Source organism: Enterocloster lavalensis, from assembly GCF_046603895.1.
Lineage (GTDB): Bacteria > Bacillota > Clostridia > Lachnospirales > Lachnospiraceae > Enterocloster > Enterocloster lavalensis.
In genome coordinates, this window is the sequence record NZ_CP176637.1 from 1,381,895 (window position 1) to 2,304,640 (window position 922,746).

A 922,746-nucleotide genomic window follows, 5' to 3' on the forward strand; every position below is an offset into this window, starting at 1 on the left:
AAATCGATGTTCCGTTTCATCCAATCACGTCCTGCTTTTCAGATTTATCTCACATTTAAATAGCGCCCTTGAAAAAGGCCGCTATGTATAGTGTATCATAGAAAATGGGAAATGGGAACCCCGCGGGACGGGATTATCTTAAGGCGTTTCGGGAAATAAGGCAGGTGCCTGACCGTAAAAATATACTTTTCTATTTTATCAAAAATCCTCCAGAAGGAATGACACCCAAACTGGTCAAGAACATGACCGACTCTGATTTATTGGAGATACATTACTTTTTAATTGAAGACGATGACCGCGACAATGATGAATTGGAAGAAGGGCCCTATATCAACCGGTTCTAATCACCTCCTATTTTCTATGCCCCGCTTAGGCAGGTCTATTAGTTTACATAACTTTATTTTGGTAAGGACTTTCCTAATTTTACTTTTTTATTTCATCATTCGCGAGAGGCCTTCCTAACATCTTTACCGTTTCTGACATTTTGCGGATATCATACATAATTCTTTTGCCGCTTTTTTCAACCATTCTTCCATCTTTTAATTGATTTTCACACATTAGAATGATTGACTGTCTGCCTTTTGTGAAAACACCGCCTGCCCCAATCACAGACCCTTGCTGGAACACGCGCCAGGTTGGGAAGCTCACATACAGGGCTGGGAGCGGCAAAGCGGCCCGCGCCGGAATCTCTCCCCGCGCAGGCCGCCGCCCTAAACCGCTATTTTTCTCTCAACTTCCGCTTCCTGTCAAACCGCGCGGCATTCCCCGCTCTCTACCGCTTTAACTCTCCCCGGTTCACACAGTTGAACGGCTCGTTCCCCTTCAGCACGTTCACCACTTCCTCCGCCACCTTCCTCTGCAGGGTCGTGATAGCGGTCTCGCTGTACCACGCGCAGTGAGGGGTGGCGATCACATTGTCCATGTGAAGCAGCGGGTTGTCCGTGCTTACCGGCTCCTCCTCGTAGACGTCCACTCCCGCGCCAGCGATCTCACCGGCCTTTAACGCCTCCACCAGAGCCTTCTCGTCGATCACGCCGCCCCGGGCCGTGTTCACCACAAAAGCGGTTTTCTTCATCTTCTCAAAACTCTCCCGGCCGATCAGATGTCTGGTTCCCTCGTTTAACGGCACGTGTACGGAGATAAAATCGCTCTCCCGCAAAATCGTTTCCAGATCCGCAGGCCTCACGCCCATGGCTCTGGCCTTCTCCTCGTCCACAAAGGGATCATAGGCGAGAATCCGCAGCCCGAAGCCGGCCATTTTCTTTGCCACCAGCTGGGGAATCCGGCCGAAACCAACCAGTCCCAGGGTGCAGTCCCGCAGCCTATACAAGGGCATGGTGCTGGCGTAGCCCCAGTCCCCCTCCCGGAACGCTTTTTCCAGAATCTGCATCTTCTTTCCCAGGGCCAGCATCATGGTCACCGCGTGGTCCGACACCTCCTCCACGCCATAGTCCGGCACGTTGCAGACGTAGATCCCCTTCTCCGTCGCCGCCTTGGTGTCGATATTGTTCACACCGATGCCATACTTGATGATCATTTTGCAGTGTTCAAGCTGCCCGATCACCTCCCGGGACACATCCGAATACTGGGTTATAATGGCGTCCGCGTCCTTCACCAGGGGAATCAGCTCTTTCGCATCCTTTACCTGATAATCTCTCAGCTCAAAACCGGCCTCCCCGATGATCCGGCGCTCCGCATCGATGTTGTCGTACTGGTAATCCGTTATTACAACCAACATGTCACTCGTTCCTTCCTATAAAATACCGTTCTTCTCAGCTACCAGATAAGCCCCCAGGGCGGAGAGCGGAATCCCCTCTTCCGGCACATAGGTCTCAATCCGTGCGAAATACCCCTCGTGCTCCAAAATGTCCACAATCGCCTGGCGCAGCGGATTTTTGCCGCCCACCACCACCGTAGTGTCCGGGCTCACCTTCAGGGCGTCCGAGTGCAGCACCGCGGTGACATCTCCCTGGAGCGCGGCCCCCAGCACAAAGTTGGCGATCTTTGGCGGCGCGTCCTCATAGAACAGCTGCAGGATTCTGGCCGTAAAGCAGGTGCGTCCAAGACCGGTACGCTTTGCGTTGTCGTAGCCCTTTAACAGCCACTCCCGGTCATAGGTCTCCTCCTCCACGAACTGTTTCCCCACCGACTTGGCGATAATCGTATCGTTGGTGATGGAGGCCAGAAGCTCGCCGGAGATGGAGGTCAGGCACCCGGTCATTTTCCCCTCCGCGTCCACGGACACGAACTTGTTGTGGGAGCCGGGGAGCACCAGCAGAAGGGGCCGCCCGTTCTTAAAATGCTCCATCACGGCGATGCTCTCCACTTCCTCCCCTCGCATAATGTCCATGGCCTCAATGTTCTCAAATGAAAACGGGCCGTCCGAATTCTTGATTCCAGGGATAAAGTAAATGGGAACCGGGCAGATTTCCGGCAGTTCGATGGCCACGGTGGCCGCGGCCAGCTCCTCAAGCCCAGCCGGGGCCGTCAGATGGGGAACCACCACGATTCCCACATCCGACGTGATCATGCCGCTGGCGATGATCCGGTGGATGTCCCCGTAGCCCAGGCCGTTTTTCTCCACCAGGGCGTCCAGACACTCCTTCACCGCCTGCTTTAGCTTCCGGTTGTGCCCGTCAATGGCCGTGTTGCGCACGCCCACCGGGCGGTTTTCCTGGGCGATGCGCCTCCGGTTTTCGTCCCACAAAATGCAGCGGGTGTTGGTGGTGCCTCCGTCCACTGTGATAATATATTGTTTCATTGCCCTCCGACCTTTCGTCTCAAAATTTCATCAATCCTTGGTGTACAGATAGGTGTCCACCACATAGTTGGGCTCCAGGGTCTCGCCGTTGAGCAGCATCACAGCCTTCATCACACCCTCGTAGCCCTGGCCGTTGCCGTTTTTGTCGCAGGTGATTGCCAGTGTTCCGGCGTCCACCGCCGCCTTGGCGTCCTCGTTGGCGTCCAGGCCGGTGATCAGGATCTGACCGGATTTGCCCGCCTGGGACACCGCTTCCAGCGCGCCCATGGCCATCTCGTCGTTGGCCGCGAAAATCGCCGCAACGCCGGGGTTGGCTTCCAGAAGGTTCAGGGTAACGTTATATGCTTCAGTGCGGTTCCAGCTTGCGGTCTGGGAAGCCACCACGTTTACGTCCGGGTACTTGGCAAAGGTGTCGTTGGCTCCGGCCACGATGTCCACGGAGCTCTGAGCCCCGGCCTTGCCTTCCAGAATGATCACATCGCCCTTCTGATCCAGCATCTCCACCAGCTTCTCCGCCACGGACACGGCGGCGGTATAGTTCTCAACCGCGATAAAAGTCTCGATCTTGCAGCCGCCTGAGGTGTCGATCTTGGTGTTTACGTCGATCAGCGGGATACCGGCGCTGTTGGCTGCCTCCACCGCCGGGACGATGCCCACGGAGTCCGCCGGAATCACCACCAGGGCGTCGGTGCCCTTGGCGATGGACTGCTCGATCAGGGAAATCTGCTCCTCGTTGCTGTCCGCGGTGGCCGGAGCCAGCACGGTCAGGTCAACCCCGGCTTCCGCCGCCGCCTTCTCGGCCCCCTCCTGAACAGCGATCCACATGGGGTTGGTCAGGTTCTTGACCACCAGGGTGATCTTGTACTTCTCGTTGGCCTTCACCGCTGCGCCCGTCTCCCCGGCCTGGCCGCTCTCCGCCGCCGGAGTTTCCGGCGCCTGGGACGCTGCTGTCTCTTTGGACTCCGCCGCAGCCGCTGTCTGGGACGCCGCCGGAGTCTCCGCCGTCTTGGCCTCCCCGCCCGCTCCTGAGGAACATCCGCCCAGTACCAGTGCCGCTGCCACCCATAACGCCGCCCATTTTCTCATTTTCCTCATAATTCCTCTTCTCCTTTTCTTGATTTGCTGTAACGATTGTAGTGTTTAACCGTTACTGTTTATGTGCTTTACAGATCCTGGCTTCCCGTCATCTTCTCGCCCAGCTTGTTGATCAGCAGGGACAGCACGATGACCGCGCCAAAAACTGCATCCTGCCATAACGACGACACCCTGTTTAAGTTCATGCCGTTCGTTAAGAACATCATAATCAAAACGCCCACGATGGTTTTCTCGATTCCGCCCTTGCCCCCGGAGAACGGAGTGCCTCCGATCAGGGTGGCGGCAATCATTTTCAGGGTAAAATCATTTCCGATGGTGGACTCCGCCGCGTTTAAGCGGGAAATGTAGAGAAGGCCCGTGACCGCGGCCAGCAGACCGTTGACCGTGTAAATGCTGATCAGCACCCGGTCCGTGTTGATGCCCGACAGAGTGGTGGCATTTCGGTTAAAACCCATTGCGTACACATTCCGGCCGAACACCGTCCGTTTTAACACAAACAGCAGCGCGAAAAAGATGACCATGGAAATGATCAGCAGATTGGAAATCCCCGCGATGCTTCCGGTTGCCAGGCTTCGGAACCTGTCGCTGAAGCCGTAATACAAGAGACCGCCCATGAACAGGTAGGCCAGGCCCCGCACCACCAGGTTCATGCTGTAGGTGGCGATAAAAGGAATCAGGTGAACCTTGGTGATCAAAAGCCCGTTCATCATTCCCAGAACCAGACCGATGAGAAGGGCCGCCAGAACCCCGGTCAAATCCTGCCCCTTCTGGAGAAAATACGCCCCGACACAGGAGGAAAGGGCCAGGATGGAGCCAATGGACAGGTCGATGCCCTTGGTGATGATGGCCATGGTCATACCCATGGAAATGATTAACAGAAACGGAAGCTGCTGCATGACAACCGTAGTGAAATTGTCCAGCGTGCAGAAATTCTCCGTTGTCAGGGAAAATCCGATGATAATCACAAGCAGCATCAGCACGTGGGAGTATTTAAAAATCGTAGTCAGCACTTTTTGTCTCATGATTTATAAACCCTCCTTGCTGCCTGTGTTTTTTTCCGGTACTCGTTGATTCCGTCGGCCACGATGACTAACATCACAACCGCCCCGATGATAAAGGTCTGCCAGTAGGGGGACAGCCCGATCATGGTCAGGCCGTTGCGCAGGGTGCGCATGAGAACCGCGCCGATGATACAGCCGCTGACCTTACCCTTGCCTCCGTCAAAGGGCGTTCCCCCGATCAGAACAGCCGCGATGGCGTCCCACTCATAGCCCTGGCCGCCGATGGGGCTGGCGGAGTTGGATTTGGCAGCCAGCAGGATTCCGCTGACCGCGGCCAGCAGGTCCGTGATAATGAAAATCCACAGCAGATTCCGTTTTACGTTGATGCCCGCCAGCCTGGCGCTCTGCTGGGAGCCGCCGATGGAGTACACGTCGTACCCGAATTTTGTCCTGGTGGACAGCCAGACCAAAAGCAGGCACAGCAGGGCTGCAATGATAATCATGGTGTAAATTCCGAAGATTTTCCCCGTTGCGATAAACCGGAAGGTGTTCGAAAATCCCGGGATGGTGTTTCCGTCCGAGGCCACCAGGGCCAGGCCCTGGGCGATGCCCATGAATGCGTATGTAACCACCCAGTCGCTGAAATTCTGGTAGGCGATCATGTAACCGCAGACCAGACCCAGAGCCAGACCGGCCAGAAGGCCGATCAGAATGGCAATCCCTATGTTCATCCCCCGCTGGAGCTGGATTCCCGTGATCACGCCGCACAAAGACATGACCGCGCCCACGGAAATATTGATTTTTCCCGACATGATGGCCAGGTTCATACCCAGGGACACGATGATCAGCAGGCTGCAGTCCTTCAGCAGGTTCTGCATGTTGTACATGCTGGCGAAGCCCTCCGCGAACACGGCGAAGAAGGCAAACACAGCGGCCAGTCCGAACAAAATCCCCGGGACTTTGTTCCAGATTCCTTTAGACTTCATAGCTTATGTTTCCTCCTTTCCCACCGCGTAGGACACGATATTCTCAGCCGTTATCTCTTCCCGGCCAAGCTCTCCCACAACCTCGCCGTCCTTCATCACATACACTCGGTCCGAGATGCCGATCAGCTCCATCTGATCCGAGGAGACCACCAGAATTGCGTAGCCCTCCCCGGCCAGCCGCCCGATCAGGGCGTAAATCTCCGCCTTGGCCCCCACGTCGATCCCCCTGGTAGGCTCGTCGAAAATCAGGATCCGGTTCTCCGTGCAGAGCCATTTGGCGATTACCACCTTCTGCTGGTTTCCGCCGCTGAGGGCGGACACCCGCCTGGTCACGTCCGGGGTGGCGATCTTGAGTTCCCCGCGGTAGCGCTCCGCCAGCTCTTTCTCGGCCTTTTTGTCCACCAGACCCCGCTTGAAATACCGCTTCATACTGGCCTGGAGAATGTTGTTTTTGATGGGCTGCTGTTGGATCAGACCCTCGCTCTTGCGGTCCTCCGGCAGAAATCCGATCCCCGCCTCCACCGAATTTCTGGGTGAATGACGTTTCATCTCCCGGCCGTGTACGAACACTTTTCCGCTCTCAATGCGGTCGTAGCCAAAAATAGCCTTCACCAGTTCGGTCCGCCCGGCCCCCACCAGGCCGCCGATGCCCACGATCTCACCGCAGCGCACCCGGATGTTCACATTGCGGAAACGCAGACCCGTCAAATCCTTTGTCTCCAGCGCAACCTCGCCCGCCTGACGCTCCGGCCGCTCGTACATCTGGCTGATCTGCCGTCCGACCATCATGGTTACCAGCTGGTCCATGTTGGTCTCCTTCACGTTTACGGTGCCCACATATTTTCCATCCCGCATGACCGTCACCCGATCGCCGATCCGGAAAATTTCCTCCATGCGGTGTGAGATGTAGATCACGCTGATCCCCTGGGCGCATAAGCTCTCCACAATGGCGAACAGCGCGTCGATCTCCCGCTTTGTCAGGCTGGAGGTGGGCTCATCCATGATCAGGACTTTCGTCTCAACGGACAGTGCCTTCACCACCTCCACCATCTGCTGCTGGGCGATGCTCAAATCTTTCACCATGGTGTCCGGCGACAATTCCACGCCCAGGCGGGCCAGCAGCGCTTTGCTGTCCTCCCGCATCTTCTTCTCGTCAATCTGCCGGGTGTAGGGATTTCTGAGCGGCTCCCGGCCCAGATAAATGTTCTGGGCAATGTTGCGCTCCGCCAGCATGTTCAGTTCCTGGTGGATGATGCTGATTCCCAGCTTCCGGGCATCCTGGATATTGCGGATCTCCACCGGCTTTCCCTCGTAGATGATCTCGCCCTCGTCCTTTAAATAGACGCCGGAGAGAACCTTCATCAGCGTGGATTTCCCCGCCCCGTTCTCACCTAAAAGCACGTGGACCTCACCCCTTCGCACCTCCAGCCGGGCGTCGTCCAATGCCTTGACTCCGGGAAAGGATTTGGATATTCCCCTCATCTGCAATACGATCTCTTGATCCAAACTGTTCCACCTCCCAGTCTAAGGTCTGATCACAACCTTGATGGCGTTGCCGATTCGCTCCTTGTAGGTTCTGACCCCCTCGTTGATGTCGTCCAGTGAAAACGCGTGGGTCAGCAGCGGACCGGTCTTGATCTGCCCGGACTCCATCAGTGGCACCAGACGGTCCAAAACGTCCTCGCCCTCCGCCTTGCCACCCGCGATCTGCATGTTCCACTGCACCACCTTGTTCAGGTTCACTGTCACCGGCTCCGAGTAAATGCCCACCAGGGCCACCCTTCCGCTCTTCTTGCACAGCTCCAATGCCTGGGCTCCGCCCGCGGCGCTGCCGGAGGTCTCCACCACCATGTCCGCCATCACGCCGTCCGTCAGGCGCTTCACCGCTTCCACGGCGTCCTCATTGCGGCTGTTGACCAGCACGTCCGCGCCCACCTCCCGGCCGATTGCAAGCCTGGAATCCCGGGTTCCCACCAAAATCACCTTTCCCGCGCCCAGCACCCGGGCCAGCTGCACCGCCATCAGGCCGATGGGACCGGGACCGATCACCGCAACCGTCTCGCCCGGTCCGATGCCGCCGGCGCGCTGGATTCCGTACAGGGCGGTTCCCGCCGTGGTCAGCATGGTGGCGTCCTCATAAGAAAGTTTTTCCGAGAAGCGGTGGCAGCAGTTGATGTGGCAGACCGCGTACTCCGCGTAACCCCCGTTGACTGTAAAGCCGTAGTGCCGGTGTCCCTCCTCCAGCTTGCCGTAGTTTAAACAGGTGGTGTAATACCCCCTCAGGCAGTTCACACAGTGCCCGCAGCCCTTGTGGGGCTCAATGGCCACCCGGTCGCCAACCTTGAATTTCGTAACCCCTTCGCCCAGCTCTGCGATCTCGCCGGCGTACTCATGCCCCAGAATGTACTCCCCCATGGGCGGACAGTTCTCCCAACCGTGGGCGATGATCTTGGGGTCCGTGCCGCAGATGGCGCAGGCCTTCACCCGGATGAGCACTTCATCCTTTCCCGGCTTTGGCACCGGTTTTTCCACCACCCGCAGGTCATTGTAGTCGAACAGGACCGCCGCCTTCATTTTCTCCGGTATGTTCATTTGCCTCCTCCTTTCAAATCCCTGTCACAGCGCGATGCTGATCTTCATTGCCTTCGAAGCCTCGGTGGCCATGACGAACGCCTGATCCGTCTCTGCGGCAGGGAACACGTGGCTGATCAGCTTTCTCACCGCTTCCCGGTTCTCCTGGATAAACGCGATCACGTCCTCGAACTCCTCCGTGCCTCCGATGCTGCCGGTGACGGTCAGGGATTTGGTGACGATCAGCTTCTGTGGGATTTCCGCCGTCCCGATCATACCCACGCAGCCTAAGTATCCCCCCGGCTTTAACAGGTTCAGTCCGTTTGCAAATACCGGGGCCACGCCTGTGGTCTCGATGACCACGTCGTACCTTGTCTTGTTGTACATGTTGGGATAGTCATTTTCCAGCTCCCATTTAAGGGCTTCTGCCGGGGGGATATTCGCTCCCAGTTCCCTGGCCAGCCCGATGCGGTATTCGATCAGATCGGACAAATCCACCTGCTCACAGCCGTAGTACAGGCGCAGCAGGAGCAGCGCGGCCTGACCGATTGCTCCTCCGCCGTAGATCAGAACCCGTTTTCCCTGATAGGAACCACCCAGCTTTAATATCTTTTCCAACAGATGCTTTGCCACCGCGATGGGCTCCGTCAGGGCCAGCAGCGCCAGATCCGCCTCCGGGTCTGCACGGTAGATATACGATTCGTCCCGCACGATGTACTCGGCGGAAGCTCCGTCTATGGTAATGCCGAACTTTTCAATGGTACGGCACAGATTTCGATCTTCGCTGCAGTTGTCGCAATGCCCGCAGTACCGGGAACAGTCCCCGGTCACCTTGTCACCGGGCTTCACCTTTGCCACCTTTTCCCCGGTTTTCTCCACAATCCCGGACCACTCGTGTCCGAACAGAATGGGGTAATTCTGCGGCCCGTTGTAGGTGCCCTTGTAGAGATGAATATCCGAACCGCAGATTCCCACATTGGTCACCCGGATGAGCACCTCTGTTGGCCCCGGCTGTGGAATCTCCCGCTCCTCCGCCGCTAATACCCCCGGCCCTTTCAGTACATATGCCTTCAAGTTCCAATACCTCCTTTGAGATTCATTCCCAATCCCCGCCCCTTTGCCCGCCGCCACAAACAGGCGGCGGGTTAATGCTGAGTGTAATGAGCTGCCGGCGCAGCCTGCAGGTCATTGCTGAGTGTAACGAGCTGCCGGCGCAGCCCTCCTTTAATAAGCCGCAATGGTATAAATATGCTTTCCTCCGTTTAACGGCCCCTTCTTTAAGTCTTCCAGGGTCTCCTCGGTGAACCGCTGGGTCACCTTATCGCACTCCGGCAGAACCCCTGCCGGCCATTTCTCGTGGATATCGTTGACCAGCTTCTCCAGGTAATCCAACAGCGCCTCAGTGGCCGGGATGGCCTTCTCGGCAGTGGCCAGTTTCGCCTTGCCCACAACGCCCTCGGGGTTGCCCACCACCTCAATGGTGCCGGCGCCTGCGTGGCAGTACCATTTCACAGCCCGTCCGTAAATATTTCCGGCGTTGTCGATATGGCCCGGAGGCAGGAAGGTGTGCAGATCCGTATCCGGCGCGTCCTCCATGTGGATCATCTCCGGGAACAGGGCCAGTGAGAAGGAGGTCTCCTGCTCGTCCGCGTGGTTAAAGGGCGTCTCGAACCTGCACTTGGGATCACCCACCTTCAGATACTCGGGGATTGCGTAGTACCAGTTCACATTCATCATCACGGCCGGAACCTGGTACTTTCTGGCGAACTGATGGATGGCGGTAGGAATCACGTACTCCTGGCCGTGTCCGTTTAACAGGATGATCTTGCGGTAACCGGCGTTCCAGAATCCGGCCAGCACCTGAGCGATGTAATCGCAGAAGGTGTTCTCGTTGATCGGAATGGTTCCGGGCATTCCCATGTGGTGATAGGGATGGGAGCCGAACCAGATGGGCTGGGAAACGGTACAGCCGGTCTTTTTAGCCACCTGCTCCGCCATGCGGGTCACCAGGAAGGTGTCCTCGCCGTAACAGGCGTGGGCGCCGTGGCACTCGGTGGAGCCGATGGGAAGAATCAGAATATCGTTCTCCTTTAAGCGCTCCTCGCTCTGCTTCATTGTCATGTTCTGGAAATAAATGGGTTCGTCGGAATCCATATACCCCGCTACCTTTACCTCCTGTGGATAAGGAATCTGCCACTTGCTCATAAAACTACCTCCTAAATTTTATTTTATCTTGATTATCTTAATGGATAAGACCAATCTACAAACCTGCCGCGCCCGCTGCAAACCGCCGCGCCGCCGCCGTTAGATCCCCAAACCGCTTTTCGCGGACCGCCGTGAGATCCACCAGATTCCCGCCGATTCCCAGGGAAACGCACCCGGCCCGGATGAAATCCCCCGCGTTCTCCGGGGTGATCCCTCCCACCGCGCAGAACGGAATATGGGGAAGGGGCCCCTTAAGCGCTTTTATGTAACCCACCCCCAGAAGCCCAGCCGGAAACAGCTTGACGATGTCCGCGCCCCACCGGTAAGCCTGTACGGCCTCCGAGGGGGTGAGGGTTCCGGGGATCGACACCTTTCCAAGGTCCCTGGTCAGGCGGATCACCCCCTGGTCCAGGCTGGGGGAAATGATGTAATCCGCCCCGGCTGCCACGGCCCGCCGCGTCTCTTCTTCATCGAGAACCGTACCGGCCCCCAGGCAGACCGCTTCCCCCATCCGCTCCCGCAGCCAGGCGATCGAGCGGTAGGTTTCCTCCGGCCCGTCTTTCGTCCGGTGGTCCACTGTGATCTCCATGCAGGTGATTCCCCCCGCAGCCAGGGCGAGCGCCACCTCGCCGATGGACGCTGTCTCAACGCCGCGGACAATGGCGATGATCTTCTCCCGCCTCATCCGCTCTAAAACCAATTCTCTGTCCATCCCTACCTCCCCAGATACCCGCCGTCAATGGGGATCACAGCGCCCGACACATAGTCGGAAGCCCGGGAAGCCAGGTAAATCACGGTCCCCATTAAATCCTCCGGCTGTCCCCAGCGGTGAGCCGGTATCCGAAGCGTGATCTCCCGGTAGCGCTCCTGGTCCGCCATCAGCGTGGTGTTTAACGCCGTATCCATATAGCCCGGGGCGATGGCGTTCACATTGATCCCATGCCCGGCCCACTCGTTGGAAAACGCCTTGGTCAGCTGGGCTACCGCTCCTTTTGAGGCAGCGTAGGGGGAACAGTTGAGGCCGCCGAAAAAGCTGAGCATGGAGGCCACGTTGATGATCTTTCCATAGCCCTTTTTCATCATCTCCCGGGCCGCCAGCCGGCTCATCTCAAAGAGAGCCGTGACGTTTAATTCCATCAGCCGGTCCCAGTCGCCCAGGTCAATCTCCTCCGCCCTGCCCCGCACCTGCATCCCGGCGTTGTTAATCAGAATATCCACTCCGCCCAGAAGCCGGAGACACTGCCCGAACCCTCTTTTCAAATCTTCCCGGTCCGTGAGGTTGGCCTGAACTCCCACAAGTTCCCTGCCGTCCCCGCACATGCGCTTTGCAATCTCCCCGATATCCGGCCGGATATCGATAAGCGCCACCCTGGCTCCCGCCTCCGCAAGCCCCGCGGCCATGCTGTTCCCCAGACCTGCGCCCGCTCCGGTGACAATAGCCGTCTTCCCTGTCAGCCTAAAGGCCTCCATAATGCTCCTCCTCTCCTGCCGCTTACAAATCGTTTCTGTATTCCGTTTGTATTCCATTGGTATACCAACTGTTTGTAATATAGCACATGTGCATATAATTATCAAGTATTTTTTTCATTTTTTTATATTTACAACATCTTACAGTTTTTTGGTTGACTTTTTTTTGACGAATACTATATACTGTACCTATGAATCGCCCACATTTGTATTCTGTTTGACCAACATTTTTATCAGCTATACTTTTCTGAATTTTCCATCTATAATAGAAACATAAACGTGGCGGTTCAGCATGCCTGCCTTTGGTACCGCTGTAAGCAAAATTCCCTGGCCGGCGGCGTTTCGGCCGGAATGTTTGCCTGCGGCCGCGCAGGCGCTGGACTGCTGCCAGAAACCATATGAGGTAAGAAAGTGAGTTGTTTATGAGTGCACCGACGACTGCGCATGCAGAAAAATCCAAGAAGCAGATCGCTTATGAGATGCTGAAAGAAAAAATTATCACCAATCAATTAGCGCCCGGCACCATGCTGGTGGAGCGGCAGCTGTGCGAGATGTTAAATTCCAGCCGGACCCCCATCCGCGAGGCCATCCAGCAGCTGTCCGCGGACGGGCTTGTGACCTCTATCCCCACGGTGGGAAGCTACGTGTCCGAGATCCGCTACGAATATGTGATCCAGCTCTACGACGTCCGGGAATATCTGGAGGGACTGGCGGCGAAGCTCTGCGCCATCAACATCACGGACAGCCAGATCCAGGCCCTGAACCGCTGCTGGCTGAATATGAACGACGACATCCGCACCAAGGACTACGACAAGCTGTTCCAGGAGGATTCCAATTTTCACCAGAACATCGTCGACTACTCCAGAAACGAGATTCTCCAAACCCTTTACGCCCCCTTGTCCAGCCAGATTTTCCGCATCACCTTCCTGACCGAGGACCGGGCCGACGGAATCGTCCGATCCCACGATTGCCATTTAAAGATTCTCCAGGCCATCACCCATCACCAGGCCGAGGAAGCGGAGAATCAGATGCGTGAACACCTGCGGACCAGCAAGATGCACCATCTGAAGAAGATGGCGCCCCATTTGTTCGGCACCACGCAGAATGGGATCGGACAATAGCGTGACAGTGGCCGCGCTAAAACATATGCTCACAGCACATAAGAAAACAGGGCAAGCCCCACATTACCGGGCCGGCCCTGTTTCTTTATTCCCCACGGCGCACCCTGCGCCGCCTTCATTTCAATCGATCTGTTATTTCCCACTCAAAAACTCATCAATTCCTCGCGCTCCCGCTCTTCCAGCCTCCATGGCCAAAATCACGGTAGCAGCTCCGGTCACGGCGTCTCCGCCCGCGTACACGCCTTCCTTGGTGGTCTTGCCGTTGGCCTCGTCGGCCACGATGCATTTCCACTTATTCGTCTCCAATCCCTCCGTGGTGGAAGAGATCAGCGGATTGGGAGAAGTTCCCAGGGACATGATCACGGTGTCCACCTCGATGGTGTAGTCGGAACCGGCGACCTCCACGGGTCTGCGGCGTCCGGAAGCATCCGGCTCGCCCAGCTCCATCTTGCGCACCACCATGCCCTTCACCCAGTCGTTCTCGTCGGTGAGAATCTCCACCGGGTTAGTCAGAAGGTCGAAAATGATCCCCTCCTCCTTGGCGTGGTGAACCTCCTCCACACGGGCCGGAAGCTCGGCTTCACTTCTTCTGTATACGATATGTACCTCAGCGCCCAGGCGCAGCGCGGTTCTGGCCGCATCCATTGCCACGTTTCCGCCGCCCACCACGGCTACCTTCTTGCCGATGAAAATGGGGGTGTCATAGTCGTCGCGGAAAGCCTTCATCAGGTTGCTTCTGGTCAGGTACTCGTTGGCGGAGAACACGCCGTTGGCATTTTCCCCGGGGATACCCATGAACTTGGGAAGGCCCGCGCCGGAACCGATGAATACGGCCTGGTAGCCCTCCTCGTCGATCAGCTCATCGATGGTCACGGACTTGCCGATAATCACGTTGGTCTCGATCTCAACGCCCAGCTTCTTCACGTTCTCGATCTCCGGGCGAACCACGCCGAGCTTGGGCAGACGGAACTCCGGGATGCCGTAGGTCAGAACGCCGCCCGGCTCGTGAAGGGCCTCGAAAATGGTCACCTCGTAGCCCATTTTCGCCAGATCGCCGGCGCAGGTCAGGCCTGCGGGGCCGGAACCGATCACAGCCACCTTCTTGCCGTTGGTTTTCTCAGGTTTAGCGGGTACAAAGCCGTTCTCCCGGGACCAGTCGGCCACAAAGCGCTCCAGCTTGCCGATGGAGATCGGCTCGCCCTTGATTCCGCGGATGCACTTGCCCTCGCACTGGCTCTCCTGGGGGCACACGCGGCCGCAGACAGCCGGAAGGGCGCTGGACTTGGCGATGGTGGCGGCCGCCTCGGCGAACTGTCCCTCCTTCACCTCGTGGATGAACTTGGGAATGTCGATGGCAACGGGACAACCCTTGATACACTGGGCATTCTTACAGTTGATGCAGCGGGCGGCCTCAGCCTGGGCCTCCTCCTGATTGTAGCCAAGGCAGACCTCCTCAAAATTGGTGGCTCTCACCTTGGGATCCTGTTCTCTAACCGGTACTTTCTTTAAAACGTCCATTATTCCTCACCTCCGCAATGTCCGCAGCCGCCGTGATGGGTGTCGCCCTCGCGTAATCTCAGAAGGGCGCGCCCTTCTTCCGTCTTGTACATCTGCTGGCGCTTCATGGCCTGATCGAAGTCCACCAGATGTCCGTCGAACTCAGGACCGTCCACGCAGGCGAACTTCACCTTGCCGCCCACGCTGACGCGGCAGGCGCCGCACATTCCGGTGCCGTCCACCATGATGGGGTTTAAGCTGACAATGGTGGGAAGGCCCAGCTCCTTGGTCAGCTTGCAGACGAACTTCATCATGATCATGGGGCCGATGGCGACGCAGACGTCGTATTTCTTGCCCTGGTTCACCACCAGATCCTTGATCACCTCGGTCACCATACCCTTGCGCTCGTAGGAACCGTCGTCGGTGGTCACGTACAGATTGCCGGCAACCGCGCGCAGCTCGTCCTCCAGGATCAGCAGGCTCTTGGTCTTGGAGCCCTCGATCACATCCACGTCAACGCCGTGCTGCTTCAGCCATTTCACCTGGGGATACACGGGTGCGGAGCCCACGCCGCCCGCCACAAACAGATAGCGGCGCTTCTTCACTTCCTCCAGATCGTCCTTCACGAACTCGGAAGGCTGACCTAAGGGGCCTACGAAATCCTGGAAATAATCTCCCGCCTTCATTCCGGCCATGCGCTCGGTGGAAGCGCCCACCGTCTGGAATACGATGGTTACCAGGCCCTTCTCGCGGTCATAGTCACAGATGGTCAGAGGGATTCTCTCTCCGATCTCATCCATCTTAACGATTACAAATTCTCCCGGCTGACATGCCTTCGCCACGCGGGGCGCTTCCACGTCCATCAGGTAGATCTTGTCTGCCAGGCATTCCGCCTTAACAATCTTGTACATGGTTTTCCTCCTAATTTATCATCAGGCATTTTCGCCTGTTACTCACCGATTGTGATGGAATAGCTCTTCTCCCAGCTCTCCCATGCCGGAAGCGTCACCACTCCCTCCCGGTCCTTAAGCTCCCCGGTATATCCCTCTGCGTCGCACCGGCCGTACCACGGCTCCAGGCACACGAAGGGGTGCGTGGCCTCCACCGACCAGACTCCCAGGTAGGGGAAATCGTCGCAGCGCACGGTCACATAGGGCTTTCCGTCCAGCAGAAGGCTCACGCTTCCCACGGCCGCCTGGTCAAATATGTAGGTCAGCGCACGGTCGAAGAAACCCTTTGTCAGCGGCACTCGTCCGTCGGTCAGGGCCAGGGTTCCGCCCAGCTCTTCCTGCTCGAACCCGTCGGCGTTCGGAGCCTGGTAATGCAGCCCGTCCTGGCAGGTTCCGGCTCTCGTCCCGGTCTTGTTGAATTCAAAGGTGTAGTCGTAAATGGTCCGCCCCTCAGGCACCTGGAACGCGGGATGTCCCCCCGCCATGAACAGCAGGTCCTCGGAGCCGGTATTGTTCACCCTCCACATCACCTGAATGGTGCGGCCCTCCAGACGGTGGCCCACCTCCAGCTCAAAGTGGAAGGGATATTTGTAAAATGTCTCCGGCGTGTCCTTAAGCCGGTACCAGCACTCGTCCATGTCGCAGAGCAGCGGCTCGAACTCCATGTCTCTGGCAAAGCCGTGGGCGCCCATGGGGTAGTCCTTCTCCTGGTGGCGGTATTTGCCGTCGTAGCATTTCCCCACAAAGGGAAACAGAATCGGCGCGTGCCGGTTCCAGACCGCCGGGTCCGCGTTCCAGAGAAGCTCCCGCCCCGCCTTCTTGTCGTAGATCCGGGCCAGCTCCGCTCCGTGGCGGTTCACCGCTACCAGCAGGTCCTCATTTTCCAGGGTAAAAATCTGTCCGTCGTGTTTCATTCACAAATCCCCCATTCTGCTTTCGCATTGATTTTATATTACCATTTTCATTTCAGACTTACAATAGTTTTTCCAAAGAAATCTAAAAGTTTTTTAGATATTTATTGCTTTTTACAATTTTTTTGTTCATCTGATCCGCTCATATCGGCGAAAATAATAGCAGAGGTCAAAATACGTCTGCTCGTCGCTCTCCTCCGCCAGCCGCCAGTCCGGGTTCTCATCCAGGTTGGGGAACAGGGTGTCCGCGTCGTAGACATATTCCACAAAGGTCACATGGGCGGTATCGCAGTAGGGTAAAAACTGCTCGTAAATGCTCTGGCCGCCGATGATGAAAATGTCCTCCGGGTCCTTTCCCTCCAAAAGACTGAGGGCCTCCTCCACGCTGTGGCAGACCGCAGCGCCCTTTACCCGGTAGTTCTTGTCCCGGGTCAGCACGATGTTTTCCCGCTTTCCAAGGGGCTGGCCGCCCGGAAGGCTCTCCAGGGTCTTGCGGCCCATGACCACGGTTTTGCCGGTGGTCTCCTTCATAAACAGCTGCCGGTCCGCGGGGATGTTCACCAGCAGGCGGCCGTCCTTTCCGATGGCCCAGTTTTGATCAACCGCAACGATCAGGTTCATGCCGTATCCTCCTTCACTGCATTATGCTTCATTCCGCTTCCTACTGCGCCGTTTTGTGCTTCCTGCCGCTTCCCTGCGCAGCGATGTGCTTCACGCCTCTTCCTCCTCCGCCGCGATCAGCTCCTTACCGTAAGGCAGGGTCAGAATCCAGTCGCAGAAGGTGTGCCACTCCAGAAGCTTATGGTTCCTTCTGGCGAAATATATGTTGATCAGCGTCTCATAGTTGAAGGTGCAGGTGCGCATCTGGTTGTAGCTGGAGGGGAGCAGCTGGATTAAATCGTACCAGTCCTCCTTGTTCTTTCCCTCGTTCACGTAGCGCAGCCGGATCTCCTCCAGCTTTGCGATCACGGTCTCAAAATATGCCAGGGTTCCCTCCGTCATGTGGTCGCAGCTGAAATCGCTGAGCTCGAAGGGTTTGCTGTGTATTTTATGCATGGTGCTGGTGGAGTTGGCCACGGTGGCCACCTTGTAGGTGTCGTACTCCTTCCACCAGTACAGCGGGGCGGTGACGTCCACGGAAACAAACACCTGGCGCAGGAACTTGCGGTGGTCGCTTCCGGCCTTGCGCAGCCTCCGGGCCAGATCCAGGTCGTTGGGCCCCAGCACGAACTGACCGTCCTCGTCGTAGCCGCTGTCCATCCTCCCCCAGCTGTTCATGGGATTGCGCGCGCCCCTGATTGCGTTCTCCAGGTTCATCACGCTGGTTCTCTCTAATTGAATCATGTGTACTCCTTTACTCTGGTAAACTGTCAGGTACCGGTTTTCATTATACATTCGGGGGTGTAAAAATGCAATGTGTTCGTGTGGAAATTCTGCGGGGGCTGGGTGGGGGGATACAAGGAGGTGAGCGGAAGGAGCGGATGGGGGCGGCCTTATGCGTCAGCTTGCGTTCAGCTATTTTCAAATTTTGTATCTATTCCTAATCCCGAAAAAGCCGTTGTTACAGTGATCCGCATTCTATATGGCGGCCGTGACGTCGAGGCTCAGCTCAGAAAATGCACCAAAATGGAATGAAAATCTTTTCTAAAATTTGTTTTAAAAAGGAGCCCACATCCCCTTCCCGGCGATATGGACTCCCATTTTTTACCAGTCTTTTCATTCCCTTCACGGACAAACGGCGCTCATCTTCCATCCGTCACCGGTACAGTCGCGAGAGCATCTGCTGGGCCTGCCCGGCCACGCCCAGGGTATTCCCCTCCCTGGCGATCTCCTCCAAAAGTCTGGCCGCGCGGTCGTACTCTTCCTCCTTGAACTCGATCTGAGCCAGGCGGAACATCATCTGCAGCCGCTGGGCCTTGTTGTGGCTCATGCGGATCTTTTCCTCCAGCAGGGCGGTCAGCTCCTCCCGGTATTTCTGCTTTTTCTCCGGTTCCCGGGTGTAGTCGTAGAAATCTTCCAGCTCGGTCATCCGCTGCATATCGTGCATCCACTTGAAATTCTGTCTGGCGTCGCGGTAGCCTGCGGCGGCGAATTTTCCAAGGGCTCCGTACTCCTTGTCGATCTCCATGCTGTCCTTTTTCATAAAATGATAGTCGCACAGCAGCACGGTTCTGCGGTAATCCCAGGCACGGGAGTGAAGCTCCAGCTCCTTCATGGCCTGGCGGGCCTCGTCCTCACGGCCTTCCAGCATCATGCAGTTGAGCACCGCGGCCACGGTCTCCACGTTGCGGTTGACAAACAGCCCTAAAAGGGGGCCGCGGTCCGCCTCTCGCATCACCCCCAGCGCCAGGCTGGGATCGCACTGATCGCAGACCAGGCTGACGATCAACCGGTTGTAGCCGCGGACCAGCAGGTACATGCCAAAGGCAAATACCGCCGCGATACCCGCCATAGCCAGAAAACGCCACGGCCTCCAAAGATAATAGATCGACAGCAAACAGGCCAGGATACACAGAATCAACAGCGTCCACGCCTTGGCCTGCCATCTCCTGACAATCTGCCTGCCCTGGTTTCTGCTGTGCTGTGAAGCCGCCTGATACAAAAGCCCTCTCAGTCTCTTTTCCATAGCCCTCGCCCTTTCTGCTTTAAAATGATATTACATACTATAATAAGACACTTTCCTGTAATGTCAATGAGTAAATTATGTTCTCCTTGACTTTTTTTCCCGTCAGCTGCTCCAAAGCCCTCTGATAATAGGCCACCTGCTGCCGGTAGCGCTCCGCCAAACGTTCCCGTCCGGCGCGCCCTCCGGGCACCCGGTCCGTCTTGTAATCGATCAACACCAGGCCGTCCTCTTCCTCCATATAGGCGTCGATCACGCCCTGAACCAGCACCAGCTCCTGGGAATCGCCGCGGCCCATCTCCCGGGCCGGGATTCCGATGATGAACTGCTGCTCCCGGTGAAGCCTTCCGTCCCGCTGCGCCTCGGCCATGCGCTGCCCCAGCGGACTGTTCAACATGGTAAAAATAACCATTTCATCCAGCGCGTCATAGGCTTCCTGCTCCAAGTATCCGGTTTCCAGAAGGGATTTCAAGGCCGCGCGGACATCCTCCCGGCTGTGCAGCTTCCCCAAATCCAGGCATTCCAGCGCCCGGTGATAGGCCGTTCCGCGGGCCGCGCCGGCGGTTCCGGCTCGTTCCAGACCATCCTCTCTCCCACCGACGGTTCCGGCCCGTTCCAGACCAACCGCTCTCCCGCCGGCGGTTCCAGCATGTTCCAGACCATCCTCTCTCCCACCGGCGGCTCCGGTCCGTTCCGGGCCAACCTCACCCACGCCGTCAGTCCAAACATCTCCTAAAATGCGCGCTTCCCCTCCGCTTCCCAGAAGCCTTCCTCTGCCGATCTCCTCCTCGTCCTGCCCCACCTGTCCCTGCTTTTTCAGCTCCGACACGGACAGCATGGCGTAGAGGCCGGTGTCTCCCCCATAGGGATACCGGTAGTTCAGCGCATCCGCCAACTGCCTCGCCGCCTCCGGGTCATAGACCGTATCCGTGTCCAGGTTCAGCAACTCCTCCCGGGAGACCTGGCGCGAAGCCTGGCGGCGGATTTCCATGCCCACCAGCCCGGTCAGGGGAATCTGGCGCTTCTGGATCGTGCCGTCGCAGGCGCTCATCAGCAGCCAGTCCAGGAACGAACCGGCGGCCGACAAAATGGTGTATGGGATCGCCCCGTCCGCCAGCGGCACCTGGGCCCATTTTTCCAGCTTTGACCCCAGGGAGCGGTCCGTGGCCGTCATGATCAGCTTTTCCTTGGCCCGGGTCATGGCCACATAGAGTACCCGCAGCTCCTCGCCCATGGATTCCAGCTCCATGCGCCGCTTCAGAGCCTGCTTTTTCAGCGTGGGCATTTTCAGGCGCTGTTTTAAATCCAAATAATCCGCAGCCAGCCCAAGGTCCGCGTCCAGCAGAACGGCCCCGTAGGCGTCCTGTTTATTAAAACGCTTGCCCATTCCGGCCAGAAACACCACCGGGAACTCCAGGCCCTTGCTCTTGTGGATGCTCATGATGCGCACCGTGTCCGCCTGCTCGCCGGCGACATTTGCCTCTCCGAAATCCGTGTCGTATTTCTTCAGCTTCTCGATGTAGCGGATAAAATGGAACAGGCCCTTGTAGCTGGTGGCCTCGTAGGCGATGGCCTTCTCCACCAGCATGTCCAGATTGGCCCTTCTGGTCTCCCCGGCCGGCATGGCGGACACGTAATCGTAGTAACCGCTGGCCTCAAAGGCCCGGTACAAAAGCTGGTGGACCGGCAGATAGCGGGCGTCCCGGCGCAGGCCCTCCAGAAGCGTTTCCAGACATGCCAGCTTCTCCCCGATAGACCGCACGGCCTCCTCAGGCGCGTCCACGCTTTCCCCGCCATTTTCCTTCCAATGCATAAAGGCACCGTACACGCCCCGGTCCTGGCCCTTTTCGGGCGCGCGCTTGTAGGCCGCCACGAGCCATGCCATCTCCTCGTCCGTCATGGAAACCATGGGGGACCTCATCACCGCGGCCAGAGGAATGTCCTGCATCGGGTTGTCCACCACGGCCAGAAGGCTTAGGACCGTCTCCACCTCCACGGTATTGAAATACCCGGTTTTCGTCTGCGCGTAGGCGGGAATCCCCTCGTTCATCAGCACGTTGACAAAGACCTCGGACCAGCCGCTCAGGCTCCTCAACAGGATCACCATATCCCCAAGGCGGACCGGCCGGTATTCCTCCGCGCCCTTATCCCAGACCATCAGGCCGTTTTCCGGGTCCATCAGCTCCCGGATGCGGATGGCGGCCATGCGGGCCTCCAGCTCCTTGGCCGTGTAGTCCATCGCCTCCTCGTCCAGCTGCTTCAGAGCGTCCGCCCCGGTATCCACCAAAAGCAGTTCCGTGGGCGTGCCGGTCCGCTCGCCCGGCGCGAACTGTGCCCCTGGGTGCAGGGCCGTCTCCTCCGTATAGCGGATTCCCCCCAGCGCCCTGGTCATAATCTTGTAAAATACATCGTTCACGCTGTCCAACACCGTGGCCCGGCTGCGGAAGTTCTGGTGCAGTTCGATTTTCTGGTGCAGGCTCTCGGAGACGGAATACCGCTCGTACTTGTCCATAAACAGCTCCGGGCGCGCCAGACGGAACCGGTAAATGCTCTGCTTCACATCCCCCACCATAAACACGTTGGGTTTTCCCCAGCGCTCCCGGGAAATGCTGGTGATCAGCGTTTCCTGCACATTGTTGCTGTCCTGGTACTCGTCCACCAGAATCTCCTCGAACTGGCGCGCCAGCTCGTCCGCCACCGCGGTTGGGCGGCGCTTAACCGGCCGGAAAGGCACGCGCCGGGAGGGCGCGGCGGCCGGTTCTTTAGTGTGCGCCGCTTCCGCCTCCGGTTCTCCGGCCTCTGACACTTCCGCCCCCGGTTCTCCAGCCTCTGACACTTCCGTCCCCGGTTCTCCGCCCTCCGCCGTTTCTGCCCCCGGTTCTTCGGCCTCCGCCGTTTCTGCCCCCGGTTCTTCGGCCTCCGCCGTTTCTGCCCCCGGTTCTCCGGCATCTGACACTTCTGCCCCTGTCTCATCCGCGTCTGTCTCATCCGACCCGGTCTCATCCTCCCCCGGCACCGGCTCCATCAGCACTTCCAGCGCCAAATGTTCCAGATCATTGAAATCCAGCACGTTCCGGTCCCGCTTCTTCTCCCGGTAGCAGCGGTCGAAGTCCTCAGTCAGGTCCAGCAGTGTGGAAATGACCCCGGCGGTTCCCCTTACCGCCTCCACCATCTCTTCCGGGCTCTGGACGCCGTAGTTCTCCTGGCATTTGGCAACCGCCTTCTTGGCCCGGTCCCGGCAGGCGGACACATAGGCCTTTTTCTCCTGGTCCACCTCCTTGCTGCGGATCGCAGCCAGACGGCCAAAGGAAATATTTCCCAATTCTTCGTACAGTCCCCGGTAGGTCCCCTTCCCGGCGGCCTCCCGCACCGCCCGAATCTGCCGCCTGTCGTTCACCAGCATGGGCTCGTAAGCCAGAGGGCCGTTCTCCTCCCGGCACGTGTCGATGGCCTCACCCAGCTGGATTTCCAGCTCCTCCATCTGCAGATGCACATCCCGAAGGATAAACTGCATCCAAGGGCTCTGCTCGATCTGCTCCAACGTCTCCTCCCGCAGCTCCTCCCTGCATGCGGCCACCCACTCCATGGGCCATGGGTGGCTCTGGGAGAACTGCCAGGCCTGCAGAATCACATCCTCGATCCCGGCGTCGGACTTGCCGCGGCCGAACTGCTCCACAAAGGCCGCAAAATCCTCGCCGCCCTCCTGGTAATGCCGCTCCAGCATTTCCTTCATCACGTCCGCCCGCATCAGGGCCAGCTCCCCCTCGTCGCCGATACGGAAAGCCGGATCGATCTCCAGACTACTGTAATGGTTGCGGATCAGATTCAGACAAAAGCTGTCGATGGTGGTAATCTGCGCCTGGGGAATGAGCGCCCCCTGCAGCCACAGATGCTCGTCGTCCGGGCAGACGGTCAACAGCTTGTCCACCGCCGCGCCGACCCGCTCCCGCATCTCCGCAGCCGCCGCGTTGGTAAAGGTCATCACCAGCAGCTGGTCGATGTTGAGAGGATGCTCGCCCTCGCTGATCATGCGGATGATCCGTTCCACCAGCACCGCCGTCTTGCCGGAGCCCGCCGCCGCGGATACCAGCAGATTCCGGTTGCGGCTGTCGATCACCTGCTGCTGTTTCTCAGTCCATTTCACTGCCATTTATCTAGGTTCCTTTCTGTCTGAATCTGCGGGATACCGCTCTGCTTTTCTCTACTCCCCATCTGTCTCCGCCCGATCTTCGGTTCCCAATTCCTCCCAGATTTCCTCCGGCTTCAACGCCTTCAGTTTCCGGTAGCCGTATCCCGCGGTCTTGGTGTCAAAACCGCAGACCGCGTGGTAGGGACAGTAGTCGCAGGCGGTGCGGGCGCTATTCTTATAGGGCTTTAAGGAGGTGTCGCCCTCCAGAATATCCCGGCCTGCCGTGCGCAACTTCTGATTTACATAAGACTTCAACTGTTCAAAACGTTTTCCGCTGGCAACGGAGGATCGGCTCTCCTGGATCAGCCCGGCTTTCAGGGCCACCGGGATCACATCGGACTGGGTCTCAATTTCCCTGTCCAGGTGGCGGATCACCTCCAGCTCCCGGTTTACCAGGCCGTTCATGCGCAGCTGGCGCAGAATCTGCTGCTCAATCTCCTCCGGCGTCATGGCTGCCTTCTTCTCCACCAGGGGGTCCTGAATGTTGTAGTAGAAGATTCCCGCGGGCACCACCTCCTTGCCCGGATTCTTCCGCTCCTCCATCTCCAGAGCCGCATCCAGGTACACCACCAGCTGAAGCTGCAGCCCGTAGTACAGAGCCGCCAGATCAAAGCTGGTGCCGCCTGACTTGTAATCGATGATCTTCACATAGAGCGTTCCGCCGTCCTCGCAAATATCCATCCGGTCGATGCGGCCTCTGAGCTGCAACTCCTCATCCGGCGACAGGGCGATGCGCATTGCCTTTAAATTATCCACCGCTGAGAAGGACACCTCAAATCCCGCAGGCTCAAAATCTCCCCGCTTCACCTGCTCGGCCAGGGCCCAGATGGTGCGGTCCGTCATCCGCTCCACCCGCCCGGCCAGGTAAGCGTATCGGGCGGTGCTCATCATGATGGTATTGCCGTAATCCGCCACCACCTGGGACACGCTCTCTTTCACCAACCCCTGGCGTCCCTCCTCGGTCAGGTTGCGCCAGTCCCGCCCCTGGGCTTTCATCACCTGGAAACACCGGTCAATGGACTGGTGGAACAGGTTTCCCATGTCCACCGCCTCCAGCTCGTACTCCCGGCGCTCCATCAGCTCCAGCCCGTACCGCAGGAAATGGGCGTAAGCGCAGGAAGCGTACTGTTCCAGCCGGGTAACACTGCCCTGTAAAATTTTTCCATACAGCGCCCGCGCCGCCGCCCGGCCGATTCCACGCTCCTCATAGGAGTAAAATGCCGCCTGTACCAGCATTTTCACCTCTTCCCGGTAATCCTCCTGCCCAAAGAACCACCGGTACAGCTCAAGAAATTTCCGCTCCCACTGCGAATCCTGCTCCGCGCCGTCCGCAGCGTCCGGCTCCTTTAAATCCCGGTAGGTCTTTAATCCCTGAATCAGCGTCTCCTTGCCGTCCCTGGGCGTCTGCACCGGCCATTTCACGGTGGAACCGTCCTCCGCCGTCAGGCCGGGAAACAGCTTGTAAACCTCGCCCAAAAGCACGGAGGGCCTCAGGCTCTTACCGTCCGAGCTGCGCCCCGCGTAGGTGATCACCAGACGCCGGGAGGGCTTGGAGAGCATGAGATACAGGTAAAATTTCTGCATACAGCCGTCCTCCCGGGCCGTGGGAGCCAGCTCCAGGCGGTGCGCCTTGAAAAATTCCCGGTCCCGGTCGCCCAACAGGCTGCCGCCGTTCTTGCGCTGGGGCACCACGCCGTCGTTGACGCCCACAAAGAACAGCACCTGCACGCCGTCCAGACGGGTGCGGGTGATATCGCCCACCATCACCTGGTCGATGGTGGCCGGGATCACGCCCACCTGAATCTCCCCAAAGCCGGCATCCAGAATCTGGGCATAGCTCTTGCGCTCCGCCTTCTCATCGCCCAATAGACCGGTGAGTCGCTCAAAGAGTTCCTCCACCCTGTCATACACCTGGCCGTACTCCCTGGCCAGATTCTCATCCCCCCGGAGGCCCCGGGCGGCAAAATACGCCTGGTACTCCTCCAGCTTTTCCTTAAGCTCCATGGATTCCAGATAGGTCCGCAGGGCCTGGGTCACGGAAGCCACCGTGGCGTCCTTTGACATGGCCTCCCGCAGGGGGCGCAGGGGCGCAAGAATCCATTGGCGGAAATCGTTCAGCTCCTGCAGATTCAAATTTTCCGCGCCCTTAAACTGCGCCTCCCACTGGCTGTCCCAGCGCTTCCAGCCGTTGATCCCCAGCGCCCGGACATAGTTTTCCAGCCGGTCCGTCATAACCGCGGCTTCCTCCCGGCTGTAGCGCCGGCCGGCGCCTCCCCCGGTTCCCTCCAATAAAACGTCCGCCAGCTCGCCGTCGCTGGCTTCCTCCCAGTCGATGGCCTCATCGCCGGTATCCGTACACGCCGCCCCGGCGGCCTCCCCGCCGGAATTCGTACGCGCCGCGCCAGTGGCCTCTCCGCCGGAATTCAGACGCGCCACCCCGACGGCCTCTTCGCCGATATCCGTACGCGCCGCGCCGGTGGCCTCCCCGCCGATATCCGCACGCGCCGTTCCGACAACTTCTCCGCCGTAATCCGCACGCGCCGCTCCGACAGCTTCCCCGCCGGGATCCGCTCCCGCCGCCCCGACGGTCTCCCCGCCAGATTCCGCACCTACCGCCTCGACGGCCCCCCTGTCATACACCAACCCCGTCTTCAGATACCGGAACACATTCTCATACGAGAAGTCCCGAACCGCCTCCAGCACCGCGCGGATCAGCTCCACCATAGGGTTTTCCAGGATGCTCTTCTTGTCGTCCATGAAAAACGGAATTCCCGCCTGGTCAAACTGGCGGGTGATCTCCCGCCCGTAGGCCGCCAGGTCGCCGGTCACCACCGCCATATCCCGGTAGCGCAGCCCCTGTTCCCGCACCAGGCTTTCGATGCGGCTCTTCACATAGCGCACTTCCTCCTCCGGCGTCTGGCCGCAGAAGAGCTTCACCTGATCCTGTTCTCCCTTCCAGGCCCTCCCGTTGTACCGGTACAGGTTCTGCTCCAGGAAGTCCAGGGCCGGGCTCTGGGCAAAACGCCAGGCAGGCCGCCGGTCCAGAATCACATCCTCCTTAAGCTCCACCCCTCCGGCCTTTGCCATGGCCGCCAGGCGGCAGACCGTGTGCTTACTCATATAAAACAGGTTCTGAATCCCGCTCTCCCGGTAGGGGTCCGCCCGGTAATCCACCGTCACCGCGCAGACCACGTCCAGGGCGTGGGTGATAAACAGCTCCACAATCCGGTACTGCACCGGCGTAAAGCCCGTGTACCCGTCCAGGAAAATCACGCTGTTTTTCAGCATCTCCGAGCGCGGCAGTTCCCGGCATAAAATATCCAGAATCTCCTCCGCCGTGATATAGTGATCCGCAATATAATCCTTGAATTCCTGAAAGATCAGCCCCAAATCCCCCAGCTTCTGCTTCAACAGCGGATTCTCCGTCTCCCCCTGCAGCTGCTCCAGATCCTGAGGCGTAATTCCGTACTGGCAGAGCTCGGAAATCTGGGATTTCAGCTGGTTGATGAAACCCGCCTGCCCCAGATGGCTGCCGTAGAGGCCAAGACCGCTCTTTTTCCGGCCGGAAACCCGGCGCAGGACCATGGATTTTCCCATATCGTCCAGCACCACCGGCATTTTCACCGCCAGTTCGTCGAACACCCGGTAGGCCAGGCGCTTGAAGCTCAGGACGTCGATGTTCATGATGCCGTGCCTTGGGTGCAGGCGGATGATCTCCTTCTGGGCCTGCATGGTAAACTGCTCCGGCACCACCACCAGAAAACGCCGGTCCGGCTGTTCCAGGGACAGCCGGATGGCCTGCTCATACAGATAGCGGGTTTTTCCGGAACCGGAACCGCCGAAAACAAATTGTAACGCCACGTTTTTTCCTCCTGTCGCTTCCAATCGAATGTATTGCTGCGATGCCGCTCATATTTCTTCCCCTCCGCTCATAAGCTATAACAAATTGTACCGGAGGTTTTATCTATGAGCTCCAAAACCAAAATCGTCGTGCTGCGCATGAAAGAGATTATCTACACCGGGATCTTCGTGGGCCTGGCTATTCTGCTCGTCACCCTGTGCCTCATTATGTTCCGTCCCAAAAAAGATACAGCCGGCAGTGAAGCGGCCAGCTATATCCCCGGCGTCTACAGCGCCTCCCTGAATCTGGGAAACCAGGACGTAAACGTGCAGGTGGCCGTGGATGCCAACCGGATCAGCTCCGTTTCCCTGGTGCCCTTAAGCGAAGCAGTCACCACCATGTACCCGCTGATGCAGCCCACGCTCGACGAGCTGGCGGACCAGATCGTGAGCACCCAGTCCCTGGAAAACCTTACATACTCCAGCCAGTCCCGCTACACCTCGGCCGCGCTGTTAAAAGCCATCCAGACCGCTCTGGATAAGGCGAAGATCCAGTAACTGCGGTTTTTTAAACCGCGGCGTTTTGTGACACTGCGTTTCTCATATTCATGCAAAGGCTGCTGCCAATGCCCTTTTCCGGTCAAACGCCGTCCGATTACCGGCGCTCCTCCCGCAGCGTGCACTGCCCAGCAGCCCTCTCCTGATCATTTCTTCTTTTTCCCGCTCCCCGGCTCCTTCCGGAAACGCTTGCTCTTAAACACATACACATGGGCCACCAGCGTCAAACCGAACACCGCCATACAGACCCATTCCAACGGCTCGGACAAGATGTGGGAAGCCATGGCAAAACTCAGCAGCGCGTCGGCCAGGAACAGCCATTTCTCAACCGCGTACACTTTATCCACATCATAGTCGCTTTTATCAACGTTTGTCCCCACAAAAATCATAAAATCCTTGCCCATGAACAAATCGATGCCCTCCGCAATACACAGGCCCCCCATAAACCAAAAAATCAGATCCATAAATCCTCCTTCGCATGTCCGTTTCCGCCGTTAAATGCTTTATATTATATCATATCCCACTTCAAATCACAAGCCGCGAATCCCGCTCCATCCCTTGCCCCCGGCGGACAAAAAGCCGGCGCAGAGCTGTCTCCAGCTGCGCCGGCCGTTCATTTCCCAATATTAAACGGATCGTTTATCAAACGGAAACCCGAAGAATCTCCTTGTTCTGCTCCACAAATTTCCTGATATTGGAAGCTCCGGCAAACTTCTGGACGATGCCGTCGTTCTCAAAATCCACCACCAGCGTGGGGGCCTGGAAAATGTTGAACTTCTCCGCCAGCTCCGGATGCTCCTCGGCGTCGATCACGCGGTAGTTCATGCCCTTTAAGAACTCCCTGGCAGCCTTGCAGTTGGGGCAAGTCTTGGTGGTGAACAGGAACAGGCCGGTATCCGCCTTCACCTCTCCCTTGGACGCCGCCTTCTGCTCCTCCGCATTGCAGCGGCTCTCCGGCTTGATGTGGGAGACGCCGTGTTTCAGCCTGGAACCGTGGATGTCGTAGTTGGTGCGGTTCTTGTACTCCTGGGTCTTTCCCTCGTTCCAGTTCTGCACCGGACGGTAGTATCCCGTAATCCGGCTGTAAACCTCCGCCTTGGCTCCGCAGACCGGGCAGGTGAAATGCTCGCCGGCCAGGTATCCGTGGGACTTACAGATGGAGTAAGTGGGCGACATGGTGTAGTAGGGCAGCTTGTAGTTCTCCGCAATGGTGCGTACCAGATTGGCGGCCGCCTTCCAGTCGGGCAGCTTCTCACCCAGGAACGCGTGGAACACCGTGCCGGAGGTGTACAGGGTCTGCAGTTCATCCTGGATGTCCAGGGCGTCGAACACATCCGCGGTGTAGTCCACCGGCAGATGGGAACTGTTGGTATAGTAGGGCGTATCCCCCTCGGACCCGGCGGTGATGATGTCGGGATAATGCTTCTTGTCGTGCTTGGCCAGGCGGTAGGTGGTGGACTCAGCCGGGGTCGCCTCCAGGTTGTACAGGTCGCCGTACATCTCCTGGTAATCGGACAGGCGCTCACGCATATGGTTTAAAACATCCCTGGTGAACTTCTGGCACTCCGGATCGGTCATATCCTTGCGCACCCACCTGGCGTTCAGTCCGGCCTCGTTCATGCCGATCAGGCCGATGGTGGAGAAGTGATTGGAAAATGTCCCCAGATACCGCTTGGTGTAGGGGTACAGGCCCTGATCCAGCAGCTTGGTGATCACTTCACGCTTGGTCTTTAAGGAGCGGGCGGACACGTCCATCATGTGGTCCAGGCGCTCGTAGAAATCCTTCTCATCCTTGGACAGGTAAGCGATGCGGGGCATATTGATGGTCACAACGCCCACGGAACCGGTGCTCTCGCCGGAGCCGAAGAAGCCGCCGGTTTTCTTGCGCAGCTCACGCAGGTCCAGGCGCAGGCGGCAGCACATGCTGCGCACGTCGCTGGGCTGCATATCGCTGTTGATATAGTTGGAGAAATACGGGGTGCCGTACTTGGCCGTCATCTCGAACAGCAGGCGGTTGTTCTCCGTATCGGACCAGTCGAAATCATTGGTAATGGAGTAGGTGGGGATGGGGTACTGGAAGCCGCGCCCGTTGGCGTCGCCCTCGATCATGGTCTCGATGAAGGCCTTGTTGATCAGATCCATCTCCGCCTTGCAGTCCTTGTACTTGAAGTCCATCTCCTTGCCGCCCACGATTGCGTTCAGCTCCGCCAGATCATTGGGAACCGTCCAGTCCAGGGTGATGTTGGAGAAGGGAGCCTGGGTGCCCCAGCGGCTGGGGGTGTTCACGCCGTAGATAAAGGACTCGATGCACTTCTTAACCTCGGAGTAGCTTAAGTTGTCCACCTTCACAAAGGGGGCAAGGTATGTATCAAAGGAGGAGAACGCCTGGGCTCCGGCCCACTCGTTCTGCATAATGCCGAGGAAATTGACCATCTGGTTGCACAGCACGGACAGGTGCTTGGCCGGGGAGGAGGTGATCTTTCCGGTGATCCCGCCCAGTCCCTCCTGCAGGAGCTGCTTTAAGGACCAGCCCGCGCAGTAGCCGGTGAGCATGGACAGATCGTGAATATGGATGTCCGCGTTCCGGTGGGCCTCCGCCACCTCGTGGTCGTAGATCTCGCTGAGCCAGTAGTTGGCCGTCACAGCGCCGGAATTGCTCAGGATCAGTCCGCCAACGGAGTAGGTCACGGTGGAATTCTCCTTCACGCGCCAGTCCTCAACCTTCACATAGCTGTTCACCACGTCCTTGTAGTCCAGGATGGTGCTGTTCATGTTGCGGATTTTCTCGCGCTGTTTTCTATATAAAATGTATGCCTTCGCCACATCCGTGTAACCGGTCTGCTCCAGCACGTGCTCCACACTGTCCTGAATCTCCTCCACGGAAATACGGCCCTCCGTCATCTTGCCCTGGAAATCCGCGGTTACGCGCAGCGAAAGCAACTCCAGAATCTCGTTGTTATAATCCTTCTTCGTGGCCTTAAACGCCTTCTTGATCGCCTCGGTGATCTTGTTCAGGCTGAATTCGGCTATCTCCCCATCACGTTTCACAACTTCAATCATTACAAACATAACTCCTTTCGACCCTTGTCCGATGATAATGGCCCCCGGCTTTTATCCCATAAGACATAATGGCCCGCCGGCTACGCCGGCAGCCCATTCCATTTGCTCCGAAAATCCCCGGATCCACGATCCGTTGACGACAATCGGTGTTTTCGTCTCTCTGTCAGTCCGCCACTTCACCCATTATAGCAGACCCAAAACAAAAACACAATATCTATGATCAACTTTTTATGCCAATCAAGATATTGTGTTTTATTACCTCTGCTTATAATTCGCGGAAAGCCTTGTAGCTGCGTGGTTTGCGGGTGGTTAGACGTCTCTATCCCCTAATCCGCATACAATTTTCCAAACAGCTCGGCCGGCACATACGCCTCCACCGCGATCCCGTCCTCCGTGTACTCCTCCTTCAGGAGCTGGCCGTACTTGCGGATGGTCTGAATCCGGCCGGCCTGGGAGTAGGGGTAAACCTTCTCCAGGTGAACCCGGCGGCTGCGGATGATCTGCTCCAGAATGCCGCACAGCTCGTCCAAGCCCTCCCCGGTCTTGGCCGAGATGCGCACCTGGTAGTCCGCGGAGAAATCTCTGGGCAGCTGGGCTAAAGGCCCGGCCTCGCCGGACTCCACCAGGGCTCTTAAGCGGTCCGTCTTGTTGAACACCGTGACCACCGTCTTGTCCACGATCTCCAAGTCCTTCAACGTCTCCCGCACCACATGCATCTGCATGTCCATCTGCGGGTTGGAGCAGTCCACCACATGGAGGATGATATCGCTGTACTTGGCCTCCTCCAGGGTGCTCTTAAACGCCTCGATCAGGTGGTGGGGCAGCTTGCGGATAAAACCCACGGTGTCCGTCAGCAGAATCTGCTGGTCCCCCGGCAAGGTAAAGCTTCTGGTGGTGGGATCCAGGGTGGCGAACAGCTTGTCCTCCGCCAGGATATCCGCGTCGGTCAGATGGTTTAACAGGGTGGATTTGCCCGCGTTGGTGTAGCCCACGATGGCCGCGCTGACGGCGCAGCCCTGCTCCCGCTGCTGCCGGGTCACCTCACGGTGGCGTTTCACATCCTCCAACTCCGCTTTCAGCTGCCCGATGCGCTCGTGGATCAGGCGCCGGTCCACCTCCAGCTTCTTCTCGCCCGGTCCCCTGGTGCCGATGCCGCCGCCCAGGCGGGACAGGGAGGCGCGCATGCCCACCAGGCGCGCGGCCCGGTATTTGAGCTGGGCCAGCTCCACCTGGATCTTCCCCTCCCGGGTGTGGGCCCTGGAAGCGAAAATGTCCAGGATCACCATGGTGCGGTCCATCACCTTGGTGTCCAGGGCCGCCTCCAGGTTCTTAAGCTGGGCGGGGCTCAGCTCGTCGTCGCAGACCACGCCGGTGGCGTCAAGCTCCCAGACCAGATCCTTGACCTCCTCGATCTTCCCCTTGCCCAGATACGTGCCCGGGTGCACCTTCTCGCGGTTCTGGATCACCTTGTCCACGGTCACGGCTCCGGCCGTTTTCACCAGCTCCGCCAGCTCCTTTAAGGAGGCCTCCGCGTCGTCCCCGTCCCCGGTGCTCACCGCGATCAGGACCACCCGCTCCTCAGTCTCTTTCAAATCAAATAATTCTGCCATACTACCTCTTATTCCGAATTTACCGCTCCGGCTGCCAAACGCCTTACCGGCTCTTTAAAAATGCGATCTCATGCTCCGCCCGCTCATCCGGTCCGAAGCTCTTGTTGTACTCCTCGAACAGCTTCAGGGCTTCGTCGTACTTGTATAAGTATTCGCTGCACACCGCCCGGTTATACGAAAGTTCCCGAAGCAGCTCCCGATCCTCTGACGCCTTCACTTTCCCCTGGTCAAACGAATCAGCAGCGTCCTTGTAATTCTCTTCAGCCATCTGGCATAAACCCATCTGCAAATAGATTTTCCCATCGTCCAGCCCATCCCTCAGCGCATTTTCGTACAGACTCATGGCCTGATCGTAGGCGCCCGTTTTCACGCAGGCCGCCCCGACGGACAGAAGCGCGTTCAAACGCCCCTCCACCGGCTTCTTTGCATCCCCGCCGGTCCGCTGCACATAGTCGTACAGCTCCACCGCCTGGTCTGCATCGCCCATGGCCGCGCAGCACATGCTGGCCATGTACCAATACTGCAGATTTTTGGCGTCCCGCTCCATCAGAAGCTTGTAGCTGTAGTACGCCGCCTCGTAGTCCTCCAGGCGGTACTCCGCCTCAGCCCGGTAGCGCAGCACGTCCACCGCCATCTCGCCGGTGTCCTTGTCCATCACAGCCAGCGCCTGGTCAAAATCCGCAATCGCCCCGGCAAAGTCCCCGGCATCCAGCTTTTCAATTCCCGCGGCCCGCAGCTCCCGCTGCTTGGACGTGGACATATTGCCAAGTACGCGCACAGTGGCGAAGGCCACCAGCACCACCAGCAAAATGCAGACCGCCCACGCGATGAGTCCCTTGACCAGCCGGTTCCTTCTCCTGCGCTTGCGCGCGGCCCGCCGTTCCCGGTCCAGGCGCGGATTCCGCCCTGAATCGTAGGGACGCCGCTCGCTGTAGCGGATATTTCCACTGTTTCTGCTCATTTCCTACCTCGCATCCGTGCTGCCGAAGCCGCCGTTGCGCGTGCTTGTGCAATCGTCGTCCACCGTGATACCATAGGGGAGGAAAATACCCTGGGCAAAGGCCATTCCTGCGGCCAGCTCCACCGTTTTTCCCTCTCTGGAATCATTGGTCATCTTGATAAACATATGCCCTTCATTATCCGAATAAAAATAGTCGCTGTCGATGATGCCCACGGTGTTGTTCAGCTGGAGGCGGTATTTAAAGCCCAGGCTGCTGCGCGGGAAAATGGACAGCACCCAGCCCTCCTCCATCTCAACCCGGACTCCGGTGGGGATTTTCACGGACTCGCCCGGCGCGACGGTCACGGCAACCGGGGTAAAAAAGTCGTATCCCGCCGAACCGGCGGTGGCCCTGGCCGGAAGGCGGATCCCGTCATAGACCGCCCGTGCCTCATCGGCAGACACTCCGCCGAAGGCGTCCGTCCAGTCCCCCAAAAATTGTTCAAAGCTTACCTTGTGAAATTTTGCAATTCTCTGCATGTCTGTAACCTAACCTTTTCTGTATGATTCGAATCGTCCGCTCCATGGCGGCTGTCTCAGCTCCGGTCAAGGGTCACCGCCGCGCCGGTCAGAAGGGACCTCTGCACATCGATAACCCGCTGGTTGGAACTGCCCTTCCACTGGAGGCTGTTGTCCTTGAGCCCTGCCACGAACTCGCCGTCCACCACCACGTCCACCTTGCGGATACACGGCAGACCGCAGATCTCCTCCCAGTCGTAGCCGGTGTAAAGCCAGATGGTCTTTCCCGGAAAGCGGTCGCAGATCTCATCGATCAGCCGGCCGGTCTCCTCCCGGTTGTCCGGGTGCAGCGGGTCCCCGCCGCTTAAGGTGACCCCGGATACATAGTCTTTTTGAAGCTCCTCAAACAGCTCGTCCTTAGCCGCCTGGTCAAAGGGGATTCCGCCCCGGATATCCCAGGTCACCGGATTGTGGCATTCCGGACAGTTGTGGCTGCAGCCGGCAACCCAGAGTACCACCCGCAGCCCTTCCCCGTTGAGCATATCGTCCTTCGTGATATTGTGATAACGCATGACTTACTCTCTCTCCGTTTCCTCAGATGTTTCCAGCAGAGAGGTACAATGAGGGCAGCGCACCGCATTGATCGGAATCATGCTGCGGCAGTACGGGCATTCCTTCTGCGTGGGAGCGGCCGGCGCCTCCGGCTTCTTCCCCATGCTGCGCAGCTTATTGACCTGTTTCACCGTGATGAACACAACCAAAGCCATCAGCAGGAAGTTGATCGTCTGTGTGATAAAGGACCCGTAATTAATGGTAGCCACAGAAAGTTCCTTGGCCTCCGTCAGCGTAGCATATGTATTCCCATCCAACGCGATAAACATGTTGGTGAAATCCACCTTGCCGGTGATCAGGCTCAGAAGGGGCATAAAAATGTCGTTGACAAGCGAATTTACAATGGAAGTAAACGCGCTGCCGATAATCATGCCGACCGCCAGATCGATCATATTGCCCTTGAGGGCGAACGCCTTAAACTCATCCAGAAACTTTTTCATTGTATATCCCTCCGTATTCATTGGTAGGGCCCGAAGGCCGCTTTTCTTAGTTTACCATACGGAAGATGATTTTTCCACAAAATTCAGTTATATTCATGTAGAAAGCGCTTCAGATCCTTGTGAAATTCCGAGAATCTGGCCAGCAGCGCATAGTATCCCCGAGACATCAAATCCCGGCTGATCCCGTCGTAGACCGGATCTGTCATAGAGCGGATATGGAAAAATTCATAAAAATACTGATCCGGAATCTCATCCAGGTACTGTTTCAGTTCTTTTTTGTAATCCATAATCTCCTCTTGCTCCAGTTGTTCCAAAATCTTGTTCATCTCTTCTCCCTTTCATCATGCATATTTTATTTTGATGTGTTTCACTATTAGAAGTGTTTGGCAATTAATATTTCCTTACAATCTAATAAACGCTTCAGTATTAGAAAATTCCATATCACGTGAGGTAAATAATGAAAATATCTTATAATTCGGAAACAAAGAAAAATTTGATAGGCGATACGATCCGCTCATTGCGGAAGCGGCGCGGCCTTTCCCAGCGGGCGCTGGCCGCCAAGCTGCAATTAAACGGCTATGATTTCAATGATCTGACCATACTCAGAATCGAAAAGGGCACTCGCCTGGTCACAGACATCGAGCTACGGGCCCTCTGCCATTTTTTCAATGTGACTCCCAACGAAATGCTCAGTTTCGATGATACATCCACTCATTAATCTCCCCTCCTACTATTTGATTACCCTAGATTATACACTATAAAGTGTCTATTTGTACACGCTTTTTCAGTCTGATAATTAAACGGTTCCTGGGGTACAATAACCACGGGGTATCGTGAATTTTGTCTTGGTGGTGGAAGAATGAGTTATGAACTGGATCGGATTGAAGAACTGTGCAGAGAGCGCGGGTGGAGCCACTACAAGCTGGCAAAGGAAATGAATGATTCCGCAAATAACATAAGCAACCTCTTTCGCCGAACGACTACGCCCAGTATTGTCACTCTTCGACGTGTCTGTTCGGCCATGGGAATTACCATGGCCAAATTTTATAAGAGGGATGGAATCTCCACCGTGCTGACGGAAAACCAGAAGGCGCTTCTGGATCATTACAATGTCCTGGACTCGCGCAGCAAAGACAAGGCCATGGCCTACATCAAGGGACTGGCGGACGGCAGGCACGACGCCTGAAAATCGGGATAAAGGGCCGGGCACAGCCCCCCGGGAATGTGGGCGCAGCGTTTTGTCTCCATACTAAAAAGAGCGGCCGACGGTATATCTGATTCCGTCGCCGCTCTTCTTTTATGCAATCCTGCCCCTACAGTCCCAGCAGCGCGCAGGCCAGCTGGAAATAGATCACCAGGCTTAAGGCGTCCACAATGGTGGTGATGAGCGGAGCCGCCATGATGGCCGGGTCCATGTGCAGAACCTTGGCCGCCATCGGCAGCATACAGCCGATGGTTTTCGCCAGAATCACAGTGGCCATCAGGCTGACCACCACGGTGGCGCAGACCAGGGGCTGTCCGGGGAAGCGGATCAAAAGCTGCACAAAATTCACCGCCGCCAGCACAACTCCCACCAGGGTGCCCACGCGCAGCTCCTTCCACACCACCTTGAACACGTCCGCGGGTTCGATCTCGCCCACCGCCATGCCGCGGATGATCAGGGTGCTGCTCTGGCTGCCCGCGTTTCCGCCGGTGTCCGTCAGCATGGGGATAAAGGTCACAAGCAAAGGCAGCACCGCGAAGGCGTTCTCGTACTTGGCCAGAATCCCGCCCGTGATCAGGCTGCTGATCATCAGCACCAGAAGCCAGAAAATACGGTTCTTGGCCAGTTGAAACACGCCGGTCTTTAAGTACGGCCGCTCGCTGGGCGCCATGGCGGCCATCTTCTCGAAGTCCTCCGTGGCCTCCTGCTCGATTACGTCCACGATGTCGTCCACGGTCACGATGCCCACCAGGCGGTTCTCATGGTCCACCACTGGAAGGTTTAAAAGGCCGTACTTCTGGAAGCAGTCCGCCACCTCCTCCTGGTCGTCCGTGGTCACCGCCTTGATCACGTGGGTGTCCATAATGTCGCCGATCACGGTCTCATACGTGTTCATCAGCAGGTCGCGCACCGTGACCACGCCCTCCAGCTGCCTGGCCTCGTTCATCACATAGGAGGTGTAAATGGTCTCCTTGTCCACGCCGTGGCGGCGGATATAGTCGAAGGCCTCCTTCACGGTCATGGTCTTTTTCAGGCCCACATACTCCGCGGTCATGATGCTGCCCGCGCTGTTGTCCGGGTAGTTTAAAAACTGGTTGATCAGGGCTCTGGTGTCCGGATTGGCGTTCTGCAGAACCTTTTTCACCACAGTAGCGGGCAGCTCCTCCAACATATCCACCGCGTCATCCACAAACAGGTCCTCGATAATGGTGGCCACCTCGCGGTCCGTGATGCTGGTGATAATATGCTGCTGTTTCTCCACGGACAGGCAGGCAAATACATCCGCCGCCAGCTCCTTCGGCAGAATCCGGAACACCACAACGGCTTTCTCCGAATCCAGCTCGTCGATGAAGGCGGCGATATCCACCTCGTTCATCTCAGCCAGCAGCTCCTTTAACCGGCGGTACTGTTTCTCCTCCGCCAGCTTTAACATCATTTCAATCATTTTCTCCATGTCGTTCTCCTCTCGGCACAATTTCTGTCTTGGCCGATGAAAGCAAACCATGGATTTGCGCACACGCAAAAGGAGAGACTGCCGCACCCCTGACCGGGGAAACAGCCGCCTCTCCATAAACGCCGGATCTTTCTCCTCTATCAAACGCCGCTCTGCCGCTGCGGGCAGTTTCACGGCATCACCAATCAGCAGCCGCCGAACCTGCTCCAGCAGACTACCGCCTGATCCATACGCCTATGCACATATCCAGATTCGTCCGCTTTCATCTTGCAACTTCGACCTTCCACTGAGTGTTCACTTCCTTTTTTATGAATTTTATTCCTCTTTTATCCTAACAGACTTTCCGTGGAAAAGCAACCCCAAAAGCCCGGGCAGAGAAATATTCCCATCGCCCTACATACTCTTCCGCTCTGCGATCTCCGCCATTTTGGCCTCGTTTAACCGTGTGTCGCCCTTCACCCGGGAATAGCTCAGGTACCCGTTCATGCGGTCGATTTTCGTCAGGTTTTTGCTGCCGCATTTGGGGCACACGTCCATATTCAGCTCCTGGTGGCCGCAGTCGTCGCAGTAGGACAGGGCGAGGTTTACGCCCTCGTAAAAGCCCATGGCCATAGCCCGGCGCACCAGGGTGCGGATGGCCTCCTTGTTGTAGCCCACCGGGTATTTCACGTACTGGATCTTGCCGCCGTTGCACAGCTCCCAGAACCGGTACTCCAGGTCCTGCTTCTGAATGGGCGTGATCTCCTCGGTCACATGGCAGTGGAAACCGTTGCTCACATACTCCCGGTCCGAAACATTTTCAATGATCCCGTACTTGTTGCGGAACTGCTTCACCTGCAGGCCGCAGAGGTTCTCCGCCGGGGTGGCGTAGATGGCGTAGAGATTGCCGTCCTCCTCCTTGAACTGGTTCACCTTCCGGTTGATGTGCTCCAGGGTTTCCAGGGCAAAGGCTCCGTCCTCCACCAGGGACTTGCCGTTGTAGAGCTGCTGCAGCTCGTTGAACGCGGTGATCCCGAAGGAGGCGGTGGCGGTCTTTAACAGAGGTTTGATCTTGTCGTGAAGCCCCAGATGGCCCCCGTAAAATCCTCCCTCGCAGTAAGCCAGCGGGTTGGTGCTGGCCTTCATCTCGCCCAGGTAGGCGTAGGTGCGGATATGGATCCTGCGGATCAGCTCCAGGTAATAGTCCAGCACCTCAAAGAAATCCCGGCTCTCCTGGCGGGCCTTCGCCAGGATCATGGGCAGGTGCAGGCTCACCACGCCGATGTTGAAACGGCCCACAAACACCGGCGCATCCTTGCTGTCTACCGGGTACATACCGCCCCGCTCATACCAGGGTGAGAGGAAGGCGCGGCAGCCCATGGGGGAAATGATCTTGCCATACTGTTTGTACATGCTGGAAATGTACCCCTTGCCGGTCAGGGACAGCCAGTCCGGGTACATGGTCTTGCTGGAACAGTCGATTCCCGCCTCGAACACGTCCTCCAGCTCGCCGCCCGGGCCGTGGAGCTTCTCGTCGTAGAGGAACACAATCTTGGGGAACAGCACCGGCTTCTTGTGGCCCTTTTTGCCCTCGCCGCCCTTGCGCACGTTCAGCATGGTGATGGTAGCCATCCTGGCGAAACGGCTGGTGCCCGTTCCCGCCGTCATGGTGATAAAGGGGTAATCTCCGCGGCTGGAGGAGACGGAGTTGAACTTGTACTCCCAGCCCTGGAAGCCCTGCTCCATATCGCGCTGCACGTCGCTCCACGCCACCTCCATGGCCTTACCGTCGGTCAGGCCCAGGTCCAGATATTTCTCAATGTACTGCTCGTAGGACTTTTCTGCGTAGGGCGCCAGAATCTCCTCCACACTGGGCACGGTGAATCCGCCGTACTGCTGGCTGGCCGCGCTGAGCACGATATCCCCGATCACGTCAAAGGCCACGTCCAATGTCTTGGGCTCATTGTACCAGAGGTTGCCCATCTCGAAACCGCCGGTGAGCACGGACTTCACGTCGAAGAGGCAGCAGTTCATGGTGTCGCGCCTGGCGGACATGTCGTGGATGTAAATGTAGCCCTCGCGGCAGGCCTGCAGCTCCTCCACGGTCATAAAGAACTTCTGGTACAGGGACTTGTTCAGCTCGTTGAAGATCAGGCTGCGCTTGGTGGATACCAGAGCGCTGTCCGTGTTGCTGTTCTCCTTGTCGCCGATGTACATGATGGACTGGCTCTTCTTGTAAACGTCGTCCAGCATCTGAACGAAATCCTGCTTGTAGTTGCGGTAATCCCGGTAGCTCTTGGCCACCTGGGGATTCACCTTCTCCAGCGCGCCCTCCACCACGTTGTGCATCTGGGCGATGGGGATCTCCGTGACCTCCATATCCTCCGCCTTCTCCTCCACAAACTGGCAGATAAACGTGATCTCCGCCTTGGAAAAACGGATCATGGCGCGCTCCGCCGACTTGCGGACCGCCGCCACCACCTTCTGGACGTTGAAATCCTCCCTGGTTCCGTCTTTTTTAATCACCTTGATCTCACTGCACTCCACTGCTTTTGCCTCCTGTCCTGCCCGGTTTTCGGTCACCCCGGGCCTCTATCACTATATATTGTGTTTTGTTGTCAAATGAGTACACTATATGTATAACGCATATGATATCCTATCACGGCGAGCCGGTTTCGTCAAGAGTCAATTTCCAGAAAAAGAGACATCTTCCAGCAATGGAAAATGTCTCTCTCAGCCTGTATTTCGGGGCGGACCAGGGGCTTTCACGCCCCAAATCCGCCGCAGTTTTCGCTCTCAGCGCCGTTCCCGCTCCTCCTCTTCCTCCCTGGCGGCTGCAGCGGCTTCCAGCTCCGCCGCGTAGGCTGCTTCCTGCTCCAGAAGCGCCAGCTCGTCCTCGGTAAGGTCGGGGTCCTCGAGGGCGGGGGCCCAGGGGGCGGTTTCGGCCTGGGCTGTGCTTTCGGCCTGAGCTGTGCTTTCGGCCCGGGCTGCAGTTTCGGCCCGGACCGCAGTTTCAGCCTGGGCACCAGTTTCAGCCCGGTCTGCGCTTTCGCCCCCGGCAGCAGATAGTTCCACCCCGGCCGCGGCCTCCGCCGCGGCCAAATCTCCCGCCGTCTCTTCCGCCGCTTCTTCCCCGCCGTCACTCTTAACTGCCAGGTCCTCCAGCTTCAGCTGCAGCTCCTCCTCCACCTCGGCCTTGATCTCCTCTGCCTGCTCGGGATTCATGCTGGGAAGATCGTCGGTGGAGCCGACGCCGAAGCGGCGCAAAAACTCCTCGGTGGTGGCGAACAGCGCCGGACGGCCCGGCGCGTCCATGCGGCCCACCTCGTACACCAGGTTGAACTCGATCAGCCGGTTCACCGCGTGGTCGGACTTGACGCCGCGGATCTTCTCAATCTCCAGCTTGGTCACCGGCTGCTTGTAGGCGATGATGGACAGCGTTTCCAACATTACCTCGGTGAGCACCTGCTTCTTGGGCGTGGACGCCACCCGGATCAGGTTGTCATAATATTTCGCCTTGGTGCACATCTGGTAGCTGTCCTCCAGCGCGATAATCTGCATCCCGCAGCTTCTGCTCTTGTCATACCGGGCCTTCAGGCGTTCCACCGCCCGCCTGGCCGTCTCCCGGTCCTGCCCAATGGCCGCGGCCAGCTGCCGCAGCTCCACGGAGCGCCCCATGGTAAACAGGACGGCCTCAACGACCGCCTCCTGCTCCTTCTCATTCTCGGTGGGCGGAAACTCCAGCGCCAACTGGCCGTTTTGTACGCCGGCCTGCTCCGGCTGCCCCGCTCCGGCGCCTCTTGTCAGTTTTCCCTCTTCCATCTCTATCCGTCCTTATCCCTTCAATCGTCACTCCGCGAAATCCGCCAGCCCGTCTAAGTCCAGCTCCGCTTCCTCCCCCTCCGGCTCCAGGGCTTCGATCTCCATGTCTCCGAAGGTCTCCTCCTGCACCAGATGGATTTTGCCGATCTTCATCAACTCCAGAACCGCCAGAAAGGTGACCACCACCTCCAGCTTGTCCGCCTGCTCCTCCAGTAGATGGCGGAAGCTGAAATGCCGGTTTTTCCTGGCATAGCCAAGCACCGATCCGATCTTCTGCTCCAGGCTCACCGGCTCCCGCCGGATGGTGCCGAAATTGCTGCGGATCGGGTCTACCTTGTCCTCCTTGCGCTTCATCACCTGCTCGAACACCCGCTTCAGCTTCGCCAGGGTGAGGCCGTCCAACAGGCTGTCCAAATCCACCGGCGGCTCATATTTAGCCACCTCCGGCGGAATGGTGGGCGACTTGTACAGAAGGCGGTCCGCGCCATCCTCCCGCCTGGCCAGCTCATCGGCCATCAGCCGGTAGGTCTTGTATTCCAGCAAACGCTGTACTAGCTCCGCCCGCGGGTCAATCTCCTCGCCCTCCTCGTCCACTTCCTTGGGAAGCAGCATACGGGCCTTGATATCCAGCAGCGTGGCGGCCATCACCAGAAACTCGCTGACGACATTTAAGTCCTCCCGCTCCATGTTCCGCACATATTCCAGATATTGGTTAGTGATCTCCGCGATGGGAATATCGTAAATATTTACCTTATTTTTCTCAATCAGATGCAGGAGCAGGTCCAAAGGTCCCTCAAAATGCTCCAGCTTGTAAGATATCTGTACCATAAATCCTCTTTTTCCGGCCCTGACAGCGTCAAACGCCGTTTCACCGCCCGTGGTCAGCCGGTTCTGCGGGGTCCATCCGCTTCCGGCCATCAGCATTTATCTTACCACAGAACCCAAAAGCCCGCTACTGCTTTTTCAGCCGCACCACCACCAGCTGAGGCCGGTTGTTCAGGCGGATGTTGATGGAGTGGGTGCCCAGTCCCCGGCTGACGATCATGCGCTTCCCGTCCGTCTCAAAATCCCCCGCGCACCAGGGAATGAAAAACTGGTACTGGGGCGTCATCACGCCGCCCAGGCCCGGGATGCGGATGGTTCCCCCGTGGAAATGCCCGGACAGGGTCAAATCCGCCCCCCAGGCCGCGTAATCCTTAAAATACATGGGAGAGTGCGCCAGCAGAATCTGGAATTTCTCTTCCCGCCCGGCTCCCCGCACCCGGCCCAGCCTGCGGACCAGATAATCCGGCGGCATCGGGTCCAGCTTCTCAAACAGAGCCTTGCGATAATACCGCTGTCCCAGATCCAGCCCGGAAATCTCTGTATCCGCCCCCCAGGGAGCCGTCCCGTTTTCCAGATAGATCACGCCCATCCGCTTCAGCCGGTCCCGGTACTCCTCGTACAGGCCGCCGTAAGTCTCCCGCTCCCAGACCATGCGGTTCTCGTGGTTCCCGTTGCCGCAGTACACCGGGAAATCCCTTGCCAGCCGCTTCACCAGCTCCAAAGGCACCGCCACATCCCGCCTGCCCTTGCACACCATCATATCGCCGCCGATCAGCACCGCGTCCGGGTTTACCCGCCGGATTGCCTCCAAAAGCCGCCGGTTCCCCGGGCCGAACTCATTGTTGTGCAGGTCCGACAAAAAGACAAGGGTCTTATCCTTCAAAATCTTGTCCGACCGGATGCAGGTCTCCTCCACAGAGAACCGCTTTTTCTCATATTCCGACCGCGCCAGGCAGACAGCCGCCCCAAACGTGGCCGCTGTGGTTATCCCTTTTATCATCCCGTCACCTCCGCAGTTTGCATTTTCCCGCCTATACTGTAAAAAAACCTTCTTCAAACAGCCGGATCACATCCAGAAGGCTGTCGCACTTGGCGGTCAGTTTTGCGGTCAGCTCCGGTCCCGGGATGCTCAGGTCCGGCACCATCACCGCAAGGAAGCCGCCGTTTAACGCGGCGCTTATGCCGTTGAAGCTGTCCTCCAGCACCATGCACTCCTCCGGCTTTTCGCCCAGCATATCCGCGGCCAGGTAAAAGATCTCCGGGTCCGGCTTGGCGTGGGTCACCATCTCCCCGAAGGCATATGCGTCAAAAAAGCCGTCGATGCCGGCGCCCCCCACATTCTGCTCCGTCCACTGGCGTCCGCTGGAGGTGGCAACCGCTGTTTTGATTCCCTTCTCTTTTAAATATGTAAGAAGTTCCTTCAAACCCTTTTTCACCGGAACGCCGTACTTGCGAATCTGATCATAGGAAAACGCCCTCTTCTCCTCCAGGAACCGGTCCGTGTCGAATTCCGGCCCAAACATCTCGTTCAGCAGCCGCTTCACCGTGTCCGGCTTGCTGCCCCGGATTCCGTCAAAGAACTCGTCCCCCACGGAAATGCCGAACCGTTTTCCCACAATATTCCAGGCCTCCACCGACAGCCGTTCCGTATCAAACATCAGTCCATCCTGATCAAAAATCACCGCTTTTACCTTGTGCGCCATCTCTTGTCTTTCCTCCGAATCTTTCTTTTTCAGTCTCAGATAGTATCATAGCATAACTGCGGAAATTTTCAAAGTAAAAAGGACGCCGCGGCGCTTTAAGCCTGCGGCGTCCGAATCCGAACCGGCGCTATCTGCCCAAATACCAGGGTGCCAGCTCCACGCTGACAAAATAGCCCTGTTCATGCTGGCAGACCGGGCACATCTGGGGCGCTTCCGTGCCGAAATGGATATGGCCGCAGTTTAAACACACCCAGCCGGTCTTTACATCGGAAATAAACAGCTTCCCGCTTCCCAGCCGGTCCGCCAAATGCTGAAACCGTTCCCCATGGGTCTTCTCGATCTCCGCGATCATGTGGAACACATTTCCGATCCTGGAAAAGCCCTCCTCCTTGGCGATATCGCCGAAGGATTTGTACACCACGTCGTGCTCCTCAAACTCATTGTGCGCCGCCGCGTTCAACTGCGCCAGTGTGTTCTGCTCCATATCCACCGGATAACCTCCATCTATGAATATGGTTTCCTTATCCAGAGGTTCCAGGAACTTGTAGAAAATCTCCGCGTGCTCCTTTTCCTGGTTGGCCGTGTAGGTAAAAATCTGCTCCACCACCGGCATTTTCTGGAACCGGGCAAGGGCGGCCGCGAAGGTATAGCGGTTCCGCGCCTGGCTCTCGCCTGCAAACGCGCGCATCAGGTTTTTAGCTGTCTCGCTGTCTCTCAAATCTGGCATATTTCATTTCCTCCTAATCATCATCGTTTCATATTCATACTATCCCCTGGAAGCATATGGATTATACCCATATAGAATCCAATTTTATTTCCTTGTGTTTCGCCTTTTTCCATGTTACAATCCAAATATGGATAATATCGCAAGGAGGAGAGCCTATGATTCGTTATGACCGTCTGTGGAAAACCATGGAAGACAAAGAGCTTACCCAATACCGCCTGATCAAGCAGCACGGCTTCAGCGCCGGCCAGATCGGCCGCCTGAAGAAGAACATGCATGTGTCCACCCACACCATTGATACGCTCTGTACCATTCTGCAGTGCGGCATAGGCGACATCATGGAGTTCTGCCCCGACGAGACCTCCGGCTGGACCGGCCCCCTTCCCGCGCAGACGGAGGAACCGGCCGCCGACAAACCCAAAGCGAAAAAAGCCCCCAAGGGCAAGACCGCCGCGGAAAAACCGGAAAAAGCCGCAAAAAAGGCCGACAAGTCCGGAAAGGAAAAACCCGACAAGGACGGCGCAAAGCCGTTAAAGGCGGAGAAAGAAAAAGCCCCCAAGGAAAAGAAATCCGGCAAGGGCGATAAGGCCAAGAAAGAGAAAGGCGACAAGAAGGGAAAGGGCGGCAAGAAGAAGTAGGCCGCTGCCCGCCTCCCACCTCCCCGGCAGCAGCCCGCGCAGGCAGTTCCGGAGAACGCGCGTCTTCCATAGAAATGCCGGAGGCGGTTTGAACTTCCGCCTCCGGCATGCCTGTCTCTAATCCATATACCCGGTCGTTTTGTAGGTATTGTACTGCCTTCTCAACCTGACCACCAGGGAGCCGTCCGGCTCTTTTTTCTTGTCCTCAATCACATATTGGGTCCTGTTCCGGTCCATCTTCTGACAGAACATCTCAAACTCCTGGTCCGGGTTCGCGTCGTTTGCGGTATCAAACCGCATGGTCTGTAACAGGCAGGCACTCATGATTCTTCTCATCAGGACATTCCTCCGTATCGTTCTTTTTCTTTATTTTACCATTTCCATCGAAAAAATGTCAGCGTTTTTTCGCACTTATCACCAATTTTGTTTAATTTTCCTGCATATACGCCCACATTTTTTGTGTATAATGCACATTTTTTATTCATTTGCGCCGATGATCCGCACCGCTATCTTCCAAATATAGGTTGACAAGAACCACCAATTTGCTATGATTAAGGCAATTAACGATATAGAAATTTATCCTTCGGGGAGAGCCATTATGCAAAAGAAAATCATTCCCATTACCCTGGCGGCTGCATTGCTGATTTCCAGTTTTCTTTCTCTCGTCTCCATTTCCCATCTCCAGGGCAATGCCCGCATCATCAACTATACCGGCGTTGTGCGCGGCGCTACCCAGCGCCTGGTGAAGCAGGAGCTCAACAACACCCCCAACGACGGGCTGATGGAACAAATCGACGCCATTATTGAGGAGCTTTTGACCGGGGAAGGGGAAAACGGCCTCGCCCGCCTGAACGATCCCGGATACCTGGAATTGGCGGCGCAAATGAAAGAGGACTGGCAGCAGATCCGGCAGCAGATTTACCAGGTTCGCGGCGGAAATGCGCCGGACGAGCTGTTCGCGGCCAGCGAACGATTCTTCGAGCTGGCGGATCAGGTCGTGAGCGCCGCCGAGGAGTTTACGGAGGGCCGCGTGCTTATGGCGCAGAGAAGCCTGTCCCTGCTGACTGGCGCGTTTATTCTTTTGGCCGTCGCGCTTTCCGTCTACACCTCCAGGCAGTCCGCGCGCCAAAAAGCCCTGGCTCAGGCCGAGGAAGCCAATAAACGCCGGAGCGAATACCTCTCCCGCATGTCCGAGGCTCTGCGCGCGCCCATGAACGATATTTCCGAACTCATGTATGTGGCAGATCCGGAAACTTATGAGCTGCTATTCATCAACGACGCCGGGCGGGAAACCTTTGGCGTGGACGTGCTGGCGGGCCAGAAATGCTACCGCGTGCTTCAGAATGCGGACGCGCCCTGCAGCTTCTGCACCAACCATTTTTTAAAGGACGGGGAGACCTACACCTGGGAATACACCAATCCCGTCACCGGCCGCCACTACCTGCTTAAGGACCGCCTGATCGAGTGGGACGGGCGCCCTGCCCGGATGGAAATCGCCTTCGACAACACCAAGTCCGAGTGCGAAAAATTACAGCTCAAATTCACGCTGGACGCGGAAAAAATGATCACGGAGTGCGTGCGCACGCTCTACCAGGAAAGCGAGCTTAAAAGCGCAGTCTCCCAGATGCTTGAGCGGCTGGGCAGCTTCCTGTCGGCCGGCCGCGCTTACATCATCTCCATCCAGGAGGACTCTCTCTGCGAAGCCATTCAATGGGTCTCCAGCGGAACCCAGGCCGATGCAGCGCGCAGACACAATGTTCCGCTCTCCACCATCCGCCGCTGGCTCCCCTCCTTCGACCAGCGCGGATGTATCGTGATTGAGGACGTGGAAACATTAAAGGAATCCGATCCTGTGGAATATGAATTCCTGCACAGCCAGTCCATCCACAGCCTGGTGGCCGCTCCCATGGAAATGGACGGGACTCTGACCGGCTACCTGGGCGTTGACAACCCGTCTCCGGACCACATGTCCAACATCGCTCCCCTGCTCCAGACCCTGTGCTATTTTCTTATGCTGGCCTGGCGGCACGCGCAGAGCCAAAAGCAGCTGTCCCAATTAAGCTACTATGACAAGCTGACCTCATTTTACAACCGGAACCGGTACATCGAGGATACGAAAGACCTTTCCACCGCCGAAGTCTCCGTGGGAATCGTCTATCTGGACGTCAACGGCTTAAAAGACATCAACGACCAGCACGGCCACGCCTACGGCGACGAGGTTCTGGCGGAATGCGCCCGCAGAATGAAACACGCGTTCCCCGGCGCCAACTTCTACCGGATCGGCGGGGATGAATTCGTGATCATCTGCCCCGGATTGGAAAAGGAGCTTTTTGAGAGCAGAACCCGGGATCTGAAGGCCCAGTTCCGCGCAGATCCCATGTGCCGCGCGGCCATCGGTTCCCGCTGGTCGGAAAAAATCGACGATCTGAACCAGATTATCGCCGAAGCGGACGCCCGGATGTATGAGGACAAGAAAACATTTTACCGCACCCACCCGGCCTCCAACCGCTACCGCCACCACAGCGACGAGTTGTTGTACCTGGCGGACCCCGCCGTCTTACAGGAGGAGATCCGGCAAAACCGTTTTGTCGTGTATCTGCAGCCCAAGATTTCCTGCCCGGATCGCAGGGCCGTGGGAACGGAGGCCCTGATCCGCTACCAGCCCCGTCCGGACGCCCTGGTTCTGCCCGGAAATTTCCTCCCGCTGATAGAGGAGACGGGGGCTGTCAGTCAGATCGATTTCTTCGTGTTCCAGTTCGTCTGCTCCAGGCTCAAACGCTGGATGGAACAGGGCAAAGCGGTATTTCCGGTCTCCGTAAACTTCTCCCGCTGCTCCCTGGCGCAGCCGCTGTTTGTGGAGCAGCTCACCGAAATCTGTGATTCCTCCGGCATTTCCCCGGAGCTCCTGGAGATCGAGATCACGGAAAGCCTGCGGGAGGTGGAGGAACTGGATATCCGGGCGCTGATCATCAAAATCCGCGGGGCGGGCTTTTCCGTCGCCATCGACGACTTTGGGACCGAGTACGCCAACCTGGCCCTGTTGTCCTCCGTGGAATTCGACGTGCTCAAGCTAGACAAGAGCATGGTCGGCGACGTGGCTCACAATCCCAGAACCAGGGCAATCGTGGAATCCATCGCGGAAATCTGCGGCAAGTTAGGCATCCGTATGGTGGCCGAGGGCATCGAGACGGAGGAACAGATGGCGGCCTTAAACGCCTGCGGCGTGCGGCTGGCCCAGGGCTTCCTATTTGGCAAACCGGTCTGCGCAGGCCAGTTCGAAAAAACATACTTGCAGCAATAACTGCCTCCAGTTAAGAAAAAGCATGGGCCCCAACGCTCCATGCTTTTTTCGTCACTTCCGGCAGATCACCGCCATATTCCATTTTCATCTACCCGGTATCCGTCGGGCGTCACGGTGTCGGTCAGCATCACGCCGTCGCTTCCCAGGTAGAAATACTGTTCATTGGTCTTGACCCAGCAGTTCTTCGCCATGGCGCCGCTGGAATGGAAATAGTACCACGCGCCGTTGTTGAACTTGCGCCAGCCCACGGCCATGTAGGCGTTGGGGTCAAACCAATAGTCCTCCCCCGCAATCTTCAGCCATTGGTTGGACGCCCTGGAGCCGTCCTCCTTGATATAGAACCATCCGGTGGAGTCCTGGTTCCATCCCGATGTGGGATTGCCAGTTCCCGGGCCGCCGCTGCCGCCGTCCACGCCTTCGGCGCTCTGCTGCTTTGCCAGCTCGAAACCGTAATCCAGAAGGGCCTTGGTGTCCGTGTAGTGGGTGGATTTGCTCTTCATCACCACCGCGATCAGGCGCACGCCGTCCCGTTCCACCGCCGTCACCAGCGTGTTGCCCGCCTTGGAGGTGTATCCGGTCTTGCCGCCGATGATTCCAGCGTAATAACGAGAATCATTGGGATACAGCATCTTGTGTCCGATGGAAATGGTTCTGGCCGCATTTTTCTTGGTCGCCGGCAGGTCATAGGACAGGGTGGAGGCAACTGTGCGCACCGTACCGTTCTCAAAAGCAGCCTTGGCGATCAGCGCCATGTCATTGGGCGTGGTATAGTGGTCATTGTCGTTGAGCCCGTGGGGATTGGTAAAATGCGTGTTGGTGCAGCCCAGGGCCGCGGCCCTGGCGTTCATCATATCCGCAAACTTGGCGTTGCTGCCCGCCACGTGCTCCGCCAGAGCGTTGCCCACCTCGTTGGCGGATTTTAACAGCAGAGCGTAAAGACACTGGCGCACTGTCAGCTTGTCCCCCTCCACCAGGTTGAGGGACACCGCTCCCGCCTCCAGATTGGTGGTGGCGGTGGAAGAAAAGGTCACGGTATCATCCAGATTGCAGTTCTCAGCAACCAGAAGAGCTGTCATCAGCTTTGTGATACTGGCCGGGTAAAGCTTTGTGTCTCCATTTTTCGAGAACAGAAGCTGGCCCGTGGAAGCGTTCAAAAGAGCAGCTCCCTCCGCGGCGATCACCGGCTCCGCTACGGCCGTGTTGGACGTCTGACCTGAATTCTGGCCGGCAGACTGGCTCTGGGAGGCGGACGTGTCTGAGGGACCGGTGGTTCCAGGGGTAGGGCCTTGGCCGGGAGTGGTTCCCTGGCCGGGGGCGCTGCCCTGACTGCCGGTGGCTTCCTGGCCGGGAGCGCTGCCCTGGCTTCCGGTAGTTCCCTGGCCGGGGGCGCTGCCCTGGCTGCCGGTGGTTCCTTGGCCGGGAGCGCTGCCCTGACTGCCGGTGGTTCCCTGGCCGGGGGTGCTGTCCTGGCTGCCGGTGGTTCCCTGGCCGGGGGCGCTGCCCTGGGCGGCCTGTCCGCTGCCGGAGGACGGTCCTCCTCCGTTCTGTCCGGAAGAGCCGGAGTTTCCCCCTGAGCCCATGCTGGCCACGGAGCTCTCCTCTAACGGTGTGATCACCGGAGAGGAAGCGTAGGCATACGCGGCCGGTCCCAGGACCAGCGCCGCGCTCAGGCACGCGCTCAACAGTATCTTATATGGAAATCGTCTTTTCATTCTGTGTTCTCCTGATCCATCATATTACCGCAGAATTCCCTTACGGCTGCTCCCAGCTTGCGGTCCGTTCCCAGACTCCGCCGGAACTTGCATTGTGAGCTGCGCGGTTGGTAATCATGGGCAGCTTGCATTGTTTCACTATTATACTTTTTCACCAGCCGTCAGGCTGATGATAAAAAATGCGTTTCCTTATTATACTCTGTCACCAGCCGCCAGGCTGATGATAAGAAATGCGTTTCCTTATTATACTCTGTCATCAGCAGCCAGGCTGATGATAAGAAATGCGTTTCCTTATTATATTTTGTCACCAGCAGCCAGGCTGATGATAACAAATATGTTTCCTTATTATATCACAACAATGCGAGACTGAAAATCCGATTTTCTGACAATAACCTTACAACTTTTTGAACGGTTGCGGCGAATTGCGGCGGAACCGTCCATGCCTGGTTCATTTCCCTTGGCTCAGTCTGCGGGAGAGCATCTCCAATTCCTCGGGATACATACAGTTGTCCAGACTCCCCTCCCCCACCGCGCGGCGGCAGTCCACAAGATCCATCCACATCACGGATTCCAGCTCCTCCTTCTGAAGTCTGAGCGCAGAGGTCTCAACCGGTTTCCGGTAAATGTAGACGGCGCTGATCTCATGATCTTTAAAGAGCCTTCCACAAAAAAACGCTTCCCGGTACGCCCGGCGAAACCCTACGAACTCCAGGTCCTCAGCCTGGGCGCGGAGGCCCAGCTCCTCCTCCAGTTCCCTGAGCGCGGCGGGAAGAAAATCGTCTCCCGCCTGGAGGTGCCCCGCCGACGAGACATCGTAACAGTCCGGGTAGGAATCCTTGTCCCGGCTCCGCTTCTGCAGCAGGACGTCCCATCCGCCGGAAGCATTTTCCCGCACCACCCAGATGTGGGAAGTGCCGTGGGGATCGCCGTTTAAGTGCACCAGTTCACGTTCCCGGGCCACGCCGGTGACATTTCCCTCGCTGTCCCGCACATCAAACAGCTCCAGTTCCCGGCCATCCAGAGCCGCGTACACCAGCCGGTTTTCGCGGTAAGAAAGCTTCAGTGAGAAGAATGGGCGCTTCTCATTGAGAAGACGGAAAAAAATTTTATCCCCCTCCCAGAGATTTAGCTTCAACACCGCTTCCTGATCCACCCATTCCAGAACACCCTCATTGCAGGCCGTCAGCTCCCCGGAAAATCTGTCCGCTGTAAACAGACAAATGTACTCATCTTCCCAGCCCTCGGATGAGAAGGTGATCACGCCGCGAAACTGCCAGGAAAGCAGCGTCAGCCCGGTCTCCTCCTTTACTTCCCGCAGCACGCATTCCTCCGGGCTCTCACCGGCCTCAAAATGCCCGCCCACGCCGATCCATTTATCCTTGTTAACGTCGTGCTCCTTGCTTACCCGGTGAAGCATCAGGTAGGCATTTTCCCGCTCAATATAGCAGAGTGTGGTAAGTTTCATGTCGCACATCCTTTCTCCCCCTCCCAGGGCATTCTGAGGCCCTCAGAGGCCATTTTACTGCGCCTTATGGCGAATGGGTCCAACCCCTGCAGCAAACGTCTGGCGGGCTGTGGCTGCAGGCGTTTGCTGCCAGGCAATCCCATGATAGTTGCGGCTTCGGTCCATTGCCGCCTGGCAATCTCCCACCGGCTGTGTGTGCAGTCCAGGGCAGCCTGGCCTTCTCTCATCGGCTGTGTGCGGGTCCAGGGCAGCCTAGCATTCTCCTACCGGCTGTATGCGCGGTCCAGGGCAGCCTGGCCTTCTCTCGCCGGCTGTGTACGCGGTCCAGGGCAGCCTGGCCTTCTCCCACTGGCTGCTCCTGTGTGCCATTGCCAAGCAAAAGAAAGTCCGCCGGAATGCAGCGGACTTTCGGAAGTTTTTGATTATTCCTCGATGGAGTAGTTGGGAGCCTCTTTGGTGATGTGAATATCGTGGGGATGGCTCTCCTTCAGGGAGGCGGCGGAAATCTTCATGAACTTTCCGGTCTCCTGCAGGGTAGGAATATTCTGCGCTCCGCAGTAACCCATACCGGAGCGGAGCCCGCCCAGCAGCTGGAATACGGTGTCCTCCACCATGCCCTTGTAGGCCACGCGGCCTTCCACGCCCTCGGGAACCAGCTTCTTGGCGTCTGTCTGGAAGTAGCGGTCCTTGCTTCCGTTCTCCATGGCGGAGATGGAACCCATGCCGCGGTACACCTTATACTTACGGCCCTGATACAGCTCGAAAGTACCCGGGCTCTCGTCGCAGCCCGCGAAGATGCTGCCCATCATACACACGCTGCCGCCTGCTGCGATGGCCTTGGTGACATCGCCGGAATACTTGATGCCGCCGTCCGCAATGATCGGAATCCCATACTGCTTCGCCACGGAGTAGCAATCCATAACCGCGCTGATCTGGGGAACACCGATACCGGCAACCACACGGGTGGTACAAATGGAGCCAGGTCCGATTCCGACCTTCACAGCGTCGGCTCCGGCCTCGATCAGAGCTTTGGTGGCCTCGCCGGTCGCCACATTGCCCGCAACGACCTGAACCTCCGGAAATGCCTCCTTGATCATCTTCACGCAGCGGATCACGTTGGCGGAATGGCCATGGGCAGAGTCCAGAACCACCACGTCGACCTTGGACTTAACCAGAGCCTCAACACGCTCCAACACGTTGGCCGTGATGCCCACCGCCGCGCCGCAGAGCAGCCGTCCCTGCTCGTCCTTGGCGGACAACGGGTACTTGATCTGCTTTTCAATATCTTTGATGGTAATCAGGCCCTTTAAGTTGAAATCATCGTCCACGATAGGCAGCTTCTCAACTTTAGCCTTGGACAGAATGGCCTTGGCTTCCTTCAGGGTAACGCCTTCCCTGGCGGTAACCAGGTTCTTGGAAGTCATGCACTCTTTGATGGGGCGGCTGAAATCCTCCTCGAACTTCAAGTCGCGGTTAGTGATAATACCGACCAGCTTCTTGCCCTCGGTGATCGGGACGCCGGAGATACGGAATTTAGACATCAGATCGTTGGCATCTTTTAATGTGTGTTCAGGGGACAGATAAAACGGATCCGAGATTACGCCGTTCTCAGATCTCTTTACGCGATCCACTTCCTCAGCCTGCTCTTCGATGCTCATGTTCTTGTGGATAATACCGATTCCACCCTGACGCGCCATGGCGATCGCCATACGGTGTTCCGTCACCGTGTCCATGCCCGCGCTCATCAGCGGAATGTTCAGCTTAATCTTCTTGGTCAGATACGTGGTCAGGTCAACCTGGTTCGGAATCACTTCCGAATAAGCCGGCACCAGAAGCACATCATCAAAGGTAATGCCTTCACCGATAATTGTACCCATGGAAAAATCCTCTCTTTCTGCGTGTTTGAATAAGTTAAAAGTGTGAAACGGGAGATTTCACACTTTCAGTTAACTGCTTGTTGTTAGTATCTAATACTAACAAATTTTACAGAGCTTGTCAAACAGAATCGTCCCCTGCTATTCATTGAATTTACTTATAGGACCTCATGAGCCGCTCTTATACCGTATAGAGGGCGGAGGCCCCGGCCAAGTGGCCGGAACCTCCGTCTTTACTGCTTACATTTTAATGCTTTGTTCGCTCCGATCAGGAGTTATCCTCTTCCTTCCGCTTCTTGTTGATTGCAGCGATCGCAAGGAGGATTCCCGACATCATCATGGTCAGCGTTCCCTTTACAGCTCCCTGGCCGGTCTTGGGCAGCGCCGCGAAGGGCACTTCGCCGTCGTCGATTACGGTCAGGTCTGCCGGTGTGGTATCAGGCATGATGGCCATGGGGACGTCATCGGGGTTGATGGTGACAGTTGCGCCGGGGCCGCCGGTCTCGTTTCCACCGCCGGACGGGCCACTGGGATTGCTGCCTCCACCGTTGCCGCCACCTCCGCCTACATACCGGAAGTTCGCCGCGAAGGTCACATCTTCAATGAACGCTTCCTTCGTCAGATCATCGGTGGTGTTGTACTTCTTATCAGCGTTTCCTCTGATGCTCCAGTAGTCGAATGTGTAACGGCTGTTGGCCGATGTAGTAACATTCGCGTTCGGGGTAGCCGGTTTAACCGGGCCAACCGTAATGATCTCGCCGGTCACTGCATCCCGCTCAAAGTCTTGAATGGTATGCACTTCAACCGTTGTTCCACCCACGCTTCCGTTGGCATTAGCCTCGTATCTGATGATGATCTGGAACTTATCCGGTACTCCATCCGGTGTGCCAGGCTTCTCAGTTCCGGTGGAATCCAGCGTGTAATATACCTTAAGCAAGTTCTGCTCGCTGTCCGCTCCAACGGTCTTCGGTCCCTCAGTCTTCTCAAATACATAGTTCTGGTTGTTGTATGTCTTATTTGTCGTAGTATACGCAATGTCTGTACCGAACTTCACATTGTCCTGCGTTACCGTCTCGCCAAGCTTGCCGTCGAAGTAATACTCAACTTTATAGCTCAGGTCGCCGCGCTCAGTGAAGTGTGCGGTATAGGTGTCTGCCTCGAATACTTCAGTTGCAGCATTCTTCACAGGCGTATAATGCTTATTGTCCTCGCCGGTTGCCACGGTATCGCCATTGGAATTGGTCCAGTGGGTGAATACATAGCCGTCGGTGGGTTTCGCCTCGGAACCCTTGGGGGCGCCGGTGGCGGGTGCGATGGACTCGGTGTCGAGGGTTACGGTGCCTTTGGTGAGGGATTCGGACTGGTAAGATATTTCTATATTCTCGTTCTCCTCATAAATATAGGTAACCGTTAAATTCTCCCCAGGCATCTTAGCATTGAATTTGTTGTCTACAAAGTTTCCGTAGTTTTCAGGATTTGTACCAAACCCAACCAATGTGTATCCCGGTATATTCCTTGGGCTCGCGGTCACATCAGCTTCTACATTGAACGTTTCCGTAATAGAGGGCTCAAGGTCTTCTTTATTACCATTAACCATCTTTACAAATTCCACTTTGTAGTCAAACTTCTGAGTCTCATCTACTTCATAGTAAACATTCTTCACATTCGGCCCTGCCGCCGTGATAATCATGCTGGTCGGCTGTACCGGACTCGTTACCAGCTTATAGCCGGTTGCTGTCTTCACTTCGTTCGTCCAGCTGAACTCTCCGACTGGCGCTTCTCCTTCCAGAGCGGCCAATCCGGGAACCGGCGTCGTGCTACCTTTGATGTAGAAGTTCACCTTGTAGTCAAACTTCTGCGTCTCATCGATCTCATAGAAGACGTTCTTTACATTCGGCCCTGCCGCCGTGATAATCATGCTGGTCGGCTGTTCCGGACTTGTTACCAGCTTGTAGCCGGTTGCCGTCTTCGCTTCGTTCGTCCAGCTGAACTCTCCGACCGGCGCTTCTCCTTCCAGAGCGGCTAATCCAGGTACCGGTGTCGTGGTTCCATTAATGTAGAAGTTCACCTTATACTCAAACTTCTGCGTCTCATCGATCTCATAGAAGACGTTCTTCACGTTCGGCCCTGCCGATGTAATGATCATACTGGTCGGCTGTACCGGACTTGTTACCAGCTTGTAGCCGGTTGCTGTCTTCACTTCGTTCGTCCAGCTGAACTCTCCGACTGGCGCTTCTCCTTCCAGAGCTGCCAATCCGGGAACCGGCGTCGTGCTACCTTTGATGTAGAAGTTCACCTTGTAGTCAAACTTCTGCGTCTCATCGATCTCATAGAAGACGTTCTTTACATTCGGCCCTGCCGCCGTGATAATCATGCTGGTCGGCTGTTCCGGACTTGTTACCAGCTTGTAGCCGGTTGCCGTCTTCACTTCGTTCGTCCAGCTGAACTCTCCGACTGGCGCTTCTCCTTCCAGAGCTGCCAATCCGGGAACCGGCGTCGTGCTACCTTTGATGTAGAAGTTCACCTTGTAGTCAAACTTCTGCGTCTCATCGATCTCATAGAAGACGTTCTTCACGTTCGGCCCTGCCGCTGTGATAATCATACTGGTCGGCTGTACCGGACTTGTTACCAGCTTGTAGCCGGTTGCTGTCTTCGCTTCGTTCGTCCACTTGAACTCTCCGACCGGCGCTTCTCCTTCCAGAGCGGCTAATCCAGGTACCGGTGTCGTGCTACCTTTGATGTAGAAGTTCACCTTGTAGTCAAACTTCTGCGTCTCATCGATCTCATAGAAGACGTTCTTCACGTTCGGCCCTGCCGCTGTGATAATCATACTGGTCGGCTGTTCCGGACTTGTTACCAGCTTGTAGCCGGTTGCTGTCTTCGCTTCGTTCGTCCAGCTGAACTCTCCGACCGGCGCTTCTCCTTCCAGAGCGGCCAATCCGGGAACCGGTGTCGTAGTTCCGTTAATATAGAAGTTCACCTTATACTCAAACTTCTGCGTCTCATCGATCTCATAGAAGACGTTCTTCACGTTCGGCCCTGCCGCTGTGATAATCATACTGGTCGGCTGTTCCGGACTTGTTACCAGCTTGTAGCCGGTTGCTGTCTTCGCTTCGTTCGTCCACTTGAACTCTCCGACCGGCGCTTCTCCTTCCAGAGCGGCTAATCCGGGAACCGGTGTCGTAGTTCCGTTAATATAGAAGTTCACCTTATACTCAAACTTCTGCGTCTCATCGATCTCATAGAAGACGTTCTTCACGTTCGGCCCTGCCGCTGTGATAATCATACTGGTCGGCTGTTCCGGACTTGTTACCAGCTTGTAGCCGGTTGCTGTCTTCACTTCGTTCGTCCACTTGAACTCTCCGACTGGCGCTTCTCCTTCCAGAGCTGCTAATCCAGGCACCGGTGTCGTGGTTCCATTAATGTAGAAGTTCACCTTATACTCAAACTTCTGTGTCTCATCGATCTCATAGAAGACGTTCTTCACGTTCGGCCCTGCCGATGTAATGATCATACTGGTCGGCTGTACCGGACTTGTTACCAGCTTGTAGCCGGTTGCTGTCTTCACTTCGTTCGTCCAGCTGAACTCTCCGACTGGCGCTTCTCCTTCCAGAGCTGCCAATCCGGGAACCGGCGTCGTGCTACCTTTGATGTAGAAGTTCACCTTATACTCAAACTTCTGCGTATCATCGATCTCATAGAAGACGTTCTTCACGTTCGGCCCTGCCGCTGTGATAATCATATTGGTCGGCTGTTCCGGACTTGTTACCAGCTTGTAGCCGGTTGCTGTCTTCACTTCGTTCGTCCAGCTGAACTCTCCGACTGGCGCTTCTCCTTCCAGAGCTGCCAATCCGGGAACCGGCGTCGTGCTACCTTTGATGTAGAAGTTCACCTTGTAGTCAAACTTCTGATCTGTGTCAATTTCAAACTTTGCATAAAATACAGTCCTATCGACCCAACCGCTATCTGGCCGATCCGGCTTAAATTCCGGAGATTTATCCAGCAAATTCAAACAGTCTTTATCACTATACCAACCAACGAATTTATAGCCGATATTAGCAACTGCAGTTGCTCCCTCTGCCTCTCCAATTTCCGGATTCAAACGCTCCTGATCATTTGTTACCGTTCCCTCTCCAACTGGCTTATAGTAAATAACAATACTATTTTTCTCTCCCCACTGAGCATAGAGGGTAACATTATCATTCATTACAATTTGATCGCCAGGATAATACCAAACACCACGTCCATCTTTCTGTGTATTCCATCCCAGGAAATCGTGGCCAGGCCATTTTAATGTGTGCTGATCAGATACGATTGCAGTTGCACCTTTATTATACTGCACTCCATCCGGAGCCAAACCATATGCAGCGCCTACCGGGGCATTATTTCTGTCATAATCCAAATAAACATTTTTATACTGACGAATTACGCCATCAATATGCCAGGTATTATCATTCCTCTGATCCTTAACTACATACCACTCCACATATTGTGTGGTAGTGTTCCAATAACGGTTTAGGCTATTCCAGTTATCCACAAAATCATAGAACTTTGGTTGTAATACTTCTTTTACCTTTTCAGGACCAGCTACCGTATGAGCCGGATTAATATAATCTAATAAATTGACAGACATACCCTCTACTAAATATTTATAGTCGGCATTCTGAATTGAGGGTTCATCTGGAACAGTGCCATCCTTTCTGATAGCGATTGTAATCTTGCCCGACTTATTTCCCGAGGTCTGAGCCCAAGCCGCATACAGCGTGGATCCACCAGACGGTATCTGATAGCTAGATCCCAATGGATAATAACCAACATAACCTCCATTTGCTGCAGTCCTAACCGCACTCGAATCAGCTTCATCGGACCAGCCCAATAGTACATAACCTGGACGCTCAATTCCTTCTCCATCGGGTAGTGTTATTATGGCATCCTCATATCCCTGTATCGGCTTTATTTCTGCGCCTGAAAAACCATTTAGATCAAACTTTACTTGAACCTTTCCATCTGTATAAATAAAGTTAATACCTACATTTTGTGGAACAGCTTCCCAGGTCCAGGAATATTTTTGATCATATGCATTATACTGTAATGATCCATAATTTCCAGTTGTATACCTCAGCCATTTAATCTCTGTTCCTTTAGAATCGTCTAAAGTCACCTTTGCTAACCGGTATTCTGCCGGTATCCCGGTTATGACTTCGGAAGCAATCTTATCTACAGAAATCGCATCACTATTCGAGAAATTGTAATTCCTGCGCTCTGTTTCCAGCCTAGTTCCGTCTTCGAGGATCGCATAAATCTCAACACTTCTAGTCTTATTTTTATTATTGGTAAAAATAACTGTGTATGTCGAGAAATGTTCCGCATCAAACATTACGGATGCCACACTCTCTTCCCCAGCAACCTCTATTGGTTCCGAAACCGCTTCGAGGGCAATCACATCTTCTGCGGTCACCTTAGCCTGGGCTTCGTCTTCTTTGGTAGTTTCGACGTACATAACCTCTATGACATCCGCTTCCTTACTGTGCTTTTCAACCGGAACACCAGTAAAGGTCACCTGCACCGAACCGCTCCAAATCTGATCATCCAGCTTATGGCCGTCTTTATCCAGAAGGTCGATATTATAAGATAAGGAAGCAACTACTTCTTTCTGCTCTCCAGCCGCCTCAGCCTCAGCCTCAGCCTCCACATTCGCCTTAACAACATCTTCAATTCCAGTCACAACACTGGCTTCAGCCTTCACACCTGCCGGAAGAACGCCTTCCTCCGCATACAGATGAATAATCGTTCCATCGCTCATGGGAAGAGTTGCGGAAAATTCGGGATGCTCGCCGCTCTCCGTCATCGTCACCACAACTTCCTGCTCTTCGTACACTTCCTCAACCGTGTACCACGCAGTCTGCGACCCATCATCATTGTCCGTCACAGAATCCGCTTCCAGCACTTCGCCGTTAACAGCCACCGCCTCGATGGCATAACCGATCTGGTTTTTGACACCGAAGACTAAGGTTCCGCCTTCTTCCACGCCTCTGGGACCGTCCACGATGCGGGCGCTGGCCTTGGGGGCGATATCATATGTAACTTTGTATCCTTCAAAATCATCCAGCGCTTTCAGCTGGTTTAATGTCACGGAGTATGCCTTGGCTGTGCTGCAGTATCCCATTCCAACCAGATCAGAGGTGGTGGCAGCCGATACATTGTCTTCCGGCTTCTGCTCTTCCGGTTTCTGCTCGGTTCCCTCAGACGGGGTCGCAGGCGGGATAATCGTTACCACGGATTCCTTGGGCAGCTCTTCTTCCGGTGCCTGAGGCTGATCCACGTCGGGTGTCCCGGCCGGCTGACCGTTGTTCTGATCTTCTCCTGCTGCCGGGGTATCCGGTGTGGGAGCAGGAGTCTCGTCTGTGGGCTCCTGAGGAGCGGTCACGTCGCCGGTTCCATTCTCGTTCGGAGTGGTCGCGTTATCGCCGGTCCCATTCTCGTCCGGGATGGCCGCCGCGTCGCCGGTTCCGTTTTCATCCGGAATGGTCACTGCGCTGTCCGCTGTATTTCCATCCGGAGTTGTTACCGTGTCGCCAGCTGCCGGTGCGTCCGCCGCAGGCTCATCCACCTTGGGCTCTTCCGCTTTCGGCTCTTCCACGGCTGCATCCTCATTGGGAGCTTCCGTCTGGTCTGCGCTGTCCGGAATGTCTGCAACCTGCTCCTTCTGGCTGTCGTCCGCGGGAGCAGCTTCACCGTTCTCGTTGTCCGCTACAACCGGTGCATAGTGGCGGATCACGGAAGCGATGGGCTCGGCGTTGTCCTCGGGCTCGGCTGCTTCTTCCGGTTCTGCGGTATCGCCTTCCGGTTCTGCCGCTTCCTCAGGTTCGTCCGCTGCGTCCGGTTCTGCGGTATCGCCTTCCGGCTCAGCCGCCTGATCCGGTGCGTCCGCTTCCGGAGCGTTCTCCTCCTGATTGCCGGCGTCCGGTGTCTGGACCTCGCCATCAGGTGCTGCGACGTCTTCCTGCGGCGTCTGGGCGTCGTTCCCGCCATCGGTTACATTCTGATCCGGTGCGGCAGCGTTTTCTTTATCAATCTCATCCTGTGCCGCGTCGCCGGCTCCCTGGTTCTCCACGGGAGTCGTATTTTCATTGGTCTGATTGGAGTTATTGGAATTTGTGTTTTCTTTATCTGCGGTGGAAGAAGTCGCTTCGTTTACATCCTGCTTCGGCTGATCCGGGATGATGTTTACTTCCTCATCGCCGAATGCGGACTCGTAGCTGCGGATCGTAACGCTCTTGGTCTTCTTCACTTTCTCTTCGCCGTCAACGGTACGGGTAATGTTGGTGGAGCAGCGGATCGTTCCGTCCCCGTTGTTGATATACAGGAACAGGATTTCCTCATCGCCGGTCACCATGTACATATCGTCGGCGTCTTCCGGAAGGCGAACAAAGATTCTCAGCTCGGAATCAATACCCCCCCCCCCGTCAAATTCAGGGTACGCTTCGTATAGCTTTCCCTCTCCAAAAAAGAGTTTCTCAAACTGTTCCACCTTACCGTTGGTAAAGTCGAGATCCTCCCTTGTCACCTCATTGCCGCTGGCGATGGCCTCTTCGACCGCGCGCACCAACTCAGAACCGGTCAGCTCAAATACCACCGATTCACTGGTGCCGGCAAATGCCACGCTGAGATCTGAGCCAACATTGGTCAGAATCATCGCTGCTGCCAGCAGGAAGGCCAACAATCTCTTTTGAGCGCTATAGACATTTCTGGCAAACGCTCTGCGCCTTGTTCGTCTTTCCATACTTTTGTTCTCCTCTCTTACTTTTACCGCACAAAAAATCCAATCATCCAATGTACTGACTCTACTATACCAAATACTGGTTACAAACCGGTTACATTTATAAAAAAAGCAAAAATAAAACTTACGATATCTTTATTTTTTCTAACCTTTTCTGAGAATCCTGATACTTCTTTCATACGCCACCACAAGTCAAACAAAAAAATCCGTCCCCCCACGCGTGTTACCTCAAAATCACACCGCGGTTGAACGGACTTTCTTCCTATTATAATATTGTCTCAGACGAAACGTCACCTCACCAGTTTCCCGGGGACGCTGTGGCGCAGTGCGCGCAGGATCTTTTCGTTGGGTTCAAACAGGATCTTCACGCAATCGGCGCCCTGCTGATAAATCAGCGCATAGGTCTTGGACTCGTTGCGGCCGGAGGTGCAATCCTTGACCTTCATTCCGGTCTTCTCGTAGTCCTTCAGCATATAGGAATCCGAGGGGGCCACGATCTGAATTTCCTCTTTTTTACAATCCAGGACTTTTTTCCGGCGGGAGCGGGCCAGAATCCGGTCAATGGAGACATCCCCCTCCACCACCAAATACTCGAATTCCACGCTCAGGTTGATAAACACAAAGTAGGCGGCTATTCCAACCGCGATCAACAGGATCGCACCAAAAGCGGTCTGCATGGCGATCAGCAGGGAAACCAGGCACAGCACCGCCATGAGAATCTTCACAGGGATCGCGTAGATCGGATCTTTGCGCTTTACCAGCCATTCTGCGTATGCGTCGTCGTTCATTTGCATTTCTCCTTCTTATGTTGTGACTTGGGCACGGACCAGAAAAATCGAGTAGGAGGGAGTGATTAACTCCCGTCCTCTCACACCACCGTGCGTACCGTTCGGTACACGGCGGTTTCAATAGTTGACGTGCACGGACTGATAGGCAGTAGCTAAATCATAAAAGCCTCTGTTTATCAGTCTTTCTTGTGTTAATGCTCTGTTGACCGCTCCCATTCCCGTTACATACCAGTATTTCCTGCGGCTGTTTGCCGCCTGATGTGCAAAATATTCAGGTATCCCGAGTTTTATTAGGTTTCTTTTCCTTGTTTTGGGTAACTTCCATTGTTTCCATATGCACATTCGAATACGGTGATATAGCCATGAGTTTAGTTCGTCTATCCTGTTCTTCATATCCGCAATCCCATAATAATTCAGCCATCCACGCATGAATACTTTTATCTTTTCCAATGAAGGACGTATACTCTGACAAGACCTTCGGGAACTGAGCTCTTTCAGTTTTGTCTTCATCTTCTTCCATGACTTCCCATGAACCCGGACATATATGCCCTTCCCGTTCTTTCCCAATGTGAAGCCAAGAAACTTAAAATTTCGAATTGCAAACACACTTACTACACGACTTTTCTTTTGATTCACTTTCAGTTTCAGTGTTTTCTCCAGATATTTCGTGCTGGATTCCAGTAATCTCTTTGCGGCTCTCTCACTTTTAGCTAACAGCACAATATCGTCTGCGTAGCGTACAAATGCCACTCCCCGCTTCTCAAACTCCTGGTCGAACTCGTTCAGATAGATATTTGCCAGCAGTGGTGAGATGTTTCCGCCCTGTGGCGATCCTTCTTCGGTTTCCATGACTACACCGTTTTCCATGACACCACTCTTTAGGTATCTCTTAATCCACTGGATTACTCTTTCGTCCTTTACATTCCTTCGCAGGATATTCAGGAGCATTTCGTGGTTAAGTGTATCAAAGTATTTCGACAGGTCTAATGTCACTGCATGGGTATATCCCTGTTCTGCATACCCCTTCACTTTCAGAATGGCGTCTTTTGCGCTTCTTCCCGGTCGATAACCATAGCTGTTTTCCGAGAATAGCGGCTCATAGACCGGCATAAGCTGTTGTGTTATGGATTGCTGGAAAATACGGTCTTTGACGGTTGGAATACCAAGCTTTCGTATTCCACCGTCTGGCTTTGGGATTTCCACTCGTCTTACCGGGTCGGGAGTATATTTCCCCCTTTTGATTCTCCCGATAAGCTCTTTCTGGTTCTCCCGAAGGTATGCTCCGGCTTCCTCCACGGTCATTCCGTCGATTCCCGGTGCTCCCTTGTTTGCCTTTACTCTCTTGAAAGCTCTGTTCAGGTTGTCCTTATCCAGTATCTTCTCTAAGAGCTCCGGTTGTGCACTGTCCCGTTCCTTCCATGTCCGACGGAAAGAACGGTGCGCTCTCACATACCCTTCACGTTCCGCGCTATCTCTTTGCGAGCAGCTTTCTCTGTTTTCTGCACCCAATGTTCTTTCCTCCTTTCCCGGTTGTACTAAGGACTCCTATTGATTCGGTCCTTCGCCTCTCGGCTACTATGACCTCGGCTGACTTCTGTACGTTCAGCATTATCTCACGATAATGGTTATCCCTTTCAGGACATATCGTACAGACCTCCCCGGGTACCACACGTTTCTTTCTCTCCATCTATCTGCCACATTTACCATACATGATTCCGTGTAGTTATTGGGCTTCAACTTGTGGGGCAGTCTTACCCTCATGCATAGCCTGATGTGATTTCTGTTCGTCAGACCAGAGATTTGCCCATGGGTTAGTATGTTCCCCATATCCGGCTTCCTTCAGATTCCACCTCACGATGGACACCCTTGCCTTCGGCTATATCCTTCCCACTACCGGGCGGATTCCGGACTTGCACCGGTTAGAAACGTGCGCCGCCGGGCGCACCCACAAAAGGGCGGCCCGGTTGAGCCTTACTGCTCCCGGGCCGCCCTGATATCATGGTTTTTATCTGATTAGTACATTCCGCCCATGTCCGGTGCGCCTGCGGGTGCAGGTGCTGCTTCTTTAATATTAGCAACTACGGACTCAGTTGTCAACAGGGTGGAAGCTACGCTGGTCGCGTTCTGCAGAGCGCTTCTGGTAACCTTGGCGGGATCCAGAATGCCAGCTTCGATCATATCCACATATTCTTCCTTGTATGCGTCGAATCCTGTGCCGATGGGGGATTCCTTTACTTTGTTCACAATCACGGAGCCTTCCAGACCTGCGTTGGCTGCGATGTGGAACAACGGAGACTCCAGAGCCTTGAGGATCAGTCTTGCGCCGGTCTTCTCATCGCCTTCCAGGCTATCCACAACTTCGCTCACCTTGCCTGCGGCATGGATGTAAGCGGAGCCGCCGCCTGCGATAATTCCCTCTTCCACAGCCGCTCTGGTCGCATTAAGAGCGTCCTCCATACGCAGCTTGGCTTCCTTCATCTCGGTCTCGGTAGCAGCGCCAACACGGATTACCGCAACGCCGCCAGCCAGCTTCGCCAGTCTCTCCTGCAGCTTCTCACGGTCGAAATCAGAGGTGGTCTCCTCGATCTGCTTGCGGATCTGGGCAACTCTGGCGTCGATGTTGCTCTTCTCGCCAAAGCCGTCAACGATGATGGTGTTCTCCTTCTGAACCTTAACGGATTTTGCGCGTCCCAGCTGATCCATGGTGGCTTCCTTCAGATCCAGACCAACCTCGTCGGAGATCACGGTGCCGCCGGTCAGGATCGCGATATCCTGCAGCATCTCTTTTCTTCTGTCGCCGTAGCCCGGAGCCTTAACCGCAACTACGTTGAAGGTGCCTCTCAGCTTGTTGACGATCAGGGTGGTCAGAGCCTCGCCCTCTACGTCCTCGGCGATAATCATCAGTCTTGCGCCGGTCTTAACGATCTGCTCCAGCAGGGGCAGGATCTCCTGGATATTGGAAATCTTCTTGTCGGTGATCAGGATATAGGGATCGTCCAGATTGGCTTCCATCTTATCCATGTCGGTGCACATATAAGCGGAAACGTAACCTCTGTCAAACTGCATGCCTTCCACCATATCCAGCTCGGTCTTCATGGTCTTGGATTCCTCAATGGTGATTACGCCGTCCTTGGAAACCTTCTCCATCGCGTCCGCTACCATGGTTCCAACTTCGTCGTCGGAAGCGGAAATTGCGGCTACTCTGGCAATCTGCTCTTTGCCGGTAATGGGCTTGCTCATCTCTTTGATGGCCTCAACCGCAGCGTCGGTGGCTTTTCTCATGCCCTTTCTCAGGCCGATGGGATTCGCGCCTGCAGCCAGGTTCTTCATACCCTCGCACACCATGGACTGGGCCAGCACCGTAGCGGTGGTGGTTCCGTCTCCGGCAACGTCGTTGGTCTTGGAAGCAACTTCCTTGATCAGCTGAGCGCCCATGTTCTCAAAGGGATCTTCCAGCTCGATCTCCTTGGCAATGGTAACGCCGTCGTTGGTGATCAGCGGAGCGCCGAAGGACTTGTCGAGTACAACGTTGCGGCCTTTCGGTCCCAGGGTAACGCGTACGGTATCTGCTAACTGGTTAACACCGGACTCCAGCGCCTTGCGGGCGTCCACACCATATTTAATCTTCTTTGCCATGACTCATCTACCTCCAAATATTGTTTTCTATGTCGCGTATTTTAAATTTATTAGAATGATTGACGGTAACTGTTCAGCAGGTCTGCGCACTTGCTGCGCTGACCCTATGAAAACCTAAGCTTGCAGGCAAAAATCCAACGATGAAGTCGATTTTAAATGGATTTTTGCTCGTATCGTATCTGTGAAGGTACTGAACAGATACGATTGACGGATTATTCAACAACAGCCAGGATGTCGTTCTGCTTTACGATCACGTACTTGTCGTCCTCGATCTCCACTTCGGTGCCGGAATACTTGGAATAGATAACCTTGTCGCCGACCTTCACCTGCATGGTCACTTCCTTGCCTTCGATCACGCCGCCGGGTCCAACTGCGATTACCTCCGCCTGCTGGGGTTTCTCCTTTGCCGCTCCGGGAAGCACGATACCGGATTTAGTGGTCTCTTCCGCTACTAACTGTTTTAACACTACCTTGTCAAACAACGGTACTAACTTCATGATGAATTCCTCCTTGCAATCAGTTCTGTTTTTTCTTTTTCAGGTTTGTGCAACCCCTTTATTTACTCACATCATATGTTATAACACCAGTTATTAGCACTGTCAAGAGTTGAGTGCTAATTTTCTTAGATTTTTATTTTTTTTTTACATTTTCCTGCAATTCCCTTCCTTTTTTTCTGCTTTCGTATTACAATAATACTAATGTAAATATAATAAAGACTGAATCACAGTGAAAGGGGTTTTCAATATGGCTAAGAAGGGATTCGGAAAATTAGTCGCATTCGCGGCAGTCACAGGCGCTGTAGCGGCCAGCGTCTCCTACGCGCTTCGATACAAAACATTCCACAGTGAACTGGAGAAGGACTTCCGTGAGTTTGAGGACGGAGAGGATGAAGCCTGCGAGGACAGCGAGGAGCGCACCGTGGACCCGCGCCGCACCGACCGCAATTATATTTCCCTTCACGCCAGCAAGGATGAATTCAAGCTGGCTGCCAAGGACATGGCGGAAGCCACCAAAAACGTGCTGAAGGACGCAGGGGCCGTCATTTCCGACACCGCCCACGAGGCCGTCTCCGCAGCCGTGGACACCGCCCACATCGCACTCACCGCAGTGAAGAACAAGCGCTCCGAGTTTGAGGACGCGATGGATGAGGACGAGGAGGAAGACTCCGAGCTGTTTGAGGACGAAGGCTTCCTGGACGACGATTATGTGGACGACGACGATCTGTTCGACTACTCCCGCACAGAGAGCGATGGGATTCCCGCCTGGAAGAAACCGCTTCCCGAGGAGACGCCCGCTCCCGCGGCCCCGGCAGCAGAACCCGCTCCCGCAGAAGAGCCCGCAGAGCCGGACCAGACCGCCGGCGCCGAGAAGGTGACCATCGAGGAAGATACGATCTGATTTTCCCCAAAATATGGTATTCTATGCAAAAGAAATGCCGGTTCCTCACGATACCTATGCTTTACCCGCGAAGAGACCGGCAGATTTCGGTTACCACCCGCAAAGTGCGGAGCGAACCGCTGAATCAGCTCATAAAATCATGATCCCCGTCTTTTTTATAAAGACGGGGGTTTTTGGTTGGAGACAGCGGGCTGCTGGCGCGGACTGTGATCGATCGCCGGATGGAATGAGCCCTTTCCGCTCATTCCTCAACATCCCACACCAGCAGGTTCACCCACCGGGGCTGCTTCATCTCCTCCTCCGTCAGGGCGTAGGCGTAGGCCGGATTGTCGTCGGCTTCCAGGTGGTAAATCCCCTCCTCCGGGCCCGGGATCCAGCGGTCGTCCGGCTGAGTCACGCCCTCCTTCACCTCCATGGTGTAGGTGGCCGTCACGCCGTCGGAACCGGTGTTCCGGTAGGTGATGGTTCCCTCCATCTTGCCGCGCACAAACCGTCCCTCTTTGCGGACCTCCTCGGCTTCGCCCTGGGGCGGACCCTGATAGTAGCGGTAGCCGGAGACTCCTGCTCCGTCCATGCGCCCGTCCTTCCAGGTTCCCTCCGAGTAATCATATCGGGGTTTTTCCAGCTCCACCGCCTGCAAGGCCGTGCAGCGGCCTTCCGGCCCGTTTTCCCCGAAGCTTCCGTAGAAAACGCTGGCCGCGCCGGTCAGCACCAGCCCTTCTCCGGCCAGATCCGCCCTGAATTCCGTCCCGTCATAGCGGTACCTCTCCTCCCCAAACGTCTCATAATAAAGCCAGCTGAGCGTGTCGCCGTCCGCCAGCAGCTCTGCAGCAATCCGCTCCTTACTCCCGCTTTTCACCGCCGCAGCCAGCCGCCGCACTGCCGCCAGCTCCTGCTCGTTTAATTCCGGCACCTCGGATAGGGCGGAAAAATCCGTGCCGCTGCTCCCGTCTGCGCTCCGGCCTGTCCCCGCTAATCCGCTTCCGTCCGCGCTCCGGCCCGCTCCAGCCCCCCCGCTTCCATCCGCGCTTCGGCCCGTCCCCGCTAATCCGCTTCCGTCTGCGCCAACGCCGCTTCCGTCCGCGCCCAGCCCGCCAGACCCGGCCGCCGTGTTTCCGGCTGCCCCGGCTCCGCCTCCGGCGTCCGCCATCCTTCCATATCCCGCGTTCCCGGCCCCGCCGTCCGCTGTTCCTCCGAAGTTCTGGGCGGCTGCCCATATGCCGTATCCCAGCAGCACGCCCGCGGCCGCGGCTATAATCTGTCTCTTCTGAATCATCTGTCCGTCCTCTCTGTCATTGCTGCAATCCACCGCTTCCCGCTTCCCCCGGTCACGCTCCCCAGGCCTCCCGCAGAAGGCCGGTGCCCAGGCGGATGTCGTCCTCGGTCAGGCTGGCGTAACCCAGCAGCACCGTGGAGGGACAGCACCTGTGCTCCGGGTGAATAAAATACCCGGACATCCCGTATACCTTGACCCCCAAATCCGCAGCCCTGCGCACCAGCTCCTCCTCGTCCAGGCCGCCCCTGTGGGTCAGGAGCACATGCAGTCCCGCGTACTCGCCGCGTATCTCAAACCGGTCCTCCAATTCCCGCAGACCGGCTAACAGCGCGTCATGCTTTCCCTTGTAGACCGCCCGCATCCGGTTCAGATGGCGCTCATAATGGCCTTCTGTGATGAACTGGTACAGAATATTCTGATCGATCCGCGACACCGTGGAGGCGTAAAATCCCGCCCGCTGCCGGTAAACCGCCACCATAGCGGGCGGCAGCACCAGAAAACCAACACGGATGGCCGGAGCGATGGATTTGGAGAAGGTGCCGATGTAGATCACCCGCCCGGCCGTGTCCATGCCCTGAAGCGCCGGTATGGGCTTTCCCTTGTAGCGGAACTCGCTGTCGTAATCGTCCTCAATCAGATACCTGCCCTCCCCGCCGCAGGCCCAGGCCAAAAGCTCCTGGCGGCGGCGCACCGGCATCACGATGCCCGTGGGATACTGGTGGGCGGGCATGACATAGGCCACGTCCGCGCCGCTTTTTTCCAGCTGTGCCACATCCATCCCATAGCGGTCCATCTCCACCGGAGCCACGGGGTAACCCATGCCGTTAAACACCCGGTAAGCCTGCTTGTAGGTGGGATTTTCCATTGCGATCTTGTGATTCATTCCCAGAATCTGGGATAACAGCAGCCACAGGTACTCGCTGCCCGCGCCGATAATAATCTGCTCCGGCCTCACGTTGACTCCCCGTGCCGAGTGCAGGTAACTGCCGATGGCCGCCCGCAGGGACCGCTCTCCCTGGGGATCTCCGCCCGCAAACATCTCCTTATTGTCGTCCACCAGGGTATTTTTGCTGATCTTCCGCCAGGTATTGAAGGGAAAGCTGTCCAGATCGATGCCCCGGGGTGAGAAATCCACCCGGTACTGCTCGCGGCTCCCTGCAGGCTCCGGCACAAAACTCCCCGTCTCCTGGCCCTTCACCTCCACCAGCTCCTCGATGCCTGCCACAAAATAACCTCTGCAGGGCACCGCCTCAATATACCCCTCGGACAAAAGCTGTTCATAAGCCATCTGGGTGGTGCTGCGGCTGACCTTCAAATTGTCCGCCAGCACCCGTGTGGAGGGCAGGCGGCTCCCGGCCGTCAGGCGGCCGCCCCGTATCTCATCCTTGATATACTGATAAATCTGCTCGTACAGCGGGCGCTTGTCCTGGGCGTAGAGCGGCACCATCAATTCCATTTTTTCCCTCCTCCCAACGCAAAAACCGGCGGCAGCTCTGCGCGTTGCGAGCGAAGCTTCCGCCGGGTTCTCTTTCAATGTGACGCCCCGCCGGCGCAGCCTGCGGGTTATTGCTGGTTTTTCTGGTTATTTGGGCAGCTTGAAGGAACTCTTAAGGGATACGATCCGGTTGAACACGGGCTTCTCTGGCGTGCTGTCCTTGCAGTCCGCACAGAAATAGCCGTTGCGCACAAACTGGAAGCTGTCGTAGGCTTGAGCCTTTGCCAGCTCCGGCTCCACATAGCACTCCTTTAGCACGACCAGGGAGTTGGGATTTAAGTTGAGGGAACCGTCCTCATTCAGCTTGCCCTTCTCCTCGTCCACGATGTTCTCATACAGACGGCACTCCACCTGCTTAGCGGTGGGCACCGCAACCCAGTGGATCGTACCCTTTACCTTGCGGCCCTCGAAACCGGAACCGCTCTTGGTCTCGGGATCATAGGTGCCGTGCACCACGGTCACGTTGCCGTTCTCGTCCTTCTCGCAGCCCGTGCATTTCACGAAGTAAGCGCCCATGAGACGCACCTCGTTGCCCGGGAACATGCGGAAATATTTCCTGGGCGGCTCCTCCATGAAGTCCTCCCGCTCGATGTACACCTCGCGGCTAAAGGGCACCAAACGGCTGCCGAGCTCCGGGTTCTCCAGGTTATTGGGGATCTCAAGCTCCTCCACCTGGCCCTCGGGATAGTTGTCGATCACCAGCTTCACCGGGTCCAGAACCGCCATCATCCTGGCCTTTTTCAGCTTCAAATCCTCGCGGATGCAGTATTCCAGCATAGCGTAGTCCACAGAGCTGTTGGCCTTGGAAACGCCCACCAGGTCCACGAACATGCGGATGGACTCCGGCGTGTAGCCCCTTCTGCGCAGGGCTGCGATGGAAACCAGACGCGGATCGTCCCAGCCGTCCACGATCTTGTCCTCCACCAGCTTCTTGATGTAGCGCTTTCCCGTGACCACATTGGTCAGGTACAGCTTGGCAAACTCGATCTGACGGGGCGGATTCTCAAATTCGCACTCTTTCACCACCCAGTCGTACAGCGGTCTGTGATCCTCGAACTCCAGGGTGCAGATGGAGTGGGTAATATTCTCGATGGCATCCTCGATGGGATGGGCGAAATCGTACATGGGGTAGATGCACCACTTGTCCCCAGTGTTGTGGTGGGACATGCGGGCCACGCGGTAGATCACCGGGTCGCGCATGTTGATGTTGGGGGAGGCCATGTCGATCTTGGCCCGCAGCACCTTTGCGCCGTCCTGGTATTTCCCCTCCTTCATCTCCTCGAAGAGCTGTAAATTCTCCTCGATGCTGCGGTTCCGGTAGGGGCTTTCCTTGCCGGGCGTGTTGTAGTCGCCGCGGTACTGCTTGATCTCGTCGGCGCTGAGGTCGCAGACAAATGCCTTGCCCTTTTTGATCAGCATCACCGCGCACTCGTACATCTGCTCAAAGTAGTTGGAGGCGAAGAACAGCCGGTCGTCAAAGTCGGCGCCCAGCCACTTCACATCCTCTATAATAGACTCCACGAACTCGGTTTTCTCCTTCGTGGGATTGGTATCGTCAAAACGCAGATTGAATTTCCCGCCGTACTTCTGGGCCAGGCCGTAGTTGAGCAAAATGGACTTGGCGTGTCCAATGTGCAAATAGCCGTTGGGCTCCGGTGGGAAACGGGTTTGGACGTGGTTGTATACTCCGCTCGCCAGGTCTTTGTCGATCTCCTGCTCAATGAAGTTTTTGGAAACCACTTCTTTCTCCTCAGTTTCCATTACGGTATCTTTCTCTGCCATAAACTGTTCCTCCGTTATCTGATTCCCTGCTCCGCTGTATTCCCGGCGCGGACAGGCGTATACTCTGCTATCATAGCACATTTCTCCATTCCGGGAAAGGGGGCGGCCGGGAAATTTTTAAAATACTTCCCGGCCGCCGGTATTTTCATACACCAGTTTCTCATATTCGCCGCATGGCATCGGCTTGGCGCAGTAGTAGCCCTGGATGTAATCGACGTTCATGCGCTTGAGCAGATCGTACTGGTCTTTGGTCTCCACCCCCTCGGCCGTCACCTGGATGTTCAGGGACTGGGCCAGGCCGATCACGCTGGCGAGGATCTTCTGCAGCTTGGGCCGCTCGGTGGAGTCGTCCACCAGCCCCTTGTCGATCTTCAGATTGTCGATGGGCATGCTGCGCAGAAGCTGAATGGAGGAGTATCCCGAGCCGAAATCGTCCATCAGGATCGGCACGCCCTCCCGCCGGAAGCCCTGCAGCGTTTCCCCCAGCAGCTCCTCGTTGTCAAACATCACCGTCTCCGTCAGCTCCAGCTCCACCAGCCCCGGCGGCACGTGCCACCTGCGGATCAGGTCCAGATAGCGCTCCACAAACCCCTTCTGGTACAGGTGGAGGCGGGAAATGTTCACGGAAACCGGCTGCACCGCAAAACCGCGGTCCAGCCACTGCCGGATCTGGCGGCACACCTGCTCGAAAATGTACTCATCCAGCCGGATGATCATGCTGTTGCTCTCAAACACCGGTACAAACACCCCCGGCGGAATCATACCCTCTACAGGAGAATTCCAGCGCACCAGCGCCTCCGCGCCGTAAAAGCGGCCGCCCTTCACGTCGTATTTTGGCTGGTAATAGACCTCGAACTGTCTCTGGCTCACCGCCTCCTCAAAATGATTCTCCAGCTCCTTCTGGCGGACCATCCGCTCCCGGATTCCGGTGTCGTAAAAGCCGCAGTTCTCGATGGCCCCCATATTTTCCCTGGAAAGCGCCGCCTTGGCCCAGTCCAGCATCTTGTCGAGCACCTCCGTCTTATCCTCGATCTGATAGATTCCGGCGGTCATCCGGACGTCGTAGGCCATCTCCTCCATCTGGCTCCGGTTCAGCCGTTCCATGCCGTGGATCATGTTCTTTACGCGCTCCCGCAGCTGTTCCTTGTCCCGGTAGGACAACAGGGCGGCGAACCGGTCCGCGTTTAAGCGGGCGCAGGCCTCCTGCTTGCCGATGTGGGCGCTTAAATAGTCCGCAATCACCCTCAAAATCCGGTCGCCCTCGGCAAAACCGTGCAGGTCGTTGATGTACTGAAACATGCGCACGTTAAAGCAGACCAGCGCATAGGGCGTTTCCCGGGAACCGGACAGGATTTCCTGCACGTCGAGGCGGAATTTGGCAAATGAGGCATGGCCGGTGACCGCGTCCGTCAGTGCCGTATCTTCCACTTTTTTCCAATAGCGTTTCTTGATCATCCAGATCTGGTACGCCATCAGGGCCAGTATACCCAGACAGGCGGCCATCATGGTGTAGGCCAGGCTCAACATGCCGTTGACATTTTCCTCAACCACCCAGGAGGGGACGACGCTGAGCAGATACCACTGGTTCACCCCCAGGGGCTGGTAGTAGACGTAGCGCCGTCCGTCCTCCCGCTCGTACCGGAGGGACCCGCTTTTGTGGGCCGCGATCTCCTCCCGCAGCAGGTCCATCTGCTGCGCGTTGGTGTCGGAGATGGCGCTTACCTCCTTATAAAAATTGTCCAGATTCCCCAGGCTGGCCGGATTGCGGGAGCCGCTGACGCATTCCCCGTCCTCCTTGATAATGTAGCTGTACCCGCTGCCGCCGAAGGTGGAGACTGAGAGACTGTCCTCGTAAAAATCCGTGGAATACGTGCCGAACAGCGCGTACGTGCCGCCATTCCTCGCGGTGAAGGGCACGCCGTACACGGTCACCGGCTCCCCGTCGATCAGGTCGGGCACCCGGTCGGACACAAACGCGCTGCCGGCAAACGCCGTTTTGAAGCGCTCCCCCACCTGCGTGGACCTGGCGTCCACATCCGAGCCGTCGGTGGCGTAGCCGGTGCCGTCCTCCCGGACAATCCCCATGCGCTTGAAGTTGTTGGCCTGATCCACCGCCGTCAGCTCCCCCACCAGTTCCCGGATATCGCCGGAAGGGTTCTGGGCCAGCAGGATCGCCAGACTTTCCAGCATCATCTGGTTCTTCTCGACCTCCTGGCGGACCACCTTGGCGCTCTGATCGGAAATCTCAGCCAGCGTGTTGACCATCTTCGCCTGGGACGTGCGGTAAAATAAAACCGCATACACGAGAACCAGCGCGACCATTACAAAGGCCGCGATGCCGATTCCCGAAAACATTTTCTTTGTCGACTGCTTCATAGATCGATTCCTCACTGTCCGGATCTGCTCATGACCGCTATTATATATCAAATGCCGCCGGGCTGTAAACCCCCGATCCGGCCGCCCCATGTCCCCCCAGAACAAAAATCCGGTGGAAATTCATGGCAAATTTTGCTATACTGTTTCTAATTACGGCCTATATTCCGGGTATACCGGCGGCCACACTGGATATTCCAGTCAAAAGCTGAAACAGAAAGCGGGAGTTATTATGAAAAAAGCAGCAAAATTTGCATTTGTCAAGAGCATCCCCATCATGCTGGGGTATGTGTTTCTGGGCATCGCCTTCGGGCTGGTGCTTCAGAAGGCGGGCCTGGGACCTCTGTGGGCCCTTCTCATCAGCGCCTGCGTCTACGCCGGTTCCATGCAGTTCGCCCTGGTGGGCATTCTCACCGGCGGACTCAGCTTCGTCACCACCGCTGTGATGACCCTGTTCATCAACAGCCGCCACGCATTTTACGGCCTGACCTTTATCGAGCGCTTTAAAAAAATGAAAAAAGCCTATCCTTATATGGTATTCTCCCTGACCGACGAGACCTACTCCCTGCTGTGTTCCATGGCCAGGCCTCGGGACTTCACGGACCGGGAATGGGACATGGCCACGCTGTTCGTCTCCCTGTTCGACCAGTGCTACTGGGTGGCGGGCTCCGTCCTGGGCGCCCTGGCCGGGCAGCTCATCACCTTCGACTCCACGGGCATCGACTTCGCCATGACCGCGCTGTTCGTGGTCATCTGCGTGGATCAGTGGAAGCACGCGAAAACCCATATCCCGGCCCTGGCGGGATTTGCCTGCGGCATTTTCCTTCTGGCCCTGATCCGCTCGGCCAACTTCATTCTGCCGGCCCTGGCGGCCGTGGCGGGCGTGCTGCTCATCTCCCGCCGGATCATTGAACGGAAAATGGAGGATTCATCATTATGACGGAAAAATATGTACTCATCACTGTGATCATCTGCGCCCTCTGCACCCAGGCCACCCGCTGGCTCCCCTTCCTGCTCTTCGGCGGTAAAAAGGAGGTGCCGCGGATCGTGCGCTATCTGGGCGCGGTGCTGCCCGCCGCCATCATGGCCGTGCTGGTGGTCTACTGCCTGAAGGGCGTCACGCCGCTCGCTTACCCTTACGGGCTGCCGGAGTTAATCAGCGTGGCTCTTGTGGTGGTGCTGCACCTGTGGAAGGGGAACACCCTGGCAAGTATTGCGCTGGGCACGGTGTGTTATATGGTGTTGGTGCAGGGGGTGTTTTGAGGTTCCCTGCCTGGGACTTGCGGTACACAGTATTTAGAATGTTTCCGGGGTCATGTTCAGTTCACGCCTGGCTTCCAGCCAGTCCTGGTCCAGTTTGATGTCCAGGCTGCGCCGGAGGCCTTTTATTATGATCTGGGTGTGCAGTACCTTCATATGGCGCTCCTTTTCATCCAGAACATTTCCTCCGAACAGCGCCGCCTCGCTCAGGGAGTCCGGCGGAGTAAAATAAAACCGCCGCTCCCGCTCGTCCCCGGAAAATACCAGATAAAACCGGGTCTCCTGTCCCGTCAGAACATAGCGGACCCGGCAGCGCGCCTCGTCGCGTTGGCCGAACAGTTCTTCCGGGAAGGGTTCCTTCCCCAGGAAATGCAGCAGCACCCCGGTGTCCGTGGAGGCCAGAAAATTGGTGTGGATCTCCCGCAGGAAATCCCCCAGCTCCTCCAGCGCCTGACCCGCGCTGGGCTGCAGGTCAAAATCCCAGGCGAACTCCTCGCCCGTTTTCTCCCCTCTGAGCACCATCTCGAATTTTTCCATAAAATCCTTCCGGCCGCCTCTGCCGCTCTCGGAGAGCTTGGCGGAGGATATGTATTGTTCCTCCAGCAGAAGAATCCGGTCCTTGATATCCGCGATGGCCAGATTGTTCCGGTAGGAAATGGTCCGGATTCCGTGGGCGTAGGCCAACTTTTCCGCCTCCGGGTTAAACCCGTTGGCTGCGAAAAACGCTCCCAGCTCCATCCTGCGCCCCCGCACCATGGAGTCCGTCAGGGAATCGTCCACAAAATAATTTTCCTGTATATCTTTCAGCACGCCGATGAAGCTGCGGATCGAGTTCTTCTGCACCTCTTTCTGCAGAAACTTCGCCTCTCCCAGAAGCCGCACCGGATATAAAAAAGGGATAAAGCCGTCGTAATCAAAGGGGCAGTCGATCTGGTGCCACCCGCCCCGGCCCTTCAGCTCCACAAAATTCGCCCGGTTCATGCGCACCTTCCCCGCATGTTCCGCCCCCGGCCGGACCAGTGAAAACCCGCTCTGCTCCAGAAGAATCCGCAGCACCGTCTCAAACAGGCTGCCGCGGACCATACCCCGCTTTGTATTGTTCTCTCCACGCATCGGTTTACCTCCCCGTCTTGTCTGTCATTGTATAAACAAATTTTAACATTTTTGTTGGGAAATAACAAGGAATCCCGGAAGTTTCGCCGTGCCAGCTTATGTCCGGCAGCCGAAAAAGCGCCTTTTGCAGCGTTAGCCGCTCAAAGGCGCTTTCCTTGAATGCAATGGGCCGCTGGCGCAGCCTGCGGGCGATTGTTTTTATCCTCTTTATTCTTTTACGGCATAACCGGCTTCTTCCCCGGCTCCACCGGACAGACGTAGACGCCGCCCGTCCGCTGCTTCAGCTCTTCCCTTGCCTGCTCCACCACATCCGGCCGTAAAAAGGACATCACGGTGGCCAGTGCCATCGTCTTGGCGGCGCACACAACCGCCTTGTGGGTGATGGAGGAGGCCACCTGGGAGGTCACCTGCCAGGAATGTCCCGGGGTCCCGTTGGCGTAGCAGGTCACCCAGAGCTGGCCGGTGGGCGTCACGTAGCTCACATCCCCCACGTCGGTGGAGCCCGGCATATATTTGTCGATTCGGAAATAGGGGCCGATTTCCTTTACCAGGGGCGTGTCCCGGAACTTCTCCCCGTCCGGGTACGACAGGTTGATCCGCATCATTCCGGCAGCCTTCTCATTTTCAGAATACTGATCCCAGAAGGCCCTTGCCAGCGCCTCGTCCTGCGCGTCAAACTGCGGCGGCCCGGCCAGATTGAAGGCCTCCACAAACAAGCGGCTGATCGCGTCGTTGGCGATGAAATCGCTCATTCCCGCGGTCACATTGATATCGCACTCCGTGCCGGTCATCAGCGCCGCGCCTCTGGCCACATCCTTCACCCGCTCCAATACCTGGACGGCCAGAGCCATTTTGGGCGCGCGGATGTAATATTTCAGGCAGGCGTTGGCGTGGACTACGTTAGGGGCCTTCTCGCCTGCATTCTGGTAGGCATAGTGCATGCGCACCTCTGTGGGCACATGCTCCCGCAGATAGTTCACGCCCACATTCATCAGCTCGCAGGCGTCCAGGGCGCTGCGCCCCAGATGGGGAGCCGCCGCCGCGTGGGCGCTCCGCCCGCGGAAGGTAAAATATACGCAGATATTGGCGTTGGAGCTGTAGCCCTGGACGGAATTGCAGTTTCCCGGATGCCAGGTAAAGCAGGCATCCACATCCTTGAAATAGCCGTCCCGGGCCAGAAACATTTTCGACCATCCGGCTTCCTCCCCGGGGCAGCCAAACACCTTCACCGTGCCTGCGCCGGGATATTCCTTTAAATAGTCCTTTACCGCCACGGCGGCGGCAACCACGCCGGCTCCCAGCGCATTGTGCCCGCAGCCGTGCCCGGGCTCTCCCTCCGCCAATGGTTTGTGGGACGTGCAGGCGGCTTCCTGGCTCAGGCCCGGCAGTGCGTCGTACTCCGCCAACAGCCCGATCACCGGCCGGCCGCTGCCGTATGTCCCGACAAATGCCGTCTCAATGCCGTCGATCCCGCGCTCCACCTGAAATCCTTCCCGCTCCAGGGCCTGGATCAGCAGCCCTGCGGACCGGTGCTCCGCCAGCCCCAGCTCCGGCACGGCCCAGATCGCATCGCTGAGCGTTATAAACTGTTCTTTCTTTTCCTCCACCAGTTCCAATATCCGACTGGTATTCATTGTCTCACTCATCCTCTATCTCCTATCTTCTTTCAGCCAGCCCATTTTGTACATGATTCTGGCCAGACCAATGGTTCCAAACACGCAGATCAGCATCGGCGCATATCCGCCGCCAAAGGGCAGAATTCCAAATATTCCCCGAATCTGGGCCAGGCGCACCGCGGCCGCAAGCGCGACGGCAGCCGCCCCCAGCCTGGGATGGTTCATCAGCTGCTGGGCTAAAAGCGCTCCGAACAGAGCCGGAAGCAGCATGGGCAGCGCGGCCACCACCGGGTCCGGCAGCGCGCTCAGAATCCATTTTCCCATAAAAATCATGACCGTCATCACCAGAATGCTGATGAACATGGAGGTCGCCACGCCGATGCTGGACATGATTCCTCCCTCCGGCGTTCCCTGTTCCACCCCCGCCCCATCCTGGGCCATCAGGGCCGCCGGCACCCGAATCTGCTTGGAATTGCCCGAGATGCAGATCAGGTATAATCCGGGAGTTCCCAGAATCGGGAAAACGGAAAGTGGCTCCGACAGATACACCGCAAAACTGGCGGAGAGAATGGCAATGATCCCGTTGACCGTGGCGTCAAGGGGCATTTTCGCCCCATAAACCACCAGCAGGGCGATGGTGGGAAGATAAATCAGCGGCAGCAGGACCCAGCACACGATCTTGCCCCATTTTACGATATACGGCATATAGCTGTGATTGTAGACGTCGGATCGATCCATAACCAAACACCTCCCTCTCTAGTGAACCGCCATGCTGGCGATCATTCCCGCAATTATGGCAATGGACAAGGCCCAATCCTTCAGCCAGCGCTTCTTCCACCGCCTGGCCGCCAGCTGGATGAGAATCATCAGCGCGCCTGCGCTCACAGCGGCCACCGTACCCGGCCCAAAGGGCGTGGCCCGCTCCAGCACCAGGTTGCTGTAGCAGCCCAGCACGCAGCAGGCTCCCACAATGGGGATCATGGCCTTGCTTCCCCCGGCCATGACCTGGTTCACCTTGTCCATCTTGTCGCTGAACAGCGCGCCGAAAAGAATCCAGCCCAGACAGCCCGTGGTCATCACCACGGTGGCCACGCAGAGGTAGTCCACGCTCATCTGGGAGGTGCCGATTTTGATGTGCATGGCGTCCGCCGCAAAGCTGGCCCCCATGATCTCATAACCCACCCCGCCGATCACATTGACCCTTAGCCAGGCAATGGGGCTGCCCGTGATCACCATCAGGGATAGCATGGAGGAGAGCATCACCAGGCAGGGGCCGACGGAGGCGATGGAAGCTCCCCGGATTCCCTTGCGTATCTGTTCCCTGGTCAGCCCCATCCTGGCCCCGTCCTTTAAACTCCTCCTCAGGAATATTCCCGCCGCCGCGCAGACCCACAGCACCCCCGGCGCGCAGGCCAGCCACAGGACGATCCCGTTGGCAATCTTACCGTACTCTTGCGTCACTTCCCATTTCCCCCTTTTTACAACGTTTCCATTTTATATTTCCTCAAAATCAAGTTCCGATTCCCGGATCACGGCCTCCGCCTTCTCCCTGCCGAACAGGGCGCAGTATTCTTCCAGGGCCTGGCACACGATCCGGTCCGATCCCTCCTGCCCCAGCTCCAGCGCATACCCCCGCCCCATGGCGGAAACCGTGTGTCCGCAGTGGTACAGGAAATCCTTCACCGCGACCTGGCGCTTGGATTGTTTTAAGGCCCCGTCCGCTCTCAGCGCCTCCTCGTTTTCATAACACAGCCCCGGCCACTCAAAATCGCAGCCCGGCCCTCCCAGGGACTGGGCGCTGTGAATGATCAGCTCGTTCCCGGGATTGAACGCTTTCACCATGGTCTTGTCCACGTAGGTGCAATAGATTTCTCCATATTTTTCCAAATGATATTGTTTCCAGGTCTCATTCCACACGCAGTAGGTGCCGTTCATCCGGTAATTCGGCGACAGCTGAAGCGTTTCCACCTTCATCCGCTTCTGCTCGTCCGCCCACTCCGTGTAAATCCGGTATACGGCAGGCGTCAGAGGGTACCCGTCCCTGGACGCCCGCTTTGCCATTCTCCGGCCTCGCTCGGATGCGTAAAGAACCGTGGCCCTGGCGCTGGCTTTCATCCCACGCTCCCCGTACAGCTGGTCCGCGGCCCTGGCCAGCAAACCGTAGATCACCGCGTGATCGTCAATGTAAAACTGTTTCGCTATGGCTTCCCGTTCGATCATGTGCTGCTCCTCCTTTTCCTTTTACCGGCGCATGATGCCCAGCAGAATATTCATCAGCGGTATCGACAGCACCGCCACGCCGATGGTGCTGGCGATCAAAAGCGAATGCCTGCGCTTGTCCGTGCCGCTGACCACCACCACTCTCACGTACTGGCTGACCAGCCCGCCCATAAGCACCAGGGCCGGGAACATAACCGTCACCTGGACGTCCGTCAGCACCCCCTGGGTGTACAGGGCCACCGCGGTGGCCACGCCGCCAGGTTTGCTCATCAGCGCCGCCACCAGCGCGGTGATCGCCACCCCCGGCAGGGAGAACAGTCCCATCACCGGCGAGAACACCCGCTCCAACAGAATCATAGCCCCGGACGCCTTCAACATATACATCAGGGCATAGGCCAGAACCAGGGCGGTCAGCATGGAGCGGATTCCCATATTCCACCCTTTAAAGGCCCCTTCCATAAAGATTTCCACAAACGATTTTTTTGCCGTATTTTCTGCTTCCACGATTCATTCCTCCTTGTTTTGCCTTCTCATCGGTTACGCAGCGCGCTGGTCCCGGTTCTCCCCGTCCGACGAGGGCCTGCGCTTCACCGCCAGACGGACCAGATTGCCGTTGACAAATTTCATGAGCAGCAGAATCCCCATGATGAACATGGGAGAGACCACCAGCATGGGCGCCATGGCCAGCAGCGTCACCGTCGCCACGATCATGCCGGAGGCGGCAAACTGGAATCCCACAAAAATAGTCCGTTCGTCCTGGGTCAGATATCCCCGGTCGTAGAGGTCCGCCGTCATCACCGCACCGCCGTCGGAGCTGTTCAGGGACGATACCAGCGTCAGGCCCGCAGTCCCCGGTATGCCCAAAAGCGGTTTCAGAATGGGTGTAAACAATACCTTGGCAGCCAGAAGCGCCCGGTACTTGGTGGCCAGCTCCACAATCCCCATGGCCAGCATCAGAAGGGGCAGCTGGGCGAAAGCGACCATGAAGCCGTCCTTGGCTCCCACGCCTCCCACTCCCTGAAAGTTTCCTTCCGCTCCCTTTACCACGCCGAAGGCCCCCATCATATTGTTGAAATCCAGGGCTTTCAGCACAGGCACATCCTTCAGTGCCCCCGAAAATACCATGATAAACAGAATCAGGGCCACAAAGCCGCTGATTCCTGGCCGCTGTGTGTCCGTTCCCCCGGGCCGGACCGTTTGTTCTCTCGTCTTCACGATTCTTGATTCCTCCTTTGATTTTGCCGTCTCACCGGCGTTTCTGGAAGAATCATACTGCATGTTCCGGGCAAAAGCTGTAAAGTTTTTCGCATTTCCGCCGGATTTCAAAAATCCCCGCCGGACATTTTTGCCCGGAGGGGATTCAAACATATATAAACGCCGTCAGAGCTGTTCCAGCCGCCGCCTCAGCGCAGAGGGGTAAAAATAGATATCCCTGCCGTCGATCTCAAGGAGCTTCTCATTCTGCAGCTCGTTGAGCACCTGTCCCACCCGCTCCCGGGTGGAGCCCACAATACTGGCAATCTCCTGGCGGGAAAATACGATGTTCACCGGAATTTCGTACTCCTTCGCCTCGTCCTCGCTGGCCGCCTCCAGAAGCAGGCGCAGAATGCGCCCCTCAATGGTCTGGGCCACCTGGTGGATCATCTGGGCAAATGCCGTTTTCATTTTCCGCGTCTGCATCTGGATCAGAGCCATCAGCATATCGCTGTCCCACTGGTAGACCGTCTCCTTGGGCGCCACCGCCACAATCGCAGAGGTGCGGCAGCGCATCGTGTGATGTTCCATGTAGCCGTTTAAACCGGTCAGGCCAACCAGAACTCCCCGCTGGCAGATGGAGGTGATCTTCTGCCTTCCGCTCTCATTCTCGAAGTAGGATTCCACCGATCCCTTCAGAACCAGGTACAAATAATCCACCGGCTCTCCCTGCCGGATCAGAATGTCGCCCTTTTTCAGGAAACGGATCTCCGCCGTCTGCAGAAATTTCTCAATAAATTTCTCGTGGCCCAGAAGCCAGTCCGCCGTCATATAAGTAAACTGCCCGTCATCCATCGGTTCTCACCTCCTGTCCGCCCAGCCGGAGCATTTCCAGCTGAGTCCGGGAAAGTAAAGACCGGGACGCCAGACGGCCGATCAGGTTGGACACCTGCACTCTGGAGAGTCCCGCCATATCGGCCAGGAGCTGATGGCTCACCCGTTTGAGCCCATACTCCCCGGAGAGGGCTCCCGACGCTTCCAAATCCTCCAGTATTTTCAATAGGTGTTCCTCCGTAGACAGAAACACCTGTTCCCGCAGCTGCCGGTACACGCCCTGCATCTTGTAGGTCTGGCACATTGCCACCGGCAGCAGCATCTCCGGCGGCCAGGCCCGGACTGCCTGCCGGTGGACTCTGGCGGTTCTCACCCTGGTGAGGCAGCGCAGGTTCACCATGCAGACCTCCTCGTCCAGGCACGACACTCCCAGCAGGCTCATTCCAGTGTACAGCATATTGATCTTCTTCCTGCCGTCCTCCAGTATCACGCTGTTTTCCACCACGCCGTCCAGAAGCAGATACAGGCAGGCCGCAGGATCTCCCTGGCGGCACAGATAGGTCCCCGCCGGCTGCTCCCTTACCGCCGCTTCGTCAAGGAAGCGCTGCGCAAATTTTTCCTGTCCTTCAAGTGTGCCATTGCAGACATAACTCCACCGTTCTTCCATTCTTTATCCCCCGCCTGTCAGTCCGTTTTCCGGTCATTCATCTCTGTATTTACAGGATTTTCGTCATCTTTCATCATACCCGGGGACCGGACTTTTTTCAACTATTTCTTAATCCCCCCTGGCTGAACCGGACACCGTTCCGGTGGATTTAAAAAATATTTTAAAATGCTGTTGACAAATCTGATTCTCCATGATAATATATACAAGGTTCGCGAGAGCGACCAAATGAAACAAGCTGCTGTGGCTCAGTCGGTAGAGCGTCGCATTGGTAGTGCGGAGGTCACGGGTCCGATTCCCGTCAGCAGCTTTTAAAAAACCCTTGATTGCTCAAGGGTTTTTTTGTGTCTATCACCGTCTATGTTCTCTTTTTCCACTCCCAGCAGCGAAACCACAGATCCATCTGAATCTGATTTCCAACCCGTTTGACACAAAGCAGATTAGCCATGGCCATCAGCTTCAACAGCGCGTCGGACTCGTCGCACGCGATCAGCCCGTCCTTTGCCAGGATTCGGATGGAGGCGGAACCCCCTGTTTCCCTGACGCCGGTTTTGGCTTCGCCCGCAAGCTCGCGCCGCAGCCGCCGGTACAGGCTTATAACCGCCCGCCTGCGCTCCGGGACGGAAATCCGGTCGTTTGCCCGGGCAAATTCCTCCATTTTTCTCATCAGACTTTGAAAACCTTCTTTTGACATAAAACCCTCACCTCTCTATTTAATAACTTACTATATTGTAACTTACTATACAGTGAATTACTAGATATTTTTTTCTTGGCTATAATTTTATCAGAGAGGCGGTGCGCAAATGGGATACTTACACTTGAATATAGAGAAACAGCTGGCGGAAAAGGATATCAGCAAAAATGCTCTGTGCAGCTTCCTGGATATCCCAAGGGCCAACTTCAACCGCTATTGCCGGGATGAATTTCAGAGAATCGACGCCAATCTGATCTGCAAATTGTGCGCGTTTTTCGGATGCACGGCCGGCGATTTGATCGAATTCGTGGAGGAAGAGTCCGACAAGGCGCTCTACTATAAGAATCTTAAAAAGTTCAAAACGTGATTGCTTCGGGGATTGGCGGCGGCCAATCCCTTTTTGAATGTGATGGGCCGGCGCAGCCTAAGGGCCATTGTTCATGCAGTGCGCCGCCTGGGGGCAAAACTTGTTTTCTCCCCCGCGACTTTCCCGCCGCCCCCTGTCATATACTGTACAAACGCTCATTTAAAAGGAATTCAAATGTCCGATCTGTTAAACGATTATGAGAACAACGGCTTTTTCCATGAGACGCCGGCGGCCTATCTGGATGATACCGGCGCCATGCCGGGGATGGCCGTTCCCTATTCCGGAACCGGCCTGACGCGCCTGTTAAACGCCGCATCCACCCCATTTCCCGTCAATCTTGCCCTGGACCGCGTCCCGCGGGTCGCAGGTTCCATTTTCTCCAGCCTGACCGACTATGATGCGGTGCCTGCGGGTTCCCACCGCGTCAGGCTGACGCAGGAGTCCCCCTCCAACGCCCTTCTGTTGGAGAAGGAGCTCACTTTCCCACCGGACGCCCACTCCACCGCAGTGCTGGTGGACTCCGCCGGTCAGGGCGTGGATCTTCTGCAGTTTATCGACCAGTCCTGTGCGCCGGATACCAGGGATCAGGCCTGCCTGCGCACCGTGAACGTCAGTATGGAGGACTCCTCCTTTGCGCTCCACACCGCCGACGGAATCCCACTGCACCAGCAGATCCCCTTCGGCGCGGCCACCCCCTACCGCACGCTGCCGCCCGGCCCCTACAGCTTCTATGTGACCGAGGACTCCGGCTATGAGTGGCTCTCCGGCCCCATCGCCACCGCCTCCCTCACGGTACAGCCGGGCCAGAGCTACACCCTGTATCTGCTGGGCAACACCTGGTCACCCTACGGGTTCCGCATCATACCGGTAAAGGATGCATAAGCCTCCGCAGCGTTCCCCCGCCACGCTTCTCCCCATAGAAAAAGAGCTCCTGTCCGGAGCTCTTCTCTGCTAAAAAATCCCCTCGAAGCTTTCCCGCAGCGTGTCGCAGGACTTGTTCATTTTCTCCATTTCCTCGTCGGTCAGGGACAGGGGTAATACCTTCTGGATGCCGTTCTGATTGATGATGCAGGGCGCGCCCACAAACACATCTCGCTGGCCGAAATCGCCGCGCAGCATGGCCGAAACGGTGAGCACGCTGTGCTCGTCTCCCAGAATCGCCTTGGTGATCCGGGTTAAGGCCATACCGATGCCGTAGTAGGTGGCGTTCTTGGCCTCTATGATCTTGTAGGCCGCGGTGCGCACCTCCTCCTCGATCTGATCCAGGCGTTCCCGGCAGACCGCGTCGTTCTCGCCGCACAGCTCCAGTATGGGCTTGGTAGCCAACAGCGCCTGGCTCCAGGGCGCAAACTCTGAATCGCCATGCTCGCCCATGACGTAGGCGTGCACGTTTCTGGGATCCACCTTCAGGTATTCGCCCAGGAGATAACGCAGGCGCGCCGTGTCCAGGGCCGTACCGCTGCCCAGCACCCGCCTGGGGTTAAACCCGGACAGCACGCAGGTGATCCTGGTCATGATATCCACCGGGTTGGTTGCCACCAGGAATATCCCGTTAAAGCCTGATGAGGTTACCGGATCGATGATGGAGCGGAACACCTGCGCGTTGCGCTTCAACAGGTCCAGACGGGTCTCCCCCGGCTTCTGGGCCACTCCGGCGCAGATCACCACGATGTCCGCATCCGCGCAGTCGCTGTACTCCCCCGCGTAGATCGTCATGCTGGCGTTGGCGAAGGCCAGGCCGTGGTTCAAGTCCATGGCTTCCCCGATTGCCCGCGTCTTGTTCACGTCGATCAGCACCAGCTCGTCGCAAACCGACTGGTTCAACAGACTGTAGGCGTAGCTCATACCTACCATACCGGTGCCCACGATTACCACTTTCCGCTTGTCTACTCTCATTCTTCCACTCACTTTCCCAGGAAGCGGCTCAGATCCCGGGCCGTTTGCCCGCATTTACGCTCCCCGATGCTTACAGTGTTCAGGTTGCTCCATTTCTCCTCATTATATGCAGCCCCGGCGCGCCGGGCCATAAGTTTTAGCGTCTAACGGTCCAGCTTTTTCGCCATCAGCTCGCTGTTGCTGCTGTAGGCGATGGCGTTTTCGCGGGAAATAGCGCCCTTACGGTACAGGCTGATGATGCTGTTGTCCATGGAAATCATACCCTCGCCCTGGGAGGTGGCGATCACGCCGTCGATCTGGTGAATCTTGGATTCCCGGATCATGTTGCGGATGGCGTTGTTCAAAAACATCACCTCAAACGCAGGCTGCACGCCGCCGTCCAGGGTGGGGATCAGCTGCTGGGAGATCACCGCGTCCAGCACCATGGAGAGCTGGGTGCGGATCTGCTGCTGCTGGCTGGGCGGAAATGCGTCGATCACGCGGTCGATGGTGTTGGCCGCGCCGATGGTGTGCAGGGTGGACAGGATCAGATGGCCCGTCTCCGCCGCCGTCATAGCCGTGCTGATGGTCTCATGGTCCCGCATCTCCCCCAGAAGGATCACGTCCGGCGCCTGGCGCAGGGAAGCGCGCAGGCCGGTCAGATAGCTGTCCGTGTCCGTGACGATCTCGCGCTGGGTCACAACGCTCATTTTATGCCGGTGAAGATACTCGATGGGGTCCTCCAGGGTAATCACATGGGCGTTTCTCGTCCGGTTGATCTCGTCGATGATGCAGGCCAGGGTAGTGCTCTTTCCGCTTCCCGCGGGACCGGTCACCAGCACCATTCCCTTGGTCATCCTGGCCACGTCGATGATCATTTTCGGCAGGTGCAGGGCTTCCGGATCGGGCAGCTCAAAACGCACCACTCGGATGATCCCGGCCAGAGACCCCCTCTGCCGGAAAATATTGGCGCGGAACCGCGAAACGCCGGGAATGGCAAAGGAGAAATCGTCGTCCCCATGTTCCCGCACCTTGGCCATATCGCGGTTCTTCGCCAGCTCGTAAATCTGCGTGATCATGCGGTCCATCTCCTCCGGCATGATCTTTTCCTGGCCCTGGTAAATGATCCGGCCGCCGATTTTGTAGGAAAACGGCATGCCGGGTACCAGGAAAATGTCCGCCGCATCCTGCTCCACCGCCGTTGTCAGCAATTCCTTTACATTCATGGTTCTAGTCTGCTCCTTTTACATCAAATTTTGCATATCCCCGCGCCAATACCGGTACCGCAACCAGCGCCGGGTGGATGATCAAACGCCTGTTAAGCCCCGGAACTCCCGTCCCACACCGGCATCGAATTGTCGATCTCATACTGGCCGCTGTCGTACACGTACCAGGAATGGATCTGATAGCGCATACCCTCGCCGCAGACCAGCGTCAGCTCAATGCGCAGGGACTGCCCCCGCTCCATGGGAATGTCCGCGACCACCATTCCCTCGTCCTGATGGTAAATGTCTCCCAGACGCGCCTTGACGGAATCGCTGGCTGAGGACGAGTCGTCGGAATGTCCCATCTCCTCCTGCAGCACCGCGTCCACCTGGCGCACCCACTCCTGCCCCTTGCTGTCCGCCTCATAGTAGGCGCTCACCGCCTCCGCCTGTCGCTCCGCCAGACTCAAGTCGCCTTTAGCGCTGCTCAGGGAGAGCAGCCCGAAGGTGGCCAGGCAGAGCACGATAAAGATCAGCACCAGGGAAGCCGCTCCGATATTCACTTTTCCTCCGCCCGATTCCCTCGCCATCTGTCAAATCCCACCTTTTCTCTGTTATGGTTTGATATACTGATCCGCGTTCAACGCGTACAGCACCGTTCCCTTGTCCCGCGCTCCATAGCGCATGATCACGATCTGCGTCATCTGCATGTGGTCCACCGTGCCGCAGAGCACCTGTGCGGCGTAGGCGGTCTCTTTTCCGGCCGCCGCCAGCGCCCCGGCGTCCGGGTAGCGGTTCCAGTCCTCGTCCCACACCGGCGCATAGCTGTAAAAATCCTCAGCCTGGGAAATCAGCTCCCGGCGCGCTCTCTGCCCGTCGTTTTCCCATTGGGCCAGAAATCCGCTGAAATCCCGGTCCGGCATGGGCAGGCCGTCTCCCAGTGTTTCCACCTGGCCCGCCTTAATCTCCTCGGCCAGAGTCTCCGCCGCCAGCACCGCCTGGTTGATATCCCTGGCCCTGCGGCTGGTAGAATCAGCCTTGACAAACACGGTCACGCACAGGGCCGCGCATATGATAAAAAATCCGCTCACCAGAATCATTTCCATCAGAAACGGCCCGGAGCCGGATCCACGCCTACCACTCATTTTCCCAGACACCTCCGCTTCTACTACAATATATTTATGGTTAATATCCCTTACAGCCAGTAAGGAATTATCCATCTTGTTGCTTAAGCTGTTACAATGTTGGAGCAATCGGTATATCGGCTTCCTTTCTTGGACTTCGCGTCCGTATTTGAGACTGATAACCAGCTCCTCATTTGCAGCGTTCGTTTTATGCAGGTTGAACTGCCTTTGGTACGTTCGTGTCACACCACAGTAGATTGAATAGGCAATGAGTAAAACTGGTACTTATCTATTGCAATATTCTTTAGGAGTGACAAATTTATGAACATGAACGCTGTTGGTATTGATGTTTCCAAAGGGAAAAGTATGGTCGCCATTCTACGACCTTATGGAGAAATCGTTTCTTCTCCCTTTGAAATCAAGCACACTTCCAGTAACATCCAATCCTTAATTGCGCAGATCCGATCAATCGATGGTGAATCACGCATCGTTATGGAACATACTGGCCGTTACTACGAACCACTGGCTCGTGAGCTTTCTCTGGCAGGTCTTTTTGTAACTGCCGTAAATCCTAAGCTCATTAAAGATTTTGGAGCTCATTCCCTCCGCAAAGTAAAATCTGATAAAGCTGACTCTGTAAAAATAGCTCGTTACACCCTTGACAGTTGGACGGAATTGAAACAGTATAGTCTTATGGACGAACTACGCAATCAATTAAAGACCATGAACCGTCAGTTTGGCTTCTACATGAAACACAAAACAGCTATGAAGAATAACCTCATCGGTATCCTCGATCAGACTTACCCTGGTGTTAATACTTACTTTGATAGCCCTGCCCGTGAGGACGGCAGCCAGAAGTGGGTTGATTTTGCTACTACATACTGGCATGTGGACTGTGTTCGTAAACTTTCATTAAATGCATTTGTCGACCATTATCAGAAGTGGTGCAAACGCAGGAAGTACAACTTCAGCAAAGACAAGGCTGAAGAAATCTATGGGGCCGCAAAGGAGCTTGTTCCTATACTTCCAAAAGATGATCTAACCAAGCTGATCGTGAAACAGTCCATAGAACAATTAAACACTGCTTCCAGAACCGTGGAAGAACTCCGTACCCTGATGAATGACACAGCCGCCAAGCTGCCTGAATATCCCGTTGTTATGGGGATGAAGGGTGTTGGCCCGTCTCTTGGTCCTCAGCTTATGGCTGAAATCGGAGATGTCACACGCTTTACCCACAAGGGCGCTATCACTGCATTTGCTGGTGTAGACCCAGGTGTCAATGAATCCGGAACCTATGAACAAAAAAGCGTTCCAACCTCCAAACGCGGCTCATCTTCCCTCCGAAAAACCTTATTTCAGGTCATGGACTGTCTCATCAAAACAAAACCGCAGGACGACCCTGTATATGCGTTTATTGATAAGAAACGTGCTCAGGGAAAGCCTTACTATGTCTACATGACTGCAGGCGCTAATAAGTTTCTGCGTATCTATTACGGAAGGGTAAAAGAATATCTAATGTCTCTTCCAGAATAGAGAATACCGCATCCTTTCAGACCAGCGGATAACGGTGGTCTATTTGTTGTACCTGAAATTTAATCAACAATAAATCTTGAAAATTTCTCATTTTCCTATTGACTTTTTATATGCAGGCTCAAATACAGCCTCAGGCTGCCTCCGCCCTCTCCCAGAGTGCGGATGGTCAGAAGACGGTCCGAGAGGGACACTTGAAGTCCCGAGCACTCCAGAATATCCAGGCCGTCCTTCAACCCCAGGCCGCTCTCCGGGTTGGAGAACAGTTCCCTCACCCAGCCGTCCTGATAGTAAATCCAGGTCTCATAGCGGGTATCGTTCAGATCCTGGCCCAGGACCAGCACCGGCACGCCGTCTATTTCCCGCACCTCCACCATGCCCTCCCGGTCGCCCTGGCGCACCTTGTTGGCGATGTAGCTGAGGGCCGTGGTTCCGGTGAAATTCCGGTTGCTGCGCGCCGTGATGTTCTCGTACACCCGGCTGCCGATGAGCACGGTAAAAAGGGCGCACAGGACGAACACCAGGAACAGCAGGCCGGTGAAAAGCACGTTCATTTTGTTGCTTCTTCTCGCCGCCGTCCGGTTCATCTGCGCGCCTCCTCTTCCTCAATGGGATTGATGACAATCTCCGGCATCACATTGGATGCGAAGCCGTTGTAAAATACATTGTAGCGGTCCCGGTCAATGCGGACCCCGTAATTCTCCTCCAGATACTCCACGCTGGGCGGATAGCGCCCCTCGATGGCGTAACACTGGACCGAAGCCCTGGTCACCGCCCGGCGCAGGGATTCCTCCCCCTTTTGCCCGGCCTTCCCCGCAAAGGAGAGCGCGCCTACCGCAAATACGCCCACAAGGAGCAGAAGGGCCGCTGCGGATAGCAGGTAGCCCTTCGTCTGGCTTTTTCTTCGTCTGCTTCTTCTGTCAACTCTCATCTATAACGTCCTCATCCGATCGCGGCCAGCACGCCCACAAGGGGCAGCATCACCGACAGGAGCACCAGGCCCACGGAGACGGCCAGCACCGCCACAATGGTGGGCTCAAACCGGGCCAGCATGTTGTCCATGGACTGGTCCGCCGCCTGCTCGAAGTCCTCGGATATCTCCTCCATCACCGCGTCCAGACGGCCACTGCGGCTTCCCACCTTGATCATCTGCACGTAGAAGCCGGAAAACAGCCCGGTATCCTTCATCGCCTGGTAATAGCTGGCTCCGGTCTCCAGAGTCCGGCCGCACTTCTCAATCTGCGCGGCCACCTTGCCGTTGTCCACCAGCTCGCCCGCCAGCTCCAGCCCCTTCTCAAACTCCATGCCGCTCTTCAACGTGAGCGCCAGCACGGAGGTGAACCGGCGGTTTGCAATGGCAAGGGCGATGCGGCTGTGACATTTTACATAATTTACCATCTTGTCCACCAGGGAAATCCGGTGTCCGAACCGGGACGCAGCCCAGATTCCGAACACGGCCAGAGCGATCACCGCGGCCGCGATCAGAGCGACGCCGCTGAACAGGCCGCCCAGCCGGATGGCCGACCTGGCCGCCGGGGACATTTTCGCGCCCAGCTGCTCGTATACCTGGTCAAAGACTGGCATCACCTTCGAGAACAGCACGAACAGCACCACCAGCAGCATAACTACCATCATGATGGGGTAGGTCAGCGCGTTCTTCACATTGACCAGCAGCCGGTACTCCTTCTCATAGTAGTCTGAAAGGGACTTCATCATCTGGTCCAGGGTGCCGGACTGCTGGCCCAATTTGGCCATGCGCACCACATAGAGGGGAAATGTACCCGCGTCCTCCAGCACTTTGAAGAACGGGTCTCCCAGCTCCGCGCCCTCGGCCATGTAGAGTAAAAGCTGTTTCTCGTCCTCGCAGCCCGCGTCCTCGGCCATAATGGCCAGGCCCTCGTCCAGAGGCACGGCTGCCTCCAGCAGAAGGCCAATCTGCAGGCAGAAGGCCGACAGCTCCTGATAGGAATATTGGTAAGGTTTTTCTGGCTTTTTCATACTCGCCCCGATGTCCTCCTGATCGTCAATAACTGTACTTGCCCTGATAGTTGGAGCCATTGCCGATGTACTTCATGATCTCCTCGCTCTGGTTCCCGTTTGATGCAAAGGTGGGGTCCATGAGCTTCCAGTCGTGGCCGTCGAAATAGATCACATTGTCCACCCAGCCCTGTCCGTCCAGATACACGTTGATCCAGGCGTGGTACAGGTTCCCGGTGTAGCCCACCACCAGCTTGGTGGGAATATCCTGGGAGCGCAGCATGGCTGTCATCAGGGCCGCGTAGTCGAAGCAGATTCCCTTTTTCTGGGCCAGCACCACGTCCACGTTGGGCAGGTAGCCGGACTGGACGGAGGCCGCCTTGGCCGTGTCGTAGGTGATGTTGGTGATCACATAGTTGTAGATGTCCGCAACCACGGCCACCTGATCAGCGGACCCGGCGCAGACCGCTGCTCCGGTTTGAACCGCGGCGCTGGCCGCGTTGAAGTTCACGTACTGGTTGGGGTACAGGAACGGACCGAACTCGTTGGTGATGTTGGCGTTTACATCCTGGCTGAAGGCCTGGGAATACTGGTTGCCCGAGACATTTTCAAAGACCTTCACCTGGTAGGAGCCGCTGCCCTCGGACAATGGAAACACCTCGTACACGCCGCTGTTGTTCAGATCGTATGTATAGGTGGTGGACCCGCTCTTGGTGATCTGCACCTTGATCTTGGGGTTGCTGCCCAGGTATTTGAGCATAATGTAGCCCTCGCCCATGTTGGAGGCGTCTAACAGCGCCAGGTTGTTCTCGTAGGTCACGGTACCGGAGGCGATGGGCGTGCGCACATAGCTGCCCGCCGGCTTGCTGTAGAGCGGAACCGCCTGGTCCTCGATGACGATGGGCTGGACGGCATCCGCGAGAGGCTGGGGATCGGCGAGGGGTGACCCCGCGGGGGATGGGGCAGCGGATGACTCCACGGCGGCGCCGGCGCCCGGGACGGTACCCGCGCTGCAGCCGGTGGAACCGGCGGCAAGCGCGAGGGCGGTTATGGGTATTAAAATGGCTTTTTTCTTCATAAAACCATTGCTCCTTTACTGAGGGTTGGAGAGGTAGTTGGGGGGAAAATGGGGGTGAGGTTACCTATTGCTGGGGTTCGCTGGCCGTACTAAGGAATCCAGCGGGCTTTGCCTGGTACCCCTGATGTTGAGATTGCTGGAATTCGCTGGCCGTCCTAAGGAATCCACCAGGCTTTGCCTGGTACCCCTTAGGACAAAGGGTACCCCCTAGGACAAACGTTGTCTCACGATCTCATAAGCCAGAACGCCCGCCGCGACCGATGCATTCAACGAATCAATATCCCCCTTCATCGGAATGGAGGCGACCATGTCGCAGTGCTCTTTCACCAGCTTGCCGACGCCTTCGCCTTCATTTCCTACCACCAGGCCGATGGGGCCTTTTAAGTTCAGGCGGTACATGAGTTCGCCGCCCATGTCCGCGCACACAAACCACATTCCCTTTTTCTTCAAGTCCTCCATGGTGGCGGTCAGGTTGGTGACCTTGGCCACCGGGGTGTAGTTCAGGGCACCGGCCGAGGTCTTGGCCACCGTGGCGGTCAGGCCCACGGCCCTGCGCTTGGGGATGATCACCCCGTGCGCTCCGGCCAGGTTGGCGGTGCGGATAATCGCGCCCAGGTTGTGGGGATCCTCGATGCCGTCCAGCAGAATCAGAAACGGCGGTTCGCCCTTCTCCTCGGCCAGCTTTAACAGATCCTCCACCTCGGCGTACTCGTAGGCCGCCGCGTAGGCGATCACGCCCTGGTGCTTGCCGGTCTCCGATATCTGGTCCAGGCGCTCTTTTGCCACAAAATTCACGATGGTGTCGTGCTTTTTCGCCTCCCGCACAATGGTGCGCACCGGGCCGTCCTGGCAGCCGTCCAGCACGAACAGCTTGTCAATGGTCTTTCCGGCGCGGTAGGCCTCCAGCACCGCGTTGCGGCCCTCTATGGTCAATTCTTCGTATCTCATCCTTCTGTTTCTCCTTTTTCATCCCACGGCTCCAAAAGCCCGGCCTTAACCAGACCGCGGCTCACAAGCTCCACCAGCCTGGCGTACTGCTCCGTGAGGAACAGCCAGCCCACAAGAGCCTCCAGGCCCGTGGCCATGCGGTAATCGATCATGGTGGCGTGTTTCGCCATAGTGGCGGATTTGGCGTTGCGGCCCCGTTTGTAAGCCGCCAGTTCCTCCTCCGTCAGCTCCTCCTGCAGGGCCTTTATCAACTGGGCCTGGGCCGAGGCTTTCACCAGGGCGGCGCTGTGCTTGTGCATCTTGTTCACCTGCATGCTGCCGTGGTTGATCACCTTGGAGCGGATCATCAGCTCGTACACCGCGTCCCCGATGTAGGCCAGAACCAGCGGCGAGTAAGTCCGCACGTCCACCGGCTCCAGCCCCATGCTTTTCTTATAATACTCCAGAAAATCCGAAAATGTTACACTCTCTTCCACTTTACGCCCTCTCTGGTGTCCTCCAGCACGATTCCCATATCCAGCAGTTTCCCGCGGATCTCGTCGGCCAGGGCGAAGTTCTTCTCCTTGCGCGCCTGCTGTCTGGCGGCGATCAGCTCCTCCACCTGGGAGTCCAGGGTCTCGGCCTTGCGCTCAGTGATGATGCCCAACACGTCGCACAGCTCCTGGATCATATCCTTTAAATAGGAGACATAGCGTGCGGTGCTGTCCGCATCCGCCGTGGAGTTGGCCAGCTTCACCAGCTCAAATACAGCGGAAATGGCGTCGGCGGTGTTGAAATCGTCGTCCATGGCGGCCTCGTATTTCCCGCGCAGGGCGTCGGCCTGAGCCATGCTGTTCTGCTCATCGCAGGTTTCCGCGTTGCCGCTTGCTTTGCTTTCCAGATCCCGCAGCTTCTCCATGCAGGTGATGATGCGCTCCAGGCCGTTCTTGGAGGCCTCCATCAGATCCGCGCTGAAATTCAAGGGGCTGCGGTAGTGGGCGCTGAGCATAAAGAAACGCAGCACCTGGAGATCGTACTTCTCCCCGATCTCCCGCACGGTAAAGAAATTGCCCAGGGATTTGGACATTTTCCGGTTGTCGATATTCAAAAATGCATTGTGCATCCAGTAGGTGGCAAAGGGCTTATCGTTGGCGGATTCGCTCTGGGCGATCTCGTTCTCGTGGTGTGGGAAAATCAGGTCCTCGCCGCCTGCGTGGATGTCGATCTGTTCTCCCAGATATTTCTTGGACATCACCGAGCACTCGATGTGCCAGCCCGGACGGCCCTGGCACCAGGGAGACTCCCAGAAGGGTTCCCCGTCCTTTTTCGGCTTCCACAGCACGAAATCCGCCGGGTCCTCCTTGCCCTCCTCGCCGGTGACCTTGATCTCGCGGAAACCGGACTGAAGGTCCTCCAGGTTCTTGTGGGACAGCTTGCCGTATTCCTTAAAGGAACCGGTGCGGAAATACACGGTGCCGTCGGCCGCCGCGTAGGCGTGGCCCTTCTCAATCAGGGTCCCGATCATGTCCAGCATGCCGCAGATCTCCTCCGTGGCCAGGGGATGGACGGTGGCGGGCTTTACATTCATGGAAGCCATGTCCTTCTTGCACTCCTCGATATAGCGCTTGGAAATGGTATCCGCGTCCACGCCCTCCTCGATGGCCTTCTTAATGATCTTGTCGTCCACGTCCGTGAAATTGGACACGTACTGAACCTCGTAACCCTTGTACTCAAAATAGCGGCGCACGGTGTCAAACACGATCATGGGCCTGGCGTTTCCAATGTGGATGAAATTGTACACCGTGGGTCCGCACACGTACATCTTCACAACCCCCGGAGTCAACGGAACAAACTCTTCTTTCCTTCTGCTCAGCGTGTTAAATATTTTCATACTCTTACTCTCCTCGGTTTTTACATTTCCGCCCCGTCGTTCTTCTGGCAGCCGCCACAGCCGCCGCAGCCGGTTTGAATCATTCTATTATCATAGCAGTAATCAGCCACTTCCGTCAATAAGGTAATTGCCTGTGACGCAATGCCCTCGCCGCTGCCCGTAAAGCCCAGTCCCTCCTCGGTGGTAGCCTTCACGCTGACCCGTCCCGTGTCCAAATGCAGGGCCTCTGCGATATTCTTCGCCATCTGCGGGCGGTAGGCCGCCAGCTTGGGCCGCTGGGCGATAATGGTGGCGTCGATGTTCTCCACCACATATCCTTTTTCCTCCAGCAGCGCTCCCACGTGCTTTAACAGTTCTATGCTGGAAATCCCTTTATATGCCGGGTCCGTGTCGGGAAAATGCTGCCCGATGTCCCCAAGGGCCGCGGCCCCCAAAAGCGCGTCCATCACCGCGTGGACCAGCACGTCCGCGTCCGAGTGGCCCAAAAGCCCCTTCTCATAGGGAATCTCCACGCCTCCCAGGATCAGCCTGCGCTCCCCCACCATGCGGTGTACGTCGTATCCTTGTCCAATTCTCATAATCTGTCCGATTCCTTTCCATTCTGATCAATCATATTCTGCCGTGTTCGTTTCACCGGCCAGGGCCGGTTCTGTATCCGCCGTATGGATTGTACCGGCCCGCCGGCCGCGCAAACGTCCCATTCCGTTCCGTAAGCGCCCGCAGACCATTGCATACAATCAGACAACGGGCGCCCCGCCGGAACATCTCCCTGTCCCGGCGCCGGCCCCCGCGCTGTAAACTTATCCCGGCGCTGCGGTGCGCAGCGCCAAACATTATCCCACAATCCGAATCTTTCTTGCAATGCACCCCAACTGCAAATCCGACTGGATCCCGCAGCTCTCCCCGTCCGCATGGACCGGAAGTCCCCGCTCCGTGTGGATGAAAAGCTCCCCGCACTCGTAAGTTCTCACTCCCTTGCGCCTGCCGTGATTGCCGGTCAGGGACTCCAGAAGAATGGGCACCAGCTTGCGCCTGGCCGCGTGGCTGACCACGCACACGGAAAGCTTTCCGTCGCTGCAGTTCGCCCTGGGCGCCAGCTTGAATCCGCCTCCCTCAAAGGGCTGTATATGACAGGAAATGAACGCGATGTGGTTGAACTCCACCTTTTTCACCCCGTCCAGTATGATATAGCCCTTACAGGGCTTGCATTTAAATAACTGGCGGATGCCGGATATCAAATAGGAAAGCCGTCCCAGGCCCACGCGCCGAAGCCGCTGCCTGAGCTTGGACTCCAACAGATCGTGACAGACCGCAGCGTCGAAGCCAATGCCCGCGCTGACCAGAAACCGCCTGTGGCTGACCTCCTGGGTGCCGTAGGTGAGAATGCCGTAATCCAGCATCCGGTAATGCCGCGGTGTCAGCAGGCGCTTCAGAGCCTTCACCGGATTCCCCGGGAGCTTTAAGCTCCTGGCCAGGTCATTGCCGGAACCGGCGGGAATATATCCCAGGGTCAGAGGGCCGCAAAAAACCAGGCCGTCCAGGACCTCGTTCATCGTCCCATCCCCGCCCACCGCCACGATCACCTGCGGTTCCCGGTTGCCATCCGTCAGTTCCCTGGCAATATTCCGGGCGTCGCCCCTGCCAGCTGTAAGATAGGCTTCATATTCCACTTGATGCTTTTCCAGATAAATGGCGACGGCCCGCCAGAGCCTGCCGCCTTTTCCGCATCCGGCATTGGGATTCACAATAAAATAGTACATGAAACCCTCCCATATTTATTCTTTCCTTAGTATATCATATAATAGTTGAAAACACTAAGAAAATTTCTATAAAAAAATGGAATAAAAAGTATTGACAATTAAAACAATATGGGATATACTGTTCAAGCAGTCGCGAGTGAGACAAGCGCGGCAGCGGATGAGGGGTCTTAGCTCAGCTGGGAGAGCATCTGCCTTACAAGCAGAGGGTCATAGGTTCGAGCCCTATAGGCCCCATCCAAAAACCTAATATGGCGGAATAGCTCAGTTGGCTAGAGCACACGGTTCATACCCGTGGTGTCGAGAGTTCAAATCTCCCTTCCGCTACTTAAAAACCCCTGGAAGCTTGATCGATCGAGTGTTTCAGGGTTTTTTTTAATAATTTTTATATTTACACATCTCCAGCCTGTTCCCCATAAATGATTTAAATAAAAAAGAACACCCATAATCTGAATGTTCTTATTTTCCCATTATTTTCCACTCACTAATCTTTTCACCTCTGCAAAGTCAATCTCAAGATCATCATAGATGCTTGCCTTTACCTTGTCCGTAAAATGATAAATAACAGGAGCTGCATCATGCTCCATATCATAGACAGTTATACTTTCCCGCATCGGATCCACGATCCAATATTCACGCACTCCCGCCGCCCTATAGATTGAAATTTTGGTGTAATAATCCATGCGTTTGCTGGTTGGCGAAACAATCTCTATGATCCAGTCAGGCCCCCCATGACATCCTTTCTCATCCAATTTACCTTTATCACAAATCACCGAAATATCCGGTTCAAGATATATTTTGATATCTTCCCCTTCCAGTTCCGGATATACAGAAAATGGCGCTGGAAACACTTCACATTTTCCATCTTTATTCCGGATATACAAATTAATTTCTGTGTTTAGATAATTCAGCACTCTCTGGTGTGTCGTGCTTGGTGGTGCCATATAATAGATCTGTCCATCAATCAATTCCGCCCGTTCTCCATCTGGCAGAGCATAGATATCTTCTATTGTATAGGTTTTCTGGTTTGGTAATGGCATAATTCTACCTCCCTATCTGCTTATTCCCCTGTTTATAATCTTCCTCTCTCATCTATTAACAATAGTATAACCCATTTATCGCTGGTTTTCCAGTATCAAGCGACAAGCGTTTGTCGATTCTCTTTATTTGAGAACGGGTCAGAGCACCCAAATCTCCTATCCCTCACCCCGTCTCATTCTTCAGCGAAATCACAATCGACGTCCCCCCGAACCGGCTGCTGCGGACCACCATTTTCCCTTCATTTGCACGGACAATCTCCCCGCAGAGCACCAGTCCGCCCCTGGGGTTGTCCATGTCCTCTCCGCTCAGCGCCCGGGGCGCGATGCCGCAGCCCCGGTCTGCAATTTCCAGGCGGCAGTAGCCTTCATCCCCGGTCAGATTGACCGAAACCTGAGATTCAGGCGGCGTGTGGACCAGGGCATTGTTCAGCACATTGGCCACAGCCAGCTTCATAAGCTCTGCATCGGCCCGCACAAACATGGGCGCTGCGGGGCTCATCCACACAATCCGCTCCCCGCAGCACAGCTTGTAGGGGCCGATTGCCGCGGCTGCCAGTTCCACGAAGTCGGTTTTCTCCCGTCTGACCTTCAGGCCGTCCGTTTCCAGCAGACCCGCCTGAAGGTGGTTAGCCGCGCGGTTATGCAGCGTCTCCAGCTTCAGCGCCAGCCCGGAGAGGGCCCTGCGCCTGCCGTCTCTGTCCGCCTCCCCGGATTGTAAAAGCCGCTCTGCAGACTCCGCCGCCTGCCGGAGCGGCTCGCCGAAATCGCGGAGAAAGGACCGGGCGGCGGCATCCGGACCGGCCGCATCCGGTTTCTCCGCCGTCCGTCCCGAACACCTGGGAACCATCCGCTCCTTCTCCACCGCCATGGCCATCTCCGACAGCACGGTATTGATAAATACCATGTGCCCACCGTCGATTTCCCGTCCCTCCGTGTAAACGCCGATCACGCCCAGACATGCGTCCCGGTTGCGGATCGGCAGATACACCCAGCCCGAATCTCCGAAAAAGCTGGTATTGGCCCCGCAGACCGTATTGTTGATAAAACACCAGTCGGCCGGCGTGTCGTTGTCCATCACGCTCTCGTCCGGGAACTGGGCCTTGATATAATAGGGCGCGCCCAACTTTCCCGGGCCCTGGGCGATATAGACCCGGCAGCGCTCGCCCGCTGCCTGATACAGGCTTTTCAGGCAGTAGTACACAATATTGTCCATGCCGGTCAGCGTCAGGTAACCGCTGCTGATTTCCAGCAACGCCTTCATGCGCTTTTCATTCTGCCGTGACAGTTCCACCTGTTCCTGAAGCCACGACAGCAGCAGCCCCGTTATGGCGGAGACCGCGAGAAAAATCGCCATCATGATCACATAGTTTGGATCCGCCACACGCAGCGTAAACCGGGGTTCGGTGAAGAGAAAGTTAAAGGTGATAATACACACGATGGTATAGAGTCCGCCCCACACAAAGGCCCGCAGCTCAATCATCATCACGATCACGCTGATCAGATAGACCAGAATAATGTTTTCCACCCTCAGGCCCACCGCAAACAGCCCCACCGCAAACAGCGTGGCCAGGCAGTAAATAGCCAGAGCGGTCCCTGTTTTCCGAGCCGGTGTTCCGGCAAATCTCTCATTATCCCACATAAGACCCAAATCCCCTTTTTCTGTTCTTATATCCGCCTTTCACCTCCCGCCCGAACTGGACGGCGGCCACAAACACCACATAAAGTTCAAGGCGTCCCACAAACATACCGATGATTTCCGCCCACAGCACCACCGGCGGGGCATCGGCTGCGGTAATGCCCACGGACAGCCCCACCGTTCCCAACGCCGACGAGAATTCGAACATGGAGTCGCCGATGCCGTAACCGCAGGCGCACAGCACCAGGGTTCCCGCCGTAAACACCGCCATATAAAGCAGAATAAACTCCAGATTTTCCAGACGGCTCTCCGGTGTCAGATACTCATACCCGTCCAGTTTGCGCAGGGCGTCCGCGTGTATCGTGCGTTTCTGGGTGATTCGCGCCCTCAGACTCCAGCAAAGACTTTTTAACGCAATGCAGACCCTGATCTGTTTGATTCCGCCCGCAGTGGATCCGGTGCCGCCGCCGATCAGCATGAGAAGCGTCATCAGCAGAATCAGCGGGCTGCTCCAGACGGCAAAACTGGGAACTGTCTGAAATCCCGTGGTGGTCAACGCCGTGGCAGCCTGGAAAATGCCGTCCCGAAGCCCCTGCCCCACCCCGCCCGCAAATCCGCCGAGAACCAGAAACACCGCCAACACCGGCGTAAACAGGGCGCAGACAAAGAGCTGGAACTTCACCTCGCAGTATTGAAAAAAATTCCCGAACTTTCCCCGGATCAGGTAGAGGTGCGCCAAAAAATTCGTGCAGCCCAGCAGCATCAGCACGATGGTTACCGCCTCGATTGCAGCGCTGTTGTAGTAGCCGATGCTCTCCGCCCTGGTGGAAAATCCCCCGGTGGACAGTGCCGCGATGGAATGATTCAGCGCGTCAAACCAATCCATGCCGAACACCATATACAGGAACGTGCCGGAAAGTATGTAACCGGTATAGATTGCAATGATCATGCGGGCTGACTTCACCAGGTTCGGCAGAAGCCGGTCCGAATGGCCTTCCGCGCTGTAGAGCCGCATCCCGTGCCGGTCGGACAGCACCGAAACCATTACCAGCACCAGTCCCACGCCTCCGAAAAACAGCATGATGCTCCTGAATATCAGAAAAATCCGCGGACATTGCTCCACATCCACAACGCTGAGCCCGGTGGTGCTCCACCCACTGGTGCATTCAAATACCGCCTGGGTCAGGTTGTACTGTCCGGTCATCTGAAAGGGAATTGCGCAGAACAGGATTGCCAGAATCCAGGAACACACCACGATCAGCGCATCCTGGCGTCCGCAGAGGCGCAGCTTTTCCCTTCCCCGTATCAGCAGGTAGAACAGATACCCGGCCAATACCGCTCCCACCCCCGGGACCAGAAAGCAGCTGGCCCAAACTGCTTCCCCGGGATATGCGGCCAGCACCAGCAGGGGCAGCAGAATGATTCCTCCGATCAGCATCAGCACCACGCCCAGATAACCGGCGATCAGACGCCACCCGCTGACCTCGCTCCTGAAGCTCCCCCTCATTCATCCCGCTCCCTTCCCATAATGGCTGCAATCACCTGGCTCTGCCTCTGAGGCGTGGACAGCACCAAAAGCTTGTCGTTGGCCTGGATGGAGGTCTGTCCCCTGGGCACGATGATCCTTGCCCCGCGGATGATGCAGCAGATGATCGTCTCCTCGCCCAGCTCGATCTCGCAGAGCCGCTTGCCCGTCACCGGACTCGCCTGGCCGATCATCAGCTCGTTCATCACCACATTTCCCTGGTCGAGAGGCAGGCTGTTCACCAGGTTTTCCACCGTGGACATCTGCTCGATATAGGCCGCGATCATGTAGGCCGCGCTGATCGCGGTGTTGACGCCAAGGCGCTTGAATATTTCCACGCTCTTGGGATTGCTGACAACCGCCACGGTTTTGCGGACCCGGTAGACCCGCTTGGCAGTCTGGCAGATTGCCAGATTGTCGGCATCCTCCGGTTTCAGCGCAATTATGATATCGCTGTCCCCGATATCCGCCTCGTCCAATACATACAGCTTGCAGGGATCCCCGCAGATCACCGGTATCTTGTGCTGCTGGCTCAGATACGCGCAGTAATCCGCATCGTCGTTGATCACCACCAGCTTGTGCTTCTTTCCCAGAAGCAGGCGGATCAGGTAATCCGCTTTCGATTTGCCTCCCGCAATTACAATCTTCACTGCGCCTCCCCCCTTCCGTCAGAATACAATGGAGCTCAGCTCCTTGAACGCCTCAACGCTCAGGCGCGCCGGATAAATGGCCTTGATATTCAAGCCGCTGATCAGATGCTCCTTGTCCGTGTCGTTCAGCCTGGCAAATACCTCGTCCACGTCGTAGATACGCCTGGCCATCTGCGCCACCATGCAGTTCACGTTGTCGTCGTCCGTGGCCGCGGCCAGAATGACGGCCCGCCGGATCCCCGCCTCCTCCAGCACGTCCGGATCCGTTACATTTCCCACAATCTGGAAACCGCTGAAGTTAGCCGGAAGCTTGCGGAACGCGTCTACATGTTTGTCGATCACAATCACGTCGTCGCCCAGCTCCGAAATTTCTCCCGCCAGCCCGGCTCCGAAACGGCTGCAGCCGGCGATCATAATCGTTCTGCGTTTTGTCCACATAAGCTCCGCCTCCCATTCTGTGACAGACAATGATAAAGTAAGACTCATTATATCGGCGCAGAATTGATAATGCAATTATCTTTACAGCATTTTTATGGCCCCGGGCAGAATCCCTCCATTTCCTTTATAGAGCTGTCCGGGAAACGCAAAATCAGCCCATGGACACGCGAATCCGCATATCCATGGACTGATCCGATTTTCTGCCGTTCCGAGGCTTACCCCCGCTTCTCCTCCTCCGTCCGCAGCAGCCCCAGCTGTATGGTCGCGCAGGTGGAGATCAAAATCCCAAATATATAGAACGAATACTTGATCACGCTGAGGGGCGACACCCCCGCCAGCTCCGTCACGATCAGCATACCGCCGTCGTGGGGCATCACCGCCAGGAATGCGCAGGCGAAAATGTCCACCAGGCTGGCCAGGCGTTTGGGCGCGATCCTGTATTTGCCGCCGATCTCCTTGGCCATGGGGCAGGTGACGATGATGCCGATGGTATTGTTCACCATAGCCGCGGAGAGCAGGCCGGACATCAGGCCGATGCCGTACTCCGCCTGCCTGCGGTTTTTGATCCGGGCGGTGATTGCGCCCACCAGCCACTCCGCTCCGCCGTAATACCGCACCAGGCCGATGATGCCGGAGATCATGGCCGCCACCATGCTGATGCTGAACATGTCGCTCATTCCGTCGCCCACCGCCTGAATCCAGGTGAAAAATCCCACCGTTCCCTGGGCCAGTCCGATGACTCCGGTCAGCAGGATTCCCAGAAACAGCACCACGGCTACGTTTAAGCCCATCACAGCGGTGACCAGCACGGCCACATAGGGCAGCACCTGAATCACGTCAAAGGGACCTGCCTGGATCGCGCCCTGGCCGCCTCCGCCCACAATCCCGTAGAGAACCAGGGCCACCAGGGCCGCCGGAAGCGCGATAAAGAAATTCATGCGGAATTTGTCCCGCATCTCAGACCCGCAGCCCTGGGCCGCGGAGATGGTAGTGTCGGAAATCATGGACAGGTTGTCCCCGAAATAGGCTCCGCCGATCACCGCGGCGCTGACCGCAGCCAGATTGAGCCCGGCTCCCTGGGCCACGCCGATGGCCACCGGAGCCATGGCGGCGATGGTGCCCATGGAGGTGCCGATGGCGGTGGAGATCAGGCAGCACATCAGGAACACGCCTGGGATCAGCACCGAAACCGGAAGAACGCTCAGGCTCAGATTGATCACCGATTCCTTTCCCCCCATGGCGGCGGCCGCTCCCTGGAAGCCTCCCGCCATCAAATAGATCAGGATCGTCATCATTACGCCGGAATTGCCCATGCCCTGGCAGAATACGTCCAGCTTTTCGCTGATTTTGATCTCCGGAGCCAAAAGCAGCGCCACGCCGATTCCCACCAGAATCGCCACATGGCGCGGAAACATCCCGAAGGGGCTCTCCGCTCCCATCAGGGTAAAGGTGATACCGCAGCCCACATAAATGACCAGAAACACAACCAGGGGCAAAAATGCCATGGCACCATATTTTCTTCGACTGTCATCCATACTCATTTTCCTCTCAGGCGGCCCCCTCTGTCAAAGGAGACCGCCGTCTTGTTCCGTTTACAACATGCAACACCCGTTTATACGAACCGCCCCGTCCATTTTATTCTGCGCCCGTAACTCCGGTTAATACCGGTTTTATCCCGCTTTCAGCCTGTTTTCGCGTTTTGTCCGACCGCTTCATCCAGTCCTTGCCGTCCACCACTCTGGCGATGATCATCGCCAGGCCGGTGTCGCCGGTCACATTGACCACGGTCGCAGGGGCGTCGGTGATGGTGCCGATCAGCACCATGATCGGGATGGAGACCGTGGGGAAGCCGAATGCGGAGATGATGAAAATTTCCGCCACATATCCGCCCGCCGGGATACCGCCCATGACCACAGAGGCCACCACCGCGATGACGATGGACAGGAGAATGTTCTTCGGCGTCGCGTAGTTCATGTTAAACACGGAACACAGGAAGGAAATTTTCAGGATCTGGATAATGCAGGCTCCGTCCTTGTGCAGGTTCGCCCCCAGCGGAATGGAGACATCCGCGATATCCGAGGGAATCCCCAACTCCTTGGCCTGGATCAGGTTCAGGGGCAGCGTGGCCGCAGAGGAGCAGGTGCCCAGAGCCGTCAGAGTGGGAGCCGCGGCGGTTTTCCACCACCTTTTCACGCCCTCCGGCCCGGCGCCGATGTAGGCCATGACCGTCTGGGAAATCACATAGTACAGGACGATTACCGCGCAGTAAATGATGATGGCCCGCGAGAGAGGCCCGATCACTTCCTGGCCGTACTGGCCGATCAGGATGGCAAAATAGCAGCCAAGGCCCAGGGGAGCCAGCTTCATCACGATGCCGATGAGCTTGACGATCACCTCCGTCATGCAGTCCATGAGGTGCAGCACGGGCTTGCCCTTCTCTCCCGCCAGAATGATGGCGATGGCAAAGATGATGGTAAACACGATGAGCGCCATCAGGTTGCTCTTGGAGAACAGCAGCGGGAAATCTCCCACCGTGAACATGCCCAGAAAGTTCATGCTGCTGGTCATGTTCTCCACCTCCTCGGTCATGTTGAGCACAGCGCCCTTGGCCGGGTCAAACAGCAGGGCCGCCACCACCATAAACAGACAGGAGATCACTCCGGTGATAATAGTTCCCCCCAGGAAGGTCACCAGAATTTTTCGCAGCTTGGCCAGGTTTTCCATCTTGGCGATGGCCGCTGTCAGCGAACAGAAAATCAGCGGCACCACACAGCAGTACAGTAAATTCAGAAACAGATCCGCGACCGGCTGGAGCACCGCAGCCCCCTCTCCCCAGAAGAAGCCCACAACGCCTCCCACAACCATCGCGCCAAGTAACATAATCGAAGACTTATATGTATTCCACAGCGTTTTCATTTTTCCACCTTTTTCTAATATACCACATTTCTTACTCTGTTGACAGTTTCACAGCCCGGGCTTACGCGTTTCTTTTTCTCAGATTTTCCTTGATGTTCTCCACCGCTTTCTTCACAATGTCGGGATGGGTGCCCATGTTCAGGCGGATGAAGCCCTTCCAGTTCTCGCCGAACCACTCGCCGTAGTCCACGGCCAGGCGGCATTTTTCCTGGGTAAAGTCGCGCACATCGTCGGCGGGAACGTAGTTTCTCAAATCCATGAACACCAAATAGGTTCCCTCCAGGGGCGCGATATGGACGCCGGGGAATTCCTTCATCTCCTCCACCACGGTCTCGTAGTTGGAGCAGATCACCTTCTTTACGCCCTGGTACCACTCTTCGCCGCCCCGCAGCGCGGCTTCCACGGCCGTGATTCCGAACACGTTGACTTCCACCGAATTGTAAACCTTGACAAAATCATCCCAGGTTTTTCTCAGCTCCTCGTTCTCGATCACGATGGTGGAGGTCAGACAGGTGGCCAGGTTAAAGGTCTTGGAGGAGGCGAAGGCGGTGATCATACGGTCCGCGTACCTGCCCCCGGCAATGGTGGCCGCCGGAATATGCTTGTGTCCGCCGAACACCAGGTCCTGATGAATCTCATCGGAGATCACTAACACGTTGTGCCGCGCGCAGATCTCCAGCATCCGCTCCAGCTCTTCTTCCTTCCATACGCGTCCCGCCGGATTGTGGGGGGAACAGAGAATGTACATCTTCACGCCGTTTTCCACAATCGCTTTCTCAAAGCCCTCATAATCAATGGTGTAAACGCCCTGGTCGTAGATCAAATCGCAGGTCACCAGGTTGCGGCCGCTGTCCTTGACGCAGTTGTGGAATGGATAGTAGACCGGCGTCATGATGATCACAGAATCTCCCGGCTGGGTGTACATGTTCACGGACCAGTACAGCGCCGCGACCACGCCCGGGGATACGCGCATCCACTCCTTCTTCAACTGGTACCCGTGGTGGTCTTTCTCCCAGTCCATCACCGCCTCATAGTAGGAGTCCGGCACAAAAGAATAACCGAAAATGCCGTGGGCGACTCTCTTTGCCAGCGCGTCGGTCACGCACTCCGGCGTTCTGAACTCCATATCCGCCACCCACATGGAGATCAGGTCCGGATCTCCGAAGCGCGTCTGAAGCGCATCCCACTTCAAGCTGGCCGTGCCGTTGCGGTCCACATAGTACCTGTCGCAAAATTCTTTTACTTCCATTGTTAAACCCTCCACATTTTTTCAAATTATTGTTTAATGATTAAACCATCTATGGTTGGATTATATAATACAATCGATGTTTTGTCAATATTTTTTGTTTAATTATTAAACTATTTTTGTTTTTTAGTTTTCCCGCTAAACCATTTGCTTTTTTTATTAATCTGTGCTAAACTGAATTATAATTGGGAAATATTACGCATTTGCAAAGGAGGAGCGCAGAGATGGATGCAACGGATTCCGCAAAGCTTTTGCCGCAGGACGACAGCTTCATAGACCAGACCTTCCACACGTTAAACGAACGCCACAACAGCATTTACCAGTTCGTAATGCGTTATAACGACTATATCCTTTCGGTCCACGACTACGGCGAGGGCATCCCCATGACCATGATCGAGGTCCACACGCTTACTTATATAGAAGAGCATCCCGGCGTCACGGTGACCGAGCTGGCCAAATACTGGGGAAAAACAAAGGGCGCGCTGTCCCAGACCGCCAGCCGCCTGGCGGAATGGGGACTGATCACAAAGGAAAAGAAGGAGGACAACGCCAAGAACGTCTGCCTCTACCCCACCGAGCAGGGCGTCCGGCTGAGCAGGTCCCACAAGCTCTACGATACCCTGGACATCACTAAAACCATGGGCGAGCTGCGCAAGGAGTGCACGCCGGATGAGATCGACGCCTTCTACAAGGTACTCTCCGTGTACAACCGGGTAATTCAGAAGGATTTTGAGATCAACAAGGGCGCCCGGCCGGTGGGCCGCAAACCTAAGCGGAGGGAATAGAACGGAATCAGGACGGGGACGGCGGATCCCAGAAGTATGGAAAATTATGAAAAATAAATATTTTGAATTAGCCCTTGACACTTCGCCGTCTCCGTGCTATAGTTAAGAAGTATTTTTTATAAGATTTTGATTTCACATGTTTTTGTAAGTCATTATTCCTATGATGATTTACAAAAACGTGTGATTTTTTTTAGTTTTATCAAAAAATATAATATTATATTTCAGGAGGTATCTTTCATGAATAAAGGTACAGTAAAATGGTTTAACTCTCAGAAGGGCTTCGGCTTCATCACCAACAGCGAGAACGGCGAGGACATCTTCGTTCACTACTCCGGCATCGCTTCCAACGGCTTCAAGTCCCTGGAAGACGGCCAGTCCGTTACTTTTGATATCACCAACGGCAACCGCGGCTTACAGGCTGTGAACGTGTGCGTGGCATAATCAAACCAGCGAATTGACAAACAGGGTGCCCCAAATGTCTGAAAACGGCATTGGGGGCACCCTGTTTTTTAGTTGTTCCAGTATCCCTTGTGTACCTCTGCGATCTCCTCCACCAGCTCCGGGAAGGGGCCCACGACCTCGATTGCCTTCTGGCCTCTGGCAAAAACCTCCCGGCAGGGCAGGTCAAAGGTGGGATTCTGGGGATCCGCGCCGGTTTGCGCCAGCAGCTCCTTCTCCGTCATGCCGTACACCACCCGGCCGATGCCGGCCCAGTAGATGGCGCCCGCACACATCGCGCAGGGCTCCGCTGTGGTGTAGAGGGTGCAGTCCTTCAGAAATTCACGGGAGTAGAGCTGGGAAGCCCGCTCCGCCGCCTGCGTCTCCGCGTGGCCCGTGCACTTTTTCTCCGTGATCTCCACGTTGGGCTGCTCCAAAAGAATCGTTCCCTCTTTGTCCGCCAGCAGCGCGCCGAAGGGGGTGTTGCCGCTTGCCCGCGACTGCCGGGAAATCTCCACGCAGCGCTTTAAGTTCCTGATATCGGTTGTATAATCCATTTCATCCTCCTACCGGTGCGAGGTCAGTCCTCACATACCGCTGTCCTTAAATTTATCACAATCCCTTCCGGATGTAAATTGCATTTTAACCCGGCCCCGCGAAAATGGGGCGGACAAAAATAAGGACAGGCCCGGATCACCGCGGCCTGTCCTTATGAAACTCGCTAACCATTTTTTTCCAAAGCCGTTCAAACCCTTCCGGGTCCGGCCTGGGGCCTCCCTCGGCCTCCACCTCTGCCTCCGCCGCCTTAAACTCCCGCAGCAGGTCCTCGTCCGAGTTCCGGTACAGACGCTGCAGTAATTCATCCATCTCATTCATAAAAATATGCGCCTCCTTGCTCTCCAAGTATAGCGCATTTTCAAGCTCTGTGGCTGATTTCGCTCGGAAATCCGAGCACTTTTTGTCCTCTAAAGGTAATCGCTTTCAATCAGGTCTGAAATTTTGATTTTCAGACCTTTCGCCAGTTGCTCAAGTGTGTCGACCCGCGGCATGGACCCCTTCCGAATCTCATGCACCGATGAGCGGGATAGTCCTGTGAGAATACTTACCTGACGCTCTGTTAAGTTCCGTTGTTCCATAATCTCGTCAAGCAATAGCTTCATGTATTCTATTATACAGTATATTATAGAAAAAGCATCTGGGTTTTTCTGGTTTTCCGGGGTCCGGGAAACAGAAACGGACCGCCTTCCCCCGCCAAAGCGGAGGGAAAACGGTCCTCTTTTATCTGCCGAATACTCCCCTTATTTTGTATCAGGCATTTGCGGTTATTCTACGTTTTTCTTCAGCGCTCCCAGCACCAGGCAGCCGGCCACGGCTCCGGCCACAACGGCGGCCAGGTACAGGAGCGGGTTGCCGATGGTGGGCAGCACGAAGATTCCGCCGTGAGGCGCGCGCAGCGTGCAGCCAAAGGCCATGGACAGGCCGCCTGCCAGGGCGGAGCCCACGATACAGGAGGGAATCACACGCAGCGGGTCCTGAGCTGCAAAGGGAATAGCTCCCTCTGTGATAAAGGACAGGCCCATTACATAGTTCACAATACCGGACTGACGCTCCTTGGCCGTGAATTTCTTCTTGAAGAAGGTGGTGCACAGAGCGATGGCGATAGGCGGAACCATTCCGCCCGCCATCACGGCGGCCATCACCTCAAAGTTGCCCTCAGCCAGCTGGGCGGTACCGAACACGTATGCCGCCTTGTTGAAGGGGCCGCCCATATCGATGGACATCATGCCGCCTAATACCATGCCCAGCACGATCCGGCTGGTTCCGCCCATTCCGTTGAGGAAATGGGTCAGGCCGTCGTTGATCATTCCCATGTAGGGATTCACAAAGGTGGTCACCACCGCTGCCAGGAAAATGCCGATCACCGGGTAGAGCAGCACCGGCTTGATCCCCTCCAGAGACTTGGGAAGCTTTTCAAAGAGCTTGCGCAGGCCCAGCACGATGTAGCCGCCTACAAAACCGGCAAACAGCGCGCCCAGGAAACCGGCGTTCACGTCGCCGCCCGCAGGATTGGCGAAGGTGGACCCCATCTTGGCGATCAGACCGGCCACCAGGCCCACCGCCAGGCCGGGACGGTCCGCGATGCTCATGGCGATGAAACCGGCCAGGATCGGCAGCATCATGCCGAAGGCCTGTTCGCCGATGGTCTTTAGATAGGCTGCCAGGGGCGTATTCTTGCCGAAATTGGACGGGTCGATGGAGTAATCGTCAAAGAGGAAGGCCAGGGCGATCAGGATTCCGCCGCCGATCACGAAGGGCAGCATGTGGGAAACGCCGTTCATCAGATGCTTGTAAATGCTTCTGCCCAGACTGTCCTTGTTCTCCTCAACTCCGGTATCGGCGTTTTTCTGTCCGTCGTGGCGGTACACCGGAACCGTGCCGCTCACCGCCCGGTTGATCAGCTCCTCCGCCTTGTGGATGCCGTCCGCAACCGGGACCATAATCACCGGCTTGCCGTCAAAGCGGGCCACCTCCACGTTCTTGTCGGCCGCAATGATAATGGCGTCCGCCCCGGCGATCTCGGACCTGGTCAGCACGTTCTGCGCGCCGCCGGAGCCGTCGGTCTCCGCCTTCAGGGCGATTCCCATTTTTTTGGCAGTATTTTCCAGATTCTCCGCAGCCATGTAGGTGTGGGCGATGCCGGTGGGGCATGCCGTCACGGCCAGGACCCGGTAACCGGTGGGGGCACTTTCCGCGGTTGGTTTTTTACTGGTGCGGGACTCAGCTGCGGGCGCGCCGGTCTGCAGTCTGTTTCCCGTCTGCGCTGCGCCGGTCTGCGGCCCATTTTCCGTCTGCTCCGCGCCGGTCTGCGATCCGTTTCCCTTCTGCGCTGCGCCGGCCTGTGGTCCGTTTCCCGTCTGCGCTGCGCCGTCCCACGGTCCATTTCCTTCCTCCGCCGCGCCGCCCTGCGGCCCGTTCTCCTCCTCCGCTGTGCCGAACCGGGCGGTCTCCGCCTCGTCGATCACCCGGAGAAACTCTTCCTTGGACTTAGCCGCGGTCAGAGCCTCCTTGAAGCCCGGGTTCATCAGCAGGGTGGACAGGCGCGCCAGGGCCTCCAAGTGCACATCCGCGCCCTCCGCCGGAGCCGCGATCATAAAGATCAAGTTGGCCAGGGAGCCGTCAAAGGCCTCGTAGTTCACCCCTTCCGGCAGGACCATTGCCGCCAGGCCCGGCTGCGCCACGGCCTCCACCTTGGCGTGGGGGATGGCGATGCCCTCGCCGATGGCCGTGCTGCCCAACCCTTCGCGGGCCAGGATTCCCGCCTTGTACCCGGCTTTATCCTTCAACCGGCCTCCGGCCTCCATAAGCGCCACCAGCTTGTCAATGGCCTGTTCCTTGTTCTCAGCCTTCTCATTTAAACCGATGCTTTCCTGTTTCAGTAATTCGGTAATCCGCATGAAAATTGCCCCTCCTTATAAAATAATCTGCCCATCTGTTTCCATCTTCGTCTCTCACAGCGTTGCCAGCAGCCGCATGATCTCGTCTTTGGTTCCGATTCCGTCGGAAAACGCCGTGGCGCCTCCGCAGGCTGTGCCCAGCTTCAGCGCATAGCCGTAATCTCCCGTCTCCAGGTACCCGGCCAAAAAGCCCGCCACCATGGAATCCCCGGCTCCGACGGAGTTTTTCACCACGCCCTTTGCCACTCCCTGGCGCAGCACCTGCCCGTCCTCGGTCACCAGCAGCGCGCCGTCCCCGGCCATGGACACCAGCACGTTGCGGGCGCCCCGTTCCTGAAGCCTGCGCGCATATGCCGCGATCTCCTCCTCACCCTCCAACTCCACGCCGAACATCTGTCCCAGCTCGTGGTTGTTGGGTTTGATCAGAAACGGGTGATAGCAGAGCACATTGAGCAGCAGGTCTTTCTCCGCGTCCACCGCGATGCGCACCCCGCGGCCGTCCAGACGCGCCATGATCCGCTCGTAAATGTCGGGTTCAATGGAGGCCGGTATACTTCCGGAGAGCACCAGCACATCCCCCTCCTTTAAGCCCTCCAGCTTCCCAAAGAGCTCCCCCACATCTCCGTCCGTGATCTCCGGCCCCATGCCGTTGATCTCGCTCTCCTGGTCGGATTTGAGCTTCACATTGATCCGGGACATGCCGCGCTTCACATGGATGAAATCGGAGCAGAAGCCCAGGCGTTTCACCCCCCGTTCAATCTCGTCGCCGGTGAATCCGGCCACAAATCCCAGGGCCACGCTCTCATACCCCAAATTGGCAAGAAGAGCCGATACATTGATGCCCTTACCCCCGTAGAAAATGTGTTCCCCCACCGTGCGGTTGACCTGCCCCAGCGTGAAATGATTTACGTTCACAACATAGTCCAAAGCCGGGTTGAACGTTACTGTGTAAATCATATATCGCATACCTCTCTTTTTATGAAATTTCATTTCTTATCTCTGTCTCTATCATAGTATGATGTTCTATTTTCGTCAATAGTATTTTATACGAAAATTCGTTTCTTGCACACTTTCATCACTGCGCACAAAAACAGGCGCACTTTCCGCCTGAAAGCCGCCTGTTTTTGTGCATTTTGCCCGCTATTGTTTGTCCGGTGAAATCACCTTCTCATGCCTGCGAATATGCTCCACAGCGTCTTTCTTGCTGTTCAGCAAAAGAAGGTAAAGGATTTCCATCACCGCCGTGGCTGTGACCCGCGAGAACCAGAACTCCTCGGTCAGAAGCTTCTCCCGGGTCGCCGTGACAATCCGGTAATCGCTGATCCGCGCCAGAGGGGAATCCGGATTGTTGGTGATGACGATGACTGTGGACCGGTTCTCCCTGGCTCCCTGGGCCAGGGACTGAAGCCGCCTGGACGAGCCGGAGTTGGAAATGATCAACACCACGTCCTCGGGGCCCAGATTGAAGGTGTAGGCCGCCTGGGTTTCCCAGATTTCGCCGGCCACCGCCGGGATGCCCAGCTGGTTGAACTTGAACGCCCCGTCCATGGCCACCGGGATGGTATTGCCCACTGCAGCCAGCTGCACCATGCGGGCGTTCTCCAGCCTGCTCAGAATCTGTTCCAGGTTATCCGCGTCCATCATATTGACGGTTTCCGTCAGCTCCGCCACCTTGTTGGCCAGAATATTCTGAAGAGACTGGCGGATATCTCCCCGGTCAATGTCGTTGGACACGCTCTGATCCTTCTGCTCGTCCTCCAGCACCTCCCTGGCCAGCGTCAGCTTCAGGTTGTGGAACCCCTTGAAGCCGCAACGCCGGCAGAACCGGGAAACCGTGGCATCGCTGGTGCCGCTGGCCCTTGCCAGCTCCCCCACAGTCATATCCACCACCGCCGCCTTGTTCTCCATCATATAGTCCGCGATTTTCTTCTCCGCCTCAAAAAACGTATCGTAGGAAGAACAGATTGCCCCCAAAACACTGCGCGTTTCTTGCATTTCATCCTCCATCATTTCTGTGTAAATTCATTTCATGGAACTACTATAGCACACAATGCTCTAAAAAAAAAGAATTTCCGATTCGAATCCATAAGACTTTCTCAAAAATTATTAACTTTTCCTTAGCCCCCTTGTATTTCCATTTTTAATGTGCTATAATCCGAAAATGCTAAAGAATTAACGGTTTTTTCACATTGCCTGGCCCATTTATTCCGGCCCTGGCTGCGGTTTCTTTAGAAGAAAGAGAGATGGGTTTTATGAAAACAATCGCGGCGTTTCTCCGCAAGTACAGTCATGTATGGATTCTGTCCTACGGATTGATTTATCTGACCTGGTTCTGTTATCTGGAGCGCACGGTTACCCGCAATTACCATGTGATGCACGTGGCGATGGACGACTATATCCCGTTCAACGAATATTTCATCGTGCCATATCTGATGTGGTTTTTGTATGTGGCTGTCACAATCCTTTACTTCCTCTTTACTAATAAGGAAGATTATTACCGTCTATGCCTGTTTTTATTCTCCGGCATGACCATCAGCCTGATTATCTGTACCTTCTTCCACAACGGTACGGATTTCCGCCCGGCCCTGGATCCGGACAAAAATATCTTCACCGCGGCGGTGGCCGCCCTGTACCAGACGGATACGCCCACCAACGTATTCCCCAGCGTTCACGTGTACAACTCCATCGGCGCGCACATCGCCATCGTGAAAAGCGAAGCGCTGAAAAAGCACCGGCTGGTGCGTTTCGGATCCGGCATCCTGATGACCGCCATCTGCCTGTCCACGGTATTTTTAAAACAGCACTCCGTGATCGACGGCGTGGGGTCCGTGGTGATGGCTTACGTGATTTACTGGGTGGTCTACGGCTACGGCTGGTCCACGGAAAACAAAAAGGTTACGCAGAAGGTTCTGGGATAACATGTCCCGGCAGATAGAAAAACCGCGCTCCGGCTGGGAGGGCGGTTTTTGAATATAGCGGGCCATTGGCAACCAAAAGCCGCTTGCCTTTTCCTCCCGATATGATATAATAAGTAAACGGTGTCAGTACCGATTCTTCCCGGGAATTTGCTCCCGGTCCTGGAAATCCGGCGTTTCTGCCGAATATCCCGCAGCCATTTACCTGTCAACTGCTTCTGCTGTTAAAGAGGAGGGATGCAATGGCAGAACAAAATCTTTATGTAAACTGTTTAATCTCAAAACCGGTCTATTTTGCGGACCTGTGCAACGCCGTCATTTTCGACGGAAAGCAGATCATCCGGCCGGAGGACCTCACGCCCCTTCCCGGACACTCCGGGGTTATGATCGCGGACCCGGAAAAAGGCCGGCGCGTCCTGCAGCGATACCGGGATGTCTGCATGAAAACCACGGGCGGGCTGTGCGTGGCCGTCATCGCCTGCGAAAATCAGACGGAGATCCACTACGCCATGCCCATCCGCTCCATGCTGTACGACGCTTTGGACTACACGGAACAGGTTCACCGGATCCAGGCCCGAAACCGCAGCGAGAAATCAGCGAGGAGCCACGGTGAATTTCTCTCCGGCCTGAAAAAGGAGGACCGCCTCTGCCCGGTTGTCACCTTGGTCTTATACTACGGCCGGGAACCCTGGGACGGGGCCCTTGATCTCCACCAGCTGACCGGCCTCGACCGTGGAGACTCGCTCTATGCAGCCATAGCCCCATTTGTTCCCAATTATCACGTCAATCTGATCCATGCCGGCAACCTGGACTGTGTGGAACATCTGCGCACCCATTTACAACTGATTTTCAGCATGCTAAAATATAATACAGACAAGCAGGCGCTGTACAATTTCGTGCGGGAGCGGCAGGAGGAGCTTCGCTCACTGGATCAGACGGATCTGATGGCCCTCTTCTCCCTGATCGGCGAGCAGAAGCGGCTGCAAAAAATCATGGAACAGACAGAATGCGGGGAGGGGTTTAATTTGTGCAAGGCAATCGACGACCTGATCGCGGACGGGGTCCGGCAGGGAAATGAGGAAGGCGAAAAGAGACTGTCCAGCCTGATCTCCCTTCTGATCAAAATGCAGCGCATCGACCTGGTGGAGCAGGTGGCCTGCAACCGGGAGCTGCGCAGGAAACTCTACGAGAAATACAATCTATGACCGGGACGCTCCGCATTCCGGTCGCAACCGGCGTAAACAGGCCGCGGAATCCGGGGAATCCCCGTTTCCGCGGCCTGCGCGTTTTATTACCGTTTCGATCGTTCATTTCACCTGGGAGAGCCGGCGGCATACCGTCCGCAGCTCCTGCACCTGCAGAGTCCCCGCCACGTGCCCCGGCTGGCTCCGCCTTCTCTTTAAACGTCAGTTAAACCCATAGAATTTCTGGGTGATCTTGTACCCGGCGATCAGCAGCTTGCGCCCGCCTTTTCCCGGCAGGTTGCAGCCCTGGCCCAAAAATCCGGTGCGAAGCCGGAGATACAGCGGCAGATTCTGCTTTTTCAGATACTGCCAGAGTTCCTTTTTCTTCTCCAGATTCTCATCCGTTCCCGACTTGATGGCCAGAACCGACGAGATAGTCATCATGATTTCCAGGTACTGGACCATATAGTGGCGCAGCTTGCGGTTGGCGATCTTGGTCACATCGTAATACCCCAGCATCAGCTTTGTCACCAGCAGCTGCTGGTCGATTCTCCCGATCATCACCTTCTCGTTCACCGACTGGTCCTCGCGGCCGATGTAATACCGGTAAAAGTTCACATCCAGATAATACATGTGCTTCACATGGGGCAGGGGCTGGTACACGAAAATGTTATCCACGTAAAATGTGTGCTTGGGCAGCTGCAGGCCGCACTGGAGCAGCAGGGCCGTCCGGTAGATCACGGAGTGCATGAGGATATACTGCCCTTTCATGAAAAACTTCACGTCGCTCCAGCCGAATACCTTATCCTTGGGAAACGCAGTATGATAGCTCATCACCTTCTTGCGTTTTGCCCCCTCCTTCTCGTAGACAAAGTTGGACACCAGCATGTCCAGGGTCTCTCCGCCGTACACAAAGCGGCGCAGGGTCTCCAGCACCTTGGCGTAGGCCTCCTCGTTGACCCAGTCGTCGCTGTCCACCACTTTAAAAAAGATGCCGGTGGCATTCTTTAGGCCTGTATTCACCGCCTCGCCGTGGCCGCCGTTCTCCTGGTGGACCGCCTTGCAGATGGTGGGGTATTTCCGGGCATACTCGTCCGCGATCTCGGGGGTGCGGTCCCTGGTGGAACCGTCGTCCACGATAATGATCTCCACCTCCTCGCCGCCGGTCAGGAGCGTCTGGATACAGTGTTCCATATACGGCTCCGAGTTGTAGCATGGAATTGCAACGGATAATAGCTTCACAATTTTTCCTCCTACTGATAGGCTTCTTTCAACACTATGGAAATCATAACACATTATTTTTTGTTTTACTATAGGGATTTCGATAATTGAATTGCATTTTTCTCCAATTTAACCTATAATCAAGGAAGCGCATCTCTTATCGACAGCCTGCGGCTGCCGACAAGGTACAATAAACTTAATTTCAGAAAACAAACGGCATTTCAGGCCACAACAATCAACAGACAAGCGAGGTATGGATTATGGCAAAAAAACGCATCGTCATAGCAGTCGGTCACAAGGACCTGGGCACCAATCTCCCGGAGCAGAAGGCCGCGGTGGCGAAAACCGCCAAAGTGATCGCTGATTTTATTCAGGATGGATGGCAGGTGGCTATCGTCCACAGCAACGCCCCCCAGGTGGGCATGATTCACACTGCAATGAACGAGTTCGGCAAGCAGCACGACGGCTACAGCAAGGCCCCCATGTCCGTCTGCTCCGCCATGAGCCAGGGCTATATCGGCTACGACATGCAGAACGGCATCCGCGCCGAGCTGATCAAGCGCGGAATCTATAAACCGGTATCCACCGTGTTGACCCAGGTGACCGTTGACCCCTACGACGAGGCCTTCTACACGCCGCTCAAGACCATCGGCCGGGTGATGACCGAGGCTGAGGCCCGCGAGGAGGAGCAGAAGGGCAATCACGTGGTCGAGGTGGAAGGCGGCTTCCGCCGCATCGTTGCCTCCCCCCATCCCGTGGCCATCGTGGAGATCGACGCCATCAAGGCGCTGCTGGACGCGGACCAGATCGTCGTGGCCTGCGGAGGCGGCGGCATCCCGGTGATGGAACAGGGTTACAACCTTCACGGCGCCAGCGCCATCATTGAGAAGGACCTGGCCAGCGGACTTTTAGCCAAGGAGGTGGACGCGGACGTGCTGATGATCCTCACCAGCGTGGACAACGTGACGCTGAACTACGGCACCCCGGAGGAAAAGCCGATCCTGCGCATGAATATACAGGAAGCCAGGGATTACATGGAACAGGGCCAGTTCGAGTTCGCCTCCATGCTGCCCAAGGTATCCGCCTCCGTGGATTTCATCGAGAATGGAAAGGACCGCTGCGCCATTATCACCTCCCTGGACAAGGCTAAGGCAAGTCTGAAGGGGGAGGCTGGGACCACCATCGCGTAGGAACCGGTTTTAAAGAATTTTTCAGAAAATGTGTTTCAGGGGATAACCGCAGCCGGTTATCCCCTTTTTGAATGTTGCGGAGCTCTGGCGCAGGATGCCCAAAACAGCCCGCCCCAAAACAAATTGTCCCGGGGCGGGCTGTCTTTATGGTTTTAGGTTACGCCGCAGGCATTGCCTGACGGGCGGCCGTCTAATGGTTCTATGCGTTTTTCACTGTAGCGATGTCGATCAGCGTCAGCTCCTTGGCCCGGTTCTCCAGGCTGGTGGCCAATGCCGCGGCCGTATCCAGGCTGGTCAGCACGTGCACGCCGGTCTCGATGGCGTTGCGGCGGATGATAAAGCCGTCGTGACTGCGCTCCGCGCCCTGGGGCGGGATGTCGATGATCAGGTCGATCTGATGGCCCAGCACCAGGTCCAGGACGTTGGGGCTCTCCTGCTCGATCTTGCGAATCTCGTAGGCCTTCACGCCGTTTGCCTTTAACGTTCTGGCCGTGCCCCTGGTGGCGAAGATCTGGTAGCCCACCGCCGCGAACCTGCGGGCGATGTCCACCGCCTCCTGCTGCTCGGAGTGGCGCACGCTCATAATCATTTTCCGATACTTGGGCAGGCGGATTCCAGCTCCCTCAAAGGCCTTGTAGAGTGCCTCATTGAAGGTCTTTGCGATCCCCAAGCACTCGCCCGTGGACTTCATCTCCGGCCCAAGGCTGATGTCCGCGCCGCGGATTTTCTCAAAGGAGAACACCGGCATCTTGATGGCGATGTAGTCGGCCGCAGGCTGTAATCCCGGGGTATAACCCAGCTCCCGTATGGTGTGTCCGCAGATGATCTGCGTGGCCAGCGGTACGATGGGGATGCCCGTCACCTTGCTGATATAGGGCACCGTGCGGGAGCTTCTGGGGTTCACCTCGATGATGTACACATCGTCCCCGTCCACGATAAACTGAATGTTGATCATGCCCTTGACATGGAGCGCCCGGGCCAGCTTCTCCGTGTACTCCACCAGGGTGTCCACATTTTTCTGAGTAATATCCTGGGCCGGGTACACGGAAATGCTGTCCCCGGAGTGGATTCCCGTCCGCTCGATATGCTGCATAATTCCCGGAATCAGGATGTCGGTGCCGTCGCAGATGGCGTCCACCTCGATCTCCTTGCCCATGATGTATTTATCCACCAGAATCGGATGCTCCTGGGCGATCTGGTTGATGATACCGATAAATTCGTCGATGTCCTCGTCGCAGATGGCAATCTGCATACCCTGGCCGCCCAGCACGTAGGAGGGGCGAACCAGCACCGGATAACCCAGGTCGTTTGCCGCCTTCTTGGCCTCCTCGGCCGTGAACACCGTGTGTCCGGCCGGCCGCGGGATATTGCACTGCTCCAGGATCGCGTCAAAGCGCTCCCGGTCCTCAGCCGCGTCCACGTCCTCGGCCGCGGTTCCCAGGATCGGCACGCCCATCTTCATCAGGGCCTCGGTCAGTTTGATGGCCGTCTGGCCGCCGAACTGCACCACCGCCCCGTCGGGCTTCTCGATATCCACGATGCTCTCCACATCCTCAGGGGTCAGCGGCTCGAAATACAGCTTGTCCGCGATGTCGAAGTCCGTGCTCACCGTCTCCGGATTGTTGTTGATGATAATGGTCTCGTAGCCTTCCTTGCTGAAGGCCCAGGTGCTGTGCACGGAGCAGAAGTCGAACTCGATTCCCTGGCCGATGCGGATGGGGCCGGAGCCCAGCACCAGCACCTTCTTGCGGCCATTTGTCTGCTTCGCCTCGTTGTAGCTGCCGAAGCAGGAGTAATAGTAGGGCGTCTCAGCCGCGAACTCGGCCGCGCAGGTGTCCACCATCTTATAAGCAGCGCGGATATCATTGTCGTAGCGCTGCTTCTTCACCTGATCCTGGGAAATGCCGGTCAGGCGCGCGATCACGTTGTCCGGGAACTCGATCCGCTTGGCCTCTGCCAAAAGCTCCGTGGTCAGCTCCTTCTCGCCTCTGCCCACCGCCTTTAACTCATTTTCCATCTCCACCAGGATCGCCAGCTTGTCGATAAACCACACGTCGATTCTGGTGATCTCATGGATCTCCTCGTAGGTGAAGCCGCGGCGCAGGGCCTCGGCGATCCGCCAGATCCGCATGTCGTCCACGCGGCTTAACTCCTCCCGCAGGCTGCTGTCGTCAAGGTCCGTGAAATCGTAGGACAGGAGGCAGTCCACGTGCTGCTCCAGGGAGCGGATGGCCTTCATCAGACCGCCCTCAAAGTTGGTGCAGATGCTCATCACCTCGCCGGTGGCCTTCATCTGGGTGCCCAGGGCGCGCTTGGCGCTGATAAACTTATCAAAGGGCAGCCGGGGCATTTTCACCACGCAGTAGTCCAGCATGGGCTCAAAGCTGGCGTAGGTCTTTTTCGTCACCGCGTTTTTGATCTCGTCCAGGGTGTATCCCAGGGCGATCTTAGCCGCCACCTTGGCGATGGGATATCCCGTGGCCTTGGAGGCCAGGGCCGAGGAACGGCTCACACGGGGATTCACCTCGATGACGCAGTATTCAAAGCTGTCCGGGTTTAATGCGTACTGCACGTTGCAGCCGCCGGTAATCCCCAGCTCGCTGATAATGTTCAGGGCGGAGGTGCGCAGCATTTGGTATTCCTTGTCGCCCAGGGTCTGGGAGGGGGCCACCACGATACTGTCGCCGGTGTGCACGCCCACCGGGTCGATATTTTCCATGTTGCAGACCGTGATCACGTTGCCCGCGCCGTCGCGCATGACCTCGTACTCGATCTCCTTCCAGCCCGCGATGCAGCGCTCCACCAGCACCTGTCCCACACGGGAGAGGCGCAGGCCATTCTCCAGAATCTCGGCGCACTGCTCGGGATTCTGGGCGATGCCGCCGCCGGAGCCGCCCAGGGTGTAGGCCGGGCGCAGGACCACCGGATAACCGATCTGCTCCGCAATCTCAAGGCCGTGTCTCACGTCCTCCACAATATCCGAGGGGGCTACCGGCTCGCCGATCTTCTCCATGGTCTCCTTGAACATTTCCCGGTCCTCGGCCTTCTTGATGGTCAGGGCCGTGGTTCCGATCAGGCGCACGCCGTGCTCCTTCAAAAAGCCCGCGTCCTCCAGCTCCATGGCCAGGTTCAGCCCGGCCTGTCCGCCCAGGGTGGGCAGCACGCTGTCCGGCTTCTCCTTCAGGATCAGCTGCTCCACCACCTCCACGGTCAGCGGCTCAATGTACACGCGGTCCGCGATATCCTTGTCCGTCATAATGGTCGCGGGGTTGGAGTTTAACAGTACCACCTCAACGCCCTCCTCCTTCAAGGAGCGGCAGGCCTGGGTGCCGGCGTAGTCGAACTCCGCCGCCTGGCCGATGATGATGGGGCCGGAGCCCAGTACCAGAACTTTTTTGATATCAGGATTCTTAGGCATCAGTTCTTCACCTCCATCATTTTAAGGAAACGGTCAAACAAGTATCCGGAATCCAGGGGGCCAGGGCAGGCCTCCGGGTGATACTGCACCGTAAAAATATTCTTGCCCGTGTACTTTAATCCCTCGTTGGTCCCGTCGTTCACATTTACAAACGCAGGCTCGGCCAGCTTCGGGTCCAGATTGTCCGTGTCCACCACATAACCGTGGTTCTGTGAGGAAATATACACCCGCCCGGTTTCCAGGTCCTTCACCGGATGATTGCCGCCCCGGTGGCCGTACTTCAGCTTGTAGGTGTCCATCCCGTTAGCCAGGGCCATCAGCTGATGTCCCAGGCAGATGGCAAAAATCGGCACGTCGGACTGGTACATTTTTTTGATCTCCTGAATCATCTCCACATTTTCCTTGGGGTCCCCGGGGCCGTTGCTCAGCATAATCCCGTCCGGGTTCTCCGCCAGCACCACCTCCGCGGGCGTGTCCGCCGGATAAACCGTCACCTGGCAGCCCCTCTGGTTTAGGGAACGGGCGATATTATCCTTCGCGCCGTAATCCATCAGCGCCACCCGCTTGCCCTCGCCAGGAAGCACATACGTTTCCTTTGTGGTGGTTTTCATCACCACGCCGGCCACTGAGTACCCCTTCATCCGGCTGATAGGCTCCGCAAAATCGGCATACGCCTTGGTGGTGATCATGCCGTTCATGGTTCCTTTTTCTCTTAATATTTTCGTCAGGGCTCTTGTATCGATACCACAGATACCGGGAATATCATATTTTTCTAAGAAATGCTGAATGGTATCCTCACAGCGGAAATTGCTGGGGATTCTGGATAATTCTCTTACAATATAACCGTCGGGCCAGGGCTTCCTGGACTCCATGTCCTCGTGGCAGATGCCGTAATTTCCAATCAGCGGATACGTCATCACCACCGCCTGTCCCGCGTAGGATGGGTCTGTCAGGACTTCCAGATAACCGGTCATAGAGGTATTAAACACGATCTCACTGATCACTTCCCTCTGCGAGCCGATGCTGGTTCCGGTAAAAACAGTTCCGTCTTCCAGTATGAGGTATGCTTTCATATGGGGTACCTGTCCTTTCTTTTGCGTCAAATAGCGTGTCTGCATTGGGCTGTCTGAAGTCTCATCGCTATTTCAGCCCAAATTGTAAAGATTATACTGTATTTCGTATTAATTTGCAATGGCTTTAAAGGCTAAATTTTTTTGTCTGTAACTAAATATTTTTTATATTTATGTAAACCCGATGACAGGGCTTCTACTTATAAGTATTCTCAATAACATTTATTAAAATACCTTTATGATTGACTGGAACTCCACATCGTCAAATCATATCATGGCCAGGACGCCGTACAGAATATACAGGCCCTGCGCTGAAATGCTATGCTCACTCAGGATATGAACGTTCCATTTGGAACAGCGAAAAGCCACGAGTCGGAACCTCGTGGCTTTTCTATTCCCTTTTTGTATGGCGGCTTAGACCATGGCTAGTTACCGGCTATTTGTCTCCCCCTCTCCCGCTATCCTCTACACCAACTCCGCAATCCTGGTAATCCCCACATAAATATGCGAAATTTTATACCATGTCGCAAAGTTCACCACTCCGGTCTGCGGCAGCCCAAATATCGACTGGAACTCCCTCACCGCGTCCGCCGTCCGCTCCCCGTAAATCCCATCCGGGTTCACGCGTGGAATCGCCGAGTACACCGTGGCGATGGTATCCAGCTGCTCCTGCATCTGCTGCACCTTGGGCCCCGAACTCCCCACCGTCAAATCATATCCGGGCCAGGACGCCGGGATCCCGGAAATCTGCTCCGCGGTGTTCACATAGATCGAATCCCCGTAAAAATAACGCAGTATCTCGATGGGGCTGTAGCCCCGCTGGCCGAGGTCGCAGCTGCCCCACTGTGTCATCCAATTTGGACACTGCACCTGCCTTCCGTCGCAATACTGCGTCAAAATCGGCTGCCTCACCCCAGGCCGCGACAAATAATTATCAAAAATCTCATCCACCACCAGGGAAATACTCTCGAAAATATTCCGCCCATAGATCCACTTATGATCAAAGGCCGTAGACGAGGTGATGGTAAAATCATATCCCTGGTTCCGGTACCACTCCGTATACACCCGGTTCAGCGTGAAGGACATGATCGCCAGCACATTGGCCGTGATTGTGGCCCTGGGCCAGGTGGAATAGATCTCGCTGGAGGCCACATTCTTAATATAATCCCGGTAAGGCACATAGTAGTCCTTAGCCGTGCGGTCCGTGGGAGCCCCGTCGTGGACCACCACGGTCTGGGGTACCACCACCCGGCTGAGCACGATTTCTCCGCTCTCCGCCACGGGCTTGATCTCCGGCTCCGCGATCTTTGGCGGGTAATTTCCATATAATGTGTGATCCGGGATCACCACCGGGTCCTCCGGCGGCGGCACCTCCCCCACCGGCGTCATGCTCACCGGCTGGATCGCGGTGGAATCCGCCAGTATTTCCGTCCCGGACACCACCAGCGGATCAAATCCCTCCGCCTCCACCCGCAGATTGTACTCCGAGTAGGGCTGGACGTCCCCCGGTTCCAGGCTCAGTTCCAACGGCGGCGCCGAGAGGGCCACCTGCTCCGTCTGGCCGGAGCTGTTGGTCACAACCTGCTCCACCGGCGACTGTGGATCCCCCTTGTAGCTGATGGTAATCCGCGCGTTTTGAATGGGAAAATTATTCTGAATATTGACGACATTTACCTGAAGCAGGCCCCTGTAGCCTGTTTCCGCATTGTTTGGCATGTAACACCTCGTATTTTATGATTACTACAATATAATACGCACACCGCCGTTTCATGCCAGTCCCGCGCGATTTTCCGCCTCCGATCCCATGGGGATGCGCATGAAATGCCGTCCCTGGCATAAATTCTAACATAACCCTTTCACGCTACAGCCAATAGGCCGTAAAAAGGAGGTCTTTCAACTTGACTGATATTATCATTGTGGGCGCCGGCTGGGCCGGCTGCGCCGCAGCGGTGGCCGCCGCCAAACAGGGCGCCCGGGTAAAACTTTTGGAGCGGACCGACATGATCCTGGGCACCGGGCTGGCCGGAGGTATCCTGCGAAACAACGGCCGGCTGACCGCCGCTCTGGAACTGGAAGCCATGGGCGGCGCGGACCTGTTCGCTGCCCTGGAACCCACCCTGCGCCACCGGAATATTTCCTTCCCCGGCCATGACCACGCCGATCTCTACGACATCGCCCTAGCCCCCGGCGCGGTCCAGGACTGCCTGAAGCGCTGGGGCGTGACGCTGCGCACCCAGACCCGGATCACCGGAATCTCCATGTCGGCGGACAAAACCTCCATTGAGTCCGTCACCGACAACCATGGAAATACCTATGCCGCCGATGCGTTCCTCGACGCAACGGGCACAGCCGGTCCCAGCGCCAACTGCGCCCGTTACGGAAACGGCTGCTCCATGTGCATTCTGCGCTGTCCCAGCTTCGGCGGCCGTGTGAGCCTGGCCGCTCTGGCAGGCGTCCGTGAGCTGGAGGCCCGGCGGCCGGACGGTACTCATGGGGCGATGAGCGGTTCCTGCAAGCTGATGAAAGAATCCCTTGCACCGGACCTCGTCCGCCGGCTGAATGAAACCGGAGTTGCCGTAATCCCTGTTCCTCCCGGTCTGCGGGAGGACCATCTGTCCTTAAAAGCCTGCCAGCAGTACGCTTTGCCGGAGTTTGCAGAAAACCTGGTGCTGTTAGACAGCGGCCACGCCAAAATGATGGCGCCCTTCTTCCCCCTCGACAAGCTGCGCCGCATTCCCGGCCTGGAAAACGCCCGCTATGAGGACCCCTACGCCGGCGGCAAAGGCAATTCCGTGCGTTTTCTTGCCATGTGCCCGCGGGGAGGCGACCTGAAAGTAAACGGTCCAGACAACCTCTACTGCGCGGGTGAAAAAGCCGGTCCCCTGGTGGGCCACACGGAGGCGATGGTCACCGGCACCCTGGCCGGTTACAACTGCGCCGCAGCCATTTCCGGAAAACCGCCTCTCATCCTTCCACGCTCTCTGGCCTCAGGGGAGGCCATTGCCTGGACCGGAGAGGAGATGCGCACCCCGGACGGCCTCTCCCGGAAATACACCTTTTCCGGCGGCTGTCTCTTCGAACGGATGAAATCGCTGGGTCTTTACCGCACATCGGCCGGTGAAATCCGGGATGAGGTGCGCGCTCTGGGGCTGGAGGACGTTTTTTCCGAACCGGCCGGGTAACATTACACCGACCGTATTCGATCCGCAAAAAAACGGCTCCGCGTTTGCTTCCTTCCCGCCGCGCAGAGCCGTTCTCCCTCAACCTCTATTCCTCCGCCAGCCCCTTAATCTTAAGGTACTCCCGGATCGCCCTCACCGCTCCCTCTGTTCCCAGCCGGGCCGTGTTGAGCATCAAATCATAATTTTCCACATTTTCCCAGTCGCGTCCGGTGTAATACCGGTGATAGTCCCGGCGTTCCCGGTCAATGCGCTTGATGTTCTTCTTAACGTCCTTATCTTCGTAGTACCCCAGCTCCGTAATCCGTTTGACCCGGTAATCCATGTCCGCGTACAGGAACACCCGCACCAGGCCGTCCCGTCCCTCCAGAACATAGTCCGCGCAGCGCCCGATGATCACGCAGTCCTCCCCGTCCGCCAGCTGACGGATCACCTCGGACTGGAAGCGGAACAGATTGTCCGCGGACACCAGGTCCGAGCCGAAGGAAGGGGCTCCCAACTCCGGCGTCAGGCCCTTGATAATCTTGTACAGCAGCCTGCTCCCCGGCCGCTCGTCGGCCAGATGGTAGTAGCTCTCCTTGATTCCGCTCTCATTGGAATTCATCCGAAGAATGTTCTTGTCGTAAAAGCCGACTCCCAGTTCCTCTGCCAGCCGGGAGCCGATCTCCCGTCCGCCGCTGCCAAACTGCCTTCCGATGGTGATAACGAGCCTTCTTCCGTCCTTCATAGCGTCGCCCTCCTTCCGCGGTTTTCCGCGCCTTCACCTGCTGACAATAAGCTCCTTACTGCTGCTTTCATTATACCATAAGCGCTAAGCACGTGAAAGACCTCGCCAAGAGTTTCGGCATGGATTCTCACCAGACCGGAAAATTTTACGTCCCCGCCAATATCACCGGCTGTTTTCCGGCATATGAAACTGTATGGCGTACATCAGCGCCAACATGGAAGCGCCGCAAAAAATCTCGTTTTTCCGAAGCATTTCCAGAACCGTTTCCCGCTTGATCCACTGCTTGCCGTGCACTTCATTTTCATCAAAGTTCTCCGTCTCGCGCCGCACCATTCCTAAAAAATTATGTACCACCAAATCGGACATTCCGTTGCTGGGGTTCTGGGTACACAGGAAGGTAAGTTCCCCGACCACGCAGCCCGTCTCCTCAAAACACTCCCGGCTGGCTGCCTCTGCGGGGCTTTCGCCTTCCTCAACCCGACCGGCCGGAATCTCCCACTCGATCCGCCCCGTGGTGTACCGCTTTGACCGGATCAGCAGAATTTCATCGCGATCATTACATATGACCACGCAAACCGACTCATGAGGATAATGCAGTCGATGATAAGACTCGATTATCTCCCCGCCCGGCATCCGCACCCTGTCCGCATACAACGAAATCCAAGCACTCTCATAGATCACCTTACGATCCAGCTTTTCCGGAAAATCCCTGTTCATGTGCGCCCCCTTGACCCTGCAATTTTTCATTCTGCAAACGATTGATTCTAAACGCTCAGCTCCAGCGCCTTGCACGCGCCGGCCAGCTTTCCTCAATTCTAATATTCCTGTTCACAAATGTCAAATGCTGTCGTCAGGATAACGTCGCCTCCACAGCCTCCACGTCCCCATTTGCCGCAATCAGCTTCTGATAATAATAAAAGCTGTCCTTTCGGACTCTCTCAAACGTTCCATTCCCGTAATCGTCCATATCCACATAGATAAACCCATACCGCTTGGACATCTGCCTTGTGGACTCGCTGACCAGGTCGATACAGCCCCACCAGGTGTATCCCCACAACTCCACGCCGTCCTCGTTGATGGCGTCGCTCATGGCTTTCACATGATCCCGCAGATACTCGATCCGGTACGGATCGTGGATTGTCCCGTCCGCCTCCACCGTATCCCTGGCGCCAAGTCCGTTTTCCACAATAAACAACGGCTTGCGGTAGCGGTCATACAGCTCCACCAGGGAAATCCTCAGACCAATGGGGTCGGTCTGCCAGCCCCACTCCGAGGAGGTGAGATAGGGGTTCTTCACGCCGTTCACCGTGTTGCCCGGCGCCATGTCCAGGCCCTCGGTGCTGGCTGCCATGCAGCTGGTCATATAGTAGGAGAAGGACACAAAATCCACCGTCCCCTCCCGCAGGATCTTCCCGTCCTCCGGCTCCATCTCAATGTGAAACCCTTTTTTCTCAATCTCCCGCTTCAGATACCCGGGATACTCTCCGAATACCTGGATATCCACGTAGCGGTACACGCTGCGCATCCGCTGCTGGGTCGCCAGATTGTCCTCCGGCTTGCAGGTGTACGGATAAAAGCACAGCTTCGTCATCATACAGCCGATCTGCGCGCCGGGCATCATCTCATGTCCCAGCTTCACCGCCAGGGCGCTGGCGATCATCTGGTGGTGCATGGCCTGATAAATCGCCTGCTCAAAGGGCACGTCCGGGAATCGGTCCTCGATCAGCCCCCCGCTGGTCACCGGGTGGCGCAGCATGGCGTCCACTTCGTTGAAGGTGAGCCAAAATTTCACATATTTGCCGAAGCGCTCAAAGCACACCCTGGCGTACTTCATGAACAGCTCCACCACCTCCCTGGAATACCACCCACGGTACTCTGTTGCCAGCACCAGCGGCGGATCGTAGTGGGACAGCGTCACCAGCGGATCGATGCCGTACCTCCTGCACTCCTTAAACATTTCCTCGTAAAATGCGATTCCCGCCTCATTGGGCTTCTCGTCCCTGGGATCTGTAAAAATCCTGGCCCAGGAAATGGACATGCGGAACACCTTGAATCCCATCTCCGCGAATAGCCGGATATCTTCCTTATAATGGTGGTAGAAATCGATCCCCCTCCGCTTAGGGTAATTGGCCTCCGGCCCTGCCGCCAGCGCCTCCTCAAGATCCTTGCTGGAAAATGCGAACTGCCTGGTGAAATCCGCGATTCCCACCTCCCGGTAGGGAAGGCAGTCCTCGATGGTCATGCCCTTCCCGTCCTCATTCCACGCGCCCTCCACCTGATTGGCAGCCGTGGCGCCTCCCCACATAAAGTTATCCGGAAAATGATAACGTCCCTTACTCATCTCTTTACCTCCCTTATCGAATTGCGGTTACGACAGTGGTCCCTCTGGACACCCGTCCTGTTTCCTGGTTTGCGAACACGTCCAGATAGGCGGATGTGTTGGCGACGATCACCGGCGTGGTCAGGCTGTAGCCCTCTTTGCGGATGGAATCGATATCCACCTGAGCCAGCAGGTCTCCCCGTTTCACCTTCTGCCCGTCCTTCACCTTTATATCAAAATATTTCCCCTTGAGATTTACTGTATCCAGACCGATATGGATAATGCACTCCATACCCTGGTCCGAAGTCAGCCCGATGGCATGCTTGGACGCGTACACCGTGGTGACAGTCCCGTCAAAGGGCGCCGACACGGTTCCGTTTTCCGGCACAATGGCCACGCCCTTTCCCAGGGTCTCGGAGGAAAACACCTTGTCCTCCACCTGCCTCATGGGAATCAGCTCTCCGTCCATGGGGCTGGCAACGGTCTGCGCAAGCCCGGCCGCCTCAGCGCTCCCGGCCGCTTCCCGGACCGCAGCCACTTTCCCAGCCGACTCAGCCGCCGGATTTCCCGCTGTTACAGCCGCCGTCCCGGCAGTCCCAGCCGCCGCTTTCCCGGCTGTCATCATTTTCCCGCTCTCCCCTTCATTTACGCCCAGCACGCACACCAGCACCGCGCCCAGCACAAACGCGATCACCATACCGATACACACATACACAAACCCAGGCCCCACAAACACCGGGAGCGAGAGAATACAGGAGTTCACATAAGCGCTGGACCTGCCTCCGAAAAATGCCACAAATGCGCCCGCCACCGCGCCGGCGATGATATCCGCAATCAGCGCGTTTTTAAATTTCAGCAGCACGCCGTAGATGCCCGGCTCCGTGATCCCGATAAAGGAGGAGACAAAGGCCGACATGGCGATGGATTTGTTCTCCTGCTTTTTCGCCTTGATCCATACGCCGAAGCACACGCCCACGATCGCCAGGGTTCCCATGGTGTTGACCGGCAGAATCACGTCGTACCCGTACTGGGCCAGATTCTGCATGCATACCGCACCCAGGGACAGGTGCATTCCGGTAAACACCAGCAGGGACCGGGTGGCCCCGATCACAAGACCGGCCAGAATCGGTGAAAATGCGAACAGTCCCACGAAAAACGCCGCGATTCCCTTACTCAGATAATTTGCAATGGGACCCGTCACGCCCAGGGTGATGGGACACATGATCAAAATAACAATCATCGGCGTAAACACCAGACGCAGCATCTGGGGAACATGTTTGTCCACAAAGTCATACACATATTTGAGCACCCACACGCTGAAAATAATGGGAATGCTGCTGGCCGCGTACTTCACAAAGGGAATGGGCAGGCCGAACAAATGCATGGGGGAAAGCCCACCAGCCAGCCCGGCCGTCATGGTGGGGTACAGCAGGCAGCCCGCCAGGGCCAGGGCCAGCGCCGTGTCCGTTTTAAACCGCTTCGCCGCCGACCAGGCGATAAAGAAGGGCATAAAGTAGAACACCACGTCCGCCGCGATGGTCAGCATCTGAATCAGATCCGACGCCGTCTCAAACCCCAGATAGCTGGTCATAATGGTGATCACGCCCTTCAGGATACCGGTGCCCGCCATCACCGGGATCACCGGCAGAATGATGGCGGAAATGGTCTCAAACAGGCCGCCGATGCGCATCTTCTGTTTCTTCTCCGCCGTCACGTCGTCCATCACAAACCCGACCTTGTTGATCATGGCGTTGTAAACATTCTCCACGTCGTTCCCGATGATGATCTGAAGCTGCTCCGTCTGGAACTGCACGCCCAGCACGCCGTCCAGTTTCTTGATCCGCTCTGCGTCGATGACGCTGCGGTCCTTCAGATAAAAACGCAGCCGCGTCACGCAGTGAAACAGTTCCTTGATATTTCCTTTCCCGCCGACTTCCTTTAAAATCGCTTCGGCAAGCTGATTGACATTCATAAGTCCCCTCCTAATTCTGATGAATCCGTTCGATATGTATGGTAAGATACAGCTTTTCATTGTCGGAAACCGTGTAATGGTACTGCTTTTGCAGGTATTCCACGATCCGCTCCACACAGCGGTAGGACTGGCCGTACCGCTCCTTTACCATTTGAAACAGCTGCAAATCTGCGTTTTGATCGCTTTTACCTTCGTGAAGCGCCATCCGCTGCGCGAAAAATTTCAGATGGGTCATCATCCGGTAATAGCTCAGGGAATCCTCCTGAAACTCGATCCGGAAAAAGTTTCGGATAATCGTGCGGATCTCCTGGACGATTTTTGTGATCTCCAGCGTCTTGTTCATCTCCGTGCCCATGGTGGCGTTGACAAAATGGAGGGCCAGAAACGCGGCCTCGTCCTCCGGCAGATTGATATCGAACTGCTGGTTCATCATCTCCACCGCGTCCATTCCCACCTGGAACTCCTCCTTGTAGATCATTTTTGTCTCGAACAGGAGCCGGTTGTGGATCAGCATCCCCTCCCGGCACCGCTTAACCGTGAAGAAAATGTGGTCCGTCAGGGAGAGATAAAGGTTGTCGGCCAGCTCCTTTCCCAGCAGCAGCTTTCCGTGGGCGATGATCCGGTCCGCGCACTCCAGGTACTCGTCCGGGATCTCCTTCAAAAGCGCCTCGAATTTGCCGGACAGGTCCCGCACATTTTGGGTGAAAATGCGCTCGATTCTTGCCACGTCCACCGGATCGCCGTATTTCTTCCCGAAGGCCACGCCGCAGCCCATGACAATCCGATCCTCGCCCGCCTCATCGGCCACAATGGCAATGTTGTTGTTCAGAATTTTGACAAATTTCACCCTCACACGCTCCTTTTTAGGCACAAAAAAATACAGGTATCCCAAAGTTTTCACACTACTCCGAAACTTTTGGTCTTGCCTGCATCCCAGTAACAAACCGCATCAAGTTGATTCATAATTCAATTTATAGACGTCTATGTGGTATTTATAGCATGGCAAATCATAAAAGTCAAGCTTTGACTTTAAATTCAGGTAATATTACAGTTTTTTTTCCGTTTTTTTATGTATATTCCACAATAAAAAAATATCCCCAGAATCAACCACCTGCCGGTGCCGCTCCCAAGGATTTCTTATCGCGATAAACCGGACTTACAGGGTGGCCGGTCCCGGATTATCTACCAAATAATTGCAGCCAGATTTTCACTCTTCTACGTCAGCCGGGCCGACATGCCCACGAGTCCGCCGTCGAGGCAGACACCGGCGGCAATCAGCCAGCGTAAGCCCACACACATCCCGACTCGCATAAAGCCAATGGTGGATCCTCCAAATACTGCGTAAGATCGCCAGTTTGTAGCCCTTCATTTATAATCGGCCTTGAGGAATTGATGACCCGTATGATATCCCCAGCCTTATCCTTGACCGGCGTCTCCAGAACCAGCAATGTTTTCCCGGTGACCGTGGTCTTTAGCGCAGCTATTTTCCATTTTTTTCCTCCTCCTTAATTTCCCAGTGAATCAGGAACGTGAGGGCAGCCCGCAGAGCAATAATGCCGGCGACAATTCCGATTTCTTTCCATTCGCGCACTACAACTGTGCGCAAAATCTCACTTCCCATCTTGAATTCCAGACCCATTGCAAGTCCTTTGGCCAAATAAATCTTAGTTTCGGGCGATTTGCGCAAAAATCTGGCGAAACCGGTAAATCCGGAATAAATGATAATTCCAACCCCCATGAACTCGAAAATCAGAATTGCCGCGTTGGCAACCAGCGATAAAACCCCTTCTAAATACTCCATCTTGCAATCCTTCCTACAGAAATAAAACCAACTACTGCGCTGTCATAACCGCTGAAACCAGCGCAATGAGGTATGTAGCTTCTGAAGGCTGAACTTCTTGACTCTTCTTGCGATTATTAATCCCACAGGCATGGACGGAAGCGTCATAATAACGCCATACAGCCTCAGGCCCGGTTTACAGCCCGCCCATGCATTTTACATTTTAGTATACGGATCCAGATTGATTTCTGAAATTTCCGGCGCGGAGCCCAAAATATTCTGGAAAGCCACCAGAGAATCCATCAGATGTTCCGGCTCCAGATCCTTCATGATGAAAACAATCTGGGAGTTCTTCTCCTCTCCGTTCCAATCAGCGAGATGGCGGGGTGGGTGGATGACGTGCTGCACGCCGTTTATGACAATGGGCCCGCTATCCCCAACATCCACCATGCCCTTGATACGCATCATTTTTTCACCGTGAGCGTAAAGCAACATACTCATCCACAGGCCAAAGGCCGTCCAGTCCAACGGCTCATAAAACCTGATCGACATGGAGCGCACCCCGTTGTCGTGAGGCGTGGGTCTGTCCGGATACTCTGTTTTCAACTGTTCCAGCCTTGTCCTGCGGATCTCCATCTGACTCTGACTGTTGGCAAATACGATTTCCGGATCAATCACCCCATTGGCGGCCTCCATCACAATGGCTGCCGGATTAAGCTGACGCAGGCGCTCGCGCATCTCCTGCACCGTCTCTTTTTCCACAATATCCGTCTTTGTAATAATAATTGTATCCGCGGTAACAATCTGCTTAACGGATTCCGGATTATTTCTCAAATGCAGTTCACCATTGGCGGCATCCAGGCAACACACCACACCGTCCACATAATAGCGGTTCGTAAGAACGGGATCCATCAAAATGGAAAAGAGGATAGGCGCCGGATCAGCAAGCCCGGTCGTCTCAATTACCACCCGGTCCAGCTGAATCCGTCCGCGCTCAGCTTCATTCAGAATCTCCTTCAGCTCATTGATCAGGTCCTCGCGCATATTACAGCAGATACACCCGCCGCTTAAGAGCCGTGTTCTCTCCTCGATGCGCCGGATCAGACGGTGGTCCAGCCCGGCCTGGCCATACTCGTTGATAATCACTGCCGTATTGGCAAATTTCCCATATTTCAGTACATTGGACAGAAGCGTGGTTTTCCCGCTGCCCAAAAAGCCGGTTACCACGATAATCGGCTTCCTGTTATCTCCATTTGTCACCTGGCACACGTCCCTTCCTGAAGCGCCTTAAGAAAATCCGGATCAAGGGGATCCAAATCCCTGTGCGCCATCTCGGAAGCAGCCTTCCACATACCGCCAAGATCATAAATGACTCTGCTGGCGCCCTTTTTGTCAAACAGCATATATCTGCTTCCGTTCCACTCCTTCAGAGTGAGTCCGTAATAGCTGAGAATCTTGTTGGCAACGGCCACCCGCCTCAGGCGAAGGCGCATCCGCTCCCGCTGGTTTTCTCCCGCCACAATCTTTGTTTTACTCCTGTAGTTTGCGTCATGGACAGGCTGATCCGTCCAATGGACGGTCATGATCATTTCACCGCACAGTATACACATTTCATACACTTCCCTTCCAAACCATGCCCCCGGCAGGCTGCAAGCGCACCCGGGTTCCCCGTTCTGAGTCCGGGTCTGCCCGGGAACGAGACGCCGCATACCGAAACTGCTGCGGCGGAAAACAATCCGCCGCAGTGTAGAACCGCTGAGTTTAATTAAGCTTTCTTCGGAAATCTTTTAATGTACTCGTCAGCCATCTCGTCAAGTGTGCACCAGCGCACGCCTTCGTACTGGTTAATGTGATCAATCAAATGCTGGTGGCAGTTAAGGCATTTCATACGGCCGGACACATCCGGGTGAATCGTCATGGGAAACACAGCAAAGTCGTAATTCTCATAGACATAGTCAAAGGAATCCTCCCACATGCCGAAAATATCCTTAGGATTGTGGAAGCCAAAGCTGTTTGCGGACTTTTTAATAAACATCAGCGGCGGAAGGTCATCCAAATCCCAGTTTGCAGGAATTTCCACCAGGTCAGTCTCCTCACCACGGATCAGAGGCTTCATCCAGGTATCAGCCGGAGCAGAATAATCAATTTTGCTCCAGCTGTCGCCTATACGCACATAATAAGGCATGCAGTCATGATGCATAAGGGAATGGTCATATTTAATACCGTACTTTTTGAGGAGTTTGTCTGTGACATTGGAAAATTCCCACCAGGGAGCCACGTAACCAGTGGGGCCTTTACCGGTGAGCTCGGTAATCAGTTCCACACTCTTTACCAAAATATCTTCTTCCTGCTGCGGCGTCATCGCAATGGGATTCTCGTGGGAGTACCCATGGGCGCCAACCTCATGTCCCGCCTCAACAATCATCTTCATCTGCTCGGGGAAGGTCTCAATCGAGTGTCCGGGCGCAAACCAGGTCGCCTTGATGTTGTTCTTAGCGAACAGCTTGAGCAGGCGGGGAATGCCGACTTCACCGGCAAAAAGACCGCGGGAGATATCATCCGGGGAGTCCTCACCGCCATATGAGCCCAGCCAACCGGCTACCGCGTCGATATCTACACCATAACCAACCAGAATCTCTTTTTTTGCCATCTTATTTACCTCCATCTTTTATTTTTGACTTCTGCCTCTTATTAATACTCCTCGGTGGAATAGTAATACAAATTAAAATTTATCATTATAGAGTTTCCTGTTCATATCCCTCAGATAGGGAAGGGTCCGGCGCATGCGCTCCACCTCGTCCAGATCCAGCTCCGCCAAGACCACCGCGTCGCCATCCGCGCCGGAATCGGCCAAAATCGTGGTATCCGGCGCCACAATCCGGCTCAGCCCGCCGAACTCACTGTCTTTGTCCCTGCCGCAGCGGTTGCAGGCCACAATAAAAGCGCCATTTTCCAGAGCCCGGCTGCGGGAAGCGATATCCCAGACATAGTAGCGCGCCCTGCCGAAGGCAGATGTATAGACGAGTATATCCGCGCCCTTTCTGACCTGAATTCTTGCCATCTCTGGAAAGCCTATCTCATAGCAGATCTGCAGCCCTATTTTGCCAAAGGGCAATTCGACTACATCGATACTTTCTCCCGTTTTAAAGCGTTTACACTCGTCTCCCCAGAGATGCATCTTCCGGTGGCTGGCTATATAGCCCTCTGGTCCAACCACAACAGCTGTATCATACAGAGCGCCGTTCTCCCCGGCCTCGATAATGGCCCCGATAAGATATGTCCCATATCTGGCCGCAAGCTGCTGCATCCATTCAGTGGTGGCTCCGGGAATAGGTTCTGCCAGTGCTTCGTCCTGCTCCTCCACGCGGTATCCTGTACTGAAAAGCTCCGGCAATACAATCAGCTTCGCGCCCTTCTCTGCGGCACAGATAACCATCTCTTCCGCTTTGCTGAGATTTGCCTTTTTATCGTTCAGAATACAGTCCATCTGAATGGATGCCACAATCAATTTCACGATTATCTACCTCCTTCTCACTTCTTCTACTTATTTTCAAAGCAAACCACATGCCAATTATCTGATAAATTTATTCATATCTCCACAAGACGCGGTGGTATTTTTGCTTTTTATGAATAATATCTGATTTTTTTACCGCTTTTTTGTGAATATTTTTTCTGCAAATTGCTGGTCGAACCGCCGTTCAAGCTGGCCTGCGGGCTTCCCGATGTCAGAAATAGCAAAAAACTATGCGTCCGTGCATAGCTTTTTTGCACAAACGCATAGTTCTTCCTGATCAATCTCTCTTTTTTAACTTCCGGCTGATCGTACTCTGATCCACGCCCAGCACTTCCGCCATCTGAACGGTAGTGCCATACCGCTCCCTGGCCATCTGAAGCAGCATATCCTCCACCATCTGGTGAGCCTCCCGCAAGGGTATGATCTCATCCACGGATATTGCCGCGGTTCGGCGGCTGCTCGTGATAGCCTCCGGCAGACTTTCTGTGCCTATCACGTTCTGAGGCGATAAAACGACCATCCTCTCGATGGTATTCTGAAGCTCACGGATATTGCCATCCCATTTGTAAGCCATAAAGACATCCATAATTTCCGGTGAAAATACCCGATTCATATGATATTTATGATTGTACTTATCTAAAAAAAACAGGGACAGCGGCAAAATATCATCCTTCCGCTCTCTGAGCGGCGGGATCTTGATATCCACAACATTCAGCCGGTAATACAGATCCTTGCGGAATCTGCCTTTAGCGATCTCCTCCAGCAAATTCTTATTGGTGGCCGCGATAATGCGCACGTCTACCGAAATCGACTTCGTGCCGCCCACGCGCATTAACTCATTCTCCTGCAAAACCCGCAAAAGCTTCGACTGCAGCATAATGGGAATCTCGCCGATCTCATCCAGAAAAAGCGTGCCCTGGTTGGCCAGTTCAAAAATCCCCGGCTTTCCGCTCCGCTCCGCCCCTGTAAACGCCCCCCTCTCATACCCGAATATTTCCGATTCCATCAGCGTAGGCGGTATGGCTCCGCAGTTGATTTTGATGTAAGGACCGTCCTTGCGGCTGCTCATGGAATGGATATAATTTGCAAGAACTTCTTTGCCCACGCCGGATTCACCGGTAATGATCACGGCAATATCCGTGCCGCTGACCTTCATAGCCAGATCGGCCACGCTCCGCATCTGAACGCTATTTGCAATAAACGGCGCATCCCGCTGTTCCTGATTGCGCATATAGGCGATCTCACGCTTATAGCCCTCCACCAGCAGATTTGTTTCCTCCAGCTCCTTAAAGAGTTCATTTTCATTGATAATAAGCCGGGAAGTATTGATAACACGGATGATATTACCATTCTCATCCTTTATGGGTGTTCCCAAAACCATCAGCCTTTTCCCGGTAGCCGTGGTCTGTATGGCCTGCACGCGGCGCTTGGACTCCAGCACCATCCGCGTTATGGAAGGATAATAAATACGCTTTTTCTCAAGCTCGTAGACGCTTTTCCCGATCAGGCATTCCGCCTCCACTCCCCATATTGTCTTTGAGGCGGAGCTGACCTCCAGGGTAATACCGTTGCTGTCAGATGCATAGATTACGTCCCAGTTTGTTTCGAACAGCTTATTGATATCCTCGCTGATATGGCTGTAGCTCAGCTCGTCGCCCACATTACCCATATCCACATTGCGAAAGCAAAGCTGCATTGCCCCGACCGTGCGCCCCTGCTCCATTATGTTGCTTTGCAGAACCAGCCCGTCCTCCTCCCGGAACATGAGTCTGGTTTCCGTGGTATTGCCCAGCATCGTAACAAGACTGGCTCCGTTTTTCTCAATCTCATTGATATCAGAACCGATCAGCCATTGCCTGGGGCGGTCATGGCGGACGCAGTATTTACTGTTGACCTCAACAATCCTCCCTACCAGGTCTATGATAACCGCCTCGCAGGGCAATGCTTCCCAAATGATTCCTTTCGAAAAAGAATCATTCGGCTCCGTATTCATATTAGAAATGCTGAGATCTCCGTTCAACATTCTGTTGTCGTCCGCCATGTTTTCCACCACCATATCATCTGCCTGTTCTCACACTACAGCGGATCTGTCCCCGCTTATTTTTTCTCCGACATTTTCTTTGCCAGGACGTCGGACAGCAGGCCCAGGCCAATACCGCAGGTCAAGGCCACCGCGGTACCTTGCCAGTTATTACCTGAGGCATAAAAAGCCGCGTTTCCTATAAAAGTACCGGGAATAAATCCCAGGAATCCCAGTTTTGCCTGCCAGCACATAATCGCGGCAAACAGAATTGTGAAGGCTATGCCTGGCACGCCGGGAAGAGCGCTGCTTAAGGCTATGGTGATAACCCCCCACAAAATCCCGCTCATATTTGTGCAAAAAGCAGACCTTGCTCCCTTTGTTCCCCCTCCCGCGGCAAAGTAACTGGCCCAGCCCAAAAAGCCAACGAAGCCTATGAGGCTGAGTTCCCCGCTGAGGTAAACCCATGCACCTGCTAAAAATCCGACCGTAATCCCCACTGCTGCAAGATAACTCATACTGTACACTCCTTTTCATATAATATTGGCCTGCGTTCATGCTGCCTGATTATATATACAGCAATTTTCATGCCGATTTTATCTCGGATATTTTACAGTATGAGTCCCTGCAACTAATTCAAGTATAATAAAACTCTTTTACAAAATCAATACACCGCCTGCTCCCGCACCATCAGCGTGGGGTATCCCATGTTTCGCAGGATGCGCTCCATGTTGGCCGCGTTGTCCATGTTGAGGAACGCGCCCACCCGGACCTTATAGTAGCCGTCGTCGTTGACGATGAAGGCGGGAAGGCCCCTGGACTCCAGCTCCTTTAGCAGCCGGTCCGCCGGAACCCGGTCCCGGTACGCCCCCACCTGCACCTGATAATACTCCGGACGCGCCATCTGCTGCTGGCGGATTGTCTCCAGCACGCCGTTTGCTATGGCCTTTGCTATGTTCTCAAAATTGTCGTCAAAGAACCGGTTATCCTCGGGATTGTCGATAAAACCGGCCTCCACCAGCACCGCCGGCATCTGCGTCCTGCGCAGCACGATCAGGCCGGGGCGCTCCTTGACCCCCAGGTCCGCGAACCCGGCCTCGGTCAGATTCCGGCTGATGTTCTCAGCCAGCAGCGCAGGAACGCCCTCGTCCTCGTATACCAGCACCTCCGCCCCGGACGCGCTGCCGGGAATGGGCATGGCGTTGCGGTGGATGGAGATAAAGTAATCCGCGCCGGACTGATTGCCCATCTGCGCCTTCTCTAAGGGCGTGTCAAACACATCGTTCACCCTGGTGTAGAGCACGTTCACGCCGCTCTGCTCCAGCAGATTTCCCACTGCCAGCGCCAGGCGCAGCGCGTCGTCCTTCTCCTGCCGTCCCATGTAAACGGCCCCGGGGTTCGCCCCTCCGTGGCCTGCATCTATAATAACCGTCTTTCTTTCTGCCATTTCGGTCACTCCTTCACATTTACCTTGGAGAATTAAATATTCTCTCCCTATACCATATGAGAAGAATCGCCGAAAGTTGCGGTTTAAATGGACTGGAGTGCCCTAAATTTCATCCACATCCACGCCCCGGGGCCCCACTTGGGTGGAAAATACGATCTGCGTGCTGGTTTTGCCGAATTTTTGCAGCTGGCCGATAAAGATATCCAAATCCATGGTGCTCTGGAAGGCCACCTTCATCAGCATGGAGTACTCGCCGGTGACGCAGTTGCACTCCAATACATTGGGCACGTCGTTGGCGTAGGCGTAAAATTTCGGTTTGTCCTCCGGCACCACGTCCAGGTTGATAAAGGCCAAAATGTGGTAGCCCAGCTTCATGGGGTCCACAAACGCGTGGTAGCCCGCGATAATCCCGTCCTTCTCCAGCCGCTCAATTCTGGCGGACACGGCCGGAGAGGACAGAAACGTCTTCTCCGCAATGGTCTTTAAGGACATGCGGGCGTTCGCCTGCAGCAGCTTCAGTATCTTGCGGTCAATGTCATCCATCACTCAAATCCTCCCAAACTCCGTTTTCCGTGGCAGCCTGCCGGGCAGCGGCCCGCAGACAGCGCCTGCGGCTCACGGCGCCCAATAAGCAGAGAAGCGCCCGAACCTCTGGTCCGAACGCTTTTGCCCGAAAAAATCTTATAAAATTTTCTTACTTGGTATCATAAACTGATTTTATTCGCTTGTCAACCTAATTTTCTAAGAAAATGATTTGGGTCTCCCCAAAACCTTCCGCATGCGCTCCACCGCCCGCGCGGTGTTCTCAGCCGTGCCGAAGGCGGTAAGGCGGAAATATCCCTCGCCGCTGGGTCCGAAGCCGCTGCCCGGAGTTCCCACCACGTTGGCGTTCTCCAGCAGGAAATCAAAAAACTGCCAGCTGGTCATACCCTCCGGCGTTTTCAGCCAGATATAGGGGGAGTTTACGCCGCCGAACACGGTGCAGTCCGCTTCCTTAAGCCCCTGCAGGATCACCCGCGCGTTCTCCATATAGCAGGCCACCTGCGCCTCCACCTGGCGTTTTCCCTCCGCCGAGTACACGGCCTCCCCCGCCCGCTGGACGATGTAGGGCGCGCCGTTGAATTTGGTGCCGTGGCGTCTGGCCCAAAGCCCGTGCAGCGCCGTACCGCCGCATGTTAAATCCTTCGGCACCACCGTAAAGCCCAGACGCAGGCCCGTGAAGCCGGCCTTCTTGGAAAAGGACCGGAACTCCACGGCGCAGGTCCTGGCCCCGCTGATCTCATAGATGCTGTGGGGCACGTCCTGCTCGGTGATGTAGGCCTCGTAGGCCGCGTCGTAGAGGATCACCGCGCCGCTTTCATTGGCGTAATTCACCCACACCGCCAGCTGGTCCCTGGTGAGGGCAGTGCCGGTTGGATTGTTGGGCACGCAGAGGTAAATCAGGTCCGGGCGCTCCTTAGGCAGCTCCGGCACAAAGCCGTTTTCCGCGGTGCAGGGCATGTAGATCACCCGGCTCCATTTCCCGGTGGCCGGATCGTAGGTCCCGGCCCTGCCCGCCATCACGTTGGAGTCCACATAGACCGGGTACACCGGGTCGCACACCGCGATGCGGCAGTCCGGCCCGAAAATCTCCTGGATATTGCCGCAGTCGCTCTTGGCCCCGTCGGAGACGAAGATCTCGTCCGCCTCCACCGCGCAGCCCCAGGCCCTGTAGTCGTTCTCCACAATGGCTTCCCGGAGAAAATCATACCCCAGATCCGGGGCATATCCGCGAAAGGTACCGGCATCCCCCATCTCGTCCACCGCCCGGTGCAGCGCTTCCACAATGGCCGGGGCAATGGGCTGGGTCACATCCCCGATCCCCAGACGGATGATCTCGCGCTCCGGGTGGGCCTTCTGGTAAGCCGCCACCTTTTTGGCGATATCGGAAAACAGGTAACTGCCCGGCAGCTTTAAGTAGTTCTCATTGATCGTTAACATTATTTTCTTACCTCCTTGGATATCTTGTAACGCGGCCCGCTGCACCGGACATGCTGTCCGGACGGTACGCCGCCCCGGCAATGGCCCGCAGACAACGCCAGGTCCCCTTGCCTCCAATTAAATACTCCCAGGAACCTGCCGCACCCCGTCGTGCCGCTGATCCCTGAGAGTTTGTTTAGACTAATTTCACATGTGGTATCATATTATAAATTTTCCGGAATGTCAATATCCCCGCGGAAAACTTCCACCGCAGGCCCGGTCATAAACAGGTGGCCGCTCTCCCGGTCCAGGCGGATGCGCAGCGTCCCGCCCCGCAGCTCCACTTCCACCTCGTCCTCCGTGTAGCCCATGAGAATGGCAGCCGCAGCGCTGGCCGTGGCCCCGGTGCCGCAGGCCCAGGTCTCCCCGCTGCCCCGCTCCCATACCCGCATACGGATATGGTTGCGATCCACCAGCTGGATGAACTCGGTGTTCACCCGGTCCGGCTGGAAACGCGGATGCATTTCAAAGGAAGGACCGATCCGGTCCAGACTCAGATCGTCGATGGAATCCATGAAATACACCGCATGGGGATTACCCACGCTGATCCCCACAAAGGAGTAATCCCTCCCGTCCACGTTGATCGGCTCGGGAAGCTCTGAGGTCAGCCTGGCCTCCCCCATGTCCACGGTCAGAAGTCTTGCGGTAAACCGGCCGTTTTCCTCCTCCACCGTAAACTCGATGATCTTGACTCCGGCCAGAGTCTCCACGGTCAGGCTTCTCCTGTCCCCGGGCACCAGACCGTGGTCATAGGCGTACTTACCCACGCAGCGCACGCCGTTGCCGCACATCACGCCCCGGGAGCCGTCCATATTGTACATATCCATGCGGCAGTCCGCGGTCCCGGACGGGCCGATCAGAATCAGACCGTCGGAGCCGATGCCGAAATGCCGGTCGCTGACAAACCGCGCCACAGCGGCCGGGTCTGCCACCGTCTCCTCAAAACAGTTCACATAAACGTAATCGTTGCCGATTCCCTGCATTTTTGTAAATCTCATATCCCTCTCCTCACACATGTATCAGACTGATCACCATCTGCGCCGTCTCCACCAGGTTGGTGCCGCTGTCCATACTGCACTTCTGGATGTAGCGGTGGGCCTCGGACTCCGACATATTGTTGCGCTCCATCAAAAGCTCCTTGGCTCTCATGATCAGGTTCTGTTCCTCCATATTGCGCTCCTTGGGGCGCAGCCGCTGTTTCCTTCGGATGCGGGCCTGGGACTGCACCATCATCTCCAGAGTGTCCACCAGGTCGTGCACCTTAAGAGGCATCGGCAGACAGATCATGCCCTTCATGTTCTGCCCGCTCCACCGGCTGGGGGAGGCGATCAGAAGCATATCGACAGCGGCGGGAAGACACTGGCGCAGTTCATCGTACATCATATCCTCAAACCGGTATCCGCTGACCACAATCCCGCTGTTCACGCTCTCGGCGGCCGTGATGGCCTGCGCCCCTGAGGCACAGACCGCAACCACCTGAAATCCGCTGCGCATCAGGATGCCCTTTATATTTTTCCCATCCTCCGGCTTGGAGAACGCCACGATTATATTTGTCACATGCCTCACCTCCCGGTCAGCCGGCCCTTTTGCTCCGGGGTCTCTCCCCCGGAGCCCGCGTCAGAACACAGGCGTCAATATTTGTATAAATATTCGCTCACTTCCCAGTCCGTCACCTGCGCCCGGAACTCACGCCATTCCTTCTTTTTGGCTTCCAGATATTTGATGAAGATGTGTTCGCCCAGCACATCCCGCATAAAGCCGTCGTGCTCAAAGGCCTCGATGGCGTCGCCCAGCGTCTCGGGAATCCGCTCCACACCGCGCTTTTCCAGGCATTCCGGGGCCATGATGAACATGTTGCCCTGCACGCACTCCGGCAGCTTCATCTGCTTCTCGATGCCGTCCAGACCGGCCCGCAGACAGGCGGCCAGCGCCAGGTATGGGTTCATGGCGGAGTCCGGGCAGCGCAGCTCGATCCGGGTTCCGGCCCCCTTGGAGGAGGGGATGCGGATCAGGGAGCTGCGGTTGGAAGTCGCGGACCATGCGATGTAGATGGGCGCGTCATAGCCCGGGATCAACCGCTTGTAGGAGTTTACCAGCGGGTTGGTCAGAATCGTCATGGCTTTCATGTGATGCAGGATTCCGGCCATAAAATAGTAGGCGGTGGAGCTGAGGCCCAGGGAATCGCTCTCATCCACAAAGGCGTTGCGCCCGGTGGCGTCCTCCAGGGACATGTTGATGTGCATACCGGAGCCGTTGACGCCCTCCTTGGGCTTGGGCATAAAGGTGGCGTGAAGGCCGTGGCGCTTGGCAATGGTCTTGGCCGCCATCTTGAAGGTCATGATATTGTCCGCCGAGCGCAGCACGTTCTCGTATTGGAAATCGATCTCGTGCTGGGCCGGGGCGATCTCATGGTGGGAGGCTTCCACCTCGAATCCCATGTCCTCCAGATTCAGCACAATGTCCCGGCGCACATTCTCCGCCAGGTCGATGGGCGCCACGTCGAAATACCCGGCCGTCTCGTGGGTCTGGGTGGTGGGACGGCCCTCCTCATCGGTGTGGAACAGGAAAAACTCACACTCCGGTCCAACGTTGAACACGTACCCCATCTCCTTCGCCCGCTCCATGGCGCGCTTCAGCACATAGCGCGGGTCCCCGATAAAGGGCTTCTGATCCACGCCGTACACGTCGCAGATCAAGCGCGCCACCTTGCCCTGCTGCGGCCGCCAGGGGAATATCTCAAAGGTGTCCAGGTCGGGATACAGGTACATGTCGGACTCGTCGATCCGCACAAAGCCCTCGATGGCGGAGCCGTCGAACATGCAGCGGTTGTCCAGCGCTTTCTGAAGCTGGCTGGACGTGATAGCCACATTTTTCAGCATTCCGAAGATATCCGTAAACTGCAGACGGATGAATTCCACATCCTCCTCCTCCGCAAGGCGGATTATATCTTCCTTACTGTATTTGCTCATTGTTTTCTCCCTTTCTCGTCTGAAACAAGTGAAACGAGACCACCATGCAGCCGTCAACACGGGCCGGTTATTCCGGCAGTTCGCTCCTTTGCAATGATGATCTCGTTTTATTCTTTTTCTAAAGAATACCAGCAGTTATTTTATTTGTCAATGCGTTTTCCTGCGTTATTCCTGCACTTTTTTACGTGAATGAGCGAAGCTGTTCCACAAACGTACTTCCCAGCTTCATGGTCCCTACAAATCCCACGTCCCCGGTGAGCAGCACCGTGCCGTCCTCTTCGATCTCCAGCTCCATGGTTCCGCCGGGCATCTGCACCAGCATCTTGGGATCCGTCAGGCCCAGCCGGTAAGCTGCGGCCGCGGCCGCACAGCAGCCGCTACCGGACGCCAGGGTGTAGCCCGCGCCCCGCTCATAGACCTCGGTCTGGATGTGGGTGCGGTCCAGCACCTTCATGATCTGGGTATTGATCTTTTCCGGAAACTGCCTGGCGCTCTCGGAATAACGTCCGATGCGGCAGACCAGATCCTTTGAGATCTCGTCCATCAGGATCACGCAGTGGGGATTGCCGATGGACAGGCAGGTGACCGGATAGGGGATGCGCCCGAACACCATGGTCTCGTTGATGATCTCCCGCCTGGGCCCCTCCACCGGCACGTCGTCGCTCCAGAAGGACACCTTCCCCATTGACGCCTTCAGCCGCGTGCCCTCCTCGTTCAGGTAGTGGATGGAAACCTGGCCGCCCGCGGTGTGGATGTGGAAATCCTTTTTCTGCACATACCCCGCGTCCTTTAAATACTTAGCGAAAATGCGGACCCCGTTTCCGCTCTTCTCAGCGATGCTTCCGTCCGGATTCCAGACCACCATGGAGATCCGGTCGTTCTCCAGGACCGGTCCCTCCAGCACCCCGTCCGCGCCCACGCCGAAATTCCGGTTGCACAAAAGCGCAACATTGTGCGGATTCAGCTCCAGCTTATTTTTATTGGGATCAAACACAAGATAATCATTTCCTAAACCGTGATATTTTTCTACAACCGCTTTCATGTACGTTACCTCCGACCGCTGATGAACTGTGACCTATTTCTTCCATTATAACCGGCAGCATTTTAAAAATATATAAGGATTATGCGGAAAAATATTGCAAATCCTGCTCTATACCTCGTATAATGTAAGAAAAAGCCGTGCGATCAGCCCCAGGACAGGCCGCACCACGGCGGACATTCACACAGTGAGGAGGTGGCGGGATATGGAATATGGAACATACATTAAGAACGACTCTGCCGCCCCGCGCCAGGGCTATTTATCCGGGGACTACCGGCTGTTCCATTTGACGGACAACGGTCCCAGGGATTTCGATCCCCACTACCACGACTTCTGCAAGATTCTGATCCTCATCTCCGGCTCGGTGGACTACATCGTGGAGGGCCGGACCTATGAGCCGGAGCCGGGGGACCTGGTGCTGGTGAACCGCGGTGAGATCCATTGCCCCCACGTGAAGGACGGGCAGCCCTACGAACGGGTGATCCTCTACCTCTCCCCCGCGTTTCTCCAGGAGTATTCCCTGTCCGATCCCCTGGACCAATGCTTTCGCACTGCCCAGTACCGGCATTCCAGCGTGATCCGGCCCGGCGGGGAGGACCGGACCGCCCTTCTGTCCCTGCTGCAAACCCTGGAGCGCGCCCTGGACCGGCCGGGAGAGTTCGCAGGCCCTCTCTACGCCCGCGTCCTCCTGCTGGAATTTCTTATTTTCCTGAACCGGACCGCCCTGGACACCCAGACCGCTTACGTGCACACCGGCGCCATGGATTACCGGGTTTCCGGCCTGATCTCCTACATCAACGGCCATCTGGGCGAGGAATTGTCCATCGGCCTGCTGGCGGAGGAGTGCTGCTTAAGCCCCTACCACATGATGCGCCTGTTCCGCCAGGAAACCGGCTGCACCATCGGCAATTATATCAACCAGAAGCGCCTGGCCTTTGCCAGGGAGCTGATCCTCTCCGGGCGGGAAAATGCCACCTCCGCCTGCTTTGCGGCCGGTTTTTCCAATTACTCCACCTTTCTGCGGGCGTACAAGCGGCAATTCGGCTCAACGCCCCGCAAGTCCCGCCCCGGCGGAAGCCCGCCTTGAGAACCGGACGAACCGCGGGCGGGCCGCAGCCAGGCGCATCTTGTACTTGAGATGTCCGTTATTTCTGCTATAATCAAGGAAACGTATCCCTTATCATCAGCCTGGCGGCTGGTGACATAGTATAATCAAGGAAACGTATCCCTTATCATCAGCCTGGCGGCTGGTGACATAGTATAATTCAATATGGAAGTACAGGAAGCAAATGATCGCACAGGTACCTTGCGCACCTGCGCACGAGATAAAAGGAGAATCCAAAATGATGAACAGGAGAAACATTGCCGCAGCCGCACTGGCGGCCTGCCTGACAGCAAGCGCACTGGCCGGGTGCGGAGGAAGAAAAGCCGATGAACCGGTCATCCGCATAGGTGTGATTGAACCGCTCACCGGCGCAAACGGCGCAGCCGGTTTCCAGGAAATGCTGGGGATCCGCTACGCCAATCAGGTTTATCCCACCGTGACCATCGGCGGTGAAACCTACACCGTAAAGCTGGTCGAGGCCGACAACAAATCCGACTGCGCCGAGGCTGTAAACGCCGCCGGCGCACTGGCCGGGGAACAAGTCAGCGTGGCGCTGGGAAGTTACGGCTCAGACCTTTCCATGGCCGCCGGAGCGGTGTTCGCTGAGAACGGAATCCCGGCCATCGGCTGCTCCTGCACCAACCCCCAGGTTACGGAAGGAAATGACTCCTACTTCCGCGTCTGCTTCAGCGATCCCCTCCAGGGGACGGCCATGGCAAACTACGCCTACCAGAACAACGCCAAAAGCGCGGCCGTGATCACGCAGCTGGGAGACGACTATTCCTCCGGCCTGGGCGGATATTTTAAGGAGGCCTTTTCCAGCCTGGGAGGACAGATCGTATACGACCAGCAGTTTCAGGCGGGCCAGACGGATTTCCGGTCTATTTTGACCAATCTGCAAGCGCAAAACCCGGACATCATTTTCGCGCCCAGCTCCCTGACCGCCGCCCCGCTTATCATCCGGCAGGCCCGGGAACTGGGCATCACCGCGGTGATCGCAGGAGGGGACGCCTGGGAGAATTCCGCCGTAATCAGTGAGGCGGGCGCGGCTGCCGAGGGTGTGGTGTTAACCGCCGCATTCGATGAGTCCGAGCCCGCCAACGACGAGGCCGCCGCGTTCATCAAAGGCTTCCGGGAATATTTAAGGGCTAAGAAACAGGACGAGTCCATCCCCGCTGTCTCAGCCCTGGGCTACGACGCCTACCTGGCCGCCATAAAAGCCATCGAGGCCGCGGATTCCACCGATCCGGCCGCCATCCGCCAAGCCCTGTCCTCGGCGGTGGTCGAGGGCGCCACCGGAACCATCACCTTCAATGAGACAGGCGATGCCAACAAGAACCTGGCCTTTATCAAGGTGATCCGGGACGGAAGGTTCCAGTTTCTGACCACCTCCACCATCAGCAGGTAAACCGGGACGGAATTTCCCCGTATATCCTCACCGCGTTCCCATAAAACACCTTCTCCCACGCCTTCTCCGGAATCAGGCGCTTGATGAACCCAATGTAATCCTCCAGGTTCACCAGCGGCCAGTCGGTGCCGAACATGAATTTGTCGTAATTGTTCACATACTCGATCCAGGTCTGCAGGGCCTCCACGTACCCTCGCTTCTCCCGGCAGAAGGTCTCCACGTCCATCCGCTGCTCCCAGAGCCCGGACAGGTCCGCCGCCATATTTCCATTTTTCTCCAGAACCGCCGCCGCATCCATGAGAAAGGGATTGCCGATGTGGCACATCACAAACTGTACGTCCGGGTGGGCCACCGCGGCCTCGTCCAGGGTCAGCGGATGACTGTATTTGAGCAGGGCGTTGCTGCCTGCGGTGGCTCCGGTGTGGATGGCCACCGGTTTTTTGTAGGACGCGGCCAGCTCGTACACCGGGTCATAGATGGGATCCGACACGTAAACGCTCGTGTAGCCGGGGTACAGCTTGATCCCCGCGCAGGTATCCAGGCGCAGGTTCTCCTCAATCCGGTCCAACTCCTCCCGGTTCAGATAACCTTTCTCAAGCTCTTCCGTATCGATCCCCACACAATAGCGCAGCTCCTTCGGATACCGGTGTTCCCGGCAGTCCAATCCCCTGTTTCCCATCACGATGCCGTGGACGATTCCAAGCCTGCGGTACTCTTCCCGCAGATGCTCCTCCGTGTTCTCGTGGCCCGCAGCCACGGCGATCCCGTCGAAATACTCCCGCCCCGGGCAAAAATGCAGATGCGCGTCAATGATTTTCATTCCCATTCCCTCCTGTTTTTGAGGCGGCATCCGGCCGCCCGTTTCTTTCTATGCAGAAAGCGGGCCTTCACCCCGGGCCGTCTCCGGCCTGGGGCAAAAGCCCACATTTAAGCTCTGTCATTACAAATTATGCTGCAAATCTCCAGTTGGTTTGCGGTTTGTTTACGACTGTCTACGGCTGGCTTCCCCCGTTGGGGTCCGTTCCCGCTTCTGTCTGGGACCCGCCGCTTGAATCCGGCTCGCCCTGGGGACGGCTCCAGTCATTGGCCCCCGGCTGGGACCACTGGTTCTGCTGCTCCCTGCCGCTTTCGGGCTGGTTCCATCCGTTCTGCTCCGGCTGCTGCCACTGGCCCTGGGGCTGGCCCCAACCGTTTTCACCCGGCTGCTGCCACTGGCCCTGCTGGCCGTAGCCCTGGGGGGCGTATCCCTGACCTGCCTGGGGATCATACCCCTGGCCGGCCTGAGGCTGGCCCCAGCCATTTTCACCCGGCTGCTGCCACTGGCCCTGCTGACCGTAGCCCTGAGGGGCGTATCCCTGACCGCCCGGAAGCTGACCGCCATCCTGGAGCTGCCCTGCTCCGCCCGGAAGCTGCGCGCCGTCCTGGAGCTGCCCTGCTCCGCCCGGAACCGTTCCCTCCGGCAGAGCGCCCGCGGCCGCACCGCCGGCTCCATTTCCACCGTTTCCACCGTTGGATTCGTCCTCTTCCTCCTCCGGCGGCTCCGGGATTCCCTTCACCTGGCGGAAAATCTTCATAAATTCCTTGCCGGTAATGGTCTCCTTCTCGATCAGGAATTCCGCGATCTTATCCATAGCGTCCCGGTTCTCAGCCAGCAGGCGCTTGGCCTCCTCGTAGGACTCCTTGAGGATCCGCATCACTTCCTGGTCGATCTCGCCCGCCGTCGCCTCGCTGCAGTTGAGCACGTTGCGGCCGGACAGGTACTGGTTCTCCCGGGTCTCCAGGCCCATCAGGCCGAACTTCTCGGACATGCCGTACTGGGTGATCATAGCCCGGGCCAGGTTGGTGGCCTTCTCAATATCGTTGGACGCGCCCGTGGTCACGCTGTCGAATACCAGCTCCTCGGCGGCACGCCCCGCAAGAGCCTCCACCAGCATGGCTTCCAGCTCTTTCTTGGTGTTCAGATACTTTTCTTCCTCGGGCACGTTCATCACGTAACCCAGAGCGCCCATGGTCCGGGGCACGATGGTGATCTTCTGCACCGGCTCAGAGTGCTTCTGCAAAGCGCTGACCAGCGCGTGGCCCACCTCGTGGTAGGAGACGATGCGCCGCTCCTCCTGGTTCATAATCCGGTCCTTCTTCTCCTTACCCACTAACACCACTTCCACCGCCTCGAACAGGTCCTTCTGGGACACTGCCTGGCGACCGTGCTTGACGGCGTTGATGGCCGCCTCGTTCATCATGTTGGCAAGGTCCGCGCCCACGGCCCCTGAGGTAGCCAGGGCGATCTCCTTAAAGTCCACGGAGTCGTCCAGCAGCACGTCCTTGGAGTGCACCTTTAAAATGTTGATACGTCCGTTTAAATCCGGCCGTTCCACCACCACCCGGCGGTCGAAACGTCCCGGGCGCAGCAGCGCGGGATCCAGAATCTCCGGCCGGTTGGTTGCGGCCAGCACCAGAAGTCCCTTGGAGGACTCAAAACCGTCCATCTCGGAGAGCAGCTGGTTTAAGGTCTGCTCCCGCTCGTCGTTGCCGCCCATACGGCTGTCGCGGCTGCGGCCGATGGCGTCGATCTCATCGATGAAAATAATACAGGGGGCGTTCTCCGCCGCGTTCTTGAACAGATCGCGGACACGGGACGCGCCCACGCCCACAAACATCTCCACAAAATCGGAACCGGACAGGGAATAGAACGGCACGTGGGCCTCTCCGGCCACCGCCTTGGCAAGCAGCGTCTTACCCGTTCCGGGCGGGCCTACCAGCAGCGCGCCCTTGGGCAGCTTAGCGCCGATCTTGGTGTACTTTCCGGGGTTGTGCAGGAAGTCCACGATCTCGGTCAGGGACTCCTTGGCCTCGTCCTCTCCTGCCACGTCCTTGAACGTGACGCCGGTCTCCTTCTGCACATACATCTTGGCGTTGCTCTTGCCCACGCCCATGATTCCGCCTCCGCCCATACGGCGCATGGTGAAATTCATCAGGAATACCAGAAACAGGAAGGGGATGGCGTAGTTCAGCACCGTGGCCAGAATCACGCTGTTGTCCCGGGACTCCACCAGGATATCCACGTTGTGTTCCAACAGACGGGGGGCAAAATCAAAATCGTTGTTCAGCCGCACCACATAGTAGTTTAAATCCCGGGGATAATCGGCGTACCCGGGCTTTGGCACCAGCGTGATCTTGGTGTTGCCGATGCTCACGGACTCCACCTTACCCTCGTCGATCATCGATACAAACTCATTATACGTCAGCTCTTTGGTCTTTTTGTCCATAATCATGTTCTGCATAAACGTGACCAGAGTAAACGTGATAAGCGCAGCCACAACGAGCATGGATATGGTCTGCCAGTTCGTCTTCGGCGCGTTCGGGTCTGTCTTCTTGTTATTATCCATATGTGTAAATCTCCCTCTGAATGGGTCATACTAAGCGAAATATCCACGAAAACCCATTCTCTACCATTATAGTGTCAGTCTCCCCATAAATCAAGAAAAGAACAATGAAATTTCTTAAAAATTTTGAAAAAACTCCTAGCATTATAAAAAGACTGGTTGTATAATATATGGGTTATTTTTTTACCCCACACGACACACTATATAGTATCTGAAGAAGGAGGTTTATGTTATGCCAGTTAAATACGTGTTTGTCACCGGCGGAGTGGTTTCCGGCCTTGGCAAAGGCATCACGGCCGCGTCCCTGGGCCGTCTCTTGAAGGCCCGCGGCTACAGGGTAACCATGCAGAAGTTCGATCCCTATATCAACATCGATCCCGGCACCATGAATCCCGTCCAGCACGGCGAGGTTTTCGTGACCGACGACGGCGCTGAGACCGACCTGGACCTGGGGCACTACGAGCGCTTCATCGACGAAAGCCTGACGAAGAACTCCAACGTGACCACCGGCAAGGTCTACTGGACGGTTTTACAGAAGGAGCGCCGCGGCGGCTTCGGAGGCGGCACGGTCCAGGTGATCCCCCATATCACCAACGAGATCAAGAGCCGTTTTCACCGCAACCCCTCCACCCAGGAGACGGAAATCGCCATCATCGAGGTGGGCGGTACGGTGGGCGACATCGAAAGCCAGCCCTTTCTGGAAGCCATCCGCCAGTTCCAGCGCGAAGCAGGTCCGGGAAATACCTGCATGATCCACGTCACCCTCATCCCCTATCTGAAAGCCTCCGGCGAGCTGAAAACCAAGCCCACCCAGGCCAGCGTCAAAGATCTTCAAGGCATGGGCATTCAGCCCGACATCCTGGTCTGCCGCTCCGAACTCCCCTTAGACGACAATATCCGCAGCAAAATCGCCCTGTTCTGCAACGTTCCCTCCTCTCACGTAATCCAAAATCTGGATGTGGACGTCCTCTACGAGGCTCCTCTTGCCATGGAAAAAGAACATCTGGCCCAGGTCGCCTGTGAATGCCTCCATCTGGAATGCCCCGAGCCGGACTTAGAGGACTGGAAATCCATGATCGACGCCTGGAAACACCCCAGGTCCCAGGTGACCGTAGCCCTGGTAGGCAAATACATCCAGCTCCACGACGCCTACATTTCCGTGGTCGAAGCCTTAAAGCACGGCGGTGTGGCCAATCATGCCGCGGTGAACATCAAGTGGGTGGATTCCGAGACCGTCACCCGGGAAAATGCCGCCAGGCTCCTTGGGGACGTGAGCGGAATCCTGGTGCCCGGCGGCTTCGGCGACCGGGGCATCGACGGCAAAATCTGCGCCATCCAGTACGCCAGGGAACAGCGGATCCCCTTCCTCGGGCTGTGCCTTGGCATGCAGCTGGCCATCGTGGAGTTCGCCCGTCATGTGGCAGGCCTTGAGGACGCCCACAGCGTGGAGTTAAATCCCTCCACCACTCATCCCGTGATCCATCTGATGCCGGATCAGAACGGCGTGGAGGACATCGGCGGAACCCTGCGCCTGGGCTCCTATCCCTGCGTGCTGGACAAGGACTCCAAAGCCTTCTCCCTGTACGGGGCCGAAACCATCCATGAACGCCACCGCCACCGCTACGAGGTGAACAACGACTACCGGAAAATCCTGACGGACAACGGCTTAAAACTCTCTGGCCGGTCCCCGGACGGCCGCATCGTGGAGATGATCGAGATCCCGTCCCATCCCTGGTTTATGGCCACTCAGGCCCACCCGGAGTTAAAAAGCAGGCCCAACCGGCCTCACCCGCTGTTTCAGGGCTTTATCGAGGCCGCCCTCAAAACCCGCTAATTCCCTGAACCACCGGTAATTTCCTGCTCAGAAAGAGCTGCCGGGGCGCACACTAAGAGTGCGGATTGAAGCGGCCCATTGTAAAAAGTTCAGGAGGTGATCCGGTATGAACCACAAAGAAGACTGTGACATTGACGTACAGGCCTGTTCCACCATGGACTGTACCGGCCTGATCCCGTCCCTGCCCCAATCCGAGGCCGAGCGGGAGGCGTATGAGGATTTATATCCTTATATTACCAAGGCGGTTAAACCAAAGGACCAGGCCAGATAACCCAGGCCAAGGGTTCCGAGAGTCCGGCCCGGCAAACGGCCGGGCTCTTTTCTTTCGATATGCATCTCTGCGCCATAGGGCCGCAAGCGGCCCATTGCATTCAACAAAAAAACCTCCCCCGGCAGCGTTCACACCGCCCGGGAGAGGTTCCTTCATTTCGTCTATTCCATTTTATCCCCGCATAAACCTCCCCAAAAACTCCTTGGTCTGCGGATTCTGGGGGTTTTCAAAAATATCCTTCGGCGTTCCGTCCTCACAGATCACACCGTCGGCCATGAACACCACGCGGGTGGACACGTCCCTGGCAAAGGCCATCTCGTGGGTCACGATGATCATAGTCAGGCCCTCGCCCGCCAGCTTTCTCATAACCTCCAGCACCTCGCCCACCATCTGGGGATCCAGGGCCGAGGTCGGCTCGTCAAAGAGCAGTAATTCCGGCTCCATGGCTAACGCCCTGGCGATGGCGATCCGCTGCTTCTGGCCGCCCGAAAGCTGCTTGGGTTTGGCGTTGATATAGGGGGCCATTCCCACCTTTTCCAGGTAGTACATGGCGTTTTTCCTGGCCTCCTCCTTGCTCTTTTTGAGCACCTTGGTCTGGCCGATCATGCAGTTGTCCAGCACGTTCATATTGTTGAACAGGTTAAAGCTCTGGAACACCATGCCCACCCGGGAGCGGTACTGGGCCGCGTTGACCTTGCCGTCCGCGATGTCCTCCCCGTGGTAGAGAATCTCGCCCGTGGTGGGCGTCTCCAAAATATTGAGGCAGCGCAGCAAGGTGGACTTGCCGGAGCCGGAGGCCCCGATGATACAGGTCACATCTCCGCTGCTGACGGAAAAATCGATGTCCCGAAGCACGGGATTCTTGCCGAACATCTTGCTCAGATGCCGGATCTCTAAAATTTTCTCGCCCTTCATCATGACTCCTCCTTCTTCTCATCCGGGAACCGCATCATACCGCTGGTGTAGGCCAGGGTGTCCGTGGTCGCCAGATCGTAGTTGTCCGGCCCGTCCATTTTATTCTCCAGACGGCGCAGGATGCGGGAGCAGGTAAAGGTCATGATAAAGTACATGATCATGGTGATGGTGTAAGTCTCAAAGTTCATGTACAGAGCGCCCGCGGCCGCCTTGGTCTTGTACAGCAGCTCGGCCAGGCCGATCACGGAGAGCACGCAGCTGTCCTTGATGTTGATGATCAGGTTGTTGCCGATCTGAGGCATGATGTTGCGCAGGGCCTGGGGCAGAATCACGTAAATCATGGTCTGAACATGGGTCATGCCGATGGACTTGGCCCCCTCCGTCTGACCGGGGTCAATGGAAAGGATACCGCCGCGCACGGTCTCGGCCATATAGGCGCCCGTGTTGATGGACAGGATAAAAATCGCGGCCTTCAGCATGGTCATATTGATATTCAGCAACGGAAATAAACCGTAGTAGATAAACATAGCCTGGGCCATCATGGGCGTGCCGCGGAAAAACTCCACGTAGGCGTTGAGCACCAGCTTCACGGCCCAGACAACCCCCTTCTTAATGGGGTTGTCCCCCTTCTCCGTGTGGATGGTCTGGACAATACCCACCGCAAACCCGATCAGGCAGCCGATGACGGTGCCCGCCAGAGCGCTCTCCATACTGATCAACGCGCCCTGGAGCATGGACATTCCGTATTTGCTGAATACGAGCATTACCCGGCCGAAAAAATCTGTTGGCATAACATTCTCTCCTTAACTGATCGATCCGGCACGCTTTACTGGTTGGCCAGCGGCTGAACTGCGATCGCTTCATCCATTATTTTAGAATAGTCGTCCTTTGTCATCTTGGACAGAACGCCGTCGATGGCGGACTTAAGCTCGGTGTTCCCCTTCTTCATGGAGATTCCGATGTTGATCTCCTCGTCGGTCACCTGGAAATCCCCCTCAGCGCCGCCGAAATCCAGCATCACGAAATCCGGGTAAGCGATCAGCGCGCCCTTTCCGGTGGGCTGGTCGGTCACGACGATGTCGCACTTGCCCGCGTTTAAGGACATCAGCATGTCCGGCGCGTTGGCGGTGGCGGACAGCACGTTTGCATCCTCGATCTGGGGCAGGCAGGTGTCATACCAGATGGTGCTCTGCTGGGAAGTGCAGGTGGCTCCCTTTAAATCCGCCACGCTCTTGGCGGCCGCAAAGGGGCTGTCCTTCTTGGTCAGGGTCACGATGGTGGCGTAATAGTACGGCTCGCTGAAATCCACGGCCTGAAGGCGTGCGGAGGTGATGCTCTGGCCCGCGATCACGCAGTCCACCTGGCCTGTGGTCACGGCCGGAATCAGGGAATCCCAGTCAAGACGCACGATCTCCAGATCGTAACCCAGCTCCTCGCTGATCTTTTTGGCCATCATCACGTCGTATCCGTTGGCGAACTCGTTGCTGTCGGCGATGGGTACCGCGCCGTTGGCGTCGTCGGGCTGGGTCCAGTTGTAGGGCGCATAGGCGCACTCCATCGCCACGCGCAGCACTTTCTTCTCGCCGTTTTCAGCTGCGGCGGCGGTATCGCTCTCAGCCGCTTTGCTCTCCCCGGCAGCCGCGCTCTCTCCCGCCGTGGTCTCTTCCTTCGCCGCAGCGGCCGTGGTATCGCCGGAGGACGATCCGCCGCAGGCGGTTAAGGATGCCGCGGCCAGAAGCCCGGCTAACATAAGGCTCATTACTTTCTTCATTTTCATAACACTCTCTCCTCTTTGTCTGTGCCCGTATGGAAAAAAATGGAATTGCAACTAAAAAGCCATGCCTCACAATCGGCATGACTCCATTGTCAACCATGGGACGGTACCAAGTTTCTCTCCTGCCGGGCCTGCATATGATCGAAAAATGAAACCGGCGCCCAGAGCGTGTCCGGAATCTGTTCCCGCCAGGGCACGCTTTAACGCGCCTAGTATAGCATAATTTCGGTTATTTTCCAATACCCCAATTCGTGTTTTTGCATATTTGTGCACGTTAAAATTCCATTAATTCCTGGAAAGAATGGTTCTTTCTGCCGAAAACTATACAAGTTGCGCTAAAATAAGCCCAAAATATACCGTTATAATTTTAACATTTTTCGATTAAACATGCATAATCCAATCGGCTTCCGGACAAAACGAAAGCGGGATATTCCAATCGAATATCCCGCCTCTTAATTCCAGCAGCCGTGCCGGGTGCAAGGGGTTTATAAAATTTGGGCATAGCTGCCCGAATTAAGAGCTGTGTAAAAAACATTTGGCTGCGGCTTCGCCGCGCCATTCTAAAACAGGACAAAAACAGGATGGAATCATATATAATTCCACCCTGATTTCATCGTCATATTACCACAATTATCGACAAATGTCAACTAATATTCATCGCTCGTTGACGTCACTTTTCACAACTACGGGTTGCTCTCCGCCGTAGACTCCTGTTTGGCCCGCTCCTCAGCGTACTGCCGGACCAAATCCAGCTGGCGCTCCTGAAACGCTTCGTCCGGCGGAATCTCGTTCCCGTCCTCATCCACCTCCACCGCGAACAGAAAGGTGCGGGCGTCGTTGATCTCGTAGCTGCAGGTCACCAGCGTGTACAGCGTCCTGGCCGGATACCGAACCGGTTCTGCGTAGGCGCAGGGCGACAGCATTTCCTTCACAAAGGCGTCGAAGGACTCCTGGCTCTTAAACCGCGTCTTGCGCACAATGGGTTTGGCCTCGCCGTAGTAGGCCGCCACCGATTTCAGGCGGATCTCCCGCTCCGGCGTATAGATGGTAAAAAACTGGTGCTCCTTAAAATACGCCTCGTCCTTGTACCGCACCACGTCCTTGAACATGGAGCCGTTTTTCATGTTATGGCCGTAAATGATATTGTTGCGGCCGTCGAAATCGCCCTGGCTCTCAAAATCCAGATAAATCGAACCCGCGATATTCTCCTCGCCGTTAAAATCATGGTTCAGGTAAAAGTCGTTGTCCGTTCCCTTGACGATGGGATAATTGATGTTGGTCCCCTCGATGGTAATCCAGCCCACGGTGTCCGGATTCTCCGCCCAAAGTGCTTCAAAATCGATGGGCGACTTGTAAGGCTCCGTCTCCGGTTCCGTCTGGGCTTCCGTCTGCGCCTCAGTTGTCTCCGGTTCTTCGGACGTCTGGCTTGCCAGCTGCGCCAGACGGTTGTACTCGTCCTGTGCCCGCTTGTTCTCCAGCCACTGGCTGAACACCATCCCCCCGCTGACCACTAAAACCAGGACCAGCACGATGATCACCAGGCGATGCAGTTTGTCTCTCATTCCGTCAAATTCCTTTCCTTACGCCGTCACTTCCCCGGCCGCCCCGGACTCCCGCTGAAAGCCCGCCCTGCGTACCGCTGAATCCACCATGATCAGCAGCTCCAAAAAGCTGCGGAAGCTGGCCTGCTCGCCCTTTTCCTTCCAGCAGACCGTACCCTGCCAGGTATCGTTCCTGCGAAAGAGCACGCGCACCAGGAACGTCATGGGGCCGATGCTCCCCCGGCAGACGCTTCCCTGCCGCGGCGTGATCACCGGATCATCCTGTACATCCGCCGGGCGCTCGCCCAGCATCAGCTCCAAATGGTCCAGGAGCTGGAACTCATTTTCAAAGAAAAACCGGTCCTTTACCGCCGGGTGGGATACCTCTCCGGCAAAGGTGCTGTCCTGATAATTGCAGACCGCCACCTCGCACATCTTCTTCCCTAGCGGGTCGGGCGCTCCGGTAGGCTGTCCGAGCACGCGGTCGAAAATGCGCATGAGCCCCATAAAGCTCTCAAACGGATACACCGTGCCGCTCTCCAGGTGGGTGATATTCCCCTGCCACGTGGCGTGATAGCGGTACTTCACATGCAGCCGGAAGGTGGCTAACTCCCCACAGTGCGTCCCGGGAGCTTCCGCGGTTGCAAACCCTGTCTCCTCACCGTCTGCCTCCGACTGCTTTCTCCGGAAACAGCGCTGGTCCACGCTCTTCATGGGATAATGGTTCACGTCGAACATACGGTTCAACACGCACGCCATCTGGGTCAGACTTTTGAAAACAACCGCGTCCTCCCGGCTCTCATGAAACACCAGTCCCTCCAGCCGCCGGTTCTCAAAACGATTTACCGCGATTGTGTAAAATTTGTATGAATTCGGCAATGCTCCTGTTCTCGCTACAGACATCGGTTCACCTACTTTTCTGTAAAATTAAGCCTATTCGCTCGATTATAGATCCTACTTTAGGTTCAGTATAGCAAACGCCGGTTACAAACCGGTTACAATTCGCCGGCTTTTCATAAAATTATATGGACATTTTTCGATTCCATAGGTATACTGGTTATATTGACAGAATGATAAAAGGAGATCCGATTAAAATGGAAACGTCCGCTCATGAATCACCGCAAACTATATATGTAAGAACGCTGGGAGGTTTTTCCATCACAGTGGACGGTAAAGAGATCAACGACAACAGCAACCAGTCCAAAAAGCCGTGGAGCCTTCTGGAATATCTGGTTGTTTTTCAGAAGAAAGATATCAGCGTCAACGAACTGATCGAGACGATCTGGCCGGACGACCCGGGCGCCAACCCCGGCGGGGCCTTAAAGACCCTGATGTTCCGCTCCCGCAAGCTCCTTGATCCCCTGGGAATCCCGCCTCAGAGGCTGTTGGTCCAGCAGCGCGGTTCCTACGCCTGGACCCAGGACATTAACACGGTCATGGACATCGACCAGTTCGAGTCCGTGTGCAATCAGGTTTTAAGCTCCGGCGGGGCGGTCAAGGACCCGGACCAGCTTTTGGCCATGTGTATGAAGGGTTTGGATCTCTACAAGGGCGATTTTCTTCCCAAGTCGGAGTATGAGTCCTGGGTGATCCCCATCAGCACCTACTACCACTCCCTGTACCAGAAATTGGTTTACAAAACCATCGAGCTGTTGATGGAGCGCGAGGACTACGGGGCCATCACCTCGGTGTGCCAGACCGCCATCGGCATCGAACCCTTTGACGAGCAGTTCCACTATTACCTGGTTTATTCTTTATATAAAGACAACCACATCAGCCAGGCGGTCGATCACTACAACCACACCCTGGACCTGTTTTACAACGAGTTTTCCATCTCCCCCTCCGAACATTTCAAGGAGCTCTACAAGACGATCCGCAACAAGGAGCAGGGGATCAACACCAATCTGGACTCCATCCAGGAGGCCCTGCGGGAGGAAGCCAGCAGCGGCGCGTTCTACTGCGAATACCCGGTTTTCCGGGATTTGTACCAGCTGGAGCGGCGGGCCATCGAGCGGACCGGCGATTCCATCTACCTGTGCCTGCTGACGCTCTGCGATCTGGACGGCCAGGTTCCGAAGATGAACGTGCTGAACAGGGCCATGGAACACTTAAACGGCGCAATCCGCAATTCCCTGCGCTGCAGCGACGTCTACACCCGCTACAGCGTCAGCCAGTACATCATCCTTCTGCCCACCGTGACCGCGGAGAAGGGGGAGATGGTGTTAAAACGGATCATCGGCAACTTCCACCGGCAGTACAACCGCCGTGACCTCTCCGTCGAGCACCGGTTGCAGCCCGTGCTTCCCTGGGAGCGCAAAAACGACATGGAGGCTGCCCTATAAAACGCCATAACAACGCAAAAAAGTCCGGCGAGACCAGAATCTGGTTTCACCGGACTTTTTTTATGCCAAATCTGCGTTCCGCCCGGCGAACATTCGCCGGAGTTGTTTCATCACATATCCGTAGGCCGGAATCAGGAATAGATCCGCCGCCACCCAGGCCACCGGGCTGGCAAAGCAGACCGCGATGTAACCGAACCTGGGCACCAGCACAAATCCCACAAAGGAGCGGGCAATCATCTCGCAGACGCCGGCCAGGATCGCGAACTTGGAAAAACCCATGCCCTGGATCAGGAAACGCATCACGTTGACGAACACCAGCGGGATGAACAGCAGGCCGTTCCCCAGCAGGAACATCCGCGTATTGCGCAGCAGCTCTGTCTCCCCCCGGTCCACAAACAGGAGGGCGATCTGATCGCCGAACAGGTAGAGCACCCCCAGGGCGGCGACCGCGTAGATTATGCCCAGATACAGGCAGGCCTTCATGCCCGGGGCGATGCGGTCCAGCTTGCCCGCGCCCACGTTCTGGCCTCCGTAGGTGGCAATGGTGGAGCCCAGGGCGTCAAAGGGACAGCAGAGGAAAATGACGATCTTGCTGCCCGCGGTGACGGCCGCCACGGCCATGGAACCCAGGGAATTCACGGCGGTCTGTAAAATCACGCTTCCGATGGCCGTGATGGAATACTGCAGGCCCATGGGAATGCCCATGCCGCACAGGATCTTCATGTAATCCTTGCGGGGCTTCCACTCGTCCCCCTGCATTTTCAGGATCGTGAACTTTTTGCGCATGTAGAGCAGGCACAGCAGACCGGACACCGCCTGGGCGGTGAGGGTGGCCCACCCGGCCCCGGCCACTCCCATGTTCAGCACCAGGATGGTAAAGAAGTCCAGGGCCACGTTGAGCACGGAGGAGAACAGCAGAAAGATAAGCGGGGTGGTGCTGTCGCCCAGGGAGCGGATGGTACAGGACAGCAGGTTGTAGAGGTAGGTCGCCGGGATGCCCAAAAAGATCACAAAAATATAGCGGTAGGCACCGTCGATAATATCCGCCGGAGTGTCCATCCACAGCAGAATATCCCGGCAGAGCACGCAGACCGCCGACGTCATCACCACGGAAAAAATTGCCGCAAGCCAGCCGCTGTTGGCCACAAACCGCCGCAGGGCGCTGTCATTTTTCTCGCCGAACTTCTGAGCTACCGGGATGGCGAAACCGCTGCACACGCCCAGGCAGAAGCCGATGATCATAAAGTTGATGGAGCCGGTGGCGCCCACGGCCGCCAGCGCCTGCACCCCCAGGCATTTGCCCACAATAATCGTATCCGCCATGTTGTAGAGCTGCTGAAACAGCAGACCGAACACCATGGGGACAAAAAAGCCCCAGATCAGCTTCATGGGGCTGCCCTCGGTCATATCCCGGGCGCCTGCGCCTTTGGCCATTGTTTTTTCCTCGCTTCCGTATTGTTTCCGTTACCGGTCGTTGACCGATACTAAATTTACTCTGAACCCGCGGATTTGGCAAGTAGAAAAAAATGCCGGAGGATTCATTTCCTCCGGCATTATCCACAATCATTTCAAAAAATTACGGTTTAATCCACAACTTCGATGCGTTCAATCACCGGCTGGTCCTCCTTGGCAACCGAGCCGTTGTTGTCCTGCACCGGCGTGTCCTCGCAGAGCTTGTCCACCACGTCCATGCCGTCGGTTACATAACCGAAGGCCGCGTACTGGCCGTCGAGATGCGGGCTGTCCTGGTGTACGATAAAGAACTGGGAGCTGGCGCTGTCCGGGTACTGGGAGCGGGCCATGGAGATGGCTCCCCGGGTGTGCTGCAGGGGATTTTCCACGCCGTTGGCGGCGAACTCGCCCTTGATCATCTGGTCCGATCCGCCCATTCCGGTGCCCAGGGGATCTCCGCCCTGGATCATAAATCCGGTGATGATGCGGTGGAAGGTCAGCCCGTCGTAGAAGCCCTCGCCGGCCAGCTTTAAAAAGTTGGTGACGCTGATGGGCGCCTCGTCCGCATACAGCTCCACGGAGATGGTGCCGTAGTCCTTGACCTCGATCTTCACGTGGTGACGGCCGGTTGCCAGCTCCGTGGGCTCGGTTTCAGCCTCGGCCCCGGACTCCGCCTTGGTTTCGGCACCTGCCGTATCCTCCGCCTTGGTCTCCTTCTCTTTGTCGGCCTTAACAGGCTTCTCCTGCGCGGCGGATGTGGCCCACTGTGTGGAACCCTCTGCCTCCGCTTTACGGCTGCAGCCCGCCAGAACCGTCACGGCCAGCGCGGCCGCCAACAATGCATACGTCAATTTTCTCATGTCCGATCATTCCTTTTCCTTTAAATTCTGAGTGAATACTTCTCCTGCGGCACATGCCGCAGCCACTATTGTACCACTGCCCCTTGCAATGCGTAAAGCACTTTATGATTTTTCCATAAACCGGCAAATTTTTATTAATATTCTCCTAATTTTTCTTACGGTTGCGCCCTCCTTCTTTACATTTGGGGACTGCGCGGATAGTATACTGTGTATAAAAGGGAGGAATGATTTATGTTGCTGTTGAATACCGTATTGGGTTTTCTTAAGGACAACGGGCGCAATCTGTTCCGGCTTCTGGCGGCCAGCTGGCTCATGACCAACACCATGTGCCTGCTCATGAACAGCTCCGCCATTTTCACGCTGGATTTTGTGCGGCAGATATCGCTGCGTTGTTATTTCGGGCTCTGGGCCGGAATCTACGCCTGCCTGGCCCTTCTGATGGTTCTGTCCGGAAGAGCCGGACGGCTGCGCTTTCCCCTGGCTCCCAGTGTGGCGATGTACGCGGCGGCCCTGGTGATCAAGGAGGCTCTAGTGCTATGAGGGCCCGCCTGGAGAAGCTGACCGCCGGGCGGAGGCTGTGGGTCCTGCTGGGCGCAGCGGCGTTTCTCTGGTTTTCTTTCACCGCCGGCATGACGGTGCTGCGCTACCGGCTGAACTATTCCCCAGCCTATGATTTTGGAATATTTTGCCAAATGTATTATTACCTGGACAAATGCCTACAGCCCCTGACCACCGTGGAACGGGACGGACTTTTGTCCCATTTTGCTGTGCATTTGTCCCCCATTTTCTATGCCCTGCTGCCCTTTTACAAGCTGGTTCCCAGGCCGGAAACCCTGCTGGTGCTGCAGGCCCTTCTGGTGATTGCCGGGCTGATCCCCCTGTGCCTTTTGGCCGGGGCTTTGAAATGCACCCGCCCGCAGATTCTGTGCTTCGGCCTGGTCTACTGCGCCTATCCCGCGTTTATGGGCGGCTGTTTTTACGATTTTCACGAGAACAAATTTCTGACCCTGATCATTCTCTGGGTCCTGTATTTTATGGAAACGCGGCGTTTCAAATCCATGCTGGCCTGCCTGGCGCTCCTGCTGATGGTGAAGGAGGACGCGCCCGTGTACGCGGCCTGCATCGGACTCTACCTGTTTTTAGGGAAACGGGAGTACCGGCTGGGCGGGCTGGTGTTTATCGCCTCCTGCCTGTATTTTGTCATGGCCGTGTGGTATATCAACCGTTTCGGGGACGGGGCCATGATCAACCGCTTCGACAACTACATCTCCGACAAGCGCCTGGGGCTTGCCAGCATGTTCAAAACCATCCTGGTAAACCCGGCCTACGTGCTCTCCCAGATCGCAGTGGAGGACAAGATTCTTTTCTTTCTGGAAATGCTGCTGCCCCTGGGATTTCTGCCCCTGATGACGAGACAGTGGCAGCGCCTGACGCTGCTCATCCCCTTTGTGCTGATCAACCTGATGTCCAATTATAAGTATCAGCATTCCATTTTTTTCCAGTACACCTACGGCACCGGGGCGCTGCTCTTCTACCTGGCAATGATCAATCTGCGCAGTTTAAACCGGGCCGGGCTTTGGCGGAGGGAGCTGATCCCCCGGCTTCTGGCCTCCGGCCTGCTCTGCGCCCTGGTCATCACCGCCACGGTGGTATGCTCCAAAACCAAATACATCCGGCTTTACGGGCGCTATCATGAGAAAGCGGCCCAGGCCCGGGAGCTTCTGGCCCAGATACCAAAGGATGCGGCGGTCCGCTCCTCCACCTTTTTCGTGCCTCAGCTCTCCATGCGGGACGAGATTTACCTCCTCGACAGCGGCCATGAGGCTGGGTACGCGGTGGTGGATCTGCGGGCAAACTACGAGAAAAATCTGGAACAAACCCTGGAACAGCTGGAAAAGGACGGCTATGAGGAGGCCGGACGGGTGGACCGGTATGTGGCTGTGTTTGAGAAAACGGCCCGCTAGCGTGCGGGCCGTCTCAGTCTTTGGGCTGCTTCAGCTCATGGGCTGCCTCTGTCCATGGGCCGCCTCAGTCCCTGGGCTGCTTCAGTCCATGGACCGCCTCAACTCTCAGCCCCCGCCGCGGCCAACCGCGGCTTCAAAAGCCAGTGGTACGCCAGGCACATCCCAATGGTAACCGCCATATCCGGCAGCGTATTGCCCACCGGGGTGTCCACATGCATGAGCAGACGGTAGGCTGCAAAACCCAAGAACCAGATCACCAGGTTGGGCACATGGTAACCGAGACCGCTGCGGTCCGCCTTCAGGAAGAAAAAATCCGCGATCTGAATGGCGATCATGGGCGCGAACACGGACCCGATCAGATAGAGGAAATCCGTGATATTGTCCATGGGGTAGATGATGGCCGCGGCCGTTCCAATCACGGTCACCGCCACCGCGGCCCATTTTTCTCGGATGGTTTCGGAAATGGACACGCTGGACACGCCTGCGGAGTAGGCGTCCAAAAAGGTGGTGGTCACGGTGGACAGGATGATGATCAGCAGTCCCGCCATGCCCAGCCCGGCCTTTACCATAATCTGGGAAATATCCGTTACGCCGGTAAAAATCGCCGCGCCCATGCCGATCACGTACATCCAGACGCTCACCAAGCCGTAGACCACCGCGCTGGCCGCCGTGGCCGCCAGGGGTTTCTCAGCCTCCCTGGTATAGTCGCTGATCAGGGGCAGCCAGGACAAGGGCATGGCAACGGACAGCTCCACGGCAGCCCCGAAGCTCATGGCCTCCCCTTCTCCGGCCATACTTCCCCCGCCGCGTCCAAAGAAGATCACCTTGCACAGGATCAGGGTTAAAATAAACAGCGCGGCCATGGCCACCATGTTTATTTTCCCAAGATTCCGTATTCCGATCAGAATCCAGACCAGAATCAGTCCGCCGATGACCAGGCACCACACCGTCTGCCCGGCTCCCAGCGCGCCCCCGGCCGCCAGGGCTCCGTCGTAGATCATGATGGCAGTCCAACCCAGCAGCTGAAGCACGTTTAATGTGGAAAACAGCAGGCTGCCTTTATGGCCGAAGCTCATTTTCACCGTCTCCATGGCGCTGCGCCGGGCAAAACCGCCGATAAGTCCGGCCAGAAACAGCAGGCTGCAGCCGATCACGTGGCCCAGCAAAATGGCCGCCAGGCCCTTCGCCATCCCCAAAGGAGCCAGGTAGGTGCCCGTGAGGATTTCCGCGATGGACACTCCGGCTCCAAACCAGATCAGGCCGTTGTTTAATATGGAAGTTCCCTTTCTCGTTCCGCTCATAGTCCCCTCCCCCTCAATACTCGCCGTGGATGGCAAACGCGTGGTTCATGGGACCGCTGCCCCTGCCTAAGTCCAGCATATCGGAGAGCGCCAGGGACAGATAGCGTTTGGCCATCTCCACCGAGGCATCCAGATCCCGGCCCTTGGCCAGGTTGGAGGCGATGGCGCTGGACAGGGTGCAGCCGGTTCCGTGGGTGTTGGGGTTGTGGATGCGTTTTCCCCGGAACCATTTGAGACGGCCGTCGCGGTACAGCAGGTCGTTGGCATCGTTGAGCTGATGGCCGCCTTTGACCAGAACGGCGCAGCCGTATGTATTCCCGATCAAAGCCGCCGCCCGCTCCATGTCCTCCGCCGTGCGCACGTCCATGCCGGAAAGCACCTCCGCCTCCGGGATATTGGGCGTCAGCACTGTTGCCATGGGCAGCAGCCTTTCCTTCAGCGTCTCCACGGCCTCCTCCCCGATGAGGCGGGCGCCGCTGGTGGCCACCATCACCGGGTCCACCACAATATTTGCGGCCCCGTAGTGGGCCAGCCGCTCTGTGATCACCTCGATCAGACGGCTGGAGGAAACCATACCGATTTTAACTGCATCCGGGTAGATATCCGTGAAAATATCGTCGATCTGTTCCCTTAAAAATTCCGGAGTTACCTCCATAATCCCTGTTACGCCGGTGGTATTCTGGGCCGTCAGGGCCGTGACCGCGCTCATGGCGTATACCCCGTGAGCGGTCATGGTCTTGATATCTGCCTGGATGCCGGCGCCTCCGCTGGAATCGCTTCCAGCGATTGTTAATGCTGTGTTCATTTTGTTCTCCCTTCGCATTAATTTTGTCAGAGCGCGCCGATGTCCGCCGCGCTCCTGGCGACAGAAGGTGGTGCCCCCAATCTGCCGCCGGTCTGTTGTTCTATTTCAAGGCCTGTTGGTAAAAGCCGTTGAAATCCGTAAAATCCTCCATGGCGTAATCCGCCAGCTGTTCCAGCTGTTCCCGGTCCCCATCCGCGGACGGGTCGCGGACCACGGCTACCCGGTACCCCGCGCGCCCGGCGGTGGAGGCGGCAAAAAACGCATCCTCAAAGACCCAGACGGACTGCGGTTTGGGTCCGCCCAGGCTGCGGTTCGCCAGGTGGTACACGTCGGGCCTGGATTTACCCGCCCCCGCCTGGGCGCAGGTGAAAATGCCCTTAAACCGCGACAGCAGCCCCAGCCGTTTTAAGGCTGCCTCCACCAGCCGCCGGTCGCTGGAGGTGGCGACCGCCATGGGAATCCCGCGCTCCTGCAGCTGCCGCAAAAACGCCTCCAGCCCGGCTTTGGGCTGGACCCGGTGGAAATAAAAGTCCTCAATCGCAGCGCTGACGCCGCAAATGATCTCCTCCCGGCTCTGGGACAGGCCGTAGCGGGCGATCAGGTAATCCGCGCCTTCGGCCATGGACATAGGATAGAGAATTCTCCCCAGCCCCGGCTCCGGGACATACCCCAATCCCTCCAGATACAGGGCCGCGGCGTTGTCCCAGATGGGCATGGAGTCAAGCAGCGTGCCGTCCGCGTCGAAAATGGCCCCGGCAATCATGTGTTCACCATCTGCTCCACCGCCGCTTTTAAGTCCGCGGTGGCGGCTTCGATCTGCTTCTGGGCGAAAATAGCGCTGACCACGGCCACGCCGCAGATTCCGCTGCCCGCCAACATCCCCACGTTTCCGCGGTTGATCCCGCCGATGGCGATCACCGGGATGTCCACCGCGCGGCAGATGTCCCGCAGCGTCTCATAGGGGACGTCCGTGGCGTCCTGCTTGGTTCCGGTGGGAAACACAGCTCCCACCCCCAGGTAGTCCGCGCCCCGCTGTTGCGCCAGCAGCGCCTGTTCCACCGTTTGGGCGGAAACGCCGATGATCTTGTCTGCGCCAAGCCTGGCGCGCACATCCCCGGCCTCCATGTCGCTCTGGCCCACATGGACGCCGTCCGCGTCCACCGCGGCTGCGATCTCGACGTTGTCGTTGATCAGAAACGGTACCCCAAAGCGCCTGCAGAGCGTCTTTAGCTCCCTGGCCTCGGCCAGAAAATGCTCCTGGTCCAGCGCCTTCTCCCGCAGCTGGATAAAGGTGGCTCCTCCCCGGAGGGCCGCCTCCACCTGCTCATACAGCGTGGCCCCGTTTAACCAGCTGCGGTCCGTCACCGCGTACAACAGCAAATCCTTTTTATCGCACCTCATATTTTGCCCCCCTTTCCAGCTCCCGGCCGTCCATATTACAGATCGCGTCGATGATGCGGCTGCGGTAAGCGGCGTTGCCGTCCCCAGGCGCCATACGCGAAAAACCGATCTCCCCGGCCAGCCCCATCAGGCAGACCGCGGCAGCCGCGGCCTCCAGACAGTTGCCGGGATTTGCCGCCACGTAGGCAGCCGTAAGGGCGGACAGCTGGCAGCCGGTCCCGGTGACCTTTCCCATCTCCGGGCGGCCGTTGCGGATCACATAGCAGCGCTCAGCGTCCGCCACCAGATCGATGGCCCCCGTCACGGCCACAATGGCCCCGTCTCTGGCGGAGAGATCCTTCACAAAGGCGATTGCGGATTCCAGATTGTCCTCCGTCACCACGTCCTCCACGCTGGCGTCCACCCCCCGGGTGTTGCCGCTGCCCGCTGCCAGCGTCTTGATCTCAGACATATTGCCGCGGACAACGGTGAACCGGATCTCCCTTATCAACCTTCTGGCCGTCTCGGTGCGCAGGGTGCTGGCCCCCGCTCCCACCGGGTCCAGAACCACCGGGTGGTTCAGGGCCTGCGCCGCCTTCCCCGCCTTCAGCATGGACGGAATGGTGCGGCTGTTCAGGGTGCCGATGTTGATGTTGAGGCCGCTGCAGATGGCGGTGATCTCCTCCACTTCCCCCTCGTCGTCGGCCATAATGGGACTTGCGCCGCATGCTAACAGCACATTAGCCACGTCGTTGACCGTGACATAGTTGGTGATATTGTGAATCAGGGGTACCGTGTTCCTCACATTTTCCAGACAGGTTTTAAACATTGTGTTTCCTCCTCTTTCTCTCCGGCCGCGCTGGCGGACCATCGGTCCATTGCATCCAATAAAAAAGCTGCGATGCAACCAATGAAAGGCAGCATCACAGCGATATGATACAAGTGGCTATGGTTCCCTACGTTGGCATTATCCAAATCAGGTTAAGGGTCGAAGCAGTCTCAGCTTCCTCTCAGCCCACTACTGTGAGCTCCCCGCTTTTTGATTTTACGAACTCTATTATACACTGGTTTGCAGATTATTCAAGCATTTTTTGACAAATGCCGCCGGAATACCGCCGGAGAAATAACGCCGAAGGCCACCGGATGGACGCCGCGCAACCACGGCGCCGCGCTCCCGGGTACAGGCCCCCGTCACCACTCCGCGATGGAGCCGTCCCGGTGGCGCCACACGGGATTTTTCCAGCTGTGGGGCGTGCGGTTTTCCTCCAGCACCAGCTCCCGGTTGACCTCCACGCCGATACCGGGCTTTACCGGCAGCCGGACATAGCCGTCCACGAACGCGAAGTCCTCCTTGTTCTTCACATAGTCCAGAACAGACTTGCCCACATTGTAGTGGATGCCCATGCTCTGCTCCTGGATCACCGCGTTGTAGCTGGTGGCGTCCACCTGCAAACAGGAGGCAAGGGCGATGGGGCCTAAGGGGCAGTGGGGAGCCAGCGCCACGTCGTGGGCCTCGGCCATGGCCGCGATCTTCTTCACCTCGGTGATTCCGCCCGCGTGGGAAAGGTCTGGCTGGATAATATCCACTCCGCCGCTGGCAAACAGGCGCTTGAAATCATATTTTGTGAACAGACGCTCGCCGGTGGCGATGGGGATGTTGCAGCAGTCCGCGATCTCCTTAAACAGCTCCATATACTCGCAGAGCACCGGCTCCTCCAGGAACATGGGATCGAACTCCTCCAGCTTCTTCGCCAGTATCTTGGCCATGGGCTTGTGCACCCGGCCGTGGAAATCCACCGCGATGCCGAAATACTTGCCGCAGGACTCCCGGATGGCGGCTACCCGCTCCAGCACCTGGTCCACCTTCTCGTAGCTGTCGATATACTGCAATTCCTCGGTGGCGTTCATCTTCACCGCCGTGAACCCGGCGTCCTTTCGCTCCTTTGCGGTCGCGCCCACGTCCGTGGGACGGTCGCCGCCCACCCAGCTGTAAACCCGCATGCGGTCCCGGCAGGCTCCGCCCATGAGCTCGTACACCGGCGCGTTAAAATATTTGCCCTTGATATCCCACAGCGCCTGGTCGATACCCGCGATGGCGCTCATCAGCACGCCGCCGCCCCTGTAAAATCCAGCCCGGTACAGGGTGGTCCAGATATCCTCAATCCGTCTGGGATCGGCCCCGATCAGGTACTCGCTCATCTCCTCCACGCAGGCCTGTACCGTGGCCGCATGGCCCTCCAGCACGGCCTCCCCCCAGCCGCACAGACCGTCGTCCGTACAAATTTCCACAAATCCCCAGCGGGGACGCACCAGATATGTGTTCACTGACTTGATCTTCATCGATTTTTCCTTCTCCTTTTGACAATTTCAGAACAGCCAACACTCAGCCCTTGTAAGCCGCCCTGCCCGCGTTGGCCCGTTTCACCAGCTCCGCCACATAGGCGGCGCAGGCCTTCCAGTCCTTAGCCTTAACCGCTTCCTTTGGCATAATATTGCTGCCCAGGCCCGCGCCCAGATAGCCCCGGCGGAAGAACTCTTCAATGTTGTCCGCGCTCACGCCGCCGATGGCCACGTACTCCGTGTCGTCAAAGGGGCCTTTCAGGCTCTTGATATAGGACATGGGCATATCCCCGGCCGGGAACAGCTTCATGGTGTGGTAGCCGTGGTTCACGCACATGGCCACGTCGGAGGGCGTCAGCGCCCCCGGCAGAAACGGCACCTTTTGCTCCCGGCACCACTCCAGCATCTCCGCCTGGGTGGACGGGGTCAGCAAAAATCCGGCTCCAGCCTCCAGCGCCTTTTCAGCCCGCTCCGGTGTGATGGCCGTGCCCGCGCCGATCATCACGTCCTCCCCGAATTCCTTCCGAAGCATGGCGATCTGCTCATATCCATGTACCGAGTTAAGCGCCACCTCAAAAATCTTCACCCCACCGGCCACCACGGCCCCGGCATAGTCCAGAGTGTCCTCAAGGGCCACGTTCCGCATGATCGCCAGCACCGGGCGCTCCGCAAATACTTCCCGCATATCCATAAATTTCTCTTCTCCTTTCTGCCACAACAAACGGCTTACGCCGTAAACTCCATTTTCAGGTTTTAACGGTAAATCTGCGCGCGGTTCTCCAGAATCCGCTGCAGCTTTCTCCGGTCCGGGTACCCTTCCGTGTCCCCGTCCGTCTCCGTGGCCATGGCTCCGGCCACTGCGCCCATGCGTCCGCAGGTCTGAAGGTCGCAGCCCTCCAAAACCCCGGCCAGAAACGCGGCGTTAAAGGCGTCTCCCGCCCCGATGGGGTCCACCGGCCGGCAGGGCCAGGGCTCCAGATACAGAATCTGTTTTCCGTCGGAGGCCCACGCGCCGTTTCCGCCGTCCTTTAAAACCGCCAGCTGGACCGCTCCGTCCCCGTACACGGCCGCAAAGATTTCCTCCGGACTCTCCCCGCCGTACAGAACCTTCGCCTCGTCCAGTCCCATGAGCAGGATCTGGCTCTCCCGGCAAAAATCCCTCAGCATAGGCGCGTAATCCCGGTCTCCCCAGAGCTTGCGGCGGATGTTTGGGTCAAAGCTGATCCGCACCCCGTGGCGTTTTGCCAGCTCCACCGCGCGCTCCACGGTCCGGCGGCAGCTCTCCGACAGGACCGGCGTGATCCCCGTGATGTGCAGAATCTCGGCCTCCTCAAACAGGCTTTCATCCAGGTCCTCCGGCTCCATGGCGCTGGCCGCGGAGTGTTTCCGGTAATAGTAAACCGCCGTCTCTCCCCGGCTGGTCTCCTTGAACATGATCCCCGTGGGGTTGGCCTCGTCAAAGCGCACCGCCCGGGTGTCCACGCCCTCGGAGCGGATCATATTCTGAACATAGTGGCCAAACTCGTCCTCCCCCAGCCGGCTGATCCACAGCACCTCGTGCCCCAGCTTGGCCAGTCCCACCGCCAGGTTGCTCTCCGCCCCGGCGATCCGCGGGTGAAAGCTGCTCACATAGCGCAGCGGCGCGGCCGAATCCGGCGAAAAGCACACCATCGTCTCCCCAAGTGTTATCACCTTTGCCATTCCCTTATCCCTCTTTCTTTAATGATATATTTGTAACAGGTCAGGACGGCTGGAAAACCGGATACCCTGAATTATCCTGTTTTAAATACTGTTATTTCATCAGGCTCTGGCCGCCTCTTTCTCCGCGGCCCGGCGGCCCGCCTGCCCGGACTCCACCCGGGAGTACAAAAGCACGCCGCCCACCGTCACCAGACCGCCCGCCACCTGAAGCGCGGCCGGGATTTCCCCAAACAGCATCATAGCGAACAGGGAGGCCGCCACCGGCTCGCACAGCTTGGAGGCTGAGACAAAGGAGGGCGAAAAATACTTCAGGCACCAGCTGAAAATGCTGTGCCCCAGTAAGGTGGAAAACACCGCCAACAGCAGTCCCACCACCACGGAGCTCATCCCATGCCCGGTCAGGCTCTGTCCGGAAAAAAACGTGGCCCCGCACAGGGAAAGCGCGCAGAACACATAGACGATGAAGGTGTAAACCGTGGTGCTCATCCCCCGCCGGACCTGCCGCCCGATCAGGGTGTACACCGCGGAGAACATGGCAGCCGCCAGGGCCAGGGCGTCGCCCCACAGATGGTTCCCTCCGGCGGAGTAATCCGACAAGGCGATCATCAGACTGCCCGCCACGGTGACCGCGATGCTGGCAGCCGCCATTTTCGGAATCCGGCCTCCCAGCACCGCCAGAAATCCCAGGGCCACCCAGATCACCTCCGTGCACACAATCGCCGTGGAGCTGGCCACCGACGTCTGGTTCAGGGACTCAAACCACGCCGTGAAATGCAGGGCCAGGAAAATCCCGCTGACCGCGCACAGAACCACGGTCCGCCGGTCCGCCGCCGCCAGTTCCTTGCGGAAGTTCCGGCTCCCAAATACCATGGGCAGCATCAGCGCCACGGTCCACAACAGCCGGTAGGCGGCCGTCACCACCGAAGGGGCCTGGGAATATTTTACAAATATTGCCGAGAGTGAGACTCCCAGAATCCCCACCACAATCATACTCATCGGATGCTTCTCAAACCATTTCATCTCATTGCCTCTAATCCAAATTATTTTTAACCGCAAACACCGCCAGCTGGGTCCGGTCCTTAAGCTCCAGCTTTTCCAGAACCCGCGACAGATTGTTGCGCACCGTACCCTCCGCCAGGTACAGGGTCCGGGCGATCTCCCGGTTGTCCATTCCCTGGGCCACCAGGCGCACGATATCCCGTTCCCGGTCCGTCAGGTTGAACGCCCCAGGCCCCGGTTCCGGCTTAGCCGATGGGGTTTCCCGCAGGGAGCGGAACACGCTGTCCCCGAACACCCGCACGCCGGTGCACACCGCTTTCACCGACCGGATCACCGCGTCGTCCCCCATTTCCTTTAAAATGTACCCGTCCGCGCCGTTTTCCAGGGCCGCGTCCACGGTCTCCCGGTCGTCAAAGGTCGTCAGCACCAGGATCCTCACCCCGGGCAGTTCCTCCTTGATGCGCCGGATCGCGTAGGCCCCGTCGTACTCCGGCATACGCATGTCCATGAGCGCCACGTCCGGTTTTTTCTCCTTACACAGCAAAAAGGCCTGAAGGCCGTCTCCGGCCAGGCCCGTTACCTCTATATCCCCATCCTGCTCCAGGATGGCTTTTAACCCCTGGCGCAGGATTTGTATATCGTCCGCAATTACCACCTTTATCATAGCGTTTTCCCCTCCGGTTCCACGGGCAGCCGGATCGTGATTCCAAATCCCGCTCCCTCCTCCGACGCCACCCGCACCTGTCCGCCCGCAGCCTCCACCCGGCGGTAAATCCCCGCAAGGCCGTTGCCCCGGTGAATCTGCCCGCAGCCCCGGCCGTTGTCAAAGATGTAAAATGCCAGGCCGTCGCCGGAAAATTTCAGGATCGCGTCCACATGGGTGGCGGCCGCGTATTTCATACAGTTGGTCAGCGCCTCCTTAAAGCTTGGGAGAATGACCGGGCACAGATGGCTGTAGCGGGGGCTGTCCGTCCCCTGAACCGTCACCTCCACCTCGAACTCCCGGATGCTCTCCGCCAGGCGGCGCACCCCCTGGGACACCAGGCCGTCGGCGCCCATAGCCCGCAGATTGTTGATGGAACAGCGCAGCTCCCGGATTCCCCCGGCCGCCAGCTCCTCGGCCTGGATCAGGTAAGTCTCCAGCTCCGCCTGGTCCCCTGCCTCTTCCTTACGGCCGATGCGGACCAGCTTGAGCAGGGAATTGATCATGGTCAGGGTGTGGCCCGTGGTGTCATGGACCTCCTGGGCGATCCGGTTGCGCTCCTGCTCCACGGCCAGGCGCTCCCCCTGGACCGCCAGCTCCCGCTCCCGCTCCAACAGCTCATAATACCGGCTCACATCCATGGCCAGCACCGTTCCCGCCTGAAAATGCCCGCTCCGGTCCCGCCTGCTCCTGCGGCGGATTTCCAGCCTGCGCTCCCCGGACCGGACCAGGAAACGCTGCTTCTGCTCCCGGGAAACGGAATCGGCATCCGGTACCGGCAGATTCTGCGCGCAGTCCTCCGGCGACTCCTCCAGCCGCTCCATCCCGCGCACCGCCTCCTCGAACACGGCCATTTCATCCCCGTTTTCCACCCCGAACCAGTCCTTTGCCACCGCGTTGGCGCAGGTGATGCGGCCACGCTCATTGTAGACCAGCACCGCCTCCGGCAGCTCCGCCAGAATCTGCCCGAAGGCCAGGGAGTTCACGTCCAGGAAATCGTACCGGTACACCGCCAGAAGCATGATCAGGCTGGACACGGAGAAAGCCGGGGGCGTCAGGTCAAAGCCGGTCTGAACCGCCCCGGAAATGTGCAGCAGGTTAAACAACAGCGGCACGGCCGCGGAGACCAGAATCATGGCGATGTGCAGGGCGCGCACCCGGTATCTGCGGAAATTCCCCGCCACCGCGGCCATTCCCGCCACCACGCAGGCGTAGGTAAATACCACGTGCAGCATAAACGCCGGGCCGTAGACCACATTTCCCACCTCGAACTCAGCGTAGAACAGGTGATGAACTTCATTGGTCAGCAAAACGGCGTAGTTGACCGCCGGCAAGCCCCACAGCAGAACCATCGCCCACAGAGGCATGGGCTTTCCCCCATACCGGAGGGCAAACACCAGCCACGCCGGACCGATGAAGCAGATGCCCACGTAGGAAACCGCGTAAGCCGTGTAAAGCCCTTCCCGGGACTGCACAAACCCCAGAAACAGCTGGGGTACGCACCAGACCACAATGAGCAGCTGGCAGGCGATAAACGCGCAGACCGTCCGGTTCCGGTCCGCTTTCAACAGCAGCCAGACCGCCGAGTAAAGGGACATGGCGATGGCCGCCAGATAGGTAATATTGAGCAGGACATCAAACATATTGGTTCTCCCACGGTATATCGCTTTCAAAGAGTCAGGCAGAGCGCAGCCGCCCTGCCCGTACCCTGATTATACGATATGTCTACAGTTTCTGTCAAAGCAAATGCTATCGCTTTTTCATTTCATTTCGGGCTGCAAACAGGATCAGACCTATGCCTGCGGCCAGCAGGTAAACCCACCAGGATATACTGAGCCAGAAGCTTCTCGTCGCATACAGCGCCACGCCCAGGGCCGTTCCCCCGGAAATGAACGCCCACCGGCGGCATTTCCCCGCGCAGGACGGCACCAGCACCGACAGGCAGACCCCTTCCAGAATCAGCGCGTCCGCCAGCCGGTTGGTGGCAAAGGCGTCAAGGGTCAGCGCCAGCAGGCAGAGACCGTACAGGCCCGTCTGCAGATTGTACATCCACCGGCTCTTTCCCCAGATGTTCTCCAGACACCGGATATAGACCGCGGCGGGGATCAGGGAAATTTCCAGGCGGATAAGCTCCGGCCATGTGATAAAGGGCTGCGCCCAAAAAGCCAGCACCGCCAGCGCTCCGGCGGCGGTAAACGCGGCCCGGCGCAGGGGTTTTAACGCCGCATACTGCAAGGTGCAAGCGATCCCTGCCAGAATACAGGCAAAACGCCATTCCCGCCCGGGAGCCGCGATTCCCATCACCAGCAGGGCCGGGGCGGCCAGTACGCAGAACCAATCCAGACGCACGCCTGTCTTTTGCCGCTCATCCGCCTCCAGTATCCGCCATTTCACCCGCAGCAGCCCGCCGAAAATCAGCAGAAATGCCAGTGTTCCCCCATAAACGCGTTCTTCCCCGATCTGATAGCGGCTGATCAGAGCCGCCGGCAGCCAGAGCACAGCAGCCGCGGGCAGAAGGTGCAGGTTCAAATTGCCCCTGCGGTAGGTCAGAACATAAACCGCAGCGAAGGCTGCCAGGCAGACGGGCAGGCAGGCCAGCTCCGGCCCCGCGCCCCGGTAGAAGCCCATCATCACTGCGATGTAGATCACCGCAAAGCCGATTTGGAAAAAGCCTTCCATTTCCTGGGCCGGTTTTCTCACGCGCCACAGCAGATATTCTGCGGCGAACACCGCCAGGACCACAAGCCGTCTCTGCACGGCAAGCTCCAGATACGGATAACAAGCCGTATGAACCCCGGCCAGCGCCAGAACGCATGCTCCGTAAACGGATATGGCGCGCGCCCTCTGTTCCTGCCCCCGGCTGCGGACAACCAGGTAAGCGGCCGTTATCAGGTAGAACGGCTGCGCGGCCGACGGGCCCCGGAAATAATGGATCAAAAAGTACGCCGCTCCCAGACACGCTCCCAGAACCCCAAGTCCGATCTGCATGCGGTCGCACTTCAGGATATCCCAGACCATAAAAATTACCAGGTAGGCCAGAAACAGTTCCTCGCAACCAATTCCAAATATCCCCAAATTGACCTCCAATATGGAAGCCGCCAGGACCGGAAGCCCCAGCGCCGCCAGCGGAAGCGCCTGGCGCAACGGTTTCATCCGCCGGGTCCAGGATTCCGCGGCCGCCGCGAAAGCCAGAACGGCAGCAGCCGCCATGAGATAACGGCTGCCGCTTCCGGCCCCCATCACGGCCCTGGCAAAGAGCAGCGCGGCGTCCCCAAAAGCCAGAACGGTAAACAAAAGCTCCCCGGCCGGGCTTGCCAGCGGATGTTTGAACCGCCGCCCAAGCAGATACAGCCCGGAAAATACCAGGGCCGCGATGAGCAGATGCCGGTTTAAGCTCAATGGCAGGTAAAAGATACCGTAGTTCAGAAACGCAGCCGTCATCAGGCTGTGCAGGCCGTTTAATGCCTCATTGCGGGACTTCAGGGCTTCCAGCGTGATGTCCAGGGTCAGCAGGCCCATGCAGATGAAACCGTGGGCCGTCAGACCGCCGTCCGCGATTCCGGCCAGCAGTATTCCGCAAAACAGCAGCAGGCCCGCCACTCCGCCCATGAGCCGCAGCGCTTCCCGGGCGGCGCTGTTCACCGGTCCGCGCTCCAGCAGGGCCAGGATCACCAAACCGGCCGCCACGGTGTAAAGCCCGGCCGCCGCGGTATCCGGCGCAACAAGCCGCCACAGGCCCGCCAGGAGCTGCACGGAAAACATTGCAAGATATGCCTGACACATTTCCCCGGAATCTCCGCCGTTTCGGCCGGGGTCCAGACCCAGAAAGAGGTGAACGCCTGCCATCAGGAAGGCCGCCGCCGCGGTGGTAACCCCTGTGCCCAACACGATCAGCACCAGGGCGCTGATTCCCCACAGATTGATGGTTGCGAACATGGGGAATATGCGCAGGATGCCGGGCAAAGCCGATTCTTTTTTCCTTCGCACGAGGAATTGCGCAGCCCCCGTCACAAGCAGGCCGTAGCAGGCCATGCCCAGGGCGAACCCCAGACGGCCGGGGTGGAAGGAAGCGGTCAAAAGCGCGGCCGCCACGGTGAGACCGGACAAGCAGCAGCCCGCGTAGACGGTTTCCGTAAATTTTCTAAGCCCCGCAAACAGCGCCAGCTCCGTAAACACCGTGCCAGCCAGAAGCAGAAGATACCGGTGACGGCCGGCGAGCGAAAACTCCGGGCCAAGAAGCCGGAAGTACCCCACCGCCAGAACCGCCACAAACAGGAAGATGCTGCCCAGGATGTAGAACGCCTTCGAGGTTCCACGGATGTTCAGACGGTGATCCGCGATGGCGCTGGCCCCGAAAAAGATTCCCGAAAATGCCAGGACCAGAACCACCTTGAACAGGTCCGGCAAAATCCGCCACGCCGTGGTTGCAAAAATCAGGCCCGCCAGAATCACAAACACCACGCCCACAACAAGAGCCACCGTTCCCTGCCGGATGGCGGGGGGAGCGTCTGGCCGGATAGGCGCCGGGGCGGGAGGCGTGTCTTGCCGCATAGGCGCCGGGGCAGGAGGCGTATCTTGCCGCATTGACGCCGGGGCGGGAGGCGTATCTTGTCGCATAGGCGCCGGGGCGCCCCGGTCCGGTTCCACACACCCCGCCGGTACATATGTTGCAGCTCCGCCGGAACCAGGGGCAGCCAGCGTCTCCTCCGCGGCCGGCAGAGGATATCCCTGCGCAAAATCCGGCGCGGACGGCGAATTCAGCCCAAACCCAACCCCCTGTGGAACCGCAAAACTGTTTTCCGCTTCGCACGATACAGGTGCGCTCTCCGACGTGCGCTCCCAAACACTGTCCGGCACACGCTCCGGCGCATTTTCCGGCGCATTTTCCCGCACACGCTCCGGTGCGCTCTCCCATACATTCTCCGGCCTCCACGCCGCCCCCGCCCGCGCTGCGGCCAGCTCCCGGTTCAGCTCGTCAATCTTTCTCTTTTTCTGCCCGTTCAGCACGGCCAGCACGATGATCGCGGCCAGCTCTGCAAACGGCAGCACCAAATATAATAAAAACAGAATCACAATCGTCATACCCATCCTCCTGTTTTGCCACTTGTCCTTTGTCTCTTTCTGTCCTTATTATACGGCATTTTCGTCCCCAAGGGCAGAGGTCATGCGTAACAAGCGCCCGTGACATTTGTCACGATTTCCCGAATCATACTGCAAAAAAGCGCCGGGAAACAGAGAGTTCTGTCTCCCGGCGCGGCCGTCTACTGCTCCTTGTGGTATTTATCCTCATACATGGCCTTATCCGCACGGTCCAGCACATCGCTCAGGCTCCGGTCCGTCTCCGCGTCGTAAAACGCATATCCCACTGAAATCCCCGGCCGGAACCCCGAATAATGGCCAAAATGCTTCATCTCCCGTTTCAGCGCCGTCACTTCACCCCGCACCTCATCCGGCAGGCGGTTAACCAGCAGCACCACAAACTCGTCGCCGCCGATCCGGTATACCTCCCCCCACGCAAATGTCTTGCGGATGGCCGCTGCCGCGTAGCGGATGTACTCGTCGCCCATATTGTGGCCGAACCGGTCGTTGGCCTGCTTTAAGCCGTTTAAATCGCACATCACCATACACAGAGATTTCCCGGCCTCCAGCTCCTCATTGAAAGCCGCGGTCTCCCGCTCAAAGGCCATACGGTTCTTGACTCCGGTCATACCGTCGCAGTCCCGCTCCACCTCCAGCATCTTCTTCTGGCGCATCTCCTCCGTCACGTCCTCGATCACTCCGACTGCAACCCCGTTTCGCTCCTTCCGGCTGATCCGAATCCAGGACTCCTGGCCACAGCTATCAAGCAGCAGCGTTCCGTCCTCATTTTCCGACTGTTCGTACAGCCCGCGCAGGTAAGCGCTAAACGCGTCCCGGTCCCGGGCGAATCTGCGCTCCTGCTCCCGGCTCAGCCGCAAAAGCCGCGGGACCTGCATGGTCATCAGCACCCGGTTGTTGTGCCGGCTCATCTCAAAGACGCCCACCGGAACCTCCGAAAGCTCCATAAGACGGGAATATTTGGTAAACCAGCGGCTGATCACCAGGGCCAGCACAGTCCCCAGAAACAGGGAGACCAAAAAGGAAATCGCCAGAATCGTACTGATCTGCTGCGGAGACTTAAGCAGCTCGGAGCCGTCGATCAGGCCGATGAGATACCATTTCTCCCCTGAAAACGGCGTATTGTTGTAGTACATTCCCATTTCATTGACACCGGCGTACAGTTCCTTCTGTTCCCCGGTACCCTTCAGGCGGCAAATGCCGTTCGCCTCATCCACCAGGTCCATCTCCAGCGGTTCTCCCTCCGAAAACACGCTCTTCTGAAGCGCCCCGTTCAACACGGACACCCGCAGCGGACTGTCCTCCCCGTCCCTGGTGCCGATGATATAGCCGTAGGACTCGGGGCCCGGTCCCTGGGACGCCGGGAGATTTTTATAGAGATGGTGAACGGATATCTCCACCCCGAACACGCCGATGGGATTGCCTTTTTTGTCGTCCAGCGGCACGGAATAGGTGATCACTTCCTCTGCGCCGGGCGCGGGCCTGAAGGGCTTGCTCCAATACCCTAACAGCTTGGTATCCTCCGTCAACCCCACATTGCCGAAGGGCTTCCCATAAAAATCGCTGTCGATTGCGTCTAAGTCCAGCCGGTAACCCCAGTTGGCGTCCGTCACCAGATGGAGCCTCTGCGCCACATTCCAGGGACCGTACAGCATGTAGGTGCTGGCGTTCCTCACGTCCGTGCGGTTGGGGTTGGCATTCCTGAAATACAGGGCCGCGTGATTGTTGGTCCCCGGCTCCACCTCGTTTAAAATCAAAAATGCCCCTGTGGTCTTGGTGTAGTACATGGAGTCGAGAACCACCGGAGCGATGCCCTCCAAAAGCTCATCCACGCTCCCGGCGGTCTCCCCGCCTTTAATGGCTTCATCGGTAAAATACTGGCGAATCTGCGCGGTATAATGCTCAAAATTCGTCCAGACCGAGATCATTTGGTTTTCCAGATTATCCGCCTGCCCGCTGACCTTTTCCGCGAAAATGGCATAGGAATTCTCTTTTGAATGCCGGATCACGCCTCCCGCCACCAGCACAGCCCACATAACGATGCTCTGCAGGACAGCGGAAACAATAAACGCCAGAGCCAGCTTTTGCGCAATGGATTTACTCTTCATGTTCCTCCCCGGCCAGGACCTCGGACATTTTGGCCGTCAGCCCGGCATACCAGCTGCGGAAATTCTCCTCGCTCAGGAAATCCGCCAAAACAGCTTCTTCCTTCTCGCCGCTCTCCACCCGGAGGCGCAGCTCCTCCAGGTCCAGGTTCACCTTTTGGGAGAGCGAATCGCCAAACAGCTGATTAGCGCTGTACGAATTCTCAAAACTCCGCTTGACATAAAATTCCTTGGTCTCCATGGCCTCAAATGCCGCGGCCACGCTTTTCTCCACCGCCAGGTTGTTATCCTCCGGGCGGACATACTTTAACAGCTCCGGAAGGGAGGAAAATGCCTCCCGTTCCACCGGAATATACCCCGTGGACACCGCAAACGCAGCGTTCTGCTCCGGGTCGGTAAACCATTTCATAAATTCCGCGGCCGCAAACTCATGGGCCTCATCCGAGGCGAACCCGCAGAGATTGGCGCCCCGCTGGGTCATCAACTCCGCCCTGCCCTCAAAGGTCGGGTACGGACGCACGATGCACTCGATGGGATAACTCTCCGCTCCGCTCACAATCACGTCCTCGGGAAAATACCCCGCGCCCGCAGACGAGCCGATGTAGGCCGTCAGATTTCCGCTTTTGATGCCGTCCTGGTTAAAGGTCTCGCTCCGGTACCAGCCCATCAGATGGGGGACATAGTAAACATCCCACACCCGTTTCGCCGCCTCCTGGGGGTAATCGAACACTACGCTGCCATTTTCCGGCCGGTAGGGCTCCCGCCCCAGCTGCACCGCGGACAACAGGGCAAAATCGTTGTACGAGTTCATACCCAGAAACGGCTTTCCGCCCGACCACTGGTAGTAGGCCTCCGCCGTTTTTGCCAGTCCCTCCCAGGTGGAAAGTTCCGCCGGGTCCGCCCCTGTGGCCCGGGCAAACCGGGAATACTCCGTCTCGTTTACAAATAAAAGCTCCGTGGACTTGGCGATGGGCAGCATTTTCCGGGCTCCGTCCTCCTCCCAGATACCGTCCTGCAAAAATTCCGGCCGGTACTTCGCCAGGTCCTCCTCGCTGAAATAGTTTCTCAAATCCATCAGCGGCGCGATCTGATCCAGACGGTAGGCGCTGTCGGGATAGGCGGTAAACAAATCCGGCAGCGGGTCCGAGCCGATCACCTGGTTCGCCGACCCGTACAGGGCTTCATCCAGCTCGTCGCTGGCCCCGTAACCGTAAGCGTCCACAATGATGCCCTTCTCTTTTCCCACCGTATCGTTGAAGGTTTCGATGCATTTATCAAACTCCACCTTGGCGTAGGCGTTGTAGGCGTGCCAGAGCGTGACAACCGTGGGGGCGGACGGATCCAGCGGCTGTTTTTGGCTGGAACATCCCGAAACCGCCCCCAGCAGCGCCACAGCCGCCAGCACTGCCAATCGATTGAAAAATTTTTTCATAATCCTCCTGTTCAGTCCTCCCGCGGACAACTCCGCGGACTTCTCTCCTGATCCGTTAATTTCATTATACCGAAGTGCTCATCGATTTACAATCGTTCTTTTCTCAACCTGCGTCAAAAAGGGCCATTCAGCAATCGCCCGCAGGCTTACGCCAGCGGCCCATTACATCCAACAGTCGCCCGCAGGCTTACGCCAGCGGCCCATTGCATCCAACAATCGCCCGCAAGCTGCGCCAGCGGCCCATTGCATTCAAACAAAATGCAGGCAGACGCCCTTTCCGCCCACCTGCATTTTATGTTAATCATTGGCCATCCGCCGCGCTCAGACCGTCTGTTGTTTCGCTTCCGCCAGCCGGGCGTAAAACTGGGGATAAAAATCCTCCTGCGCGCGGTACGGCGTCACAAAAAAGCAATTTAACAAATACAAATTGAACTGCCGGGCCAGGTTCTCGTCCCCGGAGGCCTTGAGTATTTCCTGAGAATCCTTCAAAAAATAGTGCCAATCCGCAATATACGCCTCATGGGTTCCCACATCCGGCGTGTCGATCCACTTGCGCACCTTCACCTTGGAGCGGTTCTCCTTCCTGCACTCGTGGACCTGGAGAAAATAGGAAAATGAACGGTTCTCATACAGCCGTCCCAGCGGGAAAATCCGGCAGAAGCCCGGTCGGAAGGGATGGATCGAACAGCGCCCCTCCTGATTCAAAAAGGCGCAGCGCTCCCCCGGCCCGCTCATTTTCAGATTGGGCAGAATGATCCCGTCCACCACGTTGAGCTCCAGAGGACCTGCAGGCAGCTCCTGAAAGCCGCAATGGAGATTGGCCGTCAGGTGGAAAATATCCAGGGGGTCCAGCACAATGGAGCTGCCCATGCCCGTGCAGCAGGCAAAGCACCCCCTACAGTCCCCGCAGTCCGCCCGGACCATGTCGTTCAGGCCGTATAATCTGCCGTCGGAGATTTCGTTGAGATTGATGTGGCGTTCCATAGGTCAGACTCCTTTTCTGAGGCATAATCGTTGTCTGTTGTATTGTAACCAGACGGGGATGAAAAGTCAACCGGAAAGCCTGAAAAGGCCGCTGTGAGCTTGCACCGGACGGAATCTTTGGCAAGCCTGCCCTCCGTCCGGCCTCTCACAACGGCCTTTTCTCACGGTCCTATTCCCACGACTTATTCTTACGGCCTTATTCTCACGGTCCTAATCCCCCGCCCCCTGCTCCATAGGAATCTCAATCCGATCCCGCAGCACATAGGGCCGGTCATAAATCACAATCTCCTTTTCCGTCCCCCGCAGCAGCGTCACCGCGCAGGTTTCCCGGCTAATCCTCACCTCGATCACGCTGTCCTCATAGAGGAAACGGAAATGATAGCCCTCCCACTGTTTGGGCAGGCAGGGACGAAGGGACAGGCCCTGCTCCCTGATCCTAAGACCTCCGAAGCCGTACACAATCCCCATATAGCTGCCGCCCATATTGGCGGTGTGGATGCCGTCCTTGGTGTTTTTGTGGGCGTTGTACAGGTCCATTTTCGCCGAATCCCCGAAATACCCGTAGGCCTTCTCCACCATACCCAGCCGCGCCGCCATGATGCTGAAGATACAGGAGGACAGGGAGGAATCGTGGGTGGTCACCTTCTCGTAGTAGGCGTAGGATTTGCGGATGGTCTCCAGGTCCTCTTCCTCCTCCAGAATGAAGTGGGCCAGCACCGTGTCCGCCTGCTTGCACACCTGATACCGGTACAGTTCCAGGGGATGGTGATGCAGCAGGAGCGGTTTGTCCTCCTCCGGGATGGCGGACACGTCCCAGAGCTTTTTCTGGAGGAAGGAATCGTCCTGTGGATTGATCCCAAGCTCCTCGTCATAGGGCAGGAACACCGCCTCCGCGGTCTTTACAAAGGCCTCCGCCTCCCCGTCCGTGAGCCCGGTCCGCTCTGCCAGCCCGTCCGCCTTCCCCGCCTCCTTTAACCTGCCGTACAGCTTGGCCGCCCAGATCAGGTTGTATTTAGCCAACGCGTTGGTGTAATAATTGTTGTTCACCATACAGGTGTATTCGTCCGGCCCGGTGACCTCGTTGATGTGGAATTTTCCCTGGTACCAGCAGCCCAGGTCCATCCAAAGCCTGGCCGTCTCCACCACGATCTCCGCCCCGCACTGCTCCATGAACTCCAGATCGCCGGAGGCCAGGTAGTAAGCGACCACCGAGTAGGCCACGTCCCCGCTGATGTGGTAGGCCGCCGTGCCGGAAGGAAAATACCCCGAGCACTCGCTGCCCATGATGGTGCGCCAGGGGTACAGCGCCCCTTGCTTATGACCCATCTGTCTGGCGTTCTCCCTGGCATTTTCCAGAATCTGGTAACGATAACCGATCAGGTTCCTGGCGATCTCCCGGTTGGTCAGGGTGAAAAAGGGCAGAATGTACATTTCCGTGTCCCAGAAATAATGGCCTTCGTACCCCTCGCCGCTGAGGCCCTTGGCCGCGATGTTGCCGTAGCGGTCCTTGGTAACGGACTGGAGCAGCTGGTAAACGTTGTAGGTCAGCGCCCGGTTCAGCTCCCCGTCCCCGTACACGTCGATCTCGCAGGTGTCCCAGAACGCGTCCAGGTAACGCTCCTGGCCTTCGTACAGCGCCTTGGCGGGCTGTGCGGTCAGGGCTTCCAGCTTCTCCTTCGCCTGCCCCGCCGGGTCCGCAAAGTGGCAGGAATCGCACAGCACCGTGTATTTCAGCAGCCGGAAGCATTTCCCGCGGACCAGCTTCACCCGGAAGGTCTCCCGGGCCAGTCCCTTTTCCAGGCTGAGGCTGTGCGCCTCCACCTGCTCCGGCTCCTCCGCCGCGTTTTTCACCGCGCTGCACACGGTTTTGCCGGATTTGGAGGTGTTGGACAGGATATAGGAAGCCCCCCCATCCTCCCAGGTCTCCCCGATCAGGATGTGCTGGATCTCCTCCCCCGCCACCCTGGGGTCGTTGGGATCGAAAAAGTTCTTCACATCCCCCTTGTGGACCGACGAAAGATCTGCGGTTCCGTCGAAATTCAGCGGTTCCAGCTCATACCGGACCAGGAACAGGGAGGTGTCCACAAAGGAGGCCATTCGGGTGATTTTGATGCGCACCTGCCTGCCATCGGGGCTCTCCCACCAGATTTCCCGCAGGGTGATGCCCTTTCGCATGTCCAGAACCCGGCGGCTTTTCATCACCGTGCCCTCAAACATGCTGAAGGTTTCCCCCTCCAGCTTCAGGGTGATGGTCTGGGTGTCCGCCACGTTCAGGATCGTCTGCTTCTCCTCCACCAGGCCGTGGAGCTTCTCAGCCTGACCCATGTACGCGAAATCGTAAAACCCGTTGATGTAGGTGCCCCGGACCTGGGAAAAGCCCTGGGGATACCCCTCCTCAAAGCATCCCCTGACGCCCAGGTAGCCGTTTGCATTGTGAAACAGAGTCTCTCCCAGAAGCAGCTCCTGGTTGTCCAGGGAAAAATCCTCTGCGCACAGTGTATATTTGTCCATTTCTATCTCCTTACGCTTACCCAATATTTAAGAGCTCCTCAAAGGTCCCCAGGCTCACATCCGCCAGCGGGCAGCCCGCCGCGCTGTGGACCGCCACGGCAAACATTCCTCCGGCCTTCGCCGCCCGGATGCCCGCCTCTGCGTCCTCGATCACGGCGCAGTCCGCGGGTTCCAGGCCCAGAAACGCGGCGGCCTTCAAAAATACCTCCGGGTCCGGCTTGGAGCGCTGAATGTTGTTGCCGTCCGACACCGCGTCGAACAGCCCTGTGATCCCGGTCCGCTCCAGTATCAGCCCCGCGTTTTTGCTGGAGGAGCCGATGGCCAGCCTGAATCCCCGCTGCCGCAGCTTTACCAGCGTGTCCTTCACCTTCTCCTCCACCGCGTCCGGGGTCAGTTCCTCCAGCAGCTCCCGGTAGTAGGTGTTTTTCTCCTCCGCCAGACGCCGCTTTTCCTCAGCGTCCAGCGCTGGGCCGTGAGCATTTTCCAGGATAATGTCCAGGGACTCCTCCCGGCTCACCCCTCTCAGGCGGTTGTTGACCGTCTCGTCAAACGCAATCCCAAGGCGGTCCGCCATCCGCTTCCACGCCTGGTAATGCAGCTTGTCCGTGAACACGATCACGCCGTCCAGGTCGAATATAAAACCTTTGATGGTTCCAGTTGTTTTCGTCGTCATCCCTTTACTGATCCTCCCAAATAGTCCGGTTTCAAGTACCGCTGAAGCACAAATGTGACAAGAATCACCGGGATCGCCAGAATGGTGGAGTACGCCGCCCGCTCAAACACATTTCCCCTGGACACATAGTAGTAAATCTGCAGCGGCAGGGTCTTGGAGTTGTTGGACAAATACATGGCGTATGTAAATTCATTCCAGGCGTTCAGCCACACGTACATGGCGCTCACCGCGATGCCCTGCATGGACACCGGCAGAATCACCTTGACAATGGCCTGCAGCCTGGAAGCGCCGTCGATCCAGGCCGCTTCGTCCAGGGCCACCGGCACCTCGGCGAAGGTGGACACCAGAATCCAGGCCATGAAGGGAATCTGGGTGATCATGTTGGCCAGCACCAGGCCAAGGGACGTGTCGATCAGGTCCATTTTCAAAAATGTCACGGAAATGGGCAGGGCGATGGCCACGCTGGGGATCATCCTGGTGAAAAACAGGCCCAGCACAAAGGCGTAGCGCTTCTTCTTCGACATCCGGGACACCACATAGGAGGCCGGAACCACGATGACCAGGGAGCCCAGGGTGGTCAGGCAGGACACGATCAGGCTCTTTTTTAAGGGCGCCCAGAGATTCCCCGAGCGGAACACGTTCAGCCAGTGCTCCCAGGTAAACTGATGGATCAGCAGCGTGGGATGCTGGGTCAAAATCTCGCTCTTCACGCTGAAGGACACCTTGGCCAAAAGATACACCGGCGTCACCATGATCAGGCAGATCACAATGATCGCAACATAAAAGGCCGCTTTGCCGCACGTTTTTTTCATCTTCTCCTTCCCCCTTTCTTCTCCCGTTCAAAGGCAAACATGTAGGCCATGACAATGACCAGAATCAAAGCTAACAGCACCGTCGAGGCCACAGCCGAGTATGCGTTGTTTCCATAAGAATACTCCTCGTAGGACATGGTGGCGAGAAACGGGGTGGTTCCTCCCAAAAGGACCTTGGGCAGCTCGAAGATTCGCAGCAGGTCCACCAGCCTGGTCAGCACGGTCATGGTCACCGTGGCCTTGAGCTGGGGAATGGTGATGTAGCGGAAGCAGTCGAATTTTCCCGCGCCGTCCACATCCGCCGCCTCGTACAGCTCCAGTGGAATGGATTCTAAGCCGGATAAAAACAGCATCACCACCATGGGCATGACCTTCCAGGAGTCCGCCACCGCCACCACAAACAGGCTGCGCAGGCGGTTGGCCGTCCAGTCGATGGGGATGGGCGTCACGTTCAGCCGGTATAAAATCTCGTTCAGATAGCCGGACATCCCGAATAAGTACAGCATAGCCACGCCGGACACCATGGTGGGAATGCCCATGGGCAGCATAACCAGGGTTCTCGCCAGTCCTTTTCCCACAAAATTCTTCCTCAGCATTGAGGCCAAAAGATAACCGATCACCATTTGAATCAAAAGCCCGATGGCCGACACAAACAGGGTGTTGATTACCGCCTCCGAGAAGAAGCTGCGCCCAAAAACGTAGGCGTAATTGCGCAGCGTCCACTCGGAGGTAATCTGGTCCTTGAAGCTGAGGAGGATCGTCTGGAAAATGGGCACAATGGTAAAGCTAAACACAAAGATCATTAACGGAGCCACCAGTACGGTATTCAACCCGTGCTTTTTAAGCCACTGGGACGTCCCGCTCTTTCCAACTGTCTTTTCCATGGTATCCTCCTCTTAGAGTTATTCGCCCTTGGCCTGCTTCGCTTCCTCGATGGTGTTGTGGTACTTGTCCAGAATGCCCTGGACGTCGCTCTCGCCGTTGATCACGATCTCGGTAAACGCGTCGTTGATGGCCTTGTCCACGTCGGACCAGTAGGGCACGATGGGTCTGGACTGGGCGAAATCCAGAGCGGTCATCACGTCCTCAATGTAGGGCTTCTGCCACTCCTCCACCTCGCCTAAGGCGTCGTTTCTGGCCGGTGCCCAGCCGATCTTGGTGAACAGCACGTTCTGAACCTTCTCAGACATCAGATATTCCACAAACTTGAGAGCTTCCTCCTTGTGCTCGGTTCCCTTCGCAATACCTACAACCGTGGTGGTGGTCACCTTGGAAATGCCCTTGGGTCCCTCAAAGCCCACGTAGGACTTGACCTCCGTCTTGCCGCCGTCCTTCACCACCGTGGTGGCGCAGAAGGGCCAGTTGGAGCCGTAGTAGATGGATTCGGTTGCCAGAAGCTCGTTCACGCCGTTAAAGTCAGCCCGCTTGGACTCCGGAGAGAGGTAGGGCCACAGCTGCTGCAGGAAGGTAAACGCCTCCACGGAACCTGCGTCGTTGAGCACCAAGGGATCGCCGCCCGCGGAGCGGATGAACTCCAGGCAGGTGATGGTCAGCGCGGAGCCGGAAGCGGCCTGGATGGCAACCCGGCCAACGCCCTCCTTCTCGTGCAGGGTCTTGGCAAATGCCAGCAGCTCGTCCCAGTTCTGGGGCGGGGTCAGGCCGTACTCGTTCAGCTTCGCCTCGTTGTAGTAGTTGGTCTGCACATTGGGGCGGATGGGAACCACAGTCACCTTGCCGTCGAACATCAGCTCCTCGTAGAGGTTGCCCGGAATGGCCTCGGGGATGGTCACCAGGCCGGTCAGGTCCTCAGCCAGGTCCTTGCCCAGGATTCCCGGCAGGTACACGGTGCTGGGCGCGAACACGTCGATCTCGTGCTTGCCCGCCTGGGCCAGGGCCTCCAGCTTGCTCTCCATATCCTTGTTCTCCATCTGGATGCCGTTGACCTTGATCCCGGTCTCCGCCTCAAAGGGGGCCAGAATATCCTCGCGGAACACCTGCCACTCCTCCTCTGCCAGGGGAATCGCAAAGTTCAGGGTCACGCTCTGGGCCGCTTTCCCGCTGTCGCCGCTTCCGCCCGCCTGCGTACCGGCGCTCTGTCCGCCGCCGGAGCTCCCGGAGCCTCCGCAGCCGGCCAGCATTCCCGCCGCCAGAGCCGCCGCCATTGCAATCGCCGCAACCTTTGTCATTCTCTTTTTCATGATACGTTCTCCTTTATATGATAAAATTTAAACAAATAAAAACAACCGATTCAGGTTTTGCCCGTCTTTGTCAGGGCTGGGATGTGAGAAATGTTTTGCTGCCGTATGCTATATTTATTTCTGCTGTATTTACTTCTGCATTCTGGGCCGCCCGGCCAGATAGCGCTCAAAGGTCTCCAGATCCCGGTTCAGGATCAGCTCTTTGGGATATCCCACGGATTCCAGCATCTCAAAGGCCCAGTCCGCCTGCCCGATCTTCGCCGCAAAGTGGGCGTCCGTTGAGATTACCACCGGCACCTCATACTGTGCGCACAGCCTGGCGATCACGGGGCAGCGCTCCCCGGAGCCGGGGCGGCCGATGGGCGAGTGGTTGTTGATCTCCATCACCTTGCCCAGGCGCTTCACCTCCCGGACCACGGTCTCGTAGTCGTACACGTAGTCGTCGTTTCCGCTGTGCCCCAGAGCGTCCACGTAAGGGTTCTCCAGGACCTTTAAATATCCCCGGGTGTGGTCCTCCACCGAGGAGGGCGGGCAGCAGCCTACATGGTAGGAGGCGATCACCCAGTCCAGCTTTTTCAAAAACTCCTCCGTGATGTCCAGCCCGCCGTCATAGTCCATGATGTTGGCCTCCGCTCCCCGGAAGATGCGGATTCCGTCCACTTCCTCCCCGATTGCCGATTGGTTGCCGAAATGCCAGATGTGGGGAGCCCCCGGCATCGCAGGCCCATGATCCGTGACCGCCAGTCCCTTCATCCCATACCGTTTCGCATACATCACGCCCTCCAAGACCGTGCTGTAGGCGTGGCCCGACGCGATTGTGTGATAGTGTGTTTCTACAGCTGTGACCATACGTTCCTCCTTTTTGTTGTGTATTTTATCCTTTACTCCAAACTTGAAACGTTTCATTTTTTAACTAAAAAATTTCCCGTTTCCGGGTTCTACGGCAGAGTTTCCCCTGCCAGCCCCAGAACGGATTCGCGCTCCTGCAGCGCAAAAGGCAGCACCAGATTCCCGCCCCGTTTTCCATCCTTCATCCGGCTGACCAGCAGCCTGGACGCCTCCTCCCCGATCTTCTCAAAGGGCTGGGACACGGTGGTCAGCCCCGGGAAGGTGTACTCCGCCATCTCGATGCCGTCAAATCCCACGATGGACAGATCCTCCGGCACCCGCAGCCCCGCCTCCTGGACGGCCCGCATGGCCCCGATAGCCACATCGTCCGACACTGCGAACACGGCGGTGAAATCCCGGCGCTCTCCCAGCAGCCGCTTCATATCCTCATACCCCCGCTCCAGCCGGTATCCGCCGCAGACGATCAGGGTCGGGTCCACCGGAATCCCCTGTTTCCCCAGGGCCCGGCAGTACCCTTCCGTTCTGGGAATACCGGAGTTGGGGTCGTCCGCCTCTCCGGCCAGCAGGCAGATGCGCCTGTGGCCCCTGCCGCACAGGTAGGTGACTGCGTGGTAGGCCGCCGCCTCGTTGTCGATGGTGACGCTGGAAAAATACTTGTCCGGGTACTGGGTCATGGCAAATACCACCGGCACGTGGGTGCGCTTTAACCCCTCGGCGATCTCGTCCCCTACCGTGTTCCCCAGATAAATGATCCCGTCCACCTGGCTTCGCATGAACGCCTGGATGGCGTCCTCCTCCAGACGGGTGTTTCTGGTGGTGTTGTACAGCAGAATGCTGTAGCCGGAGTCCCGGCTGATCTTCTCGATGCCGCGCAGCACCTTGCCCACCACGGGGCTGGAAATGTCGGGAATCATAATTCCAATGGTCTTGGTGGAATTGGCCTTTAAACTCCTGGCAATGGCATTGGGCGTGTAGTCCAGCTCCTGCATGGCTTCCTCCACCTTCAGGCGCGCCTCAGGGCGCACATACTGGTTGTTGATCACCTTGGAAGCCGTCCCCAGGCTGACGCCCGCTAATTTTGCCACATCCTTGAGATTATACCGCTGCTTTTCCATATGAATTCCGCCTTGTTTCGTTATTTATCGCAACTTGAAACGTTACATTTATGATAAACGATTTGAGGTTGTTAGTCTATTGTTAATTTCAATAATATTAGGAATATTTTTTATGCAGATTCACGAATGCAGGAATTGAAAGACTTGGTTATTACTGGATGAGTGTGCCGGAGCTGATAAGTGATACAATCACTTCGCTTTGAAAAAGAAAGAGGAAAATTAGAACAAATCACTGTGCGTACCGGTTCTGGTAAGATATAGAAGCAGCTCCGCATCGGATAATTCGTACACGAGCAGCCAGTCCGGAGTGATATGGCACTCCCTGCATCCGGCAAAATTACCGCTTAAAGCATGATCACGATATTTTTCCGAAAGGGGCTCTCCATTTGCAAGAAGCTCAACTACAGCATCGAGCAGGGAGATATTATACCCCCTTTTTATAATCAGTTTCAAATCCTTCTTGAACTTTGTTGAAGGCACAATCCTATATTACATTTTTAACTTCCTCCAATAATTCTGAAAAGCTGGAATATGTTTTTTTATTGGGATCCTTTTTAAGCATTTGGATCTCTTCTATGGCTTTTATCGTTTCCTGATTCGGAACTTCTCTTGAAATGATAAAAGGAATCCTCTGCTCTCTCACAGCCTGCTTTACAAAGGTTGTAAAGGCCGTTGTCATATTTAACCCTAAATCCGCAAATAATTCCTCGGCTTGTTTTTTTAATTCTTCATCCATGCGGATCGTTACATTGGTGGTTGCCATTATCATAACCTCCCTGTCCTGTCTTTTTATAACCTTAGGCTACAACTCAATATTTATGAGTAAATTATACAGTTTTACGTGTGCGCTGTCAATACCACGCACTTCCAAATCGCAAATGCAGCATCGTGCAGCATCGAACGCAGCAAAATCGCAAAAAATCCCCTGCAAAACACCCTCCGTCCAAGCGCCCACTTCCGCGCTCACACCTCATTGTCCTGCAGGGGTAATTTATCTATTTTTTACTTACCTATTATATCTATCCCATAAACATCCGCCCCACGCCCCCATCTCCCCGGGGCGCATCGCGGGGCGTCCGCCGCCTAAACTCAGAACCACCAGTTCGTCACATTCAGCGTCATGGTATGGCAACAGGAGATCATCGCGAACATAATCGTATTGATCAGCGCCCCCAGGTAAATCTTACCGGTTTTCAAATACAGCCTTCTGGCGATAATGGTACACACGGTCTGAACGATAAACAGGCTCCAGGTCTGCATCACGCGGGCGCTGTTTAACGGAACCTTGCCCACCTGGGAGAAGGTGTAATACTGGTAAATCCACAGGCAGAACAGGCCGATGCTGTTGGCCACGCACATCAAAAGGACGTTGAGCCATTCCTTTCTCCCCTTCACCATACGCCCGATATTCTGGGTAAAGGCGTTGCTGAAGAAGAACAGTCCGTAAAGGATCATGAACCGGAAGGAAATCAGGAAGGGTTCCTTGGCGGGCCAGCGGATCACGTAGTTTCCAAGCCGGAATTCAAGGCCGAAGAAGAAGTGGCCGAAGCCCACAATGGCGTAACCCACTCCCACGGAGCAAACCGCCAGGAGTATGGTTTTCCAGATATTCTTCTTGTCGATCTTCATGTTCCACTGGGACGGCGGCATGAGCTTTGGCCCGTTGGACAGGAAGTAACGCAGGAAGAAAATGCCGACCGTCAAAAGTCCCGCGCTTGCGGACCACAGCGCCTGCTCCAGCAGCAGACCCTGGGGCCAGATTCTGGTTCCGAACAAACTTCTGGCTGCAAAAGTCTCGCCCTTGTGCCCGCCGATCCACATAGCCAGCTTCATCATGTATGTAATTGGAATAAACGCGCCGGCCGCCATGAAGCCCCAATACAGGAACTTGGTAAACGCGGTCTGCGGAGCCTGGGGCATATACACATCCTCCGGCGACTTCACCAACAGGCTGCTGAAGTAATTGGAGGTCAGCATCAGACAGCAGGAGGAGAACACCGCGCAGAAGAAGCCAATCATACCCAGCACCGAAAGGATCATGGAATACTGCCCTGTCATACTGCCCGCCGCAATGGGATTCGGAGCCGTAAATGCGTTCTGGAAGAAATCCAGGGAATTTCTGGTGGAAGCCGGTGAATAAGGGTTCACCATGTGAATTTCCTTGGGCTGGTAGAGCGCGCGGATGTACTCCTGCTCAGAGCCGTTCACCGTTCCCTTGTAAATTTTCCCCACCTCCACGGATTCCGTCTCGGCCAGATTATAGTTGTCCAGCTCGTTGATAAATACCCGTGCATTGTTGGAATTGGGGAAGGTCCAGGGGCCGCCCGCCTCCGTGGTGTAGTTGTTCTCGTCAAATGCGCCCGCGCTGACGCCGTAGTGCACGTCATAGGGCAGATGGATCTCGTCTCCGCTCTCCAGAACGTCGTCCGGATCGTAGTTCAGGTACGGAAGCCAGTTTCCCTTCACCGCCAGCTGCTGGTTGCCCATCAGGAAAACGGCCGCGATCTTGTTGGGTTTCCCCAGATACTCCTGAATCTTGTAATAAGCGTAGCAGGCGTCCGCCGTCTTGCCGCCCAGTGAATGGCCCTGGATGCCGATCTGGCTCTTGTCCACGATGGCCAGATTGTTGTACACGAACTCCACCACATCGGCCATGCCGGAGGTGGGGGCCGTGGTGATATCCTCAAAGCTGCTGCCCGGATTGGCCGTCACCAGGAAAAATGCATCCATGGGATTTTCCTTCCAGTTGGAGGCGTCCCCGTGGCCGTCACAGTCCATGGTAATGGCCACGAACCCTCTCTTGGCCAGCTCCAGGGAAATGAAATTCTGGCTCTCGCGCCCGTTGTAGCTTCCGTGCAGGGTAATCACACAGGGAGCCGGATTCTCAGGCGTTGCTGTCTTTGGCTGGTAAATGGTGAGGCCGATGTCGTGCCCCAGGCTGTCCACGATCTTGATGTCCTTGGTGATCACGCTGCCAAAATTCGTATCGATCAGCGCTGTTCCAAAAATGGAGATCAGGCAGACAATAATCGAGATCAGGAGAAATTTCGCATAAAATTTCCGATTCAGTTTCATCTGAAGTACCTACCTTTTCTTTGTGTGAGATTTTATAATTCCGTTTTCCCTTCCTCCGGCGCGGTCACCATCACGGACACGCCGTCCGGTATCACAGTGACGCTTCCGTCCGGCTTTCCAAGCAGCCGGTCCGCAATCTCAAGGGCCTCCTCCATGGAGCCGGCCGGTATCATGTGCAAGTCCCGCACCATTTCCTGCGGGGCGGAGGACACGTAAATGACCCTGGCCCGCTTCAACACCCTGGCAAAAATCTGGGACTGCCACTGGTCCGGTATGGTCTCCTCCGCCGGGGTTGCGAGAAAACGCTCCATCATGCGGTCCACGTCCGGCTCGTCCCGGAAAGTCTCGTAAAACACCTGCCCCCCGTGCCCGTCCTCCGACTTGGCCGCCATGATGATGACGCCCCCATCGTTGACCGTGGCCTCCGCGGTTGTCATACCCTTCACCGCCTGGTAAATGTTCTGGTCCAGCGGGTAGCCGCCGTTGGTGGAAACCACGATATCCGCGGGCACTGCCGGCGTGCGGCACCAGTCGTTCAGAAATCCCACGCCCTTTTGGTGAGCCAGATCACAGTCCCCGGCCACCGCGTGAATAATTTCCTTTTTCTGGTTAATCACCACGTTCACAATAAAGGCCAGCCCCGCCTTTTTGGCCGCGTAGATCATATCCCGGTGAATGGGGTTCCCCTCAATAATACCGGTCCGCGCGTATGGGCTGTCGATAAATGCGGAGCAATGGTTCGCCAGCACCGTTTTCCTGGCCGCCACCCCCGGAAGCACGCTCTTGCGCCCGCCCGAGAATCCTGCGAAAAAGTGCGGCTCAATAAAGCCCTCCGCGCACAGCAGGTCCGCCTCCACTGCCATGCGGTTTAAGATCAGCTCCCCGCCCGACGGCAGGGTTCCCAGAGAAACGAAATCCGCCGAATCCTCGCAGCTGTGAATCACGATCTTCTCCCGCTCTGCAATCTCCTCGCCGAACTTCTGGATCAGCTCCTCCCTGGTGGGCGCCCGGTGGCAGCCGGTGGCGATCAGGATCGTGATATCCGCCTCAGGATTACCCTCCCGTATCTCCCGGAGCATGGCCGGGATAATGTATCTGCTCGGAACCGGCCGGGTATGATCGCTGGCGATAATCACCACGTTGTGTTTCCCCTCCGCCAACCGGCTCAGCCTCGGAGACCCTTCCGGGTGTTCCAGCGCTCTCCTCACCAGCTCCTCCTCCCCCTGATCGGGGTGGTAGGTGTGAAGATGGGACTCCAGGACCGCCTTCACCCGGCTCTCAGGAAGCGAGAGGGAAATCGTTCCTCTCCCATAAGGTAAATCAAATCTCTTCATACTCCCTCCTTAACATTTGTAACTTTTCACAGAAATTTTATCGAATTTTTATAATTCCTTCAACTTCTGATTCGTTAAATTTTGAAACATTTTATAAAAAATATAGATATTTTCGTTTCAATATGTTACACTTGTTCCAAATATTGATAGTTGCGGTAAATGGAAAATGTTCCTGGCGCAGACGTTTCCCGGCAACGGTGCTTTTCAGCGCAGGCTCTTCCCGGCGGCGGCGCCATCCACGGCTGCCGCCCGGTATCCGTACCGCCGCAGCTGTCCGGCGTGCCGTTTTCCGGCATTTAAGCACATTTTATGGGGGAATACAGTATGGAGAAAACCATTCGGATCTTGGGAATTGCACCTTACGAGGCGCTTCGGGCGGCGATGGTCAAAATCGCCAAAAACAGACCGGATTTGTCTGTGGACATTTATCTGGGAAATATGAAAGAGGGCGTTGACATCGCCAAATTCCATCAGAACGAAAACTACGACGTGATCATTTCCAGAGGCGCCACCGCGCGTCTGATCAAAGAGGAAGTGCACATCCCGGTGATCTCCGTGGACTTCTCAGCCTACGACATTCTGCGGACCATCAAGCTGGCCGAAAACTATCCCTACCGCTACGCGGTGCTGGGATTTCCGGGAATCACCAAGGGAGCGCGGATTCTCTGCGACCTGCTGCAGAAGGATATGGAAATAATCACCATTTACCACGAGGAGGATGCGAAAGAGGCCATAAAAGATTTAAAGCAGAGAGGTATTTCCATGGTCATCTGCGGCACAGTAGGGGAAAATTACGCAAAAAAGATGGGGCTTGCCAGCATCCTCGTGCTTTCCGGTGACGAGAGCGTGGAAGCGGCCTTTGACCAGGCCGTGGAGATGAGCTACGGTTACGCCTATATGAGGCAGCGCAAGACATTGTATGAAACGATCCTGACCGGGGAACCGGAATCCCTGCTCCTCTATGACAGCAAGGGATCCCTCTTTTTTTCCAGCTGGGACGCCGGACACGGCGACGAGGCCCCCGCCCACCTGCCGGAATTAGCCACAATGCCGCCGGAAGGGATTGAGCGGGTGCAGGCCGTCAAAAACATCCTCTTCGAAATCAGCGGAAAATGGGTGGAGCTGGACGAACACCGCTACGCGCTGTTTCGGATCCGGGAAGCCAAAATGCCGGTGGGAGCCGGCCGGCAGGGCATTTTCTTCTTCAACCGGAATCAGGCGGAGAGCGACTATTACAACAGCTTTTACGCGGCCTCCGGCGCCCTGGGAATGATGGAGGGGCAGATCAATGCGCTGGCAAAAACCTCCCAGCCGGTGGTCATAACCGGCGAGGAGGGCTGCGGAAAAGATCAGATCGCCCGCTATCTCTATATCCACAGCCCGCTCCGGAACAATTCCTTCATCATGATCGACTGTGAGCTGATCAACGACAAGAGCTGGGCCTTCCTGATCAACAGCTCAGGTTCGCCCTTTGGCGAGAACAACCAGACCTATTACTTCAAAAATCTGGACCGCCTTCCAGACAACAAATACCGCCAGTTGGAATTTGTCCTTTTAGAGCAGAGTCTTCCCCAGCGCAACCGCGTGATCCCCACCTGCGTTTTGGAGAAAAATGGAAAGCTGCCGGAGCGGATTCTGCGGTTCATCAACCAATTCTCCTGTTCCAAAATCCGCCTGCCCTCCCTTCGGGAGCGCATGACCGAGTTCTCCATGCTCGCAAGCCTCTACATGGCCAAAAAGAACACGGAGCTCGGAAAACAGATTCTGGGATTTGAACCCGCGGCCCTGGAACTGCTCCAAAATTACGACTGGCCCTGCAATTACACCCAGCTGAAACGGGTGCTGGACGAGCTGGTTGGTATGACGGACACCTCCTATATCAGCCAGTTACATACCAGCTGGCTTCTGTCCGAGGAAAAAAGCATCTACGGCTCCGATTCGTCCCAGGACGCCATCGATCTCAACCGCACCCTGTACGAGATCAACCGCGATATCATCAACCGCGAGCTGGTCCGAATGAAGGGGAACCAGACCGCGGTGGCTAAGAAGCTGGGGATCAGCAGGACGACGTTGTGGAGGTATGCGAAGGAATAACATACGGTCGGATTCCTGGATAGGCGGAGAACGTACCCGGAAACAGGGGGCATCGGCTGACAAACCGGTCCCCCCTGCTTTTTACCCCCTATCCGTCCCTTCTCCCCCCAGCGCCTCGGCAAACGCCGGATTGGTCCAGGCCGTATTTCCGAAGGCGTCCACGCACTCGACCCGCACATACGCCTCCGCCCCCTTCAACTCATACCGGTCCCCGGTCATCATGTTTTCACCCGCATAGCGGGCCGCCCCGCGGGGCGGATACGTCACGAAATGAATCTCTTTTACCGGCGAGCAGCACACATAGATCGCCCCGTCCTCAATCCCCCAGTCATAAATCTCCGGCCCCATGGTCGAATAGAAATTCCCGTCCCCCACGGCTTCCATGATGGCCGGACCGCTTTTTTCCCGGGCATTGACCGAAATCCATCCGCCAAAGCGGTCGCTCTTCTGCGTTTTCCCGTGGGTATCGTCGCAGGCGATGCCGAGCACCCGCCGCCCCTCCCTCAGGAGCATGTCCCAGTACACGTCCGCCCGCCCGGCATGACAGATGCGCTCACAGCCCATGTTGAATACCTCAATGGCCTGATATCCCGTCAGACCGCTGATCTCCTCAGCTTCCATCCTGGAAAATACCGGGTGCGCCAAAACCACGAACTGGCCGTCGGCCCGCATGCTGTCCGTCAGCTGCTGGACCGTCACCTCCGAGGGGTCGGGCCGCTCCATGGAAAAAGCTTTCTGCTCCCCCGCCGGGCGGCCGGAAAGCCCTACCAGGTGAACGCATTTGGTTTTCGAGTAGGTGATGTCCCGTTCCCACCCCGGTATCAGGCAAATCCCTTCCAATTCCTGCTGAAAGGAATCCATAATGTTGTGGTCCGTAACCGCCAGAAAATCATAGCCCCGGTCCCGATAATCCCGGATCTGCCTGGCCGGTTCACACACGCCGTCGGAAACCGTGGTATGGCTATGGACATTTCCCTTCAGCCACATCCCCCTGTTTGCAAAAAAAGAATGTTTCATCTGATCACCCGCTCTATTGTTTTATCGTTACACCTTCTCCTCTATCTCTCTGGACCGCAAAAAACGACACGCCTCCGGCAGCCAGCCCCACCAGGCTGATCCATACATCCGGTATCAGAAGCAAAATACCGCAGGCCAGGAGCAGCAGGCGCATGGGCAGCCCGATGGGCCTCTTCCAATACCCGGTCACGCACATATCGATCAGGCATACGCCCGCCAGAGCCGTCGCAATCCCGAAAGCCACCTGGAAAACGCTTCCGTCCAGCATCAGCGCCGGATTGTAAATAAATGTAAACGGCACCACAAACGCCGGAAGCGACACCATACATGAGATCAACGCCACCCTCACCCAGGCCGCCTTCGCCAGCCCCGAGGCCATAAACACCGCCACGCACACCGGCGGCGTGATAGCGGAAAGGCAGGCGTAATACATCACAAACAGATGGGCCGGAAGAGGATTGATGCCCAGCGCGATCAGCGCCGGAGCCAGCACGGAGGCCCCCAGAACATAAGCCGCCGTGCTGGGAAGTCCCATCCCCAGCACGATGCAGACCAGCATGGAACAGATCAGGCAGAGGAACAGATTCCCCTCCCCCAGGGAGACGATCAAATCCGAGAGTTTGACCCCGAATCCGGTCAGGGACACCAGGGAAATGGTGATCTGGGAACCCGCCAGGATTCCGCACATCTCCACAATACTGTTCGTCCCCTTAATCGCCGTGGTAAAGCAGACCTTCCCCATAGCGCCCGCGCATTTCCCCACGCTCTTTTCCGAGACAAGGAACCACACCGCATAGGTAACCACTGCGCCGATGGTCGCCCAGAACGCCCCCATCATCACCGTATAGCCGCGCAGCAGATAGAACATGAATATCCCTAACGGAATCAGAATCACCAGATACTCTCCCACCCGGATCGTGGGTTTATCCGGCTCGCCGCAAATCTGGTCCCGCTTTGACACCAGATGGATCGACAAAAAGCAGCTCAGATAATATAATACCGCAGGCACCAGCGCCGCCTTGGCAATCGTCAGATAGTTGACCCCGATCAGCTGCGCCATGATAAAAGCCGCAGCCCCCATAATCGGCGGCAGTATCTGTCCGCCCGTGGAGGAAATGGCCTCGATGGCGGCGGACCACTCTTTCGAGTACCCGGCCCGCTGCATGGAAGGAATTGTAAATACGCCGGTAGCGACCACATTTCCGATGGCGCTGCCGGAAATCATACCGAACAAACTGCTGGCGATCACCGAAATCTTGCCGGAGCCGCCGGTGGCCCGCCCGGCCACGCGCTGACCGATCTTGATAAACGTCTCCGCCCCACCGGTGCCGGACAAAATCGCCCCGAAAATGCCGAACATTGCCAACATCGTGGCGGACAGCCCCAGCATGGTCCCCCAGATTCCCGTTGTGCCGTGATAAAAGGACTGGAACACCTTATTGAAGGAGAAGTTCTGGTGCGCCCACATTCCCGGAAACGCCTCTCCCCAGAACGCATAGATCAGAAAGGCGATTCCCAGCACCGGAAAGGTCCATCCCACCGACCTGCGGCTGGCCTCCAGCACCAGGATCACCAACAGCACCGCAAACACCTTATCCACTGTCGATAACCATTGCAGCGGATTATACACCACCGTCTTGTAGATGCTCACCACATAGAGACAGCTGGCGCAGGACACGGCTGCAAATATCACGTCGTACCAGGGGACATGATCCAGGTCATGTCCCTTTCTGGCGGGCTTTAATATAAACACCAGGGTCAGCACAAAGGCCAGATGGATACTTCTTTGGATCATATCCGAAAACAGCCGGACCCCCGTGGTGTACAGCTGGAACAAAATCAGGCACACGGAAAGCGCCTTCACCACATAATCCCAAAACCCCGTTAGCTTTCGCATAACCTCTCCTCACATCTTACGGATTTACCGGCACATACTCCTCCGGAATCAGTTCCTGCGGCACCTCGTACCCAAGCTCTGTCAGATACTGCACGGTCCCGGCGTGAAGCGGGGTGGAGGCAGCCTTCAGAGTCAGCTCCGGAATGTTGTTGTCTGCGCCGATCTGATAAGCGTTTTTCCAGGTATCCGCTTCCTCCTCCCACATGGCTTTCCACATGCGGTAGACCAAATCCTGGGAGAACGACATATCCACCTGCAGGCCCTGATAAGTGGATAAGGTCTGTACCTCATAGTCCACGCCATCGTAAACGCCCGCCGGGATCACCGCGCTTTTCACGCTGGGAATGGCTTCCAAAATGGTATTCAGCTGCTCGTCCGGGATGTTAATCATCTGGATGGGACGGTTGGTGTTCAGCTGCATCACATAGCTGTCCGGGAACGGTCCGGTTTTCACCGCGCCCACGATCTGGCGGTTGGAGTATGCGTCCGCCGCATCCGCCTGGGCGGCCTCAAAATATTCCGGTTTTATCCCCAGCACGTCAAGGGCCTCATGGGTCACCACGCTGGCCGCGGTCCCGGTTCCGCCGGGATTGAAGGTCTGGCCCTCCAGGTCCTCCAGAGACGCAATCCCCGTATCCTTTGCCACGCAGATCTGAATGGGCGAGCTCTCATAATACCAGAGAATCCTGAAATCCTTAAACGGTTCCTTAAACGTGCTGCCGGTCCCCGTATAACTCTCGTAGTCCGTGTTGGAAATACTGTTGGCTATGGAAATCTCCCCTGCCCGCAGCTGCTGGGTATTATCCACATTTCCCCCCGACTCCGAAACCGTAATATCCAGTTCTGGTAAAGTGGAGAGAACCTTTCCGATGGACACACAGTAGGGGAACAATCCCGAGCTGGAGGCCACCGCCGCCAGTGTCAGGTGCCGCACCTCGGTTTTTTCCTCCGCCTGTGTCTGCGCCTTCGTCTCCGCCGCCTGTCCGCCCGTTTCCCCCGAATTGCCGGACTTTGCGCCACAGGCTGTCAGTGCCATCATTGCTGCCAAACAGAACGCCGCGCCTCTCTTTAACGTTTTTCGCATGATACCTTCCTCCTTATGTATAAATACATGATTGATAGATAATATAATTTTAACTTAATGATTGACCGCAGTCAAATCAGATTATACAATATTAATATAATCAAAAATTATATTTTAAGGAGAGATGTCCATGCAGCTTAACTCCATCAACTATTTCGTCACCATTGCCCAGGAAAAAAGCATCAGCAAAGCAGCCGACAAGCTGTTCGTCAGCCAGCCGGCCTTAAGCCAGTATATGAAAAAAATCGAATCCGAGCTCAATACCCCTCTGTTCGTCCACGGGAACCGGAACTTTGAGCTGACCCAGGCGGGCGAAATCTTTTTCCAGGAGGGCCAGGTCATCCTCCAGCTCTATGAGCAGATGATGCGCCGGATCACATCCCTGGCCAACTCCAACCAGGAGATTGTCCACTTCGGCATTTCCCCATTTTACAGCAAATACTACCTGCCGAAGATCATCCCCCATGTGCTGGAACGTTATCCCTGGCTCCAGTTCAACATCATCGAGGAGCATTCCGTGTACCTGGAGGAGAAGCTGGCGGCCGGAGAGCTGGACTTCTGCGCCCTTCCCCTCTACCCCAAGAACCCGCTGCTGGACTACGAGGTGATCCACCAGGAAGAAATCTTTTTGGCTGTGCCCAGAAATCACCCGGTCAACGCCCTGATCACGCCGTCCTCCGGAATCTCCTACATCGACCTGCGCCTTGTGCGCAACGAGCCCTTCGTCTCCCTGAAATCCATCCAGAAATTCTCGGAGATGAGCCATCAACTCTGCGAGGAAGCCGGCTTCACCCCGCGCACCATCTGCGAAACCCTGAACTGGGACACCGTGGACACCCTGGTTGGCACGGGGCTGGGGGTGGGCTTTGTGCCCGAGGTCCTGGTAAAAGCGCCCACCACTGAAAACAGCCCCAACTACTACCGGATCTCCGCCAAGGCCTTCCGCCCCTACGCCATCGTCACCCAGAAAAACAGCACCATTTCCCACCCGGCCATGCTGATCATTGACTATTTCCGCAAGGCGTTTCAGGGTGGTTGATTCGGATGGCGTTCACGCCTTCGCCCACAGCACATTGCATTCAAAAACCCCCAGAGCCGCAACTCTGGGGGCGTCTAAATATCTGTCAATACGCTATTTTCTCAACTTACTTATTATTCAACGCCGCCTGCGTTAATATTTCAAAAGGCGTGTAAGCGGCTATCCTTATTCTATATCTTTGCAGCCTCAAAACCGGTTTTCTTAAGGAGTGTTCATATAATAGTATTACCGCATTTTCAAATAATCAAGTGGTATTCCCTTGCAATTTCGTCATTCATGACGATTATTTTACTATTCCAAATAGAATTATGATACTTTAATTCTTGCCTTAATTCTTCCTGCAAGGGCAACAACCACTCCATTTTATGTCCACGTATCACTAAAACAAATACAAAATCTGCCATCTTACCGGTTATAGCTTTTAAATCTGTACCGATCTCATCATAGTCGCTAAGCCGTCCCAAATACCAGGCGCAAAGCATATTAAAAGAGTGTATAAATTTTTCAGTTATTTCTCCTATAAATTCTTGATACCGATCCCAGCTTGTCTCTGACTTAGGACTGCTTGATTTCGCTTCTATAAACCAGAGACCGTTTTTTCCTTTAAGGAGTATAAACTCTACGCTCCTCACCCGGGACCCTGCTTCTTTATGCATTTGCGAATTTTCAATTTTAAATACTCTTCCTTGGTTATAATCGCCAAATATCATTCCAGACTCCGATATTTGCAATCCTATCTCACCACCAATCCAATTTCTTCATGGTACAATTTCATAAATGTCTCCATAATTGTATTGTGATCCAAATCAGCGAAGATTTTTTTGTTCTCATAACAAATAGCTTTATCTGCTTCTCTGTAGAAAGAGTGGAATTCTATTTTATCCTCGTTGTTTTTTCTGACATCAAAATATTTCGCTACAAAGTAATCATGAGTGGCAATAAAAATCTGAACGCCTTCCCTTTGCAACAACAATAACAATTCTACTATGACAGGAATGTGAATGGGATTAATGTTGGCTTCTGGCTCATCCCAGAAAAGAACTGCCCCCTTTTCTAACGTTCCATTTTTTATTAATTGCCATAATAATGCAATTTTCCGCAGTCCTTCCGCAACTAAATGGAATTCGATCTTAGCTTGTGACCCTGGCTTTAAATAAAATCTTTCGTTATCTATGGCAACTTTTCCATCACTGATTTTCTGCAATACATCTAAATATTTTTTTCTCTCTGAGCTATCTTTGCCTGGAGATACATTTACTTTTGCAGAAGCAATAATGTCCAAATACGTGTCATCGAAGTCCACATTTCCCTTCAAGACAGCTTCCGTTAGATTGTATGCATTCGATAAAATCTCTTTTGCAGGAATAAAAATGCTACTCAAATCAGAAAGTTGCTGCTCCCATCTTTCTTCATTTTTCACCTCTGCATCCCACTTTTTTGTACGTGTGGTAAATTTCATACTAATATAAGAAGTATCCGAAAAAACTTTTACAATTGCTGTTCCACCTTTATTTTTTCTGGCCACCAAGCGCTGTATACTGGAACCATCCGGTCTGAAAACCCTTATCGTTTTCTGTGAAAAAGAAGTATCATGCTTCACCGCCTGACACGCACTGTACAGCAATTTCATCACATGTGTCTTACCTACTCCATTTTCACCAATCAGGACATTTATTCCTTCAGTAAACTGAATATCCATTTTATCGAACACGGTAAAATTTTCAAGTTCAATTTTCTTTATGGCCATTTCGCACCTCACTTATGCCTGCCATTACAAGTTGGTTATTCTAAATGCTACACTACTAAACTATAACATAATTCTGTTTTTTAATAAACCCCATTCTAACAAATTGATTCCTGCCCTAATTTGCTTGTTGCGAACAAACGCCAACAGTATACTAAATTCATCAAAAGAAAGTCCCGGAGATATGACTCCAGGACTTTCGCTTTATGCATACATAAACAGCTCTTATCAACCAAATGGCCTATTACTTATTGTTGAGAGCCGCCTGCGCCGCAGCCAGTCTTGCGATCGGCACACGGAACGGTGAGCAGCTCACGTAGTTCAGTCCAACCTTGTGGCAGAACTCTACGGAAGACGGATCTCCGCCGTGCTCGCCGCAGATACCGCACTTCAGGTCTGCTCTGGCCGCGCGGCCCTTCTCGACAGCCATCTTCACCAGCTGGCCTACGCTCTCCTGATCCAGTCTTGCGAAGGGATCGGACTCGTAGATCTTAGCCTTGTAGTAGGAATCTAAGAACTTGCCGGCGTCGTCACGGGAGAAGCCGAAGGTCATCTGGGTCAGGTCGTTGGTTCCGAAGGAGAAGAACTCTGCCTCTTCCGCGATCTTGTCGGCGGTCAGAGCAGCTCTCGGAATCTCGATCATGGTACCGATGTGGTACTGGATGTCGGAATTCTTCTCAGCTTTCACCTTCTCAGCGGTCTCAACCACGATATCCTTCACGAATTTCAGCTCTTTCTTCTCGCCAACAAGCGGAATCATGATCTCGGGAATGATGTCGTAACCGCACTCTTCCTTCACTTCAATAGCAGCTTCCATAACCGCTCTGGTCTGCATTCTGGCGATCTCCGGATAGGTAACAGCCAGACGGCAGCCGCGGTGGCCCATCATGGGGTTGAACTCGTGCAGATCGTCGCATTTCGCCTTAACCGCCTCAACGGTCATGCCCATATCCTCAGCCAGAGCCTTGATGTCCTCCGGATCGGTGGGAACGAACTCATGCAGCGGCGGATCCAGGTAGCGGACGGTCATGGGTCTGCCCTCCAGAGCCTTGTACATAGCCTTGAAGTCGCCCTTCTGGAACGGAATCAGCTCGTTTAATGCTTCCTCTCTCTGCTCAACGGTATCGGAAAGGATCATCTTGCGGATCTTCGGGATTCTCTCCGCGTCAAAGAACATATGCTCGGTACGGCAAAGGCCAATGCCCTCTGCGCCCAGCTTAACAGCGTTTGCGGTATCGGCCGGTGTGTCGGCGTTGGTGCGAACACGCAGGGTTCTGAACTGGTCGGCCCACTCCATGATTCTCTCAAAGTTTCCGCTCACGATCGCTTCCTGAGTGGCGATATCGCCCTTGTAAATCTTACCGGTGGAGCCGTCTAAGGAAATGTAGTCGCCCTCGTGGAAGGTGTATCCGCCCAGCTCGAAGACTTTCGCTTCCTCGTCAATCTTGATCTCGCCGCAGCCGGATACGCAGCAGGTGCCCATGCCGCGCGCAACTACCGCTGCGTGGCTGGTCATGCCGCCGCGAACGGTCAGGATACCCTGAGCAGCGTGCATACCCTCGATATCTTCCGGAGAGGTCTCCAGACGAACCAGGATCACTCTCTCGCCTCTTCCGCCCTTGCCGGCGTCCTTGGCCTCGTCCGCGGTGAAGTAAACCTTACCGGCGGCAGCGCCCGGGGATGCGGGAAGTGCGGAACCGATTACTTCTCCGGCCTTCAGAGCTTCGGGAACGAAGGTGGGATGCAGCAGCTGATCCAAGGACTTAGCCTCGATTCTGCAAACAGCCTCCTCGGGAGTAATCATACCTTCATCTACTAAATCGCAGGCAATCTGGATCGCCGCGGGAGCGGTTCTCTTGCCGTTACGTGTCTGTAAGAAATACAGCTTGCCTTCCTCGATGGTGAACTCCATGTCCTGCATGTCGCGGAAATGGTTCTCCAGCTTCATAGCCAGGTTCATGAACTCCTCGTAGCACTCCGGAAGGTCTTCCGCCAGCTTGGAGATCGGCTGAGGTGTACGCACACCGGCAACCACGTCCTCGCCCTGTGCGTTGATCAGGTACTCGCCGTAAATGCCCTTCTCACCGGTGGAGGGGTTACGTGTGAACGCAACGCCGGTACCGGAGGTCTCGCCCTTGTTGCCGAATACCATGGTCTGTACGTTAACGGCAGTGCCCCAGTCGCCGGGGATGTCGTTCATGCGGCGGTATACGATGGCGCGGGGGTTGTCCCAGGAACGGAACACGGCCTTCACAGCGCCCATCAGCTGATCCTTGGGATCCTGCGGGAACTCCTCGCCGTTCATCGCGTCTTTGTAAACAGCTTTGAAACGATCGGCCAGATCCTTCAGATCATCAGCGGTCAGCTCGGTATCAAAATGTACGCCCTTGGCTTCCTTCATCTCGTCGATGATCTTCTCGAAGTAGGACTTCGGAACCTCCATTACAACGTCGGAGTACATCTGGATGAATCTGCGGTAGGAGTCGTATGCGAATCTGGGGTTGCCGGTCTTCTTGGCAAAGCCTTCAACCGCAACGTCGTTTAAGCCCAGGTTCAGGATCGTGTCCATCATGCCGGGCATGGAAGCGCGGGCGCCGGAACGAACGGATACCAGAAGCGGATCCTCGGTATCGCCGAACTTCTTGCCGTTGATTCCCTCTAACCAGGTAATCGCCTCAAAAATCTGATCCTGGATTTCCTGGGAAATCTGCTTGCCGCAGTTGTAATACTCGGTACAAGCCTCAGTTGTAACGGTAAATCCCTGGGGGATGGGCATTCCCAGGTTGGTCATCTCAGCCAGGTTGCAGCCCTTGCCGCCAAGCAGGTTTCTCATTGCCGCACTGCCTTCATGGAACTTATAAACCCATTTTGCCATAAGTTAATTCCTCCTCATGTTTCTTGTAGATTGGCTTTCTACGTCTGTTTTTGCCTATCTTAAAATCGGACGGAGCTAATGTATCTGCCTGTCCGTCCACCTCGTCCATTATATCACAAAAGCAGGATGAGTAAAGGGTTTTTCTGCGAAATACTAGAAAAATTGCATTAATTTTGCAGTAAAAATGCTTGTAAGCACTTTCATTTTCTGTCTTTTTCACATATCCGTTATCCGTTCGCATATACGATTTTGCTTTGTTCAACTCTCTGACTCTTTGGACTCTCGCATAAAAAAGAGGCTCCTCGATCCCGGGCTGTCCGGCTAATCTCTTTGTAAATACTTACATTTTTTTAACACTCATCCGAAAAAGAGGCCTGCGGCGCATGTGATGCCGCAGGCCTCCCCGGCCGGGCCAAACGTCATGACTCGTCATACCGCTTGGGAACCGGACGGTTCATCAATTTTAACAGGTCGTCCGCCGTACCCTCAAAGGGCTCAAACGGAATACAGGGGCAGCGCTCCAGATAGCTCAGGGCGTAAGCCGCGTGGGAGGCGATCCCATATTTCAGCGCCTCCTCGTCCAGATCAAAATGAGGGTTGTGGAGATCCGCCACAGCTCCCAGCGCTTCGTTTCTCACCCCCAGCCTGGCCATCACGCTGGGATAATAGGCCGCCAGGGTGGAAAAACTCTCCGATCCCAGACCCAGCTTTCCCTCCGTGAGACATTCGGGTCCGAACAGCTCCGCCACCGCCTCCGCCGCGATAGCCGCCGCCTCCCCGTTGTTGATAAGTGGAAGGCTTGGACCGGAAAATACCTTGTACTCCGGCTGGCAGCCGTATAAGACGGCGTTGGACTTGACAATGGCATCCAGCTTCTCCTTAAAAATCCCTCCAGCCTCCTGGCTGTAGAACCGCGCCGTGCCCTTGAATTCCAGGTACTCCGGCACAATGTTCCGCTTCTGTCCGCACTGCACGGAGCCGATATTCACAGTCAGCAGGTCCGCGGGAGAAATGTACTTCATCCGCACATCCTTCAGCTGATTCATAATGGACACGAAACAGTCGATTGGGCTGTTGGACAGATCCGGCCTGGAGCCGTGCCCGCCTTTTCCCGTAAGCCCGATCTCAAAGTTGACGTTGCCCGCATGGCTGGCCCCCTCCCGGATCCAGAACGTTCCGGACGGCAGGTCCGGATCTACATGAATGGCGTAGCAGCTGTCGATGCGGATCTTCCGGGCCTGAATGTATTTCATCACGTAATAGATACAGTTTCCGCCCTCCTCCCCGCGCTCGAACAGCAGGTATACGGTGCCGTTCATGTTTCCGGGCACCATCTCCGCGAGCAGCTTCGCAGCCCCCAAGAGCATGGCCATATGTCCGTCGTGGCCGCACATGTGAGCCACTCCGCTGTTGGCGCTGAGGCAACAGCGCGGTCCACGTCCATTTTCCGGGCTCTCCTCCATGGTCAGAGCGTCACAGTCCGCCCGCAGAAGCACGTGGGGCGCCGTTTCACTGTCCTCCGGTCTTTTTCCTGGAATCTCGGCCAGGATTCCGCCATCCGGAATATTGACATAGGAAATTCCCATCCGGTCCAGCTGTCCGCAGAGAAAACGGACGGTCTCAAATTCCCTGGACGTAGGTTCCGGGTGACGGTGGAAATGGCGGCGCATCTCCACTGCATAATCCAGTATTTCCCCGCTTCGTCTTACGATCTCTTCTATATTCATACGCCTTTTCCTCCTACATTCCGGTCCAGCCGGCGGCGGTCAGATAATACAGAAATACCGACGTCAGGACGGACAGGATGATCAAAAACGGAAACACAAATTTAACCCAGTTCTTTAACGGAACACCTGCGATGGCCAGAGCGCCCAGAAGCGAGGCGCTGGTCGGGAACAGCATATTGGTGTAGGCGTCGCCGTAGACAAAGGCGGAAACCGCCACCTGCCGATGGATATTCAAAGCATCGGCGATGGGATTGAGCACCGGCATCACCACCGCTGCCTGTCCGGAACCTGAAATAATAAAGAAGTTGAACAGCCAGTTAAACCAGAACATGGCAATGGTGCCGAAGCCTTTGTTCACATGCATGAGCGGTGCAGCCACTGCATTGACCATGGTGTGGAGAATATTTCCCTGGGTCATGGTCAGCGCAATGGCCCCGCCCAGACCGATAATAAACGCCACAAAGCCCATGGACTGGCAGCCCTTGGCAAAGGACTCCGCGATCTCGGTGGGCGATTTCCGGTACAGGAGCCCACATACCGTGGAGGCGATCAGCAGCACCGCCACCTGCTCCGGGTAGGTCCAGCCCTTCAGCACGCCCATAACCGCGTTGAGGATAAAGGAGCCCGCGGTGATCACAATCACCAGCAACGACATGGGGTTGAACAGCTCCTTTTTAATGTCGCCCTGAGGTCCGCCCACGATCCAGTCCGTGTTATCCATAAAACTCCTGGCCGGATTTTTCTTAACCCGGAAACAGTACCACAGCGCGTAGGCAACCGCCAGGCCGGTGATCACAAACAGCCACACGGTCCTCCAGCCCGCCCCGGAGTAGAGCGGCACCTCTGCGATCCCCTGGGCCACCAGCGTCCTGCCTTTAAGCGCTCCCGCAAAACCTACGCTGGTGGCAAAATAAGTCATAGCCATTCCCGCAATGGGATCCAGGCCCATTTTTGCCGCCACCGCCACTCCGATCACGGTGAAGGCGAAAAATGAATCATTTCCCCCGTAGGCGGAGAGGACGGAGAACAGAATCACCATCAGCGGCACAATCACCGCAATCCCCTTCTTCTGCAGCTTGTAAATGGCCCAGTTGAGAAATTCCTCCACCGCCCCGGTACTGATGATCACCTTCAAAGCGCCTCCCATGAAGATCACGATGCTCATCACCTTGGCCGAGTTGGTCATTCCGGTAAATATGTTGCGCAGCGCGTTCCACAGATTGACCGGCGTCTGCTCCACCGCGTGGTATGTACCTGGGATCAATGCCTTTGTCTCGGGATTCACATCAAACTGCCCTGCCGGAATGATATACGTCAGCAGGCTGGCGCAAATCAAAATCCCCAGAATAAACACCAGCATGTTGATGGAAATCCCCCGTTTTCCGCCTTCCTTTACCTTTTGTCTCATCATTACCCCTCCAATCTCTGTTTGTCCGTTTCGCTGTTCTGAAATGTTCCCCTCTTAAAGTCCATCTCACCTGCCTTTCCGTTAAATTTTTGTATAAAGTGCTATTTCTTGTTTCGTATTCGCAACTTTTGTGGTATATTATAGTCAAAATGTTTCTTTTTCTTCATTATAGTTGCGTATACGCAATTTGTCAATCGATTTGCCGTGTTTTTATTGCGTATACGCAACTTTTATGAAGCAGTTTTTGATAATATCCCCTGGGGACCGGGATTTGATTGGAGATCATATGATAGAATTAGGGAAAAAAATAAAAATGGTACGGGAATATAATGATTTAAGCCAGGAGGAACTGGGCGCCGTGGTCCAAAAGACCAAGAGCACCATCGGCAGATATGAGAAGGGGCTGATGGAAATTCCGGCCAAGGTGATTATCGACCTGTGCAACTACTACCAGCTGTCCTTAGATGCATTTGTGGAGAGCGATTATTACGCCAGCCACCAGCATAATCTGGAAAAAAATGTCTCCCTCAGGAAGGGGGCGCTGGCAGCTTTAGACCCCCAGCAGCTGGTCAATTACTTCAACCTGCTGCCGGACAGCGCAAAAGCCACCATTTTCGCCTACATGGAGATCGAGGTAGCCACCCGATCCTCCCAGGATATGATGCTGCCCTCCTCCGAATTTTACAAAAAACCGCCTATGTTTGGGTATATCGCGGTCTACTACTATAATTTTCTCTCCGAGCACGCCCGGAACAAGGTTCTCTCCTATATGGAGATCGAAATTCTCGCCAGCGAATCCGCCGCGCATCAGGAATGACTCCGCTCAAAGAATTCCTCCACCGCGAACTGTATTTCCGTGGCGTTAAAGCCCTCCTCCAGCGGAAACAGGAAATAGGTATTATCCGGTACCGACAAGGTAACGCACTGGCCTTTCCCCCGGTAGTCGTACTCCGTGTGGATGGAGCTCATGGAGGCTGCGGAAAAATGCAGCGTCTTTTCCCGCCCGTCCTCATAGTCCACAAAGGTCAGGTCAAATCCTCCCGGCCCGTGCGCCAGCCGCCCCGCGCCGCAGTCGATAAAGTTCACCGCGTTGGGCAGCGCTTCCACCCGCACCCGGATCTCCAGGCAATACCGCCTGGCCGCGATCCGTCTGCGCACATTCTCCCGCTGCCACTCGTACCAGTCGGGAATGTAGATTTCCGGCAGGGTGGAGGAACCTTCCCCATCCCCCGCATTTATCTGCCTCAGCGTCCCATACTCGTCCATCCGCCATCCGGCGCCGCAGGCCGTGCAGAACAGCTGGCTGCCCTTTGACGCCATCCGATGAACCGCGCCGCAGGTCCGGCACTGGTACAGCGGCAAATGAAGGCCCTCCGCCCGGAAGGAATCCGTGATCCGCAGCCCTGTCTCACGCTGCCATGCGTATTCGTCGTAGGCCAGAAGCCGGGATAATTTCCGGTAAATATCCCCCACCTCCGCGCGTTTTGCCTCCTCCGCCGTATACGCCAGTTCCGCCTCCGCCTCCAGCCTCGCTTCCCGCCGAATCCGCAGATTCCAGATGGGGGACTGTAAATAATTTCCTTTCATATTCAGCGTTACCACCGGCACCTTGCACAGCTTCACCAGTTTTGCCACCGCAAGCGGCAGCTTAGAGTTGGTCCCCACGTTGGCGTACCTGGCTTCCGGGTACAGCACCAGAATTCCCCCACGCCCAAGAACCCGGCAGATATTTTTTACCAGCGCCAGGTCGTCCACAAACTTCCGGGTGCCCAGACAGCCGGACTGCCGGTACAGCCACTCTCCAAAGTTCTCAAATCCTTCCAGCTCCGACACATAATTGGCCCGATGGGGAAACAACACCCGCGGCGTCACATAAAAATCCGTAAACGAGTGGTGAGTCGCCAGCACCAGAAACGGCGGCTTCAACCCCTTCATACCCTTTTTTCGTATTTTAAGCCCTGCTCTGGCAGTCACCAGGTAACACCAAAGCCAGATAAAGGGCATGGCCGCCGGATTCTGCCGCGGCGGTTCCCGAAAGCGGTCAAAGGGCTTTGGATCCGGAAGCTCTGTCAAATCCCGGCGCACGTAACGCCGGATCCCCGGCAGATTACAGAGTAGCCAGTAAATACAGCCTGACGCCAGGAACGAACACCCGGTGGGCGTCAGAGTAAACAAGAACCGATTGTGGATAACACCCGTTACCGGATTATAAATCATCAGGGAAAACGCCATTCCTGCGGCCAGAGCGGCTAGACCCACAACATTAAATCCCCGGGTATACACATACGCCTCATGGCCCTTCAGCCCGTAAGCACTGCGAAAAGCCAGCCTCTGCCGCCGCACAAAAAAGAAATCCACAAACAGCAGCGCGGCCAACGGCGCGTACACACAGGCGCTGATGGTCAAAAACGCGCCGAAATACTCCACGATTTTTCCCCATACGCACAGCGCGCCCACGTAAAACGCCAGGATTCCAATCAGCCTGCGGTAGTCCGTCTCCGGGAAGGACGATTTGAGCATCACTCCATAGATGTACGAGCCCACCGCCTGAGTGCCGATATTGGCGAACGCCACCAACAGCAGGGAGCAAAGGGCCAGGGAAGGCCCCGCCAGGACCGCCAGCATCTGGGTCGGATCCTCGGACATGGTTCCGGTCACATGCCGCATCGCGATGGCCATCACCGCGCCCACAACAACAAAAAATGAGCCGGACAGGCCCTGTCCCAGAACGCCGGCCAGGTATCCGCCCCGCTCCGTTTTCGCAAGCCTGGGCACCTCCGCCATACCGCCCACCAGCGTAATGACAAACGCAAAATTCGCCTCGATGGACATAATATAAGGCACGGCACGGTCCGCGTATTCCCCCGGCTCTGGCGTATAATTCCAGATCACCTCTGGCGGAACAGACCTAAATCCAACCGCCATCACAATGGCGCCCACTGCCAGAAGGGCAGGCACCAGAATCCGCGTGGTCCAGGTGATCGTCCCGATTCCGCGGCAGGCGATCAAGGTTCCGGCCAAAACGCAGGCCAATTCCAGCAGCAGATGGCTGCCCGGCGGCAGCGACAGGCCGTACAGACCCGCCAGATTCTCCATGGAGGAGGCGAACAGGTCGCAGCAGACCGCGTACCATGGGAAGTTGATGGCGATGATCAACAGGGATATCCACTTTACGCCCCGCAGTCCGAACACGCTCCGCAGCCAAATCCAGATGTCGATGCCATAGCGCACCGACAGGATTACCGGCAGCTGATACACCGCCAGCATCAGAATCGCTCCGAAAAACGCCCCGATGAGCAGCTGTTTAAATCCAACCAGGCTGGTCAGATAGGCCCCCTGGGTGTAACTCCAGGTGGCGATGCAGTACCCGGACAGCACCAAAAAGGCGTCCAGGAAGCCGTATCTTCGTTCCCCGGGCAGCACCGGCAGAATTCCGAACACCGCCTCCCTGGCAATCTGCTCTTCCACTCGTTTCATCCCTCTCAATGCCCTCCCGCTATGTCAGAAAATACCCGGCCGCCACAGCCGCCAGGCATCCGAGGACCACCGCTCCCGCCAGAACATAATCCCTTCCGGCCATCCGTCCAATGGCGGACTCATTTCCCCGCTCCATCTGTGAGATGCGTGAAAGAAGCTCCTTTTCAAACTCTTTTTTCTCTTCCGTGTCCATATTTCCCGCCCTTCTTTTCGTTCCGGCCTTTTCTCTGCGCTCCGACGTCGTAGTTTATCCGGCTTTTGCGCATCCGGGGGCCAGTCTAAACGACGATAACCTCCACGCCCTTCTCCCGGAACGCGGCTATGGCTTCCGGGTCACATCCACTGTCTGTAATGATCAGGTCAATTTTATCCAGAGAGGAGGACACATAGTTGGACACCTTGCCGATCTTTGAGTGGTCGGCCAGAAGGATCACCATCCCCCTGGTGTGGCCGATCATGGCAGCATTCACCCCGCACTCCTGGTAATTCCAGGTGGTCATTCCCCGCTCCGGGTCCAGGGCCTTTACGCCCAGGATCGTGCAGTTGCTGTAGATCCCGCCGATGGTATTTACCGTGATCTCGCCCACATAGGATTTCGACCGCTCCATATAATTGCCGCCCAGGCTGAGAATCTCCACTCCCGGATGCTTGCTGCAGAAGGGGGCCCTGGCATTATTGGTCACCACCGTGACATGCTTGTCCCGGATCGCCTCCTGAAAAAACAACACCGTGCTTCCGCTGTTCATAAAAATGATATCGTCATTTTTGAGAAACTCGCAGGCCTTTTCCCCGATCCGTTTCTTTTCCTCCACACGGGGCACGCTCGTGAGATCAAACTCATAATTGCCGTTGTCGTTCGCCGTATCCGACTGTACCAAAGCCTTGGCCCCGCCGTGGTACCGCAGGAGGAGCTTCTGTTCCTCCAATGCAGTCAAATCTCTGCGAACCGTCAGGGGAGATACTGCAAAATATTCGCTCAATTCCTGGACTGAGGCTTCTCCTTTCTGTTTAACATAGTTGGCAATCTGAAGCCGTCTGCTATTATTTACAGTTCTCATGATTATTTTCCTTTTGCGTATTATTTACAACAGAACTATATTATCAGATTTTGGGCTAAAAAAGCAATACTTTATCCCCCTCTGCTCCCAATGTTTGCAGCCGGTCCGTCTTCCGGCGCAAATGCAGCCCGGAAAACCGCGCCAAAAGAAAACCCGCGTACACATCCTATACACGGGTTTTGTACTCTGTATTCAATTTGAGGTCATGAAACGGTATGGAGCTCTTAACTACTTTCATCCTTTCTGTCATGGCAAGTGTAGCTGGCTACTACATATGCAAATGGTTAGACAGAAAACATAAAGACAGCTAACCTAAAATGAAGGAGCTGTCGCTTTAGCGATTGAAAATCGTGAGCGGCAGCTTCCTTTTTTTCCCTTTCTGTCAATTCCTAAATGACATATCATTGTTTTGAACAATATTCCTCTCAAATAGCATACTTTAACAGACCTGTGTCACCAGGCCGTGTTTCTCCGATTCGATTTTTTCATTCAAGCTGCTTTTAATGCAAATAAATGTGTGCCGGTTTTTCCTTTTTGAATCTTATTATGCAGTTTGTTCAGATTCTTCGCCATTGCAAGTAGAACACTTTCGGCAAGGACATTTTGTGCGCCACGGCTTAAATATCTTCGGAACTGCATATCCTGTTTCAACTCCCCGAACGAACCTTCTGCCTGTATACTCCTGTTTATCCGCATCAGGATTCCTTCTTCTGATCGGATTCGTTCCAGATCTTCCTGTCTGTATTTCAGAAAGGTTCTTGCAACAGAAAGAACTTTATTTCTCTTTTCCATTGGGGTCTTGCAGTTGTTTCCTTTGATACACTCGCTTTTATAGGGGCAATTTTCACAGGAGGTACACTGATAAATATTTTTCTTACTGACATATCCTGTTTTCGATTTGGAATGCCGGATATATACAAGCGGCAGTTCCCTGCCGTTTTTACAAATATACAAATCTTTTTCTGCATCATAATCCATGTTTTCCATCCGGCCGATATCATTTTTATAGTTCCTTCTTTTAGAGATTTCATAATTCGATGGTTTTATGAATGCAGTCTGTCCGTTCTCTTCCAGAAACAGATAATTCTCTTCACTTTCATATCCCGCATCTGCAACGATCTTTATATACTTAAATTTCAGGTATTCTTTAGCTTCTTTGAGGAACGGGATCAACGTCGCAGTATCGGTCGGCTGCGGCCCGACCGTCAGCCAGGTAATGTATTCGGAGTCAACACCGTGCTGAAGGTTAAATGCCGGTTTTAGCTGCCCATTGCCCATAGCATCTTCCTTCATCCGCATAAAAGTCGCATCCGGATCTGTTTTGGAAAAACTGTTCCGTTCCCCGCAGGTGTGGAGTTTTTGCGTATAACCTTTTAATCGGTCCAGATAGTCCTCCAGTGTTTCAATACGTTTCTGAAGGGGCGTTTTTCTTTTACCGATTCCATGAACAAACTCGATATTTTCTTCCTGTTTCAGAACATACAGCTTTTTTCGCAGCCGTTTCACATGTTTTATTTTGACAGTATCTCCATGGACAATCCTTAAATCGTAAAGTTGTTCACATTCAGCAATCAAATCTGCGATTTTCACCAACAGTTTTGCCTGATTTTTGGTAACTGCTTTTTTCCAGACAAAGGTATATTTATTGGCGCAGGCTTCTATTTTAGTTCCGTCAATGAAGATTGCCTCCCCTGAAATTTCCCCCAAATCAAACAGCTTATTTGACATTTCAGCCAAAATCCTTTTGGCACATGGAGCAAAATGAAGGCTGCGGAATCTGGCGAAGGTGGCATGATCTGGGACAGAGGCCCCTTCCAGAAGGTACATAAAGTTGATATCCCTCTTACAGTTTTGTTCCATGCAACGGGAAGAATAATCACCGTTCATGTAAGAGTATAGAACAATTTTCAGAAGGGTTCTTGGCGATACCGTATTTATTCTCTCGTAGGTAGAATACAGGTCAGTTAAATCCATTCCCTCCACAAACTGACTCAGCAGCCGCACAGAATCGTCTTCCGGGATAATTGTTTCAAGATTCAGAGGAAGTTTTAGTTGATATCCGTCCTCATTCAAAGTATAATTCTTGTGTAAAGTAATAGGTAGTCGCATACTTATATTTTACACCAACAGCCGGGCTTTTCGAAGCCCGGCTGTAACTTTTTGCGCGGAAAAGGAGCTGCGCACTAATTTCTTAGTGCGACAGCCCCTTCGCTTTGTGACCACATGGTCTTAACTACTTTCTTAGCTATCCTTATTGTCAATATCACACCTTAAACCGATACCCCACGCCCCAGATTGTCTCAATATACTGCGGCTTCGCCGTGTTAAACTCGATCTTCTCACGGATCTTTTTAATATGCACGGTCACCGTGGCGATGTCGCCGATGGATTCCATATCCCAGATTTTGGAAAATAGTTCTTCCTTTGTAAATACATGGTTGGGGTTCTGGGCCAGGAAGGATAAGAGGTCGAATTCCTTGGTGGTAAACGTCTTTTCCTCACCGTTTACCCACACACGGCGGGCCGTCTTGTCGATCTTCAACCCGCGGATCTCCACGATCTCATTGGACGGCTGCCCGCTGCCGATCAGCCGCTCGTACCGTGCCATGTGAGCCTTCACCCTGGCCACCATCTCGCTGGGGCTGAAAGGCTTGGTGATGTAGTCGTCCGCGCCCAGGCCCAGGCCGCGAATCTTGTCAATGTCCTCCTTCTTGGCGGACACCATGATAATAGGGGTATTTTTGACTTCCCGTATCTTTTTACAGATTTCAAAACCGTCGGTGCCGGGGAGCATGAGGTCCAGAATAAACAAATCAAATTCCTCATTCAGCGCCCGCTCCAGGCCTGAACTGCCGTTATTCTCAATCTCCACCTCAAAGCCGGAAAGTTCCAGATAATCCTTTTCCAGCTCTGCGATGCTCTCCTCGTCCTCCACGATCAGTATTTTGCTCATCCTGCTATGACCTCCTGATATTTTCTTAGCACAAAATGGATCTCTGTGCCGATGCCTTCCTTGCTGGTCGCCCAGATCCGGCCTCCATGGTCCTCAATAATCTTGCGCACGATAGACAGGCCAATGCCGCTGCCGCCCTGTGAAGAATTGCGCGAGGAGTCCGTGCGGTAGAACCGGTCAAATATATTGGGCAGGTCCTTGGCCGCAATTCCTTTTCCATTGTCCTCGATCTCCACCTGAATGAAGTCGCCCACATCCTTTATCCGAATATTGATAATACCCTTTTTCTTGTCAAGATATTTGATGGAATTGCTGATAATATTGTTGATTACCCGCTTCATCTGCTCCGCGTCGGCAATCACCACCACATCCTCGTCCACATAGTTGAAATATCCCAGCTCAATGCCCCGGGCCTCCATATCCAGGCCCACCTCCTCGATGCAGTCCTTGAAATACTGGGCCACGTTGATCTTTGTGAAGGTATAAGGAATCTTGTTGGTATCAATCTTCGAATAAAACGTCAGCTCGTCGATCAGACGATCCATGTCATTAGCTTTATTGTATATGGTGCGGATGTATTTGTCCAGCTTTTCCGGCGAAGATGCCACTCCGTCATGGATCCCTTCCACGTAGCCTTTGATGGCTGTGATGGGGGTTTTTAAGTCGTGGGAAATATTGCTGATCAGTTCCTTGCTCTCCTTGTCATACTGGACCTTCTCCTCGGCGTTCTCCCTCAGACGCATGCGCATCTCCTCAAAATCGTTGCACAGTTCGCCGATCTCGTCGTCCGCATCCACATCCAGCGTGAAATCCAGATTCCCCGCCTTGATCTGCTTGGTCGCCTCCTGCAGCTTATTGAGGGGACTTAAAATGGACCTGTAGACCCAGACGGTCAGGGTAATCCCCGCCACCACCAGAATCACGATTCCAAGGAAGAGCATCTCCCGGATCATGGACTTCACCTCCGGTACCAGATCGCCCACGTTTGACACAATAAAAACGCTTCCCGGCGTACCGTCGGGGAACGTGAAATCCATCTGTTTGATCAGGTGTTGGTTTTCTCCGTCCAAATAGATGCCGCCCTCTAAATCTCCCTTCATAGCGTCGAAATCGGGCAGCTTGTCATACAAAGCGGGATCCATCTGCATGTCATTGCTCCCGCAGAAGGAAATCTCCCCGCCTTTAAGAACAATCAAATACGCATAATGGCCTTTCAGCTCCTCGTTCAAATTGTTTAAATACGTGTCGTCCTCGTAGAGTCCGGGATCGTCCTTCAGCGTCTGCCGGATCTCCTCCTGGTAACGCTTGGTCAGGCGGTTAAAGATCTGAAGGGAGTTGCCGGAGAACAGGTCCACCTGCTCCGTCAGCCCATATTCTTTGCGAAAGGACTGGGTCTGATAGCTGCTCAGCCCTACTACCGCTACATAAAACAGCAGGATCGGCACGATGGTGATGGTCAAAAATGCAACCGCCAGACGGGTCTTCAATTTCATAGGTCCTGCCTCCTTTTTTGTATTATCTCAGCCCGCCGGACAAAATTTGCAGCCCGGGACAGACTTTCACCCGTACTTGTAAGTATACCACATTTGTATATGGGCGTTTATAAAACTATTCTAAATTTTATAAAGAAACCGCCTTTCTTCCTTGTTTCTTCCTACATATTTGCTATAATAAGGAAACGTAACACTTATCATCAGCCTGACGGCTGGTGATCATGTATAATAAGGAAACGTAACACCCATCAGCAACCCGGCGGCTGGTGACCTTCTATAATAAATAATACGGAAACACACCCCTAATCACAAACCGCCCGCTTAACAGCATAATATAATGACATAATATAATTGAGGAAACGTACCATTTATCATAAAGCTATGATATAATGTATTTATTTTGGAGGTGGCTATATGCCGGATTGGATAGAACAAAAACGAAAGAGGCTGCTGCCGGGTTATGCGGTACTTCCGCTGATCTTTGCCGTGGCGGTCAATTTCACAGTGTACGGTGGAGCGCAGCTTCTGGCTCTCGATCTGCCGCGGTACGACATCGCCAGCCCCCTGGATAACCGGCTTCCCTTTATCCCTCAGTTTCTGGTTGTATACCTTGGCTGCTATCTGTTCTGGATTGTCAACTACATCCTCATCGCCCGCCAGGACAAAACGAGATGTTACCAGTTCTTCACTGCGGACTTTCTCTCCCGGATCGTATGCCTGATCTTTTTCCTGGCGTTTCCGACTACCAACATCCGGCCGGACGTCTCCGGTCCCGGCTTCTGGAATCATGCCATGCGGATTTTATACACCCTGGACCTGCCGCTAAACCTGTTTCCGTCAGTTCACTGCCTGGTCAGCTGGTTCTGCTACATCGGAATCCGCCGGAATACGACCATTCCCCTGTGGTACCGCCGCTGTTCCTGCGTCATGGCCATCCTGGTATTCATCTCCACCCTTGCGGTCAAACAGCACGTGGTGATCGATATTGTGGGAGCGGTGGTTCTGGCGGAAGTTTGTCTGCGGCTGGGAAGGATACCTGTTCTGTACCGGACCTATGGGCGTATTTTCGACGGCATGTACCACCTTTTCACTCCGCGCACCCATCATCAACATCAAAGGAGCCAATGCCATGAAACATAACGCTACCACAAATGCCGGCCCCCGTGACGGCTTCCAGGACAAACTGCTGCAGCTCATCTACAATCACGCTCTGGGCCGCGCCCTGATCCTCCCGTTCACCCATCCGGTGATATCCAAAATCGGTGGTTATTTTATGGATTCCTCTCTATCCCGAATCCTGATACCATCCTTTATCCGTACCGCCCACATTGACTTATCCCAGTGCGAACCGCCTGCGGGCGGGCGATACCGCTCCTTTAACGACCTGTTCACCCGCCGGCTGCTGCCCCAGGCCCGCCCCTTTGATCCGGATCCCCTGACGTTAGCCAGCCCCTGTGACGCCCGGCTCACCGCTTACCCCATCAGCCCCCGGCGGGTATTCCATATCAAGCAGACCGCCTACCGGCTGGAGGATTTGCTGCGCGACCCCAATCTGGCCCGCCGGTTCGCCGGGGGCACAGCTCTGGTGTTCAGGCTCTGCGTGGACGATTATCACCGATACGCCTGGCCGGACGGCGGCCTGCGGGCTCATTACCGGAAGATCCCTGGCCGCCTGCACACCGTCAATCCCGTGGCAAACGACCATTTCCCCATCTACAAGGAAAACTGCCGTGAGTACACGGTGGTCCGCTCCCAAAAGTTCGGCACCTACCTGATGATGGAAGTGGGCGCCCTGATGGTCGGGAAAATTGTCAATCATCACACCGGTTACACGCGCCTGGACGTGATCCGCGGCCAGGAAAAGGGCTATTTCGCCTTCGGCGGCTCCACCATCGTGCTGCTGTTCATGCCGGGAGCCGTTGAATTGGACGAGCCCCTTCTCCAGGCTTCCGCCCGCGGCGAGGAAACCCGGGTGCGCATGGGCCAGCGGATCGGAAGGGCGGCGCACAGGCAATAATAGCGCTCCAACAGGCATGGGAGGGAACCGGGCCTGCCCAACTGTGTTCCGAAGAGCGTCTACCTGCCACTGCCGCGGACAAGTTCCGCCATTACAAGCATTTCTTATGATCCGGCTGCATTTATGGGCCGGATTTTTTGTGCAGTCAGCCTCCGCGGCCCGAAACCATGTCAAAACGCCACTCCTCCGTCAACGCCTCATTGCATCAAAAAAAGAAACGGCACAGCGTTCGCCATACCGTCTCCCATTTCACATATTAAAACATAAACTTATCCGCAAAATACGCTCTAAGCTCCGCAATCGGCACACGCACCTGGTCCATGGTATCGCGGTCGCGGACAGTTACCGCGTGATCTTCCTCGGAATCAAAGTCATAGGTGATACAGAACGGAGTGCCGATCTCGTCCTGTCTTCTGTAGCGCTTGCCGATGTTTCCGCGGTCGTCAAACTCGCAGTTGTAATACTTGGACAGCTCGGCGAACACCTTCTCCGCGCCCTCGTTCAGCTTCTTGGACAGGGGCAGGATGCCGATCTTCACAGGCGCGATGGCCGGATGGAAGCGCAGCACGGTGCGGACGTCGCCCTCGGCCAGCTCCTCCTCGTCGTATGCGGCGCACAGGAAGGCCAGGGTCACGCGGTCCGCGCCCAGGGAGGGCTCGATCACGTAGGGGATGTATTTCTCCTTGCTCTCGTCGTCAAAATAGGTCATATCCTGGCCGGACACGTTCTGGTGCTGGGTCAGGTCGTAGTCGGTGCGGTCTGCGATGCCCCAGAGCTCGCCCCAGCCGAAGGGGAACAGGAACTCCAGGTCCGTGGTAGCTTTGCTGTAGAAGCACAGCTCCTCGGGAGAATGGTCTCTGGCGCGCATCTCGTCCTCCTTGATGCCAAGGGTGCGCAGCCAGTCGATACAGAACTGCTTCCAGTAGGCAAACCACTCCAGATCCGTGCCGGGCTTGCAGAAGAACTCCAGCTCCATCTGCTCAAACTCTCTGGTGCGGAAGGTGAAGTTGCCGGGCGTGATCTCATTGCGGAAGGATTTACCGATCTGGCCGATGCCGAAGGGCACCTTCTTGCGGGAGGTTCTCTGCACGTTCTTGAAGTTTACGAAAATACCCTGAGCGGTCTCGGGGCGCAGGTAAACGGTGTTCTTGGCGTCCTCGGTCACGCCCTGGAACGTCTTGAACATCAGGTTAAACTGACGGATATCGGTAAAATCATGAGCGCCGCAGCTGGGACAGCAAATGTGATTGTCCTCGATGTACTGTTTCATCTGCTCCTGGGACCAGCCGTCGATGGAGCCCTCCATCTCGATGCCGTGCTCGGCGTTGTAGTCCTCGATCAGCTTGTCAGCGCGGAAACGCTCCTTACACTGCTTGCAGTCCATCAGCGGATCGGAGAATCCGCCCAGATGGCCGCTGGCGACCCAGGTCTGGGAGTTCATCAGAATGGCGCAGTCCACGCCCACGTTGTAGGGGCTCTCCATCACGAACTTCTGCCACCACGCCTTTTTCACGTTGTTCTTCAGCTCCACGCCCAGGTTGCCGTAATCCCAGGTGTTGGCAAGGCCGCCGTAAATCTCGGAACCCGGGTATACAAAACCTCTGTTTTTGGCAAGGGCCACAATCTTTTCCATCGTCTTTTCCATTGCTTCGTCCTCTCTCTTTCCTCGCGCCCGTCGGATCAACTCCGCCGGCGGAACCGATTCTTCCCGCCCTGGGGAAAGTTCCGCACGCCCCGGCGCTCTCTATCCATTCATATTATTTAAAAATAATGAAACTGCTGCCTTCCTCCGGCGTCTGCACCGTGTACTCGTCCACCAGCGTACAACCCTCGGACCTGTAAAGGACCTTTCCCTCGGTCTGGATCAGGGCCGGTCCCTGGGATGAAACCACCCGCAGCTTGCTCTGGCTGGTGATCTTGCCGGACTCAACGGAGTTTCCCTTGGCGTCCAGGAACGTGCTTCCCACCAGATCGCCTGCGGCCAGCCGGTTCTCCACGCTGTCTGTTGCAAGGGCTGCCAGCTTGACCTCCCCGTCCCGGATCTCACCGGCCAGGGCCAGAAGCATCTCCGGAGAGCTGTATTCCACGATGGATTTTACGGTCTTGGCTCCGTCCGCTCCCTCCACCTTGCAGGAAACGATGGCCGCGGGAAGTTTTTCTGCGCCTTCTTTATTATATGCGGCGCTCTCTTTTCCCTGGGCTGCGTTGAATTCAGACAGCCTGCCTTCCATAAAGCTCTTCAGCTCTTCCTCGGAATAGTAGTTCTGATCGCTATGTTCTACGGAAGCGCTGAGCACGCTGCCGTCCTTCTTGACGAAAATACTGCTCTGGTCCGGATCAAATACCGCGCCCTTGTCGCTTCTGGCGCAGCCCGACGCGGCAAACACGGCCATGACTACCGCTGCCAGCAACAGATACCTGCTTATCTTTTTCATACTCGGTTCCTTCCTTTTGGCACATATGGGAATATTATAGCGTCTGACTCTGAATATTTCAAGCCTTATCCGGTAAAACTTCGGTCCTTTTGGTCCTGGAGCGTATCTAGTCCGAAGTCAGAACCTCCAGAATCTCCAGGGAACGGCATTCATGGCGCAGAAAACGCCTTCTCCCGCTCTCCACCACGCGCTCAAATTCCCTCAGCACCTCGTCCGTCAGTGCGAAACGGTACAGCCCCTCCACCGGCGACAGCACCACGTACTCCCAGGCATAAGCGCAGGAATCGGAGACCGGACTTAAGGGCTGCTCCGTGTACTCCCCGTTGATCACCATCATTTTCAGCTCGAAAATGCGGCGCACCAGCCGGTTGGGGATCGCAGGCTTTAACAGCGCCCGCAGGGACTGGTACAGAAGCTTCAGCTGTTCCGTGGCGTCCATGTTTTCCTGGGAGTAAAAATCCGCCAGCTCCAGAAAGTAGGAACCGTAGCAGGCGCCCTCCATGTCCGAGGACAGCTCATCAAAATAGTTGGCCACCTGGGCGGACTGGAGATTGTAGGCGGTGCGGCCCTCATAGAGCGTAAATTTACCGAACACAAAGGTCCGGGTGCAGGCCATCAGGGGATTCCCCGGTCTCCTGGCCCCGTGGGCAAAGGCAGTGATCTTTCCCCTGCCCGTTGTCAGCAGCACCAGACGCCGGTCAAATTCTCCCGAGGGCGCGGACAGCAGCACCATGCCGTTCAATGTAACCGCTTCACGCATCGCTTCCACCCCCTTTCCATGTTCCGGCCTTCCCAGCCATTATATGTTGTATTTTTGCATTATTTGTTGTAAAAACAACAAAATTGACGTTTTTAGACGCATTTTCCGTCAAATCATTTTCCAATTTTTTCTAAATTTCTTTTCCGTTGTAACCGTAGTTCTTCATGTACAGCTCACTGTCCCGCCACTCCTTGCGGACCTTCACCCACAGCTGCAGGTTCACCTGAGTCTCCATCATGTTCTCGATCTCTTTCCGGGCCTCGATTCCGATGCGCTTGAGCATGCTGCCGCCCTTGCCAATGATGATGCCCTTGTGGGATTCCCGCTCGCAGACGATGCTGGCTTCAATGTCCATCATACCGTTTTTGCGCTCCTTCATCTGATCGATCACCACCGCGATTCCGTGGGGAATCTCGTCGTCCAGCAGGCGCAGGGCCTTCTCCCGGATCAGCTCAGCCGCGATCTGGCGCATGGGCTGGTCCGTCACCGTGTCCTCGTCGTAAAACTGTGGCCCGTAAGGCAGGTATTTAAAGATCAGCTCAGTTAACAGGTCCGTGTTCCGGTCTTTTAAGGCGGAAAGGGGCACGATCTCCGCAAACTGGCAGACGTCCTTGTAGGCGTCGATAAAGGTCAGGATTTCCTCCTGTTTTTTCACGGTGTCGATCTTGTTGATCACCAGGATCACCGGGGTTTTCACCTTGTTTAACTGCTCCGCGATGTGTCGCTCCCCGGCTCCGATAAAGGTGCTGGGCTCCACCAGCCACAGGATCACGTCCACCTCGGTCAGCGTGCGCTCGGCCACGGTGACCATGTACTCGCCCAACTTATTCTTCGCCTTGTGGATTCCCGGCGTGTCCAGGAAAATGATCTGTCCGCGCTCGTCCGTATAGACGGTCTGAATCCGGTTGCGCGTGGTCTGCGGCTTGTCCGAGGTGATGGCGATCTTCTGCCCGATCAGATGGTTCATCAGGGTGGATTTGCCCACGTTGGGACGGCCGATCAGGGTCACAAAGCCGGATTTCTTCTGTGCATTCTCTTCCATAGTGCTCTCCTTTTTTACGGGCGGCCCGCCAGCAGTGGCGGCCGCCCGTTCTATCTCAACTCTAAGGTTGTGGGGCCCTTCGTTCGGAGGCCCATTACAATCAATGATACAGATTTTGGATGTTTTTGAACAGCGCTTCGTCCTCCCGTATCTTCTGCCCGTTTCCGACCACGCAGAGGGCTCCGGTGTCCAGGACGGCCTGGATGATTCCGGCGAGGCCGCGGATGTCCTCCTGGGTCACGTCCAGAACCTCTTCCCGCTCCTTCTGGATCATCTCATCCGTCACATGGGAGAGATAGGCGGAAACGCTGCGGCTTCCGCGGACAGCGGGTGACATGGGCGCGTCGATATCGCTGATGGTTCCGATCACATATTTGGTCATATCCCGCTCCTCGATGGAGAAATTGCGCAGATATTCGGGAATCCCTTCGTAAACCGCGTTGGTATTGGCCAGGTTGGGGTCGCGGTAGGAGACGAAATATCCCTCCATGGAAGCGCCCACGCTGCTCATGCAGCCGTAAGCACCGCCCTTCACCCGCAGGTTGGACCAGAGATATTCATAGTTCATGATCACCTTCAGGACCTTTAAGGCTCCGGTATAGGCGTAGCCGGAACCGGCAAAGCTGCCGCACCGGGCCACATAGTTGACCTGGGAGGCGGTCATAAAGCCCTCGTTGCGGTTGCCCGGCTCAAAGGCGAAGGGATAGCGCGCCTGATCCCCCGCGGGCAGGCTGGCCTTAAAGTCCCCCAGCTCCCGCCGCAGCACGGCGTAGCCTTCCTGGTCCGCCGTGTAGCCCACCAGTAGATTGTCCGCGGTAAACAGACGGCCGATAGTCTCCTTCAGCTTGGCGATCAATTCTTTGCGGTACCCGGGTTCGCTGCCGTAGCGTTTCGCAACATCCTCCAGAAAATGATAATATCCAATTCCGCCAACCATCTCATTAAACGCGGAGGTGGGTGAAAAATAGGAGCTGGCCCGGGAGACGGCCGCCGCGTGAGCGCTGTCGTCCAGCCTCATTCTGGACCTGGACCTGACCTCGTCCAGAATCTCGCCCAGCCGTTTTTCATTGTCCAGCTTAGAGCGGGTCAGAATCTCCGTCACGGTATGAAACACAAAATCCAGCTTTTCATAAAGCACCTTGGCGTTCACCACAAAAGCGCCTGTAAATTGCCCCCTGTTCTCCAAATCTACAAAGGAGGTCACGGAAAAATCCAGTCCGCCGCTGTTTAAAAAGATTTCGCTGGACAGATCCCCGTAGGTGTGCTGCTCCGTGTCAACATAACCCAGCAACGCCTTCAAAAGACCCACATAGGGCAGATCCTCCACCGGCACCCGGTCCGTGTTGAAAAGGATCTTCAGATATCCGATACCGGAGGTGAACAGATCGGTGTGGAGCACCGTCACTCCGGCTTCCTCCTTCACCGTGTACTGGAGCTGCGCCCCCTGCCGGCTGATATCCTCGCGGCCCAGCATGGGAATCTTTTCCAAATCCTCCTGGGAGGACGGCTCCTCCTGGTACTCCCGCAGTTCCCTGGTTCCCCGCACCACGGCCTCGATGGCCTCAGGCGTCATGGAAGCCTTCCGCTCCGCCAGCATGTTGGCCAGCTGTTCGTCCTCCCGCTCCGTCTTGCCCGGCTCCGGCGTCACCAGAATCACGGCCTCGTGGGGATTGTCCAGCAGATACTGCCGGATCAGGCCCTCAAAATAGCCCTGGTCCACCGCCTGCTTCAGGAAGTCAAAGGTCTCCTGGTACTCCAGATGCATGAGCGGATCCCCGTCGTACAGCCAGCTGTCCATAGACCACAGGCCGTACATCAGCCCCTTGGGCGCGGAACCGTAGTCCGCCTCCCGGTAACGGAACTCGTAGTAATTGAGACCGGCCAACAGGCTCTTCCGGTCGATGCCCTGGTCCGCCAGACGCCGCAGCGTACCCTTGACCGCGATCAGAAACTCCGCCTTCTGCTCCTTGTCGGCGTTCTTGGCAATCACGGAAAAATAGGGCTGTAAAATGCCGCTCTCGTAACCGCCCATAATATCCTCGCCCAGCCCCGCGTCGATCAGCGCCTGCTTGAGAGGCGCGGCCGGGGCTGAGATCAAAGCGTATTCCAGAATCTGGAAAGCCACATAGAGCTTGGGATCCAGGTCCGTGCCCACCACCGTGTTGACGGACAGGTAGGTCTTTTTCTCCGTTCCCTCCTCCGGCGTGACGGAGTAGGTGATCTCCCGCTGCACCGGTTCCGTGAAGGGCTTTTGCAGCGGAATGGAGGAGTCCACCGGGCAGTCCTTCCGGTCGTAGCGGCTCAGGTACTGCTCGTCCAGCCACCGCAGATTTTCCTCCATGTCCATGTCGCCGTAGAGGTAGATATAACTGTTGGCCGGATGGTAATACGTCTGGTGGAACCGGATAAACTGCTCATAGGTCAGTTCCGGTATAAAGGCGGGATCGCCGCCGGACTCGTTGGCATAGCTGTTGTCCGGGAACAGAACCGCGCGGGTATAGCGGTCCAGCACGCTCTCCGGCGAGGAGAAGGCGCCCTTCATCTCATTGTAAACCACACCGTTGATGGTCAGGTCGTCCTCCGGGGACTCCATCTCATAGTGCCAGCCCTCCTGCAGAAAGATCTTGGGCTCCCGGTAAATCCGCGGGTGCAGCACGCCGTCCATATACACGTCCATCAGGTTCCGGAAATCCTTGTCATTGCAGCTGGCTACCGGATAAACGGTCTTGTCCGGGTAGGTCATTGCGTTTAAAAAGGTGTTTAAAGAACCCTTCACCAGCTCCACAAAGGGATCCTTTACCGGGAATTTCTCCGATCCCTCAAGCACGCTGTGCTCCAGGATGTGAGGAAGCCCGCTGCTGTCCTCCGGCGGGGTGCGGAATCCAATGCAAAACACCTTATTGTCGTCGTCGTTGGACATCAGGAAAATCCTAGCGCCGCTTTTTACGTGCTCCAGAATCACTCCCTGGGAATTCATTTCCTCGATGTATGTTTCCTTTAATACCCGATACTGGGTAATATCCTTTAATTTTTCCAGATTGCTGCGATCCGACATATCCACAATTCTCTCCATTCTCTTATACTCTGTCCACAATGCGCGTATTCTGTATCCACCGGGCTGCGCAGTCCCGCATCCTTATTAATCCAAACTTTTCGAAAAAATATACGCCGGTTTACATATTTCCCACAAGCCGGTCCTTAAAGATGGATGCGCACTCCCGGACGCACAGGTGCACGAACAGCACCGGGTCCGATTTGGCCGCGATGCCGGAGACATTCTCAATGCCCCATTTCCTGGCGGTCAGGCGGGCGCGGAACACGTGGAAATTGCTGGTGAGCACTCCGACCTCCAGTGGCTTATCCGGAGCCAAAAGCTCCACGCCCGGTCCCACCGGCTGATAAAGGGCCTCCCGTTTCCGTTTTCTGGCCAAACGGTCCTGCTCGATGACAAGACGGCTGAAGGCCACGTTTTCCACCGTGCTGGCGGAGTGTTTTTCCATCAGCATCTGGTCCGGCCGGACGCCGTTGTAGCGCAGATAATCGTACATGAGCTCCGCCTCGCTTTTCTCCTCCCCCTGCATGGGTCCGCCCGAGAGCACCAATATGGTATCCGGGTTCTCCTCCACGTACTCGATGGCCTTGTCCAGGCGGAGCTTAAGGGAGCCGTTCACCGTGTGCTCCTTGCCCTGGGCTCCCAGCACGATCACATAGTCCAGTCCCACCGGGTCGGAACCCGCCACACCGGAAAACACCATGATGCAGACCGCCGCAAACACCGTCAGACCGGCCACACAGGTGGTCACCACCGAAACCGGCACCCAGCGCGGAATCCGGTCCGTGTTTCGCCGGTAATACCACTTTCCGTATACCAGAAACAGGCACAGGGCCGCAAAAAACAGCCATATGAAGGCAAACGAGGTTCCGATCCCCGCGTAGAGCACGATCACGGCAAAATATGCGGCGCAGAGCGCCGCTAATCCAATTAAGACGGCATCGATCATAGGGTCAATCCTCCTGTACCTGTTACTTTACACTATTCGGGCGGACTTGGCAATACTTTCCATGGCGGAAACGCCGCCTGAGTTACTGTTCACTCCGTGCCCAGTAACGCGCTACGCGATGCACAGAAACGGCCAAAAACGCCGTTTCGCGCTGCAGCCCTCGGGTTTTCTGTGACTTCCGCTGCGCTCCACTCACAAAAAACACCTCGCGGGATATTACCGGTGAACAGCAACCCGCCTGAAAACAGTCCTGAAACAGACAGGGCAGCGCCGGTTTCCACCGGGCGCTGCCGCTGCCACAACAAATCGGTTCCGACTATGAGAATCCTGCCGGGCCGCGCTTATTCCCCCGCCTGCTCTTCCCGCCTGCGCAGGATATCGTAGGGCTCTACGCCCGCCTCCGCCTCAAAGCTAACCCAGAGAACCTGCTTGGAGTGGGGAGCGCTCTCCTGAGGCTCTCCGTCCTCGGTGCGGATCTCCCGGACCACAGCCTCAAGGTTGCGCCCATCCGGCTTCATGATCTCGATGGTCTCGCCCACGGAGAACTTGTTTTTCTGGGTCAGGCGGCCCCGTCCCGCGCCGTCCGTCTCCTCCACCGTGCCCAGGTAGGTGTAATTTTTGATATACGTGCTATTGTCGTAAATCTGGGACTCCGCTCCCGGCTTGCCGAAATAAAAACCCGTGGTGTAGGAGCGGAAGGTGCATTTTCCGATCTCCTCGCGGTACCACTCCATGTTTCTGCGATAGAGCTCCCGGTCGCGCAGACAGTCGTCGATGGCCTTGCGGTAGGTGCGGGTAACCGTCGCCACGTAGAGCGCGGTTTTCATCCGTCCCTCGATCTTGAAGCTGTCGATTCCCGCTTCCAGCATCTCCGGGATGTGTTCGATCATGCATAAATCCCCGGAGTTGAAGATGAAGGTGCCCCGTTCATTTTCGTAAATTGGCATATACTCGCCCGGCCGCGTCTCCTCCACCACCGCGTATTTCCAGCGGCAGGGGTGGGTGCAGGCCCCCTGGTTGGCGTCCCGGCCCGTGAAATAGTTGCTGAGCAGGCAGCGCCCTGAGTAGGAAATGCACATGGCGCCGTGGATAAAGCTCTCGATCTCCATGTCCTCCGGAATGTGGTCCCGGATCTCCCGGATCTCCTTCAGGGACAACTCTCTGGCGGAAACCACACGCCTGGCTCCCAGTCCATACCAGAACTGGTATGTACCGTAATTGGTGTTGTTGGCCTGAGTGCTGATGTGAAGTTCCATCTGCGGCAATATCCGCTTCGCAATGGCAAATACTCCGGGATCGGATATGATCAGCGCGTCGGGGCCGATGTCCCGCAGCTCCTCAAAGTATTGCTCCACCCCGGGCAGATCGTCGTTGTGTGCCAGGATGTTGGCGGTGACATAGACCTTCACGCCCCGCTCGTGGGCGAACTCGATTCCCTCCTTCATCTCCTGGTTCGAAAAATTGTGCGCCTTGGCCCGAAGGCCGAAGGCCTCTCCTCCGATATAGACAGCGTCCGCGCCGTAGACCACAGCGGTCTTTAACACGTCCAGACTGCCCGCCGGAATCAGCAGTTCCGTCTTTCTCATCCTGAAATCTCCATTCCGCCGCGTCGCCTGCGGCTTTTCATAACTCCACCGGCAGATTCGCGTCCCGCGTTCATCGCCTGCGCACGCTCAGCGCCACCCCGTCCCCCACGGGAAGGATGGACGTCTCCAGCGCGCTGTTGTGCTTTAATTCGTAGAGGTACTCCCGCATCCGGGCGTGGATGGTCCGGTTGCGGCGCTCCACCGCAAAGCGGGACTGGACGATATCTCCGTCCTGGAGCACGTTGTCGGAAACCAGAAGCGCCCCCGGGGGCATAAGCTCCATCAGTTTGGGAAGCCAGGCCAGGTACTGGCCCTTGGCCGCATCCATAAACAAAAAGTCAAAATAACTTCCCTTTAACCGTTCCAGAATCTCATCCGCGTCCCCCTCAAGCAGGGTGATGCGCTCCTCCTCCCCGGCCAGGCGGAAATTCTCTCTGGCAACAGGGATCCGCTTTTCATATTTCTCAATGGTGGTGATCCGGCAGTCCGCCGGCATCACCCGGGCCATCAGCAGGGCCGAGTACCCCACCGCCGTGCCGATCTCCAGGATCGCCCGCGGGGCTTTGGCGGCCACCAGGGTTTTGAGCAGCGCCGCGGTTTCCCTGCGGATGATGGGAACCCGAGCGGCCAGGGCTTCCTGTTCGATGCGGTCGCACAGTTGGCCCTGGCCGGTTTCCAGTGATAGTATATAGTCTGTGATTCTGCTGTCTGCGATCATTGGCCCGCTCCTTCAACATCCTGAATCCAACCGCCGACCTCGCCTTCCTCGTCGTCAAAGGTGTCTTCCCCGGCTCCGGTCCCGGAATTCTCCGCGCCCTGAGCCGCCTGGCCGTCCGCCGCGGGCTGGCCGTCCTGCCCTGCGGCTGCGGCAGCCGGCACATCTGCGCCGGATCCATTTTCCGCAGCGCCACCGGCCGTCCCGGACCCGCCTGAGCCTGACGCTCCAGACCCGCCCGCGTCTGCCGTCCTGGCAGCGGGCGCTGCCTGTCCATCCGCTTCTGCACTCGCCGGAGCCGCCTGATCCTGAGTGGTTTTCAAACGGGCTCCCGCCTTCTGAGCGGCTTCCGTCTCCTCGGTCTCAGGCTTTACGTTGAGCGCCTGAAGGATTTCCTTGGAGGTCATGGAGGTATTTAAATTGTACACGCCCGGATAAACCGTGTCATAGTCGTAAAACTTGCTCTGGAAAATGAACGCAAACTCGCTGGCGATCAGTCCGTCGTCCGCCAGAAGCTGCGCGGCCTCGCTCACGGAGGTGTCGGGTTCAATGGTCACGGTCATGTCGTGCCCCGGCGCCTCCTCCACGGCCTCCGCGTAAAAAATCTGGTGCCCAAAGGCGTATCCTTTGATGACAGCCTCGTAGAGAAGCAGGATGATCAGAGCATAGACGATAAGCTTCATCGATATGCGGATGATTGCGGTCGTTATTCGGTTAATCTCTCTGGTCGCGTTGCTCATGTCCTGTTTCCTCCTGTTGTGATTTCGTTACATCCTGCCTCCGGCAAAGGAATTTGCGCCCGCCGAAGCGGACGCGCGGTCCTGATCGATCCTTACACTTCCATAATAATGGGTAAAATCATGGGGCTGCGCTTCATGCGCTTCCACAGGAAATCGCTGAGGCTGTCTTTGATCACGTTCTTAATCTTCCCCCAATCGCTGACATGGCGGTTCAGGCAGTCGTCCACCGCATCCACCACCACGGCGTGGGCCTCCTCCAGCAGGTCCTCGGATTCCCGCACGTACACGAAACCGCGGGATACGATGTCCGGACCGGCAAGAAGCTGGTTGCTGCGCTTCTCCAGGGTCAGCACTACCACAATGATTCCGTTCTGTGCCAGGTTCTGGCGGTCGCGCAGCACAATGTTGCCCACGTCGCCCACGCCCAGGCCGTCCACAAAGATACCGCCAGAGGTCACATGGTCGATCACCTCGCAGGTGTCCTCGGAGAGGGCCAGCACGTCGCCGGAATTGATGATCACAGCGTTGTCCTTCTCCACGCCCATGAACTGGGCCAGCTCCTTCTGAGCCATGCGGTGGCGATGCTCGCCGTGGATCGGAATCGCGTACTTGGGATGTACCAGGGAGTAGATCAGCTTCAAATCCTCCTGGCAGGCATGTCCGGATACGTGAGTGTCCTGATTGATCACCGTAGCGCCCTTCATGGACAGCTCGTTGACCACATTGGCCACGGCCTTTTCATTTCCGGGGATCGGGGTGGAGCTAAGCACCACCACATCGGATGGCGTGATGGTGACCTTCTTGTGAAGCGATGCCGCCATGCGGGACAGAGCCGCCATGGACTCGCCCTGGCTTCCGGTGGAAATGATCACCGTGGACTCCGGCGGGTAATTTCTCAGCTGTTCGATGTCGATCAGCGTTCCCTCCGGCACATTGATGTAGTCCAGCTCCCTGGCAATCTCCATCACCGTGACCATACTGCGGCCCTCCACGACCACCTTGCGGCCGTATTTATGCGCCGTGTTCACGATCTGCTGAACGCGGTCCACGTTGGAGGCGAAGGTCGCCACAATGATCCGGTTATTCTTGTGTTCCGCGAAAATGGCATCAAAGGTCTTGCCCACCGTACGCTCGGACATGGTAAATCCGGGACGGATGGCATTGGTACTGTCCGCCATCAGCGCCAGCACGCCCTTCTTACCCAGCTCCGCAAAGCGCTGCAGGTCGATGGGATCTCCGAACACCGGGGTGTAATCGATCTTGAAATCGCCCGTGTGGAGCACCGTGCCCACCGGGGTGTAGATGGCTAATGCCGCCGCATCCTGGATGCTGTGGTTGGTCTTGATGTACTCCACCCGGAAACATCCCAGGTTCACGGACTGTCCGTGCTTTACCACCTTGCGCTTGGTGTTGCGCATCATGCCCCGCTCTTTCAGCTTGTGCTCGATCAGGGCCATGGTCAGCTTGGTGCCGTAAACCGGCACGTTGATCTGCTCCAATATATAGGGAAGGGCGCCGATATGATCCTCATGACCATGAGTGATCACAAAGCCCTTAACTTTGTCGATGTTATTTTTCAGATAGGTGACGTCCGGGATCACCAGATCGATTCCCAGCATGTCGTCGCCCGGGAACGCCAGTCCGCAGTCCACCACAATGATCGTGTCCTCGTACTCAAAGGCGGTGATGTTCATTCCGATCTGCTCCAGACCGCCGAGGGGGATGATTTTTAACTTACCCTTGCCGTCGCCTTTGGGAGCGGATTTCACCCTGGCGGGACGGTTCTGATTCTGGTTCTGAGGCTTCGCGGCCGGTCTCGTCTCGCGGCCCGGTTCGCGCTTGGAAGCGTTCTCCCGCTTGCCCGCGTCCTTCTTGGCTGCGTCCTTCTTGGCCGGTTCTTTTTTCGCAGCGTCCTTCTTGGCCGGCTCTTTTCTGGCCGCCTGGGTTTTCTTACCCTCAGCCTGTCCGTCCCCTGCCTGGGCCTTCTTGCCCTCGGCCTGTCCGTCCCCTGCCTGAGCCGTCTTGGCCTGTCCGTCACGGCTCTTGCCGGAACGCGAGGACGACGGTTTGCGCCTGCGCCTGGTGGAAGTTCCCTCTGCGGGACGCGCTTCCGCTCCCTGCTCGGCCGCCTGATTCGCCGGCTGCGTGTTCTCTTTCGCCTCTGTTGTGTTCTGATTCTCTAATTCCAAATTGATTCCTCCATTCATTGATATCCGTGTTGGCATATGGCCTATTTCTCAAGCGTCACGTCCGCATCCGCCAGCAGCTGTTCGAATACGCGAAATACACCGTCCAGCTCATCTTCGTTCTCCACGAACTCGTAGATGGCCTCGGCGTCCTGTTGTCCGGATACATCTTTTAAAATGTAGCACTCTCCGTCCTCGCCCTCCGGGGCGTCCGTCACCAGCAGATAGCCTGTCGCATTGATCCTGGTCTCTTCCAGCACATAAAAATCCACAGATTCGCCTGAATCTGTAATCATTACAATCTTGTCTTTATTCTCGTTCTCCTGTTTCATCCCGTTCTCCCTGAAAACTTAAATTGTCCAGGTATCCCTGCAGAATCATGGCCGCTGCAATCTGGTCCACGCTCTCTTTCCGGTGTTCGCGGCGCACGCCGCTCTCCATCAGCACGCGGTCAGCCGCCACCGTTGTCAGCCGCTCATCCCAGAGAATCACAGGCAGTCCGGTGCGCCGTTCCAGCGCCGCTTTCAGCTCTTCCGTCTTCTGCGCGCGCTCTCCCACGGTGTTGTTCATATTCTTAGGATAACCAAGTACAATCCGTTCAATCTCGTATGCGCCGATTAATTCTTCAATTCTTGCCAATGTCTTTCTCAGTTTGTTCTCATCTTTGCGCACAATGGTTTCCACTGTCTGGGCAGTGATACCTAAAGGATCGCACACTGCAACCCCCACTGTCTTCGAGCCGTAATCCAGCCCCATTATTCTCATGTAAAATGCCTCCGAACAGTATTTTGCCGCGTTTCCCTTGCCGTCACCGCCGCCGCGCCTGCGCGCAGAACGGCCTGTTTCGCCCGCCGTATATGCTCAGGCATAACAAAACCAGCCTCTGTCTGCATTTCATTCCGTATCCACGCAGTCAGACGCCAGCAGGTTGATCGGTCATTATCACAGGGAGCCGCCCCGCGGGCCGCTCCGGTTCACGAAACGCAAATACGCCCTCCTACTTCAGGCGGGCGTCAATGTACACAGCCATCAGTTCCTCCAGAATCTCATCCCGCTCGACTTTCATGATGAGACTTCTAGCGCCCTTATGGCTGGTAATATAGGTCGGGTCCCCAGACATGATATAACCCACGATCTGGTTGATCGGGTTATATCCTTTCTCGGTCAAGGCAACATAAACCTGTTCCAGCACATCACTGACCTCGATCTTGTTGTCCTGAACAGCTTGAAAATATTGTGTATCCATCATATTGCCCATGTCATCACGTCCTTTAAGTATTCTTTTCTATTCTAACCGATAATTGTCCATTCGGCAATAGATTATTTTCTTAATTTTGACTATTATTATTGGACTTTTTGTAAAATATAGCACAATCCCCTGCCATTTCCCGGGAAATGTTCAAAATTTTCCCACTTAGGGGGCAGAAAATATCGAAGTTTGGCCGGGGGCGGGCCAGCGGACCAGTCAGAGGGCGGGCCAGCGGACCGGTCAGAGGGCGGGCCAGCGGGCCGGTCAGCGGACAGCCTGCTCAGCCGTCAGCCCGCCCAGCCGTTCTCAGCCCGGTTCCCCGGTAAGCTCCGCCAGCAGCGTCTCCTCGTCCAAAAAGCCTGTGATTCTCGCCTTCACGATCCGGCCTCTGGCAGGGGCGGCGGGATGCTGCTCGTGCGGGGCGGCGGGATTCGCTGCGGTTCCGGCATCCAATACCGGAGCGCCGCAATTCGCTGTGTTCCTGGCGTCAAATTCCGTGGCGGCGGATTTCACTGCGGTTCCGGCATCCAATGCCGGAGCGCCGCAATTCGCTGTGTTCCCGGCGTCCGCGGACAAAACCGCGGCTCTCACATACTGGCGCGTGTGACCTACCACGCAGGGGAAGCCTCCGATTTCGGCCGGTTCCTCCAGCAGAATTTCCTGGACGGTCCCCACAAAGCCCTGGCGGTATTCCCTGGACATGCGTTTCTCCAGCTCCAGCAGCTGGTCGCTGCGCTCCGCCTTCACTGGCTCCGGCACCTGATCCGGCATCACGGCCGCCCGGGTGCCCTCGCGCCTGGAGTATTTAAACACGTGCATCTCATAAAAATGCACCTGTTCCAGGTATTGCCGGGTCGCCGCAAATTCCTCCTCCGTCTCGCCCGGAAAGCCCACGATCACATCGGTGGTGATGGCGGGGTTATCAAAGGCTTCCCGCAAAATCCCGCAGCGCTCCCGGTATTCCTCCGTGTTATAGTGACGGTTCATCCGCTTTAAGGTGGCGTCGCAGCCGCTCTGGAGGGACAGGTGGAAATGGGGACAAAGCTTGGGAAGTCTGGCCAGCTCCGCCGCGAATTCCCCGGTGATGATCCGCGGCTCCAGGGAGCCCAGGCGGATGCGCTCGATGCCCTCCACCCCGCTCACCTCCCGGATCAGCCGCAGCAGCCACGGGCGGTACAGGGCGTTCTCCTCGGCCTTGTAATCCCCGGCGGTGAGAGCGCTCTCCGGGTTCTCAAAGTCCAGCCCATAGGAGCTTAAATGGATGCCCGTGAGCACCATTTCCTTATAGCCCTGAGCGGCCAGGGTGCGGACCTCTTCCAGCACCTCCTCCGGCCTGCGGGAACGCACCCGGCCTCTGGCGTAGGGGATAATACAGTAGCTGCAAAACTGATTACAGCCGTCCTGCACCTTGATAAACGCCCTGGTCCGGTCCGCGATCCGGTCCACGTGCAGGGCTTCGTATTCATTGGTGTGGGAGATGTCCACCACATAGGACACGTCCTCCCTGCCCCCGCTGAAAAATTCATCCAGAATGTCCGCCAGGCGTGCCTTCTGGTTATTTCCCACTATGATATCCACCGCCGCATCCTCTTTCAGCGCGTTGGCGGCCACCTGCACATAGCAGCCCGCTGCCACCACAACGGAATCCGGGTTCATTTTCTTGGCCCGGTGCAGCATCTGGCGGGACTTGCGGTCCGCGATATTGGTCACGGAGCAGGTGTTGATAATATATACGTCCGCCTTTTGGTCAAAAGGGACGATCTCATAACCGCGGGCTTCCAGCTGTTGCTGCATGGCCTCGGTTTCGTATGCATTTACCTTGCATCCAAGGTTGTGAAGAGCCGCCTTGGGCATGTCAAAACCTCCTGTTTTTGCTAATCATAAATTACCAGTTTCTTACGTTTTTTTTCATGCAATCTAACTATTGACTTTTAAGGCCCGCATCTGTACTATTAAAAGCAGGATAGGGATCGGTTATGTTTCCTGTCAACCAACACTTAAAGTATATACCACAAGGAGGGTTCCCCGTATGAAAACAGTTCGTATTTCGTTAAATTCCATCGACAAGGTTAAGTCTTTTGTAAATGATTTATCCAAGTTTGATGTAGATTTTGATCTGGTATCCGGCAGATATGTTATCGATGCAAAGTCCATCATGGGCATCTTCAGCCTGGATCTGTCCAAGCCCATCGACTTGAACATCCACGCAGAAGCCAACATCGACGAGATTTTAAACATTCTGGCTCCCTACATCATCGCATAATCCACATACCGTTTTAACGCTGTACATGACGGCTGCCCACCGCTTCGCGGGGGCAGCTTTTTTGTTGTTTGCCGGATGTAAGGGCCACCGGCGCAGCCTATGGGCGATTGTCCCAATGCATTGGGCCGCCGGACCGGTTTAGCCCTGGCAGGTGATCCGCTCCGCCGTGTCGATGGCCGTCTGAACCATTTCCCCGATCTTCTCCTGCAAATGGGTCTCGGAACCGCGGATCACGTTGAGATTCGGTTTGGTCACCGGGTGCTTGGCCACGAAAATGGTGCAGCAGTCCTCGAAGGGCTGGATGGAGGTCTCGAAGGTGCCGATCTTCTCGGACAGGTCCACGATCTCCTGCTTGTCAAAGCCGATCACCGGCCGGAATACGGGCATGGTGCAGACTTCGTTGGTGGCGGCTAAGGACTGTACGGTCTGGGAAGCCACCTGGCCGATGCTCTCCCCCGTGATCAGGCTGATGGCCCCGGTCTGGTTGGCGATGGCCTCGGCGATGCGCATCATGTAGCGGCGCATGATGATGGTCAGCTCCTCGTGGGGGCATTTGTCGTAGATATAGAGCTGGATGTCCGTGAAATTCACCACGTAAAGGTTGATCGGGCCTGCGTAGCGGGCAACCAGGTTGGCCAGGTCCACCACCTTCTGCTTGGCCCGGTCGCTGGTGTAGGGCGGCGCGTGGAAATAGACGGCGTCGATCTTCACGCCCCGCTTGGCGATCATGTAACCCGCCACCGGGCTGTCGATGCCGCCGGACAGGAGCAGCATAGCCCTGCCGTTGGTGCCCACAGGCATGCCGCCGGGGCCGGGGATCACCAGTGAGAACAGATTCACCTTCTGGCGCACCTCCACCCGCAGGATCACGTCGGGATTGTGCACGTCCACTTTCATTTCCGGGAAAGCTTCCAGAATTACCTCGCCCAGGTCGCGGTTGATCTGATCGGAGCTGACGGGGTAATTCTTGTCGCCCCGGCGGGCATTTACCTTAAAGGTCAGGCGCTTGTCCGGGTACACCTGGTCCATGTACTCCACCACACGTTTTTTCAGATTCTCGTAATCCTTGTCCTCGATCTGGACCATGGGGCAGATGTCGGCAATTCCGAACACCCGCTTTAACGCCTCGATCACGTCGTCGTACTCATAATCGCCCTCGGCCATGACGTAGATGCGGCCGGACTCCTTGGTCACCTCGAAACGGCCCTCCACGGACTTTAAGGCGTAGCGGATCTGCTTGATCAGGGCGTCCTCGAACATGAAGCGGTTCTTGCCTTTGGTGCCGATCTCCGCGTATTTGATCAAAAATGACTGGTATTTCATAAATAACCTCTTTCTATATGCTGAGCAATTCCGGCCGCAGGGGCCGGATGCAGGTTGTGCGCTGATATAGTGGGACACGTTGGGGCGCGCTGGGGCTGCGTGGCGGGCGCACCGGCGCTGCGCGGCGGGCACGCCAGAGCGGCGTTTCTCCGCCTACCGCCGCGAATAACGGCGCAGCACCGGCAGCAGTTCCTTTAACGTGTCGATACAGTAATCCACTTCCTCCAGTGTGTTGAACACGCCGAAGCTGAAGCGCAGGGTGGAGTCCAGCAGGTCCTTCTTCACGCCCACCGCCTTCAGGGTTCCGCTGATGGCCGGGTGGTTGGAGGAGCAGGCGGAGCCGGAGGAAACGTAGATTCCCTTGTCCTCCAGGGCGTGCAGCAGCACCTCGCTGCGCACTCCCGCAAAGCTGACACTGACCACCTGGGGGGCGCTTAAATTTCCCTTAAGGCTGTTGACGGTCACACCTTCAAGCCCGGCCATGCGGTCGATCATGTGGTCCTTCAGGGACGTGATGTGCTCCATCTTCTCCCGGTGGCCGGTGTACATCTCTTCCGCCGCAACGCCCAGACCGGCGATGCCGGGTACATTTTCCGTGCCGGAGCGCAGGTCGCGCTGCTGGCCGCCGCCGTAGACCAGGGGGCGGATCTTCACCCGCTCGTCGATGTAGAGAAAACCCACGCCCTTGGGGCCGTGAATCTTGTGGGCGCTGACGGAGAGCAGGTCGATCATGGCCTTTTTGGGGCGGATCACGAACTTTCCGTAGGCCTGGATGGCGTCCACGTGAAACAGGGTGGAGGGGTTCTTCCTGCGGATCAGGGCGCCGATATCCTCCACCGGCTCCACTGCGCCGATCTCATTGTTCACGTACATGATGGAGACCAGGATGGTGTCCGGCCGGATGGCCTCCTCCAGCTCCTTAAGGGAAATGTGGCCGTCGCCGTCCACGGACAGGTAGGTCACCTCAAATCCCTGTTCCTCCAGAAATGCCAGGGGATTGTACACGCTGGCGTGCTCGATCCGGGTGCTGATGATGTGCTTTCCGGCCCGGTGGTTGGCCATGGCCGTGCCGATCAGGGCCATGTTGTTGCTCTCCGTGCCGCCGGAGGTGAACAGAATCTCCTTCTCCTTCACCTTCAGGGTCTTTGCCACCCGGGCCGCGGCCTGGCGCACGTACTGCTCCGCCTCCATGCCCTTGCGGTGCTTGGCGGAGGGGTTTCCGTAATCCTCTGTCATCGCCTTCACCACAATGTCCTTCACGCTGTCAAAGACCCGTGTGGTGGCGGAATTGTCAAAATATGCTTCCATTTTTTACTTGCTCCTCTTATATGAAACATGCACAGGGCGGGCCCCCGCCCTCAGATTCCGCCTTCCAGCCGCAGCATCAGCGCCGCCAGCACAGCCAGGCCCGCGGTCTCAGTTCTGAGAATCCGCTGTCCCAGGCTCACCGGCAGGATACCGGCCGACCTGGCAAGGTCCACCTCAGACTCGTCGAACCCGCCTTCCGGGCCGATGAACACGGCGATCCGTTTCGCCTCCCCGGACCGCGCAAAGGCTTCCCGGGTGGCCTCCATGCCACGTTCATTTTCATAGGGAATCAGGCGAAGGTCAAAACCGTCCCGGTCCATGCGGGCCACTGCCTCCTTGAAGGACAGCACCCGGCCAATCTCCGGCACCAGGCTGCGCTTGCTCTGCTTGGCCGCGCTCTCGGCGATGGCCTGCCAGCGACGGAGGCGGCTCTCCTCTTTTTTCGCGTCCAGCTTGACCACGGCGTTTTTCGTGGCTACGGGTATAATCCCAGCGGCCCCCAGTTCCACGGCTTTCTGGATAATCAGTTCCATCTTGTCGCTCTTGGGCAGTCCCTGGAAGAGCCAGATTCCGGCGGGCAGCTCTCTGGACGGCTGTTCCCCGAGAATCCGCGCGCCGACGGACTCGGCGTCCAGGCTCTCCACCGCGCACAGCAGGTCGTTTCCGCCGCCGCTGACCAGAAACTCTTCCCCCGGGCGCATGCGCAGCACATTTTTCATATGGTTCACGTCCGGCCCGGTGATGCGCACCTGCCCATCCCGGATCTGCCCCGGCTCCACAAAGAAATGATGCATGGCAAACCCTCTCTACCGCTTGCGCGCGGTCACGGACACCCACTCGCCCTGGCGGGTTACCTCCAGTACCTCAAAGGCGGGATTCTTCGCAAATGCATCCAGCACTGCCTGTTCCTTCATATTGATAATGCCGGAGGTGATAAAGAGTCCGCCCTGCTTCAAATGCACCGGAATCTCATCCACCAGCAGAATGATCACATCCGCCAGAATATTGGCCACCACCACGTCGTAGCAGCCGAATCCGGCCCACTCCTGAACGCTGGGGTCATTCAGGATATTTCCCTGCAACACGTGAAAGCGCTCGCCGGAAATGCCGTTGGCTTCCAGGTTCTCGCCCACTGCCGTGATGGCGTTCTCGTCCAGATCCGTCCCCCAGACCTCCTTCGCGCCCAGCTTCAGGGCGGTGATGCCCAGGATACCGCTGCCCGTGCCCACGTCCAGAAGCTTTGTCCCGCTGTCCACGGCTTTTTTCAGCTGGCGAATGCACAACTGGGTGGTCTCGTGCATCCCGGTTCCAAAGGCGGTGCCGGGATCGATCTGCACCAGCAGCTTGTCCTTGTGCTCCTCGGGAATGGTCTCCCAGGTGGGCTTGATCAGAATGTCGTCCACGGTGAAGGGCTTGAAATACTGCTTCCAGTTGTTGATCCAGTCCTTGTCCTCGGTCTCGGAGGCGGCGATGGCGCGCTGTCCCAGATCCGTGAACACGGCCAGCTCGTCCAGACCTTCCTCCACCTGTTTCATCAGCTCCTCAATGTCGCGGTCGTCGTCCACGTAGAAGCTCACCTTTGCCACGCCCTCGTCCGGCGGCAGCTCCGGCAGAATATCGATGAACATTCCCTTGGTCTCCCGCTCCGTGAGCGGCACGTTGTCCTCAATCTCCACGCCCTCGATGCCGATGTCGTCCAGCATGCTGCTGACCAGATCGACCGCCTGGGTGGTGGTAGTAAGTGTAAATTTTTTCCATTTCATAATCTATCTTCTCCTGTCTGTTGATTCTCTTAGTTGCAAAATGGGCCGGGGCGCCTACCGTCCGCTGAGCACCTTCACGAACAACGCGATCAGCACCACCAGCACCACCGGGCGCACGATCTTGTGTCCGTCGTGGACCACCAGGCCGGAGCCGATGTAGTGGCCGCCGATGCAGCAGATTCCGGCCGCCAGGCCCAGGGGGTACAGCACGTTTCCGCTGAAAATGAAGGTGACGAGCGCCGCGGTGTTGGAGGACAGGTTGATCACCTTGGTCTGGGCCGAGGCGCTGCGCACGTCCATCCGCGCCACCCCGGTGAGCACCAGCAGCAAAAACGTGCCAGTACCCGGCCCGTAGAAGCCGTCGTAACCGCCCACCAGCAGAGCCGCCAGCACGCTGAGCACAAACATGCGCTGCCGGGAAATATCCCCGGTTTTCTCGCTGTCCCCCATTCGCTTATCGAACAGAACGTATGCCGCAACAATGGGCAGAACCACCAGCATCATGTTCCGGATCACTTGGTCCGGAACCATCAGCGCCAGGCGGGCGCCGATGGAGGAGCCGATGATGGCCGCCACCGCCGAGCAAGCCGCCATGGCCGCCTTGCCCTTCAGGTAGCCGTTTTTCGCATAGCGGACGGTGGAGACCACCGTACCCATGGAAGAGCCGAGCTTGTTGGTGCCCAGGGCGGTGTGGGCGGGCACTCCTGCCAAAAGATACGCGGGCAGAGAGATAATCCCACCGCCGCCGGCAATGGAATCCACCAGCCCGGCCAAGAAAGTCAGCGGGCATACGATCAGATATTGTATCATAGTCTTAGGTATCCTTTCTGAAAAAGCAACCTATATATTATCACAGAATCCGGGCACTGGCAATAAGCGCGGGAAGCAAAAGGCGAAAAAAGCTGAAAATATGGAGTTTCCTGCGGGAAAAGATGGTAATCGCCTTCCATGGCCGCCCGTTATGGGGAAGGTTTGCCGTGCAGCGTGCGCCGCCGGGCGCGCGATCAAACAGAGGGCGGACACACCGTTTGGTGTGCCTGCCCTCTGCCGCGCTTAATATCTGACCGATTTATTGATATTTCCTAAAATTTACAAGTAAAAATCTGGTTATAACCAACCCACTGAACTCCCGTCACATGCCTGCTCAGCACATCCGTCTCATTCAGCTTCACCACGTCCACGGCCAGGTCTCCGTTTCCGTCCTTCAGCCTCACAGGGACTTTCTCCCCTCCGCCATTGTAAAATCTGGCGATCAGCTTATCCTCGTCCTCCGCTTTTTTCAGCGCCCCCAGGACCGCCCGGCCTTCCGTCTCTCTCAAAAGGCTGTACGCGTAGGGAACCTTCGCCTCAGCCGGATTCAGCTTCATAGCGTTGTAGGGCATCTTGTTGTAGGAAATGAACGGGGTGACGTACTCCTTCGCGGTCCTCGCCAGATGATCCCGGCAGGCGGTAAGGGCGATCTCATAGGTATGGCTGCCCCGAAGCTGGGAATCCGGGGTTTCCATCTTGATCCCGGAAGGTCTGCCCGGCCTTCTGAGAAGCCCTTCTTTGCCCAGCACGCCCACGCTTCGGAATAAGGTGACGGCCAGCACGCCGTAATCCGGGCCGGTCATCTCGTACTCTCTCACCGAGTTAGTCAGAACCGCCAGCCCCCGCTCCCCGCAGCCGGACACCCAGGACAGGAAGGGATAAATGGAATCCGGCCGCTCAGACCAGCCCTCCTTCTCCCACACGTCCATGGCCTCGTCCCTCACCGGGCGGCGGATCATGCCAAACTGGTTGTCGCTGACGGAAAATCCTTCATGTTCCTGTCCCGGCACCAGCAGCCGCAGCCGGTGGCTGTCCGCCTGGTTGTCCACCGTCACCCGGACCTCCAGAACCGGGGATCCGGCTTTTAATTCCAGCTCAAATTCCACGTCCACCCAGCCGTCCCTCCGCCGCTCGCTCCGGCTCTCAAGTCCGGCCGGAACCGCCATGGATACCCGAACCCGTGCCTTGTGGCTGTACGTCCCGTGTTGGCAGTGGACATCCGCAGTCTCCTCCTTTGAGGTCAACACCCAGTCGTCTGCCGCCGGGGAGTAGTCGTAGCCGTCTCCGTCGTCGCTCCCGTCCTCCAAAAGCAGCACGTCCCGGTAGTATTGGCCCTTCTGTTTGTCCAGAACGGTCAGGCTGCCGTTGGGTTCGATGGTCACAGACAGGTACTCATTTTCCAGGGTATTGGCGGCCGGGGAGGCAGGACGGCAGTTTCCGCCAAGGTCCACCGGTTCCACGGCAGGGTTTTCCCCCATACCGGCCGCCGGTCCCACGGCAAGGTTTTCCCCCGTACCGGCCGCCACGGACGCGGCAAAGCTTTCCCCCGTACCGTCCGCCACGGACGCGGCAGGGCTTTCCCCCGTACCGGCCGTCATGGACACGGCAAAGCTTTCCCCTGCAAGCGCCTCCGCCTCCCTGACCAGATAAGTAGTAAATCCCATGGCGGGAATCCGGTCGCAAAATTCCAGCGTATATTCCACAAAGGGCTCGTAATCCCCATAGTGAACGATCTGCCGGTCAATCAGCCCCGCGTCCACAATCCTGCGGTCCGCGATCTCGTATTCCAACCGGGAGCCGTCGGGGCGCTCCAGCACAAACCGTTTCATCTTGGTGACAATTTTCCCCCGGATCATCCCCTCCCGCTCATAGGGAAGCAGGTTGAACACCGTCAGCTTGTCCAGAGCCCGGCTGCAGTCCATGGCGTCCACAATCTTTCTCATGTAAAACTCAATCAGCCGGTCCGCGCGCTCCTCCGCCAGGAAATAGCGGTCCGCAATGGCGCGGTGCACCTTATCGCTGCAGCAGCATCCGATGGAATCGTGGGCGTGATTCTTCATCAGCTCCTTCCAGATGGCTTCCACCAGGCCGTGGTGATACGGGAAGCCCAGCTTGTAGGCGATGGAGGCCAGCGGTTCCAGCAGGTTGGTGATCTTGTTCTCAATCCGCGTGTTCGCCGCCTTCAAATCGGCCCGTGAGGAGAAAATGCTCCGGTGCACCCGCATATACCGGCCGTCCAGAAATTCTCCCCGCAGGGTATCTAAGTTCCCCTGGCGGCCGATGGCCGCAAACACGTCCTCATACCGGCTCAGGAAAAATTCCTTGTCCGGGTACAGCTCCCGCATCGTTTCCATTACCTGGAAAATATCGCGTTGCAGCGGCATCTGGTCATGGCCGTTGGGTACTAAAAGATGGCCTGTGGCGGTTCCCCGCTCAAGAACGGGCATGTATTTTTCCATCCGCTTTCTCAGGGCTTCCTTCTCCACCGGAAGATATTTGCCGATGGCGTAACCCAGGGGCAGCAGCTGCACCGCCACCCGGGAGCCGTCGTCGTCCTCCCAGAAGAATTCTGTCCGGTCCGTGCCCATGCGCTCGGAGGTCCCCCTCCAGAACATACTGTTTTCTATATTAAATCCCCTTAAAATCTGCGGCATCCTGGCGCTCTGGCCAAAGGAATCCGGAAGATAACCGATCATCATGGGACTGCCGAACTCCCGGCAGTCCTTCATCCCGTACAGAAGGTTGCGGACGATGGACTCTCCCCCTACCACCATCTCGTCTGTCTGGGTATACCAGGGCCCGATGATCAGTTTTCCCCTCTGCACCAGCGCCCGGACCCGCTCCCGGTTTTCCGGGGACACGGAGAAATAGTCCTCCAGCACCGAGGTCTGTCCGTCCAGGACAAAGCAGGGATAATCCTCCCGTGTCTCCAGCATGGTGAGCACCTCTTCCATATCGTTCACCAAAAGGATTTTTGATTCCTCTGCGGTAAAATACCACTCCCTGTCCCAGTGAAAATGCGGGACAATATGTACTTTATCTGCCATAATCCACTCCATACGCCTGCGGCGTTCTTATTTTCTCATTGACTTGTCATATTTCATCTTTTTAAGGGCAACCAGGATCACGGTTGAGATCACCGCGCCCAGCACCGCCGCAAAAAACCAGATTAACGCATTTCCCATGCCTCCCAAACCGTCCTTTAACAGGAACATGGAGAAGATTCCCGCTCCCGGGACATCCAGGCCGATGTTGCACATGGCCACGATGGCGCCGGTCACGGCGGAGCCCGCGCAGAGGGAGAAAATCACGCGCACCGGGTCCGCCATCATCACAGGGATGGCTCCCTCGGTGATTCCGGCCAGTCCCAGAATCCAGGTGGACATGCCAGCCTCCTGCTCCTCTTTTGTAAAATACTTCTTAAAGCCCAGAGTGGACATGGTCACCGCAAATGCCGACACCATCTTGATGGAGGCAAAGGCTGCGTAGGGCATGAGAATTCCCTCCGCCATGGCGCCCACGCAGAAGGTGTAGGCCGCTTTGTTGACCGGACCGCCCAGGTCAAAGGAAACCATGATTCCGATGATCGCGCCCAAAAGCGCCGCGTTGGAACCGCTCATGGCGCTGAGCAGGCCGATCAGACTCTGATTCAGCCACGCTACCGGTTTTCCGAGCAGAAAAAACATCACAATACCCACGATCAGGGTGCTGAACACGGGGTAAACCCAAAAGGACACAAAACCGGCAAACACACCCTTGGCGGGCACTGCCTTCCTCAAAAAACGGACTGCATATCCGGCTACAAGGCCGCCTAACATACCGCACAGGAATCCGCCGTTAATCAGGTTGGCCGCGATACCCGCCGCAAAGCCGGGAGCCAGGGCCGTCTTATCCCCCAGGGAGTAGGCCATGTAGGCCGCCAGCATGGGGATCATCAGGGTTCCCAGGGTATTTCCGCCCATCTTACGGAAGAGCCACAGCCAGCTGTTGTCCATGTTGTAAAGCTCCTGAAGCCCGAAGCCCTGGGCGATCAGCACCGCGAAGGCGTTGATCATTCCGCCCGCCACAATGATGGGGATAATATAGGAAACGCCCGTGAGCACCGCCTGCTTGATCTCACTGCCAACGCTGGCCTTCTCTCCGGCTGCGGCGGCATTTCCCGCGTCCGTTCCCGCATAATCGCTCTTGCCTTCCCGCCCGGCTTTCTCCAGCGCCCCGCGGATCACGCCCTTGGCGTCCTTGATGGGGGCGGCCACCTTGGTCTTGTACACCGGCAGATGGTCAAAGCGCTCGCTATCCTTCACCGCCACGTCCGCCGCAAATACCGCCGCGTCGGCGTCCCGCAGCATTTGAGCCGTGTGCCGGTCCTCCACGCCGTTTGCGCCCTGCTTTTCCACATAGACCTTGACACCCAGCTCCTCGCCGCCCTTCACAAGGGCTTCCGCCGCCATGTAGGTGTGGGCGATTCCAGCCGGACACGCGGTGACTGCGACGATGGTTTTGGCGTATGTGCGGTTCTTCTCCGCCTCAGCCGTTCCCCCTTCCAGGTTCCGGTAAAGCTCCTCCGCCGTCTTAGAGGCTTTCAGCCGCTCCAGATAATCCGGGTTGGAAACGCGGGTCATCAGCTCCGACAGCAGCTCCAGATGGGTGCTTTTCGCCTCCGACTCCGGGATGGCCAACAGGAAAATGATGGTCACTTCATTTCCCGGCACGATGCTCTCCCAGTTTTTGATGGGAGTCCTGACCGTCGCCACCGCGAAGGCCGCTTCCCGCACCGCTTTGCTCTTTCCGTGAGGGACCGCCATTCCCATATCGATCCCCGTCTCGGAGAGGGATTCGCGCTCCAATACCGCCCTGTAATACTCATCCCTTGAGGACAGCTTTCCCGCGGCGTCCAGCTTGTCCACCAGATAGTTGATTGCCTCCAGCTTGGTGGAGAATTCACACCCCAGACTGATTAATTCCCTGCTTGTGGCTTTTTGCAGATTCATAGTCTACCCCTTTCACATTTTCGTCGCAACAGTTCATGCGTCAATTTTTACATCGGATGGAAATCCGACCGTTCGTCCTTCGGTTAACCTGGATAAGAGTATAGCACAAAATCAGCCCGGAGCCGTTTTTTCGTAATTTATCCACACAAAATGCCTTCGCTGTGTAAATTTACACAGCAAAAAAGGAAGCAGGCCGTTTCCCGCTTCCCTGTTCTGCCCTTTGATCCGCCGCTGCGGCCGCTCCCGCTCCCCGCGCCGCAGGCTCACGGCTCCACATATCCCTGCCAGAACTCCTCGCTGAGCAGCCGGACCAGGACCATTAACCCGCTCCGGTCCGTGACGTTGTAGCCCTGCACCTCCCGGTCCTCGCCCCAGAAATACAGGTTCACGTCGCAGGCCTTAGCCAGACGATTTTCATAAAAATGGGTGATGCTCACCACCGGCATTCCCATGGCTTTGGCCTCCCCGGCCATCTCGATGAGCCGGTCGTTCTCCCCCCTGGCGCTGATAATGATCAGCAGGTCGTCCCTGCTTCCATGCCTGACCGCGTAAAACATGTCGTGTATCTGCTGGTAAAACTGCACGCTGCAGTCCAGGCACCTGAGATTCTTGCCCAGCATCTCGCAGAAATAGGTGGAGTCCCCCACCCCCGCAAAGATACAGCAGCGGGCTTTCTTCATCATCGCAGCCGCCTTTTTCAGGGTGAGCACGTCGATGGTGTCCAACGTTTTCACAATATTGGACGGCAGCTGTCCCAGAATACGGCCGCTTATGGTCTTACCCGTGCCCTCCGGCTCGCCCTCGTTCTGGACCGAAAACTTCAGCTCCGAAAAGCCGCTGTACTCCAGCTTCTTCGACAGCCGCATCACCGCGTTGGGCGCGATAAATAAATCCGCCGCGATCTTCTGAATGGACAGCTTCATGATCTCCTGCCTGTGGCTGCGGATATAAGACACAATGTCGTCGTCCGTCTCGTTCAGCTGATCCTCATGGCGCAAAACCCGCTCCTCAAATTTCATCCCGATTCCCTCCCGCCCATTCTGCCGGTCAAATGCCGCGTCCGTATAGTTCCCTGTCGCAAAACCGGCCCGGCTGCCGGCGCAGACCGCTATAACCAAAATAGCATAAATGCACGGGAGCGTCAACGTGCATTCCGGCCGGAATTCCGCTCGGATCACGCCCTCACGCCCTGCCAAAAACTCCCGCTGCTAAAAATTGCCATGAAAATCCCGGATTATTTTTAAATTTACCGCAATAAAATCCCCGCCCCGCGCATTATCCTAGTGAACGGATAAAACAACACCGGCCGGCGACGGCGGATGGGGCAACGATAAAAACATAATCAAGTACACGAAATTCCTTGATTGCATTACACTCCATCACACACCGCCCCGGATGCCGGAACCGGCCGGATGTTTTGAAGGTGCGAAGGATAAAACGTCTCTGATCGGACGGCGCAGCCGCGCCAACATAAAATACTCCCGAGAAAAGGGGCTGCCCTCCGGCGGCGTCCGGGCGGGATGCGCACCGCGCGTCCCAAACGGCGTCCGCCGGGCGGAGAGCGGCAAATTGCAAATGCAGACATGGCGTGTGGGCCTTGTCTGCATTTTTTGTGTGTGAAAATCCGCCGGCAGCGCCGGACCATCCGTCACTGTATCATCGCGCCGTCCGCCCCCACCCGGTAGCCGTCCGGCGTGACGGTGTCCACGTAAAGGCGTCCCATGGTGCCGTCGGACTGGGTGTTGAAGTAATAGGATTTACCGTCGATCACCTGCCAGCCGGTGCGCATCATACCCAGCGTGCCGTCGTCCACCGGGTTTAAGTAGTAACGGTTGCCGTCCCCGTCCGTGAACCACCCCGTCACCATGTACCCGCTGCCGTCAAACCGGTACCAACGGTTGCGGATCATCTTCCAGCCGTCGGACAGCCAGCTGCCGCCGTAGAGCTGGAACCACCATCCGCCGGGACTATAGCGCCAGCCCTGGCCGTAAACTCCCCCCGGCCCGTTGTTGTAGTACCACCAGTCGTCGTCATCCCAGTCGTCATCGTCGTCATTCCACCAGTCCCAGGGATCGTAGGTGTACTGGGTGGTGTCCGGCACGTTAGTGTTCCAGCCCGGATAGGCGTAGATCGTGTCGCCCGATGTCTCCCTGGCGTTCCCCTCTCCCACGCCCGGGCCTCCGCTGTAATAGGCGTTCTCATTATAATACGGGTCCACGCCGGGACCTCCCCGGTAGTAATAGTCACCCGGTCCGTAGGCCAGGGCCGGACAGACCTGCCCGGCCGTCAACACAGCCGCCGCGGCAGCCGTCAGAATCCGCTTCACGTATGTTCTCATATCCTCGTCTCCACTCTCCTCGCGGCCAAATGCGGCCGTTTCTCCCCGGGCCAGTCCCCGGCTTTTGTATCATTTTCCTGTCTCAAAGTATACCACAAACACTCAGCTCGTGGAAGACCTCCCTAAGTGTTTCGGCATGTATTCTCACTAGTCGTGGGCCTGAAAATGTTCACGCTTCCGGCACATGCAGCAGGCGGGACGCAAAGAGAAAATTCAGATTGACAATCTCAATCCATGCGCATACAATAGTTGTATGTGCAATAATTGTCAGAGCAATTCACACGCCGCACCACAGGCGCAAGCGACTGCTCAGAAAGGAAAATCATTCATGAAAACGTTTCTCTCCTACTTAAAGCCTTACCGCAGGCAGGCGGTGCTCGCCGTCCTCTGCATCGAGGCGGAAGCCGCCTTTGAGTTGGTCATCCCCCTGGTGATGGCCCAGATTATCGACGTGGGCGTGGCAAACGGCGACCGGCGCTACATTTTGATGAAGGGGCTTCAAATGGTTCTGTTCGCCCTGATCAGCCTGGCGCTGGGCCAGGGGTACGCCCACTTCGCCTCCACCACCGGCCAGGGGCTGGGGGCTGAAATCCGCAAGGCGGAATTTCAGAAGCTGCAGCAATTCTCCTTTGCCAACACCGACAAATTCCGCACCTCCTCCCTGGTCACGCGGCTGACCAGCGACGTCACCACCATCCAGAACTCGGTGTCCACGGGCATGCGCCCCGCGTTCCGCTCGCCGGTGATGATGCTCATCGCCCTGACCGTGTCCTTTACCATCAACGCCAAACTGGCGCTGGTGTTTTTTGTGGCCGCCCCGCTGTTGGGCGCCATACTCTTTTACATTGTCACCCATGTGCGCCCCCTGTACGGCCTTATGCAGGGGTCTGTGGACCTGGTGAACCGGGTAATTCAGGAAAATCTCACCGCCATCCGGGTGGTGAAATCCTACGTCCGCGGGGACTATGAAATCCAGAAATTCGACGAGGTGAACACCAACCTGCGGAACACCTCCGAGCGGGCCTTCCGCCTGGCCGCCCTCAACATGCCGGTGATGCAGTTCATCCTCTACGGCACGATCTTAAGCATCCTCTGGTTCGGCGGAAACTTAGCCTCGGTGGGCGGCCTCAAGGTGGGCGAGCTGACCGGCTTCCTCAGCTACGTGATGCAGGTGCTCAACTCCCTGATGATGCTCTCCAACGTGTTTCTGATGATGACCCGGTCCCTGGCTTCCTGGAAGCGGATTTCCGAGGTCATGGACGAGGAGATCGATATCCGTGACGACCAGGCCCGGGATATCCGGGTGGAGCGCGGGGACATCCGCTTCGACCACGTCTATTTCAAATATAAGGCTCAGGCGGAGGAGTACGTGCTCTCCGACATCTCCTTCCACATCGAACCTGGGCAGACCGTGGGGATCATCGGCCAGACCGGATCGGCCAAGAGCACGCTCATCCAGCTGACCCCCCGGCTCTACGAGGCCACCTCCGGCCAAATCTATATCGACGGGATTCCGGTGCAGCAATACCCCCTGCGTGAGCTGCGGGATTCCATCGCCGTGGTATTGCAGAAAAACACCCTGTTCTCCGGCACGGTGAAAGCCAACCTGCGCTGGGGGCGGGAAAACGCCACCGACCAGGAGATCGGGGAAGCCTGCCGCATCGCCTGCGTGGACGAATTCATCGACCGCCTGGAACACGGTTACGACACGGAGTTGGGCCAGGGCGGCGTCAATGTGTCGGGCGGACAGAAGCAGCGCCTGTGCATCGCCCGGGCCATTTTAAAAGCGCCCAAGGTCCTGATTCTGGACGATTCCACCAGCGCCGTGGACACGGCCACTGAGGCGAAAATCCGCGAGGGCCTGGCCGAGAGCCTGCCCGGCGCAACCAAAATCATCATCGCCCAGCGGATCACCTCGGTGCTCCACGCGGACCAGATCATCATTCTGGAGGACGGCCGCATTAACGCCGTCGGCAGCCATGAGACCTTGCTGGCCTCCAACCAGATCTACCAGGACATCTATTATTCTCAGCAGGAGGGGGCGAATCTGTAATGCCAAGAACAACAAATTTCAGCAGGCCCAAGGACACCAAAAAAACCGTGGCGCAGATGCTGCGCTACCTGGGACGCCACCGGTGGACCATGGCCGTGATCGCGGCTCTGGTAGCTCTCAGCGCGGGGGCCAATATCACCGGCACCTACCTTTTAAAGCCGGTGATCAACACCTATATCATTCCCGGCGATCTGCCGGGTCTGGCCCGGATGGTCATTTTCATGGCCGGGCTGTACCTGACCGGGGCCGCGTCCTGCTACGGTTACAACCAACTGATGGTCCGCGTGACCCAGAAGGTGGCCAGCGAAATCCGTTTCGACCTGTTCACCCATGCCCAGCGCCTGCCCTTAAACTACTTTGACACCCACACCCACGGGGAACTCATGAGCCGTTTCACCAACGACGTGGACACCATCACAGAGGCGTTAAACGGCAGCTTTACCATGCTGATCCAGAGCTTCATCACCATCACCGGAACCCTGATCATGCTGGTAGTGCTGGACTGGCGGCTGTCCATGATCGTTTTCGTCTTTCTGGCCTTTATGATGGCCTTTATCCGCTTTAACGGGCGGCGCAGCCGGAAATATTTCACCCAGCAGCAGAAATACCTGGGCAGTATCAACGGTTTTGTGGAGGAGATGGTGGCCGGTCAGAAGGTGGAGAAGGTATTCAACCACGAGCCCCAGGACTTCGAGGAATTCTGCCGCCGCAACGAGGCGTACCGCAAGGCTTCCACCAAGGCCCTGACCTACTCCGGCATGACCATCCCCACCATCGTGTCCCTCTCCTATGTAAACTACGCGGTTTCCGCCTGCGTGGGCGGCCTCTTCGCCATGGCCGGGCTGACGGACCTGGGAACCGTGGCCTCCTACCTGGTGTACGTGCGGCAGAGCGCGATGCCCATGAACCAGTTCACCCAGCAGATCAACTTCCTGCTGGCGGCTCTCTCCGGCGCCGAGCGCATTTTCGAGATGATGAACGAGAAGCCGGAGGTGGACGAAGGCAAAGTGACCCTGTGTAATGTGCGGGAAAATGCGGACGGCGTCCTGTCGGAGTGCGACGGCTACAGCCCCAAGCACGCCTGGAAAGTCCCCTCTGCGGACGGAAGTTCCTTCACCCTGGTCCCCTTAAAGGGTGATGTCCGCTTTGAACATGTGGTGTTCGGCTACACGCCGGAGGCGAAGGTGTTAAACGACATCAGCCTTTACGCCAAGCCGGGACAGAAAATCGCCTTTGTGGGCTCCACGGGCGCCGGTAAGACCATGATCATCAACCTGATCAACCGCTTCTACGAGATCGGCGGCGGCCGCATCACCTACGACGGCATCGACATCCGGGACATCCGCAAGGACGACCTGCGCCGCTCCCTCTCCGTGGTCATCCAGGACACCCACCTGTTTACGGGCACCATTGCGGACAATATCCGCTACGGGCGTCTGGACGCCACGGACGAGGACGTGAAGGCCGCGGCCAAGGTGGCCAACGCCCACTCCTTCATCCGCCGCCTTCCCGACGGCTACAACACGGTGCTGCACAGCGACGGCGGCAACCTGTCCCAGGGCCAGCGCCAGCTTTTGGCCATCGCCAGAGCAGCCATCTCCCGGCCCCCGGTGCTGATCCTGGATGAGGCCACCAGCTCCATCGACACCCGGACGGAAAAGCTGATCGAGAAGGGTATGGACGCGCTGATGGACGGGCGCACGGTGTTCGTCATCGCCCACCGCCTGTCCACGGTGCGAAATTCCAAAGCCATCATGGTGCTGGAGAAGGGCTCCATCATCGAGCGCGGCAGCCACGAGGAGCTGTTGGAGCAGCAGGGGCGGTATTACAAGCTGTACACGGGACAGTTTGAGTTGGAATAAGGGGACGGATCGTGATATACTTTAAGAAAACATTGCGGGAGATCCGGTCGAAGAATTCGGCAGGGCCCAGGCCCGGCGGTTCTGCAAATGGAAAGGAAGTATGGGAATGATTGATAAAAAAGAGATACGGAAAATGCTGGTCCGGACGGAGCGGGCGCGCAAGTCGGTTCTGCAGCCCTATTTCGCGGAGATCGGTCTGCCCCTGGGCCAGGGCCATGTGCGCATCCTGGAATCCCTGCTGGCCGCGGATCATATCACCCAGAAGGAACTGGCCGACCGGTGCCATGTGGACGTGACCACCATGTCCCGCTCCCTGGACCGGCTGGAGGAGGCGGGCTTTCTGGAGCGCCGCCGGGACCCGGGCAACCGGCGCTCCTTCCTGGTCTGCCTGACGCAGTCCGGGGTGGAGGAGGCGCACAAGGTCCTGGAAATCCTGGCGGAGCTGGATGAGCGCATCTGCCGCGACTTTGACGCAGCGGAGATGGAACAGCTGTACCGGAGCCTGGAGAAAATCTGCCGGAATCTGGAGAACTGACACACCCTAGAACAGCGAGAGCTGCTCGTAGTCCCGGTCCTGATCCAGCTCCGGCGGCCGCCCCGCCAGGAACGCTTCAGTTCGGTCCCCGTCCAGAATCCAGTCCCGGACCTGCTCCCGCCCGATCACCAGGGGCATGCGGTCGTGGACGCCGCGCATGGAGCTGTTGGCTTCCGTGGTGAGGATACAGAAATTCCATCCGTCCTCCCCCGGGCTGTAAAAACCGGCCATATACAGGGCCGGCAGGCCCTTCCGGTAAAAGGACACCTTCTGCTTCTCCCGGTCCCACTCATAGAACCTGGCGGCCGGGACCGCCAGCCGCCGGGAAGCCACGCTGTCCCGGAACATCCGCTTTTCCAGGGCGGTCTCGGCCCGGGCGTTGATAACGGTGGTCTTGTGATAGGAATCCGGCAGGCCCCAGCGCTGCAGCGCGGGCGCCAGACGGTTGTCCGCCCCTGCCGTGATCACCAGGGACTGGTTGGTGGGCCGGATGTCCTGTCCGCTCCGGTTCCATTTCCAGCCGGAAAACATCCGGTCCAGGTCCCCGAACAGTTCTTTCAGCTCCCTCCACATTTCCTGATCAATACAGAATCTGCTGCACATGTGTTTTTCCTCCTTCACTGTTACGGTAGCATTCCCGCTTCCGGTCAATCCTATCCCGCCGGCGATTTCCCGCCTCACCCCCGGCCGGTCTCATTTTCCCAACCACTCCGGCGCATAATCCGGTCCAACGCCCAATATACTTAAACTAAAACCACTCCGGTGATCATCCATATGAAACGCAAACATTTAAAACATCTGGCGGGCACCCTGCTCATCTTTACCATGGCCTTTTTTGTGGGCGCAGGCGCAGGCAAATTCGTGCAGTCCCGCAAAGAAAAAGCCGTGTCCGCCTCCGCGGAAGGCAACTGGGGCCTAAGCTTTCCCCAGGAGGGCCAGACCCCCGTCGGCAACGCCACCCCGGACTATCTAAAGCAGTTCGGCGCCTACTATGTCCAGAACACCGACGACAAGGTGCTGTATCTGACCTTTGACGCGGGTTATGAAAACGGCAACACCGCTCCCATTCTGGACGCTTTAAAGAAGCACAACGCGCCCGCCACATTTTTTGTGGTCGGCAACTACATTTCCACCAGCCCGGACCTGGTGAAGCGCATGGTGGCCGAGGGCCACACCGTCGCCAACCACACCAACCACCACCCGGACATGTCCAAAATCTCCACCAAGGACGCCTTCGCCAAGGAGCTGAACGACCTGGAAGCACTGTACCAGCAGACCACAGGCCAGCCCATGAAGAAATACTACCGGCCGCCCCAGGGTAAATACAGCGAGAGCAATCTGAAAATGGCCAACGAGATGGGCTACAAGACCTTCTTCTGGAGCCTGGCCTATGTGGACTGGATTCAGGATAAGCAGCCCACCAAGGAGGAAGCCTTCAAGAAGCTGCTGGGCCGCGTCCACCCCGGCGCCATTATCCTGCTCCACAGCACCTCCTCCACCAACGCCGCCATCCTGGATGAGCTGCTGACCAAGTATGAGGAGATGGGGTACACCTTCAAATCCCTGGACGATCTGGTCAGCACGCCGGTGATGTAGGGGGGACGGGAAATGATCGGGAAACACTCAGCGGGGGCTTCCACAGGCCTGGCGTTTATGGTATAATCAAGGAAACGTATCTCTTGTCATCAACCGGCCGGTCGGTGACACGATACTATTAAACTGACAACCAATCCATGTCACCATCGTACCAGACGCCAGGAGGTGTTGCAATGAAAAAGTTCCTTGATTACGCCGACCAATACATACAGGAATCCGACTGGAAGGTGATCGCAGCCCTGAAACTCTGTCTGCTCTCCCTGGGAATCTGCCTTGGGCTGTCCCTGCCGGGGGAGAAGAAAAAACCGGTGTTCGCCATTGCGGCGGCCGTGTTCATCGTCACCTACATCCCGCTGATGGCCAAATTCGTAACGCTCCTCTGCCGCGACGCCAGGGAGTCTTAAGGTCCACTGTTTCCAATCAGCATCCAATTCCAAAAGGCTTGCGTTTCCGCCCACTAAGGGCGGTCCGCAAGCCTTTTTCTGTAAAATCCCGCAAACACCAGGGAGGTGCAAAGCGCCGCCAGCACGTCGGAGACGGACTCCGCCAAAAAGATGGTGGCCACCGGCCCGGGCTGTCTGACCAGATCCGCCACCGGAGCCGCCAGACGGGCCGCGCTCTCCAGCCCGCCGAACGCCGCGGGCATGATGTAGATCAGAGGCACCAGCAGGATGATTTTGCGCAGGCAGGCCAGAATCAGCGATATTTTCGCCTGCCCCAGCGCCATAAAGGACTGTTGGCAGCAAATCTGCGCCCCGAAGGTGGTTCCGCCGATCACATACAGCGGCAGCGCCCATGCGCAGAGCCGCAAAAGCTGCTCGTCCTCGGTAAATATCTGTGAAAATCCCCTGGGCACCGCCATAAAAATCACGGACATCACAACGGTGTAGCTCAGACAGAGCACCACGGACAGCTTGAAGCTATTCCGCACCCGCCTGAAATTCCCGGCCCCGTAGTTGTAGCTTAAAATAGGCTGGGCCCCCTGGCAGATGCCCTGCACGGGCAGAGTCACGAACTGCCACAGGCTGAACAGCACCGCGATGGTGCTCACCGCCATGGTGCCGCCGTATTTTAACAGCTGGTTGTTGAAGGAAATCTGCACCAGGCCCTCGGTGGCGCTCATAGTAAAGGGGGAAACGCCCAGCGCCATGATGGGCAGCAGCACCTTTAACCGGATTTTCAGGTACTTTCTCCGAATCTTCAAAATGCTCTTGTCGCTGAACAAAAACTGCAGAGCCCAGACCGCGGACACGCCCTGTCCGATCACCGTGGCGATGGCCGCGCCCTTCACGCCCATGTGGAACACGTTGATAAACAGCGCGTCCAGAAAAATGTTTAAAACCGCCCCGATCAGGACCGTGCACATGCCGATTCCGGCGAATCCCTGGGTGGTGATATAGGAATTCATACCCAGGGCGATCATCACGAACACCGTGCCCAGCGCGTACAGCGTGATATACTCCGCGGCCATCCCCAGGGTGCTCTCATCCGCTCCGAAGAGCAGCAGAAGCGGCTCGTGAAACAAAAGAATCGCGGCGGTCATGATGACCCCCGCCGCGATCAGGGCTGAGAAGCTGGTTCCCAGAATCTCCTCCGCCCCTTTCTGGTTTTTCTGTCCCATTTTGATGGCGCAAAGCGGCGCTCCTCCGATGCCCAGAAGCCGCGTCACCGCCGTGATCAGGGTGATGACAGGCAGGGAAACGCTGAGTGCCGCCATGGCGCTGGTGCCGTTTTCGATGCGCCCGATAAAAATACGGTCCACCATGTTGTAGATGATGCTCACCAGCTGCGCGATAATCGCCGGGATTGACAGCTCCAGCATCAGAAGGCCCAGGGGCTTTACTGCCAGTTTATTCTCTTCCATCTCTCACAGTTCCCCGCTTTACAGCTCGTAAAACGGCTCCAGGCCCTCGATCGCCTTCTGGCCCAGATCGGAAACCGGCGTGGCCATATACAGGTACATGCCCTGCATGTAGGGCTGTGCGATGCGGGCGATTCCTCCGAAAATGGCCTCGTCCTTTCCCTGATGCTCCAGAACGAACATGCAGCCCTTGCGGTCTCCCTGGATCACGCCCTGCATGTACGCCTTTTTCACCGGCTGCTGCTTGAGGAACTCGGTGATCTCCTCCAGCATCTTCTCGGGATAGCTGGAAAGCTCGTGGAATTCCATGGGCGCATTGGATGCCGCCTGCTCGGGGTGGTTGCGCTCGTAGGTCAGCTGCTGGCGCTTCAGGTAAGCGGCCTGCTGCTGCTTCAGGGCGGTGATCACCTGGCGCTCGATGCGGATGTTCTCCCCGAAGGGATTGATCACGAAACCGGCCGCGTCCTTGTCCTGGAGAACCATACCCGCATAGTCGTCAAAGGTCATGCCGACCACGTGCTGGCCTTCCCTCAGCTCCCACTTCTGCATGGACTTCCAGTCCGAGAAAGCGGGGAAAAATTTCTCCCCCTTGTCGTTGTGGATGTCCGGGAAGGAGATGGTTGCGTCCTCGCTGAACTTTAAGTTGCCCTCCTCGTCCACATCCGGCTCGGGGTTAAAGGAGGCCGCCGTCAGATAGCGCGCCTTCACAACCTCCTGCATAAATTCTCCCTGGCGCTCCGGGGTGGGATCATACTGCACCAGGTGAAACGCCTGAATCAGGTCCGGGTTTTTCAGTGATTTAAAATCTGCCATGTTCTGTTCCTTTCTTCTCTCTGTGTTGTATAAGCGCTGCGGCTCACAAGGTGAACCGCGGCGCAGAAATCTCTCTGCTCTCCGCAAATGCGCTCCGGATAATCCGTTACCGCCCTCCGGCCGCCGCAGCGGTTATCCCGCGGCCAAACCAAATGTTTTGCCCGGCGTTAATGCTGCACGGGCCTTGGACGGTATTTCCTCATGCGGTAAAAATAGTAGGGTACGATGGGAACGAGCGCCGCCAGCCAGGCCGCCGGGTCCGCGAAGCACACGCCCACATACCCGAAGGGCCGGACCACGGCCGCCACCACGGCGAACCGGGCCGCCAGCTCAAAGACGCCGCCCAGCATGGGCACCAGGCCGTAGCCCAGTCCCTGCAGCGCATTCCTGTATAAGAAAATACTACCCAAAAACGGATAACACCATGCCACTGTTTTAAAATAAACCATGGAGGCGTTCAGCACGTCGGTCTGAGAGCCGTCCACAAAAATCCTCACCAGATACGGCCCGGTGAAATGGATCACTATAATCATCACCGCGCTCCAGACAAGCACCAGAATCTGTGTGACCTTCACGCCCTGGTGCACCCGCTCGATATTGCCGGCGCCCCGGTTCTGCCCCACATAGGTGGCGATGGTTGCGCCGAAGGACACGAAGATGGTGGATACCATGCTCTGAATCTTACCCGCCGCGGAGAATCCGGCGATGTACACGGCGCCGAAGGCATTGACCGCGCCCTGCACGATGATGGTGCCGACGGCCGTGATGGAAAACTGCAGGCCCATGGGAATCCCCATGCCAAGCAGCTGTCCCACCGCCCGCAAATCCGGCGAAAAATCCTGTCTGCTGAGCCGTAAAATGTCAAACTTCCGGATAATATAAATCAGGCACAAAAGCGCCGACACCGCCTGGGCGATCACCGTGGCGTAACCGCAGCCCACCACTCCCATGTGGAAATACACGATGAACACCACGTCCAGGACCACGTTGAGCACCCCGGAAATGATCAGGAAATACAGCGGCGATTTGCCGTCCCCCAGGGCCCGCAGCACCGCGGCCAGGGCGTTGTAGGCGGCCGTCACGGCCAATCCGGCGTAGATCACCGCCATGTAAGCTCCCACGTCCCCGATGATCTCCTCCGGCGCGTTCATCAGGCGCAGAATGGGATAATTAAAATATTCCAGGGCCGCCGTCATCACCACCACAAACAGGATACACAGGAAAATGGACATGGCGATGTAATGGCGCATGCGGTCGTATTTCTTCGCCCCGAAATGCTGGGCCACCAGAATGGAAAACCCGCTGGTCAGCCCGTTGAGCCATCCGATCACCAGGAAAATCAGGGAACTGGTGCTCCCGATGGCCGCCAGGGCGTTGACTCCGATAAACCTTCCGGCGACGATGGAGTCCGCCAGGTTATAAAACTGCTGGAAAATATTTCCAAGGCAGGTAGGGATCATAAAATAGATAATCAACTTCACCGGATTCCCGGTGGTCATATCGTTTGTCATAGTGCGAATGCCTTACCTTCTGTCTGTTTCGTTTGATCAAAATGGGGATGAATCCGCGCCCGCCCGGTGGGGCCGCTGCCGGCGCCATTCCATATAGTATAGTCTAAAACGTGTTTTTTTACAATCCCTTATTGTGTTCCCAAAAACGTGCGGACATTATCCAGCACCTTTTTGCTCAGCAATTCGAATGCCTGGGCGGTCCGTCCGGCGGATACGCCGGGACAGATCACGGCCGGATTCTCGGCCAGCGCCGGATCGCCCAGCGCGCCAATCGTGTCGCACACAAAGGTATTCCCCCCAGCATTCAGCCAGCGCTCCAGGGCCTTCACATCGTGCCCCGGGCCGATGGAGGTGTTGAATAAAATCTTTCCGTTTCCCAACTGTGCGAACGCCTCGCCGTCCAGCAGGATCACGTTCTTATTGAGACAGGTGAACACCACGTCGCATTCCCGCAGGAGCTGGTCCAAAGGCTGATAGCGCAGGCCCGCCGCCTCCCGGTCCTCCTTTCGGGTACGGCTGTAATAGCGCGCGTCCGCGCCCATAAACATTAAGGCCTCGGCGATCATGGCCCCGGACACGCCCAGGCCGATGATGCCCGTCTTTAACCCGGTGATCTCCAGGGGCAGCTCCCGCCACATGGGGCGGTCATAACCGTGCAGAAGGCGCACCAGCTCGCAGAGCACAAACTCCACCACACCCCGGTCCCCGTAATCCCGGATGCCCAGCACTGTGATGCCGTGCTCCCTGGCATAGGCGATATCCACATTGGCGCTGGCCTCCGAGTACAGGCTGCAGCACATTCCCACATAGCGGACCTGCGGGCAGCGCTCCAGTACCTCCCGGCCGATTCTGGAGGTATAACTCACCAGCACCCCGTCCGCATCCCCGATGCGGCGCACGATCTCATCGTCATCCGCCGGGATATCCCCGTAAAACGCCACTTCCTCCGCGTACGTTCTCAGTTCCTCTTCCGCCTCTTTCACCAGGCTCACCGGCTCAATGGCCACGATCTTCCGAAACATATCATTTCCTCCTCTTTCAGACGCTCTTAAAACACAATCGGAGACACGAGATTGCGCAGCACCGCCACCAGGCTCCAGCCTGCGATGGCGCTGGTGCTGGAATAGATGTCCACCACGGCCTTCACCCCGTCGATCTCCGAGGTAATCCTGTGATCGTCCCCAACAAAACCCGGAACGCTGTAAATATCCATGCGCATGCGCTCCGGGTCCGCCGCGGCCAGGGAAGCGGCCACCGCCACATTCACCTTGGTGGGCAGAAGGCCGATGGCTTCCTTAGCATTTCCCTCAAACACATGTCTCTCCTCTTCACCGGCCAGCAGAGACTCCTCAAACAGCGGCGTGTTCATCAGCGACTTCGGCCCCTTATGGGTCTCGATCCCCGCCTTCGCCTGTCCCATCAGCGCGATGGTGCGCAGCACATCGAAACCGCCTACCGCGCCGGAGGCGATATGTACCCTCCCCCCGTTGGCCGCAGCCGCTTTCCCCACCTGCTCATAAAAGTTCCGGTCCGCAAAGGCCCCGATGGACAGCACCACCAGCCCGCACTTCGCCTCCAAAATCCGCACCGCATAATCCCGCACCGCGGCCACGGAAGCAGCCTCCGCAATATAATCCGGTTTCCGGTCCAAAAGCTCGCCGATGGAACCGCAGGGCGCGCACCCCGCCCGCTCTGCCAGCGCCCCGGTTTTCTCCGGCGTGCGCCCCATTATCCCCACCAGCTCATATTCCGGCAGCAGCCCCTTCTCAAAGGCCTCCACCACAATCCCCGCCAGATAACCATTTCCAAGAATTCCCAGTCTCAATTTTCCCATCACAACCTCCACGCCGCCAAAACCACCCGCGGCCCATTTCATATTCTCCGGCTCCACCGTCCGGACGCCATTCCATTATAATATAAATCCCCCAAAACAGCCACCCGTCAATCACAATATTTTTCCATCCCCTCAATCCCCGGCACCAGCTCCGAACGGCGGAAAAATCAACACGGGAAGCTGCGTCAATCCCACTTGTAAGCGGGTTTCGTATCAATTTTTACATCGGCCGGACTCTCTCCGGGGTCTTTTTATATCTGACAAGAATACATGCCAAAACGCTTAGCGGGGTCTTTCACGAGCCTGGTGTTTATGGTATAATTAAGGAAACATATCACTTATCGTCACCCGTGCCGGATGACGACAATGTACAATAGAAGTATCGAAAGGGGGACACGATTATGCGTAACATTCTGATTCTCTCAAGCAACGCGCAAATTTGCACTCAGGCAACCGACCTCCTGAAGCAGGCCGGATACTCGCACATTTACACCGCCGCGGACAGCCGCCAGGCATTTCCCATGATCTACCGGTTAAATCCCAAGCTGATCATCGTAGACCTGGAGCTTCCGACCGATGAAATCATGAATCTGCAAAAGACCCTCTCCGGACCTCTCATGCAAATCACCCTGTTCATCGCGCCGCACCAGCACATAGACGAGGCGGTCCTGAGGCTTGGCCAGCACGGCTACACCCATTTCGTCATCCACCCCATCGACCGCCGTCTGTTCCTAAGCGCCGTGCGCGAAATCGTCGCCGCCCACCCCTAACCCACCCAACGTCGCCCCCACAGCCCGGTGACGCCACCATCCAACCACATTCCAAAGAAGGGACCCAACACCCATGATACGTCTCAGACCCTACAACAAAACCGACGCCGAAAAAATCGTCACATGGAGCCAAGACGAGCGCGCATTGCGTCTCTGGTCCGCCGACGCCCTCTGCGAATTCGGATATCCGCTCCGCCCGGAGCATCTCAACGAATACTATGACCGGCAGGCCGGCAACCCCAACCTCTGGCAGATGACCGCCACAGACGAGGGCAACCAGCCCGTCGGCCATTTTACCATGCGCTACCTTGGTCCGGAGACCAACACCGTCCACCTGGGCTTCATCATCCTGGACCCATCCCAACGCGGCCAAGGACAAGGCCGAGCCATGGTCCTTCAGGCCCTGCGCTACAGCTACGACATTCTCCTCGCGGACCAAGTCACCCTCTACGTCTTCCTGGACAACCCCGCCGCCTACCGCTGCTACGAGTCCGCCGGATTCCACCGCGACCCCACCGGCGACAAATCCTTCCCCATCCAAGGCCACCCCCACCCCTGCGCCAAACTGTACCACCACCGCCCCTAACCCCTCATCCCCATCTCCTCATCCCAAAAAAGCGCAAAAAAAATAAGCCCCAGCCCCCTCCCCTTCCGCCCTGAAAAACCAGCGAAGGAGTGGGCGGCGGACCCATGGTTTCCGGGGACATTGCTTACCGGACCGCAGGCGCTTAAGGCCGGGAAGGGCCGGAAGCGGGGAGAAATCGTGTTCTCCAAAACACGATTTCAGGCGACCTGAGCGGAGAAAGCTCTTCAGAGTTTCTCCGCGAATAGAGCCGGTGCCCCGCTTCCGGTCCTTTCCGGGCTTTAGCGCCTGCGCTTCGGTAAGCAGTCCCCGGAAACCATGGGTCCGCCGCCCGCTCCTTCGCGTACCCCTTTTCAATCCCCACCCCCCACAATCCTCCTCTGATTCACCCTCATATCCCTCATCCCCAACCTCACATTCTCATACCTCTCCCCAAAATAATCCCTCAACAAACTGGCAAACGTCACCGACCGATGCTGCCCCCCCGTACACCCCAGCCCGATCACCAACTGCGCCTTCCCCTCCTTCTCATACAGCGGAATCGCATACTCCAAATACCCCACCATCCGCTTAAACAGTTCCCTTGCCTCCTCATACCCCATCACAAAGTCCCTGACTTCCTTATCCTCCCCCGTCTTTTCCCTCAACCCCTTCACATAATACGGGTTCGCCACGCACCGCACATCAAACACCAGATCCGCGTCCGCCAAAATCCCGTACTTATACCCAAAGGCCACAAACTCAATCCGCATCCCCGCCACATCCGGCCCGGAAAACAGATCCGTCAGCTTCTCCCGCAGCGCCGACGTGGACAGCTCCGAGGTGTCCACCACATAATCCGCCTCCACCTTCAGGCTCTCCATCCGGCAAATCTCCTGCCGGATCGCGTCCGTCAGATTCACATTGCGGTTCCCGCTCATCAGCGGATGCAGCCGTCTGGACTCCTTGTAGCGCTTTAACAGCACCTCCTCCGCGCAGTCCAGAAACAGAACCCGCACGCTGACGCTGCATTTCTTCATCTCATCCACGATCTGGTCGAATCCGTCCGGCACGCCGTAGCTGCGGATATCCATGGTCACGGCCAGACGCTTGGAAAAGCCTTCCTCCTGCATCTCCCCGTGGATCAGCTGCAAAAGAATCTTTGGGGAAATATTATCCATACAATAATATCCCATATCCTCAAGAATCTGCAGCGCTCTGGTCTTGCCCGCACCGCTAAGGCCTGTCACAATCAATACGTTCACTTTATCCTCCTAAAGTTCCGCCGTTTAATGGCAGCTCGATTTTAAATTCGGATCCCTCCCCCGGGCGGCTCTCCACCTGGATTCTGCCCCGCATCTGCTCCACCACGCTGCTGACGATGGAGAGGCCGATGCCGTTGCCGCCGTGGCGGGAATTCCGGTCCTCGTCGATCCGGTAGAAGCGGTCGAAAATCCGCTCCTGGTGTTTCTCTTCGATGCCCATTCCGCTGTCAGACACCGTGATCCGCAGGACGTTTCCATCGCTGCGGGCCCACACCTTCACCAGTCCCTGCTCCCGGTTGTATTTGATGCCGTTCTCGATCAGATTCAACAGCATCTGGTAGAAAAACTGTTCGTTTGCCCGCAGGATCGGGTAATCCACCTCCACGTCGGAGACTAACTCCACCCTGCGCTTGTTCGCCATGTCCTCCAGGCTCCATAGAATCTGCTCAATCACCGCCTCCACATCCACAAAGGGCAAATTGCGCTCCTGCCCCTCCTGGCGGTCCAGCCTGGACAGGGTCAACAGCTCGCTGACCAGCTTCTTTAACCGCTTGGTCTCCTGCTCGATCACATCCAGAGCCTTGGTGCGCTCCTCCTTCGTCACCTCGTCCCACATCCGAAGCATTTCCGCGTAGCCGGAAATCAGGGTCATGGGCGTGCGGAACTCGTGGGACACATTGCTGACAAATTCCTTGCGCCGGGCTTCCAGCCGTCTGGCCTCGGTCACGTCGATGACCACCGCCATCACGCCCAGACAAATCCCCTTCTGGTAACGGTCCGGAATCAAAAGCGCGGACACCTCGAAAATCCGGTCCCCCTCCTGAAACTCTACCCGCCGCTCCGTCGCGCTCTCAAACGCCTCCCGGCAGACGTCGGACACCAGCCCGTAAAAAGCCCCGTAGGAGCTCTTGTCGCTCTTAAAGAAAATGTGCTTGTCGATGTGCAGAAAGGCCCGGGCCGCCCGGTTCGCCAGCACCAGTGCCCCGTCGTCCTTAAACACCACGATGCCGTCCTTCATGGCGGCAAACACCGCGTTAAAATAATTGAAACGGTCGTCGTCCGATGCCCGCATGTCCCGCAGGCGCTTTTCCCGGGCCTCAAGCTCTGTCTCCAGCTTCTGATTGCGCTTCTCCAGCTCCGAAATATAATTCTTAAAATACAGATATTCCCGGATCAGGACACAAAACAGAATCAGGACCAGGACCACCAGCCAGAAGATCACCAGGCCGATGGTCATGATCCGATCAATTTTACTCATTTACGCGGAACCCGATCCTTCGTATAGTTTCGATATAGCGGCATTCCTGGATGTCGTCGCCCAGCTTTTTGCGAAGATTTCTCATGTGGACGTCCAGGGAACGGATCTCCCCGCCGTTGTTGGTGATTCCCAGGGCTTCGTTCAGCTCGTTTCGGGTGACGATATTTCCCCGGTGCTCCGCCAGCACCCTGAGGATGCCGAATTCCGTGGGCGTCAAATCCACCCGCCTGCCGTCCTGCTCCACCACGTATTTATCCGGATAGATGGCCAGGTCCTTGACGCGCAGCGCGTTGTCCTCCTGGCTCTGGGGTGCGGAGGGCTGGCTCCGGCGCAGCGCTACCTCAATGCGCGCGAACAGCTCCCGCCAGCCGAAGGGCTTGGTGATGTAGTCGTCCGCCCCGGCGTCAAAGCCGGTGACCTTGTCGTCCTCCTCGCCCTTAGCCGTCAGCATGATCACCGGAATGTGCCCGGTGGCCTGATCCGCCTTCAGCAGATGGCACACCTCGATCCCGCTGATCTTGGGCAGCATCACGTCCAGCAAAATGCAGTCCGGCCGCTCCCGCCTGGCCGCCAGCACCGCCTCCGTGCCGTCGCAGGCGTAGGCGGTGGCGTAGCCCTTCTTGCGCAGGTTCATATCCAGGCACTCAACAATATCCCGTTCATCATCCACAATCAGTATCTTCTTCATGCAATCCTCTCCCCTGGGCGGGAATTACCCGGCGATAACCTCCAACCGGCCAAGCGCCAGGTAGTCTTCCGTTTCAGCGTCAAACAGAACGCAACGTTCACCCGTAAATTCAACGCCCACCGTTTCACCTACGTTGAAATCCTTACCCTGGAACACCACGCTGGTGAGAATCAGATCCCCCAGCTGGATTTTCACAATGGTTTCCATGCCGGACGGCAATGTGGAGTAAATCGATGCCTGGAGGGCGCTGTCTGCTTCTATATTAACATATTCCGGGCGGATTCCAAGCACAATTTTATGATTGCCGCTGAGGGATACGCTGTTGGACTCTGGACAGAACAGCATATTTAATTCCCCCACCTGTATCTTGATTTCATCCAGGTTGATGTTGGAGCCCACGCCCTCGATCAGGTTGATGGAGGGATTTCCCACAAAGTCCGCGGTGAACATATTGGCCGGGGAATGATAAACCGTAAGCGGCGGCGCGTACTGCTGCAACAGGCCCTTCTTCATCAGACAGATCTTGGTAGACAAGGTCATGGCCTCCAGCTGATCGTGGGTCACGTACACAAAGGTGGACCTGGTCTCCAGGTGCAGACGCTTGAGCTCCGTGCGCATGTCCATGCGCAGCTTGGCGTCCAGGTTACTTAAAGGCTCATCCATGAACAGCACCTTGGGCTCCGTCGCCAGGGTTCTGGCGATGGCCACGCGCTGCTGCTGGCCGCCGGAGAGCTCGCTGGGATAACGTTTCTCAAACTCCTCGATCTTCAGCATTTTCAACAATTCATCCACCTTTTTGCGGATGCGGTCCTTGGGCCACTTCATATTTTCCAGGCCAAAGCTGATGTTCTGGTACACGGTCATGTGGGGCCACAGGGCGTAGTTCTGGAACAGGAAGCCCACGTCCCGCTTGCTGGGCGGCACGTTGATGCCCTTCTCGGCGGAAAACACGCATTTCCCATCGATCCAGATTTCGCCCTCGGTGGGCGTCTCCAGCCCTGCGATCATACGCAGGGTGGTGGTTTTGCCGCAGCCGCTGGGGCCTAACAGTGTGATAAAATCCCCGTCTGCGATGGTCAGGTTCAGATTATCCACGGCTACGCTCTTGCCGAACCGCTTGGTTATATTTTTCAGTACAATATCTGACATATTATGATCCTCCTATTCCCTTGTCAATAGACGCTCCGGTCAGCTTGTTGATCACCAGGTTGAAGAACAGCACCACCACGATGATCAGAAGGTTGATCGCGTTGGCGTATTGGTTCCAGCCCTTTTCATTGTACTGGAACAGCTGCGTCGTCAACACGCGGTTGGCCGGGGTGACAAGCAGGATGAACAGGGACAGCTCTCTCATACAGGAGATAAATGGCAGCAGGTAGCCGCTCAAAAAGCTGGTCTTCTGGATGGGGAAAATGATCTTGACCATGCGCTTCCACCAGCTCACGCCCTGAATCACGGCCGCCTCCTCGATCTCGTTGCTCAGCTGCAGCATGGCGTTGACGCCCGCTCTGGAGGCGAAGGGCAGGTATTTGACCGAACCGATCAGCACCAGCAGGGTGAATGTGCCGTACAGCGGCGGGATGAAGCCGTTTTTCTGGGTAAACATGGACAGGTAAATAGCGCCGAAGGCCATAGCGGGCATCAGGTAGGGGAAGAACGCCAGGCTGTTGACCACGCCCGACAGGCGGCTTCCTCTGCGCTTGACCACCGCGTAACCGCAGAGCACGCCCGCGGTGCCTGCCACAAAGGCGCAGCACACGGACAGCTTGATGCTGTTCCACAGGCCCAGATAAATGTACTTGTTGCGCAGGATTCCCGGCTCGCCGTTGGCGATATCCGTGCTGCCCTTACCCAGCCAGAAGATGGAGGTAAAGTTGGACGGATTGTAATTGCCGGTCACCATGGTAAAGGACTCCACTGCGAAGGAGACGAGCGGCAGAATCGCGATCAGCAACAGCATAAACAGCACGCCTGCGGAAATGGGCGTCCTTGCGCCGCGCAGCTTCACCAGGGAGACCTGGGAGCTCTTTCCGGTGACGGTTGTGAAGGATTTGCGCTTGCCCACGAACCACTGGTTGAAGGCCAGAACGAACAGCCCGACCGCCAGCATGACCACGGCCAAAACATAACCGTATCCCTGGTTCACGCCGTTTAACGTACGGTAGAGCTGGGTCGTCAGCACGTAGTAGCGCACCGGGGTGCCCAGGAATGCGGGGACCGCGAAGGCACTCATGGAGCTGGCGAAGGTCAGCAGGAACGCGGAGAATATGGCGGGCATCACGATGGGCAGCGTCACCTTGCGGATGATTTTCATGCGGCTGGCCTTGAGCAGCATAGCCGCCTCCTCCAGGTTCGCATCCATATTCTGTAAAATACCGCCGATCAGGATGTAGGCGAAGGGCGCGTAGTGCAGGCCGGTCACCACAATGATGGGGAACTGCCCGTAGGCGAACCAGTTGGCCGTCTCGATCCCCGTGAGGGCGGTGAACAGGCCGGGCTTGCCGCCGATGTACGCGTTGCGGAAAAAGTTCAGCCAGGCCATGGCCAGCGTCCATGACGGCATTATGTACGGAAATACAAAAATCGTGCTGATGATGGATTTAAACCTGATATCGGAGCGGGCCACCAGCCAGGCTACCGTGCCGCCCAGTCCGATGGCGATCACGCAGCTGCCGATGGAAACCTTGACCGTGTTCCAGAACGGGCTGTAGAACAGATTCTTGCTGTTCTTTCCGTCAAAGAATACCTTGTACCAGTGGAACAGTGTGAAATCCCCGGCCTTAGCTCCCTTGATGCTCATCAGTTCGGACGGATGAGCGATCAGCGTATCGCGGATCAGGGACACCAGCGGCAGCAGGGTCAGAAAGGACATCAGAATAAACAGCACGATAAGGATGATGTTCTGCGGCTCTTTGATAAACGACTTAAACCGGTTCTGCCATGACATAATCGATCCCCCTTATCTGAGTGCCGGCCGTCTTTTCAGGCGGCCGGCGTGAATTGTTGACTGTTTCAATTAGTTGATCAGGTTGTTGACGAACTCCTCAACCTGAGCGCGGTTCTCATACACGTACTGCGGATCCTCGCGGACCAGTCTGGGCGCCCAGTAGGTCATATCCTTGTCGGCCGGGTTGCAGGGAACCTGCAGGTTGCCGGAGTAGGAACCCACGTCGGAGGACCAGGGCTCAAAGCCCTCGGCAGTCATCAGGTACTCGATAAACAGCTTCGCCGCGTTGACGTTCTGTGCGTTGGAGGTGAGCTGTGCGTAAATCGGATAGTAGAAGCCGCTGAACGGGGCCATATCCGGCGCGGTCGCCAGGGCCAGGTCTTTGGTCTCAACGTAGCGGGTTTTGGAGAGTACGAACAGGCCGATCAGCTGATCCTTCTGTCCCTTGGTTCCCACGTTCTCCGCGATGGTGGAATCGCTGGTGCCTAAAACGGTATTGTTAAAGAATGCCTGCATCCACTCGTAACCTGCGTTCTCGGTGGTCAGCTCAATGTCTTTTCCATAATATTCCTTATAAGCGTCCGCAATCTTACCGGACCACTCGTCGCTGGTCAGCATGGTCAGGAAGTTGGAGTTCACGCCCTCCTGATTGGGGTTCTTGAACTGCACGCGGTCCTTCCACTCCGGCTCGGTGAGCTGCCAGATATTGGTCACAGGAGCGTCCGTGGAATTCTCACTGTTGAAAATGAACACCTTATCCACAAACTGGAATACCAGCGGATTCTGGTTCTCCTCGGGAATCTGATCCTTCAGGGACTCGGGAACGTAGTTCACCAGGTATCCGGGAGTGATTAACTCGCCGTAGACTCTGGCGCCGTCCTGGCAGAGCACCATGTCGGCTCCGTTGACGCCGCCGCCAACCTCCAGGGAAGTCTTCTCAACCAGCTCGCCGTCCTTTAAGTTTGCGGTCTCAACCTTGATTCCGTAAAGTTTTTCAAAATTCTCAGCCGCGGTGGAAACGCGGGACGTGGTGGAGTAAACCACCAGCTTGCCTTCCTTCTTGGCCGCTTCCACTAACTCGTCGTGGGACATCTCCCCGCCCTGAGCCTCTGCGCTCGTCTCCTCAGCCTTCGACTCCTCCGCTTTTGACTCCGGAGCCGCCGTGGTCTCGGCCGCCTTGGGCGCCTCTGTGGATGCCGCCTGGCCTCCGCCCGAACAAGCGCCAAGAATCATGCTGGATCCCAGAACCAATGCTACCAACGCTCTTGAATGTTTTCTCATACTTTCCTCTCCTTTTCTTTACCTTAATGCAATCTTAAGCTTACCTTAATGTTTCCTTCATATTAACATTGCACAACAGGAATGTCAATAGTGGAATTTAAATTATTCATATTTTATATGAAGCGAAGGGGAATGTTAGAATCGGAAGGAGGATTTAAGTTAATTTTCGAGGAAATATAGGGGGTGTATGTTATATTTTAGACAATTTCGAGTGGAGGAGGTATAGGCGGGGAGGACTTACGGCTTTTTTGCAGGTCCTGGGATGGCTTATCGTTTTTTACTTGACTAAGTCATGTATTTGCAATATACTTGACTAAGTCAAATATTTATGGAGGTATTCTGATGATTCGTTCATTTGCTTATTTTATCACGCTGCTGCGCAAAGATTTTGCGGAATACTGCGGGCGGAAGCTGGAGGAAATCGGACTGTCCCAGGGGCTGCTGTTTTTTATCCTCTACATCGGCAAACATCCCGGCTGCTCTCCCAGGGAACTGGCCGTGGCGCTGAAAATGGATTCCGGCCACGTGGCGCGCTCTCTGACCAGACTGGAACAGGCCGGATTCATTTTCCAGAATCTGAATCCCCGGGACCGCAGGGCCCACATTCTGGAGCTGACCGCAAAAGGGCGTGAGGCTTTCGATCTCAGCCACTCGTTGTTTTTCCAGTGGGACCGGGAAATTTTGAGCGGGCTGGAACCGGAGGAGCGTCAGATCCTGCTTTCGCTTTTGGAGCGGCTGACGGAGGACCGCCGCGGGACTTGTGGGGAAGGAGCATCCGGGCATGGGCTATGAAACGATTGCAAGCCCGGTGAATCTGGGCGGGCTTGTGTTGAAAAACAGGATTATCTTCGCGCCCACCTCATTTGGCCTGCCCGAAGAACGTCTTTTGGAGAGACTGCGGCGCATCGCGGCGGGCGGCTGCGCTATGATCATCGTCGGGGATGTGCCCGCCGGGCGCTCGCCCTTCGGCTCGCTCTACAGCGCCAGAGGGTTTGCCCGATACCGCCGTCTGTGCGAGGCCGTCCACCGGGAGGGCTGTTTGATTTGCGCCCAGCTGCACCAGTCGGACAGCGATTTGGCGGGAATGGTTCGTTACCTGCCGGGCGTTTTGACGAAGCGGTATTCCATGGATCAGCTCCGGGAGCTTTTAAACCAGCGGGTCGGCCCCTATATCTCGTCTCTGCCCGCCGAGAAGGTTGCGGGGATCACCGCTTCCTTCGGCTCAGCGGCCGTGTTGGCGGCAAAGGCAGGCTTTGACATGGTACAGGTCCACGGCGACCGGATGTGTGGCAGCTTTGCCTCTCCGCTCTTCAACCGCCGCCAGGACCGGTACGGCGCAAGCGTAGTCAACCGGGCGCGTTTTGCGGTGGAAGCCGTGACGTCAATCCGCCGCAGCATGCCGGACATGCCCATTGATTTCAAGCTGGCCGTGCGCCAGGAGGAGCCTCATTACGGCAACGCCGGTATGCTTGTGGAGGAACTGCCGGTTCTGATTCCACTGCTGGAGCAGGCCGGGGTGACCAGCTTTCATGTAGCCCTTGCCGATCACTCCCGGCTGTCCGATACGATCCCGCCGGCAAATCATCCTTATTTTTCCAGCCAGGGCTGTTTCCTGCGCTATGCAGATGAGGTCCGGAGCCTTACCCGCCTGCCGGTGTGCGGGGTGGGCGGATTGACGGACCCGGACTTTGTGGAGGAACAGTTAAAAAGCGGGCGCATCGACTGCGCAGCCATGAGCCGCCAGCTCCTGGCCGATCCGGACTGGCCCAGGAAAGTGACGGAAGGAAATGCCGATGCCGTGCGGCAGTGCGTTCGCTGCAACCGCGACTGCCTGGGCGGGATCCAGAGGCACGAGGGCGTGCACTGTGTGTTTGACCGGGAACAGGTATGATTTCATTGATTTGGAGGTGTTCTGTATGACATATGCGATTATTTACAGCAGCCGCACCGGGAACACGAAGCTGCTGGCGGATGGAATCCGCAGCGTTTTACCGGCGGAAACCTGTGTGTACTTCGGACCGGTTTCCGGGGCGGGGAGAGAGGCCGCGCGGGCCGATGTGGTGTTCGCCGGATTCTGGACGAATAAGGGGTCCTGCGATGAGGAGATGGCGGAATTTCTGCGCGGGATTGTGGGAAAGGATGTATTTTTGTTTGGAACGGCGGGATTCGGAGGGAGCGGGGAATATTTTTCGAGAAATATGGGGAATGTTGGAAAATATTTGGATGAGTCATGCCACCTGGCAGGAACGTTCATGTGCCAGGGACAAATGCAACCGGCGGTGCGGGAACGATATGAGGGGATAGTTGGTACGGACGGGGATGGAGATCGGGTACGGGAAATGATTGAGAATTATGACAGGGCTCTGGGGCATCCGAATGAGGGGGATGTGGAGAGGGTGAAACGGGAAGTGAGGCGGGTTGCGGATGGATGGGGGGAGGAATGATTTTTTTGGGAGGGGGTAATTGGCTGGTGGATTGGCTGGTTTGGATTGATTTTGATTGATTATTGATCGATTTTGGGGTATTCTGTGTGCAGGAGATTGGGGACGGGCGGGAAAATAGGTATGGGAGGATGGGCTGTTATGGTTTGGAGTATGATCTGGGGTATTGTGTTTATCGCAATCGGCGTTTTTGCATTTTTGAAACCGGAAGTGATATGGAAGCTGACGGAACAATGGAAATCCAGCTATGCAGATGAACCGTCCGAGTTGTATCGGTTTAGTACAAAATTGGGCGGTGTTATATTTGTGGGGATTGGAGTTGCAGCGGTGGTTTTGTCGCTTTGGTGGGAATGAATAGAATTGATTGAAATGATGAGGGGAAATAAAAGAACTGCTAACTGCGGGATACGGGAGTTAGCAGTTCTTTTTTGGTGTGAGGGGATTGTGAGAGGATGACGGAGGAGGGGGAGTATAAAAATTTTAATTTCAATTTGTGGGTTTGCGCAGTCGGTCGGAAAATACGAGAGTTGACTCGAAAGTGTGACAAGAGTGTGTGAAAAAAAGCCAAAAACCTTGCAATCCACGCACTCCCTCGCAAGAATGCGACCAAAAGTTGCGAAAGCCGCAAAACAGGGAATAGATTTCAATCCACGCACTCCCTCGCAAGAATGCGACTCGGTTTTCCACAAACAGGATACAGGCTTACTCTTATTTCAATCCACGCACTCCCTCGCAAAAATGCGACGGGCTTGACCGAGGCGGTAACGAAAGAACATAAGAATTTCAATCCACGCACTCCCTCACAAGAATGCGACTTTCAGCTACCCGCTTATGCACCGTTTCCGGCTAGATTTCAATCCACGCACTCCCTCACAAGAATGCGACAGCAATCATTACCAAAAATCCCTTCTAATCCCCTCAATTTCTTATCCCTATTGTACCCCTCCTCTCTACTACAATATATTTATTAGGCGTTTGCGAAACGCCACAGCCCTCATAAATTCGGGCTTTTTTCTTTGTCAAAATAAAACAACTCCTCACAGGTTTATGGTAAAATTGAGATGTCCAGTAACAATCAACCATATCCACCTGAAAGGAGTTGTACCTATATGATACCATACAATCAGCTTTCTTTGGCAGATATTTTTTCATGTTGCCAGGATATTTATGAATCTGACAAACCTGCTTTCCTGTCACTGCTCCAATCCCATATTGACCTTATTGAAATTGTCCCTGCTTCCTTCCGGAAGCGTTTCTATGCATCAACGGGCAGAACCCGCAAATACCCTTTGTTCGCCCTTTTATGGGCCTTAATCATTCAACGTATTTTTTCTATTCCTACTGACTCGTTACTGCTTATTTTCCTTCATTATTCCAGACATCTCAGAGAATTCTGTGGCTTTGACAAAGTCCCCGATGCTTCTAAGATAACCCGCTTCAAACAGGATTTTCTTCCTGAACTCGAAGATGTTTTCTCACGCCTTGTTGACCTCACTGAACCTATCTGTCAGGCGATTGACTCTTCCAAAGCCAGTATGACTATCTTCGATTCTTCTGGTATAGAAGCTTGGGTTACTGAAAACAATCCTAAATACGCAAACCGCATCATTAAACAGCTAAAAGCGTATGCAAAATCCAAAGGCTTTGACGATTCTTATGATCCATATAAAGCTGCCTATGCTTCCATGCCCTCACATTCAGCTGCCAATCCGGAGATCAAACAGCTCTATATCGATGGGCATTTCTGTTACGCCTATAAGATAGGAATTGTTACTAATGGCCTCGGCATTATCCGGCACATTGATTTCTACAACAAAGCTTTCTTTGAGAAGCATCCTGAAATTACCATTTCTAAGAAATCCGATTCGCCTGATGAGGACAAATCTGTCCATGACGCAAGGCTCTTGATTCCTACTCTTCAGGACTTTTTCGCTACACATCCTCTGATCCGGCCTGACACCTTCCTTGGTGACTCCGCCTTTGATTCGGTCCGCCTGTACAAGGAACTTCTTTCCGGGGATACCTTTGGTAATGGCAGGCACTTCAAGAAAGCCTATATTCCTTTGAACTCCAGGGCACATCTTGAAAACCTTGACTATACCATTGATGAAAACGGGATTCCCTGTTGTCCAAAGGATCCCTCTCTTCCAATGAAATACGAAGGAACCTGTAAGCTTAAAAGCGGCGTCACACGATACAAATTCGTCTGTCCCAAAGTTGTTTGGATAAAAGATCCTTCTTCTGGAAACTATCACCGGCTCTGTAAATGTGACAACCCATGTACCACGTCTTCCTGTGGCAGAATGATTTACATTTATCCAGAGAAAAATCTTCGTGCCTATCCAGGTATTCTGCGAGGGACTGACGAATGGAATAAGGTCTACAAAACCAGAACCTATGTGGAGCGGTCTATCAATCACTTAAAAGACTGCTTCTGTCTGGCCGGACGTAAAACCCAAAATGAGAAAACACTTCATGCCGACCTAATCCTCGCAGGCATTACACAATTAATCGGTGTGGTTCTCGCAGATAAGATTCATAAGCATGAATGCATACGGACGTTAAAATCTTTAATTGCATAGGACTTACCAACTCCATAAAACGTATGGCTTATGAATGTGCGCCATTATCCGAATACATCCCACTTATTCAGGTCCTCCTGCTTCGCAAAGTGGCTTCCTTATTTGGAATCAGGATTGAATACCTGTTTCGCAATCAACTAACAATATATTTATGGTTAATATCCCTTACAGCCAGTAAGGAATTATCCATCTTGTTGCTTAAGCTGTTACAATGTTGGAGCAATCGGTATATCGGCTTCCTTTCTTGGACTTCGCGTCCGTATTTGAGACTGATAACCAGCTCCTCATTTGCAGCGTTCGTTTTATGCAGGTTGAACTGCCTTTGGTACGTTCGTGTCACACCACAGTAGATTGAATAGGCAATGAGTAAAACTGGTACTTATCTATTGCAATATTCTTTAGGAGTGACAAATTTATGAACATGAACGCTGTTGGTATTGATGTTTCCAAAGGGAAAAGTATGGTCGCCATTCTACGACCTTATGGAGAAATCGTTTCTTCTCCCTTTGAAATCAAGCACACTTCCAGTAACATCCAATCCTTAATTGCGCAGATCCGATCAATCGATGGTGAATCACGCATCGTTATGGAACATACTGGCCGTTACTACGAACCACTGGCTCGTGAGCTTTCTCTGGCAGGTCTTTTTGTAACTGCCGTAAATCCTAAGCTCATTAAAGATTTTGGAGCTCATTCCCTCCGCAAAGTAAAATCTGATAAAGCTGACTCTGTAAAAATAGCTCGTTACACCCTTGACAGTTGGACGGAATTGAAACAGTATAGTCTTATGGACGAACTACGCAATCAATTAAAGACCATGAACCGTCAGTTTGGCTTCTACATGAAACACAAAACAGCTATGAAGAATAACCTCATCGGTATCCTCGATCAGACTTACCCTGGTGTTAATACTTACTTTGATAGCCCTGCCCGTGAGGACGGCAGCCAGAAGTGGGTTGATTTTGCTACTACATACTGGCATGTGGACTGTGTTCGTAAACTTTCATTAAATGCATTTGTCGACCATTATCAGAAGTGGTGCAAACGCAGGAAGTACAACTTCAGCAAAGACAAGGCTGAAGAAATCTATGGGGCCGCAAAGGAGCTTGTTCCTATACTTCCAAAAGATGATCTAACCAAGCTGATCGTGAAACAGTCCATAGAACAATTAAACACTGCTTCCAGAACCGTGGAAGAACTCCGTACCCTGATGAATGACACAGCCGCCAAGCTGCCTGAATATCCCGTTGTTATGGGGATGAAGGGTGTTGGCCCGTCTCTTGGTCCTCAGCTTATGGCTGAAATCGGAGATGTCACACGCTTTACCCACAAGGGCGCTATCACTGCATTTGCTGGTGTAGACCCAGGTGTCAATGAATCCGGAACCTATGAACAAAAAAGCGTTCCAACCTCCAAACGCGGCTCATCTTCCCTCCGAAAAACCTTATTTCAGGTCATGGACTGTCTCATCAAAACAAAACCGCAGGACGACCCTGTATATGCGTTTATTGATAAGAAACGTGCTCAGGGAAAGCCTTACTATGTCTACATGACTGCAGGCGCTAATAAGTTTCTGCGTATCTATTACGGAAGGGTAAAAGAATATCTAATGTCTCTTCCAGAATAGAGAATACCGCATCCTTTCAGACCAGCGGATAACGGTGGTCTATTTGTTGTACCTGAAATTTAATCAACAATAAATCTTGAAAATTTCTCATTTTCCTATTGACTTTTTATTTGCAGGCTCAAAAACTCAACCTTTATATTTCCACCGCGCCATATTCTCCCATAAATCCCCAATTTCCTAGTGCGAATCCTCCTACATTTTCATGTTCACTTAGGATTCGCACTATGTATCCTCTACATTTTTCTCCGCCCACTACATTCTATCTCCTATCGCCCCATTTTTAAATCTCACACTCCCCCGCTACATATCGCCTCAAATCAAGGTTTCCGTTCAATATCAGTTCCTTCACCATCCGCAACATAGTCTCCCGCTCTTTTACAGTGATTTTCATGACTTCGCCTTCGGAACAAACTTCCACCGGTATCTTCATACCCACTCCCTCAAACCCACAATCCACCTCCCGGATCGCCGGATCCTTTTCCAAATACAACCGCAATGCCGCAGAACCAGACCCGTTTGCGTCGGCCAACTCGCCCGCTGCTTCCTGTTCGCCGCATATCCTCCATATATTGAAGAATGTTTCCGCAGCAAACTGAACCGTCACTTTATAATGGCTCACATCCCTCATTTCCAAAATCCAGGACGGTCCCTTCAGCCAGGGATACTGCTCTGTCATTAAAACCGGTGATATTTTATCCGCCTCTTCCATGGCTTGCCGTATCCCAGTCAAAAGCATTTCCGGCAGGTTTTCCCCGCCAAAAAGGCAGGTATACTGCTCAAACGTGCGCTCCGACCGGGACAGCCGAATCATTTCCGGCTGGACCATATTGATGCCGCGTCGTTGCAGGGCTGTGATCATCGGCTCCTGCACGAGCGCCTGACACAGTGGTATATAGTTTCGTTCGATTGTCACGGACTTTTCCACCTGTTCACCTCTCTCAGATTCCTTTCGTCGGACTTTAACCGGCGTGTCGCTTCGCCGATGGCTCACCGGGCCGTTTTTCCCGGTTTCTCCTCGATTCGTTTCGCGCACCACTTCTCCAACGGACATATTTCACAGTGCGCCTTTCTGGCTGTGCACACCGCTCTCCCATGATAAATCAACTGAAAATTAATACGGTTCCAGTAATCAACCGGCAATACCTTCTGCAACTCCAGCTCAACCTGCACGGGATTCTTCCCCAAAGCCCACCCTAAACGGCGGGAAATTCTGAATACATGGGTGTCCACCGTCACGCCTGGAATCCCGTGGGCATCCGCCAGGTACAGTGTCGCGGTCTTGCGGCCTACTCCTGCAAGCCTGAGCAGTTCCCCGATTGTTTCCGGAACCTGGCCCGCATATTCTGATACGATCTGACCGCAGCACTTTTTGATGTTTTTGGCCTTACTTTTGTAAAGACCAATGGATCGGATATTCCGTTCGATTTCCTCCACCGGGGCGTTTGCCATATGCTCCACTTTCGGATAATTCCGGTACAACTCCGGCAAGACTTCCTCCACCTGCTTATCCGTACTCTGGGCGCTGAGCATAATCGCTACCAGGAGCTGCCACGGTTCTTGATGAAAAAATCCCGTCTTGGTTGTCCCGTATAAACGATCCAGCTGTTTCAAAACCGGCATGACCTGCTTTTCCGTATCGATTTTCTTCTGTCTTTCCTCTGACATCTGTACTCTCCTGCGAAGCATTTACATAAAATCGAAAAGGCTCAGCTGCCTGGCCGCTTCTGTCTCTCGCGGCGGATTCGCGCGTTGGGCCAGGAATGTTTCATTTGGCATATGATCCAAAAATGGTGATGGTTCTTGGGAAGTAGTTATAATCAGTTCTTCTTTTGCCCGGGTCATACCCACAAAAAACAATCTCCGCTCTTCCTCAACATCGATCCGGCCGTTTCCATTTTCCAGAGGAATCAGGCCCCTTCGCGCTCCATAGAGCAGCACCACGGGGAATTCCAGACCCTTGGAGCCGTGGAGGGTCATCAAGGTCACCGCATCCGCCGTGTAACTCTTTTTGCCGCAGCGTTTCAGATCGCTCTCCCGGCCGAAGGTCAGGTTTTCCAGAAACTCCGGCATATTTTTGTAGAAAACGGACGTGGAGACAAGCTTCTGCATGGCTGCGTCCTCGGTCAGGTCCAGGTCCGTGATCCATGAATCAAGCATTTTCTGCGGGCGGGCCTTTTTAATCTGCTTCCTATATTTGTCAACCATTGACTGAAATACGCAGTCGGAAATGCAGTCCTCACCCAGTCCCCACAGCAATTTCAGGCACAACCGCCGTGACAGCCCATCGTCGGGATCCGCCAGGCTGCGGAAAAAGCAAATGGTTCCACGCACGCTGTCCGCCTCAAGGTACTCGTCGCGCCCTGCCACAACATACGGGATTCCCTCGCGCCTCAGGCATTTTTCCAGCAGATCCGCCTGGCGGTGGGTGCGGTACAGCACCGCTATTTCGGCAAAGCTTCTGGGCCGGCGGTCGTCAGGGCAGGAAAATCCCTCCTGCGCGTCCAGCATGTCGATTCCACCGATCAGGCGGTTGATTTCCTTTGCCACAAATATGGCTTCCGCCATCTCACCTGTGGCGGTCACCACCCGCACCGGGTAACCCTCCCCGCGGTTGGCCTTCAGACAAGGCCGGGCGCCGGGATTGATGGAAATCACGGCTTGCGCCGCAGTCAGCACCTGAGGGGTGGACCGGTAGTTCTGCTCCAGCCGGATCACCTCCAGCCCCTTCTCATCCGCCTCCAGGCGCTCGAAGCATTTCGCATCCGTCCCGCGGAAGCTGTAAATCGCCTGATCCGGGTCGCCGATCACAAACAGTTCTCTCCCGCCTCGGTTCCATGCGCGGATCAAACGGTACTGAACCGGGTTGATGTCCTGAAACTCGTCCACCAGCAGATAGGAAAATGCTTCCGGCTCCATTTGGGACTGCTCTGCAAGCTCCAGCGCTTTCAGCAGCAAGTCATCGAAATCCAGAGCGCCGATCTGAGCCAGGCCCTGCTGATAATTTTCCGCGGCCGCTTCCAACTGGGCGCGGGTTGGCTGGGAGGGTGCGGACGCATGATCCGCCTGCATTTCTTCCTGCTCCGCTTCCTGAATTTCCGCCTCTACCTCATCCGGGGCGCTGCCCGCTTTTTTAAGGGATATGTAGCGCAGAAGCCGGGACGGTTTTATGGACAGGCCCTCCGCCCGAATGGCTTCGCGGGCAATTTCCAGCATTTCCGACTCGTCTGCCATCAAAAATTCCAATCCCTGCTTTCTTAAGAGATCGAAGCAGATCGAATGAAATGTGCCGATCCGGAGTTTTTTTACGGCCTGCTTCCCGCCCATTTTCTCTTCCAGACGGATGCGCATCTCCTCCGCGGCCTTGTTGGTGAAGGTGACGGCGGTGATCTGCGTCGGCTTCACCCTCCGGGTTTCAAGTAGATAGGAAATACGCTCCACCAGCGTTCTGGTCTTGCCGGTTCCCGGCCCTGCGATCACCGCTACCGCCCGTCCCGCAGAGCGGACCGCCAGCGTCTGTTCGGGATTTAAGACCAGCGGAAAATGAACGGTTGAGGCGGCATTTTCAGCCATTTGTAAAATTTCAGGATCGGAATCCGGCCCGGAAAAAGGCGTATTTTCCGCTGGCGAGGAGGCCGGTGAAGAGGCGGAAACGTTGTCATTTTCTACGTCTTGAATCGCTCCGGCCGGCGCTGCCACGGCGGCGGTTTCATCCGCGGTCCATCCGGCAAACAGGCTGAGCTGCCCGTCCAGATTATCGATCTCGGAGGGGGTGAACAGTTTGATTTTCCCGTATTCACCGTCAAATCCGGGCAGGCGCTCCACCTTTCCCTCCCGCAGACGGCGAATGCCCTCGGACACCAGATAGCCGGCGTTTTCGCGTATGTCCTCAATGGGGATCTCCCGCAGGATGGAAAACTCAGTTCCCAAGCCGGCCAGCATTTCCTCGTACTGAACCTGAACCTTTGCGCTGGCGGCGGAACGGCCGGTGGAGGCCGCAATCACCTCCGGAAGGGGCACCAGACTTTCAAATGGACGCGCCCCCTCCAGCTGGAATCCCTCTTTCCGGTCCGCCAGCTGCTCCACGCGGTGGGACACGCCAATCGTCAGCTTTTTGCCGCAAACCGGGCATTTCCCGTCATAACGCTCCGCTTCCACGGGACTGAGGCAGAGGTGGCATTTCCGGTGACCGTCAAAATGGTATTTGCCCTCCTCGGGGAAAAACTCAATGGTACCCTCAAGACCGTCGCCCCGCTGGATGGCTCCGTATAGGCCCTCGTAACTCATTTCAATGTTCAAAAGATTGGCCTCGCGGCCCAGCTTTGACGGGGAGTGGGCGTCGGAATTTGACACCAGCTGATAGGAGTCCAGCGCGGAAAGCCGCCAGTTCATGGGCGGGTCCGAGGACAGGCCGGTCTCCATGGCATGAATGTGGGGCGTCAAATCTTCATAGCACTCCTCCACCGTGTCAAACCCGGAAAATGCTCCGAATAATGAAAAATGGGGCGTCCAGATGTGCGCCGGAATGTAGATGGCTTCCGGACAGATTTCCAGGGTAATCTCCAAAAGGTCCCGACAGTCCAGGCCCAAAATCGGCCGGCCGTCGGAGTGGATGTTCCCAATGGTTTCCAATTTTCGCGAGAGCAGTTCGGCGGACTCAAGGCTGGGCAATAAAATCACGCTGTGCACCTTGCGCACTTTTCCATTCTTTTTATAGATGGAACTGATCTCGCCCGAGATGACAAAACGGGTCCTCCCGCTGCCTGCCAGGGTGCGGTCGCTCAGCCGCAGATCGTCCTTCAGCGCGTACAGTCCATCCTCTGCCGGAACCAGCTTTTCCTGCAATTCCTCCCGCCACGCCGGATGGGTAAAATCCCCGGTGCCCAGAATCTGAATTCCCTTACGCCCTGCCCAGTAATCCAGCTGTTCCGGCGTCAGGTCCTTGCTGGTCGCCCGGGAATACCGGGAATGAATATGTAAATCCGCTATGTACATAATGGTCACCCGCTTTTGTTTAAGATAAGAAATATTATAATCGGCTTTGAGGCAGGTTGCAAGGCGAAACAGAGGGGACATACGGTTGGAATGTCATTTTCCGTTTACATAAATAGAATTTTCTGGTATTCTTTCCTTATCGTTGCTTTTTTGCAGAGGAGGATTACATACTTATGAAGCGTAAACCGATCAAGGCAAAAATACCAGAAATTGTAAATTATTGGTTCTCCCGCATTGATGAATCGGACTTTAGCGTGGACGCAGCAGAGGCCCACGAGCGCTGCTGGCGCTGCGGCTGCAAACGCAATCTGGAGCGCTGTCACATTGTACCGGACTCCCTGGGAGGCAAGGATGAGCCCGCAAATCTGGTGCTCCTCTGTGCCCGCTGCCACGCGGAAAACCCAAATGTGACGGACCCGGAGATCATGTGGGACTGGCTGAAAGCCTACAAAGTGCCTTTTTACGATACGCTCTGGTCCATTTTGGGATTGAAGGAGTATCGGTTCATTTACAAACGGAGCTTCTTTGAGGATCTTGCGGCCCTTGGAATCAGTGATCCTGAGGAACGAAACAGGGAGATGAGGGATATTAAGAGGATCGTGTACCGGCAGGCAACCGTCCCCTTTGGGCAGCCCTATTTCAACACTGCGACGGTGGCTGGGTTATACCGGATGCAGTTGAAGGAGCTGGCACAGAAATTGGGGAAAACGTTAACGCAGGATGACAGCTCTGAGGGAATATCGGGTAAAATGCCGTGGTGGCTGGAGACTTGAGGATTGGGGATGGATTTAAGATTTTAGATCAAGCAGTGAGTTTAATGGATATTATCCAAAATTGGTCTGTGTTTTGACGGTGGTACGTGTCGGTGCGGCGTTGAGACAGCGGTGTGATGGGCTTTGGCAGCAGATATCTGCCCGCTTTGTTCGCAGTATGGAACGGTCAATTATGTGGAAGCGCGGAATGCGCTTCCACATTGCTTCCCGATTTTACTTTGTACTATTTTGTGCAGACAAACGCTCCCATCCGGAATTCCTGCTCCGAAAGGCGGGCACGGATGGTAAAGCCAGCCTTCTCCAATGCATTTTTGTATTCTTCTTCCGAAAAAAGCGTTATGTGCTGGACGTGGTGGAACTGCTGCACGGCTAATCCTTTTCCGATCAGGTGGAACATTTCCACTTCAACTTTGTCCCCGGAAGCGCGTTTTACGGTTTCCATCCGGCAGAACTGCAGGCCATCCCGCTCCCGGCAGTCGGCAACGATCTCTTCTGCAAATGTTTCCTTTGTTCCCCAGGGCGTCAGGATCAGCACGCCTCCTTCCTCCAGACACTCCCAAACGCAGCGGATTCCATTTTCCATGCGCTGTAAATTTTCCGCAAATCCGATGCTGCCGTAGAGATTGACCGCCGCTTTATATCGATGATTCAGTTTAAAATCCAGCATGTCTTCCTCTAAAAATTCTGCGGCCGGCACTTTTTCTCTGGCCTTTTCCAACATTTCCTTGCTCAGATCAATTCCCGTAACCTGATAATGTTTTGCCAGATATAGGCTTTGTTCTCCTGTGCCGCAGGCAATGTCCAATATACGGGTATTATCCGATTGGCTATATTGTTCAATCAGTTGTATTACTTTTTCGGTCTCTTCCTCATACTCTTTTGGCTCTACATACATTGCGTCATAATAATCCGCTATGTTTTGAAAATTAGCTGGCATCTTGGTTGCTCCTCTCAAATTGGTTTACGGCGCCGTTAATTTTATTTTACCAGGAAAGTTGAAAATGAATAGACTTATAATATGTGTTGTGTTATAGTAGTAAATATCTCGTGCCTGAAAATGGTACGTTTTTTATTGGGGCAAAATCGGGTAATTGAGTGATAGGCGGATCGCAAGGGCCCGCAGGCTGCGCCAGCGGTCCAATGTTTTCAAAAGAAAAGTCCTGTGGACGGAAAATGCTTCCTGTCCGCAGGACTTTTTTGTTTTTCGAAAAGCAGATGAATGGGGTTTTACAGAGATTGAATTATCTGCCCCGGTGCTTTTCCTTACGTTTTTGCTGCTTCAGCTCAAACAGGCGCTGTTTCTCTTCCTCTCTTTTTTGCCGGCTCAACACCTTGCGCTCTGTTTTCATCTGCTCATGCTGCAAGCTCAGTGCCTGTTGGGATTTTGTTCCAATCCCAACATTCTGAACCTCGCACCTGGCTTCCCGCTGCATTCGCTTGGGGCTTGCCGGACGGCTTTTCACAGTTGCTTCCACAGCCGGACTAAACCGCAGCCCGAAGTAACCTTTCCGGATGAAATCCAAAACCTCGTAGTCCTTGGGTTCCGGGCCGAACGTCACTTTACATGCCTCTAACTTCCCGGCACTCACCCGCTCAAAAATTCCTACCCAAAAAGGATCTTCGAAAAATACTTGTAGGGTTACCGCTGCCTTGTCCATTTCTTGTCCTCCTTAAAAGTTTGAATGGGCAAAGAACGGACGACCTAAGGAGGAAGGCTACTGACGGCTTGAGAGGAGAGATTGGAAGATGAGAAGCCGCAACTGGACTACCAACCAGTTTGCGTTTTTATCTTTGTCATTTTTGTTTTACGCTGTTTTATTATAGTATGTAAAAGTTGAGGATGCAAGGAGATTTACTGGCTAGAGCCCATTGATATATTTTACATAATAGAGCCAATCTGAGAGGTCTTTTCAGACTTCGACACTATGAGCAGGTCTTTGGCGTATCTGCGGACGAAAATTCAATCCACGAGGTCTTCGCAGACCTCGACAGGCAATTCCGCCGGAACTGAGCCGGACTGAGATCCAGATTTCAATCCACTAGATCTTCACAGACCTCGACATCTTACTGGTCAATCAATCCTACTGGTGTGACGATTTCAATCCACGAGGTCTTCGCAGACCTCGACAAACCGTCCTTGGTAAGCTCTATGCGGCTTTCCTATTTCAATCTACGAGGTCTTCGCAGACCTCGACATGATGGGTTGCAGTGGTTGGATACGCTGAAAAATATTTCAATCCACGAGGTCTTCGCAGACCTCGACTGGACGTTCTCCATGCTTAAGTCAAGATCCCCCAATTTCAATCCACGAGGTCTTCGCAGACCTCGACAGTACGAATACATTCACCGCAAGGTCAGCAACATGGATTTCAATCCACGAGGTCTTCGCAGACCTCGACAATCTCATATTCATCAGTATAAAAAACACCATCAATTTCAATCCACGAGGTCTTCGCAGACCTCGACACGATTTCCAAGTGATAATGTGGGACGTTACATAATTTCAATCCACGAGGTCTTCGCAGACCTCGACCCAGTACTGGGAGTGACATCACCGTATACGCAATATTTCAATCCACGAGGTCTTCGCAGACCTCGACGGGGGATTACCTGATCCGCGGGGCCGATGTGGCATTTCAATCCACGAGGTCTTCGCAGACCTCGACCGGATTGCTGACCTTATACCGTAGGGGGACATATATTTCAATCCACGAGGTCTTCGCAGACCTCGACTGACAACGGAGTTACGTTCTGGCGCAACGGAGATATTTCAATCCACGAGGTCTTCGCAGACCTCGACCAGCCCCGATAATCCACGGCGTACCAGCCAACAGAATTTCAATCCACGAGGTCTTCGCAGACCTCGACATGGTGTGGGCGGTTATAAACTCCTCCTTTGCTATTTCAATCCACGAGGTCTTCGCAGACCTCGACCCGCAGCAGATCAGGATTGTCAAAAACACTGCTCGATTTCAATCCACGAGGTCTTCGCAGACCTCGACTTCCTACGTGGCAAGCCATTATGGAAAACTATGATTTCAATCCACGAGGTCTTCGCAGACCTCGACCAACGCCGGATTCAACAAAACCGCAGTGATTCAGGAATTTCAATCCACGAGGTCTTCGCAGACCTCGACGATTCAGTATGACTCCAAAACCGGATCGCTCAACGATTTCAATCCACGAGGTCTTCGCAGACCTCGACTTTATGCTACAGAAGTCTTTTTAGAGCGAAATAATTTCAATCCACGAGGTCTTCGCAGACCTCGACATGCATACATTTCAATGTCAAGCAGCGAGTTAATGTATTTCAATCCACGAGGTCTTCGCAGACCTCGACGCTGATGGACGTTACTGGTGGCAGCGTGTAGACGATTTCAATCCACGAGGTCTTCGCAGACCTCGACCGGCCTGCTTCCGGGCGATCCGGTTCTTTTGGCGATTTCAATCCACGAGGTCTTCGCAGACCTCGACTGTATCCCGCTTTGATCGCCGCCTTGGTAGCGTTATTTCAATCCACGAGGTCTTCGCAGACCTCGACTGCCCTCTTCAATAATTGGCATTGCGGCCTTCAAATTTCAATCCACGAGGTCTTCGCAGACCTCGACCCGGATATGTCAGATCATCCCGCCTCAGATCAGATTTCAATCCACGAGGTCTTCGCAGACCTCGACTTTTTGTCCATGATAGTCGGGTAGTTCCGGTATATTTCAATCCACGAGGTCTTCGCAGACCTCGACCCGTTCCTTTTCTGTGATCTCACACCCAGCATATCGATTTCAATCCACGAGGTCTTCGCAGACCTCGACTAACACTAAGGTTAATAACACTGAGGATTACATTATTTCAATCCACGAGGTCTTCGCAGACCTCGACTCTGGCACTCGATTCCATTTATATCCATTCCTGAATTTCAATCCACGAGGTCTTCGCAGACCTCGACCGGCTGACCCGGGAGCCACAGAAGCAGCTAGAGCAATTTCAATCCACGAGGTCTTCGCAGACCTCGACTCGATACGGAGATTGTTAGCCCGGTTCCGGCCATATTTCAATCCACGAGGTCTTCGCAGACCTCGACACATGTACAACGATATTCAGGCATCATGAAATCATTTCAATCCACGAGGTCTTCGCAGACCTCGACCCTCACAAGCGCGGATATAGTCCTTGTGCTTTTCAATTTCAATCCACGAGGTCTTCGCAGACCTCGACTTCATGGCATACACCAGGTCCTCCAGGGCGTCTTATTTCAATCCACGAGGTCTTCGCAGACCTCGACATCATCAGCTCCACCCTTTCCTATCACGCGTGCGATTTCAATCCACGAGGTCTTCGCAGACCTCGACGATTCCATCCTGTCGCATTTTCACCAACTTTTCATTTCAATCCACGAGGTCTTCGCAGACCTCGACCTGTTCCACGATATTCTCTATCCATTCACGTTTCGATTTCAATCCACGAGGTCTTCGCAGACCTCGACACCGGGTGAGTTGAGAATTGATGGCTCCCCATTATTTCAATCCACGAGGTCTTCGCAGACCTCGACCTTTTTCATTTCTCGTAACTCATACTCCAAAAGCGATTTCAATCCACGAGGTCTTCGCAGACCTCGACTGGGTCATATGTTCCCCATCCGGTGAAACATATATTTCAATCCACGAGGTCTTCGCAGACCTCGACGCCGGGCTGGAAATATTGTTTTCAATCGTACCTCGATTTCAATCCACGAGGTCTTCGCAGACCTCGACGCAAGCGTTCCAGCCAATAGGCCAATTCCAATAGATTTCAATCCACGAGGTCTTCGCAGACCTCGACACCTCTCCCGTTGCTGCCGCAGTCCCATTTCCCTTATTTCAATCCACGAGGTCTTCGCAGACCTCGACTGGCGCTTCACAATCTGCCGGTATCCCATCATCAGATTTCAATCCACGAGGTCTTCGCAGACCTCGACTCAACCCTTAAAGCCCCCTTCAATAAAAGTTTCCATTTCAATCCACGAGGTCTTCGCAGACCTCGACGTTGTTGTCACTCTGCCGCTGGTGCTGAATGTTTTCTTATTTCAATCCACGAGGTCTTCGCAGACCTCGACCCATGAACCAAAATAAAACGATAGCCGCCACCGAATTTCAATCCACGAGGTCTTCGCAGACCTCGACTACAAGGACCGCCGAAACCGTATCAAGTGCAACAATTTCAATCCACGAGGTCTTCGCAGACCTCGACCGGCCATGTCTGGCACCTCCTTCCTTCTTATTTAATTTCAATCCACGAGGTCTTCGCAGACCTCGACAGACTCGCCTCGAGCTTTATTATAAGCGCGAGGAGATTTCAATCCACGAGGTCTTCGCAGACCTCGACCCGGAATAACCACAAAGGACAACGTGCTCGTACCATTTCAATCCACGAGGTCTTCGCAGACCTCGACCTTACAAGCTCGGGTGCAGACTGCCGGATCTTATATTTCAATCCACGAGGTCTTCGCAGACCTCGACCCGGTAAATCTGATCCCGTACCGCACATTTTTGATTTCAATCCACGAGGTCTTCGCAGACCTCGACACAGAGACCGCTCACCATTGACGACCTCAACAAATTTCAATCCACGAGGTCTTCGCAGACCTCGACAATTTACCGGTGCAAAAAAGATGCAATTTACTTTATTTCAATCCACGAGGTCTTCGCAGACCTCGACTTTGGTGCAATGACCGCCACTGGTGGTACATGGCAATTTCAATCCACGAGGTCTTCGCAGACCTCGACACAGTTAAATTCTATTAATTTCAGTTGGTTATTATTTCAATCCACGAGGTCTTCGCAGACCTCGACTCAGCTACCCGCTTATGCACCGTTTCCGGCTAGATTTCAATCCACGAGGTCTTCGCAGACCTCGACGGCAAGTCCGCCAAGATCATCAAGACGGTGGAGATTTCAATCCACGAGGTCTTCGCAGACCTCGACCCGGCTGACCCGGATCGGCGTGCTTGGCCATGAATTTCAATCCACGAGGTCTTCGCAGACCTCGACGAGCTGAAAGCCTATCATGTGATTTACCAGAGCAGAATTTCAATCCACGAGGTCTTCGCAGACCTCGACCAGGACAGGGGGTAAAGATTTTCCTCAGAAATATGGATTTCAATCCACGAGGTCTTCGCAGACCTCGACCCCAGCAGGGATATCGAACGGCTCTGTTCAGCGGAATTTCAATCCACGAGGTCTTCGCAGACCTCGACCAGTACCCTGCTGATATATGATGGTTACACAGTTCTATTTCAATCCACGAGGTCTTCGCAGACCTCGACTTCTTCGGCCTCCTGGTGACATTATGGTATGTTTTATTTCAATCCACGAGGTCTTCGCAGACCTCGACTGAATACCAGCGGCAGATGTTTCGCTATAAAGCAATTTCAATCCACGAGGTCTTCGCAGACCTCGACCCCGGCAGATACGCCTGCATTGTATTTCCAACGATTTCAATCCACGAGGTCTTCGCAGACCTCGACGCCACCTCTATGAGTGGGAGAGTGCCGTCGTCCGGATTTCAATCCACGAGGTCTTCGCAGACCTCGACCTGCTGCCAGAACTCAAAACGCTGGTCGCTTTCCATATTTCAATCCACGAGGTCTTCGCAGACCTCGACGGAGTTGATACTCAGGACAACCGCCTCGAGTATATTTCAATCCACGAGGTCTTCGCAGACCTCGACGCGCTTGACCGGCAGCTTGCGGATTGTTTCCTCATTTCAATCCACGAGGTCTTCGCAGACCTCGACCCAAAAAAGAATAATGAGGGCAGCAGCTATATCATTTCAATCCACGAGGTCTTCGCAGACCTCGACTCTGTTTTCTCCCCGCCAGGACCAGGAGTCTGTATTTCAATCCACGAGGTCTTCGCAGACCTCGACCCATGCTGCGCTCAAAATACTCAGATAGCGGCGTATTTCAATCCACGAGGTCTTCGCAGACCTCGACAACGATGTGGATGAGATCATCCGCAAGCAGAGAATTTCAATCCACGAGGTCTTCGCAGACCTCGACGTTGTTTTACCATTTTTTCTACCTTCAATGATCAATTTCAATCCACGAGGTCTTCGCAGACCTCGACAGGGAATTGTTTCCCGCCGGTCGCCGGTGATGGTATTTCAATCCACGAGGTCTTCGCAGACCTCGACATAGCTTGATCAGATATCGTATTGGCAATTTCCGTATTTCAATCCACGAGGTCTTCGCAGACCTCGACGGTGATTGACCGGCTCTTCTGGAGCCAGTACGCATTTCAATCCACGAGGTCTTCGCAGACCTCGACAGCAAACATGCCCAATAAAAAGCATATCATTACAGCACATTTACACAAATATCATTCCACTTCACTACATTCCCCCAAGTTCTTTTATTAAATAGCCTCCCCATTTATCAACACTCGTCTATTATTTCGGTGCGAATCTGCTGGGGAATTTATGTTCACTTGAGTTTCGCACTTGAACGTGTTGATCGACCAATTCCTATAGCCGCCCTAAAGGAATCTCCACTCAATCTGGTACAACTTTAAAATACATACTCACCTCCTCAAACGCTTCGGACTAATCACGCCCTATAAACCCATGAGATACTCACCGTTTATTTACATTTCTCTTGAAATTCTCTCTTCGTCCCATTCATTTGAGCCGACTTTCCGGAAAAACACCGATCAAACGCTCTCAAAAAAGCAATGGTTCTTCCACATTAATCCCTTTGCAAAGTCCCACGTGCTCCACTTTTGCTTTGTGGCTGTTTCCCAAATGATAAAAGCGCAGGCTGTCAACCTCTTCATCAATCATACTACACAGTTTCGACTTCAGCAACAGAAACTGAGCATTGTCAAGAACACATTCAAATACGGAGTTTTGCACCCGGGTCCCATAGTTCACGCATTCTTTGGCAACCTTACGCAGCCGGCTTTTTCCAGCGGGTGTTTCTGTATTGACATCATATGTTACCAGCACCAGCATAGCCTCACCTACTTCCAGAAAAATGGCGGATATTCATCGATATCACCACGTAAATATCTTGACAACAGCATCGCCTGCACAAATGGTATCATTCCCCACTCCACTTTCTCTTGTAAAAACGGATGGGTTATAATCTCCTTTTTCTTGTTTTGCCATTCGGTCAAAAGCAGCTTTATGGATTGATCACCCATCAGAACCGCTCCGTCCTCTTTTTTTGTAAAGTCCTTTTTTGTAACCATCTTCCGGTTAATCAGCGTCAGGACAAAACGGTCCGCCAGTACAGGCCTTAATTCTTCCAGCAGGTCCTGGGCCAGAGATTGCCTTCCCGGACGGTCCGTATGCATAAACCCCACATATGGATCCAACCCTACTGTCTCAAGGGCGGCTGCAACCATATTTCCCAAAAGTGTATAAACAAATGAGAGCATGGCGTTTACGTTGTTTAAGGGAGGACGCCTTGTCCTAGTTTCAAATACAAAATCCTTTTTCTGCTGTAAAATCAACTGATCAAACACCCCAAAGTAAACGCTGGCAGCCTCGCCCTCGTATCCTCTGAGCTGATCCATGTCTTTGCACTGCTCTATATTTTGCAGGGAACATTTCAGAAATTCCGATGCCCGCCCTATTTTATCTATATCCACTTGCAAAGAATGGTCACGAACGGCCCGTTCCAGAACCCTCCTGCTATTATACACCTTTCCCAATATAAAATTTTTCGATATTTCCAGACAGGCTTCCGGTTTTTCGGAAATTTGATACTGCTTTTTTCTGAGCAGCACGTTACCTCTCGCCCCACCGGTGACACGGGCCAGATATTTGCCTTGTGGCGTCAAAAAGCATAATGAGATATTCCGTTTGGCACAACCACCCATGAGGGCTGGGCTGACGCCTCTGTAACCAAATGAGACGATTGCCTCCAGATTGTGAAGCGGGATCCGCCCCATCTCCTGCCCCTCATTAAAAATCACCACATTTTCTCCGTCCAGTGAAAGATAGCTCTCCGGTGTTGTAACATACAACGTATTTAACAATTTTTTCATTCTTCATCCCCCGAAATAGCATTTTGGATATAGGACTTGACAGACACAGCTTTTCCCAGTTTGGGGACACAGATATCCTTCAATGAACAGGCGTTGCAACTTTTTGACCACTTTACCTTGGGCGTATATCTTCTATCATACATCTGATGCATTTCCTGGAACGCTTTTTGCACTTGATCCCGGAGTTGCGCTGTAAATTCCACTGTCTCTCTGCGCCGTATTTCAGCATAGTAAAGAGCGCCTTCCTCAATTTTTATGGACAACATCTCCTCCAGACACATCGCCTGAGCGGTTAATTGTAAAATATCCATCTCCGTAGCTTTAGGCTTTCCTTTTTTGTATTCGACTGGATATGGGACAAATAATCCCCTGTGCCCGTGGAGTGAAATACCGTTCTGATCCTCCCGGAACTCAACGATATCACAGACACCGCTCACTCCCATTTTCCGGGAATGCACCGGGAGTCCCCGGCTGATTACCACATCATTGCGCTTCTCCATGAAAAAAGAATCGTGGGCCCGATTATGAAGCAGTTCCCCTGCAACCGTCCGCTCATTTTCCTGCCACTGCTGCTCGATGTGAATCAGGGCCCACTGCCTTCTGCAAAATGCAAAATGTTGTATACCGGAAAGCATTAAATAATCATCTTCCCTGTATTCCATTATATTTTTCTCGACACCTCCACCGTATCAGGGATCTTCTCTTCGTGGACTTCGACACAGTAGTCGCTGTATTTTCTGGGATATAGGACGTCGTCGTGCTTTTTCACTTTAACTGCCTCGAACAGCTTGTACGCCGGGCAATCCCCCAGTTCTTTGCTGTGCTTAAATACAATCAATTCGCGCACCGCCATTTTCCCGCGGGCCGCCGAATGGTCGATCTCGAACATATTGATAATGGCTTCCCATAACAGTTCCAGATCTTCCTCCGAAAATCCCGTCACCTTTCGAGCGAGATTGGCTGATATGTAGCCCTCTGCGCGGTATAGTGCATAAGGCACGATATTCTTTCTGCCCATCTCCGTTTTCTTATTTTCAGCATCTTTTTCCGTTGTAATTGCAACACGGGTAATGGTGACCTCCTGGCTTATAATGGGATCAATACTCCTGGCAAACCCCAACTGAACAGGTCCCCTGACTTGTCCGCAGTTCAATGCCGCCTTTACAAATGTGGTCATCACAGCGCCAAATGTACGGATATCATAAAAATTCCGGCACATAAAGTCACGGATTTTCCGATCCACATCCGGGTCTTTCTTTTTCAACTCCTTGACGTCCTTGTCGTTGGTTTCCAGATATTCGTACGCCATGTTATCGCTGCGGTTCAGCGGCACGTCTTCTTTGATATAAATTTTAAAGCCGGGTTCGTCCTCTTTTACGGTCTCAACATAATTGCGGATTTTCCGTTTCAGACATACGTCTGTGACCAGTCCATAGCCGCTTTCGGGATCAATCCTCGGAAGATTCCCGGCGTCCGGGTCACCATTGGGATTTCCGTTCTCTACGTCAAATAGCACCACAAACTCATACCGGTTTTTAATCACTTCAGCCATCTCACTTATCCTCCTTTTTTTCATATCGTTTCTGGGTTTGATGATAGTAACCGAGAATAAACATCCCCTGTTCTTCCAGTGTCAAGCGCCTCGGACAGGCAGTTTTTTGATCGTCCTTCAATAGCAGCTTTCCCTGTAAATCTTCAAGCAATGTTTCGTAGTAAATCACTTTATTACGACTATTTATTTTTCGGATATGACTATTTTTCAGCTTAAACAGCACCGGAAAGATGATGGCCGGAGTAGCGCATGCCGCATTGAAATACCGGTCCTTTATCGTGGCGTTGATACCCGGATTTGCCTCTTCCTGAATCGCCTCCAATACGGCAAATTCCCGGCCAAGAACATACGCCGGATTGCTGCAGTTCTCATTTAATCCCACCGTTATCTCCTCCTTTTTGATTGTTCCGTTTCGCATAAGATAGGCTTTAATAATTGCCGCCCTCCCCCTGGTTATCTTGTATATACGGTTATCAGGATTATCCTGATCCGCCCGTATTCTTCCGATCACCTCCTGATACAGCGAATTCGGATACCGGCTGCCGGAAATAATCGCCCGGTATACGGCTCCCGCCATATTTGAAACAGGATTCTTATCCCTGGACTTTTTATTCACTGTCTCCTGCAGCATCCGCCACAAGCCCAGATACTCGATCGAATCATTTGACGGGCGGACAATTTCCATCTCGTCATAATGGCGTTTCAAATTTTTGAGAATGCCGCCGAAGGTATCCCGATAAAAGAACCGGACTGCGATTCGTGCCGCGTTTGGCGTCAACCCCAAAATGTAAAAGGGCTGGTCCAGAGAAATTTTCGTCTCTACATCTCCTACCGCAACCGCCTTCCCGGACTCCAGATTCTTAAAGACCCCATCCAGAATTTCCTGGTTGTCAATCGTGGGGTCCGCCGCCATACTGAATATATTTTGATAAACCTCTTCCGCCTCTTCCGACCAGTATACGATTGTGGTATCCCCAATCATTGAAGTGTGCTGTTTATCGGCCAACAGGTAGTTTAAAGCCGTCGTATAGGCATATGCCGCGTATATTCCAACCGGCGCGTTGAAACTCTGGGATTTTCCATGGGATTCAAAGGCAGGCGCATTGAAAGATACAAGGGCTGCACCGCTTGATTGCGCTCCGGGCAGCCCCTTTATCATGCCGTGGATACGCGCAATCTCCGCTTGCTGTCCTGTGACCAGACAAACCCCATCGGCTTTCCCGCCATCCCCGGCGCTGAAGCTCTCCCATGCCTCCTGTATATCCGGGTCTTCCTGCGCGAAATCCCTGTCATAGAAAAACACCAGGTTGGCGCCCGCCATAATTTCCTCCAGATATGGGATCAGAACCGGGCTGTCTGCGGCCTGATCAGGAGACCACTGCTGAAAAAAGCGTTTTACGGCTACGGCAGCCGGACTGTTTACGTTTTCTAAAATTTTCAAATGCTTCTCTTTCGCAGCCAGAAAGCATTCTCTGGAACGCTCCGGTTTTCCTTTGCTGTCAATGCCCAACAGATAGCTTGAATTATCACACAAAAAGTTGGCGGATACCCCTGACGATCGCGATAAGAACTGCGGCACCTTCATGTCGACGGGCAGCATGACCGTCTTTTTTCCCCGCTGCACCGGCTGTTTCAATGGAATAATTGCCAGCAATTCTCCATTCTCTGACAATTCCAGCCCAAATGACACCTTGGCGCTGCACCATCCCGGACGTGTTATTCGATCTGCACGTTCCAGCGCTTCATAATAATGCACCAACGACTGTAGAATCATCTCACCACCTCGCAGTCCCTCACATCCAATATGCCATTTCTCAGCACCGCACGGAAAAACATCGGCTTGATGTCCTCTGGATCGGAATAATCGAAATCGTATAGCATATATCCCAAATCCTGTTCCCTGCCGTCTCCATCCTCCAGATCATCCGCCTCGTAAAGTTCAAAGTTGGCAGGAAATTCCCGGCAGCCGAAATATGGCATATGGAAGCATTCTCCCCGGCGAAGGCGCCTCATAACAATATCTTTGAATTTTCCCGGATTATCGCCGGCGCTGGCCCGTTCGGTCATTTCAAAATGTGCCTCGATCAAGTAATCCACATCTTTTAATAGAATTGCTGCCCGCTGCACAATCTCTTCCTTGCTGGCAATATACAGTGGCTTTGAACTTCCGTTTACCGCCCTCAACACATTTCCAGCCAAAACCTTACTTTTGACCTCATTTCTTCGGATGCTCGTAAACCGAATCGGTTTTCTCACCTGAATTCTGTCGATCACCCACCGCATTCCCGGATGCCAGTAAATTGCCTCCAGAATGCCACGCGCAGCGGATGGCGGCATCACATCGTAGCTGCAGCGTTCCACCTTCATCTCCGGGCGGGCAAACAGTGCGTAATCGCCCCAAACGTGAACTCTCACTCCCCAGCCCATCTGTCTCCTCCTTTCTTATCTGCCTCAGGCAAACACGGCTTCTCCACGGCTTACATTGACAAGAAGCCCCATTTCGTCTGAATATAATTTTCTGTCCCGCAAAACATAAATCTGTTCGTCCAATGCTTCCAGCAAACCAGCCCCGTTCAGACTTTCAAAATCATTCTGATATACATTTACACAATATTGACCGGCTTCCCGCAGTAACTGCAGTGAATGCGCTCCATTTCGCAGACTTTCCACAATCTCCTGCGCTCTTATATCCCTGTCAATCAAAATTGCCTTTGTCTCATTTTCAATCAAGTGAAATTGCTCCGCCACTGTGGCAAACGGAAACAGCAGCGAGCGTGAGGCCTGCTCAAACTGATCGACAATATTTTTGGCGTCCAGCCCGTTTCCCCGGAAATGGTACAGGCGCTCGAAATATTCGTGAATCGCTTCCAAAGAGGATATATCTTCATACTTTCTGGCAATCTGCCCAGCCACCGTAATCGGAAGCTTTAGCTGACCAGGTATGTGGATATCCTCCGATTCCTCCAGCGTAAACACAACGGTTCGGCTTTCTTCCGGCTTTTCTTTACCTTCTCTGTTACACCGCCCTCCTGCCTGAATCACAGAGTCGATGCCAGCTAATTCCCGATACACCATTTTGAAGTCAAGATCTACTCCTGCCTCCACCAGACTGGTTGCGATCACACGGCAGTTCTGACCATTTTCCAGACAAGTTTTTATTTTCTTTAACAGATTTTTTCGGTGAATAGGATACATAAACGTTGAAAGATGGTATGTTCCGTCCCCTTTTAAGGCCTTATAAACGCTTTGTACGCGTTTGCGGCTGTTGAGAATACACAGAATCTGCCCATGTGTGTTCAACCGTTCTACCAGCGCTTCTTCTGTCAATTCTCCGATCATCTGAAACGCAGTCCGTTTGAAAAATACATACTGTCCCTGTATATCCGGGCATATTTCAACCGGACGCAGCTGCTGAGGAAAAAATGCTTCAAGTGATGGCTGTGTAGCGGTGCAGAGGACTGCCGTGCAATGGTAATTGGTAACCAGTTCGGTAATCACACGCGTACATGGTTTCAGATAGCTGGACGGCAGCATCTGAGCCTCGTCGAAAATGATAACACTTTTTGCAATATTGTGCAGCTTCCTGCATTTTGACGTCCGATTGGAAAACAGCGACTCAAAAAACTGGACATTTGTGGTGACAACCACCGGGCAATCCCAATTTTCAGCAGCAAGCTGTTTTCTCTTTAATTCTTCTGGGCTGTCATAGGAGACATTGCAATGGTCCTCCAATACGTTTATGTCTCCTAAAATATGTCTGAAAATTTGTGAAGTCTGCTCGATGATATTCGTGTAGGGAATCACATAAATGATGTGCTGCAAATGATGTCTGATCGCATGTTGAAGTGCAAATGCAAGGGAAGATATGGTTTTTCCGCCGCCGGTGGGTACTGTCAGCTGATACAAGCCCTGAGCTGCCTGCCCCTTGTCAAAACACGCTTGCAGTATCCGGGAACGCCTGCCATTGATTGTTGTCAAATCGGTATTTTCCAACCAGGCGGCTACATATTGCTTCAGGCGCTGCAGCAGAATGTCCATAGGCTCGGCGGGTTCTCTTCCGGTTTTGCCTTCCTTCATAAATTCTTCCGTATCCAGATAGTCGGCATCCACAAGGCTGGAAAACAGCATGCGCACGAAAAATGCGGCGCTAAATCCTCCCTTTCCCAGAGGTTTTAAAAGCGGAGCGGGGAACGCTGGAATCTCCACTTCGTGTTGAAATGCGCTGTAATCGTCCAAACGCTTTTTCATTCTTCCCATGAGAGTCGCCTCCCCGGCGGAATCTCCGAGGGTACCCCCGTCCAACAAACCGGAGTGATGACCTGAAATACAATATGCGCCAAAGACATTTCCCCGATTATATAGTTCCTTTGCTCCGGCTGTGGCATGGTCCGTGATCGGTCCCCCTTCATCGATTCTCCGTTTAAAGCTGGCGCTGTATTTGCCAATGTCATGAAGGAGCCCGCAGCCGTCCCCCCATTCCCTGCAATCAAATGCCGCGGCGAATTCACCTGCCAGCTTTTGCGTGCCCTGGAGATGTTCGGCGACTGACTGGGAACGGGTTTTGTCTTCGCTGTAGTGGGCTTTATACATTCGCTCTCCCCTCCCCTCTATACAACACATTGTAACATATTCAAGGGTAATTTCAATGTTTTTATGGAAATTATAACCAAGTTATCAACTCAGGAAATGATATTTCCTTCATGTTCCTATACCCCCAATCCCATCCACCATCCCCCGATACCCCTCGCACCGCGTCCGCTCCTCAAACTCCCCGCACACATTAGTCTCCTGCTCGATTTCACAATCCAGTCCTTCCAACCGATCAAAATACCCTGCCTTATCGTTCACAGTCAGGTAAACCTCCTTGTGTTCTCTATAACACAGCATACTCCCGAAATCGTCGCACCCGTAAGGCGAATAGTCGGAATACTGGCAGGTAAAGCAGCAACGGAGCAGATATTCCCGGCCGCATTTCCTGCAAATCTGCGACAGCGCCTGCTCAAAATACGTGGTGGGGTGGTCCGCTTTATAAGTATGTCCGTCCACCGTCAAACTGAACTCCGTACATACCGTGTCGTCCAGGTAAATTTCCCTGTCGTCACAGTAGCACCTGCTGCGCGCCCTGGAGGAACCGCAGGCCTCCATCCGGTAGGCGAAACGGATCATGCCTGCAATCCGCTCCCCATTTTCCCGACGCTCTGCCTCCACCGGAATCTCCACCTCCATGCTGTATCTCTGCAAGGCGTAGGCGTACGGCATAATCCGGTCTCCATATGCGACATAGCCGCCCCATTTCATCAGACAGAACTCCCGGGCCGCAGCCTCCGCCTGGGAAGGGTCCTCCAACTCAAAATCGCAGAGGTTGGAGCCTACGAAGGTGTAACCGCCCAGCGTCAGACGCAGGTCGTAACCATACCCCTGAGATTTTATAACGGAAATCTCCGCCTGGCAGTCGTGCCCCGCGTCCCTATATCGCACACGATAGCAGTATGGTTCCCGTAATCTTCCTCCGGCCAGCTTTTCACCCATCGCTTTTTCTTCCCTCTGTGCTTCCTTCAATACCTCTGCCCCCATATCTCCATCTCCTCCTGCCTTCTTGCTCTTATATCGGTCATGTAAAATGCCTCAGGCCCTACTTTCAAATTCTCTCACAACATTTTTCCGTTTCCCTCATTTTATCACACAGCCCCACTACCGGCTAGTACACGAGGCAGCCAAGATTAATTCCCAATTCCCAAACAGCCCTGATCCTCTTCCCGCCGCCTCCCTCATTTCCACTCCCGCCCCTCACAAAAACAACCGGCCCGGAACACAAAACGTTCCAGGCCGGCAGCATTTCCTCTCACATTTACCGATACAACACAAAATCCCCCATCTCCTGCATGAATCCCGCCCTCCGCAGCGTCTCCCCCGCCTCGCGGGGATACTCCTTCACCGTGATCCGCCTCTGTTCCGCGAACAGCGCGTTCTGCCGGTAATCCCGCACAAATTCAGTCAGTACTTCTTCCAGGCAGTCCGGCTCGTATACCCGCAGGATTTTCCCCTGGCGCTCCATCACCGCGGCCAGGCGGCCTGTGTTCAGCGCCACAGCGGTTCCGGGAACCGCCAGGAATCCCTGCTCCGCGGGCATTTCCAGGGCCTTGCCCCACTGAACTGCCGGGTCGGTGCCGTTCAGCCACAGGATTTGTTTTGCAGGGTCCTTCAGGGCGGCGGTTATGCCGTCGTACTCTTCCCGGCGGATGAACTGGGCGCCCGACAGACCGGCCACAAAATATCCCCGGCGGATTCGCCCGGTGTACTCCCAGATTCGCAGCAGCTCCAGAGCGCGTTTCCAGCTGAAGGGCTCCGCGGTTTGATACAGCATGTGATCCGGCATTTGAGCCGGCCGCTCCCCTTTCTCCTGACATTCTCCACTCCCCCCGCGCTCAGCGCCACCCGCCAGATACGGCGAACCGTTCACCTCCGCCAAAGACTTTCGGAACGTCTCCCGGCACAGCAGTCCATTTTCCGTGAAAAATGCTTCGAGCCACGCTTCCTCGCTCCACTGCTTCACCGGCCGTACCACGTCCCAGCGGCCGGCGGACAGGGCCATGACCCGGGCGTTTACCCGCTGCCTGGCCGTGGCTTTTTTCACTTTTTCACGGTTCTGCCACTGGCGCACCGGCACGAAGCTGTCTGCGCAGACCAGCCCTTTTTCCGCCAGGCGCAGCAGAACTTCCTGGGCGCTGTCCTCCTTTGGCACCCCGGTGAGGAATTTTAAGAAGCTGGCTCCCCGGCGCGCCAATTCCCGGTACATAAGAAGCTCGTCGCCCTCCAGGCTCTCCGCGCCCTTTGGCAGCGGCGCGTCCCAGTCAATGTCCTCATACCGGCAAAAACAGAGATTCCCCTCCGGCGTCATCCGCCAGAAATAATCCCCTTCCGCCAACAGCTTGTCCAGCATGGCTCCGCTGTAGCGCCTGATCCGCTTGGGAAACAGGACACTTTCCCAGTATTTTACAGGGAACATCCGGCCACAGTACCGGGCCACGGTCTGCTTCAGCTGCTCCTCGGGCAGCCCGGCCGCAACTGCCCTGAGGGCAGCCAGGGCGGCGAAATGCTCCGGCGGCTGGGTGGCGGTCTGGGTACGCAGGCTGCGGATGTATCCCTCCCGGGCCCGCTCATAAAGTTTTCCGTGGTAGTAAACGCCCCCGTCCTCCACCACGTCCCCGGAGGCGCAGAGCGCGTTCAATATCCGCTCGGAAACTCCGTCGGCCAGGAAATACCGCTCCTGAACCGCCCCGGCGGTCTGCCCGCCCCGGTAGTAAAGCAGCCGACGCACGATGTGGCGCACAGCCTGCTCCTCCGGGGAAGTCTGCGTATGCCCGCATTCCTTCGCCGCATCTCCCCTGTTTATCCCAGACGAGTCCAACACTGTCCCGCACGTTTTCCCCTCATCGCCTCCGTTCATCCCAGCCGAACCCAGTGCTGTCTCACGCGCTTTCCCCTCATCGCCTCCGCTCATCCCAGCCAAACCCAGTGCTGTCCCGCGCGCTTCCGCCACGTCTTCCCTCTTCATCCCAGCCAAGTCCGGCGCCTCTATCTCCCCTTCATTCCTCCCCGCCCCCAAAGCCATCTCATACTCTTCCCTCTGCTCCGCCGCCACCCAGATTCCCGGTTCCAGGTAACAGGCCAGACCGCGCCTGGCCAAATTATCCAGCCACTCGGCGGGCACCTCCAGCTCACCGGCAGCCAAATCTCCCTCCATCATCAGCAGGGCGTGGAGCTGCTCCTCATTTTCCGGCAGCTTCCGGCGCTCCCATTTTTTGGATAACTCCTCGGCGGGCGGCTTCACCAGCTCCGCCCGTTTCAGCTCCTCGCTGACGGCGCGGCGTATTTTGGAGGTGGTGGGGGAATACTCGTACATTTCCGCCGTCTCCACCTGCCACTGGAAGGGCAGGGACATGGGCGAGGGGATATCCACGTGGATTTCGCGCACCGTGATCAAGCCGGCGCGGATATCGTTTAATATCTGAATCACGCTGTCGATGTCCCACTGGTCCTCCAGGCATTCCCGCTTCGTCTCCCGGATCAGGGGGTGGTCCGGCGTTTCGATCAGGGAGCTGAGCATCTCCGCGCTCCGCAGCCGCTGCATCCACAGGGGCTGACGGCCCGCATGGCGCATTCCCATCATCAGGGCCCTGGCCGCGTTGTAGCGGAAGCTCATGGCAAACAGAGGCGTTTCCGGCAGAAGCGCCTCCAATACCGGGCGCACGCGCTCCGGGTCGATCTGATACAGCAAACCCTCGGGCAGCTGTTCCTTTCCATAAGGGTACAGAAGAAAGCCTTCCTCCTCGTCCACACAGCCCGCTTCCATCCCCGTCATGGTTACGGCGGCCCGCTGGACCAGAAGCGACAGGGGCGCGTTGACCCGCCGCCCAAACAGGGCGTGGACCATCACCTGGTGGCTGCCCGTGCTGTCCCTAAAATGCTCCACGATAATGGTCCTGTCGTCCGGCAGGCCGCCCGTAGCCTGAATCTGCCGCCTGATAAACCCGGCGGCGTGCTCCGTGGCGGCCTCGTCCAATCCCAGGGCCCCAAGCTGTTCCGGCAGCTTCCCCTCCGACTCCGCGCGTTCCAGCTCCCGCAAAATCTTTCCAAATGCCAGGCTGGTTCGCAGGGAACGCCCCTTGGTCTCCCCCTTCCAGAAGGGCAGTCTGGCCCCCTCCGCGGGGGCCTGGGTGACGATCACAGAGTCCTTGTCCTGGCGCACAATCCGCCATCCGAAGGAGCCCAGCATGAACTTGTCCCCGATCTGGGACTCGTAGACGAATTCCTCGTCCAGCTCTCCCAGGGTGACCCCATCCTCAGTTTTTGCCACGTAAAGTCCCTTGTCCGGTATGGTTCCGCCCGCCGCCGTGGCCAGCATGCGGCTGTAGTTGTCCCCGGCCACCAGACCGTGAATCCGGTCGTACAGTACCCGGGGGCGCACGGGGATTTCCCGGTCGTGCTCATAATCCCCGGCCAGCATTTCCAGAGTCTGCCGCACGTCCTCCGCGGTCACGTCCCGGAAGGAGTAGGCCCGCTTAAGGATTTCCAGCACGTCCCCCACGCTGTATCCCTCCCCCGAGGCCATGGACACCAGGTGCTGGGCCAGCACGTCCAGGCACATCCTGGGCGGCCGGGCCTGTTCCACGCCCCCCAGCCTGGCCACCTGGGCGGTCATGCCGCAGTATACGGCCTCCGAGGCGGTGCGCGGATACATGAGCATTTCGCTGACCCGCCCCGGATTGTGCCCGGCCCGGCCCAGCCGCTGCATGGTGCTGGAAATGGTTCTGGGGCAGCCCACCTGCAGCACCCGCTCCACATCGCCCACGTCGATGCCCAGCTCCATGGAGGAGGTGGCGCACAGCAGCCGGAGCCGTCCTTCCCGCAGGTCCTGCTCCGCCACCGCCCGCTGTTCCTTGGAAAGGCTGCCGTGGTGGACCCGGGCGAAGCCGTCTCCGCCCAGCAGATTTACATAATATGCCAGCTTTTCCGCATAGCGGCGTCCCTCGGAAAATGCGATCACGCTCCGGCATTCCAGACATTGCCGGTACACCGCCATTCCCAGTTCTTCCCAGACCGGGTCCTTTCTCCGCCCCACCGCGGGCGCGGTGCCGATGACCTGAATCCTGACCTGTTTTTTCATGGCCGGGGCACAAATCTGTACCGGCTCCGGGGACAGGTACGCGGCTGCCAGCTCCAGGGGCTCAATGGTGGCGGACAGGCCGATGCGCTGTAGGTTTCTGCCACAGAGCCGGTCTAGCCTGGCCACGGAGAGCATCAGGTGCGCTCCCCGCTTGGTGTCGATGAGGGCGTGGAGCTCGTCGATGATCAGCGCCCGGGCCGTTTTCAGAACGGACCGTCCATTTTTGGAGGTCAGCATGAGAAACAGGGACTCCGGGGTGGTGATCAGGATGTGGGGCGGATGCTTGATCATCCTCTGACGGTCCTTCTGGGGCGTGTCCCCGGTGCGGATTCCCACCTGAATCTCCTCCTGCCCCTCCTCCCGCGGGATGCCGAGGAGCGGCCGCCGCAGGTTCTCCCGGATATCCCCGGCCAGGGATTTGAGGGGGGAAATGTAGATCAGATACAGCTCCTCTTTAAGCTCCCCCGCCCGGGCCAGGGCATTCAACCGGTCGATAAAAATCAGGAATGCGGACAGGGTCTTTCCGGTTCCCGTTGGCGCGCTGACCAGAGCCGGTTTCCCGGCCGCGATGGCGGGCCAGGCCGCCTTCTGCACATCCGTTGGCTCTCCGAATGTATTTGTAAACCACTCCGCCGTTGCGGGTGAAAAAAGTTCCAGTATGTCCTGCTGCATAACCGCCTCCATCTTAATTACACGACAGCGGAATTTTTACGGGTAAATTCCGCCTTTACATTCCATTTTATCCTAAATATTGGGGAGAACACAAACACTGGCCGGGATTCCGGGAAATTACAGCGGAACATTTCCCCGGATTTGTCATTTACAATATGCCATCACCGCCTGCACGTAAAATTCGCTCCAGCCCTGCCCATACTTCTCATCCATCCTCTGCACCGCCTCGCCGCCTGCAAGCAGGCCGTCCGCCTCCTCCAGCAGAAGCGGCTTCACCTGTTCCATCCCGGAGGTGTCTAACAGCACCGCCTCCAGCTCTTTCATGGCCTGCTGGGCCGGCCCTCCGCCGGGGGGACAATTTTGCAGGCGCAGACAGTTGAGTTTTTCGTACATATTCAGAATCCGCCGGGCGTTCTCCATCAAAACGTTCGGGTCCGGCGCCTTGTACATCCGCGCCAGCGCCCGCTCCTTGCTTCCGTACCACTCCACCAGCTTCTGCAAAAAGCGGCGGCTCTCCGGCTTCTCAAAGTTCCTGATCCCCATTTCCCGGAACGCCTCCAGGCTTCCGTACCGATTTGTCAGCCTGTCGCGCTGCTGATCGTCCAGCTCCGAAATCATATTCTGTAAAATGCCCTCGATCTCCGACTGATCGAATACCGTGAAATCCAGCTTGTCGTCCCCGGCGAGAATCGCGTCGATACTGGTTATCAGGCGTTCCAGACGCATTTTCTTGAGCTCCAAAAGGCGCTTCTGCTGCCGCAGCGCCGCCTTCCGGTCATATTCCGGGCTTTCCAGAACTGCCCGTATCTCGCCAAGGGGCATGCCGAACTCCCGGAAATACAGAATCTGCCGCAGCTTTTCCAGCGCCTCGTCATCGTAGAGCCGGTAGCCCGCCTCGCTGTGCGCCGTTGGCTTTAATAGCCCGATCCGGTCATACCAGTGGAGCGCGCGTGGGCTGACGCCGGTCAGCTCTGAGACTTCTTTTACCGTTTTCATTAAAATCGCCTCCCGTTTTTTGATGACTCCACTATAAGCTATGACGTTGCGTAAGGGTCAAGGCTTTTTACGGGGGGATGGACTGGACTGCTGCTTGCAACGGATCGCGGCCTGGCCCGGAACACCTCCTGCAACAAAACGCGGCCTGGCCCGGAACACCTCCCGCAACAAAACGCGGCCTGGCCCGGAACACCTCCCGCAACAAAACGCGGCCTGGCCCGGATCAGTTCCTGCACCAAATCACCGCCTGACCCAGGCCGCCTCCCGCGCCGGACCATTTCCTGCACCGAATCGCCTCCCGCCCCGGACCGCCTCCTTCAACAGATCACTATATTCCCCTGGCTGCTACCTGCCCTAGCCCCTATCTGCACCGGACCTCCACCTAATCTACCCCGCTGCCTCCCCCGCCCGCTACCGCTCCTCATTCCTGCGAAGCCACGCCTCATAAGCCGCCGACTGATCCGGTGCAGCCTCCGCCTCGTTATACCGCTCCAAATCCATACTGTCCGGAAACGCCGCCGCAAATTCGCACACCGCCTTCTGATCCCGGCTGATCAGAATGGTGCTGGCATTGTCCCAGGCCACGATCTCCATCTGCGCCAGGGGGTGCTGGACCGAGACGGGATTTTTCCAGAATCCCGGGTTGCCGTCCGCCCAGGGCAGGTCATATTCCAACGCCTGTTTCAACGTCACCGACCGGTCAAAACCGGAAAAAACGCCCCAGCTCCACTGCGCATTCCCCTGCCCGGCCAGGCGCGTAAGGGTCCCGCCGTCGATCCAGGCGTACCGCTCCCGCAGGTTCCGGCGGTTCAGCCGGACACGCTCTTCCAGAGGAAATCCGCCCTCAAAATCCGTGATCAACCAGTTGTACTGCTCCTGCCGCTGTCCAATCGCCGCAAACAGCGGCCCCAGATAGGTATAGAAACGTCCCCCTCCGGTCAATATTCTGCCGTACATTTTTATTTCCATTTTCTTCCACCTGCCGCCGCTCTGCGGGCCTTCCCCAGTCACTATGCGATGCGGATAATGCGTGATTTATGGCAAAGCGGATATTCCTCCACAAATTTTTCAATACGCCCCCTCATCTCCTCAAAGGACGTCCCATAAAAGTACAGGGCCGTGTCCTCCGGGCCCTCCCAGTAACTGTAGAATCTTCCCACTCCCTCCATGAGAGATTCCATCTCCCGGATCACCACGTTGATATCGCAGTTTTGGTATACTTCCAGGGGAAGCTCCGTGCCGTTGGCGTAAAAGCCCATCCCTTCCAGCCGCCCCACCGGCTGTTTATGACCTTCCCATTGGAGCACAGACCCCTTTGGAACCCCAATCTCATCCAGTATTTGCAGCAGCGCCTCCATCGTCTGCTCCGAGCCGTCCTCCAGGGACAGATCCACCTCGCAATATTTCACCTCTCCGGTGTTTTCCAGCATGGTCCCGCCCCCGGTCACCTCGCCCAGCCCCCGGCTCTCCAGGGCCTCCCCGATGGGATCCTCATATTCATCTCCCCGGTCAATGGGCTGCAAACGGGCGTTGATTTTTAATGTGATATCGTACACAGCAGTCCCTCCTTCGCGGTTCTCCGGCATAAAATCCGGTTTTGTCTGTATTCTACCACGAACCGCCCTCCTTCTCCACAAAAATCGGGCCGGATCATGAAGGAATCACAATCCGGCCCTGTCCATTTTCGCTCACTCCACTACAACATCTCGATAAACGCCGCCACCCGCGTCTCAATCTGCCCGCAGTCCGCGGTGGAATAATCGGTCTCCAGTTTCATATAAGGAACCCCAAGCGCCTCGACCATGCGCCCCATCTGAAAAGCTTCCACATTAAACGTATGGCACGCCTGGAGCACCACCTCAATGACGCCGTCCACCTTGTATTTACAAATCATCTCCCTGGTATTGTCAAGCCGACCCGCATTTGCCGTCATAACCGAGCAGTTGATCGCCAGATACCGGTCCGAGATGGCCCGCAGAATATCCCCGGCTTCCTCGTCCACCAGAATCATGTTTGTCCGCTCGCCGCTGCAATCGTCCAGACAGACGATGACGCCCCCGCTGTTCTCCACCACCGCGCCCACCTTCTGGATCACGCCCCCGGTGGGGCAGCCGGTGAGCAGAATCCGCCTGGCCGACGCCGGAACCGGACGAGTACCCGCCGCGTAAGCCTCCTTTGCCGCAGCCACCCGAGCCCGTACATTTTCCAACTGCTCATTTACGTCAAATGTGAAGGTTCCCTGCTGGAGCGCGATCATCATTTCCGTGCCTTTCATGGCCGGAGGGGTGTTCTCCTGCAGCCGGTACATCTCCAGATGGGCCCGCCGCAGTTGGTTTCTGGTATGGGCCGCCCTGCGCAGGTTCTCCTCCGTGATCTCAACGCCGAACTTCTGCTCCAGCTTTTCCTTGAACAGCTTTATCTCCTCATACCAGATATCCTTCGCATACTCCCGTTCCTGGCTCTGGGGCAGGTGGAGGACATAGGTCTCCTTGATCTCATTTAACAGCTCGTACATCTTTTTCTTGCCGTCGCAGGTGGTCTCGCCGATGATGATGTCGGAGAAATAGGTATAGGGACACTTGTCCGAACAGGCGAAGCCGTATGTACTCTTGATCAGCGGGCACAGATTCTTGGGCAGTACCCTCTCCGCGTCCGGTATCGTCTCGTTGCTGGTGCCGCACAGCCCCACGGTGGCCACCCCCGCGGCGTCCAACAGCTCCTGGGGCGTGTAGGAACAGAGACATCCGGCCAGCTTCCCGCCCCTGTCCTTGAACTCCTTGGCCTTCATAAACCCCTGTTTTCTCGTCTCTACAAATTCGTCAAATGTCTTTGGCAGCTCATTACATCCCATTTTAGTTTCCTCTCTCTTCTCCCGCCAGCACCGCAGCCCCCACCGCCCCCGCGTATCGGGCCATGGGCGCGCTGATCACCGGCTTTTTTAATGCAATACGCAAACGCCCGATCAGATATTCGTCCTCGCACAGACCGCCTGTGAGAAAATAGGTCTCCCCCGGAATCTGCGCGATCAGCTGTGTGACCTTTGTCACCACGGACTCGATGACCCCAAAGGCGATATCTTCCCTGGGTGTTCCCCTGCCGATCAGGCTGATCACCTCCGACTCCGCAAATACCGTGCACATGGAGCTGATGGAAATGTGCCTGCCCCTGGACGCCAGGTCTGAGAGCTCCTGCTGCGTCAGTCCCAGCCGGTTCGTCATCACCTCCAGAAATTTCCCTGTGCCCGCGGAACACTTGTCGTTCATAATAAACTTCATCACGCGGCCATTTTTCAGCGCGATGCCCTTAGTGTCCTGTCCACCGATATCGATCACTGTCCCGTCGCCCCCAAACAGGACCTGCGCGCCCTTTGCGTGGCAGGTGATCTCCGTCACGGTCTGATCCGCATAGGGGACGGACACGCGGCCGTAGCCGGTGGCCACGTACCGGGCATTTTCCTTTGTAAAGCCCGCCTCCGCCAGCAGATCATAAATCTGATCCGCTGTCTGCCTGCTGGAAAATCCCGTGCTCAGCAACACCTTTTTCAGAATAGTTTTCCCCTCCATAACCACGGCCTTGGCCGCGCTGGACCCAACGTCGATTCCTACCTGATACATGCCTTCACCTGTCCCCTGCACCTCATTTGGCGTTACGGCCGTCTCTGCGCCGATCTCCGCAACGGTTATTCGTATAATGTTTCCTTATTTTACCATGGGAATCGCGGGTTTTGCCAATCATTTATTGATAATTTTATCACTCATTTATAGATTAAATCTATAAATTTTGGTATACTGTACCCATCAAATGGGAAATGGACGGGGTACAAAAATGGAATTCAAGCAGCTGGAGGCATTTGTTGCCGTGGTGGATTACAACAGTTTTACCGAGGCAGCCCGCCGTCTCTACCTGACCCAGCCCACGGTCAGCGCCCACGTGAGTGCGCTGGAAAAAGAGCTGCATTCCCGCCTGATTATCCGAACCACGCGGAATTTCACGGTCACCCAGCGGGGGCTTGAACTCTACGAGTGCGCCGTGCACATGCTGAATATGCGCAGGCAGCTGGTGGAGGAATTCACCGGGGCCCAGCGGAAGCTGATCGACTTGAGCGCCTCCACCATTCCCTCCTCCTACATGCTCCCGGAGCTGCTCAGCGAATTTGCCAGGTCGGAGCCGGACATCCATTTCCATGTCTGGCAGTCCGACAGCGCCCAGGCGGTTCAAAAGGTGGAGCAGGGTCTGGTGGACTTCGGCCTGGTGGGCCAGAAAATGGACGGCGATTCCTGTGAGTTCATCCCCTTCTGCCGGGACAGCCTGGTGATCGCCACCCCGGTCAGCGAACATTACCTGAACCTGAAGGACCGGTCCGCCTCCTTTGAGGATTTCCGGGGGGAACCCTTTATCATGCGCGAGAGCGGTTCCGGCACCAAAAAGGAAATGGACCTGTTTCTGGAGAAGCACCGCACAAGCGTGGCGGACCTGAATGTGGTGGCGTACATGAACGACCTGGAATCCATCAAGAAATCCATCGTCTCCGGTCTGGGGATCTCCATTGTCTCCGCCTGCTCGGTGAAGGACCTGGAAAAGACAAGGCAGATTCTCCTGTTTCCACTGGAAGAATCTGCCCACAAGCGCATCTTTTATATTGTCTACAGCAAGCACCGGATATTAAAGCCCTACGTCCGGCAATTCATGAAGTTTGTGCAGCGGTATTACGGCGCGGGGCGGACAGCCCTTTAGGGAGCCGGGCCACCGAGTCAACCGGGATCATCGGGATGGATATGCCGCTTTAAAAGCCGTTCGATCTCCTGCCGGGTGGTGGAAACCTCAGAGTCAAACAGAGGGAATTCCAGATTGACCTTTTTATCTTCCGACAGGATGTGGATTCTTGGAACGCCCTCGCGGTTTTTCCTCACAAACCAATAATAAACCGCGCCATTGTATTCCATTCTGCGCTTTCCCTTTTTGGATATCATGTCTCTCACACCTCCAACAGCCACTCCACAATCCCCCGCTGGGCCTTTTCCGTATAATAAAACACGTCGTACTCGTTTCCCTTTTCGCTCAGCCGCTTCTCCGCCACGATGCCGAAGGTCTCCCCGGCCCCGGTCAGCTTTTTGCGCTTCATTCCGCCAAGGAACTGCTCTTCAAAATAACCGTCCGCGTTCAGCTTCTCCTCCACGGATTTGATGGTCAGCCGCTTCATGGCGTCCTCGTCGCGCAGGTCGTTGATCTGGCCCACAAAGTCGCTTAAGGTGGCCCGCTCTGAGAAATGGATCTGCTCCGCCAGCTCCCGGGTCATGGCGAACTCTACCTTGGCGGATTTGCTCTTTTTCTTCTTGGCCGGGGAGGCGGCGGGCGTCGCCTCGCGCCGTGAAGCGTGTGTCTCACCACCAACTTCTCCGCGCCCAACAGTTCCTGACTCATTGGCAGCTTCTCCGCGCCGCGCAGCGCCTGTCTCACCACCAGCTTCTCCGCGCCGCGCAGCACCCGCTTGCCCGGGGCTGGCCGGCTCCGCGGCCGCGCTCTCCCACGCCGCCATGGCGTCGTCTATAGTCCAGTCGCCGTATTCGTCGCTGTCGCTGGAAAAGTAAAGGTCGTCCGGCTCATAATAGGATTCGTCGGGCAGACCGCCGTCCTCATATCCCCGGCCGTCAGCTGAATCGGAGCTCCGGCTGGCCCCAGCCCGCCGGACGCTTTCCTCCCGTCCTCTTTCCTTACGCTCCTCCCCATGCCGTACCTCGGTCGTCCGCCTCTCAGTTCCGCCGCTCAACTCCGCCGCAAAACCTCTGTCCGCGGCCGCTCCCGCTCCCGTCTCCTTCTGCTCCCCCATCCTTTCTATCTCCGCCTTCACACACTCCAAAAACCGTTCCCCATATTTGTCATACTTAAATGCCCCCACGCCGGACACCTCCAGCATCTCCGCCTTCGTCCCGGGCTTTAAAATACACATATGGGTCAGCGTCTTGTCCGAGAATACGATATAGGGCGGCACCTTCTCCTCCCGGGCGATCTCAGCCCGCAGGGCCCGCAGCTTCTCGAACAAGGTCTCCTCGGCCTGGGTGAACTCCGCTCCGGCCACCGGGCCTCTACGGCCCTTCTTCTCCTTTTTCACCTTAGCCGGGTGTTCCTGCTCTCTGGCCATCTTCATGAGGACCTGCTCCTCCCCCCGCAGCACCTCCCCGGATTTCTCCGTCAATTTCACAATGGCGTACTCGTCGTTGGTGGAGGAGAGATAGCCGTTTAACAACAAATAGTTAAACACCTGCCGCAGCTTGTAAGTCGGCGCCTTGGCCAGCTCCCCGTAGTACGGATTCCCGTCCATGCGGTAGTTGCGGATCTTGGCCGTGTTGGCTCCGTGCACCGTGTCCATGATCACGTTCACACCGTAGCGCTGGCGGCTGCTCTCCACGCAGCCGATCAGCCCCCTGGCGATCTCCGTCACGTCCACCTCCTCAAACTGACTCAGACAGTTGGAGCAGTTGCCGCAGTAATTCCCGCCGTACTCCCCGAAATACCGCAGAATGTAGTCCCGCAGGCATTCGTTTGTGAAGCAGTAAAAGGTCATTTTCTTCAAACGCTCCCGGTCCCGCTCCATGACGATCTGCTTGGTCACCGGGTCCAGCTCCTGGTTGTCCTGGTTGTACTCGATAAACGTCTGGTTGGTCACCACGTCCTGGCCGCCGTAGAGCAGAATACACTCCGCGGGCTCCCCGTCCCGCCCGGCGCGGCCCGCCTCCTGGTAATAACTCTCCATGTTCTTTGGCATGTTGTAATGCACCACGAACCGCACGTTTGACTTGTCGATACCCATTCCGAAGGCGTTGGTGGCCACCATCACCGGGCTGCGGTCGTAAATAAAATCGTCCTGGTTGGTCCGGCGCTCGGCGTCACTGAGGCCCGCGTGGTAGCGGGTGGCCGGAAAACCGTCCTTAATCAGACGCATGCACACCTCCTCCACGTTCTTGCGGGTCAGGCAGTAAATGATGCCGCTCTCCCCCCGGTGACGCTCCAGGTAGTTTAACAGCGTGGCGTACTTGTCCTTGGGCGACATCACCCCGAAATACAGATTGGGCCGGTCAAAGCCCGTGGACGCCACCGCCGGGTCCCGCAGCATCAGGATATCGATGATATCGTCCCGCACCTCTTTGGTGGCCGTAGCCGTAAAGGCGCTGACCACCGGCCGCACCGGCAGCCGGTCGATGAATTCCACAATCTTTAAGTAGCTTGGCCGGAAATCCTGACCCCACTGGGACACACAGTGGGCCTCGTCCACCGCCACCATGGCGATCTTGGCGTGGAGGGCGAAATCCAGGAAGGCGTCCGTGGAAAGGCGCTCCGGAGCCACGTAGATAATGGGATAACGACCCGCCCGGGCGAATTCCAGCGCTTTAAAATACTGGGCAGAGCTCAGGGAGCTGTTTAAGTAGGCGGCGTGGATGCCCGCCTGGTTCAGCGCGCCCACCTGGTCTTTCATCAGGGAGATCAGCGGCGAGATCACCAGGGTAATTCCGTCCATCATCAGGGCTGGCACCTGGTAGCAGATCGACTTTCCCGCGCCCGTGGGCATGACCCCCAGCGTGTCCCTCCCCGCCAGAATGCTGTCGATGAGCATCTCCTGGCCCTGACGGAACGCGTCATAGCCAAAATAGTGTTTTAATACCTCATACTTATCCATCCGTAACTTCAAACTCCTTCCCTGCTCTGGTCCTATTTTATCACACTGTCTAAGGGGGTTAAAAGATTCTCGAACATGACCACCGAACTGAAACAAACCGCCCGCCAGAACGGCGGACCAGAAATAAATATGTTTCAGTATACCAAACCCCGGCCCAAATGGCAAGCCTCACTTTTCCCCATTTTCAAGTCCGCCGCGCGCTAAAAACGGCCCGGGCGAAGGCTCCCCCGCCCGGGCCGGTATTCACTTATCTTCCGCAAATCGTTCCGCCAACGTCTGATAGAGCCGCTCGGGATCGATGGGTTTGGCCAGATGTCCGTCCATCCCGGCCTCCGTGGCCCGCACCACGTCCTCGTGAAAAGCGTCCGCAGTCATGGCGATAATGGGAATGGACCCGGCTCTGGGATGGCCGGATCTCCGGATGGCCTGTGTGGCCCGGTATCCGTCCATCACGGGCATCTGCACATCCATCAGAATTAAATCATAGTTATCCCCAAACGCCAGAAATTTGTCCACCGCCTCCTGGCCGTCCCCGGCGTAATCCACCGTGATCTCCACCATTTTCAGAAGCTCCATTGCGATCTCCCGGTTGATCTCATTGTCCTCCACCAAGAGGACATGACGGCCCGCCAGCTGCGGACGCCGGAGACTGCCTCCAGGGTTGGGGCACAGCACCGCTTTCTCGATGCCGGTCACCGCCAGCAGGGCGTTGTAGAGCGTGGAGGCGAAAATGGGCTTGGAGAGGAACGCGTTGGCCCCGGCGGCCCGGGCGCTCTGCTCAATCGCGCCCCAGTCGTAGGCCGTGATAATGATAATCAGCGTATCCGGCCCCACCGCCTCCCGCATACGGCGCGTTGCCTCGATGCCGTCCATGTCCGGCATCCGCCAGTCCACCAGGCAGACGTCGTAATCCGTCCCGGACCGGTGGGCCGCGCGCACCTTCTCCACGCATTCCCGGCCGGTCTGCACCCAATCGGAGTCGATTCCCAGGTTTTGCAGCAGCAGGGAGGCGTGAATACAGCTGTCCCGGTCGTCGTCCGCCACCAGCACCTTTAAGGACTGTATGGCGTGAAGCTTCTGCTCCGGCGCCGCATTCCCCCGATCCGGCAGGTCAAAGTCCAGCTCAACCGTGAATGTGGAACCTTGGTCCGGCCTGCTCTTTACAGAAATCGTTCCCCCCATCAGCGTCACCAGATTCCGGGTAATCGGCATCCCAAGACCGGTTCCGCCGCCGGCCCGCCTGCCGTCCTCCTGTTCAAAGGGATCGAATATATGGCCCAGAAACGCCTCGCTCATGCCCACGCCGGTGTCGCTGACGGTAAAGCGCAGCCTCACCCGTCCGGGCCTGCGCCACAGTTGGCGGATCTCCAGCCGGATGGTACCGCCCTCCGGCGTAAATTTGACGGCGTTGGACAGCAGATTGATCAGTATCTGATTCAGCCTCAGCTCATCGCCGGTGAGAACGGTATCGCTTAAGTCCACCGGGGGAACGGTGAAGGTCAGCCCCTTGTCCGCCGCCTGTGGATAGACCATGGAGGTAATGGACTCCAGGGTCCGCTCCAGGCTGAAGGTTTCATGGGAAATCTGCATTTTTCCGGCGTCGATTTTGGACATGTCCAGCACATCGTTGATCAGCGTCATCAGATGCTTGGACGAGTAACCGATCTTCTCCAGACAGTCCTCCACCCGTTTCCGGTCCTCTATGTACGCTGCGGCGATGGTGGTCATGCCGATAATGGCGTTCATGGGCGTGCGGATCTCATGGGACATCCGGGAAAGGAAATCCGATTTCGCCCGGTTTGCCTGCTCCGCCACGGACAGGGCGTCCTTTAACGCTTCCGTCTGGGCGATCAGCTTGCGCTGCATCTCCCGGAGCTCCGTCACATCGGTGATATCGATGAAAATCACCAGATAGACCGGGCAGCCCTCCTGCCAGTCCACACAGGTGGCGTTGACCTGGAGCCACAGCGCCTGGCCGTCCCTGCTTTTCACGTGCATGGTAAAATGCAGCGGTTCCCCGGCCCGTATCCGGGACTTCTGGCGCTCGATCATTTCCATATTTTCCTGAACATTCCGGTTGTAAAGAGAATCGGCCGCCCGGTTGTTATTTCCGCCAAAATATTCCATAAAACGGCGGTTGGCCGACAGCAGGGTCAGTTCCATCCCGCTGTCCAGCTTTTCAATCCGGTATTTGGCCACAAACCCCGGCAGGCTCTCGTAGGTAACCGACTGCTCCCTCTGCATCTTCACAAGATCGTCCACGTTGGTGAGCGCGGAGTAGGCCACCTGGCAGCCGTCAATGTACTCATCCGCAAACCGGGCGGAAAACTGCACCCAGACATAGTCGCCGTTTTTCCGCCGGATCCGCGAGAGAAGCCGGTATCCCTCCTGCCCGGCGGCCAGCGCCTGCAGCACGGTATCCGAGAGTTTTTGCCACTCCTCGGGTTCTTCCCGGTAGTAAAGGTCCGGGCGGTTGTGAAATACCGCCTCATACTCGTCCTTGGGCCAGCCGATCAGCTCGTAATAGAACTCATTGGCCCAGATCAGCGTGAAATGCTCATCCAGCAGATGTTTGCTCACGCTGACCCCCAGCAGGTGCATCAGCGTGTTGTACTCATACTCAGCGGGCGTGAATTGGAGAACACCGTTTTCCGATCCGCTCCCATGGTTGTGTTCCGTCATTCTCTCATTTCCTCCCACTCGTTCTGTGCCAAGGCATGCTTTCCTTCATAACCCGCAGGTATCCCGGCCGCGCACAGAGCGAACTTTGCGTTGGTACCGCTGAACCGCGGATGCTCCGGCCGGAACCGTGCCGGTTTTCATCCTTGTTCATATTAGTTTGTTTAAGCCATTATAATGCATTTCCGGAAAAAACACAATCGCTTATGGAAAAACCTCCGCCAAAATGTTAGAATAGAAATCGGATTACCGTTTACAAAGGAGAGACACGATTGCAGAGTGAACAGCAGTATTCGAATCTTATTTACGAATACTTTTTTATGCGGATTCAATTCGGTTATTACCACTGCGGAGATTATCTCCCCTCCATCGACAATCTCTGCCGGGAATTCTGCGTGTCCGCCCAGACCGTAAAAATAGCCCTGCAGCGCCTGCGCGCGGAGGGCTATATCGATATGCACAACGGCAGATCCACAAAAGTTATTTTTGAGCAGGACCCGGAGCGGGCCGGACAGGCCATGACTCGCTATTTCTCCCGGCGTATCCAGGGCTTTGAGGACCTCTATCAGTCCACCAGGCTGATCATCATGCCGCTTATGCTGGAGGGATTTCACCAGGCCGGTCCCGAGGCTCTGGTCGGTCTGTCCCGGCTGGCGGCCGGAAACAGCGCCGATGATGTGCTCCAGTTCTTCTGCTTTCTGCTGCAGCAGATCGACAACCCTCTGGCCATGAATCTGTACTGGGAGACTTCCATCTATTGGGGATTGCTTTTCCTGAAACAGGGCGGGGAGAAGGATTTAAGCGGCATCCCTCTCATGCACGAGGGCATGAGGCGCTGCATTGAGCTGGCCCGCGCAAAGGACTGGTGCCGTCTCTACGGACAGCTCCGGGACTTCCGGCAGATTTCCGTGGGAAACGCGCTGGAAAAGCTGGCGCGGAGCATTTCGCCGTCGGCGGACGAGGAACAGATTCCCTTTGTCTGGCGGATCTACCGGGACCGTCCCCAGGTCTGCTACAGCCTGGCCTCCCGCCTGTTGCATGAGATCTATGTGGGAGGCTTTAGGGAGGACTCCTATCTCCCGTCCTACGAAAAACTATCCGAACAATTCGGCGTCTCGGTCAGCACCGTGCGCCGCACCGTCAAAACCCTCAATCAGCTGGGGGCCGCCCAGTCCATCAACGGCAAGGGCACCCGAATCTTCGGGATCGGAGAACCCTGCCGGGTCCCGGACCTTAAAAGTCCGTCCGTCCGCCGCAATCTGGCCTATTTTTTCCAGGCCTTTGAGCTGTTGGCTTACTCCTGCGAGGCGGTGATGCGGGACACGCTGGACACCGCCGCTCCCGGTGAGAAACGGAAACTTCTGAGCCAGCTGGAGGAGGCCATTGAGACGGGGAACACCGATCTGACGCTTTGGCAGTGCCTGCTGTTTATGGCCAACCACAGCCGGCTGCACGGGGTGCGCACGGTCTACAAAAATATTTACGGCCTGTTTCTCTGGGGTTATCCCCTGAAAGCCTCACTGGTAAACGGCCCTGAACCCATCCCGTCCATCCTGCGTTTCACGAAGTCCACCGTCAAACATCTTCGTGAAAACGACACAGAGGGCTGCGTGAACGCCCTGAAAACCGTGGTTGCACAGCGTTTTTCCACCGCTGAGGGGTACCTGCTGCGCTGCGGGCTGCTGCCTGAGGAGCTGCGCCTGACCCCCTCGATCCGCCTGCTGATCACGGATGAAAATACTTGAATACCTGACAAGCAACGAAACCGACAGCTCTGTAATACTCTGCGGCCGGTCCTGAATCCGGTGAATTTCTTACGAAAGACAGCTCCGGCTGTGAGAGGCAAATTCTGATGAAGCGTTTTTTTAAGAGCGGGCTGATCACCCTGTTCCTGCTGCTGTTTCTATTCAGCGGCCTCACGATCCACACATTACTCCAATCCCAGACCAACGGGCGGCTTATCAACTATGTGGGCATTGTCCGCGGCGCGACCCAGCGTCTGGTGAAGCTGGAGCTGGCCGGCGAACCCAACGACACCCTGATCGGTTATCTGGACAGCATCCTGGCGGAGCTTCAGGGCGGCACAGCCAGATACGGACTGCCGGTCCCCGATGATCCCGCCTACTTAAGCGACCTGTCCAAACTGGAAGCGACCTGGAGAGAGATCAAGACGGAGATCGCCAACTACCGCCAGGGGACCGGCGACAGCGACCGGCTTCTGGCCCTCAGCGAGGCGTATTTCGACCAGGCCAACAACACGGTTTTCTCCGCCGATGCCTACGCGGCGCGGCAGATGCATTTTCTGCTGGCCATCTGCCTGGTGATGGTGGGAATCATGTCCCTCACCTGGATTTTTATCTTCTGGGCAAATTCCAAAAACCTGCTGAAGCTGGAGCTTCAAAATGAGAAGCTCAGCGATCTGACCCGCCGTGATACGCTCACCGGAGTCTATCGGATCGACTATTTTAAAGAGGAAGCCCAACGGCTGCTGGATACCGTGCCCGACAAATTTGCCATCGTCTACACGGATTTTTCCGATTTCAAATACGTCAATGACGTCTTCGGCTATCACTACGGGGACGAGCTCCTTTCCCGGTATGGAGCGATCATCCTCCGGGACCTGCGGGAGCATGAAATCTGCGGCCGCGTATCCGCGGACAACTTTGTGCTGCTGCTGCGCTATGAGGACCGCAAAGAGCTGGCGGCCCGTCAGATGGCCGCGGACCGGGAGATTCTCAAGTTTATGAACAGCGCCCACCACGGCCAGCTGCTCCCCACCTGCTGCGGCATCTGCTGCGTGGAGGACGTGGGCGAACCCCTGAACATCGACGGTTTTCTGGACCGGGCCAACTTTGCGCGCAAAACCGTCAAGACCGGAGAGAATACCAATTACGCGTATTACGACGAGAGCATCCGCCGCCATCTCTGGGCTGAGAAGGACATCGAGAGCCGGATGTCCGCCGCCCTGGAAAACCGGGAATTTACCGTCTACTACCAGCCCAAGGTGGACCTTCGCACCGGCCGCATCGGCTGCGCGGAAGCCCTGGTCCGCTGGCGCTCCCAGGGCGGCACCGTCATCCCGCCGGACCGCTTCATCCCCGTGTTTGAGCGGAAATTCATGATCGACCGGCTGGACCAGTACGTGTTCGAGGACGTGTGCCGGTGGCTCAAAAGCCGGCTGGACGCAGGAAAGCGGGTGCTGCCGGTATCCGTCAACGTCTCCCGGCTTCAGTTCAACGACCTGAATTTTGTGGAAAACTACGTGGCCATCCGGGACCGTTACCATATACCTGCGGAGCTGATCGAGGTGGAGTTCACGGAATCCATCGCCTTTGACAACTCTTCGCTGCTGCTGCGCACGGTCCATCAGCTCAAGGAGGCGGGCTCCACCTGCTCCATCGACGATTTCGGCAAGGGCTACTCCTCCCTGAGCCTGTTAAAGGACCTGCCCGTGGACATTTTGAAGATCGACAGCTTCTTCTTCGCCGACGGTGCGGACCACAACCGGGATATGGCGCTGGTGGAGAGCATCGTGGAGCTGGTGAAGAAATTCAACATGCGCACCGTGGCCGAGGGCATCGAGTCCATGGATCAGGTGGAGTACCTGAAACAGATCGGCTGCGACTATGTCCAGGGGTATGTGTTCTACCGGCCAATGCCGGAGGACGAGTATGATGGGGTGTTGGATGAGGAGAAATAAAAACAGCGGACCGCCAGGGCTTTCATCACCCTGTCAGTCCGCTGATATTTTCCTCTCCAATCCATTCCCGCACTCTGCCCATGGCCTCCCGCGCTTCCCTGTAGCGGCGCTCATGGGCTTTCAGGGCCTCCTCCGGCTGCCCGGCTCCCTGGCAGCGGCTCCGGCTGCGCTGGAAGCGCTCCTCTAGGTTCACCACCCGCTCCCCCTGGACCAGCTTATCCGCCAGATAGACGATGGTGGTCTCGTAGGGATGGGAACTGGGATTCCCCAGATCGTGGTGGCGTAAAATGATGTCCGCCACCTGCGGATACCCCTCCCGCAAAATCCACTGTGCCCCCTGAACCGCGTGATCCGCCTTTGCACGCGCCACATCATGAAGCAGGGCGGCGCTTTGTACCAGAGCCATATCCACCTGATAGCCGGCGTTCTTCAATCTCCCGCCCAACAGCAGCGCCTGGCGGCATACCTGCCTGCAGTGGGCTCTCACCTGCTCCGGCGTGCGGTAATGTTCCAAAATCCGCTCACATTCCGCCCGGTCCGGCGCCGCCACCGCCATCCGCCCCAGCTCCGCCACGGTCAGCTTTCCGCTCTCATCTACCTCAATCCGGCTGAAACAGCCGTAGGGCTGCGCCAGGGCTCTGGACGTGTTCAGCGGGCTTCCCAGCAGATCCGCCAGATAACAGCAGTTGACGCCCGCATGGGCCACGCAGACGATATCCCCTTCTGTGCTTTCCAGAATTCCATCGATGGTTTCCCGAAACCGTTTCAGGCCGCTTTCCCTGCCTTCTCCATTTGCCGGTTCCGACTCCAAGTCCTTCTTCAGCTCAGACATGGGACAATTCTCCCACTCTCCCATATCCAGCTCAGCCAGGCCGTCCACGACCTGTACCGGCAAGCGCCCCCGGGACAGAATGAGAGCGGTTTCTCTGGCCCTCGCCAACGGGCTGCAGAACACCTGCAAATCCTGTCTGCCCAGAAAATACCGGCCTAAAGCCTCCGCCTGCCTGCGCCCTGTATCGTCCAGGAATAGATCCGTCCTGCCGATACACCGCTTGACTCCCCCCGGAAACGCAACCATTCCGTGGCGCACCAAATACAAATTCCGCATACATATCACCCTGCCTTCGAATCCTGCCTCAGTAATTCCACCAACAGCTTCTGATATTCCTCCCCGGTATCCACGTCCCGGAACACGCCCACATCGTCCACTTCCACCTCTGTCACCGGCACTCCCGAATGCTCGATCGCCCCTCTCAGCCCGCCTTCCCCCTCATAACGGCACAGCTGTGCGGCCAGCGCGGCATCCACCATAAGCGGATGGCCGGGTTCCCCTGCGCAGGATGTGCGCACCGCCCGCCCTTCGGTATTTAGTACCTGTTCAAAAGTTTCCGGCTGGATGGCCGGAAGGTCCATCGGCATGATCAGAACCCGCTCACACTCCCCCAGAACCGATTGGATTCCAAGCTTCACGGACTCAAACATCTCCGTCTCCCGAAACCGCTCATTCCGCACAAAGCGGACTCCCTCGGCGGACAGATGGTTTTCCAGCTCCTCCCCTCTGTATCCGGTCACAACCACCACCGGATTTACGCCCAGGGATTTGATCAGAGCTGCCAGATGGCGGGATATGGTCGTGCCTCCAAAGGGCAGCATGGGTTTAAACGCCTTCATGCGGGATGACAGTCCGGCCGCAGCCAGCACCGCACCTGTTTTCTTCAAGCTCATCCCCTCCTCTCAGAGAATCGGACCTGCCGCTTTTTTACACCGCGCCGCCCAAATGTCCGAAACGCTCCTCCACCAGCTTTGCAACTCCGTAAAGTTCATCCGCATCCGTGACGGCAAACAGCATGGGCTGTCCGGCGCCCTCCCCCACCCGCACCACGGTGATATCATTCGCCTCACCGGGATCGTTTCCGCTGCCTGTATCCGTCTTTTCATCACAGGAGGCCAGCGCCAGATACTGCTGTTCGTTGTAGCAAAACTCATCCAGAATCAGGAAATCATACTCCGCATCCTGACTGTCCACCAGCGTAATCCGCTGTTCCTCCACCTTTTGTTCCAGTTTCTGCTCCCACCCGCTCATGATCGTTCCTCCTGTACTCATTTTCAAAAACGGACCGTCTCCGGCCCGGACGTCTGGGGGTGCTTCACCCGGCAGGTTTCCGTCTGGTTTAAACCGTTACCCGGACGCAGCGTAATGTAATGGGCCGAAGCCTTCGCCGCTGTCTGCCCGTCCTCCAACAGCAGAAATCCGTCCACATGGATATGCCTTCCTTCCGCCCGCGCCGGCTCCGCCACAATCCGCAGCTCCTGCCCGATGTCCACCGGCCTTAAATATGTCACCTTAATCTCCACCGTCATCGCGATTGTCTCCGAATCCCCGATCCGGGTGGCATGCCACAGGACTTCGTCAAAATAGGTGGCGATTATGCCGCCGTGAACCGTGTCCGGGAATCCCTGATGCGCTGTTTTGGCCCTGCAAAGGCCCACCACATAGCCGTCGCCGGTCACATAGGCCCGCATTCCCACCCCTTCGCTGGCGCCGTCATTGCAGCCAAAACATGTCTCCCGCCAGGGAATCTGCTCCACCACCTTATGTTCTCTTACCTCGTGCTCCATCTCACACCCTCGCTTCATCCTCATCCAGTTTCCGAATTGACAAGTTCCGGTATTTCATCTATAATAGACATAACGCATAGGTCATTTGACCTAATCCAAATAAAGGAGACCTGTCTCAATGGCCATAACATTGACAACACTTGAAACTTACGCTTCCTCCCGGGACTGGCGGCAGATTCCCGGCTCCCTTCAGGCTCTGGGGGAGATCACCGGCCCGGACGGCAGACGTCTGTTATCCATCGCCTTTGCAGCCGAGCGGGATATCATCACCTCCATCGGATACGCGGCGGATGAGACCTGTCCGCCGGCATTTGCCGCCTGCGCTGCCATTCTCTGCAGCCTGGCCCACCAAAAAGCCGTCATGGCCGCCCAGCTTCTGGGACCAGCGGATATCGCCTCCGCCATATCCGACGGACAGTCCTTTGAAGACGACGCCTACTATGCCGCCGTCATCGCTACCCTTGCCCTGAAAAATGCGCTGTCCAGCTACGCCTCCCACCGCGCAGGCGAACTGAAAGCCTGGAAGGCGGGTCAGCCGGATTAGCGTCCGGCTTTCCGCTCTCCCATCATGCCATGGACAATAAACGGCGGCAGATCCGTCCGTTTCACAATCTCGCAGTCCGCCATTCCCATGTCCCGCAGCTTAAGCGCCAGCCGCATTTTGCTGATCGCCGCTTCATATCCGTCCTGCCAGGCTTCTTTTAATTCTTTCGCCTCCACAGTCCCTGTCCGCTCCATACCCACACTCCCGTCCCCTAAAATGGCTTATTGATGGCCGTGTTTGCCACAACCGCGCGGAGGAAATAGTTGTTCAGGTAATCCTCTATCACCGCGTAGTTGGGTTTTTCCCTGGTTTCCCCCACAAACAGATTCCGGCAGTATATGGGCTGCTGCACGAAAATGTTGACGGCGCCGCAGATGGAACATGCCATCATGGCGGACATCTGGGCGTTCTTCACCTCGCTGACCGCCGTGATCAGCTCCCCAAGGACCGAGCCGAACTGCCGATGCAGGACATCCGGCAAAATCCGCTGCAGATGCTGTGGAAGCTGGCTCTCCCCCGCCGCCACCAGAACGTAGCTCCTGTTTTTAGGGTGGAAACACAGATAGATATGGCGGTAAATCAGGCGCTCCAGCTGTTTTAAGCCCTCGTCGCGGCTGCTTCCGTCTGCGCTCAGGTAAGCCCTCGCCCCCTCCGTGGCGGACTCATAGGCCAATGTGACCCGCTCCGCCGCATCCGTCAGGGCGCGCTCGCAAAGCGCCTCCCAGGATTCATACCGGCCCACCGCCTCCGGGTCCGCTCCCCGGCTCAGAATTCCCTCTAACGTCATATTCTGATACCCGTCGTAGGCCAGCGCGTCCAATACAAGGGAAAACAGCCGTTCCTCCCCGGTCTGCATTCCACCGCCGTGGATATTGGTGGGATTTTCATAGTTAAAATTCGGCATACGGTTCCTCCCGTCATCGATAAAGTTGTTCAATCCGTTTGTGGTCGTCCAGCTCCGCCGGAGGGACAAAGGCCCGCCGGTTCACCTTTCCCGACAGCGTGCGCGGAAATTCCCCACAGCGGATCAGGGCTGACGGGATCATGTAATAGGGAAGGTAATCTTTCAGATACACCCGCAGCTTCTCATGGTCGATCTCCCGGTCCGCGATATAATATCCGAACAGCAGGTTGGTCCCGCCGCTGTCTCTGTGCGCCACACAGCACACCTCCCTCATCCCCGGGAACTGGATCATGCACCGCTCGACGCCAGCCAGCTCCACCCTAAAGCCGCGGATCTTCACCATATTGTCCCGCCGTCCCAGATAAACCAGATCCCCGTCCTTCCCGGCCGCCACCATGTCGCCGGTCTTAAACACCCGGTCGTAGGGCGATTCCCCACAAAATGGATTGGGACAGAAACGCTCCCGGTTCAGTTCCGGCATATTCCGGTAGCCCCGGGTCACCTGAGGGCCGGAGATCCACAGCTCCCCGGGTTCATTTTCAGCCACCTGCTCCCCCTCCTCGTCCACAATATAATACCGCAGCGCGGAAACCACCCGGCCGATGGGATACGACTTGCGTTTGTCCCGGACCCGGTAATAGCTGATCAGAGCGCAGGCCTCACTGCTGGCATAGACATTGATCAGGTCATAGGGCCTTCTGTCCAGATTGCGCACGGGTTCGCTGCCGGAGAGCAGGATTCTCAGCGGGCTCTCCTGATCAATGGAGATGTATTTCATCGCCATATGAGGGGGCAGAAAGGTCACTGTGATGCCCTCCTCACGGTAGTAAGCGGCAATCTCCCGGATATTGCGGCGGATTCTGCCGGGGATCAGATACAAAGCCGCGCCGATGGACAACGCCATCGCCATGTCATAGACCGCGGCCACAAACATCAGGTTGGCGAAGCAGCAGTACCGGTCGTCGCTGGTGAAGCCGATCTCCGGGAAATTGGAGATGGAGGCCGCAATATTGGCATGGGAGAGCTGCACTCCCTTGGGTTTTCCGCAGGACCCGCTGGTGTACACAATCACGGCCAGGCGGTCCCTGTCACCCGTTTCCTCCACCACCGCGTCGGACTGCGTTTCCACCGCGCGGCGGATGAAATCTCTGTCCACCTGAATGCTCACCTGACAGTCCAGGAGGCACTCCTGATTGCGGTACGCCGGGCACTCGTCGTCCAGAAACAGGTAGGCGCACCCGATTTTCCAGATGCCGAGAAACGCCACCACCGCCTCCACGCTGCGTCCGGTTCTGACCGCGACGATCTCCCCGGGCCGCGCTCCGGCTTCCTGCAGCGCCCGGGCGGCCTGATTGCTCCTGTGCTCCAGCTCACGGTATGTAAGGCGGCTCTGTTCATCCGCCGCGGCGGTGCATCCCGGCTTCTGTTCCGCCGCCAGCCGGAACAGGCCAATGATTGAATTTGTTTGAAACAGATCAGGACGTCCGGCCAGGACATCCGACCATCGCTCGCTCATGACACTCTCCTTTTTGGTCACAGATCGCCGTTTTTGTGCAGCCCCGCCCACCTGAAAGCAGCGCGGGCAGGGCTGTAAGGCCCTATTCGGCCTTCGATTCAACGGTTTCGCGCAGTCCGATCAACCCCTCCTGGAAAATTCTAGGGTCCATTTCCCGCACGTCGTCCCCGATGATGGGCTTAAACTCCATGTAGGGCAGTATCTGGGTCTCAATGTCGATGCCCGGCGCCACTTCCGTCAGCTTCAATCCCTCCGCCGTCAGACGGAATACGCAGCGGTCCGTGACATAGAGCACATTCTGGTTGATTTCCACCGCATGGGGGCCTGAGAATGTGATCTGGTTGATCTGATTGAGGAATTTCTTCTCCGCGCCCTCCTGGAGGATGACCAGCTTTCCATCCCGAATCTCCGCCTTGTAACCTCCGGCCGTCATGGTTCCGCAGAAGATTACATTCTTCGCGCCCTGGGTCAGATTGATGAATCCGCCCGCCCCGGGCCTTCTCTCCCGCCCCGATTTGTCCGTAAACCGCGACACATTCACCGAGCCGTGGGCATCGCATTCTGCCAGACCCACAAAGGTGGCGTACAAAAAGCCGCTGTCGTACAGGTCAAATATCGTAGGACTGTCCACAAAGGCCAGAGCGTTGGTGGTAGCGCCGAATGAGGTCCTGGCCGCAGGCACGCCGCCGAAGGCGCCGGTCTCCACGGTCAGCACCAGGTCCCCGGCAATCCCCTCCTCGTTGGCCACGGCTGAGATGCCCTCAGGATAACCTAACCCCGTGTTCACCGGGACATGCAGCTTCAGCTCCTGAGCCGCCCGGCGGGCGATGGTTTTCTTCACTCCCAGTGGCAGCGCGGCAGCAGCGGATACCGGATACTTAAACTTGCCTGTGTAGGCGGGATTGTAATACTCGCCCATGGTCATCCGGTGATTTTTCTCAAGGTCCGTACAGACGATGAGCTTGTCGATGAACACACCGGGAACCACTACCTCCTTGGCCGGAAGAGCGCCCTTTTTTACCACATTTTTCACCTGGCACAGCACAATGCCGCCGGATGCCTTTGCCGCCATGGCGATGGCCTGAATGTTGGTCAGTACGGCCTCGTCCTCGCAGGTCAGATTGCCGTCCTCGTCCGCCGTGGTTCCCCGGATCAGAGCCACGTCGATTTTCGGTGTCTTATAGGCCAGGTATTCCTCGCCCATAATGTTCACCACCTCCACCAGTTCCTCGGTGGTGACGGAGTTGGCTTTGCCTCCCTCCAGGCGCGGATCGGCAAATGTGCCGATCCCCACCTTGGAAAGCTCCACGTCCAGGCCCCTGGCCCGGGCTTTGAACATGTGCTCGATCACGCCCTGTGGGAAATTGTAAGACTCCACCTTCAAATTGGCCTGCATCTCCATAATGGAGTGGTTGGAGCCGTTGTGCCCCACGATCACCCGCTTAATCATCCCGTCGTGAGCAAAGTGTTCAAATCCCCGGAACACGCCGCCCACCGGTCCCATATCTCCTACCCCGGAGGCCGACATAATGGTCATTCCCGCCGGGTGTCCGCTCTCCACAAAGCGGCTCTCGATGGCGGCGCATATCTCCTCCGCCAGACAGTTGTGCATATTGCCCGCGCAGGTCAAAAACGCGCCGTCCTTTATCAATGCGGCCGCCTCGGCGGCGGTACAGATTTTCGTAAACATCAATAAACCTCCTTCTTTTCAGTCCAGGTTCAGATCATGGACTCCACCAGGCGGCGCACAAACGTCCTGATCTCATCGATCTTGTAATCGTTGTGTCCGATGGACCGGGCGCCCTTAACGGCCAGCTCCCCGGCCTCCTCCGCCACCCGGGCGGACGGTTCTTTTCCGATCAGGTACTGCTCAACCTCCGGGAGACGAAGCGGTACCGGCGCGACCGCGCCCAGCACCAGGCGGATGTCTCCGATTCTGTTCCCGTCCATTTTATAAGCCCAGGAGAGAGCGGCCATGGCGAAATCAAGGGTGGGACGCATGCGGAATTTCTCATACCCGGTCCTGTAGCCCTCTTTTACAGGAATATCGATCTCCTCGATCATCTCCCCGGGCTCCAGATTGGCATAGGCTTTTAAGTTGGTGCAGAAAAAGTCCGAAGCGGGAATCAGTCTGCCCATGCTGGTTTTGATGTTGGCGTCCAGCGCTACCATCACAGGGGATAAATCGCTGGCATTGACGCTGTAGCAGCCGCAGTTCATGCAGCGCTTCGCCTCCTCAAGACCCTCCCCTGCGGTCAGGGAGGTGCTGTCCTCCCGGTCCAGACAGCGCTCAGCCGCGGATAAGTCGTGGCCGTTGTTAGCTTTCTTTAACTGAGCCGTGGCCGGGTCAAAATGGATCAGGCCCGTCTGGGTGGTCTTGACGGGATTGCCAACCCCCATCTCGTTGTTGATGGCCTCGGCAGCCCGCCGCCCGGAGGCGATGGCCTTGATCACCGTGGTGGGGCCGGTTACGGCGTCGCCGCCCGCGTACACCTTGGGATCACTGGACCTCTGGGTTTCGGATTCCACCGAGATCAGCCCACGGTTGACAGCCAGTTCCAGTTCATTTTCCAGGAAACTCAAATCCACCCGCTGTCCGGTGGCCAACAGGATGCTGTCCGCGTCCACCGTGATCCGCACGTTCTCATCGTAGCTGGGATTAAAACGTCCCGTCTCGTCCCGAAGCGCTGTGCAGGCCTTGAGTTCCATTCCGTTCAGGCTGGAACCGTCGTACAGAGCCTTCACCGGGCCCCATCCGTTGCGGATCTCAATTCCTTCCTCCTCCGCACGGGCGATCTCCTCTGCGGATGCCGGCATCTCTTCGCGCTGTTCCAGGCAGCACAGGGTCACGCGCTTCGCGCCCAGGCGCTTCGCCGTGATGGCTACGTCCATGGAAACGTTTCCGCCGCCCACTACCAGCACATTGTTTCGTTCCTTGGAGTTCACCCATTTATTGACATCGACCAGGAATTGCAGACCAAACTCCGTGAATTCCTCTCCGTCGAATCCCAGCACTGGCCGCTTCCAGGCGCCGGTGGCGATGAATACCTTGTCGTATTCCGCCGTCAACTCGCTGATTTTAACGTTCTCTCCCAGCTTCGCATTGCAGGCAAACTGTACGCCCATCTGTTCCAGAGCCCTGATCACAGTGCGTACATACGTCTTAGGAAGGCGGAAATTGGGAATCGCATACATCAGGCATCCCCCGGCCTCCTCCTGAGCCTCATAAACCTTAACGCTGTGCCCGGCCTGGCGCAGATAGTAGGCCGCGGTCAGTCCCGCCGGTCCGGCTCCCACCAGGGCGATCTTTTTACCGGTCTCCTGCTTCGGAGCGCTGTAAAACTGTTCCAGATGTTCCATAACGTAATCGCCCACCACGCGCTCCACGCTGTGGATGGCGACCGCCTCATCCGTGGAACACCGGTTGCACTTCACCTGGCAGGTGTGGGCGCATACCCGGCTGGTCATCATGGGCAGCGGGTTAGCCTGCATCAGAATGCGGGCCGCTCCCTCCATGTCCCCAGCGCGGTACCGGGCCATATAGGCCGGTATGTCCGTGTTGGCCGGACACTCCGCCGAGCAGGGCGTGATCCCGGCTTTCATTCCCCCGAATATCGAGTGGTAGCGGTTGTCGCCACGGATCGCGTAACACTCGCTCCCGCCCTTTCGCATACAGTCCAGAGTGCCGCCTGCCTGATCCGGGAATCGGTAAAACCAGCAGCGCACATCCTGGCAGAGATTTCCTCCGATGGTGGCCCGGTTGCGGATCAACGGGCTGGCCACGCTGTGGGCTGCCTGGGACACCGCCCGCAGCTTCCCGTCAAAGACTCCGCTCTTCTCGATCGCCGCCAGACGGGTCATGGAGCCGATCTTCACCAGATTGTCTTCCAGTTTGATATAATCCGTATCCGGGATATCCCGCAGCGCCACTATGGTCTCCGGGTATTCCGGGAGCAGTTCTCCCTTCAATACGCCAAGGAGGTCCGTACCTCCGGCCATCACCGCAGCTGTGCCCGGCCTGGCCTCCCGTACTATGTTCCCCGCCTCCTCATATGAGCCGGGAGCCTGATATTTAAAATGCTTCATAGTTTATTTTCCCTCCTTGCTCCTCAGAGCCTTCAGAATCACATCCGGGGTGGCCGGATACTCGTTCACCTCCACGCCGATGGCATTGGAAATGGCCATCAGAACCGCGGATGCGCCGGCGGCTCCTGATATCTCGCCGATGCCCACAGCCTTGAACATGAAGGTATCCAGCTGGCTCTCCTCGATCACGCAGTTGTGTTTCGGCATATCGTTGAAGGTGCGGCACTTGTATTCCAGCATGCTGTTGGTCAGCAGCTTACCCGTACCGTTCACGTCGTAAATGCACTCTTCCATGGTGGCGGTGTCCAGAGACGCGGAACCCACGCCTCCCTGCAGCTGCATGCGGATCATCCGGTTGTCGATGATCTGACCGATATCGGTTCCCTGGGTAAAACGCAGCACCTTTACTTCACCGGTATCCAGGTCCACCTCCACCTCGGTCAAAAACAGGCAGCAGCTGGGAATATCGAACTGCTCCACATGCTCGCCGTATCCAATGACATTTAAATCCTTGGGTCCCAGTTTCTTGATGGGAATGCTCTTCTGGGGATTGTCGCGGACAAACACCTGGAAGTCCTTTGTCTCCAGCTGTTCCGGTGAACAGTGGAAATGCAGAGCGCCCATCTCCAGCACCTTGCGTTTGGCATCCGCGGCCGCCTTGGTAACCGCCTTGCCCACCGTAACCGTACCTCTGGAGCCGCACAGTCCGAAGTTCACCACATTGTTCAGGGAATCCGGCTCCGTAACGTAAACCTTTTCAATGGGCACGTTCATAACCTCGGCGGCGAACTTCGCGGCCGCGGCCCGCTGGCCCATGCCCGACTCCGTGATATCGGTCTGGACAATCAGGGTTGCGCCCCGGCCCTTCACGTCGTGCTGGATGCGGACAAGGCACTGTGTGTTGTCCTCGCACACGTCGGCGTTGCCGATGATTCCGGCGCCCACGCCGTAAGCCTTGCGCCCCTCCACCCTGGTGGGTTTCAGCCATCCGTTCCAGGCTTCGTCCCAGCCGAATTTATCCGCCGCCATCTGCATGGTGGCCGGATAATGGTCGGAGCCGCGGCTCTGCCACACCAGGCCGTCGCGCCAGACGTATTTATCGCCCGGGGACACATAATTCTTTTTGAATATCTCAATGGGGTCTTGGTCCGCCAGCATCATGCAGTGGGACATCACCCGCGCCAGGCAGCTGTTTAACTCCTGTCCGCCGTATCCGCGGACGATGCCTGCAGGGCATTTGTTGGTGACCACCACCTTGCTGTCCAAATCCCAGTTTTTGCATTTTGCCATTACCAGCTGGGCCTCGCCCAGGCCCACGCCGACCTGGCCCTGAACCGCGTCGCACAGCGCGCCCGTGTCCACATACCAGCAGCCCTGGACCGCGTTGAAAATACCGTCCTCGGTCATACCGATCCTGGCCCGGATCTTAGAACCCAGGCGCTGCTCATGAGCCACCAGCTGTTCGTGCTTGCTCATGACCAGCTTCACCGGACGCCCGGTCTTGATCGCCGCGATGGCGCAGCAGAGAATGGTGGAGGACAGCGTCTGTTTATTGCCGTAGGAGCCGCCCACATTGAAGGTTTTCACCCGTAGGTTGGACTTGGGGATGCGTGGACCGTTGAACAGCTTGCAGATAAAGGGCGACTGCGAGGAGGCCCAGATCGTGTAATCCGAAGCTCCTTCCCAGCGCACAATACATCCGGGGGCTTCCGGCGCGTTGGGGGAACACATCTTGTTGAACTCCACCAGGCTGTCCCCGATATAGGCGGATTCCTCAAATCCCTTCTCAACGTCTCCGCCCTCCACCTTCCACCACGGTCCTTCGGGCTGGAAATGGGGCACGCCGGGGTCCACCTCGTTGGTGCCACTCTTAAACTTTCCCGGGAACAGAACCGGGGCGTCCTCCTTCAGCGCATCCATGGCGTCAAATACTGCGGGAAGCACCTCGTACTCCACCTCGATCAGATGGAGGGCTTCCCGGGCGATATCCACGGTATCCGCCGCGCACACCGCCACAGGATCGCCGGCAAAGTAGACCTCCTGATCCATCAGATCCTTGTGGGGCGGCCATCCCAGGGTCCAGCCCTTGGGCATATCCTTGTATGTAATCACCGTGTGGACTCCGGTCAGGGCCAGAGCCTTCTCCGTGTCGATGCGTTTGATTCTGGCGTGGGCATAGGGGCTCCTAAGCACCTGGGCGTAAATCATGCGGGGAACTGAGAAATCGTCCAGAAACAGGCATTTTCCGGTGACAATATCCCGGGCGTCCGCGCGCACACGGTACTTGCCAACATGACGGTAGGGCGCGGGACGGCCATTGACCACCGGCGCTTCAAAGTTGAATTTTCCTCTTTTATAGTCAGTCATTTTCTTCCTCGGCCTCCTTTACGATCTCATACTGGTCGGACTCCACGCCCGCCAGCTTATCCAGGGCTTCCAACACGGTGTAATGGCTGATACAGCGGCAGTAATTGCCCGCCAGAGCCTCCCGGATCTCCTCCCCGGTGGGATGAGGATTTTCCATAAACAGCGCCTTGGCGCTCATGATAATTCCCGGTGTGCAGTAGCCGCACTGGAAGGAATAGCAGCTGATGAATTTCTGCTGGATCGGGTCCAGCTCATGGGTCACTGTGTTTTCAAGACCTTCGATGGTAAGAATATCGCTGCCGTCACACTCCACGGTCAGGATCATGCAACTGGCCACGGCCTTGCCGTCCTTGATCACCGTACAGCAGCCGCAGGCTCCCTCGTCGCAGGATTCCTTGGTCCCCGTCAGCTCAAGCCGCCTGCGCAGGGTTTGAACCAGGGTCTCCGACGGCGGGATCATGCCGAATTTCTCACCGATCAGAAATTCGTAGGGCTGCCCGTTGACCGTCAGGCTGATGGTTTGTTTCTCCATATTCAGTTCCTCCAAACATATTTTTTGGTAACAGACTGTTACATTTTTTGTTTCCTATGTGTCTGCGTGCAATAGACTGGGTCAGTCGTTTGACCTATTTTGTTGAAAAGTAAATGCCTTCCTGAAAACAGAGTGTTATGCGGGAAAGGCATCGATGGGCAAAAGAATTAGGTCGGTCGTTTGATTTAATTGTAGCATACTATATTGAGAATTTTTTGTCAATAGAACGTTTCACTTTTTATATAAATACTATTTTTCCGAACATTTTATTGGCATTTTTTCACAACTCTCACGGTCTTATACGATCTTTTTGTGTGGGTCCACCACCACCGCGGCGGCGATGCTCGTCATAAAATAATCGTGGAGGCACTCCTCCACCCGCCGGGGATCGCTCAAATCCACGCCGAGGGACTCCTCCAGATATTGGTTGAGCAGCGGCTTCTCCGAATAGCTCATAATAGCCGCGTTGACCGCGCGTGAAATGAGCGCAGCCTGGAAGGCGTTTTTCTTGTCGCTGACCGCCAGGATCAGCTCCGCCAGAATCCGTTCGCTCCCCTCAACCGCAGTGCGGGCCATGATTCCTCTGGAGCTCTCCGGGAGTCCGTTCTCATGTTCCGCAATGCCGATGTTGATCCAGCTGGCCCGGCGGTCAAAGGCCCGGCGAATCCGGTCCGTGAGAATCCGGTCCAGGTAGGACCAGGCCTTTTCCCGGTCAACCGGCTCCTCCTCCAGAAACCGGCGGATCTCCCCAGCCAGCTTGGAATAATGCAGCTCCAGCTCCTGGGCTGCCCTGGACATGGCCTCCCGGACCAGATTCTCCTTGTTGCCGAAATGGAAATTGATGGCGGAGAGCGTCACCTTGGCCAGGTTGGCGATCATGCGCGTGGTGGTGGCGTCATAGCCGTACACCGCGATCAATGCCTGGGTGGCTTTGATCAGGCGGTCCGGCGTTGTATCGGTATCTTTAAACTCAATTTCGATAATGTCCATATTTTTCATTTAGGCCGGCCCAAAGCTATGGGCCGGGTTTCCTCCTACTGGTGGATTTTCCCGCTTTTTACGGCTTCTGATCCCCATTATAACATTTTCACCCCACCGATACAAGCCGCCGTTTCCCGCCCTTTTTCCGCCGGAGTCAGTGCAGGAAGCCTAACGCGTACCACAGCGGGATACTGGCGGTACAGCCTACCAGATTGATCGCCATGTAGAGGATGGAAGCCCTGCGCATCTCCGGGAAGGTCACGTATTTTCCGCCCGCCACCCCCAGAGTCGCCATGGCGAAGGGATTCATATACGGCACGGTCCAGCACATGGAGCTCATGAACTCCGTGAAAATAATCACATAGAGGTTCATGCCCGCCGCGTGCATGAGCCCGCCAAAAATCGCCATCACCACCACCAAAGCTGTGTTCTGCTCGATGATGAGGAAACGCAGCAGGTAGGTGAAAATGCAGATGAAGGGCACAAAGATCCAGGGGCTGGCCACCAGGGGCGCCAAAATCGGTCCTAAAACGCCTGCGATGGCATCGCTCCAGCCAAGAGTAGACATGTAATTGGCCATGCCCAGCAGGCTTCCAATGAACACCACCAGGGACCAGGGAATCTTTGTATTGAAATCCGAGGGCGCCAGCAGCCCGGTGGCACACATCACGCAGATTGCCGCCCAGCCGATCATGGCCGTGTCCATGCCGTGAAAGCTGGAGGTAGACCACAACAGCAGCGCGATGACCAGGACCGCCGCGGCAATCTTCTCATCGCGTCTCATGGCTCCCATCTCCTTTAAACGGTCTTTAAAGAATGTCTTGGAAAACTCCACCTTCTCAGCCGGACGGCAGAGAACCGCGCAGAACAGGAAGGTGCCGGCGAGGAGTACCACAAACCAGACACTTGCGGCCACCAGCCAGCTGACAAAATTAAAGGACGCTCCTTCTACCCCAAGGGCCGCCGCGTAGGAGGTGATAAAGCCGCAGATCACGGAGACATAGACCGAGCCGGTGAGAAATGCGTTGCCGCCCAGATAAGCCGGCAGGTAACAGGCTGTGAACAGCCCCAGCGCGCCCTTGCTGCGGGGTTTTATGCCCATCTCTTCCGTGGTGGACGTGGCAAACGGAATGAGAATATTGACCTTTGCGTTGACCGACGGGATCAGAGGGCTGAGCACGGTGCCGGTACACATCATCGCCACCACCGCCCCGGTATAGGTGGGCGGGAATACAGACAGAATGGCGATGGCAATCCGGTTCAACAGACCGCTCTTGCCGATTCCCGCGGAGAGCGCAAACACCATAATCACCAGCCAGACCGTGGAACCGCTGAACGCGCCAAAAAGACCGGGCATGGTAAATACCGGCTCTGTCATAATTCCCACCTTACGGAACACCGCGTCAGTCAGGATCATCAGGGACGAAGCCCCCAGAACCACCACCCAGTCGGCCAAAGCCCCTGTGAGGAGCAGGACGATCACCGCCAGAAACACACCTGCATACACAAAGGACGCCGCTGAGAGGACAGAGTCCTCCCCAAGCTTCATTGAACAGGCCAGAACGTAGAACACAACTACCAAAACAGATGCAAAAATAAGACCATTTCGTTTTTTCAAAATAGCTACACCCCTTTATTTAGTTTTAGTTCAAACGACCGACCTATTCTATTTAGAGATTAACACAGTTTGATTCATCCGTCAATCAGAAATCAATCTGATGAAGAAAACGCCGGAGGCTGTTCCAGTGCAAGCCCCACCCCCACTTCCTCCACGTCCATCCGTTTCATCATCTCCGCCTTGGCTTTCAGGGAAACGCAGTGGCAGGGATACATGTGGGATGCGGCGAGGCCGCTCAGATAGTCGATGGTCCGCTCCAGCCGCCCGTCGGTTTTAAACAGGTGGAAGCCGCCGATGATTCCGGCGATTTTTTCGGTGTGAAACACCTTTTTCGCCTGCTCCACGATGTTGCAGATTCCGCTGTGGGAGCAGCCAGTGATGATGAAAATCCCTTCCCCGGTGCGGACCGCCATGGCCGTGTCGTCCAGCAGAAAGTCGTCCACTCTCCGGCCGTCCACGTCCATTTCCCCCAGCTTCCGCCGGGTCTCAAAGTCGTTGGACTCCGGGATCTCCCCGAGAAAACAGCAGTTTTCCGTGATCCAGTACGGTTCGCGGGTCAGGGTGCAGGAGAATTTTCCCATAACCTGCGCAGTGTCAAAGGGCGCGCCGATGTAGCCCTCATGGGCCCATTTGGGCGCGAAGCAGAGCGAGTGGGCGATGAGACGGGTTTGGGAAAGGTCGAAACGCTCCGCCAGGGCTTTCAGCCCGCCGGTGTGGTCGTTGTGCCCGTGGGACAGGACGATGTGGGTGATCGCTCCCAGGTCTATCCCCATGTCCTGTGCGTTTTTGATGAAAATGTCTGAGTAGCCTGTGTCGAAGAGAATCTTCGCCGGGCCGTCCTCTATGTAGTAGCTGGCTCCCGGCTCGCCCAGATAGTAGCAGTCTATAAACGTGTTGTTGTCCACAAGAACTTGTAATTTCATATGCGTTATCCCCCCTGTTGATCGGTTAATGCACCGCGCCCTGAAGGGACGCGGGTGGCTGTGATCGGTCTATTATAGCATCTGGAAGGGGAGGACGCAACGGAAACAGGCTGTCCGCATATCGCCCGGCACCAGCTTCACCGCTGCAAGGCGCCATATGGCAAACGCCCATGCGGTTATCTGCCGCACAGGCGCTTTATCCGTAACAAAGATGCCTTCCACCATATCATTTATTTGAACTGTGCCACCCGGTCTGCTAACGCTTCCTGTAATACCTTGGACACATTTAGGTTTAACCGGTCCGCTTCCATATTCAACCAGTTTGGCAGCGTCACATTCCTGCGAACCATCTTATGATTCATCCGCTTACGATACTCGGCAAAATCAACGTCAACCATTGTCAGCATTCCCTGGGTATAGTCGAAATCATCCGCCTCCTCTTTCGCTTTTGCAGCAGCAGCCTCATAGCTGGATGCTTTCGGAATCTCCTTTCCATCATCCTCCAAGTCGATTCCTTTTAAACCGATGGCATCACGTGCCATTTCAATCGCGTCCGTGATATCATGTCCCTCAGTATATAAATCCAGGTCTGGAACATATACAAGATAATCCGCTCCGCTCGTTGCTATAAACGTTGGATACGCTCGTTTCATTGTTCTCCTCCTATCCGTGGAAAGATACTGGGGATTTATTTCAATCCCCACTTTTTCAGTATCCTCTTTGCTGTGATCTCATTTATTTCAGTGTGTCGTGGAACCTGCTCGGTATCATGCCCCCTCTTGTAGGTGTCGTGGTTTCCTCCATGTTCCTTGAAACAAAACCCTGCAACCTCCAGCTTTTTTATTAGGTCTTTTCGTTTCATGCTGTTTCCTCCTTATAGTATACACATTAAGTGTGGGTTTTTCAATAGAAATGCGCATTTTATACACATTTTCAAAAAAATCCTACCATTTTTGATTTCTCCTGACATCATAAATACAAGTGGATGTAAAAAAAGCTACGATGGTTCCCTTACACTACAGTAAACAACAACCACAGAATTGCAGACGAACTAAATACGATTCGATTTTTATCAGTGTGGGGTTACTTTTGGAAAAAGATTGATTCAACAGATAACGGTTTATAATTTTTCACCGTATGCATATCGATTACAGAACTTTATATCTGGTGTACCAGCAACTAGATGTGCTTTTATGAACAAAATATCACGAATTGACAGCACTGTCAAGAGTTGAGTGCTGATTGTAGAAAATACCGCCTATGGTAAGCAGTCGGCCCCCTATTGCAAAATATCCTGTCATAAACGCCCATGAATCGTTCCATAGCTCCGCATCCTCACACACCACCGTGCGTACCGTTCGGTACACGGCGGTTTCAACAGTTTTCATACACTGACTGATAGGCTGTGGCCAAACCATAAAAGCCACTTCTTATCAGTCTTTCGTTTGTCGTTGCCATGTTTACCGCTACCGTTTGTGTCGTGAACCAGTATCCTCTCCGGCTAATCCCCGCCTGATATGCCAGCTCTTCCGGTACTCCCATTTTCAGCAGGTTCTTCACCTTGGTCCTCGGTTTCTTCCATTGCTTCCATATGCACATGCGGATTCTGTGATATAACCTGATGTGATTTCTGTTCATTAGACCGGAGATTTGCCCATGGATTAGTATGTTCTCCATATCCAGCTTCCTTCAGATTCCACCTCACGATGGACACACTTGCCTTCGGCTATATCCTTCCCACTACTACCGGGCGGATTCTGGACTTGCACCAGTTAGAAACTTGCGCCGCTGGGCGTACTACAAAAAGGAAACCACTGGATGGGCAATCCAATGGTTTCCTTTTATCATTCGAATTTTTAATTCGGAGCCGGGTATCCAGCTCTCGGATATCTGATCTTGTATTCTGGCTCCTAACACCTGATTCCCGAGACATAACTTAGGGGTATGAATCCTGGGCCGCAGCTCCCAACTTCCAGTTTCCAATTCCCTGTTCCTCGCGCTCTCTCATATCCCAGCCTTGGCACCTCTGCCCGCACTTCTCTGCCACCGCGAGCCCGCTACCCGGCCAGCCCGCGGACGTTTCCTCCCTCGCCCCGGCATTCGCAGATCTTCACGCTTTCCACCCGCCGCCCGGCCGCAGCCAGGTATCCCGCAGCGGCCAGCGGCGCCAGGCAGATCCAGGCGCTCTTCACTCCCGCCAGATTACAGCAGGGCCAGGAGGCCGCAACCCCCAGGTGAAACGCCGTCAGCGTTGCGCCGTAGAATTTGATCTTTTCCCGCATCTTCTCCTCGCGGCCGAAGTAAAACGCCGTGACTGCGGTGGCGAACTGGCGCAGGTTGTTGGTGGAAAAGACGGTTGCGCTGGCGTAACCCCCGCAGCCCTGGAAGGTACACCACTGCACCGACATGGCGAAGAACAGCGGGTAGAGCGCCAGCATGTTGTCCATCCCCTGGGGCAGAAAACCCAGAACCAGCACGGCCGCCACGTCCAGCGCCAGGCTCACATTTTTTAAATTCCATCTGGTGCAGCGCGGAATCAGCACCGTGGTCACAATCCCCGACACGTACAGGACCAGCGCTCCCAGGCGAATGGCCAGGCCACTAAAGCTTCCTCCCGCCAGATTTAATATCGTGTTGATCATATTGGACGTCTGGGCCGCCCCCAAAAGGCCGCTGCGGTTTAATATCGCGTATCCGCCCAGAAATCCCCCGGTCAGCGACATGACATAGTGCAGCCACCGCTCTGCCTGATCCTCTCTCACCTCAATGATCCTCCCATCAACCTCTTATACATCCGATTCTTTTGAGCGGCCGCCGCCAACCCTTTCGCGGGCGGCGGGCGCATTGCTTTTCTGATTATACCATGGAAAATTATCATTTCCAAATACATATAGTATATGGACTACAATACTTTAAAAGTATGATATAATCGATATGAGAGCACCTGGGTTAATTGAAATTCTTACTGCAACATTGAAGTTGTAACTGCACATTGAGAGCACCTGTAGGCGGGCAGAGAGGGCGGGGCAGCGGCCACAATGGAGAATCAGGATTTGCCCCATCCCTCCCCCGCCGTATTTGACATTTCCCCACACGGCCATTAGAATAAAGGAAAACGTTGGCTATGCGGAGGAAACTATGGACAGAGTCAGACTGGAACAGCTGAAGGAGAAAAACAGAGCATTTGTCCGCCGGAAAACATGGGAGGGGCATGAACTTTTTCAGGATTGTGTCCGCTCCCTCTGGAATGCCCGGCTGATCGAAGCCATTGAGGAGACCCGCGGGCTGATCCACTCCATGTGCGGGCGTTTTTCCTTCGATGAGTACGGGCACATTAAAGGGTCCCGCCCGGCGGCGGTGGATGAACTGGACTTTGGCACGGATCAGACCTGGTATATTGTCTGGGACGACGCTGCGCTTCCCGCCGTGGCGTGGGGCGGAGGGCCGCTTCCAAACGGAGGGGACGATCTGTTTGCCGTGGCCTTTGACACCTATATTTTCAACGGCAGCTTTACGGAAATCATCCACAGAGACAGCTCGGGCCGCCTGTGGAGGTACCCTTAGCCGGGCGGCCTTCTGTCCCCCGCCCACCGGCTGCTACATGCGGCGGCGGCCCTGCACCGTTTAACGTCCCCTCACCTTTCGACGTCCCCTCACCTTTCGACGGCCCCGCACATTTTAACCGCCCCGCACATTTCTACCGCCCCGCACCTTTCAACCGCCTCTCATCTTTCAACGCCCCCTTACATGCCGGCTCCACCGGCTTATCCTATCAAAAAGGTTGGTATCCGCTATGGACGTAAAAACACTGAAATATTTTCTAACCGTGGCCCGGGAGGGCACCATCACCAGGGCGGCGGAAAAGCTCTGTATTGCCCAGCCTCCGCTCAGCCGCAGCATGCAGCTTTTGGAGGAAGAACTGGGCGTCACCCTTTTCATCCGGGGCAAGCGCCGCATCCGGCTGACCGAGGAGGGTCTGTTCTTAAAGCAGCAGGCCGAGGAGATCATCACCCTGGTGGAGAAAACCCAGAACCAGCTGGGGAAAATCAAGAATTCCACCCATGGGACGATCGCCCTGGGCGTGACAGAGACCTGCGGGGCCAGCATCCTCTCCGGCCTGATCGGCGATTTCCACCGCCAGTACCCCAACATCCGCTACAGCGTGTGGTGCGGAAATGGGGACGAGATCAGGGAAAAACTGGAAAAGGGCCTGGCAGACATCGGCATCGTCCGCGAGCCCTTTAATACAGAAAAATATGATCACATTTTTATTAAACAGGAGTCCTGGATCGCCCTCATGAGCGTGAACCACCCCCTGGCCCAGGGCACGGAGGACACGGTGGAGCTGGGGCAGCTCTCCGGGGAGTCCCTGATCATCCCGGCCCGCAGCGAGATGCAGGACGAGATCAACAACTGGTTCAATCACATTTCCGAGGAGCGCAATATTTTCTGCCTGTACAATACGGTTTCCTGCATCATTCCTCTGGTGGAGGGCAACATCGGCGTGGCCATCTGTCCGGAATCCGTGCGCTACACCATGAATCCGCAGAAGCTGTGCTGCCGCCGCATCGTAAACCCGGAACATCTGTCCAATCTGCTGATGGTCCGCCGCTGCCACCAGGTGCTCCCGGCGGCCACGGACTGTTTCTGGGAGTTCGCCCGGACAGCGGCGGAACATGGGTTTTGATCCGGGATACTGCGCGGGTATTTTGCGCGGGCGGTTTATCCCCCTACCGTCCGCATTTTATGACCGCATCTGAAATTCCTTTGGCCCCACGCCTGCCAGCTTCTTGAAGGTGGAGCTGAAATGCCGGTAGTCCCGGTAGCCCACCCGCTCGGCCACCTCGTAGATCGGCATGTTCTTGTCCCGCATGAGCTCCATGGCCCGGCGCATACGCACCCGGGTCAGGTACTCCAGGAAGGTGATTTTCAGCTCCACCTTGAAGAGCTTTGCCAGGTAGCTCTCGCTGATGGCCAGATAGGAGGCCACGTCCCGTATGGACAGCTCCCTGCCGTAGTTTGCCTGCACATATTCCAGAGCGCGGCGCAGGTAGGCGTTTATATTTTTCTCATCATATTCCAGCAGCAGGGACCTGCTCTCCCCGTCCTGTTCCCGGTGGTCCGCCATCATGGCCCTGGACTCTCCGATGCGCTGTACGGCCTTTTCCACCGCACCGTGCAGCTCTTCGTCGTCGATGGGTTTTAAGATATAATCCAGCACTTCCATTCTCAGCGCCGCCTTGGCGTACTCAAATTCATTGTAGCCGGAAATGATAATGAACTGGGAGCGGATTCCCTGAGCCCGGCAGCGCCCGATCAGCTCCAGGCCGCCCACATGCACCATGCGGATATCCGTGATCACAATGTCCGGCTCCATCTCCCGGATGTCCTCAAACGCCTTTTCCCCATCGTCGGCAGACCCCACCACCACGCAGCCCCACTGGTCCCAGGGCATGGTCATGACCAGCGCCTTGCGGGTTAATACCGCGTCGTCCACTATATAAACCTGATACATTTCTTAACCTCTTTCCGGATTCATTTTCACTCGCCAAGGGCTGTGTCCAACTGGCTCTGAAGCCCTTTTAGCAGCTCGCCGCAGTCCTCGTCCCCGTGGAGAAATTCCGCGATCACGCGGTCCACGATCAGATACGCCTTGGTGTTTTTTCTGGACAGGGTGCGCTTGTAGTCCATGTCGCGCTCCTCCCCTGTCCGGGCGTCGAATTCCCCGTCCCTCACCAGATATTCCACCAGCTCCCAGGCCGGGCCGTAGTCGTGTGGAATCCCCCGGTTGGCCAGATAGAGGTTGCAGCCCTGTAATAGCCAGGGCGTCTGTTCGGTCCGCCACAGCCCGACGCCGGACAGCGTTTCCCCTGCGCGGCGCTCCAGCTCCTCCCCGTAAAGTTCTTCCAGCACCACCGCGTCCAGACGGCCTCCGGCAAATTCCTCCATCAGAGTCTGATTGTCCCCGTCCACCAGCGTTCCCTGCTCCAACCCGGCTTTCATGGCGCGCAGCAGCTCGGCCCGTTCCGGGCGGTCCACCTGGTAGCGCTCGGTCTCCCCCAAAAGCGCGTCCCAGCCGGAGCTGTCCGTGGACAGCAGCAGGTCCCGAAGCAGCACGCTGACCGGAAGGCCGAGGCGTTTCCCGCCGAACGTTTGAAGCAGCGCCTCCAGGCTGACCGGGGCGGGGATTTCCCTGGCCCCGCCAGCTCCCGGCGCGCCGTTTTCCCCGATTCCGCCGCTCTTCCCGGCTCCATACGCTCCAGCCCCGCCGCTCTCCCCAGCTCCACCTCCCTCATCCCGGTAATACACCTTCAGACGGCTCTTAATAAACGGCAGCCCGTAAATCTTCCCTCCGCTCATCGTGTTCTCCAGACAGGCCCCCGGCACGGCGTCCAGCCAGGCCAGGCCCAGATCCCTCATCACGAACTCGTCCATGGGGTAGATCAACTTCTGCTCGGCCGCGGAGAGCATGGAGTCGTCCCCCATGCAGACCACGTCGTAGTGGTACCCCTTTCCCGCGTAGAGCAGCTTCAAAAACACCAGAGTGTCCGACTCCACAAAGGTTGCAGAAACCCTTACATCCGGGTTCAGCTCGCCGTAAGCGTCCAGGCGCTGCCGCATGTATTCCTCCCGCATGCCGTCCCCGCCCAGGGACATGAGCAGATTCAGCTCCACCGTCTCCCGCCCTGCATTTTCCTGGGCCGGCGTATACCGCCTTGCGGCGGCAAAGATTGCCCCTCCGGCCGCAACCGCCGCCAGTGCAATCAGCAAACGACTCATTCCCATTTTCATGTCTTGTCCACCTGCTCTCTCCGGTACGGCAGGAGAATCACCACCTTGGTGTAGCGGCCCTTCTCGCTCTCCATCTTGATTCCATAGCGCATCCCGTAGATCAGGAGCAGCCGCTTCTGCACGTTCTCCACGCCCAGGCCCCCGTAGAGGCCCACACCCTTTTCCACGTTGTTGATATATTTCAAATATTCCTTATCCACGCCGATGCCGTTGTCGTAAATCTCAATGCACACGTCCTCTTCCCGGCGGTATCCCCGCAGACTCAGCATGTAGCCCTCCTTGCCCGCAGTGAAACCGTGGATAATGGCGTTTTCCACCAGGGGCTGGATGATCAGGTTGGGGATCAGGCAGTCCCGGATCTCCTCCTCCACCCGGATGTCCACGTCGAAGAGCTGGTCGTAACGGATCTGCTGGAGCCGTATGTAGTCCTCCACAAAAACCAGATCGTCGCTCAGCTTCACAAAATCGTCCTTGAAGGTGATACTCCGGCGCAGCAGCTTTCCCAGATGGATCACAAAGCCGGAGACCTCCCCCGTGCGGCCCATCCGGGCCAGGGCGTTGATCTCGTTTAACATGTTGTAGAGAAAATGGGGGCTGATCTGAGCCTGGAGAGCCTTTAGCTCCGCGTTTTTCTTGCGCTCGCTCTCCTCCCTGGCGTTCTCGATCAGGGTCTGGATGCGGGCAATCATCCAGTTGAACACCGAGCTGACCAGGCGCATCTCGTCGCTGTCGTGGGCCCGTATCTCAATCTTGGTGTCCAGATTTCCCCGGGTCACCAGGTTCATGGAGCTTACCAGGGTGTCGATGGGTCGGTACATGCGGTTGGCGAACACGGCGGCCAGCAGGAATGCCAGAGGCGCCATGCAGACCAGCACCAGCAGGCTGATAAAGATCATCAGGCGGCTGTTCTCGTTGAACTCCTCGATGTTGTAGTAGGCGTAAATGCGCAGGCCGTAGGCATTTTCCCGGGAAGCCGCAACAGAATTCTTCTCCGCCCTGCCCGGCGCGCCGGTGGCCCCTTCCGTAAACCGCCCGGTGGTGTCCAGGATAATGCAGTCGTTGCGGTCGGCCAGGGTGACGGAGGACTTCTCGTCCTCCAGCTGCTTGACCGCGTTCAGAAGCGTGTTCCGGTACACGTCCAGAACCACATACCCGGCGATCGTTCCGTCCCGCCCACGCACCGCCCTGCCTATGTTCATGCAGATCTTCCGGCCGTTCTCCGCCCGGGTGACGCTGGGTGTGACGGCGATCCGGTCCGGATTCGCAGTCATTTCGTGTAAAATTCCCCAACCGCCGAACACAGCCGGGTCGTAGAGCTTCGCGTCCCTGCTGTCCGGGTAAATATACCGGTCGTCCGGGTCGATTACCCGGATGCGCAGGCGGTTGTCGCGGCCCGTCTGGAGAGGGCGCACCAGCTCCCCCAGCCCCTCCCGGTCATTCCCCGCAAGATACGCCGCCAGGGCAGGCTCCTCAGAAAGGCTGTTTAAAATTTTCTCATACTCCTCCAAAAGCTCCCGCATATTTCCGGAGCTGGCCGCAGCCATGGCGCCCACTTTGTCCTGGTAGCGCTCCCGGGACATATGGAAGCTGCCGTAGGAGATGGCCGCCACACAGAGACAGATAGGCAGAATGGTCGCAAATAAAAATGCAAAAAATAGCCGTTTAAAGTAGATTCGTTTCATCTGGCGCACTCCCGGGGGCAAAATCATCAAAGTATTTGATTGATCGGCACCCTCACTCTGCATGCAGAAAAAAATCAGGAGAAAATCATTTGTGATCGACTTCCCCCTGATTTTTGCATACTTTAATAAGCATACGGTTTTACTAGATAACTGTCTTTATTTTATTATAACGTATACGGTTTGTCAATGATGATTGTGTACTCCGGTACATTAATTCTATCTCATATATACCGTTCCGCACTACCGCTCCTGGCCTGTTTCCCGTTCGTATATGATATGTAACGCTTATGCTTGATTTGCTTCTACAATAAACAGTTTATCATAAGTTTCTTCCGTTCTCTTTGATAACCTCCCTGTACCAGTTAAAGGAATCCTTTTTATACCGGTTCAGATCTCCGCCCTTCTCATCGCGGTTTACATACACAAGGCCATATCGCTTTTTAAAACCTTCGCTGGTGCTGATGACGTCCATAAATGTCCAAACATGGTATCCGATGACTGGAATTCCATCTTTCACAGCTTCTTTCATCGCAATAATATGACTTTTCAGATAATCAATCCGGTAGTCATCATGAATTTTAAAGTCGTTTGTTAAAATATCCGGAACCCCCAGCCCGTTCTCACACAGCATCAATGGCAAATGACATCGTTCATATATATTACGAAATGCCACACGAAGTCCGATCGGATCCAACCGCCACTGATTCATCGGAAACGGCTCAATATTCGGATTATCAATATGCCGGCAGATGCCGGGAAGCATTCTCCGCTTAGCGTCCACCCGATACCGTTCTACTAACTCAGGAGATACATCTTCGGGGCAATATTCCGCACATGACGAGCGATAATAGTTAAATGCATAAAAATCAGGTTTACCGGCTTTTAAAATCTCATGCTCCTCATCGCTAATTGGAAAGTCCCATCCATTATCTCTCAGCCAACGCAAATAATATGCTGGATATTCTCCTCGACAATGAACGTCAATCATGTAATTGCGATACAAATCCTCCGACTTCTTTGCTGCAAGAATATTTTCCGGTTTACTATCTTTTGGATATGTGGGGCTGTATGCCATAACTGGGGCAATCTTCGCCTCTGGATCAATTTGATGGCAGGAAGCTATTGCCTTTGCACAAGCTACATACATGTTGTGATTGCACAAATGTCTTAAACGCTCCCGCTTTAAGATATCTTTTTCCTCAATGCCCAAATAAGAATCGCGCCGGATCATTGCATTCTGCTCATTATTCACGAGCCAGTATCTGACACGCCCTTTAAAGTGTTCAAATAAGGTGCATGCATAGCGATTAAAATCCTCTATTGACTGTTTGTTACGCCAACCTCCGTATTTTTTCTGAATGCCACAGGGAAAATCAAAGTGATAAATCGTAACGACAGGCTCAATACCATACTTATTTAAGCGGTCAATTAATTTATCATAAAACGCAAGCCCTTTTTCATTAATCTGTTCATCATCACCATTGGGATAAATCCTTGTCCATGCGATGGAAAAACGGTAGGATTTTAATCCCAGCTCTTTCATTAATTCAACATCTTCTTCCCAACGATGATAATGATCGCTTGCAATCTTACTGTCGGCAATCTCATCGCCTACATTTGCCAGAGCTTTCGTTGGTTCTTCAGTCGGATCAACAGACATACTGCGTACATCTGCAAGGGAAAGCCCTTTTCCATCTTCATTATAGGCTCCTTCTACCTGGAAGGCAGAAGTTGCACATCCCCATAGAAAATTTTCAGGAAATTCTTGATTCATAATGATTGCTCCTTGCTGTTTCACCTATTATTTATACTCATTAATAATGTATTTTTATTTACATTTCCCTTCACTTTTACATCAATTTCATAATGATCGGAATTGGTAATGACGCAACACGTGGTTAAATCCAGATTATTACGTTTAATCTCGTCAATGTTAAATTCCATAATTAAATCGCCTGCTTTTACGATATCCCCGTCTTTTACTTTCGGACTAAAGCATTTTCCGTTCAGCGTTACGGTTTCCAGCCCCACATGTAAAAGCACTTCTGCACCGTTATCTGCTATCATAGAAATTGCATGTTTCGTGGGAAAGACAGAAAAAATTTTTCCATCACATGGTGCATACAGTTTCCCTTCTTCGGGAATAATTCCAATTCCTTTACCTAAAATACCCGCACTGAATACTTCATCGTTTACCTCACTCATAGGAATTGCCCGCCCTTTCAACGGACTATAAAAATTCATACTTGCATCCACATCCTCTGTTTTTGTTTCGATTCGATTGTCTGCGGATTCTGTAGCAGAAGTCATTTCATCAGAATCTTTATAAATAATCAATGTAACGATAAAAGAAATTCCAAGCGCGAGCAAATAGCCTATAATAGCCCATACAAAGTTCATCGGATTATTTGCATCAAGATGTCGAGGAAGTCCCACAATGCTTGTACTCATTGATGCATAGGATTTTACTCCGGCAATTCCCATTACCATTGCCGATATAAAACTACTAATCACGACACCTGTCATTGCTCGTTTATTAAGCATTGTCACTCCGTATAGAGCAGGTTCGCTGATTCCAAAAAGCGCCGATAAAGATGCGGAAAACGCAACCGTTTTCTGCGTTGTTTTTTTAGTTTTTATGGCAACCGCAAAACAAGCTCCGCATTCTGACAGATTGTGTGCCACCTTTGCCGGTGTATTTAACATATCATATCCGGGATTCGTGTACACGGATGCGACATATGGAATTAATGCCTTGTGCATACCTGTTATCGTCATAAATGGCAATGCCGCAGCAAGTATTGCAACAACTACCCATCCGACTGAATCATTTAAAGTTAATAATATGTTCGTAAAACCAGTTCCCAAATTATAGCCCAACGGCCCAAGAATCAGGAGTTCCAGCGGTATTGTAATTAAAAAACACGCTGCCGGCACTAAGATAACACGCAGTACTTTTGGACATATTTTTGTAAAATATTTTTCTATGAACGCCATCACAAATACAGATAAAATTGCAGGGAAAATCTGTGAACTGTAGCCCACATTGGGAATCGTCGCCCCAAATAACGTCATTCCGTTATCAATCAGCTTAGTCATTGACGGAAGCAGTGGAACAGCCGCAACAATGACCGCCAGCATCTGATTACATTTAAGTTTTGCCGCACATGTAAATGCAACCATAATGGGAAGGAAATAGAAGCAGGCGTCCCCAATTTGGTACAGGACTAAATAAGTGCTGGAATCTTTACTCATCCCAAAACAATAGGTAGCAACAGTAAGGATTGCTTTTACAATACCTCCACCCGTAATCACTGCAATCAACGGCTGAAATATACCAACCATAAAATCAATAAAGACATCCACTGGTTTCTGTTTAGCCTTTACATTAACCGTTTTTTCTTTACCGGAAAATGTACCGAGTTTCATTATCTCTTCATAAACTTCAATCACATTGTTTCCAATGATAACCTGACACTGTCCTTTCATGACGACTCCCATAACCCCATTGATCTTTTTCAGGGCCTCCAGGTTCGCCTTTGCCGGATCTGCTAATGAAAATCTAAGACGTGTGGAACAATGTTCAAAATGAGAGACATTTTTTTCGCCGCCAACATTCTTCAAAATTTCGGCTGCCATACTTTTGTAATCCATAAGAAATTTCCTCCTACTTTTTTTTGCACCGCTCTCCCCATTGCAGTGCATTTTTCATGTAATAAACTATACCCGAAAAATCGGCAAAAACACAAGAAACCTCTGTTTCTTCAGATCGTTATATTGTTTCAGATTCTATTTTTTTGTTTCACCGCAAGAAACTAAAAGTATATTGTGTAACATAATAAATACCACTAAATTTCAGATAAAATAAAAACAAAACGGAATTACAACTGTATGGATCATACCGTTGTAATTCCGCTATACACGCTACTCAATTTTCTATTTTACATTTTTATCATACAACTGTCTAAAATACAGTGTAGTAATCAAGTTAGCAGTAATTTCTTGGCTGATAGTTGTATCCTCCCCCTCATGTCCGGTTTTCGTATTAATAAGCCCATCAAGTTCCGCTGTCTTTTGTGCTGTAGGTTCTGATGTAATCATCCATATCTTGCTTCCCTTAGCTTTTTCCAGTTTCTCATCCTCTCTGAAATAAATCTTTAAATAGTCTCCTGAAACAGAAAAAATCACATACAATACATCTGGCTTAAGATTGTGCAGCAATTCTTTTTGGCGGGAATACCCGTTTAGTGCAATAATATCCGGTTTTACAGAACACAACTGATATTCCATCTCCATAGCAGTATTCCCAGACTGCATATTTCCCATAAAATAGATTGTAGCATACGTTCGCATATCTGCAACCAGTTCCTGCACAGACTGCCTGAAGTCAGCATCATTCAAAAAAGATAGATTTTTATAGATGTAGTCCGTATAATTATCAAATAGATTATCAGAGGCCCCCTCAATCATAGCGGTAAACCTGCGACCGCGATTCGGAACATATCGCTTTAAATCCACACGAAAATCAAAAAAATTTTCATAGCCCAGAATCCGACTGAACCTGCTAATACTTGGTTTCGAAACATTACATAATTTTGCCAGATATGTTGAGGACGTATGTTCCATGTTTCTGCGATTTTTTATTAATATTTTAGCAATCTGTGCATTCACTGAGTTTGGATCCTCAGATTCCAACACCCCCCAAAGTTTTACTATAAGCGGATTCCTAGCCATGCTCTCCTCTTACCCCCATTTTCATTTGCTGCCACCATTTCTTTATCTCTACATGATTCATTTTTACCCTTTATTCTACCCCAAATGAACGCATTTTTCAAGCATTGTCATAGCATCCACACCGGATCCAGTCAGAACCCTTATGTGGTTCCGTCTAATTATATACCATGCCCTCAACCTCCGCAAAACCGCAGACAGCGGCCGGCAGATTACCTGCCCGCCGCTGTGACGCTGTTTCCGGCCTTCCGGCCCTTATACTACTCCTGATCCATCAAGGAAACGTATCTCTGATCGTCAGCCTGCGGCTGCGACAATGTATAATTCCCGCACCACCCGGATATCCTCCGCCAACCGCTCCTCGGACACCCAGGCGTGGGGCTCGTACTCCAGCACGATTCTGGCGTCCGGCGTATACTTCCGGTAAAGCCCAGCCAGCGCCCGGTAGTCGATCACGCCGTCGTCCAGGCGGTTGTGGCAGTCCCGGACTCCGTCGTTGTTGTGGAAATGGTAGGCGTGAATCCGGCTTCCCCAGTCCGCCAGCATAGCCTCCAGGTCCAGGCCGGTGAGGCGGGCGTGTCCCACGTCGATGATGCCCGTCAGATCGGGCATTTCCCGGTACAGACCGGCGTACTCCTCATTGTCAAACAGCGGCTGGTCCGAGGCCGGAAGGGGCAGATTTTCCACCACGATCTCCACGCCAAATTCCCGGCCGATGTCCAGCACGGTCCGTATATTTTCCCGGCTCACGGCCTGGGCCCGGAAACGCTCCTCCTCGGTGACCCCCTTCTGGGTGTAGTGAAACACGATGTGCTTTACCTTGTATTTCGCGGCCAGACCGCAGACCCGCCGGTAGCTGTCCACCATGTGCTCATAGTCCGCCGTGCCTCTTGGGCTCGCCGCCTCCACGCCGATGTAGGGGCCGTGGAAGGTCAGGGGGCAGGTCAGGGTGGGCAGCAGCCGGTTCAGCCGATCCCAATAATCCTCGTCGTGGGTGAAGGCGATCAGCTCCACCCCCAGCCAGTCCCGGCCCTGTCCGTCCACCCACCGGGCGATCTCCTCCATCTGGCCAAACCCTTTGATCAGGGAACTTACAAATATTGCCATTTTATTTCTCCTCTCAGGATAATTCCGCCGGATACCCGATGGACATGGTGGTCTCCCCGTCGAAGAAGTGCAGCTTCTCCGGCAGAATGTTCCAGTACACGTCCTCGCCCTTGGCGAACTCGTCCTCCGGCATGATGGAGATCAACTCCTCGCCGTCGATTTCCGTGTAAAAGCCCACGCGGTTTCCATAATTTTCCACATAGTGAATGTTCACCTTGACGCTGTAGGGGCCTTTCTCCCGGCTGAACACCACGTTCTCCGGCCGGATGCCCATTTTCAGGCTGCGGCCCTCCTTCTCGTGGATCTTTTTCTGCCACATCTCCGGCAGTTCCACCCGCTGATCGCCCAGCACCAGGTCCCGGCCGTCCATTTTTACGGTCAGAATGTTCATGGACGGGGAGCCGATGAATCTGGCCACGAAAATGTTGGCCGGGCGGTGGTATACATTGTGGGGGGTGTCCAGCATCTGCAGGTCGCCGCCGTTTAACAGGGCGATGCGCTGGCCCACGGTCATGGCCTCGATCTGGTCGTGGGTCACATAGATGAAGGTCTGGCCGTACATCTCATGGATGCGCACCAGCTCCTTTCTGGCCTGGCCCCGCAGCTGGGCGTCCAGGTTGGAAAGGGGCTCGTCCAACAGGAAAAAGTCCGAGCGCTTCACAATGGCTCTGGCCAATGCCACCCGCTGGCGCTGGCCGCCGGAGAGCTCCTTGGGGTAGCGGCCCTCCAGGCCGGTCAGATTTAAAATATCGATGGCCTCCTTCACCCGCTGCCGGATCACGTCCTTTTTCTCCTTGTGAATCCGCAGGCCGTATCCCACATTTTCCTCGATGGTCATGTGGGGGTACAGGGCGTAGTTCTGGAACACCATGGCGATATCCCGGTCCCCGCTGTCCACGTCGTTGGCCAGCTTCCCGTTCAAATACAGATTGCCGGTGGTGATGGTCTCCAGGCCGCTGATCATCCGCAGAATGGTGGATTTGCCGCAGCCCGAGGGCCCCAACAGGATCAGGCGCTCCCCCTTCTCGATGCTTAAATTCAGGTTGTTGATGATTTTCGTCTTACCGAACGATTTGCTCACATTTTCAAAACGAATGCTGTCCATAGCGCTTCACTCCTTCTATCCTTTGATTCCCGATTGTGCGAATGTGTTGATGATGTATTTCTGGCATACGGAATAGATGCCGAGGGGCAGCAGCATGGTCAGAACGGAAATAGCCATGGCCACCGGTATATCCGTGCCGCCCTCCGCGCTGACGAACATCTGCAGCGCCAGGGACAGGGTGTAGTTCTCCGTGGACTTTAAGATCAGGGAGGGCCACACGTACTCGTTCCAGGAGTTGATGAAGAAAATGATCCCAATGGACAGGATGGCCGGCTTCACCATGGGTACCACGATGGTCCGCAGGATATTGGTGTGGCTGGCTTTCTCCAGCTTCGCCACTTCCACCAGGGACTTGGGGATTCCCCTCATGTGCTGGCGCAGCAGGAAAATGCCGGTGGCGTCCGCCAGCTGTGGCAGGGCCACGCCCAGGATATTGTCTCTGAGGCCGATTTTGGAGATGGTGATGAAGTTGGGGATCATGGTCACGGTGAAGGGGATGAAAATGGTGCTCACCAGGATGAAATACATGAAATTCTTCCCCTTGTATTCAAAAAACACAAAGCTGTAGGCGGCCAACACGCCGGTAATCAGCTTGAAGGCCGTCACGATGCTGGCGATGATAAAGGTGTTGGCTGTGATCTTCACAAAGGGGATTTTCTGCAGCACGTTGGCGTAGGCCGCGGTGGTGAATTCCTTCGGAATCAGGGACGAGCTGTTGAACGCCTCGTTCAGTGTCTTAAAGGACGTGGACAGGGCGAAAAATATGGGGTAAAGGGACAAAAATACGATCAGGATCAGCACTCCGTGCCAGATCATTTCCGTTCTCCGCTCAGTTTTCATAGTAGACTCCCTTCTCCACATATTTGAATTCCAGGTACAGCAGGATCAGGAAAATCACCATGGTCATAATGGACAGGGCCGAAGCCTTTCCCGTATTGTAGAAGGTGAACGCCTCCTGATACACCCCGTAAATGATGTTGGAGCTGGCGTTATTTGGCCCGCCCTGGGTCAGCACCTTGATGGGCGTGAACACGTACTGCATGCCCTGGACAATGCTGATGATCAGCACGTAGATGGCCGTGGACGAGGTCAGCGGCATCACGATGCCGGTGAAGATTTTGGTGTGGCTGGTCTTTTCCAGCTTGGCCGCCTCGATCAGCTCGTCGGAGACGCTGCTCATGCCCGAGAGCAGCACCAGGAAATTGTAGCCGAAGCTCTTGAGCACCGCCACCAGGGCGATGACGAAGATCACCAGGCCTTTGGTCTTGGACCAGGTTGGCATTGTAATTCCAAATTTTCCCATAATCCCGCTGACCGGCCCGGAGATGGGATTGAAAATCCACTGGAGCACGATTGCGCCCACTACCAGGGAGATCAGGCTGGGGATAAACAGCAGGGTCTTGTAGATGCTCTTGCCCTTTTTCATCACAAAGGTGTTTACATAGGACAGGATATAGGGGATTGCGAAAATCAGAATCACCAGAATGGCGATGTAAAACAGGGTGTTGGCAACGATCTGGATGGTCACCTCGTCCTGCACGATGCTGGCGTAATTTTTAAAGCCCACGAACTTCTTGGTGGGAGCCACCATGTTCCACTTTAAAAAGCTCAAGTATACGGTGTAGGCCAGGGGCCAGAACATGAACACCACGAACGCAAAGGTCGCCGGAAACAGGAACAGCCAGGCGATGATGTGGTCCCGCTTCCTGCGGTTCATCCGTTTTCCCTCCATAGGGTCTTTCTCCTCTCTTGGCCGGAAGAGGGAAGACCCGCTGTCTTCCCTCCTCCCGATTGATGGTATGTCTTACTGCTCTTCCAGCATTTTGTTCAGAGCGTCCTGAGCGGATTTGAGCGCGACCTCCGGGGTCTCGGTGCCGTCCAGAATCTTGTCTCTGGTGTCGGCGAACATCTGCTCCGCCTGGGTTCCCATGTCGCCGGGGTAAGCGGCCCAGGGCTGTAAATACTGCATTTCCTCAAAGGCCACGCCTAAAAGCACGTCGTCCTTGATGTGGGCCTGAAGGCCGTTGGGGTCCTCCGCCACGTCCTGTCTGGGCGGCAGATAACCGGTGTTCAAGGTCCACTTGGAGAGCCACTCCGGCTGCATGATGAACATTAAGAACTCCATTGCCGCTTTCTGCTCCTCGGGCGTCTGGGCGGTGATCGGAATAAAGTTTCCGCCGGTGGGAAGGCGTTTTTCCTTGCCCTCAAAGCCGGGGAACTCGGCGCCCTTGACATCGAACTGGGCGGCCTGGGTGATGGTGCCGATCTTGGCGCTGGAAACGCAGGCGATGCCCACCTTGCCGTTACAGAAGGCCTGGATGCCCTCGTCGGCGGTGATATGTAATCCGCTCTTGTCCGTCAGCACCATGTCGGCCAGAATCTGGTAAGCCTCGATGCCCTCGGGGGTGGCGAATGCCGCCTTGCCGTCCTGAAGCATGTTGGCGCCGTTGCTCTCCAAAAGTCCCTGCACCGCCCAGTTGTCGGCGTACTCCTGCATGTAGAAGCCGTACTCGCCGGTCTTGTCCGTGATCTGCTTGGCGTACTCGCGGATGTCGTCCCAGGTCTCCGGTCCCTTGGCCGGGTCCAGACCCGCCTTCTCAAACAGCTCCGGGTTGTAGCAGATGATGGGGGCGCTGATGCAGAAGGGCATTCCGATCTGCTTTCCGTCCACCTGGGCCAGGCTCATCACGTTGTCCAGGAAGGTGTTCTTCAAATAGTCCTTGTCCTCGGGCAGATACTGATCCAGCACATCCTGGGGGCTGACGTAGTTGAAATTGGCCGCGAAATATTTGATGTAGTTGTAGCCGATCATACACAGGGACGGGGGATTTCCGGCCGCCACCTCAGCCTGTAAGTTCTGCATCAGGCCCGGGTACATGTCGGGGTTGTAGACCTCTTTCACCACGATGTCCGGGTGGGTCTTGTTGAACTCCTCCACCATCTCCTTGATCACCGGCGCTCCGAAGTTCTCAGAGTACACGTGCCAGAAGGTGATCTCCACCGGCTCGCTCGACGCCTCGGTCTGGGCCTCGCTGCCCGCGGGGGCGCTCTCCTTGCCGCCGCAGCCGGTCAGTGCCGTTGCTGTCATCGCCGCCGCAAGTCCCGCAGCCGCCAGCTTTTTCCATATCTTTCTCATAAACATCCTCCTTTGGTTTTGTTGGTTCTGTTTGTGTCATAAACCTATGATACAACAGGACCGCGGCCTTGACCATGCGGTAATCCGGCACTTTTGTGTGGAATTTAGCACATTTTTTGCATATAATCGCTAATTTTACATGGGGTTTGGTTGGATTTTACATGAATTTTACTAATTTTTTAACGAAGTTGAGAAGGAGCGTGTTATTTCGATTGACTTGTCTACCCGGGAGAAATTTTTCGCAAATAATTGACATAGTTTCCGTTTGTGAATATAATAATAGTACAAGACAGGCAACGGCGTGTGTCTGTCGAAGCGCTGAAGTAAGGGAGTGTGCCGGTAAGCATTGCCTTATGGAGCTTTCAGGAGGGGTTGTGTAGCGATACCTCAAACCGGCTCAGGCTGAAAAGCCGAAAGAAAATACTCCGAAATGTCCTGCCGCAAGGCGGGACATTTTCGTTGGATGCAATAGACCGCTGGCGCAGCCTGCAGGCGATTGTGATACGAAAGAGGATTATCAATGGATTTACTACAAGAGTGCGCGGCTTCCTTCAAACGGCTGCTACCCTATCAATATCATTTTACCATCGGGCGTAAAGGGAAAATGCTGGCTTTTACGCTGGATTTTGATGAGGCCGACTTTCATCATTTGGCCGGGCTGCATAAGCTTAGGGACAACGTCCATTTCCTAACTGGAAAGAGGGCGGATATTTTCAATGGTATTCTTGCCGGAAAACTTACTTATGCTCAGGTGGAACAGAGCGCATATTTTCCAGAAATGGTTTCCCGGCTTGCGCCACTGATCGGGCTGGAAACCTTTTTAGACAGTAACGAAATTGTGTTCCGCTTCAATGAAAAAATGCAGAAGTTCTCTCTGATTAAAGCAGATTATCTGTTGGAAAATCAATATCAGGGCAATGATGTCTATTTATTTCTTGCGCAAAGGGCCAGCGCCCAAACCCAAGTATGCCGCAGCTTTTTCCCAAAACAAAAACTTGACTATACTTCCGGTCAGCCACGCTACACATTACTGAAAAAAGAGAAAGTCAACACCCTGACTGGCACGGTCACGATCCAGTATGACCGCCTGACGATCGAGTAGGAGGGAGTGATTAACTCCCGTCCTCTCACACCACCGTGCGTACCGTTCGGTACACGGCGGTTTCAATAGTTGACGTGCACGGACTGATAGGCAGTAGCTAAATCATAAAAGCCACTGTTTATCAGTCTTTCTTGTGTTAATGCTCTGTTGACCGATCCCATTCCCGTTACATACCAGTATTTCCTGCGGCTGTTTGCCGCCTGATGTGCAAAATATTCAGGTATCCCGAGTTTTATAAGGTTTCTTTTCCTTGTTTTGGGTAACTTCCATTGTTTCCATATGCACATTCGAATACGGTGATACAGCCATGAGTTTAGTTCGTCTATCCTGTTCTTCATATCCGCAATCCCATAATAATTCAGCCATCCACGCATGAATACTTTTATCTTTTCCAATGAAGGACGTATACTCTGACAAGACCTTCGGGAACTGAGCTCTTTCAGTTTTGTCTTCATCTTCTTCCATGACTTCCCATGAACCCGGACATATATGCCCTTCCCGTTCTTTCCCAATGTGAAGCCAAGAAACTTAAAATTTCGGATTGCAAACACACTTACCACACGACTTTTCTTTTGATTCACTTTCAGTTTCAGTGTTTTCTCCAGATATTTCGTGCTGGATTCCAGTAATCTCTTTGCGGCTCTCTCACTTTTAGCTAACAGCACAATATCGTCTGCATAGCGTACAAATGCCACTCCCCGCTTCTCAAACTCCTGGTCGAACTCGTTCAGATAGATATTTGCCAACAGTGGCGAGATGTTTCCGCCCTGCGGCGATCCTTCTTCGGTTTCCATGACTATACCGTTTTCCATGACACCACTCTTTAAGTATCTCTTAATCCACTGGATTACCCTTTCGTCCTTTATATTCCTTCGCAAGATATTCAGGAGCATTTCGTGGTTAAGTGTATCAAAGTATTTCGACAGGTCTAATGTCACTGCATGGGTATATCCCTGTTCTGCATACTCCTTCACTTTCAGAATGGCGTCTTTTGCGCTTCTCCCCGGTCGATAACCATAGCTGTTTTCCGAGAATGACGGCTCATAGACCGGCATGAGCTGTTGTGTTATGGCTTGCTGGAAAATACGGTCTTTGACGGTTGGAATACCAAGCTTTCGTATTCCACCGTCTGGCTTTGGGATTTCCACTCGTCTTACCGGGTCGGGAGTATATTTCCCCCTTTTGATTCTCCCGATAAGCTCTTTCTGGTTCTCCCGAAGGTATGCTCCGGCTTCCTCCACGGTCATTCCGTCGATTCCCGGCGCACCCTTGTTTGCCTTTACTCTTTTGAACGCTCTGTTCAGGTTGTCCTTATCCAGTATCTTCTCTAAGAGCTCCGGTTGTGCACTGTCCCGTTCTTTCCATATCCGACGGAAAGAACGGTGCGCTCTCACATACCCTTCACGTTCCGCGCTATCTCTTTGCAAGCAGCTTTCTCTGTTTTCTGCACCCAATGTTCTTTCCTCCTTTCCCGGTTGTACTAAGGACTCCTATTGATTCGGTCCTTCGCCTCTCGGCTACTATGACCTCGGCTGACTTCTGTACGTTCAGCATTATCTCACGATGATGGTTATCCCTTTCAGGACATATCGTACAGACCTCCCCGGGTACCACACGTTTCTTTCTCTCCATCTATCTGCCACATTTACCATACATGATTCCGTGTAGTTATTGGGCTTCAACTTGTGGGGCAGTCTTACCCTCATGCATAGCCTGATGTGATTTCTGTTCGTCAGACCAGAGATTTGCCCATGGGTTACCCCTCGGTTCTGTCCGGCCAGGCGGTTGTTGGTCTCCGCCAGGATGCGGGACGGGCTGTAGCCCAGCTTGGCATAATTCTTGATGTGGGTCATGCCCCCCCCCCCTACTCCAGCGCCTGTTCGGGCTCTCCGAAGCTGCAAATCCTTTGACCCGAGGAGATCGTTTCCTCCTCATCCGCTCATCCCAAGATGGGTCCATTAAGATACTCTTGTCATCCCCTCGTGTGCAATCTCCAGTGTCTCGATCGCCACCTCCGAGGAGGTCGCATTAAAATCAGACGCCGTGTATTTGGTTGGCCACGCGTTGATCACCTGCCAGGATGCCGCAGGGTTTTCCTCCTCATCCAGCAGCGTAATGGTGATGGTCTTTCGCTGAACCGCCCCGCTGACGCCCTCCGCAATCCACTCGTAAAACACCATGGAATCCGCCAGGCCCTGTTTCAGGGTAATATTGCCGTATTTTTTCAGACCCGGAATCTTCATCGGCGTCTGAACCATGTCGCCCTCCCGATACTCCATCACATCGACCAGGGCGTCAAACCCGGTCACCTCGGAAAAACCTCCCGCTTTCAGGCCGTCTATCTCAACCTTATATCTAAAACGTCCATGTGGATACGCCATTTATCGTTCACTCCTTCCTTCTACTCTACCGCTTCGCTGGTCTTCTGGGTGATTCGGAAGATCACAAATTCAGCAGGCTTCACAGGAGCAACGCCAATCACACAGATCAGATGGCCGTTGTCAATGTCGTCCTGACTCATGGTCTCCCTGCCCACGCTCACATAGAAGGCCTCCTCAGAAGTGGCCCCCGCCAGCGAACCGCCTCGCCACAGGCCGGTCAGGAACACGCTGATTGTCCTTTGCACGCGCACCCACAGCGTCTCGTCATTTGGCTCAAATACGACCCAGCTCGTGTTGGTCTTGATGGACTCTTCAATGAAAATGAACAGGCGGCGGACATTGATATATTTCCACAGAGGATTGCTGCTTGCGGTTCTCGCCCCCCAAACCCGGATTCCCTGTCCCGGTAACGCCCGGATCAGGTTTACGCCCTTGGGGTTTAAGATATCCTGTTCGCCCTTGTTGAACTGACAGTCCAGACCCACGCAGGCTCTCACCACCTCATTGGCCGGAGCCTTGTGAACCCCTCTTGTGTTATCAGTTCTTGCATATATTCCCATTATTGCCCCAGAAGGAGGAATCATGATATTTTTCTTGTCCAGCGGGTCGAATACCATCAGCCAGGGATGGTACAGAGCCGCGTAGGTGGAATCGAATATATCCCTGTGGGCGATGATATCGCTTACCTTTTTGGCCTCCCTCGGCATATCCAGCACCGCAAACCGGCTGGCAAGATTTTCGCAGTGCGCCACCAGGGTCAACTGCACATTGGGGTCCGTCACTCCCGGAACCGCCATAATGGACACCACGTCGTTGTCGATAAAGGACTGGATGCCGGTGCGGGCGCCCGCGCCGTTGTCCACCCCGATGAAATCGGCCGCCGAGAGGGAGGAAACCGAACCGTTGCTTCCTCCCTCAAAGGTCACAGAACGTCCCATAATCTCGGTGATTGGAACCTCTGCCTCCCCGCCGTCCCAGGAAACCGCCACCAGATCGGATTTGGCCGTCTTCTTACCAATATAGTTCGCCTCGTTGATGTTGAGGGACACGTTCTCGTATGTTTCCGTGATGTCCTTGTACTTCACCTCAATCAAAGCCTCGCAGGTGGTGATGACCTGCAGCGGCACCAGATTCGTGTCCACAACGGAGGCGGGAATCTCGTGCTCAAAAGAAAGCACGTTGTCCCGGCTCTTTACAACTCTGGTGTAGGCCGTTCCCTCCGCATCGGGATAGGCCACCACGTCGCCCGGATGAAAGCCCACGCTGCTTTTCACTCTGTAGGTTCCGTTCTCCACCTTCAGTACCTGAGTCTTGGCCTTGCTGGAAGGACGGATGGAGATGGTAATATCATTTCCCCAGAGCCCGGGGTTACGGGCGGTAAAGGAAACACCCCCGGCCGCGCCCTGCGCATGTTTGGCATCCCTTGGCGCCACCCGCATCACAAAACAGCGCGACCCGCCGTTCACAAAAAACGACTCCACCGCATTGGCGAGGAACCGGTACCCGCCGAACTCATGATCGGATAAATATCCCCCATAGATTCTCTTAAAATCGGAAAAATTGGTTACCAGCTGCGGAAGCCCCACAACCGGTCCCCGCTCCGCCAGTCCTACAAATCCGGCCGTGCTGGTCCCAACGCCCTCCATCGGTTTTGCCCCGGATTCAAATTCTTCCACATATACGCCTGGTGATAAATATTCTGCCATATATTCCCAGCTTCATTTTCTGCCATGCCCAATGAAACCAGATCCCTCCTCTCTTTTGTGAAGCCTAGAATATCATTATACAGCATATCTCTATACATTGTAATAAACACGGCAAAGAATATCCGGCTTTATTGTTTTTTTCCCGCCTTCCTGCTGCATTTCTGATAAAATGTCTCCAATACAGAGCCGGGAGGTCCGTCCAAGTCCTTGGTACATATCTTCTCAAAGGCTTCATACTGCCGTTTCATCCGGCGGTATTCCCCCAGGGGATTTTTAATTCATTTTTGCCATTCACTGCCTGGCCTCCGACACCCCCATCACCTCCCACCGGTAATTCTCATAAGCCTGCCGCAGCGCCATGGACGCGCTCTCCCAGGCCGCCTGTTTTTCCAGGTAGGAAGCCTCCCCCTCCAGATATTCGGTGTTTGTCAGCATTCCGGCGCTCTGCTTGTTTTGCAGGGAGTTGTAGATCATCTGCGCGCTCTCCCAGGAGGCTGCGGCCCCCTCGTAGGCTGTGCGCTTCTCCACCACCGTCTGGTACAGGGAATTTAAGTCCGCTTCCGCCTCGCCCTCGGCCTGGTTCACCTGCTTTTCCCGGCGGTTCTGGGCCGCGGTTCCCACCGCCTTTGCGTGGCGGGCGCTGAGCACGGAACTGTTGTTGCCCAGAGCCTTGTTCCGGTCCGCCTCCACATCGATGGCAGCCACGGCGGCCAAATCCGGCGCGGGAACGGCCCCGATCTCCACCTGGGCCCCCGGCTCCATACCCAGCAGAAGCAGCAGGTCGGCCTTCAGCTGGGCGGCCTGTTCCTCCATGGATGCCGCCGCATTGCGCGCATTTGTCAAACGCTGCTCGGCCGCCTGCACGGCCGCCAGGGTCGCCGAACCGATGGAATACCGGGCTTTGACGGCCTCGCAGGAGGCCAGGGCCGCCTCCGCGGATTTGGCCTTTGCCCGGGCGTTTACCGCCATCTGGTTGTAGGAGTTCATCAGCGCCTGGGCGGCCATGGTCAGGGAGTCGGCCTCCTTCTCCAGGGAGCGGGTGTTTTTCTCCCCGGTCATCTTGTCAATCTGTTTATACATGTTTCGGGCGGAGCTCTTCAGCATAGCCGCGTTGGAGGCGTAAAGAGACGAGGCGGCGGCGTCCGAATCCTTCATATCCTCCGCTTTGCTCTCCATGTCCCACTGCTCCCATTTAAAGGCATCCCGCATGTCCTGGTAGGTCTGCACGTTGTTGTTGTAGTCGTCTATCTTTTCCTTTAACCCCGGATTTCCGGCCTTCAGCAGCTCCCGCAAGTCCTGGTACTGGATCACCCGCGTCCCTGTTTTTGCCCCTGTTTCTGCCCCTGTTTCCGCCCCTGTTTCCACCTCTATTTCCGCCCCTGTCTCCGCCCCCAAAGCGGTATTCGCCCCGCCAATAGACAGCGCAAAACAGAGCAGAACCATCAGGGCCGCGGTCACCGTCGCTGCCGCTGCCCCACTGCACGGTTTCCAACCGCCGCGTACCGGGCCTTCCGTTCCCCCATGCCGCAGGCATTTCCGCCCGCTCACATTCCATTTCATCCGTCCACCTCCCCGTCAGGACCCGGCCAGGCCGTTCACGGCCCAGTCGTAATCCACCTGGGCATTCAGCAGGTCCAGCTGTTTGGTCTTAACCGAAGTCTCCGCCACGGCGTAGGACGTCTGCTGCTTCTGGTACGCGTTGGGGGTAATGGTCCCGGCCGCCATTTTCGTCTCCGCCGCCCGCATATTGTCCTGTTCCAGGGCAAAGGCCTGCAGCGCCTGGTCGTAATTGTCCTTCGCCAGCAGCAGATTCCGGTAGGAGTTCTTGATGCCGTTGGCCGCGGACTCCCGCTGGCTCTTTAAGGACTGCTCCAGTTTGTCTCTGGTGGAGCCGTAGGCTGCGTTGGCCAGCTGCTTTTGCAGGATTTTCAGGCTGTAGCTGTTCGCAAGCCCCCGCTCCACATCCGCCTCCGGGTCGATGGCCAAGATCCGGTCCAGCTCCGGTTCCGGGAGCGGCCCGATCTCCACCGCGGCCCCGTAGGTCCAGCCCAGCATCAGGCACAGGCTCTCCTTCGTCTTGTCAACTCCGCTCTGGGCGGAAATGATGGAGGCCTGAGCCGAATCCACCGCGTCCTGGGCGGTCAAAAGCTCAGACTGGACGGACATACCCGCGGCCAGTTTGGTATTCACGGATTGCAGTGACAGCTCCGCCTGCTGTTTGGACGCGTTTAAACTGTCCAGACTGTAGACCTGCTTCCAGTAGCTGATCATCTGCTCCTGGGCGCTCTTCACCAGACCCGCCTCTGTCTTGTCGTAGCCCAGCTTCTTGATCTCCCCGTCGTCCACGTTGTCATCGCCCTTTTCCATCAGGTTGTCGGCCTGGACCTTGCTGCTCAAATAGGAGCTCAAACGGCTGGCGAACCCGGCCTCGTCCGGGTCCGGGTAATCCAGATTATTTAAAATGTCCTGGGCCGCCTCGTAATAGTCGTCGGAGATATCGTCCTTATCCTGATCCCGGTAATCCTTGTATTCAATCTGATTCTGGATCACCGTGTTGTTGTACTCGTGAACCAGGTCGGCGATCTCCCCGAACTCCAGCTTGTCGTCCCGCAGGGAAGCCCATTTTTCCGCCGTGTAGGCGAACTCCGGGCTGCCGGCCAGGGCGGTTAAGGGCAGGGCCATTCCGGTTCCCGCGCCCAATCCCGTTCCCATTGCCAGGGCCAGGCAGACCGCGCTTATTCTTTTTTGCCTCATAGGGGGTACCTCCTTACAGATCCAGCACGACGCGTTTCCGGTCGCCGTTCATCAGCGCATAGTAGACCGGCAGCAAAAACAGCGCGACCAGTATGCCAGCGCTGAGTCCGCCGATATTTACCACCGCCAGTCCCTGGGTGGTGGAGCCGCTGCTTCCCATCGCCAGAGCCATGGGGATCATGGACAGAATGGTGGTCAGGCTGGTCATCAGGATGGGCCGCAGCCTGGTGGCCCCCGCCTCGATCAGGGACGTTTTTAAGTCCATGGTCATGCGGTACTGGTTCACCGTGTCCACGTAGAGGATGCCGTTGTTTACCACCGTCCCGATCAGAATCAGGAATCCCAGCAGGGACGTCATGCTGATGGTAACGCCCGTCAGCTTCAGCAGCCCGAAGGAGCCCACCAGGCTGAAGGGAATGGTGGTCATGACCATGAAGGAGAATTTCGGCGACTCGAACTGCGCCGACATCACCACAAATACCATGAATACCGCAATGGCGATGGCCCGGTACAGGGCGGAAAATTCCTCCTGCATCATCCGGTCCATTGAGTTCACGCCCGTGGTGATGGTGCCCGTCAGGTTGGGACTGATCACCTCGCTGTCGATGGCCGCCTTGACATTTCCCTGGGTATAATCGGCGGTGATGGTGATCTCGTAGGACTTATCCGTCTTGGAAATGGAGGACGGGCTGTCCTTGAAATAAATCTCCGCCACATCCTCCAGCGCCACATAACCGCCGGAGGGTTTGGTGAGGATAATGCCCTTTAACTGATCGATGGTCCGGTACTCATCCTCGGGATACTCCACCATCACGCTGACCTCCTGGCCGTCCACCTTCAGGGTGGTGGCCTCCACGCCGCTTAACATCTGCTTTACCATGGAGCCGATGCGGGACGCGCTCAGGCCCTCGGCCGCCGCCATGACCGGGTCCACCTTCACGGTGACGATGGGCGCAGTGTTCTCGATGCTGGAGTGCACGTTGATCACGTCGTCCCGGTCCGTCATTTCCTTCACAATCTTGTCGCTGACCTCTTTGAGCTCATCGTACTGGGTGCCGTGAAGGATCACCTGGTAGTCGGTTCTGCGCCGCATGAAACTCATGGAGCTGGACGCCTCCACCGTGATGGTGCAGTTATCGATGTCCGCCATCTCCTTTTTCCACTTATCCGCCACATCGTCCGTAGACATATCCCGGTCGTCCCTCAGATAACCGGTAATGGTGCCGCTGTTGTTATTGTAGCGCAGCATGTAGGACTCCACGTTGGGATCCGCCTTCACCACCGCCTCGGCCCGGTTTAACATATCCTCAGCCTGCTCGGAAAGGATACCCGGTCTGGTCTCGATGGTGACGCTGACCGTACCCGTGTCGTCCGCGGTCATCAGCTCGGATTCCATACCGCTTGCCAGAATCACCGTGACCACCACGATCACCACCGATACCCCCATGACGATCAGGCGGTGTCCCAGCAATTTTCCCATAATTTTCCGGTACAGGTTCTGCATGTGCACCACCGGCCGGTTCATGGGCGCCCGCTCCGTCTCCTTCGGCTTATACATCAGGTAACACAGGGGCACCACCGTCATGGCCGAAAGCAGGGACGACATCATACAGAACACGATGGTATAGCCCATGGGTTTGAACATCTGACCGGTCATACCCTGCAAAAATGCCAGCGGAATGAACACCACGCAGGTGGTCACCGTGGAACCCAGAATGGACTGCACCACGATGCCGGTTCCGCCGAGCGCCGCCTTGGCGTAGCCCAAAAGCCCCTGGTCCTCAGAGTCCGCCGTAGCCCGGAAACAGCTTTCCAGCACCACGATGGAGTTATCCACCATCATGCCCACGCCCAGCACCAGGGCGCTCATGGTGATAACGTTCAGGGAAAAGCCCGCCGACGTCATCAGAATCATGGACAGCAGAATGGAGGTGGGAATAGAGCTGCCCACGATCAGGGATGCCTTGTAATCCCCGAAGAAAATGAAAATGATCGCCATGGAGATCACCACGGCCAGCACCATAGTGACCGCCACGTCCTGGAGGGAGCTTAAAATCGTGTCCGCCGTATCCCGGGCCACGGTGATGGTCAGCCCATCGTCCGCCGCTTCCAGGGAGGCCACCGCCTTCTGAACCGCCTTGGACACCTCCATGGCCGTGCTGCTCTGCTGCTTTTTAATGGAAATGGAAATAGTTTCCTGGCCGTTGTAGCGGGAAATGCTGCCGCGGCTCTTCTCTGCCTCATAGATGCTGGCAATGTCCTCCAAATAGACGATTTTGCCCGATCCCGTGGTGATGGGAACCCGCTTCAGATCGTCCAGGGTGTCGTTCTCCATGGAGGTGGACACGGACAATTCCAGATTTCCGGCCACCGTGTCGCCTGAAGGGTAGGCCAGGCTGGCCGCGGACAGCGCCGATGTGATCTGGTCCACCGTCACCTTGTACTGGGCCATTTTCTCCGATTGCAGCTCGATCCGTATGTACTCCGAGGAACCGCCCATGGCCTCCACATCCGCCACGGAGGAGATTTTCTTGAGCTCGGGCACCACCTTCTGATCCACGTAATCGTAGAGGCTCGGCTCGCTGTCGTGAGCCACGGTGAGCGACATGGTGGCGGAGGAATTGTTGTTCATCTCCATCACCGAGGTCTCCACATCGTCCGGCAGCCTGCGCTCCAGACTGTCCATCTTCTTTTTCAGGTTCTCATAGGCCTCATCCATGTCCGTGCCGTAATCGTATTCCAGCATCACCATGGCCCTGCCCTCCGAGGAGGAGGAGCTCATGCTCTTCACGCCCTCCAGGGTGCTGACCTCGTCCTCAATGGGCTCCGTCACCAGCTCGCACACGTCCTCCGGGCCCGCCCCGGAATAGGGGGCCATGATGATCAGCATGGGCTGGTCCGTCTCCGGCATCCGCTCCAGAGTGGCGGAAAAGACTGAGGAAATACCGAACACCAGCAGGCACAGCAGCGCCATGACCGTAGCCACGGGCCGCTTCAGCACAAATTTTGTGATTCCCATATGTCAGTCCCCCCCTACCGCGCCTGGGCGCTTTGGCCGCCTACGCCGCCCGCACTCTGGCCGCCTGCGCCTCCTGCCGGCCCCGTTTCCGGTCCGGTTGCCTCGCCTGCGGGCTGACCGGCCGCATCGCCTGCGCCGCCTGCCCCCTTCAGCTCCACCTTCGCCCCCTCATACAAATCGGAACTCCAGGTGCTGATCACCAGATCGTCCATATTTAAACCGCCCAAAATCTCGGCGTTCTGGGAGTCGTAGATTCCCACCTCCACGGCGGTACGCTCCACCTCGCCGTCCCGGTAGAGGTACACATAACCGTCGCCGTTGCTGTAGTAGATGGCGTCCACGGGCACCAGCATGGCGTTTTCCGTGCGGTCCGTCACCAGGCTCAGCTTGACCGTGCTGCCCGTGGGAATTGCGTCCGCGCCCTCCAGCTGGGCCTTCACCTTAAACAGTCCGGTATCCGCGTCCACCATGGCGCTGATCTCGCTGACATACGCCTTGTAGGCCGTTCCGTTTTTCGTGATGTCCAGCTGGTCCCCCACAGTGATGTTGGCCATCATCCGCTCCGTCACATAGAAGGACACCCGCTTGTCACCCTCGCCTGCGATCACGCAGAGCTGGGTGGACTGGCCCACGCTGTCGTGCACCTCGATGTCGCAGCTCTCCACCCGGCCGCCGATGGGCGCAGTCACGGTGCTGTACTCTACCTGCCGGTCGTAGGCCAATTTGGCGGACTCGTACTGTAACTGGGCAGACTTGGCCTTGTTGCTGTACTGCTCATAGTCCTGGGCCGACAGATCGCCGCTGGCGTAAAGAATCTGCATGCGGTTTAAATTGCTCCTGGCCTCGGACAGGGACACCTCCGCCGCGTCCAGGGAATTTCTGGCAGTCTCCACCTGTTTGGTATCGATCTCGCAGAGTACCTGCCCGGCCGTCACCGTATCCCCGGCCTTCACCATCACCGCGGTCACATCCCCCGAGGCCTTGGCGTACACGTAAACCACATCCGCCGGTTCCACCGTGCCGGTGAGACCCGAGGTCAGACGGATATCTCCTCTGGTGGGATTCACCGCTTTCACCACCGGCACGTTGGCCGACATAGCTCCCCCCCGGGGCCCTCCCGCGGGACCGCCTGCAGCCTTATCCTTTCCTCCTCCCAGCAACAGAACAGCGGCAGCCACAGCTACCAGCGCTGCGCCGCCGATTATCATCGCCTTTTTCCTTCTCATACTCCTGATCTCCTTACTCCGGCCCGCCAGAACCGCGCACCGGCTTCATTTTAACTCTCCCATGAATTTTAAGACTGCAACATGAATTCAACATAAACAAACCGTTAAGTTTGAAAAATTAATTGTGAAGATTCTGTGTTTTATTCACCTTCATTTAATATTTTGGTGTTATATTACTATTGCATCTGTTCTGGAGAAAATGCCGGGGTACTGTTCCGTTTCCGGCGCTCCCGCGGTTTACGACAGGAGGCTTTATAATGTTTCAGATATTAATTGTGGAAGACGATAAGAATACAAGAAAATTGATGGAAGCGGTGCTGAAGGAAAACGGATATTATCCGATTCCGGCTAAGGACGGCATGGAAGCGCTGAGGTTGTTGGACACCTGCCACATAGACCTGGTGATCATGGATATCATGCTGCCCGGCCTGGACGGCTACGAGCTGACCAGACAGCTGCGGGAGACGCATTTCAGCCTTCCCATTCTCATGGTCACCGCCAAACAGCTGCCCGAGGACAAGAAAAAGGGCTTCATTGTGGGCACCGACGACTACATGATCAAGCCGGTGGACGAGGAGGAAATGATTCTGCGCATCAAAGCGCTGCTGCGCCGGGCGCAGATCGTAAACGAACACCGGATCACCTTAGGGCCGGTGGTGCTGGACTACGACGCCCTGACCGTTTCCCGGGGCGGCGAGGTACAGACCCTTCCCAGGAAAGAATTTTACCTGCTGTACAAGCTTCTCTCCTACCCGGGCAAGATTTTCACCCGGGTCCAGCTGATGGACGAGATCTGGGGCATGGAGTCCGAGTCCGATGACAACACCATCAACGTGCACGTCAACCGGCTGTGCAGGCGCTTCGAAGGTTACCCCGAGTTCTCCATTGAGACCATCCGCGGCCTGGGCTACAAGGCGGTGAAAAACATATGAAAAAGCGTCGCAGCTTAAAACCGCTCCACAACATTACCTTAGGGATCACCCTGTTCATTTTCCTGATCCTGCTGACCGTGATGACCCTCCAGGGCCTGCTAATGTACCTGTATCTGAGGATTCTGTACCGGGCCGACGTGCCCATTCCCCAGTTCTGGCGCCCCATCCCCCTGCTGCTGCTCACCAGCCTGCTGGCGGGCGTTGTGCTCACCGTGATCGCCAGCCGCGTTCCCTTAAAGCCCGTGCGCCAGCTGATCGCGGCCATCAACGAGCTGGCCGACGGCAATTTCCACGTGCGCATCCACCTGGATCTGACCCAGGAGTTCGTCAAACTGTCCGAGAGCTTCAACCGCATGGCCCAGGAACTGGAAAATACCGAGCTTTTGCGCTCGGATTTCATCAACAACTTTTCCCACGAGTTCAAGACGCCCATTGTGTCCCTGCGCGGCTTCGCCAAGATTTTAAAAAGCGACACCCTGACCCGGGAGGAACGGGACGAATATCTGGATATCATTATCAGCGAGTCCAACCGCCTGGCCCAGCTGGCCACCAACGTGCTGAACCTGTCCAAGGTGGAGAACACCAGCATTCTCACCGATGTCAGCGCCTTTGAACTGAGCGAGGAAATCCGCCAGGCCATCCTGCTGCTGGAGACCAAGTGGCAGAAAAAGGAGTTGGAATGGATACTTGAGCTGGACGAACTCATTTATTCCGGGAATAAAGACCTGCTAAACCAGATGTGGATCAACCTGATCGACAACGCGGTCAAGTTCTCGCCTCAGGGCGGAAAAGTCAAGATCAAGCTCCACTCCGACGGCCCCCAGGTAATATTTCAGATTTGGGACAACGGCTGCGGCATGGACCAGGAGATGATCGACCACATTTTCGACCGCTTCTACCAGGGCGATCTGTCCCACACCGCTGAGGGCAACGGCATCGGACTCACGGTAGTCAAACGCATCGCCGAGCTCCACGGCGGCTCTGTTTTTGTCTATAGCGAGCCGGGTATCGGGACCAATTTCAAGGTGATTCTTCCGGTACAGCCATGAAGCATAATTATGCCACGGATGGCGGACTCTTCGGAGTCCGTTTTTCTGTTTTGGGGACACAGAAAAGGAGCTGCAGCTCCAGTAGATTATTGATCTGCTTTTGCAACAACCCCATATATGGTTACGTTCCATTATGATAAATCAAGAGTAATACCGACACTACTTATTATCTATAAACATATCATTTTTTGTCAGGAGGTATACACAGTATTGATTCATACTGACCCCCTCCCGTCTGGAATGCTCTGTCAGCTGACGGTGCAATGATTTTGGAAGGCGCAATTTAAACTGACCAGAATATTTTTCCAAATCATCCGGTTCTGGAATCTCACAGCCTGTCTCCACCGCTGCCTCCAGCCATGCCAGTTTTGCATCCTTCGCATTTGCTATCGCCGCTTCGATTGTATCTGCGCAGGTAATACACCCATTTAAATCGGGGTACGACACCACATAACCTCCCTCTGATATATCCTCCACGATTTCCATTCTGTAAGGAAGTTTCATATACTCATCTATCGTCCTCATGATTGATCGCCTCACTTTCCACAACCTCTTTTACCATCTGGATATATACTTTCTTTATCGGCTCATGCTTTGGTATCGTGATTGGCATACAGCCAGGTTTACGAAATGTATAATGGCTACTGCCACCCTTCGGCGCCCTCATCTCATATCCGTAGGATTCCAGAATACGGCGCAGTTCCTCGAATCGTAAATCTTTAGACAAAGAACATACCTTGCCTAATAATTTATCCCATTGTGACATACTCTACTCCTTTTAATCTATTATATTATGGTGTCATATATGGTGTCAATATTCATTTTATCTCATTCTTTCAATTATTTTTGAGCCCATGTGAGAATTTCTGAACACCCATAGCATAATTTCAGAAATGTAACATCATTCACCGTCCATATCTGCGTCAAGCTCTGCAAACAATTCACAGACAGAGGAATCACTTTTTGTAGAACTATTACCATTCATAATCTCTCTGCCTTCCATCCGCCTCCCCCCGCTCCCTGCGGATCGAAATCACCACATAAATCAACGTATAAACCGCCATAAACCCGGAAACCGCCGGGGCGATGGAGCCGATCCGCAGCAGATTGTCCGGCCAGTATGTATACACCAGCCAAATGAGGGGCATGCGCAGGGCCAGCGCGCCGAAGCAGCAGCTGATCATGGTGAAAATGGTCTTGGAACGCCCGTTCAGATAGCCGTTTAAGCAGAACACAAAGCTGACCGCCAGATAATCGTAGCTGCAGGACCTGAAAAACGGGATTCCCTCGTTTATGATCGCCCCATCCCGCGTGAACATGCCGATCATTGTCTCAGGCGAGAACTGGGCCCACAGCCAGAATAAGGACGAGGCCGCCACCGCGAAGCCCAGCCCGGCAAACAGAGAGGCCCTGGCCCGCTCCGGCTTTCCTGCGCCGTAATTCTGGGCCGTCACCGCGGCCAGCGCGTTGGCCGTGGAGGTGGCGGGCAGCATGGCGAACACGTCGTATTTGCTGGCGATGCCCACCGCCGCCGCCGCGTACACGCCCAGCCGGTTGGTGACGCTGGTCAGGTACAGAAAGGACAGCCGCACCATGCACTCCTGAAGGGAGATGGGGATGCCCACCGCGGCCAGCTCCCGCACCTTCTGGGAATCGATGCGCAGGTTGGACAGGGTGAAGGTGAAAATGAACCTGCTGCGGTTTAAGTACACGATGGCGCAGATCATGCTGATGGCCTGGGAGCCGATGGTGGCTAAGGCGACCCCGGCCACCCCCAGCCCGGCGTATTTCACCAGAATCACGTCCCCGGCCACGTTGAGGGCGCAGGAGAGGGCGATAAACATCATGGGACGCCTGGAATCGCCGTACCCCCGCAGGATGGCGCTGATGGCATTGTACCCGCAGATAAAGAAAATGCCGCAGCTGCAGATCACCACATACTGCCTGGCCAGGGCGAAGGACTGCTGCGGGGTCTTTAAAAGCTCCAGAATCGGCGTCACAAACAACAGCATGGCAGCGGTGAGCGCCAGAGCCGCCAACGCGAACACGCTGAGGGTGGTGCCGATGGTCTTTTTCACCTCCTCCTTTGCGTTCATTCCGGTGTATTTTCCAACCAGAATGGTGCTGCCCAAAGTCAGGCCGGTGATCATGCTGGTAATGATCTGCGTCACCTGGGTGCCGGTGGACACGGCGGCCACGCTCTCCGGCGTGCAATAGCGTCCGATCACAAACAGATCCACCGCCCCGTAAAGGGCCTGAATCACATTGGCGATAATAAAGGGGACGGTAAACGCCAGCAGCGTTTTCAGCACAGGGCCTTCCGTCAGATTCTGTTCCTGCTTCATCTCAATTCCTCCCACAGCGCGCCTGAAACTGGGCGCAGCCGTTCTTTTTACCGGTATTTTTAAGGAAACATCGCGTGGAGGGCCACTTCCCGTGATCCCCTGTCCGGCGCATTTCCCGCTATTAAAAAAATAAACCCTCCAGCAACTGGAGGGTCAAGCATTTTTTGTCTATTTTCGGAATATGTCCACCGCGTGGCTGGTGATCCCAAGCATATCCGCGCGCTCACAGGTGGCAAAATGGTAGTTCATAAACAGCTCAAATGTCTCGCCGTCCATACCGTCCACCGCTTCCCGCAGGAGCAAGGCGCAGCCGTCCGAAGCCACGTAATGCAGCCGGGTCACAGGAAATACGGACATCAGCTCATCCACATCCTCCTTGCGGACCAGTTCAAACAAATCCTTTGGCTGGGACCTGGCGGCAAATGTCACGGGGTCGATCAGCCCCGTCTCAATATACCCGGCCACGCTGATATTCCCCCGCCTGAACCCCTCGTCGAGAAGGCAGCCGTCGGAAATGACATAGGCCGCAAACACCAGTCCCCCCGGCTTCGTCACACGGATGGCCTCCCCCAGGGCCCGCCGCTTATCCTCCGCGTTATAAAGGTGGTACAGCGGCCCCAACAGCAGCACGATGTCGTACGCATCGTCCGGGAACGCGGACAAATCCATGGCATTTCCCTGGGCAATTGTGACTGGCTCGCCGGGCCGCGTATTCTGCCGGAAAATCTCTATATTGTGCTCTACCAGCTCCACGGCGTCCACGGCATACCCCCGGCCCGCCAGGGCGTGAGAATACCGGCCGGTTCCGGCCCCCACCTCCAGCACGCGGTGTCCGGGCCTTATATACTTCTCAATGTAACGCATGGTGGTGAGAAACTCAACCGAACCGTGCCTGGGCGCCAGGCGGCTGTCCTCGTCGTACTGGTTGTAAAAATCAATTAAATACTGATCTGTTTTCATATCGCGGCCCTCCACACCGGTCAATGGACACACAAAATTTCTGCGTTCCAGTCCGGCCTTTCCTGTCTGATAAACGCTGTCACAACATTCGCCAACAGCTTTTTTGCATCGCTTTGTTCCAGCGCCATCTTGTTGGTCGCAGTTAAGACCGCCATCCCGTGAGCGTAGAGAAACAGGTCCAAAAATATAACCTTGGCCCGCTCCGTCTCCACCCCAATGAGTCCGGCAAACTCCTCCGCCCTCTTTTCATTGTCGGTTTCCTCGTAGAAATCCCTGGCATTTGCCATGTTCAGATCCATGTCGCTGATAAACAGCAGCTTGAACAGCTGCGTCTCCTCCCGGGCAAACCCGATGTACGAGAGGGGAAGGACGAAACAGGGGCTGACTTTAACGGATTTACGGAAATCCTCGACATACTGTTGATAAAACTCATATGCGTAGGCCAGAAATTCGCGCTTCAGCTCCTCCATGTTTTCATAGCAGGTAAAAATCGGCCGGGTGGAACACTGCAGCCGTCCGGCCACGCTCCTGGCATTTACCGTCTCAAACCCGGTTTGCCTGGTAATATCCAGGGCGGTGTTTAGAATCATTTCTCTCGTTATTCTGGCTTTTGGCGGCATGGCTTCGACCTCTCCTATCAAAAACGGCTTTTAGCAACATATGTTATGTAACTATTGTTGTATAACGTGTAAAAAAAGTCAAGGGGAACTTTTTCGTCTTTCCCCTTGCCGTATCCTCCCCATCTCATCCTTCCCGCACCGGCAGCTGCAGCTCCGTCACATACTGGCTTATGTCCTGAGTGAAGCCGGAGTCGATCCAGGTGATCTCCACCGCATCGCCCGCCGGAACCAGCCCCCGCTCCTCCATGTCCGCGAACAGCCGTCTGTAATACGGCGCGGACTCCTGGCGGGTGCCGGAATACAGGACGGTCAGGTAATCCCCCTCCGAAAGCTGCTGCGCGCCGCCCTGGTAATTGTCCTCCTCCTCCAAAAAGACGAAAATGCCGGAGAACCGTGTGGGGCGTTCCCGGCGCAGCTCCTCAAGATCCACCGTGACGCCCACTTTTCCCAGAAACATCACTGGTTTCAAATCATTCATCCGCTCCAACTCCCGGATGGGATATTCCAGGTTCTCGCCCTGGGCAATCTGGCGGCGCAAAAACGCCACCGGCCGTTTGGGCAGCCGGACCAGCCGGACCTCCTCCATCGGCGCGTTCAGAGCGTAGCGCAGCTGCTCCAGCCTGCGGGTCAGTTTCCGCTCCATATTTTGCAGCTGCGCAAGCTGGTCCCTGGTAGCAAGCAGCTGGTCCTCCAAAATCTGCTCCATCACCCTGGCGTCCCGGTTCTGGAAAAACTGCTTCATCTTTTCCAGAGGCATGTTCAGGGTGCGCAGGTATTTGATCGTATTCAGCCGCTCGAACTGCTTGGTGGAATAATAGCGGTACCCGGTTTCCGGGTTCACGGTCTCCGGGCACAGCAGTCCGATATCGTCGTAATAGCGCAGCGTCCGGAGGTTGATCTGAAACAGCTCCGCCATCTCACCGATGGTAAATAATTCCTTCATAAAATAAACCTCTCCTTCGTCCGCCCCTCACATATTCCCGTTTCCGCCCACATATGCTGTAGGTATAATCTCAATACAAGGAGTGTTCCATGGACGAACCAAAAATCATTGCCACCGCCTCGGATCTCCCTTATCCGCCGGTTGCCGTGGACGGCAAGAACCCGGCCTACGCCAAGGCCATGCTGGACAACGTGGGCGGAGCCAACTCGGAAATGTCCGCTATTTCCCTCTATGTATACAATAACCTGCGCTCCGGCCACACCCCGGACATCGCCCAAACCTTCCACAAAGTCAGCATCGTGGAGATGCATCACCTGGAAATCTTCGGGAAACTGGCCTATATGCTGGGGGAGGACCCCAGAATGTGGACCCAGCACGGCTGCAAGAAGGCCTACTGGACTCCGGGCTACAACCAGTACCCCGTCCATTTCCCGGAAATGATGCGTGGCGTGATCGCCGGTGAGAACGCCGCCATCAAAAAATACCAGTACCAGGCCTCCTACATAAAAGATCCCAACATCACGGCGCTGCTGGAGCGGATCATTCTGGACGAACAGCTCCACGTGCAGATTTTTGAAAAAATGGCCCGTGAATACTGCCAATAAATACCCGCCCAGGCCTATTTCAGCCGCTTCCAAAAACGCGCTCCAAACGCGCGCTACCGCTTTTTCTTCCGGCAGGCCGCCGGTATCCCGGGCTTCTGATCCCGGTGAAAGGCCAGGCACTCCTCACAGTTCCCCCGCCGCGGGCATTTCCTGCGGCAGGGGCATTTTTCTGCGCCGGGCGACGGCTTTTGGGCGCAAAGGTCCGGTTTGATTCCATTTTTTCCCATATCTTCGTTTAAAAACCCTTCCGGCCTGCCCGGCAAATCAAACCCGGCTGTTTTCAGAAGATTTCCATTCACAAAACGGCAGAGCGCGGACTGGAACTGCCGGTCCTCCTCCAGCTTCATGGGCGCCTGGCGCAGGAAATCCGTCATGCGGTTCAGGGCCGCCACCGGCCGCCGCCCGTGGGTTTTGGTAAACGAGGCGCTCCCGGCTGCCCGGAAATACGCCTCCGCCGTCTCCTCGCCGTACCCCGCGGCCAAAAGCCCCTTGCGGATGGCTTCAAGGGTCCGCTGTTCCAGATTTTCCCAGTCCGCCCACTCCATTTTCTGAGAATCACCGTAAATGCGTTGGAGGCGTTGACCGCCATCAGCGTGTTCTCCCCGTGAAACCGGATCACATGGAGGTCCCAGCAGAAAAACAGATTTTCCGGCTCCCCGTAAACCGGCGGCTTCCACTTTAAAAATTTCTGTAGCGGGATTGTGATTCCAAGCTGCATGGCAAAACTGCTCCTTCCTTTCTATTGGTCCGGGCCGTTTTCGTCGAACAGGCTCATCTGCGGAACCTTAAACGACTGCGTCGCCCTGGGACGCACGGTGTCCTCCGGTCCGGGCGGCGCTCCCAATATGGTGGAATGCGGGTCGAAAACGGCCCGGTGCTCCAGAATCCGCTCCCGGTCAAAGGTGGCGTAGCAGTACGCGCAGCCGTTTAAGCAGGTGTTGTAAGAGCCCGCGTCCACGCTCTCCACACAGCCGCATTCGGGCCGCTGGTTTACGTCCTTACGGCAGCGGATCCGGCAGCCGGTGATCCGCTCGATGCGCTTCCGGTCGATGCAGCTGCCGTGGGCCACCCCGGCCCCGGATAGGTCCACGGCCTCGGCGCAGGACTCGATGGCCATGCCGCAGTTATAAGCGATCTTCGCCATAGCTCCGGCCAGTTCCAGCATCGCTTCCGTCCCCATGGGTTCCATCTGCAAACGCTCCATGTTTCTCCGTATCTTTTGGTACAGGTCCAGGAAACTGATCACTACCAGGTCCGCAGAGCCGCAGAGCGACCGTGCGATCTCCCCGAACGCTTTCAAATGGTATTCCGGCGTATAGCGCTCGCTGATGAAAATGGGATCGTACCGCCAGACCACCCGTTCCCTGCCCAGCTCCTGCGCCAGGCGTTTGAACGTTGGGATCAGCACCTGCCGCTTGTCCGGCAGACCGGCCTCCACCTCCGCCCCATACCCTGTGAGGGTGAACTGGAAATAAAAGTCATAGCCCTCCAGCTCCCTTAACCGCCCCAACATGGGGGCTGGGTTCTTGGTCCAGAACACGATGCAGTCCACCACCTCCGGGGACAGCGAAATGCGGCTGATCTGCCGGGCGTTAAAGGGATTCCTCACATCCAGGAATCCCTCCCGCACCCGGTTCAAAAACCAGTCGCTGTAATAATTTGGCAAATCTGTTCTGCGGCTTGCGCTCAGTATCATTTGTTCTCCTCGTCTATCTGTTTCTTCCGTCCTCCCGGCTCTGTGTGCCCGTCTACCGGTTCAGCCACCACACCCCCAGATTCAGGTATGCCGCAAAGCACAGCCAGAAAAAGTAGGGGAGCTGCAGCCAGGCCGCGGTCCGGCTCACCCGGTCAAACAGCCGGATCATAAGCGCCACCAGCCCCAGCAAGAGCAGCAGCCAGAAAAATGCCAGGAGCCGCATTCCCTCCCGGAAAAACAGGATGCTCCAGAAAAAATTCACAGCCAGCTGGATCCCGTAGACCGCCAGCGCGCGCACCCGCTCAGTCCTGCGCGTCAGCCAGACCATGGCCGCCCCGATCCCCATCAGGATAAAGAGAATGGTCCACACCACGGGAAATACCGCGCCGGGCGGGGACAGGGGAGGACGCTTTAAGGACGCGTACTCCTTCATCCCGTTCCGGCTCAAAAACCCGGACAGTCCGCCGACGCCCACCGCCAGCAGTACCGACAGCCCGTATAACTTCTTATGCCTCTGCATATCGCATCACCTCGGTTTAGTATATTGCGTTCCGGCAATGCCTATTCAGAGACTTGCGCCCGCGCCTAAATCTCCGGCCAAAGCCGCCCGTCCGGGGCAAATGGACAGCGCGCGGGATTTCCCTCCGCCCTCAGAATCACACCGTTTTTCAGATCATAAAGGGAGGACCACACCGTGTCCATGCCCAGGCTGCGGTCGTACTGGCACATGAAGCCCATTTCCCCGGCAAGCAGACTTTGAATCTGCCCGGCCGTCCACGTTTTCCGCTGCGCAAACGCCCTCTCCATGGTCTCGTACCGCTCATGGGAGTGAACCGTGTCCTCCATCTGCGCCTGGTAAGGCGTCAGGGCCCGGCTGACAAAATGGTTGGCCGAAAACACCGCTCCCCCGTCTCCCGGCCGGATCACCTCCAGAGACTCGCAGTTGCACTCCACCACCGCGGCCGCTCCGCTCCGGTCCGCCAGCGTGATGGCCTGAGCCGAACCCACGGGCAGCTCCCGGATCGCTTCAATGGCCTCCTCCACGGTCCGGCACCGCTCCAGGACATACCGGACCAGCATCCCGGCGTTAAGCCCAGGCGCAATTTTTGTGGGATACATGAAGGTCAGACCGGCGGCCAGGCCGTGTTCATTGACCCCGTCCTCCATCTCTGACCAGGCCGTGGTGGCCCCCACAAATCTGTACGCCCCTTCCAGCCGGTACAGCGGGCTGTCGCAAAACGGCTCCACCGCGGTGAGAAAATCGCTGTTGCGGCCGAACAGCACCGTCTCCCCATCCGAATACGCCAGGCAGGAACAGTGATTCCCCACCGCAAAGCTGTACATGGACAAAAGAAATCCTTCCATCTGAGCCTGCTCCGTCCTCTGCCCCTCGGCAATTCCCCGGATCTCGTCCAGTATTTCCGGAAAATGCCGCCGGTACATCGGGATTGCGGCCTGGGCATAGTCCAGGCGCGCCTGGTCCACCGTCAGGTGCTCCATCAGAAAGATACGCCGCTCGTAAAGCGTCGCTCCGTAACGCAGTCCGCTCTCGTAGTGGCTGCCCTTCCATGTTGAATGATTCATAAAATGTTCTCTCCTTATATTGTATTGAGAGATGGCGCCAGCTCTTGATACAAGACTACTTGAATAAAAATTTTCTGTCAATACTTATATTATTTTCTTTTTAAGAATCAATTCACTTCCGAATATCATCCGCCGGATGGCGGCCTGCGCGGACCGGCACTTGCGCGGCGGGTGACTTTGCGCTATACTTGCCATTATCAGACATGTTCGGGAGGAAACACCATGTTAAAGGACTATGAACACAACGCGAAATACTACGAGACGGACCAGATGGGCTGCGTGCACCATTCCAATTACATCCGCTGGATGGAGGAGGCCCGGGTGGACCTGATGGATCAGATGGGCTGCGGTTACCGGGCCATGGAGGAAGCCGGCGTGTGCAGCCCCGTTCTGGAAGTGAACTGCAGGTACAAAAGCATGGTCCGCTTCGGCGACACCGTGCGCATCCACGCCTGGATCAAGGAGTACAACGGCATCCGCATGACCATCGGCTACGAGATGCGCGACGTCTCCTCCGGGGAACTGCGCACCCAGGCGGAGAGCGCCCACTGCTTCCTCACACTGGACGGCCGCCCCGTATCCTTAAAGCGGTCTTATCCGGAATGGGATAAGCTTTTCCGCAACATGCTGGAGATGGAGGCAGGGAAAGGGGAGTAAAACCCGCATTTCCCGCCTCCCTCCGTCACTGGTCCAGCTTGATCCCGGCCAGCATCCGGGCGAGCGCATCGTTGAGCGGCTCCTCCGTCTCCTTGCTCTGCTGGTTCAGATACTTGGCAACGTCCCGCTTGGTGACGCCCGCCCCCTCCTTTTTTCTGCGCTCCTGGAAGGCCTTCAGCTTTTCTTTATACCCGCATTTGCAGACAAATACCTGTCCGTCCCCTTTGCCCTTCAGCTCCATTTTCTTATGACACACCGGGCAGCGGGCGTTGCTGGTCCGGGAAATGGTCTCCCGATGGCCGCACTCCCGGTCCTGACAGACCAGCATCTCGCTGTTTTTTCCCTTGACCAGAAGCATTTTCTTTCCGCATACCGGGCATTTGGTGTTGGTCAGGTTATCGTGACGGAACTGGCCCCCGCCGGACTTGATCTGGCCGATCAGCTCCCGGGAATAACTGCGGATATCGCTCATAAAGACCGCCCGTTTCAGAGCGCCTTTGAAAATTTTTGACAGTTTCATCTCCCAGTCCGCGGTCAGCTCCGGCTTCTTTAAATCCTCCGGCACCAGCTCCAAAAGCTGTTTCGCCTTGGAGGTCAGAAGAATGTCCTTGCCCCGCTTCTCCAGCAGAAAACTGGAAAACAGCTTTTCAATGATGTCCGCCCGGGTGGCCACCGTTCCCAGACCGCCGGTCTCACCTAGGGTGCGCGCCATCTCCTTATCCCCGGATTCCATGTAGGCCGCCGGATTCTCCATTGCGGACAGCAGAGTGGCCTCGTTAAAATGCGCGGGCGGCTTGGTCTTTCCCTCGGTCAAAACAAAGGTGAGCCGGTTCAACACGTCTCCGGTCTTTAAATCCGGAAGCCGCTGGCCCTTCACCTCCTGGTCCTCCTCCTCGTCCCCATCATATCCGTCCTCGTAAGCCGCCTTCCAGCCCTGGCTGCGCACAATGTTCCCGTGGGCCACGAAGCGTTCCCCGCCTGCCTTCACCGTCAGATTCGTCTGCTCGTACTCGTAGGGCGGGTACAGCACGGCCAGGAACCGGCGCACCACCAGGTCGTAAATCCGCCGTTCGTCCACGGTCATGTGATCCAGCTGCACAAACTGCTCCGTGGGAATGATGGCGTGGTGGTCCGACACCTTGCTGTTATCCACAAAAAACAGCTTCTCCGGCAGCGGGCGGGCCACAAGACGTCCTGCCGCCAGCTTGTAGGGGCCCACGCCGCAGGCTTTCAGCCGCTCTTTTAAGGTGGGCACAATGTCCGCGCTCAGATAACGTGAATCCGTCCGCGGATAGGTCAGCACCTTGTGGTTCTCGTACAGGCGCTGCATGATGTTGAGCGTCTCCTTGGCGGAATAGTTGAACCGCTTGTTGGCGTCCCGCTGCAGCTCCGTCAGGTCGTAGAGAAGCGGAGCCTGGGTTTTCTTCGGCGTGCGCTTGATCTCCGCCACCACGCCGGTTCTCCCCGCCGCACCGGCTCCTCCTGCCGCACCGTTACCGGCCGCCGTCCCCTGGAGCGCTTTCAGCATCTGTTCCATGCGGGCCCGGTCAAAGGAGCGGAAGCTCTTTGTCTCCCCGTCCTGCCAGGTGAGCGTCAGGGCGGGGGAGGCGCATTTTGCCTGGATTCCATAGTAGGGCTGGGGAACGAACCTGCGGATTTCCTCCTCCCGCTTGGCGATCATGGCCAGGGTCGGCGTCTGCACCCGGCCGCAGGAGAGCTGGGCGTTGTACTTGCAGGTCAGCGCCCGGGTGGCGTTGATGCCCACCAGCCAGTCCGCCTCCGCCCTGCACATCGCCGCGTCGTAGAGATTTTCGTAGTCCCTGCCGTCCTTTAGATTGGCGAACCCCTCCCGGATGGCCTTGTCGGTGACCGACGAAATCCACAGCCGTTTCAGCGGTTTCTGGCTGCCAGCCTTCTTTAAGATCAGCCGGGCCACCAGCTCGCCCTCCCGACCCGCGTCCGTGGCGATAATGATCTCCCCCACGTCCTTCCGGTGAATCTGCGCCTTTACGGCCTGATACTGTTTGGTGGTCTGTCGGATCACCTCCAGCTTGAAGGGCTCCGGCATCATGGGCAGGTCCTCCATCTTCCACTCTTTATATTTGGGATCGTATGCCTCCGGGTCCGCCAGCTCCACCAGATGTCCCAGTCCCCAGGTGACGATGTAGGCGCCGCCCTCGATGGCACCGTTTATCTGCCTGCCGCACTTTAACACCCGGGCGATATCCCGGGCCACGGAGGGTTTTTCCGCTATAACCAATGATTTCATAAATCCGACACTCCTTACATTTTCTGTAAATGCTCTGATGTTCCATTTATTGTACCATTATAGTGTAATTCGTCCTGGGATTCAACCGGAATCCCGGGAGAGTGGGGCCGCGCCTCCCCGTCCGCACCACTTTCCCGCGCCACATTCCCGCAACGCCGCTCTATAAAAACAGGGCGACTCTGCACATCTGCAAGCCGCCCCACTGTTATGTTCCCCCGGTCAAAGCGCCTGTACCCCACCGGCCGGTTCATGATTTTCATTTGATTTCTCTTTCTCAATCTGTCTCCAAAACCCTGGAATATTCCTCCAGGGCATTGACCTCGTCCTCGCCGTCAAACAATAGTTCAAACCGGTCCCCGGCCTTAATGTCGCCGATGTGCATCATACTTTTGGCGTTGAACCTGCGTCCCGCCAGATCCACGGTCACCCGGCAGCTGTACTTGCAGCCGGTCTGGATCAAAAGTTTCATCTGGTTCCGGTATAATGTCTGATTGTCCGAGGCGGAAAATGCGCTCTTGATCATTTAACACCTGCCATATCCGTCGCGCCGGAAATTCTGGGCGGGCCGGAGCTTCCCCCGTCCGCCGACCCATCACCGGCGCAAAAATTTCTATTTTGTATTCTTAGCGGCGGTCCCTGCTGCGGTTTTCGCCGTCCGGGCAGCGCTCCTGCGGTGTTTTTGCAGTTCCGTCTGCGCCGCCCTGCGCTCCTCCTCCAGCTTGAAGAGTTCTTCCCTGCGTCCCTCTTCCCTGCGCCTGCGCTCGCTCATCGCCATCTCGTTGTACTTCTCCTGCAGCTCGCCCTTTTCAAACGCCAGATAACCGGCAAACGCCTCCGGGAACCGAAAGGTTTTGACAACGCCTCCGCTCTGAAACCGTACTTTAATATGCTCCGCCGGCTCCTCCACTATACTGCCTCTGCCGAATTTCAAATGTTTCACTTCTTCATTCACCAACGACTCCATCCGCTTAACCTCCATCACCCGATCCACCCATGCAGCAGGCCCGACACCAAACGGCTCGGGCCATACTTTCTGAGACTTATTGCTTCTGTTTCTATTTTATCAGAAATTTCTGCTGATTTCTAATGATTTTTTGAGTTTTTTGGAATCTTCGTTTATTTTTACCCAAATCTCCGGCAGTTCTTTTATGCAATATTACAATATTCCACCGGACAGCAGTCTGCCAAACGCCCCAACAGCCCCTAAGTTTCCCTCTCCCGCGCCCCGGACAGCTGCAAAAACGCTTCCATGGCGGGCGTCATCCACTTCACCGGATGGCAGAACAGCGCGCTCTCCACCGCAGGCGCGAACCCCTCGATCCTCACCCGCTCCAGAGTCCCTTCCTCCACCATGGGACGGACGGCGAAATCCGGCAGAATCCCCACCCCCAGTCCCGACCTGGCAAAGGTGCGGATCCCCTCGATGCTGTCCGCCTCCATCAACACATGGGGCACGATCCCGGCTCTGCGGCAGAACAGCTCAAACTGAAGGCGGTACGGGCAGCCCGGTTCGGTCAACAGAAAGGTGACGTCCCCAAGTCCGCTTACCGGAAGCATTTCCCCGGCACCGTACCGGCCGGGCGCGGCCACGGCCCAGATGGGATGGGACATCCCGCAAAAGGCGCGCCACGAGCTTCTCTCCTTCCGGTCCGCAATCACCCATGCGAAATCCAGCCGGCCGGAGCCAAGCATATCCTGAAGTGCCTCGATGCCGCCGCTGCGGACCACCAGATCCACCTTGGGGTACAGTTGGTGGTACTGCTTCAGGAGATCGGGCAAAAACGCGGTACAGAGCGAAGAAAACGCTCCGATCCGCAGCTTCCCCGACGGCTCCCGCTGGTTTTTCACAGCCAGCCGGGCATTTTCCGCTTCCAGAAGCAGATTCCGGGCGTGCTCCAAAAGCGCTTCCCCCGGCCGGGTGAGCGCAATGCCTTTGGGCAGCCGGTCAAACAGCTGTACCCCCAGTTCCTCCTCCAGCCCCTGAATCTGCGCCGTCACCGTGGACTGGGTGTAGCCAAGCTCAGAAGCCGCCCTGGAAAAACTGCCCGCATCCGCAGCCCTGACAAATGTATTCAGATTGCGCAGTTCCATTTCCCGATCTCCCTCTGTGGTATCGAAATTTTCGAATCTCCTTATAATATATTTCAATTTTACAGAATTGTAAAGGCCTGCTATACTGAGTGCAGAAACCAGACAAAACCTACAAGGAGGAATCCCCATGAATATCACTGTAATCGGAAGCCATCTCTGCCCTGACACCCTGCTGGCGCTCTGCAAGCTGCGCGAAGCCGGAATCGACGTGGACTTCAAGAATCTTTCCGCTTCCCTGCCGGACTTAAAGGCCTACTTATCCGTGCGCGAATCCGATCCGCTGTACGAGGCGGTCCGGAAAAACGGCGGAATCGGCATCCCCTGCTTCGTCTTTGAGGACGGCCGCCGCACCCTGGACCTGGAAGAAGTCCTGTCCGCAAAATAGTCCCCATAGACCCGCCCCGGCTGTTCATTCCCTCCGCAGCCGGGGCGTTTTTTGGAAGTCTCCTGCCGGTCAGTCCTCAAACACCGGCTTCTCCACTTCCCCGTCAAAATACAGGGCCTGCCGGTTCTCCAGGGCATAGGCCGCCATCCGCCGCTCAATGTCATCCGCCTTTTCCATGGCGTAAAGCCTTTTATTCAAATCTCCGAACTCCGGCTCCAGCTCGCTCATCTGATCCCAGCGGTCCTCCCGCTCCTTGGCGGGTTTGCCGCCCATGCGGTCCGCAGACTCCCGGATGATCCCGTACAGCTCCTCCATCCCCATCTCCCTGGCTCCGTTCATGGCGTCCTCCCAGACGATGCCCGTGGAATTGGAGTAAAACTGGTCGTGCCCGCCGTTGTTGACCTCGGCCAAATACCATTGCAGGGCAAACAGATACCGCTGCGGAGCGGTAAAACCCTCCAGGTCCCGCTGGTACTGCTCCTCTCCGTCGTAAATGCTCACGCTCCACCAAAGCGGATCAATGATCTCCTGAATCTCCCCGGACTCAATCACCGCGTCGTCCACAATCACCCGCTGTTTCGCCATCTCCATACTGCTGTTCTCCTCTCCCGCCGGTCATGGCAGCGCCGGCGCATACATGTTCTGTCTTAATCCGCCTCCTCCGGAGGCCACCCGTTTTCCCGGCGTTCCCGGTATTCCTCAAACTTCTCCTCGATCTCCTTCAGCACCGCCGCGTAGGTTAGAAATTCCTGCTCCAGCCGTTCCCGGTTCTCCGGGTTCTTTTTATAACAGATCCGGTGCTCCATGCTGGCCCAGAAATCCATGGACATGGTCCGGAACTGGACCTCCACCGGAAAATATTCCATGGCGTCCAGGCAGTACACCGGCGCTCCCATCACGATGTGGTAGCTGCGGTAGCCGTTGGGCTTGGGGGTGGCGATATAATCCCGCTCCTTCACCAGCACCAGGTCCGACTGCCGTTTTAATCCCGCCGCAACATTATAAATATCGTCCACAAAATAGCAGATCACCCGGATGCCCGCAATGTCCTGAAGGTAATCCCTGGCATTGGACACGCTGTCCCTCTGTCCCAGGCGCCTGAGCTTGTCCTCAATGCTCTTCTTGGCCTTAATCCGGTTCTGCATATTGTGGATGGGACCGCACACCGCCCTGCTGCCGTAAAGGCTGTGGTTCAGGATTTCCAAACGCGTCTCCAAAAGCCTTCTGGCATCCTCATATGGCCGGATCAGGTCGTAATACTGTTCGTTGGTCATATCCATTTCCCCGCACTCTTCATTTCGCGGATCAAACACATTCCCGTTTTCCGCACTGGTTTTCAGCATAGCGGAAAGATGTGTCTATTCTATGGATGCTTTCTGGTTTATTTATGAAAATACCATAAATTTACCGTTACAGCGCCGTCCCCCTGGCCGGAACGGTCAGGCCGTCCATTTTCACGCCTTCGTGCTTCAGCAGCCAAATCTTCTTGTCAAGCCCCCCGGCATAGCCGGTCAGGCTGCCGCCGGTCCCCACCACCCGGTGGCAGGGAATTATAATCGAGATGGGATTGTGGCCCACCGCCCCGCCCACCGCCTGGGCGGACATACTCTCCCGTTGGAGCCGCTTTGCCGCTTCCCGGGCGATCTGCCCGTAGGTGGTGAGCTCTCCGTAAGGGATTTCACAGAGCAGTTCCCACACCGTCTGCCGGAATTCTCCGCCCACAGGCGCCAGCGGCAGCTCCGACGGCTCCGGCTTTTTCCCGTTAAAATACCGGTCGAGCCAGTCCTTTGCCCTGGAAAATACCTCCAGCTCCTCGTTGGGCCGCAGCTCCCCAGGCACGGTGCCTCCGAAGTATTTTTGCCCCTCCATCCAGAGGCCCGCCAGGTTCAAACCGTCGCTGGCCAGGGTGAGCCGCCCCACCGGAGAGTCGTATTTCATCTCATAGTACATACCGTTCCTCCTGAATCCTGTTTTACAGGGAATTCCACAAATTCATCATAGCATAGCTGCGCCAGGGCCGCCAGCGCTCGGCCAGCTCCCGGATTTCCCCGGCCTTCCGGGGCGCCAGCGCCTTTTTGATGCCGTGATCCGTCTCCAGAAATGCATCGGTCCAGCCGTACGCCCGCATTGCCATGTACCCGGCGGTCCAGGCGCCGATGCCCGGAAGTTCCATCAGCTGCGAGGCCGTTTGCTCCGGGTCCGCTCCCGCGGACAGCCGGATAGAACCGTCCATCATCTTTCCCGCAAGTGCGGAAATGGTATTGGCCCGGGCGGCGATAATGCCCAGGGCCCCCAGCCTGCCGGAAACCGGCTCCTCCAGCCCGCAGATGTCCCGGGCGGTGGGAAATACGTGGGTCAGGCCCTCCACCTCCGTCCGGATCGGCGTTCCCAGCTCCCGCGCCAGCCGCCCGGCCAGCGTCGTAGCCCCCTTGACGGTGATCTGCTGTCCCAGAATTGTGCGGACCGCCATTTCAAACGGGTCAAAGCAGCCGGGAACCCGGACGCCGGGCACACATAACCCTGGCTTTAGCGTCTCCATTGCCTGCAAGGTCTCATTGATCCGGTTGGGATCGCAGTTTAAGTCAAACAATTCCCTGACCCGCGCCAGCACCTGGGGCAGCACCGCCAGAAGGGGCGTGGACACGGTGACGCGAAGCGCATTTTGGGCGGGCACGTTTTCTGCCCTGATCCAGCCGCACACGTTTGTCCCATCCCGCCTTACAAGCCGCACGGTCCTGTAGTAGGCGCTGTCCCGGACAATCTCCACGCCGGGAATTGCCCGGGGAGCCAGAAATGCGAGCAGGCGCTCCCAGTCATAGGGCGGGCGGTATCCCAGCATCAGGGAGATGTTCTGCCCCTCCGGTCGGTCGGCCTGGCCGGTCTGCCTGCGCAGCGACGTTGGGGAGAGGTGGTAGCGCGCCCGGAACAAGTCGTTAAACCGGCGCAGACTGCCGAAGCCGGAGGCCATGGCCACCTCCAGAACGGAAAGCCCGGTATCCGTCAACAGGCTTTTGGCCAGCAGCAGGCGGCAGGTCTGCAGGTACTGCACCGGCGAAACCCGGTACTCCTCCCGGAACACCCGCCGCAGGTGCCGTGCCGTACAGCCCAGGGACGCGGCCAGCTCCTCCAGGCTCTCAATGCTCCCGCAATGTTCCTCCAAACGCTTCGCCGCCAGAACTGCCAGCCTGCGGGAGGCGTCCACCGGCGCGCAGCCGGGCGCAGTCTCCGGGGCAGCGCTGCGTGTCTGGAGCCGGGCCGCCGGGACCATCGGAGCGCGGCTGGTCCCTGTCTGCGGGACAGCGCTGCGTGTCTGGAGCCGGGCCGCCGGGACCATCGGCGCGCAGCCGGGCGCCAGTTCCGGGCGGCATAGCAGACAGGGCCGAAAGCCCGCCCTCTCCGCCTCGGCGGCGGTTTTAAAAAAGGTGCAGTTTTCGGGCCTGGGCAGACGCGCCCGGCACACAGGGCGGCAGTAAATCCCCGTGGAGGTCACGCCCACGAAAAAATGCCCGTCAAAGCGGGAATCCTTAGATTGAAATGCCGCGTAACAGGCGGCGTGGTTGTCCATTGTCATGGCGGTTCTCCTGTCTGTTTTGGCGCCTTGTGGGCACATGCGGGCGTTTAAAAAGAGCGGGGTTTCCTTCATTAATTATACTTTGTCGTCAACTATAGGTTGTCGATAAGGGATACATTTCCTTAATTATAACAGATCGGACAGAAAAGTCCCGCCATTTTCGGACATAGATATTTTTCTGTAATTATATAGCAAAAAGGCCCTGAAAACAATCGTTCTCAGAACCTTTTTTATCGCTGGGCCAGCGGGATTCGAACCCTCGAATGCAGGAGTCAAAGTCCTGTGCCTTACCGCTTGGCGATGGCCCATCAGCCGAAATTCCACCGGCATACCCAAACATAATACCATAGAATCCGCCGCTTGGCAAGCCCCGTTTCAGCCTGGATTTTTAAGGATTTTTAAGCCGCATGTCCATTTCAACAGCGAAAATCCATCCGCTTCCCGAGCCTTCTCTCCTCCGCCGCCCATCCATTGCACGCGCATTTTCCTGCCGGCGGCCGATAACCTGTGCTCCGCACTTTAAGGCCCGCCGCCGGCAGACGCATTACACCTCGCCAGACATGTTGCGCCTGGCATACAAATTACGCCCCATAAACATTCGCCGCCTCCCGGATCAGCGTCTCCACAAGCCGCTGCATACCGGCGACCGCCGGATGATTTTCCAGCCCATACTCCGCTGCCGTACGTTTCATCCTGGGCGCTGCCAGCCAGGTGCTGCCCGACTCGTCCTCCCACACGGATATTCGCAGCGGCAGCTCCAGGGAAATGCTCTGATCCGCCTGCATTAGCCCTGTGCCGACCTTGGGGGAACCAAACACCAGCACGGTGGTGGGGCGAAGCTCAAGGCCGGCCTCCAGGGCGTTTTTGCCGTGGTCAAACTTTGCAAACACGGGGATATTCCGTTTCTCGAGCCCTATTTCCAGCCGCCGCAGGGTCTCTTCGACCGGATACTGCCCTTCCAGCAGGAACAGGCGGTTGTCGTCGTAGTTGGTGGACAGCAGGTCCCCGAACGCCCCGGCGATCCTTCTGCCCAGATTCGTGAAATCCACCCCCTCCCGGTTCGCCATCAGAGTCACGCAGACCAGCTCGTCCGGATGGGTAAAACGACTCAAAAATGAGGAAAATCCCGGAACCGAGCCTTTGATATCCATTAAACCGCGGTGATGGTAAAACTGCCAGCCTGCGTTGGCGGGCACGCTATTTCCGTCCGGAAGCTTCCACGGCCCGTAGAGCTGCGCCCGGTTTTCCGCTTTTTCGATGAGCACTCCCCCTGCCAGCCCGATATCCCAAAAGGAAATATCCTGCGCCGAGGCCCAGACGTCCCCGAAGCCTCTGAGGGCCGTGGAGGGAATCACGCTGTAAGGGCTGCCATCCTGCCTGTAACTGGCGGCCTGCTCCACCGGGTCGATAAAGCGCCCGTCCATTTTGAAAAGCTGGTGGATATTGCCGGTCTGAGATACATCCTCGCTGTAATATTGATCCAGATCGCCGGTAAATCCGGTGTGACGCAATCCCAAACGCTCAAACTGATGTTTCTTCACAAAGCTCTCGTAGTCCATTCCCGAGACCCTGCCGACCACCTCTGTCAGCAACAGGAAATTGGTTGCGCTCTGTTCAACCCCTGTGCCCGGCTCAAAACTCAGCTCCTTCTCCCCCACCAGGGCCGCCAGACCGGCAAAGCTCCACTCTCTCTGCGAATCGTAGCCCTCCGCCTGCCGGTAATCCGCCAGACCGGCTGCATGGTGCAGGAGCTGGCGGGACGTGATCCCCTTCCACCGCGGGGGCAGATTTTCCACATACTGCGAGACAGGCGCGTCCAAATCCAGCTTTCCCGCCTCGTACAGCTGCATGGCCGCCACCGCCGCGTATGCCTGGGAAATGGGACCGGCCGGCCACATGGTATTGACGGAAGCCAGCCGCCGCTGCTTCTCGTCGGACAGCCCGTATCCCACTACCCGTGGGATATAAGGGGCCTGTACAATGGCCAGTGTCAGGCCCGGAATACCATTTTCCTCCATAAACTCCCAGATCATTTCATCCACAGTTCTCCCCAGGTAAGATACGTCCGCGCTTCCCCTGATCTTCATCTCTGCGTGCTCTTTTGTATTCATATAGTCCTTCCCCTTTCTTTACCGTCAATCTGTTACTATTTCAAATACAGTTCATACTGTAATTATAGTAGTTACAGATTGGTTTGTCAAGGAAAAACCAAAAAAATACCTTACCGTCTACCGGTAAGGTATCTCAAAGGGTGAGTACAGGGATTCGAACCCTGGGCCTCCAGAGCCACAATCTGGCGCGATAACCAACTTCGCCATACCCACCATATTAAATTGTACGGACTCTCGTCCGAACGAGCCTGAAGGGATTCGAACCCCCGACCCACGGCTTAGAAGGCCGTTGCTCTATCCAACTGAGCTACAGACTCAATCCCGGCAGCCTCCCGAGGGACTCAACCGTCGCCTGGCACTTGTCCGAAGTTCTTACCCACAGCGGTACACACTTCTGTCGTGTCAACGTGTTATAGTCTATCATACTTTTTTGACGATTGCAAGCTATTTTTTATATTTTTTTTAAGCTGCAATTTTCATGCCCGGTGACCTTATTTTTCAGACAATGGGACTTCCGGCCCCCTTACTGTTGCACGAGTGTGGACCGGCACCGCCCTGGACCCTGTATAAATTGACTTTACCGGTCGGGTATGATACAACAAAGAAATACAGCCGCAGTCAAACAGAGCTGACGGTACGGGAGGTGAACGCAATGTCTTATATCGATATGGGCAGATATCTCTGTACAAAATCCATTGCACGGGCATAATTTGTACAGAGTAAACGGCGGTTTTGCCCGCATTGGGTTTTGTACTTATGGAACCGAAAAAAATGATTCTGTAAGGAGAGAAACTTCAATGGAAAAAAGTTTTAAGAAATATCTGTTATTCTGGTTCGGCGGCTCCGTCTCCCAGCTGGGGAGCGCCATGACCAGCTTTGCATTGATCCTGTGGACCTACACCCAGACGAAATCCGCCATGGCCGTGTCCTTGATGTCCTTCTGCAATTACCTGCCTTATATTCTGGTCAGCTTATTTGCCGGCGGCTTTGTGGACCGGCACCGCAAGAAAACCATTATGCTCGCAGCGGACTCCATCGCGGCCATTTGTTCCTTTTTTGTCCTGCTGTGCTGGCGGTCCGGGGAGCTGAAAATCCAGTACATCTACGCGGTCAACTGCGTGATCGGATTTATGAATTCCTTTCAGATACCGGCTCAGTCGGTGGCGGTGGGAATTCTGGTGCCCAAGGATAAAATCGCCCGGATGAGCGGCATGGACTCGTTCTCGACCAACCTGGTTTCCGTGGTTTCACCGGTGCTGGCCTCCTCCATCTTTGCCTTCGGCGGTCTGGGCGCGGTGATCGCGGCGGATCTTTTGTCCTTTTTGTTTAATTTTGCGCTGCTTCTGATCTTTATTAAAATACCGGAGGAGCTGTCCAAAGCGCCCAGGGGAGCTTCCGTCCTGTCCGGCTGTTTTGACGGCTTCCGGTTCCTGTTCCGCCACAAGGGGCTGTGGTACATCATCGTCACCATGGCGGTGCTGAATTTTTTCTCCCGCCTGACCTACGAAAATATCCTGTCCCCCATGATTCTGGCCAGGAGCGGCGGCAACAGCCTGGTTCTCGGGGCTGTCAACATGGTCCTGGGCGCCGGCGGCATTCTGGGCGGACTCATCATCTCGCTCAGGCCGTTTAAAGTCAGCAGCGTAAAACTGATCTACTTCTCAGCCGGAGCGTCCTTTCTGCTGGGCGATCTGATGATGGGGCTGGGAAAAAACGCCGTCTGGTGGAGCCTTGCCGCGGTGTGGGCCAGCCTGCCCATTCCGTTTCTGGCGGCCGGACAGAGGATGATCCTGTATCAGATGGTTCCACGGGAACTCCAGGGAAGCGTGCGGAATGCGATCCAATACTGCACAATCCCGGCCGGGCTTCTGTTGGGCGGCTACCTGGCCGACTTCGTGTTTGAGCCGTTCATGCAGTCCGGCTCCGGCGCGTCCGCGGCCCTTGGACAGCTGGTGGGATTGGGAAATGGAAGCGGTATGGCGGTCATGTTCCTGTGCACCGGCGTTCTTGGGGCGGCGTTCAGCCTGATGGCCTACCAAAAGAAGGAAATACAGGATCTGGAAAAATCCGGGCTGTAGTCTCTTTTGAAGCTCTATCCCGTTTTTCCTCCGATCTACATAAAAACAGCAAAAAAAACGGGAAACCTCGCTATCACAAGGTTTCCCAGTTTTTTATAAGAGCAGGTGATGGGAATCGAACCCACGTATCTAGCTTGGAAGGCTAGTGTTCTACCATTGAACTACACCTGCATATCTTCAAGTCGGGGTGACAGGATTCGAACCTGCGACTTCCTGGTCCCAAACCAGGCGCTCTAGCCAAGCTGAGCCACACCCCGGTGTCAGGCAAGGTATACCTGTATTTCCCCGTCTCGCGACGCAAAAATTATTATATACCATGCCTTTGCTCTTGTCAACTGGATTTCAAATATTTTTTCCACAGCCACCTCCGCATTCAAGCAAAATCATCAACAAGTTTTTCTTAAAATTGCTTGAATTTCAGAAATGGATTGATTATAATATAAATGTAATAAAAAAGGAACAACCACCTCACACAAGAGGTTGGCCGAATACTCAACTGACAGAATTGCCACCCTTTCAACCGCCAAGTTTACAAGGGTGGTTTTTCTGCGCCTGTCTCCAGGACTTAGAAAACGCTACTGACTAATCTTTAAGATAAAGGTCAGCAATGCGAGAATGAACATACCAAAGGCCATTAGGTCTTTGAAATCAAATTTCATTCGCACCACCTCCCATCTTATGTAAAATGGAAGGCCAACACCTTGTAATAACATGATTGTTCCCTATGAATATTTTAACTTATAAACATATGTTTGCCAAGCATGTTTCATCAATTAAAAACCTTCTTTTTCCGCAGCCACCTCCGGCCAAGGAACCTTCACCTCTCCAGATAATTCAGTGAGAAATGGGCCTCCCCGCCCCGGTCGATGTCCATCAGCATATAGGACGGGCGGTGTCCGTCCTGGCGCGGGTAGGAAAGGCTGCCGGGATTCAGAACGATCAGGTCCTTGTCCCCGTCCTTTTTGTCCACCTCGTAAAACGGACGGTGTGTGTGGCCGTACATGACGATATCAAATCCCCCGGCCCGCGCCTCCTTGATCAGGCGCTCCGGTCCCAGGGACACGCTGTAATAGTGGCCGTGGGTCAAGAGAACCCGGTAACGGCCGATCATGATATCCTTTTCCCGGTCCAGATTGGAGAAAAAGTCATTGTTTCCCAGCACAAATTCCAGATCGCAGCCCTCGTTGACCCAGGAGGCGATCTCCTGCTCGCTCCCCTCCGCATCTCCTAAGTGGATCAGCATATCCAACCGGCCGCTGCGCTCCAGTATTTCCTTCAGATTCACGTCCTTGCGATGGGTATCGCTCACTATCAGTATCTTCATCCCTTATCCTTTCCCAGCCAGTTGACCAACGCTTCTCTCATGGCCCGCAGCGCCTTGCCGCGGTGACTGATCCGGTTTTTCTCATCCATGGTAATCTCCGCCGATGTCTTTCCAAATTCCGGAAGCCACAAAATGGGATCGTAGCCGAATCCGCCGCTTCCCGCGGCCTCCCCGGCGATTCTTCCCTCCATGGTCTCCTCGGTGTGCAGCACGCTTCCGTCCGGCAGCACCGCCGCGATGTTGCAGACAAAACGGGCGCTGCGCTCCTCTTCCCGGGCCTCCTTCAGGCGGTCGATAATGGTTCGGTTCTTCACCTCGTAGGAGGTGTCCTCGCCCAGATAGCGGGCGGAGTAAATGCCGGGCTCGCCGCCCAGATAGTCCACCACCAGACCGGAATCGTCGGCCAGCACGATGCCGCCGGTCTGTTCCCAGACGGCCCTGGCCTTGATCTCGGCGTTCTCGCCGAAGGTAGTCCCGTTCTCCTCGATCTCCAGGGAAACACCGGCCTCCTTCATGGAGAGCACCGGCAGTCCCAGATCGGATAAAATGCTGCGGATCTCCCGCATTTTCCCTTCATTTCCGGTGGCAAAAACAATTTTATCTTCCATTGGTATAATCCTGCTTTCTATCGGTTGGAGGTGTAGGCCTTCAGGCAGACATTGCACTTCTGAGTTTCCTCCACGTGCTCCCATTTGTCGCCGTCAAAGCTCAGATACCCCTCCCCGTCGCTCAAATCAATCTCGGCCATCCCGTCCCCGGCGTCGTACTCAATCGCCACGGGGTGGACGGTTCCCGGAGTTGTTATTTTCACTATTATAGCAAATTTTTCGCCGTCATCCAATACTATTTTTTGATCCAGCGGTATGGTGTAAAAACCGGCGTAGCGCAGCCGTCCCTCCGCCATCTTCACCCGCTGTCCGAAGGTTTGGTCTGCCTTCTCTCCCAGATGTCTGGCCACGTATATTTCGTAGTCCGTGTTCTGGTCCGTGGCGTAAAATCCCGCCGCCTCCAGGTTCTCCCCTTTTCCGGCGGTGTATGCGTTGGCAAACCAGGCGCTGTCCCGGCCATAGCCGATCTGCCCCACCCAGCCGCACAGATCGCTCTGGTAATTGTGATCGTAGTTGTCCACCGGCTCCACGCCTGTATACACGATGTTGTGCACGCCGATGTTGGTGTCGTAGTAGGAGACATAGAAATATCCCTGGTCTCCAAAATCCTCGCCCCAGCTGTTGGTGCAGATGAACGCCCCGTCTCCCTCCAGGCCCATGTTAAAATTGTCCTTGGAGTAATTGTCGTCCCAGCCGATGATCACGGAATCGTGATTGGGCTTCTCGTCGCCGATGTAACAGTAGGAGTTTGTGGTGCGGTTGTAATACACCGACTCGCTCTGGTAGTTGCGCATGGAGGTGTAGAGGGAGCTCTGAACGCCCCCGTAACGGTACACGGCCTGCTTGATGGCCTCATAATCCTTGGCCGGCAGAATCTGGATGTCCTGCACGTGAAGGCAGGGCTTTAAGCCGTCCGGGGAGTAGCCGTCCCCGTAAGGGTCCTCCGACTCCAGCACCGGGCCCTGCCAGGCCAACAGGTAGGCCATGGACATGGTGTACTCCCCGCCAGCGTCCTGGGACATGGAAAAGCTGTTGTGCATGGTCATGTGATCCACGGACAGCTCCAGGGGCTTGCCCGGGAGCAGGGAGGACTCCAGCGCCTTTAAGGATGCGAACGCCCAGCAGGTTCCCAGGGAACCCTGGTTGCCGATCTGGGGGGCGCGGCCCATTTTCCGGTAGTCGAAGGAGGACGGCAGCTTCACGTCTCCCCCACCGCTCTGCGCCTCCTGGTCCCGGTGGATGATTTCCGCACAGGGGGGCTGGCCGTCTGGGGAAGCGTCTGACTTGCCGCCGGTTTTGCCGCCGGTGCCGTTTCCGCCGCCCGCCGCTCCGGTCCCGCCGCTATTTGCGCCGCTTCCCGTACCGCCGCCCACGCCGTTTCCGCCGCCCGCCGCTCCGGTCCCGCCGTTCGCGCCGTTTGCCGCACCGTTTCCGCTGTTCGACGCTCCGCCGCCTGCTCCGTTTCCGCCGTTCGCAGCACCGTTTCCTCCGCCGTTCGCTCCGCTTCCCGCACCGCCGCCCACGCCGTTTCCGCCGCCTGCCGCGCCGGTCCCTCCGTTCGCCGCGCCATTTGCTGCACCGTTTCCGATGTTCGACGCTCCGCCGCCTGCTCCGTTTCCGCCGCCTGCCGCTCCGCTTCCCGTGCCGCCATCCACGCCGCCCGGATTCCACCCGTTTCCGCCGCCGTCTGCATTTCCGCTTTCCGCGCCGCCGTTCTGCTGTGCCTGCGCGCCGCTGCCGCCGTCCGGCTGCCAGCGGCTGCACCCTGCGGTCAGTCCCAGGCTGAGGGCCAGGGCCAGACAGAGGCTGCGGCTCCTGGATTTCCTTCTATTCTGTTTCTGTCTCAATAGTTCAGTTCTCCTGATTCCGTCTGGGAGGCCTGGGGCCCATAAACTGGTAAAAATAGGTCTTAAGCATCCCGTTATAAATCTTGCGGTTTTTGTCCGCCTTCCGCCCGATGTATTTCTCCGCATCCTCGTAGGACGTGATCAGATACATGGACCAAGCGTCCAGCGCGCGGTAACGCTCCCCGATCTCCCGGTACAGCGCCGGAAGGCTGGCTTTGTCCTCAAGGCGCTCGCCGTAAGGGGGATTGGAAATCACGAACCCGTACTTTTTGGGGTGGCTCAGCGCGCTCACCGGCCGCTCCTGGAAATGAATCATGTGATCCACCCCAGCCTGGGCCGCGTTGGCCCTGGCCGCCTTCACGATATCGCCGTCGATGTCATAGCCCTGGATATCCACCTTCACGTCCCGCTCCACTAATTCATTCGCCTCGTCCATGACCTCGTACCAGAATTTGCGCGGCACCAGGCTCTTCCAGTCCTCCGCCAAAAAGGAGCGGTTCATGCCGGGGGCCATGTTGGCCGCCATCATAGCCGCCTCGATGGGGAAGGTTCCGCTGCCGCAGAAGGGATCCACCAGAATCCGGTCCCGGTTCCAGGGGGTCAGAAGGATCAGCGCCGCGGCCAGGGTCTCCGTGATGGGGGCCTTGGCCGTCAGGGTGCGGTAGCCCCGCTTGTGCAGGGAGTCGCCGCTGGTGTCGATTCCGACGGTCACCACGTCCTTGTACAGAAAAACACGCAGCGGAAAGCTGGCCCCGTCCTCCGGGAACCAGGTCACGTTGTAATGGCCCTTCATCCGCTCCACCATGGCCTTTTTCATAATGGACTGGATGTCCGACGGGCTGAACAGCTTGCTCTTGATGGAGGACGCCTTGGCCACCCAGAATTTTCCATCCTGGGGTATATACTCCTCCCACGGAATCTCCCGGGTCCCCTGGAACAGCTCCTCAAAGGTTCTGGCCTCAAAGGAGCCCACCTTTAAGAGCACCCGCTCCGCGGTGCGCAAAAACACGTTGGCCCGGCAGACGGCCTCCTCGTCGCCGATAAAGGTCACTCTTCCGTCCTCCACCAGGGAAATCTCATAGCCCAGGTCCAGTATCTCTTTCTTCAACACAGCCTCCAGGCCGAAATGGCAGGGGGCGATCAGTTCAAATGTACGTTTCAATCTTCGTTCCTCACTCTTTCTCTACAGGCTGATCTGCCTGACAATTTCCCCGTCCAGGGTCAGAATCGTAAACACTCCGTCCTCCAGCAGCGCGTAGGTGGCCGGATTCCCGCCCTTGGGAATGGACACGGAGCCGGGGTTGAGTATCTTTATACGCCTCCCGTCCTCTGCGGTGATCTCCTTGGCCTCCAGCAGGTGGGTGTGGCCGTGAATCAGCGCGTCCCCGTCCGTTAAGGGCGGCAGATGGTTCTCGTTGTATACATGGCCGTGGGTGGCGTACATGCGCGTTTGTCCCACCATCAGGAGGCAGTAGTCCGCCAGAATCGGGAACTCCAGCACCATCTGGTCCACCTCGGTGTCGCAGTTTCCGCGCACTGCCAGAAGTTCATCTTTAAGGGGATTTAACATGGCGATGACCTCCTTGGGCGCATACTCCCTGGGGAGGTCGTTCCTCGGGCCGTGGTACAGAATGTCGCCCAGCAGCACCAGGCGCTCCGCCCCCGAATTTTTATAGAGTTCCAGCATCCGCCTGCAGTAGAAGGCGGAGCCGTGTATATCGGATGCAAACATGAGTTTCATGCGGTTTCTCCTCTTTTCCCGTATTTTTCACCTCTCTATTCTATAGCCCCTGGGGCCCTTCTGTCAATGAATTTTCCCCGGTAATAGAGCATTCCTCCGGCCAGATCCACACAGCGGTAACCCATTCTCCCCAGATCCCGGCAGGCCAGCATGCTCTTGGCTCCCCGGTCGCAGTAAAATACCAGGGTGTAATCCTTCGGCAGCTCGTCAAGGCGCTGTTCCAGCTCCTCGTAGGGTATGTTTATGCTGCCCCAGATCCGTTCCCGGTTGTACTGATGCGGCTCTCTCAAATCCACCAGCAAAAAAGCGCCTCCCTGTTCCAGCCACTGATCCAGTTCTCTGTATGATATCATTGGAAATTCCATAATATTCCATCCTTTCCGGCCCGGACATCCGAGACAGGCCATGTACTACTATCATTATATGAGACCTGTCTCTGAAGCGTGAGAGCCCGGCCGGACCCGGAAAGAGGCCGTGGGCGCAGCTGAAAAAACCCGGCCTGTGACGTTCATCACAAACCGGGTTCTGCTCATCGTGTTCTCGATTGAAAACCGCCGGAATAATCCGCTATAATTAGCGCTCGTTGTTCTGAGAGCTGTTGCGGCTGCTGTTCTGAGAGCTGTTCTGAGAACTGTTGCGGCTGCTGTTCTGAGAGGAGTTCTGAGAACTGTTCTGGCTGTTGTTCTGAGAGCTGTTCTGAGAATTGTTACGGCTGCTGTTCTGGGAGCTGTTCTGGCTGCTGTAATTCTCAGCGTCATTGTTGAAGTTATTTCTGTTGTTCATTTTTTTACCTCCTAAAAAGCTTTTTTGGTTACACGGTTAGTATGTCTAACTTTCAGCTCTCTATTCGGCATTTTTTAAAATTTTTTTAACAGTATGTTTTCCCTTCCATCAGAAGGTGCGCGGTTCTGAAACCGGAGGTTTTGACGATGCGTACCGAGCCGTTTTCAGGTTCAAATTCCACTCCCGCTTCCAGAATTCCGCCGGGATGGCCGATGCGCAGACGTTCCGGGTCCGCATCCATTCTCAGGGCGCGGTTGACCACGGTTCCCGGGATCACAGCCGCAGCCGCGGTACACATGGCTCCGGTCATGGCGTAGGTGGGATGGGTTTTCTGCATGGACATCATCCGGGCCGTCAGGTCGATCTGATCCTGGCTGATGGCCGTGCCGGAGGTCGCTTCATAATCCTTGGATTCCGCCACAATGGTCATTTTGGGCACCGCCGGGCTTTCCCAGGCGGAGCGCTCGATACTGGAAACAAATCCCAGTTTTAAAGCCGCAGCCCCTCTGACAGTCTCCAGAAGCCGGAGCATTTCCGGGTCGCCGTCGATCTGCGCCGGAAGCTCGGTCCCCGACAGTCCCACGGCTTTTGCGGGCACAAATACCAGCGGGTTAGCGGCGTCCACGATGGAGACCTCAACCTGGCCGAAGCCGGGGATATCCAACATGTCCGAGGCATTTCCCGTGGGCAGCAGCTTTCCGGTCACGGAGCCCATGGGATCGAGAAAGCTCAGCTTGATGGGAGCCGCTGTGCCCGGCACGCCTGCAATGGCAAAGTCGCCGTCGTATTGTACTCTGCCGTTCTCCACCTGTACCTGGACCTCGATCACCTTATCGGTGTTGGTATTGTAGATCCGAACGGTGGTCACCGGCTCTTTGGGATTGACCAATCCCTTCTCCAGGGCGAATGGGCCGACGCCGGAGGAAATGTTGCCGCAGTTGCCCTTGTAGCTGACCAGGGGCTTATCCACGGCGACCTGGGCAAAGGTGTAGTCCACGTCCACCCCGGGCCGCTCGGACCTGGAAACGATTGCCACCTTGCTGGTCACCGAGGCGGCCCCTCCCAGGCCGTCGATCTGCTTGGGGTCCGGACTTCCCATGATCCGCATGAGCAGTGCGTCCCGCTGCTGTCCATCCTCCGGCAGATCCTTCTTTAAAAAATACAGTCCTTTACTGGTTCCTCCCCGCATCACGGTGCAGGGAATCGGGTTTGTTCTGTCCATTTTTGTTTTCTCCTTTATTTAATAATTCCGTATACGCCCACGGCCGACAGAATAATGTTGGCGATTACGCAGGCAATGGCAATCATAAACAGCCGTCCGAACAGCTTCTGCTGCTCCTGCTCCTTATTCTCCGAATTGGAGGCCGCCATGTAAGCAGCCAGGATCAGGCCGCCTCCGGTGGATGCGGGGCTGAACGCGGAGGACAGGGATGAGGAAATCATTACGCTGGTCAGGCTGATAAATCCGGCGCTTCCCGTTCCCAGGGAATCCACGATGGTTCCGATGGTGGGGACCATGGTGGGGATTACCACGCCGGTGGTGCTGCTGAAGAACGACAGGATCGAGGAAATGAACGCGATGATCGGAGCAGCCGTCGCAGGGGTCATGATCGCCAACAGCGCTTCGGAGATCAGGTCGATGCCGCCCATTTCAATTACCACATTCATCAGAACGCCCACGCCGCAGATCAGAAGCAGGGTTCCCCAGGGGATCTTGGCCAGGGCCTGTTTCTCTTTGGCAACGCCCAGAAGAATCAGCACGGCCGCTACAAAGAAGGAGGTGAGGCCCACGTCCAGGCGGCGGAACATGACGAGGTATACCATAACGCACATGCCGATAATGGTAATCCACTGATCCCGGGTGACCGGCTTTTTCTCGCTGATCGCGCCGCCCACAGCTACGGCGCCGGGTTTGATGCGGTAAATCTTATAATGAATGGAAAATCCGATCATCATGATCACGGCCCACAACATGACGTTGAGCATAACCGGCATAATGATATCGGTATATCCGGCCGTCTCCGACAGGGACATGGTCAGGACGCCCGCAGGCGCAAGGGGCGTGATGGTGAAGCCATTGGCCGCAACCTTGGCCGCCAGGGCGAACAGCAGGGGATTCTCCCCCATTTCCACTGCGATGGTGACCGCCACAACCGTCATCAGCGCTCCTACCGGAATATTTCCGGGGCCGATGGCCGACAGAAGGCCGGTCACCAGGAAGAGAATCACCGGCACCAGATAGGTGCGGTTTCCAGCCAGTCCCACCGCCCGCTTGGCGATCAGCTCCAGCGTGCCGTTGCTCTGGGCGATGCCGAACAGGAACGTAACGCCGACCAGCGTGATAAAGAGTTTCGCGTCAAAACCTCCTAGAATCTGGGAATTGGACATCCCGCCGATCTTTCCAATAATCAGGGAAAAACCCACCGCCAGGATACCGATATTGCACTTGCGCCAGAACCCCAGCGCCACGACCGCAAACAAAAATACTACCGACAACACTTCATAATTCATACCTTACCTCCTCAAATATTTCTTTCTTCTCACACTGGCTGCTGCCGGGTTCATTTTACTGAGCTCGATTTACCGGATTTATGTCGCCAGTTCCAGAGGCTGTCTCGATGTATTTTATTTAATTTATCATTGTAAGGAATCGATCCGTTTTGTATGGGCTCATTATATCCCCTTCGACTTTATAAGTCTAATTCATATTTTTCATAAAAATTATGGTATTTTACCATAGTTTGTGATATGATAATTTTGTCGACCCGGCCTGATATTGAGGGCTGCCAATACTGTACCGTAAGAATAAGACATCTCTGTGAGGGGGAATTGGAAATGGATTTTAAAGACCTTACCTATATTATCGCTGTTGCAAAATACCAAAATATCACCAAGGCGGCGGACTCTCTCTACATCACCCAGCCGACCCTGACCAAGTTCATCCAGCATCTGGAGGCGGACATGGGCCAGAAGCTGTTTAAGAAGCTGGGCAACAAGTTCACCCTGACCTACGCCGGACAGCGCTACGTTGCCAAGGCCACGGAGATTCTCAATATCAAGAAGGAACTGGACCAGGAGATGAACGACATCGTGCGCTCCAACGTGGGCGTGCTGAAGGTGGCCTTCCCGGTCATGCGGGGCACCTACATGCTGCCCTGCACCCTTCCCATCTTCAACAGCTTATACCCCAACGTGCATTTGGATATTATGGAAGAGAACTCCGGCGTCCTGGAATCCATGATCCTCAGCGGGGAAACGGACCTGGTGTTTTTCAATCTGCCGGTGAAAAGCCCTGACATCGAATGGCAGATTATCAGCCACGAGGAAATCGTCCTGATCATGCCCGAGGACCATCCCCTGGCCGAACTGGGCGAGGAGCGGGAGAACTGCCGCTATCCCTGGTTCGACCTGCGCCTGGCGGCCGACGAGCCATTTATCGTGCAGCTGCCCGAGCAGCGCACCCGCCAGATCGTGAACCGTCTCTTTAAAGAGTACAAGATCCAGCCCCACATCAAATTGCAGACCCGCAACATCAGCGCGGGCGCGGAGCTGGTCAGCAAGCGCTACGGCCTGTCCTTTGTCTGCGAGACCCATTTGAAACATATCCGGCTGACCCAGCCGGTCCGCTGCTTCTCCGTGGGAAGCCCCAACACCACAGTGGACTTTGTGGCCGCCTACCGAAAAGGCAGCTATCTGCCGTATCACGCCCAGGAGTATATTAAGATCGTGAAGGATTTTACATAAATTACAGATATCCCCCTCTGAAGCACCAAATGACAGAGGGGGATGTTTTTTGTCAGATCACGCCGCAAAACTATGGCTAAAATTCATATTTTTTATAGTAAATATGAATTTGCTTTCCAAACATGCGCGTGCTATATTGAAATAGTAAACGAAGTGTCGCGGCTCTTTACAATGAACATAATATGATAACAGTTTGGAGGGGAATGATTTGGCCACGAAAGACAATTTTTTTCAGACATCTGACGGTTTATGGCTTTACTATGAAATGCACGGCAGCGGAAAGCCGATTCTGCTTCTGCCCGGTTTTGGGGAATCCTTAAAAATGTGGCGCCACAGCGTCCCGGTTCTCTCCGAAGGACACCAGGTCATCTGCCTGGACCTGCGGGGCCACGGGCGCTCCATGAAGGTTCCCGGCGGGAACCGCCAGGTCCGCATGGCCCAGGACGTGCGGGAACTGATCGATCATCTGGGACTTCAGGACGTACTCTTAGTGGGCCACTCCCTGGGCGGGGCCGTGGCGGCCACCTACGCCAACACCCAGGAGGAACACGCGCTCCGGGGCCTGATCCTTGTGGACGCTTCCCTGTTCGCCTTCAGCGACGCGGACTGGAACAGCCATAAGGCCAGCCACTACAATATCGACGGCTGGTACGAGCGCATGATGCCCTATATCAACGATCCCGTTTCCTATGCAGCCAAAGCCCGGGCCTCCTCCCCGCTGGAGCCGGAGGACGCGGACAACATGCAGGAGAGCATGCTCCAGATTCCGCCGTGGGTGGGTGTGGAATACCACATGGACACCTATTTCACGGACAATATGACGCCCCTGGAAAACCGGACCATCCCGGTGGCGGCGTTTGTCTCCCACTCAGCCTACCACGACGCCTGGGAGTCCGGCCACGAGGCGGTGCGCCGCATGACCCGCTCCCCGCTGGCCCTCTGCTATGAATTCACGGAGTGCAACCACCACCTGTTCCCGCTTCTGGAAGCGGACAAATTCAACCGCTGCATTCTGGATTTTGACGCGAAAATCGATTCCCTGTCCCATAAGGACGATATTTAAATAGTCAGCTGCCGGCCTGTTACATTCAGCTAAAGAAAGAGCCGCGCTTTGGCGCGGTCTCTTTACAATCGGGAGGTATATATCATTATGAATAGTTTAGCTTTGCTGTCACTGCTGTTTCTCGTCGCCGTGCTGGTTCTGGGCTTCTGGAAAAAGGTCAACATGGGCTTTCTGGCCATGGGTATGGCGCTCATCATCGCCAGAATTGGCGGAATACCGGATAAGACCGTAATCTCCAACTTCAGCACCAGCCTGTTTATCTCGCTGGTGGGCCCCGCATTTTTGTTCAGTATGGCGGTGAACAACGGAACCATGGACCTTTTGGCCAAAAAAATGCTCCGCATGGTAGGCAAAAATACCTGGTGTATCCCGCTGCTCCTCTCCGCCATGACGTTTCTCCTGGCGGCCGCGGGCTGTGGAAATATCCCCACCTTCTCCATTATCCTTCCCCTTGGCATCGCCCTGGCCGTGGAGCTGGGCATCGACGTGATCGCCATGGGTCTGATCATCACCATGGCCTGCAACTTAGGCTGTATGTCCCCCATCGCCAACGGGGGCATCATCGCGGCAGGCCTGATCGCGGAAACGCCCTACGCGGGGCAGTTCTCCTGGTCCTTATTCGCAGAGTGCGCGCTGGTATGGCTGGTCCTCACCCTGGGCTTTTTCTTCCTGTACAAGCTTTACAAGCCGGGAACGGAACAGCTGGCCATGCTGGACGACGTCCGCCCCTTTGACCGGAACCAGAAAATGACCCTTCTGGCCTGCCTGGCCGTGGTGGTCGTGGTATTCGCCTTCGGCGTCAACATCGGCCTTGCGGCTCCCCTGGCCGCCATCATCCTGTGCATCTTCGGCGTGGCAAGCGACAAGGCCGCCATCAAGATCATGCCCTGGGGCACCTTTATCCTGGTCTGCGGCGTGAACATGCTGATGGCGGTGGTCAAGGCCCTGGGCGGCATCGACCTCCTGGTGGAGGGCCTCACCTCCATCATGAGCGGTTCCACCGTCAAGCCCATCATCGCCCTGGCGTCCGGCGTTATGAGCTGGTTCAGCTCCACCACGGGCGTGGTGATGCCCGCGCTGATCCCCACCATCACCGGCATCCTGGAGCAGTTCCCCGGCGCTGGGTACGCACCGTTAATCACCAGCATCACCATCACCTCCTTCCTGGCCGCGTTCAGCCCCGCCTCCACCGGCGGCGCAGGCATCATGGCCCAGTACGCCATCTTCACCAAGGACAAGGGCGACCAGGATACCAACAAGCTGTTCGTTCGGTTATTTTTGACCTCCATCGTCAGCGTGCTGGTGAGCGTAGTGTTTGCCTTTGTTGGGGTTTACAGTATTTTCCAGTTTTAACATTCGTGGTTCACGCAGGCAAAATTATCGTATACAAAATTGTCGCATACAAAATTCCCGCGTTGTGGTGCATTCGCGCCGCAGTGCGGGAATTTCTTTTGTCTTTGCGGACATTCTACGGTATAATCAAAATCAGACGTCCATTTTCGGACGATGGGAATCTGACAACCATGGCGGGGGCCTCCGCCGCATTGTTCCACGCGGGGACTCCCGGCCAAATGCATTTTAAAAGGGGAACTATATGCCTGAATTGCTGAAAAACAAATATAATGAGGAATCCATCCGTGAGCTGGCCTCGCGGATTCAGGCCGTCTATCATCCCTTTCAGGCGGATGATTTTGTGCGCAGCGTGATGGACGGGACCTGGGAATCGCTGGAATTGAAGGCCCGTATGCGGCAGATCGCCGTGAATCTTGGGAACTATCTGCCCGCCGATTACGGACAGGCCCTGGGCGTGCTGGATCAGGTGGCCGCGGGATACCCGGAGGGCTTTAACGACTTTACACTCATGTGCTTCCCGGATTTTGTGGAAGTCTACGGGCAGGACGAGCGCCATTGGGATTTATCCATGGCGGCGCTGGAGCGCTATACCGTTTTCTCCTCCTCGGAATTTGCCGTGAGGCCCTTTATCATCAGCCACGAGGCGCGCATGATGGAGCAGATGTCCGCCTGGGTCAGACACGCCAACGAACATGTCCGGCGGCTGGCCAGCGAGGGCTGCCGCCCCCGGCTTCCCTGGGGACAGGCGCTGTCCCGCTTCCAAAAAGATCCCTCCCCGGTGCTGGCGATCCTGGAACAGCTGAAAGCCGATCCGTCGCTCTACGTCCGCAAAAGCGTGGCCAACAACTTAAACGACATCTCCAAAAACCATCCCGAACTGGTCGCCCGGATCGCCAGGGACTGGTACGGCAGGGATGAGCGCACGGACTGGATTGTAAAACACGGCTGCCGCACCCTGCTCAAAAAAGGCAATCGGGAGGTGATGGACCTCTTCGGTTTTTCGGACCCCGGCAGCGTGAAGGTTTACGGCTTTGCGCTGGGCGCTGCTTCTGTTGCCATCGGGCAGGAGCTGGCCTTCTCCTTCACGGTTGAGACGGAGGCGGCCGCGAAGGTACGGCTGGAATACGGGGTCGATTATCAGAAGGCGAACGGCAGGCGGAACCGGAAGATTTTCCAGATTTCCGAGCTTTCTTTAAAGGAACGTACCAAAAAAGCTTACACGAAAATCCATTCCTTTGCGGACGTCAGTACGAGAAAGCATTATCCGGGCGTGCACTCGGTTACGCTGATTGTGAACGGGACGGAGCGGGGGACGCTGGATTTTGAGGTATTGGCTCCGTTATAATATCAAAAAAAGGGCCTCCAGACGCCGAAGCGAATCGAGGTCCTTTGGTTATCCGTCTGTTTTTGATCCAAAGCCTACACGATCATGCGCTTCGCCCGCTCCTCATCGGCTCCCTCCTCCTGGGCGGGATACCACATGGGGCTGGGGAAACGCAGGAAGCACTCCTCGCCCTCGGAAAAGAGGTTGCGGTGGGGCGTCTGAACCCGCAGGACGTCGTCGCCCACCTGGACCAGGTACTCCACAAAATCGGTGCGGAACACCCGCTTAATGATTTTGGTGCAAAATCCCTCACTGCGGTTGATGTCGATGGTGTTGGGGCGCGTGGCCATGAGCATTTCCCCGTCCTTTGTGCCCGAGGGGGCGTCCCACACCACCCGGGAGCTGTCGCCCTGGCAGTAGGCTTTTCCGCCCTTTATCTTCACGTGGGTGAAATTGGACTGGCCCAGGAAGCTGTGCACAAACCGGTTCTTTGGGTTGTTGTAGAGCTCCAGGGGCGTGCCGATCTGCTGGATATTTCCCATGTCCATCACCAGCATCCGGTCTGAGAGCGCCATCGCCTCGGACTGGTCGTGGGTCACGAAAATGATGGTGAAGCCGAATTCCTTTTGCAGCTTTTTGATCTCAAAGCGCATGGTCTCCCGCAGCTGCGGGTCTAAGTTGGACAATGGCTCGTCCAACAGCATGACCTTGGGGTTCACCACGATGGCCCGGGCCAGGGCGATGCGCTGCTGCTGGCCGCCGGAGAGGTCGGAGGGGAACACCTTTTCCATGCCGTCCAGGCTGCAGTGCTTCAGGGCCAGGGCGACCCGCTCCCTTATCTCGGCCTCAGGCCGCTTCTGCACCTTCAGCGGAAAGGCCACGTTGTCGAAAATGTTCATGTGTGGCCAGACCGCGAAAGCCTGGAACACCATACCCAGCCCCCGGTCCTCCGGCGGGACGTAGATATTTTTGTCCTTGACGGACACCGCCTTTCCGCCCAGATAGATGGAGCCGAAGGAGAGGTCCTCGAAGCCGGCGATCATGCGCAGCGTGGTGGTCTTGCCGCAGCCGGAGGGGCCCAGGAAGGAAAAGCACTCGCCCTCCTTTACCTTCAGATTAAAGCGGTCCACGGCCGTGACGGTGCCCAGCGCCTTGGTGGTAAACGTCTTGGTGACATTTTCCAGTACGATTTGATCCATGGCTTCAGCTCCCCTTTCTGTCCTTTGTGAAATGTTTGACGACGTTGTTACAGATAATAATCAGCAAAATGGTGATCACGGACAGGGCCGCCGCAGGGGCGATCTGGCCGTTGATCCGCAGCTGATAGATGGCCACGCCCAGGGTCCGGCTGTTGGGTCCGTAGAGCAGCACGGAGGTGGTCAGCTCGCGCATTGCGGGCAGGAATACCAAGAAGAAACCGGATACCATGGCGGGCTTGATAAGCGGCAGGGTGATGTCGCGCAGGGACTCCAGATGGGTCGCGCCGCAGGCCCGGGAAGCCTCCTCCAAAGAGATATGTACCTGTTGAAGGGCGGCGGAGCTGGATTTTAACGTGTAGGTCAGATACCGCGCCACGTAGGCCACCAGGATGATCCAGATGGTGTTGTACAGGGTGATTCCCATAAATACGCCGCTCCAGGCCAGGATACAGCCGATGGCCAGCACCGTTCCGGGCAGGGAGTAGGGCAGCACGGCCAAAAGCTCCAGGATGCCCTTGCCCTTCGGGCGCACCTTGTAAATGACGTAGGCCAGCATGGTACCCAGAAACAGGCAGATAATACCCGCGGAGAATCCCAAAAACAGGCTGTTGCCCACGGAATCCGTGACCATCTTGTTGCCCACCAGGATGCGGTGATAGTTGGCCAGGGTAAAGTTTTCAAAGGCAAAGTTCAGGCCGTAGGCCTTGATGAAGCTCACCAGCACGATCATGGCCAGGGGAGCCAGCACCACCAGGGTTAAAAACAGCAGGGAAAATACCAACAGCGGGTATTTTGCGGTGCGCAGCTTGATGAGGGCCGGGCGCATGCTCTTGCCCTTGATGATATCGTACCGCCCCACGGAGAGCAGCTTGCGCTGTACCAGAAGGGCAATGGACACCACAGCAACCAGGACGATGGACAGGGCCGTGGCCTGCCGGATGCCCTCGAAGCTACCGCCCGCCCGGTTCATTTTCTCCACAATCATGGTGGGCAGCGTGAAAATGTTCTGGGAGAAGCCCAGCATGGCGGGGATGCCGTAGTTGGACAGGGAGGTGATGAGAACCAGCAGTACGCCCGAGGAAATGGCCGGTATGGTCAGGGGCAGGGTGATCTTGCGGATCACGTAGAGCTGCTTTGCGCCCGCGATGCGCGCGCTCTCCTCCAGGGTGGGGTCCATGCGCTCCAGGGCGCTGACCACCTGCATGTAGACGAAGGGGAAGTAGTAAACCACCTCGATCACGATGATTCCCAGCACGCTGTTGATGTTAAAGGGCGCTTTGCTCAGGTTGAACACAGACATCAGCCAGCGGTTCACATAACCGCCGCGGCCGGAGAACATCATGTCCCAGGCCATGGCCGCCAGAAACGGCGGGATCATGAAGGGGATGGAGAAGAGAAACTTCATCACGCCCTTAAGCGGAATGTCGCTGCGGCCCAAAAGCCAGGCGAAAAACACGCCCACCGCCGTGGCCAGCAGGGTGGATAATACCGCGATCACCAGGGTATTGCGCATTGCGGCCAAATTTTCCTTCTGCATGAGGACGTTGAAAAACATCTGGAAATCGATCTTGGTCCCGTCCCAGAAGGCGTAATAGATAATCATAAATACCGGCAGAATCACCACCGTCACCAGAATCAGGTAGCACAGCAGGGTCATGAACCGGTCCAGGCTCATCAGCTTGCCGCCTTCCAGCCGCTCCAAATCGCTGTTTGTCTTGCGCTTGAACATGCTCATACACGCTCCTCCTCTGCGTCGTAATACTTCTCATTCAGGAAACGCAGGCCCACTTCCTGGCCTTCCGCGTACTCCCTGCCGTCCAGGCTGTCCAGGGTGCTTCTCTGCACCCGCAGCTCCTGATCTCCCACCCGCACAAAGTAGTTGAACAGGCTGCCCAGGAACACGGACTGCTCGATGGTGCCGCGCACGGGGCTTTCGTCGTCGAAAATGATGTCCATGGGGCGGATACCCATGACATTTTTCACCCCCGGCAGAATGCCCTTGGGACGGACGCCGCTGTAGGGGATTCCCTCCCCGATGTCCAGACACCAGGAGCCGGATTTCTCAACCACCGGGATGAAGTTGGACACGCCGATGAAGCTGAACACGAAGCGGTTGGCCGGATTCTTGATCATATCCTCGTCGGTGCCGATCTGGCAAATACTGCCGTCCTTCTGCATGATCACGATGCGGTCGCAGAGCTGCATAGCCGCTTCCTGGTCGTGGGTGATGTAGATAATGGTGGTGTTGAGCCGGGACTGCATGAGGCGGATTTCCACCAGCATCTCCTCTCTCAGCTTGGCGTCCAGGTTGGTGATGGGCTCGTCCATGACGATGATGTCGTCCGAGGAGGTCAGGGCCCGGGCGATGGCCACGCGCTGCTGCTGGCCGCCGGAGAGCTGGGAGGGCATGTAGTTCTCATACCCGGTCATGTGGGACTGCTCCAGGGCGTAGCTGACCCGTTTTGCGATCTCTGCCTTGGGCACTTTCCGTTTTTTTAACGGATAAGCCACGTTGTCGTAAACGCTCATGTGGGGCCAAACTGCGTAGTCCTGGAAAACGATGCCGATCTTGCGGTTTTCCGGCGGGACGTTCACGCGCTCCTTCTTGCTGAACACCGTTCTGCCGTTGACCGTAATCTCCCCCATCTCAGGGTTTAAAAATCCGCAGAGCGCCCGGATGGCGGTGGTTTTCCCGCAGCCCGACGGGCCCACGATTCCCACGATCTCCCCCGGCTCCACAGTCAGGGAAAAATCCTTCAAAACCGTGTGGCTGCCGTAGGAAACGCGGATATGTTCCATACTCACTTTAGACAATGTACGATTCCCCTTTCAGTCAATTTAGGAAAGACGCTCGGCCGGCAGGAAACAATCTCCAGAATGCCACCCGGTCCGGCGTCCTCCTTTTTGAATGCGATGACCCACGGGTTCTGCCTGCGGGTCATCGTCTGTGATGGCTTAGTTCTTGAAGATGGCGTCAAAACGATCCAGAAGCTCGTTGCTCACCGCGGCCAGGTCCACCCAGTCGATGGGCAGGGCCAGGCTTGCGATCTCGGATGCCTTCATCATACCCTCGGGAAGGGCGACGCCGTCCACGATGGGGGTGATGTTGTACTGGGTCAGGATGGCCTGCCCGCCCTCGGGGTCCAGGATAAAGTCATAGAGCAGCTGGGCCAGTTCCTCGTGAGGAGCGCCCTTGGGGATTCCGATGGGGCAGGGAACGGCCACAATGTCCTTGGTGTCGTGCCAACCCAGGGGAGAGCCCTCGGCCATCAGGTTTTTGGTGTTGTAGTCTACGCCGAAGCCCAGCTTGTAAGCGCCGGAGGCGATGCCGTTGTTGGTGGAACCGGAGCTGGACTGAAGCTCCACGCCCTGTTCCTTTAACTTTTCAAAATATTCCCAACCATAATTGGAATTATTTGTCAGCGCGTAAACCAGGGCCTTGGTGGAGCCGGAGCCGGTGGGATCGGTCATCACGATCTGATCCTTAAAGCTCTCGCCCAGAAAGCCGTCGTAGTTTGTAGGAGCCTCCTCGTCGGAGCAGGTTGTGGTGCTGAAGGTCACGCCCATGAGCAGCAGGCGGGCGCCGCTGTAGTAGCCGTCCGCATCCTTGAACTTGCCGTCGATGCCTTCCGCGTAGGGGGATTTGTAGGCCAGCAGGTTTCCGTCGTCCTTCAGGGTGATCATGGCGGAGGGGTCCGCCAGCCAGGCCAGATCGCAGGCCACTGTGCCGGACTGGAACTCGGTGGCCAGCTTTGTCACGCACTTGCCGGAGGTGGCGGCGTAATAATCCAGCGTTACATTGGGATACTTCGTTTCAAACGCTTCCTTTAACGCGATGATCACGCCCTCGTCGGTGGAGGAGTAGAGCATTACGGTTCCTTTATAATCTTCTGCCCCTTCTGCGGCGGCCTCAGAGCCCGCTTCGGAGCCGGCCCCGGAACCGGCCGCCGTTGTCTCAGGAGCAGCGGGAGCGGCGGTGCCTGCCGCGCCGCCGGAATTTCCGGAACCGCAGGCGGTCAGGGATAACAGCATTGTTGTGGCCAACGTGATTGATACAAGTCTCTTTTTCATACGATCATATCCTTTCTTCTTCCCTTTTCGTTTGTGTCTCTTGGTTTACAGTATTTAAAACGCGTTTAAAACACATTGGAGTGTCAGCTCCTGTATGATCCCATCTTAATTTGTCTCTCATATGGTGTAAAGTACAAAAATAGGACTTTTTTTCCGATGTTCGAATTTCAAATCTTTTTGCTCTTTTCAAACATATTGCATATATGTTATAGTGCTTATGTGGAAAGGAGTGTGCAAAATCATGAAAAAGGGAGAAAAAACCAGTCCAGGGAGGGACATAATCTCCATACGGTTTGTATCGGTGGTATTGATGAGTTTTGTGTTGATTCTGGCGCTCCTCGGACTGTTATACCATCAATTTCAAAAGGCATTCCTGTCCTCCATCAACCGGGCCAACGAGGAATTCGTGTTTCAGGTCAGCGCCACATCCTCCTCCACCGAAGAATTTCTCCAAAATATGGTAAATCAAATTTTCTACAGCAACACCGTGGTCAAGCTGCGCTCCTACGAGGAGCTTACCAACTGGCAGATGGTGGACGGCGTGCGGGAGCTGAACACCTACTCGGCCTCCAGCACCATCATCGACTCTATCTATATTTTTAATGGAAAGCAGCAGCGGGTGTACAGCACTTCCTCCTACGGCGCGGTGGGCGACTCCTTTTCGGCCTTCGCGGACCGGGACGCGGTGGAGCTCTACGAAAACCGCTCTGCGTCCGGGCGGCTGGTTCCCATTCTCCGCCACTCCGATGTTTCTAATATTTACAGCAACCGGGAGCTTTACTCCTTCCTGTTTTTTGAGCTGGACCGGGACGGCCTGCCCAAAGATAACGCGATCATGTTCAACATCAACAAAAACTGGCTGAACCGCCTTTACTTCGGCGGGGAGGACGCGTTCATTATAAAGGAGGACGGGGCGCTGGTTGCCTCCGCTGCCCGGGAGGGCGAGGAGCTGTATCCGCTTTTGACCGAAAAAATACTGTCCCGGGCCGGCGAGGGCGTGGACAGCGGCTATTTTATCTACCAGGCGGAGGACAGGCAGATCTGCTTTTTCTCGCGCATGCCGGACCGCCCCTGGTATTATGTGAAATCCCTTCCCTACGACCAGTGCCTGGAGGACTTAAGGCACACGGAGGAACAGACCTTTTTGTTCGTGATCGCGGGTTTTGGTATCCTGCTGCTTGCGGGCACCATGATCTCTGTGGATATCTACGTGCCGCTGCGCAAAATCACGCGGCGCATCTCCGATATCGCACCGGACGCGCCCCAGAACACGGACGCCATGCTGGAAAGCCTCAACCACCTGATCGAGAGCAATTCCAACGCCCGGCAGATTCAGGCCTCCCTCAGGACCATGGTCCGGGGGGAAGTCCTTCAGGGCCTGCTGTTCGGCAGCCAGGAATACGAGAGCCCCGAGGCATTGATCCGGGAGTACGACCTGCAGCTTCTGGCAGACCGGCCCATTCAGCTCTGTCTGATCGACGGGCTGCGGCTTCCTCTGTACCTGGAATGCGTCCGGGACGGGCAGGTCCGCTGCGAAGGGGTGATCGTGCACAACGAATACACCATCCTCTTCCTGCAAGTGGAGCAGGAGCCGCAGGCGGTTTTGGACAGGCTTTCCGCGCAGTTCCCCGCCCGCTGGTTCGTGGTGGGAACGGAGGCCGAAGGGTTTGCCGCCCTGCCCCAGGTCTACGGGAGACTCGTGGAGTTTTATGAGCTTCGGTTCCTGTACCAGAGCGGGCCGATGTTGTTCGTGCGGGACTACCCGCAGCTGGACGACTCCCCTGCGGAGCCGGAGGCGCGGGTCTCGGATGTGATGGACGCGCTGAAAAAGGGATATGGGGGAAAGGCAGGCAAGGCGTATCTGGAGTTTCTGACCTCATTAAACGGAAAGAGCGGCCGCTGCGTGCAGTACACCTGGGCCGCCCTGACTGGCGCAGTGTTGAAGCTGTATTTTGAGTGTTTCCCCGGGGAGGCGGACCCGGACGGCGGTTACCAGGCGGTGTCGGAGTCCCTGCGCTTTTCCCCGGAAGCCCTGAACGGGGGCTGCGAGGCGGTCTTTACCCGGATCGCCGAGCACATCCAGCAGAAAAAAGCCAGCCGCAAGGGCAGCTCCCTGGACCAGGTGATCGCGGCCATCGAGGACTCCTACTGCGACTCCAATCTGTCCTCCCAGGTCCTGGCGGACCGGTTTAACCTGTCCACCGCATACCTGTGCCGCATTTTCCGCCAGGCCAAGGGCTGCTCCCTCACCGATTACATTAACCAGCTGCGCATCGCCCGGGCTCAGGAGATTCTCCGGGACCCCAGCGTGAAGGTCAAAGACGTAGCCGAACAGGTGGGGATCGAGAATAAGCAGTATTTCTTCATGCTGTTCAAGCAGACCACCGGGGTGACGCCGAAGCAGTATCAGATTCAGCAGAAAGGGGTTTAGGAGGCGGCGTTACAGTTCCAGCGCCCGGGGTTCCAGACCGCACCGGGCGTCCACGCCCAGGTTGCGCAGCTTACCGGTCAGTTCACGGGTGTTTTCCAGCGGCGCGTGGAACAGCAGGATCTTTTTCGCCCGCACGGACCGGTTGAGAGCGATCACGTCCTGGTCGTCCAGATGGACCTTGATGGTCAGGCGCTCGGCCCGGGCGGCAAGACCCGCCTGGGCGCGGAATGCCGGTTCAAATATCCGGGAACCCAGGGCGCTCCGGGCGGTGTGGCCGGTGATCAGGATGCAGTTTCGCGCGTCGCCTTTCAGCGCCTCGAAGTAGGCCGCGGCGACCGGGCCTGACATCATGCCGTCGCCGGTGAGATAGACGGCAGGGCCGGGCGCAGAGAGGGCCCGGGAGCGGGATTGGACGTCCGGGAGGCTGATGGCGTTTGTAAACGTATTGGCACGGTTCATAGCGTCTATCCGGCCGCATGGCAGGGCCACAGCGTCTATACGGCCGCACGGCAGGCCCGCGCCATTTGACTCCTCCCCCGCCCCGCTTATCCGACCGCACACATCCGCCCGCAGCCATTTCCGCTCTTTCAAAAGCTCGCCGCACAGCGCGGCCACATTGGCTTCCGCGTAGACCGGCACCCCGCGCAGATTTTCGCACAGATGGAGCAGAATGTCGCTCCCCCGGCCGTTCGGCGGCACGGGGAGTAGCAGCTTTCCACCTCCGGCGGCCACCTCCTCCGCCAGGTCCACCAGCGCGCCGTACTGCCCGGTCTGGGACAGGGTGCACCCGGCGTAGGCGCAGTCCACCACCGCACCGTCGGATTCCGGCGGCAGATCGGTGGCCAGGAGCCGCCCGGCGAGGGTCATATCCCCCGTGTACAGCAGGCTTTTCCCGCCGTGCTCAAACCGCAGCCAGCAGCTCCCCAGCATATGCCCGCTGCGCCCTGCGGTCACGGAAAGGCCCTCTACCACCTGTTTGCCCAGGGAGATCGTGGAAAATGCCACCCGCTTCATCGCTTCCGCCGAAAAGGGAAGGTTCCCGCCCGCGGAAGCCACAAAATCCGCCCACTTTTTCATAAATCCCCCAGCCAGCCGGATGGTTTCCTCCGTGCCGTAAACATTTCCCCTGTACCCCAGTTCATAGAGGTAGGGAAGAGCGGCAACATGGTCCTCGTGGGCGTGGGACAGGAACACCGCGGTGAGCCGCCCGGCGATTTCGCGGGTGAGCGCCGGATAAACCCGGTCAAACTCCCCCAGCGCTTCCCGGCGCACGCCGCAGTCCAGCAGCACCGTGTGGTTTCCGGCCTCCAGCAGGAAGCAATTCCGTGCCTCCTCGCCGCTGCCTCCCAGCGAAGTGACGGCGATCCGATTATTTTGCATGATCAAGAACCCTCCGAATTTTATAGTTTGAAAGGAGTAACACCATGGATATGGATAAACTGCTGGCCCTGCGGACCCTGGCCGAGGAAGGCACGCAGATGCGGGCCGCGGAAAAGCTGTTCTGCACACAGTCCGCCCTCTCCAAACAGATCAACACCCTGGAACGCGAGCTGGACTGCCGCCTGTTCGACCGCAAGGGCAGCCGCCTGGTGCTCAACGACAGCGGACAGAAAGCCTACGCCTACGCCGTCTCCTGCCTGGACGGCTACGCCCGGCTCCAGGAGGAGCTGGCCGCGGCAGGTCAGACCAGCAGGAAAATCCTGTATCTGGGCGCCACCAACAGCATCGGGGTCTACCAGCTCCCCGCCGTGCTCCAGAAGGCCCGCCAGTCCCTGCCGGAACTGGAAATCCGCTTCACAGTGGGCTTCTGGACCAAAATCGTCTCCCTGCTGGCGGACGGAAAGGTTTCCCTGGCAATCCTGCCCCGGGCGGAGGGCGTAAAACCGCCCGCCGGTTACCTGGAAGCCCCGCTCTTTCGCGAGGAAATGGCCCTGGTACTGCCCCCGGACCACCCTCTTGCGGGCAAATCCGTCCCCTGGGCGGACATATGCCGCCTCACCATGCTGGCGCCGGAGCAGGACTCCGCCACCCGGCAGTTTATCGCAGGGCTGATGAAAATCCACGGCGGGGAAGCCCCCCAGCTTCTGGACTTCGGCAACATCGAGGCCATCAAGCAGGGGGTGATGCGGGGCATGGGCGTGTCCATTCTGCCCCTCGCCACCGTCCGGCGGGAGCTCTCCGGCGGGGAGCTGGCCCGGTGCCGGATCGTGGACATCAGTCTGGAGCGCACCGTGGACTGCGTCTGCCGGAAAAATGTGCCGCTGACCTGGTGGGAGCGGAAATTTCTGGATCTTTTTTCCAGTCAGCCTTCCCCGTACTGACAAGCTTCCATGCCGTCTGTCAGAGCGTCGTAGACCCGCTTCACATTCCCCCAGTTCTGATCCCGGTCCAGCGCCAGGCCGCGGCCCACGCCGTCCACCACACGGAAATTGCCGCCAATCTGCGCCAGCCTCTCATCCAAAGCCTGAAGCATTTCCGGGGCGGAGCCGGGCTCGGTGGAGCGGCCGTCAAAGATGATGTGCAGGTACACCTCCGGCAGGTCCTTCGCCATTTCGCAGATGGAAAGGGGATAGTCGATGGAGCCGTGGGAGGACTTGTAGGTCAGGTAAGACAAGAGGTGCAGCGCCCGGCCGGTTCTGCGGCAGCGGTCGATGGCCTCCAGGAACACGGGATTTTTCCGGAAGCTTCCGTCCCTCACCGCCGCGTCCAGGCGGACATCGTCCTGGAGCACCAGACGGCCCGCTCCCAGGTTGATGTGCCCGGCCTCCGAGTTGCCCGGCTTGCCCGCTCCCAGCCCCACGTATTGGCCGGAAGCGTGAAGCCTGGACCAGGACTTCCCGCTGACGAGCGCGTCCCAGAAAGGAGTGTCCCCGGCAAAAATGGCGTCGTTTCCCGTCTGGTCCCCCAGCCCCCAGCCGTCCAGAATGATGAGCAGCATCCGTCGGTCCCGGCCGAACTCGTGGCCCGAAACAAGGGATTCCCCGGTCATTTCCCGGGGCTTTTTTATGCCCATCACGTCCAGCACCGTGGGCGCCACGTCGGACAGCGCGCCGTCCCTCATTCCGATGGGACCGCCCGTTCTGGGATCCATGAGCACAAAAGCCACCTGGTTATCGGTGTGGGCTCCGTCGGGCTTACCTGCGGGCGTGTAAAGCTTCTCGATATTCCCGTGGTCGGCGGTAATCGCAACCACATAGTCCTCCCGGAGGGCGGCGCTCACCACCTGCTGCAGGCGGCTGCTGACCTCCCGGCAAGCGGCCAGCTTGGCGTCGGAATTGAGCGTGTGGCCCACCACGTCGCCGTTGGCGAAATTCGTGACAATGAAATCATACCGGCCCAGCGCCTCCGTCACCGCGTCCGCCACCTCCGGCAGGGACAGCTCCGGCTTCTGGTCAAAGGGCACGCCCTTGGGGGAAGGAATGCATTTGTCCGTCTCTCCGGGAAACGGGGCGTTCTCCCCGCCGTTCAGGAAAAAGGTCACATGGGCGAACTTCTCCGACTCGGCGCAGTGGAACTGGCTTTTTCCGGCCTGGGAAATCACCTGGGCCAAAGGCATTTCCACGTGGGAGGGCGCAAAAGCGATGGGCAGATCCTTGAATTTCTCGTGGTAGAGGGTCATGATGGCAAAATAAAGGTCCTTAAGAGGACGGCGGGGAACCTGCGCGAAACCGGGGTCCGTAAACATATCGGTCAGCTCGATCTCCCGCTCACCCCGGCGGCAGCAGAAAATCACACTGTCCCCGTCGGTGATCCTGCCCACGGGCCTGCCGCCCTCCGTCAAAACCATAGGTTCCAAATGATAGTCGTCCATTCCTTCGGCGTAGGCGGCTCTGACGGCCTCCGCCAGGAAAGCGCCGCCGTATTGCGGTTGTGACATTGTGATACCTCCTCAAATATGATTCTTTTCTTAATCATATAACCGGTTGGTTCACAAGTCTAATTCGGATAAGTTGTAGGGATTATTCCAGAACGGAATAGGCTGTATGCAGGCAGCCAGGGTGGGGAGGAAAAAAACAGAAACCGCCGTTTTTAAGGGGATTTCCGCCCGCTCATGCCCGCTCACATCCGTAAAAAGGTGTTGCTTTTTCCCGAAAAATATATTATAACTAATATGAGGAAAAATGGTTTCCCTTAAACCATTTCCTCATCCTTATTAATTATTTATACTCCCCTTGAGAAAACGCCGGATAGCTCCCCTATCACGGCGTTTTTTCTGCGCGGTATACAGTTTTACAAAAAAATCCAATATCACGCGAAAAGCCGGAAGCGTATCCGCTCCCGGCTTTCCTCGTTCCTTTTTGAATATCCTTTTATCTGAACATTACTGACAATCCATCTAACCCAACACGCTTGTGATCTTCACAGGAGTCCGGTAGTTCCAGGGGGAGATGGTGATTCCCGTCTGCTCGGTGGACGCGTGAACGATCTGTCCGTTGCCTATGTACATCGCCACATGGTTGATCCGTCTGCCGTTGCCGTAAAACAAAAGATCTCCGGGCTGCATCTGATCCGCGCTGATGGCTGATCCCTGGGCTGCCTGAGAACCGGAGGAACGGCTCATCCCAACGCCTGCCGCGTTCTGCAGCACATAACGGGTAAATCCGGAGCAGTCCACACCGCTGTGGGGATCGGATCCGCCGTAACGGTAGCGTCCGCCCACGAACTGCAGCGCATAATCCACGACCTGCTGGCGGCGGTAGCTGTTGGAGGAGGTGAGAGCCTCCTGCTGAATCTCAGCCATCTCCTCGTCGGCGACTTCCTCCACCGTGGCGTTGCCGGACACCGGCATATAGCCCTCCGTGTCCAGAACCCGAACCTTCATCCAGCCGTTTCCCATATCTTCCAACACTTCATATGTATCGCCTGACTTTGCGGTGAGAAGAACATCCTCTCCGTCCCGGCTCTTGTTGATGTTTACACTGTCCGCCGTGACGGTAGCCACGTAAGTCCCCGGCTCAAATCCCGGTCCAATCGCCGCCAGAGCTGTCTGGGGCGCCGCCATCGTAAGTACAGAGCACATGGCACCAATCCGCAAAAAATATCTAAAGGTCCTGGTATTCAACAAAATCTCCTGCCTTTCATGTTCCGTTTACTTGTCCATAATTGTTACGCAAATATTACATTCGTTACAAACTTATTATAGCAGGTTCTTGAGATTCGTCAACTATTTTAGAATTATTTAACATTTTTTAGTCGTTTTTTACAATATTCTTACGGGCAGATTACGAAACCACGCGTTTTCCGCCGCACAGGGGGCATTTCCAGAGGGCTTCAGCCGTTTTATCGCTGATTTTTCTGGCAAATGCTACCAATTTATTAAATTTCTGTTTCATTCCAGGAAAGTGCTGCGCTGAATTTTTCCGGCTTAGGCCCAATACGGCAAAAAAATACAGCCTGCATCAGAGCAGGCTGACAATCTTCACCGGTTTGCGGTAATTGTAGGGGGAGGTCTTGATCCCCGTGCGTTCTGTGGAGGCGTGGACGATCTGGCCGTCTCCGATGTACATGGCCACATGGTTGATCCGGCTGCCGCTGCTGTAGAACAGCAGGTCGCCGGGGCGCATCTGGTCCACCGTCACTTCCCTGCCATAGGACGACTGTCCGCCGGAGGAGTGGGGAAGGCTGATGGAAGCGGCTTTTGCCATGACGTAGCGGGTAAATCCCGAGCAATCCACGCCGCTGTGGGGGTCCGTTCCGCCGTACACGTACTTGCCGCCCACGAACTGGAGGGCGTATTCCACGGTTTCACGGCGCTTTTTCACGGACTCATCCACCTTCTGGCTGGTTTTCTCCACCAGGGAGGCGTTTCCGGGAACGCGGATGTATCCTGCGGCATCCTCTGCCTGGATCTTCACCCAGCCCGCCTCCGCCTGAGACAACACTTGATAGGTCTGCCCCCGCTTTACGGTTCCCGCCTTGGCGGAGCTTGTGTTTGCCGCTGTATGTACTTCAACCTCCGGAGCCTCGATCTTCACCACGTAGCTGGATGTGTTGGTCACCTCTGGTCCGAACTGTGCCGCTCTTGCCTCCGACGGTTCCGCCACCAGGAGCAGCCCCATTACACAGGCGGCGCCTGCCATCTTCCATATCGTTTTCACGCTTCTTGCACCTCGCAAATCAATCTATTCCCAATTTTCGATTACAGTTTTATCAAATTTGTTACATAAATGTTACATTTCTTATACAGTATATTTTATTTCTGTAATTTTGTCAAGGTGCAATCACCGCGAACCCTGTCGTCCGCGTTGCTTTTTTCCCGGAGATCGCTTATCATAGGATCATACGAATCATTCTAATTCCCCGCGGACAGGCGCGTCCGGGCGCGGCCCGCCGCCCTCCCGGGAATCCAACACAGGAGGTATTTCCCATGCACACAGAACGCTACCCCTATCCCCTCTGCATCCAGCTGGCAGCCCCGGAGTCCCTGGACGCCCCGGAATTTCTGGATACGCTTAACGTGTTGAAAGATTCCGGTTTCTACGGCATTGAGATGAATCTGTTGGACTTTTCCCAGGCCTACGCCGGCCGGCTGAAAGAGACGCTGGAACACTTCGGACTTCGTCTGACCATGATCGCTTCCGGCGCTTTTGCCAACCGGAACGGCCTGTCCCTCAGCAGCCCGGACCAGGATGTCCGCGCCAAAAGCGTCCAGGCCCTCGGCGGAATGCTGGACTGCGCGGCGGGGTTCGGAGCGGGCGTCATCTGCGGCTTCATCAAGGGCGGGCCCTCCGGCGACAAAACCGTGGCCTCCAGACAGCTGCGCGCCTCCCTGGAAGAGCTGGACCGTTTGGGTAAGACCGCGGCGGCTCCTCTCTATCTGGAAGCCACCAACCACTATGAGGCCCTTCTGGTCAACACCCTGGAGGAAGGCGCGGCCCTCACCGCAGGGCTCTCCCACCCGGTGTACATTCTCCCCGATACCTACCACATGAACATCGAGGAGACGAGCACCACGGCGGCGCTGACTCAGTATGCCGGCCATTACCACAACCTGCATATGTCCGACAACAACCGCTATTTCCCCGGCATCGGCGCCATCGATTTCGCCGGAATCATGCGTCAGCTGAAGGGACTGGGCTACGACGGCACCATCACCATTGAGGGAAGGGTGTTAAAGAGCCTGGCCGAGGACACGGTTTTCTCCGCGGGTTACCTGGCGGGGATTGGGGCGCAGTTGGGATTTTGGGAATAATTGGTTAGAAAAAATATCCACAGAAGGCTGCCAATTTATCACAGTCAAAAAACAGGGAGGGTCTCCGGCCTCGCGCCCGGATCCCCTCCCTGAACATTTTCCATCTCTACCTTCTCGGCCCTTTCATAAACCAGATCACCAGCAGCACCAGCAGCACCGGCCATACCACGGACAGAATCCATCCGGCCAGGCCCAGAATGCCCATAACCAGCGTGATCAGCAGAAAAATCACCACAAAACCGGCCAAACCGGCCAAAAGCCGCACGTACCATTTGCTGAAATCCACATAGTGCACCGAGCGCTTTTCGCCGTCCCCGTACTCCGTATACTGTTTCTGGGTGGTGCGCTTTGCGGCTCCGTCGTACTCTTCCCTTCCCCCGTAGGACTGGAAGCCGTCCGGGCGGTCCTCGGTGTCCAGAGTGGCGTCCACGATGGTGCGGGCGATGATCCTGGGGCCGCCTAACTCCTCGATCACCTGAAGCTCAGGCCGTCCCTTGGCCGTCTCCCCGTCAATATAGCTGTTGTAATAGTTCAGGTTCTCCTGGATCACGGAGTAGGGCACCCGCCCGTCCAGCTCCTCCCGGAGAATCTGCAAAAATTCCGTCTTGGTCATTTATTCTACCCTTTCTTTCAGCGTGCCTTCCCGGTAGGCCGCCACCAGTTCTTTTAAATCCGCGATCTGCCCCGCCAGCTCTCTGCCCTTGTCGGTATCCGCCACCATCACCCGGCTCTGCATTTTCTCCACCACGGACACACGGGGCGAGCTCTCCTTGTTGGGGTCAAAGGGCATGTGCTCCGCCAACGCCAGATGGTTGGAATTGTAGATCAGGGTGTACCCGGCGATGCCCGTGGTGGCCTGATAGGCCTTGGAGAGGCCGCCATCGATGATAAACAGCTTGCCGCCAGCCTTGACCGGGGTCTCCCCATCCTTCATCTTCACCGGCACATGGCCGTTGATGATGTGGGAGCCCTTTGCCGGAAGGTCGAACTCCTCCAGAATCCGGTCGCAGAATTCCTCCTGCACGCTGAGCTTGTAATAGGGGTTAAGCGTCTCCTTGTGGGTCTTTTTGTCCGCAATAAAATAATGCTCAAAGGTGGTCATTTTATCCTTGCCGAACACCGGGGACTTGGAGCCGCACCACAGGTACCACATCAAATCCATGGCCCACTGCTTCTCCACCGAGCCCTCCGGCATAAAATATGCGTTCTGCACCTGATAGTTGAAGTAATCCATCAGGCTTCTGCCGGAATAGATGGCGTTACCCGCCATAACGCTGTCAAAATTGCCGTCCGCCTTCATGGGAATACAGCCGTGGTACAGCAGATTGGAATTGTAGCACTTGTAAATAGCCCCGTGGGAGTAGAGGAATTTCACATGCTTGTGCAGCCGTCCGCTGTGCTTGAAGGAGGCCTTCAAGGTTTTTAACAGCTCCTTCTCCCCGTCGGTGAGCTCCAGCGGGTTTGCCGGGTCCACAGTGGGGAAATTCCGGTCCAGCATGGGGTACTCCTTCCCCTCCACCGTCACCGTGCCCTTCTCAAAGTCCACAGCCTCCAAAAGAATCCGGTCCACCATGCCGTACTCGGGGTGGCGCTTGATAATGGCGCCCTCCACCTTGAACTGGATCACGGCGATGGCCTTGTGCATTTTCGCCGCCAGGCCCGGATCCACGGCGTCGTAGACATTTTCATCCAATATATGAGGTACAAACCGCTCGCAGGGGTCGTCCCGGTACACCTTGGCCGCGAACATGGACAGGGGCCGCAGGTTGATGCCGTAACCGTCCTCCAACACGTCGAAGCTGTTGTAGCTGATGGCGATGCGCAGCACGTTGCAGATGCAGGCCAGGTTGCCCGTGGCCGCTCCCATCCAGGAAATGTCGTGGTTCCCCCACTGGATGTCCACGTCGTGGAAATGCATGAGCTCGTCCATAATGATGTCCGCCCGGGGGCCGCGGTCGAAAATATCGCCGATAATGTGCAGATTGTCGATGGTCAGATTCTGGATCAGCTCGCACAGGGCGACGATGAACTTGTCCGCCACCGAGTTGTCGATGATGGAGTGGATGATCTCGCTGTAGTAAATCCGCTTGTTGTCGTCGTTGTAATCCACATGGAGCAGCTCGTCGATCACATAGGCGAACTCCCTAGGCATCTTCTTTCGCACCTTGGAGCGGGTGTACTTGGAGGACACCACCTTGCAAATCTGCACCAGTCGGTAGATGGTAATCTTCTGAAAGTCCTCGGTAAACAGTCCCGTCTTGCGGATCTTTCCCAGATTCCGGTCCGGGTAATAGATCAGGTTCGCCAGCTGGACTTCCTCCTCCTCGGGAATCAGGTGCCCAAAGGTCTCCCGGATCTTCTCCCGGATAATGCCGGAAGAGCTGCGCAGCAGGTGGACAAACGCCTCATATTCCCCGTGCAGGTCGCTGAAGAAATACTCCGTCCCCTTCGGCAGTCCGCAGATCGCCATCAGGTTAATGATCTCGCTGGTGGCCGCCCTCACCGTGGGGTACTCCCTGGACAGCAGCTTTAAATAAGCCAAATCCCTCATTTCTTCCGCCTCCCTTGTTCCATCGTTTTCAAACAGTTAAAAATATAGTAACACAAAATATCCCAGTTTTCAAACCCTCCCCAAAAAAGAAATATACAATTAACAAATTAGTAAAGACTTCCGCCCCCGACAGTGCTACACTATTCAATATCACCCCAAAGGAGATGTAACTACAATGAAAGAAAACAATGAATCCACCGTCAACTGGAAAAAAGAACTTCTGGAATGGCTGAAAATACTTCTGGCTGCCGCCGCCATCGCCCTGTTTGTCAACACCTGCGTCATCGCCAACACCCGGGTGCCCTCCGATTCCATGGAAACCACCATCATGGCCGGGGACCGCCTCCTGGGCTCCCGCCTGTCCTACCGCTTCGGCTCCCACCCGGAGCGGGGCGACATTGTGATCTTCAAACACAAGGCCGAGCCTGGCCGGGATCAGACCCGGCTGGTCAAGCGGGTCATCGGCCTGCCTGGTGAAACCGTGGACATCCGGAACAACCGGATCTATATAAACGGTTCCGAAACGCCCCTTGAGGAGCCCTACCTGCCCGAGCCCATGGAGACGGACGACCAGCATTTTGAAGTCCCTGAGGGCTGTTATCTCATGCTGGGGGACAACCGGAACGACTCCGCGGACGCCCGCATGTGGGCGGACCCCTATGTGCCGGAAACGGATATTGCGGCAAAGGTATTTTTCCGATATTATCCAGGATTCGGGCGGGTATCCTGATTGCCGGACGGCGGAGAGATTGGATGGAAGGAGGGTTCTGTTGTGAAAACAGTGCGCTATTCGGATCGTGAAAAAATGATCGTGGAGGAGGGTTTGGCGGCGGTGGAGAGAGTCCTCACCGGGGACGATACCGACGCCATCGAGCGCCTGCTGTTGTGTCTGGATTATTATATGGACCCCTATTACGGCAATCGCCTGCCCTATGAACGGGAATTGATCGTCCTGCTGCAAAATCTGATCCTCTCTTCCAATCCCCTGGACCTGAAGCAGGACGCGCTGCAGCTTCTGACCAGCTACGCCTGGCCGCCTTTTTCTGTTCTGGAACGGGGAATGGCGGAAGCGGAGAAAGGCCGTTTGCAGCTGGACCCTGCACTGAAGCAGGATATGATCTACGCCCTGAATATGGCAAAGGAGGAGGCCGCTCTGACCGCCCTGCTGGAAAAATGCGTTTCCATCATCCGCTCCATGCGGGAGGAATTCAAAGAGCTGGACCAGGGCCGCTTCGGCGCGCTGCCCCAGTGCTCCATCGTCAAATACTGCGCGGGAGCGGACTCGGAGCCCATCGGTTATTTTAAGAACGCGACGCTGCACACCTGGAAGCTGGAACAGGACAAGTATACGCTGGCGGACAACGCCCTCTGCCACCAGCAGAAGCCGGTATCCGGGATGTTCTTCCCCCAGGGTGGCTTCTGGATCAGCTTTGACCTGGAGCGCGGGGCCGGATACCTGATCTATCAGCTGGGCCCACGGTTCGGCAGGGGCTTCACCTTTGACCTGGTGTTCCCGGAGGAAGGCGGCGCGCGGCTGGAGAATGAGCGGGTGGATTGGGTGTCTTGATTTTTGAAGGTGTGTTTGGATAAACTGGATTGAAGCTGGTATATTGCATTTCAAACATGCATATGCTATAATGCCAATAGGCTAAGAGATGTAACAAGTCCACACAGGACAGCAACGAGAACCCCCAGATGGCAGTCTGGGGGTTTTCTATTCTGTTTAAATGGCGTAAAATCTTTGCGTTACAGATCGCGGATAAAACTACGAAAACTCCACCAAACAAAGTCTTGCGGTATCCCCGAAATTATAGTAACATTATCTTAAAATCCCAGCGCCGCGGAATATGCACGGCTATTCTCCCCATCAACCTGCGGGGAGCAGTCTCAGTCATTTCCCGGTGCGCCAGAAAATATTTACATTTCCTGGGAATCTCAGATGATTTTCAGAATGGAGGAGACATAATGGAACAGCTCTATGTATTCGGTACAGGAAACGCCCAGGCCATCCACTGCTACAATACCTGCTTCGCGCTGCGGGACGGGGACGAATATTTCATGGTGGACGCCGGAGGCGGCAACGGAATCCTGAAAATTCTCGACGAGATGAAGGTGGATTTGAACCATATCCATCACATTTTCGTCACCCACGAGCACACGGACCACATTCTGGGCATCGTCTGGATGATCCGCATGATCGCAACCGGCATGAAAAAGGGCACATTTGAGGGCGACCTGCAGATCTACTGCCACCCGGATCTGGTGGAGACCATCAAGACAATCTGCCGCCTGACCGTGCAGGGGAAATTTTACAAAATGATCGGCGACCGCATTTTCCTGGTGCCGGTGGAGGACGGCGAGACCGTACATATCCTGGACTACGACGTGACCTTCTTCGACATCCTGTCCACCAAGGCCAAGCAGTTCGGCTTCACCACCCAGTTGAAGAACGGGAAGCGTCTGACCTGCGCGGGCGACGAACCCTACAATCCGGGCTGCCGGACCTACGTGGAGGGAAGCGACTGGCTGCTACACGAGGCGTTCTGCCTGTATGGGGACCGGGAGCGCTTCCAGCCCTATGAGAAGCACCACAGCACGGTGAAGGAGGCCTGCGAGCTGGCAACCGAGCTGAATATTCCGAATCTGGTCCTGTGGCACACCGAAGACAAACAGATCGCCCGCCGCAAGGAGCTGTATACCGCCGAGGGACGGGAGTATTATCAGGGAAATCTGCTGGTGCCGAATGACAGGGAGATGATTGAGCTGTAGAACAGCCGGGAACAGGGTTTGGACAGGACGCTCCGGTGATCCGCTGCGGCCAACAGCCGACTGAAGGATGTACGCGGATCACTGCTTCGAACAATCGCCCATTGCTATCACCAAAAAACGCCGCCACGCCGCGGGACTGCCGATTATGCCGTTTATGGCACAGCAGCCCCTCAGCGTGGCGGCATTTTTCATTTGAATGGATTCGGCCGCCGGTGCGGCCTGCGGGCGATTGTCTCCCTTATTCTTATGCCTCCATAGCCATCCGGTAAATCTCCATCATCTCTGTTTTCCCAAGCTCCTTAATCCCCGGCAGCGTGCGCGTCCCGAAATTAGTGCATTTTTCTGCCATCTCATCGATCTTCTCCGGCTCCACACCCAGGTCGCGGATATTTGTGGGCATATCCAGGCTCTTGAAATAGTCCTCCGTAACCTTGATTCCGGCCAGGGCCGTTTCCATGGGATTCTCAAAATTCATTTCCAGATTCCACACCCGCACCGCGTACTGGGCGAAGCGCTCCGGCCAGGCCGCGCACACGTAACGGGCCCAGGAGGGCCACAGGGCGGAAAGCCCGGCTCCGTGGGCGATCTGCGGATACATACCAGAAAGCTCGTGCTCCATCTGATGCACCTGCATCATAAACGCTCTCCCGGCGCTGGTCAGGTCATTGTGGGAAAGGCTTCCGGCCCACATCAGAGTGGCTCTGGCTTCATAGTTCTCCGGATCCTGGTCCGCCACCGCTCCGGCTTCCACCACGGACTTCAGCAGCCCCTCCGCGATCCGGTCCGTCAGCGGCGTCTCCTTCGTCGTTCCGCCCATATACCGCTCCAGGGTGTGCATCATGATGTCCACGGTGCCGCAGCCGGTCTGGAAACGATTCACCGTGTAGGTCAGCTCCGGGTTGCAGATGGAGAACAGCGGCCGGTGGGTGGTGCTGTTGAAACCGCGCTTTAAACCGTTCTCCTCATTGGTAATCACGCAGGAGGCGCTCATCTCGCTGCCCGAGGCGGACAGGGTGAGAATGGTGCCCACGGGCAGGGCGCCGCTTGGTGCCGCTTCCTTGGTGAAGAACTTCCACACGTCAGCGCCGGCACTTCCCGCGCCGTCCGCGATGCACTTGGCCGAATCGATCACGCTGCCGCCGCCCACGGCCAGTACAAAGTCCACTTTCTCCGCCAGGCAAAGTTCGATGCCCTTTTTCGCCATGGACAGGGTGGGGTTGGCCTGTACGCCGCCCAGCTGCACATAACCGATTTCCTCCGCCTCCAGCGCGCTGCACACAGCGTCCAGAAGCCCGGTTTTCCTCGCGCTGGCCCCGCCGAAATGAACCAGCACCTTTTTAAATCCATATTCCTTGACGATCTTCCCCACCTGAAGATGGGTCCCCCTTCCGAAAATCATCCGCGTCGGGGTATAAAACTCAAAATTGTTCATAGCGCCGCCTCCTCGTTTTCCGATGTGTCTATTGTCGTTCCTATCATATCATGATATGGGAGTTGCTACAAGTGGATGCGGACGGCGGGCATGGGGCTGGCGGGCCGGGCTTTGTGTGTTGCGCTTGCGCGGCGCTGGCCTTGCCTGGCCCACGCCACGCCGTTCTCGCCTGGTCCACACCCGCCATGCTCGCCTTGCCTGCTCCCATTATTCTCGCCCGGCCCGCACCTGCCATTCTCGCCTGTCCCGCTCCCGTTATTCTCGCCCGGCCCGCACCTGCCATTCTCGCCTGCCCCGCTCCCGTTATTCTTGCCCAGCCCACACCCGCCATTCTCGCCTGCCCCACTCCCCTCGCCCAAGCCACGCGCTGCCGTCCCTAAATTTTCACCGCTCCCATCTTCCCAGGTCTAAACAACCATTTCCACGCATAAGATAACCATAAACGGGTGTCCCACGTCGCGGCATCGCGCGTCTACGAAAATGCGCCTGGCTCCGCCCCGGAACTGAAGGAGGTAATCAATCTATGTGGTGGAAAGACCGAGGAAAACGTCTGCGGACACGCCGTCCGATCAGCGAAAAGACCATCATATTTACGGAATCGGTGGTGTTGAGCCTGCTGTGCCTCTCATTTTTTCTCTTTCGCACAGAGCCTGGGCAGGCCGCCATGGCCCACGCGGGCAAGGCGGCCGCCGCTCTGGGACTGGAGAAAATGCTTCCCCAGAAGCAGGAAAATGCCACCCCGCCCGAGGCAAAATCTTACATAAAATGGGTGGACTTCACTGTGACCTGCGAGGCCATGAACCAGGCCTTCCGCTACGACGTGGACACCTGCCAGGCGGACGTCCACTTGAACTGGGTGGACCTTCTGGCCTATCTGGGCGCGCGCTACGGAGGCGACTTCTCCCGCTACAAGGCCGCGGATATGACCCAGGTTGCGGAGAAATTAAAGAGCGGCGAGACCACCATGGAAGCGCTGACCAAGGACATGAAATACTACAAGTATTACCGTGAAGCCTACGGCGCGGTGCTGGACGGAATGGTGGGCCAGTTTGAGGCGCAGATTCCCGCCAGCGAAGCCCCGGGTGCTTATCTGCCCTCCGGCGTCACCGGCGGGGCCCCCGGCGACCCGGAAACCATCTGGGTCACAAAATACGGGCTGAAGGCATTTTCCCCCATCGCCAAGGGCTTTCCTTACAGCGATTTCGACGACTTCGGCGTAGCCAGGAGCTACGGTTTCCGCCGCCAGCATCTGGGCCACGACCTCATGGGGCAGGTGGGAACCCCTGTGATCGCCGTGGAATCCGGCTACGTGGAGGCCATGGGCTGGAACCAGTACGGCGGCTGGCGGCTGGGAATCCGCAGCTTTGACAAGAAGCGGTACTACTATTACGCCCATCTGCGCAAGGATTATCCCTATCAGTCCAACTTAAAGGAGGGCAGCTACGTCCAGGCCGGGGACGTGATCGGCTACCTGGGCCGCACCGGCTACAGCCGGACCGAGAACACCAACAATATCGACGAACCCCATCTTCATTTCGGCCTTCAGCTGATCTTCGACGAGTCCCAGAAAGAGGGCAACAACGAGATCTGGGTGAGCTGCTACGAACTGGTCAAATTCCTGTCCATGAACCGCAGCCAGGCCGTAAAGGTGGAGGGCACCAAGGAATGGACCCGGGTCTACGGCACAAAGGATCCGCAGGTGCCGGATACGCCGCCCGCAGAGCCGCCGAAAGCGCCGGAAAGCAATCCCTAAAGGCGTCTCCCAGGCAGGGAGGTCGCGCCAGACTTTCCGAAGATATTTTTAAACAGCCGCATTTGCGATTGCCTCGCAGATGCGGCTGTTTTTTTGACTTCTCCCACCCCATTTGTTATAATCAAGGAAACGTATTTCTTATCGTCAACCTACGGTTGGCAACAAGGTGTACCCCCACCCCCCAACCATTCCCCCCACAGAAAGGAGACAAACCATGCCCCAGCCGCTGCGCTTAATCATCGTAGACGACGAGTCCTTCATGCGGGACAACCTGGCGCATCTCTTCCCGTGGGAGGAGCTGGGCTATGAGGTGGCCTCCGTCTTTGCCAACGGCCGGGAGGCCCTGGCCTACCTGGAGCACAATCCCGCGGATGTGGTGCTCACCGACATCCAGATGCCGGTCATGGACGGACTGGAGCTGGCCCGCTGCATCCGCGAGCAGAACATCCCGGTGCGCCTGGTCTTTCTGTCCGCGTACTCGGATTTCGAGTACGCCAGAAAAGGCATCCTCTACGGGGCCGACGACTACCTGGTCAAGCCGGTCCGCTACCAGGAGCTGGTCAATCTGTTCACCCGGCTGAAGGACTCCATCAGGGCCGCCGCCCGGGAGACGGTACCGGAGCCGGACCAGGAGGAGGAGCCCGCGCTGGCCGCCCTCTCCGCCTGCATCCGCGAGCACCCGGGCGAGATCAGCCTGGATTTCGCCTCCCGCGCCACCGGCCTGGACAGTGAGTTCATTTCCGGACTTTTAAAAGAGCGCCTGTCCATGACCTTCCCGGAGTTCGTGTGCCGGGAGAAAATGATCTGGGCCGCCGGGCTGCTGCGCGATATCCACCTCAGCATAGGCGAGATCGCCGCCCGGACCGGCTACACCAATTCCAAGAATTTTTCCCGGGCGTTCCACAACTACTACCACATGACTCCCATGCAGTACCGGAAAAAGGGAGAAACCTGACACTGAGGTGATACAGAACGATGAACTCATATATGAAACTGGTGATCGCAGACGACGAACCCAATATCCGCGACAGCTTAAGCCAGCTCTTCCCCTGGGAAGAACTGGGAATTCAGGTGGTCTTTCTGGCCGCCAACGGCCGGGAAGTGCTGGACTACATGGAAATGAACCCGGTGGACCTGCTCCTGGCGGATATCCGCATGCCGGTAATGGACGGGCTGGAGTTGACCCAGGCCGTCCGGCAGGCGTACCCGGAGGTCCCCGTCATCCTGCTGTCCGCCTTCGCGGACTTCGAGTACGCCCGCACCGCCCTGCGCTTCGGGGTCAGCGCCTACCTGACAAAGCCGGTGAATTACGGGGAACTGATGAAAACCTTCCGGGCGGTGACCCATTCCGCCATTGCCCCGGAAAGCGCTCCCGCCCCAGCGCCGGAAACTGCAGGCGACGGCCAGCCCGTGTCCTACAAGGGCTATTACAACGAGATCGTCACCCGCATCCAGGTTTACGTCCGGGATAACGTGGACACCGCCTCCCTGATCGGGGCCGCCGAGCTGACCGGCCTATCCGCCAGCTACGTCTCCACCATTTTCCACCGCTGCCTGAACCAGACCTTCTCCGACTTCCTGAACCAGACGCGGATGGAGAAGGCCATGCAGCTTCTGAAGGAGGGACGTTCCGTATCGGATACGGCCTGGATGGTGGGATACAACAACCCCCGGAATTTTTCCCGCGTGTTCAAACAGTACCACGGCGTTGACCCCTGACCGGCCAAACGCTGACTACTCCCCAAGGAGGACTTATCCCTATGCGCCGCCGCTTTTTCGCCGAAAATATGGTCCGCATGCTGACGCTGTCGCTGCTGCCCATGCTCTTTCTCACCGTCATCTTTTTCGCCGTCCTGGTGCCCACGGAAAAAAAATCCCTGGAGAGCGAGGCGGAAATCAACCTCTCCCTGCTCCAGGAAAATGTGGACCTTCTGCTGAATGATTCCAACAAGGTCATGAATATGCTGGCCGTCCCGGCCTACTCCAATTCCAACTCCATTTACCAGATTCTCCAGTCGGAAAAGCTGGGGTACGTGGATTTTGTGATCTTAAAACAGGTGGCAGCGCAGCTAAACGCCATCGTCAACTCCCGGGACTACATCGACAGCATTTACGTCTATATCCCCAACGCCCGGGGCCGCTACCTGACCAACCAGGCCAATGTCTACGAGATGGCTACCGGGCCGGACAAGGACTGGCTTTCCGCCTGTTCCGGCGACAGCGCCTACCGTGTCATCCGCCGCAGCACCAGCCTCTACGCCTCCGCCCCGCGGGACTATCTGACCGTGGTCCAGGAGAACTCGAAGGGTTACACCGTGGCGGTCAACATCGTGGTTTCCTATTTCAAGCGCCTGTTCACCAACTCCTATTTAGAGAGCGGCCGGGCCATTGTCCTGGCCGAGGGCGGCAAGGCCCTGTTCTCCAGCAGCCAGGATCTGGACGCCCAGGACTTGGTAGGACGCCTGGAAGGTATGACGGACACCGGCGGGCTGCTGCGCCTGGACAACAACCTGATCATGCGCTCTTACTCCCCCAACACAGGGCTGGATTTCATCTCCGTCACGCCGGTCTCCCTGGCCTACGCCAATATTTACCGGCTGATCGGGATCACCTGCGCCACCGTGTTTCTCTGCATCCTGGTCGCCGTTATGACCTCCTACCGTTACGCCGTCAACATGTCCCGCCAACTCTACGCCATCCTGGACCTGATGGACGCCGCCATCTCCCACAAGGAGCTGCCGGAAATACGGCCCCACAGCAACGACCTGTACAGCCACATTGTGACCAACATGATCCAGACCTTTACCCGCAATGACTTTTTGGAGGTATCCCTAAACGAGCAGAAATTCCAGGCCCTGTCCCTGGAGCTGTCCGCGCTGCAATACCAGATCAACCCTCATTTCCTCTCTAACACCCTGCAGATGATCGATTTTGAGATATTAAAGCATACCAAGCTGCCCACCACGGCCAACGAGATGATCCAGGACTTGTCCATTTTCCTGCAATACAGCCTGAGAGCGCCGGACGAGGACGTGACCATCGAGCAGGAGATCGAGGCCACCACCCACTACACAGCCCTGATGGCGCACCGCTACGCGGGACAGGTGCAGGTGCACTGGGACGTGGACCCGGAGGCCCAGAGCTACCGAATCCCCAAGCTGATCCTCCAGCCTATGATCGAGAACTCCGTCACCCACGGCAACAACAGCCAGGCGAATCCCCTGGACATCTTTATCTATATCGCCGTCAGGGACGAGCTTCTCACCATCCAGGTGCGGGATAATGGCAACGGCGTCAGCCCCGAGCGCCTTGAGGATCTGCGGAATTCCCTCTCCAGCTTCGAGGGCTTCCACGAAAAACACATTGGCCTGCAGAATCTCTTCCGCAGATTGCAGTTGAGATTTACCGCAGACCAATGCCGCATTACCCTGGACAGCCAGCTGGAAAAAGGCTTTTCCGTCACAATTTGTATCAATACCTCCGCAGAATCACAGGAGGGATAAAATATCGCTCCACACGCCCTCATACACCGGAATGCCGTTCTTCAGGTTATCCGCCCGGCATTCCAGGGTCAGCTGGCCGGTGTAGATAATCCGGTCCGTGCCCTGGGCCTTTTCGGAGGCCAGCAGGTCCTTGACCGCGCCCTCCAGGATGCGCTCCGCCGCCTCCTGCGTCACCAGGTTCCGATAATCCACGGCGATAAACACCTGGGACACCCCGTGTTCGTCCCCGGCCAGTCTGCCCACCTCCGAGACCGTGTTGCCGTCCGACAGCACGCCCGCGAAAATGTCCAGCATAAAGGACAGGGCCGCCCCCTTCCAGTATCCGGTGGGCAGAATCCGCTGGGATTTGATCACGCTGTCCGGGTCCCGGGTCAGATTGCCCGCGGTGTCAAAACCGGCGTCTATGGCCATCTGCCGCCCCTGAAGACGGGCCAGTTCCAAGGCCCCGTAGGAGAACTGGGACATGGCCATGTCCGTGATCAGGTGCCCCTCCCTGCGGGGAAATGCAAACACCAGCGGATTGTTGCCGATGCGGGAGTCCACGGCCCCCCAGGTGGGCATGTTGGGCATGGTGTTGGTAAAACAGACGGCCGCCATACCCTCGTCGCAGGCCTGATATCCGTAGGTGGCCGCCCGCATCCAGTGGTTGGTGTTCCGCAGGGCCACCAGGCCGATGCCATAGGATTTGGCCAGCTTGACGGCCTCCTCCATGGCGAACCAAGCGTTGGTGATGCCAAGGCCCAGATGGCCGTCCACCTGCTCCATGGCCCCCATGCGCACCGTCACCTCCGGTTCCGCCCCGGGCCTTACAATCCCCTCGTCAATATTGCGGATCAGCCGGGCGAACCGGTTGATGCCGTGGGTGTATACGCCCTCCAGCGAGTTTCTCGCCATCTCGTGGGCTACTTTTTCCGCCTTTTTCTCCGGGCAGCCCCGCCCCGCCAGCACCTGGCAGAGGCAGGCCTTTACTTCCTCAAAGGGTAATCTGACTGTTCCCATCCTGTTCCACTCCCCTCATAAATGATACAAAGCTCACAAGCTGTTCCTCAAATCCCACGCCCTGGCCTTCCAGAGCCGACTTCTCCCATTCCAGGGAGTAAAATCCCTGATAGCCCTTGCCTTCCAGCCAGCGCACCGTGGACTCCACCGGCAGCAGCCCCTGCCCGATGGGGCAGTAAATGCGGCCGTTTTCCAGGGTGCGGCTGATGTCCTTGATGTGGACATGGTAGATGCGCTCCCCGATCATTTCCCAGGTTTTTCCAATCTCTTCTCCCATATCCCAGGGATGGATAATGTCAAGGAGCACGCCGATGTTTGACGGCACGTCCTTTAAAATCCGCGCCAGGGTTCTTCCGTCCTTGGCCGAATCGTGGGTCTCGATAACCAGCCGGACAGGGGAATTTCCCAGGCGTTTTGAGGCGTATTGCAGGCCTTCTATGGCTATTTGGTCGGCTTGTGACAGGCTCACAGCCTCCGGTACCGGCCCCATAAACACCCTCAGACAGGGCGCTTCCAGAAATTCCGCCAGCCGCACCATATCCATCATGCGGTCCACTTCCTCCCGGACCGCGGCCGCCGTGGGCTGGTGGAACCGGGTGTAGGCGGTCAGGCAGGGCACCGCCAGTTTATGTTCCCGCACCAGCTCTCTCACGTGGGCAGCGTAGGAAAATGTGCTCTCCGGCGACACGTGGGCGTCGCCCCGGCCCCTAAGCTCGATTCCCTCCAGGCCGTGGGCCGACGCGATCTCCACCGCCTCCCTGATGGTCCTGTCCTGAACGGACAGCGTGGTATAACTCAGCTTCATAGAGCACCTCCCTGGAATACGATCCGGTTGTTGGTCTTTGTGATCTCCTTCATCCGGTTTTCGGGGTCCAGCTCCACCGAGCAGCCCGCCAGTTCGATTCCCCGAGTCCAGAGAGGAATCTCCATCACTTTGGGGTACAGGTCGTTTGGCGCAGGGATAGGCGGAACCTGGCTGCGGCGCAGGATTTCGCCGGAGGGACTTCTAAGCACCAGCTCCGTCTCCGCGCTCTCTGTGGCCCCGATGTTGTGCACCCGCACGCGGATGCAGTCGTCCCGGATGATCACGTCCTCCCGGTCGATGGCCAGGTCCGGGCGCTCCCAGTATGCTTTATCCCGTTCCCTGAGGTCCAGCTCCAGAACGGTGTGGCGGCCGGGTTTGAATACCACCGGCAGACCACCCATCCACTCCAGGTCCATTTCCCGCTCCTCCGCCTGTTCCATCACGCCGATCTTTGGCCCTGTTCCAGCCCTCACCGTCCATTTTCCGGGAATGATATCTTCCATAATCATGTGGGCGGTGATATCGTCGTCGGTCATGTTGAAGGCGCTGAGGCGGATTTTGTCCGGGGCCGCGTGCGTTACCATGACGGCCACGTCCATTTCCTGGGAAGGTTTAAACTGCCAGCGGAAGTAGTGCCGCGGGTACAGGGAAAAACGCTCGTGGCCCACGCCGCCTATACGGTCCTGCTGCATCACCGCGATGTCGATGACGCCCCGGTCCACCCACAGCTGGCCGTCCGTGTTGATATATTCCCGCAGCGCGGCCTTGCGCAGAATATCCTCGTAGCGCCTCGCCGCGGCCTCCCCGATATCCAGTCCCGCGAAACGGTCCTGCTGCTGCTCGTAGAGGGCGGGATCGATGGGTTTTAAGTATTTTTCATCCCCGGTGAATTTCCACGCCGCGTAGAACAGGGGCCATTCCCTGGTCCGCTCGTGGACCTGGTCCTCGTCCGTGGTCACGTTGACCAGCACGTGGAGCCGCCCGTCATAGTAGTGCTCCAGCATGGAGTCGGCCGTCTCCAGCACCAGCCTGCGGGCCTCCGGTGAACCGTTGTAGCGCACCAGCATGTAGGTGGGATGGAACACGTGGAAGGAGTCCGACGCGGAGTAATCCCAGGGCGCTTCCCGGGCGATGCGTGTACCGGAATAGTAGCCTGAAAGCACGTGGCGGTGGCCCTTCTCATTGTAGCCGGTCACATAGTGCAGGCCCCTGGCATTTTCCATGGCCCGCTCCATATATTTGGGCGAACCCGGGAACAGGGTCAGGCACTGGCCCAGGCACTGGATTCCCTCCTCCAGGGTGTGAAGCTGGTCCGTCTGGATGGCGCAAAGTCCGTTGGCGAACATGCCCTGTTCGTAAAATGCCTCCATCTCGCGGGCCAGGGACTCGCCGATCTTCTCCGGCATGCAGCCCGCCATGGCCGGCCCCGGCCACCAGGCCGTCAGATCGCCGTCGTCGGAAAGGCCGCCGCCAAACTCGCCGTTTTCGATCTGGCGCTTATCGATCCACCAGCGGATATAGCGCTTCACGTACCCCATGTACTCCGTCTGCCGCCAGGCCCAGAGCGGGATTCCCTCGGGGCAGCGGGAGAATGCAAATTCCGGCGGGTTGGTTTTGAATTTATCGTACCAGTATTCCCGGGCCAGGCGGTGCTCCGGGCACACCCGCAGCAGATCGGTCAGGTCGGCCTTGAACCGGTTGAACATGTTGAAATGTTCGTTGGAGGGATTTTCCTCTACCAGGTTGGCGTAATTGTCCTTTACCTGAATCCAGCGGTCCTCTATGTGCTCTTTTTTCGCTTCCTCGTAGGGTTTGTAGATCACTTCCATAGAAATATTTTCCATATATTCCGCGGGAACCTGGGTTGACCAGGCGATCTGCACGTACAGGGCTTTCCCCTCGGGCAGGATGCGGTCTCTGGTGTCCAGCCAGATTTCCTTGGCGGAGCCGGGGAGAACGGCGAAAGTGAAGTTCATCAGGTTCCTGTATATCCACAACGGATCTTTCACCTGGACGTTCATCAGCACGTACCGGCCGTGGTCCGGCGCGCAGTTGAGGGGCGGGAGGTGAAGTAAAAGTCCGTCCATGCCGGTGCCGGTCGGCTGATGGTAGGGGAGCATGTAGTGGGATATGGGGAGGGCTTGGGACGGCGGGAGGAGCGGGGAGGCGGGGAGGACATAGCCTGCAGGGCTGTTCGCCTGAGCCACCACAGGCTCACTCGCCGGAGCTACCGCAGGGCCGCTCACTGGAGTCACCTCCGGGTCACTTAACCGAATCACCTCGGGCCGGCTCACCGGAGTCATCGTGGGCTGACTCGCCGGAGACACCGCAGGCTCACTCGCCGGAGACACCGCAGGCTCACTCGCCTGAACCACCACAGGCTCACTCGCCGGAGCTACCCCCTGCCCGCTCGCCAAATCCCCCGCAAAACACCGCCTCTCATCCGCCGCAAATCTCCCGGCCACAAACGCCCTGACCCCGTCAAAGCATTCCTGCCCCATTTTCCCGTCGTCCGGCGAGAACCGGAACATTTCCCTGGCCGCGCCCTCCGGGGCCACGCCGGGTTCCACCTGGAGCAGGGTGATATCCCCGATTGGCTCCTCGATCACGTCGTTTGTGAAGGTGATGTCCACATTCCGCACCGGTTCCGCCAGCCGGAGCACGCTGCGCTCGCAGGACTCCCGGCGCACCTTCAGCTGCTCCTCCAAACGCCCGTGAATCCGCAGCTGGCCCGCGGCGGAGCCGGAAATCTCAATGTGGTTGAAATATGTATCCTTTACCGGCTGGAACGTGATCTCCTTGCCGGAGACGGAATAGCAGTCCCAGTCCGGCAGCACAAAATAATCGGTTCTGCCCGGCAGCCCGGACCGGTTGTAGACGCCCGGCCAGGTGGTCTCCCGGATTCCGTCGCAGCCCTTCCACCACCAGCGCTTGTGATCCCAGGCGTCGTGAATCTCCACCTTATGGACCGCCGTGGCCGGATGGGTCAGCGCCGCGGGCATTTCCCCGGCGTCGAAGCCGAAGCGCCTCTGCCATTCCCGGTTCCAGCGCTCCCCGCCCAGATTCCGCGCCGGAAGCTTCGCAAGCGCGGGCGTCTCCAGACGGCTCACCGCGCGCACCTCCTCGTCCGTCAGCATGCGGTCGAACACCGTGATCTCGTCGAAGTCCCCGGTGCGCATGTAATTGTAGCTGGACTGCACCTGGGCGTTGCTTATCACCCGGGAGTGGGTGCCGAACTGATCCAGCCCTGCGTACAAAATGGCCTCCTGATCCAGCTTAGCCGCCAGCTCCCCGTCGATATAGAGCCGCACGCCCACGGTCTCGTCCCAGGAAAAGGCCACATGGAACCACTGATCCGGCTCCGGCAGCGCCTCAAACCGGTGGGACACCCGCAGGCGGCTCAGGTTGATGTCCGTCACAAATGCGTCGATGCCGTGCCCGTTGTAATCGATGCGCATAAACAGCGCGTCCCAGCTGGAGTGATCCGCAAAGGACACCCGGAACAGCGGAAATTCCGTTGGCCCCAGGGGCGTCCTGCTCCGCCAGAAGAAAGACACGGTCCCCCTCTGAGAATACATGTTGCCCGGCGCCCAGTAGGCCAGAAGCTGGGTGGGCAGGCAGCGCAGCGCTTTCCCCTTCCGCCCGTTCTCAATCACTTCCACATCCTTAAAAAAGTTGGGGGTTGGGTTGCCCGCCGCGATCTCCGGCACGCTCCCCTGCTTTCCCGACAGATAAAACAATATTCCCTCATTTTTCATAATAATCTCCCCCTAACCCTTGATCCCGGATGTGGCGATCCCGTCCACGAAATACTTCTGCGCGCAGAAGAACAGGATAAACAGCGGAATAATGGAGCAGACCGACATTGCCATGACCTCGTTCCACTTCACCGCCTCCGTAGACGCGTCGATGGACAGCCGCAGCCCCAGCGACAAGGTGAATTTTTTCGGCGAATTGATGAAAATAAACTGGTTGTAAAAATCATTCCACGTCCACAAAAACTGGAACAGTCCGGCCGAGAACAGCGCGGGCTTTAGCAGCGGCACCAGGATGTGGATCAGAATCTGGAAGGAGCTGCAGCCGTCGATCTTGGCCGACTCGTCCAGCATGGACGGCACATTCCGCAGAAACTGAATGATCATAAAAATGAAAAACGGGTAGACGGCAAACAGCGCCGGCACCAGAAACGGCAGGTAGCTGTCCAGCCAGCCCAGGTTCTTAAACAGCATAAACCGTGGAATAATGATCACCGTGTTGGGCAGCATCAGCGTGGAGATCAGCACCGGAAACAGGATTTTCTTGCCCGGGAAATCGAACCGGGCGAACCCGTAGGCCGTCAGCGTGCAGGAAACCACCGTGAAGGCCACCACCGGAATTACCAGCTTGAAGGTGTTCAGGAAAAAATTGGTAAATGTCACCACACCGGTGGCCCCGCTCTTCCAGCCGTTGGTATAGTTCTCCCCGTGCCACAGCTTAGGCAGCAGCTTGGTGGAGGTGAAAATTTCATTGGTGTCCTTAAACGAGGCGAACACCATAAATACTACCGGGTAAATCAGGACAACGCCCACCACAATCAGGATCAGATGGCGGATCAGAGCCGCCTTGGAAGCCTTATCCATCATTTTTTGCTCCCCCCTTCATCCGCATAATAAACCCAGGCGTCCGACGATTTGAACACCAGAAGCGTCAGCGCCAGAATCACCAGGAACAAAATCCAGGACTCCGCGCAGGCGTAGCCCACCTTGTAGAACCGGAACGCGTCGTCGTACAGCTTCATACCGATTATGTAAGTCCGCTTCATGGGTCCGCCGCCCGTGATCACAAACGCCGAGGTGAAGTTCTGCAGCGCCTGGATGGACTGCATGATCAGATTGAAAAATACCACGGAGCTGATCTGCGGCAGCGTGATATGCAGAAACTGGTTCCATTTCCCGCTCCCGTCAATGGAAGCCGCTTCATAGAGCTCCGCCGGAATCCCTTTAAGCGCAGCCAGGAAAATGACCATGGCCGAACCGAACTGCCACACCTGTAAGAGGCTCAAGGTGATCAGCGCCAGCTTGGCGTCCGTCAGCCAGTTCACCGGCCCCAGACCCAGGAGCCCGATAAAATGGTTGATCATCCCGTCCTTCATGAAGATCACCCGCCAGAGCACGGACACGGCCACGCTTCCGCCCAGAATGGACGGCAGGTAATACAGGCTGCGGTAAATGCCGATTCCCTTGATTTTCGCGTTCAGCAGGATCGCGATGAACAGCGCGAAGGCCAGCTTCAGCGGCACGGAGAGAAGGGCGTAGAAACCGGTGATCTTCATGGTGGACAGGAATTGTTTGTCCGTGGTAAACAGCGTCAGATAATTTTTCAGCCCCACAAACTGCGGCTGGTTTAACAGCGTATAATCCGTAAACGAATAGCAGAAGGATGCGATAAACGGATACAGCTGGAAGATCAGAAAACCCAGCAGCCACGGAGCAATGTAGAGAAGCCCTACATACCGTTTGGATTTCATCTTGTTTGAAATCATAGTTCCTCCATTCCCCGGACTTAAACTGGGAGCAATCCCTGAGGCAATCCGGCGTTAATCCCATTACATTCAAGCAATCGCCCGCAGGCTGTGCCAGCGGCCCATTACATTCAAATAAAAACCGATGTTTTTGTCAGGAACATCGGAAACCTGTTAATGCTTATGTCTGATCACGGAAACCGCGTCCGGCAGTTCTGTCAGGACTGTGCCGAGGAAGCGACGATCTGGTCGATGCGGCTGATCACCTCGTCCGCGGCCTCCTCCATGGAGTCATACTGTTTGTATGCGATTTTCTGCATAATCTCCGTCATCATGGCCTCCACCTCGGAGTTGTTGGACCACGCGTTCACCACGTTGCCGGAATTTTCCAGGGAGTATACCACGTTCTCCATGGCGGACTCGTCCAGAAGCGCTTTCTCCTCGCAGAAGGTGCGCAGGCTTTCTCTGGCGGGTACGGAATAGGTGTCCTTTAAGAGCTCGGCGCCCTCCTCGGAGTTGAACATAAAGCTCAGGAACTTAGCGGCCGCCTCCGGGTTCGCGCATTTTCCGTTCACTGCGAATAAGGTGGTGGGACGTACCTCGATACCGGATTCCTTGCTGTTCTCCATCTGAGGCAGCACATAGCCGGAGGTGGTGTAATTGCCGCTCTCATCGGCCCGTCTTGCGGAAGCGTCCGTCATAACGGAGGTTCTGCCCAGGATCATGAACATCTGGCGGTTCAGCCAGGTGGGGTTCTGGGTCATGGAGTTCTCATAGATTCCCGCCTCCTCGATGGGCTGGAAGATTCCCTTCTCAAACAGGGTGTTCACCAGTCCCAAGGCCTCGGCCAGCTCTTCCCTGGTCACGCCCACAGTGCCGTCGTCGTTGATGAACTGCTTGCCGGTCAGCTGGCGCAGGTAAACTCTGGCATAGTACAAGGCGGCCTGTTTGCTGTCCACGCAGCACAGGTACTGGCTGGAATCCGCAGCGTGAACCTTCTCGCCCAGAGCGATCAGGTCGTCCCAGGTAAAGGTCTTGTCGGCGGGGTCAAAGCCGTATTCCGCCAGCTTCTCCGTATCCACCAGAGAACCCATTCCATTCACGCCCGCCGGGACGAAGAACGTTCCGTTGTCAAACTTACAGAAATTGTCAATAATGTAGGCGTCCATATCGTCCAGTCCCAGATCGGCGTAACCGCTTAAATCCGCAAAGAAATCTCCCTGCGCCATAATGCTGGACACCCAGGGCTGGTCCACGGCCATGATATCCGCGGCCGCGCCGGACGTAAGCTGCATGGTGAACTTGTCGCGGTAGTCCGCAAATGCCGAATACTCCGGTTCAATGACGATGTCTGGGTTGGCCTTCTGGAACGCGTCGATCACGGCCAGAATCCGCTCATGTCTGGAATCTCCGCCCCACCAGGACATTCTCAGGGTAACCGTCTCCCCGGACGCCTCACTGGGCTTCTCCCCCTCTGTCTGGGCCGCCGCTGTAGTATTCTCAGCCCCCGCTGCCGTGGTGGGCTCCGCCGTCTTGCCGGAGCCGGAGCACCCGGCCAGGCTCCCCGCCAGCATACCTGCCGCCATAAACGCTGCGATCAATCGTTTGTGTTTTCTCATGATAACCTCCCTCTCTGATTTGGTCGTGACTTTTTTTGTAACTCTATTGTATCATTGGCAAAATCTTCACACAACAACCTCCAAATTCAAAAAAGTATCACCTTCTTGCGCATACTTTTAAAAAAGTATCATTTCTTTCTATTATATTGACATTTATTGTGGGGAATTTTATGATCGGTTTTATGGTATATGGAGGGAATCACATGAAACGATCAGAGACAAATGGAATTGACATTTACGAGTATGACAAGAACGCCGGGAAAAATTTCCAGCCACTGATCCAGTTCGGGGACTGGCGGGTGGCGGCAGCCTCCGAAAATGGAAGCGGCGGCGGACCAATCACCGCCATGTCCCGGCACATGGAGACGGACGAGGTTTTCGTGCTGTTAAAAGGCTCCTGCACCATTTTCGCAGGCGGAAACGGGGATCACTCCGCAGACATCACCCCAGTAGAAATGGAGCCGCTCAGGCTCTACAACATCCGCCGCGGAACCTGGCACGCACGGATCATCGCGCCGGGTTCCCTGGTTCTGGTGGTGGAGAACAGGGTGACCGGGGATTTTAATTCGGAGACGGAGGTGTTGGAGAGGCCGGTTGGGATTCATTTATCAGCCATAGTCTGATATAATGAAGTAAATTTAGAATCTATGGAGGGGCAGAATGTGTGATTGTATGGTTTGTGAGCGAATTAACCGGATCAAGAATGGTAAAAACCCATATTTTGTAAGAGAGCTGAATACCGGCTATGTCGTAATGGGAGACTGCCAACGTTTCACCGGGTATACACTGTTTTTATGCAAACAGCACGTTACCGAGCTGCATTTTCTTGCCCCGGAATTCAGAGATGAATTCTTACATGAAATGTCAGTCGTAGCTGAAGCAGTATACAATGCCTTTCAACCGGATAAGCTGAATTATGAACTTCTGGGGGCCGGGAGAGGAGTTCACATGCATTGGCATATCTTTCCCAGGCGAAGCGGAGACACGCCAAAAAACGGACCGGTCTGGCAGTTGGGAGACCTACTGTACGCCCAGGAATCCATACCCAGCCAAGAGGAATTGGAGAATTTGAAAATACGTTTAAATACAGAATTAGATAAACTTGTATAACACATGCAGCCGTTCCACCGATCAACAATCGCCAGCAGCCCATTGCATTCAATAGAAGTGAAGGGCATAATCCGTTTCGACTATGCCCTTCACTGTGTTCATTCCTTATCATTATCTAATCTGCTTTATAACCGGTTAGCGCTTTTTCAGCGCTATCAAGCATAGCTAAAAAATCTTTATCTGCTCTGGAAAGGGTTGTTTCAATTATATACCTTCTTTATGGTTGCCGCATTTAAAAAAGCCCCTCCGGCCCCCCCAGGGCCCTCGGGGCATTTCACTCGCCGTCTCAACCGTTCCTTCTCTTCTCCCGTTCCATATGATACACCCGCTTACGCTCATACATAGACGCATCCGCCCGCTCATACAGCGCCGCCAGTCCGTCATCCCTTGTCTTGTCATAAACCGCAACGCCGCCGGACAGCGACAGCAAAACATCCGCGTCGACCTCGGGGGCCCGCTGGGCAAAATACCGGCAGATTCCGTCCAGAATCTCTTCCAGCTCCCCCTCCGGGACGCCGTTAAACAGAATCACGTACTCGTCCCCGCCCGTCCGGTAGGCCGCGCCCCGTTTGCCCACCACGGCCCGGATCGCCTGGGCGGCGCTCTCGATATACCGGTCGCCCATATAATGGCCGAACCGGTCGTTGACCAGTTTCAGGTCGTTCAGATCGATGGAGATCATACCCACCCCGGCGCGGATTCCCTCCGCCTCCATGTTGTTCAAATCCGTCTGGAACACGTTCCGGTTTTTCAGCTGCGTCAGCTGGTCCGTATTATATAAATCCTGGTAGGTGGGGTTGGAAATCCTGCGGAAGGCCACCATGGCCACCGCCGTGGACAGCAGGCTGACCAGCAGCACGATGCCCGGAAGCATTCGCAAAATGCTCTGGTAGGTATTGTACTGGTGCTCCGCCCCGATCTCGATGCCCAGCACGCCCACCACCTTCTCCCCGTCGTGCACCGGGAAATAGGTGATGAAAATCTTCCCCCATTCCGTGTCCTTGATGTTCTTCGGCAGAACCCGCTCGCCGTCCAGGGCCCGCTGCATGTCCGGCACAATCTCCGGCTCAATTAAGTCCCCCGGATACCGGAAGTCCTCCGCCCGGGCCTCCAGACCGTCGATCACGTAGATGAACTGCCCCGCCTCATTCTTTTTGGCCGTGTACAGATACATCATATTGGTGGCGCTCTTCACCTGCCTGAGCAGCCGCTTCATCTCCCGGTAAGACTCCTTCTCCATGTCCTCCCGGGTGTTGATCTCCTCGAACATGGACTTGTCCAGGGAGTCCTCCAGAAAATCGTATATGGCAAACACCCGCTCCTCCAGGCTGTGAATCATGTCCCGATGGGTCATCCGGTAACAGACAAGATAAATGCAGCTGGAGCAGAATATGGTGACTATAATCATCAAAATCGATACCTGTACGTCGACCCGGCGGATTTGCTTCCCCAATCTCATGATATTCTCCTCTATGGCCTCCCTGAACGGCAGTGGTTTACCCGACACCAGTTCCCTTATATCCTACCATAGATTCGAAAATTTGCCTAGCGGTTTAAACCCTGTCCGCAAGTTCGCGCCTGACCGCTGTGACTCTCAAACCGCCCTGCTCTGTGTCGGCAAATACCTGTAAACGGCCAGACATGCCGCCCAAACCGGCGCCAGAACAGCCGCCCGCAGGCTGCGCCGGCGGCCCACTGCCTTCAATCAAATACCGGACAACCAAAACCCACCGCTTATGATCCAGCGTCCGGCCTCTGCAAAAACACCACCCCCACCGCATCCGGTCCAATATGGGCCCCGATTGTGGGGTTGATCTCCGACACAATGATCTCCTCCACCCCTTCCGGCATTTCCTCTAAAAGCCGCTCACGCAACTGGCCCGCCAGGACCTGGCAGCCCGAGTGGACAATCCCCAACTCCGGATATCCGCCCTGTTTTTCCCGCAGAAGGTCGGTCATAAACGCAACCGCCTTCTTTAGGGTGCGCACCTTATTCCTCGCCACGATCTGCCCGGCCTCATTGACGGTCAGTACCGGCTTGATGTCAAGGACCGTCCCGATGCAGGCGCTCACGCCTCCAAGCCTGCCGCCCCAGGCCAGATATTTTAAGTCGTTGACCGCGAACCAGAGATTTACCAGCGGAATCTCCCGCTCAACAGCCTGGACAATCTCATCAAAGGAGCGGCCTTCCAGGCGGCGTTTGGCCGCGCGGTACGTCAAAAGCCCCTGGGCAAAGGAGGCGTTTAAGGTGTCGATCACCTCGATCCGTCTCTCCGGGTACTCCCCGCAGAGCTGCCGCGCCACCATGGACACCGTGTTATAGCTGCCGCTCAAAGCGGAAGAAAACATGAGGCAGATGATATCCTCCCCTGCCGCCAGCCGCGGTTCCAGCAGTTCCCTGACCCGCTGCGGGTTACAGCCCATGGAATAGGCCCTCTCCCCTCCTGACATCCGCGCGAAAAACTCTGCGGAGCTTAGATTCTGTTCGTCCCCATACACAGTGTCATCCCGGTCAAACCGGTAATACTGGGGCAGAATGACGATCCCGTATTCATCCGCCAGCCCTCCCGGAATATCCCCGTTCACATCCGCCGCTATGGTGATTTTCGTCTCCATCCTTTAACCTGCTGCCTTTCCCGGCCTTAAAGACCATACGATACAAAAGTGTCAGAAGAATCCTGGCGTTTAACACGGATTTCCGCCAGAATCCGATCCTTCTCTCCCTGTGTTTTTTGTCCGCGCTGTCCGCCGGCATCATCCCGTCAAAATATTCATACCGGTCCAGAAGCCTCATAAATTCCTCCGGCAGGTACTTATAATAAGGCTTTGAAAATGGGACAGCGCCGGTCATCTCTATGATTCTTCCCACAAAAGACATACAATTTTCCGTTTTATAGATCGAAAATCCATGAAATACCGTCATGGTCACCATGCTGAAAATATTAAACATATATTCCGGGTCCCGCTCATAGTCCCGGATCAGCCCTTTGATCCGCTCCAGATCCTTCCGGTCGACCGGTATCCGGTAAACCTTCGTCCGGTAAGCAGTCTGCCCCGGCTGCACATAATCTCCCCGCCGTTCCCACACGATCCCGGCGTCCAACGGCGTGTTGGCGCTTCTTCTGGAAAAACTCACAAAGTCCTCCAGCTTCCCGTCAAAGGCAATGGAAATATGGGTATAGTCACAGCCGGAAATACGGCGGCTGATCTTCGCAATCGTGGTCATTGTGGCCATAAAACAGATGTATATGCAGGGATTCTGCCCCTTGTCCGCCATTCCACATCTCCCCCTTCGCCGTCATCGGGCGCCTTTCCCCCTGACCATATTTTTGAGAAACGACAGGATGTAGGACCGGTAGTCTATACCATCATACACCCCCTGCCTCCTGGCCAGCAGGAACAACCGGATCAGCAGCACATAATAGTAAAAATAATACTTCCGGACGGACAATTTCTCCGGCCTGCACACCAGATGCATATAGTCCCAGTGCCCCGGGTCCTCTGTGATCAGCTTGTCCGCATAATCATGATAGATTTCCGTTCCCGGCACCGGTGTAAAAATGGAGACGGCCACATTTTTCACGCCCCGCGTGGCAATCCAGGTATACAGGCGGTCGAAATCCTTTTTTTGGAAATCCAAATCCACGATGAACATGCCGAATATCTTGATCCCCAGCTCGTTTGTAAAACGCACGCACTCCGCGTTCCAGGAAATCTTTGTCCGCTTGTTGTACTGTTTTAAGTAGGTGTCCTCCACCGCCTCCAGGCCCACGATCAGGTACAGCAGGCCGATTTCGGCAAAGTCGCGGATCAACTGGCGGTTCTTCAGAATAAAATCCACCCGTCCCATGCAGACATACGTTTTATGGATTCCCTTTTCTTTGATCAGGTCTATAAACCGGCGGATCCGCTTCGCGTCCAGCAGAAAATCGTCGTCAATGATATAGATTCCCTCGCTGTCGATGGAAGCGATCTCCTCCACCACATCCTCAATATCCCGCGCCGTGTACGTCCCGCAGTTGAGCACGTTCCGGTAACAGAACCGGCATCGGAACGCACAGGAGTAAGCGGTCCTCACCTGGGCGCAGTGGGGAATCTCAAAATAATTGTAATGCCCCGGATGGGAATAAAAGTTACTGCGGTCCGGCCAGGGCAGGCGGCGGATGTCAAAGGGCTGCGCCGCCTGGCACTTCCACTGCCCGCCCTCCTTGTAACAGAGCCCCGGAATCTCCTCCGGCGCCTCCCCCTCAATGATTCTGGAAACCTGAAAGACGTCGAACGTGGTCAGGATATAATCGGTCTCCGGCATATAAAACCGCTCCTGGTTCTTCTGCACGTGCAGCCCGCCCACGATTGTGACAACCTGCGGATCCAGCCTCTTTGCCAGGCGGATATACTCTTTCATAAAGGCTTCCTGCTTGATCCGGCCGCAGATATAGAACACGTCCGGCCGGCACTGCCGCAGCTTCTCCTCCAGAGAAACCGTCTCTCTGGGCACGTCAAAGATTTCCGGGGTATATCCCTCCTGCGTTAAGACCGCGCTTAGGTACTCAAGCTCCAGCGGCTCATTTTCCAAAATACCGTTAAAATTATACTTGTTTCTGGACACTTCCGGATGGACCAGCAATATTTTCTTATCCATGTATCTTCCCCCTATTCCGGTCCGTTATCAACCGGATCAGACTTATTTCTCTTTGTTGTCCACATTATAACAGAGACACAATGTGGGGGACAGATACCATACGTCATAACTGTGAGTGACGTTTGTCACTGATTTGGGGAAATGCAGTCCGCCGGCGGACCGATTCACATCTACCAGCCAAGAGCCGCAGCCCGGTTCCTGTGCGCGTGCCGCACCGCGGCCCTGCACTTTAGCAGAATGCCGTCCAGCTGGTCCCATCCAGCCGCCCTGGCGTTCTGCAGCAGCTTTGCTTCCAGCAGATGGGCCTGGATCACCAGGCTGTAGTAGAGCTGGGTGTCCACCTGGCGTTCGCGGCAGACCCTTGTCAGCAGCTCCGTGGTGGCCGCGTACTTTTTAAGCAGCTGCCGGGTGGCCGTCCCACGCTTATAGGGGAACAGCAGGCAGTTGGCCGCCACGGCCAGCGCCGCGCCAACGCAGACATAACCGAGCCGCACCGCGGCCATGGTTCCCACATCAGACCAACCGAAGGCGGTCATGAAAACAGCCCCGCCCAGGGCGCCGATGGTGGAACAGGTAAAGGTCCCCGTGTATTCGGCGCAGTAAAAGGACAGGTAGCCCGAGAGCATCATGACCGCCGTCCGCCCCGCCATGGACGGGATCAGCGAGTACAGCGCCACGGAAAACAACCCTCCCGCCACGGTGGCCATCAGCCGCTTCCCGGTTTTCTGCTTCACGTCGTCGGCGTAGGGCACGGACAGGGAAGCCAGGGTGAACAGCAGCCATTTCCCGTGAGGCAGGGCCAGAACCTGCACCACAAGGGTGAATACAGACAAAAGAAAGGCCACCCGCAGCGCGTACAAAACCCGCACGGGGCTGACATCCAGAGCCGCTTTCAGCCGCACGGTCACAGAGAGCACGGTCTTGCGGTAATGGGTGCGCTTCTGGGGATCGGACAGATGGAGCAGGTGATTGTGCAGGTACAGCAGCGCGTTGTAAAAATCCGTCTCCGCCCGCTCATCCCCGCCGCAGGCAAAATCTTCCCGCGCAGGCGGCGCAAGCTGCCCGCCCTCCTGGGAGATATAGGCCCTGTACTCCCCGATCTTCTCCCCGATTTTTTCCAGTATTTTCCTCATCTCAGGGGTAAGCGGCTCCTTCAGGTCCACCAGCAAAAGCACAATATGCTCCAGTCCCCGCCCGGCATCGATCATGGAGAACCCGGCGTCCGAGACGCAGAGAGCCTTTTTTCTCCGGTCATACACCGTCTGGCTCAGCCCGAACAGCCTGCGGTGCACCTTCTCCGGGTCAGCCGCCTCCCCCTCGCCGGTCAGAAGATATGTAATCGCGGCCACAGCATCGTCCGCCATGGAACAGAGCACGTCCCGGGCCGTCTCAGCCGCCCGCCTGCGCCCCATAAACAGCTGATAGAGGATCACGCACACCGCGCCTGCAAGCAGCCCCAGCAGCCGTTTGGGAAGCCCCCCGGCCGTCACCGGAGAGATAAAGATCAAAAATAAATAGGATAAAATGTAAGGAAAATACATATGGCTGGAATATTCATAGGTGAATGCATAGAGAATGAAAAACACCGTCAAAAGATTAACCGGAAACGCGGCCAGAGGCGGCAGCGTATTGACCAAAAATGCGGACATCCCCATCCACAGGAGCACCGCGGCCTGGATCAGCAGATGCTTGACGGGCGTGGCCGTCATATCCCGCACCATGGAGGCCGACATCATGATCGTGAAGATCACCCCCACGATGGAGTTCTCCGCCCCAAAGATCCATTGAAACACGTTGACAAAGGCGATGATGAACATAAAGTTCAGGGTCGCGTGGGCGAAATTCGCCCGGACGTTCTTAAATAGCGCTTCGTTATTCAGTTTTACCAATCAGACTACTTCCTTTCTCATTTAACACGGGACGCCGGCGCAGACTGCCAGGCAATCCCATTTTCGCGTATATTGGTTGATTATAGCAAAAATAAAACCGAATCGCAATACGTCTATTTTTCACCATTTCTTATTTCCATTCGCCAACAACACAGGAGCCGAAAAAGCGCCCCTGTCACATGTTGGACAGGGACGTTTTTCTTGCAATGATTCGTCATGAACCCTCAATCACCGCGTCATTTTCCAAATCAGCTCCGTTGGAAGCGATCAGCTTTTTGTAATAATAGAAGGATTTCTTCCGGCTGCGCTTTTTGCTCCCTCTCCCATAGTCATCCTGATCGACATAAATCATTCCATAACGTTTTGTCATCTCCGATGTACCGGAAGAGATCAGATCAATGGGCCCCCACCAGGCATAACCGAATACGTCGACTCCGTCGGCAATGGCTTCGCGCAGCTGTTCCACATGAGCGCGCATATAATCGATGCGGTAATCGTCCTGAATATGGCCGTTTTCGTCAAAATGGTCAACCGCTCCCAGACCATTTTCCGAAATGAAGATCGGCTTGTGGTAACGGTCATAAATGCGGTTCAGCGTGACGCGGAATCCAATGGGATCGATGGTCCATCCCCACTCGGATTTTGGCAGATACGGATTCTTGATATCCGAGACAAGGCGGCCTGTTGGCTGCGGAACCGGAGAGCCTTTATATCGCATAATATAGGTCATATAATAACTGATTGTGATAAAATCAACCGCTCCGTCCTTCAGAATCTTTAAATCATCCGGCTCCATTTCAATGTGAATATTGTTCTCGTCAAAGAACCGTTTCATATAATACGGGTATTCGCCGTTGGCCTGAACGTCGGTAAAGAACCAGTTAAAATGATCCTCGAACATCACCTGAAGCTGATCCTCCGGTTTACAGCTCTCCGCATAATTTTCCAGACGGCAGAGCATATTTCCCATCTTTGCCTCCGGGTCTATCTCATGCAGCTTTTTTACAGCCAGAGCGCTTGCAACAAACTGATTATGAACGGTCTGGAACTTTAACTGCCAGTTGCCCAGGTACGGATTGCAGGAGAGCGGCTCCGGCGCACCGCCCAGAATGACGCCGACGCTTGTAAACGGATTGGAAAGTACATTGTTGATCTCATTAAAGGTCAACCAATATTTTACTTTTCCCTTATAGCGCTTCATCACAGTCTCCGCATAGCGCACAAATGCCTGGACGGTATGACGGCTGGCAAAACCATTGTAGGCTTCAGCCAGATGGAGCGGCGTATCAAAATGTGAAAGCGTCACCATCGGCTCAATCCCATACTTGTGAAGCTCGTCAAACACAGCGTCGTAGAACAACAGCCCTTCTTCATTTGGCTGCGGATCGTCGCCCTTGGGAAAAATCCTGGACCAGGAAATACTCATTCGAAAAACCTTAAATCCCATCTCAGCGAACAGGCGGATGTCTTCCTGATAGGTGTGATAAAAATCGATCCCCCTGCGTTTCGGCAGCTCCCAGTTCTCCGGGTGCGCCTTCATATCAGCCACCATCTCCCTGGATGCTGCGTTGTGCGGCACATGGGTATCGAATGCCCCCTCGGTATCGCGGATTTCCTTGGTAATCAATCTTGCGAAATCAGAGGTTGCCGGGCCGCGGCCGCCCTCGTCCCATGCGCCCTCGATCTGATTCGCGGCGGTAGCGCCTCCCCAGAGGAAATTTTCAGGAAATGTATTTGTCATATTCACTCCGCCTCCTTTTTGGCCAGCAGCATTTTCACAATGGGAAGCAACTTTTTTGCCATACGCAGTTCTGTGTTAATGGTCATAAGCGTATCCTGCGCATGGATGAACAGCAGCGAGTATTCCATGCTTTCACCGCTCACCTGGCTCTGGATTACCTCAGTCTGTGCGTTATGGGCCTGAACCACCAGGTCATTGGCCTCCTTAAGCAGCGTTTCCGCCTTTGTAAGATCGCCGAAAGCAAGGGCATCCAGCGCTTCGTCAATCTTAACGCGTCCGTCGCCGGACTTCATGACAACCTCGATGGCAATGCTGTTAATATCCTTCATTTTTTTACCTGTGTGGCGTTCCCGGACGGGAAACGCCACAATCCTTTCTTGTTATATAATGTTTGATCATAATCGTTATGCCTGAGCCGCGGCGAGTTTGGCCGCTTTGGCCGCCGCGCGCTCCTGCTCCTTGCGGACCTCAGCCTTGTCTGCCGCCTTAAAGAATGGATACCAGATCAGAGCGGCAATCACAAAGTTGATGCAGACCAGAATCACGTTGCGGAAATCTCCGCCGGACATAAAGAAGGCTGAAACCGCGTTGGGGGCAAAGTTCATATCAAAATTGACATAGTTGATGGTGCCCCAGCCCATGAAAAACCACAGATACGAAAATGCGGGTAAGATAATCGCAATCATGACCGTGGGAATCAGCATAAAGGGATTGCCGACAACCGCGCCGTACTGCAGCGGTTCATTGATATTAAAAATGGAGGGAACCAGCGTCGCTTTGCCCAGCACCCGGTATTTTTTGGATTTGGCGCGGAGCATAAAAAGCGCGAGGGGCATCGTGGCGCCCTGTCCGCCAATGTGGTGATAACGGCTAAAACCATAGGCATAGATATTCTTGGGAGCCATACCGGCCGCCATCATTGCCGCGTTTTCTGCAATAGCCGCCTGGGTGATGCTGCGGGTCACCGGAGTAAACACCCAGCCGGAAATACCGAAGAAATAAAAGACATTCTGCAATAACACAATCAGCACAACCCCGGGCCCGCTCTGCGCAAAGCTGGTAATGGGCTTCATGATCAGCTGGACCATTGTGAAAACGTCAATCTTCATCACATAGGTGAGCAGGTATCCCGCGGTCAGACTGATCAAAATCGCTATGATATTGTCAAACCAGTTTTTTACAAAATCAGGGATCACGCTGTCCTCTCCAAAGAAGGAGAATTTGAACATCGCCTTATAGACAACCGCCACCAACAGACCCACGAACATCGCGGTGAACATACCGCCTGCGCCAAATTTTGACATAGCCACCAGTGAGCCTTCATCGGTCGTCACAAAATTCATGCACATCATAAACGTGCCGATGCCTGTGAATCCGGCGATCATAGAGCGGTCCTTTTTGCCGATTTTATTCAGGCAGTTATAGGGAATGACAAAGGACACGAACAGGCCGATGAGGCCGAATGAGAAGGTGCTCAGCGGCGAGATATCCGGCAGAACCGGAACAAACCGCCGCAGGATTGACCACAGCGATGGAATCGCGCTGACCATGGAAAACGGGACGATGTAAAGGATCGCGTCCGCCACAATGCCAAACCAGAAATTCTGGGTAATCCTGTTCATAACCGGAACGAGGTGCTTCTCGATCCACTCCTGAATTTTTTTCATCTTAATCCCCCCGTTTAACTCTCATGATAAAAGTCGATGGCATCCTGAAGGATACTCTCACCGTCCAGCGCGCCGTATGAATCCGGATCGATGGAGGTGACCTTAACGTTGTGCTCCTTCAGCATTTCTCTGTACTCCGGCACCTCAGCCGAGAAGTGCGGCCCCAGCAGCAGGACATCGATTTTGTCGGCATAGTCCGATACCTGAGATTTGCTGACCGCATGGATCGAAACGTCCAGTTTCTGCGCCTTAGCGGCCTTCCTCATGTTGGCAGCCATAAAACCGGTAGAAGCTCCGATTCCGCATGCAAGTAAAATTCGAATCATAGTGTTAATTCCCCTTTCTCCTTTTTGCAGATTGCTTTGTTCTTTCTGTCTTTATCTTAGATCATTCAGACCTGAAAATAAAACAGACTTCTTACCGGCATTGCGGCAATACAGGAAGATTGCCGGGATACCGGCAAATCCGCTGTTCTCTCCAAAGCCTCACAACGCCCGGGCGGCCTGAGGCCATCCGGGCGTTGTGAATACTGTAGGCATCGTCTCGCGGGCAGGTCAGTTCATTCGTCCGCAAAATTCTTCAAATGTGTTCGTCTTGAGCAGCTCGATGGTTCGGCTGGTAGAGTTAAACAGTTCGATGATGAGGTCGAATGACGATTTGAAATACTTCATTTCCTCCTGCGTAATCCCAACTAAAAGAATAAAATGGATTGCTTTATGATTCCAGCGAATGGGCATATTGTTGTGGACGACGCAGATAAACGACTGTTCCGCAAATTGGCTGATTGCATGGGGTACCGCCAGGGTGTCGGTGAAAGCGGTGCTGGAAACCGACTCCCGCAATAACACATCCTGAATGAAAGCTTCTTTCACATAACCATGTTCCAGACAATGTCCGCCCATGAATTTTATATATGCTTCCGCGCTGTCCAGCGCCACGTTCCTGAAGTACAGTTCTTTATGGAACAGGCTCCGCAGAAACGTGCGCGCGTGCAGCAGCTCCCGCTCTGCTCCGATTTCATCCAATTTCTTTTGTATGCTGTCCTGGTTCTGCCTGGTCAAAATCGGATTGACCCGCACGGTATGCCTGCCGCCGGTCTCAACCGGCAGCGTGGAGATGATCAGGTCACTGCCCGGAGGGTACTGCAAAAAACGGCTGACCGGAAGCACATCCGTGACCAGAAGCTGTTCGTGGAATGCCGCGCTGATATCATTCACAAGCTTCCGCGAAAAAGAGTGATAGGATTCCACCACAATCGCACAGGTAATGCGCTCCTTATTCTGCTTATTATTTTCAAGAAATGCGCCAAAATGGAATGCGATAAAGGCAATCTCATCCTCATTAAAGGTGACCTGGTAAATTTTAGAAAATTTATGGGCGAAGAAAACGGCCATATCATAAACAGGCGCATAATCTTTTTTTAGCTGCGGACCGATGGGATTGGGATACCCGATCTGGTAGGTACAGCGCTGGTACGCATAGTACACATGCAGGGCAAACTGAAGAATAAAATCATTTTCAAATTCCGGCGTGCAGTAGCGTTCCGACACCAACGATAAAATGGAGGTTACATTACAAATAAACTCATGGCTGATGACGCTCTGGATATCCACCACTTCATGCTCAACCGACAGTGCGATCAAAATCAAAATCTGCTGGTAATCTTCTTTCGGAATCTGAATTCCATAGTTTTCCCTGTAATTGGAAGAAATCATATCCGCCAACGCGATGATTTCCTCCTTGTCATACAGCGCCTCCAACAGCTCGTCGGCCGTAATATAAGTTTCCCTCTCCCCCAGACAATTATCTGAGTTCAACCGAATCAGTATAATCAAAATGTGAATCAGCAAATTGTTCAGCGAGTAGTCGTTCAGATAAATTTTGGATTCCTGGCAGATATCGTAAAGCTCCTGCATAATCCCGTGAACATCCTGCTGGGGGAAAAGCTGCTCTAACGCCTCCTTTGTGTTAAAAAAGCCATAAGTATCCCCGGTTGCAATATGTCCGATCAACCGTCTCTTGTTCTGCTCGCTTCCTCTTAAATAAAACTGGTAGTTCTTCGATTCAATGGAAAGATCATACTCCCTGACCACATTCTTGATTTGCGGCATGATCGTATTGATCACCGTACTGGCGCTGATAAAAAGCCGTTCCGCTTCGTCAAAGGCATTGACCCCGTCCTTGCAGGTCAGCAAATCGGACAGTATATGCCAGACCCGCCCTTCATTCTCCGATTGGGCCGCTTCCCGGCTGCAAAGAACACTCTGCAGCCTGTACCCCTCCCGTGATGCCAGAATCGAGGCTTCCCCGCTGTCGTTCAAATCCCTGACATAATTGCGGATCGTCCTCTCGCTAACCCCTAACATTCTGGCAAGCGCAGCCGAGGGAATACTCTGTGTTGCATCCGAAAGAATCCGGAGCAGCTCATTTTGTTTATTCGTTTTCATTCACTACTCCTTATCATCTGCCGCCTCAGAGATTTTCTCTCAAAAACCGGCTGAGAGCGATCATCGCTTCTTCCTCCCGATCTCCCTCAGTTTCCAGGACAATTTCCTGACCGCATTTCACTCCAAGCCCTAACACTGAAAAAATCTTCTTGCCATCAGCCGCTTTTCCCTCTCTCACAATTCTTACGCTGCATGGAAAGGCCTCCGCTTCCCTTACAAAAAATCCCGCCGGACGCGCATGAAATCCCCTCTTATCCCGGATCGTATATTTGAATTCTCTCATGTCCCCCAAGTCCATTTCTTACAATCATATTTGCTTATATTATAGACGCAGCCCCCTGTTTATTCAAGCCAATTTTGGAGAGCCTCCTGATCGCTTCCCTGCTGACGCCATCTCAACCCAATTTCTGTATAAACACCTGAAAAAACCTCTTGCCGGGGTCTATCCCCTGACAAGAGGTTTTTTACTTATAAACTCATCCCAGCCGGTGAATAAACAACCCGCTCCTAAGCTTCGGCTCAAACCACGTAGATTTCGGCGGCATAAGCAGCCCCGCGTCCGCCACGTTCAAAAGCTCCTTAATGGATGTGGGGTACATGGAAAACGCCACGGTCATGTCCTCCTTCACCCTGCGCTCCAGCTCGCCAAGGCCACGGATTCCGCCGATAAAATCGATCCGCTTATCCGTCCTTGGATCGCCGATGCCAAGCACCGGTCCCAGCAGCCGGTCCTGAAGAATGGACACGTCCAGCCCCTTCACCGGATCGTAGCTGCGGCACTCCGCCCCGGCGGCCAGCTTATACCAGTTCCCGCCCAGGTACATTCCGAACAGACCCTTCTCATCCGGCGCATAGGGGCCGTCCATTTTCTCCACTGTAAAATGCTCCCCCACCGCGGCCAGAAATCCGGCCTCATCCATTCCGTTCAAATCCTTCACCACCCGGTTGTAGGGCAGAATCATCAGCTGCTCGTCCGGAAACAGCACGGACAGGAAATAGTTGAAGGGCTCCTCCCCGGTATACCCCGGGTTCTCCTCCCGGCGCTTCAGTCCCACCTTCACCGCAGACGCGGCCCGATGGTGCCCGTCCGCAATATAGGTGGCCGGAATCGCCGCAAAGGCCGCCTCGATGCGCCCGTTCTGCTGCGGGTCCTCCACCTTCCACACCGTATGCCCGATGCCGTCCTCCGATACAAAGTCGTAGAGCGGTTCCCCGGCTGTCACCTCGTCCACCACCCGGTTCACCGCTCGGTCGGCCCTATAAGCCAGGAAAATGGGACCGGTGTGCGCGTTTGTCGTGTCCACATGGCGGATCCGGTCGATCTCCTTGTCCTCACGGGTGTTCTCATGCTTCTTGATCACCCCGTCCACATAGTCGTCGATGGAGCAGCAGGCCACGATGCCCGTCTGAGCCCTGCCGTCCATGGTCAGGCGGTAGATATAGTAGCACTCCTGCCCATCCTCCACAAAGGTTCCGTCCGCGATGCGGCGGTCCAACAGCTCCCTGGCCTTGTCGTAGACCCGGCCGTCGTAGGTGTCCACATCGTCGGGAAACTGCGTCTCCGGCCGGTCGATATTCAAAAAGGAAAGGGGGTTGCCCGCCACCGCAGCGCACGCCTCCTTCCGGTTGTACACGTCGTAGGGAAGGGCGGCCACCTTGTCCGCCGCCTCCCGGTTGGGTCTGATACATAAAAATGGTTTCACTGCCGCCATCTGTTTTCCTCCTGTTATGACGCAGACAGCGCCTCCAACCGCCTGGTTCCGCAGTTGTCCGCATTGGTACCGCCCGGTATGAAAGCGCCGTCAAACGTTATCCTATCTCACCACGCGCACCCGCAGCACGCCCTTGATGGAGTTGAGCTTCTGCAGCGTGATAGGCTCCAGCACATTTTCCAGATCCAGCAGGGTGTAAGCGTACTTATCCCGGCTCTTGTTGGTCATGTCGGAGATGTTAACTCCCTGCTCCGCCAGAATTCCCGTGATCTGTCCGATCATGTTGGGGATGTTCATGTGCAGCACCGCCACGCGGCTGGCCGCCTGGCACACGCCCATGTCGCAGTTCGGGTAATTGACGGAGTTTTTGATATTGCCGTTCTCCAGGTAATCCACCAGCTCCTTCACCGCCATCTTGGCGCAGTTGTCCTCGGACTCCTCCGTGGAAGCGCCCAGGTGGGGGATCACGATGGTATTTTTCATGTGGGCGGACTTGGGATTGGGGAAGTCCGTCACGTAGCGGTGAACCTTGCCGCTCTCCAGAGCCTCTGCCATGGCGTCCTCGTCCACCAGAACGTCCCGGGCGAAGTTTAACACCACCACGCCCTCCTTCATCTCATCCAGCTTCTCCTTGTTGATCATGCCTCTGGTGGTCTCTAAAAGCGGCACATGGATGGTGATATAGTCGCACTCCTGGTAAATTTTGTCCACGCTGGTGATGTGCTTCACATCCCGGTTCAGCATCCAGGCGGCGTTCACCGATATGTAGGGGTCGTAGCCGTAGACTTCCATACCCAGGGCAGCGGCCGCGTTGGCCACCTCGGCTCCGATGGCGCCCAGGCCGATAACGCCCAGCTTCTTACCCTTGATCTCACAGCCCGCGAAGGCTTTCTTGCTCTTCTCAGTGGCCTTGGCAATGTTCTCGTCGTCCGCGTTGCTCCGGCACCACTCGATGCCCCCGATCAGATCCCGGGAGGCGATCAGCATGCCGGCCAGCACCATTTCCTTCACGCCGTTGGCATTTGCCCCGGGGGTGTTGAACACCACGATGCCCTCCTGGGCGCAGGCGTCCAGGGGAATGTTGTTGACTCCGGCTCCGGCTCTGGCCACGGCCAGCAGACTCTCCGGCAGCTCCATCTCATGCATGTTGGCGCTGCGCACCAGAACGCCCTCCGCCTCCCCAACGCTGTCGGTCATCACGTAGTCCTGGGGCAGGCGGTCTGTGCCGCACTTGGAAATATTGTTCAGGCAATGGATCTTTTTCATAATCTTCTCTCCTCTTTCAACACCGGAACCGCCCCGCAGGCCGCGGGGCGTAATTCCCATCATTTTCCAATTTAACGTTTATTTGCCATACCTGGTCTCAAAATCGTCCATGAATTCCACCAGTTTTTTCACGCCTTCCATGGGCATCGCGTTGTAGATGCTGGCGCGCATGCCGCCCACGGTCCGGTGGCCCTTTAAATTCTCCAGGCCCGCAGCCTTAGACTCCTTCACAAACAGGGCGTCCATCTCCTCGTCGCCGGTGACAAAGGGCACGTTCATCAGAGAGCGGTCCTGCTTCACCACCGTGCCCCTAAAGAGCTTGCTCTGATCCAGGAAATCGTAAAGAATCTTCGCCTTCTCCTCGTTGTACTGCTTCATAGCCTCCAGGCCGCCTTTGGCTTTCAGCCACTTGAACACCTTGCCGCAGATATAAATGCCGTAGGTGGGCGGGGTATTGTACAGGGAGCCCGCGTCCACATGGGTCTTGTAGCGCAGCATGGTGGGCGTTCCCGGAAGCACATCCTCGGTCACCAGGTCCTCCCTGACGATCACGATCACGGTCCCGGCCGGTCCCACGTTCTTCTGGGCTCCGGCGAAGATCAGGCCGTATTTGGACACGTCCACCGGCTCCGACAGGAAGCAGGAGGACTGGTCCGCCACCAGGAGCTTGCCCTTGGTGTTGGGTAATGTCTTGTACTTTGTGCCGTAAATGGTATTATTTTCACAGATGTACACGTAGTCCGCATCCTCCGAGATCGGCAGATCGGAGCAGTCCGGGATGTAGCTGAAGGTCTTATCCGCGCTGGAAGCCACCGCGTTGGCCGTGCCGTACAGCTTCCCCTCGGAACATGCCTTCTTGGCCCACTGTCCGGTCACAATGTAGTCCGCCACCTTGTTTTTCATCAGGTTCATGGGAACCATGGCAAACTGCTGGGACGCGCCGCCCTGTAAGAACAGCACCTTGTAATTGTCCGGAATATGTAAAAGCCCGCGCAGATCTGATTCAGCTTCGTCGATAATGGTCTGATAAGCCTTAGATCGATGGCTCATCTCCATCACTGACATCCCGGTCCCTCTGTAATCCAGCATCTCCGCCGATGCCTCCGCCAGGACTTCCTCCGGCAGCACGGCCGGACCTGCTGAAAAGTTGTAAACTCTGCTCATGTTCGCGCTCCTCCTTCAATGGTTTGTTTTGCCGCGGCTTCGCGCTCAGTGGCGCGCCGCAGCCTTGCTGTACATCTGTCTCTTATAAATATATACAGATGACTTCCCCGTATGCGGGCCGGTTTCAAGGACCGCAGGCAGGAAAGTCATCCGAATATGCCTCTGCATGGTCGCCCTTAACGCCGGGAGAACGCTTTAACATGATAATGTGTTAACGTCCCCGAAGTGTTACTGACTATCATACACTGTTTTTAATTGATTTTCAAGTCCGTATCGTCAAAAGCATCCGCAATGGGCGCTCCGGGCGATACCATGGGGAATACCTTGTCGTCGCAGCTGACCTGGCAGTCGATGAGAACCGGGATATTCAGGGAGATCGCCTCCTTCAGCACCGGGATGAAATCGTCCTTCTGCGTCACCCGGTAGGCTTTCGCCCCCATGGCCTCCGCCAGCTTCACAAAATCCACCGCGTCATTCAAAACGGTCTGGGAATAGCGCTTGCCGTAGAATAAGGTCTGCCACTGGCGCACCATACCCAGCACATGGTTGTTCACAATGACCTCCACCACCGGGATGTTGTAGCGCACCGCCGTGGCGATCTCGTTCATATTCATGCGGAAGCAGCCGTCGCCCGCGATGTTGATCACCGTGCGGTCCTTGCAGCCCATCTTCGCGCCGATGGCCGCGCCCAGGCCATAGCCCATGGTGCCCAGGCCGCCGGAGGTCAGAAGGGTTCTGGGCTTGCGGTAATTGTAGTACTGGGCCGCCCACATCTGGTGCTGGCCCACCTCGGTGACGATGATGGTGTCCTCGTCCGTCACCTCGTCGATGGCCTGAACAATGTAGGGGCCGGTCAGAAGCCGCTTGTCATAGCGCAGGGGATACATATCCTTCATGCGCTCGATGTGGGCGATCCACTCATCGTGGTTCACCGGGTCTAAGCGGGCGTTGAGCTTGCGCAGAATCACCTTCACGTCCCCGATGATGCTGGCGTCCACCCGGATATTCTTGTTGATCTCAGCCGGGTCCACATCCAACTGTAAAATTTTGGCATTTTTCGCGAACTTGGAGGCGTTGCCCGTCACCCGGTCCGAGAAGCGGGCGCCCACCACGATCAGCAGGTCCGCCTCGGTGATGCCGAAGTTGCTGGTCTTGGTGCCGTGCATGCCCACCATGCCGGTGTAGAGCTCGTCGGTGCCGTCAAACGCGCCCTTGCCCATCAGGCTGTCGGCCACCGGGGCCTGGATCTTGTGGGCGAAGGCCCGCAGCTCGTCGGAAGCGTTGGCGATCACAGCGCCGCCGCCCACGAAGATGAAGGGCTTCTGGGCCTTGCGGATCATCTCAACGGCCCGGTCCATGGCCTCCTCGGTGATGGTGTCGCTCTGGCGCACGATCTCTTCGGGCGCCTGGTACTCATAGTCGCAGGTCGCGCCGGTCACGTCCTTGGTGATATCCACAAGCACCGGGCCGGGACGGCCGGTCTGGGCGATGGTGAAGGCGCGGCGGATGACCTTGGCCAGCTTATTCACGTCCTTGACGATAAAGTTGTATTTGGTAATGGGCATGGTGACGCCCGTAATGTCGACCTCCTGAAAGCTGTCCTTGCCCAGCAGGTTGTTGGTCACGTTGCAGGTGATGGCTACCACCGGCACGGAATCCATATAAGCTGTGGCGATTCCGGTCACCAGGTTGGTGGCGCCGGGGCCGGAGGTGGCCAGGCACACGCCCACTTTTCCCGTAGCCCTGGCGTATCCGTCCGCAGCGTGGGACGCTCCCTGCTCGTGGGAGGTCAGGATATGGGTAATCTCATCCTGATGCTGATACAGCGCGTCGTAGATATTCAAAATGGCCCCGCCCGGATAACCGAACACGGTGTCCACTCCCTGCTCCCTCAGGCACTGTATTACAATCTCTGCTCCTGTCAATTTGCTCATATATCCCGCACTCCTTTTCCGAAGCGCGCCTGAAATGTGGAATCAGGCGCGCGCTCTTTCTATTGCATGTCAATTTGCGGCGTGTGACCCGCGGCCGGCCGGTCCGGCTGGCCCATGGCGCGGTCCGCGGCCCTGGCGGAATCACACTTTCCGCTGCCGCCCGCGGCCACGCCGGGATCGCACTTCCCGCTGCTGTCCGCGGCCCTGACGGAATCACACCGCCCCGCGCCGGCTCTATTTCACTTCCAGCACCGCACCGCGGTCCGCGCTGGTCACCAGGGAGGCGTACCTTGCCAGATATCCGCTGGTCACCTGGGGCGTGGGGGCGCTCCATTTGGCCTTTCTGGCCGCCAGCTCCTCGTCGGAGACCTTCACGTCCAGTCTGTGGTTGTCGATGTCGATGGAAATGATGTCGCCCTCTTCCACCAGTGCGATGGGGCCGCCCACCTGGGCTTCCGGGCACACATGGCCGATGGAAGCGCCTCTGGAAGCGCCGGAGAACCGGCCGTCGGTGATCAGGGCCACCGTGGAGCCCAGGCCCATTCCCGCGATGGCGGAGGTGGGATTGAGCATCTCGCGCATGCCGGGGCCGCCCTTGGGTCCCTCGTAGCGGATCACCACCACGTCGCCCGCCACGATCTTGCCGCCCTTGATGGCCGCGATGGCGTCCTCCTCGCAGTTGAACACCCTGGCCGGGCCCTCGTGCTGTAACATCTCAGGCGCAACGGCGGAGCGCTTCACCACCGCGCTGCCGGGCGCTAAGTTGCCCCGCAGGATGGCGATGCCGCCGGTCTGGCTGTAGGGGTTCTCCACGGGACGGATCACGTCCGGGTTCTTGTTGGCGCAGCCCTTGATGTTCTCGCCCACGGTTTTGCCGGTGACGGTCATGCAGTCCAGGTTCAGCAGGCCTTTCTTGCTGATCTCGTTCATCACGGCGTAGATGCCGCCCGCCTCGTTTAAGTCTTCTATATAGGTGGGGCCCGCCGGAGCCAGATGGCACAGGTTGGGGGTTCTGGCGCTGATCTCATTGGCGATATCCGGATTCAGCTCCACGCCCGCCTCGTGGGCGATAGCCGGAAGATGAAGCATGCTGTTGGTGGAGCAGCCCAGGGCCATATCCATGGTCAGGGCGTTGATAAACGCCTCTTTTGTCATAATGTCGCGGGGACGGATGTTCTGGCGGTACATCTCCATCACCTGCATGCCGGCGTGCTTCGCCAGCTTGATGCGCTCAGAGTAAACCGCCGGGATGGTGCCGTTGCCCCGAAGGCCCATGCCCAGCACCTCGGTCAGACAGTTCATGCTATTGGCCGTGTACATGCCGGAGCAGGAACCGCAGGTGGGACAAGCTTTCTCCTCGAACTCCCGCACGTCCTCCTCGCTCATGGTACCAGCCGCGTAGGAGCCCACTGCCTCAAACATGCTGGAAAGGCTGGTCTTGTGGCCCTTCACATGGCCCGCCAGCATGGGACCGCCGCTGACGAACACGGTGGGCACGTTGATCCTGGCCGCAGCCATCAGAAGGCCGGGCACGTTCTTGTCGCAGTTGGGCACCATCACCAGGGCGTCGAACTGGTGAGCCAGTGCCATACACTCGGTGGAATCCGCGATCAGGTCCCGGGTCACCAGGGAATACTTCATGCCCACGTGGCCCATGGCGATGCCGTCGCAGACCGCGATGGCCGGGAACACCACCGGGGTGCCGCCCGCCATGGCCACGCCCAGCTTCACCGCTTCCACGATCTTATCCAGGTTCATGTGTCCGGGTACAATTTCATTATAAGAACTCACAATGCCCACCATGGGCTTTTTCATCTCTTCCGCCGTCATGCCGAGGGCGTTGAACAGGGATCTGTGGGGCGCCTGCTGCATACCTGTTTTCACTGCATCACTTTTCATCTGTTTCTCCTCCTCTATCGTATCCGCTCTGCAACGAGATCACCCATGCGGGTGGTCCCTACCTTCTCGCAACCGTCGGACATAATGTCCCCGGTGCGGTAACCGTCTTTTAATACCTGCCGGACCGCCTGCTCCACCGCGTCCGCCTCTTTGTCCAAGTCAAAGGAATAGCGCAGCATCATGGCCGCGGACAAAATCGTCGCGATGGGGTTCGCCAGGTCAAGGCCCGCGATATCCGGGGCGGAGCCGTGGCTGGGCTCGTACAGGCCGAACTTACTCTCGTTTAAGCTGGCCGAGGACAGCATCCCGATGGAGCCGGTGATCATGCTGGCCTCGTCGGACAGAATGTCGCCGAACATGTTCTCGGTCAGGATCACGTCGAACTGGCCCGGATTCATCACCAGCTGCATGGCGCAGTTGTCCACCAGCATGTGGGTCAGCTCCACCTCCGGGTAGTCCTTCGCCACTTCCTCCACCACCTTTCTCCACAGGCGGGAGGAATCCAGCACATTGGCCTTGTCCACGCTGATCACCTTTTTCCGGCGCTTCATGGCGATCTCAAAGCCCTTGATTGCGATCCGGCGGATCTCATTTTCATTGTATGTAAGGATATCCGTGGCCTGCATCACGCCGTCCACTTCCTTGGTCCAGCGGTCGCCGAAGTAAATGCCGCCGGTGAGCTCCCGCATGATCACCATGTCGAAGCCGTCCCCGATGATCTCATCCTTTAAGGGGCAGGCGGAGGCCAGCTCGGCGTAGAGGTAGGCGGGACGGATGTTGGCGAAGAGTCCCAGGCCCTTTCTCATGGCCAGAAGTCCTGCCTCGGGGCGCAGATTCGGGGCCACATCGTACCACTTGGAGTTGCCCACATTGCCGCCCACCGCTCCAAGAAGCACCGCGTCGCTGTTTCGCGCCGTCTCCAGAGCCTCGTCGGTCAGGGGAACGCCGTGGGCGTCGATGGAGCAGCCGCCCATAAGCACCTCGGTATAATGGAAGCTATGGCCGTAGACCCTGCCCACCTGGTCCAGCACTTTTCTGGCCTCGCGCACGATCTCCGGGCCGATCCCATCTCCCGGTATGGCTGTCACATTATAATTCATTTTCATATCTCTCCCATTCTATCATTCATTTTAGTTATGTCTAAACAAACAAATATGATTTCTTTCCATCATAGCTCATTTAATGGGGGATTTCAACTGTTGCAGGGGAATTTTCCGATTATGGAATATACAAGTTTGGAATTATTATCATGAACAGAAGTTATAGCGAACCGGCCCGGACAGAGAGAAAACCGGCGGAGAAAGTCGCGCAAGCCCTGCCGGAAAGCGCCTTTCTCCGCCGGAACAACTGCCGCCAGCGCAGCGCAATCTCACTGCACCTCGCGCACCAGGCAGTATTGTTTGAGATCGAAATGTTTTTCCACCACGCCGAATACCTTGAATCCGAAATGTTCATACAGCGGGACATTTTTCGGATTGTGGGTTTCCAGGGAAATCATCAGGCGGCGGCTCTCGGCGTAAGCGATCACCTCGTTTAGCAGCAGGGCCGAGAGGCCGTGGTGCTGCATGCCCTGCCGCACGGCCAGATAGATGATGTGCAGGCGCTCTTCCTGGTGAAGCTGGGCCGTCCAGCGGGAGTTTAAATAGTCCTTGCCCCTCACAAAATTCCAGAAGGTTTTAAGACTGGGGTCCTCCCGGATCAGGTACTCGTCCGTCTTTAAGGCGGCCAGGGCCTCGGTCAGGTAGTAGCGGAACGGATCGTAGGGCTCCGACTCGTCGGACACCACGATGATGGAGTTTAACTCCGGACTGTCGGAGTAGATCTGGCACAGCTCGAAAAACTCCGACAGGTCGCATTTGAACAGCTCCGGCAGCAGGCGCTTTCTGGTCTCCTCATCCGGGATCAGCTTGCAGTACAGCGGGTCCCGGGCAAAGCACTGGGTCAGAAGCTCTTCCATTTTCGGCAGATCCTCTTTTTGCACGCGGTATAAAGTTCGGCTTTCCATCGCTTGTATTTCCTCCCGTCACATGGTCAGGCATTCCTGCATCCATGCGGTCAGTTTTTTGATTGATTCCGTCATATAGCGGATATCGTCCCGGTAGCACGCGGTCTGATTTTCCGTCACCCGCTTTAACTCCAGGTATTCCGGCGTGAGATCCACGTCCTTCTCCCGCCCCTCCTCCAGCTTTTCCTTCAGGCTGCGGACCAGCTGAAACAGGTTCTCATGGTGCACGATACGGCCCGCGCCCCATTTTAAGCGGTTGCCGGGCTGGTTTAACACGTACTGGGTGAAATAGTTGAACACCTGCTCGTCAAACAGGAAGGCATAGCGGTTGTTGTCGATGCCATAGATATCCTCCAGGGCCGCCCGCGCATTTCCCTCCCAGGCGTGCCGCAGAGCCTTGTAGAGCGCGCGCAGATTGTCCTGCACCGCCTCCTGTGGGAAAAGCACCTCGTCGTGCCAGTTCAGCCGCACAAAATAATCCTGCTCCTTGCGGAATATGTACAGCAGCCGTTCCTGCATTTCCCCGCAGCGCGCAAACAAACGGTCCGCCGCCTCCATATCCCCCTGATCCAGAAACGCTGCGTAATCCCGGTTCAGCTCCGTGATCCTGCGGTACAACGCCCTGGAGACCTCCTTGGCCTTCTTCAGGGCGCGCTTCATCTCCCAGGTGTCCACCTCCGCCTTGCGCCGGATTCCCACGTCGTCGCTGTCCGTCACCGCCCGGATCAGGCGCTCGAAGTTCATGGGCGGCAGCAGCAGGCGGTCGAAGGCCATCACCATGCGGCCGTAGAGCACGTGGTGAAAGCGGTAAACCGGCTCCTGGTACACATTGTCGTTGTCAAACTGGGAGTGGTAGTGGGTTTCCATAAACTCCCCGCCGGAGAATTCGTTGACCATGGACGGGATTCCGGCCACGGCCATGGAGAAATCGTCGGACCAGGTCTGGATGGGGCAGAGCACCTCCACCCCGTCGGGGTAGGCCGCCTCGTCCACCTCAACGCCTTCCAGAAAACGGCTCAGGAAATCCTCGTACTCGTAGGTACAGCGCACCGCGTCCATCTGTCCATGGGCATGGGCCGGAAGCTCGAAATTTAAGTTGGCGAAGGTCTTTCCCCTCCACTCGGGATGGGCGGTGAACACCTCCTCGTAAGCGCCTGTGGACCAGTCGTACTTGGAGTTTGCCACCCCCCACTCCTCCGCGGCCATGGCGCAGAAAACCAGATTGAACTTTGGCCTGTAGCCGCTCTTTAACAGTGCCCTGGCGATCCCAAACATCATAGCCACCGCCGCGTTGTCGTCCTGAAATCCGCTGAAATAGGAGTCGTAATGGGCGGTGATCAGAATCATCCGGTCCGTGCCCCGCCCCGGTATGGTCCCCACGATGTTGTAGGTCTCCCGGTCCGGCGCCACGGTGGTCCTGGCCTCGAACTCCACCGCAACCGCGCCCATGTTGCCCGGCTCCATCCCGCTCTCGTCCGGGCAGCTTCCGGCCTCCATCATGGCCTTTTTCAGCACCCAGGCGTCCGCCTGGGAAATGGAGAACGCCGGCGCGTCCGCCGGTCCCGCGATGTCCTGGGCGTTTAAGGCCGTGTTGTGGACCTCCCCGTAGCCCTGCTCCTGAACCGCCACCAGGGCGGCCGCCCCCCTCAGATGGGCCTGGTAAACCGGGAAATTGATCCACCACTCGTCCCGCTGGTTGATGTCCACCAGCACCAGCTTTCCCTTCACATCCACTCGGTCATAGCAGTCCGCCGTGCCCTTGCCCAGGTAGACAATCTCAAACTCCCTGGTTCCCTCCGTGTCGAAATTGGTCTGATAGGCTCCCAGCTGAAAGCAGTGCCTTACCCCCTCCGAATCCGTAAAACGCATCTCGGCCTTCTCAAACTCCCAGGCGTCCACCGTCACCTTATCCTTGTGCACGTCCTTAAGGCCGATGGCCTCCATCTCCCGGCAAAGCATCTCGCCCGTCTCAAATTCCGCTTTGGAGCCCGCCGTGCGGTAGCCCAGCGCTGGGTTTGTCTTAAACTGCTCCATCCGTTTCGCCAGCTGGTAGGAATATCCGATCTCCAGGGCATCTGTAAATTGTTGTTCCCAATCGTCCACTTCTCTTGTCTCCACCTTTAAAAAGCTGCCGCTGGACAAACAAGTCCGCGACAGCCGTATTATGTTCATTCTCTCATGGCCCTGACGGCCGCCCGCAGGGCCGGTCCCCGCGGCTCAAACCACGCTTACAGCCCAGACCTCCCGGACTTTACGGGCCCGGCACCGGATCCTGGCTGATCACCGCCCCGTCCTCGCCCAGGCGGTAGTTGTCCTCGGTGATGCAGTCCTTCAGCATCTCGCCGCTCTCATTGCAGAAATAGCGCTTGCCCTCCCAGTCGATCCAGCCGGTCACCATATAACCCTCTGCGTCGAAGAAATACCACTTGCCGCCGATCTCCTGCCAGTTTGAGCTGGGATAGGTTCCGTCCCCGTTGTCGTACCACCATCTTCCGTCCTCCGTCTGCTTCCAGGAGCTGTAGGGGTACACGCCCTCCGGGTTCTCCACGGGATTGTCCTTGAAGTAGGACGCCATGTTGGCATCCACGTACATGGTGTTGGACTCGGCCCACTCCCCTTCGATGGAGGAATCGACCTTGTTGTAGGCTTTCACCTTCACATAGTAATTGGCGCTCTTGGTCAGCTTCTCCGAACAGTTGTAGCTGTTGTAGGTGGTGGTGATGGCGCTCCCCACCGACTTTCCGTCCCGGTACACACGAAACTCATAACTTCCGGCCGTGCTCACCGGATCCCAGGTCACCACCCCGTCGGGGTTCAGGCGCACATTCTCAATAGGCCTTAAGGACTTGGTCAAAGAGTCCAGCTCGATGGTCAGCACCAGCTGCTGCCCCGCCTCCTTGCGGGCAGCGCCTTTACAGACAGCGCCGACGCCCTTTAAACGTATCTTGTCCTTTCGGATCGAGGTGGAAAAACGGTAATCGTCGTTGGCCTCCAGCGTCACCTCCAGCTTGGGAACCGTATCCTCCTCCCACGCCTGGCCGTCGTTCTTGACCTCGTAATCCCCCACGTAAAACTTGTCTCCGCTGGCGTCAAAATCAATGGATTCCTCGCCGAAATCCGTCCCAGGCTCGATATCCGCCTCGATCTGCAGGGTGACGGACGTGATCTTCTTGGTGGTGCTGGCCGCCCATGACGGAAACGCGGTTAAAAGCGCCAGGGCTACCGCCGCCGCTGCCGCCGTCAGATGTTTCATACTGTGCTTTTTCAAAGTGTATCCTCCTCACTCGATACGCGCTCATCCAGATTAACTCCTACCCCCTACTTTACTCATTTTGTCCCTGAGTGTCAATAACGTTTTCCTTACAATCCCACCCTCTGTAAAAATGACCGTAAGTCCCCCCGCGGTTCCGCACAGAATCCCCGCAATCGTCCGTTCCCGCAGCAGCGTCATCCACAAAACGCGGCCGTTTTCCCCCGCAAAGCGCAGCGCCGGAGTGATCTCCCTCCACCGCTGGCCCCAGAAGCTGAAATCCGACCATCTGGAGGGGATGAGGTCCGGCGGAAACCGGGTTCCCTCCGCCCCCAGCATCCGGATGCAGGCCGCCGCTGCCAACGCTGCCGCCGACACTGCCATAAACCGGCGCAGGAGGCGTTTTTCCCGGCCAAAATACGCAGACAGGCTCCGTCCCAGGGCCGCCCACACCGGCAGAAAAGCAAAAAAGCCCGCAGCCGCCAGGCAGATTTCCCCGTCCACCCGGTAGCGCGCGCTTCCGGCATCGTAGCGGTACAGGAGCTGGTCCGCCCCGGATTTGGCCCCGCGGTCCGCCCCATAATCCAACAGCACATAGGGAAACCGGTCCGAGGAACCGGAGGCGGGCACGATCACCATACGCCGGTCGTCCTGGGTGACCCCGCGCACCAGATAGTCCGTGCCCTGGCAGCGCACCTCCAATCCCACCACCGCAGAGGAGCCGAACAGCTCCATCGCCAGGCCGCGGCTGATCACGCAGGCCCTGGGGTCGGATGGGTAGCCGTAATTGCCCGCCGCCAGGCCGCGCCTCACCGCCAGCTCCCGGTCGCCCCAGACCACCATGCGGTCGGCCTTCTTCACCCGGCCCAGGCTCCGGTTCTCCACCTCCACGTTCTCCTCCACCGTCCATGCCGCCATGTCCGGCAGGGGATTTCCCTCCGACCGCTCTGCCTCCGCCAACCGGTCAAGCACTTCGCAACCGGGCGCATCCGTTTCCCCGTACTCGTAAAATATCTGGTTTCCGAAGTCCTTAAGTTCCCGCCACAAAAGTATCGCGGTGATACAAAAACCCGCCGCCAATAGGATCGTCATCCACCGTTTCATTCCGTCACCTCCCGTACCCGGTCGCCCGGGGACACCGATTTGTTGGAAGAGAGAACCAGAGGGGTGACGCTGGTGACCGGGCCCGAAACAGCCGCCGACGTGCTGCTCTTTTCCAGCACCTCCACGTTGACCCGCACAGCCGTCAGCTCCTCGCCCAGAATGGTCTTTTCCGGCTGCACGGCCAGGCAGAAATAACCGATTGTATCCTCCCTCAGCGCTTCAATGGGGATCACCATCGGGTAGACGCCGGATTGCAGCACCACCGTGAAGCTGCAGGTTTCCCCCAGCCATCCCTCGCCCTCCGCAAGGGAAGCGCTCACCGTGCATTTCCCGTCTTCGGACAGGCGGTCCACCGACTCCACCACCGCGTTTAACTCTTTGGCCTCCCCGGTCCGTTTTAAGGACATCCGCTGTCCCTGCGCCAGAAGGGCCGCCTCCTCCTTGTCCACCTGCGCCCGAAACAGCATCCGCCCCTCGGCCAGCCGGATCTGATCCGCAGCTCCGATCAGTCCGCCCTCCTGCAGGTCAAGGCCCGCCACCACCGCCCGGGAAACCGCCGTCACCGCGCCCTCCCGGCTGATGAGCTCCTCCACCTTTGCCAGGCTGCGCCGTTTTTGTTCCAGATCCAGCTCCATGGATTCCTGCCGCAGACGGGAAATCTCCCGGGTCTTTTCCTCCTCCGAGCGGGTCCCCGCGTCTGTGATTCTGGCATTTTCCAGGTTCTGGCCGGACTGGCGCAGCGCCTCCTCCAGCTCCAGCACCTTCCGCTGAGCAAGGGAGAGTTTTTCATCCTCCGCCTTCACGCCGTCCTCGTACGCCTTTTTGCAGTCCTCCTGGACCTTGAGGGTATCGTAGCTGCGGTCGTCGTAATCCTCCTCGGCAGACCGCAGGGAAGCTTTGGCTTCCTCCACCAGAATGTCCTGTTCCTCCTTCACCAGCTCCAGATCCTCCTCAGCCGCGGCCAACGCCTCCTCAGCGTCCGCCACCGCCTCCTCCGAAGGGTCCTCCTGGGCGTTCAGCCGGTCCAGCTTTTTCTGCTTTTCCCGGACCTCCCGCTCCGCACGCTTCACCGCAGAATCCCGGTCCAATTTGGCGGCATCGTAGACGCGCCTGGCGCTCTTTAACGCATTCCGTGCATCCTGGCGGATTTCATCCTCCGAGCGGTCTGCCAGGCGGTCGTACTCCAGCCGGAGGGCATCCACATTCTGATCGTATTCTTCCTGGGCGTCCGCCAGGTCCTGCCTGCCAAGCTCCAGCGCCCGTTGGTCCACCTCCATCTGCTGGAGGGCCAGCATCTCCTGGGTCACCCTGGGAATCTCCCGGCCGGACAGGCGTTCCTGTTCCAGGGCCAGCTCCGCCTGCCGAAGCGCGACAGCCAGCTCCTCCCGCTTCTCCTGCAGCGGTTCCATCTGCAATGTGAGGATCGTATCCCCCGCCTGCACCACGTCCCCGGGACGGGCCAGAATCGTGTCCACCCGCATCCCCTCCGGCAGCGGGCGGTAGGACAGCCGGTCCGCCTCAAAGGTCCCCTCCCCCGTGATCCGGTAGGACACGGACCCCTGCTTCCCGTACCCGGTCTGAACCCTGGCAATGGTCACGGAGTCCAGGGCCCTGGATAAAAATGTAAATATTACCATCACAATCAGAAATCCCACTGTAAACCGTTTCATCGCCGCTCACCACTCATTCCTTGATTCCCGAGGCCGCAATCCCCTGCTCCAGGGCCCCCTGTCCCATCACAAACAAGCTGACCGGCAGGATCATGGCCGTCACCGAAGCGGCCCAGGCCACCGCCGCCTTGTCCGCCGTGATCTCCGGCAGGTACAGGGAGAGGGGCCAAAGCCTCTGCTCCTTTAAAAACGTCATGGGCTGTTCGATGGCGTTCCAGGTTTCCAGAACCCCCAGCACCATGGCCGAGACGATGCCCGGCTTTCCGATGGGCACCCCGATTTTCCAGAAAATCATCCAGCTCCCGGCCCCGTCCAATCCCGCAGCCTCCATAAGCGGCCGGGGGATCGTCTCAAAAAATTTCGCCATGATAAACACCGGAAATGCCGACCAGGCCGCGGGCAGAATCACCGCCAGATGGCTGTTCAGCAGACTCAGCCGTTTGAGCACCAGATAGTTTGGCACCATGGTCACCTGGAAGGGTTGAAGCATCAGGATGATATAGATCAGAAACAGCCCTCTCCTGCCCTTAAACGATAAGGCTCCGAAGGCCCAGGCCGCCGGAAGCGCCACTAGAAGCTGACCGGCCACCGCAAGTCCCGTCTGCAGGCAGGAATTCCAGAACATCACATAAAAGCCCGGCGAGTCCAGCAGCAGCTCCACATAGGGCTTCAGCGTGGGATAGGAGGGCAGAAGCGCTGCCTTCACCGGCCGGTTCGCCGCGCCAAACACCGACCCAAACCGGTCCAGCATCTCCCACTCTCCCATCAGGGAATTTCCCGCCATCAAAAACAGCGGGAGCCAGACAAACAGACACATAACCGTCAAGACAACCCGCACCATCACCCGTTTAATCATGTCCGCCCCTCCTCTGCCTCCACAGAAGAACTCCGAAGAGCACAGCCGTCTCCAGCAGCACCGACGCCGCGCTCATTTTCTGGATATCCAGGGAGACGAACCAGTTGTTGAACAGGTGCTGGAGCATGTAGATGCTGTCGTGGGGGTAATCCCCAGCGATCAGGTACGCCTCCCGGAACACCTTAAAGGAGTTGATCACCGACAGCAGGGCCACCAGGGAAGCCGTGCCCCTTAACCCCGGCGCCGTAATGTAGCGGAATTTCTGCCAGGACCCGGCTCCGTCCACCTGGGCCGCCTCGTAAAGTTCCCCTGAGATTCCGTCCAGACCGGCCAGCCACAACACCATGTCGTAGCCGTTATTTTTCCAGATATAGGTAAATACCAGCACCAGGAACGCGCTTTTCCGCCGCATGAAATCGATGCCCGCGCCGCCTGTGTTCCCCAGAAGCTGGTTTAACAGCCCCTGGGGATGAAACATCACCTTCCAGAGGCAGACCACCGAAGCCACCGGCACCGCCATGGGCAGAAGCATCGTGGTCTTGAACACCCCGGAGCGGTCCGCCGCGGCCTTCACCAGCACCGCGGTCCACAGGGACACGGCCATCAGAAGGGGAATGCAGACCGCCATAAAACGCAGGGTATTCTTCGCCGCCAGCCGGAAGGCGGCGTTGTGGACCACCAGGATAAAATTTTCCAATCCCGCAAAGGTTCCGTCCGCCATCCCGGTAAACGCCTCCGCGATCACGGCCCCGAAGGGGATCAGCGTAAACACCACGGTCCCGGCCGCGCTGGGGGCCAGAAACAGGAAGGCCGCCCTATTCTGCGAAGTAAAGGTTCGCTTTGCTCTCAGCGTTCTGCGCCGCCTGCTCCAAAGACAAGGTTCCATCAAAATATCCCTTCGTTTCCGCCATAATGATGTCCAGCAGCACCTGGTCCGCCAGAATGGGCTGGTCGGCAGCCTCCGCCAGCGCGAAGATACGGCTCCGCTGCTCCACCGTCGGGAACGTTCCCGCCAGGCTGTAGCCGTCCCCGCCGCTGACCGCAATCGAAAGCTCCGGGTTTCCCCAGTCCTCGCTGGCCCAGTGGGCCGCAGCCTTCTTGTTCACCGGCAGACCGTCCATCAGGTCGCTGTCCTGCACCTGCTCTCCCAGCACAAACCGGACGAACTCCTCCGCCAGCCCGATCTGTCCACCGGAGCGGTTGATTCCCAGCATCTGCGACGGCATGTAGCAGGCGTTATACCCTTCCATCTGGTAGCCCAGCTGCCCGGCCACCGCCAGGGGCAGCATCAGGCTGTACATTCCATCCACCGACTCTATGGCCGCGCAGATATCGCCCCGCTGCAATTCTATGGATTCGTCCCCCGGCAGACTCTGGGACTTCAGGGACGTGTTATAGTAAAACCGGATCTCACCCTCTTCAGACTCGTCAAAGGACGCTCTGGAATCGTTGGCCTCACCCAACACCTTCACCGTCTCCAGCAGCTCCGCGATCTTTCCGGGTTTCAGCATCCCGCTCTCGCTGTCCACGATCTCCCGGCTGTACAACATGAATATGTGGCGCAGCAGATTCTCATAGGTCGTCCTGGGCCGCAGGGGCAAATGGGAGGGATCGCTCTGGTATCTTCTGGCATCCTCCATAGTTTTAAGGCTCGCCAGGGCCTCCGGGTCGCCGTATACGGTCATCAGGGTCATCCTGGACGGAATCCGGTAAATGCCTCCGTCCGCCGCCGTAAAGGGGCCTGTGATATTTTCCCCAAACTCTTCTGCTTCCAGCATGGGCTTTAACGCTTCCCGCAGGTCCAGGAGCACGCCTTTCTCTATATAGGCGTCCGCCGGCAGTCCGTCCAGCACCAGCACGTCGGCCCCGTTTCCGCTCAGCAGCTCCGTGTTCAGCGCCCGGATGGTATCTGAAACCGTGGTGCTCCCCGCTTCTGTCTGGCCGTCGATCAGCTCCACCCGCACGTCGGGGTGGGCCAGCTGGAACATGGACGCAGCCTGGCGCACCGTCTCCGCCGAGCCCAGGTCCAGGCCGTACACGGTCAGGGTTTTTCCCGGCACGGACGGAATCTCCGGGTCATAGGTGTAATGCTTGATCATGTCGGTTCCCGCACTGTTGATCCACACGTAGAAATCGTCCTCCGCTCCCACGAACAGCTTGATGATATAGGCGCTGGGCTGGCTCAACGAGTTTAACTCCCCGTCCACAACCGTCTCCCAGATACTTCCGCCCTGGCCGATGTGGTGAATGCCTTTCGGGTTGGCCATAAAAAAGCCGCCTTCCTTGTCCGGCGTCACGGCCGCATACTGATCGGAATTCCCCTGCTGGTAGGCGATCTCCTCCATCATCTGCCCCTTGGTCTCGGACACGTCGTATCGGATGTAGCCGTTTTCCCCGATGGTCAGATACTCGTTCCCTTTTAAGTAGGAAGCGGTTTTCCAGTCCGAGGAGCAGCTGGTCTGAGGCACCTCCATCACAAGCTCTCCCTCAGGGGTGTAGACTCTCGTCATGTCGCGCAGGGACAGAAGGATATTCCCCTCGGGAGTTATCCCCGCGAAGTCCGGGTAATGCTTGTAGGAGCCATTATCTCGCTTTTCAGAGAGGAGCTCCTCCAAAATCTCCTGGTGCTCCCCGTCCTCCGCCAGTTTCATCAGACGGAACCGGTAACCATTGGACAGCGGGTACAGGGCGTAGCGGCTGCCGTCCCCGCCCAGAATCACATGAACGTTATAGGGTATCTCCAGGCCCTCCATCAGGCTCTTCTCCTCCCGCCTCCACTCCTGGCCGTCAAAGGTGTAGCGGTGGATCTCGTCGTCTTTTTCCGTGTACAGCTCCAATGCGCCGTTCTCATTCTGAATGATATCGGAAATATCCTCCCGGCTCTCCCCGGGAAGCTCGATCTCCCCCTCCACATAGCGGCCCATCGGCACCGAATCCCCCTCCTGGGCCTGGGGTTTCGTTCCGGCATCGGCGGTTCCTTTCGTCTCCGTAAAGGACGACTGCCCGCAGCCGGACAGGACACTGGCCAGCATACCGGCAGCCAGCAGCGCGCACATCCATCGTTTTTTCATCATTTTTGTCATTCCTTTCGCTTCGCTCAAGGCACAAACAAGTTATGAAAAAATGTTGTACCTCTCCACTATTTGATTTATAATCCCTGTAGGGAATAGCAATACACTACAGAGCACGGAAGGAGGAGTGGCGAATTTATTCCGACCCCGTATCATTATATGTGCCGTCATCCTTTCAAGCACAAACAAGTGGGACTTTGAGCCCGGACTCTTATCATTGGTAATAAACCATGTTTATTCAGTCACAGGATGACAGTCACTGTTGCTATTCCTTTTTATAAGGTGGTGATACTTATGATGAAGTTAAAATACCCCATCTGCTGTGGGCTTGACGTCCACAAAAATGTTATCGTTGCAACCATCGTAATCACTAACAGGGACGGAGTATCCGAATACAGGCAAAAATCCTTTTCAACCATCAACTCGGATATTCAAAAGTTTCACAACTGGCTTATCGAGAATAATTGTTATCACGTTTGTATGGAATCCACAGGAAAGTATTGGATTCCTATTTTTAATTATCTCGAAAAGGACATAGAGGTCTGCCTTACACATCCCAAATATGTCAAAGCTATCAAAGGCAAGAAAACGGACAAAAAGGATTCAAAATGGATTGCCGACCTCTACAAATTTGACCTTGTCAGATGTTCCTTTATCCCTCCCAAGGATTTCCGCCAGCTCCGGGAACTTGCCAGATACCGCTTTAAGCTGGTCTGCATGAAATCCTCTGAGAAGAACCGCATCCAGAACTGTATGACCGTTTCCAATGTCGGCATTGCCAGCGTGCTTTCTGACCCTTTCGGCAAAACAGCAACCGAAATCATGTCTTATCTGCTGGAGCATACCGCTGATTCCATTGACGAAAAGGCTGTCCGAAAACTGATAAAAAAAGGGGCCAAAGCCAAGTCTGATGAAATCATCGAAGCAATCAGAGGCTGCAACATTGAAACAGACCAGGCAAAAAAACTGGAACTGGCCCTTGGCCATCTGGAATATCTTGACGGTATGATTACCCAGACCGAAGTGGAACTCTATGTCCGTATCAAACCTTATTATGAGTTTGTGGAATTTGTCAGCACCATGCCCGGCATGACAGAGTTAAGTTCCACCATTGTTCTCGCAGAAACAGGCGTTGACATGAACATTTTTGATGATGCCAAACACCTCTGTTCCTGGTGTGGACTTTCTCCTTCCAACAATGAATCCGCAGGTAAGAAAAAATCTGTCCGAATTGCCAAAGCAGGCGCTTACTTGAAACCGATGATGGTACAGTGTGCCCTTGCCGCAATCAAAAACAAAAAGCAGCCTTATTTTGCAATCAAATATGGGCGAATCAAAAAGCGTCGTGGCCATAAGAAAGCAATCATTGCCATCGCAAGAATGATGATGGTCTGTATTTACCATATGGTCTCGGAAAAGAAACCTTTTACCCCTGCTGACTATGAGGAATTGATGAAGCCTCAAAACCATGTAGAGCGTGTTGTTCTGAATGAAAACAATGTTTTTGCCTATCTTGAAAGTCTTGGTTACGATAGTTCTAAGTTAGTGAAGCGCAACGATAACTAATCTTTATTCTATTGTCAAACAATCGCAAAATCAGGGGTTTTATGAACCCTTATATAAGTGCGCCCAAAAATCCACTTTATTTTTCACTCTTGTCCACTCCCTTTTCTGTCATTTCGTATACCTCCATCATAACAGGGCAATCTCTAAAAAAACTGGAAATATGGAAATATTTCTTTTAGGTTTTTTAGAGATTTGTCTGGTATACTTAAGGAAACGCATCTCTTATCGACAGCCCTCCGGCTGCCGACAAGGTATAATTAAGGAAACATGACTGATTCAGAAAAGGAAAAACCTATGAAAATACTGCTGGTGGAGGACGACCGCGACCTCTGTAATACGGTCAAATTACAGTTGGAGCGCGCGGGTTATGAGACCGACGTGTGCTATCAGGGGCAGGACGCCCTTTTTTACGCCAATCAATACCCCTACGACGTGATTGTTCTGGACCGGATGCTGCCCCAGGTGGACGGCCTGACCATTTTACAGGGCCTGCGCAGAAAACAGATCGCTACGCCGGTGATCATCACCACCGCCCTGGACGGAGTCAACGACCGCATCGACGGGCTGGACGCCGGGGCGGACGACTATCTGGTGAAGCCGTACGCCGTGGGCGAGCTGCTGGCCCGCATCCGGGCGGTCACCCGGCGGCCGGGGAATTTCCACGCCGGAGCGGAAAAATGCTTTGCCGACATCCGCCTGGACGCGGACAGGCGGGAGCTGTCCGGCCCCGGAGGCACCGTGCGGCTCAGCAAGCGGGAAACCGCCCTCATGGAATATCTGATCCGGGGTGCGGGCCAGATTCTTCCCCGTGAAATAATTCTCACCTACATATGGGGCGTGGACGCCGAGGTGGAGGACGGAAACCTGGACAACTATATCTATTTTCTGAGGCGCAGGCTGCGGTCCGTGGGCGCTTCGGCGCAGATTGTCACCATTCACGGAACCGGATACCAGTTGAAAGAACGGCAGCCGTGAGCCGCGCAATCGACTGCAGGCTGTCTCAGCGGCCCACTACATCCGGATAAGCGCCCACAGCCAACAGAAACGGCCCGTTGCAGCCAACAAAAACAACCGCGGCAAACGCACTTGCCGCGGCCCTGGAGGGATTACCATGAATGAAATCAAACAGCTTCATAGACGGCTGACCGCCCTCTACACCGTGACCACCGGCCTGATTCTCACCGCCGTGATCCTGGGGGTGCTGGCGGTGGGTACCCGGGAATTCAAAAAAAAGAACCTGGAAAATTTCCAGAACACCCTGCTCACCATCACCTCCAGGCTCCAGTCCGGCGGCACCATCGACTGCACCTGGCTGGCCCGGATGGAAAGCGCAGGCAAGCTGATCATTCACATCGAGGACAACGGGCGGCCTCTGCTCTACAGGGGCGCCTGGACGCCGCCCACCGCCCGCGAGGAGCTGATCGCCCAGGCCATAAAAACAGCGGAGGAGGAGAAGGTGCGCATCGATATGCGGCCCGTCTCCTCCTCCCTGTCGCGCACCTCCATCTTCACCTTAAACGGCCCAAACCAGGACGCCTACTTCGGCTCTGTGCTGGTGATTCCCACAACCAAGGGGTATCAGAGCCTGACCCTGCTGGCCTGGCAGAACCCGGCGGACGCGGGGATTTACCGCCAGCGTTTCCTGTTCCTGTTCTTGGACGTGGTGGGAATCGCCGCTCTCTATCTGGTGTGCCGGGTGCTGGTGGGGCGCTCTCTAAAGCCTATCGAGGAGAGCCGGAAAAAACAGAACGAATTTATCGCCGCGGCCTCCCACGAGCTGCGCTCCCCCCTGTCCGTCATCCGCTCCAGCCTGTCCGCGGTGACCGCCGCCCCGGAAAAGCAGGACCAGTTTCTGGCCAACATCGACCGGGAATGCCTGCGTTTGTCCGGCCTGGTCAGCGACCTGCTGCTTCTGGCCTCCGCGGACGCCAAAACCTGGACCATCCGCAGAGAGGACTTAGACGCGGACACCCTGCTGATCGGTGTGTACGAGCGGTTTGAACCGCTGGCCCGTGAGCGGAACATCCGCCTGTGCCTGGAGCTGCCGGAGGAACCCCTGCCCCACATCACCGGCGACGGCCAGCGCCTGGAACAGGTGCTCTCCATCCTGCTGGACAACGCCCTGACCTACACCCCCGCCGGGAAGCAGGTGACGCTGTCCGCCTGCCGCCGCGAAACCCGGGGGCACAAAAAGGCAGGGGTGGCCTTTGCCGTGTCCGACCAGGGCTGCGGCATACCGGACGCAGACAAAAAGCATGTGTTCGACCGCTTCTACCGGGCCGACGGCTCCCGCACCGACCGCCAGCACTACGGCCTGGGCCTGTCCGTGGCTAAAGAGCTGGTGCAGTTACACGGGGGGACCATCGGGCTGGAGGACGCCGAGGGGGGCGGGGAGCGGTTTTGGGTGTATTTGCCGGGCAGGGGGTGAAGAGAGGCAGCCCGCAACATATTTCATAAGACGGAACAATCACGGGCCGCCGGTAATCATTCCGGCGGCCCGTGATTGCATTTGCGTTCATTTTCAGGCTGCTCTCCGGCGCAGGGCCAGAGTTCCGCACGCTTTCACATCCTTATATCAAGTCTGCGTCCCATCTCTCAACATCCCGACCAGATCCCCTCTCAGAATCCGCCTGCCTCCGATCCAGTACGCGGTTCCCACCGCCAGGAAAATGGACAACACAAATATGCCAATGGGCAGAACCGGCAGATTCGCCAGGTATTCCCCGGGCATGAGCAGGCTTGCCCGGAGGCAGTAGGCCACAAAGGGAATATTGAGCAGAAGGCTGACGGCCACCGGCTTGGCGCACACGTAAAATGCCTCCAGCGCCAGCACTTTCCGTACGCTTCCCGGCGTCATACCCACGGACAGGTAGCGGGCAAATTCCCGTTTGCGCTGGGTTATACTGCCCAGGGCGTTGGCAAATACGTTGGACAGGCCCACAAGCGCCAGGGTTCCGCACAAAATTCCCATCACCAGCTTGTAACCGGTTCGGACTGCCTCGTTGAACGCCTCCTCGTTCAGCCGGTTTTCCATCTCCCATCCGGGTGCGCTCCCCATCATCCCCTCAATCTGCGCCTGAACTCCGTCAATCGCCTCGTCCGAGTCCGTCAGTATGTTAAAATGCCTGTCCGCCTTCCCAAACGCGGCCTCGGCGTTCCGGAAACCGGATTCCGGCGCCACCAGCACCAGGGTAAAATCCTCGTATTCCTCCCTCAAGTCCGGCGGCAGGTCGCTGTAGGCGAGAATCCGGGCTTTCAAAGGGTCCTGTGCAGGGGCTGGATCCGGGGACTCATCCTCCGCCGCTCTTCCGGTCTTGGCCGCATTTCCCGCCTCTGCCGCTCTTCCGGTCACTTGGGCAAGCTCCAGCTCCAGCCCGTCCTCTGCCTTCAAATACGGAACATACTGCCGGTTCTTATAGCGGCTGTTGAGATTATCCCAGATACGGTTCACCGCCACGACCGGAATCCCGGTTCCGCCGGTACACAAATCATTCCCCGGCTCCAACTTCACCCCCGCCTCCGGCCCGGTCCACGGCTCCAACTCCATCCCCGATTTCCGGCAATATTCCCGAAAACTCACATCGTCCAGAACCACCAGCGGAGCCTGCGCCAGATAATCCCGGCCATCTCTCACAATCCCCGTGTCCGTAAGCCCCAGTGGTCCCCCCAGCGCCTCAAGCTCCTGGCTCACCATGTCCGCCGGAAGCCGGACGCGGGCCTGATACTTCCGGTACTCAGCGCAGCTCTCAACCCCATCCAGTCCCCGCAGCGCTTCCAGCAGTCCGTGCCCTGCCATCCCCTCCCGCTCCGTCCTTTTGTCCAGGGTGAGCAGCAAATCCCAGGTATCCTGATACCGCTCAAAAAACGTGTGGTAGGTGTGAAGATAGGAAACCACCTCAAAATTCAAAAATGCGCTGAACACAAAGCAAGCCAGTGTCAGCGAGATGCCCGCTGTCCGAAAAGCCCGTCTCCTGGCGTAGAGAGATTTTCGGGCCAGCTCCCCCTCGATGCCGAACATTCCCGCAATCAGGCGGAACCGCCTCATTTTCACAGGCGCGGCTTCCCGGCCTCCCCTCACCGCTTCCAGGGGAGTCAGCCCCGCCAGCCGTCCGGCGGGCAGCCAGGCCGATATCCACACAGTGGACAGGCAGACCGCAAGGGACAAAAGGACCACCGGAGCCGGAAAATAAAATACCGCCCCCACGGCGCGGCTGACTCCCAGGTTCTCCGCCAGGCTACCGGCCATTCTCATAAACCAATAGCAGCTGCCCGCCCCAAGGGGAATTCCCGCCAAAACAGGAAACAGGCACAGGGCCATAGCTTCCTGGAGCAGCACGGTCCTGATCTGAGCCGGGGTAGCGCCCACGCTCTTCATCATTCCCAGCTGCTGCATCCTGCTCTCCATGGTAACCGCAAACGCGCTGTGAATCATCATGGCAAGGGAAATACACACCACGATCAAGAAGCCCAGATAAAGAAACAGAAGCTGGGGCGGATTCTCCTTCTCCTCCGGCGAGAAGATCAAATACTGGTTCAACAGCTTGTGGTGATACTGGGTGCTCACTCCACCATCTTCCCCGTTCCCGCCGATCAGCCGGGCCAGCTGCTCCGTATCCCGGTAAACGCTCCGGGGATTTTCAAACCAGAGGGAGAGGACCATTTCCCCGCTCTCCTGGTCCGCCGCCAACTCCGCCCGGCTCACATTGTCAAAGCTTTCCGCCACTGCCAGGGCCTCCGCATTCAGATCCCCCCGCAGCCGTCCCTGCCAATCCCCTTCCTCCGCGGCGATCAGACGGTTCTCGTCCTCCCACATATTGTAAAAGATCCCGCTGATTGCCGAGATCAGGAACGACGCGATCAGCGCCGTCACCGCGATGGAAATACATGCGGCCCGGTTGCGCCTGATATAGTCCAGTGAAAATAGTCTCCACATAGCGCACCCCCTAGACCGTGCGGCGGTCCGACACGATGCGGCCGTCCTCAATTTGTACCACGCGGTCCGCCTCCAGGGCAATCCGCTCATCGTGGGTGATTATCACAATGGTCTGGCCCAGGTCCCGGTTGGACCCCTTCAGCAGTTCCACAATCTGCCGGGAATTCTGCCGGTCCAGATTTCCGGTGGGTTCATCCGCCAGAACCACGGCCGGGCGGTACAGGAGAGAACGGGCGATTGCAGTCCGCTGCTGCCGCCCGCCGGAGAGCGCGCCGGTCAGGGCCTTCAGCTTGTCCTCCAACCCCAGGCCAGCCACGAGCCCCCGGAAATACGCCTCATCCGGCCTGCGCTTGTCCAGCAGCATGGGCAGCTTGATATTCTGCTCCACACTCAAAGTGGGAATCAGATTGTAGAACTGGTAGATCAGCCCTACCTTCCTGCGCCTGAATACCGCCGCCTTCACCGGATTCAGGGTGGAAATGTCCTCATCCTCCACGAAAACCCGTCCCTCTGTGGGCTGGTCCACACCGCCCATCAGATGGAGCAGGGTGGATTTGCCGGAACCGGAAGCTCCCACTACCGCCACAAACTCCCCTTTTTCAATGGACAGGCTGACGCCGTCCAGCGCTTTCACCTGATTTGCACCTCTGCCGTACACCTTGGTCACAGCCTCGCACCGCAATATCTCCAAGCCAAATTCCTCCTTCTGTCTGCTGTTTTAATCGGATAATCACAGCTTATCACAGAAAAGTGACATCCCGGTGACAGTAAAATCGCACGGTAAAGCAGGCTCCCCCTTCCGGCAGATTTCTAGCCTCGATAAAACCGCCCTGCAACTCGATCACGGACTTGGCCAGGGCCAGACCCAGGCCGGCTCCCTTTTCCCGGTTCAGGCGGGGGGCGGGCGAACTGCCGGGCAGCATTCCCGGCCCGGTGTCCTCGCCGTGCGACACGCTCAGCCCGGCAGCCTCATCGTGCGACACTCCCGGCCTGGCCTCCTCACCATGCGACACTGCCTGCCCGGCCTCCTCACCACGCGACACTCCCTCTCCAGCGTCCCTCCCATCCCCCGCTCCGCTTCCCGGCTCATCGCCTACGCTCCTCTTCCCCTGATAAAACCGCTGGAAAATGTAAGGAAGCTCCTCCGGCGCAAACCCCGGTCCGTTATCCCGGACCGTTATCTCCGTATAAAGCGGATTCTCCCCGTACTCCACGGCGATCCTCCCGCCCTGCGGCGCGTGGTCGGCGCAGTTTTTAAACAGATTGATAAACGCCTGCGCCGTCCATTCCAGGTCCCCCGAAAATGAAATCCCCGGGTGGTTGGGGAGCTCAAGGTCAATCTGCCTGCGGTGCAGAACCGGTTCCACCGTCTCTGCAGCCAGTTCCAGCGCCGTGTACACGTCTACCTCCTGTTTTTCCAGTCGGAGCGCGCCGGAGTCGATTCGGGCAAAGGTCAAAAGCGTTTCCACCAGCTGTTCCAGCCGCTCCGTCTGCCTGCGGATCCGGTTCAGGCCCGGATCATTTCCCGTCCGGTCCAACGCCTGGGCGGTAATGGCGATGGACGTAACCGGCGTTTTGATCTGATGAGCCACATCCGCAAGCCGGTCCGCAAACTCCCGTCGGGCTTTCTCTTCCCGCTCGGCCGCCAGGCGCAGCGCGGTCACCGTCTTGTAAATCTCATCCTGCAGCGGCGAAAAATCGTCCTCCCGCCCAGCCAGGAGGCCCGCTCCCTCCTTCCGGTTGGACTGCTCCAGATAAGCCGTCAGCTCCCCGATCCGCAGGATTTTCCTTCTGCGCTCTCTGCGCCAGGCCCACCAGAGGATTCCCAGAAACGCTCCCAATCCAGCCAACGTGAGCAGGACCATACCCGGACCAAAACCAGAGACCAGCCGGACCGGTTCAAAACCGTAGCTTCTCAAAAGCTCCATTCCCGCCGCGTCGTCTCCGCCGCTCCCAGACGCCGCCTTGATCATCCCCACAATCTCCGTCTCATTTCCAGGCCACCGCCGGGACAGTTGTCCGGCCAGCCGCGCTAACTGCCCGTATTGGCGGCCTGCGGCCCAGGCTACATAGGCGCAGGCCGCCAGAACGCCTCCCAGCGCAAAGCCGGCGGCAAAACCGATGGCCGCAGACCGGCCGGATGTTCGGCTCATGTTTCAACCTCCTCCATACAATATCCAAAACTCCTGACGGTGCGGATACATTCCGGCTGGGGCAGCTTTTCCCGCAGCCGTTTCATGGCCACCGTCAGAGTATTGTCATTGACATAATTCCCGCTGCTGTCCCAAATGGACTCCAGCAGGCTCTGCCTGGTAACGGTGCGGTGCTGATTCTTTATCAAAATCTCCAACAGCCGGTATTCCACCGGACTGACCGGCAGGCACCGGGCTTCCCAATACACCTTCATCGTCCCGGTATCCAGGGACAGCGGCCCACAGCTTAATCGGGCCGTCTCCCCCTTACCCGCACGTTTCAACAGGGCGCGGACGCGCGCGTGGAGCACCGCCAGGTCAAAGGGCTTGGAAATATAGTCGTCCGCTCCGTTCTCAAAACCCCGCACAATATCGCCGGACTCCCCTCTCACCGTAAGAAAAATCACCGGCAGCTCCTTCCACCGCTCCCGGACCCATCTGCACAGCTGTTCCCCGCTCCCGTCCGGAAGATTCCAGTCCACCAGCGCCAGGGATGGCAGTTTCCGTTCCAACGCCGCCTTCGCCTCCCTCGCCGTGCCCAGCACTTCCACATGAAATCCCTTGTTTTGCAGATATTCCCGGACTCCCCAGGCAATATCCTCCTCGTCCTCAATATAATAAATCAAACCGTCCATCCGATTTCCTCCCAAACGCTATACCAGCCGTCCGTTTGATTTCCTTTCAAATCCGCGTTTCCCGTCATCGGTTTCTGTCCCCGGCACCCGCAAATCCCGCCCGGTACGCAGGCAGCACATACTTCCATACGATACCCAGATTGACCAGCCCCAACGCGCCGAATGCCACGCGGGCCGCTGTCTCTGAAATCCCGAACATAACGATGCCGTTCATGTCTCCGCCACCCACGAAACCGCAGAGCACAGACAGGTAAAAGGGATCGTTGAGCAGAAGCAGAATCGTCGTATAGTAGCCAACCGCTTTTACCACCTTGCCCTTCAGCCGGTTGATCCGCCCGGCAGACAAAACGAGTAAATAGGCGATGGCAAGGGACGCTCCTGCTCCCGCCGCATTGAACGCGGCAAACTGCAGATCAGACAGCGCCTCCCGGCTGGTAATGGCAATCTGCACGCCCAGCTCCAGAAAACGCACCTCCTGAAACACTCCAAAGGCCATTGCCAGGACCAGATGGGCCCCTTCGTGTACCAAATAATAAATTAAAATACCGGCCAAAAGGCCAAAGGTCTTCCGCACCGCTGCCGTCACGCTTTTTCCTCCTTCTCAGAGCCGTCCTTCCGCTCTCCCGCGCAGGGAGCGGACACCACGGAGAGCAGCCTTGGCCTCCGGTTCTCTGCAGCGGGCCGGTTCATATATGTTTGGATCACGTCAAACAGCTCCCGGCGGCAGTCCTCGAACTCCTCATCCGCAAGCATCAGGGTATTCACCGAGAGAAACAGCTGGTCCCGGACCGGATCTTGATTCGGGACTGCGAAATAGGAACTGAAGCCGGCATAGAGCTTCAGAAGCAGATTCGACACAGCGCGCTCCGTATTCTCTGCCGGGACTGCAATCTCGTCATAGTTTAAGCCGTATTCCTTCTCGTAAGTCCCGCGGACCTTTTGCTCCCTGACCACACGCAGAATCTGATTCTCACACAAAATCCCCATGTGATGATAGATCGTGGAACGCGGGATATCCGCCAGGCCCCCGGCCAGGGCTGCCACCGTCGCGGTCCGGCTCTGCGCGATCATTTGGATGATGCGCATGCGGATCGGATGAAAAATGATCTTTTCCATGTCTTTCATAAAATTCACCGCCATCTATTATTCTATATTTTTATAATATTATATTTTTTTAGAATAGTCAACCAAAAAAAATACCCCAAAACCGCAAAGCGTTTCGCTTGCTGCGGTTTTGAGGTATTGATCATTTTACTTCGGACATTTACTTCGCGTAATCCGTCACTCTCGACTCACGGATCACGTTCACCTTGATCTGTCCCGGATATTCCAGTTCGCTCTCGATGCGTTTCGAAATGTCTCTGGCCAGCAATACCATGCCGTCGTCATTGATCTGTTCCGGAACCACCATAATTCGAACTTCCCGACCTGCCTGAATGGCAAAAGACTTGTCCACTCCCTTGAAGGAGTTGGTAATATCTTCTAACTGTTTCAATCTGTTTGTATATGTCTCCAACGTCTCACGCCTTGCACCGGGCCTTGCCGCGGAAATCGTATCCGCAGCCTGCACAATACAGGAAATCAGACTGTTCGGTTCAACATCGCCATGATGAGACTCCACCGCGTTGATCACGGTCGCAGACTCCTTGTACTTCTTGCAGAGATCTGCGCCCAGCTGAACATGTGTGCCTTCCATATCATGGTCAACGGATTTACCAATGTCATGTAATAAACCGGCACGTTTCGCCAAACGTACATCCACTCCAAGCTCCGCTGCCAGAAGTCCCGACAGCTGTGCAACCTCGATTGAATGCTTTAATGCGTTCTGTCCATAGCTTGTTCTAAACTTCATCTTACCAAGCAACTTAATCAGTTCAGGATGAATGCCGTGAATTCCAACCTCGAGACATGCTGCCTCGCCTTCTTCCCGCATGTTGGTCTCCACTTCTTTTTGTGCTTTTTCTACCATTTCCTCGATTCTGGCCGGATGAATACGCCCGTCCACAATCAAACGCTCCAGAGCAATTCTGGCAACTTCTCTACGAATGGGATCAAATCCGGACAACACCACTGCCTCAGGGGTATCGTCGATAATCAATTCCACGCCCGTCAGGGTCTCAAGGGTACGAATGTTGCGTCCCTCTCGGCCAATGATGCGGCCTTTCATCTCATCATTGGGAAGCTGTACGACGGAAACGGTGGTTTCCGCCACATGATCCGCCGCGCACCGCTGAATCGCAGTCACAACCAGATCCCTTGCCTTCTTGTCCGCTTCTTCCTTTGCTTTGTGTTCAAGTTCCTTAATTAACTTCGCTGTGTCATGTTTTACATCTTCTTCAACAGATTTTAAAAGATATTCTTTTGCCTGTTCGGAGGTCAGACCGGATATCCGCTCCAGTTCCTGTATGCCTTTTTCATATTGGGCTTCCACTTCCGCACTGCGCTTGCTCAGAACATTTTCTCTTCTGACAAGGTCAGCCTCCTTTTTTTCCAGGGCATCTGCCTTTTTTTCAACGTTCTCTTCCTTGCTCAGTACGCGCTTCTCGTAACGTTGAAGTTCCGCTCTTCTCTCCTTGGTTTCCTTTTCTAATTCATTCTTTGTCTTTAAGGATTCTTCCTTGGCTTCCAGGAGAGCTTCTCGCTTCTTTGTCTCCGCAGTTTTTAATGCTTCATCTATTATTTCTCTGGATTTTTCTTCCGCACTTCCGACTTTACTGTCGTACTGTTTCCGTTCAAAGGAACGGGCGGCAAACCAAGCAATAATAGCCATTATTATCCCGACTATCAGTGATGGGACCACTATCTGCAACACAGGAGCACCTCCTCTATTTGATTTTCATTGTACGAACTACAACATATTAATTTTATACGTTTTTCAGTATTGTGTCAAGTATATTCACCCTGTTTTCGCACAAATCCAGACAATATGAACAAAACCACCGGAGGCCCTGGAAACAGCCTGTCACTGGTACTCGTCGCAGATTTCGCCGATCACCCGGCGGATCACCTCGTAGGAATAACCCTTACGGCCCAGAAATGCGTACAATTTCTGCAATTCCTCCCGCGAAAGGTCTCCCGGATTGCCCACCTTTTTTTGCACAAGACGGCGGACTGTCTCCTCCTCGGGCGGAGCCGCCTCCCGCAGAGCCTCGTCCACCAGCTCGCTGTCCACGCCCTTTTGGCGCAGCTCGTAGGCCAGCTGACGGCGGCTCTTGCGCATGCCGCCGTTCTCCACGTAACGCCTGGCAAAGGCCTCGTCGTCCACGTAGCGGTGCTTCTTCAACAGGGCGATGGTGCGGTCGATCACGGGCTGGGGGAACCCGTCCTCCTCCAGGCGACTGCGGATCTGGCTCTCGCTCTTGTCCGAGGCCTTCAGCAGGTCCACGCTGCGTTCCCTGGCCCTGCGGTTTAACAGTTCCGTCTCGATCTGCCGGTACAGCTCTTCGGACAGGATCCCCCCCTCCGCAAGCCCCAGACGGCCGATCTCCCCCTTGTATAAAACAAAGGCAAAGCCTTCATCCACAAAGACTTTGCACTTTCGTTTATCCACGGGGACAATGGAAGTGATGGTCATAGCTTCCACGCTCCTCTCGATTTTACTTGTACGTTCCGGGATTCAACCCGGCGCCGCGGTACGGTGCGGCGCCGGGGGAATCCGGCTCTGGTTGTAACCAGGCTTATTTCTTGCCGCCGGCCTCGTCGAACAGCAGCTTGGGCTCTTCCTCCCGCTGGGGCAGACCCTCGTGAGCCGGAGCCAGGCCGTACTTGGTGCGCACCTTCTCCTCCACCTCGGCCAGAATGTCCGGATTGTCTGCCAGATACTGCTTGGCGTTCTCACGGCCCTGACCGATCTTGGAGCCGTTGTAGGCGAACCAGGCGCCGCTCTTCTCGATGATGTTGTCCTTGGCCGCCAGATCCAGGATATCGCCCTCCCTGGAGATACCCTTTCCGAACATGATGTCAAACTCGGCCTCCTTGAAGGGCGGAGCGATCTTATTCTTCACAACCTTGACGCGGACGCGGTTTCCGATCACCTCGCCGCCCTGCTTTAAAGTCTCGATCCGGCGCACATCCAGGCGGACGGAGGAATAGAACTTTAATGCGCGGCCGCCGGTGGTGGTCTCGGGGTTGCCGAACATCACGCCCACCTTCTCGCGCAGCTGGTTGATAAAGATCACCACGCAGTTGGACTTGCTGATCACGGCGGTCAGCTTGCGCAGGGCCTGGGACATCAGGCGGGCCTGCAGTCCCACGTGAGAGTCGCCCATCTCGCCGTCGATCTCGGCCTTGGGCACCAGGGCGGCCACGGAGTCCACGATCACGATGTCCACCGCGCCTGAGCGCACCATGGTCTCGGTGATCTCCAGGGCCTGCTCGCCGTTGTCAGGCTGGGAAATGTACAGGTTGTCGATATCCACCCCGATGTTCTTGGCGTAAACGGGGTCCAGGGCGTGCTCGGCGTCGATGAAACCGGCGATGCCGCCGCGCTTCTGCACCTCAGCCACCATATGTAAGGCCACGGTGGTCTTACCGGAGGACTCAGGGCCGTAAACCTCGATGATCCTGCCCTTGGGCACTCCGCCCAGTCCCAGCGCGATGTCCAGGCTGATGGAGCCGGTGGGAACAGTTTCAATATTCATATTGGCGCCGGAGTCTCCGAGCTTCATCACGGAGCCCTTGCCGTATGCCTTCTCAATCTGAGTCAGCGCCGCATCCAGCGCTTTCAGCTTATCTTCACGATTCATATTGCGGTTGTTGACCATTACTTTCTCTTCTTTCGCCATAGCGTCCTCCAATGCGAACAAATGTTCTTTTTCTAGTTATCATCATAGTATAGTTCCATTAAAATGTCAACCATTAATTTCATCCAGCCATAGGCGCCCCACCTCCCGCTTTCTCTCTGTGGTTTACAATTTCTTTTCTGTGAAAATGCGGCGATCTGCGCGCGGATTCAATCAGAAGCATCTTGCGGAAAGAACTTCCGCAGAAGTGTTATTATCATACCATGAAGCGCCGCCGGATGCAAGCGGCGGCCGGGAAAAATGGATTGAGGCGCGGAAATTGAGGTACGGAAAACGACCCGGATCCCTCGTGGCGGCTGATATCCGATCAGACCGCACGGGAGACCCGGGCCGTTTCTCATTGCGTCGCGCGCCCACCGGAGAGCACCCCGTACACCCCCGGCAGAAACCGCCCCAGCAAACGGGACAGCCCATAGCTGGCAAACGCCATAACCGCGGGCATGACCAGGAAAATACCCAGGGCCGCGGCGGCGTTTCCGCCCAGCACCAGCGCCCCCGCCTTGTTGACCAGGCGCACCAGGGCAAAATGGACGGCGTAGAGAAAGAAGTTCTGCTTCATCCAGGCAAAGGCCGGGGGAAGCGGGGCCAGGCTCACGGCCATCCAGGCCGCCGCGGCCATGACAAAGCGGATCAGCACCGTCTGCAGCGGATTCTGCCAAAGCGCCATGCCCGGTCTGCCAAACAACACCGCAGCCGTGCCCAGAAAGGCCAGAACTCCCGCGGCCGCGGCCCAGTCCCCGATCCGGCCGCTCTCTGCAAATCTCCCTTCCCGCTCCCGGTGCAGGGCCGCCCAGGTCCCCGCGCTGTAGTAGAACAGGGCGTCTGCGTTCAGGAACGGGAAATACCACCCCTTCCAGATCATCAGGGCCAGGGCCCCGAAGGTCAGCGCCGCCGTGGCATTTGACCGCATAAGCAGCCAGACAAGCGGCGCAAGCGCGATCAGCAGAATCAGCTGGAACAGGTACCAGAACACGGGATTGTACCCGTAAAACGCTACGGCTCTGACCAGCTGTCCCCCGTCAAAGGGCACCGCCGTCTTCCCGATCAGGCGGGTGACGACGGGTATGCGGGTGGCCAAAACATAGGCCATGTAGTAGAGAAAATTCCATAAAAAATAAGGAATCAGCACGCTGTGAACGCGGGACTTCCATTTATATAGAAGTTTCTCCCAGGTAAACCGCCGGTAGAACAGATAGGCGGAAACCATGAAGAACCCCGGGACAGCCATCTGTCCCAGTTGTTCCCCAACGGCCCGCTCAATCCGGTCCACCATGGCGGCCTGTCCGGTCAGCCCCAGGAACAATTCCCCGTTGTAGGAGTGAACCCACACCACCAGCATGCTGAATAAAAAGGTTACCCAGTAGATCCTGCTGCGGAATTGTTCTTCGTTCATAGGCACGATTCCTTTCGGTCTTACTTGCGCACTGCGCCGGGAAATGCCGGCGTCAGCTGCGTCCCTCCCGATACTTCGCCAGCAGCTTGTTGATCCGGTTGGTGGGGGTCAAAAGCTCGCTTAAGGAAGCGTCGTGGTTTAAATTGTCGATAATGAGCGCGATGTATTTGCTCATATCCACATTGATATAGTACGGCCTCGACAGCAGGTCCGGGGTCTGGTACACCAGGTTGGTGGTCAGAATCCGGTCGATGATGCCGTTCTCGTAATACTCGTCAAATTTAGCCAGACCGTTGGTGAACAGTCCAAAGGTGGCGCAGATAAACACCTTTCTGGCCTTTCTGCGCTTCAGCTCCTTCGCCACGTCCTGGACGCTCTCGCCGGAGGAGATCATATCGTCGATGATCAGCACGTCCTTGCCCTCCACGCTGGAGCCCAAAAACTCGTGGGCCACGATGGGGTTGCGGCCTCCCACGATCTTGGTGTAGTCCCGGCGTTTGTAAAACATTCCCATATCCAGTCCCAGCATATTGGCGAAGTACACGGCGCGGCCGGTTCCGCCCTCGTCCGGGCTGATGACCATCATGTGGTCGCTGTCGATCTGTAAGTCGGTCTCCACCTTGAGCAGGTACTTTAAGAACTGGTAAATGGGCTGTACCGTCTCAAATCCCCGCAGCGGGATGGCGTTCTGCACTCTGGGGTCGTGGGCGTCGAAGGTGATGATGTTCTCCACGCCCATGTTGACCAGCTCCCTGAGGGCCAGGGCGCAATCCAGGGACTCGCGGCCGGAACGCTTATGCTGGCGGCTCTCATATAAGAAGGGCATAATCACGTTGATCCGGCGGGCTTTGCCTGCGGCGGCGGCGATGATGCGCTTCAAATCCTGGAAATGGTCGTCCGGCGACATATGGTTGATCATGCCGCAGAGGGAATAGGTCAGACTGTAATTGCACACGTCCACCATGATATACAGATCATCTCCGCGCACCGACTCCGTGATAATCCCCTTGGCCTCACCGGAACCGAACCGGGGCGTCTTGGCCTCAATGATATAGGACTCTCTCTGATAGCCGGAAAATGCGATGGTCGATTTGTGCTCGCTCTCCCGCTCGTGTCTCCACTCCACCAGATACCTGTCCACCTTCTCTCCCAACTCGGAAATACCCTTAAGCGGAATCAGTCCCAGCGGTCCTACCGGTATGGTTTCAATGATCTTTTCCTCGTACAGCATGTGTTTTTATCCTCCTGTTTGTTGTGAACATATCATTTATACATCATGGGCGTGTTTTCGTCAAGCCATTCCCGCCCTTTTCAACTTTTTAGCTTTTCAGCAAGCGGATATCCCCGCCGTACAGGGGAATAATGGTGTAACCGCTCATGATCCGGGAGGTCACCCGGTCCGTGTAGCTGTCCCGCAGCATGGCCAGGGACAGATTGGTGGAAATGATGGTGGAGCGCTTCATGTTCATCCGCTCGTTGATACAGTAAAAGAGCTGGGAGGAGGTAAAGCTGTTGTTCAGCTCCGTGCCCAGATCGTCGATAATCAGCAAATCGCAGTCCAGGATATAGCGGTACATATCCTTCATGTCGTCCTCGGGCTGGTAATCGAATTTGTTGCGGGAGAACACTTCGAACAAGTCCGAGGCGGACAGGTAGATCACGGAATAATACTTGTCCATCAGCTCTCTGGCGATGCAGTTGGTCAGAAAGGTCTTTCCCACGCCGGTGCTGCCGGTAAACAGCAGATTGTCGTGTTTTTTGCCGAAATCCCGCACAAAGTCGCTGCACCAGCCCACCACCTGCCGCATGTAACGGGCGTTCGTCATGCCGATCTGCGGAATCAACTCCGAATCGTCATAGTATGAGAAGGACAGGTTGGAAAAATTCTCACGGTCCAGCACAGTCTCCAGATTGGACTGGGCGTAGAGAAGCTTCATCTGGGCCTGAAGGAAGCAGTGGCATTTCTTCCCGTCCACATAGCCGGTGTCGCAGCAGTCCGGGCAGCGGTAATGGGGCTCCAGGTAATCGTCCGGGAATCCGGCCGCCCGGATTAACAGGGCCTTCTGTTCCTTTAAGTCCTGCAAATCCGCCCGCAGCTTGTCAAGTGCGCTCTGATCGCCCTCCAGAAGCTTCCTGGCGCAGGCCACCGACCGGCCCGCGATCTCGGCCTCCAGCTCCCGCACCGCGGGAACCGCCTTGTATACCTGGGCCCGGCGCTCCTCCTGGAGGTGCCGGTTCTCGATCTGCTGTTTTCCGTATTCCCGCATAATCGCGTCGTATTGGGAATTGCTTAGTGCCATGGTTGTATCTCCTTGCTGGGGTGAGAGGTAGGTGAGGGGAGACCAGAATTTGGGGGCGGCTGGGGGACTGGGATCGCCGAACTTTCCCGTCCCGGGCGTTTCCAGTCGCATATCGCTACTGCTGGTTCACGCGCTCCTTGAGCTGTTTTAACACCAGTGCGTCGTAGTCTGTGTCGCGCTGCTTGAAGTTGTGGAACTGGTTGGACTTGCGGCGGCCGCCGTCTGCCTGGCCTGCGCCCTGGCCCCCGGAGCTTCTGCCTCCCTGGGTCTGTCCGCCCGCGCCCTGTACCCGGGACTTGGAGCGCTTCTCGTCCAGAGCTTCCACGTCCGCTTTGGTGCGGACCCCCGCCAGCTTCCAGTCGGACAGAATCTTGTCCGCGTAACGGAAACTGGGGGTATGTATGGCGGAAATGGTCCGGTTGCAGGCCATCAGCACCAGTTCCCGGCCAAATCCGTATTCCCGGAACCATTTGGTAATCATCTTCTGCTCTTCCGTGGCAGGCCTGCGGTCATTCAAACCAAAGGCCTTCATTACGCTGAAAGCGTCGTTGTTAAAGCCTTCCACATATTCCTTGGCCTCGTCCGGCGTCCTGAAGCCCTGCTCATGCCAGTTGATAGCCACCGTCTCCATGTAGCGGACGCTCACATGGCCGTTCTGGACACAGTATTCCACCAGATATTCCAAAAGCTCGGGGCTGAATTTCAGGGTGTCGTACAGGTAGGCAAACACCTGGCAGTCCCGGGGCGTAAACACCTTGTTCATGTACTTCTGAGCGATGTAGAGGATCTGGGCAAACTCCTCGTCACCGGACAGGCGGTTCACCTGGGCCACGGAGTAGACCGGCTTGGGACTTGGGGCTGCGGCCGCGGGGGCGGTGCCAAAGGAAACGCTCTCCGTCCGTCCGGCTGCAGGCGCAGGCTCCGAAACCGCACCCTGGGGCTGGACGGCAGCAGGTACAGTCTGGTTCCCGGCCTGCGGGGCTCCGCTGTACGACGCGCTCCAACCGTCTGCTCCGGTCTGTGTGGATCCATGATACGCCGTGCTGCGGGTGTCTGGGCTGGTCTGCGGGTCGACGCTGAACGCCGCTCCCCGGCCGTCTGTCCCGGCCTTCGGGACTTCATGATACGCCGTGCTTCGGCCGTCTACCCCGGCCTGCTGGCCTACGCCGTACACCGCTCCCCGGCCATCTGTTCCAGCCTGCGGGACTGCGCCGTACGCCGCTCCCCGGCCGTCTGCTCCGGCCTGCAGGCCTCCATCATACACTGCGTTCCGCCCATCTGCCCCGGCCTGGTTTTCTCCTCTATACGCCGCTCCCCGGCCATTTCTCCCGGCCTGTCCGCCGTCAAAGCCTTCCTGCTGTCTGCCGGTTATCCCGGTCCGGCCGCCGGACATTTCCAGGTCCAAAACCGCACCGGCTTCCGGGCGGTCCGCCACCGTTCCCACGGCCTTTTCCCTGCCGTCCGGTGAGAGCAGATCCTCCCGCAACAAGACCCCGGCCTTTTCCCAATAGGCCAGGGCCCGGCGTACATCGGATTCCGTATGATTCAGCGCATCCGCGATAGCGTCCACGCTGACCGGTTCGCTCTGATGGCGCAGCAGATACAGATAAACCTTCACATACTCTCCATTGGCCGCGGCCATATATTGATCGATAAACTCGTCCGCCACTGCGGTAACGGGGATATTCCACCTGTCCTTCACCTGAAACGTCATCCTTTACACCTCCGGATAAACTGCTGCCGCCGCGCCGCGATCCCAATCTCCGCTCGAAAAAAGAGCGTTCCATGAAATCGCCGCGCGCCTCGCGGGAAATTGGCTGTAAATCTTGTCCTCATCATAACACATCCCCCCAAAAAAGAAAATAGGGGGCAGTTATGCACACATCCCTCTGTGGATAATGTGGATAATGTGGAAAATCCGGTGGACCGCTGTGCACCCAACGGCTCAAACGCCCGGATTCCCCATATAAAACCAAGATTTTTAAAATCGTGCGACATTTTTTTATGTCAATCTAACAATCCACATCGTATCTTTACATAAAATGTTGACAACTCTGTGGATAATGTGGATAACTACATGCCAAGCAGCTTTTCTCCCACTTTTACGATATCTCCGGCCCCCATAGTTATCAACAAATCGCCGTTCATACAATTTTCCAAAATAAATGTCTCAATCTCGTCAAAGGACGGGATAAAATGGACGGGCGTTCCCAATTCCTGGATTTTCCTGGCAATATCTGCGGAACTGACGCCCAATGTGTCCGTCTCACGGGCCGCGTAGATGTCGGCCAGAATCACCTCGTCCGCCGCGGCCAGCGTCTCGGCAAACTGGTCCAGAAACGCCTTGGTGCGGGTGTAGGTGTGGGGCTGGAACACGCACCACAGCTTGCGGTGGGGATAATTCTTAGCCGCGGCCAGAGTCGCCTTTATCTCCTGGGGATGATGGGCGTAATCGTCGATAATTGTCACGCCGCCGATCTCCCCCTTCTTCTCAAACCTGCGGTCCGTGCCGGAAAAATTCTTAAGTCCCGCCATGATCGCCTCAAAGCCCACGCCCAGCTCCATCACCACCGCGATGGCCGCCAGGGAATTGTAAACATTGTGCTCGCCCGTAACGCCCAGGGAAACGCGGTTCACCAGCTCCCCCTGCACGATCAGATCATACGACGGGCGGGCGAACTCATCGTATGTAATGTTCTGCGCGGTGTAATGACTGTCCGGGGACGATCCGAAGGTGACGATCCGGCATTTCAGGCCGTCCGTGATCTGCTGCAGATTCTCGATGTCGCTGTTGATCACCAGCAGGCCGTCCTGCGGAAGCTTCTGCGCAAAAAGGCGGAAGGAGTGCCGGATATCCTCCAGATCCTTGAAGAAATCCAGGTGATCCGCCTCGATATTCAGAACTACCTCCAGCGTGGGATAAAAGGACAAAAAGCTGTTGGTGTACTCGCAGGCCTCGGTGACAAACAGATCCGGGCTGCCCACGCGGATATTTCCGCCGATATCTTTTAAAATTCCGCCCACCGACACCGTGGGGTCCATGTCCCCGGCCAACAGCATTTCCGCAACCATGGAGGTGGTGGTGGTCTTGCCGTGGGTGCCGGAAATGGCGATGGACTGCTTGTAGTTGCGCATCATCTCGCCCAGAAACTCCGCCCTGGAAAGCATGGGAAGTCCCTTTTCCCTGGAGGCGATAAACTCAGGATTATCCTCATGGATGGCGGCCGTGTAAACCACCGCCTGGATCCCCGGCTCCTGCTCAATGTTGCCGGCCCGCTGTCCGTAATACACTCTGGCCCCCTTGGCCTCCAGCCGGTGGGTCAGCTCCGTCTCATGGGCATCCGATCCCGACACCGTAAATCCCTCGTCCAGCAGAATCTCCGCCAGACCGCTCATGCTGATGCCTCCAATTCCAATAAAATGCACATGCGACCGTTTGCTAAAATCTATCTGATACATCGTTCATTTCCTTTCCCTGCCCGGAAACCTCCATTTTAACAAAAACTGGAAGAATTCTTCCGCACATATAATTATAGTATGTTGTGTAAATCTCTTTTGACTGCCTCCCAAGGCACATCTACGCCTATTATACCAAAAACCCACGTAAATTCCACAAAAAAAACAGAGAAATTCCGTCCCTTGAATCCCCTGTCCCTGTCTGCTATACTCAATCATAATACAATACCGGCAGCCGGAGGCTGGCGATTGGAGCTGCGTTTCCCCGGTTATACCATGTCATCGGCATTTCCCAATTATACCCAACACCGCAAAGGAGGTCTTTCCATGAAACTGGAACTTTTCTTCGACTACATCTGTCCCTACTGCTACCGCGGCCACAGGATGTTCCTGGAACTGCTGCCCCTGTATCCGGGGCTGGAGGTGGTCTGGCGTCCCTGCGAGTCCCACCCGCGCCCGGAAAATACCTACCGGCACAGCGACATGGCCATCCAGGGCATGTATTACCTGGAGGAGTGCGGCGGCGATCTCTCCTCCTATCACCGGCTGGTGTACGAGGCCCACTTTGAAAAGGGCCTGGATATCTCCGACTGTTCCGTTCTCGCCGGGCTGGCCGCCCGCTGCGGCGCGGATTCCCAGGCCTTTACGGACGCGCTGGATCAAAACCGCTACGCCGGCAAGGTGGAGGAGGGCGACCGCTACGCCTGGGAAACCTTGCGGCTAAATGCCGTTCCCAGCTATCTGGCCGTCCCGGAAGGACCTGATTTAAAGGGCCGCGGCCCTATGATCGGTTCCCGCGACGGCATTCCGGTCACCAGAAGGGAACTGGAGCAGTTTTTGGCAAACCTGAAGTGATCTCTGCCATGACGGGCTGATTTGTGGCCGGAACGCAGGATTGTGGGTAAGTAATTCTGCGTTTTCGCACTATGCGGCCGATTTTCTCTGCAAGCAACGCCGCCGGTTTTCCGGGGAAATAATCCCCGCCCGGCGGCGCTGTCATTTTCTCATCTTCTTCTATCGCGTGTCCACTCCATTTTCCGTGTCCCACCATTCCAGGCACAGGTCGCGCCAGCGATTCCCAGTTTCTTCCAACTCCTTCAAGACCTGTTGATACTCCGTCTCCCCGTCCCACTGCGCGCCGGACCAAAAAACCTCGGATTCCATCCACCGGTTTTCCAGCGCCTGACGCCTCTGCTCCAGCTCTCCGAACCGCTCGCGCGCGGCCTCCATCTGCTCCGCTGTCAGCCGCAGCTTCCAGTCCCGGTAAGCCTCCTCGGTGGGAATCTCCCGCAGGCGGTGGCGCTCCGCCTTGGGAACAGCCCGAAGTCCCGCAATCAGCGCCTGTTCCTCGGCTGAAATCATAGCGGAGATATCCTGGCCGGACTCCTCCTTTTCCAGGCGCTCGATATAATGTTCGTAGCCAAAGGGATAATACATGGCGCTGTGGTTGTCGAAAATCAGCACCGCGTCCGCCACCTGCCGGATAAAATACCGGTCGTGGGACACGAACAGGATCGTGCCCCGGTAAGCCTGAAACGCGCTTTCCAGCGTCTCCTTGGCCCGGATGTCCATGTGGTTGGTGGGTTCGTCCAGAATCAGGAAATTGGGACGGCCCTGCAGCAGCTCCGCCAGCACCAGCCTGGCCTTCTCCCCGCCGGACAGGTCGCTGACCCGCTTTGACGCCTCCCGGCCGCCGAAGAGGTAGGCCCCCAGCGTGGAGCGCACCTCCTTCTCCGTCATCACCGGGAACAGGCGGTGGAAATGCTCCGCCACGGACAGCTCCGACTCAATCTCAGCGGCGCGCTGGTCAAAATATCCGATGGTGATGTTCACGCCCAGAGAAAAATCCCCTCCCACCGGCGGAATAAACCCCGCAATGGTCTTTAAAAACGTGGTCTTGCCCGCGCCGTTTGGCCCCAGAAGGCCGATTTTTTGGCCCCGGCGGATGCGCAGGCTTAACTCCAAAAGCTGCCGGTCATACCCCAGCTTTAAGTGCTCCGCCTCAAACACCCATTTGCTGCCGGGAATCAGGGGCGTGATATCCCCTGTAAAAAAGCCGCCTTCCTCCTCCGCAGGCTTTTCCACCCGCTCCATGCGCTCCATCTGCTTGCGCTTTGCCCTGGCAAACGCCGCCTTGGTTGGCTTGTGCTTAAAACGCTCCACCAGCTCCTCCAGCCGCTTAAATTCCTCCTGCTGGCGCTCGTAGGCCTTGGCCTGCAGCTTCCGGCGCTTGCGCTTTTCTTCCCGGTAGGCCGTGTAATTACCGGCGTAACGGGTCAGCTTCCGGTCCTCCAGCTCATAGATCACATCCGCCGTCCGGTCCAGAAAAAAGCGGTCATGGGACACCATGACCACGGCTCCGGGATAGCGCCTCATATACTGCTCCAGCCACCTCACCGTCTCCAGGTCCAGGTGGTTGGTCGGCTCGTCAAGCAGCAAAATGTCCGGTTTATCAAGCAGCAGGCGGATCAATGCGATTTTGGTCCGCTCCCCGCCGGAAAAACGGGACAGCCGCTTCAACCGGTCCTCCTTGCGAAAACCAAAGCCGGTGAACAGCGCCTCGTACTCCCGCTGGTACTCAAACCGTTCCCTGGAAAATGGATCCTGCTCCGGGCAGCCGGACAAAATCTCCTCCTCCACGGTCCTGTCGTCCCCGGAAAACGCCTGCTGGCGCAGCATGCCGATGGTCGCCTGCCTGGCCCGGACAATCCCCGGTCCCTGGCGGCGGTCGTCGCGGTCCAGGTCGATTTCCCCGGCGATCAGGCGCAGGAGCGTGGTCTTACCGGCTCCGTTTTTGCCCACCACCGCAATTTTTTCCGCACCGCGGACCTCAAAATCGATGTGAGATAAAATCACTTCCCCGCCGGCGCTCACGGTTCCGTCCGAAATCTGATACAACATACGTTAAATCCTTTCCTTTATCCCGGCCGCCGCTTTACGCCTCCGGTTTCTCCGGCTGGCAGACGGGACAGTAATACACGGACCCTCCCAGATAGGCGGCCTTCACAATGGGACCGCCGCAGACCGGACAGCCGGATTTCATGCCGTTTTTGGACATGATGGTGCGGTAACCGCCCGGCTGGCCGTAGATATCTTTCTCAGTGTCACGTCCACCCGCCGTCTCCATTTCCCCAAGCACGGACGTTACAGCCGCCAAAAGTCCGGCCTTCTCGTCCCCGCTCAGAGATTCCAGCCTGCGCCTGGGATGAATGTTAGCCCGAAACAGAATGTCCTGCAACACGCCGTTTCCGATGCCGGGGAAACGCTGTTCCGTAGCCAGAAACGCCTTGGCGGTGAGCTTTGGCCCCGCTTCCCCCAGGGCTTTTTCATAGCGGGCCGAAAATGCCTGGGAGAGCGGCGGTTCTGCGGCCCTGCTCTTCACATAGTATTCGTCCCCGTAGCTTCCGTCATGCAGATAGATCCCGCCGTACATGGCCACGGTGAAGGCCAGGGCGGTCCCGTCATCCAGGCGGATCAACAGCTGACAGGCGGCCGGGGGCTTCTCCCCGCCGGTCAGGCGCACATTTACGCCGTCGTTAAAGCAGAGCCGCATGCCATTGTCAAACACCAGCTCCACAAATATTCCAAACCCTTCCGCCGCCGTAATCCTGCTCCCTTTAAGCTGCGCCTCGTAGCCGGCGGGGTCCCCGTTAAACCAGCAGAATTTGTGGGGCTTCATGGGCGGCAAAACCGCCGTCACCATTTTCCCCGCCGTCTCCTTCTGAAGCTGGCGGGATATCACTGCGATCTCCGGATATTCCAGCATAATATTCCCCTCCTTTGTTGTAGAAAGCCGCCGCATCGCGTGCCTTTCTGTTTCCCTCATTATACGGGAATTTCCGGGGCGTTTCAACGACAACTTGCCGGACGGCCGAGGGGTATTAAAAAGGAGAATTCCACATATCGGGAACTCTCCTTTTTTCATTTGTCCGGTTTTCAATCCCAGGTCAGCGCGCTGCCTGGGGCGTATGTCTGAAAATGATACCTTTGTAGCGGTCCAGAGCCGCCAGCAGGGTGTTCCCCAGCACGCCCACTGCCAGGATCTCGCCGATTCCCACGGTTCCGATCATATAGATGATCAAATCCGGCGCGCCGTAGGCATAGCGCAGCACCCAGGGAACGATCAGGGTGTTGGCAATGATGGGGGGCAGGCACACCAGCCATTTGTGGCGGCGCAGATGCCAGGACCCCACGGCCCCGATGAGGGTGGCCAGGCTTCCGAACACCACATCCAGCATGGCCGAACCGCAGAACAGGTTGGACAGCAGGCAGCCGATGAACAGCCCTGGCACCGCGGCCGGCGTGAAGAAGGGCAGGACGCACAGCGCCTCCGAAATCCGAAACTGCACAGGGCCAAAGCTGATGGGCGCGAATATCATGGTCAGCGCCACATAGATGGCCGCGATGGCGGCTCCGTGGACAATCAGGTACACATTTTTGTTGCTCTCTCTCATATTCAGTTTTCTCCTTTAGTTTTGTTTTAGGTGTGGAAGGTCTCGAACACACCGGTCGTTTTGTGAGATTCCCTGTACTACCAAGGGGATTCACGGCCTTATTGCGGACATATGTCTCCTGCAGATCGAAACTTGAACCAGCCTTCTATCCGCCTGCATATGAACCGGTATAGTATAGCATTAAGAAGGGGATTTATCAAGAGGAACATTCCCGCAACAGCGCCAGCGTGAGGGGGATAAAGATTCCGGCGGCAAATCCCGGCGCATTTTTTACAGAAAGATCGTTTTGTCTCCATTTTTATAAGAAATTATATGCTATACTTATCTCAAACTGAGGTGAAAATAAATGCGGATCAACCGTTTTTTATAAAGGAGGCCATGCATATGAAAAGCAGATGGAAAATCCTTATCGTGTTCCTGCTTTTGGCTTTAGCGGGATTCGGCAGCCAAATTTACATACGAAATATGAGTATTCGTTCAGGCAGTGAAGTCTCAGACATAACGATCGAAAGGCAGCTGCAGGTGATGTTAGACAGCTATGAATGGGGTTGTCCGCCATCCGGCAATATCTGCCGCATGTTTACTGTGACTGACCTGGATCAGAACGGAAGATTGGAGTTGATTATTTCCCGTCTTGAGGGATCGGGGCAATATACATACAGCGATTACTATGAGGTAAATAAGGAGCTGGACAAATTGACGCCCTGTGAATGGCTGGATCGGACATTTGAATCAGAAGCCGATATAATGGTAAGCAGCGTTCCGGTATATTATGATTCAAATAATAAGATGTATTATTATATTTTTCATGACCGCATTCCGGACGGAATCCATTACGCTTCCGAAAACAAACGGGCGATTTCTTTAGCAAACGGAAAACTCTCGGAGCGTATCCTCTCATACAAAAATACCTATGATGAAGACATATCCGATTCATTTGCGATCATTACCTGTGAAGATGCAGACGGTAACGAGATTGACGAGCAGGCCTATGACCGGCTTGAAGAAACGATATTTGCGGACTTTCACAAAAGAGAGGCCTATTTTTCCTGGTTTGATTTGAATGATACGAATCGCGGTAATTTGAGCGACAATGAAATTGCTGATATCCTGCGGGAAGCTTATGAGGGATTTTCAGTTCAATAATTGTGCGAGATTATTCAAAAGCTCCCAATCATTAAAATGGACAACAGAGGGAATGGGCCATCGCCCCCCTAAGGCGACAGCCCACTTCCTCCTTCTCTCAATCCCGCCAAAACTCTGCCAGCTCGCTGTGCTTCAACACTTCCCGCAGTTCCTCCTGATCCACGGCCTCCCGCAGGGCCGCCGCCATGCCGGAATCGCGGATCAGGGCGGACAGGCGCTGGAGCACATTCAGGTGCTTTTCGCTGTCGGTAAACGCAAGCACAAATACGATTTCCACCGGGATTTCCGCCTCGCAGTCCTCCATGTTCACAAAGCGGACCGGCCGCTCCAGGGTCATGATCAGCATCACCGGTTTTCTCACGAATCCCGGTTCCGCATGGGGAATTGCCACGCAGGTGTCTCCGAAGCAGATTCCCGTGGGGAACATATTTTCCCGCTCGAGCAGCGCCTGGAAAAATCCGTCCGTCACGTATCCCGCCTGTTTTAAGTGATCGGCCGCCAGCCTCAGGACCTCGTCCCGTGAACCGGCCCTCACTCTGCACATCACGGAATCCGCGGCGATTAACTCCCCTTTTACTGTTGCACTCATAGAACTCTCCTTACTTTCTGGTCGCCGTCATAAAGCGGTATTTCCTGTCCGCGGACTTTTCTCTGGTGATACAATACCATCCTACCACCCTCATCGTAGAGGGGATCTCTCGGCAGCGCCGGAAAATGGCACAGCCCGATCAGCGCCTTATCCGTCCCAAGCATATCCTGAATCCAATTTCCCATATCCGATCACACCTTTCTCATTATTCAAACGACGATTCTTTCTTTTTTAGTATTAGCGCCATATAAACAGCCAATTTTTGCAACGGTTTGTCAGTTTTTGGTAAATAGCAAAGAGGCAGCAGCCGGAAAATCAATAATCAAAATCTAAATTGGGCTGTCTTATGGAATGATATCGATAAATTTGTGACGTAATAAAGTAAATTTATAAAAAACTGGAATATGTGCAAAAAAATATCACCCCAAGAGTTGCTGTAAAAAAATATGCATAATATTATCTATTTTATTTTAAAATAATAGTGCATATTGTACATCAAAATACGAACCATTCAAGAATATGTTTTAAAAACGTCAAATTGAAATTCACAAAATACATTTATTTTGTAAAAATTGACATATATTCAAGTTTTTGTTAGACTACTGATAGTAAAAAGAAGAGCCGTTCAAATAACTTATACAAAAAATTCATTTTGTACGCATTTTATCTCGTATTACCTCGGAGAAACAACGTCAATTATGGAGGAAAAATTTATGAACAATCGCTATGCAATCGGCATCGATTTTGGAACCCTCTCTGCCAGAGCCGTTCTGGTGGACGTAGGAAGTGGTGAAGAAAAGGGAACCGCGATCTTCGCATATCAGGATGCAGTGATCGACCGGATGTTGCCGAACTGTGATGTGGATCTCCCGGCAGACTTTGCGTTACAAAATCCTGCAGATTACAAAGAAGCAACCGAGGCTTTGCTGAAAGATTTATGCAGCAATTCAGACATTGATCCCCACAATATCATTTCAATCGGAATTGATTTTACTGCTTGCACCGTGCTTCCGGTAGACGAAGCGATCAGGCCACTTTGCTATCAGGAGAAATTCCGGGAAAATCCTCACAGCTGGCCAAAGCTTTGGAAACACCACGGCGCCCAGCGCGAGGCGGACGCAATTAATGAAACGGCACGCAGGAATGGATGGGATTTTATTCAACGCTACGGCGGTACATCATCCAGTGAATGGTTTTTCGCCAAACTAATGGAAATCTATTATAAAGCTCCGGAAATTTATAACGCTACTTATAAATTTGTGGAGGCTGGCGACTGGGTGGTATGGCTGCTGACAGGAGAACTGACAACCAGTACCTGTATGGCTGGATTTAAGGCATTTTGGAATGAAGAAGACGGATATCCTCCCTCACAGTTTTTCGAAGAAATTGACACTGGACTGAAAGGAATTACAGATAAAGCAATATCTGATGTGAGAACAGTTGGCACGAAGGCGGGGGGACTTACGGATGAGATGGCAGCCCTGACTGGAATGAAGCCTGGCACCAGCGTTGCAGTCTCCCTGATCGATGCCCACTCGGCAACCCCCGTAGTGGGAGCCGTAGAAGGCGATTCCATGATCATGGCGATGGGAACCTCTCTCTGCCATATCCTGGTAAGCCGGGAAGAAGTTTTCATGGAAGGTATCAGCGGAGTTGTGAAAGACGGTGTAATTCCGGGTTATTACGGATATGAAGCGGGGCAGGCTGCTGTGGGCGATATTTATGAATGGTTTGTGAGTCATCTGGCCTCTGCGGAGTGTTTCGACGAGGCAGCAAACGCAAACATTAATCCTCTGGCGGTCATGGATCGAAGGGCGGCTGGTCTAAAGGTCGGTGAAAGCGGCCTGGTTGCATTAGACTGGTGGAACGGCAATCGTTCCATGCTCAACAATGCCAATCTGTCCGGCGTAATTACGGGGATGACGCTCGGCACACGTTCCGAGGAGATTTACAGGGCATTGGTCGAGGCGACAGCTTTTGGAACCAGGGAAATTGTAGAGAGTATGGAAAAGCAGGGGGTTCCGATACGGAATATTTACGCTTGCGGTGGGTTATCCCGAAAAAGTGAATTTGTGTTGCAGACCTTTGCGGATGTATTGGGACGAAAAATCATTGTCAGCGGTGTGGTTCAGACTACCGCCTATGGAGCCGCTATGTATGGAATGGTCGCCGCCGGCAGTAAAAAGGGTGGATATGACGATATAAAAACGGCAATGGAGCATTTAGTTAAGAAGCCGTACAGAGTATATATTCCATCTATGGACAATCATCAGATCTATAACAAACTGTTTGCTGCCTATCAAAAGCTAATCCAGTTTTTCGGGCAAGACCATAAAGACATTATGCAGGGTTTGAAACAGCTGAAGGCAAACAGCTTATAGATTCACGGAACCATTCAAACGAAAGGAGAAATGAGTGATGGCGGAACATTCCACAGGAATTTCAAAAGGAGAAGTCGTAATTGAGGCAGTGGATATTGTTAAAAATTACGGCCACCTACAGGCGCTAAAGGGGGCCTCTCTGAAGGTTTATGCCGGAGAAATCACGGCTCTTCTGGGGGATAACGGAGCCGGAAAATCCACACTGACCAACATTATCTGCGGTGCACTTCCCAAAACATCCGGCCGTATTATCTGCAGAGGAAAAGAAATTGAAGTACAAAGTATACAACACGCCGCACGACTGGGCATACAGATGGTTTACCAGGACCTGGCTCTCGCCCCTGATCTGAATGTTCCCAATAATATATTTCTTGGTCGTGAGATCATCAAAGATTCAATATTCGGCCGGCTGTTTAAGCTTTTGGATATGAAGAAAATGACTGAGATCAGCAAAAATCATCTTGCGGAGCTGGGAATTGGATTGAAATCGCTTTCTGTACCGGTGAAAAGTCTTTCAGGCGGCGAACGTCAAGCTTTAGCAGTTGCAAAGGCAGTCGCCTGGTGCGAATCTGTATTAATCATGGACGAGCCCACCGCCGCACTCGGCGCCAGGCAGCAGGCGCTTGTGTATTCAACCATGCGGGCCGCGGCGCAAAAAAATCTGGGAGTCCTGGTTATTTCCCATGATATCCCCAAGATGCTGGAGGTGGCAGACCGTATCTGCATTATGCGTCAGGGTGTCGTTATTGCGGATCTGATGGCCAGTGAGACAAACCTGCAGGCGGTTCTGTCTCTGATGCTCACAGGTCGGGCAGCCTAAACAGAAGGAGGACTAGGAATGAAGAATGAAGTTAGACCTGAACAGAAAAAAGGCGATGACAAATCAGTTGATGAGATTCTCCTAAGCAAAGGAGTTTCCAGCACGGCGCAGAAGGACAAGACACCGCTTCAGGTGTTTATGGGCTCCTCAATGGCATTTGTAATTGCAATGGAAGCGCTGCTCATCATCATATTTGGCTCTGTATCAGCCCCAGGGACCTTTATGACGGTCAGCAATATTATGAGTATTCTGATGAATTCTGCACAGATGATAATTCTGGCAGTTGGACTGACTTTTGTTATTAGCAGCGGATACTTCGATCTGTCGGTTGGCATGAATCTGATTCTCTGCTCTGTTGTGGGGGCCAAGGTGTTTAAGATCGTTGCGGGAAGTCCGGCACAGATTAGCAGCGGACAGTATCCCAATATGGTTGCGGGTATTCTGGCGGGCGCACTGGCCGCAATTATAATCGGCATGATCGGCGGAGCGCTTAACGCCTTTACCACATCAAAATTGCAGCTAGTGCCGTTTATCGCCACCTTAGCCAGCATGTATATTCTACAGGGAATTGCAATGGTAATCTGTAACGGAGCTCAGGAAAAGCTGTTGCCTCGGGTATTTCAGACATATTTTGGTCATGCCAAGTTATTCGGCATAGTGCCCTACCAGGTCATCGCGGCGGTTTTGGTCGGCCTGCTCCTCCATTTTATTATGAAATACACTCGATTTGGCCTCCATGTCCGGGCCATGGGATCAAACCGTGAATCAGCCCGAAGGGCTGGAATTAACATTAATCTAAATACCTTTAAAATTTACATGATGATGGGAGCTCTCGCAGGGGTGGCAGGTCTGTTTGACGTTTCGCGTTTTGCAACCACAAACCCGTCGGGGCATACCACGGACGGTATGATGGCAATTATGGCCGTAGTCATGGGAGGCACCAGCATGAAAGGCGGGATTGCTTCGGTCAGCGGCACCATGCTGGCAGTTTTGATCCCTGTTACTCTGCAGATTGGAATGATTGTTTTAGGGATCAATTCATTCTATCAGCTGATCGCGATTGGGTTCTTCCTGATAATTGCAGTGTACATGGATTATGTGCGCAATATGCGGCCTGGTAAATGACGGAACTAATGTCAACATTCAAAAAGGAGGTTTTTATGAGAAAGATGAAGCAGTGGCTATCCCTCGCGTTGGTTGTTTTAGTAGCCGCTTCTATGGCGGCCTGCAACCAGGCACCTCAGGGAGGCGAAAGTGCGGCAGCGCCCCCCCAGGAGACGACTTCTAAAACGGAGATGACTTCTAAACCGGAGACAGCTGCCCCGGAAACGGACAACGCTGTAACGTCCGCGGATGAGACGCTCAATATTGCGGCAGTGGCGGCTGAGGTGGGAATCCCCTATTTTACGACAATGCAGTGGGGAGCTCTGGATGCAGCTAAGGATTATAACGTGGAACTTTATTGGACCGGTCCCGCGGAGTGGGATTTCAGTAAACAGCAGACATTTATTGATGGAGTGATCTCCACCAATCCAGATGCGCTGATGTTGGTACCTACCGACAATGCAGCTCTTGTCACATATGTAGACCAATGGATGAAGGATGGGATTCCTGTGATTTGTACGGATCTGATTCTGGCGGAACATGTGGATCTGGTGGGATACAGTTCTGATCCATATTCAGGCGGAGCGGAGGCAGCAAAGCAATTTTACAGTCAGAACGGGGACGGCGGCATATATCTTCCGGTTGGAACAAATCCGGGGGCTTATGGAGCCAACCTGAGAGTTCAGGGATTTGTAGAGACGATAAAAGCTCTGGATTCTCAATGTACCGTGCTGGATACGGTTTATCCTGGTAATGATGCCAACAAGGCGGCTCAACTGGTTTCGGCAGCTTTAACCGGTAATCCCGGCATGACAGGGGTATTTGTGGCAACCTCAGCACCTGCATCCGGAGCGGCTTCAGCAATCATTGAAGCGGGTAAAAGTGGATTGGTCAAAATTGCAGCTTTTGATGCGGATCCTCAGCAGGTTTTAGACTTAAAAGCCGGAACCTACGATGTACTGATTGCCCAGGATCCCTACCAGATGGGATATGATGCAATCGCTAATCTGGCAAAATACTGCCGCGGGGAGCTGACAAAAGAAGACTTCAAGGACGCCGCGGTCTACTATGAAATGAAAGCGCTGACACGTGAAAATATCGATGACGAAAGCAATGCGCGGTTTAAATATATCGCGGAATTATCAGATGTGGGTTATTAAATAATAAAAAGGGCTTATAAGCCTGAAAAATAGGAGGAAAGTAATATGGCAATTAAAATTCTTTATGTAGGCGACACACAGGTTAATGTGCAGACCTCAATCAAGGGCATCGACAGCTGGACGTTTACATATTACAGCGATTCTGCCCGTTACCTGAGAAATGCATTGAATGCGGCAGAGGACATCGAATGCGTTCACATTCCATCCATGAATTGTATTGAGCAGATGCCCTCCACCCTGGAGGAGATGCAGCAATATGACGCAATCCTGGTCAGCGACGTAGGTTACAATAATATCGTTTTCCAGCCTGGAAATGTGCAGCCCTTCAAAGTGCCGATGGGACCTGACCGTGTTGGCGCTCTCTGTGAGTATGTGCAGCAGGGCGGTGGTTTTATGATGATCGGTGGCTGGCTTTCCTTTGCAGGAATTCAGGGCAAAGGAATGTACGGAGACACAAAAATCGAAGAGCTTCTTCCGGTAACATGCATGCCCAGAGGTGCGGATGACCGAATGGAGATCACCCAGGGCTATACGCTGGAGCTGGATGATCCGGAACATCCGATTGTGAAGGGTATCGACTGGGAAAGCCCCTATATGTTCCTTGGCTATAACAAGGTTTATCTGAAAGAGGACGCTCATCTGGTAGCTTCCTACAATGGGGATGTGCAGATCGCCACACGACAGGTAGGAAAGGGCCGCTCCTGCGTATTTACTTCCGACGTTGGACCTCACTGGGCCGGGAATTTCCTGGATCACCCGGATTATGCAAAATTCTGGCAGCAGATCACGCGTTGGACAGCAGGTGCCTCTAACTAATCACTTTTTCGGGGAACACATAACAGAGTGAAATCTATGTGTTCCCCATTTGAATGTCCGGGCCATGGAAAGGAATCGCGCATGAAAAAAACGAAAATCTTTTTTATCATTTATATGTGCTTTTGGCTGGCGGAAAACAGCCTTTCTCCGTACCTGGGCTTATATTATGAAAGCAGAGGGTTGTCCGGGACTCAGATTGGAGTTATCAACAGCGTTTTTTCCGTAGCTGTAATTCTATCCGCCTTGGCGATCGGCGTAATTGGTGATAAGCTTCAGAATTCCCGAACCATCCTCCTGCTCCTGTGCGCAGGAATGATACTGGGTGTAGCCAGTTTGGCTGCCGGGGCCGGATATATCCAGATACTTGGGGCTATAGTCCTGTACGGCTGCGCTTACTCACCCTTTAACGGTATCGTAGACAAAGCGTTGATGGGACAGCTAAAGGGGGAGGAAGAAAAATTCGGAAGATATAGAATGGGAGGTACCATTGGCGCGGGAATCGGCGTGTTAATTGCAGGGATTCTTTTAAAGTATTACACCTTTAAATCCATTTTCTTAACCTACTGTATTACCATGCTTGTATGTTCCCTGTTTTCGGCAAAACTCCCTGTTTTTGGAATAAAACCTGCGGAATCAGCCACCTACCGGGATTATATCATGGTTATACGGCATAAAAACTTCCTGTCCATATACATACCGATGGTAATATGGGGAATTACGGAGTCCGGAGTCATGCAGTTTCAGGCGCTGCATGTGGCGCGATGTGGCTACAGCAGCAGCTATACGAGCCTTTTTATCGCGTCAGCCATGGTGGGAGAATGTCTGATGTTTGGGGTCATACCAAAAATCCTGAAAAAGCTTGGAAAAAGAAAGGCAGTTGTTCTCGCCTACATCCTTCAATTTGGAAGAGCGGGCGCTCTGGCCCTGTTGGGGGTGCTGCCTCTGCCTGTAGTCGTCCTACTGCAAATGACCGGAGGCGGAGCCTATGCCGCGTTGTATTCCACAATCACGCAAATGATCGGTGAAACATTTCCGGAAAAAATCGCCTGTACAGCTCACAATTTAAAACTGGTTGTCACCAGAGGAATTGGAACTACCATCGGTTCTATGTTTCTGGGTATTCTGTATGATAAAGGAATGACGGTTCCGGCATACGGTACGTTGGCCGTAACAGCCGCATTATACGCCGCAGGGATGTTCTTGAAAAAGGAGGAGTTATGCTGAATTCGGCCACAGGCTTTGTATTGGCCATGCTTTCCGCCATATTTTACGGAGCCTCCGCAGTTGTGACAAAGATGATCAGCGATCAGGGCGTCTCAGTTTCGTCAATATTGTTGTTCCGCGGAATCATCGGAGGTATACTTCTTACAGTTCTTTCCTGGGCACATGGCCGAAAAGGTCCAACGCTTGAAAACGAAATGAAGAAAAAAGCGCTCATCCTATCCGTATTCGGAAGCGGAGCGACTCTCCTGCTGCTGAACAAGGCGTATTTATACCTCCCAGTTGGGAGCGTGACCACAATCCACTATCTGTTCCCCTTACTTGTAAATATAATCAGTGCACGGCTATCTAAAAAGCCTATGGATACCAGCACTAAAGTAATTCTCATAATCTGCACGGCAGGCACATTGCTGCTCTTTGATTCTTTGAAATCTTCTCAGCTTCCAGGAGCCGTATGCGCGGTAATCTCCATTGCCACATGGAGTTTTCAGATTCTTTACCTGGAATATTCAGGTCTGACAAAATGCCCTGCAGCCCCGATAGCGGTCCGGCAGTGTATGGTGGTGGCTTCTATGGGGTTATTATGTGGATTGAGAGAGGGGTTCACAATGGGCCTGGTCTGGCATGCCCTTCCACTGTTGGTTCTGGCTGCCGTTATGAATAACGTACTTGCAAATATTCTATTACAGGCAGGGATAAAACGCATTGGAAGCGGTCTCACGGCCATACTATGTATATTCGAGCCCATCAGCAGCATTCTGTTGGGTTACGTGATTTTGGGAGAGACGATGACCGGACGGCAAATCACAGCGGTCCTGGTAATTTTGACAGCTATTGGAATACTGATCATAATGAACAGCAGAGCAGAAAGGGACACGTCATGAATTCAGAAGGCAGAAAAGAGCTGGCTATTAAGGTTGCTAAAATGTACTATATTAATGGAGAGTCTCAGGAAAAAATAGCAGAACTCACTGGTATGAGCCGCTCCAACATTTCGCGTATTCTGAAAAAGTGTTTAGACGAGGGAATTGTCGAAATTACGGTTCATGACACAATCTCTGTCCGCATGAAGCTGGCCCATAGCATACAGACAGCATTTGGCCTGAAGGAGGTAATCATCGTCCATTCAGCCCCTGCGCCGGACCGTATATACCGCAATGTAGGTCAAAGTCTCAGCGTGTATCTGATGAAAATCCTGAAGGATGGTATGACTCTGGGAGTCGGCAGAGGCAGGGCAAGCTATTACATTGGCAGAAATCTCAATAATAAGCAGCATATTCTGGTGGATGTGGTCCAGCTACAGGGAGCTACATCCTCCACCGCTTCTCTGGACGAGGGGGCCGGCATGATTTATTACCTGACCTCCAAACTAAACGGGAAAGGATATGTGCTCAACGCTCCCTTGATGGTAAAGTCCAAACACACACAGCAGGAACTGATGAACAGTGATCTGATTGCCGGTATTCTAAAAAAATACCACGAGCTGGACGTTGCGGTCTTTGAGATCGAAAAGCCCAATCTCTATGTAAATAACCGGTCTGCTCAAGATCTGCTGTCCAAAGCAGATATTTTGCAGCTCGGTGAAATCGGAGTTTCGGCCTGCGTCTGCGGACATTATTTTACAGAAAAAGGCAAAACCTGCAATGTTGGAATCCATGACCGCGTTCTGGCCATCCCTCCCGAATTATTGAAAAAGGTGCCCTACAGCATTGGCATATCCATCGGAAAGTTTGCACTCAGCGCTACTTTAAGCATCCTGAAAGCCGGTCTGGTCAACGTGTTGATCATTGATGAAAATCTTGCCACTCAAATTGACATCCATCTGCAGTCGGCTGGAAACAGCGATTAAAGGACAGAGGTTTCATTTCTGCCTCTTTGGCCAAAACAAAACCCCTGTCCTTCTATCCCCAATTCTCCCCTACAAATTCTCCCTCACAAACCCCTCCATCCCCGCAATGGCTTCCTCCTCGTCCTCCCCCTCTGCCGTCACGACGATCTTATCGTTCTGGTTCACGTTCAAGGCAAGGACGGACATCAGGCTCTTGGGGTTGGCGGTTTTTTCGCCTTTTTGGATGGTGATTTCCGACCGGTAGGCGCGGGCGGTTTGAATCAGCAGGCCGGCGGGCCTGGCATGAAGCCCGATCAGCGATTTTACCGTATATTGAAAGCGTTTCACGAAATGCCTCCTTTTTCCGTTTTACCGCTAAGTGCTCGCTTTTGTTCTAGCTCAAATCCTCTCCGTTGGACGCGATCACCTTCTGCATCCAGGCATAGCTGTCTTTCTTAATGCGCCTGCCGGTGCCTTTTCCGTAGTCGTCCAGGTCCACGTAGATGAAGCCGTAGCGCTTGCTCATCTCGCTGGAGGAGCAGGAAATGATGTCGATGGGGCCCCAGGCGTAGTAGCCTCTCACGTCCACGCCGTCCCGGATGGCCTCCTTCATCTGTTTGATGTGCTCCCGGTAGTAGTCCACGCGGTAATCGTCGTGGACCTGGCCGTCCTCCAGCTTGTCGTAGTAGCCCACGCCGTTCTCCGTGACAAAGATCGGCTTCTGGTAGCGGTCGTAGAATTCGTTGAGCAGAATCCGAAAGCCCACGGGGTCGATGGTCCAGCCCCAGGGGTTGGCGGGCAGCTCTTTGTTGCGGTACACGTCGTTGCCCTTCTCGTAGCTCTCCTTGGAGCAGACCTGGGTGTAGTAGTAAGAGAAGGAGAAGAAATCGGCGGTATTTTTAAAGTCCTCCTCGTCCTGCTCCCCGAACTCCACGTGGATGCCCTGATCCTCAAAGAAGCGGAAGGCGTAGCCCGGATATTTTCCACGTAAAAGCACGTCGGCGAAGAAGTATTCCATCTGGTTGTGCTTTAAGGCGGCCAGCATGTCCTCGGGCTTGCAGCTGGCGGGGTAGTCCGGCCCGCCGCACAGCATCATGCCGATCTGCATCTCCGGGTGGTGCTCGTGGGCGTATTTGGTGGCTCTGGCGCAGGCCACCATCTCATTGTGCACGGCCTGGTATTTGGCGGACCGCAGGTCCTCCACCACGTCCTCGGCCACGCCCAGGTGGTTGAAGGACTCGTGGCCGATCAGGTTGATCTGGTTCACCAGAATCCAGTATTTCACCTTTCCTGCATAGCGGTCAAATACAGTATTGCAGTATTTGACAAAAAAGTCAATGACCTCTCTGGAATACCAGCCCTTGTAGCTCAGGGTCAGGTTCAGGGGCATCTCGTAGTGGGACACCGTGATCATGGGCTCCATTCCGTTTTTCAGAATCTCGTCAAAGAGGTCGTCGTAAAATTTAAGCCCGGCCTCGTTGGGCTCTTTGTCGTCGCCGTTTGGAAAGATTCTGGACCAGTTGATGGAGGTGCGGAAGGTCTTAAGTCCCAGACCCGAAAGCAGCTTTAAATCTTCCTTGTAGGTGTGGTAGAAATCGATTCCGTGGCGCTTGGGGAACACCTTTTCCTTGCTGTCCACAGCCTCTTTTATGTAAGCGCGGGTCAATTCCTCGTTGCCCTTCTTCTCGATGGCGATGTCGTCGCGGAACTCGTTGATGTCCGCGATGCACAGCCCCTTTCCGCCCTCGTTCCACGCGCCCTCAAGCTGGTTGGCCGCAACCGCGCCGCCCCACATAAAATTCTCGGGAAATCCCGCCGGTACTCTGCTCATATGCTATGCCTCCTATTTTCAATTCAAATTGTCGTCAAAGAAATTCACCGTTGCGTCGACCACCACTTTTACGACCTCCTGGTCGCCCTCGTATCCGCCCAGGCCGTGACCGGCGCGGGGAATGTTGAGGTTGGCGGTGATGCTGGTGTTCACTGCGGTTTCCAATACCTGATCCGTGATGGATTTTACCACCGTGTCGTCGATTCCGCCGGTCACCACCAGCAGATTTCCGGTGTAGGCGGCCAACTGCTCTAAGGGTTTGCCCTCCTTTAATTCCTGAAGGTACTCCGCCCCCACCTCAATGTCCTCGTCCCAGATGTGGATCACGCCCTTGCCGTCGGTCTGAGACTTTTTCAGCTGCTCTTCCATTTGCGCGGCAGTGCCCATGGCGGAAGCCGCGTCGAATCCGTTGGACGCCGCGGGGGCCCACAGCACTGCTGTGTGAAACGCCTCTTTGTCCAGATAGAGGGAAGCTAAACGTCCGCCCATGCTGTATCCCAGGATTCCCAGGCGGCTCTCGTCCACCTTGACCGCCTCACGGGCATAGGCCAGGGCCGCGTCCAGATCGTCGCTCATGTTCTTAAAGTTGTATTCCAGAAAACTCTCCGTGCTCTCGTTGCAGCCCGGGAAATCGATGCGCATGGAAGCGATGCCCCGCTCTGCCAGGCCGTCGGCCACCGCCGTGAACTCGCCGCTCTCGTCCCTGCTGCCCATAAAGCCGTGGGCAAATAACACCAGCGGGCAGCCGTTTTCACCGATGTTCGCCGGCACCGTGAAGGTGGCGTGGATCTCTGTGCCCCTTGCGGAGGGGATCAGAATCTCGCCTGTGGCAAGGGCCTCTTTCCCGGCCTCCTCCGGCTCGGCCGCGGCCGCTACTGCGGCCTCGGCTTCCTGCTTCTTCTCTTCCTCGGTTTTTCCGGCTTCCAGATAACTGGTGTCGCCGCAGGTCTCCAGGGTGTAAACGCCGTCCTTGTAGGTCAGAATGGAAACGCTGCAGTTGCTGATGTCCTCGCCCTGGTACTGTCCGGGCACCACCAGCTCTAATATGGTGGGAATCTCGCTTCCGCTGGATACCACCAGGGCGTTGCCGCCGCCCGCCTCCTGGGTGACTTTTACGATCTCATCCATAGCCTCTCTGGTGCGCTTGGTGATCTGGTCGTAGGTCTCCGCCTGCTTTAACGCGTCGTTGGCCGCGATGGCGTTGGCGATGTCCTCGTCGGTCATCTGCTTTAACAGCTCCCCGTACTTGGACCACTCTGCGTCGAATTTCAGCCCGTGGGCCTCAAAGATGGGGTCCCACATCTCCGCGTTCATTTTCCCCTCGTAGCCGCCGTAAAACCACTCCCGCAGCCCGATGACTTCCCGCAGCTCCGGCGCCGGTCCCGCATTCTGGGCCAGGATGCGCAGGGCGGTCTCCCGCTGGCGTCCCAAGTCGCTGCTGAAGGCGGAAACGAACTTGATATCCTTCATCCCACGGCCCACGGCGTCCGCCTGGCTCTCCCCTTTTTCTGTCAGCGGACTGTCGATCCAGCCCTGAACCTGGTCCGTGGTATTTAAAAATGTCTTTCCATGGCGCACAAGATAGAGGGTGATTGAGCCGTCCCCCTCGGGGGCCTTTTCGGCCTCCGCGCTCCCTGTCTCCCCGGCAGCTTTGGTGGTATCGGCGGCCCCCTGTGGCGCGCCCGTCTGTGTACTGCATGCGGTCAGTGTCCCCGCCACCGCACATGCCAGCAGCATTTTATACAATTTCCTCATATGAAAACTCCCCTTTTTACCTTCTCGTATTTTTTGTCAATTTACCGGTTTTCCAGCGCCTCAAAACGCTTCTCCCAGCTCTCAAAAATCTTCAACATCTGCTTGGCAATGTTGATCTCGCTGTAAATGGTCATCAGCGTGTCCTGTGCATGGGCAAAGAGCAGGGTGTACTCCTGTTTCTCGCCCCGGGTCTCCCCCTGGATCGCATCCGTCTGCACCCGGTGGGCCTCGGTGATCTTCTTGTTGGCCTCTTTCATTTTCTCGTTTGCCAGCGCAAAATTCTGCTCCGCAATGGCATTTAAGGCGTCCCTGCACAGCAGCCGGGCATCCCCGGCGCTGATGATAATGGACATGGCAGCGGTCAGCGTTTTCTCGTCAATCATCTGGTTTTCCATATTTTACCTCCTGATTAAATTGAGTGTGTCATCAACCCTTCGTCTGCTCGTTCTCGATTTCCAGCTTCTCATAGGTCTTGAAGAACGGATACCAGATCACGGTTCCCAGCACCGCGCAGAGAAGCATGAGCAGAATTCCCTTGATGCTCTGTGTGGTCAGCCAGGTGCTGATGGGGAACGGGCAGTACCACATGTCGAACACGATGGTGGGAATGGGCGCAAAGGGAATCACTTTTGTGAATACCCAGATTACCAGCGGCAGCACGATGCTGGTGAGCCACATGGGAATCATCATGATCGGGTTCCAGGCCACGCAGCCGAACACAACCGGCTCATTGATATTAAATACGGCGGGCACCAGGCAGGCGCGGCCCAGGGCTTTTAACTTGGCGCTCCTGGAGATGGCCAGCATGATAACCAACGGGAAGGTGCACCCGATACCGCCGATCCACATGTAAGCGGAGTAAATGGTGGGATCCGTCACCAGGTTCAAGGTTTCGGGCGTCGCGGTTCCAGCCGCAACCATGGCGATGTTGGCCGTGATGCCGATCATAAACGCGGGTTTTGTCACCGGTGTGAGCACCTAGCTGGAAATACCCATTGAGTACAAAAAGCAGGCCAGGAAGGAAGAAAGCACAAACCCGAAGGGCGTCTGGATAATGGCAGCCACCGGCATGAAGATTCCCTGGATCATGTTGTAGACGTCCAGTCCCAGGATATCCACCAGAACCCACACCACGATGATCACAATGCCGATGGGAAGCAGGGAGTCGAACCAGGCCCGCACGAAATCCGGAATCACGGAATCCTCTTTAAAGAAGGAGAACTTGCCGAACAGCCCTACGATATACCCGGAGAAAATACCGGCGATAATGGCTATGAACATGCCGCCCGCTCCCAGAGAATCGTGGGAGAAGCCGATGGCGCCGTCCGCCACCACCTGGGGCGTGATGATCATTAAAAATGTAACGATACCGGTGAGTCCGGCGATAATCCGCTGTTTGCGCAGGCGTTTCTTTTCCATCAGGTTAAAGGGAATCAAAAACGCCACAAACAGGGAAAGCATTCCCATGGTCCACCCGAAGGGCGTCCAGAAGTTGGGCCACCAGGTCCAGCCGAACACGTCTCCCGGTATGGTCAGGCAGCAGAAGATGGAGCCAAGCAGGATAAACGGAAGCACCTGCATAATGGAATCCTTCAGCGTAACCACCCACACGTTGCGGTTCACCACGTTCATTTTCGGAGCAAAATCATTCTCCAGCCAGCTAATTAATTTCTTCATTCTTAAAACTCCCCCTTATCCCGTTTCTAAACGTTTATTCCATTTCCGCAATGAGATGGTCCAGCGCCTTGTCGCCGTCCAGCGTGGAATAATACTCCGGCTTCATCAGAATCACCTTCACATCGTTGTCCCCGATGTACTCCTCCACCTCGTCCAGAATGTAGGCCAGGTGCGGGCCCACCATCAGCGCGTCGATCTCGTCCACGTAGTTCTCAATCTCGCTCTCGCTTCTGGCCTTGATGTCCATCTCTGCCCCTCTGGCCACGGCCGCTCTTCTCATGTTGGTGGCCATAAATCCTGAACTTGCACCGGAACCGCATACTAACAGAACGTTTAATTTTTTCATAAATGATTTCTCCTTTCATCTCCCGCTTCTGCGGGACGTCTTTGTTTGTTTTATCTGCAATCATCATACAAAATTCATTTCCATGGTGCAACTTTACTTTTGCACCCCGGCCGTGCAAGTAATTGTTTGCACATAGGTTGTGCAATTTTTTAGTTGAAAACCGTTTTGGGGGATACTATAATAGGAATATTAGATAGATTGTCTGAACGGAAGGAGGACGGATATGAAGCCTAAAATGATTAAGTTGATTCGGATTCTGTCCGATTATACGGAGTTTGTCACGGCTTCCAGCCTGGCCGCCAACATGGATGTGTCCACCCGGAGCATCAAGAGCTATATTCAGGAGATCAATTCCTTTTATCCCGATGCCATCGAGTCCTCCCGGGAGGGCTACCGCATCGACAAACAGGCCGCCAGACGGATTCTGGAGGAATCGGGCACCCACATCCCCCAGTCGTCCCAGGAGCGCATCGTATACATCATCAACAGCCTGATCAAGAGCGATACCTCCGTCAACACCTACGATCTCTGCGACGAGATGTACGTCAGCTATTCCACCATCAAAAACGACCTTCAGGCGGTTAAAAGCCGGCTGCGCAAATACGACCTCCAGCTGAACAACAATCACGACAATCTGACCGTATCCGGCCTGGAAAAGAACAAGCGCAGGCTGCTCAGCTCGATTCTCTACGACGAGTCCAACGTGAACTTCGTCAATTTAGAGACGATCCAGAACATTTTCCCGGAGATCGAGATTGAGTTAATTAAGGACAGCTTGCTGGAGATTTTCGACCGGTTTCATTATTTTGTGAATGATTACTCCCTGATCAACCTGGTGCTGCACATCACTATCGCAATCGACCGGATCCGCAACCGCAACGTCAACACGGAGGACATTCACGACATGCCCCCCATCAGCTCCCACGAGTATGAGCTGGCCCGGAACATCGCCCGCAAGATCGAGGAGGATTTCCAGATCGAATACAACCAGGCCGAGGTCTACGAGCTGGCGCTGCTCCTCATTTCCCGGGCAACGGCCATCGACTACCAGAGCATCACGGTCTCCAATCTGGGAGATTTTATCACCCCGGAATGCCTCGCCCTGGTTAAAGAGCTGATCTCCGACGTCAATTCCTTTTACTATATCGATCTGACGGAGCCGGAGTTCCTGATCCGCTTTGCACTGCACATACGGAACCTGCTCCAGCGCTCCAAAAACAATTATTTCAGCCGGAACCCGCTGACCGAGGAGATCAAGACCTCCTGCCCGTTGATCTACGACGTTTCCGTCTGCTTATCCAGCATCATCAAGGAGCGCACCGGCATCTCCATCAACGACGACGAGATCGCATACATCGCCTTCCACCTGGGAAGCACGCTGGAGGCTCAGAAAAACTTAAGTGAAAAGGTCACGGCGGCCCTCTACTGCCCCAGCTACTACGACACCAACGTCAAGCTGACCGACACCATCAACCGGCATTTTTCCTCGGAGCTTCTGATCACCAATATTTTCACCGAGGAGCGGGAACTGGAAAAAGCCGGTAAAAGCGACCTGGTGCTGTCCACGGTGCCGTTAAACTCCGTGATCCAGCTGCCGCTCCTGCAGATCAGCCCCTTTTTCACGGAAAAGGACGTGCAGTCCCTGCGCAGGCAGCTGACGGAAATCAAGACCAACAAGCGCCGCAAGCAGTTCCGGGAATACCTGGAATACCTGATCGTGCCGGAATTCTTCGAGCGGCGGGACGATCTGACGGATTACGACCAGGTCGTCCGGCACATGGTGGGGAAAATGGTCTCCATGGGGTATGTGGACGAGGATTTTGAGCAGGATATCCGCGCCAGGGAACAGCTGTCCGCCACCGCGTTCCAGGATTTCGCCATCCCCCACGCCATGAAGATGCGGGCCCACAAAACCGGGATCAACGTGCTGATCTCCGACACGCCGGTCAGATGGGGGGATAAGCAGGTGCGCATCGTGCTGATGCTCTGCCTCAACCGGGACGAGCGGTTTATCTTTAATGAGATTTTTGAACCGCTGACCATGGTGCTCAGCAGCCGGGAGAATGTGAAGCGGTTGGTGACGGCGGGGGATTATCAGGAATTTATTGGGATGTTGGCGGGGTTTATGGAGTTTTGAATGCGGGGGCAGGTAAGCCGCTTCCCACATAGTGAAAGCGCCGCAGGATACTGGAAACCAGTATTCCTGCGGCGCTTTGTTGAATGCGGTAAGTTGTTGGCTCGCCGTTGCTTGATTCTGTGCTTCTAACCGCCCCGTTCATTTTACGGTTTCTGCATACTCCCGTCCGGCAGCCGCATCTCAATCCAAGGCGTTTTCTCCTTATTACAAGGATATTCCGCCGCCATCTTCTCGTCGAACTCCACGCCCCATCCCGGCTTGCCGCTCACGTAGGCGTAACCGCCCTTGATGTACGGGCAGCCCGGGAACATTTCCGCCATGGGTTCCGGGACTCCGGGCCATTCCTGGATGCCGAAGTTGGCCACCGCCATGTCCAGATGCAGGTTGACCGCGTACCCGATGGGCGACATATCCGGGGAGCCGTGCCAGGCCATGCGGACGCCGAACTGCTCGCAGAGAGCCGCCAGCTTTCTGGCCGGAGTCAGGCCGCCGATGTGGGAGACGTGGGCCCGCATGTAGTCGATCAGGCGCTCCTTGACCAGCTCCTCCCACTCCATGGGATTGTTGAACAGCTCCCCGTGGGCCAGGGGCGTGGAGGTCTGGCAGCGGATGTGCCGGTACCACATTCCCTGGTCCGGCGGCAGCAGGTCCTCCAAAAACAGCGGGGAGTACGGCTCCACCCGCTTTGCCAGCCACAGAGCCGTGGAGGGGGCCACCCGCTCGTGGACGTCGTGGCACAGCTCCACCTGGTCCCCCACCCGGGTTCGGACGTAGTCAAACATCCGCACCACCCGGCGGCAGTATTCCTGGGGATCGATATAATACCCGTCCTGGGCCCCCTGGGGCGCATGGCTTGCGGCCTGAACGGGATCGCGGCTCAGCTGGATGCGCACATTGCGCACGTCCCGGGCCATCCAGGCCTTCACCTGGTCCACCAGCTCGTCCAGATCGCCGCTCTCGGCGTAACAATAAACCGGCACCGCTTCCCTGGACCGCCCTCCAAGGAGGTCGTAGACCGGCATCCCCGCCATCTTGCCCTTGATGTCCCACAGGGCCAGGTCCACGGCGCCAATGGCGTTGTTGATCACCGGCCCGTTGCGCCAGTAGGTGGCCACGTTCATCATCTGCCAGATATCCTCAATGCGCGACACGTCCCGGCCTATGAGCAGCGGGTTCAGATATTCTTCAATGACCTGCGCCACCGTCTCGTGGCGGTAGGTGAAGGTGCCGCAGCCCAGCCCGTAAAGCCCCGGCTCCGAGGTATTTACCCGCACGATGGTCAGGTTGAAGCCCCCTGGCCTGGTGCAGGTGACGCTTATATTCCGAATTGTAACAGTCATGTTCTTTCTCCTCGTCACATTATGATTTTACCGCCCCGCTTGTGAGGCCGCTGACAAAGTATTTCTGCAGACAGATAAACAGCAGGATTAACGGCAGACTGGCCATCAGGGAGGCCGCCATCATGTCGTTCCAGCGGATCTGCTGGAATCCGTTCATCTCCGCGATGCCCACGGAAAGCGTCTTCATCTCCGGCCTGCTGGTCAGGATAAACGCGAACATATACTCGTTCCAGGAGGTGATGAAGGCGTAAATGCTGGTGGAGGCGATGCCGGGCAGGGTCAGCGGGAGAATGATCCGGCTGAAGCACTGCCAGGAATTGCAGCCGTCGATCCTGGCCGCCTCGTCCAGATCCAGCGGCAGGGCCCGGAAAAACCCCAGCATGGTCCAGGTGCAGAACGGCACCGTAAAGGAGATGTAGACCAGAATCAGCCCCAGATGGGTGTCCAGCAGATGCATTTTCCCGATGATGCTGTAAAACGGCACCAGCAGCATGACCGAAGGGAACATCTGCGTCACCAGAATAAACGTCATCAGACTGTTCCTGCCCCGGAACTTAAACCGCGTCAGACCGTATCCGGCCAGGCAGGAGGCGAACACGGACACCGCCATGGAAAACAGCACGATGACAAAGCTGTTTTTAAAATACGTCCCGAAGGGATATTCGCTCCACAGCCGGCCGAAGGCCTCAAAGGAAATCTGCTGCGGTATCCACCTGGGCGGTTTGGCGATGGTCTCCCCGTAGGATTTGAACGCCGTGGACACCATCCACAGCACCGGTATCAGCACCAGGGAGGCCAGCAGTCCAAGAAGCGCGTACATAGCCGCCCCGGCCATGATCTTTTTTCTTCTCATTCCCATATGCTCAGTCATTCTCCAGCACCTTTCTGTAAATAATTCCCAGCAAATAGCAGATCAGGAACACGATGACGGACATGGCCGCGGCCGATCCGAAATTAAAGTTGTCGAACGCCTGTTTATAGATGGAAATGCTGATCAGGGAGGTGGTGTCCCCCGGTCCCCCCTGGGTCAGCACCCAGACCAGGGTATAGTGCTTGAACCACCAGACCGTATCCAGCACCAGGGTCACCGTCAGCACGGATCTGAGCCCCGGCAGCGTCACGTAGCGGAAGGACTGCCACAGGTTGGCGCCGTCGATGCGGGCGGCCTCCTTCACATCGTCGGAGATGGATTGCAGGCCGGCCAGGAGCATCATCATGATCATGGGGTAGCCCTTCCAGATACAGATGGCTATCACGATGGGCAGGGCCAGACCGGCGTTACTGAGCCACACCTGGGGCGCGTCGATGAGCCCCAGCTGCATGAGCATGTGGTTGAAGATTCCGTAAACCGGATTCAGAATCCATTTGAACAGCAGAGCCACCACGCTGTCCGGAAACAGCCATGGGAGCAGAAAGATGACGCGGAACACCGCCCGCCCTCTAAAGTTCCGGTCCAGCAGCAGAGCCAATATCATTCCGAAGAAGAAATGCCCCGCCACCACGCCTGCGGTGAACTTCACGGTCACCAGCATCTGCCCCAGAAATTCCGGGCTTTTCAGGGCTTCCAGATAGTAGCGCAGCCCCACGAAGGTCCATTTCTTCACCAGGTTGGTCTTGAAAAAGCTGATATAAACGCCGTAAGCCAGGGGATAGACCACCAGGGCCGCCAAAACGGCGGCCACCGGCAGTACAAAGAGATATCCGTTGATCTCCCGCCGGGATACGCTCCCGGCGCTCCCTGGTGAGAGGCGGGCTTTTGATGTTTCTTTCTCCATGACAATCACCAGATTTTCTTCCGTCAGTTTTCAGCTTCAATGAGGGCCGCGGACTTCTCCACCAGCGTCCCGTAAGCCTCGTCAAATGTGGCCACGCCGGACAGCACGTTGGAGTACGCCTCCCCGATGGTATCCAGCAGCGCCGGATACTGGGCAAATGTCTCGGGGTCCACCGCGTAGTCCAGGGCTCCCAGGAATCCTTTAAACAGCACGGAGCTGAAATAGGGGTCGTCGCTGGCCTCGGTTCTGGTGGGCATCCGCCCCGTCTTCTGTCCGAAGTAGATGGCGTTCTCCTTGCTCGTGATAAACTTCATGTAATCCGCCGCCACGTCCTTGTTCTCACAGCTCTCGGAGATGGCGTAGCCGCCGATGCCGGAGATGGAGACATGGGCCTCGCCCCTGGGGATCACAAAGCTCCCCAGCTTTCCCTCCAGGCCGGGATTGGTGGTGGTGATAAAGCCCAGGGAGTGAGGCCCGGACAGGATCATTCCGGTCTGCTCCGAGGTGAACAGCTCCATGGAAGCGGAGTAGTCAACCTCTGTGGGGCCCGGAGGCACCACGCCGTGCTCGGTGTACAGGTCCGTAAAATACTTCAGGCCAGCCTTGAACTGCTCCGTTCCGATGTCCGTGGCCCATTTTCCCTCTTTTTCATAGATCTCGTCCGCGCCGAAGGACTTGCTGAACAGCACGAACCGCTGCTCGCCGGAGTTGTTTCTGCTTCCCACCATGCTGAAGGCCCATTTGTCCACCTGGCCGTCGCCGTCGGTGTCCCGGGTCAGCGCTTTGCTCACCTCCAGAAATTCGTCCCAGGTCTCCGGGATCTCAAGGCCCAGCTCCTCGAACCAGTCCGTGCGGTAGATGACCGCGTAGGGCGAGGCGTACCAGGGAATACTCATCATCCGTCCGTTGATCTTAGCGTCCTTGAGCAGGTTGGGATTGTAGCCGGACAGCCACTCTTCTCCCAGCAGGCCCTCCAGGTCCGCCACAATATCCAGATCGTAGAGCTGAGGCATAAAATCATTGGGCACAAAGAACATATCCGGCAGGTTGTCCCCCGTGGCCATGGTCACGATGCGCTTGGAAACCTCGGCGGCAGGCATGGAAATAAACTCGATCTTCACGTTGGGGTGAAGCTCCATGTACTTGTCCGCCAGCTCCTGCTCCAGATCCCCCTCCGGCTTCTCCGTCACCATGGCGGAGGCGATGGTCAGCGTGACCTCGCCGGCCTGGTCCCCGGCGTTGGACTGATCCGCGGAATCGGCCTGGTCCCCGGCGCTCTTCTGGGCGTCCGCCTGATCTCCCGCGCTCTCCCGGGCGTTCTCCTGGCCCTGGGCGGCGCTGCTTCCGGCGGCCGCCTGACCGCCTCCGCTTCCCCCGCCGCAGCCAGCCAGCGATGCGGCCAGCGTCAACGCCGCCAGTGTCCTGAACATTTTTTTCATAAATAAAAATCCCCCTTTCCGGTCTGTCAGATAGTTGTTCCGTTCAGTTGTATGTCGTAATACAACTTGATGGTGAATTCAATATATCATCATTATTTTTGCCTGTCAATATGTTTTTTTCAAATTTATTTTTGGTGAATTTTCCTAGAAATATTGACATTTTTGCGGTTCCGGTTTATAGTGGTAGCAAACGATGTATGTTGTAATACATCTTTCGGAGGCGAGAGAACATGGCAATCGGTACCATCACAAAACAGAGAATGGATGCGGCTGTTTACGACGCCCTTCTGGCGGATATAAAGAACGGAACCTGGAAAAGCGGCGAGAAGCTGCCCTCGGAGACGGACCTCGGTCAGAGGATGGGGGTGAGCCGGGTCACGGTCCGGGCGGCCATCCAGCGGCTTCAGGCCATCGGCCTGGTGGAGGTGAAGCACGGCAAAGGCACCTATGTGGTAAAGCCGGAAGAGATTTACGATATGTCCAATTTTGAACGGGAGCTGGATCTGACGGAGAAGGAATTCAATGAGATCAATGCGCTGCGGGAGGCCATCGAGATTCAGTCCATCCGCCTGATCATGCAGCAGGAGCGCGTGGACTTGGAAGCCATCGGCTCCGCCTACTTCGGCATGAAGCGGGCCCTTGCGGAGCGCAATTACGAGGAATACACCAAGCAGGACTACATGTTTCATCTGTCCATTATCCTGGCCTCGGGCAACGACATTTTCATTCAGATCATCAACATTTTCAAGAACATGTATTACAAATATTTCCAGGAATTGAATAAATTTATGTTCGAGAACACAAAGGAATCCGAGGCGCTGCTGCAGAGTTCCCTGAGCTCCTCAGACTCCCACTCCAAGCTGTACCACTACCTGACCCACCAGAACGACCTGGATTTGAACGAGCTCATGACCACCTTCACGGACGGCAACAAAAAGCGCTTCCAGTCCTACCTGCAAAAACGGGACCGGGAGCGGAAACGCAAAGAAGCCGCCCAAAACAGCAAAAAGGAGAGCTGACATGGAGACATTTTTTTACGTGGGAACCTACACACAGCCCATCCACTTCGGCACCGGGGAGGTGCTTTTAGGAAAGGGCGAGGGGATTTACTGCATCGCCCTGGATCACGATACGGGTACGGCCCGGGTGGTCCACGTGAATCCTTCTGTGCCCAACCCATCCTTTCTCTGCTGTTCGGGGCAGGGCTTTCTCTGGGCGGTCAGCGAGCTGAAGGAGTACGAGGGGATGGCGTCGGGAGCCGTCTCCTCCTTCCGCATCCACCGGGATTCCCTGGCTTTGGAGCGGATCAACACCGTGCAAACCATGGGGGAGAACCCCTGCTATGTGTCCGTGGACCCGGAGTCCGGCCTGCTGTTTGCGGCCAACTACTCCTCCGGCTCCCTGTCGGTGTTCCCGGTAAACGGCGACGGCTCCCTGGAACCCGTCTGCCAGCTGATCACGCGGGTTGGCAGCGGTCCGAGAACGGACCGCCAGGAAGGGCCTCACGTCCACTGCGCCGTGCCACTGCCGGGTATGAGCCGGGTTTTGGCCTGCGATCTGGGCACAGACCGGATCTGTGAATATCCCATCCGCCCGGATAATTCCCGTCTGTCGGAGGATCTTGTGCGGGAAAATGCCGCCCCGGCGGGGAGCGGCCCCAGGTACCTGGCGTTTTCCGCCGGGCTGGACGTCTGCTATGTCTCGCTGGAGCTGTCCTCCGGGATTCTGACCCTGCGGCGGGACGGCTCCGGCTGGACGCCGGTTCAGACCGTGGATTCCTGCGACAAGTCCCATACCTACGGTGCGCATATTGAAAATCTCTGCGCGGATATCCACCTCATGCCGGACGGCAGGTTCCTCTACTGCTCCAACCGCGGGCGGGACTGCATCTCCGCCTTCGCCGTGGCCCCGGACGGGACCTTACGCCACCGGGGCGATTTCCCGTCCAACGGGCGGACGCCCAGAAGCTTCTGTGTTGATCCGTCCGGCGCTTATCTGCTCTGCGCCAACCAGGACTCGGACAACGTGTCCATTTTCCGAATCAGGCAGGAGGATGGGGGGCTGGAGCTGACCGGAGCGGTGGAGATTCCCACACCGGTGAATGTTGTGGCGCTGCCGGAATTGGATTGATAAAAACGCACAGCCCCTTTTTGCAATGTGGATTGACCACGGATTTGCAAAAAGGGGCTGTTTTTGATTGGATGTTGTGATTACTTTTTCAGAATCCGCTTTAGGGTGGCTTCGTCCGGCAGGTTTACCGTCTGGAAATTCCCTTTGTAGAATATGGCCCAGTTGTTGAACACGCAGGGCAGTTCCTTCGCTTTTTGCAGGGAATCCACATGGTGGACGGACACCGGGACGGCGTTCATTTCACAGTAGCGCCGGATTCGTTCCAGATACTGGCTGATGTAAGGGCACTGGAGATTGTAATAGATGGTCAGCTCCTGGGGCCCGATCTTTCCCTGTTTTGCGCTTGGGGCGAATTGGGGCTTTGTCCCGTCCAGAGAAAGCGCAAGCAGATCGTACCCGTAATCGGTGGTGTCCACCACCTCAAAACCGTATTTCTTCGCAAAGGACTGGTCGGAAAGCCAGGATTTCTGTTTATTTGCACCCAGCATGCAAATGCCGGACTTTCCCTTTTCTCTGGCGTCGGCCAGGCAGTAGTCCATCAGCGCCTTCCCATAACCATTCCCCTTGTGTTCGCCGGTAACCCACAGGCAGTACAGATAGTAATAGTTGTCCCCGAGGATGGGAACCCAGGCGGTTTCAAGAGGGGCGTATTCGATAAATACTACGGCTTTTTCATTTAATTTGCGGAAAACGTGCCCTTCCTCTAAGCGCTCGGAAAGCCATTGCCGCTTTGCCTCCACGCCCGGGTGGGGCTTTTTGCTGCGGATGATGCAGCATAAATGCTCGTCCGCCAGGTTGTCGGTTGTCAGGTTTACAAAATCTGGGTTCATATTGTTCCTCGTTTCGATTGTTTTTGGATCAGGCGTAGCAGCCTGGGGCGGTTATATCGCTGCACCATCACAAAGGCGGCGTCTAAAAGAGCGGCAAGGCAGGATGTGATCAGGAAAACGCCTGTGGACCCGAACCAGATGGGAAACAGGAGCGGGATGAAGCTGAGCACTGTGATCACTTCGTGGACAATTTCCGCCTGGCAGGACGCCTGGATCAGCTGGGAGGCGGAATGCGTTTTTGTGTGAAAGTCTTCCGGGTTGAGGGCGGGAAGCAGCTTTTTCCACTGTTTTATCCTGAGAGCCCGATACAGTGCCGGTTCAAATGGCTTTTCCTGAAACCATTTTTTGGTGTAAACCATGCGGTTATGAAATGCTGCATGGATCAGGCCGCCCGCCAGAAGGCGCATGGCAAAGTGGTAAAACGTGGTGCCGGACGTGACGGCGGCGGCGTAAAGGATCGGGCTCTTTGTGTGGGTGTAACGGAGCGTCAGGATCAAGAGGGAAAGACCCAGAATTGCCGTTACGACATATAATTTGGTTTTCAGGGACATCGCGGTGCCTTTCTTTGAAGCGTGGCGGGATGCAAACCGGGGCGTTTCTTATAGTTTAATTGCTGGCTGCGGAAAAGTCAAATCCGCGGGAATACTTGTGGGAATATGACATGACGGAATGCGAAATAGGGGCTTCCACAGACGCTCTGTTTGTGATAGGATTAAGGAAATGTATCTCTAGTTACATTCGATTGCAGAGTTCTTCTGCAACGGTCTATGGCCAAATCGGCCGGGATTCACGTTTATCTAATTTCACATCTGGAGGAATGTCTATGGAATTCAATCACAATCAGGAAACAGTTTCTTGCGGGGCGCAGACGGAGGCGGTTCGCTGGATGGAGCGCCACCCGGAGGTGTTCGGGCCCTGCAGCGCAAGGGATGAGGTGTTGGCGGAGCTGGAAAAGGACGAGGCGCTTTTTGCGGAGTATCAAAGGCTGTCCCAGGGGTTAAAGGAGGAGTTTTTGCACTTCTGTATGGGGGTGAACGGGATGCGGATCACTTATGATCCCATGTTTAAGTTTGTCTTTGACCCTGGAACGAAGCCGGAGCGGCTGGAGGAGTTCATCAGTCTCTGCCTTGGGGAGAAGGTGAAGATTCTCCAGGTGATTCCCAATGAATCCGGGCGGCTGACCGAGGGCGGGTCTCTGCTGGTGATGGATATTCTGGTAAGACTGGCGTCCGGGGCGTTAGTGAACGTGGAGATTCAGCGAGTGGGCTACCTGTTTCCCGGCGCCCGCTGCGCCTGTTATTCCAGCGACCTGCTCATGCGGCAGTATTCCCAGGTGCGGGAGGAGAAGCGCAGGACCGGGGAGCGGTTTTCGTATCACGATATCAAGCGGGTCTATACCATTGTGCTGATTCAGAAAAGCACTGCTGAATTTCACCGGTGCCCGAAGGAGTATCTTCATTACGCGAGGCAGACTTTTAATACCGGTCTGGAGCTGGACATGCTGCAGGAATACCTGTTGATCCCGCTTGACATTTTTCGGGAAAACCATCAAAATATAAGTAGGAAACTGGATGCATGGCTGCTGTTCATCGCCTCGGATCAGCCATGCGACATCCGCGAAGTGATCGAGGCTTACCCCGAGTTTACAGAGCTGTACCGGGAGGTATTTGACTTCCGGTATCATAAGAAGGAGCTGGTGAGTATGTATTCGGAGGCACTGAGAATTCTGGATCAGAATACAGTGGAATTGATGGTGGAGTTGCAGCAGGAGGAGATTAAGGCGTTGAGGGAGAAGAACCTTCGGCAGGAGGAGGAAATGCGCCGACAGGAGACGGAAATGCGTAGAAAAGAAGAAGAAATGCGCAGACAGATGGAAACGTATAAGAAAGAAAACCTGCACTTGCAAAAACTCCTCGATCAAAAGAACACCTAAAGACGCTCCCCACCGTCAGTTCCGTTTATGTGGTCAAACGGCTGCGCTGATTTCAACAACCGACGTTGCCTTAAGAATAGGAGCCGTCCCCATGGATTTAAACTGTTTAAAAACAAAATGGCTGCAGGAGGAGCGCATCGCCCACATCCACGGATGGGATTTCTCCCATATTGAAGGGCGCTTTGAAGAAGGTCAGGACATCCCCTGGAATTACGAAGCAATCGTGCGGCGGTATCTGTCGCCGGAGTCCAGGCTGCTGGATATCGATACAGGTGGCGGGGAATTTTTGCTGAGCCTGAATCATCCCCCGGAAAACACCAGCGCAACAGAGGGCTATCCGCCCAACGTCAGCCTGTGTCAGTCGCTCCTGCCTCCTCTCGGAATTGACTTTCGGGAAGCCGACCGCTCCGATTGTCTGCCCTTTGACAGCGGCTCCTTTGATCTTGTGATCAACCGTCACGGCCGTTTTGACGCCCGTGAGCTATACCGCATTTTAAAGCCCGGCGGCTGTTTTGTGACGCAACAGGTGGGCGCGGAAAACGACCGCGAACTGGTCGATTTGCTGCTCCCCGGCACGAAACTGGCGTTCCCGGAGCAGTATCTGGAAAAAGCGGTCCAGTCATTTACGGAGGCCGGATTTGAAATTTTGCAGTCCCGGGAAGCGTTCCCCAAAATCCGCTTTTACAATGTGGGCGCGCTGGTATGGTTTGCCAGGATTATCGAATGGGAATTTCCGGGATTCTCCGTGGAATCCTGTTTCAGCCAGCTGTGCCGGGCCCAAAATCTGCTGGACAAAGAGGGCGTGATCGAAGCGTCCACCCACCGATTCCTGTTGGCAGCCGCGAAACCGGTCGAGTAAAAAGAAGTAAACTGCAATCATTAGAAAGGATCAGAAATCATATGAAAATCATTGAAATCCAGGAGAGAACCCCAGCGCTGCTCCAATCCCTGCTGGAGATATGGGAGAATTCGGTGAGAGCGACACATCTGTTTTTGTCCGGCCCGGAAATCGAACAGATCAAGTCTTACGTTCCCCAGGCATTGGAGGCGATACCGCATCTGATTGTAGCGGTAAATGAAAATGAATCTCCCGTTGGTTTTATGGGGATTGACGGACAGAAACTGGAAATGCTGTTCATTTCCAGCGGGGAACGTGGGAAAGGAACCGGGAAACAGTTAATAAACTATGGGATTCAAGCTTACTCTGTCCGCGAGCTGGCCGTAAATGAGCAGAATCCACTGGCAAAGGGGTTTTATGAACACATGGGCTTCCACGTCTATCAACGGACGGATCACGACGAACAGGGAAACCCTTACCCGCTTCTATACATGAGATTGGGTTGACAACAGGCGCACCCTCCCGCCGGTTGGCGAAGGCGCGCCTCGCAGAAACAGATAATTTTAGTTTCGTTCCTTGTCGATATAAAATGACTGCAATGATTTCTCTATTCCGAGTTTTTCATAAAACCCTTCCGCTTCCGGCTGTGCGCCGAAAAACAGGGGCGTTGGAGTGAGATCCATGGCGCGCCGCATCAGCTCTCTCCCAATCCCCCGTTTTTGATATTCCTTCAGGACAAGCACCTCCGTTATCGTGCCGAACAGATAGCCATCGCTCAGGATGCGGAGGCAGCCGACCAATTTGCTGCCGTGCCATGCGGTGATGTTGATCGTTCTGTCAATGGCCTCCTGCATGCGCCTGACGTCATACGCACCGGGCCATACCTGATTTGCCATCTCAATCAAACATTCGGATTTCAGCTCTTTATCATCGTTGATATAGTGAATCACAGCAATCCCCTCCAGAATCCCTTTTATTTGAACCGCCCTTCAATCCGCATGCCGGACTGCCGCGCGTGTTCCTTTTTTTACCATCTTAAAGGCGGATTTCCAAAATGTCAAATCGATTTTTCCCGGAAATCCTTTAAGAAACGCAGCGAACCCTATCCCCGGAAACGGCAGTTCTCCCGTTTCCCGTCTCCTCCTTTCTAAGCTCCCGGAACACGCGGCGCACGCAGAATACCGCCGCCACAAAGGAGACAACATCCGCAATGGGGCCGGAGTAGAGGGCGCCCGTGACGCCCAGATAGCGGGGCAGGATCAGAGTCAGCGGAACGCTGAGAATAAAATCCCGCAGCAGTGACAGGCTCATGGAGAGCATCGGTTTTCCCAGGGACTGGAGAAAAATACTGCAGGCCTTCTGAACGCAGCAGAGGGCGATGGTACATAGAAACACACGGAAGGAAATCACCGCGAACTCATTGTACAGTTCATTCTCGCTGCCAAATATCCGGATGATCGGCAAGGGAAAGCACTCGAAACAGATCATGGCAATCAGACCCACACACGCCTCGGCCGTCATCATGACGGTAAAAATCCGGCGCACGCGGTCATGGCGGCCCGCGCCGTAATTATAGCCCACAATGGGCTGGGAACCGGCTGCGATCCCCACCACTATGGATACCACGATCTGGAACACCTTCATCACGATTCCAACCACAGTCAGCGGGATGTCCGCGCCGTACCTGGAACGGGCTCCATAGATCACCAGCACATTATTCATTACCACCATGATGACGACAATGGAAATCTGTGTCAGAAAGCTGCTGATCCCAAGGGGCATGGTTCGCCTGAGCAGTCCGTACTCCGGGCGGAAGCTGGAACGTTTCAGGCGGAAGGATTTGGTGCGGAAAAGGTAACAGGCCGCCAGCAATCCGGACACCAGCTGACCGGCCACCGTAGCCAGAGCGGCCCCGGCCATCCCCCAGTGCAGTACAAAAATCGCTATTGGGTCCAGCACTACGTTGATCGCACAGCCGATCAGGGTGGATAACATGGCGAACGCCGGACTGCCGTCAGCACGAATCACTGAGTTCATGTCATTTGCGAACATAAAAAATGGGATTCCCACCACAATATAGCGGAAATACTCACGGGCATAAGCGATGTTGTTCTTCGTTGCCCCGAACGCCCAGAGCAGTTTATCCTGAAATACTGCCAGCAGCACAGTCAGGACCAGACCCGTGGCCACGATCACCGTCACCGCGTTTCCCACGCTGCGATGCGCCCGCTCCCCGTCCCCCATGCCCTGGCAGATGCTCAGGAAAGCGGCGCAGCCGTCCCCCACCAGCAGCGCGATGGCCAGCGCGACAATGGTTACCGGAAATACCACGTTGGTAGCCCCGTTTCCCAGATACCCCACGCCACGGCCGATGAAAATCTGATCCACAATATTATACAGAGCCGACACCAGAAGAGACATGATGCAGGGAATGGAAAACTTCAGCATCAGCGGCCCCACCGGTTCCTCTGCCAGATATCGGTTTGCTTGTTCATTCATATGTTTGATTCCTCCTACTGTTTCCTGAAAATGGCGGTTGGATAACCGAATATTTATAAAAAGAAAAAGGCTGTATCCCTCCCGTGAATGGCCTTCACGAAAGAGCTACAACCATGTTTCATACCTAAACTATAGCATATTGATCCAACACGTGTAAGCGGGAAACTACACAAAAATTACCTGCCGTATAATTGTATACATTGCACAAATCCCTCCAGAAGCTGGCAGCCGGTCACAATGCCGCCGCCGGCATTTGCCTGGAATCTTCTTTATTTCAAGCGTTCCCGCCCAGTTCCCCGCGCCGTTTACCGTTCTCCGGCAAAAAGGAATACTGATAGGCCCGGGACAGGACGCCGATCTCCTCCAGCGCCCCCACGGTCCGGTAAACGGTGGCCAGCCCCAGCCCGGGGTCTTTTTTGCGGGCCTCGTAATAAATATCCTTGCAGGTAGCCCAGTTCCCCGCCAGAATCACATCCAAAAGCATGTTCCGCTGTTCCGTTATGCGCTTCCCACGTTTTTGGAGCTCGTCAATCACCTGCTCCTTTTGCCACATGTCGGTTTCCTCCTCGCGTTATCTCCGGCTTTGCAGGGCCTTGTTTTTCTGTTTCGCCGCAGGCCGGATCCCGGAAACTCCGGGCACCGGCCTGTCAAAAGGGTTGGTCAATTCTGTCTAAACCGCTTTTCCCGCGCTTAAGCGGGCCGTCAGGGACCTGCTCTCCCGGTACGGCCGGACCATCAGATAAATGAACAGCGCGATCACCAGCAGCGCGACGGCGGCGCCGATTCCAAAGGTCCCGGTGGTAAACCAGGTGCCAAGCTGGTAAATGCACAGGGACACCGCGTAGGCTAAAGCCGTCTGGTAACCGATGGCAAACCAGGTCCATTTTGCATTGTTCATCTCCCGCTTAATGGCTCCGATGGCCGCAAAACAGGGAGCGCACAGCAGGTTAAATACCAGGAAGGAGTACGCGCTGACCGCCGTGAAGGTCTGGGCCATGGTCCCCCAGATTTCCTGTCCGTCCTCGGCCACTTCGGCGAAACCGAAGAGGATTCCGAAGGTGCCGACCACATTTTCCTTGGCCACAAGTCCGGTGATGGCCGCAACGGCCGCCTGCCAGCTGCCCCAGCCCAGAGGCGCGAAGATCCAGGAGATTCCCCTGCCGATCACCGCCAGAAGCCCGTCGGACAGGTCCTCCACCATCCCAAAACTTCCGTCCACAAACCCGAAGCTGGATGTGAACCAGATGAAAATGGTGGAGAGCAGGATCACGGTCCCCGCTTTCTTGATAAAGGACCAGCCCCGCTCCCACATGCTGCGCAGCACATTGACGGCCGTCGGCATATGGTAGGCGGGCAGCTCCATCACAAAGGGAGCCGGATCCCCTGCAAACAGTTTCGTTTTCTTTAAAATGATACCGGAGCAGATGATCGCGGCGATCCCCACAAAGTAAGCGCTGGGCGCAACCCAGGAAGCCCCGCCGAACAGCGCTCCCGCAAACAGCGCGATGATGGGCAGCTTGGCGCCGCAGGGGATAAAGGTGGTGGTCATGATGGTCATCTTGCGGTCCCGGTCGTTTTCTATGGTACGGCTGGCCATGATCCCAGGGACGCCGCAGCCCGTGCCGATCAGCATGGGGATGAAGGACTTTCCGGACAGGCCGAATTTGCGGAAAATGCGGTCCATGATAAATGCCACCCTGGCCATGTAGCCGCAGGCTTCCAAAAAGGCCAGGAAAATGAACAGCACCAGCATCTGGGGCACAAAGCCCAATACCGCTCCAACGCCTGCCACAATGCCGTCCAGGATCAGGCTGGACAGCCATCCGGCGCAGTTCACGGAGGCCAGGAAATCACCGACTATAACCGGGATGCCGGGCACCCACCTGCCGAACATTTCCCAGCCCTCCCCGAACAGGCCGTCGTTGGTCCAGTCCGTGGCCCAGGTGCCCACCGTGGATACGGAAACGTAATACACCAGCCACATCACCAGCGCGAAGATCGGAAGCGCCAGGAAACGGTTGGTCACAACGTGGTCGATCTTGTCTGAGGTGCTGAGCTTCTGTCTGTGCTTTCTGCGATAACAGCCGTCGATGATGGAAGCGATGTATGTATAGCGCTCATTGGTGATGATGCTCTCCGCATCGTCGTCCAGCGCCTCCTCCGTGCGCCTGATCAGGTGTTCCACATCCGGCACCATGCTCATCCGGGCGGTGATTTTGTCGTCCCGCTCAAATAACTTGATGGCGTAGAACCGCTTCTGCTCCTCCGGAATTCCGCCGCCAAGGCAGCGCTCGATCTCCTCCAGCACAGCCTCCACATCGGCGCTGAACTTGTGAACAGCGGCGTTCTGCCTGCTCTGGGCGGCCAGGGCCACCGCCTGGCCCGCGGCCTCCATGATGCCCGTTCCCTTTAACGCGGAGATTTCCACAACCGGACAGCCCAGCTTTTTGCTCAGCTGCCCGATGTTGATCTCGTCGCCGGACTTCTTCACGATGTCCATCATGTTCACGGCCATAAGAACCGGGATGCCAAGCTCCATCAGCTGGGTGGACAGATACAGGTTGCGCTCTAAATTGGTGCCGTCCACGATGTTTAAGATCACATCCGGGCGCTCCGTGATCAGGTAGTTTCGGGCCACTACCTCCTCCAGCGTGTAGGGGGACAGGGAATAGATGCCAGGAAGATCCATTATAATGACGTCTTTATTGCCCTTTAAACGCCCTTCCTTCTTCTCCACCGTCACGCCGGGCCAGTTCCCCACAAACTGGTTGGAGCCGGTCAGGCCGTTAAACAGTGTGGTTTTACCGCAGTTTGGGTTGCCGGCCAATGCAATTTTGATTGACATTTTTCAAATCCTCCTCTTTCTCTGACTGAGAAATCTGATCAAAAATTAGTTATAACTAACTCATTCTCATAAAAAATGCAGCCCTCACTGCACCTCGATCATCTCCGCGTCCGCTTTTCTCAGCGAAAGCTCATACCCTCTGACCGTCACCTCCACCGGGTCGCCAAAGGGCGCCACCTTGCGCACAAAAACCTGGGTTCCCCTGGTGATTCCCATGTCCATGATGCGGCGCCTCACCGCGCCCTCGCCGTGGAGCTTCACCACGGAAACGGTGCTGCCGCACGTTACTTCCTTCAGTGTCTGCATATCGATTGCACTCCTTCCTTTTCATCCCCATGACCCTTTATATCAAAATCTTGTTGGCCATTTCCTTACTGATTGCAACGCGCGCTTCCTTTACGTTCACGATCACGTTGCCGTTATTGACGGAAACGACGGTTACGTCGGTTCCGGGCACAAATCCCATATTCTCCAGATGGCGGCGCACCTCGTCCTTTCCGCCTACCCGCTTAATGGATGTTACCTCGCCTTCTCTCGCCATTGTCAACGGCATACAATCACTCCTCTTTCCGAACGATCCTGTTTTTCCAGCTGCGTGGATCCAAGGCAGCTGGAAAGTTATGGTATCCTAACTGCAAGTTTAGGTTAGCACTAACTAATCGAAATGTCAATCAAAATTTTAAATTTTTTCCGCCTCGAACACAAACGAACGGTAATTGATCCGTTTCCAGCTGTGAACCCGGAAGCCCCGGGTGGAGAACAGCGAGGTGATTTCCGCTTTGCCATAAATTTTGAAATCCCCGGAATCCCGCTTGTGAACCGCCTGATTCAAAAGCTTCCGGGCCAGCCTGCCCGGAATGGTGGGATCCCCCAGGATCAGGGTTCCGCCGGTCCTAAGCACCCTGCGGATCTCTTCCACCGCCCGCTCCGGCTCCGTGTAATGGTGAAAGGAGGCGTTGCAGATCACAATGTCGAACTGCCCGTCCCCGTAGGGCAGAGAGGCGGCGTCCGCCACCGCAAGATTTACCCCGTCCCCCAGATTCTTCCCGGCCTCCAGGATCATCTGCGGGGAGAGGTCCGCGCCCCAGCAGGAAACCTGCTTCACCTCCCGCAGCATCCGGATCAGATTGCCGTTTCCGCAGCCCAGGTCCAGCACCCGGTCCCCCGGCAGGGAAACGGCCCGCCGGATCACCTCCCGGTACATGCATCTCACAAACCTTCCGTCGCAGCTGTCGTCGTAATCCTTCGCCAACCGGTCAAAATACCTCCTGGTCTCCTCCTGAAACTCTTTCGTCGATTCCATATTCCGCCTCCTTAATTGAACATCTTTCATTGACAATAATTCAATCAATGCTTTAAAAATTCCCCCGCCGCTCCGGCGGGGTCTCTCACGCCAATGTTCTCACAATCAGTTCCTTGATCCGCTCGATCCGATCCTCCAGCGGAACGCTGTGGTCGTCCACCAGGCCCATCTGGCCGTACAGCACAAACCGCGCCGCGGCCCCGGCATCCGGCACGCTGATCTCGCCGCGCGCCTTTAAGACTTCCAGATAGGCCGTCACCCAGGGCAGCAGCTCCCGTACCACCGCCACATCCAGCTGGTAATGGAATACCTCGTTGCCCTTGCCGTGAAAAAAGCTCTCGTAGGCAAACACGCCTCCCGTCCTGGCCGCTTTCCACACATTACCCAACTGTTCAAGGCTCTCGCTGAGGGAAAGCTCCGTCCGCCTGAAAATCTCCACAAATCCCGCGCTGCACGCTCTGGCGTACTGTCTCACCGCGGTCTCGTAGAGCTCCTGTTTGTTGGGAAAATAGTGATAGCACAGGCCGCTCGCCACCTTCATCTCCCGGGCGATGTCCTTCATGGTCGTGGCCTCATAACCCTGCTCTGAAAATACACGCATGGCCGTGTCGATGATCTCCTGCCGCCTCACCTCAGGCTCCTTGGATATGCGCATCTGTCAAACCTCCCTGTATTGCAAAAAACGACAATTCAAGAATACCTCTTGACTGAACATTTGTCAATGGCTGATATTCAACCATTTTTTTCCAGCTTTAGACTTCTCAGCCGTCCCGCTCCCCCTCGTTGGCCTCCTCGACCACCAGCTCCTCTGCGGGTTCGGCGTCCCGAAAGCTCACCTGCAGCACCGCCTGGGGCCAGTTCAGGCTCACGGCCGCGTGTTTTCCGCGCTGAACGGCTGCCTGCTCCATGAGCCCTAAAAGCTCCTGCAGCACCTCCCTGGTCAGATAACCTCCTCTCCAGTGAAAAATCAGCTCCCGCCCCTTTTTCACCGCCTGGGCGGCCCGCTTGGCCACCTCCTCCGTCTTGGTGAATGAGAGTTTTTTCTCCCGGTAGTAGAAACGGTTCCCGTCCGTGCAGGACGGAATCCCGTAGAGCGCCGGCTCATGATCCCGAAACAGGCTCCGGTCGTCCAGGTTAAAATAGTCGTGGCGGACCGTTCCCCCTCTGCTTAAACTATTGTCAAAGGTGGCGTCCAGATGAACGTAAACGCCGCCGATCCGCACCACGTTCCAGGCGTGGCGGTATTTGATCTTTTTCTCCGGGTTGGCCTCCGAGATGGCGATGATGCACCAGATTCCAAGTTCGTCGCAGAGGATTTTCACCGACTTGGCGATGCCCTCGCACACGCCCACCCCCTGGCCCAGCGGGCCGATGATCTCGTGGGAATAAGGCTTTTTCAGCTTATCGTAGCGCACGGTCTTGCAAATCGTGTCGTGGATGTAGAGTTCCCGGTCCCACTCGGACATGGAGAGCGCCGGTCGGGCCAGCTTGGCAACCCTGGCCTCCATGGCCTGTTTGTGCTCCTTCACCCGGCCCTTGTCGAACAGATACTCGGGGATCACCTCCACCTTGTCCGAATCCCGGTACCCGCGGTACTGGAAGCTCACCGCGTAAAAAATCTCCGGGTTGTCCAGCCGCAGCTTAAAAAACACGTCCGCCAGCTGGCGTCCCTCCAGGCGCGGAACGCAGAAGGAGGGGGCCAGGGCCGTCAGTCCGGTCTTCATCCCGTGGTAAACGCTTCTCTCTATTTTACTCATCTGGCTGTAATAAAATGGTTCCATGAATCCCTCCGGGCAAAAATGTGCTTCCTCATTTATACCACGTTTTCCGCCCATTTTCCACTTCCTTTTATATCCGGGCCGGGCATTTCGCGCTTCCCGTCCATTTTCCTGCCCCGTCCCCCAGCGCGGGAAAAGGCGTTTCCGGCCCCCTTTGGTCCGAAAACGCCTTCCTCACACCTTTCTGGCACATCCGTTGCTTCAGTTGTCCCGGCCGTCCCTGAGCCGGAATTTCCGGATCAGCTCTTTGAGCAGCTGGGCCTGGGCGGAGAGCTCCTCGCTGGCCGCCGCGCCCTCCTCCGCGGTGGCGGAGTTCACCTGAACCACCCCGGAAATCTGTTCGATCCCCTGGGACACCTGCTCTGCGGACCCGGCCTGGGAGGCGGAAGCCTCCGTGATCCCCCGGATGCTTCCCTCGATGTATTGTACGCCCTCCACCACATTCTGCAGGGATTTGGCCGTGTCGTCCGCCATCCTGACGCCGCCCCGGACCGCCCGCAGTGAGCTCTCGATCAGAGCCGCCGTACTCTTAGACGCCTCCGCGCTCTTTACGGCCAGGTCCCGGACCTCGTTCGCCACCACCGCAAAGCCTCTGCCCGCTTCCCCTGCTCTGGCCGCCTCCACGGACGCGTTGAGCGCCAGTATATTGGTCTGGAACGCGATATTCTCAATGGTCTTGGCGATCATGGCGATCTCCTGGGAACGTCCCCGGATCTCCTCCATGGCCTCCAACAGTTCCTGCATCCGGCGGTTGCTCTCCACCGCCTCTGCACTCACGGCGGACGCACGGCTGCCCGCCTGGGCGGAACGCTCCGCGTTGGCCGCAATCTGCCGCGTGATATGGTCTACACTTATGGCCAGCTCTTCCACGGTGGCGGCCTGTTCTGAAGCGCCCTGGGACAGAGCCTGGGCCCCGGCGGACACCTGCTCCGAGCCGCAGGAAACCTGTTCCGCGGACGCGCTGATCTGGCCCAGCATGGAGTTTAAGGCTTCCAGAATCTGTTCCAGCGCCGTCCTGATAAAGCCGAAATCTCCCACATAATCGCCTTCCACCAGGACGTCCAGATTCCCCGCCGATATCTCGCCCAGTATGCGGGACACATCCCCGATCATGGCCTTGAGCGAGCGGATAGAGGCCCGCACACTCTCCGCCAGCAGGCCGATCTCGTCGTCCCCTCCCGCCCGGATCTCAACTTCCAGATTTCCCCTGGAAAATTCCTCCATACCGCGGCTAATCTCCGACAGGGGCTTTAACAGCCGGTGGATCATCACCACCACCAGGCCGGAAATCAGGATCAGGGTGAGGGCGGCCAGCGCCACCAGGACCAGGATCAGACCGTCCCGGGTGGCGGTGACCTCGGACATGGGCAGGGTTGCGATCACCAGCCACTGGGTCGTCTCACTGTTGCGGAACATAGCCGTGTATTTGACTCCCTGATAGCTGAAATCCAGGGCCCCGTTGTATTTGCCGGTCACCTTTTCCTTGTACTCATCCCCGATCTCCAGCTCCATGACGTTGCGCCCAAGGGAGGTGGGGTCGTCGCTGCAGATATAGTCCGATTTGCCGGAGAGCAGCTCCATATAACCGTTCTCCCCCACCTTGATGGCGGACAGAATCCGGCTGAGATCGTCCAGATAGATGTCAAACCCGGCCGTCCCAAGAACCTCCCTCCCGTCCGGCGAAAAAACCGGGGAGACCACGGAAACCACATACGCATCGCTGATGGGATCCAGATAGGGATCCGTCACCAGAGCCGTGCGCTGCTCCGTCGCGGACCGGTACCAGTCCGTTTCCCCCAGCTCCGCCTCCACCACGCGGCCGTCGGACAGCAGATAACAGCCCGTCCGCTCGTCGGCCGCCCAGACCTGCGCCACGCTCCCGGACGCCATCCGCTTGAGCGCCCCCGAGAGCTCGCCCAGCACATCGCTCAGGTTCTCATAGGAGGCGATATCCTCCTTGCTCGAAACGGACTGGAAATACTGCTGCAGCTCGCTGCTCTCGTCGAGCATGGAGACGGCCGCCAGCTTTCCGCTGAAAAGGTCGTCCACCCTGGAGACCGCGTAATCCGTCTGGAGATCCAGAAGTTTTTCGTTGAGATCCGAGACCGCTCCCGCGGCCACAATGCAGGCGGTGACGATCAGAACGGCAAAGGCCGGGACCAGAATCGCCAGAAGGCTGAAACAAACTTTATAGGAAATCGATTTTCTGCGCGCGGTTCCCGCTTTCCCGGCGCTCCGTGTTTTCCGGCCAGACTCATTTGACATGCCGTAATCCTCCGCTATCATTTATTTTCAAGTCCGCCCTCACACGTCCCGGCTCTCATCCTCCGCCGGGCGCTTCCCAAACAGAGAGGCTGCCGGCACGCCGTGGGGGATAGGCCGCAGGGGGTAAAAGCTGAAGGACAGCCGGATGTCCGGGCGGTCCGGCTCGCGCACCAGAAACGCTTTCTCAATCCGGTTGGTGATGATGTCCATATTTTCCCGCCCGGCGCACACAGCCATGGCCAGAAACTGGCAGCTGCTGTACTGGGTGTAAATATCGCTGAAGCGCAGGGACGAGCGGATGCTCTCCTGCAGGCGCTCCATCAGTAACTCCCGCTCGTCCAGCCGCACAAAGGCGCCGCGCAGGTCGGTCAGGGAGATCAGCATCAGGTGAACCCTGAGGCCGGTCCGGCTCAGCCCCCGCTCCAAAAAGCGGTAGATCGCCAGAAACGTGTCGTAATCCTGGCAGTAGGCCCCATCCACAATATGGCTCTCCCGGAGCTGCTCGCTTATGTACTTCATGTCCGCCGAAGCCTCCGAATCCTCTGTCCCCGGACCGTCCGCCCCCGGCTTCATGGACGGCTCATAAAAATAGAGGGCCTTTTTCCGCTCGCTTTTACCGGCCCGCATGGCTGCGTCCGCCCGCTCGTACAGGTCAAAAAACGTATCGCCCGGACCCGCAAACTCCGCCCCGGCGGAGACCCGCAGCCGGTTTCCCAGGCCAAGGGCCTGCCCGGCCCGGGCCAGTCCGCCCATGATGTGTTCCATCTTGTTTGCCGCCGTCTCCCCGGCGCAGGTCCCTGGCAGGAATACGGCGAACGAGTCTCCTCCCACGCGCCCGCACAGAGCCGGGGCAAAAAAAGAATCCCCCAGTATCCGGGCCAGCTCCCGCAGAGCCATATCCCCGGCCGGGTGGCCGTATTGATCATTGATATAGCGGAACTCGTCCACGTCCATCACCAGAAACAGACCGGCGGGCCCGTCCTCCAAAAACCGGTTCACCTGTTCCTCCATGGCGCTTCTGTTCAAAAGCCCCGTGAGGGGATCCCGCTGGGCCAGCAACCGCAGCCGGTCAATTTCCTGTTTCAGTTCATCCAGTTCTCTCATGTCTCATCCCCCATTGTCAAAACCGGTACACACAACTGTTAATCCCATTCTATCACACGCCATGGGGGCAGTCAACAAATGTGCGGCGGGGCGGGCATCCCCCGGCAGAGCGCGGCCTGGCGTGGCATAACACCAAAGGGAACAACCTGTTCGGTGCATTTTTGCCGTTCCAGAAACTTCTACATAATCAGAATTTCGTTCTCAATTAGAATTCGCGTTTTAGTCCCCCCGGACCGATATAAGGGAGAGAGACAGCGGGCCGATAAAATGTTCCACCTGCCGCCTCGAAGGCGCTGATCGCTGGGATACGCATAAAAAAATGGAGCTCTGTCTGTGCGGTCGTTGGCAGGTCGCTCAGTAGTTGGGTTCCGGGATCCGCACCAGCTTAAGCCCGGTCCCCCGGGCCAGCCGTTGCGCCATGGATTCCACACCCAGAATCTCCGTGTTGGTGTGGCTCCCCACCAACAGGTTCATTCCGACGTGCTGGGCGTACTGCTGGGAATACAGGACATATTCCCCGGTAACGTACGTGTCGCAGCCGTTCTCCACGGCGATTCGCATCTCATTTGTCATATTGCCGCCCCCGGCCGCCACAGCCACCCGGCGGACAGGGCCTTCGTGGTTTTGGTAGCAGCGGATTTTCTCGCCCAGAATCTGTTCCAGTTTTCCTGCGAAACGGTCGAATCCGGCCGGTTCCAAATCGCCCGCCACGCCGCCGAAAAACACTTCCGCGTAAGGCATTACCTTCTGGCAGTTTGTCACACCCAGAGCGGCCGCCAGGGACGAGCTGGTGCCGAATCCGGCATCGTCCAGCGGCGCGTGGAAAAAGGCGTGGGCGATTCCCAGGAATCGTGGTGGGTCAGCAGGAAATCCACCTTGTCCTCCCCGGCCCTTTGGATAATCTCTCCGGTCAGATTGGTGGCGTATCCCACCCTGTGGATCGCCCGCTGCGTTTCATTGAAAAATCCCCACTCTCCGGGAGCCGCCTGCAATTTTCCGGCGTCGAACATGCCGGTCAGCTTGTTTTTTAAATCCATGTAATCCATAGCGCCCTCCTTTCGCCGGTTCGCTCCTGTGGCTGTCTTTTTGCCTACTTCCCCCGTTTCCGGGGATTCTTTACGATCACCGTGGAGAGATAGGGAATATCGTACTGTTCCAGCTCTTCAAAATCGGTGATCAGCCGCTCCTCCCCGGTTCCCGACTTGGTGACCAGCACGAAACTGTTCTCCAGGCCGTTCTCCCGGATCGCCCGGACCAGGGCCTCCTGATTAGCCGAGGGCTTCATGAACACCACATTGTCGTGCTGTCGCAGAATCTCCCCCAGATCCCCGCCGCCCTTCCTGCCCACCGGCATCACCAGCAGGTCCTCGCTCCAGGCCGCCAGGGGTATCTTCATGGAATCCGCCACCGCGCAGAAGGAGGGAACGCCGGGCACCACCTCCACGGTCACCCCGTGGCGCTCGATATACGGCAGAGTGTACATGAACGTGCTGTAAACCGCCGGGTCTCCCAGGGTGATGAAGGCGCCGGTCCGATCCCCTTCCAGGTATCCCGCGATCACCCCGGCGTTCATTTCCCACATCGTTTGCAGCTTCTCTCCGTGGTAGTGCATGGGGTAGACCAGGTTCACGATCTCCGCCTTCGCCTCCTTTACCAGTTCCTCTATAATGTCAAAGGCAAAGCTGCCCGCCCCCGCCTCCTTCTCCGGGCAGAAAATCACATCCGCCTGGTGCAGAATCCGGTGGGCCTTCATGGTCAGCAGCTCCGGGTCCCCCGGACCCACGCCGATTCCGTATAATATTCCCATGTTCTGAGTTCCTCTTTTCCTGTTATCATGACGGGGCGGCCCTGTTTCCTCACTCCGCCCGCACCGCCCACCGCATCTTTGTGGAGCGGGCGCGGCTGTTGCGGACGCACTCCTCCTGGGACGGCCGGATCACCTCTTCGCAGATTTCGCTGTAATACCCCTCTCTTTTAAACTGCTTGAAGGACTTCTTCACCAGCCGGTCCTCCCCTGAGTGGAAGGTCAGAATCGCCGCCCGGCCGCCCGGGGCCAGCACTCCCGGCAGTTTTTCCAGAAATGCGTACAGCGCCTCGTACTCGTTGTTCACGTCGATTCGCAGAGCCTGGAAGGTCCGCTGGCTGGACTTCTTCACCGCCTCCTTCCGGTCCTTTTCCGGCAGAAAGGCCAGGGCGTCCCCGATCACCTGGTAAAGCTTCGTGGTGGTGGCGATCTCCTCGCCCCGTTTCAACCGCCCCGTCACCTCCCGGGCGATCTCCTCCGCGTAAGGCTCGTCCGCATTTTCGGTGAGCATACCCGTCAGTTCCTCCAGCGTGATCTCCTTTAAGCGCTGGGCGGCGCTGACTCCCCGCTCCGGGTTCATCCGCAGGTCCAGCGGCCCCTCAGCCTTGAAGGTAAAGCCCCGCTCCGGGTTGTCGATCTGCATGGAGGACACGCCCAGGTCCGCCAGCACGAAATCGAACTTCCCCGCCTCCGCGGCCACCTGGTCGATCTCCGCAAAATTTTGCAGCCGCACCGTCAAAATCTCCGGCCCGTAGCCCAGACCCGCCAGCCGGGCCTTGGTCTTCTCCGACTCGATGGGATCCACGTCCAGGGCGTGGATATGCCCTTTGCCTTCCAGGCATTTGAGCATTTCCAATGTGTGGCCGCCGTAACCCAGGGTGGCATCCAGCCCGTTCTGCCCGGGTTGAATCTGCAAAAAGTCTAATATCTCCTTCACGCAGATGGAGATGTGCATCCCCGCCGGGGTGCTGCCCTTCTGGATCACCCTGGACACGGTGTCCAAGTATTTCTCCGGGTGAAGCTCCTTATATTTCTCCTGATAGCGCTTTGGGTGCGTGCCGGAATAGCGGACGCGCCGCTTGTGCCCGTTCTGTTGGTTTTCCATTTATTTCCTCCTCGTTGTCGCAAAATTTCCATCAGCTCTTCCCGGCTGTTCATGCCTTTAATAGTAACACTCCCTCTTTTGATTGTCTACCTGTGGATTGCATTTCCCCGGCAGACCTGCAGATCGGGAATTCCGGCATTTGTCCCTCAAACGGAAAACCGCCAGCCGGGAAACGGCTGGCGGGAAAACCCGTGTAACAGCTTATTCGAATTGACTGCTTCCGCCTTCCCTCTTGTCCCCCAGCGCAAACCGCCCGCCGCTAACAGCCGCCGGCCCGTGCCCCAAGTTCTGAAATCTTCTCCTCCTCCTGTTCCAAAAGGGCGGTCCACTGGTTGCAGAAACCCTCAAACGCTTCCCGGCAAAGGCAGTCCGCCATCCGTTCCACCCGGAGCGCATAGGCATTTCCCAGCTCCCCCTCCGGCAGCAGCAGCCGGGCAAAGGGGTAGCCCCAGGCCACCAGCTCCGCGATCCTGGCATAGCACTCCTGCACCATCGCCAGGGGACACTCCTCCCGGATGAACATCAGCATGATCTCAAAACAGTGATAGCTGTTCCCCTGTTCCAACATACCGCGCAGCTTGCCCTCCAGCGCGGCCCGTTTTCCGGCGGAGGCGCGCTCCAGCGTAAAGAGGGCCACCCCCCGGATGGTAAGCCTCAGAAACTGAAGGCTTTCCCGGTGCAGCCGCAGGCCCTCCCGAATCTCGGATTTCTCAAGATCCAGCCGCTTCCGCTTCATGCACACCAGGGTTCCCTTGCCCTGAAAGGATTCCGTGACGCCCAGCTCCTCCAGCAGCGCCAGGGTACGGCGCACCGTGGTCAGGGAAGCGCCGTACCGCTCCGCCAGCTCCGGCAGGGAGGGCAGATAACTTCCCACCGGATAGACGCCGTACAGAATCTTCCGGATGAGGATGGAAGCCAGGGTATAACGCATCTGCGGCCGGTTTCGGTAGATATTCCACTGAAAGGGAATTGCCTCAATTTCCTCCGCTCCCCGGGCCGCGGTCTCCCGGCGGATAAACGAAAACAGCCCCTCCTCCAGCGGCACATAAACATCCCGGATGGCCTTGTTCATCCAGACCACCACGTCCCCTCTGTCCAGCCCCTCCCGGATCGTATCCGGGGTAATCGGGCTTTTCATTTTTCCCCGGTCCACCAGAGAGGGCATCCGGATGTAGCGAAGCACCTCCCAGTACAGGTTCAAAAACAGCTGGTTGTCTAACTCCATGAGAGCCAGGAGGTACAGCTCCATGGACGGAGGCGGGTCCCCCGGCAGAATTCCGCTTAGGTTCCGGCAGTAAAACTCCCACCGGTTCCGGTCCCATCTGCGCGCTCCCGCCTCCCAGAGCGGCTGAATCAACAGACGGCCGGCCTCCCTCATTTCCCCCAGACCGTCCTTTCTGGGCATGTAGTAATCCCAGGCGTTTTCAGCATACCGCCCGTGATCCGCCTCATAGACCACCCGGGCGGCCCGCCGTTCCCGGTTATCGATGTAACCGTCCGTTTCCAGCAGGGCCAGGGCGGCCCGGACCGTGGCGCGCCCGAGATGAAAGGTGTCGCAGATATGAGAAATGGACGGCAGGCAGTCCCCGTACCGGTAAAAACCAAACCGGATCCGCGCCTCGTAAAAATCATAGACCAGCAAATAAAGTCCGCTGCTTTTCTCCATAATCCCCCTCCGCTTATTTTCCGGGCAGATACCGGTACAGCATCTGCTCAAGCTTGACGATCTCGATGGGCTTGGCAAAATGGGCGTCCATCCCGGCCCGAAGCGCGGTCCGCACATCCTCCTCAAAGGCGTTGGCGGTCATGGCCACGATGGGAAGGCGGGCCGTATCTGCCCGGTCCAGGGAACGGATGGCCCTGGTGGCCTCGTATCCGTTCATATTGGGCATCTGCACGTCCATAAAGATCATATCATAATATCCCGGCGCGGATTCCGACACCATCCGCACCGCCTGGACGCCGTCGCAGGCCTCCTCCACCCGGATCCCCCGCTCTTCCAGCAGGATGCGGGCGATCTCCCGGTTGATATCATTGTCCTCCACCAAGAGGATGCGGCGGCCCCCGTAATCCCGGTCGGGATATGGGCACTGGGCCTCCGTCAGAATCTCCCCGCTGATCTCATTGAGCAGATAGCAGAGCTTGGAGCGGTAGAAGGGCTTGGAGATAAAGGCCGTCACCCCGGCCTTCCGGGCCTCGTGTTCAATCTCGGACCAGTCGTAGGCCGTCAGGATAATGACCGGAATCTCATCCCCCACTTCCCGCCGGATCCGTCTGGTGGCCTCCACCCCGTCCATTCCCGGCATCTTCCAGTCGATGATCACCAGGGTAAATGGATCCGGCGTGCCCTTGGCCCGGACAACCCGGCGGACCGCCTCCTCCCCCTCCGTGACAAACTCCGGCCGCAGGCCCATGTCCTCAAGCAGGGCGGCGGCGTTCTCGCAGGTCTGCCGGTCGTCGTCCACAATCAGGCTGTGGACGCCCAGCCACTCCTCCGGCACATCCTCCTGCCTGGCGTTTTGCAGCTGCAGGGGCAGCATCACCGTAAAACAGGAGCCCTCCCCCGGACGGCTCTCCACCTGGATATCGCCGCTCATCAGGTCCACGATGTTCCGGGTGATCGCCATCCCCAGACCCGTGCCAGGCGCCCTGTCCGACGAATCCGAAGCCCGCTCGAAGGGCTGGAACAGATGCTCCAGAAATTCCCCGCTCATCCCGATCCCGGTGTCCGTGCACCGGAAAAAGAAGTTCTTACGCCCACCGCGGCTGCCCGGCTCCTCCCAGACCTCGATCTGCACGCGGCCGCCCGCCTCCGTATACTTCACCGCGTTGCTGAGAATATTGAGGTATACCTGGCGGACGCGCAGGGCGTCCCCCACCACCTCCTCCTGGCTCAGCACCGGCAGGCTGACATTCATTTCGAGCTGTGCGGCATTGGCCTGGGGTGCCATAAGCTCGGTCACATTGGCGACCAGCTCCGCGAAATTGAAGGGCTCCTCCCGCAGGGACAGCTTTCCGCTCTCGATCTTGGACATGTCCAGAATATCGTTGATCAGACTGAGCAGGTGCTGGCTGGACAGGCTGATCTTTTTGAGGCATTCCGCCACGCGGACCCGGTCGTCCAACCGGGTGGACGCGATGGCAGCCATCCCCATGATGGCGTTCATTGGCGTGCGGATATCGTGGCTCATGTTGGAGAGGAACCGGCTCTTAGCCATGCTGGCCGCCCTGGCTCCCTCCAGCGCGCTCTGCAGGGCCTGGCGTTTCTGCTCCTCCTCGTAGCGCTGCTCGTCGATGCGCCTGGAGAGAAGGATCGCCAGATCGTCCTCCGAGTAGGGATTTTCCACGTAGATCATCTGGATCGAGGTCCAGTGGTACTGCCCGTCCGTCAGCATCTGCCGGGTGTCCATAAACACCTCCTGCCGCTCTTTACCCAGTGTGCGGCGGAGATTCTCCAGCGAAAAGCGGCGTTTGAACTCCTCCAGGCTGTCCGGGTGCACGGCGGGGATAAAGCTCTCATAGAGCTGGCTGTAGGACCCGTCCTCCCGGATATTCACCATAAGTCCCCGCTGCAGATAGATGAATTTGAGCGTATCCCGGCTCAGATTCAGGCTGATGATCACGGGAAATACATTGGATATGGCTCCCACCAGCATCCTGCGCTCCTGAAGCTTTTCCCGCTCCGCCTCCTCCTCGGCCAGCTTTTCCACCGTAACGTCGTGGAAGGTGGCGATGAGAATCTCCTTTCCATCCTGGTCCAGAACCAGCTCCGCGATGCCGGAGGCCCAAAACAGGCTGCCGTCCGCGCGCACCATCCGGCTCTCAAATGGAATTTTCCGGCCGGAGCTTATGGCCTCCCGGAAGAGGTCCGCCGTCCGTTTATAGTCCTCCAGGTACAGAATTTCTTCCAGACTCCGCACCTGCGGACCGTCTCCCGAGCCGTTGATGGGTCCGTTTAACAAACGCGATCCTTCCCGGTTCAGCTCCAGCAGCCGGTAAGGGCGCTCCACGGTCAATAGCGCGATCCCCTCCGGCACCGCGTTGTACAGATGCCCGATATAATCCGCCTGCCTGCGCAGCTTCCCGGCCGCCCGGTTGGCATAGTAGAAATAGAGCGCCACCAGCCCGGCGATACCTGCGATAATGGCCCCGATCAGAATCAGGGTGCGCTGGATGATCTGGTTGGTCTGCGCGCTGACCACCGCCCGGGGGATGATGGAGACAAGATTCCAGTCCGATCCCAGCTTCAGCGGAAGGTAACAGAACACGGTCTCCTCACCCTGATACGAAAAGGTAGCCCAGCCGGTTTTCTCCGTTGACAGGGAATCCACAAATAATTGCAGTTTTGAGGGATCGTTGGGGGATTCCTCCAGAATATCAAACAGGTTCTGTACTGTCTTGTTGCTGTTGGGGTGGGGCGGCCGGATCAGAACATTTCCGTCGGAATCCACCACATAGGAAAATCCCGCGTTCTGGTAAAATGAGAGGCTGAAGCTGTCCACAATGGAATCCACCTCGTACTCCTTCACCAGGTACGCGGCCGTCCCGTCCGCCAGGTTCAGACGTATAAACAGATTGAACACATTGACCCCGGTCACGCTGCTGATATGGGGATCGAGAATGCCGTAATCCCCCGTATCTCCGGCCAGGAACCGGGCCACGGTCTCATCCTCCTGCGCGCCGTAAGGCAGGCGTTCCCCGTCGTTGCGGTACAGCACCACGCCCTCGTCCACCTGCACGTAATCCCTCAGCAGGCTGTCCACAGTTTCCGCCCGTCCCGCCTCGCTCAAATAGACGGCCACTCTGCCCAACATGCGGTATTCGTCCTCCAGCTGGACCTGAAGCGTGAGACACCCCTGCTGCGTGCTCTCCAGAATGGTGCGGATGGACTGCTGCCAGAGCTGTTCCCGCACCGTTCTCAGAAACAGGCCGGTGAGGGCGGCGAGCACGGCCGTCACGACCGCTGCGGCTGCCGCGATCTTCCTTTTTGAACCGCCGGAAGTTTCTCTGCTCACGGTTTCACTCCCTCCTTTGCCTGTTGGTCCATCCAGTCCATGGCGTCATTAAGCGCCTGTCCGGACAGCAGCCTTCGGGAAACCTCCGCGGTCAGATCCCAGATGGGAATATCAAGCCCGGCGTCGGCGCCGAACACCAGACGCCCCTCCTCGTAACAGGGAATCAAGGGCTGGATTGCCTTGACGGATGTGGGCATGCTGGTCTTAAGAGGACTTAAGGAGGCCTGCTGGTCCGCAAATTTCAGAATATTTTCCTCTCTTGTAAAATATTCCACAAATTTCATAGCGTCGTCCAAATGCTCGCTGGACCGGTTGACACTCAGGCGCGTGTCCGCGTTGATCACTAACAGCGAACCGTCCTCCAGCACCGGAAGGGGATGCACCTCAAAATCCAGGTCCGCCGCCATCTCCTCAAGGCGTCCCGCCGCCCAGGCTCCCGTGAGCATGAAGGGGGCTTCGCCCCGGGCGAATTCCGCCAAATCGTCCGAAGTTTTCCTGGTTTTAGAAACTGTTTGCGCATCCACATACCCCCGGTCAATCAACGTCCCGGCCAGTGAAAAGCCAGGCCGCAGATAATCGCTGAGCGCGTCCCGCCCGCTGTTAATCCCTTCAAATACCTCCGCCTGGCGGCCTTCCTGATAAACGGGATAAAACCCTGCGCCAATCGCCAGGGTTTTCAATGAAATATCGTTATTCGCCACAATGGGGGTGATGCCCTGCGCCACAAAGTAATCGCAGACCTGCTCCCACTCTCCCAGGTTTTGCGGGATTTCCTGCTTGTGCTTTTTTAACAGTTCCAGATTACAGTAGAGGCCGAACATGGACACCGTGGTGGGCACCCAGTAGACCGTGTTGTCCTCAATCTCCATCTGGCTGAGCATGGCGTCACTGTAGCGGCCGATGCTCTCCAGGCCCGACAAATCCGCCACCTGCCCGCTCTGCTCCAGCTCCAGCAGCACGTCGTGGTTCACCATAAACACGTCGTTGCCCTTTCCCGAGGCCATCCGCTTGCGCAGGGCCTCGAAATATTCAGCCCCCTTCAGACTCTCGTAGGAGATGCGCAGATTCGGGTTTTCCTCCATAAAACCGGTGATGATCTCCTCGATCACCCGGACGTTCTCCGGCTCGTATTTATTTCCAAAAAATGTAATCGTGGTGACAGGAAGGTCCGTATCCTGGTAATTCACCACCTGATCCTTCCCGCTGCAGCCCGCAAGGGGCGCGCACGCTAAACAACCTGCCAGCAGATGGCATAGGCCTCTCTTCCTCAACTCTATGTCCCTTCCTGTGCCGCACCTGCTCCTCGGCGTCGCCTAAGAGACGACGTTGCCCGCCATCCGGACGCGGTGCGGTGCATTATTCCAACTCTGTTCATGTAGGTATCAAAATTAGTATAGCATAGGGGAGGGAAAGATTCAATTAAATCCGAGGAAAGGCCATGGGCCTCCGGCGAACGCCGCGGCCCACAGCCCCATCCTCCAAATCTTTATACATTTTTTCCCATCTCATAGGCTTCCGCCAACGCGCCTGCCTTATCCCGGATCGCGCCCTTTTCATCCGCCCCGGTTCCCCTGACCACTCCGGCCAGGCGGGCCGGCGGAAAGCAGCTGATCCAGCCCTCCAGGCCCTTTACAGCCCCGTCCATGGAGCCCGCATCCCCGTCCGCCGAAGTCGCCAGCAGATAGACGCCGCCAAAAGCGTACTTTGCCGGAAACAGCGGGTTGGTGCGGTCCAGCAGCGTTTTCATCTGGCCCGACATCTCATAAAAGTAAATGGGCGTGGCAAATGCCAGCACATCCGCCTGTTTCATCTGCGCCACGATTGTTTCCGCATCGTCGTGGATCACGCATTTCCGGGTGGCCTGGCAGGCCAGACAACCTTTGCAGAAGTTGATTTTCTTGTCATAGAGGCAAATCTTGTTCACATCGTGGCCTGCCTCAGCGGCCCCTCTCATAAATTCGTCCGCCAGGATTTCCGAATTGCCGCCCGCGCGGGGGCTGGTGGACAGAATCAGAACTTTTTTACCCATGTTTTTCTCCTTTACGCCATACTGGCTCTTAAAATTTCCACAATCTCACCGTGATCCGGCGCCCGGTAGCCGCCGTCCATGGCAATGGTGCCCGCGGCGATGCCGTCCAGCATTTCCTCCGTCACGCCCAGCTCCCGGATGTCCATGACAAGCCCCAGCTCTCTCATGTACCGCTCCATCCGCCCAAGCCCCTCTTCCGCCACCGCCTCGTCGCTCTTTCCCTCCGGGTTCACCTCCCACACATTGACCGCAAAGCGCCTGAACTTCGCTAGGCCGTAAGGCATGATAAACCGGTAGTACGCCATGGAAACCGCGGACAAGGTCATGCCGTGGGTGGCGTCCGTGTAGGCCCCGATGGACTGGCCGATCATGTGCACCATCCAGTCCGTGGTCTTACCCTTGGCCACCAGCGTGTTGAGCGCCCAGGTGGCGATCCACATGACATTGCTTCTGGCCTCGTAATCCGTGGGATGTTGCGCTGCGATCCGGGTGCTGTGGATCAGGGATTTCAGCAGCCCCTCCATGATATAGTCGGAGGTATTGTCGTCCTCCCCGGAAAAATACTGCTCCAGGATGTGGGACATGATATCGTAAAATCCCGCGATCATCTGATACCTGGGCAGGGTGAAGGTAAATGCCGGGTTTAAAATGGAAAACTTCGGAAATACGTTCTCGCCGAACACGTGGCCGATCTTCAGTTTCGTCTTGTGGTTGGTGATCACCGCGCCGCCGTTCATCTCAGAGCCCGTTCCCACCATGGTCAAAACGCAGCCCACCGGAATAATCCGGTTATCCACATCCTCCATGCGCAGGTAGTATTTCTCCCAGGGATCCTCCTCACAGTGGGCGGAAACGGACACGGCTTTGGCGTAATCGCAGACCGATCCCCCGCCCACGGCCAGTATCAGGTTCACCTGGTTCTCCCTGGCGATGCGGCAGCCCTCGTAAAGCTTTTCCACCGTGGGATTGGGCATGACGCCCGGGTCCTCAAAAACGTTCTTGCCGCTCTCGTTCAGAAGCTTTACCACCTGGTCGTAGATGCCGTTTCGTTTGATGGAGCCGCCTCCATAGACCAGCATGACATTTTTCCCATATTTAGGGAGTTCCTCTCTCAGGCAGTCCAGAGAGTCCTCTCCAAAATACAGTTTCGTGGGGTTGCAATAGCTGAAATTTCCTAACATATCTCATTCACCTCTCGTTCTTGTACCATCCGCCGCCCTCTTCATCTGAAATACCAGGTAATCCAGGCATTCGATCTGTTTCTCGTATTTGTGAATCTCTCCCAACAGGCATTTCCGGTGCGTTTCCAGCAGGACAAACTGCTTCTGTAACTCACCCGATCTGCAAAACTCCCGGAACTGTTCCACGGTCGCTCTGCCGCACCCGGCGTCCCGGAGATTTTGTATGACCGCCTGGGAAATATCCGTACCTCCACACATGTTCGCACCTCTTTCCAGTCGGAACCGCCTCCATGATCCGCCAATGTCACGGTCCGCCTGGCGGGCCGCCACCAGCTCGGTCCGCCAGAAAAAATGTCACCGTCACATCTCCCCGGCCAAGGGCCTGGGCCAGACCCGACGGGTCCTGGACCGCGCCCAGACGCGTATAACGGTACGCAGTGTCAAAATCCTCGTAAAACAGCACCAGACAGTCGGAGCCGAACAGCATCAGGTCGCCCGCGTGAATTTCCCCGATCTGTTCAGCACTCTCAGGCAAGGGGGCCGGGAGGTCGTAGTACTTTTCGTTGCCGTTGAGCTCCTTCATGTTGACCGTCATTGGCAGCTGTTGTGCCAGAGCCCGGGCGGCGTCATGATCAGAAAGAAGCGCCTCAAAGGCCTTGTCGTCTACCTGTATTGTCACTTGAATCATCGTTTCCCGGGTCTCGGACGCCGCCGTGACCAACGCCGCTCCCGGAACTGTTGCCGCCGCTGTGATCAACAGCAATGTTATCAATAATCGTCTCAAAATGGTCTCCTCTCAATTCGACAGCCAATAGGACTGTTACGGACTCAGGCGCGCCCTGTTCTCTGCCTTTATTTTAGTTGAAACATTGTCCGATATCAAATACTTATATTAAATGCATTTTCATGCTTGACAGGCATGGTTTTTCAAGTCTATAATTTTCTCGGGTTAATTGAAATTCTTACTGCAACATTGAAGTTGTAACTGCATTCACGATCGTTTGGGGAAAGAGAGGAAATCCGATTGGAACTCCGCATTTTGAAATATTTCCTGGCCGTCGCCAGAGAAGAAAGTATATCAGGGGCCGCCCAGGCCCTGCATATGACCCAGCCCACCCTGTCCCGGCAGCTGATGGACCTGGAGGAGGAATTGGGCAAACAGCTGTTGATCCGCGGAAGCCGCAGGATCACCCTCACGGAGGAGGGAATGCTCCTGCGCAAGCGGGCTGCGGAAATCCTCGATCTGGTAGAAAAGGCGGAAGCCGAGCTGACCGCGCCGGATGAAGTGGTGAACGGCGATATCTACATCGGCGGCGGCGAGACCGAGGCCATGCGAATGATAGCGGAAATCGCCACCGGCCTGCAGCGGTCCTGCCCCGATATCCGCTATCACCTGTACAGCGGCAACGCCGACGATGTGACGGAGCGCCTGGACAAAGGACTGTTGGATTTTGGAGTCCTCATCGTGCCCGCCAACATGAAGAAATACGACTATATCCGGCTTCCCGCCACCGACACCTGGGGATTGCTGATGCCCAGGGACTGCCCCCTGGCGGCCCGCCCCGTAATCCGCCCGCAGGACCTGTGGGATCTCCCCATCATCACATCCCGGCAATCCATGCTGAGTAACGAATTTTCCGGCTGGCTGGGAAAGGAGTTCGAAAAGCTGAGAATCGTCGCCACCTACAACTTGGTGTACAACGCCTCCCTTCTGGTGGCCGCCGGCATGGGTTACGCCCTGTGTCTCGACAAGCTGGTTAATACCTCAGAGGAAAGCCCCCTGTGCTTCCGCCCGCTGGAGCCCCGGATGGAAGTCCATCTGGACATCGTGTGGAAAAAATACCAGGTTTTCTCGGGGGCGGCGGAACGGTTCCTGAAGGAGGTGCGGGAGGCGTTTCACGGAAACGCAGGCGGGAACTAAGCTTCTGTGCGATCCACGGCCTCATCCACGCACCGCAGCGCGTTCAGACACCGCGGGTATCCGATAAAGGGAACCCATTGGGAAATGATCTGAATTAAAAACGCCTTATCATTTCCTAACCGGATATTGGCCGCGATGTGGCTGGCCAGCTGGGGTTCGCAGCCGCCCTGGGCAGCCAGGAAGCAGAAGGTGATCATCTCCCTCTGCCGGTAATCCAGACCGGTTCTGGTATAATAGTCCCCGAAGCAATTCTCCGCCAGCCAGCGGTTGATGTGGCGGCTCTCCTCCGGCCCGGACTTCCAGAAATCCCTCATTCTCTCGCCGAAGATATCCACCTGGGCCTGGCTGCCCTTCTCCAGACGGTTCTCCGGAGTCGTCCCCGACTGTCCTTCCAGGGGAAGCCTAATCCCCCGCCGGTCAAAGACCTCGTTTACCGCCCACAGAAAGGGTAATACCCGGCCGATCCCCAGATACGCCACCGCCTGATAAAGGAGCTCCTTCACCTCCACCGGTCTCACCCCCATCTCCAGCGCCGCGGGCAGCAGCGCACAAAACTCATCCGTTCCCTGGCTTCCGGCCAGCGCCGCCAGAATTGCCAGCATCCGGGTGCGTCCGTCCAGATCGCCGCTGTCTGCCACTTCCCGAAAGGCGAAATAGTTAAACCGCTCCGCGAACTCCGGGTCTGTGTCCGACAATCCGCAGTGGCGCGCAAACGCCGGTGCGTCGCTCTCACACGCCGCGTACTCCTCATCCGACACCGCCTCGCACCACTCATTCGTGCACCCCTCCCCCGGAACCTCGATGGCCAGATGCTGGAACCAGGAGTCCGGCGCGGCGCCATGCCTGTGCTTCACCTCCGGCGGGATGTGAACCACGGCACCGGGATAAAGGGCCACCGGCGCCTTCCCCCACTCCTGATAATAGCCGTTTCCGGCGGTCACCAGCAGCATCTGCCCGCCGCCCTTTTTGGCGTGGTGGATATGCCAGTTGTTGCGGCAGCCCGGCTCAAAGGTCACGTTACCCACCGTCACCTGATCGGTGGACAACATGTTCAGATAGCTCTGTCCCACGAAATACTCTGCATACGCGTCATTGGGCTTCCCTGTGGGAAACACGCTCATCTCTCTTTTCTCCATTGACTTGAACCTTCCTTTCACCCTGCAATTTACAGTCTGCTATAAGGTTATTATGCCATAACCACCTTTGTCCTTGAATCTCCGTTTCGTTTTCATAGTATAAACTATTAATTCATACTATGTCCGCAAAAAACACCTAAAAAGCGCCGGATATATTTCTATATCCAGCGCAATACAATCATATTTTATTTGACACCATCCCATCAATCCGCTATCATAATATAAACCAATCATTTACACCTCAAAAGGAGGAAACCCTCATGTACAACAGCCTGCTGGCCACCCTGATCGCGGTTGCGGACTGCGGCAGCTTCACAAAAGCCGCCGAGCGCCTGTACATTTCACCCACCGCCGTCATGAAACAGATCAACGCCCTGGAAAAGCATCTGGACTTAAAACTTTTAGACCGGACCGCCACCGGCGTGCGCCTGACCGCCGCCGGAACCGTGATCGATCAGGACGCCAGGTTTCTCATCGACTACTCCAACAAATCCGTAGCCAGCGCGAAAATGGCCGCCCGCGCGGAGCAGACCACCTTCCGCGTGGGCACGTCCCTGCTGAACCCGGCGAAGCCCTTCATGGACCTGTGGTACAGGGTGAACCGGTATTTTCCCGATTACAAACTCCATCTGGTTCCCTTTGAGGACGACCATGAGGGGATTATCACGGAACTGTCACGGCTTGGGGAGAAATTCGACTTTCTGATCGGGGTCTGCGACTCCAGGACCTGGCTCAGCCACTGCAATCTGCTCCCGCTGGGCCGCTACCGGAAAATGATCGCGGTCTCAAGGGAACACCGCCTCGCCCAAAAGCCCCTGATCCGCCTGGAGGACCTGTACGGCGAGACCCTGATGATGGTCAAAAAGGGGGATTCCGGCACAAACGACATGATCCGCGCCTATCTTTCCAAATATCATCCCCAAATCCGCCTGGAGGACACGCCGCCCTTTTACGACATGTCCGTATTCAACCGCTGCGCAGAAACCGGCAACGTGCTGCTCACCCTGGAATGCTGGACGGAAGTGCACCCTGCCCTGGTATCCATTCCGGTAGACTGGGATTACACCATCTCCTACGGCCTGCTGTACAGCCTGAATCCCACAGGGGACGTGCGCCGGTTTGTGGAGACTGTGGAAAAAAACGTTTTGTAATCCGTTTATGCCGCCCTCCGCTCCCGGATTCTTGCACACTTACTTTACCGCCAGTCAGCCTGCACAGCGCCTCATGTCCCTCCACGACCACGGCCGGTATTTTCTTTCGTACGGCTCATCATGTTCCGGATTGCATGGTCAAGGCCGGAGCAGGTACCGCTCCACCGCCTCCGCGCACCCGTCGTGATCGCAGTCCGCCACCACCACGTCCGCCACGGCCTTGACCGCTTCCCCGGCGTTTGCCATGGCCACGGCCAGACCCGCTTTTTTCAGGGCCTCCAGGTCGTTGTCCGCGTCGCCCACCACGATGGTCTGCTCCATGGGCAGATTCAGGCAGGAGCAGAGCATTTCCAGGCCCACGCCCTTGTCGCAGCCCGGGGCCGACAGCTCCAGAGACGTGGTCTCCGCCCGGGCCATGGCCACCTCAAGCCCGGCTGCCCGGATCCGCTCCTCGGTTCTGGCCCGGGACTGGGGGCTCGTGTGGTAAATGTTCACCTTGGCGGCCGGAAACGGGTTCTCCCCGTACATGCGGCCGATATCCTCCCACTTCACTGTGACGCGGTTAAACTGATCCTGATAGACTCCCATGCCAAACCGCTCCATCTGCTCACAATGGCTTTTCTGGACAATACACTGCTCCAGCAGAATGTGGGGCATCGCCTGCTCCAGGGCGGCCAGCTCCAGAAGCTGCTTCACCGTCTCCACGCTCAGAAGGCTGGAATACAGCGTACGTTTCTCCTTCAAGTCGTACACCAGCGCCCCGCTGGCGCAGTTTAAATAGCGAACCTCGGGAATCAGCCCCAGATACTCCTCCAGCTCCGACAGGCAGCGGCCCGTGTTGAGAATCACCGTCTTTCCAGCCCGGGCCGCCGCCGTGATCGCCCTCCTGTTTCCCGGCGAAATCTGCTTGTCCGATCCCAGAAGCGTTCCATCCATGTCAAATGCGATTAACTGGTACATTTTGTTCCTCCGTGTCTATTTCATTTTGTAAATCCGGCCGGAAATACGTCAACGTTCCAGGCCGGACCTGCGGTCCCCTGCCGTTCAAGTTTTAAGGGGTACTTGAAAATCCAAGTACCCCCGCCTCTCACCGTTTCAACGATTTTATTTTATCATGCAGTCTCACTTAATTCAATCAAATCATCTGAAAATCCAGTTCCGGCGGCCAGCCGGGCACGCGCTTTCGGACTATCTCCGTCGGAAACCCGCGGCGCTTTAACCGACCTGTGTCCACGCCCCGCTTTGCAGCCCTTTTATGGATCTAGCAAAACCTGCACGCCTCCGCCTCCCTCAGTATCAGCCTCCCGATAAACGGATTGTTCCCCCCGCAGACCGGGAACATAAACGCGTTGCTGCGGCATTTCCGGTAGCGCTCCCCTTTCAGCAAAAAATCATACCCCATGGGACATTTGGGGTTGCAGGAATCGGGATCGATCATCCGTTTGCAGTCCGGCGCGGCCTTTACGGTCTGGATCAGTTCCTCCGGCAGGTCCTCCAACGCTTCTATATACTGGTTGACATGGGCGGCGTAAATGCGGGCGATCATCCCTTTTTTGCGGAACACATAATTGGCTATGGTCTTCCGGTTGAGCACATACGAAACAACAAAACCACTTCTTGCAGCCTTGACCTCCATTTTACAGCCAAGTTCTGTCAATCCGGCGTGAAGCTCCCTCACAAATTCCTGATTCTCCGCAGCTACGGCGGCGATAAAATCCTCAAATCCCAATTTTTTATCCATGATCAAAATCCTTTCTACATACCGTTTTATGCCCTCTCCCCGTCTCAATCCCGCAGGATTTTCATGCCGAACCAGTGCCGTTCCACCTTGACGCTGTACTTCAGTTCATAGGCCGGCTGACCGTTGAGAATGGCAGCCTGAATGGCGCCGACCTCTTTGGCAATCTGTTCCTCGTCCTCGTACCATCCCAAAAAAGTCGTGGGCTCGCCCCAGAATGACGCGCACCCGCTGCTGACGCCGAAGAGGGCAAAATGGGGCGCTTCCTTTCCCGTTTTCATTTTCTGGGAAGAAATCACTTTATAGCAGCTGACGACCACATTTTCGTGGGGCGAGTTGATCAAGATTGTCCCGGTCACCTCCGCCCTCCCGCCACTGCTCTCCCCGGCAATTTCCGCGGCCATCAGGCTGTCCAGGGAAATGTTCAGCCGGTTCGACAGCACCAGAAGCTTTTCCACCTCCGGATAACCCGCACCCTGCTCCCATTTGGAAACCGCCTGCCTGCTGACATCCAGCAGCTCCGCCAGGTCCTCCTGGGACAATCCCTTCTCCTTGCGAATCTGTTTTAAACGCTCTGCAAAACTCATAGGCTTACCTCGCTTTTCTTTTCTTCCATATTAATCCAAACGCCCGGTGAAGACCACCAACCTGGCCTTGCATTTGCGCAACCTGAGGTTGCAGACGCCGATTTGCGGGCCATTCCGTCCTGCCGCGAAAACAGATTCGGCTTCAGACAGTATAACACGAGCTGTACATGGCTGTATTGAAAAAAAGCGTCATGGAAACATATCCGGCGCGCTCCACGCTACTTTTCCAACAATACCGCCATCGTCTGCCCATCCCCGCTGTACGGCGCCCCGGCCACGTCTCCAAACAGCCCGCAGACCTGAAAGCCCGCTGCCTCCGCCTCCCGGGTCAGCCCTTCCCGCGAAAAATAAGTATTCCAGATATAATAATTGCGCACCTCCTGATCCGAAACAATCGCGGCGTGCTCCAGCGTGACGCCCGGATACTTATACCACCCATCGAATTCAATATACGGCTGTCCGCTCCAAAACCCGCCGTTTTCAAAGACTTCCCACGTCTGCGCCTCCTCAAACAGTTCATACTTCACCATGGTGAACACATCCAGCAGAAACCGGCCTCCGGGCCGCAGATGGTTGTATACAGTATTCATCAAAACCGCACGATCCACGGTTGACAGCGCGCCATAGTCACAGTAGATCATGGTTGCGAAGTCAAAGGTCTCGCCCAAATCCATCTGAAGATAATTTTTCTGCAGATACCGAATATCCAGCCCCTTCTCCCGCGCCGAACGCTCCGCGTACGCAATGGAACGCCAGGACAGATCCACGCCCGTCACCTCATAACCGGTCCGGGCGAACCGCTCCCCATAGAGCCCCGGCCCGCAGCCAAAATCAATCAGCCGCCTGTAGACACCGGCGGGCGCCAGCTCCCCGATCCAGCGCATGGATTTCTCAATAAACGGAAGTTTCCTGCTCGCCCCCTCAAAATCGGGATCCAGATGAGCCTTCAACATTTCCCCGGAAATGTGCTCGTCGTCCCAGAAGGGAATCTCAGTTTTCGCGTACAGCGGCGGTTTTTCCAATATGGAACATAAATTCTGATACATTCATAATCTCCTTTCCTGTCCGGCGAATGCAACGGTTCACAGGCAGCGTCAGCGGCCTAGGGCATTCAGAAAAACAAAAAGCCGCAGACATTACTCTGCGGCCAATCTTCCCGGAATGATGAAGAAACGCTGAGAGTCAATAAAATCAAATACAGGGAATCACAACAAAACTGCCAGGGCAGTCTGTTCCGGGGCGCTTACGGCCCCCGCCTGTTAAATTGATTTTATCCACTCTTCTCCAGCCGCGCCAATGCCACCGATTCTGTGACATCTGGAACGCCGGACGTTCATCACCTTTTCTTATTGATTGATGGAGTTATTCTACCGGAAATGAAGGGGATTGTCAATCAGTTTCCGCCGTACCGTTCACCCCTTCACCGCCCCCCGCAGGCTGTCCGCCGTCAACGTATCCGCATTTTTCACCATCTCCTCCGGCGTCCCCGTAAATACCACTCGGCCGCCCAGGTTCCCTCCGTCCGGTCCGATGTCGATGATCCAGTCGGCCTGCTTCATCACGTCCAGATTGTGCTCGATCACCACCAGGGTATTTCCCCGGGACACGATCAGGTCGAACAGCTTTAACAGATTTTTGATATCGGACATGTGCAGCCCCGTGGTGGGCTCGTCCATCACAATAATGCTTCCTTTTTTTCCCAAATGTTTCGCCAGCTTGATCCTCTGCCGCTCGCCGCCGGACAGCGTGCTGAGGGGCTGCCCCAGGGTCAGATAGGACAGGCCCACCTGCTGCATTACCTTCAAATGCCTTCTGATCTTCGGCTCCTCAAACACCTCAAGGGCCTGGGAGGCGGTCAGCCCCAGAAGCTCCACGATATTTTTCCCCTTATAAGTGCAGGCCAGGGCCTCCTGGTTGTAGCGCAGCCCGCCGCAGGCCTCGCACTCCGTCACGATGGGGTCCATAAATGCAAGCTCCGTCACGATCACGCCCTTTCCGCCGCACACCGGGCAGGCGCCCGCAGAGTTAAAGCTGAACAGGCCGTCGGACTTGCCGCTCTCCCGCGCCATCAGCTTGCGAATCTCATCGAAAAATCCCAGGTAAGAGGCCGGAGTGGAGCGGTTGGTGGCGGTAATGGGCCCCTGGTCGATCATCACCACGTCCTGCTCATACTGTCTGGCGAACACCTGGGTGATCAGGGTGCTCTTCCCGGAGCCCGCCACGCCGGTCACCACCGTCATGATCCCCAGCGGAATGTCCACGTCCACGGACTTCAGATTGTGCAGGCTGGCCCCGCGCACGGGTAGGCTGCCGGCAGGGCGACGCGGGTTCTCCTTGACCGGCAGGGACTCCAGCATGGCATTTCCCGTCAGGGTGCCGGATTTCAGCAAATCCTCAAAGCTGCCCGCAAACACGATCTCGCCCCCGTTCTGCCCGGCCCGCGGCCCCACGTCGATCACATAATCCGCGATGGAAATCACATCCCGGTCGTGCTCCACCACAAGAACCGTGTTCCCTTTGTCCCGCAGCTGCCGCAGCAGATTGTTCATGCGGTAGACGTCCCGCGGGTGCATCCCCGCGCTGGGCTCGTCAAAAATATAGGTCAGTCCGGTCAGACTGCTGCCCATGTACCGGACCAGCTTCAACCGCTGGGCCTCCCCGCCGGACAGGGACGGCGTCTCCCGGTTCAGATGCAGGTAGGGCAGACCGATCGCGATCATCCGGTCCAGCCCCTCCGTCAGAGTCTGCACCAGCACGTCCACCGTCGGGTCTGTGATCTGCAGCAAAACCTCGCGGAGCCGGGTCAGCTCCATCTCACACATGTCCGCGATGGAATAGCCGTTTATCTTACAGCTCAGAGCCGTCCGGTTCAGACGCTTCCCGTGGCACTCCGTACACTCCATCCCGGCGATCATGCTCTGGGACTTCTCCCTGGTATGCCTGCTCTTATTGCTGATATCCCGGTTCAGCAGCGTTTTCGTATATTTGTGGTACAGGCCCGTCACCTTGGGATTCTCCGGCTCCCCCGCGCCGTCCCTGGAACCGTACAGCAGCAGGTTATACTCTTCCTGAGTGTACTCCCTCACCGGCTTGTCCAGATCGAACAGGCCGGAGGCGGCGTACTGCTTCCAGTACCAGGAACCCGGGCGGAATATGGAATCCTTGACACAACCCTGGTTCCAGGACTTGTCCCGGTCGATCATAGACTCCACGTCCAGCCTTGTAATCGTTCCCAGCCCCGAACAGGTCCTGCACATCCCGTTGGGGTCATTGAAGGAAAAGCAGGAAGCCGTGCCCACATAGGGGCTCCCGATCCGCGAAAACAGCAGCCGCAGGCTGGAGTACAGGCCGCTGATGGTGCCAACCGTGGAGCGGGCGTTTCCGCCCAGGGGCGACTGATCCACCACCACGGAAGCCGTCAGGTTGTCGATTCGCTCCACCGCCGGTTTGGGATATTTTGGAAGCCGCGACCGCACGAACGCCGGGTAGGTGGCGTTCATCTGCCGCTGGGACTCGGCTGCGATGGTGTCGAACACAATACTGGATTTCCCGGAGCCCGACACCCCCGTAAACACCGTGATTTTCTCCTTTGGAATCCTGAATGTAACATGCTTTAAATTATTCTGGGTCAACCCGTGCACGATCATATCTTCCATCCGTCTATACCTCATTTCTTTATTCTGATTGGTCAGCTGTACGTTACAGCATAACATAGTAAAGCGGCGCATTCATGATATTTTTTGTTGATTTCGGCATGATAGAAGGATAGAATGTTAATGGAGAAGGGAGGCGGCGGATTGAGCCATCTGACACCGCTTGAGCGGGCAATCGAATACATCGAAACACATCTGGATGAAAATATTGACCTGGGCGACGTGTCCAGGGAAATGGGATACTCCTATTACCACATGACGCGGATGTTCTCCGCCGTGCTGGGCGAGCCGGTGGGCCGCTATATCAGCCGCCGCAGGCTCTATCGGGCTGCCCGGCAGCTCGTAAGCTCCGACCGGCGGATCATCGACATCGCCCTGGAAAGCGGCTTCCAGTCGCCCGAAGCCTTCAGCCGGGCCTTCAAGGCGGCGTTTAAAACCACCCCGGCGGACTACCGCAAAGCGGGCCTGGACCTGGTGGCAACGGCCAAGCCCCGGCTGCTGCCCGTGGACGTCCCCCACATCGCCGCCGGCATTTCCCATTCCCCGGAAATCCTTCAGATGACGGAGGAAATCAAAATAGCCGGCCTGCGGGGCACCACCTCCATTTCCCAAAACCGGATTCCCCAGCTGTGGGATCAGTTCCTGAGCCTTCACAGGGATCTCTACGAGCTGACCGGAACCGCCTACAGCATCTGCGAAACCCGGCAGACCGTCTACGCGGAGGACGGGGACGTGACCTTCTCCGTGATGGTGGGAAGCCCTGTCCCCGATTTCAGCAACCTGCCGGAAACGCTGGCCCAAACCACCCTGCGCCCCGGAAAATACGCCGTTTTCACCCACCGCGGCAGTTTGGACAAGCTGCTCCAGACCTACCAGTACATTTACGGCACCTGGCTGCCGTCGTCGGGCCGGCGGCTGGACGACCGGGAGGACTTTGAGGTTTATGAGCGGAAGGTGCTGGCGGTGGAGGACCCGGAAAATGAAGTGAAATTATATATTCCGGTTCTTTAAAAAGGGCGGGGTCTCCCCCGCCCTTGGAGCGCAGATCCCATCGGGACCACAGTCAGATATCCGCCGTTCTACGCCCGTTTCCCCTTCTCACTCTCATAAAACCGCAAAAACTCCTCACGGTTGTCGGCAAAAAGCTTTTCCAGCTCATAGGACAGCTGGAACGGATCGTAATCACTGAAAACATTGGGTATGTACCGGTCAATCTGTGCGGAAATCCGCTGGACATGCTCAACATCGACTCCAACCACCCGGAAAATCTTCTTTTCCGTGAAAATCAGCAGCTGCACGATGAAGGAGCCCCCTTTTCGTCCAACCTGGGCGCAGATCCAGTAGATTTTATCCCTGGGGATTGCCGTCACCTTCAGATTGCCGTCAAAAATCAGCAGATAGGAGGGCAGCAGGACTACCCGCTCTCCGTACGGCTTCTTGCTCTCCTCAAAATGATAAATATATTCATCGACCAGAATCTTGCCCTCCGAGGCCTCCCGGTTAATCCGCCCGGCCACCGCCTCTTTCGTGTCCTCATTGAAGGGAAGCGCCAAATTCTCGCCGTTCCTGGCCGTCCGCCTGGCTTTGAACAATCTCACAACCACCGCAACCAGCATAACCCCCACCAGAATCCCCAGATAGACCAGCACCTGCCTGCTGGACGGATCATTCATATCAAATGAATCCTTCATCAGGAAATAAAGCAGAGCCAGAAGGCCTGCCAATAAGGTCAGCCCGCCGAATACCTGTTTTTTGGCGGAGCGGTTTGCGCGGGTTGATTCCTGTTCTAAAAAGTTTTGGGACATAGTAGTGTTCTCCTATTCGCTGTATTTTCCGTCCTCATTTGCATGGAAGCCGATCAGCCCTTGCCATGAAATTAGTCCAGTAATATTTTACCATATTGTCCCTGTCATTGTCATCCGAAACAGAACTTCGTCTGTAAAAAACGGCGCGCATCTTTGTCCAAAATCCGCCCGGTCCGGTATAGATTCCCTTCCTCTACAAATAATAGTTCCAAATGATAACGGAGGTATTGCAATGAAGGCAATCGTATATGACGGAATACAAAAAGTGGAATGCCGCAACGTGGCAGATCCCGGGATTGAGAAGGAGGACGATGTAGTGGTAAAGGTCACCTCCACGGCCATCTGCGGATCGGACCTGCACCTGGTGCACGGTCTGGTAAAGGGAATGTACGACGGGTACATTTTAGGCCATGAGACCATGGGAATCGTGGAGGAAGCCGGAAAGGGCGTGAAAAACTTAAAGAAAGGCGACCGGGTCGTGATCCCGTTTCCCGTGGCCTGCGGACATTGTGAATTCTGCAGCCGCGGAGAATACAGCCAGTGTGACAACTCCAACGACTACGGCGAGGCGGGCGGCCTGCTTGGCTACAGCAAATACCACGGAAACTACGCAGGTGGGCAGGCCGAGTACATCCGGGTGCCCTACGCCAATGTTGGGCCGAAAAAAGTGCCCGAAGGGCTGACCGACGAGCAGGTGCTCTTTGTAACGGATGTCCTGCCCACCTCCTACTGGGGAACTGAAATCGCAAATGTGAAGGCAGGGGACACCGTGGTGGTGCTGGGCTGCGGGCCCATCGGGCTGATGACCATCAAGTGGTGTATCCTGAAAGGCGCGGGGCGCATTATCGCGGTGGACCACGTGAATTACCGCCTGGAACACGCCCGGGGCTACGGCGTGGAAACCCTGAATTTTGAAGACTACGAGCAGGTCGGGGCATATATAAAAGAAATCACCCACGGCGGCGCTCATTCCGTTATCGACTGCGTGGGCCTGGACGGGAAAACCTCGGTCGTGGAGAAAATCGAAACCGCCCTCAAATTGCAGGGCGGGTCCAAATCCGCCATCGAAACCGCCTCCCAGTGCGTCCGAAAAGCCGGAACGGTGGCCCTGGTGGGCGTGTACGGCGATAAATATAATAACTTCCCCCTCGGTAACTTTTTCTCCAAAAATATCTCCCTGAAAATGGGCCAGTGCCCCGCCACCCGGTATGTAGATCTGATGTTGGAGAAGATTCAAAAGGGAGAGATCGACGCCACGGATATCATTACCCACAGGCTTTCGCTGGAGGAAGGGAAGCATGCTTATAGTATTTTTGATAAGAGGGAGGATCACTGTATTAAGGTGATTTTGAAGCCGTGATGGGCGAAAAACCGAACTGAATCTAATGGGTTTTGACAGCGATTTGTTTCCCCCTTGCAGAAAACGCAAAATCAAATACCGATTTTCTGCATCCGTTTCGTAATTTCACCAACCCTGGTATCAAAATCCCGTTCCGTAAACTTGGATAATCTGCACTCGTCAACGATTTCCCCGTCACACAGAAACAGAACCCGCTCAGTCCTGGCCGCTATGTTCGGATCGTGTGTAACCAGAAGTATTGCGATGCCATCCCGGTTGATTTTTGTAAAAAGTTCCATAATCTCTTTTGCTGTCTTTGTATTCAAAGCCCCGGTCGGCTCGTCGCCAAACACGATCTCCGGCTCGCTCATCAGGGCGCGGCAGATGCCCGCCCGCTGGAGCTGGCCGCCGGAAGCCTGGGTAATGTCCCTCTGCGCCAAATCCCCAATCCCCATCTGCTCCATCAAATCTCTGGCTTTTTGATTCAGTTGTCTCACGTTCCTGCGGCGGTCCCGCATCTGGGGCAACATAATATTGTCCAGCAGATTGAGGTTTTTCAGCAGGGCGGGCTGTTGGAAAACAAACCCCATTCTGCTTCTGCGGAGATCCGACAATGCATCGTCCGATAAACCGGATAGTTTCCGGCCCTCAAAACTCACTTCCCCGCCGTCGATTCCGTCCATTCCGCTCAGGGCATAAAGCAGCGTGGACTTTCCTGAGCCGGAGGGGCCCATGATGGATACAAACTCGCCGCTGCCGATTGTAACGGACACCCCGTTTAAGACCCTGTGTTTTTCTTCCCCCACACCGTAGGATTTTATGATATTCTGACCGGATAATAATTGTTTCATGGCTTACTCCTTTATGGATTGGCATAATTTCACGTCGCCCGCATGAGCAGTTCCCCATACGGTCGCAAGCAGACCGGAACATACCAAAATCAATGGGGAAAACAAATACGTGGACAGCGGATTTATGGTAAAACGGAATGTCGCGGCTCCCAAAGAGGAGACGGCGGCAGCGGACAGTTTTTCTCCCACGGTCCCCGCCAGTATGGTTCCCAAAAATATTCCAACCGCCAGTATCAAAAACGCGCGCCAGGCATACTGGCGCTGTATATCTGAGCCGGTAAATCCGACGGCCCGCAGCACGGCAATGGAATACCGGTCCTTTGCAGCCAGCAGCTTCACAAACAATAAGGTTACCAATAACACAATAACCGCTGAGACAATGCCGGCAATCCGCGACGCCGCCTGCACGGATCGAAGCGTTCCTCCAAAGGTCTGCGCCATGTATTCGTCTATGCTTGAAACTTTTGCGTAGGAAAAATGGGCCGCATACTCCGCAATTTTGTCGGGCAGCCGGTCTTTTCCGGCCAAATCCGCGCACACCAGACTCCATACCGGTTCCGTGCCGGTATCTGTAAACACTGCCTTGGCGGTCTTTCCTCCATTGGTGATGTCGGAATAGATCCCGCAGACTGTCAGCTGTTTTTCCCCAGTGGAAGTCAACAACGTAATACGCTCACCCACACGCTTTTCCAATTCGTCCGCATAGATGGCCGATAAGGCTATTTCAGTTTCCTTAACCGGCAGGCGGCCCTCCGCATATTGAAGCGGAAACACGGAATGATCCCCCAGCTCCACCTTCAGATTCTCGGTTTCTCCACGGTCCAGTTTGACCGGGAAAATCTTTGAGACAAACAGGGCGTAATCTGCAATTTCCGGGTCATTTTCCATATACCGGCCAATTTCCTGCGTCTTTTCGCCGATCTGACCGGTCTGCTGAATATCCATGCGAAGGTCGCAATTTCCCACCCCAATGTAGGTGACAAAATCATCCCCGGAAATCGTATGGTACAAATTCTGCGGCACAACCATAATAAAGCTCGCCAGAATGATCACCGCCAGCATCGTACCATAGAGCCGTTTTCTTGCCAGGACGTCCTTCAGGCCAAGAATAAAGTTGCAGGAAACCACACGGCTTTCAGACAGCCTGACAATCCGGGAGCTGTGACTGGAATCGTCCTGTGCGCCAAACCGGATTGCCTGCACGGCAGATATACAGCGAAACCGCCGGAGGCATCCGTTTACATAGAGCAGAATCAGCAAACATACAATCCCAGCGCCAAGGCCGCCCAGCAGCAGCTCCCGGGCCGGACTCCCGCTGCCGCCTAAATTCAGGCGGATTCGTTCCAGCAAGGCGTCTTTGAACAGAAGGGAAAGCATAAATCCAAAGCCACTTCCAATGGCCGCCATGACTGCATAGATTGCCAGATAGATTCCCCTGATATCCCATACCCGCATTCCGATTGCCTTCATGACCCCGATTTCCCGGAAATCGTCCTCGATCTTCGCCAGGAGCGTGAAGCGGACGCATAACAGCGAAACAGAGACTACCAGGAGCCCGATCAGGACAAGGATTACGATCATAATGCCGTCTGAAATAGCGCTGATCATCTGAAACAACGGCCATGTGAGCGCAGGCCCGTTAGCCGGAAGTCCTGCGGCGCTGTAAGCGGTCTCAAAAGCGCTCAGTTTTGACAGGTCATGCAGGCGGAATTCGATTAAATATTCCACATTCCCAAACGGCGCAAGCCGGGTATAATCTGCTTCGTTTATCAGAAAGCGTTTGGAAGATGCCAGGGTGGAATTCATCTGGGAATCCCGGACAAATCCCGCAACGCGAAAGGTTCTTCCACACAGGACCGCCGGATCGCCCACGTTCACAATCCCGTCCCGCAAATAACAGACGGGCACATATACTTCGCCGGGCTGGGGGTTCACCGGTTGATTCTCCATATCCAGCAGAAAATCAAACCGGCTGCTTTGGGTGCAAAAACCGTTGTCCTGCACGCTGTCCGTAAGTCTGTTTCCGCCCAGAATAAGCTCGGTATTATCCACATTCAAAAAGGGGATTACCTGAAAATCCGCCACGTTCCTGTTATTGTCTGCAAAATTCTCCAGGCCGGCCATATCAACCGCCCCTGTATGCATCTGCATAAAATGGGGTGTTTTTGCATCCGCCATGAGCCGGTCCACCGCGCCAAACAGATTTACCGTGAGGATTGCCGCAAGTGACAATAACATGGCTGCCACGGAAATAAAAAGAATTGTGATCAGCGACACCGCTCTGTTCCTCACAAGGTCGTTCCAGATCATTTTACGTGTCATAAAGACCCCCGCTTTCCAGATTGCGGATGGACTTCATGCAAAACAGCAGGCCGGACGTGACGCAAAGCAGCAGGCCGGCAAGAATCATAAGAAAGCCGATGCCCCGGCCCGGTCCCGTGCCAATGATTTTCCCAACGTTTTCGGAAAGCGCGCCGCCGTCCAGAAGCAGAGGGGTGAACACATAATCCGCCAACAGGCCGGAAACCGCATAGGCCGCCACGTATCCAAGCTGTGAGATCAGCCCAATCAGCCCCCAGGCGCGTCCCTGCAAGTCATTTTCAATATTGGTGCGCAGCAGGTAATCCAGGCTGGCGTTGGTGAACGGCAGCATCGCGAAAAAAAGAAAACCGGCCGCGCCGATGAACACAATATTTTCCCGCAGCCCGAATAACGCCATAAAAATACCGGCTCCAAAGAGTGAAAGGGAGAGCAGCCCGGCGTATCCCTTTTTGATGCTGATTCCCCCGAGAACCGCGCTGGTTACCAGCATTCCCATCGTGATAACCGTCATCAGCGTGCCAAGGGTGGCGCTGTCTGAAAAACTTAAGACCATCGGGGAGGCGAGCGTCTGTATAACCCCCAGGCAAAAGGTAATAAGCGCGCCCATGACAACCAGGGTGAGGACTCCCTTCTTACCGGCCAGCGCTTCCCAGCCGGCCTTCAGCTCGGCGGCAAAAGAGAAACTGTTCTCCGCTTTCCTGCCCGGAAGCCCCTTTTTCACAACCAGCGTTGTGGCAACCGTCACAAAAAAAGTGCATATATCAAGGAACAGCAGCAGGCGGATATCGGAAATGGTGAGCAGGAAACCGGCCAAAACCGGGGAAATCAGATATTTGGCGGAGCCCGCAATCTGGACCAGACCGCTGGCCTTGCTGTACTGCTCCGGATTCAACAGCTCTGTAATGGTAGCTTTATAAGCCGGTTCCAGAAGGGACGCGAACACGGAGCTGACGGTTACTCCCACGCAGATTTGCCAAAGAAGGGCCTCCCCATGCATCAGGCTCACCAGGATGAACAGCAGCCCCACCGCGGAAAGGCTGTCTCCCAGAATCATCAAAAGCCTGCGGTCATAGCGGTCGGCCAACACCCCCGCCATAGGCCCCAGAAGAAGCGAAGGAAGGAACGCGAGCAGTGTGACTAGCGCCATCTGGGACGCTTTTCCGGTCTGCTGAAAGATATAAACGCCCAGGCCAAAGGAGGTAAGGCCGCTTCCAATCGCTGAGACAAAATCGCCGGACCAGAGCAGCATGAATTTCCCAAAGGATTTTTCTGTATTATTTTTCATTCACCCTGCCTTCCTGTAAACGCTTCTTCAAACGCTGCAAGTTCACCTTCCCCCACGCCGAGAAGCCGTTCCAGATAATAGATAAACGCCTGGATTTTGTCCTGACGTTGCGGCTGCTTCAGTTCAAACACGTTGTCATCCAGCATAACATCCAAATAACAAAGCGCCATCTCCATGCCTTCCAAAGGATACGCGGTATCAAAAATCCCCTGTTGGACCCCCTCGGTTACGATATCGGCCAAAATCGGCGGAACCTCCTGAAAAATGATCTTTTTCGTTTTTTCATGCATCAGTGTATTCTGGGGCTTGTGCAGCTGCTCCATCATCGTTTGCTCCTCCATTTGCTCTGTATCCACATGAAGGGCCAGAATGGTTCGGATCATCCGCTCCTTGACCGGAATGCTTTTATCATCTGCTATTTTTTTTGCACTCAAAAAGATATCGTCGGTTTGCCGTTTAATCAGCGCATTCAAAATATCTTCTTTGGATTTGTAATGATGGTAAAGGGTTCCCTTTGCGATCCCCACCGCGTTCATAATATCGGTAACGCTTGTATTGTCATATCCTTTTTCTGTAAATAATATCTCGGCTGCGTCCAAGATCTCGTTTTTGCGAATATCGGCTTCTTTTATAATTCTCATGGGTAGACTCCTTTTCTCGACCGACCGTCGGTCTATTAATAAGAATAGCATGGTTAGGGGCGGATGTCAAGGACAATAACCGCAAAATCGACAGCCTGTCCATTCCGTTCTATATCATCACCCTACGGTTACAACCCCTCCATGCGCTTCGACATAACCGCCGCCGTCACGCACACCGGGTAAACCTTCGTCGCCGTGAACACCGCGTCCAACACCGGATTAAGCGGAATCAGCATCGCAATCATCGCTTCTGCCGGCAGCCCGAACGGCTCCAGCAGCAGCGCGATCAAATAGGACGACGCCATAATATCGGAATAACTGGTGGACAGCAAAAACGTGATCAGAAACGCGGTCGCAATGGTGCCGGGCTGCAGCGTAACACCGTATATCGATGCCGCGCCCACAAAGCTCAGTGCAAGCAGTATCACCCCATCATAATTGAACAGCGAAATACTAATCGGAAGAATTGTGTTGGTCACATCCCGGTTGATTTTGTGATGATTATGCAGGTTATCGATCAGATATGGAATCGTAGGGATCGCGTCCCCTGTGGCGAACGCCATATACAGAGGCTTCCCCATGGCCTTCAAATGCGCGCGGACGCCGGTCCCCGTCACCAGGCACATCACCGTCATGGACACAACACAGATGATCAGGCAGATTCCAATGGTCATAAACAGCAGCCGCACCAGCGAAAGCAGCACATCCATCCCCAGCGCGGAAATCTGCACGGAGATAATACAAAAAATGGCTGGCGCCAGAAAAATCATGATGAAGTCGAAAATCTCCATAAAAATGTGATTCACCGCCTCGCAGAGATCCATGACCAGCTCTTCATTTTTCGGCGGCAGCGTCACCGTGGCGATACCGAGCACAATGGAAAAAAACACCACCTGCAGCACATTACTCTGGGATAACGCCCGGATAATATTGTCCGGGAAAATGTTCAGGATCATTTCCCCGATGGTAATCGTCTCAGGGTGTTCCGGCCGTATATAACTGCTGATTTCCCGGATCATGGAATTGATCCCGGCCTCGCCCTCGATCAGCAGCTTGCTGGCCGCCAGCTGAAAATCCTTTTGCTGGAAAATAGCTCCCCGCAGCAGCCAGCTGACCCCCGCCGTAATCCCGAAAACCGCCGCCACAATCACAACGCTGGTCACCGCGGCCCGGCCCAGGAATTTTCCTCCCACCTTCGCCTTCAGGACATTGTGAATACTGATGGTCAGCATTGTGGCAATAATCGGGAGCATACACAGCTCCAGCATCGTCAGAAAAATATCTCCAAATACTTCCAACACCCCGATAAACGACGGCTGCAATATCCCAACCAGGATTCCCAACGCAAACAAAACAAACAGCAGAACCGGACTTCTGAGAATTTTCCCCATCTTCATACCCGCCCTTCATCAGAAGCATTCCGGGAAATCCCGGATCAAATCGTCCAACACATAGGAGTAACAGTTCACCATCAAATACGCGTTGATGCACTCCAAAAGATCCTCCGAGCCGTCCGCAACCGCAACGCAAATATAATCCCGGAGGTCCTCCACCGTATAGATCGTGGTATACAAGGAAACCTCATAATTCTTCATGATGGCCTGGACAAAGGTCAGATCGTCATAGACCGCCGCAAACACCTCTTCCCCGACCACGGCCTCGACCATCGAAGGGATATCCTCATACACCCGGATGTCCGCCTCCGGGAAATTCCGCCTCACAAAGCTCTCATAGGAAGTCCCCTCAACCGTCCCAATCACCGCCCCCGGCTCCCGCATATGGTCGTAGGGATAATCCGCCACGCCGTATTGGGCCGCCAGCTTTTTATTCACTAGAAACGACTGCCGCAGCGTCACATAGGGGGGCTGTTGACAAAGTGCCTGATCATTTATTACGAGCGGAAAAAAGCAATAAAAAAGACGCCTACCGGCGTCATCCCATACATCTTATCATCCTTTTTAAGTTCAAAGCGGTCGCCGAGAGGAGGCAGTGGTCCTCCGCTGCCTCTAAACCCCGTCGTAAGACGCGTGTTAAGTTATGTCCCCACTTTTGGGCGGCAAACGTGCCCTCGCACCAGATCTGCCGCTTGCGCAGCGCATCCAGATAGTCCGGCTCGTTTTGCCGGGCGAGATGCCGCCGTACTGTGGGACGGAAGTAGGTATCCAGCAGCCTTCGTGCGCCGCGTTTATCATTTTCGCTCAAACATTTCTCCCGGAAAGGACAGCTCCGGCAGTCTCCGCGGTCTGCCCAATACTCCCAGTACACACCGCTGGCGCTGCGGTACAGCCCCTTCACTCGAAGCTCTTTCCCATTGGGGCATTGATAAACATCTTTCTCCGCATCATAAGAAAAGGCATCCCGTTTGAATTCCGCCTTGGTCCTATCAGCAGAAGGCTGCGGCCTGACATAAAAGGAGATTCCCTGCTCCTCCAGCACACGGTGGGCCAGAGGAAAATCGTAAGCGGCGTCCGCTGTGGCCGCCTGAATGGGGAAGACATTTCGATGGATCTGCTCCAGATGGTCCAGGTATGGCACGGAATCATGCACATCGCCCGGTGTCACCGTCACACCCAGGATCACACCGTGGTCCGTGTCCAGGGTTTGATGGCTCAGGTAGTACTGGCCCTCCGGCTTCCCCGGCCGTTTCATATGCCCTGCCTCCGGATCAGTCCGGCTCACACGCTTGTGGCTGCGGCGGCTGTCCCGCTTGATTTGCTTTGTCCGCTTCTTCCGGCGGTGTCCGGTCCGTTTCTCCAGTTTCTGCAGTCCTTCTTCCTCGTAGCCGTCCAGCCGTTCCCAGTATACGCCCGGTTCCTCGGGCATTTCCACCAGATGCTCCGACGCACGGGAGGCATTGGCCTTTACATGGGTAGAGTCGGTAGCTGCCAATTTCCCGCTGACCAGACCTTTTTCAATGCACTGCCGCACCACTTCCTCAAACAGCCGACGGAAAACCTTGCGGAAAGAAGGCTTGCGACGGCGCAGCTGAGAGATGGTGCTGTGGTCCGGTACCCGGTCAAACAGATCCAGGCCCAGATACCACCGCAGGGCCACATCTGTCTGGATACGCTGTTCGATCTGCCGTTCCGATGGGATCCCGTACAGGTATCCTACCAGCAGATATTTTACCAGCACAACAGGGGCAATGGGTGGGCGGCCGTATCTGCGGTTGTACAGATGGGCTGTTTCTTCATGAATGAAGGACAAGTCCAGCGTGGCTTCCAGTTTTCGCAGAAAGTGTCCCTCTGGGACCAAATCTTCTATCGTTACCATGTGCAGCTTCAGTTGCATTCCCATCCCCCTCTCCGCTCTTTTTTTCATTATATCATATTTCCGGCGCTAAGGGGACTTTGTCAACAGCCCCATAGGGAGTCGAAAACGACACCCCCATAGCCCGCTCCGGCGTCATGCTGAACTTGGACGCCACCATATCATACCGTCCCCGGGCCAGATTCTCATAAAGCTCCTGATTCGACCGCGCCGTGCGGTCGATCACCAGCTTCACGCCAAAGGTATCTGCAATCCCCAGCGAAATCTCCACATCCAGCCCATCCATGGAGCCGTCACCCGTGTGGTAAAAGAACGGGGGCCTGTCCTCCTCCAGCATGCCGACTACCAGGGAATCCTTTTCGAGGAGTTCTGCCACAAACGGTTTGTCATACTCCTGGGGCAGGATTGGCTGCCGCCCTTCCTGGGACAGGTCCAGTGAACTGTGCAGGGCGATTGTTGCGATCTCCGCTGTCTCTGCCGGGCTTTCTGCCTTTGGGGCGGAAGCGCAGGCGGAAAGAAGGGGGATGAGGAATAAGACGAGTGTCAGAAGTAGTTTTTTGTTCATAGGAACCCCCAATCCACAATTACACAACGTTACTCTTTCGCTTTCTTTTTTCGCTGCCTGTCCTCATACATGTCATAAATCCACTCTCTCACTGGAAGCTTCCACTGTTCCCTGGGATTCGGAATATTTTTAATCAGACTCTTGGGATTTAACCCCAGTTCTTTCGCCATCTGTATTTCCTTCTCCCCAAGCCTGCATTTTTTCTTAGCTTCCGCCCATAATTCCGGTTTATATGCCATAGAATCTCCATTCTGCGGTTATATCGTTATAATAATCAACCAGCATGCCGGCACACCACGCCCTAGCGGTACTGACCCATTGTCATCCAGAACTCATCGATTCCTTCAACTGTTTCACACGCCGAAGCTTGATTTTGCAAGTCTCGCAAATCTGTTCCAACGCTGCCGCTACAATCACATTTGAAACTCTGATCTCTCTGGGCGCTCCCGCTTTAAAAATGAATCTGATCAACGTCTCTGCCAATTCCACCATGGCATCCTCATGCGGGCCATTCATATCACAGGAAATAACCACCCCTGTATCAGCTTCTGTCAGAATGCTCATGACAGGATTTACTGGCCTGTCGTATTCCTTATCCGGCACTGACGCTGCCAGGGGCCTCACATCAGCTTCCAGCGTAAACTTCCCTTTTGGCGCCTTGGCCAGCTCTTCTAACAGTTCTTCATCTGTAATCACAAGATTCCCAAAACGATAGCTGATAAATGGCAGCGGTTCCTCGCCATATTGCCACGTTTTCCTGTCTGACGAAAATACAAAAGAAAACATCTTCCCATTCTCAAAATCGATATGAATATCCATTTTCTTATAATAGGTGAGCGCCATTTCCAGATTTTCCATGTGCTCCGTCATCCGTACAACCTCATCCTGGTCCAGATTGTACGGATAATATCCGGGCTCACAGGACAGGAAATACAGCCACTTATTCTTACCGCGATATTTATACCCCAGCTCCTTGATAATCTCCCTCTGCTTTGCCGACAATTCTTCACGGTCTCCCCAGTAGCAAGTCAGGTTCATCTGGTTAAACAAAGCATATTCTACAGACAGGTTCATCTGCTCATGCATAGTCAGCATCAGGAAACTGTTAAATGCCTCGTACCCCTCATAAACCGTAATTCCGTAACAGCCTTCGCCCTTCCCCAATATACTGTAGAACACCGTATTCTCAGGCTCATCCCCCACCCGTATCCCGATGATATCCAGATCCCACAGGAAATTCCACGGCTCCAATGCCCGGATTCTTGTGGTTACTTCGTATAATTGTTTCCATTGGGCGATTGTTGCTTTTATTCTCATAAATCTCCTTTGCTGTATTTCATATGTTTCAAAATAGTGAGTGCATGTTTATTTTTAACAGTTTAATGCTATATTGTCAGTCATTCATTCTATTTTCTTCTCTTTGAACCCTTGCAGGTTTTGCAACAGCTGCTTCGGAACCAACTCACCTTCTGAAAAAATATTTTTAATAGCATGGATATTGTGGACTTTTTTAGAATAACTCTAAAATTTGTTCCAATAATAAACATATTGTATCATCGTCAAATGTAGCTTCAGCTTGGCAATTCCATCTCCGGTTGCGTAACTCTTTCTTCTCCCTTCAATAGAGTTTTAATGATGTTCTTGTATTTATTATGCTTAAAAAGGTATTTAAAACACAATCGTAATAGGCCATTACTTTTTTGCTTATTATTATCTATAGTTTGTGGTTCTCACCCTATGTTACCCTTTCAATCCACAATTTCGCATCATGATTACCGATTCGAAATGTAGTGAGTGGATAAAAATGATGTCTGAAAGACGTGGCTCACCCCTGGCGGTGTTTCGCTTGTCTAACTTTAAGCGAACTTGAATTAGGCAACAAGCCGTTGCACAATTACTCCAGCTCTTTTTCAATATCTTCAATGGCCGGAAGGCTACTACGCAATTCTTCTGGTAATGCCTTTGCCATCTGATTTTTCCATTCTGCCACGCCAATGGGGTTCTGGTAGCCGGCTAAAGAATACTCTACTACAGTTTCGTTTTTACCCTTTACCAACAGCAAACCAATAGTTGGCTTGTCGTCCGGGTGTCTCAGAATATCGTTAACCACATTCTGGTACATATTTAATTGGCTAATAAATCCTGGTTCAAAGTCACAGGCTTTTAGCTCAACTACGACAAAGCACCGCAGTTTCAGATGGTAAAACAGAAGGTCGAGATAAAAATCATCACCGCCTACTTCCAAATGTACCTGCCGGCCTACAAACGCAAACCCTTGCCCCAGTTCCAACAGAAAGCTCTGAATATGTTCAGTAAGTTGCCGTTCGATCTCTATCTCCCTCCGAGGCATATCCGTTCCCAGAAAATCAAACAGATACGGGTCTTTAAACACCTGGTTAACCATATCAGAATCCGCTGGCGGAAGTGCTGCCGGGAAATTATTCACACTCCTACCAGAACGCTCCATCAGTCTGGTTTCTATTTGCATGTCTAAAATTGTTTTACTCCAGCCATTTTCAATTACTTTGTAAGCATACCAAATACGACTTTCTTCATCTTTCAGTTTGTCCATTAAGGAAATATTAGTTCGCCATGGTATTTGTGCAACGACCCGTTGCACAATTTCAAAGTCAGGCCAACTCTCGGCAAACTTTCGCATATATTTTATGTTTCTTGGAGAAAAACCTGACATTTCCGGGAAGGCATCCTTTAAGTCCTTGGCCATACGGTCAATAATTTTTGCACCCCAGCCTTCTTCCTCCTGCTTTTTTAGAATAGCTCTGCCTATGTTCCAGTACAGGCAAATCATACTGGAATTAGCATTTAATACAACAGAAATCCGCTGCTTTTGAATTTCCGATTTTACTTCTTCTATAAATTTCAAATAGGCCTCACTCATCTCGGAAAGATTTGGAGCAACAGGGAATAATACTCCATTTTTATTCTTTCCCATATGATTTCGATTATCCAATTTCTCACCTCGCTATTCCATTGTTCTCCTTAGACAAATTCCTCTACTTAATACTATATGCTTCTGCAACAGGACAATACTTTCTACATGTGGTGAGTGGATAAAAATGATACTAAGAGGGCGTAGTTCAACCTTAGGGGAATCTATTTTTACGACGCACACTTTTAATCTTATTAAGAACCTCATAACATGTATAAAGTATCAATCTGCCCCTCAAACATACAAGTACAATACGAAATGTTTGTGCAATAAATGAATATATGGAACTGAAACATTTGAGGTTAAAAGATATCTATTAACTGTTCACATTATAGCCCCAGAAAACTAGTCTCTCAACTAAATCTTTAACCAAAATCCCCTAATTTTACAACATTTTAAACATTAATTGTAGTAGGCCGATCCTCTATTTGTAATAAGGGCACTTAACTTAGCTTCCCACAATTTCAAACCCTGCATCCTCTAATATTTTTCTATCTGCTTCCGAAAAGTTCTTTGGCTTTGGTATTCCAAGTGCCAATAAATATCTTGCTCTTGAAAAAGCCACATAAGCAAGCCTGTTTTCTTCTCCAACCTCCTCTCTGTTAAACCATTGTTTCCAATATCCCCCTGAATGATCACCATTAGCCGCTTGATAAGAAGATAAAAAAAACACTGCATCCAAACTCATTCCCTTACATCCATGAATTGTTTCAATGGAATAACTTAAACTTCCTTCTTCATCATTAAACAGTGTCTTTTTCACTACTTTATCCTTATTTCCTTTTCTAATTATTCCTATATTGTATGTACATACGGATAATTCGGGCAAAACTTTTATACTCTCCATCATTAATTTATTTAATGTATTTTTCCACTCTGTCCAAGTAACCGAAAAATCATACAGCTGCGGTGATTCTTTTAATAAATTCATTATCTTAAATAATATCCGCTTCCAATCTTTATTATCAAGTTCTTTAGGCCTATAAAAAAACTGGCTATTTAAATGCTCACTTGTTTTGAAAAAGGTTCTTTGAACGCTTTTTGCCAGCATTTCAAATAGCATTTTAAAATCAGAAACTTGACTTTTTTGATTAAGCAAATATACAGTTTGAGCTATTGTCTCTAAATTATTTGAGCCTTCATTGTTATTAAGTCCAAGCAATCTATTTTTTAAATTATTATTTCTGACAATTATTTTACTTTCTTTAATACTCAAATTATTTTCAAGTACATATTCATGAAATTTATTTATTGCAAGTTTTTCTTTTCCCTTAGTAAAAAAAATCGCAATTAAAGGACTCCTTGCTTTATCAAAATTTTTTCCCACAATTTTATTTTTTCCATTCACAACATATTCCGACACATCAACAATAGACTGACAACTTCTATAGTTTTCTGTCAACAGCTTGATATCAAAATGATAATTTTCGATAAATTCTTTGGTATCATCAGGTTCAATATTTCTAAAACCATATATCGCTTGATTCAAATCTCCAATTAGATGAATTTTGCACCCTTTTTCACAAAGAGTCGCTAATAATTCTAGTTGAACATATGATAAATCCTGACATTCATCCACAAAGATTACCGGAAAACGTTTAACAATTAGCTCTACTATTTCAGGATAGTTTTCAAATAACAAATTCAGCATATACTCAACATCTTCATAAAGAGCAAATCCACTTTTCCAAAATTTCATTTTTGTTTTTGCTAGATCCAACTCTCTCCAGCCATCTTGTTGTACCAGATTCTTCAAAATCTCTTTCCCCTGTCTGCTTCTAGTACCACAATACTGATATGAATCTGTTTTAAAATCCCGAAAAAATTCATGAGCCTTAATATTACCTAATTCTCTATATCCATAATTACTACTATATAAACTTAAAAAGTCAGATGTACAACCGCTCTCTATTATCCGTATGCTTTTATCTCCACGTTCATCACCTTTATATTTCATAAATTTATGTAAAAACGGATTGGCTATATAACCATGGAGCCAGCTTGTAAACGTCCCTATATAATGCGGATATCCCAATTTAGTATTCAAGTAGCAATCCAATCTATTATTTATTTCTCTTTCTGCAGAATTTGTAAATGTCAAAACTGCGAAACCTTGATTCCTTAATTTCCACTGTTCTTTTTCATATGCTACTTTAATTGCCAAAACTTCAGTTTTACCACTTCCCGGACATGCTTTCAGAAAAACATTCTGTCGCAATTTTGATGTTACATAGTTAATTTGTCCTTCGTTCATATTATAGATAAAGCTTTTCTTTAATTGCCTGCATCTATTTTTCTGTTTTCCATCACAGACATATATATTAGAAATACACTTCTCTTTTCCACATAATACCCCACAAATTATTTCTCTCTTACTTTCCATTATTTTCCTCAATAATTCCCAAAACAAATCTTATCGCCGCTTTTATGTATTCTGGAATAATAAAATCATTTGTCATATTTATTTTTTCTAATAGCAATTGTGCAAACAACCCCTTACCCAAATAGCTTGCATCAATTTGCTTTAATATATCAAATGCAATCTCCGATTGTTCCACTTTTTCATTGTTTTGATATGCCTCCAAATACCCATTCAACCTATCTCTAACTGGACCATTAGTCGACAATTCATTCAAAATAATTTCAATCATCTTCTTGGCATTATCCTTCTCCATTGCCAAGTCATATTCAAAAGTCTTTAAATTAGTATAGATTCGGCAATTATCAGTCATATTCTTTACTTGTTTTTTTAAAAACAATTGTGGATTTTTTCCTTCGACAGCCGCCTTTTTTTGAGGGGCGTCTTCTTCCGGATCACTATCTGTAATTGCAACACATAGAATTGGAAGAAAATCTGTCTTTTTATATTCATCCTCTTCAAATTTATCTTTCTTCCTGAACAAATTGATTCTTTCTTTATATGCTTCCTTACTTTCGTCATCTTCTTGTTCAGGATATATAAGTTCGTATCCATCGTAAAGTTTCATGAAATATTGAAAAAAGATACCATTCATATTTATAACCGAAATGCCTGCCTCTTCCAAAGATTTTGGTACATTATGTGAATTTAACTTTCCAAGATAGATTTCTGCCAATTTAGGAATAAGCAAAGCCTCTGCCAATCCTTCGACCAAAATATTTCCCTTTGAAAAAAGCAAAGTTGAACGTGTAGTATCCATCCATCTGTTTATGAATTGCTTTGCCTGCTTATTTTTTATGCAATTTCTAAGAGAAGTGATTTTTATTCCATTCTTAGTCATATTAAAGCTAATAATATTTTCGATTGGAGTTGCTGAAGCTATTGTAGTAGAATGTGTCGTTATTATAATTTGTATATCATTTTTTTCAGCCTGATCTTTTAGATATCTTAATACTTTTATCTGTATCTGCGGATGCAAGTGTGCTTCCAATTCTTCAATTAACAAAATTCGCGGAGAACTATAATTCTCTTTTAATCCCTCAAATTCCGCTAATATTGTTGCTAAATAAATTAAATTGTTATATCCCAGGCTATTTTCAAAAAGATTTCTATACACATTTTCTTCTGTAGGTATTTTCCCTGGAAAAAATACCAAACGCAATGCCTCAACAATTCTTTCAAATGTAACATCTCCAAACTGTATCTTTGTAGTCTGTGCAAACACTGCCCCTAAAGCATCCTCTAAACTGTCATTAATCAGTTCATTTGCCCTTGCAATATCAGGTCTTTTCGCCAATGCCTCATTAAAATCATTAACATCCCTCTCAATATCCATTAATTCTCCGACTTTTCGTTTTTCTTCCAATGTTTTTTGAGATAGATTAATCAATAATCTAGCTAGCCTTGACCCTCGGTTTGCTTTTAATTTTTTCTCCGCATCTCTTAATGCTGGAAGATATACACACTGTATATCATTTAATGGCTCCCAATCAAATGTGCTATTTGATGCTTCTCCCCCCCATATTACTTTCTTATAATTATTGCGTCGGTCTTGCTTCTTAGCAATATCAATATTTAATACAGCATTATAGTCTTTATCAAGCCATGTAATGTACTCAACCTTTTTATCATCCGACAAATCCGAAAATCTGCCCTTGACTGAAATATTATCTGCTCTCTCTTTTTTATCTACTGATGAATAAAAATCTTCTTCTGAAATCCCATTTCGGACATATTCATCTTCATTAAGCAGCATCCGTATGGCATCTATCACTGTACTTTTCCCACAACCATTCTCACCGACTAAAACATTTAATCCCTTTCTTAAATGCAATATTTGTTTTCCCTTAAACAGTCTATACCCTTCAATTTTTACATCTGATAAGTACATTTTATCTTCTCCTCGTATATTATAATATTAATTCTATTTTTGATAATATTTCTCACGTCCAAGAATACAGAATAGTTTCGATATATTAAATCATACACAATTTTAAGTGTATTGCAAAAATATGCCGAATAAACAATTACCATCTGTATTTCATTTTATCACTTCCAATGCCTGTCCATTTTCAATGATTTGCCTCCAAATTTGTGTAATTGGGCTATTCTCTGCTGCTGACAGTCTTTCTTTGTCCAAAAACTACTCTATAAAATTTGTATTGCTAGAAAAATTCTAAAAATTCTGTAAACCATCAGAATTGATAATATCAAGATTATAAAATCTAATCGAGATCTTATTCCATCGCCTCCAGTTGTTGCAAGATTTGCAACAACTGGAGGCCGACTTAAATTTTCTCCTAAGTTTTTTAATGTGTCCGGATATTATATCATTATCAATGTAACTTCAACTTTGGTAACTCCATCCTCTGTCATTTACATTAATATATTTGACTTTTCCACTTTCCCTTCACCGCAAAAAATATACAATAAGAATTCGATAATTATATTATTATTAAAATAGTTTCCATATCCATTTTACTATATTTTACCATACTCCCCTCACCATTACCATCTGAAAGATTCCTTCAGCTCCGTTTATTTTCCCCTCTGCAACATAACATTCTCATTTACCTATTATTCAAACTCACATACCTGATATCTCTCTTTTTCAGCATAACAAATTATCAACTGCTTCTCATAAACATCTATTCTCTTTACTCTGTCTTTTACGATATTTTCATCATATTCCCCATTACACACGAATTTTCCCAGCGTATCTCTTACATATTGCTCGTTCAAGGTAGGTGAATTTTTACACTCCTCCTTTCCTTTTTCCATCCTTGTCCCACATCTCCATACAATCTTCCCGCGCTCCGTTCTACGCCTGAGTCCTCCCCCACAATCTCCACATACCAATAAATTACTAAGCAAATATTTGCTGCTATATCGGTTGCCACTGCTAATCTGATTGCCGTCAGCTGTTCTGAGCAGTCTGGCTCTATTAAGCATTTCCTCCTGCACCTTATCAAATATCTCCGGAGAAATAATGGCCTGGTGACTTCCTTTCACATAATATCTGGTTCGCTGTCCTACATTTTTCTTTCGTATACCATTCAAATAATCTTCCGTAAATGTTTTCTGAAGCATCATATCTCCCTTATATTTCTCATTTTTTAGCATTTGCTGGATTACATTTGCACTCCATACCTTTTTGCCTGTTACCGTTTTTATACCACTCTCCTCCAAATATTTCTTAATCTGCAAAAACGTGTAGCCCTTTAAATATAATTTAAAAATCAATCGTACTATCTTGGCCTGCTCCGGAACGATTACCAATTCCCCTTCCACACACCGATATCCCATAAAATGTTTGTAGCTACTAAATAGCCCTTCCTCAAATTTTCTTTGAATACCCCACTGAATATTCTCACTAAAGTTTCTGCTTTCTTCTTGTCCCATTGCTCCCGATAAGGTTATTGCCGCTTCTGCATCCGGATCAAACGAATTCACATTTTCAATTTCAAAATACATTTGAATGCCCCTTTCTTTCAAATATCTCATAATCTGCAATAGTTCTACCGTATTCCTAGATACTCGTTTTGCTGATTTAGTGATTATGTAATCGAATTTCCCTTCTGCAGCGCTTTCTAACATATGTTTCAATCCGTTACGGCCTTTTTTCCTTAATCCACTTCTTCCACAATCCCAGAATACTCCTGAAAATACCCAACCTGTATGATCTGATATCTGTTCTGCATATGCCATAATTTGATGTGCCAAACTGGCTAACTGCATCTCTTTCTTAGTGCTGACGCGGCAATATGCCGCCACACGCAGCAGTTCCGTATTCTCCTTTTCCACAGGTATATAATATATCTTTTTCATAACCCTCCACCTCATCTCACCAATAAAGAAAAGGCGCAAAAGCCAAAAGCCTTCACGCCTCACCACACAACAACTATCCATTCTCACCAAATCATCATTTAACACTCTTCTGCAACAGGACAATACTTTCCACATGCCTCGTCCCCCCAAACATATCCACCCCCCATCCCTCCACTGCTCCATACCCCAACTTCTTCATCACCCTCAAATCTCTCCCCAACGTCTCCGGGCTACACGACACATACACCACCTTTTTCACTCCCATCCGTGCCACGGACTCCATAAATTCCTCCGTACTGCCGCTTCTCGGCGGGTCCATGATCACCAGATCGACCTTATCTCCCCTCTCCGCCATATCCACCAGAAACTTCCCCGCGTCATTACAATAAAACTTCGCATTGGTAATCCCATTAATCTTCGCATTATTCACCGCATCCTTCACGGCGTCCTTATTCAGCTCCACCCCAATCACCGAGCCGGCCTTCCGGCTGGCGATCAGTCCGATGGTACCGATCCCGCAGTACGCGTCCAGCACCGTCTCCTTTCCCGTGAGTCCCGCCAGTTCCAGCGCCTTGCCGTACAGCACCTCCGTCTGCACGGGATTTACCTGGTAAAACGACTTGGACGAAATGCGGAACCTGCATCCACAGAGCAGATCCTCGATATACCCCTTACCATACAGCACATGCTCCTTCTCCCCCAGCACCATGCTCGTCCCACGTCCATTGACATTCTGAACAATCGTCGTAATCTCCGGGTGCTTTTCCCTTAACGCCTTCACAAAATTATTCTTAGACGGAAATACCGGCGAAGCCGTCACCAGCACCACCATAATCTCCCCGGTCGCGAACCCGCGCCGTACCAAAATATGGCGCAGCAGGCCGAAGCCCGTGTCCTCATCGTAGGTGCGGATCTTAAAGGATTTGAGCATCCCCCGGATCGTCCCGATAATCTCGTCCGCCTTCTGGTCCTCGATCAGGCACCGCTCCACCGGCACCACAATATGGCTATTTTCCTGGTAAATTCCCGAAATAATATTCCCTCTCCGGTCGCGGTCAAATACCGCATGCACCTTGTTCCGGTAATGATAGGGGTCCTTCATCCCAATGATCCCCTTCACCGGGCAAAGCCCTTTCAGCTGTTCTTCCAAATAGTTCCGTTTCCACTCCAGCTGTTTTTCATATTCCATATCCAGCAACTGGCAGCCGCCGCACTGCTTAAATACCGGACAACGGCTCTTTTTCCCCCTTGTCGGGGCCGCTCCGCCTTTTACTCCGCTGGTATTCCCCCGGAATCCTCCTCCGCGCTTTGCTTCCCCGGAATCCTTCTTCCGCTCAATACCGGCCGCTCCATTGATCCTGCCCCGCTTTTCCCGGCCTTCATCCCCATTTATTTCCAGGCGTTTTTCCCGACGTTTCTCCAGCCCCTTCCCCATCTGCTGTTCCGCCTTCCGTCCTTCCCCCTTTTTCTCCGTTCTCCCCGCATAACCGCGTTCGCCATTTTCCTTCACTCTCCCGCCGGTTCTATCGCTGCCACGCAGCCGTTCGCCGGTTCTGCTGCCGCCCTGCTTTCTCTCGCCATCTCCGCCAGTTCCGCCGCGCTTCGCCGTCTTAGCTCCGCCCCCCACAGCTTCCTTCCTTCGGAATCCTTCCCCGTTTCTCTTCCCATCCATTCCTGTCATATCCCTCTTTCTCATATCCTTAGCCATCACAAACTCCATCTCTCTACTATATTTTTCTTCAAACCGACCCAAGCCGGCCCATTTTCTCCCAGCCCGCGCCCGTCCATTCATCCTCACAAATCACGCCCAAACCTTGCGCATTTTCCCCCATTCCTCAAAACACCTATCGTCATTCTATCACAATTACCCCTCAATGTCTTTTATTATTCCAACTCTCCCCCAAAAACACAGAACCCGCGCTCAAGCTCCCCAACCGCATTCACGCCGCCGTCTCGCCCCGCGCAGGTCCTGTCCCGCCCTATCTTCTCAAATCCACCCCTATATCGCTTCTTTCATCCCCCTCAAATCTCCGCCGTCACCTGCCACAGCCACCGCGCCTCTTCCTCCGGCAAATACGGTGAAATCTTCTCGTAAACCTGCTGATGATATTCATTCAGCAATTCCACATCCCGATCCGTCATCAGCTCCCGGTCAATACCATCCACATCAATCGGCACAAAGGTCAGAAACTCAAACCGCATAAACTGCCCATAGGCATTTTTCTCATCCTTCACGCACATCACCAGGTTTTCCGTGCGGATTCCGTGGCTGCCTTCAATATAAAGCCCCGGCTCATCCGACGTGACCATGCCTTCCTCCAGCTCCGCATTTTCCCGCGCATCCGTCACCAGCCGGTAACGGATACTGTTCGGCCGCTCATGCACATTCAAAAAGTATCCCACTCCATGTCCCGTCCCATGGTTGTAGTCCAGCCCCCGGCTCCAAAACGGCTCTCTCGCCACATAATCCAAACTGATCCCCCTGCAGCCGTGGAGGAATTTCACCGCCCCCAGCCGCAGCATACTGATCAATACCAATGTAAAATGCTCCCGCTCCTCATCCGTCACCGGCCCCATTACCACCGTCCTGGTAATATCCGTGGTTCCCTCGTAATACTGCCCGCCGGAATCCACCAGATACATCCCCTTAGGCTCCAGCTTCACATTAGTCTCCCCAGTCGCCGAGTAATGGCACATTGCCGCATGTGCTCCATAAGCGGATATGGTTTCAAAGCTGCACCCCAGGCACCCGTCCTGCTCCAAACGCAGTTCCCGCAGATGCTCCGCAACGCTGATCTCGTCCATTTCCACCTTACCCACATTGTGCTTCAACCAGTAGATAAAACGCGTCATAGCCACGCCGTCCTTGATGTGGGCCTTCCGCATATTCTCCATCTCCACGGGATTCTTCACCGCCTTGGCCTGGCTGGTGGGATTCATCCGCTCAATCACCTGGTTGCTCCCGTCGATCCGGCTGTAAATGGCGTAGTTCACCATTTTGCGTTCCAGCATAATCCGCTGTCCCCGCAGCAGCCCCGTCTCCTCGTACACCGCCTCATAAGGTTTCACCGTGACGCCCAGACCCTGCAAATACTCCCTCACGGTCCCGGAAAATCCCTCACCCTGCTCCAGATACGGATAAGCTTTTCCTTCCAGTATTTTCTCATTCGCAAACAGCAACAGCCGGTCCTCAAACACCATCACATAGGCCAACGCCACCGGATTGTACAACACATCATTTCCGCGGATATTGAGCAGCCAGGCGATATCGTCCAGGGACGTCAAAATGTGGACCGTAGCCCTGGCCTGAGCCATTTTCTCCCGCAGCTTTCGGATCTTTTCCGCCGCGTTCTCCCCGGCATAACAATCCGCCAGCGCCCAAACCGGCTCTGCGCTCATAGGCGGCCGGTCCTGCCAGATGGTCCCCACCAGGTCCCCGCTGCCGTCAAAACGCACATACTTCGCCTCCAGGGCCTCGTTTAACGCCAGTGCCTCGGCGGCGTTCACCGTACGCCCGTCAAATCCCAGGCAGCCCCCAGCAGGCATTTTCTCCGCCAGATACTCCTGCACAGTGGGCACGCCCTCCTCGCGCATTTTCATCAGCCTGATCCCGCTTCCCGCAAGCTGTGCCGCCGCCTGGACAAAGTACCGCCCGTCCGTCCACAGGCAGGCCTCGTCCATAGTGACCACCGCGGTTCCCGCAGACCCCGTAAAGCCGGTGAGAAACTTCCTGCACTTGAAAAATTCGCCCACATACTCCGATTCATGGAAATCCGCCGTCACCACCAGATAGGCGTCCATCCCTTTCTCCGCCATCAATTCCCGCAGCCTTCCCAAACGCTCCTGTATTACATTCATAACTGTTCCATCCTCTCATCACTTAATCTCGTTCCCACGGCGCGCCTGCCCGTTCCAAACCACCCGCCGCAAGCCCCCGCCTGAGTCCCTCTCCCTACCTCCAAACAGCTTCTCTACTCCACATCCCCGCTCATCGCATCCCAGATCGCCGCGCCGATCCCTTCATTATAGGTCGGCTGCGCCCTCATGGCAAACGACATCTGCTCCGCGGTCAGTCCATTTGCGATGGCCGTGGCAATCTCCCCGATCATGTCTGTGGCCCGCGGACACATCATCTGCGCCCCGATAATGGTATTGGAGTACGCCTCAAACACCAGCCGGATAAACCCGTGCTCCTCCCCTGTGATAATGGATTTCCCGTTATCCCGCATGGAAAAATGCCCGCAGCGCACCTTCAGCCCGCTGGCCCTGGCCGTCTCCGCCGTGATGCCCACCGTGGCGATCTCCGGATTGGTATAAATACAGTTTGGCACGATGGGCAGCGGCACATACATTCCGCCCGGCACTACCTCCAGTTTAACGCTGTGGGTTTTCCCCGCAATGCGCTCCACCACGTATGTACCCTGAGCCGCCGCCACATGGGCCAGCAGCGTCTTGGCCGCCACGTCCCCGATGGCGTAAACCCCCGGCTCGCTGGTCTCAAACTCCTTGCTGACCTTCAGCCTGCCGTTCTCCATCTCCAGGGACATATCCTCCCCCAAAAGTCCGGAGAGATCCGGCTTACGCCCGATGGCCATCAGCACCTGTGCGCCGCGCACGGTAATGCTCTCCCCCTCCTCGTTGGGCGTCACTGTGCAGCACAGGGAACCATTCTCCTGGGTGATCTCCGTCACCGTGGAATTGCAGTACACGGAAATTCCCTTCCGCTTCAACTCCTCCTCCAGCCGTTCCCCCACCACGTCGTCCATGGGAGCCATGAGATGCCGCCCCTTCTCCACAATGGTCACATGGGAACAGAGGTTATTGAAAATGGTCGCAAACTCCACCGCGATCACGCCGCCGCCCATGATCACCAGCCGGTCAAAATTCCAGCTCTCCGCGGCCAGCAGCCGGTCGCTGTTCCACACCCCCGGCAGGTCCGCGCCCGGAATATGATTCATGATCGGCACAGCGCCCGTGGCGATAATCACCGCCTCCCCCTGAAAATACTCCTTGCCTCCACCGGAGAGATTCACCTCCACGGTCTTATCCCTGCGAAGCAGCGCGGTCCCGTAAACCACATCCACGTCCAGCTTGTCAAACTGGCTCTCAATGCCCTGCCGGTAACGCTTCACCGCCGCCTTTTTATACTTCTGCATTTTCCCAAAATCAAAGGAAATGAAATCCGTGGACACTCCGAACTCATCGCAGTTCTGCATCATATGGAACATATTGGAGGCGTGCAGCAGCGCTTTTGTGGGAATGCATCCCCGGTTCACACAGGTTCCGCCGAACTTCTTAGCCTCAATCACCACCGCCTTCAGGCCGAACTCCGCCGCCTTCATAGCCGCCGTGTAACCGCCCGGGCCAGCCCCTATAATCACAACATCGTAATGTTTTGCCATTATTTTCCGTCTCCTTCCTACTACAATATATTTATGGTTAATATCCCTTACAGCCAGTAAGGAATTATCCATCTTGTTGCTTAAGCTGTTACAATGTTGGAGCAATCGGTATATCGGCTTCCTTTCTTGGACTTCGCGTCCGTATTTGAGACTGATAACCAGCTCCTCATTTGCAGCGTTCGTTTTATGCAGGTTGAACTGCCTTTGGTACGTTCGTGTCACACCACAGTAGATTGAATAGGCAATGAGTAAAACTGGTACTTATCTATTGCAATATTCTTTAGGAGTGACAAATTTATGAACATGAACGCTGTTGGTATTGATGTTTCCAAAGGGAAAAGTATGGTCGCCATTCTACGACCTTATGGAGAAATCGTTTCTTCTCCCTTTGAAATCAAGCACACTTCCAGTAACATCCAATCCTTAATTGCGCAGATCCGATCAATCGATGGTGAATCACGCATCGTTATGGAACATACTGGCCGTTACTACGAACCACTGGCTCGTGAGCTTTCTCTGGCAGGTCTTTTTGTAACTGCCGTAAATCCTAAGCTCATTAAAGATTTTGGAGCTCATTCCCTCCGCAAAGTAAAATCTGATAAAGCTGACTCTGTAAAAATAGCTCGTTACACCCTTGACAGTTGGACGGAATTGAAACAGTATAGTCTTATGGACGAACTACGCAATCAATTAAAGACCATGAACCGTCAGTTTGGCTTCTACATGAAACACAAAACAGCTATGAAGAATAACCTCATCGGTATCCTCGATCAGACTTACCCTGGTGTTAATACTTACTTTGATAGCCCTGCCCGTGAGGACGGCAGCCAGAAGTGGGTTGATTTTGCTACTACATACTGGCATGTGGACTGTGTTCGTAAACTTTCATTAAATGCATTTGTCGACCATTATCAGAAGTGGTGCAAACGCAGGAAGTACAACTTCAGCAAAGACAAGGCTGAAGAAATCTATGGGGCCGCAAAGGAGCTTGTTCCTATACTTCCAAAAGATGATCTAACCAAGCTGATCGTGAAACAGTCCATAGAACAATTAAACACTGCTTCCAGAACCGTGGAAGAACTCCGTACCCTGATGAATGACACAGCCGCCAAGCTGCCTGAATATCCCGTTGTTATGGGGATGAAGGGTGTTGGCCCGTCTCTTGGTCCTCAGCTTATGGCTGAAATCGGAGATGTCACACGCTTTACCCACAAGGGCGCTATCACTGCATTTGCTGGTGTAGACCCAGGTGTCAATGAATCCGGAACCTATGAACAAAAAAGCGTTCCAACCTCCAAACGCGGCTCATCTTCCCTCCGAAAAACCTTATTTCAGGTCATGGACTGTCTCATCAAAACAAAACCGCAGGACGACCCTGTATATGCGTTTATTGATAAGAAACGTGCTCAGGGAAAGCCTTACTATGTCTACATGACTGCAGGCGCTAATAAGTTTCTGCGTATCTATTACGGAAGGGTAAAAGAATATCTAATGTCTCTTCCAGAATAGAGAATACCGCATCCTTTCAGACCAGCGGATAACGGTGGTCTATTTGTTGTACCTGAAATTTAATCAACAATAAATCTTGAAAATTTCTCATTTTCCTATTGACTTTTTATTTGCAGGCTCAAATAAACCCAGCGCCACGCACGCCTTCCAGACGCCATCGTCGCCGATGTCCGCCGTCACGTAGTCCGCCGCCGCCTTTAACCCCGGATGGGCGTTTCCCATGGCCACCCCGATGGCGGCCTCCCGGATAATCTCAATATCGTTCATGCTGTCCCCAAATGCCACCGTCTGCTCCGGCGCGATCCCATAATATTCGCACAGCCGCATAAGCCCGTTGGCCTTGGAGGCCTCCTGCTCCACCACGTCCGCCCCCATAAGCCCTGCGAACATGGGGAATTTGAACTCCGCAAACTGCCGCTCCAGCCGCTCTGCCCCTTCCGGGCCGCCCACGTAAGTCAGCGTTTTCACCGGCATGTCCATCAGAAGCCAGGGATCCTTAAAATTGCGCTCCGAGCTTCCCCAGCGCACCTTGTCATAATAGACCACATCCTCCGGGCAGGTATAGTAATCCCCTCCGTCCACGGAAATTCCCAGCGCCAGCTTCTGATCCTCGCCAAACGCCAGCAGCCGTCTCAACCGTTCCTTGTCCATCAGGTGTTCGAAAATAATCTTCCCGCCTTCCACCTCAACCCGCGTCCCGTTCAGATGGATAATGGCGTCTGGTTTCACCATATCCCGGTAGGCCACGCTGTAGGGCTCGTTCATGTTCCGGCCGGAAGCTACCACGATCACCGAGTCCTCCCGAAGCCGCCGGATCGCCTCCATGGCGCTGGCCGGAATCTCCCAGGTTCTGTGGTCAAGGAGCGTCATATCCAGATCGAAACTGATAATCCTCTTTTTTTTGTGAAATTTTACCATAAAAAATCCAAATTCCTTTACATTTTTTTTGAAAATAGGGCTTTTCAAAACCAAAAACATTTGCTATAATATAGAAGTTCGCTCGGGGTATGGCGTAGCTTGGTAGCGCGCTCGGCTGGGGGCCGAGAGGTCGCAGGTTCAAATCCTGTTGCCCCGATTGTGAAAAACCTTGATTTTATTGGAAATCAAGGTTTTTTTATTGCCCGATCCTCCGTTTACATAAATCATTTTCCGACATACTTCCAACGCGTTCTCTATCCCGGAAGCCGGATCAGACCATTTTGCCCTCATATAAACCTTCGATGAACCCTCACCATTATACCTTAATGAAAGCTATTCTTCAAGATATGCCGGAGGGATCCGGGAAAGTTTTCCAATTTTCTTCCAGAAATACAAAAAGCAGGGTTTTTGCTTCGATAGAGAATTTATCTTCTTTTGCAACCGCCCCATATGATTCCATACCCTTATGTAAATTTCCGTTTCCACCCGTCTATCCCCCGCGTGATCTGTACACTCCCTCTTGCCATCCCTCCCCCCCATGCACTATAATAAAACCATCCCGTCCCCCGCGCCTTCCCCGGCGCCCGGGCCATTTACCCAAGGAGGATCAACTATGTCACTGGAAGGACGCATCTATCAATTCCGTCTCACGAAAGTAGAGCTGGCCGAGCTGGCGCTCCGTCTCACCTGGGACTCATTTATGTTGGGGAAGAAGAGGTATCTCCTGATTACAGCGGGAATCCTGTTAATCATCCCCGCTTTGGGCGGGATTCTGGCCATCGGCGCCGGACTCACCACAGCCCTGCTGTCCCTGCCCTTTTTCTTCTTCCAGGCCCTGCAGAACCTGACCATATTTTTCCTGGTCCTGACCGTGTTCAAATTTCTCAGCTACTTTTGGACCTTTTCCCGCCAACCCGTCTCCCAGGAGATGCGGCTGCGCCTGGAAAATGGCTGCCTGTACGAGGATAACGTCTCAGTCGTCCACCAGGGTTCCTCGTTCACCGCATTTCCGGAGACCCCGGGCCTGCTGCTCTTAAAGCGCGAGCTTTCCCGGAAAAGCCACTCCTATCTCGTCCTGCCCAAGCGCCTGTTCGCCGGACCGGACGAAATCCAGGCCTTCAAAGCCTACTTAAGCGCGTCCTCCCCCTATAACCAGCCCCAGCCTCAGGCCCAATCCCCGGATTCCGGCTCCTGCCGGTTCCGCTTTACCTTCCAGTTGAGCCCGGACGACTTTGCCCATGTCTACACCGAGCTCATGGGCATCTCCCGCTGCCACCGGCCCTTATGGAGTAACGGCAGCACGCTGCTTTCCCTGTTCTTCTGCCCGGTCCTTACATTGATCATGGCAACCCGTTTCATCGTAACCGGCGACGTCGTCGCGAGCCTGTGCCTCCTCGGTCTGGGCCTGTTCCTCTCCGCGTTCCTGTTTTTCAGCGTCTCCTCCATCCGCGAGGATGTCTACCGCCGCCGGATGCGCCAGAACCGCTTTCCCATAAATGGTTCCGGCCCATGGGATCTCTCCTTTTCCCCGGAAATGCTGACCGTGCGCCGCGAACAGGACAGCTTCAAACGCTCGTGGGACGTATACACTCATTTTTACGAGACAATGGACACTCTGTTTCTCCTGTGCATCGAAAATAAGGTCATAAAACAGTACGTTTTCATCCCCAAATGGACCTTCGCCTGCCGCGAGGAGCAGGATGCCTTCACCGCCTTCTGCCAAAGCCGCGGAAAAGTTCTGGAATTTGTCCACATTCCGGAGATCGAGGAACCTGAGCGCATACAGAAAAAGGCCCGCCGCCGGACCATTCTGTTCTGGTGCGCCCTGTCCCTTTACCTGATACTCCTGATCGTTGTCTCCATTCTCTCAGGCATCCGCCAGTCGGGCCTTTAAACCGCAGCCCTGCGCCCGCCGCGCCCTGAAACCACAATTCCCGCCGCACCATCCGCCAGTCCCTGTCATAAATTAAAATAACGCTATCCACCACAAGGATTCAAACTCTATGGAACGACTGGTCCCCCTCGAAAAAGCCGCGGAAGCTGTCTGCGAAGCCAACTCCAAGCCGCCTCTTATCTTTCAGCTTCCCCCCGCGAAAGGCCGGCAGGTTCTGGAAAACGCCCAGAACACGCCGGTTTACATGTATCCCGCCACCGTAAACACCATGCCGTTTTATACCGGCCGCTGGGGTAATATCAACCTCTATCTGCTGCGCCCGGAACGCGCGTCCGGGCCTCTGCCCGTCATCTTCTATATCCACGGCGCCGGCTGGGTGTTCGGCAGCTACCACACCCACGAAAAGCTGGTCCGCGAGCTCTGCGCCCGCACCAACTCCATCGTGGTATTTCCCGAATACACCCGGTCCCCGGAAGCAAAATACCCCACCGCCATCGAGCAGTGCTACCGCGTGCTCAGTTCCCTGCCGGAGCTGTTCTCCCGCCTGGGCTGGCCCGTGGATTTAAGCACACTCACCGTAGCCGGCGACAGCGTGGGCGGCAATATGGCGGCGGCCATGACCCTGATGGCCAAATACCGCAGCGGCCCCAGCATCCACAAGCAGCTGCTCTACTATCCCGTGACAAACGCCTGCTTCAACACCTGCTCCTACAAGGAATTCGCGGAGTGCTATTACCTGTACCGGGCGGGTATGATTTGGTTCTGGGATCAGTACACGTCCTGCGCCAAGGACCGCGGCCAGATCACCGCCTCCCCCCTGCGGGCCACCGCCGAACAGCTCTGCGGCCTCCCCCAGGCCATGATCTTAAACGGCGAGGCCGACGTGCTCCGGGACGAGGGGGAAATGTACGCCCGCAATCTCCTGGAAGCGGGCGTCCCCGTCACCGCCATGCGCTTTAAGGCTATCATCCACGACTTTGTGATGTTAAACGCCCTGGACCAGACCCAGGCCTGCCGCGCCGCAATGGACGTTTCCACCGCCTGGATCAACCGCAAAAACATGGAAAACGCCATAGCCGCGAATCCCTGATTTTCCCAAACAGCCGCCGCAGACCGCCCCTTCCGTACAGCAAAAAAGGATTGCGCAACCGGCTTTTAAGCCCCACGCAATCCTTTTATCCTATCTGTTTATAACCGCCCGGTCCTTTGACCGTCACGTCTGATTGAACAATTACTGATACAGGGTCAGGCCCTTGATCAGCAGAACCGGCTCGCTCCAGTTGTCGTCCTTCGTCAGGGAGAATTCCACCCGCAGCTGATTCTGTCCGGACACGTCCACCGCAAATGTGATGGGCTGCGCGTCGTAACGGATATCCGCGGAGGTATACAACACCTGATCATCGTCGCCGTACACCGTAAGTTTTCCCAGCAGACCGCTGTCGAACTTGGTGGACGGTGAGAACGTTCCGGATAACAGCTTGTAATTGCCGCCCGGCGAGCACTTCACATAGCTGCCCTTTTTAACCAGGCGGATCGCATCATTCCAGTTCTCCCGGTTGAAAGTTCTTCCGCTGGAAATGATGGTGTAGCCGTTGGTCTTGATGCCTTCCATGTTCTGGACCAGGGTGGCGCTTGCGGGATCGATGGCCAGACCCACCGGCTCTGTCTGCGCCTCGGCGGGCACCCAGACGCCGTCCGAGCCGATCTGCCGCCCGTCAATCACGGTGTCGGTCACCATCGCTCCGGTATCGGGAGCCAGGTAATACCATTTATCATTGTCCTTCAGCCATCCGTACTGAAGAACTCCGCTCTCGTCCATGTAATACCACTGGCTGCCCACCTGGGTCCAGCCGGTCACCATAAATCCGTCCGCGCCGATATAATACCGCTTTCCGTCCAGATTAAGCCATTCCTGGCTGGCGTACTTCTCCGCGCCGCGCTGATATCTCCATCTCCCATTTACATCCTTCCACGTACCTGCAAAGGCCGGAAACGCCATCAGCACGCTCAATGCGGCCGCCGCCGCTATCATGATAATCCGTTTTTTCATAGGGCATTCTCCTCTCAAAAATAAAGCTGTTACACTTTTTTCATTATAAGTCATTCCACCGCAATATGCAACCTGGTGGACGATTACGTTTTTCTTAATCTTCCGCAGCCGTTCTATCCACAGCCCCGCGTGAAAGTGCAGCTCTGCGAACCATAACCCGCAGCCGCTCCATGCCAATTTTCCCTCGGATATCTGAACCGCTCCCCCGTCTACGAAACGGAGTCCGCCGCGCTCACCGCCCGCGGCCTGTTGACCACATAGATCCCCAGGCACACCAACCCCAGCGCCAGCGCCGTCTTGACCCCAAACGCCTGATCGTTCTCCGCCAGAAGCCAGGCCGATAAAATCACCCCAAACACCGGATTCATAAACCCGTACACCGCCACCCTGGAAACCGGATTATGCTTTAACAGCAGACTCCACAGCGTATACGCGGCGGCCGAGATAAACGCCAGGTAGCACAGCATCCCGATCCCCGCCGGTCCCGCCGACGTCACGGCGATCCGCCCGCCGCCCACGAGTCCCCAGGCCACCATCACCAGGCCGCCTGCGGCAAACTGGTAGCCGCTGAGCACCACCGTGTCCTCCCGGCGGGAATACTCCTTGATCAGCGCTGCGGAAAATGCGTACGCCACCGTGGACAGCAGCACAAATCCCTCCCCGTTCCATTTCATCCCGGCCCCCAGGCCGTCCTTCGTCCAGTTCACCAGCACCACACCGGCAAATCCCACCAGGCAGCCCAGGATTTTCTGTCCCGTAAAACGCTCCTGGCGGAACACGAGACTGGCCACCAGAATGCTGATAAATACGTTGGCCCCCTCGATAATGGAAGACTTCACGCCGGAAGCATTTGCCAGTCCAATATAAAAGAACAGGTATTGCAGCACCGTCTGGCAGGCCGCCAGCTTGAGAATCATCCCCCAGCTCCCCTTTTTCGGCACAAGGGGCCTGCGCCTCCCCAGGCTTGCAATGGCGATCACCAAAATCCCCGCCAGCGTAAACCGGATTCCCGCAAACAGAATCTGCGTATTTACCGCCTCTGCAGGGATCTGAAACATCCCGTAGCCAATTTTGATGCAGGGAAATGCGCTCCCCCACAGCGCGCAGCAGACCGTCGCAAGCAGGCAGACCCCCAACGGGGCCGTGATCCATTTTCCCGTTCCACATCGCTCCATCATAAGTACCTCCCTCATCTTAAAATGCGCCCGGCAGACGGCAGACACCCCGGTGCACCATTTTTCACCAAACAAAAAATCGCCCCCGGCTCAGGAAATATCCCTGTGCTCCGGGAGCACACCCCCTCAGGTGTTCTTCATAATTACGCTCTCCACCGCGTCCGCCACATGCTCGCAGGCGTCGCAGCATTTTTCCAGGAAATTGTAAATCTCGCGCCAGGCAATGATCTCCAGGGGATCCGTCACCTCCGTGTGCAGCCGCCGCATGGAGTCGATGAACAGGCGGTCCCCCTCCTCCTCCAGGGCGTTGATCTCAATGATCAGGCCGTGCAGCGTCTTGGATTTCTTGAAATTGGCAAACTCCTCCATGATCTCCTTGAGCACCTTGCAGCAGCGGATGATCACCTTGGTGAACTGCAGCGCCTCCGGCCGGATGGTATGTACATTGTTGATATAAATGCGGATCAGCACGTCCTCGATCTGGTCCGTGACCTCGTCGATGCTCTGACTGAGCAGAATGATGTCCTCCCGCTCAATGGGCGTGATAAACGCCTTCACCAGCACCGCCATCATCTCGTGCTTTTTCTTGTCCGCGTCGTGCTCGATCTTGTGCAGCTCGTCCAGATTCTCCGACAGACGGCTCACCTCAAAATTCGCCAGGTTCTCCTCCAGCATCTTCGCCGCCTGGCAGCCGCACTCCACGCACTGGATAAAATTCTCAAAATAGTAATTGTCGCTCTTCTTCGCCATGTTCTCTTATCTCCTTAAACTCAACCGTCCGCCCAATCAGAACAGAACCATAAACAGCTTCGCCATAAAAAATCCAATCAGCCCGCAGCCCGGGAAATTCAACAGCCAGGTCAGCGCCATGTCCTGAACCACCTTGAAATTGATGGCGGACAGGCGTTTCACCGCGCCCACGCCCATGATTGCCGTGGTCTTGGTGTGGGTGGTGCTCACCGGGATACCAAATACCGTGGACACCAAAATACACAGCGCGCCCGCGATATCCGCGGAAAATCCCTGGTACTTCTCCAGCCGCACCATATCCATCCCCACGGACTTGATAATCTTCTTGCCGCCTGCCGAGGTGCCGATTCCGATCACCAGGGAGCAGAGTAAGAGAAGCCACACCGGCATACCCACGCCCGACGCGTTCTCCCGCCCGTTGGACAGGCAGATCACCAACAGCAGCACGCCCATGAATTTCTGGCCGTCCTGGGCCCCGTGCATAAACGCCATGGCCGCGGCGCCGCCCACCTGGGCGTGGCGGAAAAATCCGTCCGTCCTGCGCCGGTCCATATTCCGGCACAGCCATGCCACCAATTTACAAACAAAATATCCGCTGAAAAAACCGATTACCGTAGACAAAACCAGACCGTACAGAACCTTGACCCACTCCGCGCCGTTGATTCCGCTAAGGCCCCCCTGAAGGGCGATTGCCGCTCCGGACAGACCGGCGATCAGCGAATGGCTCTCACTGGTGGGAATCCCGAAATACCACGCCAAAGCCGACCATACCACAATGGAAAACAGCGCCGCGCTGAGCGCTACCAGCGCCTGGTCGCTGTGACCGCCGAAATTCACCATGTTGGTGATGGTGGCCGCCACGGTGGAGTTGACCATGGTCATGACGAACACACCGGCAAAGTTGCACACCGCCGCCATGATAATCGCCGCGTCCACATTCAGCGAGCGCGTGGACACACAGGTGGCGATGGCGTTGGGCGCGTCCGTGCAGCCGTTCAGGAAAATGACGCACAGTGTGAGAAACACCGTGATCATCACCGCCGGGCTGGACGTCACCTGTTGCCAGAAAAACGAAAATGACAGATCCATAATCTTCCTTATCCTACCCTCTTAACTTATTTTTTACTTACCTCTTACACATATTTTACATGCCATGCCATTTTATTCTAGCACGCTTTTTTATGGGCGTAAAGTTCTTATCCGTAAATAATATGCTAAAAATGCCGTATTTTTTCAGCATAAGTAAATAAAATGTTAGGTATTTGTAAATTTTTGAGAGTTTCGAGGGGATGGGGGTAACTTTTTGGATATCATTTTAATCGTTGTCAAAGATGCGGGAGGCCATATTATCCATTTACGGATAATACGGCCTCCCAGTCTGGTTTCTATCGTTTTCTCAAAATCATATTGAGCCAGCGCTCGTCCCCTCTGCCTGGCCGCACGTCAAATGTCACCCACATCTCCTCCACATCATAGACCGATATCCGCTCCAGCAGCCCGGCCATCTTCTCCTCCGTCATATTTGTAAAGTAACGGCCGCTGCGCTCGCCTTCCTCTGTCCCGTACTTGAAGGAGGTGTAAACGATCCCGCGCCGCCTCAGCGCCCGGGCCATTTTCCCAAGCACCACCTCCAGCTCTGCGCAGGGCAGGTGGAGAATGGAGGAGCAGGCCCAGATTCCGTCGTAGCACTCCACCTCGTCCAGATCCTGAAACAACATCCGGCGGACGTTGATCCCGGTATACTCCGACGCGATGCGGACGAACTCAGCGGAGCCGTCCACCGCCTCCACCTGGAATCCCCTGTTCCGGAAATATTTCGTATCCCGCCCCGAGCCGCAGCCGAAATCCAGAATCCACGCGCCCGGTTCCAAATATTGTAAGAAACGCTCCTGGGTCTGTGAGAACTCCACATCCCTCGTGCTGTCCACATACGCCTTCGCGTGTTGATCGTAGTATTGCAGTGTGTCGTCCATTTTCAAAGTCTCCTCCCCGCCTGATTCATGCCGTTTGCTCTGTCCATCATATCATGTTTGAAACGCGCGGGCAACGGGATTTCCCGGGCTGCGGCCGGGCTTGCCGGAAACGAATCCCCCGCGTTTGAAAGCGGGGGATCTGCAAATAAGCGTTTATTATGAGGAGGGCGCGCTGAATGTTACGCCTGTATATAACCAGTCCACACAGATGGAGGTTCTGGCCCCGCCGTTGGAGGCAAAGGTGATGACCTGGCACATGGACCACAGGTTTGTGGCCGGGTCCTGCTGCCGGATCCGCATCCAGTGGATCTCCTGGGACTGGCTGTAAACCACGTCGTCCAGCACCTGGCTGGTGCTAATCCTCGTATTGTTGAGCGTCTGGGACTCGATTGCAGCCGCATCGTAGATGCTGGTCCGGCGGATATCCGCCAACACGGGTGTTGCGGTATCTTTGGCCCTGATAGAGAGGCGGATGGAAGCGGTGTTGCCAAACTGGGCCGTCAGAACCAAGCTGCCCAACGGAACGTTCAAAACGCTCCCCGACTTCGACAGGTCCGCATTGTAAGACTCCGTGTTGGATTTGAGGTTCGGACTCACCACCTCCTGATCCGCGGTCTTAAAACTCAGCTTATAGCTGGTCGGCGTACTCTCCGCCACTGCAATCCCAGGCGCCGGGCCTGTATCCCCCTTCTGCCCCGTGCCTCCCGTAGCACCGGTTACCCCCGCTATTCCCTGGGCTCCGGTCGGACCGGTTATTCCCTGCGGCCCGGTTGGACCGGTTACTCCCTGGGCCCCGGTTGGGCCTGCTACTCCCTGGGCCCCGGTCGGACCGGTTATTCCCTGTGCCCCAGTCGGACCAGTTATCCCTTGCGCCCCGGTGGGGCCGGTTATCCCTTGCGCCCCGGTGGGGCCGGTTATCCCTTGCGCCCCGGTGGGGCCGGTTATCCCCTGCGCCCCAGTCGGACCAATTAATCCTTGCGCCCCGGTGGGGCCGGTTATTCCCCGCTCCCCGGTTGGGCCAGTTACTCCCTGCTCTCCAGTCGAGCCGGTTATTCCCTGTGCCCCAGTCGCCCCGGTTGGGCCGGTTATTCCCTGCGCCCCAGTCGGGCCCGTTATCCCCTGTATCCCAGTCGGGCCGGTTACTCCCCGCTCCCCGGTTGGACCGGGTATTCCCTGTGCCCCAGTCGGGCCGGGTATTCCCTGTGCCCCAGTCGCCCCGGTTGGACCGGGTATTCCCTGCGCCCCAGCCGGGCCCGTTATCCCCTGTACCCCAGTCGGGCCGGTTACTCCCCGCTCCCCGGTTGGACCGGGTATTCCCTGTGCCCCAGTCGGGCCAGTTATTCCCTGCTCCCCAGTCACCCCCGTAGGGCCGGTTATTCCCTGCTCCCCGGTCGCCCCAGTTGCCCCGGTCGGGCCAGTTATTCCCTGCGCCCCAGTTGCCCCGGTCGGGCCGGTTATTCCCTGCTCCCCGGTCGCCCCAGTCGGGCCGGTTATTCCCTGCGCCCCAGTTGCCCCGGCCGGGCCGGTTATTCCCTGCTCCCCAGTCGCCCCCGTAGGGCCAGTTGTTCCCTGCTCCCCAGTTGCCCCGGTCGGGCCAGTTATTCCATGCTCCCCGGTCGCCCCAGTCGGGCCGGTTATCCCCTGCGCCCCAGTTGCCCCCGTCGGGCCGGTTATCCCCTGCTCCCCGGTCGCCCCAGTCGGGCCGGTTATTCCCTGCTCCCCAGTCGCCCCAGTCGCTCCCGGTTCCCCCTGAGGACCAGCGCAGCCTTTTTCTCCCCGAGGCCCCTGGGGGCCGGTCTCCCCTTGAATCCCCTGTTCCCCCATCGGTCCCTGTTCCCCGGCCGGACCGCGCTCACCGGCGTCGCCGATCTCCCCCTGAGGTCCAGCGGGACCAACAGGCCCGGGATCACCTTTCGGTCCCATGGGCCCCTGATCCCCCTGAGGGCCTACCGGCCCGGGGTTGCCGCGCACGCCCTGAGGGCCGATGTCCCCCGGATCACCCTTCGGACCCACGTCGCCGCGCACCCCCTGGAGACCGCGGGGTCCCTGGGGACCGATATCGCCGCGCAGCCCGGGAAAACCCTGACATCCCGCGTTTCCTCTGGGTCCCTGAAGCCCCTGAGGTCCCCGCTCCCCCCTTGGCCCTTGGGGCCCCTGCGGCCCCCGTTCTCCTCTGAGTCCCTGAGGACCTTGTGCCAATACGCTCCCCCCGCCATAGCCATCGCAGCAAGGGCACGTCCTGCCCATATTATTATAATCATAACCGTTCACCGGCATTTCCCTCCTCGTCATACACATTCTATTTAACAATAATGCACCCCAAATATCGCAACTTAGTCAGAACATTTCACTCCGTTCAGAGCCAAATTTCGTGTTTTCTAATTTCCACCTTCATCCCGTTTCCCCATCTGTTTGACAAGCTGGTTCCCCCAAACACTGGTTCCTGCCACCAAAATCCCCTGTGTAAAAGCGGTAAACAGCGACAACGCCGTAGTATTTCTGGTCGCATACACCCAGACGCTGCACCCAGCCACTCCCATAATTCCCAAAACATACGGAATCAGCCAGTCCGGCACCTTGGGCGTACGCTTTAACGCATTTCCGATCAGCCACAGCACGGGCACCAGCACCAGCATTTCCGGCTTAATATATTGCGTAAACTCCATAACTCCACCTCCGCCTCCGGGAACTCCCCCGGATTTTATAGGGATGTACAATACCCTATTCTATGCGGCTTTCCTCCCTCCGGTTCCTCCCCCCGGACGAGACATCTGAACATGCGCCCATTAAAAAAACCCCTGATCTCAATCAAGGGTTTTTCACTGCGGCTAACAGGACTCGAACCTGCACGGTCTCCCAATGGAACCTAAATCCATCGCGTCTGCCAATTCCGCCATAGCCGCATTCACACAAATCTCATTATATCCGAGCAGCCCGCCAATGTCAAGTGCCCGAGGCGCACCTATCCCGGTCTATCCGGTCCCACCGGCCGCGCAGCGCTCCGTTCCCCGCCCGTCTCCACCTGTCCCCGATCTATCCTGCCCATTTTCCTTCCCATCTCTCCCCTCCTCCCCTGTACTCATCCCGTCAACATTATCCATTTACGGATAATACCCTAAACTCCTCTATCCCCCAAACACCCCCATTCCTCCCAACAACACCCCTCAAAAAAACGGCCTCTCCCTCAACCGGAAGACGCCGTATAATTTGTATAAATCTGTGTAGTCGCCGTATCGGAATGCCCCAGCATCGCCTGCACCGCGTGGATATCCGCGCCGCTGCGGATCAGATGTGCGGCAAAGGAATGCCGCAGGGTATGTGGGGTGATATCGGACTTGATTCCGGCCTTCTCGCCGTACTGTTTGATCAATTTCCAGAAACCCTGGCGGCTCATGGCCTGACCGTTGCAGTTGGTAAACAGCCAATCCGAATTTTTGCCCTTCAAAAGCTCCGTCCTGGCCTCCCCCATGTACTGGACCAGGGCCTGACGGGCGTTCTTCCCAAAGGGCACCATCCGCTCCTTGCTGCGGTCCCGGCAGGTAATGTAACCCACCTGCATGTTCACATCCGTCAATTTCAGGCTGATCAGCTCCGACACGCGGATTCCGGTGGCGTAGAGCAGTTCCAGCATCGCCTTGTCCCGAAGCTCCTTGGGTGTTCTGTCTCCGGGCTGGCACAACAGCGCGTTAACCTCATTCACCGTCAGGATTACCGGCGCCTTTTTCTCCACCTTGGGGGCCTTGATAAACTCCGCCGGATCGCGGCGGATTCTCCCCTCCCGCAGTTCATAGTGGAAAAATGCCTTAATGGAAGCCAGCTCCCGCGAAATCGTGGTGGTGGCTTTCCCCTCCTTCTCCAGATACAGTATGTACGAATTCAAGCTGGTCTTGGTCACCTTTTCCGCCTCCGTGATCCCCTTGGCCTCCAGGTAAGCCGCCAGCTGTACCAGATCTCTCTGGTAGGAAATGACCGTATTCTTCGATGCCTTTTTTTCATTCTCAAGGTACTCGATAAAGTATTTTATGTCGGCCGTCATCGCTTTTATCCCCTAACCCCTAACATTCACAAACTACGCATTTACATAGTGCTGACTATCATTATATCCACATTTTTCGATAAAATCAAACACATTTTTCCCACTTTGAGGCCATTTTCCACCTGATTAACATAAAACATACTACATGTTGGAACCCCCCATTTTTTCCTCGCAATATGTTGTAAAATCCCGCGAAAATATTTTTAAAAATTCCATTAAAAAAACGCCGCTCCAATGGCTGCGGCGCCTAAAAATCCCTGTTTTTACTGGCTTTTTCCAATTTCCCCCATATATTCAGAATCCCCTCTCCCGCAGCTCCTTCACCAGACCCACATAAAACTCCACCACGTCAAAGTCCCCATAGTCCTCCCGCTTCAGATCGATAATATCCCCGTGGGAAATTCCCCTGTGCCTGCGGTTGCGCACCACTCCCCGAAATTCGCCCCATTTGGCCGACTCTACGCTGACCAACCCGTCGTTTTCCCCCTCCAGCGGCTTGATCAGCAGGTAAGGCAGTGTGAGCAGCGGATCGCTGAGACAATCCTTCATGGCCGTGGCGTAACTCTGGTAAAATACCCCCGGCGCATCCGGCACCTCCCGGTTGAAGCGCTCGCTGGCCTGTGTGGAAAACTGCCGTGTGGCCCGGTAGAAATCCGGGTGGGCGTCCCCAAACCGCCCGAAGCCCCAGTCGAAAACCCGGGCCACGCCCCGGTACAGCCACTCCGGCAGGCGGCAGGCCCGATCCACAAACCGGCAGCCCCGGTGGGGCGTACACACAGTGGTCAGAGAGGCCACCCAGGGCGCAGCTCCCAGACGGCTGATAGCGTAGCGCGAATCCAGCCCGCCCTTGGAGTGGGCGATCATATTCACCTTGCCGCAGCCGGTCTCCTCGGCCACCCTCTGCACCACCTTTAAAATATCCCCGGCGTTCTGCTCCACCGTGGCGAACGCCTCCTGATTCCCGTAATACACCGTTGCCCCGTAGCGCGTCAATTCCCTGGGAATCCGTCCCCAATAGTTAAAATACCACAGGTCCCGAAAACCGACGCCGTGAACCATCACCAGCGGATACCGGGTGCGGCACAGCTCCGATTCCCTGCGCACCAGGCGCACCGACTCCTTGTAACACTCAAAGTCGTATTCCGCGTGCACCTTGCGCATGGCATAACACAGCACCAGCAGGTTCACTCCCGGGACCCACATCGCCAAAAGCATCAGCGCCCGCATCCCCAGGCGCAGACGCTTGGAGGTGAAAAACATGCGCAGAATACCGTTCCACATCAGAAGGAACAGCAGGACCACCGCGTAAATACAGTTCCCCCACAGCAACAGCCCCGGATGGCTCCCCAACTGCCCGTTCTCCCCCGCCCGCACCAAAAGCGCCTTCAGGCTAGGATAACAAAACCACATTCCCAGGGCCTGGACCGCCATGCCGTAAAGGGCCAGCCGGCACAGATGCCGCCCGCCCTCCATGATCGTCAGGCGGCGGCTGGCGAATTCCTCCCTGGGCCATGGAACAATATTCAGATAAATCCACACCGCCCAGACGCCGGACAGCAGGGCCGCCGTAACCATTGTCCGGAAAATTATCCCGCTGTCCGGCCATAACAGCTGAAAGGCCAGCCAGATGAGAAGCGGACAGTTGACCGCCACCGGTATGTAAAGCGCCCGGATCAAACGCCGCAGATAAACCGGAACCCTCTTCAGTCTCATCATTTTTCCTCTCTAACGTAACAAAAGCAGCGTTCCGGCCACCAGCAGCACCAGCCCCCAAAACGCCCTCCTGCCCAGCCGTTCCCCCAAGAACAGCCGCGAAAACAGGATGGTGACCAGAATACTCAGCTTGTCAATCGGCACCACCACGCTGGCCTGTCCATCCTGAAGCGCCCGGTAATAGCACAGCCAGGAGCCCCCGGTGGCCAGCCCGGACAACACCAGAAACAGGCCATTTTTCCCGTTGATACGCCGGACCTCCCCCTGCTTGCCCTTGACGAACACCAGAAGCCACGCCATCACCAGCACCACGCAGGTGCGGATCGCGGTCCCCAAATTGGACTCCACGCCCTGAATTCCAATTTTCCCCAGAATAGCCGTCAAGCTGGCGAACACCGCGGACAGCAGGGCGCAGGCCATCCAGCCCCGTTCTGCGCTGTCCGCTCCCCCCTCCTGCCTGTGAATCATAAGCAGCGTGCCCGCGCCGATTAGAATCATGCAGACGACCTTTAACAGAGAAAGCGTCTCCCCCAGAATGAGAAACGCCAGCAGCATGGTCAGAACCGTGCTGGACTTGTCGATGGGAGCCACCTTATTCACATTTCCCAGCTGCAGCGCCCGGAAATAGAACAGCCAGGAAGCGCCGGTGGCCAGCCCGGACAACACCAGAAACAAAAACGTTCTGCCGCTTATCTCCCCTATGGTCCCGATGGAACCGGTCAGAAACACCATTATCCAGGAAAAGACCAGCACCACTCCAGTACGCACCGCGGTCCCCACATCCGAATCCATGTCCTGCATGCCGATTTTCGACAGAACCGCCGTAATCCCCGCAAACAGTGCTGAGCCAAACGCAAACATTACCCACATTTGCCATTTCCTCCTTTGTACCAGTCACCGGCCCGCGCGCCCCTCTTAAAACCAGAGGCCGTACAGCGCCGGGCTGGCGTAAACTTCCAAAAACGTGCCCAAGGCCCCCACTAAAAGCAGCAGCCCGAAGGGCGCCAGGCGTATTTTCTTTTCCTGCTTTCCCGCCCACATGGCCAGAACGGCCCAGGCCAGGGCGTAGCAGACCCCCTGGGGCGCCATGCTGCACAGAAAGGCGGGCAGCCCCAAAAGCCCCTTCTGGCTGGTCAGCACGGACATGACCACGGCCACGGTCACGCCGCCCCAGACCGCCGCCAGGCCGAACAGCACCGCGCTGTACACCGTCAGCCCCATAAGCCAGCCCACCGCCAGCTGGGCGAACCGCAGGCGCAGGACCTGCCAGAAAAGGGCCTGTCTGACCGCCCCGTCCACGGACGAGCCCGGTCCCATCCCTCCCAGCACCTGGGCCTTCACCGTCTGACCGCCAAAAAAATGGGCTGCCGCTGTTCCCCCGACAACGCCGAGAATAAAACAGACGAGCAGCCAATCCTGATAGTTTAAACTTCGCATTTCCATTCTAAGTCGCCGCAATTTCACAGACAGCCACCGCCAGTCTCAGCTTGTTTACCACAGTCTATGCCGCCCGTCCGGCGATTATGTCAGGAAAGGGCCTCGTCCCGCTTGTCCGTGGAGCGGTACTTCCTGGCGTAGGCCATGATCGCGGCGATGGTCTTTCCGTCGGTGATGGTGCCGCTGTAGATCAGGTCCTCCAAATCTTTAAGCTCCCACGCCTCCACATTGATCACCTCGTCCTCATCCAAATGCTGCTTGGACGGAATCAGGTGATGGGCCACGAAAATGTCTATGGCCTCATCGCAGAACGCCACGGTGGTGTTCAGGCTCATCAGATACTCCAGCTTGCCCTGGCTCTCCACCCGGTACCCGGTTTCCTCCTCCAGCTCCCGGTAAGCGCACTCCACCTTCGGCTCGTCCGGTTCATCCAGCTTTCCGGCCGGAATCTCCAGCGTGAAACGGTCCAGCGCATTGCGGTACTGCCGCACCATCAGAATTTTCCCGTCGTCCGTCACTGGCAGCACCGCCGCCGCCCCGTCGTGGTGAATATAGTCCCAATGTGCCTCGTGGCCGTTGGCCACCACCGTGTCCTCATAAATCTTCAGGATATTCCCCTGGTATTTCAACTGCCGGTCCAGACGCACCACCGGCAGTTTCTCCTGCTCACTCTTGTCACCCATGATCCTCGTTCCCTCTTTCTCAAAACTTTTATAATACAGCCGTCTGGGCCCTCCGGCTCATCCCGCGCAGCCGCCCGCGGCCCTCCGGCTCATCTCACGCAGCCCTCCTACTGAATCTCCGTACTCTTCTTATAACAAGCGTCGCAGGCCCGGATCACCGCGCTGCGGAATCCCGCCTCCTCCAGCGCGGAAACGCCCTGGATCGTGGTGCCGCCCGGGGAGCAGACCTCGTCCTTCAGCTGCTCCGGGTGTTTGCCCGTCTCCAGCACCATTTTCGCGCTCCCTAGAACCGCCTGAGCGGCCATCTGACAGGCCGCGGCCCTGGGCAGGCCGTATTTCACGGCTCCGTCGGCCAAAGCCTCTATAAACATGTACACGAAGGCAGGCGAGCTTCCGCTGACGCAGCCCACCGCGTCCATCAGGCGTTCCTCCACCAGCTGGAGCTTTCCAAAGGAGGTGAACAGGGTTTCCAGCTCCCGCTTCTCCTCCTCCGTGAACAGCCCGCCGTCGTAGCTGACGCCGGTCATTCCCTCGCCCAGCAGGGCCGGGGTATTGGGCATCGCCCGCACGAACCGCAGATTACTCCCAAGCCGCTGCCGGTAGGACTCGATGGTCAGGCCGGGGGCCAGGGAAATGATCACCTGATCAGGCCTTAACACCTCCTTGATATCCGCAAACACCGCGTCAAAATACTGGGGCTTCACCGCCAGCAAAAGATACTTCACCTGGGCCGCGCAGTCCGCGTTTGAGGCCGCGTGGGGCACGCCGGTCTGTTCGGTCACCCGCTCCATCTTTTCCCTGTGGGCGGACGAAAACACCATGTCCGCGGGCTCATAAATCTTCAGCAGCCCCTTCAGAATCGCGAACCCCATATTCCCCATTCCAATAAAACCAATCTTAGCCATCCTTATGCCTCTTTTCCCGCGGCCGCAATCCTGATTCGCAGCCGCCTTCACTCAATAATTCTTTAAAATATCACAGAAATCAAAGGTCACAAAGTAATCCTTCGGAGTCTCCGCCCTGCGGATCATCTGCACGGAGCCGTCCTCCTTCAGCAGAAGCTCCGCCGATTTCAGTTTTCCGTTGTAATTGTAGCCCATGGCGAACCCGTGGGCGCCGGTGTCGTGGATCACTAACAGATCCCCCTTGTCCACCTTCGGCAGCATCCGGTCGATGGCGAACTTGTCGTTGTTCTCGCACAGGGAACCGACCACGTCGTACATATGGTCGCAGGGCAGGTCCTCCTTGCCCATCACCGTGACGTGATGGTAAGCGCCGTACATGGCGGGCCGCATCAGGTTCACCGCGCAGGCGTCCACGCCCACGTACTCCTTGTAGGTGTGTTTCTCATGGATCGCCCTGGTCACCAGACAGCCGTAGGGCCCCAGCATAAAGCGGCCCAGCTCCGTGCACAGCGCCACGTCGCCCATACCTGCGGGCACCAGCACGTCCTGGTAAGCGTTCCGCACGCCCTCCCCGATCACCAGGATATCGTTTGGCTCCTGGTCGGGGCGGTAGGGGATGCCGATGCCGCCGGACAGGTTGATAAAGGCGACGCACGCCCCGGTCTCCTCCTTCAGCTTCACCGCCAGCTCAAAAAGCTGTCTGGCTAACAGCGGATAATACTCATTGGTCACCGTGTTGGAGGCCAGGAACGCGTGGATGCCGAACCGCTTCGCGCCCTTGGCCTTTAAAATCTTAAACGCCTCAAAAATCTGCTCCGTGGTCATCCCGTACTTGGAGTCACCGGGGTTGTCCATAATATCGTTGCTGATCTTGAACACGCCGCCGGGATTAAACCGGCAGCTGATGGTCTCCGGGATATACCCCAGCGTGTCCTCCAGAAACTGGATATGGGTGAAATCATCCAGGTTGATAATCGCGCCCAGTTTGGCCGCGTAGGCAAACTCCTCCGGCGGCGTGTCGTTGGAGGAAAACATAATCTCCTCCCCGGAAAATCCGCAGGCCTCGGACATCATAAGCTCCGTCATGGAAGAGCAGTCCGTGCCGCAGCCACACTCCTTTAAGAGCTGCAAAATAAACGGATTGGGCGTGGCCTTCACCGCAAAATACTCTTTAAACCCCTTATTCCATGCAAACGCCTGCTTCAGCTTCATGGCGTTCTCGCGGATTCCCTTCTCGTCGTACAGGTGAAAGGGGGTGGGGTAATCTTTTACAATTTCTTCCAGTTTCTCCAGTATCACAAATGGCTTTTTATCCATCCTGCGTATTCTCCCTTCTATGGCCATACTTCCGCCCGGCCGCCTCTGCCGCCGGCGCGTCCGCACTCCGCCGCTCTCCGTAAACGTGCGCAGCGGGCGGACATGTAAAAAAGTCCGCCCGGACTACCACGGCGCTTTTGCACCATTGTACTCCAGGACGGACTCCTTTGTCCAGTCATTCTTGCGTATTCATGAATCCAAACATCATTCCACGTTCAGCACGCGCATGATATTGGTCTGGGTCGCGGCCTCATGCCGTCTAGCGTAGGTCACAACGCCCGCGGTGATCACCACCAGGTCGCCCAGCTCCAGCATCTTCCGGTTCTTCAGCTCCTCCATGGAATTCTCGATCAGCTCATCTGTGGAATCCGCGCGGCGGGACCAAACCGGAACCACACCCCACTGAATCTGCATCTGGCGCACCGTGGCCATGCTGGGGGACATGCCGATGATCTGGGCGCTGGGTCTCCATTTGCTCAGCATCAGGGTGGTAAAGCCGGTGATGCTGGGGGCGATGATCGCCTGAGCGCCCAGGTCGTGGGCCGTGGAAACAGAAGCGAAGCAGACTGCGTTGGAAATGTTCTGGGTGTTGGTCTTGGAGACCTTGCGGCGGCGGTACGCCTCATAGTCCAGGTGGGACTCGGAATCCTCCACGATGGTGGCCATCATCTTTAAGGCCTCCACCGGATACTTGCCCATGGCCGTCTCGCCGGAAAGCATCACGGCGTCCGTGCCGTCGTAAACCGCGTTGGCCACGTCCGTCACCTCCGCTCGGGTGGGTCTGGGGTTGCGGATCATGGAATCCAGCATCTGGGTGGCCGTGATCACAGACTTGCACTGCTCGTTACACTTGCGGATAATCATTTTCTGAATATAGGGAACCTTTTCGGCCGGAATCTCCACGCCCATGTCGCCCCGGGCCACCATGATGCCGTCGCTGGCCTCAATGATCGCATCCAGATTCTCGATGCCCTCCGCGTTCTCGATCTTGGCGATCACCTTCATGCTGGAGCCGTGGGCTTCCAGAATCTCCTTGATCTCGCGGATGCAGTCCGCGGTGCGGACAAAGGAGGCCGCGATAAAATCAAAGCCCTGCTTGACGCCGAACACGATATCCTCTTTATCCTTGTCGGTCAGCGCCGGAAGCTTGATCTTGACGTTGGGCACGTTCACGCCCTTCTTCTCGCCCAGCTCGCCGCCGTTGGCCACCTTGCAGACGATGTCCGTTCCCTTCACTTCCACCACATCCAGCTCGATCAGGCCGTCGTCGATCAGGATCTTGTTGCCCGCGGAAACGTCCTCGTTCAGTCCGCTGTAATTGATGTGGCCGATGTGGTCGTCGCCCACCACCTCGCGGGTGGTCAGGGTGAAGGTCTGGCCGTCCTTCAGCGTAACCTTCTTACCGTCCTTTAAAAGTCCGGTGCGGATCTCCGGCCCCTTGGTGTCCAGCAGGGCGGCCACCGGGATATCCAGCTCCTTGCGCACCTCTTTTAACAGCTCCAGCCGTTCCATGTGCTCGTTGTAATCCCCGTGGGAAAAATTGAAACGGGCCACGTTCATGCCGTTTTTCGCCAGTTCCATCATAATATTCTTGTCATTGGTGTTAGGACCCATGGTGCAGATAATTTTAGTCTTTTTCATTCCTTGTCAATCCTCCATAACTGAAAAGTTTGTGCGCGCCCGGTCACTGCTGTTCCTGATCGGACTTCTTGATGTGTTTGTGGGTGTACAGATGATCCATACAATATTCATAGCTGCCCTCGCATTTGGAGCAGTAACGGAATTCCATCCCCGGACTGTCCTCGTCCGTGCGCCCGCAGACCGCGCAGACATGGCGCGTGCGGCTCTTGGGCCGGATCTGGGCGCGGAACTCCTGCTTGCGCTTGATCTCCCTGGGGCTTATGCGCCGGTAATCCCGGGTCATCACAAAGAAAATAATAAAGTTGGCCAGGGACAGCAGAATCTCCAGCCGCGTTCCCAGGTTGTGGGACGTGACAAACAGCAGCAGAAATCCGGCCCCCTCAAAGATGGCCAGCCATTTTGCCCGGATCGCAATCACAAAATAAAGGTAAAAATACTCGTTGGGAAACGTCACCGCATAGGCCAGAAAAACGGACGCGTTGAGAAACGTGGTGGTCAGATGGGGGCTGTGGCCCGTCACAAAATAAACCGCCAGCTCCGCGATAATATGTCCCAGGATCCCCATAAACACGTACACGTTGAAGCGGAACGCGCCCCACACCCGCTCCAGGGACGATCCCAGGGAATAATACATGAGCAGCAGCAGTAAAATCCAGATAAAGCTGGTGGTGGGCGGGAAAATCATAAAGGTCACCAGCCGCCAGACCTGACCGTGCAGAATCGACGGCGCATCCAGCATCAGATAATAGTAATACAGCTCCGGGGCGAACTTTAAAATCACAAATCCCACCACATACAGCATGATAATGTAGTACATCAGATTGTGAATCGCATAACGCCCGAATTTTCGTTCCATTTTCTGAAAAAATTTCATGTTCTCATCCTTTTGTCATATTGGATCCCTGTGGTCAGAAAAGATCCTTTTTGTTGAAAATAAACGCCACGATCAGGGACAGCAGCAGGGCTAAAACCAGCACGATCCCAAACCCGTAGGGACTGTCCGCAAAGGGCATGCCGTGGGAATTCACGTTCATGCCGTAGAAGCTGGCCACCATGGTGGGAATGGACATGACGATGGTCACCGTAGCCAGGAACTTCATCACGATATTTAAGTTGTTGGAGATAACCGAGGCAAAGGCGTCCATGGTGCCGCTGAGGATGCCGCTGTAAATATTCGCCATCTCGATGGCCTGCTTGTTCTCGATGATAACGTCCTCCAAAAGGTCCGTGTCCTCGGGATACTTCTTCACCTTTTCCGTCCGAAGCAGCTTTTCCAGCACCACCTCGTTGGACCGCAGGGAGGTGGTAAAATACACCAGGGACTTTTCCAGCTCCAACAGCTCGATCAGCTCCGAGTTCTTCTGGGACTGGTGCAGCTTGCGCTCGATCACCTCGCTCTTCTTGTCGATGATCCGCAGGTACTGCAGGTACTGAGTGGCGTTTTTATACAGAATTTGTAAAATGAATCTGGTTTTCATGAATGTGTGGAAATCCCGGACCCTCCCGTCCATAAAGGACGTCAAAACCGGCGTCTCCTCCAGGCAGACCGTGATCAGAACTTCGTTGGTGGTGATAATACCCATGGGGATCGTCACAAACCAGTCCTTGCCGCTTCGCTCCTCGATGGACGGGATGTCCACCAGGATCAGGGTGTAGCTATCCTCCACCTCGATTCGGGAGCGCTCCTCCTCATCCAGAGGGGCCTTGATGTGATCCGGATCAATCTGGTACATGTCCGCAATATCCATGATCTCCGAGGCCGTCGGGTTGGTCATCGCGATCCAGCTGCCCGGCTGAAGCTCATCCTTCTCATGCATTATTCCATCTTCTGTCTTAAAAATACGAATCATGCGAACTCTCCCCCCATTATGAAATATACGTTCTCATTATAGTGACTGCACCATTGTTTGTCAAACAAAAATCCGACGTTTTTTTGCAAACCTGCACAATTTTTACCGTTCATTTACAATATTTTAACGCTGCCTCCCGATTGTATTCCTACCTATTTTATGTTAAACTTTAGGATGAATGCGCCGGAATCCCGAATTTACGTTCTTTTCCCACAAGAATGTACCCGAGGTGTCCGGCTACGAAGGAGGTTTGGTTAATTCCACCATTATGAATTCTTTACATACATCCCCCACATTGGGAATCGACATCGGTTCCACTACAGTAAAAGTGGCTCTGCTGGATGCAGAGCATAATATATTATTTTCCGATTATGAACGCCATTATGCCAATATCCAGGAAACTTTAGCGGAACTTCTGCGAAAAGCCCGGGAAAAGGCCGGCCCCATGGAGGTTGTCTCCGTGATCACGGGTTCCGGCGGACTGGCGCTCTCCCATCATTTGCAGGTACCCTTCGTCCAGGAAGTGGTGGCCGTGGCCTCCGCGCTTCAGGACTACGCGCCCCAGACCGATGTGGCCATCGAGCTGGGCGGCGAGGACGCCAAGATCATCTACTTCTCCGGCGGCATCGACCAGCGCATGAACGGAATCTGCGCGGGCGGCACGGGATCCTTTATCGACCAGATGGCTTCCCTGCTCCAGACGGACGCGGCGGGCCTGAACGATTATGCCAGACATTACAAGGCCATCTACCCCATTGCAGCCCGGTGCGGCGTATTCGCCAAATCGGACATCCAGCCGCTCATCAACGAGGGCGCCACCCGAGAGGATCTGTCGGCCTCCATTTTCCAGGCGGTGGTCAACCAGACAATCAGCGGCCTGGCCTGCGGCAAACCCATTCGGGGCAATGTTGCCTTCCTTGGCGGCCCCTTACATTTCCTCCCCGAGCTGCGGAACGCATTTATCCGCACCCTGCACCTGACCGGCAGCCAGATCATTGCTCCGGATAACTCCCATCTGTTCGCCGCCATCGGCGCGGCCTTAAATCCCCAGGAAGGACAAACGTCTTCATCCCTGCTCTCCATGATAGAGCGGCTTTCTTCCGGAATCAAAATGGATTTTGAGGTCAAGCGCATGGAGCCCCTGTTCCGGGACCAGGCGGACTACGATGAATTTGACCGACGCCACGCCGGTCATCAGGTCAAAACCGGGGACCTTGCCCGCTACAGCGGCAACTGCTACCTGGGAATCGACGCCGGTTCCACCACCACCAAGGTGGCGCTGGTGGGCGAAAGCGGCGAGCTGCTCTACCGTTTTTACGACAACAACAACGGAAGCCCCCTGGCCACGGCCATCCGGGCCATGTCGGAAATCCGCGAAATTCTGCCCTCCACCGCGCACATCGCCTGGTCCTGCTCCACCGGCTACGGCGAGGCGCTGTTAAAATCCGCGCTGATGCTGGACGAGGGCGAGGTGGAGACCATCTCCCACTACTACGCGGCGGCATTTTTCGAGCCGGACGTGGACTGCATCCTGGATATCGGCGGACAGGACATGAAATGCATCAAGATCAAGGACGGCACCGTGGACAGCGTGCAGTTAAACGAAGCCTGCTCCTCCGGCTGCGGTTCCTTTATTGAGACTTTTGCCAAGAGCCTTAACTACAGCGTGGAGGACTTCGCAAAAGAAGCCCTGTTCGCGGAGAACCCCACGGATCTGGGCACCCGCTGCACCGTGTTCATGAACTCCAACGTCAAGCAGGCCCAGAAAGAGGGCGCCACCGTGGCGGATATCTCCGCGGGCCTGGCCTACTCCGTGATCAAAAACGCATTATTTAAGGTAATCAAAATCACGCGCCCCTCGGATTTGGGCCGCCACGTGGTGGTTCAGGGCGGAACCTTTTACAACGACGCCGTGCTGCGCAGCTTCGAGAAAATCTCCGGCTGTGAGGCCGTGCGCCCCGACATTGCCGGCATCATGGGCGCCTTCGGCGCGGCGCTGATCGCCAGGGAGCGCTGGCACATGCAGCCCGCGGACAGCGGCAGGGAGACCTCCATGCTGCCGCTTGATAAAATCACCAGCCTGAAATACACCACCTCCATGACCCGGTGCAAGGGCTGCAACAACCACTGTGTGCTGACCATCAACCAGTTCGGCAGCGGCCGCCGCTTTATCTCCGGCAACCGCTGTGAGCGGGGTCTGGGAATCGAAAAGTCCAAAAAGGAGATCCCCAACCTGTTCGACTACAAGTACCACCGGATGTTCGGCTACACGCCCCTGCCCCTGGACAAGGCGCACCGCGGCGTGGTGGGAATCCCCAGAGTGTTGAACATGTACGAGAACTTCCCGTTCTGGGCGGTGTTTTTCGAGCGCCTTGGATACCACGTGACCCTGTCGCCCCAGTCCACCCGCCAGCTCTACGAGCTGGGCATCGAGTCCATCCCCAGCGAGTCCGAGTGCTACCCGGCCAAGCTGGTCCACGGGCACATCAGCTGGCTGATCAAGCAGGGCGTGAAATTCATTTTCTACCCCTGCATCCCCTACGAGCGCAACGAGACGCCGGATGCGGGCAACCACTACAACTGCCCCATGGTCACCTCCTACGCGGAAAACATCAAAAACAACGTGGAAGAACTGGCCGAGGAGCACGTGAACTTCATGAATCCCTTCATGGCCTTCACCAACGAGGAAATCCTCACCAAGGCGCTGGTGGCGGAATTCGCAAACGCATTCGACATCCCGGCAGCCGAGGTGCGCATGGCCGCACATGCCGGCTGGGAGGAGCTTTTGCAGTCCCGCCGGGACATGGAGGCAAAGGGCGAGGAGGTACTGGACTGGCTGAAGCAGACCGGCAAGCGCGGCATCGTGCTGGCAGGCCGCCCCTACCACGTGGACCCGGAGATCCACCACGGAATTCCGGAGCTGATCACCTCCTACGGCTTTGCCGTGCTGACCGAGGACTCGGTCTCCCACCTGGGCAAGGTGGAACGGCCTCTGGTGGTCACCGACCAGTGGATGTACCACTCCCGGCTGTATGCGGCGGCCAGCTTTGTCAAGACCCAGGAGAATCTGGACCTGATTCAGTTAAACAGCTTTGGCTGCGGCCTGGACGCCGTGACCACGGACCAGGTATCCGATATTCTCACCCGCTCCGGCAAAATCTACACCGTGCTGAAGATCGATGAGGTCAACAACCTGGGCGCGGCCCGCATCCGCATCCGTTCCCTGATCGCCGCTCTCCGCGTGCGGGACCAACGGAATTTTGAGCGCAAGGTCGTCTCCAGTGCTTACCACCGGGCGGTATTCACCAAGGAAATGAAGAAGGACTACACCCTTCTCTGCCCCCAGATGTCGCCCATCCATTTCGACCTGATCGAGCCGGCCATCCGCTCCTTCGGCTACAAAATCGAGGTATTACAGAACCACAACCGCTCCGCGGTGGACGTGGGGCTTCAGTACGTGAACAACGACGCCTGCTACCCCTCCCTGATCGTCATCGGACAGATCATGGACGCCCTGCTCTCCGGCCGTTACGACTTAAACCACACGGCCGTGTTCATGAGCCAGACCGGCGGCGGCTGCCGTGCGTCCAACTACATCGGCTTCATCCGCCGCGCCCTTGAGAAGGCGGGCATGCCCCAGATCCCCGTGATCTCAGTCAACGCCAACGGCATGGAGACCAACCCCGGCTTCACCATCACCCTGCCCCTGCTGACCAAGGCCATGCAGGGCGTGGTCTACGGCGACATCTTCATGCGGGTGCTCTACGCCACCCGCCCCTATGAGGCGGAACCCGGCAGCGCCAACGCACTGCACGAGAAATGGAAGAAGCGCTGCGTGGCTTCGCTGTCCAAGCGCAGCTCGTCCATGATGGAATTCGGCCGGAATATTCGGGGAATCATCCGGGACTTCGACGCATTGCCCCTCAAAGACGTCAGAAAGCCCCGTGTGGGCATTGTAGGAGAGATCCTGGTGAAATTCTCGCCTCTGGCAAACAACCACATTGTGGAGCTTTTAGAGAGCGAGGGGGCCGAGGCCGTGATGCCGGACCTGATGGATTTCCTGCTGTACTGCTTCTACAACAGCAATTTCAAATCCAAGCACCTGGGCACCAAAAAGTCCACCACCTACCTGTGCAACGCGGGAATCGCCCTGCTGGAATACTTCCGCCGGACCGCCCGCAAGGAGCTGGAGGCCAGCAAGCACTTCACGCCCCCTGCCGCCATCGACGAGCTGGCCCGCATGGCCCAGGGGTTCGTCTCCCTGGGCAACCAGACCGGCGAGGGCTGGTTCCTCACCGGCGAGATGCTGGAGCTGATTCACAGCGGCGTGGAGAACATCATCTGCACCCAGCCCTTCGGCTGCCTGCCCAACCACATCGTAGGCAAGGGCGTAATCAAGGAACTGCGCCGCCACTACCCGCAGTCCAACATCATCGCCGTAGACTACGACCCCGGTGCCAGCGAAGTCAACCAGCTGAACCGCATCAAGCTCATGCTGGCAACTGCGCAGAAGAATTTGAAGAAGGGGACAAATTAGGAATAATTGGAATTAAAAGAATATATATAATAGGAAGAAAGCCCGCTGGGCTCCGGAGGTAATTTGGAGTCTGGCGGGCTTTGGGGTTTGTTGGGGTGGGTAAATCTGCACGCCTCCATAAGGCGTGACAACCCGAAACGAAGGATATCTTTCGAATGCTGTATTTCAATCCACACGCCTCCATAAGGCGTGACTGCGCTGGAAGCATTGTATAATACATCCAGGGTATTTCAATCCACACGCCTCCATAAGGCGTGACCTTTCGAAAAGCTGATCTGGGAATTAATTGTTTAATTTCAATCCACACGCCTCCATAAGGCGTGACGCGATCAAGGGGGAGGGAGAGTTTGCCCCTGGAGAATTTCAATCCACACGCCTCCATAAGGCGTGACGTGTTACGTGCTCAATATAAGTTTTCTGTCGTACATTTCAATCCACACGCCTCCATAAGGCGTGACATCAAAACTAACCAATAATCTCCCCATAACTCCCCAACAATTTCATCTATATTCTACACCCTCCCCCACCAAAACGCAATCTTTTCCTTCTCCCATCAAGCTATAGACCCATATTTATCCAATTTCCCAGTGCGAATCCCCCTGCATTTTTATGTTCACTTCACATTCGTACCTTTCAGCCATCCCATCATAATACCTCCCTATCTCCATTTTTTCCGTCGCCTCACTCCCCAAACACCCCCAACGCCTCTCTCAAATCCTCAATCAAATCCCCCGCATCCTCGATGCCCGCTGAAATCCGAACCAATCCGTCGTAAATTCCCACCGCCTCCAGCTCCTCGCGGCTGAACTCATGGCGGAAGGCGGTGGCGGGGTGGGCCAGGCTGGTGCGGATGCCGCCCAGGGTTCCCAGGTACCGGATCACCTTCAGCCGGTGGATCATTTCATCCACCTTCTCCAGATCATCCTCCACCCGAAAGCTCAGCATCGCCCCAACAGCCTGTCCGCCAGCTCATGCTGCGGGTGGGAAACCAGCCCCGGATAGTTCACATAGCGCACCCGTGGATCGCCTTCCAATGCCCCGGCAATGGCCGCGGCATTCTCCATCTGCCGTCTCACACGCAAATCCATGGTCCTCAGGCTACGCAGCGCCAGCCAGGCCGAATCCGGCGCCATGCAGCTTCCCAAAAGCACCTGCGTCCGCTTTACCTTTTTGATCAGCTCCCGGCTGCCGGTAACCGAGCCGCCCGTAATGTCGCTGTGTCCGCCAAAATACTTGGTCAGGCTGTGAATCACCAGGTCCGCCCCGTGCTCCAGAGGTCGGATCAGCATCGGCGTGGTAAAGGTGCTGTCCACTACCGTCAGAACGCCGCGCCTCCTAGCCAGGGCCGTCACCGCGTCCAGATCCACCACCCGCAGCAGCGGATTGGTGAGCACCTCCGTGTAAATCAGCGTGGTCCTCTCTGTAACCGCCTGCTCCACCGCCTCCGGGGACTCAAAATCCACATAACTCACATCCACCCCGTACGTAGTCAAAATGTCGTTGAGAAGCTCAATGGTCTCCCCGTAAACCGCCCGGTTCACCACCACATGGCTGCCCTTCCGGTTCAAAGCCAGAAACACCGCTGAGATAGCTCCCATCCCGGCGCCGAACACCGCTGTGTCCTGTCCCTGCTCCAACCTGGAAATCGCCTCCCCCAGGCAATCCCGGTTGGGCGCCCCGATGCGGTCGTACAGATACCGCTCCCCACAGTTGGCCCGGTCATAGTCACCCGTATCCTCTGTCTCAAACACGGTGGACCGGTAAAGCGGCTGCTCCTCCATTCCCCGCGCTTCCTTGGCCAAAAGGCTCCCCACATTCAGCAGCTCCGTTCTCATTTTCAACGCACCCATAATCTCCGCCTCCCTACCTGATTGGATCATCAAACCCGGTAACCTCACCGACGCTCCATTGCAGCTTAACGCAAACAGCCTGAGAATGTTATAATCACACTCTCAGGCTGTCAAACAGCAAAATGCGGGTAGCCGGACTTGAACCGGCACGGTATCGCTACCGAGGGATTTTAAGTCCCTTGTGTCTGCCTATTCCACCATACCCGCGAAATACAAATGGGGCCTACAGGGCTCGAACCTGTGACCCTCTGCTTGTAAGGCAGATGCTCTCCCAGCTGAGCTAAGACCCCAAACGTACATGTAATTGCCGCATGCAAACATGCAAACGACCCGGAACGGGTTCGAACCGTCGACCTCCGCCGTGACAGGGCGGCGCTCTAACCAGCTGAGCCACCGGGCCATAAGTTGTTATATAGTTCTGACATTAGTCGGAATTGTTGAGTGGACCTTCGGGGACTTGAACCCAGGACCGACCGGTTATGAGCCGGTTGCTCTAACCAACTGAGCTAAAGGTCCGAACTATATCAAATATGATATTGCGCTTACTGGAACGCAGTAAGAGCCGATGATCGGATTCGAACCGATAACCTGCTGATTACAAATCAGCTGCTCTGCCGTTGAGCCACATCGGCATGTTGCGAGCCTCAGTGACATGATCACTTCCACTCAAATGACCCCAACGAGATTCGAACTCGTGTTACCGCCGTGAAAGGGCGATGTCTTAACCGCTTGACCATGGGGCCTAAACGTAGTGGTCGCCATGGACTTCCACTAAAAAACTCCCCGAGTAGGACTCGAACCTACGACAGCGCGGTTAACAGCCGCGTGCTCTACCGACTGAGCTATCGAGGAATAATTGTTGCCGTCCGAATTATTATACAGCAAAACCGCCAATTCTTCAAGCACTTTTTCAATTAATAATAACGTACCCTCAAAACCACATATTGAATGATGTTTTAAAACCTATACCGTTTTGGTTAAGCCCTCGACCGATTAGTATTAGTCAGCTCCATACATTACTGCACTTCCACCTCTAACCTATCTACCTCGTCGTCTTCAAGGGGTCTTACTCGCTTTTGCGATGGAATATCTCATCTTGAGGGGGGCTTCACGCTTAGATGCCTTCAGCGTTTATCCCGTCCAGACTTGGCTACTCTGCCATGGGCTTGGTACCCAACAGATACACCAGCGGTCCGTCCATCCCGGTCCTCTCGTACTAAGGACAGCTCCTCTCAAATATCCTACGCCCGCGCCGGATAGGGACCGAACTGTCTCACGACGTTCTGAACCCAGCTCGCGTACCGCTTTAATGGGCGAACAGCCCAACCCTTGGGACCTGCTACAGCCCCAGGATGCGATGAGCCGACATCGAGGTGCCAAACCACTCCGTCGATGTGAACTCTTGGGAGTGATAAGCCTGTTATCCCCAGGGTAGCTTTTATCCGTTGAGCGATGGCAATCCCACTTTCTACCACCGGATCACTAAGTCCTACTTTCGTACCTGCTCGACCCGTCGGTCTCGCAGTCAAGCTCCCTTATGCCTTTGCACTCTGCGAATGGTTTCCAACCATTCTGAGGGAACCTTTGAGCGCCTCCGATACCCTTTCGGAGGCGACCGCCCCAGTCAAACTCCCCACCTGACATTGTCCCCCAGCCGGGTCACGGCTGCAGGTTAGAAACCCAATATCGCAAGGGTGGTATCCCAACATTGGCTCCACAAAGACTGGCGTCCTTGCTTCAAAGCCTCCCACCTATCCTGTACATGCAATACCGAATCCCAGTATCAAGCTGGAGTAAAGCTCCATGGGGTCTTTCCGTCCTGGCGCAGGTAACCAGCATCTTCACTGGTATTTCAATTTCACCGGGTGCATTGTTGAGACAGCGCTCAAATCATTACGCCTTTCGTGCGGGTCGGAACTTACCCGACAAGGAATTTCGCTACCTTAGGACCGTTATAGTTACGGCCGCCGTTTACTGGGGCTTAAATTCAAAGCTTCGCTTGCGCTAACCTCTCCTCTTAACCTTCCAGCACCGGGCAGGCGTCAGCCCATATACCTCACCTTTCGGTTTTGCATAGACCTGTGTTTTTGCTAAACAGTTGCTTGAGCCTATTCTCTGCGGCCAGATCTCTCTGGCACCCTTTATCCCGAAGTTACAGGGTCATTTTGCCGAGTTCCTTAACAATGCTTCTCCCGCCGGCCTTAGGATTCTCTCCTCATCTACCTGTGTCGGTTTACGGTACGGGCACGTATTACACAATAGCGGCTTTTCTTGGCAGCTGGAATCACACACTTCGCTACTTATAGTTCGCTACGCGTCACGTCTTCGGATTGTACAGCGGATTTGCCAACTATACTCCTACCTCGCTTGCCCCGGTATTTCCATTCCCGGGATGTGTTGTCCTTCTGCGTCCCCACAGTTCTGATAATACGCGGTACAGGAATTTCAACCTGTTGTCCATCGACTACGCTTTTCAGCCTCGCCTTAGGCCCCGACTTACCCAGAGCAGATCAGCTTTACTCTGGAAACCTTGGATATTCGGCCTGGAGGATTCTCACCTCCATCTCGCTACTCATTCCGGCATTCTCTCTTCTTAAAAGTCCACAGCTCCTTGTCGGTACTGCTTCGTTCCTTTAAGAATGCTCCTCTACCAATGTCTTACGACATTCCTAAGCTTCGGTGTTGTGTTTTAGCCCCGGACATTTTCGGCGCAGGACCTCTCGACTAGTGAGCTATTACGCACTCTTTGAATGTGTGGCTGCTTCTAAGCCAACATCCTAGTTGTCTCTGAAATCCCACATCCTTTTCCACTTAACACACACTTTGGGACCTTAGCTGTAGGTCTGGGCTCTTTCCCTTTTGACTACCCAACTTATCTCGTGCAGTCTGACTCCCATACATCATCTATACGGCATTCGGAGTTTGATATCCCTTGGTAAGCTTTGACGCCCCCTTAGGAATTCAGTGCTCTACCTCCGCTAGACTAATATGAGGCTAGCCCTAAAGCTATTTCGAGGAGAACCAGCTATCTCCGGGTTCGATTGGAATTTCTCCCCTATCCACACCTCATTCCCACCCTTTTCAACGGATGTGGATCCGGTCCTCCACGGAATTTTACTTCCGCTTCAACCTGGACATGGATAGGTCACCCGGTTTCGGGTCTGCCTGTACTGACTTTACGCCCATTTGAGACTTGGTTTCCCTTCGGCTCCGTGGCTTAACCACTTAACCTTGCCAGTACCGGCAACTCGCCGGACCGTTCTACAAAAAGTACGCGGTCGCACCTTAACGTGCTTCCACAGCTTGTAAACACAGGGTTTCAGGTTCTTTTTCACTCCCCTCCCGGGGTCCTTTTCACCTTTCCTTCACAGTACTATGCGCTATCGGTCACTAAGGAGTATTTAGCCTTGGAGGGTGGTCCCTCTGACTTCCCACAAGGTTTCACGTGTCTCGTGGTACTCTGGATCCTGCCGCTGCCTATCGTTTTCGTGTACGAGACTTTCACTCTCTTTGGTCTGACTTCCCAGACAGTTCCACTAACGAATCAGCTAGCTTTCCGCAGTCCATAACCCCAGCGTGCACGCACGCTGGTTTGGGCTCTTCCCATTTCGCTCGCCGCTACTTTGGGAATCGATTTTTCTTTCTCTTCCTCCGGCTACTTAGATGTTTCAGTTCACCGGGTTCCCAGCGTATGGCTATGTATTCACCATACGTCGACTGAGGGTTGCTCAGCCAGGTTTCCCCATTCAGATATCTCCGGATCAAAGGATATTTGCTCCTCCCCGAAGCTTTTCGCAGCTTATCACGTCTTTCATCGGCTCTTAGTGCCAAGGCATCCACCCTGCGCTCTTTATAGCTTAACCAAAATGACTTCCACCTGCGGGTGCGGGTTTCTGTCGACAATCCATAGCGTTGGATCGTTTGGTCTTAGGTTTGTTACATTTGATACATCTTTCGATGTATCCCTCGGATGTCTTGATTATTCTATAGAATATTCAATTCATTTTCATTCAATATGCGGTTTTCAAGGTACGTCTTTGGAATCATCGGTAAACGATTCCGAATGGAGATGGTGAGATTCGAACTCATGACCCCCTGCTTGCAAGGCAGGTGCTCTCCCAACTGAGCTACACCCCCATATCTTTTTAGAAATGGAATGCGAGTCTACCCTTAACTTAAGGCGATCTCTATTTTGCTTGATTTTTCCCAAGCTACTGGGCTTAAGTGGGCCTTTCCTCTCTTCCGAAAGCTATTGGCTCGCTAAAACCTACTGGGCTTAAGTGGACTCGAACCACCGACCTCACGCTTATCAGGCGTGCGCTCTAACCGGCTGAGCTATAAGCCCCGGTTAATTATGCAAAAGCTAAGCTGTCACATACTAACGTTTATCTTTTTCAGCGAGAGCAGTCCTCACTGTAAAATTCTTTGTAAATCCGGCAGCCACCTGCTCTCCCATGCCGTCACCAGCATAGTACCATCGGCCGCTTGAGTCTTAACCATCGTGTTCGGGATGGGAACGGGTGTTTCCCCCAAGCGCATCGCCACCGGAAATTTTTTACCTTGGCAAATCCAAGATTCAACAGTATATAAAACCCTCACCACTCTCACTAGACTCGGAAATACCTCGTCAAGTGTTCGGGTGGGCTTTCGTACTAAACTCGGAAAGACCTCGTTAAGTACTCAATGCCTACTTCTTCTATTCCTTAGAAAGGAGGTGATCCAGCCGCACCTTCCGATACGGCTACCTTGTTACGACTTCACCCCAGTTACCTGCCCCGCCTTCGGCAGCTCCCTCTCTTGCGAGTTGGGTCACTGACTTCGGGCGTTGCTGACTCCCATGGTGTGACGGGCGGTGTGTACAAGACCCGGGAACGTATTCACCGCGACATTCTGATTCGCGATTACTAGCGATTCCAGCTTCGTGTAGTCGGGTTGCAGACTACAGTCCGAACTGGGACGTTATTTTTGAGATTTGCTCACCTTCGCAGGGTCGCTTCCCTTTGTTTACGCCATTGTAGCACGTGTGTAGCCCAAATCATAAGGGGCATGATGATTTGACGTCATCCCCACCTTCCTCCAGGTTGTCCCTGGCAGTCTCCCTAGAGTGCCCATCTTAATGCTGGCTACTAAGGATAAGGGTTGCGCTCGTTGCGGGACTTAACCCAACATCTCACGACACGAGCTGACGACAACCATGCACCACCTGTCTCCCTTGTCCCGAAGGAAAGGCGCCGTTACACGCCGGTCAGGGGGATGTCAAGACTTGGTAAGGTTCTTCGCGTTGCTTCGAATTAAACCACATGCTCCACCGCTTGTGCGGGTCCCCGTCAATTCCTTTGAGTTTCATTCTTGCGAACGTACTCCCCAGGTGGAGTGCTTATTGCGTTTGCGACGGCACCGAAGGGCTTTGCCCCCCAACACCTAGCACTCATCGTTTACGGCGTGGACTACCAGGGTATCTAATCCTGTTTGCTCCCCACGCTTTCGAGCCTCAACGTCAGTTACAGTCCAGTAAGCCGCCTTCGCCACTGGTGTTCCTCCTAATATCTACGCATTTCACCGCTACACTAGGAATTCCACTTACCTCTCCTGCACTCTAGCTTGACAGTTTCCAAAGCAGTCCCAGGGTTGAGCCCTGGGTTTTCACTTCAGACTTGCCATGCCGTCTACGCTCCCTTTACACCCAGTAAATCCGGATAACGCTTGCCCCCTACGTATTACCGCGGCTGCTGGCACGTAGTTAGCCGGGGCTTCTTAGTCAGGTACCGTCATTATCTTCCCTGCTGATAGAGCTTTACATACCGAAATACTTCTTCACTCACGCGGCGTCGCTGCATCAGGCTTTCGCCCATTGTGCAATATTCCCCACTGCTGCCTCCCGTAGGAGTTTGGGCCGTGTCTCAGTCCCAATGTGGCCGGTCACCCTCTCAGGTCGGCTACTGATCGTCGCTTTGGTGGGCCGTTACCCCGCCAACTGGCTAATCAGACGCGGATCCATCTCACACCACCGGAGTTTTTCACACTGTACCATGCGGTACTGTGCGCTTATGCGGTATTAGCAGTCATTTCTAACTGTTGTCCCCCAGTGTGAGGCAGGTTATCCACGTGTTACTCACCCGTCCGCCACTCAGTCATCTCAGAATCCATCCGAAAACTTCATCTAAAATGCTTCGTTCGACTTGCATGTGTTAGGCACGCCGCCAGCGTTCATCCTGAGCCAGGATCAAACTCTCAAATTAAAAGTTGATTCTTGGTCTTAGACTACTTAGCTTGGCTAGTTATCTTTAACCTTCATTACTTGGTTTTGTTCTGAATTTTCTCAAATCCAAAGGTCCAAACCAGACCTTTTTCTTTAGAATTTTCAGGGTTTTACATACTGTTCAATCTTTGATTTTCAAGGTTCTGTCTGACATTCGCGCCAAGCGCTTATGTCGAACGCAGAAGGAGGGATTTGAACCCTCGCGCCGCTACTAACGACCTACTCCCTTTCCAGGGGAGCCCCTTCAGCCACTTGGGTACTTCTGCTTGGCTAAATCTTTGTTGCTCTATATTATTAACTCGGGCGATGAAACCTTGCCAGCGGAGAGAGTGGGATTCGAACCCACGCGCCCTTGCGGACAAACGGTTTTCAAGACCGCCTCGTTATGACCACTTCGATATCTCTCCATGTGCTGTTCGTTGTTTGCTCTCGTGAACCAGCTCGTCTATAATACAAAATATTTCATTATTTGTCAAGCACTTTATAAAACTTTTTTTAATTTTTTTCAAAAACCTTGTTTTTCCCTTATTTAACGGGAAAAACCGTGGCTCAGAACCGGCCCGTTCTCTGCTGTTTCGCAAAAACTTCCGCGATGTCCAGGTCCTCCGGCGTGGTGATTTTGATGTTCTCGTAGCTGCCCTCCACCATATGGACCCGCACGCCCATCTGCCGCTCCACCACCATGGCGTCGTCGGTAATCCGGCTGCAGTCCTCCATCAGCTGGCGTCTCAGCGCTTCCCGGATCAGCTCCAGCTCAAAAACCTGGGGCGTCTGGGCCATCCACACCAAACGGCGGTCCGGGCTGGACACTATGTCCCCGTCCGCGTCCGTCACCTTGATCGTGTCCTTCACCGGCATCCCTACCACACATGCTTTCCATTTTTGTACCGCTTTATACGCCCGCCCGATTATTTCCGGGGTGACAAAGGGGCGCGCGCCGTCGTGAATAAACACGTACTGTCTGTCAGGGGCAGGGGCGATGGCCTTCAGGGCGTTCCAGACGCTCTCGTAGCGCTCCCGACCGCCCTCCGCATACACCGAAACCTTGCGGATTCCGTAAGGCTCCACAATCTCCGTTCTGCAGTATTCCATGTGATCCCGGTCCGTCACCAGCACGATGCCATCGATTGCGGGGGACTGCTGGAACGCCTCCAGCGCATAGGCCAGCACCGGCTTCCCGCCGATCTCCAGGTACTGCTTGGCCTGGCTTATCCCCATACGGGTTCCTCTACCCGCCGCCAGCACCACCGCGGTGCAAACCGCATTCTTAGCCTCCGCTCCCATCATTACCGCTCCCCCAGCTTTAAGTTCGGCACTGCATTCAGATCCCAGCCCGCAATATTTCCATTGCAGTATTCATAGTAGGCGGCCGCTCCAATCATGGCCGCGTTGTCCGTGCACAGAACAGGGGACGGATAACAGCACCGGATCCCCGCCTTGTTGCAGGCCTGCTCCATGGCCGCGCGCAGCGCCGTGTTGGACGCCACCCCGCCCGCGATGGCCACCTGCCCGTAGCCGTACTCCTTCGCCGCCATCACAGTGCGGCTCACCAGGGAGTCCACCACCGAATTCTGGAAGGATGCCACCAAATCCGGCACATGGATCTCCTCGCCGGTCATTTTCGCGTGGTTGATGTGGTTGAGAACCGCGGACTTTAAGCCGCTGAAGCTGAAGTCGTAGGGCGAGCCGTCCACCTTGCCCCGGGGAAACTCAATGGCGTGGGGGTTCCCCTCCCGGGCCGTCCTGTCCACCTTGGGGCCGCCGGGGTATCCCAGCCCCACCGCACGGGCCACCTTGTCAAATGCCTCCCCTGCGGCATCGTCCCTGGTGCGCCCCAGAATCTCAAACTTGCCGTAATCCTTCACGATCACCAGATGCGTGTGGCCGCCGGACACGATCAGACACACAAACGGCGGCTCCAGGTCCGGATGCTCGATGAAATTGGCTGAAACATGGCCTTCAATATGATGCGCGCCGATCAGCGGCTTCTTCGCCGCGTAAGCCAGGGCCTTGGCCTCCGCCACGCCCACCAAAAGAGCGCCCACTAACCCAGGCCCGTAGGTGACGCCCACCGCGGTGATCTCCGGAAGCCCCACACCGGCCTCCGCCAGCGCGCGCCTTATCACGTAATTAACCGCCTTGATGTGCTCTCTGGACGCGATCTCCGGCACCACCCCGCCGTAAATCGTGTGGGTGCTGATCTGTGAGGAAATCACGTTGGACAGCACAGTCCGCCCGTTTTTCACCACAGCTGCGGCCGTCTCGTCGCAGGAGCTCTCAATCGCCAGTATTAAAACATCTTCGTTCATTTCCCTAATCTCCATCTGCCCGCAGGCCTTTGATCTAATCTTCCGCAAATCCCAGTTCCACCGTCCAGCCGTCCTTTGCGGCCTTTGCCCGTGGGAAAATCTGGCGCACCTCGTTCATATACTCCTCGGGCCTGGTCAGAGAGGGGCTGTAATGGGTCAGCCACATTTCCGCGGGCTGGGCCTTTTTGGCCAGCTCCGCCGCTTCGTAAAAGGTCATGTGCTTGTACTCCCGGGCCTTGGCGGCCTTCTCCTTCTCGCCGTACATGCCTTCGCAGATGAACAGGTCCGCCCCTTCGGCGTACTCCGCGATCACGGGCACCGGGCGGGTGTCCGTGCAGTAGACCACCTTAAGTCCCTTCCGGTCCGGCCCCAGCACCAGATCCGGCGTCAGCAGGCGTCCCTCGTGCTCGATCTCCTCGCCCTTCTGCAGACGGCTCCAGAACTTCTGGGGAATCTCCTGCTCACGGGCCTTGTCCACGTCGAAACGGCCGGTTCGGAGGATGGAGACAGCGTAACCGTAACAGATCACGTTGTGGTTCACCCGGTAGGCGTCGATCACATAGGGGCCCAGCTGCAGCCGCTCCCGGTTCTCCGCCAGCTCGATAAAGCGCAGCTCAAAAGGCAGCTCTGGGGCGATGGTGCGCAGAGCTCCCACCACCCGCTCCAGCCCCTTGGGGCCTACAAGCGTCAGCGGCTCGGTCCGCTCAGCGTTTCCCATGGTCAACAGCAGCCCCGGAAGGCCGCTGATGTGGTCCGCATGGTAATGGGTAAAGCAGATCACGTCGATGGGTTTGGGGCTCCAGCCCTTCTCCTTAAGCGCAATCTGCGTGCCCTCGCCGCAGTCGATTAGCAGGTTGCTGCCGCCGCACCGGGCCATCATGGATGTGAGCCAGCGGTAGGGCAGCGGCATCATCCCGCCTGTTCCCAATAAACATATATCCAGCATAGGTTTGTCCTCATTCTTTATATATTCGTAACAGTTCAGACGGCGGGAAAATTGGCGCGGGAAGCCGTGTCAAGCTTGCTTGTAAGCGGATTTTCGTGCCAATTTTCACATCGGATGGATATCCGATGCTTCTTGACCGATCTTTTCCGGTCAAGAAGATGAGCCATCTGAACCGTTACATATATTCCTTGCTGAATCATAACACAACTGGGCGGAAATAATCAAGTGGGCGCCGGGAAATGTTGCGTTCCCGGCAAAACTTTCCCGCGGGCAGGCCCTCACATCGCAGCCAGCCGCTTCACCAGATAGAGAAATTCTTCCTTGTACGGGTCGCCGTGAAGGCCGTCCACCCGCTCCAGCTCGGCCGCGATGGCCTTGTAGCTGGAGCCGCCCGCGTACTCGGAATCCCGCAGCAGCATACCGGTCTGGGCCACGCAGGAGGCGAAGCGCATATCCGGCGGCAGCTCCCGGCAGACCGCGCTGTCGTCCACCGGATACTCCAGCAGGCGGCTCTGATCCCCGTCCGGCTCTTTGTAGCGCACTTTGAGCGTCAGCCACTCGGAGTCCGCGCCCGGGGCGGGGGCCCCTTCCGCCGGTTTCACCTCTGCCCCGCCGTTCTCACCGTTTCCGGCCGCTGAGGCATTTCCCGCGCCGTATTTGAGCTCCACCTCTCCCAAATCCTCGTCCGATCCGGCCGGCACCAGCTCGTAGAGCGCGGTCACCCGGTGGCCCGCCCCGATCTCGCCGCCGTCCTTGGCGTCGTCGTCAAAATCCCTGGCCTCCATCAGGCGGTTCTCGTAGCCGATCAGCCGGTAGCCCTTGACCTTAGCCGGATTAAACTCCACCTGAAGCTTGACGTCCTTGGCCACGGTAAACAGCGTGCCGCCCAGTTCCTCCACCAGCACCCGTTTCGCTTCCATCAGGCTGTCCACATAAGCGTACTGGCCGTTTCCGTTGTCCGCCAGCGCTTCCATCTTGTTGTCCTTGATATTTCCCGTGCCAAAGCCCATGACGGACAGGAACACGCCGCTCTCCTTTTTCTTCTGGATCAGGCGGGTCAAGTCCCCCTCGCTGGTGAGACCCAGGTTTAAATCGCCGTCCGTGGCCAGAATCACCCGGTTGTTGCCGTCCTTCTGAAAATGCTCCTCAGCCAGCCGGTAAGCCGTCTCAATGCCCTTGGAGCCGTCCGTACTGCCCCCTGCGGTCAGATTCTCAATGGCGGTCATGATTGCGGCTTTCTCTTCGCCTGAGACGCCGTCTAACACCACCGTGTCGCTGGAGGCGTAGGTGACGATGGACACCGTGTCCTCGGGCCGCAGATTCTCCGTCAGCAGCAAAAACGCCCGTTTCACCAGCCCCAGTTTGTCCGCGGACTCCATGGAGCCGGACACGTCGATCAAAAATACCAGATTGGACGGCTTCTGATCCTCCAGATCCGGCTTCTCCGCCTGCAGGCCGATCTGTAACAGCTTATGGTTCTCATTCCAGGGACAGTCCCCGATATAGGTGGTCACGGAAAACGGCTCGCCCTCCGTCGGCTCCGGATAATCGTATGTAAAATAGTTGAGCATCTCCTCGATGCGCACCGCGTCCGCAGGCACCTCGTTTCCCTCCAGGATTTTGCGCCGGATATTGGCGTAGGAGGCCGTGTCCACGTCCGCCGCAAAGGTGGACAGTGGAGCGTTTGCCACCGCCAAGAACGCGTTTTCAGCGATGTAATTGTACTCCTCCGTGTTGTGGCTTAAAGGGGGTCCCTCTGCCTCCATAACCGCGCCGTCCCACTGGCTCTGCGCCGCCATGGTCTCGCTGGCGTAGGAACCGGCCTCCGCCTTTACCTCCGCCTCTGTGGCCGAAGCCGTCTTGCCGCCTCCGGCTCCGCAGCCGCTCAAAAGCCCGGCAAGCAGCGCGCACATCAGCAGCCCGATTGTCAGTTGTTTTCCTCTCTTCATAATACAATTCCTCCCTTTTTCACTGGAGCGTCCATCCGCCTGTCGCGGATGTAAAATGCCGCCGGACCGCCGGATCGGACAACCTCTCAGCTGCGCCGACGGTCCATTGCATGCAAATGAAAACGCCCGGTCTATGTGTAATTCAACATTACCATAGATCCGGGCACGGCTCAATACCGTTAAGAAAAGCCTTAAACAACCTTAATCCTTCTTAATATTTCCTACAGAAATTCTACCTGTTCGTCCACATCCACCGCGATTTTAAACTGGTTCGTCAGTTCATCGTAGCAGCTCTCGCACAAGTCAAAATGGTGGATTTCCCCGTCCTTCTCGGAGAAAAAATCCCAGGCGTGGTCAACGCAGATGCAGCCCTCGCGCAAGATACCCTGATCCACAATCAATTTCTTTCCGCAGCAGTTGCAGATTACTGTGTCCAGCTGCCCGTTCCTATTGTACTTTCTCATGGATTACCCTCACCTTTCTCAATCCTCCATCCATCCGCTCTCCCCTTTCCGCAGATCCGTAAGGGCCGGCCGTTTTCCCGCCGGTTAAGCGGGGAGGCCTGTATCACTAAAAATAGAGAGGAATGTCTGATTCCTCTCCATTATATACGCAAAACCTGTCGAATTTAAGTGGAAATTGTTTCAAATCCTGCGGTTCCACATGATGATGGCATCCTCCGCAGGGTTGCGGTAATAGTCCCGGCGGACCGCCTCCTGCCGGAAACCATAGGATTCATAGAGCTTTCGGGCGCTTACGTTGCTCTCGCGCACCTCCAAAGCCACCTCCCGGGCCCCCTTCATTCTGGCAACCGCTGCCATGGACTCCATTAATTTCCTGGCGATCCCCTGCCTGCGGAAGGCCGGATCCACCGCGATGCGCTGGATTTCCCCTTCGTCCGCCAGGGTGCGCAGCACGCAGTAGCCAAGCACGGCCCCCAGCTCCTCGTAGACCAGATAGGAATCCAGCCGGTTGTCCAGGCCGGATCTCAGCAGGTTTTCCGACCAGCTCTCCGAAAAGCATGTCTGCTCCAGCCGCGCCACGCTCTCCAAATCTTCCGCCCGCATGGGGCGCACTGCACCGGTCCGTTCCATTTTCGCCACTCCTTTCCCGCTCCCTACCGGTCCCCGGCCAGCCGCGCCGCGGCTCCCTCAGGGCTGATTCTGGCTTCCCGCTCCCGCTCCGCCTGGGGCTTTCTCAGGTAATCCGGGGTAAACTCGTCCGAGGACACCACATAGGCCCCGTCGTACCCGCCCGCCGTTTCCGTCATGACCAACATGCCAAGCGCCGCCACGCAGGCGCCTCTCTGGCGGTTCATCTGGGCGGGCGCGAACCGGAAGGGCACTCTGAGCAGCTCCTCAAACAGCTCCCGGTACACCGGAACCCCGTCCCCCAGGAAGATCACCGGCAGGCCCAGGCCGTTGAGCTCTGCGGCCAGCTCGCCCGCATCCATTGCGCACTGTTTTTTGATCACCTGGATGCCGTTTTCCATCCGGTACAGGCCGGTGTACACCTGCCGCCGTTTGGCGTCCATGATGGGACAGACAAGACCGGCCGCGCCCCACACGTTCCAGGCCATGGCGTCCACCGTGGGCACATGGATCAGCGGCTTGTCAAGCGCCAGCCCCAGCCCCTTGGCGGTGGCGGCTCCGATGCGCAGCCCGGTAAAGGAGCCGGGACCTCCGGCCACGGCGATGGCGTCCACCGTGTCCATTTCCAGACCCAGCATGTTCATGATCTCATCCAGCATGGGCAGCAGCGTCTGCGAGTGGGTCTTTTTGAAGTCCACCGTGTACTCCGCCGTCAATATATCGTCCGTCACCAGGGCCACGCTGGCCACCAGAGACGAACTCTCGATTCCCAGTATTCTCATTCCAGTCCCTCCACCCGGATCCGGCGGAAGTCAAAGCCCCGCTCCAGATCCTTTTCAATGGTCACATGCACCGCGCGTTCCGGCAGAAGCTCCTCAATCAGTTCCGACCACTCGATCAGGCTGACCCCGCTCCCATAAAAGCAGTCCTCATAGCCGATCTCGTCCATCTCGCTGATATCGCCGATGCGGTACACGTCAAAATGGTACAGCGGCAGCCGCCCTTCCTCATACTGCTGCACAATGGTGAAGGTAGGGCTGTTCACCGGCCCCGTAATCCCAAGGCCCCGGGCAAATCCCTGGGTGAACACCGTTTTGCCCACGCCCAGGTCCCCGTCCAGGCAGTAGACCTGGCCGGGTTTCGCCTCCGCTCCCAGCCTTTTCCCCAGCTCAAAGGTCTCCTGGGGCGTATTCGACTCATATACCATTATTTCAGCCCTTTCATTGTCAGGGAGATCCGGTTCTTGGCCAGATCCACGCCCAGCACCTTCACATCCACCACGTCGCCCACGCTGACGGCCTCCAGGGGGTGCTTGATGTAGCGGTCCGTCATCTGGGAAATGTGTACCAGACCGTCCTGGTGCACGCCGATGTCCACAAAAGCGCCGAAGTCGATGACGTTGCGCACTGTGCCCTTGAGCACCATTCCCGGCTTTAAGTCCTTCATATCCATGACGTCGGTCCTCAGGATCGGCCTTGGCATCTCATCCCTGGGGTCCCGGGCCGGCTTCTCCAACTCGCTCACAATGTCCCGGAGAGTGATCTCGCCAACGCCCAGCTCTGCGGCCATTTTGCGGTAATCCCGCACCTTGCCGCGGATCCCGGAAAGTCCCCCGGCCTTCAGCTCCTCCGGCTTGTAGCCCAGCTTCTCCAAAAGCGCGCCCGCGGCCTTGTAGCTCTCCGGGTGCACGCTGGTGGCGTCCAGGGGGTTCTCCCCGCCCAGAATGCGCATAAAGCCCGCGCACTGCTCAAAGGCCTTGAGGCCCAGCTTGGCCACCTTAAGCAGCTGCCTGCGGTTGGAAAACGCTCCGTTCTCCTCCCGGTAGGCCACGATGTTCTTTGCCAGGGCCTTGCTGATGCCGGAAATGTACTCGAGCAAAGAGGCGGAGGCCGTGTTTAAGTCCACGCCCACCTTGTTCACGCAGTCCTCCACCACGCCTCCCAGGGCCTCGCCCAGGCGCTTCTGGTTCATATCGTGCTGGTACTGGCCCACGCCGATGGACTTGGGGTCGATCTTCACCAGCTCGGACAGCGGGTCCTGCAGCCTTCTGGCAATGGACACGGCGCTCCTCTGCCCCACGTCGAACTGCGGGAACTCCTCGGTGGCCAGCTTGCTGGCCGAGTACACGGATGCCCCCGCCTCGTTGACGATCACATACTGCACCTGCTCCTTGATCTCCTTCAGCAAGTCCACGATGATCTGTTCGGATTCCCGGGACGCCGTGCCGTTGCCCACGGAGATCAGGGAAACGTTGTATTTCCTGATCAGGTTCTTTAAAATCTTCTTGGACTCCTCCACCCGGTTCTGAGGCGCGGTGGGGTAGATCACCACGGTGTCCAGCACCTTGCCCGTGCCGTCCACCACAGCCAGCTTGCAGCCGGTGCGGAACGCCGGATCCCAGCCCAGCACCACGCGGCCCACAATGGGAGGCTGCATGAGCAGCTGCTCTAAGTTCTTGCCGAACACCTTGATGGCGCCCTCCTCGGCTTTCTCCGTCAGCTCGTTGCGCACCTCGCGCTCAATGGAGGGGGCGATCAGGCGCTCATAGCTGTCCTGCACCACCGCTTTCAATGCGGGCGTGGTGTAGGGGTTTTCCCGCACGATCACCTGCTTTTCCAGGTAGCGCAGGATCGTTTCCTCCGGGGCCGTCACCTTCACCACCAGCGCCTTCTCGTTCTCTCCGCGGTTTAAGGCCAATACCCGATGACCCGCCGCCTTCCGGATGGGCTCCTCGTAGTTGTAGTAGGTCTCATAGACCGTCTGGGCTTTCTCATCCTTGGCCGTGGACTGGAGCATTCCCTCCCGCATGGTGACACTGCGGATGTAGGTGCGGTACTGAGCGTTGTCGGACACCCGCTCCGCCAGGATATCCCTGGCACCGCTTATGGCCTCCTCCACCGTCTCCACGCCCTTTTCCTGGGAAATGTACGGGGCCGCCGCCTTTTCAAGGGGCTCCTTCGCCATCTGCATGAGAATCAGGTCCGCCAGAGGCTCCAACCCTTTCTCTTTTGCGATGGTGGCTCTGGTGCGGCGTTTGGGCTTGTAGGGGCGGTACAAATCTTCCACCGCCACCAGGGTGGCCGCCGCGCGGATCTGCTGTTCCAGCTCCGGGGTCAGTTTTTCCTGGTCGCGGATGGAGGCGATCACCTGCTCCTTGCGGTCCTCCAGGTTGCGCAGATAGCGCAGGCGCTCGTCCAGATCGCGCAGCACCTCGTCGTTTAGGGAGCCTGTCATCTCCTTGCGGTAACGGGCGATAAAGGGGATGGTGTTTCCCTCGTCAATTAATTTTACAGTCGCTTCCACCTGGCCGCGGCCGATTTTCAGTTCTTCTGCCAGTGTCTTAATAATATCCATTTGCTCTTCCTCTTATTGATACGGCTTCTGTCAAACTCACAGCTCCAAATATATCCTGAATTCCCCTGTTTGTCAACATTCTTGCGGTCCGCTCCGCCCCGGAAACGGGCCTGGCCGGGTTTTCCCTTGATATTCCCTTCGTTCCCCGTCTGGACAGCCTGCAATTTTCGTGATAGAATAGCCAGGATAGCATTTTTACCGTTCAATCACCAGGAAAGGCAACCAGCATACATTATGAATGAAAAACCGGATCTTCAGAATAAATATATCGCTTCCGATCAGAAACAGCCGAAAAACTCCCAGCCCGGCGATTCCTCCGAGCGCCTTGCCATCTGCTCCATGGTGGCCGGCATCGTGGGCGTGCTCTGCGCCTGCTGCTGTTTCCCCAGCGGTCTGATCTGCGGCGCCATCGGCATCGTCATGGCCATCATGTCCCGGAACGCGGACATCCGCCCCAAGAAATCCTTCTGCACCCACGCTGTCATCGGCCTGGTGCTCTGCGCGGTGGCCGTGGCTCTGACCTTCTTTGTCTGCTACGCCATGATCGCATACTACAGCGCCATCCGCGAGCCGGAGAAATGGCCCTATCTCAGCGAGATGATCAAACAGTTCAAGCAGGTGTTCGAGCAGGTTTACGGCGTGCCTATGGATTCCCTGCCGATGCCCTAAGGGGTGCCGGACTAGGTTGTCCAGTACGGCCACGGCGGTATCAGGTCAACGCCCTGAAACACCAGCATATAATTTTTAAATATCCAGTTGGCCAGGATGATCCCCACCCCGATATAGACAAAGCCAAGCACATGCCCCAGAAACCATCTGGGGTTTTTTGTTGCCCTGGCGATCCCGAAGCTCACCGCCTCGGCCAGAATCACCGCCGCCATGTAGAGCACCAGCGGATGATACTGGAAGCTCATGGCCAGGTCGCCCCTGAGCAGAGCGCGGACCGCCCGGGTCCCGCCGCAGCCGGGGCAGTAAAGTCCCGTCATAAGATGGAACAGGCAGGGAAACCCCTGCCCTGCCATAAATTCAACAAATCGTATGATCGTTTTCAATTCGCTCACTCCACTCCGGACGCAATTTTAGACCATTGCCCGGATCGTCTGCTTGACGCCGTACTCCGAGCGCTCGGCCTCTGCCGCGTTGTAGCCGGAAACCGCGGCTTTCATTTCGCCCTCGGTCATCTCCCGGGTGAGCACGGCAAATTCGTCCATTCCGTAGAGCTCCACCACCTCCACCGGTCCGAAGGCGGCGCGCACGTCCTGCTCCTTGTTGCGGTAGGTGCCCGCCATACGGATAAAATACCGGAAAGAAACCCGGTCCATGGGCTCCACGGCCTGGCGCTCAGACGTCCAGCCCAGGCGGACATTACGCTTCATGTTCTGAGCCGCCTCGATGATGTCCGCGATCACCGCGCTGGCGGTGGGCAGCTTGCCCGCGCCGCTGCCGTAGAACATGGACGTTCCCAGCATATTACCGCGCACCATGATGCCGTTGTAAACATCGCTAACCGCGTACAGCGGATGGTCCTTGCCGATCATCACCGGGGCCACAAAGGCGCTGACCCGGCCGCCGCTTATACGGCTGGTTCCGAACAGCTTCACCGAGGTTCCCATTTTCTCCGCGTATTTAAAGTCCACGTCCGTGATCTTCGTGATCCCTTCCGTGTAGATATCCTCGAAATTCACCTCCCGGCCCGTAGCCATGGCGGTGAGAATGGCGATCTTGCGGCAGGTGTCGTGTCCCTCCACGTCCGCCTCCGGGTTGCGCTCCGCATAGCCCAGGTTCTGGGCCTCCTTCAGCGCGCCCTCAAAGGAAGCTCCTTCCTTATCCATCTTGGTCAGGATAAAGTTGGTGGTGCCGTTTAAAATGCCGGTGATCTCCTCGATGCGCTCGCCCATCAGGCAGCGGTACAGGGGCCGGATGATGGGGATGCCGCCGCCCACGCTGGCCTCAAAAAAGAAATTCACGTTTTTGTCCCGGGCGATCTGCAACAGCTCGGTGCCGTAGGCCGCCACCAGCGCCTTGTTGGAGGTGATTACATGCTTGCCGGCCTCCAGGCAGGCCTTCACGAAGGGGTAGGCCGGATTCAGGCCGCCCATGGTCTCCACCACAATCTCCACTTCCCCGTCCTGCTCGATCACCTTGAAATCGTGGACAATCTTGTCCGCCACCGGGCTGTCCGGAAAATCCCGCAGATCCAGGACGTACTTTAATTCCACATCCTGCCCCGCCTGCCCGGCGATCACATCCCGGTTCTGATCCAATATCTCCGCTACGCCGGAACCGATGGTCCCGTATCCCATTACCGCTACTTTTATCATGTCCACACACTCCCTGTCATTGATTGAATGGGCAGTCCCTGCCCGTCCCGCCGCCCTTTGCGGCAAAATCATACCGGCCCCGAAAGGCCGTCTCTCACTCCCTGGCCAGTATCTTCACATAGTGGATGCCGTCCAGCTCCTCCAGCTCCTCCACCATGCTGGACACATTCCCCGTGTTCTCCCGCACCTCCACGCTGAGGGTCAGCGTGGCCACGCCATTGACCGGGATACTCTGGTGGATGGTCAGAATATTGGCCTTGTAGACCGCCACCACGTGCAGCAGGTCGCTGAGCAGCCCCTGCTCGTCGTCCATCTGGACCACCAGAGTGATCGTCTTTCCCTTGGTGTTGTCGTAGAACGGGAAAATGTCGTCCTTGTACTTATAAAACGAGCTGCGGCTGATGCCCACCTTGTCGGTGGCCTCCTGCACCGTGATCGCGCGCTCCGATTCCAGCAGCTTTTTGGCCTCAACCACCTTTAAAAGCACTTCCGGCACCGCCTTCTGTTTTACTACAAAGTATTTACTCTTGTCCTCCATATACGTCCTTTCACGAAATCTGATCTCCGGCGGCCTGCGAACTGCCTCCGTCCATATGTCCGTATTAGAAATACATCTGTACTCATGTGGAAGATGTTAGCACATTTCCCATGAAAATGCAACTGATTTTTCATTTTTATGGGCGTGTACCCGCAAAAACGCAAGCCCTGGAAACGGCGCGGACACCAATGTTCTCCCCAGCCGGCCCTCCCATTCAAAATACCGCGGCCCCGTCCCCCGAAAAGGGGCCGGATGCCGCGGCAAACGGTTTATCTCGCGTATTAACGTCGCGCTTGTCAGTCGTCAACCGACGCGTTCTTGTTAGGGCAGCCCAGGCTCATCCAGCGCAGGTAGGCGCTGATGAAGGAATCGATGCTGCCGTCCAGCACCGCGTCCACATTGCCGCTCTCCTCACCGGTCCGGTGGTCCTTGACCATGGTGTAGGGCTGAAGCACGTAGGAACGGATCTGGTTACCCCAGCCGATGTCCTTCACCTCGCCGCGGATGCCTGCGGCTTTGGCCGCGCTCTCCTGCTGCTTGAGCATGTACAGCTTGGCCTTCAACATCTGCATGGCCTTATCCTTGTTCTGGAACTGGGACCGCTCGTTCTGGCAGGTCACCACGATGCCGGTGGGCATGTGGGTGATGCGGATGGCCGAGGAAGTCTTGTTGATGTGCTGGCCGCCCGCGCCGCTGGAACGGTAGGTGTCCACGCGGATATCGTCCGCATTGACCTCCACGTCCAGGTCTGCCTCGATGTCGGGCATCACGTCGCAGGACACAAAGGAAGTCTGGCGCTTGCCCGCCGCGTTGAAGGGCGAGATTCGCACCAGACGGTGCACGCCGTGCTCGGAGCGCAGATAGCCGTAGGCGTTCTCCCCGTTCACCTGGATGGTGACGGACTTGATGCCCGCCTCATCGCCGTCTAAGAAGTCCAGCACCTCGTACTTGAAGCCCTTGCGCTCCGCCCAGCGGCAGTACATACGGTAGAGCATGCTGCACCAGTCGCAGGACTCCGTGCCGCCCGCGCCCGCGTTCAGGCGCAGAATAGCGTTGTTCTTGTCGTACTCGCCGGACAGGAGCAGCTTTAAGCGCATGTCCTCCAGCGTTTTGATAAAATGATCCAGCATCTCCTGGATATCCGGGATCACGGAAGCGTCGTTCTCCTCGTAGCCCATCTGGATCATCACCTGGATATCGTCGTACTCCTGTTCCAGCTCCCGGTAAGTCTCCACGTCGTCCTTTAAGTTCTTGGCCTCGCGGACCATACGCGTGGATTTCTCGGGGTCGTCCCAAAAGCCCGGCTCCTCCATGGATTTGTCTAACTCAGCGATTCGTCTGACCTTGTTGTCCAGGTCAAAGTGAATCCCTCACTTCCACTAATGGTTTGTCATACGTTGACAACGTATACTTAAAATTATCTAACTCAACCACAGCTTCACCTTCTTTCATAAAATTTAATTTGTGGGGCCGCTTTATTTTAAAAGGCCGGTAAATGCCAATGCATACCGGCCTTTTCTATCTGGAAAAAATTCCCTTTTATTTGATTCTTCCGTGGCACTGCTTATACTTTTTGCCGGAACCACAGGGGCAGGGATCGTTGGGGTAAATCTTCTGCTCGGCGCGTTTCTTGGGTGCGCTGGGAGAGGAATCGTCCTTGTTGGTGCCGGTCACCTTGGCGGCGGGCTCGCGCTCCACCTTCTGCTCCACGCGGATGTGGAACAGGATGCGCACGGTCTCCTCCTGGATGGAAGCCATCATGGCCTCGTACATCTCATAGCCCTGCATCTTGTACTCAACCGCCGGATCGCGCTGGCCGTAAGCCTGCAGGCCGATGCCCTCGCGCAGCTGATCCATATCGTCCAAGTGAGCCATCCACTTGTTGTCGATGACCTTCAAAAGCACCACGCGCTCGATCTCGCGGATCTGCTCCGGCTCCGGGAACTCGGCCTCCTTGGTCTCGTACAGCTTGATGGCCTCTTCCTTGAGCATGTGCTTTAACTCGTTCTTCTTCATCTTCTTGCGCTCTTCCGTCAGCGTGATGGGCTTTAACGGAATCACCGGCAGAAGCAGGGTATTTAATTCCTTCAGATCCCAGTTCTCGGGAGTCTGCTCGTCGGAGATGGACATATCCACGGCGTTCTCCACGATGTCGGTGATCATCTTCAGAACCAGATCGCGCATGTTGTCGCCGTCCAGAACCTTGCGGCGCTCCTGATAAATCACCTCGCGCTGCTCGTTATTCACCTCGTCATACTTGAGCAGCTGCTCACGGATGCCGTAGTTGTTGCTCTCGATCTTCATCTGGGCCTTCTCGATGGCGTTGGAGAGCATCTTGTGCTCAATCTGCTCGCCCTCGGGCACGCCCATGGCCTCGAACATCTTCATCAGACGGTCAGAGCCGAACAGGCGCAGCAGATCGTCCTCCAGGGACAGGTAGAAGCGGGATTCACCCGGGTCTCCCTGACGTCCGGAACGTCCGCGCAGCTGGTTATCGATACGGCGGGACTCATGGCGCTCTGTGCCGATGATCTTTAATCCGCCCAGCTCCTTGGCCTCGTCGTCCAGCTTGATATCCGTACCACGGCCGGCCATGTTGGTGGCGATGGTCACGGCGCCGTGGATACCGGCGTCCGCCACGATCTCAGCCTCCAGCTCGTGGAACTTGGCGTTCAATACTTTATGGGGAATACCGCGCTTGCGCAGCATGTTGCTGAGCAGCTCGGAGGTCTCGATGGCGATGGTGCCCACCAGAACCGGCTGTCCCTTGTCGTGGGCTTCCTGCACGGACTCCACAACCGCTTTGTACTTTTCTTTCTTGGTCTTGTAAACCGCGTCCTCCATATCCTTACGGATCATGGGACGGTTGGTGGGGATGGTGATAACGTCCATGGAGTAGATGTTACGGAACTCCTTCTCCTCGGTCTGGGCGGTACCGGTCATACCCGCTTTCTTCTTGAACTTGTTAAAGAAGTTCTGGAAGGTGATGGTGGCCAGGGTGCGGCTCTCGCGGCGCACGCTCACGTGCTCCTTTGCCTCGATGGCCTGGTGCAGACCGTCGGAATAACGGCGGCCCGGCATAATACGGCCGGTGAACTCGTCGACGATCAGAACCTCGCCGTCCTTCACCACATAGTCCTTGTCGCGGAACATCAGGTAGTTGGCGCGCAGGGCCAGAATGATATTGTGCTGGATCTCCAGGTTCTCCGGGTCGGCCAGGTTCTCGATGTGGAAGAAATCCTCCACTTTCTTCACGCCGTCCTCGGTCAGGTTTACCACCTTATCCTTCTCATCCACCACGAAGTCGCCGGTCTCCTCCACATCTTCGCCCATGATGGCGTCGATCTTGGAGAACTCCTTGGAAACGGTGCCCTTCTCCAGCTGGCGGGCCAGAATATCGCAGACCTCGTACAGCTTGGTGGACTTGCCGCTCTGCCCGGAAATGATCAGGGGCGTTCTCGCCTCGTCGATCAGAACGGAGTCAACCTCGTCGATGATGCAGTAGTCCAGATCCCGCAGAACCAGCTGCTCCTTGTAAATGGACATGTTATCGCGCAGGTAATCGAATCCCAGCTCGTTGTTGGTTACATAGGTGATGTCGCAGGCATAGGCTTTTCTGCGGTCATCGGAATTCATATCATTTAAAACCACGCCCACGGTCAGTCCCAGGAACTGGTGAACCTGTCCCATCCACTCCGCGTCACGCTTTGCCAGATAGTCATTGACCGTAACGATCTGTACGCCTTTTCCCGCCAGCGCATTCAGGTATGCGGGACAGGTGGATACCAACGTCTTACCTTCACCTGTTCGCATCTCTGCAATACGTCCCTGATGCAGTACAATGCCGCCGATCAGCTGCACGGGGAAATGCTCCATATTCAGCGTTCTTCTTGCCGCCTCACGGACAGTGGCAAATGCCTCAGGCAAAATATCGTCCAGGGTAGCTCCCTTTTCCAGCCGCTCCTTAAAAATCCTGGTCTGGTCGCGCAGTTCCTCGTCGGACTTTGCCACCATCTCCGGGCGCAGGCTTTCAATCTTCGCTACGATAGGCCTGATCAGCTTCAGCTCTCTCTCACTGTGAGTCCCGAACACTTTCTCAATTACGTTCATGGTATACTCTCCTAACTTCTTCCTTATATAAAATACATTTCCAACCGGCGCATCCACACTGCTTCTTAATAATTTCTAGTATTTGTCATCTCAGTCCCGCTTATTCCTTGGTTTTACATGGATACAGCTGCTGCGCCTACGATACAATCTTACTTATTGTAGCACTAAGCCGGAATTTATTCAACAAGTTAATACAAAATTAACATTTTGGTCACACTTTTCCCAGTAATATCAAGGGTTTCCAGGTTTTCCGGCCGTCCCGCTTAAAAGGCAAATGCCCCATGGATGTCCCCCGGACGCCCCCCAGATTGAGAACTTATTGTCAACCAAGCACATTGCACAAAATGTATGTTCGTCCACCGACTTATCCACACTCTCCACAGTTATCCACACACAGATTCCCCATTTTTATCCCCACCCAGAACCCTCCATTTTACGTGAAAATCGAGTTATGCACCGAGTTGTCCACATTATCCACAATTTTCGACCTGTTTTTCACCTTTCCCCCCTGTCGGTTAGCGGAATCTTAATTTTTGTACAGTTCTCATAAACTTAATAATTTCAAAATTAAATACAAGCATTTCTCTTGACATTTCGGGAACACTTCTAATAGGAATTCAATAGACGCTTCGCCCGCCCAAAGCGCATTTTTAGAAAAAATTAAGACAAATTGTCCTAACATTTTATTGAATTCGATTGTATTTTCGGAATAAATATGATATAATTACCCTATCTCAAGAAAAGGAGTTGATTGTATGCGTTATACCATAACAGGACGAAATATTGAGGTAACTCCAGGTTTGAAGGCCGCCGTCGAAAAGAAGATCGGAAAATTGGAACACTTCTTCACACCGGACACCGAAGTGATTGTAGCGCTCAGCGCACAGAAAGACCGGCAGAAGATCGAGGTGACGATTCCCGTCAAGGGCAACACCATCCGCGCCGAGGAGTCCAGCACCGATATGTATGTCTCCATCGATTTGGTGGAAGAGGTGATTGAACGTCAGATCAGACGTTATAGAAAGAAACTGATTGACAAGAAACAGGCCGCTCTCTCCTTCTCCCAGGCGTTTATCGACGAGGAAGAGGACGAGCAGGAGGATGATATCCGTATCGTCAAGACCAAAAAGTTCGCAATCAAACCCACGATTCCCGAGGAAGCCTGCCTGCAGATGGAGATGCTGGGACACAATTTCTATGTATTCCTCAATTCCGACACCGACCAGGTGAACGTGGTGTACAAGCGTAAGAACAACACTTACGGACTGATTGAACCGGAGTTTTAAACAATTTCATAAATACAGATAAGGAGGGGTCCGACACCCCTCCTTACTCTTTGCCCACAATCCTGCGGTGCGACCCAAAGCTCCCGCTCTCACGCTCACGCCCGGGCCTTCGCCCCGCCGTTCCGCTCCATAAAGAACATCCACACCGCCATGGCGCAGATCACCCCGTATCCCATCCAGCTGTACACATCCGGCAGCTGGCCGAACAGGAAAAATCCCAGGATGGCGGAAAATACGATCTGCGAGTAGTCGTAGACCGAGATATCCCGGGCCGGCGCGTAGCAGTAGGCCGCCGTTATGCCGAACTGCCCTCCGGTCGCCGCCACGCCCGCCATCAGCAGGCTGCCCAGCTGCCAGGCCGTCATTGGGTGGTAGTTGAGAATAAATACCGGCAACAGCATCAGCGTGGAAAAGCCGGAGAAAAAGCACACGATAAAGGGCCCTGCCTCCCCCCGCTTTCCCAAAATCCGCACAAAGGTGTAGGCGATCCCGGCGCCCATCCCTCCCAGAAGCCCCACTGCCGCCGCGGGGCTCTGTATATCAAATCCGGTGGGCTTGATGATCAGCAGGCTTCCCGCAAACGCGCCCAACACCGCGGCGACCTGTTTAAACGACAGGCTCTCCTTCAAAATCAGCATGCTGAACAGAATGGCAAAAAACGGCGACATCTTGTTCAGCATGGAAGCGTCCGCCAGCACCAGGTGGTCCACCGCGTAAAAGTTGCCCATCATGCCCACCAGACCGAACATGGAACGGCAGACGAGCAGCAGCAGATTGGACTTTTTCCCGGAAAATGCCACATGCTTGCGGCGCATCACAAACCAGGCCGCAAAAAACGCGATCAGGTTGCGGAAAAACACCTTCTGCAGGGACGGCAGGTCCCCGGCGGCCCGGATAAATACGTTCATAAAGGCAAAGCAAAGCGCGGACAGCACGATGCACGCGATGCCCTTATGCCGGTCCCGGATCATTTTCTCCCTCAAATCTTCCTGTTTCAATGTCTCTTCCATACCAAAACCTCTTTCACGCGGCCGCACGGCAGGCCCAAAGACCTGCCCCGCGGTTCACGGTAGTCTGCAATGGGCCAAAGGCTCATTGCACTCAATAAGAGAGGGACCCTTCCGGTCCCCCTCGCATTATTTTTTTAACGCAGCCGCCGGACTGCAAAACCGTTCCGGCCGCCTTAATCCAGGAATGTAACCGCCTTGCACGGCGTCCGGTAGTTGGCCGGAGCCAGGCAGATTCCGGTGGTGGGCGTGCTGGCGTGGATTACCTGTCCTCCGCCTATGTAGATCGCCACATGGTTGATATAATCCCCGCTGGCATAGAACAGCAGGTCGCCGGGCTTCACCTCGCTGGTCGGGATCGTTCTTCCCTTGGCCGCCTGGTCTCTGGAGCTTCTTCCCGTGCTGATCCCGAAATGGGCGTACACGCTCATGACAAAGCCGGAGCAGTCCGCGCCGCTTGTGAGGCTGGTGCCGCCGTAGACATAGGGGTTGCCTAAGAACTGTCTGGCGTAAGCCACAATGGCCGTGCGCGTGGCCGAGGTCACCTCGCCGGAACTTCCTCCACCGCCCGGTCCCACGGCGATTGTGGTCTCCTTGGGTTTGGATGTGGTGGTTTCTTTGGCCGTGGTGGGCGCTGCCGCGCTCTCCCCTCCGCCCTGCTCGGGATTCACCGGGATGGTGCCGTCCGCCGTGTTGCCGTTGGACTTGGTGGTAGCCGCCGTGGTAGTCTCCTTTTTCGTCGTCTCCGCGGCGGTGGTCGTCTTCTTCCGCTCCGCTTCCTTGGCCTCCTCCAGCTTTCGGATGGCTTCCTCGGCCTCCTTCTTGCGTTTGGCCTCATCCTCAGCTTTGGCTTTCTCCTCCTCCACGGATACCGCTTTCTGGAACTCCACCGTAGTGTTCATATAATCCTTGAACACATACCCTTCCAGGTCCGAGTCCACCGCCACCTTGAGGAAATCCCCCTGCTCCTCCAGCACCACATAATGGGCGCCCTCGGCCAGCAGGGTCAGCGTCTGGCTGGTCAGATCCGGGCTCTTGCGCAGGCGCAGGGTGGGAGTGCCGACCACGGTGCCGTACTGGGTCCCCACCTGCTTGGCTTTGGTCTCTGCCTCCGCGCCGGTGACAAAATATTCTGCTTTAATGTATCCGGTCACGGAACCGGACTTGATCTTATACCACTTTCCGCCCTCGCCGTCCACCGTGTCCAGAATAGTGGCCGCGCTGTCGTTGTAGATCTTGCCGGTCACGCCGCTGGTGGTGTTGGCCTCGGTGCGGATATTCACATAACCGTTCACCTTGGACACCGCAACGTTGTCGTAGGGAGAGGACTTGGCCTTGGTGGTCTCCGGAGCCGCTGTAGTGGCGGCAGCCGTCTCGCCGGACTGCCCGCCCTGAGCTGCTTGTCCGCCCCCGCCTCCGCCGCCGGATGCCACGGAAGTGGCGGCAGCCGCGTCAAAAACAGACGCAAGGGCCTGCTCCGGCTCCTCGGTGCTGGCGTAGAAATTGTTGAGCGCCACGGAGATGCCCGCCAGTGAGGAACTGGTCTCCAGGTTCGTCGAAGCGCTGGCCGGCATCGCCCAGAAAACCGAGCAAACGCCCCCGGCGATGAGTATTTTCGCCACTTTCTTCATTGGAACGCGCTCCTCCTCCTAGTTGCCCATCAGATAGTGTTCCGCGCTGGTCACCGCATTGGCTCCATCCGCCGCCGCGGTCACGATCTGGCGCAGGGGTTTGGTGCGCACATCTCCCGCCGCGAAGATGCCCGGCACGGAAGTGGCACAGTCCTCGCCGGCCTTGATATAACCGTGATCCGTCTCCACCAGCCCGTTAAAGGCCTGGCTCTCCGGCGTGATGCCAACCGCGATAAACACGCCCTGAACTTCCAGGTTCTGGGACTCGCCGGTCTTGACATTGGTCACCTTCAGCTGTTCCACCCGTCCGTCGCCGATGATCTCGTCCGCCACGCTGTCCCACACCATCTCCACGTTTGGCAGGGAGAGCAGAGTCTCCTGCAGGCTCTTGGCAGCCCGCAGCTGGTCGCGGCGATGGATCACATACACCTTGGTACACATTCTGGCCAGGAAAATGGCGTCCTCCACGGCCACGTCGCCGCCGCCCACCACCGCGGTCACCTTGTTGCGGAAAAACGCTCCGTCACAGGTGGCGCAGTAGGAAACGCCCGCCCCTGCCAGCTCCTCCTCGCCGGGAACTCCCAGCTTCCGGTGATGAGCGCCGGTGGCGATGATCAGTGCTTTGGCCTCATAGGTCTCCTGCTCGCAGACCACCCGCTTGATCTCCCCGTCGTTCTCCACCCGGACCACCTCGTCCTCCGCAAACACCGCGCCCAGAGCGTCCGCGTGCTCCCGCAGCTTCATGCCCAGGTCGTATCCGCCCATGCCGGGAAGGCCGGGATAATTGTCCACCTCGTAGGTGGTCAGCACCTGTCCTCCACTCACCATAGCCTTCTCCACCACCAGGGTGTTCAGCCTCGCTCTCTGGGCGTAGATCGCCGCCGCAAGTCCCGCCGGTCCGGAACCGATAATAATCAAATCATATCTCGTCATAATCTCTCAGTCCTTTTCTGTTATTATTTCTGTCTGCGGTAGCAAAAATACCTTCCTGCAGCCATTTTATCGTTTTTATGCAACTACAAATTATTATAGCACAAGGTTTCCATTTGTTGTACCCGATTTTCTTACAATTCACAATCCACCAAACGCACTTTATCCGCCAATCACTTGAAATCGGTCCGGCGAATGTTTATAATAACTGCAAGGGATACAATATTTGGAAGAGCACCACTGAAAGGAGGCAGCATATGCCGCGCAAAACTGTTTTGGTAACAGGAGCTTCCAGGGGAATCGGCAAAGCCGTGGCGATCAAATTTGCCAAGAAGGGATACAACGTGGTGATCAGCTGCGTCCACCGGGCCGAGCAGCTGGAGCAGACCAGACGTGAAATCGAAAGCTTTCAGGCCCCCTGCCTGGCCTATCTGGGCGACATGGGGGATCTCAAAAGCTGTGAAACGTTATTTTCCCAGATCCGCAGCCGGTTCGGAGGCGTGGACGTGCTGGTGAACAACGCCGGAATCTCTTACATCGGACTTTTGCAGGACATGTCCTCCGAGGACTGGGAGCGGATGCTCCACGTCAACCTGACCTCGGTCTTTAACTGCTGTAAGCTGGCCATTCCCTACATGGTGCGCCAGAAACAGGGAAAAATCGTCAACGTGTCCTCGGTCTGGGGCGTGGTGGGCGCCTCCTGCGAGACCGCGTACTCCGCCACCAAGGGCGGAATCAACGCGCTGACCAAAGCCCTGGCAAAGGAGCTGGCCCCCTCCAATATCCAGGTGAACGCCGTGGCCTGCGGCGCCATCGACACGGAGATGAACCAGTGGATGGAGGAGGACGAGCTCATCTCCCTGGTGGAGGATATCCCGGCCGGGCGTCTGGGTTCGGCCGAGGAGGTGGCGGATCTGGTCTACCATCTTGGCTACAAAAACGCTTACCTGACCGGTCAGGTCATCGGCCTGGACGGGGGATGGATTTAGAGCGTGTCTGGAAATTGCTTTCCGTCAGATGTGCGTCCCACTTTGTGGGAGATTTGGCCCCGATGAGGGAGACGTAGCGGGCCTTGTCCTAAGGGGTACCAGGCAAAGCCTGGGGGATTCCTTATGGCAGATGGCGGGAATGAATTTTCAGACACGCTCCAGGGGAAATCCTTACAAATTCCTTACATGCATTGACCTTGGAGTAACTCCAGGGTGTAGAATATTCCCATATGAACCACTGATTTACACCCACCAATCCCCCATTTTTGATGGTTTTGCACTCTATTTCAGAAAACCCCCGGAGTTTCCTCCGGGGGATTTTTCTATCCGTATGATTTGTTCCAAAAGACGGGTCAACCGCCCAGCAGCATGCCGGCCACTCCGATGGCAAAGGGAATGAACACAGGCAGACACAGCAGCAGGCCCTGGGTCAGGAAGGTGCCTTTGTGTTCCCTGATACTTTTCTCTTCCCTCTGATAAAATTCGCGCTTTGTGTCGTCCAAATCAAAATTATACTCGTAATGATGTGTTCCGATGGTGATCCACGCAGTCAAAATCAGAGCGATTCCAAAAAATCTCAGCGTCCCTTCTTTTCCGAATTGCAGACAGACCGCGTAAAGCGACGGCCAGAAGAGATACCAGATCAGACGGAAACGCATCCCGCGGATGATCTTTTTGTCCGTCTCCCGCGCGGGCGGCTCCACCGGCACCTGCACCTCCCGCAGGCACTGCTCCAGGTATTTGCGGCATTCGCCGCAGTGCTCCATATGATCCCTCATATAATCTCTTGTCTCTTCACTCAGCAGGTCCTCCCCGTACATGGGTATAAGATCCCGCACAATCGCGCAATCGTTCCGTTCCATCTTCATTCCTCCTCCAAATGCTCCAGCATACGGTTCTTGCAGCGCATAAAGTTCACCCGGGCCCACACCTCGGTTCTGCCCTGCAGGATCGCGATCTCCCGGAAGGACAGCCCGCCGAAAATCCGCAGGCACATCAGGCTTCGTTGCGGTTCATCCAGGCCGTTTAAATAATCAAACGCCGCCCGGAGCTTTTCCCGTTCCCGGTAATCCCCGGCCAGGTCCGACGGAGCCGGTATGGACTCGTCTAAGGGAAGGGAGGGCGGATTCCGGCGCAGCCATCGGAAATATTCATTCCGGGCGATGGTGAAAATCCAGGTCTTCACGGAACCTTCCCCGCGAAACCCTGCGATCCCCCTGATCACCTGCAAAAAAGTAGACTGGAGAATATCCTCCGCCGCATGCCGGTCCCTGCACATGGAAAGCAGATAACCGTACACCGCCTGGGAATACTGGCGGTATAATACCTCAACCTCATCGCTTGCTGCCATCTGCGCCACCTCCTTCTGCCTATTAGATCCGCAAAATGAAGGAATGTTACACTTAAATGAAATTATTTTTTATCCGGGCTGTACGCCGGAGGGACCGCCGTAACGCACATAGCGGTCAGCGGAGACATTGACTGAAGTGATGCTCATGTCGTCCTCAACCGTTGCTGGGTAAAACCACACGCTCCCGTCCCCCAATCCGATCAGGCCGTCCTTGCAGAACAGATCTGTGGCCGGGGTTTCTTCCAGTTTTTTCCTGAAATCCGGTGTGAAAATCTCATCGTAGTATGCCAGAAATTCCTCCGCTCCCGCAACCTGGGCCTCACCCGCAGGCGTTTTGACCTGGCGCGGATATCGGATCATTCCCGCCACCGCCTCCCGGTTGTCCGCCTTTACGGCCTCCAGAAACGTGGAGACAAAGGCCGCGGCCTCCTCCTTGGACATGCCGCTCTGATTGAAAAATGCCTCCGCATCCGCTCCCTGGTCCGACGCCTCCGGATTCCCGCTCTCCGGAATCAGACTTTGGGCGCCATCCCCAGCGCCGCTCTCAACCGGGGCCTGCGTCCCGGGATCCGCGGACGGCGTTTCCCCGGCCTGGGAACCGCTCTCTGCCGCTGCGCCCTCACCCGCCGCGCTCTCTGCCGCTTCCGGCGCAGCCTCCCCGGAAGTTGCATCCGCCGTCTGCCCGGCGGTCTCAATCTCCGCGTAACGGCCGCAGGCCGACAACTGCGCGGCCGACATAACCGCGGCAAACAAAATTGCTGACATTCGACTCATTCTCACAATCATTTCCTCCCATCCACTTCCACCAGATCACGGTGCTGTTTGTTCTATTATACATTTTCTGGGAAAAAATAATATTACCAAACTCTTAATATAATCCATCCATTATTATTAATATTCTGCGGCCCGTTTTGAACGCGGACAGGGGGGATTTCGGCCGGCCCAGCGCGTCCGTGGTAAGGGTGTTCTGGACGTTACAGGAGGGGACAGTCACACCGGTCTGTCGGCCCGCAGGACCTGATCCCGGGTATGCGCGCCGCCGGATGCATCACAAAAAAACCTTCCGGGAAATCCCGGAAGGTTTTGAATGTGTCTGCGAATTGTAGATCCTGAACGCGATTAACGCTTGGAGAACTGCGGAGCGCGACGTGCAGCCTTTAAGCCGTACTTCTTTCTCTCTTTCATTCTCGGGTCTCTGGTCAGGTATCCGGCTTTCTTCAGGACCGGTCTGTACTCGGCATCCGCCTGAAGCAGAGCTCTGGAGATTCCGTGACGGATTGCACCCGCCTGTCCGGAAAAGCCGCCGCCGCGAACGTTTACCAGAACGTCGAACTTGTCGCTGGTCTCGGTCGCTACTAAGGGCTGACGAACGATTAACTTTAATGTCTCAAGTCCAAGGTACTCATCAATGGTTCTCTTGTTGATGGTGATGTTGCCGGTACCCGGTACTAAATATACTCTGGCGATGGATTTTTTTCTTCTGCCTGTTCCGTAAAATTTTGCGCTAGCCATGATATTTTCTTCCTCCATTCCTCATTAAAATGTTAAAACTTCGGGCTTCTGAGCTGCCTGCTGATGATCCGGGCCGGCGTATACATGAAGCTTGTCAAACATGCTTCTGCCCAGAGTCCCCTTGGGAAGCATACCTTTAACGGCTAACTCTACAACCTTCTCAGGCTTCTTAGCCATCATCTCACGCAGTGTGGTCTCTCTCATTCCGCCCACATACTCGGAGTGGTTGTAATAAATCTTCTGATCTAATTTCTTACCGGTCACTTTCACCTTGTCCGCGTTCACAATGATCACGTAATCGCCGCAATCCATGTGGGGAGTGAAAGTCGGTTTGTTCTTTCCTCTTAATACCTTAGCCACTTCTGAAGCTAAACGTCCTAATGTATATCCGGTCGCATCAACTACATACCATTTTCTCTCGATTGTCGCTGGACTAGCCATAAAACTCTTCATTGGTCAACCTCCTGTTAAATTCAACCTTATTCTACCTGACGCGCGCCTTCAGGCGCCCTCTGTATGCATGATAAATATGGGAAGTATTTATCAGTCAAATGCTTACTCCGGGGCAATGGCTAAGCATTCTTTGCTAATGTCACAGTTTTATATTATATTACATTCACCCGGGCGTGTCAACCACTTTCTCGCCTAAAAATGCTTAAAAATGCCTGTTTTTCACGTTTTTTCCGCCTGCTCCTGCATTTCGTCGGGATAAAACATCCGAATCAGCATAAGTCCCTTGGCCGGAGCCGTGGGGCCGGCCTTGCGCCTGTCCTCCGCCGCCAGAATCTCCGCCACCTCCTCCGGCCGGATCAGACCGGTTCCGGCCCACAGCAGTGTGCCTGCGATGATCCGCACCATATTGTAGAGAAATCCGCTCCCGGTGATCCGGATGGTGATCACATCCTCCTGATCCCGCTCCACGGTCAGGCTGTACACGGTCCGCACAGTGTCCGTGACCTGGGTTTTGGCGCTGCAAAAGCTTTTGAAATCGTGCTCGCCCACGATAAAGGACGCGGCCCGGCGCATTTTCTCCAAATCCAGATCGTAATAGCAGTGGTATGTGTACAGGCGCTTGTCCGGCACCTCGATCCTGCGGTTTAAGATTTTATACTCGTAAGTCTTGACGCACCGCTGCTTTCTGGGATGCCAGTCCGGGGCCACCTCCCCCGAGCTCTGCACCCGGATATCCTCAGGCAGCCGCTGGTTCACCGCCAGACAGATCTTATCCGCCGCCATGCGGTTCTCCGTGTCGAACACCGCCACATTTCCCCGCGCGTGCACCCCCGCGTCCGTGCGGCTGGCGCCGATCACGGCGATGGGTTCCCTCAAAAGCTCTGTCAGCGCCTTGTTCAGCACTTCCTCGATTGTCACCGCATTGGGCTGGTACTGCCAGCCGTGGTAATTGGTGCCGTCGTAGGCCACCACCAGGCGAATCCGTCTCATGTTTCCGATTCCTTCCATATGAAATGCCTTACAGGTACACCCGAATCCCCACCATCGCGGCAATGTACACTGCATACAAAAGATAGGCCGTCCGGTCCGCCGCCCGGTAATGCAGCGGTTTCATCTTGGTCCTGCCCTCTCCGCCGCGGTAGCAGCGCGCCTCCATGGCCATCGCCAGATCCGTAGCCCGACGGAACGCGGAGATAAACAGCGGCACCAGCAGCGGCACCATTGCCTTGGCCTTTCGGATCAGGTTTCCGGACTCAAAGTCCGCGCCCCTTGCCATCTGCGCCTTCATGATCTTGTCCGTCTCCTCCACCAGAATGGGGATAAAGCGCAGCGCGATGGACATCATCATGGACACCTCGTGCACCGGAACCCCCACTTTGTTTAAAAACCCAAGGCTTTTCTCCAGGCCGTCCGTCAGCTGGTTGGGCGTAGTGGTCAGCGTCATCACCGAGGAGCCGATCACCAGATAGATCAGGCGCAGCGCCATAAATCCGGCCAGCCGCACACCCTCGTGGGTGATCTTAAAAATCCAGAATTTTACAATTATAGTACCATCGGTCAAAAACAGGTTAAAGCTGACGCTGATGAGCAGCAGCACCAGCACTGCCCGCAGCCCCCGCACCATAAACTTAAACGGCACCCTGGTCGCCCGGATCACCAGGCCTAAAACCACCGTGGCCAGCAGGTACGCCCACAGGCTGTCCGCCATAAAAAGTGAGATAATGAATACCATTGTCCCGAACAGTTTGGTTCTGGGGTCCAGGCGGTGAACCGCAGAATCTACCGGATAATATTGTCCCAGCGTAATCTCTCTTAACATTTCCGCTCCTATTGTCTGTAAAGCCTGAGAATGGCCTCCCTGGCCTCTGCGACCGTGGTGATATCCTCATCGATGTCGATTCCGCGCTCCCGCAGATCGTGCACCAGGTACGTGATCTGAGGCGCAGCCAGCCCGATGGCCTCCAGTTCCCGGTAATGGCGGAACACCTCCTTGGGCGGCCCGTCAAATACCTTCTCGCCGTGATTCATCACCAGCAGCCGGTCGGCGTAGCGCGCCACGTCCTCCATGCTGTGGGAAACCAGAATAATCGTCATCCCCCGCTCCCGGTGCAGTTGGTCGATCTGATCCAGAATCTCATCCCGTCCCCTGGGGTCCAGCCCGGCCGTTGGCTCGTCAAGTATCAGCACCTCCGGCTCCATGGCCAGCACTCCGGCGATCGCCACCCGGCGTTTCTGTCCCCCGGACAGCTCAAAGGGCGACTGTGCGTAAAAGGACTCGTCAAGCCCCACCAGCTCCAGCGCCTTCTTCGCCCGCTCCCCGGCCTCCTCCGCGGAAAGCCCCTGATTCTTCGGGCCAAAGCACACGTCCGTCAGCACGTCCACCTCGAACAGCTGATGCTCGGGGTACTGGAACACCAGTCCCACCTTGCTGCGCAGCCCCTTCATATCATACCCTTCCGCGTAAATATCTTCCCCATTGTACAGAATCTGGCCGCTGGTCGCCCGCTCCAGCCCGTTTAAGTGCTGAATCAGCGTGGACTTCCCGGACCCGGTGTGGCCGATCAGCCCCACAAACTCCCCGTCCTGTATCTCAAAATTGACATGTTTCAGCGCCTTCTGCTCAAACGCGGTACCGGCGCCGTACACAAAATTCAAATCCACTGCTTTGATCGACATTTTACTCTCCCTGCTTCTTCAGAAGCGGAACCAACTGCTCCACCAGCTCCCTGCGGCCCAAAATCCCGTCGCCAAGTGGCATGCCCGCCTCCTTCAGCTCCCAGGCCAGCTCCGTGGCCTGCGGAACGTCCAGTCCGTGGCTCTTTAACTCCTTCACCCGCGAAAAAATCTCCCTGGGCTTGCCGTCCATCACGATCCTCCCATCGTCCATCACGATGATCCGGTCCGCGTGCACCGCTTCTTCCATATAATGGGTAATCAACAGCACCGTAATCTTCTCCACCCGGTTCAATTCCCTCAGGGTACGGATCACTTCCTTACGCCCATTGGGGTCCAGCATAGCCGTCGGCTCGTCCAATATAATACACTGAGGCCGCATCGCCATCACCCCGGCGATCGCCACCCGCTGCTTCTGCCCGCCGGACAATTTATTCGGGGACTGCAGCCGGTAAGCCGTCATCCCCACGGCCTCCAAACTCTCATCCACCCTGCGCCAGATTTCCTCCGTAGGAATCCCCATATTCTCCGGGCCGAATCCCACGTCCTCCTCCACCACATTGCCGATAATCTGGTTATCCGGGTTCTGGAACACCATACCCGCGGCCTTACGCACATCCCAGATATGCTCCTCGTCCCTGGTATCCATCCCCGAAACCCAGACCGTACCCTCAGAAGGCATCAAAATCCCATTAATATGCTTCGCAAACGTAGACTTCCCGGAGCCATTATGCCCCAAAACAGCCACAAAGTCCCCCTTCTTAATATCCACGTCCACATCATCAATGGCCCGCTTCACTTCCTCTACGTTCTCTTCCTCATCCCTTCGGATATATTCAAAAATCAGCTTCGAAGCCTTTACGATTCCCATACGGTCCCGTCCTTATCTGCATACTGCATTTCGTTTTTAAATTGTAGTTGATATCCCCCCATAAGTCAAGACAACCCCACGCATAAAATAAGAGACAATCCCATTTTCCCGCTCTTTCAACCAAAAAAAGCCCGGCACCCCCGCACCGCAGCCCCCAAATAAATTTAAATTTTTTCCATCTTTCCCCGCCCGGTCCCCCGCGGGTGAGAGAAAGCGGGCAGGGGTGCACAGGCGACTGTGTAGCGATTCGCAGGGAGTTAGGCGGAAGGGGGGCGGAAAGTGCAGGTTGTTCCGGAGCGTTCAACGCCCGGAACAAAGCGGAGGCGGAGGGGCAGGCATCAGGCCTGCGCCGTAGCTCGGAGCGGTCCTGCGCTTTCCGTCCCCCTTCCGCCTTACTCCCTGCCATCGCGGAGCCCCGGAGCCAGTGCGCCCCTGCCCGCTTTCTCTCACGAACGGTTGCACCCCCCTATCTCCCCTTCACAAACTTCGTCGGCGACTTCAAAGTATACTTCTTAAACACCGCACAAAAATGCTTATAATCCGTAAACCCGCACGCCTCCGAAATCTCACTGATCCGGTACTTCTGCGCATTGAGCATCACAATCGCCTGCTGCACCCGGTATTTATTCAGAAAATCCAGAAACGTCTGCCCCGTAACCTCCTTGAACTTCCGGCTCAGATAGCTGGCGCTGACCCCCATCTCCTCGGAAATCGACTCAATGCTCAGCTTTTCCCCAAAACGCTCCCGGATCTGTCCGATGGCCCTGGAAACATACTGGTTCTCCGATAAATCCAGCTGCATAAAATACTCCAGGTTCATATTTCCCCCGTCCAGCTCGGCCTGTTCCATCACCTTCTCCACCTGGCGGCTGCTGGCGATCTCCTCCCCCAGCTTCCTCATAATCTCCGCCAGCTGGTCCTCATCCACCGGTTTCAGCAGATATTCGCACACTCTGGCGTCAATGGCCCGCCTGGCGTACTCAAAATCCGCATAGCTGGTCAGCAAAATACTTTTAAAATGCACCGTCTCCGCCGCCCGCTTAATCATCTCGATCCCGTCCAGAAACGGCATGCAGATATCCGCGATCACCACGTCGGGCCTGCACTCCAGAATCTTCTCCAGGCCCTCCTGCCCGTTGGCCGCCTCCGCGACCACCACACAGTCCATGGACAGCCAGTCCGTCGTGTAAACCAAACCTTTGCGGATAATATCTTCATCCTCTGCAATCAACACTCTCAGCATTCCTTTTCCTCCGTATTGGCCGGAAGCGTCACGATCAGCGTGGTGCCGTGGCCTTCCGTGCTGCGGATCTCCACGCCGTACGGCCTGCCGTACAAAATTTCGATCCGGCGGTGTATGTTATAAAGTCCCGAATGCCTGCTGCGGTTCTCCTTCTGCCCCAGCAGGGCCGTCAGCTCGCTCAGTGTCTGGGGCGTCATTCCGACGCCGTCGTCCCGGCAGATCATGGTCAGTCTGCCCTCGTGAATATAAACCTTCAGCTCCACACTCAGCGTTTCCTGGTTGCCAAAGCCGTATTTCACGGAATTTTCGATCATGGGCTGAAGGACCAGCTTGGGAATCCGGCATGCAAGCGCCTGGGGCTCCACGTCAATTTCATAGGAAAAACGCCGGTTAAACCGGTATTTCAAAATCGTCAGGTAATTCTCCAGGTGATCCAGATCCTCCCGTAGGGTCACCTCCTCACGGCTCCCGTCCAGGCTGTAGCGCAGCAGGCTGGAAAGACTGAATACCATTTTGGCCGCGATCTCCGGCTCGATGCGGCACATATAACGGATGTTTTCCAGCGTGTTATACAGGAAATGGGGATTAAACTGGCTCTCCAGCTGTTTGATCTGGGAGGCCGCCACCAGCTCCGTCATCTTCCGGTTATTTTCCATCTGCAGCTTTAAGCTGGTAATCATCTCATTGTAAGCATCCGCAATGGTCTTGAATTCGTTGTCGCTGTCAATGTGGATCCGCTCCAAATCTCCGTCCCTGGCGCTCTCCATCACGTCCAGAATCCGGTAGAAGTCCCTTGTCTTGCGCTCCGTCACCCGCTTGGTGCTGAAGGACACCCAGATGGTCATCAGCGCCAGCGCCGTGATAATGAGCGCGCCGCCCATGCCTAAGGAGACCACGATATTCTGGATATCGGACACCGAGTAGACGCGGAACATGCCGTGATACACCTCCTGGCAGCCCGCCAGATACAAGTTTTTATTGTAGTGCAGATATCGCCCGGCTCCCTCCAGCGCTTCGATCACCTGGTTGCTTTTATCCGTAAAATTGTAGGTATTGCTCAGAAAAATGCGCCCGAACCGGTCCGCGATCAGAATCTGTGTGTCCGCCTGGTCCAGGGCCGGCTGAAACCGGCTGCTGTTGATCGCGAACACCAGATACCCCACCGTCTCGTCCCCGTTCAGAATAGTCCGCCCCAGGGCAATATCCCGGTCCTGCTTCTTCCACCCGTCCATCAGGCGGACCGCAGTAGCGCCCGGCCGCGTTTCCATGGATGCAAAAATGCCCCAGTCCACGCCGGGATCCACTTTGAGATACTCCGGCAGCGCAGAGCGGCTGGACATGACCGGATTCCGGTCCGCATCCAGCACGAACAGGTCCGCCTCGTATCCAAGTTCATTGGAAACACTGTAAAAGTCCCGGAAAATGTACACCTGGCGGTCGGTGTTCATTTCCCCGGAAAACAACTCCGGCTGCGCCGCCAGCTCTTCCAGCTCATTTCCGTAGACCGTCAGCACCCGGTTTAGTTCCCCGGCCACATATTGGTTGTGCCGTTCATTTCCGCTCATCTTTCCCTGCATGAGGGCGGCAAGAAATACAAGGCCGCAGACCAGGGTGAACAGCACGGAGGGGATAATGGCGTACCCGATGAAAAGCTTGCGCAGCTCGTCCCGAAAATACCGCTCTTTTTTCATTCCGCCGCCCCCTTCCCGCCTTCCGTCAGGGTGGCCCGGAATATGTCGTCAAAGCGGCTCAGCCATTTCTGCTTATTTTCGTTGACCACCGCCGGATCGTCATAAATGATGTGGAGGGAGTCCTTGTCCGGCAGATAGTCCGGCTCCTCCACGTCCGTGCGCACGGAACGGCGGTCCAGGGTGGTGGCGATCATGGTCTGGGCGTCCCGGCCGGTCACAAAGTCCACAAAGGCTCTGGCCTCAGCCACATGCTCCGCTCCCACCGCGATGCACACCACGTCGGGTTTGGAAATGACGCCTTCCTCCATGTAAACCAGCTTCACCGCGCTGTTTTCGCCCGCCACATAGTGGGCCGCGCCCTCCTCAAAGGTCAGACCCACGGTGTAACGGCCTTCCGCAACGCCTTTGTAGACCGCGGAAGAGCTCTCCAGCAGGTTTCCGTCCAGGTTTTCACAGAAGGCCCGCACGTAGTCCCAGCCCATTTCCGGGGCGCCGTTTCCCATGGCGTACAGCATGTTGATCAGATGCTCGTAGGACGAGGAGGAAACGGACGGGTTGGCCATGGCGATCCGGCCTTTTAACTCCGGCTGCAGCAGATCGCCGTAACCTTTTATGGAAATGCCGCCGATCAGGTTGGTGTTCACCATCAACACGCTGGGAACGTCCGTGAACCGCGTCATGTTCCCCTCCACGTTGCAGAACTCCGGCCGCACTACGCTCTCATTTTCACTGATATAGGGGGCAAACAGCTCACGGCGCTCTATGGTGGTGGACAGGGAACCGCCCCAGAAGATGTCGCAGCGCGGCTGCTTCTGCTCCGCCACCATCTCCAAAAGCTCGCCGGTTCCGCCGGTCTGCACCTGCACGCTTATGCCGGTGCGCTCCTCGAACTCGGAGACCACCGGATTTATAAAATCCAACGGATGAGGGCAGTAAATGACCAGCGCCTCATCCGTTTTTAAGTCCGCCGGGCGCCCTAAGTTTCTGCCCGCACAGCCGGTGAGGGCCAGCAGGAGAAATAGGAGGGCGGCGGTGATGTGATTGTGTTTGTTTTTCATAGTTTTGGGGTCCTGTTTTTTAGGGGGATTGGTTGAAAAAAAGGGGGGGATCCCTTTGCGGGCCTGCATGATGGGGCTACTGCTTACGTCCCTTCACGCATCTTCGCGTCTCGCTAGCCCGCAGTGCAGCTCGATTCCGCTTCGCTCCATCTCGCTCACGGGCTTCGCCCTATGTGAATGGCCATATGCAGCTCCACTTACGTGCCAGCACGACGTGGCTACTGCTCACGCCCCTTCACGCACCTTCGCGTCTCGCTACTCCGCAGTGCAGCTCGATTCCGCTTCGCTCCATCTCGCTCACGGGCTTCGCCCTATGTGAATGGCCATATGCAGCTCCACTTACGTGCCAGCACGACGTGGCTCTGCATATGTCCCTTCACGCACTGCTCATTGCCTACCTGGATTATACCACAAACCCTAAGCTCATAAAAGACCTTGCCAAGTGTTTCGGCATGTATTCTCACTGGACTCGAAAATACCTTGTCAAGTGTTCAAATGATACTATCTCCCTACAATATGTAAACTCCCTTGGGGTCGAAATCGAGGTACGCTTTTTCTCCAACCTCATAAATCCGCCGGTTTACCGGATTGTAATCCGTGATCTGTATCTCGATATCTCCCACCATCATCTGATAATACTGATACGCCCCCATAAATGTTGACAGCGTTACGGTTCCTTCCAGCAGTCCTTTCTCCGACAGGCTGACTCCCTCGGGGCGGAGGACCAGGGTGGCGGTTTCGCCGGCTTTGGCGTGGGCGAAGTTGTTGACTTCGAATTCGCCGCCTGCTACTGAAATCATGGCCTTCTCGCCGTCTGCGGACCGTACCTGGGCTTCCAGGAAGTTGGCCTCGCCGATGAAGTCCGCCACGAACTTGGACGTCGGGTGATAGTAAATCTCCCGCGGCGTGCCGATCTGCTCTACCTTACCCTTGCTCATGATAATGATCTTGTCGGAAATACTCATGGCCTCGGACTGGTCATGGGTGACATAAATCGCCGTAATACCCACCTTCTGCTGGATCTTGCGGATCTCCGTCCGCATGGTCACGCGCAGCTTGGCGTCCAGGTTGCTCAGCGGCTCGTCGAACAGCAGCACGCTGGGCTCGATCACCAGCGCCCGGGCCAGGGCCACGCGCTGCTGCTGGCCGCCGGAGAGCTGGTTGGTCATGCGGGATTCCATGCCCTCCATCTCCACCAGCTTCAGAATATTCATCACCCGCTCCTGAATCTCCTCCTTGGGCAGCTTGCGGATCTTCAGGCCATACGCCACATTGTCGAACACATTGTAGTGCGGCAGAAGGGCGTAGCTCTGGAATACCATAGCCGTGTCGCGCTTGTTGGGCGTCAGGGCGTTGATCGCTTCGTCCCCCAGATAGATGTCGCCCTCATCCGGGCTCTCGAAACCGGCGATCATACGCAGCGTGGTCGTCTTGCCACAGCCGGAGGGGCCGAGCAGGGTGACAAATGTTCCCGGCTCAATATCCAGCGTGGTGTCCTGCACCGCGTAGAAATCCTTGCCGGTCTTGGGATCCTTGTAAATCTTCGATATATGCTCCAGACGAACGCCTTTTTTCTGCTTATCCATTTAATTCTCCTCCTTGATCTTTCTGCTGACGCCGAAGAATTTCATCAGCGTATTCATAATCAATACAGCACCGTAAGTGATAATAATCAATACCGTAGCGTACGCGCAGGCCACGCCGTAGTTCCCTTTCTCCGCCTGCTCATTGATCTGACAGGTAATCAGCAGGAAATCCGGGGTTACCAGCAGGATGATGGCGGAAATAGCGGTGATGCTGCGCACAAACGCGGTTACCAGGCCGCTGAAGAAGGAGTCTTTGATCAGCGGCAGCGTCACCGTCATGAACACCTTGGCTGAGTTGGCGCCCATGTCGTAGGCTGACTCTTCAATGGACTTGTCGATCTGGCGAAGGGCGGAAATGCCGCTTCGGGTGCCCGTGGGAAGGCTTCGCACAATAAACACGATGATCAGGATCAGCCCCGTGCCGTACAGACCGCTCATGATGCCGGTGCGGAACAGGCCGTTGGCATAACCGCGGATATATCCGATACCCAGAACCGTTCCGGGCACCGCCATGGCCAGCATGGAAACGAACTCGATAAAACCTTTGGCCTTGAATTTCTTCTTGACAACCAGGTAGGAAATCACCATGGAGAGGAACGCCGTCAGCGGAGCAGCGATCAGGGACAGCATAAAGGAATCCTTAAACGCCTTCAGCCCGCTGGTCTTAAACATATACTGGAACCATTTCAGGCTCAGGCTGTAATCCCGCCCCCACAGAGTAAACAGAGCGCCGAAAGGCACCATGATGTACATCAGCAGCACAAAGGCAGCCACGCAGCCGCAGAAGATGGTCAGAGGCACGGTCACGCTCTTGTCTTCGATCAGCATACGCATCCTGGAAGCCTTGCCCGTCAGGGTGGCCGCCGTCTTTTTCTCCAGATAATACTTCTGGATCAGGAACAGCACCACGGTCAACAGCAGCAGAACCACGGACATGGCCGCCGCGCCGGTGGAGTCGTAGGCCCCGGTCACCTGCAGGTAAATGGTGGTCGCCAGAGTGTCATAGGAACCTCCGATCAGCATGGGGTTGGCGAAATCCGCCACCGACTCGATAAAGGTTACCAGGAACGCATTTCCCAGGCCGGGCAGCAGCAGGGGAAAGGTCACGCTGGTGAATACTCTCCAGCGGGAAGCGCCCATGTCCCGGGTGGCTTCCTCCAGGGACGGGTCGATATTTTTCAGCAGGCCCTTCAACATCAGATAGCAGACCGGGAAAAAGGTCAGGGTCTGTACGATGGCGATGCCCTTCAGGCCGTAAACATTTGAATCGTAGATTCCCAGCAGGGAACGGGTGATAATGCCGCTGCGCCCGAACAGCATGATCATGGACAGGGACAGCACAAAGGGCGGGGACACCACCGGCAGCATGGACACCAGGCTGAACAGCTTTTCCAGCACCTTGGTGCGCAGCTTCACGTAAACCTCCACATAGGCGAACAACAGGCCGATGGCCGTGGAGGTCAGGCCCGTGATAAAACCCAGCACCAGGGTATTTTTAAATGCGCTTCTGAACCGTTCCAGGCTGAGCACCCGCTTGAATACGTCCATAGTCACGGTGCCTTCCGAATAAAAGCTGTCTACCAGCAGCATCAGAAGGGGATACAGGATAAATAATGCCAGGAACACCAGCAGCACGACGATCATGCTGACCAAAAATGGGTCCGCAAAGAATTTCTTGCGCTCTAGCTCAGCGCTTTGACTTCTGGCCACAAAAAGGCCCCCCTTTCTATCTTCAACAATGTTTACAGTGCATGAATCATTTGCAGTCCAGCCGGAGATCAGACCGCCCGTCCGCCGGGCAGCGCCCCCTGCGGAGCGTTTTTATTGGCAGGAAAATGGGCTCTCCTGGCAATAAAAACGCTGCGAAATGTGTATTTTCGGCATTTCGCAGCGCTCTCCCACGAGTTGTTACGATCCTAACATGTGCCGCAGCCGGCACCGTTTTCAATTACTCGGTTTTGAAACGGCTGGAATCTGCGTTGTCCTTGGAGCTTCCCAGTGCTGCGAAGAAGTCCTCCACATATTTTCCACTGTTCTCTTTTGCATCCTCGAAATCGTAGTCGATGGTGTTGTTCATATCCAGACCGAACTTGGTAGCCTCTTCCGGCTGAGTCGCATTCTTAAGTACCAGGAACTGGTAGGAGCCGTTCTCCTTGGCATGATCCACACAGTCGGGAGAAAGAGCGTACTCAATCCACAATTTTGCCGCGTTGGGATGTGTACAACCCTTGAAGATTGCGGTTGCGCCAACCTCGAAGGAAGTTCCATCCTCGGGAACGATCAGCTGGATGTTGTCATAGCCCTGCAGAATCTGGTAAATGCCGTCATGCAGGAAGCCGATACCGATCACACACTCGCCCGGGCCTACCATCTTGGAGGGGCCGGAACCGGATTTGGTGTACTGGGAAATGTTCTTGTCCAGCGCCTTAAAGTATTCCATCGCCTCGTCATGGCCCTTCATCTGAACCATGGTGTTGATCAGCAGCTTGGCAGTGCCTGCGGTGTTGGGGTTGGACAGCATGATCAGGCCCTTGTACTCTTCCTTGGTCAGATCATCCCAGGTCTTGGGAGCTTCCAGGCCCAGGCGCTCCAGCTCCTCGGTGTTAACCATGAAGCCCAGGATACCTTTGTAGATGCCATACCAGCAGTTGGTGGGGTCCTTGTACTGATCGCCGATCAGGTTCACTGCGTTGATCGCCTCATAGGGCTCCAGCAGGCCGTCTGCGGTCGCCTCATTGTAGGGGTCCGTGGTGCCGCCGAACCAAACGTCAGCGGACGGTTTTCCAGCTTCCTCGGAGATCTTGGTGTAAACCTCGGAGGTGGACAGTCTCTGGAACTTGGTCTTGATTCCGTAGAGCTTCTCAAAATTCTGACAGGCTGCGGACAGATACTCCTCCTCGCAGGAGCCGTAAACAGTGAGCTCTCCCTCGGCCTTTGCCGCCTCAATCAGCGCATCCATGCCGCCGGCCGCCTCAGTAGCCTCTGCAGATTCCGCCTTGGACTCCGCCGCTTCGGTATCCTTTGCAGCCTCGGTCGCTGCAGTAGTCTCAGGAGCCGCAGTGGTTGCAGGAGCCTCGGTCTTGCCTCCGCCGCACGCGGTAAGGCTCAAAGCCATGGTACACGCCAACAAAAGTGACAGTTTTTTCTTCATAATAAAAATCCCTCCTTTTCTCTGATGATCCAATCATATCAGAAAATGAGGAGGGAAAAAACCGGCATTTAAGTAATAATGTCGCGATTTCTGAACTTGTGGTATATTTTTTTAGTTATTTTAGACATCATGACCGCCTCATTTACGCTTTGGCACAAACTCTATTCTCAATACCATGCCCATGCCGTCTGCAAGCCGCTTCAGCAAATTCAGAGATGGATTCCTGGTCCCGTTCTCCAGCTTGCTGATATCCGCCTGATCAATCCCAGTCCGCGCAGCTAATTCCTTTTGTGTGAGGTTTTGAGAAATTCTGGCCTCAACCAATGCTCTGATGACATCCAGCTCCGGTTGGATTTTGTCGTATTCTTCTCTGAACTCCGGGTTCTTCAGCTGCTCGGCCATAAATTCATTTAATGTTTTCATAGTCAGCCTGTCCTTTCCAGATAATCTTTCCTTCGTCTCTTTGCCAGCCTGATTTCACGGGCCGGTGTCCGCTGTGTCTTCTTGACAAAGCCATTCGTCAATATTATCTTTTTGTCATAATAAAAAAAATACAGTACCCTTGTCAGATCAGTTCCAACCTTACATCTTATCTCAAATATCCCATCCCCTAAATACTTGCTATAGGGTTCTCTCAATTTATTTCCCTTTTCCTGTAAAATCTGTAACAACCCTAAAAGTTTTGCACGCATTTTAAAATCCAACCCCGCCAGAAACTCCTCAACAGGTTTATGATTCCACTCATCCTCATAAAATTCTACCGTAAAATGGGTCATTTCCGCCCTTCTCTACTCCTATCTATTATATGGCATATATCCCATAATGTCAAATCTTCAAATTCCCCAGTCAATCGTTTCATACCCCCTCATAGGCATCACTCCCTTTTCGGTCTCTTTGTGGAAAAATCGGCTGATTCAGCCTGAACTTGTAGTAACTACAAGTGTTTATACAGCAGGAACCGCTGTATCGACAGAATTAATATTTGTTTTCTAGTATAGAATATATCATTTTATCCCCAAAAAGAAAAGGCGTAAAGGAATTTTCTTTACACCTTTGCAAATATACATTTTTAATCTAACTACTGCACCCACGCCCCACTCCCGTCCACCACATACCCATCCGGCGTTGTGGTCCCGGCCGCCATGGCGCCGTCCTCATACATGTAATACCAGGTTCCGTCAATCTCATTCCACCCGGTAACCGCGTAGCCTCCGGCGTTAAAATAATACCACTTTCCCAGAATCCGCTCCCAGCAGCCCGCCGGATTGGTTCCGTCCGCCCTGGTAAAACGGCGGCCCTGCTGGTAATCGCCCCAGGTGCCGTCTGTGATTCCCGGATTGTTGGAGGCGGATCCCAGGGAACTGACCGGACCTCCGTCCTTCAGATAATCCCGCTGATCCCCGTTTCGGGCGATGGCCGTCACCTCAAAGTAGTAATTCACCCGGTCCTTGGTCATGAACTGCGAAAAATCATAGGATGTGGCGTTCTCCACTGTCTGAGTCACCACAGAGCCCTGGTCGTCGTAGAGAACCACACGGTAGGTATTGGCATACTTGACGCCGTTCCAGCGCGCCAGCGTGGGATTTGCGCTGTCCCAGCCGGCCCAGGTGGTGTCGCCCAGCTGGGCTGCCACCTGATAGCTGAACTTTACCTTGTAGATATTGTCGCCCTCGTATTTACTGCCCTTGTAGCGCTCCACGGAGGTGAGCTCTACCTCATTGTCCTCGCCGTCCGCCATGACCATGCCAGTCCGGTTCTTGCCGATGGATTCCGCGGACGAACTGTCCAGGTCCACGTAAATGGTTCCCGTCACCGTCTTTCCCGGCGTCCAGCTTAATAACCCCTTGGACCAGGACGGACCATCGATAATCTCGTAGTCGTCGCTGTAAACGTCCGGGGCCAGCGGATGGACCTTCTCGTCGTCGTTGTCGTCCGCGCTGACGTTCTGCGTGTCATAATTGTTGGACACGTAAATCTGATACTCTTTCTCTGCCGCGTGGGATGTCATCGCTGTGCCCGCCGCCAGCAGCACCGCCACCGTCATCACAGCCATCGCCTGTCTCTTTTTCATTGAAACTCCTTCCGCCGTTCTCCGGCTTATGATTTTCTATATGAAAAATGCACCCACACAGCTCCCTCTCACAACTTCCTCCGGCCCGGGCCGTCCCCTCATCAGTGACGCCACACTCCGTTTGCATCCAACACAAATCCGTTCACCGTGGTGTTCACCAGCTTGTGGCCCTCGCCCGGCTGGAAATAGTAGAAGTCCTCTCCCACCTTGTACCAGCCCTCCACCATGGCTCCGCTCTCGTTCATAAAATAGGTCTTGCCGTTGATCGTAAGCCAGCAGCTCTTGACCATGGCGCCCTCCGGGCCGCCCTGGTTGGGATTGCAGTAATACCAGAGGTTGCCGGACTTCACCCAGCCGGTCTTCATATCGCCGCTCTCACCCAGATAATACCAGTTGCCGCCGTTCTGCTGCCAGCCGCTGAGCATCTTTCCGACGCTGTCGAACAGATACCACTTATCGTTCCATTTCATCCAACCGTTCTTAGCCAAGGTGCCGTCCGGATATTTAAAATACCATTTGTCGTTATCCTTGCGCCAGCCCACATCCGTGGTGCCGCCGGTGGAGGTCACACCGTCGTCCCGGCTCTGGCCGGTACCATCGGAAACGTGGTCCTCGTCGATATAAAGGTCGTCTGACTCCGTCCAGTCGCTCTTCTTGCCGTAGCTGCCGTCACTGTGAGGAACAGTGCGGACTTTAAAGGTATAGTCTCCTTCCTTGGTCATATAGGGATAGAAGTTATAGCTGGTGCCCTTGTAGTCCTCCACCTTTTTCACAGTCGAGGAGCCGCGGTACAGATACACGTCATAGTAACCGGAACTGCTGTCCCCGGCATCCCAGGTGGCCCGCCCACGGGAGCTTCCCCACTCGGCGTTCTCCGGCGGGTCATAGGTGCCCTTGATGGGGTTGACCCGGATCGTAACCTTCAAATCCCCGCCGCTCTTGCTGGAGCTCACGTAACTTCCGCCGCTGACGCTCACATTGCTGGAGCTGTAGCTGCTGCGGAACTTATACTCGTTATTGTTGTCGTCGTCGTCAATCTCCAGCCACACATACATCTTGGGCTCATCGCCGATGGAGATATCTTTGTCATTGGCCCACTCCGCTCCTACCACGTGATAGCGGCTGGCTGTTGTATATACGTAAGTACCGCTGTCCTGTTTCTCAAGCGCGATATCGTCATTGTCACCCACCGAATCCCCCGCTTCCAGTTCAGCATGTACCTTCAGCGAAATACTGGTGACATACTTGGTCGCAGCCAGGGCCTCCATGGGCATCGCAGACACCAGCAGTCCCGCTGCCATCAGCGCGCCGAGCATCCGTTTCCATTTCATCATACTGATAACCTCCTTAAAAGGGGCAACCCCCATTGCACATATTTGATCTATTATCTGTAATCATTATAGCCCGAGGCCACTGTCCACGTCAACTTACGATATTCTTTCGGTAAATTCATAATATTTGCGAAGTTCTGACAAAACAATCGCCCGCGGACTTTGCCAGCTGTCCATGACACAAAAAACCGCAGGCACGTCTATCGTACCTGCGGTTCAATAATATCTGATTAAACTAACTCGATCAGAACTTCCATCGCTGCGTCGCCCTTACGCTGGCCGATCTTAACGATTCTGGTGTAGCCACCGTTGCGCTCTGCGTACTTGGGAGCGATCTCGTCGAACAGCTTTGCAACCAGATCAACGCTCTTGGTGTTTTTCTTCTTGCCGGCGTTGGAGGTCGGAACCTCGGTTACGCCGTAGAGCACCTTTAACATCTGTCTTCTGGCATGCAGTCTGGAAGGCATATCCTTCTTGATTTCCTTCTCGACCTCGTCGTAAACGGTTACTTTCTTGCCGTCCACAACTTCTTTCACTCTCTTGCCGTCTTTGTCCTTGCGGGCAACCTTAGCGGTCACCTTAACGGTCTCGTAGTTATCTTTCTCTCTGACAGCCATCGCTACCAGGCCCTCCGCTACTTTGCGGATTTCCTTTGCTCTGGTCTCAGTGGTTCTGATCTTGCCGTGGTACAGCAGAGCTGTAACCTGGCTTCTGATCATAGCCTTTCTCTGGTCGGAAGTTCTTCCTAATTTTCTATATCCTGCCATTTCATTTTCCTCCGTCACTGCGGAACACCCCGGCCATGCTTCTTATGGACTTACTGGCCGGGGCGCTGATTCCCCGCATACTATTTTGGCTTCACGGAAACCATGCTTCTTTGGACTTACTGGTCCCGCGTTAAATGTATCGTTAGTCGTTGTCGCTGGGATTAAGCTGTAAGCCTAATTCCTTAAGCTTGGCCAACACTTCCTCAAGGGACTTGCGGCCCAGGTTACGAACCTTCATCATATCCTCGGAAGTGCGGTTGCACAGCTCTTCCACGGTGTTGATTCCAGCCCGCTTCAAACAGTTGTAAGAACGGACGGACAACTCCAGCTCGTCGATATTCATCTCAAGCACTTTTTCCTTCTCGTTGTCTTCCTTCTCCACCATGATCTCTGCTGTCTTGGCGTTCTCGGAGAGGTCGATAAACAGGTTTAAGTGCTCGCTGAGTACCTTCGCGGCCAGGCTGACTGCCTCGTCAGGTGCAAGAGTGCCATTGGTGTAAATCTCCAATGTCAGCTTGTCGTAGTCCGTCTGCTGGCCGACACGGGTGTTCGCCACCGCCATATTCACACGCTCCACCGGAGTGTAGATGGAATCGACTGCGATCACCCCGATGGGTAAATCGTCGTTCTTATTCTTATCTGCGCTGACATAGCCGCGGCCCTTGGTGATCGTAAGCTCCATGTAGAACTTGCTGTCCGTGCCGCCGCTCAAGGTCGCGATGATCTGATCGGGATTCATAATCTCGATGTCCGCGTCCGCCTGAATGTCGGCCGCAGTAATCACGCCCTCGCCTTCGAACTCAATGTATGCAACCTTGGGCTCGTCGGTATCGCTGTTGTTCTTGATCGCTAAGCTTTTGATGTTCATAATGATCTCAGTTACATCTTCCTTGACACCGGCGATAGAACTGAACTCATGCAAAACGCCATCGATTTTTACCTGACTCACTGCTGCACCCGGCAGGGAAGAAAGCATAATTCTTCTCAGGGAGTTGCCCAGTGTAGTGCCGTAACCTCTCTCAAGTGGTTCAACTACGAACTTGCCATATCTCTTGTCTTCTGAAATCTCCGCGATTTCAATGTTGGGTTTTTCAAAATCGAACACTAATAGCCCCTCCTTTTGGGTTTCTATCAAATCTCGAGGGATGGATGCATTCTAACACAGAGATTACTTAGAATACAACTCTACGATGAGCATTTCGTTTACGGGAACATCAATCTCGTCCCTGGTGGGCATCTCTTTAACAGTGCCGCGCAGGTTCTCCTGATCAACATCCAGCCAGGCCGGAACCATACGTCCGCCGGTTACTTCCAGGATATCTTTGTATCTCTGAGCGGATTTGTACTTCTCTTTGATCTCGATTACGTCGCCGGTCTTAACGCGGTAAGACGGAATGTTCACAGGCTTGCCGTTTACCAGCACATGCTTGTGGTCAACGATCTGACGGGTCTCCTTGCGGGTGCGGCCAAGGCCCATACGGAACAGGACGTTGTCCAGTCTGCACTCTAACAGGATCATCAGGTTGGTACCAACCATGCCGTTCATCTTGGAAGCCTTCGCATAGTAGTTACGGAAGGGTTTCTCCAGTACGCCGTAAATGAACTTCGCTTTCTGTTTCTCGCGCAGCTGCAGGCCGTACTCACTCATCTTCTTATTGGTTCTCTTGGTTTCTCTGTTGGACTTTTTATCAATTCCCAGAAAGATCGGATCCAGTCCCAGGGATCTGCATCTTTTAAGAACAGGAACTCTATCTACTGCCACTTTAATTACCTCCTAATCAGACTCTTCTACGTTTGGGCGGACGGCATCCGTTGTGGGGAACCGGAGTTACGTCCTTGATGCTTGTTACTTCCAATCCACATGCCTGCAGAGCACGGATTGCGGCCTCACGTCCTGAACCAGGACCCTTAACCATAACATCTACTGTTTTTAAGCCATGTACAAGAGCTGCCTTTGTCGCAGTTTCTGCCGCCATCTGAGCAGCATAAGGAGTAGATTTTCTTGAACCTCTAAATCCCAGACCACCAGCACTTGCCCAAGATAATGCGTTACCCTGTGCATCTGTCAACGTCACGATCGTATTGTTAAAAGATGACTGGATATGTGCCTGTCCGCGTTCAACGTTTTTCTTTACACGCTTTTTTGTCACTTTTTTAGCTGTAGTGGACACTTTTTTAGCCATTTTAAACTAACCTACTTTCTCATTTTCTCGAATTCGCTCTTCCTGTTTTTAAAACATACAAATCGAATTCAGTTACCTTGTTACTAATTATTTCTTCTTGTTTGCCACAGTCTTTCTCGGTCCCTTGCAGGTTCTCGCGTTGGTCTTGGTTTTCTGGCCGCGAACCGGAAGGCTCTTTCTGTGACGGATTCCTCTGTAGCAACCAATCTCCTGCAGTCTCTTGATGTTCAGTGCGATCTCTCTGCGCAGATCACCTTCTACAGTCTGGGAGTCAGCAATGATGGTGGCCAGCTTCTTTACCTCGTCGTCGGTCAAATCTTTGACGCGGGTATCGGGATTAACGCCAGCTTCTGTGAGGATGCGGTTCGCACTTGTTCTACCGATACCGTAGATGTAAGTCAGACCGATCTCAACACGTTTTTCTCTTGGTAAGTCAACACCTGAAATACGAGCCATGTGTGTAGTACACCTCCTAATTTTAATTAACCTTGTCTCTGTTTATGCTTCGGATTTTCGCAAATTACTCTGATACTGCCTTTTCTCTTTATGATCTTGCATTTTTCGCAGATCGGCTTAACGGATGATCTAACCTTCACAGTAATTCTCCTTTCTATAGACCAACAAAGTTGCTAAAGCATTATATCATTGATTTTCGATAAATGCAAGCACTTTTTGCTATATATTTATTGATCATCTGCCCCTGGTGTGTCGCGCGGGTGAAGAGCTAATTCCGGGTTGTAGGTTCCGGTTCCGCTGGGGTGTTGTTTCACTGTGCCCACTGGAAACCCGAACTCCGCCTTCGGCTACGTTTGGGTAGCGCAGACCGCAGGTCTGCTTATTTATCTCTCCAGATAATTCTTCCCTTGGACAAATCATACGGGGACAGTTCAATCGTAACTTTATCGCCCGGCAGGATGCGGATATAGTTCATACGAAGCTTTCCGCTGATGTGTGCCAGGACCTGATGGCCGTTCTCCAGTTCTACCTGGAACATGGCGTTGGGTAATTTCTCTACTACGGTTCCTTCAATTTCAATCACATCTGATTTCGACATAAATTCCTTTCCCTCCTACTGCTGGTGAGCCTTTATAAATGAACGGATTTCCTCGTCCCTTACGCTCACGCCGCTCTCCATTTTCGTTCCCAAGTTTTCATCATATACATGAATCAGCTGCAAATGCTTTTTGTTCTTGCGCTTGGGCCTGTCTGAGGGGCGTTTCCGCCCATCCGACAGAGTAACATATTCTCCGCTGACGCCGATTATGATATACAGTTGGCCTTTGTCATGGCCGGCCAGGCTTCTCGCCAGACCGCCGGTCTTAAACTCTACCATCGGATCACCTCGGCTACAGCGATAAAATCTCTGGATCGCCATCCGTAATCAGGATGGTGTTCTCGTAGTGGGATGCCAGGGAACCGTCTTCTGTGGTAACTGTCCAGCCGTCGTCATCGTCCCACACTACGTCGTAGCGGCCCGCGGTGATCATGGGCTCGATGGCAAGCGTCATACCGGCCACCAGCTTGATTCCTTTGCGGCGCGTGGCGAAGTTGGGGATCTCCGGCGCCTCATGCATCTCGGTTCCGATTCCGTGGCCTACCAGGTCGCGCACAACGCCGAAGCCGAAGCTCTCCGCGTACGCCTGGATGGCTGAGGATACGTCATTGAGATGATTGCCTGCTTTCGCGTACTTTATTCCCTCAAAAAAGCTCTGCTCCGTCACTTCCACCAGTTTTCTCGCCTGGGGCGTCACTTCCCCGATCATGTGAGTTCTGGCTGCGTCGGACTGATAGCCCTTCCAGATCACCCCTGTGTCCAGGCTGACGATGTCGCCCTCCTGAATGTAGCGGTGCTTGTTGGGAATGCCGTGGACTACCTCATCGTTGATGGACACGCACACGGATGCGGGAAACCCTTCATAGTTTAAAAAGGAAGGGATGCAGCCGTAGCCTCTGATCAACTGCTCGCAGATCCGGTCAATCTCCTTTGTAGACATACCGGCTTTTAATTCCTTACCAAGTTCCTCATGGACCTTTGCCAGAATTCTGCCGGCCTCTCTCATTAGTTCAATTTCCCGTTCTGATTTAATCGTTACCATATGTTCTATGCTCCTAAGATCTTTACAATATCCTGAAATACAGCTTCCATATCCTGAGTGCCGTCCACCTGCTTTAAGACTCCCGCCTTCTCATAATACTCGATCAGCGGCTGGGTCTGGTCGTGGTAAACGCTCAGGCGCTTCTGTACGGTTTCAGGCTTATCGTCGTCCCTGAGAACCAGCTTATCGCCGCACACATCGCACACGCCCTCCTGTTTCGGGGGATTGTACACAATGTGGTAGGTGGCTCCGCAGTTTAAGCAGGCCCGGCGCCCGGACATCCGGCTGATGATGTTCTCATCCGGCACATCCACATTGACAGCATAGTCGATTTTCTCGTCCATACCCGCCAGCGCTTCGGTCAGGCTCTCAGCCTGAGGAATCGTTCTGGGGAATCCGTCCAAAACATAACCGTTTTCACAGTCCGCCTCGTGGATCCGGTCCAGCAGCATGCCGATGGTGATTTCATCAGGCACCAGCCCTCCGGCGTCCATGTAGCTCTTGGCCTTCATTCCCAGTTCGGTCCCGTTTTTGATGTTCGCACGGAAAATGTCGCCCGTGGAAACGTGGGGAATCTGATACTTTGCAGCAATCTTCTTCGCCTGAGTGCCTTTTCCGGCACCCGGTGCGCCCAACATGATTATCTTCATGGAAATGGTCCCCTTTCCGGCGCATTGACAGGCCTGCACGAGGCCCGCCGCCGCCTCTAAATGCAATTAATCCGCCCTTGTGGAATACCACAAAGGCAGATTGATCACTTAATCGTTCAAAAATCCCTTATAATAACGCACAAGCATCTGAGATTCTATTGCCTTGATTGTCTCCAGCACAACACCCACGATAATGATCAGAGAGGTTCCGGAGAACGAGATACGGCTCATATCGAAGAGACCGGAGAAGATAACCGGTACCACACATACAACGATCAGGCCTACCGCGCCAATGAAAACAATATAATTCAGGATTTTATTCAGATATTCGCTGGTTGGCTTACCCGGACGGATGCCAGGGATAAAGCCGCCCTGCTTTTTCATATTGTTCGCTACCTCCAGCGGGTTAAACGCGATGGAAGTATAGAAATAAGCAAACAGCACGATCAGGATGATATACACCAACAGACCAATGGAATAGATTGGCTCGCTCGGCCTGCACCAGGAACCGGAGTTGAGCAGCTTCATCAGATGGCCGCTCCACCCCTGCTGCATCGCCGGAATGAACTGAGAGATCACTACCGGGAATGACATGATGGAGGAAGCGAAAATAACGGGCATTACGCCTGCGGTGTTCACCTTCAGCGGAATGCTGGACGCCTGTCCCCCAACCAGCTTGCGGCCTACCATCTTTTTCGAATACTGGACCGGAATTCTTCTCTCCGCATCGTTCAACACGATTACGAAAACGACCATTGCCACGATCACCAGAACGACAATCGCCAGGCGAAGCGCTGCCATGGGAATATCCTGACCGAACACGAACTTGAAGTACAGATTGCGGATATCGCTGGGCACGCTGGACAGAATGTTGAGCAGCAGGACGATGGAAATACCATTGCCCACGCCCTTATCCGTGATCTGCTCGCCGATCCACATGAGCAGGGCACTGCCCGTGGTCATGGTTACGATGGCGACGATAATGTTCCAGGCGTTGTAATCTGCCAGGAGGCCCTGTCTGCCGAATCCGATTGCCATTGCGCTGGATTCAATCAGCGCCAGGCCAACGGTCACATAACGGGTGTATTCCTGGATTTTCTTTCGTCCGTCCTCGCCGTCTTTCTGCAGCTCCTCAAGCTTGGGAATTGCAATGGTCAACAGCTGGATGATAATGGAAGAGGTAATGTACGGCGTGATGCTCAGCGCGAAGATGGACATCTGTGAAAATGAACCACCGGTCATGGCGTTGAAGAAGCCGAACACATCCGTCGTCTGCTTTGCAAACCAATTCGCGAAGAAGTCGGTTCTGACTCCCGGAATCGGCAGCGCGCTTCCGAAGCGGATCACTACCAGCATCATAAAGGTGTAGAGGAGCTTGTTTTTGAGCTCCTTCACCTTAAATGCATTCCTGATTGTTTTAAACATTAGATCACCTCGCAGGTTCCACCTAAAGCTTCAATCTTAGCCTTTGCACCTTCGCTGAATGCATTAACCTTTACGGTAAGCTTTTTGGTTAATTCTCCGTTTCCAAGGATCTTAACGCCGTCTCTGGGATTCTTGACAATTCCGGACTCCAGCAGGGTCTCTACTGTCACTACGGAATCGTTCTCAAATTTCTCCAGCGCGCTTACGTTAATTCCGATGATGGTCTTTGAATTAATGTTGGTGAAACCGCGTTTCGGCAAACGTCTGTATAACGGCATCTGGCCGCCTTCAAAGCCCGGTCTGGTTGCTCCGGAACGAGCTTTCTGACCCTTATGGCCCTTACCGGCTGTCTTACCGTTACCTGAAGCGTGGCCGCGTCCTTTTCTGAAATTGTCGCTATGCTTTGAACCTGCAGCAGGCTGTAAATTAGATAACTCCATGACTGCACCTCCTTACTTTGTCTGATTAGATTTCTTCAACTTTTACTAAATGTCTTACATTCTGAATCATGCCTCTGACAGCACCGTTGTCCGGCATCTCAACTGTCTTGTTCAGCTTCCTCAGTCCGAGGGCCTCAACAGTTGCTTTCTGCTTCGGAACAGCGCCGATAGGGGACTTGACTAATGTGATTTTTAACTTCTCTGCCATGTCTATTTCCTCCTATTAGCCCAGAATCTCATCCACAGATTTGCCGCGCAGTCTTGCGAACTCCTCAGGAGTCTTTAACGAGGTCAAACCGCTAAGGGTTGCCAGAACAACGTTTGTTTTGTTATTGGAACCCAGAGACTTGGTACGAATATTCTTGATTCCTGCCAGCTCCACAACCGCACGGGCCGGGCCTCCGGCGATGATACCGGTACCTTCGGGAGCTCTCTTTAACAGAACGCTGGCGCTGCCAAACTTTCCGATAAAGTCATGAGGAATGCTCTTGTTCTCATCGATGGGGATCTCTACCAGGTTCTTAACGGCAGCCTCTTTGCCTTTGCGGATGGCTTCCGGAACCTCTCCGGCTTTACCCGTACCCACGCCGACATGGCCGTTGCCGTCGCCAACTACCACCAGAGCGGAAAATCTCATGGTACGTCCACCTTTAACAGTCTTGGAAACTCTCTTGATGGCTACAACCTTATCATTCAGCTCCAACTGACTGGCTTCAATAATTGTACGCTTCATGCTCTTTCTCCTCTCCTACTTAGAAATCCAGACCAGCCTCGCGGGCTGCATCTGCTAATGCCTGAATCTTACCCTGATATATAAAGCCGCCTCTGTCGAAAACAACTTCCTTGATACCTTTTTCAAGGGCTCTCTTTGCAATCACGGTGCCTACATATGCTGCCGCAGCCTTGTCATTGGTCTTCTCCAGCTCGGACTTAACGTCCTTCTCCACTGTAGAAGCTGCAACTAAGGTGTTACCAACCGTATCGTCGATAATTTGAGCATACATATGATTATTACTTCTAAACACTGCCAGACGCGGTCTCTCTGCTGTGCCAGCAAAACGGTTACGCATTCTGTTGTGCTTTTTTACGCGAATTTCGCTTCTCGACTGTTTGTTAACCATTTTTACACTCTCCTTAATTATTTCTTACCAGTCTTACCAACTTTACGTCTGATAACCTCGTCAGCATACTTAATACCTTTGCCCTTGTACGGCTCAGGTCTTCTCTTGTCTCTGATTTCAGCAGCGTATTGGCCTACTTTTTCTTTGCTGATACCCTTAACGATGATCTTGTTCTGGCCTTCCATTACAGTCTCGATGCCCTCGGGATCTTCCATCTCAACCGGATGGGAATAGCCCAGGTTCAGGGTCAGCTTCTTGCCCTGCTTCGCAGCTCTGTAACCAACGCCGTTTACTTCCAGAACCTTCTGATAACCCTCAGTTACGCCGGTGATCATGTTGTTCACCAGAGTTCTGGTCAGACCATGAAGGGATTTCATCTTCTTCAAGTCGTTGGGTCTGCTTACGATAATCTGTCCGTCCTTCTCTTCGATGGACATCTCTACGGGGAGTTCTCTCTCTAATGTTCCCTTGGGACCTTTTACAGTCACTTTATTTCCTTCTGCGATTGTAACAGTTACACCTGCCGGAACCGCGATTGGCATTCTTCCGATACGTGACATGCCGTATTACCTCCTACTTAAATTCTCGGAAGAGGCATCTGCGCCTCTTCTGTTTTCAGCTACAGTCCACTCGACTAGGTTCGAAAAGACCTCACCAAGTCTCGGGACGGGCTTTCGCACTATACTCGAAAAAACCTCGTTAAGTGCTCAATGCCTACCAAACGAACGCCAGAACTTCTCCGCCAACGCCCAGCTGACGTGCTTCCTTGTCGGTGATCACGCCCTGGTTGGTGGAAATGATTGCGGTGCCCAGACCACCCAGTACTCTCGGCAGCTCTTCCTTGTTTGCGTAAACGCGCAGGCCGGGCTTGGAAATTCTCTTGATACCGGAAATGATCTTCTCGTTCTTATCTTTGCCGTACTTTAAGGTCATGCGGATCGTCTGAAAACCGCCATCCTCGACCAGATCGTACTTGGCAACATAACCCTCTTTTACCAGGATATCAGCGATAGCTAATTTCATCTTGGATGCAGGTACGTCTACTGTATCATGCTTTGCAGTGTTTGCGTTACGGATTCTTGTAAGCATATCTGCAATGGGATCGCTCATTGTCATTTTAAATTGCCTCCTTCCTTTTCTTTACCAGATTACCAACTTGCCTTCTTAACACCCGGGATCTGACCCTTGTAAGCCAGTTCGCGGAAGCAAATTCTGCAGATGCCATATTTTCTCAAATATGCATGTGGACGACCACAGATTCTGCAGCGGTTGTACTCTCTGGACGAGAACTTAGCAGGACGCTGCTGTTTAATCTTCATTGAAGTCTTAGCCATGAAAAATTTCCTCCTAACTATTTAGCAAACGGCATGTTGAATAATGTCAAAAGTTCACGAGCTTCTTCGTCCGTCTTAGCGGTGGTAACGAAGATGATGTCCATACCTCTTACCTTGTCAACTTTATCGTATTCAATCTCGGGGAAGATCAGCTGCTCTTTGATACCGAGCGCGTAGTTTCCTCTGCCATCAAATGCGTTAGGGTTAACACCTCTGAAGTCACGTACACGGGGCAGTGCCAGGTTTACCAGGCGATCCAGGAATTCGTACATTCTCTTACCGCGCAGGGTAACCTTACAGCCGATCGCCATACCTTCACGGAGTTTGAAGTTAGCAACAGACTTCTTCGCCTTGGTGGTGATTGCCTTCTGACCGGAAATGATCTCCATGTCTCTTACAGCAGAATCCAGAACCTTGGCATTTTCCTTCGCTTCGCCGACGCCCATATTGATCACAATCTTATCCAGCTTCGGCACTTCCATGATATTCTTATATCCGAATTTTTTGATCAGAGCGTCTACGATCTCGTTCTGATACTGTTCTTTTAATCTAGCCAACGTAAGTTTCCTCCTCTCCTGAATTAATCAATCACTTTGCCGGTCTTCTTCGCAACGCGGACCTTCTTGCCGTCCTTCACTTCGAAGCCGACTCTGGTCGCCTTGCCGTCAACTACCAGCATGACATTGGAGATGTCCATGGGAGCTTCCTTGTTCACGATGCCGCCCTGGGGGCTGCCTGCAGCCGGTTTGGTGTGCTTGGTAACCATGTTGCAGCCCTGAACGAGCACAGTGTCATTCTTGGTATCTACAGAGATAACTTTTCCCTGCTTATCTTTATCTTTACCAGCAATTACTACTACTAAATCGTCTTTTTTGATTTTATGCACAGTGGACACCCCCTTATAATACTTCCGGAGCCAGGGAGACAATCTTCATGAACTGCTTATCTCTCAATTCTCTGGCAACCGGCCCAAAGATACGAGTTCCTCTGGGAGTCTTGTCATCCTTGATCACAACTGCTGCGTTCTCATCAAACTTGATGTAAGAACCGTCTTTACGGCGAACGCCCTTTTTGGAGCGGACTACTACAGCCTTAACAACATCGCCCTTCTTCACAACACCACCAGGTGTTGCATCTTTGACCGAAGCAACGATGATATCACCAATATTTGCATATCTTCTGGTTGAACCGCCTAACACACGGATGCAGAGAAGTTCCTTTGCACCGGTATTGTCGGCAACCTTAAGTCTTGTTTCCTGCTGAACCATACCTGTTACTCCTTCCTGCTTATCTTGCTTTCTCGATAATCTCTACAAGTCTCCATCTCTTGTCCTTGGACAGAGGTCTTGTTTCCATTACTTTAACAGTATCGCCGATGTTGCACTCATTTTTCTCGTCATGCGCTTTCAACTTAACGGTCTTTTTAACAATCTTACCGATCACAGGATGTTTTACATGGTCTTCAATCGCCACAACAACGGTTTTGTCCATCTTGTTGCTGACCACTTTACCGGTACGAGTCTTTCTTAAGTTTCTTTCCACGGTAAGTTCTCCTTTCATTAAGCATTCGCCTTTTCAGTGATAACAGTCTGAATTCTGGCAATGTTTTTGCGCACGTCTTTGATTCTGGATGTGTTATCTAACTGATTGGTTGCATTCTGGAATCTCAGGTTGAACAGTTCCTTCTTCGCAGCTACTAACTCGTCGCTCAGCTCTTTTACGGACTTCGCCTTTAACTCTTCTACAAATTTATTAGTTTTCACTGTTATCACCGCCTTCTAAATCTGCCTTGGAAGCGATTTTGCACTTGCAGGGCAGTTTATGCATTGCAAGACGCAGAGCTTCTCTTGCTGTTTCTTCTGGTACGCCAGCAATCTCAAATAATACACGGCCGGGCTTTACAACTGCTACCCAGTACTCCAGAGCGCCTTTACCGGAACCCATACGGGTCTCAGCGGGCTTTGCTGTTACGGGCTTATCCGGGAAAATCTTGATCCAAACCTGGCCGCCACGCTTGATATAACGGGTCATGGCAACACGGGCCGCCTCGATCTGGTTGGACTTGATCCAGCACGGCTCAGTAGCGACTAAACCGTACTCACCGTTGGAGATCTTATTGCCTCTTAATGCTTTGCCGGCCATGGATCCACGGAACTGTTTACGACGCTTAACTCTCTTAGGCATTAACATTATTTATCGCTCCCTTCCTTGTTTCCTTTAGTAGGAAGTACCTCGCCTTTGTAGATCCAAACCTTAACGCCAAGCTTGCCGTAGGTCGTATCTGCCTCAGCGAAACCATAGTCAATATCTGCTCTTAATGTCTGAAGCGGGATGGTGCCCTCGCTGTAGAACTCGGTACGCGCGATGTCGGCTCCGCCTAAACGTCCGCCAACAGCGGTCTTGATTCCCTTAACGCCGGTCTTCATGGTTCTGCCCATGGTGGACTTCATGGCGCGACGGAAGGAAGTACGGTTCTCCAGCTGCTGTGCGATGGATTCCGCAACCAGCTGAGCGTCTTTGTCCGGTCTCTTGATCTCTTTGATATCGATGAACAGCTTCTTGTCGGTCAGCTTCTGAACTTCCTTCTTCAGCTTCTCGATCTCAGCGCCGCCCTTGCCGATTACCACGCCCGGCTTCGCGGTGTAGATGATCACCTTCACTCTGTCGGAAGCGCGCTCGATCTCGATCTTGGAAATACCGGCGCTGTATAATCTCTTTTTCAGGAACTTTCTGATGTTATAGTCTTCTACCAGACAGTCTGCGAAGTCAGCTTCCGCATACCACTTGGAATCCCAGTCTTTAATAACACCGACTCTTAAGCCGTGTGGATTAACTTTCTGTCCCATATTTGCCTCCTTTATCTCTCATTCAGAACAACAGTGATGTGGCTCATTCTCTTTTCGATTCTGTAAGCACGTCCCTGCGCTCTCGGTCTAACTCTCTTCATGGTCGGGCCCTGGTTTGCGTAGCACTCCTCCACATACAGGTTCTCGGCGCTCATGCCGTTGTTGTTCTCAGCGTTTGCGACTGCCGACTCCAGTAATTTCTTGATTAAGCTGGAAGCATATCTGGGATTGTAAGTTACAATACCAAGTGCTGTCTGAACATCTTTGCCTCTGATGGCATCTAATACGAAACAAGCCTTCTGGACAGATACTCTAGCGTAAGACAGTTTTGCGCTGGGTCTTGTATCCTTCTGGGCATTTCTCTCTCTCTTGACTTGGGATCTATGACCTTTTGCCATTGGTAAAACCTCCTTTCAAACTTACCTGCGAATTACTTTCTAACTCCGGACTTTTTCTCGTCTTTGCCGTGGCCTCTGTAGGTTCTGGTAGCGACGAACTCGCCGAGCTTATGGCCAACCATATCCTCGGTGACGTATACCGGCACGTGTTTTCTGCCGTCATGAACTGCGATTGTGTGACCAACCATCTGGGGGAAGATTGTAGAACGGCGGGACCAGGTCTTGATTACCTGCTTCTGTCCTGCTGCATTCATAGCGTCTACTTTCTTTAACAGATGCGCATCTGCAAATGGTCCTTTTTTCAGTGAACGAGCCATGTGTTCTTAACCTCCTTTAACTATTTGATGGTTTTGCCATCGCGTCTTCTTACGATCAACTTGTTAGACTGCTTGTTTTTCTTTCTGGTCTTTAAGCCCAGAGCAGGTTTGCCCCAAGGAGTGCAGGGACCGGGACGACCGATACCACACTTACCTTCACCACCACCGTGGGGATGGTCATTGGGGTTCATTACGGAACCGCGAACGGTGGGACGGAAGCCCATGTTGCGCTTTCTTCCAGCTTTACCAATGTTGATCAGGGAGTGTTCGCCATTGCCAACTACGCCGATGGTAGCGCGGCAGATGATCGGAACCATTCTCATTTCACCGGACGGTAAACGCAGGGTGGCGTACTTGCCTTCCTTTGCCATCAGCTGTGCCGCATTGCCTGCGGAACGAACCAGCTGGCCGCCCTTGCCGGGATATAACTCGATGTTGTGGATCTGCGCACCAACCGGGATGTTTGCCAGCGGTAAGCAGTTGCCAACCTTTGCCTCTGCGTTCTCGCCGCTCATAACCTTCATGCCGTCCGTTAAGCCCTGGGGAGCCAGGATGTAGGACTTGGTTCCGTCCACATAGCAGATCAGCGCGATGTTAGCGGTTCTGTTGGGATCGTACTCAATGCCGATAACAGTTGCCGGAATTCCGTCTTTGCTGTTTCTCTTGAAGTCGATCACTCTGTATTTTCTTCTGCTGCCGCCGCCTCTGTGGCGAACAGTGATTTTACCCTGATTGTTACGACCAGCGTTCTTGTCCAGGGACACTACCAGAGCTTTCTCGGGAGTGCTCTTGGTGATTTCCTTGAAATCCAAACCGGTCATATGTCTTCTGGAAGGTGTATAAGCATTATACTTCTTAATTCCCATGACATTTAACTCCTTTTCTATTTCTTTTCACGACATAAGCTGAAGCGTCGTATAAGTTCTCCGACCGGGGTGGCCCGGTGGGTTGATGTCTTCCGGATTACAGGCCCTGGAAGATCTCGATCTCTTTGCTGTCCTCGGTCAGTTTCACGATCGCCTTCTTGGAAGCAGCGGTCTTGCCGTAGGTCATGCCTCTTCTCTTAACCTTGCCTTCGCAGTTCATGGTGTTCACGCTGGCAACCTTGGTTCCCGGGAACATCTTCTCAACCGCTTCTTTGATCATCGCCTTGTTGGCGTCTACATGTACCATGAATGTGTACTTCTTGTCAGTCATGGCGTTCATGCTCTTCTCAGTGATCACCGGCTTCAAAATGACGTCATAATATTTAATGTCTGCCATTATGCGTACACCTCCTCGATGGTTGCAACAGCAGCCTTGGTGGCAACTACTGTGCTGTACTTCAGAATGTCGTATACGTTCATGGTGTTAACCTGGGTGGTCTTTACGTCCGCAATGTTTCTGGCGGATAATACAGCGTTCTGATCGTTGTCGGCCAGAACTACCAGAGCCTTGTTTACTTTCAGGTTATCCATAACATTCTGGAACTTCTTGGTCTTGATCTCGTCGAACTTCAGCTCATCCACAACGATGAACTTGCCTCCCTGAACACGGCTGGTCAGTGCGGACTTCAGAGCAGCCCTCTTCTCTTTCTTGTTCAGTGTGATGGTGTAATCTCTCGGTACGGGAGCGAATACGACGCCGCCGCCCTTCCACTGCGGAGATCTGGTTGAACCCTGTCTTGCATGACCGGTTCCTTTCTGTCTCCACGGCTTTCTGCCGCCGCCGGATACCTCAGAACGGGTCTTGGCTTTCTGAGTTCCCTGACGCTTGTTCGCCAGCTGGGCAACCACTGCAAGATGTACCAGGTGCTCGTTTACTTCAACACCGAACACTGCATCGTTCAGCTCCATGCTGCCAACTTCTTTGCCTTCCATATTGTAAACAGATACGTTTGCCATCTGTGTGTTCCTCCTTTCCTATAAAAGCCTACCGTTCAACCTTAACGGTTTCTTTGATTGTTACCAGAGACTTCTTCGGTCCCGGAACAGCACCCTTGATCAGAAGCAGGTTGTTCTCAGTGTCAACCTTGACAACTTCCAGATTCTGAATGGTGATCTGCTTGTTGCCCATCTGACCAGGCATTCCTTTGCCCTTGAATACGCGGCCGGGAGTGGTGGCGGAGCCGTTGGAACCCTGATGACGGTGGAACTTGGAACCGTGAGCCATGGGTCCTCTGGACTGGCCATATCTCTTGATAGCGCCCTGGAAGCCTTTACCTTTGGAAATAGCGGTAGCGTCGATCTTGTCGCCCTGGGCGAAGATGTCTGCCTTAATCTCGTCTTTTACGGAATACTCTTCCGCATTCTCTAATCTCAGCTCTCTCACATATCTCTTGTAAGAAACGCCGGCCTTATCAAAGTGGCCCTTCTGCGGCTTGTTAACCAGCTTGTCGCGCTTGTCAACGAAACCAACCTGTACTGCTTTGTAACCGTCGTTGTCAACCGTCTTTACCTGGGTAACAACACAGGGACCAGCCTGAAGCACGGTTACCGGAATTAACACGCCATTCTCATCGAAGATCTGGGTCATTCCGACTTTTGTTGCTAAAATCGCTTTCTTCATTGTCTTACCTCCTGTTTCATGATCTACAGCGGAATGCTTTCGCATTCATCCTAGAACAGTCTAATATACGTGGAACACTATGAACCGCCTTGCGGTATGTTGATTCCCAACAGGAATTGCCAGTGTTGCTTCTATATCTAAACCCTTCAGGATATAAACATGTTTGTCTGAAAACTCGATAATCTCCGATTATTTCGTTTTCATCTTGATGTCGATGTACACGCCAGCGGGCATTTCCAGTCTGGACAGGGCCTCGACAGCCTTCTGATTCGGGGAGATGATGTCGATCAGTCTCTTGTGAGTTCTCTGCTCGAACTGCTCTCTGGAATCTTTGTACTTATGAACCGCACGCAGAATCGTTACTACCTCTTTCTTGGTGGGTAACGGCACCGGTCCGCTCACCTGAGATCCTGTTTTCTTTACGGTCTCGATGATTTTGCTGGCGGACTGATCTACTAACTGATGATCATAAGCCTTCAATGTGATTCTCATTACTTGACTTGCCATAAAAAAAGTCGCCTCCTTTTCGCACTTTTAAACCAAGTACGACAAGCGGTGACTGTACACGTTTCCGTGTGTGTCCTAAGGACTACACACTGATGCTGTTCCTTGCATTGCATTTTCGCAGCTTCTTTAATTGGTACAGTGACTTGTCGCCAGTTTCCTAACTTGACATTCGCTCCACGGAAAACCTGCCCACTTTGTGGTCAGCAACCTCACGCTTCACAGCTATCATGCCACGGCCTTGTTATCATAGCACACTTTTTTTTTAGATGCAAGTCTTTTTTTATTTTTTTTGGCACGCTTTTTGAGTCAGCTTTTGATTCCTTTCCAGACATTCGGTGACGGGCAGCAAAACACCCGCCATCGAAATGGCGGGTGCGTTTCTTCTATATAATAGGGACTGTCAATCCTCATCCCAAACCGGCTCCACCGGGTCGTTGACGTATCCGTCGATATCCGTGTCGTCGTCCGCCTTCTGCAGCGTGCCGCTGCTGCTGGTGGTGAACTTGACGCCGTCGGAATTCTTGACGTTACTGTTCTTCATGATCTTGCCGGAGGAGTTGACCACATAGTTGTTGCCGTTTACGCGGTAGCACATATACTTGGAGCCGTCCGTGGCTTCCTGAAGCTTACCGGCGTAGTAGAGATGGTTGTCCTTCACGCCAGTGTAACCGCGGCCATTATCAGCAAAATAAAAATCCGAACGGCTTCCATCCCCTTCGGTAATCTTCATTTTCCCTTTTTGAACGTTGCTGGTGTTTTTATCCCCAAAATAAAAAGCGGTCCAGCTGTCCCCGCCGGTGTATACCTTCTGCAAACCGTGTACCGGGTTGCCTTTGTTGTTGAACAGATAGCTTCTCCCGTTGACCTTCCAGAGATCATTGACCGTAAGCCTGTCCGAATCAGCCGCTCTCGGCTTTCCGCTGTTTGAGAAGTAGAACCACTCCACATCCCCGTCGTAGCCTTCCAGGTCTTCCGGAGGTTCGATGGAATACCAGCCGATCTTGGCCTTGCCGTCGGAACCGAAGTACATGTAATCCTCAATAGAATCGCTGCTGCCGGATCTCACGTTCTTCCAGCCGGTCTGCATAGCGCCGTCCTGGTCAAAACAGTAGTAGGTCCCCTCGATCTTCCTGGCCCCGTAATCGCCGCTGTCATCGTCCGGCACGTACTTCTTGCCGCTGGATGAGAAGTAATACCAGTTTCGCCCGTCATCGTCGTCCAGACTGTCAAAACTGGGAGTTACGCGGTTGCTGTCGTAATCATCGCCATCCGGCGGATACAACTTCTGCCAGCCCGTCCGCATAACTCCGTCCTCACCGCAGTAATACATATCATCCAAAATCCATCCGACTTCCAGCTTGCCGTCGTCGTCAAAATGATACCACTTGTCATTGATCTTCTTCCAGGTATCCTTGATGGCCTTGCCGCTGCTGCCGAAGTAATACCACTCGTACTCTCCCTCGTCGTTGGTAACCTTCAGCCACTTCTCGGTATACATGATACCGTCGCCGTCCACGTAGTAATCCGTGTCCACCCAGCAGTTGGTCGCCATCACGCCGTCGCCGTCCAGGTAGCGCCAGAGGTTGTCGGCTCCCTTCTTCCACGCGTTGTACACGCGGTCCCCATGGGAATCCAGATACACCCAGCCGTTGCTCTCCTGCTTCCATCCCTCTGCGGCCATAGCGGACAAGGTGGCTGTCCCCAGCGATAACACCAGTGCCAGTATCCACACCGCCACGGTTCTTCTCTTCATAAGCTCAACTCCTATTCCCGATTTGCACTCCACCGAAGCCACCTGAAAACCCCCAGGCAGGCATCCGGTAATCCTATGATATATTGTATCAAGGGACCTCCAATTAAGCAACAATATTTATCTTTCAATTCTATTACAATTTGAATAACAGTTTATAGGGCGGGAAAAATGGTGCGTAAAGTAGTGTCAAGCTCGCTTGTAAGCTGCTTTTCGTACCATTTTCCCCGGGAGTTTGACACCTGAAAATCTTGCAAGCCTTATGGCTGCTTATTTTTTTGTCAAATTCAGAAAGTTTTTAGTGCGTAATAGCGTAATATATGATATAATACGATTATACCATCTCTCTTAAGGAGTCTGCCATGCGATTGACTACAAATAAAACCAAAAATGGAATAAGCTACTACATCATCCGCTCTGTCCGCCGCGACGGCAAACGCTCCTCAGAAGTTGTGGAACGCCTTGGAACTGAACGGGAAATCATGGAAAAATATCATTGTACAGATGCCAATAAATGGGCTAAGGCGCATCTGGACGAGCTCAATCAGGCCGAAGCTGAAAAGCAGCATAAAGTCCTTGTTCCGCTGCGGACGGATATTCTCATTCCTTTCGATAAGCAGAATTCCTATAACGTTGGTTACCTTTTCCTTCAGAAGATCTACTATGATCTTCGCCTGCCAAACATCTGTAGAAAGATTTCAAAAGAATATTCGTTTTCCTATGACCTTGATTCCATCCTTTCACGTCTTGTATATGAGAGGATCCTCAATCCGTCTTCAAAACTCTCCTGCTATGAGCAGTCCTCCGATTTGCTCGAACCACCGGCTTTTGAACTGCATCAGATTTATCGTGCCCTGTCTGTCATTGCAAACGAATCCGATTCCATCCAGGCGGAACTGTATGAAGCAAGCCGGCGGCTGGTCAAACGGCAGACCGGAGTCCTGTACTATGACTGTACCAATTACTTTTTTGAAACGGAATGTCAGGAAGGCCTGAAACAATACGGTCCGAGCAAGGAACATCGCCCGAGCCCTATCGTCGAGATGGGACTTTTCATTGATCGAAGTGGGATCCCCCTTGCCTTTTGTATCCATCCAGGCAATACCAATGAACAGACTACTCTGATCCCATTGGAAGAACAGATCCTGAGAGATTTCTCGCTTTCAAAATTTATCGTCTGTACGGATGCTGGATTGTCTTCTGAACGCAACCGGAAATTCAACAACTTTGGCGGCCGCTGTTTCATAACAACGCAGTCCATTAAAAAGCTCAAAAAAGATTTGCGCCAATGGTGTCTGGAGCCCACCGGATGGCATCTGAAAGACAGCCTGGATACCTATGATATCAGCAGGCTCGAAGACACCGCTAAAAACCGCAGCAAGCTATTCTACAAGCAGCTGTATGTGGAAGGAAATGACGGGAAACGTGATATTGATTTCGATCAGACTCTGATCGTGACCTATTCCCTGAAATACAGGAACTATCAACAACAGATCCGAAATCAGCAGATTTTAAGAGCGATAAAAGCAATTGATACCGAGCCGAAAAGGATTGATAAGCATAGCCAGAATGATTACCGCAGATTCATAAAGAAAACATCGATCACCGCATATGGTGAATGCGCTGCAAATAAAATTTACGAAATTGATCAGGACGCCGTACAGGAAGAAGCCCAGTATGACGGCTTCTATGCCGTCTATACGAATCTCGACGATGACCCTTCCGAAATCGCAGCAGTAAATCAAGGGCGGTGGGAAATCGAAGAATCTTTCCGGATCATGAAATCAGAATTCGAGGCCAGGCCGGTTTACCTAAAACGGGATGACAGGATCAAAGCTCACTTTACGACATGTTTTATCGCGCTTTTAATCTACCGGATTCTGGAACGCAAACTAGACAGCCAGTTCACTTGTGATGAGATTATTTCGACACTCAGAAAAATGAGGGTAACAAGCATAGGAAACGAAGGATATATCCCATCTTACACACGTACAAAGCTTACGGATGCGTTGCATGAGTACGCCGGGTTCCGTACTGACTATGAATTGATAAAGAAACGTACCATAAAGGGTATCTGCAGACATTCAAAAGAATAAGAATCCATTACTCCCTTTTTTCAAAAAGAAAAGCCCTCAGAAACGGCATAAATACGACGTTTCTAAGGGTTTTCAACATTCTAAACTGTCAAACTTGGGATTGTATCAAGGGACCTCCAATTAAGCAACAATATTTATCTTTCAATTCTATTACAATTTGAATAACAGTTTATAGGGCGGGAAAAATGGTGCGTAAAGTAGTGTCAAGCTCGCTTGTAAGCTGCTTTTCGTACCATTTTCCCCATCGGATGGACATCCGATGCTTCCTGACCGGCTTTTTCGGTCAGGAAGATAGCCCGAACGCTGCCGAAACCATAATCAGTCGCGAAAAATCCCAGTATTTTCAAGGAAAACAACCGCAATACTTGACGTTTCAGGCATCCTTGGACTATACTTATGGGACTGATATTGAATGAAACTTACGATATAGAAGAAATAAACTTAAGAAATGAGGTTAAGCGATTATATGTGGCTTGCAGATCAATGGAAAGATTATGAGGTAATCGATTGTTCAAATGGTGAAAAACTGGAGCGCTGGGGGAATTATCTGCTGGTCCGGCCGGACCCCCAGGTGATCTGGGACACGCCCCGGGCCCACAAGGGCTGGAAGCAGATGAACGGACACTACCACCGCAGCAGCAAGGGAGGCGGCGAGTGGGAGTTTTTCGATCTGCCCCAGCAGTGGACCATCGGATACAAAGGGCTCACGTTCAATCTGAAGCCCTTCAGCTTTAAGCATACCGGACTGTTCCCGGAGCAGGCCGCCAACTGGGACTGGTTCGGCGCCAAAATCCGCGAGGCCGGCCGCCCCGTGAAGGTGCTGAACCTCTTCGCCTACACCGGCGGAGCCACCCTGGCGGCGGCGCAGGCCGGAGCGGCCGTCACCCACGTGGATGCCTCCAAAGGAATGGTTGGCTGGGCCAAGGAGAACGCAGCCTCCTCCGGCCTGGCGGACAAGCCCATCCGCTGGATCGTGGACGACTGCGTGAAATTCGTGGAGCGGGAGATTCGCCGCGGGAACCACTACGACGCCGTGATTATGGACCCGCCCTCCTATGGACGCGGGCCCAAGGGTGAAATCTGGAAGATCGAGGATGCCATCCATCCGCTGGTCAGGCTATGCGCCCAGCTGCTCTCCGACCAGCCCCTGTTTTTCCTGATCAACTCCTACACCACCGGCCTGGCCCCGGCCGTGCTCTCCTACCTGCTGGGCGTGGAGGTGGCCGCCTCCCGCGGCGGAACCGTGCGCGCCGAGGAGATCGGCCTGCCTGTCACCCAGACCGGCCTGGTGCTGCCCTGCGGGGCTTCGGGTCGGTGGGAGGCGTAAACCTAAAAAAGCCGTTTGGTTCTGCGTGCCTGTTATGAGGCTCCGAACCAAACGGTTTTTTCGGTTACAGCACTAAACGCTCCACATCCAACATTCCCCATCCCTGCTGGTTGTGGGGCATTCCCATGTCCACGGCCCGCTCCATCAGGCGCATTTTCACGTCCTTGTTGCTCATATGGGGGTAGCGCTCCAGCAGAAGGGCTATGGCGCCGGAGACCAGGGGGGTGGACATGCTGGTTCCGCTTTTGGTCATGTAGCGGGCTGGCTGGTTGCAGCAGCTGACGATTCCGGAGCCGGGCGCCACAATATCCGGCTTGCTCACGCAGGCCAGGGTTGGGCCGCGGCCGGAATAGTCCACCATCCGGTTGCCCATCACATCCACTTCCTTGTAGTCGTCCGAGCAGCCCACCGTGATCACCTTGCGGCTGATTCCCGGCGTGGTGATGGTCATCCGGCCCGGCCCGTGGTTGCCCGCAGCCACCACGACCACCAGGCCGTCGTCCCAGGCCGCGTCCACGCCGCGCACCAGCACGGAATTTTCCGTCATATCCCTCCGCGAAAGAGAGCCCACGGAGATATTGACGATCCGTATATTGTATTCCTCCTTATGTTCCCGAATCCAGCCCAGCCCGGCCAGCACGTCGGAGGCGAATCCATTTCCTTTATTGTCCAGAACCTTGACGGCAATCAGGCTGCAGCCGGGGGCAATCCCGCGGTAAACGCCTCCCGATGAAACACCACTGCCGCCAATAATGGCGGCAATGTGGGTTCCGTGGCCATTGTCGTCGTATGGCCCGACTCTATGATGAACGTAATCCTTAAATGCGACTACTCTGTTGCCAAAATCTTCATGGGGATAAATTCCGGTGTCCAGCACCGCAACGCCGACTCCGGCTCCTGTGATCCCCATCTCGTAAACCGAATCACAGTGAATTTCTTTTCTCGCCTGATTCACATTATAATTTCTCCCTTTTTTATTAGCATATTCCGGTCCCAGTCCGCTGGTTCCGCAAGGGAGAGGTTGTGGACCGCCAAATCATTTTTGGCAGCCTGACCCATAAATTTTCCGTTAAATTCCAGATCCTTTAACGTTTCCTAACCACTTTCAGTCTGACTTCAGACGATAATTTAAGAATTTCTTAATAATCTATTCAAGGAACATTCAAACATTCCCGCGAAATGCATGCTATACTATAACCATAATAAATGCACGAATAACAACTATCCTTCAACCCTTTTTGAAAATCCGAAAATCCTAAGAAAACAGCTCCATGCCGAAAGGTATGGAGCTTTTTCTATCCGTTATCGAAGCGTTTTCAAGTGTTCAAACAGCTTTTTCAAGTCGCCGTCCGCCAGGCAGTAGCCGTCCATGCCCACGGCCCTGGCTCCGTCGATGTTGTTCTGGAGATCGTCCACGAAGAAGCACTCCTCGGGTTTTAAGTGAAACCGCTCAAACAGATGGGCGTACATTTCCTTCTGGGGTTTCATGCACTTCTCCTCCGCTGAAAAGAACACGCCGTCGAACAGCTCGATCCCCGGAATCACGTCGCGGTAGCAGTCCAGAAGCCGCAGCGAGGCGTTGGAGCATAGGTAGATGCCGTAGCCCTGATCCTTGAGCCAGCGGACCAGATCTCCCGCTCCCTCCTTGGGCCACATGTTGTATTCATGCCAGTGAGCCAGGCATTTCGCCGCCATCTCCCTGGCGTGATCCGTGTCCAGGCGGGCCTGCATGCGCGCCAGGGCCGCTTCCTCGGAGATCACGCCCATGTCCAGCATGATCCATTCCGGCGACACGAACACGCTGGTGCAGACCGCCCGGCGCTCCGCCTCGTCCTTCACGAACTCCCGGACCACACGATCCGGCTGGTACTCCACCAGCACGCCGCCCATGTCAAATACAATGTTCCGAATCATTTTATTCTCCACCTTCCTGAAATGATAAGTAACCGCACAGACCAAAAGCCGTCTGAACCATTACAAAAGATAAAAGCCCGGGAACCGGATACTTGTCCGGTCCTCAGGCTCTCTCATCGCTTACGCTTCAGGCTTCTCAACCTGGACGATCGCAGCTTTCTGCATGGGAATCCGACAGTTTTTGTTGTTGCCGAACTCTACAATCACGGTGTCATCGGTCATATCGATAATCACACCGTAAAAGCCGCTGGATGTCAGTATGGTATCCCCTACTGCAACGCTGTTCAACAGCTCCTGCTGTCTCTGCTTCTCCTTCTTCTGCGGGCGGATCGCCATAAAGTACAGCATTCCCAGCAGCAGAACCACATAGAGAACCCAGAAAATCGGACTGTTTGTCATCGCTTGTTTCCTCCTTCACGCACCTACCGCCGCCTCGCCGCGGTAGCTTATAATAAATGCAACGGACCGCCATTTGAGCGGGCGATTGCTGAATGCAATGGGCCGCCTCTTTTCCGGCGGACGATTGCTGAGTGCAATGGGCCGCTTCTTTTCCGGCGGGCGATTGCTGGATGCAATGGGCCGCCGCCTTCCGGCGGGCGATTGCTGAGTGCAATGGGCCGCTTCTTTTCCGGCGGGCGATTGCTATTCCTGAGACCCTTCCATACCGGCCAGCTTCCTCATCTTATAGTCGGCATAGCGGTGTTCCTCGATGGCGTCGCGAATCTCTTCCATCATTGTATTATAAAAATACAAATTATGCAAGGTGCATAATCGCATTCCCAGCATTTCTTTTGCCTTGAGCAGATGGCGGATATACGCCCTGCTGTAGGATCTGCAGGCCGGGCAGCCGCAGCCCTCCTCGATGGGGCGGGCGTCCAGCTCGTATTTCCGGTTGAACAGATTGAGCTTTCCATGGTTGGTGTACACATGGCCGTGCCGGCCGTTCCGGGACGGGTAAACGCAGTCGAAGAAGTCCACGCCGCGGTCCACCGCCTCCAGGATATTGGCGGGGGTACCCACCCCCATGAGGTACACCGGCTTTTCCTCCGGCAGATGGGGCACGGTCACGTCCAGCACGTGGTACATTTCCTCGTGGCTCTCGCCCACCGCCAGGCCGCCCACCGCGTAGCCGTCCAGGTCCATTTCCCGGATCACGTCCGCGTGCCAGGTGCGGATGCTGTCCACCACGCCGCCCTGGTTTATGCCAAAGAGCAGCTGTTCCCGGTTGATGGTGTCCGGCAGAGCGTTGAGCCGGTCCATCTCCTCCTTGCAGCGTGCAAGCCACCGGGTGGTCCGCTCCACGGAATTGCGGATGTACTGCTCGTCCGCATGGCTGGGCGGGCATTCGTCAAAGGCCATGGCAATGGTGGAACCCAGGTTGGACTGGATCTGCATGCTCTCCTCCGGCCCCATAAAAATCTTGCGGCCGTCGATGTGGGAGTTAAAATAGACCCCTTCCTCCTTGATCTTTCTCAGACTGGTCAGGGAAAACACCTGAAAGCCGCCGGAGTCCGTCAGGATCGGCCTGTCCCAGTTCATGAACCGGTGCAGTCCGCCGAACTCCCGGATCAGCTTGTCGCCGGTGCGCACATGCAGATGGTAGGTGTTGGAGAGCTCCACCTGGGTGCCGATCTGGCGCAGGTCGTCGGTGGAAACCGCGCCCTTGATGGCGCCCACCGTGCCCACGTTCATGAACACCGGGGTCTGGATGGTGCCGTGGACGGTCTTCATCTCCGCCCGCTTGGCCCGGCCGTCCTTTGTTATCACTTTATATTCCATAGATCTCACGCCTCGTCGTCCGCCAGGGCGGCCTTGATCATGATGGCGCATTCGATCCGCTTCTTCTGCATCTCGCAGCCGATCTCGTAAGCGCCGGTGATTGAATCGCTAAAATTGTAAGCGTTGGCCGCGCAGCCGCCGCTGCAATAGAAGCGGGCGAAGCAGTCCTTACATTTGTCCTTTGCGTACACATTGCACATCTTGAACTCGTCCCGGATCTCCGTGTTCACAACGCCCGTGTCCACATTTCCCAGCAGGAACTTTTCATTTCCCACAAATTGATGGCAGGGGTATAAATCGCCCCAGGGCGTCACGGCCAGGTACTCGGTGCCGGAGCCGCAGCCCGCCAGACGCTTGGCCACACAGGGACCGGCATTCAGATCCAGCATAAAGTGGAAGAAATTGAACCCTCTCCCCTCTTTCTTGCGCTTGATGTACTCCAGTGCCAGTTTGTCATATTCTTCCAGAATCTGGGGAATATCCTCCTCACGGATGGCGTAATCCTCCTCCGGCGGAGCCACCACCGGTTCCATGGACATCTGCTTGAAGCCCAGGTCCGCGTAGTGCAGCACGTCCGCCGCGAAATCCAGATTGTGGCGGGTAAATGTCCCGCGCACATAATAATTGTTCTGATCCCTCAACTCGGCGAACTTCTGGAACTTGGGCACGATCAGCTCATAGCTGCCCTTGCCGTTGCGGAAGGGGCGCATCTTGTCGTTGACCTCCGGACGTCCGTCCAGGCTCAGCACCACATTGCTCATCTCCCGGTTGCAGAACTCCATCACCTCGTCGTTCAGCAGCACGCCGTTGGTGGTCAGGGTGAAACGGAACTTCTTGTGGAACTCCGCCTCCTTAGAGCGCCCGTACTCCACCAGGCGCTTCACCACATCCCAGTTCATCAGCGGCTCGCCCCCGAAGAAGTCCACCTCCAAATGCTCCCTGCTGCCCGAATTGGCGATCAGGAAATCCAGGGCCTTTTTGCCCACCTCGTAGCTCATCAGAGCCCGCCGTCCGTGGTACTCCCCTTCCTCCGCAAAGCAATACTTGCAGGCCAGGTTGCAGTCGTGGGCGATATGCAGGCACAGCGCCTTGACCACAGTCTTACGCCGCTTAAAATCCATCACAAAGTCCTTATAAATATCCCTGGTCAAAAGCTGTTCCAGATCGATCAGCTCCTGAATATCTTCCAGGGCCTCCTCCACATCGTCCAGAGGATAACGCCCGGCCAGCCGGCTTCTCACCTCGACCTTGACCTCATCCGCCAGCTTCTCCGGCCGGTCCAGCTCCGGCACCAGCTCCGAAACCACCGCCACCGCGTCGTAGACCACCGGGTCCACCACATGCACGGAACCGCTGTTCACATCCAGCACGATATGATAACCATTATTCAAAAATTGATGAATCACAAATACACACTCTCTTTCCGAAGCGTTCCGACAACGCTCACACACATGAGAAAACCCCCATAATCCGGCGGACCACAGGGGCTTTGACCAATCAAAATCCTGTACCAATCACATTCAGTACATGTTAGCGGTTTGCATTCTCGCAGCTCTGGTTGCCAACGGTGCAAGAGGTCTTGCATGCGGACTGGCAGGAAGTCTGGCACTCGCCACATCCGCCCTTCTTCATGGTATCCTTCAGGGTATTGGCATTTAAAGTTTTAACGCGCTTCATAGCGACACCTCCTCTTTTCACTCCAAAATATAATTCCATGAAATTATAACACAGGATCGCGGCCCATGCAACGGGAAATTGCGAATATCCCGCAATCCCGGGGAATATATTGGACCATAAGAACTGTAAAAGGAGAAAAATAAATGGAAAACGGAATTGCCAAACCCATGCTTCGCTCCCTGCTGGTCTCCTACGTGCTCAGCGGCATCCTCCTGGCCGTGCTGGCCTTCGCCCTCTACCAGCTGCGCCTGAAAGAGGGACAGGTAAACATCATGGTCTACGCGATCTACTTCATCACCTGCCTCCTCGGCGGCCTCACCGCCGGCAAAGGCATCCGCCAGCGCCGCTTCTTCTGGGGCCTCCTGTCCGGCCTGCTCTACTTCCTGGTCCTCTTCGCCGTATCCTGGCTCATGAACCGCGGCTCCGCCATCGACATCCACCGCTCCCTCACCGTCATGGCCCTCTGCGCCGCCGGCGGCACCCTCGGCGGCATGCTAAGCTAACCCCGCCCCCGAAACGCAGTTAGCACCCCCGCCCCCAACCACCATACCGCGGCCTCTCCCCCGCCATACTTTCACCACCAACCACGCAGAATTCCCCCTCCCATACCCCAAAAACCATCGAACTCCTTCCCTCCTCCCCCCGCCCGGCCCCCAGCGCCGGAACGGGGTGCAAACGGATGAGTGTGCAGGGGGATTGGAAAACGGACCGCAGGGGCTTAAGGCCGGGGAGGGAGAAAAGCAGGGAGAAATCGTGTTCTCCAAAACACGATTTCAGGCGACCTGAGCGGAGAAAGCCTTCAGGATTTCTCCGCGAATAGAGCCGGTGCCCTGTTTTTCTCCCTCCCCGGCCTTTAGCCCCTGCGCTTCGTTTTCCACCCCTGCGCGCTCATCCGTTTGCGCCCCGTTCCGGCGCGTACCCCCCGTCTGCCCTCCCGTCCCGGCGCGTCCCCCCTTCGCAATAAAAAAAGAGCCCCCAAGCCTCCGCCCAGGAACTCCCCATCCTCCTCATTCCCCCTTAAAACTCCTCACCACCTGCGCCCCCGCAATCATCATCGCCCCCAGGAAAATAAACATATCCCCGAGATTAAACACCACCTTCTTCAATCCCTTCCACTGCACGCTAAAATAATCCACCACATACCCTCTAAAAATCCTGTCATACAGATTACTCAGCGCTCCCCCAATGGTCACCGCCAGCCCAATCCGTTCCACCGCCGAATCCTTCCGTTCCATCAACGCCACCAGTCCCCCCACCAGCGCGGACACCACCATCAGCGGAATCCCTTTCACCAGCTCCGGCTTCTGCTTAAGCACCCCAAACGGAAATCCGCTGTTATGGTTCTTATACAGCCTGATCCACCCCTTCGCGCAGGGCAGATCCCGCGGAAACGTCTCATCCTCCTGATCCTCAATCACCTGTTTAATCCCCAAATCCAGAGCCGTCAATCCTCCAATCAGCCAACCGTACATCGCTCCGCCTCCTTTTCCCATCCAAATCATTCTTCACAACCGTCCACGCTCTCACAGTCAGGCAAAATATTCCCGCCAAAGACGCAGACCCGCCAAACAACTACCATTATTTTACTATGTTCTCCACCCACCGTCCAGTGAAACGTTTCTAAAATTTCGCATATAATAGTAGAAACGCCCGGACTGCGAGGCAATTTATGGCACTCTGTCCCTTTAACCCGGCTTCCGAGGACTACGCGGATTTCATCTACAACTACAGCAGCCAGAATGTGCTCTCCCCCACCGGCCCTCTGCTCTCCGGGGCCTGCACGGAATTCGTCACGCAAAACTACGCGATCTTTTACGTCCCTCTAAACAGCATCCTTCCCCTTTCTCTGGAGAAGTATGCTTACTACAGCATTCCCAATCTGTTCACCCCCCTGGACACCTCCAGCATGGACGCCTCCGGCATTCTCTCCACCTTCAACACCCCGGCCCTGGCAAACAAGGGCGCGGGCACCATGATCGGCTTTCTGGATACCGGCATCGACTACACCAACCGCCTGTTCCGCAAACCCAACGGCACCACCCGAATACTGGGAATCTGGGATCAGACCCTGCCGGTGGACACGGATGAACTCCCCCCCGGCGTGCCGGACTATTTTCGCATGAGCGGAGCGTCCTACGGCACTGAATTCACCGAAGAACAGATCAACGAAGCCCTGGCCTCCGACGATCCGCTGTCCCTGGTTCCCTCCCGGGATACCAACGGCCACGGCACCTTTATCGCGGGGATCGCCGCCGGGGGATCGCTACCGGATGACTCCTTCACCGGGGCAGCCCCGGAGTGCAGCCTGGTGGTGGTCAAACTGAAGCAGGCCAAGCGCTACCTCCGGGACTACTATCTGATCCCGGAAGACGCCACCGCATTTCAGGAAAACGACATCATGATGGGCATTAAATACCTGCGGGTCATGGCGCACCGCTACCGCATGCCCCTGGTCATTCTCATCGCCCTGGGCTCCAACATGGGAAGCCATGAGGGGCTCTCGCCCTTAAGCACCTCAATCCAGGACGTAACCCGCTTCCTGGGCTTTTCCGCCGTGATCGCTGCGGGAAATGAGACCGGCCTGTCCCATCACTTCGAGGGCATTATCCCCTCCGACGAGCCCTACCAGGATGTGGAAATCCGCGTGGGGGAGGAGGAATCCCGCCGGGGATTCGTGCTGGAACTGTGGGCCACCAACTCGGACACCTACTCCGTGGGTTTCGTCTCCCCCACCGGGGAGGCCATCAGCCGGATTCCCATCATTTCCGGCAATGAGACCCGCATCCCCTTTCTGCTGGAGGATACGGTGATCACCGTCAACTACCAGCTGATCGAGGCCCTCACCGGCCGCCAGCTGATCTTCATGCGGTTTGAAGAACCCACCGTGGGCATTTGGCGCATCCGGGTCTACAACTCCCAGTTTTTCACCGGGAGCTATCACATGTGGCTGCCCGTGGAGGGCTTCATCTCCGACCAGACGGTGTTTCTCAATCCCAGCCCCAACAACACCATCACGCTGCCGGGAAACTCTCCGTCGCCCCTGACCATTGGCGCCTACAACCACCTCAACAACAGCATCTACATCCACTCCAGCCGCGGCTACACCCTCTCCAACGTGATCAAGCCGGACCTGGCGGCTCCCGGCGTGGATGTGTACGGCCCCGCCCTCACCGGCCCTCCGGACACCGTACCCATGACGCGCCGCACCGGCACCTCCGTGGCCGCCGCCCACGCCGCCGGAGCGGTGGCCAACCTGATGAGCTGGGGGTTTGTGGAGGGAAACGACCGCTCCATGAGCGAGGCGGCCATCCGCTCCTACCTGGTCCGGGGAGCAAAACGAAATCCAGCGCTGTCCTACCCCAACCGCGAGTGGGGGTATGGCGCGCTGGATCTGTTCCAGACATTTCTTCATCTGAGGGAATAAATCCGCGGAAAAAATTGCGGATACAAACTTATGGGGATCATCCGTGTAAGATCAGCCGCGCATTCGGATCAGCGGCCCGCCGCTCTTCTCCAGGTACGGACGGGTGACCACCACGGAGCCGATGTTGGAGTCCTTGGGAATCTCATACATGATATCCAGCATGAACTCCTCCAGGATAGCCCGCAACGCTCTGGCGCCCGTGCCCCGCTTGATGGCCTCCCCGGCGATCCAGTCCAGGGCGTCGTCCTCAAACACCAGCCGGACCTCGTCCATGGCCAGCAGCTTCTCATACTGCTTGGTGATGGCGTTCTTCGGTTCTCTGAGGATGCGCACCATCATATCCCGGTCCAGCCCCTGAAGGGTCACCGTCATGGGCAGGCGTCCCAGGAACTCCGGGATCATGCCAAAGGTCCGCAAATCCTCGTTTGTCACGTAGCTAAGCAGGTTGGGATCCTTGTCAAAGGTATCCCGCAGCACCGCGCCGAAGCCCATGGAGGACTTTTTGGTCAGCCGCTCCTTAATGATCTCCTCCAGGTCGGGGAACGCGCCGCCGCAGATAAACAGAATATTATCCGTATTGACCGTAGCCATGGGCGTCATGGCGTTCTTCTGGTTGGACCCCACCGGCACCTCCACCGTGCTGCCCTCCAGCAGCTTGAGCAGCTCCTGCTGCACGGATTCGCCGCTGACGTCCCGGGTGTTGGTCTGCTTTTTCTTGGCGATCTTGTCGATCTCATCGATGAAAATGATGCCCTTTTCGGCGCGCGCCACATCGTTGTCCGCAGCGGCCAGCAGCTTGCTGACCACGCTCTCGATGTCGTCTCCGATATACCCCGCCTCCGTCAGGGAGGTGGCGTCCGCGATGGCCAGGGGCACGTCCAGCAGCCGGGCCAGGGTTTTCACCAGATACGTCTTGCCGCTGCCCGTGGGGCCGATCATCAGAATGTTGGATTTCTCGATGGTCACTTCCTCATCCGGCCCGGGGGCGGTCTCCTCCTCAGGCTTCCCATCCAGGAACGCGCGCTTGTAGTGGTTGTAAACGGCCACGGAAACCACCTTCTTAGCCTTCTCCTGGCCGATCACGTACTCGTCCAGCCGGGCCTTGATCTGGTGCGGCGCCGGGATATCCTTCATGGACAGCGCCGGCTGTTTGTCCGCTTTCTTGCGGATCTTCTGCTTCTTGGGAATCTCCATACCGGGCTGGTTTAAATTCATCTCGTTGAGATTCATGTTCATATACGGCATCCCGGGCAGCTTGGAGAGGTCCATGCCGCTCTTGGTCACCGTGTCAAATGCCTTCTGCATGCAGTCGTGACAGAGGTTCATACCCCCGGGCATGGAGATCATGGTTCCCGCTTTGCTCTCCGGCCTGCGGCATATGTAACATACCTTCTCATATTGATCGTCATCCCGCGCCTGGCCCTTGTCCTCCGGACCGGCGGGATTTTCCTTTATCTCATCCTGGTTCTTATCGCTCTCTCCCAAAGTGTTTCTCCTCTCTGCTTCTCAAAAATAGAGTCTCCGTTCCTCTTAGTATATAACAAAATGCCTCCCCTAACAAGAGGAAGCATTTTCAATAAATGGAGCTGTCCTACTGCTCATCCGCCGGCATGGGGGCCAGGGTGACCGGCACCTTGTGCTCCACATACTGCCCGTCCTGCAGCGACTGCACTGTCAAATCCACCGTCTCCCCAACCTCGTAGGAGGTGAGCACCTCCTGCAGATCCGCCATGGTTTTCACCGACTGACCGTCGAACTTGGTGATAATGTCCTTCTCAAACAGCCCGGAACCGGCTGCCGCCCCGTCCTCCAGAATCTTGTAAATATACACGCCCTCGGGCATACCCAGGGCCTTGGCGGTGTCCATGTCCACGGTAATACCCTGAATTCCCAGATATTCCCTTTTCTCCTCGGCCACCTGGGTCTGGGTCTTTTTGTTCATCAGATCACCGATGATGTCCTCAGCCTTGGAAATGGGAATGGCGTAGCCGATGCCCTCCACCTCGGTGGAGGCGTACTTGGCCGCGTTGATACCGACCACCTCGCCCTTCATATTCACAAGGGCGCCTCCGCTGTTGCCGGGGTTGATGGCCGCGTCCGTCTGCAGAAGCGTCCTGGTGTTATTCTCAGAGGTGCGCACCTCCCGGTTCAGCGCGCTGACGTAACCCACGGTCACCGACTGGCCGTAACCCAGGGCGTTGCCGATGGCGATCACGCCCTGCCCTACTTTGAGAGCGTCGGAGTCTCCAAGCTTCGCCACCCGGACTTTGTTCCGCGTCTCCTGCGGGATATTTTCCAACGGCACCGCGATGATTGCCAGATCGGAGTCGGAATCCGTACCCTTGACGGCCGCCTCCACCACCTCGTCGTCGATGAACGCCACCTTCAATTCCTTGGAGTCCGCCACCACGTGATTGTTGGTCACAATCAACAGCTCCTTGTCGTTCTCCCCCACGATGATGCCGGAACCGCTGCTGGGCACCTCGTAGGTCTGCGTGCCGCCGCCCCCGAAAAACCAGGAGTAGGGATCATTGCTCTGATACTCCATCAGGCTGGTGATCGCCACCACAGAGGGCATCGCCTCCTCCACGATGGAGGACACGTCCACACCGCCGGAGCTGTAGGGCCCTCCGCCGTTGCCATAAAATTTCCCCGCCGGAGGCTGGATATTCTCAATACTCCCATTGTCCTGGCCGGGCGTCTGGGTCTCCTGTGGCTTCTGCTCCTCCGTTTCCGCGGTTCCCTCTGGCGCAGACACGGCCTGGGGCAGAAAACTGGCGGCCGCCATATTTACGCCCACCATGGTGACACCCGACACGCCGCCGAACAGAATTGCGCCGGCGATGAGACCGGCCACTCTCTTGACCGCTCCCCCCTTCTTCCTGCGGGGCGGCCTGGACGGACCGCCCGGCCGCGGCGCTCCGCCCCCTGGGTTATTGTAAGAACCCGGGCCCTGCTGCGGACCCTGGCTGTAATTCATTCCATTTTCATACTGCTGTCCATTCTCATACATGAACACGCACCCCTTTCTCTGAACATTCTCATTTGTTCCGATTCTGGGAATAAGTTTATCAATGAAATGTGATAAATTTGTGACATTTTTATTAGAAAACCCTAAAATCTTAAAGCCGCTGCCCCAAAAGCCAGGCAGCGGCCTTATAAAACGCTTAGTGCGGCTTCACACAGCCCCGGATTTCGTCCAGGGAGCGGATTCCCAGCTCGTCCAGACGGCGGTCCAGGGATTCGATCAGGCGGGGCATAAAATCCGGCCTGGTCAGATTGGCGGAGCCCACCTGCACCATCCAGGCCCCGGCCATGATGTGCTCGATCACATCATCGGCATTTGTCACGCCCCCTGCGCTGAAAATGGGGATGTCCACGGCCTTGTGCACCCGGCTGCAGCTCCACAGGGCCAGGGGTTTGAGTCCCGGACCGCAGTAGCCGCCGCTGCCGCTGTTTCCGCAGCGGAATTCACGGCTGTGAACGTCGATGGCGCAGCCGGTCAGCGCGCCGAAGGAGGTAAACCCGTCCGCCCCGCACTCCCTGGCAATGGCGGCGATGTCCTCCACGTCCACCATGGTGGTGGGCACCTTGATGATCAGAAGCTTCTCCCCCGCGGCCCCCCGGACGCCCCGGATCATTTCCCGCAGCCATCCGTAATCCCGCCAATACTGGCGCGGGTCCGTGGCCGCCATGGAGTAGGGGCAGTTCATGTTGATCTCGATTCCCGCCACCTCCCGGCAGCCCGCCGCGGTACCGGCCAGCTTTACCAGCCCCTCCAGGTCCTCGGCCTTCAGGTTCAGAATCAGAGGGGAGTCCTGCCAGGGCAAATGCACGGCGATCTTTTTCACAAATTCCATCACGCCCAGGCTGTTGCTGCCCAGGGAGGTGATGTAGCCGTACTCCGCGCCGTAGAGCTTCCTGGCTCTGGAGACCGAACCACTTTCCATCATGATGGAATTGGGCATCAGCGCGCCGAGGAGGCTCAAATCGTAGTATTTTCCGTATTCGATCAGATCGCCCAGCCCGGCGGCGGCCGGCATGATCGGATTTTTAAAGCACAGTTCCCGTTTTCCCACGGGAATGCGGACAGATAAGTCAGCCATATTGTTCCCCCTGTCTATTCAAATGTGTGGAAACAGCGGCGGTCCGTCTCAAAGTCCACCCGCTCGTAGGGCAGGTAGGGGCCGCTGCAGCACACGGGTATTCCCAGCCGGATGGATTGGCTGTGCAGGTAACAGCTCTTGCAGCCGCCCACCCCGCAGCTGATCCTGGTAGCGGCGAACACGTCAAAGGGCAGATGCTGCGGCCGGTCCCAGACAGCGGTAAGCTTAAGCAGGACAGGGATGTTGAGCGCGGCGGCTACCGCGCCGGGGCGGGTCTGCTCCAGCTCCCGCGCCATCTCCTCCACCGATTCCACCGGTCGTACGGACGGATTTTTTCCCAGAAATTCCCTGTCCATCGGATCGCACAGCACGATCTGCCTGCACCGGGGCTCCGCTTCCAGAAATGGAGCGGCGAGAAACCAGGTGGCGGACTGGGACAAAACAACCGTGTCCGCGCCGGGCCGCACCGCGCGGCCGTTGGCTCCCCAGACCACCAGCGGGGTTCCGGGCTTCGCCTCATACAGGGATGAATGTTCCACCGCGCAGACCGCAAATCCCTGATCCGTGCGTTTCTGAAGCATGTAGGGATAAGCCCAGCAGGTGGGGCCGCAGTCCATTCGGATCATGACAAACTGCCCCGGGCCAAAGGAAATCTCCGGGTACTCCACCAGAATTTCTTTCCAGCGGCGTTTTCCCGGTCCTCCAAGCTCCCGGACCTCCAAGACGTGCGTCTCTACGATGTTATTATGTTTGAAAGGCATAGATTCCTCCGTTTCATAGCTGCATGATTTACATAAAGACTCCCGCGCCGGGTCCCAACGGGAGCTTAAACAGCATCCAGACCAGGAACTGCAGGATCAGCACCACGGCGATGGCCACAGTGTAGGGCAGCGCCAGAACCATGATGGTTCCCAGGCCCACCTTGCCGTAGCCCTTGGGTTTCCAGAGCGTGTAATAACCGATAATCGCGCCCAGCATGGCGTTCATCGGGCAGATCGAGTTGGTGATGGCGTCGCCGATCCGGTAGGTCATCTGGATCACCGCGGGGGACACGCCGATGGACGCAAACAGCGGGATGAACACCGGCGCAAACAGGAGCCATTTGGTCAGTCCGCTGATCACAAACAGGTTGGAGAACATGGTGATCAGGATCAGTCCCACCAGGGCGGCGGTGGGGCCGATGTTAAAGTCCTTGAGGAACTGGCCGCCGGCAGCGCCGATCATATCGCCGATGTGGCTGTCCGAGAATACCTGAATCATGATGCTGGCGCTGAGGATGATGACAATGAACCCGGACACATCCGTGATTCCTTTCGCCATCATGTCCGGCAGGTCCTGAAGGCTTTTCAGGCTTCCCGACACCTTGCCGTAAATAATACCGGCGAAAATGAAGTACAGGGTGATGATCATCACCAGGCCGTTCAAAAACGGCGACGTGGGCAGAATGGTGCCCTCCGGGGACCGGAGCAGGCCGCCGGACGGAATGGTCATAAAGGCCAGAAGGCCGAAATAGACCAGGGAAAAAATCCCCGCGGCCCGCAGGCCCTTAAGCTCGGCCGGCGTCAGCTGGCTGTCCGAGATCAGCGTGCTCCCCCCGCCGGTTAAGTTGGCGTTGGGGTCCCGCAGCGGAAGCTTGTTCTTCATGATGGTTTTGCTGACCACCACCATAGTGATCGTGATGAGGAACGTGCTGACCATGATGAAATACCAGTTCATCAGCGGATTCACCGGGGCGCTGATCCCCAGATTTCCGGTGATCTGCTGGGTCACGGCGGCCAGGTTGATGTCCGTGCTGGTGATCACGATGGTGGCCGAGTTGGCAGCAGTGGCTCCGATGTAGGAGAGGGTGATTCCCAGCCAGGGGTTAAAGCCCATGGCGGCGAAAATCGCGCCGGAGAGCGGCGGCAGCACCACCACGGCCACGTCCGCCAGGAGATTGCCGTTGACCGCGATAAAGGCGATGATCAGCATCATCCAGGTGGGGGAGGCCCCCAGCAGGACCCGGCGCACAAACGCGGACAGCAGGCCGGAGCGCTCCGCCACCGCGATGCTGATGATCACCACCAGGGCGGTCTTTAACGGGCCGAAGGAGATAAAGGTCTGCGGGAAATTGATGACCATATTTAACAGATAGTCTTTGGTCACCAGGTTTTGAATGGTAAACACTGTCTCAGCAGTCTCGCTGCCTCCGTTGGTGGCGGACAGGGCGGTCACAGAAACCCCGGCCCTGGACATGACAAGCGACAATACCAGTATGATGCCGGACAGGATCATAAACAGAATGAACGGATGGGGCAGAGCGTTTCCAGCGCGTTCGATGGAGTCCAGTATCCTGTCCACACGGGATTTTTTTCCATCCCGCGCAGCAGCTACAGCTACATTCTTACTCATTTGTTACCCTCCTATGTTCGGGCTGCCTTCTCTGCAGAAGAAAGCTTCCCTTGCCTTTGAATTCCCTTGCCGGCCCGGCTTTTTATGTTATAATTAGGGAAACGTATCCCTGATCGACGGCCTGCGGCTGCCGGTCTTGTATCATCAATCTTAGCATATGACGGATGGTTTTACTAATACGGATCGTGGATAGGTTATCTCAAATACAGATAAGCGGGGGGCAATGGGAATCTTATGGATATCAAAAACCTGGCGTACATATTGGAGGCTTACAAATGCCGCTCCATCAACAAGGCGGCCCAGAACGTGTACATTTCCCAGTCACACTTGAGCAGTATCATCAAAAACGTGGAGAGCGAGATCGGCTATGCCGTGTTCATCCGCACGCCCTCCGGCCTGACCGCCACCGACGAGGGGCGGTATTTTCTGGAAAATGCCGAAAAGATTGTAAAAAACTGGAGCAGTATTCTGGACGTGCCCGATATTTTCCGGGACCGGAACACGCTGACCATCTGCTGCACCCCGTCCTCCAACATTTTCCAATATTTTCTGGATTACAAAGAGCTCTATCCCGCCAAATGCAGCGACACCTTTCTGGAGAGCGGTCTGAAGGAGACCATGACCGGTATCGTGAACCGGCGCTGCCGGATCGGCATTTTGATGATGCTGGAAAGCCAGCTTCCCAAATACAGCCAGCTGGCCAGCGATTACAAGCTGGATTTCACCGTAATGAAGCAGCACATTCCCATGCATGTGTACATGTCCCGCTCCCACCCTTTGGCGGGCGCCGCCCGGGTAACCAGGGCGGACTTAAGCTGTTACCCCACTGTGACGGACGTCAATCTGGACACCGACGACCGCCTCAGTCTGTCGGACGGGCGGCAAAATACCCTCTATGTGTCGGACCGGGGCACATCCTACGACGCGGTCTGCAAGGGCGGTTACCTGTTAGCCGGGCTCATCCATCCGGGCAACCTGGAAACCATGGACTGCGTCAGCAAACCCCTGGCGGACGGCGAACCGGTAGCAATCTGTCTGATCAAGTCCCAGCTCTACGAGCTGAACCTGCGCGAACAGCAGTTTATCGCGTTCCTCTCCAGAAGGCTTTCATGCCTCTGAGAAATTCCCGAGTATTTCTGAGTCCACAGCCAAACAGGGCGCCAGCTTGTGCTGGCGCCCTGTGGCACGTGGTTCTGTATTTTATTCACCGGTTCAACCGTTCCCGCCCGGGCCCAAAATCACTGATCCGGGACCTCCCGTGCTGTTGCTCTCCGTGGGTTCCGACGCCCTGGTGGTCGAAGGTACAGTCGAGTTATTGTTGTACGGGGACCTGGTGGGCGCCGTCGCCGCTCCGGGGCCGGATACATCGTCCGGTGAGGTTGTCGCCCCTGCGCCCGGATAAGCCGCCGTGCTGGAAGACGTGGGCCTGTCGCTGCCGGGCTGTGACGGTCTGGTTCCGCCTCCCGGGTATGCGCTGGTCCCGCCTCCCGGATAGCTGCCGGTTCCTCCGCCGGGATACGCGCTGGTTCCACCGCCGGGATACGCGCTGGTTCCGCCTCCCGGATACGCGCTGGTTCCACCGCCAGGATATGTGCCGGTTCCGCCTCCCGGATAGCTGCCGGTTCCTCCGCCGGGGTATGTGCCGGTTCCGCCCGGGTACCGCGGATCTTCGTCCTCCGGTGGGTCGATCACATTGCCGAATTCGTCTGTTTCCAGCTCCAGGCCGTCCGGGAATTCCCCGTCGATAATACCGGGTTCCGTCTCGAACGCGGTGGTTTTCTCCTCGTTCTCCTCCTCCGTCTCCGCAGCCGTTGTGGCCTTGGGCGCCTGGGTCGGTTTGGGAATATATCCGCCGTCCGTGCCCACGTGGTCTATGGGTTTGCCTTCTTTATAAAGTCCCGAGTCCGCCGCAATCTTGGAACTGATCTTTTTGACCATTTCACTGGGCTCGTAATTATCATCCCCAAACAGGAACTGATGCAGCAGCACCACATTGCTCTCCAGCGTCTGCGGAATTACGCAGTCACCCTTTTTCCCCATGTTGAGGTCGCCTCTGGCCTGGGGGAAGCCTGTTGTCTCCCCGATATAGAATTTGGTCACGGTTTTCGCCAGGGGGATTAGATCGTTTAAGTCCACGCTGCTCTCGATCTGGCCCAGCACAACCTCCATAACGTTGTTCACAACCGCAAAATCCGCTTTTTTCAGCTTGTCAAAGGCCAGCTGAATGACCTTTCTCTGGCGCTCCGTTCTGGCAAAGTCCGTGTCCATCTTTCTCAGTCTGGCATAAGCCACCGCCTGAACGCCGTCCATGTGATTCATGCCCGCGTGGGTCAGCTGTACGGAGCCGACTCCGGTGGCCTGCACCGTCTCTGTGATAAATGCATTGATGTAGTAGAACTCCGCCTTGCTCAGCTCGATGTCCACACCGCCCAGAATGTTGATGGCGTCGATAACGGCCTTCCAGTTGAACACGGCATAATCGTCAATCTCCAGATCCAGGTTCCGGTTCAGCGCCTTGACCGCCTGATCCGGGCCACCCTTGAAATACGCCTGGTTGATCTTATTATAGCTTCCTTCCTCATCTATGTTCAGATACGAATCGCGGAACACGCTGACCAGTTTGATCTCGCCCGTATCCTGATTTATGTTGCAGATAATGTTCACGTCCGCGTTGTTCCCCCTGCCCAGGGAATTGTTCCGGCTGTCAACGCCGAACAGCGCCACAGTCCAGAACCCCTTCATACTTTCCACTTTCTCGTAGGACAGGTTCGGGTTCGTCATCTCCGCCATGTTGATGTTGGGGTTGCGCTGAATCGAGTTCAGCTTCTTTTTGACGGGCACGATCACCAGGAACAGTAATGCCAGGAACAGCAGCTCCACCACGATCACGCCGATCATCACTTTGCGCCAATAGCGGTTCTCTGAGCTCTGCTTGCCGCTTCCCCCGCCATTTCCCCGGCCTCCGCCGGTTCCGCGGTTGCCTCCGTTTCCGGAGCCGCCGCCTTTGCGGTCCGTCTTTGGGCCGCTTTCATCCAGATCGATCCAGCCGTCGGTTCCGTTTCCGGCCGCTCTGGCGCCTGCCGCCCCGCCCGTTTCGCCTTTAAAACGCGGGCGGTCTCCAACGGTAGCGCGCTGCCCTGCGGCTGCACCCTGTCTGCCTGCCGCAGTGGCGGTTCCCGGAACATTGCCGGGCTGCCCGGCGCGCCGGGCGCCGGTTGCGCCCGCACCGGGCGTCTGGGGTCTTGAACCGGCCGTGGTTCCGTTAGGGGACTGGGTTCTTGGCCCGGCGGCGGTTCCACCTGCTGCCTGGGTTCTCGCCCCGGCGGCGGTTCTGCCCGCTGCCTGAGTTTTCGCACCGGCGGCGGTGCTTCCGTTTGCTGCCTGGCCTCTCGCTCCGGCGGCGCTTCCGTTTGCTGCCTGGGTTCTCGCTCCGGCAACAACGCTTCCGCCCGCCATCTGGCCTCTCGCTCCGGCGGCGGTGCTTCCGCCCGCTACCTGACCTCTCGCTCCGGCAACAGCGCTTCCGCCCGCTGCCTGGCCTCTCGCTCCGGCAACAGCGCTTCCGCCCGCCATCTGGCCTCTCGCTCCAACTCCGGCGCTTCCGCCCGCTGCCTGGCTCCTCGCTCCGGCAACAGCGCTTCCGCCCGCCATCTGGCCTCTCGCTCCAACTCCGGCGCTTCCGCCCGCCATCTGACCTCTGCTCCCGGACGGCGCTGCACCTCCGGCAGCGCGGCTTCCCGCCCCCGCAGCTCCAGCCGCAGTCCGGCCGCCGGTTCCAAGCCCATTGGCTCCGGTCCGGCCATCCGCGCTCGCAGCCGCCGCGGTCCGTCCGGCCGCTCCCTGAAGCGCAGCGCGGCCGCCGGCGTAACCGCCCGCAGCCCCTGCATCCGCGCGTCTTGAACGGGCGGCGTCCGGCCTTCCCCCGGCCGCGGCCGCTGTTCTCCGCCCGGCCGTGTCTCCCGCCGCTGTCTGACCCGCGCTTCCCGCCGGACGTCTGGCTGCGCCTGCTTCTCCCGCACCGTACTCCGCGCGGCCCGCCGTCCTATAGGTTCCGGATGTACGGCCAGCCGAATCCCCGCCTGCCGGCCTCGCCGGGCGCTCTGTCCCCGACGGCCTGCCCGCGGCAGCGCTGTCCGCCTGCCGGCCAGCCGCCGGTCTGCGGCGGCTCTGCCCTGCGCCGTTCATCTCCTCCTGATCAAATCCATTTCCACTCTCAAACTCACGATTCATGCGTCATCCTCATTCCATTGCGCGTGCACCATCATACCTGCCGCGCACACCACTTGGGTATCAATAGTATGTGTTTTCCCATACAATTAATATGCGTTTTTATTGATAAAGCCTTTAAAGATCGTCAAAAACATAATTTTAAAATCAAATCCCAGGCTCCAGTTTTCGATATAATAAAGGTCGTGTTCAATCCGCTTCGTAATGGAGGTATCCCCCCGGTAGCCGTTGACCTGCGCCCAGCCGGTCAATCCCGGACGCACCTGGTGCTTGATCATATAGCGCGGAATTTCTTCCTTAAACTTCTCCACAAACAACGGCCGCTCCGGCCTGGGCCCCACCAGACTCATGTCCCCGACCAGAATGTTGAAAAACTGCGGCATCTCATCGATGCTTGTCTTGCGGATAAACTTCCCGATGGGAGTCACTCTGGGATCATGAGGAGTCGTCCACTGACTCCGCTCCTTTTTAGGATCCTGGACCTCCATGGAACGGAATTTATACATTTTAAACGTATGGTTGTGCAGTCCCACCCGTTCCTGGCTGTACAGCACCGGTCCCGGAGAAGTCACCTTGACCAGCAGGGCCGTAACCAGCATAATGGGCGAAAAAATAACCAGACCAAACACAGCCCCCGCAATATCCACCAGCCGCTTCATGGTGGCGTTGAACATATTCGTCAACGGCACGTGGCGGATATGGATAATCGGAAGGCCCTGCAGGTCCTCCATAAACGGTATGGTCGGTATCATATTATTGTAATCCGGAATAAATTTGGTGTGAACCCCCGACTTCTCGCAGGCGGCCACAATCTCCTCCAGATTCATATACTCCTTGATGCTGAGGGTGATCGCGATCTCATCCAGCGTATTGGAAGCCAAAAACACCTCCAGATTGGCAATCGGGCCCAGCACCTCCACTCCCTTGTAGGCATAACCCGCCGGCTGATGGTCGTCCAAAATCCCACGGATCTGATATCCCCACTCCGGGTTAACGCAGACCCGGTCCACGAACCCTTCCGCCGCCCGGCTGTAGCCGATCAGCAGAATGTGTTTCAGATTAAAGCCGTTGGAGCGCATAGAGCGCAGGAACAGGCGGATCGCATTCCGCTCCAGGGCCTGCATCACAATATTCAGCGCAAAGAACGCCAGAATCATTTTTGTAGAAAAATGGTACAGGTAGCCGTTCTTACGCGCTGCAAACAGCACAAACGTAATCAGCATCAGGCCGATAATATTGGCCTTACAGATATTAGCAAACTCCAGGCGCCGGCCCTGAACCCGTTTCGGCGCATACAGATGAAATCCGCCGTACAGCAGCAGATACACCGGAACAATAAAAAGCAGCGCTGCGAAATAATACTGCGCCGGGACAACGCCCTCCGTCACAGGCAGCACCTTACCGCTGATCATAATCAGCCACACCAGGCTGTACGTCACCACAATAAACAGCGCGTCCAGCACCACATGCAGCCGGTTCAATGTCTTTTGATTATCCTTAATCATTCTATCTCATCTCACCCTAATTCCCGGCCAACCCCCGCCGCCGCAAAATCCGCTCAAAAAACTCCGAATATCCTGTATATTATACATGATCTGTCAAGGCTTGACTATAAAAAATATCTTAATTTTTTCCGACTACGAGCCGGGCAGGGGGCCTTAGGGAAGGGTCCGGGAGCGTGCTCGCACGTTCCCGGGCACTTTTCTAAGGTCCCCTGTGTGGCGACAGCCACAAAGCCTGGGGCCGCGCGCGGCCCCAGGCTTCCCGGCGGACTCTCTCCCGCCAGTCCCCCCTTCCCAGCTCCCGCGCCCCCCTCACCTCGTCTGATCCATTATCTTCTCTCCCCTAATCTTCCCCACCTGTCTCCATCCAAACTCCCACAAATACACCATCATTCCCGCCATCATCTCCCCCTGAGCTCTCCAGCAGGCCCCACTCTTCACCTTCCGAAAATCCACTCTCCTACACTTCCCCCTACTCCCAATCCCTTCCAACACCCCATCCCAATAAACCTTCCCAAACCCCAACCTCTTAAAAAATCCATACTTCACCCAAATCCCCACTGCCAGCGGCACCGCGTTCAGCGCCAGCTGCCAGTCCGGCATATTCTTATAATTCAAATACACATTATTCCTTGCCGCCAGCCTCACCTTAAACTCATTATACTTCGACCCGCTGGTCCCGCTCCCCACATGATACACCACCGCATCCGGACAATACACATTATCATACCCGGCCAGCTTCGCCCGGTATCCCACATCCATATCCTCCAGATACGCAAAATGCATCTCATCAAAATACCCAATCTCCTCAAACACACTTTTTCTGTAAATCCCAGCCCCCGCGCACGCCGAAAACACCCTGCAGGCCCGGTTATACTTCCTCGCCGGCCTCCCCACGCCTCTCTGAAACGCCCAGCCCAGCACGCAGTACATATCCCCCGCGTCGTCCATCAGTTCCCGGTTAAACATCTGCACCATCTTAGGACTCACCGAAAAAATCCGTTCCGACCTTCCAATGGCCCTCACCAGCTCCCCCACATAATCCGGCTCCGGCTCCGTGTCATTATTTAACAGGATCACATAAGGCGTATCCGCCGTCCTGATCCCCACATTCACCGCCCCGGAAAATCCCGTATTTTTCTCCAGAAAAATCGTCGGAATCCCCCGTTCCTTCAACCACTCCGCACTGCCGTCCGTGGACCCGTTGTCCACCACCAGCACCTTAAAATGCCGGTACACCTGCAAATCCAGCGCCGCGAAGCAATCCTCCATGAACCGCAGTCCGTTATAATTCGGTATCACCACCGTCACCATCGTCCGCTTCATGCCTGTTCCTCCGGCGCAAACCGATCGTACACGCTCAGATCATAAGGTTCCCCGATTTTCTCCTTCAGCAGATCCCGCAGCGCGAAATTAGACTTGCGCAGCGTCAGATTCGGATTATAATACGGATCCCCATTCTGAATGATATCCGGCCATTTCTTAATAAAAACCGCCACCTCCCGGTTAAACCGTTCGATCTTCTCCGGCGTATCCTCCAGCCCTCTGGACTTGGACTCATAATGGTACAGCAGCGCATACGGCGCATACACCACCAGTTTCCCCAAACTGCGCACCTTCATGCAATAGTCGATATCATTAAACGCCACGGCCAGCTCCTCCGAGAGTCCGCCCACCTGATCGAACACCGACTTTTTCGTCATCATGCAGGCCGCCGTCACCGCGCTGTAATCCTGGGCGCACATGGCCCGGTGGAAATAGCTGTTCTCCGCCTTATGCAGCCCAATAAACGTGTGCCCGGCAATCCCGCCGAACCCGACCACCACGCCCGCGTGCTGGATCGTATCGTCCGCATACAGCAGTCTTGCGCCCACGATCCCAACGTCCTCGCGCTGGCAGAAACCCAACATTTCCTGAATACAATCCGGCTCAATAATCTCCGTATCGTTATTCAGCAGCAGCAAATATTCTCCCTTCGCGAACCCGGCCCCAAAATTATTAATGGCCGAGTAATTAAACTCCCGCTCCCAGGTCACAACCCTCACATTCCCGTGTTCCGCCTGAAGCCGCTCATAATACGCAAAGGTCTCCGCCTCCGTACTGTTATTCTCCACAATCACAAACTCCAGGTTCCTATACGTCGCCCGCTCCATCAGCGACTTCACGCAGACATCCAGATCCTGCCAGTGATCCTTATTGGGAATCACCACCGACACCAAGGGCTCCCCCTGAATCTTAAACTTCGTGTGATAAATCCCAAAGTCCACGCCCTTCACCACGGACTCCGCCTCGATTCCCATGCGCTCATAGTGCGCCATAATGGCTCTGGCCCCGGCCTCAAAGGCATACCGCTTGCTCTCCGGGTTGCTGGCCGTGGAATTCTGATGGCAGCGCCAGTGGTACAGCACCTTTGGAATATGATAAACCTCCTTCGCCGCCTCCGTGCACCGGAAAATGAAATCATAGTCCTGGGCCCCATCAAACTCCTGCCGAAACCTTCCCACCGTTTCCAGCAGATCCATCCGCACCACAAACAAATGGCAGATATAATTCACGCTGGTCAAAAGATCCGGGTTGAAATCCGGCTTGAAATGCGGGTCGAACAGCGCCTTCCCGTCCATGTCCAGCTTATCCTCGTCCGAATAGATCACCTGTGCGCCCGGCCGCTCGTTAACCGCCTTCACCACCTCGTACAGCGCATGAGGCGGCAGCGTGTCGTCGTGGTCCGCAAGCACCAGAAAATCCCCCCGCGCCATATCCATGGCCGCGTTGGTATTCCCCGCGATCCCCTTATTTTCTCCCAAAATCTGGTAACGAATCCGCGAATCCTTCTCCGCGTACCTGTGCAGCACCCGCTCCAGGCTCTCGCCCTTGGGGCTGCCGTCGGCGATGCAGACCTCCCAGTTGGTATACGTCTGGGCCAGAATAGAGTCCAGCATCTCCTTCAAATACCGCTCCGGCGTCTTGTAAGCCGGAATGGCGATGGACAGCCTGGGCTCAAAATCGAACAGTTTCTTCCTCTGGGCCTCCAGCTCCTCCTCCGTGGGTTTGGTCAGCTCGTACCACTCCCCGTAATCATAGTCGTTGTCCAGCCCCTGAAGCTTATGTTTGGACTTGACCACCAGGGCCTTTAAGCCATGTTCCTTCCAGAAATCCATGGCCACATGAACCGTTTCCATGTTCATCAGGTCCTTGAGTTTCTCAATACGCTTGTGGGCCACGCTAGAACGCCTGGCGATCAGCTCCTCATTATATTTGATCTTCGCCTGCTTCCCCTCGCAGCGGATCAGCAGGAAATAGTTTTTTCCGCGCTCATAGGGAAACCGGATGTCAAAGCCGAAGTCCCTGTCATAACATTTTTTATAATAAATCTGGCTCACATCGTCCCGCCTGGTGGGGACATACTTAAATTTCACCGGGTTGTGCCGCTCGTCCTCCACACGGAACGTCGCCTTGCTCTCCGGGGATTTGCCGATCACCCAGCCGTTTAAGGTAATGGAATTTTCCCGAATCCGGACCACATCAACTTTATATTTCATCGTTTACTCACCATCCTGTATCTGCTGCGCCCCGGACTTCTCATCCCTGCCAAAATTCAGCCGCTCTTCCTCGATCACCAGAGGCCGTTTCATCACCCGCTGGTTGATGCTCATAATATACTCCCCAAGCAATCCAATGAAGAAAATCTGAATCGACCCAAGAAACAGCATCCCGATCAGCATAGGCGCCATGCCGGCCGGAAAACGGTCCCACCAGATCAGCTTCATCACCAGGTAGACGAGGGCCACCACCATGCTGAGCCCGGCGCAGATGCTGCCGAAAATGGTAGCCAGCCGCAGCCCCACCTTGGTATAGGAAGTGATACTCAGCATAGCCGCATCATACAGGCGGTAGAAATTGTTGCTGGTCTTGCCCGCCCGGCGAAGGGGCTGCTCGTAGGGTATTTCCTTGCGCTTAAAGCCCAGCTCCGCCACAATTCCGCGCAAAAACGGCGTGGGATCGTTCAGCCCCCGCAGAACCTGGATAAATTTGGCGTCATAGAGGCCAAAGCCGGTAAACTGCTCGATCTGCTCCACGTCGGAGAGTTTTTTGATCAGCTTGTAATAACAGCCTCTGAGCCAGTACATAAACTTGTTCTCCTGGCTGCTCTTCTTGATGCCGATCACAATTTTATACCCGGACTCCCACTCCCGCACATACTGGGGAATCATTTCCACCGGGTCCTGGAAATCCGCAGCCATGAGAATGGTGCAGTCCCCGCTGGTCTGCAGCATGGCGTAATAGGGGGAATTAAACTGGCCGAAATTCTTGGCGTTAAAAATCGCCTTGATGTCCGGGTCGCTCTGGCAGAGCCCCCGCAGCAGTTCCCGGGTCCGGTCCCTCGAATCATTATCGATAAAAATCAGCTCGTACCGGTAATCCGCCAGCTCCTTCTCAAACAGGGCCGTGATCGCGCGGCTTAAGGGGATTACGTTCTCTTCTTCATTATAACAAGGCACTACAATACTTATGGTTTTCATATTATCTCTCGTTTACTCCAGGATATCGTATTTGCGTTCAATCGTTTTGTACCATGACCTTGACCAGGTCTTTCGGCTTGTGGTGCATGAGCTCCAACGCCTCCTCCACTTTGTCCAGGCCGTGCAGCCGGTGGGTCACCATTTTCCCCGGGTCCACCCGCCTGTACTGAACCATTTTCAGCATACGCTCGATGCGGGCGCGGCCGCCTCTTGCCAGCTCCATGTGGATGGTCTTTCCGGCCATGCCTCTGCCGCCGGAAAATTTCGGGTAGCCGATGGAGCCGGTTCCGCCGTAATAATTTACATTGGAAACCGTTCCGATGCCGTAGCGTACCATGTCCACAGCCTGGGTGAACACCTCGTCCCCGCCACCGCAGATGATCACGCCGTCCGCCCCGAGACCGTCCGTCATGTCAAGGACCTGCTCCACCACGTCCCCGTCCCGGTAGCTGATGACATCCGTGGCTCCGTACTCCCGGGCCAGGTCCACACAGACCGGGCGGGTTCCCACGCCGATGATCCGCGCCGCGCCCATGTGGGCCGCCCCGGCCACCGCCATCAGGCCGATGGGCCCGATGCCCAGCACAACCACGGTATCTCCGGCCTTGATATCCGCGTACTCCGCCCCCGTAAAGCCGGTGGTCATGGTGTCCACGCACATCAGCGCCTGCTCCAGCGTGACCCCCTGGGGAATCTTCGCCAGCGTGGTGTCCGCGTCCGGAATCAGAAACCGCTCCGCAAATACCCCCGGCTGGGTTCTGCCCAGCTGATGGCCGGAAAATGGCTTCCCGGCGTGGCGGTCGTTGCCCTCCTGGATGGCCAGAGCCCGCCAGTCCGGCGTGATGGCCGGAACCGCGACGACCTCTCCGGGAGAGAAATCACGCACCTGATCCCCCACCTCCAGAATCCGCGCCACGCACTCATGACCCAGAATCAGATTGGGCGCCTTGGGCGAACCCCCTCCGTACACGGTGTGCACGTCCGACGAACAAGGCGTCATGGCCACTGGGGCGAGTATTGCTCCGTAAGGGACGAGGGACGGCTCGGGGGCATCGTGCCAGCCGACTACACCTGGTTTTTTTAGTACAAATGCTTTCATGGTGGGGAGGTCCTTTCTTTTTATGTGGTGATTGGGATGGGGGGATTCGCGGAGCGTCTGAGGCCAACACCGGGATTCGATGGTCGTCTGGGCCAACGCCGGAATTCGCGGGCCGTCCTAAGGAATCTATCAGGCTTCGCCTGGTACCCCATAATCCAACGGTTAGAATTCGCGGGCCGTCCTAAGGAATCCACCAGGCTTCGCCTGGTACCCCTTAGGACAAAATCTATAACGTCTCCAGATGATTGAACCGCATCGCGCGGACTTCCACGTCTTTGCCGAACCGCTCCCGGATGCTTGCTGCGATCTCGTCCGTATATCCCGGTGCGGTGATCACGATGGCGTCCACCGGGTGTTCTTCAAAATGTTCCGGGCCTACGATGGGCAGGTGGGAGGCGGGTGCGAATTTTCCCTGTTTGAACGGGGCGGAATCGATGATGTACTCCGCCTTTTTCCCAAGCTTGGTGGTGGCCGCCAGCGTGAAACCCTGGTGGCTGGCGCCCCAGATGGCGACCTTCTTGTTCCACGCCTTGAGGTATTTCAGGTACGTGTCCATTTCCTTGCGCAGGTTCACATAACATTCCAGCAGATTCCCAGTCTCCATCTGTGGACGCTTTTTAACCACTACTGACAGGGTGTCCCGGTTGATGATCTCGCATTCCTCCACAACAAAACCGTTCCGCTCCAGAAGCGGCGTCAGGGTGTCAAAGGTATAGTAGGCGATGTGATCCCGGATCAGCTCATAATAGCTGTTGTGGTCCATGATATACTCAAAGCTGGGCACGGTGATCAGGCCCATGCCGTCGTCGTCCAGATTGCGGTGGATCGCCTGCAGCATGGCGCAGGGATCTGGCTGGTGCTCCAAAAAATTGAAGGACAGGAACACATCGTAAGGCCCGTCCGGAAAAACCGTGTCCTCCGTCTCCGTAAACCCTTCCGTCACATCCAGCCCGCGCTCCCTGGCCAGGGCCACCAGCCTGGGATCGTGCTCGATTCCGTGGGCCTCCACCGGGAACTCGGACAGCACACTCAAGAATTCGCCCTGTCCGCAGCCCACCTCAATAAACCGTTTTCCTTCCAGATGGTAGGTGTCGATCAGATGCCGGTACTGGTATCTGCGCAGCTCCACCATTGTCTTGGAAAATCCTCCTGCCCGGATCACATCCCGGTAATAATCCACCGGCTCGCAGTCAAACTGAACCAGCCCGCAGCCGGCGCATTGACATAAGTCCAGAGTCAGCCCTTCGTCCGTCTTAACTCCCTCTGCATCCGGCATGTGCTGGGCCGAAGCGGGCATGTTATCTAGCGTAAGCAGCGGCGTCTCCCACAAAGGGGCGCCGCAGGCGATGCATCGTTTCATTAGCTATTCTCCTTATAAAACTCATGGTTGGCAATCATTTCCCGGATTCCCTCCTCAAAGGAGATCCTGGGCTGAAAATTCGCAGCCCGGTATAATTTCCCCGTATCCGGGTTCAGGGACACCACGCCCTCCGCGTTGGGCGGGCGTTTTCCGTACTCAAAGGTGCCGCGACCTCCGCAAAGGCGGTGGATTTCCCCGATAAACTCCCGCAGCGGCCTGGTATCGTTACCCGCCACATTATACACGCCGGAAGGGGATTTTGCAAGCAGCAGACCGGTAATGGCCCGGACTGCATCTTTAATATAGAGATAGTTCCACAGCTGGGTACAGGCCCCAAACTCCATATGCCCGCCCTTTAAAAAGGTGTCCACGCAGCTGGACACCAGGGACCAGGGATGGTCTCCCGGACCGTAAACGCTGAAAATCCGTGTGTGCAGATAGGTGATTCCCAGCTCCCCGGCCTTCTCCCCGGCCCGGCGGCACACCTCCAACTTGTCCTTGCCGTACTCTGACACCGGATGGCAGGGGGAATCCTCGCGCATAAGACCGTCCGTAATCCCGTACTCCGCCTGGGAACCGCTGAACAGAAAGCGGGTGCAGCCCAGACGCGCGGCTGCCCCCAACGCCTCCAGGGCATAACCAATATTCCGGGCCTGAATCTCAGGGTTCGTGCGGTTGGCGCTCCCAGAGCCTTCCCAGCCCAGATGGAGCCACAGGTCCGCCCGTCCCTCCAGGGCCGGGTGGCGGTCCAGCGTCCCGCAGGCGCTAAGGTCCACCGGCAGTACAGTCAACTGCCCGCCGGTCTCCCGCTGCATTGTTTCCAGCTCCCCCCGCCCGGCCGAATCCGGGCGCACCGCCGCAAACACCCGATGGCGTTTGTCCAGCAGTTCCTCCACAACGGCCCTGCCGATAAAACTGGTGGCTCCGGTCACAACAATACGCATGTCACATACTCCTTCACAATCCCGGACCCTATTCCTTGATCCTGGGAATCATCATATTGGCGTCCATCTCCTCATCCGGCAGGAAGGGGGACAGATCCTCCAGGGGCGGGGACACCATGGTCCCGTCCGGCAGGCGCTTGGCCGAGGACTTGGGCTCGAAATTCTGGTCCCGGCTGACAAACACCTCGCAGATCACCGGTCCGTCGATGGCCAATGTCTGCTCCACCGCCTCCGGCAGCTGGCTGTTGTGGTAAACGGCCACATAGGGATAGCCGTAGGCCGCGGCCAGCTTCTCCATGGACGGGAAGCTCAGATCCCCGCTGTCCACTCCGATGCCCACCAGGGGCTCCCCGAAGAAATTCTTCTGGGTCTGGCGGATGGAATGATAGCCGCCGTTATTGATCAAAAATATCTTAATATTCATCTCATGGTGAATAATGGTCTGCAATTCCTGCAGATTCATCTGGATACTGCCGTCCCCGGTGAGCAGGATCAGGTCCTTCCCGGTCACCCGGTCACCCTGGTGGTAGCACTGCTGGTCCCTGGAGGCCGCCCACACGCCGATGGCCGCCGGCAGGTCGTAGCCCATGGCCGCTATGGCGGAATTGGTAATAAACCGCTGGCCCTTCTTAATCACCCAGGCGTGACCGCCCACCACGCAGGCGGAGCCGTTTCCAACCACCGTGATCTGGCCCTCCTCAAGGCGGCTGCTGATCTCCCTGATCATGGCGTATACATTGGCCGGTTCCTCATCACCATGCGCAAAATGCTTGGGCAGCACCACCGGGTATTTCTCCTTCCACATCCGGCAGGTCTCGATCCAGCTCATGCCGGCAAGCCCCTGGCCGCCGTCAAAGAACGGTTTCCCGCCGGCTTCGCCCCTGGTGCATCCCCCTTCCGCGGTCAGAAGCTCGTCCAGCACCTTGTCCATCTGCTCTAAAAGGTCCCTGGCGTCCCCGTGAATCCGCATATCGCTGTGCACCGAAGGCTTCTTTAACTCTTCCTCATCGATGTCGTTGACAATCACGTAGGCCGCTCTGGCCCAGGTGCCGTAGTTGTAGCCAACCTGGCGGATACTCAGGCGGCTGCCGATGCTCAGCACCAGATCGCTGTTCTGAATGGCAAAATTCCCGGGGCGGTCGCCCATATTACCCGCGCGGCCCACGTACAGCGGATCGTCGTCGCACATCAGATCCTCGCTGTCCCAGCCGGTAATCACCGGAACGCCCAGCTTGTTCACCACCCGTTCAAACACGTCGAAGGCTTTGCCGATACGGATTCCATTTCCGGCGTTAATCACCGGGCGCTGCACAGCGCGGATCTTTTCGAGCACGGCCATCGCCGTCTCCCGCGACACCGGCGGGGGCAGAACCTGGCGTTTTTCGCCTTTTCCGGCAAAATCCCCGGGAATGCCGTGGGAATCCTGGGCCTCTTTTGTGCCCCAGCCGGTCCCGCCCGCCTCGTAGGCCGCGGGATCGAATCCCACCAGCGCCTCCGTCTCGATCTGAGCGGACTGTACATTTAAGGGGATATCCAGCCAACAGGGGCCGGGGCGGCCGGACTGGGACAGATACAATGCCTTCTCCAGGCAGAACCGGATGCGCTCCGGATCGATCACCATCTCGCTGTATTTGGTCATACAGTCAATGGACTTACAGATGTCAAACTCCTGGTCACCCATAGCGCGGATTCCCACGCCGGACCAGCGGGCCGTGGTGTCGTAGCGCACCTGACCGGAGAGCACCAGCATGGGAATGGAATCCAGCCAGCCACCCACAACCCCGGTGATCGCGTTGGTTCCGCCCGGGCCGGTGGTCACGCAAAGCGCCGCGATCCGGTTGTGAATCCGCGCGTAAGCCTCCGCCGCCATGGCGCTGGCCTGCTCATGATGATTGTACAGGCAATGAAGCCCTTCCTTATGTCCCAGGGCGTCATTTAAATGCATGGCTCCCCCGCCGGTCACCGTGAACACCTGGCAAATTCCCGCCTCCACCAACCGATCGGCAATATAGTCGGACAATCTTTTTTTCATAAACATCTTCTCCTCTGATTCTGCGGTCAATTTTGTATAACGTGAGTATAGCATAACTTCCCGCAAAATCCTACTGTTTTTCACTCCGACGGGAGACCCCTGCCCAATGGCGCATGCTCCCGCGCGCGCCGTCCATTTTCTCCCCTCCCCAGCCGCTTCCAGAACTTCCAATAACCCTCACTATTCAAATGCCCCCGCGTCCGCTATAATCATGATCGTAATGCAACGACGGATTTTCGGCCACATACGAATCCAAAACAGTATATCAAAAAGGAGAGACATCAATATTATGAAAAAACACACAAAAGTACTGGCTGTATTATCCACTACCGCGTTCATGGCGGCATTTGCCCCGAACTTCTTATCCAACGCTCCCGTATCCAGCGTATACGCTGCAAGCACAGGCTGGACTCAGGAAAATGGGGGTTGGGTGTTCTACGATTCCGACGGCGATCTGCTGACGGATACCTGGAAAAAGAGAGGCGACGACTGGTTCTATCTGGATTCCGAGGGAATGCAGGCGATCAATGCGCAGGTAGATGAGTATTACGTAGGAGAAGACGGAAAGCGCGTCACCGAGAGCTGGATCTCCGTGGAAAACGAAGATTACGGCAACGATGAGAGCGAGCCGGAATATTACTGGTACTATTACGGAAAAAACGGAAAAATGACCACATCCCGCTGGATGACCATCGAGGGAAGCACCTACTACTTCAATGAGGACGGCCACATGATGACCGGCGAACTCAGCCTTGACGGCTTCAACTATTACCTGGGCGAAGAAGGCGACGGCAAGATGAAGACCGGCTGGATCCAGCTTGAGGATGAAAACGAAGATTCCGATTACACTGAGTCCTGGTTCTACTATGACCGCAGCGGCAAGCGCGTGGAAAACCAGGTCGATAAAAAGATTGACGGCGCATACTACACATTCGAGGACGGCCGTATGCAGACCGGCTGGTACAAGCTTCCGGTAACGGAAACTGCCAGCGCCTCCGAGGCAGCTCCCGCGAACAACAGTGTGGCAGGCTACCAGTATTACGACGAGGACGGAAAACGCGCCTCCGACTGGAGAAACATCGAGGGTGTTGAGGGAATCAGCGAGGAGGGGGAGACCTACCGCTTCTATTTCAAGAACGGCAAGCCCTACTACGCAGAGAGCGGCCTGGAGCTGTTCTCCATCGATTCCAAGAAATATGCGTTCAACACCAAGGGTGAAATGCAGACCGGCAAGCAGGTTGTCAACATCGGCGAAGGCGAGGTAGCCAACTTCTACTTCGGCGAGGACGGCGTAATGCGCACCGGCAAGCAGGTCATCTACGACGAGAAGAGCGATGAGAACCAGAACTGGTACTTCCACACCGACGGCTCCAGAAAGGGCCAGGGTTACCACGGGATCAAGGATAACGTTCTGTATATCTACGGCCTGCGCCAGGAAGCCGACAAGGACCTGCGCTACGTTCCGGTAGAGCTGAACGGCAACCAGTACCTGGTAAATGCCAACGGCGTTGTTCAGAAAGCCAGCTCCTCCTCCAAATCCAGCACCAAGCCTGAGCTGGGCAACGGTTTCAAGGATTACAAGGACGAGAACGATAAGATCTGGGTTGTAAACACCGAGGGTATGATCCAGCAGTAAGGCGCCCGCGCCCTGCACCGATCCATGGCTGCCGCGATGGCAGCCATGAAAAACCAACCATCTCCCTCCTGATACACACATCCGTTCAAACATGTTAAGACGACATCCGATAAAAAGGGAGACGAAAATGCGGCAGACTTGCTAAAAGTCTTGCCGTATTTTTGTATATTTTGCCAAAAAATTGTATTTTTCCTAATCACGAGGTATATTTTGACGATTTCAGCGTTATAAATAGTATGTAGGGGGGCTATGCCTCCGGCAATCGGCATTACATATGTAAGCCCAGTGCCGGTTTGAAAACGTTTTGTGCCGAGGTACGACCGGTTTCAAATCCGCACTGAGATCCGGAAATAGAAAGGGAGGATTCATTTATGCGCGAACTAGCGGTATTTTATTGCCCGGATTGCGGCCATTACGCTTACTACCAGACATCCCGGCATCCGGTCTGTCCCAAATGCGGCGACGGCCGCACAGCTATGTGCATGCTAAAGATGTACTATACGGAATTCATGAATATGACGTGTGAGGAACGTGACAATTATCTCTCCATGGAAATGTTAAAACGGAATCCCTCGATCATGGCCCGCATCACCGAGCCCCACAAGCGCTTTAACAGCCGTGAGACCATCGCGGAGCTGTGCAACGTTATTATGGATCTGGACGCGGAGAACAAAATACTCAGCGACACGGTCAGCTGGATGCACGATACGATTTGGGATATGCTGCGCGCGCAGAAGGGGTTGGATCAGAAGTCTAAAGAGAGGGCCGCGACGGACGGGATTGAGGCAAAAGCCCCGGCGAAGGCTGAGGGCGGAGCAGATACCGTGGAGGTGGGAATTGAGAAGGCTGGCCCTGGGTTAGAGGCGGCAGCTACGCAGGAACTGCCGGGACCGAGGAAACAGCATTGAGGTGAGGGAGGCGGTTGACGACATGGGGATTGGAGGGATTTGATTCGAACCCGCCGCGTGTATTTTCTGACATTTTGCTATCTTTTCTTTCTGTTTTGCATTATAATAGACGTATACTTATTATTGTTTGCACGGTTAGCAGCAGTATGCTCCGCGGGATACCACTGCAAACGGCAACATAGCATTTTACTGTATACCCACACTTGTCAGAAAGGAGCGCGCTTATGAGTCATAAAATTATCACCATCGCCCGCCAGTTCGGCAGCGGCGGACACGAAGTCGGAGAACGGTTGTCGAAACTTCTGCAGATCCCCCTTTATGACCGGAGCCTGGTTGAGATGGCCGCAGAGAAAATGGGCCTCTCCCCCATCACGGTGGAGGAAGTGGACGAAGCTGCGCTTCACTCCTTCCTGTCCACCTACCGGATTCCCAAAACTCCCAACGACGTAACCGGTTACGGTCTCCCCTTAAACGACAGCACCTACCTGACTCAGACCGCCATCATCGAAACCCTGGCCAAGGAAGGCCCCTGTATCATCGTAGGCCGCTGCGGAGACTACATACTGAGGAACTACCCGGATCTCATCGACGTCTTCCTCTGCGCCTCCATGGAGGACCGCATAAGCCGCATCATGGACCGCTACCAGATCCCACGCAAGGAAGCCGCCAGCGCCGTCCGGCACACGGACAGCCAGAGGCGGAAATATTATGAAAATTATACCAAGCAGGAATGGGGAAGCATTGAATCCCACCAGATGTTGTTTAATTTGAGTAAGTTGGGGGTGGAGAAGGTGGTGGGGGTGATTGCGGGGATTTATAAGGGGTAAGACAAAAGCCCAGTAAGTTTAGGAGTAGCATTTTATAAACCACCGGGCATAATTGAATGACTGGAAAATAAATGAACAAAATGAACCGGAGCAGGATGTGAAACTGCTCCGGCTTTTGTGGTTACATTGGTGCATAAATAGAGAGTATGTGAAAGTTTTTCTGTAACTAAGGTTTTATAAGGTCTTCTATGGTAAAATAAAAATCATAGGAGGCCTTTTATTATGGCAAGAGAAAAGAAACCCGTACACAAAGTACAAATGACAGATGGGAAAAGAAACATTATCCAGCAGCTCCTTCAGGAGTATGACATCCAGTCCGCAGAGGATATTCAGGATGCTCTCAAGGATCTGCTTGGCGGCACAATCAAAGAAATGATGGAAGCAGAGATGGATGAGCACCTGGGCTATGAAAAATCAGAACGTTCGGACACGGATGATTACCGTAATGGTTATAAGCCTAAGCGCATCAATAGCAGCTATGGCAGTATGGACATTCGAGTCCCCCAGGACCGTAAATCCACGTTCGAGCCGCAGGTGGTCAAAAAACGCCAGAAAGATATCTCCGATATCGACCAGAAGATTATTTCCATGTATGCCAAAGGCATGACTACAAGGCAGATTTCTGATACGCCGGAGGATATTTATGGTTTTGAGGCATCCGAAGGGTTCATTTCGGATGTGACCGATAAAATCATGCCGCAGATTGAAGACTGGCAGAACCGCCCGCTTTCCGAGGTATATCCGGTACTCTACATAGACGCCATCCATTACTCAGTTCGTGATAATGGGGTGATCCGCAAGCTTGCGGCTTATGTGATTCTTGGCATCAATCCGGATGGACGCAAAGAAGTCCTGACCATCGAGGTTGGCGAAAACGAAAGCTCTAAATACTGGCTGTCTGTACGAAATAGCTTAAAGAACCGAGGAGTGAAAGACATCTTGATTCTCTGCGCAGATGGACTTAGCGGCATCAAAGAGGCAATCGCCGCAGCGTATCCAAAGACGGAATATCAACGCTGCATCGTGCATCAGGTGCGTAACACCATGAAATATGTGTCGGACAAAGACAGAAAGCCCTTCTGTGCGGATCTTAAAACAATCTATCAGGCGCCAACGGAAGAAAAAGCCCTGGACGCCCTGGAGCGGGTGACGGAAAAATGGAGCGAAAAATATCCGAATTCCATGAGGAGCTGGAAACAAAACTGGGATGCCATTTCCCCGATTTTCAAATTTTCCACAGCGGTCAGAAGGGTCATTTATACGACCAACGCCATTGAGAGCCTGAATGCCACTTATCGTAAGCTGAACCGTCAGAGAAGCGTATTTCCAAGCGATACCGCACTGCTAAAAGCCTTGTACCTGTCTACGTTTGAAGCTACAAAGAAATGGACCATGCCAATCAGGAATTGGGGACAGGTATATGGTGAACTGAGCATCATGTATGAGGGGCGTCTGCCGGAATAAGCCAATCTGTCTTATTTTTCAGGCGGAATATTCGCCTGCTCTTGACATGCAACGATAGTTGCTGTTATATATAAAGCAAGGGCTGAAAGTCCAAAAAGGAACTTTCAGCCCAGTGATTATCATAGAAGATCAGCATTTACAGACTTTTTTTCACACACTCTAAATAGACTTTTAAGATTTGGGTTAAGACGTTTCCATTCATTCCCGCTGTTAAGCCAACCTACAAAATCTCACAACGCTCCGAGTTCCATGGCCCGGTACAGTGCTGCCACATGCACAGCCTGCTCAAAACCACCTTCCCGCAGAAGGCTCCTGACCTCACTGCTCTCCAGTATCACCACCTCCAGTGATTCCGTCTCATCCAGATGTTGAGCCTCCACCTGTTCCGCATCCCATGCCAAATAGCACTGTGCATAGCTGGTACAATTTGTCGCGTTGGGGGCAATCTGAAACAGGAATTCCATATGCCCGGCCTTATAACCAGTTTCTTCCAGTAGTTCCCTGGCGGCAGCAGCCTTGGGATTCTCACCGGCCTCAATGCAGCCGGCCGGCAACTCCAGCAATACCTTCTCCGCCCCATGACGGTATTGGCGCACTAAAATCACTTTTCGCTCTGGATCTGGTGTCACTGCTACAACCACTGCAAAATCCGGCAAATGATTTACATAAAACGGAGATATGGTCAAACCGGTTGGCAACAGACAAGTGCTGGCACGAAGGTCGATCCAAGGATCTTTAATAACCGTCTCCTCAGACAACATTTTCCATGACAGGTTTTTACTCATATTAATGCCTCTCTCTGATCATTTATAGTTTCCCCGGTGATATATTGTCTATACAACCGATGAGGATCGGAACACTATGCCATTCATGCAAACATTGCTTCAAGCTCCTTTACAAAATGCCGCTCCAACTCGCCCGCCTCTTCCCGGCTTCCTGCGCTGACAGACATATACATTTTAAGCTTCGGTTCAGTTCCGGAGGGGCGCACCACCACCGAAAGATTATCTTCGAGTTCAAATTTTAACACATTTGAAACCGGAAGGTCAATTTTTTCCACCCTCCCATCATTATAGCGTGTAATCGACATCTGATAATCACTAACGGAAATTATCTTACGTTCCATCCATGTTTTTGGACAGTTATCTCTTAATTTTTCCATAATATCTTGCATTTTTCGGAATCCGGAAGCGCCTTCAAATTCATAACCGTGAAGGGTATTCAGACAATATCCATATTTTGTATAAAGTCCGTTCAATACATCCAAAAGACTTTGTCCCTTAGCCTTATAATAGGCAAACATTTCGCAGATCATAAGCGAGGCATTGACTGCGTCCTTGTCCCTCACATAACTCCCTGTCAGGTATCCATAGCTTTCCTCGAATCCCAGGATATAGCGGTCTTCCTCACCTTTTTTCTCCAAAAGCCCAATCTGTTCGCCAATAAACTTAAAGCCAGTCAGCACATCAATAACCTGGACTCCATAATCCGCCGCGATACGCTTTGCCATATCAATGGTCACAATAGTTTTTACTACAAGCGGGTTCTTGGGCATGCGTTTTAAGGCCAAACGGCGTTTGCAAATATAATCCAAAAACAGCATTCCAACCTCATTACCGCTGAGAAGAACAAAGTCGTCTTCCGATTTAACAGCAATGCCAACCCGGTCACAGTCCGGGTCCGTTGCCAGCAGAAGCTCGCTGCCCAACCTTTTGGCCTCTTTTAGCCCCAGTTCCAGCGCTTCTCTGATCTCTGGATTGGGATAGGGGCATGTAGGAAAATGACCATTCGGTTCTGCCTGCTCTTTAACCACATAAATATTTGTGAAACCATTTTCCTCCAAACAGCGCAACACGCATTTTAACCCAGTTCCATTTAAAGGTGTATAAACAATGGATACACTCTTATCACAGGCCGCATCACCACACAAGGACTGCGCTGACACCGCACGAATAAATGCCTCCACCGTCTCTTCTCCAATGTAAGAAATATGTTTCTGCTCAATTCCCTGAGTAAATTGCATACTCTTAACTCCGGAAAAAATATCGACAGCGTTGATCCTTGCCAGAATCTCTTTGGCTGCTGTCGTCGTAATCTGACAGCCATCTGCACCATATACCTTATAGCCATTATATTTTGCTGGATTATGACTGGCTGTTATCACAATTCCGCCAGAACAGCTCAGATTTCGAACTGCAAAGGAAAGAGCCGGCGTGGGCATTAGTTCCGGATAAATATAAACCCGAATGCCGTTTGCTGCCAATACCTCGGCTGCAACCTCCGCAAACCGCTCCGACTTTATCCGGCTGTCATAGGCAATAGCAACTGATGGAGACACAAAGGATTCATTGAGATAATCAGCATATCCCTGGGTGGCCTTTGCTACCGTGTATATATTCATTCGGTTGGTCCCAGCGCCAATCACACCGCGCAATCCTCCGGTCCCAAACTCCAATTCCTTGTAGAAACAGTCCTCAATCGTTTTCTCATCTTCTGCCATCGCTTGGAGTTCTGCTGTCAGATCAGCATCTTTCAGGCTTTGGGACAACCAGTTTTTCCATCTTGTCTGTACGATTGTATCCATTTTAATCTTGTATGGTGTTTATAGAAGCAAAAACAACATATTTCCTTTCCTTTTTGATCTATGGTTTAATACATTCAGAAACAATAAATTATTGATTTTCACTTACCCCCCCCCCCCACCACCCACAATCCCCCAGTCAAATAACAGTTAAGCTCTTCCATCATATCTTTAACCGTCCTCTTTACAATCTGACAGCTATCCGGACCTAAATTCATATTTATCATTTTCTTGATTTTATAAATTCACCTATGAAACTTATGAACTCTATAAGTGACATTAACTCCACTTTTGTTTGAGGCTTCAAATAATACCTTCTGCGAAATAAAATCAATTTCTGAAAACAATATTTTCGATGGAACCTCCATACTCGCTCCCCATCCAATCAAAAAAATATCATCTGCCAACTTCTGCGACGACCCCATTACCTCACTCTGTTTTACTTTATAGTCGTATGATTTATAATCTAAAATCGTTTTTTCTCTCTCATCAAGAGAAAATTCTATAGTCCTGGGAAAACCGGTCCCATTTCCAATATAATTTTCGGCACTACTTACAACATAATTTGTAGAGTTATCAAACAACGTTAACGTTCCACTATCCGTAAAACGCGCAAAATGCTGCCTAGTAAATTTCTCTTCTTCCTTCAATTTAAACATATCATGTTTTCCGCCCAGTATCCAAACAATATCTCCGGTTTTCCGGTCAATCTCAACCACAGAATCAGCGTGGCGCATTGAAAGAACTAAATTACCATCATTCGGACAAATATCAATACTGTTTATATGGATATAATCGCACCATCCTTCATTAGTAAAGTCAAACTGATTACCTTCTACGCTCATATCATAGAACTCAGGATAATCTGTACTTTTCCATTCAAATGCTACCTTTCCATCTCTCACCTCCTGTATATAAGCAGCATAAACCCTTGACGGGTAACCTCCTCTTCCTGTCAGTTTTTCAGGAATATTATCTACATAAGTCGGAATATAGGACAATGTAATATAATTCATTTCATCAAACATCAGAAACTCGTGCATATCTAGTTCTATATTAGTAAATTTACCATCCTCATCTAATGTGCCCAAAATTTCTTTTACCACCTGGTAATTACTATTCATTATGACAGCTTTACATTCAGTAAAAGAATTTGTAACTACTTTGATTTTTTCATCTGGATCAGAATAGGGCGTTAAATAACTATAATATAATTCTCCATTTTTAGTCTCAATCGGCTTAAAATCATAAAAATTATCTTCACAATAATTAAAATATATGATTTCCGAATTAGTATTCATTTTGACAATCCAGTCTTGTGTAGGATCAAAATAATAATACCCGTACTCGGCACCATTATTAATCGTAATGAATTCAGGAAATCCTTCATTTAAACAACGCACAAATTGTTTGGTTACTAATCCACTTTTTTTATTAGTAAACTCAATTTCAATTCCATCGCTTTTTTTAAGATATCCTTTATCTATCATCACTTCTACAGTATCACCGCTCTGAACTTCAATATTATTACATTTTATTTTATAACCAGAAAAAGCCGAAAACACAAAAATATTCGGAGCATCTGCAGCCATTGACATCGGTTCTATCCAATTATCAGAAATAGTTGGATTTAAATATACCGTATATCCATTTATTGTTAGCCCAATTGAAGCTGAAAGTGATTCTTCAGGACTTTCATCTCGTGAAACTGTTTCTGACGTACACGCGCAAAGTAGTAAAAAACAACATAAAAACATTATGCTAATTTTTTTCATCATTCTGACCCCCATATATTATTGTAAGCGCCAAGTGTTAGGGTATCCCAACACATTTACCCTAGCACCAACATTTGATGCCAGGGTTGCGAGCGTTTTACTCTGATTTCTTGTTACATTCTATCCTGACTTTTTCACTCCACGGTGCGAGATCCCGGAACTCTGCATCGAAATATCTTTACCAGGGCGGCTATCGAGCAGGTATTGCAGATAGTTGTATGGATGCCGCCCTTGCACTTTCGCCGTCTCTACATGGTATAAACTTCCATACTCGCATTCGCACCATCCTGGCTGTCGCTGAACAGCCAGTTTTTGCAGCCTAAGGTTAGCGGCCTGATTAAATTCCCTGATGGATTATTACTCAGGCTGCATCAACTGTCTTTGAGATAAATCATTATCGTGTCTTTTCGATTTCGGAGATAAGTCACTGCTTCATCCATGTGGCTTCCCTTTTCTTGGTGCTGCGCATCCCGCCAGTGCATGAAATCTTCCACTGCAGCCATCAGGAAATACCATTTCAGCAGCTCACGTTGAAAGTAGTCAGTCCTACACAGATTTCAAATGCTTCTTGGAACAGGTGATGATCCAACTCACTATGGGCGTTCTGCTGCTGACTCAAAGGAGTCCAAATCCTTTTTTCTGTCGATACAATGGAAGCTCACCTATGTACTTTTCATACACAATGTGCGACACAAGGGGTGATGGGATGTAGCCATCAGGTATCAGTGCCGGGACTCCTTCATCTTTGATAAACTATGGTTCTTCCGTATCCTTGCAGACAGGGCTGCTATAAGTGGTTACAACGCACACAATACGTTCCAGCTTTGCTTTGGTATAGCACAGTTCTGTCCTGATTTCTTCATGACCGGCCGGAATCATCATGGCTCCACAAGCAGAACACGGTTTTTCTTCGTCTGTCAATGTATCCATCTCTTCATAGTGGATTAGCAGATTTGCGAACATCTCATTATAGTTCACTTTGGGCTTACGTCCTCGTTCGCTGTTCTTAACTTCGATGAACTCTGGTTCAATGAGTTCTAGAAATGGTTCTTCCTCTGAATCATAACCGAAGAAAAGATTCATCTGGCCAGGCATGTCACTACGTCGTTCACTGGCGCTGTCAAAAAGCTTCTGCTTAAAGTATTCAAGCTATGCCTGTAGATTTGAAATGATCCAGTCTCTTTCATCGTCCTTTGCATTGCGTTCTTCCAGCACCTTCTGCAGGGATATTACCAGATCATTTTGGGTACGGATGGTTGTATTCAGTTGTGAGATCGTATCCTTCAGCTCCTTGAACCGGATGTCCTTTGTACCGGCTACCATGGCCTTTCACCCCTTTGTTTCGTTACTAGTATTTTACCATAAATCGAAGAAAAAAGCGAATTCGTCACTATCAGGAATTCGTCATAATGACGGTAGATAACTGACGCGGATAGCAGTCATAAGATAGATAAACTGAGGTGTTTTCTGTTATGGCAGTCTCAGAACACAATGATAAGCAATGAAATATAAATCACGCATGCGTTATCCCATCCACATTTTCATCAGAAATATCACTGGAAAATTTCATCCACTTTACAATTTACTTATCTTGCCAAGAGTCCTTGGAGACTTATAATAAAGTTCGCAGGCTATAAATAAATTTCAAAATTTCGGGCAGCGCCCCAGAAATAATCACTTCCGGCAAAGTATCGTTGTCTTAGTATAAAATATAATAATAGAATGCCAGGTCAATATTCCCCTCCTCAATCACTCAACTAATTAATTTTATTATAGTATTTCTTCTCACTAGTATAAAAAGAAAAACCAACCATCCAACATCTTATTATTTTCTAATATTAATAATCTACTCTATACCAATGTCATCATGTAGCAATCGGTGAAACCACACAATCTTCTTAGTGTATCAACTAGTTCTCATTAATGGTTTGGTTATATAAAGTGCCATATTTGCGATATCACCACCTTAGGATAAAGGGAATAAAAATTTATTCTTACATTTGCTGTCGTAAACTGCCAACCTCCGGTTCCTTTTACCCTATTCCGTACGCTTCCCCAAGCGTTAGTTCTGCAGACAGGCTATCTATATTGGGTATCCGACGCTTTAAACACTGACGTGTCATTACATTAAGTTCGATTTTCGCTATATTCAGCCAATTGCCATGCTTGAGGGTGTAACAGGTGTTCAACCGTTTTGCCAGTTTCCGGCTTTTTCAGGTGGGAACACCTTATATAACGGCACATATGTATGGGTGTTTAAATTGTCCATAACCAGTATGACCTTTTTCTTATCAGGGTATATGACTGTGAACAAATATTCAATTTCCTGCGCCCAATCGACCATTGTGCGGGTTTTTCTCACACTGATGCGGCGATAATTTGCCCGGGGCTGTACAAAGACAGCGATATTGCAGGTTCCTTTCCGCTTATACTCGGCATCTTCCTTCCGAATACTTCCGTGCTTCACTTGGAAGGGCTTCAGAACCTGATCCAGCAGCTGATATGGCTTCTCATCCATGCACACAACAGGAACCTCTTCTTTGTAAGGAAGTTTATAAGCATCCAGGATTTCTTCCATACAGGCTACAAAATCTGCGTTTTGCTTTGAGGGAATGCAACAGTATTCGTTTTTGTGAGGCTCAAATTCATTTTTTTAGCAGCGTATACCGTCTCCACCGCAACCAGCTCAACTATTTTAAGTTCAATCGCCCGATCACGTAAGTGCTGCAGGGACCAGATGGAATGGCCTTTGGATGCTGTACTGCAGGCCAACTGGATCAGGCGAGCCTGCTGGTCGCCCTGTATTTTACAGATATTATTCTGTCTGGGGTTGCGATGAATCGTGATTCATTCATCAAACTCCAGGCCCGCCAAATGTTTAGTCGTACGATGTACGGTTGAAGTAAAAATATCCAGACTTTCAGGAATCTGGCGGTGGGTAAACTTTTTACCGGAAGCATTGTAGATGGCAAGAAGAATTAAGGCACACTCATTAATTGTAAGTGTTGTTTTATCCGTGGAAAGTAATGCTCTCAAAAAAGATATCTGCTCATCACTAAGGAGGTCTTCATTCCTTGAGTTATGTTTATTATTTGAACTTATTTTTGCCATGTGCGATGGCCGCCTTTTTTGTTTAACATTATCACACAAAAATTTGTTTAACAACTAGATTCTACACTAGTACCTCGCCTTTACAATTTTCAGCTTCTTATAAATGCGTATAAGAATATGAAATATCCTTTTAGGAATATACCCCCATTTGGAATCACCAAACCGTTGAAGCTTTTGTACTAATTTCCAGGTATTGGAGTTTGAATCATACCCCATCCGTTTCATTGCTTCCTTGGTGGTATTCAATTCTTCAGTCACACGGTTGTATTCATTAAATGTTCTATATGAGGATGAAATTCGTAAGGCATCTTTTGCAAAGGGATATGGCCCACGTTCGATAATTTTGTACAAGAACTCTTTTGCTTTCTCTCTACGGTCAAAGTCAAAGCTTTCTTGCATAGGTGGTTGGGATAGCATCTCAAGATACTTATCGTTATCGTTATCCAGTTCTTTTACTCGCTCAATAATGGACTCAAAGTCATTTCCGTATTCATTACAGTTAATAAACGCCTTCGGATTAAATAAGCTTAATATATCTGGATTTCCCCAATAAATCGGAATAGAAAAGGCCTGAAACGGCTGAATAATCTTTTCTGTTGTGTAGCCGGACAGTGCAGTATTCTCAAAAGCAATGGTGAATTTATATCGCCTTAGAAATTCCAATTTTCCATCACTCCACCCTGATGATACAGTACCATTGCCACAAGATAAACCTGTCCAACGATCTGAAATAGTACCACGAGGCATATTATTCATCACATAGCTTGGGCAATCTACATGCTTATAGCCCATAAGGACTTTGCAGAACTCTCTACGTAGGATAGCCCCTTCTCCCATCCAGTCCTGGGAATAAACAAAATTACAGAATTTGCGTTCCAACAGATCAGCGCTTACAGCAGACCTGTCCTGTATGGATCGTGTAATGTCATAAAGGCCTGGACTATCACTATCTCCTAACGGATATTGACAAAAGCGATCATTATAATAGATAGGTTCAAATCCAAAGGCAAAATCACACTCATTGAAATTAGGAGAAACAGCCTCCCCACCACAAAAAATTTTAACAGCATTCGGATAATTTCTAAAATTGAGTCCCCACGTGCTATAAAAGATAAACTCTGGTTCTTCCGAAAACTCAACATTATATCGCTCTCTTAATACTTTTGTAACCCACTGATTTTCTGCATCAAATGTTGGGGCATTAAAATCTACAAATTTAATTTTTATAGTCTTCATTTCCTATCCCTTTTCCACACAACTTAATTTCATCTAGTCCTTTATAGCACAAACATACTCATTCTCAATTTATGATATTAATTCCTCCTACTACAATATATTTATGGTTAATATCCCTTACAGCAAGTAAGGAATGATCCATCTTGATGCTTAAGCTGTTAGAATGCAGAGCGCAATCGGTATATCGGAGTCCTCCTTAGACTTAGCGTCCGTAGATTAGTCTGATAACCAACTCCTCATTCGTAGCGTTCATCTTTCGCCCCCCCCCCCCCAAAAAAAAAAAAACCAAAAAACCATCCTGGTGCGTTCGCGTTATACCCCAGTAGATTGAATAGGCAATAAGTAAAACTGGTACTAGCCATTGCCACTATTATAAAGGAGTGATATTGTTATGATTATGAACGCAGTAGGTATTGATGTCTCTAAATGAAAAAGCACTATGCCCATCCCGTTCAGGCGGTAAAGTTGTGGCTAACCCCTCCGACGTGTCCCATCTGTCCGCTCATATCCAGTCATTGGCCAGCCGTATCTCATCTCTTGATGGCAAGTCCCGTATCATCATGGAATGCGCCGGGCGGTATTATAACCCCATCGTATGGGAACTTGCTGCATTTAGCCTTTTTTCGGCGCTATGAACCCACACCCCATATGCAATTACCAGGACAAGACTCACCACTTCGCAAAGTCAAGTCCGACAAAGCGGATTCCCTTTAAATCGCACGGTACACGCTTAACAGGTGGGTCAAGTTGATACAATATAGTCTTATAGATGAAATACACAACCAATTAAAGACTTTGACGATGTCCCTCAATGCTTTTACTGACCATTATCAGAAATGGTACAGCCATAAGAAGTGCAACTTCAGCAAAGCAACGGCTGAAGAAATCTACAGGATCGCTAGGAAACTGGCCCCTGTACTTCCAAAGGACAATTTTACCAAACGCCTCACCCACCAGGAAGTCAGTCAGTTAAATGCGGCTTCCCTGACCGTTGAACAGTTCCGTTTTCTGATGAACGAGACTGTCTCCACGCTTCCGGGGTATCCGGTGGTCATGGCTATGAGGGGTTGCTACCCTTCCCTTGGGCCCCACTCATGGCTCAGCTCGAAGATGTAACACGATTTACTCATAAAGGCACCATTACCGCATTTGCCGGCATAAATTATTCCGGCGATTATTCACAGAAAATCGTCTATGCCCCGAAGCATACCTGCACTGCGCAAGCCTCTGCTCCAGGTCATGGAAGTCCTGATCAAGACAATTACATAACTTTGTCTGGTTGACGGACACCGACAGCCTATTTGTTGTACTCTTTTTTCCTGCATGGAAATTTTTCATAAAATCTTCAATTTCCAATTAACTTTTTATTTGCAGGTTAATTTAATAGGCTCTTCTACCATTATTATCAAAACTTGGAATATAACTATAAGTGCCAAAACGCTATTCTCCATGTATTGCTAACTGTATCAAGAGCAAGCAACTTCATTTGACAGCCCTATCCTCAACGTGCATTTCCCACATTTTAATCAGCACTTATTTGAAATTAATGCTCCAGATACTCCTCTATCCTGCCCCCCTTCAAAGCTTATCTTTTAAGTTTTCTATTAATCTTAAAAGTCATCCATCCTCTAGCCGCTTTCATTATAACTTTCATGCCTACATTCCCAGCATATGAGTCATCTATAAATATTTTTTGAACATCTGTATTCAAATCTTCTTTTACTTCTTTAATGCTAGTAGCCAGTATATATTCTTCGTAACTTAATGCCATAAGAGTTGGGTAATCAACCCCAAACACTTCTCGAATTTTCCAAAACGCAGTTTCAGAAAGTAAACTACATATTTCATTATCTGAAAGCACAGTTATAGTATCCCGCATTATATTCCATGCGTTTTTCTTTAACTCAATATTCTGTATTGGTGCCCATGTATGTCTGACTACTAATTGCCATTCAGTCCAGTATGTTGATTGAATTAGCTTTTTTTGATAAATATATTTTGTACTTAAATATCTTGCTTTTATATCATTAATTTGTTCTATCAACTTATCATAAAGCACTTTGTCAACGTCATTTGATTCTTTAATATTGATTTCACTAATTATTTCATGCAACTCCTGTAAATTTACACCACTAAAATTGCATCTTGCTCTTTCCCGAATAGAATCCAATATTAAAAACTCTCTATATGTTAAAGTCTGAAAAGTCGCAAAGCTCATATGCATTATATCTACGAATTCTCTATATGATTTTGCATCTGACCAGTCAAGTACACCTGGATTTGCTTTAGCAATCTTAATTATTTCATCCTTCATACATGTATACGCTTCTTCTTTCTCTTTTGGAGAATTTATAAGCCTAAAAACACACTGATAATGCCAATTTAGATTGTCACGATACAGAATTTTCCATTGCTCTATATTCTTTGTTAGCGGTTTTTCAAAAACATGGCTATAACAATACATACCATTTTGCATACACAGTTTGTTGGCAAATCGTTGAACACCAATGATAGATTCATCAATTTCTACATTTTGTGTTGGTTCTGTGTATATGTACACATTAGCATCAGTATATCCTGCCTTTGGATTTCCTAGCATAAACTCCATGTAAAACAACAAATCTTCACTATATCTAAGTGTCTCATCAAAACGCAAGCCATGCTCTTCGATAAATGAACGTCTATATAACTTATTCCACAATGTTGTATTACTTTTTTCAAAACAGCGTTCAATCGCTGTATTTGAAGTATATTGCGAAAAAGGCCTTACCGCATTTCTTTCATTTGGATACATCCTCATATAGTTCCCTGTAACTATATCGACATTCTCTTTTTCCGCTATCTCAAGCATTATTTTATAGCTTTTTGCCGGAATAGCATCGTCTCCATCGCAAAAATGAATATACTTACCAGTAGCCACTTCCAATGCGGCATTTCTAGCTCCTGATGGCTTTGATCGTTGATTCATATGAATAGGTACTATGCGCTTATCATTTTTTTGATATTTTTTTATCAATTCCCAAGTGCCATCGCTACTCAAATCATCAACGACTATTACCTCCATATCCTTTATTCCTTGTTTTAAGATAGAATCTAAGGCTCGTCCCAAGCAGTCCTCCAAATTGTATGCTGGTACAATAACACTTATTAATGGTTGCCGCATTAGTTTCTCCCCCACTCGTTTATTATATTATTATAATCATATTCATACTTTTTCTTGTCGTGTACAGTAATCCCTTCCCCCATCTGAATCTCTATTATTTCAAGCTTTGTTTTTGCAATTACTGTATGCCTACAAAAACAAGGCAGGTTGACTACTACACCTGGTCTTAAAGCTACCTTTTTTGAATCTATGACGGCTGTTCCCTCTCCAGAAACTACAGTCCATACTTCATCTCTATACTCATGACTATGATAATTCATATTACAGTTTCTATGTAATGTGACTTTAACTGTTATGCTATTTGAGGTATAATCTATGACTCTATAATATCCCCATGATTTCTCAGCAAACATAATCTGTTGATCTATAGAATCAACAAAGGGTTTTATATAGCTAGACTGTTCTTTATTTGAGACCAATATTCCCTCATTACTTGCTGCTACTACCATATCTTTAAGTCCCATACATAAAATTGGTATGTTTAATTCATTTATTATATTGGTATTTTCACATGTTTCATCAAGAATACCTTTCCCAAGTATACAGTTAGACATTTCCTCTGTCAACGTATTCCACGTACCAAGATCTTTCCATTTTCCTGTAAATCTCATCACTTTGATATATTTTTCTTTTTCCGCTACAGCATAATCAAAACTGATTTTTTCTTGAAGTTGATATTTATCATAAAGATCTTGATAATTCCTAAATTCCATTAATTGATGGGCCTTATTAACTATATATTTGAGTTTAAATGCAAACACTCCACTATTCCATAGCGCACCATTACTTATATATAGCTGAGCAGTTTTAGCATCAGGCTTTTCTCTAAACATTTCTACATCGCTAAATTTATCTCTAGTTTTAGGTATAATATAGCCATACTTTTCACTCGGATATGTTGGCTCTATACCCATTAAAACCAAGTTTGTATCTGTATCCTGTACAATTATGTCAAGCTCTTTTAATGCTTCGAAATATTCATCATTTACATAAGGATCCACTGGGCAAACTACTACCGTCTCGTCATCTGGTATCTTTTTAATATCATGAAGATACATCCCCGCCAACGCAATCGCCGGGAATGTATCTTTTCTGCACGGTTCTACTGATATACCTATATTATCTCCCAGTTGATTTATAATAGAAGATACCTGCGATTTTGCAGTCGCAATTGTTATCTCAGCATCTTCATCAACGAGTTTTACCTGTCTATAGATTCTTTGAATCATAGATTCATATTCGTTTTGCTCTGTTTTAAACAGCTTTATAAATTGCTTTGACCTAATATCATTAGATAACGGCCATAGCCGCTTCCCCGACCCACCTGATAATAGAATTATATTCATAGTTCTTTCTCCAAAAACTGCACTAACTTATCATTTATATTTCGTGCTGTCAATCCAAGGTGCATATCTTTATCTTCTTTAGTCCCATAAGTGCGTATAACCTGTCTAGGCACTCCAACTCCATCGACAGCAATTCTGCTTTTTGACAAAATAGGCATAATATCTGCCATAAATGTTCCTTGGTAAAACGGTTCACATATAAATATTCTGTTATTAACAATATTGTTCTTTAACGTTTCAAGATCAAAAGGCTCTGCTGTTGTATAGTATAGTAATGTTATATCCAAGTTTTCGCAAGCCGCAATAGTTGCGTCTAGCGCTTCTGCAAAAGCTATTACCGTACCTCTAGTACCCCTTTTTAATACTTTAGCCTTACCAAATTCTATATCCACTTGTGTTTTATTACAGTGATCTATCATTCTAAAATATGAGAGTTTTCCATTCATATAGCACTGTTTAAACAACGTTTCGAACTGTTTTGGCGTTCCAGGCGTAAGTATCTCTATACCCGGCAATGTCTTTAAGGTTTCTACATCTTCCGGACAATAATGTGAATACCCAAGTTTTGAAAAATCATATGCAGCTCCTGTCGTTATAAAATTCCCTCCTACATTTTGGTAGATATAATCAAGTTTCAGTTGTTCGAGTGACCGTTGCACAATAAAAGGTGTAATTCCATATATAGTAGGTACCAGGCCAGACAAAGCCAGCCCTGCGGACACGCCAACTAGACCATCTTCAAAGATACCAATATTTTTCACCCTCTCTGGATAACTTTTCATCAAATCCTTAAATCCAAATGCACCTATATCTATGAGTATACACATAGTATTACTGTGGTTACGAATCATATCTATAACACATGACTTCATTGCTATTCTCACTTACGTTCTCCTTTATACCAGTCCCATATATTGAGCTTTGTTCCAACCGGCTATCCCGATCAATAATTTAAACTGATTACTAAATATCAATTCTTGAAACTGATTGATCGGTATAAGTTTGGTTTTTATAAATTCCGTCTTTTCTCGACATTCCTCTTTTTTGTCTATGCATTTTGCAAAAAACAAATCGCATTTCGCTGAAGATATCCCTTGATTCATATAATATTCGCCCATATAAATAAGTTTTTCTGAAATATAACCTGTTTCTTCTTCCAACTCTCTCTTAGCCGCTGCCTCGCTTGATTCTCCATCATCTACACTACCAGCCGGAAATTCAAGCATCCACTGATCCAAAGTATATCGGTATTGTTCAATAGCAATTACCTGATCTCCTACTATAGGAATAATACACACACTATCCTTATTAATTACATATGTATATGGATACTCGTCGCCTTCAATAAGGAAAGTATCCTTCACCACGGTTACTCTCCCTATATTATGTACCTCGGACTTAACTACCTTGTACGGTGAATTTTTTCTATTCAAAGTCATCAACTTCCTTTTTGAGTCTAGTCAATTCCTCTTCTGACGGTGCTCTATGAAACCATGCATCATCTGTCATAATTGTAGCAGAACCATACCCTCTTTTCGTTTGAGCAATTATTGCTACAGGCTTATTACTCTGCCGAAATAACAATGCCTTTCTCATGTCTGTTATATCATGTCCATTCGCAATAATTACCTCAAATCCAAAAGCTCTCATCTTATCCTGAATATTTCTTATATTAATCATAACATCTATAGAATGATTGTCATCTATAATTAATGTTAAGTTGTCCAGCCTTTCACTACCACAATACAATGCTGCTTCCCACATAGTGCCTTCATTCATCTCTCCGTCACCAGCCAGAACATATACATGTCCATCTTGACGCTGCACTTTTTTCCCATAAGCCATCCCTACTGCAATGGGGAAACCGTGTCCCAAGCTGCCCGCTGACACTTCAAATCCTGGAACCTTTGTTCTATCTGCCTGCATACTGATAAAGGAATCATATTGACAGGATTTTTTGAGTTCTTCTTTATCAAAAAAACCTTTCTGAGCAAGGATTGCCAAAACTCCCATAGTAGATTGACCTTTACTTAAAACAAATACATCTCTATTAGGATCATTCATATTATCTATATTATAATTCATAACCTCATAGTATAGTGTCCACAAAATTTCTACTGAGGAAAAAATACTCTGTAGATTCGCATCCTGTCCATAATACGCCATATCCAATATGGATTTTCTCAATATTTTAATTTCATTTTTCATCCGTTCTCACCCCGGATTTTTTTTACAACTTCTGAAGCCTCATCTTTCATCAGCGCATATTTTGAATCGTCCGGAATCATGTCAAGCGCTTTATTTAACTGCACAATGTCATTAATACCATTGTTCATAAAATACCAACTATATACTGAGTTCATATCTTTACTGGCCGTCAAGTAATACGGATGTGTATAACCCCAAAAATACTGTTCAAAAATAGGTTTTATATAATCTTGATATGTTTTTAATAAAACTTCCAGATTATATAGCTTCTCCTTTTTATTGAGGTAATCCATAAGTAGCTCTATTGGCACATTCCCTGCTCCTCTGCCCATTCCATATATACTTCCATCAATATATATATCACGGTCGCTCTCAACATCCATAAAAGTTATTGCATTCGAGAACGCCATCTGAATATTATTATGCGCGTGAAAACCAAAGTCTATATCTTTATCAAGTTTCAGTAACACCTGTTTGGCCATTCTTGCAATATCCTCAGGGAATAAATTACTAAAACTATCAACAATATAAAATGCTTTGGGTTTCATATCATTAATTTGCCTAAGCATATCATTCATTTCATCATCTGAATACATAAATGTTGCCATGGCCTGTAAAAAGACTTCATAACCTTTATCCTTCAGTGACTTAGCTAAAACAATAGCATTTTGAAATTCTGACTTAAAGTAAGCCAGTCTTATCATATCCACTGTTTTTTCACTTCTAGCCGGTATATCGAAGCTCGCTGCTTCTGCTTGATTAAGCATAATTGCGTATTTACAATCCTTTTTTCTATTTTCCAATAATGCTTCAGCCTCTTTAAAAGAGGCAAATTTCGTGCTTTTCCCCACTTTCCCACCATGTCCCATAATCCCTATCTCTATAACATGGATGCCACTTTTATAAAGACCATTAACGATCTCTTTAGCTACGCCATTGTCAAATTCCCAGTTATTTACATATCCGCCATCTCTAAGCGTACAATCTAAAAGATGTATTTTATTCACTATTTTATCCTCCTTAAAACGCTTTATTAGGTATGTCCTTTTTGTTTCAATTCTTTTTTCCAGCCATTTCCAATCTTTTTTCTAACAGTACTCTTATTTAGATCTAATCCGTCCATATTTATCCCTTTAGAAATTCTAATAAAATCCTCAAAACATTCTTCATTTGCTTTCTTTATAATTTGTACTATGAATCCTACATAACTCATACCGCATACAAATCCTCTACACGCAGCAAGCGTATAGACATCTCTAATTATTTCTAAACCAAGAAGGTAGTGATGATTTTCTCTCTTTTCTTCTATAAAACAGTTCATAATAGTACTGGTTGACCTTATAACATCTTCGTAGTATACAAGCCTATTTCCAAAAGCATTCTTAAACTGATCCAACATTACTTGATCGTCTGTCGCTAAGAATATCATATCTGCTTTGAATTTCTTTACCATCTTCTCAGTCTCATTTATATAATCTTCCGATGTCACGATAGTTGGATGTCCTTTATATCCTATCTTAGTGTCTGCCCCTCTAGCATGAACACCAATCACATTGGTTTTTCCCTGAAACAATTTTTCCACTTGGTCTTTTATGCTAAGTTCAATCTCTTTATGCAAATGTATATACTTTCGTTGTATCTTCGCAAATTGCTCCACGTCTTTATCTGTGAATCTGTAATCATTATTATCACCTACATGAAAAGCATCATTATAGCCGTATTCAGGACTATTCCAATCATAAACCACAAAATTACTTTTTCTAGCATCCGCAAGGGATATTCCTGATGGTTGTTCAAAATAATATTCAAATATACTGGTTGATCCATGTATCGGGTGATCTTCTTGGTAAAATTCACTTTCTTCCCAATCTATAACATGATAAAATCCCATCTTATCCGAAAAAGAAAGCCTATTTAAAATATACACCCATATAGCGCAAAAGCCGGCATGATGCGATTGATTCTCCAAAAGCATTATTACTTTCCCTTTATTATTGTCACCAAGAACATGTACTTGCATATTAATCACTTTATGTCTTTCTTCGTCAATGCTTTTATAGCCATATGGGCTTCTATAACTATTAATATAGTTTCTAAAATACATTTCAGGCAATCTTCGCAAGAACTTACATATTGCAAAAACATATCCTCTTGTTCCAAAGGTGCGTCTAATTGCATTACTAACTGGAACATACAAAGGCCGCAATATATGAATATTTTTTTCTTTTTTCTTGTCTCTTACCATCTTTGTAGTTACCCTATTTTTTCCACCATACAATCGGCTTAACTATCATTTCATTTTCAAATTCTTCTCGATCCAAGAATGGGGCCATGTCCTCCAAAGGCATCGCTACTTTCGTCCCATCCGCCATCCTTACTTGCGCTTTAGCTATAGGATTAAATTCCTCAATCCAGCATTTTACATCAACCATAACAGGTTCATCTCTGCCTATTACACTTTTCATAACTTGATCAAGTTCTTTTAATGTAGCGGCTGACTCATATCTAATTCCATATGCGGCGGATATCTTTTCCAAATTCGGAAACGCCGTACCACTTGCCTCGTCTACACCGACATACCGACCTTTAAAAATGGTCTTCTGATGCCCTCTTATTGTTCCATACCCATTATTATTCCAAACAAATATCTTGATTGGAAGTTTTTGCGTCACGATTGTCTGGAGTTCCTGGATATTCAACTGTAAACTGCCGTCCCCAACTACGCATAATATCTCTTTCTTATCTCTTCCCACTGAAGCTCCCACAGCGGCTGGTATAGAATATCCCATTTCACACTGGGAAGCACTTCCAAGATATCGTTGTCTAGCACTTGTAAAATTAAGTGCCTGCATGGGAATCTCAGTTGTGGCTCCCGCATCAGTCGTAATTACGCTATCCAATCTAAGATGTTTGTTCAACACACCAATAAATGCAAACTTACTGATTCCACAGTTATCATCCTCATGGTCTTTTGTAATCATAGGCCATTTCTGTTTCCAATACAAGCACTTATTACGCCATGCACTGATGTCTTTTAATTTAATCCCTTTTAATTTAGATATAAAATCTTTAGCATCTGCATTGATAACCTTATCAATATGCACTGTATCCTTCTTATGTTCTTCTACGTCTATATCAACTACTATGAACTTTTTAGCCCCTCTAAGGAACAGATTATAACTATATCCAGTAGTCATCATAGACAGCCTGCTTCCTATACATACCACTATATCTGCATTTTCTGCTGCAAAGTTACCGGCTCTAGTTCCCCTTGTATCTACCAATCCAATATTAAGATCGTTATTTCTTGGATATATATCCCACCCCATACGTGTTCCGACCATTGGTATCTGATATTTATCAATGAATTCAGACAATTCTTTGCAAGCACCTGCAAGCCTAACACCCTGTCCAACAATAATAATCGGTCTCTCTGCCTCTTCCAGCGCTCGAATCACATAACTAATCTCATCTTCAGTACATTCTGTTTTTATTTTTTGTTCTGGCACAAAATGTTTAAGCTTATTGGGATCTATCTCTGCTTCCTGAATATCCATCGGTATATCAAGCCAAACCGGCCCGGGGTTACCACTTTTCGCCTCATATAAAGCCTTTTCTATACAATACACTGCATCATCTGGCTCCATAATTGTCACTGCATATTTTGTTATAGACTCAACTATAGAGACTATATCCGCTTCTTGAAGTCCTATCTGCCGAACTTTAGACTTAGCGATTGACATCATTTCGCTTCTATTACACTGTCCTGACACAAATATTACCGGAACATGGTCTTGCCATGCATGCAACACACCTGTTATAGTATTAGTTCCTCCACACCCCGTAGTAACATAGCAGCAGCCATATCCTTCTCTTATTTGTGCGTAAGCGATAGCCGACATGGAAGCGGCCTGTTCGTGAAGACACGGTATAGGGGTAAGATTTTTATTACATGCTACTCCATCGGTCAGGAACATAAGTCCTCCACCAGTTAATATAAACACATCTTCTATTCCAACACTATTCAATTTTTCTGCAAGAAAATCTGCCACTCTCATGTTACTATATCTCCTTTTATGTAGTGCAGTCAATACATTTGTTGTCGTTTATAGCTCCAGATATCCAGATAATTCGTATTGGTGTTAAGCTCATCTATCTTCTTCATATCTTCCTTGGAGATAGTAAAATCCAAAAACTTATTATTAATTATATGTTCTTTTGTCTTTGACCTCGATAAGGGCGTATATCCCTTTTGCAAACTCCATCTCAGCGCAAGTTGTCCCACATTACAGTTGTACCTATCCGCCATATCCATATACACTTTACTATTTAGTTCTCCTCTCCCCATAGGAGACCATGCTTCTATATCCATTCCCATTTTTCGAGAATATTGTACCAGACCTATCTGTTGATATCCTGGGTGTATCTCCAACTGGTGAACTTTAGGCTTCACCTTACAATTATCCAAAATATCTGCAAGGTGCCTTTCTAAAAAGTTGCATACACCAAGATTTTTTACTTTTCCAGCTTTATATAGCTCTTCAAAAGCTCTCCATATCTCCACATTCTCATGATGATATGTTTTTTCACTGCCTCTGTTTACCGGCCAATGGATAAAATATACATCTACATAGTCAACTCCAAGATTTGACAACGACTGTTCAAAATCATCCAAAACAGCCTGATATCCAACCACGCCAGGCGTTACTTTTGTCTGTATGATATAGTCTTCTCTTTTGTGTCCGCCGTCACTACACGCTTTCTTCAGTGCCCGCCCTACTGCCGCTTCACTTCCATATGCTCTGGCCGTATCAATCACTTTGTACCCATGTGTCAAAGCAGTATATATGGCTTCCTCTGCATCCTCCGCCAAATCCGCAGTTCCAAATCCCACTTCTGGTATCAGCATAATATCATCCTCGTTTACTTATATAATCCTCATACAATTCTTCAAGCCCATCCCGAAGCGACACGGATGAACTCCATCCAAGAGCATGTATCTTAGTCGAATCCAAGATCCTGCGTGGCATACCATCAGGTTTGCTGATATCGCATTCTATACGGCCATTAAATCCAACTATATCTCTAATCATTTCTGACAACTCTTTTATAGTTACCTCTTCATCGGTGCCCACATTAATTGTTTCCTCGGCAGAATAGTTATTCATCAGGAAAATACTAGCCGACGCGATATCCCTTGTATTGATAAACTCCCTCTTTGCGCTTCCTGTCCCCCACAAAATCACTTTATCATCACACTGTTCTTTTGCCTTTTGATACTTCATAATAAGAGCCGGAATTACATGCGACTTATCCGGATCAAAACAATCTCCTACCCCATATGCATTAGCTGGTATTGCAGATATATAATCTACACCATATTGCCTATGGAGATATGAACACAATCTCGTGCCAGCAATTTTAGCTAACGCGTATCCTTCATTTGTAGCTTCAGGATATCCTGATAAGATCATCCTCTCCTTCATTGGCTGCTCACACTCTTTTGGATACATACATGCACTACCAAGATATAATAATTTTTTCACTTTATGCTTATAGCTTGACCAAATTACATTATTTGCTATTTGCATATTAACATAATAAAAATCTGCTGGAGCTTCGCTATTCGCCTTGATCCCCCCCACTAATCCAGCACCTACTATCACGTAATCTGGCTTCTCTTTATCAAAGAACACCTCTACCGCTCGCTGATCAGTAAGATCAAGCTCATTGTGCGTACGCAGCACCAAATTGGTATATCCCTGCTTTTTTAATTCTTTAACTATCCCGCTTCCAACTAACCCTGTATGTCCAGACACATATATCCTATCTTGTTTATTCATCTGCTTTTCTTTCTATTGTTTAATTGCCTCATCTAGTACCTTTATAAAGTAATCTATTTCTTTATTATTATTGGAACTATGATTCCCGATAAAAAAACCATTAAAGTGAATGTCGTCAGCATTAACCAGTTTTTCTGGTATGCTATAGTCCATATATTCAATCACTTTATTTCTGGTAAAGTTTCCAGCCACGATCGGCCTAGTTTCAATACCATTCTCCCTTAACGCATGAACGATCTTATCTCTTTGCCCTAAGAGTTTTCCCTGAAGAAGCAGTGCAAATCCAAACCAAGAAGATTCCCCTATTTCTTTTTGGATTCTTATATCTTCGAACTTCTGCATTCTATTCTTAAAATACTCTGCATTCTTTCTTCTTTGTTTTATCATACCATCCATCTTCTTGAGCTGTTCCTGCCCTATAGCCCCTTCCATTTCTAGCGGCCTTATATTGAATCCCGGAATTATAAAGTTGAAACTCTCATAGAATGGATCTGATCTTTTTTCATATATAGTGCTATTATCCGGAAGGTTTCTGGTCCATCCATGTGCTCTGACTGCCAGCATATACTCGTATAATTGATCATCATCCGTTACCACTGTCCCCCCCTCCATAGTACAGATGTGATGGGAGTAGAATGATGAGTACGTTCCGACTACCCCAAATGTTCCGGCCTGTTTGTCGTTGTATTTGGCTCCTAATGACTCACAGTTATCCTCCATAATTATTATATCTTTACCCTTACACATATCTCTTATAACATCAAAGTCATTCGGATTACCTAATAAGTTGACCAAAAGTATCATCTTTGTTTTATTTGTTATATTTCTTCTAAGCGAATTCAAATCGATGTTTAACGTTTCTTTATCTATATCAACAAACACCACTTTCATGCCAAATTGTTCCAAGGGCGCATATGTAGTACTCCACGAAACTGCAGGAACGATAACTTCACTCCCTCTCGGCAATCTATGTGAATACACTAACGCTGCTATTGCGAGCAAATTGGCAGTCGAACCCGAACTCACCATAATAGCATATTTTGTACCAAACCGCTTTGCGAAATCTTCCTCATACTTTCTCACTTCCTGGCCCATAGTATACATATTAGACCTTATCACTTTTTCTATTGCGGCTATTTCTTCGCTTCCCCATGGATTGTCACATAATTTAAATTCCATAATTATTTATTCCTCATTTCCCTTTCTGCTATTTTCATGTCATGATCGACCATTATGTTAATCAGTTCTTCATAACTGGTTTGCTGCGGATTCCATCCAAGAACAGTTTTAGCCTTAGTTGGATCTCCCCATAAATTATCAACATCTGTTGGTCTAAACCACCTCGCATTTACTTCAACAATCACCGTGCCACTTTCGCTGTCGATTCCCTTTTCATCTATTCCAGAGCCTTCCCATATAATATTTTTTCCGGCCCGTTTAAAGGCTCTTTCTACGAAATCTCTAACCGTATGTTGCTCCCCAGTAGCTATTACAAAATCTTCAGGTTTTTCTTGTTGTAGCATTAACCACATACATTCAACATAATCTTTAGCATACCCCCAATCTCTCAGTGAATCCATGTTTCCCAAATACAATTTTTCCTGCAAACCACACGCTATTCTCGCCACCGCTAATGTTATCTTTCTTGTAACAAAATTTTCTCCTCGTCTTTCCGACTCATGATTGAACAAAATTCCATTTACTGCAAACATCCCATACGCATTCTCTATACTCCTTAACAATCCAAAAACCATATTGCTTAGCCACCGCATATGGACTATACGGATGAAATGGTGTAGTTTCTCTTTGCGGAACCTCTTCAACTTTACCGAAAAGTTCCGATGTAGAGGCTTGATATATCTTACAAGTTTTTGATAACCCAAGTATTCTGACCGCTTCCAACAGCCTCAAAACGCCTATCGCATCTACCTCCCCAGAATATTCCGGAACATCAAAACTGATCTGCACGTGACTTTGAGCTGCCAAATTATAGATCTCATCTGGCTGAACCAATCCAATAATTCTAATCAGGCTGCTGGTATCCGTCAAATCCCCTTCATGAAGGGTAACACATTGGCTTTCTATCAAATGGTCTATCCTTGCAGTATTAGAAATAGATGCCCTACGTATAATTCCATGGACATCATACTCTTTTTTTAGTAAAAATTCTGCCAAAAAGCTCCCATCCTGACCCGTTATTCCTGTAATCAATGCCTTTTTCATCTTATCTCTCCTTTTTTGCAACTTCCAATTCTTGATTCCATATTGCCTCTACTCTTTTTATAGTGAAAGGATCGGTGAGATTCATTCCCGTTGTCCTTATAGTTGAAGTTATATTATTAACTGTTTGGTAAGTCTTTCCTGAGGCCATTTTAACTATTCTTGCCATATAACTTACATACGAGGAGCTACATACAAGGCCTTCACACGCCGCCAGCGTATATACATCTTTTACGATTTCTTTCCCCAATCTATAATGGTGTTTTTCACGTTCCACTTCACCATAACAGCTCATTCTCATCCCATCGGATCTCTCAACATCCTTATAATAAATTAGACTTTCTTGGTACTTATCTATAAATGCTTTTAATATATTATTATCATCTGTAGCCAAAAATATCTTATTCGCATTTATCAAAGCCATACTTTTCGCTGTCTCTTCTATATATCTATCTATCCCAATAGGTATAGGGTGATTCTTATAATGAACCTGTGCATCTGCACCTCTTGCATGGACTGCCAAAACCTTGTCCGTGCCTATCATCTGGGATATATCCCTGTCTATCTCCTCCTTTATCCTTGCTTCCAAGCGTATATATTTTTTTTGCATCTGAGCCAACTTATAAAAATCATCATCCGTTATCATATAATCATCATCACGGCCGGGAGCAAATACATCATAATATCCGTAATCTATACTATTTTTATCTAAAATCACATATTTGCTTTGTTTTACATCTTCAACATCCAATCCATAAGGTTGTACAAAATAATGTTCAAATATATTGGCGTTTTGCATAGTATTCTCCACAAAAAATTGGCTATTTATCCAACTAATACAATGCAAAAAACCCATCTGTTCAGAAAAGCACAGCCTATTAAGCCAATATATCCATTCTGCACAAAACCCTCCTGATCCCGAATCTCTTTCTGTCAACACAATTACTCTATTAGGATTTTTTTGTCCAAACGTCACTACAGATATATTTCTAGTTATAATAGTCTTCCCATTCACACATATAGTCGGTATATACCTTGCCACATATTCCTGAAACTCCCTATGTGGTAATCTATATATAAATTTGAGACAACATTTAAGGAATGGTCTTTTTTCAACCAATCTTCTTGTAGAAACAAAAAAATGTTTTAAAATTTTCATTAGCACTCCAGAAATTCAATATAATGATCCATAACCTCTTCTGCATTTCCAATCATAACTGACTCTCCTTTGTTTAGCCACAAAGCTCTCTCACAAACAGATTTAACTGATTCTGCTGAATGTGAAACATATAATAATGTTGTTCCAGAATCCCGCATATCCTGCATCCTCTTTTCACATTTCTGCTGAAATGCATAGTCCCCAACCGCAAGGACCTCATCACATATCAATATATCTGGTCTAGTTACAGTTGCCACAGCAAATCCCAATCTCGCTGACATACCAGAACTATAATTTTTTATTGGCATATCCAAAAAATTCTGCAACTCAGCAAAATCGACTATTTCCTCAAAATGTTCTTGCATAAAATATTTATCATGCCCGAGCACTGCACCATTCAAAAAAATATTCTCTCTGGCTGTAAGATCAGGGTCAAAGCCAGCCCCCAATTCAATCAACGGCGCCATTGCCCCATTGATAGTTACCGTTCCCTTATAGGGTTTAAGGATACCACAAATCAGTTTCAAAAGAGTAGACTTTCCTGATCCGTTAGTACCAACAATCCCCCATGCCTCACCTTTTTTCACTTTTAAAGAAATGTCCTTTAAAGCTAAAAATTCTTTAAACATAAGTTCTCTTTTTGCAAGCTTTACAAAATACTCCTTTAAGTTGTCGATTCGTTCGGAAGCCATATTAAATCGCACTGTTGTATGATCAACAATTATTGCATAATCTTCATTCTTCATTGACACACTCTTTCTTATATATATAATATAAATTTATCTTGATTTTTAAAGAATACAATAGTTCCCACAATCAGCACCGCAAATGCAACAGCAAAACCGTACAATATTAGTCTCGGATCCGGAAATGCTCCCTCCAATACTATAATTCTAAATTGTGTAATATATGAGTAAAGCGGATTAAAATGCTTAATGATTTTTTGAAGTGATAATGGTAGCTGCTGTATTGGATAAAAAATAGGTGTGAGATACATCCATGCTGTAAGCACTGCTGAATAAATATATTGAATATCTCTAAAAAAGACTGTCCCTTGAGCCAATATCATTCCTAATCCTGTACAAAAAATATACATCTGAAAAAGTATCACCGGAATAAATAACATGTTCGTATTCGGTTTTATCTTACATATAACAAATACTATAATCATCGCTCCCAAAGAAAACACAGTGTTAACAAACGAACTAGTTACCTTCGATAACGTAAAAATATATTTAGGAACATATGTTTTTTTCATCAATGCTGCATTCCCCGTAATTGACCACATTGCTTGATTAGTTGATTCTGAAACAAAACCAAAAAGTGTCTGCCCTATAATCAAATATACTGGATAATTAATTATATCGAAACGAAACATATTAGAAAAAACTATTACCATAATAACCATAATCATCAACGGATTTAAAATACTCCATAAATATCCCAAAAAAGATCTCCGATATTTAAGTTTAATATCCTTTAAAACCAGTTGTTCTAGCAATGGTTTATATTGTTTAAATGTATTAATTCTGTCTATCATTCGACCCATATTTTTGTGCCTTTCTTTTTCAATAAAGTTACATTTAATTAGATTATTTATATTTCCGTCTGACTAATATACTAGCTGCCGTATAAAGTAAGTAGTGGGAATATCTAAGGAGCCTTAATGATGAGTTTACATTATTATAATATATCGCAGGATAACTGAGTTTCAAGTAATTATCAAACTCTATCAAAGATGCTTTTTTCGAACTTGTTGGCGGAAAACTCAACATAATCTTTATTTTCCCAGCAGCAACTCGTGCAATGACTCGTGCAATATATTGTCTTTTCTTTTGAGAACATGAAGATTGACACTCTAAGTTTGCATAAAATGCTAATAACGATTCCATTACCCTATCATAGTTTTTTTCATTTGATTGCATTTTCTCCATACTAACGCTTTGCCCTTGCCTTCCCAAACGGTACATATAGACAAATCCATCCACAAACTCTATTGTATTTACATACGGAATCGGATATGTAATATACTCTGTATCTACATAATAGCAATGCTCATCAATCTCAATTTTATGTTCCTTTAAAATTGCAGTTTTAATTGTCATATGATGCATTTTAATATATAGCTGATCTGCGATTTCATCAAATACATATTTTTTTTGATAGTCGACTCCTAAAAACGGGACTTTCATCTCCGGTTTTCGGGCGAATTCCGCCTTATCCGCCTGCCCTTCATCATGCACCCAGTAGAACCCCGAAGCCACGATATCTGAATCGCTTTTTCTCAGAGTCTCAACCAGCCTCACAAAAGGTTCTTCTTCGACCCAGTCATCTGCATCTACTATCTTAAAATACTTTCCCGTTGCATTCAATATACCTGTATTAATTCCAGAGCCATGCCCACCATTCTCTTTTGTAATTAGTTTATAGGTGTATGGATAGCGTTTCACATATTCTTCTGCTATATCCGATGAACGATCCGTAGAACCATCATTAATAACCAAAACCTCTAAATATGGTAACAGTCTTGGAATACAGAATGATGCTAGATTATCTCTTAAATACTTCTCAGCATTGTATGTTGGTACTACAATAGTTAATATTTTTTCCATAGCCATTCCATTCTATTCTTTTAGTGCTGGATCTTCCCATTCTCCCTCTTCGAAACCATCTGTGGACTCTTTCATTAACAACACTTTGGGAGTCATAAAAATAAGTTTAATATCCATCCAAATAGAGTAATTGCGAATATAGGTCAAATCCAGTTTCAATTTATCATAGCTAGTTGTACAGTAGCGCCCATAAATTTGAGCATAGCCTGTTAACCCAGCCTTTACTTTTAAGCGAAAATCAAATTCCGGTATATTTTTTGTAATAACATTAGCTAATTCCGGTCTTTCCGGCCTTGGCCCCACAATACTCATCTCACCTTTTAAGATATTTAGCAACTGCGGTAATTCATCCAAGCGCGTTGCCCGAAGCAACCTTCCAACCGGCAAAATTCTTGGGTCCCTTTCTCCTGCCTTTATCGGTCCACTCTTTTTTTCCGCATCTACCACCATTGTTCGGAATTTGTAAATTCGAAATATCTTCCCGCCCTTAGTTAATCTATTTTGCGTATAAAACACCGGACCTTGGTCTGTACATTTAATCGCAAGTGCAATAACTGCAAAAAATGGGCCTGATATCACCAGCATAAATGTTGCTATTACAATGTCTACAATGCGTTTAATCACCCGCTGGTCCCATGCTAAGCCACCATAATTCCTTGATAGATATAGCGGTGAATCAAATATATTTAGTTCTATAGAGCTGCGAAGAAGAATATCACTAATTTTAGGCACTGTATAACTACGAATATTATTTGCATAACACAGCTTCAACAGCTGATTTCTGGCCCTCGCTGGTATATCTCCAATAATAATCCCATCATATTCTTCCGCCCGTTTGATAATTCGCTCTATTCCCTCATCAATCGGTAGTACCATAGCTATTTCATATTTATCTTCTCTCGTGTCAATTCGATTCATCAAGTGAAACATTGACTTCTTTCCATAAACTAACAATAACTTTTTTGGGGGGAATAATATTGCATAAAACTTTTTAAATCCAAACGCCCACAACATCACCCCCAAAAATTCTAATACTGTCATTAGTATAAGGGCCATAGGATTATGTATCTTCTTATCAAATAGGACAACCTGAACATAGGAAAATACATTAACACCCAAAATAGATATCATATGGGAATAGACCAGATTCCAATATTTAAAAACACCTATCTTCAAACCACCATACATCCGATGCAAAATTAACAACAGCACCAGATATTCACCTACAATTAACCAGTTTCCTCTTCTCCAAAAGGAAACGGTCATATTTATGTTATAATAGTTCATCCACACATAATAGTAGATGATTAACTCTGCAAGAACAATAATAGCGGAACTTAAAAACTTTACAATTCGCTTATATGGTTCGAATCTAGCGTTGTTCTTTTTTTCACCCATATTCTAATGTTTCCTTAACCCAGTCTCGTACAAATACTGTCTAGCTTTAGCCGGTATTAGACTTATTGTTACCCGAATTCCCACTGCCGTCAAAAACTGGGACATGGTAATGAGTTTATATGTGTACATCTTTTTGTAAAACATTATAATTGCCTTTGCATACTTTAATCCTCCACGTCGCTCATACATATGATTAATTCTCATATATAAAAGAACATTAGGAACATTAGCAAATACTGCACCTCTTTTGAACATCCTCATCCACAAATCATAGTCCTCAAAAAACTGGCACGCTTGATATCCCCCTGCTTCTAAAACACTTGATTTTCGGAACATAACACATGGGTGATTGATCGGATTACGGCAGTATATATATTCTTTTAACTCACCGTTAGATTCTGGAAGGAACTTATAAGATGTAACCTTTCCCAAAACCTCTTCTTCTGTACAAGCTTCTCCCTCAAATTCTGCTATCGTACCACTTAACACATCTATTTCTGGATGCTTCTCAAAATAATCCATTTGAAGAGAGCAACGATTATTAGCCGAAATATCATCACTGTCCATTCGAGCAATCCATTCATTTCTACAAAACTTAATACCCTCTGCTAGTGCAGTTCCAAGTCCTTTGTTACATTCTAAGCGCAACACTTTCAAGCAATCTAAGTATTCACCTATTACTAGATTCTGCTCATCAGTTAATGGCCCGTCACAAACTAGAACTATCTCATCTGGCGCTTCTGTTTGGTTCAACATACTCTCAATTGCTGCCTGTAGATACGCCGGACACTCCTTATAATAAACCGACATCAATACCGAATATCTTCTATTCATTATACTCTCCGACCCTATACACCATACTTCCTCAAAAGGTACGATAAACCTTTGTATAGTATAGCATTTCAAACTGGAATATGCAACTTATGTTACGGCGAAAACAACTGGAAATCCTTTAAGGTTTTATTAAAAATTGACATTATTAATTTAAATTTCATGCTATAGCTAAAAGAGGAAAACTTTTTCGCTTTATATTTCTTTCATTAGTATGTACTGGTCAGGGTTCATACGAACACACAGCCACCCAAAATGCATAACTCTCGAAAATACTAGAAGGTAAAAATATTCGCCTCCGAATCAGGAATAGATTTGATACAAATATAGATTATGTGATTACTATAAACTTGATTACGTCAAGCTAGATTATGATCTTGCTTAGTCCATTACCATCATCCGCAACGCCGATTTCGTATTCAATTTCCACCCCCCCCCCCAACAAACCACACACTCACCCCCAAACCACACAAAAAAACACACATCACAATGTTCCTTGTTGCCGCCGTTTGCCCTCTGCTACCTCGTCACAATCAGATGGCCAGCCGTATCTAGCGGAGCTTACGGTGCAAACGTTTTCCGTTTATATTCCCATCTTTGACAGTTAAGGAGTTAAAAAAGTGCTGTAGTCCTTGGAAATACTAGGGTTACAGCACTTTCTTTGAATTCCTGGAGTATGGTAATTTATTCCCTTCCCTTGCTTTTTTTCTGGATCTCTCTCATCTTACTTTTGGTAATAAAGCGGTAGTCTGTCCGAAAGCCGCTGATCTCATGCAGGTCATCTGTCAATTTAGTCCTCTCATACACTGGTTTGAAGCCCTGATCCTCGATATTATCAAAGTTCATGCTTTTCAGCGTCTCCAGGATGTTCGTGCAAGTGTAGTTATTTCCGAGCTTCTGTTCAAGTAGGCGGTAGATCAAAAGCGACAGAAAACAGATCAAAAAGTGTGCTTTTATGCGGTCCTCTCGTTGCACATATACCGGACGGGCAGAAAAATCGGTCTTCATAATACGGAAACATGCTTCGATCTGCCAGCGGCCTTCACTCACTTTTATAATGTCTCCCGGTTCGTCATCCATTAGATCCGTACATACTGCGTAGAGACCATCATACCGTGCTTCTTCCTCTATCTTCTCCTGATCGAGATGATAGTAGACTTCAGCTTTTTCACCGGAATCCGTTACCGCAGTCTTACTGATGAAACGGGCAGGGTCGTTCGGATTGCGGCGTTCTTTTTTATATTTTCCATCGGCGATCATCCTGACGGCCCGTTCTTCCTGCTTTTCCCGAATTGATTTTTGATAGGCCGCATATTTAGGGGAGTAAGTAATAATCAAACGCTGGTGTAGTTTCTTGGTCGTATAGGGCTCCTCCTTATAAAACAGCTCCCCCTCATCTTCTTCCATAAGATTTGTGATATCGACAAGTTTGTGGTCAGAAAGCCTTCGGAAATGCTGTTTATCCAATGCCCGTTCCCGTTCCTCGGCGGGGAGTTTTTTTATGGATTGGGTGACAATAAAAGCCCTCTTTCCACGGTGGTTGAACTCCCGGTTCGTTTCTGAGGCAAGACCGGCATCGCTGCAGAAGATGAACTGATCGCAGCCAAAATCATCTACGATCTTTTGTTCTAAAGGTTTCAAGGAAGTCTGCTCATTCTGATTCCCCGGGAATAACGAGAATGCCAGGGGGATACCGTTCCCATCCATGAACAATCCCATCTGGACAATCGGATTGGGACGGTGCTCCTTGCTTTTTCCATACTTTTTAAATCCATCTTCCTGCTCGATTTCAAAGTAATAGTTTGTGCAGTCGTAATAAAGAATACCGTCATTCCGTTTACCAAGAAAGTGGCTGTTTTTGTATGCTTCTGCCTGGATGAAATCGCACTCCTGAGCCAACACACTAAGGGAGCGGTATACGTCGTGAAGCTTATAAGAGGGAGCTTCCAGATAATTCTGGACCGCTTTGAAAGAGGAACTTTTACTCTGGGGATCCAGCATCCTGGCATAGACCAGGTCGGAAAGGATGGCATTAAGGTCATAATCAAACCTGTGCCTGCCCCGGATTTTTTTGCAGACATAATCGAGTCTAAGCTGGTAGTAAACGGACTGAAGAAAAAGATATCCGCCTTCGAAAAGGGACTTTTGTCCGTAATCCAACAACTGGTTGCAGTGAAATGGAATCAGGACGGCCTGGTCTTGCGTCTCTTTGTTGTAATTCTCAGTTTCGATCCTGGCCTGTTCCTTTGCCCAGACCATGACCCCATCTCTATCAGTTCCCAACATATCGGAAAGATATTTTAATGAACCGAGCTTGCGGACTGTGGTAGAGGTAGTCTTGCCGTTAGCGCCCACATAAGACCTGGTGATATAAAAAGACTCTGAATTTTTAGACTTTGAAGTAGTTACACGCATTGAAATGCACCTCCAATGCTATTATACCATATATTGCCAAATATTACCAGTATTTAAGAAAATATTTTTGACAAAAAAAATATAGGCTACTTGCGGCCTGTAAGACTTTTTTGGAAATTTAACTGTCAAACTCCCGCCCTCTGCTACCTCGTCACAATCAGATGGCCAGCCGTATCTAGCGGAGCTTACGGTGCAAACGTTTTCCGTTTATATTGAGTCCATCAGCATTCCTGGTAACGCTCCACAGTCTCCTCCAGACTGATATTTTTGTTACATGGTTTGAGGGGTTCTTTTTCACTTCCGACGCGTTCATCTTTCCTCAAATAATCGTGTACAATCACAACCAGCCAAGCTCACAATCCTTCATTCCACACAGTTGGTTTTGTATTATAGCTAGCTTCTTGCTACTCGTAAAGCTTCATAATGATATATTTTTTGCAATCTCTTTGCTGTTTGACTCACCGCCTCCCGATAGGGATACTCCGTTATACCCCAAATCCCTGTAGGCACTGAAACCTCTAGCATTGTAATGTCCTGTATACCTAGACTGTTTTCCCTTTACAAAATACCGTATAACCTTTCTCGCCCTTCCATCTGTACCTCTGCAGCCGGATACCCATAGGCTTTACAGAAATCCGACTACAATAGATTATAGATTTTCGCATTCTTTGGTTCACAAGTGAACGGTCCTACAGACATCTAATGTTTTTTCAAAGTGAAGGATATACCACCAATCATAGCGTCTTCAGTTCCAGCATCTTTCTCAGTTCGTCGTCTCCAAATATAGCGGACAGTTCTAGTTTATCACTATCATGCCTGTCAAAAATCATACATAAGATAGGCAACCTGATAATAAACGTCCTAATTATAGGAGTCCCGTAGGAGCAGCACCACATAAACCCAGAGACCATACTTGTGATGGCCAACAACCAATCATTGGCAGATACACTGACGCGAAGAAACAGCGGCAGGAATCTACTTTAGCGATTCTACCGCTGTTTTCAGTTTGAACGATACAAATAGTGCTGTTGGTGGAGAATAAAATATACTGGCTAGCGCCGAAGAATACCTTCCAGAACCAGGTCATACACAATATGAACAAAGATAACGCCATCCGTTAGTTGAACGTATGCTATGATGACCCTATGCAGTTCATAAGTCAAAAGGCGAGGGTACATTTTCCGGTCGGAGCGTCTACTTCCCCTATAGCGGGCAACATTGCCCCCACCTACACAACCACCTCCAAAAAACACCACCCAACCTATAAAGCCAACGGATCGGGGGCAAACAGACAAATCAATTCCCGAAAAACGTCCGAAGGATCAGCAAGTTATGCCCTAGCTATAAACGGACAGGATGTATGTTCTACGATATTTTATGAACAACCCGAATACCAACCATTAATCATTACATGGACACCATAAAATAACTTCACGTCTTTTACATCATGTGTTGATACCACAGTTAGAGGTTCCGTATTCCCCTGTCTTATTCCATCCTTCTGCAACCAGCCAATCCAATCATCAAAATGGTCCACATCACAGGCGTCGCAATTGGTAAATTAATATTCACCAATGCCTGCGCTCCATAACATAATACTGCAAACAGTGTAGCCATCATGTATGGATTATCCGCCGCCCGTCTTATCATTCTGACTCCCGATGAAATCAGTAAGGTAAGGTATGCCAGCAGTCCAAACGGGCCAATCGTAACAAAATACTGTAAATACTCATTATGCGCGCTATCAAAAATCTCGTGATAACGACTAGTCATTTCATTATAATTGTTTTTAACGGTGATGATGCCGAACGTATCCGGCCCTGAGCCAAATATCTTATGGACTGTGGAGAATTCTTTATAATTTCTCATCGCTAATTTCCAGATATAGCCTCTGTGAGTCCCCCATTCATCATCGATCACAACATAATTACTTAATGCGCCATAACGCTCACCATTACCTGCTATATTTGCATCGAACAATATCCATAAAACGATTACTATCCCTGTCAAAAATACAATTCCCCATATTCTACAAGGCATTTTTCCAACTGGCGTTTCCTGCCGCTTTATAATATATTTTCGTGCATAAAATGCGGCAACCGCTATCCATAAGCCAATAACAATATATGCTAAACCTTGAAAATTCACGATAAAATTAAATATCCCCTGTATTTCCAATACCTGATCCGACATTGTCTGATTAATAATATCAACTACCTGCACCACTGAAAAAAAACTGGCTAAAATTATTAGATATCGCTTGATTCCACCCCAACTTCGGAACATATAAAAAGGCAGGGAGGCAAACAATGCCAGTAAAGCCAAATATGCATTATCACTCTGTCCGGTAATAATCGCAAAAAACCCCATAACAAGGCATATATAATACCAAACACACTTCCCATTCTTTTTCTCTGCTGCAAACAGTACACTCGATACGCCAAGCACTAAACTGAGGTAAGCTGTATACGTGTTAATATTTCCCATAAAAGACATGAATATATTGTATTGTTTTGGATCAATATTCTCCTTAAAATGTAAAATATCCAGATTGAAATAGTCTGTAATTCCAAATGCGCATACCAGAACAGATGATACTAAAAAAACATCCAGATACCAAGATCGAAAATGTAAAAATTTACTGACAATAAAAAATGAACCACCATATAATAACAGTAAAAAAAGACCGGTATAACGACCTTCATTGCCCCAAAATGATTCGTAAATATAATCCGAAAAAACCGTTGACAACACAGCAATAGCCAAAAAGCAAATTAATGAAACATCGGGCACAGATAACGTAGTTCGTATATTTTTTGTACTGAACTTTTGCAAAAACCCCGTTGTAAATTTCCCTTCATACTGCACTAGATCTATGATTAACATAAAAATGCCAGTTAATACAACCCCACCTATCAACGTTAAAGTGCTGATATAATAAAATTGGTATTTCGCACCCAGGATATCAAAATAAAAATTTCTATAATAAATAGGAAATACAAATAATATTGCAACCAAATAAAGTGCTAATAAAAAAGAAATTATTCTCTTACCGTTTCGAATAAAATCAGGAGTCTCTTCCAATATTGGTTGAGAAGATGTATGATCATAATTATCATGCATAATTTCCATCGCAGTGTTTCTCCCTTACCTATGTTTTAATATACCGGACAAATCCCTTTATACAGTATATCATTACGAATCCGGTTCGACAACTTTATATTTTTACAAAAAAGACCGATTTCTTTTAATGCTTTATTAATTTAATACACTCCCCTTTCTTTTATCCCTCCAAACTAAAACTGCTAATAATTTCCCTTATTGGAAGTATAATCAACTCGTAATGCAATTAGGAATTTCAAAAAGTATTTCAAAAAGAAAAAGGAGAGTGCATTAATTATGAGAAAGCAGACAAAATTAGTTGCTGTATTATCCACAGCAGCACTGCTCGCCATTGGTGCATCCATGACCTCTTTTGCGGCTCAGGGTTGGGCTGAGGAAGATGGGACTTGGGTTTATTACAACAAGGATGGCGACAAAGCAACCGATTCCTGGAAGAAGTCTGGGGATAACTGGTATTGGTTAGATGACAGCGGCGAGATGGCTGTTGATATGTTAATTGAAGATGATGATGATTACTATTATGTTGATGCTAATGGCGCAATGGTAACCAATCAGTGGGTAGCTATCGAGAACGAGGATGCTGGCGAAGATGGCGAGCCGGATCATTACTGGTACTATTTCCAGGCTAATGGCAAGGCATTTAGGAGAGGTGATAGTGCAACTACTATCTCTGCTAAAACCATCAACGGTAAAAAGTATGCATTTGATACCGATGGTAAGATGCTGTATGGCTGGGTAGATGCCGATACATTCGAGAGACAGACTGACGAAGATACCGAGTGGCAGGATGGCGATTATTACTTCGGCGGCGAAGATGATGGCGCTATGAGAGTTAATACTTGGGAATTGATCGCTATTACAGATAGTGATGATACCGAGAATCTGCAGCCTGGCGATGATTTCTGGGATGAGGATCAGGAGAGATGGTTCTACTTCCAGGCTTCTGGTAAGAAAAAAGCTGCCGATGAGGGCAAGACTTATGTAGACAAGAAGATCAATGGCAAAAAGTATGGCTTTGACCAGTATGGACGTATGGTAGCTTCCTGGTACACTGAGGCCTCTGTTGCCAATGCTACTCAGGGTGTTGCAAGCTATAGTAACTCCTTCATGTACTTCAGCAGCCCCGAAGATGGTGCTCGTTACACAAAGGGGTGGTTCAAGGTAGTACCTGGCTATTATCTCCATGAGTCCAAGTATGAAGATGATGCGGATTATTGGTACTATGCAAATGGTGATGGAAACATCATTGCCGATCGCGTTAAGAAGATCAAAGGCAAGACCTATGCATTCGATAACTATGGCCGTATGATCAGCGGCTTGGCACTGATTCAGTATTCGACAACCTCTGACGGTGACGGACAGATTATCGCTAAGATTGCGGATGATGATGATGACAATCCGTATGATACAGAAGATAACTTCGATGAGACTGCAATGGATAAGATTGCAAAAGAGCTTGCTGACGGATCCTATCGGTTTATGTATTTTGGTGGAGCCGATGATGGTTCTATGAAGACTGGTAGACAGACTATTGATCTTGATGGCGAGAGCTTCTCTTTCAAATTCGAGACCAAGAGCAATATCAAAGGTGCTGGTATCACCGGAGAAGATGATGATAAGTATTATGTAGGTGGTAAACTGATAAAGGCTGATAAAGAAGATAAGTATCAGATCGTCGAGATTGCCTCCTTTAAGAATACCGATAACTTAGATGTAAATGTTGTTATCAACGATGGGGTCAAGGTTGGGGATATTATTTCTAACGTATCTGGTGATCGCGTAAAAGATTCTACAGTTTGGGATCTTAAGAATGTAGACCTTGCTAATTACAGAGTTATCAATACCTCTGGTAAGATTGTGGATGGTAATAAGTCTGTAAAGAATGGCGATGACTATAAGATCAAAGTAAATAGAGAGGGTATTATTGAGTCCATTACCTTGGAAGACTAATTTAAAAGATCTATAGTTTTATGAAATACTAATTGCTAAACCAAAGCTTAAGTATGTAGTTAGGGGTTGCTACAAAGTGGATGTAATAATATCATCCACAGAGTGGCAACTCCTTTCTGTCATAAGTCTGTTTCTTTGTCAACCAAACTAGTGACAAAGCTTAAATCAAAAGCGCTGCCGCACCTATGATGTTCAATCATTAAGTGCGGCAGCTGCTCATTTCGCAATTAGAACTTCTTCGATTTAAAGTATTAATTAGTCCCCTAATACAATCTTTGTAATCTGACAAAAATATAACAAAGTAAATTTCACGCATTATTATATTTTTCAATTAATCAACTCACCTTTAATCTATATTATTTCAATATTTACTCAGCTTTTGTTGATTTAACAGTTGCTATAGAGAAGTAGTTACTATCGCCTATATAGCAACTCTTTTGTTATTCGAATTATTTTAAAAATAAAAGATTGCGTTATAATTACGTTTTCGATTTATAATAGGCATGGCAAACACTATAGTTTTAGCAAGTTCTTTATATTTTTCCCTGTTTTGGATATTTTATGAAAGATATTCTCCTATTTGGTCTAAAATTTAATCAAAACATATTACTTTTTGCGAATATATAGGTTAATATACTATATGATGTTGATCAAAAGGAGGAGATTATAATGGCAGTTTTAAAGGAGGCGGATTCGCTTGATAGTAGAGGTACCGATTTATATCAAGAAAGGTTCCGGGATTATTTAACAAGTAAGAACATGTCAGCAAATACTACCTGTGTATATTGTTATGCAGTTAGGCAATTTTTTGAGATTCATAAAGAGCTTACGATTGCTACATTACAGCTCTACAAAGTTTACCTATTGGAGCATTACAAGCCACAGACGGTCAATCTGCGAATACGGGCTCTTAATTGTTATATGGAGTATTTAAACCATAAAGACTCCAAAATGACCATGATTAAAATACAGCAAAAAATGTACTTGGACCGCATTATCAGTCAGGCGGATTACGAATATCTAAAGCGCCGGCTATGGGAAGACGGTGAGTTTTCGTACTATTTCGTCATTCGTTATATGGCGGCCACCGGTGTCAGAATAAGTGAACTTGTAAAATTCGAAATTGCAGATGTAAAGTTTGGATTTAAAGATATTTACTCCAAGGGAAATAAAATGAGGCGTATTTATATTCCTACCGTTCTTAAACAAAAAACTGAGGTATGGTTGGAAAAAAGTAAAAGAAATAAAGGAGCTTTATTTCTGAACCGTTTCGGCAACCCAATTACAGCTTCGGGAATCCGAGGGCAGTTAAAAACATTTGCGCTGCGTTATAATCTTGACCCAGAAGTGGTTTATCCCCATTCATTCCGCCATAGATTCGCCAAAAATTTTATAGAAAATAGTGGAGACATCGCACTGTTGTCAGATCTTCTGGGACACGAAAGCATAGAAACTACTAGAATTTACCTTAGAAGAAGCAGCAGCGAACAGTACCGAATTGTAAATAAAATTGTTGACTGGTAAGGAGAAAATACGATGACCGAATTTCAGCAAGAAGAAATTGAGACGTTTAAGGAGTACTTAAAGAAACGCGGGGCAGCTCCCAATACAATTAGCGCATATACGGCTTCTGTGAGACTTTATTATTCACTGTATTCTGATATCAATATTCCCAATCTTCAATCATACAAAGAGTACCTTTTAGAGCATTTTAAAGCAAATACTGTTAATATACGAATATTCGGCATTAATCAATACATTGAAACACTGGGCGACAATCCCGAAATGAAGCTGGAAAGTTACAGACTGCCTTCCGTCAAACGCCAACAGAAGCCTTTTTTGGATAACGTCATTTCAAAAAGGGATTATGAACGCCTTAAACGGTGCCTAAAACGTGATGGAAACATGTTCTGGTATTTTGTGGTACGATTTCTGGCTGCCACTGGAGCGAGAATCAGCGAATTGGTAAAAATTAAAGTAGAGCACGTTCGTATTGGTTGTATGGATTTGTATTCGAAGGTTGGAAAGCTAAGAAGAATTTATTTTCCCGAAAAATTATGTTTAGAAATGCTCTCTTGGTTGGCTAGGGAAGGCCGTGACAGTGGCTTTATTTTTGTAAACAAAAAAGGCGATCAGATTACTCCTAGAGGAATCAGCAGCCAACTGAAAGTTTTGGCAGTTCGTTACCACATTCCTCCAGAAACAGTATACCCTCATTCCTTTCGCCATCGATTTGCAAAAAATTTTTTGAACAAATTTAATGACATTTCACTTCTGGCCGATTTGATGGGGCATGAGAGTATTGAGACTACGAGGATATATCTAACTAAATCATCGCTGGAACAGCGAAAATTTATTGATAAGATTGTTACATGGTAATATAAAGTATGGCGGCTGCTACCATAGCGTTGTATAACGAATATGCAGCCGTCTAATTTTTAGATGATTAAGTTTACCTGACTAAGCATGCAAAACGCTTGTAATGTCTTGTGTGCATTTAGACAGTAGCATTTTGTGAACTATAAAACAAAAAATGGTGATTTGAGAGAACGAGAGCACTCAACATCATTTTCATCGGAATAAGATTACTCATAATTAAATTTGTTTTCATGCAATGACACTAGCCAGTTCATTATTGTGATGAGCTGGTTTTGGCAGGAATGTACCCCACGATGTTTTCAAAATGGTCATATAAACAATTTTGAGAATACATTATGATACATAAGGACATTTACAACCAACACAAGGATATTCTGATTATGAAATCAAGGAAGAAGGTGACAAAGTCCGATTATAACTATACTGTCCTAGCGAGTTAGCGGTACGGTTATGTAGCCTCCTGATCAGTTTAGGTAGTTTAACAGTAGTAACAAAAGAGAAACCAGACAGCAAATACGCTGTCTGGCATACTCTTTAATTATAGCAATTAGAATTTCTAACCAATAATTACATATTAGTCTTCAAGCACAACTTCGTTAATTGTCTTGCCGCTTACATAGAACTTATAATCATCAGCATCCTTAGCACCGCTCTTGCTCTTTACTACTGTTCCGGAAGTATTAAGCAAATAGAACTTTACAACCTCAGGTGCATCGGCAGCATAGTCTGTATAAGTGATCTTCCAAGTGGTTTCCTCTTTTGTAGAACTGTAGCTCTTTTCTACCTTATCAATACCATCCTGAACCTTAAGGAATTCAGATACAGTCATATCTTCAACCTTGCAGTAATTGCTGTCTGCCTTAGTTGTCACTTTGTAAACTTTATACTTATCATCCTTGTCAGCCTTAATCTGCTTACCTGCTGTATAAAGCTTATCATCATCAAAGCCATTAATTCCAGCGCCCTTCAGATTAGAACCTGTCTTGAATTTGAAGCTAAAGCTATCTCCATCAATAGTCACATTCTGTTTTCCGGTCTTCATAGCACCATCATCAGAACCACCAAAATAGTAGCTTCTTACCTTACCGCTGGCAATTTCATCCTGATGATCTTTTACGAAATCATCGAAGTTATCTTCTGTATCATAAGGACCTGTCTTGCCATTATCCTGATAACCAGCCTTGTCATAAGTACCAGCATCATCAGCATACTTCATAGCGATGTCGCTGGAAGTTTCATTGTCTGCCATCTCCAGGAATACTAATCCACTAATCATGCGACCATAGTTATCAAATGCATATTTTTTGCCTTTAATTGTTTTAATCACATTTGAATAGATCTCGCCATCACCATCAGCATAATACCAGTACTCATCACCGTCATTATATTTTGCTTCATGCAGATAATAACCAGGAACTACCTTAAACCAGCCCTTAGTATAACGAGCACCACTCTCAGGATCACTGAAATACATAAATGCCTCAGAATAAGAAGCCACACCCTGAATCTGATCAGTAGTAGACATAGAAGTAGAAGCTGTTGTAGTAGTGGCAACTACATCTTTGGCATACCAAGAAGCTACCATACGACCATACTCATCAAAGCCATATTTCTTGCCATTAATGGTCTTATTAGCCTTGCTGATCTGCTTCTTACCGGAAGACTTGAACCAGAACCAACGATCCTGATCTTCATCCCAGAATTCATCACCAGGCTGTGCACCTTCTGCGTTATCATCGGTAATGGAAATCAATCTCCAGCCAATAGACATAGCTCCATCGTTTTCATCGCCAAAGTAATATGCATCCGGATCCTGCCAAGCGTCATCATCTGTCTGACGTTCGCCATCTTTTACCCAACCATACAGCATTCTTCCGTCTGTATCAAAAGCATATTTCTTACCATTGATAACTTTTGCATTAATAGCATTGCTGCTAGCACTATCGGATCTCTTATAGGCTTTACCATTAGCCTGGAAATAATACCAATAATTATCCGGCTCGTCATCTTCTCCAGCGTCTTCGTTCTCGATAGCCACCCACTGATTGCGTACCATAACACCATTGGCATCTACATAATAGGTGTCATCATCATCCTCAACCAGGGTATCAACGGCCATTTCGCCATTATCATCTAACCAATACCAGTTGTCTCCGGATTTCTTCCAAGCTTCGTTTACCTTGTCGCCATTCTTGTCATAATAAACCCAAGTCCCATCTTCCTCAGCCCAACCCTGAGCCGCAAAAGAGGTCATGGATGCACCAATGGCGAGCAGTGCTGCTGTGGATAATACAGCAACTAATTTTGTCTGCTTTCTCATAATTAATGCACTCTCCTTTTTCTTTTTGAAATACTTTTTGAAATTCCTAATTGCATTACGAGTTGATTATACTTCCAATAAGGGAAATTATAGACACCAGCAATGTAAATGCTTACAATTTTTCTCCGAAACCTATTGAATATTTCCGGAGAATGTTGTATAGTAATCTCAGCAAATAAAAGGAAAGCGCAGTGCACCCAATAGTGTAAGCGCTTACAACTAGTCACTCACACTATTTCATATGGAGGTAGCAAATCATGAGCAGTAACGTAAAAGAAACAGTCATCCAGTTTGGCGAGGGCGGATTTTTACGCGGTTTTGTGGACTATTTCTTCCACAAACTTCAGGAGAAGGGCCTGTACGACGGCAAGATCGTAGTAGTGCAGCCCATCGAGAAAGGTATGTGCCAGACCCTGGCAGAGCAGAACTGTGAGTACAACCTGTTCCTGCGCGGTATTGACAATGGCCAGGTTGTAAACGAGCACACCCATGTGACGTCCATTTCCCGTGCACTGAATCCCTACACCCAGTACGACGAGTACATTGCCTTGGCGTCCAACCCCGATCTGCGGGTTCTGGTTTCCAACACCACCGAGGCGGGCATCGAGTATGTAGGCACCGAGAAGCTCACCGACATGCCGCCCAAGGCCTATCCCGCCAAGCTGTGCCAGTTCCTGTACAAGCGCTACCAGGCCGGTTTAAAGGGCCTGATCCTGCTTCCCTGCGAGCTGATCGACGACAACGGCGACAACTTAAAGAAATGCGTGCTCCAGTACGCCGATCTGTGGGAACTGGAGGACGGATTCAAGAACTGGATCGAGACGGAAAATGACTTCTGCAGCACCCTGGTGGACCGCATCGTAACCGGTTACCCCAGGGACGAAGTAGAAGAGCTGACCAAGCAGATCGGCTACGAAGACAAGCTGATCGACACCGCAGAGATTTTCCACCTGTGGGTAATCGGCGGCCATCACGAGGACGAGCTGCCCTTCCAGAAGGCCGGCTACAACGTCGTATGGACCGACGACGTGCATCCTTATAAGAAGAGAAAGGTCCGGATCCTGAACGGAGGCCACACCTCCATGGTACTGGGCGCTCATCTGTACGGCCTGACCACTGTGGGCGAGTGCATGCAGGACGAGACTGTCAGCTCCTTCCTGAAAAAGTGCATCTTTGAGGAGATCATCCCCACCATCGGCGATACCGAGGACAACCGCAAGTTCGGCGCTGCCGTGCTGGAGCGTTTCTCCAACCCATTCATCAAACATCAGCTGTTAAGCATCGCGCTGAACTCCGTGAGCAAATTCCAGGTCCGCGTGCTGCCTACCATTTTGGAATACAAAGAGAAATTCGGCAAATACCCGGCCGGCCTCACCTTCTCCATGGCTGCCCTCATTTCCTTCTACCGCACCGACAAAGCCAACGACGGCGAGGAGATCATGAAGTTCATGAAGGATGCATCCGTCGAGGAGATCATGAAGAGAGAAGATTACTGGCATGCAGACCTGACCGAAATGATTCCCATGGTTCAGGAATACTATGACCTGATCCAGGCCAAGGGAATGGCCGAGGCCTACAAGGTAGTTCTGGCCAAATAGGACTCCCGCCTCACATCGTGGAGGAGGAAACACCAAATCATTCCAGGGGAAATATGAGTATATCGAATGAGATAGATGCAAAACGGGCGGCGCCGAATGCGCTGCCCGTTCTGCATTACAAGCGCAGGCCCCGCTGCCCAAATCCCCGGCACCGGTGGCCTTCCGGAAGCTATCGTCAGGTTGCATGGATGGATATGGAAGATTGTACTAATATCTGTACAATTTGCGATAAAAATAACACTTCTGTAATAATTATGTAAGAAAATGCACAGGTAAATGTTATGGTATTTTCGGCCGGACTATTATATACTAAATGCGTGTGATGGAGTTGGTGGTATGCCTCCAATATAAATTGTCATATTTTAAGCATTTTAGTAGAAAATACAAAAAATGCAAAAAAACTATTGATAATTTCCCTTATTGGAAGTATAATCAACTCGTAATGCAATTAGGAATTTCAAAAAGTATTTCAAAAAGAAAAAGGAGAGTGCATTAATTATGAGAAAGCAGACAAAATTAGTTGCTGTATTATCCACAGCAGCACTGCTCGCCATTGGTGCATCCATGACCTCTTTTGCGGCTCAGGGTTGGGCTGAGGAAGATGGGACTTGGGTTTATTATGACAAGAATGGCGACAAGGTTACCGAGTCCTGGAAGAAATCTGGGGACAACTGGTATTGGTTAGATGACAACGGCGAGATGGCCGTTGACACCCTGGTTGAGGATGACGACAACTATTATTATGTAAATGAGAACGGCGCCATGGTTTCCAATCAGTGGGTAGCGATTGAGAACGAAGACGCTGGTGAGGATGATGAGCCTGATCACTATTGGTACTATTTCCAGGCTAATGGTAAAGCTTACAAGAGATCTGACAGCGCTTCTGATACATCTATTTCCGCTAAAACTATCAATGGCAAAAAGTATGCTTTTGATACCGATGGCAGAATGCTGTATGGTTGGGTAGATGCTGGTGAGCGTCAGACTGATGATGATGCTTGGAAGACCTGCCAGTACTACTTTGGCGATGAAGATGACGGCGCTATGTCCGAAGGCTGGAGACTGATTTCTATTACTGATGACGAAGCTGAGGATGCTCAGCCTGGTGATGAGTTCTGGGATGAAGATCAGGATCGTTGGTTCTTCTTCCAGGCTTCTGGTAAGAAAAAAGCAGCTAAAGACGGCGAGAGCTACACTGACAAAACCATTAATGGTAAAAAGTATGGCTTTGATGAGTTTGGCCGTATGGTAGCTTCCTGGTATACAGAGGCTACTGCTGCTGTAGCTTCTCAGGGTACTGCTACTTACAGTAATACATTTATGTATTTCAACAATCCCGAGGACGGAGCTCGTTATACCAAGGGATGGTTTAAGGTAGTTCCTGGTTATTACCTGCAGAAGTCTAAGTACGAAGATGGAAGCGAGTATTGGTACTACGCCGATGGCGATGGCCAGATTTACTCTAATGAAATCAAGACCATCAAGGGCAAGAAATATGCGTTTGATAACTATGGCAGAATGATCAGCGGACTGGTATTCTTGGAGATGGCTAATGGTACTACCAGCAACGAGATCCAGAATAAGTTAGCTGATGATGATGACCTTCATCCGTATGATACCGAGGATAACTTTGATCAGTTTGTAAAAGACTTTGCTACGGAAATCAACGATCATACTATCAGAAGCTACTACTTTGGTGGATCTGATGATGGAGCTATGAAGACTGGCAAGCAGACTGTAACTATTGATGGCGAGTCCTTCACCTTTAAGTTTAAGACCGGTAGCAACCTGAAGGGTTCCGGCTTAGTTGGCGAAGATGATGATAAGCTGTACATGGCTGGTAAACAGGTTAAGGCCGATAAGGACGATAAGTACACTGTTTATAAGTATGATAAGACTAATAACTCTGTAACCGAGATGACCACGACCGACTTTATTGCTACATGCACCGATGGCGGTAAGCATGATGATGATAAGGAAGAAACCGTATACACTGTTACTACAACTAATACGGACAGCGTTAAGTATTATCTGGTTAATACTTCCGGTACTATTCTGAAGAATAAGACCAATGCTAAGGATGCTGATGATTACAAGTTTAGCGTTAGCAAGCGTCAGATTACAAAGGTTGTATTAGAGGACTAATTAATACTTTAAGTTGAAGAAGTTCTAATTGCGAAATGAGCAGCTGCCGCACTTAATGATTGAACATCATAGGTGCGGCAGCGCTTTTGATTTAAAAAAGATTAACCAGATGGGAATACTACTTCTGCACTTATCAACTGGTTTTACCATTAAGTTTAAAAGGACTGGTCTCAAACGATGATTTTCTAATGATTTTTTTATGCAGAGCGAGGGTGCCGCTGAATCATCTATGTTTGATGATTTTACGACACCCTCGATATCTCTAGCAATTAGTATTTCCTAAATATTACGATTGGATTATTAATCCTCCAGAACAATCTTGGTGATCACTTTATTCTTATCTACAGTAATCTTATAATCATCACCATCTTTAACACTCTTACTCTTGGAAACAGTACCGGAAGTATTGACTACCCTGAAATCACTGGTTACATAGTCGCCGTTAGTATCCTTAGCAGCTACCCAAACCTGAGCCTCCTTCTTGTAATCGGGATCTGTAGTACTTGTTACCTTGGTAAACAGATTGTTATTGTTGATAAGATCCTTCACTTTGACCTGAAGAGAATCACTTGCAGAGCTACCATATCCGGCTTCTACATTGCCGATGCTGTCAATAGACACGATCATGAACTTATCTTCTTTATCAGCCTTAACTAACTTTCCACCTAAATAGTACTTATCGTCATCTTCACCATTAATGCCAGCGCCCTTTAACTCACTCTTAGTCTGGAATTTAAAGGTAAACTTATCACTATCAAGATCAATCGTCTGTTTTCCAGTCTTCATGGAACCATCATAAGAACCACCAAAGTAGTAGAAACGATAATCGTTCTGACCAGCATATTTAGCGGCAGTTTCATTAAACTTGCTTTCTGTGTCGTACGGATCCGTATCATCGTCATCCGCAATCTTGAAGTCAATATCTGTATCATTGTTCATGTGCAGTAACGCAAGACCAGAAATCATTCTGCCGTACTCATCAAAGCCATACTTCTTACCTTTGATTCTCTTGATCTCATTGGCAACCAGATTTCCATCGCCATCTGCATAGTACCAATACTCAGAATCATCCTCATACTTACCCTGGTGCAAATAATAACCCGGAACTACTTTGAACCATCCCTTAGTATAGCGTGCGCCATCCTCAGGATTGCTAAAGTACATAAAGGACTCGGTGTATGTTTCGGTACCCTGAGCAGAAGTGGCAATATTCACATATGCATTATTTACAGTTGCCATATTGGAAGCAGTTGCATCCTTATCTACAGGAGTTAACGTTGTATTCCAGGAAGCAACCATACGACCATATTCATCGAAGCCATATTTTTTGCCATTAATCTTCTTGTTGGTGCTTTCACCCTGTTTCTTACCAGAGGCTTTGAAATAGAACCAACGTTCCTGATCTTCATCCCAGAAATCATCGCCCGGCTGATCTTTAGCATCATCATCATCGGTAATAGCAATCAAAGCCCATTCGTTAGTTCTAACTGCGCCATCGTCTTCTCCACCCAGATAATACTGGCAATTCTTCCAAGCTTCATCATCATCACGCTCAAAGGAATCATTTACCCAGCCATACAGCATTTTACCATCGGTATCAAATGCATATTTCTTTCCGTTGATAGTTTTGGGAGAAAGAGAATTACTGTCATCGCTTCTCTTGTATGCCTTACCATTAGACTGGAAATAGTACCAGTAATGATCCGGCTCATCCTCTTCACCAGCGTCTTCATTCTCAACAGCTACCCACTGATTGCGAACCATAGCACCATTCTCATCAACGTAATAGTAGTTATCATCGTCCTCAATCAGCACATCTGCAGCCATCTCGCCATCGCTGTCCAGATAATACCAGTTATCCCCAGATTTCTTCCAGGAATCCGTTACCTTATCGCCATTTTTGTCATAATAAACCCAAGTCCCATCTTCCTCAGCCCAACCCTGAACCGCAAAAAGAGGTCATGGATGCACCAATGGCGAGCAGTGCTGCTGTGGATAATACAGCAACTAATTTTATCTGCTTTCTCATAATTAATGCACTCTCCTTTTTCTTTTTGAAATACATTTAGAAATTCCTAATTGCATTACGAGTTGATTATACTTTCAATAAGGGAAATTATTGAAAACTGGAGAAATACATAATAAAAGCAAAATCAGATATAAAAATATCGCGCCGTACATAGCCATACAGCGCGACCTAAACTAACAATATAATATAACATTTTTATGCTCTTGCGCATACTCAACCAAATCCTGTGTAAAGCCGCTAATGCTAAAAAGGATATAATGCTCAGTCCGTTTATCACGATTCCATTCAACTGCTGAAGATTTTAGGCGCAATTTTTCTAATATATCCAGGCCAATGGGAGACCTCCAATACTTGCACTCTCCGAAAATAATATTGTTTCCATCCGAGTCAAGCGCGACTATATCAATTTCATTTTGACCATCCCACCATCTTCCAGCTCGCTCAAAATGAAAATCCCAAGCTCCATCTCCGTTTAATTTCCAAAGAATTTCCAAACAAATATCTTCATACACATAACCAACATGGTTATCGATAAAATTACTCTGAATTTTTTTCATAGCAATTTCGCCATGTCCAGATTCGATCAGGCTAAGATTTGGATAAATAAACTTGAACCAAAATAAAAGAAAATTATCCTTTATCCTGTATAGTCCCCGTTTACTTTTTTCTGGGGATTCTTCTGTTATTGGAACTTCACGCTCGAGAATATCCAAATCGATTAATGTTTTTAAATATTTAGTCAAACCCGTCTGTTTCATTTCCAAAACGCCGGCAATCTTACCTAATTTTTGATTTCCCGCCGCAATCGTCTTAATCAGCGAATAATAGCTCCCTACCTCATTAACTTCCCTCTGTAATAAAAAGTTGGGTTCGTCGTACAAAAAGCTGGACTTCTGTAAAACATTTTTTGAAATAGCTTGATAAATATCATTTTCGCTATGAAACAGCTCTATATATTTGGGAACACCGCCTGTCACTGCATAATACTCAATCAACTCCCGAAGCCCTTTGTCTGGAAAAAATTTATTGTAGTATGAGAATGGTATTTGCTTCAATTTGATTTGTCCGGTTCTTCGGCCATACAAAGGACTGGAATATGATAGGGTCTGACTTTCCATCATAGATATAAGGGAACCACAAAGAATCACCATCACATTTTGATCTTTCAAAATAGTATCCCATATTTTTTGAAAGACGGAAGGAAATGCAGGATTGGATTTACCCAAATATTGAAATTCATCAATAAGAATAATTAATCGCTCATCAGCGACGGAATCCGCTAGCGTTTGGAATATTAGATCCCAATGGTCAACTGCTGCCGCCTTTAACAAGGCATTTCCTGTAAAATCTGCAACCATATCTTTGAAAGCATTGCGATTCTGATGTTCGCTTTCTTCTGTTACCAAAAAATATAGAGCACGTTTATTTTGGATGAAATGAGTCATAAGCGCAGTCTTTCCAACACGACGCCGACCGTATAGAACAATCAGAGAGGCACTTGACGCTGAATACTGATCTTCCAAAAATTGTAATTCATTTTCACGATCTATAAAGTTTTTCATTTTATCACCTCGATTATATTATAATTTAAAATATAATAATTGTAAATATAATAATTGGATTTTTTTTATTTCTATTATACATACATTTTTTCGTTTTTATGTAGCTTTCAATAATTTCCCGTATCGGAAGTATAATCAACTCGTAATGCAATTAGGAATTTCAAAAAGTATTTTAAAAAGAAAAAGGAGAGTGCATTTATTATGAGAAAGCAGACAAAATTAGTTGCCGTCTTATCTACGGCAGCACTGCTGGCCATCGGCGCATCCATGACTTCCTTCGCGGCTCAGGGTTGGGCTGAGGAGGACGGAACCTGGGTTTATTATGACAGCAGCAATGACAGAGTGACCGAAGAGTGGAAAAAATCCGGGGATAACTGGTATTGGCTGGACGACAACGGCGAGATGGCGGTTGATATGCTGGTTGAGGATGACGATGATTACTATTACGTTGACGCCAACGGTGTGATGGTCACCAATCAGTGGGTTGCCATTGAAAATGAGGACGCCGGCGAGGAGGATGAGCCGGACCACTACTGGTACTATTTCCAGGCTAACGGCAAGGCCTACACCAGATCCGACAACGCCAGCGAGGACTCTGTTTCCGCCAAAACCATTAACGGCAAAAAGTATGCTTTTGATGAGGAAGGCAGAATGCTCTACGGGTGGGTGAGCGGCGGCGAGCGCCAGACCGATGACGACGCCTGGAAAGAGAGCCTTTACTACTTTGGCGATGAGGACGACGGCGCTATGAGCTTAGGCTGGAGACAGATTTCCATCGTGGACGATGAGTACGAGGATCTGCAGCCCGGCGACGAATACTGGGACGAGGATCAGGACCGCTGGTTCTATTTCCAGACTTCCGGCAAGAAGGTTGCCGCGGATTCTGAGGACGGCGACACGTTAAAGACCAAGACCATCAACGGCAGAAAATACGGCTTCGACGAGTATGGCCGCATGATCGCCGACTGGTTCACGGAGACCGCCTCCTACAGCACTGCAACCCAGGGCGTTGCCTCCTATACCAGCAGCTTTATGTATTTCAGCACTCCCGAGGACGGCGCACGCGCCACCAAGGGCTGGTTCAAGGTTGTTCCCGGCTATTACCTGCATGAGGATAAATACAACGACGGCGACGATTACTGGTACTATGCGGACGGCGACGGCGAGATTTACTCCAACGTGATCAAGACCATCAAGGGCAAAAAGTACGCGTTCGACAACTACGGCCGTATGATTGACGGTCTGGTATTCCTGCAGATGGCGACCGAGAATGGCAAGGTGGATTCCTCCGAGATCGATCAGAAATTTGCTGACGACGGCGATATCCCCTACGACACCGAGGATGCGTTCGACGATTTTGTGGTTCACTACGCTCCCCAGATTTCCAGCGGCGAAATCCGCTCCTTCTACTTCGGCGATTCGGATGACGGCGCCATGAAGACTGGCAGACAGACGGTTGAGATTGACGGCGACTCCTTTACCTTCAAGTTCAAGGACAGCAGCAGCAGTAAGGGCGCCGGCATCAACGGAATCGATGACCACAAGCTGTACAGCGCCGGTAAGCTGATCGAGGCCGACAGCGACGATAAGTATCAGGTGGTTATTTACAGCGAGGACGAGGACGGCATCGTGACCATGGAGAAGATGGATACCGATGATTTCCTCACCGAGTATTGCCACGAACTGGAGGCGGGCGACAAGGATTACGACGAGGACGCTACTACCTGGAATGTGAATGAAGATATTGACTCCAACGTTAAGCTTTATCTGGTAAATACCTCCGGCTCCATGGTTAAGAATAAATCTGCCGCCAAGGACGGCGAGGACTACAAGTTCAATGTGAAGAACTACCAGATCACCCAGGTTGTTTTAGAAGACTGATCATCCATTGACATAAGAAAATTCCAAATTGCGACAAAACTGCCCGGCGATATACTGTGCCGGGCAGACCTCTGATTTTCCAGGGCTGCTGTGCCGTAAAAAGCGCAGCAGCCTTTTCTTTAACGCGAGGGGCCACCAGCGCAGCCTGTGGCCCTTTATTGAGCGCATTAGGCCGCCGGATTTACCGGCCGGCCATAAGTGAGCGCATTGGGCCGCTGGATTTACCGGCTGGCCATAATTGAGCGCATTGGGGCCGCTGGCGCAGCCGGCGGCCCATGTTTTAACCACTATCTGTAAAGTTCACGTAAAATTTTCGTGGCAATAATGTGGCATTTTCACGGTTTATACGAGAGATTTCCGACAATATGGTGAATTTTTTGTGAACCATATTGACATTTTGCGGTTTTCGAATGTTATACTGACTCGTAAATACAACCGGAAGGAGGTAATGCAACTATGCCGGCAATCCAAACAGCTGCCGTTGCCGTGGTCAGACGGGGGTTTGACACCTATCTGTCGTCCCACAATCTGGCCCCCAACACCATTCACATTTACCATTTTACCGTGGAACAGTATCTGCACCGCTATTCCCGACTGACCTACCGCAATCTGCAGCTTTACAAAGTTTATTTGATCGAGCACTATAAACCGCAAACGGTCAACCTGCGGATCCGGGCGCTCAATTCCTATCTTGAGTATTGCAAATCCGATATTTGTCCTCTCTCCATGGTGAAGGTACAGCAAAAGACCTATCTGGACAAGATTATAACTCACGCCGACTATGAGTATTTGAAGCGCAGGCTTTGGGAGGATGAGGAATACAGCTACTTCTACCTGGTGTGGCTGACCGCGGCCACCGGTGTGCGGGTCAGCGAGCTGGTCACATTCCGCATCGAGGATATAAAACTCGGACACAAGGATGTCTATTCCAAGGGGAATAAGATGCGCCGGGTATATGTTCCAACCCGCTTAAAATGCGCGATCCTGGACTGGCTTGAACAGGAACACCGCGCCACAGGCCCTCTCTTTCTGAACCGCTATGGTTCCGCTCTGTCCGTCACCGGGGTGCGCTCGCGGCTGAAGGATTTCGCCGCCCGGTATTGTCTGGACCCCGAGGTTATGTACCCCCATTCCTTCCGCCACCGCTTTGCCAAAAATTTCATCGAAAATTCCGGGGATATCACGCTGCTGTCTGATCTTCTGGGACATGAGAGCCTGGAGACCACTCGGATTTATCTGCGGCGCAGCAGCACGGAGCAGGCCCGGATTGTCAATCAGGTTGTAAATTGGTAGGGGTGAGGATATGGAATACTGTGATCTGAACGAGGAGGCAAAGCAGCGCCTGGAGTATTTTAAAGAACGGCTCAGACAACGCGGAGCCTCCGCTAATACCATTAATACCTACGCCCGCTCGCTGTGGCTCTACGAGTCCCTGTACGGCAATCTGAGCCTGGAATCGCTGAACGATTACCGGAATTACCTGATCAGCCATTACAAGCCCTCCACGGCCAATTCACGCATTTACGGAATGAATCAATACCTGAAGCTTCTGGAATCGGAGGGCGCTGAAATACCGGCCGGCTACCGGCTGGCAGCCGTCAAGTTACAGCACAGGCCCTTTCTGGACAACGTGATCTCCCAGCGGGATTACGAGCGCCTTAAAAAGGGGCTTAGGGAGGACCATGACGTATTCTGGTATTTTGTGGTTCATTTTCTGGGGAGCACGGGCGCGCGGATCAGCGAGCTGCTCCAGATCAAGGCGGAACATATCCGCATGGGGTATATGGACCTGTACTCAAAGGGCGGAAAGGTCCGCCGGGTTTATTTTCCGGAAACGCTGTGCCGGGACGCGCTGGACTGGCTGGAGACCAGAGGGCTTCAGACCGGCTTTGTGTTTACCAACCGAAACGGCGCTCCGTTTACCGCCCGCGGGATCAGCTGGCAGTTGAAGGTGTTGGCCAGGCGTTACCGGATCGACCCGGATACCGTCTACCCCCACTCGTTCCGGCATCGGTTCGCAAAGAATTTTTTGTCCAGATTTAACGATATTGCGCTGCTGGCGGATCTGATGGGGCATGACAGCATTGAGACTACACGGATTTATTTGACGCGGTCCTCGAAAGAGCAGCGGGCGATGATTGATGAGATTGTTACGTGGTGAGAATGGAGAACAAAGTGCCTTCGGCACTCTCAACTCCCCTGCCCCTCACTCATGAGGGGTTTTAGGGGATTTCCTTTTTTGCTGCTTTATTGTAAAATGTTCTTATGCATAAGAACATCCTCCAAACTATTTTTTCTGACCACTTTGAATATATCCAATATGTTATTCGACCTGATAAAAATGTTTTGGATAACATCAACCGGATGATCCTCTGCCATGATCCTTCTTATGGCGGAGCTTTCTTTGGCTGTCCTCATTGTGGTAACCTTAAATTTGTTCCCTTTTCCTGTAAAAGCCGGTTCTGTCCCTCATGCGGCAACGTCTATAACCAGAAACGTGCTTTTCGTATGTCTTGTAAACTCGTTTCCTGTATCCACAGACACTGTGTCTTTACCATTCCTGAGGAACTGCGCATCTTCTTTCTTAAGGACCACTCACTCCTTAACTGCCTGTTCCATTCTGTCAGGGATGTCGTCCTACGCATGTTCTTCAAGATGAATAAGTCCGAACTCTTTACTCCTGGTTTTATCTGCGTCCTTCATACCTTCGGTAGAGATTTAAAGTGGAATCCTCACATCCATGCCCTGATTTCGGAAGGCGGTGCTGGCAACATTACTCCCTGGCGACCCAATCCCCATTTTGATTATGATTTCCTGCGCCTGGCTTTTCGGAAAGTCCTTTTGGATCAGCTCTCTCTTAAACTGGGACCGCCTTTTAAGAAGCTTAAAAATCAAATCTACAAAGACCATCCCGAAGGCTTTTATGTGAGAGCCAAACCTAATTTGTGTTCTCCTGATATCACCATTAAATACATCAGCAGATACCTTGGACGGCCTGTCATTGCCACTTCCAGGATGGATGCCTATGACGGGGATTCTGTGACGTTCCATTATCAGCGACATGAGGACCATAAAACGATCACAGAATGCATCCCCGCCATTGACTTTATCAAACGCCTGATCCTGCATATCCCTGACAAGCATTTTAAAATGGTCCGCTACTACGGCATTTATGCAAAGCACCACAAACAGGAAAAAAATCTCCGGAAATGTTTATCCAAGCAGAAGCAGCATTATCTTTCTAAGCTCCTAGATTGGCGGAATTTGATTCTTCTGACCTTTGGCTATGATCCGCTCAGATGCCCGGAGTGTGGCACTTCTATGTTGGTTTTAGAAGTTTACCACAAAAAAACTGCACTATTTGAACGCTATCGAAAGGTTATGGGATATGGATAGTTCCATATGCCCTATTCTTTCTCTACCGTCAGATAGTGCAGCCTAAACCAAAAACAAAAAATACATAGACAACGTCATGGCGAAGTCACACCTTCGCTCTTTTGCTATGCCTTTTTTATTTCCAATCTATTATACACCATCTTCGCTGATTTGAGAAGTTTCCTATAAAGTAAAAAAGGCGGCTGCAAAAGCTTGAGAATGCTTCTGCAGCCGCCTTTTTAAAGCGTCGCAACCGTCCGACGGCTTGTCTTCTTGACCGGTAAGGCCGGTCAAGAAGCATCGGATATTCATCCGATGTGAAAATTGGCGTGGATGGCCGCTTACAAGCAAGCTTGACACGGCCTTCCTCACCAATTTTCCCGCCGTCTAAATTGTTTCGTGGAATTATTTCAAAGTAACCTTTGCGCCCTCGGCCTCTAACTTGGTCTTCAGCTCTTCGGCCTCTTCCTTGGAAACGCCGGACTTAACAGCCTTCGGAGCGGAATCAACTACTTCCTTGGCTTCCTTCAGGCCCAGGCCGGTGGCTTCACGTACAACCTTGATAACCTTAACCTTGTTCGGGCCAACCTCGGTCAGCTCTACGTCGAACTCGGTCTTCTCTTCCTCAGCTGCTGCTGCGCCGCCTGCTGCTGCAACTACAACGCCTGCTGCTGCGGATACGCCGAACTCTTCCTCACATGCTTTTACTAAATCGTTCAGTTCTAATACGGATAATTCCTTGATAGCTTCGATAAACTCTGCGGTGGTTAACTTTGCCATTTTATATTCCTCCTATTATAATTCGAATTTGTTTTCTGATAATATTGCGACCGAAACTTATGCCTCGGCAGCGCCGCCCTTGGACTCCGCGATCTGATTGATAACGCGGGCAAAGTTGGTAATCGGGGACTGGATGCTTCCAAGCAGCTTGCCCAGCAGTTCTTCTCTGGACGGGATGGTAGCGATCACCTGGGTTCCCTTGGTGTCGTAGTATGTGCCTTCAACAACACATGCTTTTAACTCCAGCTTGGGAGCAGTCTTGGCGAAATTGGCCAGAACTCTTGCGGGAGCTGTGGCGTCTTCCTTGGATACGGCCAGAGCAGTCGGGCCTTCCAGATCGGGATTCAGAGCGGAAAACGCTGTCCCTTCTGCGGCACGCTTGATCAGGGTATTCTTGTATACCTTGTAGATCACCCCGGCTTCTCTCAGCTGCTTACGCAGACGAGTATCCTGCTCAACTGTAAGGCCGCGGTAATCTACCACAACCGCTCCCTGAGCGCCGTCGAGCACACCTTTGATCTCGTCCACAATCGGCTGTTTTAATTCAACTTTTGCCATGAATGGTTTACCTCCTTATAAAATTTTCGCATTGAAAACCGTCATAGCATGGAAAAGACCTCTCCGTCCAAAGACAGAGAGGTCTGCAAAATCTCATCACAAAAAAGCTTGAGTTTTTGTATGTTCCTCGGCAGGCGGTTACGCCTTACGCCTTGCGGCACCTGCTGTCTTAGGCATTCAATACTCGGGTATCATATCATACGATATGATGGATGTCAAGATGAAAAATCATCTTTATATAGTAACAGTTCAGGACGGCTCATCTTCTTGACCAAAAAGACGGTCAAGAAGCATCGGATGTCCATCCGATGTGGAAATTGGTGCAAAAAACAGCTTACAAGCAAGCTTGACGCTGCCTTCTGTACCAATTTCCCCGCCGTCCTGAACTGTTACCTTTAATATACGCAAACACGAATTAGTTGGTCAGCTTTGCTACGTTCAGCTTTACGCCAGGACCCATGGTAGAGGTCAGGGTAACGCTCTTAAGGTAAGCGCCCTTAACGGTGCTCGGCTTCGCTTTCATGATTGCTTCAATAAGCGTCTGGAAGTTGTCGGCTAACTGATCTTCTGTGAAAGAAGCTTTTCCTACTGGCACATGGATAATGTTGGTCTTGTCGAGTCTGTACTCAATCTTACCGGCTTTGATGTCGTTGATGGCCTTGGTAACGTCCATGGTTACGGTTCCGGCCTTGGGGTTGGGCATAAGGCCCTTGGGGCCCAGTACGCGGCCCAGACGGCCTACAACGCCCATCATGTCCGGAGTTGCCACAACTACGTCAAAGTCCAGCCAGCCCTCGTTCTGGATCTTCGGGATCAGCTCCTCGGCGCCTACATAGTCTGCGCCTGCAGCCTGAGCCTCGTCGGCCTTCGGTCCCTTTGCGAATACCAGAATACGAACTACCTTGCCGGTGCCGTGAGGCAGCACGACGGCTCCACGGATCTGCTGGTCAGCGTGACGTCCGTCACAGCCTGTTCTGATATGGGCTTCTACAGTCTCGTCAAATTTGGCAGAAGCATTCTTCTTAACCAATGCAATCGCATCTGCGGTGTCATAAAGTGCAGTACGGTCTACATTCTTAAAGGCCTCTGCATATCTTTTACCTGATCTCATTCTAAATAACCTCCTAGTGGTGTTGTCGGGGAATCTCCCTCCCACGTTTTCATGTTAATCCCATCAATTTGCATGTTTTAATCGGGTATGTTCACTCATCTAAGCTCGATAAGACCTCGCTAAGATTCGCGAACGACGTTCGCGCTAAGTTCGTGAGATACCTCACTAAGCGCTCACAGTCAGTCCTCTACAACGATTCCCATGCTTCTGGCAGTACCGGCGATCATGCTCATTGCAGCTTCGACGCTCGCGGCATTTAAGTCGGGCATCTTCAGTTCTGCGATCTTCTGTACTTCTGCCTTGCTGATGGTGGCTACCTTGGTCTTGTTCGGAACTGCGGAAGCGGACTTCAGATTGCAAGCCTTCTTGAGCAGTACGGCAGCCGGCGGGGTTTTGGTAATGAAGCTGAAGCTTCTGTCCGCATATACAGTGATAACAACCGGGATGATCATATCACCCTGATCTGCTGTTCTAGCGTTGAATTCCTTCGTAAACTGTACGATATTAACACCATGCTGACCAAGAGCCGGTCCAACTGGCGGTGCTGGTGTTGCCTTACCAGCAGGAATCTGTAATTTGATGTAACCTGTTACTTTCTTTGCCATCTTAGGCACCTCCTAAAATTATGTGGTATTGTCGGGAATCTCCCTCCCACCAGCTGCTGCGCCCGCAGCGGCTGATTCCTTGTGTTACATTTTCTTGACTTCCGCGAAGCCAAGTTCAACCGGTGTCTCACGACCGAACATTTCCACGTTGATCGTGACAGTTTTCTTGCCGTCGTTAATCGCCTTGATGGCGCCGACGGTATCTTTCCAGGCACCGTTTGTTACAACGACCGTATCTCCAACTTCAAAGTCAACGACGACATCCTCATGTCGGAAGCCGAGACCTTTCATCTCGTCCTCGGTCAGGGGTACCGGCTTGGAGCCCGGACCCACAAAGCCCGTGACACCGCGGGTGTTACGCACCACATACCACGTGTCGTCGTTCATGACCATGTGGATCAGCACGTAACCCGGGAACATTTTCTTATCAGCTTTTTTCTCCACGCCGTTTTTCAGCTCCACAACCGGGAGCATGGGCACGGAAACTTCTAAGATCTGGTCCTGAAGGTTTCTGTTCTCAATCGTCTTCTCAATGTCGACTTTGACTTTGTTCTCATAACCTGAGTAGGTATGGACTACATACCAATGTGCTTCTGACATACATTCACCCTCGCCTTATTAAAAGATAAATCCTAAACCAAATTTGATCACCATGTCCAGGAGCATGATCACCACACCCAGAAAAATAGATGAAAGGACAACGGCAATGGTCTGCTTGGTAACGGTCTGTCTGTCAGCAAAGACGATTTTCTTGTACTCAGTTTTCAACCCCTTAAAGAAGCTGGGCTTCTGTTCCTTCTTGGCTTTTTTCGCCTTGTCGGGTTTTTCAGCCTTGGCCGCTTTCTCTGTGGTTACTGCAGTGTTGGCTGCTGTTTCTCCCATAACATTCACGTCCTTTACTGAGCCGGATTACTTCGTTTCTTTGTGCAGCGTATGGGTCTTGCAGAATCTGCAATACTTCTTGGTCTCCATACGGTCAGGATGAGTTTTCTTATCCTTAGTCATGTTGTAGTTGCGTTGTTTGCATTCTGTACATGCCAGTGTGATCTTTGTTCGCACGACTTCCACCTCCACTTATATTATCGTAGTTCACATTTTGCTCAGGACCTTATTTTTGAGCATAAAAAAAAGACCTAAGCTCTTCCATTCGCCCGTACAGTTTACCACAATAACCGCATACTGTCAAGCATAATGCGCGATTTTTACGGGTTTTCGCCGGATTCTGCGCTGGAAAAACCTGGTATTTTTGGCATATCCGCCGGGTTGACAGAGCTGAAAACCGCCGCGCACACGCCCGGGCCCGAGGTCCAGGCCCGGATGCCGCTGCTGTCAGCAAACCAGCGTGTACTCAAAGCACTCGTAATGCAGCCTGCTTCCCTCCTGTATCTCCTGGGGCAGCAGCGCCCTTGCCACCAGCTTTAACCCGTCCTCCGGACGGTCCAGGTTCCTGAGATGGGCGTAGTCGCCGTCGATCTGTATCACCTCATAGTCAAATATTCCCATTTTTCTTCCTCCCAATTCATCTTTCGCCGGTTTCGGCATGAAACCGCATTCCAGCCTCGCGGGGCTCAGCGCCCGCCTCCGATGCAGATACAAAGAAAATATACCCTGGAAACGCCGGCCCGCGTCAAAACCCGGCTGCAGGCCTCCACCGTGCTGCCGGTGGTGTAGATATCGTCCACCAAAATCACGGATGTAAGCCCTGTCCGGGGACATTTTGCCGAAAATGCCTCCTCCAGGTTTTTCAGGCGCTGGGCGGGGTTTAGGTCTTTCTGGGGCGCGGTGTTTTTGTTGCGGGAAAGAAGGCCGGTTTCCACAGGCAGCCCCAGGCCGCCGGACAGACGCCGTGCCAGCTCCTCCGCCTGGTTGAAGCCCCTGGTTTTCAAACGCTCCGGGTGGACGGGCACCGGAACCAGGGCCTGGGCCTTCATCGCCTTAACGGCAGGGCCAAGCCGGCGGACCATCTCCCCAGCGTAGTAGTCCAGGTATTCCCGCCGGTTGTTGTACTTGATCTGGGCCATGGAGCGGGAAGCCGCTTCGTTGTAATTGATCAGGGCGCGGCCGTATACAAAGCTGCGGGGACGGCGTGCGCAGTCGAAGCAGTATTCCACCGTATCCACGGACAGTTCCTTGCCGCAGGACTTGCAGACGGGCTGTTTCACCCAGGACAGGCGGTTCATGCAGCCAGGGCAGATCAGACGCCCCCTGGGCACGACGATGTGGCCGCAGACCGGGCAGCGGCGGGGAAAGAGCGCATCGATTGCGCAGTCTGTCAGGGATTTTAAAATCATCAGCACCTCCGGATGTGGAACCTACTCCTCTTCCTCCAACGCATACAGCTCTTCAATCCGCTGCCGCAGCCCTGTGTAGCGCTTCTGTTCCATGCTGTTGCCGGCCATGGCTGCAAATACCTCCGGCAGGCCCACCAGGCAGACGCAGGTGCGGGCGCGGGTGACGGCGGTGTAGATCAGGTTCCGGGTCATGAGCATCCGCGGGCCGCTGTGCATGGGGATAATCACCGCAGGGTACTCGCTGCCCTGGGACTTGTGGATGGTGATGGCGTAGGCCAGCTCCAGCTCTTCCAGCTGCTTGAAGCTGTACTCCACCCGCTTGCCCTCGTCGAACTCCACGGTGAGAAGCTCGGCGTAGTCGTTGATCTCCCGGATAATGCCCATGTCGCCGTTGAAGATTCCGCTCCCAGTCTCTATGGGAATTCCGTAGCGGTTCACAATCTCCCACTCCATCTGGTAGTTGTTCCGGATCTGCATGACCTTGTCGCCCACCCGGTAGATGGTGCCGCCGGATTCCTTTTCCGTCTTGGTCTTGTCCGGCGGATTTAAGAAACTCTGGAGAATCTGGTTCAGCCGTTCCACTCCCAGGGCTCCCTTGCGCATGGGCGTCATCACCTGGATGTCGTAGGGCTGGGCCTTGACGTAGCCGGGCAGCTTCTTCTGGATCAGCGTGACCATGGCGCTTATGATGGCGTCCGGGTTCTCCCGGCGGATGAACAGGAAATCGTTGCTGCGCTTGGCCAGATCCACCGGCTGGCCCTCGTTGATCCGGTGGGCGTTCACGATGATGTCGCTCTGGGCCGCCTGCCGGAAAATGCGGGTCAGCTTGACCATGTTGAAGCACTGGGAATCGATCATGTCCCGCAGCACGTTTCCGGGGCCCACGCTGGGCAGCTGGTCCACGTCGCCCACCAGGATCAGGCGGGTTCCCACATTCACCGCCCGCAGCAGGGCGTGCATGAGGTGAATGTCCACCATGGACATCTCGTCTATGATAATAACGTCCGCATCCAGCGGATTCTCCTCGTTGCGCTCAAAATGCATCCCCGCCATGCCGGACGGCCCACCCTTGCCGCCGGGAGCCCCCGGGATATCCCGGGCCGTGGCCGCGGGGGCGGGTACCAGCTCCAGCAGGCGGTGGATAGTTCTGGCCTCGCAGCCCGTGGCCTCGGTCATACGTTTGGCCGCGCGGCCGGTGGGGGCTGCCAGAAGGATTTCCATGCCTTCCATCTCAAAGTAGCGGATAATGGTGTTGATGGTGGTGGTTTTTCCCGTTCCAGGGCCGCCGGTGATGATTAACAGACCGCTGTTTACCGCCTCCATCACCGCCTGCTCCTGAAGTCCGTCCAGCTGAATGGATTCCTGCTGCTCCACCTTCAGCAGGCGGCTCTTGATCTCCGTCTCCGGGATGCCGCCGCGGATGTTTAAGTCGTGGAGCATCCGGGCCGTGTTCAGTTCCAGGTAATAATACTGGGAAGAGTAGACGATCTGACCCTCCGGGGTATTTTTCACCACCAGGCGCTTCTCCATCTGCATATCCATCAGGTGCTTGTCCATAGCGGAGGGGGCCACCTTCAGCAGCTCGGAGGCTTCCTTTAGCAACTCGTTTAACGGCAGGTATGTATGTCCGTTTCCCACCGCCTGCAGAAGGGTGTAGAGCATCCCCGCCTTCACCCGGTAGTCGGAATCGGTGAAAATGCCCACCTTCCCGGCGATCTCATCCGCCATCTTAAAGCCCACGCCCGGAATGTCGTCGGCCAGGCGGTAGGGATTTTCCTTCAAAATGCCGTAGAGCTTGGGGCCGTACTCCTGGTAAATTTTTACAGCGAGATTGAGGGAAATGCCGTAGTTCTGCAGGAACATCATGGCCTGGCGCATGTCCTTTTTCTCCTCCACCTGCTCGGCGATGGCCATGGCCATCTTCTCGCTGATGCCCTTAACCTCGGAGAGGCGCTCCGGCTCCTCCTCCATGATCCGGAAGGTGTCGGCCTTGAAATGGCGGACAATCCGGGCAGCCAAAGCGGCCCCGATGCCTTTTATGGCACCGGAGCCCAGATATCGTTCCATGGACAGCGTGTCCTCGGGAGTCTTGATCTCGTAGCTCTCCACCTGCAGCTGTTCACCGTATATGGGGTGTTCCGTCAAACGGCCCGTGGCCTGGATCATGTCGCCCTCGCCCACATAGGCGAAGTTTCCCACCATGACCACCTCGTCGCCGTCGTGCTGGTTCGTGGCGGTCAGGACCGTGTAGCCGTTCTCCTCATTCCGGAACTTGATTTTCTCAATAAATCCTGTGATCGTTGCCATATTGCGCTTTCAGTCCCCGGATCAGTATTCGTCACGTTCCCCGTCCAGACCCATTCCGTGGGCAAATTCGATAAACTTGCCGGTGCCGATGGCCACCGCGGTCAGGGGATCCTCCGCGATCATGGTGCTGATGCCCGTCTTTTCCTCGATCAGGGCGTCCAGGCCGCTGAGCAGGGAACCGCCGCCGGTCATCACGATGCCGCGGTCAAAGATATCCGCCGCCAGCTCAGGCGGGGTGCGCTCCAGCACGTTGTGCACGGCGTCCACGATCTGCATGGCCGGCTCTCTCAGGGCCTCCAGCGTCTCGTCGGAGGTCACCACAATGGTCTTTGGCAGGCCGGTTACCAGGTTACGGCCTCTCACCTCCATGGTGAGGACCTCGGGACGGCGGTAGGCCGCGCCCACGTTGATCTTAATCTCCTCGGCGGTCCGCTCGCCGATGAGCAGGTTGTGCTTTTTGCGCATGTAGCGCACCAGGGCCTCGTCGAAGTCGTCGCCCGCCACCTTGATGGAGGTGCTGACCACGGGGCCGCCTAAGGAGATGACCGCGATGTCGGCCGTGCCGCCGCCGATGTCCACGATCATGTTTCCGCAGGCCTTGCCAATGTCGATTCCGGCTCCGATGGCTGCGGCCACCGGCTCCTCGATGATGGCCACTTCCCTTGCGCCGGCCTGGTAGGTGGCGTCCTCCACGGCCTTTTTCTCCACCTCGGTGGCGCCGCTGGGGATACACACGCTGATTCTGGGCTTGCGCAGGGTCTTCTTGCCCACCGCCTTGCGGATGAAGTATTTGAGCATCTTCTCGGTGATGGTGTAATCGGAGATCACGCCCTGGCGCAGGGGACGCACGGCCACGATGTTGCCCGGCGTACGGCCGATCATCAGGCGGGCCTCCTCGCCGAAGGTGATAATCTTGTTGCTGTCGCGGTCGATGGCGACCACGGAAGGTTCTTTTAACACAACGCCCTTACCCTTGATGTACACCAGGATGCTGGCGGTTCCCAAGTCAATTCCAATATCATTTGACATCATTGAAAACATATAATTTATTTCCTCCTTGCTGTAAGCATCCCGGGCGGCTTGTCCCGGAACACAGTGTACCCATCTGTCACGCCGCTTCTGTCGGAAACCCCATTTTTGCGTAACAGTTCAGACGGCGAGAAAATTGGCGCGGTAAGCCGCGTCAAGCTCGCTTGTAAGCGGGTTTCCACGCCAATTTTCACATCGGATGAACATCCGATGCTTCTTGACCGGTCTTTTCGGTCAAGAAGATGAGCCGTCTGAACTGTTACGTTTTTCTTGTAAAATAAGGGGTTGCGCGGCTACTGCCATTCTTGCATTGCTTCTATTATATACAATATCGCAAAGTTTTCAAAGGGTTTTTTTGTTTTTTATATTCTTTATGTTTTTTTCATTGTGTAGACATACTTTTGTCACAATTCTGGCCTATTATAATAACATGTTCACCGAGAGGTGAGCAAGGCCTTTGTTTCAAGTGATTACTTGGAATCACAAAGCTTTTTCATACTCATACCGGCTAAGGGTCGCACCTTAGCCGGCCCCCCTAAAAAGTTTAACCGCTTTGCTGGTGCAAAGCGGTTTTTTATTGAATGCAATGGGCCACCATATAGCCGTTTGGCTGTTGTTCTCCTGTATCCATTCTGCCCATTCCATCATCTGATATTATATGAAAATAATCCCATTTATAATAGGAAAGAGCATGATTTCTCCATCATGCTCCCTCTTTTCCCGCCAGCCCACGGTCCGTCGGCATTTTCAATTCAATTTCTTCACCGTCTCGCGGATGATCAGTTTATTCTCCAGATACACTCTGCGGTTGTCGATGATTCCGTCCTCCAGGCGGCGCAGGAGAATCCGGGTGCCCTCGATTGCGATATCGCCCATGTTCCGCTCCACAGTGGTCAGCTTCATGCTGGCGTAACCCGACATATCCCAGTTATCGAATCCGATCAGGGAGATGTCGTCGGGAACCTTAAGGCCCAGCTCCACAATCGCTTCCCGGGCGCCGAAGGCCATCTCATCGTTAAAGCACAGTATAGCGGTCAGTTCCTGCTCAAGCAGCTTCCTGGCCGCCTGATATCCGCTTGTAAAACGGTAATTTCCGTACTCCACCGGGATACGCTCCGGATCGAGGCCGTGGGCTTCGGCAGCTGCCCTCCATCCCCTGTGGCGCAGCCTGGTGGAATCCAGGCGCGGGTCTCCCTCGATCACGCCGATATTTTTGTGGCCGTTTTCCAGCAGGTAGTCCATGGCCTTCTCCACGGCCCGCGACTCGTCTGTGGTCACATTAGGGACGTCCAGGAATACGGTGCGGCAGATCACCACCATGGGGATGTTCTTGTCCATAACCTCTTCCATGAACGCCAGATCCTCATTCCGCTGGGACAGGACGATGATGCCGTCGTAGTAGGTGGGGTTGAGCGTGCCCGGCTCGTGCATGTCGATGCCCTTGACCACGACATTGTACCGGCTGCCCACCACGCTGTAGACCCCGGTCAGCACATCGTGAAGCACAAAGGGGGAGGTCATCTTGCTGATCGTGGAAAAATAGAGCCCGATCACATAGGATCTTGACATTTTAAGGTTGATGGCCGCCTGGTTGGGCACGTAGCCCATCTCCTTGGCGATTCTTAAAATCCTCTTCTTCTTGTCTGATTTGTCAGCGTTCTGATCGTTCAATGCCCTGGATACCGTTGAATAGGATACGCCCGCCTTTTTTGCAATGTCCTTGATTGTAACTGCCATAGGTCACACTCCTGTCAATGCGTTTCTTGTCTTACTATAGCATTCTTTTCCTTATTTGCAAAGAGGGGAAGCGTTTTCCGGTTATCCCTTTACGCCGCCGGCTGCGATTCCGTCGATAAACTGGTCCTGAGCCGCCAGGAACACGATCAGGGACGGGATAATGGAGATCAGCGACATGGCCAGCACGCGGTTCCACTCAAAGCCCGCATCCGCGTCCATGGACATTTTCACGAAGATGGAGGCCGGATACTTGGCGGGCGTGTTCACGTAGAGCAGGGGGCCCATAAAGTCGTTGGAGGACCACATGAACTGGAACAGGGCGCAGGATACGATGGAGGGCTTCAACATGGGCACGATCACGTACCACAGGGTCTTGATGGAGCCGCAGCCGTCGATACAGGCCGCCTCCTCCAGCTCGCCCGGAATGTTCCGTAAAAACTGGATCAACATGAACACAAAGTAAGTATCGGTGGCAAATAAGGTGGGTACGATGAGCGCCATGTACAGCGGGGAGTCGATCCAGCCAAATTTGTTGAACAGGATGAACTGAGGCACGTTCAGCACCACCTGGGGCAGGAACAGGGTGGACATCAGCACCGCAAACAGCAGGTTCTTCCCCCGGAACTGGAAACGCGCGAATCCGTATGCCGTAACGGTGGCGGAGATGATGGTGAACAGCACCTTGGGCAGCACGATGCTGTAGGTGTTGATCATGGCTTTGAAAATGTCAATGTCGCCGCCGTAGTTCTTCAGCGCGTTTTTATAGCCGGAGAACGTGGGGTTCTTGGGGATAAAACCGATTCCGCTGAATATTTCGTTGTTGGTTTTAAATGTGGCTCCCACCATCCAGATCAGAGGGTAGATCATCACCAGGCCCACGACAATGAGGACCAAATAACGCATGAACGTGTTGATGGCTCTTCTGGTTTCCCTTGTCATTTTCCTACCTCCCATCCTCGTCTGAATAGTAAACCCACTTCTTCTGGCTGATAAATGCAACGGCCGTGAAGGTCATCACGATCAGGAACAGCAGCCAGGCCTGGGCGCTGGCCATACCCATCTCGTAGCTCTTGAACGCGTTGTTGTAAATCAGCATAGAGATCAGCATGGTGGCGTTTCTGGGGCCGCCCTGGGTGATGATGAAGGGGCCGTTGAACTCCTGGAACGCCTGGCACAGCTGGGTGACCAGATTGTAGAAGATCACCGGCGTGATGAGCGGCACCGTGATGCTGAAAAACTGTCTCCATTTTCCGGCTCCGTCAATGGAAGCCGCCTCGTACAGGTCCCCGGGAACGCCCTTTAAGGCGGCCAGGAAAATGACCATGGCGGAACCGAACTGCCAGACCCTCAAAAGGGAGATGACAAACAGGGCGTGGGGCGGACTGGCCAGCCAGTTGGGGCCCTCGATGCCAATGTAGCCCAGCAGCATGTTGATGATGCCGTCGTCCTTAAATACCGCTTTCCACAGTACCGCGATGGCGATGGACCCACCCAGGATCGAAGGGATGTAGTAGGCGGTTCGGAACAGGTTCACGCCCTTCAGCTTGAAGTTTAATATGTAAGCGATAAACAGAGCAAACACCAATTTGAGGGGAACCGTCATGAACGCATATTTCATAGTCACCACAAAGGCCTTTACAATTTTTTTGGTGTGGATGATCTCATCGTAGTTCATCAGGCCGAATTTCGATATCCCGTCGAACAGATGGTAATCCGTAAAGCTGTAAAACAAGGACGACCCAAAGGGGTACACTTTAAAAATAAGGAATCCAATCAGCCAGGGAAGGATAAAGAAGAACCCCTTGTTCTCCTTTATTACCTTTTTCATTCCTTTGCGGCCCGCGGGCTGAGCATTAACTGCCGCCTTTTTCATACCGTTCCCTCCTTCTCATAATTGCAGCGGTCTCCCCGCATGGCGCGAAGACCGCTGTGCTGCTCTTCATTCATTCTTTACTTCTGCAGGACTTTGTTGATCCCTTCGATCAGCACGTCGGAGGCCTCGTCGATGTCGTAGTCTCCGTAGCTCAAGCCTGCCATCACATCCCAGTAAACGCCTTCGTTGGTGGCCTTTAACGCGCTGGCCTCAAACTTGGGATCCAGAGGGAAGGACACATAGCTCAGCACCTTCTCGTTGGCTTCCGTGACGATCGGATCCAGAAGTCCCTGATCCTTGCAAATCTGCAAACCGGCTGCGGAGCAGGGGATTCCTCTCTCGGAGCCTACCGGCGCCACACCAGCCTCTTCGTTCAGCAGGAAGTTTACAAGCGCTGCGCACTCCGCCGGGTGCTTGGTGTTCTCAGAGATGCCGTAGCACATGGAAACCTTGGCAAATCCACCCTTGTAGTCGCCCATGTCGGCCAGCTCCTCGCCTACCACAAACTCCTGTCCTTCGTTCAAAGCGGCCTGCTGCTTGGGAGCCGCGGAATCCCACTCAAAGATGCCGGCGTACTTGCCTTCCATCCACTTGGGATTCTTGTCAAAGGAAGCTGCTCCGTCGCCTGCGATGGTGGCGATGGAGGGGATCACGTGCTGCTCTTCCAGGGACTGGATGAACTGCAGGCCGTCCTCGATCTCTTCCTTGGTGTACTGAAGCTGGTTGTTCTCAACCCAGGCCTTGCCGTACTTGGACTCCAGATAGTATACCATAAAAATGGTTCTGTCGTACTCATTCATTGCCAGGGGATAATAATCCTTGCCCAGCTTTTCCTCAAACACCTTGCCGGCCGCGGTCAGATCCGCCAGCGTCTTGGGCGTCTCAAGACCCGCCTTTTCATAGGTTGTTTTGTTCCAGTAGAAGATTCTTCCGGTCATGGAAATCGGCACGCCCTGCAGCTTGCCTGCAACGGTGCACTGGTCCAGATAGCCCTGGGAGAACTGGGTCAGATCCAGGATGTCGGAGAGTTTGTTCAGATCATAGAAGGCGCTTCCATCGGAGCTGAAGGAGGTAATCCAGTTCCAGTTGATCTGGTTAACGTCGGGTGCGGTTCCGGTTGCAAACTGCGAGGACATCTTATCCTCCCAGCCGTCCCATGCGGAGTAAGAGCTTTTTACCGTGATATTGGGATATTTCTCCATGAATGCGTCCACCGCCTTCAGGGTAGCCTCGTGTCTGGAGTCTCCGCCCCACCAGCTGAAGGTGATCTCAATGGGGTCCGTGGTATTGACCGCAAGGCCTTCCGCTGCCGCGGGCGCCGCCGTAGTCTCCTCGGCTGCCTGGGCCTCCGTCTCGGCCTTCGCCGTCTCTGTGGCCTCCGCAGTGGTCTCCGGCGCCTTGCCGCCTCCACACGCGGTTAAACTGGCTGCCATCACAGCCGCCATAGCTGCCGCCAGTACGCGATTCCATTTTTTCATAAATTTCTTCCTCCTTTTCATTTTTCCCGCATTCCTCTTCAGCTTTTGCAAAGGTTTGCAACTATTGATTTAAAATAATGCACATCTTCTATTTTTATGAATCATTTTTTGTGAATCATAGAACAAATGTGCATTGAATAACTTGTAATTTTATAATATCACTCTGTATTTCATCTGTCAACTGTACATTTTGACAGGTTTTATCACATATTTTTATCGATAGTGTACAATTCCTTTTTTTGTGTTTCTATGTTATGATGCAATAAATGCAAACGTTTGATTTTCATCCTTTTTAATCATCATCGAAGTCTGCTTACTATGGAAGAAGGAGTCATTTCAATGGAAATTTTAGACCGTTATATCAGCCAGCTACTGGAAAACAGCACCCCGGAATGCCCGGCCTGGTTCAAAGAGAAGCGGGAGGAGGGCTACGGCCTCAAATGGAACTACATTGACGGTTGTATGATCAAAGCGGTTCTGGAGCTTTATCATATGAACCAGGATACCAGCTACCTGGAATTCGCCGACGGCTTTATTGACCGTTTTGTCAATGAGGACGGTTCCATCGTCTCTTACCGCCCGGAGGACTACAACCTGGACAATGTCAACGCCGGAAAGACACTTTTCGACTTATACCACCTGACCGGAAAGGCGAAATACCGGAAGGGTATCGATCTTATTTACAGCCAGCTGCAAACCCAGCCCCGCACGAAGGGCGGAAATTTCTGGCACAAGCAGATTTACCCCAATCAGATCTGGCTGGACGGGCTTTACATGGCGCTTCCATTTTATATGCAGTACGAGGTGGAGTACAACGGAGGCAAAAACTGCGGGGATATCCTCAGGCAGTTCTGCAATGTGCGGGAGTACATGAGGGATCCGCGTAATGGTCTGTATTACCACGCTTACGACGATTCCCGCTCCGCCTTCTGGTGCGATCCGGTCACCGGCCTGTCCGACAGCTTCTGGCTCAGGGCGCTGGGCTGGTTCGCCATGGCGCTGGTGGACACCGCAGAGCTGATGACCGGTGAGCCCAGAAAACGGCTGAGCGCCATGTACCGGGAGCTGATCGACGCCATGCTGCCCTACCAGGATCAGGCGTCCGGCATGTGGTATCAGGTGGTTAACCGGGGCGGAATTGAGCCCAACTACCTGGAAACCTCCGGTTCCGCTATTTTCGCCTATGCGATCATGAAGAGCGCCCGGATCGGACTGCTCCCCCCGTCCTATTTCACTTTCGGGGAAAAGGCGTTTGACGGCATCTGCAGCCGGTATCTGTCGGTGGAGAACGGCGAACTGCAGCTGGATGGCATCTGCCTGGTGGCAGGTCTGGGAAATGTGGAGCGGCGGGAGGGAACCTTTGATTATTACATGCGGGAACCCATCGTAAAGAACGAGGCCAAGGGGGTGGCCCCGCTGGTGCTGGCTTATATCGAGCTGTTAAAGAAACATGAGCCGGTTTGAGTGATTGATTGAAAACGCCTGGAAGGCACGGCCTTCCAGGCGTTTTTTGTATGGGGTGTGTCTATTCCACGTTTTCAATGATTTCCACATTCTCCGCCTGAACCGGATCGCCGGCACAGCCCTTTATGTCCACGTTCTTCAGCGTCAGGAGGCGGACATTCCTTGCCACAATACCTGCCTTTGCCATGGGTTCCAGGCCGTCCATCATGGCGGGGATCTCAGGCTGGACCTGGGGAGCGTAGGAGACGGAGATATTTTCAAATTTCAGGTGTCCGATCTTTTGCTCCGGAAGCCCGTAGGCGCATACGGCGGCGTAGTGGGCGTTCTCGGCGTGGATGTCTTTAAAGCTCAGTTCCCGGATGCTGGGGGTGCGCTCGTCCACCGGCAGAGGCTCTTTGCTCTGAACGTATTCCGTTCTCCCGTCCGGATCGCAGAAGTAAAAGCAGTTGACCACAAAGGGGGTGAGAACGCCGTCCATCCGTATGTTCTCAAAGGTGACCCGGTCCACTACGCAGTCCTCCCCGCGGCCCCTCCTGGTCTTGATGCGCAGTCCGCGGTCCGTGTCCTTAAATATGCAGTCCCGGACAATCAGGTCCCGCACTCCCGCGCCGATCTCCGAGCCGATCACCACGCTGCCGTGGCCGTCGTTCATGGAACATTGGCGTATGGTAATGTGCTCGCTGGGCGTCCTGTAGGTCTTTCCCATGTAGATTTTCCCCGACTTGACGGCGATACAGTCGTCCCCCACGGAGAAATGGATACCCGCCAGTTCCACGTGGCGGCAGCTTTCCGGGTCCAGGCCGTCGGTGTTGTGGGAATCTTTGGGCGCCAGCACATTAAGGCCAAGGAAACGCAGGTGATTAGAAAAATATGGGTGTATGGTCCAGCTGGGCGAGTTTTTGACGGTCAGGCCCACCAGGGAAATGTTCTCGCACCCGTTCAGGAACACGGCTCTCGGCCTCCAGGCGATCTTCATCTCCTTGCAGTTATGCCACCAGTTTTCGTGGCTGGCATTGCCGTTTAAGGTTCCCTCACCGTAGATGTTTACATTTTTCACATGGACGCCCGTGATCAGGCCGCAGAACATTTTCTGGGGATCTCCCTCCCACGTGCCCAGGCAGTAATCCCCGGCTTGGTCGGTATAGGGCACCATGCCGGGGTAGAAGGGGAAACGCTCCCGGTCGGTGACGGCGGAGAGTTCCGCCCCTTTCTCCAATTCCAGGTTGATCCCGTCCTTTAAGAACAGGCAGACGAAGGAGTAGCGGCCCGACGGGATCAGGACGCGGCCCTGGGGCGGGCAGGCCATGATGGCGGACTGGATGGCCAGGGTGTCGTCCTTTATTCCGTCCCCCGCCGCGCCGAAATCCCGGACGTTTAAGGTCACAGACTCCGGTTCTGTGGTAAACCGGGCCTGAGCCACGACGCCGTCCCCAAGCCTGAGCTCGGCCAGATAGTCCGTGCTGGGCGACAGGCGGTATATGGGGGTGATCACCTTTTGGACCGGGCCGGCCGGCTCCCCGTTTAAAAACAGCTGATATGTTTCCTTTGTGGTGTAAATGCCTCCGTCGGCCGTTTCCAGCACGGCGCAGCGGCCTGCGGTGTAGATGACGTTAAACTCCATTGCGGTTCCCTCCAAACGTGGTGTGAATATACTTATTTTACCACGATTTGTTTCATGTTCCCAGCGGTTTTGCCCAGTATTTCAAATCGACGGCTGCCGCTTGATGATTTCAATCCGGTGATTTTTCCCGACCGATTTACACTGCGCCGGGCTGATGGCCGGATAATGTTCCTCCGCCGTGCCCGTCCCGTGGCAGGGCCCGGATTTTCAGTTCAATCATGGTCCCGCGGCCCGGGCGGCTTAGGAGACGTATTTTGTAATCCCCTCCATAGATCAATTCCAGGCGTTTATGGGTGTTCAGCAGGCCGATGTGCACGCCTTCCTGGGTGTCCTCCCCCTCCAGCCGCTTTTTCAGCTGTTCCAGACGCTCCCGGTCCATGCCCAGGCCGTTGTCCAGCACGGTAATCGCCACCCAGCCGTCCCTGGCGCCGATCTTGATCTTGATGGTGGAATGGCCCGCCTTGTCCCGGATGCCGTGGTAGATGCTGTTCTCAATCAGGGGCTGGATGATCAGCTTTGGCACCATCACCGCCTCCATGGGCGCCCACACGTCCCAGATTACGTCGAACTGGTTTTTGTAGCGCTGCACCTGTATATCCAGGTAACACCGGGTGATATTCACTTCCTCCTTGAGCGGAACCAGCTCCTGGCTGGATTCCAGGGAATAGTGGAGGATTTCAGACAGGTTTTCCAGCATCTCCGTGGCCGGATTGGGGCCCTGGGTCAGGGAAATGCACCGCCAGTATACGGTCTGCAGCGTGTTCATGAGAAAATGGGGGTTGATCTGGGACTGCAGGGCCATCAGCTCCATGGCCTTTAACTTGTATCTGCGCTCCGAGAGCTGGACCTGCAGGAAATCATTTTGCAGGAAGGTTTCCACGATATTGTAGAGAATGTAATTGTAGACGTCGGTGGTCCGCTGCGACAGCGCCGGAAGTTCCTGGCCGTGGGTCGCCTTGTCGAAAATGTCCACGATCCCCATCAGGGACTTATAATTCTTGCGGGCAAAGAAATAGGACGTGGCCGTGCTTAAAAAGAGCGCAAGGCAGATCAGCCCGGCGGCCATACGGGTCAGCCGGTTGGGAACCTGGTAGGCCACCTCTCCGGGGACCGCCAGGCAGTAGTTCCACCCCAGATCCCCGGACTCCTGCCGGTAGACCCGGTAGGTTCCCTGCCCTGTAATCCGGGCCTCCTGCGCGTTTCCAGCCGCCAGAATGGACTCCGCGCGCTCTGAACCCGCCTGCCGGTTGCGGAAAATCACGCGCCCTTCCCCGTCCGTGACGAAAAACAGGTGGTTCTCCTCGCCCACCAGTTCGTTTAGGGTGCGGTTGACATGATCGCCCCGCACGTTCAGCACAATCACACCCTCCGGGGTCCGTTTCCCCGGCGAGAATATCTTGCGATAGATGGTGAATATCTCCCGGGTGGAGCCTGCGAAGTTATAGGGATCGATCTGCCGGAATTCGCTCCACGTCTGTTCCGGGCCGCCGATGTGGGCCTGGTAGCTGTCGTACCAGTCCTGGTCGAAGAAATAGTCCAGGTTGGTGATGCGGTTGTTGCTGCTGATGAACTGGCGGCCCGCGTTGTTAAAATAGATGTAAATGGACTCCACCGCCGTGTTGGCGTTGTAGGAGCCGTACAGCAGGTCCATGATGGTGTTGATCTCGTCGTAGGTATTGGCCGGAATCCCGTCCCTGCATTTGCTGATCATGTTTTTTAGGCGAAACTGGATGCTGGGGTTGTTGCTGAGGTTCATGTTCAGCCAGTCCAGCTCGCTCATCATGGCGTCGATTCTGGTCCGGTGGCTCTCCAGCCGGTCCTCGTAGCGCTCGTCGATGCCCTGGCGCATGTACCGGTTCAGGGTGATGCCCGAGAGCGTGCCCAGAATCAGGATCGGGATCATCACCGGCACGATGAAAAAGGACAGGGTCTTGCGGAAAAATTTCATTTTCATGGCAATGTCCTCCCTGTCCTGATTACAGCCCCTGCTTCATGCGCCGGTAGTCCTTTGGGTTGCACTGGTAATACTGCCGGAACGCCCGGGTGAAGCTGTTGGGATTGGTGTATCCCACCGCCTCCGCCACCTCCTTCACGTTCTGTCCACCGCGCTCCAGCAGGCTGGCGGCGGCTTCCATTTTCACCCGCTGCACATAGTCGGAAAACTTTTCCCCGGTCTGCTGCTTGAAAAATGTGCTCAGATAGTAGGGATTCAGGTGGACGTACTCCGCCACCCCGTCCAGCGTGACCTCCGCATAGTGGGTGCGGATATATTTCTTCACACTGGAAATCACGGACCGCCCGGCGTCCGGCAGATTTTCCTCCCGCCGCTCCGCCGCCGCGCTGTGATCCAGCTCCGCGGTGATGCGGGAAAATACCTCGTAGATCTGGGAATATTTGGTAGGTTTCAGGATATAGTCCTTTACCCCCAAAAGCAGGCCCTTCTTGGCGTACTCGAATTCCCGGTAGCCGCTGAGGATCACGTAACAGGTGGACGGGGACACCGCCTTGGCCTTCTCGATCAGCTCCAGACCGTCCATAAACGGCATACGGATGTCCGTCAGCACGATGTCCACCGGATGGGCCTTCAGATAGGCAAAAGCCGTCCGCCCGTTCTCAAAGATTCCGGTCACCCGGATATTTAAGCTCTCCCAGGGGAAATAGTTGCTGATTCCCTCCCGCAGCTCCGCCTCGTCGTCCACCACGATCATCTGATACATACGCCCGCCCCTTTATCCTATGTCATGAGACTATTATAATACCTGCGCTTTGCCGCGCGCAAGCTTTCGTGTTTTCCATCATTTTCCATTAATGCCGTCCTCGGTTATTTTGCGGTTTTACCCCCGTCCACCACCAGGAGCGCGCCGGTCACGAAGTCCGAGGCCGCGGAGGAGAGATACAGGGCCGTGCCCATGTAGTCCTCCGCGCGGGCCAGCCGCCCCAGGGGGTGGTTGGCCCGCGCCCGCTCCCTGGCCTGGGGATTCTCCCGGTAATAGTCCTCCGTAAAACGCGTCTCCGTGGCCGTGGGCGCGATGGCGTTCACGTTGATCCCCCAGGGCGCAAGCTCCAGAGCCAGGGTTTTCATCATCATCACCACCCCCGCCTTACTGGCGCTGTAGGCCCCGAAGTTGACGCCCGCCCGGTAAGCGCCGGTGGACACGATAAAGGTCATTTTCCCGCCGCGTCCCTGCCGGGTCATCAGCTCCCCCACCTGCTTTCCCATGTGGTAGGCTCCGTTTAGGTTTACGGTGAGAATGTGGTTCCACTCCTCCTCGGTCATGTCCAACAGCTGTTTGCGGTTGGTGACGGCTGCGCTGTGGATCAGAATGTCCACGCCGCCGTTATCCCGGGCCTGCTCCAAAAGTTTTTCCACGGACCGCAAGTCTGCCACGTCGCAGACCGCTGTGACACAGCGGCCCCCGGACGTTCCGTTTTCCCGCCGGATCTCCTCCGCCGCCTCGTCCAGCCGCCCGCCGTCGATATCTGACAAGATCAGGTCCGCCCCCGCGGCCGCCAGGGCTTTGGCGCAGGCCAGGCCGATTCCCCCGGCGCCGCCGGTGACCAGGGCGGTTTTCCCGTCCACCCGAAACATTTCCTCAACCGTTCTCATCTGTCTCCTCCCCTCTCAAATCCCGGTACAGGCAGCGCATCCGGTCCCCGTCCATCAGCGTGTACACCGTGTGGGGCATGTAATCCGTCTCCACAGCCATCCGGCGCAGCCTGATCTCCCAGTCCGCCAGGGCTTCCACCGCCTGGCGGCGTTTCCAACAGATCGCCCGGTAATATTCGGAGTTCCGGTCCTCCTTCGTCTCCCGCACGTACCGGGTGAGCATCAGGGCGTTCACTGCCGCCGCGTACATTTTTGCGTATTCGCGGTGGATCGCAAACCGCTGCGCCAGTTCTCCGGCTTTTTCGGGCCGGATCCCCGCCGGAGGCTCCTGGGAAATGGCGCATAAGGCGGCGATGCGCTCCACCGCGTCCTTTTTCTCCTCCAAGGCCGCCTCCAGGTGTTCCCGGTCCGGCGCCAGGGCGTCCGCCTTGGAGGGATCCCAGGCCTTCAGCGAGTTTTTCTCCTCCGCCAGCCAGAACGCGTGGGCGAAGGAAACGGGCATCAGGCTGGAATCCGAGAACACGCAGCCCTGCACGTACAGCATCCGTCTGGTGGCCTCCCAGGTCCCGCCCATGAGACGGCCGAACCACCGGGCGGCCTCGTCGGTTTCCTCCGGCGTAAGGCCGTCCTTCAGCCAGTTTTCAGACCGCAGAAACCGCAGGTAAATGTCCCGGTCCAACACGCCAGGATCGGCCGCCAGCATGGCTCCGGCGTAGAGGTTGATCCGGTTGGGCGTTCCAAAGGCTGTGTGGCCGTCCAGGCTCTCCCAGTCCGTGCGGATCACCACGCCGGTGGCGCCCTTTTTCCTGGCGTAGCCCATTCTTCGGCGGTAATCCCCGGTTAAGTCCGCCATGGCTACGCCCCAGCCGAAATACTGGCCCATGGCGTCGTACTCAATCCACTGCCGGTGATTTCCCACATTCCCGATCCGGCTGTTGTCCGGGAACGTGGGGTAATAGTCGTGGGGCGTATTTTTCAGGGAAATGACCACGTCCTCCGGAAGCCGCTCCATCACCCCCGCAATCTCGCCGTGGGCCTGGGGATCGAACACGAAGTCCCGCACCACCAGGGTTTTCCCCGCCTCGTGGATGGGGGCGTACATGGCCCGCAGCACATTGTCGAACCATTCCTCCTTCCGGGCGTCACGGCAGCGCTCACACTGGCAGCGGTTGGATTTGATGGAAACGCGGCTCTCGCCGGTGGCCGGGGCGGTGATGATTCCCGCCACCTCGGGAAATTCCCGGAAAAAGTCCCGGTATTTCACCTGGAGGAATTCCAGCCAGAAGGGGTCTGTGGCACAGATGTGGCCGTCGTGGACCAGATTGGGATAAAATTCCAGCAGAATGTCGGGGAAATATAGCTCCTTATTCTCGATGTACACGTCGATGCCCCGGCGTTTGGCCTGCTCCAGCACCCGTTTTAAGAACGCCCGGCGCTGGTAGGGGCCGGAACGCCTGGTGGGGGTATACCGGTAGAGCTTGCGGAATATGTGGCTGTAGGTCTCAAAGATCGTGTCCCCGGCATTTTCCTCGTACCCGAAGTATTTTCCCGGGTAAATGATCAGGTCGATAAAATCATTGCGGTGGAGAACCAGGGTGTTGAAGTCCAGGTCCTTCATAAAATCCATAGTTTTGATGATCCAGTTGTAATCCCAGGCGTACTGGCTGTGCAGCTCCAGCGCCCGCACCTCAAAGCTTTGATTCTGTCCGTCCATTTCCATCATCCTTTCAGTCCCGTGTTGGCCACGCCTTCCACAAAGTATTTCTGGCAGAGGAAGAACAGGGCCACTGGGGGAACCATAGCCAGAACCGACATTGCCATGGTCTGGTTCCAGCTCACCGTGTCCGTCACGTCCAGAGCCATGCGCAGGGCCAGGGACAGGGGGTATTTTTTCACGCTGCTGATGTAGATTAAGGGGTTCAGGAAGTCGTTCCAGCGCCATACGAACTGGAAAATCACGCAGGAGACCAGGGCGGGCTTGCACAGTGGCAGAATGATGTTCACCAGGGTGCCCCAGGGGCCGCAGCCGTCGATGCGCGCCGCCTCGTCCAGCTCTCTGGGAATCCCGCGGATAAACTGAACCAGCATAAATATAAAGAAGGAATAGGTGGCAAATGCAGCCGGCACGATGAATGGCAGGTAGGTATTCAGCCAGCCCAACTTGTTGAACAGCATGTACCGTGGAATGATAATCACTTCCGTAGGCAGCATGAGGGAGGCGATCACCAGGGTGAACAGCAGGCCCTTGCCCTTGAACCGGAACCGGGCAAAGCCGTAGGCCACCGGCAGGCTGGAGGCCACTGTCAGAAGTACGGTGGGAATCACCATGACAAAGGTGTTGGCGAAGTAGGTGGCAAAGGTGTACTGGCCGCTGCTCTGCCAGCCTTTGGAGTAGCCGTCCCACAGAATCTCGGTGGGCATCAGGGACAGGGAGCTGAAAATCTCCCGGTTGGTCTTGAAGGACGCGGAGATCATCCAAAGCAGGGGGTAGACCATCACGATTCCGATGACGGTCAGCAGGCCGTAAGTGATCACAAGTCTGTGCGCGCGTTTCATCAGAATTCACCTCCGTCCTCGTAGAACGTCCAGTAGGGGGACGATTTGAATGTGAGGGCCGTGAACACCAGGATGATCATGAACAGCACCCAGGACTGGGCCGACGCGTAGCCCATTTTGGAGTGCTGGAAGGCGTTCTCGTAGACCATCATGCCGTACAGGTAGGTGGAGTTTAAGGGTCCGCCCTTGGTGATCAGAAACGGGGCGTTAAACTCCTTGAAGGCGTTGATCATCTGCATGATCAGGTTGAAAAAGATGGTGGGCGTGAGCAGCGGCAGGGTGATGGTGAAAAACGTGCGAATCCGCCCCGCTCCGTCCACCCGGGCTGCCTCGCAGAGCTCCGCGGGCACGTTTTTTAACGCCGCCAGAAAAAGCACCATGGAGGAGCCGAACTGCCAGACCACCAGAAGCCCCATGGTCACCAACGCCAGGTTGGGGCTTCCCAGCCAGTCCAGGGCCGGGATATGCAGGTGGGCCAGAAAGGTGTTTACGGTTCCGTTTTTGCTGAACAGGAACTTCCACAGGATCGAGATGGCCACGGAGCCGCCCAGAATGGAGGGCAGGTAGTAAACGGTCCGGTAGAAATTGATGCATTTCAGCTTCATATTTAAGATCATGGCGATGATTAGGGCAAATACCAGCTTGCCCGGCACCGCGATCAGCACGTATTTCACCGTGGCCCAGAGGGACTTGTAGAACACCCGGTCCCGGGTAAACATCTGGATGTAATTTTTAAAGCCCACGAATTTCATGGACTTTAACAGCGAGAAATCCGTGAAGGAATACACAAAGGACGCCACAAAGGGATACAGTTGGAATATCAGAAATCCAATGATCCAGGGCAGTATAAACAGGTACGCCACAGGCTGGTGATCTGTCCGTTTCATCTTATCATCTCCTAATCGTCGGGGTGGTGCGGTTGAATGATTGGTGTACAAGGGGTGGCCCGCTGGAGACTCCGCGTAGGGTAATGGGCGGCCCGGCAGGGCCGTGGCGCGGGCGGGTCCGTGGCGCGGGTGGGTCCGTGGCGCGGGCAGGGCCTTGGTGCGGGCAGGGCCGTGGCGCGGACAGGTCCGTGGCTCAGGCAGGACCGTGGCACAGGCAGGTCCGTGGCTCAGGCAGGGCCCTGGCGCGGGCCGCTGGCGGCCGTCCCGGCAACATGTCTCGTTCAACAGGAAGGGGCATTGCGTCCGTTTGATCGATCCGGCAATACCCCTTGGCAATTTTGTCTCTATTTTACAGGTTACGCACTGCGGGGCCGCGGCTTCAGCCTCACGGTTTGATGGTTTCCAACAGTGCTTCCAGCTCGGACCGGAATTCGGCCGCCGCTTCCTCCGGGGTCATCTGAAGGTAGCCGACCTCCTGGATGTAGTCTTTTAAGAGCACCAGAACCTCCGAATTCAGGCTGGGTCCGTTCTCCGCTGCTCCGGCTCCGCTGAGGGCCTGGGCCACCATGGTGGAGACCTTTCCGTCAATAACGCCTTCCTCCACCAGCTGCTCCTTGGCCGTCTCGTTGGCCGGAATTCCACGTGTATCCTTGAGAACGGAGATGGCTTCCGGATCATTCAGCATATAGTTGATAAAGTCCGCTGCCACATCCGGGTGCTTGCTGTTGGCCGAGATGGTGAGGAACACCGACGGGGTCACCAGGATTCCGGGATCCACGGCGTCCTTTGCCACCGGGTAGCGCAGGGTCGCCAGCTCGAAGTCGCTGGCCTTGGCGATGCCGGGCACCAGAGAGGAGGAAGTGGGGAAAATTCCCAAATCCTGGTTCAGCCAGTTGGGATTCTGATCCGCGTACACGGTCTCGTAGAGCACGCCCTCTGCAAAGGGAGGCACGGTCCCGGTCTCCACCAGTTGTCTCTCATAGTCGAATATCTTCGCCATCTCCTCGGCGGTAAAGCCCGGGGTGTAGTCGTCCTTCACCAGGTTCTGGCCGTTCATCTGTTTTAAGATCGCCTTGACCATGTAGACCCAGTGATCCGCGTGATTGTACATGAGGTGCTTGGAGGGGTCCTGTTCCTGCACCTTTTTTCCGTTCTCCAGCACGGTCTCCCAGGTCCAGTCGTCGCTTGGCTCAACACCGTACTGTTTTAAAAATTCCACGTTGTACAGATAACCCATGCCGTTGATTCCCACCGGAAGGCCGATCAGGTAATCGCCCTTTGCCCCGTATATTTTCGCAAAATCCATGTCAAATCCGCTCATGTCGATCTGATCCGTCAGGCTGTTCATGTCCACGAACAGTTCGCCCTGGGCGGTGAGGTCGCTGACCCACTTATAGTCCACGGAAATGATGTCCGGCTCCGTTCCCCCGCCCAACTGGGTCTGAAGCTTCTGATAAAATGAGTCAAACGCCCCGTATTCCCCCTCAATGGTGACGTTTGGGTGCTTTTCCATGTACATGTCCATCACCTTTAAGGTCGCTTCGTGGCGGGTATCGGCTCCCCACCAGGAAAAACGGATCGTCACCTTCTCATCGGAGGCGGTTTTCGCTGCCTCCTCCTTACCCGGTGCGGACTCAGCCGCGGCACCGGAGGTCCCGGAATCCGCAGCCTGTGTCCCGGAAGGCGCTTTTGTTTCCCCGCCTCCCCCGGAAGAACAGGCCGACAGACCCGCCGCCATGGCTGCCGCAATCAAAAGCGCAGTTGCCTTTTTCATATTTTTTCTCATCTGATACCTCTCCCTGTCTGTTTTTGTGGAGGCCGGCACACCCTCATGCCGGCCGGTTGCGATTCACGTTGGCCTCGGTGAAATGTTCTGTTACGTTCTGTTTTTATTTTATCATTTGCCGCCCGGGCTTGTACATCGACATGTTTTTAGATTGTATGCATTTGTTGGGGCAGGGCCCGCTTTGTTTTTAGATTTCCATAATAATTGACCGTTTGTCTTTCATGATTTCCTAATAATTTTTATCTTTTTTTCATGGAACGTCCATATTTTCCTCACATTTTTCCGGTATGATAATACATGTAAAGCAAAGAAAGCTTTTTCATACTCATATCGGACGGGTAAAACCGTCCGACCCCCCTATCAACATTTTCTTTTTTACAAACTATAATATACCTACCATTCCCACGCAGGTGCTGAGCCTGCGAAAGAAAGAGATAAAGGCGAGCAATACCGTGATCCCACACGGCGAGCCTTTATCTCTTTTTTTGTCGTGCAATTAAGCCTCTCCCGGCAACTCCTCATACTTTCCCTTATTGGAAGTATAATCAACTCGTAATGCAATTAGGAATTTCAAAAAGTATTTCAAAAAGAAAAAGGAGAGTGCATTAATTATGAGAAAGCAGACAAAATTAGTTGCTGTATTATCCACAGCAGCACTGCTCGCCATTGGTGCATCCATGACCTCTTTTGCGGCTCAGGGTTGGGCTGAGGAAGATGGGACTTGGGTTTATTATGACAAGAATGGCGATCGGGTGACGGATTCCTGGAAGAAATCAGGCGATAACTGGTTCTGGCTGGACGACAGCGGCGAGATGGCAACCGATATGCTGATCGAGGATGACGACGACTATTACTATGTAGATGCCAACGGCGCCATGGTTCGCAATCAGTGGGTAGCCATTGAGAACGAGGACGCTGGCGAAGAAGATGAGCCGGATCATTACTGGTACTATTTCCAGTCCAATGGTAAGGCTTACAAGAGAAGCGATTCCGCAACCACCATTTCCGCTAAAACCATTAATGGTAAAAAGTATGCCTTTGATACCGACGGTAAGATGCTGTTTGGATGGGTCAACTCCTCCTTCGAGAGAGATGACGAGGATGACGCCTGGCAGACCTGCGATTATTATTTTGGCGGCGAGGACGACGGCGCAATGGTTGTAAACAATTTTGCTCTGATCTCCATTACCGACGAGGACGCCGACGACGCTCAGCCCGGTGATGATTTCTGGGATGAGGAGCAGGACAGATACTTCTACTTTAAGGCCTCCGGCAAAAAGCAGGGCGAGCACAAAGGAAAGAATATCAATGGCAGAAAATATGGCTTTGATAAATATGGCCGTATGATCGCTTCCTGGAGTACGACTTTAAGCCCGGTTGACAAGAGCCACACCGCAGTAAATACTGCAACCGACAGCGACGGCAACCCCATTATCTCCACTCAGGGAAGCGCTACCTACAGCAGTTCCTTTATGTACTACAGCAGCCCCGAGGACGGCGCCCGTTATTCCAAGAACTGGTTCAAGGTGGTACCTGGCTATTATCTGCATCAGGATAAATACGAGGAAGATGCTGAGTATTGGTATTATGCAGATTCCGACGGCAATCTTTACACCAACACCATCGAGCGTTACAAAGGCAAAAAGTATGCATTTGACGAGTATGGCCGCATGATCAGCGGACTTGCTCTTCTGCGGATGGAGGATGGCAGCAATACCGCGATTGCGGAGAAGATCGCCAGTGACGACCCCACATTCCCCTATGAGAATGAGGACGAATTCAATACAACCGTTGCCAAGCTCACTGACAGCGGCGACTTGCAGAAGGGAAACTACGCCTTCTACTACTTCGGCAGTTCTGAAGACGGCGCAATGAAGACCGGCAAGCAGACTATTTCCCTGGATGGGGATACCGCTACCTTCAAGTTCAAGACCACCAGCAGCGACAAGGGCGTGGGCATCACCGGCTTGGACGACAAGAAATACTATGTCGGCGGTAAACTGATCAAGGCGGATAAGGAAGATAAGTATGACATTGTTCTGACTAAGGACGATGTGGTACTGGGCGATACCGATGACGGCACAGTCCGCTTTGATATCAAGCAGTTCATCAAAGAGTTCGGCGGAGTGCTGCAGGAGAAAGACGACAAGGAATACAAGAAAGATCAGGACACCTGGGTATTCAAGACCGACAAGACCAAAAACTGCCGCGTAATCAACGCTTCCGGTACGGTTGCCAAGGGCAAGACCGTTAAGGATGGCGACGGCTACAAGATCACCGTTGACAGCAACTATGCTATCACCAAGATCGTTCTCGAGGACTAATCCATAGGTCCGTCAGAAAATTCTAATTGCTAAAAATGCGCTGCACCATAACCGTAAAACCGTTATGGTGCAGTTCTTTTATCTCCCCCTTGCGCCAACACTCCCTCTGTCGTAAAATCGAAAAAAAAGGAGTAATTTAATATGGGTACGCCATCTTTTTGTGATTTCCCGTCCTCTCCTGTCCTACCAGCCGGGGATCTGACTGCGCTGCTCGACGCGTTCCGACGGTATATGGCTGCAAACAATCTGTCGGACAATACCATCTCGGCCTACCTCTACGGCGTAAAAGCCTTTTTCTCCCGCTACCCCGTGCTGGACCAGAATAATGTGAGCCTCTACAAAGTTTCCCTGATGGAGCGCTACCGCCCCCAGACCGTCAACATGCGCATCCGGGCGCTGAACTGTTTTCTGAAATCACAGGATATCCACGACTACAAAATCCCCTCCGTCCGCCTCCAGCAAAAATCTTTCATCGACCACGTCATCAGCCAGGCGGACTATGAATATCTGAAAAACAGGCTGTGGGAGGATGAGCAGTACACCTTCTATTTTATTGTGCGCTTCATTGCCGCCACCGGTGTGCGGGTCAGCGAGCTGGTGGCACTGGTTTTTACGGACGTGCAGGTGGGTTACCGGGACCTCTACTCCAAGGGAAATAAGACCCGGCGGATTTACATCCCCTCCTCCCTCCAAAAAAAGTGCCTGGACTGGCTGGCGGCGGAGGGACGGCGAGACGGCCCTCTTTTTATCAGCCGCCTTGGCCGCCCCATGACCGTTTCCGGAATCCGCAAACAGCTCAAAACCTTTGCCATCCGGTATCACCTGGACCCGGAAGTCATGTATCCCCACTCCTTCCGCCACCGCTTCGCCAAAAATTTTATCGAAAACGGCGGCGATATTGCATTTCTCTCAGACCTTCTTGGGCATGATAGCATAGAGACCACCCACATTTACCTGCGGCGGACCAGTACGGAGCAGGCTATTCTTTTCAACCGGGTCGTAGACTGGTGAGTTCTGCCCCGCCCGCGGTCATACGTTGCTTTTTTGGCCAAAACACAGTATGATAATAACAGCATTTTCAATCGACTGAGTAAAGGAAGAATCGATATGTACACTTACACCTGGTACCAATGGCTGCTGATCTTTTACACTTACTGCTTTTTCGGCTGGATTTTCGAGTCCACTTACGTGTCGTGCAAGACGCGCCGGTTTGTGAACCGCGGTTTCCTGCGGCTTCCCATGCTGCCCCTTTACGGCACCGGGGCTGTGATGATGCTGTGGGTGTCCCTGCCGCTGAAGCATAACGTGTTCCTGGTGTACATTTCCGGAATGATCGCCGCCACGGTGCTGGAGTACGTCACGGGCTGGGCCATGGAACGGCTGTTTAAGATGAAATACTGGGATTACAGCAACCAGCGCTTTAATCTGAACGGGTATATCTGCCTGAGTTCCTCCATCGCCTGGGGATTTCTTACAATTTTCCTCACGGAGATCGTGCATCCGCCCATCTCCCGCCTGGTGCTTCTGCTTCACCCCATCCCCGCCCTGATCACGGTGGGCGCTGTCACTGTCATGTTCACGGCGGATGCCGTGCAGTCCGTGCGGGCGGCCCTTGATCTGGCTAAGGTGCTGGACGCCATGACCAAAATGCGCGCGGAGCTGGATGATATCCAGGTGCAGATGGCACTGCTCAAAAGCGAGACCAGCAAACGGGTGTCCGAGGCGCGGGACGAGGCGGCCCAGCGCCTGGATCTGTTGAAATCCGAGGCGGCCGCAAAGGCCGGAGCCATCGGCGAATCCACCGTCAGCCGCATGGAGGGTAAGGCGGCGCGGTTGAGCGAGTTCGTGGAGGACACGGCGGAGCGCATGGGCGAATTTGTGGAGGATACCGCGGAGCGCATGGGCGAGTTCGTGGAGGGTACCGCGGATAAGGTGGCCCGGACGGCGGAACGCCTGTCCTCCCTCACCGAGGATGCCGCGGCCCGCGTTTCAAGCGTTCTGGCCCAGCGGGCCCAGGCGGATTCCGACGCCGGGACGTCACAGGCGGGCGGACGGCTGGAACTCTCCGGCGGGGCTGCGGATACGGCCGCCAAAGCGGAGGCCGCGGACCGGGAACGCCGGGAACGCCTGGCCGCTCTGTCCCAGCGTCTGACCGCTCTCACGGAGAAACGGCATCAACTCTCCTCCCACATGGATTTCTACCGCCGCAGCCTCTTAAAGGGCAATCCCTCCGCCTCCTCCTCCCGCTTCAGCGAGGCTTTAAAGGAGCTGCGGGAAAATGCAGGGCGCAGGCAGAAGGACGGGGACGGCAACGGCAAGCCGGAAACTATGGACTGATCCTATGAATGGACGATAAAACAGGGGCAGGATTCGCACAATCGCGAGTCCTGCCCCTGTTTTATTTACAATCATCATCTTAGATGCAATCCGGCTGAAGTTGCAGATTTTCCAGCGTCCGTCCGGTCTTTGCGTAATCCGTACCGTTGATTTTTCCCGATATCTGGAAAAACGCCTCTGTCAGCGCAACCGGCACGCCGTAATGTCTGGCCAGCGAGATCAGCATCGCCACGCCGCAGGACGCATCCTCAGCCACATAGCGGTGGCTGAAATCCGACGGCCCGTCCAGAGAGCGGAAAATATCCAGCTCCGGATGCCTGCCGTACTCCATAATCCGCTCCATTAAGCCCCTGGACCGGCCCTTGTAGATCTGAAGCCCCGCCGTCTGAAGCACCCGGTCCCGCTCCTCCTCCAGCTGGTCAATACAGTCCACCAGTACCTGACCCATGCCGTCCATAAACAGGCAGAAATCCTTGTTCTTCCGCTCAATCGACACTGCGTTGAGCACAGCGCCTGCCAGGTGGCTGGTCACATTGGGGGAATTCAGCGCGGCCTCGATAATATTCTCCCCCTTCTCCATGGAAAACACACTGCCAAACGCAGCTTCCAGCTTCGGATAATCCTCCGACGGGTAGGCTGCCGCCCGCACGGTCCCCAGCGGTAGGGCCACTGTGATCACACCGGCCCGTTTCCGACGGCAGGCCCACAGATTGCCCGACAGTTCCCCTGTCACCGCGTCCTCTTTAAAGTGCCTGCGCATGACCGCCGACCCCAGATTGCCGGGAGACAGAAGGAATACGTGATCCGCCCTCACATAAGGGCCGCAGCGCCGGGCGATCTCCTCCTGCCTGCCGTAGGAAACGCAGACAAGGATCCGCCGGTTTTCCAAAAGCGTCTGCTCGAAATCCGTGGTAATGCAGCAGGGCATTTGCGGATTGTCCGACTTGACGGCCCCCTCCAGGCAAATCCCGCTCTGGCTGCAAATCGCCGGAAAGTCCCCCGCCTGTTCTTCCGTGTCGCAAAGTGTCACTTCCCATCCGTTCATGGTCAGATAGGCGGCTGTAGCGCAGCCTGTGGCGCCGCTTCCGATCACTGCTAATTTTCGGTCCATATTATTTCTTCAAAGCTCCTTTTTTAAAGAGTTGGTATGCCCACACCACCGCGATTACGATGAGCAGGAGCATCATCCACAGCGCCTGGGCGTTGAACCAGCCCACGCCCATAACCGCCGCGATGACAGCGCCCACCAGGTAAGGCACAGAGGCCACCTTGGGGTCCTTCATAAAAATCATCACGCCCAGAGCTCCGAACAGAGCTGCCATAACGTTGTTGATACCGGGTGCGATCACCGGATGGGACAACACCGGATAGATAATCGTGACGAATACCATTGCAAGCGCCACCATGATGGTGGAGACCAGCGTGGAAACGCCTACCGCCAGAGTGGCCACCACGTCCCCCTCCTTGGTTCCGGCTTCCACTCCCATGATCCCCTGGCTGTTAACCACGCAGGGTACTTTCATCTGCCCCACATTGCCGGTGGTGAAGGCCATGTAGGTGGCTCCCGCTCCCAGCACCGGTGCAAAGGTAAACGGCTCCACCAGACCGTTCAGCCCGAAGGCCGCCAGAATACCGCCTGTAGCCACCGCCACCTCGGCCCAGTCAATGGCCACCTGATAGCGCAGCGCCACGCCCAGTACAGGCAGGAACATGGTCGCCAGAGCCAGCGCCATGGTGACGCGGCCGTAATAGTGCACTTTATTGTCGTACGCGCTGAAAATGGAGCCCTCAGACGCATTTTCCTGATTCTTTCCCATGCTTTTTCCCCCTTATCACTTTACGATCCCGGCAGCCGATACGATGATACACATCAGCACTCCGGCGATAATGCCGAACGACAGGCCAAATTCCTTAAACAGACTGTGTTTCTTGCCGATCTGGTTGCAGGCGAACATCACAACCGCACCGGTGATGGTGGCGATAAAGGGAAGCACAGCCGTCACATTCACATAATACGGGATGGTAAGGCGCGCGATGATGCCGGTGAAGGCGGCCGCAGTGCCGATCACCATGAAGGGATTGGACTTTTTCGCCTTGCGCAGCGTCTTGTCGTAGGACTTGAGCGTGATCAGCGTATTCAGCGGCGCAACCGACATTCCCAGGTTCATGCACATCATGATGGTCAGGAAGCCGGCCAGCGTCAGCTCGCTGTAGTCCGCGGCTCCGGTGGCCGAGAGGCCCACTCCGGCGGCAACCGCCTCATATGCGCCCGCCCCGATGTTGCTGAGGCGCAGCCAGGGGAAGAACTTGCCGATGCTGACGGACAGGGCCACCAAAAGCGTGACAAGGGTCAGGCTGGGGATAATGGAAAAGGTTGCCGACGTTTTGACACACTGCTTCATCTTTTCCTCGTCAAACCCAATTTCAATGCCCTGTTTCCAGGCCAGGCGGATAAACAGGATCGTCTGCACCAGAATCACACACACCGGAATGGCACAGAGTATAAACATAAATCCACTGTTGGCAATATCCAGATAATTCATACGTTCTCCCTCCCTGTACTACTGCTTCTGCCGGTCTTCAAACCTCATAAGCGGAAACGGTTTGCGCTTTGCAAAGATCTGACGGCTCAGCTCCCGGTCGCTGTCCACCATGGCGTACAGCGCGGTGTGGCCGATCATGTTGATGGACTCGTCCGCATTGGCAGCCAACACCCCCTGATTGTTGGCCAGACGAACTCCGGCCAGGGCCAGGTTTGCCGCCTCAATGCCGATGCCCGTGCCGGAGGAGATTCTCAGGGCGCAGGCCAGCTTCGCTCCGTCGCACACCACGCCGAAAATGTTAGGGATGGTGTTCTGGATGGCGTTCTCCACCTGCTGCTGCGTCCCCCCGTGGAGCAGAACCGTGCCGGCCGCAACGCCAATGGCCGCCGCAACCTCGCAGGAGCACATGGACGGGTCTTTGCCGATGCGGTGAATGATGGCGATAGCAAGGCAGTAGCTGAGCGCGATCCCCCGCTGCATAGCCTCGTCTCCCAGCCCCAGTTCCCTGGCCTGAACTACGATGGGCATGGAGGCCGCGATGCCCACATTCCCCTTGTTGGCGCAGCTCATGGCCGGGCGGTTCACGCCGGACATGCGCGCCTCGCAGCCAGCCGCGGCATAGGCCTTGGCCTTGGTGATCAAATTCCCGTCCTGGCTGTTGTAAAGCGCGGTTCCGATGCCGGCCCCCAGATTGCGGGTAATGGTCTCATTGGCCAGCTCCGTGTTGAGCTCAGCGGCTTTCAGCAGGAGATCGAACTCTTCAATGGGCGTGGTAGTGGCAAACTCGTAAAAGTCTCTGACCTTGTATTTCAGCATAGGGGAGGCGGCGTCCTGAGCGCCCTTGTCTTTCTCGTACTGCTCGATGACCTCGCCGTTGCGCTCCTTTAAAATCAGGCCGTCGCTGCGCTCCGCGGTTACGGAACGCCCGGTTCCGCGGTCGGTCTCAATGGTGATATCGATGTAGATGTTCATATCCTTACGCTCCCACATCGGATGTACTTCAACCAGTTCAGCTACCTTGCGCGCCTTCTGTTCCCCCTCGGGGGTCACATTGTGAAGCACTTCCAGACCGGCCTTCGGATCCCCGCAAACAGCGCCCAGTGCGATGGCCATCTCCACGCCCAGCATCTCCGTGCCCGGAAATGCAACATCGTCGATCTTGCTGGCCATTCCCCAGTCAATCTTTGCCACGATGCGTTTGATCTCTCCCCCGATCGCATCGTAGGCCTGAGCCGCTCCGAAACATACCCCGATCGGTCCGGTGCACCCCAACGCCGGTTTCACTTCTTTTCTGAGAATTTCAAGCAGTTCCTGATTCATTTGTACGTCCTCCTCCATTTTAGTTTGCTTCCCGAAGGCATGGGAAATTTGAATCAGCCCTATGCCTTATAGTCTGTGATGATCAGATACTCTTCCATGGCTTCCAGCGCCTCCTCCAGATTCCGCTCCTTAACCGCCCTGATGATCTTCTTGTGCAGCAGTGAACCTTCGCCGGAAATCGGCAGCGCCTCCGTGGAGTCCTCCAGCTTACCGGCAATCACCTTTCGGATGGCCTTGATCAACTCTGTGAGAATGGAGTTGCCGGAGGCCATTGCCAGCGCGTTGTGGAACTCGAAGTCCCGGCTTTGCATCTCATCCGGCGAAATCCCCGGCTCATCCATGCGCCAGTCCGCCCGCTCGATGGCCTTGATCTCCTCGTCCGTGGCCCTCTGGACCGCCAGCTTCACCGCCTCGGTCTCCAGAATCTCCCGCAGCTCGATGAGCTCGGTCAGATTTCCGATGTCCATGCTGACCAGAATATTCAGGGGGTCCACCAGGCATTCCTTCACCCAGCTGGAGACAAAGGTCCCCTCATTTCTCCTGACAATCATCTTCCGGGCGGAGAATACCTTCATGCACTCGCGGATGGTGGACCTGCCTACGGAAAAACGCTCCGCCAGCTCCATCTCCGTGGGCAGCTTGTCCCCCGGCTTCATATTCAGGATAATGGCCTCCAGTTCTTTCATCACAGTGTCAGACAATCTTATTTTATTTTCCATATTCATACCTTCCTTTAAATTAAGTCTTTCTCATTATCATATCACAGTTTGAGATATTGTGAAAATAAAAAAGAATAACTTTTCATAGTATGACTATAGTCGATTACCTAACCATCATTGTCCTACAATGAAATTGTATCATCATACATTATAAGTGTCAAGCACATTTCACAACAAAAAGCAGGGTATTGCAGAGGAATTCGTCATTTTCCCTTCTGCAATACCCTGCCAGGTCATTTCATAAGTTTAACTGCGTGCGGCGATGCGCTTTCGCGGCCTGCGCCAACGCATCACAACATCTGATCCACCATCGCCATCACGGCCTCGCCCAGAGCGGCTGCCTTAGCCTCCGCGTCGTCCAGGGACTCGCCCTTGATGCCGTAGTAGAATTTGATCTTCGGCTCGGTGCCGGACGGCCTTACGCAGATCCATGCGCCGTCGTTCATATCGTAGTACAGCACATTGGACGCCGGAAGTCCGGTGGGCTTCACCTCTCCGGTCTCCATGTCTTTGATGGTATCCAGCTTGTAGTCCCTTGCGGACAGCACCTTGTAGCCGCCCACCTCGGTGGGGGTGTTCTGGCGCAGGTTCTCCATGATCGCCTGGATCTTGGCCAGCCCCTCGATGCCGGACAGGCCGATGGATTTCACCGCATCCTTGTAGTAGCCGTATTTCTCATACATGTCCAGCATAGCGTCCCACAGCGTCTTGCCCTGCTTTTTGTAGTAAGCGGCGGCCTCGCAGAGGGCGGCGGTGGCGGAGATGGCGTCCTTGTCCCTGGCGTAGGTGCCGATCAGGCAGCCGTAGCTCTCCTCCATGCCAAAGAGGTAGGTGCCGTGGCCGCTGGCCTCATTTTTCAGAATCTGCTGTCCGATCCACTTGAAACCGGTCAGCACCTCGATGAGCTCCGCTCCGTAGGCATCGGCCACAGCGTCGATCAGGTTGGTGGAGACGATGGACTTGATCACCTGGCCGTCCGCCGGGATCTTGCCCGCGGCCTTCTTCTGGCTGAGCACGTACTCGCACAGCAGAGAGCCGGACATGTTGCCGGTCAGCGGAATGTAGTCGCCGGACTTGGCGTCCTTCACGTACACGCCCAGACGGTCCGCGTCGGGGTCGGTGGCCAGCACCAGGTCCGCGTCCTTCTCCCGGGCAAGCTTCAGTCCCAGCTCAAAGGCCTCCGCGGCCTCGGGATTGGGATAGCTGACGGTGGGGAATTCCCCATCGGGCAGCTCCTGCTCCGGAACCACGTAAACGTGGGTGAAGCCCAGCTCCTTCATCACCCTTCTGGCCGGGATATTGCCGGTTCCGTGAAGGGGGGTGTAGATGATGGTGATCTGGTCCTGCATCTCGTCGATGGCCTGCTGGTTCACCACCTGGGCCTTCACCTGGGCGATGTATTTGTCGTCGATGTCGGCGCCGATTACCTGATACAGGCCGGCGGCCGTAGCGCTGGCCTCGTCCGTGGTCTTAACCGTGGACAGGTCCTCGATGGCCAGAACTTCCTCGGTCACGCCCTTGTCGTGGGGCGGGGTGAACTGGGCGCCGTCCTCCCAGTATACCTTGTAGCCGTTGTACTCCGGCGGGTTGTGGCTGGCGGTGATATTGATACCCGCGATACAGCCCAGCTCGCGCACTGTGAAGGACAGCTCCGGGGTGGGGCGAAGGGATTCAAACTTGTAAGCCTTGATGCCGTTGGCAGCCAGGGTCATTGCGGCCTCCATGGCAAATTCCGGCGACATGCGGCGGGAGTCGTAGGCGATGGCCACGCCCTTATCCGCGCCGCCCTGCTTGATAATGTAGTTGGCCAGCCCCTGGGTCGCCCTTCTCACCACATAGATGTTCATGCGGTTGATGCCCGCGCCGATCACGCCGCGCAGGCCGGCGGTTCCGAACTCCAGGTCCATATAGAAACGCTCTTTGATTTCATTTTCATCGCCCGCAATGGCGCGAAGCTCTTCTTTTGTCGTTTCGTCGAAATAGGGGTTGTTCAACCACTCTTCATAGATTTTCATGTAATCCTTCATAGCATCATACTCCCTTCTGTTTCAGCCTTTCCGCTGGGTATTTCTGATTAAGATTATACTATACCCCACCAGAAAAAGGAAGTACAAATTCGCCCCCGGAGGTCCATAACACTCCTCATATCCCCGCAAATATCTGTTCCAAAAACCGGTTTCTCACCGGCTGCTGTTCTTCCAGGCTGCGCAGCTTCTCGATATTGCGGGCCGGAATCCAGGCTTTGTTTGCGTTGTAGTAAAAATTGATCTGCTTCCAATATTTCTCCGGATACAAAAACATATAGTACAGGCAGCGCATCTCCTTGGAGCCCATGTCCAGCACGCGCTCGTAGGCATCCATCATGGAGCGGCCCAGGTCCACGTTCCAGTTGTGTTTTTCCATGACCTTGCGCATGAAGCGGTACAGGTCCGTGGACTGCACGCCCAGATGCATCCGGTTGTACTCGATGATGGCGGTATAGCCGTCGCCCATGAGCAGATGATGCTGGTCTAAGTCCCCGTGGCACAGGTACAGGGGTTTTGAGTCCTCACCGTCCAGGGAGGCGGCCCTGGTTTCCTCCCACAGCCCTTTTAGTCCCTCCACCGCCTGGACCGCCTGCTCGTAAAACATATTGTAATTGCCGATCACGCAGAGCTCGAATTCAGACTTTTTCCGCTTGCCCCGTATATAGTTCCTGGCCCGCTGCAGCTCCCGGTTGTGGCGCTCCAGCTCGGTCTCCAACGGTTCGATCAGGATGGAGCCCATGTTCCACTCCTCCTGAAACGGCACCCTGCGCAGGCTTTTGTGCAGCATAGCCAGCCGGGAGGCCGCCAGGCGGATCTCCCGGTTATCCTTCAAGTCGCATTCCCGGTCCAGAAACCAGTCCTTTAACACATAGCGCGTCCCGTCCCCGGCGATGGACAGAAGGCTGCCCTCCCGGTTGCGGACATAGCGGTCCGCCCGCAGTGCGCCGCCGGTATCCAACTGGTCCAGGACCTGGTCCTCAAATTCCAGACGTTTTACGGTTCCCCGGTATTCCTTCAGCAATTTGCAGCCGTCCTCCGTCTCGCAGATCCAGGACCCGCGGCCCTTGCGGACGGAAAAGATTTCCAGTTCATATTGTTCCAGCGCTTCCACATACTTCTCGTTCATTTCAACCCCTCCACACTCTAACTAGTCGAAACGGGAAGTGCCGTTTCAGCTACTTCTAGGGTATGAAGGGAACAGGGAGAATATGAGCGAATAGTGGTGAATGGGACGGCGCTGCATCAAAAGAACGGGGCAGACGGCAATTCCGGACCGGTCCGGAATCGCGTCTGCCCCGCTTTTGGGTATGGGTGTGTTTACACAGTGATAGAATCAGTTTTCCCCGTTCCAGTGCAGGCGGTGAAGCTGCCCCGCCGGGTTGAGCTCCCCGAACCGGTTCTGCCGCAGCGCCTCATAAAGCACAATGGACACGGAATTGGCCAGATTCAGGGAACGGATTTCGCCCCACATGGGAATCCGCACGCAGTAAGGCTCGTTGGCCACCAGAATCTCCTCCGGGATTCCCGCGCTCTCCTTGCCGAACATCAGATAGCAGTCCGGCCGGTAGGCGGGCTCGGTGTAGAGCCGGTGCGCCTTGGTGGTGGCAAAATACAGGTTGCCGATCGCCTGGGGATTGCGGTCCAGGAAGTCCTGGTAATCGGCATAGACCTGCACGTCCAGCTTATCCCAGTAGTCCAGCCCCGCGCGCTTGATGGCTTTCTCGTTGAGCTTGAAGCCCAGGGGTTCGATCAGATGGAGCCGGGTGCCGGTGGCCACGCAGGTGCGGCCGATGTTGCCGGTGTTGGCCGGCATCTCGGGCTCCAGAAGTACAATGTTCATCATCTAAATCACGCCTTTCCGTCACGCCGGCTGACAAAACGTCCGATGCGGCCTAAGGCTTCCTTTAAGTTTTCCAGGGAGTAGGCGTAGGAGATGCGGACAAAGCCCTCCCCGCAGTCGCCGAAGGCGGTGCCGGGAACCACGGCCACCTTCTCCTCCTTCAGCAGGGTGGTGGCAAATTCCTCCGAGCTCATGCCGAACCGGCTGATGTTGGGGAAGGTGTAGAAGGCCCCCAGCGGCTCAAAGCAGTCGATGTTCATCTCCTTAAATGCATGGAGCAGGTAGCGGCGGCGCTGATTGTAGGACTCGCGCATCATAGCCACGTCGCCGTCGCCGTTTTTCATGGCCGAGATGGCCGCGTACTGGCTGGTGGTGGGCGCGCACATGATAGCGTACTGGTGGATCTTTAACATCTGCTCCAGAATGTTGGCCGGAGCGCAGGCGTAACCCAGACGCCAGCCGGTCATGGCATAGGCTTTGGAGAAGCCGTTGATCAGGATGGTCCGCTCCTTCATGCCGGGAAACGCGGCGATGGTGTGGTGGCGCTGGCTGTATGTAAGCTCGGAATAGATCTCGTCGGAGATAACGAAAAGATCCTTCTCAATCACAATTCTGGCAATTTCTTCCAGTTCTTCCTTCTCCATAATGGCGCCGGTGGGGTTGTTGGGGAAGGGGAGCACCAGGATTTTGGTTTTGTCGGTGATCTTCTCCAGAAGCTTTTCCGGTGTCAGCTTGAACTGATCCTTCTCCTCCAGCTCGATGACGACCGGAACGCCATCCGCCAACACCACGCAGGGCATGTAGGACACGTAGCTGGGCTGGGGGATCAACACCTCGTCGCCCGGGTTTAACATGGCGCGCAGGCCGATGTCGATGGCCTCGCTGCCGCCCACGGTGACCAGCACCTCGTGGTCCGGGTCGTAGAGCACGTCGCAGCGGCGCTTCAAATACTCGCAGATTTCCACCTTCAAAGGCCGCAGGCCTGCGTTGGAGGTGTAGAAGGTGCGTCCCTTTTCCAGGGAATAGATGCCCTCCTCGCGGATATGCCAGGGCGTGTCAAAATCCGGCTCGCCCACACCCAGGGAGATAGCGTCGCTCATCTCGCTGACAATGTCGAAAAATTTGCGGATCCCGGAAGGGGGAATCTGCACGATTTTATCGGATAATGGATTTCTCATGGGGTAATCAACATCCTTTCGTCCTGCACCGGATCGCTGATGATGGTGCCGTGGTCCTTATACTTTTTCAGTACAAAGTGGGTTGCCGTGCTCAGAACAGACTCCATGGGCGCCAGGCGCTCGGAAACGAACTGCGCCACCTGGCGCATGGTCTTGCCCTCGATGAATACGGTGAAGTCAAAGGAACCGCTCATCAGGTACACGGCCTCCACCTCGCTGAACTGGTAAATCCGCTCCGCGATCTTGTCAAAGCCCATGCCTCTCTGGGGCGTCACCTTCACCTCGATTAAGGCAACCACCTTCTCGTCGCTGGTATTGTCCCAGTTGATCAGGGTGTGGTAGCCGCAGATGATGTGCTCCTTCTCCATCTGCGCGATCTCGTTGGCCACCGCCACCTCGCTCTCGCCCAGCAGGATCGCCAGATCTTTTATATCAATTCTGCTGTTTTTCTCCATAACCGCAAGTATACGTTCTCTCATAATTTCCTCTCCTCTTTTCTATGTCTGCCGCTCATCGCCGCATATCTTATCATATTCATCCGGCTGGGGCCGCTCCAGAAAGCCGGCGCTCTCGCCGCCGTGGCTCATCCTGCGGGCCGTGCCCGGGATCACGCTTCCGATCACCGCGGCCGGTATCCCCGCCGCCTCCAGGGCGCGCACCGCCCGCCCGCCATTGTCCGCGGCGGCCACAAAGCCTCCGCCCGAGCGCAGCCGGTAGGGGTTCAGCCCATAGAGCTCGCAAATCTCCACCGTGGCCTGGCGGATGGGAATCCGGCGCAGGTCGAACTCGATGCCCGCGTTAAAAACCCCTGATAAATTCCAGAGGGCAGCTAATACGCCGCCCTCTCCCAATCCTTCATAAGCTGTTATATCCGCTCCCAGGTGTTCCTCGCCCCATACGGCGGGCGAAGATTCCGTGGGACCGGCCAGCTGTTTTAAGAACGCGCTGCAGAATCTGCGCTCCAGCTCCTCCCGGCGCGCCCGGGCAATGCCGCAGGCTCCGTCCAGACCGGCGTATCCCGCCATGATCAGGTCCTGTCCGGGTCTCATTTCACCGTCGCGCGTTTCAAAACCCTGGGGGCCCTGTCCGGCTGTCCTCATTGGGGACCTCCCGGCTGGCCCGCCGGATCGGCCGCGGGGGCCGGATCGGGACCCGGGCCGGGAGCCGGTTCCGGGCTGGGGGCCGGCGATACGCCGGGACCTCCGTCCACACCGGTCACAGGTTCAACCACCGGAGTCTCCGTGGGAGCCGCCGGGGTCTCAACCGGCGCTTCCGCAGGCACTGCCGGGCCGACGCGGTAAATGGCTTTGGACGCGTTGTAGGTATCCGTGTGCAGCAGAGTGCGCTCCGTCTCCACGTCGTCCACGTAGACCACCTTCCACAGCCTGGAACGCAGTCCGGTGTGACTGGACTGCACCTTCACCCTGGCGCCGGGCGCCAGAGAATTGTCCACGATCTGCTGAGGTTCGCCGGGGCTGGTGGTGCCCAGAGTCTCGGAAACGTACTCAACCCTGCGGTTCGCGGGCCTGGTCTCCTTGCCGTACACCGTAAAGGTCAGCTTCTTTCCCTCGGTATAGCCCTCCACGTAGATGGGAGTGCTGTAGTTGTTGGTGAACTTGATGTCCTTGTAGGTGCCCGCGATGGCCGCATCCTTGGAGGGCTTCACGTAGGTGACGATCATGGAGTGGTTCTGCCGCTGGGTGATCTCAAGCTCCGCGTTCAGCGCCATGTTGTACAGGGTGGTCGCAATCTGGCAGACGCCGCCGCCCACGCTGTCCACCACCTGGCCGTTCTCGTAGGCTGCCGCCGTGCGGTAGCCGTTGGCCGTGGTGAAGGGCTGTAAACATTCATAACCGGACAAGGTCTCCCCGGGCATCAGCACATGGCCGTTGATCTTGGCCGCCCCCACCGTCAGATTGGTGGAGCGGGACGCGCCGCTGCTGGAAAAATCAGTTGTAAATGTGCCTAAAACATCCTGGATGGTGGCCAGGTCCTCGGTCTTGATCCGGGGCTGCTGCTCCGTCACCGTGGCCGCCACCTGAATCTGCGTGCTGCCGCCATCCGCCAGCGCCGCCGTGATGGCCTCGTTTAACGCCGCCTCCGTGGCCGCCGTGTCTACCGCCACTCCCACCACGGAATCCGTGATCACGAACTGTCCGTTCTCCCGGGTGATGGAAGCATCCTGAGCCTGGGCGGTAAAGCCCTGGCATTTCTCATCCACAAACGCTTTTACTTTGGCGGGATCGGTCTGAACTTCAAGACTCAGTTTCACGGGGGACTGTTCCAGATCCTTCCGCGCCATATACTGCTTCACCAGGCTTCCATACTCGTACTGGTCCGCAGTCTCCTTCACCACATCGGGATTGGACCAGGTAAGCCCAAGCTCCCCGGTGGTCGTCTCCACTGTGGTTCCATCTATATCCACGGATACGGGCAGCGCGGTCAGGTTGTCGATATAGGCCTGCACTGCCTTCTCCGCCTCCTCCTCAGTCATGCCGCCCAGGCTCTGCTCACCCACGTACAGTCCCTCCGGAAGTACCTGCGCGCCGAACGCCATGGACGGCATTGCCGCGAGAAGCCCCATACCCAGGGCCGCAGCAGCGAGGCCGTTCTTCCATACTCTCTTTTTCATAACTGCTCCTCTTGTAACTTAATACATCAGCGCGCTTAACGCCATCGGTACGATCATCGCCAGCACCAGCACGACTACAATAATGGTGGAAATAATCTTTTTCATCTTCGGATCGCTCATGTTAATCATTGTAAATTCACCTCTTTAATCTTTGCCTTTCTTCCGTACTGTGAGAGAATCCTGTCGATCATTCTGGACGCCTCGTTGCGGCTCAGGGTATCGATCTGCACAGTTACGTCTATTCTATGACATTTTATTAAATCCTGCAAGTATTCTTTTTGCCTTTTTGTGACGGGCTGTTCCTTTTTTGCCTTGTAAATCAAGGATTTCGGGGTGAACAGCTCCTCCCTGCCCTCCCCGCGGCCCTCCAGCAATTTCTGGTAAAGCAGGTGGGCGCTGAGGGCGTCCGCCTCCGCCCGGTGGGCCTCCACCTGCTCGATGCAGTAAAATGCACAGGCGGCGGAAAGGTTCTTCTTGTTCTCCCCGGGCATAAACGCGCGGCAGAGGTTCAGCGTGTCGATGCCCTCCCGCTGGAAATCCAGGCCCTGGTTCACGGCGGCCCGCTTCAAAAAACTGTAGTCGAACAGGATGTTGTGGCCCAGAAGGGGCAGGTCCCCGCAAAAGCGCACCAGAGGTCCGATCACGTCCCCGATGGCCGGAGCCCCGGCCAGCATGCCGTCGGTGATCCCCGTCAGCTCCACGATCCGCTCGCCCAGCGGCCGTCCCGGGTTCACCAGCGTCACAAAACGGCCTTCCACCGCCCCGTCCACCACCCGCAGGGCGGCAATTTCCGTTATCTTATCCAGCCTGGGCTCCAGGCCCGTGGTCTCGATATCAATCGCAACGTATGAATTTGTCACTGTATCCTCTTTTCTAATAGTATCAGTTCTCATGTGTTTTTTATGCCATTCAGTATACAGCTTTTTAAGGCGGGTTGCAAGTTTTACCGCACAAAGCGGAAACCGCCCGGGATTGTCCCCCGAACGGCTCCATTTTGGTAGGTAGGTAGTATGAATTTATTCCCACGGCCGCCTCCTCTTCGTTAGCCCGTTTGAGGCTCAGTCCGGGGCGGCAGTCCCGCGGTGCCGGTCATTTTGCCGCTCGCATGGCAAAACATCCGGCTTGATCCGACCCTCTGTGGGGCCATGGCCGCCGGGAAGCGGCCTGTGATCAACTGTTTTGTTCCGCCTTGGCCAGTTTCACAATCCGGCTGGTGCCCAGGCGGCTGGCTCCCAGCTCCATGAATTTCTCCGCGTCCGCAAAGGAACGGATTCCCCCGGCCGCTTTCATGCGCACGCCCGGCCCCACGTGGGCCGCAAACAGCGCAATGTCGTCAAATGTTGCCCCGGCCTTGGAAAAACCGGTGGACGTCTTGATAAAGTCAGCGCCGGAGGCGGTGACGATCTGGCACATTTTGATTTTTTCCTCATCGGTGAGCAGGCAGGTCTCAATGATCACCTTGAGGATTTTCTCCCCGCAGATTTCCTTTAATTTGCGGATCTCATCCTCAATCGCAGCGTAATTTTTGTCCTTTAAGTCCCCGATATTGATCACCATATCGATCTCGTCCGCCCCGTTGTCCAGGGCGTCCTTTGTCTCAAAGCATTTCACGGCCGTGGTCTGATACCCGTTGGGGAATCCGATGACCGTGCACACGGCCATACGCCCGGCCAGGTACTCCGCCGCCCTTTTTACATAGGAAGGGGGAATGCACACGGAAGCCGTGTGGCAGGCCAGCCCATCGTCGCAAATCTGACGGATTTCCTCCCATGTGGCGGTCTGCGCCAGCAGGGTGTGGTCCACCGCCTGAAAAATTTTCGTTCGGTCCATAATCGCTCTCCTTTCTATTTGCCGGCCGCGCCGCCGCAGTCCGGCCTCACACTGCCTCGCAGGGGTAGGTCTCGGCGAAGAGCCGGTCCACTTCCTCCTGCCGCGTCATGGAGTAGGACCCGGTGCGGGTCACGCAGATGGCGGAGGCGCACTGGGCGTAGCGGATGGATTTCTCCAGCGGCCAGTCCCGGCTGAGGGCGGCCAGAAGCGCGCCCGCGAAGGTGTCGCCCGCGCCGCCGGTGTCCACGGCTTTCACGGTCAGGCCCGGGAAATGCTTCACGCCCTGCCTGGTGACCAGCACGGCCCCCTTCTCGCCCAGGGTGATGATGGCGGCCTCCTTCACGCCCTTGTCCAGAAACCATTTTCCTGCTCTGGCTGCGCTGTCTGTGTCCTCCACCCGGATTCCGGTCAGCTCCGCGGCCTCGCACTCGTTGGGTTTGATGATGGAAATGTGCGGGTACAGGCTCTCGTCAAAGGCCGTCACCGGCGCGGGATCCAGCAGAGTCCGCACCCCCATCCCGTCCGCCGTGCGGATGGCGTAGTCCACGGTGGCGGCCGGAACCTCGAACTGGGTCCCCAGAATCTTGGCCCCCTGCAACACCTCCCGCATATTGTCGATATCCCGGCAGCTCACATTGCTGTTGGCTCCCGGCACAATAATAATCTTATTCTGCCCCTGGGCGTCCAGGAAAATGCCTCCTGTGCCGGTGGGGCAGTCCTTATCCAGGTACACATACTCCGTGTGGATGCCCATCTCCCGGTAGGACTCTTTCTCCCTGCGCCCGTAGGCGTCGTCTCCCAGGTGCTCCAGCATAAACACTTCGCTGCCCAGGCGGCAGGCCACGATGGCCTGGCCGGAGCCTTTTCCGCCCACCACGATGTGGTAATCGTCCCCGATCACCGTCTCGCCCCGGTTCGGCAGATTCGGCGAGGCGAACACATGGCACACGCTGCAACTGCCCAGCACTACAACCCGTCTGTCCACTTTATCCCGCCCCCTTATATGAGCTTCATTTCCTGAAGCCCGGTCTTGATGATCATTTTCTGCTCATCCGTCACCATGGTCATGTTTTTGGGCATGCGGGTGCCGTTAAAGGGCATTCCAAGCAGCTCGCAGGCATAGTAGTAGCCGTTCATGTCCGTGGCGGTCTTTAACAGCTTGCGCACTCTCATGGAGAACCGGTGCGCGTTCAGCGCGCCCTCAAAATCCCCGGCAAAGAACTTGTCCGTGATGTTAAGCACCACCTTGGGGAAGGGCACGGAGATGGCGGAGATCACGCCCACGCCGCCAAGAGCCATCATGGGAAGCGTCATGGCGTCGCTGCCTGCGATGTACTGGAAGTCCGGGTTCTTCACCTGGCTGATCAGATCCTGCAGGCCGGAAATGTTCTGGGTGCTGTCCTTGTAGCCCAGCACGTTGGCATGGTCGTTGGCGATGCGCGCCGTCAGTCTGGGCGACAGGGTGTTGCCGGTCTGCGGCACGTTGTAGATGTAGGTGGGGTATTCTGCGGGAATCACCTCGTCGAAAAACTCGTACAGAGCCTGCTCCGTATAGGGGAACACGGAGGGCTGGGAAATGCACACGGCGTCCACGCCGATCTCCATGTAAGCCTCCACCAGCTCCTTTGCGTCCCGGATGGAGTCCTCCATCACATTCATCATCACCGGCACCCGGCCCGCGGCGGCGTTCATCAGCTCCGCGCACACCTGCTTTTTCTCCTCCATGCTCAGGAGATAAGTCTGGGTGGAAAGGCCGCCCATAAACAGGCCGTCGATGTGGTTCTCCACCTGGAACTCCACCATTTTCTTTACCGGCTCAAAATCCAGATCCCCGTTGGGTTTGTAGGCCACCATAATCTCACTGATACTGCCGTCGAATTTCTTTTTATTCATCGTTATAACTCCTCTGTTTTTATTCTTACTTCCGGTCCACGCAGCCGTAATAGCGCACCTTCCAGCCGCCGTCCTTAACCAGCTTCAGGGTCACGTTGGGGTAGAGCGTCAGCGCTCCCCCCTCTGTTTTTTCCGCTGTCCAGGTAATTTCGGAAAAAATTTCCATTTCTGTATCGCTGCCGGACACCCGGACGGTGTGGAGCTGGTGACGGCCCGTGAAATCGCGGCACTGCCCCTCATACCAGCTCTTAAATCCACAAAAATCCAGCGGATTGCCCGGGAAATCCACAATCAGGCTCTCGCCCGCCGTGTCCCCGGCGATCTCCTCAAAGGGGACCTTGGCGTCGATGCGCGCGTACCAGCCGCGGATGAACGCCTCCCCCTGTTCTGTCAATTCTCTCTCTTCCATCTGTCAAATCCTCCTGTTATGGCGTACACCGGCGGGCGGAGCGCAGCTGCGCATTCGGACCGAGCCGGACGCAATGATCCGCGCCTTCGCTCCCCCGCCTTCACCAGCCGCTAGTTGTCCTCAGCCACAAAGGGCGTGGTCAGGGCCTCCGGCCCGGCGGCTCCCTTGTCCCGGTTGGCGATGGATACCGCTACCAGCACCACCACGGTGGCCGCGTAGGGCATCATTTTTAACAGCACCGGCGACACGTTCACGCTGACGGCCTGGAGCTGGTAGGCCAGCGCCTCCACTCCGCCGAACACGTAGGCCGCCACCATAGCCGCGCCGGGCTTCCACATGGCGCAGGTGACGATGGCCAGGGCGATCCAGCCGCGCCCGCCGGTCATATTTTCCACCCAGCTGGGCACTGTACTCAGAATCAGGAAGGAACCGCCGATCCCGGCCAGCATCCCGCCCAGCACCACGTAGATATACCGGGTGCGGTTGACGTTCACGCCCATGGAGTAGGCCGCCGCCGGATTCTCGCCGCAGGCCCGCAGCTTTAACCCCGTCTGGGTGTGGAAAATCATATAGGTCAGGCCGATCACCAGCGCGTAGGATAAGTAGACCAGCAGGTTCTGGTGAAAGAAGATTTCTCCCACATAGGGGATGTCCGCCAGCAGCGGAATCCGGAAGCTGGGCAGCACCTTGGGCGCCGCGATGCCGTTGTAGTCCTTGCCCAGATAACCGCTTAAGCCCCCTGCGAAAATATTTAGGGCCAGGCCGCAGATCACCTGGTGGACCCGGCAGGTGATGGACAGAAACGCGTGGACCAGGGCCAGCAGACCGCTGCACAGCGCTCCGATGAGCACCGCCAGAATCAGGCTGTTGGTGTTGACCAGCGCGATAAAGGAAGCCGCGGCTCCGATGAGCATCATGCCCTCCAGCCCCAGGTTCAGAACGCCGGAGCGCTGCGTCATGATCTCCCCCAGCGCGGTGATGAGCAGAGGTGTGCCCTGGGCCACTGCGGCCGTCAATGTCGCCAATAAAATCACTTGTACCATGACAAACCCTACCTTTCTTTCCAAACAATCCGGTAATTCATGAACATGGTTCCCGCCGCCACAAAGAACAGGATGGAACCCTGAATCATCTGCACCGTGGAGACCGGAAGTCCCAGCTTCTGGATGGTATTGCCGCCCACAAGCAGCGCTCCGAACAGGAAGGACACCAGCACGGCCCCCAGGGGATGGCACTGGGCCAGATAGGCGATGGTCATTCCCGACGGGCCCACCTGGGCCGCGAAATTGGCCTGGAGGCGGTGTGTGATGCCGCACACCTCGGACATACCGGCCAGACCGGCGATTCCGGCGCTGACGAACATCACGGCCAGCACGTAACGCTTCACCGGGATTCCGGCGTACTCGGCTACCCTGGGATTGGTGCCAATGAGCTTGATCTCATAGCCCCACTTGGTCTTGGCCAGAATGAACCAGAGAATCAGCGCGATGACCACGCCGATCACCACCCCTGCGTGGATGCGCGTGCCGAAAAAGGTGGGCATCTCCCCGACTCTGGGGAATTTTTCCGTGCGCGGGAAGGCGAAACCCGTAGGATCCTTCCAGGGCCCCTGGATCAGCCAGGAAATGAACAGGGTGCCCACGTAGTTTAACATCAGGCAGGTGATCAGCTCGTTCACCTTCCATTTTACCTTTAAAATAGCCGGGATCAGGCCGTAAAGGCCCGCGCAGATAAAGGCAGCCAGAAACGCGGCGGTCAGGGTGGTTTTCTTGTCATAGCCCTGCAGATGCAGCACCACATAGGTGGCGGCCGCCGCCCCGATGTGCAGCTGGCCTTCGCCTCCGGCGTTCCAAATCTGCATCTTAAAGGCAAAGGACACGCCCACGGAAACGATCATCAGGGGAATCATTTTCACCACGGTCTCCCCCAGACCGTAGAGGGAGCCGAAGGCCCCGCCGAACATCACGGAGTACACTTTGATGGGCGACTCCCCCGCCGCCATCAGAAATATGGCCGAAAACATGAAACCTCCGATGATGGAGGCCACCGGCACCGCGATTTTAAACCAGCCCGGGGTCTCCATGCGCTTTACAAGCGTCAACGCTCTCTGCCGTTTGATTGTCTCTTCCATCACGCCTCACCCCCTAACCGGGCCGCTCCCGCCATGGCCATGCCGATCTGTTCCAGACCGACCTCGCCCACGGGCAGAATCCCCATAAATGTTCCCTCGTACATCACGGCCACACGGTCGCTGAGCTGGAAGATTTCGTCCAGGTCCTCGGAAACCAGCAGCACGCCTGCCCCCCGGGACTTCTCCTGGACCAGGATCTTGTGGATGCTCTCCGTGGCCTTGATATCCAGTCCCCGCACCGGATAGCTGGCCAGGATGACCGACGGGTTCTCCGCCGTCTCCCGGGCCAGAATCAGCTTCTGGGCGTTTCCGCCGGACATACTCTGCACCAGGCTCTTAGGCCCGCCCACCTTGATCTCAAATTCCTCGATAAACCGCCCGGCCTGCTGCTCCAGCTTCCGGTAATTGAGCACGCCCCTGCGGCAGAACTCCGGCTTGCGGTAGCATTTTAGGCTGGCGTTTTCCGTCACGGTCATGGTCTTGATCAGCGCGAAGCCGTAGCGGTCCTCCGGGATAAAGGCCACGCCCCGGCCAATCCGCTCCCTGGGCGAGGACCTGGAAATGTCCTCCCCCCGGACTTCCAAATGGCCGGACACGGTGGGCCTTAATCCGGCCAGCGCCTCCATCAGCTCCTTCTGCCCGTTTCCGGACACCCCCGCGATCCCCAGGATTTCCCCTGCGTACAGGTCAAAGCTCAGATCGTTCACCGCCTTCAGCTTCTTGTCGTTTAGCACGGTCAGGCCCTTAACCCGCAGGATCGCCTCGTTCCTGGTGGTATTTTCCGTGTTCCGGCGTCCCATGGAGATTTCCCGGCCCACCATCAGCTGGGCCAGCTCCTGCTCCGTGGTCTCCTCCTTTTTCAGGGCCTTCACCAGGCAGCCGTCCCGCAGCACCGTGATCCGGTCCGCAAACTCCATCACCTCGTTCATCTTGTGTGTGATGAAAATGATGGTGCAGCCCATGGCGGCCATGTTGCGCAGGGTGCCGAACAGCTCCCTCACCTCGTCCGGGGTCAGAACCGCCGTGGGCTCGTCCAGAATCAGGATATTGGCCTTGCGGTACAGCACCTTTAAAATTTCCACCCGCTGCTGCTCGCCGATGGACAGCTGCCATATGGCCGAGGCGGGATTGATATCGATTTTATACTCCTCGGACAGGGCCTTCACCTGCTGCTCCAGGGCCTGCTTTTTGAGGATTTTTACCTGCTCCATGCCCAGCACGATGTTTTCCGCCACCGTAAAGGGCTTCACCAGCTTAAAATGCTGGTAAATCATACCGATTCCCAGCGCCAGGGCGTCCCCCGGCGACTTCATGGAGACCCGCGCTCCGTTAATCAGGATTTCCCCGCCGTCCGGCCTTAACACGCCGGTTAGGATGTTCATCAGGGTGCTTTTTCCGGCGCCGTTTTCCCCCAGCAGCGCATGGATTTCCCCTTTGTAGGCGGTGAAATCAACGTTGTCGTTGGCCAGCGTAGCGGGAAACTCCTTGCGGATCTGTTTCATTTCTACCGTTGCAATTTCAGCCATTTACCTTCTTCCTTCCTTTTCGGAATCAAAACGCCGGGGCGGGCTGTTAAGTCTTTCGCCCACCCCGGCGCTGTCTGATCCGCCTGCTGCCTTCGTTTAATCTACCGGTTTATCCGCCCAGTTGTCGATGACGTTGGGCAGGAACCACTGCATGCTGTTGGCCGCCTCGCCGGTCAGGGACTCGCCCTCGGGCACCCGCAGCTTTCCGGTGTTGTCGTACAGCGGGCCTACAAAGACTTCCTCGCCGTCCATGAATTTCTGCTTCTGCTCCTCGATCATATCGATCACGTTCTGAGGAACCGCGTCGCTGTAATCCGCCAGGCTGATGGCACCGTCGTTGATATCCAGCTCGCACCAGGCGCCCTTAAAGCTGCCTTCGCGGACCGCCTCAACCTGTTTGGCCATCCAGGGGCCCCAGGTCCAGCAGTTGGAGGTGAGCTGCTGCGTGGGTGCAAATTCCCGCATATCCACGGAGCTGCCGATGAATTTCACGCCGCGCTCCTCGCAGACCTGCGCTACCGCGGAGGAGCTTAAGTCGATACAGATCAGGTCACATCCCTGGTCGATCAGGGTGTTTGCGCACAGGGCGTCGGTGGTGGGATCGTTAAAGGAGTTGGACCACAGGGTCACTACCTTGGCGTCCGGGTTGGTGGCTGCCACGCCCGCTGCAAAGCCGTTCAGCTGTTTGATGGGATCCGGGAAGGGGATACTGGAGCAGTAGCCGATCTTGTCCACTTCCGTCAGCTCGCCCGCCATCATGCCGGTCAGGTAACGCCCCTGCTCCAGCTTGGCGATGTAAATGGACAGGTTGTCCTTGGTCTCATAACCGGAGCCGTTGATAAACGCGATATCCGGGTACTCGTCGGCCAGAGCCAGCATGTAGTCCAAATAGTCGAAGGACGTGCCCACGATGATCTCGCAGCCGTCGTTTATGTACTCTCTCATCACGCGCTCGCAGTCCGCGCCGCCCGCGATATTCTCCACCTTGAAGGTTTCCACGTTCTCGCAGTTCTCTTCCAGGTACAGCCTGGCGTTCTCATGGGTCTGAGCCCACGCGTCCGTGCTGATCACGTTGCTGAACAGGAAACCGATCTTGATCAGGCGGTTGGGGTCCTTGCCGTCCGCCTGGGCCTGGCTCTCCCCGCCCGCGCTCTCGGTTCCCGCCGCCTCCGGCGTATTCTGTTCGGCTTCCGTCTGGGCCTTCGTCTCAGCCGCCGTAGTCTCCGGCGCCTTCTCCTTACATCCGCTGAGCGCCATAGTCGAGACCATGGCCACCGCCATCAGCAAACCGATGAGCTTCTTTCCACACTTCTTCATCTTTATCCTCCTTTGGTTGTATAACACTTATCAGCCGGAAACCGGCCGAATACTCACATGGTTGGGGGTTCATTTTCAGAACATGTACATTGTATATTGTATCCGTTATGAGGGCGGAATCATTGCATGGCGCAGTCCGCCTGGTACCCCTGTACCGTCACTTGGACAGGCGGTACAGGACGTACAGGACATAGAGATAAAACAGGTCCTGGAAACTTCTGGGGTTCTTTCCGGTCAGCTCCTGAATCTTGTCCAGCCGGTATTTCAGGGTGTTGCGGTGGATGAACAGCTTGTGGATCACCTCCGCGGAGTTGCCGCTCTCCTGGATGTACATCTCCAGGGTCTGAAGCAGGTCCGCGTGCTGAGGTTGTTCAAACAGCTCCAACACACCTTTTTTGACTTTGAGGTCCTGGATTTTCGAGAGGGCGTAGGCGAACTCGTAATCCCGGTAATCATAGATATTTTTCTGAGGGTGGAGGCGTTTGCCCGCGAAGAGGGCGTTCTGGGCCACCACAAAGGAGCGGTTCAGACTGGTCTCCACGCTGCCCACCGCGATCTTGATGTCGTGGAACAGGGCCGCCACCTGCCGGAGCACCGACTCGTCGGTTCCCTCCTGCAGGATCAGCACCAGGCAGCTGTTGTTGTGGCACAGGTAATAGTTGGGTCCGCTGAGGATCCGCTCCACCGCCTTCTGGGCGCTGACCGGGTTCCAGATGCCGTCCAGCACCACCGTATAGTACGGCTGCGTCACATCGATTCCCAGGCGCACGCCCCTGCGGATAAAGGGCAGGGTGTACTCCTCCGTATTGTTCAGCCATTCCGTCAGGTACTCGAAATACATGACGTAGCTGGTCTGGTCGGGATTGTTGAAATAGGGCTGGCAGATCACGCTCTCGCCCACCGCCTTGGCGATGGAGGTCAGCCGCTTGATCCGCTCCGGGTCCCCGGTCATGATAATGGCTCCCACGCAGATGTCCCGGAAGAACAGCGGCGTGGCGGTGGTATTTCCCTCATAATGCCGCTCATTGTAGGACTGGAGCTGGCCGGCCTGCTCGATGCATTCCTTGGCCAGCCTGGAGGACTTTCCCAGGAACGCGGCGCTGGAGCTGGCAATAATGCAGCCGTTTTCATCGGCTACGCTGACTCCCTTTGGCACGATCTCCATCAGCTCGAACACGATATTCTGGGCCTGGGCTACCGACAAATATACACTCATAATCGCTCCTCATGAAAGGGCAACGCCCGGCGATGGAGATTGGAAGGCGCTGATTTTCAGTACGTTTCGGCGCTCCGGCGGGAGGATCATTTTTCCCAGCGGATGCGCTTGGGGTCGAAGCGGTCCTTTGCCTTCTGCTCCCCCGCCGGATGTCCCACCGGAACGGCTGCGAAGGGGATCAGGTTCTCCGGCAGTTCAAATGCCTCCCGGATGGCGCTGACCCGGTCCTGCCTGGGGTACATCCCCAGCCACACGCCGCCCAGGCCCTGTTCCACGGCCTCGATGAGCATGTTCTCCACGCAGGCGCTCATGTCCTGTACCCACCAGGGGCTTTCCGGCGAAATCCGGTTCAAATCCGCCAACGCCACGATGACCACAGGCGCTCTGCGGCAGCTCCCGGCGTAGGGGCTGGACGCGGCCAGCGCTTCCCTGCCCTGCTCCGACTGCACAACCAGAAATTCCCAGGGCTGTTCATTCTTTGCGGTGGGGGCCTGCATCCCTGCGCGCATGATGGCCCGCAGCTGTTCCCTGGTGACCGGGTCGGGTGTGAATTCGCGGCAGGAATAACGGGTTAATACGGAATCCGGCATAGGCGCTTCCTCCTGATCAGGAAAGGAAGATACTATATTGTCCAGTATCTTCCTAAATATCTGTTTCTTTTTTGTTTATTATGAGGATATCATATCATTTTGAGTGACTTCTTTCAATGAAATGCGACAGGAAATTAATATCTTGTTCAAGTGCACAACCAGGTGAAATTTTTTTTGTGGGCTTGCACGATGGGATAAGGTGGGGTGATAAGGGGTGATTAAGGGGGCTTATAGGGGAAGAGGGAGAGGGGATATTTGATGGGGGGGAGGTGTTGGCGTTCGTGAGAGGCAGGGGAGCGGGGGAGGAGGTTCCAGGGCTCCGTGGTGGGAGAGTCTAGGACGCAAGGGGCGCGAAAAGGCGGGCACCGCTCCGCACTACGGGCGCCGGCCTGATGCCGCCCCCCTCCGGCTACGCTTTGCTGCGGGCTTTGAGAGCCCTCCGCAATCCCACCTTTTCACACCCCTTCCGCCCAAGACTCTCCGAACCACTCCACAGTCACCTCCTCCCCCGCTCCCCTGCCTCTCACCCACTACTCTTTCTCTCTTCCCCTCTCGCACTTCCACGTTTTTGGAGGGAGAAAAAACATTTCTTCGGCTCTTTAGGCCCCTCCTTAACCTAATACGCTATCACCCCCACCAGGCTCCGACACTCACGAATCAACCTAATGGAGCATATATCTTTTGCCGCAGGCAAAAAAATGGGCGGGCGACCTTCTTCTATAATGTGGATGCGCCAGCGGACGGGGAGAAAAACTGAGGGGGAAAAGAGGTGGGGGACGGGCAGGGAGGTTGGGCGATTTTCCGGGAGGGGAGATGGGTCTTAGCCTGGAGAGGACGCGGAGCAGGGGGTGAGGGAGGGCGCTCAACGCCCGAGCGAAAGGGAATACGGAGGGGCAGGCATCAGGCCTGCGCCGGAGTTTTCCCGATCCCCCTGCGGAGCGTCCTCTCCGGGCTTAGAGCCATCCCCCGGTTCGGACTATGAGCCCGGCCTCCCTGCCCGTCCCCCACCTCTTTTCTGGAACTACCTTATCCCGTCCGCCCCCCCCCCCCTCTAAAAAAATCCCCACACCCGTCACTCCCAAAAGCAACGGCTGCAGGGACATCATTTCACTCACATGGTAATATCCTTCGACTTAGAAATCCTCATAAAGATCAATATCGACAACGCCGTCAACGACGTCAACACCGTAGAAAGCGCCGCCGCGACTCCATAGTTCCCCCGGATTACCTCCGTATAAATAGACACCGTCAACGTTTTCGTCTTCCCCGTATACAGAATAATCGCCGTGGACAACTCCGTGATCATCGTCACCCAGCTCAAGATCGCTCCCGACACGATCCCGTTGGCCATCATGGGAATTGTGATGGCAAAGAAGGTTTTCATCTTGGAGGTGCCAAGGCTGATGGACGCTTCCTCGATGGTGATGGGAATCTGCTGTAAAATCGCCACGCTGGACCTTATGGTGTAGGGCAGCCTGCGGATGACCAGGGCCACGATCATGATCAAAAAGGTTCCGCTGATGATGAGCGGCGGACGGTTAAAGCAGATCAACATGGCGATTCCGATAACGGAACCGGGGATAATGTAGGGCATCATGGAAATCAGGTCCATGGTATTGGTGGCCGCGTTGCGTCTGCGCACCGCCAGGTATGCGATCAGCACCGCCATGAGAATGATCACCACCAGCGCGCTGCCCGCGATCACAAAGGTATTGACGATGGAACTGCCCATCTTGGAAAACGCCGTGCGGTAGCTGCCCAGCCAGTACCCGTCCTTGAACACCAGGCCCTCCGTTTTCAGGAAGGAGGTGTAAATCACGTAGCACTGGGGCACGATGGAGAGACCGACCACAAGATAGGAATACAGGTGGATCAGCACGCCCCGGACGCCTTTGAGCTCCTTGGGCTCGATGGGGTGAAGGGCGTTCATGGTAAATGCCAGCTTGTTGGAGGCGTGCTTCTGGGCCATGAAGATCAACGCCGTGATGATGATGGCGATGATACTGATGGCGGCCGCGAAACCGTCGTCTCCGCTGACCTCGCCCATGAATTCATTGTAGATGAGCACCGGGAAGGTCCGGTAGCCCTCGCCGATCAGCATGGGCGTGCCGAAATCCGCCAGGGCGCGCATGAATACCAGCAGGCTGCTGGCCAGAATGGTGGGCATGACCAGCGGGATAATCAGGCTGAAGAAACGCTTCACGCCGCTGCAGCCCAGGTTAAGGCTGGCTTCCATTAAGGACTGATCGATGTTTTTTAAGGCGCCGGACACGTACAGGAATACCAGCGGGTAAAGCTGCAGGGTCAGCACCACCAGGATGCCCACAAAACCGTAAATGTTGATTCCCTGGATGTTGAAGGTGTCCTTTAAGAAGGTGGTCACAACGCCGCTTCTGCCCATCAGAAGAATCCAGGAATATGCGCCGATAAACGGCGCGGACATGGACGACAGGATGATCAGGATTCTGAGCACTCCGTTGCCCCTAATCTTATACATGGTAAAGAAATACGCCAGGGGCGCGCCCAGAAGCAGGGTGGTGACGGTGGTGCACAGGGTCACCTTCAGGCTGTTTAACAGGGTTCCAAAATAGTATTTCTTGCCGAAAAATTTGCTGAAATAGCCCAGAGTGAAAACGCCGTCCGGGCCGTACACGGAGCGCCGGAGCAGATTCAGCATGGGGTACAGCAGAAAAATCGCGTACGCGCCCAGCAGTGCGATGGTAATATAACCCCAAACGTCCAGTTTGAATTTACTCTTCATCGTCCTCCACTCCCACTAAGTAATTGCGGCTGCCGTCCTCGGAGAGAATATTGATCTTCTCCTGCTTCACGGTCAGAGAAATTTTTGTCTGCGGCTTGATAATGTGGTCGATGGTGGACTCCTGAATAATGTCCACGCGCTCGCCCGTTGCAAGGCGCACATTGTAATGGGTGTTCAGCCCCAGGAAAATGCTGCTCTCCACCACGGCCTCCACCGCCCCGGCTTTCCCCGACTCATGGATGACAAACTCCTCCGGGCGGACGGAAACCTTCACAGGGTATGTGCCTTTTCCAAGCCCCTTGAGGCCGGTGATGTCCGCGCCGCAGGTCCGGGCCAGCACCAGGCTGCCGGTTCCATTTTCCCCGACGGTCAGCGTGCCCTCCACGATATTGGTGCGCCCGATGAAGGTGGCCGTGAACAGGTTCTTCGGCCGCTGGTACAGCTGCTGGGGCGTTCCGATCTGCTGGATCACACCGTGGTCGAACACGGCGATGCGGTCGGAAACGGCCATGGCCTCCTCCTGGTCGTGGGTCACGTAAACCGTGGTGATGCCCACCTGGTTCTGGATGTCCTTGATGGCGGAGCGCATCTCCACCCGCAGCTTGGCGTCCAGGTTAGAGAGGGGCTCATCCATGAGCAGCACGTCCGGATGGATCACCAGCGCCCGGGCCAGGGCCACGCGCTGCTGTTGTCCTCCTGAGAGGCGCTCCGGCAGGCGGTCCTTGTACTCCTCGATCTGCATGAGCTTCAGGTACTCGTCGGTCCGGCTCTCCATCTCCTCCTTACTGCACTTGCGGTTTTTCAGGCCGAAGCCCACGTTCTGGCGCACGGTCAGATGGGGGAAAATGGCGTAGTTCTGAAATACCATGCCGATATTGCGCTTGTTCGGCTCCACGTCGTTGATCCGTTTCTCATTAAAATAAAAATCCCCGCCTTCAATACTGTTAAAGCCGGCGATCATTCGCAGAAGTGTGGTTTTTCCGCACCCGGAGGGGCCCAGGAGGGTGAAAAACTCGCCCTCCCGAATGTCCAGCGACAGATCCGGAATCACCGTGTTGTTACCGTATTTTTTGACTGCGTGGCTGATCTTGATTGCAACACTCATGTTATATCTCCTCCAGAAGCCTTGATTGGCAACTGTCCGAAACCCAGGCAGTTACCGGCACAATCCCGGATAAACGCCGGCGGCGGTGGGATTGTGCCTGCTTTTCCACGTTTTTTGAGGCCGCGCGGTTAGTGCGCGGTCCGGATGAACCTTATTCTGCCGTTTACCTTACTGCAGGCTTGCAAATAAGTCTTTGTAGCGCTCCACAATCTCGTTCTTGTGCTCCGCGATGTACGCGATGTCCTCGGTGATGGTATGGATCTCGCCGATGGGCGTAAGGGTCTTGCTGGGAATGGAGGCGATAATGGGGCGGATGGTTAAGTTGTCGCCGAACTGCTGCTGTACTTCATCGGAAATCAGGTAATCGATGAACAGCTTGGCGTTGTCCATGTTCTTGGCGCCCTTGATGATCGCGGCTCCGCTGGGCAGGTATACGGCACCCTCGCTGGGGAATACGATCTCAACCGGCGCTCCGTCCGCAACCAGGGTTGCGCAGGGATCCTCGTAGGTCAGACCCACGGTATACTCGCCGTCCGCAACGCCCTTGTACACGGCGCTGGAACCGGACAGCACCTTGCCGTCCCACTGCTCGATCAGCTTGCCCACAAAATCCCAGGCCTCGTCGCTGTCGTATCCGCCCTTGGCCAGCAGAATATTGGTCAGCTGCGCAAATGCGCTGGAGGAGGTGGCGGGGTCGCAGGTGGCGATCTTACCCTTTAACTCCGGGTTCAGCAGGTCTTCGTAGCTCTCAATCTTGATATCTCCGATCAGGTCCTTGTTCACCAGCAGGCAGCTGCCGTTGATGGTGTAGTTCGTGTAGAAACCTGTTGTGTTCTGGAATTCCTCCGGAAGGTTCTTATCGTTGGGAGACACATACTCCTCGAACAGATCCGGGTTCTGTTTGTAAATGGCATAGTTTACGCCGCCGAAGTCGATATCCGCGTAGGGATCGTTTGCCTCGGAACTCAGGCGCTTGATCAGTTCTCCGGCTCCCGCGGAAATCACTTCCACCTCGATGCCGTATTTCTCCTCAAAGCCGGGAATTACATTGTTCATGATTCCTTCGGAGTTGGGGGAATACACAACCAGCTTTCCGCCGGTGGTCTTGGCTTCCTCCTTGCTCTCCTCACCGGACTGCTCCCCAGCGGACTCCGCCTTTGCCTCAGTTTTCGCTTCCGCCTTCGTCTCCGCCGTGGTGGGCGTGCTTCCGCCGCCGCATGCTGTAAGCCCCATTGCCATAACCGCTGCCAATACCCCTGCTAAATAACGTTTCCTCATAACTGATAACTCCTCCTTTTGATTATCATAGTTGACTATGTTCAGCTCTGTTTGATAAAACACAGCCATACCTTTCCCGTGCTTTTATATTAGCATACCGATTATGCAAAATCAACACGAAAAGCAAAAATATTTTTTATTTCATATCTAAATTGGATATAAAAATAAATTTTTCTTTTATTCTTGTGTTTTTTCTTTGGTTAATTTATAATAAGGACAGCGGCTCTGACCTTGTCGGTTTCCATACATTTCCCGTATGCGACATTTTATCATTTCAATTCGGAGGTGCTAATAAATGAGTAACTTTCTTGAGCAGGTTCACAAAAAGCTGATTGTATCCTGCCAGGCTTTGGAGCATGAACCGCTCCACAGCTCCTATATTATGTCCCGGATGGCCTACGCGGCCATGTTGGGAGGCGCGGCCGGAATCCGTGCAAACACGGTGGAGGATATAACGGCCATTAAGGAGACCGTGAATCTGCCGGTGATCGGCATTATCAAGCACGTGTACGGGGACTGCCCGGTTTTCATCACACCCACGGAACGCGAAGTGGATGCGCTGGTCTCCTGCGGCACCGAGGTGATCGCCCTGGACGCCACCAGCCGGCCCCGGCCGGACGGTGTTTCCCTGCCGGAACTGTTTTCCGCGATCCGCAGGAAATATCCCGGCCAGCTCTTCATGGCGGACTGCTCCACCTACGAGGACGCGGCCGCGGCCAGGGACATGGGATTTGACATCGTGGGAACTACCCTGCGCGGATATACCCGGGAGACGGCCGGAATGGAGATACCGGACATGGATCTGATCGCCCGTCTGGGGCAGACCATGGGAATTCCCGTGATTGCCGAGGGTGGTATCTGGACGCCGCAGCAGCTCCATGATATACTCTCTATGGATGGAATACACGCGGCTGTGATCGGAGGCGCTATCACAAGACCTCTGGAAATCACCAAGCGCTTTGTGCAGGCCATCGAATCATAGACATGACATACATATTTTTGGAGGTACTCTATGGCGGACGTCAACCTGATTGACAAAATCCTCTCGTCCTACAGCCATTTCACCAAACTGGAAAAAAAAGTGGCTGATTTTGTGCTCGAAAACCCCCAGGAGGTTCTGGATCTGACCATCAGCGATCTGGCGGAGCGCTGCGGAGTGGGCGACACCACCGTATTCCGTTTCTGCCGTTCCCTGAAGCTGGGCGGTTATCAGGATTTCAAGCTGTCGCTGGCACTCAGTACCCACTCCCGCGAGATGCTGGACATCAACGCCAATGTGGACGTGGCGGACTCCAGGGACATCCGGGAAATTTCCCAGAAAATCCTGTCCGTATACACGGCTGCGCTGAACCACGCTTACAATTACTTAAACTTTGAGGCCGTGAGCCGGACGGTGGACCAGATCATTTCCGCTAATCAGATTTACTTATACGGCTTCGGAGGTTCCGCCATCACCTCGCTGGAGATGCAGAACAAGTTCCTGCGGCTTATGCCCAATATCTCCTTCACCAGCGATGCGCACATGCAGCTGACCTCCGCCACGCTGCTGCGCCCCGGGGATCTGGCCATTATCTTCTGCAATTCCGGCATGACCAAGGACTGCATCCAGATCGCCAAGTCTGTCCGGGAATCCGGCGGAACCACAGTGTTTATCACCAGCTTTTTAAAGACTCCGGCGGCGCCCTACGCGGATATCCTGCTCCAGTGCGGAGCCAGAGAAGGCCCCATGCAGGGCGGCTCCATCTCGGCCATCGCCTCCCAGATGTACATGGTGGACATTCTCTACGCCGAGCTGTTCCGGCGCATGAACGGCGACGCGGAGATCAATAAACAAAAGACCTCACAGGCGATTGCGGAGAAGATGTTGTAGGGGTGGGGTGCAGGCTGCAGCCTATCGCGTTAAACCAAAAGACAGAGGTACTGCGGATCACCGTCCGGCGATCAGGCTGTACCTCTGTCTTTTTATTGAATGCAATGGGCCGCTGTTGCAGCCGACGGACGTTTTTTTACTGAACAGGCATTTTACCCCTCGTCCTCCCGCCCCGGACAAAACTCCCGCAGGAAGCACTCCCCACACTTGGGGCGTCGGGCGATGCAGATACTGCGGCCCAGGGTAATAATGTGGATATTCCAGAGAATCCAGTGATCCCTTGGCAGCGCCTTCATCAGATCCTGCTCAATTTTAACCGGGTCCTCGGACTTGGTCAGGCCCAGCTTGCGGGAGATCCGCTTTACGTGGGTGTCCACCACGATGCTGGGTTCGTTGTAGATATTTCCGCGGATCACATTGGCGGTCTTGCGGCCCACGCCGGCCAGTGCCGTCAGCTCCTCAATGGTCCGCGGCACCTCGCCACCGTGTTTGTCCACCAGGTCCCGGCAGCAGGCGATAATGTTTTTGGCCTTCATATGGTAAAAGCCCGTGGAGTGAATATCCTGCTCCAGCTCCTTCAAATCGGCATTCGCAAACTTCTCCAGAGTGTCGTATTTGCGGAACAGATCGGCGGTGACAATGTTGACCCGGGCGTCCGTGCACTGGGCGCTCATAATCACGGCGATCAACAGCTGCCATGGGGTCTCATGATTCAAATAACAGCGGTATTCCGTGCCGTACTCCCGGTCCAGTGCCGCCAGTATCTTCCGGATCCGCTCCGCCTGCTGCGCTTTTGTCTCTCGTCTTGCCATTCCGGTCTATATTCCTTTCTCTGTGTGTTCATTCCGCGCCCATAACGGTTTTTCGCAGTTATAGGCTTCTATTATTTAGCACATTTTCGGCTTTATGTCAACCTTTTATATGGACCTTTTCACGGTTTCTTTCACCGTTTTACCGCTCCGTCCAAATCCAGACGCCAGGTTTTGGCATTATAATCCAGGGGATCCCGGTCACGGTAGTCGAAGAGCACCAGCGTCCCGTCTCCCATGCCCTCCAGGTGGGTCATCCGCTGAAGCTGGCGGCCGTCGCAGCCCTGGTACCCGGAAAGATACCTGGGTTCCTGCGCTTCCACCCGGTAAAATTCCCGTATCCGCTCCTTAAAAGGATTCTGGTCCCGTGCAAATTCCGGCCGGCTTTTGGCATTTTCCCGCAGATACAGGTCGAAAACCAGCGCATCCCGGTAAATCTCCCTCCGTCCACAGTCCACGGTGAGGGAACCGATCATTTTCCACAGAATCTCATAGCGGGCGGCGCGGCTGTGGTTAAGCCCCGCATACCCCTGTTCCCGGTAAAATCGGGCCATGTGCAGAAACATGTCGTAGGGTGTGGAAAACTCCTCCTGCAGCAGCGCAAGTGTGTGGACAAACTGACGGCTGTTGTAATGGATCTCAACCATCTCCTCCACGCCCTTGAGCTCCAACAGCTCCTCGTAGGAAATCCATCTGGTGGACAAAACCTCGTAGGGCGGGCGGCGTGAATACACCAGGCCGTAGGATTCCGCCATCTCCGCCATATGAGACCCTTTAAGCACCTTCAAAAATCCCAGCTGCAGCTGCTCCGGCTCCATGCCGTACACCTCGTTGAAGGACGTTCGGAACGACTCGATTCCCTCCCAGGGCAGCCCCGCGATCAGATCCAGGTGTTGGTGGATTTTGTGCCAGCTGTTGATACGCGCCGTAATCCGGCGAATCTCCCCGATATCCGTGCGGCGGCGGATCTCCCGCAGCGTTTGCGGGTTGGTGGACTGTACGCCGATCTCCAGCTGCACCAGGCCGGGGCGCATCTTCTCCAGCAACTCCATCTCCTCCTCGTCCAGCAGGTCGGCGGCAATCTCAAAATGGAAATTGGTCACGCCGTTGTCATGCTCCTGGATATGCCTCCATATGGCGAGAGCGTGGCTTTTCTTACAGTTAAAGGTGCGGTCCACAAATTTCACCTGGGGCACCTTTCGCTCCAGAAACCAGTCCAGCTCCTGCTTTACCAAGGAAATGGGCCGGAAACGCAGCGCCTTGTCCACCGAGGACAGACAGTAGGAGCAGGAAAAAGGGCAGCCTCTGCTGCTCTCATAGTAGATGATCCGATGCTCCAGATTCTCTAGTCCCAGTTGTTTGTAAGAAAATGGAAATGAACCCATATCCGACGGCGGCCCGCCCGGCGTCTGGAAAATGCCGCCGTCGCGGCGCCGGAAGGCCAGGTTGGGGATGGCGGCAAGATCGGCGTCCGACGGGCCTGGGATCCCACTCTCCGCCTGCAACAGCGCTCCCAACCTCTCAGCCTCCCCATAAGCCGCCGCCAGCCAACAAAACGTCTCCTCCCCCTCCCCTTTCATCACGCCCCGAACCGCGGGCAGGGGATGCAGCAGTCTTTCGCATTCAAAAGAAACCTCCGGGCCGCCCAGCCAAATCTCCGTTTGAGGCAGCACCAGGGCTAAGTCGGCGATCAGCTCCCGGATAAAGGAGATATTCCAGATGTAACAGGAAAATCCCACTGCCTCCGGCCTGCGGCGGTAAATGTCCTGGAGCACCTGCTCCAGCTGATGGTTGATGGTGTACTCCGCCAACTCGATCTCCACCGGTTCCCCGGCCATACGGGCGTCCGCACAGGCTTTGAGGCTGTAAATCCCCAGATTGGAGTGAATATATTTGGCGTTCACCGCCGCCAAAAGAAATTTCATGGGATTACACCTCAATCTCGATCTTGCGACCGGTGGACTGATACTGGTAATAGCGCACGCCCGCCGCGTTCAGCATCCGTTTGGAAGCCCGCACCGCGGGGGTGTCCGCATACTTGTCCTGCCCGTACACAATGGTCTTGATTCCGGCCTGAATAATCGCCTTGGCGCACTCATTGCAGGGAAACAGGGTTACATAAAGCTTGCTTCCCTCCAGGCTTCCGCCCCGGTAGTTGAGAATCGCGTTCAACTCGCTGTGGGTGGAATAAAAATACTTCGCGTTGTAGGGGTCGTCCGCCTCGTTCTCCCTTTCCCAGGGAAATTCGTCGTCGGAACAGCCCTTGGGGAATCCGTTGTATCCCATGGACAGGATCTTATTGTCCTGGCTCACAATACAGGCCCCCACCTGGGTGCTGGGATCCTTGGACCGCTTCCCGGCCAGGATGGCCACCCCCATAAAATACTCGTCCCACGTAATATAATCCGTACGTTTTCCTGTCATTTTCTTCTCCTCCTCAATCCATAAATTCAAGCATTCTCTCCCGGCAGATCCGTGCCTCACCGGCCCGCCGCCGGAACTGTTTCCTTTTATCATAGAACATATTGAAGAAAAAAACAATATCATGTGAAACGGCAATCACAGGAAAAGTTGATGTTGCGCCGCTGACCGGATTGTGCTATCCTGTTCTTATCTTTCTAAAACAGGTTCCGGGAGCTTCGGAAACTGTTCCAGGCCCGTAAGGGCATCTGTGATTCATGATTACTGTTCACTCCGTTCCCAGCAACACGCTTCGCGATGCACAGAAACGGTAAAAAACACCGTTTCGCGCCGCTACCCTCGGGTTTTCTGTGAACGGTAACCGGTTCATGATTCATTTCTGAATTCATTCCTCCACAACCATTTACAATCCCACTCTGTTTATAGTACAATGAAAGGAGAAATGCACATGGTAGTTGTGCGTGTAAATCACAAGTTTAAGGACTGCCTGTTCCGGGTGATATTCAGCGAGAAGAAGGAACTGCTGGCGCTCTACAATGCCCTCAACGGCTCCCATTATCAGAATCCCGACGACCTGACCATCACGACCATCGGGGATGTTCTGTATCTGGGCATGAAGAACGATATCTCGTTTCTGATCGGGCAGCATCCCAGCTTATACGAGGCCCAAAGCACCTGGAATCCGAACATGCCGCTTCGGGGACTGTTCTATTTCAGCCGCCTTTACCAGGGTTACATAAAGGAACACCAGCTGGATCTCTATTCCCGGCGGCCGCTGTCCCTTCCATTTCCCGAGTTCGTCGTGTTTTACAACGGAACTATGGATCAGCCGGACCGTATGGAGCTGCGGCTGTCCGATTTGTTCTCCCAGGCCGAAGGCGTTCCCTGCCTGGAGTGCACCGCCACCATGATCAACATCAATTTTGGGCATAATGAAGAGATGATGAAGAGCTGCCGGAAGCTGTACGAGTACGCTTTTCTGATCAACGCGGTCCGCAGCCGTCTGAATGAGGGCCTTCACCTGGAAGCGGCGGTGGATCAGGCCGTGGAGGATTGTATCCAGAATGACATCTTAAAAAGCTTCCTGTTGAAACACCGCGAGGAGGTGAGAGAAATGATCTTATCGGAATACGACGAAGAACTGCATATCAATAGCGAGAAGAAGATCAGCTATGAGGAGGGCTTGGAAGCGGGCGTCGTACAGGGCACCCATCACGGCCAGGAACGGGTGAACGCATTGATCACCCGGCTGGCGGCAGCGGGGCGTGCGGATGACATCATCCGCTCCGCCTCTGATCCCGCATATCAGGAGCAGCTGTTTGAAGAATTTGGTATATAAGAAAAACAGGCCGGACGCGTATCAGAACGTGCTCCGACCTGTTTTACTTGGCTGTAATGATCCACTGGCGCAGCCTGCGGGCGATTGCTGAATGTAATGGGCCGCTGGCGCAGCCTGCGGGCGATTGCTGGATGTAATGGGCCGCTGGCGCAGCCTGCGGGCCATTACTCAAAAATCCAATAATTCGGGAAGCTATCGCCTCCCCACCCCTTTCGTCACAATCACGTCGCTGTCCAGCCCCAGAATCCCCTTAATCACCACAGTCCCGGCCTCCACCGGCGCGTCCACCGCGACGCCGCGGATCTCAGCCATGGCGTCGAATATCCTCGCCTTGGGAATGGGGTTTGTCAGGCGCACGCTGGCCAGAGGCAGCTCGCCGCCCTTTACCAGCACCGATGTGGCGATGTTGCGCCGGGGATCGGTCAGCTCCTGGTTGACGTAGGCTTCCCCCTTGGGGCAAAGAGCGCCCTCGATAGACACGATCTGATTGTCCTCCACCCCGGCGGTTATCTCACAGCCGTTGGGGCAGATAATACACGTAAACTCTCTCAACATTCCACGCTCACCTCCAGATCCCCGTTCTGCGCGATCCGGTCCGCTTTTACGGCAAGCTGGATCATTTCCGCCGGGATTGCCTTCTTCATTTTCTTAGACGCAAGCTCCACACCGTTCTGGCGCACCACCACGCGGCAGTCCTTCATGGGCCGGTTCACCCGCATGGACAGCTTGAACGCCCTGGTTCCGCTGACCCGCTGGGGCACCGTGTGGTTGATATTCCCGTCCGTGCGCACCGCCAGCGGGCATTCCGGCAGACGACCCCGCCGCACATATTCCGCGGCGCTCTCCGCCAGATCTTCCGCCTCCATGGACACGAAGTCCACCAGGTCGTGGACGTGGAGCACATTCCCCGCGGCGAATATCCCCTCCACTCCGGTCTGGAAATATTCATCCACCACCGCGCCTCTGGTGCGGCTGTCCAGGTCCACGCCCGCGTCTATGGAAAGCTCGTTCTCCGGGATCAGGCCCACGGACAGGATCAGGGTGTCGCACCGGTATTCCCGCTCCGTTCCGGGGATGGGTTTAAAATGTTCGTCCACCGCGGACACCGTCACCCCCGTCAGCCTGGAGTTCCCATGTATTTCCGTCACCGTGTGGCTCAGATACAGAGGGATGTCATAGTCGTTCAGGCACTGCTCGATGTTCCTGGGAAGCCCGCTGGGGTACGGCTGAATCTCAAATACAGCCTGCACGTGGGCCCCCTCCAGCGTCAGACGCCTGGCCATGATCATGCCGATGTCGCCGGAGCCCAGGATGACCACCTCTTTGGCGGGCATCCGGTTGTACAGGTTCATATATGCCTGGGCCACCCCCGCGGTGAACACCCCTGTGGGCCGCTCCCCGGGAATGCCCAGGGCTCCGCGGGTCCGCTCCCGGCAGCCCATGGTCAGAATCACGGCTTTGGCCTGCCACTGCACCAGCCCACCGGAGGAAACGGCGGTCACCACCTTGCCGTAGCTCACCTCCAGCACCGTGGTGTCCGTCACATAGGGAATCCCCAGCTCCTTCACCTGGTCGATAAAGCGCTGTGCGTACTCCGGGCCGCTGAGGGTGGTCTTAAAACGGGTCAGGCCGAATCCGTCGTGGATACACTGGCGCAGAATCCCGCCCAGATGCGTTTCCCGCTCCAGGATCAAAATGTCCCGGATTCCCTGCTCGTACAGCCTGACCGCGGCCGCCAGTCCCGCCGGGCCTCCTCCCACGATGACAACATCTACATTTTCCTTACGAATCTCCATCACAACACCTCCTCACGGACTTTGCCGAAGAACATCCGGGAACCGGTTCTGGCGTAGCGCACCTCCGTCTCATCCTTTCCCAGCTCCTCCTCGATCATCTTTGCGATGCGCATCTGGCAGTAACCGCCCTGGCAGCGCCCCATCATGGAGCGGGTCCTGTACTTGATCCCCACCATGGTGTCCACGCCCAGGGGATTGTGGATGGCCTGGAGAATCTCCGCCCTGGTCACCTTCTCGCAGCGGCAGACCACTTCGCCGTAATCCGGGTTCTCCGCGGCCAGCCGGGCCTGCTCTTCTAAGGGCTGCTCCGCAAAACGGACGATTCCCCTGCGCACCGGGTTGAAGTCCGGGTTGGGCTTTAATTCCTCCCGCTCCTTCATCAGACCGATGGCGTACCGGGCGATGGGCACTGCCGCGGTCAGGCCCGGGGACTCGATGCCCACCAGGTTGATGGCCCGTGGAGCCAGGTCGTCCCGGATTTCGATCTTAAAATCCTGGATCACGCCCTGATCGTCCACCCATTTGGGCAGAATGCCGGAGTAATTGCGTATGTAGTCCGATTTGTGGATGCAGGGCCACAGGTCGGAGGCGCTGTCCGCCAGATAATCCATGTTCTCCTGGGGCACGCCGTAGTAGGTGAAGTCCGTCACCGTCTCCGCGTTGGGCCCGATGATCACGTTGCCGTCGGTGGTATTGGTCACATGGATGCCCATGTAGGTGTTGCTGGGCACTGGGTAGACGGGCATGGGAAGGAGGGGGCCGGTGCGTTTGTCCAGGATGATATAATCGCCCTTAGAGCCGATCACCTTGTATCCCCTGATTCCCAGCATATCGGAAATTTTGCCGCAGCCCAGTCCCGCGCTGTTGACCACCCAGCGGGCGGAAAACATCCCCTGACTGGTGGTCAGATGATACACACCCTCCCCGTCCCGGCCGATGGCTGTCACTTCGTGATCCAGATAGTAGTCCACTCCGTTATCATGGGCGTTCTCCGCCAGGGCGATGGTGTAGTTGAAGGGGTCTAAAATGCCGCTGTAAGGCGAAAACATGGCGAACTCTCCCACCACCGCAGGAACCAGCTCATGGAGCTTTTCCTTGTCAATGATCACCAGCCCCCTGGCTCCGTTGGCCTCCCCCTGCTTCAGCGTGCGCTTTAAGGTCTCCATGTCCTCGTCCGTGTTGCCCACCAGCACCTTTCCGCAGCGCTGGAACCGGAAATCCAGCTCTTCAGACAACTGATCCATCATCCGGTTTCCCTCCACGCACAGCTTCGCCTTCAGCGTCCCGGTGTCATAGGCAAAACCGCCGTGAACCACAGCGGAATTGCGCCCGCTGGTCTCATAGCAGACGTCCAGGTTCTTCTCCAGCACGCCGATTTTCAGCTGATACCTGGACATTTCCCTGGCGATGGCGCTTCCGACTACGCCCCCGCCGATTATCAATACATCATACCGTTGTTCCATTTCCTCTGCCCCTCCTGATCTCTCGTGGCTTTCCGGCTTGTTCCGGACATGGGCGCTTATTCATCCCATGAATATAGTTTATTTTTACCACACCAAGCGGGATCCGTCAACAAAAAAATGGGATGAACCGCAATATTCATCCCATGAATTATCAACTATTCTGTTCCATCAAATACCGGTTCTGGTTGTACATCAGGTGGAAATACATGGCCTGCTGGGCCTCCACCGCCTTTTTGTCCCGGATTGCCTCGAAAATGGCCCGGTGGGACACCAGCGTCTGGTCGTATTCCGTCTCACGAACCGCGCTGGCGAACACCCGCACGCCGTCTGTGATCACCGGGACCAGATTGGACATCACCGTGTTGTGGCTGCACGCGGCGATCTGGGCGTGGAACTGGGAGTCCTTCTCCGCGTAGTCCTTCCGCTCCCGCACCAGGGCCTCCACCTCGTCCAGTATCTGCTCCAGCCGGGCCAGGTCCTCTTCGGTGGCGTTCTGGGCCGCCAGGGCCGCGATGGGCGGCTCCAGGATCACCCGCACCTGCAACAGGTCCCGGGTCAGCTTCCCGGTGTCCTCCATCATGGTAAATCCCAGGGGGTCGTCGGGGATGCCGTTTTTCTCCGACACGAAGGTGCCGGAGCCCTGGCGGATGGTCACGATGTTCCGGGACATGAGGATGCGCAGGGCTTCCCGCACGGTGTTGCGCCCAACACCCAGGACCTCGGACAGCTCCATCTCCGTGGGCAGCTTATCGCCCGGCACGTACCCCTTTTCCTGAATCATCCGCACCAGCTTCTGGGCGGTGATCTCGCCTAACGTCTGCTTTTCCATGAATGCCTCCTGTTTGTGAAGTTCCTGTCTGCGGATCTCCCAACTCACACCCGCTCGATATGATACCCCGCCGCCTTGGACAACCGGTTCATAATCGCCTGCCCCAGATGGTCCTCGGAAAAGCTTTCAGAATAGATATAGTCCACCTTCAGATCGTCAAATTCCCGCAGCACCGCGTACAGATTGTGGGCCACGGTCTCCTTTTTGGCCCGGGCTCCGATGCTGCGCACCAGACCGCCCTCGTAGCGGTCCCGGGACTCGTCGGTGCAGATAATGCCCACCCGGCTTCCGGCCGCCAGCTTCTCCTTGGCCAGCTCGTTCACCCGCAGGATCATGCGCTCCACCGCCGCGGGGTCCTCGCCCTGCCCTTCGGCCGGCTCCACCAGCGTCAGCTCCGCCTTGGGCGCGTAGTGCTTGTACTTCATACCCGGCGCCTTGGGCTTCATATCAGCGCCCATGGGGCCCAGGATGGCCGGGTCAATCTTCACCTCGCCCAGCACCTCCCGCAGCATCTCCATGGTGATGGCCCCGGGCCGCAGCACGGTGGGAATCCGGCAGGACACGTCCACGATGGTGGACTCCACGCCGATTCCCACTGGGCCGCCGTCAATAATCATGTCGATGCGCCCGTTCATGTCCTGCCAGACGTGGTCCGCCGTGGTGGGGCTGGGACGCCCGGAGGTGTTGGCGCTGGGGGCCGCCACCGGCACCCCGGCCAGGGCGATCAGGCGGTTGGCCACCGGGTCGCTGGGCATGCGGATGGCCACCGTATCCAGGCCGCCGGTGGTGCCGTAGGGCACGGCGGGACTCTTGGGAAAGATCATGGTCAGCGGGCCCGGCCAAAATGCCTCCATCAGCTTGCGCCCGTTCTCCGGTATGTACTCCACCAGCGCCTCCACGTCCTCCGGGTCCGCCACATGGGCGATCAGCGGGTTGTCCGAGGGACGCCCCTTGGCCTCATAGATCTTCCGGGCAGCCGCCTCGTCCAGGGCGTTGGCCCCCAGGCCGTACACCGTCTCCGTTGGGAAAGCCACCAGTCCGCCCTCCCGCAGTATCTCCGCCGCCTCCAATAACTCCCTGTCGTGGATTCTGGCTGTATCTTCAATTTTAACGCGCTTTGTCTCCATCTCTCGTGTTCCTCATTCACCAATTCCAGGCCCGCCGGGCATTTTCCCCCGGCCGGACACAGTTCCGGTTTCATTTTAACACCGGGGAGGCGGAAAGTAAAGCGCATCAGCCCTCGCAAAATCGTCCGCATCCGCGCATCCGCGCATCCGCGCCGCATTCTCACAGATACCGCTCCAGTAACGCCCTGTGAATCCCCGGCGTCCCCGCCACGATGCAGCAGGGCCGGTTGAGCGCCGGTTCCCGGCCCTCGAAGTCCGTGACGCAGCCGCCCGCCTCCCGCACCAGCAGCGCGCCCGCCCCATAGTCCCAGGGCTTCAGGTTAGGCTCAAAATAAGCGTCGATGCGGCCGCAGGCCACATAGGACAGGTCCAGGGCGGCACTCCCCAGCCGGCGGATGTCCTGACAGTCCAGGAAAATGCGCTTGATCCGCTCAAAATTTTGGTCCGCCAGCTCATGGTAGTAGGGGGCCGTGCCCACGCAGACCAGCGCCTCCCGCATCTGCGCCGCAGGCCCCACGTGGATGGGGCTGCCGTTCAGATACGCGCCTTCCCCGCGGACCGCATGGAACAGCTCGTCCCGGTACGGATTGTAGATGATGCCAAGCTCCAGGCAGGAATCCACGGCCAGAGCCAGGGAGACGGCGCTGTGGCCGAACCGGTGCACCAGGTTGGTGGTTCCGTCCACCGGGTCCAGAATCCAGACCGCGCCCGCGAAATCGATGCCGCTGTTGTCCTTCTCCTCCCCCATAAACTGGATGTCCGGGTACAGGTCCAAAAGCCCCTTCTGCACCTGCCTCTGCACGGTGAAGTCCGCTTCCGTGGCAAAGTCAATGTCCCCCTTGAAGGTGATCCGCCCGGCCATTTCCCCGTCCATAAAATACGGCTTCATGTCCCGTATGATGCGGATCACCTGCTGTACGTCAATGTTTCCCTTCATATTCATTCTCCCCGCCCCTACAGGCCCAGATATTTCTCAAACAGCCCGCAGATCTCCCTGGCAGCCTGTTTTTCCGGCATCTCGCAGAAGATCCGCAGCAGCGGCTCCGTGCCGGAGAACCGTGCGATGACCCATCCGTTGTTCCGAAAATACACCTTGCAGCCATCCATGTAGGAGACATGGTCCACCTGGTAATCCGACAGATCCGGCAGCTCCCGCTTCTCGTAGAGTACCTCAAGGAGCCGTTCCTTCTCCTGCTCCGTGAACTCGTAAGCCCGCTCCTCCATGTACATTTCCCCGCATTCCTTCCGGATCTCCAGAACCAGCTCGCTTAAAGGTTTGCCCGTGACGGCGATCATCTCCACCAGCAGGGTGGCGGCGTAGACTCCGTCCTTGCCGTTGATGTGCCCGGCCACCGTCAGCCCGCCGGAGGACTCCCCGCCGATAATGGCCCCGGTCTCCGTCATTTTCGCGGAAATGTACTTGAAGCCCACGGGCACCTCGTAGCATTTCTCGCCGAACGTCTCCGCCACCTGATCCAGCCGATGGGTGGTCGCCAGATTGCGCACCACCGGGCCCTTCAGCCCCTTGTAGCGGATCAGGTAATAGTACAGCAGCACCAGAATGTCGTTGGGATGGAGATAATGCCCCTTGTCGTCGATCACGCCCAGCCGGTCCGCGTCGCCGTCCGTGGCGATTCCCAGATCGTAGTTCCACTCCACCACCTGGTTCTGAAGCACCCGCAGGGTATCCGCCGTGGGGGCCGGAAGCCTTCCGCCGAACAGCGTGTCGTGCTCCTGGTGGATCACGTCCAGGTCGCAGCGCCCGGAGATCAGAATGGTGCTTAACGCCGTCTTGCTGACCCCGTACATTGGGTCGAAGGCCACCTTCAGCTGGCTCTTCTTGATGGCCTCCATGTCGATTTTGCTCATGATGTCGTCAATATACTCGTTCATCGGGTAGATTTCCTCCACCAGGCCCTGCCGTTTCGCCTCCTCGTAGCGCGTTCTGGGGATACCGGCCGCGTCCACCCGGGCGATGTAGCGCTCTATATCCCGGGTCTGATCCTCATCCGCGTCCCTGCCCCCATAGGTGAATACCTTGATGCCGTTGTAAATGGCCGGGTTGTGGCTGGCGGTCACCATGAAGCCGTAGGGGAACTGGTGCTTCATCACATAGTCCATAATCAGCGGGGTTGGGACGGAGCGGTTCACGAAATAGCACTTGATCCCCGCGGCCGCCAGGACCTCGCAGCTCCAGACCACCGCTTCCCTGGACAGGAAACGCCGGTCATATCCAATGACTACGCCTTTCCCGTCCACCTGCTCACAGATCATCTTATCCGCCATGGCTTTTGCCAGAATACAAATATTTTCCTTGGTAAATTCATCCCCGATAATCGCTCTCCATCCGCCTGTACCAAATTTTATCATGCGTCTGTCTCCTTTACGTCTATAGACGCCCGCGGGCCTAAGTCCGGCCGCGGGCGCGTTAATTCCCCGCAAAACGGGGCGTTTTCATTGTTTCATGCACAGCAGTGTGTTGATCCGGCGCACCATACCGGCAGGGCTGGAGTAGGAGGTGGCGGGATAGCTCAGCTCCACGAACACCTTTCCCACCGCCATCCCGAACACCGCGGAGCCGCCGCCATCCACATTCATCATGTGCCGGACATTGGGCACCAGCGTCCGGGCGATTTTTCCCATCTGGGCGTAGTCCGCCCCCGCGGACAGGGCCGTCCTACCGGAAAATACCAGCACGAACAGCTCTCCCTGGTCCGTGACACCCACCGCGGTTCTGGGGTGCTTGGACAGCCTGTGGATCTCGCTCTCCTGGGTCTGCCGGGACAGCGGACCCAGCCAGCCCTCGTCCTCCAGCCGCGCCAGACCGGCCTCATGTTCAAAAAGGCTTTCTCCACCGCTTATGAGGGACATGCCGCCGCCAAAGGCCCAGCACACCGAATCCCAGTCCTCCGCCGCGATCCCCTGGGGCGGCTCCAGGCGGATCACGGCCTCCGCGCCGTCCCAGCGGTAATATCCGTCCACGGCGGCTTCAAGGCCCAGGGCACGGATCAGCGCTTCCCCCGTCTCCCGCGCCAGGGATACCACCACGCCGATGCTGGGGACCATCACATCCCCCATGCGGGCGCAGACCACCTTGTCCTGGATTACCACCAGGTTGAACCGGCCCTCCCCGGCAAACTCGCAGTAGCCGTCCGTTTTCTCCTCCGTCCTGTGAGCCGAGCGGTAGGGCGTGAAAATGCAGATGTCCCCGGCCTTTTCCGGCGGGTTCACATCCTGAGCGGTCCACGAAAACCGCTGCCCGCCCAGGGAAATACTCCCGCCGCCCAGCGCGTACTGAAAGAACAGAAAGCTTCCGTCCCGCTTCATGGCCACGCAGGCCTTCCGGTAGAGAGGAAATGTCTCCACGCGCCGCCCATTTTCGTACCGGAGCATGTAATCCAGGTGGCCTCCGTCCAGGCCGATCTGCTCCATCGGCCGCTCCTGGCGCAGCTCATTGTACCAGGAGACCAGCTTGGGGGTCAGGAAGAACAGGAAATTCGAGATCAACAGCAGCCCCTCGTCCTCCCCTTCCGCCACCAGCGCTCTGGGGGAGCGGGCCCCGCCCTCCGCCAGGATCACCCGGGAGCCCCGGGCGTTTGCCATCACGGCGCCCTGGACCAGGATGCCGTCCTGGGGTTCCTCGCAGCCCCAGGGGGCCGGAATCTCCTCCAGCGTCTTACCGTCCATGTAGGCCGAGATATACCGCAGGCCGGGAACGCCGTTTAAATACCCGGAGATCAGCTCCTCCCGCCGCCGGCAGTAGCCGCCGTAGAAGTTTGTGCCGGCAGCCGCCTCTTCCCCGCCGTCCATACGCACCGGCAGCCGCTCCTCCCCGCCTTCCCCGTAAACATTGATAAAATACTGCGGGTACCGGCCATACAGCTCCTCCGCCCCCATCTCATATATCTCCGCCCCGAAGTCCCGCTCCAGCCGTGCAAACTGGCAATATGATGCCCTGGTCTTTTCAATCAGAGGCACCAGGGGCAGAATGTCGAAGTGGGGCGGCACGTAGATGGTGCAGAGCCCTCGGCCCACGAACTGGCCCGCAATAGCCCTGGCGAAATAACAGGACGGCACGGTGCGCACAATGGACGGCAGGTTCAGATTCCGGCAGTGGAACAGCCCGTCGTCCCCGTACACGGTGAGAAAAGCCTTTCCCCGGCCAATATCCCGCTGCAGGGCCTCGTTGAACCGCACCGCGGACAGGTCCGGCAGCGAATATCGGGCCTTGTCCTCCAAAAACACCGGCTCCCTGCCGCCGGGCGTCATACCGGGCAGCAGGGCCAGGGCCTCCCGGGTCAGAACCGCATCCCCGGCGGTCTGGCCGGTGAGCACGTAGAGATCTTTTCCAAGCTCCGCCGCGCGCCTCATATCATTTACCATATATTGGAAGTAATTCGGGTCCGCCAGGCAGAACACCGCCCCGCTGCAGCCCTCCATCAGGCGCTGCCAGGCGCCGCTCTGGTCAATCCCCGCGCCCTCGCCCATGGTTCCGGCCTCCAGACACCTGCGGATCTGGGTCTTCTCGATAGCGCCTGCGCCCAGGAACTGCTTGCGGATGCTGTGGACGCTTCCGTAAATCTGTTCCAAAGTCCACTGGTCGTAGGACTCTATCTGGTCGAAAAAGCGCCCCAGCTGTCTGTAATACCGCTCCAGCGCTTCCCCGCCGGTCTCATGCGCCCGGCTCATCTCCTCCGCGAACCGGTCCCGGACCGCCGCGTGTTCCCGGTCCAGGATCAGTTCAATATCTTTATAGAAAAAACAGGTGTACAGCGTGTCCCCAAAAAAGCGCCTCCGGTAATAGCTTCCAAAGGACCAGCGGCTGTCCACAATGTCCAAATAGTTGTTCATAGTGCTCCAATCATAATCTGATATCGCTCTCCGTGGAAAAATAATAGTCCAGCAGGAACCGGCTGCTGATGGCCGTGATCTTTACGTTGGTATGGATTTCCAGCCGTTTGAAGGAAACCCAGTAGCTCAGCAACTTGCGGATCTTCCGGTCCAGGCAGGGATAGATAATGGACTCAAAATGCTCCACCGTGCAGCCACAGAGGATAATCCGGTCCAGATCCAGCAAAATGATCACGTTGGCCAAAATGGGCGCCAGATAGGCGCACACATCCTCGATCAGCGCCACGGCCTTTGGCTCCTTGCGCCTCACATCCTCCACCAGCTGCCCATAGGGCTTACCGTAGTCCGCCTCCAGGGCTTCCAGGGAGATAAACTTGGTCAGGCAGTTGGTCTTTCCGCAGACACAGGGCCGTTCCGCGCCCTGGGCCATGGCGGTCACGTGTCCCAGCTCTCCGGCCACGTTGTTGCTGCTCTCCAGAACCCGGCCGCCCAGCACAAAGGCGGAACCGATTCCTACGTCGATCTTAGCAATCATAAAGTTCAAATCCGCCGGGAACTGCGACTTCTCATAGTAGGCGAACATGTTCGCATCGTTGCGGACCAGCACGGGCACGCCCAGGTAGGACAGCTCCCCGGCCAGATTCAGATTGTACCAGTTCAGCTTCCCGGCCTCCACCACGATGCCCTTGTCCTCGTTGACAACGCCGGTGACACTGATGGCGCAGGCCAGTATGGTCCGCCCCGCTCCCGCCTGCTCCAGCACCCGGCCGATCATCTCCTTCAGAACAGCCAGCACATCCGTTTTCTGATCCACCGGCCGCTCCTCAGAGGCCACCCCCGTCTCGTCCAGGGCGTTGACATAGACCGCCACCCGGCCGATGTTGATGTCCGCCGTGATCATATAGAAGCCCGCGTAATTGACGGACAGGGACACGGGGTTGCGCCCCTTGATTCCCAGAGACGGCGCGTACTCCAGGAGCACCCTGCGCTCGACGAGCTCCGTCACCAGGTTGGTGACGGTCTGGGAAGAAAGATTTGTCTTTTCCGCGATCAGCTTCCGGTAGATCCCCGGGTTCTCATGAACGATTTTCAGGATATTCTTTTCATTGATCAGTTTCATTCTGTCGGGACTTGTCAATCTTCTCATACAGTTTAAGCTCCTCTTTCTACTTGTTTATGGCCCTTCCCTACCACTCAGCGGCGTTTCCGGCCCAACAGCCTCTTTTTGATCTTTGCCGCGCCGCCCCCCTGGGTCAGGTAAAGGGCAAAGCTGCAAAGGATCATCAACACCACGGAGTACACAAGCGCCATAGCCTGGGCGTTCTCATTGACGCCCTCGTCGCTGGCTGACTTAATTATAACACCTAACGGCTGATATTTTGGAGAATATAAAAAAACTGACAGATCAAAATCGGAAAGCAGGGCGTTGAAGTTCATGGCCATGACCGATACCACCGTGGGCATGATCACCGGCAGAATCACCCGGACCATGGTGTAGGACGCGCCCGCCCCCATGGTCTTCGCCGCCTCCTCCAGACTGTCCTCCACGCCGAAGAACGCCGCCCGGATCATGCGGAAGGAGAAGGGAAGCTTGACCACGATGTAGGCGATCAGCATGATCCAGATACTCCCGATCAGCACCTTTCCGCCCACGGCCGCCCGCGGCACGTCGTAGGAGAACATCAGCCCCAGGGCGATAAACGTGGTGGGCAGCATCCAGGGAATCAGCAGGCCGTACTCGAAAAACGCATCGGTCCTGTGCTCGTTCCTGCGCACAAACCGGGCCACAATCACGCTGATCACGCAAGCTCCGGCCGCCGCGGCCACGGAGTAGACGATACTCACCAGGTAGGGTCTGAACGCGTCCTGCTTCGTGAACAGCGCCACGTAATTTTTCAGGGTGAAGGCGCCAAGTGACAGGGTCGAAGTCTTGATCGCCAGGGCGTCGCAGAAGGAAAACAGCACCACCAGGCAGATGGGCAGCATGTAGATCACGAACATGGCGTAAGCCACCACGTGGGCCGCCACATTGGCGGCGGGGTTGCGCAGCTTTGTCTTGCGCATCCTGGCCTTGGTCTTGGACACGGATATGTAATTGCCCTTTCGCTCCACCCGGTTCATGATGAACAACAGCACAATGGTCATCAGGCCCAGGATCATGGCCAGCACCGCGGCCAGGTCCCGGGACCCCGGGGACTGGGCAAAGCTGACGATCATGGGGTTGATGGTCTGGAATTTGCTGCCGCCGATCATCAGGGGCGCGGACAGCGCGCAGATGCCGGTGAGAAAGGTCATGATCGTCAACGCGAACAGCGTAGGCTTTAACGTGGGCAGCACCACCTTGAAGAGAATCCGGCTGTCCGAGGCCCCCATGTTCCTGGCCGCCTCGATGGTATGGAAGTCCAGGGCCCGTATGGCGTTGGTCAGGAAAATGATGTGGTTGGATGTGCAGGCAAAGGTCATGACAAAAAGCACCGCTCCGAAGCCCGTAAACCAGTTGACGTTCATATTCGGGAACAGGAGGGCCAGGCCCTTGGTCACGATCCCCTTGGAGCCGTACACGAACTTGTAGCCCATGGCCAGCACCACGCCGCCGTAGACCAGAGAGGTCATGTAAGCCAGACGCAGGAAAAGCGCCCCCTTAATGTCCCAGTATTCCGTGAACAGCACCACCAGAGTGCCCACCAGATTCACCGTGATCACCAGACTGATGCCCAGCACCAGGCTGTTGATCATACTCTTCACCGCCCGTTTGGATTTGAGCAGCTTTGTGACCGCCTCAGCGCTGAACCGGCCGTCCTCCTGGAGCACGCTGATCATGATATTGATGTTGGGAAATAGAATAAACGCCGCGATAAACCAGACCAGCACGATGCGGATGGCAATGGCCTGGGGAGTCATTTTCTGTTTTCTGCCGTGTGTTTTCATATCGATTCATCCACCTCCCGCGGGCTAGAACTGCATTATATAGTCGGGGTTCACATACAGGCGGATCTCCTGCCCCCTCTTGAAAAACGCTCTGCCGTCGTTCTTCTCCACGCATTTCACCTGCTGCCCGCACACATTCACCAGATACCGGGCCAGCATGCCGTCGTACTCCAACTCCTCCACCATACCGGTGAGGCCCGCGCAGCCCTCCTTGGGCTCGGACAGCACCCGCTCCAGGCGGATAAATCCGGTTTTTCCGGCGTCCAAACGCTTTCCGCCCGTTCCGGCGGTCTGCCGGTTGATCTCCTCTAAAATCCCGCCGTCCAGCCGGTTGATGTCCCCGATAAAGTCGCAGACAAATTCCGAGGCGGAATTGTTGTAGATCTCGTAGGGCGTGCCCACCTGTTCGATGTAGCCGTTGTTGAACACCGCGATGCGGTCGGACAGATTCATGGCCTCCTCCTGGTCGTGGGTCACGTAGAGGGTGGTGATATTTAAATCCCGCTGAAGGCGTTTCAGCTCTCCCCTGAGGCCGATGCGCAGCTTGGCGTCCAGGTTGGACAGCGGCTCGTCCAGGCAGAGAATCTTGGGCTCCTGGATAATGGCTCTGGCCAGGGCGATTCTCTGCTGCTGGCCGCCGGACAGCTCGGAAACGTTGCGGTCCAGCTGGGCGGAGCTTATGCGGATCTTTTCCGCCACCTCGTCCACCCGTCTCTTGATCTCGTCCGCCTTCATCTTACGCACCCTCAGGCCAAAGGCGATATTCTCATACACGGTCATGGTGGGGAACAGGGCGTAGCTCTGGAACACCATGCCGATCTGGCGCTTCTCCACCGGCGCCTCCGTCACATCCCGGCCGTCGATCAGCACCTGCCCCCTGGAGGGGATGTTGAACCCGGCCAGGGCCCGCAGGGTGGTGGTCTTGCCGCAGCCGGAGGGACCTAAGAAGGTGAAAAACTCTCCCTCGTTGATGGTCAGGTTCAGGTTGTCGATGGCCACAAAATCCCCATAGCGTATCTCCACATTTTTTAATTCTATCACGATAATCACCTCACAAAATAGAGAAATGGGGCAGGCCAAACGAATTGACTTGCCCCTGCACATTATTTGCTATTCAAGATATTCCAGCTGAATCTTTTCCACCCAGTCGTTGACGTGCTCGCTCACCAGCGCCCAGTCCACTTCCTGAATCTTCACCTTGCTCATCAGATCCTTGATATCCTTGTCGTCGATCATTTCCAGGGCCTTCTCGTTGGCGGGAATCGCGCCCACGTTATCGCTCCAGCCCTTCTGGATCTCGGCGCTGCCGAACCAGTTGATGAAATCCTTGGCCAGCTCCACCTCATCGGTGCCGCTAATGATTCCCACCTGCTCCACCACGAAGGGTTCGCCGATCTCGGGAAGCATAAGGCCGAACTCCACGCCCCGCTCCTTCTGGTAGCGGATCACGCCCGCGCCCCAGAGCTCGGACATGGGAACCGTGCCGTCGATCACGTTGCCGATATAGTCGTCGCCGTCCTGCTGGTAGTAACCGTTGGTGTAGAGCTCCTCGATGACCTTCCAGCCCTCCTCGGACACGCCGTACTCGCCGCTGGGATCAGGATAGCGGGCTAAAATGCTGGCCGTGATCATCTTGGCCGTGCCGCCCTGCAGCTGGAACAGGTTGTACTGGTCCTTGTACTTGGGATCGCACAGGTCGGGCCAATCCTTGGGCGGATCAGTGATGATATCCTTGTTGTAGACCAACAGCAGGGGCTGTACCACCGTTGGGTAGTAGTAGCCGTCCGCGTCGCCCAGGGACATGTCCACCTCGTCCACCCACTCGGGCTCATATTTAACCAACAGTTCCTCTTTCTTCAACCGCTCGTACTCCACCGCGTTTAAGCCGAACACCACGTCGCAGACGGGATTGTTCTTCTCAGCCACCAGGCGGTCGGAAAGGGCGCTGCCGTCGATGGAAACGATCTGGATATTGAATCCGGCTTCCCCGGCAACCTTCAACAGCCACTCGTCCTGGCCGTTGGAGGTGGAGTTGGAATAGACCACCAGCTCTTTGCTGCGGTCCACGTCCCCTGCCGCTTCCCCGGCGCTCTCAGCCGCAGTCTCAGCCTGGGACTCCGCCTGGGTTTCTGCCGGCGCTTCGGTGGCACCCGTGGTGGGGGCCGCTGTGGACGCAGAACCTGAACCGCCGCCGCAGCCGGCCGTCGACGCCGCCATCAGAGCCGCCAGCCCGATCGCTGCAAATCTTTTTAATCTCATAATTTTCCTCCTTTTGCGATTACATACCGCTTTGTGTTTGTGATACTCTTCTATCCCAACATGCGCCTGGCATGCTGTTTACTTTTTAATCCATTTGTTTTATTAAATAGATTTTGTCAAAAATGCGTAAAAACCATGTAAAATTGCAATTTATTTGAAATTGTTACCGGTTTTTGTCCCTTATTTAATCCATTGACTTGATTATATCACGTCAGTGTGCACAACGCAAGTGGTATTTATGAAAATTTGATGTAAAATCTGTGCAAAGGTTGCTGTTCACAGGTAATATCCCGCGAGGTGTTTTTTGTGAGTGGAGCGCAGCGGAAGTCACAGAAAACCCGAGGGCTGCGGCGCGAAACGGCGTTTTTTGCCGTTTCTGTGCATCGCGTAGCGCGTTACTGGGCACGGAGTGAACAGTAACGTGCAAAGCGGCGGCCAGTCCCCTCCGGCTTTCCGGAAATTCTTTCCCCGGCGGATCATTGCGCGAAAAAAGACCAGCCGCTTACAAACGACTGGCCTCAACCTCTATGATACCGCCATCAGCTCCAACATCAGCCCGGCCGTAAATTTCAAATCCTCCACCGATATCTGCTCCGTCAGGGCATGGGGATTGGTCATACCCGTGGGGATCACGATAGAAATGATTCCCTTTTCGTTCAAAATATTGGAATCGCTGCCCACCATGGTGGCGCCGCATTTGCACTGAACCCCCATTCGCTCGTAGGCCGAGCGCACAAGGCCCAGAAACGCCTCGTCCTCCACCCGGAACGACGCATAGGGATAGGTCGTGTCAAACCGGAAGCCCGCCCCATGCCTTTTGCAGGCGTTTTCAACACAGTCCCTCATATGCCGGACCTGGCGGTCCAGCTTCTCCTTACTCCGGCTGCGCACCTCCGCCGACATTTTCACATGGCTGCACACGATATTCGTGGGGTTGTCCGCCATGATGGAACCGATGTTTGCGGTGGTCTCTTCGTCGATTTTCAGCAGACGCATGGAGGAGACCGCGTCCGCCGCAGCCATGATGGCGCTGATGCCCTGCTCCGGGCTGTTCCCGGCGTGGGCCGCGCGCCCGGTGATCTCGATTCCGATGTTCGCCTGCCCGGCTCCCACCGTCACGATCTCGTCCATGGGGCCGCAGCCGTCCACCGCCAGGGAATACCTGGACCTCACGGCGCTTAAATCCGCGCCCCTGCTGCCGTTTAATCCGGTTTCTTCCTGGACCGTAAACAGAATTTCAATGGGCCGGTGGTCCAGCCCCCGCTCCGTTATCACCTGAACCGCTTCCATAACGGCCGCGATACCGGACTTGTCGTCCCCGCCCAGAATGGTATCGCCCCCACTGAAGATCAGACCATCCTGGATTTTGGGGCAAATTCCTCTGCCCGGCACCACCGTGTCCATGTGGGCGGTAAACAGCAGGGGCTCCTGCTCCTCGTTTCCGGGGATGGAGACAAACAGGTTCCCCGCGTGTTCGCCCGCCCGGTCCTGTGCTGCTGCAATTCCCATTTTTCCGAATTCTTCCTTCAGCCGGCCGGCGAAGGCTCACTCCCCGCCGGACTCGCTGTCGATCTGAATGTATTCCAGGAACCGTTCCAATAACCGTTTTTCATTTATCATCATCCGTCACCGCCTTATAATACTTCCCCGATCCGCCGGAACACCTCCAGAAGCCTCGGCCGCGGCATGGCCGCGTTCATCCTGAGACAGCCGTCGCCGTAGTCAATACAGGTGCGACCGTCGTTAAAGTATAACCCGGCTTTTCCAAATCGTTCCAAAAGTTCGTCCGATCCCAGCCCCATGGGGCGAAAGTCCAGCCACAAAAGATAGGTCCCCTGGGGCGCAGGGACAATCACCCCCGGGTAATTCTGATGGAAAAATTCCGCCGCCAGCTCCGTATTGTTCTTCAGATAGGCGCAAAGCTCCTTCTTCCACTCCGCCCCGCTCTCATAAGCCGCTGTCAACGCCTCGGCGGACAGCAGATTGGGCAGGTTGTAATGGCTGCTCTGGCATTCCCTCTCAAACCGCTCCCTGAGCTCCGGATTTTTCACCACGCTGTAGGCGATGGTAATCCCCGCCATGTTAAAGGTCTTTGTGGGCGCGTACAGTGAGATGGTGTTGTGGGCAGCCCATTCCGACACCGAATGGAAGGGAATATGGGCTTTGTCAAACACCAGGTCCGCCCAAATCTCATCCGCAATCACCGGGATTCCATGACGGCGGCAGATTCCGGCCATGGCTTCAAGCTCTTCCCGGCTCCAGACCCGGCCCGTGGGATTGTGAGGGGAGCAGAGCAGAAAAGCCTTCACGTGATTTTCCACCGCCTGGCGCTCCATCTGTTCCAAGTCCACCCTGTACATTTCCCCGTCCCAGACCAGTCTTGTCGTCACCAGCCTGCGCCCCAGCCCGTTTATGACCTGGGCAAAGTTAAAATATCCGGGGGCCTGAACCAACACCCCGTCGCCCGGCTCGGTGAACGCCCTGACGGCGGACGCCACGCCTCCCAGCACCGAGGTCTGGACGGCGACGTCCTCCCGGGACAGATCCGCCGTCCCGTTCTGTTCTTTCTGCCATCCCAGAATGGCCCGGAAAAACCGCTCGTCGGGCCTGAAATAGCCAAGCATTGGGTGGTCCAGCCGTTTCCGGATCCCGTCGATCACAAAATCCGGCGTGGCAATGTCCATGTCCGCGATGCCCATGGGAATAAAATCGGGATGGTCATAGGGATTCCTGCTCCACTTGATGCAGTTGTACCCTCTTCTGTCATAAATCTGATCAAATTGTTCCGTCATGCCCTCGTTCCTCCCGCGGGCGTCCCTATTTCAGGAAGCGCACCGCATACTCCGCCATAAACTCCGCCGAAGCGTCCAGGCTGCTCTCGTCGATGTCAAACTTGGGGTGATGGTGGTTGTTGGTGATGTTCTCCCCGTCCTTCATGGATCCGATAAAGCAGTAGAAGCCGGGAAACGCTTCCAGGAAATCCGCGTAGTTGTCCGATCCGATGTTGGGATATTCCGGCGTGATCACCTCCAGGCCCATCTCCCGCGCCAGCGCTCTTCCCCTTGCCGCAACCTCGTCGTTGTTGATGGCCGGGGCCGCAAATCCCTTGGGCGCGGTCACCTCCGCCGTGGCCCCGTAGGACCTGGCCGTGTGCTCCGCGATCTCCTTCATGACGCCCATGATCTTCTGGGCATCCCCGTACTTGAAGGAGCGGATGCTGCCGATGATGGTGGCTGTCTCCGGAATGATATTGGATTTATTTCCCCCGTTGATGGCGCAGGGGCTTACCACACAGGTGTCGAAGGTGTTGTGGCGGTTGGCGGGAATGGCCGCGATCTTCAGCAGAATCTCCGCAGCCGGCATCAGCGGGTTCACGGCCAGGTGGGGCCTGGAACCATGTCCGCCCACTCCCTGCACCTTGATGTTGAACAGGCAGAAGCCGGAGGCCACCGGCCCGTCGGGTATGGTCACGCTGCCTAACGGAAGCCAGGACATCAGATGGGTGCTGATCACCTCGTCCACCCCTCCGTTGGCCTTCAGATACTCCACAATCTCATCCGCGCCCTTGCCGATTTCCTCGGCGATCTGGAAGCACAGGAACACGCTTCCGTTTAACTGCCCCGCAATCTCCTGAAGGCTCTTTCCGATGCCCAGGAGAATGGCCGCGTGGCCGTCGTGGCCGCAGGCGTGCATCACGCCAGGGTTCTCGGAGGCGAAGGGAAGTCCGGTCTCCTCCGTTATGGGCAGGGCGTCAATGTCGCCACGGATGGCGATGCGCTTTCCGGGCGCTCCGGGATTGATGATTCCCACCACGTTGCGGTTTCCCACCACCGTGTGGAAAATCCCTATTTTTTCCAGTTCTTCACAAATCCGCCTGGAGGTCCGCTCCTCCTGGCAGGAGAGCTCGGGATGCCGGTGGAACTCCCGGCGCATTTCCAAAATATAATCATGGTTCTTTTCAATCAGCTGTTTTACCGTCATTTTTATCACCTCTTATGCTTTCTTCTGCTGCCGTCTGACCGTCAGTTCTTCTCTCATCTTACGCCCGTAAGCTTCTGTAATCGGATAGAAATACAGGAACACCAGGGTAACCGCCGTGATGATCATGGGGATAAACGTGATGTTTGCCATAATGGCGTCCACCACCTGGCCGCTGATGGTCGCGTCCGCCGCATAACCCGCTCCGCTGAGCACCAGGCCCACGATGAAGGTGGAAAACGCCTGGCCGAACTTCTGAAGGAAGGTCATGGCTGAATTGATCAGGGCCGCGCAGTTTGTGCCGTATTTGTATTCCGTGTAATCGGTACAGTCGGGTATCATGGCCAGCAGGGCGAAGTTGGAGATCATATTTCCCAGGAAGGTCATGACCACCGCCATAATAATGATATTTCTGGACATTCCCGTGCCCAGGAACATGGTGACGATGGGGCGGAACATGTGGACCAGCAGGCCGATAGCCGCCGCTTTCTTCTTGCCGAACATACGCACGATCTTGGGCATAAAGGGCACGCAGGCAAAGTTGAGGATCAGCGTGAAGCTGGCCGCCGCCGCGATGATGCTCACGTCCTCGGCCACATATTTGTAGTAGTACATATCCGCCGCGCTCAGCACGTTTCGCGCCAGCTGGAAGCCCGCCAGGGAAAGTCCGCCAAGCACCGCGGCCTTGTTGTTCAGGATCAGTTTGAGGTTGCCCCTGAAGCTCATTTTCTGGGGATTGGGAATGGAATCCTTGTAATCCTTTGTTCTGGCGCCCCAGGCCGCAAACCACATGGAGGACATGGCCACCAGCGCAAAGATGATCGTGATAATCTGCCATCCTTTCGCTCCGCCTCCGAAATAGGTAACCACGGGAATCGTGAAAATACCGATGGCGTTGGAGGCCACCAGCCCCAGGAACTGCCTGGAGGCCAGGAGCCGGTTTCTCTCATTGGGATCTGTTGCCATCACGGAGTTCAACGCCTGCCAGGACACCTGGACGGAGGTGAAGGTGATGGAGAACAGGACCATGACGATGATAAAATAGATCAGGTTGGCATTTCCCAGATTGGGGTTGGTAAACTGCATCACGATCACAACCGCCAGGGCCACGGAGCCGAATATCATCCAGGGACGGTATTTCCCCCATTTGGTATTGGTCCGGTCCGCCATACCCCCGATGATCGGATCGTTGATCGCGTCAAAAATTGTAATCAGCATCATCCATGTGCCGATAACCGCCGCGGACACCCCCGCGATATCGGTCATAAAGTTCATGGCGAACCTGTTTTTAAACGCCATGATCAGCGTTGTCGCCGCTCCGCCGAATCCATAAGATATGATGGCTGTCTTACTCAGAGAACCTTGCTTTTTCTCACCCATATGTATACTCCTCCATTGTAGTTGCTGCATTTCAAAAAACGACCGGCGCCTTGTCGTTTTTTGTCTTACTGTTGATAGGACAATTATAATAATTTTGCATTATCTTTACCAATACTTAAAACATGTGTGGATGATAGGCGATTTTTATGATAGACTTATTAAGAATTATGAGTCACCTGAACGGAAAACAGATTCCTTTTGTAAAGCAAGGGGTTTATTATGACAATAAGAGATTTCCAGTACATGATTGCGATTGCCGAAGAGAACAATATCACCAAGGCCGCCCAGCGCCTCTACATCTCCCAGCCCTCTCTGAGCCAGGCCCTAAAGAAGGTGGAGGCTGAGCTGAACGCAACCCTTTTTACCCGCACCAACGCGGGGCTTGTGCCCACCTTCATCGGCGAACAGTTCCTGATTCAGGCCAAGGAAATTCTGGGCAGCTACCGGAAGCTGGAGCATTTCATCTCCGACGTGAACAACCTTCAGACCGGACGCCTGCAGATCGGGGTGCCCTACTACCTGAACGGTTCCTTTTTGAGCGAAATTCTCCCCACCTTCAACGGGGAATATCCCGGGGTGGACGTCCACGTGACCCAGCAGACCGACCTGGAGCTGGAAAATATGCTCTCCCTGGGTTCCCTGGATTTTATCATCGGCCTTCCGGAGGCCATCTCCTCCAAATTTGAGAAATCCATGGTCTTAAAATGCAGGCTGGTGCTCTCCGCGCCTCCCGGCCACCCGCTGGAAAGCCAGGGGATTCAAAAGCCCGGGGAGCGCTTCCCCACCCTGTCCTTAAAGCAGCTTGAGGGCGAGACCCTGCTGGAATTCAGCCCCTCCAACCCGCTGTACCATATGATCAAGGAGATTCTCTCCCGCTCCGGCGCCCAGGTGCATTTAAAACAGCTGTCCGGCTACGGCGTGGAGATGGTCCGCCGCTGCTCCAAGGCCGGAATGGGCTTCGCCATTATCCCGGAATGCATGCTGATTCCCAGGACCACCAGCCCCAGCGAGAAATATTTTTACCTGGAAAACGACGAGGATATCTTCTACTCCATCTGCGCCGCCCGGCCCCCGGAGGCCTACCTGCCGTTGGCGGCCGGGAAGCTGCTCGACATGGCGCGGCAGTATTTTAAAAACGGCTCTCTGGGAATATAAAGCCACAAAAACGCCGCTCCGCCCCGCTGATATCGCAGGGCCGGAACGGCGTTTTTTAAATTTCTCTTTATCTCTACACTTCCTCCACCACAGGCACCACTTCTCTGGCGCTGTAATGGTGGGCTTCCTCCAGCATCATGTCCTTGACCTTCATCAGGCGGACCTGGGAGCTTCGCTCGTTCTCGTCCAGCTTCATGGTGATGTAGCGGATGTTCTCCCGGGTCTCCGGGATCATGACGTGCTCCAGCGCGTTTACACGGCGTCTGGTCTTCTCGATCTCGGCGGCCATCAGCTGGCAGGACTTTTCAATCTCCGCCAGGCGCAGCATATCCGGCAGAAGGTCCGCCAGGCTCTTCACCGCGTCGTCCAGATCGCTGGAAGTAAACGCAAATCCGTAGGAGTAGATGTCGTTGGCATCCGAGGTCCTGGTCTTGTAGTGGAACACCGGGATCTCCACGCTCATGACGTTTCTGGTCTCGGACTCCAGATAGACCTCCTGCTTGGGGGCCATCAGGGCTACGTTTAGGGCCTCGTCCGTCATGCCGGAGCGGGCCAGAACAAAGTTCTGGTTCGCAGCCGCGATGCCGGCCTCCACCTTCTCCCGCAGCGCCTTGTTCTCCCGCACCAGCTCCAGGAACTGGCGCATCAGCTCATCCCGCTTATCCTTCAAAAGCTTATGGCCGCGCACGGCTGTGGTCAGCTTTTTCTTCAGGCGCGTAAGCTCCATACGCGTAGGGTTCACATGTTTTGCAGCCATACTCTGTCAACTTCCTTTCGTTACGAGTTCACCGGTTACTTCTCGTCGTAGTACAGATCCAGATAGGTGTCCTTGATACGCTTAAGCTCGGTTCTCGGCAGAATACGCAGCAATTTCCAACCAATCTCCATGGTCTCCTCAATGTCGCGGTTCGCGTAGTAGCCCTGGGACACGTACTCCTTCTCAAAGGCGTCAGCGAACTTGGCGTACAGCTTATCCATATCGGTCAGAGCCGCCTCGCCCAGAATGACCATCAGCTCCTTGGCGTCCTTACCTCTTGCGTAAGCCGCGAACAGCTGGTTCATCACGTTGGCGTGGTCCGCTCTGGTCTTGCCCTCGCCGATACCCTTATCCTTCAGACGGGACAGGCTGGGCAGCACGTCGATGGGCGGGGTCACGCCCTTGCGGTACAGCTCGCGGCTCAGGATGATCTGGCCCTCGGTGATGTAGCCGGTCAGGTCGGGGATGGGATGGGTCTTGTCGTCCTCAGGCATGGACAGGATCGGGATCATGGTGATGGAACCGTTCTTGCCCTTCTGACGGCCTGCGCGCTCGTATAAGGAGGCCAGGTCGGTGTACATGTAGCCGGGGTAACCGCGGCGTCCCGGAACCTCTTTTCGGGCTGCGGATACCTCGCGCAGTGCGTCGGCATAGTTGGTGATATCGGTCAGAATCACCAGCACGTGCATGTTCTTCTCAAAGGCCAGGTACTCGGCCGCGGTCAGAGCCATACGCGGGGTGGCGATACGCTCTACGGCGGGGTCGTTTGCCAGGTTGATGAACATGACGCTTCGGTCGATAGCGCCCGTCTCCTTGAAGCTCTCCATGAAGAAGTTGGCTTCCTCGAAGGTGATACCCATGGCAGCGAACACCACGGCGAAGGGATCGCTGGTGCCGCGCACCTTAGCCTGACGGGCGATCTGCGCCGCCAGGTTGGCGTGGGGCAGACCGGACGCCGAGAAGATCGGCAGCTTCTGTCCTCTTACCAGGGTGTTCAGTCCGTCGATGGCGGAGACGCCGGTCTGGATGAACTCCTGGGGGTAGTTTCTGGCCGCCGGGTTCATGGGCAGGCCGTTGATGTCCATACGCTTCTCCGGCAGAATGTCGGGGCCTCCGTCGATGGGACGGCCCAATCCGTCGAAGATACGGCTTAACATATCCTCGGATACGCCCAGCTCCATGGTACGGCCCAGGAAACGGACCTTACTGGAATCCAGGTTGATACCGGTGGAGGATTCGAACAGCTGTACCAGCGCGTTTCCACCGTCAATTTCCAGAACTTTACAGCGGCGCTTCTCACCGCTTGCCAGCTCGATTTCTCCCAATTCATCGTAGGTTACGCCCTGAACGCCGCGTACCAGCATAAGGGGACCGGCAACCTCTTCGATTGTCCTGTATTCTTTAGGCATTAGAAGTCCTCCTTTCTGCTCAGCTCGTCGCCGATCTCAATGCGCAGCGTGTCGAGAATGTTGTCGTAGGCTTTGTCCAGCTCGCCCTCGGGGGTGTATTTGAAACGTCCGATGGTCTCGCGGACCGGCAGGTTCACCAGGCGCTCGATGTTCACGCCCTTGTTCAGAGCCTCGCCTGCCTGATCGTAGTATGCCAGCACCAGCAGCATCATCATGTGCTGTTTCTTTAAGGATGTGAAGGTGTCCACCTCGTGGAAGGCGTCCTGATGCAGGAAGTCCTCGCGGATGGAGCGGGCCGCCTCCAGCTTCAGGCGGTCGGGTGCGGACAGGGCGTCCATACCAACCAGCTTCACGATCTCATCCAGCTCCGCCTCTTCCTGAAGCAACAGCATCAGGCGTCCGCGCAGCTCGGTCCAGTCGCTCTCCACCTCGGCGTTGAACCATTTCTCCATGGTGTCCACGTACAGGGAATAGCTGGTCAGCCAGTTCACCGCCGGGAAATGGCGCTTATAGGCCAGGTTGGAGTCCAGACTCCAGAATACTTTTACGATTCGCAGGGTGGCCTGGGTTACAGGCTCGGAGATATCTCCGCCTGCGGGGGACACGGCTCCGATTACGGACAGCGCGCCCTCTCTGCCCTCGCTGCCCAGGGAGATCACGCGGCCGGCGCGCTCGTAGAACTGCGCCAGACGGGAACCCAGGTACGCGGGGTAGCCCTCCTCGCCGGGCATCTCCTCCAGACGTCCGCTCATCTCACGCAGAGCCTCGGCCCAGCGGGAGGTGGAGTCGGCCATCAGGGCCACGGAATAACCCATGTCGCGGAAATACTCTGCGATGGTGATACCGGTATAGATGGAAGCCTCACGGGCCGCCACGGGCATGTCGGAGGTGTTGGCGATCAGCACCGTCCGCTCCATCAGGCTCTTTCCGGTCTTGGGATCCTTCAGCTCCGGGAACTCGTTCAGAACGTCGGTCATCTCGTTACCGCGCTCGCCGCAGCCGATGTATACCACGATATCCGCATCCGCCCATTTTGCCAGCTGGTGCTGCACCACGGTCTTACCGGAACCGAAGGGGCCGGGAACCGCCGCAACGCCGCCCTTGGCGATGGGGAACAATGTGTCGATGACGCGCTGTCCGGTTACCAGAGGCATATCCGGGGACAGCTTGGTCTTGTAGGGACGCCCGCGGCGAACCGGCCACTTCTGCATGAGGCCGATGGGATGCTCCTCGCCCCGGTCGTCGGTCACCACCGCAACCGTGGCGGTCACCGTGTACTCGCCGGCGCTGATATAGGTGATGGTGCCTGCAACGCCCACGGGGATCATGATCTTCTGCTGCACCACGTCGGTCTCCTGGACCGTACCGATGATGTCGCCGCCGGTCACCTTGTCGCCGACCTGGGCGGTGGGCACAAACTCCCACTTCTTGTCTCTCTTTAAGGAGGGAACCTCAACGCCGCGGTTCAACAGATTGCCGCCGGTCACCTCCATGATGGCGTCCAGGGGACGCTGGATTCCGTCGTAAATACTTCCGATCAGGCCGGGGCCCAGTTCCACGCTCATGGGAACGCCCGTGGACTCTACGGGCTCGCCCGGGCCCAGGCCGGACGTCTCCTCGTATACCTGGACGGAAGCCTTGTCACCGTGAATCTCTATAATTTCGCCAATCAGCCGCTGCTCGCTCACGCGCACCACGTCGAACATGTTGGCGTCGCGCATGCCTTCAGCGATAACCAGCGGACCGGCTACTTTTTTAATCACGCCTTTGCTCATTTTCTACCTCCACTAGTTGTTGAATATAATATCCGAACCTACCGCCTGCTCCACGGATTTCTTCACCGCCATAATGCCCTGGCCCGTATTGCCGGACACGCCCGGGATGAGGATGATGGCCGGGAGATCCGCCTCCCGGTAGCGCTCGATCTCCGCTCCCAGCTGGGCCGCCAGGGCCTCGGTGATGTAGATCACCGCGTAGCCGCTCTCGGCCAGCTGCCTCATTTTCTTTCCCGCCTCCGCCGGATCAGTGAAGGGAAACGGCTCAAGGCCAAGGGCCGCAAATCCGTAGATGCTGTCGCGGTCGCCCATAACTGCAATCTTATACATACATCTCCCTTACCCTTTCCCGGATGGATTCTTCCGGAAGGTGGTTAAGCTTGCCGGAAAGCACGATCCGTACTGTCTTGATTTCGTTGTCCCGCGCCAGAATATACGCTGCCAGAGGTCCCAGCCCGAAGGGGTTGAATCTCTGGGGACGGATCTTTCGGATCAGCAGGTTGTCACACCACCGCTCGAAGGCCGAGGGCGACTTGTGAAGCTCCTCCACCGCCTCCGCGTAGGGCGTGAGTTCCAGATATGCGCAGATGGCGTCCACGCCCTCCACCGCTGCCTGGGCCAGACGGCTCACGTCCAGCGTGTCGCAGGGGGCCAGAGCCCGCGCCAAAAATGCTTTGTCCTTGCCGGTACGCGCAGCGCGCACCGCCGTCTTGATATCAGCGGAGGCCACCGTCAGCTCACCGTAGAGCTTCAGGCACTCGTCCCCCACGGCCTTGCCCGCCTGGTAGATGGCGTTTAAAGCCGCCCGGTCGATGATGATATCGCAGAGCTGTCCGTCGCCGGTCTGAAGCAGCACCTCGTAGGCCTCCTTCGCAGGCTCTGCCATGGCTTCCGGAAGCGCTGCAAAATCCCTGGTGCGGATGGCTTCCCGGATGCGCTTCACATCCACGGTCCCCTGGTCGATGTAGATCCCCGGATACTCGCTGTCCATCCGGGCCTCCTTGATCGCCGCTTTCAGATTGTGGTAATCATTGGCGTACAGGAACACGTCGAACACAGAGAGGTCCTTCACCAGCTCGCCGATGAGCTGCCAGGTCTTCTCACGCTCCGCCGCCAGGATGGCCCCGGCGTCCTCGGCGTCGCTGTCGCCCCAGTTCTTTTCCCGGAGAAGCTGAAGGCACTCGTCGTACCCCTTCGCCCCCAGGAGCTGCTCAATGACTGAACCGGAAAGCAGGGAGAGCTCTTTGGAACGGATGCGGGCCACCGCATAAACATATTGATCTTTTGCCATTCATAAACCTCCCGCTAAACCGTGCCGAACAGAATCTCCTGAACCTTATCCTGCAGCATCTCGTGCGCGGAATCAAACAGCGCGTCGAAGGAGCAGTTCTCCTCGATGCCGCCGTATGTGAGCACGAAGCCGCCGTCAATGTCCCGCGTCTCGCTGGAGACAGTCAACGCCGCTCCCTCTTTTCCGCCCGCAACCAGCGCTGCGTTTAAGGTGTCCGCGAAATTCTCCGGAAGGCGGTCCAGATCGGCCTTTGAGAACAGGATGGTCCCCTTGCCGTTCTGGCTTGCCTTCACCGCCAGCTTCACGATATTTTCAAAATACGCCTCCTGGGGCATATTTTTCAGTTGCTGTTTTGCTTCACCGATAATTCTGCCTATCAATACCTGTTTCTCGGCCAGGATTCTCTGCCGCTTTTTCAGCTCCGCCGCAGAATGGCCCCGATCCAGGATATTGGCCGCGGCCTGTTCCGCTTTTCTGCCGATGGCAGCGCACTCTGCGGCCGCTTCCTCCCTGGCGTTCTGGAGAATCGCTTCCGCCTCGGCCTTCGCCGCCTCCAGAGTACGGGCCGCCGCTTCCTCAGACTCTGCCTGAATCCGGGCGATAATCTTGTCTAATCCCGCCATGCGTTGTTCTCCTTTCCCGTTATGTTCATTCTTCCGCCGACTGTAGACTTAAATTGCCAGTCCGCCGATGCCGAAGATGGACAGGATGGAGATCAGAAGAGCCAGGATGGCGTAGGTCTCAACCATTGCCGGGAAGATCATGGCTTTACCGAACTGCTCCGGACGCTTTGCGACCAGGCCGATACTTGCCACGGAGGCTTTGCCCTGCTTCATCGCGGACCACAGGCCCACAAACGCCATGGGAAGGCAGGCTGCCAGATATAACAGACCCTTGGCTACGGAAACGTTGGGATCGCCGCCCATGATACCGATCTGAGTCAGGGTGATGAAACCGATCAGCAGGCCGTAAATACCCTGCGTACCGGGCAGAAGCTGCAGAACCAGAACTTTACTGAACTTGTTGGGGTCTTCCGTGATAACGCCCGCGGCGGCCTCACCCGCGATACCCACTCCGATTGCAGAACCAATTCCCGCTAAAAGTGCTGCCAGCGCTGCCCCTGTAAGTGCAAATACAATTCCGAGATTTCCCATAGTTAAATGTCCTCCTTGACTTTATAATATTTCGTGTGAATGGCAAAAGGCTCAAATTTCCTTCCGCCGCCCTCATAAAACTTTCCAAAAAACTCTACAAACTGCAGACGGTTGGTGTGCACGTAGGCGCCCAGGGCGTTGATCGCCAGGTTCAGGCTGTGGCCTATTAAGAACACCAGGATAAATACAATCGCTCCGAAAATATTTCCTCCGAGCATGCTTCCCATCTTGTTAAACACTGTGGAGATAACACTGGTCGCCAGTCCCAACGCCAGCAGTCTGGAGTAGGACAGGATGTCGCTCAGGTAAGAGGTTACGCCGTAAACGCCGTAAAGCCCCTTTAAGATGCGCTTGAACCAGTTTTTGGACTCTCTGCCGCTGGTGAGAATAATCCCCACCGCGCCGATCACCGCCAGCACGGCGCATACGTTGCCCACGGCCGCGGGAACCACAAAGCTCAGTCCAAGCATATCGGTAAACATGGGCATTGTCAGCAGATAGAGGATCGCTCCGCCCACCAGCATGTACCAGAATCCCGCATCGTAAAGCGCATCCGTCACGCTGCCGCCCTTCACACAGCTGTACAGCTTGATTCCAAGGCCTGTGAACAGGTGCAGGATACCAAGTGCAAAGGCGAACACCAGCATCTTCATGGGCAGGCTCACCGGCTCAAACCAGATCGGCGCCAGCCGGATATCCGGCCGTCCGAAGAAGGTGGTGGCGATTACATTCACCGCGTCTCCGAAGAAGCTGCCGAACATGAAGCCCCAGAAGGTAGTGGAGATGCCGCAGTAGAGAAACATCTTTAACATCTTCCGGAATCCGGGTTCAAGGTTTTTGATTTTTTTCAGACAATAGGTACAGCCGATGATCATGATGAGGCCGTAGGCCGCATCCGAGAGCATCAGGCCGAACAATACATAGTAGAACATGGCCACGGCGCCGGACGGATCCATCTCGCCTTTGCCCGGCAGGCTGTAGCTCTCCACCACGCTCTCCACCGGCTCGACGAACTTGTTGTTGTGCAGGATCACCGGCACGTCGTCCTGATCGGACGGCTCGGTGAGTTCCACCACCACGTCGAAACGCGACTCCAGGGCCTTTTGAAGCTTTGGCGCTTCCGGCACGGAAATGTACCCCGTGACAAGAAATACGCGCCTGGACTGGACCAAACCGCCAAGCACGCCGTACTTCTCGGCACGCATGGTGTAATAGTCCATGACAAAACGGATCTGCTCCGCCTGGCCGGCAAGCCCGACTACCTCGGCTTTGGCCTTCTCCACCGCAGCGTTCACCTGGCGGATCTTCTCCTCCAGCTCCTTCTGCTTCTTAGCCGGAACCTCATGGGACAGGGGCGGCCTGGAAAAATTCATCTTGTGGAGCGCATCCTCCACCGCATCCGCGTCCGCCCGGTGGCAGACGATGAACAGACAGATCTGTTCCGCGGTTCCGCCGATTCCCGTGACATCCACGGATTCCACCTGGGGCGCGTACTGCCCCAAAAGCTCGTGCACCTTCTCCAGGGTGATGTCCCCGGCCAGCGAGCCGATAAACGCGGCGGTCTGCCTCGTCCCCCGGTAATCCAGCGGGAGATCGAAATTTTTCCACGGTTCCAGAGCATCGATCTGCTGCTCCAGTTTGGGGATCATGCCCTTGTTCTCGGCAATCTCCTTCTCCAGTTCCTGCAAGCGATAGGCGGTCTTCATAATCTCGTCATGCTTGCCTGCGCTGGACTCGTACTCCTCCACTGACAGCGTCTCGCGCCCCTCGAAGCCGGCCAAAAGCCCCTTCTTCTCAGGCGCATACTCCGCGAGCACGGACAATGCCTGCTCCGCCACGGCGGCGTTGCGCTCGAATACTGTCTTGGAAGAGGAAACGTCAGTCTTTCTGAATATGCTGTCTTCCTCCAGCACGTTACTGATCTCCACAGCTCCCTGGCGCTGCAACAGCTCCAGGATCTGTTTGCGGTCCTTTTTGAGGCCACAGATCAGCACTTTCTTCATAGGCACTACTGCCAATCTTACGCGCCTCCTTTCTACAGCAGTTCAGCCAATACCGCTTTTACTGCCTGATCTGACTTCTCTGTTACCGCGCTTCGCAGTGACTCAAGCTCAGCGCCTTCCGCCTGTTCGGCGTCCGCCATAATACGGTCCGCCTGGGCCTTGGCGGCGTTTTCCGTCTGTGCGGCTTTTTCCCGGGCCTGGCGAATCAGCTCGCTCTTCTGCGCAGCCGCACCCGACCTTGCTTCCGCAATAATCTCTTCCGCCTGCTGCCCCGCCTGGGCTTCCCGCTGTTCCGCCGCCTGTTCCGCCTGACGGATTGCGTCAATGATCTCCTGGGCCAACTCCATCCTCCTCTCTCAAAAGAACCCCCTGCCATAAGGCAGCGAACAAATTCTTCATATTTTTCAGGATTCTCTTATTTTTTGTACAATATGAATAGATTATACCTCATCGTCATTTTATTTTCAATGCAATTTCTAATTATTTCATAAATATTTTTTAGATAGACAAAAAGTTTTTGTTTGTCTATTTTTTGACATACTTTTTAAAAGAAAGAGGGGCCGGGTGCGGCACGCATCTGGTCCCTCTATTAAAATTTGACTTAATCCGCCATCAAACTCTGTTTTCCGCCGCGGTTCATCACGCTGTAGTAAGCGGGCAGCATGAGCAGCGCCAGAATGGTGGAGGCGGTCAGGCCGCCGATATTTACCAGAGCCAGACCCTGGGTGGTCTCGCCCGAATCGCCCAGCGCAAGCGCCATGGGCAGCATGGACAGCACCGTGGTCAGGGTGGTCATCAGGATGGGGCGCAGACGGGTGGCTCCCGCCTCGATCATCGCCGTCTCCATATCCATGGTCTGACGGTACTGGTTCACCGTATCCACGTACAGGATACCGTTGTTAACAACCGTACCCACCAACATCAGGAAGCCCAGCAGGGAGGTCATGCTGATGGCGCTGTCCACGATCCACAGCAGACCGAAGGCGCCGATCAGACAGAAGGGCACGGTGGTCATAACCATGATCGAGAACTTCGGCGACTCGAACTGGCACGCCATCACGACGAATACCAGAAAAATCGCCATGGCAATGGCTTTGCCCAAGTTGGTGAACTCCTTCTGCATGGATTTCTGCATGCTGTTCATCGCAATGGAAACGCCCTGGGTCAGCTGCGGCGCCACAACCTCTGTCTGAAGCTGTTTCTCCGTAGTCTCCGTCGCCTTGTCGGTATAGGTGCCGGTGATGGTCACGCGGTACTGCTTATCCTGACGCCGGATTGTGGACGGGCTGTCCTCAAACACCAGGTCCGCCACGTCCGTCAGCGCAACCGCGCCGCCGGTAGGGGTCTGAAGCACAATATTCTGAACCTGGGAAAGAGTCTTATACCGGTCTTTATCATATTCTACTTTAATATCCACGTCGCGGCCGTCGATCTCCAGAGATGCGGGGCTCACGCCGCTTAACATGCTGTTTAAGGTGCCGCCGATCTGCGCTGCGGACAACCCTGCCGCCTTGGCTTTGATGGGGTTGACACGCACCTTCACCACCGGAGCGGCGTTCTCCAGATCGGAATGAACCTTGGTCACTTCAGGGCGCGCATCCAACGCCGCCACAATCCGGTCGCTGTCCGCCTTAAGCGAGTCGTAGTTGGTGCTCTGTAAAATCACCTGGTAGGTATCGCTGGTTCCCATCATGGAGCCGATGGTGGAGTTGGCGCTGACCGTGATGTTACAGTTAGGAATCGTTTCCAGCTCTTTTCTCCAGAGCTTTACCACGTCGTCCGTTTCCATATCCCGGTCTTTTCTCAGGTAGGCCGTCACCGTGGGGTTGGAGCTCATGCTGCCTCCAAGACCGCCGCCGCCCGTCTGGGTCAGGTAGTCCTCCACATTGGGGTCGGCGCTCACAACCGCCTCAGCGCGGTTTAAAATGCCCTCCACGATCTCCATCTGCAGGCCCGGCTTCGTCTCCACCGTCACGGTGATCTGACCCATGTCGTCCTCGCCCATCAGCTCGGTTCTCAGGTTAAGGGCCAGCACAATGGACAGGGCCAGAAGGGCCACGGAAGCGAGCATGACCAGCCCTTTGTGGCGCAGCAGCCTGCGCATGGTCCTGCGGTACTGCTCCTGCATCTTCTCCACAGGGCGGGACAGGGGAGCCGTCTTCTTCTCCACAGGCTTGTAGTTCATATAACACAGCGGAACCACGGTGATGGCCGAGATCAGGGACGCCACCATACAGAACACGATGGTGAAGCCCAGCGGCCGGAACATCTCGCCGGTCATACCGCTCAGCATTGCCAGGGGCAGGAACACCACGCAGGTGGTCAGCGTGGAACCCACAACCGACTGGTACACCACGCCCGTACCGTTTAGGGCCGCCTTGGAAAACTCCCGGAAGCCCGTGTCCGTGGTAGCTCTGAAGCAGCTCTCCAGCACAACCGTGGAGTTATCCACCATCATGCCGACGCCCAGCACCAGGGCGCTTAAGGTGATCACGTTCAGGGAGAAGCCCATGAGGTTCATCAGCACAAAGGAGGCCAGGATGGATACTGGGATGGAGCTTCCGACAATCAGAGATGCCTTGATATCGCCGAAAAACATCCAGATAATCACCATGGAAATCACGATGGCGGCGATCATGGTCTGGAACACGGAGGTCAGGGAGGACATGATGTTGTCCTTGGTGTCCATAACCACCGTAATGTTCAGGTCCGGATCCGCTGCCGTCAGCTCGTCGACCACATCGTGAACGTCCGAGGACAGGGTCAGGGAGGCCGCATCCTGCTGTTTGGTCACGGACACCGCGATGGTGTCCTGGCCGTTGTAGCGGGCGATACTGCTGGTATCGTCCTCACCCAGATAGATGTTCGCCACATCGCCGAGATAGATCGTATTCTTTCCGGATACGGTCAGGGGGATGTCCTGAAGGCTCTCCAGGGTGTCGAACTTCTGGTCCGTGGAAACGGCCAGCTGCTGGTCTCCCATATCGGCGTTGCCTGCGGGGTAAGCCAGGTCGGCGCTGCCGATATCCGTGGCAATGGAATTCATGCTCACGCCGTACTGGTTCATCTTCTCCGGGAGCAGCTCCACGCGGATATACTCCTTGCTGCCGCCGTTGATGGATACCTCGGCCACGGAGTTCAGCTTCTCCAGCTCCGGCACCACGTCGTCGTTTACATAGTTATAGAGGTTATCGGTGTTGTCCTTGCTGACCGCCAGGATCATATTGGCCATCAGGTTGGCGTTCAGTTCCAGCATGATGGGGTCTTCCACCTCGTCCGGCATGCTGACCTTCGCCAGATCCATCTGCTTTTTCAGATCATCGTAAGCCTTATCCATATCCGTGCCGTACTTGTATTCCAGCATGGTGATGGACACGTTCTCACGGGACATGGAGGAAACGGTGTCCAGACCGCTTAAGGTTCCCACCTGACCCTCCACCGTCTTGGTAACCAGTTCGTTCACGTCCTCGGGGCTGGCGCCGGGATAGGGCGTCATCACAACGATCATGGACATGTTCATTTCCGGCATCAGCTCAAGAGGCGATGACATGAAGGCCTGAAGACCGAACACCACCAGGCACAGGATCATCAGTACCGTGGTCACCGGCCGTTTCAGGACTAGTTTTGTTAAACCCATAGTTTTACGCCCTCCTTACTCAGCCGCAGCTTCTGCCTGGTTCGCCCCGGCAGCCGCCTCGCTGTCCGCCAGCGACACCTTGTAGCCGTCCTTCAGCTCGGAAGTCCAGGTGGTAAGTACCTGATCGTCCATGGTCAGGCCGGACTTAATCACAATATTCTCAGTATCAAAGATTCCCACTTCCACCGGCACCTCGCGGATCACGCTCTCACCGGCATCATAGGTATAGACAAATGCGTCCCCGCCGCGGTAGTACACGCTGTGAGTGGGCACCAGCATAACGTTCAGCGCGGAATCCTTGGGTACCTGAAGCTCCACGTCGGTTCCCGGTGTCATGGTGTTGTTGTCCTCCACGGAGGCCTTCACCTTGAACAGTCCCACACCGGCGTCCGCCATGTTGCTGACCTCGGTGATCGTTCCGTCGTAGTCCACGCCGTCCTTGTTGAGGACCACGGGATCGCCGGGGTTCAGATTGTTTTTCACCTTCTCAGTGGTATAGAAGGAGACCACCTTGCCGCTCTCCCCCGCGATGATGCACAGCTGCGTGGACTGGCCTACGGTGTCGTGAAGCTCCACGTTGCACTGCTCCACCCGGCCGTTTATGGGGCTGGTGATATTGCTGAATTCCATCTGATTGTTATAATTGATCTGAGCCGCCTCATACTGAAGTCTGGCAGCGTCCGCCTGGGCCTTGTAGCCGTCGTAGTCCTGGGCGGATATGTAACCGGCCTGATACAGGGGGGTCATGCGGTTCAACACGTTCTGCGCGCTCTCCGCGGACACCTTGGCCGCCTCCATGGAGGTTCTGACCGCGTCCACCTGCTTGGTGTCGATCTCCACCAGCACCTGTCCCGCCGTCACCGTATCCCCGGCCTTGATGTTCACCGCGGTGATATCGCCGCCGGCCTTGGGGAAAATATATACCACGTCCGCAGGCTCAATGGTGCCGATCAGCTGGGTCGTCAGGCGCACATCGCCCATATGCGGCTTTTCAACCGTCACCACCGGGTCCGCCGTAGCCTCTGCGAACTCCGTTTTCTTTGTCAGGCGCAAAAACAGGAATACGGCTATGACCACGATCACAACCGCCCAAATTGCACGTTTTACTCCTTTTTTCATCTTCTCCTCTTTCCTTTCTGCTTTGTATTCCTTAAAATGCCTTAAAAAAAACAAGGGGAACCAACCGTTGCCAGGCAACAGCTCTCCCCCATTTCGTTACAAACCAACCATTTGTATTTTAGACATATATGCCTTTATTGTCTAACATCAAAAAACGGACAATTAACAACTATATGATGTTAATTGTCCATCTTTTTGTTTTTATTCCCGCCTGCGCAGATCAATGGAATTCAGATAGGAAACCAGATCTTTTAATTTTTCCTCGTCCTCCACCCGCCACAGCGCCATCACCTTGGCCTCGGCCTGATTTTCCGGGGTGGGAATCGGGTACATGGCCAGCCGGTCCCCGAAATCGTGGTAATATTCCCGGTAGCCGATGTGAATGCCCTCGTTGGCGTTCAGGGCCAGCTCCAGGCTGTCCGTATTGTCGAAATACCGCACCTTTTTGGGAAGATATCCCAGATTTCCCAGAAACTCCAGGATTTTCATCCCCAGACCGGACTCCTCGTACCGGAACACGGCCAGAAGCGTCTGCTGCTGAAGCTGGGCGCTGCTGAGGCGATCCAGACCGGCCATTGGATTTTTTTTGGAAAACACGTAGTACAGGGGAAAACTGTGCAGTTCCGCCCAGTTGAACTTGTCCTTGATCTTGGTGTAGTCGAACCCATTGCTCAGGGTAATGATCAGGTCCGGCGCGTTGATCCCGGCCAGGTCCTTCACGTCGCTGTACTCCTTGAGCTGGAACTCCGTCTGCGGGAATTGGTCGCTGTACTCCGCCAGAATCCGTCCCACCACGTCCATCACGCCGTTCATCTTCAGAATCGCCACGTGAATGCGGTCCTTCTCCCGCTTGTTGTCCTCCCGGGCCATGTCCACCGACTCCCGGATCAGGGTCGGAATATTCTGCCATTTCCACATCAGAATCTCCCCGCTGCGGGTCAGGCGCACCTCCCGGGTGGTCCGCTCAAACAGCCGCATCTCCAGCTCTCTCTCCAGGGAAGAAATCTGGCGGCTCAGCCCCTGCTGGGAAATGTAGAGGTGACCGGCCGCCTCGGTGAAGTTCAGCGTGCGCGCCACCTCCAGAAAACACTCGATCTGGTGTATGGTCATAGGCCGTCCTCCTGGGCAAAGCCGGTAAAGCCCTCCGCCTCCGTAACCAAACAGGGAAGCTCCAGGCGCATGGTTTTCATCGGATTGACGATCTGGCAGACCGCCAGGTCTCCCAGCATGTCAAGGTACATGCCCGCGTCCACCGGGTCCGCCCCCGCGTGCTCCGTGAGGAAGGAAAACATCTGCAGAACCGCTTTGTCCCCGGCTTCATCCAGCGTTTCGCCGTACGCGACGGTGATCCATTTCTGCGAATTGCGGATCATGGGGTATTCCAGGGCCAGCCCCTTGAGAACGTGTACCCGCACGGTGACCCGGCCCCCGATCTCCACGCCGCAGTTTCCCACCTCACCATCCCCCATAATAGCGTGCAGATCGCCCATGGCGAGCAGGGCTCCGGGCGCCTTCACGGGCAGGTACAAAGAGCAGCCGGCCTCGATGCGGGTGCAGTCCATATTTCCGCCGTGATTCATGGGCGTCATCGTACTGACGGCTCCGCTCTCCGGCGCTACGCCGATCACGCCCACCATGGGTCTGGCCGGAATCTCCAGATTCCGGTAATGGATCCGGTTGTCCTGAACCGGCACGCGGCGGATCACGGTGGCGGAAACTTTGCCCTTCAACGCGCCGCTGGCGGGCCCCATGTCCAGAATCCCCACCGGGTCCAGGGAAATGTCCAGGATATCCACCCGCAGCACATCCCCCGGCGCTGCTTCCTCCACGAACAGGGGACCGGTGGCGGGATTTTCCAGGCTCCGGTCCAGGTCCGCAAAGGTGGTGTCCCCTGGCAGCAGCTGGCCCTTGTAGCAGTCATAGGTCTCAAAGGTTACGGTCTCCCCGGACCGCGCCCGGCTGACCGGGGGATGCTCCGGGTAAAAGGTGTGAATGACGTGTTTTTTCTCAATGTATCTCATGGCAAATACCTCGTTTCTTGTGGCAGTGCAGACGGCGGGGAAACGGGGGCCCGGGCTGTTTCGACCTACCGCCGCAGGGTGGCCGTTGGGTCCACCGCATCCCGCAGGGCGTCGCCCACAAAGTTGATGGCCACCACCAGGATCACGATCAGCAGGCCCGGCGGTATCCACAGCCAGGGCTGCCTGGTGAGCACGGTCAGGGACTGGGCGCTGTTGAGCATGTTGCCCAGACTGGCCGTGGGGGGCTGCACACCCATTCCCAAAAAGCTTAAGGACGCCTCGTCCAGCATGGACAGGGCCATGACCGAGGTGGCGTAGACCAGAATGGGTGCCACGGTGTTGGGCAGAATCTCCGAGAACAGGATGTGCCGCAGGGGCATTCCCGCCACGATGTCGCCTTTGACAAAGTTGGTTTCCCGCAGGCTGAGCACATTTCCCCGCACCAGGCGGGCGATTCCGGGCCAGTCCACAAAACCCAGGATCAGGATGATGCTCCACAGCCCAGGTTCAAAGATGGCGGCCGCCACCAGCACCAGGAGAATGTAGGGAAACGACATCACCATGTCGGTGAAGCGCATGATCAGCATGTCCAGCCATCCTCCGAAATACCCGGCTAAAAGCCCCAGCACCACGCCCACGGCGGTGGAGATGGCGGTGGCCATAAGGCCCACCAGAAGGGAAATGCGGGTGGCGTAGAGCAGGCGGCTCAACATGTCGCGGCCGATCTGGTCCGTGCCCAGCCAGAACCGCAGGCTGGGCGCCTCGCTGAAGGGGCCTACGATGGCGTCCGGGTCGTGGGGCGCGATGAGCGGGGCCAGCACGGCGGCCAGGCAGATCACGGTCAGCAGGATCAGGCTGGCGACGCCCAGATGATGGTGTTTGAAGCGCCGCCAGACCGTCTGTAAATAGCTTTCATTTGTAATATCCGTTTGTCTCTTCATGGGCCGCTCCTATTGATACTGGATGGTGGGGTTCACCACCGCGTACAGAATATCCGTAATCAGATTGCCCGCCAGCACCACCACCGCGGACAACAGGCACACGCCCATGATCACCGGGTAATCCCGGCTCATGATGGCGCTCATGGTCATTAGCCCCAGGCCGGGCCAGGAAAACAGCTGTTCCACGATCACAGCGCCGCCGAACAGCACGGGAATCTCCATGCCGATCACCGTTACGATGGGCACCATGGCGTTGCGCAGGGCGTGCTGGTTCACCACCCGGCGGCGTCCCAGGCCCTTAGCCCTGGCCGTGCGCAGGTAGTCCTGCTGCAGGATTTCCAATACCGCGCTTCGGATGTAGCGGATGTTGGTGCCCGCCATAGACACCGACAGCACGATCACCGGCATCACCATGTGGGCCGCGATATCCGCCGCGCCCCCGGAGGAGCCAAGGGTGGTCATGCCGCCGGAGGGCAGCCAGCCCAGCTTGACGGTGAACAGATACACCAGCAGCAGGGAGAGGAAAAAGCCCGGGATGCTGCTTCCGAAGAAGGAGAGGGTCACCACCGTGTAATCCCCCCTGGAATACTGGTGGATGGCGCTGTAAATCCCAGCGGGCACCGCCATCAGCAGGCTGACGATCAGGGACACGCCCATGAGCAGCAGGGTCGGCCCCAGATGGCTTCCGATCATGGCGCTGACAGACTGGTAGGTCTTGACGGAATAGCCCATGTTGCCCTGGAGCAGGTTGGACAGCCACACGAAATACTGGATATAGAAGGGCTGGTCCAGCCCCAGCGCGGCCTTCTGGGCTTCGATGGCCGCCTGGGAGATCCGGGCGCCCTGAAGCATCTCCAGGGGATTTCCCGCCATACACATGATGGCGTAGTCGATGATGGTGATTCCGATCAGCGTGGGGATGGCGATCAGAATGCGTTTTAAAATGTATTTACCCATGGGTCGGACCGCCTCCTTTTTCGTTCTCTTCTCCGGCAAGCACCGGGCAGGCCACCAGATGGCCGCTGCCCGCAAAGGCCGGTTTCAGCTCAGGCTCGATCTCAGAGCATTCCTGCCTGGCGTAGGGACAGCGCGGATGGAAGCGGCAGCCCGACGGCGGGCGGGTGTTGCTGGCAATCTCCCCCTGAAGCACCGGAATCTCCGTCTCCCTGGCTCTGGGGTCCGGGATGGGCACCGCCCTAAACAGCGCCTTTGAGTAGGGGTGAATGGGATCGGCGAACAACTCCCTGGCATCGGCCAATTCCACGATCTTGCCCAGATACATGACCGCGATGCGGTCGCTGACGTAATTCACCGCGCCCAGACCGTGGCCGATGAAGATACAGGTCAGGTCCAGCTCCTTCTGCAAATCCCGCAGCAGATTTAAAATCTGCGCCTGGATGGACACGTCCAGGGCGCTGACCGGCTCGTCGCAGACCATAAGCTTCGGCCGCAGGGACAGCGCCCTGGCGATGCCGATGCGCTGGCGCTGGCCGCCGGAGAATTCGTGGGGATAACGCCCCAGGGAGTGGGCGGGCAGGCCCACCATATCCAATAGCCGTTTCAGCTCCGCGTCCAGATTGTCCTTCGTTGCCAGGCCGTGGTAGAGCATCGGCTCCGAGAGGATTTCATAGATGTGCTTGCGCGGGTTTAAGGAGGAGTAGGAGTCCTGAAATACCATCTGCAGCTCCGTTCGGATTCCCGCCATCTCCCTGCGGTTCATGGAGGCCAGGTCCACGCCGCGGTAGAGGATCTTCCCGGCGGTGGGCCGCTCCAGGGCCACGATCTGCCGGCCCAGGGTGGATTTTCCGCAGCCGGATTCGCCCACCAGCCCCAGGGTCTCCCCCTGGTATACCGTAAAGCTGACGCCGTCCACCGCGCGCACGTCGCCGATCTTGTGGGTGATCACGCCTCCCTTGACCGGATAATATTTTTTCAGCCGCTCCACAGTCAGGATAGGCGTCCGGGAGGCGGGATCGACGGGACGGTCCGGCCTGATCCCGGCTCCGTCCCCATGGTTCTGTTCCGTATTCATCCCTTATCCCTCCTTCTCCTGGGTCATTCCGTCCGTTTGTTCCAAACGGGCGGTTTTCCAGCACCGCGCCACATGGGCCGGGCCGCAGGCCACCTCCTCCTGGGGTTCGTGGCAGCGTTCCTCCTCGTAAGGGCAGCGGTCTGCAAAGCGGCAGCCCGTGATCCGGTCGTAGTGCTCGGGCACCACGCCCTGAATGGACTCCAGCCGTTTTCCGTCCGCCTCCTGGGCCGCCAAAACCTCCTCCCTGTTTCCGCTAAAACGCGGAATGGAGGGCACGGAGCGCAGCAGCGCCTGGGTGTAGGGATGGCCCGGCTCGTCGAACAGCCTCAGCACCGGGGCCTGCTCGATGATCTGTCCCGCGTACATCACCAGCACCCGGTCCGCCATCTGCGCCACCAGCCCGATGTCGTGGGTGATCAGGATCACCGCCATCCCCAGATCCTTTTGCAGTTCCTTCAGGAGCTGCATGATCTGCGCCTGAATGGTCACGTCCAGGGCCGTGGTCGGCTCGTCCGCGATCAGAAGTCTGGGCCTGCAGGATAAGGCCATGGCGATCATCACCCGCTGGCGCTGGCCGCCGGAGAGCAGATGGGGGTATTTTTTCATCACTGAGGCGGCGTCCGGCATCCCCACCTTCTCCAGCAGGGAGACGGCCCGCTTAAACGCCGCCTCCTTGTCCAGATGCATGTGGACGCGGATGCTCTCCGTGATCTGCCGCCCGATAGTGAACACGGGGTTTAAGGAGGTCAGCGGGTCCTGGAAAATCATGGTCACGGCGTCGCCGCGGATCTTGTCCAGCTCCTTCTCCGACATACTCAGCAGATCCCGGCCCTCAAACAGGGCCTTTCCGGCTCTCACCTTGCCGCCCCGGCCCAGCAGGCTCATGAGGGACAGGGAGGTGACGCTCTTTCCGCAGCCGGACTCGCCCACAATACAGACGATCTCTCCGGGATCCACATAAAAGCTGATGCCGTCGGCGCTGGTCATCTGGCCGCCGTCACCGTCAAATACAGTTGTGAGTCCTTCTACTTCCAGGATATGGGACATGTTGTTTCCTTTCTGAGTTTCAGTCATTACCTTCAAACAAGGACACCCAGAAAGCGTCCGCAGGGGGCGCTTTCCGGGAGTACAGGTTCGCTACCTTGTTCGTTTGTCGCAGCCGGCCGCCGGGATCATTTTACATCCCACTGCTCCACGTGGTTGAAGAACCCGTAGACTGAGGGCTGCACTCCGGTCAGGCGCTTGTTCACCGCTCCCAGGGAGCTGATCACGTAGGCGGAGAACATGGGAACGTCCTCCTGCACCTTTTTGTCCACGATGGAGTAAAGCTTTGCGGTCTCGGCAGTGTCGTTGGTCACCTGGACCTTAGACAGGGCGTCGTTGACGTCCGCGTTCACATAGCTGGTCCAGCTGTCTTCCATATTGATCAGCCAGTTGATATCCGCATAGGGGTCCACCGGCGCGTAGGTGTACTGAACGGCCAGCACGTCGTAATCCCGCGAGGTGGCGGTTGCCATCAGGGTGGCGAAGTCCACGGTCTGGATATCCGCCTTGATTCCCACCTCGGCCCACTGGGCCGCAATCACGGAAGCGGCGTTGATAAAGGTGCTGTCGCCGGAGTTCACATAGAACTTAAGGGTTTTGCCCGAATCCCACCCGGCCTCAGCCAACAGGGCCTTGGCCCGCTCGGGATCGTAGGACACCGGGGTGATGGAGGCGTCGAAGTAGGGGCTGGCGCTGGAGAGGAACCCGTCGATCACTTCGCCGTGGCCCTTCATCAGCTGGTCCAGGATGCGGTTCCGGTCGATGGCGCAGAGCATGGCCTGGCGCACTCTGGGGTCCGGCACATTGGCGGTCTGGATGAACACGGACTGGTTGGTCACCGGGTCGCCGTACACCGGGGTTACATTTTCCAGAGCCTCGATGCTCTCGTAGTCCTCCATGGGAATGGCGCTCATGGTATTCTGGGTGACGTCGATCTCCCCGGATTTTAAGCCCGCGTAGAGCTGGCTGCCTTCCACGATCTTGATGTTCAGGCGGTCGATCTTGGGAGCGCCCTTCCAGTAGTCCTTGTTGGCTTCATAGGAAATGTAGTGGTCCTTGTCAAAATCCGTCACACGGAAAGGTCCGCTCACCACGTCGGGATGATTGAACCACTCGTTGGACTTTAAGTCCTCCTCCGCGATGCCCTCGATCACGTGCTTGGGCAGCGTCATTAAGTAGCGGGCGTAGGAGTTCTGGAAGGTCACCAGGGACATGGGGGCCTTGGTGGTGAAGCGCACGGTTTTGTCGTCCACCTTCGTGATACCCTCCACGTGGTCCGCGCCCTTCTCCGTGTAGCCCTCGTCGCCGACGCCCACAAAGACGTAGTACATCATGGCCGGGTTGCCGATCACCGGGCTGGTCAACCTCAGGGCGGTGTAAATCACGTCGTCCGCCGTCACCGGCTTGCCGTCGGACCAGGTTGCCGACTCGTCGATATGCACCAGGAAATTGTGCTCGTCCTCCGCGGTGATGGAGTCCGCCAGCATACCCTCAAACTGTAAATCCGAATCCAGCTCCATCAGGGGCAGGAACATCAGGCCGGTGGCGTATTTGTTGATCTCCCCGCCGTCCATCAGAAGGGGATTTAAGGTATTTAAGGTGTCGGTGACGCCTACGTTGACGATCTTCTCGCCTCCAGCCGCCTGCGCCTGCTGGCCGCCGCCGGACTGTTCCTGCTGTCCGCCCGCTGCTCCGGGTTCACCGGACTGTTTCTTGCCGCACGCCGTCACGGACAACGCCATCACAATGGCCAATCCCAATCCCAGCGCCCGCTTCGCGATTCCACGGTTCATCTTCATAATTATTCCTCCTGCTTGTTTGCCCACATGACCCCATCTTCTTGACAAAGGTCTGCTGTAGTTGTATAGTTCATAACATCATTACTCCGAAAAATGAGGTGCGCGCCCATGAAAGTCCCTTTTTCCTATCAGAAAACCGAGTTCGACTGCGGACCCACGTCCCTGACGAACGCGCTGTCCTTTCTGTTCGACCGGGAGGAAATTCCCCCCGAGATGATCCGCCGTATCATGGCCTACTGCCTGGACGGCTTTGACGGGCAGGGCCATCCCTGCCGCCGCGGCACCTCCGCAGCAGCCATGCGCTTTATCAGCTCCTGGATCAATGGCTACGGGGAATCCGTTCATTTCCCCATCAAAACCCAGTTTCTGGAAGCCGACCAGGTCCACCTGGGAGCGGACAGCCCCGTGCTGAGCGTTCTGCGCCAGGGCGGCGCGGCCGTGATCCGCGTGATCTACGAGTGCGGCCACTACGTTCTGGTCACGGGTATCGGGGAGTCGGACCGCCTTTTGGTGTTCGACGGGTACTACGAGGAGGGCCGGGATATCGAGGACCTCGTCCTCGAGGGCATCGGGATCATCCCCGATCAGCCCCGTGGGGCCAACCGCCTGGTTCCCATTTCACACATGGACAGCGAGGGCACGGGCTCCTACCAGCTTGGACCGGTTCCCCGCCGGGAGGCCATTCTACTCTCCCGCACGGATCTGACGTTCCATCCGCTCTGAGCCGGCTGTTTCCCTTAGGATTCCTCTGAAGGCGCCAGCTTATTCAGTATCTTAAAGCGTTTAACCACACTATTCATAGTAGCTTAGTGTGGTTTTATTTATATCATTGGATGGGACAAATGTCAATTCCTATTTTAAAGACGGATGGGACCAGGGGCGGTTAACGGGCGTCAGGCCGTTCCTTCCATATTATGTGGATTCTGTGGGCTGCCCATCCGCCGGTACCGGTTCACATACGTTTCTATTATATGCAAATTCCCCCATGACCGCAAGTCAAATTCCGGCCGATCCCTCTTTGGGCCGCGTTTTCATAGGGTTTTCCGCCCACATTTCCGTATTTTTTCCCCTGAGACAATCTTTCCGGTAAAATCCCCGCAAGCCGGGTACACTGTCTACAGCGCCTCCACCGCCACCTTGACGATATAATCCCCGTAACCCTTGACGGTCAGCTCGTCCAGCAGAAAGTCCTCGTACCACTCCCGGCCCAGCCGCAGGCCCTGGCGCTCTGCGTACTCCCGGATCAGGTGATAAGGCTTTTCCATGCTGTCCTCATAACCGCGGTAACAGACCTCCACGTATTGGCCGGCTCTCTTCCGCAGCGTCTTAAGGCCCGCCACGGGCCGGGTGATTCTGGAGTAAACGCACACATACCGGTTGTATTTCCCCTGATCCAGGTCCTGACCCAGGCAGATGGTCCCCACGGCGCTCTGGGTCACCCGGTACTGTTCCCGCAGGCGCACGTGCTGGGCGATCTCCTCGGCCAGCTTGCGCTCCTCCCGTCCCTTCACGTCCGACAGCAGGAGCCAGCACTCCTCCCGGCGGACGAGATAGGGTTCGTCCAGGCGCACGTCCAGCGCCTCCTGCACATTCTGTTTCTCATGGCGGATAAACTGCTTCATGGACCGCAGCCGCTTGATCTCCTGGTCGATCTGTCGCTCCTGCTGGTCCATCATTTTCAAAAAAAGCCCGGGGGAGCGCTCCTGCATGTAGGCCTTGATCTCACCCAGGGGCATACCAAGGCGCTGCAGCGCCCGGATCACTTCAAAGGCGTCCATCTGCCACACAAAATAATACCGGTATCCATTTTCCTCTTTCACCGCCGGTGAAAACAGGCCGATCTCGTCGTAGTGAAACAGGGTGTGTTTTTTCACCCCCAGAATCTCCGCAAATTCGCCGGTTGTAAAATAGAGTTCATTTCTCTGTTCCATATTTTTTCAAATCTCCTCTTGACTATCGGGTTACCCTATAGTCTATCATAATGAATGCGGCTGAAATATGCAAGAAATATAGGAGTGTTTTTTATGAGTTATTCATTGTCAAAAAAGTTTACCTTCGGGTCGCTGCTGGTATTTGCACTGCCCACCACCATTATGATGGTGTTTATGTCCCTCTATACCATTGTGGACGGCATGTTCGTCTCGCGTTTCGTCAGCACCAACGCGCTGTCCTCCATCAATATCGTTTATCCGGCGGTCAACATCGTGCTGGGACTGGCGATCATGCTGTCCACCGGCAGCAGCGCCATCGTGGCGCGCAAGATGGGCGAGGGCAAGCCGGAGGAGGCCAGGCAGACCTTTACCGCCGTGATTTTTCTGAACGTGGTCATCGGCCTGGTCCTGGCGGTTCTGGGCACGCTGTTCGCAGCGCCCCTATCCCGCATGCTGGGCGCCAGCGACGTGCTTCTGGCCGACTGCGTCACCTACCTGCGCTGGCAGCTGGGCTTCGCGCCCGCGCTGATGCTTCAGATTCTGTTTCAGATGTATTTTGTGACGGAGGGGCGGCCGGGAATCGGGTTGTTTCTCACCGTCGCGGCCGGAATCACCAACGCGGTGCTGGACTATATACTGATCGTACCCATGGGGATGGGCATCGCCGGGGCCGCCATCGCCACGGTTACCGGCTATATGATCCCGGCGCTGTTCGGGCTGATCTATTTTGCCTCTGCGAAGAGATCCCTCTGGTTTGTCCGCCCGCGCATGTCCGGCGCCGAGCTGGGAGAGACCTGCTTAAACGGTTCCTCGGAGATGGTCACCAACCTCTCCGCTGGCATCATCACCTTCCTGTTCAACCTGACCATGATGCGGTTCGCAGGGGAGGACGGCGTGGCGGCCATCACCATTATCCAGTATTCGGAGTTTCTGCTGAACGCGCTGTTTATGGGCTTCTCCCAGGGAATCTCACCGGTGGTCAGCTTTAACCACGGCAGCCGGAATCATGCACAGCTAAAGCAGGTCTACAAGACCGCCATGATCTTCACGGTGGCTGCCTCCGTGACGGTGTTTTTGTTCGCGCAGTTCGCCGGGGACGCCGTGGTGACGGTATTCGCCCGCCGGGGCACGATGGTCTGGCAGCTGGCCAGCCACGGATTCTCAGTCTTTGCCATGGGCTTTTTGTTCTCCGGGCTGAACATCTTTTCCTCCGCCCTGTTTACGGCGCTGGGAAATGGAAAAGTCTCCGCCGTCATCTCCTTTGTGCGGACCTTCGGGCTGATCATCACCAGCCTTTTGATTCTCCCCGCCCTGCTGGGCGTGGACGGCGTGTGGCTGGCGATCCCCATCGCGGAGCTGGGCAGCACCTTGCTGTCGCTGTATTACCGGAAGCGGTACAAACAAGTGTATCAGTACGCGTGAACATCCTGAGACTTATATTGGTCTTGAACGAACTTTAATATTGAAAGAGGGAAAACGGTCTGAGCGCCGTTTTCCCTCTTTTATTATGGTTTGCCGGACCTCTCGCAGCCTGGGGCCGCCTCAGGTCCGGTCTGATTTACAGCTCGATCTTAAAATCGTCGGAGGCCTCTCCGTTCACCACGTAGTAAGCCGCGTTCTGCTCCGGAGAGATGTAAAGCTCCACGGTCTTGATTTCGGTTTCCGGGTGAGACTCTGCGTAAGCCTTCTCGGCCTGAGCCAGCACGTCTTTGGCTTTGATCTGCTTGCCGCCGAACTCTACCACTACGGTTTTCTCGACCTCAGCCTTGGGGGCTGCTTTCACGTTCCCGATCGCGTCAGCCTTGGCCGCGGTTTTTACCTGGGCCTGATCTGCGGCTTTCGCCTCAGCCTTGGCCGCAGGAGCCTTCGTCGCCTCCCTGACCACTTCCTTCACTTCTTCCTTTACCTCCACAGCCTTGGCCGCAGCGGCCATGGTTCTCTTTGGTCTTGCCATTGCAATTCCTCCCTTTTTTCGATCCGTTTTCGGTTTCCTTGTGGATTATACGGCCATCGGCATTTTTTGTCAATGTCGCGGACATGGAAAAATCCCCCAGTGTCATGGACAATTCTGGGAGATTTTTCATTCATTTTCCATTTATTTACTGGAAAAAATGGCATTTTCATAGCCCAGGGCGGAATGTGCCGCGACGGTCTGATCCAAACGACAGCCGTCTCAGTTTTCTACCCACACACCGTTTCCGTCCACGGTGTATCCGTCCGGAGTTGTGGTGTCGTGGAGCATGTAGCCGTCGGAACCGAAATAATAGAACTTACCGCTGATCTCCTTCCACTGGTTTACAGGGTATGTGCCGTCGCCGTTGTCCCACCACCAGCCTACGGCGTCCTGCTTCCATTCCGCGGTTCCGGCTGCCGCGCTGCCCTGCTTCAGCTTGAAGAAATATCCAAGACACACATTGGAATAGGAAGTGGATTCAACTCCGTCGATCAGCAGCACATAGGTCTTTGAGTAGGCCGAGCCGTCGGCCTTGTCTTTGGCCAGCTGTTCCGGGTTGATCACCGGATAGGCCTTATCGGCCTGGATGCCCACATACATGGGATATCCCATAAAGTCCTCCTTCTCGAAGGAATCCACCATCACGAACCTGCCGCCGTCCAGATATCCCCAGTAGATCGACGGGTTGCCGGACATTCCGTAAGTCCTGGACTGGTCCATGGTGATTGTGGTATTTTCATCGTACAGGTTGTATAGGGTGCCGCTGAAGGGATTCTCATACTCGGAAGACATGGTTGTCCCCGTGTCCTCCAGCCCGCTGGAAAAAATCCCCTCAAAATGCACGGTAAACTCCTGCGCGAAAGCCGTCATGCTTCCCGCCACCGCCAGTCCGGCCGCCAGAACCAGCGCCGCAATTCTCTTACTTGCTCTCATGTTTAAATCCTCCTTATTTGATTGATATAAATCGTTACACTGCTATGGTTTAGTACCTGCAGATGCTGCCCTGGACACCTCAGGGTTGTCTGCCGAGGAGATCAACGCCCTCTCCAATCTGATCCAAGTGATGGCGAACAAAAAGTAGGATAAGGCTTATCCTATTTTTGCCTGAAATTCACCCCCTTTGTCCCGGCCGCAGCCTCCAGCCCTTCGATCTGGCAGGCGTGACGGCACATATCATTTTCCAGTTCCTGTAAATATCGCAGCAGCAACCGCAGAATGGCGGCCCCGCAGGCGCCCCCGGTGTCCTGCATGTCTGCCAGACCGCACTCTGTGGCGTCCAATGCCCTGCGGATATCCCCAAGCTGCCGGATCCGCCGGTCCAGGCTGTCCCGAAGGCCGAACAACCCGTCGTTTATTTCCCTTAAACATTCTTCATCGATCATCTCCCATCCCGCCTCCTCTGTCATATAGTACCGGGCGGAGACGTGCAGGTTTTAAAAAAGCGTGGATTTTTCATTTTTTTGCACAAAAAAACGGGCCCGCCGCATATTCGCGACGAACCCGTCCATAAAATCTGTATTCCGCTTACAGCGCTGCCTGCGTAAATTAGTCGCAGGTGTAGGGCATCAGAGCGATGTGACGCGCGCGCTTGATGGCTACGGTCAGGGCTCTCTGGTGCTTTGCACAGTTGCCGGTAATTCTTCTGGGAAGAATTTTACCTCTCTCGGATACATATCTTTTTAACTTATTTACATCCTTGTAATCGATGGTGCCGTTCTTATCACCGCAGAAAACGCAAACTTTTTTTCTTCTGCGCATTCCGCCCGGTCTTCTCATCTTAGCTCCATCCGGTCTGTCTGATTTATTAAATGCCATTGGTGTTGTCCTCCTTTATGATTTAACAGTGGAACATCCTAGTTAAACGGAAGGCCCTCGTCCTCCACTCCATCCGGAATGTTCATAAACCCATCACCAATCGCGCTGGCAGGGGCCGGTCTCTGGGCCGGAGCGGACTGTGTATAGCCGCCGCCCATCTCAGAGGATGCGCCCTTGCTGTCGGCGAACTCCTGGTCGTCCAGGATAACCTCGGTGGTGTATACTTTCTGACCGTCTTTGTTAACATAGCTACCTGTCTGGAGTCTTCCGGACACCAATACTCTCATGCCCTGACGGAAATACTTCTCGGCGAACTCACCCGCGCGGTCAAAGGCCACACAGTTGATGAAATCGGCCGACTGCTCTCCGTTGTCCTGGTTTCTGCGCCCTCTGCGGTCTACCGCAAGAGTATAGCGGGCAATCGCCATGGAGCGCTCGCCCTGCGAATATCTGACTTCCGGGTCTCTGGTCAATCTTCCCATTAAGATAACTCTGTTCATACGATCACTCTTCCTTTTTAACTTCTTATGCGGCTGAGATTATGCGTCCACTCTCACGCATAAGTATCTGATCACTGGTTCCATAATACGAATGTGTGCTTCAACTTCGTTCGGGCATACAGAATCGGACTCAAACTGAATGAAGTAGTAGTAAGCTTCGTGCATCTTCTGGATCTCATATGCAAGTCTCTTCTTACCCCACTCATCTACGTTGGTCACGGTACCACCGAAACGGGTAATGTAACCCTTTACCTTTTCCAGTGCTGCTGCGCGCTCTTCGTCTTCCAGCTTCACATTCAGAACAACGGTTAATTCATACTTGTTCATCTTGCTTTACCTCCTTATGGTCTCTGGCCCCCGCTTTCAGTTACGGGAGCAAGGATATAATATGTCACGGAGTATTATTGTACCAAATTTGCCGGACAAAAGCAAGCGGTTTTTTCGGGTTTTTACGGGTTTTTACGTTATTTTTCGAGGTTTTCGCCGTTCTTTTCAGCCGCCGCGCCCTTTTTAGTCAGCCCCCTGGTATTCTTCTCCACCAGCTTGCGGGGCACCATGATCTGGTGCCCGCAGCCCATGCAGCTGAGGCGGAAGTCCGCGCCCACCCGCAGAATCTCCCACTGGCTGCTGCCGCAGGGATGGGGTTTTTTCAGTTTGACGATATCGCCCACCTCGTAATTCGGCTTTTCATTCATAACTTGTCCGCTCCCTTTTCTGTCATTTCAGGATATTCTCAATGGCCTGCAGCTCGTCCGCAGTGAATTCCATCCGGTTTAAGGACATCACGTTGTCCTCCAGCTGGGCCGTGCTGCTGGCTCCGATCAGAACCGAGGTCACCTCCTTACGCCTGAGCACCCAGCAGAGCGCCATCTGCGCCAGGCTCTGCCCCCGGTCCGCCGCGATCCCGTTTAATGCCCGGATCTTTTCCAGCTTGTCCTCAGTCAGATACCGCCCGCCGATGGTGGTGCCCGCCCTGGACGCCCGGGAACCCTCTGGAATTCCGTTCAGATAGCGGCCGGTAAGCGCGCCCTGGGCCAGAGGGCTGAAGCAGATGCAGCCCACGCCGCCCCGGTCCAGAACGCCCAGAAGGCCGTCCTCCACCCAGCGCTCGAACATATTGTACCGGGGCTGGTGGATCAGACAGGGCGTGCCGTTGGCCTTTAAAATGGCGATGGCCCTGGACGCCTCGTCGGCCTGGTAATTGGAAATGCCCACGTACAGCGCCTTCCCCTGACGCACGATATCCGACAGCGCGCCCATGGTTTCCTCAAGCGGCGTCTCCGGGTCCGGGCGGTGATGGTAAAATACGTCCACATAATCCAGCCCCATGCGTTTTAAGCTGGAATCCAGGCTGGCGATCAGGTATTTCCGGGAGCCCCAGTTGCCGTAGGGGCCGGGCCAGAAATCGTATCCCGCCTTGGTGGAGATGAAGAGTTCATCCCGGTAAGGCATGAGATCCGACTTTAAAATGGCTCCGAAATTCTCCTCCGCCTTCCCCCTGGCCGGATGCCCGTAATTGTTGGCCAGGTCAAAATGGGTGATGCCAAGGTCAAAGGCCCTGCAAAGAATCTGCCGCTGTTCTTCCAGGGGCTTTTCCAGGCCGAAATTCTGCCAGAGGCCCAGGGAAATCGCCGGGAGGAGCACTCCGCTCCTGCCGCAGCGGCGGTATTTCATGGTGTGGTACCGGTTTTCTGCTGCTGTATACATATCGTTTACCTGCTTTCTTGGAATTTTATTGAACGCCGGTGACCGCTCCCAGGACCTCCCCGATCCTGCCGTTAATGACCAGGTCCGCCTGGGAATCCCGGGCGGTAGCGTCCTTGTTGATCAGCACCAATTTGCTGCCGCGGTAATAGTCGATCAGGCCCGCCGCCGGGTATACCACCAGGGAGGTGCCCCCGATGATCAGCATATCCGCCTGGCGGATGTAGCGGACGGACTTTTCCAGCGTATTGCTGTCCAGCCCTTCCTCATAGAGCACCACGTCCGGCTTGACCGTGCCGCCGCAGTCGCAGCGGGGCACTCCCTCGCTGCGGATCACGTCGTCCAGGCTGTAAAATTTCCCGCAGCGGGTGCAGTAGTTGCGGTGGACGCTGCCGTGCAGCTCCAGCACCTCCCGGCTCCCGGCCATCTGGTGCAGGCCGTCGATGTTCTGGGTGATTACGGCCTTCAGCCTGCCGTCTGCCTCCAGCTTTGCAAGCGCCCGGTGGGCCGCGTTGGGTTTTGCGTCCGCAAACAGCATGCGGTCCTTGTAGAAGCGGTAAAATTCTTCCGGATAACGCACATAAAAGCTGTGGCTGATGATGGTCTCCGGCGGGTAGGCGTACTGCTGGTTGTAAAGGCCGTCCACGCTGCGGAAATCCGGAATCCCGCTCTCCGTGGACACGCCCGCGCCGCCGAAAAATACAATGTTATGGCTCTCTGCGATCCATTGTCTCAATGTTTCCAGTTTTTCATCCATCTGATTACACTCCTTCCACCTCGCGCGGGACGGGCCCGTCAGACCACCTCGTCGAGAAATACGCCCTTTAAGGTGCGCACAAATCCACACCAGTAGGGAATTCCACTGTCCGGCTCCAGCTCCTCCAGGGTACGGTATCCCCAGAGCCACGCCGCAAGCTGGCCAGGCGTCAGCGCCAGCGCCTCGGAGGAGACGAGAAGTCCGGCCCCATCCGGCCCCACGCCTCCCGACGCCCCGGGACGTCTGAGCATGGAACCGTTTGCATTTAAGCGCCAGCAAAACAGACCGTTGTTCTCCTTAATCTGCGGGTCCCTTATTACCAGCGGGACCTCCATCTCCTGGCAGGGGCAGTCCCCGTTTACGCCAAAGCCGCTCAAAAATGCCGGTGCGTTGACCACCCGTGCCATGATTCCGGGGCCGGAGCACGGGTACTCCCCGGTGAGGCTGCCGTCCGCGCAGTAGAGCAGGCGCTGTTCCCGCTTGGTCCGCCCCCAAAACGCACGCAGCCCAATCCTCTTATCCCCCAGAAACAGCTGTTCCAGCACGCCGTCATCGCTGGCCAGCTCCATAACCAGATTCTCCACATACGCGGCGTCCCGGTGGGCATAGACCTGAAAGCGTTCTCCCAGCCAGCGGTTCATCCACAGCGCCACATCCGCGTACAGCTCCGTATCCCCCCGCGGCAACGGTCTTACCGTCACCGGCGTCTCCCGCCGCAGCCGGGCTTCCGGCGGGAGAGACACATACTCGAACCCGGCCTTCCGGTAGCGCTCCGGGATGGCTGGCGCGAGAAAGGTCACCGGCGCGCCTTCCCGGTACAGATCCGCCAAAAGCCGGTTGACCAGCTCCCGGTTGTACCCCTGGCCCCGCACCCTGCGGGCCGTGGCGCAGGCCACCAGGTAGTCGGCCTTAAACCGCTGCTCCCCGGCCACCAGCTCATAGGGATTTAAATGGATCATGGAGAGAACGCCGCCGCTCTCCCCGTCCAGAGCGGCCAGAACCCGGTTCTCCTTCATTTTACGCTCAAAATAATTGTCCAGAAATTCCCGTGTGTCCTCGGGAAAAGCTTCCTCCCAGAGCGGGCGGCAGAGCGGCTTTTCCTCCGGCTCCAGATACCGTATCATCGGACTCTCCATTTAATTCCCGGAAAGTATCACATTGATCTGATCCCCGGCAATCCAGTGCTCGATGTTGGAAATGGTGATATCCGCCCGGATTTCCATAGCCTCGTCCGTGGCGAAGGCCACGTGGGGCGTCAGGATGGTGTGGGGCGCCGTGAGCAGCGGATAATCCCCGGGGATGGGCGGCTCCATGTCGAACACGTCGATTCCCGCTCCCGCGATGGAACCGTTCTCCAGGGCCTCCGCCAGGGCGGCGTTGTCCACCACCGGCCCCCTGGCCGTATTGATCAGAATGGCGCTCTTCTTCATTTTCGCCAACAGCTCCCGCCCGATCAGCCCTCTGGTGCCGTCGGTCACCGGCACGTGAAGGGAGACGATGTCGCTTCGCTCCATCAGCTCCTCCAGGGTCACATACTCCGCGCCCAGGGCCTTCATCTCCTTCCGCTCCGTGCGGCTGTAGGCCAGAAGCTTACAGCCGAACGCCGACGCAATGGCGGCCACCCGGCGGCCGATGGCCCCGGTGCCCACGATGCCCATGGTTTTTCCGTGAAGCTCAGGCCCCACCAGGCCATCCTTGGTGCCTCCGGTGCGCGCTCTTTGATCGCAGGCCGGGATGCTGCGGTACAGGCCGATGGCCAGGCCGAACACCAGCTCCGCCACCGCGTTTGTGGAATATCCGGCCGCGTTGCTCACCGCGATTCCCCGCGCCCTGCAGGCGGAAAGGTCCACGTGGTCCACGCCCGTGAACGCCACCGCGATGTATTTGACCCTGGGGCAGCCCTCAATGACCTCGCCCTTTAAGGGCATGTTGGCCACCACCAGGATGTCCGCGTCCCGCCCCCGCTCAATGAGGGACGGGGTGTCCGTCACCTTTGTGTCCCAGTATATCAGTTCATGTCCGGCCGCTCTCAGGCCCTCCGCCAGCTTGTCCACATACGCCCCGCTCACGCCGAGGGGTTCCAGCACTACGATTTTCATGTTCCATCCTCCTTATTGTATGTCCGCGCCGCCCGTTTGCCGGCCCGGACCCATTTTATACCCGCAGCGGCGGCAGGCAAAACGCCCGGATACCCGGCTGCTGCGTGGGCTGCCGGACTCCGCAGGGATTGCGGCAAAACCGGCTTTTGAATCTACCAATAATTTAACATTAAATGCCCGCGAATGCAAACAGCTTTTCCCGTTGGACAGCGCTTTGCTACGGTTCACAGGCAATATCCCGCGAGGTGTTTTTTGTGAGTGGAGCGCTGCGGAAGTCACAGAAAACCCGAGGGCTGTGGAGCGAAACGGCGTTTTTGCCGTTTCTGTGCATCGCGCAGCGCGTGACTGGGCACGAAGTGAACAGCAACCGCGCTTTGAGGGACCGCGCAGCCCGCGGGCGGTTTACCGGCGGCTGCGGGCAAGAAAAAACGGGGAGCCACCGGTATTCCCATGGCTCTCCGCCTCCTAATATGCCCTGTTTTCTCACGGCTGGGCGATCTCCTTGACCAGCAGCAGGCGCATGCCGCCCTTCACCTTGTCGTCCGCCAGCTCGTTGGTGGAAATGATGTTTCCCACCGTGGTGTGGAATTTCTTAGCAATGTTCCACAGCGTGTCGTCGGGCTGCACGATATAGCCCACGATGCCCGGAAGCTCCTGCAGTTTCTGCATATCCATGGGATTCACCTGGGCCCCGGTGATCACCGGCTCGCAGACCGGCTGCAGTACCAGGAAATCCAGGGCCAGCACCGCCTTGATCTCCACCATCTCGCCGCCCATCATCACGGCGGTCAGCTGCTCCAAACCGGTGTTGAGCTGGTACACGCTGTCCTTTGTAACCCCTCTGGCCTCCGCGGTACAGTGGAAGGGCACCTGCTCCACCGCCGCCTGCACCGGCGATTCGTCGTCGCTGGTCAGATACAAAAGGCTCACCTCCAGAACGCCGTCGATCTGGATATTGTCCTCCCCGATCTCCACGTCGTCCAGCTTGATCGTGCCCTCGTTGTGGCAGATCTGTAAAATGCGCTCGGCCCCGGACAGCTCCAGCTTCTCGCTGACCTTGCATTTGCAGACGTTCTTGGTCAGCATCTGGTCGAAACAGGCCTGGGACCTGGTCAGCTCCACCTCCCGGCTGGTGGAATACATGTCGCTTAACAGCTCCACGTCCTGCTCCTGGTACAGCTTGATGTCCAGCTCCAGCACCGCGTCCACGTCCAGCTCCCGCATCTCCCCGTCGTAGTCTGGCTTCGGCTCCAGGTCCTTGTGGGCCAGGCGCACGGTGACCATGGGAACCATCTCCTCCACCGCATCGCTCAAATCCAGGTCGCCCGAGAAGGGAAGCGTCTCCTCCAGCCACTGCATCGGCATGTTTTCGTCCTCCGCCTGGTAGATAGCGAACACGTTCAAATCCCCGTCAATATGTAATTTCCCGTCCAGGGGCTTGGTGGTCACGTCCCGCAGCTTCATCTCCCGCCACAGCAGGCGGCCGATGTTGGGCTTGCCGCCGGTCAGGGAAATCTCCTCCTTCATCCGGTAGGTGTCCTTGCGCCGGACGGCGATGGCGGCCACATTGACCGTGCGCTTTAAGGTCTCGATCTGAGCCGGACCTGCGGTTTCCCCGGGAGTCTGGGCCGCGAAGCCCCCATTTCCCATGTCCACATCCACCGCTGCCTCCACGTCCCGCAGCGTCTCGATGCGCACCTGCAGGGTGATGATGGCCTGAACGCCCAGCTTGCGGGAATTGATCATCTCCGCGTTCAAGTCCTCCAGCATCCAGTTTAACCCGACGTAATCCTTTTCCTCCAGATCCGGCGCGTTGATGGTCTCGTCGAAGGGGATGCTTCCGCCCAGGGTCTGAAGCCCGCCGCCCTCCTTGCGGTACAGCACCTGGAATTCCAGCTTGCCCTTCACCGCCACCTTTTCCCCCTGGTTTTTTACGGATTCAATCTGGATCTCCCCGGTGTCCAGCATCACCTGGGCCATGTCGTCCATGGTGTCCGGCACAATGAAATCGTCATCCAGCGTAATCTGAGTGGTCACGGTCCCCTTGAACTGGTTCATATGTATCTGCTTTTTTATTAATTCCATAAAAACACCTGCCGTTTCTCATAGTCCTTTAGAAATATCTATGCGAAGGGCAGGTGATTTATGCGTATGGGGCGGACGGATTTATCGCTTGTCATATTCGTCCAGGAAATGGTGGCGTCTGCCGCCGCTGACGTATCCGATACAGGCGTCCAGGTTGACGTTCTCCACGCTTTTCATGATGTTGGCCTCCACGAAGGGGTTGGTCTCCTTCAGGGTCTTAATCAGTTCCTTGATCTCCTGGCGCTTGGAGGTGTGCACCACGTCGGCGGAGTCCTTCGCCGAGCCCCGCGCCTCCATGTCCCGGGCGATCTGCTCGGTGAAGCGGCAGGCGCACTGCAGAAAATGCAGCCCGTTGTAGTCCTTCCAGGCCAGTATATCCCCCTCCTTCACAAAGTACAGAGGGCGGATCAGCTCCATTCCCGGGAAATTGGTGCTGTGCAGCTTGGGCATCATGGTGTTGACCTGACCGCCATAGAGCATACTCATGAGAATGGTCTCGATCACGTCGTCGTAGTGATGGCCCAGGGCGATCTTGTTGCAGCCCAAAGACCTGGCCCGGTCGTAGAGGTAGCCCCGGCGCATGCGGGCACACAGATAGCAGGGGGACTGATCCACGTCCACCACAGCGTCAAATATGTCGGACTCAAAGATCTGCACCGGGATGTTCATCAGGGCCGCGTTTTCCTCGATGAGCCTGCGGTTGGCCGGATTGTAGCCCGGGTCCATGACGATGAATTCCAGCTCAAAGTTTGTCTTGGAGTGGCGCTTTAGCTCCTGCATGCATTTGGCTAACAGCATGGAGTCCTTGCCACCGGAAATACAGACGGCAATGCGGTCGCCGTCTGCAATCATTTCATATGCCTGGAGCCCCTTGACAAAGGGCCTCCAGATTTCTTTGCGGAACTGCTTGATGATGCTCCGCTCTATGGCAACGTAAGGTTCTTTTATCATGGGTTGGTCTCTTCCTTTTCTTTCTCAGCCAGCAGGGCTTCCAGGCGCCTGATCTGCGCATCCATGTGCTGTACCTGCTCCTTTAAGGCTTTGTATTCCTCAAGGGTGGCGCTCTTTTTCACCTTGGGAATGGTGACGCCGTCCTTTTTCACCGGTCTTGCGGGGATACCGACTGCGGTCACGTTGTCCTCCAGAGGCTTTAAGAGCACCGCGTTGGCCGCGATGGAGCAGTTATCCCCCACCTCGAAGGCCCCCAGAATCTTGGCTCCCGCGCCCACCATCACGTTGTTCCCAAGGGTGGGATGGCGCTTGCCCTTCTGGGTGCCCACGCCGCCCAGGGTGACCCCCTGGTAGATGGTGCAGTTGTCCCCCACCACCGCCGTCTCCCCGATCACGACCCCGCAGCCGTGGTCGATGAGAATCCCGCGTCCCAGCTGCGCGCCGGGGTGGATCTCGATCAAGGTGAAAAACCGGGCGATCTGTGAGATCAGCCGGGCGATAAAATACATTTTATGGCGCCAGAACCAATGGGCGAACCGGTGCCAGATCAGCGCGTGAATGCCCTGGTAGAGCAAAAATACCTCCAGCGCGCTGCGGGCCGCCGGGTCCCGTTCCTGGACCGCCTTGATATCCAGCCAGATGTCCTTAACTATCATGATGCCGCCTCCCTAACCTTTTACGCATATGCTTGACAGACTTGGTCATCAGCCCTGTAGCTGACGACAGGTGATTTGTTCCCTAGTATAGCATATGCGATGAAGATTAAAAAGGAAAATTTACATAACAGTTCAGACGGCGGGAAAATTGGCGTGGGAAGCTGCGTCAAGCTCGCTTGTAAGCAGATTTCCGCGTCAATTTTCACATCGGATGGACATCCGATGCTTCTTGACCATCTTTTTGGGTCAAGAAGATAGCCGTCTGAACGGTTGGCGGGAAAATTGGCGCGGGAAGCTGCGTCAAGCTCGCTTGTAAGCAGATTTCCGTGTCAATTTTTACATCGGATGGACATCCGATGCTTCTTGACCATCTTTTTTGGTCAAGAAGATAGCCGTCTGAACGGTTGGCTTATTGGAATACCACCGGGTTCTCCAGGTATTCCGTGCGGACCACGATGTAGGGATAGGATTTGTCGGCCCCCGGATTTTCCCCTTTTTCCGGTCCCTTTAACTCCGTGTCGATGACAATGGAATTTTCCGTCAGATACAGCTCGTTCACGCTGATGCTGTAACCGCCGGTGGCCTGTTCGCCGTAACCCACGGCAATATACAGGTTCTTGTCGTCACTGTATGTAAGCTTGAAGGGCGCGGTCTGTTTCTGCGCGATAATCTGCTTTAACTCCTGGGGAATCTCCGGCTCCCCGACCACCGCAAATTCCAGATCCTTCACCTTTTTTCCATCGTCCTTTGACGCCGAACAGCCGCACAAGCCCACAAGCGCTGCCGCGCAGGTGAAAACAAGAGCCGCCCGAAGCATTTTCCCCATCCATCCGTTTTTCATTGATTTTAAACCTCCGCAATCAAGTATTCACAATTACTATCAATATATTCCGGGCTGCCATGAATATGCAGATTGCATTTTCATAAAAAACGCGACTGCGGCCCATACTAATTTCGGAGGTGATAAATATGAGTCCCAAAGAATTGAGTTATATTGAAGATGCCCTGGGCCACGAGACGTTTTTAAAGACACAGTGCCAGGAAGCAATCCAGAACCTGCAGGACGCGGAATTGAAGTCCTGCGTTGAGAAGATCAGCCAGCAGCACAAGCAGATCTTTGACAATTTCTACAATCTCGTTTAAGGAGGCGGCAAAATGGACGACAAATGCATTATGGAGAACCTTCTCCTGACCACCAAGGGTGTGTGCGACCTTTATATGCACGGCACCATCGAGTCCTCAACCCAGAATGTACACCAGACCTTTGACCAGGCGCTGAACGACAGCCTGTGCATGCAGGACGATATTTATAAGAAGATGTCCGCCAAGGGTTGGTATACCATGGAGCAGGCAGAGCAGGAAAAGATTCAGAAGGTTAAGAATAAGTTCGCAGGAATGTAACATTATCATTCCACACAATGTAAAACCGGCCGCGCCACAAAGGCGTCGGCCGGTTTTTCACGCGTGTCCCTCACTGTACTCCACGGATGTTGTCCTCCGTGAGGTCCTGGAAGGGCACCTTAAGCTCGGAGGCTCCGCCCAGAATGGAGTCGTACCACGATTTGTATTCCCGCAGGCTCACCGGATGATCCGTGTCGTAGCTGCCGCCCGGCATGATATAGAAAACAATCCCATCGTTGTTCACATCCACCTCTGCGGGGTACGGATTCCCGTCGTAATCCGTGTCCGCCAGCTCCCGGTCCCAGGCGTCCACGCTGAAAACAGCCTCGTATTCATCCGTCTCCGGATTGTACTGGTAGACATTGTAGGGCCAGAAGTCTCCCGCCAGCCCCTGGTTGTGGGACCAGCCCACAAGCGCCAGACCGTTGTCGTAGTACGCCGCGCCCGGAAACTCGCTGAGTTCCAGCTCCACGGAGTCCGCGGCGGCATTGTAGCGGTACACGCTCTCCGTCATTCCGGCCATGCTGCTGGTGCTAAATTGGATGATCAGCTCGTCCTGCCCGTCCCCGTCCACGCTGTATACGGCAAACTGGTTGATCGTGATGCTGCTGTAATTGTCGTAATCGCAGCTGCTGCCGTCGGGGTATACCTGATCGTAGAAAATGCCGCTAAGTACCTCCTGGTATTTCTTCATCATGGCGCTTTGCCCGGCAGCGGAAAGAGGGGGATTTTGATGGTCTGGGGCGGGTGCGGCGTAGCCGTCTCCACCGTCCAAACCGTGGGCTGCGGCTGTGTTGTCTTGGGAAGCGGGCTGGGATTCGCCAGTTTGGGAAATGCCGGTTCCGGCTTGGGAGGCGCCGTCCGGTGCGCCGGAACTGGTCCCTGCTCCGCCGTCTGTTTCGCCGGCCGCTCCCACTTCAGCTTCTCCGGCCTCATTCTCCTGCGCATCCGCGCTGTCCTTCGTCTCCCAGGCGATATTTTCCTCCGCCGCCTCCTTGCCTGTCTTGCAGGCTGTCACGCTGGCGACTGCCAGCATAAGAACCAGCAGTCCGCATGCTTTTCTTCTCATGTTCCGTTCTCCATTCTTTTCATTTTATAGGTTCAACCGCTGTGCCGCCGCTTTAACACGCAGAAAGCCGCAGGAAACGGCGTGGCTCCCTGCAGCTTTTCCGGTACAGCCTGTATTTGACTTCATCAATTATACAATCTTGCGGATCCAGCCCTCGGGAGCCTCGATCTCTCCCATCTGGATTCCGGTAAGCGTGTCGTACAGTTTCTTGGTAACCGGTCCCATCTCCTCCATACCGCTGGGGAAGCAGATCTCCTGGCCGTGATCCACCACCTTGCCCACCGGGGAGATCACCGCTGCGGTGCCGCACAGGCCGCACTCTGCGAAATCCTTCAGCTCCGCAAGCTTCACCGGTCTCTGGGTCACCTTCAGGCCCAGGTAATGCTCCGCCACATAGACCAGGGAGCGCCTGGTGATGGAGGGCAGAATGGAATCGGACTTGGGTGTTACCACCTCGCCGTCCCCAGTGACAAACAGGAAATTGGCTCCGCCGGTTTCCTCCACAAAGGTTCTGGTTCCGGGATCCAGGAACATGTTCTCATCATAACCGGCCGCGTGGGCGGTTACGGAGGCGTGCAGGCTCATGGCGTAGTTTAAACCGGCCTTCACGTGTCCGGTGCCGTTGGGAGCCGCGCGGTCAAAGTCGCTGACACAGATGGTCAGGGGCTTTGCGCCGCCCTTAAAATAGGGGCCAACCGGGGTTGCGAACAGGCGGAACTGGTATTCCATGGAAGGCTTGACGCCGATCACCGGGCCGGTGGCGAACATGTAGGGGCGCAGATACAGGGTAGCTCCGCTGCCGTAAGGCGGAACCCAGGCCGCGTTCTCGCGGACCACCGCGTCCACTGCCTCCAGGAATCTCTCCTTCGGGAACGGAGGCATCTCCAGGCGCACCGCGGAATCCATCATGCGCTCCGCGTTCAGGTCCGGGCGGAAGGTGACAATGCTGCCGTCCTCCGTGGTGTAGGCCTTAAGTCCCTCAAAGATCTCCTGGCAATACTGAAGAATGCCCGCACACTCGTTGATCACCACCATGGGGTCTGCGGTCAGACGGCCCTCGCCCCACTCTCCGTCTTTATAGTCAGCCACATAGCGCTTGTCCGTGGGCATGTAGGTAAAGCCGATATTCCCCCAGTCCAGGTCTTTCTTCTCCATAATCGTATCCTCCATTCCTGTAGGTTATAAATGTATTTTTACCAATTATAAGCGCATCTTCTAATAAAATCAATGGGGGATTGGGAAAACGGGTATACAATTCATGCATGGCTGCTATAACCGGAGACGGGATATTACTGTGAGCAGTAACCCGGACGCGGCCGCGTTCTCCCTGCAGCTTTCAATTATGCTTGTGGTTATCCGCCCTGTCGTTTATAATTATGGTATCTGACAGGAAGGTGGCTGGTCGCAGCGTCAAACTGATCCCCGGCAAAGGAAGCGCAGAAATTGAAAACCAGGAAACGCATATTGTATCGAACCATATTGTTACTGGCCGCAGGCGCGGCCCTTTTGTTCTCCCGTCACCCTCAGCCCAATATTGTCTCCTGGTATGTATGCGACATTGACGGAGATTCCCGGGAGGAATTGCTGCTGATCACCGCCGCCAGCGCGGACTTGCGGCTGGACACGGGGGAGGAATACGGGGATACGCTGGCCGTGTACAATTCTTACAAAATCCGGAAAAACAGGCCTGTGGTACAGGGCGAACCGGAAGCCGTCTTTGACCTGGCCTCCATCAAGCCCCTTAAGGTGCTGGCCGGGGATATCGACGGGGACGGCCGGGTGGAAATCGGGGTGTGCGTTTATAAAACCGCCAAATTCCATCCGGTTCCCGCAAAACGTCCGTTTTTCTACGCATTGCAGGACGGCCGTCTGCAGCCGGTCTGGCTGGGCTCCAGGCTGGCCCGGCCCTTTGACGATTACCGGCTCTTTGATTTGGACGGGGACGGCGTGGATGAGATTCTTTCCATTGAATCGGTGCAGAGCGGCAATCGGCTGCTGGCGCTGTACGACTGGAAGGGGTTCGGCTTTGAGGTACGGGCAATTTCCGATGAATACCAGGGCGAGGTCGTGTTTTTAAATAACGCGAACACCCGGCAGGACGAGATACTGGTAAATATAGAAGGAACACAACACAGTCTGCGGCTGGAGGGCGACACGCTCACAGCCGAACAGTAGGGAGGGAATGTATGTTGAAACGGAAATTACTGGCATCCGCACTGACACTTGCGATTCTTGGATCCGCCCTGTCGGCGGCCGGCTGCGGCAATAACGGACGGTCTTCCGGCGGACAGGACGTTTCGGAGGAAGCCTGGGTGACCAGCGCGGACAAAGCAAAGGACAAGAATGCGGAATCGGACGGCGGGACGGCCGATACGCCGGGAAACGAAACCGCTGGCAGCGGCGCAGCAGGCGGCGCGGCGGCGGGTGATACGGGGGGCAGCGGTACGGCGGACGGCGGCGCACATGGTGGCGGCGCGAATAGCGGCAATCCGGCGAACGGCGGCAATTCGGGTCTTATGAACCTGGATTTCAAGCCCGGGTTTACGGTCACGGCCGATGCATACACGCCCCTGTCCATTACCCCCAACGCCCCTCAGTACACGCTGAACGCCGACCTGTCCAATATTGAGAACCTGGACCAGTTCGCCAACCTGACCCAGGCCCAGAGGGATTTGATCGCCAAAAACGGATTTGTGGTGTCTCCCACGGATTCGGAGCAGCTGTTCTATGTATATGAAGATAACACGTACAAAAAAATCCCCGGATTCGTGACCACGGACTCCGTGCTGCAGCTCTACCACATTTTCTACGATTACTCCCTGCGCAATCTGGAGACGGAATTTTTGTACGACGACCTGATCCGGCTCAACAGCAGCATGATCGGGCAGCTGTCGGCGGATTACCAGGTCGTGCAGAACGAAGAGGTGAAGGACGCGGTCCTGAAAATGCTGGGCTATTTCAGCGTTGCAAACCTGGCCCTGGGCAAGGAGCTGCCCGCGGATCTTCCGCCCGAAACTGCCAATCTGGCCCGCCAGGAGTATAGCCTGATTGAGAATGCAGCAGGAAAGGCTGTCTCGCCGCTGTTCGGATATGAACTGGACTACTCTCTGTTTACCGTGAGGGGGCATTATACCCGCAGCGAGGAGCTGGGGAAATTTTTCCGGGCCATGAGCTGGTACGGGCTGGTGCCCATGCCGTTTTACGACGGGTTAAACGCGCGGGATGAGGAATCTGCCGTGAGAGCCATTGTGACCGCTATTTCCCTGTGCCGCGCGCCTGCCCAGGACGGCGTCTCGCTCTGGGAAAATATCTACAGCACCACCAGCTTTTTCGTGGGCGAGTCCGACGACATCACCCCCTATGAGGTTGCCCTGGCTGTAAAAAAAGTATATTCCGACACCCCCGATCTCAACGAAATACCGGATAAGCTGGATGATTTCTACCGGGAAGTGGATCAGATGAGGTCGCCCGACATTGTACTGAAGGTGCCGGAGGCGGAAACCAAACTCCAGATGCGCTTTATGGGACAGCGCTATATCCCGGATTCCGAAATTCTGCAAAAGCTCTCGGAACCCTACGACCGGCCGGTTCCCACGGGCCTGGATGTGTTCGCCGTGTTTGGCTCGGAGCGGGCGGATGAAATTTTGGACGAATTTTACCAGCCCAGACAGCAATGGAGCGGATATCAAAACAATTTTGACCAGCTGAGGATCAAATTTGACTCCCAGACCATCCCGCAGCAGACCAACAACCTGTACAACGGCTGGCTGTACTGCCTGAAGAGTCTGGTGAAACGGGTGGACGGCGCATACCCCACCTTTATGAAAAACACCGCCTGGGAGGACAAATCCCTGTCCACCGCCCTGGGAAGCTGGGCGGAAATACGCCATGACACCATCCTGTACGGCAAACAATCCGCGGCGGAGTGCGGCGGAAACGAGCCGCCGGAGGTGCTGGGTTACGTGGAGCCCAACCCTGAATTTTTCAACCGGCTGCTGTGGCTGACAAAGGTCACCAGGGAAAGCCTGGAGCAGCGTGGACTGCTGAGCGACAGTTTGAAGTACAAGATGCTGGACTTCGAGGATACGCTGGATTTCCTGAAAAAATGCGCCCAGAAAGAGTTAAACGGGGAGGATTTAAGTCCGGAGGAACACTCTTCTCTGGTGACTTACGGCGGAACGCTGGAATTTATGAGCAGCTCCATCGCGGAGGCTGGCAACTGGTATCTGGTGGAATCGGACACGGATAAGAACATGGCTGTGATCGCCGATGTGCACACCAGCGGCGGAAGCTACCTGGAGGCCGGTGTGGGAAATGCCGCGGAAATCTATGTGGCAGTCCCCCAAAACGGAAAGATTTACCTCACCAGAGGCGCCGTGTTTGACTTTTTCGAATTCTTGTCGGCTGAACGGCTGACGGACGAGACGTGGCAGGATATGATCAGGCAGAATCCGCCCCAGAGGCCCGCTTTCGTCCATTCGTACATGGACGAGACAGGCGGCGGGGAGGTGCCCGTGCCGGATGAGCCGTACTCCACGGGATGTTAAGGCACAGGCGTTTTTACCTGCTTTTGTCCGTGCCGGTTGCGCTGATGATCGGGGCGCTTGTCTGGTTTCGGTCACAACCGGATGAGATCACCATCTCCTTTGTAGGGGATATTATGCTCTCCCGGGGTGTCCAACGTTATCTGGAAGAATTTGGTTATGATTATCCCTACGAGGACGTGCGGGATCTGTTTCTGCAGGACGACCTGACCGTGGGAAATCTGGAATGCCCCATCACCGATTATGAAAATGCCGCCAACAAGGCGAAACGCTTTCTGTTTAAGGCAGATGCAGAAAATGCATCTGCTTTAAAGCGGGCCGGGTTTGACTGCCTGAATCTGGCCAACAACCACACCATGGACTATACCAGCCCGGGACTTCTCGATACCATGACCCATCTGGAGGCAAACGGGCTGGACTATGTGGGGGCCTCGGAGAATGCCGCCTCGAAAAGGCCGTATATTTTCGAGAAAAACGGAATCCGGGTAGGGCTTCTGGCCTACAGCGCCCTGCCGCCGGAGGGGTATTTTTTCAACGCGGACAAACCTACGGTGCAGTATATCAGCACCTTGGATTTTTCCGGGCTGGAGGAGGATATCGCCTCCGTGGACTGTGATTTTTTAATTGTGTATTTCCACTGGGGAATCGAATTTCAACGCTACAAGAGTGAAATGCAGGAGCTGATCGCAAAAAAAGCCGTGGACTTTGGCGCTGATTTCGTGGTGGGCGCCCACCCCCATGTGCTTCAGGAACCGGAGGTCTATGAAGGGCGTTATATTTATTACAGCCTTGGAAACTTTATTTTCGACAAACAGATTCCGCCGGGAACCGATGAGACGATGATCCTTCAGATCACAGTGGGACGGGACGGACTGAGGGACGTGAGGGAGATCCCGGCGGTGATCCGCAAGGGGAAGGCTGTGAGGGGAATGGAATAAAAAGAAGGAGACGGACATGGCAAAGAAAAATGCGCGCAACACCAGAGGACGGATCGTAAACGCCGCCTGGAAGCTGTTTTACGAGCAGGGCTATGAGGACACCACGGTGGAGGAGATCATCGATCTGTCCAGAACCTCCAAGGGGTCCTTCTATCACTATTTCGATGGAAAAGACGCGCTGCTCTCCACCCTCAGCACCCTGTTCGATGAAAAGTACGAGGAGCTGATTGAACAGCTGGACCCGGATATGACTGCCATGGATACGCTGCTGTTTCTCAACCGGGAGCTGTTCGGCATGATCGAGAACAGCATTTCCATCGAACTGCTGACGCGGCTGCTCTCCACCCAGCTGATCACAAACGGTGAAAAACATCTGCTGGACCGGGACCGGATCTACTACAAACTGCTGCGGAAAATCATCTCCGGCGGCCAGGAGCGCGGCCAGCTCACCACCCGGCTCAGCGTCAGCGAGATGGTCAAGCGCTACGCGCTCTGTGAGCGCGCCCTGATGTACGACTGGTGCCTGTGCGGCGGCGAATACTCCCTGGGGCACTACAGCGCGCAGGTGCTTCCGGGATTCCTCAGCAGCTTTCTGCCCTGACCCCCTCATCCCTTCCAGGTGTTAAAAATTTTAACGGATATTTTTTGTCTAAAAATATTTTTTAAAATTCGTACAGTATATTTTTCTCTTAAAATCGTTGTTTTATTGCATATTTCCATATATCCGTATAGTATTTAGTCTATACTTCGTTCTGTATTGCGTTCTATTTTCTCACATGCTATAATGGCCCCATTATGTTTGAAGCAGGAGGGAATGGGATATGACAGCAGCACAGATTGGGATTCTGGCCGCCATTGTGGTTTACCTGGCGGCCATGGTATATGTAGGGTTTTATTTTAGCAAAAAGGGTGCCGGAGAGTCCGCGGATGAGTTTTATCTGGGCGGACGCAAGCTGGGTCCTCTGGTGACCGCCATGAGCGCGGAGGCCTCCGACATGAGCAGCTGGCTGCTGATGGGACTGCCGGGCGTGGCTTATTTGAGCGGTATCGCGGACGCAGGCTGGACCGCCATCGGTCTGGCGGTCGGCACTTACTTAAACTGGCTGATCGTAGCCAAACGGCTGCGCCGCTACTCGGTGGCCTGCGGGGCCATTACCATACCGGACTTTTTCTCCCGGCGCTATGAGGATAAGAAAAATATTCTGATGTGCATCGCAGCGATTGTGATTCTCATTTTCTTTATTCCCTATACAGCTTCCGGCTTCAAGGCGGTGGGGACGCTGTTTAACAGCCTCTTCGGCGTGGATTATCATCTGGCTATGATCGCAGGCGCTGTGGTAATCGTAGGTTATACCGTGATGGGCGGTTTCCTCGCCGTATCCACCACGGACCTGATCCAGAGCATTGTGATGAGCATCGCGCTGGTGATCATCGTGTTCTTCGGGATTCACACCGCCGGCGGCTGGGATGTGGTCATGAACAATGCCAAATCCATGGCCGGATACCTGAGTATGACGCAGCTCCACGATATGGCAACCGGCGGCTCCACCTCCTACGGCCTCATCACCATTTTCTCAACCATGGCCTGGGGTCTGGGATATTTTGGCATGCCTCACATTCTTCTACGGTTCATGGCCATTGAAAATGAAGATAAGCTGAAGGTTTCCCGGCGCATCGCTTCCATCTGGGTGGTGATCTCCATGTTCGTGGCGATTCTGATCGGCATGATCGGCTACAGCGTATCCAAGACTGGCAGCATTCCGCTCTTCGCCTCCAGCTCGGAGTCCGAGACCGTCATCATCCGTCTGGCGGATCTGCTGAGCCGCAATGGATTCCTGACCTCCGTTATCGCAGGCGTCGTACTGGCGGGAATTCTGGCCTGCACCATGTCCACCGCGGACTCTCAGCTGCTGACCGCAGCATCCGGCGTGTCCCAGAACCTGCTTCAGGATTTCCTGGGAATCAAGATGAGTGCCAAGGCTTCCATGATGGCTGCCCGGCTCACGGTAACCGGCATCGCCCTGGTGGCGATTCTGCTGGCCTGGAACCCGGACAGCTCCGTATTCACCATCGTGTCCTTTGCCTGGGCCGGTTTCGGCGCCGCGTTCGGACCGGTGATGCTCTTCGCCCTGTTCTGGAAACGAAGCAATCTCCAGGGCGCTCTGGCGGGCATGATCTCCGGCGGCGTGATGGTATTTGTCTGGAAATACGGCGTGCGTCCCCTGGGCGGCGCCTGGAACATTTATGAGCTGCTTCCTGCATTTATCGTAGCCAGCGTGTCCATCGTGGCGGTCTCTCTGGCTACCGCAGCTCCCTCCCATGAGGTGTGCGCACAGTTTGATTCCATTGGGGATCGCAGGGAGAAAATCACCTGGGGTGCGGAACCAAGTGAGAGTATGTAAGGGTGTGTTGATGTAGATTTAAGCGAATACGGCAGGGAATGGAAGCGGGTTGCTAAGCTTCCATTCCCTGCCGTTTTATGACCTTCCGATTCCAATGACCGCGTCTCTACAGGCCGATATACCCTTTGATCAGTTCCAGTGTATTCTCCATGCCTTTCACATGGGTGCGCTCCATGTGGTGGGACGCCTGGACGCCCTGGCCGATCAGAGCGCAGCGAACATTCGCACCGCCCCGGATGGCCGCGGCTGCGTCAGAGCCGTAATGGCGGAACACATCCACCGCGTAGTCCAGATTCCGTTCCCCGGCGATGCCGATCAGGCGGGTGGTCATGTTGTAGTCAAAGGGTCCCTGGGAGTCTTTGACCACAATGGACACGCGGTCCTCCCGGCCGTCTAAGTCGTCGCCCACCGCGCCCATGTCCACCACCAGAAGCTCCGGAATTCCTTCGGGCAGATAGCTGGCCCCGAATCCCACCTCCTCGAAATTGGTGATCAGAATCAGCAGTTCCTGAGCCGGAATCATTTCCCGTTCCTTCATTTCCTTTAACAGCGCAAACAGCACGGCCACACTGGCCTTGTCGTCCAGATGCCGGGAGCGGATCAGACCGTTCTCCAGAGCCTGAAATCTGGGATCCCAGGAAATGTAATCTCCGTTCTGAATCCCCAGTGCCTTCACATCCTCCCTGGAAAATACCATCTCGTCCAGACGGATCAGCATGTTCTCTTCCTCCCGCTTCAGGGACCTGGCGTCGTCATACACATGGACGGAGGGGGCTTTGGTCAGCGCGGTTCCCGGATAGGTCCTGCCGTCCCGGGTGTGAACGGTACAGTATTCGCCCTCCACGCTCTCCATGGTATAACCGCCCACGGGCACAATCCGCAGCGTGCCGTCGGGATTGATGGAGCGCACCACCGCGCCCAGGGTATCGCCGTGGGCCGCCAGACAGAGCCTGGCCCCGGTACGCCCGGGTACACGGATCATCAGCGCGCCCCTGCTGGTGTAGGATACCTCATAGCCCATGTCCCGGGCGTCGTCTCCCAGTACCTCCATCAGCCGGCCGGTAAAACCGGAGGGGCTAGGTATATTTACAATTTTTTCTAAATAATTAATCATAAACTGATTCATTGTGTTACTCCCTTTTATTTTTATGTTTGATGGCTATTGAAATGACCAGTCCAGCCAGTCCCGATATGCGGTCAGCTGCTCCTCTGTGTGGAAGAAGTGTTCTCCGCCGGGTACAATCTCCAGGCCGCAGGAAAAACGCAGTGCGAACCGTTCCACAGTCTCCCGCTCGCAGAGATTATCCTGCTCCCCGTACAGGATGCGGGTGGGCGGAGTCCAGCGGTCGATGGGATGGGCTTTCACGTAGCAGTAGTAATCCCAGTAAAGCATTTGTCCCACGCAGGAGCAAATCTCTCCCTGCTCTCTCAGCTGGTCCGGCGTCACATTGGACCAGGACATCATGGATTCGATCAGGCGCTCCATATCTACCACCGGGGACAGGAACAGGCATTGCTCCAAATTGCAGTCCCGATAGGCCAGGAGGCTGAAATAAGCGCCCATGCTGCAGCCAAACAGGCCGATGTGATTCCAGCGGGCACAGGCGTACTCCATCACAGTTTCCAGATCCCGGACGCACTCTGCTGCCTTGCAGGGTGTGGGGTCCGTTTTCCGGTCCCCGTGTTCCGGCAGGTCAAAGCTCAGCACCTGGTATCCTCGGGGAACCGCCTTACCGGCCAGCAGTTCGATCACGGTGTCGGTTTTGTGGGACATGTTTCCGTGAACTGCAAGGACCAGACGTTGAGAGGGCGGGCCCCAGATGATGGCCGGTATGGGGCCGATGTTGATTCGTTCTGTATCGATCATATTCTTCTCCTTTTCTCTCCGCCTGTGCCGGGCGGCACGGTGGGATGGACGAATGGTGGCTGTTTGATAGATGGCTGGCGCTGTTTTCTATTATATATTGTCTGCAGCCGCAGGCTATCGATGAGAGATAGATTTCCGTAATCATTATATCATGTTATGGTATTTACACAACCATTGGTCTGGACGCAGGGAGGATAGGGGGGATTTTATGGTTTTAAGTGGCTGTAAGGGTGAAAATGCGGACCCGTATGCTTTACGGATCCGCACGCTTTTTAACTGTTTTGTTGGGCGAGAAGTTTCTGCAGGCGAAGGAGTTCTTTTTGATAGCGTTCTTCCTGCCGGCGCATTTCCTCCTCCTGCCTGCGCATCTCTTCCCCTTGCCGGCGCATCTCTTCCCCTTGCCGGCGCATTTCCTCCCTCTGCCTAAGGTTTTCCTCCTCCTGCCGAAGGTTCTTCTCCCTCAGCGCCTTAATCTCCTCCTGCTGCAACTCCACCATCAATTCCACTGTATTCTGATCCAGAATTCTCAGTGCCTCCGAATACATACTCACCAGCTCCTTCTTATGATACCGGAAGTCAAATACTTCCCGGTACAGCTCTGTAAACTCGGGGTAAGCCTCGATCACTTCGCGGATGTCGCATGGCTGATCCGAGGCGATAAGTACCCGGGAGAATACATCTCTAGTTGTTCTTCTGATCGAGAAGTTTCTGCAGGCGAAGGAGTTCTTTTTGATAGCGTTCTTCCTGCCGGCGCATTTCTTCCCCTTGCCGGCGCATTTCCTCCCTCTGCCTAAGGTTTTCCTCTTCCTGCCGAAGGTTCTTCTCCCTCAGCGCCTTAATCTCCTCCTGCTGCAACTCCACCATCAATTCCACTGTATTCTGATCCAGAATTCTCAGTGCCTCCGAATACATACTCACCAGCTCCTTCTTATGATACCGGAAGTCAAATACCTCCCGGTACAGCTCTGTAAACTCGGGGTAAGCCTCGATCACTTCGCGGATGTCGCATGGCTGATCCGAGGCGATGAACAGCAGCCATGCATCCAGTTTCCTACTTATATTTTGATGGTTTTCCCGAAAAATGTCAAGCGGGATCAACAGGTATTCCTGCAGCATGTCCAGCTCCAGACCGGTATTAAAAGTCTGCCTCGCGTAAGGATGTGCCCCTATAAGGAAGTAATTTGATTGTCGCAGGGCGGCATGGCTGAAAGGTCATGCCGTCCTGCCTTTTCTTTGCCGTTCCACGGTCTGATCGTCGCCCGGCAGGTTGACTTCTCCGATGAAGTTCCAGACCAGTTCAATCTTCTGCCTGCGGTGTCCGCTGGACTTATCCGGCGCATGGACAATGATCTTCTTTACAAACTCATTGACGATGGTGGGTGTCAGTTCCCGGATACCCACATATTTCCGTACAATGGCTGCAAAGCTGTCAAAGTCGGATCGATCCTGTTCAAAGATTTCTACCACTTCCCGCCATGTCTTAACCTGCTCTGTCAGTTCTCTTTGTTCCGCTTCATAGTCAGTGGAGAGTTTCAAGAACCGTTCATGGCTGATCGTCCCGCTGATGTCATCCTCATAGATGCGCTTGAAAATGCGGTCAAGTTCAGCAATGCGTTTTTCCGCTTGGGCGATTTCACGCTTGCGTTTCTGAGCCTCTTTTTCGGCTTCTTGGAAGTGCTGCTTTTTCGCGGCTTCCTCAAATGCCATAGCATCATCAAAGAACAGCGCCGTCACATCGAAAATCCGCTGCAAAACAAACAGTTTCAGCGTTTCTTCCCGGATGAAGTGCATGGTACAGTCGCCTGTATTGCTCTTATACCGGGAACACCGATAGCAGTCTTGCTGCGGCGTCATGTTTTTGCCTGTGGCGAAATGCAGTTTGCTTCCGCAATCGGCGCAGTACAGCAGGCCAGAAAACAGCCCTTGCCGTTCAGCTTGCTTGGCCGGACGGCGCTTGTTCTCCCGCAATTCTTGTACCCGCACAAAGACTTGTTCATCAATAATGGCAGGCTGGGTATTGGGGAAAATCCGCTGGTTTTCCGGGACGTTATACAGTCGCTTTTTCAGTTTGTGGGACTTGGAATAGGTCTTGAAGTTCACCGTGCAACCGGTGTACTCTGGCCGTTCCAAGATCCCCGCCACAGATTTCGGGTCCCAGTGATATGGTTTTTCAGGCAGCGGTTTTCCGGCACGCTGGGCATAATGTGCCTTGACAGTCAGGATGTGTTCGGCAGTCAGCAACTTGGCAATCTGCATGGGGCCTTTTCCCGCAATGCACAGGTCAAAAATACGCTTGACGATCTCGGCAGCTTCCTCGTCCACCATCCACTTCTTTTTGTCCGCTGGGTCTTTCATATACCCGTAGGGCGGATTGGTACAGAGGTGTTCCCCGGCGTTTCCTTTGGCCCGCATAACAGCCCGAATCTTCTTGCTGGTATCGCGCGCGTAGAAGTCGTTGAACAGGTTGCGAAAAGGGGTAAAATCGTTGTCCCCTTTGTCGCTGTCCACACCGTCATTGATGGCGATATATCGAATATCACGTTCCGCAAAGAAACTCTCGGTATAGTAGCCCACTTTCAGGTAATCCCGCCCCATGCGGGACATATCTTTGACAATAACGGTCTGGACTTTCCCCGCTTCTGCAAGGCGTATCATCTCATTCCAACCGGGTCTATCGAATAATGAGGTGTGATAGCGATAGCGGCAAAAAGCTAATAAAATCAATGGTTTTGCGGACAGCGGATAGACAGGGAATGTGTTAAAAACTGAATACGCACACAAGCGGCGTTACCTTAACCCCTTTTGGGGAGAAAGTAACGCCGTTTTTTTATGCCCGCAGGAAAGGAGGCGCAGCCGGAATGTATTTCACAAAGGGCAAGCAGCGGGCGTTTGAACTGATCATGCAGCAGAAGCCGGGATTTGACCGCTATCAATCCGGTTGTGCCGGAGATGATGAAGATTGCGGTACTTGCCGTTTCTACCGCCCACAATGGAAATATGAGTTTTGCGTTTTCAAAGAGTGTCCCTATTGCCCCGGCAAAAGGACGCGGAAAACGCACGCCAGCATGGACAAATAGACGGGCAAAAGCCCTTGTGCCATGCGGCTTTGCAGACGCGAAAACGGCAAAGGGCATATTGCAATACCAAAACAGCCGAAAACGGCTTTCTAATTGTCCACGCATACCAAGAGAGGAAGTGAGGAAATATGGCAGTTTTCAGAGTGGAGCGAAATACGGGATATACCGTTATGAGCAACCACCACTTGCGAAACAAGGAATTGTCCTTAAAGGCAAAGGGCTTGTTGTCGCAAATGCTTTCGCTGCCCGAAGATTGGGATTATACCCTTGCGGGCTTATCCCATATCAACCGGGAGAAGATCGACGCAATCCGCGAAGCGGTAAAGGAACTCGAAAAAGCCGGATATATCGTGCGCAGCCGGGAGCGCGACGAAAAGGGACGCTTGCGGGGCGCAGATTACGTCATATACGAGCAGCCGCAGCCGCGAGAGCCGGAAGCAGCTACCAGCGGCGGACAGCCGCCTATATTGGATTTACCTACATTGGAAAATCCAACATTGGATAATCCAACGTTGGAAAAACCTACGCAGGAAAAACCTACGTTGGAAAATCCAACGCAATTAAATAAAGATATATCAAGTAAAGAACAATCAATTACTGATCTATCAAGTACCCATTCCATTCCTTTCCATTCCCTAAATCCCTTGCCTTATGAGCAGGACGAAGCGGCTGCGCCGCCGGAAAGGAAAAGAACGGAAGCGAAAACAAACAGTGCAATAGAGATTTATCGGGAAATCATCAAAGAAAACATCGACTATGACATTCTCATTCAAGACCCCAAAATGGATAAAGACCGTTTGGACGAGATTGTAGAAATCATGCTGGAAACCGTCTGCACAGCCCGAAAGACAATCCGTATCGCCGGGGACGACTACCCCGCCGAACTTGTCAAATCAAAGTTTATGAAGCTGAACAGCAGCCACGTTGAGTTTGTTTTGGACTGCATGAGGGAGAACACAACCAAAATCCGCAACATCAAGCAGTATCTAAAAGCGGTGCTGTTCAACGCGCCGAGTACCATTGACAGCTACTATACCGCCCTTGTCAATCACGACTTTTACGGCAGCAAATGAGCATAGCCGCAGTTTACCGGGAAAGGAGTTGATACCTTGCAGGAGGAAGTAACCCAAAAAACGATTGCCCTATCCGTCAACGTGGGAAAAGGCGCGGCAAGGCTTACCGAACAGGCGTTACAGAAAGCAATCAAGAAGTTTTTGGAGCAGAAAAGCAAAGCACCGCATGGGAAACAGACCATGCGGCAGCTTATGAAGCAAAATGCGGGGGTTTCCAACATCGAGATCACCGACAGCAATATCAAAGCCTTTGAGAGTACCGCGAAGAAATACAACATAGATTTTTCGCTGAAAAAGGTTAAGGGCGAACAGACCCGTTACCTTGTGTTTTTCAAAGGCAGGGACGCGGACGTTATGACCGCAGCGTTTCAAGAGTTTTCCGCAAAGAAGCTGAACAGGGATAAAAAGCCCTCTATCCGCAAAGCCCTTGCCGCAGCAAAGGACAAGGCGAAGCAGCTTAACGCCGCCCGCGACAAGGTAAAGAAAATAGACAGGGGGCGCGAGATATGAAGCAGATAAACTACAAAAAGCTGATAATCCCGAATATCCCGTATGTGTTCTTTGTCTATCTCTTTGATAAGGTGGGACAGGCGGTGCGGCTTGCCCCCGGCGCGGATATTTCCGAAAAGATACTCAATATCACACAGGGATTTTCCGAAGCGTTTTCAAATGCCTTGCCGAGCGTTCACCCGTTGGATTTGCTTATTGGCATTGTGGGCGCGGTGGTTATCCGTCTGATTGTCTATTTCAAAGGGGAAAATGCCCGCAAATACCGCAAGGGCGCAGAATACGGCAGCGCACGTTGGGGCAACGCCGAAGATATAAAGCCCTATATCGACCCGGATTTTCAGAACAACATCATTTTGACGCAGACCGAACGCCTTACCATGAACAGCCGCCCGAAGCAGCCGAAATACGCGAGAAATAAAAACGTCGTGGTGATCGGCGGCAGCGGCAGCGGCAAGACAAGGTTTTTCGTAAAGCCTAATTTAATGCAGCTTCATTCTTCCTACGTCTTGACCGACCCGAAAGGCACCGTCCTAATCGAGTGCGGAAAGCTGCTGCAACGGGCAGGCTACCGCATTAAGGTACTGAACACGATAAACTTTCGGAAAAGTATGCACTATAACCCCTTTGTCTATATCCGCAGCGAAAAGGACGTGTTAAAGGTTGTCAATACCCTTATCGTCAATACCAAAGGCGAGGGAGAAAAGAGCGCGGAAGATTTTTGGGTGAAAGCCGAGAGGTTACTATATTGCGCGTTGATCGGCTACATTTGGTATGAAGCCCCCGCCGAGGAAATGAACTTTACAACGCTGCTTGAACTTATCAATGCAAGCGAAGCACGCGAGGACGACGAGGAATACCAAAGCCCCGTTGATCTGCTCTTTGCCGATTTGGAAGAACGCAGCCCCGACCATTTCGCGGTAAAGCAATATAAAAAATACAAATTGGCGGCGGGCAAAACGGCAAAGTCAATCCTTATTTCTTGCGGTGCGCGGCTTGCCCCTTTTGATATAGAGGAACTCCGGGAACTCATGTCCTATGATGAATTGGAACTTGACACATTGGGCGACCGGAAAACCGCGCTTTTCCTCATAATGAGCGATACCGACGACACTTTTAATTTTGTTATCGCTATTTTGCAATCACAGCTTTTCAACTTGCTTTGTGATAAAGCAGACGACGAATACAACGGCAAATTGCCTGTTCACGTCCGCTTTTTGCTTGACGAGTTTGCGAACATCGGACAGATACCCCGCTTCGATAAATTGATTGCTACAATCCGCAGTAGGGAAATGTCCGCTTCTATCATTCTGCAATCGCAGAGCCAGCTAAAAGCCATTTACAGGGACGCGGCAGAAATCATACTTGATAATGCCGACAGCACCTTGTTTTTGGGAGGACGTGGGAAAAATGCAAAAGAGATTTCGGATAACTTGGGACGGGAAACAATCGACAGTTTCAACACTTCCGAAAATCGCGGCACGCAGGTTTCTCATGGACTGAATTATCAAAAATTAGGAAAGGAGCTGATGACACAGGACGAAATAGCAGTTATGGACGGTGGGAAATGTATTTTGCAGCTACGCGGTGTGCGTCCCTTTTTAAGCGACAAATACGACATCACGAAACACCCGAACTACAAATACCTTTCCGACTTCGACAAAAGAAACGCTTTTGACGTGGAACGGTATATGTCTACCCGTCCGGCAATCGTAAAGCCCGATGAAGCCTTTGACATATACGAAATAGATTTGTCCGACGAGGACGCAGCCGCCGAAGAATAACGGCGGCATTTTTCATTTTCCATAACATTTTTTGAGCCGCACAACGGCAGAAAGCGAGGTTTATATGGATTTCTTTAACAGCGCAGTTGGTGTATTGCAGACTTTGGTTATCGCGCTTGGCGCAGGTCTTGGCATTTGGGGTGCCATTAACTTAATGGAGGGTTACGGCAACGACAATCCCGGAGCCAATGCTTATGTGTCATAAAGTAGCATATAAAAATTGATATGCAGCCCTACTATTCCAAACAAACATTGTTAAAAATGACGAAATCTTTTGAGGTTTTACATATCATATCGTGAATAACGCTTGATTTATCGGCATTTTCATGGTAGCATTATCCTAAGATATAGTGTAGAAATGTATACAAGGATACTTAGTTGAAAGGAGGGAAATTTGGTGGACTATTTATGGGTGTTGGTATTATTGATTTTGGGAGTTTGTATGGTCTGTTATCCTAAAATATTATGGAAAATAGAAAATTTATTCACAGTAAAAAATGGTGAACCAACCGAACTATATTTAGTATTAATGCGGATTGGTGGTGTATTTTTTATTATTTGTTCAGTTGGTATGATTATATATCTAATTATAAAATGAAACACCCTTATAGTTCTTAAATTGTATCCTATTATTCGAATTCAATAATTTCAAGAAAGGAGTAAACTGTATGAATAAAACTGTATGAATAAGATATTTAAAAAGGTTATATCATTGGCACTTATAGGAACGCTATGTATAGGTGCAAGTACGACGACTTTTGCAAGTGAGTTATCGCCGGAAGCAAAGGCAGAAGCGACACAAACTAATGAAAGTGAGCGGAAAGTAAATTGGTGGCAAGTTGGTTGGAAAGTTTTATCCGACTATTTTGAAAAACTTATCGATCTTGATGGACAGAGCGTAAAAGATAGTAATTGGGCATATCTTGTGTCTCCGAGTATTGAATTTAATACTGGCGAGATGGGAAATGAAGTATACTTTAAACCAGAAGTAAATAATTCAGTTGGTTCAATGCGTATGCATGGACATCGAGTGATTTTTGTTGATATTTTTGCTAAAATCAATCTTATTTTGTCTGATGCAAATAACGATACTGTTAGTAGTGCCGTTACAGAAACGAATCAGTATATGTTTTACGATAAAAAAGCGAGTGATCCTGCCGGAAAGTGGAAAGCTCAGTTTATTTCTTCTGAAAGTTTCAAATGGCAGTGCTATTATGCACACTATTATAATGCAAATACTAGAAGTGCATTGCCAGAAGTAGAGGATGGATTTTATTTTGGAGATAATAATCGAGTTTTTCAATTTTCTGAAAATCCATCACCAGCTACTTTAGCAAATAATAAGATTTTAACCATGACTGAATTAAATAATCAATTTATTAACCCTGCCGACGGCGAAGCTGTTGATTATCTAAAAGACTATGCTCCTGGAGATGAGGTTCATTTCGCAGATAAAGTTATTGATATAACTTATAATGCAGATGAGAAAGCCACAACCATTTTCTTTGATGAAAAAGTTTCTGGTGATCTTATTGGATGGAAATTTAATGGTGATTTAACAAATGAATATGCTATAGGAGATACAGTCAGCTTAAATTTTAATGTTGTTAAAATTGGAGAATACAACAATATTATATTTGAAAGTCTTGATTACTTTGAAGAAGCATTTTCACATGAAGATGGAGGAAAATATCCTGATATAAATAATTATAGATAATTTCTGGCTTTTCCTCTGACAGCCACACAGAAACAACCCTATCATAAGATGATGTTTCATTTTAAAATTGAATAATCGCCACCCCGCAGCGGCACACAAAGCAGTAAATCCGAAAAAGATTTGCTGCTTTTTTTGCGCCCATTTTTGGCAAATTTCCAAAAGTTCTGTATTAGACAGTGAAACCAAAAAAGGCTGCCGTTTTTTTCAGACAGCGGGCAAAACACAGTTTCCAAAACGCCTTATTGTCGGGAAAGACCGAGCTGCCGGAAAAGTTCTTGCCGGAAAGTCCGTCCATTCTGCTCTTTTGTGGTTTGTAGGGAATAAGGGGGAGAATGCCAGCCCGCCGCCTTTTATAAAAAAACTGGTTATAGATTTCTCGAAAAAGTGGCAGTAGCAAATGAGGGCAATCCGGCAGCTCTTTATGAAAAAAGCTGGTTGCGATTTTCTGAAAAAGTGGCAGTAGGAAGTGAACGGCAGTCCGGCATTTTCTTAGAGCAAGATTCTACCGCAGTACCAAAATTCGCTTTTCACTCATTTTGCCCCTGCGGGAATCTTGTTGGGGAGTGCCTTCCCCAAACCCTGCTTATGCGGCTTACGCCGCTTATCCCGTCGCAGCCATGCGGCAGTCGAAAGGAGGTTTTTACCATGCGAAAACGATATAACACGCCGCACCGCAGCCGGGTAGTCAAGACACGCATGACCGAGGAAGAATACGCCGAGTTTGCCCAGCGGCTTTCTGCTTGCAACATGAGCCAAGCCGAGTTTATCCGGCAAGCTATAACCGGGGCAGCCATACGCCCCGTCATAACCATTTCCCCCGTCAACGACGAGTTGCTTGCCGCTGTCGGGAAGCTGACCGCCGAATACGGCAGGATCGGCGGCAACTTAAACCAGATAGCCCGGACGCTGAATGAGTGGCACAGCCCCTACCCGCAGCTTGCCGGGGAGGTACGGGCGGCGGTTTCCGACCTTGCTGCCCTAAAGTTTGAAGTCTTGCAGAAAGTGGGTGACGCTGTTGGCAACATTCAAACATATCAGCTCTAAAAATGCCGACTATGGCGCAGCGGAAGCCTACCTCACATTTGAGCATGACGAGTTTACCATGAAGCCCACCCTTGATGAAAACGGGCGGCTGATACCGAGGGAGGATTACCGCATTTCTTCCTTTAACTGCGGGGGCGAGGATTTCGCCGTTGCCTGTATGCGAGCCAATCTCCGCTATGAGAAAAACCAAAAACGGGAAGATGTGAAAAGCCACCACTATATCATCAGCTTTGACCCACGGGACGGGACAGACAACGGCTTGACCGTAGACCGGGCGCAGGAGCTGGGCGAGCAGTTCTGTAAAGAGCATTTCCCCGGACA

Annotated in this window: 792 protein-coding genes, 21 tRNA genes, 3 rRNA genes, 10 pseudogenes, 2 CRISPR repeat arrays, 1 riboswitch and 1 other annotated feature (2 of these 830 only partly in view); of the genes and pseudogenes, 154 read left to right on the forward strand and 672 right to left on the reverse strand. The window is 54.9% G+C overall.

Features of this window, described 5'->3' with window-relative positions; genetic code table 11:
- From ACK2JC_RS06085 to ACK2JC_RS06140, 12 genes are all read right to left on the reverse strand, one after another.
- Nucleotides 1-20: the 5' portion of an MATE family efflux transporter gene (locus ACK2JC_RS06085; protein ID WP_320937450.1), read on the reverse strand. The gene continues 1,321 nt to the left of window position 1, outside the view; the window shows 20 of its 1,341 coding nt (coding positions 1-20); it begins with the start codon at nucleotides 18-20; the stop codon falls past the left edge of the window.
- A 752-nt stretch (nucleotides 21-772) separates the two neighbouring features.
- Nucleotides 773-1,738 (reverse strand): C-terminal binding protein, encoded by a 966-nt coding sequence (locus ACK2JC_RS06090; RefSeq protein ID WP_320937452.1) that lies wholly within the window; start codon nucleotides 1,736-1,738, stop codon nucleotides 773-775.
- A 15-nt stretch (nucleotides 1,739-1,753) separates the two neighbouring features.
- Nucleotides 1,754-2,761, reverse strand: a complete 1,008-nt coding sequence (locus ACK2JC_RS06095) for a 2-dehydro-3-deoxygalactonokinase (protein WP_227170724.1) — start codon at nucleotides 2,759-2,761, stop codon at nucleotides 1,754-1,756.
- A gap of 30 nt (nucleotides 2,762-2,791) precedes the next feature.
- Nucleotides 2,792-3,856 carry a sugar ABC transporter substrate-binding protein gene (locus ACK2JC_RS06100; protein ID WP_227170723.1) on the reverse strand — a complete coding sequence of 355 codons (1,065 nt, stop codon included), beginning with the start codon at nucleotides 3,854-3,856 and terminating at the stop codon, nucleotides 2,792-2,794.
- Nucleotides 3,857-3,924: 68 nt separating this feature from the next.
- Nucleotides 3,925-4,878 carry an ABC transporter permease gene (locus ACK2JC_RS06105; RefSeq protein WP_118757152.1) on the reverse strand — a complete coding sequence of 318 codons (954 nt, stop codon included), beginning with the start codon at nucleotides 4,876-4,878 and terminating at the stop codon, nucleotides 3,925-3,927.
- Entirely contained in the window at nucleotides 4,875-5,843 is a 969-nt protein-coding gene (locus tag ACK2JC_RS06110) for an ABC transporter permease (protein WP_118757153.1), read from the reverse strand. Before ACK2JC_RS06110 ends, ACK2JC_RS06105 begins: the two co-directional genes overlap by 4 nt.
- Nucleotides 5,844-5,846: 3 nt before the next feature.
- Entirely contained in the window at nucleotides 5,847-7,349 is a 1,503-nt protein-coding gene (locus tag ACK2JC_RS06115) for a sugar ABC transporter ATP-binding protein (RefSeq protein WP_320937453.1), read from the reverse strand.
- Nucleotides 7,350-7,367: 18 nt separating this feature from the next.
- Entirely contained in the window at nucleotides 7,368-8,435 is a 1,068-nt protein-coding gene (locus ACK2JC_RS06120) for a zinc-dependent alcohol dehydrogenase (RefSeq protein ID WP_118757155.1), read from the reverse strand.
- 24 nt (nucleotides 8,436-8,459) lie between these two features.
- On the reverse strand, nucleotides 8,460-9,488 hold the full coding sequence (locus tag ACK2JC_RS06125) for a zinc-dependent alcohol dehydrogenase (protein ID WP_320937454.1): 1,029 nt from the start codon (nucleotides 9,486-9,488) through the stop codon (nucleotides 8,460-8,462).
- A 150-nt stretch (nucleotides 9,489-9,638) separates the two neighbouring features.
- A complete protein-coding gene (gene iolN / locus ACK2JC_RS06130) occupies nucleotides 9,639-10,619 on the reverse strand; it encodes a 3-dehydro-scyllo-inosose hydrolase (RefSeq protein WP_118757157.1) in 981 nt (326 codons plus the stop codon).
- Nucleotides 10,620-10,674: 55 nt separating this feature from the next.
- Complete coding sequence (locus tag ACK2JC_RS06135; protein ID WP_320937455.1) at nucleotides 10,675-11,331, reverse strand: bifunctional 4-hydroxy-2-oxoglutarate aldolase/2-dehydro-3-deoxy-phosphogluconate aldolase; 657 nt, start codon at nucleotides 11,329-11,331, stop codon at nucleotides 10,675-10,677.
- Between the two features lie 2 nt (nucleotides 11,332-11,333).
- Nucleotides 11,334-12,089 (reverse strand): SDR family NAD(P)-dependent oxidoreductase, encoded by a 756-nt coding sequence (locus ACK2JC_RS06140; protein ID WP_227170719.1) that lies wholly within the window; start codon nucleotides 12,087-12,089, stop codon nucleotides 11,334-11,336.
- A 419-nt stretch (nucleotides 12,090-12,508) separates the two neighbouring features.
- Here ACK2JC_RS06140 and ACK2JC_RS06145 point away from each other — a divergent pair, with 419 nt between their 5' ends.
- On the forward strand, nucleotides 12,509-13,207 hold the full coding sequence (locus ACK2JC_RS06145; RefSeq protein ID WP_118757160.1) for a GntR family transcriptional regulator: 699 nt from the start codon (nucleotides 12,509-12,511) through the stop codon (nucleotides 13,205-13,207).
- Between the two features lie 132 nt (nucleotides 13,208-13,339).
- On the opposite strand, the gene gltA is transcribed toward ACK2JC_RS06145, so the two are convergent.
- The 8 genes from gltA to ACK2JC_RS06185 form a co-directional block, all read right to left on the reverse strand.
- Complete coding sequence (gene gltA / locus ACK2JC_RS06150; protein ID WP_118757161.1) at nucleotides 13,340-14,725, reverse strand: NADPH-dependent glutamate synthase; 1,386 nt, start codon at nucleotides 14,723-14,725, stop codon at nucleotides 13,340-13,342.
- Nucleotides 14,725-15,615 (reverse strand): sulfide/dihydroorotate dehydrogenase-like FAD/NAD-binding protein, encoded by an 891-nt coding sequence (locus ACK2JC_RS06155; protein WP_092362032.1) that lies wholly within the window; start codon nucleotides 15,613-15,615, stop codon nucleotides 14,725-14,727. Before ACK2JC_RS06155 ends, gltA begins: the two co-directional genes overlap by 1 nt.
- 38 nt (nucleotides 15,616-15,653) lie before the next feature.
- Nucleotides 15,654-16,568 carry an aldose 1-epimerase family protein gene (locus ACK2JC_RS06160; protein ID WP_368272159.1) on the reverse strand — a complete coding sequence of 305 codons (915 nt, stop codon included), beginning with the start codon at nucleotides 16,566-16,568 and terminating at the stop codon, nucleotides 15,654-15,656.
- A 126-nt stretch (nucleotides 16,569-16,694) separates the two neighbouring features.
- Nucleotides 16,695-17,186 (reverse strand): dihydrofolate reductase, encoded by a 492-nt coding sequence (locus ACK2JC_RS06165; protein WP_320937394.1) that lies wholly within the window; start codon nucleotides 17,184-17,186, stop codon nucleotides 16,695-16,697.
- A gap of 90 nt (nucleotides 17,187-17,276) precedes the next feature.
- A complete protein-coding gene (locus ACK2JC_RS06170; RefSeq protein WP_118757163.1) occupies nucleotides 17,277-17,909 on the reverse strand; it encodes a hypothetical protein in 633 nt (210 codons plus the stop codon).
- A gap of 412 nt (nucleotides 17,910-18,321) precedes the next feature.
- Nucleotides 18,322-19,191 carry a hypothetical protein gene (locus ACK2JC_RS06175; protein WP_368272158.1) on the reverse strand — a complete coding sequence of 290 codons (870 nt, stop codon included), beginning with the start codon at nucleotides 19,189-19,191 and terminating at the stop codon, nucleotides 18,322-18,324.
- Nucleotides 19,192-19,228: 37 nt separating this feature from the next.
- A complete protein-coding gene (locus ACK2JC_RS06180) occupies nucleotides 19,229-23,338 on the reverse strand; it encodes a UvrD-helicase domain-containing protein (protein WP_368272157.1) in 4,110 nt (1,369 codons plus the stop codon).
- Between the two features lie 51 nt (nucleotides 23,339-23,389).
- Nucleotides 23,390-27,238 carry a PD-(D/E)XK nuclease family protein gene (locus tag ACK2JC_RS06185; protein WP_368272156.1) on the reverse strand — a complete coding sequence of 1,283 codons (3,849 nt, stop codon included), beginning with the start codon at nucleotides 27,236-27,238 and terminating at the stop codon, nucleotides 23,390-23,392.
- Between the two features lie 105 nt (nucleotides 27,239-27,343).
- Between ACK2JC_RS06185 and ACK2JC_RS06190 the strand changes: the two genes are divergently transcribed.
- Nucleotides 27,344-27,775: a hypothetical protein gene (locus tag ACK2JC_RS06190; protein WP_024737105.1), complete on the forward strand. Its 432-nt coding sequence runs from the start codon at nucleotides 27,344-27,346 to the stop codon at nucleotides 27,773-27,775.
- Nucleotides 27,776-27,921: 146 nt separating this feature from the next.
- Here the strand turns inward: ACK2JC_RS06190 and ACK2JC_RS06195 are convergent, their stop codons facing one another.
- From ACK2JC_RS06195 to ACK2JC_RS06230, 8 genes are all read right to left on the reverse strand, one after another.
- Entirely contained in the window at nucleotides 27,922-28,239 is a 318-nt protein-coding gene (locus tag ACK2JC_RS06195) for a hypothetical protein (RefSeq protein WP_092362017.1), read from the reverse strand.
- A gap of 178 nt (nucleotides 28,240-28,417) precedes the next feature.
- Nucleotides 28,418-30,835 (reverse strand): ribonucleoside triphosphate reductase, encoded by a 2,418-nt coding sequence (locus ACK2JC_RS06200; protein WP_368274710.1) that lies wholly within the window; start codon nucleotides 30,833-30,835, stop codon nucleotides 28,418-28,420.
- Nucleotides 30,836-31,161: 326 nt separating this feature from the next.
- Nucleotides 31,162-32,445, reverse strand: coding sequence for a GTPase HflX (gene hflX, locus ACK2JC_RS06205; protein WP_276855621.1), 1,284 nt, complete (start codon nucleotides 32,443-32,445; stop codon nucleotides 31,162-31,164).
- 43 nt (nucleotides 32,446-32,488) lie between these two features.
- The gene (locus ACK2JC_RS06210) at nucleotides 32,489-33,406 is read right to left on the reverse strand and encodes a tetratricopeptide repeat protein (RefSeq protein WP_092362011.1); all 918 of its coding nucleotides are present in this window, start codon (nucleotides 33,404-33,406) and stop codon (nucleotides 32,489-32,491) included.
- 3 nt (nucleotides 33,407-33,409) lie between these two features.
- Complete coding sequence (locus ACK2JC_RS06215) at nucleotides 33,410-33,925, reverse strand: deoxyuridine 5'-triphosphate nucleotidohydrolase (protein WP_092362009.1); 516 nt, start codon at nucleotides 33,923-33,925, stop codon at nucleotides 33,410-33,412.
- 56 nt (nucleotides 33,926-33,981) lie between these two features.
- Nucleotides 33,982-34,476 (reverse strand): anaerobic ribonucleoside-triphosphate reductase activating protein, encoded by a 495-nt coding sequence (nrdG, locus tag ACK2JC_RS06220; protein WP_092362007.1) that lies wholly within the window; start codon nucleotides 34,474-34,476, stop codon nucleotides 33,982-33,984.
- A 3-nt stretch (nucleotides 34,477-34,479) separates the two neighbouring features.
- Nucleotides 34,480-34,956 carry a large conductance mechanosensitive channel protein MscL gene (gene mscL / locus ACK2JC_RS06225; RefSeq protein WP_107435922.1) on the reverse strand — a complete coding sequence of 159 codons (477 nt, stop codon included), beginning with the start codon at nucleotides 34,954-34,956 and terminating at the stop codon, nucleotides 34,480-34,482.
- An 83-nt stretch (nucleotides 34,957-35,039) separates the two neighbouring features.
- A complete protein-coding gene (locus ACK2JC_RS06230) occupies nucleotides 35,040-35,282 on the reverse strand; it encodes a hypothetical protein (protein WP_092362003.1) in 243 nt (80 codons plus the stop codon).
- A gap of 131 nt (nucleotides 35,283-35,413) precedes the next feature.
- On the opposite strand from ACK2JC_RS06230, the gene ACK2JC_RS06235 reads away from it, so the two are divergent.
- Both ACK2JC_RS06235 and ACK2JC_RS06240 read left to right on the forward strand, forming a co-directional pair.
- A complete protein-coding gene (locus ACK2JC_RS06235; RefSeq protein ID WP_092362001.1) occupies nucleotides 35,414-35,674 on the forward strand; it encodes a helix-turn-helix domain-containing protein in 261 nt (86 codons plus the stop codon).
- A gap of 141 nt (nucleotides 35,675-35,815) precedes the next feature.
- Nucleotides 35,816-36,142: a helix-turn-helix domain-containing protein gene (locus ACK2JC_RS06240; protein WP_368272166.1), complete on the forward strand. Its 327-nt coding sequence runs from the start codon at nucleotides 35,816-35,818 to the stop codon at nucleotides 36,140-36,142.
- A 127-nt stretch (nucleotides 36,143-36,269) separates the two neighbouring features.
- Here the strand turns inward: ACK2JC_RS06240 and mgtE are convergent, their stop codons facing one another.
- From mgtE to rbr, 7 genes are all read right to left on the reverse strand, one after another.
- On the reverse strand, nucleotides 36,270-37,613 hold the full coding sequence (mgtE, locus tag ACK2JC_RS06245) for a magnesium transporter (protein ID WP_182481705.1): 1,344 nt from the start codon (nucleotides 37,611-37,613) through the stop codon (nucleotides 36,270-36,272).
- Between the two features lie 393 nt (nucleotides 37,614-38,006).
- The gene (gene nrdD, locus ACK2JC_RS06250) at nucleotides 38,007-40,139 is read right to left on the reverse strand and encodes an anaerobic ribonucleoside-triphosphate reductase (RefSeq protein ID WP_107435928.1); all 2,133 of its coding nucleotides are present in this window, start codon (nucleotides 40,137-40,139) and stop codon (nucleotides 38,007-38,009) included.
- A 249-nt stretch (nucleotides 40,140-40,388) separates the two neighbouring features.
- Nucleotides 40,389-41,414, reverse strand: a complete 1,026-nt coding sequence (gene scpB / locus ACK2JC_RS06255; RefSeq protein WP_320936098.1) for an SMC-Scp complex subunit ScpB — start codon at nucleotides 41,412-41,414, stop codon at nucleotides 40,389-40,391.
- Between the two features lie 27 nt (nucleotides 41,415-41,441).
- Entirely contained in the window at nucleotides 41,442-42,242 is an 801-nt protein-coding gene (locus ACK2JC_RS06260; RefSeq protein WP_092362354.1) for a segregation and condensation protein A, read from the reverse strand.
- Between the two features lie 124 nt (nucleotides 42,243-42,366).
- The gene (locus ACK2JC_RS06265) at nucleotides 42,367-43,239 is read right to left on the reverse strand and encodes a metallophosphoesterase (protein ID WP_092361995.1); all 873 of its coding nucleotides are present in this window, start codon (nucleotides 43,237-43,239) and stop codon (nucleotides 42,367-42,369) included.
- A 31-nt stretch (nucleotides 43,240-43,270) separates the two neighbouring features.
- A complete protein-coding gene (locus tag ACK2JC_RS06270) occupies nucleotides 43,271-43,942 on the reverse strand; it encodes an HAD family hydrolase (protein ID WP_092361993.1) in 672 nt (223 codons plus the stop codon).
- Nucleotides 43,943-44,069: 127 nt separating this feature from the next.
- Nucleotides 44,070-44,669 carry a rubrerythrin gene (gene rbr, locus ACK2JC_RS06275; protein ID WP_118757170.1) on the reverse strand — a complete coding sequence of 200 codons (600 nt, stop codon included), beginning with the start codon at nucleotides 44,667-44,669 and terminating at the stop codon, nucleotides 44,070-44,072.
- A 155-nt stretch (nucleotides 44,670-44,824) separates the two neighbouring features.
- Here rbr and ACK2JC_RS06280 point away from each other — a divergent pair, with 155 nt between their 5' ends.
- Nucleotides 44,825-45,304 carry a helix-turn-helix transcriptional regulator gene (locus tag ACK2JC_RS06280; protein WP_320936099.1) on the forward strand — a complete coding sequence of 160 codons (480 nt, stop codon included), beginning with the start codon at nucleotides 44,825-44,827 and terminating at the stop codon, nucleotides 45,302-45,304.
- 117 nt (nucleotides 45,305-45,421) lie between these two features.
- Here ACK2JC_RS06280 and ACK2JC_RS06285 read toward each other — a convergent pair whose 3' ends face one another.
- Nucleotides 45,422-45,640, reverse strand: a complete 219-nt coding sequence (locus tag ACK2JC_RS06285; protein ID WP_242956291.1) for a protein pyrBI — start codon at nucleotides 45,638-45,640, stop codon at nucleotides 45,422-45,424.
- A gap of 262 nt (nucleotides 45,641-45,902) precedes the next feature.
- Between ACK2JC_RS06285 and ACK2JC_RS06290 the strand changes: the two genes are divergently transcribed.
- Nucleotides 45,903-48,605, forward strand: coding sequence for an EAL domain-containing protein (locus ACK2JC_RS06290; protein WP_368272164.1), 2,703 nt, complete (start codon nucleotides 45,903-45,905; stop codon nucleotides 48,603-48,605).
- A gap of 65 nt (nucleotides 48,606-48,670) precedes the next feature.
- Here the strand turns inward: ACK2JC_RS06290 and ACK2JC_RS06295 are convergent, their stop codons facing one another.
- The 9 genes from ACK2JC_RS06295 to groES form a co-directional block, all read right to left on the reverse strand.
- Nucleotides 48,671-50,317 (reverse strand): serine hydrolase, encoded by a 1,647-nt coding sequence (locus ACK2JC_RS06295; RefSeq protein WP_320936101.1) that lies wholly within the window; start codon nucleotides 50,315-50,317, stop codon nucleotides 48,671-48,673.
- A 448-nt stretch (nucleotides 50,318-50,765) separates the two neighbouring features.
- Nucleotides 50,766-51,791 carry an NUDIX domain-containing protein gene (locus ACK2JC_RS06300; RefSeq protein WP_320936102.1) on the reverse strand — a complete coding sequence of 342 codons (1,026 nt, stop codon included), beginning with the start codon at nucleotides 51,789-51,791 and terminating at the stop codon, nucleotides 50,766-50,768.
- A 413-nt stretch (nucleotides 51,792-52,204) separates the two neighbouring features.
- Complete coding sequence (gene guaB, locus ACK2JC_RS06305) at nucleotides 52,205-53,659, reverse strand: IMP dehydrogenase (RefSeq protein ID WP_320936103.1); 1,455 nt, start codon at nucleotides 53,657-53,659, stop codon at nucleotides 52,205-52,207.
- Between the two features lie 265 nt (nucleotides 53,660-53,924).
- Entirely contained in the window at nucleotides 53,925-61,439 is a 7,515-nt protein-coding gene (locus tag ACK2JC_RS06310) for a doubled motif LPXTG anchor domain-containing protein (protein WP_411338465.1), read from the reverse strand.
- 287 nt (nucleotides 61,440-61,726) lie between these two features.
- The gene (locus ACK2JC_RS06315; protein ID WP_092369733.1) at nucleotides 61,727-62,224 is read right to left on the reverse strand and encodes a DUF6106 family protein; all 498 of its coding nucleotides are present in this window, start codon (nucleotides 62,222-62,224) and stop codon (nucleotides 61,727-61,729) included.
- A gap of 117 nt (nucleotides 62,225-62,341) precedes the next feature.
- The gene (gene ltrA, locus ACK2JC_RS06320; protein WP_411337818.1) at nucleotides 62,342-63,733 is read right to left on the reverse strand and encodes a group II intron reverse transcriptase/maturase; all 1,392 of its coding nucleotides are present in this window, start codon (nucleotides 63,731-63,733) and stop codon (nucleotides 62,342-62,344) included.
- Nucleotides 63,693-63,911, reverse strand: coding sequence for a hypothetical protein (locus ACK2JC_RS06325; RefSeq protein WP_411337816.1), 219 nt, complete (start codon nucleotides 63,909-63,911; stop codon nucleotides 63,693-63,695). Before ACK2JC_RS06325 ends, ltrA (ACK2JC_RS06320) begins: the two co-directional genes overlap by 41 nt.
- A 326-nt stretch (nucleotides 63,912-64,237) precedes the next feature.
- On the reverse strand, nucleotides 64,238-65,860 hold the full coding sequence (gene groL / locus ACK2JC_RS06330) for a chaperonin GroEL (protein WP_092369736.1): 1,623 nt from the start codon (nucleotides 65,858-65,860) through the stop codon (nucleotides 64,238-64,240).
- Nucleotides 65,861-66,072: 212 nt separating this feature from the next.
- Complete coding sequence (gene groES, locus ACK2JC_RS06335; RefSeq protein WP_007709099.1) at nucleotides 66,073-66,357, reverse strand: co-chaperone GroES; 285 nt, start codon at nucleotides 66,355-66,357, stop codon at nucleotides 66,073-66,075.
- A gap of 247 nt (nucleotides 66,358-66,604) precedes the next feature.
- On the opposite strand from groES, the gene ACK2JC_RS06340 reads away from it, so the two are divergent.
- Complete coding sequence (locus ACK2JC_RS06340; RefSeq protein WP_227168371.1) at nucleotides 66,605-67,258, forward strand: hypothetical protein; 654 nt, start codon at nucleotides 66,605-66,607, stop codon at nucleotides 67,256-67,258.
- A 241-nt stretch (nucleotides 67,259-67,499) separates the two neighbouring features.
- Here ACK2JC_RS06340 and ACK2JC_RS06345 read toward each other — a convergent pair whose 3' ends face one another.
- The 4 genes from ACK2JC_RS06345 to ACK2JC_RS06360 all read right to left on the reverse strand — a co-directional run bounded on the left by ACK2JC_RS06345 (nucleotide 67,500) and on the right by ACK2JC_RS06360 (nucleotide 74,187).
- Complete coding sequence (locus ACK2JC_RS06345; protein ID WP_320937111.1) at nucleotides 67,500-68,534, reverse strand: hypothetical protein; 1,035 nt, start codon at nucleotides 68,532-68,534, stop codon at nucleotides 67,500-67,502.
- 52 nt (nucleotides 68,535-68,586) lie between these two features.
- Entirely contained in the window at nucleotides 68,587-69,990 is a 1,404-nt protein-coding gene (locus tag ACK2JC_RS06350) for a PLP-dependent aminotransferase family protein (protein ID WP_118756696.1), read from the reverse strand.
- Between the two features lie 126 nt (nucleotides 69,991-70,116).
- Entirely contained in the window at nucleotides 70,117-71,811 is a 1,695-nt protein-coding gene (locus ACK2JC_RS06355; RefSeq protein ID WP_320937112.1) for a glutamine--tRNA ligase/YqeY domain fusion protein, read from the reverse strand.
- Between the two features lie 117 nt (nucleotides 71,812-71,928).
- Complete coding sequence (locus ACK2JC_RS06360; RefSeq protein ID WP_320937113.1) at nucleotides 71,929-74,187, reverse strand: EAL domain-containing protein; 2,259 nt, start codon at nucleotides 74,185-74,187, stop codon at nucleotides 71,929-71,931.
- A 229-nt stretch (nucleotides 74,188-74,416) separates the two neighbouring features.
- Here ACK2JC_RS06360 and ACK2JC_RS06365 point away from each other — a divergent pair, with 229 nt between their 5' ends.
- The gene (locus ACK2JC_RS06365) at nucleotides 74,417-75,124 is read left to right on the forward strand and encodes an AzlC family ABC transporter permease (protein WP_320937114.1); all 708 of its coding nucleotides are present in this window, start codon (nucleotides 74,417-74,419) and stop codon (nucleotides 75,122-75,124) included.
- Entirely contained in the window at nucleotides 75,121-75,447 is a 327-nt protein-coding gene (locus ACK2JC_RS06370) for a branched-chain amino acid transporter permease (RefSeq protein WP_092369751.1), read from the forward strand. Before ACK2JC_RS06365 ends, ACK2JC_RS06370 begins: the two co-directional genes overlap by 4 nt.
- Before the next feature lie 33 nt (nucleotides 75,448-75,480).
- Here the strand turns inward: ACK2JC_RS06370 and ACK2JC_RS06375 are convergent, their stop codons facing one another.
- From ACK2JC_RS06375 to ACK2JC_RS06415, 9 genes are all read right to left on the reverse strand, one after another.
- Nucleotides 75,481-76,557 (reverse strand): hypothetical protein, encoded by a 1,077-nt coding sequence (locus tag ACK2JC_RS06375; RefSeq protein ID WP_092369753.1) that lies wholly within the window; start codon nucleotides 76,555-76,557, stop codon nucleotides 75,481-75,483.
- Nucleotides 76,558-76,772: 215 nt separating this feature from the next.
- Nucleotides 76,773-78,203 carry an amidohydrolase gene (locus tag ACK2JC_RS06380; RefSeq protein ID WP_107435750.1) on the reverse strand — a complete coding sequence of 477 codons (1,431 nt, stop codon included), beginning with the start codon at nucleotides 78,201-78,203 and terminating at the stop codon, nucleotides 76,773-76,775.
- Nucleotides 78,204-78,206: 3 nt separating this feature from the next.
- Complete coding sequence (locus tag ACK2JC_RS06385) at nucleotides 78,207-78,911, reverse strand: hypothetical protein (protein WP_107435751.1); 705 nt, start codon at nucleotides 78,909-78,911, stop codon at nucleotides 78,207-78,209.
- An 18-nt stretch (nucleotides 78,912-78,929) separates the two neighbouring features.
- Nucleotides 78,930-79,634, reverse strand: a complete 705-nt coding sequence (locus ACK2JC_RS06390; RefSeq protein ID WP_320937115.1) for a DUF5058 family protein — start codon at nucleotides 79,632-79,634, stop codon at nucleotides 78,930-78,932.
- 33 nt (nucleotides 79,635-79,667) lie between these two features.
- Nucleotides 79,668-80,393 carry an L-2-amino-thiazoline-4-carboxylic acid hydrolase gene (locus ACK2JC_RS06395; protein ID WP_107435752.1) on the reverse strand — a complete coding sequence of 242 codons (726 nt, stop codon included), beginning with the start codon at nucleotides 80,391-80,393 and terminating at the stop codon, nucleotides 79,668-79,670.
- A 21-nt stretch (nucleotides 80,394-80,414) separates the two neighbouring features.
- Nucleotides 80,415-80,897 (reverse strand): nucleoside recognition domain-containing protein, encoded by a 483-nt coding sequence (locus ACK2JC_RS06400; RefSeq protein WP_024737138.1) that lies wholly within the window; start codon nucleotides 80,895-80,897, stop codon nucleotides 80,415-80,417.
- 33 nt (nucleotides 80,898-80,930) lie between these two features.
- On the reverse strand, nucleotides 80,931-81,608 hold the full coding sequence (locus ACK2JC_RS06405; RefSeq protein WP_320937116.1) for a hypothetical protein: 678 nt from the start codon (nucleotides 81,606-81,608) through the stop codon (nucleotides 80,931-80,933).
- A gap of 165 nt (nucleotides 81,609-81,773) precedes the next feature.
- The gene (locus ACK2JC_RS06410) at nucleotides 81,774-82,442 is read right to left on the reverse strand and encodes a Crp/Fnr family transcriptional regulator (RefSeq protein WP_107435754.1); all 669 of its coding nucleotides are present in this window, start codon (nucleotides 82,440-82,442) and stop codon (nucleotides 81,774-81,776) included.
- On the reverse strand, nucleotides 82,435-83,088 hold the full coding sequence (locus ACK2JC_RS06415) for a Crp/Fnr family transcriptional regulator (protein WP_107435755.1): 654 nt from the start codon (nucleotides 83,086-83,088) through the stop codon (nucleotides 82,435-82,437). The genes ACK2JC_RS06410 and ACK2JC_RS06415 overlap by 8 nt, the downstream gene beginning before the upstream one ends.
- A 234-nt stretch (nucleotides 83,089-83,322) precedes the next feature.
- On the opposite strand from ACK2JC_RS06415, the gene ACK2JC_RS06420 reads away from it, so the two are divergent.
- Nucleotides 83,323-83,395, forward strand: a tRNA-Thr gene (locus tag ACK2JC_RS06420).
- Between the two features lie 48 nt (nucleotides 83,396-83,443).
- Here the strand turns inward: ACK2JC_RS06420 and ACK2JC_RS06425 are convergent.
- Nucleotides 83,444-83,779, reverse strand: coding sequence for a hypothetical protein (locus ACK2JC_RS06425; protein ID WP_007709036.1), 336 nt, complete (start codon nucleotides 83,777-83,779; stop codon nucleotides 83,444-83,446).
- A 109-nt stretch (nucleotides 83,780-83,888) separates the two neighbouring features.
- Between ACK2JC_RS06425 and ACK2JC_RS06430 the strand changes: the two genes are divergently transcribed.
- Together ACK2JC_RS06430 and ACK2JC_RS06435 are read left to right on the forward strand one after the other, a co-directional pair.
- Nucleotides 83,889-84,146: a helix-turn-helix domain-containing protein gene (locus ACK2JC_RS06430; protein ID WP_107435756.1), complete on the forward strand. Its 258-nt coding sequence runs from the start codon at nucleotides 83,889-83,891 to the stop codon at nucleotides 84,144-84,146.
- Nucleotides 84,147-84,320: 174 nt separating this feature from the next.
- Nucleotides 84,321-85,028 (forward strand): DUF4397 domain-containing protein, encoded by a 708-nt coding sequence (locus tag ACK2JC_RS06435; protein WP_166434593.1) that lies wholly within the window; start codon nucleotides 84,321-84,323, stop codon nucleotides 85,026-85,028.
- A 69-nt stretch (nucleotides 85,029-85,097) separates the two neighbouring features.
- Here ACK2JC_RS06435 and ACK2JC_RS06440 read toward each other — a convergent pair whose 3' ends face one another.
- The 4 genes from ACK2JC_RS06440 to ACK2JC_RS06455 form a co-directional block, all read right to left on the reverse strand.
- Entirely contained in the window at nucleotides 85,098-86,042 is a 945-nt protein-coding gene (locus ACK2JC_RS06440; protein ID WP_320937117.1) for an L-lactate dehydrogenase, read from the reverse strand.
- Nucleotides 86,043-86,185: 143 nt separating this feature from the next.
- A complete protein-coding gene (locus tag ACK2JC_RS06445) occupies nucleotides 86,186-87,247 on the reverse strand; it encodes a PilT/PilU family type 4a pilus ATPase (protein WP_320937118.1) in 1,062 nt (353 codons plus the stop codon).
- A gap of 92 nt (nucleotides 87,248-87,339) precedes the next feature.
- The gene (locus ACK2JC_RS06450) at nucleotides 87,340-87,816 is read right to left on the reverse strand and encodes a hypothetical protein (protein ID WP_227168353.1); all 477 of its coding nucleotides are present in this window, start codon (nucleotides 87,814-87,816) and stop codon (nucleotides 87,340-87,342) included.
- Between the two features lie 24 nt (nucleotides 87,817-87,840).
- Complete coding sequence (locus ACK2JC_RS06455; RefSeq protein WP_320937119.1) at nucleotides 87,841-88,371, reverse strand: hypothetical protein; 531 nt, start codon at nucleotides 88,369-88,371, stop codon at nucleotides 87,841-87,843.
- Nucleotides 88,372-88,677: 306 nt separating this feature from the next.
- On the opposite strand from ACK2JC_RS06455, the gene ACK2JC_RS06460 reads away from it, so the two are divergent.
- Complete coding sequence (locus ACK2JC_RS06460; RefSeq protein WP_368282939.1) at nucleotides 88,678-89,883, forward strand: IS110 family transposase; 1,206 nt, start codon at nucleotides 88,678-88,680, stop codon at nucleotides 89,881-89,883.
- Nucleotides 89,884-89,978: 95 nt separating this feature from the next.
- Here the strand turns inward: ACK2JC_RS06460 and ACK2JC_RS06465 are convergent, their stop codons facing one another.
- From ACK2JC_RS06465 to ACK2JC_RS06505, 9 genes are all read right to left on the reverse strand, one after another.
- Nucleotides 89,979-90,467, reverse strand: coding sequence for a DUF4860 domain-containing protein (locus tag ACK2JC_RS06465; protein WP_368272304.1), 489 nt, complete (start codon nucleotides 90,465-90,467; stop codon nucleotides 89,979-89,981).
- The gene (locus tag ACK2JC_RS06470; protein WP_107435760.1) at nucleotides 90,464-90,811 is read right to left on the reverse strand and encodes a hypothetical protein; all 348 of its coding nucleotides are present in this window, start codon (nucleotides 90,809-90,811) and stop codon (nucleotides 90,464-90,466) included. Before ACK2JC_RS06470 ends, ACK2JC_RS06465 begins: the two co-directional genes overlap by 4 nt.
- Before the next feature lie 11 nt (nucleotides 90,812-90,822).
- Entirely contained in the window at nucleotides 90,823-91,878 is a 1,056-nt protein-coding gene (locus tag ACK2JC_RS06475; protein ID WP_320936271.1) for a type II secretion system F family protein, read from the reverse strand.
- Between the two features lie 25 nt (nucleotides 91,879-91,903).
- The gene (locus tag ACK2JC_RS06480; protein WP_320936270.1) at nucleotides 91,904-92,935 is read right to left on the reverse strand and encodes a transglutaminase-like domain-containing protein; all 1,032 of its coding nucleotides are present in this window, start codon (nucleotides 92,933-92,935) and stop codon (nucleotides 91,904-91,906) included.
- 207 nt (nucleotides 92,936-93,142) lie between these two features.
- Nucleotides 93,143-93,883 (reverse strand): 23S rRNA (guanosine(2251)-2'-O)-methyltransferase RlmB, encoded by a 741-nt coding sequence (gene rlmB, locus ACK2JC_RS06485; protein ID WP_092369801.1) that lies wholly within the window; start codon nucleotides 93,881-93,883, stop codon nucleotides 93,143-93,145.
- A complete protein-coding gene (locus ACK2JC_RS06490; protein ID WP_182481693.1) occupies nucleotides 93,880-94,359 on the reverse strand; it encodes a Mini-ribonuclease 3 in 480 nt (159 codons plus the stop codon). The genes rlmB and ACK2JC_RS06490 overlap by 4 nt, the downstream gene beginning before the upstream one ends.
- Nucleotides 94,344-95,753, reverse strand: coding sequence for a cysteine--tRNA ligase (gene cysS / locus ACK2JC_RS06495; protein WP_092369804.1), 1,410 nt, complete (start codon nucleotides 95,751-95,753; stop codon nucleotides 94,344-94,346). Before cysS ends, ACK2JC_RS06490 begins: the two co-directional genes overlap by 16 nt.
- 20 nt (nucleotides 95,754-95,773) lie before the next feature.
- A complete protein-coding gene (gene ispF / locus ACK2JC_RS06500; RefSeq protein WP_368272303.1) occupies nucleotides 95,774-96,331 on the reverse strand; it encodes a 2-C-methyl-D-erythritol 2,4-cyclodiphosphate synthase in 558 nt (185 codons plus the stop codon).
- A 255-nt stretch (nucleotides 96,332-96,586) separates the two neighbouring features.
- Complete coding sequence (locus tag ACK2JC_RS06505; RefSeq protein WP_007709015.1) at nucleotides 96,587-97,513, reverse strand: diacylglycerol/lipid kinase family protein; 927 nt, start codon at nucleotides 97,511-97,513, stop codon at nucleotides 96,587-96,589.
- Nucleotides 97,514-97,674: 161 nt separating this feature from the next.
- Between ACK2JC_RS06505 and ACK2JC_RS06510 the strand changes: the two genes are divergently transcribed.
- Nucleotides 97,675-97,747, forward strand: a tRNA-Val gene (locus ACK2JC_RS06510).
- A 16-nt stretch (nucleotides 97,748-97,763) separates the two neighbouring features.
- Nucleotides 97,764-97,837 (forward strand) — tRNA-Met (locus ACK2JC_RS06515).
- 143 nt (nucleotides 97,838-97,980) lie between these two features.
- Here the strand turns inward: ACK2JC_RS06515 and ACK2JC_RS06520 are convergent.
- The 8 genes from ACK2JC_RS06520 to ACK2JC_RS06555 all read right to left on the reverse strand — a co-directional run bounded on the left by ACK2JC_RS06520 (nucleotide 97,981) and on the right by ACK2JC_RS06555 (nucleotide 106,964).
- Entirely contained in the window at nucleotides 97,981-98,550 is a 570-nt protein-coding gene (locus tag ACK2JC_RS06520; protein WP_107435765.1) for a Uma2 family endonuclease, read from the reverse strand.
- A 163-nt stretch (nucleotides 98,551-98,713) separates the two neighbouring features.
- On the reverse strand, nucleotides 98,714-100,189 hold the full coding sequence (locus ACK2JC_RS06525; RefSeq protein ID WP_320937867.1) for a DUF4118 domain-containing protein: 1,476 nt from the start codon (nucleotides 100,187-100,189) through the stop codon (nucleotides 98,714-98,716).
- Nucleotides 100,179-101,693, reverse strand: a complete 1,515-nt coding sequence (locus ACK2JC_RS06530; protein WP_320937866.1) for a TrkH family potassium uptake protein — start codon at nucleotides 101,691-101,693, stop codon at nucleotides 100,179-100,181. The genes ACK2JC_RS06525 and ACK2JC_RS06530 overlap by 11 nt, the downstream gene beginning before the upstream one ends.
- Complete coding sequence (locus ACK2JC_RS06535) at nucleotides 101,690-102,361, reverse strand: potassium channel family protein (protein ID WP_320937865.1); 672 nt, start codon at nucleotides 102,359-102,361, stop codon at nucleotides 101,690-101,692. The genes ACK2JC_RS06530 and ACK2JC_RS06535 overlap by 4 nt, the downstream gene beginning before the upstream one ends.
- Before the next feature lie 18 nt (nucleotides 102,362-102,379).
- A complete protein-coding gene (locus ACK2JC_RS06540) occupies nucleotides 102,380-102,799 on the reverse strand; it encodes a potassium channel family protein (protein ID WP_320937864.1) in 420 nt (139 codons plus the stop codon).
- A gap of 215 nt (nucleotides 102,800-103,014) precedes the next feature.
- On the reverse strand, nucleotides 103,015-104,334 hold the full coding sequence (locus ACK2JC_RS06545) for a Na+/H+ antiporter NhaC family protein (RefSeq protein ID WP_276951050.1): 1,320 nt from the start codon (nucleotides 104,332-104,334) through the stop codon (nucleotides 103,015-103,017).
- Between the two features lie 100 nt (nucleotides 104,335-104,434).
- Nucleotides 104,435-105,715 carry a dicarboxylate/amino acid:cation symporter gene (locus tag ACK2JC_RS06550; protein ID WP_092369828.1) on the reverse strand — a complete coding sequence of 427 codons (1,281 nt, stop codon included), beginning with the start codon at nucleotides 105,713-105,715 and terminating at the stop codon, nucleotides 104,435-104,437.
- Nucleotides 105,716-105,776: 61 nt separating this feature from the next.
- Nucleotides 105,777-106,964 carry a MalY/PatB family protein gene (locus tag ACK2JC_RS06555; RefSeq protein WP_092369831.1) on the reverse strand — a complete coding sequence of 396 codons (1,188 nt, stop codon included), beginning with the start codon at nucleotides 106,962-106,964 and terminating at the stop codon, nucleotides 105,777-105,779.
- A 221-nt stretch (nucleotides 106,965-107,185) separates the two neighbouring features.
- Between ACK2JC_RS06555 and ACK2JC_RS06560 the strand changes: the two genes are divergently transcribed.
- Both ACK2JC_RS06560 and ACK2JC_RS06565 read left to right on the forward strand, forming a co-directional pair.
- Nucleotides 107,186-107,746, forward strand: coding sequence for a MarR family winged helix-turn-helix transcriptional regulator (locus tag ACK2JC_RS06560; RefSeq protein WP_092369834.1), 561 nt, complete (start codon nucleotides 107,186-107,188; stop codon nucleotides 107,744-107,746).
- 237 nt (nucleotides 107,747-107,983) lie between these two features.
- Nucleotides 107,984-108,187, forward strand: coding sequence for a cold-shock protein (locus ACK2JC_RS06565; RefSeq protein ID WP_024737152.1), 204 nt, complete (start codon nucleotides 107,984-107,986; stop codon nucleotides 108,185-108,187).
- A 68-nt stretch (nucleotides 108,188-108,255) separates the two neighbouring features.
- On the opposite strand, the gene ACK2JC_RS06570 is transcribed toward ACK2JC_RS06565, so the two are convergent.
- The 6 genes from ACK2JC_RS06570 to ACK2JC_RS06595 all read right to left on the reverse strand — a co-directional run bounded on the left by ACK2JC_RS06570 (nucleotide 108,256) and on the right by ACK2JC_RS06595 (nucleotide 113,634).
- A complete protein-coding gene (locus ACK2JC_RS06570; protein ID WP_092369837.1) occupies nucleotides 108,256-108,741 on the reverse strand; it encodes a nucleoside deaminase in 486 nt (161 codons plus the stop codon).
- Nucleotides 108,742-108,877: 136 nt separating this feature from the next.
- Nucleotides 108,878-109,060, reverse strand: coding sequence for a hypothetical protein (locus ACK2JC_RS06575; protein WP_024737154.1), 183 nt, complete (start codon nucleotides 109,058-109,060; stop codon nucleotides 108,878-108,880).
- A gap of 89 nt (nucleotides 109,061-109,149) precedes the next feature.
- On the reverse strand, nucleotides 109,150-109,344 hold the full coding sequence (locus tag ACK2JC_RS06580) for a helix-turn-helix domain-containing protein (protein WP_007708998.1): 195 nt from the start codon (nucleotides 109,342-109,344) through the stop codon (nucleotides 109,150-109,152).
- Between the two features lie 162 nt (nucleotides 109,345-109,506).
- The gene (locus ACK2JC_RS06585) at nucleotides 109,507-111,639 is read right to left on the reverse strand and encodes a fructose-specific PTS transporter subunit EIIC (RefSeq protein WP_320937863.1); all 2,133 of its coding nucleotides are present in this window, start codon (nucleotides 111,637-111,639) and stop codon (nucleotides 109,507-109,509) included.
- Nucleotides 111,640-111,693: 54 nt separating this feature from the next.
- A complete protein-coding gene (gene pfkB / locus ACK2JC_RS06590; protein ID WP_118756716.1) occupies nucleotides 111,694-112,596 on the reverse strand; it encodes a 1-phosphofructokinase in 903 nt (300 codons plus the stop codon).
- Between the two features lie 183 nt (nucleotides 112,597-112,779).
- A complete protein-coding gene (locus tag ACK2JC_RS06595) occupies nucleotides 112,780-113,634 on the reverse strand; it encodes a MurR/RpiR family transcriptional regulator (protein WP_276853469.1) in 855 nt (284 codons plus the stop codon).
- A gap of 257 nt (nucleotides 113,635-113,891) precedes the next feature.
- Here ACK2JC_RS06595 and ACK2JC_RS06600 point away from each other — a divergent pair, with 257 nt between their 5' ends.
- Entirely contained in the window at nucleotides 113,892-114,557 is a 666-nt protein-coding gene (locus ACK2JC_RS06600) for a phosphatase PAP2 family protein (RefSeq protein WP_276853466.1), read from the forward strand.
- A 239-nt stretch (nucleotides 114,558-114,796) separates the two neighbouring features.
- On the forward strand, nucleotides 114,797-115,759 hold the full coding sequence (locus ACK2JC_RS06605) for a hypothetical protein (RefSeq protein ID WP_320937862.1): 963 nt from the start codon (nucleotides 114,797-114,799) through the stop codon (nucleotides 115,757-115,759).
- A 201-nt stretch (nucleotides 115,760-115,960) separates the two neighbouring features.
- On the opposite strand, the gene ACK2JC_RS06610 is transcribed toward ACK2JC_RS06605, so the two are convergent.
- The gene (locus tag ACK2JC_RS06610) at nucleotides 115,961-116,980 is read right to left on the reverse strand and encodes a glycosyltransferase family 2 protein (protein WP_092369852.1); all 1,020 of its coding nucleotides are present in this window, start codon (nucleotides 116,978-116,980) and stop codon (nucleotides 115,961-115,963) included.
- Between the two features lie 239 nt (nucleotides 116,981-117,219).
- On the opposite strand from ACK2JC_RS06610, the gene arcC reads away from it, so the two are divergent.
- Nucleotides 117,220-118,149, forward strand: a complete 930-nt coding sequence (arcC, locus tag ACK2JC_RS06615; protein WP_092369855.1) for a carbamate kinase — start codon at nucleotides 117,220-117,222, stop codon at nucleotides 118,147-118,149.
- A gap of 199 nt (nucleotides 118,150-118,348) precedes the next feature.
- On the opposite strand, the gene carB is transcribed toward arcC, so the two are convergent.
- From carB to ACK2JC_RS06630, 3 genes are all read right to left on the reverse strand, one after another.
- Nucleotides 118,349-121,567: a carbamoyl-phosphate synthase large subunit gene (carB, locus tag ACK2JC_RS06620; protein WP_368272039.1), complete on the reverse strand. Its 3,219-nt coding sequence runs from the start codon at nucleotides 121,565-121,567 to the stop codon at nucleotides 118,349-118,351.
- Nucleotides 121,567-122,640, reverse strand: coding sequence for a carbamoyl phosphate synthase small subunit (locus tag ACK2JC_RS06625; RefSeq protein ID WP_276853458.1), 1,074 nt, complete (start codon nucleotides 122,638-122,640; stop codon nucleotides 121,567-121,569). Before ACK2JC_RS06625 ends, carB begins: the two co-directional genes overlap by 1 nt.
- Before the next feature lie 462 nt (nucleotides 122,641-123,102).
- Complete coding sequence (locus ACK2JC_RS06630) at nucleotides 123,103-124,353, reverse strand: peptidoglycan-binding protein (RefSeq protein ID WP_118756721.1); 1,251 nt, start codon at nucleotides 124,351-124,353, stop codon at nucleotides 123,103-123,105.
- A gap of 182 nt (nucleotides 124,354-124,535) precedes the next feature.
- Between ACK2JC_RS06630 and ACK2JC_RS06635 the strand changes: the two genes are divergently transcribed.
- Nucleotides 124,536-125,819: an FAD-dependent oxidoreductase gene (locus ACK2JC_RS06635; protein ID WP_320937646.1), complete on the forward strand. Its 1,284-nt coding sequence runs from the start codon at nucleotides 124,536-124,538 to the stop codon at nucleotides 125,817-125,819.
- An 85-nt stretch (nucleotides 125,820-125,904) separates the two neighbouring features.
- Here ACK2JC_RS06635 and ACK2JC_RS06640 read toward each other — a convergent pair whose 3' ends face one another.
- From ACK2JC_RS06640 to dapF (ACK2JC_RS06730), 19 genes are all read right to left on the reverse strand, one after another.
- Nucleotides 125,905-126,543: an AAA family ATPase gene (locus tag ACK2JC_RS06640; RefSeq protein ID WP_227168324.1), complete on the reverse strand. Its 639-nt coding sequence runs from the start codon at nucleotides 126,541-126,543 to the stop codon at nucleotides 125,905-125,907.
- A gap of 162 nt (nucleotides 126,544-126,705) precedes the next feature.
- A complete protein-coding gene (locus tag ACK2JC_RS06645; RefSeq protein ID WP_320937645.1) occupies nucleotides 126,706-127,260 on the reverse strand; it encodes an NUDIX hydrolase in 555 nt (184 codons plus the stop codon).
- Nucleotides 127,261-127,393: 133 nt separating this feature from the next.
- The gene (locus tag ACK2JC_RS06650; protein ID WP_320937644.1) at nucleotides 127,394-128,884 is read right to left on the reverse strand and encodes a family 1 glycosylhydrolase; all 1,491 of its coding nucleotides are present in this window, start codon (nucleotides 128,882-128,884) and stop codon (nucleotides 127,394-127,396) included.
- A gap of 13 nt (nucleotides 128,885-128,897) precedes the next feature.
- Nucleotides 128,898-130,835 (reverse strand): beta-glucoside-specific PTS transporter subunit IIABC, encoded by a 1,938-nt coding sequence (locus ACK2JC_RS06655; RefSeq protein WP_368272346.1) that lies wholly within the window; start codon nucleotides 130,833-130,835, stop codon nucleotides 128,898-128,900.
- Between the two features lie 10 nt (nucleotides 130,836-130,845).
- On the reverse strand, nucleotides 130,846-131,682 hold the full coding sequence (licT, locus tag ACK2JC_RS06660; RefSeq protein ID WP_320938094.1) for a BglG family transcription antiterminator LicT: 837 nt from the start codon (nucleotides 131,680-131,682) through the stop codon (nucleotides 130,846-130,848).
- Between the two features lie 633 nt (nucleotides 131,683-132,315).
- Entirely contained in the window at nucleotides 132,316-132,636 is a 321-nt protein-coding gene (locus tag ACK2JC_RS06665; protein ID WP_092368623.1) for a DUF1622 domain-containing protein, read from the reverse strand.
- Between the two features lie 195 nt (nucleotides 132,637-132,831).
- Nucleotides 132,832-133,875, reverse strand: coding sequence for a CobW family GTP-binding protein (locus ACK2JC_RS06670; protein WP_118756751.1), 1,044 nt, complete (start codon nucleotides 133,873-133,875; stop codon nucleotides 132,832-132,834).
- Entirely contained in the window at nucleotides 133,872-134,225 is a 354-nt protein-coding gene (locus ACK2JC_RS06675) for a hypothetical protein (protein WP_092368626.1), read from the reverse strand. Before ACK2JC_RS06675 ends, ACK2JC_RS06670 begins: the two co-directional genes overlap by 4 nt.
- 155 nt (nucleotides 134,226-134,380) lie before the next feature.
- A complete protein-coding gene (locus tag ACK2JC_RS06680; RefSeq protein WP_320938093.1) occupies nucleotides 134,381-135,265 on the reverse strand; it encodes a polysaccharide deacetylase in 885 nt (294 codons plus the stop codon).
- Nucleotides 135,266-135,337: 72 nt separating this feature from the next.
- A complete protein-coding gene (locus ACK2JC_RS06685) occupies nucleotides 135,338-136,129 on the reverse strand; it encodes a carbon-nitrogen hydrolase family protein (protein ID WP_206197032.1) in 792 nt (263 codons plus the stop codon).
- Nucleotides 136,130-136,406: 277 nt separating this feature from the next.
- Entirely contained in the window at nucleotides 136,407-138,170 is a 1,764-nt protein-coding gene (locus ACK2JC_RS06690; protein ID WP_320938092.1) for a sigma-54 interaction domain-containing protein, read from the reverse strand.
- 56 nt (nucleotides 138,171-138,226) lie between these two features.
- On the reverse strand, nucleotides 138,227-138,667 hold the full coding sequence (locus ACK2JC_RS06695) for a DUF1097 domain-containing protein (protein ID WP_302325525.1): 441 nt from the start codon (nucleotides 138,665-138,667) through the stop codon (nucleotides 138,227-138,229).
- 146 nt (nucleotides 138,668-138,813) lie between these two features.
- Nucleotides 138,814-139,596 carry an N-acetylmuramoyl-L-alanine amidase gene (locus ACK2JC_RS06700; RefSeq protein WP_092368635.1) on the reverse strand — a complete coding sequence of 261 codons (783 nt, stop codon included), beginning with the start codon at nucleotides 139,594-139,596 and terminating at the stop codon, nucleotides 138,814-138,816.
- Nucleotides 139,597-139,698: 102 nt separating this feature from the next.
- Nucleotides 139,699-140,139 carry an Lrp/AsnC family transcriptional regulator gene (locus ACK2JC_RS06705; protein ID WP_007708956.1) on the reverse strand — a complete coding sequence of 147 codons (441 nt, stop codon included), beginning with the start codon at nucleotides 140,137-140,139 and terminating at the stop codon, nucleotides 139,699-139,701.
- A gap of 198 nt (nucleotides 140,140-140,337) precedes the next feature.
- On the reverse strand, nucleotides 140,338-141,576 hold the full coding sequence (locus tag ACK2JC_RS06710; protein WP_320938091.1) for an LL-diaminopimelate aminotransferase: 1,239 nt from the start codon (nucleotides 141,574-141,576) through the stop codon (nucleotides 140,338-140,340).
- A gap of 203 nt (nucleotides 141,577-141,779) precedes the next feature.
- Entirely contained in the window at nucleotides 141,780-142,613 is an 834-nt protein-coding gene (gene dapF / locus ACK2JC_RS06715; protein WP_320938090.1) for a diaminopimelate epimerase, read from the reverse strand.
- Nucleotides 142,614-142,623: 10 nt separating this feature from the next.
- Nucleotides 142,624-143,172 carry an ANTAR domain-containing response regulator gene (locus tag ACK2JC_RS06720; RefSeq protein WP_320938089.1) on the reverse strand — a complete coding sequence of 183 codons (549 nt, stop codon included), beginning with the start codon at nucleotides 143,170-143,172 and terminating at the stop codon, nucleotides 142,624-142,626.
- Between the two features lie 74 nt (nucleotides 143,173-143,246).
- Nucleotides 143,247-144,584, reverse strand: coding sequence for a type I glutamate--ammonia ligase (glnA, locus tag ACK2JC_RS06725; RefSeq protein ID WP_007708949.1), 1,338 nt, complete (start codon nucleotides 144,582-144,584; stop codon nucleotides 143,247-143,249).
- A 181-nt stretch (nucleotides 144,585-144,765) separates the two neighbouring features.
- Nucleotides 144,766-145,626 carry a diaminopimelate epimerase gene (dapF, locus tag ACK2JC_RS06730; protein ID WP_007708947.1) on the reverse strand — a complete coding sequence of 287 codons (861 nt, stop codon included), beginning with the start codon at nucleotides 145,624-145,626 and terminating at the stop codon, nucleotides 144,766-144,768.
- A 202-nt stretch (nucleotides 145,627-145,828) separates the two neighbouring features.
- On the opposite strand from dapF (ACK2JC_RS06730), the gene ACK2JC_RS06735 reads away from it, so the two are divergent.
- Both ACK2JC_RS06735 and ACK2JC_RS06740 read left to right on the forward strand, forming a co-directional pair.
- Nucleotides 145,829-146,710 (forward strand): AraC family transcriptional regulator, encoded by an 882-nt coding sequence (locus tag ACK2JC_RS06735; RefSeq protein WP_320938088.1) that lies wholly within the window; start codon nucleotides 145,829-145,831, stop codon nucleotides 146,708-146,710.
- Between the two features lie 259 nt (nucleotides 146,711-146,969).
- Nucleotides 146,970-148,136, forward strand: coding sequence for an ABC transporter substrate-binding protein (locus ACK2JC_RS06740; RefSeq protein WP_320938096.1), 1,167 nt, complete (start codon nucleotides 146,970-146,972; stop codon nucleotides 148,134-148,136).
- Here ACK2JC_RS06740 and ACK2JC_RS06745 read toward each other — a convergent pair.
- Nucleotides 148,126-148,956: an amidohydrolase family protein gene (locus tag ACK2JC_RS06745; RefSeq protein ID WP_040411312.1), complete on the reverse strand. Its 831-nt coding sequence runs from the start codon at nucleotides 148,954-148,956 to the stop codon at nucleotides 148,126-148,128. The two genes, ACK2JC_RS06740 and ACK2JC_RS06745, sit on opposite strands and share 11 nt — an antisense overlap.
- Before the next feature lie 172 nt (nucleotides 148,957-149,128).
- Nucleotides 149,129-151,522, reverse strand: coding sequence for an ATP-dependent zinc metalloprotease FtsH (gene ftsH / locus ACK2JC_RS06750; RefSeq protein WP_368274732.1), 2,394 nt, complete (start codon nucleotides 151,520-151,522; stop codon nucleotides 149,129-149,131).
- 229 nt (nucleotides 151,523-151,751) lie between these two features.
- On the opposite strand from ftsH, the gene ACK2JC_RS06755 reads away from it, so the two are divergent.
- Both ACK2JC_RS06755 and ACK2JC_RS06760 read left to right on the forward strand, forming a co-directional pair.
- A complete protein-coding gene (locus ACK2JC_RS06755; RefSeq protein WP_320938086.1) occupies nucleotides 151,752-153,353 on the forward strand; it encodes a CTP synthase in 1,602 nt (533 codons plus the stop codon).
- A 106-nt stretch (nucleotides 153,354-153,459) separates the two neighbouring features.
- Entirely contained in the window at nucleotides 153,460-153,624 is a 165-nt protein-coding gene (locus ACK2JC_RS06760; RefSeq protein ID WP_007708935.1) for a hypothetical protein, read from the forward strand.
- A gap of 171 nt (nucleotides 153,625-153,795) precedes the next feature.
- On the opposite strand, the gene ACK2JC_RS06765 is transcribed toward ACK2JC_RS06760, so the two are convergent.
- The 5 genes from ACK2JC_RS06765 to ACK2JC_RS06785 form a co-directional block, all read right to left on the reverse strand.
- Nucleotides 153,796-154,539 (reverse strand): amino acid ABC transporter ATP-binding protein, encoded by a 744-nt coding sequence (locus ACK2JC_RS06765; RefSeq protein WP_040411311.1) that lies wholly within the window; start codon nucleotides 154,537-154,539, stop codon nucleotides 153,796-153,798.
- Nucleotides 154,539-155,330, reverse strand: coding sequence for an amino acid ABC transporter permease (locus tag ACK2JC_RS06770; protein ID WP_007708931.1), 792 nt, complete (start codon nucleotides 155,328-155,330; stop codon nucleotides 154,539-154,541). The genes ACK2JC_RS06765 and ACK2JC_RS06770 overlap by 1 nt, the downstream gene beginning before the upstream one ends.
- Nucleotides 155,331-155,365: 35 nt before the next feature.
- On the reverse strand, nucleotides 155,366-156,316 hold the full coding sequence (locus ACK2JC_RS06775) for a transporter substrate-binding domain-containing protein (protein WP_320938085.1): 951 nt from the start codon (nucleotides 156,314-156,316) through the stop codon (nucleotides 155,366-155,368).
- Nucleotides 156,317-156,996: 680 nt separating this feature from the next.
- Nucleotides 156,997-157,875: a class B sortase gene (srtB, locus tag ACK2JC_RS06780; protein ID WP_320938084.1), complete on the reverse strand. Its 879-nt coding sequence runs from the start codon at nucleotides 157,873-157,875 to the stop codon at nucleotides 156,997-156,999.
- Between the two features lie 18 nt (nucleotides 157,876-157,893).
- Nucleotides 157,894-158,733, reverse strand: coding sequence for a hypothetical protein (locus ACK2JC_RS06785; RefSeq protein ID WP_320938083.1), 840 nt, complete (start codon nucleotides 158,731-158,733; stop codon nucleotides 157,894-157,896).
- A gap of 215 nt (nucleotides 158,734-158,948) precedes the next feature.
- Between ACK2JC_RS06785 and ACK2JC_RS06790 the strand changes: the two genes are divergently transcribed.
- Nucleotides 158,949-160,196 (forward strand): BTAD domain-containing putative transcriptional regulator, encoded by a 1,248-nt coding sequence (locus tag ACK2JC_RS06790; protein WP_320938082.1) that lies wholly within the window; start codon nucleotides 158,949-158,951, stop codon nucleotides 160,194-160,196.
- Nucleotides 160,197-160,256: 60 nt separating this feature from the next.
- Here the strand turns inward: ACK2JC_RS06790 and ACK2JC_RS06795 are convergent, their stop codons facing one another.
- Nucleotides 160,257-161,630: an MATE family efflux transporter gene (locus ACK2JC_RS06795; RefSeq protein WP_320938081.1), complete on the reverse strand. Its 1,374-nt coding sequence runs from the start codon at nucleotides 161,628-161,630 to the stop codon at nucleotides 160,257-160,259.
- A 149-nt stretch (nucleotides 161,631-161,779) separates the two neighbouring features.
- Nucleotides 161,780-162,508: a peptidylprolyl isomerase gene (locus ACK2JC_RS06800; RefSeq protein ID WP_276950922.1), complete on the reverse strand. Its 729-nt coding sequence runs from the start codon at nucleotides 162,506-162,508 to the stop codon at nucleotides 161,780-161,782.
- 231 nt (nucleotides 162,509-162,739) lie between these two features.
- On the opposite strand from ACK2JC_RS06800, the gene ACK2JC_RS06805 reads away from it, so the two are divergent.
- Complete coding sequence (locus tag ACK2JC_RS06805) at nucleotides 162,740-163,048, forward strand: hypothetical protein (protein WP_092368684.1); 309 nt, start codon at nucleotides 162,740-162,742, stop codon at nucleotides 163,046-163,048.
- Nucleotides 163,045-164,472: a DUF2079 domain-containing protein gene (locus ACK2JC_RS06810; protein ID WP_320937810.1), complete on the forward strand. Its 1,428-nt coding sequence runs from the start codon at nucleotides 163,045-163,047 to the stop codon at nucleotides 164,470-164,472. Before ACK2JC_RS06805 ends, ACK2JC_RS06810 begins: the two co-directional genes overlap by 4 nt.
- 98 nt (nucleotides 164,473-164,570) lie before the next feature.
- Here ACK2JC_RS06810 and cytX read toward each other — a convergent pair whose 3' ends face one another.
- From cytX to larA, 26 genes are all read right to left on the reverse strand, one after another.
- The gene (gene cytX / locus ACK2JC_RS06815) at nucleotides 164,571-165,773 is read right to left on the reverse strand and encodes a putative hydroxymethylpyrimidine transporter CytX (protein WP_320937809.1); all 1,203 of its coding nucleotides are present in this window, start codon (nucleotides 165,771-165,773) and stop codon (nucleotides 164,571-164,573) included.
- Between the two features lie 13 nt (nucleotides 165,774-165,786).
- A complete protein-coding gene (gene thiD, locus ACK2JC_RS06820) occupies nucleotides 165,787-166,578 on the reverse strand; it encodes a bifunctional hydroxymethylpyrimidine kinase/phosphomethylpyrimidine kinase (protein ID WP_320937808.1) in 792 nt (263 codons plus the stop codon).
- A gap of 100 nt (nucleotides 166,579-166,678) precedes the next feature.
- Nucleotides 166,679-167,341 (reverse strand): HAD family phosphatase, encoded by a 663-nt coding sequence (locus ACK2JC_RS06825; RefSeq protein ID WP_320937807.1) that lies wholly within the window; start codon nucleotides 167,339-167,341, stop codon nucleotides 166,679-166,681.
- Nucleotides 167,338-167,979 carry a thiamine phosphate synthase gene (gene thiE / locus ACK2JC_RS06830; protein ID WP_320937806.1) on the reverse strand — a complete coding sequence of 214 codons (642 nt, stop codon included), beginning with the start codon at nucleotides 167,977-167,979 and terminating at the stop codon, nucleotides 167,338-167,340. Before thiE ends, ACK2JC_RS06825 begins: the two co-directional genes overlap by 4 nt.
- A complete protein-coding gene (gene thiM / locus ACK2JC_RS06835) occupies nucleotides 167,966-168,787 on the reverse strand; it encodes a hydroxyethylthiazole kinase (RefSeq protein ID WP_107434503.1) in 822 nt (273 codons plus the stop codon). The genes thiE and thiM overlap by 14 nt, the downstream gene beginning before the upstream one ends.
- A 106-nt stretch (nucleotides 168,788-168,893) precedes the next feature.
- A riboswitch (TPP riboswitch) is annotated at nucleotides 168,894-169,003 on the reverse strand.
- 146 nt (nucleotides 169,004-169,149) lie between these two features.
- Complete coding sequence (dgoD, locus tag ACK2JC_RS06840) at nucleotides 169,150-170,298, reverse strand: galactonate dehydratase (protein WP_320937805.1); 1,149 nt, start codon at nucleotides 170,296-170,298, stop codon at nucleotides 169,150-169,152.
- Nucleotides 170,299-170,341: 43 nt separating this feature from the next.
- Nucleotides 170,342-170,989 (reverse strand): bifunctional 4-hydroxy-2-oxoglutarate aldolase/2-dehydro-3-deoxy-phosphogluconate aldolase, encoded by a 648-nt coding sequence (locus ACK2JC_RS06845; RefSeq protein ID WP_276950913.1) that lies wholly within the window; start codon nucleotides 170,987-170,989, stop codon nucleotides 170,342-170,344.
- A 62-nt stretch (nucleotides 170,990-171,051) separates the two neighbouring features.
- Nucleotides 171,052-171,999, reverse strand: coding sequence for a sugar kinase (locus tag ACK2JC_RS06850; protein WP_107434506.1), 948 nt, complete (start codon nucleotides 171,997-171,999; stop codon nucleotides 171,052-171,054).
- Between the two features lie 99 nt (nucleotides 172,000-172,098).
- Nucleotides 172,099-173,019 carry a DMT family transporter gene (locus ACK2JC_RS06855; RefSeq protein WP_320937804.1) on the reverse strand — a complete coding sequence of 307 codons (921 nt, stop codon included), beginning with the start codon at nucleotides 173,017-173,019 and terminating at the stop codon, nucleotides 172,099-172,101.
- A 10-nt stretch (nucleotides 173,020-173,029) separates the two neighbouring features.
- Nucleotides 173,030-173,662 (reverse strand): response regulator transcription factor, encoded by a 633-nt coding sequence (locus ACK2JC_RS06860; protein WP_320937803.1) that lies wholly within the window; start codon nucleotides 173,660-173,662, stop codon nucleotides 173,030-173,032.
- Nucleotides 173,659-175,344, reverse strand: coding sequence for a histidine kinase N-terminal 7TM domain-containing protein (locus ACK2JC_RS06865; RefSeq protein WP_368271404.1), 1,686 nt, complete (start codon nucleotides 175,342-175,344; stop codon nucleotides 173,659-173,661). The genes ACK2JC_RS06860 and ACK2JC_RS06865 overlap by 4 nt, the downstream gene beginning before the upstream one ends.
- 106 nt (nucleotides 175,345-175,450) lie before the next feature.
- The gene (locus ACK2JC_RS06870; protein ID WP_368271403.1) at nucleotides 175,451-178,783 is read right to left on the reverse strand and encodes a hypothetical protein; all 3,333 of its coding nucleotides are present in this window, start codon (nucleotides 178,781-178,783) and stop codon (nucleotides 175,451-175,453) included.
- Nucleotides 178,784-178,962: 179 nt separating this feature from the next.
- Complete coding sequence (locus ACK2JC_RS06875) at nucleotides 178,963-180,906, reverse strand: diguanylate cyclase domain-containing protein (protein WP_368271402.1); 1,944 nt, start codon at nucleotides 180,904-180,906, stop codon at nucleotides 178,963-178,965.
- A complete protein-coding gene (locus ACK2JC_RS06880) occupies nucleotides 180,896-182,350 on the reverse strand; it encodes an extracellular solute-binding protein (RefSeq protein ID WP_411338512.1) in 1,455 nt (484 codons plus the stop codon). The genes ACK2JC_RS06875 and ACK2JC_RS06880 overlap by 11 nt, the downstream gene beginning before the upstream one ends.
- 306 nt (nucleotides 182,351-182,656) lie before the next feature.
- Complete coding sequence (locus ACK2JC_RS06885; protein WP_368271401.1) at nucleotides 182,657-183,319, reverse strand: YkgJ family cysteine cluster protein; 663 nt, start codon at nucleotides 183,317-183,319, stop codon at nucleotides 182,657-182,659.
- Nucleotides 183,320-183,529: 210 nt separating this feature from the next.
- A complete protein-coding gene (locus tag ACK2JC_RS06890; RefSeq protein WP_368271400.1) occupies nucleotides 183,530-185,830 on the reverse strand; it encodes a glycoside hydrolase family 65 protein in 2,301 nt (766 codons plus the stop codon).
- A gap of 16 nt (nucleotides 185,831-185,846) precedes the next feature.
- On the reverse strand, nucleotides 185,847-186,503 hold the full coding sequence (pgmB, locus tag ACK2JC_RS06895; protein ID WP_320936064.1) for a beta-phosphoglucomutase: 657 nt from the start codon (nucleotides 186,501-186,503) through the stop codon (nucleotides 185,847-185,849).
- Nucleotides 186,500-187,315 (reverse strand): carbohydrate ABC transporter permease, encoded by an 816-nt coding sequence (locus ACK2JC_RS06900; RefSeq protein WP_227168282.1) that lies wholly within the window; start codon nucleotides 187,313-187,315, stop codon nucleotides 186,500-186,502. The genes pgmB and ACK2JC_RS06900 overlap by 4 nt, the downstream gene beginning before the upstream one ends.
- Complete coding sequence (locus tag ACK2JC_RS06905) at nucleotides 187,312-188,199, reverse strand: carbohydrate ABC transporter permease (protein ID WP_092368741.1); 888 nt, start codon at nucleotides 188,197-188,199, stop codon at nucleotides 187,312-187,314. The genes ACK2JC_RS06900 and ACK2JC_RS06905 overlap by 4 nt, the downstream gene beginning before the upstream one ends.
- Before the next feature lie 18 nt (nucleotides 188,200-188,217).
- Nucleotides 188,218-189,513, reverse strand: coding sequence for an extracellular solute-binding protein (locus tag ACK2JC_RS06910; protein ID WP_092368744.1), 1,296 nt, complete (start codon nucleotides 189,511-189,513; stop codon nucleotides 188,218-188,220).
- A gap of 129 nt (nucleotides 189,514-189,642) precedes the next feature.
- Nucleotides 189,643-190,362, reverse strand: coding sequence for a phosphatase (locus tag ACK2JC_RS06915; RefSeq protein WP_227168280.1), 720 nt, complete (start codon nucleotides 190,360-190,362; stop codon nucleotides 189,643-189,645).
- A gap of 89 nt (nucleotides 190,363-190,451) precedes the next feature.
- Nucleotides 190,452-191,477 (reverse strand): LacI family DNA-binding transcriptional regulator, encoded by a 1,026-nt coding sequence (locus ACK2JC_RS06920; protein WP_320936063.1) that lies wholly within the window; start codon nucleotides 191,475-191,477, stop codon nucleotides 190,452-190,454.
- Nucleotides 191,478-191,696: 219 nt separating this feature from the next.
- The gene (locus ACK2JC_RS06925; protein WP_320936070.1) at nucleotides 191,697-191,960 is read right to left on the reverse strand and encodes a type II toxin-antitoxin system YafQ family toxin; all 264 of its coding nucleotides are present in this window, start codon (nucleotides 191,958-191,960) and stop codon (nucleotides 191,697-191,699) included.
- Nucleotide 191,961: 1 nt separating this feature from the next.
- Nucleotides 191,962-192,240 (reverse strand): type II toxin-antitoxin system RelB/DinJ family antitoxin, encoded by a 279-nt coding sequence (locus ACK2JC_RS06930; RefSeq protein WP_320936062.1) that lies wholly within the window; start codon nucleotides 192,238-192,240, stop codon nucleotides 191,962-191,964.
- Nucleotides 192,241-192,566: 326 nt separating this feature from the next.
- On the reverse strand, nucleotides 192,567-194,552 hold the full coding sequence (locus ACK2JC_RS06935) for an alpha/beta fold hydrolase (RefSeq protein ID WP_092368760.1): 1,986 nt from the start codon (nucleotides 194,550-194,552) through the stop codon (nucleotides 192,567-192,569).
- A 32-nt stretch (nucleotides 194,553-194,584) separates the two neighbouring features.
- A complete protein-coding gene (gene larA / locus ACK2JC_RS06940; protein ID WP_320936061.1) occupies nucleotides 194,585-195,886 on the reverse strand; it encodes a nickel-dependent lactate racemase in 1,302 nt (433 codons plus the stop codon).
- A gap of 324 nt (nucleotides 195,887-196,210) precedes the next feature.
- On the opposite strand from larA, the gene ACK2JC_RS06945 reads away from it, so the two are divergent.
- Nucleotides 196,211-197,980: a sigma-54-dependent transcriptional regulator gene (locus tag ACK2JC_RS06945; RefSeq protein WP_320936060.1), complete on the forward strand. Its 1,770-nt coding sequence runs from the start codon at nucleotides 196,211-196,213 to the stop codon at nucleotides 197,978-197,980.
- Nucleotides 197,981-198,061: 81 nt separating this feature from the next.
- On the opposite strand, the gene ACK2JC_RS06950 is transcribed toward ACK2JC_RS06945, so the two are convergent.
- From ACK2JC_RS06950 to ACK2JC_RS06960, 3 genes are read right to left on the reverse strand one after another with little or no spacing between them, the layout of a single operon-like run.
- Nucleotides 198,062-198,997 (reverse strand): CehA/McbA family metallohydrolase, encoded by a 936-nt coding sequence (locus ACK2JC_RS06950; protein WP_320936059.1) that lies wholly within the window; start codon nucleotides 198,995-198,997, stop codon nucleotides 198,062-198,064.
- Nucleotides 198,998-199,010: 13 nt separating this feature from the next.
- Nucleotides 199,011-200,894, reverse strand: coding sequence for a TRAP transporter fused permease subunit (locus ACK2JC_RS06955; protein WP_320936058.1), 1,884 nt, complete (start codon nucleotides 200,892-200,894; stop codon nucleotides 199,011-199,013).
- A gap of 16 nt (nucleotides 200,895-200,910) precedes the next feature.
- On the reverse strand, nucleotides 200,911-201,978 hold the full coding sequence (locus ACK2JC_RS06960) for a TAXI family TRAP transporter solute-binding subunit (protein WP_092365036.1): 1,068 nt from the start codon (nucleotides 201,976-201,978) through the stop codon (nucleotides 200,911-200,913).
- 130 nt (nucleotides 201,979-202,108) lie between these two features.
- Here ACK2JC_RS06960 and ACK2JC_RS06965 point away from each other — a divergent pair, with 130 nt between their 5' ends.
- Nucleotides 202,109-203,017 (forward strand): LysR family transcriptional regulator, encoded by a 909-nt coding sequence (locus ACK2JC_RS06965; RefSeq protein ID WP_092365039.1) that lies wholly within the window; start codon nucleotides 202,109-202,111, stop codon nucleotides 203,015-203,017.
- Nucleotides 203,018-203,253: 236 nt separating this feature from the next.
- Here ACK2JC_RS06965 and ACK2JC_RS06970 read toward each other — a convergent pair whose 3' ends face one another.
- The 5 genes from ACK2JC_RS06970 to ACK2JC_RS06990 all read right to left on the reverse strand — a co-directional run bounded on the left by ACK2JC_RS06970 (nucleotide 203,254) and on the right by ACK2JC_RS06990 (nucleotide 210,774).
- Nucleotides 203,254-203,727, reverse strand: a complete 474-nt coding sequence (locus tag ACK2JC_RS06970) for a hypothetical protein (protein WP_320936057.1) — start codon at nucleotides 203,725-203,727, stop codon at nucleotides 203,254-203,256.
- Nucleotides 203,728-203,750: 23 nt separating this feature from the next.
- Nucleotides 203,751-204,764, reverse strand: a complete 1,014-nt coding sequence (locus ACK2JC_RS06975) for an AAA family ATPase (RefSeq protein ID WP_118757463.1) — start codon at nucleotides 204,762-204,764, stop codon at nucleotides 203,751-203,753.
- A gap of 241 nt (nucleotides 204,765-205,005) precedes the next feature.
- On the reverse strand, nucleotides 205,006-207,636 hold the full coding sequence (ppdK, locus tag ACK2JC_RS06980; protein WP_368271834.1) for a pyruvate, phosphate dikinase: 2,631 nt from the start codon (nucleotides 207,634-207,636) through the stop codon (nucleotides 205,006-205,008).
- 419 nt (nucleotides 207,637-208,055) lie between these two features.
- Nucleotides 208,056-209,363 carry an amidohydrolase gene (locus tag ACK2JC_RS06985; protein ID WP_320936055.1) on the reverse strand — a complete coding sequence of 436 codons (1,308 nt, stop codon included), beginning with the start codon at nucleotides 209,361-209,363 and terminating at the stop codon, nucleotides 208,056-208,058.
- A gap of 13 nt (nucleotides 209,364-209,376) precedes the next feature.
- Nucleotides 209,377-210,774: a YfcC family protein gene (locus tag ACK2JC_RS06990; protein WP_092365048.1), complete on the reverse strand. Its 1,398-nt coding sequence runs from the start codon at nucleotides 210,772-210,774 to the stop codon at nucleotides 209,377-209,379.
- Nucleotides 210,775-211,057: 283 nt separating this feature from the next.
- On the opposite strand from ACK2JC_RS06990, the gene ACK2JC_RS06995 reads away from it, so the two are divergent.
- The gene (locus tag ACK2JC_RS06995; protein WP_118757294.1) at nucleotides 211,058-211,588 is read left to right on the forward strand and encodes a helix-turn-helix domain-containing protein; all 531 of its coding nucleotides are present in this window, start codon (nucleotides 211,058-211,060) and stop codon (nucleotides 211,586-211,588) included.
- Here the strand turns inward: ACK2JC_RS06995 and ACK2JC_RS07000 are convergent.
- From ACK2JC_RS07000 to ACK2JC_RS07025, 6 genes are all read right to left on the reverse strand, one after another.
- Nucleotides 211,579-214,248, reverse strand: coding sequence for a cytosine permease (locus tag ACK2JC_RS07000; protein WP_320936053.1), 2,670 nt, complete (start codon nucleotides 214,246-214,248; stop codon nucleotides 211,579-211,581). The genes ACK2JC_RS06995 and ACK2JC_RS07000 overlap by 10 nt on opposite strands.
- A 19-nt stretch (nucleotides 214,249-214,267) precedes the next feature.
- Complete coding sequence (locus ACK2JC_RS07005; protein WP_166435035.1) at nucleotides 214,268-214,441, reverse strand: hypothetical protein; 174 nt, start codon at nucleotides 214,439-214,441, stop codon at nucleotides 214,268-214,270.
- Nucleotides 214,442-214,526: 85 nt separating this feature from the next.
- Nucleotides 214,527-215,306, reverse strand: a complete 780-nt coding sequence (locus ACK2JC_RS07010) for a DeoR/GlpR family DNA-binding transcription regulator (protein ID WP_320936052.1) — start codon at nucleotides 215,304-215,306, stop codon at nucleotides 214,527-214,529.
- Between the two features lie 489 nt (nucleotides 215,307-215,795).
- Complete coding sequence (locus ACK2JC_RS07015; RefSeq protein WP_411338466.1) at nucleotides 215,796-217,415, reverse strand: IS1182 family transposase; 1,620 nt, start codon at nucleotides 217,413-217,415, stop codon at nucleotides 215,796-215,798.
- Between the two features lie 154 nt (nucleotides 217,416-217,569).
- Nucleotides 217,570-218,259, reverse strand: coding sequence for a response regulator transcription factor (locus ACK2JC_RS07020; RefSeq protein WP_007708800.1), 690 nt, complete (start codon nucleotides 218,257-218,259; stop codon nucleotides 217,570-217,572).
- Nucleotides 218,256-219,752 (reverse strand): sensor histidine kinase, encoded by a 1,497-nt coding sequence (locus ACK2JC_RS07025; protein ID WP_107434520.1) that lies wholly within the window; start codon nucleotides 219,750-219,752, stop codon nucleotides 218,256-218,258. The genes ACK2JC_RS07020 and ACK2JC_RS07025 overlap by 4 nt, the downstream gene beginning before the upstream one ends.
- 414 nt (nucleotides 219,753-220,166) lie before the next feature.
- On the opposite strand from ACK2JC_RS07025, the gene ACK2JC_RS07030 reads away from it, so the two are divergent.
- Together ACK2JC_RS07030 and ACK2JC_RS07035 are read left to right on the forward strand one after the other, a co-directional pair.
- Nucleotides 220,167-220,892, forward strand: coding sequence for a phosphatase PAP2 family protein (locus ACK2JC_RS07030; protein ID WP_276853056.1), 726 nt, complete (start codon nucleotides 220,167-220,169; stop codon nucleotides 220,890-220,892).
- Nucleotides 220,882-221,769 carry a phosphatidylserine decarboxylase gene (locus ACK2JC_RS07035; protein ID WP_320937589.1) on the forward strand — a complete coding sequence of 296 codons (888 nt, stop codon included), beginning with the start codon at nucleotides 220,882-220,884 and terminating at the stop codon, nucleotides 221,767-221,769. The genes ACK2JC_RS07030 and ACK2JC_RS07035 overlap by 11 nt, the downstream gene beginning before the upstream one ends.
- Nucleotides 221,770-222,025: 256 nt before the next feature.
- Here the strand turns inward: ACK2JC_RS07035 and ACK2JC_RS07040 are convergent, their stop codons facing one another.
- The 14 genes from ACK2JC_RS07040 to mtaB form a co-directional block, all read right to left on the reverse strand.
- Complete coding sequence (locus ACK2JC_RS07040) at nucleotides 222,026-223,414, reverse strand: glycine--tRNA ligase (RefSeq protein WP_092365069.1); 1,389 nt, start codon at nucleotides 223,412-223,414, stop codon at nucleotides 222,026-222,028.
- Nucleotides 223,415-223,526: 112 nt separating this feature from the next.
- Entirely contained in the window at nucleotides 223,527-224,204 is a 678-nt protein-coding gene (locus ACK2JC_RS07045; RefSeq protein WP_107434523.1) for a hypothetical protein, read from the reverse strand.
- A gap of 106 nt (nucleotides 224,205-224,310) precedes the next feature.
- Nucleotides 224,311-224,964: a DNA repair protein RecO gene (recO, locus tag ACK2JC_RS07050; RefSeq protein WP_092365074.1), complete on the reverse strand. Its 654-nt coding sequence runs from the start codon at nucleotides 224,962-224,964 to the stop codon at nucleotides 224,311-224,313.
- Between the two features lie 130 nt (nucleotides 224,965-225,094).
- Complete coding sequence (gene era, locus ACK2JC_RS07055) at nucleotides 225,095-226,006, reverse strand: GTPase Era (RefSeq protein WP_276853062.1); 912 nt, start codon at nucleotides 226,004-226,006, stop codon at nucleotides 225,095-225,097.
- Between the two features lie 100 nt (nucleotides 226,007-226,106).
- Complete coding sequence (locus ACK2JC_RS07060) at nucleotides 226,107-229,061, reverse strand: insulinase family protein (RefSeq protein ID WP_320937591.1); 2,955 nt, start codon at nucleotides 229,059-229,061, stop codon at nucleotides 226,107-226,109.
- Between the two features lie 118 nt (nucleotides 229,062-229,179).
- Complete coding sequence (locus ACK2JC_RS07065) at nucleotides 229,180-230,007, reverse strand: YdcF family protein (RefSeq protein ID WP_092365083.1); 828 nt, start codon at nucleotides 230,005-230,007, stop codon at nucleotides 229,180-229,182.
- Between the two features lie 341 nt (nucleotides 230,008-230,348).
- Nucleotides 230,349-231,593 carry a peptidase U32 family protein gene (locus tag ACK2JC_RS07070; protein WP_107434524.1) on the reverse strand — a complete coding sequence of 415 codons (1,245 nt, stop codon included), beginning with the start codon at nucleotides 231,591-231,593 and terminating at the stop codon, nucleotides 230,349-230,351.
- Between the two features lie 70 nt (nucleotides 231,594-231,663).
- A complete protein-coding gene (locus ACK2JC_RS07075) occupies nucleotides 231,664-232,311 on the reverse strand; it encodes an O-methyltransferase (protein ID WP_320938228.1) in 648 nt (215 codons plus the stop codon).
- Nucleotides 232,308-233,048 (reverse strand): endolytic transglycosylase MltG, encoded by a 741-nt coding sequence (locus ACK2JC_RS07080; protein WP_107434525.1) that lies wholly within the window; start codon nucleotides 233,046-233,048, stop codon nucleotides 232,308-232,310. The genes ACK2JC_RS07075 and ACK2JC_RS07080 overlap by 4 nt, the downstream gene beginning before the upstream one ends.
- A 92-nt stretch (nucleotides 233,049-233,140) precedes the next feature.
- Nucleotides 233,141-235,255, reverse strand: a complete 2,115-nt coding sequence (locus tag ACK2JC_RS07085; protein ID WP_320938227.1) for a ribonuclease J — start codon at nucleotides 235,253-235,255, stop codon at nucleotides 233,141-233,143.
- 23 nt (nucleotides 235,256-235,278) lie between these two features.
- The gene (locus tag ACK2JC_RS07090; RefSeq protein ID WP_092365094.1) at nucleotides 235,279-235,566 is read right to left on the reverse strand and encodes a DUF1292 domain-containing protein; all 288 of its coding nucleotides are present in this window, start codon (nucleotides 235,564-235,566) and stop codon (nucleotides 235,279-235,281) included.
- Nucleotides 235,544-235,999 carry a Holliday junction resolvase RuvX gene (gene ruvX, locus ACK2JC_RS07095; protein WP_092365097.1) on the reverse strand — a complete coding sequence of 152 codons (456 nt, stop codon included), beginning with the start codon at nucleotides 235,997-235,999 and terminating at the stop codon, nucleotides 235,544-235,546. Before ruvX ends, ACK2JC_RS07090 begins: the two co-directional genes overlap by 23 nt.
- A 232-nt stretch (nucleotides 236,000-236,231) precedes the next feature.
- Complete coding sequence (locus ACK2JC_RS07100) at nucleotides 236,232-236,492, reverse strand: IreB family regulatory phosphoprotein (protein ID WP_007708776.1); 261 nt, start codon at nucleotides 236,490-236,492, stop codon at nucleotides 236,232-236,234.
- Between the two features lie 297 nt (nucleotides 236,493-236,789).
- Nucleotides 236,790-238,337 carry a tRNA (N(6)-L-threonylcarbamoyladenosine(37)-C(2))-methylthiotransferase MtaB gene (gene mtaB / locus ACK2JC_RS07105; protein ID WP_368271652.1) on the reverse strand — a complete coding sequence of 516 codons (1,548 nt, stop codon included), beginning with the start codon at nucleotides 238,335-238,337 and terminating at the stop codon, nucleotides 236,790-236,792.
- Nucleotides 238,338-238,512: 175 nt separating this feature from the next.
- Between mtaB and ACK2JC_RS07110 the strand changes: the two genes are divergently transcribed.
- Nucleotides 238,513-238,746: an HPr family phosphocarrier protein gene (locus ACK2JC_RS07110; RefSeq protein ID WP_007708774.1), complete on the forward strand. Its 234-nt coding sequence runs from the start codon at nucleotides 238,513-238,515 to the stop codon at nucleotides 238,744-238,746.
- 138 nt (nucleotides 238,747-238,884) lie between these two features.
- On the opposite strand, the gene thiI is transcribed toward ACK2JC_RS07110, so the two are convergent.
- The 9 genes from thiI to ACK2JC_RS07155 all read right to left on the reverse strand — a co-directional run bounded on the left by thiI (nucleotide 238,885) and on the right by ACK2JC_RS07155 (nucleotide 251,279).
- A complete protein-coding gene (gene thiI, locus ACK2JC_RS07115; RefSeq protein WP_107434527.1) occupies nucleotides 238,885-240,069 on the reverse strand; it encodes a tRNA uracil 4-sulfurtransferase ThiI in 1,185 nt (394 codons plus the stop codon).
- 153 nt (nucleotides 240,070-240,222) lie between these two features.
- Nucleotides 240,223-241,377: a cysteine desulfurase family protein gene (locus ACK2JC_RS07120; protein WP_092365106.1), complete on the reverse strand. Its 1,155-nt coding sequence runs from the start codon at nucleotides 241,375-241,377 to the stop codon at nucleotides 240,223-240,225.
- Between the two features lie 50 nt (nucleotides 241,378-241,427).
- Complete coding sequence (locus ACK2JC_RS07125; protein WP_320936296.1) at nucleotides 241,428-242,171, reverse strand: 16S rRNA (uracil(1498)-N(3))-methyltransferase; 744 nt, start codon at nucleotides 242,169-242,171, stop codon at nucleotides 241,428-241,430.
- A 12-nt stretch (nucleotides 242,172-242,183) separates the two neighbouring features.
- On the reverse strand, nucleotides 242,184-243,140 hold the full coding sequence (gene prmA, locus ACK2JC_RS07130) for a 50S ribosomal protein L11 methyltransferase (RefSeq protein ID WP_107434530.1): 957 nt from the start codon (nucleotides 243,138-243,140) through the stop codon (nucleotides 242,184-242,186).
- A 54-nt stretch (nucleotides 243,141-243,194) separates the two neighbouring features.
- A complete protein-coding gene (locus ACK2JC_RS07135; protein WP_092365115.1) occupies nucleotides 243,195-243,950 on the reverse strand; it encodes a sulfite exporter TauE/SafE family protein in 756 nt (251 codons plus the stop codon).
- A 272-nt stretch (nucleotides 243,951-244,222) separates the two neighbouring features.
- Complete coding sequence (locus ACK2JC_RS07140) at nucleotides 244,223-246,997, reverse strand: glycoside hydrolase family 38 C-terminal domain-containing protein (RefSeq protein WP_320936297.1); 2,775 nt, start codon at nucleotides 246,995-246,997, stop codon at nucleotides 244,223-244,225.
- A 27-nt stretch (nucleotides 246,998-247,024) separates the two neighbouring features.
- Entirely contained in the window at nucleotides 247,025-248,941 is a 1,917-nt protein-coding gene (mngA, locus tag ACK2JC_RS07145) for a PTS 2-O-a-mannosyl-D-glycerate transporter subunit IIABC (protein ID WP_320936298.1), read from the reverse strand.
- 263 nt (nucleotides 248,942-249,204) lie between these two features.
- Nucleotides 249,205-249,960, reverse strand: a complete 756-nt coding sequence (locus ACK2JC_RS07150; protein ID WP_139201164.1) for a MurR/RpiR family transcriptional regulator — start codon at nucleotides 249,958-249,960, stop codon at nucleotides 249,205-249,207.
- Between the two features lie 629 nt (nucleotides 249,961-250,589).
- The gene (locus ACK2JC_RS07155; protein WP_276853092.1) at nucleotides 250,590-251,279 is read right to left on the reverse strand and encodes a hypothetical protein; all 690 of its coding nucleotides are present in this window, start codon (nucleotides 251,277-251,279) and stop codon (nucleotides 250,590-250,592) included.
- 328 nt (nucleotides 251,280-251,607) lie between these two features.
- Between ACK2JC_RS07155 and ACK2JC_RS07160 the strand changes: the two genes are divergently transcribed.
- The 3 genes from ACK2JC_RS07160 to ACK2JC_RS07170 all read left to right on the forward strand — a co-directional run bounded on the left by ACK2JC_RS07160 (nucleotide 251,608) and on the right by ACK2JC_RS07170 (nucleotide 255,729).
- On the forward strand, nucleotides 251,608-253,332 hold the full coding sequence (locus ACK2JC_RS07160) for an ABC transporter ATP-binding protein (protein WP_368271656.1): 1,725 nt from the start codon (nucleotides 251,608-251,610) through the stop codon (nucleotides 253,330-253,332).
- Nucleotides 253,332-255,194, forward strand: a complete 1,863-nt coding sequence (locus ACK2JC_RS07165; protein WP_368271658.1) for an ABC transporter ATP-binding protein — start codon at nucleotides 253,332-253,334, stop codon at nucleotides 255,192-255,194. The genes ACK2JC_RS07160 and ACK2JC_RS07165 overlap by 1 nt, the downstream gene beginning before the upstream one ends.
- 106 nt (nucleotides 255,195-255,300) lie before the next feature.
- A complete protein-coding gene (locus ACK2JC_RS07170; RefSeq protein ID WP_092365135.1) occupies nucleotides 255,301-255,729 on the forward strand; it encodes a MarR family winged helix-turn-helix transcriptional regulator in 429 nt (142 codons plus the stop codon).
- A gap of 6 nt (nucleotides 255,730-255,735) precedes the next feature.
- Here the strand turns inward: ACK2JC_RS07170 and ACK2JC_RS07175 are convergent, their stop codons facing one another.
- The gene (locus tag ACK2JC_RS07175) at nucleotides 255,736-256,332 is read right to left on the reverse strand and encodes an SOS response-associated peptidase (protein WP_092365138.1); all 597 of its coding nucleotides are present in this window, start codon (nucleotides 256,330-256,332) and stop codon (nucleotides 255,736-255,738) included.
- 171 nt (nucleotides 256,333-256,503) lie between these two features.
- Here ACK2JC_RS07175 and ACK2JC_RS07180 point away from each other — a divergent pair, with 171 nt between their 5' ends.
- Complete coding sequence (locus ACK2JC_RS07180) at nucleotides 256,504-257,325, forward strand: polysaccharide deacetylase family protein (protein ID WP_166434393.1); 822 nt, start codon at nucleotides 256,504-256,506, stop codon at nucleotides 257,323-257,325.
- Nucleotides 257,326-257,498: 173 nt separating this feature from the next.
- The gene (locus ACK2JC_RS07185) at nucleotides 257,499-257,729 is read left to right on the forward strand and encodes a permease of phosphate ABC transporter (protein ID WP_092365144.1); all 231 of its coding nucleotides are present in this window, start codon (nucleotides 257,499-257,501) and stop codon (nucleotides 257,727-257,729) included.
- Nucleotides 257,730-257,782: 53 nt separating this feature from the next.
- Here the strand turns inward: ACK2JC_RS07185 and ACK2JC_RS07190 are convergent, their stop codons facing one another.
- The 5 genes from ACK2JC_RS07190 to ACK2JC_RS07210 all read right to left on the reverse strand — a co-directional run bounded on the left by ACK2JC_RS07190 (nucleotide 257,783) and on the right by ACK2JC_RS07210 (nucleotide 263,344).
- Nucleotides 257,783-259,189 (reverse strand): MATE family efflux transporter, encoded by a 1,407-nt coding sequence (locus ACK2JC_RS07190; RefSeq protein ID WP_092365147.1) that lies wholly within the window; start codon nucleotides 259,187-259,189, stop codon nucleotides 257,783-257,785.
- Nucleotides 259,190-259,207: 18 nt separating this feature from the next.
- Nucleotides 259,208-259,999: an enhanced serine sensitivity protein SseB C-terminal domain-containing protein gene (locus ACK2JC_RS07195; RefSeq protein WP_092365150.1), complete on the reverse strand. Its 792-nt coding sequence runs from the start codon at nucleotides 259,997-259,999 to the stop codon at nucleotides 259,208-259,210.
- 167 nt (nucleotides 260,000-260,166) lie between these two features.
- The gene (locus tag ACK2JC_RS07200) at nucleotides 260,167-261,510 is read right to left on the reverse strand and encodes an MATE family efflux transporter (protein WP_320936301.1); all 1,344 of its coding nucleotides are present in this window, start codon (nucleotides 261,508-261,510) and stop codon (nucleotides 260,167-260,169) included.
- Nucleotides 261,511-261,638: 128 nt separating this feature from the next.
- On the reverse strand, nucleotides 261,639-262,532 hold the full coding sequence (locus tag ACK2JC_RS07205; protein WP_227168239.1) for a D-isomer specific 2-hydroxyacid dehydrogenase family protein: 894 nt from the start codon (nucleotides 262,530-262,532) through the stop codon (nucleotides 261,639-261,641).
- A 26-nt stretch (nucleotides 262,533-262,558) separates the two neighbouring features.
- The gene (locus ACK2JC_RS07210; RefSeq protein ID WP_320936302.1) at nucleotides 262,559-263,344 is read right to left on the reverse strand and encodes an aspartate dehydrogenase domain-containing protein; all 786 of its coding nucleotides are present in this window, start codon (nucleotides 263,342-263,344) and stop codon (nucleotides 262,559-262,561) included.
- Between the two features lie 401 nt (nucleotides 263,345-263,745).
- Here ACK2JC_RS07210 and ACK2JC_RS07215 point away from each other — a divergent pair, with 401 nt between their 5' ends.
- Nucleotides 263,746-264,114 (forward strand): response regulator, encoded by a 369-nt coding sequence (locus ACK2JC_RS07215; RefSeq protein WP_092365160.1) that lies wholly within the window; start codon nucleotides 263,746-263,748, stop codon nucleotides 264,112-264,114.
- 73 nt (nucleotides 264,115-264,187) lie between these two features.
- The gene (locus ACK2JC_RS07220) at nucleotides 264,188-264,700 is read left to right on the forward strand and encodes a GNAT family protein (protein WP_320936303.1); all 513 of its coding nucleotides are present in this window, start codon (nucleotides 264,188-264,190) and stop codon (nucleotides 264,698-264,700) included.
- Between the two features lie 350 nt (nucleotides 264,701-265,050).
- Here ACK2JC_RS07220 and rapZ read toward each other — a convergent pair whose 3' ends face one another.
- From rapZ to ACK2JC_RS07250, 6 genes are all read right to left on the reverse strand, one after another.
- On the reverse strand, nucleotides 265,051-265,941 hold the full coding sequence (gene rapZ, locus ACK2JC_RS07225) for an RNase adapter RapZ (RefSeq protein ID WP_107434540.1): 891 nt from the start codon (nucleotides 265,939-265,941) through the stop codon (nucleotides 265,051-265,053).
- A gap of 1 nt (nucleotide 265,942) precedes the next feature.
- On the reverse strand, nucleotides 265,943-267,199 hold the full coding sequence (locus ACK2JC_RS07230; RefSeq protein ID WP_320936193.1) for an ATP-binding protein: 1,257 nt from the start codon (nucleotides 267,197-267,199) through the stop codon (nucleotides 265,943-265,945).
- Entirely contained in the window at nucleotides 267,192-267,887 is a 696-nt protein-coding gene (locus tag ACK2JC_RS07235; protein WP_092365172.1) for a response regulator transcription factor, read from the reverse strand. Before ACK2JC_RS07235 ends, ACK2JC_RS07230 begins: the two co-directional genes overlap by 8 nt.
- A gap of 24 nt (nucleotides 267,888-267,911) precedes the next feature.
- Nucleotides 267,912-269,036, reverse strand: a complete 1,125-nt coding sequence (locus ACK2JC_RS07240; RefSeq protein WP_320936194.1) for an ABC transporter ATP-binding protein — start codon at nucleotides 269,034-269,036, stop codon at nucleotides 267,912-267,914.
- 1 nt (nucleotide 269,037) lies between these two features.
- A complete protein-coding gene (locus tag ACK2JC_RS07245) occupies nucleotides 269,038-270,834 on the reverse strand; it encodes an ABC transporter permease (RefSeq protein ID WP_092365177.1) in 1,797 nt (598 codons plus the stop codon).
- 69 nt (nucleotides 270,835-270,903) lie between these two features.
- On the reverse strand, nucleotides 270,904-272,115 hold the full coding sequence (locus ACK2JC_RS07250; protein WP_320936195.1) for an ABC transporter substrate-binding protein: 1,212 nt from the start codon (nucleotides 272,113-272,115) through the stop codon (nucleotides 270,904-270,906).
- A 342-nt stretch (nucleotides 272,116-272,457) separates the two neighbouring features.
- Here ACK2JC_RS07250 and bilQ point away from each other — a divergent pair, with 342 nt between their 5' ends.
- From bilQ to ACK2JC_RS07280, 6 genes and pseudogenes are all read left to right on the forward strand, one after another.
- Nucleotides 272,458-272,907, forward strand: a complete 450-nt coding sequence (gene bilQ / locus ACK2JC_RS07255; RefSeq protein WP_276856135.1) for a bilirubin utilization transcriptional regulator BilQ — start codon at nucleotides 272,458-272,460, stop codon at nucleotides 272,905-272,907.
- A complete protein-coding gene (gene bilR / locus ACK2JC_RS07260; RefSeq protein WP_320936196.1) occupies nucleotides 272,897-274,006 on the forward strand; it encodes a bilirubin reductase in 1,110 nt (369 codons plus the stop codon). The genes bilQ and bilR overlap by 11 nt, the downstream gene beginning before the upstream one ends.
- A 25-nt stretch (nucleotides 274,007-274,031) precedes the next feature.
- Nucleotides 274,032-274,559: a flavodoxin family protein BilS gene (gene bilS, locus ACK2JC_RS07265; RefSeq protein ID WP_368272405.1), complete on the forward strand. Its 528-nt coding sequence runs from the start codon at nucleotides 274,032-274,034 to the stop codon at nucleotides 274,557-274,559.
- Nucleotides 274,560-274,697: 138 nt separating this feature from the next.
- Nucleotides 274,698-274,910 carry a DUF6199 family natural product biosynthesis protein gene (locus tag ACK2JC_RS07270; RefSeq protein WP_118757507.1) on the forward strand — a complete coding sequence of 71 codons (213 nt, stop codon included), beginning with the start codon at nucleotides 274,698-274,700 and terminating at the stop codon, nucleotides 274,908-274,910.
- Nucleotides 274,911-275,665: 755 nt separating this feature from the next.
- Nucleotides 275,666-277,043 (forward strand): annotated as a pseudogene (locus ACK2JC_RS07275) (transposase).
- Nucleotides 277,044-277,559: 516 nt separating this feature from the next.
- On the forward strand, nucleotides 277,560-278,765 hold the full coding sequence (locus ACK2JC_RS07280) for an IS110 family transposase (RefSeq protein ID WP_368282939.1): 1,206 nt from the start codon (nucleotides 277,560-277,562) through the stop codon (nucleotides 278,763-278,765).
- 280 nt (nucleotides 278,766-279,045) lie between these two features.
- Here the strand turns inward: ACK2JC_RS07280 and ACK2JC_RS07285 are convergent, their stop codons facing one another.
- The 3 genes from ACK2JC_RS07285 to ACK2JC_RS07295 form a co-directional block, all read right to left on the reverse strand.
- Entirely contained in the window at nucleotides 279,046-279,678 is a 633-nt protein-coding gene (locus ACK2JC_RS07285; protein ID WP_368272400.1) for a hypothetical protein, read from the reverse strand.
- Nucleotides 279,679-279,752: 74 nt separating this feature from the next.
- Nucleotides 279,753-280,430, reverse strand: a complete 678-nt coding sequence (gene nth / locus ACK2JC_RS07290; protein ID WP_320936315.1) for an endonuclease III — start codon at nucleotides 280,428-280,430, stop codon at nucleotides 279,753-279,755.
- A gap of 21 nt (nucleotides 280,431-280,451) precedes the next feature.
- Nucleotides 280,452-283,757, reverse strand: a complete 3,306-nt coding sequence (locus ACK2JC_RS07295; RefSeq protein WP_368272398.1) for a UvrD-helicase domain-containing protein — start codon at nucleotides 283,755-283,757, stop codon at nucleotides 280,452-280,454.
- A 173-nt stretch (nucleotides 283,758-283,930) separates the two neighbouring features.
- On the opposite strand from ACK2JC_RS07295, the gene ACK2JC_RS07300 reads away from it, so the two are divergent.
- Nucleotides 283,931-284,530, forward strand: a complete 600-nt coding sequence (locus tag ACK2JC_RS07300) for an HNH endonuclease signature motif containing protein (RefSeq protein ID WP_320936313.1) — start codon at nucleotides 283,931-283,933, stop codon at nucleotides 284,528-284,530.
- Between the two features lie 223 nt (nucleotides 284,531-284,753).
- Here ACK2JC_RS07300 and ACK2JC_RS07305 read toward each other — a convergent pair whose 3' ends face one another.
- The 16 genes from ACK2JC_RS07305 to ACK2JC_RS07380 form a co-directional block, all read right to left on the reverse strand.
- A complete protein-coding gene (locus ACK2JC_RS07305; protein WP_320936312.1) occupies nucleotides 284,754-285,467 on the reverse strand; it encodes a class I SAM-dependent methyltransferase in 714 nt (237 codons plus the stop codon).
- A gap of 304 nt (nucleotides 285,468-285,771) precedes the next feature.
- Nucleotides 285,772-286,188, reverse strand: a complete 417-nt coding sequence (locus tag ACK2JC_RS07310; protein WP_320936311.1) for a YjdF family protein — start codon at nucleotides 286,186-286,188, stop codon at nucleotides 285,772-285,774.
- A 299-nt stretch (nucleotides 286,189-286,487) separates the two neighbouring features.
- A CRISPR array of direct repeats spans nucleotides 286,488-291,831; the repeat unit is 33 nt; unit sequence ATTTCAATCCACGAGGTCTTCGCAGACCTCGAC.
- Between the two features lie 391 nt (nucleotides 291,832-292,222).
- Nucleotides 292,223-292,513, reverse strand: a complete 291-nt coding sequence (gene cas2, locus ACK2JC_RS07315; RefSeq protein ID WP_107434541.1) for a CRISPR-associated endonuclease Cas2 — start codon at nucleotides 292,511-292,513, stop codon at nucleotides 292,223-292,225.
- An 8-nt stretch (nucleotides 292,514-292,521) separates the two neighbouring features.
- Nucleotides 292,522-293,553, reverse strand: coding sequence for a type I-C CRISPR-associated endonuclease Cas1c (cas1c, locus tag ACK2JC_RS07320; RefSeq protein WP_276952668.1), 1,032 nt, complete (start codon nucleotides 293,551-293,553; stop codon nucleotides 292,522-292,524).
- Nucleotides 293,550-294,215 carry a CRISPR-associated protein Cas4 gene (cas4, locus tag ACK2JC_RS07325; protein WP_107434543.1) on the reverse strand — a complete coding sequence of 222 codons (666 nt, stop codon included), beginning with the start codon at nucleotides 294,213-294,215 and terminating at the stop codon, nucleotides 293,550-293,552. Before cas4 ends, cas1c begins: the two co-directional genes overlap by 4 nt.
- Nucleotides 294,215-295,105 (reverse strand): type I-C CRISPR-associated protein Cas7/Csd2, encoded by an 891-nt coding sequence (gene cas7c / locus ACK2JC_RS07330; protein ID WP_107434544.1) that lies wholly within the window; start codon nucleotides 295,103-295,105, stop codon nucleotides 294,215-294,217. Before cas7c ends, cas4 begins: the two co-directional genes overlap by 1 nt.
- 1 nt (nucleotide 295,106) lies before the next feature.
- Nucleotides 295,107-296,879 carry a type I-C CRISPR-associated protein Cas8c/Csd1 gene (gene cas8c, locus ACK2JC_RS07335; protein WP_320937419.1) on the reverse strand — a complete coding sequence of 591 codons (1,773 nt, stop codon included), beginning with the start codon at nucleotides 296,877-296,879 and terminating at the stop codon, nucleotides 295,107-295,109.
- On the reverse strand, nucleotides 296,876-297,532 hold the full coding sequence (gene cas5c / locus ACK2JC_RS07340; RefSeq protein ID WP_118756607.1) for a type I-C CRISPR-associated protein Cas5c: 657 nt from the start codon (nucleotides 297,530-297,532) through the stop codon (nucleotides 296,876-296,878). Before cas5c ends, cas8c begins: the two co-directional genes overlap by 4 nt.
- Before the next feature lie 24 nt (nucleotides 297,533-297,556).
- Nucleotides 297,557-299,695, reverse strand: coding sequence for a CRISPR-associated helicase Cas3' (cas3, locus tag ACK2JC_RS07345; protein ID WP_320937418.1), 2,139 nt, complete (start codon nucleotides 299,693-299,695; stop codon nucleotides 297,557-297,559).
- 108 nt (nucleotides 299,696-299,803) lie between these two features.
- On the reverse strand, nucleotides 299,804-300,679 hold the full coding sequence (locus ACK2JC_RS07350; RefSeq protein ID WP_320937417.1) for a DUF6304 family protein: 876 nt from the start codon (nucleotides 300,677-300,679) through the stop codon (nucleotides 299,804-299,806).
- A 274-nt stretch (nucleotides 300,680-300,953) separates the two neighbouring features.
- Nucleotides 300,954-305,444: a DEAD/DEAH box helicase gene (locus tag ACK2JC_RS07355; protein WP_368272378.1), complete on the reverse strand. Its 4,491-nt coding sequence runs from the start codon at nucleotides 305,442-305,444 to the stop codon at nucleotides 300,954-300,956.
- 144 nt (nucleotides 305,445-305,588) lie between these two features.
- Nucleotides 305,589-306,440 (reverse strand): MerR family transcriptional regulator, encoded by an 852-nt coding sequence (locus tag ACK2JC_RS07360; protein WP_320937415.1) that lies wholly within the window; start codon nucleotides 306,438-306,440, stop codon nucleotides 305,589-305,591.
- Between the two features lie 411 nt (nucleotides 306,441-306,851).
- Nucleotides 306,852-307,409 carry a hypothetical protein gene (locus ACK2JC_RS07365; protein WP_276855972.1) on the reverse strand — a complete coding sequence of 186 codons (558 nt, stop codon included), beginning with the start codon at nucleotides 307,407-307,409 and terminating at the stop codon, nucleotides 306,852-306,854.
- Between the two features lie 41 nt (nucleotides 307,410-307,450).
- Nucleotides 307,451-307,996, reverse strand: coding sequence for a hypothetical protein (locus ACK2JC_RS07370; protein WP_320937414.1), 546 nt, complete (start codon nucleotides 307,994-307,996; stop codon nucleotides 307,451-307,453).
- Between the two features lie 140 nt (nucleotides 307,997-308,136).
- Nucleotides 308,137-309,291, reverse strand: coding sequence for a double-cubane-cluster-containing anaerobic reductase (locus ACK2JC_RS07375; protein WP_276952650.1), 1,155 nt, complete (start codon nucleotides 309,289-309,291; stop codon nucleotides 308,137-308,139).
- A gap of 1 nt (nucleotide 309,292) precedes the next feature.
- On the reverse strand, nucleotides 309,293-310,054 hold the full coding sequence (locus tag ACK2JC_RS07380) for an acyl-CoA dehydratase activase (protein WP_320937413.1): 762 nt from the start codon (nucleotides 310,052-310,054) through the stop codon (nucleotides 309,293-309,295).
- Nucleotides 310,055-310,265: 211 nt separating this feature from the next.
- On the opposite strand from ACK2JC_RS07380, the gene ACK2JC_RS07385 reads away from it, so the two are divergent.
- Nucleotides 310,266-311,174 carry a selenium metabolism-associated LysR family transcriptional regulator gene (locus tag ACK2JC_RS07385; RefSeq protein ID WP_320937412.1) on the forward strand — a complete coding sequence of 303 codons (909 nt, stop codon included), beginning with the start codon at nucleotides 310,266-310,268 and terminating at the stop codon, nucleotides 311,172-311,174.
- A 17-nt stretch (nucleotides 311,175-311,191) separates the two neighbouring features.
- Here the strand turns inward: ACK2JC_RS07385 and ACK2JC_RS07390 are convergent, their stop codons facing one another.
- From ACK2JC_RS07390 to ACK2JC_RS07400, 3 genes are all read right to left on the reverse strand, one after another.
- The gene (locus tag ACK2JC_RS07390; RefSeq protein ID WP_320937411.1) at nucleotides 311,192-311,410 is read right to left on the reverse strand and encodes a hypothetical protein; all 219 of its coding nucleotides are present in this window, start codon (nucleotides 311,408-311,410) and stop codon (nucleotides 311,192-311,194) included.
- Between the two features lie 5 nt (nucleotides 311,411-311,415).
- Nucleotides 311,416-314,112 carry a DNA helicase RecQ gene (gene recQ, locus ACK2JC_RS07395; protein ID WP_320937410.1) on the reverse strand — a complete coding sequence of 899 codons (2,697 nt, stop codon included), beginning with the start codon at nucleotides 314,110-314,112 and terminating at the stop codon, nucleotides 311,416-311,418.
- Between the two features lie 243 nt (nucleotides 314,113-314,355).
- The gene (locus ACK2JC_RS07400) at nucleotides 314,356-316,794 is read right to left on the reverse strand and encodes a response regulator (protein ID WP_320937409.1); all 2,439 of its coding nucleotides are present in this window, start codon (nucleotides 316,792-316,794) and stop codon (nucleotides 314,356-314,358) included.
- A gap of 269 nt (nucleotides 316,795-317,063) precedes the next feature.
- Here ACK2JC_RS07400 and ACK2JC_RS07405 point away from each other — a divergent pair, with 269 nt between their 5' ends.
- Both ACK2JC_RS07405 and ACK2JC_RS07410 read left to right on the forward strand, forming a co-directional pair.
- Nucleotides 317,064-318,536 (forward strand): GntR family transcriptional regulator, encoded by a 1,473-nt coding sequence (locus ACK2JC_RS07405; protein ID WP_320937408.1) that lies wholly within the window; start codon nucleotides 317,064-317,066, stop codon nucleotides 318,534-318,536.
- 107 nt (nucleotides 318,537-318,643) lie between these two features.
- A complete protein-coding gene (locus ACK2JC_RS07410; RefSeq protein WP_411338467.1) occupies nucleotides 318,644-320,491 on the forward strand; it encodes a putative bifunctional diguanylate cyclase/phosphodiesterase in 1,848 nt (615 codons plus the stop codon).
- A gap of 25 nt (nucleotides 320,492-320,516) precedes the next feature.
- On the opposite strand, the gene ACK2JC_RS07415 is transcribed toward ACK2JC_RS07410, so the two are convergent.
- From ACK2JC_RS07415 to ACK2JC_RS07430, 4 genes are read right to left on the reverse strand one after another with little or no spacing between them, the layout of a single operon-like run.
- Nucleotides 320,517-321,599: a histidine phosphatase family protein gene (locus ACK2JC_RS07415; RefSeq protein ID WP_320937406.1), complete on the reverse strand. Its 1,083-nt coding sequence runs from the start codon at nucleotides 321,597-321,599 to the stop codon at nucleotides 320,517-320,519.
- Nucleotides 321,600-321,604: 5 nt separating this feature from the next.
- Nucleotides 321,605-322,210, reverse strand: coding sequence for an NTP transferase domain-containing protein (locus ACK2JC_RS07420; protein ID WP_107434561.1), 606 nt, complete (start codon nucleotides 322,208-322,210; stop codon nucleotides 321,605-321,607).
- 40 nt (nucleotides 322,211-322,250) lie between these two features.
- Nucleotides 322,251-322,574, reverse strand: a complete 324-nt coding sequence (locus tag ACK2JC_RS07425; RefSeq protein WP_166434394.1) for a DUF1292 domain-containing protein — start codon at nucleotides 322,572-322,574, stop codon at nucleotides 322,251-322,253.
- A gap of 23 nt (nucleotides 322,575-322,597) precedes the next feature.
- Entirely contained in the window at nucleotides 322,598-323,128 is a 531-nt protein-coding gene (locus tag ACK2JC_RS07430; RefSeq protein ID WP_320937405.1) for a PaaI family thioesterase, read from the reverse strand.
- Between the two features lie 100 nt (nucleotides 323,129-323,228).
- On the opposite strand from ACK2JC_RS07430, the gene ACK2JC_RS07435 reads away from it, so the two are divergent.
- Nucleotides 323,229-323,654 (forward strand): hypothetical protein, encoded by a 426-nt coding sequence (locus ACK2JC_RS07435; RefSeq protein ID WP_107434564.1) that lies wholly within the window; start codon nucleotides 323,229-323,231, stop codon nucleotides 323,652-323,654.
- On the opposite strand, the gene ACK2JC_RS07440 is transcribed toward ACK2JC_RS07435, so the two are convergent.
- The 14 genes and pseudogenes from ACK2JC_RS07440 to ACK2JC_RS07505 all read right to left on the reverse strand — a co-directional run bounded on the left by ACK2JC_RS07440 (nucleotide 323,651) and on the right by ACK2JC_RS07505 (nucleotide 339,343).
- On the reverse strand, nucleotides 323,651-323,848 hold the full coding sequence (locus ACK2JC_RS07440; protein WP_107434565.1) for a hypothetical protein: 198 nt from the start codon (nucleotides 323,846-323,848) through the stop codon (nucleotides 323,651-323,653). The two genes, ACK2JC_RS07435 and ACK2JC_RS07440, sit on opposite strands and share 4 nt — an antisense overlap.
- 17 nt (nucleotides 323,849-323,865) lie before the next feature.
- Nucleotides 323,866-324,558, reverse strand: coding sequence for a hypothetical protein (locus ACK2JC_RS07445; RefSeq protein ID WP_320937404.1), 693 nt, complete (start codon nucleotides 324,556-324,558; stop codon nucleotides 323,866-323,868).
- Nucleotides 324,559-324,571: 13 nt separating this feature from the next.
- Nucleotides 324,572-326,074: an amino acid adenylation domain-containing protein gene (locus ACK2JC_RS07450; protein WP_320937403.1), complete on the reverse strand. Its 1,503-nt coding sequence runs from the start codon at nucleotides 326,072-326,074 to the stop codon at nucleotides 324,572-324,574.
- Nucleotides 326,075-326,156: 82 nt separating this feature from the next.
- Nucleotides 326,157-327,764 carry an acyl CoA:acetate/3-ketoacid CoA transferase gene (locus ACK2JC_RS07455; protein WP_320937402.1) on the reverse strand — a complete coding sequence of 536 codons (1,608 nt, stop codon included), beginning with the start codon at nucleotides 327,762-327,764 and terminating at the stop codon, nucleotides 326,157-326,159.
- Between the two features lie 29 nt (nucleotides 327,765-327,793).
- Entirely contained in the window at nucleotides 327,794-330,160 is a 2,367-nt protein-coding gene (locus ACK2JC_RS07460; RefSeq protein WP_333683310.1) for an FAD-dependent oxidoreductase, read from the reverse strand.
- 3 nt (nucleotides 330,161-330,163) lie between these two features.
- On the reverse strand, nucleotides 330,164-332,527 hold the full coding sequence (locus tag ACK2JC_RS07465; protein ID WP_320937400.1) for a xanthine dehydrogenase family protein molybdopterin-binding subunit: 2,364 nt from the start codon (nucleotides 332,525-332,527) through the stop codon (nucleotides 330,164-330,166).
- Complete coding sequence (locus ACK2JC_RS07470) at nucleotides 332,520-333,059, reverse strand: (2Fe-2S)-binding protein (RefSeq protein ID WP_024737293.1); 540 nt, start codon at nucleotides 333,057-333,059, stop codon at nucleotides 332,520-332,522. The genes ACK2JC_RS07465 and ACK2JC_RS07470 overlap by 8 nt, the downstream gene beginning before the upstream one ends.
- Before the next feature lie 297 nt (nucleotides 333,060-333,356).
- On the reverse strand, nucleotides 333,357-334,058 hold the full coding sequence (locus ACK2JC_RS07475) for a TetR/AcrR family transcriptional regulator (protein ID WP_107434571.1): 702 nt from the start codon (nucleotides 334,056-334,058) through the stop codon (nucleotides 333,357-333,359).
- Between the two features lie 136 nt (nucleotides 334,059-334,194).
- Nucleotides 334,195-335,658 carry an SLC13 family permease gene (locus tag ACK2JC_RS07480; protein WP_320937399.1) on the reverse strand — a complete coding sequence of 488 codons (1,464 nt, stop codon included), beginning with the start codon at nucleotides 335,656-335,658 and terminating at the stop codon, nucleotides 334,195-334,197.
- Nucleotides 335,659-335,750: 92 nt separating this feature from the next.
- On the reverse strand, nucleotides 335,751-336,581 hold the full coding sequence (locus ACK2JC_RS07485; protein WP_320937398.1) for an MBL fold metallo-hydrolase: 831 nt from the start codon (nucleotides 336,579-336,581) through the stop codon (nucleotides 335,751-335,753).
- Between the two features lie 230 nt (nucleotides 336,582-336,811).
- Complete coding sequence (locus tag ACK2JC_RS07490) at nucleotides 336,812-337,234, reverse strand: type II toxin-antitoxin system HicB family antitoxin (RefSeq protein WP_320937397.1); 423 nt, start codon at nucleotides 337,232-337,234, stop codon at nucleotides 336,812-336,814.
- A gap of 35 nt (nucleotides 337,235-337,269) precedes the next feature.
- A complete protein-coding gene (locus ACK2JC_RS07495) occupies nucleotides 337,270-337,443 on the reverse strand; it encodes a type II toxin-antitoxin system HicA family toxin (RefSeq protein WP_302325446.1) in 174 nt (57 codons plus the stop codon).
- A 512-nt stretch (nucleotides 337,444-337,955) separates the two neighbouring features.
- Nucleotides 337,956-338,198 (reverse strand): annotated as a pseudogene (locus ACK2JC_RS07500) (hypothetical protein); the annotation flags it as partial.
- A 440-nt stretch (nucleotides 338,199-338,638) separates the two neighbouring features.
- Entirely contained in the window at nucleotides 338,639-339,343 is a 705-nt protein-coding gene (locus tag ACK2JC_RS07505; protein WP_320937972.1) for a YoaK family protein, read from the reverse strand.
- Between the two features lie 376 nt (nucleotides 339,344-339,719).
- Here ACK2JC_RS07505 and ACK2JC_RS07510 point away from each other — a divergent pair, with 376 nt between their 5' ends.
- Together ACK2JC_RS07510 and ACK2JC_RS07515 are read left to right on the forward strand one after the other, a co-directional pair.
- Complete coding sequence (locus tag ACK2JC_RS07510) at nucleotides 339,720-340,145, forward strand: hypothetical protein (protein ID WP_320937973.1); 426 nt, start codon at nucleotides 339,720-339,722, stop codon at nucleotides 340,143-340,145.
- Between the two features lie 229 nt (nucleotides 340,146-340,374).
- On the forward strand, nucleotides 340,375-341,268 hold the full coding sequence (locus tag ACK2JC_RS07515) for a LysR family transcriptional regulator (protein ID WP_118756575.1): 894 nt from the start codon (nucleotides 340,375-340,377) through the stop codon (nucleotides 341,266-341,268).
- Between the two features lie 57 nt (nucleotides 341,269-341,325).
- On the opposite strand, the gene ACK2JC_RS07520 is transcribed toward ACK2JC_RS07515, so the two are convergent.
- The 11 genes from ACK2JC_RS07520 to ACK2JC_RS07570 form a co-directional block, all read right to left on the reverse strand.
- Nucleotides 341,326-342,096 carry a response regulator gene (locus ACK2JC_RS07520; protein ID WP_092365309.1) on the reverse strand — a complete coding sequence of 257 codons (771 nt, stop codon included), beginning with the start codon at nucleotides 342,094-342,096 and terminating at the stop codon, nucleotides 341,326-341,328.
- Between the two features lie 26 nt (nucleotides 342,097-342,122).
- Nucleotides 342,123-343,373: an extracellular solute-binding protein gene (locus ACK2JC_RS07525; RefSeq protein WP_368274721.1), complete on the reverse strand. Its 1,251-nt coding sequence runs from the start codon at nucleotides 343,371-343,373 to the stop codon at nucleotides 342,123-342,125.
- The gene (locus ACK2JC_RS07530) at nucleotides 343,370-345,055 is read right to left on the reverse strand and encodes a histidine kinase (RefSeq protein WP_166434396.1); all 1,686 of its coding nucleotides are present in this window, start codon (nucleotides 345,053-345,055) and stop codon (nucleotides 343,370-343,372) included. Before ACK2JC_RS07530 ends, ACK2JC_RS07525 begins: the two co-directional genes overlap by 4 nt.
- Before the next feature lie 319 nt (nucleotides 345,056-345,374).
- Nucleotides 345,375-346,829: a glycoside hydrolase family 1 protein gene (locus ACK2JC_RS07535; protein WP_107434581.1), complete on the reverse strand. Its 1,455-nt coding sequence runs from the start codon at nucleotides 346,827-346,829 to the stop codon at nucleotides 345,375-345,377.
- A gap of 20 nt (nucleotides 346,830-346,849) precedes the next feature.
- Nucleotides 346,850-348,709, reverse strand: coding sequence for a beta-glucoside-specific PTS transporter subunit IIABC (locus ACK2JC_RS07540; RefSeq protein WP_368272279.1), 1,860 nt, complete (start codon nucleotides 348,707-348,709; stop codon nucleotides 346,850-346,852).
- Nucleotides 348,710-348,991: 282 nt separating this feature from the next.
- Nucleotides 348,992-349,789, reverse strand: a complete 798-nt coding sequence (locus ACK2JC_RS07545) for a MurR/RpiR family transcriptional regulator (protein WP_092367964.1) — start codon at nucleotides 349,787-349,789, stop codon at nucleotides 348,992-348,994.
- Nucleotides 349,790-350,083: 294 nt separating this feature from the next.
- On the reverse strand, nucleotides 350,084-350,893 hold the full coding sequence (locus tag ACK2JC_RS07550) for a sugar phosphate isomerase/epimerase (protein WP_320937977.1): 810 nt from the start codon (nucleotides 350,891-350,893) through the stop codon (nucleotides 350,084-350,086).
- A gap of 13 nt (nucleotides 350,894-350,906) precedes the next feature.
- Nucleotides 350,907-351,998 (reverse strand): ABC transporter ATP-binding protein, encoded by a 1,092-nt coding sequence (locus tag ACK2JC_RS07555; protein WP_320937978.1) that lies wholly within the window; start codon nucleotides 351,996-351,998, stop codon nucleotides 350,907-350,909.
- Between the two features lie 15 nt (nucleotides 351,999-352,013).
- Nucleotides 352,014-352,838 (reverse strand): carbohydrate ABC transporter permease, encoded by an 825-nt coding sequence (locus tag ACK2JC_RS07560; RefSeq protein ID WP_092367956.1) that lies wholly within the window; start codon nucleotides 352,836-352,838, stop codon nucleotides 352,014-352,016.
- Nucleotides 352,828-353,730: a carbohydrate ABC transporter permease gene (locus ACK2JC_RS07565; RefSeq protein ID WP_107434586.1), complete on the reverse strand. Its 903-nt coding sequence runs from the start codon at nucleotides 353,728-353,730 to the stop codon at nucleotides 352,828-352,830. Before ACK2JC_RS07565 ends, ACK2JC_RS07560 begins: the two co-directional genes overlap by 11 nt.
- Before the next feature lie 72 nt (nucleotides 353,731-353,802).
- Entirely contained in the window at nucleotides 353,803-355,134 is a 1,332-nt protein-coding gene (locus ACK2JC_RS07570) for an ABC transporter substrate-binding protein (protein ID WP_276850818.1), read from the reverse strand.
- A 520-nt stretch (nucleotides 355,135-355,654) separates the two neighbouring features.
- Between ACK2JC_RS07570 and ACK2JC_RS07575 the strand changes: the two genes are divergently transcribed.
- Nucleotides 355,655-356,236, forward strand: a complete 582-nt coding sequence (locus tag ACK2JC_RS07575) for a PBECR4 domain-containing protein (protein ID WP_368272278.1) — start codon at nucleotides 355,655-355,657, stop codon at nucleotides 356,234-356,236.
- A gap of 62 nt (nucleotides 356,237-356,298) precedes the next feature.
- On the opposite strand, the gene ltrA (ACK2JC_RS07580) is transcribed toward ACK2JC_RS07575, so the two are convergent.
- The 8 genes from ltrA (ACK2JC_RS07580) to ACK2JC_RS07615 form a co-directional block, all read right to left on the reverse strand.
- Entirely contained in the window at nucleotides 356,299-357,690 is a 1,392-nt protein-coding gene (ltrA, locus tag ACK2JC_RS07580; protein WP_411338468.1) for a group II intron reverse transcriptase/maturase, read from the reverse strand.
- Nucleotides 357,650-357,868 (reverse strand): hypothetical protein, encoded by a 219-nt coding sequence (locus tag ACK2JC_RS07585; RefSeq protein ID WP_166434608.1) that lies wholly within the window; start codon nucleotides 357,866-357,868, stop codon nucleotides 357,650-357,652. The genes ltrA (ACK2JC_RS07580) and ACK2JC_RS07585 overlap by 41 nt, the downstream gene beginning before the upstream one ends.
- Nucleotides 357,869-358,194: 326 nt before the next feature.
- Complete coding sequence (locus ACK2JC_RS07590; protein ID WP_320936697.1) at nucleotides 358,195-358,617, reverse strand: phage tail protein; 423 nt, start codon at nucleotides 358,615-358,617, stop codon at nucleotides 358,195-358,197.
- Between the two features lie 20 nt (nucleotides 358,618-358,637).
- A complete protein-coding gene (locus tag ACK2JC_RS07595) occupies nucleotides 358,638-360,323 on the reverse strand; it encodes a phage tail sheath family protein (protein WP_411338469.1) in 1,686 nt (561 codons plus the stop codon).
- Between the two features lie 291 nt (nucleotides 360,324-360,614).
- Nucleotides 360,615-361,883 (reverse strand): TolC family protein, encoded by a 1,269-nt coding sequence (locus tag ACK2JC_RS07600; protein ID WP_320936699.1) that lies wholly within the window; start codon nucleotides 361,881-361,883, stop codon nucleotides 360,615-360,617.
- A 15-nt stretch (nucleotides 361,884-361,898) separates the two neighbouring features.
- On the reverse strand, nucleotides 361,899-363,077 hold the full coding sequence (locus ACK2JC_RS07605; RefSeq protein ID WP_368272670.1) for a TolC family protein: 1,179 nt from the start codon (nucleotides 363,075-363,077) through the stop codon (nucleotides 361,899-361,901).
- Nucleotides 363,078-363,090: 13 nt separating this feature from the next.
- Nucleotides 363,091-366,096 carry an efflux RND transporter permease subunit gene (locus tag ACK2JC_RS07610; protein ID WP_368271569.1) on the reverse strand — a complete coding sequence of 1,002 codons (3,006 nt, stop codon included), beginning with the start codon at nucleotides 366,094-366,096 and terminating at the stop codon, nucleotides 363,091-363,093.
- A gap of 14 nt (nucleotides 366,097-366,110) precedes the next feature.
- A complete protein-coding gene (locus ACK2JC_RS07615; protein ID WP_368271571.1) occupies nucleotides 366,111-367,322 on the reverse strand; it encodes an efflux RND transporter periplasmic adaptor subunit in 1,212 nt (403 codons plus the stop codon).
- Nucleotides 367,323-367,579: 257 nt separating this feature from the next.
- Here ACK2JC_RS07615 and ACK2JC_RS07620 point away from each other — a divergent pair, with 257 nt between their 5' ends.
- Both ACK2JC_RS07620 and ACK2JC_RS07625 read left to right on the forward strand, forming a co-directional pair.
- Nucleotides 367,580-368,254, forward strand: a complete 675-nt coding sequence (locus ACK2JC_RS07620; RefSeq protein ID WP_368271573.1) for a response regulator transcription factor — start codon at nucleotides 367,580-367,582, stop codon at nucleotides 368,252-368,254.
- The gene (locus ACK2JC_RS07625; protein ID WP_368271575.1) at nucleotides 368,251-369,303 is read left to right on the forward strand and encodes a sensor histidine kinase; all 1,053 of its coding nucleotides are present in this window, start codon (nucleotides 368,251-368,253) and stop codon (nucleotides 369,301-369,303) included. The genes ACK2JC_RS07620 and ACK2JC_RS07625 overlap by 4 nt, the downstream gene beginning before the upstream one ends.
- Before the next feature lie 159 nt (nucleotides 369,304-369,462).
- Here the strand turns inward: ACK2JC_RS07625 and ACK2JC_RS07630 are convergent, their stop codons facing one another.
- From ACK2JC_RS07630 to ACK2JC_RS07655, 6 genes are all read right to left on the reverse strand, one after another.
- Nucleotides 369,463-369,828: a type II toxin-antitoxin system HicB family antitoxin gene (locus ACK2JC_RS07630; protein ID WP_118756559.1), complete on the reverse strand. Its 366-nt coding sequence runs from the start codon at nucleotides 369,826-369,828 to the stop codon at nucleotides 369,463-369,465.
- The gene (locus ACK2JC_RS07635; protein ID WP_118756558.1) at nucleotides 369,812-370,069 is read right to left on the reverse strand and encodes a type II toxin-antitoxin system HicA family toxin; all 258 of its coding nucleotides are present in this window, start codon (nucleotides 370,067-370,069) and stop codon (nucleotides 369,812-369,814) included. Before ACK2JC_RS07635 ends, ACK2JC_RS07630 begins: the two co-directional genes overlap by 17 nt.
- Before the next feature lie 208 nt (nucleotides 370,070-370,277).
- Nucleotides 370,278-371,648 (reverse strand): MATE family efflux transporter, encoded by a 1,371-nt coding sequence (locus tag ACK2JC_RS07640; RefSeq protein WP_320936702.1) that lies wholly within the window; start codon nucleotides 371,646-371,648, stop codon nucleotides 370,278-370,280.
- Nucleotides 371,649-371,816: 168 nt separating this feature from the next.
- Entirely contained in the window at nucleotides 371,817-372,608 is a 792-nt protein-coding gene (locus ACK2JC_RS07645) for a class I SAM-dependent methyltransferase (RefSeq protein WP_320936703.1), read from the reverse strand.
- Between the two features lie 20 nt (nucleotides 372,609-372,628).
- Entirely contained in the window at nucleotides 372,629-373,228 is a 600-nt protein-coding gene (locus ACK2JC_RS07650; protein ID WP_320936704.1) for a TetR/AcrR family transcriptional regulator, read from the reverse strand.
- A gap of 124 nt (nucleotides 373,229-373,352) precedes the next feature.
- A complete protein-coding gene (locus tag ACK2JC_RS07655; RefSeq protein WP_368271577.1) occupies nucleotides 373,353-374,171 on the reverse strand; it encodes a MerR family transcriptional regulator in 819 nt (272 codons plus the stop codon).
- 89 nt (nucleotides 374,172-374,260) lie between these two features.
- On the opposite strand from ACK2JC_RS07655, the gene ACK2JC_RS07660 reads away from it, so the two are divergent.
- Nucleotides 374,261-374,776 carry a ferritin-like domain-containing protein gene (locus tag ACK2JC_RS07660; protein ID WP_227168135.1) on the forward strand — a complete coding sequence of 172 codons (516 nt, stop codon included), beginning with the start codon at nucleotides 374,261-374,263 and terminating at the stop codon, nucleotides 374,774-374,776.
- 53 nt (nucleotides 374,777-374,829) lie between these two features.
- Here ACK2JC_RS07660 and ACK2JC_RS07665 read toward each other — a convergent pair whose 3' ends face one another.
- From ACK2JC_RS07665 to ACK2JC_RS07685, 5 genes and pseudogenes are all read right to left on the reverse strand, one after another.
- Complete coding sequence (locus tag ACK2JC_RS07665) at nucleotides 374,830-375,321, reverse strand: DUF6933 domain-containing protein (protein ID WP_368271579.1); 492 nt, start codon at nucleotides 375,319-375,321, stop codon at nucleotides 374,830-374,832.
- Between the two features lie 14 nt (nucleotides 375,322-375,335).
- Nucleotides 375,336-375,494 (reverse strand): annotated as a pseudogene (locus tag ACK2JC_RS07670) (DUF6933 domain-containing protein); the annotation flags it as partial.
- 21 nt (nucleotides 375,495-375,515) lie between these two features.
- Nucleotides 375,516-376,472: a DUF1848 domain-containing protein gene (locus tag ACK2JC_RS07675; RefSeq protein WP_320936707.1), complete on the reverse strand. Its 957-nt coding sequence runs from the start codon at nucleotides 376,470-376,472 to the stop codon at nucleotides 375,516-375,518.
- A 52-nt stretch (nucleotides 376,473-376,524) separates the two neighbouring features.
- Nucleotides 376,525-376,992 carry a TspO/MBR family protein gene (locus ACK2JC_RS07680; protein ID WP_007708555.1) on the reverse strand — a complete coding sequence of 156 codons (468 nt, stop codon included), beginning with the start codon at nucleotides 376,990-376,992 and terminating at the stop codon, nucleotides 376,525-376,527.
- A gap of 65 nt (nucleotides 376,993-377,057) precedes the next feature.
- On the reverse strand, nucleotides 377,058-378,056 hold the full coding sequence (locus ACK2JC_RS07685; protein ID WP_320936708.1) for a C45 family peptidase: 999 nt from the start codon (nucleotides 378,054-378,056) through the stop codon (nucleotides 377,058-377,060).
- A 222-nt stretch (nucleotides 378,057-378,278) separates the two neighbouring features.
- On the opposite strand from ACK2JC_RS07685, the gene ACK2JC_RS07690 reads away from it, so the two are divergent.
- Nucleotides 378,279-378,713 carry a thioesterase family protein gene (locus tag ACK2JC_RS07690; RefSeq protein WP_309471328.1) on the forward strand — a complete coding sequence of 145 codons (435 nt, stop codon included), beginning with the start codon at nucleotides 378,279-378,281 and terminating at the stop codon, nucleotides 378,711-378,713.
- A 25-nt stretch (nucleotides 378,714-378,738) separates the two neighbouring features.
- Here ACK2JC_RS07690 and ACK2JC_RS07695 read toward each other — a convergent pair whose 3' ends face one another.
- The 4 genes from ACK2JC_RS07695 to ACK2JC_RS07710 form a co-directional block, all read right to left on the reverse strand.
- Nucleotides 378,739-380,982 (reverse strand): DNA topoisomerase III, encoded by a 2,244-nt coding sequence (locus ACK2JC_RS07695; protein ID WP_320936709.1) that lies wholly within the window; start codon nucleotides 380,980-380,982, stop codon nucleotides 378,739-378,741.
- 274 nt (nucleotides 380,983-381,256) lie between these two features.
- Nucleotides 381,257-381,505, reverse strand: coding sequence for an HPr family phosphocarrier protein (locus tag ACK2JC_RS07700; RefSeq protein ID WP_276850796.1), 249 nt, complete (start codon nucleotides 381,503-381,505; stop codon nucleotides 381,257-381,259).
- 87 nt (nucleotides 381,506-381,592) lie between these two features.
- The gene (locus ACK2JC_RS07705; RefSeq protein WP_320936710.1) at nucleotides 381,593-381,946 is read right to left on the reverse strand and encodes a hypothetical protein; all 354 of its coding nucleotides are present in this window, start codon (nucleotides 381,944-381,946) and stop codon (nucleotides 381,593-381,595) included.
- Between the two features lie 239 nt (nucleotides 381,947-382,185).
- The gene (locus tag ACK2JC_RS07710) at nucleotides 382,186-383,073 is read right to left on the reverse strand and encodes a LysR family transcriptional regulator (protein ID WP_320936711.1); all 888 of its coding nucleotides are present in this window, start codon (nucleotides 383,071-383,073) and stop codon (nucleotides 382,186-382,188) included.
- Nucleotides 383,074-383,200: 127 nt separating this feature from the next.
- Here ACK2JC_RS07710 and ACK2JC_RS07715 point away from each other — a divergent pair, with 127 nt between their 5' ends.
- Complete coding sequence (locus ACK2JC_RS07715; RefSeq protein ID WP_107434608.1) at nucleotides 383,201-383,458, forward strand: glutaredoxin; 258 nt, start codon at nucleotides 383,201-383,203, stop codon at nucleotides 383,456-383,458.
- A gap of 69 nt (nucleotides 383,459-383,527) precedes the next feature.
- Here the strand turns inward: ACK2JC_RS07715 and ACK2JC_RS07720 are convergent, their stop codons facing one another.
- The 8 genes from ACK2JC_RS07720 to ACK2JC_RS07755 all read right to left on the reverse strand — a co-directional run bounded on the left by ACK2JC_RS07720 (nucleotide 383,528) and on the right by ACK2JC_RS07755 (nucleotide 389,457).
- The gene (locus ACK2JC_RS07720) at nucleotides 383,528-384,049 is read right to left on the reverse strand and encodes a DMP19 family protein (RefSeq protein WP_118756545.1); all 522 of its coding nucleotides are present in this window, start codon (nucleotides 384,047-384,049) and stop codon (nucleotides 383,528-383,530) included.
- 56 nt (nucleotides 384,050-384,105) lie between these two features.
- Entirely contained in the window at nucleotides 384,106-384,732 is a 627-nt protein-coding gene (locus ACK2JC_RS07725; protein WP_320936727.1) for a (p)ppGpp synthetase, read from the reverse strand.
- A 136-nt stretch (nucleotides 384,733-384,868) separates the two neighbouring features.
- Nucleotides 384,869-385,408: a methylated-DNA--[protein]-cysteine S-methyltransferase gene (locus ACK2JC_RS07730; RefSeq protein ID WP_107434610.1), complete on the reverse strand. Its 540-nt coding sequence runs from the start codon at nucleotides 385,406-385,408 to the stop codon at nucleotides 384,869-384,871.
- 22 nt (nucleotides 385,409-385,430) lie between these two features.
- Nucleotides 385,431-387,029 carry an AlkA N-terminal domain-containing protein gene (locus ACK2JC_RS07735; RefSeq protein ID WP_320936712.1) on the reverse strand — a complete coding sequence of 533 codons (1,599 nt, stop codon included), beginning with the start codon at nucleotides 387,027-387,029 and terminating at the stop codon, nucleotides 385,431-385,433.
- A gap of 236 nt (nucleotides 387,030-387,265) precedes the next feature.
- Nucleotides 387,266-387,337: transfer RNA gene (locus ACK2JC_RS07740), tRNA-Gln, on the reverse strand.
- Nucleotides 387,338-387,610: 273 nt separating this feature from the next.
- Nucleotides 387,611-389,140, reverse strand: a complete 1,530-nt coding sequence (locus ACK2JC_RS07745) for a serine hydrolase (RefSeq protein WP_320936713.1) — start codon at nucleotides 389,138-389,140, stop codon at nucleotides 387,611-387,613.
- 139 nt (nucleotides 389,141-389,279) lie between these two features.
- Nucleotides 389,280-389,353, reverse strand: a tRNA-His gene (locus ACK2JC_RS07750).
- 30 nt (nucleotides 389,354-389,383) lie between these two features.
- A tRNA-Arg gene (locus ACK2JC_RS07755) sits at nucleotides 389,384-389,457 on the reverse strand.
- A gap of 480 nt (nucleotides 389,458-389,937) precedes the next feature.
- On the opposite strand from ACK2JC_RS07755, the gene ACK2JC_RS07760 reads away from it, so the two are divergent.
- Nucleotides 389,938-391,218 (forward strand): MFS transporter, encoded by a 1,281-nt coding sequence (locus tag ACK2JC_RS07760; protein ID WP_320936714.1) that lies wholly within the window; start codon nucleotides 389,938-389,940, stop codon nucleotides 391,216-391,218.
- 100 nt (nucleotides 391,219-391,318) lie between these two features.
- Here ACK2JC_RS07760 and ACK2JC_RS07765 read toward each other — a convergent pair.
- The 11 genes from ACK2JC_RS07765 to ACK2JC_RS07815 form a co-directional block, all read right to left on the reverse strand.
- Nucleotides 391,319-391,389, reverse strand: a tRNA-Gly gene (locus ACK2JC_RS07765).
- Between the two features lie 11 nt (nucleotides 391,390-391,400).
- Nucleotides 391,401-391,475, reverse strand: a tRNA-Pro gene (locus tag ACK2JC_RS07770).
- A 560-nt stretch (nucleotides 391,476-392,035) separates the two neighbouring features.
- Complete coding sequence (locus ACK2JC_RS07775; RefSeq protein ID WP_320936715.1) at nucleotides 392,036-392,542, reverse strand: metallophosphoesterase; 507 nt, start codon at nucleotides 392,540-392,542, stop codon at nucleotides 392,036-392,038.
- On the reverse strand, nucleotides 392,539-393,150 hold the full coding sequence (gene rdgB / locus ACK2JC_RS07780) for an RdgB/HAM1 family non-canonical purine NTP pyrophosphatase (protein ID WP_320936716.1): 612 nt from the start codon (nucleotides 393,148-393,150) through the stop codon (nucleotides 392,539-392,541). Before rdgB ends, ACK2JC_RS07775 begins: the two co-directional genes overlap by 4 nt.
- A 17-nt stretch (nucleotides 393,151-393,167) precedes the next feature.
- A complete protein-coding gene (locus tag ACK2JC_RS07785) occupies nucleotides 393,168-394,997 on the reverse strand; it encodes a lectin like domain-containing protein (protein ID WP_320936717.1) in 1,830 nt (609 codons plus the stop codon).
- A gap of 4 nt (nucleotides 394,998-395,001) precedes the next feature.
- The gene (locus tag ACK2JC_RS07790) at nucleotides 395,002-396,159 is read right to left on the reverse strand and encodes a class I SAM-dependent RNA methyltransferase (RefSeq protein WP_320936718.1); all 1,158 of its coding nucleotides are present in this window, start codon (nucleotides 396,157-396,159) and stop codon (nucleotides 395,002-395,004) included.
- A 21-nt stretch (nucleotides 396,160-396,180) separates the two neighbouring features.
- Nucleotides 396,181-396,738, reverse strand: a complete 558-nt coding sequence (gene yfcE / locus ACK2JC_RS07795; protein ID WP_107434615.1) for a phosphodiesterase — start codon at nucleotides 396,736-396,738, stop codon at nucleotides 396,181-396,183.
- 35 nt (nucleotides 396,739-396,773) lie between these two features.
- Nucleotides 396,774-397,106, reverse strand: a complete 333-nt coding sequence (locus ACK2JC_RS07800) for a rhodanese-like domain-containing protein (protein WP_092367970.1) — start codon at nucleotides 397,104-397,106, stop codon at nucleotides 396,774-396,776.
- A gap of 205 nt (nucleotides 397,107-397,311) precedes the next feature.
- Nucleotides 397,312-397,521, reverse strand: coding sequence for a hypothetical protein (locus tag ACK2JC_RS07805; protein WP_092367771.1), 210 nt, complete (start codon nucleotides 397,519-397,521; stop codon nucleotides 397,312-397,314).
- Between the two features lie 85 nt (nucleotides 397,522-397,606).
- Complete coding sequence (locus ACK2JC_RS07810; RefSeq protein WP_320936720.1) at nucleotides 397,607-398,743, reverse strand: 2-methylaconitate cis-trans isomerase PrpF family protein; 1,137 nt, start codon at nucleotides 398,741-398,743, stop codon at nucleotides 397,607-397,609.
- A 14-nt stretch (nucleotides 398,744-398,757) separates the two neighbouring features.
- Nucleotides 398,758-400,032 carry an SLC13 family permease gene (locus tag ACK2JC_RS07815; protein WP_276951861.1) on the reverse strand — a complete coding sequence of 425 codons (1,275 nt, stop codon included), beginning with the start codon at nucleotides 400,030-400,032 and terminating at the stop codon, nucleotides 398,758-398,760.
- A gap of 324 nt (nucleotides 400,033-400,356) precedes the next feature.
- Between ACK2JC_RS07815 and ACK2JC_RS07820 the strand changes: the two genes are divergently transcribed.
- From ACK2JC_RS07820 to ACK2JC_RS07835, 4 genes are all read left to right on the forward strand, one after another.
- Nucleotides 400,357-401,265 (forward strand): LysR substrate-binding domain-containing protein, encoded by a 909-nt coding sequence (locus ACK2JC_RS07820; RefSeq protein WP_411338470.1) that lies wholly within the window; start codon nucleotides 400,357-400,359, stop codon nucleotides 401,263-401,265.
- Between the two features lie 208 nt (nucleotides 401,266-401,473).
- A complete protein-coding gene (locus tag ACK2JC_RS07825) occupies nucleotides 401,474-402,328 on the forward strand; it encodes an alpha/beta hydrolase (protein ID WP_092367759.1) in 855 nt (284 codons plus the stop codon).
- A gap of 87 nt (nucleotides 402,329-402,415) precedes the next feature.
- Nucleotides 402,416-403,681: an SLC13 family permease gene (locus ACK2JC_RS07830; RefSeq protein ID WP_092367756.1), complete on the forward strand. Its 1,266-nt coding sequence runs from the start codon at nucleotides 402,416-402,418 to the stop codon at nucleotides 403,679-403,681.
- A 241-nt stretch (nucleotides 403,682-403,922) separates the two neighbouring features.
- A complete protein-coding gene (locus ACK2JC_RS07835; protein WP_320936721.1) occupies nucleotides 403,923-405,026 on the forward strand; it encodes a DNA alkylation repair protein in 1,104 nt (367 codons plus the stop codon).
- Between the two features lie 74 nt (nucleotides 405,027-405,100).
- On the opposite strand, the gene ACK2JC_RS07840 is transcribed toward ACK2JC_RS07835, so the two are convergent.
- From ACK2JC_RS07840 to ACK2JC_RS07855, 4 genes are all read right to left on the reverse strand, one after another.
- Complete coding sequence (locus ACK2JC_RS07840) at nucleotides 405,101-406,204, reverse strand: ABC transporter ATP-binding protein (protein WP_320936722.1); 1,104 nt, start codon at nucleotides 406,202-406,204, stop codon at nucleotides 405,101-405,103.
- Nucleotides 406,205-406,208: 4 nt separating this feature from the next.
- Nucleotides 406,209-407,939, reverse strand: a complete 1,731-nt coding sequence (locus ACK2JC_RS07845; RefSeq protein ID WP_320936723.1) for an iron ABC transporter permease — start codon at nucleotides 407,937-407,939, stop codon at nucleotides 406,209-406,211.
- On the reverse strand, nucleotides 407,936-409,009 hold the full coding sequence (locus tag ACK2JC_RS07850) for an ABC transporter ATP-binding protein (protein WP_320936728.1): 1,074 nt from the start codon (nucleotides 409,007-409,009) through the stop codon (nucleotides 407,936-407,938). The genes ACK2JC_RS07845 and ACK2JC_RS07850 overlap by 4 nt, the downstream gene beginning before the upstream one ends.
- 150 nt (nucleotides 409,010-409,159) lie before the next feature.
- Complete coding sequence (locus ACK2JC_RS07855; protein WP_092367741.1) at nucleotides 409,160-410,275, reverse strand: ABC transporter substrate-binding protein; 1,116 nt, start codon at nucleotides 410,273-410,275, stop codon at nucleotides 409,160-409,162.
- A gap of 310 nt (nucleotides 410,276-410,585) precedes the next feature.
- Here ACK2JC_RS07855 and ACK2JC_RS07860 point away from each other — a divergent pair, with 310 nt between their 5' ends.
- A complete protein-coding gene (locus tag ACK2JC_RS07860; protein WP_320936724.1) occupies nucleotides 410,586-412,706 on the forward strand; it encodes a helix-turn-helix transcriptional regulator in 2,121 nt (706 codons plus the stop codon).
- A gap of 9 nt (nucleotides 412,707-412,715) precedes the next feature.
- On the opposite strand, the gene ACK2JC_RS07865 is transcribed toward ACK2JC_RS07860, so the two are convergent.
- Complete coding sequence (locus ACK2JC_RS07865) at nucleotides 412,716-414,086, reverse strand: MBL fold metallo-hydrolase (RefSeq protein WP_320936725.1); 1,371 nt, start codon at nucleotides 414,084-414,086, stop codon at nucleotides 412,716-412,718.
- Nucleotides 414,087-414,130: 44 nt separating this feature from the next.
- On the opposite strand from ACK2JC_RS07865, the gene ACK2JC_RS07870 reads away from it, so the two are divergent.
- Entirely contained in the window at nucleotides 414,131-415,027 is an 897-nt protein-coding gene (locus ACK2JC_RS07870; RefSeq protein WP_320936726.1) for a LysR family transcriptional regulator, read from the forward strand.
- Here the strand turns inward: ACK2JC_RS07870 and ACK2JC_RS07875 are convergent.
- The 3 genes from ACK2JC_RS07875 to ACK2JC_RS07885 form a co-directional block, all read right to left on the reverse strand.
- Nucleotides 415,009-416,583, reverse strand: coding sequence for a phosphoglycerate mutase (2,3-diphosphoglycerate-independent) (locus ACK2JC_RS07875; protein WP_333685369.1), 1,575 nt, complete (start codon nucleotides 416,581-416,583; stop codon nucleotides 415,009-415,011). The genes ACK2JC_RS07870 and ACK2JC_RS07875 overlap by 19 nt on opposite strands.
- Before the next feature lie 459 nt (nucleotides 416,584-417,042).
- Nucleotides 417,043-417,726: a C40 family peptidase gene (locus ACK2JC_RS07880; protein WP_166435114.1), complete on the reverse strand. Its 684-nt coding sequence runs from the start codon at nucleotides 417,724-417,726 to the stop codon at nucleotides 417,043-417,045.
- A gap of 379 nt (nucleotides 417,727-418,105) precedes the next feature.
- The gene (locus tag ACK2JC_RS07885) at nucleotides 418,106-418,786 is read right to left on the reverse strand and encodes a C40 family peptidase (RefSeq protein WP_092371996.1); all 681 of its coding nucleotides are present in this window, start codon (nucleotides 418,784-418,786) and stop codon (nucleotides 418,106-418,108) included.
- Nucleotides 418,787-419,073: 287 nt separating this feature from the next.
- On the opposite strand from ACK2JC_RS07885, the gene ACK2JC_RS07890 reads away from it, so the two are divergent.
- Nucleotides 419,074-419,898, forward strand: coding sequence for a sugar phosphate isomerase/epimerase family protein (locus ACK2JC_RS07890; protein ID WP_320937564.1), 825 nt, complete (start codon nucleotides 419,074-419,076; stop codon nucleotides 419,896-419,898).
- 106 nt (nucleotides 419,899-420,004) lie between these two features.
- Here ACK2JC_RS07890 and ACK2JC_RS07895 read toward each other — a convergent pair whose 3' ends face one another.
- Together ACK2JC_RS07895 and ACK2JC_RS07900 are read right to left on the reverse strand one after the other, a co-directional pair.
- On the reverse strand, nucleotides 420,005-420,511 hold the full coding sequence (locus tag ACK2JC_RS07895) for a DUF1700 domain-containing protein (RefSeq protein ID WP_320937565.1): 507 nt from the start codon (nucleotides 420,509-420,511) through the stop codon (nucleotides 420,005-420,007).
- Nucleotides 420,512-422,449, reverse strand: a complete 1,938-nt coding sequence (locus ACK2JC_RS07900) for a fructose-1,6-bisphosphatase (RefSeq protein ID WP_320937566.1) — start codon at nucleotides 422,447-422,449, stop codon at nucleotides 420,512-420,514.
- A 175-nt stretch (nucleotides 422,450-422,624) separates the two neighbouring features.
- On the opposite strand from ACK2JC_RS07900, the gene lepB reads away from it, so the two are divergent.
- The 3 genes from lepB (at nucleotide 422,625) to ACK2JC_RS07915 (ending at nucleotide 425,218) form a co-directional block, all read left to right on the forward strand.
- Complete coding sequence (gene lepB, locus ACK2JC_RS07905) at nucleotides 422,625-423,179, forward strand: signal peptidase I (RefSeq protein ID WP_320937567.1); 555 nt, start codon at nucleotides 422,625-422,627, stop codon at nucleotides 423,177-423,179.
- A gap of 42 nt (nucleotides 423,180-423,221) precedes the next feature.
- Entirely contained in the window at nucleotides 423,222-424,016 is a 795-nt protein-coding gene (locus ACK2JC_RS07910) for a hypothetical protein (protein ID WP_146153734.1), read from the forward strand.
- A gap of 398 nt (nucleotides 424,017-424,414) precedes the next feature.
- Entirely contained in the window at nucleotides 424,415-425,218 is an 804-nt protein-coding gene (locus ACK2JC_RS07915) for an MBL fold metallo-hydrolase (protein ID WP_118756524.1), read from the forward strand.
- 244 nt (nucleotides 425,219-425,462) lie between these two features.
- Here the strand turns inward: ACK2JC_RS07915 and ACK2JC_RS07920 are convergent, their stop codons facing one another.
- Complete coding sequence (locus tag ACK2JC_RS07920) at nucleotides 425,463-426,650, reverse strand: iron-containing alcohol dehydrogenase (RefSeq protein WP_320937568.1); 1,188 nt, start codon at nucleotides 426,648-426,650, stop codon at nucleotides 425,463-425,465.
- Between the two features lie 523 nt (nucleotides 426,651-427,173).
- Here ACK2JC_RS07920 and ACK2JC_RS07925 point away from each other — a divergent pair.
- The 4 genes from ACK2JC_RS07925 (at nucleotide 427,174) to ACK2JC_RS07940 (ending at nucleotide 431,906) form a co-directional block, all read left to right on the forward strand.
- A complete protein-coding gene (locus tag ACK2JC_RS07925; RefSeq protein WP_107434646.1) occupies nucleotides 427,174-428,403 on the forward strand; it encodes a M23 family metallopeptidase in 1,230 nt (409 codons plus the stop codon).
- A 214-nt stretch (nucleotides 428,404-428,617) separates the two neighbouring features.
- Nucleotides 428,618-429,358 (forward strand): response regulator, encoded by a 741-nt coding sequence (locus ACK2JC_RS07930; RefSeq protein WP_333683416.1) that lies wholly within the window; start codon nucleotides 428,618-428,620, stop codon nucleotides 429,356-429,358.
- Between the two features lie 20 nt (nucleotides 429,359-429,378).
- Nucleotides 429,379-430,122, forward strand: coding sequence for a response regulator (locus ACK2JC_RS07935; RefSeq protein ID WP_320937570.1), 744 nt, complete (start codon nucleotides 429,379-429,381; stop codon nucleotides 430,120-430,122).
- Nucleotides 430,123-430,163: 41 nt separating this feature from the next.
- The gene (locus tag ACK2JC_RS07940) at nucleotides 430,164-431,906 is read left to right on the forward strand and encodes a sensor histidine kinase (protein ID WP_320937571.1); all 1,743 of its coding nucleotides are present in this window, start codon (nucleotides 430,164-430,166) and stop codon (nucleotides 431,904-431,906) included.
- On the opposite strand, the gene yiaK is transcribed toward ACK2JC_RS07940, so the two are convergent.
- The 6 genes from yiaK to ACK2JC_RS07970 form a co-directional block, all read right to left on the reverse strand.
- Entirely contained in the window at nucleotides 431,892-432,905 is a 1,014-nt protein-coding gene (gene yiaK, locus ACK2JC_RS07945; protein WP_320937572.1) for a 3-dehydro-L-gulonate 2-dehydrogenase, read from the reverse strand. The genes ACK2JC_RS07940 and yiaK overlap by 15 nt on opposite strands.
- Entirely contained in the window at nucleotides 432,880-433,710 is an 831-nt protein-coding gene (locus ACK2JC_RS07950; protein WP_320937573.1) for a sugar phosphate isomerase/epimerase family protein, read from the reverse strand. Before ACK2JC_RS07950 ends, yiaK begins: the two co-directional genes overlap by 26 nt.
- Complete coding sequence (locus ACK2JC_RS07955; protein ID WP_320937574.1) at nucleotides 433,707-437,468, reverse strand: LamG-like jellyroll fold domain-containing protein; 3,762 nt, start codon at nucleotides 437,466-437,468, stop codon at nucleotides 433,707-433,709. Before ACK2JC_RS07955 ends, ACK2JC_RS07950 begins: the two co-directional genes overlap by 4 nt.
- A 12-nt stretch (nucleotides 437,469-437,480) precedes the next feature.
- Entirely contained in the window at nucleotides 437,481-438,332 is an 852-nt protein-coding gene (locus tag ACK2JC_RS07960) for a carbohydrate ABC transporter permease (protein WP_333683408.1), read from the reverse strand.
- Entirely contained in the window at nucleotides 438,329-439,231 is a 903-nt protein-coding gene (locus tag ACK2JC_RS07965) for a carbohydrate ABC transporter permease (RefSeq protein WP_092366828.1), read from the reverse strand. The genes ACK2JC_RS07960 and ACK2JC_RS07965 overlap by 4 nt, the downstream gene beginning before the upstream one ends.
- 197 nt (nucleotides 439,232-439,428) lie before the next feature.
- Nucleotides 439,429-440,829 (reverse strand): ABC transporter substrate-binding protein, encoded by a 1,401-nt coding sequence (locus tag ACK2JC_RS07970; RefSeq protein WP_107434653.1) that lies wholly within the window; start codon nucleotides 440,827-440,829, stop codon nucleotides 439,429-439,431.
- Between the two features lie 203 nt (nucleotides 440,830-441,032).
- Here ACK2JC_RS07970 and ACK2JC_RS07975 point away from each other — a divergent pair, with 203 nt between their 5' ends.
- Nucleotides 441,033-441,452, forward strand: a complete 420-nt coding sequence (locus ACK2JC_RS07975) for a hypothetical protein (protein WP_320937575.1) — start codon at nucleotides 441,033-441,035, stop codon at nucleotides 441,450-441,452.
- 37 nt (nucleotides 441,453-441,489) lie between these two features.
- On the forward strand, nucleotides 441,490-441,939 hold the full coding sequence (locus tag ACK2JC_RS07980) for an HIT family protein (protein ID WP_302325396.1): 450 nt from the start codon (nucleotides 441,490-441,492) through the stop codon (nucleotides 441,937-441,939).
- A gap of 286 nt (nucleotides 441,940-442,225) precedes the next feature.
- Here ACK2JC_RS07980 and ACK2JC_RS07985 read toward each other — a convergent pair whose 3' ends face one another.
- The 25 genes from ACK2JC_RS07985 to ACK2JC_RS08105 form a co-directional block, all read right to left on the reverse strand.
- A complete protein-coding gene (locus ACK2JC_RS07985) occupies nucleotides 442,226-443,398 on the reverse strand; it encodes a GGDEF domain-containing protein (RefSeq protein ID WP_320937576.1) in 1,173 nt (390 codons plus the stop codon).
- Between the two features lie 275 nt (nucleotides 443,399-443,673).
- On the reverse strand, nucleotides 443,674-444,555 hold the full coding sequence (locus tag ACK2JC_RS07990; RefSeq protein ID WP_227170283.1) for a DegV family protein: 882 nt from the start codon (nucleotides 444,553-444,555) through the stop codon (nucleotides 443,674-443,676).
- Entirely contained in the window at nucleotides 444,491-445,216 is a 726-nt protein-coding gene (locus tag ACK2JC_RS07995; RefSeq protein WP_118757011.1) for a hypothetical protein, read from the reverse strand. The genes ACK2JC_RS07990 and ACK2JC_RS07995 overlap by 65 nt, the downstream gene beginning before the upstream one ends.
- A gap of 21 nt (nucleotides 445,217-445,237) precedes the next feature.
- Complete coding sequence (locus tag ACK2JC_RS08000) at nucleotides 445,238-446,581, reverse strand: B12-binding domain-containing radical SAM protein (RefSeq protein WP_368271007.1); 1,344 nt, start codon at nucleotides 446,579-446,581, stop codon at nucleotides 445,238-445,240.
- Nucleotides 446,582-446,751: 170 nt separating this feature from the next.
- Complete coding sequence (locus ACK2JC_RS08005; protein WP_368271008.1) at nucleotides 446,752-448,470, reverse strand: FUSC family protein; 1,719 nt, start codon at nucleotides 448,468-448,470, stop codon at nucleotides 446,752-446,754.
- A gap of 214 nt (nucleotides 448,471-448,684) precedes the next feature.
- Nucleotides 448,685-450,211 (reverse strand): glycoside hydrolase family 1 protein, encoded by a 1,527-nt coding sequence (locus tag ACK2JC_RS08010; protein WP_368271009.1) that lies wholly within the window; start codon nucleotides 450,209-450,211, stop codon nucleotides 448,685-448,687.
- A 2-nt stretch (nucleotides 450,212-450,213) separates the two neighbouring features.
- Nucleotides 450,214-450,540, reverse strand: a complete 327-nt coding sequence (locus tag ACK2JC_RS08015; protein WP_368271010.1) for a PTS lactose/cellobiose transporter subunit IIA — start codon at nucleotides 450,538-450,540, stop codon at nucleotides 450,214-450,216.
- Between the two features lie 75 nt (nucleotides 450,541-450,615).
- Nucleotides 450,616-451,878: a PTS sugar transporter subunit IIC gene (locus ACK2JC_RS08020; protein WP_227170280.1), complete on the reverse strand. Its 1,263-nt coding sequence runs from the start codon at nucleotides 451,876-451,878 to the stop codon at nucleotides 450,616-450,618.
- A gap of 14 nt (nucleotides 451,879-451,892) precedes the next feature.
- On the reverse strand, nucleotides 451,893-452,204 hold the full coding sequence (locus tag ACK2JC_RS08025) for a PTS sugar transporter subunit IIB (protein ID WP_092366741.1): 312 nt from the start codon (nucleotides 452,202-452,204) through the stop codon (nucleotides 451,893-451,895).
- A 228-nt stretch (nucleotides 452,205-452,432) separates the two neighbouring features.
- Complete coding sequence (locus ACK2JC_RS08030) at nucleotides 452,433-454,325, reverse strand: BglG family transcription antiterminator (RefSeq protein ID WP_227170279.1); 1,893 nt, start codon at nucleotides 454,323-454,325, stop codon at nucleotides 452,433-452,435.
- A 25-nt stretch (nucleotides 454,326-454,350) separates the two neighbouring features.
- Nucleotides 454,351-454,608 carry an HPr family phosphocarrier protein gene (locus ACK2JC_RS08035; RefSeq protein ID WP_368282709.1) on the reverse strand — a complete coding sequence of 86 codons (258 nt, stop codon included), beginning with the start codon at nucleotides 454,606-454,608 and terminating at the stop codon, nucleotides 454,351-454,353.
- 193 nt (nucleotides 454,609-454,801) lie between these two features.
- Entirely contained in the window at nucleotides 454,802-456,037 is a 1,236-nt protein-coding gene (locus tag ACK2JC_RS08040; RefSeq protein ID WP_368271013.1) for a DUF1015 domain-containing protein, read from the reverse strand.
- Nucleotides 456,038-456,139: 102 nt separating this feature from the next.
- Nucleotides 456,140-457,303: a phosphoglycerate dehydrogenase gene (locus ACK2JC_RS08045; RefSeq protein ID WP_107434677.1), complete on the reverse strand. Its 1,164-nt coding sequence runs from the start codon at nucleotides 457,301-457,303 to the stop codon at nucleotides 456,140-456,142.
- Nucleotides 457,304-457,381: 78 nt separating this feature from the next.
- Nucleotides 457,382-458,467 carry a 3-phosphoserine/phosphohydroxythreonine transaminase gene (gene serC / locus ACK2JC_RS08050; RefSeq protein WP_320937581.1) on the reverse strand — a complete coding sequence of 362 codons (1,086 nt, stop codon included), beginning with the start codon at nucleotides 458,465-458,467 and terminating at the stop codon, nucleotides 457,382-457,384.
- Nucleotides 458,468-458,718: 251 nt separating this feature from the next.
- Nucleotides 458,719-460,401: a biosynthetic-type acetolactate synthase large subunit gene (gene ilvB, locus ACK2JC_RS08055; RefSeq protein WP_092366726.1), complete on the reverse strand. Its 1,683-nt coding sequence runs from the start codon at nucleotides 460,399-460,401 to the stop codon at nucleotides 458,719-458,721.
- 234 nt (nucleotides 460,402-460,635) lie between these two features.
- Entirely contained in the window at nucleotides 460,636-462,300 is a 1,665-nt protein-coding gene (gene ilvD, locus ACK2JC_RS08060; protein WP_276949630.1) for a dihydroxy-acid dehydratase, read from the reverse strand.
- Between the two features lie 14 nt (nucleotides 462,301-462,314).
- Nucleotides 462,315-463,400 (reverse strand): 3-isopropylmalate dehydrogenase, encoded by a 1,086-nt coding sequence (gene leuB / locus ACK2JC_RS08065; protein WP_092366720.1) that lies wholly within the window; start codon nucleotides 463,398-463,400, stop codon nucleotides 462,315-462,317.
- 269 nt (nucleotides 463,401-463,669) lie between these two features.
- Nucleotides 463,670-464,305 (reverse strand): GNAT family N-acetyltransferase, encoded by a 636-nt coding sequence (locus ACK2JC_RS08070; protein WP_007710601.1) that lies wholly within the window; start codon nucleotides 464,303-464,305, stop codon nucleotides 463,670-463,672.
- A gap of 18 nt (nucleotides 464,306-464,323) precedes the next feature.
- Nucleotides 464,324-466,477 carry a M28 family peptidase gene (locus tag ACK2JC_RS08075; RefSeq protein WP_331681264.1) on the reverse strand — a complete coding sequence of 718 codons (2,154 nt, stop codon included), beginning with the start codon at nucleotides 466,475-466,477 and terminating at the stop codon, nucleotides 464,324-464,326.
- A 79-nt stretch (nucleotides 466,478-466,556) separates the two neighbouring features.
- Complete coding sequence (locus tag ACK2JC_RS08080; protein ID WP_320937582.1) at nucleotides 466,557-467,573, reverse strand: hypothetical protein; 1,017 nt, start codon at nucleotides 467,571-467,573, stop codon at nucleotides 466,557-466,559.
- 36 nt (nucleotides 467,574-467,609) lie between these two features.
- The gene (locus tag ACK2JC_RS08085; RefSeq protein WP_320937583.1) at nucleotides 467,610-468,659 is read right to left on the reverse strand and encodes an ABC transporter permease; all 1,050 of its coding nucleotides are present in this window, start codon (nucleotides 468,657-468,659) and stop codon (nucleotides 467,610-467,612) included.
- Nucleotides 468,656-470,329 carry an HlyD family secretion protein gene (locus ACK2JC_RS08090; RefSeq protein ID WP_368272538.1) on the reverse strand — a complete coding sequence of 558 codons (1,674 nt, stop codon included), beginning with the start codon at nucleotides 470,327-470,329 and terminating at the stop codon, nucleotides 468,656-468,658. The genes ACK2JC_RS08085 and ACK2JC_RS08090 overlap by 4 nt, the downstream gene beginning before the upstream one ends.
- Nucleotides 470,330-470,342: 13 nt before the next feature.
- Nucleotides 470,343-471,185 carry a carbohydrate ABC transporter permease gene (locus ACK2JC_RS08095; protein ID WP_320937585.1) on the reverse strand — a complete coding sequence of 281 codons (843 nt, stop codon included), beginning with the start codon at nucleotides 471,183-471,185 and terminating at the stop codon, nucleotides 470,343-470,345.
- Nucleotides 471,178-472,071, reverse strand: coding sequence for a sugar ABC transporter permease (locus tag ACK2JC_RS08100; RefSeq protein ID WP_320937586.1), 894 nt, complete (start codon nucleotides 472,069-472,071; stop codon nucleotides 471,178-471,180). Before ACK2JC_RS08100 ends, ACK2JC_RS08095 begins: the two co-directional genes overlap by 8 nt.
- On the reverse strand, nucleotides 472,001-474,259 hold the full coding sequence (locus ACK2JC_RS08105) for a hypothetical protein (RefSeq protein ID WP_320937587.1): 2,259 nt from the start codon (nucleotides 474,257-474,259) through the stop codon (nucleotides 472,001-472,003). The genes ACK2JC_RS08100 and ACK2JC_RS08105 overlap by 71 nt, the downstream gene beginning before the upstream one ends.
- Before the next feature lie 291 nt (nucleotides 474,260-474,550).
- Here ACK2JC_RS08105 and ACK2JC_RS08110 point away from each other — a divergent pair, with 291 nt between their 5' ends.
- The 3 genes from ACK2JC_RS08110 (at nucleotide 474,551) to ACK2JC_RS08120 (ending at nucleotide 478,250) form a co-directional block, all read left to right on the forward strand.
- Nucleotides 474,551-475,822 (forward strand): IS110 family transposase, encoded by a 1,272-nt coding sequence (locus ACK2JC_RS08110; protein WP_022512864.1) that lies wholly within the window; start codon nucleotides 474,551-474,553, stop codon nucleotides 475,820-475,822.
- A 294-nt stretch (nucleotides 475,823-476,116) separates the two neighbouring features.
- Nucleotides 476,117-476,797: a response regulator transcription factor gene (locus tag ACK2JC_RS08115; protein ID WP_092366702.1), complete on the forward strand. Its 681-nt coding sequence runs from the start codon at nucleotides 476,117-476,119 to the stop codon at nucleotides 476,795-476,797.
- 136 nt (nucleotides 476,798-476,933) lie between these two features.
- Nucleotides 476,934-478,250, forward strand: coding sequence for a HAMP domain-containing sensor histidine kinase (locus ACK2JC_RS08120; protein WP_320938306.1), 1,317 nt, complete (start codon nucleotides 476,934-476,936; stop codon nucleotides 478,248-478,250).
- Nucleotides 478,251-478,397: 147 nt separating this feature from the next.
- On the opposite strand, the gene ACK2JC_RS08125 is transcribed toward ACK2JC_RS08120, so the two are convergent.
- The 14 genes from ACK2JC_RS08125 to murC all read right to left on the reverse strand — a co-directional run bounded on the left by ACK2JC_RS08125 (nucleotide 478,398) and on the right by murC (nucleotide 495,536).
- Nucleotides 478,398-480,755, reverse strand: coding sequence for an ABC transporter permease (locus ACK2JC_RS08125; RefSeq protein WP_320938307.1), 2,358 nt, complete (start codon nucleotides 480,753-480,755; stop codon nucleotides 478,398-478,400).
- Between the two features lie 10 nt (nucleotides 480,756-480,765).
- Entirely contained in the window at nucleotides 480,766-481,446 is a 681-nt protein-coding gene (locus tag ACK2JC_RS08130; RefSeq protein ID WP_368271311.1) for an ABC transporter ATP-binding protein, read from the reverse strand.
- Nucleotides 481,447-481,495: 49 nt separating this feature from the next.
- A complete protein-coding gene (locus ACK2JC_RS08135) occupies nucleotides 481,496-482,908 on the reverse strand; it encodes a sensor histidine kinase (protein ID WP_320938309.1) in 1,413 nt (470 codons plus the stop codon).
- The gene (locus ACK2JC_RS08140) at nucleotides 482,905-483,582 is read right to left on the reverse strand and encodes a response regulator transcription factor (RefSeq protein ID WP_320938310.1); all 678 of its coding nucleotides are present in this window, start codon (nucleotides 483,580-483,582) and stop codon (nucleotides 482,905-482,907) included. The genes ACK2JC_RS08135 and ACK2JC_RS08140 overlap by 4 nt, the downstream gene beginning before the upstream one ends.
- Nucleotides 483,583-483,646: 64 nt before the next feature.
- A complete protein-coding gene (locus tag ACK2JC_RS08145) occupies nucleotides 483,647-484,168 on the reverse strand; it encodes a hypothetical protein (RefSeq protein WP_107434691.1) in 522 nt (173 codons plus the stop codon).
- Nucleotides 484,165-484,707 carry a helix-turn-helix domain-containing protein gene (locus ACK2JC_RS08150; protein WP_320938311.1) on the reverse strand — a complete coding sequence of 181 codons (543 nt, stop codon included), beginning with the start codon at nucleotides 484,705-484,707 and terminating at the stop codon, nucleotides 484,165-484,167. Before ACK2JC_RS08150 ends, ACK2JC_RS08145 begins: the two co-directional genes overlap by 4 nt.
- Before the next feature lie 139 nt (nucleotides 484,708-484,846).
- Nucleotides 484,847-486,394, reverse strand: coding sequence for a ribonuclease Y (gene rny, locus ACK2JC_RS08155; RefSeq protein ID WP_092366680.1), 1,548 nt, complete (start codon nucleotides 486,392-486,394; stop codon nucleotides 484,847-484,849).
- A 150-nt stretch (nucleotides 486,395-486,544) separates the two neighbouring features.
- A complete protein-coding gene (locus ACK2JC_RS08160; protein WP_320938313.1) occupies nucleotides 486,545-487,156 on the reverse strand; it encodes a regulatory protein RecX in 612 nt (203 codons plus the stop codon).
- A gap of 103 nt (nucleotides 487,157-487,259) precedes the next feature.
- Nucleotides 487,260-488,366 (reverse strand): recombinase RecA, encoded by a 1,107-nt coding sequence (gene recA / locus ACK2JC_RS08165; protein WP_092366673.1) that lies wholly within the window; start codon nucleotides 488,364-488,366, stop codon nucleotides 487,260-487,262.
- Nucleotides 488,367-488,721: 355 nt separating this feature from the next.
- Nucleotides 488,722-489,777, reverse strand: coding sequence for an acyltransferase family protein (locus ACK2JC_RS08170; protein WP_320938314.1), 1,056 nt, complete (start codon nucleotides 489,775-489,777; stop codon nucleotides 488,722-488,724).
- A 52-nt stretch (nucleotides 489,778-489,829) separates the two neighbouring features.
- Nucleotides 489,830-491,008: a ribose-phosphate pyrophosphokinase gene (locus ACK2JC_RS08175; RefSeq protein WP_007710139.1), complete on the reverse strand. Its 1,179-nt coding sequence runs from the start codon at nucleotides 491,006-491,008 to the stop codon at nucleotides 489,830-489,832.
- Nucleotides 491,009-491,096: 88 nt separating this feature from the next.
- A complete protein-coding gene (locus ACK2JC_RS08180; RefSeq protein WP_092366667.1) occupies nucleotides 491,097-492,077 on the reverse strand; it encodes an ATP-binding protein in 981 nt (326 codons plus the stop codon).
- Between the two features lie 115 nt (nucleotides 492,078-492,192).
- Nucleotides 492,193-493,791 (reverse strand): DnaD domain protein, encoded by a 1,599-nt coding sequence (locus ACK2JC_RS08185; protein WP_320938315.1) that lies wholly within the window; start codon nucleotides 493,789-493,791, stop codon nucleotides 492,193-492,195.
- A 359-nt stretch (nucleotides 493,792-494,150) separates the two neighbouring features.
- Complete coding sequence (gene murC, locus ACK2JC_RS08190) at nucleotides 494,151-495,536, reverse strand: UDP-N-acetylmuramate--L-alanine ligase (protein WP_320938316.1); 1,386 nt, start codon at nucleotides 495,534-495,536, stop codon at nucleotides 494,151-494,153.
- Between the two features lie 324 nt (nucleotides 495,537-495,860).
- On the opposite strand from murC, the gene ACK2JC_RS08195 reads away from it, so the two are divergent.
- Entirely contained in the window at nucleotides 495,861-496,388 is a 528-nt protein-coding gene (locus tag ACK2JC_RS08195) for a DsbA family protein (protein WP_320938317.1), read from the forward strand.
- Nucleotides 496,389-496,547: 159 nt separating this feature from the next.
- On the opposite strand, the gene ACK2JC_RS08200 is transcribed toward ACK2JC_RS08195, so the two are convergent.
- From ACK2JC_RS08200 to ACK2JC_RS08210, 3 genes are all read right to left on the reverse strand, one after another.
- The gene (locus tag ACK2JC_RS08200; protein WP_368271307.1) at nucleotides 496,548-498,434 is read right to left on the reverse strand and encodes an ABC-F family ATP-binding cassette domain-containing protein; all 1,887 of its coding nucleotides are present in this window, start codon (nucleotides 498,432-498,434) and stop codon (nucleotides 496,548-496,550) included.
- 34 nt (nucleotides 498,435-498,468) lie between these two features.
- Complete coding sequence (locus tag ACK2JC_RS08205; protein ID WP_320938319.1) at nucleotides 498,469-499,299, reverse strand: DNA-formamidopyrimidine glycosylase family protein; 831 nt, start codon at nucleotides 499,297-499,299, stop codon at nucleotides 498,469-498,471.
- 181 nt (nucleotides 499,300-499,480) lie between these two features.
- On the reverse strand, nucleotides 499,481-499,987 hold the full coding sequence (locus tag ACK2JC_RS08210) for a QueT transporter family protein (protein ID WP_092366652.1): 507 nt from the start codon (nucleotides 499,985-499,987) through the stop codon (nucleotides 499,481-499,483).
- Between the two features lie 384 nt (nucleotides 499,988-500,371).
- Between ACK2JC_RS08210 and ACK2JC_RS08215 the strand changes: the two genes are divergently transcribed.
- Nucleotides 500,372-501,133, forward strand: coding sequence for a hypothetical protein (locus ACK2JC_RS08215; protein ID WP_320938320.1), 762 nt, complete (start codon nucleotides 500,372-500,374; stop codon nucleotides 501,131-501,133).
- A 97-nt stretch (nucleotides 501,134-501,230) separates the two neighbouring features.
- Here the strand turns inward: ACK2JC_RS08215 and ACK2JC_RS08220 are convergent, their stop codons facing one another.
- Both ACK2JC_RS08220 and ACK2JC_RS08225 read right to left on the reverse strand, forming a co-directional pair.
- Complete coding sequence (locus tag ACK2JC_RS08220) at nucleotides 501,231-501,722, reverse strand: PTS sugar transporter subunit IIA (protein ID WP_320938321.1); 492 nt, start codon at nucleotides 501,720-501,722, stop codon at nucleotides 501,231-501,233.
- On the reverse strand, nucleotides 501,719-501,907 hold the full coding sequence (locus ACK2JC_RS08225) for a hypothetical protein (protein ID WP_320938322.1): 189 nt from the start codon (nucleotides 501,905-501,907) through the stop codon (nucleotides 501,719-501,721). Before ACK2JC_RS08225 ends, ACK2JC_RS08220 begins: the two co-directional genes overlap by 4 nt.
- Before the next feature lie 528 nt (nucleotides 501,908-502,435).
- Here ACK2JC_RS08225 and ACK2JC_RS08230 point away from each other — a divergent pair.
- The 8 genes from ACK2JC_RS08230 to ACK2JC_RS08265 all read left to right on the forward strand — a co-directional run bounded on the left by ACK2JC_RS08230 (nucleotide 502,436) and on the right by ACK2JC_RS08265 (nucleotide 511,073).
- Nucleotides 502,436-504,103, forward strand: a complete 1,668-nt coding sequence (locus tag ACK2JC_RS08230) for a ribulokinase (RefSeq protein WP_368271306.1) — start codon at nucleotides 502,436-502,438, stop codon at nucleotides 504,101-504,103.
- 37 nt (nucleotides 504,104-504,140) lie between these two features.
- Nucleotides 504,141-504,923, forward strand: a complete 783-nt coding sequence (locus ACK2JC_RS08235) for an ATP-binding cassette domain-containing protein (protein WP_320938324.1) — start codon at nucleotides 504,141-504,143, stop codon at nucleotides 504,921-504,923.
- Nucleotides 504,924-504,941: 18 nt separating this feature from the next.
- A complete protein-coding gene (locus ACK2JC_RS08240; RefSeq protein WP_320938325.1) occupies nucleotides 504,942-506,048 on the forward strand; it encodes an ABC transporter permease in 1,107 nt (368 codons plus the stop codon).
- 35 nt (nucleotides 506,049-506,083) lie between these two features.
- Nucleotides 506,084-507,187: a substrate-binding domain-containing protein gene (locus ACK2JC_RS08245; RefSeq protein WP_320938326.1), complete on the forward strand. Its 1,104-nt coding sequence runs from the start codon at nucleotides 506,084-506,086 to the stop codon at nucleotides 507,185-507,187.
- Nucleotides 507,188-507,232: 45 nt separating this feature from the next.
- Nucleotides 507,233-508,003 carry a glutamine amidotransferase gene (locus ACK2JC_RS08250; protein WP_320938327.1) on the forward strand — a complete coding sequence of 257 codons (771 nt, stop codon included), beginning with the start codon at nucleotides 507,233-507,235 and terminating at the stop codon, nucleotides 508,001-508,003.
- Nucleotides 508,004-508,084: 81 nt separating this feature from the next.
- Nucleotides 508,085-509,227, forward strand: a complete 1,143-nt coding sequence (locus ACK2JC_RS08255; protein WP_320938328.1) for an MFS transporter — start codon at nucleotides 508,085-508,087, stop codon at nucleotides 509,225-509,227.
- Nucleotides 509,221-510,108: a DMT family transporter gene (locus tag ACK2JC_RS08260; RefSeq protein ID WP_320938329.1), complete on the forward strand. Its 888-nt coding sequence runs from the start codon at nucleotides 509,221-509,223 to the stop codon at nucleotides 510,106-510,108. Before ACK2JC_RS08255 ends, ACK2JC_RS08260 begins: the two co-directional genes overlap by 7 nt.
- Nucleotides 510,105-511,073: a sugar-binding transcriptional regulator gene (locus ACK2JC_RS08265; RefSeq protein WP_320938330.1), complete on the forward strand. Its 969-nt coding sequence runs from the start codon at nucleotides 510,105-510,107 to the stop codon at nucleotides 511,071-511,073. Before ACK2JC_RS08260 ends, ACK2JC_RS08265 begins: the two co-directional genes overlap by 4 nt.
- A 69-nt stretch (nucleotides 511,074-511,142) precedes the next feature.
- Here the strand turns inward: ACK2JC_RS08265 and ACK2JC_RS08270 are convergent, their stop codons facing one another.
- The 6 genes and pseudogenes from ACK2JC_RS08270 to ACK2JC_RS08295 all read right to left on the reverse strand — a co-directional run bounded on the left by ACK2JC_RS08270 (nucleotide 511,143) and on the right by ACK2JC_RS08295 (nucleotide 516,661).
- Nucleotides 511,143-511,400, reverse strand: a complete 258-nt coding sequence (locus tag ACK2JC_RS08270) for an HPr family phosphocarrier protein (RefSeq protein WP_320938331.1) — start codon at nucleotides 511,398-511,400, stop codon at nucleotides 511,143-511,145.
- A 46-nt stretch (nucleotides 511,401-511,446) separates the two neighbouring features.
- Nucleotides 511,447-512,883, reverse strand: coding sequence for a glycoside hydrolase family 1 protein (locus ACK2JC_RS08275; RefSeq protein WP_320938332.1), 1,437 nt, complete (start codon nucleotides 512,881-512,883; stop codon nucleotides 511,447-511,449).
- Nucleotides 512,884-512,901: 18 nt separating this feature from the next.
- Nucleotides 512,902-514,638 carry an alpha/beta fold hydrolase gene (locus tag ACK2JC_RS08280; RefSeq protein WP_320938333.1) on the reverse strand — a complete coding sequence of 579 codons (1,737 nt, stop codon included), beginning with the start codon at nucleotides 514,636-514,638 and terminating at the stop codon, nucleotides 512,902-512,904.
- A gap of 41 nt (nucleotides 514,639-514,679) precedes the next feature.
- Nucleotides 514,680-515,033: a PTS lactose/cellobiose transporter subunit IIA gene (locus ACK2JC_RS08285; protein WP_182481701.1), complete on the reverse strand. Its 354-nt coding sequence runs from the start codon at nucleotides 515,031-515,033 to the stop codon at nucleotides 514,680-514,682.
- A gap of 31 nt (nucleotides 515,034-515,064) precedes the next feature.
- Nucleotides 515,065-516,315 (reverse strand): annotated as a pseudogene (locus ACK2JC_RS08290) (PTS sugar transporter subunit IIC).
- Nucleotides 516,316-516,349: 34 nt separating this feature from the next.
- The gene (locus ACK2JC_RS08295; protein WP_320938334.1) at nucleotides 516,350-516,661 is read right to left on the reverse strand and encodes a PTS sugar transporter subunit IIB; all 312 of its coding nucleotides are present in this window, start codon (nucleotides 516,659-516,661) and stop codon (nucleotides 516,350-516,352) included.
- A 223-nt stretch (nucleotides 516,662-516,884) separates the two neighbouring features.
- Between ACK2JC_RS08295 and ACK2JC_RS08300 the strand changes: the two genes are divergently transcribed.
- Complete coding sequence (locus tag ACK2JC_RS08300) at nucleotides 516,885-518,798, forward strand: BglG family transcription antiterminator (RefSeq protein ID WP_320938335.1); 1,914 nt, start codon at nucleotides 516,885-516,887, stop codon at nucleotides 518,796-518,798.
- Between the two features lie 143 nt (nucleotides 518,799-518,941).
- Here the strand turns inward: ACK2JC_RS08300 and ACK2JC_RS08305 are convergent, their stop codons facing one another.
- Genes ACK2JC_RS08305 through ACK2JC_RS08320 form a run of 4 tightly spaced genes read right to left on the reverse strand, consistent with a single transcriptional unit; the run spans nucleotide 518,942 to nucleotide 523,352 of the window.
- A complete protein-coding gene (locus tag ACK2JC_RS08305; protein WP_320938336.1) occupies nucleotides 518,942-520,138 on the reverse strand; it encodes an enolase C-terminal domain-like protein in 1,197 nt (398 codons plus the stop codon).
- Between the two features lie 19 nt (nucleotides 520,139-520,157).
- Nucleotides 520,158-520,997 carry a carbohydrate ABC transporter permease gene (locus ACK2JC_RS08310; protein ID WP_242956386.1) on the reverse strand — a complete coding sequence of 280 codons (840 nt, stop codon included), beginning with the start codon at nucleotides 520,995-520,997 and terminating at the stop codon, nucleotides 520,158-520,160.
- Between the two features lie 4 nt (nucleotides 520,998-521,001).
- A complete protein-coding gene (locus tag ACK2JC_RS08315) occupies nucleotides 521,002-521,913 on the reverse strand; it encodes a sugar ABC transporter permease (protein ID WP_320938337.1) in 912 nt (303 codons plus the stop codon).
- 23 nt (nucleotides 521,914-521,936) lie between these two features.
- Nucleotides 521,937-523,352: a sugar ABC transporter substrate-binding protein gene (locus ACK2JC_RS08320; RefSeq protein WP_320938338.1), complete on the reverse strand. Its 1,416-nt coding sequence runs from the start codon at nucleotides 523,350-523,352 to the stop codon at nucleotides 521,937-521,939.
- Nucleotides 523,353-523,582: 230 nt separating this feature from the next.
- Here ACK2JC_RS08320 and ACK2JC_RS08325 point away from each other — a divergent pair, with 230 nt between their 5' ends.
- Together ACK2JC_RS08325 and ACK2JC_RS08330 are read left to right on the forward strand one after the other, a co-directional pair.
- Nucleotides 523,583-524,371 (forward strand): FadR/GntR family transcriptional regulator, encoded by a 789-nt coding sequence (locus ACK2JC_RS08325; protein ID WP_276954079.1) that lies wholly within the window; start codon nucleotides 523,583-523,585, stop codon nucleotides 524,369-524,371.
- A gap of 1 nt (nucleotide 524,372) precedes the next feature.
- Complete coding sequence (locus tag ACK2JC_RS08330) at nucleotides 524,373-525,482, forward strand: lactonase family protein (protein WP_368271303.1); 1,110 nt, start codon at nucleotides 524,373-524,375, stop codon at nucleotides 525,480-525,482.
- 80 nt (nucleotides 525,483-525,562) lie between these two features.
- Here ACK2JC_RS08330 and ACK2JC_RS08335 read toward each other — a convergent pair whose 3' ends face one another.
- A complete protein-coding gene (locus ACK2JC_RS08335; RefSeq protein ID WP_107435979.1) occupies nucleotides 525,563-526,312 on the reverse strand; it encodes a GNAT family N-acetyltransferase in 750 nt (249 codons plus the stop codon).
- Nucleotides 526,309-526,863 (reverse strand): hypothetical protein, encoded by a 555-nt coding sequence (locus ACK2JC_RS08340; RefSeq protein WP_107435980.1) that lies wholly within the window; start codon nucleotides 526,861-526,863, stop codon nucleotides 526,309-526,311. The genes ACK2JC_RS08335 and ACK2JC_RS08340 overlap by 4 nt, the downstream gene beginning before the upstream one ends.
- A gap of 272 nt (nucleotides 526,864-527,135) precedes the next feature.
- Here ACK2JC_RS08340 and ACK2JC_RS08345 point away from each other — a divergent pair, with 272 nt between their 5' ends.
- From ACK2JC_RS08345 to ACK2JC_RS08355, 3 genes are all read left to right on the forward strand, one after another.
- The gene (locus tag ACK2JC_RS08345) at nucleotides 527,136-528,245 is read left to right on the forward strand and encodes a PD-(D/E)XK nuclease family transposase (RefSeq protein WP_411338471.1); all 1,110 of its coding nucleotides are present in this window, start codon (nucleotides 527,136-527,138) and stop codon (nucleotides 528,243-528,245) included.
- Nucleotides 528,246-528,336: 91 nt separating this feature from the next.
- Nucleotides 528,337-529,104 carry a class I SAM-dependent methyltransferase gene (locus tag ACK2JC_RS08350; RefSeq protein WP_411338472.1) on the forward strand — a complete coding sequence of 256 codons (768 nt, stop codon included), beginning with the start codon at nucleotides 528,337-528,339 and terminating at the stop codon, nucleotides 529,102-529,104.
- Between the two features lie 41 nt (nucleotides 529,105-529,145).
- Entirely contained in the window at nucleotides 529,146-529,589 is a 444-nt protein-coding gene (locus ACK2JC_RS08355; protein WP_092370493.1) for a GNAT family N-acetyltransferase, read from the forward strand.
- Nucleotides 529,590-529,646: 57 nt separating this feature from the next.
- Here ACK2JC_RS08355 and ACK2JC_RS08360 read toward each other — a convergent pair whose 3' ends face one another.
- From ACK2JC_RS08360 to ACK2JC_RS08465, 22 genes are all read right to left on the reverse strand, one after another.
- Nucleotides 529,647-530,030: a GNAT family N-acetyltransferase gene (locus tag ACK2JC_RS08360; protein ID WP_408608746.1), complete on the reverse strand. Its 384-nt coding sequence runs from the start codon at nucleotides 530,028-530,030 to the stop codon at nucleotides 529,647-529,649.
- A gap of 136 nt (nucleotides 530,031-530,166) precedes the next feature.
- On the reverse strand, nucleotides 530,167-531,582 hold the full coding sequence (locus ACK2JC_RS08365; protein WP_320937913.1) for an MATE family efflux transporter: 1,416 nt from the start codon (nucleotides 531,580-531,582) through the stop codon (nucleotides 530,167-530,169).
- A 274-nt stretch (nucleotides 531,583-531,856) separates the two neighbouring features.
- Entirely contained in the window at nucleotides 531,857-532,135 is a 279-nt protein-coding gene (locus ACK2JC_RS08370; protein ID WP_320937914.1) for a Fur family transcriptional regulator, read from the reverse strand.
- Nucleotides 532,136-532,252: 117 nt separating this feature from the next.
- Complete coding sequence (gene feoB / locus ACK2JC_RS08375) at nucleotides 532,253-534,427, reverse strand: ferrous iron transport protein B (protein WP_320937915.1); 2,175 nt, start codon at nucleotides 534,425-534,427, stop codon at nucleotides 532,253-532,255.
- Between the two features lie 84 nt (nucleotides 534,428-534,511).
- Complete coding sequence (locus ACK2JC_RS08380) at nucleotides 534,512-534,733, reverse strand: ferrous iron transport protein A (RefSeq protein ID WP_007709671.1); 222 nt, start codon at nucleotides 534,731-534,733, stop codon at nucleotides 534,512-534,514.
- A 37-nt stretch (nucleotides 534,734-534,770) separates the two neighbouring features.
- Nucleotides 534,771-534,980, reverse strand: coding sequence for a ferrous iron transport protein A (locus ACK2JC_RS08385; protein ID WP_024737455.1), 210 nt, complete (start codon nucleotides 534,978-534,980; stop codon nucleotides 534,771-534,773).
- Between the two features lie 126 nt (nucleotides 534,981-535,106).
- Nucleotides 535,107-535,730: a class I SAM-dependent methyltransferase gene (locus ACK2JC_RS08390; protein WP_320937916.1), complete on the reverse strand. Its 624-nt coding sequence runs from the start codon at nucleotides 535,728-535,730 to the stop codon at nucleotides 535,107-535,109.
- Between the two features lie 85 nt (nucleotides 535,731-535,815).
- The gene (locus tag ACK2JC_RS08395) at nucleotides 535,816-536,385 is read right to left on the reverse strand and encodes a TetR/AcrR family transcriptional regulator (protein WP_118756944.1); all 570 of its coding nucleotides are present in this window, start codon (nucleotides 536,383-536,385) and stop codon (nucleotides 535,816-535,818) included.
- Between the two features lie 106 nt (nucleotides 536,386-536,491).
- A complete protein-coding gene (locus ACK2JC_RS08400; RefSeq protein ID WP_320937917.1) occupies nucleotides 536,492-537,511 on the reverse strand; it encodes a transglutaminase domain-containing protein in 1,020 nt (339 codons plus the stop codon).
- Between the two features lie 198 nt (nucleotides 537,512-537,709).
- Complete coding sequence (locus ACK2JC_RS08405) at nucleotides 537,710-539,773, reverse strand: methyl-accepting chemotaxis protein (protein WP_320937918.1); 2,064 nt, start codon at nucleotides 539,771-539,773, stop codon at nucleotides 537,710-537,712.
- Nucleotides 539,774-539,812: 39 nt separating this feature from the next.
- The gene (locus ACK2JC_RS08410; protein WP_320937919.1) at nucleotides 539,813-540,877 is read right to left on the reverse strand and encodes a GGDEF domain-containing protein; all 1,065 of its coding nucleotides are present in this window, start codon (nucleotides 540,875-540,877) and stop codon (nucleotides 539,813-539,815) included.
- A 354-nt stretch (nucleotides 540,878-541,231) separates the two neighbouring features.
- A complete protein-coding gene (locus ACK2JC_RS08415) occupies nucleotides 541,232-541,723 on the reverse strand; it encodes a Nif3-like dinuclear metal center hexameric protein (protein WP_320937946.1) in 492 nt (163 codons plus the stop codon).
- Complete coding sequence (locus ACK2JC_RS08420; RefSeq protein ID WP_320937920.1) at nucleotides 541,636-541,923, reverse strand: hypothetical protein; 288 nt, start codon at nucleotides 541,921-541,923, stop codon at nucleotides 541,636-541,638. The genes ACK2JC_RS08415 and ACK2JC_RS08420 overlap by 88 nt, the downstream gene beginning before the upstream one ends.
- 44 nt (nucleotides 541,924-541,967) lie before the next feature.
- A complete protein-coding gene (gene cobI, locus ACK2JC_RS08425) occupies nucleotides 541,968-542,684 on the reverse strand; it encodes a precorrin-2 C(20)-methyltransferase (RefSeq protein ID WP_320937921.1) in 717 nt (238 codons plus the stop codon).
- Between the two features lie 49 nt (nucleotides 542,685-542,733).
- Entirely contained in the window at nucleotides 542,734-543,786 is a 1,053-nt protein-coding gene (gene rsmH, locus ACK2JC_RS08430) for a 16S rRNA (cytosine(1402)-N(4))-methyltransferase RsmH (protein WP_368271383.1), read from the reverse strand.
- A 259-nt stretch (nucleotides 543,787-544,045) separates the two neighbouring features.
- Nucleotides 544,046-545,452 carry a GntR family transcriptional regulator gene (locus ACK2JC_RS08435; protein ID WP_320937923.1) on the reverse strand — a complete coding sequence of 469 codons (1,407 nt, stop codon included), beginning with the start codon at nucleotides 545,450-545,452 and terminating at the stop codon, nucleotides 544,046-544,048.
- A 13-nt stretch (nucleotides 545,453-545,465) separates the two neighbouring features.
- Nucleotides 545,466-548,801, reverse strand: coding sequence for a response regulator (locus ACK2JC_RS08440; RefSeq protein ID WP_320937924.1), 3,336 nt, complete (start codon nucleotides 548,799-548,801; stop codon nucleotides 545,466-545,468).
- Nucleotides 548,798-550,072, reverse strand: a complete 1,275-nt coding sequence (locus ACK2JC_RS08445) for an ABC transporter substrate-binding protein (protein ID WP_411338473.1) — start codon at nucleotides 550,070-550,072, stop codon at nucleotides 548,798-548,800. The genes ACK2JC_RS08440 and ACK2JC_RS08445 overlap by 4 nt, the downstream gene beginning before the upstream one ends.
- A gap of 215 nt (nucleotides 550,073-550,287) precedes the next feature.
- Nucleotides 550,288-550,830: a flavodoxin family protein gene (locus tag ACK2JC_RS08450; protein ID WP_320937925.1), complete on the reverse strand. Its 543-nt coding sequence runs from the start codon at nucleotides 550,828-550,830 to the stop codon at nucleotides 550,288-550,290.
- Nucleotides 550,831-550,841: 11 nt separating this feature from the next.
- Nucleotides 550,842-552,011 carry an iron-containing alcohol dehydrogenase gene (locus ACK2JC_RS08455; protein ID WP_320937926.1) on the reverse strand — a complete coding sequence of 390 codons (1,170 nt, stop codon included), beginning with the start codon at nucleotides 552,009-552,011 and terminating at the stop codon, nucleotides 550,842-550,844.
- Nucleotides 552,012-552,014: 3 nt separating this feature from the next.
- Nucleotides 552,015-552,269, reverse strand: a complete 255-nt coding sequence (locus ACK2JC_RS08460) for a hypothetical protein (protein WP_320937927.1) — start codon at nucleotides 552,267-552,269, stop codon at nucleotides 552,015-552,017.
- A gap of 46 nt (nucleotides 552,270-552,315) precedes the next feature.
- A complete protein-coding gene (locus ACK2JC_RS08465; RefSeq protein ID WP_320937928.1) occupies nucleotides 552,316-552,795 on the reverse strand; it encodes a cyclophilin-like fold protein in 480 nt (159 codons plus the stop codon).
- Between the two features lie 240 nt (nucleotides 552,796-553,035).
- Between ACK2JC_RS08465 and ACK2JC_RS08470 the strand changes: the two genes are divergently transcribed.
- Nucleotides 553,036-553,932 carry a LysR family transcriptional regulator gene (locus ACK2JC_RS08470; RefSeq protein ID WP_320937929.1) on the forward strand — a complete coding sequence of 299 codons (897 nt, stop codon included), beginning with the start codon at nucleotides 553,036-553,038 and terminating at the stop codon, nucleotides 553,930-553,932.
- On the opposite strand, the gene ACK2JC_RS08475 is transcribed toward ACK2JC_RS08470, so the two are convergent.
- Both ACK2JC_RS08475 and ACK2JC_RS08480 read right to left on the reverse strand, forming a co-directional pair.
- On the reverse strand, nucleotides 553,929-554,627 hold the full coding sequence (locus ACK2JC_RS08475; protein ID WP_320937948.1) for a carboxymuconolactone decarboxylase family protein: 699 nt from the start codon (nucleotides 554,625-554,627) through the stop codon (nucleotides 553,929-553,931). The two genes, ACK2JC_RS08470 and ACK2JC_RS08475, sit on opposite strands and share 4 nt — an antisense overlap.
- A 45-nt stretch (nucleotides 554,628-554,672) precedes the next feature.
- Nucleotides 554,673-555,068 (reverse strand): annotated as a pseudogene (locus ACK2JC_RS08480) (cupin domain-containing protein); the annotation flags it as partial.
- 260 nt (nucleotides 555,069-555,328) lie between these two features.
- Between ACK2JC_RS08480 and ACK2JC_RS08485 the strand changes: the two are divergent.
- Nucleotides 555,329-556,219 carry a LysR family transcriptional regulator gene (locus ACK2JC_RS08485; RefSeq protein ID WP_320937930.1) on the forward strand — a complete coding sequence of 297 codons (891 nt, stop codon included), beginning with the start codon at nucleotides 555,329-555,331 and terminating at the stop codon, nucleotides 556,217-556,219.
- Nucleotides 556,220-556,357: 138 nt separating this feature from the next.
- On the opposite strand, the gene ACK2JC_RS08490 is transcribed toward ACK2JC_RS08485, so the two are convergent.
- The 5 genes from ACK2JC_RS08490 to ACK2JC_RS08510 all read right to left on the reverse strand — a co-directional run bounded on the left by ACK2JC_RS08490 (nucleotide 556,358) and on the right by ACK2JC_RS08510 (nucleotide 562,200).
- Entirely contained in the window at nucleotides 556,358-557,179 is an 822-nt protein-coding gene (locus tag ACK2JC_RS08490; protein WP_320937931.1) for a Cof-type HAD-IIB family hydrolase, read from the reverse strand.
- A 301-nt stretch (nucleotides 557,180-557,480) separates the two neighbouring features.
- A complete protein-coding gene (locus tag ACK2JC_RS08495; RefSeq protein WP_320937932.1) occupies nucleotides 557,481-557,960 on the reverse strand; it encodes a hypothetical protein in 480 nt (159 codons plus the stop codon).
- 44 nt (nucleotides 557,961-558,004) lie between these two features.
- Nucleotides 558,005-558,544, reverse strand: coding sequence for a helix-turn-helix domain-containing protein (locus tag ACK2JC_RS08500; RefSeq protein ID WP_302327372.1), 540 nt, complete (start codon nucleotides 558,542-558,544; stop codon nucleotides 558,005-558,007).
- A 218-nt stretch (nucleotides 558,545-558,762) separates the two neighbouring features.
- The gene (locus tag ACK2JC_RS08505) at nucleotides 558,763-559,590 is read right to left on the reverse strand and encodes a class I SAM-dependent methyltransferase (protein WP_320937933.1); all 828 of its coding nucleotides are present in this window, start codon (nucleotides 559,588-559,590) and stop codon (nucleotides 558,763-558,765) included.
- A gap of 366 nt (nucleotides 559,591-559,956) precedes the next feature.
- Nucleotides 559,957-562,200 carry an excinuclease ABC subunit UvrA gene (locus ACK2JC_RS08510; RefSeq protein ID WP_320937934.1) on the reverse strand — a complete coding sequence of 748 codons (2,244 nt, stop codon included), beginning with the start codon at nucleotides 562,198-562,200 and terminating at the stop codon, nucleotides 559,957-559,959.
- 114 nt (nucleotides 562,201-562,314) lie between these two features.
- Between ACK2JC_RS08510 and ACK2JC_RS08515 the strand changes: the two genes are divergently transcribed.
- Nucleotides 562,315-563,208, forward strand: coding sequence for an AraC family transcriptional regulator (locus tag ACK2JC_RS08515; protein WP_320937935.1), 894 nt, complete (start codon nucleotides 562,315-562,317; stop codon nucleotides 563,206-563,208).
- Between the two features lie 68 nt (nucleotides 563,209-563,276).
- Here the strand turns inward: ACK2JC_RS08515 and ACK2JC_RS08520 are convergent, their stop codons facing one another.
- Nucleotides 563,277-564,002 (reverse strand): hypothetical protein, encoded by a 726-nt coding sequence (locus ACK2JC_RS08520; RefSeq protein ID WP_368271382.1) that lies wholly within the window; start codon nucleotides 564,000-564,002, stop codon nucleotides 563,277-563,279.
- A gap of 232 nt (nucleotides 564,003-564,234) precedes the next feature.
- On the opposite strand from ACK2JC_RS08520, the gene ACK2JC_RS08525 reads away from it, so the two are divergent.
- Nucleotides 564,235-565,362 carry a zinc-dependent alcohol dehydrogenase gene (locus tag ACK2JC_RS08525; protein ID WP_118756917.1) on the forward strand — a complete coding sequence of 376 codons (1,128 nt, stop codon included), beginning with the start codon at nucleotides 564,235-564,237 and terminating at the stop codon, nucleotides 565,360-565,362.
- Between the two features lie 71 nt (nucleotides 565,363-565,433).
- On the opposite strand, the gene ACK2JC_RS08530 is transcribed toward ACK2JC_RS08525, so the two are convergent.
- The 17 genes from ACK2JC_RS08530 to lpdA all read right to left on the reverse strand — a co-directional run bounded on the left by ACK2JC_RS08530 (nucleotide 565,434) and on the right by lpdA (nucleotide 588,874).
- Nucleotides 565,434-566,192, reverse strand: coding sequence for an ABC transporter ATP-binding protein (locus ACK2JC_RS08530; protein WP_320937937.1), 759 nt, complete (start codon nucleotides 566,190-566,192; stop codon nucleotides 565,434-565,436).
- A gap of 3 nt (nucleotides 566,193-566,195) precedes the next feature.
- Nucleotides 566,196-568,514 (reverse strand): ABC transporter permease, encoded by a 2,319-nt coding sequence (locus tag ACK2JC_RS08535; RefSeq protein WP_320937938.1) that lies wholly within the window; start codon nucleotides 568,512-568,514, stop codon nucleotides 566,196-566,198.
- Nucleotides 568,504-569,799: an MFS transporter gene (locus ACK2JC_RS08540; protein ID WP_320937939.1), complete on the reverse strand. Its 1,296-nt coding sequence runs from the start codon at nucleotides 569,797-569,799 to the stop codon at nucleotides 568,504-568,506. The genes ACK2JC_RS08535 and ACK2JC_RS08540 overlap by 11 nt, the downstream gene beginning before the upstream one ends.
- Complete coding sequence (locus tag ACK2JC_RS08545; protein WP_320937940.1) at nucleotides 569,796-570,440, reverse strand: TetR/AcrR family transcriptional regulator; 645 nt, start codon at nucleotides 570,438-570,440, stop codon at nucleotides 569,796-569,798. The genes ACK2JC_RS08540 and ACK2JC_RS08545 overlap by 4 nt, the downstream gene beginning before the upstream one ends.
- 128 nt (nucleotides 570,441-570,568) lie before the next feature.
- A complete protein-coding gene (locus tag ACK2JC_RS08550) occupies nucleotides 570,569-571,837 on the reverse strand; it encodes a dicarboxylate/amino acid:cation symporter (RefSeq protein ID WP_320937941.1) in 1,269 nt (422 codons plus the stop codon).
- Between the two features lie 12 nt (nucleotides 571,838-571,849).
- A complete protein-coding gene (locus tag ACK2JC_RS08555) occupies nucleotides 571,850-572,272 on the reverse strand; it encodes a hypothetical protein (RefSeq protein WP_411338474.1) in 423 nt (140 codons plus the stop codon).
- 100 nt (nucleotides 572,273-572,372) lie between these two features.
- Complete coding sequence (locus tag ACK2JC_RS08560) at nucleotides 572,373-573,737, reverse strand: IS1182 family transposase (protein WP_411337769.1); 1,365 nt, start codon at nucleotides 573,735-573,737, stop codon at nucleotides 572,373-572,375.
- A 28-nt stretch (nucleotides 573,738-573,765) separates the two neighbouring features.
- Nucleotides 573,766-574,275, reverse strand: coding sequence for a transporter substrate-binding domain-containing protein (locus ACK2JC_RS08565; RefSeq protein WP_368272222.1), 510 nt, complete (start codon nucleotides 574,273-574,275; stop codon nucleotides 573,766-573,768).
- 29 nt (nucleotides 574,276-574,304) lie between these two features.
- Nucleotides 574,305-574,514: a hypothetical protein gene (locus ACK2JC_RS08570; protein ID WP_092371849.1), complete on the reverse strand. Its 210-nt coding sequence runs from the start codon at nucleotides 574,512-574,514 to the stop codon at nucleotides 574,305-574,307.
- A gap of 82 nt (nucleotides 574,515-574,596) precedes the next feature.
- On the reverse strand, nucleotides 574,597-575,592 hold the full coding sequence (locus ACK2JC_RS08575; protein ID WP_320937943.1) for a DUF6930 domain-containing protein: 996 nt from the start codon (nucleotides 575,590-575,592) through the stop codon (nucleotides 574,597-574,599).
- A gap of 577 nt (nucleotides 575,593-576,169) precedes the next feature.
- Nucleotides 576,170-577,228 (reverse strand): YhcG family protein, encoded by a 1,059-nt coding sequence (locus ACK2JC_RS08580; protein ID WP_368272221.1) that lies wholly within the window; start codon nucleotides 577,226-577,228, stop codon nucleotides 576,170-576,172.
- 445 nt (nucleotides 577,229-577,673) lie between these two features.
- Entirely contained in the window at nucleotides 577,674-579,608 is a 1,935-nt protein-coding gene (locus ACK2JC_RS08585) for a UvrD-helicase domain-containing protein (RefSeq protein WP_368272220.1), read from the reverse strand.
- Nucleotides 579,598-581,535: an ATP-dependent nuclease gene (locus ACK2JC_RS08590; protein ID WP_320937945.1), complete on the reverse strand. Its 1,938-nt coding sequence runs from the start codon at nucleotides 581,533-581,535 to the stop codon at nucleotides 579,598-579,600. Before ACK2JC_RS08590 ends, ACK2JC_RS08585 begins: the two co-directional genes overlap by 11 nt.
- 686 nt (nucleotides 581,536-582,221) lie before the next feature.
- Nucleotides 582,222-583,472, reverse strand: a complete 1,251-nt coding sequence (locus ACK2JC_RS08595; RefSeq protein WP_368272219.1) for a recombinase family protein — start codon at nucleotides 583,470-583,472, stop codon at nucleotides 582,222-582,224.
- A 94-nt stretch (nucleotides 583,473-583,566) separates the two neighbouring features.
- Nucleotides 583,567-585,144 carry a 23S rRNA (uracil(1939)-C(5))-methyltransferase RlmD gene (gene rlmD, locus ACK2JC_RS08600; RefSeq protein ID WP_331681288.1) on the reverse strand — a complete coding sequence of 526 codons (1,578 nt, stop codon included), beginning with the start codon at nucleotides 585,142-585,144 and terminating at the stop codon, nucleotides 583,567-583,569.
- A gap of 350 nt (nucleotides 585,145-585,494) precedes the next feature.
- Nucleotides 585,495-587,330, reverse strand: coding sequence for an aminopeptidase P family protein (locus ACK2JC_RS08605; protein WP_368272218.1), 1,836 nt, complete (start codon nucleotides 587,328-587,330; stop codon nucleotides 585,495-585,497).
- A 113-nt stretch (nucleotides 587,331-587,443) separates the two neighbouring features.
- A complete protein-coding gene (lpdA, locus tag ACK2JC_RS08610) occupies nucleotides 587,444-588,874 on the reverse strand; it encodes a dihydrolipoyl dehydrogenase (RefSeq protein ID WP_092371857.1) in 1,431 nt (476 codons plus the stop codon).
- A 303-nt stretch (nucleotides 588,875-589,177) separates the two neighbouring features.
- Between lpdA and ACK2JC_RS08615 the strand changes: the two genes are divergently transcribed.
- Nucleotides 589,178-590,383, forward strand: coding sequence for an IS110 family transposase (locus ACK2JC_RS08615; RefSeq protein WP_368282939.1), 1,206 nt, complete (start codon nucleotides 589,178-589,180; stop codon nucleotides 590,381-590,383).
- An 87-nt stretch (nucleotides 590,384-590,470) separates the two neighbouring features.
- On the opposite strand, the gene ACK2JC_RS08620 is transcribed toward ACK2JC_RS08615, so the two are convergent.
- Nucleotides 590,471-591,301: an HAD family hydrolase gene (locus ACK2JC_RS08620; RefSeq protein WP_276856218.1), complete on the reverse strand. Its 831-nt coding sequence runs from the start codon at nucleotides 591,299-591,301 to the stop codon at nucleotides 590,471-590,473.
- A gap of 83 nt (nucleotides 591,302-591,384) precedes the next feature.
- Between ACK2JC_RS08620 and ACK2JC_RS08625 the strand changes: the two genes are divergently transcribed.
- The 3 genes from ACK2JC_RS08625 to ACK2JC_RS08635 all read left to right on the forward strand — a co-directional run bounded on the left by ACK2JC_RS08625 (nucleotide 591,385) and on the right by ACK2JC_RS08635 (nucleotide 594,285).
- Nucleotides 591,385-591,458 (forward strand) — tRNA-Pro (locus tag ACK2JC_RS08625).
- Nucleotides 591,459-591,914: 456 nt separating this feature from the next.
- Entirely contained in the window at nucleotides 591,915-593,195 is a 1,281-nt protein-coding gene (locus ACK2JC_RS08630; RefSeq protein WP_276856221.1) for a YcxB family protein, read from the forward strand.
- Nucleotides 593,196-593,304: 109 nt separating this feature from the next.
- Entirely contained in the window at nucleotides 593,305-594,285 is a 981-nt protein-coding gene (locus ACK2JC_RS08635; protein WP_092372019.1) for an alpha/beta hydrolase, read from the forward strand.
- 141 nt (nucleotides 594,286-594,426) lie between these two features.
- Here ACK2JC_RS08635 and ACK2JC_RS08640 read toward each other — a convergent pair whose 3' ends face one another.
- The 18 genes from ACK2JC_RS08640 to ACK2JC_RS08725 form a co-directional block, all read right to left on the reverse strand.
- Nucleotides 594,427-595,245, reverse strand: coding sequence for a glucan-binding protein (locus ACK2JC_RS08640; protein ID WP_227170616.1), 819 nt, complete (start codon nucleotides 595,243-595,245; stop codon nucleotides 594,427-594,429).
- Between the two features lie 209 nt (nucleotides 595,246-595,454).
- Nucleotides 595,455-596,423: a DMT family transporter gene (locus ACK2JC_RS08645; RefSeq protein WP_227170615.1), complete on the reverse strand. Its 969-nt coding sequence runs from the start codon at nucleotides 596,421-596,423 to the stop codon at nucleotides 595,455-595,457.
- A gap of 123 nt (nucleotides 596,424-596,546) precedes the next feature.
- Complete coding sequence (locus ACK2JC_RS08650) at nucleotides 596,547-597,170, reverse strand: DUF47 domain-containing protein (RefSeq protein ID WP_227170614.1); 624 nt, start codon at nucleotides 597,168-597,170, stop codon at nucleotides 596,547-596,549.
- Between the two features lie 36 nt (nucleotides 597,171-597,206).
- Nucleotides 597,207-598,259: an inorganic phosphate transporter gene (locus ACK2JC_RS08655; RefSeq protein WP_092372025.1), complete on the reverse strand. Its 1,053-nt coding sequence runs from the start codon at nucleotides 598,257-598,259 to the stop codon at nucleotides 597,207-597,209.
- 296 nt (nucleotides 598,260-598,555) lie between these two features.
- On the reverse strand, nucleotides 598,556-599,143 hold the full coding sequence (locus ACK2JC_RS08660; protein ID WP_320936385.1) for a class I SAM-dependent methyltransferase: 588 nt from the start codon (nucleotides 599,141-599,143) through the stop codon (nucleotides 598,556-598,558).
- Between the two features lie 156 nt (nucleotides 599,144-599,299).
- A complete protein-coding gene (locus ACK2JC_RS08665) occupies nucleotides 599,300-599,800 on the reverse strand; it encodes a hypothetical protein (RefSeq protein WP_411338475.1) in 501 nt (166 codons plus the stop codon).
- 1,721 nt (nucleotides 599,801-601,521) lie between these two features.
- Nucleotides 601,522-601,809 (reverse strand): phage holin family protein, encoded by a 288-nt coding sequence (locus tag ACK2JC_RS08670; RefSeq protein WP_320936383.1) that lies wholly within the window; start codon nucleotides 601,807-601,809, stop codon nucleotides 601,522-601,524.
- A gap of 157 nt (nucleotides 601,810-601,966) precedes the next feature.
- Nucleotides 601,967-602,046 (reverse strand) — tRNA-Leu (locus ACK2JC_RS08675).
- A 281-nt stretch (nucleotides 602,047-602,327) separates the two neighbouring features.
- Nucleotides 602,328-603,179 (reverse strand): site-specific tyrosine recombinase XerD, encoded by an 852-nt coding sequence (gene xerD, locus ACK2JC_RS08680; RefSeq protein WP_118756896.1) that lies wholly within the window; start codon nucleotides 603,177-603,179, stop codon nucleotides 602,328-602,330.
- Between the two features lie 294 nt (nucleotides 603,180-603,473).
- Nucleotides 603,474-604,895, reverse strand: coding sequence for a triacylglycerol lipase (locus tag ACK2JC_RS08685; protein ID WP_320936539.1), 1,422 nt, complete (start codon nucleotides 604,893-604,895; stop codon nucleotides 603,474-603,476).
- 9 nt (nucleotides 604,896-604,904) lie between these two features.
- Nucleotides 604,905-605,762 (reverse strand): EamA family transporter, encoded by an 858-nt coding sequence (locus ACK2JC_RS08690; RefSeq protein ID WP_276855822.1) that lies wholly within the window; start codon nucleotides 605,760-605,762, stop codon nucleotides 604,905-604,907.
- Between the two features lie 45 nt (nucleotides 605,763-605,807).
- Nucleotides 605,808-606,335: a hypothetical protein gene (locus ACK2JC_RS08695; RefSeq protein ID WP_007708879.1), complete on the reverse strand. Its 528-nt coding sequence runs from the start codon at nucleotides 606,333-606,335 to the stop codon at nucleotides 605,808-605,810.
- Between the two features lie 83 nt (nucleotides 606,336-606,418).
- Nucleotides 606,419-607,012 carry an NUDIX hydrolase gene (locus ACK2JC_RS08700; RefSeq protein ID WP_227170610.1) on the reverse strand — a complete coding sequence of 198 codons (594 nt, stop codon included), beginning with the start codon at nucleotides 607,010-607,012 and terminating at the stop codon, nucleotides 606,419-606,421.
- A gap of 107 nt (nucleotides 607,013-607,119) precedes the next feature.
- The gene (gene proC, locus ACK2JC_RS08705; protein WP_092371763.1) at nucleotides 607,120-607,917 is read right to left on the reverse strand and encodes a pyrroline-5-carboxylate reductase; all 798 of its coding nucleotides are present in this window, start codon (nucleotides 607,915-607,917) and stop codon (nucleotides 607,120-607,122) included.
- Between the two features lie 51 nt (nucleotides 607,918-607,968).
- On the reverse strand, nucleotides 607,969-609,234 hold the full coding sequence (locus ACK2JC_RS08710) for a diaminopimelate decarboxylase (protein WP_320936537.1): 1,266 nt from the start codon (nucleotides 609,232-609,234) through the stop codon (nucleotides 607,969-607,971).
- A gap of 204 nt (nucleotides 609,235-609,438) precedes the next feature.
- A complete protein-coding gene (gene pyk, locus ACK2JC_RS08715; RefSeq protein WP_092371767.1) occupies nucleotides 609,439-610,875 on the reverse strand; it encodes a pyruvate kinase in 1,437 nt (478 codons plus the stop codon).
- 43 nt (nucleotides 610,876-610,918) lie between these two features.
- A complete protein-coding gene (locus ACK2JC_RS08720) occupies nucleotides 610,919-611,749 on the reverse strand; it encodes a hypothetical protein (RefSeq protein ID WP_276953993.1) in 831 nt (276 codons plus the stop codon).
- 34 nt (nucleotides 611,750-611,783) lie between these two features.
- Nucleotides 611,784-612,725: a magnesium transporter CorA family protein gene (locus ACK2JC_RS08725; protein WP_092371769.1), complete on the reverse strand. Its 942-nt coding sequence runs from the start codon at nucleotides 612,723-612,725 to the stop codon at nucleotides 611,784-611,786.
- A gap of 268 nt (nucleotides 612,726-612,993) precedes the next feature.
- Here ACK2JC_RS08725 and ACK2JC_RS08730 point away from each other — a divergent pair, with 268 nt between their 5' ends.
- Nucleotides 612,994-617,262: an acyl-CoA dehydratase activase-related protein gene (locus ACK2JC_RS08730; RefSeq protein WP_320937886.1), complete on the forward strand. Its 4,269-nt coding sequence runs from the start codon at nucleotides 612,994-612,996 to the stop codon at nucleotides 617,260-617,262.
- 97 nt (nucleotides 617,263-617,359) lie between these two features.
- Nucleotides 617,360-617,720: a CRISPR direct-repeat array (repeat unit 32 nt; unit sequence ATTTCAATCCACACGCCTCCATAAGGCGTGAC).
- A gap of 223 nt (nucleotides 617,721-617,943) precedes the next feature.
- Here ACK2JC_RS08730 and ACK2JC_RS08735 read toward each other — a convergent pair.
- From ACK2JC_RS08735 to ACK2JC_RS08850, 24 genes and pseudogenes are all read right to left on the reverse strand, one after another.
- Nucleotides 617,944-619,142: pseudogene (locus tag ACK2JC_RS08735) on the reverse strand (trans-sulfuration enzyme family protein).
- A gap of 93 nt (nucleotides 619,143-619,235) precedes the next feature.
- Nucleotides 619,236-619,319, reverse strand: a tRNA-Leu gene (locus ACK2JC_RS08740).
- A 10-nt stretch (nucleotides 619,320-619,329) separates the two neighbouring features.
- A tRNA-Val gene (locus ACK2JC_RS08745) sits at nucleotides 619,330-619,402 on the reverse strand.
- 36 nt (nucleotides 619,403-619,438) lie between these two features.
- A tRNA-Asp gene (locus tag ACK2JC_RS08750) sits at nucleotides 619,439-619,512 on the reverse strand.
- Nucleotides 619,513-619,554: 42 nt separating this feature from the next.
- Nucleotides 619,555-619,628, reverse strand: a tRNA-Ile gene (locus tag ACK2JC_RS08755).
- Between the two features lie 44 nt (nucleotides 619,629-619,672).
- Nucleotides 619,673-619,744, reverse strand: a tRNA-Thr gene (locus ACK2JC_RS08760).
- Between the two features lie 39 nt (nucleotides 619,745-619,783).
- A tRNA-Glu gene (locus ACK2JC_RS08765) sits at nucleotides 619,784-619,855 on the reverse strand.
- Nucleotides 619,856-619,891: 36 nt separating this feature from the next.
- Nucleotides 619,892-619,964 (reverse strand) — tRNA-Asn (locus tag ACK2JC_RS08770).
- A gap of 121 nt (nucleotides 619,965-620,085) precedes the next feature.
- Nucleotides 620,086-622,975 (reverse strand): 23S ribosomal RNA (locus ACK2JC_RS08775).
- 201 nt (nucleotides 622,976-623,176) lie between these two features.
- Nucleotides 623,177-623,249, reverse strand: a tRNA-Ala gene (locus tag ACK2JC_RS08780).
- A gap of 134 nt (nucleotides 623,250-623,383) precedes the next feature.
- A tRNA-Ile gene (locus ACK2JC_RS08785) sits at nucleotides 623,384-623,457 on the reverse strand.
- An 86-nt stretch (nucleotides 623,458-623,543) separates the two neighbouring features.
- A 5S ribosomal RNA gene (gene rrf, locus ACK2JC_RS08790) occupies nucleotides 623,544-623,661 on the reverse strand.
- A gap of 158 nt (nucleotides 623,662-623,819) precedes the next feature.
- A 16S ribosomal RNA gene (locus tag ACK2JC_RS08795) occupies nucleotides 623,820-625,351 on the reverse strand.
- The 16S, 23S and 5S rRNA genes sit together here with 11 tRNA genes alongside, the layout of an rRNA operon.
- A 197-nt stretch (nucleotides 625,352-625,548) precedes the next feature.
- Nucleotides 625,549-625,637: transfer RNA gene (locus tag ACK2JC_RS08800), tRNA-Ser, on the reverse strand.
- Between the two features lie 55 nt (nucleotides 625,638-625,692).
- Nucleotides 625,693-625,778 (reverse strand) — tRNA-Ser (locus ACK2JC_RS08805).
- A 142-nt stretch (nucleotides 625,779-625,920) separates the two neighbouring features.
- Complete coding sequence (ispD, locus tag ACK2JC_RS08810) at nucleotides 625,921-626,658, reverse strand: 2-C-methyl-D-erythritol 4-phosphate cytidylyltransferase (protein WP_276949828.1); 738 nt, start codon at nucleotides 626,656-626,658, stop codon at nucleotides 625,921-625,923.
- Complete coding sequence (gene tsaD / locus ACK2JC_RS08815; RefSeq protein WP_368271145.1) at nucleotides 626,658-627,680, reverse strand: tRNA (adenosine(37)-N6)-threonylcarbamoyltransferase complex transferase subunit TsaD; 1,023 nt, start codon at nucleotides 627,678-627,680, stop codon at nucleotides 626,658-626,660. The genes ispD and tsaD overlap by 1 nt, the downstream gene beginning before the upstream one ends.
- A gap of 34 nt (nucleotides 627,681-627,714) precedes the next feature.
- Nucleotides 627,715-628,626, reverse strand: a complete 912-nt coding sequence (locus tag ACK2JC_RS08820) for a ribonuclease Z (protein WP_092366234.1) — start codon at nucleotides 628,624-628,626, stop codon at nucleotides 627,715-627,717.
- A 278-nt stretch (nucleotides 628,627-628,904) separates the two neighbouring features.
- Nucleotides 628,905-630,575 carry a VWA domain-containing protein gene (locus ACK2JC_RS08825; RefSeq protein WP_320938035.1) on the reverse strand — a complete coding sequence of 557 codons (1,671 nt, stop codon included), beginning with the start codon at nucleotides 630,573-630,575 and terminating at the stop codon, nucleotides 628,905-628,907.
- Nucleotides 630,576-630,796: 221 nt separating this feature from the next.
- Nucleotides 630,797-631,039: a hypothetical protein gene (locus tag ACK2JC_RS08830; RefSeq protein WP_024738038.1), complete on the reverse strand. Its 243-nt coding sequence runs from the start codon at nucleotides 631,037-631,039 to the stop codon at nucleotides 630,797-630,799.
- Between the two features lie 180 nt (nucleotides 631,040-631,219).
- Nucleotides 631,220-631,669, reverse strand: a complete 450-nt coding sequence (gene rimI, locus ACK2JC_RS08835) for a ribosomal protein S18-alanine N-acetyltransferase (protein WP_166434599.1) — start codon at nucleotides 631,667-631,669, stop codon at nucleotides 631,220-631,222.
- 23 nt (nucleotides 631,670-631,692) lie between these two features.
- Nucleotides 631,693-632,448: a tRNA (adenosine(37)-N6)-threonylcarbamoyltransferase complex dimerization subunit type 1 TsaB gene (tsaB, locus tag ACK2JC_RS08840; protein ID WP_320938036.1), complete on the reverse strand. Its 756-nt coding sequence runs from the start codon at nucleotides 632,446-632,448 to the stop codon at nucleotides 631,693-631,695.
- Nucleotides 632,445-632,873 (reverse strand): tRNA (adenosine(37)-N6)-threonylcarbamoyltransferase complex ATPase subunit type 1 TsaE, encoded by a 429-nt coding sequence (tsaE, locus tag ACK2JC_RS08845; RefSeq protein ID WP_092366221.1) that lies wholly within the window; start codon nucleotides 632,871-632,873, stop codon nucleotides 632,445-632,447. Before tsaE ends, tsaB begins: the two co-directional genes overlap by 4 nt.
- Nucleotides 632,873-635,020: a Tex family protein gene (locus tag ACK2JC_RS08850; RefSeq protein ID WP_411338476.1), complete on the reverse strand. Its 2,148-nt coding sequence runs from the start codon at nucleotides 635,018-635,020 to the stop codon at nucleotides 632,873-632,875. The genes tsaE and ACK2JC_RS08850 overlap by 1 nt, the downstream gene beginning before the upstream one ends.
- A gap of 234 nt (nucleotides 635,021-635,254) precedes the next feature.
- Here ACK2JC_RS08850 and ACK2JC_RS08855 point away from each other — a divergent pair, with 234 nt between their 5' ends.
- Complete coding sequence (locus ACK2JC_RS08855) at nucleotides 635,255-635,689, forward strand: DUF4190 domain-containing protein (protein ID WP_007707507.1); 435 nt, start codon at nucleotides 635,255-635,257, stop codon at nucleotides 635,687-635,689.
- Nucleotides 635,690-635,700: 11 nt separating this feature from the next.
- Here ACK2JC_RS08855 and ACK2JC_RS08860 read toward each other — a convergent pair whose 3' ends face one another.
- The 5 genes from ACK2JC_RS08860 to secA form a co-directional block, all read right to left on the reverse strand.
- Nucleotides 635,701-636,042, reverse strand: a complete 342-nt coding sequence (locus tag ACK2JC_RS08860) for a DUF2752 domain-containing protein (RefSeq protein WP_227170415.1) — start codon at nucleotides 636,040-636,042, stop codon at nucleotides 635,701-635,703.
- 57 nt (nucleotides 636,043-636,099) lie between these two features.
- Nucleotides 636,100-637,341: a homoserine dehydrogenase gene (locus ACK2JC_RS08865; protein ID WP_107435791.1), complete on the reverse strand. Its 1,242-nt coding sequence runs from the start codon at nucleotides 637,339-637,341 to the stop codon at nucleotides 636,100-636,102.
- A 94-nt stretch (nucleotides 637,342-637,435) separates the two neighbouring features.
- On the reverse strand, nucleotides 637,436-637,879 hold the full coding sequence (locus ACK2JC_RS08870; RefSeq protein ID WP_007707517.1) for an ACT domain-containing protein: 444 nt from the start codon (nucleotides 637,877-637,879) through the stop codon (nucleotides 637,436-637,438).
- A gap of 296 nt (nucleotides 637,880-638,175) precedes the next feature.
- A protein-coding gene (gene prfB / locus ACK2JC_RS08875) for a peptide chain release factor 2 (protein ID WP_107435815.1) occupies nucleotides 638,176-639,313 on the reverse strand; the annotation gives its coding sequence in 2 pieces (ribosomal slippage) (nucleotides 638,176-639,237 and nucleotides 639,239-639,313; 1,137 coding nt in all).
- Nucleotides 639,314-639,418: 105 nt separating this feature from the next.
- Nucleotides 639,419-641,989, reverse strand: a complete 2,571-nt coding sequence (gene secA / locus ACK2JC_RS08880; RefSeq protein ID WP_092366206.1) for a preprotein translocase subunit SecA — start codon at nucleotides 641,987-641,989, stop codon at nucleotides 639,419-639,421.
- Nucleotides 641,990-642,744: 755 nt separating this feature from the next.
- Between secA and hpf the strand changes: the two genes are divergently transcribed.
- The gene (gene hpf, locus ACK2JC_RS08885) at nucleotides 642,745-643,275 is read left to right on the forward strand and encodes a ribosome hibernation-promoting factor, HPF/YfiA family (protein ID WP_320938038.1); all 531 of its coding nucleotides are present in this window, start codon (nucleotides 642,745-642,747) and stop codon (nucleotides 643,273-643,275) included.
- Between the two features lie 95 nt (nucleotides 643,276-643,370).
- On the opposite strand, the gene ACK2JC_RS08890 is transcribed toward hpf, so the two are convergent.
- The 3 genes from ACK2JC_RS08890 to trxB all read right to left on the reverse strand — a co-directional run bounded on the left by ACK2JC_RS08890 (nucleotide 643,371) and on the right by trxB (nucleotide 646,846).
- Complete coding sequence (locus ACK2JC_RS08890; protein ID WP_118755941.1) at nucleotides 643,371-644,285, reverse strand: DMT family transporter; 915 nt, start codon at nucleotides 644,283-644,285, stop codon at nucleotides 643,371-643,373.
- 173 nt (nucleotides 644,286-644,458) lie between these two features.
- Nucleotides 644,459-645,913: an SH3 domain-containing C40 family peptidase gene (locus ACK2JC_RS08895; protein ID WP_092366200.1), complete on the reverse strand. Its 1,455-nt coding sequence runs from the start codon at nucleotides 645,911-645,913 to the stop codon at nucleotides 644,459-644,461.
- An 18-nt stretch (nucleotides 645,914-645,931) separates the two neighbouring features.
- Complete coding sequence (gene trxB / locus ACK2JC_RS08900; RefSeq protein ID WP_330391445.1) at nucleotides 645,932-646,846, reverse strand: thioredoxin-disulfide reductase; 915 nt, start codon at nucleotides 646,844-646,846, stop codon at nucleotides 645,932-645,934.
- A 254-nt stretch (nucleotides 646,847-647,100) separates the two neighbouring features.
- Between trxB and ymfI the strand changes: the two genes are divergently transcribed.
- Entirely contained in the window at nucleotides 647,101-647,832 is a 732-nt protein-coding gene (gene ymfI, locus ACK2JC_RS08905; protein WP_118755940.1) for an elongation factor P 5-aminopentanone reductase, read from the forward strand.
- On the opposite strand, the gene ACK2JC_RS08910 is transcribed toward ymfI, so the two are convergent.
- Nucleotides 647,804-647,896 carry a DUF6783 domain-containing protein gene (locus tag ACK2JC_RS08910; RefSeq protein WP_320938049.1) on the reverse strand — a complete coding sequence of 31 codons (93 nt, stop codon included), beginning with the start codon at nucleotides 647,894-647,896 and terminating at the stop codon, nucleotides 647,804-647,806. The two genes, ymfI and ACK2JC_RS08910, sit on opposite strands and share 29 nt — an antisense overlap.
- On the opposite strand from ACK2JC_RS08910, the gene ACK2JC_RS08915 reads away from it, so the two are divergent.
- Complete coding sequence (locus ACK2JC_RS08915; protein WP_368271146.1) at nucleotides 647,861-648,232, forward strand: DUF6783 domain-containing protein; 372 nt, start codon at nucleotides 647,861-647,863, stop codon at nucleotides 648,230-648,232. The two genes, ACK2JC_RS08910 and ACK2JC_RS08915, sit on opposite strands and share 36 nt — an antisense overlap.
- Here ACK2JC_RS08915 and ACK2JC_RS08920 read toward each other — a convergent pair.
- The 52 genes from ACK2JC_RS08920 to ACK2JC_RS09175 form a co-directional block, all read right to left on the reverse strand.
- On the reverse strand, nucleotides 648,186-648,695 hold the full coding sequence (locus ACK2JC_RS08920) for a zf-HC2 domain-containing protein (protein ID WP_320938040.1): 510 nt from the start codon (nucleotides 648,693-648,695) through the stop codon (nucleotides 648,186-648,188). The two genes, ACK2JC_RS08915 and ACK2JC_RS08920, sit on opposite strands and share 47 nt — an antisense overlap.
- Nucleotides 648,696-648,697: 2 nt before the next feature.
- Nucleotides 648,698-649,183: an RNA polymerase sigma factor gene (locus tag ACK2JC_RS08925; RefSeq protein WP_092366188.1), complete on the reverse strand. Its 486-nt coding sequence runs from the start codon at nucleotides 649,181-649,183 to the stop codon at nucleotides 648,698-648,700.
- Between the two features lie 69 nt (nucleotides 649,184-649,252).
- On the reverse strand, nucleotides 649,253-649,963 hold the full coding sequence (locus ACK2JC_RS08930; RefSeq protein ID WP_320938041.1) for a hypothetical protein: 711 nt from the start codon (nucleotides 649,961-649,963) through the stop codon (nucleotides 649,253-649,255).
- Between the two features lie 339 nt (nucleotides 649,964-650,302).
- On the reverse strand, nucleotides 650,303-650,695 hold the full coding sequence (rpsI, locus tag ACK2JC_RS08935) for a 30S ribosomal protein S9 (protein WP_024738025.1): 393 nt from the start codon (nucleotides 650,693-650,695) through the stop codon (nucleotides 650,303-650,305).
- 24 nt (nucleotides 650,696-650,719) lie between these two features.
- The gene (rplM, locus tag ACK2JC_RS08940) at nucleotides 650,720-651,148 is read right to left on the reverse strand and encodes a 50S ribosomal protein L13 (protein ID WP_092366181.1); all 429 of its coding nucleotides are present in this window, start codon (nucleotides 651,146-651,148) and stop codon (nucleotides 650,720-650,722) included.
- Nucleotides 651,149-651,367: 219 nt separating this feature from the next.
- Entirely contained in the window at nucleotides 651,368-652,138 is a 771-nt protein-coding gene (truA, locus tag ACK2JC_RS08945) for a tRNA pseudouridine(38-40) synthase TruA (RefSeq protein ID WP_320938042.1), read from the reverse strand.
- A 28-nt stretch (nucleotides 652,139-652,166) separates the two neighbouring features.
- Entirely contained in the window at nucleotides 652,167-652,967 is an 801-nt protein-coding gene (locus tag ACK2JC_RS08950; RefSeq protein ID WP_118755937.1) for an energy-coupling factor transporter transmembrane component T family protein, read from the reverse strand.
- A gap of 8 nt (nucleotides 652,968-652,975) precedes the next feature.
- Nucleotides 652,976-653,824 carry an energy-coupling factor transporter ATPase gene (locus ACK2JC_RS08955; protein ID WP_092366174.1) on the reverse strand — a complete coding sequence of 283 codons (849 nt, stop codon included), beginning with the start codon at nucleotides 653,822-653,824 and terminating at the stop codon, nucleotides 652,976-652,978.
- Nucleotide 653,825: 1 nt separating this feature from the next.
- On the reverse strand, nucleotides 653,826-654,692 hold the full coding sequence (locus ACK2JC_RS08960) for an energy-coupling factor transporter ATPase (RefSeq protein WP_320938043.1): 867 nt from the start codon (nucleotides 654,690-654,692) through the stop codon (nucleotides 653,826-653,828).
- A 466-nt stretch (nucleotides 654,693-655,158) separates the two neighbouring features.
- Nucleotides 655,159-655,935: a response regulator gene (locus ACK2JC_RS08965; RefSeq protein WP_118755935.1), complete on the reverse strand. Its 777-nt coding sequence runs from the start codon at nucleotides 655,933-655,935 to the stop codon at nucleotides 655,159-655,161.
- Nucleotides 655,929-657,626 carry a sensor histidine kinase gene (locus tag ACK2JC_RS08970; protein WP_320938044.1) on the reverse strand — a complete coding sequence of 566 codons (1,698 nt, stop codon included), beginning with the start codon at nucleotides 657,624-657,626 and terminating at the stop codon, nucleotides 655,929-655,931. The genes ACK2JC_RS08965 and ACK2JC_RS08970 overlap by 7 nt, the downstream gene beginning before the upstream one ends.
- Nucleotides 657,623-658,684, reverse strand: coding sequence for an extracellular solute-binding protein (locus ACK2JC_RS08975; RefSeq protein ID WP_320938045.1), 1,062 nt, complete (start codon nucleotides 658,682-658,684; stop codon nucleotides 657,623-657,625). The genes ACK2JC_RS08970 and ACK2JC_RS08975 overlap by 4 nt, the downstream gene beginning before the upstream one ends.
- A gap of 509 nt (nucleotides 658,685-659,193) precedes the next feature.
- On the reverse strand, nucleotides 659,194-660,270 hold the full coding sequence (locus tag ACK2JC_RS08980; protein ID WP_092366160.1) for an ABC transporter ATP-binding protein: 1,077 nt from the start codon (nucleotides 660,268-660,270) through the stop codon (nucleotides 659,194-659,196).
- On the reverse strand, nucleotides 660,271-661,980 hold the full coding sequence (locus ACK2JC_RS08985) for an iron ABC transporter permease (protein ID WP_320938046.1): 1,710 nt from the start codon (nucleotides 661,978-661,980) through the stop codon (nucleotides 660,271-660,273). It lies immediately after the preceding gene.
- Nucleotides 661,981-662,218: 238 nt separating this feature from the next.
- On the reverse strand, nucleotides 662,219-663,421 hold the full coding sequence (locus tag ACK2JC_RS08990; RefSeq protein WP_092366157.1) for an ABC transporter substrate-binding protein: 1,203 nt from the start codon (nucleotides 663,419-663,421) through the stop codon (nucleotides 662,219-662,221).
- Between the two features lie 138 nt (nucleotides 663,422-663,559).
- Nucleotides 663,560-663,844, reverse strand: a complete 285-nt coding sequence (locus tag ACK2JC_RS08995) for a helix-turn-helix domain-containing protein (protein ID WP_227170404.1) — start codon at nucleotides 663,842-663,844, stop codon at nucleotides 663,560-663,562.
- A gap of 2 nt (nucleotides 663,845-663,846) precedes the next feature.
- Nucleotides 663,847-664,197 carry a type II toxin-antitoxin system RelE/ParE family toxin gene (locus ACK2JC_RS09000; protein ID WP_320938047.1) on the reverse strand — a complete coding sequence of 117 codons (351 nt, stop codon included), beginning with the start codon at nucleotides 664,195-664,197 and terminating at the stop codon, nucleotides 663,847-663,849.
- 302 nt (nucleotides 664,198-664,499) lie between these two features.
- On the reverse strand, nucleotides 664,500-665,492 hold the full coding sequence (locus ACK2JC_RS09005) for a hypothetical protein (protein ID WP_331681287.1): 993 nt from the start codon (nucleotides 665,490-665,492) through the stop codon (nucleotides 664,500-664,502).
- Between the two features lie 101 nt (nucleotides 665,493-665,593).
- A complete protein-coding gene (locus ACK2JC_RS09010) occupies nucleotides 665,594-666,826 on the reverse strand; it encodes an N-acetylmuramoyl-L-alanine amidase family protein (RefSeq protein ID WP_092366146.1) in 1,233 nt (410 codons plus the stop codon).
- A gap of 227 nt (nucleotides 666,827-667,053) precedes the next feature.
- Nucleotides 667,054-667,590 (reverse strand): bL17 family ribosomal protein, encoded by a 537-nt coding sequence (locus tag ACK2JC_RS09015; protein WP_092366143.1) that lies wholly within the window; start codon nucleotides 667,588-667,590, stop codon nucleotides 667,054-667,056.
- A 142-nt stretch (nucleotides 667,591-667,732) separates the two neighbouring features.
- The gene (locus ACK2JC_RS09020; protein WP_024737998.1) at nucleotides 667,733-668,695 is read right to left on the reverse strand and encodes a DNA-directed RNA polymerase subunit alpha; all 963 of its coding nucleotides are present in this window, start codon (nucleotides 668,693-668,695) and stop codon (nucleotides 667,733-667,735) included.
- A 63-nt stretch (nucleotides 668,696-668,758) separates the two neighbouring features.
- The gene (gene rpsD / locus ACK2JC_RS09025; protein WP_092366139.1) at nucleotides 668,759-669,352 is read right to left on the reverse strand and encodes a 30S ribosomal protein S4; all 594 of its coding nucleotides are present in this window, start codon (nucleotides 669,350-669,352) and stop codon (nucleotides 668,759-668,761) included.
- A gap of 16 nt (nucleotides 669,353-669,368) precedes the next feature.
- Nucleotides 669,369-669,773, reverse strand: coding sequence for a 30S ribosomal protein S11 (rpsK, locus tag ACK2JC_RS09030; RefSeq protein ID WP_024737996.1), 405 nt, complete (start codon nucleotides 669,771-669,773; stop codon nucleotides 669,369-669,371).
- 87 nt (nucleotides 669,774-669,860) lie between these two features.
- Entirely contained in the window at nucleotides 669,861-670,229 is a 369-nt protein-coding gene (gene rpsM, locus ACK2JC_RS09035; protein WP_092366136.1) for a 30S ribosomal protein S13, read from the reverse strand.
- A 26-nt stretch (nucleotides 670,230-670,255) separates the two neighbouring features.
- Entirely contained in the window at nucleotides 670,256-670,369 is a 114-nt protein-coding gene (rpmJ, locus tag ACK2JC_RS09040) for a 50S ribosomal protein L36 (protein WP_003497809.1), read from the reverse strand.
- A 239-nt stretch (nucleotides 670,370-670,608) separates the two neighbouring features.
- A complete protein-coding gene (infA, locus tag ACK2JC_RS09045; RefSeq protein WP_007707618.1) occupies nucleotides 670,609-670,827 on the reverse strand; it encodes a translation initiation factor IF-1 in 219 nt (72 codons plus the stop codon).
- A 15-nt stretch (nucleotides 670,828-670,842) separates the two neighbouring features.
- The gene (locus tag ACK2JC_RS09050) at nucleotides 670,843-671,106 is read right to left on the reverse strand and encodes a KOW domain-containing RNA-binding protein (RefSeq protein WP_092366133.1); all 264 of its coding nucleotides are present in this window, start codon (nucleotides 671,104-671,106) and stop codon (nucleotides 670,843-670,845) included.
- Nucleotides 671,107-671,119: 13 nt separating this feature from the next.
- Nucleotides 671,120-671,869 carry a type I methionyl aminopeptidase gene (gene map, locus ACK2JC_RS09055; protein WP_092366129.1) on the reverse strand — a complete coding sequence of 250 codons (750 nt, stop codon included), beginning with the start codon at nucleotides 671,867-671,869 and terminating at the stop codon, nucleotides 671,120-671,122.
- A gap of 5 nt (nucleotides 671,870-671,874) precedes the next feature.
- Complete coding sequence (locus ACK2JC_RS09060; RefSeq protein WP_118755987.1) at nucleotides 671,875-672,519, reverse strand: adenylate kinase; 645 nt, start codon at nucleotides 672,517-672,519, stop codon at nucleotides 671,875-671,877.
- A gap of 108 nt (nucleotides 672,520-672,627) precedes the next feature.
- A complete protein-coding gene (secY, locus tag ACK2JC_RS09065; RefSeq protein ID WP_092366126.1) occupies nucleotides 672,628-673,944 on the reverse strand; it encodes a preprotein translocase subunit SecY in 1,317 nt (438 codons plus the stop codon).
- Nucleotides 673,944-674,384, reverse strand: a complete 441-nt coding sequence (gene rplO / locus ACK2JC_RS09070; protein WP_007707630.1) for a 50S ribosomal protein L15 — start codon at nucleotides 674,382-674,384, stop codon at nucleotides 673,944-673,946. Before rplO ends, secY begins: the two co-directional genes overlap by 1 nt.
- Before the next feature lie 25 nt (nucleotides 674,385-674,409).
- Nucleotides 674,410-674,592 carry a 50S ribosomal protein L30 gene (rpmD, locus tag ACK2JC_RS09075; RefSeq protein WP_092366123.1) on the reverse strand — a complete coding sequence of 61 codons (183 nt, stop codon included), beginning with the start codon at nucleotides 674,590-674,592 and terminating at the stop codon, nucleotides 674,410-674,412.
- Between the two features lie 15 nt (nucleotides 674,593-674,607).
- Nucleotides 674,608-675,117, reverse strand: coding sequence for a 30S ribosomal protein S5 (rpsE, locus tag ACK2JC_RS09080; protein ID WP_092366120.1), 510 nt, complete (start codon nucleotides 675,115-675,117; stop codon nucleotides 674,608-674,610).
- A gap of 19 nt (nucleotides 675,118-675,136) precedes the next feature.
- Nucleotides 675,137-675,505, reverse strand: a complete 369-nt coding sequence (rplR, locus tag ACK2JC_RS09085; RefSeq protein ID WP_024737993.1) for a 50S ribosomal protein L18 — start codon at nucleotides 675,503-675,505, stop codon at nucleotides 675,137-675,139.
- A gap of 17 nt (nucleotides 675,506-675,522) precedes the next feature.
- On the reverse strand, nucleotides 675,523-676,065 hold the full coding sequence (gene rplF / locus ACK2JC_RS09090) for a 50S ribosomal protein L6 (RefSeq protein WP_024737992.1): 543 nt from the start codon (nucleotides 676,063-676,065) through the stop codon (nucleotides 675,523-675,525).
- 154 nt (nucleotides 676,066-676,219) lie between these two features.
- The gene (rpsH, locus tag ACK2JC_RS09095; protein ID WP_007707640.1) at nucleotides 676,220-676,621 is read right to left on the reverse strand and encodes a 30S ribosomal protein S8; all 402 of its coding nucleotides are present in this window, start codon (nucleotides 676,619-676,621) and stop codon (nucleotides 676,220-676,222) included.
- A 32-nt stretch (nucleotides 676,622-676,653) separates the two neighbouring features.
- Nucleotides 676,654-676,839 (reverse strand): type Z 30S ribosomal protein S14, encoded by a 186-nt coding sequence (locus ACK2JC_RS09100; RefSeq protein WP_002604691.1) that lies wholly within the window; start codon nucleotides 676,837-676,839, stop codon nucleotides 676,654-676,656.
- Nucleotides 676,840-676,856: 17 nt separating this feature from the next.
- Nucleotides 676,857-677,396, reverse strand: coding sequence for a 50S ribosomal protein L5 (gene rplE, locus ACK2JC_RS09105; RefSeq protein ID WP_007707642.1), 540 nt, complete (start codon nucleotides 677,394-677,396; stop codon nucleotides 676,857-676,859).
- Nucleotides 677,397-677,419: 23 nt separating this feature from the next.
- Nucleotides 677,420-677,725, reverse strand: a complete 306-nt coding sequence (rplX, locus tag ACK2JC_RS09110) for a 50S ribosomal protein L24 (RefSeq protein WP_007707644.1) — start codon at nucleotides 677,723-677,725, stop codon at nucleotides 677,420-677,422.
- A 13-nt stretch (nucleotides 677,726-677,738) separates the two neighbouring features.
- Nucleotides 677,739-678,107, reverse strand: a complete 369-nt coding sequence (rplN, locus tag ACK2JC_RS09115; RefSeq protein ID WP_007707645.1) for a 50S ribosomal protein L14 — start codon at nucleotides 678,105-678,107, stop codon at nucleotides 677,739-677,741.
- A gap of 19 nt (nucleotides 678,108-678,126) precedes the next feature.
- The gene (gene rpsQ, locus ACK2JC_RS09120) at nucleotides 678,127-678,381 is read right to left on the reverse strand and encodes a 30S ribosomal protein S17 (protein ID WP_024737990.1); all 255 of its coding nucleotides are present in this window, start codon (nucleotides 678,379-678,381) and stop codon (nucleotides 678,127-678,129) included.
- A 17-nt stretch (nucleotides 678,382-678,398) separates the two neighbouring features.
- Entirely contained in the window at nucleotides 678,399-678,602 is a 204-nt protein-coding gene (gene rpmC / locus ACK2JC_RS09125; RefSeq protein WP_007707650.1) for a 50S ribosomal protein L29, read from the reverse strand.
- Nucleotides 678,592-679,029: a 50S ribosomal protein L16 gene (gene rplP, locus ACK2JC_RS09130; RefSeq protein WP_007707653.1), complete on the reverse strand. Its 438-nt coding sequence runs from the start codon at nucleotides 679,027-679,029 to the stop codon at nucleotides 678,592-678,594. Before rplP ends, rpmC begins: the two co-directional genes overlap by 11 nt.
- A complete protein-coding gene (gene rpsC, locus ACK2JC_RS09135; protein ID WP_007707655.1) occupies nucleotides 679,029-679,685 on the reverse strand; it encodes a 30S ribosomal protein S3 in 657 nt (218 codons plus the stop codon). Before rpsC ends, rplP begins: the two co-directional genes overlap by 1 nt.
- Before the next feature lie 11 nt (nucleotides 679,686-679,696).
- The gene (rplV, locus tag ACK2JC_RS09140) at nucleotides 679,697-680,083 is read right to left on the reverse strand and encodes a 50S ribosomal protein L22 (RefSeq protein ID WP_024737989.1); all 387 of its coding nucleotides are present in this window, start codon (nucleotides 680,081-680,083) and stop codon (nucleotides 679,697-679,699) included.
- 32 nt (nucleotides 680,084-680,115) lie between these two features.
- Nucleotides 680,116-680,400 carry a 30S ribosomal protein S19 gene (gene rpsS, locus ACK2JC_RS09145; RefSeq protein WP_002566510.1) on the reverse strand — a complete coding sequence of 95 codons (285 nt, stop codon included), beginning with the start codon at nucleotides 680,398-680,400 and terminating at the stop codon, nucleotides 680,116-680,118.
- Between the two features lie 20 nt (nucleotides 680,401-680,420).
- Complete coding sequence (gene rplB / locus ACK2JC_RS09150; RefSeq protein ID WP_040411121.1) at nucleotides 680,421-681,266, reverse strand: 50S ribosomal protein L2; 846 nt, start codon at nucleotides 681,264-681,266, stop codon at nucleotides 680,421-680,423.
- A gap of 97 nt (nucleotides 681,267-681,363) precedes the next feature.
- A complete protein-coding gene (rplW, locus tag ACK2JC_RS09155) occupies nucleotides 681,364-681,663 on the reverse strand; it encodes a 50S ribosomal protein L23 (RefSeq protein ID WP_007707683.1) in 300 nt (99 codons plus the stop codon).
- Nucleotides 681,663-682,283: a 50S ribosomal protein L4 gene (rplD, locus tag ACK2JC_RS09160; RefSeq protein ID WP_007707684.1), complete on the reverse strand. Its 621-nt coding sequence runs from the start codon at nucleotides 682,281-682,283 to the stop codon at nucleotides 681,663-681,665. The genes rplW and rplD overlap by 1 nt, the downstream gene beginning before the upstream one ends.
- A 28-nt stretch (nucleotides 682,284-682,311) precedes the next feature.
- The gene (rplC, locus tag ACK2JC_RS09165) at nucleotides 682,312-682,947 is read right to left on the reverse strand and encodes a 50S ribosomal protein L3 (RefSeq protein ID WP_007707688.1); all 636 of its coding nucleotides are present in this window, start codon (nucleotides 682,945-682,947) and stop codon (nucleotides 682,312-682,314) included.
- A gap of 189 nt (nucleotides 682,948-683,136) precedes the next feature.
- Nucleotides 683,137-683,454 carry a 30S ribosomal protein S10 gene (gene rpsJ, locus ACK2JC_RS09170; protein ID WP_007707691.1) on the reverse strand — a complete coding sequence of 106 codons (318 nt, stop codon included), beginning with the start codon at nucleotides 683,452-683,454 and terminating at the stop codon, nucleotides 683,137-683,139.
- A gap of 400 nt (nucleotides 683,455-683,854) precedes the next feature.
- Nucleotides 683,855-685,207 (reverse strand): cell wall-binding protein, encoded by a 1,353-nt coding sequence (locus ACK2JC_RS09175; RefSeq protein ID WP_007707693.1) that lies wholly within the window; start codon nucleotides 685,205-685,207, stop codon nucleotides 683,855-683,857.
- 359 nt (nucleotides 685,208-685,566) lie between these two features.
- Here ACK2JC_RS09175 and ACK2JC_RS09180 point away from each other — a divergent pair, with 359 nt between their 5' ends.
- A complete protein-coding gene (locus tag ACK2JC_RS09180) occupies nucleotides 685,567-687,300 on the forward strand; it encodes an IS1634 family transposase (RefSeq protein WP_368275008.1) in 1,734 nt (577 codons plus the stop codon).
- A gap of 466 nt (nucleotides 687,301-687,766) precedes the next feature.
- Nucleotides 687,767-688,627, forward strand: coding sequence for a class I SAM-dependent methyltransferase (locus tag ACK2JC_RS09185; RefSeq protein WP_040411122.1), 861 nt, complete (start codon nucleotides 687,767-687,769; stop codon nucleotides 688,625-688,627).
- A gap of 64 nt (nucleotides 688,628-688,691) precedes the next feature.
- On the opposite strand, the gene ACK2JC_RS09190 is transcribed toward ACK2JC_RS09185, so the two are convergent.
- The 6 genes from ACK2JC_RS09190 to scfA all read right to left on the reverse strand — a co-directional run bounded on the left by ACK2JC_RS09190 (nucleotide 688,692) and on the right by scfA (nucleotide 693,997).
- Nucleotides 688,692-689,582 (reverse strand): S8 family peptidase, encoded by an 891-nt coding sequence (locus ACK2JC_RS09190; protein WP_007707717.1) that lies wholly within the window; start codon nucleotides 689,580-689,582, stop codon nucleotides 688,692-688,694.
- A gap of 347 nt (nucleotides 689,583-689,929) precedes the next feature.
- Complete coding sequence (locus tag ACK2JC_RS09195) at nucleotides 689,930-690,541, reverse strand: HAD family phosphatase (protein ID WP_320938165.1); 612 nt, start codon at nucleotides 690,539-690,541, stop codon at nucleotides 689,930-689,932.
- A 120-nt stretch (nucleotides 690,542-690,661) separates the two neighbouring features.
- Nucleotides 690,662-690,940: a preprotein translocase subunit YajC gene (gene yajC / locus ACK2JC_RS09200; RefSeq protein ID WP_007707721.1), complete on the reverse strand. Its 279-nt coding sequence runs from the start codon at nucleotides 690,938-690,940 to the stop codon at nucleotides 690,662-690,664.
- A 243-nt stretch (nucleotides 690,941-691,183) separates the two neighbouring features.
- On the reverse strand, nucleotides 691,184-692,320 hold the full coding sequence (gene tgt, locus ACK2JC_RS09205; RefSeq protein ID WP_007707728.1) for a tRNA guanosine(34) transglycosylase Tgt: 1,137 nt from the start codon (nucleotides 692,318-692,320) through the stop codon (nucleotides 691,184-691,186).
- Nucleotides 692,321-692,325: 5 nt separating this feature from the next.
- On the reverse strand, nucleotides 692,326-693,726 hold the full coding sequence (gene scfB, locus ACK2JC_RS09210; RefSeq protein WP_276954346.1) for a thioether cross-link-forming SCIFF peptide maturase: 1,401 nt from the start codon (nucleotides 693,724-693,726) through the stop codon (nucleotides 692,326-692,328).
- Between the two features lie 124 nt (nucleotides 693,727-693,850).
- Entirely contained in the window at nucleotides 693,851-693,997 is a 147-nt protein-coding gene (scfA, locus tag ACK2JC_RS09215; protein ID WP_007707735.1) for a six-cysteine ranthipeptide SCIFF, read from the reverse strand.
- 143 nt (nucleotides 693,998-694,140) lie between these two features.
- Between scfA and ACK2JC_RS09220 the strand changes: the two genes are divergently transcribed.
- The gene (locus ACK2JC_RS09220; RefSeq protein WP_007707738.1) at nucleotides 694,141-694,500 is read left to right on the forward strand and encodes a TIGR04086 family membrane protein; all 360 of its coding nucleotides are present in this window, start codon (nucleotides 694,141-694,143) and stop codon (nucleotides 694,498-694,500) included.
- Nucleotides 694,501-695,004: 504 nt separating this feature from the next.
- On the opposite strand, the gene ACK2JC_RS09225 is transcribed toward ACK2JC_RS09220, so the two are convergent.
- A complete protein-coding gene (locus ACK2JC_RS09225) occupies nucleotides 695,005-695,469 on the reverse strand; it encodes a signal peptidase II (protein WP_233460738.1) in 465 nt (154 codons plus the stop codon).
- Nucleotides 695,470-695,666: 197 nt separating this feature from the next.
- Here ACK2JC_RS09225 and ACK2JC_RS09230 point away from each other — a divergent pair, with 197 nt between their 5' ends.
- Nucleotides 695,667-697,421 (forward strand): S8 family peptidase, encoded by a 1,755-nt coding sequence (locus ACK2JC_RS09230; RefSeq protein ID WP_309471936.1) that lies wholly within the window; start codon nucleotides 695,667-695,669, stop codon nucleotides 697,419-697,421.
- Nucleotides 697,422-697,472: 51 nt separating this feature from the next.
- Here ACK2JC_RS09230 and clpX read toward each other — a convergent pair whose 3' ends face one another.
- The 5 genes from clpX to ACK2JC_RS09255 all read right to left on the reverse strand — a co-directional run bounded on the left by clpX (nucleotide 697,473) and on the right by ACK2JC_RS09255 (nucleotide 703,918).
- Nucleotides 697,473-698,906 (reverse strand): ATP-dependent Clp protease ATP-binding subunit ClpX, encoded by a 1,434-nt coding sequence (clpX, locus tag ACK2JC_RS09235; RefSeq protein WP_206197035.1) that lies wholly within the window; start codon nucleotides 698,904-698,906, stop codon nucleotides 697,473-697,475.
- Between the two features lie 106 nt (nucleotides 698,907-699,012).
- Nucleotides 699,013-700,434 (reverse strand): S1C family serine protease, encoded by a 1,422-nt coding sequence (locus ACK2JC_RS09240; RefSeq protein WP_411338477.1) that lies wholly within the window; start codon nucleotides 700,432-700,434, stop codon nucleotides 699,013-699,015.
- A gap of 154 nt (nucleotides 700,435-700,588) precedes the next feature.
- Nucleotides 700,589-701,527, reverse strand: coding sequence for a dihydroorotate dehydrogenase (locus ACK2JC_RS09245; RefSeq protein WP_320937787.1), 939 nt, complete (start codon nucleotides 701,525-701,527; stop codon nucleotides 700,589-700,591).
- A gap of 14 nt (nucleotides 701,528-701,541) precedes the next feature.
- Entirely contained in the window at nucleotides 701,542-702,288 is a 747-nt protein-coding gene (locus ACK2JC_RS09250; RefSeq protein ID WP_320937788.1) for a hypothetical protein, read from the reverse strand.
- Nucleotides 702,289-702,316: 28 nt separating this feature from the next.
- Nucleotides 702,317-703,918, reverse strand: a complete 1,602-nt coding sequence (locus ACK2JC_RS09255; RefSeq protein ID WP_320937789.1) for an AbgT family transporter — start codon at nucleotides 703,916-703,918, stop codon at nucleotides 702,317-702,319.
- A gap of 234 nt (nucleotides 703,919-704,152) precedes the next feature.
- Between ACK2JC_RS09255 and ACK2JC_RS09260 the strand changes: the two genes are divergently transcribed.
- On the forward strand, nucleotides 704,153-705,037 hold the full coding sequence (locus ACK2JC_RS09260) for a LysR family transcriptional regulator (RefSeq protein ID WP_092366080.1): 885 nt from the start codon (nucleotides 704,153-704,155) through the stop codon (nucleotides 705,035-705,037).
- A 93-nt stretch (nucleotides 705,038-705,130) separates the two neighbouring features.
- Here ACK2JC_RS09260 and ACK2JC_RS09265 read toward each other — a convergent pair whose 3' ends face one another.
- From ACK2JC_RS09265 to ACK2JC_RS09305, 9 genes are all read right to left on the reverse strand, one after another.
- Nucleotides 705,131-708,148 carry an LCP family protein gene (locus ACK2JC_RS09265; protein ID WP_368271458.1) on the reverse strand — a complete coding sequence of 1,006 codons (3,018 nt, stop codon included), beginning with the start codon at nucleotides 708,146-708,148 and terminating at the stop codon, nucleotides 705,131-705,133.
- Nucleotides 708,149-708,234: 86 nt separating this feature from the next.
- A complete protein-coding gene (locus ACK2JC_RS09270) occupies nucleotides 708,235-709,650 on the reverse strand; it encodes an undecaprenyl-phosphate glucose phosphotransferase (RefSeq protein WP_092366077.1) in 1,416 nt (471 codons plus the stop codon).
- A 309-nt stretch (nucleotides 709,651-709,959) separates the two neighbouring features.
- The gene (locus tag ACK2JC_RS09275) at nucleotides 709,960-710,973 is read right to left on the reverse strand and encodes a glycosyltransferase family 2 protein (RefSeq protein WP_320938575.1); all 1,014 of its coding nucleotides are present in this window, start codon (nucleotides 710,971-710,973) and stop codon (nucleotides 709,960-709,962) included.
- Nucleotides 710,970-713,186 carry a glycosyltransferase family 2 protein gene (locus ACK2JC_RS09280; RefSeq protein WP_320938574.1) on the reverse strand — a complete coding sequence of 739 codons (2,217 nt, stop codon included), beginning with the start codon at nucleotides 713,184-713,186 and terminating at the stop codon, nucleotides 710,970-710,972. The genes ACK2JC_RS09275 and ACK2JC_RS09280 overlap by 4 nt, the downstream gene beginning before the upstream one ends.
- Before the next feature lie 3 nt (nucleotides 713,187-713,189).
- The gene (locus ACK2JC_RS09285; protein WP_092366068.1) at nucleotides 713,190-714,167 is read right to left on the reverse strand and encodes a glycosyltransferase family 2 protein; all 978 of its coding nucleotides are present in this window, start codon (nucleotides 714,165-714,167) and stop codon (nucleotides 713,190-713,192) included.
- 37 nt (nucleotides 714,168-714,204) lie between these two features.
- Nucleotides 714,205-715,266 (reverse strand): zinc-binding dehydrogenase, encoded by a 1,062-nt coding sequence (locus ACK2JC_RS09290; RefSeq protein WP_092366065.1) that lies wholly within the window; start codon nucleotides 715,264-715,266, stop codon nucleotides 714,205-714,207.
- A 226-nt stretch (nucleotides 715,267-715,492) separates the two neighbouring features.
- Nucleotides 715,493-716,626: a class I SAM-dependent methyltransferase gene (locus ACK2JC_RS09295; RefSeq protein ID WP_107435805.1), complete on the reverse strand. Its 1,134-nt coding sequence runs from the start codon at nucleotides 716,624-716,626 to the stop codon at nucleotides 715,493-715,495.
- Complete coding sequence (locus tag ACK2JC_RS09300; RefSeq protein WP_107435806.1) at nucleotides 716,626-717,570, reverse strand: NAD-dependent epimerase/dehydratase family protein; 945 nt, start codon at nucleotides 717,568-717,570, stop codon at nucleotides 716,626-716,628. Before ACK2JC_RS09300 ends, ACK2JC_RS09295 begins: the two co-directional genes overlap by 1 nt.
- Nucleotides 717,571-717,598: 28 nt before the next feature.
- Nucleotides 717,599-719,602 (reverse strand): thiamine pyrophosphate-binding protein, encoded by a 2,004-nt coding sequence (locus ACK2JC_RS09305; RefSeq protein ID WP_368271459.1) that lies wholly within the window; start codon nucleotides 719,600-719,602, stop codon nucleotides 717,599-717,601.
- Between the two features lie 289 nt (nucleotides 719,603-719,891).
- Here ACK2JC_RS09305 and ACK2JC_RS09310 point away from each other — a divergent pair, with 289 nt between their 5' ends.
- From ACK2JC_RS09310 to ACK2JC_RS09325, 4 genes are all read left to right on the forward strand, one after another.
- Nucleotides 719,892-721,238, forward strand: a complete 1,347-nt coding sequence (locus ACK2JC_RS09310; protein WP_092366056.1) for a cell wall-binding protein — start codon at nucleotides 719,892-719,894, stop codon at nucleotides 721,236-721,238.
- A gap of 371 nt (nucleotides 721,239-721,609) precedes the next feature.
- The gene (locus tag ACK2JC_RS09315; RefSeq protein ID WP_320938572.1) at nucleotides 721,610-722,146 is read left to right on the forward strand and encodes a hypothetical protein; all 537 of its coding nucleotides are present in this window, start codon (nucleotides 721,610-721,612) and stop codon (nucleotides 722,144-722,146) included.
- Between the two features lie 224 nt (nucleotides 722,147-722,370).
- A complete protein-coding gene (locus tag ACK2JC_RS09320) occupies nucleotides 722,371-722,973 on the forward strand; it encodes an AAA family ATPase (RefSeq protein ID WP_092366053.1) in 603 nt (200 codons plus the stop codon).
- A 222-nt stretch (nucleotides 722,974-723,195) separates the two neighbouring features.
- On the forward strand, nucleotides 723,196-724,437 hold the full coding sequence (locus ACK2JC_RS09325; protein WP_411338478.1) for an IS256 family transposase: 1,242 nt from the start codon (nucleotides 723,196-723,198) through the stop codon (nucleotides 724,435-724,437).
- A 230-nt stretch (nucleotides 724,438-724,667) separates the two neighbouring features.
- On the opposite strand, the gene ACK2JC_RS09330 is transcribed toward ACK2JC_RS09325, so the two are convergent.
- The 29 genes and pseudogenes from ACK2JC_RS09330 to ACK2JC_RS09470 all read right to left on the reverse strand — a co-directional run bounded on the left by ACK2JC_RS09330 (nucleotide 724,668) and on the right by ACK2JC_RS09470 (nucleotide 759,467).
- A complete protein-coding gene (locus ACK2JC_RS09330; protein ID WP_368272233.1) occupies nucleotides 724,668-725,222 on the reverse strand; it encodes an NUDIX hydrolase in 555 nt (184 codons plus the stop codon).
- An 83-nt stretch (nucleotides 725,223-725,305) separates the two neighbouring features.
- The gene (locus ACK2JC_RS09335; protein WP_368272232.1) at nucleotides 725,306-727,021 is read right to left on the reverse strand and encodes a phospho-sugar mutase; all 1,716 of its coding nucleotides are present in this window, start codon (nucleotides 727,019-727,021) and stop codon (nucleotides 725,306-725,308) included.
- Nucleotides 727,022-727,263: 242 nt separating this feature from the next.
- On the reverse strand, nucleotides 727,264-728,796 hold the full coding sequence (locus ACK2JC_RS09340; protein WP_368272231.1) for an aryl-sulfate sulfotransferase: 1,533 nt from the start codon (nucleotides 728,794-728,796) through the stop codon (nucleotides 727,264-727,266).
- Nucleotides 728,797-729,041: 245 nt separating this feature from the next.
- A complete protein-coding gene (locus ACK2JC_RS09345; RefSeq protein WP_117777994.1) occupies nucleotides 729,042-729,158 on the reverse strand; it encodes an IS66 family transposase in 117 nt (38 codons plus the stop codon).
- 388 nt (nucleotides 729,159-729,546) lie between these two features.
- The gene (locus tag ACK2JC_RS09350; RefSeq protein WP_368272230.1) at nucleotides 729,547-729,888 is read right to left on the reverse strand and encodes a hypothetical protein; all 342 of its coding nucleotides are present in this window, start codon (nucleotides 729,886-729,888) and stop codon (nucleotides 729,547-729,549) included.
- Nucleotides 729,889-729,942: 54 nt separating this feature from the next.
- Nucleotides 729,943-730,116: a hypothetical protein gene (locus ACK2JC_RS09355; RefSeq protein ID WP_368272229.1), complete on the reverse strand. Its 174-nt coding sequence runs from the start codon at nucleotides 730,114-730,116 to the stop codon at nucleotides 729,943-729,945.
- 862 nt (nucleotides 730,117-730,978) lie between these two features.
- Nucleotides 730,979-731,371 carry a transposase gene (locus ACK2JC_RS09360; RefSeq protein ID WP_368272228.1) on the reverse strand — a complete coding sequence of 131 codons (393 nt, stop codon included), beginning with the start codon at nucleotides 731,369-731,371 and terminating at the stop codon, nucleotides 730,979-730,981.
- 269 nt (nucleotides 731,372-731,640) lie between these two features.
- Nucleotides 731,641-731,904, reverse strand: a complete 264-nt coding sequence (locus ACK2JC_RS09365) for a hypothetical protein (protein WP_368272227.1) — start codon at nucleotides 731,902-731,904, stop codon at nucleotides 731,641-731,643.
- A 66-nt stretch (nucleotides 731,905-731,970) separates the two neighbouring features.
- Entirely contained in the window at nucleotides 731,971-733,140 is a 1,170-nt protein-coding gene (locus tag ACK2JC_RS09370; protein ID WP_368272226.1) for a glycosyltransferase family 10 domain-containing protein, read from the reverse strand.
- Between the two features lie 1,585 nt (nucleotides 733,141-734,725).
- Nucleotides 734,726-736,303: a glycosyltransferase family 2 protein gene (locus ACK2JC_RS09375; protein ID WP_368272225.1), complete on the reverse strand. Its 1,578-nt coding sequence runs from the start codon at nucleotides 736,301-736,303 to the stop codon at nucleotides 734,726-734,728.
- Nucleotides 736,303-737,649 carry a sugar phosphate nucleotidyltransferase gene (locus ACK2JC_RS09380; protein ID WP_368272224.1) on the reverse strand — a complete coding sequence of 449 codons (1,347 nt, stop codon included), beginning with the start codon at nucleotides 737,647-737,649 and terminating at the stop codon, nucleotides 736,303-736,305. The genes ACK2JC_RS09375 and ACK2JC_RS09380 overlap by 1 nt, the downstream gene beginning before the upstream one ends.
- Nucleotides 737,646-738,533, reverse strand: a complete 888-nt coding sequence (locus ACK2JC_RS09385; protein ID WP_368272223.1) for an alpha-ketoacid dehydrogenase subunit beta — start codon at nucleotides 738,531-738,533, stop codon at nucleotides 737,646-737,648. Before ACK2JC_RS09385 ends, ACK2JC_RS09380 begins: the two co-directional genes overlap by 4 nt.
- Nucleotides 738,534-738,545: 12 nt before the next feature.
- On the reverse strand, nucleotides 738,546-739,013 hold the full coding sequence (locus tag ACK2JC_RS09390) for an NUDIX domain-containing protein (RefSeq protein WP_162151330.1): 468 nt from the start codon (nucleotides 739,011-739,013) through the stop codon (nucleotides 738,546-738,548).
- Between the two features lie 61 nt (nucleotides 739,014-739,074).
- Nucleotides 739,075-739,857, reverse strand: coding sequence for a transketolase (locus ACK2JC_RS09395; RefSeq protein WP_007707834.1), 783 nt, complete (start codon nucleotides 739,855-739,857; stop codon nucleotides 739,075-739,077).
- Nucleotides 739,854-740,864 carry an aldolase catalytic domain-containing protein gene (locus ACK2JC_RS09400; protein WP_368272700.1) on the reverse strand — a complete coding sequence of 337 codons (1,011 nt, stop codon included), beginning with the start codon at nucleotides 740,862-740,864 and terminating at the stop codon, nucleotides 739,854-739,856. Before ACK2JC_RS09400 ends, ACK2JC_RS09395 begins: the two co-directional genes overlap by 4 nt.
- Nucleotides 740,865-740,890: 26 nt before the next feature.
- Complete coding sequence (locus ACK2JC_RS09405) at nucleotides 740,891-742,102, reverse strand: hypothetical protein (RefSeq protein WP_368272699.1); 1,212 nt, start codon at nucleotides 742,100-742,102, stop codon at nucleotides 740,891-740,893.
- A gap of 13 nt (nucleotides 742,103-742,115) precedes the next feature.
- Nucleotides 742,116-743,915, reverse strand: coding sequence for a thiamine pyrophosphate-binding protein (locus tag ACK2JC_RS09410; protein ID WP_368274816.1), 1,800 nt, complete (start codon nucleotides 743,913-743,915; stop codon nucleotides 742,116-742,118).
- Between the two features lie 29 nt (nucleotides 743,916-743,944).
- Nucleotides 743,945-744,766, reverse strand: a complete 822-nt coding sequence (locus tag ACK2JC_RS09415; protein WP_368272328.1) for an aldo/keto reductase family protein — start codon at nucleotides 744,764-744,766, stop codon at nucleotides 743,945-743,947.
- Nucleotides 744,767-744,770: 4 nt separating this feature from the next.
- Entirely contained in the window at nucleotides 744,771-745,700 is a 930-nt protein-coding gene (locus ACK2JC_RS09420; RefSeq protein ID WP_368272327.1) for a GDP-L-fucose synthase family protein, read from the reverse strand.
- 12 nt (nucleotides 745,701-745,712) lie between these two features.
- The gene (locus ACK2JC_RS09425) at nucleotides 745,713-746,879 is read right to left on the reverse strand and encodes a DegT/DnrJ/EryC1/StrS family aminotransferase (RefSeq protein WP_368272326.1); all 1,167 of its coding nucleotides are present in this window, start codon (nucleotides 746,877-746,879) and stop codon (nucleotides 745,713-745,715) included.
- A 2-nt stretch (nucleotides 746,880-746,881) separates the two neighbouring features.
- A pseudogene (gene gmd / locus ACK2JC_RS09430) lies at nucleotides 746,882-747,923 on the reverse strand (GDP-mannose 4,6-dehydratase).
- Nucleotide 747,924: 1 nt separating this feature from the next.
- On the reverse strand, nucleotides 747,925-749,079 hold the full coding sequence (locus ACK2JC_RS09435) for an O-fucosyltransferase family protein (protein ID WP_368272324.1): 1,155 nt from the start codon (nucleotides 749,077-749,079) through the stop codon (nucleotides 747,925-747,927).
- Entirely contained in the window at nucleotides 749,079-749,825 is a 747-nt protein-coding gene (locus ACK2JC_RS09440) for an ABC transporter ATP-binding protein (RefSeq protein WP_368272323.1), read from the reverse strand. Before ACK2JC_RS09440 ends, ACK2JC_RS09435 begins: the two co-directional genes overlap by 1 nt.
- A 14-nt stretch (nucleotides 749,826-749,839) precedes the next feature.
- Nucleotides 749,840-750,628, reverse strand: a complete 789-nt coding sequence (locus ACK2JC_RS09445) for an ABC transporter permease (RefSeq protein ID WP_024737951.1) — start codon at nucleotides 750,626-750,628, stop codon at nucleotides 749,840-749,842.
- Between the two features lie 43 nt (nucleotides 750,629-750,671).
- Nucleotides 750,672-751,697 (reverse strand): glycosyltransferase family 2 protein, encoded by a 1,026-nt coding sequence (locus ACK2JC_RS09450; protein ID WP_368272322.1) that lies wholly within the window; start codon nucleotides 751,695-751,697, stop codon nucleotides 750,672-750,674.
- A gap of 6 nt (nucleotides 751,698-751,703) precedes the next feature.
- Nucleotides 751,704-753,089: a sugar transferase gene (locus ACK2JC_RS09455; RefSeq protein ID WP_368272321.1), complete on the reverse strand. Its 1,386-nt coding sequence runs from the start codon at nucleotides 753,087-753,089 to the stop codon at nucleotides 751,704-751,706.
- Nucleotides 753,090-753,092: 3 nt separating this feature from the next.
- Complete coding sequence (locus ACK2JC_RS09460) at nucleotides 753,093-753,923, reverse strand: glycosyltransferase (protein ID WP_368272320.1); 831 nt, start codon at nucleotides 753,921-753,923, stop codon at nucleotides 753,093-753,095.
- A 681-nt stretch (nucleotides 753,924-754,604) separates the two neighbouring features.
- A complete protein-coding gene (locus ACK2JC_RS09465; protein WP_368274874.1) occupies nucleotides 754,605-756,335 on the reverse strand; it encodes an IS1634 family transposase in 1,731 nt (576 codons plus the stop codon).
- Nucleotides 756,336-757,823: 1,488 nt separating this feature from the next.
- Complete coding sequence (locus ACK2JC_RS09470) at nucleotides 757,824-759,467, reverse strand: O-antigen ligase family protein (RefSeq protein WP_368272048.1); 1,644 nt, start codon at nucleotides 759,465-759,467, stop codon at nucleotides 757,824-757,826.
- A 267-nt stretch (nucleotides 759,468-759,734) separates the two neighbouring features.
- Here ACK2JC_RS09470 and ACK2JC_RS09475 point away from each other — a divergent pair, with 267 nt between their 5' ends.
- From ACK2JC_RS09475 to ACK2JC_RS09485, 3 genes are all read left to right on the forward strand, one after another.
- Complete coding sequence (locus ACK2JC_RS09475; RefSeq protein WP_368272049.1) at nucleotides 759,735-761,408, forward strand: cell wall-binding protein; 1,674 nt, start codon at nucleotides 759,735-759,737, stop codon at nucleotides 761,406-761,408.
- Nucleotides 761,409-762,077: 669 nt separating this feature from the next.
- Nucleotides 762,078-762,932 carry a tyrosine-type recombinase/integrase gene (locus tag ACK2JC_RS09480; protein ID WP_107436624.1) on the forward strand — a complete coding sequence of 285 codons (855 nt, stop codon included), beginning with the start codon at nucleotides 762,078-762,080 and terminating at the stop codon, nucleotides 762,930-762,932.
- Nucleotides 762,933-762,944: 12 nt separating this feature from the next.
- Nucleotides 762,945-763,787, forward strand: a complete 843-nt coding sequence (locus ACK2JC_RS09485; protein ID WP_368272050.1) for a tyrosine-type recombinase/integrase — start codon at nucleotides 762,945-762,947, stop codon at nucleotides 763,785-763,787.
- Nucleotides 763,788-764,361: 574 nt separating this feature from the next.
- Here the strand turns inward: ACK2JC_RS09485 and ACK2JC_RS09490 are convergent.
- Nucleotides 764,362-766,107 carry a cell wall-binding protein gene (locus ACK2JC_RS09490; RefSeq protein WP_368272051.1) on the reverse strand — a complete coding sequence of 582 codons (1,746 nt, stop codon included), beginning with the start codon at nucleotides 766,105-766,107 and terminating at the stop codon, nucleotides 764,362-764,364.
- 257 nt (nucleotides 766,108-766,364) lie between these two features.
- Between ACK2JC_RS09490 and ACK2JC_RS09495 the strand changes: the two genes are divergently transcribed.
- Both ACK2JC_RS09495 and ACK2JC_RS09500 read left to right on the forward strand, forming a co-directional pair.
- The gene (locus ACK2JC_RS09495) at nucleotides 766,365-767,705 is read left to right on the forward strand and encodes a tagaturonate reductase (RefSeq protein WP_368272052.1); all 1,341 of its coding nucleotides are present in this window, start codon (nucleotides 766,365-766,367) and stop codon (nucleotides 767,703-767,705) included.
- 498 nt (nucleotides 767,706-768,203) lie between these two features.
- A complete protein-coding gene (locus tag ACK2JC_RS09500; RefSeq protein WP_117778328.1) occupies nucleotides 768,204-769,850 on the forward strand; it encodes a cell wall-binding protein in 1,647 nt (548 codons plus the stop codon).
- A 300-nt stretch (nucleotides 769,851-770,150) separates the two neighbouring features.
- Here the strand turns inward: ACK2JC_RS09500 and ACK2JC_RS09505 are convergent.
- Together ACK2JC_RS09505 and ACK2JC_RS09510 are read right to left on the reverse strand one after the other, a co-directional pair.
- Nucleotides 770,151-771,879, reverse strand: a pseudogene (locus ACK2JC_RS09505) (cell wall-binding protein).
- A 173-nt stretch (nucleotides 771,880-772,052) separates the two neighbouring features.
- Nucleotides 772,053-773,441 carry an ATP-binding protein gene (locus ACK2JC_RS09510; protein WP_368272053.1) on the reverse strand — a complete coding sequence of 463 codons (1,389 nt, stop codon included), beginning with the start codon at nucleotides 773,439-773,441 and terminating at the stop codon, nucleotides 772,053-772,055.
- A 201-nt stretch (nucleotides 773,442-773,642) separates the two neighbouring features.
- On the opposite strand from ACK2JC_RS09510, the gene ACK2JC_RS09515 reads away from it, so the two are divergent.
- The 5 genes and pseudogenes from ACK2JC_RS09515 (at nucleotide 773,643) to ACK2JC_RS09535 (ending at nucleotide 778,718) form a co-directional block, all read left to right on the forward strand.
- On the forward strand, nucleotides 773,643-775,322 hold the full coding sequence (locus ACK2JC_RS09515) for a cell wall-binding protein (RefSeq protein WP_092371107.1): 1,680 nt from the start codon (nucleotides 773,643-773,645) through the stop codon (nucleotides 775,320-775,322).
- Nucleotides 775,323-775,778: 456 nt separating this feature from the next.
- The gene (locus ACK2JC_RS09520; protein ID WP_320937210.1) at nucleotides 775,779-776,615 is read left to right on the forward strand and encodes a tyrosine-type recombinase/integrase; all 837 of its coding nucleotides are present in this window, start codon (nucleotides 775,779-775,781) and stop codon (nucleotides 776,613-776,615) included.
- Nucleotides 776,616-776,625: 10 nt separating this feature from the next.
- Complete coding sequence (locus ACK2JC_RS09525) at nucleotides 776,626-777,483, forward strand: tyrosine-type recombinase/integrase (RefSeq protein ID WP_320937211.1); 858 nt, start codon at nucleotides 776,626-776,628, stop codon at nucleotides 777,481-777,483.
- 104 nt (nucleotides 777,484-777,587) lie between these two features.
- A pseudogene (locus ACK2JC_RS09530) lies at nucleotides 777,588-777,821 on the forward strand (transposase zinc-binding domain-containing protein); the annotation flags it as partial.
- Between the two features lie 144 nt (nucleotides 777,822-777,965).
- Entirely contained in the window at nucleotides 777,966-778,718 is a 753-nt protein-coding gene (locus ACK2JC_RS09535; RefSeq protein ID WP_368275016.1) for a transposase, read from the forward strand.
- A gap of 384 nt (nucleotides 778,719-779,102) precedes the next feature.
- Here the strand turns inward: ACK2JC_RS09535 and rplL are convergent, their stop codons facing one another.
- The 15 genes from rplL to ACK2JC_RS09610 form a co-directional block, all read right to left on the reverse strand.
- Nucleotides 779,103-779,477: a 50S ribosomal protein L7/L12 gene (gene rplL / locus ACK2JC_RS09540; protein WP_007719821.1), complete on the reverse strand. Its 375-nt coding sequence runs from the start codon at nucleotides 779,475-779,477 to the stop codon at nucleotides 779,103-779,105.
- A 57-nt stretch (nucleotides 779,478-779,534) separates the two neighbouring features.
- The gene (gene rplJ, locus ACK2JC_RS09545) at nucleotides 779,535-780,035 is read right to left on the reverse strand and encodes a 50S ribosomal protein L10 (protein WP_007719823.1); all 501 of its coding nucleotides are present in this window, start codon (nucleotides 780,033-780,035) and stop codon (nucleotides 779,535-779,537) included.
- Nucleotides 780,036-780,078: 43 nt separating this feature from the next.
- Nucleotides 780,079-780,227, reverse strand: a sequence feature (ribosomal protein L10 leader region).
- A gap of 223 nt (nucleotides 780,228-780,450) precedes the next feature.
- Nucleotides 780,451-781,146: a 50S ribosomal protein L1 gene (gene rplA, locus ACK2JC_RS09550; protein WP_092371095.1), complete on the reverse strand. Its 696-nt coding sequence runs from the start codon at nucleotides 781,144-781,146 to the stop codon at nucleotides 780,451-780,453.
- A 179-nt stretch (nucleotides 781,147-781,325) separates the two neighbouring features.
- Nucleotides 781,326-781,751, reverse strand: coding sequence for a 50S ribosomal protein L11 (gene rplK / locus ACK2JC_RS09555; RefSeq protein ID WP_007719827.1), 426 nt, complete (start codon nucleotides 781,749-781,751; stop codon nucleotides 781,326-781,328).
- A gap of 84 nt (nucleotides 781,752-781,835) precedes the next feature.
- Nucleotides 781,836-782,351 (reverse strand): transcription termination/antitermination protein NusG, encoded by a 516-nt coding sequence (gene nusG / locus ACK2JC_RS09560; protein ID WP_007719829.1) that lies wholly within the window; start codon nucleotides 782,349-782,351, stop codon nucleotides 781,836-781,838.
- 18 nt (nucleotides 782,352-782,369) lie between these two features.
- Nucleotides 782,370-782,633, reverse strand: a complete 264-nt coding sequence (gene secE, locus ACK2JC_RS09565) for a preprotein translocase subunit SecE (RefSeq protein ID WP_007719831.1) — start codon at nucleotides 782,631-782,633, stop codon at nucleotides 782,370-782,372.
- Nucleotides 782,634-782,660: 27 nt separating this feature from the next.
- Nucleotides 782,661-782,810, reverse strand: a complete 150-nt coding sequence (rpmG, locus tag ACK2JC_RS09570; protein WP_080552267.1) for a 50S ribosomal protein L33 — start codon at nucleotides 782,808-782,810, stop codon at nucleotides 782,661-782,663.
- A gap of 270 nt (nucleotides 782,811-783,080) precedes the next feature.
- Nucleotides 783,081-783,254, reverse strand: coding sequence for a chorismate--pyruvate lyase (locus tag ACK2JC_RS09575; protein ID WP_092371092.1), 174 nt, complete (start codon nucleotides 783,252-783,254; stop codon nucleotides 783,081-783,083).
- Nucleotides 783,255-783,319: 65 nt separating this feature from the next.
- Entirely contained in the window at nucleotides 783,320-784,042 is a 723-nt protein-coding gene (locus tag ACK2JC_RS09580; protein WP_320938494.1) for a ComF family protein, read from the reverse strand.
- Nucleotides 784,043-784,063: 21 nt separating this feature from the next.
- Nucleotides 784,064-786,349 (reverse strand): AAA family ATPase, encoded by a 2,286-nt coding sequence (locus tag ACK2JC_RS09585; protein WP_320938495.1) that lies wholly within the window; start codon nucleotides 786,347-786,349, stop codon nucleotides 784,064-784,066.
- Between the two features lie 21 nt (nucleotides 786,350-786,370).
- Entirely contained in the window at nucleotides 786,371-787,390 is a 1,020-nt protein-coding gene (locus tag ACK2JC_RS09590; protein WP_024737796.1) for a rod shape-determining protein, read from the reverse strand.
- A 735-nt stretch (nucleotides 787,391-788,125) separates the two neighbouring features.
- On the reverse strand, nucleotides 788,126-789,115 hold the full coding sequence (locus ACK2JC_RS09595) for a LacI family DNA-binding transcriptional regulator (RefSeq protein ID WP_092371083.1): 990 nt from the start codon (nucleotides 789,113-789,115) through the stop codon (nucleotides 788,126-788,128).
- An 81-nt stretch (nucleotides 789,116-789,196) separates the two neighbouring features.
- Nucleotides 789,197-790,054: a carbohydrate ABC transporter permease gene (locus ACK2JC_RS09600; RefSeq protein ID WP_040413241.1), complete on the reverse strand. Its 858-nt coding sequence runs from the start codon at nucleotides 790,052-790,054 to the stop codon at nucleotides 789,197-789,199.
- Between the two features lie 4 nt (nucleotides 790,055-790,058).
- The gene (locus ACK2JC_RS09605; protein ID WP_408608742.1) at nucleotides 790,059-790,931 is read right to left on the reverse strand and encodes a carbohydrate ABC transporter permease; all 873 of its coding nucleotides are present in this window, start codon (nucleotides 790,929-790,931) and stop codon (nucleotides 790,059-790,061) included.
- Nucleotides 790,932-791,065: 134 nt separating this feature from the next.
- Nucleotides 791,066-792,466 carry an ABC transporter substrate-binding protein gene (locus ACK2JC_RS09610; protein ID WP_320938496.1) on the reverse strand — a complete coding sequence of 467 codons (1,401 nt, stop codon included), beginning with the start codon at nucleotides 792,464-792,466 and terminating at the stop codon, nucleotides 791,066-791,068.
- A gap of 339 nt (nucleotides 792,467-792,805) precedes the next feature.
- Between ACK2JC_RS09610 and ACK2JC_RS09615 the strand changes: the two genes are divergently transcribed.
- Nucleotides 792,806-793,930 (forward strand): glycoside hydrolase family 105 protein, encoded by a 1,125-nt coding sequence (locus tag ACK2JC_RS09615; protein WP_320938497.1) that lies wholly within the window; start codon nucleotides 792,806-792,808, stop codon nucleotides 793,928-793,930.
- Nucleotides 793,931-793,991: 61 nt separating this feature from the next.
- On the opposite strand, the gene ACK2JC_RS09620 is transcribed toward ACK2JC_RS09615, so the two are convergent.
- The 8 genes from ACK2JC_RS09620 to ACK2JC_RS09655 all read right to left on the reverse strand — a co-directional run bounded on the left by ACK2JC_RS09620 (nucleotide 793,992) and on the right by ACK2JC_RS09655 (nucleotide 804,387).
- Nucleotides 793,992-795,551: a glycoside hydrolase family 28 protein gene (locus ACK2JC_RS09620; protein WP_320938498.1), complete on the reverse strand. Its 1,560-nt coding sequence runs from the start codon at nucleotides 795,549-795,551 to the stop codon at nucleotides 793,992-793,994.
- A gap of 136 nt (nucleotides 795,552-795,687) precedes the next feature.
- Nucleotides 795,688-797,505 carry a sensor histidine kinase gene (locus ACK2JC_RS09625; RefSeq protein ID WP_320938499.1) on the reverse strand — a complete coding sequence of 606 codons (1,818 nt, stop codon included), beginning with the start codon at nucleotides 797,503-797,505 and terminating at the stop codon, nucleotides 795,688-795,690.
- A 22-nt stretch (nucleotides 797,506-797,527) separates the two neighbouring features.
- Nucleotides 797,528-798,268 (reverse strand): helix-turn-helix domain-containing protein, encoded by a 741-nt coding sequence (locus ACK2JC_RS09630; protein WP_092371067.1) that lies wholly within the window; start codon nucleotides 798,266-798,268, stop codon nucleotides 797,528-797,530.
- Between the two features lie 104 nt (nucleotides 798,269-798,372).
- Nucleotides 798,373-799,158 carry an SDR family NAD(P)-dependent oxidoreductase gene (locus tag ACK2JC_RS09635; protein WP_118756875.1) on the reverse strand — a complete coding sequence of 262 codons (786 nt, stop codon included), beginning with the start codon at nucleotides 799,156-799,158 and terminating at the stop codon, nucleotides 798,373-798,375.
- Nucleotides 799,145-800,872 carry a hypothetical protein gene (locus ACK2JC_RS09640; RefSeq protein WP_320938500.1) on the reverse strand — a complete coding sequence of 576 codons (1,728 nt, stop codon included), beginning with the start codon at nucleotides 800,870-800,872 and terminating at the stop codon, nucleotides 799,145-799,147. Before ACK2JC_RS09640 ends, ACK2JC_RS09635 begins: the two co-directional genes overlap by 14 nt.
- Nucleotides 800,873-800,877: 5 nt before the next feature.
- Nucleotides 800,878-801,714 (reverse strand): carbohydrate ABC transporter permease, encoded by an 837-nt coding sequence (locus tag ACK2JC_RS09645; RefSeq protein ID WP_320938501.1) that lies wholly within the window; start codon nucleotides 801,712-801,714, stop codon nucleotides 800,878-800,880.
- Entirely contained in the window at nucleotides 801,714-802,601 is an 888-nt protein-coding gene (locus ACK2JC_RS09650; RefSeq protein ID WP_092371054.1) for a carbohydrate ABC transporter permease, read from the reverse strand. Before ACK2JC_RS09650 ends, ACK2JC_RS09645 begins: the two co-directional genes overlap by 1 nt.
- Before the next feature lie 385 nt (nucleotides 802,602-802,986).
- The gene (locus tag ACK2JC_RS09655; RefSeq protein WP_227170139.1) at nucleotides 802,987-804,387 is read right to left on the reverse strand and encodes an ABC transporter substrate-binding protein; all 1,401 of its coding nucleotides are present in this window, start codon (nucleotides 804,385-804,387) and stop codon (nucleotides 802,987-802,989) included.
- Nucleotides 804,388-804,998: 611 nt separating this feature from the next.
- On the opposite strand from ACK2JC_RS09655, the gene ACK2JC_RS09660 reads away from it, so the two are divergent.
- The 3 genes from ACK2JC_RS09660 (at nucleotide 804,999) to ACK2JC_RS09670 (ending at nucleotide 809,048) form a co-directional block, all read left to right on the forward strand.
- Complete coding sequence (locus ACK2JC_RS09660) at nucleotides 804,999-806,711, forward strand: cell wall-binding protein (RefSeq protein ID WP_118756871.1); 1,713 nt, start codon at nucleotides 804,999-805,001, stop codon at nucleotides 806,709-806,711.
- 231 nt (nucleotides 806,712-806,942) lie between these two features.
- Nucleotides 806,943-807,722, forward strand: a complete 780-nt coding sequence (locus tag ACK2JC_RS09665) for a tyrosine-type recombinase/integrase (protein ID WP_166445827.1) — start codon at nucleotides 806,943-806,945, stop codon at nucleotides 807,720-807,722.
- Nucleotides 807,723-807,818: 96 nt separating this feature from the next.
- Nucleotides 807,819-809,048, forward strand: a complete 1,230-nt coding sequence (locus ACK2JC_RS09670) for a putative ABC transporter permease (RefSeq protein WP_092367469.1) — start codon at nucleotides 807,819-807,821, stop codon at nucleotides 809,046-809,048.
- A gap of 79 nt (nucleotides 809,049-809,127) precedes the next feature.
- Here the strand turns inward: ACK2JC_RS09670 and ACK2JC_RS09675 are convergent, their stop codons facing one another.
- The 26 genes from ACK2JC_RS09675 to ACK2JC_RS09800 form a co-directional block, all read right to left on the reverse strand.
- Nucleotides 809,128-810,159: an NAD/NADP octopine/nopaline dehydrogenase family protein gene (locus tag ACK2JC_RS09675; protein WP_320936448.1), complete on the reverse strand. Its 1,032-nt coding sequence runs from the start codon at nucleotides 810,157-810,159 to the stop codon at nucleotides 809,128-809,130.
- Between the two features lies 1 nt (nucleotide 810,160).
- Entirely contained in the window at nucleotides 810,161-810,865 is a 705-nt protein-coding gene (locus ACK2JC_RS09680) for a hypothetical protein (protein ID WP_092367473.1), read from the reverse strand.
- Between the two features lie 15 nt (nucleotides 810,866-810,880).
- Entirely contained in the window at nucleotides 810,881-811,591 is a 711-nt protein-coding gene (locus tag ACK2JC_RS09685; RefSeq protein WP_118756867.1) for a DUF5058 family protein, read from the reverse strand.
- Between the two features lie 18 nt (nucleotides 811,592-811,609).
- Nucleotides 811,610-812,911 (reverse strand): serine dehydratase subunit alpha family protein, encoded by a 1,302-nt coding sequence (locus ACK2JC_RS09690; protein ID WP_320936450.1) that lies wholly within the window; start codon nucleotides 812,909-812,911, stop codon nucleotides 811,610-811,612.
- Nucleotides 812,912-812,970: 59 nt separating this feature from the next.
- Nucleotides 812,971-813,630, reverse strand: coding sequence for a FadR/GntR family transcriptional regulator (locus ACK2JC_RS09695; protein ID WP_411338479.1), 660 nt, complete (start codon nucleotides 813,628-813,630; stop codon nucleotides 812,971-812,973).
- Nucleotides 813,631-813,920: 290 nt separating this feature from the next.
- Nucleotides 813,921-815,657, reverse strand: a complete 1,737-nt coding sequence (locus ACK2JC_RS09700; protein WP_320936451.1) for a phospho-sugar mutase — start codon at nucleotides 815,655-815,657, stop codon at nucleotides 813,921-813,923.
- Nucleotides 815,658-815,772: 115 nt separating this feature from the next.
- The gene (locus tag ACK2JC_RS09705) at nucleotides 815,773-816,783 is read right to left on the reverse strand and encodes a phosphotransferase (RefSeq protein ID WP_320936452.1); all 1,011 of its coding nucleotides are present in this window, start codon (nucleotides 816,781-816,783) and stop codon (nucleotides 815,773-815,775) included.
- Nucleotides 816,784-816,990: 207 nt separating this feature from the next.
- Nucleotides 816,991-817,500, reverse strand: coding sequence for a tRNA (cytidine(34)-2'-O)-methyltransferase (locus tag ACK2JC_RS09710; RefSeq protein ID WP_092367491.1), 510 nt, complete (start codon nucleotides 817,498-817,500; stop codon nucleotides 816,991-816,993).
- Between the two features lie 5 nt (nucleotides 817,501-817,505).
- A complete protein-coding gene (locus tag ACK2JC_RS09715; protein ID WP_092367494.1) occupies nucleotides 817,506-818,675 on the reverse strand; it encodes an aminotransferase class I/II-fold pyridoxal phosphate-dependent enzyme in 1,170 nt (389 codons plus the stop codon).
- Complete coding sequence (locus ACK2JC_RS09720; protein ID WP_007719885.1) at nucleotides 818,672-819,154, reverse strand: Lrp/AsnC family transcriptional regulator; 483 nt, start codon at nucleotides 819,152-819,154, stop codon at nucleotides 818,672-818,674. The genes ACK2JC_RS09715 and ACK2JC_RS09720 overlap by 4 nt, the downstream gene beginning before the upstream one ends.
- An 18-nt stretch (nucleotides 819,155-819,172) precedes the next feature.
- The gene (locus tag ACK2JC_RS09725) at nucleotides 819,173-819,775 is read right to left on the reverse strand and encodes an AIR synthase-related protein (RefSeq protein WP_411338480.1); all 603 of its coding nucleotides are present in this window, start codon (nucleotides 819,773-819,775) and stop codon (nucleotides 819,173-819,175) included.
- Nucleotides 819,772-821,307, reverse strand: coding sequence for a VanW family protein (locus ACK2JC_RS09730; RefSeq protein ID WP_368271680.1), 1,536 nt, complete (start codon nucleotides 821,305-821,307; stop codon nucleotides 819,772-819,774). Before ACK2JC_RS09730 ends, ACK2JC_RS09725 begins: the two co-directional genes overlap by 4 nt.
- Before the next feature lie 125 nt (nucleotides 821,308-821,432).
- Nucleotides 821,433-822,167 carry a 3'-5' exonuclease gene (locus tag ACK2JC_RS09735; RefSeq protein WP_320936454.1) on the reverse strand — a complete coding sequence of 245 codons (735 nt, stop codon included), beginning with the start codon at nucleotides 822,165-822,167 and terminating at the stop codon, nucleotides 821,433-821,435.
- Between the two features lie 310 nt (nucleotides 822,168-822,477).
- Complete coding sequence (deoC, locus tag ACK2JC_RS09740) at nucleotides 822,478-823,137, reverse strand: deoxyribose-phosphate aldolase (RefSeq protein ID WP_320936455.1); 660 nt, start codon at nucleotides 823,135-823,137, stop codon at nucleotides 822,478-822,480.
- A gap of 46 nt (nucleotides 823,138-823,183) precedes the next feature.
- Nucleotides 823,184-824,122, reverse strand: a complete 939-nt coding sequence (locus ACK2JC_RS09745; protein WP_166434562.1) for a ribokinase — start codon at nucleotides 824,120-824,122, stop codon at nucleotides 823,184-823,186.
- 14 nt (nucleotides 824,123-824,136) lie between these two features.
- Complete coding sequence (locus ACK2JC_RS09750) at nucleotides 824,137-825,030, reverse strand: dihydrodipicolinate synthase family protein (protein ID WP_320936456.1); 894 nt, start codon at nucleotides 825,028-825,030, stop codon at nucleotides 824,137-824,139.
- Between the two features lie 25 nt (nucleotides 825,031-825,055).
- The gene (locus ACK2JC_RS09755) at nucleotides 825,056-825,439 is read right to left on the reverse strand and encodes a hypothetical protein (RefSeq protein ID WP_309471712.1); all 384 of its coding nucleotides are present in this window, start codon (nucleotides 825,437-825,439) and stop codon (nucleotides 825,056-825,058) included.
- Nucleotides 825,440-825,549: 110 nt separating this feature from the next.
- Nucleotides 825,550-826,482, reverse strand: coding sequence for an ABC transporter permease (locus tag ACK2JC_RS09760; RefSeq protein WP_092367517.1), 933 nt, complete (start codon nucleotides 826,480-826,482; stop codon nucleotides 825,550-825,552).
- A gap of 8 nt (nucleotides 826,483-826,490) precedes the next feature.
- Nucleotides 826,491-827,570: an ABC transporter permease gene (locus tag ACK2JC_RS09765; protein WP_302327017.1), complete on the reverse strand. Its 1,080-nt coding sequence runs from the start codon at nucleotides 827,568-827,570 to the stop codon at nucleotides 826,491-826,493.
- The gene (locus ACK2JC_RS09770) at nucleotides 827,570-829,096 is read right to left on the reverse strand and encodes an ABC transporter ATP-binding protein (protein ID WP_309471711.1); all 1,527 of its coding nucleotides are present in this window, start codon (nucleotides 829,094-829,096) and stop codon (nucleotides 827,570-827,572) included. Before ACK2JC_RS09770 ends, ACK2JC_RS09765 begins: the two co-directional genes overlap by 1 nt.
- A gap of 96 nt (nucleotides 829,097-829,192) precedes the next feature.
- Entirely contained in the window at nucleotides 829,193-830,413 is a 1,221-nt protein-coding gene (locus ACK2JC_RS09775; RefSeq protein WP_320936457.1) for a BMP family ABC transporter substrate-binding protein, read from the reverse strand.
- Nucleotides 830,414-830,570: 157 nt separating this feature from the next.
- On the reverse strand, nucleotides 830,571-831,629 hold the full coding sequence (locus tag ACK2JC_RS09780) for a helix-turn-helix domain-containing protein (RefSeq protein ID WP_007718743.1): 1,059 nt from the start codon (nucleotides 831,627-831,629) through the stop codon (nucleotides 830,571-830,573).
- Between the two features lie 86 nt (nucleotides 831,630-831,715).
- Nucleotides 831,716-832,219, reverse strand: a complete 504-nt coding sequence (locus ACK2JC_RS09785) for a nitroreductase family protein (RefSeq protein ID WP_320936458.1) — start codon at nucleotides 832,217-832,219, stop codon at nucleotides 831,716-831,718.
- Between the two features lie 1,111 nt (nucleotides 832,220-833,330).
- Nucleotides 833,331-834,980, reverse strand: coding sequence for an ABC transporter permease (locus ACK2JC_RS09790; RefSeq protein WP_092367532.1), 1,650 nt, complete (start codon nucleotides 834,978-834,980; stop codon nucleotides 833,331-833,333).
- The gene (locus tag ACK2JC_RS09795; protein WP_118756860.1) at nucleotides 834,970-836,085 is read right to left on the reverse strand and encodes an ABC transporter ATP-binding protein; all 1,116 of its coding nucleotides are present in this window, start codon (nucleotides 836,083-836,085) and stop codon (nucleotides 834,970-834,972) included. Before ACK2JC_RS09795 ends, ACK2JC_RS09790 begins: the two co-directional genes overlap by 11 nt.
- A 168-nt stretch (nucleotides 836,086-836,253) precedes the next feature.
- Nucleotides 836,254-837,363, reverse strand: coding sequence for an ABC transporter substrate-binding protein (locus ACK2JC_RS09800; RefSeq protein ID WP_320937969.1), 1,110 nt, complete (start codon nucleotides 837,361-837,363; stop codon nucleotides 836,254-836,256).
- A gap of 295 nt (nucleotides 837,364-837,658) precedes the next feature.
- Between ACK2JC_RS09800 and ACK2JC_RS09805 the strand changes: the two genes are divergently transcribed.
- Together ACK2JC_RS09805 and ACK2JC_RS09810 are read left to right on the forward strand one after the other, a co-directional pair.
- Complete coding sequence (locus ACK2JC_RS09805) at nucleotides 837,659-838,345, forward strand: N-acetylmannosamine-6-phosphate 2-epimerase (protein WP_320937968.1); 687 nt, start codon at nucleotides 837,659-837,661, stop codon at nucleotides 838,343-838,345.
- Nucleotides 838,346-838,375: 30 nt separating this feature from the next.
- A complete protein-coding gene (locus ACK2JC_RS09810; RefSeq protein WP_092367544.1) occupies nucleotides 838,376-839,233 on the forward strand; it encodes a MurR/RpiR family transcriptional regulator in 858 nt (285 codons plus the stop codon).
- Between the two features lie 152 nt (nucleotides 839,234-839,385).
- Here ACK2JC_RS09810 and nth (ACK2JC_RS09815) read toward each other — a convergent pair whose 3' ends face one another.
- From nth (ACK2JC_RS09815) to ACK2JC_RS09825, 3 genes are all read right to left on the reverse strand, one after another.
- On the reverse strand, nucleotides 839,386-840,045 hold the full coding sequence (nth, locus tag ACK2JC_RS09815; RefSeq protein WP_092367547.1) for an endonuclease III: 660 nt from the start codon (nucleotides 840,043-840,045) through the stop codon (nucleotides 839,386-839,388).
- A 131-nt stretch (nucleotides 840,046-840,176) separates the two neighbouring features.
- Complete coding sequence (locus tag ACK2JC_RS09820) at nucleotides 840,177-841,967, reverse strand: B12-binding domain-containing radical SAM protein (RefSeq protein ID WP_368272442.1); 1,791 nt, start codon at nucleotides 841,965-841,967, stop codon at nucleotides 840,177-840,179.
- A 4-nt stretch (nucleotides 841,968-841,971) separates the two neighbouring features.
- Nucleotides 841,972-842,466, reverse strand: coding sequence for a deoxycytidylate deaminase (locus ACK2JC_RS09825; protein WP_092367553.1), 495 nt, complete (start codon nucleotides 842,464-842,466; stop codon nucleotides 841,972-841,974).
- Nucleotides 842,467-842,911: 445 nt separating this feature from the next.
- Here ACK2JC_RS09825 and ACK2JC_RS09830 point away from each other — a divergent pair, with 445 nt between their 5' ends.
- Nucleotides 842,912-843,802 (forward strand): hypothetical protein, encoded by an 891-nt coding sequence (locus ACK2JC_RS09830; RefSeq protein WP_368272648.1) that lies wholly within the window; start codon nucleotides 842,912-842,914, stop codon nucleotides 843,800-843,802.
- Nucleotides 843,803-843,994: 192 nt separating this feature from the next.
- Here the strand turns inward: ACK2JC_RS09830 and ACK2JC_RS09835 are convergent, their stop codons facing one another.
- From ACK2JC_RS09835 to ACK2JC_RS09910, 16 genes are all read right to left on the reverse strand, one after another.
- The gene (locus ACK2JC_RS09835) at nucleotides 843,995-844,357 is read right to left on the reverse strand and encodes a DUF1667 domain-containing protein (protein ID WP_092367559.1); all 363 of its coding nucleotides are present in this window, start codon (nucleotides 844,355-844,357) and stop codon (nucleotides 843,995-843,997) included.
- Complete coding sequence (locus ACK2JC_RS09840; protein WP_320937965.1) at nucleotides 844,351-845,598, reverse strand: NAD(P)/FAD-dependent oxidoreductase; 1,248 nt, start codon at nucleotides 845,596-845,598, stop codon at nucleotides 844,351-844,353. Before ACK2JC_RS09840 ends, ACK2JC_RS09835 begins: the two co-directional genes overlap by 7 nt.
- Nucleotides 845,598-847,061, reverse strand: a complete 1,464-nt coding sequence (locus ACK2JC_RS09845) for an NAD(P)/FAD-dependent oxidoreductase (protein ID WP_368272650.1) — start codon at nucleotides 847,059-847,061, stop codon at nucleotides 845,598-845,600. Before ACK2JC_RS09845 ends, ACK2JC_RS09840 begins: the two co-directional genes overlap by 1 nt.
- A gap of 151 nt (nucleotides 847,062-847,212) precedes the next feature.
- Nucleotides 847,213-847,890, reverse strand: a complete 678-nt coding sequence (locus tag ACK2JC_RS09850; protein WP_276852532.1) for a FadR/GntR family transcriptional regulator — start codon at nucleotides 847,888-847,890, stop codon at nucleotides 847,213-847,215.
- A 44-nt stretch (nucleotides 847,891-847,934) separates the two neighbouring features.
- Nucleotides 847,935-849,017, reverse strand: coding sequence for an L-threonylcarbamoyladenylate synthase (locus ACK2JC_RS09855; protein ID WP_320937963.1), 1,083 nt, complete (start codon nucleotides 849,015-849,017; stop codon nucleotides 847,935-847,937).
- Nucleotides 849,018-849,177: 160 nt separating this feature from the next.
- The gene (locus ACK2JC_RS09860; RefSeq protein ID WP_320937962.1) at nucleotides 849,178-849,954 is read right to left on the reverse strand and encodes an inositol monophosphatase; all 777 of its coding nucleotides are present in this window, start codon (nucleotides 849,952-849,954) and stop codon (nucleotides 849,178-849,180) included.
- A 17-nt stretch (nucleotides 849,955-849,971) separates the two neighbouring features.
- Nucleotides 849,972-851,387, reverse strand: coding sequence for a phosphoglucomutase/phosphomannomutase family protein (locus tag ACK2JC_RS09865; RefSeq protein WP_092367577.1), 1,416 nt, complete (start codon nucleotides 851,385-851,387; stop codon nucleotides 849,972-849,974).
- 84 nt (nucleotides 851,388-851,471) lie between these two features.
- Nucleotides 851,472-853,868 (reverse strand): phosphodiester glycosidase family protein, encoded by a 2,397-nt coding sequence (locus ACK2JC_RS09870; RefSeq protein WP_320937961.1) that lies wholly within the window; start codon nucleotides 853,866-853,868, stop codon nucleotides 851,472-851,474.
- A 10-nt stretch (nucleotides 853,869-853,878) separates the two neighbouring features.
- A complete protein-coding gene (locus ACK2JC_RS09875) occupies nucleotides 853,879-855,015 on the reverse strand; it encodes an ROK family transcriptional regulator (protein ID WP_368272409.1) in 1,137 nt (378 codons plus the stop codon).
- Between the two features lie 47 nt (nucleotides 855,016-855,062).
- Complete coding sequence (locus ACK2JC_RS09880) at nucleotides 855,063-856,796, reverse strand: ABC transporter permease (protein ID WP_092367586.1); 1,734 nt, start codon at nucleotides 856,794-856,796, stop codon at nucleotides 855,063-855,065.
- A 24-nt stretch (nucleotides 856,797-856,820) separates the two neighbouring features.
- Nucleotides 856,821-857,837: an ABC transporter ATP-binding protein gene (locus tag ACK2JC_RS09885; RefSeq protein ID WP_368272411.1), complete on the reverse strand. Its 1,017-nt coding sequence runs from the start codon at nucleotides 857,835-857,837 to the stop codon at nucleotides 856,821-856,823.
- Between the two features lie 69 nt (nucleotides 857,838-857,906).
- Nucleotides 857,907-859,055, reverse strand: coding sequence for an extracellular solute-binding protein (locus ACK2JC_RS09890; RefSeq protein ID WP_092367592.1), 1,149 nt, complete (start codon nucleotides 859,053-859,055; stop codon nucleotides 857,907-857,909).
- A gap of 525 nt (nucleotides 859,056-859,580) precedes the next feature.
- Nucleotides 859,581-860,585 carry a M20/M25/M40 family metallo-hydrolase gene (locus ACK2JC_RS09895; protein WP_320937971.1) on the reverse strand — a complete coding sequence of 335 codons (1,005 nt, stop codon included), beginning with the start codon at nucleotides 860,583-860,585 and terminating at the stop codon, nucleotides 859,581-859,583.
- 104 nt (nucleotides 860,586-860,689) lie between these two features.
- Complete coding sequence (locus ACK2JC_RS09900) at nucleotides 860,690-861,847, reverse strand: MalY/PatB family protein (RefSeq protein ID WP_320937959.1); 1,158 nt, start codon at nucleotides 861,845-861,847, stop codon at nucleotides 860,690-860,692.
- Nucleotides 861,848-861,872: 25 nt separating this feature from the next.
- On the reverse strand, nucleotides 861,873-863,036 hold the full coding sequence (locus tag ACK2JC_RS09905; RefSeq protein WP_320937958.1) for an amidohydrolase: 1,164 nt from the start codon (nucleotides 863,034-863,036) through the stop codon (nucleotides 861,873-861,875).
- Between the two features lie 12 nt (nucleotides 863,037-863,048).
- Complete coding sequence (locus ACK2JC_RS09910) at nucleotides 863,049-864,413, reverse strand: MFS transporter (RefSeq protein ID WP_166445824.1); 1,365 nt, start codon at nucleotides 864,411-864,413, stop codon at nucleotides 863,049-863,051.
- A 219-nt stretch (nucleotides 864,414-864,632) separates the two neighbouring features.
- Here ACK2JC_RS09910 and ACK2JC_RS09915 point away from each other — a divergent pair, with 219 nt between their 5' ends.
- Nucleotides 864,633-865,568 (forward strand): LysR family transcriptional regulator, encoded by a 936-nt coding sequence (locus tag ACK2JC_RS09915; RefSeq protein ID WP_092367610.1) that lies wholly within the window; start codon nucleotides 864,633-864,635, stop codon nucleotides 865,566-865,568.
- Between the two features lie 73 nt (nucleotides 865,569-865,641).
- Here the strand turns inward: ACK2JC_RS09915 and ACK2JC_RS09920 are convergent, their stop codons facing one another.
- The 18 genes from ACK2JC_RS09920 to ACK2JC_RS10005 form a co-directional block, all read right to left on the reverse strand.
- Entirely contained in the window at nucleotides 865,642-866,325 is a 684-nt protein-coding gene (locus ACK2JC_RS09920) for a V-type ATP synthase subunit D (RefSeq protein ID WP_092367613.1), read from the reverse strand.
- Nucleotides 866,326-866,360: 35 nt separating this feature from the next.
- Nucleotides 866,361-867,734 carry a V-type ATP synthase subunit B gene (locus ACK2JC_RS09925; protein ID WP_007718807.1) on the reverse strand — a complete coding sequence of 458 codons (1,374 nt, stop codon included), beginning with the start codon at nucleotides 867,732-867,734 and terminating at the stop codon, nucleotides 866,361-866,363.
- Nucleotides 867,734-869,509, reverse strand: coding sequence for a V-type ATP synthase subunit A (locus ACK2JC_RS09930; RefSeq protein ID WP_368271602.1), 1,776 nt, complete (start codon nucleotides 869,507-869,509; stop codon nucleotides 867,734-867,736). Before ACK2JC_RS09930 ends, ACK2JC_RS09925 begins: the two co-directional genes overlap by 1 nt.
- A gap of 12 nt (nucleotides 869,510-869,521) precedes the next feature.
- Nucleotides 869,522-869,839 carry a V-type ATP synthase subunit F gene (locus tag ACK2JC_RS09935; protein ID WP_092367616.1) on the reverse strand — a complete coding sequence of 106 codons (318 nt, stop codon included), beginning with the start codon at nucleotides 869,837-869,839 and terminating at the stop codon, nucleotides 869,522-869,524.
- Nucleotides 869,832-870,800, reverse strand: a complete 969-nt coding sequence (locus ACK2JC_RS09940; RefSeq protein WP_092367619.1) for a V0D/AC39 family V-type ATPase subunit — start codon at nucleotides 870,798-870,800, stop codon at nucleotides 869,832-869,834. Before ACK2JC_RS09940 ends, ACK2JC_RS09935 begins: the two co-directional genes overlap by 8 nt.
- A 14-nt stretch (nucleotides 870,801-870,814) precedes the next feature.
- Nucleotides 870,815-871,423 (reverse strand): V-type ATP synthase subunit E, encoded by a 609-nt coding sequence (locus ACK2JC_RS09945; protein ID WP_227170090.1) that lies wholly within the window; start codon nucleotides 871,421-871,423, stop codon nucleotides 870,815-870,817.
- 48 nt (nucleotides 871,424-871,471) lie between these two features.
- On the reverse strand, nucleotides 871,472-871,954 hold the full coding sequence (locus tag ACK2JC_RS09950) for a V-type ATP synthase subunit K (RefSeq protein ID WP_007718818.1): 483 nt from the start codon (nucleotides 871,952-871,954) through the stop codon (nucleotides 871,472-871,474).
- 2 nt (nucleotides 871,955-871,956) lie between these two features.
- The gene (locus tag ACK2JC_RS09955) at nucleotides 871,957-873,972 is read right to left on the reverse strand and encodes a V-type ATP synthase subunit I (RefSeq protein WP_118756844.1); all 2,016 of its coding nucleotides are present in this window, start codon (nucleotides 873,970-873,972) and stop codon (nucleotides 871,957-871,959) included.
- A 17-nt stretch (nucleotides 873,973-873,989) separates the two neighbouring features.
- Nucleotides 873,990-874,304, reverse strand: a complete 315-nt coding sequence (locus ACK2JC_RS09960; RefSeq protein WP_276852549.1) for a hypothetical protein — start codon at nucleotides 874,302-874,304, stop codon at nucleotides 873,990-873,992.
- A gap of 254 nt (nucleotides 874,305-874,558) precedes the next feature.
- The gene (locus ACK2JC_RS09965) at nucleotides 874,559-877,594 is read right to left on the reverse strand and encodes an efflux RND transporter permease subunit (RefSeq protein WP_092367631.1); all 3,036 of its coding nucleotides are present in this window, start codon (nucleotides 877,592-877,594) and stop codon (nucleotides 874,559-874,561) included.
- 15 nt (nucleotides 877,595-877,609) lie between these two features.
- The gene (locus tag ACK2JC_RS09970; RefSeq protein ID WP_092367634.1) at nucleotides 877,610-878,713 is read right to left on the reverse strand and encodes an efflux RND transporter periplasmic adaptor subunit; all 1,104 of its coding nucleotides are present in this window, start codon (nucleotides 878,711-878,713) and stop codon (nucleotides 877,610-877,612) included.
- Between the two features lie 201 nt (nucleotides 878,714-878,914).
- A complete protein-coding gene (locus tag ACK2JC_RS09975) occupies nucleotides 878,915-879,823 on the reverse strand; it encodes a LysR family transcriptional regulator (RefSeq protein ID WP_092367637.1) in 909 nt (302 codons plus the stop codon).
- On the reverse strand, nucleotides 879,820-880,734 hold the full coding sequence (locus ACK2JC_RS09980) for an acetamidase/formamidase family protein (protein WP_368271606.1): 915 nt from the start codon (nucleotides 880,732-880,734) through the stop codon (nucleotides 879,820-879,822). Before ACK2JC_RS09980 ends, ACK2JC_RS09975 begins: the two co-directional genes overlap by 4 nt.
- 65 nt (nucleotides 880,735-880,799) lie before the next feature.
- Nucleotides 880,800-881,675 carry an ABC transporter permease gene (locus ACK2JC_RS09985; protein WP_092367643.1) on the reverse strand — a complete coding sequence of 292 codons (876 nt, stop codon included), beginning with the start codon at nucleotides 881,673-881,675 and terminating at the stop codon, nucleotides 880,800-880,802.
- Nucleotides 881,676-881,684: 9 nt separating this feature from the next.
- On the reverse strand, nucleotides 881,685-882,632 hold the full coding sequence (locus tag ACK2JC_RS09990) for an ABC transporter permease (protein WP_320937954.1): 948 nt from the start codon (nucleotides 882,630-882,632) through the stop codon (nucleotides 881,685-881,687).
- Nucleotides 882,625-883,707 carry an ABC transporter ATP-binding protein gene (locus ACK2JC_RS09995; RefSeq protein ID WP_320937953.1) on the reverse strand — a complete coding sequence of 361 codons (1,083 nt, stop codon included), beginning with the start codon at nucleotides 883,705-883,707 and terminating at the stop codon, nucleotides 882,625-882,627. Before ACK2JC_RS09995 ends, ACK2JC_RS09990 begins: the two co-directional genes overlap by 8 nt.
- Before the next feature lie 3 nt (nucleotides 883,708-883,710).
- Nucleotides 883,711-884,754 carry an ABC transporter ATP-binding protein gene (locus tag ACK2JC_RS10000; protein WP_320937952.1) on the reverse strand — a complete coding sequence of 348 codons (1,044 nt, stop codon included), beginning with the start codon at nucleotides 884,752-884,754 and terminating at the stop codon, nucleotides 883,711-883,713.
- A 125-nt stretch (nucleotides 884,755-884,879) separates the two neighbouring features.
- Nucleotides 884,880-886,550 (reverse strand): ABC transporter substrate-binding protein, encoded by a 1,671-nt coding sequence (locus ACK2JC_RS10005; RefSeq protein ID WP_320937951.1) that lies wholly within the window; start codon nucleotides 886,548-886,550, stop codon nucleotides 884,880-884,882.
- 108 nt (nucleotides 886,551-886,658) lie between these two features.
- On the opposite strand from ACK2JC_RS10005, the gene ACK2JC_RS10010 reads away from it, so the two are divergent.
- Nucleotides 886,659-887,273, forward strand: a complete 615-nt coding sequence (locus tag ACK2JC_RS10010) for a C39 family peptidase (protein WP_166445823.1) — start codon at nucleotides 886,659-886,661, stop codon at nucleotides 887,271-887,273.
- Between the two features lie 392 nt (nucleotides 887,274-887,665).
- Here the strand turns inward: ACK2JC_RS10010 and ACK2JC_RS10015 are convergent, their stop codons facing one another.
- The gene (locus tag ACK2JC_RS10015; protein ID WP_320937950.1) at nucleotides 887,666-888,481 is read right to left on the reverse strand and encodes a MerR family transcriptional regulator; all 816 of its coding nucleotides are present in this window, start codon (nucleotides 888,479-888,481) and stop codon (nucleotides 887,666-887,668) included.
- Between the two features lie 93 nt (nucleotides 888,482-888,574).
- Between ACK2JC_RS10015 and ACK2JC_RS10020 the strand changes: the two genes are divergently transcribed.
- Nucleotides 888,575-889,903: an MATE family efflux transporter gene (locus tag ACK2JC_RS10020; protein WP_092367664.1), complete on the forward strand. Its 1,329-nt coding sequence runs from the start codon at nucleotides 888,575-888,577 to the stop codon at nucleotides 889,901-889,903.
- Between the two features lie 136 nt (nucleotides 889,904-890,039).
- On the opposite strand, the gene ACK2JC_RS10025 is transcribed toward ACK2JC_RS10020, so the two are convergent.
- The 15 genes from ACK2JC_RS10025 to ACK2JC_RS10095 all read right to left on the reverse strand — a co-directional run bounded on the left by ACK2JC_RS10025 (nucleotide 890,040) and on the right by ACK2JC_RS10095 (nucleotide 901,843).
- Nucleotides 890,040-890,435 (reverse strand): DUF6465 family protein, encoded by a 396-nt coding sequence (locus ACK2JC_RS10025; RefSeq protein ID WP_320937949.1) that lies wholly within the window; start codon nucleotides 890,433-890,435, stop codon nucleotides 890,040-890,042.
- Nucleotides 890,436-890,654: 219 nt separating this feature from the next.
- Nucleotides 890,655-891,368: a hypothetical protein gene (locus ACK2JC_RS10030; RefSeq protein ID WP_368271611.1), complete on the reverse strand. Its 714-nt coding sequence runs from the start codon at nucleotides 891,366-891,368 to the stop codon at nucleotides 890,655-890,657.
- A gap of 161 nt (nucleotides 891,369-891,529) precedes the next feature.
- Nucleotides 891,530-891,817, reverse strand: a complete 288-nt coding sequence (locus ACK2JC_RS10035) for a hypothetical protein (RefSeq protein ID WP_320936884.1) — start codon at nucleotides 891,815-891,817, stop codon at nucleotides 891,530-891,532.
- Nucleotides 891,818-891,980: 163 nt separating this feature from the next.
- Nucleotides 891,981-892,250 (reverse strand): 30S ribosomal protein S18, encoded by a 270-nt coding sequence (rpsR, locus tag ACK2JC_RS10040; RefSeq protein WP_007706127.1) that lies wholly within the window; start codon nucleotides 892,248-892,250, stop codon nucleotides 891,981-891,983.
- A gap of 38 nt (nucleotides 892,251-892,288) precedes the next feature.
- A complete protein-coding gene (locus tag ACK2JC_RS10045; protein WP_107435818.1) occupies nucleotides 892,289-892,750 on the reverse strand; it encodes a single-stranded DNA-binding protein in 462 nt (153 codons plus the stop codon).
- 39 nt (nucleotides 892,751-892,789) lie between these two features.
- Nucleotides 892,790-893,077 carry a 30S ribosomal protein S6 gene (gene rpsF / locus ACK2JC_RS10050; RefSeq protein ID WP_007706121.1) on the reverse strand — a complete coding sequence of 96 codons (288 nt, stop codon included), beginning with the start codon at nucleotides 893,075-893,077 and terminating at the stop codon, nucleotides 892,790-892,792.
- A gap of 137 nt (nucleotides 893,078-893,214) precedes the next feature.
- Nucleotides 893,215-893,445: a DUF951 domain-containing protein gene (locus ACK2JC_RS10055; RefSeq protein ID WP_092371576.1), complete on the reverse strand. Its 231-nt coding sequence runs from the start codon at nucleotides 893,443-893,445 to the stop codon at nucleotides 893,215-893,217.
- A 22-nt stretch (nucleotides 893,446-893,467) separates the two neighbouring features.
- Nucleotides 893,468-894,457, reverse strand: a complete 990-nt coding sequence (mgrA, locus tag ACK2JC_RS10060; RefSeq protein WP_320936883.1) for an L-glyceraldehyde 3-phosphate reductase — start codon at nucleotides 894,455-894,457, stop codon at nucleotides 893,468-893,470.
- Nucleotides 894,458-894,482: 25 nt separating this feature from the next.
- Nucleotides 894,483-895,211: an NAD-dependent protein deacylase gene (locus tag ACK2JC_RS10065; protein WP_092371571.1), complete on the reverse strand. Its 729-nt coding sequence runs from the start codon at nucleotides 895,209-895,211 to the stop codon at nucleotides 894,483-894,485.
- Nucleotides 895,212-895,249: 38 nt separating this feature from the next.
- Complete coding sequence (locus tag ACK2JC_RS10070) at nucleotides 895,250-896,335, reverse strand: GNAT family N-acetyltransferase (RefSeq protein ID WP_368274762.1); 1,086 nt, start codon at nucleotides 896,333-896,335, stop codon at nucleotides 895,250-895,252.
- Between the two features lie 12 nt (nucleotides 896,336-896,347).
- On the reverse strand, nucleotides 896,348-897,310 hold the full coding sequence (locus ACK2JC_RS10075; RefSeq protein WP_320936881.1) for a 2-hydroxyacid dehydrogenase: 963 nt from the start codon (nucleotides 897,308-897,310) through the stop codon (nucleotides 896,348-896,350).
- 483 nt (nucleotides 897,311-897,793) lie between these two features.
- Nucleotides 897,794-899,395, reverse strand: coding sequence for an SPOCS domain-containing protein (locus ACK2JC_RS10080; RefSeq protein ID WP_092371563.1), 1,602 nt, complete (start codon nucleotides 899,393-899,395; stop codon nucleotides 897,794-897,796).
- An 81-nt stretch (nucleotides 899,396-899,476) separates the two neighbouring features.
- The gene (locus tag ACK2JC_RS10085) at nucleotides 899,477-900,346 is read right to left on the reverse strand and encodes a tRNA 2-thiocytidine biosynthesis TtcA family protein (protein ID WP_320936880.1); all 870 of its coding nucleotides are present in this window, start codon (nucleotides 900,344-900,346) and stop codon (nucleotides 899,477-899,479) included.
- Complete coding sequence (cysE, locus tag ACK2JC_RS10090) at nucleotides 900,343-901,002, reverse strand: serine O-acetyltransferase (RefSeq protein ID WP_320936879.1); 660 nt, start codon at nucleotides 901,000-901,002, stop codon at nucleotides 900,343-900,345. Before cysE ends, ACK2JC_RS10085 begins: the two co-directional genes overlap by 4 nt.
- A gap of 409 nt (nucleotides 901,003-901,411) precedes the next feature.
- Nucleotides 901,412-901,843 carry a protease complex subunit PrcB family protein gene (locus ACK2JC_RS10095; protein WP_227170057.1) on the reverse strand — a complete coding sequence of 144 codons (432 nt, stop codon included), beginning with the start codon at nucleotides 901,841-901,843 and terminating at the stop codon, nucleotides 901,412-901,414.
- A 128-nt stretch (nucleotides 901,844-901,971) separates the two neighbouring features.
- Here ACK2JC_RS10095 and ACK2JC_RS10100 point away from each other — a divergent pair, with 128 nt between their 5' ends.
- Complete coding sequence (locus ACK2JC_RS10100) at nucleotides 901,972-902,145, forward strand: hypothetical protein (RefSeq protein ID WP_007706091.1); 174 nt, start codon at nucleotides 901,972-901,974, stop codon at nucleotides 902,143-902,145.
- Nucleotides 902,146-902,157: 12 nt separating this feature from the next.
- Complete coding sequence (locus ACK2JC_RS10105; RefSeq protein WP_007706089.1) at nucleotides 902,158-902,403, forward strand: spore coat protein; 246 nt, start codon at nucleotides 902,158-902,160, stop codon at nucleotides 902,401-902,403.
- 70 nt (nucleotides 902,404-902,473) lie between these two features.
- Here ACK2JC_RS10105 and ACK2JC_RS10110 read toward each other — a convergent pair whose 3' ends face one another.
- Together ACK2JC_RS10110 and ACK2JC_RS10115 are read right to left on the reverse strand one after the other, a co-directional pair.
- Nucleotides 902,474-903,472: a hypothetical protein gene (locus tag ACK2JC_RS10110; protein ID WP_368272266.1), complete on the reverse strand. Its 999-nt coding sequence runs from the start codon at nucleotides 903,470-903,472 to the stop codon at nucleotides 902,474-902,476.
- 129 nt (nucleotides 903,473-903,601) lie between these two features.
- On the reverse strand, nucleotides 903,602-904,627 hold the full coding sequence (locus tag ACK2JC_RS10115; protein WP_118757319.1) for a branched-chain amino acid aminotransferase: 1,026 nt from the start codon (nucleotides 904,625-904,627) through the stop codon (nucleotides 903,602-903,604).
- Between the two features lie 309 nt (nucleotides 904,628-904,936).
- Here ACK2JC_RS10115 and ACK2JC_RS10120 point away from each other — a divergent pair, with 309 nt between their 5' ends.
- From ACK2JC_RS10120 to ACK2JC_RS10140, 5 genes are all read left to right on the forward strand, one after another.
- Entirely contained in the window at nucleotides 904,937-905,647 is a 711-nt protein-coding gene (locus ACK2JC_RS10120; RefSeq protein ID WP_368272267.1) for a hypothetical protein, read from the forward strand.
- 11 nt (nucleotides 905,648-905,658) lie between these two features.
- Nucleotides 905,659-908,019, forward strand: coding sequence for a DUF3160 domain-containing protein (locus ACK2JC_RS10125; protein ID WP_368272268.1), 2,361 nt, complete (start codon nucleotides 905,659-905,661; stop codon nucleotides 908,017-908,019).
- Nucleotides 908,013-908,954: a CapA family protein gene (locus ACK2JC_RS10130; protein WP_368272269.1), complete on the forward strand. Its 942-nt coding sequence runs from the start codon at nucleotides 908,013-908,015 to the stop codon at nucleotides 908,952-908,954. Before ACK2JC_RS10125 ends, ACK2JC_RS10130 begins: the two co-directional genes overlap by 7 nt.
- A 16-nt stretch (nucleotides 908,955-908,970) precedes the next feature.
- Nucleotides 908,971-909,555, forward strand: a complete 585-nt coding sequence (locus ACK2JC_RS10135; protein WP_092371539.1) for a TetR/AcrR family transcriptional regulator — start codon at nucleotides 908,971-908,973, stop codon at nucleotides 909,553-909,555.
- Nucleotides 909,556-909,775: 220 nt separating this feature from the next.
- Nucleotides 909,776-911,356, forward strand: a complete 1,581-nt coding sequence (locus ACK2JC_RS10140; RefSeq protein ID WP_320936231.1) for a sodium/proline symporter — start codon at nucleotides 909,776-909,778, stop codon at nucleotides 911,354-911,356.
- Between the two features lie 106 nt (nucleotides 911,357-911,462).
- Here the strand turns inward: ACK2JC_RS10140 and ACK2JC_RS10145 are convergent, their stop codons facing one another.
- The 5 genes from ACK2JC_RS10145 to ACK2JC_RS10165 form a co-directional block, all read right to left on the reverse strand.
- Nucleotides 911,463-912,482: a M42 family metallopeptidase gene (locus ACK2JC_RS10145; RefSeq protein WP_320936230.1), complete on the reverse strand. Its 1,020-nt coding sequence runs from the start codon at nucleotides 912,480-912,482 to the stop codon at nucleotides 911,463-911,465.
- 33 nt (nucleotides 912,483-912,515) lie between these two features.
- A complete protein-coding gene (locus ACK2JC_RS10150; protein WP_320936229.1) occupies nucleotides 912,516-913,223 on the reverse strand; it encodes an alpha/beta hydrolase in 708 nt (235 codons plus the stop codon).
- Nucleotides 913,224-913,495: 272 nt separating this feature from the next.
- Complete coding sequence (locus ACK2JC_RS10155) at nucleotides 913,496-913,849, reverse strand: hypothetical protein (RefSeq protein WP_092371527.1); 354 nt, start codon at nucleotides 913,847-913,849, stop codon at nucleotides 913,496-913,498.
- Between the two features lie 55 nt (nucleotides 913,850-913,904).
- Nucleotides 913,905-914,339: a hypothetical protein gene (locus ACK2JC_RS10160; RefSeq protein WP_368272234.1), complete on the reverse strand. Its 435-nt coding sequence runs from the start codon at nucleotides 914,337-914,339 to the stop codon at nucleotides 913,905-913,907.
- 96 nt (nucleotides 914,340-914,435) lie between these two features.
- Complete coding sequence (locus tag ACK2JC_RS10165) at nucleotides 914,436-916,004, reverse strand: DUF4368 domain-containing protein (protein WP_411338482.1); 1,569 nt, start codon at nucleotides 916,002-916,004, stop codon at nucleotides 914,436-914,438.
- Nucleotides 916,005-916,081: 77 nt separating this feature from the next.
- Here ACK2JC_RS10165 and ACK2JC_RS10170 point away from each other — a divergent pair, with 77 nt between their 5' ends.
- From ACK2JC_RS10170 to ACK2JC_RS10210, 9 genes and pseudogenes are all read left to right on the forward strand, one after another.
- Nucleotides 916,082-916,300 (forward strand): hypothetical protein, encoded by a 219-nt coding sequence (locus tag ACK2JC_RS10170; RefSeq protein WP_021748559.1) that lies wholly within the window; start codon nucleotides 916,082-916,084, stop codon nucleotides 916,298-916,300.
- 128 nt (nucleotides 916,301-916,428) lie between these two features.
- Complete coding sequence (locus ACK2JC_RS10175; protein ID WP_021748558.1) at nucleotides 916,429-917,373, forward strand: DUF6017 domain-containing protein; 945 nt, start codon at nucleotides 916,429-916,431, stop codon at nucleotides 917,371-917,373.
- A gap of 36 nt (nucleotides 917,374-917,409) precedes the next feature.
- A complete protein-coding gene (locus tag ACK2JC_RS10180; RefSeq protein WP_006775667.1) occupies nucleotides 917,410-917,883 on the forward strand; it encodes a PcfB family protein in 474 nt (157 codons plus the stop codon).
- Nucleotides 917,880-919,664: a VirD4-like conjugal transfer protein, CD1115 family gene (locus ACK2JC_RS10185; RefSeq protein WP_411338483.1), complete on the forward strand. Its 1,785-nt coding sequence runs from the start codon at nucleotides 917,880-917,882 to the stop codon at nucleotides 919,662-919,664. The genes ACK2JC_RS10180 and ACK2JC_RS10185 overlap by 4 nt, the downstream gene beginning before the upstream one ends.
- A gap of 64 nt (nucleotides 919,665-919,728) precedes the next feature.
- A pseudogene (locus ACK2JC_RS10190) lies at nucleotides 919,729-919,857 on the forward strand (Maff2 family mobile element protein); the annotation flags it as partial.
- Between the two features lie 204 nt (nucleotides 919,858-920,061).
- On the forward strand, nucleotides 920,062-920,262 hold the full coding sequence (locus ACK2JC_RS10195; protein ID WP_117659859.1) for a DUF6199 family natural product biosynthesis protein: 201 nt from the start codon (nucleotides 920,062-920,064) through the stop codon (nucleotides 920,260-920,262).
- Nucleotides 920,263-920,346: 84 nt separating this feature from the next.
- Entirely contained in the window at nucleotides 920,347-921,381 is a 1,035-nt protein-coding gene (locus ACK2JC_RS10200; protein WP_118447846.1) for a hypothetical protein, read from the forward strand.
- Nucleotides 921,382-922,026: 645 nt separating this feature from the next.
- Nucleotides 922,027-922,425: a plasmid mobilization protein gene (locus ACK2JC_RS10205; protein WP_117783663.1), complete on the forward strand. Its 399-nt coding sequence runs from the start codon at nucleotides 922,027-922,029 to the stop codon at nucleotides 922,423-922,425.
- Nucleotides 922,397-922,746, forward strand: the 5' end (the start) of a protein-coding gene (locus tag ACK2JC_RS10210; protein ID WP_118447844.1) for a relaxase/mobilization nuclease domain-containing protein. It continues 1,273 nt past the right edge of the window; only the first 350 of its 1,623 coding nucleotides appear in the window; the start codon lies at nucleotides 922,397-922,399; the stop codon falls past the right edge of the window. Before ACK2JC_RS10205 ends, ACK2JC_RS10210 begins: the two co-directional genes overlap by 29 nt.

Bases quoted from the DNA above. Each gene is read 5' to 3' on its own strand.
- ACK2JC_RS06530 (WP_320937866.1), bottom strand. From the start codon at position 101,693: ATGAGGGGGAGCTTCAGGAGCGAGGTCAGCGGGTGGCGTCTGATCGCC.
- ACK2JC_RS08310 (WP_242956386.1), bottom strand. From the start codon at position 520,997: ATGGGAATGAGAAGAAAAAAGATCATGGCCGGGGCGGCTATGTACGCG.
- ACK2JC_RS07180 (WP_166434393.1), top strand. From the start codon at position 256,504: ATGAAACGCAAACATTTAAAACATCTGGCGGGCACCCTGCTCATCTTT.
- ACK2JC_RS08530 (WP_320937937.1), bottom strand. From the start codon at position 566,192: ATGAAACAATTATTATCCGGTCAGAATATCATAAAATCCTACGGTGTG.
- ACK2JC_RS10035 (WP_320936884.1), bottom strand. From the start codon at position 891,817: ATGATCGATGAAGAATGTTTAAGGGAAATAAACGACGGGTTGTTCGGC.
- ACK2JC_RS07045 (WP_107434523.1), bottom strand. From the start codon at position 224,204: ATGAAAAAGATAAGCAGGTATCTGTTGCTGGCAGCGGTAGTCATGGCC.
- ACK2JC_RS06865 (WP_368271404.1), bottom strand. From the start codon at position 175,344: ATGTTTGATGTCCTGCTCAATATTACCTATCTGGCGGCCATCGCCATG.
- ACK2JC_RS08510 (WP_320937934.1), bottom strand. From the start codon at position 562,200: ATGGAAGATATGATCGTGCACGGGTTGACCCAGAATAATTTAAAGCAT.
- ACK2JC_RS08550 (WP_320937941.1), bottom strand. From the start codon at position 571,837: ATGAAGATGGGGAAAATTCTCAGAAGTCCGGTTCTGCTGTTTGTTTTG.
- ACK2JC_RS06385 (WP_107435751.1), bottom strand. From the start codon at position 78,911: ATGGATCGATCCGACGTCTACAATCACAGCTATATGCCGTATATCGTA.
- ACK2JC_RS07710 (WP_320936711.1), bottom strand. From the start codon at position 383,073: ATGGAACTGCGCAATCTGAATACATTTGTCAGGGCTGCGGATGCGGGC.
- ACK2JC_RS06565 (WP_024737152.1), top strand. From the start codon at position 107,984: ATGAATAAAGGTACAGTAAAATGGTTTAACTCTCAGAAGGGCTTCGGC.
- ACK2JC_RS06135 (WP_320937455.1), bottom strand. From the start codon at position 11,331: ATGGACAGAGAATTGGTTTTAGAGCGGATGAGGCGGGAGAAGATCATC.
- ACK2JC_RS07175 (WP_092365138.1), bottom strand. From the start codon at position 256,332: ATGTGCAGCAGATTCTGTATTGATCAGGAAATGTGGAGGGAGCTGAAA.
- ACK2JC_RS08205 (WP_320938319.1), bottom strand. From the start codon at position 499,299: ATGCTGGAATATCCGGAGATCGCAGTGATATCCCGCCAGCTTCAGAAG.
- ACK2JC_RS08505 (WP_320937933.1), bottom strand. From the start codon at position 559,590: ATGTATCAGAATTTATGTTCCATATTGGAAAAACCGCCGCTGTACGCG.
- lepB (WP_320937567.1), top strand. From the start codon at position 422,625: ATGAAAGAAAACAATGAATCCACCGTCAACTGGAAAAAAGAACTTCTG.
- ACK2JC_RS07515 (WP_118756575.1), top strand. From the start codon at position 340,375: ATGGACGTAAAAACACTGAAATATTTTCTAACCGTGGCCCGGGAGGGC.
- proC (WP_092371763.1), bottom strand. From the start codon at position 607,917: ATGGCTAAGATTGGTTTTATTGGAATGGGGAATATGGGGTTCGCGATT.
- ACK2JC_RS06325 (WP_411337816.1), bottom strand. From the start codon at position 63,911: ATGGAGAGAAAGAAACGTGTGGTACCCGGGGAGGTCTGTACGATATGT.
- ACK2JC_RS06970 (WP_320936057.1), bottom strand. From the start codon at position 203,727: ATGATATTTGGCGATTATAACCAAGGAAGAGTATTTAAAATTGAAAAT.
- ACK2JC_RS09180 (WP_368275008.1), top strand. From the start codon at position 685,567: ATGCGATTGACTACAAATAAAACCAAAAATGGAATAAGCTACTACATC.
- ACK2JC_RS09510 (WP_368272053.1), bottom strand. From the start codon at position 773,441: ATGAAAAACTTTATAGATCGTGAAAATGAATTACAATTTTTGGAAGAT.
- ACK2JC_RS08100 (WP_320937586.1), bottom strand. From the start codon at position 472,071: ATGGAACCTTGTCTTTGGAGCAGGCGGCGCAGAACGCTGAGAGCAAAG.
- infA (WP_007707618.1), bottom strand. From the start codon at position 670,827: ATGTCGAAATCAGATGTGATTGAAATTGAAGGAACCGTAGTAGAGAAA.
- thiI (WP_107434527.1), bottom strand. From the start codon at position 240,069: ATGAAATACCAGTCATTTTTGATCAAATACGCGGAGATCGGCACCAAA.
- ACK2JC_RS09825 (WP_092367553.1), bottom strand. From the start codon at position 842,466: ATGACAGGAAAACGTACGGATTATATTACGTGGGACGAGTATTTTATG.
- ACK2JC_RS06525 (WP_320937867.1), bottom strand. From the start codon at position 100,189: ATGTGGGATAATGAGAGATTTGCCGGAACACCGGCTCGGAAAACAGGG.
- ACK2JC_RS06690 (WP_320938092.1), bottom strand. From the start codon at position 138,170: ATGGCGGACGACAACAGAATGTTGAACGGAGATCTCAGCATTTCTAAT.
- ACK2JC_RS09695 (WP_411338479.1), bottom strand. From the start codon at position 813,630: ATGGAAAATAAAATAAGATTGTCTGACACTGTGATGAAAGAACTGGAG.
- ACK2JC_RS09665 (WP_166445827.1), top strand. From the start codon at position 806,943: ATGGCTGCAAACAATCTGTCGGACAATACCATCTCGGCCTACCTCTAC.
- ACK2JC_RS09760 (WP_092367517.1), bottom strand. From the start codon at position 826,482: ATGGTACAAGTGATTTTATTGGCGACATTGACGGCCGCAGTGGCCCAG.
- ACK2JC_RS07700 (WP_276850796.1), bottom strand. From the start codon at position 381,505: ATGATCAAGAGCGCATTTTCCGCCTCGGACAATCAGACATTATACCGG.
- ACK2JC_RS07835 (WP_320936721.1), top strand. From the start codon at position 403,923: ATGCCTGAATTGCTGAAAAACAAATATAATGAGGAATCCATCCGTGAG.
- ACK2JC_RS08995 (WP_227170404.1), bottom strand. From the start codon at position 663,844: ATGAAAACATTAAATGAATTTATGGCCGAGCAGCTGAAGAACCCGGAG.
- recO (WP_092365074.1), bottom strand. From the start codon at position 224,964: ATGCGTGAAGCGGTTACATTGAACGGCATGGTGCTGCTGTCCGCGCCC.
- ACK2JC_RS06555 (WP_092369831.1), bottom strand. From the start codon at position 106,964: ATGGAAGTAAAAGAATTTTGCGACAGGTACTATGTGGACCGCAACGGC.
- rplW (WP_007707683.1), bottom strand. From the start codon at position 681,663: ATGGCAGACATTAAATATTATGACGTCATTTTGAAGCCGGTGATCACT.
- ACK2JC_RS09060 (WP_118755987.1), bottom strand. From the start codon at position 672,519: ATGAAGATAATCATGTTGGGCGCACCGGGTGCCGGAAAAGGCACTCAG.
- ACK2JC_RS09490 (WP_368272051.1), bottom strand. From the start codon at position 766,107: ATGAGAAAGCAGACAAAATTAGTTGCTGTATTATCCACAGCAGCACTG.
- ACK2JC_RS07020 (WP_007708800.1), bottom strand. From the start codon at position 218,259: ATGAGCAAAATACTGATCGTGGAGGACGAGGAGAGCATCGCAGAGCTG.
- ACK2JC_RS09050 (WP_092366133.1), bottom strand. From the start codon at position 671,106: ATGGTAGAGTTTAAGACCGGCGGTCTGGCGAGAAGCCTGGCCGGCCAT.
- ACK2JC_RS06435 (WP_166434593.1), top strand. From the start codon at position 84,321: ATGTCCGATCTGTTAAACGATTATGAGAACAACGGCTTTTTCCATGAG.
- ACK2JC_RS08975 (WP_320938045.1), bottom strand. From the start codon at position 658,684: ATGAAAAACAAACACAATCACATCACCGCCGCCCTCCTATTTCTCCTG.
- ACK2JC_RS08455 (WP_320937926.1), bottom strand. From the start codon at position 552,011: ATGTTAGGAAATTTCAGCTATTGCAACCCCACGAAACTGTATTTTGGA.
- ACK2JC_RS07950 (WP_320937573.1), bottom strand. From the start codon at position 433,710: ATGAAGCTGAGTTATACCACGCTGTCCGTTCAGGACAGGACCATCAGG.
- ACK2JC_RS09905 (WP_320937958.1), bottom strand. From the start codon at position 863,036: ATGACGGTAAAACAGCTGATTGAAAAGAACCATGATTATATTTTGGAA.
- ACK2JC_RS08345 (WP_411338471.1), top strand. From the start codon at position 527,136: ATGGAATTCAATCACAATCAGGAAACAGTTTCTTGCGGGGCGCAGACG.
- ACK2JC_RS07445 (WP_320937404.1), bottom strand. From the start codon at position 324,558: ATGCCGAATTTTAACTATGAAAATCCCACCAATATCCACGGCGGTGGA.
- ACK2JC_RS09295 (WP_107435805.1), bottom strand. From the start codon at position 716,626: ATGAAACGATGCATCGCCTGCGGCGCCCCTTTGTGGGAGACGCCGCTG.
- ACK2JC_RS09820 (WP_368272442.1), bottom strand. From the start codon at position 841,967: ATGAAATTTCTTTTGGCGGCGGTGAACGCCAAATATATTCACTCCAAT.
- ACK2JC_RS09350 (WP_368272230.1), bottom strand. From the start codon at position 729,888: ATGCCTGGCCAGATGAATCTTTTCTTCGGTTATGATTCAGAGGAAGAA.
- ACK2JC_RS09525 (WP_320937211.1), top strand. From the start codon at position 776,626: ATGGAATACTGTGATCTGAACGAGGAGGCAAAGCAGCGCCTGGAGTAT.
- ACK2JC_RS09940 (WP_092367619.1), bottom strand. From the start codon at position 870,800: ATGGCAAAAGATCAATATGTTTATGCGGTGGCCCGCATCCGTTCCAAA.
- ACK2JC_RS07085 (WP_320938227.1), bottom strand. From the start codon at position 235,255: ATGAATGGAGGAATCAATTTGGAATTAGAGAATCAGAACACAACAGAG.
- ACK2JC_RS07165 (WP_368271658.1), top strand. From the start codon at position 253,332: ATGCCAAGAACAACAAATTTCAGCAGGCCCAAGGACACCAAAAAAACC.
- ACK2JC_RS06345 (WP_320937111.1), bottom strand. From the start codon at position 68,534: ATGATTCAGAAGAGACAGATTATAGCCGCGGCCGCGGGCGTGCTGCTG.
- ACK2JC_RS09625 (WP_320938499.1), bottom strand. From the start codon at position 797,505: ATGAAAATGAAATTTTTCCGCAAGACCCTGTCCTTTTTCATCGTGCCG.
- ACK2JC_RS06950 (WP_320936059.1), bottom strand. From the start codon at position 198,997: ATGAAACATTCTTTTTTTGCAAACAGGGGGATGTGGCTGAAGGGAAAT.
- ACK2JC_RS06120 (WP_118757155.1), bottom strand. From the start codon at position 8,435: ATGAACATACCGGAGAAAATGAAGGCGGCGGTCCTGTTCGACTACAAT.
- ACK2JC_RS08725 (WP_092371769.1), bottom strand. From the start codon at position 612,725: ATGATTCGTATTTTTAAGACAGAAGATGGAATAATGCATGAGAAGGAT.
- ACK2JC_RS09900 (WP_320937959.1), bottom strand. From the start codon at position 861,847: ATGACGGAACAATTTGATCAGATTTATGACAGAAGAGGGTACAACTGC.
- larA (WP_320936061.1), bottom strand. From the start codon at position 195,886: ATGAAGAGATTTGATTTACCTTATGGGAGAGGAACGATTTCCCTCTCG.
- ACK2JC_RS07875 (WP_333685369.1), bottom strand. From the start codon at position 416,583: ATGTCACAACCGCAATACGGCGGCGCTTTCCTGGCGGAGGCCGTCAGA.
- rplO (WP_007707630.1), bottom strand. From the start codon at position 674,384: ATGGAGTTATCTAATTTACAGCCTGCTGCAGGTTCAAAGCATAGCGAC.
- ACK2JC_RS06560 (WP_092369834.1), top strand. From the start codon at position 107,186: ATGGATGCAACGGATTCCGCAAAGCTTTTGCCGCAGGACGACAGCTTC.
- ACK2JC_RS07830 (WP_092367756.1), top strand. From the start codon at position 402,416: ATGAATAGTTTAGCTTTGCTGTCACTGCTGTTTCTCGTCGCCGTGCTG.
- ACK2JC_RS10145 (WP_320936230.1), bottom strand. From the start codon at position 912,482: ATGAATCAGTTTATGATTAATTATTTAGAAAAAATTGTAAATATACCT.
- ilvB (WP_092366726.1), bottom strand. From the start codon at position 460,401: ATGAGCAAATTGACAGGAGCAGAGATTGTAATACAGTGCCTGAGGGAG.
- ACK2JC_RS06995 (WP_118757294.1), top strand. From the start codon at position 211,058: ATGATAGAATTAGGGAAAAAAATAAAAATGGTACGGGAATATAATGAT.
- ACK2JC_RS08590 (WP_320937945.1), bottom strand. From the start codon at position 581,535: ATGTACTTATCAGATGTAAAAATTGAAGGGTATAGACTGTTTAAGGGA.
- ACK2JC_RS08210 (WP_092366652.1), bottom strand. From the start codon at position 499,987: ATGAGAGAGAGCAACAAAAATGTGTACCTGATTGTCCACGGAGCCGCC.
- tsaD (WP_368271145.1), bottom strand. From the start codon at position 627,680: ATGAACGAAGATGTTTTAATACTGGCGATTGAGAGCTCCTGCGACGAG.
- rimI (WP_166434599.1), bottom strand. From the start codon at position 631,669: ATGGAACGGACCGGTGCAGTGCGCCCCATGCGGGCGGAAGATTTGGAG.
- ACK2JC_RS09000 (WP_320938047.1), bottom strand. From the start codon at position 664,197: ATGACCCATTTTACGGTAGAATTTTATGAGGATGAGTGGAATCATAAA.
- ACK2JC_RS10055 (WP_092371576.1), bottom strand. From the start codon at position 893,445: ATGAATGAAAAGCCGAATTACGAGGTGGGCGATATCGTCAAACTGAAA.
- ACK2JC_RS06155 (WP_092362032.1), bottom strand. From the start codon at position 15,615: ATGTACAAGATTGTTAAGGCGGAATGCCTGGCAGACAAGATCTACCTG.
- ACK2JC_RS08855 (WP_007707507.1), top strand. From the start codon at position 635,255: ATGAATGAAAAACCGGATCTTCAGAATAAATATATCGCTTCCGATCAG.
- ACK2JC_RS06265 (WP_092361995.1), bottom strand. From the start codon at position 43,239: ATGATAAAAGGGATAACCACAGCGGCCACGTTTGGGGCGGCTGTCTGC.
- ACK2JC_RS09230 (WP_309471936.1), top strand. From the start codon at position 695,667: ATGGCACTCTGTCCCTTTAACCCGGCTTCCGAGGACTACGCGGATTTC.
- feoB (WP_320937915.1), bottom strand. From the start codon at position 534,427: ATGTCAATCAAAATTGCATTGGCCGGCAACCCAAACTGCGGTAAAACC.
- ACK2JC_RS10005 (WP_320937951.1), bottom strand. From the start codon at position 886,550: ATGAAGATGAACCGTGGAATCGCGAAGCGGGCGCTGGGATTGGGATTG.
- ACK2JC_RS08365 (WP_320937913.1), bottom strand. From the start codon at position 531,582: ATGAATGAACAAGCAAACCGATATCTGGCAGAGGAACCGGTGGGGCCG.
- ACK2JC_RS06875 (WP_368271402.1), bottom strand. From the start codon at position 180,906: ATGAAGAGTAAATCCATTGCGCAAAAGCTGGCTCTGGCGTTTATTGTT.
- ACK2JC_RS06195 (WP_092362017.1), bottom strand. From the start codon at position 28,239: ATGGATCTGATTTTTTGGTTTATGGGGGGCCTGTGTATTGCGGAGGGC.
- yajC (WP_007707721.1), bottom strand. From the start codon at position 690,940: ATGACAAACAGTCCGATTTTCTGGGTTCTCTATGTGGTTCTGCTGCTG.
- ACK2JC_RS06805 (WP_092368684.1), top strand. From the start codon at position 162,740: ATGTTGCTGTTGAATACCGTATTGGGTTTTCTTAAGGACAACGGGCGC.
- ACK2JC_RS09275 (WP_320938575.1), bottom strand. From the start codon at position 710,973: ATGAAGCGGACGATGGTGACGGTGGTGATACCGAATTATAACGGACTG.
- ACK2JC_RS08685 (WP_320936539.1), bottom strand. From the start codon at position 604,895: ATGATGAGACTGAAGAGGGTTCCGGTTTATCTGCGGCGTTTGATCCGG.
- ACK2JC_RS09100 (WP_002604691.1), bottom strand. From the start codon at position 676,839: ATGGCTAAGACTTCAATGAAGATTAAACAGCAGCGTCCTGCTAAGTTC.
- rplA (WP_092371095.1), bottom strand. From the start codon at position 781,146: ATGAGATCAGGTAAAAGATATGCAGAGGCCTTTAAGAATGTAGACCGT.
- secY (WP_092366126.1), bottom strand. From the start codon at position 673,944: ATGTTTAAAACAATCAGGAATGCATTTAAGGTGAAGGAGCTCAAAAAC.
- ACK2JC_RS09515 (WP_092371107.1), top strand. From the start codon at position 773,643: ATGAGAAAGCAGACAAAATTAGTTGCCGTCTTATCTACGGCAGCACTG.
- ACK2JC_RS07605 (WP_368272670.1), bottom strand. From the start codon at position 363,077: ATGAGGCAAAAAAGAATAAGCGCGGTCTGCCTGGCCCTGGCAATGGGA.
- ACK2JC_RS07305 (WP_320936312.1), bottom strand. From the start codon at position 285,467: ATGCCAGCTAATTTTCAAAACATAGCGGATTATTATGACGCAATGTAT.
- ACK2JC_RS08045 (WP_107434677.1), bottom strand. From the start codon at position 457,303: ATGAAAAAGATCCATTGCCTGAACAATATTTCCAAGTGCGGCACAGAC.
- pyk (WP_092371767.1), bottom strand. From the start codon at position 610,875: ATGAAAAAGACTAAAATTATCTGCACCATGGGTCCTAACACCAATGAC.
- dapF (WP_320938090.1), bottom strand. From the start codon at position 142,613: ATGAGATTTACAAAAATGCAGGGAATCGGCAACGATTACGTTTATGTG.
- ACK2JC_RS09325 (WP_411338478.1), top strand. From the start codon at position 723,196: ATGGCAAGAGAAAAGAAACCCGTACACAAAGTACAAATGACAGATGGG.
- ACK2JC_RS09475 (WP_368272049.1), top strand. From the start codon at position 759,735: ATGAGAAAGCAGACAAAATTAGTTGCTGTATTATCCACAGCAGCACTG.
- ACK2JC_RS07430 (WP_320937405.1), bottom strand. From the start codon at position 323,128: ATGAAGCGAGGGTGTGAGATGGAGCACGAGGTAAGAGAACATAAGGTG.
- ACK2JC_RS08220 (WP_320938321.1), bottom strand. From the start codon at position 501,722: ATGAGTGCAACAGTAAAAGGGGAGTTAATCGCCGCGGATTCCGTGATG.
- ACK2JC_RS06800 (WP_276950922.1), bottom strand. From the start codon at position 162,508: ATGAGAAAATTGACGTATGCATTGTTGGCGGCCGCGCTGGCCGTGACG.
- ACK2JC_RS06990 (WP_092365048.1), bottom strand. From the start codon at position 210,774: ATGATGAGACAAAAGGTAAAGGAAGGCGGAAAACGGGGGATTTCCATC.
- ACK2JC_RS09330 (WP_368272233.1), bottom strand. From the start codon at position 725,222: ATGAGTAAAAACCTGTCATGGAAAATGTTGTCTGAGGAGACGGTTATT.
- ACK2JC_RS07745 (WP_320936713.1), bottom strand. From the start codon at position 389,140: ATGAATACAAAAGAGCACGCAGAGATGAAGATCAGGGGAAGCGCGGAC.
- ACK2JC_RS09800 (WP_320937969.1), bottom strand. From the start codon at position 837,363: ATGAGGAAACGTTATTTAGCAGGGGTATTGGCAGCGGTTATGGCAATG.
- xerD (WP_118756896.1), bottom strand. From the start codon at position 603,179: ATGACGGCCGACATAAAATACTTTATCGAGTACCTTGAGAATGAAAAA.
- ACK2JC_RS08330 (WP_368271303.1), top strand. From the start codon at position 524,373: ATGGAGACATTTTTTTACGTGGGAACCTACACACAGCCCATCCACTTC.
- rplJ (WP_007719823.1), bottom strand. From the start codon at position 780,035: ATGGCAAAAGTTGAATTAAAACAGCCGATTGTGGACGAGATCAAAGGT.
- rpsS (WP_002566510.1), bottom strand. From the start codon at position 680,400: ATGGCTCGTTCACTGAAAAAAGGACCATTTGCAGATGCGCATCTGTTA.
- ACK2JC_RS07880 (WP_166435114.1), bottom strand. From the start codon at position 417,726: ATGTGCTCTGTACTTACGATGGCGGCGCCCCAGACAGCTCTGGCGGCG.
- ACK2JC_RS06430 (WP_107435756.1), top strand. From the start codon at position 83,889: ATGGGATACTTACACTTGAATATAGAGAAACAGCTGGCGGAAAAGGAT.
- ACK2JC_RS08355 (WP_092370493.1), top strand. From the start codon at position 529,146: ATGAAAATCATTGAAATCCAGGAGAGAACCCCAGCGCTGCTCCAATCC.
- ACK2JC_RS09990 (WP_320937954.1), bottom strand. From the start codon at position 882,632: ATGGGTAAATACATTTTAAAACGCATTCTGATCGCCATCCCCACGCTG.
- ACK2JC_RS07125 (WP_320936296.1), bottom strand. From the start codon at position 242,171: ATGCATCATTTCTTTGTGGAGCCGGGGCAGATCCGGGATGGGCAGGTG.
- ACK2JC_RS08090 (WP_368272538.1), bottom strand. From the start codon at position 470,329: ATGAAACGGTTTACAGTGGGATTTCTGATTGTGATGGTAATATTTACA.
- ACK2JC_RS08000 (WP_368271007.1), bottom strand. From the start codon at position 446,581: ATGGATAAGAAAATATTGCTGGTCCATCCGGAAGTGTCCAGAAACAAG.
- ACK2JC_RS07685 (WP_320936708.1), bottom strand. From the start codon at position 378,056: ATGAATCATTCAACATGGAAGGGCAGCCACTACGAGAGCGGACTGCGT.
- ACK2JC_RS07300 (WP_320936313.1), top strand. From the start codon at position 283,931: ATGAAGCGTAAACCGATCAAGGCAAAAATACCAGAAATTGTAAATTAT.
- rplP (WP_007707653.1), bottom strand. From the start codon at position 679,029: ATGTTAATGCCTAAGAGAGTTAAGCGTCGTAAACAGTTCCGTGGATCC.
- ACK2JC_RS06770 (WP_007708931.1), bottom strand. From the start codon at position 155,330: ATGCCAACAGATTTTTTCGGCCGGGTAATGCTCGTATTCAGCAAATAC.
- ACK2JC_RS06105 (WP_118757152.1), bottom strand. From the start codon at position 4,878: ATGAGACAAAAAGTGCTGACTACGATTTTTAAATACTCCCACGTGCTG.
- ACK2JC_RS09015 (WP_092366143.1), bottom strand. From the start codon at position 667,590: ATGGCAGGATATAGAAAATTAGGAAGAACTTCCGACCAGAGAAAGGCT.
- rplN (WP_007707645.1), bottom strand. From the start codon at position 678,107: ATGGTTCAGCAGGAAACAAGACTTAAGGTTGCCGACAATACCGGTGCA.
- ACK2JC_RS08075 (WP_331681264.1), bottom strand. From the start codon at position 466,477: ATGAACATAATACGGCTGTCGCGGACTTGTTTGTCCAGCGGCAGCTTT.
- ACK2JC_RS09730 (WP_368271680.1), bottom strand. From the start codon at position 821,307: ATGAAAAAGAGAGTATGGAAGAACGGCCTCGCTGCTGCGGCCCTGGGT.
- ACK2JC_RS07675 (WP_320936707.1), bottom strand. From the start codon at position 376,472: ATGATACTGAGCGCAAGCCGCAGAACAGATTTGCCAAATTATTACAGC.
- ACK2JC_RS08340 (WP_107435980.1), bottom strand. From the start codon at position 526,863: ATGTCCCTGAAAACCAAATTATATGTCGTAACGGCAATTCTGGGTCTT.
- ACK2JC_RS09535 (WP_368275016.1), top strand. From the start codon at position 777,966: ATGTTCTTCAAGATGAATAAGTCCGAACTCTTTACTCCTGGTTTTATC.
- ACK2JC_RS08395 (WP_118756944.1), bottom strand. From the start codon at position 536,385: ATGCGCATATCCAAGGAGCCTGAGGTGAGGCGGCAGGAGATCATCGAC.
- ACK2JC_RS07025 (WP_107434520.1), bottom strand. From the start codon at position 219,752: ATGAAATTGAAGACCCGTCTGGCGGTTGCATTTTTGACCATCACCATC.
- ispD (WP_276949828.1), bottom strand. From the start codon at position 626,658: ATGATGGGAGCGGAGGCTAAGAATGCGGTTTGCACCGCGGTGGTGCTG.
- ACK2JC_RS08615 (WP_368282939.1), top strand. From the start codon at position 589,178: ATGAACGCTGTTGGTATTGATGTTTCCAAAGGGAAAAGTATGGTCGCC.
- cas8c (WP_320937419.1), bottom strand. From the start codon at position 296,879: ATGATTCTACAGTCGTTGGTGCATTATTATGAAGCGCTGGAACGTGCA.
- ACK2JC_RS08240 (WP_320938325.1), top strand. From the start codon at position 504,942: ATGAAGAATGAAGTTAGACCTGAACAGAAAAAAGGCGATGACAAATCA.
- ACK2JC_RS09645 (WP_320938501.1), bottom strand. From the start codon at position 801,714: ATGAAACGCGCGCACAGACTTGTGATCACTTACGGCCTGCTGACCGTC.
- ACK2JC_RS06425 (WP_007709036.1), bottom strand. From the start codon at position 83,779: ATGTCAAAAGAAGGTTTTCAAAGTCTGATGAGAAAAATGGAGGAATTT.
- ACK2JC_RS06180 (WP_368272157.1), bottom strand. From the start codon at position 23,338: ATGGCAGTGAAATGGACTGAGAAACAGCAGCAGGTGATCGACAGCCGC.
- ACK2JC_RS07860 (WP_320936724.1), top strand. From the start codon at position 410,586: ATGAGTTTTGTGTTGATTCTGGCGCTCCTCGGACTGTTATACCATCAA.
- ACK2JC_RS08890 (WP_118755941.1), bottom strand. From the start codon at position 644,285: ATGGAAGAGACATTGAAACAGGAAGATTTGAGGGAGAAAATGATCCGG.
- ACK2JC_RS06545 (WP_276951050.1), bottom strand. From the start codon at position 104,334: ATGGATGACAGTCGAAGAAAATATGGTGCCATGGCATTTTTGCCCCTG.
- ACK2JC_RS06700 (WP_092368635.1), bottom strand. From the start codon at position 139,596: ATGGCAGAAAGAAAGACGGTTATTATAGATGCAGGCCACGGAGGGGCG.
- ACK2JC_RS09635 (WP_118756875.1), bottom strand. From the start codon at position 799,158: ATGAGAACGGTTGAGGAAATGTTTCGGGTGGACGGGAAAACCGCCCTG.
- ACK2JC_RS10130 (WP_368272269.1), top strand. From the start codon at position 908,013: ATGTTAAGGCACAGGCGTTTTTACCTGCTTTTGTCCGTGCCGGTTGCG.
- bilQ (WP_276856135.1), top strand. From the start codon at position 272,458: ATGATTCGTTCATTTGCTTATTTTATCACGCTGCTGCGCAAAGATTTT.
- ACK2JC_RS10070 (WP_368274762.1), bottom strand. From the start codon at position 896,335: ATGATACGGTATCTGGAGCCGGAGGAAAAGCCGCTCTGCCGCCCGCTC.
- ACK2JC_RS06240 (WP_368272166.1), top strand. From the start codon at position 35,816: ATGAGTTATGAACTGGATCGGATTGAAGAACTGTGCAGAGAGCGCGGG.
- ACK2JC_RS06210 (WP_092362011.1), bottom strand. From the start codon at position 33,406: ATGAGCAGAAACAGTGGAAATATCCGCTACAGCGAGCGGCGTCCCTAC.
- nusG (WP_007719829.1), bottom strand. From the start codon at position 782,351: ATGTCAGAAGCACATTGGTATGTAGTCCATACCTACTCAGGTTATGAG.
- ACK2JC_RS07410 (WP_411338467.1), top strand. From the start codon at position 318,644: ATGAAGCGTTTTTTTAAGAGCGGGCTGATCACCCTGTTCCTGCTGCTG.
- ACK2JC_RS09810 (WP_092367544.1), top strand. From the start codon at position 838,376: ATGGCGGACGTCAACCTGATTGACAAAATCCTCTCGTCCTACAGCCAT.
- ACK2JC_RS07565 (WP_107434586.1), bottom strand. From the start codon at position 353,730: ATGGAGGGAAAACGGATGAACCGCAGGAAGCGGGACCACATCATCGCC.
- ACK2JC_RS08170 (WP_320938314.1), bottom strand. From the start codon at position 489,777: ATGAACGAAGAACAATTCCGCAGCAGGATCTACTGGGTAACCTTTTTA.
- ACK2JC_RS07890 (WP_320937564.1), top strand. From the start codon at position 419,074: ATGCACACAGAACGCTACCCCTATCCCCTCTGCATCCAGCTGGCAGCC.
- ACK2JC_RS09320 (WP_092366053.1), top strand. From the start codon at position 722,371: ATGAGTCATAAAATTATCACCATCGCCCGCCAGTTCGGCAGCGGCGGA.
- ACK2JC_RS07720 (WP_118756545.1), bottom strand. From the start codon at position 384,049: ATGGAGATGGCGAAACAGCGGGTGATTGTGGACGACGCGGTGATTGAG.
- ACK2JC_RS08420 (WP_320937920.1), bottom strand. From the start codon at position 541,923: ATGGATTACATGGATTTAAAAAACAAGCTGACCGGCATGTTCGACGCC.
- ACK2JC_RS08820 (WP_092366234.1), bottom strand. From the start codon at position 628,626: ATGCTGGATATATGTTTATTGGGAACAGGCGGGATGATGCCGCTGCCC.
- ACK2JC_RS06790 (WP_320938082.1), top strand. From the start codon at position 158,949: ATGGAAACGTCCGCTCATGAATCACCGCAAACTATATATGTAAGAACG.
- ACK2JC_RS08710 (WP_320936537.1), bottom strand. From the start codon at position 609,234: ATGGATAAAAAGCCATTTGTGATACTGGAGAAACTGGAAGAAATTGTA.
- ACK2JC_RS06900 (WP_227168282.1), bottom strand. From the start codon at position 187,315: ATGAAAAAAACGTGCGGCAAAGCGGCCTTTTATGTTGCGATCATTGTG.
- ACK2JC_RS06955 (WP_320936058.1), bottom strand. From the start codon at position 200,894: ATGCGAAAGCTAACGGGGTTTTGGGATTATGTGGTGAAGGCGCTTTCC.
- ACK2JC_RS09780 (WP_007718743.1), bottom strand. From the start codon at position 831,629: ATGAGTGTATATTTGTCGGTAGCCCAGGCCCAGAATATCGTGTTCGAG.
- ACK2JC_RS06360 (WP_320937113.1), bottom strand. From the start codon at position 74,187: ATGAAGCAGTCGACAAAGAAAATGTTTTCGGGAATCGGCATCGCGGCC.
- ymfI (WP_118755940.1), top strand. From the start codon at position 647,101: ATGCCGCGCAAAACTGTTTTGGTAACAGGAGCTTCCAGGGGAATCGGC.
- ACK2JC_RS10105 (WP_007706089.1), top strand. From the start codon at position 902,158: ATGGACGACAAATGCATTATGGAGAACCTTCTCCTGACCACCAAGGGT.
- ACK2JC_RS08635 (WP_092372019.1), top strand. From the start codon at position 593,305: ATGGAACGACTGGTCCCCCTCGAAAAAGCCGCGGAAGCTGTCTGCGAA.
- ACK2JC_RS08385 (WP_024737455.1), bottom strand. From the start codon at position 534,980: ATGCCGTTGACAATGGCGAGAGAAGGCGAGGTAACATCCATTAAGCGG.
- ACK2JC_RS07350 (WP_320937417.1), bottom strand. From the start codon at position 300,679: ATGGGGGCAGAGGTATTGAAGGAAGCACAGAGGGAAGAAAAAGCGATG.
- ilvD (WP_276949630.1), bottom strand. From the start codon at position 462,300: ATGAAAAGTGATGCAGTGAAAACAGGTATGCAGCAGGCGCCCCACAGA.
- rdgB (WP_320936716.1), bottom strand. From the start codon at position 393,150: ATGGAAGATAAAATTGTTTTTGCCACCGGAAATGAAGGGAAAATGCGG.
- ACK2JC_RS09590 (WP_024737796.1), bottom strand. From the start codon at position 787,390: ATGTTTTCAATGATGTCAAATGATATTGGAATTGACTTGGGAACCGCC.
- ACK2JC_RS06200 (WP_368274710.1), bottom strand. From the start codon at position 30,835: ATGATTGAAGTTGTGAAACGTGATGGGGAGATAGCCGAATTCAGCCTG.
- ACK2JC_RS07240 (WP_320936194.1), bottom strand. From the start codon at position 269,036: ATGTCAGATATTGTACTGAAAAATATAACCAAGCGGTTCGGCAAGAGC.
- ACK2JC_RS06600 (WP_276853466.1), top strand. From the start codon at position 113,892: ATGAAAACAATCGCGGCGTTTCTCCGCAAGTACAGTCATGTATGGATT.
- ACK2JC_RS06655 (WP_368272346.1), bottom strand. From the start codon at position 130,835: ATGAATGTCAATCAGCTTGCCGAAGCGATTTTAAAGGAAGTCGGCGGG.
- ACK2JC_RS07560 (WP_092367956.1), bottom strand. From the start codon at position 352,838: ATGAAAACTGAGCGGAGAACGGAAATGATCTGGCACGGAGTGCTGATC.
- ACK2JC_RS06910 (WP_092368744.1), bottom strand. From the start codon at position 189,513: ATGAAAAAGAGAATGACAAAGGTTGCGGCGATTGCAATGGCGGCGGCT.
- ACK2JC_RS08150 (WP_320938311.1), bottom strand. From the start codon at position 484,707: ATGAAAGACATGGAAAAGATCATTTTTCATCCGATCCGCATGCGCATC.
- ACK2JC_RS08525 (WP_118756917.1), top strand. From the start codon at position 564,235: ATGAAGGCAATCGTATATGACGGAATACAAAAAGTGGAATGCCGCAAC.
- ACK2JC_RS08650 (WP_227170614.1), bottom strand. From the start codon at position 597,170: ATGGCGAAGAAGAGCGACAATTACTATTTTGAGAATTTTATCCAGTGC.
- ACK2JC_RS08300 (WP_320938335.1), top strand. From the start codon at position 516,885: ATGAAGCCTAAAATGATTAAGTTGATTCGGATTCTGTCCGATTATACG.
- ACK2JC_RS06975 (WP_118757463.1), bottom strand. From the start codon at position 204,764: ATGGCCATAAAGAAAATTGAACTTGAAAATTTTACCGTGTTCGATAAA.
- ACK2JC_RS08700 (WP_227170610.1), bottom strand. From the start codon at position 607,012: ATGGGTGACAAGAGTGAGCAGGAGAAACTGCCGGTGGTGCGTCTGGAC.
- thiM (WP_107434503.1), bottom strand. From the start codon at position 168,787: ATGTTTAAAACCTGTCTGGAAAATGTGAGGAACACGGTACCCCTGATT.
- ACK2JC_RS07820 (WP_411338470.1), top strand. From the start codon at position 400,357: ATGGATTTTAAAGACCTTACCTATATTATCGCTGTTGCAAAATACCAA.
- ACK2JC_RS06585 (WP_320937863.1), bottom strand. From the start codon at position 111,639: ATGCGGATTACCGAATTACTGAAACAGGAAAGCATCGGTTTAAATGAG.
- ACK2JC_RS07895 (WP_320937565.1), bottom strand. From the start codon at position 420,511: ATGACCAAGACGGAATTTTTGCAGATTCTCCGGGAGGAGCTGGACGGG.
- ACK2JC_RS07310 (WP_320936311.1), bottom strand. From the start codon at position 286,188: ATGGACAAGGCAGCGGTAACCCTACAAGTATTTTTCGAAGATCCTTTT.
- ACK2JC_RS07805 (WP_092367771.1), bottom strand. From the start codon at position 397,521: ATGAACAACAGAAATAACTTCAACAATGACGCTGAGAATTACAGCAGC.
- ACK2JC_RS08645 (WP_227170615.1), bottom strand. From the start codon at position 596,423: ATGATGGAGCGATGTGGAACGGGAAAATGGATCACGGCCCCGTTGGGG.
- ACK2JC_RS07185 (WP_092365144.1), top strand. From the start codon at position 257,499: ATGAAAAAGTTCCTTGATTACGCCGACCAATACATACAGGAATCCGAC.
- ACK2JC_RS09255 (WP_320937789.1), bottom strand. From the start codon at position 703,918: ATGAGTAAGAATGTAGCTGTAGCTGCTGCGCGGGATGGAAAAAAATCC.
- ACK2JC_RS06595 (WP_276853469.1), bottom strand. From the start codon at position 113,634: ATGCAAGAAACGCGCAGTGTTTTGGGGGCAATCTGTTCTTCCTACGAT.
- ACK2JC_RS09650 (WP_092371054.1), bottom strand. From the start codon at position 802,601: ATGAAACGGACAGATCACCAGCCTGTGGCGTACCTGTTTATACTGCCC.
- ACK2JC_RS07925 (WP_107434646.1), top strand. From the start codon at position 427,174: ATGTGGTGGAAAGACCGAGGAAAACGTCTGCGGACACGCCGTCCGATC.
- ACK2JC_RS08250 (WP_320938327.1), top strand. From the start codon at position 507,233: ATGGCAATTAAAATTCTTTATGTAGGCGACACACAGGTTAATGTGCAG.
- ACK2JC_RS10100 (WP_007706091.1), top strand. From the start codon at position 901,972: ATGAGTCCCAAAGAATTGAGTTATATTGAAGATGCCCTGGGCCACGAG.
- ACK2JC_RS07775 (WP_320936715.1), bottom strand. From the start codon at position 392,542: ATGAAGATACTGATAGTGAGCGATACCCATCGCAAGGACGTGAATCTG.
- ACK2JC_RS08575 (WP_320937943.1), bottom strand. From the start codon at position 575,592: ATGAGAATAAAAGCAACAATCGCCCAATGGAAACAATTATACGAAGTA.
- dgoD (WP_320937805.1), bottom strand. From the start codon at position 170,298: ATGAAGATCAAGTCAGTGAACACATATCTGGTGCGTCCCCGCTGGGGA.
- ACK2JC_RS08630 (WP_276856221.1), top strand. From the start codon at position 591,915: ATGTCACTGGAAGGACGCATCTATCAATTCCGTCTCACGAAAGTAGAG.
- ACK2JC_RS07655 (WP_368271577.1), bottom strand. From the start codon at position 374,171: ATGAAGGAATTATTTACCATCGGTGAGATGGCGGAGCTGTTTCAGATC.
- ACK2JC_RS08085 (WP_320937583.1), bottom strand. From the start codon at position 468,659: ATGAAACGGTGGATGACGATCCTATTGGCGGCGGGTTTTTGTATCACC.
- ACK2JC_RS08200 (WP_368271307.1), bottom strand. From the start codon at position 498,434: ATGTTGTATCAGATTTCGGACGGAACCGTGAGCGCCGGCGGGGAAGTG.
- ACK2JC_RS06165 (WP_320937394.1), bottom strand. From the start codon at position 17,186: ATGAACCTGATCGTTGCGGTTGATCAAAACTGGGCCATCGGAAAGGAC.
- ACK2JC_RS08405 (WP_320937918.1), bottom strand. From the start codon at position 539,773: ATGTCAAATGAGTCTGGCCGGAAAACACGGAGCGCCGGGAAAGCGGGA.
- ACK2JC_RS07570 (WP_276850818.1), bottom strand. From the start codon at position 355,134: ATGAGAAAGATATGGAAAAAGCTGGCGGCTGCGGGACTTGCGGCGGCG.
- ACK2JC_RS08720 (WP_276953993.1), bottom strand. From the start codon at position 611,749: ATGAAATTTTTTCAGAAAATGGAACGAAAATTCGGGCGTTATGCGATT.
- ACK2JC_RS06905 (WP_092368741.1), bottom strand. From the start codon at position 188,199: ATGGAAAAGACAGTTGGAAAGAGCGGGACGTCCCAGTGGCTTAAAAAG.
- ACK2JC_RS06640 (WP_227168324.1), bottom strand. From the start codon at position 126,543: ATGAAGGACGGAAGAAGGCTCGTTATCACCATCGGAAGGCAGTTTGGC.
- ACK2JC_RS10025 (WP_320937949.1), bottom strand. From the start codon at position 890,435: ATGGCAAGACCAAAGAGAACCATGGCCGCTGCGGCCAAGGCTGTGGAG.
- ACK2JC_RS07135 (WP_092365115.1), bottom strand. From the start codon at position 243,950: ATGATACAATATCTGATCGTATGCCCGCTGACTTTCTTGGCCGGGCTG.
- scfA (WP_007707735.1), bottom strand. From the start codon at position 693,997: ATGAAGCGCGTTAAAACTTTAAATGCCAATACCCTGAAGGATACCATG.
- ACK2JC_RS06850 (WP_107434506.1), bottom strand. From the start codon at position 171,999: ATGGCAAAGGTGATAACACTTGGGGAGACGATGGTGTGCTTTTCGCCG.
- ACK2JC_RS09575 (WP_092371092.1), bottom strand. From the start codon at position 783,254: ATGGGAATATTTGACTATGAGGTGATACAGATCGACGGCGACTACGCC.
- ACK2JC_RS09920 (WP_092367613.1), bottom strand. From the start codon at position 866,325: ATGGCTGCAAAACATGTGAACCCTACGCGTATGGAGCTTACGCGCCTG.
- ACK2JC_RS06885 (WP_368271401.1), bottom strand. From the start codon at position 183,319: ATGGAACGCCACATCAATCTCAACGAAATCTCCGACGGCAGATTATAC.
- ACK2JC_RS06215 (WP_092362009.1), bottom strand. From the start codon at position 33,925: ATGCAGAGAATTGCAAAATTTCACAAGGTAAGCTTTGAACAATTTTTG.
- ACK2JC_RS06410 (WP_107435754.1), bottom strand. From the start codon at position 82,442: ATGGATGACGGGCAGTTTACTTATATGACGGCGGACTGGCTTCTGGGC.
- ACK2JC_RS08135 (WP_320938309.1), bottom strand. From the start codon at position 482,908: ATGAGCCGAACATCCGGCCGGTCTGCGGCCATCGGTTTTGCCGCCGGC.
- ACK2JC_RS08830 (WP_024738038.1), bottom strand. From the start codon at position 631,039: ATGAGAAAGTACAATAGGAACGGGCAGCTGGACACAGTAATCTGCAAC.
- ACK2JC_RS08730 (WP_320937886.1), top strand. From the start codon at position 612,994: ATGAATTCTTTACATACATCCCCCACATTGGGAATCGACATCGGTTCC.
- ACK2JC_RS09610 (WP_320938496.1), bottom strand. From the start codon at position 792,466: ATGAAAAAATGGAATCGCGTACTGGCGGCAGCTATGGCGGCTGTGATG.
- ACK2JC_RS08520 (WP_368271382.1), bottom strand. From the start codon at position 564,002: ATGTCCCAAAACTTTTTAGAACAGGAATCAACCCGCGCAAACCGCTCC.
- ACK2JC_RS07465 (WP_320937400.1), bottom strand. From the start codon at position 332,527: ATGACTGACTATAAAAGAGGAAAATTCAACTTTGAAGCGCCGGTGGTC.
- tsaB (WP_320938036.1), bottom strand. From the start codon at position 632,448: ATGAGAATACTGGGAATCGAGAGTTCGTCTCTGGTGGCCAGCGTGGCC.
- ACK2JC_RS09595 (WP_092371083.1), bottom strand. From the start codon at position 789,115: ATGGCAGTTACAATCAAGGACATTGCAAAAAAGGCGGGCGTATCCTAT.
- ACK2JC_RS07485 (WP_320937398.1), bottom strand. From the start codon at position 336,581: ATGAAATTACAAGTTCTTGTGGACAACAACACGTTTATAGACTGCTAC.
- ACK2JC_RS06415 (WP_107435755.1), bottom strand. From the start codon at position 83,088: ATGGAAGAACGGTGGAGTTATGTCTGCAATGGCACACTTGAAGGACAG.
- ACK2JC_RS06470 (WP_107435760.1), bottom strand. From the start codon at position 90,811: ATGAGAGTTGACAGAAGAAGCAGACGAAGAAAAAGCCAGACGAAGGGC.
- rplR (WP_024737993.1), bottom strand. From the start codon at position 675,505: ATGGTTAACAAACAGTCGAGAAGCGAAATTCGCGTAAAAAAGCACAAC.
- ACK2JC_RS07435 (WP_107434564.1), top strand. From the start codon at position 323,229: ATGGCCATAACATTGACAACACTTGAAACTTACGCTTCCTCCCGGGAC.
- ACK2JC_RS06455 (WP_320937119.1), bottom strand. From the start codon at position 88,371: ATGAGTGGTAGGCGTGGATCCGGCTCCGGGCCGTTTCTGATGGAAATG.
- ACK2JC_RS09420 (WP_368272327.1), bottom strand. From the start codon at position 745,700: ATGAATAAACAAGATAGGATATATGTGTCTGGACATACAGGGTTAGTT.
- ACK2JC_RS07065 (WP_092365083.1), bottom strand. From the start codon at position 230,007: ATGATCGATGCCGTCTTAATTGGATTAGCGGCGCTCTGCGCCGCATAT.
- ACK2JC_RS06090 (WP_320937452.1), bottom strand. From the start codon at position 1,738: ATGTTGGTTGTAATAACGGATTACCAGTACGACAACATCGATGCGGAG.
- ACK2JC_RS07970 (WP_107434653.1), bottom strand. From the start codon at position 440,829: ATGAGAAAACACAAACGATTGATCGCAGCGTTTATGGCGGCAGGTATG.
- ACK2JC_RS09870 (WP_320937961.1), bottom strand. From the start codon at position 853,868: ATGAACAACTATTTGGACATTGTGGACAGCCGCTGGTCCTTTGGAAGC.
- ACK2JC_RS08230 (WP_368271306.1), top strand. From the start codon at position 502,436: ATGAACAATCGCTATGCAATCGGCATCGATTTTGGAACCCTCTCTGCC.
- ACK2JC_RS07585 (WP_166434608.1), bottom strand. From the start codon at position 357,868: ATGGAGAGAAAGAAACGTGTGGTACCCGGGGAGGTCTGTACGATATGT.
- mgtE (WP_182481705.1), bottom strand. From the start codon at position 37,613: ATGGAGAAAATGATTGAAATGATGTTAAAGCTGGCGGAGGAGAAACAG.
- rpmD (WP_092366123.1), bottom strand. From the start codon at position 674,592: ATGGCAGAGAAGTTAAAAATCACATTAGTCAAGTCCCCTATCGGCGCT.
- ACK2JC_RS07205 (WP_227168239.1), bottom strand. From the start codon at position 262,532: ATGTTTCGGAAGATCGTGGCCATTGAGCCGGTGAGCCTGGTGAAAGAG.
- ACK2JC_RS07540 (WP_368272279.1), bottom strand. From the start codon at position 348,709: ATGGATTACAAAAGTATGGCAGCCGAAATTTTGAAGAATGTTGGCGGC.
- ACK2JC_RS07030 (WP_276853056.1), top strand. From the start codon at position 220,167: ATGCCGGATTGGATAGAACAAAAACGAAAGAGGCTGCTGCCGGGTTAT.
- ACK2JC_RS07140 (WP_320936297.1), bottom strand. From the start codon at position 246,997: ATGGCAGATAAAGTACATATTGTCCCGCATTTTCACTGGGACAGGGAG.
- ACK2JC_RS07200 (WP_320936301.1), bottom strand. From the start codon at position 261,510: ATGACAAACGATATGACCACCGGGAATCCGGTGAAGTTGATTATCTAT.
- ACK2JC_RS06710 (WP_320938091.1), bottom strand. From the start codon at position 141,576: ATGTTAACGATCAATGAGAACTACTTAAAGCTGCCGGGCAGTTACCTG.
- ACK2JC_RS07550 (WP_320937977.1), bottom strand. From the start codon at position 350,893: ATGGCAATATTTGTAAGTTCCCTGATCAAAGGGTTTGGCCAGATGGAG.
- ACK2JC_RS08500 (WP_302327372.1), bottom strand. From the start codon at position 558,544: ATGAGTTTTGCAGAGCGTTTAAAACAGATTCGCAAGGAGAAGGGATTG.
- gltA (WP_118757161.1), bottom strand. From the start codon at position 14,725: ATGGACGTTTTAAAGAAAGTACCGGTTAGAGAACAGGATCCCAAGGTG.
- ACK2JC_RS10140 (WP_320936231.1), top strand. From the start codon at position 909,776: ATGACAGCAGCACAGATTGGGATTCTGGCCGCCATTGTGGTTTACCTG.
- rplC (WP_007707688.1), bottom strand. From the start codon at position 682,947: ATGAAGAAAGCGATTTTAGCAACAAAAGTCGGAATGACCCAGATCTTC.
- ACK2JC_RS08320 (WP_320938338.1), bottom strand. From the start codon at position 523,352: ATGAAAAAAATGTTCAGGACACTGGCGGCGTTGACGCTGGCCGCATCG.
- ACK2JC_RS07365 (WP_276855972.1), bottom strand. From the start codon at position 307,409: ATGGAAATAAAAATGTACGGCAGAATATTGACCGGAGGGGGACGTTTC.
- mgrA (WP_320936883.1), bottom strand. From the start codon at position 894,457: ATGTATACAGCAGCAGAAAACCGGTACCACACCATGAAATACCGCCGC.
- ACK2JC_RS10080 (WP_092371563.1), bottom strand. From the start codon at position 899,395: ATGGAATTAATAAAAAAGCAGATACATATGAACCAGTTCAAGGGGACC.
- ACK2JC_RS09980 (WP_368271606.1), bottom strand. From the start codon at position 880,734: ATGAGATACATTGAGAAAAAACACGTCATTCACACCTTTTACCCGGAG.
- ACK2JC_RS06825 (WP_320937807.1), bottom strand. From the start codon at position 167,341: ATGATTGCCGGGGCCATTTTCGACGCGGACGGCACGCTGCTTGACTCC.
- ACK2JC_RS07035 (WP_320937589.1), top strand. From the start codon at position 220,882: ATGAAACATAACGCTACCACAAATGCCGGCCCCCGTGACGGCTTCCAG.
- ACK2JC_RS07535 (WP_107434581.1), bottom strand. From the start codon at position 346,829: ATGAATCAAGAATTTCCTGAAAATTTTCTATGGGGATGTGCAACTTCT.
- ACK2JC_RS07060 (WP_320937591.1), bottom strand. From the start codon at position 229,061: ATGTCGGATCGCAGCAATCTGGAAAAATTAAAGGATATTACCCAGTAT.
- ACK2JC_RS07160 (WP_368271656.1), top strand. From the start codon at position 251,608: ATGAAAACGTTTCTCTCCTACTTAAAGCCTTACCGCAGGCAGGCGGTG.
- ACK2JC_RS07625 (WP_368271575.1), top strand. From the start codon at position 368,251: ATGAAAAAGCGTCGCAGCTTAAAACCGCTCCACAACATTACCTTAGGG.
- ACK2JC_RS08285 (WP_182481701.1), bottom strand. From the start codon at position 515,033: ATGGAAAACCAGATGATTGACGAGAAAACGCTGACCGCTGCCATGTCC.
- cobI (WP_320937921.1), bottom strand. From the start codon at position 542,684: ATGGGAATATTATACGGAATCGGCGTGGGTCCGGGGGACCCGGAGCTG.
- ACK2JC_RS08870 (WP_007707517.1), bottom strand. From the start codon at position 637,879: ATGGAGGACAAGAGTAAATACTTTGTAGTAAAACAGAAGGCGGTGCCG.
- rpsJ (WP_007707691.1), bottom strand. From the start codon at position 683,454: ATGGCAAGTCAAGTAATGAGAATCACATTGAAGGCTTATGATCATCAG.
- ACK2JC_RS06870 (WP_368271403.1), bottom strand. From the start codon at position 178,783: ATGACGATTGTGATTCTGTTTTTATTATATTTGGTGCTGCCGTTTGCA.
- iolN (WP_118757157.1), bottom strand. From the start codon at position 10,619: ATGAGCAAGTGGCAGATTCCTTATCCACAGGAGGTAAAGGTAGCGGGG.
- ACK2JC_RS09845 (WP_368272650.1), bottom strand. From the start codon at position 847,061: ATGGAACAACGGTATGATGTATTGATAATCGGCGGGGGCGTAGTCGGA.
- ACK2JC_RS10205 (WP_117783663.1), top strand. From the start codon at position 922,027: ATGCGAAAACGATATAACACGCCGCACCGCAGCCGGGTAGTCAAGACA.
- ACK2JC_RS06795 (WP_320938081.1), bottom strand. From the start codon at position 161,630: ATGGCCAAAGGCGCAGGCGCCCGGGATATGACCGAGGGCAGCCCCATG.
- ACK2JC_RS08040 (WP_368271013.1), bottom strand. From the start codon at position 456,037: ATGGCGGCAGTGAAACCATTTTTATGTATCAGACCCAACCGGGAGGCG.
- ACK2JC_RS06260 (WP_092362354.1), bottom strand. From the start codon at position 42,242: ATGGTACAGATATCTTACAAGCTGGAGCATTTTGAGGGACCTTTGGAC.
- mscL (WP_107435922.1), bottom strand. From the start codon at position 34,956: ATGAAAAAGTTTCTGGATGAGTTTAAGGCGTTCGCCCTCAAGGGCAAT.
- rlmD (WP_331681288.1), bottom strand. From the start codon at position 585,144: ATGGATGGGAAGAGAAACGGGGAAGGATTCCGAAGGAAGGAAGCTGTG.
- ACK2JC_RS07940 (WP_320937571.1), top strand. From the start codon at position 430,164: ATGCGCCGCCGCTTTTTCGCCGAAAATATGGTCCGCATGCTGACGCTG.
- pfkB (WP_118756716.1), bottom strand. From the start codon at position 112,596: ATGATTTACACAGTAACGTTCAACCCGGCTTTGGACTATGTTGTGAAC.
- ACK2JC_RS06460 (WP_368282939.1), top strand. From the start codon at position 88,678: ATGAACGCTGTTGGTATTGATGTTTCCAAAGGGAAAAGTATGGTCGCC.
- ACK2JC_RS08495 (WP_320937932.1), bottom strand. From the start codon at position 557,960: ATGGATAAAAAATTGGGATTTGAGGATTTTATCGCCGCCGTAGCTGCG.
- ACK2JC_RS09360 (WP_368272228.1), bottom strand. From the start codon at position 731,371: ATGGAAGAAATCCTGGATGCTTATAAACTTCCTTACAAAGAAGAGGTT.
- ACK2JC_RS07245 (WP_092365177.1), bottom strand. From the start codon at position 270,834: ATGTCATGGCAGAACCGGTTTAAGTCGTTTATCAAAGAGCCGCAGAAC.
- ACK2JC_RS09925 (WP_007718807.1), bottom strand. From the start codon at position 867,734: ATGCCTAAAGAATACAGGACAATCGAAGAGGTTGCCGGTCCCCTTATG.
- ACK2JC_RS08540 (WP_320937939.1), bottom strand. From the start codon at position 569,799: ATGAAAAATAATACAGAAAAATCCTTTGGGAAATTCATGCTGCTCTGG.
- murC (WP_320938316.1), bottom strand. From the start codon at position 495,536: ATGTATCAGATAGATTTTAGCAAACGGTCGCATGTGCATTTTATTGGA.
- ACK2JC_RS06930 (WP_320936062.1), bottom strand. From the start codon at position 192,240: ATGGCAACCACCAATGTAACGATCCGCATGGATGAAGAATTAAAAAAA.
- ACK2JC_RS10010 (WP_166445823.1), top strand. From the start codon at position 886,659: ATGAAAGTCCCTTTTTCCTATCAGAAAACCGAGTTCGACTGCGGACCC.
- ACK2JC_RS06475 (WP_320936271.1), bottom strand. From the start codon at position 91,878: ATGAAAAAGCCAGAAAAACCTTACCAATATTCCTATCAGGAGCTGTCG.
- ACK2JC_RS08660 (WP_320936385.1), bottom strand. From the start codon at position 599,143: ATGGACGACACACTGCAATACTACGATCAACACGCGAAGGCGTATGTG.
- ACK2JC_RS09380 (WP_368272224.1), bottom strand. From the start codon at position 737,649: ATGAATATAATTCTATTATCAGGTGGGTCGGGGAAGCGGCTATGGCCG.
- ACK2JC_RS06920 (WP_320936063.1), bottom strand. From the start codon at position 191,477: ATGGAAAAGCAGCGGTATAATCTCAAGGATGTGGCAAAATTAGCGGGC.
- ACK2JC_RS09890 (WP_092367592.1), bottom strand. From the start codon at position 859,055: ATGAGATTAAAAAGATTTGCAGCGATCGGGCTGGCGGCTCTGATGGCG.
- ACK2JC_RS07695 (WP_320936709.1), bottom strand. From the start codon at position 380,982: ATGAAATCATTGGTTATAGCGGAAAAACCCTCCGTGGCCCGGGATATC.
- ACK2JC_RS06890 (WP_368271400.1), bottom strand. From the start codon at position 185,830: ATGGACAAATATACACTGTGCGCAGAGGATTTTTCCCTGGACAACCAG.
- ACK2JC_RS07595 (WP_411338469.1), bottom strand. From the start codon at position 360,323: ATGGCAGAATATTTATCACCAGGCGTATATGTGGAAGAATTTGAATCC.
- ACK2JC_RS09005 (WP_331681287.1), bottom strand. From the start codon at position 665,492: ATGAAAAAGAGACAGGCGATGGCTGTGATGACGGTGGCGGTGCTGCTG.
- hflX (WP_276855621.1), bottom strand. From the start codon at position 32,445: ATGGCAGAATTATTTGATTTGAAAGAGACTGAGGAGCGGGTGGTCCTG.
- ACK2JC_RS10065 (WP_092371571.1), bottom strand. From the start codon at position 895,211: ATGGATGAAAAACTGGAAACATTGAGACAATGGATCGCAGAGAGCCAT.
- rplD (WP_007707684.1), bottom strand. From the start codon at position 682,283: ATGGCAAACGTATCTGTTTACAATATGGAAGGCAAAGAAGTTGGCAGC.
- deoC (WP_320936455.1), bottom strand. From the start codon at position 823,137: ATGGACCGAACGAAAATTTTTCAGGCGGTGGACCACACCCTGCTGGCG.
- ACK2JC_RS07040 (WP_092365069.1), bottom strand. From the start codon at position 223,414: ATGGAAAAGACGATGGAAAAGATTGTGGCCCTTGCCAAAAACAGAGGT.
- ACK2JC_RS08980 (WP_092366160.1), bottom strand. From the start codon at position 660,270: ATGGATAAGCAGAAAAAAGGCGTTCGTCTGGAGCATATATCGAAGATT.
- ACK2JC_RS07380 (WP_320937413.1), bottom strand. From the start codon at position 310,054: ATGTATCAGGTAGGAATCGACGTTGGGTCCAGCGCGGCCAAGGCCGTG.
- bilR (WP_320936196.1), top strand. From the start codon at position 272,897: ATGGGCTATGAAACGATTGCAAGCCCGGTGAATCTGGGCGGGCTTGTG.
- ACK2JC_RS06810 (WP_320937810.1), top strand. From the start codon at position 163,045: ATGAGGGCCCGCCTGGAGAAGCTGACCGCCGGGCGGAGGCTGTGGGTC.
- ACK2JC_RS07150 (WP_139201164.1), bottom strand. From the start codon at position 249,960: ATGAAATTTGAGGAGCGGGTTTTGCGCCATGAGGATCAGCTGAACGAG.
- ACK2JC_RS09240 (WP_411338477.1), bottom strand. From the start codon at position 700,434: ATGTATGAGAATGGACAGCAGTATGAAAATGGAATGAATTACAGCCAG.
- ACK2JC_RS08335 (WP_107435979.1), bottom strand. From the start codon at position 526,312: ATGAACCCAGATTTTGTAAACCTGACAACCGACAACCTGGCGGACGAG.
- ACK2JC_RS09660 (WP_118756871.1), top strand. From the start codon at position 804,999: ATGAGAAAGCAGACAAAATTAGTTGCTGTATTATCCACAGCAGCACTG.
- ACK2JC_RS09495 (WP_368272052.1), top strand. From the start codon at position 766,365: ATGAGCAGTAACGTAAAAGAAACAGTCATCCAGTTTGGCGAGGGCGGA.
- ACK2JC_RS09770 (WP_309471711.1), bottom strand. From the start codon at position 829,096: ATGGCTGAAATTGCAACGGTAGAAATGAAACAGATCCGCAAGGAGTTT.
- ACK2JC_RS07995 (WP_118757011.1), bottom strand. From the start codon at position 445,216: ATGGCGGACAAGGGGCAGAATCCCTGCATATACATCTGTTTTATGGCC.
- ACK2JC_RS08095 (WP_320937585.1), bottom strand. From the start codon at position 471,185: ATGATTAAACGGGTGATGGTGCGGGTTGTCTTGACGGTTATGTGTCTG.
- ACK2JC_RS10160 (WP_368272234.1), bottom strand. From the start codon at position 914,339: ATGCTGCAGGAATACCTGTTGATCCCGCTTGACATTTTTCGGGAAAAC.
- ACK2JC_RS08025 (WP_092366741.1), bottom strand. From the start codon at position 452,204: ATGATTCGAATTTTACTTGCATGCGGAATCGGAGCTTCTACCGGTTTT.
- ACK2JC_RS06845 (WP_276950913.1), bottom strand. From the start codon at position 170,989: ATGGATATGCGGGAAGTATTTGCGGAGCGCCCGGTGCTGGCGATCATG.
- ACK2JC_RS08920 (WP_320938040.1), bottom strand. From the start codon at position 648,695: ATGGAACGGAACGATTGCGCGATTGTGCGGGATCTTATACCCATGTAC.
- ACK2JC_RS09985 (WP_092367643.1), bottom strand. From the start codon at position 881,675: ATGAAGAGACAAACGGATATTACAAATGAAAGCTATTTACAGACGGTC.
- ACK2JC_RS07545 (WP_092367964.1), bottom strand. From the start codon at position 349,789: ATGGCTAGGAATCCGCTTATAGTAAAACTTTGGGGGGTGTTGGAATCT.
- ACK2JC_RS06945 (WP_320936060.1), top strand. From the start codon at position 196,211: ATGGAGAAAACCATTCGGATCTTGGGAATTGCACCTTACGAGGCGCTT.
- ACK2JC_RS10110 (WP_368272266.1), bottom strand. From the start codon at position 903,472: ATGAGAAGAAAAGCATGCGGACTGCTGGTTCTTATGCTGGCAGTCGCC.
- ACK2JC_RS07120 (WP_092365106.1), bottom strand. From the start codon at position 241,377: ATGGAAGCATATTTTGACAATTCCGCCACCACACGGGTCTTTGACAGC.
- ACK2JC_RS07930 (WP_333683416.1), top strand. From the start codon at position 428,618: ATGCCCCAGCCGCTGCGCTTAATCATCGTAGACGACGAGTCCTTCATG.
- ACK2JC_RS06170 (WP_118757163.1), bottom strand. From the start codon at position 17,909: ATGATTCAATTAGAGAGAACCAGCGTGATGAACCTGGAGAACGCAATC.
- ACK2JC_RS08030 (WP_227170279.1), bottom strand. From the start codon at position 454,325: ATGAAAACGAATAAACAAAATGAGCTGCTCCGGATTCTTTCGGATGCA.
- yfcE (WP_107434615.1), bottom strand. From the start codon at position 396,738: ATGAAACTCATGTTTGCATCCGATATACACGGCTCCGCCTTCTACTGC.
- ACK2JC_RS10085 (WP_320936880.1), bottom strand. From the start codon at position 900,346: ATGATAAAAGAACCTTACGTTGCCATAGAGCGGAGCATCATCAAGCAG.
- ACK2JC_RS08235 (WP_320938324.1), top strand. From the start codon at position 504,141: ATGGCGGAACATTCCACAGGAATTTCAAAAGGAGAAGTCGTAATTGAG.
- ACK2JC_RS09685 (WP_118756867.1), bottom strand. From the start codon at position 811,591: ATGAATTATCTGGATATTGCCAACAGTGGATTTATGTTTATACTCTGT.
- ACK2JC_RS08325 (WP_276954079.1), top strand. From the start codon at position 523,583: ATGGCAATCGGTACCATCACAAAACAGAGAATGGATGCGGCTGTTTAC.
- ACK2JC_RS08460 (WP_320937927.1), bottom strand. From the start codon at position 552,269: ATGTGTGGAGGTACGGATATTTCCCAGGCGGTCATACAAAATCTCCGG.
- ACK2JC_RS09270 (WP_092366077.1), bottom strand. From the start codon at position 709,650: ATGATTAAGGATAATCAAAAGACATTGAACCGGCTGCATGTGGTGCTG.
- ACK2JC_RS09880 (WP_092367586.1), bottom strand. From the start codon at position 856,796: ATGAAAACACACGGCAGAAAACAGAAAATGACTCCCCAGGCCATTGCC.
- ACK2JC_RS08690 (WP_276855822.1), bottom strand. From the start codon at position 605,762: ATGTGGGTAATGTTTGCGTTTGGCTCAGCACTGTTTGCGGGGATTACG.
- ACK2JC_RS07090 (WP_092365094.1), bottom strand. From the start codon at position 235,566: ATGAAACAGGAGAACGAGAATAAAGACAAGATTGTAATGATTACAGAT.
- ACK2JC_RS09930 (WP_368271602.1), bottom strand. From the start codon at position 869,509: ATGAGCAAAGGCGTGATTAAAAAAGTAGCCGGTCCGCTGGTTATCGCT.
- ACK2JC_RS09455 (WP_368272321.1), bottom strand. From the start codon at position 753,089: ATGGGTGAAAAAAAGAACAACGCTAGATTCGAACCATATAAGCGAATT.
- ACK2JC_RS08115 (WP_092366702.1), top strand. From the start codon at position 476,117: ATGAAAATACTGCTGGTGGAGGACGACCGCGACCTCTGTAATACGGTC.
- mtaB (WP_368271652.1), bottom strand. From the start codon at position 238,337: ATGCCCAAGGCGGCTCTTCACAACCTTGGATGCAAGGTAAATGCATAC.
- ACK2JC_RS06570 (WP_092369837.1), bottom strand. From the start codon at position 108,741: ATGGATTATACAACCGATATCAGGAACTTAAAGCGCTGCGTGGAGATT.
- ACK2JC_RS06575 (WP_024737154.1), bottom strand. From the start codon at position 109,060: ATGAATGAGATGGATGAATTACTGCAGCGTCTGTACCGGAACTCGGAC.
- ACK2JC_RS07495 (WP_302325446.1), bottom strand. From the start codon at position 337,443: ATGAAACGAAAAGACCTAATAAAAAAGCTGGAGGTTGCAGGGTTTTGT.
- ACK2JC_RS09805 (WP_320937968.1), top strand. From the start codon at position 837,659: ATGAGTAACTTTCTTGAGCAGGTTCACAAAAAGCTGATTGTATCCTGC.
- ACK2JC_RS07900 (WP_320937566.1), bottom strand. From the start codon at position 422,449: ATGAGGGATTTGGCTTATTTAAAGCTGCTGTCCAGGGAGTACCCCACG.
- groES (WP_007709099.1), bottom strand. From the start codon at position 66,357: ATGAAGTTAGTACCGTTGTTTGACAAGGTAGTGTTAAAACAGTTAGTA.
- ACK2JC_RS09260 (WP_092366080.1), top strand. From the start codon at position 704,153: ATGGATATCAAAAACCTGGCGTACATATTGGAGGCTTACAAATGCCGC.
- ACK2JC_RS09700 (WP_320936451.1), bottom strand. From the start codon at position 815,657: ATGAAGGATTACATGAAAATCTATGAAGAGTGGTTGAACAACCCCTAT.
- ACK2JC_RS08485 (WP_320937930.1), top strand. From the start codon at position 555,329: ATGTACAACAGCCTGCTGGCCACCCTGATCGCGGTTGCGGACTGCGGC.
- ACK2JC_RS06095 (WP_227170724.1), bottom strand. From the start codon at position 2,761: ATGAAACAATATATTATCACAGTGGACGGAGGCACCACCAACACCCGC.
- ACK2JC_RS07915 (WP_118756524.1), top strand. From the start codon at position 424,415: ATGGAACAGCTCTATGTATTCGGTACAGGAAACGCCCAGGCCATCCAC.
- ACK2JC_RS08400 (WP_320937917.1), bottom strand. From the start codon at position 537,511: ATGGAACCATTTTATTACAGCCAGATGAGTAAAATAGAGAGAAGCGTT.
- ACK2JC_RS06985 (WP_320936055.1), bottom strand. From the start codon at position 209,363: ATGAATATAGAAGAGATCGTAAGACGAAGCGGGGAAATACTGGATTAT.
- rplF (WP_024737992.1), bottom strand. From the start codon at position 676,065: ATGTCACGTATCGGAAGAATGCCAATCGCGGTTCCGGCAGGTGTAACT.
- ACK2JC_RS09785 (WP_320936458.1), bottom strand. From the start codon at position 832,219: ATGCCGGATTCCGTATTAACCCGTTATTCCTGCCGCGAATTCACACCC.
- ACK2JC_RS06100 (WP_227170723.1), bottom strand. From the start codon at position 3,856: ATGAGGAAAATGAGAAAATGGGCGGCGTTATGGGTGGCAGCGGCACTG.
- ACK2JC_RS07215 (WP_092365160.1), top strand. From the start codon at position 263,746: ATGCGTAACATTCTGATTCTCTCAAGCAACGCGCAAATTTGCACTCAG.
- ACK2JC_RS08185 (WP_320938315.1), bottom strand. From the start codon at position 493,791: ATGACGTTTCAGGTGAAGGACAGGTGGAATATCCCCGTTACCGCAGTG.
- ACK2JC_RS09580 (WP_320938494.1), bottom strand. From the start codon at position 784,042: ATGATTTTAAAATCCCTGACAGACTGCGCAATCGATGCGCTCTTTCCC.
- ACK2JC_RS07210 (WP_320936302.1), bottom strand. From the start codon at position 263,344: ATGGGAAAATTGAGACTGGGAATTCTTGGAAATGGTTATCTGGCGGGG.
- ACK2JC_RS07660 (WP_227168135.1), top strand. From the start codon at position 374,261: ATGGACGAACCAAAAATCATTGCCACCGCCTCGGATCTCCCTTATCCG.
- ACK2JC_RS07870 (WP_320936726.1), top strand. From the start codon at position 414,131: ATGGATATGGATAAACTGCTGGCCCTGCGGACCCTGGCCGAGGAAGGC.
- ACK2JC_RS06365 (WP_320937114.1), top strand. From the start codon at position 74,417: ATGAAAAAAGCAGCAAAATTTGCATTTGTCAAGAGCATCCCCATCATG.
- ACK2JC_RS07470 (WP_024737293.1), bottom strand. From the start codon at position 333,059: ATGGAGAAACAAACCATCAGCCTGACGGTCAACGGGCAGCCCTACGAA.
- ftsH (WP_368274732.1), bottom strand. From the start codon at position 151,522: ATGGATAATAACAAGAAGACAGACCCGAACGCGCCGAAGACGAACTGG.
- secE (WP_007719831.1), bottom strand. From the start codon at position 782,633: ATGGGAGAAACAGCAGCCAACACTGCAGTAACCACAGAGAAAGCGGCC.
- ACK2JC_RS09655 (WP_227170139.1), bottom strand. From the start codon at position 804,387: ATGAGAAAAAATATGAAAAAGGCAACTGCGCTTTTGATTGCGGCAGCC.
- ACK2JC_RS06580 (WP_007708998.1), bottom strand. From the start codon at position 109,344: ATGAAGCTATTGCTTGACGAGATTATGGAACAACGGAACTTAACAGAG.
- ACK2JC_RS06160 (WP_368272159.1), bottom strand. From the start codon at position 16,568: ATGAAACACGACGGACAGATTTTTACCCTGGAAAATGAGGACCTGCTG.
- ACK2JC_RS07680 (WP_007708555.1), bottom strand. From the start codon at position 376,992: ATGCAGAGGCATAAGAAGTTATACGGGCTGTCGGTACTGCTGGCGGTG.
- ACK2JC_RS09425 (WP_368272326.1), bottom strand. From the start codon at position 746,879: ATGGAATTTAAATTATGTGACAATCCATGGGGAAGCGAAGAAATAGCC.
- ACK2JC_RS07920 (WP_320937568.1), bottom strand. From the start codon at position 426,650: ATGAACAATTTTGAGTTTTATACCCCGACGCGGATGATTTTCGGAAGG.
- era (WP_276853062.1), bottom strand. From the start codon at position 226,006: ATGGAAGAGAATGCACAGAAGAAATCCGGCTTTGTGACCCTGATCGGC.
- rpsH (WP_007707640.1), bottom strand. From the start codon at position 676,621: ATGACAATGAGCGATCCCATTGCAGATATGCTTACAAGAATCCGTAAC.
- ACK2JC_RS06440 (WP_320937117.1), bottom strand. From the start codon at position 86,042: ATGAGAGTAGACAAGCGGAAAGTGGTAATCGTGGGCACCGGTATGGTA.
- ACK2JC_RS07170 (WP_092365135.1), top strand. From the start codon at position 255,301: ATGATTGATAAAAAAGAGATACGGAAAATGCTGGTCCGGACGGAGCGG.
- ACK2JC_RS06290 (WP_368272164.1), top strand. From the start codon at position 45,903: ATGCAAAAGAAAATCATTCCCATTACCCTGGCGGCTGCATTGCTGATT.
- ACK2JC_RS09775 (WP_320936457.1), bottom strand. From the start codon at position 830,413: ATGAAGAAGTGTGGAAAGAAGCTCATCGGTTTGCTGATGGCGGTGGCC.
- ACK2JC_RS09445 (WP_024737951.1), bottom strand. From the start codon at position 750,628: ATGGGTCGAATGATAGACAGAATTAATACATTTAAACAATATAAACCA.
- ACK2JC_RS07280 (WP_368282939.1), top strand. From the start codon at position 277,560: ATGAACGCTGTTGGTATTGATGTTTCCAAAGGGAAAAGTATGGTCGCC.
- ACK2JC_RS10095 (WP_227170057.1), bottom strand. From the start codon at position 901,843: ATGAAAAACGGATGGATGGGGAAAATGCTTCGGGCGGCTCTTGTTTTC.
- ACK2JC_RS10115 (WP_118757319.1), bottom strand. From the start codon at position 904,627: ATGGAGAAGAAAGACCTGGACTGGGGGAATATCGGCTTTACCTACATG.
- ACK2JC_RS07250 (WP_320936195.1), bottom strand. From the start codon at position 272,115: ATGAGAAAACATTCAAGAGCGTTGGTAGCATTGGTTCTGGGATCCAGC.
- ACK2JC_RS09600 (WP_040413241.1), bottom strand. From the start codon at position 790,054: ATGACAAGGGAAACCAGAAGAGCCATCAACACGTTCATGCGTTATTTG.
- ACK2JC_RS08215 (WP_320938320.1), top strand. From the start codon at position 500,372: ATGAAAAGCAGATGGAAAATCCTTATCGTGTTCCTGCTTTTGGCTTTA.
- ACK2JC_RS08960 (WP_320938043.1), bottom strand. From the start codon at position 654,692: ATGGGAATCGTAAAGGCTTCGAAGCTGATTTTTGAATATATCCGAAGG.
- ACK2JC_RS08825 (WP_320938035.1), bottom strand. From the start codon at position 630,575: ATGAAGAGAGGAAAACAACTGACAATCGGGCTGCTGATGTGCGCGCTG.
- ACK2JC_RS07460 (WP_333683310.1), bottom strand. From the start codon at position 330,160: ATGAAGCATTTTAAATATCAGGCTCCCGGCTCATATGAGGAGGCGGGG.
- ACK2JC_RS09690 (WP_320936450.1), bottom strand. From the start codon at position 812,911: ATGAATCAGGAACTGCTTGAAATTCTCAGAAAAGAAGTGAAACCGGCG.
- ACK2JC_RS09615 (WP_320938497.1), top strand. From the start codon at position 792,806: ATGGAAATTTTAGACCGTTATATCAGCCAGCTACTGGAAAACAGCACC.
- ACK2JC_RS06380 (WP_107435750.1), bottom strand. From the start codon at position 78,203: ATGAGTGAGACAATGAATACCAGTCGGATATTGGAACTGGTGGAGGAA.
- ACK2JC_RS06630 (WP_118756721.1), bottom strand. From the start codon at position 124,353: ATGCCAAACAATGCGGAAACAGGCTACAGGGGCCTGCTTCAGGTAAAT.
- ACK2JC_RS09245 (WP_320937787.1), bottom strand. From the start codon at position 701,527: ATGGCTGACTTATCTGTCCGCATTCCCGTGGGAAAACGGGAACTGTGC.
- ACK2JC_RS08380 (WP_007709671.1), bottom strand. From the start codon at position 534,733: ATGCAGACACTGAAGGAAGTAACGTGCGGCAGCACCGTTTCCGTGGTG.
- ACK2JC_RS09315 (WP_320938572.1), top strand. From the start codon at position 721,610: ATGCGCGAACTAGCGGTATTTTATTGCCCGGATTGCGGCCATTACGCT.
- ACK2JC_RS08160 (WP_320938313.1), bottom strand. From the start codon at position 487,156: ATGACCATCACTTCCATTGTCCCCGTGGATAAACGAAAGTGCAAAGTC.
- ACK2JC_RS06765 (WP_040411311.1), bottom strand. From the start codon at position 154,539: ATGAAGGGCGAGAAAATTTTAGAGATCCGGCATCTGAGCAAGATGTTC.
- lpdA (WP_092371857.1), bottom strand. From the start codon at position 588,874: ATGGCAAAACATTACGATGTTGTGATTATAGGGGCTGGCCCGGGCGGT.
- ACK2JC_RS07865 (WP_320936725.1), bottom strand. From the start codon at position 414,086: ATGCAAAATAATCGGATCGCCGTCACTTCGCTGGGAGGCAGCGGCGAG.
- ACK2JC_RS09440 (WP_368272323.1), bottom strand. From the start codon at position 749,825: ATGAAGAATGAAGATTATGCAATAATTGTTGATCATACAACAGTGCGA.
- ACK2JC_RS07005 (WP_166435035.1), bottom strand. From the start codon at position 214,441: ATGGACACGGAAGAGAAAAAAGAGTTTGAAAAGGAGCTTCTTTCACGC.
- ACK2JC_RS07935 (WP_320937570.1), top strand. From the start codon at position 429,379: ATGAACTCATATATGAAACTGGTGATCGCAGACGACGAACCCAATATC.
- ACK2JC_RS07455 (WP_320937402.1), bottom strand. From the start codon at position 327,764: ATGTTTACGAAAATCTGTACCGCCGCCGAGGCGGCCGCATTGATAAAG.
- ACK2JC_RS09630 (WP_092371067.1), bottom strand. From the start codon at position 798,268: ATGTATCAGATGATCGTGGTGGACGACGAGGCGGAGCTGCGGGAGGGA.
- arcC (WP_092369855.1), top strand. From the start codon at position 117,220: ATGGCAAAAAAACGCATCGTCATAGCAGTCGGTCACAAGGACCTGGGC.
- ACK2JC_RS06235 (WP_092362001.1), top strand. From the start codon at position 35,414: ATGAAAATATCTTATAATTCGGAAACAAAGAAAAATTTGATAGGCGAT.
- ACK2JC_RS09680 (WP_092367473.1), bottom strand. From the start codon at position 810,865: ATGGGAAAGAATCAGGAAAATGCGTCTGAGGGCTCCATTTTCAGCGCG.
- ACK2JC_RS09910 (WP_166445824.1), bottom strand. From the start codon at position 864,413: ATGGGTGAGAAAAAGCAAGGTTCTCTGAGTAAGACAGCCATCATATCT.
- recA (WP_092366673.1), bottom strand. From the start codon at position 488,366: ATGGCGAAAGAAGAGAAAGTAATGGTCAACAACCGCAATATGAATCGT.
- ACK2JC_RS09410 (WP_368274816.1), bottom strand. From the start codon at position 743,915: ATGAGAGTGGCAGATTTTCTTGCAGAAAAATTGAATAGTGTTGGAATA.
- ACK2JC_RS07645 (WP_320936703.1), bottom strand. From the start codon at position 372,608: ATGAAAACAGATCAGTATTTAATTGATTTTTACAACCAGTACGACGAG.
- ACK2JC_RS06145 (WP_118757160.1), top strand. From the start codon at position 12,509: ATGAGTGCACCGACGACTGCGCATGCAGAAAAATCCAAGAAGCAGATC.
- ACK2JC_RS09840 (WP_320937965.1), bottom strand. From the start codon at position 845,598: ATGGAGATTCGTAAGGAAAATGTAGATGTTGTCATCGTGGGAGGAGGC.
- ACK2JC_RS08850 (WP_411338476.1), bottom strand. From the start codon at position 635,020: ATGGATATTATTAAGACACTGGCAGAAGAACTGAAAATCGGCCGCGGC.
- ACK2JC_RS07520 (WP_092365309.1), bottom strand. From the start codon at position 342,096: ATGTATCAGGTTTATATAGTGGACGACGCGGTATTAACCCGCAAGGCG.
- ACK2JC_RS06355 (WP_320937112.1), bottom strand. From the start codon at position 71,811: ATGGCAGAGAAAGATACCGTAATGGAAACTGAGGAGAAAGAAGTGGTT.
- ACK2JC_RS07510 (WP_320937973.1), top strand. From the start codon at position 339,720: ATGGACAGAGTCAGACTGGAACAGCTGAAGGAGAAAAACAGAGCATTT.
- ACK2JC_RS07425 (WP_166434394.1), bottom strand. From the start codon at position 322,574: ATGAGCGGGTGGGAGCAGAAACTGGAACAAAAGGTGGAGGAACAGCGG.
- ACK2JC_RS06740 (WP_320938096.1), top strand. From the start codon at position 146,970: ATGAACAGGAGAAACATTGCCGCAGCCGCACTGGCGGCCTGCCTGACA.
- thiD (WP_320937808.1), bottom strand. From the start codon at position 166,578: ATGAACACAGCATTAACAATCGCTGGAAGCGATTCCAGCGGAGGCGCC.
- ACK2JC_RS08925 (WP_092366188.1), bottom strand. From the start codon at position 649,183: ATGGCAGCAAGCGATGAGGTTGAGGTATTATACCGCCAGTATTCCCAG.
- ACK2JC_RS09280 (WP_320938574.1), bottom strand. From the start codon at position 713,186: ATGAAATATAAAGTTGATGTGGTCCGGATTCGGGAAAATTCCATTACC.
- ACK2JC_RS09855 (WP_320937963.1), bottom strand. From the start codon at position 849,017: ATGGAGACAAAGCGCGTTAAAATTGAAGATACAGCCAGAATCCACGAC.
- ACK2JC_RS08390 (WP_320937916.1), bottom strand. From the start codon at position 535,730: ATGGAATCGACGAAAGAGTTTCAGGAGGAGACCAGGAGGTATTTTGAC.
- ACK2JC_RS09335 (WP_368272232.1), bottom strand. From the start codon at position 727,021: ATGGATACAATCGTACAGACAAGATGGAAAAACTGGTTGTCCCAAAGC.
- ACK2JC_RS07220 (WP_320936303.1), top strand. From the start codon at position 264,188: ATGATACGTCTCAGACCCTACAACAAAACCGACGCCGAAAAAATCGTC.
- ACK2JC_RS09185 (WP_040411122.1), top strand. From the start codon at position 687,767: ATGTGGCTTGCAGATCAATGGAAAGATTATGAGGTAATCGATTGTTCA.
- ACK2JC_RS06480 (WP_320936270.1), bottom strand. From the start codon at position 92,935: ATGAAGAAAAAAGCCATTTTAATACCCATAACCGCCCTCGCGCTTGCC.
- rpsK (WP_024737996.1), bottom strand. From the start codon at position 669,773: ATGGCTAAAAAAGTGTCCACTACAGCTAAAAAAGTGACAAAAAAGCGT.
- ACK2JC_RS06395 (WP_107435752.1), bottom strand. From the start codon at position 80,393: ATGATCGAACGGGAAGCCATAGCGAAACAGTTTTACATTGACGATCAC.
- ACK2JC_RS09395 (WP_007707834.1), bottom strand. From the start codon at position 739,857: ATGAAAAATGAAATTAAAATATTGAGAAAATCCATATTGGATATGGCG.
- ACK2JC_RS06695 (WP_302325525.1), bottom strand. From the start codon at position 138,667: ATGAGTTATCTTGCAGCAGTGGGGATTACGGTCGGATTTTTAGCAGGT.
- ACK2JC_RS09995 (WP_320937953.1), bottom strand. From the start codon at position 883,707: ATGAATACGGAACAGAACCATGGGGACGGAGCCGGGATCAGGCCGGAC.
- ACK2JC_RS07815 (WP_276951861.1), bottom strand. From the start codon at position 400,032: ATGAATTATGAAGTGTTGTCGGTAGTATTTTTGTTTGCGGTCGTGGCG.
- ACK2JC_RS07600 (WP_320936699.1), bottom strand. From the start codon at position 361,883: ATGAAATGGAATGTGAGCGGGCGGAAATGCCTGCGGCATGGGGGAACG.
- ACK2JC_RS10200 (WP_118447846.1), top strand. From the start codon at position 920,347: ATGAATAAGATATTTAAAAAGGTTATATCATTGGCACTTATAGGAACG.
- ACK2JC_RS08545 (WP_320937940.1), bottom strand. From the start codon at position 570,440: ATGAGAATTATAAAAGAAGCCGATATTCGCAAAAACGAGATCTTGGAC.
- ACK2JC_RS07635 (WP_118756558.1), bottom strand. From the start codon at position 370,069: ATGTCACAATGGGATAAATTATTAGGCAAGGTATGTTCTTTGTCTAAA.
- ACK2JC_RS06300 (WP_320936102.1), bottom strand. From the start codon at position 51,791: ATGTGCGACATGAAACTTACCACACTCTGCTATATTGAGCGGGAAAAT.
- ACK2JC_RS09790 (WP_092367532.1), bottom strand. From the start codon at position 834,980: ATGAAGAGTAAATTCAAACTGGACGTTTGGGGTTATATTACCATCGCA.
- ACK2JC_RS09960 (WP_276852549.1), bottom strand. From the start codon at position 874,304: ATGGAGTTGGCCCAGGAGATCATTGACGCAATCCGTCAGGCGGAACAG.
- ACK2JC_RS07075 (WP_320938228.1), bottom strand. From the start codon at position 232,311: ATGATCGCAGACAGCAGAATCACAGACTATATACTATCACTGGAAACC.
- ACK2JC_RS07400 (WP_320937409.1), bottom strand. From the start codon at position 316,794: ATGACGGAACACAACCATGGGAGCGGATCGGAAAACGGTGTTCTCCAA.
- rpsE (WP_092366120.1), bottom strand. From the start codon at position 675,117: ATGAAGCGTACAATTATTGAAGCCAGTCAGTTGGAGCTGAATGATAAG.
- ACK2JC_RS07235 (WP_092365172.1), bottom strand. From the start codon at position 267,887: ATGAAGAAGATACTGATTGTGGATGATGAACGGGATATTGTTGAGTGC.
- ACK2JC_RS07360 (WP_320937415.1), bottom strand. From the start codon at position 306,440: ATGAAAACGGTAAAAGAAGTCTCAGAGCTGACCGGCGTCAGCCCACGC.
- ruvX (WP_092365097.1), bottom strand. From the start codon at position 235,999: ATGAGAATAATGGGGCTGGATTACGGCTCGAAGACAGTGGGGGTTGCA.
- rplB (WP_040411121.1), bottom strand. From the start codon at position 681,266: ATGGGAATTAAGAAGTATAATGCTTATACACCTTCCAGAAGACATATG.
- ACK2JC_RS08350 (WP_411338472.1), top strand. From the start codon at position 528,337: ATGGATTTAAACTGTTTAAAAACAAAATGGCTGCAGGAGGAGCGCATC.
- ACK2JC_RS06445 (WP_320937118.1), bottom strand. From the start codon at position 87,247: ATGAATGTAAAGGAATTGCTGACAACGGCGGTGGAGCAGGATGCGGCG.
- prmA (WP_107434530.1), bottom strand. From the start codon at position 243,140: ATGAAATGGAAAAAATTTACACTTACTACCACCACCCAGGCGGTCGAT.
- ACK2JC_RS08570 (WP_092371849.1), bottom strand. From the start codon at position 574,514: ATGGCATATAAACCGGAATTATGGGCGGAAGCTAAGAAAAAATGCAGG.
- ACK2JC_RS09965 (WP_092367631.1), bottom strand. From the start codon at position 877,594: ATGGGTTTAACAAAACTAGTCCTGAAACGGCCGGTGACCACGGTACTG.
- ACK2JC_RS07450 (WP_320937403.1), bottom strand. From the start codon at position 326,074: ATGAGCGAGCGATGGTCGGATGTCCTGGCCGGACGTCCTGATCTGTTT.
- ACK2JC_RS09710 (WP_092367491.1), bottom strand. From the start codon at position 817,500: ATGATGAACATTGTACTTCTGGAGCCCGAGATGCCGGCCAACACCGGC.
- ACK2JC_RS06550 (WP_092369828.1), bottom strand. From the start codon at position 105,715: ATGAAAACGCTGTGGAATACATATAAGTCTTCGATTATGTTACTTGGC.
- ACK2JC_RS10135 (WP_092371539.1), top strand. From the start codon at position 908,971: ATGGCAAAGAAAAATGCGCGCAACACCAGAGGACGGATCGTAAACGCC.
- ACK2JC_RS09450 (WP_368272322.1), bottom strand. From the start codon at position 751,697: ATGGCTATGGAAAAAATATTAACTATTGTAGTACCAACATACAATGCT.
- ACK2JC_RS08955 (WP_092366174.1), bottom strand. From the start codon at position 653,824: ATGTCGATCAAAGCAGTGGATTTGAATTTTGTGTACGGCGCCGGTACC.
- ACK2JC_RS08990 (WP_092366157.1), bottom strand. From the start codon at position 663,421: ATGAAGAAAAAACTGTCACTTTTGTTGGCGTGTACCATGGCTTTGAGC.
- ACK2JC_RS06465 (WP_368272304.1), bottom strand. From the start codon at position 90,467: ATGAACCGGACGGCGGCGAGAAGAAGCAACAAAATGAACGTGCTTTTC.
- ACK2JC_RS08120 (WP_320938306.1), top strand. From the start codon at position 476,934: ATGAATGAAATCAAACAGCTTCATAGACGGCTGACCGCCCTCTACACC.
- ACK2JC_RS08260 (WP_320938329.1), top strand. From the start codon at position 509,221: ATGCTGAATTCGGCCACAGGCTTTGTATTGGCCATGCTTTCCGCCATA.
- ACK2JC_RS07475 (WP_107434571.1), bottom strand. From the start codon at position 334,058: ATGAAAAATATGGACATTATCGAAATTGAGTTTAAAGATACCGATACA.
- ACK2JC_RS09265 (WP_368271458.1), bottom strand. From the start codon at position 708,148: ATGAATCGTGAGTTTGAGAGTGGAAATGGATTTGATCAGGAGGAGATG.
- ACK2JC_RS06270 (WP_092361993.1), bottom strand. From the start codon at position 43,942: ATGGCGCACAAGGTAAAAGCGGTGATTTTTGATCAGGATGGACTGATG.
- ACK2JC_RS07555 (WP_320937978.1), bottom strand. From the start codon at position 351,998: ATGGACAGCATTCGTTTTGAAAATGTGAGCAAATCGTTCGGTAAGACG.
- dapF (WP_007708947.1), bottom strand. From the start codon at position 145,626: ATGAAAGCGGTTGTAGAAAAATATCACGGTTTAGGAAATGATTATCTT.
- ACK2JC_RS06190 (WP_024737105.1), top strand. From the start codon at position 27,344: ATGAGCTCCAAAACCAAAATCGTCGTGCTGCGCATGAAAGAGATTATC.
- ACK2JC_RS06315 (WP_092369733.1), bottom strand. From the start codon at position 62,224: ATGAACGACGACGCATACGCAGAATGGCTGGTAAAGCGCAAAGATCCG.
- ACK2JC_RS08895 (WP_092366200.1), bottom strand. From the start codon at position 645,913: ATGAAGAAAGTGGCGAAAATACTCATCGCCGGGGGCGTTTGCTCGGTT.
- secA (WP_092366206.1), bottom strand. From the start codon at position 641,989: ATGAACGTAATTGAGAAAGTGTTCGGGACTCACAGTGAGAGAGAGCTG.
- ACK2JC_RS09915 (WP_092367610.1), top strand. From the start codon at position 864,633: ATGACAATAAGAGATTTCCAGTACATGATTGCGATTGCCGAAGAGAAC.
- cytX (WP_320937809.1), bottom strand. From the start codon at position 165,773: ATGAGCGGAACGAGAAAGGGAACTTCCATATTAAACAACGGCCTGATC.
- ACK2JC_RS09935 (WP_092367616.1), bottom strand. From the start codon at position 869,839: ATGTATAAGATTGCAGTTATGGGCGACCGCGACAGCATCTACGGATTT.
- ACK2JC_RS08275 (WP_320938332.1), bottom strand. From the start codon at position 512,883: ATGAGCAGAGTACCGGCGGGATTTCCCGAGAATTTTATGTGGGGCGGC.
- ACK2JC_RS08605 (WP_368272218.1), bottom strand. From the start codon at position 587,330: ATGAATGTAATACAGGAGCGTTTGGGAAGGCTGCGGGAATTGATGGCG.
- ACK2JC_RS09460 (WP_368272320.1), bottom strand. From the start codon at position 753,923: ATGAATAGAAGATATTCGGTATTGATGTCGGTTTATTATAAGGAGTGT.
- ACK2JC_RS09945 (WP_227170090.1), bottom strand. From the start codon at position 871,423: ATGGCGGGATTAGACAAGATTATCGCCCGGATTCAGGCAGAGTCTGAG.
- ACK2JC_RS08280 (WP_320938333.1), bottom strand. From the start codon at position 514,638: ATGAGGAAATTGTATAAAATGCTGCTGGCATGTGCGGTGGCGGGGACA.
- ACK2JC_RS08450 (WP_320937925.1), bottom strand. From the start codon at position 550,830: ATGGGTAAAAAAGTTCTGATTCTGTCCACCAGCCCCCGCGCGGGCGGC.
- cas3 (WP_320937418.1), bottom strand. From the start codon at position 299,695: ATGTATAAAGCCCACTACAGCGAAGACAAAACCCGTTCCCAGTCAGTC.
- ACK2JC_RS07155 (WP_276853092.1), bottom strand. From the start codon at position 251,279: ATGAGAACATACGTGAAGCGGATTCTGACGGCTGCCGCGGCGGCTGTG.
- ACK2JC_RS07415 (WP_320937406.1), bottom strand. From the start codon at position 321,599: ATGCGGAATTTGTATTTGGTGCGCCACGGAATGGTTGCGTTTCCGGGG.
- ACK2JC_RS06370 (WP_092369751.1), top strand. From the start codon at position 75,121: ATGACGGAAAAATATGTACTCATCACTGTGATCATCTGCGCCCTCTGC.
- ACK2JC_RS06665 (WP_092368623.1), bottom strand. From the start codon at position 132,636: ATGGAGTATTTAGAAGGGGTTTTATCGCTGGTTGCCAACGCGGCAATT.
- ACK2JC_RS07615 (WP_368271571.1), bottom strand. From the start codon at position 367,322: ATGAGAAGGAAAAAGGCGATGATAATCGGCGGCGCAGCGCTGGTAGCT.
- ACK2JC_RS08020 (WP_227170280.1), bottom strand. From the start codon at position 451,878: ATGAAAAAAATTCAGGAGTGGATCGAGAAGCACCTCGTTCCGGTTATG.
- ACK2JC_RS08535 (WP_320937938.1), bottom strand. From the start codon at position 568,514: ATGACACGTAAAATGATCTGGAACGACCTTGTGAGGAACAGAGCGGTG.
- ACK2JC_RS10175 (WP_021748558.1), top strand. From the start codon at position 916,429: ATGGCAGTTTTCAGAGTGGAGCGAAATACGGGATATACCGTTATGAGC.
- ACK2JC_RS09860 (WP_320937962.1), bottom strand. From the start codon at position 849,954: ATGAAGGGAAACATTGACGTACAGCAGGTGATCCGCATCATACGGGAC.
- cas4 (WP_107434543.1), bottom strand. From the start codon at position 294,215: ATGGAATACAGGGAAGATGATTATTTAATGCTTTCCGGTATACAACAT.
- ACK2JC_RS06175 (WP_368272158.1), bottom strand. From the start codon at position 19,191: ATGGAAAAGAGACTGAGAGGGCTTTTGTATCAGGCGGCTTCACAGCAC.
- ACK2JC_RS09300 (WP_107435806.1), bottom strand. From the start codon at position 717,570: ATGCGTATTGTTGTGACCGGAGCCACCAGTTTTATCGGCAGGGCCGTT.
- groL (WP_092369736.1), bottom strand. From the start codon at position 65,860: ATGGCAAAGAAGATTAAATATGGTGTGGACGCCCGCAAGGCGCTGGAG.
- ACK2JC_RS06605 (WP_320937862.1), top strand. From the start codon at position 114,797: ATGGCAGAACAAAATCTTTATGTAAACTGTTTAATCTCAAAACCGGTC.
- ACK2JC_RS09175 (WP_007707693.1), bottom strand. From the start codon at position 685,207: ATGAAGAGAAGAACCGTGGCGGTGTGGATACTGGCACTGGTGTTATCG.
- ACK2JC_RS10000 (WP_320937952.1), bottom strand. From the start codon at position 884,754: ATGTCCCATATCCTGGAAGTAGAAGGACTCACAACTGTATTTGACGGT.
- ACK2JC_RS08585 (WP_368272220.1), bottom strand. From the start codon at position 579,608: ATGGAAAGTAAGAGAGAAATAATTTGTGGGGTATTATGTGGAAAAGAG.
- ACK2JC_RS09675 (WP_320936448.1), bottom strand. From the start codon at position 810,159: ATGGACCGAAAATTAGCAGTGATCGGAAGCGGCGCCACAGGCTGCGCT.
- ACK2JC_RS07840 (WP_320936722.1), bottom strand. From the start codon at position 406,204: ATGGATCAAATCGTACTGGAAAATGTCACCAAGACGTTTACCACCAAG.
- trxB (WP_330391445.1), bottom strand. From the start codon at position 646,846: ATGACGAGATATGATTTGATTATTATCGGTTCCGGACCGGCGGGACTT.
- ACK2JC_RS08015 (WP_368271010.1), bottom strand. From the start codon at position 450,540: ATGAAGGATATTAACAGCATTGCCATCGAGGTTGTCATGAAGTCCGGC.
- ACK2JC_RS07610 (WP_368271569.1), bottom strand. From the start codon at position 366,096: ATGGGAATCACAAAATTTGTGCTGAAGCGGCCCGTGGCTACGGTCATG.
- ACK2JC_RS09435 (WP_368272324.1), bottom strand. From the start codon at position 749,079: ATGAAAATTTTAAAACATTTTTTTGTTTCTACAAGAAGATTGGTTGAA.
- ACK2JC_RS06520 (WP_107435765.1), bottom strand. From the start codon at position 98,550: ATGCCATTACCAAACCAGAAAACCTATACAATAGAAGATATCTATGCT.
- ACK2JC_RS08255 (WP_320938328.1), top strand. From the start codon at position 508,085: ATGAAAAAAACGAAAATCTTTTTTATCATTTATATGTGCTTTTGGCTG.
- rbr (WP_118757170.1), bottom strand. From the start codon at position 44,669: ATGCCAGATTTGAGAGACAGCGAGACAGCTAAAAACCTGATGCGCGCG.
- rsmH (WP_368271383.1), bottom strand. From the start codon at position 543,786: ATGGAAAACCAACAGAACGGGCACAAGCGGCGCGTCCGCTATTCCGGC.
- ACK2JC_RS09875 (WP_368272409.1), bottom strand. From the start codon at position 855,015: ATGAGAAGATTGACAAGTCCCGACAGAATGAAACTGATCAATGAAAAG.
- ppdK (WP_368271834.1), bottom strand. From the start codon at position 207,636: ATGGCAAAATGGGTTTATAAGTTCCATGAAGGCAGTGCGGCAATGAGA.
- ACK2JC_RS07725 (WP_320936727.1), bottom strand. From the start codon at position 384,732: ATGACCAACGAACAGTATTACGACCTGATCCGGCCATATGAGGATGCC.
- ACK2JC_RS09765 (WP_302327017.1), bottom strand. From the start codon at position 827,570: ATGGAAGAGACAATCAAACGGCAGAGAGCGTTGACGCTTGTAAAGCGC.
- cas5c (WP_118756607.1), bottom strand. From the start codon at position 297,532: ATGGGCTGGGGAGTGAGAGTTCACGTTTGGGGCGATTACGCACTGTTT.
- ACK2JC_RS09500 (WP_117778328.1), top strand. From the start codon at position 768,204: ATGAGAAAGCAGACAAAATTAGTTGCTGTATTATCCACAGCAGCACTG.
- ACK2JC_RS07385 (WP_320937412.1), top strand. From the start codon at position 310,266: ATGGAATTCAAGCAGCTGGAGGCATTTGTTGCCGTGGTGGATTACAAC.
- ACK2JC_RS06960 (WP_092365036.1), bottom strand. From the start codon at position 201,978: ATGCGAAAAACGTTAAAGAGAGGCGCGGCGTTCTGTTTGGCAGCAATG.
- ACK2JC_RS06860 (WP_320937803.1), bottom strand. From the start codon at position 173,662: ATGATAAAGGTGGTAATTGCGGACGATATACAAATCCTGCGCCAGGGG.
- tsaE (WP_092366221.1), bottom strand. From the start codon at position 632,873: ATGGTATATGAGTCGAATACGCCCCAGGAGACCTTTGAGCTGGGGAAA.
- ACK2JC_RS06965 (WP_092365039.1), top strand. From the start codon at position 202,109: ATGCAGCTTAACTCCATCAACTATTTCGTCACCATTGCCCAGGAAAAA.
- ACK2JC_RS09365 (WP_368272227.1), bottom strand. From the start codon at position 731,904: ATGGCAAAAATAAGTTCAAATAATAAACATAACTCAAGGAATGAAGAC.
- ACK2JC_RS09950 (WP_007718818.1), bottom strand. From the start codon at position 871,954: ATGGGAAATCTCGGAATTGTATTTGCACTTACAGGGGCAGCGCTGGCA.
- ACK2JC_RS08580 (WP_368272221.1), bottom strand. From the start codon at position 577,228: ATGGGAAAGAATAAAAATGGAGTATTATTCCCTGTTGCTCCAAATCTT.
- ACK2JC_RS06340 (WP_227168371.1), top strand. From the start codon at position 66,605: ATGGCTAAGAAGGGATTCGGAAAATTAGTCGCATTCGCGGCAGTCACA.
- ACK2JC_RS09520 (WP_320937210.1), top strand. From the start codon at position 775,779: ATGCCGGCAATCCAAACAGCTGCCGTTGCCGTGGTCAGACGGGGGTTT.
- ACK2JC_RS09620 (WP_320938498.1), bottom strand. From the start codon at position 795,551: ATGGAGTTTAACGTCATCTACACCGCAGGCCGCTGCGCCGTGCTGGAA.
- ACK2JC_RS10125 (WP_368272268.1), top strand. From the start codon at position 905,659: ATGTTGAAACGGAAATTACTGGCATCCGCACTGACACTTGCGATTCTT.
- rplM (WP_092366181.1), bottom strand. From the start codon at position 651,148: ATGAAGAGTTTTATGGCTAGTCCAGCGACAATCGAGAGAAAATGGTAT.
- ACK2JC_RS09250 (WP_320937788.1), bottom strand. From the start codon at position 702,288: ATGCCTTTCAAACATAATAACATCGTAGAGACGCACGTCTTGGAGGTC.
- ACK2JC_RS08175 (WP_007710139.1), bottom strand. From the start codon at position 491,008: ATGCTGTACGAGGAAAAGATCATTGAAACCATACCGGTAGGACCGCTG.
- ACK2JC_RS06310 (WP_411338465.1), bottom strand. From the start codon at position 61,439: ATGGAAAGACGAACAAGGCGCAGAGCGTTTGCCAGAAATGTCTATAGC.
- ACK2JC_RS10020 (WP_092367664.1), top strand. From the start codon at position 888,575: ATGAGTTATTCATTGTCAAAAAAGTTTACCTTCGGGTCGCTGCTGGTA.
- ACK2JC_RS07575 (WP_368272278.1), top strand. From the start codon at position 355,655: ATGGATTTACTACAAGAGTGCGCGGCTTCCTTCAAACGGCTGCTACCC.
- ACK2JC_RS09470 (WP_368272048.1), bottom strand. From the start codon at position 759,467: ATGGAAATTATGCATGATAATTATGATCATACATCTTCTCAACCAATA.
- ACK2JC_RS08265 (WP_320938330.1), top strand. From the start codon at position 510,105: ATGAATTCAGAAGGCAGAAAAGAGCTGGCTATTAAGGTTGCTAAAATG.
- ACK2JC_RS09795 (WP_118756860.1), bottom strand. From the start codon at position 836,085: ATGAGTGTTGCAATCAAGATCAGCCACGCAGTCAAAAAATACGGTAAC.
- ACK2JC_RS10015 (WP_320937950.1), bottom strand. From the start codon at position 888,481: ATGGAACAGAGAAATGAACTCTATTTTACAACCGGCGAATTTGCGGAG.
- ACK2JC_RS06705 (WP_007708956.1), bottom strand. From the start codon at position 140,139: ATGGATGACATTGACCGCAAGATACTGAAGCTGCTGCAGGCGAACGCC.
- ACK2JC_RS09290 (WP_092366065.1), bottom strand. From the start codon at position 715,266: ATGAAAGCATTTGTACTAAAAAAACCAGGTGTAGTCGGCTGGCACGAT.
- ACK2JC_RS08070 (WP_007710601.1), bottom strand. From the start codon at position 464,305: ATGGAAAGCCGAACTTTATACCGCGTGCAAAAAGAGGATCTGCCGAAA.
- ACK2JC_RS07000 (WP_320936053.1), bottom strand. From the start codon at position 214,248: ATGAAACGAGTGGAAGAGCAGATTGCCAGGGAGGCGGTGTTCGGAATT.
- ACK2JC_RS07960 (WP_333683408.1), bottom strand. From the start codon at position 438,332: ATGATGGATAAGGCTTCCAAGGCGGCTCTGATCCGCCATCTGATCCTG.
- ACK2JC_RS07885 (WP_092371996.1), bottom strand. From the start codon at position 418,786: ATGGCAGGCGCCGCCTGTGTAATGGGGCTGCTCCTGGTGGCGGAACCG.
- ACK2JC_RS06775 (WP_320938085.1), bottom strand. From the start codon at position 156,316: ATGAAAATGAAGAAAGTAATGAGCCTTATGTTAGCCGGGCTTCTGGCC.
- ACK2JC_RS07630 (WP_118756559.1), bottom strand. From the start codon at position 369,828: ATGAGGACGATAGATGAGTATATGAAACTTCCTTACAGAATGGAAATC.
- ispF (WP_368272303.1), bottom strand. From the start codon at position 96,331: ATGAGAATTGGACAAGGATACGACGTACACCGCATGGTGGGGGAGCGC.
- ACK2JC_RS07015 (WP_411338466.1), bottom strand. From the start codon at position 217,415: ATGCGACTACCTATTACTTTACACAAGAATTATACTTTGAATGAGGAC.
- rplV (WP_024737989.1), bottom strand. From the start codon at position 680,083: ATGGCAAAAGGTCATAGATCCCAAGTCAAGAGAGAGAGAAATGCCCAG.
- rpsR (WP_007706127.1), bottom strand. From the start codon at position 892,250: ATGGCATTTAATAAATCAGACAGACCGGATGGAGCTAAGATGAGAAGA.
- ACK2JC_RS09480 (WP_107436624.1), top strand. From the start codon at position 762,078: ATGGCAGTTTTAAAGGAGGCGGATTCGCTTGATAGTAGAGGTACCGAT.
- ACK2JC_RS07590 (WP_320936697.1), bottom strand. From the start codon at position 358,617: ATGGCGTATCCACATGGACGTTTTAGATATAAGGTTGAGATAGACGGC.
- ACK2JC_RS08195 (WP_320938317.1), top strand. From the start codon at position 495,861: ATGAAACTGGAACTTTTCTTCGACTACATCTGTCCCTACTGCTACCGC.
- ACK2JC_RS07390 (WP_320937411.1), bottom strand. From the start codon at position 311,410: ATGATATCCAAAAAGGGAAAGCGCAGAATGGAATACAATGGCGCGGTT.
- ACK2JC_RS07855 (WP_092367741.1), bottom strand. From the start codon at position 410,275: ATGAAAAAGAGACTTGTATCAATCACGTTGGCCACAACAATGCTGTTA.
- ACK2JC_RS09670 (WP_092367469.1), top strand. From the start codon at position 807,819: ATGTACACTTACACCTGGTACCAATGGCTGCTGATCTTTTACACTTAC.
- nth (WP_092367547.1), bottom strand. From the start codon at position 840,045: ATGGCAAGACGAGAGACAAAAGCGCAGCAGGCGGAGCGGATCCGGAAG.
- ACK2JC_RS09340 (WP_368272231.1), bottom strand. From the start codon at position 728,796: ATGATGAAAAAAATTAGCATAATGTTTTTATGTTGTTTTTTACTACTT.
- rlmB (WP_092369801.1), bottom strand. From the start codon at position 93,883: ATGAGATACGAAGAATTGACCATAGAGGGCCGCAACGCGGTGCTGGAG.
- ACK2JC_RS09195 (WP_320938165.1), bottom strand. From the start codon at position 690,541: ATGATTCGGAACATTGTATTTGACATGGGCGGCGTGCTGGTGGAGTAC.
- ACK2JC_RS07975 (WP_320937575.1), top strand. From the start codon at position 441,033: ATGAAACGATCAGAGACAAATGGAATTGACATTTACGAGTATGACAAG.
- ACK2JC_RS07620 (WP_368271573.1), top strand. From the start codon at position 367,580: ATGTTTCAGATATTAATTGTGGAAGACGATAAGAATACAAGAAAATTG.
- ACK2JC_RS08435 (WP_320937923.1), bottom strand. From the start codon at position 545,452: ATGGAGAAAAGCAGCGGACTTTATTTGCTGGTCTATGATTTTTACGAG.
- ACK2JC_RS07230 (WP_320936193.1), bottom strand. From the start codon at position 267,199: ATGAGTAAAATTGATCGGATCATGACCATCGGCCTGGTGATCTTCTGG.
- ACK2JC_RS08105 (WP_320937587.1), bottom strand. From the start codon at position 474,259: ATGATGAAAAAACGATGGATGTGCGCGCTGCTGGCTGCCGGTATGCTG.
- ACK2JC_RS08655 (WP_092372025.1), bottom strand. From the start codon at position 598,259: ATGGATCTGTCATTTTCGTTTTTCTGGCAACAGGTGACGTCCAGCCCG.
- ACK2JC_RS10075 (WP_320936881.1), bottom strand. From the start codon at position 897,310: ATGAAAATCGTAGTGCTGGAACCCCTCGGCGTGAGCGGGGCGTATGTG.
- ACK2JC_RS09715 (WP_092367494.1), bottom strand. From the start codon at position 818,675: ATGAGAAATCCATTATCCGATAAAATCGTGCAGATTCCCCCTTCCGGG.
- ACK2JC_RS07270 (WP_118757507.1), top strand. From the start codon at position 274,698: ATGGTTTGGAGTATGATCTGGGGTATTGTGTTTATCGCAATCGGCGTT.
- leuB (WP_092366720.1), bottom strand. From the start codon at position 463,400: ATGAATTATAATGTGACAGCCATACCGGGAGATGGGATCGGCCCGGAG.
- ACK2JC_RS07705 (WP_320936710.1), bottom strand. From the start codon at position 381,946: ATGGAGTCGTTGGTGAATGAAGAAGTGAAACATTTGAAATTCGGCAGA.
- ACK2JC_RS10150 (WP_320936229.1), bottom strand. From the start codon at position 913,223: ATGATCGATACAGAACGAATCAACATCGGCCCCATACCGGCCATCATC.
- ACK2JC_RS09285 (WP_092366068.1), bottom strand. From the start codon at position 714,167: ATGAAAACCATAAGTATTGTAGTGCCTTGTTATAATGAAGAAGAGAAC.
- ACK2JC_RS06230 (WP_092362003.1), bottom strand. From the start codon at position 35,282: ATGAACAAGATTTTGGAACAACTGGAGCAAGAGGAGATTATGGATTAC.
- ACK2JC_RS10170 (WP_021748559.1), top strand. From the start codon at position 916,082: ATGTATTTCACAAAGGGCAAGCAGCGGGCGTTTGAACTGATCATGCAG.
- truA (WP_320938042.1), bottom strand. From the start codon at position 652,138: ATGAGACGGATTCGCCTGGTGGTGGCCTACGACGGCACCAATTACCAC.
- rplK (WP_007719827.1), bottom strand. From the start codon at position 781,751: ATGGCAAAGAAAGTAACAGGTTACATCAAATTACAGATTCCTGCTGGT.
- ACK2JC_RS08295 (WP_320938334.1), bottom strand. From the start codon at position 516,661: ATGAAAAAATTAAACGTTCTGTTAGTATGCGGTTCCGGTGCAAGTTCA.
- ACK2JC_RS06760 (WP_007708935.1), top strand. From the start codon at position 153,460: ATGAACCACAAAGAAGACTGTGACATTGACGTACAGGCCTGTTCCACC.
- cysS (WP_092369804.1), bottom strand. From the start codon at position 95,753: ATGAAAATATTTAACACGCTGAGCAGAAGGAAAGAAGAGTTTGTTCCG.
- ACK2JC_RS08950 (WP_118755937.1), bottom strand. From the start codon at position 652,967: ATGTTAAGAGAGATTACGCTGGGACAATATTATCCGGTAGATTCTGCG.
- ACK2JC_RS09375 (WP_368272225.1), bottom strand. From the start codon at position 736,303: ATGCGGCAACCATTAATAAGTGTTATTGTACCAGCATACAATTTGGAG.
- ACK2JC_RS09355 (WP_368272229.1), bottom strand. From the start codon at position 730,116: ATGGTAGCCGGTACAAAGGACATCCGGTTCAAGGAGCTGAAGGATACG.
- ACK2JC_RS09305 (WP_368271459.1), bottom strand. From the start codon at position 719,602: ATGAAAAAAAGATTGTCCGACTATATTGCCGATCGGTTGGTGGAGGCG.
- cysE (WP_320936879.1), bottom strand. From the start codon at position 901,002: ATGATAGTTAAGGACATCTGGCTGGATATCAAGGCGGTCCAGGAACGG.
- ACK2JC_RS06375 (WP_092369753.1), bottom strand. From the start codon at position 76,557: ATGCGTGGAGAGAACAATACAAAGCGGGGTATGGTCCGCGGCAGCCTG.
- ACK2JC_RS07650 (WP_320936704.1), bottom strand. From the start codon at position 373,228: ATGCCGCCAAAAGCCAGAATAACGAGAGAAATGATTCTAAACACCGCC.
- nth (WP_320936315.1), bottom strand. From the start codon at position 280,430: ATGTCAGAGGAAAGACAGAAGAAAATCGATACGGAAAAGCAGGTCATG.
- ACK2JC_RS07070 (WP_107434524.1), bottom strand. From the start codon at position 231,593: ATGAGAAAGACGGAACTGCTGATTCCGGCGGGCAGTCTGGACGTGTTA.
- ACK2JC_RS08515 (WP_320937935.1), top strand. From the start codon at position 562,315: ATGTTAATGGAGAAGGGAGGCGGCGGATTGAGCCATCTGACACCGCTT.
- ACK2JC_RS08490 (WP_320937931.1), bottom strand. From the start codon at position 557,179: ATGTACCAGTTAATCGCATTTGACATGGATGGAACGCTTCTGGGATCG.
- ACK2JC_RS07375 (WP_276952650.1), bottom strand. From the start codon at position 309,291: ATGGGATGTAATGAGCTGCCAAAGACATTTGACGAATTTGTAGAGACG.
- ACK2JC_RS08110 (WP_022512864.1), top strand. From the start codon at position 474,551: ATGATGAAGTTAAAATACCCCATCTGCTGTGGGCTTGACGTCCACAAA.
- ACK2JC_RS07730 (WP_107434610.1), bottom strand. From the start codon at position 385,408: ATGTACTATGAGATGAAATACGACTCTCCGGTGGGGCGGCTCACCCTG.
- ACK2JC_RS08670 (WP_320936383.1), bottom strand. From the start codon at position 601,809: ATGGAGTTTACGCAATATATTAAGCCGGAAATGCTGGTGCTGGTGCCC.
- nrdG (WP_092362007.1), bottom strand. From the start codon at position 34,476: ATGCGTTATCACAATATCACGAAGGACGATATGCTCAACGGGGAAGGG.
- ACK2JC_RS06505 (WP_007709015.1), bottom strand. From the start codon at position 97,513: ATGTACTATTTTATTGTGAATCCCAATGCCGGATGCGGAAAAGGCGGC.
- ACK2JC_RS06915 (WP_227168280.1), bottom strand. From the start codon at position 190,362: ATGGTCACAGCTGTAGAAACACACTATCACACAATCGCGTCGGGCCAC.
- serC (WP_320937581.1), bottom strand. From the start codon at position 458,467: ATGAGCAGAGTTTACAACTTTTCAGCAGGTCCGGCCGTGCTGCCGGAG.
- ACK2JC_RS06110 (WP_118757153.1), bottom strand. From the start codon at position 5,843: ATGAAGTCTAAAGGAATCTGGAACAAAGTCCCGGGGATTTTGTTCGGA.
- ACK2JC_RS09750 (WP_320936456.1), bottom strand. From the start codon at position 825,030: ATGAATAAAAAGAAATTCGACGGCAGTATCAGTGAGATTATGGTGGCC.
- ACK2JC_RS09830 (WP_368272648.1), top strand. From the start codon at position 842,912: ATGGTAGTTGTGCGTGTAAATCACAAGTTTAAGGACTGCCTGTTCCGG.
- ACK2JC_RS10030 (WP_368271611.1), bottom strand. From the start codon at position 891,368: ATGAGAGCAAGTAAGAGAATTGCGGCGCTGGTTCTGGCGGCCGGACTG.
- yiaK (WP_320937572.1), bottom strand. From the start codon at position 432,905: ATGGGAACAGTCAGATTACCCTTTGAGGAAGTAAAGGCCTGCCTCTGC.
- rpsF (WP_007706121.1), bottom strand. From the start codon at position 893,077: ATGAACAAGTATGAATTAACCGTTGTTCTGAATGTGAAGCTGGAAGAC.
- ACK2JC_RS08915 (WP_368271146.1), top strand. From the start codon at position 647,861: ATGTGCGTCCCACTTTGTGGGAGATTTGGCCCCGATGAGGGAGACGTA.
- ACK2JC_RS09705 (WP_320936452.1), bottom strand. From the start codon at position 816,783: ATGAACGAGAAGTATGTGGAAGCGCTGGAACAATATGAACTGGAAATC.
- rplL (WP_007719821.1), bottom strand. From the start codon at position 779,477: ATGGCAAAGTTAACCACCGCAGAGTTTATCGAAGCTATCAAGGAATTA.
- ACK2JC_RS08125 (WP_320938307.1), bottom strand. From the start codon at position 480,755: ATGTGGAGACTATTTTCACTGGACTATATCAGGCGCAACCGGGCCGCA.
- ACK2JC_RS06285 (WP_242956291.1), bottom strand. From the start codon at position 45,640: ATGAGAAGAATCATGAGTGCCTGCCTGTTACAGACCATGCGGTTTGAT.
- ACK2JC_RS09370 (WP_368272226.1), bottom strand. From the start codon at position 733,140: ATGAAGACTATAAAAATTAAATTTGTAGATTTTAATGCCCCAACATTT.
- hpf (WP_320938038.1), top strand. From the start codon at position 642,745: ATGCGTTATACCATAACAGGACGAAATATTGAGGTAACTCCAGGTTTG.
- ACK2JC_RS08620 (WP_276856218.1), bottom strand. From the start codon at position 591,301: ATGGTAAAATTTCACAAAAAAAAGAGGATTATCAGTTTCGATCTGGAT.
- cas7c (WP_107434544.1), bottom strand. From the start codon at position 295,105: ATGGCTGAAGTGATTAAAAACCGGTATGAGTTTGTGGTGCTATTTGAC.
- tgt (WP_007707728.1), bottom strand. From the start codon at position 692,320: ATGGAATATAAAGTGATAACAAAGGACGGCCGGGCCAAGCGGGCGGAG.
- ACK2JC_RS07195 (WP_092365150.1), bottom strand. From the start codon at position 259,999: ATGGCAGATTTTAAATCACTGAAAAACCCGGACCTGATTCAGGCGTTT.
- bilS (WP_368272405.1), top strand. From the start codon at position 274,032: ATGACATATGCGATTATTTACAGCAGCCGCACCGGGAACACGAAGCTG.
- ACK2JC_RS09850 (WP_276852532.1), bottom strand. From the start codon at position 847,890: ATGGAAAAGCAGACGTTAGGCGAGATCACCGCCCAGAAGCTGGTGCGG.
- rpsM (WP_092366136.1), bottom strand. From the start codon at position 670,229: ATGGCTCGTATTTCAGGTGTTGACTTACCAAGAGAAAAACGTGTTGAG.
- ACK2JC_RS07690 (WP_309471328.1), top strand. From the start codon at position 378,279: ATGTTAAAGGACTATGAACACAACGCGAAATACTACGAGACGGACCAG.
- cas2 (WP_107434541.1), bottom strand. From the start codon at position 292,513: ATGCTGGTGCTGGTAACATATGATGTCAATACAGAAACACCCGCTGGA.
- cas1c (WP_276952668.1), bottom strand. From the start codon at position 293,553: ATGAAAAAATTGTTAAATACGTTGTATGTTACAACACCGGAGAGCTAT.
- ACK2JC_RS08035 (WP_368282709.1), bottom strand. From the start codon at position 454,608: ATGAGAGAATTCAAATATACGATCCGGGATAAGAGGGGATTTCATGCG.
- ACK2JC_RS06625 (WP_276853458.1), bottom strand. From the start codon at position 122,640: ATGAAAGCATACCTCATACTGGAAGACGGAACTGTTTTTACCGGAACC.
- scpB (WP_320936098.1), bottom strand. From the start codon at position 41,414: ATGGAAGAGGGAAAACTGACAAGAGGCGCCGGAGCGGGGCAGCCGGAG.
- ACK2JC_RS09720 (WP_007719885.1), bottom strand. From the start codon at position 819,154: ATGAGAGAACGTATACTTGCGGTTATGGAGAAAAACAGCAGAATTGAT.
- ACK2JC_RS09835 (WP_092367559.1), bottom strand. From the start codon at position 844,357: ATGTTGAGAGAGTTTACGTGTATTATCTGCCCCAACGGCTGTGAGATA.
- ACK2JC_RS08860 (WP_227170415.1), bottom strand. From the start codon at position 636,042: ATGGCAGGGCAGGGGTTTCCCTGCCTGTTCCATCTTATGACGGGACTT.
- ACK2JC_RS09755 (WP_309471712.1), bottom strand. From the start codon at position 825,439: ATGGAAGAGAGAGAATTGACAGAACAGGGGGAGGCGTTCATCCGCGGC.
- ACK2JC_RS07490 (WP_320937397.1), bottom strand. From the start codon at position 337,234: ATGAAACGAGCGTATCCAACGTTTATAGCAACGAGCGGAGCGGATTAT.
- guaB (WP_320936103.1), bottom strand. From the start codon at position 53,659: ATGGGTACAATTATCGGTGAAGGCATTACCTTTGATGATGTGCTTCTG.
- ACK2JC_RS07735 (WP_320936712.1), bottom strand. From the start codon at position 387,029: ATGACAATGGACAACCACGCCGCCTGTTACGCGGCATTTCAATCTAAG.
- thiE (WP_320937806.1), bottom strand. From the start codon at position 167,979: ATGAGGTGCGATAAAAAGGATTTGCTGTTGTACGCGGTGACGGACCGC.
- ACK2JC_RS09585 (WP_320938495.1), bottom strand. From the start codon at position 786,349: ATGGCAACGATCACAGGATTTATTGAGAAAATCAAGTTCCGGAATGAG.
- ACK2JC_RS09010 (WP_092366146.1), bottom strand. From the start codon at position 666,826: ATGATGAAATGGAAACGGATGCTCGGCGCGCTGATGGCAGCGGGACTG.
- rpsC (WP_007707655.1), bottom strand. From the start codon at position 679,685: ATGGGACAGAAAGTTAATCCACACGGCTTAAGAGTCGGTGTTATTAAA.
- carB (WP_368272039.1), bottom strand. From the start codon at position 121,567: ATGCCTAAGAATCCTGATATCAAAAAAGTTCTGGTACTGGGCTCCGGC.
- ACK2JC_RS08565 (WP_368272222.1), bottom strand. From the start codon at position 574,275: ATGAACAAAAAACTACTTCTGACACTCGTCTTATTCCTCATCCCCCTT.
- ACK2JC_RS06745 (WP_040411312.1), bottom strand. From the start codon at position 148,956: ATGAAAATCATTGACGCGCATCTGCATTTTTGCCCGGGGCGGGAGTAT.
- rpsI (WP_024738025.1), bottom strand. From the start codon at position 650,695: ATGGCTAGCGCAAAATTTTACGGAACAGGCAGAAGAAAAAAATCCATC.
- ACK2JC_RS07955 (WP_320937574.1), bottom strand. From the start codon at position 437,468: ATGAAAAATGAGGGAATATTGTTTTATCTGTCGGGAAAGCAGGGGAGC.
- ACK2JC_RS08595 (WP_368272219.1), bottom strand. From the start codon at position 583,472: ATGAAAAAGATATATTATATACCTGTGGAAAAGGAGAATACGGAACTG.
- ACK2JC_RS10045 (WP_107435818.1), bottom strand. From the start codon at position 892,750: ATGAACAGAGTTATCTTAATGGGAAGATTGACCAGAGACCCGGAAGTC.
- ACK2JC_RS06935 (WP_092368760.1), bottom strand. From the start codon at position 194,552: ATGAAACTGAATCGGAAATTTTATGCGAAATTTCTCCTGATCTCGATT.
- ACK2JC_RS07530 (WP_166434396.1), bottom strand. From the start codon at position 345,055: ATGAAACGAATCTACTTTAAACGGCTATTTTTTGCATTTTTATTTGCG.
- ACK2JC_RS08225 (WP_320938322.1), bottom strand. From the start codon at position 501,907: ATGGGAAATTGGATTCAGGATATGCTTGGGACGGATAAGGCGCTGATC.
- ACK2JC_RS06755 (WP_320938086.1), top strand. From the start codon at position 151,752: ATGCCAGTTAAATACGTGTTTGTCACCGGCGGAGTGGTTTCCGGCCTT.
- ACK2JC_RS06540 (WP_320937864.1), bottom strand. From the start codon at position 102,799: ATGTGGACAAAACGCAGAACGATTATGATCGCCGGCTGCAGCCGTTTC.
- ACK2JC_RS06350 (WP_118756696.1), bottom strand. From the start codon at position 69,990: ATGGAATTGATGGTGCCGCTCTACGCCCAGGACAAGCGCCCGCTGTAC.
- ACK2JC_RS10185 (WP_411338483.1), top strand. From the start codon at position 917,880: ATGAAGCAGATAAACTACAAAAAGCTGATAATCCCGAATATCCCGTAT.
- ACK2JC_RS09310 (WP_092366056.1), top strand. From the start codon at position 719,892: ATGAAAAAACACACAAAAGTACTGGCTGTATTATCCACTACCGCGTTC.
- ACK2JC_RS07100 (WP_007708776.1), bottom strand. From the start codon at position 236,492: ATGGGCAATATGATGGATACACAATATTTTCAAGCTGTTCAGGACAAC.
- ACK2JC_RS09220 (WP_007707738.1), top strand. From the start codon at position 694,141: ATGGAAAACGGAATTGCCAAACCCATGCTTCGCTCCCTGCTGGTCTCC.
- ACK2JC_RS09975 (WP_092367637.1), bottom strand. From the start codon at position 879,823: ATGACCATACACCAGATCGAGTGTTTTCTGGAGGTGGCGCGCACGCTG.
- ACK2JC_RS07525 (WP_368274721.1), bottom strand. From the start codon at position 343,373: ATGAAAATGGGAATGAGTCGTTTGCTGATTGCACTGGCGGCGGTTGCG.
- ACK2JC_RS07845 (WP_320936723.1), bottom strand. From the start codon at position 407,939: ATGAGCATGTTCAAGCGCAAGACAAACAGCGATTTGGAGCGGCTGGAA.
- ACK2JC_RS09970 (WP_092367634.1), bottom strand. From the start codon at position 878,713: ATGAAAAAAGGAGTAAAACGTGCAATTTGGGCGGTTGTGATCGTGGTC.
- glnA (WP_007708949.1), bottom strand. From the start codon at position 144,584: ATGAGCAAATACAGTAAGGAAGATATAATCCGCCTTGCGGAGGAGGAG.
- ACK2JC_RS07110 (WP_007708774.1), top strand. From the start codon at position 238,513: ATGAAAACAGTTCGTATTTCGTTAAATTCCATCGACAAGGTTAAGTCT.
- ACK2JC_RS09725 (WP_411338480.1), bottom strand. From the start codon at position 819,775: ATGAGGACAGCCGGACAGGGCCCCCAGGGTTTTGAAACGCGCGACGGT.
- ACK2JC_RS07355 (WP_368272378.1), bottom strand. From the start codon at position 305,444: ATGCAGCAGGACATACTGGAACTTTTTTCACCCGCAACGGCGGAGTGG.
- ACK2JC_RS08140 (WP_320938310.1), bottom strand. From the start codon at position 483,582: ATGGACGGTTTGATTTATTATATTGAGGACGAGGAGGATATTGCCTGG.
- ACK2JC_RS07640 (WP_320936702.1), bottom strand. From the start codon at position 371,648: ATGAAGCAGGAACAGAATCTGACGGAAGGCCCTGTGCTGAAAACGCTG.
- ACK2JC_RS07080 (WP_107434525.1), bottom strand. From the start codon at position 233,048: ATGAGCAACGCGACCAGAGAGATTAACCGAATAACGACCGCAATCATC.
- ACK2JC_RS06650 (WP_320937644.1), bottom strand. From the start codon at position 128,884: ATGAGTAAGGGACGTTATCATTTTCCGGATAACTTTATGTGGGGAGGC.
- ACK2JC_RS07965 (WP_092366828.1), bottom strand. From the start codon at position 439,231: ATGATTTCAAACAAGATGAAATCCAAACGGTATGTAGGGCTTCTCTAC.
- ACK2JC_RS07990 (WP_227170283.1), bottom strand. From the start codon at position 444,555: ATGGAGACGAAAATCACCATAGCGGCGGATGTGAACGGGGATATTCCG.
- ACK2JC_RS08315 (WP_320938337.1), bottom strand. From the start codon at position 521,913: ATGGAGAAAGAAACATCAAAAGCCCGCCTCTCACCAGGGAGCGCCGGG.
- ACK2JC_RS09865 (WP_092367577.1), bottom strand. From the start codon at position 851,387: ATGATAAAATTTGGTACAGGCGGATGGAGAGCGATTATCGGGGATGAA.
- pgmB (WP_320936064.1), bottom strand. From the start codon at position 186,503: ATGACGACGAAAACAACTGGAACCATCAAAGGTTTTATATTCGACCTG.
- ACK2JC_RS09225 (WP_233460738.1), bottom strand. From the start codon at position 695,469: ATGTACGGTTGGCTGATTGGAGGATTGACGGCTCTGGATTTGGGGATT.
- ACK2JC_RS07665 (WP_368271579.1), bottom strand. From the start codon at position 375,321: ATGGAGTGGGCGGACTGGGAAAATCTGGAACAGCGGACCCTTGAAGCC.
- ACK2JC_RS06735 (WP_320938088.1), top strand. From the start codon at position 145,829: ATGGAATATGGAACATACATTAAGAACGACTCTGCCGCCCCGCGCCAG.
- ACK2JC_RS08695 (WP_007708879.1), bottom strand. From the start codon at position 606,335: ATGGAAATGCGAAGTTTAAACTATCAGGATTGGCTGCTCGTCTGTTTT.
- ACK2JC_RS06280 (WP_320936099.1), top strand. From the start codon at position 44,825: ATGATTCGTTATGACCGTCTGTGGAAAACCATGGAAGACAAAGAGCTT.
- ACK2JC_RS06675 (WP_092368626.1), bottom strand. From the start codon at position 134,225: ATGTGTATACTGTGCGGTGAAATGATCATGACCGTCCATTGGACGGAT.
- ACK2JC_RS09465 (WP_368274874.1), bottom strand. From the start codon at position 756,335: ATGCGTGTAACTACTTCAAAGTCTAAAAATTCAGAGTCTTTTTATATC.
- ACK2JC_RS06140 (WP_227170719.1), bottom strand. From the start codon at position 12,089: ATGGAGGCCTTTAGGCTGACAGGGAAGACGGCTATTGTCACCGGAGCG.
- ACK2JC_RS08010 (WP_368271009.1), bottom strand. From the start codon at position 450,211: ATGACAAATACATTTCCTGAAAATTTCCTCTGGGGAGGCGCTACCGCC.
- ACK2JC_RS09405 (WP_368272699.1), bottom strand. From the start codon at position 742,102: ATGGTAAGAGACAAGAAAAAAGAAAAAAATATTCATATATTGCGGCCT.
- ACK2JC_RS08370 (WP_320937914.1), bottom strand. From the start codon at position 532,135: ATGTGGCAAAAGGAGCAGGTGATTGACGAGCTCCAAAAACGTGGGAAG.
- ACK2JC_RS06295 (WP_320936101.1), bottom strand. From the start codon at position 50,317: ATGAAAAGACGATTTCCATATAAGATACTGTTGAGCGCGTGCCTGAGC.
- ACK2JC_RS09415 (WP_368272328.1), bottom strand. From the start codon at position 744,766: ATGCTGATACCAGAAGTGGGATTTGGAACTGCGGATTTGGCGGAGGAT.
- ACK2JC_RS07295 (WP_368272398.1), bottom strand. From the start codon at position 283,757: ATGTACATAGCGGATTTACATATTCATTCCCGGTATTCCCGGGCGACC.
- recQ (WP_320937410.1), bottom strand. From the start codon at position 314,112: ATGGATAAGTATGAGGTATTAAAACACTATTTTGGCTATGACGCGTTC.
- ACK2JC_RS06450 (WP_227168353.1), bottom strand. From the start codon at position 87,816: ATGGCGAGGGAATCGGGCGGAGGAAAAGTGAATATCGGAGCGGCTTCC.
- ACK2JC_RS07810 (WP_320936720.1), bottom strand. From the start codon at position 398,743: ATGGACAGAACAAACCCGATTCCCTGCACCGTGATGCGGGGAGGAACC.
- ACK2JC_RS08180 (WP_092366667.1), bottom strand. From the start codon at position 492,077: ATGGCACTAAGCAATTCCCAATACGACGCGATTATGCGGGAATACGGA.
- ACK2JC_RS09640 (WP_320938500.1), bottom strand. From the start codon at position 800,872: ATGGACGGACAGAATCAAAGCTTTGAGGTGCGGGCGCTGGAGCTGCAC.
- ACK2JC_RS08305 (WP_320938336.1), bottom strand. From the start codon at position 520,138: ATGACTGTTACAATTCGGAATATAAGCGTCACCTGCACCAGGCCAGGG.
- map (WP_092366129.1), bottom strand. From the start codon at position 671,869: ATGGTAACGATTAAATCAGAACGGGAAATTGAACTAATGAGAGAGGCC.
- ACK2JC_RS07190 (WP_092365147.1), bottom strand. From the start codon at position 259,189: ATGGAAGAGAATAAACTGGCAGTAAAGCCCCTGGGCCTTCTGATGCTG.
- ACK2JC_RS08965 (WP_118755935.1), bottom strand. From the start codon at position 655,935: ATGCTGAGAGTGTTGATTGCAGAGGATGAAGATATTATCCGCAAAGGT.
- ACK2JC_RS09485 (WP_368272050.1), top strand. From the start codon at position 762,945: ATGACCGAATTTCAGCAAGAAGAAATTGAGACGTTTAAGGAGTACTTA.
- ACK2JC_RS07715 (WP_107434608.1), top strand. From the start codon at position 383,201: ATGAATATCACTGTAATCGGAAGCCATCTCTGCCCTGACACCCTGCTG.
- ACK2JC_RS08560 (WP_411337769.1), bottom strand. From the start codon at position 573,737: ATGGGAATGCAACTGAAGCTGCACATGGTAACGATAGAAGATTTGGTC.
- ACK2JC_RS08865 (WP_107435791.1), bottom strand. From the start codon at position 637,341: ATGATAAAAGTAGCGGTAATGGGATACGGGACCATCGGTTCCGGCGTA.
- ACK2JC_RS07980 (WP_302325396.1), top strand. From the start codon at position 441,490: ATGTGTGATTGTATGGTTTGTGAGCGAATTAACCGGATCAAGAATGGT.
- srtB (WP_320938084.1), bottom strand. From the start codon at position 157,875: ATGAGAGACAAACTGCATCGCCTGGTGATCATCGTGCTGGTCCTGGTT.
- ACK2JC_RS06645 (WP_320937645.1), bottom strand. From the start codon at position 127,260: ATGAACAGGGATTTTCCGGAAAAGCTGGATCGTAAGGTGATCTATGAG.
- ACK2JC_RS07760 (WP_320936714.1), top strand. From the start codon at position 389,938: ATGGAAAAAAGTTTTAAGAAATATCTGTTATTCTGGTTCGGCGGCTCC.
- ACK2JC_RS06855 (WP_320937804.1), bottom strand. From the start codon at position 173,019: ATGAAATGGTTTGAGAAGCATCCGATGAGTATGATTGTGGTGGGGATT.
- mngA (WP_320936298.1), bottom strand. From the start codon at position 248,941: ATGAATCTGCAAAAAGCCACAAGCAGGGAATTAATCAGTCTGGGGTGT.
- ACK2JC_RS08640 (WP_227170616.1), bottom strand. From the start codon at position 595,245: ATGAAAAAACGGATTATCATGATAGCGGCGGCGGCCGCATTGAGCGTG.
- ACK2JC_RS07440 (WP_107434565.1), bottom strand. From the start codon at position 323,848: ATGGAGCGGACAGGGACTGTGGAGGCGAAAGAATTAAAAGAAGCCTGG.
- ACK2JC_RS08245 (WP_320938326.1), top strand. From the start codon at position 506,084: ATGAGAAAGATGAAGCAGTGGCTATCCCTCGCGTTGGTTGTTTTAGTA.
- ACK2JC_RS06680 (WP_320938093.1), bottom strand. From the start codon at position 135,265: ATGGCAAAAAAAGAGATTCTGGTTGGTTATGGTGTAGATATCGACGCG.
- ACK2JC_RS07010 (WP_320936052.1), bottom strand. From the start codon at position 215,306: ATGAGAACTGTAAATAATAGCAGACGGCTTCAGATTGCCAACTATGTT.
- ACK2JC_RS07985 (WP_320937576.1), bottom strand. From the start codon at position 443,398: ATGAGATTGGGGAAGCAAATCCGCCGGGTCGACGTACAGGTATCGATT.
- ACK2JC_RS08970 (WP_320938044.1), bottom strand. From the start codon at position 657,626: ATGAAAAAAGAGCGGTATTTTCGGGACGAGCTGCGCAAGCTTTTCATC.
- ACK2JC_RS08410 (WP_320937919.1), bottom strand. From the start codon at position 540,877: ATGAGAGAACTGGATGAACTGAAACAGGAAATTGACCGGCTGCGGTTG.